Below are 907859 nucleotides of genomic sequence, written 5' to 3'. Positions count from 1 at the left end.
CAGCCCTGCTCGCTGACCGTGGTGTGCAGCTGCGAATGCACATCGCGCCATTCGCGCAGGCGCACGTGCGACAGGAAGTTGCTGCGGCACTGGTCCTGAAGCTGGCGGTTGGTCTTCTTGTGCGCGACGGCTTCCTCGAACCACTTCCACAGCTTGACCCATCCCAGGAACTCGGACTTTTCGTCCATGAACTTGCGATGCGCCTGGTCGGCCGCTTCCTGAGCTTCCTGCGGCCGTTCGCGCGGGTCCTGCACCGACAGCGCGCTGGCGATGATCAGCACTTCCTTCAGGCAGTGGTGGTCGCGGGCGGCCAGGATCATGCGGGCCACGCGCGGATCGAGTGGCAGTTTCGCCAGTTGGCGGCCGGTGCCGGTCAGCTGGTTGCCTTCGTCGAGCGCACCGAGTTCCTGCAGCAGCTGGTAGCCGTCGGCCACGGCGCGGCCCAGCGGCGGCTCGATGAACGGAAAGGCCTCGATATCGGTCAGGCGCAGCGCCTTCATGCGCAGGATGACCGCCGCCAGCGACGAGCGCAGGATTTCCGGGTCGGTAAAGCGCGGCCGGCCCACGAAGTCGCTTTCCTCGTACAGCCGGATGCAGACGCCGTCGGCCACCCGACCGCAACGGCCGGCCCGCTGGTTGGCGGCCGCCTGCGAGATCGACTCGATCTGCAGCTGTTCCACCTTGTTGCGGTACGAATAGCGTTTCACGCGCGCCAGGCCCGTATCCACCACGTAGCGGATGCCGGGCACCGTGAGCGACGTTTCCGCCACGTTGGTGGCCAGCACGATGCGCCGGGCGTTCGACGGCCGGAACACGCGCTCCTGCTCCTGCACGGACAGCCGCGCAAACAGCGGCAGGATCTCGGTATGCGGCGGATGATGCTTGCGCAGCGCCTCGGCGGCCTCGCGGATCTCGCGCTCGCCGGGCAGGAAGACCAGCACGTCTCCCGGGCCCAGCCGGCACAGTTCGTCCACGGCATCGACGATACCGTCGTAGAGGTCGCGTTCCTTCGCCTTTTCCGTGCGCGGCGCGGCCGCCTGACCCGGTGCCGGCTTGTCTTCCTGGATCGGGCGGTAACGGATTTCCACCGGATACAGGCGGCCGCTGACCTCGATCACGGGCGCCGGCTTGCCATCGCGCGCGAAATGCTCGGCAAATCGCTTCGCATCGATGGTGGCCGACGTGATGATCACCTTCAGGTCCGGCCGCCTGGGCAGGATCTGGCGCAGGTACCCGATCAGGAAGTCGATATTGAGGCTGCGCTCGTGCGCCTCGTCGATGATGATCGTGTCGTAGGCGCGCAGCAGCGGGTCGTTCTGCGTCTCGGCCAGCAGGATGCCGTCGGTCATCAGCTTGACCGACGCACCCGCCGACATGGTGTCGTTGAAGCGCACCTGGTAGCCCACGTGCTCCCCCACCGGCGTGCCCAGTTCCTGCGCGATGCGCTTGGCCGTGGACGTGGCGGCAATCCGCCGCGGCTGCGTGTGGCCGATCAGGCCGCCGCCGGGCTTGCCCTCGCGGGCCGGCCCACGCCCGACCGACAGCGCGATCTTGGGCAGCTGCGTGGTCTTGCCCGAGCCGGTTTCGCCGGAAACGATCACCACCTGGTTGGCCAGCAGCGCCTGCGCGATCTCGTCGCGGCGCGCCGACACCGGCAGGGCCTCCGGGAACGTGATCTCGGGCAGCGGATTGGCCAGCCGCACCGGCTGGGGCGGGCGCGGCGGACGCTGGCCGCCTTCCGCGCGAGGCGGACGCTGGCCGCCTTCCGGGCGGGCAGCCTGCTGCCCGGCCTCGGGGCGCGCCGGTCGCGGGGTGCCGCCCTGGCGCGGCGGACGGGGCTGACGCGGCTGCGGCGGATGCTGCGCCGGCTTCTGCGACTGTTGTGGCGGCTGTTGTGGCCGCTGTTGTGGCGGCCGTTGCTGCGCCTGTTTCGGGGGGCGAGCACCACCGCCCGCGTCGCGCGGAGCGGGGTTCTGGCTGGCCTGGGCGGAGGTAGCCTCGGCGGGGTTGGCCGGGGCAGGCTTGGCGGGGCGTTGTGCTGACATTGGCCGGGATTATAATCCGCCGCATGAACGCCAGAACCGACTCCCCGCAGCAGGACCCAGATCCTGCCGACCCGCCCTCGCCCGCCGATCCGTCGACTGTCCCGATGACCACTGCCGAGCCCGCCACGCCCATCCCGTCAGCGTCGGCCGGCGCCGATCTGGCCGAGGCCAGCGGCCCCGACCAGCAGCAGTTCGTCGACTGGCTGCGCGCCGTCGCCCCGTACATCCACACGTTCCGCGGCAAGACCTTCGTGATCGCCTTCAGCGGCGAACTGGTCAAGGCCGGCGTGCTCAACGCACTGGTCAACGACGTGGCGCTGCTGCACGCCATGGGCATGCACGTGGTGCTGGTCTTTGGCTCGCGCCCCCAGGTGGAAGAGCAGTTGGGCCTGCGCAACGTGCAGTCGCAGTTTGCCGATGGCGTGCGGATCACCGACAACGCCGCGCTCGAATGCGCCAAGGAAGCGGCCGGCGAACTGCGTCTGGACATCGAGGCGGCCTTCAGCCAGGGCCTGCCCAATACCCCGATGGCCGGCGCCCAGCTGTCGGTGGTGTCGGGAAACTTCATCACGGCGCGGCCGGTCGGCATCGTCAACGGCGTGGATTACCAGCACACGGGGCTGGTGCGCAAGATCGACGATGAGTCTATGCGCATGTCGCTGTCGCACGGCAAGATCGTGCTGCTGTCGCCACTGGGCTTCTCGCCGACAGGCCAGGCGTTCAACCTGTCAATGGAAGACGTGGCCAGCGCCACGGCCAGCGCGCTCAAGGCCGACAAGCTGATCTTCATCACCGAGGTGCCGGGCGTGCCCGACGCCGTGGGCAAGCTGATGAAGGAAATGTCGCTGCGCACCGCCGTGGAGCGGCTGCAGAACAACCACCTGCCGCCCGACGTGGCGTACTACCTCGAGCATCTGGTCAAGGCGCTCAAGGGTGGCGTGCCCCGCGCCCACCTGATCCCGTTCGACATGGACGGCTCGGTGCTGCTGGAGTTGTTCCTGCACGATGGCGTGGGCACGATGGTGTCCGATACCGACCTGGAAAGCCTGCGCGAAGCCACCCTCGACGACGTGGGCGGCATCCTGCAGCTGATCGCGCCGCTGGAGGCCGACGGCACGCTGGTGCCGCGCGGGCGTCACCTGATCGAGCGCGACATCGACAAGTTCTCGGTGATCGAGCACGACAACGTGCTGTTCGGCTGTGCCGCGCTGTATGCGTTCCCGCGCGAGAACATGGGCGAGATGGCCTGCCTGACCGTATCGGCCGAGGCCCAGGGCACCGGCGACGGCGAGCGCCTGCTCAAGCGCATCGAACGCCGCGCCCGCTCGCTGGGCCTGGACCGCCTGTTCGTGCTCACCACGCGCACCGAGCACTGGTTCCTCAAGCGCGGTTTCGTGCACGCCACCGTGGATGACCTGCCGGAAGACAAGCGCAAGCTCTACAACTGGCAGCGCAAGTCGATGGTGCTGATGAAGAAGCTGTAACCCCGCAACGTCCGCAAAGACAACAGCCGCCGCAGGGGCATGGGCCACCGGCCCCGCCCCGCCGGCGCGGCTTGGCTACAATAGCGGCCACACGAAAAAGGAGTCCCTCATGGCCCGCATGGTCCATTGCGTCAAACTGAACAAGGAAGCCGAAGGCCTCGACTTCCCGCCGCTGCCGGGCGATCTCGGCAAGAAGATCTGGCAGAGCGTATCGAAGGAAGCCTGGGCTGGCTGGCTCAAGCACCAGACCATGCTGATCAACGAGAACCGCCTGAACATGGCCGACGTCCGCGCGCGCCAGTACCTGCTCAAGCAGACCGAGAAGTATTTCTTCGGCGAAGGCGCCGACCAGGCCGCCGGCTACGTGCCGCCGCCTTCGGCGTAACCGCACGGGGCCCGCGCACACCGGGCCCGCCCGCCGCCCCTCCTGCCTCTCCCTGACCGTCAGCACCAGGGAATCCACTGCCGCACGCCGCGCCGGACCCCTCGGGGCCGGACGTGCCGTGCGGCAAATCCATTCTCAGGCCAGTACCTTGCCTCCTATCCTGCGCTGACGCCTGCGCATGGTGCGCAGCGTTCACAGGCAGGGAGGCAACAGTCATGGCAATCCTTTTCGACATCAAGGTGGAAAGCGGGGCATCGCAGTGGTATGGCGTGATCAACATCGCAAACATCCGCCATGCCGATGGTTCGTCAGTCGGCATCGATCATTTCCTTGGCCTGGCGTTCAAGTCCCCGGCCGCGGTGCAACCCACGGACTTCAATGTCCAGCTCTGGCGCTGGCAGGCCACGACGGCCCACACCGAAAACGCCCGGATCGACAGCACGACCTGGGGCGTCGAGGCCACGCTCGACTTCGAGACGCCCCACACATTCGCCGCCCAGGACACGATCAAGATCGGCATCAACGGCGACCTGACCGGCCCCAATGCTGCGGCCTACCTGTCGTCCTTCGCCCTGGAAGCCGACGCGATCCCCGATACCCGCGGTACGGTACGGGTCCAGGCGGACTCCCCGCCCGACGCCGCGCTTTACTCGGCGGCACAAACCATCACGTTCACCCAGGGCTCGCAGACGCACGTCGAAACGGTGGCAGCCGGCGCCACCACGCCGGTGGCGCTGCCCGCCGGCACCTACGCGGTCAGCGTCGACGCGCTGTCCAATGCCGCCTACACGGTGGTGGCCGACGCCGTCGCGCACCCCACCACGGTCACCGTCACCCCCGGCAGCACCGCCGCAGTGGTCGTCAGCTATTCGGATGCGCGGTATTACGGCCGCCTCAATGTGGCGATCGAGCGCATCCAGCCACTGCTGGACGAAGAACTCGACATCAGCGTGGTGGTGCGCAACACGGGCGACCTGCTGGTGGAATTCCTGCTGCCGCCGGGTGGCATCATGCCGCTCGGCGGGCTGCCGCGCGCGGGTGTCGTCGATATCAGCGTGGCGCCCTATCCGCTGAACAACGTCCGCTACACCTTTCCCGCCAAGTTTCGCGACCTTGACGCCAACGTCCAGAACGTGCTGTTCTCTTCCGCGGAAATGCATGCCACGGCCGTCGATACCACGGGCTTTGTCAAGCTGCCGGTCGAGATCGTCTCCGACGTCGGCGTCAGCGTGCCGCTCGAAGTGCGGCTGGTGGCCGCCAACATGACCTATCGGCAGGATATCCCGGTCGAGGCGGGCGCCCACTCGTACGAGCTGGCCGTGCCCGTGCAGCCCCAGACCTATACCGTGGAGGTAGCGGACTTCCTGATCGACGGCCAGGTCTATCACGTACAGGCGCCCGATACCCTGCGCGTGGCGCAGAACGGCGTGTCGCGGCTTACGATCGAGGTGGCCCGCGGCGCGAACCTGAACGTGCGCGGGTTCCCCGACTTCCTGAGTTTCGGGGGCTGCGCCGACCTGACACCGGGCAACGCCGCCGACTTCGTGGCGGCCCGCGCATCGTCGGTGTTCAAGTACGCGGGGTTCGATGGCGCCGGCGATGCCAATACCTACCTGAGCGCCGACAACCAGACCACCGCCACCGTGCTGCTGGCGCGCGATATCGAGCGGCAGATCGGCGGCGGCCACCAGGTGCTGCCGGTGCTGGTTTCCTATACCTGCAACCTGTCGCTGGGCGACACGCCGACGCAGCTGGCAAACAAGCAGGGGCTGGCCCACAGCCTGGCCAACCTGATCCTGTCGCTGAACCTGGCGAAGGAACATACCGATGCCAGCCATCCGGTGCCCGCGGGCTATGTCATCAATCCGGACTTCCTCGGGGCCTGCCAGCAAGGCGGATTCGGTCCGGCGTACGCCATGCCGGTCCGCGAGCCGTTGCGGATGGCGCTCGATCACTGGAACGTCCAGGCCACGATCCCGCAGGACATCGAGGAAAACATCCGCGGCTATATCGCCGCCGTGAACTGGTTGATCCGCACCGTGGCGCCCGCCATCACCTTCGGCTGGCAGGTCAACCTGTGGGGTGTCGGGGCATCGGAATGGATTTACGCATCCGGCGACGAGCCAGTCCAGAATGCCCGGGCCACGGCCGAGTTCATCCGGGCCATGCGCGTCCACGAGGGCCCGAACGCGCCGGACTTCCTGGCCGTGGACCGCTATGAAGCCGACGATTTCACCATCCGCAGCTATGCCAATGGCTATTGCTACTGGACCCACGAGTGGGAGCGCTTCTTCGACTTCTGCGCCGAGCTGAGCCGTGACCTCAAGGTTCCGATCATGCCCTGGCAGATTCCGGCCAGCCATGCGCCGCTGGTGTCGGACACCGTCAACGAAGACTTCGACACGCAGAACTGGGGGACGGGCGGCACCTACATCTTTGGCGATCCGGCGATTGGGTCGGACTATCACAACATCCATCCCCGGATCGTCGCGCTGAAATTCCCGGCCGCGTTCCACTGGGCCATGGGCGCCACCGCCGAAGACATGTTCAAGCGATCGGAGCCATTCGATGTGAGCGGGCCGGCCTACGCCGACTTTCCGTATCGCGGCATCTTCACGCTGCTGCTCGGCGGCGGCGCCACGACAGGCATCATCTCCAGCGTGGGTGACGACACGTCGTTCGTGCGCGACAAGCTCAACGCCTATATGAATGCGCCGATTCCGTTCTCGGAAAACCCGTACGGAGGAGAACGCCAGCCCGCCAACGCGGTACGCAGGCCGCGCCGCCGCCGCGCGGCACGCTGGTGCGGCGGCCGCGGCGCCGCCAGGCTCGTGCGCTAGGCGTCCCAGGCCATGGCAGGGCGGGGGCCCGTCACCCGTTTTGCCTGATGCATCCGATTTGATCTAAATCATGAACCTGTCGCAGCGAGCCTGGTTGCCGCCACGCCGGCCATTGGCGCCAGGCCCGCTGTAACCGCTGCCCCACGCGGCTTTCCGGCGGGCCTATGCCGAAAGAACTAGTACGCTCGGCATAGCCCCGCCCGCTTCCGGCTGTACGGCCGGCGAATGTTCCGCGCAGACCCGCAGGCCTACTCTGGCATCACTCCTCAAAGTGACTCCGGAACCCGGCCATGCCCACCGCACCCCACTCTTCCCAAGCCTCGCAAGCCGTACCGCCCGGCGCCTGGACCACGCTCTGGTCCAGCACCTTCGCGTTCACCATCTGCTTTGCCGTCTGGATGATGTTCGCGGTGCTCGGCATCCCGCTCAAGAACGAACTCGGCCTCAACGACACGGAATTCGGCCTGCTGGCCGCCACCCCGGTGCTCAGTGGCTCGCTGATCCGCGTACCGCTGGGCATCTGGACCGACCGCTACGGCGGCCGCGTGGTGTTCTTCGTCCTGATGCTGCTGACGGTAATCCCGATCTGGCTGATTTCCTATGTCCACACGCTGTGGCAGCTGCTGGTGCTGGGGCTGTTCGTCGGGCTGGCCGGCGGCTCGTTCTCGGTGGGCACGCCGTATGTGGCCCGCTGGTTCCCGCGCTCGCGCCAGGGGCTGGCGATGGGCATCTTCGGGGCCGGCAACTCGGGCGCCGCGCTGACCAAGTTCGTGGCCCCGGCGTTGATCCTGGCTGCCGGCACCTGGGAAATCGTGCCCAAGGTCTACTCGGTGGCGATGCTGGTCACGGCCATCGTATTTTTCCTGTTTTCGCGCAGCAACCCGGCCCACCGTTCCACATCGGCCACGAGCTTTCGCGCCCAGCTGGCCGTAATGCGCGACCCGCGCGTGTGGCGCTACTCGCAGTACTACTCGGTGGTGTTCGGGGGCTACGTGGGCCTGTCGCTGTGGATGACCAAGTACTACATCGGCGAATACGGCTTTGACATCAAGACCGCCGCCTTCCTGGCCGCCTGCTTCTCGCTGCCCGGCGGCGTGCTGCGCGCGATCGGCGGCTGGATCTCTGACCGCTACGGCGCCCACCGCACCACGTGGTGGGTGATGTGGGTCAGCTGGGTGGGCTTCTTCCTGCTGAGCTACCCGAAGACCGACTTCGTGATCCACACGGTCACTGGCCCGCAGAGCTTCCAGATCGCCCTGACGCCTACGCTGTTCACGATCCTGATGTTCGTGGTCGGCATCGCCTTCGCCATCGGCAAGGCGTCGGTCTTCAAGTTCATCTCTAACGACTTCACGCACAACATCGGCGCGGTGTCGGGCGTGGTGGGCCTGGCCGGCGGCCTGGGCGGCTTCATCCTGCCGATCCTGTTCGGCGCGCTGGCCGACCTGACCGGCATCCGCAGCAGCTGCTTCATGCTGATGTACGGCACGGTCTGCGTGAGCCTGGTCTGGATGCACTACAGCCACCGCGCGGAGCAGCGGCGTGCGCGGCCCCAGCCCGAGGCGTCCGCCGCGCTGGACCCGTCCACGCAGACCGCCTGATCCGCGATTTCCCAACTTTCCTGTCTCGCACACCATGACCAGTACCGTACTGACCCGCTGGGAGCCCGAGAACGCCACGTTCTGGCGCGACCGGGGCGAACGCATCGCCTACCGCAACCTCTGGATCTCGATTCCCGCCCTGATGCTGGCCTTCGTGATCTGGATGCTATGGAGCGTGGTGGCCGTCAACCTTGACCGCGCCGGCTTTCAGTTCACCAAGAACCAGCTGTTCTGGCTGACCGCGCTGCCCGCCCTGTCCGGCGCCACGCTGCGCATCTTCTATTCGTTCCTGGTGCCGGTGTTCGGCGGCCGCCGCTTCACGGCGATCTCCACCGCGCTGCTGCTGATTCCGGCGCTGGGCATGGGCTTTGCGCTGCGCGACCCTTCGACCAGCTACCCCACGCTGCTGGTGCTGGCCCTGCTGTGCGGGCTGGGCGGTGCCAACTTCAGTTCGTCGATGGCCAATATCAGCTTCTTCTTCCCGAAGGCGAAGAAGGGGCTGGCCACCGGGCTCAATGCCGGCATCGGCAACCTCGGCGTGTCCGTGGTGCAGTTCGTCACGCCGCTGGTGGTGTCGGTGGCCGTGTTCGGCGCGTTCGGCGGCGAACCGCAGGGCTACCAGGCCGGCGGCGCCACGCAAAGCCTCTGGCTGCAGAACGCGGGCTTTATCTGGGTGCCGTTCATCGTGGCGGCATCGCTGGCCGCGTGGTTCGGCATGAACGACATTGCCGATGCGCGCGCGTCGTTCGCGGAACAGGCGGTGATCTTCCAGCGCAAGCACAACTGGCTGATGTGCTGGCTCTATATCGGCACGTTCGGCTCGTTCATCGGCTTCTCGGCCGGACTGGCGCTGCTGACCAAATCACAGTTTCCGGGCATCAACCCCACGGCCTATGCCTTCCTGGGCCCGCTGGTCGGCGCCCTGACCCGCCCCGTTGGGGGCTGGATCTCCGACAAGCTTGGCGGTGCGCGGGTCACGCTCTGGACCTTCATCGGCATGATCGCGGCCGTCTGCGCCGTGCTGTCCGCCCTGCCCCATGACGGACAGGCGGGCAACTTCCAGGCCTTCCTGGCCGCTTTCATCGTGCTGTTCGCCCTGACCGGCATCGGCAACGGCTCCACGTTCCGCATGATCCCTGTGATCTTCCTGACCGAGCGTCAGCGCGACGCCGCCGGCAAGGGCGACGCCGCGCAGAAGCAGGCCCAGCAGGACGCCGGCAAGGAATCGGCCGCCGTGCTGGGCTTCTCGGGCGCGATCGGTGCCTATGGCGGTTTCTTTATTCCGAAGAGCTTCGGCACGTCGCTGGAACTGACGGGCTCGCCCGATGCCGCGCTCTACGGCTTCATCGCCTTCTATCTGAGTTGTGTACTGGTGACCTGGTGGTACTACGCACGCCGGAACGCCCCCATGCCCTGCTGAGGCGGCATCACCCACAAAAAGCAAGCGGAGAACATAAGAAATGTCTCATTTTCTGGATCGACTGAAGTTCCTGTCGCGTGTGAAGTCCACGTACGCGGACGGACATGGTGCGGTGGTCAACGAAGACCGCACGTGGGAAAACAGCTACCGCAGCCGTTGGCAGCACGACAAGATCGTGCGATCGACGCACGGCGTGAACTGCACGGGGTCGTGTTCGTGGAAGGTGTACGTCAAGAACGGGCTGATCACCTGGGAAACCCAGCAGACCGACTATCCGCGCACCCGTCCCGACCTGCCCAACCACGAACCGCGTGGCTGCCCGCGCGGCGCGTCGTACAGCTGGTACGTCTATTCGGCGCAGCGCGTGAAGTATCCGATGATCCGCGGCCGCCTGATGGAGATGTGGCGCGAGGCGCGCAAGACCATGGACCCGATCGCCGCGTGGGCATCGATCAGCCAGGACCCCGAGAAGGCCGCGCGCTACAAGAGCGTGCGCGGCCAGGGCGGCTTTGTGCGGGCGGACTGGGATACGGCCACCGAGATGATCGCCGCCGCCAACGCCTTCACGGTCAAGCAGTACGGCCCGGATCGGGTCATCGGATTTTCGCCAATTCCGGCCATGTCGATGGTCTCGTACGCGGCCGGGGCGCGTTACCTCAGCCTGCTCGGCGGGGCCTGCCTGTCGTTCTATGACTGGTACTGCGACCTGCCGCCCGCCAGCCCACAAATCTGGGGTGAGCAGACCGACGTGCCCGAATCGGCCGACTGGTACAACAGCACCTACCTGATGGTCTGGGGCTCGAACGTGCCGCAGACGCGTACCCCTGACGCGCACTTCTATACCGAAGTCCGCTACAAGGGCACCAAGACCGTCGCCGTGTCATCGGATTTCGGCGAAATGGTGAAGTTCGGCGATATCTGGCTGGCCCCGAAGCAAGGCACCGATGCCGCGCTGGCGATGGCCATGGGCCACGTGGTGCTCAAGGAATTCCACGCCACCGGCAAGTCATCGTATTTCCGCGATTACGTGAAGCAGTACACCGACATGCCGATGCTGGTGCTGCTGCGCGACCAGGACGGCACGCTGGTGCCCGACCACTTCCTGCGCGCCTCCCATCTGGACGGCAACCTGGACCAGTCCAATCATCCGGAATGGAAGACGCTGGTGATCGATCAGGCCAGCGGCGGGATCGTTGCGCCCAACGGCTCGATTGGCTTCCGCTGGGGCGAGGCCGCCCATGACGACGGCGCCAGGGTGGGACGCTGGAACCTGGAAATGAAGGATGGCGGCAGCGGCCGGGACATCGACCCGCGCCTGTCGCTGATCGGTGTCGAGGACGAAGTGGCCGAGGTGGGCTTCCCCTACTTTGGCGGCGAGCACGACGCGCTGCTGCGCCGTCGCGTGCCGGTGCGCCGGCTGACGCTGGCCGATGGCACCGTGGCGCGTGTGGCCACCGTCTACGACCTGCAGCTGGCCAACTACGGCGTCGACCAGGGCCTGGGCGGCCCCAACGTGGCCGCGTCGTTCGACGACGACGTGCCCTACACGCCGGCCTGGCAGGAAAAGCACACCACCGTGCCGCGCCACCTCGTGATCCAGGTGGCACGCGAGTTCGCGGACAACGCCGATCGCACACATGGCAAGAGCATGGTGATCGTCGGCGCGGCGCTGAACCATTGGTACCACAACGACATGATCTACCGCGGCATCATCAACCTGCTGATGATGTGCGGTTGCGTGGGCCAGAGCGGTGGCGGCTGGGCCCATTACGTCGGCCAGGAAAAGCTGCGCCCGCAATTCGGCTGGGCGCCGCTGGCCTTCGGCTCCGACTGGTCGCGCCCGCCGCGCCAGATGAACGGCACATCGTTCTTCTACAACCACACGAGCCAGTGGCGCCACGAGAAGCTTGGCGTGGACGAGATCCTGGCGCCGACCGCCGATCACAGGCGGTACGACAACCTGTCGCTGCTGGACCTGAACGCCAAGTCCGAGCGCATGGGCTGGCTGCCGTCGGCGCCGCAGCTAGGCCGAAACCCGCTGGATGTGGTGGCCGACGCCCGCGCAGCCGGCAAGGACCCGGTCGCCCACACCGTCGAACAGCTCAAGTCCGGTGCGCTGCAGTTTGCCTGCGACGATCCCGACAACCCGGCCAACTTCCCGCGCAACATGTTCGTATGGCGGTCGAATATCCTGGGCAGCTCGGGCAAGGGCCACGAGTACTTTCTCAAGTACCTGCTCGGCACGCAGAACGCGGTGTTCGGCGACGAGAACGACGCGATCAAGCCGAGCGAGGTCACGGTGCGCCCGGCCGCGGAGGGCAAGCTCGACCTGCTGACCGTGCTCGACTTCCGCATGAGCACCACCTGCCTGTACGGCGACATCGTGCTGCCCACGGCCACCTGGTACGAAAAGGACGACCTGAACACGTCGGACATGCACCCGTTCATCCACCCGCTGTCCGAAGCCGTGCAGCCGCTGTGGGAAAGCAAGACCGACTGGGAAATCTACAAGGCCATCGCGAAAAAGTTCAGCGAGATTGCCGGCCCGTACCTGGGCACGCGCGAGGATCTGGTGTGCACGCCGCTGCTGCACGACACCCCGGGCGAACTGGGCCAGCCGTTCGAGCCGAAGGACTGGAAGCATGGCGAATGCGACCTGATCCCGGGCAAGACCGCCCCGTCGATGACGGTGGTCGAACGCAACTACGCCGACATCTACAAGAAATTCACGTCGGTCGGGCCGCTGCTGGACAAGCTGGGCAACGGCGGCAAGGGCATCAACTGGGACACGAAGCATGAGGTCCACGAGATCGGCCACCTGAGCAAGACCGTGACCGAGCCGGGCATCAGCCACGGCCGTCCGAGGCTGGAAACAGCCATCGACGCCGCCGAGATGATCCTGACCTTTGCCCCGGAAACCAACGGCCACGTGGCCGTGAAGGCCTGGGACGCGCTGTCGAAGATCACCGGGCGCGACCATACGCACCTGGCCGCGGGCCGCGAGCACGACAAGATCCGCTTCCGCGACGTGCAGGCCCAACCGCGCAAGATCATTTCGGCCCCGACGTGGTCGGGCCTGGAATCGGAGGAAGTCAGCTACAACGCCGGCTACACCAATGTCCACGAACTGATTCCATGGCGCACGCTGACCGGCCGCCAGCAGTTTTACCAGGACCACCGCTGGATGCTGGACTTCGGCGAAGGCGCATGCGTCTACAAGCCGGCCATCGACACCAAGACGGTGAGCCCGATGCTGGGCCGCAAGCCGAACGGCAATCCGGAACTGGTGCTGAACTGGATCACGCCGCACCAGAAGTGGGGCATCCACTCCACCTACTCGGACAACCTGCGCATGCTCACGCTGTCGCGCGGCGGCCCGCACGTCTGGATCTCGGAAGCCGAGGCCAAGGCCAACGGCATCCGCGACAACGACTGGGTGGAAGTGTTCAACGTCAACGGCACGCTGACCGCCCGGGTGGTGGTGTCGCAGCGGGTGCCCCAGGGCATGTGCCTGATGTATCACGCACAGGAAAAAATCGTCAATGTGCCAGGTGCGGAAACCAGCGGCATGCGCGGCGGCATCCATAACTCGGTCACGCGCGCGGTGACCAAACCCACGCACATGATCGGCGGCTACGCGCAGCTGGCCTATGGCTTCAACTACTACGGCACGGTTGGCAGCAATCGTGACGAATTCGTGATCCTTCGCAAGATGAACAAGGTGGACTGGCTGGAAGGTCCGCGCAAGGAAGCACCCTCCCCCCAAAACAAGGCAGAAAAGACTGAAGGAGCATGGCAATGAAGATCCGCGCGCAAGTGGCCATGGTGCTGAACCTCGACAAGTGCATCGGCTGCCATACCTGCTCCGTGACCTGCAAGAACGTCTGGACCAGCCGCGAAGGCGTTGAATACGCCTGGTTCAACAACGTCGAGACCAAGCCCGGCATCGGCTTCCCCAAGGAGTGGGAGAACCAGGACAAGTGGAACGGCGGCTGGAAGCGCAATGCCGACGGCAGCCTGACCCCGCGCCAGGGTGGCAAGGGCAAGATCCTGTCGAACATGTTCGCCAACCCGAACCTGCCGCAGATCGACGAATACTACGAGCCGTTCACGTACGACTACGAACACCTGCAGAAGGCCCCGCTGGTGGAGACCCCGCCGACGGCGCGCCCCGTCTCGGCCATTACCGGCCAGAGGATGGAGAAGATCGAATGGGGCCCGAACTGGGAGGACGACCTGGGCGGCGAATTCGACTCGCGCAGCCGCGACAAGCTGTTCGACGAGATCCAGAAGGACATGTACTCGACCTTCGAGAACACGTTCATGATGTACCTGCCGCGCCTGTGCGAACACTGCCTGAACCCGACCTGCGTGGCATCGTGCCCCTCGGGGTCGGTCTACAAGCGCGAGGAAGACGGCATCGTGCTGGTGGACCAGGACAAGTGCCGCGGCTGGCGCATGTGCATCTCCGGCTGCCCCTACAAGAAGATCTATTTCAACTGGCAGAGCGGCAAGGCCGAGAAATGCGTGTTCTGCTATCCGCGCATCGAGGCCGGCCAGCCAACGGTCTGCTCGGAGACCTGCGTGGGCCGCATCCGCTATCTGGGCGTGATGCTGTACGACGCCGACCGCATCGAACAGGCCGCCTCGGTGGCCGATGAGCGGGACCTGTACCAGTCGCAGCTCGACATCTTCCTGGACCCGAACGACCCGGCCGTGCAGGCCGAGGCGCTGCGCCAGGGCATTGCGCAGCGCTGGATCGACGCCGCGCGCAAGTCGCCGGTCTACAAGATGGCCGTCGAATGGAAGGTGGCCTTCCCGCTGCACCCGGAATACCGCACGCTGCCGATGGTCTGGTACATCCCGCCGCTGTCCCCGATCCAGTCGGCCGCCGAAGCCGGCTTCATGGGCATGAACGGCGTGATCCCCGACGTCAAGAGCCTGCGCATCCCGGTGAAGTACCTGGCCAACCTGCTGACCGCCGGCGATGTCATCCCGGTGCTTGGCGCGCTCGAAAAGATGCTGGCCATGCGCGCCTACAAGCGCGGCCAGCACGTGGATGGCATCGAGGACATGGCCGTGCTCGAACAGGTGGGCCTGACGCCTGCGCAGGTTGAGGACATGTACCAGACCATGGCCATCGCCAACTACGAGGACCGCTTCGTGGTGCCGTCGTCGCACAAGGAAATGTCCGAGGACAGCTTCGACGAGAAAGGCAGCTGCGGCTTCAGCTTCGGCAACGGCTGCTCGGGCGGCACATCGGACGGCACGCTGTTCGGCCGCAAGAAGCCGCAGCCCGAAGTGGCCTATGCCGACCTGCCGCGCTCGCGCAAGGCGCAGGCCACCTGAACGATTCCGGAGAACGCCATGACTATTCATCGAGTGCTGAGCGCCATGCTCAGTTATCCGGACCAGGCACTGGTCGACGGCATGGCCGAGATCGACCTGGCCCTGGCCGAATGGCCGCAGGCGCGCGACATGCTGGCGCCGCTGACCGAAATGCTGCGCCGCGAACCACTGATCCGGCTGCAGGAAAACTACGTGGCCACGTTCGACCGCAATCCGGCCCATTCGCTGCACCTGTTCGAGCATGTGCACGGCGAAAGCCGCGATCGCGGCCAGGCGATGGTGGACCTGCTGCAGGAATACCGGCGCGACGGCTTCGACCTGACCACCTCCGAACTGCCGGACTATGTCCCGCTGTTTCTGGAATACCTGGGCGCCCTGGCCATGGACGGCAAGCCAGAACGTGCCGGGCAGCTGCTGGGCGACGCCATCCACGTGCTGGCCGCCATCGGCGACCGCCTGGCCCGCAGCGAAAGCCCCTATGCCGCCGCATTCCGGACGCTGCGCACGCTGACCGACGTGCAGCCGCAGCCACAGGAAGAACCGCCCGTGCGCGACATGGACGAGGCCATGGAAACATTCGGCCCCGGCGCGGACGGCGTGGAGCCGCTGCTGGCCCGCAAGCCCGACGTCGAGACGGTGCGCTTCTACAAGCGGGACGCCGCGCCCGCCGCGCGCGGCAAGCCGTCAGCCATCCACCCCAGCTAACCGAGCACCCTCACCATGACTCTGGTCCATCAATTCCTGTTCGGGATCTACCCGTATATCGCCGCCGCCATCTTTCTGTTCGGCAGCCTGGCGCGCTTCGAGCGCGAGCAGTACACATGGAAATCGGACAGCTCGCAGATGCTTTACCGCGGCAACCTGCGCACGGGCAACATCCTGTTCCATGTCGGCATCCTCGGCCTGTTCTTCGGCCATCTGGCGGGCCTGCTCACGCCGGTGGCGGTGTGGGACGCGCTGGGTGTCTCGCACAGCCTCAAGCAGGCCGTGGCCATGACGGCCGGCGGCGTCATGGGCACCATGTGCCTGGCCGGGCTGCTGATCCTGCTGCACCGCCGCCTGACCAACGCCCGCGTGTCGGCCGTCACCCGTACGGGTGACAAGGTGCTGCTGCTCTGGCTGCTGGTCACGCTGCTGCTGGGTCTGTCCACCATCTTCGCGTCGGCCAGCCACATGGACGGCCACATGATGGTGCAGCTGATGACCTGGGCCCAGCACATCGTCACGCTGCGCGGGGATGCCGCCAGCTACGTGGCCGACGCACCGCTGGTCTTCAAGGCGCATCTGTTCATGGGCATCTCGCTGTTCGCGATCTTCCCGTTCACCCGGCTGGTGCATGTGTGGAGCGGCTTTGCGTCAGTGGGCTATCTCGGGCGCGCCTGGCAGCTGGTGCGCAGCCGGTAAGGCATCGCCATGCATACGATCGAGCGCCTCCTGAAAGGGTTCGAACGTTTCCAGCAGCATTACTTCGAGGATGCGCCGGCGCTGTTCGATGCGCTGCGCGCCGGACAGCATCCTCAGACTCTGCTGATTGGATGCAGCGATTCGCGCGTGGACCCCGGACTGCTGCTCGGCAGCGATCCGGGCGATCTCTTCACTGTCAGAAATGTGGCAAATCTGGTGCCGCCATGTAGCGAAAGGGAGACTGGACGGCTCCACGGGGTATCGGCGGCCATCCAATTTGCGGTAGAGCAACTGCGCGTCGCCAGAATTATTGTCATGGGTCATAGCGGATGCGGCGGAATTCGCGCATTGTTGGCGCGGCCCGAGGCTGAGGGCGACGCGGCACCGGCGCGTGCCGGCCCGGATTTCATTGGTCCCTGGGTGCGCATTGCGGCACCCGCCCGCCAGATGGTGGAGCAGACCATGCCAGACGCAAGCGCCGAGCAACGTCAGCATGCCTGTGAACAGGCATCGATCCTGGTGTCGCTGCGCAACCTCGAGTCGTTCCCGTTCGTGCGCGCCGCGTGCGAGCGTGGCGAACTGACATTGCATGGCTGGTATTTCGATATTGCCGCCGGCGCGCTGCTCGCTTATTCCGACCGCGCCGACAGCTTCCTGCCGCTGGTTTGCCCGCTGCCCGACGCCCCCGTACGCGATGTCCGTAACACAGTCACCGCCGTTTGCCCCTGATGCAAAACAGCAAAACACTATCCGGAATGGACTCATGACAGAACACTGGCTGAAACTCGCTGGAAGGCGACTGCTGCCGCTCGTCCAGGGCGGCATGGGCATCGGCATCTCCGCCCATCGACTGGCGGGCACCGTGGCCGCCAACAACGGCGTCGGCACCATTGCCAGCATCGACCTGCGCCACCATCACGAAGACCTGATGGCCCAGACGCGCGGGACCCATGACAAGGACAAGATCGAGGCGGCGAACCGTGTGGCGCTCGATCGCGAAATCCGGTCCGCGCGCGCGCTGTCGGGCGGCCGCGGCCTGATCGCCGTCAACGTGATGAAGGCCGTGGGTTCCCACGCCCAGCTGGTGCGGCAAGCCTGCGAAAGCGGCGCCGACGCCATCGTCATGGGCGCCGGGCTGCCGCTCGATCTGCCCGAACTGGCCGCCGACCATCCGAAGGTCGCCCTGATCCCGATCCTGTCCGAAACGCGTGGCATTGGCCTGGTGCTGCGCCGATGGATGAAAAAGGGCCGCCTGCCCGACGCCATCGTGATCGAGCATCCCGCGCACGCCGGCGGCCATCTTGGCGCCGCCACCATCGAGGATCTTGGCAACGATCGATTTTCGTTCGCCCGCGTGCTGACCGAATGCCGCGAACTGTTCCAGACACTGGGGCTGGCCTGGGACAGCATCCCGCTGATCCTGGCTGGCGGCATCAATTCCCACGAGAAGGTGCGCCACTGGCTGGGCGAAGGCGCGTCGGCCGTGCAACTGGGCACCGCATTCGCCGTGACCGAGGAATGCGATGCCCATCCCGACTTCAAGCAGGTGCTGGCCACCGCCACGCCGGACACCCTGCGCGAATTCACCAGCGTGGCCGGGCTTCCGGCGCGAGCCGTGCTGACACCGTGGCTATCGCGCTATCTGTCGAGCGAAAGCCGGCTGCAGCGTCGCGCCAAGCCGCGAGACTGCCTGGAGGGCTTCGACTGCCTGCAGGCATGCGGACTGCGGGATGGCGTGGCCAAGATCGGCCAATTCTGCATCGACCTGAAACTTGCGCAAGCCGTGCGCGGCGATGTGGAACGCGGCCTGTTCTTCCGTGGCAAGGGCAAACTGCCATTTGGCGAAACCATCCGCCCCGTGGCCGAGCTGATGCACTACCTGCTGACTGGCGAAAAGCCCGCCGCGCTGGCCCGGGCGCCGGTCACCGCTGCTGCGGCGTGACGATAAACGGCCTTTCCTCGGCCACGCCACAATCGGCCCACGAATGACACATTTCTTGATCTGGCGCAGAAATCACCTGCCCCATCACGCCGAAAATCGGATCCAAGGTTGCGCACGCCCCCCGCCCGCCTCTTGTGCCAACCCGATCCCATGCCAGCCCCCACGACTCCAACGCCCCTAGACAACCCCACGGCAGCCTCTGCTTCGGCTGCCGCCACGCCGCATCCGCTGCCGGAGACCGGCCACGTCCCGGACACCGTCCGGCTTACGCCGCCACGCTACCGGTTGTCCACGCGCATCATCCTGCTATCGCTGGTGTCGCTGCTGGCCGTGCTGACGATGATCGCCGGCACGCTCTACCTGTCCTGGAAGCTCGAAGGCGCGGGCGCCGCCATCAATGACGCCGGCAGCCTGCGCATGCGCGCCAATCGTGTCGCCATCGAGCTGTCGTTGTCGGCATCGGGCAAACCCAACAGCCTGGCCGAGCAGATCACCACGCTCGACAACACGCTGGCCCAGTTGCGCAAGGGCAATCCGGCCCGCCCGCTGTTCCTGCCCGACGAACCCGCCATCCATGCACAGCTTGACGCCGTGCTGGCCGACTGGTCGCAGCAGCTCAAGCCGCTGGCGCTGGCCGGCAACGCCAGCCAGTACGTCCGGGCGCTGCCGGGATTTGTCAATCGGGCTGACCGGCTGGTCCGTCAGATCGAGAACAACAGCGCACGCAAGACCGACATGCTGCGCCTGTCGCAAGTCGGCCTGGCCGTCATGGCCTGCGTGGGCACCGTGGCCGTCATCTATCTGCTCTACCTCTGGATCATCCTGCCTGTGCTGCGTCTGCAGGATGGCCTGCGCCGCATGGCCGCCCGCGAATTTTCGCTGCGCCTGCCGGTGGAAACCCGCGACGAATTCGGCACGCTGACCTCGGGCTTCAACCGGATGGCTGCCGAATTGCAGGATCTCTACCAGGACCTGGCCGCGCGGGTGACCAGCAAGACGGCGGAACTGGCCCGCCAGAATCGCGACCTCGAGGCGCTCTACGACATGGCCGCCTTCCTGAATCAGGCTGGCGATTCCGAAACCCTGGCGCAGGGCTTCCTGGCGCGCGTGATGCCGCAGTTCGGTGCCGATGGCGGGTCGGTGCGCGTGTACGACGCCCGCCAGGGCAAGCTCCATCGGCTGGCATCGGCGGGCTTGTCGATGACGTTGGCCGACAACGATCACTGCGCGAACATCGATGCGTGCCACTGCGGGCATGCCACGCAAGCCGGCATTGTCACGGTGGCAGACCTGCGCCGTTCCATGCCCCCGGCGCAGGTCCCGACGCCTCCGGCGCTGCCCTCGCCTTGCCGCCGCGAAGGCTTCCTGTCGATGGCCGCGTTCCGGCTGGACACCCTGCGCGGGCCGGTCGGCACGCTGACGCTGCACTTCCGGGTGGCGCGCGAACTGCCGCCATCGGACCGGCAGTTGCTGGAAACGATGGCCCAGCATCTGGCCACTGCGCTGGAACACATCCGCCTGTCGGCCAGTGCGCGCCAGCTGGCCGTCGTGGAGGAACGCCACCTCGTGGCCCAGGGGCTGCACGACAGCATTGCGCAGGGGCTGAATTTTCTGAATCTGCAGGTGCAGTTGCTGGAAGACGCCGTGGACCGGCGTGCCGATGGCGAAGTGCAGGAAATCATCCCGCTGCTGCGCCATGGTGTGGAAGAGAGCTACCAGGACGTGCGCGAGCTGCTGCACAACTTCCGGTCGCGGCTGACCACCGGGGGCCTGCGCCCCGCCGTGGAAGAAACCGTGGCGCGCTTCCGGCGCCAATGCCGCACCGACGCCACGCTGACCATCGACGACAAGGGCCTGCCGTTGCAGCCCGAAGACCAGCTGCAGCTGCTGTTCATCCTGCAGGAAGCATTGTCGAACGTGCGCAAGCACGCCATGGCCGAACACGTGACGATCTCGATCCGGCACGACCGGCTGTTCCGGCTGGTGGTGCAGGACGATGGCGACGGATTCGACGCCGGCCGGCTGGACGAACACGACGCCAGCCACATCGGCCTGCACATCATGCGCGAGCGCGCGGCCAGGCTTGGCGCGCAGCTTGCCATCGACGCCCGCCCGGGGCTTGGCGTCCGGATCGAACTGACCCTGCCGCGCGACGTTGCGCCCGACGGCCGCCCCGCCCCAACCGCCCACCTGCCGGACGCTGCACCGGCCACCACACCGGCCAGCATACCGGCCTGAGGCCCATCATCATGACCATCCGCATCCTGTTGATCGACGACCATACGCTGTTCCGCTCGGGCATTCGCGCCCTGCTGCAGCGGCAAGCGGATTTCGAGATCGTCGACGAGGCGGCCGACGGCGTGGAGGGCATCAAGCGCGCCAAGCAGCATCGGCCCGACGTGATCCTGCTGGACCTGAACATGCCCGGGCTGTCCGGACTCGAAGCCCTGCATCTGCTGGTGGAAGACCTGCCCGACAGCGCCGTGGTCGTACTGACCGTGTCGGAAGAGGCGGACGAGCTGGCAACCGCCCTGCGCAGCGGCGCGCGCGGCTATCTGCTCAAGAACATCGAGACCGAAGCCCTGACCAGCGCCATCCGGCGGGCGGCGGCCGGCGAACCGGTGATCTCGGAAGGCATGACGGCGAAGCTGGTGCAGCAGTTTCGCGCGCCGAACATCGCGTCCGGCGCGGCACGCGGCCACGAGGGTAGCCAGCGGAGCGCCCCGCTCACCGTGCGCGAGCGCGACATCGTGCAGGGGCTGGTGCGCGGCGAAAGCAACAAGGAAATCGCGCGCGAGCTTGGCGTGGCGGAAAGCACCGTGAAGATTCACGTGCAGAACATCCTGAAGAAGCTCAACCTCGCCAGCCGCGTGCAGGTGGCGGTCTACGCCGTCGAGCATGGGCTCGCGGGCTGACCGCCGGCGCGACCCGGCTCAGTAGTCGGTGCGCTGCACGCCCTGCTCGGTGCCCAGCAGCAGCACGTTGGCACCGCGCAGCGCGAACAGGCCCACCGTCACCACGCCGGGCAGATGGTTGATGCGCTGCTCCAGGGCTTTCGGATCTTCGATCTTCAGCCCGGCCACATCGAGGATCACATTGCCGTTGTCGGTCTTGTAGATGCCGCCTTCCTTGGTCATGCGCAGGCGCGGCTGGCCGCCGAGCGCGGCCAGCTGGCGGGCGACCGCGGCGCGTGCCATCGGGATCACCTCGACCGGCAGCGGGAAGGAGCCCATGACCGGCACCAGCTTGCTGCCATCGGCGATGCAGACGAAGCGCTCGGCCACGGACGCCACGATCTTCTCGCGCGTCAGCGCGCCGCCACCGCCCTTGATCATCGCGCCCGAGGCGTCGATCTCGTCGGCGCCGTCAACATAGACGGGGATGGTGTCGACCTCGTTGAGGTCCAGCACGGTGAAACCATGCTGCTGCAGACGGCGCGTGGACGCTTCCGAGCTGGAAACGGCGCCGCTGAAACGTTCCTTGAACGCCGCGACGGCGTCGATGAAGAGATTGGCGGTGGAGCCCGTGCCCACGCCGAGAACGGCACCTTGGGGCACTTCCTGCTTCACATAGTCGGCGGCGGCTTGCGCGACCTGCGCCTTGAGTTCATCCTGAGTCATGACAACAGCCAGAATTGCGTTGGGAAGGGCGTAGTGTAGCGGATCGCAGCCCCCGCCCGGCGATTGCCGCCCCGGTGCCGAGCTTGTGCGCCGCGGCTTCTGCGGGCTACATGACCTTGCCGCATCACGCCGCGCCGTTACAATGGCCCATTCCCGGCGAGCTCCGCCCCAGACTTCTTTCAGACGGAACCAGATCATGAACGCGCTCGAACAACTGAAGCAGTTCACCACGGTAGTGGCCGATACCGGCGACTTCCAGCTGATGAAGCAGTACACGCCGCAGGACGCGACCACCAATCCGTCGCTGATCCTCAAGGCCGTGCAGAAGCCCGAGTACCGGCCGCTGCTGGAGCAGGCCACGCGCGACCATCACGGGAGCGCTGGCGTGGAGGCCGTCATGGACCAGTTGCTGATCGCCTTCGGCTGCGAGATCCTGGCCATCGTGCCTGGCCGGGTATCGACGGAAGTCGACGCGCGCCTGTCGTTCGACACGCAGGCCACCGTCGACAAGGCGCGGCACCTGATCGGCCTGTACGAGCAGCGCGGCGTGGCCCGCGAGCGCGTGCTGATCAAGATCGCCTCGACCTGGGAAGGCATCCAGGCCGCCGCCGTCCTGCAGCGCGAGGGCATCCGCTGCAACATGACGCTGCTGTTCTCGCTGGTACAGGCCGTCGCCTGCGCCGAAGCGGGCGCCCAGCTGATCTCGCCGTTCGTCGGGCGCATTCTGGACTGGTACAAGAAGCAGGCGGGCGACCAGTGGGACGCCGACGCCAACGCGGGCGACAACGACCCGGGCGTGCGCTCGGTGCGCCAGATCTACGATTACTACAAGAAGTTCGGCTACGACACCGAGGTGATGGGTGCCAGCTTCCGCGGCACGGGCCAGATCCTGGCGTTGGCGGGCTCCGACCTGCTGACCATCAGCCCGGAACTGCTGGAGCAACTGGCGGGCAGCCAGGCCCCGGTGGAGCGCAAGCTGTCGGTGGAGCAGGCCCAGGCCGGCAACATCGCACGCATCGCCGCCGACGAGCCAGCGTTCCGCTGGCAGCTGAACGAGGATGCGATGGCCACCGAGAAGTTGTCGGAAGGCATCCGCCTGTTCGCTGCGGACGCGGTGAAGCTCGAAAAGCTCGTGGCGGAACTTGCGGGCTGAGCGCGCCCGCCTTCCGGACTCGCCTGCCCCGCCTGCATTGGCGGGCAAGGCGGGCACCGGGATCACCGGGATCACCGGGATAAGGCGGTCAGGCGATCAGGCCGCGCCTTGCGGCCACAGCATCGGCAGACACTGCCCTGCGGGCGCGGACAGCACCAGGTCTGCCGTGGCATCCAGGGCCGACGGTTGCGGATTGACCATCAGCACCCGGGCCCCGTGTTCCTTCGCCAGGCCCGGCAGCGCGGCCGCCGGATAGACCATCCCCGAGGTGCCGACGACCAGGCAGAGGTCGCAGTGCTGCGCCGCGTGATCGGCGCGAAAGCGCGCCACGCGCGGCAGATCCTCGCCAAACCACACCACGCCGGGGCGCATCATCGCCCCGCACAGCGCGCAATGTGGCGGCTCGCCCGGCACCGGCGGCACCGTATCGCAGCGGCCGCAGCCGTCCAGCCATTTGTTGGCGAACAGGTTGCCGTGCAATTCCACCACGTGTTCGCTGCCGGCCTGCTGATGCAGGCCGTCGATATTCTGCGTGACCAGCGTCAACGATTTCTGGCCGGCCAGTGCCGCCAGCGCGTAGTGGGCGGGATTCGGCCGGGCGGCCGACACCAGTTCGCGCCGGTGCTCGTACCACTGCCACACCAGCGCCGGCTGGCGCCGAAAGGCTTCCTCCGTGGCCAGCTCCTCGGGATCGAAGCGCGCCCAGAGCCCGGTCAGGGCATCGCGGAAGGTCGGCACGCCGGATTCCGCCGAGATCCCCGCGCCGGTCAGCACGAAGATGTTTTGCGCGGCGTCGATCCACTGGCGTGCCTGCTCCAGCGCGGCGGCATCGAGGATCATGTCAGCCCCGGCGCTGGCGCACGGCCTCGTACAGGCACACGCCGCTGGCTACCGAAACATTGAGGCTTTCCACGCCGCCGGCCATCGGAATGGCCACCAGCTCGTCACAGGTTTCGCGCGTCAGGCGGCGCATGCCCTCACCTTCGGCCCCCATCACGATGGCGGTCGGGCCCTTCAGGTCCATGTCGTAGAGCGACTTGTCCGTGCCGTCTGCCGTGCCGATCACCCAGATGCCGCGCTCCTGCAGTTCGCGCAGCGTGCGCGCCAGGTTGGTCACGGTGATATAGGGAATGGTTTCGGCAGCGCCACTGGCCACCTTCGCCACGGTGGTATTGAGACCGACGCTGCGGTCCTTCGGCGCGATGACCGCATGGGCGCCGGCACCATCGGCCACGCGCAGGCATGCGCCGAGGTTGTGCGGATCGGTCACGCCGTCCAGCACCAGCAGCAGCGGCGTACCTTCGATGCCGTCCAGCAGTTCGTCCAGATTGAGGGCGAGCGAGACATCCTCGGCGCGCGCCACCACACCCTGGTGGCGGTCGGTGCCGGCCATGCCGCGCAGGCGGTCGGCATCCACGGGATGCAGCGTCACGCCAAGGCCTTCCGCCAGCCGGACGAAGTCCAGCATGCGGCGGTCCTTGCGGTTCGCTTCGATGTAGATGTCGGAAACGCTCTGCGCATTCTGGCGCAGGCGTGCGTTGACGGCGTGAAAGCCGATCAGGAGTTTGTGTTTGGCCATGGCGCGCATTGTACCCGCCATGGCCTCACCACAACGCCGATTTGCTTACCGCTTGCGCGCGGGGCGGCTCGTTTTGCCGGCCGGCTTCGGCGCCCGCTTGACCGCGGACTTCTTGGCCGTTTGCAGGTGCGGCGGCTTGGGCTTGGCCGCCCGCTTGGACGGCTTGCCCGCCGGCGCCTTGCGGCCCGAATGCGGCGCATGTCCGACATTCGCCTCACGCGGCTTGACCGGCGTGATCACGGCCTCGAACACAGGCTGCTCTTCGATCACGCGGTCCAGCGTTTCATCGAACGATTCCTCGGGCTTCGAGGTGCCGCCGAGCAAGGCCGCCAGTTGCCGGCCCTTCTTGCGCGCCGGCACCGCATGGGCGGCAGGCACGCGCGGCTGCTCGGGGACGCCGGCACGACCGCGCAGCGTCTTGGCCGACGGCTCCTGCACCAGGCGGAAATCGATCTTGCGCGCATCGAGGTCCACGCGCGAGACCTGCACGCGCACGCGGTCGGTCAGCCGGTAGCGGATGCCCGTCCGTTCGCCGCGCAGTTCGTTGCGGGCCTCGTCGTACTGGAAGTAGTCGCTGCCCAGCTCGGTGACGTGCACCAGCCCTTCCACGTAGAGCTCGTCGAGCTGCACGAAGATGCCGAACGACGTGACCGCACTGATCGTCCCGGCGAAATCGCTGCCGAGCTTGTCGCGCATGAAATAGCACTTCAGCCAGGCTTCCACGTCGCGCGAGGCCTCGTCGGCCCGGCGTTCGTTGGCCGAGCAGTGCAGGCCCAGTTCGTCCCAGATGCCCTCGTCGCGCTTGGCGCGGGCGGCGGCGTTCTCGGCACGCTTCTCGGCGTCGGCGGCCTGCATGCGGCGCGCCTTGGGCGAGATCTGCGTGTTCAGTTCAGTGCCCGGGATAAAGGCCGGCCGGTACTTGGTATGCGCCAGGATGGCCTTGATCGAGCGATGCACGAGCAGATCGGGATAGCGCCGGATCGGGCTCGTGAAGTGCGCGTAGGCCTCGTAGGCCAGACCGAAGTGGCCGATGTTGTCGGGGCTGTAGACGGCCTGCTGCATCGAGCGCAGCAACATCGTCTGCAGCATCGGCGCATCGGGGCGCGACTTGATCTTGTCCATCACCTCGGCGTAATCCGAAGCCTGCGGCTTGTCGCCGCCGCCCAGGGACAGACCCGCCGTCCTCAGGAATTCACGCAGGTTCTTGAGCTTTTCCTCGCTCGGGCCCGCGTGGATCCGGTACAGCGCCGGGTGCTTGAAGCGTTCGAGGAAGTCGGCCGCGCAGACGTTGGCCGTCAGCATGCATTCCTCGATCAGCCGATGCGCATCGTTGCGGGTGCGCGGCAGGATCTGTTCGATCTTGCCCTGCGCGTTGCAGACGATATACGTCTCGGTCGTGTCGAAGTCGATTGCCCCGCGCTCGCGGCGCGCCTTGAGCAGGACCTGGAACAGTTCGTAGAGGTTCTGCAGGTGCGGCACCAGCCCGGCACGCTTGTGCGCCTCGGGGCCCTTGGTGTTCGACAGGACGGCCCAGACCTCGTTATAGGTCAGTCGCGCCGCCGAGTGCATCACGGCCGGATAGAACTGGTAGCCCTTCAACTCGCCCTTGGCCGTGATCACGGCATCGCAGACCATGCACAGGCGGTCGACGTTCGGATTCAGCGAGCACAGGCCGTTCGACAGCTTCTCCGGCAGCATCGGGATCACCCGGCGCGGGAAGTACACCGACGTGGCGCGGTCGAGCGCATCGGCGTCCAGCGGCGTGCCGGGGCGCACGTAGTGAGACACGTCGGCAATGGCCACGATCAGGCGCCAGCCCTTGGCGCGGCCGATCTTGACCGGCTCGCAGTAAACGGCATCGTCAAAGTCGCGCGCATCTTCGCCGTCGATCGTCACCAGCGGCACGTCGCGCAGGTCGATGCGATGGTCCAGGTCGGCCTGGCGCACTTCGTCAGGCAGCGCCTGCGCTTCCTTGGCGGCAGCCGCCGAGAACTCGTGCGGCACGCCGTACTTGCGCACGGCGATCTCGATTTCCATGCCAGGATCGTCGATGTCGCCCAGCACTTCCACCACGCGGCCCACGGGCTGCACGTAGCGGTCCGGCCACTCCATCAGCTCCACGCTGACCACCTGGCCCACGCGCGCCTTGCCTTGCGACTTGGGCGGGATCAGGATGTCCTGGCCGATGCGCTTGTCTTCGGGCGCCACCACCAGCACGCCGTTTTCGGACAGCAGACGGCCGATCACGAAACGGTTGGCCCGCTCGACGATCTCGACGATCTGCCCTTCCGGACGTCCGCGGCGGTCGTAGCCCACCACGCGCACCTGGGCGCGGTCGTTGTGCATCGCCTTCTGCAGTTCGCGCTCGGGCAGGAAGATATCGTCCTCGCCATCGTCGCGAATCAGGAAGCCAAAGCCATCGCGATGGCCCTGTACGCGGCCGACGACGAAATTCGGTTGATGGGCCAGCTCGTAGCGGCCCTTGCGGTTCAGTTCGATCTGGCCGTCGCGTTCCATCGCGGCAAGCCGTTTCTGAAAGCCGTCATGCTCCTTGCGCGTGACGGCCAGGGCCTTGGCGATATCGCCGGCCGACAGGGGCGACCCCGAAGTTCTCAGTACGCCGAGGATTTCTTCCCGGCTGGGGATCGGATAGTTGTTCTGATTCAATTTTTCTCGAAACTATTTGACAAACGTTTGACGGTCGCTATAATGGCCGCTTCGGTTGTTTCGACACCTGCCCAGGTGGCGGAATTGGTAGACGCACTAGGTTCAGGTCCTAGCGGTGGCAACACTGTGGAGGTTCGAGTCCTCTCCTGGGCACCAAGATTCAGCAAGGAACCCGCAACGTGAGTTGCGGGTTTTTTGTTTTCTGCTGCTGAATCCTTCAAATTCCCTCCCTCTTGCCTCGTTAGCCTTGTCGGCCTTGTTGCCGCGTCCATGGCTCTTTTCTGACTTTGAGCCGTGGATGAGTGTATCAGTTTCAGTGCCGATTCCGGCATTATCTCGCCATCTTCGCAACTTCCATCGCGAAAAATACAGCAGCCCCACCATTCAATCTGGTTGTTGACGGTTGGTTGATCTGTAACTATGATAGTTTCACATCGAGATTTCCGCATGAGCACCAGCAGCCGGTTTGCCGTCGCCGTCCACATTCTCACCCTGCTGGCGCAAGCCGAGGGGCCGGTGCCGTCGTCGATGATCGCCGGCAGCGTGGGAACCAACCCCGCGCTGATCCGCCGGATGATCGGCACACTGACCGAAGCAGGGTTCGTGACCACGACGATGGGCAGCACCGGCGGTGCGATGCTGGCGCGGCCCGCGTCGGACATCACCCTGCTCGACGTCTTCCGCGCCACCGAGACGACGGCGCTGATCACGCTGCACCAGAGCGCGCCAAATCCGGCCTGCATGGTGGGCCGCGAGATCACCGGTGCCCTGCAGACCGTGGCCGATCGCGCGCAGGCCGCCATGGATGCGTCGCTGGCGGAAATCACGATTGCCAGCATGCTCAACGAGGTCGAGCATGCCGCCCGGCGCCGCAGGCGCTGATTTTTTTACCTCGATATGTAACCGAAGTGGTTTCACATAAACCTTAGCCTGAAGGAATCCATCATGAAGATCGCCATCATTGGCGCCACGGGTAACGTGGGCAGCCGCCTGACCGATGAAGCCCTGCGCCGCGGCCACACCGTGACCGCCCTGGCCCGCCAGGCGTCGAAACTCCCCGCCCGGGAAGGCGTGACGGCACGTGACGTGGACGTGGCCGAGACATCGGCCCTGGCCCATGCGCTGCGCGGCAGCGATGTCGTGATCAGCACGGTGCGCTTCCTGCAGACCAGCGCCGCGCAGATCGTGGCCGCGGTCAAGGCCGCTGGCGTCGAGCGGCTGCTGGTGGTAGGCGGCGCAGGCAGCCTTTTCGTGGCGCCCGGCGTGCAACTCGTCGATACGCCAAATTTCCCGGACGCCTACAAGGCCGAGGCTCTGGCTGGCCGCGACTTCCTCAATGCCCTGCGTGGCGAAACGGCGCTGGCGTGGACCTTCCTCTCGCCCTCGGCCCTGTTCACGCCGGGTGAGCGAACCGGGAAATTCCGTCTGGGGAACGACGATCTGCTTACCGCCGCCGACGGCAAGAGCTGGATCTCGATGGAAGACTATGCCATCGCCATGCTCGACGAAATCGAGCAGCCGAAGCATGTGCGGGAACGGTTCACGGTCGGGTACTGATCGCCGACCCGTGTTGGACGCCCCACACCCGCGTTCGGGTGTGGGGAACAAACGAAACGCTTACGCGGCGCTATCGTCTTCCAGCAGGCTGGCGCGCTTGCCGCGCTTGAGCCAAGCCGCCAGATTGTGCGGGCGCAGCGTGTCGTATTCCTCGAACGGCTGATGGATCCACGGATTCGACGGCAGGAACGTCACGTGATAGTGGGGCTCCACCTTCGAGCAGGCCTTGTACCAGAGCACGGCCGAGCGCACATCGGTGACCGCGGGATAGCGTTCCTTCAGATGACGGCCCACGCGTTCCAGCGTGACGCCGGAATCGACCAGGTCATCCACGAGCAGGATCTTGCCCGACAGCTCGCCACGGGTCATCGTGATGTATTGCGCGATGTCCAGGTCGCCTTGCTGCGTGCCAGCGGCTTCGCGGTACGAACTCGTGGCCAGGATGGCCAGCGGCACATCGAAAATGCGGGACATCTGGTCGCCCACGCGCAGGCCGCCGCGGGCCAGGCACAGGATCTTGTCGAACTTCCAGCCCGACTCATGCACATTCAGCGCCAGGCGCGCGACCAGGCGGTGATACTCATCCCAGGAGACCCACAGGTTCTCCTCGTCATTGGTTGGCAGGTTCATGGCGTATTTTCTTCAATTGGCCGGATCATTGGCCAGTGGATAAAGCATCGGCCCGCATGTCGCGGGCCGAATGGCTTTGGTGAGGCCGCGACGCTCATGGCGCCACGGTCATGCTCACGGATACTGCCGTCGCGTCAGGCGACCTGGTACGGGTGGCGCAGCAGGATCGTCTCGTCGCGGTCCGGACCGGTCGAGATCATGTCGATCGGAATGCCGACCACTTCCTCGACGCGCTTCAGGTACACGCGTGCCTGTTCGGGCAGCGCGTCCCAGGTCTTCACGCCGAAGGTCGACTCGTTCCAGCCAGGGTATTCCTCATAGATCGGCTTGCAGTTCGCCACGGCGTCCGAGCCGCGCGGCAGGATGTCTACCTGCTTGCCGTCGAGCTCATAGCCCACGCACAGGTTGATCGTCTCCAGACCGTCGAGCACGTCGAGCTTGGTCATGCATAGCCCCGACACGCCATTGATCTGCACCGACCGCTTCAGTGCGGCGGCATCGAGCCAGCCCGTGCGACGCGGACGGCCGGTGACCGAGCCGAATTCCTTGCCGACGTTGGCCAGGCGCACACCCACGGCGTCCTGACGTGTCGGGTTGTCGTTGTCATACAGTTCGCTCGGGAACGGACCTGCACCCACGCGCGTGCAATAAGCCTTGGTGATGCCCAGGATGTAGTTCAGACGGCCCGGGCCCACGCCGGCACCGGCGGCGGCCGCACCGGCCACGCAGTTGCTCGACGTCACGAAGGGGTACGTGCCGTGGTCGACGTCCAGCAGCGTGCCTTGCGCACCTTCGAACATCAGGTTGCCGCCGGCCGCGTTCACCGCGTACAGCTCGGCCGACACATCGGCCACCATCGGCTTCAGGCGCGGGGCGTAGGCCAGCATCTCGTCCAGGATCTGCTGGTAGTCCACCGCTTCGGCACCCAGGTACTGGGTCAGCATGAAGTTGTGGAATTCGACGTTCTCGCGCAGACGCTCGGCGAAATGCTTCGGATCGAACAGGTCCTGCACGCGCAGCGCGCGGCGCGCCACCTTGTCTTCGTAGGCCGGGCCGATGCCGCGACCGGTCGTACCGATCTTGGCCGCGCCACGGCGAGCCTCGCGCGCCTTGTCGATGGCGACGTGGTACGGCAGGATCAGCGTGGTGGCTTCAGAGATGCGCAGGCGGTTCTGCACCTGCAGGCCAGCGCCTTCGAGCTCTTCGATTTCACGGAACAGCGCCTCGGGAGACAGCACCACACCGTTGCCGATATAGCAGACGGTGCTTTCGCGCATGATCCCCGACGGGATCAGTCGCAGAATGGTCTTCTTGCCGCCGATGATGAGCGTGTGGCCAGCGTTGTGGCCGCCCTGGAACCGCACCACGCCTTTTGCATGATCGGTAAGCCAATCGACGATTTTCCCTTTGCCTTCGTCACCCCACTGGGTTCCGATCACGACGACATTGCGTCCCTGGCCTACTGCGGATGCGGACATGTTGAATTGGTCAGAAGGTTAAAAACGTATTCTACTCTCGTTGTTCGACGGTTCCGGGTTTTCACGAGTCCGCGGAACAGACGTTTGCCATCCATTCCGGGCGATCATAGGCCACCACGGGCAGCAAACGTCATTTGAGAGCAGGTGGAAAAGCGCCGGCACGAAACGGCCGGCACCCAAATCAGCGAATCAACGCGGCACTACGACCCACGCATCGCCCTGGCGCTGCAGCTGGCGGTCGCAGTTGAACTCGTCAAGCTCGTGCGTATGACCCGGCAGCGACTGGATCACGATCTCGCCGGCCGCACGCAGCGTGGCAATGGTGGCACGCAGGGCGGGATCGGCGTCCCACGGGGCAAAGATGGCCAGCGCACGGACTTCCACCGGCGACAGGGCCGCCACCTCGCGCAGATCGAGCGAGAAGCCGGTCGCGGGTCGTGCACGCCCAAACGCCTCGCCCACCTTGTCGTAGCGGCCGCCGCGCGCCACGTAGTTCGGCAGCCCCGACACATAGGCCGTGAACATCACGCCGCTGTGATAGTGGTAACCGCGCAAATCCGACAGGTCGATGTTCACGCTCGCGCCCCGCACGTGACCAGCCAATGCGGCCAGTTCGTCGAGCGCACGCCCGATGGCCGGGCTCGCCGGCAGCGTAGTACGCGCCCGTTCGATCACTTCGACGCCGCCATACAGCGTCGGCAGCGCCAGCAGCGCCTTGCGCTCGGTCTCGGGCAGCCCTTCGGTCAGTTCGCGCAGGGCCGGCACATCCTTGGTTTCGAGTGCCGCAAACAGTGCATCCTCGATATTGCGCACCGATGGCAGCGCCGACAGCAATGCCTCGAGAATGCCGGCGTGGCAAAGATCCAGCCGGATATCGGCCAGACCGGCAGCCTGCAACGCGGCCAGCATCAGTTCCTGAATTTCGACGTCGGCTTCCAGGCCGGCATGGCCGTAGATCTCGGCGCCGATCTGGATCGGCTCGCGCGTGGCGTGGAAACCTGCCGGCCGCGCATGCAGCACGTTGCCGGCGTAGCACAGGCGCGTCACGCCCGGGCGGTTCAGCAGGTGCGCGTCGATACGTGCCACCTGCGGCGTAATGTCGGCACGCAGGCCCATCGTACGGCCCGACAGCTGGTCCACCAGTTTCAGCGTACGCAGGTCCAGGTCATGGCCGGTACCCGTCAGCAGCGACTCCAGGTACTCAAGCATCGGGGGCATGACCAGCTCGTAGCCATAGGTGCGAAACAGGTCCAGCATGCGGCGACGCAGTTCTTCGATCTTGCGCGCCTCCGACGGCAGGACGTCGGCAATGTTTTCGGGCAGGAGCCAGCGGTTGGACATGGGGGTCTCTTCTATCAAAATCCGGGCCGGCGGAGCGCAAGCCCCTCCAGCCGGACAAAACCCCGGCGGACCGGGGTTCTGTCGAATGTTGCGTTTCAGGGTCCCCGCTTGGAGCAGGAGGCCCGGTGCGCGCCGTGCGCGCTACTTCTTGCCGCCGGTGCCGGAAGCCGGCGCCGCGTTGCCGCCCGCCGACCGCATGTAGCGGAAGAAGTCCGAATTCGGCTCCAGCACCATCACGTTGCCCTTGTCGCGGAACGTGTTGCGGTAGGCTTCCATGCTGCGCCAGAACTGCGCGAAGTTCGGGTCCTTGCCGAAGGCATCGGCGTAGAGCTGCGACGCCTTGGCATCACCCTCGCCCTTCACAATCTGGGCGTCGCGATACGCCTCGGCCAGCACCACCTCGCGCTGACGGTCGGCATCGGCACGGATTTTCTCACCTTCGGCGGCGCCCGTCGAACGCAGTTCATTGGCCACGCGCTTGCGCTCCGCTTCCATGCGGCGATAGACCGACTCGCTGATCGCGGGCAGCAGGTCCACGCGCTTCAGGCGCACATCGAGGATTTCGACACCCACGGACTGCGCATACTCGGCCATGCCCAGGCGGATGTTCTGCATGACCTTGTCACGCTCGCCCGCCACCACGTCGGCCACGGTGCGCTTGCCGAACTCCTCGCGCGCCACGGCGTCGATACGCTGCGTCATGCGGTCCTGTGCGCCGCGGACGTTGCCCGCGAAGGCCACGAAGAACTTACGGGGATCGGTAATTCGCCATTTGACGAACCAGTCCACCACCATCGACTTCTTCTCGGCGGTCAGGAAACGCTCGCTGGCCGCCACGTCGATCGTCTGCAGGCGGCGGTCCATGAAGACCACGTTCTGCAGCGGCGGCGGCAGCTTGAAATGCAGGCCGGGCTCGCGCACCACCTGCTTGATCTCGCCGAAGGCGAAGACCACGGCATATTGACGCTGATCGACCACGAACAGCATCGACGACACGACAGCCAGCAGGATAAACAGGCCGATGGCGAAGGAAATCAGTCGGTTCATGACGGGTCTCCTTAGCGAACGTCGCGGTCGCGGTTGCGCATCGACTCACGCGAACGGATGTCCGGCGTGGGCGTGTCGGTCGTGGCCGGCGTGCTCGCGCCTGGCGCCGATGCAGGCGCCGCAGCTTGCGGCAACTGCGACATCAGCTTGTCCAGCGGCAGGTACAGCAGGTTGTTGCCCGCCTTGGCGTCGACGAGAATCTTGTTCGCGTTGCTGTAAATCTGCTGCATGGTCTCCAGATAGATACGGTCGCGCGTCACTTGCGGCGCCTTGGCATATTCGGTCTGCACCGAGCGGAAGCGCGCGGCGTCGCCCTCGGCCTGTGCCACCACACGGGCACGGTAGGCTTCCGACTCTTCCTTCAGGCGCGCAGCGGTGCCCCGGGCACGCGGCAGGATGTCATTGGCGTAAGCCTGGCCCTCACTGATCGCGCGCTCGCGATCCTGACTGGCCTTGTTCACGTCATCGAACGCGGCCTGCACCTGCTCGGGCGGCTGCACGCTCTGCACGTTGACGGAGATCACGCGGATACCGGTCTTGTAAGCGGTCAGAATCGACTGGATCGACTTCGCCAGGCCCTGGGCGATCTGCTCGCGATTCTCGTAGAGCACCGCGTCCATCTTGTTGCGGCCCACGATCTCGCGCACCGACGTCTCGGCGGCCTGCGTCACCAGTTCCTCATCGCCACCGCGATCGGTCTTGTTGTAGAACAGGAATTCGCTGGCGTCCTGGATGGCGTACTGCACCGTGAAGCGGACGTCGATGATGTTCTCGTCCTGCGTCAGCATCGACGAGTCCTTGAGGTTGCTGTCCTTGATCGACGTGGCGCGGCCCACTTCCACCGAGCGCACCGCCGACAGGTTCACCACCTCGGCCGACTGGATCGGCCACGGTGCGCGCCAGTTGATACCGGGGCCCGTGGTGTACTTGAACTTGCCGAACTGCAGGATCACGGCGGTCTGGCCTTCCTGCACCATGAAGAAGCCGCTGGCCAGCCAGATGCCGACCACGGCCGCGACGATCACGCCGACACCGACGTTCGAGCCCTTGCCCGGGGGACGCGAGCCAAAACCATTGCCCTGCCCCCCACCGCCATTGTCCTTGCGGCCCAGCAGCCCGTTCAGGCGGCGGTTGAAGTCACGCCACAGCTCGTCCAGATCGGGCGGGCCGTCCTGCGGACGCTGGTTCTGCTGGCGACCTTTGTCCTTGTTGTCTTCATCGTCCTGTCCGTTACGACCCCAGCGCGGGTCGTTCAACGAGAAGATGGCGCGCAGGCGCGGCCAGCGAGCAAGCCGCGCGGCGCGGCTGCCTGGCACGAAGTGCGAGTCAGGATTCCGAGGGAACAGGGGCATGTAGGGCACGGGTCCGGGAAAGTTTGGAACAGGGGGATTCTAGCAGCCATCTTGATCACTTTTGCTCAAATTCCCCCAATCGGCACGCCATTCGCAGCGAACGGCTATCAGTCTGGGTGATCGGCACCCCGGTCCGGGCTGCTTTGGGCACCCTCGCTGGGGTCCTCGGCGTCCCAGGCATCGTCGCCGGCCGGGGGCGCAATGCCCTCCAGCCGCGGATCGAACGGTCCCGGCTCGTCCGGCCGCGAAGCCAGCCACTGGGCAACTTCCACCACGGCTTCGCGCAAGGCATCGAGACCCAGCCCGTCGCGCGCCGAAATGAACACGCGCGTGGGCACGCCGTCTTCGTTGCGCTCGATGCGAGGGCCCTGCTCCAGCAGTTCCGGCGCCGCATCGATCTTGTTCATCACCACGATCTGCGGGATGTCCAAGGCGTTGATTTCCGCCAGTACGCGGTTCACCTGCTCGATCTGCTCATGGCGCACGGGGCTCGACGCGTCCACCACGTGCAGCAGCAGGTCGGCATGGACCGTTTCGTCCAGCGTGGCGCGGAACGCCGCGACCAGTTGCGTCGGCAAGTCGCGGATGAAACCGACCGTATCGGACAGCACCACATTGCCGAGTCCATCCAGAAACAGCCGGCGCGACGTGGTGTCGAGCGTGGCGAACAGCTGATCGGCCGCATACGCCCGCGCCTTGGTCAGCGCATTGAACAGCGTCGACTTTCCTGCGTTGGTATAGCCGACCAGCGAAATGCTGAGCGTATCGTTACGGGCGCGGGCGCGGCGCTGCGTATGGTGCTGGCGCTGCAGGCGCGCCAGATCGGTCTTGAGCCGCTTGGCGCGGTCATCGAGCATCCGGCGATCCAGTTCGAGCTGTCGCTCGCCAGGGCCGCCGCGCATGCCGATACCGCCCTTCTGGCGCTCAAGGTGGCTCCACGCCCGCACCAGGCGCGACGCCTGGTATTGCACCTGGGCCAGTTCCACCTGCACCTTGCCCACGTGGCTTTGCGCACGCTGGCCGAAGATATCGAGGATCAGGCCAGTACGGTCGATCACGTGACGCCCCAGGAATCGCTCCAGGTTACGTTGCTGGGCCGGGCTCAGTGCGTGGTTGAAGACAACCACATCGGCATCCAGGGCGTCCGCCGCCTCCTTGAGCTCTTCCGCCTTGCCCGAACCGATGAACAGCGCCGGATCGGGGCGCGATCGCTTGCCGGTCAGCGTATGCACCGGCACCGAGCCGGCCGTGGAGGTCAGCAGCGCCAGTTCGGAAAGGCTTTCCTGGAAGTCATGCTTGCCGAAATCCACGCCGACAAGGATCGCGCGCGAAGGATCGGTCTGGGAGGTAGCTCTGGGTTGCAAGCGGGTGGACGCGAAGCGCCGGAAAAATTGGTTGGAAAACGGGGTTGGAACCGATTGTCAAGACAATGGCAGGCCGCGCTGCGGCAAGCTGTCGCACACCAGCGCCATGGGGCTCGGTGACGGATGCAGGCTGGATCGGGAACCGGCTTCGGAAGATGCCGACCGGTCAGGGCAGCGCCGGCGGCGCAGGCCGGAGAACAGCTGGGGCGGGAACGTGCAGCGTGACGGCCGCATGCGGATGCGGCCGCCCACAAACGAGGAAAAATCAGGCCTCGGAAGAATCATCCACACGGAAATTCACCGCGCGCGCCGGCACGACGGTAGAAATCGCATGCTTGTACACCATTTGCGTCACGGTGTTACGCAACAGCACGACATATTGGTCGAACGACTCGATATTGCCTTGCAGCTTGATGCCATTGACGAGGTAGATGGAAACCGGCACGTGCTCTTTGCGCAGCGCGTTCAGGAACGGGTCTTGTAGCAATTGCCCTTTGTTGCTCATGGCACACTCCAAAATTATAGATTTAGTGATGGATCATGGGGACGAAAGTCCCCGGTTCAAGTCAGTTGGCGCAAAAACGCGCCAGAAAAAAGATCAAAACGGTACCAAGCTGGCATCAACGCAGCAGGGCTACCCCTGCTACTCGTGAATTTAGCCGCAGTTCCAAACGAACGCAAACGAAACTTCGGACGAGGAACGGCACCTTTTGGGCTCAATCCTTCGATTCGGCGTAAGGGTTTTTGTTCGTACGGAATTCGATGCGCAATGGCGTGCCCTTGAGCTTGAACGCCGTCCGGAAGCGGTTTTCCAGATAACGCTTGTACGCGTCCGTCACGTTCTGCAGTCCGTTGCCGTGGATGACCACGATCGGGGGATTGGAACCACCCTGGTGCGCGTAGCGCATCTTGGGGCGCGACACCCCCGCGCGCTTCGGTTGCTGGAATTCCACCGCTTCCTGCAGCACTCGCGTGAGTTGCGGCGTGGGCAGCTTGACCATCGCGGCGGCATACGCATCGTCCACCGAACGCAGTAATGCACCAATTCCGGTACGTTCCTTGGCCGACACGTAATGGACGTTGGCGAAGCTCAGGAACTGGAGCTTGCGCTCCAGGTCATGCTTCACGCGGTCGCGGGCGTGGCCGTCCAGGCCGTCCCACTTGTTCACGCCCACCACCAGTGCGCGGCCGGACTCCACGATAAAGCCGGCGATATGCGCGTCCTGCTCGGAAATGTCCTGCTGGGCATCGAGCAGCAGCACCACCACGTTGGCATCGGCAATCGACTGCAGCGTCTTGACCACCGAGAATTTCTCGATCGCCTCGAACACCTTGCCGCGCTTGCGCAGGCCCGCGGTGTCGATCAGCGTGTAGGGCTTGCCACCGCGCTCGAACTCCACATAGATCGCGTCGCGCGTGGTACCCGGCATATCGAACGCGATCACGCGCTCTTCGCCAATCAGCGTGTTGACGAGCGTGGACTTGCCCACGTTCGGCCGGCCCACGATGGCGATCTTGGTGCCGCGCTGGCCGGCGTCGTCCTGGTCGGCCAGTTCCGGACGCTCCTGCACGGCAAGCTCCAGCGCCTCGTCGACGAGTTCGCCCACGCCGTCGCCGTGCGTGGACGAGATCGCGTACGGATCGCCCATGCCCAGCTCGTAGAAATCGGCCGCCACCGAGGTGTACCGCATGCCCTCGGCCTTGTTGACGGCCAGCATGATGCGCCGACCCGTCTTGCGCAGGTAGTCGGCGATCACGCGATCCTGCGGCGCAAGCCCCAGGCGACCGTCCACCAGGAAGATCACGACATCCGCTTCCACCACGGCCTGGCGCGTCTGCTTGGCCATTTCGGCCACGATGCCGTCCTTGGCAACGGGCTCGAAGCCGCCGGTGTCGATCACGATGAACGGACGATCGCCGATACGGCCCTCGCCGTAGTGGCGGTCCCGTGTCAGGCCCGGCAGATCGGCGACGAGAGCGTCGCGCGAGCGGGTCATGCGATTGAATAGCGTCGACTTGCCCACATTGGGACGGCCGACGAGTGCGATAACTGGTTTCATTCAATAAACGGAAACAGGGGCCGGCACGCGCCGTCCCCCAGCAATTCCGGAGTCATGTTGATCCGACAACCACCGTGATGTGTCCACGGCTGGCCGCTTTTCCTGTCGGGGCGGATATGGAACCGCTGTTCCAGTCCGCTATGTTGGCACGACCAGGGATCATGCTACCGGATTGGCGCCACCCATGCGACAGGGGCATGGGCGGCCTTGCGTGCGCAGGCACGCTTTTATTCTGGCGCCATCGCTGGCGCCCCTGGCAATCAGCCGATCAGTTCGGTACGAAGCCGTAGACGTCGCCGTCACGGGTCTGCACCACCAGCGTCTGGCCGGCAATCACCGGTGCCGCGCTGACCGCACTGCCGTCCGTCTTCATGCGCGCCAGGATGGTGCCATCCTCGCGCGACAGGAAGTGGACAAATCCTTCATAGTCGCCCACGACCACCGAACGGCCGATGGACGCCGGGGCGCCGAGGCTGCGGTAGCGCAGGTCCGTATTCTTCCAGCGCTCGTTGCCGTTCTGGCGATCGAACGAGAACACCGCCGACGTCTCGTCGCTGGCGAACAGCGAGCTGTCGTCCTGCGTCAGGCCCATCGGCGACGAGAAGTCCTTGCCCCACTGCGGCTGGCCGTTGGCCAGTTCCAGGCAGGCGATGCGGCCCTGGAACGTGGTGGCGCAGACCTGGCGGCCCATCACGGCCGGCATGCCCGTCACATCGTTCAGGCGCTCGATCTCGGACACGCCCTTCGGATACGACACCGTGCTTTCCCAGCGCAGCACGCCATTGCCCGGCGCCAGCACGCCAAGCTTGCCACCCGGGAAACCCGTGACGATGCCGTCACCGGCATACACCATGCCCATCGCGGCACGCAGGTTCAGCGGCGACTGCGAACGCTGGTAGATCCAGCGGCGGTCGCCGGTGCCGGCATCCAGTCCGATGATGCGGGTGTCGGTGGTACGCACCACCACCAGGCCGTTGCCGACCAGCGGTGCCGACAGGACCTCGCCGTTGACCTGCTTCTTCCAGATCTGCTTGCCGCTCTTGTCGAACGCGTAGATCGCGCCCTTCTCTGCGGCCACGGCGGTCGTGTCGCCGTCCGAACCCGGACCCGAAGTCAGGTCGAGATCGGTCTTGGCCTTCCAGAGCGTCTGGCCGCTGGTGGCATTGATCGCCATCACCGCGCCGCTCTTGCCCGACACGAACACCACATCGCCAGCTGCCACCGGGGCCATGACGTACGGGCCGCTCTTGCCCACGTCGGCCTTCCAGGCCTGCTTGACCGACAGCGTGGCCGAAATCGGCTTCAGTTCGGTGGGCGGGTGCTTGTTTTCCTTGCTGAACAGCGAGCAGCCCGTCAGCAGGCCCAGGCAGGTGCCGGCCACGAGCGTACGGGTTGCGGCTGTGCGAAGCAATGACGTCATAGGATGCGATCCTGTATTTTTTGAAAGGGTCCGCGGTCCGCTCACGCGGTGCCCAGCGCGTCGAGCTTGAACTGGATGATCTGGCGCATGCCGCCTTCGCTCGCGCCGAGCTTTTCCAGCGCGCGGCGGTAGGCGGTACGTGCCTCGTCGCGCTTGTCCTGGGCGGCCAGCAGATCGCCACGGCGATCAGCGAACAGTGCCTCGTACTGCGCAGGCGCATCCTTGAGCAGCGCCAGGCCCTGGTCGTAGGCCTTCTCGTCGAGCAGCACGCCGGCCAGACGCACGCGCGCCAGCGGCGCGTAGTCGTCGCCACCATGGTCGATGGCCCACTGCAGCTGCGTCTTGGCGCCGGCCAGGTCGCCCGCGTCGTACAGCACCTTGGCTGCCGTCAGCGCGCTCATCGGACCATAGGCGGTGCGGCCGAACTTGTCTTCCAGATCGGTAGCCGCGCGCTTGACGCGCTCGGCGTCGCGCGCCTCGGCGGCCTTGGTCACCTGCTCGTACAGCACCGCCGCGTCGCCGGCCTGCTTGCGCTGCCAGTAGTTCCAGCCGGACCAGCCCGCGAACGCCAGCAAGGCGACAATCAGCGCCCAGGTGACGGCATTGCCGTACTGTTTCCACCAGGCCTTGAGGCTCTCAAGCTGTTCCTGTTCTTCTAGATCGTAAGCCATGTCGAGGCAGTTACCCGCGTTGGTTGAAATTGACACGGCCGCTTCCTGACAGGACAGCGGCCGTGCGGCGCGATTCCGACGGCGTGCTTATTGCTCGTCGTCCTCGTCGTCCGATTCGATTTCGTCGACCATCCTGTCGATGATGAAGTCGACAACGTTCTCGGCCGGCACGCTGGTCTGCGGGCCGCCTTCGGCTGCATTGCCGCCGCGCAGCTGCTTGACCTGCACCGTGCCGGCGGCGATTTCGTCCTCGCCAATGATAACGGCAAAGGATGCGCCACTTGCGTCCGCGCGCTTCATCTGCGACTTGAAGCTGCCGCTCTTGCCGTCGGGCGTGGCATGGAAGACCACGTCCAGGCCCGCGTCGCGCAGGCGCTCGCCCGCAATCATCGCCTGCTCGCTCGCGGCCTGGCCCTGGTGGACCATATACACGTCGCAGCCTTGCGATTCCGGCACCAGCTTTTCCTCGCGCAGCAGTTCGATGATGCGCTCGATACCCATCGCCCAGCCGCAGGCCGGCGCGGGCTTGCCACCCATCTGCTGGATCAGCGGATCGTAGCGGCCACCGCCGGCGATCGTGCCCTGGGCGCCGAGCTTGTCGGTGATCCACTCGAACACGGTCAGGTTGTAGTAGTCCAGACCACGCACCAGGCGCGGATTGATCTTGAAGGGGATATTGTTCGCCTTCAAGATCCGCTGGACGCCGTCGAAGTGCGCCAGCGATTCCTCGCCCAGGAAGTCGATCAGCTTCGGCGCGTTGGCCGCCATGTCCTGCAGCGCCGGATTCTTGGTATCCAGCACGCGCAGCGGATTGGTGTACAGGCGGCGCTTGCCATCCTCGTCGAGGATGTCCTTGAAGCCTTCCAGGTACTTGATCAGCTCCTCGCGGTGCGCGGCACGCTCGTGTGCCTGGCCCAGCGAATTCAGCTCCAGGCGGACGCCGACCAGGCCCAGGTCGTCCCACAGGCGCTGGCACATCAGGATGATTTCCGCATCCACATCCGGGCCGGCAAAGCCCAGCGCCTCGGCGCCAAGCTGGTGGAACTGGCGATAACGGCCACGCTGCGGCTTCTCGTGACGGAACATCGGGCCGGTGTACCACAGGCGCTTCGGGCCGTCGTACAGCAGATTGTGCTCGATGGTGGCACGCACGGCCGCCGCGGTGCCCTCCGGACGCAGCGTCAGGTTCTCGCCGTTCAGGGCGTCGGTGAAGGAATACATTTCCTTCTCGACGATGTCGGTCACCTCGCCGATACCGCGCACGAAGAGCTGCGTATGCTCGACGATCGGCGTACGGATCTGCTGATAGCCATAGGCACGCAGCATGCTGCGCGCGGCGTTCTCAAACATTTCCCACAGCGGGGCGTCGGCGGGCAGCATGTCGTTCATGCCCTTCACGCCCTGCAGTGCCTTGTCGGCCTTCGTCTTGTCTTCGCTCATTGTTCTCTTCGTGATACCGATGCTGACCTGGCGCCCCTGCGCTCAGGCCACCGCGCCCTGCTTTGCCTGCGTGGCATTCGGGCCGTAGTGCGAGCGGACGTACTCGTCCACGATCGCCTGGAATTCCTGGGCGATGTTCTCGCCGCGCAGCGTCTTGACCTTCACGCCGTCGACGAACACCGGCGCCGCCGGCGATTCGCCCGAGCCGGGCAGCGAAATGCCGATATTGGCGTGCTTGCTCTCGCCGGGGCCGTTGACGATGCAGCCCATCACGGCCACGTCCATCTCTTCCACGCCCGGGAACTCGTTCTTCCAGACCGGCATCTGCTCGCGCAGATAACCCTGGATGCTGGCCGCCAGTTCCTGGAACGTCGTGCTCGTGGTACGGCCGCAACCCGGGCACGCGATCACCATCGGGGTGAAGTTGCGCAGGCCCATCGTCTGCAGGATTTCCTGGCCGACGTAAACTTCCTTCTCGCGCGCGGCACCCGGTTCCGGCGTCAGCGAAATACGAATCGTGTCGCCGATGCCTTCCTGCAGCAGCACCGACAGCGCGGCCGTCGAGGCCACGATGCCCTTGCTGCCCATGCCGGCCTCGGTCAGGCCCAGATGCAGCGCATATTCGCAGCGGCGCGCCAGCTCGCGGTACACCGCCACCAGCTCCTGCACCTGCGAAACCTTGCACGACAGGATGATCTGGTTACCGGCCAGGCCGATTTCCTCGGCCTTCTGCGCCGACTCGATCGCCGAGGTGATCAGGGCCTCGACCATCACGCTCTGCGCCGGCCACGGCTCGGCGCGCCCGGCGTTCTCATCCATGATCCGGGCGAGCAGGTCCTGGTCCAGGCTGCCCCAGTTCACGCCGATGCGCACCGGCTTGTTGTAGCGGCACGCCATCTCGATCATCTCGGCGAACTGCTTGTCGCGCTTGGCGCCCTTGCCCACGTTGCCCGGGTTGATCCGATACTTCGACAGCGCCTGTGCGCACTCGGGATAGTCGTGCAGCAGCGTATGGCCGTTGTAGTGGAAGTCACCCACCAGCGGCACGTTCACGCCCATGCGGTCCAGCTGCTCGCGGACGGCCGGCACGGCCGCCGCGGCTTCCGGCGTATTGACGGTAATCCGGACGATCTCGGAGCCTGCACGCGCCAGATCCTTGATCTGGATGGCAGTGCCGATCGCATCGACAGTGTCCGTATTGGTCATCGACTGGATGCGCACGGGCGCGCCCCCGCCGATCGTCACGATATTGTCGCCCCACACGACGCTGGCCTGGCGCGACACGCGGCGCGGCAGCGGACCCGGAATCACCGGGTGGGAAGCATTCTGGTGCATTGCGTTACCACCTTCAAATGGCATGACTGATTGCGCTGCCCGGCCGCATTACTGCAAGGTCAGGCGCGCCACATTGTTCCGGTCGGCGGACTTGAAGTTCACCGGCGAGCCATTGTGCGCCAGCGACTCCACGCCCTTTACGTTGCCGAGAATGACCTTGTACGGGCCACCCTGGCCGCTGCCAGCCACGGCGTCGCCGCCCTTGGCCGTGCCACCGAGGATCACCTTGCCGGTGCGATCACGCACCTCGTACCAGGTGTCGGAGGCAAAGCGGATCTGCACCGCGCCATCGCCGGACGCCGTCGAAGCGGGTGCTGCGGCGGCAGCGGGCGCCGCGACGGCCGGGGCCGCAGCGGCCGGCGCGGCCGGCTTCGCGGGCGCGTCCGGTGTCAAATTCACGGCGCCGCCCGTTGCCAGCGGCATGCCAGCGGTCGTGGTGGCAACCGGGGCCTGGGCGGGGGCCGCCGTCGCGGGGGCCGGGGCAGCCTTGGTTGCCGGCGCGGCCGGTTCTGCCTTGGCCGTCGCGTCGGCGGGGGCGGCCTCGGACGGTGCCGGCGAATCGTTGCCAGCCATCACCGGCGGCAAGGCCGCGGTCACGGTGCCGTCGCCGTTGCTCTGCGCGCTGCCTTCCTCCGAGACCTTCTCGGCCGGCTTTTCGATTGCCGGGGCTTCCGCCGCGGCCTTGCTGTGTGCATCGAACCATGCCTTGGCGTGGTCGTAGCCGAAATAAACGCCCACTGCCACCAGTGCCAGCACGCAAACCAGCCAGATCCACCGGCCCCCGGCGCCGCCGGTGCTCTTGCTGCCAAAACGCTTGCGGTCGTCGAACGCCTGGTTCAGCGCGCCTTCATGGCGGCGCGTGATGCCAGTCACCGGCGTGGCCTGCGCCCGCGCGTGATACTGGCCAAGCAGCGCGTCGATATCGATCTGGAGCGTGCGCGCGTAGGCGCGCATCACGCCCTTGGCAAACGTCACGTCCATCAGGCTCGACACGTCGCCCGCCTCGATCGCCATGAGCTTGTTGGGCGCCACCTTCAGGCGTGCCCCGACATCCTCCAGCGACAGGCGTTGCGCCTCGCGACCCTCTTTCAGTTGCGCCCCGATCTCGCGGGCCACTGCCTCGCGGTCGGAGTCTGTCGCGCCGCCGGCAACGTGCGTTGCTGCCTGGCTACCGGCGCGCTCTTCTTCATTCATCCCAAGCTCCTCTCTCGTATGCGGTCAGCTCGCGCGAATCGGGGAAACGGTTACGCAGTTCCGCGACCATCGCGCCCTGCGTCTGGGTATCGCCCTGGCGGTGGGCAATGCGCGCACCCAGCCAGAGGGATTGCGCGCTGGCAAAGCGGCTCGCGTTGACGCGGCCGGCAAATTGCCGGGCTTGTCCCATGTCCCCGCGCTGGAAATACAGTTGCGCGAGATTCATGAGCACTGACGGATCGTTACGGTCATATCCGTAGGCCGTTTGCAGATTTTTTTCGGCCTCGGCCATGTTGCCGTTGCGCATCTCGCATATGCCGAGGTTGGTCAGCGGCTTGACCGGACCGTTCATCGAAGGGGTCTGCACCGCGCGTTGCAGCGTGGCCTTGCCCTCGGCGTAGCGGTTGGTCTGGCACAGGAACCAGCCATAGTTGTTCAGCACATCCGGATCGTTCGCCCGCATGTTCAGCGCAGTGCGGAAGCTGTCCTCGGCCAGCGCGTTCTCGTTCATGCCCATGTAGGCCAGAGCACGCACGTGATAGGCGTCGGCGTTCGACGGATCGATACTGATGGCCTGCTTGACCTCGTCGAGCGCCACCGGATACTGGCGCGCCTCAAGATACTGCGTGGCCAGGCGCAGCCGGAGCGACGCACGCTTGTCAGCGGCGGTCTGGTCGGAAGCGGTCTTGATGTCCTGCTGGGGCCCGGTGGGCAGCGTGCAGGCAGACAGCATCAACAGCCCTGACAGGGCAGCGACAAGCAGACGAATCATGCAGGACGGACCTCCCGAGCGGTTCCGGCACCCACCGGAACCAGTGGCGTGATTTTGCCGAACTTGCCGCGCTCGGCCAAACGGGTACGATCCATGACCTCGCCGGCCAGTTGCCCGCAGGCGGCGTCGATGTCGTCGCCCCGGGTCTTGCGAATCGTCGTAACGATGCCCGCATCCATCAACACCTGGGCGAAGCGGCGGATCTGATCGTTGTTCGATCGCTTCAGGCCCGATTCCGGGAACGGGTTGAACGGGATCAGGTTGAACTTGCAGGGCACGTCGGCCACAAGCTTCAGCAGTTCCCGCGCATGTTCGACGGTGTCGTTGACGCCGTCGAGCATGCAGTATTCGAAAGTAATGAAATCGCGCGGCGCGAATTCCAGGTAGCGGCGGCAGGCCGCCATCAGGTCGGCCAGCGGATACTTGCGGTTCAGCGGCACAAGCACGTCGCGCAGCGCATCGTTCGACGCATGCAGCGACACGGCCAGCGCCACGGGCAGATCCCTGGACAGGCGGTCCATCATCGGCACCACGCCGGACGTGGACAGCGTCACGCGGCGGCGCGACAGCCCGTATGCGTTGTCGTCGAGCATCAGCCGCATGGCCGGCACGACGGCATCGTAATTCAGCAGCGGCTCGCCCATGCCCATCATCACCACGTTGGAGATGACACGGTCGTCCTTCGGACCCCGGCCCAGCTGGGCACGCATGGCGAATTCGGCCATCCACAGCTGGCCAATGATTTCGCCGGTCGTCAGGTTGCGGGAAAAACCCTGCTTGCCGGTGGAACAGAACCGGCAGTTGACGGCGCACCCCGCCTGCGACGACACGCACAGCGTACCGCGCGTGTCCTCGGGGATGTAGACCGTCTCCACCGCGTTGCCGGCGCCGACATCGAGCAGCCATTTGCGCGTGCCGTCAGCCGACAGGTTGTCGGTGATGATGGCAGGCGACCGGATCTCGGCCCGCGTCGCGAGCTTTTCGCGCAGCGACTTGGCGAGATCCGACATGGCGTCGAAGCGGCTGGCACCGAACTGGTGGATCCAGCGTTGCAGCTGCCGCGCACGGAACGGCTTCTCGCCGAGCTCGCCGCAATAGGCGGTGAGCGCGTCCGCGTCGAGGTCGAGCAGGTTGACGAGATCGTTCATGACGGCAGTTTCCAGCTTGACTACAGGTTCAGTCGTGAGTGTCAGAAGACAATCAGCGGCTGTAAACGTTCATGCCCGGGAAGAAGAAAGCCACTTCCACGGCAGCCGTTTCAGCGGCGTCCGAGCCGTGCACGGCGTTGGCGTCGATGCTGTCGGCGAAATCGGCGCGGATCGTGCCCTTTTCGGCCTTCTTCGGGTCGGTGGCGCCCATCAGGTCGCGGTGCTTGGCGATGGCGTTCTCGCCTTCCAGAGCCTGGATCATGACCGGGCCCGACACCATGAAGTCCACCAGATCCTTGAAGAACGGGCGTGCCTTGTGCACGGCGTAGAACTGCTCGGCTTCACCGCGCGACAGGTGAACCATCTTGGCAGCAACGATCTTCAGGCCAGCGGCCTCGAAACGGGCGTAGATCTGGCCGATAACGTTCTTGGCCACGGCATCCGGCTTGATAATCGACAGGGTGCGTTCGATCGCCATGAAAAACTCCGAAAAATGAAGGGGTTACAAATGGATTAAACGTGCAATTCTAGCACGACCGCATGGCGGATTCGAGCACGCGCGCCAATGGCCTCGACGATACTTGCGGTGTGCGCTGTTGCCGCACTTATTGTTATTTATAAATCACATTACATTCGTGAAATGTGGGAACGGCAGCGCAAACCCTTCGTCAAATGTTTGCGTTTTCGGAAAACAACTAATGACAAGGGTGGTTGTGTGGACAAAGCCCCTTGCAAATCCGCAGGCGCGATGCCACATTGGCGCTGTGCCGTCGGGTTGCTCCGGCGCCTCACATGGAACTGAAGACAGGAGTCACGATGAACGACAAGCTGAATACTTACGGATTCGGCAATAGTGCTGCGGGCGTCACCGACGTTGCCGTCCGCAACCGGGTCCTACGCAATACCTACTGGCTGCTGGCCATCTCGATGATCCCGACCGTGCTGGGCGCATGGATCGGCGTGGCTGCCGGATTCGCCGGCCTGGTCGCCGGCAGCCCCGGCATGTCGGCCCTGCTGTTCCTGGCCGTCGCGTTCGGTTTCATGTTCGCGATCGAGAAGACCAAGAACAGCAGCATGGGCGTGGTCCTGCTGCTGGCCTTCACGTTCTTCATGGGCCTGATGCTGGCGCGCATTCTCAGCCTGACGCTGTCGTACTCGAACGGCCCGGCGCTGATCATGTACGCCTTCGGCGGCACTGCGGCGGTATTTGGCGTCATGGCCACGATCGCCACGGTCAGCAAGCGCGATTTCTCGGGCCTGGCCAAGTTCCTGTTCGTCGGCGTCGTGCTGCTGATCCTGGCCAGCATTGCCAACATCTGGCTGCAGATGCCGGCCCTGATGATCACGCTGTCGGTCATCGCCATCGCGATCTTCTCGATCTTCATCCTGATTGACGTGCAGCGCGTGGTAAATGGCGGCGAGACCAACTACATCACCGCCACGCTGGCCATCTACCTGGACGTGTACAACGTCTTCGTGAACCTGCTGGCGCTGCTGGGTATCTTTGGCGGCAACCGCGACTGAGTCGCCCCGCCATCATGAAAATAGCCGCCCAAGGGCGGCTATTTTTTTGTGCGCCGCCGGCTTCGGCCGCGCCCTTCACTCGCGTCAGTCGCGCTCGAATACGGCGATCGACTCCACGTGCGACGTATGCGGGAACATGTTCACCACGCCTGCCCCCGCCAGGCGATAACCGGCCTCGTGCACCAGCAGGCCGGCATCGCGTGCCAGCGTGGCCGGGCTGCACGACACATAGACGATGCGCCTGGGCAGCACGTCGCTGCCGGCCTGATGCAGTTCGCCCAGCGCCTTGCAGACGGCCAGCGCACCTTCGCGCGGCGGGTCCACCAGCCAGCGGTCGAAGCGGCCAAGCGCGGCGATATCCTCGGCAGTCACCTCGAACAGGTTGCGGCAGGCGAACGACGTCTTGTCGGCCAGTCCGTTGTACCCCGCGTTGGCCAGCGCCCGCGTGGTCAGGGCTTCACTGCCCTCGATCCCCATGACCGACGCACCTTGCGTGGCCAGCGGCAGCGTGAAGTTGCCGATGCCGCAGAACAGGTCAAGCAGCCGGTCGGTGGGCTGCGCATCGAGCAGGCGCAGCGCGCGGCCGATCAGGACACGGTTGATCTGGTGATTGACCTGCGTGAAGTCGGTGGGCTTGAACGGCATGCGGATGCCGAATTCGGGCAGCGTGTAGGCCAGCTCCTGCTCGGCCGGATAGAACGGATAGACCGTATCCGGGCCCTTGGGCTGCAGCCAGAACTGCACCCGGTGCTTGTCGGCAAATGCGCGCAGCAGGTCCTTGTCGGCATCGGTCAGCGGCTCCAGGATGCGCAGCACCAGCGCCGTCACTTCGGCGCCAACGGCCAGTTCTATCTGGGGCATGCGGTCACGGATCGACAGCCCCGTTACCAGTTCGCGCAACGGCACGAGCATCGCGGAAACGTGGGGCGGCAGGATTTCGCAGCGCGTCATATCCGCCACATAGCTGCTCTTGCGCTCGTGGAATCCCACCAGCACACCGCCCTTCTTGGCCACGTAGCGCACGGTCAGGCGGGCCCGGTAACGATAGCCCCAGTCCGGGCCGGCGATCGGGCGGAACACCACATCCGGCTTCACTTTCGACAGGTGCCAGAGATTGTCTTCCAGCACGCGCTGCTTGATCGCCAGTTGCGCCCGGGCGTCAAGGTGCTGCATCGAGCAGCCGCCGCACACGCCAAAGTGCTGGCAGCCCGGCTCCACGCGCATCACGGACGGCTGCTTGACCTCCACCAGCTGCGCCTGCTCGTAGCTGGGCTTGCGGCGGTAGCTCTTGTACGAAACGGTTTCGCCGGGCAGCGCGCCCTCGACGAAGATCACCTTGCCGGGTGTGCCGTCCTCGTTATTCTCCAGGCGGCCGACGCCACGCGCCTCCATGTCGAGGCTATGAATAGTGACCACGGGATCGCTGGGGGGCGCGGATGCGGCGGGCGCGGCACCCGGCTTGCCCGCCATTTCGGGCTTGGAAGATTCGACGGCTTGAGACACCGGAGGGACCTGACGTATTGTTTTGCGAAAGCGCGATTGTAGTCCAGTCATCGCGCCGTCACGAAGGTCCGAACGCCGAAAGAGGAAACGATGGAACTGATTTCGTGGAACATCCAGTGGGGACGCGGTGCCGACGGCAAGGTCGACCTGGCCCGCATCGTCTCCACGATCCGCGACATGACCGATCCCGACGTCATCTGCCTGCAGGAGGTCACCCGCGGCTTTTCGGACATGGCAGGCCAGCCGCAGCGCGACCAGGTGGCCGAACTGACGGCGCTGCTGCCCGGGTATCGCGTCATCTTCGCGCCGGGCGTGGACCGCACCCATGGCGACGGCACGCCGCGCCAGTTCGGCAATGTCGTGGCCACGCGACTGCCGGTGCGCGAGATCTTCCGCCATGCCCTGCCCTGGCCGGCCGATCCCGACGTGGCATCGATGCCGCGCGTCGCGCTGGAGGTTACCGTGGAAGCCGGGGCCAGGCCGATTCGGGTCATTAGCACCCACCTGGAGTTCTACTCGAAGCTGCAGCGCGCCGCGCAGGCGGACGCCCTGCGCCAGTGGCATGTGGAGGCCTGCGAGCACGCGCGGCGCCCCGGCAAGTCGGAAAAAAAGCCCGGGCCGTTCACGCCCGAACCACGCCCGACCGAGGCCATCCTCTGCGGCGACTTCAACAGCAAGCCCGATGACGTGGCCTACCAGCGCATGATCGAGCCCTACCCCGATGCCACCGTAAACTGGAAAGATGCCTGGTGCCACATGCATCCAGGCCAGTCGCACGCGCCGACCTGCGCGCTGTACGACAAGGCGCAGTGGCCGGAGCCACCGTTCGCCTGCGATTTCATGTTTGTGACGGAAGACCTGCTGGCCAACGTGACGCGCTGCGAGGTCAATGGCAAGACCGACGCCTCGGACCACCAGCCGATCCACCTGAGCCTGAACCGCTGACGGCCAGTGCCGCTAAGACGCCGCCGCCCGCAGCCGCAGACGCAGCAGTCGTCAGTCGTCTTCCTCGGCCTCGGGCGCCATCGGCTGCAGCTTGAACGCGCGCAGGTACGCCATCCACTGCGCGCCCGGCAGCTCGGCCAGCGATTCCTGGATCAGCGCCACTTCCATGTCGAACTCGCGCGGTGACAGGCCGCCGCGCATCAGCTGGAAGCGGCAGTACATCAGGTACGTGTTGACGACGTCGGTCTCGCAATAGTCGCGGATCTCGTTCAGCTTGCCCTGCTGGAACGCCTGCCACACCATGCTGCCGTCCATGCCCATCTTGCCCGGAAAGCCGCACAGCTTGGCCAGGTCATCGAGCGGCGCGCTGGCCCGCGGCTGGTACATCGCCAGCAGGTCCATCAGGTCCAGGTGCCGCATGTGATAGCGGCTGATGTAGTTGTTCCACTTGAAATCGCGGCTGTCGTCGTCGCGGCCCTCGCCCATCTCCCAGTAGCGTGGCGCGGCCACGCCGTGGACCAGGCCGCGATAGTGCAGCACCGGCAGGTCGAAACCGCCCCCGTTCCACGACACCAGCTGCGGGCTGTAGCGCGCAATCAGTTCGTAGAACTTCTGGATCAGCGTGGCTTCCCCATCCTCGAGCGTGCCCAGCGAACCGACATGGAATACCGCCGAACCATCGCGCTGGGTACGGCGCAGCACGCACGAAATGGCGGCCACGCGCTGCAGATAGTGCGGCAGGAAGTCGGAGCCGGTCTTCTCCAGGCGGGCGGCAAACGCATGCTCGGCGACTTCGGCGTCGCTCATCGATGCGGGATGGTCATGCAAACGGCGCAGGCCGTCGACATCGGGAATCGTCTCGATGTCGAATACCAGCACAGGGGTCATAAAACGGCGTCCTTGCGTACACCTTGCGAAGCGAAATGCCGTTTGAGCTTGACCAGCGCCTCCTGCTGGATCTGGCGCACGCGCTCGCGCGTCAGACCCATTTCCTCGGCCAGCTCCTCGAGCGTGGCCGGCTCGATGTGGTTGAGCCCGAACCGGCGCTCCACCACATAGCGATGCTTCTCCGACAGGCGTGCCAGCCAGAGCTTCATCAGGTTTTCCAGCTCGCGGTGGGCCACTTCCTGATCGGGCGCGGCGTTATGTTCGTCCGACAGGAAATCGAGCAGGCTCGAACCCGGGTCAAGATCGAACGGCGTATCCAGCGAGGTGGTATGTTCATTGAGTGCCAGCACGTCCTGCACCTCGTCCGGCGTCTTGCCGAGCAGGTGGGCGATGTCCTCGAGGCTGGCGTCGCGGCCGTCGGTGCCACCTTTTTCAAGATGACGCTTGGCGCGCAGGACCTGGTTGAGTTCGCGAATCACATGCACCGGCAACCGCACGGTGCGGGCCTGGTTCATGATCGCGCGCTCGATGCTCTGGCGGATCCACCAGGTGGCATATGTCGAAAAGCGGAAACCGCGCGAAGGATCGAATTTCTCGATCGCGTGCATCAGGCCGAGATTGCCTTCCTCGATCAGGTCGAGCAGCGGCACGCCGCGATTCAGGTAGCCCTTGGCAATGCTCACCACGAGACGCAGGTTGCGCTCGATCATGACCTGCCGGGCCGAAAAATCGCCGCCCTTGGCCAGCGTGGAGAAATGCAGTTCCTCCGGGGCCGAGAGCAGCGGCTTGATACTGATGCGATTGAGGTAGTGCTGGACCGTGTCGGCAGCCAGTTCCGTATGCAGGACGGTGCGGAAGTCGTCGGGTTCCGGCGCGGCTTCGGTGCCGGCCTCTTCCTCTTCGTCTTCTTCCTCGTCTTCGTCCTCGGCGTCGTCGGCGCTCAGATCGGCGTTGCGTTCGGTATTTCGGTCGGTATTCCGATCGCCATTGTTGCGCAGGCTGCCGCGCGACACCGGCGCGATGGGCTCGTCGGCCACCGGCACCATGTCCGATGCGGGTTCGAGTTCGACCTCGAATACTTCGGCATCGCCTTCAGCGGCTCGGGTTGCCACACCAGCCTGTCCTTCCGGCTGCTTGGGACGACGGGTCCTGCTGACAACTCCGGATGAAACAGTTTTCTGGCGTGGCATGAAACCTCACTGTGGCGGTAGATACCGCATCGGATCGACCGGTTTTCCGTTCTTGCGAACCTCGAAGTGCAGCTTGACCCTGTCAGTATCACTGTTACCCATTTCGGCAATCTTCTGGCCCTTGCGGACCGTTGACTGCTCTGCCACCAGCACCTTGTCGTTATGACCGTAAGCGGTGAGATACGTGTCGTTGTGTTTGATGATGACAAGATTCCCGTAGCCGCGCAAGGGGCCTACGTGAATCACCCTACCCTCGTCGGCAGCCAGCACCGGATCGCCTTTCTTGCCAGCAATATCGATGCCTTTGTTACCTTTGTCGTCAAATTTACCAATCAATTGTCCGCTCGCCGGCCAGGCCAGGCGGACGTCGCCTGCCGGGGCCGACGCGCCAGCTGCCGCGCTGGCGCCGGCGGCCGCGGCCGGGGCGGCCGCTGCGGGCGTAGCCGCCGGGGCGGAAGATGCGCTCATCGGCGTGCCCACCGGCCGCGTGGCGTCGATCGGCTGCGACTGCACCGTGCCCGGCGCCACCGGCACGGTGGCCACGCCCGGGGCGGCGTTCACGTCGGCGCTCGGGGGCACCACGCGCAGCAGCTGGCCGACCTCGATCTGGTTCGCGTTGGCCATGTTGTTCCAGGCCGCCACGTCGCGATACGACTGGCCATTTTCCAGTGCGATTCGGTAAAGGGTATCGCCGCGCTTGACCCGATAGTATCCGGCAGGCGCCGGCTCGAGCGGTGCGGCCGTCTGGGGGGTGCCGCCGGACGTACGGTCCACCACGGGTGCCGGCATCGGCGAATTGGCGCAGGCGGCCAGTACCGCCGCGCAGGCCAGGATGCTCAGATGTTGTCCGACTCGTGTGAAATTCTTCTGATTCACGATGTTGTGCATAGTTCGACTCAGATGGTGCCCGATTTTAAGGGCACAAAGAAAACGGCTTCAAGCGCGGTCCTGTGAAATCGATGCCGATTGAGGCGCTCGATCAGCAGCAGTTGCTGCGTCACCGTCTGACCCGGCGCGCCGTTGCCAGGTGTCACCACCGGCGCAATCAGACGCCCGCCGATGGCCAGTTGTTCCAGCAGGGCCTGCGGCACCTCCATGCCGGCCGCGGCAAGGATGATCGACGAGAACGGCGCGGCCTGCGGCAAGCCCAGCATGCCGTCGCCGTAATGCAGGCGGATATTCGGCACGCGCAGCGGCCGCAGGTTGGCCTTGGCTTGTTCGTGTAGCGGACGGATTCGCTCGATGGAGAACACTTCCTGCGCGCACAGGCTCAGCACCGCGGCCTGGTAGCCGCAGCCGGTGCCGATTTCGAGCACGCGCGCCAGCGGCTGATCGGGGGTCAGCCCCTCGCGCAGCAGCTCGATCATGCGCGACACGACCGAAGGCTTGGAAATGGTCTGCTGATGCCCGATCGGCAGCGCCGCGTCCTCATAGGCCTGCGAGGCCAGCCCCGGCTCCATGAACAGATGGCGCGGCACCGTGGCGATGGCGCCCAGCACGCGCTCGTCGCGGATGCCGCCGGCGCGCAGGCGCGCGGCCAGCGCGGCACGGGCCCGGTCCGACGCCATGCCGCCGCCGCCAGCCGTGGCCGCCGACGCGCGCGCCTCCACGGCACTGCCCGGCGGGGGCGGTGCGGCAGGCGGGGCGGCAGGCTTGCGGGGCTTTACGGTGGCAGGCGCCGGTGCGGCCGCGCGCTTGCCCACCGCCGGCATGCCGGCAGTGCGCGCGGGCGCTGGCTTGCGTTCGACTACCGCATCCAGCGGCAGCGGAAAGCGGGGGCGGCGCGGCGTGGAACTCATTTCGGATACGGCGCTGGAACCAGGGGAAGGACAAAAACGATGCCGCCGCGCAGCATACCGGCGCGGCGACCGCGAAAAAACGCCTGAGGGGCGCGCGGCGATGACACGCTCACCCCAGCCACTGTTCGATCTGTGCGAGCTGGCCGCGATGCGTCAGGTCCAACTGCAGCGGCGTGAGCGAGACGAAGCCATGGGCCGTGGCATGGAAATCGGTGCCCTCGCTGGCGTCGCGCGCGTCGCCGGCCGGGCCGATCCAGTAAATGGGGTCGCCGCGCGGGTTCACCTGCTGGATCACCGGCTGCGACGGATGGCGCTTGCCAAGGCGCGTGGCGCGGTGCCCGCGGATATGCTCGAACGGCAGGTTCGGAATATTGACGTTGAGCAGGAACGGTTCGCGCGGCGGACGCGCAATCACGTTCTCGACGATCTCGCGCGCCACGCGCGCTGCCGCATCGAGATGCTCCCAGCCATGGTTGACCTGCGAGAACGCGATCGACGGGATGCCGAACAGGTAACCCTCGATGGCCGCGGCGACCGTGCCGGAGTACAGCACGTCCTCGCCCATGTTCTGGCCCTGGTTGATGCCCGACACCACCAGGTCCGGCCGATCCTGCATCAGGCCGGTCAGCGCCACGTGCACGCAGTCCGTCGGCGTACCATTGATATAGCGGAACCCCTTCTGCACGCCTTCCTTCGCCTCGTACACCGAAAGCGGGCGCTGCAGCGTCAGAGAATTCGACGCGCCGCTGTGATTCTGTTCCGGAGCGATCACGGTCACGCGCGCCAGGGGCGCGAGTGCTGCGTGCAGGACGGCGAGCCCCGGCGCAAGGTAACCGTCATCGTTGGCGAGAAGGATATGCATGGCCGCGATTGTACCTGAGCGAAAGGCCGCTGGCGGCACCGCGGATGCACCGGAAACGGGACAGATGCAGCGCCGGCGCCCCCGCCAGCCGGCCGCCATGCGGCGCCCGAATAGGCGACATGCAGCGATTTTTTCCTGCAGAACGATCGTGCTTTTCTTGCGCTACACTTGCCCGGCGTCGTGCCCGGCCGCCCCGGCGTTCCTGCCGGGCACGGCACCGGCAAGACCACATCACACATGGGAGACACAATGAAAGCCGTACTGTGCAAAGCCTGGGGCCCGCCCGATTCGCTGGCGCTGGAAACCCTGCCCGACCTGGTGCCCGGCGACGGCGAAGTCGTCATCGACGTCAAGGCCGCCGGCGTGAACTTCCCGGATGTGCTCATCATCCAGAACAAATACCAGGCCAAGCCCGAGTTGCCGTTTTCGCCCGGCTCGGAGCTGGCCGGGGTGGTCAATGCCGTCGGCGCCGGTGTCACGCATGTGAAGCCCGGCGACAAGGTGATTGCCTATCTGGGCAACGGCGCGTTTGCCACCCAGGCCCGCGCGCCGGCCAAGGCCGTGGTGCCGATGCCGCCCGGCATCGACTTCGACGTGGCCGCCGCGTTCACGCTGACCTACGGCACGTCGCACCACGCCGTGGTGGACCGCGGCGAGCTGAAGGCCGGCGAAACCATGCTGGTGCTGGGCGCAGCCGGCGGCGTGGGCCTGGCGGCTATCGAAATCGGAAAGGCCATTGGCGCCCGCGTGATCGCCGCGGCGTCCACCAACGAAAAGCTGGCGGTCTGCAAGGAACACGGCGCAGACGCCTTGATCAACTACACCACCGAAGACCTGCGCGAGCGCATCAAGGCGCTGACCGACGGCAAGGGTCCGGACGTGATCTACGACCCGGTGGGCGGCGTCTACGCGGAACCGGCCTTCCGTTCGATTGGCTGGCGGGGCCGCTATCTGGTCGTGGGCTTCGCCAATGGCGAAATTCCGAAGATTCCGCTGAACCTGGCGCTGCTCAAGGGCGCGTCGCTGGTCGGCGTGTTCTGGGGCGACTTCGCGCGGCGCGAGCCGAAGGCCAACCAGGCCAACATGGCCCAGATGCTCGGCTGGATGAAGGAAGGCAAGATCCGTCCGCATATCTCGGCACGGTATCCGCTGGAACAGGCCCCGCAGGCGCTCAAGGACATGGAAGCGCGCAAGGTGACTGGGAAGATCGTCATTACCCCGTAAAGCTGCAATGCCCGACCGGTTTGCTCCCTTCTCCCGCTCGCGGGAGAGGGGAGAAAACCCTCAACGAACGATCAGAGTTTCTCCGTCTCGCCGCTCTGCGGCTGCCACTTCATCAGGCGCTTTTCGCCCGCCGTCACCATCCAGTCCAGCACCAGCGCGAAGGCCGTCAGGACCACGATGCCGGCAAACACCGTGTTGATGTCGAACGTGCCCTCGGCCTGCAGGATCAGGTAGCCGACGCCGCGCGCGGACCCCAGGTACTCGCCCACCACCGCCCCCACGAACGCCAGGCCCACCGACGTATGCAGCGACGAGAACACCCAGCTCGTGGCGCTGGGCAGGTACACATGGCGCAGCAGCTGCTGCTTGTTGGCGCCCAGCATGCGGGCGTTGGCCAGCACCACCGGGCTCACTTCCTTCACGCCCTGGTAGACGTTGAAGAACACGATGAAGAACACCAGCGTGACGGCCAGCGCCACCTTCGACCAGATGCCGAGGCCGAACCAGACCGCGAAGATCGGCGCCAGGATCACGCGCGGCATCGAGTTGGCGGCCTTCACGTAGGGATCGAGCACGGCTGACGTGAACGGGCTCAGCGCCAGCCACAGCCCCACGCCCAGCCCGGCCACGGTGCCGATGCCAAAGGCCAGCACGGTTTCCAGCAGGGTCACGCCCAGATGGATATAGATATCGCGTTCGACGACGAACCAGTTCCAGATCCGCTGCGCCACCATCAACGGTTCGCCAAAGAAGAACGCCACCTCCTGCGAGCGCGTGGCGACGTGCCAAACGACCAGGATCACCACCAGGAGCAGCAGCTGCCAGACGCGCAGCATGCCTTTGGAATCAGCACGAAAAGCCATGATCTTGTTATTGTCGGGTCCGGTAAATCAGGCCACCTTGCGCTGCTGCGCGTAGCCCTTGAGCACTTCCTCGCGCAGCACGTCCCAGATGGCGGCGTGCAGTTCCACGAAGCGCGGATGGTTGCGGATCTCGGCCACATCGCGCGGACGCGGCAGGTCGATCGTAAATTCGCCAATTGGATGGGTGCCCGGGCCGGCCGACAGCACCACCACGCGGTCGCTCATCGCAATCGCCTCGTCCAGGTCGTGGGTGATGAACAGCACGGCCTTGCGCTTGGCGGCCCACAGGTCCAGCACTTCGTTTTCCATCAGCTGGCGGGTCTGGATGTCCAGCGCCGAGAACGGCTCGTCCATCAGGATGATGTCGGGGTCCATCACCAGCGTTTGCGCCAGGCTCACGCGCTTGCGCATGCCGCCCGACAGCTGGTGCGGATAACGGTCGCCAAACCCGCCCAGGCCCACGCGGCGCAGCCATTCCTCGCCCTGCGCCACGGCGTCGGCGCGCGGAACGCCACGGAATTCCAGGCCGGCGATCACGTTGTCCAGCGCGCTGCGCCACGGCATCAGTGCCTCCGCCTGGAACATGTAGCCGGCGCGGGTATTGATGCCGGCCAACGGCTCGCCGAAGACACGCACGGTGCCGCTGGACGGCTCCAGCAGGCCGGCCGATACATTCAGCAGCGTGGACTTGCCGCAGCCGGTAGGCCCCACCACGGAAAGGAATTCGCCAGGCTGGATGGACATCGTGACATCGCGCACAGCGGTATACCGCTGCGAGCGGTCTTCGCGCGAGACGAAGGTGCAGGTCACGTTTTCAAGGGAAAGTGCAGGCGTGCTCATGACGGCATGACTCTGAGAAACGTTTCGCCCGCCGGGCGCCCATGCAGGGCGGGCGCGGCGGGCGACGAAAGACGCCCCGGACGGGGCGCAATGCTCACTTGTACTTGGCGTTGGCTTTCTGCACGAACGAATTCGTAAAAGTGCCATCCAGCTTGATCGCCTTGCCCTTCAGGTCGGGATCGAACTGCTGCAGCGTGTTCAGCGCGGTCTTGGGGCCGTCGGCCGGCATCAGGCCGTCCGGCGAGATCGCTTCCTTTACCTTGTCCCAGGCCGCCAGGTACAGCGCGCGGTCGCCCAGGAGGTAGCTCTCCGGCACGGTCTTGACGATGTCCGACGGGCCGGCCGCCTGCAGCCACTTCAGTGCGCGCACCATGGCGTTGGTCAGCGCCTGGGTCGTGTTGGGGTTCTGCTCGATGAACTTCGTCGACGCATACAGGCAGCCCGACGGCATGTTGCCGCCGAACACCGACTGCGTTTCCTTGAGGGTGCGCGTGTCCGAGGCGATCTTGACCTCGTTCTTCTGCGTCAGCATCGAGATCACCGGGTCCAGGTTCGCCATGGCGTCGATCTGCCCCGAGCGCATCGCGGCCACCGCGCCGGCGCTCGCGCCCACGCCGATGAACGACACGTCCGACGGCTTCAGCCCGGCCTTGGCCAGCACGAAATTGGCCATCATGTTGGTCGACGAGCCCGGCGCGGTCACGCCGATCTTCTTGCCTTTCAGGTCGGCAATCGACTTGAAGTTGGGCATGGTCTTGTTCGACGTCACCAGCACGATCTGCGGGGCGCGGCCCTGCAGCACGAATTCCTGGTAGTGCTGGCCCTTGGCCTGCAGGTTGATGGTGTGCTCGTAGGCTCCCGACACCACGTCGGCGCTGCCGCCCACCACGGCCTGCAGCGCCTTGGCGCCACCGGCGAAATCGACGATCTCCACGTCGAGTCCTTCTTCCTTGAAGTAGCCCAGCCGCTCGGCAATCGTCAGCGGCAGGTAGTAGAACAGGTTCTTGCCACCCACGGCGATGGTCACCTTCTGCTTCTCGGGCTTGCCCTGCGCGAAGGCGCTGCCGAACGTGAACCAGCCGGCCAGGAACAGCGCCAGTGCAATCAGCAACTGCTTCCAGAAAGGTTTGTTGTACATGGGGGTCTCCTGCCTTTTCCGATTCCTGCTTCTGTTTGGATGAGGGCGCGCCGCGTGCCGACGCACGAAAGCCGGGACGCCGCCCAAGCGGCTCCCGGCGATGCTACCGGACACAGCCAGTGTCCGCATCGGGATCAACACCTAATGTCGGCACAATGAGGCAGCCGCGACGGCCGTGCCGCCGCCACGGGCCTTCCATCCGCTGGCCTGCCCTGCCCGGCGGCTTATTCCGCGTGGATGTTGGCGGACTTGATCACCTTGGCCCAACGCTGCAGTTCGGCCTTCTGGTACTGGTCGAGCTGTTGCGGGTTCATGTACTTCGCCTCGGCGCCAAGTTCCTCGGCCTTCTTGCGGAACGCCTCGGTCTTCATGATCTTCTCGATCTCGGTGGTCAGCTTGTCCACCACGGCCTTGGGCGTGCCCGCCGGCGCGTACATGGCAAACCACGACGAGACATCCAGGTCGGGGTAGCCCGCTTCCGGTGCCGACGGTACCTCCTTGAGGCTTTCCAGGCGCGACTTGCTCGTCACCACCAGCGGGCGCAGCTTGCCGGCGGCGATATGGCCCATCAGCGGCGGCGGCGTGGTGATCGTCATGTCGACGTTGCCGCCCAGCAGGTCGGTCATGGCCGGGCCGGTCCCCTTGTAAGGCACGTGCGTGATCTGGATGCCGGCCATCTGGTTCAGCAGTTCGGTGGACACGTGCTGCAGCGACCCGTTACCCGACGATGCGTAGTTGAGCTTGTTCGGATTGGCCTTGGCGTAGGTCACCAGTTCCTTGAGCGACTTCACCGGCAGGCTCGGGCGCACCACCAGCACCTGCGGCGCCGACAGCAGGTTGGCCACGGGCTGGAAATCCTTGACCGGGTCCCACGACGTTTTGGTCAGCAGCGGCGTGATCACGTGGTAGCCCGAGTACTGCACCAGCAGCGTGTAGCCGTCAGCCTTGGCGCGCTGCACGGCTTGCGCGGCGATGGTGCCGTTGCCGCCCGGCTTGTTGTCGACCACCACCGACTGGCCCAGCGCCTTCGACAGCGGCTCGGAGATCAGGCGCGCCGCCAGGTCGGTGGTGCCGCCGGCGGCCGCCGACACCACCAGCATGACCGGGCGATTGGGATAGGAGCCGTCCTGGGCCTGGACGGTGGTGCCGACAGTCAGGCCGGCAGCGGCCAGCGCGGCGCAGGCGCCGATGAGGTTGCGTTTCATGCTTTGTCTCCGTATGTCTTATTTGGGGGACCCGAAAATCCGAAAATCCTGTTGTTCTGCGGCCCGGTCAGGCGTTGGCGAAGAACTCCGCCATCCAAGCGGGCGGCTGGTGCGTGCGCAGGCGCGGGCCGGCGCGCAGCAGCTGGCTGGGCACGTCGCGCTGCACCAGTTCCGACACCCCGCCCACCACGTTCAGCAGCGCGTCGAGGTCGACGCCGGTATCGACGCCCATCGCCGCGAACATATGCACCAGTTCCTCGGTGCTGACGTTACCGCTGGCGCCCGGCGCGTACGGGCAGCCGCCCAGGCCGCCGGCCGCCGCGTCGAAGCGCGTCACGCCGGTCTGCCACGCCGCGATGGCATTGGCCAGGCCCATGCCGCGCGTGTTGTGCAGGTGGATCGTCAGGCCGGTCTGCGGCAGCGCGCGCTGGAACGTCTCGCACAGCGCGGCCACCTGGTTCGGATAGGCCATGCCCGTGGTGTCGCACAGCGTGATGCCGGCCGCGCCGGCGTCGGCAAACGTGCGCGCCAGCGCCATCACGTCGGCGTCGCTGACCTCGCCCTCGAACGGGCAGCCAAACACCGTGGACAGCGAGACGTTGACCGGCACGCCGGCCTTGCCGGCCTCGTCGATCATCGCCAGCAACTGGGCCTTCGACTGTTCGCGCGTCATGCGCAGGTTGGCGCGGTTATGCGTCTCGCTGGACGACATCACCAGGTTCACTTCGTCCGGGCGGCACGACAGCGCGCGCTCCAGGCCGCGCAGGTTCGGCACCAGCACCGTGTAGCGCACGCCCGGCACGCGCTCGATCTGGTGCATCACGGCCTCGGCATCGGCCAGGGCGGGAATGGCCCGGGCCGACGTGAACGAGGTCGCCTCGATGCGCGCAAACCCGCAATGGGCCAGAGCGTTGACGAAGGCGACCTTGCCTTCGGTGGGCACCACGAACGGCTCAATCTGCAGCCCGTCGCGCGGCGCCACGTCGTTGATCTCGATGCGCGCCGGCCCTGCCAGCGGATAGGTCTGGGCGATGGGTTGACTCATGCGATCACTCCACGGGCGCGCAGGTCGGCAATGGCCGCCGCGTCGAAGCCGGCCTGCGCCAGCACGTTGTCGGTATGCTCGCCCAGCGTGGGCGCGCGGTCATGGATGGCACCGGGATTGCTCGACAGCTTCGGGAAGACGCCCGGCACTTCCACGGTGAGGCCCTTGGCCGACGTCACCGTCTCGATGACTTCGCGGGCGCGGTAGTGCGGGTCTTCGGCGATGTCCTTGACCGTATAGATGCGGCCGGACGGCACGTCGGCGGCGCGCAGCACTTCCAGCGCCGAGGCCACCGTCTGCGTGCGGGTCCAGGCGGCAATTGCGGCGTCGATGTCGTCCACCCGCTTGACGCGGCCGTCGTTGCGGGCCAGGTCCGGGTCCTCACCCAGGTCGTCGCGGCCCATCGCGGCCATCAGCCGCTTGAAGATCGCGTCGCCATTGGCGGCGATCAGCACGTATTCGCCGCAGCCGCACGGATAGGCATTGGACGGCGCGATGCCCGGCAGCGCCCCGCCCGCGGGCTGGCGCACCGCGCCAAATGCCGAATACTCGGGCAGCAGGCTTTCGCTGAGATTGAACAGCGACTCATAAAGCGCCACGTCGATGACCTGGCCCTTGCCGCCGCGCGCGTCTCGCTCGTACAGCGCCAGCAGCACGCCCAGCGCGCCATGCAGCCCGGCAATGGTGTCGCCCAGCGACAGGCCGGCGCGCACCGGCGGCCGGCCCGGTTCGCCCGTCAGGTAGCGCAGCCCGCTCATGGCCTCGGCCACGGCGGCAAAGCCGGGCTCGTCGCGCTTCGGTCCCGTCTGGCCGTAGCCCGACACGCGCAGCATGATCAGCCTGGGGTTGGCCGCGTGCAGCACATCCCAGCCCATGCCCCACTTTTCCATGGTGCCCGGACGGAAGTTCTCGATCAGCACGTCGGCCTCGGCGGCCAGTTGGCGCACGAGGTCCTGCCCTTCTCGCTGGCGCAGGTCGATGGCAATCGACTGCTTGTTGCGCGACTGGGCTTCCCACCAGACCGAGGTATCTTCGTGAAGCATGCGCCACTTTCGTAGCGGATCGCCCTGGCCGGGCGGTTCCACCTTGACCACGTGCGCACCAAAATCGGCAAGGGTCTTGGCGGCAAAGGGGCCGGCGATCAACTGGCCCAGTTCGAGGACCTTGATGCCATTGAGAATCTGTTGCGCCATGCTGGAAATGTCTCCGTGAAACTGACCCATGCGGGGGATTTGGCTTGGTTTCGACGGAGTGTGCCGCAGCTTCGGGGTGACGCGGAATCGGCATTCCGGAAAGCGGGCTATCTCGGAATGCGAAAGATTGGGGCTAACCCTGACGAGGGGATGGGTCAACTTCCGGTCCGGAGTTGCCGTTATCCGGGACACCTCCCGGGCGCAGTTCCGGCACCGTTCCGGCACGCTGCGCGCCCGCCACCCACCCTCCGCGGCTTCGTCACCATGCGATTTTTCCGCTTCTGCCGGATTCTCTGCGCCGCCTGCGCCGGCTGGATGGCCACGTCCGCGCTGGCGCAGACGCCCGCCACGACGACCATCGTGCTGTATTCGGAAGCCGCCCAGCGGCCGCTGTCCTATGAGGAAAACGGCGTCCCCCGGGGCGCCTACATCGACAGCGTGCAGCGCGTGCTGAAACGGCTGCCGCCCGAATACCGGGTCGAGATCCGCTTCGCCTCATGGGCGCGCGTGGTCGAGGAGGCCAGGTCCGGCAACAGCGCCGGCATCCTGGGCGTCTACTACCGTCCGAAGGAACGGCCCTACCTGAACCATTCGAAGGCGTTCTACGCCGAGGACGTGGCCGTCCACTGCAATCGCGATGCCGTGGAAGGCCGTACCTTCCGCACCTATCCCGACGATTTTGCCGGCCTGAAGTTCGGTAACCAGCGCGGCTACCTGGCCCCGGGGCCGCGATTCTTCCAGTTCGCCCGGGAAGGCCGGATCGAGGTTGTCGAGGGCCACGAGTTCCAGGACCTGGTCAAGAAGATGCTGGTGGGAGAGATCGACTGCGTGGTCAACCCCAGCGTGGTCCTGAACGAGGCGCTGGTCACGCTGGAGGCGCGCGGCCTGCCCGAGCGCATGCGCTACAAGTCCAGGCGCGTGCTGAACGTCAAGACCGAGACCGTGCATATCGGCTTCAGCAAGCAGTACGAGGCATCGCATCCGGAGCTGGCCCGCTTCCGCGCGCTGTTCAACAAGGCAGTGGATGAATAGAATCCCTCCCTGAATCCTCCAGGATCGAGCCCTTCATGCCACTGCTGCCCCCGGTTCATTCGATCCGGAACAGAATGATCGTGCTGTTCATCGTTGTCACCACGACAACGCTGGGGGCCTTTGCCGCGCATCGCCAGTGGCAGTTGCAGCAGGAACTCGCGCGCCGCTTCGAGCGGACCCGCGCGGAGATCATGGATGGCCTGGGCCAGAGCCTGGCCGAACCTGCCTGGGCGCTCAATGTCGGCATCCTGCGCTCCCGCCTGGAAGCCACGCTGGTGCACCCCGAAGTCTCCGAGGCCTGCGTGTTCTCGCCCGACGGCAAGGAATCCTATGCCATGGCCGGCCGCCCTGCCGCGCCGGGCACCGCCCCTTGCACCGTGGCCGGACCGCACGACGTGCTGAGCGAGGTGCGGATCTACCCGCCGGCCAATATCGATGCCGCGCGCCGCGAGCAGTCGATCGGCACGGCCGTGATCCGGTTCTCGCGCCAGCCGATGCACCGGGCGCTGCGCGCGGCGATGATCCAGGGCATTACCGAAGTGGCCGCCATCGACGTGGTGCTGGTGCTGCTGCTGACCTTTGGGCTGCGCATGGTATTCCGCCCGCTGGAACACCTGCAGCGCGCGCTGTTCCAGCTGGCGTCGAGCCACGGCGACGAGCTCGACGAACTATCGCGGCTGGGCCGTACCGAGTTCGACAGCGTCATCGACGGCTTCAACCAGGTGTTGCGCAAGCTCAAGCTGATCATCGCCGAACGGACCGAAGCCGAACTGACGGTGCGGGCCGCCATCCAGCGCAGCCACGAGGCCTTTGCACAGATCCAGGCCACCCAGGCCGAACTGGTCGAGAAGAATCTGCAGCTCGAGGCGCTGTCCAAGACCGACCAGCTGACCGGCGTGTTCAACCGGCGCCATCTGGACGCGGTGCTGATCAGCGAGCTGGAACGCCACCGACGCGACGGCAGCCTGTTTTCGATCATCCTGATCGACGTGGACCGCTTCAAGGCCATCAATGACAACCATGGCCATCAGATCGGCGACCGGGTGCTGGTGGAAATGGCCGAGCGCATCCTGGAAATCACGCGCGATGCCGATACCGTGGGCCGCTGGGGCGGCGAGGAATTCCTGATCATCTGCCCCGACGCCACGCCCGAGGTCGCCGTGCAGTTTGCCGAACGGCTGCGCCGCACGGTGTCCGAGCGGGCGTTTTCGGTGACGGGAGACATGACCGCCAGCCTGGGCGTGGCCAGCGTGCAGCCCGGCGACACCATCCACGGGATGATCTCGCGAGCCGACCAGGCGCTCTATCGCGGCAAGAACAACGGACGAGACCGCGTGGAGTACGCGGACGAGGGCTTGACCACCCCATAGCCCGGCGGGGCAGTGCTCAGAACGGGGCGCGGTCCCCGCACAGGTGGGCAATCAGCAGCCGGGCCGACACGGTCAGGCCGGCTGGGTCGCGCATGCCGATCAGCAACGACCGGCGGGCCCAGGCATCGCGCAACCCCACCAACGACAGCCCCATCGACTTCACATGCGGCTCGGCGGCGATGCGCGGCAGCACACCCACCCCCAGCCCCGCCATCACCATGCGGCACATCGCGTCGAAGCTGCGCACCTGGATGCGCAGGCGGAACTGGCGTTCCAGCCGGCTGCTCTCTTCGAGCAGCCGCGCGGCCAGCGACGTCACCTGGGGCAGGCTGACGAAGTCGTATTCGAGCGCATCGGCGTAATGCACCGGACCGTCCTGGGCCAGCGGATGGCCCGGCGGCGTGATGATGACCAGTTCGTCCTGCCGGTATTCGACCGTGACCAGCCCGGTGCAAGGCGTGCGGTCGGCAAAGATGCCGACGTCGGCCCGGTTTTCCATCAGCGCGGCCACGATGTCGCTGCTGTTGTGCTCTTCGAGCTCGATGCGGATGGTGGGATGCTGGCGCATGAATTGCGCCAGGTCGTCGGGCAGGAACTGGGTAATGGCCGACGTGTTGGCGCAAACGCGCACCTGGCCGCGCACGCCGGACGCATAGTCGGACATCACGCCGGCCATGCGCTCAACGTCCTGCAGGATGGTCAGCGCGTGGTGAAAGCAGGCCTGCCCCGCCTCGGTCAGCTGCACCCCCGCCGCATGACGGAAGAACAGCGGTGCGCCGACGGCGGTTTCCAGGTCGGAAATCCGCTTGCTGGCGGCCGCCACGGCCAGATGCGACTGGCGCGCGCCGGCCGAGATGCTGCCCTGCCGGGCCACGGCCACGAACAGGCCCAGCGTCACGAGATCGAAGCGCGCCAGGTTCATGGTCAGAGCGTGCGCCGGTCCATCACGGCGCGGGCAATGGTACCCGCGTCCACGTATTCGAGTTCGCCACCCACCGGCACGCCGCGCGCCAGGCGCGACACCTTGAGCCCGCGCGCCTTGAGCATTTCGCCGATGTAGTGCGCGGTGGCCTCGCCTTCGCTGGTGAAGTTGGTGGCGACAATCACCTCGGTGGCCGGACCGCCGTACTCCGGGTCGGTGGCACGCGCCAGCAGGCGATCCAGATGAATTTCCTTCGGGCCGATGCCGTCGAGCGGCGACAGCCGCCCCATCAGCACGAAGTACTGCCCGCGATAGGTCAGGGTCTGTTCGATCATGACCTGGTCGGCGGGCGTTTCCACCACGCAGAGCAGCGCGGCGTCGCGGGCGGGGTCGCGGCAGGTCTCGCAGATGTCCTGCTCGGTGAACGTATTACAGCGTTCGCAATGGCGGATGCCATCGGCGGCGCCACGCAGCGCGTCGCCCAGTTTGCGCGCGCCGTCGCGATCATGCTGCAGCAGGTGATACGCCATGCGCTGGGCCGATTTCGGCCCCACGCCGGGCAGCACCTTGAGCGCCTCGATCAGCGCCTGCAGCGAAGTGGGCGGCGCCGCCTTCATGGCACCGCCTGGAACAATGCGCGCATGGGGACGTCGATCAGAACGGCAGCTTGAAGCCCGGGGGCAGCGGCAGGCCCGAGGTCATCGAGCCCATTTTTTCCTGCGTGGTGGCCTCGGCCTTGCGCACGGCGTCGTTGAACGCGGCAGCGACCAGGTCTTCGAGCAGGTCCTTGTCGTCGGCCAGCAGGCTCGGATCGATCGTCACGCGCTTCACGTCGTTCTTGCAGGTCATCAGCACCTTCACCAGACCGGCGCCGGACCGGCCCTCGACCTCGATCTGGGCCAGCTGCTCCTGCATCTTCTTCATGTTGTCCTGCATCTGCTGGGCTTGCTTCATCAGCCCCGCCAGTTGGCCTTTCATCATGGCATCACTCCTTCGATATGTGTGTATGGGGTGGGACGGCGCCGCATGGTGTCGATCCAGGCGGGCCGCCTCTCGAAATCAGGCAGCGCGCGGCTGCACGGAGCCGGGCACGATCTGCCCGCCGAATTCGCGCAGCAGGCCCTGTACGAACGGGTCCCGGTCAATCTCGGCCTCGGCCTCGCGCTGGCGCTCGGCACGCGCCGCGGCTTCGACGGCCGCCGCGGTATGGGTCACGGCGCCGATCTCGCAATGCACGCGGACCTCGACGCCAAAGTGTTCATTGAGCGCCGTTTGCAGGCGCTCGGCCACATTGGCCTCGCCAATGGCCGCCACCGGCACGCGCAGATGCAACGTCCGGCCCACCACGCGGTGCAGCTCGCTCTGATGCGCCAGCTGCTGCGCCAGGCCCTTGAGCGGCAGGCTGGCGGCCAGCGCCGGCCAGTCGCCCGTGAAGACCGGCGGCGTACCGTCGTCGGACGCGCTCGGCGCCACCGGCGGCACGGCCGGTGCCAGCGCGACCGCCGGCTCGGGCTCGGGCGCCGCCTTGCGGGCCTGGGGCTGGGCGGACTGGCCCGGGGCAGCACGTCCGGCGCCACGCGGCGCGCGGTCGAAGCCTTCCGATTCGAACCCGTTGTCGTACCCGCCAAAGTTGGGGTCGAAGCCCGGATCGCTATCGTAGGGGCCGATCACCGGCATGTCGGCCGGCATGGCTTCCCACGGCGGGACATCGCTGCCACCGGCGGCTTCCCACGGCGGCACATCGGCGGCAGGCTGTGCCGGCCGAGCGGGGCTGGCGGCAGCATGCGCCGGGCGCTCGCGCATGGGCTCCGACGCGGCCGGGGCCTGCTGGGCGACTGCCCCAGGCACGGCGGGCGCAACAGGCACGGCGGCCGCGGCGGGCGCAGCCGGTGCGGCGGCAGTGGGCCGGGCCGGTGGCGCGGATGCGGGTGCCGGTGCCGGTGCGGCCGTGGTCGCCGGGCGCGAAGCCGAGGGCGGACGCAGCGGCTGGGCCGCCGGGCGCTGACTGGACGCGGCTGCGGCGCCAGCCATCGGCGGCGCGCTGGCGCCGGCCGGACGCGAAGCACCCTTGCCCGCCGACGCCTGACGCGCGGCTTCCAGGGCGGCACGGGCCGGAGACATGGCGGTGCGGCTGCTGGCCGGCGCGGCGGGCGCTTCGGCAACGACCGGGGATGCGGGGACTTCGGCACGCGCCGGCGCGGCTGCCATGGGCGTTGCAACCGGTTCCGCTACCGGCTCGGGCATGGGCGGAACGACGGCCTTCGCCACATCGGCAACTGGCGTCTCGGCGTTCGGTGCAAGCGCCCGGGCCACGGGCGCTTGGGGCGCGGCAGCCTTCACCGGCACGGCTTCGGGAGCCTGAGCCACCGGCGCAGCCGGCATGGCACGGGGCGCGGCGGCCGGCGGGCTGGCCGGACGCGGCCGCGCCACGGCCTGGCCGCCACCGCCCTGCCCGCCCAGCGGCGCGGCAGGCGTGGCCGACGGCCGGAAGGCCAGCATGCGCAACAGCGTCATCGTGAAGCCGGCATATTCGTCCGGCGCCAGCGCAAGCTCGCTGCGGCCCAGGTTGGCGATCTGGTAGAACAGCTGGATTTCCTGCGCGTCGAACTGGCCGGCCAGGCGACGCACATCCTCGGCTTCGGGCCATTCGTCCTGCACCGATGCCGGCACGGCCTGGGCCAGCGCGATCTTGTGCAGCAGCGAGCCCAGGTCCTGCAGCGCGCCGGCAAACGACAGGCTTCGGTCGGCCATCGAATCGGCAATGCCCAGCATCGCGGCGCCGTCCTCGGCGGCCAGCGCATCGAGCAATTGCACCAGGAAGCTCTGGTCGATCGCCCCGAGCATGCCGCGCACGGCTTCCTCGGACACCTGGCCGGCGCTGTACGCGATGGCCTGGTCGGTCAGCGACAGCGCGTCGCGCATCGACCCATGGGCAGCCTGCGCCAGCAGGCGCAGCGCACTGCCGTCGTGGTGGATACCTTCCTGGCCCAGGATATGGTCCAGGTGCGACACGATATGCCCCGGCGGCATCTGCTTCAGGTTGAACTGCAGGCAGCGTGACAGGACGGTGACGGGGATCTTCTGCGGATCGGTCGTGGCCAGGATGAACTTGACGTGCCCGGGCGGCTCTTCCAGCGTCTTCAGCATCGCGTTGAAGGCGTGGTTGGTCAGCATGTGCACTTCGTCGATCATGTAGACCTTGAAGCGGCCGACCGTCGGCGCATAGACCGCCTTGTCGAGCAGCTGCGCCATCTCGTCCACGCCACGGTTCGACGCCGCGTCCATCTCGATATAGTCGACGAACCGCCCGCTATCGATCTCCAGGCAGGCCTTGCACTGTCCGCAGGGCTGGGCGGTGATGCCGCCGCTGCCGTCCGGGCCCGTGCAATTGAGCGCCTTGGCCAGGATCCGGGACAACGTGGTCTTGCCGACACCGCGCGTGCCGGTGAACAGGTAGGCGTGATGCAGCCGCTGCTGTTCCAGCGCATGCGTGAGCGCGCGCACCACGTGCTCCTGGCCGACCAGCGTGGTGAAATCCCGTGGGCGCCATTTGCGCGCTAGAACTTGATAACTCATGGCGGCGATTGTAGCAAAAGGCGGGCCTCGGCAATCGGGAGCCGGCCCGGCAAACCCCGGCCGGCCGGCGCCTACGAAAAAGCCCCGCCGTGGGGCGGGGCTTCGTGTCACATCGGGCTGGCCGGCCGTCAGTGAATCACCATCTGCGTGAACGGATGCACATACGCCTGCAGCGTCACGAAGAGGCCCACCAGGATGGCCAGCGAGATCGAGTGGAAGAACACGTAGCGCAGGATCTCGCCCTCGTGGCCGTACCACTTGGTGGCCGTGGACGCCACCACGATCGATTGCGCGTCGATCATCTTGCCCATCACGCCGCCGGAGCTGTTGGCGGCCGCCATCAGCGTCGGCGACAGGCCCAGCTGCTCGGCCGTGGTCTTCTGCAGGCCGCCGAACAGCACGTTCGATGCCGTGTCGGACCCGGTCAGCGCCACCCCCAGCCAGCCCAGCATCGTGCCGAACAGCGGGTACAGCACGCCGGTCTGGGCAAACGCCAGGCCCAGCGTGGCGTCCAGGCCCGAGTAGCGGGTCAGGTAGCCAATGCCGAACATCGCGCAGATCGTCAGCAGTGAATAGCGCACGAGCTTGATGGTTTCCCAGTATTCCTTGAACAGGCGCGGGATCGAGTAGCCCATCAGCAGGCCGCCCACCACCGCCGACACCAGGATGCCGGTGCCGGCCATCGACAGCACGTTGAAGTTGAACACGGCGCCTTCGGCGATTTCCTTCGGCACCACCGGCGGGCCCTTGATGACGGCCTTGTCAAGGCCCGGGATCGGGAATTTCCACTGCCAGATGCCGTCCATCAGCTTCTTGAACTCGGGCACGCCCCAGACGAACACGAACACGGTCAGGATCACCCACGGCATCCAGGCCTTGGCCACCGAGATGCCCACCGATGCGGCGCTGGCCCGCGCGTCGGCTTCCAGTGCCTCGGGATGATCGACCTTGGAGTCGTCGTGGCGGCCCAGGATGCGCGTGGACGTCCAGATTTCCTTCGGTTGCCAGATCTTCAGGAAGCCGGTCAGGCAGCCCATCGAGATCAGCGCCGAGATCACGTCCACCAGCCACGGGCCGTGGAAGTTCGACACCAGGAACTGCGGCACGGCAAAGCTGACGCCCGCCACCAGGATGGCCGGCCAGATCGCCAGCATGCCGCGGAAGCCCGCGAACGCCCAGATCAGCCAGAACGGCACCAGCACCGAGAAGAACGGCAGCTGGCGGCCGATCATCGCGGACAGCTGCACCTGGTCGATGCCCGTCACCGACGACAGGCCGATGATCGGCGCACCCAGCGCGCCAAATGCCACCGGCGCGGTGTTGGCGATCAGCGCCAGGCCCGAAGCGGCCAGCGGCGAGAAGCCCAGGCCGATCAGGATGGCACCGGTCACGGCCACCGGCGTACCGAAGCCGGCGGCGCCCTCGAAGAATGCGCCAAAGCTGAAGGCCACCAGCAGCAGTTGCAGGCGGCGATCCTCGGTCACGCCGGAGATCGAGTTCTGCAACACCTTGAATGACCCGTTTATCGTGGTGAGCCGGTGCAGGAAGATGATATTGAGGACGATCCAGCCAATCGGGAACAAGCCGGACACGATGCCGAGCCCCGCCGCCTTGCCGGCCATGGCCGCCGGCATGCCGAACACGAACGACGCCACGACGATGCCCACCACCAGCGCCAGGCCGGCCGCCAGGTGCGCCTGCATATGAAAGAACGCCAGCGCGGCAAGCAGCACGGCGACCGGAACCCCTGCAGCGATGGTCGAAAGCGCCATGCTGCCTAGCGGGTCATAGACTTGACTCCACACGATTGAATCCTCCTCTGGTTGATACGGCTGCCTGCCTCTGACGGACCTGGACAACCGGACGACATGTGCCCCGCCGAGCGACGCAAGCGCCGCCCGCCGGACAGAAAGGGGATTGTAAGGACGGGTTCCCGGCTCACCGCCCAAAATCCGGTCATCGACCCGATGAGCCGGATTCAGGGATCAGGGTTTGTGCGGGGGCAGTCTGGCGCACCTCACATCCTCGCGCGCAGCGTACTCCTTAAAACGATCGTTCGATATAGGTAATGTGATGGAGGCGCGGCCCCGCCCACGCACGGCGGTGCACGGCGGGCCGCCCCCTTCGGCGAGTGCCGGATCAGCCGCATTCGCCCACGTAGCCGCAGTTGGCGCACTTGGCGCAGCCGTCGACCTTGTGCAGCGCATGCGCGCCACATTCGGGACATGGCTTGCCGGTGCCGATGCCGGTCACGGCCGTCGCGGCCTGGGCCGGCGTCGTCGGCCGGGCCAGTGCGACCGCCGCCTCGCCGCCGTCGCGCCGGGCCAGCCGGGCGGCCAGCGCCGTCACGGGCACCTGGCCGCCCTCGTCGTCCAGGAAGCCGCGCTTGATCAGGATGCGCTGCAGCGCGTAGCTCAGCGCCGCCACCTCGGAGTCATGGAAGCGCGGTACCTCGGTGCCATCCTGCCGCACCACCGATCCATAGCGCACGGTGCCCTTGTCCCACACCACGTTGCGCATGTCGGCCAGCGCCTTGGCGATCGGGCCGCCCGAGCGCGCCACCATCGACAGCAGCCGCATCGTGGACGTGATCCACTGCTGCCCCTCGGTACGCTGGCCGGCCGGCATGAAGAACTCGATGGGCCGTTCGATCGTGACCGGCTGGCCGTCCACCGTCCCCGTGACGCGCATGAAGTTCACGGTCAGGTAGACGGTCTTGTGGCCTTCGTAGGTCAGGTACTCGACCTTGGACGTCACGCCTTCCAGATCGCCCAGCGGACGGCTGCCGAACGGCCGGGTCAGCGGATCGTCGCCATTCTGCTGGGCGCCCGGCGTCGTGGCCGCCGCCGCAGGCGCGTCGGGAGCCGGCGCCACCGACAGCACCGCGCCCAGCACCTGGTTGGGCCGGTAGGTGGCCAGCCCCTTCAGGCCGGCCTTCCAGGCTTCGAGGTACAGGTTGCGGAAGGCTTCGTACGGATAGTCCTCCGGCACGTTGACGGTCTTGCTGATGCTGGTGTCGATATACGGCTGCACGGCTTCCAGCATCCGCATATGGTCCAGCGCCGACATCTGCAGCGCGGTGACGAAGCTGTCCGGCAGATGGTCCATGTCGCCGCCCATATGGCGATAGAGCCGCCATGCATGGTCGGCCACCTCGAACGTGCGATAGCTGTCGTCGGGCATGCGTTTGCGGCGGTTGTACGTCCACGAGAACGCGGGCTCGATGCCATTCGACGCGTTGTCCGCGAAGGCCAGCGTGATGGTGCCGGTCGGCGCGATCGACAGCAGGTGCGAGTTGCGCAGCCCGTGCGTGCGAATGGCGTCCCGCACGGCGTCCGGCAGCCGGCTCACAAAGCCGCCGCGCAGGTAGGCGTCGGCATCGAACAGCGGGAAGGCGCCCTTCTCGTCGGCCAGTTCCACCGATGCCAGGTACGCGTGGTCGCGCATCGCTTCGGATATCCGGCCCGCCAGCGCGCGCGCCGCGTCGGTGTCGTAGCGCAGCCCCAGCATTACCAGCGCGCTGCCCAGCCCCAGGAAGCCCAGCCCGATGCGGCGCTTGGCCTGCGCCTCGGCCTGTTGCTCGGGCAGCGGCCAGAACGTGACGTCCAGCACGTTGTCGAGCATGCGCGTGGACACCCGCACGACTTCGGCAAACGCGGCGAAGTCGAAGCTGGCCTCGTCGGTGAAGGGCTGGCGCACGAAGCGCGTCAGGTTGATCGATCCCAGGCAGCAGCAGCCATACGACGGCAGCGGCTGCTCGGCGCATGGGTTGGTGGCTTCGATCGTCTCGCAGTAATACAGGTTGTTGTCCGCATTGATGCGCGACAGGAACAGGATGCCGGGCTCGGCGTGGTCGTAGGTGGCCTGCATGACCTGGTCCCACAGCCGGCGCGCCGGCACGCGGCGATACACCCACTGGCCGTCGTCGCGCCGGTAGGCGCCGGCCGCGATCACGTCCATGCCCGGCTCGGCCTCGTGCACGAGTTCGATTTCCTCGTCGGCCTCCACGGCCTGCATGAAGGCGTCGGTCACGCCGATCGAGATATTGAAGTTGGTCAGTTCGCCACGATCCTTGGCGTGGATGAAGCTCTCGATGTCGGGATGGTCGCAGCGCAGCACGCCCATCTGCGCCCCGCGCCGCGCCCCGGCCGACTCCACCGTGGCGCACGACGCATCGAACACCTTCATGAACGACACCGGCCCCGAGGCGCGCGAATGCGTGGCGCGCACCAGCGCGCCGCCGGGCCGGATCGACGAGAAGTCATAGCCCACGCCGCCGCCGCGCCGCATGGTCTCAGCGGCCTGCGCCACGGCCGTATAGATACTGGGCTTGCCGTCCCGGGACTCGGACACCGAATCGCCCACGGGCTGCACGAAGCAGTTGATCAGCGTGGCCTGGATGCCCGTACCGGCGGCGGAATTGATGCGCCCGGCCGGCACGAAGCCGTTTTCCAGCGCCCAGAGAAAGCGCGCGGCCCAGGTGTCACGGTGATCGGCCGGCTCGACTTCGGCCAGCGCGCGCGCCACGCGGCGGCGCACATCGTCGATGCTGCGCTCCTCGCCCTTGGCGTATTTTTCCTGAAGAACTTCGATGGAGATGTCTTGCGGCACGAGTGCGCCGCGGAGGATCTGGTCGTTTGCGTTCATGCCCCAACCTGTCTGGATGAAAAGTCGGCAGAAAATGCCGTCCGCCATGCTGCCAGCATGGCCGGGCGACACCCCGGTATCAGATCAAACTCCGGTCGAACAACCCTCGTAGAACAACGAAATTGGAAACGTTGCGCCAGGTTGGGTTACAATGCCGGTCGGACGGGCCTCCTCGCATGGTGGCGCGGTCAACCTGGTCAGGTCGGGAACGAAGCAGCCACAGCCGTTTTCCACCAGTGCCGAGGGTCAGGCTCGTCCCCCTTCCTCCTGCTTTTTCTGTCTTCCCGCGAAGTTCTTCGCGAAAATCCCACAAAATAGTGCCTTCCTGCCGATCGCGGCGGACCCGCCATCGCGCGGCAATCCAGCACCTATTCTGCGCCTCTTTTGCGGATCAGAACAACGACCCCTGCTGCGTCGTGGCGATTGGCACAGACGTCCGTGAGGGCGTCCAAGCGCGCAGCACTTCGGCGTCGATCCATTCCCCGGCGGCCGTGGCCACGCCGGCTTCGATCCGCTTGCCCGGGAAGACCGGCTGCACTGCCGCCACATAACGCGCCAGCTGCGCGCCATAGGCGGCGTGTTCCTGCGGCAGCAGGCGCTGCTTGTAGTCGATGATGACCACGCGGTCGTCGAACTCCACCAGCCGGTCGATCCGCAGCAGGCGGCCCCGGCCATCGTAGAGCTCCACCTCGTTGCGCGCCGACACCGCGTCGGGCGCAAACAGCAGCGGCCGCAGCGCCGGCGCCGCCAGCATGGCGCGCAGGTCCGCCACAGCCGCCTCGGCCTGCCGCTGCCAGCGGTCCCGTGCCAGGGGCGCGCCGGCGCCGGCCAGCGGGAACCAGCGCATCACGGTGGCGGCGTCCGGCACGCCGGCAAAGGCCTCCGGGTAGCGCGTCAGCCGTTCCAGCAGCGCATGCACCAGTTCGCCATGCGCGGCAGCCTCGGCGTCGAACACCGTGGCTTCGGGCTCGTCCTCGAAGCCGGCTTCTGCCACCGCTTCGGCTACCACTTCAGCGGTCCCTCCTGCGGCTTCCCCGGCCGCCACCTCGTCCGCGCCGCGATAGCGCAGCCGGAAATCGGTGTAGCGCACGCGCTCGCTGGCCGCGCCGAAGGTGTCGGCGGCCGCGATTTCCGCCTCCGGATAGGCGCTCACCGCGTCGCCGACGCCTGCCCCGGCCAGCCGCACATACCAGCTGCCGGCGATCTCGGCGCCGTTGGCTTCGTCCCTGGCGGCCTTGCTGGCCCGGCCCTTGACGCCACTGACCAGCAGGCCCTGCTGCGCGCGCGTCATGGCCACGTAGAGCAGGTTCCAGTTCTCGCGCTCGGCCAGGGCGGCTTCGGCCTCGAACATCGGCGCCCGTGCCAGGCCGCGCTCGCTGCGCTTGCCGTAGGCCGAGAAATGCCGCGGCGCGTTCGATGCCGGCGGCCAGTCCACCAGGATGCCGCCACGGTCGGCGGCCGGATCGCTGTGGTTGGCATCGAGCAGCACCACGAATGGCGCCTCCAGGCCCTTGGCCGCATGCACGGTCAGGATATGCACCGCGTCAAGCTGGCTGTCGCCGGCGTCGTCGGGCTCGGCCTCGGTGTCTTCCACGCCCTCGCCCATGCCGCCCTCGTCCGGGCTCTCATCCTCGTCGCCGCGCCGGATCTCCTGCAGTTCGTCGATGAACTTCGGCAGGCTCGGGTAGCGGCCGCCGTCCAGGTCCAGCGACAGCTTCAGGAAGGCGTCCAGGTTGGCCAGCACCTGTTCGCGGATGGCCGACGGCGCGGCCTCCGCGTAGCGGCGGCGCACCTCGCCGTGGTGGTAGATATGGTCGATCAGGTCGTGCACGGGCTCGTGCGGCGCCAGCGCCAGCCAGGCGCGCAAGCGGGCGACGCCGGCGCGCAGCGCGTCCGACGCATGCTCAGGCAGCCCGTTGGCCATGCGCGACCACCAGCCGCCTTCGCCTTCGATCGACGCCAGCAGGATCAGGTCGTCGTCGGTGGCGCCAACGATCGGGCTCTTCAGCACATGCGCCAGGTCGAGATCGGACTCCGGCGTCATCAGGAACGCCAGCAGCGCCGAAATATCGAGCGCCTCCAGCGTCGTCAGCAGGCCGCCGCGGCGCGGGCTCAGGCACGGGATACCGGCTTCGCGCAGCGCGCGCTCGTAGTCGGGCAGATAGGTCTTGCGGCGCACCAGCAGGTGCATGTCGCGCCAGGTGGCGGGCCGCGACACGTCGCCCTCGCGCACGGGCACCTGCTCGCGCAGATAGTGCAGCCACGCGGCCACGCGCCGGCCTTCCTCGAAGCGCAGTGAATCGCCCTGCTGCACACGCGGCTGCGTCAGCGTGTCGCGATGGCCGTCACCGGCAGGCCGATCGTCGTCGGTGCCCACCGCTCCGTCCACAGCTTCATCCACGGCTCCCTCGGCTGCGCCCGCCCCGGCGGTGTCTTCCGCCTCGACCAGCGGCAGCAGCCAGACCGGGCCGCCGGGTTCTTTCAGCGCCGTGGTCTGGGTCTCGTAGAGCGGATACCGGCCGTCGGCGCGCGCATGATCGAACACCGCATTGACCCAGTCCAGCACTTCGGGACGATTGCGCCGCGTGCGGTTGGTACGCAGCACCGTGGCGCGAAACTCGGCTTGCAGCATGTCGCGTGCGGCATCGAACAGGCGCGCATCGGCCCGGCGGAAGCGATAGATCGACTGCTTGGGGTCCCCCACTAGGAACACGGTCGGCTTGTCGCCCAGGCCCTGGTAGCCGGCCAGCCAGCCCTGCAGGATGCGCCACTGCAGCGGGTTGGTGTCCTGGAATTCGTCCAGCAGCAGGTGGCGATAGCGCGCATCGAGCCGCACCTGCAGATAGGTGGCGGTTTCCTCGTCGGCCATCAGCCGCGCGGCCAGCCATTCGAGGTCGGCGAAATCCATCGCGCGCTGCTCGCCCTTGTATCGCTGGTAGCGTTCCAGCAAGGCGTCACCGAGCCGGTAGAGCGCCAGGTTGATGGCCAGCACGGCGGCCTCGCAGCGGCGGGCCGCGATATCGTCGAGCCGCGCGCAATGGCCGGCCACGCGGGCGATCAGGTCTTCGGCACCGCCTTCGCCGCCGCAGATCTTGACCAGCGCGGTGGTGGCCTTCATCGAGCGCGGCTTGCCGGCGTCGGTGAAAAACGCGGCGCGCAACTCGCCGAAGGCCTGGGCGGCGGCGTCGCCGGGCGCGGCGCCGGCATCGAGCCAAGCCCGGACCGCGCGCAGGCCGTCCATCAGCCGCGACGCGTGGGTCTGCTCGGTTTTGCCGGCCCGGCCCAGGGTCAGCGCCAGCTGGGCGCATTCCTCGAGCCAGTCGTCGTCGGCCAACGCCTCCACCAGCACGTCGGCCGTGGCGTCATCGCCGAGATCCTGGGCGAGCCGCTGCGCCGGATCGCCAGCATCCCGGAACGCCCACCACTCGTTGCGCGCGTGGAACATGCGATCAAGCAGGCTGCGCGCCTGGAAGTCGCCCACCGCATCGACCAGCTGTTCATAGGCTTCGCGCAGATCGGCATGCTGCGGATGGGCCAGCGCCCGCCAGAACGGCGCCCAGGCCTCGCGCTTCATGCGCAGGGCGTCCTCGCGCAGCGACGCACCGGGCACGATGCCCGACGACAGCGGCGCGCCACGCAGCAGCGTGCCGAACCAGCCGTGGAAGGTGTCGATGGCCATGCGGCCCGGCGATGCCAGCACCTGCGCATGCAGCAGGCGGGCGCGCGGCAGCGCGGCGCGCGCGGCATCGGGGGACAGGCCGCGCATTTCCAGCTGGGCCAGCACGGCGTCGTCCGACCCGCTGGCCAGTTGGGACAGCACTTCCAGCAAGCGTTCGCGCATCTCCTCGGCGGCCTTGCGCGTGAACGTGATGGCCAGGATCTCGTGCGGTGCGGCGCCGGCCAGCAGCAGGCGCACCAGCCGCGCCACCAGCAACCAGGTCTTGCCGCTGCCCGCGCAGGCCTCGACCACGACCGAGCGTGCCGGGTCGCACGCGGCGCGTGTGAAATCGGCCTCGCCCACCGGCTGGCCATCGCGCAGATAGGGGTGGATGTCCTGACTGGCGTTCATGAGCGAAGATCCGGCAAGGCGGTGGATTCCCAGAAGCCCTTGCGGCACAGGCCGCGCGCTTCGCAATAAGTACAGGCCGCGGCATCGCCGAATGCGGGCAGCTTCGCGCCCTGCCGCAAACGGCCGACGTCATGCCGCAGCTGACGCTCCAGCCACGTCACGGCGGCCTGGAATTCGGGCAGATCGACTTCGCGCTGCGCGCCGGGGGCGCTGTCGCGGCCGCCCTGCTTCACGCCTTCCAGCGCCACCCAGCTGCCGGCCACGGCATCGGCGCGCAACAGGCCGTAGAACGCCAGCTGGCAGTCTTCCTCGGCATCGCCCACTTTGCGGCGCAGGCGGCTGGCGGGCTGCGTCTTGTAGTCGAGCACCGCGTGCGCGCCGTCCGGGCCCTTGTCGAGGCGGTCGATCCGGCCGGCCAGCCGCAGCGGCACGCCGTCGGGCATCGCCACATCGACGCCGGCGTCCAATTCGCCGCCGCGCCAGTGCCAGCCCATTTCCTCGCGGGCGGCCTGCCACGCCACGTACGACGGCAGCACCTCGCACCAGCGGCGGTAGTAGCTGATCGCGTTACCGTCCTCCGCGATCTGCTTGCCGAACACGGTGTCGGAGATCTGCTGCAGGCGGGCCAGCCGCCGGGCGTCGTCGCGCTCGCCGGTGTCGTGAACTTCCTGGTGGTACTGCAGCAGCACGCGGTGCAGCAGGTTGCCGATATCGCGCTTTTCGAGGTCGTCGTTGAGCGATTCGAGCCCGGCCAGGCCCAGCATGCGGCCCGCGAAAAACTGATAGGGACACCGGCGCAGCATGTTGTACGCCGCCGCGCTCCAGCGGGCCGGCACGCGTTCCGGCGCGATCGGCGCGGGCATATGGCCGGGCTGCGCGAAGGTGTCGAGCAGCGGCGGCGCGGCGCTGGCCTCGATCGGCGCCCCGGCGCGCGCGCAGCAGGCGGACAGCCGCTCGATCCAGCCCGACACGTGATGCGGCTCGCCCCGGCTGCCGTAGCGTTGCCAGGTCAGCACCACGTCGTCGTTGTTGAGCAGCACTTCGGCCAGGTCGCGCGCCTGCTGCGCGAAGCGTGCCTCGCGATCTTCCAGGCCCAGTTCGCGCCGCATCTGGTTCGAGAAGAACATCAGCTCGGCCGCGCTGGACGGCAGCTGGGCGTCATCGCACCCCACCACCACCACGCCGTCGAAGCGGCGCATCCGCGCGCCGTTGAGCGGCAGGATCGTGATGCGCGACTGGCTCTGCGCCAGCGGCTCCTTGTAGGCCACCGTTTCGAGCAGCGCGGCCAGCATGGCGCGGAATTCCTGCTGGTTCAGCGTGGCATGGCTGCCGGTTTCGTCGTCGGCCAGTTCGGCCAGCCGCGCCAGCGCATCGAGCAATTGCTGGCCGGCATCGTCGGCGGCCAGCGCGGGACGCATCGCCAGCGCGTCGAGCGTGGCATCGAGCCGCCCCAGCCAGACCGACAGCGGCTGCTGGGCATGGCCGCGCGGCCACTGGCCGGCTTCATCGGCCAGCGTGGCGATCAGGCCGCGCGCGGCGGCGCGCACGTGCAGCGTCGCGTCGCTGGCCTGCATGGCCTCGGCATCGGCCACCACCGTCCCCTCGCGCTCCGCGAACAGGTGGCGCAGCCGGGTCCAGCCGCCGGTAATCACGTCGCGCCGGATCTGCCGCTCCAGCAGCGCGATGGCCGCGCCACGGTGGGCGGCGTCGGGCAGGCAGAACGGCGACTTCAGCAGGTCCAGCAAGGCGGCGGTATCGCCGTCGCGCACGAGCACGTCAAACCAGCGCATCAGCGCGGCGGCCGCGCGCGTGGTGGACAGCTTCCAGCCCGTTTCATCGCGTACCGGCGCACCGGCCCGCTTCAGCAGCGCGCGCGTGCGGCGCGCCACCACGCGATCGTGCGCCACCAGGGCCACATGCTTGCGGCCCTCGTTCAGCCATTGGACAAGCTGGGCCGCCGCAGCGGCGGCTTCGTCCTCGAAACGGGCACTGCCGATGACCCGCACGCGCGGGCGTGCCGCGGGCAGCGTCCGGGGCAGCGCGGGCAGCGTGGCATCCGTGGGCAGCCTGCCGGCACCATCATCCGCGCCGGCCTCGCCGTCGTCCCCGCCCGGCTGCGCCGGTTCGGCACGGCGCGCCTCGGGCCACAGCGCCAGCAGCGTCTGGTACCAGTCGGCGTCGGCTGCCGCTTCGCCGCCGGTCCAGTCGTAGCCCACTTCCAGCGTCGGCACCGCCTCGCCGGCCTGTTGCAGGAAGCTGGCCTCGATGGGCTCGGGCGGCGTCGGACCGATCCACACCACCGGCCCGGCTACCTGCTGCGCCAGGCGCTGGAGGGCGCGGCGACGGACCGGCAAGGGGTCGTCCGGGCCGGACAGCATCTGCCAGAAGGCCAGCACGATCTGGGCCTCCTGGCCAAGAAACCGCTCGGACAGATGGGCGTAGGTACGCTGCAGCGCACCTTGCAGCAGCGCGGCGCGGTCGTCGCCATCCACGTCGTCATCCTCGCGGATGGCGGCGTCCTCGAGCCATCGCGCGCTCAGTTCGTCGCTGATCGACAGCAGCGTCTGCGCCAGCCCCCAGGCGGCGCCCTCGGTCTGGGCGCCGAACGCGGTGCGCAGCCAGTCCTGCGCGCGAATGGCCTGCTGCACGGCCAGCAGGCGCGCGGCGTGGCTGCGCGCTGGGGCCGGTTCGGCATCGAGATCGGGAGGCAGGTCCAGCAGCCAGTGGCCCAGCGTCAGCACGCGCGGCAGCAGGCGCGGCTGCCCGGCCGCGCGTGCCGCGGCATCGAGCGCCTGGCGCACGCCGGGAATCTGCGCGGCCGTCGGCACGACCACGTGCGCGGCCGACGCTGCAGGGCCGCAGTGGTCAAGGAAGTACCACGTCGCCGTGGCAGCCTGTTCGAGAAACGACGGGCCTGGAGGAAACGAAAGCCGGGTCATGAATGGTAGGGACCGATACGTATCAGCGATGCGGGGCGACCCGGGCGCCCCGGACGCACGCGAAGGTCAGTTGCCGCCCCGTCCGCCACCTTCCAGGCGGGCACGCAGTTCGCGGGCGGTTTCCAGCAATCCTTCATAGCCGGAGCGCGCGTGCTCGGGCAAGTCGGGGTCGCCAATCAGCGTGCCGAGGGTTTCCATCACGCTGTACACCAGGCCCCTGGCGGCGCCGGTGGCGATGCTGTTGGTTTCGACGGCGCTGTTCAGGTGTGCCAGTGCTTCGCTCAACTGGTCCGCATCGGGGGTATCGGTATCGGGCTTGCGAGGATCGGGCGTCATGATCGATGGCCTATGTCGGAAGAGGCAAGGTTTGCGCATCCGGCCTGCCATTCTACGCGCAGCGCGGATGCGGTCCGTCCAAGTGCATTCTAGATCATGCCCCGCGCCTTGTTCTACGGGAAATCCCCAGCGGCGGGGGCGCTGCCCGCCACAAATACCTCCGATGAGGGATGCCGATTGAGCCGGTCTCTCGCGCCGATTGAAACTATCATCGGCAACGGAAGCCGGGGCGCGGCACAATGTGCCCGTGACCGGCGCGAACGCCCTGTGGCGCGCGGCGCGCGGCGGGTGAGGCCGGGGCTTGAAATCCGGCAAGCTGGTAACATATCGGCGTCAATGGCGGCGCGTGTCGCCACGCATTGCCGTCCGGCGTCCCTGCACGATCTCGTGTAAGGTAACGGTTCAGCCCCACGGCAGTTGCCCGCCTTCAACATAAACTGAGCAAAACCTGAGGTTCCCCGCCATGAGCGACCAAATCAAGTATGTGAGCGACGCATCGTTCGACACCGATGTGCTCAAGTCCGACAAGCCCGTGCTGCTGGACTTCTGGGCTGAGTGGTGCGGTCCCTGCAAGATGATTGCCCCGATCCTGGACGAAGTCGCGAAGGACTACGGCGACCGCGTGCAGATCGCCAAGATCAACGTGGACGAAAACCAGCAGGTGCCGGCCAAGTTCGGCATTCGCGGCATCCCGACGCTGATCCTGTTCAAGAACGGCGAAGTCGTGGCCCAGAAGGTTGGCGCGCTGTCGAAGTCGCAGCTGACCTCGTTCCTGGACGCACAGGTCTAAGCCACCGACCTCCGGCGGGGGCCTCGAGCCCCGGCCTGGCATGATCCGGCCTCGCGGGCGCCAGTTCTGGCGCGCCGGCCGGATTGTGCTAAGATGCGACCCAACAACTTCCCCGAGCGTTCGCTCATTCCTTCCCCCTCCTTAGGTCTTGCCCGTCCGGGCCCTTCTGTACCCCTTGTCTATGCACCTGACAGAACTCAAATCGCTTCACGTGTCTGCGCTTCTCGAAATGGCGGCTACGCTCGAGATCGACAACGCACAACGGATGCGCAAACAGGAACTGATGTTTGCGATCCTGAAGAAGCGCGCCAAGATGGGCGAAACCATCTACGGAGACGGCACGCTGGAAGTTCTGCCCGATGGCTTCGGTTTCCTGCGCTCGCCGGAAACGTCGTACCTGGCCAGCACGGATGACATCTACATCAGCCCGTCGCAGATCCGCCGCTTCAACCTCCACACCGGTGACTCGATCGAAGGCGAAGTGCGTACGCCGAAGGACGGCGAGCGGTACTTTGCACTGGTCAAGGTGGACAAGGTCAACGGGCAGCCGCCCGAAGCGGTGAAGAACCGCATCATGTTCGAGAACCTGACGCCGCTGCATCCGAACCGGCCGCTCACGCTCGAACGCGACATCCGCGCCGAAGAGAACATCACCGGCCGCATCATCGACATGATCGCCCCGATCGGCCGTGGCCAGCGCGCGCTGCTGGTGGCGTCGCCGAAGTCCGGCAAGACCGTGATGCTGCAGCACATCGCCCACGCGATTGCCAACAACCATCCGGAAGCCGACCTCTTCGTGCTGCTGATCGACGAGCGCCCGGAAGAAGTGACCGAAATGCAGCGCTCGGTGCGCGGCGAGGTGGTGGCGTCGACGTTCGACGAGCCGGCCATCCGTCACGTGCAGGTGGCCGAAATGGTCATCGAGAAGGCCAAGCGCCTGGTGGAACTGAAGCGCGACGTGGTGATCCTGCTGGACTCGATCACGCGTCTGGCCCGCGCCTACAACACGGTGGTACCGGCCTCGGGCAAGGTGCTGACCGGCGGTGTGGACGCCAACGCGCTGCAGCGCCCGAAGCGCTTCTTCGGTGCCGCGCGTAACCTGGAAGAAGGCGGTTCGCTGACCATCATCGCCACGGCGCTGATCGAAACCGGCAGCCGCATGGACGACGTGATCTACGAAGAATTCAAGGGCACCGGCAACATGGAAGTGCACCTGGAACGCCGCCTGGCGGAAAAGCGCGTCTACCCCGCCATCAACCTGAACAAGTCCGGCACGCGCCGCGAGGAACTGCTGATCAAGCCGGAAATCCTCCAGAAGATCTGGATCCTGCGCAAGTTCATCTCGGACATGGACGAAGTCCAGGCCATGGAATTCATCCTGGACAAGATGAAGCCGACGAAGAACAACGCAGAATTCTTCGACATGATGCGTCGCGGCGGCTGATACCGGCCAGTTGCCACCGGCATGAAAAGGCGTACCCTTCGGGTGCGCCTTTTTCTTTTCCGATTCCGCTCCGACCCCGCATTCACGCCTTCGACATGTTCGGCAAACTGTCCAGCTACCTGCGCGCCCGCTCGCGCGAACGCAAGCTCGCGCACTACGCCATCCCGGACGACCTGTGGACCCGCACCGTGGCCGCCCTGCCCTTCGTCCAGCGCTATGGCACCGACGACCTGGCCGCGCTGCGCGAACTGGCCACGCTGTTCATCGCCAGCAAGGAATATTCGACCGCCCACGAGCTGGAGCTGACCGACGAGATGGTGGTGGGCGTGGCCGTCCAGGCCTGCGTACCGATCCTGAAGCTTGGCATCGAGTGGTATCGCGGCTGGCACGGCATCGTGCTGTATCCGGGCGAATTCCTGATCCGCAAGACCGTCGAAGACGATATCGGCCTGGTGCATGGTGTGGAAGAGGAAGCCAGCGGCGAAGCCTGGGAGCATGGCCCGGTGATCCTGTCCTGGCAGGACGTGAACATGCCCGGATCGGGCGTCGACAATGGATCGGACTCCTATAACGTGGTCATCCACGAGTTCGCCCACAAGCTCGACATGCTCGACGGCGAACCCGATGGCGTACCGCCGTTCTCGCGCGTGCTGCATCCCGGCATCGATGCGGAACAGTGGGCCGAGTCCCTGCTCACGCAGTACGATGCGTTCGCCGACGCCTGCGAGGCGGTGCCGGATGCCAGCTGGGACCACCCGGCACGCCTGCCGCCCCGGCTGTGCGTCATCGACCCGTATGGCTGCGAGGCGCCGAGCGAATTCTTTGCCGTGGCGTCCGAGTCATTTTTCGTCGATCCGAAGGGCCTGCGCGAACACTGGCCGGCGCTCTACGCGGTGCTTGGACAGTTCTACCGGCAGGACCCCGCATCGAGTGCTACATAGATCACCAACAATCGCAGCGGCACACCGGAAATCGTGGCCCGGATATTGCCCAGGCTCTTGTTTTTCTGCCATAATCCCGGTTTGCCCGTTATCGGCAAGTGGTTCGCTCGTCGCAAGCAGGCTGCGGCACCACGGAGCGGACTGGCTACCCAACCTGAAAGGAAGCACCATGAAAGAAGGCATTCACCCGAATTATCGCGAAGTCCTGTTCCACGACGTGTCGAACGACTTCAAGTTCGTGACCCGCTCGACGATCCAGACCAAGGACACGATCGAACACGAAGGCAAGACCTACCCGCTGGCCAAGATCGAAGTGTCGTCGGAATCGCATCCGTTCTACACCGGCCAACAGAAGATCATGGACACGGCCGGCCGCGTCGAGAAGTTCCGCCAGAAGTTCGGCAGCAAGCTGGCCGCCAAGAAGTAATTGGCCGACGCTACCAAGCGACTGCGGCGCGCAACAGGACAGATGCTCCTGGCACGCGCAACCTGACAAAGAGGCAGCATCGGCTGCCTCTTTGCATTTGTGGCCCACAATAGCGTTTCGCGCACGCTCAACCAGGGCTACCCCGATTTTCCGCCGATGTCCCAAGCCACCAAGACCTCTCCCGTCCACCTGACCGCCGCCGCCACCGGCGCGCTGCCGCGCTATCTGCTGCTGGCGATCTGCATCATCTACGGACTGACCGGGCTGTTCGGCCGCGACCCGTGGAAGAACGAGGACGCCGCCGGATTCGGCGTGATGTGGCAGCTCGGCTCGGGCAGCCTGCAGGACTGGCTGATGCCCAATATCGTGGGCCGCCCGTTCAGCGAGGACGGCCCGCTGGTGTACTGGGTGGGCGGCCTGATGATCCGCCTGTTTGGCGGCTGGCTCGGTGCTCCCGACGCGTCCCGCCTGGCCACGGCGCTGTTCTATTTCGCCACCTGCGCGTTCATCTGGTATTCGACCTACCTGCTGGGCCGCCGCGACGAGGTCCAGCCGTTTGCCTTCGCCTTCGGCGGCCAGCCCGACGCACGGTCCTATGGCCGCGCGCTGGCCGACGGGGCGCTGCTGATTTTCCTGGCCTGCGTGGGCCTGGCCGTGCGCGGCCACGAAACCACCGCGCAGGTTGGCCAGGTCTGCTTTATCGCCTTCATGCTGTACGGCATGGTGCGCAGCCTGGACAAGCCGGTTCAGGGCAGTCTCTGGTTCGGCGTGGGGCTGGCCGCGCTGTGCATGGCCAGCGGCCCGATTCTGGCCGCGGCGCTGCTGGCAGCGGCGCTGATCGCCGGCGCGGTCTCGCAGCCGGTACCGTCGAAGCGGTTGCTGACCATTGGCGTGCCCGTCGCACTGGCGCTGGTTGCCGCCTGGATGGTCGTGGTCTACCTGGGTGCGGCCGACGCCGAAGACGGCGTGACCTATATCCGCGAGTGGGCGCGCTACGATCGCCGCACCTACGGCCTGCCGACGCTGCCCACCGCCGGTTTTATCGCGCGCAACTTCCTGTTGTTCGCCTGGCCGGTCTGGCCGATCGCGGCCTTTGCGTGGCTGTCGTGGCGCGGCATGCGGCGTGCGCCTCACATGGCGCTGCCGCTGGCCATCCTGGGCATGCTGTTCCTGCTGCTGGTGCTGCAACGCAGCCCGGGCGACGTGCAGTTCATCCTGCTGCTGCCGCCGATGGCCATCCTGGCTGCGTTCGCGCTGCCCACGCTGCCGCGCGCGGCGATCAACGCGGTGGACTGGTTCGCCCTGCTCTTCTTCACGATCTTCGGCGGCACGGTGTGGTTCATGTGGATCGCCAAGACCACGGGCTGGCCGCCCAAGGTGGCCAACAACGTGTTCCGGCAGATTCCCGGCTTCGAGCACACGTTCACGATCAGCGCCGTAGTTATCGCGCTGGCCGCCACGGTCGCCTGGGTGCTGGTCGTGCGCTGGCGGCTGTCACGCGCGCCCAAGCAGATCTGGCGCCCGGTGGTGATCTCGGCCGCCGGCACCACGCTGATGTGGGTCATGGCCATGACGCTGTGGCTGCCGTCGATCAACTACGGCAAGACCTACCGCGACGTGGCAAAGGCCGCCGCGCTGGCGCTGCCGTCCACGTACGAATGCGTGCAGCCGATCCGCATGGGCGATGCGCAGCTTGCGTCGTTTGCGTACTTCGGCAATATCCGCTTCGGCGGCCCGGGCGACGGCTGCGACGTGCTGCTGCGCCACGATGCCGTGGACTACGGCGCGCCAAGCAATGTCTCGCACTTCGAATGGCGCCTGATCTGGGAAGGCCGGCGCCCGGCGGACCGTGACGAGCGGTTCCGGCTGTATCGACTGGTCGATACATCGCAAGCCAAGTCGGCGCAGGCCCCCGCGCGACGCCGTCTGCCACGGCAGTAATCCCTTCCCCCGCGCGGGCGGCCAGCCGCCCGCGAACTGGCCCGGCCCCGCGCCGGGTGCGTCCCCAACCTACCTTCCACGATGAGCAGCGCGCTGCAGGACCTTCGTCGCATCGTTCACCTTGCCGCCCCGGTACTGGTGGGGCAACTGGCCGTCATCGCCTTCGGTGTCACGGACACCATCATGGCCGGTCAGGCCTCGGCCGCCGATCTGGCCGCGGTCGGGCTGGGCGGATCGATTTACGTCACCGTCTATATCAGCCTGATGGGCGTGCTGCAGGCGCTTGCGCCGGTCGCCGGCCAGCTCTACGGCGCCGGACGCACCGCCGAGATTGGCGTCGAAGTCCGCCAGGCCGCGTGGCTGGGACTGGCGCTGGCCGTTCCCGGGATGCTGCTGTTGCTGTTCCCCGGTCCGCTGCTGACGTTCGCCCAGGCGCCGCCCGAGCTGGTGGACAAGGCATCGCGCTACCTGCATATCGTGGCGTTCGGCCTGCCTGCAGGGCTGGCGTTCCGTATTTACATGGCGCTGAACAATGCGCTGTCCCGGCCGATCATGGTCACGGTGCTGCAGATTGCCGGCCTGATACTCAAGGTGCCGCTCAATGCGTGGTTCATCCACGGCGGTTTTGGCGTGCCGGCGATGGGCGGGCCGGGGTGCGCGCTGGCCTCCACGCTGATCAGCTGGACGTGGTGCCTGTCAGGGCTGGCCATCCTGCGGCTTGGGTCTGCCTACCAGCCGCTGGCGATTTTTGCGCGCTGGGAATGGCCCCGATGGGACCGTATCCGGCCGTTGCTGCGGCTCGGGGTGCCGATGGGCCTGACCTACCTGATCGAGATTACCTCGTTCACGCTGATGTCGATCTTCATTACGCGGCTCGGCACCGAAACGCTGGCCGGCCATCAGATCATCGCCAACCTGAGCGCGGTGGCGTACATGATGCCGCTGTCGCTGTCGATTGCCACGTCCACGCTGGTGGCACAAGCCATCGGCGCCCGCGACATGTGCGGCGCCCGACGCATTGGCTGGCGGGGCATCCGTTTTGGCGCCGGCCTGGCACTGTTCACTGGCGCGCTGCTGTGGCTATTTCGCGAGCCGCTGCTGCACGCCTACGCCAAGGACCCGGCCGTGGTGGCCAAGGCACTGCCGCTGATGCTCTTCGTGGCCTTCTACCAGGCCTTCGACGCCATCCAGGTGATGAGCGCGTTCATCCTTCGCGCGTACAAGATCGCATTGATTCCAACGCTGATCTATGCGGGCTCGCTATGGGGTGTCGGCCTCGGCGGCGGCTATGTGCTGGGCTTCGGCCTGATCGACGCGCTGCCGGCCTTCACCCGTGGCGCAGCCGGATTCTGGATGGCGAACAGCATCAGCCTGGCCATCGCCGGGACGCTGCTGGTCCGCTACTTCAGGCAGGTGAGCCAGGTAAAGGCAGTCGACGCAAGGGAGACGGCGGAGGTGGCGTGATAGCTCCGCGGTTGGGACCAAAAAAGCCTGCTTGCGCAGGCTTTTTTAAATTTGGCGGAGCGGACGGGGCTCGCCTACATCCCGCAGGCCGCGGATTCGCTTGCAAGCGAATCCCTTCTCGCCCCGCCGGGAGCTGCGCAGGCAGCTCCCTCCGCTCCCTATGGACGAAAAAAAAGCCTTCTTGCGCAGGCTTTTTTAAATTTGGCGGAGCGGACGGGGCTCGCCTACATCCCGCAGGCCGCGGATTCGCTTGCAAGCGAATCCCTTCTCGCCCCGCCGGGAGCTGCGCAGGCAGCTCCCTCCGCTCCTTATGGACGAAAAAAAAGCCTGCTTGCGCAGGCTTTTTTAAATTTGGCGGAGCGGACGGGGCTCGAACCCGCGACCCCCGGCGTGACAGGCCGGTATTCTAACCAACTGAACTACCGCTCCGTTTTCTGCTGTTACCCGGGAATCCCGGCTAACTGCTAGGCGTTTGATTACGCCCGGCTGTTTGGCGTCCCCTAGGGGATTCGAACCCCTGTACTCACCGTGAAAGGGTGATGTCCTAGGCCTCTAGACGAAGGGGACAGAAATCTGTTGCAAGCAACGTCTTCCGTCGTTTGCTGCGAAGTCCGGCATTCTACCAGAATTTTCGCAACTTGAAGCAACTTTTTTACTGCATCGGTTACTTCGAAATTCTTGGTGGAGCTAAGCGGGATCGAACCGCTGACCTCTTGCATGCCATGCAAGCGCTCTCCCAGCTGAGCTATAGCCCCGAATACTTCCGGTACTGCCTATAATCGCAACGACTTGCGAGGCCGCGATTATAATTTGATTTTTCGAAGCTAACAACATTCGCCTCGGGTAAATCGAAAAGTGATTATCTAATAATCACCTCTCACCCAAATAAAAACCCGCTTGGTTTCACCCAAGCGGGCTCAGTCTGGCGGAGCGGACGGGGCTCGAACCCGCGACCCCCGGCGTGACAGGCCGGTATTCTAACCAACTGAACTACCGCTCCGTTTTCTGCTGTTACCCGGGAATCCCGGCTAACTGCTAGGCGTTTGATTACGCCCGGCTGTTTGGCGTCCCCTAGGGGATTCGAACCCCTGTACTCACCGTGAAAGGGTGATGTCCTAGGCCTCTAGACGAAGGGGACAGAAACTTTGGTGGAGCTAAGCGGGATCGAACCGCTGACCTCTTGCATGCCATGCAAGCGCTCTCCCAGCTGAGCTATAGCCCCAGAGTTACTGCCATTTACTACTGCTTGCCGCCAGATTTACTGCTTTCCGGCGAAGCGGCGATTATAAATCAATCACCATATTTTGCAAGCCCCTTTTTCCGGCTTTTCAACCGGGCTGCTTGACTTGCGTCGCGCAGCAGGGAGAACGAGATTATGCTGAAGTCTCGGCCTGAGCGCAAGCCCCTGCCGAGACATTTCTGCACATTTTTATGCGGCGCCCAGACGACGCAGCACCGTATCGCGACCGAACAGCTCCAGCACGGCATCGATGCTCGGCGTCTGCAGCTGTCCTGCCACCAGCAGGCGTACCGGCATGGCCAACTTCGGCATTTTCAGCCCGAACTCGGCCAGCACGGCCTTGAACGTGGCGTTGATGGCTTCGCGCTTCCACTCGGGCAACGCGGCCAGTTGCGTCGCCAGCGCCTGCAGCGCCGGCCGGATCTCGTCGGTCAGGTGCTCCGCCTTCAGCGCCGCGTCGGCCTGCGGCTCGCCGCGATAGAACAGCATCGCCGTCTGCGCCACTTCCTTCAGCGTGTTCGCACGGTCCTTGACCAGCGCGACCACGCCCACCAGATCCACGCCTTCCACCTTACCGCCCAGCGCCTCGATGAACGGACGCGTCAGGTCGGCCAGGCGCGCATTGTCGCCAGTCTTGATGTAGTGATTGTTCAGCCAGGCCAGCTTTTCGGGGTTGTACTGCGCCGGCGACTTGCCCAGGTGATCCAGGTCGAACCACTCCACGAACTGTTCGCGCGTGAAGATCTCTGCGTCGCCGTGAGACCAGCCCAGCCGCGCCAGGTAGTTCAGCACGGCCTCGGGCAGGTAACCTTCGTCGCGGTAGCCGGTCACGGGCATCGCGCCGTGGCGCTTGCTCATCTTCTCGCCCTGCTCGTTCAGCACGGTCGGCAGGTGGGCGTACACAGGCTCTTTACCACCGAGCGCGCGGATGATGTTGATCTGGCGCGGCGTGTTGTTGACGTGGTCGTCGCCACGGATCACGTGCGTGATCTTCATGTCGAGGTCATCGATCACCACGCAGAAGTTGTACGTCGGCGTGCCGTCGGGGCGGGCGATCACCAGGTCGTCGAGCTCTTCGTTCGAGATCTCGATGCGACCCTTCACGGCGTCGTCCCACACCACGCTGCCGCCTAGCGGATTCTTGAAGCGGACCACGGGCTGCACGCCGGCCGGCGGTTCGGGCAAAACCTTGCCCGGCTCCGGGCGCCAGAAACCGTTGTAGCGCGGCTTTTCGCCGGCGGCGCGCTGGGCTTCGCGCAGCGCGTCCAGTTCCTCGGTGCTCATGTAGCAGTGATAGGCCATGCCGTTGTCCAGCATCTCGCGCACAACCTGGCGATATCGGTCCATGCGCTGCATCTGGTAGAACGGGCCCTCGTCGATATCGAGGTCCAGCCAGGCCATGCTTTCCAGGATCACATCCACGGCTTCCTCGGAAGACCGCTCGACGTCGGTATCCTCGATGCGCAGGATGAAGTCGCCCTTCATGCGGCGGGCAAACGCCCACGGGTAGAGCGCGGAGCGGATGTTGCCTAGGTGGATAAAGCCGGTCGGGCTCGGCGCGAAGCGGGTGCGGACGCGTTGTGTCATGGTCGGGGAGAAACAAAAAGGCCCACGCACGGATGCGCGCAGGCCGGATTTCGCTGAACTTCTGAACGCTGCATTATACGCCCTGCCCGATTCCGGACTGACCACGGAATCATTTATGCTTGCCACCGGTCTGAATCCAGGCCGCGCGCATCCGGTGACGCGATGCGCGCCTGCCGATGCCCGGCACATCACTTCCGCAAGCGTTTTCCATCCTCGATGCAACGACGACATTTTCTTGGCGCCTCGGCGGCCATGCTGCTGGCAGGCTGTGCGTTCGGCCCGAAGCCGACCACCCCGACCACCCCGACCACCACGCCCACCATGGCCGCCGTACCGCCCGTCGCCACGCCGCCGCGGCCGATCCGGGTTGGCCTGGCCCTGGGTGGCGGCGCCGCACGCGGCTTTGCCCATATCGGCGTCATCAAGGCGCTGGAAGCCCAGGGCATTCACGCCGATATCGTCACGGGCACCAGCGCGGGTTCGGTGGTGGCGGCGCTCTATGCCACCGGCATGGACGGCTTCCAGCTCAACAAGCTGGCACTGACGATGGACGAAGCGGCCATCGCCGACTGGGCCCTGCCCTTCGGCACCAAGTTCGGCGGCTGGCTCAAGGGCGAGGCGCTGCAGAACTACGTCAACCGGCTGGTCAATAACCGGCCCATCGAGGCCATGAAGCTGCCGCTGGGCATCGTGGCCACCGACCTGAAGACCGGCGAGCGCATCGTGTTCCGGCGCGGCAATACGGGCCAGGCCGTGCGCGCATCCAGCAGCGTGCCGGGTGTGTTCCAGCCGGTGTCGATTGCCGGCCACGATTACGTCGATGGCGGCCTGGTCGAACCGGTGCCGGTGGACGCGGCGCGCGAGATGGGTGCCGATTTCGTGATCGCCGTGAATATCTCGGCCGATCCGTCCAGCCAGAAGAACAACGGCCAGAGCGGCGTGCTGTTGCAGACCACCGCCATCATGGGCCAGTCGATCAACCGCATGGCGCTGTCCCGCGCCGACATCGTCATCCGCCCCGACCTGCCCGACATGGGCGGCAGCGACTTTACCTCGCGCAACCGGGCGATCCTGGCCGGCGAGCAGGCCACCTCGGCGGTGATCGGCGCACTGCGCGAGAAGCTGGCGGCGGCGCGGCTGCGGCCCGCGCAGGCGGGCGCAATCGCCGTTCAATAGGAAGGTGCCGCCCGTCGGTTGTCACATGTCCTGTCACATGGATCGACATGCCTGACAGAAACCGTCACCGACGATGACAGAGGATGTCACCCTTTGGTGGGGTATTTGTCTTAAGACATGGTAGCAACGCACAACAAAAAAGGACTGCCGAGGCAGTCCTTTTTGCTTGCGCGAACGATGCGTCAACCACCGAACATCGTACGGCCTTGGGCATTCGGATCGAAACGCTTGAGCGTCTCGATCATGCTGCCCGTATTTTCGACCGAGCCACGGGCCGAATCGTCGATGCGACGGGCGCCGTTGTAGCGCGTGACCCAGTACGACGCACGCATGTCGTCAACGCGAATCTTGCTGCCGGTGGACGGCGCGTGGACGAACTTGTTGTCGCCGATATAGATGCCAACGTGCGAGAACGTATGGCGCATCGTGTTGAAGAACACGAGATCGCCCGGACGCAGCTCGTTGACCGCCACCGTGGTGCCCACCTGGCTCATTTCGACGGAACGGCGCGGCAACATGAAGCCGAAGGTGTCGTTGAACACGTAGCGGACAAACCCGCTGCAGTCCAGACCTGATTCGGGGCTGTTACCGCCGAAGCGATAACGCACGCCAATCAGGCCCAGCGCGTTCATGACCAGGTCGCCAGCCTTGCTGGCGACGTTGCTGGTGGAGTTCATCACCGACGACAGCAAGCCACGCTTGCCTTCCGGATGCGCATCCGCGTCAACGCGGGCCTCGATCCGGGCGTCGGGGTCCTTGAACACCGTATCCGCCAGCACTCCATTCGACACAGTCGCACCGCAGGCAATGGCAATTCCGATAGCGGCGCGCGCCAGGGAATGAAGTACCGTTTGCATTGGCTCTCCTGATGATCGGACAAAACTGACCGGCAAGTCAGACAAAGCCGGACAGCGTGAAAACATCAGGGCGGAACGTACGCAAGAAGTACGCCAGCGCGACTGCACCTGCCGCGTGCAACGTCGACCTTCCCCAAGGCCTGCATGCGGCGGACGAACCACCCCCGACAAAACTCATCGCGGGATAGTAAAGGACGCACCCTTGACGTGTCAAAGATGGTTACAACTTTCCCGCAAAGCGCCGCCAAATCAATGAATTAGCGTAAAAAACGTATTCTGTTTCTCGGAAACGCTATAAAGATTTCGTGTTACTTCGGCGTGACAAGGCGTACTGCCCAGCACATCATTCAGGCGCACCCAGCTGCGCGGCGGCCATCAGCTTTCTGGTATACGGATGCTGCGGCGCGCCGAGTACGGTTTCCGTCTCGCCTGATTCCACCACTTCACCGTTTTTCATGACGATGACTCGGTGCGCCATCGCACGAATCACGGCCAGATCGTGGCTGATGAACAGATAGCTGAGGTTGTACTTGTGTTGCAGCTGTGACAGCAGCGCCAGCACCTGCTGCTGGATCGACACATCAAGTGCAGAGGTCGGCTCATCCAGCACCAGCACCTGCGGCTTCAGGATCAGCACGCGCGCAATGGCAATGCGCTGGCGCTGGCCCCCCGAGAATTCGTGCGGATAGCGGCCCAGCGCCGTGCGGTCCAGCCCCACCTCGCGCAGGGCCTCGGTCACACGTTCGCGCATGACTTCCTTCGTCAGCCCGGGCTGATGCAGCGCCAGCCCCTCGCCCACGATCTGCTCGATCGTCATGCGGGGAGACAGCGAGCCGAACGGGTCCTGGAACACCACCTGCATGCGCTTGCGCAGCGCGCTGCGTTCTTTCTGCGAGCAGGCGTCGAAGCTGCGCCCCAGGAACTGGATGGCGCCGCTGCTCTTGCGCTGCAGCGCCAGCACCGCGTGCGCCAGCGTGGTCTTTCCGGACCCCGATTCGCCGACGATGCCCACGGTCTCGCCCTCGCGCAACTGCAGCGTGACGTCCTTGACCGCCGCGAACGCCTCCTTGCCGAACCAGCCGGCAATACCGGCCCGCTTCTTGTGATAGTTCACACACAGCGCGTCGGTTTCCAGCAGCACCGGCGCCAGCGGCACCAGCGGCAGCACTTCGCGCCGGGGCCGGCTGTCGATCAGCTTGCGGGTGTACGGATGATGCGGATTGGCAAAGACCTCGGCGGTCTCGCCGGTTTCGACCAGCACGCCCTTTTCCATCACGCCGACCCGCTGCGCGAACGCGCGCACCATGTTCAGATCGTGCGTGATCAGCATCACCGCCATGCCGAATTCGGCCTGCAGGCTGCGCAGCAGGTCCAGGATCTGGGCGCGGATCGTGACATCGAGGGCCGTGGTCGGCTCGTCGGCCAACAGCAGCTTGGGGCGACAGGCCAGCGCCATGGCGATCATCGCGCGCTGGCGCTGCCCGCCGGACAACTGGTGCGGAAAGCTGTTGAAGCGGTTGGCCGCATCGCTGATGCCGGTGCGCTCCAGCAGCGCGATGGCGCGGTCGCGTGCGGCGCGGCGGTCCAGGCCCTCATGCAGCGCCAGTGTCTCCACGATCTGGTTGCCGATCGTATAGAGGGGGTTCAGCGCCGTCATCGGCTCCTGGAAGATCATCGCGATCTCGGACCCGCGGATACCGCGCATCTCGCGATCGGATACCTGCAGCAGGTCCTTGCCTTCGAAGCGGATGGCACCCTGGTAGCGCGCATCTTCCACCAGCCGAAGCATGGCCAGCGCCGTCACGGTCTTGCCGGAGCCGGACTCGCCCACCAGCGCATAGCGTTCGCCGGCACGCAGGTCGAAGCTGACATCGCGCACCGCGCGCGTGGCGTGCTCGCCTTCGCCAAAGGTGACGGACAGGCGATCCACGCACATCAGCTTGGTGCCGGGCGCCGGGATGTCCGCCAGGTCCGGAAATACCGGATTCACCGCCATGGCGGGATTTGCCGAGTTCATGACGTCGCCTCCGCCGCCGCGCCGCCGGCCGGCACCTTCGGCTCCACCCGGCCGCGCAACTGGGCCAGGCCCAAGCGCGTGTCGAATGCATCACGCAGGGCATCACCCATGAACGTGAGCAGCAGCAGCGTGATCACCAGCACGGCAAACGTCGAGAGTGAAATCCACCAGGCATCAAGGTTGGCCTTGCCCTGGGCCAGCAGTTCGCCCAGGCTCGGCGTGGTCGGCGGCACGCCCAGGCCCAGGAAGTCGAGGCTGGTCAGCGCCAGGATGGCCGCGCTCATGCGGAACGGCAGGAACGTGATCACCGGCGTCAGGCTGTTCGGCAGGATATGGCGCCACATGATCTGCACGTTCGACAGGCCCAGCGCCCGCGCGGCCTTGACGTAGTCCAGCGACCGGTTGCGGTAGAACTCGGCGCGCACGTAGTCGGACAGGCCCATCCAGCCGAACAGCGACAGCTGGATGATCAACAGCGCCAGGCTCGGCTCGAAGATCGACGCGAAGATGATCAGCAGGTAAAGCTCGGGCATCGAGCTCCAGATTTCGATGGCGCGCTGCGAAAACAGGTCGAAGCGGCCCCCGAAGAAGCCCATCAGCGCCCCGGTGAGCGTACCGATCAGCACACCGATCACCGTCAGGGCCATGCCGAACAGCACCGATACCCGGAAGCCGTACAGCAGGCGCGCCAGCACGTCGCGGCCGCGATCGTCGGTACCGAGCCAGTTGTCGGCCGACGGCGGCGCCGGGTTCGGCTCCTTGGCGAAATAGTTGATCGAATCGTAGGAATAGCGATTCAGCGGATAGACGGCGAAGTTGCCGTTCGACGTGATCCGGTCCCGGATGAACGGGTCCAGGTAGTCGGCCCGCGTCGGAAAATCGCCATCGAATGTGGTTTCCGGATACGCCTTGACGATCGGGAAGTAGTACTCGCCCTTGTAGCGCACCACCAGCGGCCGGTCGCTCGACAGCAGTTCGGCGCCCATGCTGACGACAAAGATGATCACGAACAGCACCAGGCTCCAGTAGCCCAGCCGGTTGCGGCGAAAACGCTGCCAGGCCCGCTGGCGCGGCGACAGCGAATGCGGCAGGCCGTTCTTGGCGGCAGCTTTCATCGGTGCATCCCCTCGAAATGGATGCGCGGATCCACCATGACGTAGCAAACGTCCGAAATCAGGCGCGTCACCAGCCCGATCAGCGTAAACAGGTACAGCGTGCCCAGCACCACCGGATAGTCGCGGCGCAGCACGGCCTCATAGGACAGCAGGCCCAGGCCGTCGAGCGAGAACAGCGTCTCGATCAGCAGCGAACCCGTGAAGAAGGCGCCGATGAAGGCGGCCGGGAAGCCCGTGACCAGCGGAATCAGCGCATTGCGGAACACATGCTTCCACAGCACGCGGCGCTCCGACAAACCCTTGGCGCGGGCCGTCAGCACGTACTGCTTGCGGATTTCTTCCAGGAAGGCGTTCTTGGTCAGCATCGTCACCACGGCGAAGCTGCCCACCACCGAGGCCGTGATCGGGAGCACCAGGTGCCACAAATAGTCCATGACCTTGCCCATCAGCGACAGCTGGTCCCAGTCGTCGGAAGTCAGCCCGCGCAGCGGGAACCACTGCACGAAGGTGCCGCCGCCGAACAGCACCAGCAGCAGCACGCCCAGCACGAAACCGGGGATGGCATAGCCCACCAGCACCACCATGCTGCTGATCACGTCGAACCGGCTGCCCGCCCGGATCGCCTTCGAGATGCCGAGCGGCACCGATATCAGATAAGTGAGAAAGAACGTCCAGAGCCCCAGGCTGATCGACACGGGCATCTTCGACTTGACCAGCTCCCAGACACTGCGGTGCTGGAAGTAGCTCTGTCCCAGGTCGAACTGGGCAAACCGCTTGAGCATCATGAAATAGCGTTCCAGCGGCGGCTTGTCGAAGCCGTAGAGCGCCTGGATTTCCTTGATCTTGTCGGGGTCCACGCCGCGCCGGCCACGGTATTCCGCCCCGCCGCCGCTGGCTTCCCCGCCGCCGCCCCGGCCCTTCATCTCCAGCATCATCTGCTCGACCGGGCCGCCCGGCACGAACTGGATCACGACAAAGGTAAGCGTCACCACCCCGACCAGCGTCGGGATCATCAGCAGGATGCGCTTCAGCAGATAGGCAAGCATTGGCCGTCCGATTGGGGGGATGACTGGAAGACTGGGTTACTGGGTCTTCGGCGCCAGGTCCTTGCGCCACCAGCTTGAAAGAATCCAGCCCTCCGCGGTGTAGAAGTACGGCAGGCGGGTCGGATACGCCAGTTCCTTGCGGTACGACACACGATGGAAAGCACTGTACCAGTTCGGCACGATGTAATAGCCGTGCATCAGCACGCGGTCCAGCGCGCGGCCCGCCGTGATCAGTTCGTCGCGGGTTTCGGCGTGCAGCACGGCGTCCACCAGCTTGTCCACGGCCGGCGACTTCAGGCCGAACAGGTTGTCCGATCCGGGCATGCCGGCGGCTTCGGCCGAAAAACGGTCGCGCAGCTCGTTGCCGGGGCTTTGCGAATCCGGGAAGCGGATCGACACCATGTCGAAGTCGAAATCCTCCAGCCGCTTCTGGTACAGGGCAAAGTCGGTGGTGCGCTGGTGCACCTCGATGCCGAGCTTTTCCAGGTTGCGCACGTAGGCCGTGATGACGCGGCTCATGGCGCCACCGTCATCGAGGAATTCGAACACCATCGGCTCGCCCCTGGCGTTGCGCAGCGCGCCATCGTCGTAGGTCCAGCCGGCCTGGGCCAGCAGGCGCCGCGCGTCGCGCAGGTTGTCCCGCAGCGACCGGGGCGCATTGGTGCTGGGCTGCACCACGTCGGGGCCGAACACTTCCGCCGGCAACTGGGCGCGCAACGGCTCCAGCAGCTTCAGCTCGCCAGCCCCGGGCCGACCGTCGAAGGTGGCGCTGGCGGCCAGTTCACTGTTGGAGAACCAGCTGTCGAGCCGCTTGTAGGCCCCATAGAACAACTGGCGATTCAGCCATTCGAAATCGAGCGCCAGGATCAGGGCCTGGCGCACGCGGACGTCCTGGAACATCGGCTTGCGCATATTCATGACGAAGCCCTGCATGCCGGCGCCGTTGCGGTGCGGAAATTCGGTCTTGATCAGGCTGCCGTCCCGGAACTTGGTGCCGACATAGCTCTTGGCCCAGTTTTTCGAGCGGTATTCGACGATGGCGTCGAACTCGCCCGCCTTGAACGCCTCCAGCTTGGCGGTCTCGTCCTTGTACAGCCGGTAGACCACGCGGTTGAAGTTGAACGTGCCGCGCCGTACGTTCAGGTTCTTGCCCCAGTAGTTCGGATCTCGCTGGAATACGATGCCGCGACCGGCGTCGTAGCGTTCGATCTTGTACGGGCCGCTGGTGATCGGATCTTCGAAGGTCAGCTTCTCGAACGGCACCTTGGCCGTCCATTTCTTCGAGAACACGGGCAACTGGCCGACGATCAGCGGCAATTCGGCGTTGCGTTGCTTGAAGTCAAAGCGGATCGAGCGTTCGCCGGTCACCACCACGGCCTTCACATCGGTACACATGCTGCGGTAGCCCGGGCTGGCGGACTTGCTCATCAGCATGTCGTAGGAATACTTCACGTCGGCGGCCAGCACCGGATCGCCATTGACGAAGCGGGCCTCGGGGCGGATACGGAAGGTGACCGACAGCTGGTCGGGGGCCACCGTCACGTCGTCGGCCAGCAGGCCATAGGCGCTGGCGGTCTCGTCGGCGCTGCTGATCAGCAGCGTCTCGAACATCAGCGAGGTCAGGCCCGGTGCGGCCGTGCCCTTCAGCGTGAACGGATTGAACTTGTCGAAGCTGGTGCGGCGGTCGGGATTGGCCAGCGTCAGCGTGCCGCCCTGGGGCGCATCGGCGTTGACATAGTCGAAGTGGCCAAAATCGGGCGGATACTTGAGATCGCCGTGGAGCGCAAAGCCGTGTGCGCCATAGCCCAATGCGGGAAAACCCCAGCCCAGCACGATCGACAGTGCCAGCGCCCAATGCACTACCGCGCGTCGACGGAAGCACTGCCCTGCCGCCAGACGCGGCCAACGTGCATGAATCAGCATCCGGTTGCAGACCTCCACAATGCCCGAGACGGCCCGGCGGCTTGTGGCCGGGCGAAGTTGTGCGACAATTTTACATGCGTTCGGGTGGCGCCCAACCATCCGGACATTCCCTCTACGCGGCGCAACAAACAGCGGGGATTTGACTCCCTGCCATGCACCGGACACGGGCCAGTGCATGAAGCATGCCCGTCCCCCACAAACAATCTGGAGAATTTATGGGATTTCTGGCAGGTAAGCGGATCCTGATCACGGGCTTGCTTTCGAACCGTTCCATCGCCTACGGCATTGCGTCGGCCTGCAAGCGCGAAGGCGCCGAGCTGGCCTTCACCTATGTGGGCGAGCGTTTCAAGGACCGCATCACGGACTTCGCCAAGGAATTCGGCTCCGACATGATCTTCGAATGCGACGTCGGCAGCGATGAACAGATCGCCGCCACGTTCGCCGCTTTGGGGCAGCGTTGGGAAAAATTCGACGGCCTGGTGCATTCGATCGGTTTTGCACCGCGCGAAGCCATCGCCGGCGACTTCCTCGAAGGCCTGTCGCGCGAGGGGTTCCGCATCGCGCATGACATCTCCGCCTACAGCTTCCCGGCACTGGCCAAGGCCGCCCTGCCGCTGCTGAACGACAAGGCGTCGCTGCTGACGCTGACGTACCTGGGCGCCGAGCGCGTCGTGCCGAACTACAACACGATGGGCCTGGCCAAGGCATCGCTGGAAGCCAGCGTGCGCTACCTGGCATCGGCCGTGGGCCCGAAGGGCATCCGCGCCAACGGCATCTCCGCCGGCCCGATCAAGACGCTGGCCGCGTCGGGCATCAAGGACTTCGGCAAGCTGCTCAAGCATTTCGAGGACGTGGCCCCGATGCGCCGCAACGTGACGATCGAGGAAGTCGGCAACGTGGCCGCCTTCCTGCTGTCGGACCTGTCCAGCGGTGTGACCGGCGAGATCACCTACGTCGACGGCGGCTACAACATCGTCGGCACGGCCGTCGAAGAGTAAGCAGCCAGATCCCGGCAGGCGGCACGTTGGTCCGCCGCATCGAGAAAGCGCTCCCTGGGGCGCTTTTTTGTTTGCCTCTGCCCCGTTTTCACGTCCGCGCGATGGACTCGATCACGGCCACGGCGCGCTCGGCCGCCGGCGACAGCGTCCGCTGCGCGAGCCGGACGATCGCAAACTGCATCGTGATCTCGGGCAACTCCGGGATCTCCAGCGCGACGAGCCGGCCGGCTTCGACCAGTTCCTCGCGCACCGCCCGCGCCGGCGCCAGCAGCAGCGCATCGGCATGCCGCACCAGGTGCGTCAGCGCGCGGAAATCGTTGCTTTCCACCTGGAACGGCAAGGCCTCGCCCGGCTTGCAGCGCAGCAGCTTGCGCAGCCGTTCGTGGGTTTCCGGTGGGAAGACCACCGATACCAGCGCCGATTCGCGCAGCGTGGCCAGGCTCACGGGCCCTGCCGCCAGCGGATGCCCGGCGCGGGCATAGACCCCGCCGGGGCCGGCGGGCAGTCGTATCACTTCCAGTTCGGCGGCCGTGGGCACGGTGCTGTGCTCGACCACCACGAAATCCACCTGCTCGCCGTGCAAGGCGTCCAGCAACGCGGCGGGATGGCTGACCTCGGTCGTGATGCGCAGCTTCGGCCATTGCCGGTGCAGCTGGCACAGCAGTTCCGGCAGCAGGATGGCCGCCGGGAACGCCCCCAGCCCGATCTGCACGCTGCCGATCTCGTGCTGCCGCACCAGGGCCAGGTCGCGCGCCAGGCAGCCCGACTCGAACAGGATGCGCCGGGCGCGCTCGGTCACCATGCGGCCCACGGTGGTCAGCGTCACGCCACGCGCGCCCCGGTCGAACAGCACGGCGCCGGCCTCTTCCTCCAGCGCCTGGATGCTGCGCGTCAGCGCGGGCTGGCTCAGATGCACGCGCCGTGCCGCCGCAGCCAGCGAGCCTTCTTCCGCCACCGCCACCAGGTGTTCGAGCCGTTTCAGATTCATATATGCACCATTCGCATTGCTGCGATACGAAATTTGCAATTGAATTATAGGTGCGGCGCGCTTTCAATGGATGCCTTGCCCAACCGAGGAGTCGATTTCCCATGCGTTTTGCCCGCACCGCCATGCTGGCCGCAGCCGTTCTGACCCTGCCCGCCGCGCCGACCGCTTCGGCAGCTTCGGCCACGCCGGCTGGCCCGAACGCCGCCACGCCACTGACCGAGCAATCGAATGCCGAATGGCTGCGCCGCCTGCCGTTCTCGGATCGCGCCGATTTCGAGGACGCCCGGCGCGGGCTGGTGGCGCGCTTTCCAGAGGCCGCCATCAAGACCGCGGACGGCAAGGTGGCGTGGGATTTCAACGCCTACGCGTTCGAATCGGCGGCGGACGCGCCAAAAACCGTCAATCCGAGCCTGTGGCGGCTGGCGCAGCTGAACAACGAAGCGGGGCTGTTCAAGGTCACCGACCGCGTGTACCAGGTGCGCGGCGCGGACATCGCCAACATGAACATCATCGAGGGCGATACCGGCCTGATCGTGATCGATACGCTGCTGACCGCCGAGACCGCCCGCGCCGCGCTGGACCTGTACTACGCCCACCGCCCCCGCAAGCCGGTGGTGGCGGTGATCTACACCCATAGCCACGTCGACCACTTCGGCGGCGTGCGCGGCATCGTCAACGAAGCCGATGTCAAGAGCGGCAAGGTGGAGATCCTGGCGCCAAGCGGCTTTATGGACGAGGCGGTCAGCGAGAACGTGCTGGCCGGTAGCGCCATGAGCCGCCGTGCGCAGTACATGTATGGCACGCAGCTGCCGAAAAGCGCCACGGGCCAGGTCGATACCGGCCTGGGCAAGGCCACGGCACGCGGCACCATGACGCTGCTGGCGCCCACGTCGTCGATCACGAGGGCGATCGAGACCCGGCGCATCGATGGCGTGGACTTCGAATTCCAGCTGACGCCCGGCACCGAGGCGCCCGCGGAGATGAACGTCTACCTGCCGCAGTTCCGCACGCTGTGCATGGCCGAAAACGCCGTGCGCACCCAGCACAACGTGCTGACGCTGCGCGGCGCGCAGGTGCGCGATGCCAAGGGCTGGTCGTACTTCCTGGGCCAAGCGCTGCTGCGCTACGGCGAGCGCACCGACATCCTGATCGGCCAGCATCACTGGCCCACCTGGGGCCGCGAGCGCATCGTCGAAATGCTATCCGACCAGCGCGACATGTACGCCTACCTGAACGACCAGGCGCTGCGCCTGATGAACCAGGGCTACACGCCGCTGGACATCGCCGATCAGCTAAAAACCCTGCCGCAGCCGCTGGCCAGCAAATGGTATGCGCGCGACTACTACGGGTCGGTCAGCCACAATGTTCGCGCGGTGTACCAGCGATATCTGGGCTTCTATGACGGCAACCCGGCCCACCTGAATCCGCTGCCGCCCGAGCAGGCCGCCAGGAAGACCATCGAATGGATGGGCGGCCCCGACGCCGTGCTGGCCCGCCTGCGCGACGCCTACGCGCGGGGCGAGTACCGCTGGGTCAGCCAGATCGGCAACGAACTGGTATTCGCCGATCCGTCCAACGCCGCCGCCCGCGCGCTGCAGGCCGATGCGCTGGAGCAGCTGGGCTACCAGAGCGAGAACGCCACCTGGCGCAATATCTATCTGACCGGTGCCCAGGAATTGCGCGATGGCGTGGCCAGGCCGTCCACCACGGGTACCAGTTCGTCGGACCTGGTCCGCGCGCTGAGCGTGCCGAACTTCTTCGATTTCCTGGCGGTCCGCCTGAACGCCGACAAGGCGGCCGGCAAGACCCTGACGCTGAACTGGCAATTCACCGACCTCAAGCAACGCTATGCCATGACGCTGCGCAACAGCGCGCTGACCTACGTGGCAGAGGCCCAGCACGCGCAGCCCACCGCCACGGTCTCGCTGACCAAGGCCACGCTGGACCAGATCAGCCTGAAACAGCTGACGCTGCCACAAGCCATGCAGTCGGGCGCGGTCCGGATAGACGGCAATCCGCAGGCCGTGGCAGGCTTGTTCGGCATGCTGGACACGTTCGACCCGAACTTCAATATCGTGACGCCGCACGGCTTCCAGAAATAAGCCCCCCACAAGAACAACCCCGAGGAGACACCATTCATGGGCGATACCAGCTTCGACTACATCATCGTGGGCGCCGGCTCGGCCGGCTGTGCGCTGGCCGGACGGCTGGCGGACCAGCCCGGCGTGACCGTGGCCCTGCTCGAATCGGGGCCTGACGACCATCACCCCAGCGTCTGGACGCCGCTGGCCATCGCCAGGACGGTGCCCCATCCGGGGCCGCGCAACTACGGCTTCCGGACCGTGCCGCAGCCGGGCCTGAACGGCCGCCAGTCGTACCAGCCGCGCGGGCGCGGACTGGGCGGCAGTTCGTCGATCAACGCCATGCTCTACGTGCGCGGCCACCGTAGCGACTACGACCGCTGGGCCGAACTGGGCTGCGACGGCTGGGGCTACGACGCCGTGCTGCCCTACTTCCGCCGCAGCGAATGCAACCAGCGCAATGCCGGCCGCGACGACGCCTGGCACGGCGGCAGCGGCCCCCTGCATGTCAGTGACCTGCGCACGCCGAATCCGTTCTCGCGCCGCTTCGTGCAGGCGGCGGCGCAGGCTGGCCTGCCGCTGAACCAGGACTTCAACGGTGCCGAGCAGGAAGGCGTGGGGCTGTACCAGGCCACGCAGTTCAATGGCGAACGCTGGAACGCGGCGCGCGCCTATCTGCATCGCGGCAACCGCGCCGACGCCGGCCACAACGGCGGCCGCCAGAACCTGAGCGTGATGACCGGCACGCAGGCGCTGCGCATCGTGTTCGAAGGCAAGCGCGCCGTGGGCGTGGAGGTGGTGCGTGACGGCCAGACGCAGACGTTGCGCGCGCGGCGCGAGGTCATCGTCAGCGGCGGCGCGTTCCATTCGCCACAGCTGCTGATGGCGTCGGGCGTGGGCCCGGCCGACCACCTGCGCAGCGTGGGCGTTGCCGTGGTACATGACCTGCCCGGCGTGGGCCAGAACCTGCAGGACCATCTCGACGTCATCATCGGCAAGCCGGTCACGTCGTGGCATCTCTACGGCTACTCGCTGCGCGGCGTGGCACGCATGGCCGGCGAGGTCATGCGCTACCGCTGGCGGCGCACCGGCATGCTGGCATCGCCCGTGGCCGAGGCCGGCGCGTTCGTGCGGACGCAACCGGGCCTGACCGCCCCCGACCTGCAGCTGCATTTCGCGCCGGCGCTGCTGGGCAATTCCAACGTACTGCGCAAGGGCCGGCCCGGCCATGGCTATTCCTGCCACGCCTGCGTGCTGCGCCCGGAAAGCCGTGGCACGGTGGAACTGGCATCGGCGGACATGCGCGATGCCCCGCGCATCGACCCGCGCTTCCTGTCTGCCGCGTCCGACCTGGACGGCATGGTGGCCGGCGTGAAGCTGATGCGGCGGATCTTCGCCCAGTCGGCGCTGGCCGAAGCGGGCGGCAGCGACCCGCTGACCGCCCTGCTCGGACCCGGCGACGGCGACGATGGGGCCATCCGCGATTTCGTGCGCGCCCACGCCGACACCATCTACCACCCCGTGGGCACCTGCAAGATGGGCGTCGATGCCATGGCCGTGGTGGACCCGCAACTGCGTGTTCACGGCGTGGAAGGCCTGCGCGTGGTGGACGCCTCGGTCATGCCCACGTTGATCGGCGGCAACACCAACGCGCCCACCATCATGATTGCCGAGCGCGCCGCCGATCTGCTGCGGATGGCGGCCTGAACGGCACATCAGGCTGCAGGCGGGGCAGGCTGCGACAGCCTGTCCCGATGTCGCCGTTTCTCCACATCGGCCCACTGCCTGCCAAAGCGATCGCCGGCAACCGTGTCGGCCCGATGCACATTGTCGGTGTAGGCACTACCGCCGCTGGCAAGAAATGCGTCCGCGTTTTGCGAAGCCCATGCAGGGAAGGCCCAATCGGGAACGGCCCGGTGCAACGCACAACACGGGTCGGGCATGCCGTGGACGACATGCGGCACGCGGCGACATGGGTGACCCCCTCGCCGCGCTGCTCAACGTGCAGGGTCGTCCCGGTGAGCGGCCACCGCCTCGGACACCTTGGCGGGGCTTTCGTAGTGCTGTTCCGGTATGCGCATCAGTGCGTTGATGATGCGGTCGTCCGCCCGGTTGTCGCGCGCGGCAGAGATCAATGCGCCCCGAGTGGCGGGATAGTCCAGCCCCTTGAGTGCCTTTTGCAGTTCGATCGGATCGGGGCTGCGGGAAGCACCGGAAGCACCGGAAGCGGATTGCGACTGGCTGTCGGCCATGGTTTTGCTCCTGTGGAAGGGCTCAGCGCACCGCGCCTTCGGCCTTCCGCTCCTTGTCGAGCGGCTCGGCCATCTTGCGATGCTGTTCGGCCAGCAGATCCGACGGGGTGATCGATGCAATGGCCGCCCGGAGCTTGTTCTGCCAGCCGGTAACGACTTCGGCCTCGCCGCGCATCATGGCCTCGAATCCCTGCTGCGCCACATCTGCGGGGTCATCCTTCTTCGCCTCGCCCATGCGCGTATCGAGCATGTCGGCGCGGCGGAAGAACTCGGTCTCGGTGGCGCCCGGCATCAGGCATGTCACGCTGACGCGGCTATCGGCCAGTTCGTGGCGCAGCGCAAAGGCAAACGAATCCAGAAACGCCTTTGTGCCGTTGTAGACAGCCTGGTAGGTGCCCGGCATCAGGCCCGCAATCGATCCCGTGATCAGGATGCGGCCGGCGCGGTTCTCGCGCATATGCCGCGCAACGCTATGCAGCAGGTACAAGGTACCCACCACGTTCGTTTCGAGCACCCGCGCAATATCGGCAAAATCCTGGTCGACAAAGGCATGGCCCAGACCCCTGCCGGCATTGGCACACAGCACGTCGATGCGCCGGCCGCGCACGCTGGATAGTAATTCGTCCACGCCTGCCCGCGTGGACAGATCGGCAACCAGCGACTCCACCGCCGCGCCATGTTCGCGCAGGCGGGCGGCTGCATCGGCAATCTCGGGTTCGTCGGCCACGACGATCAGATCCATGCCGCTGGCCGCGCAACAATCCGCCAGGTGAAAGCCGATGCCGGTCGATGCCCCGGTGACAATGGCCAGGGGGCGCGTGTCGGAAATATCCTGCAGCCCCAGTTCGGCATAATCCACATCGCTGTTTGACGAGTTCACGGCCACCTCCCCTGTCGGAACATATCTAGCCAGCAGCGTGCAAATGTCGTACCAGCGGAAGACCTGCCACGGGCCAACGGTCAGAAATTCCAGAGCACGCCCACCCGGAATGTCCGCGGCTCGGCCGGATGGATATGGTGGTCGTTGATGCCGGCGGGCGAGCCATCGGCGTTTGAAGCGGAGGTCTCGCCTTTCAGCAACGACGCGTAGTAGTAGTCGATGTCGTTGACCCGCTTGCCCAACACATTGAGCACTTCGGCAAAGATTCGCACGCCCTTGAGTACACGATAGCCGACCTTCAGATTCACCAGGAACGAGGAAGCGGACCGCACGCTGTTGTCCTCGACGAGCGGACGCGGACCGAAGTAGCGCGCCCTGGCACCGACGGACCATCGTCCGGTGTTGTACGAGACGCCCGCCGATGCCGTCGTCTGGATGGACTCCGGGATGTGGTCACCAATGTCCTGGTGATCCCGGAAGCGCGCGCCAGAGAAGGCAGCATCCGCGTCGAGAATCAGCCCGGCCAGCAAGCCGTCTGGCGGCGCATAGTAGCCCGCCAACTCAACGCCACGGCGGCGGCTCGGCCGACTTGGTTCCGTGGTGCCGCTGTCGCCGGAGAACACGAGCTCGGAGCCGATATCGAGTTGCCAGAGCGACGCCGACAATTGCAGGCCGTGCGCCAGACGCCGGGTGCGGACGCCGATCTCGTAGCCCGTTGCCGGCACGAGCACGCTGACCTTCTGCGTCGGCTGCCCGGTGGTCGGGTCCATCGTGGTGGTCGCGCCCCGTACATCGTTGCTGTGATAGCCGCGCCCCCAGTTCAGAAACACTTCGGTCTGGTCGGCCGGCGACATGACGACACTGAACTTCGGGCTGACGATATGGTCGGCGCCATGCCCTGAGTTGGCGGGATTGTCGCTCGATACGCCATACCAGAAACGATCCGCGCGCAGGCCCGCGATGGTGCGCAGCCACGGCAGCCATTCCGTCGTGTTGCGCACGTAGAGCGCGGCGCTGGTTTCGTTGACGGTGTCGGTCCGTACCGTTTCGTAGATCTGTCGCGCTTCCGAGTTGGCCAGTGTGATGGGGTCCAGACGGTCATAGCGCACCTGCACACCGACCTCGGTTTCGGTATCGCGCTGTCCCAGCTTGCCCAACCAGAGTCTCGACGCATTGACGCCCGCCGTGACGCGATTCTCGAATTGCTGGAACTGGTCGCCACGCTCCGGATTGTCCAGCGCGTAGGTGAAGTTGGAAAAAAGCTGGAGCCGGCTCTTGATGACATAGGCATTCGCCTTGAACAGGCCCGATTGCACCGGCCTGAGCCAATCGGCGGACAGGCTGTAGCGCGACGCATAGCCGCCATCTGTCGGATCGATATACCCAAAGCGCGAGATAAGCCCCGCGTTGATCGCACGCTGCGGCACCTGGTCGGTCGAATCCCAGCGATTGCGATAGCCCATGGCGGTGACGCTCACGCGCTCCCCCGCGCTGAGCGGCAGCGTGTAGCGGAACACGCCGTTGAGCTTGCGAACGCCTTCGGGCAACACCCAGGGACCGTTCTCTTGCAACCACTCCAGACCATAAAGGGCGGTTCCCGGGCCCACCTGATGCGAATTGGCCAGCACGGCCCTACGATAGTCATGTTGGCCCAGCTCGATCTGCGCGATACCGGCAGGCAGTTGCGACAGGTAGTCCATCCGCACTGCACCCGCCGCAGAGAAGTCGCCCTCTTCGGCGAAATACGTGCCCTTCTTGTAGGCGATGCCGCTGACCAGTTCCGGAATCACGAAATTCAGGTCGGTGTAGCCCTGCCCATGAGCATTCGTGCGCATGTTGACCGGCATGCCTGCCACGGTGGTGGAAAGGTCCGTGCCGTGGTCGAGGTTGAAGCCGCGCAGGAAATACTGATTGGCTTTGCCATCGCCGCTGTGCTGCGTGACGATCAGTCCCGGGACGGTTTCGAGCAGTTCGCCGGGACGCAGCAATGGACGATTGGCAAGCTGGTCGCGGCCGACATAGCCCTGGTTGGCGGACACGGCCGCGTCCGATGTTGCACCGTCGGATCGTGCCGCCTGGACGGCGACCTCTGGTAATACGTGCTGGGCTTGCTGAAGGCCGCCGGCCAGTGCGGTTGGCGGGATGGTGGCCAGCGTTGCGGAAAGCACCCCAAGCGTGGGCATTGCCGAGCGCAACGACGGCGCACGGCGAAAAGACATACGGTGGCGCATTTTTTATTATGTGGATTGGCATGATCCATTATGCAAGCTTCATGCCAATCCGGGCGCACATTGCTTTATGGCCGATGCGCAGCGCGCATCGGCCGAGCTGCCGTGTGGCGCGCTTTTGGACTATTTACGACGTGCACCTGCGAACATCTCAATGGCTGCCTGGCTGAACGCGGGAATGTCGTCGGGGTTGCGGCTGGTGACCAGGTTGCCGTCCACCACTGCCTGCTCGTCGACCCAGTTGGCGCCAGCGTTGACCAGATCGGTTTTCAGCGACGGCCACGACGTCATCCTGCGCCCCTTGACCGCGCCCGCCTCGATCAACGTCCACGGTCCATGGCAAATCGCAGCCACAGGCTTGCCCGCATCGACAAATGACTTGACGAACGACACGGCAGACGCATCCATGCGCAGCGCGTCGGGGTTGATCACACCACCCGGCAAGAGCAGCGCGTCGAAGTCGTCGGCGCGCGCCTGCGCCAATGGCCTGTCCACCGGCGTTGCGTCGCCCCACTCCTTGAACTTCCAGGCTTTCACCTCGCGGTCCTTGGGCGAAACGACCTGGGTCGTGGCGCCTGCGGCGTCCAACGCCTTGCGAGGCTCCTCAAGTTCCACCTGCTCGAATCCGTCGGTCACGAGAATGGCCACTTTCAGGCCATCAAGCGTTCTGTCAGCCATGCTTGTCCTCCTTGTTCGTCCGTTTCGGGATGGAACATGCCAAGCACTGGCCATGCCAGCCGCGCGCCCGCGCCGGCTGCCCTGCCCCGCCCGTCCAGCATAAGGCTACCGGTACGCGTGATCGTCCACGACCCTGGCGACGGTCTGCAGTGCCTGCCGCAGCATGTCAACGGGGACGGAGCCCAGTGCGAGCCGGATCGCGTGCGGCACCTGTTTCGATGCCGCGTAGGCAAGCGCGGTGGATACGGAGATGCGCTGCGCGAGCAGCGTCTTGGCGATGGCATCGGCTCGTGCGTCTTCCGGCAGCGGGAGCCAGACGAAATAGGACGCACGGTGCCGGACGGGATGCAGATGCCCGAGCACTTCGGTCACGACACCTTGGCGTAAGGCGGCGTCATTTCGCTTCTGCGCCTCCAGGCGCGCGACCGTCCCGTCTTCGATCCAGCCACAGGCAATGGCGGTCATCATGGTTGGCGTATGCCAGGTGGTTGCGCGGATCGTGCGCTCGAACTTTGGAATCCAGGCTGGCGGCGCGCAGACCGGGCCGACGCGGAGCCCCGTTGCCACGCTTTTGGAGAGACTCGATACGTACACGGTCAATTCGGGCGCCAATGCGGCCAATGGCTGCGGCGCGTCGGCTTCCAGGAACGCGTATGCAGCGTCTTCGATCAGGATCAGACCATGGCGCCGCGCGATGGCAACGAGATCGCGCCGCCCGCGCGCGCTCATGACCCAGCCAAGCGGATTGTGCAGCGTCGGCATTGTGTACACGGCGCGCACCCGGCGTTGCCGGCACAGTCCCGCCAGTGCGTCCAGGTCCGGACCCTTGGTGCCTGCGGGAATCGCCACCAGTTCCAGCCGGCACGCTTCTGCGGTGAGCTTGAATCCCGGGTACGTCAGCGCGTCAACCGCAACCACGTCGCCGGGTTCCAGCAACGCCATCGCCGTGACCGTCAGGCCGTGCTGTGCGCCGCTTACCAGCACCGTGTTGTCCGCGCTCGCGGACAATCCGCGTCCGGCAAGATGCCGGGCCATCGTCTCGCGGTCACGCATCCGGCCACCATGCGGATGGTATCGGAGCAACGCCTCGAGATTGCCCGTGCCGGCCAGTTCGCGCAGCGCCGTCCGGAGCAGGTCGCCCTGGCCTGGTATCGACGGATTGTTGAAGCTCAGGTCGACGGTGTCGTCGCTCCATGGCTGGAGATCGATACCGTGTCCAGGCGGAAGCACTTCCTTGACGAACGTGCCCCGTCCGGTCTCGCCGCTTACCAGCCCCATGGCGTGCAGTTCCGCATAGACGCGGGTCGCCGTCACAAGCGCCAGGCCTTCGCGGGCGGCAAGTTCACGGTGTGTCGGCAAGCGGGTGCCAGGACGCAGCCGGCCGTCCTGGATATCTGCGGCGAATTGGTCGACCAGTTGCTTGTAGCGGTGTCGAGGCATGGCGAGCGGACGCATGACAATGAAAAGAATGTACTGATTATGACCCCGGATCGCGCAGTGCAACTCACCGTGCAACCTGTTTCGCATCGCATCGCCGACGGTTTACTTCGCATACGAATTATCTATATACTTCGCATGCGAATTTAAACCAACGGAGACCAGCATGACCGCGGCAATTCAAATCGACCTGACACATGGCGTACTGACCATCACGCTTGCCCGCCCCGACAAGAAGAACGCCCTGACCAACGAGATGTACGGCGCCCTGGCCGACGCCATCGAGGGCGCCGAGCACGACGGAAACGTGCGCGTGGTGCTGGTACAAGGGGATGGCGACATGTTCACTGCGGGGAACGATGTGGGCGAGTTCGCGGCGATCGCCGTGGGCAAGGGCCCCAGCGAACGGCATGTCCACCGCTTTCTGCATGCGCTGGCGAAGGCGACGGTGCCCATCGTTGCCGCGGTTCATGGCAAGGCGGTGGGTGTAGGCACCACAATGCTGCTGCATTGCGACTACGTGCTGCTGGCACAGGACGCGCAACTGATCACGCCGTTCGTCAACCTTGCCCTGGTGCCGGAAGCGGCCTCCAGCTATCTGCTGCCGCTGCGCATCGGCCACGCGCGGGCCTTCGAGATGTTTGCCATGGGAGATCCGCTCGACGGACAGACCGCGCTCGCCTGGGGCATCGCCAACAAGGTGTGCGCCAATGACCAGCTCCGCACCGAGGCACGGCAGATCGCAGAACGCATTGCCGCCAAGCCTGCCGGGTCGCTGAGCGCCACGAAAGCCCTGATGCGCCAGGCCGCGATGCTGGTGACGCAGATGGATACCGAGAGCGCGAAGTTCCAGGAGCGGCTGACGAGCGCGGAAGCCCGCGAAGCATTCACCGCCTTTGCCGAAAAGCGCAAGCCTGACTTTTCGAACGTCAGCCAGCAATAGGCTGCATCGTGCTGCTCAGCCGCGGACCAGGCCAGGCGCCGCCTAGTCGTGGCCCTCGTCGCGATCGTCGCGCCCGTCGCGCGCATCGCCCGCGACCGGAAACTTGGTCTGCAGGCTGGTCAGCCATCGCGCCACCACATCGATCTCGGCTTCGGTAAAGCCCTCGGTCAGCCTGGCGTTGAGGTCCGTCATGCCGGCCTTGGCACGCTGCCGCGCGGCGCGCCCGGCGTCCGTGAGCCACAGCCGCGATGCGCGGCCGTCCATCTCGTCCGCACGGCGTTCTATCAGGCCCGCTCTTTCCGTCCGGTCGGCCAGGCCGCTCATTCCAGGCGCGCCCAGGTCCAGCGCGGCCGCGGCTTCGCTCATCAGCGCGCCGTTGTGCGTACCCAGATAGAACAGCAGCCCCGATTGCGCGGCCGTGACGCCACCACGGGCGGCACGCGCCTGCGACCAGCGTTGCAGCCGTCGCTGTCCAACGTTCAGAAGATACACAAGACGATGTTTCATGCTGGGCCCGGCAGCGTTGATCGTTTAGTTCGCGCGCGAATCATATCACGCGGCGCCATGGGCAGCCCTAAGCAGCTTTCGGCGGGGTGACGGAAATTGTATCCATGACAATGGTTTGATTGTATTGGGTAGGCACTCTACGATGATCACCAGACGACCGGCCTCAATGCCGAAGCCATCATGGAACTCAATACCACCACCATCCTCGTGACCTTTGCCGGGGTTTTCCTGATCTGCTTCATGAAGGGCGCCTTTGGCGGAGGATTTGCCATCGTCGGCATTCCGCTGTTGTCGCTGGTGATGGACCCCGTCTCGGCCGGCGGCCTGCTGGCGCCACTGTTCGTTGCGATGGATCTGTTCAGCCTGCGCTACTGGAAGCCATCGACGTGGTCCAGGCCCGACCTGCTGTTGCTGGTGCCCGGGCTGGTGGCAGGCATCGGGGTCGGCTACTTCCTGTTCAAGGTACTGGACCATCGCGCCATCTCCATCGTCATGGCCGTGGTCACGTTGAGCTTTGTCGGGCTATGGCTGTTGCGGGGCGCCGATGTCGCAGTGCAGCCCAGGTCCTCGCCCAAGGCCCTGGCGGCGGGCCTGACGTCGGGTATCACCACCATGGTTGCCCACTCCGGCGGGCCGCCGCTGGCGATCTACTTGCTGCCGCTGGGCCTGAGCAAGCAGGTCTACGCAGGAACCACCAGCATGTTCTTTACGGTGGGCAACGCCCTCAAGGCAGTACCCTGGCTGGCGCTGGCAAGGCCGGTTGGTGCCGTCTGGACGTTGATGGCGATCTGCCTGCTTGCCGTCCCTGCGGGTGTCTGGCTGGGCTGGCGTCTGCATGCGCGGCTCGATCAACGCCAGATGTACAGGGCCTGCTACGGACTGCTGGTCATCACGGCGATAAAGCTGCTGTGGGATGGCGCGGCCGGCTACCTTTCCTAGGCAGGCCGGCGTTCGGCTGGTGTTTGTCACAGAAGTACGCTTGCGGGATTGCCGTAGTTGTGAAATTTCCATGATTCGACTATATTCGAATCATGGAAACCGAAAACGCTCTCGAAGCCCTTTCTGCGCTGGCCCACGCCATCCGCCTGGCCGTGTTCCGTCTACTCGTGCAGGCCGGCCCCGAAGGCCTGCCCGCCGGCCGCATTGCCGAACTGATGGAGATGCCGGCCTCCTCGCTGTCGTTCCACCTCAAGGAACTGCACCGCGCCGGTCTGCTGGCCAGCCGTCAGGAAGGCCGGTCGATCCTCTACATGGCGCGCTTCCAGACCATGAATGCCCTGCTCGGCTATCTCACGGAAAACTGCTGTGGCGGTAATCCGTGCTCGCCGGTGTCCTCGTGTTCCGTCCCAACGGAGAGCTGACCCATGAAGCGGGCCAGGATGCACCCGCTCGCCCGAACATCGCTCAACCGCCCAACAAGCACCATGCCCGACAAGACTTTCAACGTACTGGTGCTGTGCACCGGTAACTCCGCCCGCAGCGTGATGGCCGAAGCACTGTTCAACGTGCTCGGCAAGGGACGCTTTCACGCCTACAGCGCCGGCAGCCATCCAGCGGGCGCGGTCAATCCCTTTGCCATCGAGCGGTGCCAGTCGATTGGCTACGACACCTCGGGCCTGCGTAGCAAGGGCTGGGACGAATTCGCCCTGCCCGACGCACCCCGGATGGATTTCGTCATCACCGTCTGCGACCAGGCCGCGGGCGAGGTCTGCCCAATCTGGCCGGGCACGCCCATCACGGCGCATTGGGGCTTTATGGACCCCGCCGCCATCCAGGGCTCGGACGACGAGAAGCGCAAGGTCTTTGATCAGGTCTTCCGTCAGATCCTGAACCGCGTCAGCCAATTCGTGAACCTGCCGCTGCACGTGCTGGACCGCAACGCTATCCAGAAGGAGATACGCGCCATCGGCGAGCCGCCTGCCGAGGCGGGGCAATGAGCACAGCGCAACGGTCAGCAGGGGCCGCGCAAGCCACCGCCATCGGCTTTTTCGAACGCTACCTGACCGTCTGGGTGGCCCTCTGCATTGTCGCTGGGATCCTGCTTGGCCAATGGTTGCCACCGGTCTTTCTGGCCATTGGCGACATGGCGATCGCAAAGGTGAACCTGCCGGTCGGCGTGCTGATCTGGATCATGATCATCCCGATGCTGATCAAGATCGATTTCGGCGCCATGGGGCAGGTCGCGGGACACTGGCGCGGCATCGGCGTGACGCTGTTCGTGAACTGGCTCGTCAAGCCGTTCTCGATGGCCCTGCTGGGCTGGATCTTCGTGCGCCATCTGTTCGCTGGCTGGCTGCCAGTGGATCAACTCGACAGCTACATCGCTGGCCTGATCCTCCTGGCGGCGGCGCCTTGCACGGCGATGGTGTTCGTCTGGTCGCAGCTCTGCAAGGGCGACCCGTACTTCACCCTGTCGCAAGTGGCGCTCAACGACGCGATCATGGTCGTGGCCTTCGCGCCTGTTGTCGCACTGCTGCTAGGCCTGTCGTCGATTACCGTGCCGTGGGACACGCTCATCACGTCGGTCGCGCTCTACATTGTGGTGCCGGTGCTGATCGCACAGGCCATCCGCAAGGCACTGCTGGCGCGCGGCGACGCCACCTACAAGCGCGTCGTTGGCGCGCTCGGCCCCTACTCTATCACCGCCCTGCTCGCGACGCTGGTGCTGCTGTTTGGATTCCAGGGAAATGCCATCGTCGAGCAGCCGCTGATCATCCTGCTGCTGGCCGTGCCGATTTTGATTCAGGTCTTGCTGAACGCCGGCCTGGCCTACCTGCTGAACCGCAAGCTCGGTGTGGCCCATTGCGTGGCGGGCCCATCGGCGCTGATCGGCGCGAGCAACTTCTTCGAGCTGGCCGTGGCCACCGCCATCAGCCTGTTCGGATTCCAGTCCGGGGCGGCGCTGGCCACCGTCGTCGGCGTGCTGATCGAGGTTCCCGTGATGCTGTTTGTGGTTGGCGTGGTCAATCGCTCACAGCACTGGTATGAATCGAATCAGTGGCCCGCCCTAGAGGATTCGAACCTCTGACCGCTCGCTTAGAAGGCGAGTGCTCTATCCAACTGAGCTAAGGGCGGATGGCCGTGGCTGTCTGGGCCTTGGACGGCCTTGCCGTTGCGGCAAGGCGTGCATTCTACCGCACCGGTTGCGCAAGGGGAACGCGCCCGCCTACCTGGGATGCTTCTGCAGGATGAACTCGATGGCACACTCCGCGGTGGGTGTGCGCGTCTGATCGAAATCTCGGTTCAGCAGGCTTTGCCGCACGCCGATGTCGACGCGAAACATCGAGATTGGCGATACCTGGTCGCATACGGACCGGACAAAGTCGATGACATTGATGGACACCGGCGACCACGACCGCGCCTTGAACATCGTGAACGTGTGCTTGTGATCGTTGTTGAACCGCGAGGGCCAGTGCCCCTGCTCGTACAGGTCTTCGTCCGGCACCTGGATCACCAGGTGCCCTCCCGGCTTCACGACCCGTATCCAGTGCCGGATGGCTACGGCCGGATCGACCATATGCTCCAGGCAGTGCGACGAATAGACGAAGTCGAACGATTCGTCCTCCACCCGTTCCAGGTACTGGGCGTCGCCATGCTGCATATCGAAGACGAAGACATGCTTCATCGCCGGGAACATGTCGGCGAACAGCGCGATGGAATCGATGCCGCCGCCTATATCGAGGCCATTGCCGACGAAGTAACGCGTGGCATAGCGGGAATCATGCACGCGGCGCAGGATCGAGATCGACGTCGCGCCGGGAATGTTCTGGTGAATCTGCCTGGCCTGCTGGGCAGCGTGTTCCGGCCGGATGATGTCCATGGATGTTGGCGCAAGGCGCGTTGCAGTGACCTGCGCATCTATAGCATCGGCGAGCCGGGCCTTGAATCAGATTTCGACGAAACTGAAGTCGGCCCAGGCCAAGGCTGGCGAAACAGCGATATGGATGCCGAACTCAGGACGACTCGCGCTCGCGCACGCGCGGCCGGCGCGGCATGCCGACACCCTCGGCCGTGTCGTGCGAAGACACGCAGTTGCGGCCCATCTGCTTGGCATCGTAGAGCGCGCGGTCGGCGCGCCGCATGACCGCGTCGGCGTTCTCGCCGGCCTGGCGCTCGGCCATGCCGATGCTGACCGTATAGGCAATGGCATCGGGCTCCGACGGGCATGGCGCCGAACGCACCATCGCGCTCAGCCGGACGCTGATGGCGCGGCCGGTTTCCAGCGTGGTGTCGGGCATGACGATCGCGAACTCCTCGCCGCCCAGCCGGCCCAGCACGGCCCGCGCCGGCGCGGCCTTGCGCAGCAGCCCCGCAAAATGGCGCAGGACGCTGTCGCCCGCCAGATGCCCGTAGAGGTCGTTGATGGCCTTGAAGTGATCGAGGTCGATGAAGGCCACGGTGAACGCGGTGCGCTGGCGCTCGGCCCGCTTGCATTCGAGTTCCAGCTCTTCCCAGAATGCGCCGCGCGACAGCACGTCGGTCAGGTCGTCATGGCGCGCGCGGCGTTCGATGATGCGCCGCAGGCGGTCATGCGCCATCAGCGCGAAGCTGACCGACAGCCCCACCACGCCGAACACGAAGCAGAGGGTGATGTTGTCGCGCTCGTCCGGCGTGGCCAGCGGATGGCCATCGACCAGCGTCGACAGCGGCGCCCATGCCTGCGCGCCTGCAAACACCGTGCAGGCCAGTGCCACGAGCGTCAGCGACAGGATGGCCAGGCGACCCGTGCCGCGCTTCGCGGGCAAACGCGGCACGACCACGCGGATCATTTCCAGCAACAGCAGCATCTGGATCAACGACGAGGCCAGCATCAGCCCTGCCACGACGGACGGCGACACCAGCATCCCGGCCGACAGCGGGCCGGGCGCGCGGCCCATCAGTCCGCCGGCCATATGCAACCCGAACACGATGGCGCCGGGCAGGTTCAGCACGGCCAGCACAAGGGCCCGCCCCGGCTTGCCGACAAAATGACGCGTGCCGTGGACCATCATCGACAGCCCGGCCGTCAGGGCCAGCTCCGGCAAGGCGGCCAGCGGCCATTCGGGACGGTAGCCATGGGCGGCCAGCAATACCGCGGCCAGGGTCACTACCAGATCGCCGATCGCCCACGAGGTGAGCCCGCTGCGCTCCATACCGGCAGAGCGCCGCAATACGGCACAGACGATCGCCATCTGCAGCACGAACAAGGCCGCGATCAGCACTACCACCTGCGACTGAAACATCTTCATTCCCGTTCACAAAGACATCGCCGGTGCCCCGCGTGGCACCGGACTGCCTTCTGTTTGCGGCCTGCGAGCAGCCGTCCTGTTTTGTTTCCGCAAAGTCCGGCACCTCCGCGTCACGTCGATGCGGGGCATCGCGGGCGAAGTATGGATCAGGCACGGCGCAGCGCGTCCGCGTCGCTAGCGGGGCTGGCGTGCCATAGTTGTGATAGTGGGACCAGGTCCGGGTGGGCACAGCATTGCCAGGCGTGAAGCGCCGGGTCGGACCGATGCGGTGTGCGGATTATGTCAGCGCGACGCATCAAGTCAAGCCAAATACGATCCCACCTGAAGCGGGGTACGTGCCCGCCACTTCCGCGCGTTGCCATCCTTCGCACGCCACATTTGACCTGGCCGCACGTGTCGCGATAGAATCGCCGGCTCCGGAGCGTAGCGCAGCCTGGTAGCGCATCTGATTTGGGATCAGAGGGTCGTAGGTTCGAATCCTATCGCTCCGACCATATTTGCAAGTAGTTTTAGGTACAAGGATCAAGGGCTTACGTTGAAAGACGTGAGCCCTTTTTTCTTTTTCGTGTTCGCGCTTGCGAAATTTGCGCCGCAGGCAAGGATCACGGCGCCATGCCGCGCACCTCGTCCATGTGGCGAATGAATCGCATACGGACTGTGTATCAGCGGCATCGCGCCGCGCTGCACCATGGCACCAGCCGCCTGTGCATGGCGTTGGCGCAACAGCGCCGTAGCGGATGCTGCGCCTGCGAAGATGGTGCGATCGTGCTACAATCGCGCGTCAGTTCGGGGTATCTGAGCATGCCCTGTTAACCGGGAAAGCGCCGCCTGGCGCACTGGAATACCGCCGGCCCGCCCTCATATTGTTGATTCGGATATGACAGGGCGGATGCGTTGCCGGCCCCGGAAACACCTTGCCCGCTGTCCCCGTGATGTACACGGTCGCGCCAGACGCCCGCGCAGCCGTAAGTGGCAAGGCAATCGTCAGGGTCATCCGCGCCCCTACTCGATTCTCTGACCCGCCTGGCTCCATGGTTTGCCAAGCCCGTCAGCTTGCTTCCCGACGACGTATCGCGCGGCGGCCGCCATGGCGGCATGACGTGGATGCGCGCGACCGGGCGCCCACAGGATACTCACCCACTTAACGCAGCCTTCGTGGCTGCCACAAAGGAAAACAGATTGGCTAAGGAAGAACTCATTGAATTTGGCGGCGTGGTGTCGGAAGCCCTGCCCGACAACCGTTATCGCGTGACGCTGGAAAACGGCGTGGAAATCTGGGCATACGCTTCGGGCAAGATGCAAAAGCACCGCATCCGCATCCTGGCCGGCGACCGCGTCACCCTGGAAATGTCGCCCTACGACCTGACCAAGGGCCGCATCAACTTCCGCCACAAGTCCTGAGTTCGCGGCGCGCAGCCGATGCGCCGCTGTCACGCGGCTGACATCGCTGCTCCGGACACTGACGGGCTATCCGTGGGCTTTGCCCACTGGATGGCCCGTTTTGTTTTTGGCGGCCCGGTCGCGCACTTGCGGCACGCCCCGCGCGTCACCATACTCAAGGCTCGACGAAGCCTCTGCCCAATATGAATCTGATCCTGTGGCGCCATGCCGAGGCCGAAGATCTGCCCGATGCCTTGAGCATCTCCCGCAGCGCCGATCTCCAGCGCCCCCTGACCCGCCGCGGCCGCAAGCAGGCCGAAACGTCCGCCAACTGGCTGCGCGCCCACCTGCCCGCCGACTACCGCGTGGTCTGCAGCCCGGCCCTGCGTACGCGGGAAACCGCAGCGGCCCTGTCGGGCAAGGCCGAAATCCTCGATGATCTGGCACCGGGCGCCGATGTGGGCGCCGTGCTGGCCGCGATCGACTGGCCGCAGGGCAGCGACCACACCGTCGTGGTGGGCCACCAGCCGTGGATCGGACAACTGGCCAGCCTGCTGCTGGCCGGCCAGGAACTGCCCTGGAGCGTGAAGAAAAGCGGCATCTGGTGGCTGGCCGGACGCACACGCGAAAATGAAGCGCAGGTCGTGCTCCGCGCGGTGATTCAGCCCGACCTCCTCTGAACCATTTTTAAGACAATGACGGCGAAAATGAGATTTCGCTGTCACAAATTTGGCATCTGTTTGTTCATTTGGACGATCGCCGATGTGCTCTAGCGGAAGCCTGTCCTATCGTTAAGGCTTGCGCCGGCGACAACGATGTGTCAGTCACGGAAGCGTCATCATCGGTTCACGGCGCTGTCACCCGGCCTCTCTACATTGTTTCGAAGCCGTTTCGTCACCGAAAGGACACACTGATGCGAGACTTACCGACGCCTACCCAGCCGCTTTTCGACTCCTTGCCCACTGGCCTGACCGGCCAGTCGGCGCGGAGGCGTCTTCCTCGTCAGCCAGCACATCTCCAAACCCAGATTCAAGCTCCGGCGCCTGCTTTCAGCGTGGCGTGGGCACGTCACCAGGACGAAGTAGCCGAGGCGCAGCGTCTGCGCTACAAGGTGTTCGCCGAGGAAATGGGCGCGCGCCTGCAATCGACGGCCACCGAGACCGACGTGGACATGTTCGACGCCTACTGCGACCACCTGATCGTGCGCGACCAGGAAACGCTCAAGGTGGTGGGCACCTACCGCGTGCTGCCGCCGCACCAGGCCAAGCGCATCGGCTGCCTCTACGCAGAATCCGAATTCGATCTGGTCCGCCTGGCGCACCTGCGCCCGAAAATGCTGGAGCTAGGCCGTTCGTGCGTGCACCGCGACTACCGCTCGGGCAGCGTGATCATGGCCCTGTGGGGCGGCCTGGGCGAATACCTGCAGCGTTACAACCTCGAATCGATGCTGGGCTGCGCCAGCGTGCCGATGAGCGACGGCGGCCACTACGCGGCCAGCCTCTATCGGCAGTTCGCAGAAAAGTCGCTGGCACCGATTGAATATCACGCCTTCCCGCGCGTGCCGCTGCCGGTGGACGACCTGAACCAGACGCTTGACGTGGAGCCGCCCGCGCTGATCAAGGGCTATCTGCGGCTGGGCGCCAAGATCTGCGGCCTGCCGGCCTGGGACCCCAATTTCAACGTCGCCGATTTCCTGACCCTGCTGCGCGTGCGCGACATGAACCCGCGCTATGCCCGGCACTTCCTGGGCATGCAATCGGCCTGACCGCTGATCGGCAGCCCCCTCTTACCGGACGAAACGGCTGATCGATCCGGTACCGGAAACAGGAACGGCGACTCATCGGAGTCGCCGTTCCTGTTTCGTCGCCGGGTCGCCGGGTGGCCGGGTTGCCCGGCCCACGGGCCAGCCGTCTCAGACGTAGACGACCTTGTAACGCTTGCCCACGCGTTCCCACTCGTCGGCCTCCTGCGCCAGACTGTATTCCACCAGCGGGTTGGCATCGATCCACGATTTCGGCAGCCGCACCTCGAAGCCCTCGTCGAGTTCATCTGAACGCTGCCTGACCTGGATGTGCGGCAGCTTCATGTCGCCCCGCCGGCGGCATAGTACAAACGCCAGCCGCAGGCTGAACAGCATGCGCCAGTCCAGGAACTTGCCGCTGCCGGACAGCTTGCCTAGCTTGCCCGCGTGGCCGAGCAGCAGCGTGGCCAGGCGCGCCTGGTCGGTCTTCGAGAAACCGGGCATGTCGGCGTGCGTGGCGATATAGGCCGAATGCTTGTGATAGCCACTGTGCGAGATCGTCATGCCGATCTCGTGCAGGCTGGCCGCCCAGCCCAGCAACGCAAGGTTGTCCTCGCGGCGCTCGTTGCGCGGCTCGGGAAACTGCGCCAGCAGATCGCGGGCCGCCTGCCCCACCCGTATGGCCTGCGGGCGGTCCACGGCATAGCGGCGCATGAACTGGTCGACCGTTACGGTCCGCATGTCCTCATGGTGGCTGCGGCCCAGCAGGTCGTACAGCACCCCCAGGCGCAGCGCGCCGTCCGTGACGTCCATGCGGTCGATATCGAGTTCGGCAAACACGCCGAGCATGATCGACAGGCCGCCCGGCAGCACCGGAATCCGGTCGGCCTTCAGGCCGGTCAGCTTCACCCGATTGGTGTTTTCGGCCTTGACCAGCGCCCGTTTCAGGCGCTCCAGCCCTTCGCGCGTAATGCCGTGCTCGGACGCGCTGTCGTTCATCCCGTTGAGCTCGATCAGTTCCGCCAGGGCGCGCGCAGTACCCGACGACCCTACCGCCTGCTGCCAGCCGGCTGCCTTGTACTGGCGCACCAGTACCTGGATCTCGCGGCGCGCGGCCAGTTCGGCCTGCTTGAACGCGTATTCGTCGACGTTGCCGCTCGGAAAGAACTGACGGCTATGCGATACGCAGCCGATGTACAGGCTTTCCATCAGCTTGGACTGATAGCCGCTGCCAATGATGAATTCGGTGGAACCGCCGCCGATATCCACGACCAGCCGGTTGCCCTGGCAAGCCGGCGCATCATGCGACGCGCCCAGGTAGATCAGGCGCGCTTCCTCGCGGCCGGCGATCACTTCGATCGGGAATCCCAGGGCGGCCTCGGCCTCGATCAGGAAATCCGAAGCATTCCTGGCCACGCGCAGCGTATTGGTGGCCACCGCGCGCACCTGCTCGGGTGCGAAGTCGCGCAGGCGGTCGCCGAAGCGGCGCAGCGCGTCAACACCCCGGCGGCGGGCCGGCTGGTCCAGATACTTGTCCGGCGTCAGGCCGGCGGCCAGCCGGACCGGCTCGCGCAGCGCGTCGACCTGGAAGATCTGGCTGGCGGGACCGGAGGCAGTGGGCGTTTCATCCACCCGCCCGATCATCAGGCGGAAGCTGTTGGAGCCCATGTCGACGGCGGCCAGCAAGCGGGGATTCTGTGTCATTGCGTCAGTGTTACGCGGGATCGGCCGTGGCGGGCCAAAACCCGAAAGATTATGTCCCTGTCATGTCTGCATCATGACAAAATCAAAGTGTCATCAAAATGACACGGATCTATGAAAAAGTCGCCTCATCGCCAAAATAAGGTCATAGACATGTCGACGACGCCGCCTGGCTCGCTCTGGAACCGCGAACTGGGCATTCTGGATTTCAACGCGCGCGTGCTTGCGCAGGCCGCCGACCCCAATGTCCCGCTGCTGGAACGGCTGAAGTTCATCTGTATCGTGTCCAGCAACCTGGACGAGTTCTTTGAAATCCGGATGGCCGGCCTGAAGGAGCAGATGCGGGACAACGCATCGGGCCTGACGCCCGATGGCCTCTCGATCCAGCAGGCCTACCAGCTTGTCACGGAGCGCACCCAGCGGCTCGTGGCATCGCAGTATGACATGCTGCAGAACGTCATTTTCCCCGCGCTGGAAAAAGAAGGGGTGTTTTTTCACCTGACCGGCACGTGGACGGACGCGCAGCGCGCCTGGGCGCGGGACTTCTTCACGCGCGAGCTGGGCCCGGTGCTGACGCCCATTGCGCTGGACCCCGCCCATCCGTTCCCGCGCGTGCTCAACAAGAGCCTGAACTTCGTGATCGAGCTGTCCGGCAAGGACGCCTTCGGCCGCGACGCCGACCTGGCCATCGTGCAGGCCCCGCGCGCGCTGCCGCGCGTGGTGCGCATGCCGGAGAAGCTGTCGGGGTATCCGTACGGCTTTGTGATGCTGTCGTCGTTCATGCAGGCGTTCGTCCACGAACTGTTTCCGGCCATCGAGGTGCAGGGCTGCTACCAGTTCCGGGTCACGCGCAATTCCGACCTGTTCGTGTCCGAGGACGAAATCACCGATCTGCGCGAAGCGTTGCAGGGCGAATTGCCTGCACGTCACTTTGGCGACATGGTTCGGCTGGAAGTATCGTCCGACACGCCACCTGCGCTGTCGCGGCGCCTGCTGCTGGAATCGGGCCTGACCGAACAGGACCTGTACCGCGTGGGGGGCCCGGTGAATCTGGTGCGGCTGATGCAGATCCCCGATCTGGTGGACCGCCCTGCCCTGAAATACCCGCCGCACGTGCCCGCCGTGGTCAAGGCCTTCCCGCCTGGCACGAGCATGTTCGACGTGATCCGCCAGCGCGACGTGCTGCTGCATCACCCTTACGAGAGCTTCTCGTCGGTGCTGGACCTCATGCAGGCGGCCGCCAGCGATCCGAACGTGGTGGCGATCAAGCAGACTGTCTATCGCACCGGTAACGAATCGGCCGTGATGGAGGCGCTGATGACGGCGGCCCGCAACGGCAAGGAAGTGACCGTGGTGGTGGAACTGCTGGCGCGCTTCGATGAGGAAACCAACATCAACTGGGCCGAACGGCTGGAATCGGCCGGCGCCCATGTCGTGTACGGCGTGGTGGGACACAAATGCCACGCCAAGATGCTGCTGATCGTGCGGCGCGAGCCGGCGGGCCCGAAGGCCAAGAACGCGGTGCTGCGGCGCTACGCGCACCTGGGCACCGGCAACTATCACCCGCGCACCGCCCGCCTGTACACCGACTTTGGGCTGCTCACCGCCAATGAGCAGGTCTGCGAAGACGTTCACCATGTGTTCCAGCTGCTGACCGGCACGGCCGGCACCATCCGGCTCAATCACCTGTGGCAGTCGCCATTCACGATGCACAGCAACCTCGTGGAGCATATCCGCGCCGAGGCCCGCAACGCGCGCGCCGGCAAGCGGGCTCGCATCATCGCCAAGATGAACGCGCTGCTGGAGCCGACCATCATCGACGAGCTTTACAAGGCGTCGCGGGCGGGCGTGAAGATCGACCTGATCGTGCGCGGCGTCTGCGCGCTGCGCGCCGGCGTGCCGGGGCTGTCGGAGAACATTTCGGTGCGCTCGATCGTTGGCCGCTTCCTGGAGCATCACCGTGTCTATTACTTCCACGCCGCCGGCGACGATGTGCTGTACCTGTCCAGCGCCGACTGGATGGACCGCAACCTGTTCCGGCGCGTCGAGGTGGCCTTCCCGATCCTGGATCGCACGCTCAAGGCCCGCGTGATCAAGGAAGGCTTGCAGGTGCATCTGCACGACAACGCTTCGGCCTGGATCATGGAGCCCAATGGCGATTACGTGCGCAAGCCGTCGCGCGCCAAGCTCCAGCGCGTCAGCCAGCAGGAACTGCTGCTGAAGTTCGGCACCTGATCGCCGCCGGATTTCGGAATGAAACAGGCCGCTCCCGGACCGGGCAGCGGCCTGTTTTCATGGCGCCGGGCGCGTCCGGGCTCAGGCAGCGTGGCGCGAGGCGTCGCTCAGCCGGGACAACGGTTGCGCGGCGTCCGGCTCGTAGCCGCTACGGTCCACGGGGAACACGATGCGGAACGTACTGCCGCGCCCCACTTCGCTGGTCACACGCAGATCGGCGTGGTGGCGTGACAGCACGTGCTTGACGATGGCCAGCCCCAGACCGGTACCGCCCGTATCGCGCGACCGGCTGCGATCCACCCGGTAGAACCGCTCGGTCAGGCGGGGAATATGCTCGGGCGCGATGCCCAGGCCCGTGTCGCTGACCGAGAACACCGAGTGTCCATCGGTAAAGGTCATGCGGATGGCGATGCGTCCGCCGTCGGGCGTGTAGCGCACCGCGTTCGACACCAGGTTGCCCAGTGCCGACAGCAGCTCGCCTTCCGCACCGCGCAGCACCACGGCGGTATCGATATCGGTCTCGATGTCGTGCCGGCCCTGGGACAGCGCCTCGGCGTCGTGCACCATGTGGGCGGCCAGCGCGGCCACGTTGACACGGTCGTGCGACGGCGGCTGCGCGTCGGATTCCAGCTTGGCCAGCGCCAGCAGGTCTTCGACGATGTGCTGCATCCGCATCGACTGCACCAGCATCAGATCGATATAGCGTTTGCGGTCTTCCTCGGAGACCGGCAGGTCGCGCACGGTCTCGAGGAAGCCCGTCAGCACCGTCAGCGGCGTCTTCAGCTCGTGCGAGACATTGGCCACGAAGTCGCGGCGCATGGCCTCGGTGCTTTCAACCTTGGTAATGTCCTGCGTCAATACGAGCTTGCGGTTCTCGCCATACGGCAGGATCTGCACCGACGTGATACCGCGCTTGTGTTCCCCCATGTCGCGCATCACCAGCGGTTCGTCATAGCGTTCGCGCGTCAGGTAGTGGACAAACTCGGGCCGGCGGATCAGGTGGGTGATGCGCTGGCGCACGTCGCGCCGCGCGTTCAGCCCGAAGTGCTGCTCGGCCACGCCGTTGCACCATTCGATCTGGTCGGCATCGTCAAGCATCAGCACGCCATAGGGCGACGCCTGGATGGCCTGGATAAACCGGGTGTGCTGCTGTTCCACCTGCAGCACCTGGGTGCGCCATCGCTTGACCAGCCGGTGCAGGCGGTAATACACCTCGCCCCATAGCCCGAGTGCGCTGGGGATCTCGCCGTAGGCCGGCGCGTCCAGCACCCGCCACAGACGGTTGATCTGGAACAGGTAGTACGCGAGCAGCAGGAACAGCGAAATGGAAAGGAAAAGCAGGCCGGGCACGGCGCCAGCCACGGCATACAGCCCCGCGGCTATCAGCACGAGACCGGCAAGGATGGCCGCGGAGCGGGCCCAGATGACATTCATGCGCGGAGTAGAAGAGATTCAGACTGCGTTCGCACTGCGACAAAGTCTGCCACAACAAGGCATCGCAGCGTGGCATTCAGCCGGCATTATCCGACATCGGCCGGCGCGGCCCCCGCTGCTCCGCCGCCGGCCGGTTCCGGTCAGTGGCTGGGCGACCGCGCCAGGCGGTAACCGCTGCCCCGGACCGTCTCGATCATGTTGCTGTATCCCCCCGGGGTCAGCGCCGCACGCAGACGCTTGATATGCACGTCAACGGTACGCTCTTCCACGAACACGTGGTCGCCCCAGACCTGATCCAGCAATTGTGACCGGCTGTGCACACGTTCCGGGTGCGTCATCAGGAAGTGAAGCAGACGGAACTCCGTGGGGCCCAGGTCCAGCTTGATCGGGCCGCTGTCGTCCTGACCGGTCACCCGATGCGTGGCCGGATCGAGCCGCAGGCCATTGATGGCCACCACGTCGTCGGTCAGCTGCGGCGCGCGGCGGCGCAGCACGGCCTTGATGCGGGCCAGCAGTTCCTTCGGCGAAAAGGGCTTGGTCACATAGTCGTCCGCACCGGCTTCCAGGCCCATGACCTTGTCCTGCTCTTCGCTGCGGGCAGTGAGCATGATGATCGGGATCTGCTTGGTGCGGTCGTTGGTCCGCAGCTCCTTGGCGAAGGTGGCACCCGACTTGCCCGGGAGCATCCAGTCCAGCAACACGAGGTCCGGCAGGACATCGCTCATCAGCGACAACGCCTGCTCGGCGTTGTACGCACGAATCGGATAGTGCCCCGCGTGCTGGAGATTGACGGCGATCAGCTCAGCAATCGCCGGTTCGTCTTCGACAACGAGAATACTGCTCGGCATGTAATAGTTCTCCGCTTATCAGTGCTGGCGCGTCATTCAGCTCAACGCTTCGCGCTCCATGTCTTCGCGTGAGACATGGCGTACGTCCGTGCCCTTCACGATGTAGATGATGAATTCTGCAATGTTCTTCGCGTGGTCGCCGATCCGCTCGACGGCCTTGGCGATGAACAGGAAGTCCAGCGCCACCGAGATCGTGCGCGGGTCTTCCATCATGTAGGTGATCAGCTTGCGCACGAAGGCGCGGAATTCCTCGTCGATGGCCTTGTCGTCCTTGACGATGCGGGCCGCCGCCACGGTGTCCAGGCGGGCGAACGCGTCCAGCGCCTGGCGCAACAGGTTGATGGCCATCTCGCCGGACAGCTTCACCTCGGCGTAATTGATGTTGTGCGCGGCCGCATCTTCCATGATGTGCTTGGTCCGCTTGGCGATCTTCTCGGCCTCGTCGCCGGCGCGTTCGAGGTTGGTGATCGTCTTGGAGATCGCCATCACCAGGCGCAGGTCGCGGGCGGTGGGCTGGCGGCGCGCGATGATGTTGCCGCAGTCCGCATCGATCTCCACTTCGAGCGCGTTCAGCTGCTGCTCGCGGGCCATGACCTGGTCGGCCAGGTCACCGTCGAAGTCGGCCAGCGCGCGCATGGCCAGTTCGATCTGCGACTCCACCAGGCCGCCCATCTGCAGCAGCTTGGTGTTGATCGCGTTGAGGTCGGCGTCGAACTGGGTCGACAGGTGCTTGTCAGTCATGGTGTTCTCCTGGCCGCTTGTCCGTATGCTGGATTGTCCTGCAATGCCGTTGCGGATCAACCGAAGCGGCCGGTAATGTAGTCTTCGGTTTCCTTGCGGTGCGGCTTGATGAAGATCTTCTCGGTCTCGCCGAACTCGATCAGCTCGCCAAGGTACATGTAGGCGGTATAGTCCGAGCAGCGCGCGGCCTGCTGCATGTTGTGGGTGACGATCACCACCGTGTACTCGTCCTTCAGTTCGGCGATCAGTTCCTCGATGCGGCCCGTGGAAATCGGGTCGAGCGCCGAGCACGGCTCGTCGAGCAGCAGCACTTCGGGGCGGATGGCAATGCCGCGCGCGATGCACAGGCGCTGCTGCTGGCCGCCCGACAGGCCGTAGCCCGACTGGTGCAGCTTGTCCTTGGCCTCGTTCCACAGCGCGGCCTTCGACAGCGCCCACTCCACGCGGTCGTCCATTTCCGAGCGTGACAGCTTTTCGAACAGGCGCACCCCGAAGGCGATATTGTCATAGATCGACATCGGGAACGGCGTCGGCTTCTGGAACACCATGCCCACCTTGGCGCGCAGCAGCGAAATGTCCTGCTTGCTCGTCAGCAGGTTCTCGCCGTCCATGTTGATCTCGCCCTCGGCGCGTTGCTCCGGGTACAGCGCGAACATCTTGTTGAACGTGCGCAGCAGCGTCGACTTGCCGCAGCCCGACGGGCCGATGAACGCCGTGACCTTGCGGTCCGGGATCGACATGTTGATGTTCTTCAGCGCGTGGAACTGGTTGTAGTAGAAGTTCAGGTTCCGCACGTCGATCTTGGCGCGCACGGTATCGGGAATATCGATGACGGTAGAGGTCATGCTGATGTCTCGCTTGAATTCGGTAGTCAGGTCAGGCGTTGTGCGTGGCGCCGCTTATTTCTTGAACAGGACGCGTGCCACGATGTTCAGCGCCAGCACCCCGACGGTAATCAGGAACACGCCGGCCCAGGCCAGTTGCTGCCATTCGGTGAACGGGCTCATGGCGAACCGGAAAATCGTCACGGGCAGGTTGGCCATCGGCTTGTTCAGGTCGGCGCTCCAGAACTGGTTGGACAGCGCGGTGAACAGCAGCGGCGCGGTTTCGCCGGCAATACGGGCCACGGCCAGCAGCACGCCGGTCACGATGCCAGCGTACGACGACTTGACCGTGATCGACATCACCATCTTCCACTTCGGCGTGCCCAGGGCCACCGCCGCTTCACGCAGCGCGTTCGGCACCAGGTTCAGCATGTTCTCGGTGGTGCGGACCACGATCGGGATCTGCAGCAGTGCCAGCGCACACACGCCGGCCCAGCCCGAGAAGTGGCCCATGCGGGTCACCACCAGCGCGTAGACGAACAGGCCGATCACGATCGACGGGGCCGACAGCAGGATGTCGTTGATAAAGCGGGTGAACGAGGCCAGGGGCGATTTCTGGCCATATTCGGCCAGGTAGATGCCAGCCAGGATGCCCAGCGGCGTACCGACCAGCGTCGCCACGCCCACCAGCACGAAGCTGCCGAAGATGGCATTCGCCAGGCCACCGCCGGCGGTGTTCGGCGCCGGCGTCATCTGCGTGAACAGGTCCAGCGACAGGCCGCCCACGCCCAGCGAGATGGTGGTCCAGAGAATCCACGCGAGCCAGAAGAGGCCGAACCCCATGGCGCCCAGCGAAGCCGTCAGGGCGAGGGCGTTGGTACGACGGCGGGCACTCTGGAGCCGGGTGCGGACCGCTTCGGAATCGGGACGGACGGCGGGAATGGATGACGTGGACACGGCTTGACTGACTTGGTTCATTTGCCACCCTCATTCTTTGCAAGACGCAGCAGCAGGATCTTGGACAGGGCCAGCACCACGAACGTGATGAAAAAGAGGATCAGGCCCAGTTCCATCAGCGCGGCGGTGTGCAGGCCGGCACCGGCTTCGGCGAATTCGTTCGCCAGCGCGGAGGTGATGCTGTTGCCCGGCGAGAACAGCGACGCGCTGTCGAGCAGGTTGGTGTTGCCGATCACGAACGTGACGGCCATGGTTTCGCCCAGCGCGCGGCCCAGGCCCAGCATGACGCCGCCGATCACACCGGCACGCGTATAGGGCAGCACCACGCGCCACATCACTTCCCACGTGGTGCAGCCGATGCCGTAGGCGGACTCCTTGAGCAGCACGGGCGTGACTTCGAACACGTCGCGCATCACCGAGGCAATGTAAGGGATGATCATGATCGCCAGGATCACGCCCGCGCACAGCAGGCCGATCCCCAGCGGCGCGCCCTGGAACAGCTTGCCGATCACCGGCACCTGCCCCACCGTATTGGCGAGCGGCTTCTGGAAATACTCGCCGAAGATCGGCGCGAACACGAGCAGGCCCCACATGCCGTAGACGATGGACGGCACTGCGGCGAGCAGCTCGATGGCGGTGCCGAGCGGCCGGCGCAGCCACACGGGCGACAGCTCGGTGAGAAACAGGGCGATGCCGAAGCTGACCGGCACGGCGATGATGAGAGCGATCAGCGAGGTCACCAGCGTGCCGTAGATCGGTACGAGCGCGCCGTACACGTCGGCGGGCGGATCCCATTCGGCGGTCCACAGGAACGACAGGCCGAACTGCTTGATCGATGGCCATGCGCTGATGGCGAGCGACACGATGATGCCGCCGAGCAGCAGCAGGGTGACGATGGCGGCGCCGCGGGTCAGGCCACCGAACAGGATGTCGCCAAGGCGGCTGGGAGGCCGGACGGCTGGAAGATCGGACGTAGTCGCCATGATGGGAATCGGTAGGTGGAACATGTGCCGCGGTGGCGCCAGGGCCACCGCGGCCCCGTCACGCCGCGCCCGTTCCGCCATGGGGCGGTCCGCGCTTGCGTGCCGGGCCGTACTTCAGTACAGCAACAGCTTAGTACAGGGCCTTGCCCGAACCGTCCTTGATGCTCTGCTTCCAGGTCGCGCGGATCTGGTTGGCCACGGCGTCCGGCAGCGGCACATAGTCCAGGTCCGAAGCCATGGCACCGCCGCTCTTGTAGGCCCAGTCGAAGAACTTCAGCACTTCCTGGCCCTGGGCCGGCTTTTCCTGGTTCTTGTGGACCAGGATGAACGTCGCGCCAGCGATCGGCCATGCGCCCTTGCCCGGCTGGTTCGTCAGGATCTGGTAGAACGTCTTGTTCCAGTCGGCACCGGCAGCGGCGGCCTTGAAGGCGTCGTCGCTCGGCTGCACCACTTCGCCTGCCGCGTTCTTCATCGTCAGGTACGTCATCTTGTTCTGCTTGGCATAGGCGTACTCGACATAGCCGATCGCGCCATTCAGACGCTGCACGAAAGCGGCCACGCCTTCGTTGCCCTTGCCGCCCGTGCCGCCACCCGGCCAGTTCACGGTCGTGCCCTCGCCTACCGAGCTCTTCCAGTCATTGCTGACCTTCGACAGGTAGTTCGTGAAGATGAACGTCGTACCCGAGCCGTCGGCGCGGCGCACCGGCAGGATGTCCTGGCTCGGCAGCTTGGCCTTCGGGTTCAGGGCCTTGATCGCGGGATCGTCCCACTTCTTGATCTTGCCCAGGTAGATGTTGGCCAGCACGTCGCCGGTGATGGTCAGCTCGCCCGGCTTCACGCCTTGCAGGTTGATCACGGGCACCACGCCGCCGATCACGGTCGGGAACTGGATCAGGTTGCCCTTGGCCAGTTCGTCGTCCTTCAGGGGCGCATCCGAAGCGCCGAAATCGACCGTCTTGGCGTTGATCTGCTTGATGCCGCCCGACGAACCGATGGATTGATAGTTGACCTTGTTACCCGTCGCTTTTTGGTAGGCGTCAGCCCACTTGGAATACACGGGCGCCGGGAAAGAAGCGCCTGCACCGGTAATTTCCGCCGCGAACGCAGTACCCGCCACCACAATCGACACGATGCCTGCCACGGCAGTCTTGACCAGCTTCATATGTCCTCCAGAGAACATTGGTTGGGAATGACAAATTTTTGACAAGGCGAACTGTATGCTGCTTGTATGACAGTTCCATGACATCCCGAAATCTTCTTCAAAGACCCCGCCAACAGGCCGATATTCCCCACCCGTCACGAAACCGCCTTCTCCCCGTGCTTTAATCGCCACTCCTCTACCGGTAACGTTTGCATCACATCGCGGCGAACCCTATGTCGGTTAATTGCATAAAAAGAGAAAAAGCAAACGCCACGGACCGAGGGCCGTGGCGTCGATGAGGTGCAAGGGGTCGCCGGGACCCCGCGTGAGGATCAGGCGGCGCGCAATGCGTCGGCCAGCGTCTGTGCGGCGCGCTCGGCGGTCTCCACCTGTTCGGCCTCCACCATCACCCGCACCACCGGCTCGGTGCCCGAAGCGCGAATCAGCACGCGGCCACGGCCTTCGAGTTCAGGCTCGATCTGGTCGCGCGCCGCCTTCAGGCCGGCGTGGCTCTGCCAGTCGAAGCCCTTCTCGACACGGACGTTGATCAGCGTTTGCGGGAACAGATGCACGCCGTCCAGCAGTTCCGCCAGCGTCTTGCCGCTACGGCGCAGCGCGGCCAGTACCTGCAGCGCGGACACGATGCCGTCGCCCGTTGTGTGCCGATCCAGACACAAAAGGTGGCCCGACCCCTCGCCGCCGAGCTGCCAGCCGCGCTTCTTCAGTTCCTCCAGCACGTAGCGGTCGCCGACCTTGGCGCGAACGAAATCGACGCCCAGCCGCTTGAGCGCCAGTTCCACGGCCATGTTGGTCATCAGCGTACCAACCGCGCCCTCGACCTTCTGGCCGGACGCCTGACGGTCGCGCACGATCAGGTACAGCAGCTCGTCGCCGTTGTAGAGCCGGCCCTGCGCGTCCACCACCTGCAGGCGGTCAGCGTCACCGTCGAACGCCAGGCCGACGTCCGCACGATGGGCGCGCACCGCTTCGACGAGCTTTTCGGGCGCGGTCGCGCCATAGCCCGCGTTGATGTTTCGCCCATCCGGCTGATTGCCGATCGGAATCACCTCGGCGCCGAGCTCATGGAACACATGCGGTGCGATGTGGTAAGCCGCGCCATGCGCGCAGTCCACCACGACGCGCAGCCCGTGCAGGTCCTGCTCATAGGGAAACGTGCTCTTGCAGAACTCGATATAGCGGCCGGCAGCATCGTCGATACGCTTGGCGCGGCCCAGATCCTCCGAGCGCACGCACATCATCGGCTCTTCCAGCAGCGACTCGATCTTCGCCTCCACCTCATCGGGCAGCTTGTCGCCCGAGGCCGAAAAGAACTTGATGCCGTTGTCGTAGTAGGGATTGTGGCTGGCCGAAATCACCACCCCGGCCGCCAGGCGCAGCGCGCGCGTCAGGTAGGCGATGGCAGGCGTCGGCAACGGCCCCGTCAGGCGCACGTTGACGCCCGCGGCCGTGAAACCGGCCTCCAGCGCGGCTTCGAGCATGTAGCCCGAGACCCGCGTGTCCTTGCCGATCAGCACGGTCGGCCGGCCTTGCGACGTCTTTTGCCCCAGCGCCAGCACCTTGCCGGCGGCATAGCCCAGCCGCATCACCACATCCGGCGTGATCGGCACCTCGCCAACCCTGCCTCGTACGCCATCCGTCCCGAAATACTTGCGTGTCATTTGATCATTCTCCTTGCTGCCCCTGCGGGACAACTGACTCATGGCGGATCGCCCACCAGACCTTGAGGGCGTCCACGGTTTGTTCTACGTCATGCACGCGCACGATATATGCGCCTTTCTCTGCGGCGCAGACCGCCGCAGCAATGCTGGCCGCCACCCGGCCCTGCGGCGGCTTGCCGCCGACGATGGCGCCCAGCGTCGATTTGCGCGACAGCCCGGCCAGGATCGGCAGCCCGTCGATTGCCAGCCTTGGCATTTGCCCGAGCAGGCGCAGATTATGATCCGGCGTCTTGCCAAATCCAAATCCCGGATCGAGCGACATGCGCGAATCGTCCACGCCCGCCGCACGCAGGGTTGACACCCGCTCGCGCAGGAAATCCGCCACTTCCGCCACCACGTCGGCGTACTGCGGGTCTTCCTGCATGGTCTGGGGATCGCGCTGCATGTGCATCACGCACAGCGCCGCCTGCCCCGCCGACACCGCCTCGACGGCGCCGGGCATGCGGAAGCCCCAGATATCGTTGATCAAATCGGCTCCGCCCGCCAGTGCGGCCCGCATCACCTCGGGCTTGTACGTGTCGATGGACAACGGTTTGCCGCAACCGGCCAGCGCCTCCACGATCGGCATGACGCGGTCGAGCTCCTGATCCAGGGGCAATGCCGCCGATCCCGGCCGGCTCGATTCCCCGCCGATGTCGATCAGGTCGACACCCTCGGCAATCATCTGCTCGGCATGGCGCAGCGCCGCGTCGCGCGAGGCGTGCTGGCCACCATCCGAGAACGAATCGGGGGTCACATTGAGGATGCCCATTACCAGCGGGCGGCGATTGCGGGCAAATCGATAACGCCCGCACTGGAAGAACTCAGTCGGCAAGATGTCCACCTGAAAAACAAAAAGCCGGCGCACCAGGCACCGGCTTCGGAGGCTATCAGAATCCGCTGCGTTTGGAACCGTTGCAAACGGTCTGTTACGCGGCGGTGCAGCCCAATTACACCGTATCGTCGACGCGCGCCGTGGCAGGCGCATTGGTCGGGGCTACGGGCGAACCACCCGGCGGCGTGCTGCCGCCACCGCTCGGACCCTGCAGGCCACGCGGCGGGCGCGGCGGCTTGCCGGCCATGATGTCGTTCACCTGATCGGCGTCGATCGTTTCCCACTCCATCAGCGCGTTGGTCATGGCTTCGACCTTGTCGCGGTTCTCTTCGAGCAGGCGCTTGGCCAGCGCGTATTGCTCGTCGATGATGGTGCGGATTTCCAGATCGACCTTCTGCTGCGTGGCTTCCGATACGGTCTTCGACGACAGCTTGCCGAACATGCCGTCCTGCTCGGTATCCACGTAAACCATGGCACCCAGCGAATCGCTCATGCCGAAACGGGTCACCATGTCGCGGGCGATCTTGGTGGCGCGTTCGAAGTCGTTCGAGGCACCGGTGCTCATGGCGTTGAGGAAGACCTCTTCGGCAGCACGTCCGCCGAACAGGATCGCAATTTCCTCAAGCATGTTGTCCTTGTACTTCGAATACTTGTCGTGCTCCGGCAGCTGCCAGGTCACGCCCAGCGCCCAGCCACGCGGCATGATGGTGACCTTGTGGACCGGGTCGGCCTTCGGCAGCAGCTTGGCAACCACCGCATGGCCGGACTCGTGGTAAGCCGTGGCCTTGCGCTCTTCTTCGCGCATGACCGTCGACTTGCGCTCCGGACCCATGTAGATCTTGTCCTTGGCGTCCTCGAAGTCCTGCATGTCCACCACGCGCTTGTTGCGGCGGGCGGCGAACAGCGCAGCCTCATTGACCAGGTTGGCCAGGTCGGCACCCGAAAAGCCCGGGGTACCCCGCGCGATGACCGATGCATCCACGTCGTTGCCAATCGGCACCTTGCGCATATGCACCTTCAGGATCTGCTCGCGGCCGCGGATGTCCGGCAACCCCACGTAGACCTGACGGTCGAAACGTCCCGGACGCAGCAGTGCCTTGTCCAGCACATCGGCACGGTTGGTCGCGGCGATCACGATCACACCCGAGTTGGCTTCGAAGCCGTCCATCTCGACCAGCATCTGGTTCAGCGTCTGCTCGCGCTCGTCGTTACCGCCGCCCATGCCGGCGCCACGATGGCGGCCGACCGCGTCGATTTCGTCGATGAACACGATGCAGGGTGCCTGCTTCTTGGCGTTCTCGAACATATCGCGCACGCGGGCAGCACCCACGCCGACGAACATTTCGACGAAGTCGGAACCCGAGATGCTGAAGAACGGCACCTTGGCTTCGCCGGCGATGGCACGCGCCAGCAGCGTCTTGCCGGTACCCGGCGGGCCAACCAGCAGCACGCCACGCGGAATGCGGCCGCCCAGCTTCTGGAATTTCTGCGGATCCTTCAGGAAGTCGACCAGTTCGACCACTTCCTCCTTGGACTCGTCGCAACCGGCCACATCGGCGAAGGTCACCGCGTTCTGGTTCTCGTCGATCAGCCGCGCACGGGACTTGCCGAACGAGAAGGCACCGCCTTTCCCGCCGCCCTGCATCTGCCGCATCATGTAGAACCAGAAGACGATGATCAGCAACGTCGGTCCCAGGTAGTACAACGCCTGGACCAGTACGTTCGGCTCGTCATCGGCCTTGCCGGTCACCTGGACGCCGTACTTCATCAGGTCGCCGACCATCCAGATATCACCCGGCGAGATGATGGTGTACTTGGCGCCTTCCTTCGGGGAGACCACCAGGTTACGGCCCTGCACGTCCACGCGCGACACCTTGCCGTTCTTGGCGTCATCCATGAACTGCGAATAGGTGACACCGTCCTGGGCGCGTGGTTTGTCGAACTGCTTGAAGACGGTGAACAATACCAGCGCGATCACGAGCCAGATTGCCGCCTTTTGAAACAGGTTGTTATTCAAGGCCGAACTCCTTTGCAATTGCCTTGCCAACGGATAGCTGCATTGCATTGTAATGCAGCGCCCGTCCCCACAGGGAAATCTGATTCTATGAGCCTGATAGTGCCCGAGCCGTCCAATCCGGGCAAGCGGGACAATGCCCGGCACAAACCCGGATACCCCTGCTTTCGTGGGGGTGGCCGCACACCGTCATGCATCCTGTCAGTCCACTGATTTCAGGTAACGCCCAAGAATAAAGGTTTCTGAAGACTTGTCGCGCGACGCCTTGGGCTTGCGCTTGGCGACAACCTTGAACTGACGCTTGAACTTCTCAACGATCTGGCTGTAGCCGGACCCGTGAAAACACTTGACCAGCAACGACCCCTCGGGCTTCAGGTGAGCCTGCGCAAATTCCAGCGCCAGATCACACAAATACTCGATCCGCGCGGAATCCGCCGACGCCACACCGGACAAATTGGGGGCCATGTCCGAGATAACAAGGTCGATTCTCGACCCGCCGGACGCCTCCAGCACCACCTTTTCGAGTTCCCGGAACACTTCCTCCTCCCGGAAATCACCCTGGATGAATGTCACATCGGCCACGGGCTCCATCGGCAGGATATCGATGGCCACCACGGCACCGTCCGGCTTGCCGTCCCGTGCACGGGGCGACGCCGCCAGCTTGTTGCGGGCATACTGGCTCCAGCTGCCCGGCGCGGCGCCCAGGTCGACAATGACCGAGCCGGGCTGGATCAGCTTGTCCTGGTCGTCGATCTCCTTGAGCTTGTAGGCCGCACGGGCGCGATAGCCCTCCCGCTGCGCCAGCTTCACATAGGGATCGTTAATGTGGTCGTGAAGCCACGACTGGTTGAACTTGTTCTTGCCCTTGGCCATTAATGAGACTTGCCTTCTGGCGGGAAAATCCGGCTGCACGGCCACAATTCAGGGCCGAGACGCAGTATTTCTCCCGATTTGGTGATCTTTGCCGCCTGCCGGCGACCTTTTTTTGCAGGGTTGACGGATAATACGCGCCAATCCGAAATTTGCTGCTCCAATGCCCGCTCTACAACTGATCTCCGCCCAACGTTCCGAACTGCGCTCGCGCGCCCACGGCCTCAATCCCGTGGTCATGATCGGCGCGGAAGGCCTGACCCCCGCCGTCCTGGCCGAAATCGACCGCAGCCTCGCGGCACACGACCTGATCAAGATCCGGGTATTCGGTGACGAACGCGATACGCGCATCGCCATTTACGACGCCATTTGCGACGAACTGGACGCCGCGCCGATCCAGCATATCGGCAAGCTGCTCGTCATCTGGCGTCCGGGCCCTGCCCGCCTCAAGGAAAACCAGCCGGACGACATGGGCGCTGCCCGCCGTCGCCTCGGTACCGGCGCCGCGCCGCGTACCGTCATGGTCCGCAAGGCCACCGGCTCGACCCAGCGCCGCGCGCCCCGCACCGCCGTCAAGGTGCTCGGCAATGAACGTGTGACGCAGGCTGGCAACGTCAAGCGAGCCCGCGCACGGCCCACCAGCCAGAAAAAGAAGTCGCTGGGCTGACCGGCAGAATCAGATTGGCCACGGGTCAATCGGTTCCCTGACACAGCAAGAAAGGCGGCCATGGCCGCCTTTTTCATTCCCCGAAACGCGCGGGACGTTCTCGCTGCCTTACTCTCCCGCCCCGCGTGGCGCACTGGCCCGCCACACCAGCACCAGCGCCAGCAGGCTTTGCAGCAGGTAGAACACGCTCGACACGCCATGCAGCATGCCGAACTGGCTCTTGTACGGCGAGTCGGACACGCCCAGGTTCATCGCCTGCGCCTTGACCTTGAGCCCTTCCATGAACGGCTGCAGGCCGAAATAGCCCGCCAGCACGCACACCAGCATGGCCAGCACGATCCAGCGCAGCGCGCGGTAACGCGCGGCGCCCCGGCGGATCAGCACATTGCACAGCACCAGTTGCAGCACGCCGACGGTGACCCCGAGGATCGCCTCATAGCGGAACAGGTGCCCGGCAATCATGCCCGCCGTCTCGCGGCTGGGCAGCACGGCGAACAGCGTGGGCGCCACCATGTAGCCCACCGTCCACAAGCTGCCTGCCCAGACCACGGTCAGCAGCAGGAAGATGCGGTGCGGCAGTGGCGGCAGATTCGAGTACGAAGACGAGAACACCCGTGCCCCGCCGCGTCAGATGTAACGGACGGTGATGACTTCGTATTCGCGTTCGCCGCCCGGGGCCAGCACGGTGGCGACATCGCCCTCGAACTTGCCGATCAGGGCGCGTGCAATCGGGGAACTGACCGAAATCTTGCCGCTGTCGAGGTCGGCTTCGTCGTCGCCGACGATCTGGTAGCTCACGGCCTTGCCCGATTCCAGGTCTTCCAGGTCCACGGTGGCGCCGAAGACGATGCGGCCGTCGGTGTCGAGCTGGGTCGGGTCGATAACCTGGGCGGCGGACAGCTTGGCCTCCACCTCCTGGATACGGCCTTCGATGAAGGCCTGCTTTTCCTTGGCGGCGTCGTATTCGGCGTTTTCCGACAGGTCGCCCTGGGCACGCGCCTCGGAGATGGCGTTGATCACCGCGGGACGTTCGACGGCCTTGAGGCGCTGCAGCTCTTCCTTCAGGAGTTCAGCGCCACGCTTGGTAATCGGAATGGTGCTCATGTCTCGTTCAACAAAAAAATGAGCCGCAGCGGAGCTGGAACCATGCTCCGGCAGCGATTCTGCCGGTCAGCACTTCCGCTCGACCGCGGCTTTCAGATGGGATCGAACCGGCACCGGGGTGCGGATCGATCAGCGAATTCGACGTAGTTTAGGCCAGAACTGCCGCCGGTTTCAACCCGGCGGCAGTGCCGCGGCACGGGGTATTCCCCCCGCACCGCAGCATTGGCGGCACTGACGGGCCTGGATCAGGCCAGTTGCTTGTGCAGGCCCTGCAGGTCGTAGACCTCCAGGCTTTGCATGTGCTTCAGGCCTTCCACGGCGGCGTTGGCGCCGGCGATGGTGGTGTAGTACGGCACGCGGTTGGCCAGCGCGGCGATCCGGATCGAGCGCGAATCGGCAATGGCCGTGCGCGTCTCGTCCACGGTCGTGAAGACCAGGGCCAGTTCGCCGTTCTTGATCATGTCCACGATGTGCGGACGGCCGTCCTTGACCTTGTTGACCACGCGGACCGGAATGCCGGCGGCCTCGATGGCCGAAGCCGTGCCGCGCGTGGCAACGATCGGGTAACCCAGGTCGTGCAGCATGCGGGCCACGGTGACGGCGCGCGGCTTGTCGCTGTCCTTCACCGTAATCAGCACGGTGCCCTTTTCGGGCAGGCGCGAACCGGCCGCCAGCTGGCTCTTGAACAGGGCTTCGCCGAACACCTTGCCCACGCCCATCACTTCGCCGGTGGAACGCATTTCAGGTCCGAGGACCGGATCCACGCCCGGGAACTTGTTGAACGGGAACACGGCCTCCTTGACGCTGAAGTACGGCGGCACCACTTCGGCGCCGATACCCTGCGAATCCAGCGACTGGCCCGCCATGCAGCGCGCGGCGATCTTGGCCAGCGACAGGCCGGTGGCCTTCGACACGTACGGCACCGTACGCGACGCACGCGGGTTCACTTCCAGCACGTAGACGACGTCTTCGCCGTTCTTCTGCTGGATCGCGAACTGCACGTTCATCAGGCCGACCACGTTCAGCGCCTTCGCCATGGCGGCGGTCTGGCGCTTGAGTTCGTCGACCGTTGCCTGCGACAGCGAGTACGGCGGCAGCGAGCAGGCTGAATCGCCCGAGTGCACGCCAGCCTGCTCGATGTGCTCCATCACGCCGCCGATAAACACGCGCTGGCCGTCGCACAGGGCGTCGACGTCGCACTCGATCGCGTCGTTCAGGAAGCGGTCCAACAGCACCGGCGAATCGTTCGAGACCTTCACGGCCTCGCGCATGTAGCGTTCCAGGTCGCGCGGCTCATGCACGATTTCCATCGCGCGGCCGCCCAGCACGTACGACGGGCGCACCACCAGCGGATAACCGATTTCTTCGGCCAGGCGCAGGGCTTCGTCCTCGGCGCGCGCCGTGCGGTTCGGCGGCTGGCGCAGGCCCAGGTCCTGCAGCAGCTTCTGGAAACGCTCGCGGTCTTCCGCGGCGTCGATCATGTCCGGGCTCGTGCCGATGATGGGCACGCCGTTGGCTTCCAGGTCCAGCGCCAGCTTCAGCGGGGTCTGGCCGCCATACTGGACGATCACGCCGACCGGCTTTTCCTTGTCGACGATTTCCAGCACGTCTTCCAGCGTCAGCGGCTCGAAGTACAGGCGGTCCGACGTGTCATAGTCGGTCGACACGGTTTCCGGGTTGCAGTTGACCATGATGGTCTCGTACCCGTCTTCGCGCAGCGCCAGCGCGGCGTGCACGCAGCAGTAGTCGAACTCGATACCCTGGCCGATCCGGTTCGGGCCACCGCCCAGCACCATGATCTTCTTGTTGGCGGTCGGTTCCGCTTCGCACTCGCCATGCTCGGCTTCATACGTGCCGTACATGTAAGCCGTGTTGGTGGCGAACTCGGCCGCGCAGGTGTCCACGCGCTTGTAGACCGGGCGCACGTTCTGCGCCACGCGCGCCTCGCGCACGGCCTTGGCGTCGGTCTTCAGCAGGCGGGCCAGGCGGCGGTCCGAGAAGCCCTTCTGCTTCAGGAAGCGCAGTTCGGCGGCCGACAGGCTTTCCAGCGTGCGGTTGCGCACCAGGCCTTCGGTCTTGACGATGTCTTCGATCTGGGCCAGGAACCACGGATCGATATCGGTCTCGGCGTGCACTTCTTCCAGCGACATGCCCAGGCGGAACGCGTCGCCCACGTACCAGATACGGTCCGGGCCGGCTTCGCCGATTTCCTCGACCACTTCGTCGCGGTCGGTGGACTTCTCGTCCAGGCCGTCCACGCCCACTTCCAGGCCGCGCAGCGCCTTCTGGAACGATTCCTGGAACGTACGGCCCATGGCCATCACTTCACCGACCGACTTCATCTGCGTGGTCAGGTGGCTGTCGGCGGCCGGGAACTTCTCGAACGCGAAACGCGGCACCTTGGTGACCACGTAGTCGATCGACGGCTCGAACGACGCCGGGGTCTGGCCGCCGGTGATTTCGTTCTTGAGCTCGTCCAGCGTGTAGCCCACGGCCAGCTTGGCCGCGACCTTGGCGATCGGGAAGCCCGTGGCCTTCGAGGCCAGTGCCGACGAACGCGACACACGCGGGTTCATCTCGATCACGATCATCCGGCCGTCCGCCGGGTTGATCGAGAACTGCACGTTCGAACCGCCGGTGTCGACGCCGATCTCGCGCAGCACGGCCAGCGACGCGTTACGCAGGATCTGGTATTCCTTGTCGGTCAGCGTCTGGGCCGGGGCCACGGTGATCGAGTCACCGGTGTGGATGCCCATCGGGTCCAGGTTTTCGATCGAGCAGATGATGATGCAGTTGTCCGCCTTGTCGCGGACCACTTCCATCTCGTATTCCTTCCAGCCGAGCAGCGATTCCTCGATCAGCAGCTCGCGCGTGGGCGACAGGTCCAGGCCGCGCTTGCAGATCTCTTCGAACTCTTCGCGGTTGTAGGCGATGCCGCCGCCGGTGCCGCCCAGCGTGAACGACGGGCGGATCACGATCGGGTAGCCGGTGGAGCCGGTTTCCTGGGCGATGCGCGACTGCACGGCCACGGCCTCGTCCATCGAGTGGGCGATGCCCGACTTGGCCGAACCGAGACCGATCTTGGTCATCGCGTCCTTGAACTTCTGGCGGTCTTCGGCCTTGTCGATGGCTTCCGGCGATGCGCCGATCAGCTCCACCTTGTACTTGTCCAGCACGCCATGGCGATGCAGGTCCAGTGCGCAGTTCAGCGCGGTCTGGCCGCCCATGGTCGGCAGGATGGCGTCGGGGCGCTCCTTCTCGATGATGCGCTCGACCACTTCCCAGGTGATGGGCTCGATGTACGTCACGTCGGCCGTGTTTGGGTCCGTCATGATGGTCGCCGGGTTCGAGTTGACCAGGATGACCTTGAAGCCCTCTTCGCGCAGCGCCTTGCAGGCCTGTGCGCCGGAGTAGTCGAATTCGCACGCCTGGCCGATGATGATCGGGCCTGCGCCGATGATTAGGATGCTCTTGATGTCTGTGCGCTTTGGCATTGCACGCTCTCTTTATTGGCCGGTCCGCAAGTTCCCGCGGGCCGTACCGGATATCAGGTTTTGGGTCGTCAGCCCAGGGTGGCCGTGGCCAGCTTGGCACCGAAGCCGATGAACATCGCGCCGACGCCGCTCGACATGCCCGCGGACAGGCGCCGGCGGCGTCGGAACGCATCGGCCAGCCGCGCGCCCACGAAGATGATCGTCGTCAGGTACGCAAGACTGCAGATCTGGCAGACCAGGCCCAGCGCCACGAACGACAGCGCCGGATACGCGAACTGCGGATCCACGAACTGGATGAAGAACGAGATGAAGAACAGGATGGCCTTCGGGTTCAGCAGGCTGATGACCAGCGCCTTGGTGAACGGGTTCGAAGACCTGTCCACCGGCACGGCCGCCGCCTGCGCGGCAGCGGGGTCGGCCGGCCTGGTCCAGTTGCGCACTGCGCCGCGCAACATCTGGAAGCCGATCCACCCCAGGTAGCCGGCGCCCACGTACTTGATCACGTGGAACAGCGCCGGGCTGGCCTTGAGCAGCGAAGCCACGCCCGCGGCCGACAGCACCATCAGGATGGCATCGCCGAGGAACACGCCGCACGCACCCTTGTAGCCGGCACGCACGCCGCGCTGGGCGGCCACCGACAGCACATACATCGAGTTCGGCCCGGGCAGCAGCACGATGAAGATCGTGCCGAGCACATAGGTCCAGAAATCGGTGATGCCGAAGCTGGCGTGCATGAAAGCGGTCATGGCAGGTGGATTCCGTTCAGGTCTCTCGTTGCATCCAACGCGCCGCGTCAGGCGGCAGCCTTGGCGCGGGCGTCCTGCATCAGCTTCGTGAAGCGGTCGAACAGGTACGCGATGTCATGCGGACCCGGCGACGCTTCGGGGTGACCCTGGAAGCAGAAAGCAGGCTTGTCGGTCAGTGCGAAGCCCTGCAGCGTGCCGTCGAACAGCGACGTGTGCGTGACACGCGCATTGGCCGGCAGCGTCGCCGCATCCACGGCAAAGCCATGGTTTTGAGACGTAATCACCACACGGCCATCGTCGTGATCCTTGACCGGATGGTTGGCGCCATGGTGACCCGTGCTCATCTTGAGCGTCTTCGCGCCCACGGCCAGCGCCATGATCTGGTGACCCAGGCAGATGCCGAACGTAGGGATGCCGCGGGCGATGAACTCGCGCGTGGCGGCGATGGCGTAGTCGCACGGCTCGGGGTCGCCGGGGCCGTTCGACAGGAAGATACCGTCCGGATTCAGCGCCAGGGCGTCGGCCGCGCTGGCCTGCGCCGGCAGCACCGTCACCTTGCAGCCGCGCTCGGCCAGCATGCGCAGGATGTTGAACTTGACGCCGTAGTCATAGGCCACCACGTGGAACTGCGGCTTGTCCTGCTTGCCATAGCCTTCGCCCAGCTTCCATTCGGTCTGGGTCCACGCGTACGGTTCCTTGACCGACACCACCTTGGCCAGGTCCATGCCCGACAGGCCCGGGAACGAGCGCGCCAGGTCGATGGCCTTCTGCACGTTGTCCTCGCCCGCCAGGATGCAGCCGTTCTGGGCGCCCTTCTCGCGGAGGATACGGGTCAGCTTGCGGGTGTCGATACCGGCAATCGCCACGACCTTTTCCTGCTTCAGGTAGTGGGCGAGCGTGTGTTCCTTGCGGAAGTTGGAGGCCAGAAGCGGCAGATCCTTGATGATCAGGCCGGCGGCATGGACTTTCGTGGCTTCTACATCCTCAGGATTGACGCCGTAATTGCCGATATGCGGATACGTCAGCGTGACGATCTGCCGGGAATAGCTGGGGTCGGTGAGGATTTCCTGATAACCGGTGATGGCGGTGTTGAACACCACTTCGCCGATCGTATGGCCGGAAGCGCCGATGGAATAGCCACGAAAGACCGTGCCGTCTGCAAGCGCGAGGATGGCGGACGGAAAAGACGGTAACACGGGTAGGCTCCTGCTGGACTCACCCCGTGACCGACCTGCTCAACGCCTCGTGCCCCGTAGGCGGCCCAACAAAGGGACCGGCTGGCGCATGGCTTTTTCATCACATTTTTGCAGTGCATGAAAAACGCGCGCAAGCGGGGCGGCGGAAGGTGGAATACGGTAGGCGCTAGGGTGAAGGGTTCTGAAAGCGAAACTTTCGGATTATATCCCGCCGTACCCAATTTCTCAAGTATTCAACAACTTACGATGGACAGACGCGGCCGCCGGCTTACCGGCCATCGGCATGCCAGACGGCCGCACCACCGCGCTCCGCCGGCATCGCGCGGGATTTACGCCGCCGGCGGCACCACCGCCGTGACTTCGATTTCCACCTTGGCCCGCGGCTCCACCAGGTCGGCCACTTCGACGGCCGTCATGGCCGGAAAATGCCGGCCCACGATATCGCGATAGTGCTGGCCGATGGCCTTGTAGGCGCCCACGTATTCGGCCTTGTCCTTCACGTACCAGGTCATGCGCGCGATGTGCTCGGGCCGCGCCCCGCCCTGCTCCAGCACCGCCACGATATTGCGCAGCGCCTGCGCCACCTGCAGCGCGAAGTCGTCGGTCTCGAATTCGCACTGGCCGTTCCAGCCAATCTGGCCGCCCACGAATATCAGGCGGCTGCCCACCTGCATGTCGGCCAGGATGCCGTTGGCGTAGCCCTTCGGCGCTGCCCAGTCGGGCGGTTGCAATGTCTTCAGCATGTTGGGTCCTTTCGGTGTTGCCATCGTCTGGTTTGTTCTGGCTTACGCGGCGGGCGCCAGGAAGCGCCCCATCGCGGTGCGCACGGGGTCAGGCAGCGGCTGCGGGGCCATCTGGCGCGTGTCCACGCAGACCAGGCGCTGGGTGATGGCCATGCGCGTGTCGCCATCCGGGCCGGCAAAGCGGATCTGCACCGCAAAGCTGCTGCGGCCGATGTGTGTCACACGCAGTTCGCGCGTGAGCAGTTCGCCCAGGCGGCTCGGCGCCTCGAAGCGGCACTGCAACTCGGCCGTCGGAATGCCCGCGTGCGCCGCCCCGTGCATGGCGTCGAACGGCCAGTCCAGCGCCTCGGCGAACCAGTCTTCGATCAAGTCGTTCAGCATCTCGAAGTAGCGCGGATAGAACACGATGCCGGCGGCGTCGCAATGCTTGAAGCGGATGCGCACGTGGTTGCGGAATACCTCGCTCATGACGGCTCCCTCATGACGGCTCCCTTGTGACGGTTCGCTCACGGCCGTCCGCCCTCGTTGGCCATTTGCCGCAGCCGGAAGCGTTGCAGCTTGCCCGTCTCGGTGCGCGGCAGCGCGGCCACGAACTCGATGCGGCGCGGATACTTGTAGGGCGCGATCTCGCGCTTGCAGTAGTCCTGCAGGGCGGCACACGTGGCCGCGTCGGCCGCCACGCCGGGGCGCAGCACCACGTAGGCCGTCACCACCTGGCCGCGCTCGGCGTCGGCCGCGCCCACCACGCCGCACTCGGCCACGAATGCGTGCTTCATCAGCGTGCCCTCCACCTCGGGGCCGGCGATGTTGTAGCCGGCCGAGATGATCATGTCGTCCGAGCGGGCCTGGTAGAAGTAGTAGCCGTCCTCGTCGGCCATGAAGGTATCGCCGGGCAGGTTCCAGCCTTCGCGCACATAGACTTCCTGGCGCGGGTCGTCGAGATAGCGGCAGCCGGTCGGGCCGCGCACCGCGAGCTTGCCCACGGTGCCGGGCGGCAGCGGCTGCATGTTGTCGTCCACGATGCGCGCCTCGTAGCCGGGCACCACGCGGCCCACGGCGCCGGGCCGGACATCGGCGCCGGCGCTGGACACGAAGATATGCATCATCTCGGTCCCGCCCAGCCCGTCGATCATCTCGATGCCGGTGGCCGCCTTCCAGGCCTGGCGCGTGGCGTCAGGCAGCGCCTCGCCGGCCGATACGCTCTTCTTCAGGCTGCCGATATCGAAATTCCCGGCCAGCGTGGCCATCTGCCGGTAGAAGGTGGGGGCCGTGAACACCACGGTGGCACGGTGGTCCTGGATCAGCTTGAGCAGCGTCTCGGGCGTGAGCTTCTCGGCCAGCGCCGTGCTGGCGCCGATGCGCAGCGGGAAACACAGCATGCCGCCCAGCCCGAACGTGAACGCGATCGGCGGCGTGCCGCAGAACACGTCGTCCGGCGTGGGCTTCAGCACGTGGCGCGGGAACAGGTCGCACATCGCCAAGACATCGCGGTGGAAATGCACGGTGCCCTTGGGCTGGCCCGTGGTACCGCTGGTGAAGGCGATCAGGCAGATGTCGTCGGTGGCGGTGTCGCAGGCGGCAAACGTATCCGGCTTGCCGTCCATCGCGGCTTCCAGCGACCCCGGGCCGGTGCCGTTGAAGTACCGTACCGTGGTCAGCGTCGGGCAGAAGTGCTCGCCGTCGGCGCGCTGGTTGGCGTCGAGTTCGTCGCGCAGGCGGGCGTCGCACAGCGCGGCCGTGACCTGCGCCTTGTCGATGATCTGGCGCAGTTCCTTGGCGCGCAGCAGCGGCATCGTCGGCACTGCGATCAGGCCCGCCTTGACCGTGGCCAGCCAGCTGGCCGCCATCATCAGGTTGTTCGGCCCGCGCAGCAGCACGCGGTTGCCCGGCACCAGCTTCATATCCTCCACCAGCACATGGGCGATGCGGCTGACCAGCGCGGACAGTTGCGCGTAAGTCACCGTTTCGATGCGCCCGTCGCGCTCATGGCGCACCGCCACGCGCTGGCCATTGCCGTCGGACACATGGCGGTCCACCAACTCCACGGCCGCGTTGAGCCGCGCCGGGTAGCGCGTGTCGTCGTTGAACTGGAATACCGGCCACGTATCCGGCGGCGGCAGGCGATCGCGGGCGAAGGTGTCGACGTGCGCCGTGGCGGCATTCGGGACGATGGTGGGGGCGACCATGCTTGTCTCCTGTTCGATTCGGATGCGATGCGTCAGGCCGGGCGCGCAGCCAGGGTCTCGCGCGCGATGATCAGCTTCTGCACCTCGGTGGCGCCTTCGTAAATACGCAGCGAGCGGATCTCGCGGTACAGGCGTTCCACACGCGTGCCCGCCTTGACGCCCAGGCCGCCAAAGATCTGCACGGCGCGGTCGATCACCTGCTGCGCGTGCTCGGTGGCCACCATCTTGGCCATGGCCGCCTCGCGCGTGGTGCGCTGCTGGCGCACGTCACGCAGCCAGGCGGCACGGTAGGTCAGCAGCGCGGCCGAGTCGATGGCCGTGGCCATCTCGCCAATCGCGGCCTGCGTCAGCTGCAGGTCGGCCAGCACGCCGCCGAACATCGGCCGCGACGTGGCGCGCGCCAGCGCGTCGTCCAGCGCGGCGCGGCCAAAGCCCAGCGCAGCCGCCGCCACCGACGCGCGGAAGATGTCCAGCGTCATCATCGCCACCTTGAAGCCCTGCCCCGCCTCGCCCAGCCGGTTGCCCACCGGCACGCGGCAGTGATCGAAGCGCAGCGTGGCCAGCGGATGCGGCGCGATGACGTCGATCCGCTCGGCAATCGACAGGCCCGGCGTATCGGCATCGACCACGAAGGCCGTGATGCCGCGCGCGCCCGGCGCTTCGCCGGTTCGGGCGAAGACGCAGTAGAAGTCGGCGATGCCGCCATTCGAGATCCAGGTCTTGGCGCCGTCCAGCACGTAGTGGCTGCCATCGTCGGACAGCCGCGCGCTGCACTGCATCGCCGCTACATCTGAGCCGGCCTCGGGCTCCGACAGCGCAAAGGCCGCAATCGCCTCGCCCCGGGCCACGCGCGGCAGGTAGCGTTCGCGCACGGCGTCGCTGCCGGCCAGCGTGATCGCACCGGAGCCCAGCCCCTGCATGGCGAAGGCGAAGTCGGCCAGGCCGTCGTGACGCGCCAGCGTTTCGCGCAGCAGGCACAGCGCGCGTGAATCCAGCGCCGGCAGCGCGCCGCCAAAGGCCGCCGGCACGCAGTAGCGCAGCCAGCCCGCCTGGCCCAGCTGGCGCACCAGCCCCCGGCATGCAGCATCGGCGTCGTGATGGTCGATATCGCGCAGGTGCTGGCCGCACCAGCCGTCCAGCTCGCGTTCCAGCTGGCGATGCGCGTCGTCGAAGAACGGCAGGTCGAGATAGGTCTTGTCGCTCATGCCGGCTCCTCAATCGCCTTCGAAGACGGGCTTCTGCTTCGCCACGAATGCATCGTAGGCACGCCGGAAGTCGCGCGTCTGCATGCAGATGGCCTGGGCTTCGGCCTCGGCCTCGATGGCCTCGTCCACGCCCATATTCCACTCCTGGTGCAGCAGCTTCTTGGTCACGCCGTGCGCGAAGGTGGGGCCCGCCGCGATCTGGGCGGCCAGCGCCTGCGCCTCGGCCAGCACGGATTCCGAGGCATGCAGCGCATTGAAAAAGCCCCACTGCAGGCCTTCGTCGGCCGTCATCGCGCGGCCCGTGTAGAGCAGTTCGCTGGCCCGGCCCTGCCCGATCATGCGCGGCAGCAGCGTGCAGGCGCCCATGTCCGCCCCGGCCAGGCCCACGCGGACGAACAGGAAAGCCGTTTTGGCCTGCGCCGTTCCCAGCCGCATATCGGATGCCAGCGCCATCATGGCGCCGGCGCCGGCGCAGATGCCGTCGATCGCACTGATCACCGGCTGCGGGCAGGCGCGCATGGCCTTGACCAGGTCGCCCGTCATGCGCGTGAAGTCGAGCAGTTCGGGCATTGACATGCGCGTCAGCGGCCCGATGATCTCGTGCACGTCGCCGCCCGAGCAATAGTTGCCGCCCGCGCCGGTTATCACCACGGCCTTGATGTCCTTGGCATAGCACAGCGCGCGGAACAGGTCGCGCAGCTCGGCGTAGGAATCGAACGTCAGCGGATTCTTGCGCTCCGGCCGGTTCAGCGTGATCGTGGCCACCTTGCCGTCGGCCGACACCGACCACAGGAAGTGCTTCGGCTGGTAGTCGGCAAAGGTGCGCTTGTGGTGGCGCATGTCCAGTGCTACATCGCTCATCGTTTGTCTCGCTTTGGATTCTTGACCTGCATTTGGTTTGGTTGCCGCCCTGCTGCCGCGACGTGGAAGCGGGGCGTAACACCCCGGTACTTCACCCCACCATCACCTCGCCGCCCGCCACCGGCACGGCCTGCCCGGTGATGGCGGATGCCGATGGACGGCACAGCCACGCCACGGCATCGGCCACCTCGTCGGGCTGCACCAGCCGGCGCTGCGGATTGCGCGCGGCCAGCTCGGCGCGCGCCTGTTCTTCCGTGCGGCCGGTCTTGTCGACGATATTGGACACCGCATCGCGCACGATGTCGGTCTCGGTATAGCCCGGGCACACCGCGTTCACGGTGATGCCCTTCGGCGCCAGCTCCAGTGCCAGCGCGCGGGTCAGGCCGATCACGCCGTGCTTGGCCGCGCAGTAGGCGCTGACGTAGCCGTAGCCGATCAGCCCGGCCGTGCTCGCCACGTTGACGATGCGGCCCCAGCCCTGCTCCAGCATCGCGGGCAGCGCCGCTTGCGTACACAGGAAGGTGCCGGTCAGGTTCACGTCGAGCATGCGCTGCCACAGCGCCAGGTCGGTCCTGGCGAACGGTGCGCTATGGGCCTGGCCCGCGTTGTTGATCAGCACCGTGATCGGGCCGCGTTCGCTGGCGGCCTGGGCAAAGGCACCGGCCACCTCGTCGGCATCGGTGATGTCGGCCGCCGCCATGCCCAGCGCCGCGCCATCGACGGCCAGCGGCTCGAGCGCCTGCATGGCCGCGTCCAGCACCGTGCAGTCGCGGCCCACCAGCGTCACGCTCGCGCCCTCTTCCAGCAGCCGGCGGGCAATCGCCGCGCCAATGCCGCGTCCGCCGCCGGTAACCAGCGCATGGTGGCCCTGCAACGCCATCGCCATGATCACTTCCCCGCTTGCTGCGCGTACGAAGCTGCCCGCGCCAGGTTGGTTTCGAGCTGCCGCTTGCCGGCCACGTATTGCCTGGGCCAGGTGATGTCGCGGAAGCCCAGCCGTGCGGCTTCGTGCAGCGTCCAGGCCGGATCGGCCAGGTGCGGGCGGGCAATCGCGCACAGGTCGGCGCGGCCCGCCGCCACGATGCTGTCCACGTGGTCGGCCTCGAAGATGGCGCCGACGGCAATCGTCGGAATGCCGGCCTCGTTGCGGATGCGGTCGGCGAACGGCGTCTGGTACATCCGGCCATAGACCGGGGTCTGGTCGGGGCTGACCTGGCCGGACGAACAGTCGATCATGTCGGCGCCGGCCGCCTTGAAGGCGCGCGCGATTTCCACGGCATCGTCGGCCGTGATGCCGCCTTCGACCCAGTCGTGCGCCGAAATCCGCACCGACATCGGCTTGTCCTGCGGCCAGACGGCGCGCACCGCGGCAAAGACCTCCAGCGGAAAGCGCAGCCGGTTGGTCAGCGAGCCGCCGTAGCCGTCGGTACGTACATTGGTCAGCGGCGAGATAAAGCTCGACAGCAGATAACCGTGCGCGCAGTGCAGTTCCAGCCAGTCGAAGCCGGCCTCCGCCGCGCGGCGGGCATTGGCCACGAAGTCGTCGCGCACGCGATCCATGTCGGCGCGGGTCATCTCGCGCGGCACCTGCGACACGCCCGGCAGGTAGGGCAGCGCCGATGCCGATTCCAGCGGCCAGTTGCCCTCGGCCAGCGGGTAGTCCATCTTCTCCCAGCCCAGCTGCGTCGAGCCCTTGCGGCCGGCATGACCCAGCTGCATGGCGATGCGGGCGTCGCTGTTGGCGTGTACGAAATCGACGATGCGCTTCCAGGCATCGCGCTGGGCGTCGTTCCACAGCCCTGGGCAGCCCGGCGTGATACGCGCATCGGGCGACACGCAGGTCATCTCGGCCACCACCATGCCGGCGCCGCCCATGGCGCGCGAGCCCAGATGCACCAGGTGGAAATCGCCCGGCACGCCGTCCACCGACGAATACATCGCCATCGGGCTCACCACCACGCGGTTCTTCAGCGTGACGCCGCGCACCGTGAACGGCGTGAACATCGGCGGCAGGCCCGCGTCGCCGGCGGCGGCGCGCAGCTTCAGCGTTTCCGGTGGCACGCCGGCCTGGGCGGCCAGCCATTGCTCGAACCCGGCGACGTAGCCGGCATCGCGCACGCGCAGGTTCTCGTGCGAAATCCGCTGCGAACGCGTCAGCAGCGAATAGGCGAACTGCTCGGGCGCCATGCCCGCGTAGCGTTCGACATTCTCGAACCATTCGGTGGAATTGCGCGCGGCGTTCTGGATCTTCAGCACCTCCACGCTGCGCGTGGCCTCGTAGCGCGTCAGCGCCTCGGGCACCCCATCCACGCCGGCGGCGCGCTGCGCGCCGATCTCGTTGGCCAGGTCGATTGCGTCTTCCAGCGCCAGCTTGGTGCCTGAGCCGATCGAGAAATGCGCGGTGTGCGCGGCATCGCCCATCAGCACCACCGGCACGCGGCGGCCGTCGGCCAGCGTGTTCCAGTGCACCCAGCGGTGGCAGATCACGCGCGGGAAGCGGATCCAGTTGGCCGAGCCGCGCAGGTGCGTGGCATTGCTGATGAGCCGGTGGCCGTCCAGATGGCGGGCGAAGAGCCGTTCGCAGAATGCCACGCCCTCTTCCTGGCTCATCTGTTCGATGCCGGCGGCGCGCCACACGGGCTCCGGGGCTTCGACGATGAACGTCGATGTGTCGTCATCGAAGCGGTAGGCATGGGCCTGGAACCAGCCATGCTCGGTCTTCTCGAACGCAAACGTGAACGCGTCGAACAGCTTGTGGGTGCCCAGCCAGACAAAGCGGCACTGGCGCGTGTCGATATCGGGCGCGAAGGTCTCGGCGTAGCGGGTGCGGATGCGGCTGTTGATGCCATCGGACGCAATCACCAGGTCGGCGTTGTACTGCCGGGCCAGCGCCTGGTCGTCAGTGGCGTCGGTCTCGAACACCAGCTTCACGCCCAGCGCCTCGCAGCGGGCCTGCAGGATGTTGAGCAGGCGTTTGCGGCCAATGCCGATGAACCCGTGCCCGCCCGAGCGGATGGTGCGCCCGCCGATATGGATGTCGATATCGTCCCAGTGATTGAACGCCGCGTTGATTTCGGCCGCGCTGACCGGATCGGCCTGCTTCAGGTTTTCCAGCGTGGCGTCGGAAAACACCACGCCCCAACCGAACGTGTCGTACGGCCGGTTGCGCTCGACCACCACCACCTCGTTGGCCGGGTCCTGCAGCTTCATCAGCAGCCCGAAGTACAACCCTGCCGGGCCGCCACCAATACAGAGCACTCGCATCTGTCAGTCTCCTGCACGCCGCCGGCATCGGGGCCCATGGCGCTCTACATCAGGGTTAAATATTTTATGCTTAAAATATTAGGGCGCCTGACGATGGCTGGCAAGCAGAATTTCAGGACGCGTCGGAGGTCGGATCAGGCCCCTCCTCTGCCCGCGCAGAAAAGGGGAGCCTTCGCCACATCAATCAGCCCAGGGCGTCTTTTACCTGATCGAGCGCCGTCGGGTCCTCGATCGTCGTGAGGTCGCCCGGATCGCGCCCCTCCGCCACGGCCTGGATGGCCCGGCGCAGCAACTTGCCCGAGCGGGTCTTCGGCAGCGCGTTGACAAAGAACACGCGCGCCGGCCGCGCCACCGCGCCAAGCTGCTGCTCGACGGTCTTCATCAGTTCGCCTTCAAAGATCAGGCGGTCGTCATCGGTGCCGGTGCGGCTAGCATCGCGGGCGATACAGAAGCCCAGCGCCACCTGCCCTTTCAGCGCGTCCTGCACACCCACCACGGCCACCTCCGCCACGCCCGGGTGGGAAGACAGGCTTTCCTCGATCTCGCGCGTGCCCAGCCGATGCCCGGCCACGTTGATCACATCGTCGGTGCGCCCGAGGATGAAGATGTAGCCATCGTCATCGCGCACGCCCCAGTCGAACGTCGAATAGCACTGCCGGTTCGGCACCGCCGACCAGTAGGTGCGTACAAAGCGGTCGTCGTCGCCCCAGACCGTGGTCATGCAGCCGGGCGGCAGCGGATAGTCGATGGCCACCACGCCCTTCTGGTTCGGCAGACATTCCTCGCCGGTACTCTCGTCGACGATCCGAAGGTCATAGCCATAGGCCGGCACGCCGGGCGAGCCCAGCTTGGCGGGCAACGCCTCGACGCCGCGCTGGATCGCGATGATCGGCCAGCCCGATTCGGTCTGCCAGTAGTTATCGACCACCGGCTTGCCGATGCCGTCCTGGATCCAGCGCGCCGTGGGCTCGTCCAGCGGCTCGCCCGCCAGGAACAGCAGCCGCAGGCTGGACAGGTCGTACTGGCGCAGCAGCGCCGGGTCCTGCTTCTTGAGCACCCGGATGGCCGTGGGCGCGCTGAACATGATGTTCACGCCATGCCGCTCGACGATCTTCCAGAGAATGCCGCCGTCGGGACGGATCGGCGTGCCTTCGTACATCACCGTCGTCATGCCGGCCAGCAGCGGCGCATAGACGATATAGCTGTGCCCCACCACCCATCCCACGTCGGACGCCGTGAACATCGTGTCGCCAGGCTTGCCGCAGAAGATGTATTCCATCGACGTGGCCAGCGCCACCGCATAGCCGCCGGTATCGCGCTGCACGCCCTTGGGCTTGCCCGTGGTGCCCGAGGTGTACAGCACATACGATGGCTCGCTCGATTCCAGCCATACGCACGGCACCGGGCGGCCCGCCATCCTGTCGCGCCAGGCGGCGTAGTCCTCGTCACGGTCGGCGGTGCGCGGCATGTCGGCCAGCTTGCGGTCCACCAGCAGCACCTTGTCCGGATGATGGCCGGCCAGCCGGATCGCCTCGTCCAGCAGCGGCTTGTACGGCACCACCTTGCCGGCGCGCGACCCCGCATCGGCACTGACGATCACCTTGGGCTTCGCATCGTCGATACGCGCGGCCAGGCTGACCGAGGCAAACCCGCCGAACACCACCGAATGGACGGCCCCGATGCGGGTACAGGCCAGCATCGCGAACATCGCTTCGGGGATCATCGGCATGTAGACCAGCACCCGGTCTCCGCGCTGCACGCCCAGTGCCTGCAGCGTGGCGGCCATCCGGTTCACCTCGTCGTGCAGCTGGCGATAGGTGTAGACGCGCTCGGAATCGGTCTCGGTGGACACATAGACCAGCGCGCGCTGGTCGGCCCGCTCGGCAAGGTGGCGATCGATGGCGTTGTGGCAGAGATTGGTCCGCCCGCCAACGAACCAGCGCGCGAATGGCGGATGGCTGTCGTCGAGCACGCGCTCGAACGGGGTTTCCCAATCGATGCGCGCGGCCTGTTCGGCCCAGAATCCGGCCTTGTCGGACAGGGAACGCGCGTGCAGGGCACGGCTTGCCGTCATGATGTGTCTCCTCCGCTTGTCGTTTGTCGTAATGCGGTGCGGATGGCCCGGCCGGGCCCGAGGGGGATGGGCTATCGCGCGGCGCCTGTCCACAGCATCGCGCAGCGACTTGCGGCGCCGTCCCCTTGGGCACGGATACGGCCATCTTTTTTAAAGAATCTACCATGACGGCGCGGCGGCCCAGACGTTTGGCCTCACCGTGGGTGCCGATCCCCCCGCGGCCTGCGATGTCGCGCGGCGCGGGGGGACGGATCAGACAGGTCGGATATCGCCAATCAGCGAGCGTGACCCTTGGCGGACTTTGCCGACGGCGTCGGCTTGGCGGGCGCGGCGGGCGCCGGCTTGCTGGCCGACTTGCTGGCGCCCTTGTGCGGTGCAGCTTCCACCACCACGCGCTTGCGCGGCTCGGCCTTTTCAGCTTTCGCCGATCTGGAAACCGACGCTTTTTCGACCTTCTCGGTTTTTTCCGATTTCGCCGCAACGGTCCTGCCGTGCGCAGCCTTGCCACGGACGGGCGTATCGTCGCCATCGTCGCCGCGCTCGGCGCGCGCCGCAGCCGGCGAGTTCGGGCGGACCATCAGCACCAGGCTCTGGCCGGCCACCAGCTTGCTGCCTGACAGCTTGTTCCACGACTGCACCTGCCGCACGGACACCCTGTAGCGATGGGCCACCGACGACACCGTGTCCTTGCGGCCCGCCTTGACCACCACGCGGCGCGCATCGGGCACATCAGGCTCTACGGCCAGCATCGCGGTGTCCACCAGCGACGCGCTGATGTCCTGGTCGTGGCGATCGGTACGCGGAATCATCACCGTCGATCCAGCCTTCAGCCGCATGCCCTTGGGAATGCGGTTGATCTCGCGCAGCGTGTCGGCATCGACGTTGAGCCGCGCCGCCAGCGATTCCACGCGCTCGCGGCTGTCCACCGAAATGGCCGTCCAGGTGGACAGGCCGCCCCGATAGGTATTGAGGTTGTACTGGAACCGTTCGGCGTTATCGAATGGCAGCAGGATCTGCGGGTTGGCCGCCCCCAGAATCACCGGCCGGTTGAACGACGGATTGAGCGCCTTGAACTCGTCCAGCGGCATGTTGGCCAGCTTGGCCGCCAGCGCCACATCGATATCGCGCGACGTGGTCACCGTCACGAAGTACGGATGATCGGGAATGTCGGGCAGCTTGACCCCATACGCGGCCGGGTTGGCGATGATGTTCTTCACCGCCTGCAGCTTCGGCACGTAGTACCGCGTCTCGTTCGGCATGGTCAGGCTGGCGTAGTCCGTGGGCAGCCCGCGCGCCTGGTTGCGCGCGATGGCCCGCGACACGGCACCCTCGCCCCAGTTGTACGCGGCCAGCGCCAGATGCCAGTCGCCGAACATGTCATAGAGCCGCGACAGGTAGTCGAGCGCCGCGTCGGTGGACGCCAGCACATCGCGCCGCTCGTCGCGGAACATGTTCTGCTTGAGGTTGTACGTCTTGCCCGTGCTGGGGATGAACTGCCACATCCCGGCCGCCTTGGCCGTGGATTCCGCCTGGGGATTGAACGCGCTCTCGACGAACGGCAGCAACGCCAGCTCGGTCGGCATGTTGCGGCGCTCGAGCTCTTCCACGATGTGGTAGAGGTAGCGGCTCGACCGGCCCACCATGCGCTCCATGTAGTCGGGCCGGGCGGCGTACCACTGCGTGCGGTCATCGACCAGCGTGCCTTCCAGGTCCGGCATCGCAAAGCCCTTGCGGATGCGGCCCCAGATATCGGACGACGGCCCGCGCAGCCAGTCCACGCTGGACTGGTCTACCTTGGCGACATTGGAGCTGGCAAGCGAGCCGGCGCGACCGGTGCTGTTCAGCGTGTTGAGCGGGTCCTTGGGCGGACCGGATTCCAGGGCGGTCGGCGTGCCGGCCATCTCGCCGGCAGGCGGAGTGGGTGTGCTGGCGCAGGCTGCAAGCAGCGCGGCACACGCAACTACCGCCAGAAATCGACCAAATCGCATTAAGTTCTCTGAAAGTGACGCCAAAAATTTCGCCTGATCCTATGGAAAAGGCCGGTTGGCGTCAATGAGATTTTCCCGAAGATGCAATTTGGACATCTTGCGATACCTGAAATGCAGGCCGGGGCCGTCCGGGCGGGTCCGGCACACCCCTGCGCCCGCCCGCAAACGTCTGGAATGTATTAGCGGAAATTGTCCTTCCATCCCCGCAGGGCGCCGAACGCCGCGGCATCGTTGCTGACGTCGCCGCCCTGCGCCTGCACGGCCCGGCGCACCGCCGGTTCCCGCGAGCGCAGGAACGGATTGACGGCGCGCTCATGGGCCACCGTGGTGGGTACCGTCGGGGTCTCGGCCTGACGCAGCGTATCCACCCGCGCCGACCATGCAGACAGATCGGCATTGCCCGGCTCTACGGCCTGCGCAAAGCGGACATTGCTGCGCGTGTATTCGTGGGCGCAGTACACCCGGGTATCGCCGGGCAAGGCGGCCAGCTTGTCCAGCGACGCCAGCATCTGCGCCGGCGACCCCTCGAACAGCCGCCCGCACCCGCTGGCAAACAGGGTGTCGCCGCAGAAGACGACACGCCCCGCGCCGGGCAGGTCGCCCACATAGGCCACATGGCCGGCGGTATGGCCGGGGACATCCAGCACGCGGAAGGTCGCGGCCGGGTGGGCCAGCGTCACCGTATCGCCCTCGCGCACGGCCTGGGTGCGATGTCCGATGCGTTCGCTGGCAGGCCCGATCACCGGGATCGGGGCCCCGTCGGGGCCGGCCGGATGGCGTTCCAGCAAGTCAGACACGCCGCCCTGATGATCGCCATGGTGATGGGTGATTACAATAGCGCCCAGTGCCAGTCCGCGTTGCGCCAGAAATCGCTCCACCGGCTGGGCCTCGCCTGGATCCACCACCGCGGCACTTTCGCCGTCGTGGATGGCCCAGATATAGTTGTCCTGAAAGGCGGGGATCGGCTCCACTTTCAACATGTGTGCTCCTATGTCCAACCGACCGATTATAGATTGGGAAGAATGGCTGGCGTCGCCACCCGGGCAGTACATGCTCCGGTGGGAGTCGCAGCAGTATGACCGGACGGTAACGGACATCTTCGGCTACCACGCGGTGCAGCTGGGGCTGCCCCACATCGACACGCTGCGCGAGAACCGCATGCCGTTCTCGGCGCTGGCGCTCGATGGCCGCGCCGGCCCCCATGGGCCGCGCGAGACGCACCCCGACGCGCGCCAGCTGTTGTGCCGGTTCGACGAACTGCCGTTCGATACACAGAGCATCGACCTGGTCACCCTGCCCCATATCCTGGAGTTTTCCGAGGACCCGCACGAAGTGCTGCGCGAGGTATCGCGCGTGCTGATGCCCGAGGGCCGCGTGGTGGTGACCTGCTTCAACCCGATGAGCCTGTGGGGTGCGCGCCAGGGCCTGAACCGGCTGGGCGCCACCCCTTTCCTGCCCAGCGACGCGCAGACCATCGGCTTCGTGCGGATCAAGGACTGGCTCAAGCTGCTGGGCTTCGAGATCATCCGCGGCCGCTTTGGCTGCTACTGTCCGCCGTATCGCACCGACCGCTGGCTGCAGCGCGCCGCCTTCATGGAAAAGGCGGGCGACCGCTGGTGGCCGATCTTCGGCTCGGTCTACATGATCTCCGCGGTCAAGCGGGTCAAGAATATCCGCCTGGTGGGCCCGGCGTGGAAGACCGCCAAGCCCACGCTGGCGCCTGTGGCGGCCCCGGTGGCCACCCCCACGGGCACGCACGGCAAACATCAAAAGACCACGCCCGACGCCTGATCCGGGCCCTCCTCCATTTATCCATGCAAGAAGTCACGATTTATTCCGACGGCGCCTGCAAGGGCAATCCCGGCCCTGGCGGCTGGGGTGCCGTGCTGGTATCCGGCGGCCACGAGAAAGAGCTGTTCGGCGGCGAGAACCCGACCACCAACAACCGCATGGAACTGATGGCCGTGATCGAGGCGCTGCGCGCGCTCAAGCGGCCTTGCGTCATCAATATCTATACCGATTCGCAGTACGTCCAGAAGGGCATCAGCGAATGGATCACCGGCTGGAAAAAACGCGGCTGGATGACGGCCGACAAGAAGCCGGTCAAGAACGCCGACCTGTGGCAGATCCTGGACGAAGCGCGCCAGCCGCACGTGATCGAATGGCACTGGGTGCGCGGCCATGCCGGCCACCCCGGTAACGAACGGGCGGACCGCCTGGCCAACCGCGGCGTCGAATCGATCAGCGCCTGACCCTCCGCAATCCGTCGCCCAGCCGTGCCGGGCGATTACAATCCTGCCCCATGCGACAGATCGTTCTCGATACCGAAACCACCGGCCTGAACCACGCCACCGGCGATCGCCTGATCGAAATTGGCTGCGTGGAACTGGTCAACCGCCGCCTGACCGGCCGCAACCTGCACTTCTATATCAACCCGGAACGCGACGTCCCCGAAGACGCCGTGGCCATCCACGGCCTGACCGCGGAATTCCTGGCCGACAAGCCGAAGTTTGCCGAGGTCATGCACGAGATCCGGGAGTTCGTGCGCGACGCCGAACTGATCATCCACAACGCCGCGTTCGACCTGGGCTTCCTGGAGATGGAGTTCAAGCTTCACAAACTGCCCCCGTTCCGCGACCACGTGGCCAATGTGATCGACACCCTGCGCGAAGCCCGCCAGATGTTCCCCGGCAAGCGCAATTCGCTGGATGCCCTGTGCGATCGCCTGGGCGTCAGCAACGCGCACCGCACGCTGCACGGCGCGTTGCTCGATGCCGAACTGCTGGCCGAGGTCTACCTGGCCATGACGCGCGGCCAGAATTCGCTGGTCATCGACATGCTCGACGCCGGCGCCGCCCAAGGCGAAACCCGCGCTACGGCCGACCTGTCGGCCCTGACCCTGCCGGTGCTGCTGGCCACCGAGACTGAACTGTCGGCCCACCTGAGCGTGCTCAAAGAACTGGACAAGGCCAGCGGCGGCAAGACCGTCTGGAAGATCGAAGTCCCGGCCGAAGTGCCCGCCGACGCCACCGTGCAGTAGCCCTCACCACTTTTTTAAAGAAAGTTAAAAAAGGGCTTTACAAGATACTGGCCCATCGGCATAATCTCGTTTCTCCACTGCACGACGCCAGCAACAACGGCGACGAAGCAGCAAGGGGTGGTTAGCTCAGCGGTAGAGCACTGCCTTCACACGGCAGGGGTCACAGGTTCAATCCCTGTACCACCCACCAGAATTTTGGTAGCAAAATCAACGGCTTACGGATAATCTTCCGTAGGCCGTTTTGCTATTCTCAGCCCCTTCAATCAAGCCTTTAGCGCGCCTCCACGCCCCTCAGCCGTCCACGTTCGGGATGGGTTATCGCCCAGCCGAATTGCCGGACGAACCTTGATTCTACCGGGACTCAATAAGGCGGTCCTCTCTGCGCCAAGCAACCGCCTTTCCGCCTGTATTCCAGCCCCATTTCGGTCAGAACTAGCGGCCAAAAGAAAAACCGCCCGAAGGCGGTCTGTCTGCCGAGCAGGAGAAGCGATCAGCCGGGCACGAACGCGAAGCCACGGCGTGGAATCTGGATGCCTGCCGCGCGCATCGCGCCCTCCGCTGCATCAATGGAGGCGTCCATCACCTTGCCCGACTTCGAACGGAACCGAGCGACATCAGCACGGGCATTCGACTTCAGGCCACTGAGTACGCGAGCACGGTTGGCTTGCTGGCGCGCGTTAAACGCCGCGTCTTGCGCACCCATCGACTCCAGCATGGTCGCGGTTTCGCTCAGGGCGGCCTCCTCTGCATCCATGCCCTTCTCCGTTTCGTTGTCCAGACGCTGCGCAATGGCATTGTTCGGATTCTGCAAGCTGGGCGCGGCCTGGTCGTAGCGTTCACCGGTTGCACCAGCCTGTCCTTCACCGCCGCCGCCTTGATCATCTTCGGTAGATGCGCCGGTGGCTGCGGTGCTTGAACCCGTGCGCTTTGCCGCAACCGACTTCACAGCAGCCAGAATTTGCTCGACCACAGCAATGGTCTTTCGCAGGGATTCCACATCCACCCCATCATCCTGCACGATGCCTTCGCCGGGCTGACGCGGGCTGGTGCCTTCGACTGTGGCGGTGACGCCTGCGGTGCTTGCATTCAGGCCGCTGATGTTGCCCGCATTGGCTAGTTGGTCAGCTTTTTGTTGTTCGGCCACCATCTTTGCCATGTGCTTTGCGGCAATCTCGCGCTCCTCCTTGGTTGCAATCCATTTGGACGCATTGGCTTCATTGCCCGTTGGATTGGGAGCGTTAGTGATGTGGTCCATCGCAAACTGTTTCACCGCCTGCCCTGCCATATCCATTGCCAACGAAAGATCCAGACCGCGTTCCTTCATCAACTTCTCCGCAACCTGCAGTTGAAGGTCACCGGCATCACCGTTGAGACGGAGCACGCATCCATTTTTCGAGTCGGTCACAAACGCATGGAACTCGCGCCCGGCTTGGGTATTCGATTGCTTCATTTCCTACTCCTGATTGGCTTGTTTGAGGTTGGATCGGTGGCCGGTTCGTTGCGCTCGCCGCCACCCTTCGAGCGTACCGATGACGAGTGTTCAGAGGGCCGAAGCCCACGAACACTTAGCGCCCGGCCTCACAGCTTGTTGCCGGTTTGGCATTGGTTGAGCGCATCAATGCAGCCCTGTTTAACGGCATCGGTGATCTGCTGTTGGTTAGCGTTCTGCTGGCCGTTGAAGTTCACGGTGATCGGCATCGTCCCGACCGTGATGGAACGCCCGCCCTCACGCGCCTTGTTTTCGACCGTGCCGCGATTCTCACGAAGGGTGTTCAACGCAATGGACTGATCGTTGATCTCCCGCTTGATCCGGTCGTATTCCGTCTTGGGGAGATTCGCCTGCTTCACTTGCTGGTGAAGTTGGAAAATCTTGTTCTGCAGCCCGGCTTCCATCTGGTTGGCCTGCCACGTGACGTCACCGCGATTGATGCCGCCCATCTGCAATTGGCGCGGGTCCACGCCGAGGTTCTTGGCAAGGTTCTCGTACGTTTGACGGAGGCGGATATTTGCCTTCGACTCGCCGCGCGCGGATACACCACCGAACCCCAGCACCTTATCCGGATAGGCCAACGTCTTTGCGCCCCATCCGGACTTGTCCAAGCCACCGTGGTACATCATCAGAGCTTGCCGCGTGTCACCGCCAGAGCGGCGCATGTATTCTGCAAACAGACGGGCACCGCCATGGATGTTCTGTTCGGGGTCAAACGGATTCGTAATGCCGAATGCCTTGGAGTTGGCCGGCATAAGTTGCATGAGGCCCTGCGCTCCGCCACCGCTGACGGCATTCGGATTGAAGGTGGATTCAACGCCTGCGATGCGCTTGAGAAGATCGGCGGGCACACCGGTCTTCTTGCTCGCGGATTCAAAGAAGGCGTCATATTGCGTGTTGCCAGATACCTTCGCGCCGTCTGCCGCACCCGTGGCACCGAGTCCCGCTGCCTTACCAATTTCCCCCGCCCACGCGGCCATGGCTTGGCGCTCATCCACAGCATTGGAGAACGCCGATACAGCGCCGCTGAACATGTTGATGGCCAATTGGAAGTCGTCCGTGGCCTGTTTCCCGCCCTTGGCGAGTTCGTCCGCCGCGTCTACAGTCTCATTTGCAGCCTGTTGGTTCTTTTCTGCGTTTGCCTTTTCAGTCTTGGCCTTCTCTGCATCAGCCTTGGCCTTTTCCTCCGCCGCGTCGCGCTCCTTCTTCTCACGCTCCGCATCTTCTTCAGTGCGGTATCGCGGGTCATTGGCCCAACGGTCGCGCTGCGCTTTCGCGGCATTCTTACCGGCTTGGCCTGACACGGCCTTGGCCGCACGCTCCTCAGGCGTCTCCTTCTTTCGCTCATCAACGAAGAAGGAGGTGATGGCGGTCACGGCAGGCAACAGCTTCTCGGCAAGCTGGTTGGACAGGCGCAGGAACTGTTCTGACAGCTTCGCGGTCGCGTCGTTGAACTTGTCCAACTGTTGCTGAGCCTTGGCGCGGCCTTGGACCTCCTCGTTGGTCATTTCCGTGACTGTCCCCATCGATGCACCGGCCTTACGAATGGCCTTGCTGATATCCGGAGATAGCCCAAGCTGGGCGCCCCATGCCTGCGCCTGCGCTTCCGTGCCGCTGGCAAACTTTTTGCCGACATCACCGATGATTGCATTGCCCGAGCGCGACCCCTTGCCGGGCTTCCCGACATCGATGCCAAGCATCTGGAACAGCTTCGCATCGGCACCAATCCGTGTCGGATCGGCATACGCCGCGCTGGCCTTGCTGGTGATGCTACGGACGGCTTCTGCCGTCTGTTCACGCGTTACATACCCTGCGCCGTTCTTCTGCAACTTGCGTTGGTACTCTTCAATGCGCATCCCGGAGACACCAACATCCTGCCCGACTAGACGCTGCTCGTTGTACTGGTTTCGCAGCTTCAACAACGATGCCACGCCTGCACCCAGCGCGCCGACTGCGAGCGCGGCCACACCGAAGGACTTGCCCATGGAAGACACGGCACTCGTGACCGCGTTGACACCCGGAACCAGCTTGCCGATTTCATCAGCCGCGCCCTTGGCGAACTCCTTTAGGCCGCTACCAGCAGCCTTCGATCTCTTGCCTACGTCATCAACCTTCTGGTTGAGCTTCTCCAGCCGCGCAATGGAATCTTTGAGCTCCACTGTGTAGGCGAGCACGAACTTGTCAAGCCCATCTGCCATTTGCTACTCCTGAACTTTGATTAAAGGTTGGGCGTGGTCTGGGTGGAGAGTCGGTCAAATGGTCGCGGCCTGCTCAGGCTCCGGCTGGAAGTCGGCCCACAACGCATCGTGTCGAATAGGGTCAGCCTCGTTCTTGAACACACGCTCCTCTGCAGCATCGCGCGGCCCACGCAGAGACTCGTACACAGCCGCGCTGACCTGCCGTACTTGGCGGAAGTGGGCGGCAATATCTCGCTCAACGGGGTGGATGACGAAGCGGCCCACGCTGAACTCGTACACTGAGCCGTCCGTGTGCTTCACGTACATCAGCGCCTCATCGCGAAGCCGTTGCGCACTAGCTGCGGCCAAAAGGTCTGCTTCCGACTCACTTCCTGCCTTCACGCAGAACAGCACCTTAGGTGCCATCGTGCAGGTTGATGAGCCATCGAGAAAGATGTCCACAAACATGCCCAAGCTGTGCCTGATCTGCGATGGGTCCGAATCCACAGCAGGCCGCCGGTCAAAGATGTTGGTGAATTCGATCAGCGTGCCCTTCGGGAAGACGCGGCCATCCATCAAGATGGCTTCGGTGCGTTCGCCTATGAGGCGATAGTGTTGTTCGAGCATTTCAAAGACTCCGGAATCGTGTGAGGTCGTATTGCACGCGGCGTGCCGGTTGGATGCGCTCGCAACCCAGCGTCTTCATTGCCTCGTCCATCTCCGCGCCTGTGTACCGAAGGTCCAGCCGGAGGCGGTATCCCGCTTCACGTAGAGCGCGGAGGGAGACGATTCGCCGCATGCAGCCATTCAGTTCAACGCGCGTGAAGGCTTGCGCTTCCCCGACCAAAGCAGGAAGGTGGGCCATCAGCGCGGCGTTGATCTTGCTCATCAATACAAAACCGCAACGCCTTGATCGTTCACCACGGGGCCGTGGCGTGTGTCGTTGCGCAAATCGCGCGGCGCTTGCCGCCACAAATTGGATTCTCTGCGTTTGTGTGCCATAGCCGCGTGATCGCCTCCGGACTGCGCGGCGCGTTCCATACGGTCGCGGCGCTTCTTCCGCTCTTGTTCTTGAGCCAGGCTGGCCATCGCCTCCTCGTCACGCGTACGGTGGTGTTGCTCGTACTCATTGGGCATCACGCTGCAGTCGTCTGACCACTTGCCGAACACCTCACCAGCATTGGCCGGCAGCCTCAGGTTGATCGACATGGCGTGCTGTCGCGACATAACCGTGAACTCCTCCGCGCGTGCGGCCCATTCCTTGGCGAGTTCATCTGCCGGGATTTCCGCACGCACGAGACGCAGGCAGCGGCCATAGAACTCGCTGGCCTCAAAGGCTTCCATTGCTGTGTTCACTGCATCCGGGTGACCATTGAACGTCTCGCGAAACGCCGTATAGAAGCTGTCCACCGTACCGTGGCCGCGCACGCGGAGTTCCACGTAGATACGGAGCGCCTTGAGGCCCGCCAGATGGCGAAGAACCCAATCCTGTGCGAAGTCGGAAGGTGCCAGCGTGAGGTCTCGCCCGATTACTTGAATATCAGAATTACGCATTTGGTTTAACTCCGTTATGCGACTTTATTTGAATTGAATTGAATTGGCCTGTTGTCGCGTTAAGGCGTACGAAAATAGTATCCGTTTTAGATACATTCATACCGTACACACCAGAAGCACGTCGCGCTGCAACCCTATATCTATGCGGCTTTACAGCCTCTATATAGACGGAACACTGCGAACACTGTCTCCGAGTCGGATACAAAAGGATTAACCGATAATTCGTTCGTGCAGCCAATAATTGAAAAGGAAATGCAATGTCAAATACGCAGAAACACATTGTCACTCCGGGCGAAATGCTTGCGGCGCTGATTTCTAAGGTAGGCGTGACCAGACAAGAATTCGCCAGCCGCATGGGCGTGGACCGCATCACGGTGTACCGTTTGCTCAGCAACGCCCGTCCGATCACCGCCTCATATGCACTTGCCATTGAACAGGCGTATCCGCATCCGGATAACCTCGCGTCCGATTGGATCAAGGCGCAGGCCGCATATGACCTATTCAAGGTCCGCCACCCGGAGGTTGCATGAGTGCAGCAATCCAACTGATGTACGAGGCTGGGCAGGTCGCGGTGCTGGTGGCCCTAGCTATCGCCTGCTGGCTTCCCAAGGCCGCCCTACTTCAACTGGCTCAGGCCATCAATCCATTCTGGAGGCAGCAGTGACTATGTCTATCGCCTATCTGAACAGCGACAACAGCGTGGAATTCGAACGCGTGCATCAGCTGATTGCGTACATGGAGGAGAACCACATGGACCGCATCGGTGTGTATGCGCTGCAACGTACGAAGGGCGTGCATCCCCTTGATGCCTGGGTCACTGCGTTTGCCGCAATCGTGACGCTGGAACGCCACACAACTGTTGTTCCCCTCCTCCTCCAAGAGATGGACCTGACCGTGCAACCGATCGTTGCGGCCAACATGGCGGCCATCGAAGTGCATGAGGGCGTGGGCGCATTCCTGCACGGTGAGCCGGTGTGGACGGTGAAGGATGCCGAACAGGAATTGCAGCAGATCGCAGGAACCGGAAAGCGCCTCACAACACGAAAGGCCGCAGAGACAGAACTGGCCATGGTACGTGCGCAGATTGCCGCCAACGGCCATGTCGTGCCGCACTGAAGAAGAAAGGCCCAACAGCTTGTGACTATCGGGCCTTCGACCTCAACCAACTCAGGAGTGAACGATGCGAGCGCAAGAGGAGTATGAGCGCGGCCTATGTTCCTGGCAACGGATCACTCCGAAACACCAAGGATGTACGGCCATGAGTAACACCCTCGCATACAAGAAAGAACTCAGCCAGCGCGGCCTCAACAGGAAACTGACTGACCGGGCGCGCCGTGATCGCGTCCATTCTGCACACAGCAAAGCGCAACGAATTGTCGGAAGCAATACCGTCAAGCGCATCCGCAACCGCGATGCAGAGCATGAGGCTGAATCCGAGATTCGCAACTATTGCGGCTAACGCCGCGTCAACATCAAGGAGACGTAGATGAAGAAGGCGATTCTGGGATTGGCGTTGATCGCCACATTGTGGTGGTTTCTGCATGAAGTCATGGATCGAACAATGGACCTGAACCCTGCCCTCAAGGCGTACGTGGCGCAGGTGATGGCGGAGAAGTACGGCATGGGCACCCGATCAACGGAAAGAGACCAGGATGCAGACTTGCCGCCCATCGACCACAACGACATGAGAACCATCTATGCGCGATTGCCTGAAGGTGCCGAAATAATCCTGTATTCGGATGTCGGGTCTGGCACCTACGCATACGTGCTCAGGCATAGCTGCCGCCTGAAGGATTTGAAAGGGGATGTCGCGGCCGCAATTGGTGCCGGCCATGCGCGCGGATTGGCTGTCGCCTTCATGAACGAGAAGACGAATGCGATGGAGACGGGGTGCGAGGTCACCGACAGCCCCAAGGACGTTCATCCGCTGCCCACTGTCTATTTCGACCCGCACTATGGCGACCGCGTGCTGTGGATCGAGTACACGGAGGCCCCAGAGTACATGGCGCAACCGGGCAAGAAGACTGCAAGCATTAGCGCCAGCGCGAACAGCAAGGGATTGTGATGCAGGAGGAAAAAGGAGGCCGCGCAACCCCGGAAGTCACCCTTGAGGGGAGATGAACAACCGACACTGCGCGGCGCAAATCGGAGTAGGTGCGAGGCGGACGTACAGCCAGTCGGAACCGGAACTGAACCTTTGGCTTGCTACAGCCGGGATTGGCCGTAACACAGAAATCGTACTGCACGCCAGTGAACATCGTACGTGGCTGTGTGTCCGTCGCTGACATGCCACATAGACACTCCAAGGCGTGCTTCACAGCGGAAAATAGGTTCCACCGAACAGGAGCGACCGATGAAATCCACATACTCCATCGACCCGACGATCAACCAGCGAGCAATTGAGGCTCTCAAGTCTCAAGGCTTCTCGCTGTCCGATTACATCCGCCACGCACTGGCGCATGTAGCAGATGGCAATCCGGTGCCGTTCGTTCGCCGCGACTTCGATATGAAGCGAGGGCGCGTGCCGAAGTACAAGGACGGACGCGGGCAAGAGGAAGGACAGGGCCAGCCGTAACGGCCCACAGGAACACTGTAAGACCGATCCTCCGGGCGGATTCCCGGAACCCAAGACAGGCCCACAGCGCGGCCAGTCCATGGGCGTGATTCGCAGACTCTTGGATACAGCATTCAGACAGTCGAATACGCAAAAAGAAAAGCCGCAACGGCGGGCTAAACCGTGGCGGCTCCAATTCAACTATCTGTGCAATTCAGGAGCTAATTGTGGCGGCAGAAAATGTAGGCGGCAACGAAAATAGTGAACACACTGGCTTGCCGGTGGAGGGTGAGGATGATCTCTCTGCGCCGTGGGGCGAAGAAGACGGATTCGAGCACGGACGAGCAGAGACTCAACGAGCCACGCTGAGGCTGGCTGAAAACGCCGCGCAAGGGGACGAGGCGGCCGCCCAAGTACGACTGGCTCATTCTGACCTGGTGAAGCGCGCAAAGGAGCTAGTCAAAGTCGGTGCGATCGACTTTCCTGAAGAGAAGCCCGTCAACAGTGGCGGGATGACCGTTATGCAGCCGCTGCTGTCGGATGTGAACCTGTGGGCCGTATTTGATGCACTGTTCGGCAGCGAACTCCCTGAGCGCCCGCACTTCGATACGTTCCGTGGCCGGACGATCACGCACGAAGGGGTGCCGCTGGAAGGCCACACGTCAGTGAAGGAGTTGGTGGCTGCCCTGTCCATGGCCGGGATCAAGGGGTTGAAGTCTCCTTACGTCCGCAGCGCGTACCGTGATTGGATTCTCGACGAACGCATGAATGATCTGGAGTATCGGTTCACAAGGAGGATTCCTGAATGGGATGGCCAGTCGCGGCTAGAAACACTCATCATCGACATCATGGAGCCGTTTGACGATGCTGACGGCCTCAATCGCAAAGTCGGCATGTACTTCTGGCTGTCATTGTACAACCGCATCATGCGGCCGGGCTGCTACGCCCCCATTGTCCTGTCGCTCATCGGTGGCCAGAACGCAGGCAAATCGAACTTCTCAAAGTTGATCTGCCGCGAGGTAATCGGACCAGACGCCAACGTGGCGCTGCTGGACCTTGCCGCCATCGGCAATGGTACGTTCCTGAGATCCATCACAGGCCACAGCGTCATCGCCAACATCGGTGAGATGGTCGGCCTCAGCAAGGCGGACCTTGGCAAGGTCAAGGCATTCATTCCGCTAGAAGCAGACATGATGGACCAGAAGTACGAGCCGCATGTCCTGCAGCAGCGCCAGTGGATCATCGTAATGGACGGCAATAGCTACGACGGGTTCCACCGTGATGAGACGGGCAACCGGCGTTTCTATCCAATGTTCTGCGGGCAGATTGATGATGAAGATGGCAAGCCGGCTTGGAACAAGGACTTCAAGGCGAAGTTTGAAGAGGATGGCGGATTCAGCTACCGCTTCTGGCAAGTGATGGCAGAGTGTAGGGCTTGGATGGAGGAGCACGGGTATCAACGCTACCTCGATTTTACAAGCGGCGTAGTGCGCGATGTACAGAAATTCTCCGAGAAGGAAATGAGCCAGGCGCGCGGCGTCCTGCGCCAGTCGGAAGTCGACAATTATTTCGGTGCGGCAATGGACTGGTGCCTGACCAAGGGCAAGGCATGGAACAAGCGCAAGCGTGGCGACTCGCCCGCCGGAGCCGCAATCTTGGCCGAGGACATCTGCACGGCAATCAAGCGGCTATCCGGCGCATCCCGCATCCCGCATCCGGATGCGGTGAAGGCACCGATGTCGAGTCACGGCGGGAGATTCGTCAAAAATTTGAATACTGGGAACAGGTCGGGATATGTGTTTGATGGAATATCAGTTGAGGAATTGAAAGAGAAATTCCGATTCGACAGGGATGAGGAAGGCTCTGAAGATCCGGATGAGGCCGCACATCTTGAGTACGTGAACAAGCAGATGGCCGATGCATCAATGCGCGAAGACCATGCATTTTAGAATTTGAGCTTCTACTCTGCTGGCTATGGGCGGCGATCCTTACTGGTTTCCGCCTTTTTTTGCGCTAAATTCTTGGCTGAAGGCTTATTCTTGAAATAATGGAAGCCCGTCCGCATAAGGTACGTGGTTAAGTACGCGCGGTTTTACCTTACCGGAGCGCCCGCTATCCCTTGTAGGGCTTGGCCGCATGGACTCTCACAGATCCAAAAATCCATAAGGTAAGTTACCTTCCGAAAACCCTTCCCGGTTATACGGAGTACGCACCAACCTATCGGCGCGACGCTATCAATAGAATTCGTAATGCGAACGTGTACGTCTTTCCTATAGATTCTTTAAATATTCATTACCTTAATACCTTAATACCTTATGAAGGGAAAGGCCCTTGATTCTATTGGGCTTCCAGTGTTCACCGTTAAGGTAAGACTCATACCTTATGGCAGCGGCCTACCTTAATAAGATTTGAAGCAGATTCACGGCACAACCACTGATCATTCTGGATTGTCCCAATCCACCAGCCGTGCGGCTGGACCGCTCCCATCAGCACACCGACAGTCACTCGCGGCTCATCGCCCAACGCCAATCCGAACACGTTCGCGGATCGAACTGCACGCGGCAAGGCCGAGCGCCCACGAACACTCAGCCATCTCGCGGCGGACACTAGCGCCAGACATACTCGCTCGCGTACGCAGAACACAAGCGCGGCAGGCCCAGCGCCAATGACCATGAGCACCATCACCCGCATCCCAGCATCCGAGTTCGGCGACCCCGAATTTGCCAAGCTCAATCCGGACTACTTCCACGAGTACGTAACTTACCGCGTCCACGGATACTCAGCCCAGTTGGCATTTCTGCGCGTATTCGGACAAGAGAACGCGCTGCACAACGGGCACCTGAAGATCCACGAAATCGAACACAACCCGTGGGTGCGCGAGAACATCAAGCGCCGTCTCCACGAGGCCAAGAACAGCGGCCTGTGGAACGACAAGATTGCCACGTGGGAGTTGCTCGCCATTCTGCGCGACCCTGCTGCCAAGCACTCTGCTCGCATCTCTGCCGTGAAGGAGCTCAACGTGCTGCACAGCATCACCATCGTGGATGAGAAGGGCAATACACGTCGCGGCATGTCCCTGGACGAGTTCTACAGGACCGAAGGCACGCCGCCTGCCGGAGCACAGGCCACGGACCCATCGCCGACACATGACCGCGCGACAGGCGCGAACGAACCGCGACCCACGACCCATTGACCCAGCCGCAACGCCGCGCCCAATAGAACACCGATCCCATCGAACGACGTTCACAGGCGCGGCGTCCTTTCAGGCGGCCCGTCCCCTCCAAGTCCCGCGCCCTACTCCACCTCTGCACCGGCCCCATCAATCATGAGCTTTTCGCACCATAAGCAACCGCCCTTCGGAGGCAGGGTGCGTTTGACGGGCCCCTGACAGGAGCACCAACCATGAACCCATTCGCGTGGACCGTTGACAACCTGAACCAGCCGGGATTCAGCGCCGCCCTACTCTCGATTAGCGATATGGCTGCGTTGCCATCGCACCTGTATGACATGGGGAAGGTGCCAAAGGTTGATTTGCCTAAGGCAGAGACGTTTGATCCGCGCTTTCGTGGCATGGAGTCCGCGAATCGGCACAAGGAGGCCATTGCAGAGTCGTGGAAAGATGCCGATGTGGCTGCGGCGCGAATCACACGAGATGGCGTGCGTTGCACCGTTGAGGGCAAGTCGTGTGAATTCAGATCAGTGCGCACGGCGTTTGCCGAGCACGGCCTGCCTGACGCAAAACACATTCGATTCCGGATGCAACTGAAGGCGTCGCGCTCAGAGACGTTTGTCTGGGAAGGCGTGGAATATCACTTTGAGCTCATCCCGTTGGGCTGACGCAACCTGACCAACACCGTTGTGTTGTACATTTGCCGGACAACATAAACGGGTCGAACGATGTCAAAGAACAGGGAATATTTGAGAGATGGCCGTCTGGCCGATGTCCTTGCGCTGATTCAGGTACTTGCTCTTTCCTCGAAGACTAAGCGCTCAAATTCCGGGCTTGTGGAGGAGATGCAAGGAGAGCCTCAAAGCGCTGCGGATTGGATCACTATTGGACGAGAACATCGGGAGTTCTTCCGGGTAATGACTCCCGATCCTGATGATGAAGACAGGCGGCCAAACATCTCCCTGATCGCAAGATACACCCAAGACGTTGTCACAAAGGATGATGGCACTGAAGTGAGGCAGCCACTCTCGCCAGATACAACAGCAAAGCTAATGGAGATGGCGACTGACCTTCACGACCGGCAAGTGTCGACCGTAAACACGCGCAGGACCACCCGGGTGCCGATTGTGGTTGCCATCTGCGCGGCAGCGGCCTCTATTGCCGCCTCTTGCATCACCACCTTCGGAAAGGAGTATTCGGCTTACCGCGAACCGCGGCCAGTCCCTCCTGAGTCCCGCGCGCCAGCGCTGGGGCCGACACCGGTTGATTCCGCTCGGCACGGACAGTAATTACAACCGCCCTCCAAAGGCGGTTGCCGTCTTCACTGCTTATCCGCTTTCGGTCGTGGTGGCACCCGTTCCGCCATCCGTTTAACGTCTTCTTCATGGATGTAGAGCGACTCGATAACGTGCTCCATGATGTCAACGCAAGTGTTGATGTCTTCCTTGGACGGTGAGTGCCCTCTATGGATAGTCGCGCTGCCCAGGTCTAGTACAGACTTGAGGCGATCCTTCTGCAATCGTGACACATGCCCAGCGGCAAACAGGGCTTCAAGGTTTTTTGCGAAGTTCTGCTGGTCGGCTCCAACCTTGTCGATCATTGCGAGCTCAAGTACAGCCCGTACGCCCATTACAGCTAGGTGCGGCTGATCGTTCTGAAGCGCCCGATATACCTCACGACATATTGGGAGCGCGCCATTGCTATTCAGGGCAGAGCTCACCCACCACTTGATCATCCATTCGGGTTCCTTTCGCAACCTAGCTGGCGGGTAATAGGTTGTCACCGGCGGAGAACCAAGCATTGACCATTCTTCCTGCAGCTTAACGCTATCGCAGCCCAAGCACTGCAGCATCCAGTAGTTGGTGTGCTCTACTTGGCCACGTCCATCAGGATCTTCCTCTTCCCAATGCTGGAATGCCTGATGCAATACCGCGTGGAATGACTCAGAGGAACACGTATTGCAGAAAACACGCCGCCTTTCGTTTCGGACCTGCACAGTAGTCTCCTGCTTCATACGCGGCAATTCGCGTTCGACTTGGACGAGGAAAACCCCGGCAGAGTCCCTAACTCTGCCGGGCATGGAGGGTTACTCGGAGATTCCAGTTCAGCGCGTTTTACTTTGCGCGGACCAGGAACATGAAGCAGTCCGCGTTCTTCGGGTACACAAGCTTGCCGCTACGCCAGTGCTTAAAGCACTTGCAGCAAACCCAGCGAAATCCCGGAGGCGCGGGTCGGTTGGTGTCGGCCATTTCTGGTCTTTCCTAAACCGGACCCACTTGACACCGGCAACCCTCAACCCAATAATGGGTTTCCTTGCTGGGGATTGTCCCGGCCTCCCTTTGGACAGGTCTAAGTCACATGGGAGATCAAAAGCCCTACGCAGCGCCAACTGCGTGGGGCTTTTTCTTTGCAGACGCGGCCTACGCTTCATCCGTGTCGTCCGCCAGTTGCATGTCAATCATTGCCTTGAGCCGTGCCTTATCCGACTCATAGAACGGGATGGGTAACTCCAGCCACGCACAGCGGCCCTTCGGCAGCCGTATCGGAACACGGATTACGTCGGGATTCGCGTCTGGCATCGGTTGACCGCCAGCAAAACCAGTGGGTGGTTGTTGCAGCGCAGTCATCGCGTTTGCATCAGCGATTTGGTCAACATGAGCACCGCCAGCAAACCTTGCTTGCGGGCGTAGCAGGTGCACATGCCTCCCCTGATAACCACCCTCAAGCCATTTGTGGCCCGGCACTTGGTCCCGTGCCACCTCGTCGAACTCTACCGGCTCACGTTCTGGGACCACCTGCCCAAGTTGATCTTCTAGATCGGATCTTTGAGCGACCTGCTCGAAATAGCGCGCGAAATCCACCGAACGCCTAAACACGCTGACATACGCATCTGCGCCAGCCGGAATAAAACCCATGCTGATCAGGTCGTATCGGATGTTGGCATCGGAAGGCAGCCGTCCATCGTACTTGTCGAGCAACGATGAAAACACGGGCGGCGTGCGCAGCCACCCGATAAGCAGCGACTGCTTCTGCGCCTCGTCCGGGTTGAACTTGTATGCCTCATAGTCTTTAGACACAGCCAAGTGCCCGTCCTTCGGGCGCTCCAGTAACCCGTAGTAGCGCAGGGATGCAATAGCCTGCGCGGCAGCCCCGTTCGCTGCACTCTTATAGCCCAGGGCCTGTGCGATGAGGTCGGAAGGCGCCGCGTGACGCCCTTCCGCCGCATAGACCTTCTCAACGCGATCAAGCGCGTCTTGTAAGGCCATTGTGGGGGCTCTGGGGCTTTTCTTTCTCACGTCGCTCATTGTTCACCTCCTATGCGATGTGTGGACTCTACACTGGTTTTTTCAGTTTTGCCAGCCCCGCTACGAAACATAGCTTCAACCAATTCCAGTCAGCCGAACATGTATTCGCCACGACATACTTATTGATATCTATAAAGCACTTTTACAAGGCGAATCAGTCCTTGTTATCGTTTGTACATCGGCACATAGACGTTTCCAGCCTAAAAATATTATTCATACGACACTTTTACGTTGAAAATCTCCGTCTGAGACAACTATGAACGTCAGTAAGCGCGCTTGATTACCACCAAAGGAAGGCGGTTGCCTACTCCCTACCAACGCAGTGGATGCCACGCGCGGCATAACCGCCAATAATTGCGGCGTTAAGAACACTTCAGGAACGGAGAAGATTGTGAACTACAAGACGGCAGTCGGGACCGCAATGCTGGCGGCGTGCCTTGGGCTCAGCCCGGTATCAAACGCAAACGCCTATCCGGTCGAGCCAGACCAACGCTCGAATGTTCCGGTGGATCACAGCAATGCAGCGACCATCTACAGAAACCTTCCGCGCACCATTGGCAATATCAAAAGCGTGGCCGTCCTTGTGGAGGGCAAATCAGTCGCATACATGAGCGACAGCGAGGCGTGCCTCCTCCAGACAACAAGGCCGCATTCGTCTCCGCTAGAAGGGCTGAAGTTCTACACACTGTGGCAAGGGCAGGACAACCTATATCGTGGCGAAGGGTGCGTGGCCAAGGATGAGGAAGGCAGGTTGTTGTCCTTGGGGTGGGCGTATCCAAGGGACGCCAAGGGCTTCACACGCCCGTACGGTCAGCGCTTCGAGTTCATCCGTGCCGACTGGAAGGATGCACCGGCCTACCTCTGGAGGGAGAAGCGGAGGAAGTAGGTAGGCAGAAAGGCCGCACGTCCAGCTTGGGGTCAATACCACGAACAGGACGTGCGGCTCGATCAACTACGCATCAGCCTAGCTTCAGCGCAATATCCTCGGGTCGCGGCGCGGCGTAACGCTGGATCATGGATAGAGTCTTGTGGCCGCTGACCTGCGACACCTCCACGATATTCAGCCCCTTCTCCAGCATCCGTGACACACCTTCTCGCCGCAAGTCATGGAAGCGCAATCCTTCGATCCCTACCCGCTTCGTCAGCCGCGCAAAGGCGTGCTTCAGCGAGCTACGGTCATTCGCATACCGCCACAGGACGTGCCCGAACTTTGGGTGTGAGCCTGCGCTGTCGGGCCGGTCCAACTGCAACTCTGTCAGCGCCTCAATCGCGCGTGTCGATAGCGGAATGGTGCGCGGCGTGCCGTTCTTGGTGATAGGGAACCGTGCCACACGCCCGACCATGTCAACGTGCGCCCATGTCAACTTGAGCAGTTCGCCCTGACGTGCGGCTGTCTCGATGGCGAGTATCACGGCAGGCCGCAACTGCTTATTCCGGGCACGCTCACATCCCGTCATCAGCTTCTCGAACTCGCCCGCCTTCAATCTACGGTCACGCGCGGCTGGTGCCTTCGGTCGGGTGATCTTGCACTCAGGCACGGGGATGCCCCAGTCCGTACGAGCCCGGTTCAACGCGGACCGGATGATGTTGAGTTCACGCAGAACCGTCCCGGCACCAGCCGTCTTCAGACGGTCGTCCCGGAACTTGGCGAGGATGGCCGGGGTGAGATCGAGGATCGGTGTCTTGGTCCATTTCGCGGCAAGCCACCTGTCAATGCGCTCCTGATCGATCAGACCGCCCCTTAGAGCTGGGCAGACATCGTTTCGGTACTTCTTCAGCACATCGCCCACGGTCGTTGCGGCATGCGCGCTTCGATCCGGCACGCCCAGAGCCTCGCCTGTGTCGTAAGCCCGTTCAACCTGCCGCGCCCATGCTTTGGCGTCTGACAGCATCCGGAACGTCTTGGATTTGGTCGGAAAGCCTTTGCGGCGGCATTTTGCCTGATACGTGATTTCGCCAGAGTTGCTTATGCGCTTGGAGATGGTAGCCATTTTTGTGCGTCCATGGTCAAGAGTCCCGAACGCAAAACAGCTATGGGATAGCGAAGCTAAGTGATTGATTCAGAAAGGTTAAAGCTCAGTTCTTGAGCCTTGGAGAACAGCCTTCACACGGCAGGGGTCACAGGTTCAATCCCTGTACCACCCACCAGATTCGTCAAAAAGCCCAGCAGCGATGCTGGGCTTTTTGTTTTGGCCTGGGCATCGGCGCCGATCCCTGCATCGGCCAAACGCGCCGTCAGTTACACCCAAGAATTTCATCAATGGCGGTCCGTGCGAAGCGGATGAACGCTTCCACCTGCCGCGCGTCGGCGAGGGCCGAGGCCGGCCCATCCTCCCGATACCCTGCCCTCGCCGCGATCATGACTGGGCGGAATGTCTCGGGCAGCCGCTCCAGCGCCCACGTCGCGGCCACGTCCTTGGGGGCGATCTTTCCGGTGGCCGCGCTGTACCAGATGCGGGCCAGTGCCAGCACGACGTTGCGTTCGTCGTCCTTCCAATCCGCGTCGGCATTCCACTGCGCGGCGGTATCGCGCAGCGCGCGGTGGAAATCCTGAAGGGGGACGGCATCGAGCAGCGTCTCGGCCGAGGGCCCTACCAGTGCCACGCTGTGCTGGCGCGCCTTCGTCAGCAGGATGGCCAGGTCGTGATCAAGAACTGGCGATTCGACGATGCCGGCCTGCAAATCGGTGCGGAGCCATTCGCCGAACTGGACTTCGCGCCTGGCCGGGTAGCGCCAGGGTACGACCTCATCGCATGCAACCACGGTGACTTCCAGCGCGCGCCACCGCGCGTCGGTGCCCGGCGGGACAGAGATCGTCAAGAGATCGCGCATCAATGCACACTTGGCCGATTCTTCAAGCCGTGTCCGCACGATTACCAGCAGATCGATGTCGCTGCACGGCTTCAATCCGCCTTCGACGGCTGATCCGAACAGGTGGACGCCCATCAGCGTGCCGCCCAGGTGTCGCGCGATCACCGCGCATGCCAGCAAGGTCTGCTCGGTAATGTCTACGGGAACGATCGTGCGTGCCATCTCGGTCATCGACAGACTCTTTCTGGTCAGATTTCACCCGGCAAGCATACGGCCATCGAACACAAGGCGTCACGCGCGCCTCGGATAAATATTAGAGACAATGGGAATCAGTATTTGATTCGAGCGAAATGGCCCGTCTACCATAGCCACACACCGATTCGCAATAGAGTGCCCAATAAATCACTCAGAAAACGGTATCCGCCATGCGCCGCCAACACAGGCCGCCCCCTGACGGCGCGCAAGGCCGCGAAGGCACCACGCGGGAATCAGGTTCACCACCAGACAGGAGCGCCAGGAAACATGCCAATGTCGAAGACCTCGAAGAAAAAGTACCTCAAGGCCCTGAACCGGAGCCTGAAAAAGGAAGCTGGCAAGGATTTCGGGTCGAGCTTTGTGTTCTATCCGCTCGGCGCCAAGCCCAAGGACGCCACCGGCGTGACCGCCAGCGATGCGGCCAATCCGCAGCAACTAAAGGTCATGGAGGCCGTGCAGGCGCGCGTGTTCGCGGCGTTCGGCAGCGCCTCCGGGGTTGCCTGATCACCAGCCGGAGGGTGAAGAAGCCACGCTGTGGCAGATGTTCGATGCCGACGGCCTGCTACACGGACAGGCCGTGATCATTCCGCGGACACGGGATTTGTGAGCGCCTCAGGTGCTCACCGGGACTCCGCTTCCGCCAGTTCAGCCTCGACCTGCCGCATGAAATGCTCGATGCTGGATCTCGCAAGGCTGTCCACTGGCAACTCTTCCAGCCAGTTGGCCGGGCGCTCGTCGGGCACGTTGTCGAATTGACCCCGGACGCTGTCATCCTTTGCCATTTCACTTCTCCTTGTCATCGTCAAACATTGAAGGCTGCGCGGCTTTGTTCCAGGCTCTTCCGATCCAGAACCGCTTCCGCAGCCTCGTCGTCCGCGGGTTGCAGACCGATTTGCAGATAGCCTTTCCACTGCAAGTCCCTTCGGTGCGACCACACGCTGTGCCAGTAGGTGGATATCCTGCGACGGCAGTTTTCCGACGCCGCGGGCTCCACCCAGTAACCGTCAACAAGCAACTGCGATTTCACGCGGTTATGGTCGAATAGCCAGGACGGCAACCTGGCCGGCGAACAGGAAGCGCCGTCCAGGAACGTCACCACATCGATATCGCGAGGGATACGGCCTTCACGCCCCTCGACATCCTCGACGAAGCTTCCGCCCACCCACTGGAACCCAGAGGAAACGCCGGATGCATGTAGCACTTTTCTGAATCCCAGAAAGCCTCGCAGGATTCGACACCGCTGCCCCGATGTCGCGAATCGCTCTACGAAAGAGACCAGCGACACCTCATAGGGCGACCGTTCGGTGCCTACCGGATTCTTGCTATTTACCGGCGGAAGCACCCGCGCATCATTCCACGCTGGTATCGGTACAACATTCATGAATTGACCCCAAGTTTGTGCGGCGCCTGCGCTTCAAGCTAGAAAGGCGGGCCGCGTTATCGATGGGGGATCTTCACACGCATTGGCGTAAACTTCTGTGCCCAAATGGAACATTGCTGTTGCATTTTGGGATGGCCCACTGCGTTGCGCAGGGGGTCTTGCCTTGGCGCAATTCGGTTAGCTCAAGCCACCTCAAAGAAATGCGTGCCGTCACGATCGAGTTGTGCGATCAGGCCGAATTCCCAATCGAGGTACGCCTGCATGGCAGCCGCTGCGTTGTCGGTGCCCTCGTACGGGCGGCGATAGCGATCCGTGCGCGGCACGGCCAGACGGGTTTCGCCCTGCTCGGCTGGCAGGCCCGCGTCGAACCACGCCGCGTTGCCGCCTTCCAGCACGAACACCTCCGACGTGGTCAGCGCCTGCAGGTCCACGGCCGCAAACCGGGCCAGCAGGCTTGACCCGCAGGTCAGCACATAGCGGCGGGCCGGCGGGATAGCGCGCAGCGCCTGGGCCAACTGCGCCCGAATCGCGAACCACGCACCGGGGATATGACGCTTGACGTAGTTGGCGCTGGCCGTCACGTCAATGACCGCCACGTCGCCCGCTTCCAGCCAGCCGGACAGCGTTGCCGGCGTGATCGTTGGCACGTCCGGTGCGGCGGGACGTTTCGCCCCCGGGGTGCCGCGCTCGCTGCGCAGGGCATCGCCGACCGGCTCCACCACATAGACCTCCCATCCCATCTGGGCCAGCCATGACGCACTCATGTTGGCGCGCACGGCGTCATCGTCCGCCAGCACGACGCGCGCGCCACGCACCGGTGCGTTGTGATCGGTTTCCTGCACCAGCTGGCCGCCCGGCGCACTGGCGAAGCCAGGCAGATGGCCGTCGGCGTATTCCTCGGGCGTGCGCACGTCGAAGCGGTACACGGTGCGGCCCGGGGTCTCCAGCGATGCCAGCGCATCATGCGCGATGCGCTTGACGCCCGCCCTGTCCGCAATGGCGCGGGCGCCTGCGCGGGCCTGTTCCAGGTTGGCCGCGCCCACCTGCGCCGGTGCGCGGCGGCTGGCGCCGTGCGACAACGTCTGCCCGGCCAGGGTCCAGCCGATCGTTCCATTGCGCAGCGCCGCCACAGGGTTCGGAATGCCGGCATTGATCAGCGACTGCGTGCCGATGATGCTGCGGGTGCGGCCCGCGCAGTTGACGACGACTTGCGTGGCGGGGTCCGGCGCCAGTTCGCGCACACGCAGCACCAGTTCCGCGCCGGGCACGCTGGTCGACGTCGGAATGTTCATGGTCTGGTATTCGTCGAAGCGGCGCGCGTCGACGATCACCACATCGGCCTTGCGGTCGATCAGCGCCTGCACCGCCGTGGCGCTCAGCGACGGCGTGTGCCGTTTCGCCTCGACCAGTTCGCCAAACGACTTGCTCGGCACGTTGACGTCGCGGAACACTTCGCCGCCACCGGCGATCCATGCTTCCAGGCCGCCGTCGAGCAGCGACACATCGGTATAGCCAAGCCTGCGCAGCACGCTTGCCGCACGCGGCGCCAGGTCTTCGCCGTCATGCTGGCCGTAGATCACGATACGCGTATCGCGCCGCGGGATGCGCGTCCAGGCTTCGAGTTCGAGCTTCGACAGCGGGAAGTTGGCCGCCCATAGCGGATGCTGCTGCGCGAACGGGTCTTCCTCGCGCACATCCACCAGCGCAATCTCGGCGCGGTCCAGCAACGCCTGGCGCACTGCCTGGCTGGTCGTGACGGGAAACGGATGGCTGGCTGCGGTCATGGTGCGACGGATTCCTTCGAGCGGTCCCAGGGATTGGGCAAGGTGGTATTGGAGTAGCCGGAGATAAAGGTCTTGTTGCCGCCGGCTTCCGGATAGACATGGCGGCTTACCGCGCCGATGTTGGCGCCGTAGACGTGGATGCTGATCGATACGCGGTCGTCGAAGGCATTGTGAACGCGGTGGATATCGCCAACCGCGGGCGACACCGCCTCCACCTGGCCCGGCTCCAGCCGCACGGCCGCGCCTTCCGGCCGGGGCACGCCGTCACCGTCTATCGCGTAAGGCTGGGCGTACTCGGCGCCGCGCAGCATGCCGATCAGGCCCCACACCGTATGGTCGTGGATCGGCGTGCGCTGTCCCGGCCCCCAGACGAAGCTGACGATCGAGAACCGCTCGGCGGAATCGCAGTGCAGCAGCATCTGCTGGTAGAACTCGGGATGGGGCTGCGCATAGGCCTCGGGCAGCCAGTCGTCGCGCGCCACCAGCTTTGCCAGCAGCGCGCCGCCTTCGTCGAGGATGCGCGGCTCGTCCGGATGCTGGTCCAGCAAGGCGGAAAAGGCGGTGATGAAGTCGCGCAGCGGCGCCAGCGCGTGCGCGCCAGGTAGCGTCTCGGCCATGGCTTGTCTCCGGATTCACGTGTGCCGTCGAGGCTGCGGCACATCGCACACAACCATAGCACGGCGGGCAATCGTCTGCGCCCCGGGTCACACACCCAGCGCCGCGCGTCCGGCGGCGGTCAGGATGGCGTCGTTCTGGGGCGTGTGGATGCGGCTGCAGAGCACGTCGCGATAGTGGCGTTGCAGCGGGTTGTGCCGGCTCAGGCCGTGATTGCCCGACAGTTGCAGCGCCAGTTCCACGGCACGAATCGCGTTCGATGTCACGGTGTACTTGAGCAGCCCGCTGTCGGCCGGCAGCGGCGGCGCGCCGGCGTCGCTGCGCGCGGCAATGTCGTCCAGCAAGACCTGGTTCACGCGCAGCAGCGCGGCGATCTCGCCAATCGACTCCTGCACGCGCGGCAGGGTGGCCAGCGGCTTGCCCAGGCTGCCCGGCGCCCGCTCGCGCACGAACTGGCGGACCCAGTCGAAGCCGGCACGCGCCACGGCGTCGTAGAGGCTACCCAGCAGGGTCACCATCCACGCCTGCTGGTCAGCGTTGGCGTCGATGTCCGCCTGGCTGCCGCCCGCCGGCGCCCACGCCGCGGGCGGGCGGATGTCCACGGCGTTTTCCAGCGGGATCCAGACATCCTCGAACACGGTTTCGTGGCTGCCCGACGCACGCAGCCCCAGATGGTCCCAGCTTTCGATCACCCGGATGCCGGGCGTCCCGGCGTCCGGCCTGGGCACCAGAAAGATGCCGACGCGCGGCTCGGGCTCGTGCGTACGGGCCCATACGGCCAGCCAGCGCAGGGCCGGGATGCCGGTGGTGTACAGCTTGTGGCCGCGCAGCCGCCAGCGGTCGCCCACGCGTGTGGCCACCGTGCCCGGCAGGCCGCCGCGTGCCGGCGAGCCAAGCTCGGGCTCCACGCGCAGCGAGTTGATCAGGCCGCCCTGCTCCACGGCACTGCGGAATACCTGCTGGCGCACCGCGTCGGGCCAGCGCGAATCGGCGCGACCGATAGCGCGATGCTGCAGGTAGGTCATCGTCAGCACCAGCGCCGTGGCCGCGTCGCCGCCCGCCACAGCCGCGATGATGCGCCGCGCCTGGGCCAGTCCCGCGCCAGCGCCGCCGTGCGCGGCCGGCACGACCTGTGCAATCAGGCCGTAGCCGTGCAGCTGCGCGAAATTGTCGTGCGGGAACGTGCCATCGGCGTCGTGGGCGGCAGCGGTGGTGGCGAAGCGCGCGGCCAGTTCGGCCAGCACGTCGTCCAGCCGTGCCGCCGGGGTCGGCAGGCGATGCAGGGATGACGAAGACATGCGGTTTCCTTCGGGCGTCGGGGGGAACAGGATCAGGCGCCACATAGCGTACCGCCGCATGCCCGGCCTTGATAACGACGCATATCGCATATCGACCGGCGGTTTTTGCTGCATATGGAGCGGCGTTTTTATTCGTTGGGTCTGCCGCCGCGCGGGCGTACGTTCTCGTCCATACCCGTACCCCATCCAGGCAAACCAGGAGCATCACGCATGAGCGTCAACTTCATCGGCATGATCCAGAGCCAGAAGCAATCGGAAATCCATCCGCCCACCGGCCCCGCGGTCGACCGCGACTATGTGCGCGCCTTTGCGCAGGCCCACGAGCAGGCCGGCTTCGACCGCATCCTGGTGCCGCACCACTCCACCGGCCCGTCCGCCACGCTGACCATCTCGTACGCGGCCGCCGTCACCGAGCGCATCCACTTCATGCTGGCCCACCGGCCGGGCTTCACGTCGCCCACGCTGGCCGCGCGCCAGATCGCCACGCTGGACCAGTTCAGCGGCGGCCGGCTCGGCGTGCACTTCATCTCCGGCGGGTCGGACGACGAACAGAAGCGCGATGGCGACTACCTGGACCACGACCAGCGTTACGCCCGCACGGACGAATATCTGGGCATCCTGCGGCGCATCTGGACGGAGCCGCAGCCGTTCGACCACGACGGCACGTTCTACCGCTTCGCGCGCGGCTTCTCCGAAGTCAAGCCGGCGCAGCAGCCGCATGTGCCGATCTACTTCGGCGGCGCGTCAGAGGCGGCCATTGCCGTCGCCGGCAAGCACGCCGACGTCTATGCGTTGTGGGGCGAATCGCTCGACCAGGTGCGCGAACTGACCACGCGCGTGCGTGCCGAAGCGGCCAGACACGGCCGCGAGATCAACTTCTCGGTGTCGTTCCGGCCGGTGCTGGCCGATACCGAGGAAAAAGCCTGGCAGCGCGCCGACGACATCCTGGAACGCACCCGCGCGTTGCGCGTGCAGGCCGGCTACAGCCGGGGCGGGCCGCAACAGAGCGAAGGCGCGCGCCGGCTGCTGGCGGCGGCCGAACAAGGCGATCGCGTTGACCAGCGTCTGTGGACGGCCATCGCACGCGAAACGGGCGGCCGATCGAATTCCACCGGGCTGGTCGGCACGCCGGAACAGGTGGCCGATGCCCTGCTGGCCTACTACGACCTGGGCGTGACCACGTTCCTGATCCGCGGCTTCGATCCCCTCGAAGACGCCGTCGACTACGGCCGCGAGCTGATTCCGCGCGTGCGCGAGCTGGTAGCACAGCGCGACGCCGAACAGCGCCGCCGCGCTGCCTGAACCACCCACACCAACAACAACGGGGAGCGGGAAACATGAGCCAGAACACGTTCCAGCCTGATGCACGCCGCCGCAGCGTCCTGCGGCTCGCCGGCACCGCAGCCATCGCCGCGCCGGCCCTGATCCTGGGCCGCCAGGCGTGGTCCGCACCGCGCAAGCTGACGTTTGCGTGGAACCAGAATTCGTTCTGCCTGACACCGATCGTGGTGGCCCAGGAAAAGGGCTTCTTCGAGAAGAACGGGCTGCAGGTGGATCTGATCAACTACAGCGGGTCCACCGACCAGCTGCTGGAATCGATCGCCACCGGCAAGGCAGACGCCGCCGTGGGCATGATCCACCGCTGGCTCAAGCCGCTTGAGGCCGGCTTCGACGTCAAGATCATCGGCAGCTCGCATGGCGGCTGCGTGCGGCTGGTAGGCGCCAAGGCCGCCGGCGTGACGAACCTGCAGGCGCTCAAGGGCAAGACCGTGGGCGTCAGCGACCTGGCCGCGCCGGGCAAGCACTTCTTCACGATCCTGCTGGCCAAGAACGGCATCGACCCGGACCGTGACATCACCTGGCGCCAGTACCCGGCCGACCTGCTTGGCGTGGCCGTGGACAAGGGCGAGATCCAGGCGATTGCCGACGGCGATCCCAACCTCTACCTGCTCGAAAAGCGCACCAACGGCGCCTATGTGGAACTGGCCACCAACCTGACCGGCGAGTATGCGCGCAAGGTCTGCTGCGTGATTGGCGCCCGTGGCGAACTGGTCCGCAACGACCGGCCGGCCGCGTCCGCGCTGGCCCGGTCAATCGTGCAGGCCACCGACTACGTCAACGAGAACCCCAACGAGGCGGCCAAGGTCTTTGCCAAATACTCGCCCAAGATCAGCACCGACGACCTGCGCAAGCTCTATGCGTCGCTGACCTACACCCATCACCCGACCGGCGTGGACCTGCAGGAGGAAATCGCGTTCTATGCCGGCGATTTCCAGCGCATTGGCGTGCTCAAGAAATCGACCGACACGAAGAAGCTGGCGCAGCACGTCTACGCCAACGTCCTCGGCTAACCCGGGAGCGCCCACATGGCTACGCCGCAACAAACGCTTGACGCCCCGCTGCCGCTGGACGGATCGGCCAAACCGGTCACATCCGCCACATCGGCCAAACCGGCCAAACCGGCCAGATCGACCGGCACGCCGGCCGGTGTCTGGCCCACCGGCATCGTCGCCGCGCTGGCGTGGGGCGCCTTCGGCGCGCTCACCTGGCGCTGGCCGAACAAGGTGGCCGGCTTTTCGGACTGGGCCTATACGGACGAACTCGGCATCGCGGTACTCGTGGCGGCCGCCGCGCTGCTGGCGGTGGCTGTCGGGGGCGGTTACGCGGGTCCGCTGCGCCGCCTGCGCCAGGCGATACGCCATGCCGGCCCGTGGCTGGTGGCCCTGCCGCTGGTCTTGGCGGGCTGGGAAATCCTGACCGCGAAGACGGCGCTGCTGCCCACGCCCTTCTTTGCGCCCCCGCAGGCGCTGATCGAGGTCTACATCGACGACTGGCGCCGGCTGGGCGACAGCGCGCTGAACACGCTGAAGCTGCTCGGCTTCGGCGTGGCCTACGGCGGTGTGGTGGGCTTTCTGATCGGCGTGTCGATCGGATGGTCGCGCCGCATCGGCTACTGGGTGCATCCGGTGCTGCGTGTGCTGGGGCCGTTGCCCTCCACCGCGCTGCTGCCGCTGACGTTCTATTTCTTCCCGTCGAGCTATTCGGCGGCCGTCTTCCTGATCGCGCTGGCCACGGCCTTTCCGGTGGCGGTGCTGACCTGGTCCGGCGTGGCCAGCGTCAACAAGAGCTACTACGACGTGGCCCGCACGATGGGCGCGTCAGAGGCGTTCCTGGTGCTGCGCGTGGCCATCCCGGCGGCGCTGCCGCAGGTCTTCGTGGGGCTGTTCATGGGGCTCGGCGCGTCGTTCTCGGTGCTGGTCACGGCCGAGATGATGGGCGTGAAGTCGGGGCTGGGCTGGTATCTGACCTGGGCGCAGGGCTGGGCCTCGTACGTGAACATGTACGCGGCGCTGATCGTCATGGCCCTGCTGTTCTCGGGCGTCATCACATTGCTGTTTGCCGTGCGCGACCGCGCGCTGTCGTGGCAGAAAGGAACCGTCAAATGGTAGTGGCTGCATCCGACCCCTCGCGTGGCGCCCGCATCGATATCCGCGCCGTCAGCCATGCCTTTGGCGATGGCGATACGCAGCTGCCGGTGCTCGACAGCGTCAACCTGAAGGTGGCGCCCGGCGAATTCGTCGCGCTGCTCGGCCCCAGCGGCTGCGGCAAGTCCACGCTGCTGCGGCTGGTGGCGGGCCTCGACAGTCCGTCGCAGGGGCAGATCCTGCAGGACGACACGCCGATCGACCGCCCCGACCCCTCGCGCATCGTCGTCTTTCAGGACCCCACGCTCTACCCTTGGCGCCGCGTGCGCGACAATGTGGCGCTGGGCCTGCAGGCGCGCGGCCTGCTGCGCCGCGAAGGCCACCGCGTCGATGCGGCGCTCAAGCGCGTGGGGCTCGAAGCCTTCGCCCGCGCGTTTCCGCATCAGTTGTCGGGCGGCATGGCCCAGCGCGTAGCACTGGCCCGCGCGCTGGTGAACGACCCCCGGCTGCTTGTCCTCGACGAACCGCTTGGCAAGCTCGATTCGCTGACGCGCCTGGCGATGCAGAGCGACCTGGTCGAACTGTGGCAACGCGCGGGCTTTTCCGCCCTGCTCGTCACGCACGATGTGGAAGAGGCGCTGTTCCTGGCGCAACGCGTGATCGTGTTCAGCCAGCGGCCGGCGCGCATCACGGCCGAGATCCACGTCGACCTGCCCTATCCCCGCCATCGCGGCGATCCGCGGCTGACCGCGCTTCGGCACGAAGCCCTGCGCCATCTGGGTCTCGATGCAAGCTGGTAAGTCCGCCGTCCGGGGCGCCACATGAGCGCCCCGCCACCGCCGGCGTGGCTCGATGCGCTGCTGCGCCTGGTACAGGAAGTCCAGCTAGCGCTGTGGCAACTCTGGCACACGCTGGGCTGGTCTGGCGATCTGCACGGCCAGCCGGCGTGGCCGTGGTCGCACCGCATTGCCGGGGACACCCTGCTGATCGACCTGGGGCTGGCGCGCCAGCTGGGCCTGTCGGTGCTGGCCATCGCGCTGGCGCTGACCTGCCTGGTCGTGGCGCTGGGCTGGCGCCGGCGGCGCATGGTGTGGCTGGGCATCGGCGCGCTGGCGCTGGTGGCGGCGCCCTGGCCTTCGCCGGTGCTGCTCGTCACGCCCGCGGCCCCCACCAGCTTTCACCAGAGCCCGACCCGATTCGCCGTGGATGCCATCGCCACTGGCGCGCAAGTCTACGCGCAGCATTGCGTGGCGTGCCACGGCACCGACGGCCGGGGCGAAGGTCCGCAGGCGGCCACGCTGTCACGCTGGCCGCCGACCTTCCTGAGTCCGCTGCTGGGCCGCCGCGCCGAAGGCGAACTGTTCTGGCACATCGTGGCCGGCATGCGCGACGGCAATGGGCACACGACGATGCCGGCCTTCGGCGACCAGCTTGACGATACCCAGGCATGGGCCGTGATCGATTACCTGAAGACGCTGGCCGCCGGCACCGGCGGCGCTACGCAGGGCAGTTGGCCGGTGCCGCTGCGACTGCCCGATGTGACGGTGCGCTGCGGCGCGGCGCCGCCGCGCGCGCTGGACGACTGGCGCGGGCGCCAGCGCGTGCGCGTCGTGGCGTTCGACGGCGCGCCTGCCACGCTACCGCTCGACGATCCACGCTTTCTCACGTTGCTGGTCACACCCGACGGCCGCCCACCAGCCACGATTCCGGATTTCCGCGCCGGTTGCGTGGCCGCGTCCGCGCAGGCCTGGCCCGTGTTCGCGCGGATCGCGGGGGTCGATCCAGCACGGTTGCCCGGCACCACGTGGCTGGCCGATCGCGACGGCTGGCTGCGCGCGCAGGCTGCCCACGGGGGCAATGGCTGGAGCGATGCCAGCCTGGTTTGCACGGCGGGACAGCCGGCGCAGGGTGTGCCAGGCGGCCGGGGTGCCGGCCAGCGCCGGCCGCCCGATGGCCTGACCGCGCTGCTGCTGCGCATCGACGCGGAGCCGGTGCGCGTTGTGCAAGGGGGCGTCATTCACTGATGCCCTCGCCATGGGGCCATTTGCGTTGCGTCAACTCGCCGCCAGGACGAGAAAATTCCGCACCCACAATTAGAAATGTCCTAACGACGTCGAGCGGCACGGCAAGTAGCGTTGAGAGCTCTCCCCAAACGCCAAGCCTTGAAGACGATGTCGCTGGAACTGACCCCCGCCAATGCCGAGACCGGCGCCGAAACCGACGCTGCCGCGCTGAAGACCTGGACGGGCCGCTATGCCGTGTCGCCCGGTCTGTTCGAAGTCAGGCCCCGCTATCTGCCGCGCGACGCACGCCCCATCCTCGACGATGACCTCGACTGCATCATCGGCTACCACCGCCGTTTTGGGCTGCGCAGCCATCTTTACGATCTCAATGGCGACATGTTTTCGGTGGCGGAAGACCTGTCGAACCTGCCGCCGCCCGAAAAGCGCGACCCGCTGATGGTGGTGGGTGGGCTCTGGCGCGCAAACGTGCGCGGCGTGACCGCCGTGGGCCTGACGGGCACCGGCGCCACACTGGCGACAGGCACGCTGGCCCAGTTGCGCACCCGTTTTGCCCGCCTGGCGCAGTCATCGCTGCTTTACCGGGGCGCGGCCCTGGCGCGCATGGATGATCCGCAGCGATTCGTGCCGGTGCATATCCTGCGGCTGGCGATGCGTCACGGCGAATCCGTGGCCCCGCCGCCGGGACTCACCCGGGCGTCGCGCTACCTGGCCTCCATGCTGATCCGCCGCCAGCCGTTCATGCTCGACGTGGTGACCGCGAACGGCAATACGACGATCGTGGACTTCGAGTACTGGCGTTACGCCGATGCGCTGCCGGCCGCGTGAACCGGCACGCCCGCCGGCGCCGGGCTGGCATGCGTGACGTGATCGATGGCGCGCAGCACCTCGTCCACCGAAGGCGGTGCGCCGTTATCGCCAACCGACACCGACTGCCCAGGCTTGTTCACGCCAAAGTGCGGCCGTGACGTCGCGGTGAACAGCATGACGGTCGGCTTGCCCAGCGCATCGGCCAGATGCACGAAGCCGGTGTCCATGCCGACGACCAGAGCGGCCGCATCGACGCGCTGCGCGCACTCGGTGATCGACATGCGCGGCAGCACCTCGGCGCCGGGGATGGCCGCGGCCAGCGCCTGGGCTTCCTGCTGCTCCTTCTGCGAGCCCCATGGCAGCTGCACGCGATAGCCGCGCCGGGCCAGCTGGTGCCCGATTTCGACCCAATTGGCCTGCGGCCACTTCTTGATGTCGAGCGACGTCGCGTGGAACAGCAGCGCGCGTGGCACGCCATCGGCGTTCAGCGGCGTGGCCGGTGCCGGCACCCGAAGTTCAGCGGTTTCGTGCGGCTCGATGTCGTACCCCAGCGCGTTGGCCACCACCATGCGCATCTTCTGGCGGCAGTTGGCATCGCCGTGCGGACCAAAAATCTCGGTGTAGGCGAACACGGCCTTTGCTTCGCCGAGATACTCGGCGGCATAGCCGAGGCGCCGCCTGGTCCGTGCCAGCCTGGCGGCGATGGCACTCTTGTAAACGCCGTGGACGTCGATGGCCACGTCATAGCGTTCGCGGCGCAGCGACATCAGTGCGCCGATGATGCCGCGCAGGTCGCGCCATTTGCGGCCATTCTTCTTGAACTGGCGCAGAGGCGGCGCGATGACACGGTCGATGCCGACCGCCCAGCTCGGAATATCCGCGCACGATGCGTCGGCAATCCAGTCGATTTTGGCGTCCGGATAGGCACGGCGCAGGTCGTACAACAGCGGCAGGGTATGCACCATGTCGCCAAGCGAGGTGATCTTGATAAGCAGGATGCGCTTCATGCGGGGGCGGCTTGTTTGAGCGAACGCGGCCGGATTTGCCGCGTTGGAAAGGCGCTAGTATGCCCCAGACCGCCCGCACCAGCGCGTGACGCAGATGTAAGGAACTTCACACATCACAAATTCGCCGGCCGCCCCAGCCAGCCGCATGGCGGTCGATCGACGTCAGTGCGCCAACGCCGAAGCATCCGCCACGATCGTCGCAAACCTGTCGTTCAGCGCGGCCAGTGTCACGCGGTGCAGTTCGGCGGCGCGCAACGGGTCGCCACCAAGCGGATCGGGCAGATCGCGCGTGGCACAGCCCGCTGCGACCAGCGTGACGCGATAGCCATGATCAAGCGCCGACCGCACGGTCGCGCTGATGCACATATGGGTCTGAAAGCCCGCCACGATCAGCTCCTTGCGGCCGATTGCGCCAAGCAGCGCGGCCAGATCAGTGCCCGCAAAGCTGTTTGGCAGGTTCTTGATGACTGTCTGCTCGCCTTCGGCGGGGGTCAGACCCTCGATGATGGCCGCGAACGGGCCGGTCGGGTCGAACGCACCGCCAGGCTTGCCGTGGTGAACCACGTGGATGACCGGCGTGCCGTGCTGGCGCGCCTGCGAAAGCAGCGCGGCGCACTCGGCCACGGCTGCCGGCATGCCGGTCAGGGGCAGCTTCCCATCGACGTATTCGCGCTGGTGATCCACGAGCACCAGCACCGCGTCCGACCAGTTGGACGGCTGGCGGCTGGCACCGGCGGCATCGAGCAGGGTGAAAGGCTTGGCGGCAGGCGTTGCGGTCATGACGGTCTCCGTACAGTGAAAAGTGGCTATGCAGGCATCGTAGAGGCCGGTAAGCTGTACGCCAATTAGCCACGAGATCACACATACTGTGCAAAAAAGCACAATCACCTGGGATGACCTGCTGACCCTGTCCACGCTGATGCGGGTCGGCAGCTATTCGGCGTGCGCCCGTGAACTCGATATCACGCATGCCACCGCCATCCGGCGCATCCGGCGGCTCGAAACCGCGCTCGGCAAACCCGTGGCCACGCGCACGGACGGGACGTTCGTACTGACTGCCGCCGGACGCAACGCGCTGGCGGCCGCGCGCGAGATGGAGCAATCCGCCGACCGGCTGCTGCGCGAGATCGAAGGCGCAAGCGCCGGCGTGTCGGGCGTGGTGCGGGTCGCCGCGACCGCCTCGCTCGGCAGCCATTTCCTGACGCCACGTCTGCCCGCCTTCTACGCGCGCAATCCCGACGTGGAAGTGCGGCTCGAAGTGGATAACCGCGTCACCAGCCTGGCCCGGCGCCGCGCGCATATTGCGGTACGCCTGGCTCGGCCGCAGGAAGACTCGCTGATCGCGCAGCGCGCCGGCACGATCCAGTTCGGGCTCTATGCGCCGGCCGTCATGTCCGCCACCGTGGCGGAGTCGCGCGACACACCGCTGTGCGGACTGCTCGACGAAGGCTTCTCACTGCCCGAAGTCGATTGGCCACAGGAGCAGGGACGGCGCTTCTCGTTCCAGTCCAATAGCTTCGCGGCTGTGCGCGAAGGCGTGCGCGCGGGACTCGGCGTGGCATTGCTGCCCCACTACCTGGCTGCCGGCGAGCCCGGCCTGGCGCTCGTACGCAATGTCCCGGAGGTCTCCCGCGAAATCTGGCTCGCCTATCCGCCAGAGTTCCGTGGGGCATCGCGATTCCGGCCCCTCATCGAATGGCTCGCCGAGGCCCTGGCGACGTGCCCGTGAACCTGATGGGACCGTCCCGTTGTCGCGCCGCCACCCTGAAGCGGCGCATCCGCCACCCCATGTGGGAAGCCGCACGTGTTTCCATCGCTGCTCTCACCGAAAAAAACAGCAGTTCTGCTACGCTCTGACCGGGTTGCCAACGTTGCGTCGTCAAGGTGCGTTCAAGAAATGGGCAGGGTCGTTGCATTGAAGCCCAGGCAGCCGGAAAACGGGTCAGTGCGCAGAACAAAAAGAGATTCATGCGGCACTCATTGAAGTATCGAATGGCAATCGCGGCCGCGACGGTTGTTACGCTGGTATTCGTAGTGCGGGTCGGGTTTTCCCAGGTCTACGCATACACGCGCCTGAAGGAAGTCGTTCAGGCCCAGCAGGACACCCTGGTCAAGCTGGTCGCCGATCAACTCGACGAAAAGCTCGAGTCGCGCGCTATCGTATTGCGACGGCTCGCGCGCACGCTCGCGCCCGTCCTCGATCGTCCCGCCGGTCAACTGCGCCAGATGGCCATCGATACGGTCGACATGCCCGAGCACTTCAATGCCACCTTCCTGGCCGCGACCGACGGCACGCTCGTCTTCAGCACCGCCGTGCCCGATGGCGTCAAGATGACCGTTGGCGATCGGGATTACTTCAAGGCCATCGTCAACGGCGCGGACTTTGCCGTCTCGGACCTGCTGCAAGGCAAGCACTCGAGCGCCCCCGGCGTCATCCTGGCCGTGCCGTTGCACGACAGCCATGGCCAGTTGCGGGGTGTGGTGGGCGGCGTGCTGAACCTGTCGGCAGAAAACTTCCTGGGCGAACTGGCCCATCACCGCGTAGGTGTCACCGGCTTCTATTGCCTGGTGTCGGCCGGGCCGAATCCCCGCTATGCGATGCACCCCGATGCAGCAAAAGTCCTGACCCCTGCGCAGGCAGTTGGCGAATCCTGCGGCGCCGAAGCCCCCGAATCGACACTGGAGTCGATCTGGCCGGAGCAGCCCGTGGTAGCCCGCTTCCTGCTGGAGTCGAATGGCTGGGAAGTCATCTCGGTCCTGCCCGCCGCCGAAGCCTACGCACCGCTGGTCGAAGTGCGCCAGCGGGCCGTCATCCTGGGCATCGTGACGTTGCTGGCGGCCGCGATCCTGATGTGGGCCGTGATCCGGCACCTGCTGGCGCCGCTGGAGCGCCTGCATCGGACCGTGCGACGTCTTTGCGAACAGCCCGCCGCCATGGCCGAACTGCCCGTGCGCCGCGACGACGAAATCGGCGAACTGGCCGGGGCGTTCTCGGAGGTCATGACCCAGCTGATCGAGCGGGAAGCCGCGCTCAAGGCCGCCAACAGCAAGGCAGCGGCCAGCGAGAAGCGCCTGGAGGCCATCGCCAACCATGTTCCGGACCTGGTGGCCTTCGTCGACGCCGGCGAGCGGTTCGTGTTCGTCAACCAGGCCTACGCACGCCATTTCGGCTTGCCCGCCAGCCAGATCACGGGCCTCTCGCTGCGCGAGCTCTGGGGCACGCCAGAGTACGTCGCCCACAAGCCGTACCTGGAACAGGCCTGCGCGGGCGAGCCCGTCACCTACAGCCGCGAGGACGCCGAGGGCCGGGCCTGGGAAATGACTTTCCAGCCCGCCTGGAACGATACGAAGGACGCCGTCACCGGGCTGCACATGTTCGCCCGTGACATCACCGGCGAACGCCAGAAGCTGCGCTCGCTGGAAGCCCAGACGCTGTCCGATCACCTGACCGGCCTGCTCAACCGCAAGGGTTTCGACCGCCGCCTGCAGGAAACCATGGCTCGCGCCGATGCAGGTGGCTATCGCACCGCGCTGCTGCTGGTGGACCTCGACGACTTCAAGGCCGTCAACGACAACTACGGGCACCCGATCGGCGACCAGTTGCTGGTTGCCTTCGCGGAACGCCTGCGCGCCTGCGTGCGGGCGGGCGACGCCGTGGCGCGCATCGGCGGCGACGAATTCGCCATCGTGCTCGACAACGTAGGCCATCCCAATACGGTCGAACGGATTGCCCAGACGGTGGTGCATGCAGCGATGCGGCCGTTCGATATCGACGGGCGGCGGCTGGTGTCCACGGCCAGCGTGGGCAGCGCGATGCATCGGCCGGACCAGGGCACGTCGGTCAGCGAACTGTTCATGCGCGCCGACATGGCGCTGTACGATGCCAAGCGGCATGGCAAGGCCTGCTATGCGTCGACGGGGGCCAGGTGGCCGGAGGACGCATCCTCGGACGCCTGAAGCCCGGCCCCGGACGTCGGCACGATGAACGGGTCCAGGTCCTCGTCGCCGTCCGACCGTCGCCCGCCCGGCATCGCGGGCACGATATCGAGCAGCCCCGCCCGCCGCATGGCACCTGCCAGCGTCGGGTCCGCGAGCATATGGATGCCCAGTACCGAGCCCCACATCAGTTTCAGGGCAGTCAGCCGCTTCAGGGACTGTTCGATATCGCGGCGCTCCGGCGCCCGGCTCCAGTCAGGGTCCAGTTCCTGGACGACCGTCCGGTACAGCCCCATCGTCCGGGTGTCGAACCCGGCAATCGTGGACGGCGTGGCGGCCACCACGCGCAGCACCGCATCGTCGATCGGGTCCAGCGGATCCATGGCTTTCATGAAAGGCTGGTGAACCTTGGCCAGGCGGAGGTCAACGGCCCGTTCGAATGCGTGCCTGACGCTCACCCCCTCGCACTGGCCGTAGAGCGCCACCCGCAACGCGGCGTCCATCAGGACTTCGGGACGACTTTCCGCACGCTGGAACATCCGTTCGAGCAGCGCATCGTCGGCGGAGGGCGGCAGTTCATACTTGCGCCGTACCCACTGCAGGAAGTCCGCGCCGAGTTCCGGAAACGCAAACTGCGATGCGCTATACATCGTGTGCCGTCCGCCCAGCATCATCAGCAGCTTCGTGCGGTCGGAGCCCGTGAACACGGTCCGTACGCCATACAGTCCCCGGTCGTTGTTGAGCAGGTCCCGGGTGGCTTTCAGCGTGTACAGCATGCTGTCCCCACGCTCGGTTGCCAGCATCTGCTGCGCTTCGTCGATGATCAGGATGATCGGACGGCGCGTCCTGGCCGACAACGCCTCCATCGAGCGGTAGACCCACAGCCCTCCGCGCTTCTCGGGTGTCTCGCCGTGACCGAAAGACAGCGACAGGCTGCCGAAACCGACCCCCTTCAGCCCCACTGCCTGCGCGAATCTGGCGGCGATGCTCTCGTTGGCATCCAGCGCCTTCTGGACCGCACCGACCACCACGTCCGCGGGGTCCTTGTCTGTCTCGCCCCACAGATCCGCCATCACCACCAGTGCGCCAAGCCTGCGGATGGCAGGCGCCACTTCCTGCCGCAGGAACGTGCTCTTGCCGATGCCACGCGATCCGATCAGCGCGATGACCTTGCTGGCCGGCCCATGCACCAGCTTCTGCGCGATATCCGCCGCAAGCCTGGGGCGTTCGAAATGATCCGACAAATCCATATCGCTCCTCGTTCATCAAGACCTGCGAGCGATTCTAGGCAGCCCACCTCCACAGTCCACCCCTCAACTCCGACTGCAACAGCAATATTCCAATCCTTAACAGATCCACAAAAAAATGAAGCGGTGACGCAACACACGCCACCGCTTCACACTGCAGGCTGAACACCCCGTTCAGAGAAGGATCAGCGGACTCGCCCTTCCTTCCACGCCTGCAGCAGCTTGTCGTAGGCGATGGTTTCGCCCTTCGGCTTTTCGTTATCGAGCTTCTTCCACGGCGCATGCTCCGACGACAGCCACTTCGACGGATCGCTCTTCGGATTCAGCTTCGGCGCGCACTGGGCCATGCCCGCGCGCTGCAGCCGGCCCATCACCTGGTCCATTTCCTCGGCCAGGTTGTCCATGGCGGCTTGCGGCGTCTTCTCGCCCGTCACCGCCGTGGCCACGTTCTTCCACCAGAGCTGGGCCAGCTTCGGATAGTCGGGCACGTTGTTGCCGGTCGGCGTCCAGGCCACGCGGGCCGGGCTGCGGTAGAACTCGATCAGGCCACCGTACTTGGCCGCGTTCTTGGTCAGGTACTCGTGGTGGATGTCGCTGTCGCGGATAAAGGTCAGGCCTGTCAGCGACTTCTTCAGCGACACCGTCTTGGAGGTCACGAACTGGGCGTAGAGCCACGCCGCGGCCAGGCGGTTCGGGTCGGTGTTCTTGAAGAACGTCCACGAGCCCACGTCCTGGTAGCCGTTCTGCATGCCCTGCTTCCAGTACGGGCCGTATGGCGACGGCGCCATGCGCCACTTCGGCGATCCGTCGGCATTGACCACCGGCAGGCCCTTCTTGGTCATGTCAGCGGTGAAGGCCGTGTACCAGAAGATCTGCTGGGCGACCTGGCCCTGGGCGGGCACCGGGCCGGCCTCGGAGAACGTCATGCCCATGGCCTGCGGCGGGGCGTACTTCTTCATCCAGTCGATGTACTTGGTCAGCGCGTAGACGGCCGCCGGGCTGTTCGTGGCACCGCCGCGCGACACCGACGCGCCCACCGGCGTGCACTTGTCGTCGGCCACGCGGATGCCCCACTCGTCCACGGGCATGCCGTTGGGCAGGCCCTTGTCGGCCGAACCGGCCATCGACAGCCAGGCATCGGTAAAACGCCAGCCCAGCGACGGGTCCTTCTTGCCGTAATCCATGTGGCCGAAGACCTTCTTGCCATCCAGCTCCTTCACGTCGTTGGTGAAGAAGTTGGCGATGTCCTCGTAGGCCGACCAGTTGGTCGGCACGCCCAGGTCATAGCCGTACTTGGCCTTGAACTTGTCCTGCAGGTCCTTGCGCGCGAACCAGTCGGCGCGGAACCAGTACAGGTTGGCAAACTGCTGGTCGGGCAGCTGGTAGAGCTTGCCGTCCGGCGCCGTGGTGAACTTGGTGCCGATGAAGTCCTTGACGTCGATGCCGGGGTTGGTGAACTCCTTGCCGGCGCCGTTCATGTAGTCGGACAGCGGCAGGATGGCGCCGTACCGGTAGTGCGTGCCGATCAGGTCGGAATCCGAAATCCAGCCGTCGTAGATCGACTTGCCGGACTGCATCGACGTCTGCAGCTTCTCGACGACGTCGCCTTCCTGGATCAGGTCATGATTGACCTTGATGCCGGTGATTTCCTCGAAGGCCTTGGCCAGCGTCTTCGATTCGTATTCGTGCGTGGTGATCGTCTCGGACACCACATTGATCTGCGTCACGCCCTTGGCCTTGAGCTTGGCGGCGGCGTCGATGAACCACTTCATTTCGGCCTGCTGCTTGTCCTTGGCCAGCGACGACGGCTGGAATTCGCTGTCGATCCACTTCTTTGCCGCGGCCTCGTCGGCCCAGGCGGCATGCCCGCATGTCAGTGCGGCCGCAAAGGCCAGGGCCGACATCCCCAACTTCACGCGCTCTTTCATTCGTTGTCTCCTCAGGTACCCTTCCCCGGTTCTGTCACAGGGTTGCGGCCCCGGGGAAGGGGACAAGATCTCGCAGCCCATGCACAGCAATACCAGTCGAAACCCCTGCGGCATCTTCCAGGCGCCTTTAGCCCCGGCGCATGACGATCACCAGCACCACGGCCGAAATGGCCGCGCTGATCCACACCGACGGCGCTTCCGCCAGCTGGAACCAGCCTTGCATCTTCTCGCCCAGGCCTACCCAGGCCAGGTTGATCCACGCGGCACACATCAGCCCGATAAACAGGCGGTCGCCCCGGGTGGTGGCGATCGGCAGGAAACCCTTGCGCTCCACGGTGGGCGCGCGCACCTCCCAGATCGTCATGCCGATCAGCATCACCACCACCAGGGTAAAAAATACCGCCACCGGGGTGGTCCATACCATCCAGCTCAGCATCGCCGACTCCTTACACGCGGCCCATCGCGAACCCCTTCGCGATGTAGTGCCGGACGAACCAGATCACGATGGCGCCCGGCACGATGGTCAGCACGCCGGCCGCGGCCAGCACGCCCCAATCCATGCCCGACGCCGATACCGTACGCGTCATCGTCGCCACGATCGGCTTGGCATTGACCGATGTCAGCGTGCGCGCCAGCAGCAGTTCCACCCAGCTGAACATGAAGCAGAAGAACGCGGCCACGCCCACGCCGGCCTTGATCAGCGGCAGGAAGATCGTCAGGAAGAAGCGCGGGAACGAATAGCCATCCACATAGGCGGTCTCGTCGATCTCGCGCGGCACGCCGGACATGAAGCCTTCCAGGATCCACACCGCCAGCGGCACGTTGAACACCAGGTGGGCCAGCGCCACGCCGAGGTGAGTGTCCATCAGCCCGATCGTCGTATAAAGCTGAAAAAATGGCAGCAGGAACACCGCCGGCGGGGTCATGCGGTTGGTCAGCAGCCAGAAAAACACGTGCTTGTCGCCGATGAACTGGTAGCGCGAGAACGCATAGGCGGCCGGCAGCGCCACGGAGATCGAGATCACCGTGTTCAGCAGCACGTAGATCAGCGAATTGATATAGCCGGAATACCACGAGGCATCGGTGAAGATCGTCACATAGTGTTCCAGCGTGACCGCTGCCGGCCACAGCGACAGCGACGACACGATCTCCTCGTTGGTCTTGAACGACATGTTCACCATCCAGTAGATCGGGACGATGGCGAACAGCAGGTACAGCGTCAGGAAGACCGGACGCCACCAGCCCGGACGCTGGCCGGGAAGCTTGCGATCAGCCATTGGGGAGCTCCTCGGTGCCGGCCGTGCCGGCGCGCTGCATCCAGTTATAGAGCACGAAACAGGTCAGCAGGATGATCAGGAAGTAGACGATCGAAAACGCGGCGGCCGGGCCCAGGTCGAACTGCCCCACGGCCTTCTGCGTCAGGTACTGCGACAGGAAGGTGGTGGCGTTGCCGGGGCCGCCGCCGGTCAGCACGAACGGTTCGGTGTAGATCATGAAGCTGTCCATGAAGCGCAGCAGGACGGCGATCATCAGCACGCCGCGCAGCTTGGGCAGCTGGATGAAGCGGAACACCGCGAAACGCGACGCCCCATCGATCTGCGCAGCCTGGTAGTAGGCATCGGGAATCGCGCGCAGGCCCGCGTAGCACAGCAGCGCCACCAGCGGCGTCCAGTGCCAGACGTCCATCACCAGCACGGTCACCCAGGCATCCAGCGCACTGCCGGTGTAGTTATAGTCGAATCCCATGCCTTCGAGCGCCGCCCCCAGCAGGCCGATGTCGGTCCGGCCGAAGATCTGCCAGATCGTGCCCACCACGTTCCACGGAATCAGCAGCGACAGCGCGATGATGACCAGCACGGCCGACGCCTGCCAGCCCCTGGCCGGCATGGCCAGCGCCAGCAGGATGCCGAGCGGGATCTCCACGCACAGCACCGCCAGCGAAAAGCCAAGCTGGCGCAGCAGCGCATCGTGCAGCTCGGCGTCGCGCAGCACCGTGGCGAACCATTCGGTGCCCACGAACACGCGGCGTTCGGGCGAGATGATGTCCTGCACCGAATAATTGACGATGGTCATCAGCGGCAGGATGGCCGAGAATGCCACGCAGATCACCACGGGCAAAACCAGCAGCCAGGCTTTCTGGTTGACGGGCTTCATGGGACCAGTTCCTCGTCGATGTAGAAGCAGGTGTGGCGGTTGAACACCGACAGCCACGCGGTATCGCCGGGCCGCAGCGCGGCGGCCTCGGTGCCCAGGCGGGCCCGGATCGTGGCAGCTTCGCCATGATCGACCGTCGAGGTCATCAGCCAGTAGGTGCCGATGTCCTGCGCACGCGCCACCCGCACCGGCATGGCCTGCGGATCGCCCGCCGGTGCCAGCTGCAGGTATTCGGGCCGCACGCCGATCTTGAAGCTGCCGGCGGCCTGCAGTGCCGACAGCGTCTGCGGCGGCAACTCGGGCAGGTAGCGGCGCCCTGCAACTTCCACCGCACCGTCGCGCCAGTGCCCCGGCAGGAAGTTCATGCCCGGCGAGCCGATGAAGTGCCCCACGAAGGTGTGCGCGGGCCGCTCGAACAGCGCGTCGGCCGATCCTACCTGCACGGCCTTGCCGCGCGACATCACCACCACCTGGTCGGCAAAGGTCAGCGCCTCGGTCTGGTCGTGCGTCACGTAGATCAGCGTCAGCCGGAATTCATGGTGGATTTCCTTGAGCTTGCGCCGCAGCTGCCATTTCAGATGCGGATCGATCACGGTCAGCGGCTCGTCGAACAAGATGGCCGACACGTCCTGACGCACCAGCCCGCGCCCCAGCGAGATCTTCTGCTTGGCATCGGCGGCCAGCCCGCTGGCGCGGCGGTCGAGCGAGGCCGACAGGTCTAGCATTTCGGCCACTTTGCCGACCCGCTCCCTGACCTGCGCGGCGGGCACGCCCCGGTTGCGCAGCGGGAAGGCGAGGTTCTCGCCGACCGTCATCGTGTCGTAGATCACCGGGAACTGGAACACCTGCGCGATGTTCCGGGCCTGCGGCGACGCGTCGGTCACATCGTTGCCGTCGAAGCGGATGGTGCCCTGCGACGGACGCAGCAGCCCCGAGATGCAGTTCAGCAGCGTGGTCTTGCCACAGCCGGACGGACCCAGCAGCGCATAGGCGCCGCCGTCCTCGAACGTGAAGTTCAGCGGCAGCAGCGCGTAGTCTTCGTCCTTTTGCGGGTCAGCCACGTACGAGTGGGCGAGTTCGAGATCGATGCGCGCCATGTCAGGCCCCCGACTCGGTGACGGGCGTACTGACCACATCGGCCAGGGCGCCCGGGCGGCGCGGCGCGTGGATGCGGTCGCCGGCGGCGTTGAATAGATAGAGCTGGGCCGGTTCGACATGGAGCGACAGCGGCGCCCCGAGCTGCAGGTCCAGCACGCCGGCAAACTGCGCCACCAGGTTGCCGGCGGCCGTGTCGATGTGCACGAAGGTATCGGAGCCCGACAGCTCGGCCAGGGCTACCTTGCCCGGCACTTCCACCGCCCCCGGCACCGCCTTCAGGCGCAGCGCGGCGGCGCGTACGCCCACCGTCACCGGGCCGCCCGGGGCATTCACATCGGGCAGCGGGATCACGATCCCGCCCGGCAGCGTCACGCGGCCGCCCTCCAGCACGCCTTCCACGAGGTTCATCGGCGGGTCGCTGAACGCGCGCGCCACCCGCAGCGAGGCAGGATAGTGGAAGACTTCGGGAGTCGGGCCGTATTGCAACAGTTCGCCGGCATCGAGCACGGCGGTGTGACCGCCCAGCAGCAGCGCCTCGGCGGGCTCCGTGGTGGCGTAGATCACGGTGGCGTCGCCTTGCGCGAACAGGTGGGTCAGCTCTTCGCGCAGTTCCTCGCGCAGCTTGTAGTCCAGGTTGACCAGCGGCTCGTCCAGCAGCATCAGCGGCGCATTCTTGGCCAGGGCACGCGCCAGGGCCACGCGCTGCTGCTGGCCGCCGGACAGTTCCGACGGGTAGCGGTCCAGCAGATGTTCGATATGCAGGCGGCCGGCCAGGCTGCGCACGCGGGCGTCGATCGCCTCGCGGCTGTCGCGGCGCAGCCGCAGCGGCGACGCAATGTTGTCGAAGACGGTCAGCGACGGGTAGTTGATGAACTGCTGGTACACCATCGACACGTTGCGTTCGCGCACCGGCACGCCGGTCACGTCCACGCCGTCCACGCGCACACGGCCGGCCGTGGGCTTGTCGAGCCCGGCCATGACCCGCATCAGCGACGTCTTGCCAGCCTGGGTGGTCCCCAGCAGGATGGTGACGGCGCCCGGCACGGGGGCCAGCGTCATCGGGTAAAGATAGGCTTGCGATCCCACTTGCTGCGCAATGCCTTCCAGGCTCAGCTGCATCCAGTCTCCAAATGTTCCTGTGCTTGCTCAGCCACTCCGAAAACCGCGGCCAAGGCGCACTTTTCAAGTCAACCCGCTCGTTTTAGCTCAAAAACGAACATAAAACAATACTGCGGTGCGTCATTTGTTTTCGTTTCTGTTTGAACTAGAATGCCGGGCATGACGCTTAATCCCCGCCAGACCGCTCTTCTCGAGGAAGTCCGCAGCCAGGGCTTTGCCTCCATCGACGAACTCGCGCGCAAGTTCGGCGTGACCTTGCAGACCGTGCGGCGCGACGTGAACCTGCTGGCCGAAAACGGCATGCTGGCCCGCTTTCATGGCGGGGTGCGGATGGAGGGATCGACCACCGAGAACATTGCCTACCGGCAGCGGCAGGCGCTCAACGCCGAGGGCAAGGTGCGCATCGCGCGCGCCGTGGCCGCGGCGGTGCCCGAGGGTTGTTCGCTGATCCTGAACATCGGCACGACGGTGGAAGAAGTGGCACGCGCGCTGATCCATCACCGCGGTCTGCGCGTCATCACCAACAACCTGCACGTGGCCCATATCCTGGCCGACAACCCCGACTGCGAGGTCATCGTGGCAGGCGGGGTGCTGCGCTCGCGCGACCGCGGCATCATCGGCGAGGCCACGGTGGAATTCATCCGCCAGTTCAAGGTGGATATCGGCCTGATCGGCATCTCGGGCATCGAGACCGACGGCACGCTGCGCGACTACGATTTTCGGGAAGTGAAGGTGGCGCGCACGATCATGGAACATTCGCGCGAGATATGGCTGGCCGCGGATGCCAGCAAGTTCAACCGCCGCGCCATGGTGGAGCTGGCGCCCCTGACCAGTATCGACCGGCTGTTTACGGACGAGCCGCTACGAGCGCCGTTCGACACGATGCTGGCGGAAAGCGGAGTGAAATGTGTGGTCGCGGATCAGGAATGACCGGGCATTGCGCCCGTTGCGCCCGTTGCACCCCTCTCCCGCAGGCGGGAGAGGGCAGAAAACCATCGCGGTTTTCCGAGTTCTTTACTTGAAGACGACCGTCTTGTGGCCGTTCAGCAAAATACGATGCTCGGCGTGCCACTTGACCGCACGGGCCAGCGCCACGCATTCGACGTCGCGGCCGACGGCGGTCAGCTGCTCGGGGTCCATGCTGTGATCCACGCGCTCGATTTCCTGCTCGATGATCGGGCCTTCGTCCAGGTCGGCCGTCACGTAGTGCGCGGTCGCGCCGATCAGCTTCACGCCGCGATCGTGCGCCTGGTAGTAAGGCTTGGCGCCCTTGAAGCTGGGCAGGAACGAGTGGTGGATGTTGATGGCGCGGCCTTGCAGCTTGCGGCACAGGTCGTCCGACAGCACCTGCATGTAGCGCGCCAGCACCACGAGGTCGATGTTCTGGTCGCGCACCACTTCAAAGACGCGCGCTTCCTGCGCGGCCTTCTGCTCGGCCGACGCGTTCATCAGCGGCAGGTGGAAGAACGGCACGTCGTACGACGCGGCCAGCTGATAGAAGTCGCGATGGTTCGACACGATCGCGGCAATCTCGACCGGCAGGCCGCCGACCTTGGCCCGGAACAGCAGGTCGTTCAGGCAGTGGCCGATCTTCGACACCATGATCATCACGCGCGGCTTCACGGTGGCGTCGAACACTTCCCACTGCATGCCGAACTGGTCGCCCACGGGCGCGAAGGCGGACCGCAGCGCGGCCAGATCCGGGCCGCCGGCGGACGTGTTGAAATGCACGCGCATGAAGAACCGGCCGGTGAACGCATCGCCGTACTGGTCAGAATCGACAATATTGCAGCCGTGCTGGAACAGCAGGCCGGAAACGGCATGCACGATGCCCGGCTGGTCCGGGCAGGAAAGCGTCAGAATAAATCCGGTGGTGCTCATCTTGGGCAAATCGGGGTTAGGCAAGCCTGGGCCGCGATGCGTGGTGTTCAGGGCTGGACGGCAGCCCAGCCGCGTCTGCGGAGGGCATCCAGCGTCACCAGCGTGGCATCGACGGTCATGGCACGGGCCGCCATGATAGCAAGCAATGCCTCCGGGTCGATATGGCGATGCTCGGCCACTTCGCCATCGCGGTTATGCGGCACGAAGTCCGGCGGCAGCACCAGGTCATATCCATACACGCGTTCCCACTGCACGCCTTCGGGGATTTCGCGCAGCACATCGATCACGCCGTGGGGCTCGGCCTGGGCGGCCAGCGCGGGCGGAATGCCCGATTCCTCGTCGCATTCGCGCACCAGCGTCTCCAGCGGATCACTGCCCGCCGGCATGCCGCCGGCCACGAGGTTGTCCCACATGCCGGGATCGACCGCCTTGGACGGGCTGCGACGCGAGATCCACAGCGCCCGCTGCCCGTCCACGATGCCATTCATGTGCGACGCAAAGGTCAGCAGCCCGAGGAAACGGGCCGCAGCCCGCTCGATCACCGCGAACGGCGCCGCGTCGAGCGCCGGCGTGACGGCAAACAGCTCGTCGCGCCAGCCGCGCACGTGGCCCGCATCGGCCAGTTGCCGGGCCAGCGTGGCCAGCGCCGCGGTGCGCGCCGCCACCGTGGTGCAGCCGGGCAGCAGCGTCACGGCGCCCTCCCCCTGCTCCGGTCCCAGCACATCGCCCATCGCGCGAAGGATGCCGGCATGGCGCCGGGGCAGCCAGCCCACCTGCACGCCATCCACCAGCAGCCGCAGGTGCGCGGCGGAATCGAAGGGGCTGCGCGCGGCAATGCCGGCAATGACAACGCTAACGATATCGGACATGGGCAAACACATTCACCGTTACGGATGGACCGCATGACACCCACGCATTCCACGCAAGCGCCGCAGTACGTTCTGGCCCTGGACCAGGGCACCAGCAGCTCGCGCGCCATCCTGTTCGATCACGCCGGCAATGTGGTGCGGATCGCCCAGCGCGAATTCCGGCAATATTATCCGCATCCCGGGCACGTCGAGCACGACCCCTACGAAATCTGGCAGTCGCAACTGGCCGTGGCCCACGAGGTGCTGGGCGACGCCAATGTCAGCGGCTCGCAGCTGCGCGCCATCGGCATTACCAACCAGCGCGAGACCACGGTGCTGTGGGACCGCAAGACCGGCGAGCCCGTAGGCCGCGCGCTGGTCTGGCAGGACCGCCGCACCGCGCCGATGTGCGAGGACCTGCAGGCGGCCGGCCATGGCGATACCTTCCAGCAGAAGACCGGCCTGATCATCGACGCCTACTTCTCGGGCACCAAGCTGCGCTGGATGCTGGACAACTACGACGGCGCGCGCGAACGTGCCGAGCGGGGCGAACTGGCGTTCGGCACGGTGGACAGCTGGCTGATCTGGCAACTGACCGACGGCCAGCGGCATGTGACCGATGTGTCCAACGCGTCGCGCACGCTGCTGTTCAACATCCACGATTTCCGCTGGGACGACGAACTGCTGGGCATCCTCGATATCCCGCGCAGCCTGCTGCCCGACGTGGCGCCATCCAGCGGCGAGGTGGCGCGCACCGCGACGCGCCTGTTCGGCGTGGAGGTGCCCATCGCCGGGATCGCCGGCGACCAGCAGGCGGCCACGTTCGGCCAGGCCTGCCTGCGCCCCGGCATGGCCAAGAACACCTACGGCACGGGCTGCTTCATCCTGATGAATACCGGCGACAAGCCCGTGACGTCGCGCAACCGCCTGATCACCACCATCGGCTGGCAGATCGGCCAGGACACCCAGTACTGCCTGGAAGGCGGCGTATTCATGGGCGGCGCCACGATCCAGTGGCTGCGCGACGGGCTCAGGCTGATCCACAGCGCCCCCGAGGTGGACCCGCTGGCGCGCCAGTGCGAAGACACCGGCGGCGTGGTGCTGGTACCGGCGTTCGCCGGCCTGGGCGCGCCGCATTGGGACCCCTTCGCGCGGGGCACGATGGTGGGCATCACGCGCGGCACCGGCGGCCCGCATATCGCGCGCGCCGCGCTGGAGTCGATTGCCCTGCAGAGCGTGGACGTGCTCGACGCCATGCAGAAGGACGCCGGCATCTCGCTGGCCGAACTGCGGGTCGACGGCGGCGCATCGCGCAGCGACCTGCTGATGCAGATGCAGGCCGACCTGCTTGGCACGCCGGTCGTGCGCCCCCGCGTGACCGAGACCACCGCGCTGGGCGCCGCCTACCTGGCCGGACTGGCCACCGGCTACTGGACCGATCCCGAGGAAATCACCGGCCAGTGGCAGGTGGAACAGCGTTTCGAGCCGAAGCTGTCGGCCGACGAGCGCGCCCACCGCATCGCCCGCTGGCACCGCGCCGTGGACCGGGCCCGCGACTGGGCCCGTGACGACACTGCCGCCGCACACTGAATCCGACTGCCGAACAAGCCATGCCAATTTCCGTACCTGCGGTCCAGCCGCCCACCCGCCCCGAACTGCTCGATACGCTGTCGCGCACGGCCCGCTGGGACGTCATCGTCATCGGCGGGGGCGCCACGGGCCTGGGCACCGCGCTCGACGCCGCCGCGCGCGGCTACCGCACGCTGCTGCTCGAAGCGGCCGACTTTGCCAAGGGCACGTCGAGCAAGGCCACCAAGCTCGTGCACGGCGGCGTGCGCTATCTGGCCCAGGGCAATATCAGCCTGGTGCGCGAGGCGCTGCACGAACGCGGCCTGCTGGCCCGCAACGCACCGCATGTGGTGTGGCCGCTCGGATTCGTCGTGCCGGCCTACCAGATGTTCGACCAGCCGTTCTACGGCATCGGCCTGAAGGTCTACGACATGCTGGCCGGCGGGCTGAACCTGTCGGGCAGCCGCTGGCTGAGCCACCGCGAAACACTGGAAGCCGCGCCCACCCTGGCCGAACACGTGGGCGGCCGTCCGCTGCGCGGCGGCAACCTGTATTTCGATGGCCAGTTCGACGATGCGCGCCTGGCCATGGCGCTGATGCGCACGCTGTTCGACGTGGGCGGCACGGCCGTGAACTACATGCGCGTATCGGGCCTGACGCAGCGCAACGGCGTGATCACCGGCGTCACCGCCGAGGATGCGCTTGGCGCCGGCACCTTCCACCTGTGTGCCGACTGCGTGATCAACGCCACCGGCGTGTGGGTCGATGCGGTCCGGCAGATGGAAGACGACCAGGCCCGTACGATGGTGGCGCCCAGCCAGGGCGTGCACCTGACCATTCCGCGCAGCTTCCTGCCCGGCGACCGCGCCATCCTGATCCCCAAGACCGACGATGGCCGGGTGCTGTTCCTGGTGCCCTGGAACGGGCACGTGATCGTCGGCACCACCGACACCCCACGCAAGGACCTGCCGCTGGAGCCGCGCGCCACGGGCGACGACATCGACTTCATCCTGGAAACCGCCGCCCGCTATCTGGCGCGCGATCCGTCGCGGGAAGATGTCACCAGCGTCTGGGCCGGGCTGCGGCCGCTGGTCAAGGCCACGGGAGAATCGTCCACGGCGTCGCTGTCGCGCGAACATACGATCGTGGTGTCCCGGGCCGGCCTGATCACGGTCACCGGCGGCAAGTGGACCACCTATCGCAAGATGGCCGAGGACGTGATCGAGACCGCGATCCAGCGCCAGATGCTGCGCGCCGCCCCCTGCCGCACCGCCGATCTGCCGCTGCATGGCGCGGTGGGCATGCCGTCCGACCTGCCGCCCGCCAACTCGGGCTCGCCCGACCGCTACTATGGCGCGGACCTGCCGCTGGTGCGGGCGCTGCCGGGCGCGGACACCATGGTCGTGGCCGCCTCGGGCCTGACCGAGGCCCACGTCCGCTTCGCGGCGCGCCACGAACTGGCCCGCAGGGTCGAAGACGTGCTGGGCCGGCGCAATCGCGCGCTGTTCCTGGATGCGGGGGCCGCGCTGGCCGGCGCGCCGCGCGTGGCGCAGATCCTGGCCGAGGAACTGGGTCACGATGCCGCCTGGCAGGCCAGGGAGCTGGAGGACTTCGGCGCGCTGGCCCGGGGCTACATGCTCGGCTGAATCGCCGGCAATGTCCCCGGCAGGCAGCAAATGGGCTGCCTTGGTGCGAGACTTCGGCGATAATGCCGGCTATTGCATCAGGGAGAACACCATGGACGACATGGATGACATGGACGAGATCGATGATCTGTCCGATCTGCCGATGCCCCGGTTCATCTGGGGCTTCGCCATCACCGCCAGCAAGGGCGGTGAAGTCAGTCACGACGAATTCGAATACCTGACCCACACCCACAATCCGCGCTTCTCGTGCCGCGTCGTGGAGCTGGAGGACATGCCCGCCGACAGCGATGAGTCGGGTATCGACGGACGGCTTGTCCATTACGACGAGCCGGACCGCCTGTTCTACATCACCGATGCCGGCATGGCGCTGGTCAACTTCCAGATGTTCGACAAGCTGCCCGAGAAGAGCCGGCTCAAGAAGGTCTGCGACGAAGCCATCAAGAACTGGATGCTGCGGCGCGAATTCCTCGACGACGAGGAAGACGAAGGCTGAAGCCAATACGAAAAAGCACCCGCGGGTGCTTTTTTCTTGCCGGGCCGCCCTGGCGGCCTAGCTGTCTTTTACCTCGATCAGGCCGGACGCCACGCGCTCGATCTCGCAATACACGGGCAACGCCTCCAAGGGCCCCGTGCAGCCCACGCCCGATGCCTGGCTGGCAGGGGCGCCCGGCGGCAGGAACACAAAGGCCATGCCGGGCTGGAAGCCAGGATGCCGGCGCAGACTGTCATTGAGAATGTCTAGATACTGCGATCGCGTAAAGACCTGCTTGGCCATGTCGAGTCTCCGGAAGATCGGCTGAGCCCGGAAATCCTAGCATGGCCTTACCGCCGCCCGGCACCGCATCGTGAGATTGCCGGTATCGGGCGCGGTAGTCAGGCTAGCACTCGCCCTTCTTGGCGTGGCCGGGCGGGCAGTGGTAGCCGCGCGGGCCGCCACGGGGGCGGTCACCGTCGTAGTCATCGCGATCGTGGCCGTGATAGCGATCATAGTCGGGCCCGCGATTCCAGCGCTCGGGCTGCATCACCCAGCCGTTGCTGGCTCGCACCCAACGCGGCTGCTCATAGATATAGCCCGGGCGGGCGGCTACCCAGTGGCCCTGCTTCCATGCGTGCTTGCGATAGTGGTCGTCCCAGTCCCAGTAGCCGGGCGCCCAGACATAGCCCGCCCGGGGTGCCGGCACGGCTTCGTAGATCGGCGCCGGCGGCGGGGTGCCGATACCGATATTGATATTGACCTGGGCCAGCGCAGCGGGCGCGAAGGCCGCAGCCGACCAGAGCAGCGCGGCGCCGGCGGCGGCGCGCAGGAAAGCATGGCGATTCAAGGTGATCCCTCTTCTTTTAGGAAAAATGCCATAGACAAATGTAAACGAACGAACGGCAGTTTACCCACCGCAAACCCGGTGTGATGTAAGAAAGCGTGTCTGGGCGTTACGCCCCGGCGATCGGGGCGCGAGGGTATCGGCAGCGAGGGGTGCGGCCGCCGGACTTCAGTGGTCGGCGGCCATGGCTTTCAGTTCGGCCTCGCCGGCCACGCGGGCGGCGTCGGCCGTGGTAAAGGTGTCGTCCGACACCATGGTGCGTCGGATCTGCTGCGCGCCGAAGTCCACCAGCGCGATGACCCATACGTAGCGCCCGGCCTGGGGCGCGGTCTGCACAAAAGCCTTCAACTGCGGTCTGGATTCACTCGTCATGATGTATCTCCGTTGGAACACGACAGGACAAGACGCTGGCAGGCGCGCGCGTTGCCAAAAACTCTAGCACATCCATTCCGCCGGCCGGCCTAGGGCATCTGGCCCGGATGCGGACGCAGGCGTTTGTGGCTACAGTTTTTGCAGATCCCGCCGAAACCTACATGGAGTCTCTCACCCGCCAGTTCCACCGGTCCGACCGTACTTTCGCCCGCAGCCCAATTGCCGCGCTCCGCGTTACGCCCATCTCCCTGTTCGCGCGCCGTGCGCCGCCGTGTCCGCCTGGCCCCGCCGGCGTTCCTGGCGATGCTGGCGTTGCTGATGGTTGCATATCGGCCGATACCCGCCCGGGCGTCAGCGCCGCCGGCCCCCGCATCCGCCGCCGTGCCGGCCATGGCACCGTCCAGTCCGTCCGGTCCGTCCGCGCCGGCCATGCCCGTTTCGCGCCCCGATGCCGTCGCCCGCGTGGTCATGAGCCTGCTCAGCTACGCGCGCTGGCCGGGCGAGCGCGAAACCGTGCGGCTGTGCATCGACGGTTCGGCACGCTTTGCGGGCAAGCTGATGGAAGGCGGCACGCTGTCCACCGGCCGGCTCGTCGAGACCCGCCGGATAGACGGGCTGCCGGAATCGCTGGCATCCCAGTGCGACGCGCTGTACCTGGGGGCCATGAACGATGCCCGTCGCCGGGCGCTGACCGCCTATTTCGTCGGCAAACCCGTGCTGGTCATGACCGAAGAGGATTTCGAGTGTGAGGGCGGCAGCATGTTCTGCCTGAGCATCCGCGAGCATCAGGTGTCGTTCCGCATCAATCTCGACGCCATCGCGCGCAGCGGCATCCATGTGCACCCGGGCGTCCTGCAACTGGGGCGCCGCAAGGCACCGGCATCATGAACCTGCCCGGGCGCCGCGCCTCCGTTCGACCTCCGCCTGGCCTGCCGGCCCAGCGCGCCCGCCCCGCCCAGGGCGCCCACGCGCGGCCGACGCTCTATGGCGCGCTGCGCCGCATCCACATGGGCGTGGCGCTGATCGCCGTGCTCACGGTCGGCATTTCGCTGACGTTCCTGGGACTGACCGCGCTGCGCGCCTATGCCGATCACAACCTGAGGCTGGTGGCGCGATCGATTGCCTACACGGTCGAGGCGCCGGTGGTGTTCCGCGACGAAGCGGCGGCCGCCGACACACTGTCGGCCATCGCCGCCGCCGAAGACCTGGCCGCCGTCGCCGTCTTCGATCGCGACGACCAGCCGCTGGCGACGTGGCAGCGCCCCGGCCAGGACCGCTTGCCGGCGCTGCGCGCGATGGCGGGCGACCTGCTGACATCGGGCCCGGTGAACCAGCCCGTCATTCACGAATCGCAGCAGGTCGGCAGCGTGCGCGTGACCGGCGACCCCATCGCCCTGCTGCATTTCCTGCTGCAGGGGGTGCTCGGGCTGGTGGCCTGCCTGCTGCTGACGGCCGTGGGCGCGCACTATATGTCCAGCCGGATGCTGGCCAATATCGTCGATCCGCTACGTAACCTGATGCGCGTGGCCCACGCCGTGCGTTCCGAACGCGCGTTTGGCCAGCGCATGCCGCCTGCCCGCATCGAGGAACTGAACGCGCTGTCCGAGGACTTCAATGTGCTGCTCGACGAACTGGAGGCCTGGCAGAAGCAGCTGCAGCACGAGAACCGTTCGCTGGCGCACCGCGCGACCCATGACAGCCTGACAGGATTGCTCAACCGCGCCGCGTTTACCGAGGCGCTTGACCTGGCCGTCCGCGCCGCGGCGGCCCGCAACCAGTACGCCGCCGTGCTCTATCTGGACAGTGACGACTTCAAGGGCATCAACGACCGCCATGGCCACGCCGCCGGCGACGCGGTGCTGGTCGGCATCGCCCAGCGCATCCGCGCCTGCCTGCGCGACACCGACTGCGTGGCCCGCCTGGGCGGCGACGAATTCGCGGTGCTGATTGCCGGGCTGCGCCAGCCCGACGATGCCGTCCATATCGCCGAAGGCATCCTGGACGCCATGACCAGCCCGATGGGGCTGCCCGACGGCGGCTCGATCGTCGCGCCGCTGAGCATCGGCGTGGCCGTGTATCCGCTCCACGCCCGCAACGGCACGGCCCTGCTGCACGCGGCCGACGCCGCGATGTACGGCGCCAAGCGCCAGTCTGGCGCCACCTGGCGCAGTGCCGAGGCCGCCCCACCGGAATCCCACGTCTAGCCGACCCGACCCGGTATGCCGGACTTCCACGCCGCCCGCCGCCTGCACCTGCGCCACGCCGCAGCGGCGGCGCTGGCGGTGGCGGCGTACCTGGCACTTCCGGGCTGCACCACCGTGCCCCCGCCGGGCAAGCTCACCCCCGCGCAAGTGGCCGTCCTGAAAAACCAGGGATTCACGCTGACCGACAGTGGCTGGGAACTGGGGCTGCCCCACAAGGTGCTGTTCCGCTTCGACGATGACGTGATCGCGCCCGAGCGCCAGGCCGCGCTGCAGCGCATGGGCCACATGCTGCACGACGCCGGTATCGAATCGCTGCGCATCGACGGGCATACCGACGACGCCGGCACCGTCGAATACAACCTGCTGCTGTCCCGCCGGCGTGCCGAGGCCGTGGCCCGCGTACTGGCGGGCTGTGGCTTTCCGCGTGACCGCCTGGAAATCCGTGGCATGGGCAAGGGGCATCCGATCGCCGACAACCGCACGGTCGCCGGACGCGCCGAGAACCGGCGGGTCGCCATCATCGTGTCGGTGGACTGATGCAGCCGGCCTTTCAGCGCAGATTTTCCGAGGAAAGCCTCTAATTCTGGCCTCCCCCGCCGCGCTGTCGGCGCCGGCTCCCGTGGGCGGCGGACGGCCACGCCCCTGAGGATCGGCCAGGCTGCAATTTCTACAAAAAGCCGGGCAAACCCTGCCCTTCGGCAGTAGGGATCGGCCTTACACTCCCGGGGTGCGCGCGGATGGACGGCAATCGAGGGAGCTTGCCGGTAGCGCGCCATGAATTCCCCAAGATAACGAGAAATAGACAGCATGCGTACCCAGGCGCTGGAACAGGCGATCGATGCCGTGGTCGCCGTCAACGCGCGCAACCAGGTCACCCTGTTCAATGCCGCGGCCGAGGCATTGTGGGGTCTCCAGCGATCGGCCGTGCTCGGACGATGCGCCAGCACCCTGGCGCTCGGCACGCTGAGTGTGCCGGACACTGGCAAGCCCGACTCCGCGCGCCAGATCGCCATCTCCCGGCCCGACGGCACGGTGCGTCATGTATGGATCCATACGACGATCTTCGCGCCGCTCGACCGCGATGCCGGCTTGGACGTGCAGTTCGCCGCCTTTCTGTGCGATCACCAGGACGAACGGGGCGAAACGCTGAGCCCGGCCGGCCTGCGCATGTTGTCGCTGTGCCTCGATCACGCCGAAAACCCGGTCATGATCACCGACGGGCGCGGCATCATCTGCCACGTCAATGGTGGCTTTGCGCGGCTGCTGGGTTACGCCCGGCACCAGGCGGTGGGCCGGCCCTGGCATGAACTGCTGAAGCCGCTCAACGCGCGCGCCGACGTGATCGACACCCTGCTGGCCCCGCTGACGCAGGGCAAGCCGCTCCAGCATGAGTCGCTGGTGGCCGACAAGGCCGGCCAGCCGCGCTGGCTGTCGGTGGCCGTGAGTCCAATCATGGCCCCGCCGCCGTCCGCTGCGATGACAAACACGGTCAGCGTGCTCACGGACATCACCGCCACCAAGGTGCGCGAGTCGATCCAGCACCGCACGCTGGAGGCCTTGGCGCGCGACCTGCCCACCACCGACATCATGGCCGACCTGTGCCGCCGGGTGGAGCGCATGGCGCCGGGGGCCATCGCCGCCGTGATGCGGGTGTCCGACGGACGCCTGAAGCCCGTGGCCATGCCGTCCGCCGACGCCGATGCCATGGCCGCCTTCGATAACATGCCGATCGGCCTGCAAGCGGGCTCGTGCGGCGCGGCGGCCTTCCTGGGCAAGCCCGTGGCCGTCGACGACATCTCACGTGATCCGCGCTGGGAAACGCTGCGCGGCGTGGCGCAGGCCGCCGGCCTGGCCGCAAGCTGGTCCACACCGGTACGGGCCGCCGACGGCCGGGTGCTGGGCACGTTCGGCCTGTGCTTTACGGCGCCGCGCCTGCCAGATGCCTTCCACGAGAACCTGGCGGCGGTGGCCGCCGACCTGTGTGCGCTGGCGCTATCGCGCGACCTGGCGCAGGAACGCATCCACCGGCTGGCCTACTACGATGCCCTGACCGGCCTGCCCAACCGCCAGTTGCTGCTGGCGCGCACCGACGACGCCGTGGCGCGCGCCAACGCCGACGGCACGCCGCTGGCGCTGCTGTTCATCGATCTCAACGACTTCAAGCGCGTCAACGACGTCCAGGGCCATGTGGCGGGAGACCGCTTTCTAATCGAGGTGGCCACGCGGCTGCAGCATGTGGCACACGATCACCATGCCGATGCGATGGTGGGCCGCCTGTCCGGCGACGAATTCGCGGTGCTGCTGCCAGGCCACGCGCGCGATGCCGCGCTGGCTGCCGCCCGGCACCTGCTGCAGGCGCTGGGCGCCCCGGTCGGCATCGGCCATGGGCTCAGCCTGTCGCCATCGGCCAGCATCGGCATCAGCCTGCTGACCGAGCAGGCCCGCGACCGCGAAACGCTACTGCATCATGCCGACCTGGCCGTGTACCAGGCCAAGCGCCAGCGCCTGCGGGACCCCGGCAACCAGGTCTGCCTCTACGACGCGGCACTGGCCCAGCGCCTGGGCGACCGACGCACGCTGGAAGGCGAACTGCGCGAAGCCATCGCCGATGGCCGGCTGCGCATGCACTACCAGCCGCAGATTCACCTGGGCACCGGCCACCTCTGGGCCGTGGAGGCGCTGGCCCGCTGGCCGCACCCGCGCCGCGGCGATGTGTCGCCGTCGGTCTTCGTGCCGCTGGCCGAGGAATCAGGACTGATCGTGGCGCTTGGCTACTGGGCCGTGCGCGAAGCCTGCGCCCAGCTGGCACTGTGGCACGACGCCGGGGCAGCCGTGCCGGCGGTTTCGGTCAACCTGTCGCCGATCTGCATTCGCGACCCCGGCCTGGCCGATGTGGTGGCCCAGGCGCTGGGGACAAACGGCCTGCCGCCCGGCGCCCTGACCATCGAAATCACGGAAGGTGTCTTTCTGGAACAGACGCCCGAGGCGGAAGCCACCATCGCCGCGCTGCGCGGGCTGGGTGTGCGGCTGTCGATCGACGATTTCGGAACGGGGTTTTCGAGCCTGAGCCAGCTCACGCGCCTGCCGGTGGAGGAAATCAAGCTCGATCGCAGCTTCCTGCTGGATCTGGAAACCAGCGAGGCCACGCGCACACTGGTGGAGGCCGTGATCCGCATCGGCCGGTCGCGGCAGCTCAATGTGGTGGCAGAAGGGGTAACCAGCGCGTATCAGCGCCAGTTCCTGCAGGACCAGGGGTGCCACGTCGGGCAGGGATTCCTGTTCGCCCAGCCGTTGCCGGCCAAGGCCATCGAGGGCTGGCAGCCCTTGCCGGTGGCCACGGGGCTGGCGTCCTGACGGGCCCGCCGGGACGGTTCAGTCGCCGAACGGATTGGGCACGGTGCTGGCCGGATCGTCGACGAGATCGAATTCGTCGCGCACTTCATCGACCACCGCGCGGATCGACGCCTCGTAGCCCCGCGCATTGCCAAAGCGCGCCATGTCCCAGTTGCGCCCGCGGGTGTCTCGCGCGTGCGGCTCCGGGTCCGGCACCCGGACCCTTGCACCGTCGTCCGCGATCTCGTCGATGTTCTGGATCCGCCGGCTCACCTCTTCCTTGATGACACGCCGGCTGCGTGCGCGCTTGGCCATGAGCAGCCTCCTATCGGTGGTCTCCCGCAGCGGCCATGCTAGCACGCACCCCCGGCGTGGCGCGATGTGATTACAGCGCCGCCTTGGCAGCCTGGTACGCGGCGTACAGCCGCTCGAAAACCGGGCCCGGCTTGCCGGTGCCGATGGTGGTGCCGTCGATCGTCACCACCGGCAGCAGTTCCTTACTGGCCGACGAGATCATCACTTCATCGGCGCCGAACACCTCGTCTCGCGTGATACGGCGGGCTTCGAACGAGATGTCCATCGCGGCGCATAACTCCTCCATCAGGCCGTAGCGGATGCCTTCCAGGATCAGGTTGTCCTTGGGCGGCGCGGCCACGCGGCCCTGCTTCACGACCCAGACGTTGGACGCCGATGCCTCGGTCAGCATGCCGTCGCGGAACTGGATCGCCTCGGTCACACCTGCCTCGGCGGCCACCTGGGCGGCCAGCACGTTGCCCAGCAGCGACGTGGACTTGATCTGGCAGTTGAGCCAGCGGCGGTCTTCCATCGTCACGCACGCCACGCCCTGCGCCACCGCTGCCGCCGGGGGCAGCGCCATCGGGTTGGTCATGATCAGCACGGTCGGGGTGACTTCCTTCGGGAAGGCATGCGCCCGCCGGGCCACGCCGCGCGTGACCTGCATGTAGATCATCTGGTCGGACATGCCATTGGCCTGCACCACGCGGTCGATCTGTGCCAGCCATTCCGATTCGGTATGGGGGTTCGGAATGCCGATCGCGGCCAGGCTGCGCGCCAGGCGCGCCAGGTGCTGCGCGCCCCGGAACGGCTTGCCGTTGTACATCGGAATCACTTCATAGATGCCATCGCCGAAGATGAAGCCACGGTCGAGTACGGGAATGCGGGCTTCGGACAGCTGGAGAAGATCCCCGTTGAGCAGGACGACGGCTTCGGACATGGTGGTTCTCTTGGCAGGAAAGGAGGATGAACGGCATTTTTCCACATGCCCGACGCTGCCTTTATGCAATTTCGGCATGCCGTACGGTCCAGCCTTCCCACGTCAGGCCCTTAAAAGTTTTTAGATGCGGTCAGCCGTATGAAGTGAATCTTTCTTAATTCACCTGCGGCTTCCCGCAAACGCTTGCTGCCCGCCGAAAGTGGCGTGCTATATTCGCCACGCAGTATTCCCAGAACGCAGTCATTGCTGCGCGACATTCATACAGGGCGCCCCGATATGACGGAAATCGTGTCTGGCCGGCTTCGTGGCTGCATGCGAAGGGCCGTGATGCCAATGGCCTTCCTGGCCGCCTTCCTTCCGGCCGTGCTTCCCCAGGAAGCTGCCGCCCAGGCCGCAGCATCGGCCGCTTCGGCTACCCCGGCACCGGTGGCTTCGGCGACGCCGGATGTGGCGGCGGCGCCTCCCGGAAAGGCCCAGACCCTGACCTTTGCCCAGATGGGCGCCAACTACACGATTCCGCTGCGCGGGGTTGATCCCGACCGCACCCTCAACGTCGGCGTCCGGCTCGACGAGGTGGTGACGGCGGCCAAACTGAAGCTGGTCTTCACGTATTCGCCGTCGCTGGTCTATCCGCTGTCGCACTTGAAGATCCGGCTCAATGACGAAGTGGTGGCCACGCTGCCGCTCGACCCGCAGCATGCAGGCCAGCAGATTTCGCGCGAAATCGATCTCGATCCGCGCTTTTTCACTGACTTCAACCGCATCAACGTGCAGATGATCGCGCACTACACGCTCGATCATTGCGAAGATCCGTACCACTCCAGCCTGTGGACCGACATCAGCCCCACCAGCACGCTGACGCTGACCAAGTCCACCGTCACGCTGCCCGACAACCTGGCGCTGCTGCCGGCGCCCTTCTTCGACCGCCGCGACAACCGTCGCGTCACCGTGCCGTTCGTGCTGCCGGCCAATGCCGATCCGGTGACGCTGCGCGCCGCGGGGGTGGTGGCATCGTGGCTCGGCGCGCTGGCGAGCTATCGCGAGTTGCGCTTCCCGGTGGCGCGCGCCGCCCCGGCCGATGCCCACGCCATCGCCCTGGTACTGCCCAACGCCCAGCCTGACGGCGTCCGTATCGACAAGATCGAAGGCCCCACCGTCAGCGTGCTGCCCAACCCCGCCAACCCGGCCCGCAAACTGCTGGTGCTGGCCGGCCGCACGCCGCAGGAACTGGAAGTGGCGGCCAATGCGGTGGTGCTGGGCAAGGCCGGCATGGCCGGCGCCAGTGCCCTGGTGAAGACCGTGGACCTGGGCAAGCCGCGCCGGCCCTATGACGCGCCGGCCTGGGCGCCCGTGGATCGTCCGGTCATGTTCAAGGAACTGGTGACCGACCCGCAGCAGCTGCAGGTGGCGGGCGCCAGCCCCGATGCGATCCGCGTGAACCTGAAGGTGCCCGCCGACCTGTTCGGCTGGAACGACCGGGCGGTGCCGATGAACATGAAGTACCGCTACACGGCGCCTTCCACCTACAACGACTCGGTGCTCAGCATCGACGTGAACGACCAGCTCGTGCGGTCGTACCGGCTCAAGCCGCTCACCGTGCAGACCGACGAGAACCTCGTCAGCGTGCCGCTGCTGTCGGGCGGCAGCGCCAGCGTCAGCAACGAGATCCTGATCCCCGCGTTCCGCGTGGGCAGCAACAACCAGATGCAGTTCCGCTTCCACATCGACTCCCAGAAGACCGGGCTGTGCTCGTCCAGCGCCGCCAACGTGGCGCGCGCCGCGGTGGACCCCGACTCGTCGATCGACTTCAGCGGATTCCTGCACTACGCCCAGCTGCCGAACCTGGCGTTCTTCGCCAACAGCGGCTACCCGTTCACGCGCATGGCCGACCTGGCCGATACCGCCGTGGTCATCCCCGACGCGCCGGGCGCCATCGACCAGGAGGCCCTGCTGACCGTGCTGGGCCACATGGGCAAGTGGACCGGCCTGCCGGCGCTGCGCGTGACCGTGACGCCGGCCAAGGCCATCGATTCGGTCAAGGATCGTGATCTGGTCATCATCGGCACCGGCAGCGCCGCGCAGGTGCTGCAGCAGTGGGGCAAGTCGCTGCCGCTGCTGATCGAGCGCGGCAAGACCGAGATTGCCTTGCGCGACCAGCGCGCGCACGCCTGGTCGAACTGGCTGAGCGGCGTGGACAACGAGAACATCTCGCCGGCCGGGCGCGCGATCCTGACCGCCGACGGGCCGCTGGCCGCGCTGATCGGCTTTGAGTCGCCCTATGCGGAACGCCGCAGCGTGGTGGCGCTGACCGCCTCCACCGACGACCGCGTGCGCGATGTGCTCGACGTGCTGGAAGACCCCGGCAAGGTGGCGCAGATCCGCGGCGACCTGACCGTGATCCGCCAGCGCGACCTGGAAGGCCTGCGCCTGGGCGATACCTACTACGTCGGCAACCTGCCCTGGTACGCGCGCCTGTGGATGCAGATGTCGGCGCACCCCGCCCTGCTGGCGATTGCCGGCATCCTGGCCGGGCTGCTGGTGGCGCTGACCCTGTTCTGGGCGCTGAGCCGGCTGGCGGCACGCCGCAACGGGGGCTGACATGCGGCGGGCACGGGCCTGGCTGCGGCGCGCCTCCCTACGCTGCGCCATCGCCTTGGCGATGGGCGGCGCGGCCCTGTCCGCCGTGGCGGCCCAGTGCCAGTGGACCGACTGGGACGCCTTTCGGCGCGACACCATCAGCCAGGATGGCCGCGTGATCGATGCCAGCACCAGCCAGCAGGCCACGGTGTCCGAAGGGCAATCCTACGGGCTGTTCTTCGCGCTGGTGGCCAACGACCGCGCCACCTTCGACAAGCTGCTGGCCTGGACCGAGAACAACCTCGCCCAGGGCGACCTGACGGCCCGCCTGCCAGCATGGATCTGGGGCAAGCGCACCCAGGGCGAACAGGCCGGCACATGGGGCGTGATCGACCCGAATCCCGCGTCGGATGCCGACCTGTGGATCGCCTACGCGCTACTGGAAGCCGGCCGGCTCTGGAACGAACGGCGCTATACGGCGCTGGGCACACTGGTAGCGCGGCGCGTGCTGCGCGAGGAAACGGCCGTCCTGCCGGGCCTGGGCCGCACGCTGCTGCCCGGCCCGACCGGCTTTCATCCCGCGCCCGATATCTGGCGACTGAATCCGAGCTATGTGCCGCTGCCCGTGATGCGCCGGCTGGCGGCCGTGCTGGGCGCCGAGGACGGCGCCTGGAAAACGATGGCCGACACCTCGGCGCGGCTGATCGTCGATACGGCGCCGAAGGGCTTCTCGCCGGACTGGGTTCTCTACCGCAAGGGCCATGGCTTCCAGCCCGATGCCGAGACCCGGGCAGACGGCTCGTACAACGCGATCCGCGTCTATCTGTGGGCCGGCATGACCGCTGCGCGCGATCCGTCGCGGACGTCGGTCCTGCACGCATTCCGCCCGATGGCCGACTACGTGGCGGCCCACGGCCATCCGCCCGAACACGTCGACACGCAGGCCGGCACCTTCGGCCCCAATGCCGGCAACGCGGGCTTCTCCGCCGCCGTGGCGCCGTACCTGGCCGCGCTGGGGATGGGCGATGCCGCCCGCGCCCAGGCCGCGCGCGCCCGCACGCTGGCCGCGCAGCCCTCGTTCGGCTACTACAGCCAGGTGCTGGCGCTGTTCGGCCTGGGCCATCTCGACGGACATTTCCGCTTCGAAGCGGACGGCACGCTGGTGCCGGCATGGAAAGCCACATGCCCCGCAACGCGCTAGCCTCCACGCTGGCGCTGTTGCTGGCCAGTTCCGCCATGCCTGCCCTTGCCGCAGACCCCGTCCCCGCCACGCGCGCCGCGCCTTCGCCCCAGATGGCGCAACTGCTGGCATCGGCGCGGATGTGGGAATCCAGGAACCGGGCCGACATGGCGCGCGGCATCCTGGACAAGGCCCTGCTGATCGACCCGAACCAGCCCGAGGCCTTGAAGCTGCTGGGCCTGATCGAGATCCGCTCGAACCGGCCGGCGGAGGCCGAGAAACTGCTCAGGAAGCTGCGCACCGTGGCGCCTGACAGCCCGCAGACGCAGGAGCTTGAAGACGCCTACCGCATTGCCACGCGCGACAAGCGCGAAATGGCCAATGTCCGGCTGCTGTCGCGCAGTGGCCAGGACGACGAGGCGGTGCAGCGGCTGCAGAAGCTGTTCCCGCGCGGCGCCCCGTCCGGCAGCCTGGCGCGCGACTACTATCGCATTCTGGCCGGCACGCCGGCCGGACGCACGCGGGCCATCGCCGAACTGCGCCAACGCTCGCGCGCCAACCCGAACGACATGCAGCTGAAGCTTGCGCTGGGCGACCTGCTGACCGATCGCGAGGCCACGCGCCAAGAAGGGATCGCGCTGCTGTACGAGGTGACGCAACGCCCCGAAGGCGACCGTGCCACGGCGCTCGATATCTGGCGGCGTACGCTGTACCGCGTCAACGAGGACCCTGCCTACTACGTCTGGTTCGAGCGATACCTGAAGGAGGCGCCCGACGACAAGGCCGCGCAGGACACGCTGGCCGCGCTGGGCAAGAAGGTGGCGGCGCAGAAGCAGCTCGAGGCCGACCCGGCCTACCGGGCCAGGCAGCGCGGGCTGGCGCAACTGGAGCGTGGCCAGCTCAAGGAGGCCGACATCGCGCTGCAGCAGGCCTACCAGAAGCGCCGCAACGATGCCGAAGTGGTGGGCGGCCTGGGACTGGTGCGCCTGCGCGAGGGCCGCCACGACGAGGCCCGCGAACTGTTCACGCGCGCCAACCAGATCGATCCCGCCAACAAATGGCGCAGCCTGATCGCCACGGCCACGTTCTGGGGCACGGTGGCCAAGGCGCGCGAGGCGAACCGGCAAGGCAAGCCCGCCGAGGCCGAGCAACTGGCCCGCCAGGCACTGGCCCAGCAGCCGGACAACGAGGACGCGCAGAACATCCTCGCCGAAGCCCTGGTCGCGCAGAGCAAGAACCGCGAGGCGGAAACGTTGCTGCGCCAGATGCTGGCGCGGCCCAAACCGGACGTCGGCGCGCTGCGCACGTTGGTGGGCATCCTGCAGAAGGAAGGCCGCGATGCCGAAGTGGCGCCGCTGATCGCCAGCCAGGCATCGCGCATGAAGGGCTCGGAAGCCGAACTGCGCGCCATGCGGGCAGACCTGCTGTCGGTGCGCGCGGATCAGGCGCTGGCCCGGCAGCAGCGCAGTCCCGCCATCCGCGACCTGGAGGCGGCCATCCGCCTGCGGCCCGACGACCCATGGATGCGCTTTACGCTGGCGCGCGTCTATCGCGACCTGGGCCTGCCCGCGCTGGGCCGCAGCGTCATGGACGACGGCATGCGCGCCGCCCCCGGCAACGAGATGCGCTATGCCAGCGCGCTCTATCTGAACAGTGTCGATGACATCGACGCGGCGGCCGCGACGCTGGCCGCCGTGCCCGAGGCCAGCCGCTCGGAAGGCATGCGCAACCTGGCCCACAACCTGGCCGCCCAGCAGATGCTGCGCGATGCGCGCCAGCGTGTGGCCGAGGGGCGCGACGACGAGGCGCGCCGGCTGCTCGACCAGGCGGCCGTGGAAGCCCGGGACGATCCGCATATGCTGGCTTCGATCGGCCGCGAATGGATTGCGCTGGGCGATGCCGACAAGGGCCTGCGCCTGGTCAGCGACTGGCTGGCTGCCCATCCGGATGCGCCCAATCTCGATATCCGCCTGCGCTATGGCGAACTGCTGGCGGCTGCCGACCGGGACGACGCCCTGCGCCAATGGATCGCCGAATCGACCGCCCTGCCCGGCATCACGGCCGAACAGCGCGCCGACTTTGCGGACCAGTCGTTGCGGCTGGCGCTGCGCGAGACCGATCGCCAGATCGAAGCCGGCGACCTGCGGCGCGCGCAGCAGGTGCTGTACGCGGTGCCGGCCGAACAGCAGGCCGACCGCCGCTGGCTGCTGGAACTGGCGGACCTGCGCCAGGCCGGTGGCGATTACAAGGGCGCGGCCGACGCCGCACGCCAGGTGCTGGCCACGCAGCCGCACGACGCCGGCGCCCAGCTTACGCTGGCCCGGCAGTACGAAGGCATGGGCCAGACGGCCCAGTCGCTCGACATCGTGCGTACGGTGCTGGCCGAAACCCCGGAAGACGACATCGACACGCGGCTGTCGATCGCGCGCCGCTTCACCGCGATGCGCCATGAGGACGAAGCCGCGCAGGTGGTGGACGATCTGGACGCACGCTACCCGGGCCGCGCGGACATCACCGTGCAGCGCGGCCGCATCGCTCAGTCGCGCGGCCACTTCGACGCGGCCGCTGGCATCTATCGCGCCGCGCTGCCGCTGGAGCAACGCGAAAGTGTGCTGCCCGGCCCCGAAGGCACGCCGGCCCAGCGCGCGCTGGCCGGGCTGGAGGCGCGTCGCCAGGGCGAAGTGGCGACGGCCGTCATGCAATCGAACAAATCGGGCGACGACGGCATCTCGCGGCTGCATGCCACCGAGATTCCGCTCTACGTGCGCGTTCCGCACGGGTACGCGGGCCACGCGTTCTTTCATGCGGACACCGTGCTGCTCGATGCCGGCACGCTGCGCGGCGGCGCGCCGGCCAGCAGCCTGGCGTTCGGCAAGATTCCCGCGCTCGGCAATGCCGGGCTGGGCAATATCGGACAGACCGACAAGGGCGTGGCGCTGGCGGCCGGCTACGAATACGACGGCGCCTACAACAGCTGGCGCGCCGATATCGGCACCACGCCGCTCGGCTTCCTCGAAAGCACGGTGGTCGGCGGCTTCCGGTACCGGGCCGACCTGGGCGTGCAGTCGGTGAGCGTCGATGTCTCGCGCCGCGCGCAGACCAGTTCGCTGATCTCGTACGCCGGCGCGCGCGATCCGGTCACCGGCGAGCATTGGGGCGGCATCGTGCGCAATGGCGTCCACCTGCGCTACGCGCGCGACGTGGGCCGCCTCGGGCTGTTTGCCGACGTCGGTGCCGGCCTCTACACTGGTGACAACGTCAAGACCAACCGTGAAGTGACGCTGCGGACAGGCTTCGATGTGCCCGTCTACGCGAAGCGGGACCAGCGCGTGACCAGCGGGCTGGTCTTCAACTGGTGGCACTACTCGGAGAACCAGCGGTTCTACACGTTTGGCCACGGTGGCTACTACAGCCCCCAGCGTTATGTGTCGGTCGGCGTGCCGCTGGACTGGACCGGCCGCTACGCCAGGTGGTCGTGGCGCCTGCTGGGGTCCGCCGGCTGGTCATGGACCTATGAGGATGCGGCCCCGTTCTTCCCGACGCGGCCCGACCTGCAGGCGCTGAGCGGCAATGCCACCTATGGCGGGGGATCGGGCGGCGGGTTCAGCTACACGCTGGGCGCGACGATCGAATACACGGTGGCGCCGCACTGGGTGGTGGGCGCCGGCTTCTCGATCGACCGCTCGCGCGACTATGCACCGAATCGCGCCATGGCCTGGCTGCGCTACCTGTTCGACAAGCGACAGCTGCCGGTACCATTCCCGCCAACGCCGGTGCGGCCATATTCGGCCTACTGAGCGGCACCATGAGCCAGGGACCCGCAATGAATGACGCCGTACGCACCTCCGCCCCACCGCGCACCGCGCCGCCGCGCACGCCGCTGACCGCGCGGCTGCACGCCCGGGCAACGCTGGCCATCGAAGGCCTGGCCCCTGCCCTGGCCACGCTGGCACCGGGCCGTGCGCACGTGGTCTACGCGCGGCCATCCCCGGCACGCGATGCGCTGTTCTGGCAGACCGCCGCCGCCGCGCTGCGCGGCCCCGCCTGCGTGCTGTCCACCCGCGACGCCGGCAACATCGCCGGTGCGCTGCGCGAGCATGGGCTGGATATCGAGGTGAACCGCGCGCTCCACGCGCGGGCCAACCTGTGCGCGCTGCGCCCGGCCGCCGGCCGTACCGGCATCGACGCGCTGATCGAAGCCCTGGACGCCCTCGTCGAGCAGTGCGGCGCGCGCGGCACGACCTTCCTGCTGGAAGGCGCGGAAGCGTTCTTCACCTGGCACGACGCCGCCGCACTGGCCCATGAAGGCGTGCGGCTTTGCGAATGGTGCGCCGACGAACGCTGCGCGCTGCTGCTGGTGATGGCGCCGCCGGCCGCGGCCGAGGGCCAGCCGGCGCCAGACCTGCACGGCTTTCATGGCCGCTTTGCCGGCGCGGTGCAGCTGTCTCAGCAGCAAGGCCAGTACACGTGGGAAGTGGCCTTCTGGCGCGACAACCAGGCGGTGGTGGCCGGCGAGGTGCTGCGCCTGCGCTTCGCGCCCAACGAGCATCGGCTGATGGTGGCATCGGACACCTACAGCGACACGATCGAGGAAGCCGGCATGCTGGCGCCCGACGAGCAACGGGTGATCGTCAGCCGCGAGGCGGTGCTGCGCGAGCGGTATATCCCCGAGGACTGGCGCGTGGTGGACAGCAACGAGGCCGCCGTGGCCACCGCCAGCAAATCGGTGGCGGCCACGGTGGTCCTGCACTACGCCGGCATGCGCGACCTGGAGAATCTGGCCGGCCAGGTGCACCGGCTGCGCCGCAGCGCCGGACGCGCTCTCAAGATCGTGATCCGCGAGGACCGCGAAGCCATGCGCCAGCACTATGAGCTGCTGATGCTGAACCTGGGCGCCAACGCCGTGGTGGCGCAACGCACGCCGTTCGCACGCATGCAGGCCATGATCGACGGGCTGCAAGGCCAGGTGTTCTCGCGGCCGATCCTGGCCGACTATCACAACGCCCTGTCCGCCGTGCTGACCACCACGGCCAGCGGCTACGTCACCGCGTCGACGTTTATCGCGCTGGTGCGCGACGCCGTCGAGCGCAGCCGCATGATCCGGCTGCCGCACGTGCTGCTGGAGTTGCCGCTGCTGCCCGAGGTGGCGCATATCGACGCACTGCGCGCCTGCCAGATGAGCCGGGCCGGCGACCTGTGCACGGCCGGCAGCGACAGCGTCTATGCCTTCTTCTTTGCCTGCCGCATGGACGATGTGGACGCGGTCTGCCAGCGCGTGTTCAAGCGCCCGATGGCCGATCTGTTCCAGGGCGACCTGCGCAGCGGCGACAACGAATCGATTGCCGCCGAGCTAGCCCGGTTCGAGGCCGAGATTGCGGCACTGCCTCCGCCCGACTACAGCACCTGGCTGCCGGCGCAACCGATGCCGCGAGGCCAGGCGGAAGACGCCTCGCCCGGCGCGTCGGGGCAGCCGGCACCGGCAGACCCTGCAGCGGCGGGCGCGACCGGCCTCTCCATCGCCCCTCCGACGGAAGCCGCACCGGTCACGCTGCCCTTGATGGCGCCGCGGCGTGCCGGCCCGGGCGCCGCCCCCCGTGCGCTGCCGGAACATTATCCGGTGCCCCTCAAACGTCAGGACTGACCATGGCTACCTTTCTCGGCTATTTCATCTGGGGACTGATCCTGGCCGCGCCGCTGGCCTGGCTGACCTGGCGTTTCGACCTGCTGCGCTGGCTGCCGCGCTGGAGCGCGCCACGTCCGCGCCGGGCCGTTCGGCTGCCGCCGCAACTCGATGCGCTGGTCATCCGCGGCAAGCGCCAGTCCGGCGGAGGACGCCGATGAGCACGCCAACCCGGACGGAAGCCGCCACCATCGCCATCGTCTCCACCACCGGCGGCGCGGGCCGCAGCACGCTGACCGCCGAACTGGCGTCGCTGCTGACCTGGCGCAAGCATCCGGTGCTGGCCGTGGAGTGCGATCCGCGCAACGTGCTGGGTTTCCACTTCGGCATGCGCGATATCCCGGCCGACGGCATCGGCGCGCACCTGCACGATGCCTCGCCCTCGGCCTGGGCAGCCAGCGGACAACGCAGCGACGACGGCGTACTGTTCGTGCCATGGGGCGACAGCGCGGAGCTGGGCGCAATCGAGCGATTGGCCGCCAACTGGCTGGCGCGCCGGATCGAACAGGTGGACTTGCCGCCCGGCAGCGCCATCTTGATCGACACCGCGCCGTGGCCGTCGGCGTATGCCAACCAGGCCATCGACGCCGCCGACCTGGTGCTGGTACTGGTGCCGGCCCAGCCGGAAACCTGCCTGACGCTGCGTCGCCTGACGGACAGCCTGGAGGCGCGCGGCAAGACCGCGCACTACGTGGCCACGCGGCTCCAGCCGGCGCGCCAGTTGCATGTCGATATCGTGGCCATGCTGCAGGCCACGCTGGGCCAGGCCATGCTGCCCTACCACGTGCATGAAGACAGCAGCGTGCCCGAAGCCCTGGCGCGCAGCGAGTGCTTCAGCCGCAGCACGCCCCATTCGCAGGCCGCGCACGACCTGAATGGGCTGGCATCGTGGCTGTCGGCGTGGATCGAATCGAACGCGCCGGCCGGGAGCCCCGCATGACCGCGCGCCTGCCACGGCTTCGACAGTGGATGGCGTCGGCCCGCCAGCGGCTGGCACGCGAACTCGGCGTGGGCACTGGTACCCATCCGTTGCCCCATGCCGGGGACTGGCTGCTGCGCCTGTTCTTCCGCCCGCCGCGTCCCGGCAAGCCCGACATTCCTGCGGAGTGGGCCACGCTGATCTACCGGCGTTCGGTGGCGCGGCTTGGCATCGGCAAACGCCCATCCGCCGGCACCTGGGTGTGGCGCCTGTTCGTGCGTCCCCCAAAGCCGCGCGTGCGCCTTGCCGCCGACCCGCGCAAGCAGCGCGCCCCCGTGGCGCCCGAACGCACCGGCTGGCTGCGCCGATGGATGGATCGCGTGCTGGAACCGCTGTGGCATGCCGCGTCGCGGCTGCGGCACAAGGTGCTGACGCACCTGCCGCGCCCCGACTGGAATCGCGTGGCCTATGTCACGGAGGCCGTGTCGGCGCGCGTGGGCCGCATTCCGTTCGTGCTGCCGGTGTCGCTCGTGCTGGCCGCCATCGCCGCGCTTGCCGTCAGCACCACGCCGCTTCGCCTGGAGGACCAGGTTCTGCTGTTCGCCGTGGTCTGGCTCGTGCTGAGCGTGGTGCGGCGCGTACCGGGGCATCTGGCCACCATCACGATGATCGCCATCTCCACGCTGATGGCGGGCCGCTACATCTGGTGGCGATCCACCCAGACGCTGCAGTTTGCCAGCGCCATCGAGGCCGCAGTCGGCTACGTGCTGTACGCAGCCGAAATCTATACGTGGATCGTGCTGGCGCTCGGCTATCTGCAGACGGCCTGGCCGCTGCACCGCAAGCCGAAGGCCCTGCCGGCCAACCCCGACCAGTGGCCGACCGTGGATGTCTTCATCCCGACCTACAACGAGTCACTGAGCGTGATCCAGCCGACCGTCTACGCCGCGCGCAGCATGGACTGGCCGGCGGACAAGCTGCGCGTCTTCATCCTCGACGATGGCCGCCGGCCGCAGATCCGCGCCTTTGCCGAGGCCGCCGGCGTGGGTTACCTGACGCGCACCGACAACCGCCACGCCAAGGCCGGCAACATCAACGCGGCGCTGCCGAAAACCGACGGCGACTACATCGCCATCTTCGACTGCGATCACATCCCCACGCGCTCGTTCCTGCAGATGACCATGGGCGAGTTCCTGTCCGATCCGAACTGCGCGCTGGTGCAGACGCCCCATCACTTCTTCTCGCCCGATCCGTTCGAGCGCAACTTCGACACGTTCCGCCGCGTGCCCAACGAAGGCAGCCTGTTCTATGGCCTGATCCAGGACGGCAACGATTTCTGGAACGCCACGTTCTTTTGCGGGTCGTGCGCGGTGATCAAGCGCGGCCCGCTGCTGGAGATCGGCGGCATTGCCGTGGAGACCGTGACCGAAGACGCGCACACGGCGCTGAAGCTGCACCGGCGCGGCTATAACAGCGCCTACCTGCGCACCGTGCAGGCGGCGGGGCTGGCCACCGAAAGCCTGTCGGGCCATATTGGCCAGCGCATCCGCTGGGCGCGCGGCATGGCGCAGATCTTCCGGCTGGACAACCCGATGCTGGGCCGTGGCCTGAAGTTCTTCCAGCGGCTGTGCTACAGCAACGCGATGCTGCATTTCTTCTACGGCATCCCCCGGCTGATCTTCCTGACCATGCCGATCGCCTACCTGTACTTCGGGCTGCATGTGATCAATACGTCGGCACTGCTGATCATGGCCTACGTGCTGCCGTACCTGCTGATCGCCAACATCACCAACTCCCGCCTGCAGGGACGCTTCCGGCATTCGTTCTGGGCCGAGGTCTACGAGTCGGTGCTGGCGTGGTACATCGTGCTGCCCACCACGGTGGCCTTCATCAACCCGCGCGCGGGCAAGTTCAACGTGACGGCCAAGGGCGGCCAGATTGCTGACGACTACCTGGACTGGACGATCTCCAAGCCGTATCTGTTCCTGCTGGCGCTGAACGTGATCGGCCTGGGCGCGGGCATTGCCCGGCTGCTGTTCTGGGGCACCGAGGAGCCCGCCACGGTGCTGATGAACATGGCGTGGGCCCTGTTCAACCTGATGATGCTGGGCGCGGCCATTGGCGTGGCGCGCGAGGCGCGCCAGGTGCGTGTGTCGCACCGCATACCGATGCGCGTGCCCGCCACGCTGCTGCTGCCCGATGGCCGCACGCTGGCCTGCAAGACCGAGAACTATTCGATTGGCGGGCTGGGCGTGGTGCTGCCCATCGACGTGCCGCTGCAGGAAGGTGCGCGGGTTGGCGTGTGCCTGTCGCGCGGCCCCCGCACCTATCATTTTCCGGCCGTGGTCACGCGCAACGTGAACCGGCATCTGGGCGTCCGGATGGAAGACCTGACGATGGCGCGCGAAACGCAGCTGATCCAGTGCACGTTCGGCCGCGCCGATGCGTGGGTCGACTGGCTGGACGACGAGCGCGTGGACGCGCCGCTGCGCAGCCTCAAGGAAGTCATGGAGATGGGCTACCAGGGCCTGCTGCGGCTCTACGACGCCCTGGTCGATGCCGTGGACCTGGTCATGGCGCGACGCCGTTCGCGCCAGCCCTGATCGAGACAACATGGGACTCTGGAACCTCTACTTCCTCGCCAAGCTCTACCTGTTCCACACCGGGCAGATGAAGCCGATATGGCTGCTGAACCTCCTGTTCGCATTGCTGCTGGTCATGCCGATGGAGTCGCGCCCGCTGCGGGTGATCCGGCAGGTGCTGGCCATCGCGGTGGGAGCGGCGCTGGCATGGCGCGAATCGACGCTGCCGCCGTTCGAGCGCGTGATCTCGCAGTTCGCGAACATCCGCGCCTTCACGCCCGCCTATCTGATGGAACTGCTGCAGCGGCTGGTGACGATCCAGATGGTGGTGGCCGTGCTGCTGGCCCTGGTGATCTTCCTGCTGCTCAACCGCTGGCTGCGCACCACCACGTTCGTGCTGATCGCCCTGTTCGCGATGCCGTTCTGGTATGGCCTGGGCGTGACGCTGCCGGGCCGGGGCGCAGCCGTGGCGCAGGCGGCCAACAGCCCGCGCGCGGACATCAACGCCACCAACAACTACGACGCCATCCTGACCGCATTCCGCGAGCAGGAGGCGCAGCGCACGGCTACGGTGTCGCCGCTGACCGCCAGCCCCGACGCGCAGTTCGACGTCATCGTGCTGCATATCTGTTCGCTGTCGTGGGACGACCTGGATGCGGCCAGGAGCCTGAACCACCCGCTGCTGTCGCGCTTCGACTACCTGTTCAAGAACTTCAGTTCGGCGGCCAGCTACAGCGGCCCGGCGGCCATCCGCGTGCTGCGCGGCGCGTGTGGCCAGGCGCCGCACAAGAACCTTTACGACCCCGCCCCGGCCGAGTGCCACATCTTTGCCGATCTGGCGCAGGCCGGCTTTACGCCCCACGTGCTGATGAACCACGACGGCCGCTTCGACAATTTCCGCGGCTTTGTCGACAAGGAGATCGGCATGCCGGGCGTGCAGCCGGAAGCGACCGACGGCGTGCCGGTGGCCATGCGCGCGTTCGACGATTCGCCGGTACTGGGTGACTTCGACACGTTCGACCACTGGTACAGGCAGCGCCTGACGCGGGACAAGACGCCGGTGGCGTTGTACTACAACACCGTGACGCTGCACGACGGCAACCGGCTGCCGGGCAAGCGGCTGACCAGCCTGGAGTCGTATCCGCTGCGGCTCAAGGCGCTGCTGGACGACGTGGACAGGATCATCGACACCATCGCCAAATCGGGCCGCAAGGCCGTGGTGGTGTTCGTACCCGAGCATGGCGCGGCGCTGCGCGGCGACAAGAACCAGATCTCGGGCCTGCGCGAGATTCCCACGCCGAACATCATCCATGTGCCGGTCGGCGTCAAGCTGGTGGGTCTGCCCGGCACCGAGACGCCCCAACCGGTGACCATCGACGCGCCGATGAGCTTTCTGGGGCTGTCGCAACTGGTGTTCAATCTCGTGGCGGACAGCCCGTTCCGGCAGGGCGCGCCGGCGCTGTCGCACTATTCCGACGACCTGCCGCAAACCCAGATGGTCGGCGAGAACGAAGGAACGATCACGATGAAGCGCACCGACGGCTACGTGGTGCATACGCCCGACGGCGTCTGGGTGGAGCAGAAATGAGCGCGCGTCCGATTACCAAATCCATCACCTCGCGCAAGGCGGCCATCGCCTACAACGACATCGACGCGCTGGCCCAGAAGGTGGACGGCTTTGACGGCCGCCACTACTTCGACCAGCAAGGCGAGGTGGAAACGGCCGAAGCCGCGCAACGCTGGCCGCTGCTGGCGCGGGTGTTGGGGCTGCCATCGCTGCCCCGGCGCGCCGCCGCGCCCTCGCTTTGCGCATCGCGAAACGACGGCACTTGATACTGCATTGCGCGCCATTTAAAACCGCTAATGCCGCCACCCCTCGCGAGTAGGGCCTTAAGCCTTGATTTGAAAGGCTTTTCGTCACGGATTCGACATAATGGCCGCCTAGACTCGGGGCCATTTTCCAATTCCCCGCTCGCTCCGTCATGTCCGGATTTCTGGTGGATTCTCCTGCTGCGCGACCGCGCTTCCGGCAGCCGTGCGCGGAGGATCTTGCCGTGTCCACGCCCTCGGTCACCACTGACCATACGAACCAGGACGTGCTGGAAGTCTTTGCGCTGCACCGGGAACTGGCCTGCCTGCCCGTCACCGAGCAAGGCCGGCCCATCGGCCTGATCAACCGGTCGATCTTCCTGTCGCAGATGAGCAAGCCGTACCACCGCGAGCTCTACAACCGCAAGAGCTGTATCGCGTTCATGGACAAGGAGCCGCTCGTCGTCGACGCCGAGATGAGCATCGACGCCCTGACGTTCCGCACAGTGGAATACGGCGAAAAGGCGCTGGCCGACGGCTTCATCGTGGCCCGCGCCGGCCAGTACCTGGGCCTGGGCCACGGCCTGCAGCTGATGCGCGTGGTGGCCGACATGCAGGCCGAGCGCAACCGCCAGATCATGCACAGCATCGACTACGCCAGCACCATCCAGCGGGCCATGCTGCGCACGTCGCGCGAGACCCTGGCCGCCACGCTGGCCGATGCCGCGCTGGTCTGGGAGCCGCGCGACGTGGTGGGCGGCGACTTCTACCACTTTGCCGCCTTCAAGGATGGCTGGTTTGCCGCGCTGGCCGACTGCACGGGCCATGGCGTGCCGGGCGCCTTCATGACGCTGATTGCGTCGTCGCTGCTGAGCCAGGCCCTGGAGCAACTGGGGCCGCGCGACCCCGGCGCGCTGCTGATGGCCGTGAACCGCGGCATCAAGCAGATGCTGGCCCAGACCGGTCGGGAACCACGGCAGACGCCGGACGCATCCGAATCGGACGATGGCCTGGACGCCGCATTCTTCTGGTTCGACAACGCCACGCGGCAACTGACATTTGCGGGCGCGAAGTCGGCGCTGTTCGTGCTGCAGCCCGGCGACACCGAGGGGGCCATGATCAACGGCGCCCGCATGGGCGTGGGTTACGTGGACACCGCCATGGACTACGTCTGGCACAACAGCGCCGTGCAGACGCAGACGGGCACGCTAGTCTTCGTGACCACCGACGGGCTGATCGACCAGATCGGCGGCCCCAGGGAAATTGCTTTCGGCAAGCGCCGCATGCGCGAGGCGATCTGCGCGCAGCGCGACGCATCGGCCACGCGGATCAGCGACGCCGTACTGGACGCGCATCGCACATGGCAAGGCGAACAACGCCGCCGCGACGACCTGACATTCTTCTGCTTCCGTGCGCAATGACATCCGACCTGCGCACCCTACCGCTTGCCCATGACCGCCGCACAATCGATTGACAAGGAATATGAGCCGTTCTTCCAGATGGCTCGGGAACGCAACGTGATTTTCTACTACGTCGGCTATTTTTCGCAGAACATCATCGCCGCCATGTCCGATGCGGTGCGACTGCAGCTTACCGTGAGCGGCGTGGACGGCACCACGCGGCGCAAGCTGTTCTCGTCGTTCGTGGAGATGGCGCAGAACATCGTCCACTATTCGTCCGACTCGCTGACGTCGCCGTCGCAGCCGGACGGGCAGCTGCGCCACGGCTCGGTCTGCATCAGCATGGTGGACGAGCACTACCGCCTGATGTGTTCGAATCCGGTATCGTCCGCCCGCGTCGAGCAACTGCGCGGCACGCTGGACAAGGTGCGGACCATGACCCTGGATGAAATCAAGCGCGCCTACAAGGAAACGCTGCGCGCCGATGCCCCCGAAGGCAGCAAGGGTGCCGGGCTTGGCATCCTGACGATGGCGCGCGACGCGAGCGCACCCCTGGAGTACAACTTTCAGCCGATCGACACGGACCCGGTCTCGACGATGTTCCAGCTCGTCGCCACCATCTGACCCCGGCCGATCGCACCGAACCGCCATGGAAAACCTGTTCATCGCCGCCACGCCAAGCTCGCCCGAAGTGAGCTTCGACTTCGCGCGGCACACGCTCTCGCTCAAAGGCGAGTCCTACCCCGAGAATGCCGCCGTGTTCTACGGCGAGGCGATCAGCCGCCTGCGCAAGTACCTGGCCGACTGCGACGACACGGACGTGACCGTGAACGTGGCCCTGACGTACTTCAACAGCTCGAGCACCAAGATGCTGTTCAGCATGTTCGACGCCCTCAACGAGGCGGCCGAGCGCGGCAACCACGTGACGCTGCACTGGTTCCACGACGAAGACGACGACACCATCCTGGAGTTTGGCCAGGAACTGCACGACGACTTCCCCGCCATCGACTTCATCGACGAAGTGACCACCAGCAGTTGAACGCGCCGCGCGACATGCCCCCCGCCGCAGCCATGTCGGAACCCGACCTGTTCGAATCGGAGAACAGCGCCCTGGCCCATGCCAAGGCCGTGTTCTGCGACGTGGACGCCGGGGAGGAAGCCTATCGCCATACGCTGGGCCAGCTGATCAGCTATTACGAACGGCTGATGCGCGAGACGCGCCGCCTGATCCGCCGCAGCGATCGCGAGGAGCTGGAAATGAACCGGCTGAACCACCGGCTGCAGGAACTGGCCCAGGAACTGGAGTATCGCGCCACGCACGATACGCTGACCGGCGCCCTGAACCGCGGCGCCGTGATCGACCGCGCCACCGCGGCGCTGGCGCGCGGCAGCCTGGCGCTGATCGTGCTCGACATCGACCACTTCAAGCGGCTCAACGACGATTTCGGCCATCCGGCCGGCGACACGGTGATCTGCGGCGTCACGGCCTGCCTGAAGGACACGGTCCGTGCCGAAGGCGCGATCGGCCGCGTGGGCGGCGAGGAATTTGCCGCGCTGCTGCCCGATGTCTCGATGGACGATGCGCTGGAGCTGGCCGAGCGGATGCGCTGCGCCATCGCCGGCCACGGGTTTCCGTCACCCGTGAACCGCCAGGTGACGGCCAGCTTCGGCGTGAGCTGGTCAGCCCAGGGCCGCACATTCGAACACGCCTACGGCCGCGCCGACGAGGCCCTGTACGAAGCCAAACGCAGCGGGCGCAACCGCGTGGCCTGCGCCATCACGGCCTGAGCCGATCCACCGGCCCGGCGCCCGCCGCCGCCTGCCCGATTTCTATTGCCTGATCCGCTCCGGGTGCGTGGCGTAGTACGCCAGCACCAGCGATGCGGTGAACGCCATGCCTGCCACGGCAAAGGCAATCAACGTCGGCATGGCAAAACCCCGGCTTTCCTTCGACATGCGAACCTCCTTGAATGGACGTTCTTGCATGGTAGGCGTCCTCGCCCCACTTTGCGAACTGTCTTATAGCGATTACCCGCACGATGGCCGACAGTCGAGGTTGAACATTTTTCAACCGGAGGCCTCAGGCATGACGCCCAGACAGCAAAGACACCGCTCACGCTCCAAAAGACACCGCAACGTCCGCGACGGTGGGATCCTGCGCGGCGAATTTGATGCCAACGTTCGACGGCTCGACGAACGCATGAATCGCATGTTCGCCAAAAGCGACGAACGGTACAGAAAGGAGTGCGAAGCACGCGACGAGCGGCTCAGGAAGGAATGGCAAGAACGAGATGAGCAGCGCAGGAAGGAACGCCAAGAACAAGAGCAGCAGCGCAGGAAGGAGCGCGAAGCACAGGACGCGCAGCGCAGGAAGGAACGCGAAGAACAGGACGCGCAGCGCAGGAAGGAACGCGAGGAATATGACGAGCGGCTCAGAAAGGAACGCGAGGAACAAGACGAGCGGCTCAGCAAGGAACGCGAAAAGCGGAAACAAGAATATGAAAAGCAGTGCAAAGAACAAAGCGAACGGGACAGAAGGGAAGCCGAGAGGCGCATTGAAGAATCCAACCGGCGGACCGACGCGCTGTTGAAGGGCATGGATGAACGCTTCGCCGCGCAGTCCCGTAGCCTGGAGCAGCGGCTCGCCATCGAGCTGAATAACTTCCGCGAAATGATGGCCGTCAATTTGCGTAGCATGGACAAACGCATCGACGACATGAAGGAGCAATTCACGGCCCAGACGATGGCGATACGCGAGGACGTCGTGGAAATCCGCAGGGAATCGAAACTGCTGCGATGGAATATCTGGATCGCGGCCTGCACGACAGTCCTGGGCGTGGCGGGCGCGATGTCTGCGATGAACTCGGTCATCATCAGCGCATTCGAGTCGGGGCGCGGCGCGTCGGCGGCGGTTGCCCGGCGCGCGACGCCGCCTGCAGCGCCACCCGCAACGCCGCCCAGCCCCGCGAACATGACAAATCTGTCACCCGGTAACACCCAGAAGCCAGCCGCATCGTCGGACGTTAGCACTCACACGCCCCTCCACCGTAGGGAAGACGCCGGAGATACATTAAAAGACAATCGGTCTCAGTCATGATTGACCCCATGACATTTCACCCGGCCCGCTCGCCCCCGCGCAGCGGGCATTTTTTTGGGCGAATACTGCCGAGGACGTCCCGTCCGGATGTGGCACTCGGCGGCGGCGCAGGAGCGGAAACGACGATGCCCGCTGGCGCGGGCATCAGAATTCTGGCGGAGAGAGGGGGATTCGAACCCCCGATAGGCTATTAACCTATACACGCTTTCCAGGCGTGCGACTTAAACCACTCATCCATCTCTCCGGGAAGTCCGCGATTATAGCAGAGCAGGCGCGGGTGTCCAGCAGCGATACGCCGGATGATGCCAAAACCCGCCGGACGCCTCCAGGCGTGACATGGCCCCTACCCCTTCCTCAAATAATTCACCAGCCGATCGATCACCGGCGCGTTCCTGGGTGTGATCAGGCTGACCAGTATGGCGGCCGCGAAGCCGGCCGGGACGCCGAATGCTCCGGACGCGATCGGGTCCACGCCGAACCATCGGTTGCCGAAAATGCCGGTCATGCGGGTGAAGAACGGGTAGTTCACGAAGATGTAGTAGACCGCCACGGCAAGGCCGGTCGCCATGCCGGCGACGGCACCGGCGGCTGTGGTACGGCGCCAGAAGATGGCCAGCACCAGCACCGGGAAGAAGCTCGATGCCGCGAGCGAGAAAGCCGCGCCGACCAGGAACAGGATATTGCCGGGCCGTAGCGATGTGACGTATGACGCGAACAGCGCCACGCCCAGCAGCACCACCTTGGCCGTGGTCACGCGGCGCTGATGGGTCGCCTGGCGGTCGATCATGTGGTAGTAGACATCGTGGGACAGCGCGTTGGCGATGGTCAGCAGCAGTCCATCCGCCGTCGACAGGGCCGCGGCCAGCGCGCCGGCGGCGACCAAACCGGAAATCACATAGGGCAGGCCGGCGATTTCCGGCGCGGCCAGCACGATCATGTCGGGCTGGATCAGTATCTCGGCCCATTGCACGATGCCGTCGCCATTCATGTCGCGGATGCCGAATACCGGCGGATCGACCTTGCGCCATTGCACCACCCACTGTGGCAGTTCCGCGTACGGCGTGCCCACCAGGTGCTGGAAAAACTCGACCTTGACCAGCGCCGCCAGCGTCGGCGCCGACACATAGAGCAGCGCGATACAGAACACGGCCCACGCCACGGAATTGCGGCTTTCCTTGACAGATGGCGTCGTGTAGAGCCGCGTCAGGATATGGGGCAGGCTGGCCGTGCCGACCATCAGGCAAAACACCAGCAGCACGAAATTGAGCCGGCGCGTCTTGCGTTCCTGCTCCGACGCCGCGGGATACGGCTCGGTCGATGGCGTGGAAGGCTGGCTGCGCGCCAGGGCTTCTTCCCGCTGCTGCGTCCACTGCTGCAGGGCCGCCGCGGCATCTTCGGGAAACGCCTGCCGTTCGCGCTCCACCGTCTTGATCTCGCGCAGCGGCGCATTGCGGGCGCGCAGCTCCAGCAGGCGCGCATCGAGCAGTTGCCGCTCCTCGTTGAATGACATCGGCAGCCGGGCAATGCGATCCTGCAGGTCGATGGCCTGCTGGCGGAAGATCTCGCGCACCTGCTGTTCCGCGGGATCGCGATCGAGCCGCTTCTCCGCAGCGTCGATCTGCTGGAGCAGGCCGCCATAGCTGACCTGCGGCAACACCTGGTGGTGGTGCTTCCAGGCAATCAGCGACACCGCCAGCAGGAACGCCACGATCAGCATGATGTACTGGGCCACCTGCGTCCACGTCACGGCGCGCATGCCGCCCAGAAACGAACATACCAGGATGCCGGCCAGGCCGAAGAACACGCCCACCGCGAATTCCACGCCGATAAAACGCGTGACGATCAGCCCCACGCCCTGGATCTGGGCCACCAGGTAGACGAACGAACATAGCGATGCCGCCAGTACGGCAATCGCCCGCACGGGGATATTGCCGCCCGGCTTGCCATTGCCATAGCGCGCCGCCAGAAAATCGGGAATCGTATATCCGCCATATTTGCGGAGATACGGCGCCAGCAGGAATGCCACCAGGCAGTAGCCGCCGGTCCAGCCCATCACATAGGCCAGCCCCTCGTAGCCTGACGCGAAAATGATGCCGGCCAGGCCGATGAACGAGGCGGCGCTCATCCAGTCCGCCGCGATGGCCATGCCGTTGAACATGGCCGGCACGCGCCGGCCCGCCACATAGTATTCGTTGAGATCCGAGGTGCGGCAGATCAGGCCGATGCACGCATAGATCGCGATCGTGACGAACAGGAACACGTAGCCCAGCCAGAGCGCATCGGCGTTCGAATGCTCGAGCAGGCCCATCATGCCGACGAAGCCGAACAGGCCGAGCGTGAACAGGCCGTAGTACAGCATCAGCCGGCGGCGAAAGCGCGACTGGGTGTCTGGCATCAGCGCAACGATAAGTGGGAATCAGTGTGGGAAAAAAGCATTGTGCCCGCCCCGGGCGTCGCCGGGGCGGGCACAACGTGGGTCACGCAGCCGGATAGCGTGCATGAACCCGTGGCGTTACTGCGCCTGCTTCAGTTGATCCAGGATGGCCGGGTTTTCCAGCGTCGAGGTGTCCTGCGTGATTTCCTCGCCCTTGGCCAGCGACCGCAGCAGGCGTCGCATGATCTTGCCGGAGCGCGTCTTGGGCAGGTTGTCGCCAAAGCGGATGTCCTTGGGCTTGGCGATCGGGCCGATTTCCTTGCCGACCCAGTTGCGCAGTTCGGCGGCGATCTTCGTGGCTTCGTCGCCGGTCGGACGCGACCGCTTGAGCACCACGAACGCGCAGATGGCCTCGCCCGTGGTGTCGTCGGGGCGGCCCACCACGGCGGCCTCGGCCACGATCGGGTTCGACACCAGCGCCGATTCGATCTCCATCGTGCCCATGCGGTGCCCCGACACGTTCAGCACGTCGTCGATGCGGCCCATGATCGTGAAATAGCCGGTGTCCTTGTCGCGGATCGAGCCGTCGCCGGCCAGGTACAGCGTGCCGCCCAGTTCCTCGGGGAAGTAGCTCTTCTTGAAGCGTTCCGGATCGCCCCAGATCGTGCGGATCATCGACGGCCACGGACGCTTGATCACCAGGATGCCACCGCTGCCGTTCGGCACGTCCTGGCCCGTTTCATCGACGATGGCCGCCATGATGCCCGGCAGCGGCAGCGTGCACGAACCCGGCACCAGCGGCGTGGCCCCCGGCAGCGGCGTGATCACGTGGCCGCCGGTTTCGGTCTGCCAGAACGTGTCGACGATCGGGCAGCGTTCCTGGCCGATATTCTTGTAGTACCACATCCACGCCTCGGGATTGATCGGCTCGCCAACGGTGCCGAGCAGGCGCAGGCTCGACAGGTCGTACTGCTTCGGGTGGATCTTCTCGTCGGCCTCGGCCGCCTTGATCAGTGAACGGATCGCGGTGGGCGCCGTGTAGAAGATGCTGACCTTGTGGCGCTGGATCATCTCCCAGAAACGCCCGGCGTTGGGGAAGGTCGGCACGCCTTCGAACACCACCTGCGTGGCGCCCGCGGCCAGCGGGCCGTAGGCAATATAGGTATGGCCGGTGACCCAGCCGATATCGGCGGTACACCAGAACATGTCTTCGGGCTTGACGTCGAAGGTCCAGCGCATCGTCATCAGCGCCCACAGCAGGTAGCCGCCGGTGCTGTGCTGCACGCCCTTGGGCTTGCCGGTGGAGCCCGACGTATAGAGCACGAACAGCGGATGCTCGGCGCTGACCGGCTCGGCTTCGCAGTGATCGGGCTGGCCGGCCGACACGTCTTCCATATAGCGGTCGCGGCCTTCGGTCCAGGCCACCTTGCCGCCGGTGCGGCGATAGACCACCACGTGCTTGACCGCTTCGCAGCCGCCCAGCGCCAGCGCCTCGTCGGCAATCGCCTTGAGCGGCAGCGCCTTGCCGCCGCGCATCTGTTCGTCGGCGGTGATCAGCGCGACGGCGCCCACGTCCACCAGGCGTTCCTGCAGCGACTTGGCCGAGAAACCGCCGAACACCACCGAATGCGTCGCGCCGATGCGCGCGCAGGCCTGCATGGCCACCACGCCTTCCACCGACATGGGCATGTAGATGACCACGCGGTCACCCTTCTTGATGCCCAGCGCCTTCAGGCCGTTCGCGAAGCGGCTGACCTTCGCCAGCAGTTCCTTGTAGCTGACGCGCGCGACGGCGCCGTCGTCCGCTTCGAAGACGATGGCGGTCTTGTCGCCATTGCCCTTCTCGATATTGCGCTCGAGGCAGTTGTACGATGCATTGAGCTGGCCGTCCTCGAACCACTTGTAGAACGGCGCATGGCTTTCGTCCAGCACCTTGGTGAACGGCTTGTGCCAGTGCAGCAGTTCGCGGGCGTGGCGCGCCCAGAAGCCTTCGTAGTCGCGCTCCGCCTCGGCGCACAGGGCGTTGTACGCCTCCATGCTCGGAATCGCGGCGTTCTTCGCGAACGACTCCGGGGGATTGAAAACGCGATGCTCCTGCATTACCGACTCGATGGCGGACATGGGTTGTCTCCTGGTTTGGCTTTGACTGCTTTGGGTGCAAGGTACGCCCGGCGCCTTACTTAAACCTGACTTTCCGCTGTGGGCGATGCTGCGATGCAGCAGCTCTGGCAAGGCACGGCACGGGAGACTTGGGGGCACAAGTGCAGTCGGCTCTACTAAGTTAGCACAGCTATATGGCGCCGGACCCAAATACCTGAACGCCGCGCCTACCCTTTCGATCGGCTTGCAGGTCTTGCCGTCGCGCCTGGGGCCGTGGCCAGCCCCGAGGCACTAACGAATCGTTACCCGGCCGCGCTGTCAGGCGTCATGGGCTGCACGGTACAATCGACCCCCGTTTCGATTGTCTGCTGACATTGACATCTTCTTCCGGCATCGCCATGGCTCAAGACACCCCGCTACACCCCGCTCCGCTTCGTCCGCTTCGTCCGATTCCCCGCATCATCTTTGCCTCGCGCTGGCTGCAGCTGCCGCTGTACCTCGGCCTGATCGTCGCGCAGGGGGTCTACGTCTACCACTTCCTGGCCGAGGTCTGGCACCTGCTGGCACACGTCACCACCTATGACGAAACCAAGATCATGCTGGTGGTGCTGGGCCTGATCGACGTGGTGATGATCTCGAACCTGCTGATCATGGTGATCGTGGGCGGCTACGAGACCTTCGTGTCGCGCCTGGGCATCGACAATCATCCGGACGAGCCCGAATGGCTGGACCACGTCAACGCCGGCGTATTGAAGGTCAAGCTGTCCATGGCGCTGATCGGCATCTCGTCGATCCACCTGCTGAAGACCTTTATCGACGCCGAGCAGCGCAGCACACACACGATCATGTGGCAGGTCATCATCCACGTGGCGTTCCTGGCATCCGCGCTCGCGATGGCCTGGGTGGACCGCATGGTGTCGCATCCGCATCCGGCCGCCGGCCATGGCGCCGCCGGCACGGATGGTGCGCCGCAACAGGCACACTAGACGCCGCTCCCCGCCGAGGTGATTCATTCGCCTCGCAGCAATACCCGACCAAAGGTGTCGACGGCTGTATGCAACCCGGACAGCCGTCGCCGCCACGGTGTATCATCCCGGGCTGTGTTTCACCGCTGCCCTCCCCCCACAAAATGACAGTCATCAAGCAAGAAGACCTCATCCAGAGCGTCGCCGACTCGCTGCAGTACATCAGCTACTACCACCCGATGGACTACATCACCAGCCTGGGCCGCGCCTATGAGCTGGAACAGAGTCCGGCCGCCAAGGACGCGATTGCCCAGATCCTGACCAACAGCCGCATGTGCGCCGAAGGCAAGCGCCCGCTGTGCCAGGACACCGGCATCGTGACGATCTTCGTCAAAGTGGGGATGGACGTGCGCTGGGATGGCGCCACCATGGGCCTGACCGAGATGATCAACGAAGGCGTGCGCCGCGGTTACACGCACCCGGACAACGTGCTGCGTGCGTCGATCGTCAGCCCGCCCGAAGGCGCCCGCAAGAACACCAAGGACAACACCCCGGCCGTGATCCACTATGAAGTGGTGCCGGGCAATACCGTCGATATCCAGGTCGCCGCCAAGGGCGGTGGCTCGGAAAACAAGTCGAAGTTCGTCATGCTGAACCCGTCCGACTCGATCGTGGACTGGGTGCTGAAGACCGTGCCGACGATGGGCGCCGGCTGGTGCCCGCCGGGCATGCTCGGCATCGGCATCGGCGGCACTGCCGAGAAGGCGATGGTGATGGCCAAGGAATCGCTGATGGAATCCATCGACATCCAGGACATCATCGCCCGCGGTCCGAAGGACTGGATCGAGGAAATGCGCGTCGAGCTGTACGAGAAGGTCAACGCGCTGGGCATCGGCGCACAGGGTCTCGGTGGCCTGGCCACTGTGCTGGACGTCAAGATCATGGCATCGCCGACGCACGCGGCATCGAAGCCGGTGGCCATGATCCCGAACTGCGCGGCCACCCGCCACGTGCACTTCACGCTGGACGGCAGCGGCCCGGCCAGGCTGGAAGCCCCCGACCTGTCGGCCTGGCCGCAGGTGGAGTGGGCACCGAATACCGAAACGTCGAAGCGCGTCGACCTGAACACGCTGACGCCGGAAGAAGTGGCTTCGTGGAAGCCGGGTCAGACGCTGCTGCTGAACGGCAAGATGCTGACCGGCCGCGACGCCGCGCACAAGCGCATCGCCGACATGCTGGCCAAGGGCGAGAAGCTGCCGCTGGACTTCACGAACCGCGTGATCTACTACGTGGGCCCCGTGGACCCGGTGCGTGACGAAGTGGTTGGCCCGGCCGGCCCGACGACGGCCACCCGCATGGACAAGTTCACCGAGACCATGCTGTCGCAGACCGGCCTGATCGCCATGATCGGCAAGGCCGAGCGCGGCCCGGTGGCGATCGAATCGATCCAGAAGCACAAGTCGGCCTACCTGATGGCCGTGGGCGGTGCCGCCTACCTGGTATCGAAGGCGATCCGCGGCGCGAAGGTGCTGGCCTTCGAAGACCTGGGCATGGAAGCGATCTACGAGTTCGACGTCAAGGACATGCCGGTGACGGTGGCCGTGGACAGCTCGGGCACGTCGGTCCACAAGACCGGCCCCGCCGAATGGCAGGCCAAGATCGGCAAGATTCCGGTCGCAGCGGCCTGATTTCCAGACTGGTCAATTGCAGTGCAAAGCCGGACAATTGCTGTCCGGCTTTTTTCATTCCCGAGTCAAAGGCGTGAACCCCTCCCCCATCGGCATCTTCGATTCCGGCCTTGGCGGCTTGTCCGTCCTGCGCGAAGTGCGCGCCATGCTGCCGCACGAGTCGCTGATCTACTTCGCCGATTCGCGCTACGCGCCGTACGGCGACAAGCCCGAACGATTTGTCGAAGCCCGCACGCTGCAGGTCTGTCAGTGGCTGGTGGCACAGGGCTGCAAGGCGCTGGTGATCGCCTGCAACACGGCGACCATGCATGCCGTGCAGACGCTGCGCGAGCGCCTGGACGTGCCCATCATCGGCGTGGAACCGGGGCTCAAACCCGCGGCGTCGCTGAGCCAAAGCAAGGTGGTGGGCGTACTGGCCACCGCCAATACGCTCAAGAGCGCCAAGTTCAACCGCCTGCTGACGTCGCTGGCGCACGACAGCCAGTACCTGTGCGCGGCCGGCCATGGGCTGGTCTCGCTGATCGAACAGGGCGACGTATCGGGCCCGGCGATTCGCGAGAAGCTCGACACGTACCTGCGGCCCATGCTGGACGCCGGCGCCGACACCCTGGTACTGGGCTGCACGCACTACCCTTTCCTGTCGGAAACGATTCGCGAGATGGTGGGCAATCGCCTGGCGCTGATCGATACCGGCACGGCCATCGCGCGCCAGCTGGCCCGCAAGCTGGCCGAGTTCGGCCTGGCGGCCTGCCCCGACGCGACGCCGGCCATACGCTACCTGTCGACCAAGGACGCCGCGCACTTGCGCGAAATGGCGTGGGCGCTGCTCAACGTGGAAGCCAGCGCCGAGACCGTGGCCATCGAACCGGCGCCCGCCATCGACCCCTCGGGCTACTGAATGAAGCCTACCGGCTTGTGATGCCGCACCTCGGGCTTCACGGAGTGCTCCTGGCGCAGCTGGGCCAGGAATTCGTCGGCCGTCAGCGCCTCGCCCAGCACCACTGACTGGCGCTTCACCGTCGCAAAATCGCCAGGCGTCAGGCAATCCATGCTGTCGAGATCGCGGCGGATGGCGTCGGTCATGCGCGCGGCATCGCCATCGAGAGCCTCGTCGACAAACATCGCCTCGCGCTGCGCGGGCTTGAGCGGCAGAAAGCGGATCTTGAACGAGAAGCGCCGCAGCGCGGCCTCGTCGATACGGTCGAACAGGTTCGTGGTGCAGACGAAGATACCGTTGAAGCGCTCCATGCCCTGCAACATCTCGTTGACCTCGGACACCTCGTAGTTGCGCACCGCCTGCTGGCGGCTCTGCATGAAGCTGTCGGCCTCGTCGAGCAGCAACACCGCGCCGTCTTCCTCGGCGCGCGCAAACATGGCGGCGATCTGCTGCTCGGTCTCGCCCACATACTTGCTCATCAGGTCCGAGGCACGCCGGATCATCAGCGGCAGGTCCAGCGCCGCCGCGATGTGTTCGGCCAGCGCCGTCTTGCCGGTACCGGGCGGCCCGTAGAAGCACAGCGTGCCGCGCCGGCGCGCCCCCAGCGCCTGCACGATCTTCTCCACGGCGTAGCGCGTTTCCAGGTTCAGGTTGTCCAGCCGGTAGTGGGTCACTACCGGGCGCGCCTCGGCCTCGGGGCGCAGGCCCATCGCGCGGTCGGCATGCTCGAGCTGGCGCAGGATCAGCGCCTCGACGGGTTCATCGACATCGGGCCGCGCCAGTTCGACGAACCGTGCGGCGGACTGCACCTGCGCCGGCGTCAGCGTCTTGCGCGCCGCCAGGGTCGCCACGAAGGCATCGCTGACCGCCAGGTTGCCAAGGTGCTTGCGAATAATGTTCTCGCGTACCTGGGGTGGCGGAATCTTTAATTCGAGATGGAACTGGAAGCGCCGCAGATAGGCCGGGTCGATCTGCCGGATCGAATTGGAAATCCAGATCACCGGCACCGGGTTCTGCTCCAGCGTCTGGTTGACCCACGCCTTGCCGTTGACGGACGCGCGCGTGTCCTCCTGGCCGAACAGGCTCATCAGTTCGCGCGCACTGCCCGGGAACACATCCTCGACCTCGTCGAACAGCAGTGCCGTGCGCGGACGCCCCCTCAGAAAGGCCTGCGACACCTGCAACGACCGGTATCGATCCTTGCCCGACAGGCTGTTGCCATCGCGGTCGAAGCAGTCCACCTCGTAGAGTTCGCAACCGGCCTCGCGCGCCACCAGCCGTGCGAATTCGGTCTTGCCCGTGCCAGGCGGGCCATAGATCAGCACGTTGACGCCGCTGGCATTCTGGCGCGTGGCATTGCCGAGCAAGGCGGTCAGATACCGGGCATCGGTCTCGACGTGCGGATAGTCGGTGGTGCCCAGCGTGGGCGGCGCCGCGGGCCGCGTGAAGACCGCCATCATCTCGGCTTCGCTCGCGTAGTTGCCCAGCAGCACGTGCAGCAGGCGGTCGGACAGGCGCATCAGATCGCCAAGATCGGTCACGCTGTTTTCCGGCAGCGGCTGTTCGATCAGGTTCAGCGTCTCCAGCCGTGACCCCGGCCGCAGCGACGACGCGATATCGGCCGGGCTGGCCGCGGTCAGGCCACCAAGGATCTGGAACGCTTCCTGGCTGTGGGCCACCTTGCAGTCGACCATCACCGCGCGCAGGTCGCGCTTGTACTTGGCCAGCGCCGCGTAGAGCAGCAGCTTGCGCTCGTGGTCGGGCAGGTTCAGCACGTGGCTGAGCATGTCGATATTGCGCACCAGCAGCACGCGCTCGCCATCGAGCCGCGACGCAATCGCGGCCGACGACGCGGCGAAGACCGCGAACATGTCCTTGGCGTGGTGCTTGACGTATTCGTCCAGATAGTAAAACAGCGCGCTTTCGTCGAAAGCACTGTTCCACTGGCCGTGGCGTTCCAGGAATTCCTCGGGCGACAGGCGCGAGGCGCCTTTCCACGCAGGCATGTCGGCGCAACGCGCGGACAGGAAGCGTTGCACGCGCAGCACCACGCCGTACGGCCACACCATTTCCTGCGCGCTGACGGTCAGCACGTCATTGATATTGCTGCGCAGATTGAAACGCGGCCCAAGCGCGCAGACCACGCGCAGCGCAAACTGGGCGCACATCCAGTCGAGCGCCGAAGTGCCCACCGTGCCGGACGACGCGCGCAACAACGTGCTGCGGTCGTCCATCGTGCGGTCGTCTTCAGCAAAACGGGTGAAATCCATGGCTGGTTCCCTTCGCACGGGGCGCGGGGCGTCCGGACCGCGGGGAACGCCTGGCCTGTGCCGTGTCTGCCGCTAACTGGGGATTTCTAATAATCGTAGCGCGGATTTCCGCGGGTGGGGCATCGGCGGCATGCCGGGCGCGCGACCTGCCCCACGTAACGCCAGATCGACATGCCGCCCGGCATTGCTGCGGCGTCCGCCATGAAGCGGCCGCAGAATTACGTCACGCATTGCACAATGCGCAACAAATAAGAATCATTATCGTTTATACTATCTCGCTGATACGCTACCCAAGAGTGGCGCTCCCCCTGTAACCGGTTACTAGACAGCTGTGTTTCTCTGGAGCGTTATCATCATGGAATTGCTATTGAGCCTGCTGGTCGGATGTGGAATCTCGCTGATCCTGTTCTACCGCAAGTGATTGTGCCGCCAGGCGGACACCTGTCGTTCCTCTCATGTTCGATCAACGATTTTTAAAGATCACCGTTGCGGTCCTGCTGTTCCATGTGGGGCTGCTGTATTTGATCCAGAGCGGGCTGGCCCGCAAGATGACGGAGGCCGTCATCGCCCCGGAGATCATCGCCCGCATCATCCCGATGGAGCAGCCGAAGCCCGAGCCGCCCGCTCCCGAACCTCCCAAGGCACAACCTACGCCGCCAAAACAGGTCAAAGTGGTAACACCGCGTCCGACGCCGCCCAAGCCGCAGCCGACGCCGACCCCGGTCGCCAATCTGCCGCCGACGCCGAACGCCATCGAGGCGCCGCCCGCGCCGCCTGCTCCGCCGGCACCTGAGCCGCCCGCGCCGCCGCCGGCTGCCACCAATGCCGCACCGCGTGCGGTCGGCATCGGCGAAATGGCGTGCTCGCAACCCGCGCCGGTGTATCCGCGCCAGTCGCAGCGCATGGGCGAGACCGGCGAGGCCGTGATCCGGTTGAATTTCGACGAGACCGGCAAGGTCGTGAAGGCCGTGGTGTCGAAGACCAGCGGGTCCGACCGCCTGGACGAAGCCGCGCTGACCGCCGCCAAGGCGATCCGCTGCAAGCCGTACATGGAGAACGGGCGCGCCATGGCCGCCACCGCGCAGCAACCGATCAAATTCGAACTGAACTGATTTCCCGGAATTTTCCGATACCCTAAACACTGACACTTTCAGGAACCACCATGCAGGACCTCGGACTCTCCCACCTCTGGTCGCAAGGCGATTTCGTCATGCGCGCGACCGCCATCATTCTGCTGATCATGTCGCTGCTGTCGTGGATCGTGATTCTCACCAAGGCGTGGGATCTGGTTCGCCTCAAGAAGATGGCGCAGGGCGCGGAAAAGCGCTTCTGGCACTCGGACGACTTCGACCACGCGCTCGACACCCTGGGTGCCAGCGACGCCAACCCGTTCCGCACGCTGGCCGTTACCGGGAAGGAAGCCGCCCAGCACCATCGCGCGAGCCAGCCGCAGCTGCATGACGCGCTGGACATCTCCGACTGGCTGACCCGCTCGCTCAAGAGCTCGATCGACGAAGCGGTTGCCCGCATGCAGTCGGGCCTGGCCGTGCTGGCCTCGGTGGGCTCCACGGCACCGTTCGTGGGACTGTTCGGCACCGTGTGGGGCATTTATCACGCGCTGATCGGCATCGGCGCCTCGGGCGTGCCGACCATCGACAAGGTCGCCGGCCCCGTGGGCGAGGCCCTGATCATGACGGCCTTCGGCCTGGCCGTGGCCATCCCCGCCGTGCTGGGCTACAACGCCCTGAGCCGTGGCAACAAGGGCGTGATCAGCAAGCTGAACCGTTTTGCGCACGACCTGCACGCCTACTTCGTGACCGGCGCCCGTGTGCGTCCGACCTCCGCCAACCGCGCTACCGACGATGCGTCGATGCGCCTGGCCGTCAAGAACTGAGCGCGATTTCTAGCGCCTGAAGGAAAGCATCATGGCATTCGGCACCCTCGACGGCGACGATGACGAGGTGATGAGCGAGATCAACATGACCCCGCTGGTGGACGTCATGCTGGTGCTCCTGATCATCTTCATCATCACGATTCCCGTCATCAACCATGCGGTCAAGATCGACTTGCCGCGTGCGACCAACCAGCCCAACGACGCCAAGCCGCAAAGCATCAACGTGTCCGTCGATGCCCAAGGCAAGGTGTTCTGGAACCAGGAAGAAGTCGATCAGGCGCAGTTGGAACAGCGCATTGCGAGCGCCGCGCAACTGCAGCCGCAGCCTGAGCTGCACCTGCGCGCCGACCGCGACGTGCGCTACGAGCGCGTGGCCGAAGTCATGGCCGCCGCGCAGCACGGCGGGCTGGGCAAGATCGGCTTTATCACCGAACCGAAGCACTGACCCGCCTTTGCGGGCGCTCTGGAGCCGCTTCGTTTTCGCCGCAAGGGCACCTTCGGGTGCCCTTTTGCATGGGGCGCCAAGCCCGCAACGCCCGCCTTGACGGTCCCGCCACCATCCCTCACAGCAACGATTGCGTCACAGATGTAACTTCATGCGAAGACGCTTGTAATGATAACGGTTCTCATTTAAGCTCTATTCATCGTGATTCGCAGCGTGCGGATCGAGCTGACAACCACCGTCCGTCTTGCAGACGGAACACCGGAACTTCGAACGGAGAAGACCATGAGCACCCTGAGCCTGCCGCTGTCGCAACCGCGTGAAGTCACGCGCCGCCGCCTCTCCCTGCGCCGCGTGGAGGTCGCCCAGCAGTCGCGCCGCGACACGGCCGCTGCGCCGTCAGGCACCTCGTCGACAGCCTCGTCGGCGCTGGAGTCGGTCAAGTCGGCCGTCGCCGCCCTGCCCGCCCGCCTGGAAGCACTGATGCGCCAGACGCCTGCCAGCAATACCGACACCCCTGCCGTGCCGCTCGAGGCGATCATGCAAGGCGCCACGACGCTGCCGATCCTGCATAACGGCGACGTTTATACGCTGCGCGTCACCCGCTACGGCAAGCTGATCCTGACCAAATAACGGGCAGACAGCAGCAGCACGGCAGCCGGATTTCTCTGTAACGACTTTTGTGGGGACCACCCGTCCAACGGGTGTTGGGCAGTAGCCAGACGATCGGACTTCCCTGCCAGGCAAACAATCCAGACCCTTTGCCTGAACGGCCGATGCCAGCCATGCCATCTTTTTATACCGCCCCGCAGGCATTGCGCCTGCGGGGCTTTTTGCTTCCGGTCAGCGCAGCGCCGCCGGGGAGCTACCAGGCATCAGATGCCCAGGGCGGCGATGCCGGCGCGCGCAATCTGCGCGTCTTCGGTCGACTTCACACCGGACACGCCGACGGCACCCACCACCTGGTTGTTCACGACGATGGGCACGCCGCCTTCCAGCATGCCTTGCAGCACGGGGGCCGTCATGAACGAGTAGCGGCCGTTGTTGATCATGTCTTCGTAGATCTTCGATTCGCGACGGCCCAGCGACGCCGTACGCGCCTTTTCCGTGGCGATGTAGGCCGAGATCGGCGCCACGCCGTCCAGGCGAATCGAGCCGAGCGGATGACCGCCGTCGTCGACGACCACAATCGTGACAGCCCAGTTGTTTGCCGTGGCTTCGGCCTCGGCGGCGACCAGCACCTTCTTCACGTCGTCAGCCGTCAGTACGGTCTTTTGCTGCATACCTCTCTCCATCGTTCAGGGTTGAGGCTGCAGTATATCGCGCCCCTCCCACGCGACATGACGTCATCCGCGCCGTCTCGAAGGCAAAACTGCTTCACCTTCGCAAGGCTTGACGGTCAGGTTGCCGCCGCTCCCACCCGGCGCGGAAAACGAAAAGGCCCGCGATATCTTCCCGATATCGCGGGCCCTGCTTGTCCGGGCGTCTGCCCCGCGGTCAGGCGCCGTCGCTGAACGCGTCGCGGCGGTCGGTTACCCGCGCGCCGTCCGAATACACATCGCGCGATCCGGTCACGCGCGCACCGTCCGTGTACACGTCGCGATTGCTGATGCGCGCGCCATCGGTATAGACGTCACGCGTATCCACCGCCCGTTGGCCGCCGCTGTAGATGTCGTATTTGACCGGTGCGGCGAAAACCGATGTCGAGAGCGCGACCAGCGCGCCAATCGCGGCAGCTGCCGCCAGACGTTTCCTGAGTGCCATGTGAATCCCCTTGTTCTGTTTGACGACGGGCGCCGCGCCATCAGCAGGTGGTCCCTGGGAGCGTTGCTGTGGAAGCGGCGTCACGTGAGCCAGTTTAGGTGGAAACCCCTAGCCGAATATCCAGATGGCTTGACCGTACGCATCAAAAACTTTGAGCGACGAAAATCGTCGGGAACCGACACGCGCAATCTTCCACCAAAGCGTTCCGGAAAAATCTGCCGCGATGATCGCCATCGATCGCCTCGGCAAAAGAAAAAGCCCCGAATCGGGGCTTTTCCTGACAAACAGCTTTCAATAGCTTCGGCAAGGCACACGGGTCAGTGGTGATGTCCGTGGCCATGACCGCCACCGTAGTAGCCGCGGCCGTGCCAGCCGGGGCCATAGTAATAACGCGGGCCACCATAGCCGTAATAGCGTGGCGCGCCATAGTAGACCGGGGCCGGACGCACCACGACAGGCGGCGGGCCGTAATAGACAGGCGCCGGCGCCACAACCACCGGCGGAGGCGGCGCGTAGTAGGCCGGGGCCGGCGCATAGTAGGCGGGACCACCCACAACAACGCCCGGAACACCGATCGCCACGTCGACGTTCACACGCGCCATTGCAGCGCCCGACGCCAGTGCGGCGGCCACACCGAATGCTGCGAACAACCAACGTTTCATGATCGTGCTCTCTGTGAGTTGGGACGAATCCCGATACTCGCTATTGTACGAGGTCACGAACTTGCAGGTGAAACGGCGGTAGCGACATTGTTACCGCCGGTAACAGCGGGATCACATCTCGGGGGTGACGTGTCCAGCTTGCTTCCTGTGGACTAAGCCACGACAATACCGGGCTTGCCGTGCGGCCGTGGAGAAATTGGTAGACTCAGCAGACTTAAAATCTGCCGCCTTTCCGGGCTTACGGGTTCGAGTCCCGTCGGCCGCACCAGCCTCTCCAGCTTTCCTCCAGGTGCTCGGCGCCCCTTGCCGTTCACACCAGCACCGCGCAAAGACCGGCGCCCACCACCATCAGGAAGATAAACAGCAGGCCAGCCAGTGCCAGCGGCTTGCGGCCAGCGCGCAGCAGGTCGCCAATCCGCGTATGCAGGCCGATGGCGAGCATCGCGCAGGCCAGCAGCCAGTTGTCCAGGGCCGTCAGCGCAGGCTTCCATTCGCCGGGCACGAGTGCCGCCGAGTTCAGCGCCATCACCGCGACAAAGCCGACCGCAAACCAGGGCACCGAGCGCAGCAGGCCTTTCAGGTTGCGCGCAGCACCCGATTCCTGCGACCAGCTCGTGCGCGGCCACAGGGCCATGACCAGCAGCAGCGGCCCCAGCGCCAGCACGCGGACCATCTTTGCCACCACGGCCGCGTCGGCCGTGGCATCGCTGACCATCTTGCCCGACGCGATCACCTGCGCCACTTCATGCAGCGTGGCACCAGTGAAGATACCGAAGGCGCGCTCGCTCACCGCCACGTTCCAGTGTTGCGTGGCCAGTTCGTACATCCACGGGTACAGCAGCATGCCGGCCGTACCGAACAGCACCACGGTCGCCACGGCGACAGCCGTCTGGCGATCGTCAGTGCGCACCACCGAAGACACCGCGATGGCGGCTGCGGCACCACAGACCGCACTGCCCGCGCTCACCAGGATGGCTTCGCGCCGGCTCAGGCCGAAGAACGACGAGCCCACCCACGTACCGAACAGCAGCGTGGCCACCAGCATCAGCAACGGCACCACGATGCCACCGACGCCCAGCGCCGCGATGGCACCAAACGTCAGGCGCAGGCCATACAGCGCCACCCCCAGACGAAGCATGTGATGACGCGCGAACTGCATGCCCGGGGCCAGCGGCGTCAGCCAGTGCCTGGGCATGGTGTTGGCCGCGATCATGCCGGCGAACATCGCCAGCGTCAGGGCCGACAAGCCATATTGCGAGATGGCCGGATGATCGGCCAGCACCTGGGCAAGCCAGGCAATCGCGCCCAGGGGCAGCAGCGTCAGGATGCGCTTGCGCCACAGCGTCAGCGTGGACGGGGCGATGGCAACAGAAATCGAATGGGGGGCAGGAGCCGTAGACATGGCAGCAAACAAGGGTCTTGTGCAATGCCTTGCAGCGTACGCATCGGTTGCTAACCAGTAAAACGGGTAATATCGTTATGCGTAACCGGATATATCGATAGAACATGGAACAGCGCCCGCTCCGCCTCACCCTGCGCCAGTTGCAGGTGTTTGTTGCCGTCGCCCAGCACGGCAGCACGATTGCGGCTTCGGATTCGCTGGCGATGTCGCAGTCCGCCGTCAGCGCGTCGCTGGCCGAACTCGAACGTGCGCTCAACGGTGCACTTTTCGACCGCGTGGCACGCCGGCTGGCCATCAACGAAGCCGGACGCCAGTTCTTTCCGCGCGCGCTGTCGCTGCTGGATCAGGCCCATGAACTGGAGCGATTTGCGTCCGAAGGGGGCGTGCAACTGCGCATCGCGGCCAGCAACACTATCGGCAGCTATATCCTGCCGGCGCTGCTGGCGGGCTTTCGCAACGCCCAGACCGGCCCTTGCGCCCTTGACCTGCGCATCGGCAACACCCATGACGTGCTGCAGGCGCTGGTGAAGTTCGAAGTCGATATCGGGCTGATCGAAGGCACCAGCCACGAGCGCGACCTGCGCAGCATGCACTGGTGCGACGATGAGATGGTGGTGGTAGCCGGTCCGTCGCATCCCCTGGCGACGGCCGCCGACCGCCCGGACACCCTGCACGACATGCTGCGCGAAGCCGACTGGATCGTACGCGAGCCCGGCTCGGGCACCCGCGAAATCATCGAAGCCCGTCTGGTGCCGGAACTCGGCGCGCTACGTTTCGCGCTGGAGCTTGGCAACGCGGAAGCCATCAAGCGCGCCGTCATGAGCGGCTTCGGCGTCAGCTGCCTGTCCCTTCACGTCGTTCGCGACGAAATCGAGCGTGGTCTGCTGGTGGCGCTGCGCAGCGGCCTGCCGCGTGTGATCCGGCCGCTTCAACTGGTCGTCCATCAGGACAAGTTTCCGACGCAGGGCCTGCTGGCCTTCACCGAATACCTGCGTGGGGCCGCGCCCGTGCTCCCATCCCCTCAGGCTGGCTGAGGATCGCGCTGCCTGTCGCCGTCCGCGCGCGCCATGTAGCGGTCAAGCAGATGGAACATGACGGGATTGAGCAGGATCGACAGCAGCGCGCCCGCAAGGATCAGCGCCTGGCCACGCTCGGGCAGGATATTGAGATAGACACCCAGGCTGGCCAGAATGAACGAGAACTCTCCGATCTGCGCCAGGCTTACGGCAATCGTCAGGCCGACGCGCGTATCGTGGCCGAACGCACGCACGATGCCTAGCGCGGCCAGTGACTTGCCCACCAGGATGATCAGCAGCGTCGCCAGCACGCCCCAGGGATCGTTCACCAGTACCATCGGATCGAACAGCATGCCCACCGAGACAAAGAACAGCACAGCAAAGGCGTCGCGCAGCGGCAGCGATTCTTCTGCCGCCCGATGGCTGAATTCCGATTCGGCCATCACCATGCCGGCAAAGAAGGCGCCGAGCGCAAACGAGACACCGAACAGCGAATAGGCGCCAAACGCCACGCCGAGCGCCACGGCCAGCACGCCCAGGCGGAACAGCTCCCGGCTGCCCGTCCACACGATGCGTTCGAGCATCCACGGGATAAAGCGCCGGCCGATGACCATCATCACGGCCACGAACGCCGCCACCTTGCCCAGGGTCGAGAAAATTTCGACCAGTACATCCATCGTGGTTGGCGCCGATGCTCCGGCGGCCTCGCCTTCCGCGCCACCACCGAGCAGTCCGGCCATGGCCGGCAGCAACACCAGCGTCAGCACCATTGCCAGGTCTTCCACGATCAGCCAGCCCACCGCGATGCGCCCCTGCTGCGATTCGATCAGATCACGCTCCTGCAGCGCGCGCAGCAGCACCACGGTACTGGCCACCGACAGGGCCAGCCCATAGACAAGGCCCTGGCCCCAGTGCCAGTCGAACCCCCAGGCGACCAGCATGCCCAGCGCCGTCGCAATGCCGATCTGGACGATCGCGCCAGGAATGGCGATCTTCTTCACGGCCAACAGGTCCTTGACCGAGAAATGCAGGCCCACGCCGAACATCAGCAGGATCACGCCCAGTTCCGCCAGTTCGGGCGCCAGCGCCTGGTCGGCCGTGTAGCCCGGCGTGTGCGGCCCCACCACGATGCCCGCGCACAGGTAGCCGATCAGCGGCGGCAGCCGGAACCTGTTGGCGATGGCGCCCAGAACGAACGCCAGCACGATACCGCCGACGATGGTGCTGATAAGCGGGGTGGCGTGATGCATGCGTCTGGGGTTCCTTTTCTGGTTGTCTCGATCATCGGGATGCACCACCGTCGCGCCAACGCGCCATCCCGCCGGCGCAGCATGCGCAGCGGCATGTCGCGGACAGGGGAGAACCTGGATCGTTGCTGGTGGTACGGGAAGAGCGGCCGCAGACCGCGGGTGCATCGCAATTTCGCCATGCGCCGCGGCGGGAGGGAGTGCATCGGAATACGACTACGCGAGGTGGCTTGCCACGCCAGGCGCCGTCCCGGATGCGTACGGCATGACGTAATGTAACACGCGAGCCACCCCGCTCAAGATGAGAGGAATCGCAAAAAACTGGGGAAGTTCGGCGAATGCCGGCGCTGAAAAACACAACGGCGCCACATGGGCGCCGTCGGCTTGCAACTGGAGGCGGAGGTCGGAATCGAACCGGCGTACACGGCTTTGCAGGCCGCTGCATAACCACTCTGCCACCCCGCCAGGTGACGATGCTGGATTGTATCCGGATTCGCCGCGAGCGTCGTGACTGCCGACACCGCGACGGGGATGCAACCCCGCTAAAGAAAAAGGGAAGCGTTGCTTCCCTTTGGGATTGGAGCGGGAGACGAGTCTCGAACTCGCGACCTCAACCTTGGCAAGGTTGCGCTCTACCAACTGAGCTACTCCCGCGTACAACCGTACAACTTTTACTGCCGTGGCAGCTTGCGCTGCCGTTCCGCCGACCTGACCAACATCGCCATGTCACCGGATGCCATTAACCTGGAGCGGGAGACGAGTCTCGAACTCGCGACCTCAACCTTGGCAAGGTTGCGCTCTACCAACTGAGCTACTCCCGCAGGGCCCTGCATCATACCGAAAAGCAGACTATCGCGCAACTTCTTTTAACTACGCAGCTTTATGCCGGCAATTCGCGCTAAGTACCGCTTATCTTGCTGCTTTCGTTTGCGTCGTCAGCAGCGAGAACGAGATTATTGCAAAGAGAGAACCGGCTCGTCAACAACTTTTTGCAGGGAATTTCATTTTTGTGTCCGCGCCCCGCTCAACGCATCGCTGCGCTCGCGGATCTGGGGCCACGCGAGCTTCATGTAGTAGATCATCGACCACAGCGTGAGCACAGCCGCCACGTAGATCATCAGCGTACCCAGCAGCGACGCATCCAGGCCGAACAGCGTGTCGTTGAACAGCAGCAGCGGGATGGCGATCATCTGCACGGTGGTCTTCAGCTTGCCCAGGAAGTTCACGGCCACGCTCTTCGACGCCCCGATCTGCGCCATCCATTCACGCAGGGCCGAAATCGTGATCTCGCGGCCGATGATGACCAGTGCGATCAGGTCGGCCACGCGGCCCAGGGCCAGCAGCGACAGCAGCGCCGCCGTGACCATCAGCTTGTCGGCCACCGGGTCCAGGAAGGCGCCGAAGGCCGAGGTCTGGTTCCAGCGCCGCGCCAGAAAGCCGTCCAGCCAGTCCGTGACCGCCGCGATGATGAAGAACGACGCCGCCGTCACGTTCTTGGTATGCATCGGCAGCCAGGCCTCGGGCAGGTAATAGACCCCGACGACAAGCGGGATCATGGCCACGCGAAGCCAGGTCAGCAGGATGGGAATATTCAGTGGCATGGACGGTGCGTTCGTGCGCCAGAATCTGGCTGGTCTGCGATGTGGTCGCCAAGGCGGATTGCGCGATTGTCGCCGATTTCGACCCCAACCCGCTAATTTCGGGCCGAAAGCCGCCCAATACCTGCCAGGGACGGGTCTCAGTGCAGTTGCCGGTAGATTTCCTCGGCCAGCGTGCGAGAAATGCCTTCCACGCTGGCAAGTTCGTCGATGCTGGCCGCCATTACGCCGCGCAGGCCGCCAAATCGCGTCAGCAGCTTCTGGCGGCGGCGTGCGCCCACGCCTTCGATCTCCTCGAGCCGCGACGTGGTGCGCGCCTTGGCCCGCTTGGCGCGCATGCCGGTGATTGCAAAGCGGTGCGCCTCGTCGCGGATCTGCGCCACCAGCATCAGGGCAGCGCTACCCTGCCCCAGTTCCAGCGACGGACGCCCGTCGGCAAATACCAGCGTCTCCAGCCCCACCTTGCGCCCTTCGCCCTTGGCCACCCCGACCAGCAGGCCAATATCGAGCCCCAGTTCCTCGAACACCTGCCGCGCCACCTCGACCTGGCCCTTGCCGCCATCAATCAGCACCACGCGCGGCATGCGGGGCACGCCCTTGGCGCCGGCGGCGTTCGGATCGCCGCCATCCTCCTGAATCTGCTCGACCAGCTTCTGGTAGCGGCGCGTCAGCACCTGACGCATGGCGGCGTAGTCGTCGCCGGGCGTGATATCGGTGATATTGAAGCGCCGGTACTCGCTGTTCTGCATCTCATGGTGATGAAACACCACGCACGACGCCTGTGTGGCCTCGCCTGCCGTGTGGCTGATATCGAAGCACTCGATACGCAGCATGGCCAGGCCCTCCATGTCCAGGCCGATGGTCTCGGCCAGCGCGCGCGTGCGGGCCTCCTGGCTGCCCTGCTCGGCCAGGCGCCTGGCCAGCGCCAGGCCCGCGCCCTGCGCAGCCATCTCCAGCCACACCTTGCGCTGCCCCTGGGGCTGCCGCACCAGCGCCACCTTGCGGCCGGCCTGCATCGACAGCGCCTCGACCACCGCGCCGTCGGCCGGCAGATGGCTGACCACGATGATCGGCGGGGGCGCCTGATCGAGATAGTGCTGGATCATGAAGGCGGACAGCACGCGCGCGGCAATGCGATCGACCGACAACGGGCCCGCGTCGGCCGCAGGCGCGGCTCCGGCTGCAGCCTCACCGGGGGGCGCCTCGGATGTTTCCGATGCCTCGCTGGTGTCGTCGCTCTCTTCGACGATCATTGCCGCTTCATCGGCATGGGCAGGGAAGTAGGCCTTGTCGCCCAGATGCCGTCCGCCGCGCACCATGGCCAGGTTCACGCACGCGCGGCCGCCCTGCACGGCCACGGCCAGCACGTCGATATCGCGCGCCTGGCCGACTTCTTCCACGGCTTGCCGCTTCAGTACCGTCGACAACGCGCCAATCTGGTCACGCACGGCGGCGGCCTGCTCGAACTGCAACTGCATCGCATGCGACTCCATCTTCTGCTGCAGACCCGCGAGCACCTCGGTCTCGCGGCCCTGCAGGAAGCTCGCGGCGTTGCCCACGTCCCGGGCATAGTCTTCCTGCGAAATCGCGTTCACACAGGGCGCGGTGCAACGATGGATCTGATGCAGCAGGCACGGCCGCGTGCGATTGTTGAACACCGTGTCCTCGCAGGTGCGCAACTGGAACACCTTCTGCAGGATCTGCATGCTCTCGCGCACGGCATGCGCACTCGGGAACGGACCGAAGTACTGGTGCTTGCGGTCGGTCGCGCCCCGGTAATACGCCATGCGCGGAAACTTGTGGCCGGTCAGCTTCAGGAACGGATACGACTTGTCGTCGCGAAACAGGATGTTGTAGCGCGGCGCCAGCGCCTTGATGAGATTGTTCTCAAGCAGCAGCGCCTCGGCTTCGGTCCGCACGACAGTCGTTTCGATTCGCGCGATCTTGCCCACCATCATGGCAATACGCGGCGACAACAGCGTCTTGTTGAAATAGCTCGATACGCGCTTCTTCAGGTCGCGCGCCTTGCCCACATAGAGCACATTGCCATCGGCATCGAAATATCGATAGACGCCGGGCAGCCCGGGCATCCGCGCCAGGATCGGACGCGGATCGAAGTCCGGCACATCGGGGGGCTCCGGAGCCTGCACCTCGGTCGGGGCGGCTTCGGATTCGGATATCACGGGGTCGGTCTGGGGGACGGGTTCCTGCTCGGGCATCGCGGGCGGATTGAACGAATAAGGGGCGCCATCGGTGCGCCATCCATGCGCCCACACGGGGCGCTGGCCTAGAATCGCAAGTTTAGAGCAATTCGTCCGGAAGACTTCGTGGCCGCCGGCCGCCCTCGCCGCGTCCTTCGTTGCGTCCTCGTCGTATCTTCGCCAAACCCTCCGCGTCATGCCTATCCGTTCCTGGGACATTTTCTGCACGATCATCGACAACTTCGGCGACATCGGCGTTTGCTGGCGGCTGGCGCGCCAGCTGGCACAGGAGCACGGCCATGCGGTCCGGCTCTGGGTGGATGACCTGGCCAGCTTTGCCCGGCTGGCACCGGAAATCGACCCGGCCGCCACGCATCAGCGCCTGGCCGGTGTGGAAGTGCGGCGCTGGGCGCCGCAGCCGGACGCCCCGTTCGATGCCCCCGCGCCGCACGACGTGGTGATCGAGGCGTTCGCCTGCCATCTGCCCGAGTCGTTCCTGGCCGCCATGGCCGCCGCGCCGCGCAAGCCGGTCTGGATCAATCTGGAATACCTGAGCGCCGAGGACTGGGTCAGCGAGCACCACGCGATGGCGTCGCCCCATCCGCGCCTGCCGCTGACCAAATATTTCTTCTTTCCGGGCTTTGCGCGGGGTACGGGCGGCCTGTTGCGCGAATCGATGATCGGTGCTTCACGCGATGCCTTCCGCACCAGCCCGGCCGCGCAGGCCACGCTGTGGCACCGGCTCGGCGTGCAGCCCACGCCGGGGGCGCTGCGGGCCAGCCTGTTCGCCTATGAGAATCCGGCCATGCCCGCCCTGCTCGACCAATGGCGCGACGGTGCCACGCCGATCGAATGCTTCGTGCCCCAGGGGCTGGCCGCCACACAGATCGGCCAATGGCTGGGCGCGGCGGCGCCGCCGGGTACCACGCACCATCGCGGCAATCTTGTCGTCCATGGCATCCCGTTCGTGCGTCAGGAGCACTATGACGAACTGCTCTGGGCTTGCGACGTCAACTTCGTGCGCGGCGAGGATTCCTGCGTGCGCGCCCACTGGGCCGCCCGCCCGATGATCTGGCATATCTACCCGCAGGACGACCAAGCGCACCACATCAAGCTCGATGCCTGGCTGACCCGTTTTGCGCGGGCTGGGGTGGCGCCCGAGGCATCCGCCGCGCTGATCGCCTTCTCCCATGCGTGGAACGGCTACGGCACGGCGCCGGACTGGGCGGCGCTGCAGGCACATCTGCCCGCCCTGACCGCCGGCATGGACCGCTGGCAGCGGCAGTTGCAGCACTTGGGCGACCTCGCAGCGAATCTCGTGGCCTTTAGCGAAAATCAGGTAAAATAGCCGGTTGATTTTGATGGCGAGCCAAGTTTCAAGGCCCAAGAACAAACTGCCGGCTGCGCGCCTTCGCCATACCGAATTCCGGGTGCTCCCCCTACCTTGCGCCCGGACCATTTTTTTCAGGAAGACAGTTCAGATGAAAATCGCACAGGAACTCCGCGTCGGCAACGTGTTCATGATCGGTTCCGACCCGATGGTGGTTCAGAAGGCCGAGTACAACAAGTCGGGCCGTAACGCCGCTGTTGTCAAGATGAAGTACAAGAACCTGCTGACGGACGCCCCGGGCGAGTCGGTGTTCAAGGCCGACGACAAGTTCGAAGTGGTGGTGCTGGAGCGCCGCGAATGCACGTTCTCGTACTTCGCCGACCCGATGTACGTGTTCATGGATGGCGACTTCAACCAGTACGAAGTCGAGAAGGACAGCATGGGCGACGCGCTGAACTACCTCGAAGACGGCATGGCCGTTGAAGTGGTGTTCTACAACGACAAGGCAATCTCGGTGGAAATGCCGACGACGCTGGTCCGCGAGATCATCTACACGGAACCGGCCGTCAAGGGCGACACCTCGTCGGGCAAGGTGCTCAAGGGTGCCAAGATCAACACCGGCTTCGAACTGCAAGTGCCGCTGTTCTGCAACATCGGCGACAAGATCGAAATCGACACGCGTACCGGCGAATACCGCAGCCGCGCCAACTAAGCTTCACGGCGCCACGCGATAGAGAAAGGGCAGCTTCGGCTGCCCTTTTTGTCGTCCGCCGCGGCCGGCGGCCGGCCCAATCCTTACTTGACCAGATCCAGGTCCTTCAGCAGACGCAGCGCGGCTCGGTACTCGCCTTCCTGCTGGAGCTTGTTCCAGTCCAGCGGCTTGCGGCGGCCAAACAGCTTGCGAATACGCCGCTGCGACGTCTTCGACATCGACGTGTCGAGTTCCGACAATAGCTGATCGGCCATTTCCGGGTTGTTGCAGATCAAGACCATGTCACAACCGGCATCGAGCGCAGCCCTGGCGCCCTGCGTGACGGTACCGGCAACGCTGGCGCCCTCCATGCTGAGGTCGTCGCTGAAAATCACGCCTTCGAAACCCAGCTGCGTGCGCAGCACGTCCTGGAGCCAGAAGCGCGAAAATCCTGCCGGCGCCGGGTCCACCTTGGGATAGATCACGTGTGCCGGCATCACCGAGGCCAGCGCCGGCCCCATCCAGTCATACGGGCGCGCATCGTGCGCCAGGATCTCGTCGAGCGGGCGCTCGTCGACGGGCACCGCCACATGGGAATCGGCCTCCACGTAGCCATGACCCGGAAAATGCTTGCCGCAGTTGGCCATGCCGGCCAGCAGCAGGCCGTGCGTCAGGTGGTTGGCCAGCATCGTGACCACGCGCGGATCGGCATGGAAGGCGCGGTCGCCGATCACGCCGCTGCGGCCGAAGTCCAGGTCCAGCACCGGCGTGAAGCTCAGGTCGATATCGCAGGCGCGCAGCTCGGCCGCCAGCACATAGCCGGAGGCGATGGCCGCCTTGGTGGCCATCAGCACATCGCGGTCCCACAGCTGGCCCAGTCTGGCCATGGCCGGCAGGTGCGTGAAGCCGTCGGTCTTCGCGCGCTGCACGCGGCCGCCTTCATGGTCGATGCAGATCAGCACATCGTCGCGCACATTGCGGATCGCACGCGTCAACGACACCAGCTGCGCGCGCGACTCGAAATTGCGCGCGAACAGGATCACGCCACCGGTCAGGGGATGCGCGATGCGGCGCTCGTCTTCGGCATTGAGCTGCTTGCCCACCACGTCGAGCACCACGGGACCCGGACGCTTGCCGGACACTTTATTGTTCATATCGGTTCAGTTCGAGGCTGGTTCAGGCAGCGGACCGGGCTGCCCCGTCCGCTCCGCGATCGCGAAGGCGACCGCATACTCATGTTCATCGCTGACACTGACCCGAATGGTCAGGCCGCGTTCCCGAACCCACTCGGCCAGCTCGCCCGTGCATTGCGGGGTGGGCTCGCCAGACGGCAGGTTCAGCAATTCCATCGCGCGCCAGGTCATCGGCCAGCGCATGCCGAGCCCGATGGCCTTCGAAAAGGCTTCCTTGGCGGCAAAGCGCGTGGCAAGGAACGCCAGACCACGCTTTTCGGAGCGCACCTTGCGCGCGTGATAGATCTTCAATTCACGCGGCCCCAGTACCTTTTCGGCAAACCGGCCGCGCGTGCGATCCATCACGCCTTGCACGCGATCAATCTGGATGATGTCGGTGCCGACGCCGTAGATCACGCCGGCTGCCCCGGCACGGGATAACGGGTACCCAGCCGCGCCGCCACCATGATGGCCTTCATCTCGCGCACGGCATTTTGCCAGCCGACGAACACCGCGTGCGCCACGATGGCGTGGCCGATGTTCAGCTCCTTGATGCCCGGCAGTGCCGCGATGCGTTGCACGTTCGTGTAATGCAGGCCGTGGCCAGCGTTGACGATCAGGCCGTGCTTCTGGCCAGCCGTCACGCCCTGCGCCACGCGCTGGAACTCCGCTTCCTGCGCCTCGGCCGTGTGGGCATCGGCATAGGCGCCGGTATGGATTTCAATCACCGGCGCCTTGCACGCGGCGGCGGCGGCAATCTGGTCGGGGTCCGCGTCGATGAACAGCGACACGCGGATGCCGGCATCGGCCAGCTGGCGGCACGCCGCGCTGACCTGCTCGAAATGGCCGGCCACGTCGAGGCCGCCTTCGGTGGTCACTTCCTCGCGCTTCTCCGGCACCAGGCACACGTCCTGCGGCTGAATCTCGCACGCGATGTCGAGCATTTCGGCAGTAATGGCGCACTCGAGGTTCATGCGCGTGGCCAGCTTCGGACGCAGCGCACGCACGTCGGCATCGCGGATATGGCGGCGGTCTTCGCGCAGGTGCAGCGTAATCAGGTCGGCGCCGGCTTCTTCGGCCTGCAGCGCGGCCTGGATCGGGTCCGGATAGACGGTGCCGCGCGCATTGCGCAGCGTGGCAACGTGATCGATGTTGACGCCGAGGTCGATGACCCCGGGATTCGCGTGGAAGATCATGCCGGCTTGCTCAGAGGGAATGGGGAATCAAAGGTACTGCAGATCGATCAGGATCTGGCGCGTTTTCAGCGGCTCGCCCTGTAGATAATAATGCAGCAGGAACCGCATCAGCGCGCGGCTTTGCGTAACGGTTTGTGCGCGCGCGTAGTCGTCCTGCGCCATGTCCAGCAGCGTCTGCCCCGACACCACGGGCCAGGTCGACGGATCGCTGGCATGCGCGCGCCGTACGCCACGCTCCGGCTGGTAGACATAATCAAGGCCCGGCTGCACGCGCTCGCCCGTCTTGATGCATTGATCGAACGCCACCGCGAAGCCGGTCTCCTGCAGCAGCACGCGCTCGAAGCCGCGCAGCACCAGGCTGGCCGGCTCGCCATGCGCCAGCCGCGTCAGCGTGATCATGTAGTGCTTGAACAGCGCAGGATGCGCATCCTCGCGCGGGCAGAATCGCAACAGCAATTCATTCAAATAGAAGCCCGACAGCAGCCCATCGCCGGCCAGCGGCAGCATGCCGCCCATGTACTCGGCCTTGGTCAGCGTCTTGACCTCGCCGCGCCCCGTCCACGACAACGAAATGGGATGGAAATGCTGCAGCACGGCGCGCAACGCCGAATGCGGGCGCTTGGCGCCCTTGGCGACCATCGCCATGCGCCCGTGATCGCGCGTGAAGACGTCGAGGATCAGGCTGGTTTCGCGATAGGGATAGGCATGCAGCACGAACCCCGCCTCGTTGGTGACGCGCAACTCCGAGCGCGCCGGCACGATGCGCATCGCGCGGTCCATCATTTCGCGCCCGGCGGCCACCGCCGGGCTCAGCGCGGGAATGGCGCCCGACTCCAGCACCTCGGCGGCCTCCTCGGCAATCGGATCGGCACTGCGCGCACGCGGCGCGCCGCGGCGCACGTCAGGCATCTTGCTCACTCGTAGCCGTAGGCGCGCAATCCGGCTTCGTTGTCGGCCCAGCCGCTCTTGACCTTAATCCACATTTCCAGGTAGACCTTGCCGTCGAACAGCTTCTCCATGTCGAGGCGCGCCTCGGTGGAGATCTGCTTGAGCTTGCTGCCCTTGTTGCCAATGATCATGGCCTTGTGCGCGTCGCGCTCAACCAGAATCGTGGCGAAAATGCGACGCAGCCGCCCTTCCGTCTCGAACTTGTCGATGACGACGGTGCTGGTGTACGGCAGCTCGTCGCCGGTCCAGCGGAACACCTTCTCGCGGATGATTTCCGATGCCAGGAACCGCTCGCTGCGGTCGGTCATCGCATCCACGTCGTACATCGGCTCGCCTTCCGGCAGGTAGGGCCGGATGATGGCCAGCAGGCGGTCGATGTGGTCGCGCGTCTTGGCGGACATCGGCACCACTTCCGTGAACGGAAAACGCTGCCCCATCTGTTCCAGGAACGGCATCATCACTTCCGACCGGCCTTCGCCGATGCGGTCGAGCTTGTTGCACACCAGCAGCACCGGCACGTTCTTCGGCAGCAGCGCCAGCACCTTTTCGTCATCGGGGCCGAAATAGCCGGCTTCTACGACGAACAGCACCACATCCACCGACGACAACGTCGAAGTCACCGCGCGGTTCAGCGAACGGTTCAAGGCGCTGGCATGGCGCGTCTGGAAACCCGGGGTATCGGCGAACACGTACTGCGTATCATCGGTGGTCTGAATACCGACGATCCGATGCCGCGTGGTCTGCGCCTTGCGGGACGTGATGCTGATCTTCTGGCCGACCAGCGCGTTCATCAGCGTGGACTTGCCCACGTTCGGGCGGCCAACGATGGCCACGGTGCCGCAGCGAAATGCCGTGGCACCAGAGGGTTCCGCCGCAGCCTGCTGCGGAGGGAGAGAATCGGTCATTCCTTCAACCTGAGAGACAACTGGGGATCCGGTGGCACCGGCTGCTTGCGTGTCTTGCCTGTTCGCTCGGCACGGCTGCGCTTGAGCAACTGGGGCACGAGCTTCTGGACTTCGTCCAGCGCGAGCTTGGCCGCCGCCTGTTCTGCCGCACGGCGCGACGCGCCGGTGCCGAACACGCGCACCTCCAGTTTAGGCACGATGCATTCGACTTCAAATTGCTGGCTGTGCGCCGCACCGTGCGTGGCAATGACGTTGTACTGCGGCAGGGCAATCTTGTGACCCTGCAGGTACTCCTGGAGCAGCGTCTTGGCATCCTTGCCCAGCGTGCGCGGGTCCACCTGCTCCAGAATCGGGATATACAGCTTGCGGATCAACGCCCGGGCGGCGTCGAACCCGCTATCGAGGAATACGGCACCGACGATGGCCTCGAGCGCGTCCGCCAGAATCGACGGGCGGCGGAATCCGCCGCTCTTGAGTTCGCCTTCGCCCAGGCGCAACGCGTCCGACAACTGCAGCATCTGGGCGATCTCGTACAGCGCCTGCTGCTTGACCAGATTGGCGCGTACCCGCGACAGATCGCCTTCGTCCAGCTTGCCGAACATGCCATACAGCATGTCCGCCACCGCACAGTTCAGCACCGAATCGCCAAGAAATTCCAGGCGTTCGTTGTGCTGTGCGCTATGACTGCGATGCGTGAGCGCCTGCTGCAGCAATTCGGGCTTGCTGAATCGGTAGCCGAGACGTTGCTGCAAGGCGTCGAGGGTCATGTCTTTACTGCGTTCCCGAATAGGTAATCAAAAAACTCAACGGACCATAGATCTTCACTTCGGTCCGGTATTCGAAGCCGATCGAGCGAATACGCCCGGATTCGTCCTCGTTCACGTCCAGATCGTCGCCGCGGATCGAACTGATATTGTCGATCTGGGCCTGCTTGTCGAAGTTGGCCGCTACGTCCTTGCGGTTGCTCGACCGGTCCTTGGCGTAGCTGGTCGCCCGCTTGACCGAGAAATATTCCAGCATGCTGGGAATCGACTTCAATGCCGGCAACGCTATCGCCAACACCAGCGCCACCACCACAAGCATCGATCCCAACGAAAATCCGCGTGATTTATGAATCACAAATACGCGGACTTTCCCCCTTTTACCCAAAACCATCTGACCCATCGCGCTGTCCTCTATATTGAGTGTTTTGCGCTGCGTAGTGCCGTGAACGGCTTATTTGAACGACCCTACGCGCCCGAAATTGCCCAGATTCATCCAGATCATGAAGGCCTTGCCGACGATATTCTTGTCGGGTACGAAGCCCCAGTATCGGGAATCCAGGCTGTTGTCACGGTTATCCCCCATGACGAAATAGTGACCGTCCGGCACTTTACATGTCAGTCCCTGCTGATTGTAAGTGCAGTTCTCGCGGAACGGAAAATCCGGATCGGCGCCGGCCACAAAGGCAGGCCGGTCCGTGTCGTTCAGAATGCCATGTTCGGGGCCGCCCGGCAGCTTTTCGGTGAAATGCTTCGAATATGCCAGACGCTCCTCGTCGAGATAGTCGGGCAGTGCGCTGTATTCGGCCGGCTTGCCATTGATGGTCAGTTTCTTGTTTTCGTAACGCACCACGTCGCCCGGCACGCCGATCACGCGCTTGATGTAGTCAAGCGACTCGTCCTTCGGATAGCGGAACACCATGACATCGCCGCGTTGCGGCTCGCCCACGTCGACGATTTTCTTGTTCACCACCGGCAGCCGAATACCGTAGTCGTACTTGTTCACCAGGATGAAGTCGCCGATCAGCAGCGTGGGAATCATCGACCCGGACGGGATCTTGAACGGCTCCACGACAAACGACCGCAGTACGAATACCGCCAGGATCACCGGGAAGAAACTCGCCGAATATTCGAGCCACCACGGCTGGCGCATTTTCTCTTCGGCCAGCTTCGCGCGCGAGCGGTCAAGCTCCGTGCCGGCCGGCACGGCCTGCATGTGCTGGCGCTGGGCGTCGAATTCGGCCAGCGCCAGTTGCGTGACGCTGCGGCGTTGACGCTCGAATACGAGCTTGTCCGCGACCCAGGCAATGCCCGTAATGACCACCAGCACAAAAAGGATCAGTGCGAAATTCATGACGGCTTGGAGTGATGTCGATTTTGTTGGTATCGCCGGCTTGCTATCGCCAGGGCGCAGGGACTTACTTTTCGTCCACCTGCAGAATCGCCAGGAATGCCTCCTGGGGGATTTCCACGGTGCCCACCTGCTTCATGCGCTTCTTGCCCGCCTTCTGCTTTTCGAGCAGCTTCTTCTTCCGCGAAATATCGCCGCCGTAGCACTTGGCCAGCACGTTCTTGCGCAGCGCCTTGACGTTTTCGCGCGCGATGATATTCGCGCCAATCGCGGCCTGGATGGCCACGTCGTACATCTGGCGCGGAATGATTTCGCGCATCTTGGCAGCCACCTCGCGCCCGCGATATTGCGAATTCGAGCGGTGAACGATCACCGACAGCGCGTCCACCTTGTCGCCGTTGATCAGGATATCCACCTTGACCACGTCCGACGGACGATATTCCTTGAATTCGTAATCCATCGACGCGTAACCGCGCGACACCGACTTCAGGCGGTCGAAGAAATCCATGACGATTTCCGCCATCGGAATTTCATACGTGAGCTGCACCTGCTTGCCGTGATAGCTCATGTTGATCTGCGAGCCGCGCTTCTGCGTGCACAGCGTGATCACCGAGCCCACATAATCCTGGGGCATATACAGGTTCACCGTGACAATCGGCTCCAGGATTGCCTCGATCTTGCTCGGATCGGGCATCTTGGCCGGATTCTCGACGGTGACCATCGTGCCGTCGCGCTGCTGCACCTGGTAGACCACGGTCGGCGCGGTCGTGATCAGGTCCATGTCGAATTCGCGTTCCAGGCGCTCCTGCACGATTTCCATGTGCAGCAGGCCCAGGAAGCCGCAGCGGAAGCCGAAGCCCAGCGCCTGCGACACTTCCGGCTCGAATTGCAGCGACGCGTCGTTCAGGCGCAGCTTTTCCAGCGATTCGCGCAGCGCCTCGTACTGGTTGGCTTCCACCGGATACAGGCCGGCGAACACCTGCGGCTTGACTTCCTTGAAGCCGGGCAGCGGCTCGGGGGCACGCTTGGCCAGGGTGGTGATCGTATCGCCCACCTTGGCGGCCTTCAGTTCCTTGATACCGGCGATCACAAAGCCCACCTCGCCGGCAGTCAGCGCATCGCGCTGGACCGACTTCGGCGAAAACACGCCCACCTGTTCCACCAGATGCTGCGAGCCCGTGGCCATCAACAGCACCTTGTCCTTGGGACGCAGCGTGCCGTTGACCACGCGCACCAGCATCACGACGCCGACATAGTTATCGAACCACGAATCGATGATCAGGGCCTGCAGCGGCGCGTCGGCATCACCCTTGGGCGGCGGCACCTTGGCGATCAGCGCCTCGATCACGTCTTCCACGCCCTGCCCGGTCTTGGCCGAGCACGGCGTGGCGTCGCTGGCGTCGATGCCGATGACTTCCTCGATTTCCTGCTTGGCGTTGTCCGGATCGGCCTGCGGCAGGTCGATCTTGTTGAGCACCGGCACCACTTCCACACCGAGTTCGATGGCGGTGTAGCAGTTGGCCACGGTCTGGGCTTCCACGCCCTGCGACGCATCCACGACCAGCAGCGCGCCTTCGCAGGCCGACAGCGACCGGCTGACTTCGTAGCTGAAGTCCACGTGTCCCGGGGTGTCGATCAGGTTCAGGTTGTAGACCTTGCCGTCGCGCGCCTTGTAGCTGAGCGCCGCAGTCTGGGCCTTGATGGTGATGCCGCGCTCTTTCTCAATGTCCATCGAATCGAGCACCTGCGCTTCCATTTCCCGATCCGACAGCCCGCCGCAGCGCTGAATGATCCGGTCGGCCAGGGTGGATTTGCCGTGGTCGATGTGGGCAATGATCGAGAAATTACGAATATGGTCCATCTAGTGATCTGGAAAACGCCAGCGCGGCCCGGCATACCAGGACGGTGCGGGCGCGGCAAAAAGTGGGGCGCACGGTTTTGCGCCAATCCGCGATTTTACCGGATTTTCAAGGACTTCCGTCGCGCGAAATGGCTTTGCGCGCCGGGAATCCGGGCAGTTCGGCATGCCGGATCCTGCACCTTGGCAAAAAAACGATCGCGCCGGAGGGCATCCGGCGCGATCAGTCGAGCTTCGGTTGACCTTCTCGCGGCCCTGATGGCCACGCAATGGCTTAGCGGCTCTGGCTCGGACGCAGGGTCAGCACCTGGGTGGCATCGCCGCGCCGCACGAACACCGCGGCCATCCGGTTCTTGTCCAGCGACTTGACCAGATCGTTGAACTGACGCGCCCCTGTCACATCCGTGTCGCCCAGCCGCAGAATGATGTCGCCGGGACGGATGCCGGCACGCGCCGCCGGACCGTCCGCCGTATCCACTTCCACGCCGGACTTGACCTTGAGCTCGCGCAGGCGCGCTTCGGGGATGTCGTTGACGACCAGCCCCAGCGCATTGGGCTTGGCTGCCGGCTGGTCTTCACCGCCGCTATTGCCCTTCCGGTCGCCCTTGCGTGCCGCAACCTTGGCATTGTCGGGTTCCAGCTCCGCAACCATGATCTGCACCTCGCGGGTCTGGCCCTTGCGCCATACCTGCAACGGCACCCGCGTGCCCGGCTTGGTATCGCCAACCATGCGCGGCAGATCCGACGCCTTCTCGATATCGCGACCGTTGAACTTCAGGATGATGTCGCCGGCCTCGATGCCCGCCTTTTCGGCCGGACCGCCCGGCTCGACGCTGCCCACCAGCGCGCCCCGCGCCCGACCCAGGCCCAGCGAATCGGCCGCTTCCTTCGAAACGTCGCTGATCGCCACGGCAATACGGCCACGCGTGACCTTGCCGTTCGCCTTGAGTTGATCCGTCACGCGCATCGCCTCGTCGATCGGAATCGCGAACGAAATGCCCATGTAGCCACCGCTGCGGCTGTAGATCTGCGAGTTGATGCCGATGACCTCGCCGCGCAGGTTGATCAGCGGGCCGCCCGAATTGCCGGGGTTCACCGCCACATCGGTCTGGATGAACGGCAGATAGTCGCCCGTATCACGGCCCTTGGCCGATACGATGCCGGCGGTCACGCTGTTGTCCAGGCCGAACGGCGAGCCGATGGCCAGCACCCATTCGCCGGGGCGGATCTTGTCGGAATCGCCCAGTGCCAGACGCGGCAGGCCCGTAGCTTCGATCTTGAGCAGCGCCACGTCGGTGCGCTTGTCGGACCCGATCAGCTTGGCCTTGAATTCGCGCTTGTCGGGCAGCGTGACATAGATCGTCTCGGCGTCAGCCACCACGTGGGCGTTGGTCATCACGTAGCCGTCCTGGCTGATGATGAACCCCGACCCTACGCCGCGGCTCTGCTCCTCGCCCTGGGGCGGCGTCTGCGGCTGGCCACGGCGCGGCGGCGTCGGCTGGCCGGGCATCGGCACGCCGAAGAACCGACGGAAAAACTCCGCCATCTCGTCGTCTTCGGGGGAATTGCCGCCCCGCGACCGGACCCGCTCGGTGGTGCGGATGTTGACCACGGCCGGACTGGCCTTTTCGACGAGGTCAGTAAAGTCGGGCAGGTTGTAATTCGAGGCCGCCGCCTGGGCGTGGCCCACTTCGGAAACGGCCGGACCAAGCACGAGCATGGCCACGAGGACCATGGCCCGCGCCAGGGCGGGGGATCTGGAAATCATCGACGAACTCCCGGGAGAATCTGCGAGAAAACGGATGCTTCGCGGCAAGGCCAAGGCCGGGGCGCCTGCGAAGCGCACTGCCTGGTGGTCCGGCGCGGGATCCGCTGCCCCGTCGCCGCCACGCCAAGATTCGCTCAGTGTACCGCCTTGGGCGGGCGGTACTCCACGCCGGCCGCGAACTGCTTCACGGTTGCGGCGGGCACCTCACCGACCACCGTGATCCAGTAGTCGGACACCCGTCGCACCACCACCTGGGTGGCGCCCAGTGAAGCCACGCCTTCGCGGCGGGCGCGTTGTTCGGACACCGGCTCGATAAACACCGACAGTCCGGTCAGGCCGTCGCTGTACACGACCTGCAGCACTTCGAAGACGCCGGCGGGCTTGGCACCCTGGGTCGGCGCACGCAGCTCGCCGAGCGGGCGGCGCACCTCGCGGATCTTCTGGAAGCCCTTGATCGGGGCGTTGATCGTCCACCCTTCGTCGGCGATATTGGCCGGCTGATAGCTAACTTCGTAGTGATTCCACGAATTCGCGCCCTTGATCGCGTTCAGGATGCGCTGCTTGTCGGACGGCACGCCAATGTCGACCTGCGAGAACGCCACCTGTTCGAGCACCTTGCCGCCCTCGCCGATCGTCTGCGCACGCATCAGCAGCCCGGAATTCTTGTCCGCCCACAGACGCACCGCATAGCGCGCCGCATCGTGCGGCTCCAGCGCGAAGACTTCGCACTCGACGCCCGCGACACGTTCGGCGGGCAGCTTGCGCATGTCGTAGAGATCCAGCACGTCACTCTTGTTCGTGGCGAGCAGCGCAGGGAAGCGGTCCTTCGCTTCCTGCTTCTCGATCACGACGAGCTTCGCTTCCGGGATCAGGCTGTGGACCACGTCGTTCTGGCGCAGTACCTCGCGCGGCTTGCCGTCGAGCGTTTCCAGCCGTTCGTACTCGTTGTTGGCGAGGTCGCTGTAGTGCTGGATACGCGAGGCATGCATGACGCTGCCGCGCTGATAGATCAGCGTGCCGACGTAGTTTTCGCGCTGCGCGGCGCGATGGATCTTGTTGAGCCACGCGGTGGCATCGCGTCGACTCAGCGCGCTGTCAGACGGCTGCGCGGTGGCTGCGGCAGCGGTCAGACACAAGGCCAGAAAAAAGGACCTGCGCAGGCCCTTCTTTCCGTGTACGCCCGCGATATCGGCGAGCGACCGTCCTCTATGCATGTCCGGCATTATTCCTGCGAATTATCCTGGGAGAAGTTGGCACCATTGGCCACTGTACGCATGGTCGGCACAAAGGCGTCCGTTGCTACAGACGTGCGGTGCGCACGCAGGTACTCGTCGAGACGCGGATCGCGGATCATCTGCGCGTTGTCGGCAGACACGGTCACGATGCCCCCCGCTGCGGGCGCGATCGAGGCAGCCGCCTTCATCGCGCTACCCGGCTGCTGTTCCACGCGCGCCACGATGGCATCCGGCGCGCCGGTATCGCCCGGCCCGCGCATCTGCGGCACGACCACCCAGCTGACAGCCGCGACTGCGGCGGCAATTGCGGTGCCGGGCATGACGCGGCGCACCCACGACGGACGCACCAGCAGGCGCTGCCGGCCCGCGGCGGCCACGGCCGGCACGAGCACGTGCGGCTCGGATTCGAGTTGCGCGGAGAAGCGGGAAAGAAAATCGGAGGTCGACCCCGCGTGCGTCAGTTCTTCCGAACGCAGCGTGTCGCCGATCAGTTGATACATCGACCATTCGGCCATCCCGGTCTCGCCCTTGGCGATATCCAGTGCCGCGTCGATTTCGTGCGCCTGCAGCTCGCCATCCATCAGGATCGAGATCTGCTCCGCTGCTTCCATTACATGAACCGACTGCTTATGAGCCTGACCCATTTCCAACCCCAAGAAATTCCATTGAACACCGATAAATCCCGTCACTACCGCTTGTCGTTTATCGATGCAGGAATAGGCTGCAACGCTGGCTGCACGACATTCTCACTTACCATCGCTTGCCCTCTGCCGTTCCCAGCAGGGGCCGCAATTTTTCTGCGATCGCTTCGCGCGCCCGGAAAATCCGCGAGCGCACCGTACCGATCGGACACCCCATTGCCTCCGCGATCTCCTCATAACTGAGGCCTTCGATCTCGCGCAGCGTGATGGCGGTGCGTAATTCTTCCGGCAATGCTTCCATGGCGCGGTTCACCGTATCGGCAACCTGGCGCGTGTGAAGCATGGACTCCGGCGTATTGATATCCCTTAGTTGCTCACCATCCGCAAAAGTTTCAGCCTCTTCGGCATCGATATCGCTGGACGCTTCCGGACGGCGCCCCTGGGTTGCCAGGTAGTTCTTGGCGGTGTTCACCGCGATCCGATACAGCCAGGTGTAGAAGGCGGATTCCCCCCGGAACTGGGGCAAGGCGCGATATGCCTTGATAAAGGCATCCTGCGCCACATCCTCCACTTCTGCGGGGTCACGGACAAGGCGCGAGATCAGGCGAATGATCTTGCGGTGGTACTTGACCACCAGCAGTTCAAAGGCCTTCTTGTCGCCCTGCTGGACGCGTTCAACTAGAAGCTGATCGGCTTCGCGTTCGCTCACGAATGGTTCACCTGCTGCAGTGTATCTCTTGGTTTTGTCGTCACGACAAGCGTTGTATTTTACCTACGATCCGTGCGCCCTCGGGCGTCGCAAAGCGCATTCTGTGACCGTGGCTACGCAATTTGGTTCCTTGGCCGGCACACTTCGGTTGCACCGTGTGCAACCCGGCGGCGCTGCGGCGGGACGATCGGGAGAATACTCGGAAGAAGCCGGGGCGCGCCGTGCTGCGCGGGCGGGGCCCCGGCGACGCGCCACGGACGGGCGCGTCATACGGCTCAGATACGGCGGAAAACCAGCGTGCCGTTAGTACCGCCAAAGCCGAAGTTGTTCTTCACGGCCACATCGATCTTCATTTCACGTGCCGTGTTGGCCACGTAGTCCAGGTCGCACTCGGGGTCCTGGTTGAGGATGTTGATGGTCGGCGGCGAGATCTGGTTGTGGATCGCCAGCACGGTGAAGACCGATTCCAGCCCGCCGGCACCGCCCAGCAAATGGCCGGTCATCGACTTGGTCGAGTTGACGGCTACCTTGTAGGCTGCGTCGCCGAGGGCCAGCTTGATGGCGTCCGACTCGTTCTTGTCGCCAAGCGGCGTCGACGTGCCATGGGCATTGAGGTAGTTGACCTCGTCCGGGTTCACACCGGCGTCCTTGAGCGCGGCGACCATGCAGCGGCGCGGGCCATCGGTGTTCGGCGCGGTCATGTGATACGCGTCGCCGCTCATGCCGAAGCCCACCAGCTCGGCGTAGATGCGCGCACCGCGCGCCTTGGCCGATTCGTACTCTTCCAGCACCATCACGCCGGCGCCTTCGCCCAGCACGAAGCCGTCGCGGTCCTTGTCCCACGGACGCGAAGCGGCGGCAGGGTCATCATTGCGGGTCGACAGCGCGCGGGCCGCGGCAAAACCGCCGATGCCCAGCGGCGACACCGTCGATTCGGCACCGCCGGCAACCATCACATCAGCGTCGCCAGCCTGGATCAGGCGGGCGGCCAGGCCGATGCTGTGCAAGCCGGTCGTGCAGGCCGTCACGGCGGCCAGGTTCGGCCCCTTCAGGCCGTGAATGATCGACAGGTGACCCGAGATCATGTTGATGATCGAGCCCGGCACGAAGAACGGCGAGATGCGGCGCGGGCCACGGTTGGCCAGCGTCATCTGCGTGTCTTCGATCATCGGCAGGCCGCCGATGCCTGAACCGACCAGCACGCCCACGCGCTCGGCATTGGCGTCGGTGATTTCCAGGCCGCTGTCCTTCAGCGCCTGGGTACCGGCGGCGATGCCGAAATGGATAAACGTATCCATGTTGCGGGCTTCCTTGGCCGGGATGTATTCCTCGGCGTTGAAGCCCTTCACTTCGCCGGCGAAATGCACAGCCAGGGCGGAGTGATCGAATTTGGTAATGGTGGCGATGCCGGACTTGCCGGCAACCAGGTTGGCCCAGCCTTCGGCAACCGTGTTTCCGACCGGAGACACAAGGCCAAGCCCAGTGACGACGACGCGACGACGGCTCACTATATTTTCCTACGAGTGCGTGAAGTGGAATCGGATGACTTCAGGATCCCGCCGCGCCTGCCGTCAAACCATGGCATGGGGCGCACTGCTTGGGATCGATCCGGTTCAGCTTCTTCGAACAGACGAAAGCCACAGAAAACGGCATGACAGGACCGTGACGGCCCCGTCCATGCGCCTTCTGTGGCTCGGAATATGATGACGACGGCTTAGGCCTTGACGTGCGCGGTGGCGTAGTCGATGGCTTGTTGCACGGTCGTGATCTTTTCGGCTTCCTCATCCGGAATTTCCATGCCGAATTCATCTTCCAACGCCATCACGAGTTCCACCGTGTCCAGCGAGTCCGCACCGAGATCATTCACGAACGACGATTCGTTCTTGATGTCTGCCTCGGCCACGCCAAGCTGTTCAGCCACGATTTTCTTGACGCGTTGTTCGATATTGTCCATGTAACCCTCCAGGGAATGTTCGACAAAAAGTGGGCGCATTTTAGCAGGTTTGGACCACAAAAAATCCGCCTGCCAAGCTTTGCAAGATTCGCGCCCGATTGGTTTGAAAAACTACTGCTTCAACCGGCTTCTTTCGGCTTCTCCCTCGAAACCGAAGCCGGTCCAAATCCTTAGTTCATGTACATGCCACCGTTCACGTGCAGCGTAGTGCCCGTGATGTAGGCGGCCTGCGGACCCGCCAGGAATGCCACCGCATTGGCGATGTCTTCCGGCTGGCCCAGACGGCCCAGCGGAATGCGCGTCTTGAGGGCAGCATGCTGCTCTTCCGACAACACCTTCGTCATGTCCGTATCGATGAAACCCGGCGCGACGCAGTTCACCGTGACGTTGCGGCTGCCGATCTCGGCGGCCAGCGCGCGGGTCATGCCTTCCACGCCGGCCTTGGCCGCCGCGTAGTTCATCTGGCCCGGGTTGCCCGTCGAGCCCACCACCGACGTGATGTTGATGATACGGCCGCCACGGGCCTTCATCATCGGGCGCAGCACGGCACGCGCCAGGCGGAACACCGCCGTCAGGTTCGTGTCGATGACGGCCGTCCAGTCGTCGTCCTTCATGCGCATGGCCAGTTGGTCCTGCGTGATGCCGGCGTTGTTCACCAGCACTGCCAGGCCGCCGTGGGTCTTCACGATCTCGTCGATCACGGCGTCGCAGCGCGCGGCGTCGTTCACGTTCAGCACCACGCCATTGCCCTTCAGCCCTTCGGCCGACAGGTATTCGCCGATGCCGGCCGCGCCCGATTCGCTCGTGGCCGTACCGATCACGGTGGCGCCCTGGCGTGCGAGTTCCAGCGCGATGGCCCGGCCGATGCCGCGCGAGGCACCGGTTACCAGCGCGACCTGATTTTCCAGAGTCTTGCTCATGTTGCGTTCGTTCCTTGCTCTTATTTCAACAGCGCCAGCGTGTCCTGCAGCGACGCCGGATCAAAGATTGCACCACCGACGAGGTTGCCGTCGATGCGTTTGGTCATGCCGGCCAGAACTTTGCCCGGACCGCATTCGATCACATGGGTCACGCCTTCGGCAGCCATCTTCTGCACGCACTCGACCCAGCGCACCGGCGCCGCGGCCTGGCGCACCAGCGCGTCCTTGATCTGCGCCGGATCGTTGACGATGGCCACGTCGACGTTGTTCACCAGCGGAATCGCGGGCGCCGAAAACGCCAGCCCGGCCATGCGCTCGCGCAGGCGGTCCGACGCAGGCTTGAGCAGCGACGAGTGGAACGGCGCCGAAACCGGCAGCGGCAGCGCGCGCTTGGCACCCTTGGCCTTGGCGATTTCGCAGGCCTTTTCCACTGCGCCCTTGTTGCCCGCGATCACGACCTGTGCCGGGGCGTTGAAGTTCACGGCCTCAACCACACCGGCACCCGCCGCTGCAGCTTCGGCGCACGCCGCGCGCACGTCGTCATCGGACAGGCCGAGGATGGCGGCCATGCCGCCCTCGCCCACCGGCACGGCTTCCTGCATGGCCTGGGCGCGGAAACGCACCAGCGGCACGGCGTCCGCGAACGGGATCACCCCCGCGGCCACCAGCGCCGAATATTCGCCAAGGCTGTGGCCTGCCACCAGGGCAGGCGCCGGACCGCCGGCATCGAGCCAGGCGCGGTACACGGCCACCGCCGCCGTCAGCATCACGGGCTGCGTGTTGGTCGTCAGGTTCAGGTCTTCCGCGGGGCCTTCGGCAATCAGCTTGCCGATGTCCTGGCCCAGCGCGGTCGAGGCTTCCTCGAGCGTGGCACGCACCACGGGGTTGTCGGCAAACGCGTTCAGCATGCCAACCGACTGCGAACCCTGTCCGGGAAAAACGAATGCGAATTTCATCGGAAATCCAGTCTAGCTATACAACGTTTCAACGTTTCGATCGGTGCGGCGCGCCGCACCGGCCGCATGTTACATGCGCAGCAGCACCGCACCCCAGGTGAAGCCGCCGCCCACGCCTTCCATCAGCACGGTCTGTCCGGGCTTGATGCGGCCGTCGCGCACGGCGACGTCCAGCGCCAGCGGAATCGATGCGGCCGACGTGTTGCCGTGCTCGTGCACCGTGGCCACCATGCGCTCGGCCGGCAGGCCCAGCTTCTTGGCCGTGCCTTGCATGATGCGGATATTGGCCTGGTGCGGTATCAGCCAGTCGATCTCGTCGGCCTGCATTTCAGCCGCGGCGATGGCCTCGCGCGCCACCTTGTCCAGCACGGTCACGGCCAGCTTGAACACGGCCTGGCCGTCCATGTGCAGGAAGGCATTGCCGGTGATGGCACCGCCCGACACATTGCCCGGCACGCACAGGATGTCCACGTGGTTGCCGTCCGAATGCATGGCCGACGACAGGATGCCCGGCTCGTCCGAGGCGCTCAGCACCACGGCGCCCGCGCCATCGCCGAACAGCACGCAGGTGGTGCGGTCATTGAAGTCAAGGATGCGCGAGAACACTTCGGAACCGATCACGAGCACGTTCTTGTGCGAGCCGCTGCGGATGAACTTGTCAGCCGTCGACATCGCATAGACAAAGCCCGAGCACACGGCCTGCAGATCGAACGCCGCGCAGTGATTGGTGATGCCGAGCTTCTGCTGCACCAGGCAGGCGGTGCTCGGGAACACGAAATCGGGGGTCGACGTGGCGACGATGATCAGGTCGATGTCCTGGCGGTCGATACCGGCGGCGGCAATCGCCTGCTCGGCAGCCTTGACGGCCAGGTCGCTCGACGTGACGTCGGGCTCGGCCCAGTGGCGCGCCGAAATGCCGCTGCGCGAGACGATCCACTCGTCGCTGGTCTCGATACCCTTTTCAGCAAGCTGCACGGCGAGGTCGTGATTCGTGACGCGCCGCGGGGGCAGATAGCTCCCCGTGCCGATGATTTTTGCGTACTTGGTCATGAGTATGTCGGATCGTGGTGCTCACCGGCCCGCCCAGGCCAGGCCATCGGGCGGAGCGTCGGGCTACCCGCCCGTGACGGGCGCGCGGCCTCAGGCGGCACGGGTATCGGAATGTGGGTCCGGCGAGTCTGTCTCCGGGCCGCCGGTCGCGGCGCCAGCGGCACCGGACTTGTTGGCAAAGGCCTTGGCAATGCGCTCGATGACGCCATTTCTGGCCGCATCATACCCGCGTTTGATCGCCCACTCAAAAGAATGGGCATCGGCCGAACCATGGCTCTTGATCACCAGCCCGCGCAGCCCCAGCAACGAAGCGCCGTTGTAGCGGGCGGGGTCGAGCCGGCGCGCCAGGCGCGACAGCACCGGCATCGCCACGGCGGCCAGCAGCTTGGTGAACCACGAGCGCGTGAACTCTTCCTTGATCATGCTGCCGATCATCTTGGCCAGGCCTTCGGTGCTCTTGAGCGCCACGTTGCCGACGAAGCCGTCGCAAACGACGATGTCGGTCGTGCCCTTGAAGATGTCGTTGCCTTCCACGTTGCCGTAGAAGTTGAGCTCGGAAGCGCGCAGCAGCTCGCCGGCGGCCTTGACCACCTCGTTGCCCTTGATCACTTCCTCGCCGATATTGAGCAGGCCCACCGTCGGGTGGTCCTTGTGATCCACCACCGCCACCATGGCCTCGGCCATGCGCGCGAACTGCAGCAGGTGCTCCGGCTCGCAGTCCGCGTTGGCACCGAGGTCGAGCACCGTGGTGCCCCAGCCCTGTTCGTTGGGAATCGTGGTGGCGATGGCCGGCCGCTCGATGCCTTCGAGCGTCTTCAGCACATAGCGTGAAACCGCCATCAACGCGCCGGTATTGCCAGCGGAAATACAGGCGCCAGCCTTGCCTTCCTTGACTTGCGTCACGGCAACACGCATCGAAGAGTCTTTCTTCTTGCGCAGCGCCACTTCCACCGGGTCATCCATGGTGATGACTTCGGTCGCGGGCACGATGGTCACGCGCGGATGATCGCTTGCATGCAGCTTTTTCAGCTGCGCGCCGATGGCGTCGGGCAGGCCGACGAGGATCATCTCGGCGTCGTCGTGACGGGAAAGAAAACTGATCGCTGCCGGCACCGTCACGGAGACTCCGTGATCGCCGCCCATGCAGTCGATAGCGAGCTTGATCGTCATTGTTTCCTGATACGGAAAGCGCGCCGGCACCCGCCGCATCGGTTCGCGGGGACGCAACCAGCCGGACGCGCGGATACGCTGCCGTGCGGGCGCCGAGCGCCCAACAAAAAAGCGGCAACGAGCTTGCCGCTTTCCTGTTTTACACCTGACAACGTGCGCGAGCGAGACACAGGGTCACGCCAGACGACCTGGTCAGTCGTTCTTGGTCTTGATGACCTTGCGACCACGGTAGTAGCCGTTCGGGCTGACGTGGTGGCGCAGGTGGGTTTCGCCCGTGGTCGGCTCAACGGCCAGGGGGGCGACCGACAGATGGTCGTGCGAACGGTGCATGCCGCGCTTGGACGGCGACTTCTTGTTCTGTTGAACAGCCATGATGACTCCTTCGAGAATTTTGCGATATTAACACACGCATCCTGCGCAAGGCGTAGCCGGGGCCCGGCCGGATGCTTGACCTGCTACCGTGAAGACCTGCCAGGCCGCGCTCCGCGCGGCGTCAGTGCTTGGTCTTCAGGCCGGCCAGCGCCGCAAAGGGCGATGGCCGCTTTTCTTCCGCGGGTGGCGCCTCGGGCTCCACCTCGCCGTCTGCGCCGGTCACGAGTGACTCGTGTACCGTCGGACAGACTTCATGCTTGGGTGCCGAAGGCAATGCCAGCAGCACTTCATCTTCAATCAGTTCCAGCGCCGAAAACTTCTTCGAGCCGACGATCACGTCGATCTCGTCGTCATCCATCGACGCCTCGTCGGCAGCCGCTTCGCTGGCCACCACTTCGAAACGCATCTTCGTTGCGATCGGCTCGGGGTAGACCCCCAGGCAACGCTGGCAGTTCAGCCAGACACGACCATTGACCGTCACGTCGACAAACAGGCGCTGCGACACCGCTGCACCGGGTTCCGCCGCCTCTTCGCGCACAAAGCCGCTCAAGGCGTACGCGAACACTTCGTCCGCGGCGGACGCTGGCGCATCGGCAGCCGTCTCGGCTAAGATGCGCGGCAAATCGCGCACCGGCACCTCTCCCGCCACATTGCCGCCTTTGCGGCAGAAGACGAAGAGATCGGTTTCACGCAGATCGAAGGCCACGGCGGACGCCGCTGGCTGGGTCGGCTGACTCATACAGGCTGAATCGCAATAAATGCCTTGTTTGCCACACGTTGCAGGCAACGCATGTGCCTGTGCAGCTAAACGCGCGATTATACGTGGTATTTCCCGGAACGGTCAAAGTATACAAGCCGAAAACCGTTCCTCACCGTTTTCTGGCGCCATTCCTATATGTCTTCCGACTCCCGTCCTGCGCTGATCCTCGGGTCGAGCTCTCCGTACCGCCGCGAACTGCTGGCGCGCCTGCGGATTCCGTTCGAGGTGGCCACCCCCGATATCGATGAAACGCCCCTGCCCGGCGAGCGCCCCGACGCCACTGCACTGCGCCTGGCCCGCCTGAAGGCCGAAGCGATTGCGGCACGCCACCCCGGCGCGCTGGTGATCGGCTCCGACCAGGTCTGCACGCTCGACGACCTGCAGATCGGCAAACCCGGTACGCACGACAAGGCGCTGGCCCAGTTGCAGCTGATGCGTGGCCGGACCGTCACTTTCCATTCGGCCCTGTGCCTGCTCGACAGCCGTACCGGCGTGGCGCAACTGGCCGACGTGCAGACGCTGGTCACGTTCCGCAATGTGAGCGATGCGGAACTGGATGCGTATCTGCGCGCCGAAACGCCCTACGACTGCGCCGGCAGCGCCAAGGCGGAAGGCCTGGGCATCGCCCTGCTGTCACGCGTGGAATCGGACGACCCGACCGCGCTGATCGGCCTGCCGCTGGTGGCATTGACCGGCATGCTGCGCCAGGCCGGCTACCCGTTTTTTGGAGCCTGAACCATGGCCGGCACGTTATTCCTGATCCCCAACACGCTCGGCAAGCGCGACGAATCCGATCCGGTGATGGATGTGATTCCCGCCGGCGTGCAGCAGATCGCGGCGCGCCTTGATTACCTGGTAGCCGAGAACGCCAAGACGGCACGCGCCTTTCTGAAGAAGCTGGCGGAGACCGCACCGCTGGCGCACGCCATCCAGCAGATCGAGATCCGCGAACTGAACGTCAATACCAAGGCCAGTGCGCTCGATGCCTTGCTCGACCCCATCGCGGGCGGGCGCGACGGCGGCCTGCTGTCCGAAGCGGGCGTGCCCGCCGTGGCCGATCCGGGCGCCGATCTGGTGCGGCTGGCCCACACGCGCGGCATCACGGTGCGCCCGCTGGTCGGCCCCAGTTCGATCCTGCTGGCAGTGATGGGCTCAGGCCTGAACGGCCAGAGCTTCGCGTTCAACGGCTATCTGCCCGTGGACGCCGACGAGCGCGCAAAGAAACTGCGCGACCTGGAACAGCGGTCGCGCAAGGCACAGCAAACCCAGGTCTGGATCGAGACGCCGTACCGCAACGGCGCGCTGCTCGACGCGCTGCGCCAGCATTGCTCGGGCACCACGCTGCTGTCGATCGCCGTGGACCTGACGCTGCCCACGGAAACCATCGTCACGCTGCCGATTTCCGCCTGGCGGCCGGATCGCCTGGAACTCCACAAGCGTCCGGCGATTTTTTCGCTGCTGGCGCAGTAGCTGGCACCTGCCACTAACAGGTACTTCGTTAACTAGCAGGCGCGGTAGGGGCAGCAGGCGCCTGCCCGTCCCCTCCCAGCCGGGAGAGGACGGAAACACGCCAGTCCCCAGCCTGTCAGCGCACGGCCGGCGCCGACGCGTTCATCAGCATCATCTTCATCGCCGCGGAACCCACGGCCGCGCCAAACCGCTTGGCCACGCGCTCGGCGATATTCTCCTTGACCGTGTAGTCGACGATGTCCTCGGCCTTGAACAGGTCGCGCGCCACGTAGTCGGCACTGCCCAGGCCATCGGCCAGGCCCAGTTCCACCGCGCGCTCGCCCGACCAGAACAGGCCCGAGAACAGGTCGGGATCGCTCTTGAGCCGGTCGCCCCGGCCTTGCTTGACCACGTCGATGAACTGCTGGTGGATCTGCTTGAGCATGGACTCGGCGAACGCCTTCTGGCGCGGCACCTCGGGCGAGAACGGATCGAGCATGCCCTTGTTGGCGCCCGACGTGTACAGCCGGCGCTGGACGCCCAGCTTGTCCATCAGGCCCGTGAAGCCGAAACCGTCCATCAGCACGCCGATCGAGCCGACGATACTGGCCTTGTCGACGTAGATCTTGTCTGCCGCCGCCGCCACGTAGTAGCCGCCCGACGCGCAGATTTCCTCCACCACCACGTAGAACGGCTTGTCCGGATAGATCTTGCGCAGCCGATGGATCTCGTCGTTGATGATGCCGGCCTGCACCGGCGAACCGCCGGGCGAGTTGATCTTCAGGATCACGCCCGCGGCCGTGGTGTCGGCAAACGCGGCCTGCAGCGATGCATTGATCGATTCGGCGCTGGCCGGCGTACCGGCGGCGATCTCGCCCTCCAGCGTGACCATGGCTGTATGCCGACCGCTGGTGCTGGTCAGGCTCTCGCCCTTGAAATCGATCACGGCGAACAGGATCAGCACCAGGATGCCCAGGCCCACCAGCCGGAAGAATATCTTCCAGCGGCGCGCCGCGCGTTGCTCGCGGAGGCTGGCCATCAGCACCTTTTCCAGCACGTCGCGTTCCCAGCCGCCGCTGGCGCCGCCGACTGGCGCGGTCGCCTTGCCGGCCATGCGCGCGCGGCGTTCGTCGGCCTCGCGCCGCGCGGCATCGTCGCCGGCCTTCAGGTCGCGTTCCAGCGGATAGTCCGCATGCTGAGCCGTTTCCAGCGTTTCACTGGCGGGCGCGTGCTCGTCAGGACGCTGCTCAGGTTGACCCGGTTGTTCGGATGATGGCGGTTTTTGCTGTTCTGTCATGCAGATGGACTCAGGCGTCAAACGAAGACCCGGCTCCGCTCAGCTGGCGTCGGGCGCAAAAAAAGGGGCTTCGGGCTGCCAGAAGACAGCGCCGTCACGTTCCTCGATGCGGAGCTTGGCCAGCGCGGCGCCCCGGCAAGGGCCGCCCACGCACAGGCCGGTGTCTGGCGCGTAAGTCGCGCCATGTGTCGCACACATCAAGTATAGGCCTGCACTATCGAAAAACTGGCCTTCCTGCCAGTCGAGCTCCATGGGCACATGGGCGCACTGGTTCAGGTAGCCGTAGGCCACGCCGTCGTAGCGGATAGCGAACGCGCCGATCTCACGCGACGCCACGCGAACGGTGAAGCGCACCCCGGCCCCGCCATCGGTCAGCTCGGCCGCCGAGCACAGACGGCGTGGCGTCAGGCTGTCATCAGGCATGGGCGAGCAGCCACTGCTGCAGATCGGCAATCGACGTGGCGCAATGGACCGGCAACATCGCACGGAGCGAATCGGCCGGATGTGCACCATAGCACACACCTAGCCCCTGCGCCCCGGCGTTGATGGCCATCTGCAGATCGTGCGTGGTATCGCCGATCATGACCGTACGCCCGATGTCCTGGCCCAGTTCGCGTGTGAGTTCATGCAGCATGGCCGGGTGCGGCTTGGAGAAGGTCTCGTCCGCGCATCGGGTGGCATCGAACAGCGTGCCCAGGCCAGTGCTGGCCAGCGCACGTTCCAGGCCCACGCGCGTCTTGCCGGTGGCTACGCCCAGGAAATAGTGTTCGGCGTGCAGCGCCTCCAGCATCTCGCGCACGCCCGGGAACAGCACCAGATCGGCGTCGCGGGTGAGGAAGTGATAGCGATATCGCTCGGCCAGCCGAGGGTAGTCGGCCGGATCGAGCGTCGGCACGGCGTAGGACAGCGCGTCCTTGAGGCCCAGCCCGATCACATGGCTGGCCGCGCTGTCGTCGGGCACTGGCAAGCCCAGGTCGCGGCTGGCCAGCTGAATGCACTTGGCGATGGTCGGGGTGGAATCCATCAGGGTTCCATCCCAGTCGAAAACGATCAGGTCAAATCGCTGCCTGGCCATTGCGGTCCTTGGTCGATGCGGAAAGTGTTGCAGATATGGAGGGTGGCGCGTGCGCCAGGCATTACGACGGTGCGCCGATCGGGGTCAATTGTTGCAAAAAATCGACACATTCGGGAGGCATCGGCGCGGACACGGTGATGGGCTCACCGGTATTCGGGTGGACGAACGTCAGCTTGTGGGCGTGCAGGAACATCCGTTTCAGACCGGGCTTCGCGCCACTGCGTGAGAGTGCCTTGTTGAGCGCAAAGTCGCCGTATTTTTCATCGCCGACGATCGGAAAGCCCGTGGACTGCAGATGGACGCGGATCTGGTGCGTGCGGCCAGTCTTCAGTTCTGCCTCCAGCAGCGTGTAGCCCTCGAACGCCTTCACGCGATTGAAGACGGTATGGGACGCCAGGCCATCGGCCTGGACCCGCACGCGACGCTCGCCATCGGGCGTGCTGTACTTATATAGAGGCAGCTTCACGTGCTGGCGCGCATTGGGAAATTCCCCGGCCACGCAGGCGAAGTAACGCTTGTCCATGTCGCTTCCGCGAATCTGCTCGTGCAAGTGCACCAGGGCCGACCGCTTCTTGGCCAGCACCAGGATGCCGGAGGTTTCTCGATCCAGCCGATGCACCAGTTCCAGAAATTTGGCCTCCGGGCGCGCGCGGCGCAACTGCTCGATCACGCCGAACGCCACGCCGGACCCGCCGTGGACGGCCACGCCGGCCGGCTTGTCGATCACCAGAAGGTGAGTGTCCTCGAACAGGACCGGAAACTCGCCGGCCGGCACGAAAGTGCCTTCGGTGGCTTTTTCCGCGATGCGAATTGGCGGGATACGGACGACATCGCCCAGCTTCAGCCGGTAAGTCGCATCGATCCGGCCCTTGTTGACGCGCACCTCGCCCGAGCGCAAGACCCGGTAGATGTGGCTCTTGGGCACCCCCTTGGCAACCTTCAGCAGGAAGTTGTCGATGCGCTGGCCTTCGGCGCTCTCGTCGATCGTGACATACGCCACCTGGAGGCCGCTTGCGCGGGAGCGCGGCTCCGTTTCAATTTGATGGCGTAACTCATTCATTTTCAATATAATTTCCCGGCCGTACCCGGCCAAATGCCGGGAATGTGCGACCTGTGTAAGCGATGTTTGGCGCGAACCCCAACCGGAATGCCTGCCATTTTTGCGGCAAACCGGAACGGAATATGCAGGGCATCCAGGCAGTTGTCTTGGGTAGTCCCACCAGTATCCGCGCGAGATCTCGCATTTTACACTTCGGGTTGCCGCCAGCCCGGCCCGTCTCCCGCATGTTGCGTACCCCGCAAGGCGCCAGACAGGCAAATGGTGGCAATCAGCAGCACGCACGCGCCGCGCCGGCGCGCAGGAAGTCGCCCAGAGGCGGCTTCGGCAACCAGCCGGCCGACACGTGGAAACAGAGTGTTCAGGTAGAAAAGAATTCAATGCGGGTGCCAGCCAAGGGCATCCGCATCGGTGAGAGAAGACCGCCCGCACCGGGAACCGGTGCCGGCCCGGCAGGTGACACCCTGCCAACCGACCTGCAGTACCCGCCGCGACTTGCCGGTGGTCGTCGTAGTTCGACGATCCGGCAGCGGCGCCCGAGCGCAGAACGCGAAGAACCAGCGGCGCGCCCGCCAGCGGACAGGTCGGTTTGGCAATGGCATGCAACTGCTGCGTCCGGATGACTTGCTCTTTGACGCGTCCTGGCCATCCCGGCCCGGCTGCGATAGGCAGCATTGCCCGTGCCGATGGCACGGCCGACAGCCGCCCTCGCCCCCGGCCGCCGGCATCCGCCAGCAATCGCTGCATCAGGAGCAGGCCCATTTGCCCTCTCCCGACCCGGCAGCGGATCGCCCGCGAGTTTTTTGCGGATGGCGGGACGCCGACACCCTCTCCTTTCACCCGCGCCCAGCCGGCCGCATAGCAGAACGCGTCGGCAACTCCGGCAATTCTCCCGCCCTCGCTCTCTTTCCTCGCGTGCTCCCTGGACCGTCGCGGGCATGACCCACTCATGACCCATTGGGCTCCCGCGACACTGGAGTGAGGTATTGCGATGAAACGCATGCTGTTTAACGCGACGCAACAGGAGGAATTGCGCGTCGCGATCGTCGATGGCCAGAAACTGATCGACATCGACATCGAAACCGCCGGGCGCGAACAGCGCAAGGGCAACATCTACAAGGGTGTCATCACCCGCATCGAACCGTCGCTGGAAGCCTGCTTCGTCAATTACGGCGAAGAGCGCCACGGCTTCCTGCCGTTCAAGGAAGTGGCCCGGGCCTTCTTCAAGGACGGCGTGGACGTGCGCAATGCGCGCATCCAGGATGCCCTGCACGAAGGCCAGGAACTGATCGTTCAGGTCGAAAAGGAAGAACGTGGCAACAAGGGCGCCGCCCTGACCACGTTCATCTCGCTGGCCGGCCGCTACCTGGTTCTGATGCCGAACAACCCGCGTGGCGGCGGCGTGTCGCGCCGCATCGAGGGCGAAGACCGCCAGGAACTGCGCGAGACCATGGCGCAGCTGCAGGTGCCGGAAGGCATGAGCATCATCGCCCGCACCGCCGGCATCGGCCGTGCCGCCGAGGAACTGCAGTGGGACCTGAACTACCTGCTGCAACTGTGGAAGGCCATCGACGGCGCCGCCGGCGACAACAAGGCCCCGCTGCTGATCTATCTGGAATCGAGCCTGGTGATCCGCGCCATCCGCGATTACTTCCAGCCCGATATCGGCGAGATCCTGATCGATACCGACGAGATCTACGAGCAGGCCCGCGCCTTCATGAGCGTGGTCATGCCCGACAACATGAGCCGCGTGAAGAAGTACCGCGACGACGTGCCGCTCTTCTCGCGTTTCCAGATCGAGCACCAGATCGAATCGGCGTACTCGCGCATGGTGATGCTGCCGTCCGGCGGTGCCATCGTGATCGACCATACCGAAGCCCTCGTGTCGGTTGACGTGAACTCGGCCCGCGCCACCAAGGGTGCGGACATCGAGGAAACGGCGCTGCGCACGAACCTGGAAGCCGCCGACGAAATCGCCCGCCAGCTGCGCCTGCGCGACCTGGGCGGCCTGATCGTCATCGACTTCATCGACATGGAGTCCGGCAAGGCCCAGAAGGACGTGGAAACGCGCCTGAAGGACGCGCTGCGCCACGACCGGGCCCGCGTGCAGATGGGCAAGATCAGCCGCTTCGGCCTGATGGAGCTGTCGCGCCAGCGCCTGCGTCCGTCGTTGTCGGAAGGCTCGCACATCACCTGCCCGCGCTGCAATGGAACAGGTCATATCCGCGATACCGAATCGTCCGCCCTGCAGGTGCTGCGCATCATCCAGGAAGAGGCGATGAAGGAAAACACGGCCGCCATCCACTGCCAGGTGCCGGTGGAAGTGGCCGCTTTCCTGCTCAACGAGAAGCGACAGGACATCAACCTGATCGAACTGCGCTTCAAGGTCAATGTGCTGCTGATCCCGAACAAGCATCTGGAAACGCCGCACTACAAGCTCGAGCGCCTGCGTCACGACGATCCGCGCCTGGAAGACTCGACCGCCAGCTACCGCATGGCCGAGGCGGCCGCCAAGGAACTGGAAGCCGACACGAGCTACAGCAGCCGGAAGAAGGAAGACGCGCGTCCGCGCCAGGAAGCGGCCGTCAAGGGCATTACGCCCGACGCGCCCGCCCCGGTATCGGTGCCGCGCCCCGAGCGCGCACCGAAGCCCGAAGCCACGGCGGCTGCACGTCCCGTGCCGGCTACCCAGCCGGTGGCCAGCGGCGGTTTCGTCGCCTGGCTCAAGGGTCTGTTCGGCGTGAAGCCGGCACCGGCACCCGTGGCCGAGCCGGTCAAGCCGGCCGCTGAAGCCCAGGCACGCGGCGAAGGCCGCCAGGGTCGTGGCGAACGCGGCCAGCGTGGTGAACGCGGCGAGCGCGGCGAAGGCCGCCAGGGCCGTGGCGAACAGCGCGGTGAACGTGGTGAACGCGGCGACCGTCAGGGTCGCGGCCAGCGCGGCGAGCGCACCGAACGTGGCGAACGTGGCGAGCGCACCGAACGTGGCGAACGCGCCGAGGCACAACGCGGCGAGGCGCGCGAACAGCGCGAACCGCGTGAGCCGCGCGGCGAGCGCCAGCCCCGTGGCGATCGTCAACCGCGCGAAGCGCAGCCCGCCACGCCGGCCATCGCCCAGGGCGAGCGCACCGAAGCGCGCCGCGAACGCAACCAGGAACGCCGCGAGCGTCAACGCGAACGCCAGCGCGAACGCGCCGAGGCCCGCGACACCGACGAACCCCTGAACGTTGCAGGCACGGCACCGCAGTCGGCATTCGAGGCGGCCCAGGCTGCACCGGCTGTCATCGCCACCGTGGACGTGCCGGAAGACGCACTGGGCGCCGAAGCCGCCGCAACGGAAACCGGTGAAGGCGAAGAGCGCCGCCGCCGCAATCGTCGTGGCCGCAACCGCTACCGCCGCGAGCGCGATGACGGCAGCCTGGAAGTCAATGAAGGCAACCTGGCCGAAGTCAGCGCCGGCGTGACGGAATCGGAAGAAGAGTCGGCGTCGGTGACGGCCCAGGGCCAGCCGGCTGCCGAACAGGCTGCCCCGGCACCTGTGGTGCAGGCCCCCGTGGCCGTCGCTCCGGTGGAAGCCGTGGCAGCGGTCCGCGAGCCGGCTGCTCCGGTGGCTCCGGTTGTCCCGGCAGCCCCGGCAGCTGAGCCGGTCTTCGCCGCCGTGGCCGAACCGCAACCGGCGCCGGTCGTGACGCCCGCCCCGGCTTATCAGGCCATCGAAACCGCGGCTGTCGAAGCCCCGGCCGTGCATGCCCCGGCACAGGTCGCCACCGCTCCGGTGGCGCCTGAGCCGGTCGCCGTGACCCCGGAAGTGATTCCGGCACCGGTTCCCGCCGTGGAAGCGCCTGCCCCGACCGCCGCTGCCCCTGTGGTGGCCGCCCCGGCGCCGGCAAGCACCAGCACGCCGGCCCTGGAGTCGATGCTCTCGACCGCCGGTCTGGAGTGGGTACGTACCGACAGCGCCAAGCTGGCCGCCGCGCAGGAAGCCGCCGCACGCATCGTGCCGGCCCCGCGCGTCCCGCGCGAGCGCAAGCCGCTGCCGCCGCTGCCGGAAGGCCCGATGGTCCTCGTCGAAACGGGCGGCCAACAGCGCGAAGCCCAGCAACAACAGCAGCAATAAGGCGATACCTCGCCGCTGCAAGCTGAGCTGGAGAAAGGGACGGCAACCGCCGTCCCTTTTTCATTGGCGCGGCGGTGCCGCCAACGCGACATGGCGCTAGGCCGCCAGCTGTACTGCTGTGCCCCGCCATCAACTGTGCTGTTGTCACGACAGTGTTGCGCGCGACGCGAAGCCGCCCTCGGCTAGAATGGCAGGCAGAACGGCCACCCGGGCGCCCCACGCATCCGGCGAGCCGCGGCCCCACTCTGCCATGACCGATACCGTCATTCCGATTCTTGACCTGCGCGACCATCGATACCGATCGATGGTGCCGAGCATTCCGTCGCGCCTGCTGGCGCCGACCGGGCTCGTGGCCGACACCCGGGGCCGGCCGCTGCATGACCTGCGCATCTCCGTCACCGATCGCTGCAACTTCCGCTGCGTCTACTGCATGCCGAAGGAAGTGTTCGACAAGGACTACACCTTCCTGCCCCACTCCGAGCTGCTGAGCTTCGAGGAAATCGAGCGGGCCGCGCGCCTGTTCGCGGCGCAGGGCGTCGAAAAAATCCGGCTGACCGGCGGCGAGCCGCTGCTGCGCAAGAACATCGAGCGCCTCGTGGAAATGCTGGCGCGCATCGAGACGGCATCGGGCAAGCCGCTGGACCTGACGCTGACCACCAATGCGTCGCTGCTGGCGCGCAAGGCGCAGTCGCTGCGCGATGCCGGCCTGACCCGTGTGACGGTCAGCCTGGATGCCATCGACGATGTCACGTTCCGCAAGATGAACGACGTGGATTTCGCCGTGCGCGACGTGCTGCATGGCATCGAGGTCGCCCAGGCCGTGGGGCTGGCCCCGATCAAGGTCAACATGGTGGTCAAGCGCGGCACCAACGATCAGGAAATCGTGCCGATGGCACGTCACTTCCGCAACAGCGGCATCATCGTCCGCTTTATCGAATTCATGGATGTCGGCGCCAGCAACCACTGGCAGATGAACGAAGTGCTGTCGTCGGCCGATGTCGTGCGCCGTATCGACGCGGCGTTCCCGCTGGAAGCCGTGCAGGCCAACTACGCGGGCGAGACCGCCGAGCGGTGGCGTTACCGCGACGGCGGCGGTGAAATCGGGGTGATTTCCAGCGTGACCCACGCGTTCTGCGGCGATTGCAGCCGGATCCGGCTGTCTACCGAAGGCCGGCTCTATCTGTGCCTGTTTGCCACCGAAGGCTACGACCTGCGCGCGCTGCTGCGCGGCGGGCATAGCGACCTGGAAATCGGCAACGCCATCGCGCAGGTATGGCAGGCCCGCACCGACAACTATTCCGAGCAGCGCAGCGATCCCGCCGTACGCGCCGCACGCGCCGAGAGCAAGATCGAAATGTCGTATATCGGCGGGTGATGATTGCGCGCGACGACATCACGGGCCTGATCCTGGCCGGCGGCCGCGGCAGCCGGATGGGCGGCACCGACAAGGGCCTGCAGCCATTCCAGGGAGCGCCGATGGTGCAGCACACGCTGCGGCGCCTGGCCCCGCAGACCGGACCGCTGCTGATCAATGCCAATCGCAACCCCGAACGCTACGCCACCTTTGGTGCACCGGTGATCGCCGACACCATCGCCGATTTCGCGGGCCCCCTGGCCGGCATGCTGGCCGGGCTGGCGCAGTGCCGGACGCCATGGCTGGTCACGGCCCCCTGCGACACCCCTTTCCTGCCTGCCGACCTGGTGGCGCGCCTGGCCCAGGGTATCGAGGACGAAGACGCCGACATCGCCGTGCCCGTCACCGTGGATGCCGACGGCCGCCGCCGCTTGCAGCCGGTGTTCTGCCTGATGCCGGTCACCGCCGCCGCCGGGCTGCAGGCCTACGTGGATGCCGGCCATCGCAAGATCGAAAGCTGGGTCACGGGCCAGCGGCTGGCCCAGGTCGTGTTTGGCGACGCCCGGGCCTTTGCAAACATCAATACGCTGGACGAACTGCGCGAGCACGAGGCTGCTGGCCGATCCGGCTAGACTCTCACCCAAATTCCCATATCGCCGACGCGTGCGCGTGTCACGACCCAGACCATGCCTTCGCTGCAATCCGTCATCTCCTGCCAGTCCGACTACGACCCCACCGCCCTGCCGGTGGACCAGGCCAATGCCATCATTGCCGATGTGGTGGAATCGGTCCGTGGCATCGAGCAGCTTGCGATTCGTAGCGCGCTGGACCGCGTGCTGGCCGTTGACGTCATTTCGCCCATCGACGTCCCCGCGCACGACAATTCGGCCATGGACGGCTACGCGTTCTCCAGCCGGGCGCTGACCCAGGGCGACGCCAGTATCGCGCTGGAGGTCATCGGCACCGCTTATGCCGGCAACGCCTTTGCCGGCGAGGCGCAGGCGGGCCAGGCGGTTCGCATCATGACCGGGGCCATCATGCCCGCCGGCTGCGACACCGTGATTCCGCAGGAATTCGTCGAGATCCAGGCCGGTGGCAATCTGGTGCGCTTTGCGCCCGACGCCGTGCGAGCGGGCGACAACCGGCGGCTGTGCGGTGAAGACCTGGCGCGCGGCCAGGCCGCATTGCACGCGGGGCGGGTCCTGACGCCGGCCGATCTGGGCATGCTGGCATCGCTGGGCGTAGCCGAGATAAAGGTTCGCCGGCGCCTGCGGGTGGCGTTTTTCTCGACCGGCGATGAACTGCGATCGATCGGCGAGACACTCGATCCGGGCTGCGTCTACGACTCGAATCGCTACACGCTGCACGGCATGCTGCGCCGGCTCAATGTGGAACTGATCGACATGGGCGTGGTGCGCGACGACCCCGACGTCATGGAAGCGGCATTCCGCAGCGCCTGCGAGAATGCCGACGCCATCATTACGTCAGGCGGCGTATCGGTCGGCGATGCCGACTATACGAAGCAGATCATGGAAAAACTGGGCGACGTCACGTTCTGGAAGATCGCCATGCGTCCGGGGCGTCCAATGGCGTTCGGGCGTATTTCGTCGAACGGCCATGATGCCGTGCTGTTCGGCCTGCCCGGCAATCCCGTGGCCGTGATGGTCACCTTCTATCATTTCGTGCGCGGCGCCCTGCATCGGCTGATGGGTGCCAATGTGGCGCCGCTACCGCGCGTCCGCGTGCGCACCGCCACGCCGATTCGCAAGAAGCCGGGCCGCACCGAATTCCAGCGCGGCATCCTGGCGCCGGGCGCCGACGGCAACCTGGAGGTCCGGCTGACCGGGCAGCAAGGCTCGGGCGTGCTGCGATCGATGAGCGAAGCCAATTGCTTTGTCGTGCTCGATCACGACCAGGGCCCGGTGGCGGCCGGCGACACCGTGCAGGTCATGCTGTTCGACGGCCTGGTCTGACGGCGCCCACCCCCCGCTGCGGGGCTGCGCATCGGGCGCGGTCCCGCCAAGCGGAACACCGCCCGGCGGCATGAATCCATCCGATTCATGCGTCACTTGCAAGGCGTGAAGCCGGTCACTGCCGACGGTGTCGTTTTTGTGCTGCATACATTGCCGGAAAGCACCGTTGCCGTCTGAAATGACTCATCGGGCAGCCGGGCGCTCTAGGCGTCGCAAGCCCCAATCGCTACACTTGCAGCACGAAAATCCCAATCCCCAATATCTTGTCTGTCGTCATGCACCAGGAGATCGCGTACCTCCATCCCGTCAAGACTGCCCGGGCACTTGTGCTGGTCTATCTGTGCTTTTCGGTACCGATCGTGGCCATGGGCCTGTTCGTCGCCTTCGTGCGCTATGGCGATCTGCCCGGCATTGCCGTCTTCACCGCCCTGATCCTCAACGCACTGATCGGCTTCGGCCTGCTCTGGCTGGGCTGCCGCGCCTACAACTGGGTGGCCGCGCGCTTCGGCGGCATCGAGGTTCACATCCGTGAACTGAGCCCGGAAGATCGCCAGTAATTTACCGCCTCGCCCGGGCCGGACCCTTCCGGCCGCTAGGCCTGCCGGTCCTCTGGCTGCCCCGCGCTCTCGTCAGCCGGGGCGGTATCGGCAGCCGTCTCCGCACCGATCATCCCTGACGTTCCCAGCAGCTGCTCCGCGATCTCGCCCGGCAGCGCCTCCACGGTGCGCAGCTTGCGCTCCATCTGCCGGGTACGGACTTCCGCCTGTTCGATATTGCGTGCCGCACGCACCAGCGTATCGCGCGTTTTCGCCAGAACTTCGCCAAATTTGCCGAATTCCGTCTTCACGGCACCCAGCACTTCCCAGACTTCGCTCGACCGCTTTTCCAGCGCCAGCGTCCGGAATCCCATCTGCAGGCTGTTGAGCAGCGCCGTCAGCGTGGTAGGGCCAGCCACGGTGACGCGGAAATCGCGCTGCAGCATGTCGGTCAGGCCCGGCCGCCGCAAGACTTCCGCATAGAGGCCTTCGGTCGGCAGGAACAGGATGGCGAAGTCGGTGGTGGCCGGCGGCGCCAGGTATTTCTCGGCGATGGTCTGCGCCTCGCGGCGCACCGCCACTTCCAGCTCGCGGCTGGACGCGTTCACCCCGTCCACGTCGCCGCGCTCCTGCGCGTCGATCAGCCGCTCGTACTGTTCCTTGGGGAACTTGGCGTCGATCGGTAGCCAGACCGGGCTGCCGCCCGCCTCGCGGCCAGGCAGGCGGATGGCAAATTCCACTCGCGCCCCGGAATTGCGCACGGTCTCCACGTTCTTGCCGTACTGATCCGGCGTCAGGATCTGCTCGAGCAGCATGGCCAACTGCACCTCACCCCAGGTGCCGCGCGACTTGACGTTGGTCAGCACGCGCTTGAGATCCCCTACCCCCTGCGCCAGCATCTGCATTTCGCCCAGCCCGCGATGCACCTGCTCCAGCCGGTCCGACACCAGCTTGAACGATTCGCCCAGCCGTTGCTCCAGCGTGGCGTGAAGCTTTTCGTCCACGGTGCGTCGCATTTCCTCCAGTTTGGCGGCGTTATTGGCCTCGATATCTCGCAGCTTCTGCTCCAGCGTCGCCCGCACGTCAGCCAGCCGCCGCTCGTTGGCCTCCGACATCTGCGCAAGCTGCTGCTGCTGCACCGTGGCGATGCTGGTCAACTGGGTCGACAACTGTTGCTGGAACCGCAGCATGTGCTGCCCCGACTCGTTGCGGCTGCCGCGCGCCGTTTCGGCCAGTTCGGTGCGCAGTTCGCGCTCCAGGCGCTCCAGCCCGCGCGCGGTGTCCTCCCGCACGTCGTCGCGCAGGTCGCCCAGCATCGGCAACAGTTCGCCGGTGCCGGTGCGCGACTGGCGCATCAACAGCACGATCAGCAGGATCACGGCCGCCAACGCGGCGGCCAGGGTCAGCAAGGGGATGAGCGACATGGAAATAGAAAAGCTGGCGATCCGCGCCGATCAACGGCGGCGCGGCATGACCTCGGGATTGATCACGGTCTGTGGCTTGCCGGCCTGCGGGCCGGCGTCCAGGGCGGCGATCAGGTTGTCAGCCGCCAGATTGGCCATGGCACGGCGGGTCTTCTCCGACGCGCTCGCAATGTGCGGCGTCAGCACGACGTTCGGCACGGTCAGCAGGTCGGGATGCACGCTCGGCTCGCCCTCGAACACATCGAGTCCTGCGGCAAAGATCTTGCGATCGCGCAGCGCGGCGGCCAGCGCGCCGTCATCGACGATGCCGCCACGCGCCAGATTGATCAGCGTGGCCGTGGGCTTCATCAGCGCCAGCTCCGCGGTGCCGATTGCATGGTGGCTCTCGGCACTGTACGGCAGCACCAGGATCAGGTGGTCCGACTGCTTCAACAGTTCGTCCTTGCTGACATAGCGGGCGTTGAGCGATTGCTCGACATCAGCCGGCAACTGGCTGCGGTTGTGATACAGCACCTGCATGCCAAAGCCCGCCGCACGGCGCGCCAGGCCCTGGCCGATGCGGCCCATGCCCAGGATGCCCAGCGTGCTGCCGTACACGTCCATGCCCACCAGCATGTCGTAGCTCCAACGTTCCCACTTGCCGGCGCGCAGGTAGTGCTCGCTCTCGGTCACGCGGCGCGCGGTGGCCATCAGCAGCGCCCAGCCGAAATCGGCAGTGGTCTCGGTCAGCACATCGGGCGTGTTCGTCGCCACGATGCCCGCGGCGGTCAGCGCCGGCACGTCGAGGTTGTTGTAGCCCACCGCCATGTTGCAGACCGCCCGCAGCTGCGGCAACGCGGCAACCAGGTCGCCATCGATTCTGTCCGCCGCATTGGCCAGCACGCCGGCCTTGCCGGCCAGCCGCGCCCGCAACGCCGCGGCATCGAGGACCACGTCCTCCTGGTTGGCATCGACATCGAAATATTGCGAAAGACGCTCGATCACGTCGGGGAAGATGGCGCGCGTGACAAGGACAGGGGGCTTCATGGCAGTCATACGTGGAAGAAGAGGAACGTCATCACCAGGAACAGCGGCACCAGCACGGCGCAGGACCACGCCATGTAGCCGAAAAAGCTCGGCATGCGCACGCCACGGCTTTCGGCAATCGCCTTGACCATCAGGTTGGGCGCATTGCCGATATAGGTATTGGCGCCCATGAACACGGCGCCCGCCGAGATGGCGGCCAGCGTCGAGGCATCGCGCGTCATGAGCGTGGCCGCGTCGCCGCCGGCGGTATTGAAGAACACCAGGTAGGTCGGCGCGTTGTCCAGGAACGACGACAGGATGCCGGTGGCCCAGAAGTACATGCTGTCGATCGGCTGCCCGTTGCTGTCGCTGACCGCCCGGATCACGCCGGAAAAGGCACCATCGGTGCCGGCCTTGAGCATGGCGATCACCGGAATGATCGTCAGGAAGATGCCGGCGAACAGCTTGCCCACTTCGAGCATCGGTTCCCAGTTGAACTCGTTGCCGCTGCGCGCGGCGTGCGGCGTCGCCACCAGCGACACCAGCGTCACCCCCACGAGCAGCCCGTCGCGCACCAGCGCGGGCAGCGGTACTTCCGTGCCCATCACGTCGAATGCAATGCCCGGCTTCCAGAGCCCGCTCATCAGCACCAGGCCCACCACCGCCGCCAGCAGCAGGAAATTGATCTTGCCTTCGAGCCGGATACCGGCCGAGTCCGGCGTGGGGTCCTGCGCCTGCGGCAGTTCCTCTTCGCGCCTGAGAAAGTAGTACCGGTCGATGGCGTAGAAGAGCGCCAGCAGCACCACCCAGATAAAGATCGTCTCGGGCAGGATATTGCGCAGCGTCCAGGAGAACTCCACGCCCTTGAGGAAGCCCAGGAACAGCGGCGGATCGCCAAGCGGCGTCAGCGCACCGCCGGCATTGGCCACCAGGAAGATGAAGAACACCACCACGTGCGCCACGTGGCGCCGGTTGTCGTTGGCGCGCAGCAGCGGGCGGATCAGCAGCATCGCGGCGCCCGTGGTACCCATCAGGCTGGCCAGCACCGTACCCAGCGCCAGGATGCCCGTGTTCAGCCGCGGGGTGGCGTGCAGGTTGCCCCGCACGCAGATACCGCCCGCCACCACATAAAGCGCGGTCAGCAGGACGATGAACGGAATGTACTCGGCCAGCAGCGCATGCACGGCGTTGGCCGCGGCCGCGTGCAGGCCGAACTGCGCGGCAAACGGCACGAGGAACAGCACTGCCCAGGCCGCGGCGATCTTGCCGTAGTGGTGATGCCAGAATTTCGGCGCAACCAGCGGAAACAGCGCGATCGACAGCAGGATACCGGCGAACGGCACGCCCCAGACGGGCGACAGCGCGGCGCCATCGACATCGGCGGCCAATGCCAGGGCTGGCGACAGCAGCAAGGTGGCAAGCAAATATTGAGCAAGCAGCGTGGCGACACGACGCATCAGACAGCAATCTCCTTTATCGCAACACACGCCGGGACAGGTGCGAGGCACGGCTTTGCGTGTGAGACAGACGACAAGGCGCACGCGTCCGGATTGGTTACCAGGGCGGTGGGACGGCAGCACGCGGCGAAGGGCTCAGTGTAAAGCAAACCCTTTTGAGAATGGTCTGAAAGTGCCTCGATATGCAGCGCCGCAGGGCGCGCCGGTCATTGCCGATCGACCAGGATCACGTGCACCCGATACGGGCCGTGGGCACCCAGCACGATGGTCTGCTCGATATCGCCCGTGCGCGAAGGCCCGCTGATGATATTGGTGGCGCGCGGCAGCTGGCCGTGTTCGGCGCGCATGCGCGCGAACGCCTCTTCCAGATTGGCGACGATGCGCGAGACCGGCACCACGGCGATATGGGTTTCCGGCAGCAGCGCGGCCGATGCGAAGGTATCGGGCCCCGACAGCAGCATCAGCGAGCCGGTCTCGGCAATCGCCACGAAGCAGCCGGTAATGCCGACGAGGTCGCCATGTTCGCGGTCCGCCTGGGGCTCGCGGACCGGCGGGCGGCACTCGACCTCAAGACCCTGCGCCGCCCACGGCAGGTCGGCCAGGCTGTTCCAGGCCACGGCGCGCCGCGTCAGCTTCAGACCATCCAGATAGTGCAGCACGGCGCCGGGCACCTCGGCCAACGTAGCCACGCGGTCCACTGTGGACGCCATCTTCTGCGCCTGCACGCTGAAGGCGGCGGCACGGTCTTCGGCCACCTCGGGCTGGGGCCCCTGTGGATGACGCGCCAGGTAATCGGCCACGGCGTCGCGCTCGCCCTGCGTCACCGTCGCTCCCCTGCCCTGGGCGGCACGAATGCGGGCGAAGATGCGGTCACGGGCGGCGTTCGTTTCCATGGTATGGGCCTGATCGGTTGCGGGGCTCGGCGATTATAAGAAAACGGCTATGGCGGCGGATGAATCCGGCTAAGCGGCCGGCTGAACTTCGAACACCTGCCGCAGGTAAGACAAGTAGCCCGGATCGTCGCACATGGTCTTCTCGGGTGTATCCGACAGCTTGGCCACGGGCTGGCCGTTGCAGCGAACCATCTTGATGACGATCTGCAGCGGCGTGTAGCCCAGGTCGTTGGTCAGGTTCGTGCCTACGCCAAACGCCAGCTTGCAGCGGCCATGGAAACGCTCGTATAGCTCGATGACCTTCGGAATGTTCAGCGCATCGCTGAAGATCAGCGTCTTGCCGCGCGGGTCCACGCGGTTGGCGGCGTAGTGCGCGAGCATGCGCTCACCCCATTCGAACGGGTCGCCGGAGTCGTGCCGCACGCCATCGAACAGCTTGCAGAAATACAGGTCGAAGTCGCGCAGGAACGCGTCGAATCCGTAGGTATCCGACAGTGCGATGCCCAGGTCGCCGCGATACTCGCGGGCCCAGTTCTCCAGCGCGTAGACCTGCGAATCGCGCAGGCGCGGGCCCAGCGCCTGGCAGGCCTGCAGGTACTCATGCGCCATCGTGCCCAGCGGCGTCATGTTGTGCATCCGCGCAAAATGGACGTTGCTGGTGCCGGCCAGTTGCGGCCCCAGGATGTCTCGCATCGACAGCAGCACCTCTTCCTGCCAGTCGCGCGAGAAGCGCCGGCGGGTGCCGTAATCCGCGATCACGCAGTCCTCGTATTTCGACGACTTCAGCAGGGCGAGCTTGGCCTCCAGCCGGCGGCGTCCTTCGGCCAGATCGGCCTGCGGCTGCGTCCGGCGGAAGTACACCTCGTTGACGATGGCCAGCAGCGGAATCTCGAACAGGATGGTATGCAGCCACGGCCCGCGGATCGTGATATCGATCTCGCCGTTGCCTTGGGCGGACGGCTGCACGACCACGTACTTCTCGTTCAGATGGAACAGCGCCAGGAAATCGACGAAATCGCTCTTGATAAAGCGCATGCCGCGCAGGTAGAGCAGCTCGTCGTCGGTAAAACGCAGTTTGCAGAGCTGGCGGATCTGGTCGCGGATGTCGTCGACATACGGCGTCAGGTCGACCCCGGCGTTGCGGCACTTGAAGCGGTATTCGACCTCGGCCTGCGGAAAGTGGTGCAGCACCACCTGCATCATCGTGAACTTGTACAGGTCGGTGTCGAGCAGGGAACGGATGATCATAGCGAAGCCAAGGCTGGGGGCGCGGCGAAGTCAGGCCACCATGCTAACCGAAAGTCACGCGCGGCATGGAGATGGCCGGCGCGGGCGCGGGGTCAGCCGCCGTCGAGGCCGCGCAGCGCCGGCGAAATCTGGCGACCCGGCCGCTTCGATTGCAGGCACCAGAGCCGCTGCCCCTGGTCGCCATCGCAGCTGACCAGCGTGGCCTGGCTGCGCGGCACGGCCGCGGGTAGCGGATCGGCGAAATTGGCGGAGGCCGCCATGATGCGCTCCTGGTAGACCGACTGCCCTGCCCGGTCGAAGCGCAGCACCTGGATCAGGGTGTCCGGCGAAGGCTGGAGATCCTTGTCGCACGGCAGGAAGCCTTCGCGATTGCAGTTCGCCATGGCCATCCCCGCCGGGGTCCGGACCACACTGAAGCTGTCCCAGTCGAAGGCGGTCAAGGCAGACAAGGTCACGGGCTGGTCGGTACGCGCACGCCACGCCACCAGGCGCGACACCACGCTATCGGCCATCTCGCCCTGCCGGGGCGGCGCGGGCTGGGCGGCTGCCTCCATGCCCACCATGGCGCAAAAAAGCACGGCGGCCCCGGTCAGAAAGACCGTCCGACGCCCCCTGCCGCGCCCCATCAGGCTGGCTGCCATAAGCAAATCCCCTTGCAAGTTTGCCTTCGATCAACTCGAGCGCAACGGCCGGAAACGGAATGAAAAGCGCCTGCGGGGGCACCCGCTGGCCCGAAAAGCCGCGCAAAACACAGGGAAATACTAGCTGGAGAGGCCGCCGAGCGGGAGATCGCTCCGCCCGCAAACCTGCGCCAGACGCGCCTCAGCGGCCGATTTCGCACCAAAAATACATAAAGAAATAAGAAAACTATCTGACCCGGCTATATAGACTCACTATCCTTGCGAGAAGGCTCAGCTACAATATCGGTCTTTGAAAGGCCTCGGCCCTCGCTCGCCCCAAGTTATCCCGATTGACACGCACGGTGTTTGGCGCGTACCCGGACAACTCGCAAGAACGACCGGCAAGAATCCGGCCTTGGACAAACTCCCCATCGAAGACCGATCCGTTTTTCTGGAACCGAAATGACTCACGTTGTCACCGAAGCCTGCATCCGTTGCCGTTACACCGACTGCGTTGATGTGTGTCCGGTCGATTGTTTCCGCGAAGGCCCGAACTTCCTGGCCATCGATCCCGACGAATGCATCGACTGCGCCGTGTGCGTGGCCGAGTGCCCGGTGAACGCGATTTACGCCGAGGAAGATGTGCCCGGCGACCAGCAGCAGTTCATTGACCTGAACGCCGAGCTGGCCCGCAACTGGCCGTCCATCACCAAGACCAAGGCCCCGCTGGCCGAGGCCGAGGAATGGAAGGACGCCACCGACAAGCTGCAATACCTGCAACGCTAAGAGAAGACTGACGCAACGGGTGGCGGATACCTGCCGGCGGCACGCCGGATCTGCCTGCCCGGCGTCGCAGAAAGCCGTCCCCACGCGCTTTCCCGTAATACCGGGCACCTGCCGTGCCCACAACGTATCAGGACGAATATGGACTTGAGCATTCCAAATCCCGTGGCCGACGCGACCCAGCAGGCTGGCGGCAACAACGGCGGCCAGCCGCTGGAAATCGACGCGCTGATCGTTGGCGCCGGCCCCGTTGGCCTGTTCCAGGTGTTCGAACTCGGCCTGCTCGAAATCAAGGCGCATGTGATCGACTCGCTCAAGGTAGTGGGCGGCCAGTGCGTGGAGCTGTATCCGGACAAGCCGATCTACGACATCCCGGCCGTGCCCATCTGCACGGGCCAGGAACTGACCGACAACCTGCTCAAGCAGATCGAGCCGTTCTCGCCCACGTTCCACCTGGGCCAGGAAGTCAGCGTCGTCGAGCGCCGTGAAGACGGCCGCTTCTTCGTCGAGACGTCGCTCGGCACCCGCTTCATCACCAAGACCATCTTCATCGCCGCCGGCGTGGGCTCATTCCAGCCGCGTACGGTCAAGGTGGAAGGCATCGACAAGTTCGAAGGCAAGCAACTGTTCTACCGCGTGAAGGATCCGAGCCGCTTCCATGGCCGCAACCTGGTGATCGTGGGTGGTGGCGATTCGGCGCTGGACTGGGCGCTGGACCTCCACGGCAAGGCCGAGTCGATCGTGCTGATCCACCGCCGCGACGGTTTCCGTGCCGCCCCGGCCTCGGTGGCCAAGATGCGCGACCTGTGCGAGCAGATGGAAATGCAATTCATGGTCGGCCAGATCGGCGGCTATGAAGAGAAGGACGGCGTGCTCACCGAGATCAAGGTGACCGGTGGCGACGGCGTGACGCGCCGCATGCCGCTGGACGACCTGCTGGTGTTCTTCGGCCTGTCGCCGAAGCTCGGCCCGATCGCCGAGTGGGGCCTGGACCTGGAGCGCAAGCAGATCAAGGTGGATACCGAGAAGTTCGAGACGAACATCCCGGGCATCTTTGCCGTGGGTGACATCAACACCTACCCGGGCAAGAAGAAGCTGATCCTGTCGGGCTTCCACGAAGCCGCGCTGGCAGCGTTCGGCGCCGCGCCGTACATCTTCCCGGACAAGAAGATCCACATGCAATACACGACGACGTCGCCGAAGCTGCACAAGGTGCTGGGCGTGGAATCGCCGGTGTTCGATTGACCTGTCGAAGGCCAATGCAAAAAAATCGCCTCCGGGCGATTTTTTTGTTTGCACAATTTAAAAAGCTGGCTATAATGCGGCCTCGCTGTTGAACACGGCAATGCAGCAAAAGGCGGAAACGCCCAGTGCTGGCCGGTTTCGAGGCGAACCAGAGTTCCAACGACAACTTCTGACGAAAACAAAACGTTAAAAAGTTGTTGACGAAACGAAGAGAAGCTGGTTATAATTTCTTTCTCAGCTGTTCCCCGATAGCTCAGTCGGTAGAGCGCCGGACTGTTAATCCGTAGGTCCCTGGTTCGAGCCCAGGTCGGGGAGCCAACCGATAGAAGAGGAAGGCCGATGCGAAAGCATCGGCCTTTTTCTTTTTCCGCCGCGCATCCCAATCGCGCGCCGTCGCACCGGCAATCCCCCCTCCCCGCACAAACGTTCCAGAAAGCCCTGGCCGATGTGGCTATGATGAACAGCCGCATACGCCAAACCAGGACCCCGCAGTGAGCCCCCAGAGCTGGATCGACCTCAAGCAGGATGCCGACACCGGCATCGAGACGATTCGCGCCCATTTCGAGGGCCATGCGTACGATCCGCACTGGCATGACAGTTACCTGGTCGGCTACACCGAACAGGGCATCCAGCAGTTTCATTGCCGGCGCGAGGTTCAGCGCAGCGTGCCGGGCAAGGCCTTCACGCTGGAGCCGGGTGAAATCCACGATGGCTACGCCGTGACGCCCGAGGGCTTTACCTACTCGATGCTGTATCTGGACGCCCAGTGGATGGCGCGCGAACTCCGCGCGCTGTTCGACGATGCTCCGGCGCACTGCCAGCCCGCCTTCGCGCGTACGCTGAGCGAAGATCCGCAACTGATCGAAGCCATCGGCCATGCGTTCACGGTGCTGCAACAGCCCGAACTGCGCATCGTCCGGCAGTCCGCGCTCGACGCCCTGCTGGCCCGGCTGACGTCCAATCTGCGCTGGCGCACGGCACACGCCATCGATCCGCGGCTGCCGCTGGCAGCCCAACGCGCGCGCGACTACCTGCATGACCACGTGGACCAGGACATCGGCCTGGACGACCTGGCCGCCGCCGGCGGCGTGGACCGCTATCGGCTGACCCGCGCCTTCAAGGCCGCGTTCGGCATTGCGCCACACGCCTACCTGGTGCAACTGCGGCTGGCGCGCGCCCGCCATATGCTGGCACGCGGCGCCACGCCCGCCGACGTGGCCACGGCGCTGGGATTCGCCGACCAGAGCCATCTAGGCCGATGGTTCCGCCGGGCCTATGGCCTGACGCCGGCCCACTATCGCAAACGCTGCTCAAATCTTCCAGACGCCTAGGCGGCGCGGCCGCAACAATGGCCGCATGAGCGATACCCTGCCCTTTCTCCCCTTTCTGATGTTTGCCGTCGTGGCGTCGATCACGCCCGGGCCCACCAACGTTATCGTGCTGAGCCACAGCGCACGCCGTGGCGTGGCGGCTACGCTGCCGATCATCGTTGGCGGCTGCGGCGGCGCCGCGCTGCTGGTGCTGAGCGTCGGCATCGGCGTCGGCGACGCACTGGCCACCCATCCGTTCCTGCAGCGCGCCATGGCGTGGACCGGCGTGCTTTGGCTGTCCTGGCTGGCCTGGCAGATCTGGCGCAGCCCGGCATCGGCCGTTGCCACGGACGGCAACGAACCACCCCGCAAGCCGCTCGGGCTCGTAGGCGCCGCCGGCCTGCAGCTGGTGAACCCCAAGACGTGGATGATGGCGCTGGCCGTCGTCAGTGTCTTTGCCGGCCATGGCGCCGACCAGCCGCATCAGGTGATGCGGCTGTCACTGATCTTCTTTGTCGTGTCGCTGCCCTGCATGGGGGCGTGGGCAGTGCTGGGCGCCGGGGCCGCGCGCTTCATTCGATCGCCCGCGCGGCTGAAGCGGTTCGAACGGCTCCTGGCGCTGGTGTTGCTGGCATCGGCGTGGGGCAGTCTGTTGCCTTGACGCAAAATCCATTGAAAAGGCGCTCTCAAGCACATTTTCTGGGGTATAGTCTTGGATTGCCCTGAATAGCTTGACTCCCGTCCGGTATACCTGTAAAAGCTTACCGGCGTATTTCTTGCGCAATATCCACGGAAACAGGTAGTCGCCAAGTTTTTACCTAGCTAGGAAAATTTGGCCCGTCACCCCTGACACAGGCAGTATGGATTTCGGTCCGTAGCAGGTTCTAGGGGGCGCACCACGGCATTCGCCGCAGCGTGCGATACCAACGTCTCGGAAGGCTCCGGAGCCGGACGCGACACGTTTCCCTCCTATGAACCCACCGCCTCTGGCGGTTATTCCTGAAGGACTGAATTGACTAAGATCGTTCTGAAACCGGGCGAGCCCGTTGAAGTTGCAATGCGTCGTTTCCGTCGCTCCATTCTGCAGACTGGACTGATCGTGGAACTGAAGAGCCGCACCGCCTACGAAAAGCCGACGACCGAGCGCAAGCGCAAGAAGAAGGCTGCCGAGGCCCGTCTGCGCAAGCGTCTGCGCATGCAAATGCTGCCGAAGAAGCTCTACTGATTCGGGCTTGCCAAAAGAAAAACCGCCAGTTCGCTGGCGGTTTTTTTTCGTCCGCGTTCCCGCGTGCCGGGCCGGGAACGCGATGGCGGGCGCTCAGGTGCGCGTGGCGATCAGCGCGCCGGCACCGATCAGCGTGATGCCGCCTGCGCGCTGCACGTTGGCCTGTGCGCGCTGCGAGGTCAGACGCGTGGCCAGCGAGCGCGCCAGCAGCGCGTAGACCATGGCGTTGGCCGTGGCCAGCACCACGAACGTGGGAATCAGCACCACGGCCTGCGGCCAGAACGCCAGCTTTGCATCGATGAACTGCGGCACGAAGGCCACGAAGAACACGATGCTCTTCGGATTCAGCGCCGTCACCAGCCAGGCCTTGGCAAATCGCTGGCGTCCGCTGCCCGACTGCGCCGCCACATCGAGCGAGCGCGCCCGGCCAGCCGTGCGCAGCGCCTGCACGCCGAGATAGACCAGATAGGCCGCGCCTGCCCATTTCAGGCCCGTGAACAGCGTGGCAGAGGCTGCCAGGACGGCGCCCAGGCCCGCCATCGACAGCGTGAAGGCGGTGAGGTCGCCGGCGGCCACACCGCCCACCGTGGCATAGGCGCTGCGGCCGCGGTGCGCGAGCGCATCGCCAATCACCAGCAGGATGGTCGGACCGGGAATGATCAGCACCACCACGCTGGTCAGTACGAATGTGATCCAGTGCTCGAAGGACATGCGCTCTCCTGTTGCGTCGTCATTGTTGTTCTGAAGACGCCAAGCGTACGCCTGTCCGCCCAGCCCCGCCAGCCTGCCGATATGCCGCCGCGAATGGAATTGTCTTGCTGCGATGCGCCAACAATGCGTCACGCGATGGCCGGCATAATGGCGGATATCGCTCGCAAGGACCTCGCCTTGACCGCCATCCTCCAGATGCGCAATGTGCGCAAACGCTACGGCGACCAGCTCGTCGTCGACAATCTCGACCTGGAAGTCCAGCCCGGGCAGTGCTTTGGGCTGCTGGGCCCCAACGGCGCCGGCAAGACCACCACGCTGCGCATGCTGCTGGGGCTGACCACGCCCGAATCGGGCACGCTGACGCTGTGTGGCGAGCCCATCCCGCTGCGCGCCCCGCAGGCCCGCATGCGCGTGGGCGTGGTGCCGCAGTTCGACAATCTCGACCCCGACTTCTCGGTGATCGAGAACCTGCGCATCTTCGGCCGCTACTTCGGGCTGTCGTCCGCCCGGATTGCCGAACAGGTGCCCCGGCTGCTGGAATTCGCGCGGCTTGAGAACAAGGCCAATGCGCAGGTGCGCGACCTGTCCGGCGGCATGCGCCGGCGCCTGACCGTGGCGCGCGCGCTGATCAACGATCCCGACCTGCTCGTGATGGACGAGCCCACGACCGGCCTCGACCCGCAGGCACGGCATCTGATCTGGGAGCGCCTCAAGTCGCTGCTTGCCGCGGGCAAGACGATTCTGCTGACCACGCACTTTATGGAAGAGGCCGAACGGCTCTGCAATCACCTGTGCGTGATCGATGCCGGGCGCAAGATCGCCGAGGGCAAGCCGCATGAGCTGATCGATCGCGAAATCGGCTGCGATGTGGTGGAGGTCTACGGCGACGAGCTCGAACCCCTGCGCGACACGCTGACGCCATTGGCCGACCGGTGCGAAATGCGCGGCGAGACGCTGTTCTGCTACGTGCGCCAGCCCGATCCGCTGCTGGCCGCCCTGCACGGCAAGGGCGGCGTACGTTACCTGCACCGGCCCGCCAACCTCGAGGACGTGTTCCTCAAGCTGACCGGCCGCGAGATGAGAGATTGAGACACGGATGACCGAGATGAGCGAACAGGACCCCCGCAATCCCGACATCGCAATTTCGCCAGGATCTGCGGCGTCGACAGCCCCCCAGCACTATCCCCAGCCCCTGCTGCCACGCAACGGGCGCAACTGGATGATGGTCTGGTATCGCAACTACATGGTCTGGAAGAAGCTGGCCATCCCGTCGATGATCGGCAACCTGGCCGATCCGATGATCTACCTGTTCGGCCTGGGCCTGGGCCTGGGCCTGCTGGTGGGCCAGGTGCATGGCGTGTCGTACATCGCCTTCCTGGCGGCCGGCACCACGGCGTCCAGCGTGATGATGTCGGCCAGCTTCGAGTCGATGTATTCGGCCTTCTCGCGCATGCACGTGCAACGCACGTGGGAAGCCATCATGCATGCGCCGCTGACGCTGGGCGACGTGGTACTCGGAGAAGTGCTATGGGCCGCCAGCAAGGCGGTGCTGTCGGGCGCCGCGATCATGATCGTGGCGGGGCTGCTTGGCTACGCGCAGTTCCCGGGCGCGCTGGCCGCCCTGCCGGTGATCGTGCTGGCCGGCATTGCGTTCGCGAGCCTGGCGATGATCATCACGGCGCTGGCGCCGAGCTACGACTTCTTCATGTTCTACCAGACGCTGGTGATGACCCCGATGCTGCTGCTGTCGGGCGTGTTCTTCCCGCTGGAACAGCTACCCGAGGGCGCGCAGAAGGCGACGATGGTCCTGCCGCTGGCGCACGCGGTGGCACTGATTCGTCCGCTGATGCTGGGAAGGCCGGTGGAGAATGCCGCGCTGCATCTGGCCGTGCTGGCGGCCTATGCCATCGTGGCGCTGGTGGTGGCCCTGGTACTGCTGCGCAGGCGACTGCTGCGCTGAGGGCGCTGAGGGCGCCGAGGGAATATCGAAGACGCCCTCCCCCGCCGGCGGGGAGAGGGCCACACGGAAGCCTTGCTGACCCAGACCGCGCAGCAGAGTGCGCAATCTGATGGCTTGTCGTTATTCGTTGCCGCCCGATCGTTGCAGATGCAGTTGCGAACGTTCGGTATCGCCACCGTTGCTGCCTTCGCGGTCGGCCTGGCTGCGCGCCGTTTCCAGGCGATCCAGGTAGGCCTCGTCGATATCGCCGGTGATGTACTTGCCATCGAAGCACGACGCGTCGAAGTCACGCAGGTTCGGGTTGATGTCGCGCACGGCCTGCTTCATCGACTCCACGTCCTGATACACGAGCTGGTCGGCGCCGATCATGCGCGCCACTTCCTCGTCGGTGCGGCCATGGGCCACCAGTTCGGCGCGCGTGGGCATGTCGATGCCATACACGTTCGGGAACTTCACGGGCGGCGCGGCCGAAGCGAAGATCACCTTCTTGGCGCCGGCGTCGCGGGCCATCTGCACGATCTCGAATGACGTGGTGCCGCGCACGATCGAATCGTCGACGATCAGCACGTTCTTGTCCTTGAACTCCACGCCCATGGCGTTGAGCTTCTGGCGGACCGACTTCTTGCGCACTGCCTGGCCCGGCATGATGAACGTGCGGCCCACATAGCGGTTCTTGAAGAAGCCCTCGCGGTACGGCACGCCGAGCGCGTTGGCCACCTGCATGGCGGCCGGGCGGCTCGAATCGGGAATCGGCATGACCACGTCGATCTCGCCGGCCGGCACTTCGCGGCGGATCTTCTCGGCCAGGTAGTCACCCATGCGCAGGCGGGCATCGTAGACCGGCACGCCGTCGATGCACGAGTCCGGACGGGCCAGGTACACGAATTCGAAAATGCAGGGCGTCAGTTGCGGATTGTCGGCGCATTGCTTGCTGTGGAACTTGCCGTCCAGGTCGATGAAGATCGCCTCGCCCGGCGCCACGTCGCGCTCCATGGTGTAGCCCATGCCTTCGAGCGCCACCGATTCCGACGCAATCAGGTATTCCTTGCCGGTCGGCGTGTCGACGCTGCCGATGCACAGCGGGCGGATGCCGAACGGGTCGCGCACGGCCAGCAGGCCATAGCCCGAGATCTGCGCCGTGATGGCATAGGCGCCCTTCACGCGGCGATGCATGCCGCTGACGGCCGTGAAGATGGTCTCCGGCTCCAGCGACTTGCCATTGCTGGCGCGCTGCAGTTCGTCGGCCAGCACGTTCAGCAGCACTTCGGAATCCGAATGCGTGTTGATGTGGCGACGGTCGCGGCGGAACATCTCCTCGCGCAGCTGATCCGAATTGGTCAGGTTGCCGTTGTGGGCCAGGATGATGCCGTAGGGCGCGTTCACGTAGAACGGCTGGGCTTCTTCCTCGCTCGACGCGGAGCCGGCGGTCGGGTAGCGCACCTGGCCGATACCGGACGTGCCCGGCAGGCCGCGCATGTTGCGCGTGCGGAACACATCGCGCACCAGGCCGTTGGCCTTGTGCATGTGGAAGGTGCTGCCATTGGCCGTGGCGATGCCGGCTGCATCCTGTCCGCGGTGTTGCAACAGCAGCAGGCTGTCATAGATGAGTTGGTTGACAGGGCTGGTGGAAACCACGCCGACGATACCGCACATGCCGAACTCCCAGGAAAGGCAAATTGATTCAGGGGGCGCCGTTCCGTCATGTACGCGACGGAACTGCGTTGATACTGCGCCGCGAGCGCCCAACGTTCAAGCACTCGCGTCTTCGATTCAGGTCTTGACGTACCTGGCCAGGTCGGGCGGCAGCCATTGGCGCAGCTCCCCCATCGCCTGGATCACATACGGGCGCGACACCGCGTCACGCCAGAACGGCTCGTCGGGCAGCTTCGTGAGCCCCGCCAGCACGACGATCAGCATCACGATCAGCACGCCACGCGCCAGGCCGAACACCAGGCCCAGGCCACGGTCCGCCGGCTTCAGGCCGGTGGTTTCCAGCAACTGGCCGAGGATGGCCCCGGCCAGCGCCGACACGATCCACGTGCCGAAGAACACGGCCAGGAAGCCCAGCGCACTGCGCGTCAGTTCGCCGCCCGGCAGAGACTCCGGCATCCATTTCGCGGCCATGCCGCCAAAGTGATACGCCAGCAAGAACGCCACGACCCAGCCCACCAGCGCCAGCATCTCGCGCACCAGGCCGCGCAGCACGCCAATCAGCGCAGACGCCACCAGAATGAAGGCCACGCCATAGTCAAAAAAGGTAAAAGCCATGCGTGCGATGCGGGTTCCTGTCAGATGGGGGCAAACTGCCGCCCTGCAATCGGTACGTAATCGGGACGTTATCGGCTACGTCGCTGCCCGGGACGCTACTGCTCCACCACCTTCGAGGTCAGGCCGATCGCCCGCACCTTCCTGTCGGCCGCATCGGCCGCATCGCGGCTGGCGAACGGTCCCGCGCGCAGCAGGATGCGGTCGCCGTCGGCCAGCGCCTTCTTTTCGACGAACGCCGGCACCTTGCTCTCCTTGAGCTTGGCCAGCCAGTTCTTCGCGCGCTCTTCCGAGGAGAACGCGCCGATCAGGATCAGGTATTTGGTATTGGCGGCGGCAGGCTTGTCGGCCGGCTTATCGGCCGGCTTATCGGCCGGCTTGGCCTCGGCGGCCTTGGTCTCGGCCACTTTGGTCTCGACCTTGGCGTCGGCCCTGGGCTTGTCCACGGCCGGCGCGGTGACGATTTCCTCGCCTGCATCGAGCGCGGCGTCGTTGCGGCCGGCGTTGGCCGACGGCGGCAGCGCCTGTGCCTTGCGCGCCTCGACCTTGGGCTTCTGCGCGCCCTGGCCGTTGGCCACGCTGACGGCCACGTCGTCGGACACGGGCCGTGGCTTGTGCTCGAACACGATCGGCAGCACGATGACGGCCGCCGCAAGCAGCACCACGGCGCCGATCAGGCGGCGACGCGCACGTTGTTTCTGAGGAAAGTCGGGATCGAGGGTATCGTCCGCGTATTCGTCGGCCGTACGGCGCGACGCGCCGATGCCGGCGCCGGTTTCCGCACGCGTGCGGCGACCGCGTTCGGGTGCCGGGTCAGTGCCCTTGCGGGACGAGAACAGCGAAAGCAGGCCCATAAATGCCCAAAGAGTGGTGTTCGGTGTGATGTCGTTCCGGCCCGGGAGTTCAGCCAGACATGCCGACTGGCATTCAGTTGGCCTGCGTGGCGCGATATGCCATCACGCCAGCCACGGTGTAGAACGATCCGAAGACCAGGATTCTATCATTCTCGGTTGCACGCTCGACAGCATCGCGATACGCCAGTTCCGGACTCGAGAAGCACGCCGCCGTGTTATCCGGCCCTTCCCGGAAGCCCGTGGCGTCCAGTGCCTCGCGTAGGTCACTAGCCGTGGCGGCGCGCGCCGTGGGCAGGTCGCACAGGCACCAGTGATCGACCTTGTCGGCCACGTGGCGCAGCACGCCGGCGATGTCCTTGTCCGCCATGGCGCCAAACACCGCATAGGTGTAGCGGAAAAACCCCATGTTCTCCATGTTCTGGCCGAGGGTGGCCGCGGCATGCGGATTATGCGCCACGTCGAGGATCACGGCCGGACGCCCCGGCATCACCTGGAAGCGGCCGGGCAGCTCCACGAACGCCAGCCCGTTGCGCACTTCCTGCGCACTGACCGGCAGGCGCGGGCGCATGGCCTGCAGCGCGGCCAGCGCCGCCGACGCATTCAGCAGCTGGTTGGCGCCACGCAGCGCCGGGTATCCCAGCCCATTGAGCTTGCGGTCGCGGCCGGTCCAGTCCCATTGCTGGCGCTCCTGGCCCGCCGCGGCCTGGTGGCGGAAATCGCGGCCCACCAGCCAGAGGTCGGCGCCGATGGCCTCGGCATGGTCGATCAGCGATTGCGGCGGCATCGGGTCGCCGCAGATGGCCGGCACGTTGGGGCGGAAGATGCCGGCCTTCTCGTAGCCGATCTTCTCGCGCGTATCGCCCAGGTACTGGGTGTGGTCGATATCGACGCTGGTGATGACCGCGCAGTCCGTGTCGATCACATTGACGGCGTCGAGCCGGCCTCCCAGGCCCACTTCGAGGATGATCGCGTCGAGCCCGGCCGATGCAAACATATGGATGATGGCCAGCGTCGTGAACTCGAAATACGTCAGGCTGACCGGATCGGCAAAACTCGTGCGGGCGCGCTCCACGGCCTCGAAGTGCGGCAGCAGCTGCGCGTCGGTGGCCTGCTCGCCGTTCAGCCGGGCGCGCTCGTTGAACCGGATCAGGTGCGGCGACGTATGCAGGCCCACCTTGTAGCCGGCCTCCAGCAGGATGCGTTCCAGCATCGCGCAGGTGGACCCCTTGCCATTGGTGCCGCCCACGGTGAACACCACGGCGTCGATGCGCAGCCCCAGTGCTTCCTTGACGCGCGTGATACGCGTCAGACCCATGTCGATGCCCACAGGATGGGCGGTTTCCAGGTGTTGAAGCCAGTCGGGGAGTGTGTGGAAGATGGGCATGCTGAGTTACGACACGACTAAAAACAAAATGGCGCGGGTGGGTACCCGCGCCATTGTCCTGCAAATCACGCTACCGCGTCAGGCCACCGCATCGGCCGGCTGCTTTTGCAGCAGCGCCAGCAGCTGGGCAATTTCCGCGCGCAGGCGGCGACGGTCGACGATCATGTCGATGGCCCCCTTCTGCAGCAGGAATTCGGCGCGCTGGAAGCCTTCCGGCAGCTTTTCGCGCACGGTCTGCTCGATCACGCGCGGGCCGGCAAAGCCGATCAGCGCCTTGGGCTCGGCGATCACCACATCGCCCAGGAACGCGAACGATGCCGACACGCCACCCATGGTCGGGTCGGTCAGCACGCTGATGAACGGCAGTTTGGCGTTCGACAGCTGGTTCAGCATGGCCGTGGTCTTGGCCATCTGCATCAGCGACAGCAGGCTTTCCTGCATGCGCGCGCCGCCCGTGGCGGTCACGCAGATAAACGGCACCTTCTGCTCCAGCGCAGCCTGCGCGCCACGCGCAAAACGCTCGCCCACCACCGAGCCCATCGAACCGCCCATGAACTCGAACTCGAAGCAGGCCACGACCACCGGAATGGTGTGGATCGCACCGCCAACGACCACCATCGCGTCGGTCTCGCCGGTGTCATCCATGGCGGCCTTGATGCGGTCCGGGTACTTTTTCGTGTCCTTGAACTTCAGGGCGTCCACCGGCACGATTTCCTGGCCGATCTCGAAGCGGCCTTCGGCGTCCAGCAGTTTGTCCAGGCGCTCGCGCGAGCGGATGCGCATGTGGTGGTCGCACTTCGGGCAGACGTGCAGATTGGCTTCCACGTCGGTGCGGTACAGCGTCGACTCGCACGACGGGCACTTGACCCACAACCCTTCCGGAATGCCCTTGCGGGTGGACGGGTCGGTCTGTTGAATCTTGGGAGGCAGGAGTTTATCCAACCAGCTCATGAAAGCTCCTTTCGGATAACTGCCGCCCGCGCATCGACGCCCCGTTTTCAGGGGGCGGACACAGGGACGGCAGGGAATCAGGCCGCGAATTTACCACGCCCGGCACATCTCGCCTAAGCAAAACGCGCCGATTGTGCCGCTTAAGTCTCAAACCGCCGCAATCGGCAACGATTTTTGCTGCGCGTTTCCGGCAATCGTCACGCTTTGGACACCTTTTCAGGCGTCCAGTGCCTGGCGGATGTCGGCGATAAACGCACGCAGGGCTTCCACGGCCTGGTCGCGCGGTGCGTCTTCGAGCAGCTGCACCAGGCGGCTGCCGATCACCACGGCGTCCGCCACGCTGCCGATCGCGCGCGCCGTTTGCGCATCGCGAATGCCAAAGCCGACGCCCACCGGCAGGTTGGCGTGCTGTTTGATCAACGGCAGGCGCGCGGCCACGCTGTCCAGGTCCAGCGTGGCCGAACCGGTCACGCCCTTGAGCGACACGTAATAAAGATAGCCGCTGGCCACCCTGGCCACGGCGGCAATGCGGTCGTCGGTGGACGTCGGCGCCAGCAGGAAGATCGGATCCATCTGGTTGGCGCGCATCAGGCCGGCAAACGACTCGCACTCCTCGGGCGGGTAGTCCACCACCAGCACGCCGTCCACGCCGGCAGCCGAGGCGGCCTTGGCAAACGTTTCCTCGCCCATGCGTTCGATCGGGTTCGCATAGCCCATCAGCACCACGGGCGTGGTGTCGTTGGTCTGGCGGAATTCCTTGACCCAGGCCAGCACCTGCGTCAGCGAGACGCCTTGCGCCAGCGCGCGCTCCGAGGCGCGCTGGATGACCGGGCCGTCCGCCATCGGGTCGGAAAACGGCACGCCAAGCTCGATCACGTCGGCACCGCCCGCCACCAGCGCATGCATCAGCGGCACGGTCAGCGCGGGCGCCGGGTCGCCGGCGGTAATGAACGGGATCAGGCCCTTCTTCTGCTGCGCGGCCAGTGCCGCGAAAGTCTTCTGGATACGGGACATGTCGTTGACCATCGGAATCAGATAAGGCGCTGCACCGGCGATGCCACGTCATTGGCATCGTCGTTGGCAGCGGCCGGCGTCGTCTCGGTGCCCGCGGGCAGGCCGTCGGCCACGCTGTCGGGCTGGATCGGCGCGTACACGGGCTGCGCGGCCCGCACGCGATCGCGCACCAGCGAGGCATATTGCGGGTTCATCTCGAAGCCGACAAAGCGCCGACCGTGGCGCACGCAGGCCACCGCCGTGGTGCCGCTGCCCGTGAACGGGTCCAGCACCACGCCGCCCGGCGGGCAGCTCGACAGCACCATGCGTTCGACGATCTCCAGCGGTTTCTGCGTGGGGTGATCGGCGCGCTCGGGGTCCTGCCGGTGGATGCGCGGCACGCTCCACAGGTCCTTGGGGTTGTAGCCCACCTCGAGCCACTTCTTGCCCTCGAAGCGCGGCCGGCTGCGGGCCTTCTTGGTCTCGGCATCGTACGGAATGCGCACCGGATCGAGGTCGAAGTAGTAGTCGCGCTGACGGGCAAAGAAGCCGATATTGTCATGCACCGACGAGAACTTGCGCGTGGTGCCGCCCATGCTCGGCACGCGGCGATCCCAGATGATCTCGTTGATCATCGTCAGCCGCTTCTTGAGCATCACGAACAGCTCGGGCGAGTACTGCCACGTGCAGAACAGGTACAGGGTGCCCTTGGGGGCCAGCTTGGGGATGATGGCATCCATCCAGCGTTCGGACCATTCCAGGTAGGCGTCGCCCGACAGCAGGTCGGAATCGTTGCCATAGTCCTTGCCCAGGCCATAGGGCGGATCGGCGACGATCAGGTCGACCGATCCGTCCGCGATGCGCTGGATGCCTTCAAGCGCGTCTTCCTGGTACAGGCGGACGGCTTCGGTGTCGAGGATGTCGAACGGCGCCGCGGCGCCGCCCTCTTCCGCCTGGGTCGTAGTGTCGGGGGGCAGCGCACGCATTACAGCTTCAACCCCGCACGTTCGGCCACGGTGTGCATGTCCTTGTCGCCTCGGCCGGACAGGTTCACGAGCAGCAGCTTGTCCTTGGGCAGCGTCGGCGCCAGCTTGCACGCGTACGCGATGGCATGGCTCGATTCCAGCGCCGGGATGATGCCTTCGATGCGGCAGCAGTCGTGGAACGCCTTCAATGCCTCGTCATCGGTGATCGGCGCATACTGCGCGCGGCCGATGTCCTTGAGCCACGCGTGTTCCGGCCCCACGCCCGGATAGTCCAGGCCGGCCGACACCGAATGGGTCTCGATGATCTGGCCGTTCTCGTCCTGCAGCAGGTAGGTACGATTGCCGTGCAGCACGCCCGGCGACCCGCCCGTCAGAGACGCCGCGTGGCGGCCCGTGTCCAGGCCGTCGCCGGCCGCTTCCACGCCGATCAGCTGCACGTCCTTGTGCTCGATGTACGGGTAGAAAATACCCATGGCGTTCGAGCCGCCGCCCACGCAGGCGATCACGGCGTCCGGCTGGCGGCCGGTCAGTTCGGGCATCTGCACCTTCGACTCCTCGCCGATCACGCACTGGAAGTCGCGCACCATCATCGGATACGGGTGAGGGCCGGCTACCGTGCCGATGATGTAGAACGTGGTCTCGACGTTGGTCACCCAGTCGCGCATGGCCTCGTTGAGCGCGTCCTTGAGCGTCTTCGAACCGCTTTCCACCGGCACCACCGTGGCGCCCAGCAGCTTCATGCGATAGACGTTGGCCGCCTGGCGGCGCACGTCCTCTGAGCCCATGTACACCACGCACTCCATGCCGAAGCGCGCGGCGATGGTCGCCGTGGCCACGCCGTGCTGGCCGGCGCCGGTTTCGGCAATCACGCGCTTCTTGCCCATGCGCCGGGCCAGCAGTGCCTGGCCGATCACGTTGTTGATCTTGTGGGCGCCAGTGTGGTTCAGGTCTTCGCGCTTGAAGAACAGCTGGGCACCGCCGAGCGTCTCGCTCCAACGCTGTGCGTGGTAGATCGGCGACGGGCGGCCGACAAAGTGCTTCAGCTCGCGCTGGAATTCGGCGTTGAAGTCCGCGTCCTGCTGGTAGTGCGCATAGGCGTCGCGCAACTCGTCCAGCGCGTGGACCAACGTTTCGGAAACGAAGCTACCGCCATAGGGGCCGAAATGGCCTCGGGAATCGGGCAAGTCGTACATGTCCAGGCTCTCAGGTGGCGCTCAGCGCACAATAGTGGCGAAGCGCATCAAATTCGGTATCGGGCGATCGGCGCGACCGGGGGCAATCGGGGATGGCAGCGCAACAGTGCTGGCGTGGCGTTACTGGCCGGCCTGTCCTGCATCCGCCCTGCGCACGGCGCGCACGAACGCGGCAATGCGGGCGTGGTCCTTCACACCCTTCGACGCCTCCACGCCGCTGCTGACATCCACGGCATAGGGGCGCACGCGTTCAATCGCACCAGCGACGTTTTGCGCGTTCAACCCACCACTCAAAACGATGCGAGGAGCGTCGCTTGCGGGCGGGCTGGTCGGAATGGGCGGAAGCCATTGAGCAGGAATCAGGGTCCAGTCGAAGACGTGGCCGCCACCGCCATAGCCTTCCACGAAGGCGTCGAGCAACAGGCCGGCGGCGTCACGGTATTGATCGGCGAATTCTACCAAATCAAGCCCCGGCTGGACACGGGCGGCACGCATATACGGCAGCCGGCAGCGGCGGGCGATATCCGTGCATTGCTGCGCCGTTTCGTCGCCATGGAACTGGAGTAGCGTCAGGGGCACACGCTCGGTGACATGCGCCACTTCCTCGGCATCGGCGTTGACGAACAGGCCGGTCACGGTGACGAACGGCGGCACCTGCTCGGCCAGTGCGGCCGCGCGCGCCACATCCACGAAGCGCGGGCTCTTGTCGTAGAACACCAGGCCGATGGCATCGGCGCCGGCGTCAACGGCCGCACGCACGTCCTCCGGACGCGTCAGCCCGCAGATCTTGATGCGGGTGCGGGGCGGCACGCGGCCGGATTCAGGCGCCATTGTCGGGACCATCGGCAAATACTCCGTGGAAGAAGCTGGCGGACGCATCCGCCGCGGGGAGCTGGTACGGCTCAGGATACTTCACGTCGACCAGGTACAGCCCGTCGGGCATGAATGTCGGGGCGGCCTTCTGCCGGTTGCGGCCGGCCAGCACCTCGGCCATCCATTCGGCCGGGTAACGCCCCCGCCCCACCGCCACCAGGCAGCCCATCAGGTTTCGCACCATGTGGTGCAGGAACGCGCTGGCGCGGAACCGCAGGAACACCCAGTTGCCGTCGCCCCGGATCGTCACGTCGTACATCGTCTTGACCGGCGACTTGGCCTGGCACTCGGCCGCCCGGAACGCCGAGAAGTCATGCTCGCCCAGCAGGCAGGCGGCTGCCGCGCGCATGGCATCGACATCGAGCCGCTGGCCCGGCGGCAGCATCTGGTAGCCGGCGCGGCCGTGGATCATCGGCACGCGGTGCGGGCCTGTGTAGAGCGCGTAGTAATACATCCGCTCGTAGGCCAGGAAGCGCGCATGGAACCCGTCGTCGACCGGCTCCGCCCATTGCAGCGCGATGGACGGCGGCAGGAACGCGTTGACGCCGCGCACCCACGAGAACTTGTCGCGGTCCAGCTCGGTATCGAGGTGGATGACCTGGCCCAGCGCATGCACGCCGGTATCGGTCCGCCCCGCCACCGTGGTCAGCAGGCGCGTGCCGGCAAAACGCTCGATGGCGTCTTCCAGGTGGTCCTGCACGGTGTTGCGGTGGGGCTGCGACTGCCAGCCGGAAAAGGCCGAACCGTCGTAGTGGAGTCCGATGGCGATGCGATTCATGGATGTGGCGATGCCCAAAAACAAAATGCGCCGGAAGGGACGCTTCCGGCGCATCGCTTCGGGCTGCGGCATCCGTCTGAACGGCGTGCCGCAAACCCTGCATCATACCGGCCTTTGGGTCCAGACCCGCAGGCCAACCCGCATCAGGCCACGTCGCGCAGCAGCGTGCGGGCTTCGGTCTGCAGCGGGTCTTCCGACTGCTCCACCACTTCCTGCAGCAGTTCGCGGGCACCTTCCTTGTCGCCGATCTCGATGTAGGCGCGCGCCAGGTCGAGCTTGATCTGCATGTCGCGGCTGCCGTCCATCCCGGTGGCCGACAGCGTGCTGGCCGACACGCCATGCGTGGCGTCGCCATGCCCTTCGGACGTGACACGGGCCAGGTCGATCGGCTCGACCAGCTTGCCGTTCTGGAGCATCGTCGGTGCGGGCAGCGGCACGGTCGATTCCGTGAGCGTCGGCACCTCGAACGTGGCAGCCGGCTCGTCCGCCGCGGCACCCGAGTTCGCGGCATTCAGGTCCAGCGACAGGCCGGACATGTCGAATTCCAGCGGACGCGAGCGCGTCGGCGTATCGAGCGCCGGCACTCCGCCTGCCGGCAGATCCAGGCCGGCGTCGTGGCTTTCGTCCAGCACGTCGTCCAGTCGCGCCACCGGTTCCGCAAGGTGATCGTTACCGAATACCAGCGAGGCCGACGCCGGCGCCACGATGGGCTCCCCCGGCGCGGGCGCCGGGAAGGCGTCCAGCGGCAGTGCCAGGTCCGGCATGGCCGGCGCCTGCGGTGCCTGCTGCATCGACTGGGCGGGATCCTGCGTGCGCCACTGGTCGGCCACCGGCGTCGTGGTATCGGCTTCCGCCGTCACGTCGGGCGTCACCGACAGGTACAGCGCATTGCCCGGATCGAGCCTGCGACCCATTTCCGCGACCTGTTGCCAGTCCGCGCCTTGTCCGCCTACCTGGGCGAACATTTCTTCTGCGATCACTCGGAAACCTTCCACATCCTGACGAGTGTTGTAAATCTCCAGCAGCTTCAGGCGGATGGCCTGGCGCTCCGGATTCTGTTGCAACGCTTCGCGCAGGATTTCCTCGGCCTGCACGTCGCGTCCGTACGCGATGTACACCTCGGCCTCGGCAATCGGGTCGACTTCCGTCGCTTCGGGCGAGTTGTTGCCGATGCGGAAGTCGGCGCCGAACACGCTGTGCTGCGACGTGTCGACGCTCTGGCCACCGGCGGTGCCGAACAACGAGTGTCCGCCCGCCATGACCGTGCTTTCCTGGGACAGGATGCTGTCACCGAACCCGGTGTTTTCGCTCGCCTTCTGCTTCTGGCGGCGGCGATAGTACGCATATCCGCCAAGCAACGCAACCAGCACACCAGCGCCCGGCAGCAACATCGGGTTGGCGAGCAGTTCGTCGAGGAACGACGGCTGGGGCACCGGCTGGATGACCGGCGGCTTCTTGTTCGCCACGGCCGGCGCCGAGGCGGCGGCTGCCGGTGCAGAAGCGCCGGCTTGCGGGGCCGACGCCGCGGCGGCAGCTTGCGGTGCCGACGCGGCAGCCGAGGCTGCCGCAGCCGGTGCGGGTTCCGGCGTGGCGGTGCTCGGGGCATCCGCAGCCTTGGCCGGCTCGGCCGGCACCACGGTGGGCGCAGGCGCGGCAGTATCGGCGGCCTTGCCAGCCGCCGGCGCGGCCGATGCCGCAGCGGTGGCAGCGGCGGCCCCCGTGGCAGCCTTGGCGCCCTGGTTGTTCTGGTTGAGCTTGGCGATCTCCGAGTTCTTCAGCTCCATCAGGCGCTGCATGTCGGAGATGTTCTTCTCCAGATCGGCGACGCGCGATTCGGCGTCCTTCAGCTTGCGCTGGCTGGCCACGTCGGCTTCCGCCTTGGCCTGCGCGCCCTTCTCGGCCTTCGACAGCTTCAGTTCGTCACGCGGACCCGCGTTCGGCACCGTGGTGTCCTGCACACGCGCCGTCACGTTGCCCGACTGCTCGCGGCCCGAGCCCGCTTCCACCGACTTGGCGGCGGCCGCCGCGGCCAGCCGGCTGCGGTAGCTGTCGAAGCCCTGCGTACGCGCCACCACTTCGCGGCGCGCTTCGCGCGGGCTCACCGACTGGGCCTGCTGGGCGCTCGGCACCTTCAGCACGGCTCCGGACTTGATCCGGTTGATGTTCCCGCCGATGAAGGCATTCGGGTTGTTGCGGTAGAGCGCGAGCAGCATTTGCTCCAGCGACACCGAATCAACGCCCTGCGAGGCTTCGCCGGCGATGGCATACAGCGTATCGCCTTGCTGGACCGTGTAGCTGCCATGGGCGGCCGTGCCATCGGCCACGGCGGCCGGCGCGGCGGCGCGGCGCGGCTGACGGGCCGGGGCCGGGGCCGGCGCCGGCGCTACCGTGGGCGCCGGCGCCGCAGCGGCAGGCGCGTTGGCGACCGGGGCCGGAGCAGGCGCCGGCGACACGTCGGGCGTGGCGGCCTGCACCACCGTGGTGGGCGAGAACGCCTGGTTCGACGGCTGGGCGCCAGCCGGGTCCAGCAGGAAGGTATAGGCGCGCGTGATCTTGCCGCTGGACCAGCTCATGTCGACCAGGATGTCGACGAACGGTTCGCTGAGCGGCTGGTTGGACCGGACGGTGGCCACATAGGTACCGTTCGGACGCTTCTGCACGTCGAGCTTCACGGTCGAAATGGCCGACAGATAGGTCAGCCCGGCGCGTGAATAGGCGGACGGCGCAGCCAGCTTGACAGCCAGGCTGTCAGCTTCCTCGGGCGTCACGCCGGTGATATCGATTTCAGCCTGGAGCGGCTGCCCCAGATTGGATTGAACCCTTAATTGCCCGAACCCCGCGGCGTACGCGGCAGGCTGCGCAAGCAGCAGACCGGCAGCCGTGATGGCCAGCGTTGACCAGCGCTGACGGACAGTAGGCGCATCTTTCCGGCGATGTAGGCTCACACTCACCTCGTGCTCCATTTATGGTTTTTAGTAGCAGAAATTAACCCGATCCCAACAAATGGCTGGCTGGCGGGCGACGAAACGGACAGGTCGATGCCTGCCCTGCTGCGCGCCCAATGTCGCTGCCATGCATCCCCGATGCATGGTGGCGATGACCCCGTGGCCAAGCGCATGCCGGCTGTATTGTGACGCAAGCCTGCGAAAAAAAGCGTTCCGGATGCGACAACGCCGCGCAGAGGCGCGGCGTTGCTCGGAAAGCGGCAGATTCTGTTGCCTCCCTGCAACGAAAGCGGGGAGGCAATCCGGGGGCTCAACCCTCGATCAGAATGCGCAGCATACGCCGCAGGGGCTCGGCGGCGCCCCACAGCAGCTGGTCGCCCACGGTGAAGGCAGACAGGTACTCGCCGCCCATCTGCATCTTGCGCAGACGGCCAACCGGAATCGTCAGCGTGCCCGTGACGGCGGCCGGCGTCAGGTCCTTCATGCTGGCTTCGCGCGTGTTCGGCACGACCTTGGCCCACTGGTTGTTGGCGGCCAGCATGCCCTCGATCTCGTCCAGCGGCACATCGCGGCGCAGCTTGATCGTGAGCGCCTGCGAGTGGCAGCGCATCGCGCCAATCCGCACGCACAGGCCGTCCACGGCGATCGGGGTGGCGCCGGTGGCACCGACGAAGCCTTCGCCACGACCCAGGATCTTGTTGGTCTCGGCGCCGCCCTTCCATTCTTCCTTGGAAACACCGTTGCCCAGGTCCTTGTCGATCCAGGGAATCAGGTTGCCGGCCAGCGGCACGCCAAACTGCCTGGTTTCGTCAGCCGACAGGCCGTGCTGGGTCGACAGGATCTGGCGGTCGATTTCCAGGATGGCCGATGCCGGATTGTCCAGCAGCGGCTTGACCGCGGCGTTCAGCGTGCCGAACTGCGTCAGCAGCTCGCGCATGTGCTGGGCACCGCCGCCCGACGCGGCCTGGTACGTCATCGAGGTCATCCACTCGATCAGGTCGTGCTCGAACAGGCCGCCCAGGCCCATCATCATGCAGCTGACCGTGCAGTTGCCGCCGATGAAGTTCTTCACGCCCTTGGCCAGCGCGTCCTTGATCACACCGAGGTTCACCGGATCCAGGACGATGATGGCGTCGTCCTTCATGCGCAGCGACGACGCGGCGTCGATCCAGTAGCCGTTCCAGCCGGCGGCGCGCAGGCGCGGGAACACATCGTTCGTGTAGTCGCCGCCCTGGGCGGTGAGCACGACGTCGCACTTCTTCAGTGCTTCGATGTCGTTCGCATCTTTCAGCGTGGTTTCATTCCTGGCCATGGCCGGGGCCTTGCCGCCAGCGTTGGACGTGCTGAAGAAAACGGGCTCGATATGGTCGAAATCGCCCTCTTCCTGCATGCGCTGCATCAGGACGCTGCCGACCATTCCTCGCCAACCGACGAGACCTACAATCATGACTTACCTCGGATGTGATGTGAACTTCCCCGCCATTTTCCTCGCCCGGCGTGGCTGCGCGGGGAAGACGGGCAGGCACGACGAACGATCTAGGGGATCGTTTTGGTAATGGTTTTAATCGTCGTTGCGGTCAGGCCGAGCGAATCCGCGCCGATCGTGCCGCGGATAGCGGTGCGAGCAGCGGAGGCAGTCAGAAGGGACTGGTGGAATCGGGCCATGACGGGAGAGTCTACACGAAATTGCGGCGCTGCCGCAGGGGAAATGCGGGGTGATTTGTTGCTCGCCGGCGGTTCTCTCCCCTCTCCCACGTGTGGGAGAGGGGCCGGGGGAGACGGCAAGAGGCTAAAAATTGCGATTTCGCATCTTGCACCGCTTTTCCCTCACCCCCGGCCCCTCTCCCACCTGGCGGGAGAGGGGAGCCAAACCATGGGCAATGGATGCCTTACAGCGCCGCCAGCACTGCCTCGCCCATTTCGCGGGTGCCCACCTGCTTGCAGCCCGGCGTCAGGATGTCGCCGGTACGGTAGCCCTGCGCCAGCACCTTCTTGACGGCGTTCTCGATGCGGTCGGCCTGTTCGGCGCGGTTCAGCGAGTAGCGCAGCATCATCGCGGCGGACAGGATCGTGGCCAGCGGATTGGCCACGCCCTTGCCGGCGATATCGGGTGCCGAACCGTGCGACGGCTCGTACAGGCCCTTGTTGTTGGCATCGAGCGAAGCCGACGGCAGCATACCGATCGAGCCGGTCAGCATGGCGGCCTCGTCCGACAGGATGTCGCCGAACATGTTGCCGGTGACGATCACGTCAAAGCTCTTCGGCGCCTTCACCAGCTGCATCGCGGCGTTGTCCACGTACATGTGCGACAGCTCGACGTCCGGATATTCCTTGCTGACATCGATCACGATGTCCTTCCAGAACTGGAACGTCTCCAGCACGTTGGCCTTGTCCACGCTGCACAGCTTCTTGCCGCGCTTGGCCGCGGCCTGGAACGCCACATGGGCGATGCGGCGGATTTCGGGCTCGCTGTAGCGCATCGTGTCGAAGCCTTCGCGGGCGCCCTTGAACAGGCCGTCCGGCGCCTCGCGCACGCCGCGCGGCTGGCCGAAGTAGATGTCGCCGTTCAGTTCGCGCACGATCAGGATGTCCAGGCCGGCCACCAGTTCGGGCTTCAGGCTCGACGCGCCGGTCAGTTCCGGATAGCAGATCGCCGGGCGGAAGTTGGCAAACAGCTGCAGATGCTTGCGCAGGCCCAGGATGGCCTGCTCGGGGCGCAGCGGACGCTCCAGGCTGTCGTACTTCCAGTCGCCCACGGCGCCGAACAGGATGGCGTCGGCTTCCTTGGCCAGCTTCAGCGTGTTTTCCGGCAGCGGGTGTCCTTCGGCCTCGTAGCCGGCGCCGCCCACCGGGGCGGTTTCCATTTCAAACTTCTCGCCAAGGGCGTTCAGCACCTTGACGGCTTCGGCAATGATCTCGGGACCGATACCGTCGCCCGGCAGGACTGCAATCTTCATTTGTCTTCCTAGATAGATAAGTGAACCCGGCCCGCCTCAGCCGACCACGCGGTTGCCCAGCCAGGGCATCCTGGTCAGGCGCTCGGCTTCGTAGGACTTGATCTTGTCCTTCTGGCGCAGCGTCAGGCCGATATCGTCGAAACCGTTCAGCATGCAGTACTTGCGGAACGGGGCGATGTCGAACGAATAGCTGTCGCCACCCGGCGTGATCACCAACTGCTTGTCGAGGTCGATGGTCAGCTTGTAGCCCGGGAACGCCAGCGTCTCGTTGAACAGGTGATCGACCTGCAGGTCGGTCAGCGCCACGGGCAGCAGGCCGTTCTTGTAGCAGTTGTTGAAGAAGATATCGGCAAAGCTCGGCGCGATGACCGCGCGGAAGCCGTACTGCGTGAGCGCCCACGGTGCGTGCTCGCGCGAACTGCCGCAGCCGAAGTTGTTGCGGGCCAGCAGGATCGATGCGCCCTGGTAGCGCGGCTGGTTGAGCACGAAGTCCGGGTTCAGCGGACGCTTGCTGTTGTCCTGGCCGGGCTGGCCCACGTCCTTGTAGCGCCATTCGTCGAACAGGTTCGGACCAAAGCCCGTGCGCTTGATCGACTTCAGGAACTGCTTCGGGATGATCGCGTCGGTATCGACGTTTTCGCGATCGAGCGGCGCCGCGAGGCCGCTGTGTACGGTGAACTTGTCCATGATGTGTCCTTACTTCCGGGCAGCGTTCTCGAGCGCCTGCCCGGCTGCCTGCGTGTCCTTGCCAAGGCCGGCCATCGTGTTGCAGCCAGCCAGTTGCAGCATGCCCAGGCATGCCAGCAGTGTGATCACGATCTTTTTCATGTTTTCTCTATTCGAAAGCCGTGGTTGACCCGTTGACCCGTCGTGGCCGTTCAGCCGAGTTTGCGGATGTCGACGAAATGCCCTTCGATCGCGGCCGCCGCGGCCATGGCCGGGCTGACCAGGTGCGTACGGCCACCGGCGCCCTGACGGCCTTCGAAGTTGCGGTTCGACGTGGACGCGCATCGCTCGCCCGGTTCCAGGCGGTCGGCGTTCATCGCCAGGCACATCGAGCAGCCCGGTTCGCGCCATTCGAAGCCGGCGGCCTTGAAGACCTTGTCCAGCCCTTCGCTCTCGGCCTGTTCCTTGACCAGGCCCGAGCCCGGCACCACCATCGCCAGCTTCACGTTGGACGCCACCTTGCGGCCCAGCTTCTGCACCACCGCCGCGGCGGCGCGCATGTCCTCGATGCGGCTGTTGGTGCACGAGCCAATGAACACCTTGTCGATATTGATCGACTCCATCGGCGTGTTCGGCTGCAGGTTCATGTACTCCAGCGCCCGCTCCATGGCGTTGCGCTTGTTCGAGTCCTTTTCCTTCTCGGGATCCGGCACGCGGTCTTCGATGCTAACGACCATTTCGGGCGACGTACCCCAGGTGACCTGCGGACGGATGTCCTCGGCGCGCAGCTCCACCACCTTGTCGAAGTGGGCGCCGGCGTCCGAATGCAGCGTGCGCCAGTAGGCCACGGCCTGGTCCCATTCCACACCCTGCGGCGCGAACGGGCGGTTCTTCACGTATTCGAGCGTGACGTCGTCCACGGCCACCAGGCCGGCACGCGCCCCGGCTTCGATGGCCATGTTGCAGACCGTCATGCGGCCTTCCATGGTCAGGTCGCGGATCGCCGAGCCGGCGAATTCCATCGTGTAGCCCGTGCCGCCGGCCGTGCCGATCTTGCCGATGATGGCCAGCACGATGTCCTTGGCGGTGCAGCCGCGCGGCAGCTTGCCTTCCACCTTGATCAGCATGTTCTTCGCCTTCTTGCCCAGCAGCGTCTGGGTGGCCAGCACGTGCTCCACTTCCGACGTGCCGATGCCGTGCGCCAGCGCGCCGAACGCGCCGTGCGTGCTGGTGTGCGAATCGCCGCAGACCACGGTCATGCCGGGCAGCGTGGCGCCCTGCTCGGGCCCGATCACGTGGACGATGCCCTGGCGGTGGTCGTTCATCTTGAACTGCGTGATGCCGTAGGCGTCGCAGTTGGCATCCAGCGTATCAACCTGGAGCTTCGAGATCGGGTCGGCAATCCCCTGGGTGCGGTCGGTGGTCGGCACGTTGTGGTCCGACACGGCCAGGTTCGCGCTGATGCGCCACACCGGGCGCTCCGCCAGCTTCAGGCCTTCGAAGGCCTGCGGGCTGGTCACTTCATGCAGCAGATGACGGTCGATGTAGAGCAGCGTCGTGCCGTCTTCCTCGACGTGGACGGTGTGGTCATCCCAGAGTTTGTCGTAGAGCGTCTTGGCCATGATGCGGGGGGCAGACCGTCCGTCGCGTATCCCGGGGGATGCGAACGGCGCGAATCCGCGCGTTGTTTGCAGGGGAATGTTTTCCGGATGCCTCGCGGGCAAGCAGGCTATTTTGCTGCTTTTCCGGCGCAGCCGGTAATTACTTGACATCACAAGCGATTATGCCATGTGGCTCCGCCGCCGAAGGGCAGGCCGGACCGCCTGGGCGGCGGTCATTGGCGAAAGGGGGATTTCGCGGATGGCGAAGGGGCTCGCGCTGGCCTTGGTTTCTCCCCTCTCCCGCACGCGGGAGAGGGGAGCCGCGACTTCAGCCGCCCAGGTACGCCGCACGGATGCGGTCGTTGGCCAGCAGGTTGGCGCCGGTATCGGCCAGCACCACCTTGCCGGTTTCCAGCACGTAGCCGCGGTCGGCCACCTGCAGCGCCTTGTTGGCGTTCTGCTCCACCAGGAACACCGTGACGCCTTCTTCCCGGATCGTGCGGATGATGTCGAAGATCTGCGCGATGATCAGTGGCGCCAGACCGAGCGTGGGCTCGTCCAGCAGCAGCAGGCGGGGCTTGCTCATCAGCGCGCGGCCGATGGCCAGCATCTGCTGCTCGCCGCCGCTCATCGTGCCAGCCCGCTGGCTCGCGCGCTGGTTCAGGCGCGGGAACAGCTTGAACACGTGCTCGATGCCGGCCTCGATGTCATGACGGCTGGCAAAGAAGCCACCCATCTTGAGGTTTTCGAGCACGGTCAGGCTCGGGAACACGCGCCGGCCTTCTGGCGAAATTGCCATGCCCATGCGCATGATCTCGTGCGTGTTGCGGCGGGTGATGTCCTGGCCTTCGAACAGCACGCGGCCGCTGGACGCGCGCGGCGTGCCGCACACGGTCATCATCAGCGTGGTCTTGCCGGCGCCGTTACTGCCGATCAGGGTGACGATCTCGCCCTTGTTGACATCGATCGATACGCCCGACAGCGCCTCGACGGCGCCGTAGTGGGTATGGACGTTTTCCAGCTTCAGCATCAGTCCTCTCCCAGGTATGCCTTGATCACGCGCGGGTCGTTGCGCACCGCTTCGGGCTTGCCGACCATGATCGGCTTGCCGTGCTCCATCACCAGGATGCGGTCCGACACGCCCATCACCAGGCTCATGTCGTGCTCGATCAGTAGCACCGAGATATTGAATTCACGGCGCAGGCGATCGATCAGCTGCTGCAGCTCGATCTTTTCCTGCGGGTTCAGACCGGCCGCCGGTTCGTCCAGCATCAGCAGGCGCGGCCTGGTGATCATGCAGCGCGCGATCTCCAGCCGGCGCTGGTGGCCGTACGACAGCGTGCCCGCCTCGCGGTTGGCCACGCTCGTCAGGCCCATGCGCTCCAGCCATTCGGCGGCACGCTCCAGCGCCTCCCGCTCGGCGCGGCGGTAGGCCGGCGTGGCCAGCAGGCCGCGCAGCAGCCCGGCCTTGACCTGCAGGTGCTGCGCAACCATCAGGTTTTCCACGACGGTCAGCTGCTTGAACAGGCGGATGTTCTGGAACGTGCGCACCAGGCCGTGGCGTGCCACCACGTGGCTGGGCTTGCGCGCGATCGAATGGCCGTCCAGCGTCACCTCGCCGGCGGTGGGCTTGTAGAAGCCGCCCACGCAGTTGAACACGGTGGTCTTGCCGGCGCCGTTCGGACCGATGATGGCGAAGACCTCGTCGCGGCGCACATCGAACTCGATGCCGTCCACGGCCAGCAGACCGCCAAAGCGCATCTGCAGGCCCGATACTTTCAGCATTTCAGTGCTCATCGCGGCAGCTCCACGTGGGGACGGCTAGCGGGCAGCAGGCCCTGCGGACGCCACATCATCATCAACACCATCACCAGGCCGAAGATCAGCATGCGGTATTCGGCAAAGTCGCGCGCCACTTCGGGCAGGATGGTCAGCAGGATGGCCGCCAGGATCACGCCCAGCTGCGAACCCATGCCGCCCAGCACCACCACGGCCAGGATCAGCGCCGACTCGATGAAGGTGAACGATTCCGGATTGACCAGGCCCTGGCGCGCGGCAAAGAACGCACCGGCCAGGCCGGCGAACGATGCGCCCAGCGTGAAGGCCGACAGCTTGATGCGCGTCGGGTTCAGGCCCAGCGAGCGGCAGGCGATCTCGTCCTCGCGCAGTGCCTCCCACGCACGCCCCATCGGCATGCGGATCAGGCGGCTCGTGACGAACAGCGTGAAACCCACCAGCAGGAGCGCCAGCAGGTACAGCCAGATCACCATGTGCTGGCCGGCATACGGGATGCCGATCAGGTCATGGAACGTCTTCGCGCCTTCCACGCTGGCACTGCGTGCCATTTCGATGCCGAACACGGTCGGCTTGGGAATGCCCGATACGCCGTCCGGTCCGCCGGTCAGGCTGGTCAGGTTGTTCAGCAGCAGGCGGATGATTTCACCGAAGCCCAGCGTCACGATGGCCAGGTAGTCGCCACGCAGACGCAGCACCGGGAAGCCCAGGATGAAGCCGAACGTGGCCGCCAGGCCGGCCGACAGCGGCAGGCATTCCCAGAACGTCAGGCCGAAGTACTGGTTCAGCAGCGCATAGGTATAGCCGCCGACCGCGTAGAAGCCCACGTAGCCCAGATCGAGCAGGCCGGCATAGCCCACCACGATGTTCAGGCCCAGGCCCAGGATCACGTAGATCAACGCCAGCGTGGCCACGTCCACCGCGCCGCGCGAGCCGAAGAACGGGAACACCAGGCCCACCACCAGCAGCACCCAGATGGCCGACCGCTGCTGCCGGGCGCCCATCGCGGGCACCGACGGCAGCTTGACCGCGTTGCGGGCACGCAGCAGGAACGGCTTGCACAGCTGGAACAGGAACACCAGGCCCACGGCAATCCACACCGGACGCCAGTGCGGCTCCAGCACCACCTTGTAGCCGTCGAGCTTGAGCTGCAGGCCCAGCACGGGGATGGTCAGGATGGCCGTCAGCACGGCGGCGGTCACGGCATTCTTCAGCGTGTCCGAGACCGACGTTTGCGGGATCGACGCCCGCGAAATCGAAGTCGCTTGTGTCATGTCGCCCTCCCCTCAGACCTTTTCCACATCGGGCTTGCCAAGCAGGCCCGTGGGACGGAACAGCAGTACCAGCACCAGCAGGCCGAATGCCACCACGTCCTTGTACTCGGACGGCATGTAGCCCGACGCGAACGTCTCGGCCAGGCCTAGCAGCACGCCGCCCAGCATCGCGCCCGGAATGCTGCCGATGCCGCCCAGCACCGCCGCCGTAAAGGCCTTGATGCCGGCGATAAAGCCGATAAAGGGATTGAGCTTGCCGATCGTCAGCCCGATCAGCACGCCGCCCACGGCGGCCAGCATGGCGCCGAGCACGAACGTGAACGAGATCACGCGGTTCGTGTCGATGCCCAGCAGGTTGGCCATGCGCATGTCTTCGGCGCAGGCGCGGCAGGCGCGGCCCATGCGCGAATGCCCGATGAACAGCGTCAGCGCGATCATCAGCACCAGCGTCACGCCAACGATCAGCAGGCGCGAATACGGCACGGTCACCGTGAAGTCGCCGCCCATCTGGAATTCGATGGCACCCGAGATCAGGATGGGCACCGACACGTCACGCGCGCCCTGCCCGATCTGGACATAGTTCTGCAGAAAGATGGACATGCCGATGGCCGAGATCAGCGGCACCAGGCGCGGGCCGCCACGCAGGGGGCGGTATGCCACGCGCTCCACGGCAAAGCCGTAGCAGCCAGTCACGACAACGGCAACCAGCAGCGCCGCGCCCAGCACCAGCGGCAGCGGATATCCGGCTTGCGCGCCAATGGCGGTCAGCGTCACAAGACCCACGTAGGCGCCGATCATGTAGATCTCGCCGTGGGCAAAGTTGATCATGCCGATGATGCCGTAGACCATCGTGTAGCCGATGGCGATCAGCGCATAGATCGCACCCAGCGTCAGGCCGTTGACCAGCTGCTGGGTGAACTGAGGAAGGAATTCGTTCATGCGGGGACCTTGTGGATCGGATGAGTCCGATGCGCGATGCCGACCGCCCTTATGTGGCGGCTACCCGACATCGAACCGATACCAAAACGCCCCGCAGGCCGGTTGGCCGCGGGGCGTTTCGCCAGGATGGCGCCGGGTTTAGTTTGCGGCGGTCTTCGTGGCGTCCTTGTGCCACGTGTAGACGACGAACTTGAACGACTTCAGGTCGCCCTTGGCGTCGTATTCGACCTTGCCGATCGGCGTGGTGAACGCGTTCTTGTGCATGTAAGCGGCCACCTTCGTCGGGTCCGTGCTCTTGGCGCCGGCGATGGCGTCGCCGATGATCTTGACGGCGGCATAGGCAGGCATCTGGAACGGACCGTTGGCGTCACGCTTCTTGTCGGCAAAGGCCTTCACCAGCGCGGCGTTGGCCGGGTCGGCCGAGAAGTCGGCCGGCAGCGTCACGAGCATGCCTTCCGAAGCCGGGCCGGCAATAGCCGTCACGTCCTTGTTGCCCACGCCTTCGGGGCCCATGAACGTGGCCTTCACGCCCTGCTCGCGCGCCTGGCGCAGCAGCAGGCCCATTTCCGGGTGGTAGCCGCCGAAGTACACGAAATCCACGCCCTGGGACTTCAGCTTGGTGATCACGGCCGAGTAGTCGGAATCGCCGGCGTTGACGCCTTCGAAGACTGCCACGGGGATCTTGGCCGCTTCCAGGTCCTTCTTCACCGAGCTGGCGATACCCTGGCCGTACGACTGCTTGTCATGCAGCACGGCAACCTTCTTCGGCTTGACCTTGCCGATGATGTACTGGGCGGCGGCCGGGCCTTGCTGGTCGTCGCGGCCGATCGTGCGGAAGATGAAGTTGCGCTTCTTCGTTTCGGTCAGCTGCGGCGCGGTGGCCGACGGCGTCACCATCACGATGCCTTCGTTCTCGTAGATATCCGAGGCCGGAATCGTCGAACCCGAGCACACGTGACCGATCACGTAATGGATACCCTGACTGACGATCTTGTTGGCCACGGCCACGGCCTGCTTCGGTTCGCAGGCGTCGTCCATCAGCACGGCTTCGAACTTGTTGCCGTTGGCGCCGCCCGCCGCGTTGATCTGTTCGATCGCGGTCAGGGCACCGGCCTTGACCATGTCGCCGTACTGGGCGACCGAGCCGCTCATGGGGCCGGCAATGGCGATCTTGACGGTTTCGGCGTTGGCCGAGGTGAAGGCAGCGAGACCGGCAGTGGCAAGCACGGCGGCCATGGCAGTGGACGTGAGACGGGACAGCGTCATCAGGAGCTCCTCGATTATGTATGGGTCATTCCGGGCAGAGTCGGCATGACTGGCGCAATCGAACAACACCCGCGAGGAAGAAGCGCCGCCTGACGTGGCGAACGTACGGCCCATGAGCGGAAACCGGGCCTGCGATGAAGATAATGAAGCGAATGCGGGGCCCGGCATGTGTCGGCGTACGCACATCTCGGGGATGCCGCGGCCGCCGTAAGTTCGGAAAGACAACGTTGATGCGTTCTCTATTGCGCAAGCCTTTCGCCTGCCCCGCTTCTCCAACGCGGCTGGCCGGAAGGGTGGCCCGGCTGCCGGTCGGCAAAGCAGCCCGCATTATAGGGGGAAAGTTGCACCCTGATGAAGTAGAGATATTCGGTTTTGGAGAAAATCTGACAACTAATGCATGCCGTTGCAACCATGCCAAGGCAGGAATCGTCGTCAAAATCGTGTTTCACAACAATTGTGCATAGCCGCATTTGTGGCGTATGCGATGCTTTGCGCCACCTTGCGCAACCCGGGCCGCCTGCAGGCCAGGTCGCATCGGACGCAAAAAAAAACGCCCCGGCGGGCCGGGGCGTTTCATACAGCACGGGACGCGGCTTAGCGCTTTGCCATGTCCGGCACGTTGCGGGCGGCGTTGCCGTTGAACAGCTGACGCGGACGGCCGATCTTGTATTCCGGATCGGTGATCATCTCTTCCCACTGCGAGATCCAGCCCGGCGTACGTGCCAGGGCGAAGATGCAGGTGAACAGCGAGGTCGGGATGCCCAGCGCGCGCTGCACGATACCCGAGTAGAAGTCCACGTTCGGGTACAGCTTGCGGCTCACGAAATATTCATCTTCCAGCGCGATCTTTTCCAGTTCCATGGCCAGCTTGAACAGCGGGTCGTTGTGCAGACCCAGTTCGTTCAGCACTTCATGGCAGGTTTCGCGCATCAGCTTGGCGCGCGGATCGTAGTTCTTGTACACGCGGTGGCCAAAGCCCATCAGGCGCACGCCCGAATTCTTGTCCTTGACCTGCTTGATGAACTCGCCGATGTGGTCGACGCTGCCGATTTCTTCCAGCATCTTCAGCGCGGCTTCGTTCGCGCCGCCATGGGCCGGACCCCACAGGCAGGCCACGCCGGCGGCGATGGCCGCGAACGGGTTCGTGCCCGACGAGCCGGCCAGGCGCACGGTCGACGTCGATGCGTTCTGCTCGTGGTCGGCGTGCAGGATGAAGATGCGGTCCAGCGCGCGCTCCAGCACCGGGTTCACGGTGTACGGTGCGCACGGCGTACCGAACATCATGCGCATGAAATTGCCCGAGTAGGACAGGTCGTTCTGCGGATAGATGTACGGCTGGCCGATGTTGTACTTGTACGCCATGGCGACCAGGGTCGGCATCTTGGCGATCAGGCGGATGGCCGAGATCTCGCGCTGGTGCGGATCGTCGATGTCCATCGCGTCATGGTAGAACGCGCTCATCGCGCCCACCAGGCCCGTCAGCACGGCCATCGGGTGAGCGTCGCGGCGGAAACCGCGCAGGAAGAACTGCAGCTGCTCGTGAACCATCGTGTGGTTCATCACCGAGTTCACGAAATCTTCCTTCTGCTTGGCGTTGGGCAGTTCGCCCTTCAGCAGCAGGTAGCAGGTTTCGAGGTGATCACACTTCTCGGCGAGTTGCTCGATCGGGTAGCCGCGGTACAGCAGCTCGCCCTTGTCGCCGTCGATGTACGTGATCTTCGAGTTGCACGAAGCGGTCGACATGAACCCCGGGTCATAGGTGAACTTGCCGGTTTGACCGTACAGCTTGCGAATGTCGATCACATCCGGGCCAACGGTGCCCTTGTAGATCGGCAGCTCAACGCTGGGGGAACCATCGGAAAACGATAGCGTGGCTTTCACATCGGACGGCGTCATGTCGGTTCCTTCAAATACTGTGAATAATAGTGTTGACCAAACTCAGACCGAACGCAGCAGGCTGAGTACCCGTTGCATCGGGGGCGTGTCGAGCTCACCGTCAAGCTCCTTGCGGACAAGCAGCAGGTCCATCAACTCGTTGTCGCTAAGCTCGAACAGCTCGCCCAGCGAAGCCACGTCCTGATCGGACAGGCTCTCCTCGTAACGGTTGAAGAAACGTTCGACGATGATGTCGTTCTCCAGGAGGCCGCGGCGGGCGCGCCAGCGAAGACGGGCACGTTTGTGCGGGTCGGCCTGATGGGAGAAAGTGGTGGAATGACTCATGGTCAGCCTTCATTGACCGGCGCTCCAGCCCGACTTGATACCGCATCGGGCTGACGCGCCGCTTACATCAACTTGCATTACTGCAGACTGCCTGTCTGCACCGCGAACGGCGGGGGCGCAGAAGGCAGTTTATACCGGGCAATTAAACAGCGCGGCGAACCATCAGTTCCTTGATCTTGCCAATCGCCTTGGTCGGATTGAGGCCCTTCGGGCACACGTCGACGCAGTTCATGATGCTATGGCAACGGAACAGCCGGTACGGGTCGTTCAGGTTGTCCAGACGCTCGCTGGTGGCCTGGTCGCGGCTGTCCGCGATGAAGCGGTAGGCTTGCAGCAGACCGGCCGGGCCGACGAACTTGTCCGGGTTCCACCAGAACGACGGGCACGACGTGGAGCAGCTGGCGCACAGAATGCACTCGTACAGGCCGTCCAGCTCGTCGCGTTCCTGCGGCGACTGCAGACGTTCCTTCTCGGGCGGCGGCTCGTCGTTGATCAGGAACGGCTTGATCGAGTGGTACTGCTTGAAGAAGTTCGTCATGTCGACGATCAGGTCGCGCACCACCGGCAGGCCGGGCAGCGGACGCAGCACGATGCGGTCCGGCAGCTCGCGCATGTTCGTCAGGCAGGCCAGGCCGTTCTTGCCGTTGATGTTCATCGCGTCCGAGCCGCACACGCCTTCACGGCACGAACGACGGAACGAGATGGTTTCGTCCAGCTTCTTCAGCTTGACCAGTGCATCCAGCAGCATGCGCTCGTGACCGTCCAGCTCGACCTCGTAGGTCTGCATGCGGGGGGCGGCGTCCTTGTCCGGATCGTAGCGGTAGACTTCGAAAATACGCTTCATTTCTGGGGGTCCTGTTTTCTCTACGAGGCGGGTATCAGAACGTACGAGCCTTGGGCGGAACCGATTCCACCGTCAGCGGCTGCATCTTCACCGGCTTGTAGTCGAGGCGGTTGCCTTCGCTGTAGAACAGCGTGTGCTTGAGCCAGTTGTCGTCGTCGCGGTTCGGGAAGTCGCTGTGGGCGTGGGCGCCACGCGATTCCTTGCGGGCCGCGGCCGAGATCATCGTGGCCTTGGCCACTTCCACCAGGTTGGCCACTTCCAGGGCTTCCACCAGCGCGGTGTTGAAGACCTTGGACTTGTCCTTCAGGTGGATGTTGTCGGCACGCTCGGCCACTTCCAGAATGCGCTCGACGCCTTCGTCCATCAGCTTCTGCGTACGGAACACGCCGGCATGCGACTGCATGTTGCGGCGGATGTCGTTGGCCACGTCCTGGGTGTATTCGCCCGAGGTCGTTGCCTGCAGCTTGGCCAGACGGGCCATGGCGCGGTCGGCGGCATCGGCCGGCAGCGGCTTGTGTTCCTTCTGCTTGCTGGCGTTGGCCACGATGTGGTTGCCGGCGGCACGGCCGAACACCACCAGATCGAGCAGCGAGTTGGTACCCAGGCGGTTGGCGCCGTGCACCGACACGCACGAGCATTCGCCGATCGCGTAGAAACCGTTGACCACTTCGTTCGGGTTGCCGTTCTTCGGCACCACGACCTGACCGTGGAAATTCGTCGGAATACCACCCATCTGGTAGTGGATGGTCGGCACGACGGGGATAGGTTCCTTGATCGCGTCGACGTTGGCGAACTTCATGCCGATTTCGCGGATCGACGGCAGGCGCTTCATGATGGTCTCGGCACCGACGTGGGTCAGGTCGAGCAGCACGTAGTCGCCGTTCGGGCCGCAACCACGGCCTTCCTTGATTTCCTGGTCCATCGAGCGCGACACGAAGTCACGCGGCGCCAGATCCTTCAGCGTCGGGGCATAGCGTTCCATGAAACGCTCGCCATCCTTGTTACGCAGGATGCCGCCCTCGCCACGCACGCCTTCCGTGATCAGCACGCCCGCGCCGGCCACGCCGGTCGGGTGGAACTGCCAGAATTCCATGTCTTCCAGCGGGATGCCGGCACGCGCCGCCATGCCCAGGCCATCACCGGTATTGATGAAGGCGTTGGTGGAAGCCGCGTAGATCCGGCCGGCACCGCCGGTCGCGAACAGCGTGGTCTTCGCTTCGAGGATATAGACTTCGCCGGTTTCCATTTCCAGCGCGGTCACGCCCAGCACGTCGCCTTCTTCGTCGCGGATCAGGTCCAGTGCCATCCATTCGACGAAGAAATGCGTCTTGGCGCGCACATTTCGCTGATACAGCGTGTGCAGCAGCGCGTGGCCGGTACGGTCAGCGGCGGCGCAAGCGCGTTGCACCGGCTTCTCGCCGTAGTTGGCGGTGTGGCCGCCGAACGGACGCTGGTAAATCGTGCCATCGGCGTTACGGTCGAACGGCATGCCGAAGTGTTCGAGCTCGTACACGACCTTCGGGGCTTCACGGCACATGAACTCGATGGCGTCCTGGTCACCCAGCCAGTCCGAGCCCTTGATGGTGTCGTAGAAGTGATAGTGCCAGTTGTCCTCGCTCATGTTGCCCAGCGAGGCACCGATACCGCCCTGCGCCGCCACGGTGTGCGAGCGGGTCGGGAAAACCTTCGACAGCACGGCCACGCTCAGGCCGGCTTCCGCGAGCTGGAGGGATGCGCGCATCCCGGCGCCGCCCGCCCCGACGATGACCACGTCAAATTTGCGACGCGGCAATCCAGTCTTGACTGCGACCATTTATTACACCCTCCAGAGAATCTGAGCAGCGTAGCCCGCGCAACCGACGAGCCACAGAATCGTTAGAACTTGCAGCACGAGGCGCACGGCCATCGGCTTCACATAGTCCATCCAGATGTCACGAATGCCGATCCATGCATGGAACAGCAGCGACAGGATGGTCAGGAACGTCAGGAGCTTCATCCATTGGTTGGCGAAGAGACCCGACCAGCCTTCGTAAGAAGGGTTGCCGAAGGCGAGATACACCACGGCGAGCACCACGGTGAAGACCACCATGATGACTGCGGTAACGCGTTGCGCGAGCCAGTCTTTCAGGCCGTAATGCGCACCGACGACAAGACGCTTGGGACCGATATTGTTATTTGCCACGTGACTCTCCTCAGAACAGGCCGAAAAGCTTCAGCCCGAAAACCAGGGTGAGCAGCAGGCTGACCACCAGCACGGCCTTGGCCGACGTGGCCGAGGCGGGCTTCGAGACGCCGACGTGAACGTCCAGCAGCAGGAAGCGGATACCGGCGCAGAAGTGATGCAGGTAACCCCAGATCAGGGCCAGGATCACCAGCTTGACGAAGCCGTTGGACAGCAGGGCCGAGAACCTGGCGAAGCTCAGTTCGGAGGTGACGCTCTGTTCGAACAGGTACAGAATGAAAGGGAGGAGGAGGAACATCAAGCCACCGCTTACGCGATGCAGGATGGATACCTTGCCGGCCCAGGGCAACCGGTAGCGCGAGATTTGCGCGATACCGATGTTCCGGAACTCCGGCCTGGCTTGTTTGGCGGCTTCAGCCATGCGAGACCCCATTTGCGATGAAAAGAAAACTGCAAAAGAACGACACTGCCATTACCCCCGCTTGCATTGGCGCCGCACAGCGGTTACCGTGAATGCACCAGATTGCATCAAGCGTGTGGGTCCGCTGGATGCAAATGGATGCAGGGGAGCAAATCCACGTGATTTTAGCGCCTTTGTTGCGCGCCGCACCAATAATTTTCGCCTATCACGCACCAGCGCGGCGTGCCCGACAATCGCACGCGACAATGTGCGCACCACTCCAGACACGCTTTGTCCGAGCATTGCATTCATGAATGACAATGGTCGGCGCACGTCCCATACACGCGTGACAATAGTCAGCGTGCGGAACAGACTTTCCATGGTCATGGCCCTTCAGCTCAGGTCGTTCTGATAATAGTGGCGCGTCGTGACATAAAGCCCACGGCGAACTTCCACCGGGCGGTCGCCGTAGGTGAACGACACACGTTCCACCGACAGCAGCGGCGAACCGGGTGCCACGGACAACAGCTCGGCAGCCGTGTTATCGGCAGCAACGGCCCGGATCTTTTCCGTGGCGCGAATCATCCGGGTGCCGAACTCGGCCTCGAAGAGCGCGTACATCGGGCCCTTCCACTCGTTGAGCTTCTCGGCCGTGAGGCCCTTGAAGTTGGCGCCGAGCAGCCAGATTTCGTCCAGCACCGTGGCTTCGTTGGAAAAGGTCAGCACGCGGCGGATCTGCACGACGCTGTCGCCGGTGCGAATATCGAGCAGCCGGGCGATTTCGGCCGGGGCGCGCAGCCGCTTGCATTCGAGCACGCGGCTGGCGCCGTAATGGGGTTCACCCTCGTCGGGTACCAGGCGGAGGAAGCGGAACTTGACCACATCCTCGTGATGGGTCGTCACAAACGTGCCCTTGCCCTGGCGGCGCGCCACCAGGTTGTCCGCGGCGAGTTCGTCGATGGCCTTGCGCACCGTGCCCTGGCTGACCTTGTAGCGGGCCGCCAGGTCCATCTCGCTCGGGATCATTTCGCCGGGCTTCCACTCGCCGGTCTGCAGGCTCTGCATGATCAGGGCCTTGATCTGCTGGTAGAGTGGGCTGAACGTTGGGGACGGCGCCGCGGCCGGCGTATTGGCCGATGCGGGCGTGGACGGCTGCGTCCCGGCACCGCTCTGTGGGGCGCCAGATTCCGGCGCACCATTGGCGGCGGCGGCGAGCGGGGACGTAGGCAGGGAAGACATAGCCCGGATTCAACCACAAAAGCGAGAATCGCGTCCAGCGCACTATGAAATGTCTTATGTCTTATATAAGACATATGAATTGACATCAATGAGGGCTCCCCCTACACTCGCGCAGGTCCGCGCCACCGCCTCCGCCAGGTCTCCTCCGGGCTACCTGCCCACCTTTTGAAGCCTTGCGGATGCGGCGCACCACACAGCAGTAGTAGACTTACGCCTTGTCGCCCTCGACGCCTGCCCACGGCCCGCGCGCTCCTCGTCGCGGCCGCACGGCCGGCCGCGGGCTCCCGGCGGACGCCCGCCTGCCCCGTGGCGACACGCGAACCAGCTTCCGGTGATGCGCCGGCCCGCTCCATACCCTGGATGGCCCGTTGCCACCGACCGGTTACCCCCTCTTTTCGTTTGGAGACTTACTCATGGCTAAAGCCCCAATGCGCGTCGCAGTCACCGGCGCCGCTGGCCAGATCGGCTATTCCCTGCTGTTCCGCATCGCCAATGGCGACATGCTCGGCAAAGACCAGCCGGTCATCCTCCAACTGCTCGACCTCCCGCAAGCCCAGGCCGCCGTCAAGGGCGTGGTGATGGAGCTGGAAGACTGCGCGTTCCCGCTGCTGGCCGGCGTGGTCATCACCGACGACCCCAAGGTTGCCTTCAAGGACGCCGACGTCGCCCTGCTGGTGGGTGCCCGTCCGCGTAGCAAGGGCATGGAGCGCAAGGACCTGCTCGAAGCCAACGCCCAGATCTTCACGGTGCAGGGCAAGGCCCTGGACGAAGTGGCCAGCCGTGACGTCAAGGTGCTGGTGGTCGGCAACCCGGCCAACACCAACGCCTACATCGCCATGAAGTCGGCGCCGAACCTGAAGCGCGAGAACTTCACCGCCATGCTGCGCCTGGACCACAACCGCGCCCTGTCGCAAATCGCCGCCAAGACCGGCAAGCCGGTGTCGTCGATCGAGAAGATGTTCGTCTGGGGCAACCACAGCCCGACGATGTACGCCGACTACCGCTACGCCACCGTCGACGGCAAGAGCGTCAAGGACCTGATCAACGATCCGGTGTGGAACAACGACGTGTTCCTGCCGACCGTGGGCAAGCGCGGCGCCGCCATCATCGAGGCCCGTGGCCTGTCGTCGGCTGCCTCGGCCGCCAACGCCGCCATCGACCACGTGCACGACTGGGTGCTGGGCTCGAACGGCAAGGTCGTCACGATGGGCATCCCGTCGAACGGCGAATACGGCATTCCGAAGGACGTCATGTTCGGCTACCCGGTGACCACGGCCAACGGCAAGTACGAAATCGTGCAAGGCCTGGAAATCGACGCCTACAGCCAGGAAAAGATCAACATCACGCTCAAGGAACTGGAAGAAGAGCGTGCCGGCGTGCAGCATCTGCTGGGCTGATCTTCGCCAGAGCCTCCCGCTCATGAAACCGGGGTCCGCATCGATCTGAAAATCGGCGCGGACCCCGGTTTTTCATTTGGGCAGCCGTTTTGTCTTCACAATAACCCACCGCTCCATACGTATATCAACGTGCATCCATCCGAGGTCTTGTTCCAGGGCGAAGCCATTCCGGCGCAACTGCCGGTCTGCGACCACTATGCGGGCAGCGAAAAGCTCATGCGCAAATCGCTTGCCCTGCAGCAGGCGCTTGGCCCCGTGTTCGACATTACGTTCGATTGCGAGGACGGCGCCGCCGTCGGGCTGGAGCGCGAGCACGCCCTGCTCTGCGCGCAGCTGGTCAATAGCGCCGACAACGTACACAACCGCGTGGGCGTGCGCATCCATGACCCGGCGCACCCGGGCTGGCGTGAAGACGTGGATATCCTGGTGGGCGCCGCCGGCGCGCGCCTGGCCTATGTGGTGGTGCCCAAGGTCACCGACGTGGTCGAAGTGGCACGCGTGACCGACCACGTGAACCAGGTGGCCCGCGCGGCCGGCATCGCCCGCCACATCCCGATTCATGTGCTCATTGAGACACATTCCGCACTGGAACAGGCCTTCGACATTGCATCGCTGGTCCAGGTGGAATGCCTGAGCTTCGGGCTGATGGATTTCGTCTCGGCGCACCACGGCGCCATTCCGGGCGACGCGATGCGATCGCCGGGGCAGTTCGAACATCCGCTAATCCGTCGCGCCATGCTGGAGATCTCTGCCGCCTGCCACCGGCATGGCAAGGTGCCGTCGCACAACGTCAGCACCGACGTGCAGCAGCCGGAGCGCGCCGGCAACGACGCGCTGCGTGCCCGCGCCGAATTCGGCTACCTGCGCAAGTGGAGCATTCACCCGGGCCAGATCGAGCCGATCGTGGCCGCGTTCCGGCCCAGCGACCGCGAGATCGGGGCGGCCAGCCAGATCCTGCTGGCCGCGCATGAAAACAACTGGGCACCGATCCGCCACGACGGGCAGCTGCACGACCGCGCCAGCTACCGCTATTACTGGTCGCTGTTGCAGCGGGCCCACGCCACGGGCACGCGGCTACCGCCGCCCGTGAGCGATCTGTTCTTTGATTGAGCGCAACATCACGCGATCACACACGAAAACTGCTCATTTCCGCCTGCAAGTGGCCGATGACAAACCATCCGCGTGCGATTGTGTAACCAATGTCCGACGGGCTTCGCCCCGTCAGACAAATCGTAGAGAATAGCGGCGGAAAGTTGCCGGGGCGCCGCGTGACACTGCGTGGCGCCCCCCGGACTGTTCACCACAACGAGCCCCTTTGACTACCCAAGCAATCCGGAAGGAACCCACATGAAACAACTCGTGCTGGCAGCCTGCATTGGCGCCCTGACCCTGACCACCGGCGCCGCAATGGCCCAGGAACCGGCCAAGAAGCCGGCCGCCACCAAGAAGGCGCCCGCCAAGAAGTCGACGAAGGCCGCTGCCGCCGCACCCGCCGCCGTGCAGCCCACGGGCGAAAAGTGGCAGTGCGAACTGGGCCATGCCATCTGGATCAGCGGCAACATGCAGCGCGATGAAGTGATCACCGTGCATTGGGACGGCCGCAACTACCGCCTGCCGCGCCAGAGCACCGTCACCGGCGCCGATCGCTACTTCGATCAGGCCTCGGGTCTGGATCTGGTCGTGATCCCGAGCAAGGCCATGCTGTTCAACAAGAACCTGGGCCAGCGCCTGGCCGACGAATGCCAGAACGCCGACATGCAGGCCGGCGGCGCGGCCCCGACGCAGGCCGGCGCACTGCGCGCCCCGGTGTCCACGCCGCTGCTGATGGCGCCGGCCCAACCGGCTGCCCAGCCGGCCGACGCCGCCCAGCCTGCTGCACAAGCCGCGCCGAAGCAGTAAAGTCTCACCTTGCCTTACCCCACGCGGCGCCGCTCTGGCGCCGCGCGGGTATCAGCTGCACTGAATCGTTGTAACGGTGCGCGTCCGGGTCCTGCCGGCCGCGCCGCATGCATGGCGGCGGAACCCTTCCGCGCACCGGGGTCTGAAGAATAAGCATCCACAAGCAGAGTCCCGCGTCATCCCTCGATTGGAGTCAGGCAATGCCCCACAATCTCAATAACACCCTCCAGGAATTCAAACTCGCCACGGGCGGCTCGGGTCAGTATTACTCGCTGCCCCAGCTGGGCCGCGCGCTGGGCGTGAAGATCGAGCGTCTGCCGGTCTCCATCCGCCTGGTGCTGGAATCGGTGCTGCGCAACTGCGACGGCAAGAAGGTCACCGAGGAACACGTCAGGCAGCTCGCCAACTGGAAGCCCACCGCCGACCGCGTGGACGAGATCCCGTTCGTGGTGGCGCGCGTGGTGCTGCAGGACTTCACGGGCGTGCCGCTGCTGGCCGACCTGGCCGCCATGCGCAACGTGGCCGAGAAGATGGGCAAGAACCCCAAGAAGATCGAGCCGCTCGTGCCGGTGGACCTGGTGGTCGACCACTCGGTGCAGATCGACCACTTCCGCGAGAAGAAGGCGCTGGACCTGAACATGCAGCTGGAATTCCAGCGCAACAACGAACGCTACCAGTTCATGAAGTGGGGCATGCAGGCGTTCGACACGTTCGGCGTGGTGCAGCCGGGCTTCGGCATCGTCCACCAGGTGAACCTGGAATACCTGGCGCGCGGCGTCCACAACAAGGACGGCGTCTACTATCCGGACACGCTCGTCGGCACGGACTCCCACACCACGATGATCAACGGCATCGGCGTGGTGGGCTGGGGCGTGGGCGGCATCGAGGCCGAAGCCGGCATGCTGGGCCAGCCCGTGTACTTCCTGACACCTGACGTGGTGGGCGTGGAACTGAAGGGCCGCCTGCGCGAAGGCGTGACCGCCACCGACCTGGTGCTGACGATCACCGAGATGCTGCGCCGCGAGAAAGTCGTGGGCAAGTTTGTGGAATTCTTCGGCGAAGGCACGGCCAGCCTGTCGACGCCGGACCGCGCCACCATCGGCAACATGGCCCCCGAATACGGCGCCACGATGGGCTTCTTCCCGGTCGATGAAAAGACCATCGAGTACTTCCGGGGTACGGCCCGCACCGAGGAGGAAATCGCCGCGTTCGAAGGCTACTTCCGCGCACAGGAACTGTTCGGCGTGCCGCGCGCCGGCGACATCGACTACACCAAGACGCTGACGCTGGACCTGGGCACCGTGGCACCGTCGCTGGCCGGCCCGAAGCGTCCGCAGGACCGCATCGAGATTGGTAACGTGAAAAGCACCTTCGCGTCGCTGTTCTCGAAGCCGGTGGCCGAAAACGGCTTCAACAAGGATGCCGCCGAGCTGGGACGCGAATTCGTCAATGCCGACGGCGTCAAGGTCAAGAACGGCGATGTGCTGATCGCGGCCATCACGTCGTGCACGAACACGTCGAACCCGAGCGTGCTGCTGGCCGCCGGCCTGCTGGCCAAGAAGGCCGTGGAAGCCGGCCTGAACGTGGCGCCGCACATCAAGACGTCGCTGGCGCCGGGCAGCCGCGTGGTGACCGAATACCTGACCGCCGCCGGCCTGCTGCCCTACCTGGAAAAGCTGGGCTTCGGCGTGACCGCCTATGGCTGCACCACCTGTATCGGCAACGCGGGCGACCTGACGCCGGCCCTGAACGAGACCATCGTCCAGAACGACATCGTGGCCGCCGCCGTGCTGTCGGGCAACCGCAACTTCGAAGCCCGTATCCACCCGAACATCCGCGCCAACTTCCTGGCCTCGCCGCCGCTGGTGGTGGCTTACGCCATCGCCGGCACGGTCACGCGCGACCTGATGACCGAGCCGGTCGGCAAGGGCCGCGATGGCCGCGACATCTGGCTGGGCGATATCTGGCCGACCTCGGAAGAAATCCACGCGCTGCTGAAGTACGCCATGGACGCCAAGACGTTCAAGGGCAACTACGAGCAGGTGAAGAAGCCGAGCAAGCTCTGGGCGAACATCAAGGGCACCAAGGGCCAGGTGTATGACTGGCCGACCTCGACGTATATCGCCGAACCCCCGTTCTTCCAGGACTTCACGCTGGAACCGGGCAACGAGGCCGTGACGATCCGTGGTGCCCGCGCACTGGGCGTTTTTGGCGATTCGGTGACGACCGACCATATCTCGCCGGCCGGCTCGATCAAGGACACGTCGCCGGCGGGCAAGTACCTGCTGTCGCACGGCGTGCTCAAGGCCGACTTCAACAGCTACGGTTCGCGCCGCGGCAACCATGAGGTGATGATGCGTGGCACGTTCGCCAACGTGCGCATCAAGAACCTGATGATCCCGCCGAAGGCCGACGGGTCGCGCGTGGAAGGCGGCATCACGCTGCACCAGCCGACCGGCGACGAGATGTCGATCTACGACGCCGCGATGAAGTACATCGCCGAAGGCACGCCCACCGTGGTGTTCGGCGGCGAGGAATACGGCACCGGCTCGTCGCGGGACTGGGCGGCCAAGGGCACCCAGCTGCTGGGCGTGAAGGCCGTGATCGCGCGCAGCTTCGAGCGGATCCACCGGTCGAACCTGGTCGGCATGGGCGTGCTGCCGCTGCAGTTCAAGGGCAGCGACAGCGTGCAGTCGCTGGGCATCATCGGCAACGAGACCTTCGACGTGGAAGGCATCGAGGGCGAACTGAAGCCGCAGCAGGATGTGGTGCTGGTGATCCACCGCGCCAACGGCGACACCCAGCGCGTGCCGGTACTGCTGCGCATCGATACGCCGATCGAAGTCGACTACTACAACCACGGCGGCATCCTGCCGTTTGTGCTGCGTCAACTGCTGGTGGCGTAACCTGCGCTGCCGGCTCCGCCGGCGGCCCGAACCGCCGCTTCCGCTCACGCGGGGCGGCGGTTTTTTGTTGTACGGCAGCCCGGGGATGTCGCCCGGGGAAGTCGCGGGTGATGGGGCAATGGGGCCGGCAAGAGGGCGGGTGGCTTTCGGGTAATCCCCACCCCGGCGCGTAAGTTCCGCGCAAGCCTGCGCTGCCAGACTGGTCGGCATGCCTTGCGGCGAAACTGATACCTACAGACTCGGAGACAACAGATGGCCAAGATCCTGATCGCATTCGTCGTCATTGCCGGCGCGGCCCTGTACCTGCTGACCAAGGGCGGCGGCGACGTGTCGATGGGCGGCGAATCGCACAGCACCGAATCGCACGCGCCGGCCGCGCAGAAGTAAGCGGCCAAACAAGGGTTCGCGACAACTGCGGCTGTCAACGCAGCGGGTAGAATACCGTTTTACGAAAAAACGGACGCTTTCTATCTATGGCAGGTTTTCGCCCCAAGTCTTCTACCCGACTCTCGCCCGACGCCGAGCGACTGGTGGCCGATGCACTGGCCCTGGACGCCTCGGGCAGCCGCATGGAGGACGGATACTGGGAGCGGCGGCTGTCCCAGCGGCTCTATCGCCTGCTGAAGAACGGCAGCCAGACCGCCCTCGACGCGGCGCTCGAACACCTGTTCAAGCACAATGCCGACGCGTCCGACGTGCTGGCCGAACAGGCCGAGACGCTGGCCGAATCGGCAACGATCGAGATCGACGGCGTCAAGCATGACGCCCTGCTGATTGCCGCCCCGATCCTGGCCCATACCCGCTACGCCATCCCGTCCGGCGCGCTGAAGCCCGAACTGGCGCAGACGCTGGCGGTACACCTGCAGGCCCACGTGCTGGCCACCAGTACCAAGGTGGCCCTGTCGCCCTACCTCTACAGCATCGACCAGCTGCCGCGCAGCCATAGCGACACGTTCGCGCTGACGCACAAGCTGGCGTCGGCCGCGCTGGCCGGATCGATGCCCAAGGTGGACCTGAAGGACCTGCCCGAGACCGCCCCGATCCTGGCCGATCCGCGCTACCTGCTGGCCGTGGTGGTGGCACCGCACGAAGGCGCGCTGTTCCGCTGGCAGGAAGACGCCAAGGAGCACCACGCCGAGCGTTCGGTCTGCCTGGAGCAATGGCGCAACCAGGTGCAGCCGACCGTGGCCGTGCTGCTGCCGGGCTGCGAGTTCGAACTGCTGCTGCCCGACGCCTTCTTCCTGTCGTGCCGGGAATCGGACAAGAGCATCCGTCCGCTGACCGTGCGCGCGGCCGTCAACTACCTGTGCGGCACGCTCGACATTCCGGCCGGCCAGCTGGCCGCCGTGGTGGCCGGCTTTGGCGAGGAAGTGGTCGAGGAATACCGCGTGGGCTTCACGATGCGCGGCGAGAAGGACGTGATCTACGGCATTGTCTGGCCGGTGTACGGCCGGGAATCCGGCGAGATCGACGCCGAGGAGAAAGGCAACCCGGTCGAGCAGATCTGCGAGGAATTGCGCAACGCCGGCGTCGAGGACATCTTCCGCCACGCCGCGCTGTTCGATCCGGAATACTGCGAGGATTGCGGTACGCCGCTCTATGCGGACCGTTCCGGCGAGATCGTCCACGCCGAACTGCCCGAGGATGCCCCGACCCAGCAGCCGCTGTTCCACTAAGGCATCGCACTTCCATGAAAAGACCCGCCCGTCACGGCGGGTTTTTTCATGCCAGCCGCACGCTGGTGCAGCGCCAGAGCCCATGCCCTGACGCGCCATACTTGCGCTCGAACGGGGTCATCGGGGTTTCCGGCTGCCAGGGTTCGGTCTGGGCCGGGCGTCCAACCAGCGTCAGCGCCGCCGCGAATTCGTCGATATAGATCTTCCAGTTGCTGCGGCACTCCAGGTAGTCGCCGCAGGCGGCCAGCGCGGGAAACACCGCGTGCCCCTGCCAGCGCCGGCCCAGGTGGCCAATCTTCGGCCACGGGTTCGGATACAGCACATAGTGCCGCACCACATGCACCCCGCCCTGCTGCAGCAGGCGCCAGAAATCGACCAGATCGGCACGCGCCCAGTGATAATTCACCGGCATCTCGGCATCCCACCAGTCCTTGCCCGCGGTTAATCGCTTTTCCGACTGATCGATGCCGATCACGTAGTGGTCGGGAAACGCCGTGGCCAGCCGCAGCGTGCTCTCGCCGATGCCGCAGCCGGCATCGATGATCAGCGGCTTGCCGCCGGCATGCTGCCAGGCTTTCATGGCCGCATCAAACGCCTGTTGGCTCGGTGCGCCGATGGGCTTGCGGAACGGCTCGGCCAGATGACGCTGGACGCGCGCCGCCAGATGCTCGTGAATATCGGTCTGCGCCGACGAAATGGTGCGGGAATTGGCAAACATGGGCGCGATTGTACCGGGCGCCCTGCCCCGCCCGGCATCCGCGCCGCACCCATCGCGGAGGTGCCGGACGTGGAAGTACATTTGACGGCACAATAGCGGCCAACACCGTACGAGGAGCCCACTCATGATCCGCCGCACGCTGCTGCAAGCATCCCTTTCGATGGCGCTGGGCGCCCCCGCGCTGACGCTGATCCCGGTCCACGCCGCCCACGCGGAAGACCTGCGCATCGGCCTGGCCGCCGACGTCACGTCGATGGACCCCCACTGGAACAACGCGGGCCCCAACAACGCCATCGCGCTCCATATCTTCGAGTCGCTGGTGTTCATGGACAAGAACGCCCGCTACATTCCCGGCCTGGCGTTGTCCTGGAAGCCGGTCAACGCCATCACCTGGGAGATCAAGCTGCGTCCCAACGTGAAGTGGCACGACGGTTCGCCGTTCACGAGCGAAGACGTCAAGGCGTCGCTGGAACGCCCCGAGAAGCTGACCAACGCCCCGGGCTCGTTCACCAGCTACACCAAGCCGATCGCCCGCATCGACACGCCCGACGCGCTGACGGTGCGCCTGACGATGAATGTGCCGAATTACGCCAATCTGGCCAACGATCTGAACAGCGTGCCGATCATGCCGAAGAAGATGGCGGCGGACCTGAGCCAGGGCGATTTCGACTCGGGCAAGGCCATGATTGGCACCGGGCCGTACAAGTTCGTGCGCTTCGCGCGAGGCCAGGAAATCGTGATGCAGCGCAACCCCGACTACTGGGGCCCGAAGCCGGAATTCGACCGCGCCATCTTCCGCATCCTGACCGATAACGGCGCGCGCACCGCCGCGCTGCTGGCGGGCGATGTCGATGTCATCGAGAGCATTCCGGCCGCGGACGTCGCCAAACTTAAGCAAAATCCGAAGTTCAAGATCGAGCAGACCACGTCGTGGCGCACCATCTTCTGGCAGATGGACCAGTCGCGCGACAACCCGCCGTTCGTCACCGACAAGGCCGGCAAGCCGCTGGGCAAGAACCCGTTCAAGGATGTCCGTGTGCGCGCCGCGATCAGCAAGGCGCTGAACCGCGATGCCATCGTCAGCCGCATCATGGAAGGCCTGGCGGTGCCGGCGTCGTCGATCGTCTCGCCGCAGATCTTCGGCCATCCGGGCACCAAGCCCGACGCCTATGACGTGGAAGGCGCGAAGAAGCTGCTGGCCCAGGCCGGCTATCCGGACGGCTTCGCGCTGACGCTGCACGCCACCAACAATCGCTACCTGAACGACGCCCAGGTGGCGCAGGCCACCGCCGGCATGCTGACGCGCATCGGCATCCAGACCAAGGTCGAAACGCTGCCCGTGGCCGCCTACTTCACGCGCGCCCGCCAGGGGGATTTCGCGTTCGAGATGCTGGGCTGGGGCTCGGCCGCCGCCGACGTCGCGCTACGCTCGATCACCGGCACGCCAAACCCGAAGACCGGCTATGGCACGTGGAACTGGGGCAAGTACAGCAATCCGAAGCTGGATCAGCTGATCGAGAAATCGCTGACCACGGTGTCTAGCGACAAGGACCGCGAGCAGAACGCCCGCACGGCCGCGAAGTTCGCGCTGGAAGACCACGCCATCATCCCGTCGCACAGCCAGCTCGCGATGTGGGCCATGCGCAAGGGCCTGAAGTACGAGGCGCGCACCGACGAATGGTCGCTGGCCCAGTTCTTCCACAAGGAGTGAGAGACTCGACTGCTGACTGTTTGCTCCCCTCTCCCGCCTGGCGGGAGAGGGGCTGGGGGAGAGGGCGTTGAGGGTCACGTTGCGACGTGTCGTAGATTGAACGCCCTCTCCCCCCAACCCAAGGTGGGAGAGCGCAGCCTTCCCTCAGATCACCAGCCGTTCTTCCTGCCGTGCGTTCGCCACGCGCAGTTTCCTGACCCAATCCCGGGCCGGCAGGCCGGTCGAAGCCTCGACCACATCGGCCCTGGCTTCCAGCGTTTGCCACGACACATCGATCGCCGGGCCGTTGAACGCCAGCGCGATGATGTTGCCATCGTGCACCTCCGGAAACACCAGCACGCGATTGTCGAAGGCGTCGCAAATCCGCTCGATGTTCTTCGGGAAGCTGTCGTGGTCGCCGAACAGGTTGATGGTCATCACGCCGGGCGCCTTCAGCACACGGCGGCAGGCGCGGTAGAACGCCGTGGTGTCCAGCACCGGCCCACGTGCCGTGGCATCGTACAGGTCCACCTGCAGCGCATCGATGGCGGCGGTATTGGCACCATCCATCACGTAATCCCAGGCGTCCTGCTCGCGCACTGTCAGTCGGGCGTCGTCCTCGCGCAGGCCGAACATGCTGCGGCCTGCCACGATCACGGCCGGGTTCAGTTCGACAGCCGTCACCTTTGCCTTGGCGAAATGGCGATGGCAGAACTTGGTCAGCGCGGCCGCGCCCAGGCCCAGCTGCGCCACATGGAAATCGGCCGACGACGGCGACTGGAACAGCAGCCAGGCCATCATTTGCTGCGCGTATTCCAGTTCGATGGCTTCGGGCTTGCGCAGGCGCATGGCGCCCTGCACCCACTCTGTACCGAAATGCAGGTAGCGCACGCCATCCATCTCGGAAAACGTCACCGGCGCAAAGCGCGGCGTCATGCGCTTTTCTTCGGCGTCCTTGGAAAGGTTCTTGCGCGAGGACTCACGGTTGCCGCGTGCGGGGCGGCGCGAGGCCACCGCCTCGATCGATTTGCGTTTCAGAAGCGTCATGGAAGAAAAAAGTGCGCCCAGGGCGCGGATCATTGGCCCAGCGCGGCTTGCGCGCGCTGCAGCCATTCGCGATTGTGTTCGCGGGCATGACGCGGCCAGTGGCGCGCGTCATGAACGATTTCGGAATACAGCGACTTCGCGCGCTCGCGGTCGGCCGCTTCGGGCTGCTTCGCCAGCCAGTCGGCGAACAGGCAGCGCGCGGCCACGTCGCTGGCATTGGTCAGCGCCCGCTCGAAGGCGTCGCGCGTGCCGGGTGCACCCTGTGCGGCCAGTGCGCGGGCGTAGAGCAGCGAAGGATCGGCTTGTTCGCGCGCACGGGGATTGCCCGCGAACAGCTTTTCCAGCGTGACCTGGGCCTCGGCATGACGGCCCGTAGCCAGTTGCGCGCGGGCCAGCCCTTCCAGCAGCGCCGGGTCGGAGGCAAACGGGCCATTGGCCGCCGCTTCGTAGTGCTCCAGCGCCTCGGCCGGATGGCCTGCATCAAGCAGGGCAGCCCCCAGGCGCATGCGATGGTCGACAGTCGGCGCGCGGTCGAACGCCTGGCGCGCCTCGCGCACGGCGCGGCCCGGGTCGACGATCTGGCCGATGGCGCGCTTGGCCACCTGCGCACCGCGGGTCTGGCGCAGGCCCGGCAGGTAGATCGCAAAGAAATAGACCACGCTGCCGAGCCCCGGGAAGAGGAACAGCAACAGCAGCCAGTACATGTTCTGGTGGGTGCGGACGGCATGCACGGCAAAGAAGATCGCCACGATGACATGCAGGCCGATGCCGCCAATACCGCCGAAACCGAGCGAAGACAACATGGGAATCCAGTAAGGTGCGGGGGCGTCCGATACGCCGGACAGCCGCGATTGTGACAGATGCCGATCAGACCGCGCCCGCATCGCTAAAGTTTTCACGATGGATGGCCGAAGAAGGATGTGGGCTCTCTCTTCGATCGGACTCCAACAATGACAACCATCAGCAGCGTTACCCCTCAGGTCATGGTGGCCAGTGACGCGACGGGCACCAACACCCGCCGCTTCACGCAACCCACCGAAGACACCGCCGCGCAGACCGGCGACGGCCAGGCCACCGGCGCCTCACAGGGCGCTTCGGCTTCGGGCTCCGCCTCATCATCCAACGCCGGCGGCCGTATCGCAGGCCCGGCTGGCGCGGGCAAGCCCGGCGGCGCAGCCGACGCGCAAAGCAGCAGCGACGACAGCGAATCGGCCGTGATCAAGGCCCTGAAGCAGCAAATCGAAGCGCTGCAGAAGCAACTGGCCGCCCAGATGGCCCAAATTCAGGCCGCCCAGGCCGCCCCGACCGACGACCAGACCAAGGCCACCACGGTGGCCACGCTGCAAGCCGGCGCGACGGCCACCCAGGCCGCACTGTCCGAAGCCATGGCCAAGCTGACGGAGGCCTACAAGCAAGCCACGGGCACCAGCACCGGCAACAACGTCAATACGACGGCCTGAACGGCCGCATCTTTTCTCTCTTCGAGAGGCCCGGCGTTCCGGCCGGAGCAGGTTTTCCGGCCGGACGCTTTTCCCTCCCCCTCCCCCACTCCCTCGCCGTTCCGGCTATCCGCCGCACGGCCGCTTTCCCGGCGAACCGAGTTGTAACACCGCTTGATCTTCATTTAACCAATGCGTTAAATGACCGCATGCCCAATGTTACCGATCCACTTTCGTCCGTGTTTGCCGCGCTGGCCGATCCCACGCGGCGCGCGATTCTGGCGCGGCTGGCGCAAGGCGAGGCGCCGGTCAGCGAACTGGCGCGGCCGTTCGACATGTCGGCGCCGGCCATTTCCCGGCATCTGCGCGTGCTGGCCGATGCCGGGCTGATCGAGCGTGAGGTCAATGCGCGCTGGCGCATCTGCCATTTGCGGCCGGGCGCGCTGCGCGATGCACACGGCTGGCTGGAGACCTACCGGCGGCACTGGGAAGACAACCTCGACAGGCTGGTGGCTTTTGTCGAGCAGGCGCAATCCGACACCGATGTCACATCGAAGCAGGGGAACAAGTCATGAGCGAAGCCGCGACCTTTCATCTGGAAATGACCCGTCAGATCCGCGCCCCGCGCGAGCGCGTGTTCGATGCCTTCACCGACCAGGCCGCGCTGGCCACCTGGCATTGCCCGCGCGGCATGACCGTGCTCGAAGCGCGTGCCGATGCCCGGGTAGGCGGGGCATACCGGCTGGTGATCGGCGCCCGGGACGGCGAGCAGCACATCGTCAACGGCCAGTACCAGACGCTCGACCGGGCCAACTTCCTGGCGTACACGTGGGAATGGGAAGGCGGCGCCGAACTGCCGGCCGGCATGCGCACGCTGATCGAGGTGACGCTGACCGACAGGGACGGCGGCACCCACATGCATATGCGGCACAGCGGCTTCCCCGATACGGCGATGCGCGATGCCCATGTCAGCGGCTGGCAGTCGGTGTTCAACAACCTCGTCGATTACCTGGACCCGGAGGGCAGCGCCGGCACGCTGACCGTCTACGGCGACGCCCGCAGCACCTATGTGCGCACCGTGCGCCTGGCGCTGGAAGAAAAGGGGCTGCGTTACAAGCTGGACCCGATCACCCCGCGCGACGAGGCGTTGCTGGCCCATAACCCGTTCGGCCGCATTCCGGCTTTCGCCGACGGCCCGATTGAGTTCTACGAAACCCGGGCCATCCTGAGCTATATCAACGACGTCTTCGGCGGCACCAACCTGATCCCGCAGACCGGCCCCACCGCCCGCGCACGCTGCGAGCAATGGATCAGCCTGATCAACTGCCACGCCTACGACACGATGGTGCGCCGCTACGTGCTGCAGTACGTGTTTCCAAAGGGTGAAAACGGCCAGCCCGACCGCCAGACCATCGACGCCGCCGTGCCGGAAATGGCCAAACAGCTAGATGCACTGGAACAGGCGTACGGTGGCCGGGATTTCCTGGTCGGCAATGCGCTGTCGATGGCCGACCTGTTCTTCGCGCCGATCGTCGAGTATCTGGGGATGTTCCCGGAAAGCCAGGCGCTGCTGGAGACGCGACCGAATATCCGGCGCGGCCATGCCGTCATGCGTGCGCGGCCCAGCTATGCGGCGACGCAGCCAAAGTTTGAATAACAGCGTGGCGCACTAGGCCAGCCACTCGCGCAGCGCCTGCCACGCAATCAGCTTCTGTGCATACGCCAGCGTGTAGGCGGGGCTGCTGGATGGCAGTTTTACGATGGCGTGCGGGTCGCCATGTCCGGCCAGCGCCTTTTCGCCGATCTTTGCGGCGGTGCCGCCGTTGAAGGCAATCGCCCGCAGATTGGGCAGGGTGGCGATCAGGCCGATCAGGTCGTTGCCCTGGTGATCGCGGATGCTGCTGTCGAGGCTACCTTCGCGGCGCGCCTCTGCCACCACGTCCCACAGGCCCACGCGGTGCTGGCGTAGCCTGGCCAGCCGGCTGTCGTAGTCCAGGCTGACCAGCTCCACGTCCAGCACGTCGCCCATCAGGTGCCAGAAACGGTTCTGCTTGTGGGCGTAGTACTGCGATTGAGCCAGGGACACTTCGCCCGGCAGGCTGCCGAGCACCAGCACGCGGGTGTGCGGGTCGACAACCGGAGGGAAGCAGCGTTTGGTGGTCATCATTCAGCGTGGTGAGACATGGAGCGGCCCGCCCTCTCCCCCGCCCCTCTCCCGCTCGCGGGAGAGGGGAGCAAACCACCGCGAGCACATGAGGATGCCTTTGGTGTGCTCCCCTCTCCCGCCTGCGGGAGAGGGGCGCAAACCACCACGAGCACTTGAGGATGCCTTCGGTGTGCTCCCCTCTCCCGCCTGCGGGAGAGGGGCCGGGGGAGACGGCCAGCGCGTCAAACCACGACAGCGCAGGGATCAGGCCAGCAGGCGGTTCACCCGCTGCACATAGGCCGCCGCGTCGTCGAGCATGCCGCCCTCGGCCAGCAGGGCCTGGTCGAACAGCACGAACACGCGGTCGGTGAAGCCTTCGCCTTCGGGCAGGTCGCGCAGCTTCTTCACCAGCGCGTGCTCGGGGTTCAGTTCCAGGATCGGTTGCGCATCGGGCGCCTTCTGGCCCGCCTGCTTCAGCAGGCGTTGCAGATAGCCGCTCATGTCGCCCTCGTCGGACACCAGGCACGACGCCGAATCGGTCAGGCGCAGCGTCACGCGCACGTCCTTGGCCTTGCCTTCCAGCACGGCCTTCGCGCGTTCCACCACGTCCTTCCATTCGGTGGCCGCCTTTTCCTGCTCGGCCTTCTCGGCCTCGTCGGCCAGCGCGCCCAGGTCCAGGTCGCCGCGGGCCACGGACACCAGTTCCTTGCCGTCGAATTCGTGCAGGTACGACAGCATCCATTCGTCCACGCGCTCGGTCAGCAGCACGACCTCGATGCCCTTCTTGCGGAACACCTCAAGATGCGGGCTCGACTTGGCCGCGGCCCACGTATCGGCCGTGACGTAGTAGATCTTGTCCTGACCTTCCTTCATGCGGCCCACGTAGTCACCTAGCGACACCGACTGCTCGGCCGTGCCGTTGTGGGTCGTGGCAAAGCGCAGCAGGCGGGCGATGCGCTCGGCGTTGGCGTGGTCCTCGCCCATGCCCTCCTTGAGCACCTGGCCGAACTGTTCCCAGAACGTCTTGTACTTGGCGCGATCGGCTTCGTCCTCGCTGTCGGCCAGCGCCTCCAGCATCGACAGCACGCGCTTGGTGCAGCCTTCGCGGATGGCCTTCACGTCGCGGCTTTCCTGCAGCAGTTCGCGCGACACGTTCAGCGGCAGGTCGGCCGAATCCACCACACCCTTGACCCAGCGCAAGTACGACGGCAGCAGCTGGTCGGCGTCGTCCATGATGAACACGCGCTTCACATACAGCTTCAGGCCGGCCTTGCGATTGCGGTCCCACAGGTCGAACGGCGCGCGGGCCGGGATGTACAGCAACTGGGTGTACTCGCTGCGGCCTTCCACGCGGTTGTGCGTCCAGGCCAGCGGCGCCTCGTGATCGTGCGCAATGTGCTGGTAGAACGCCTGGTACTGTTCGTCGGAAATATCGGACTTGTTGCGGGTCCAGAGCGCGCTGGCCTGGTTCACGCTTTCCCACTCGCCCGTGGGCTTCTGCTGCTGGGCCTCGGCATCCCACTGTTCCTTGGGCATGCGGATCGGCAGCGAGATGTGGTCCGAATATTTGCGGATGATGTGTTGCAGGCGGTACGACGACAGGAAATCGTCCTCGCCTTCGCGCAGATGCAGCGTGATCGTGGTACCGCGCTCGGCGCGGTCGATCGCATCGATCGTAAATTCGCCATCGCCGGCGCTTTCCCAGCGCACGGCTTCGTTGCCAGCCAGGCCGGCGCGGCGCGTTTCCACGGTGACCTTGTCCGCGACGATAAAGGCCGAGTAGAAGCCCACGCCGAACTGGCCGATCAGCGCGGCGTCCTTCTGCTGGTCGCCCGACAGTTGCTGGAAGAATTCCTTGGTGCCCGAACGGGCGATGGTGCCCAGGTTGCGGATCGCCTCGTCACGGCTCATGCCGATGCCGTTGTCGGTGATCTTCAGCGTGCGGGCGGCCGGGTCGGCTTCGATGCGGATCGCCAGGTCGGCGTCGTTTTCCAGCAGGGCCGGATTCGCAATCGCCTCGAAGCGCAGCTTGTCGGTGGCGTCCGAAGCATTCGATATCAGCTCGCGCAGGAAGATTTCCTTGTTGCTGTACAGCGAGTGGATCATCAGGTGCAGCAACTGCTTCACTTCCGCCTGGAAGCTCATCGTCTCGTGCGGTGCGGTCATGGTTCTCCTCTTGAAAACGGATCTATGCGCAAGGTGCCCGGCCCCGTGTATCCGGAGCGGGTCGATGGCGCAGGAAATAGGGACGGGACGGGGCGATTTCAAGCCCCCGCCCGGTGGATCAGGTGCCGGCGCCGGCCGGCAGGCCCGACAGGCGCTCCATCTGGCCGGCCAGGAAGCGCAGCATGCCCGGATCGGTGCTGCTGGCCACATTGAAGCGGGTCCAGGTGGACGGCATCTGCGACGGCGAGAACAGGCTGCCCGGCGCGAACAGGTAGCCTTCCTCGTGCCCTGCCGTCGCAATGACATTGGTATCCACGCCGGTATCGGCCCACAGGTACATGCCGGCCACCTGCCCCGGGAAGATGCGCAGGCCCAGCCGCTCGAGCTGCTCGCGCGTCGCGTCGCGGGCACGGTCCAGCCGCACCCGCACGCGCTCGGTGTGCTTGCGGTAGTGCCCCTCGGTCAGCACCTTGTAGACCACGCGCTCGTTGATTTCGGGCGTGGCCATGCCCGTCACCAGCTTGCTGTCGGTCAGGGTCACGGCCAGGTCCGGGCTGGCGGCGATAAAGCCCACACGCAGGTTTGCGGCCAGCGTCTTGGAAAAACTGCCCAGGTAGATCACCCGCCTGAGCTGGTCCAGGCTGGCCAGCCGCGTGGCCGCATGGCCGGGCGGGCACAGGTCGCAATAGATGTCGTCCTCGACGATCGTGAAGCCGTACTGCTCGGCCAGTTGCAGCAGCCGGAACGCCCGCGCGGCGGACAGCGACGTGCCCGTGGGGTTGTGCAGCACCGAATTGACCACCACCAGCTTGGGCTGATGCGCCTGGGCGATACGCTCCAGCGCCTCCAGGTCGGGGCCATCGGCCGTGTAGGGCACGCCGATCACATTGGCGCCCTGCGTGGCAAAGCGGGCAAACATCACGAACCAGGCCGGGTCGCCGACCACCACGGTATCGCCCGGATGCAGGAACTGACGCGCGATCAGGTCGAAGGCCTGCGTGATGCCCGATGTCATCACGATCTGGTCCGGCGTGACGCCGATTTCGAGTTCCTCCAGCCGGGTGCGCAGTTGCTGCCGCAGCGGCAGGAAGCCCATGGGGGTGCCGCTGGACAGGAAATGGCCGCCCGGCTGGCGCCCCAGGCTGCGCATGGCGCCGGACAGCAGTTCGCCATCGAGCCATTCCGTGGGCAGGAACCCCCAGCCCGGTGCCTTGTGGCTCTCGGCCGAGTGGAACATGCTGCGCAGCAGCCAGGTGACGTCCACATTGCGGATGGACGGGGACGCCAGCGGCGCCGCTGCCGGATGCGGCACGCGGTCGCGCACATAGAACCCCGACCCCCGGCGCGATTCCAGGTAGCCCAGGGCCACCAGGCGCTCGTAGGCTTCCACCACGGTAAAGCGCGAGATGCCTTTTTCCGACGCCAGCTGGCGGATCGACGGCATCCGCATGCCCGCCCGGAATACCCGCTCGTCGATGCGCAGCCGCGCCCATTCGGTCAGCTGCTCCACCAGCGTCATCTGGGCCGACGGTATGGGATCGGGCAGGTGGGGATGGCCGGCGGCCGGCATCACCAGCCGCAGCGGGCGCGTACCGCCGCCCGAAGTGACATTCGAGGCACTATCATTGCCGCCCTGGCGATTCTTCTGGCTGCCTTCCATGTGGCGCTCCCGCAACTGTACTGAAGACGATTTGCTGAACTGTATCGGTACTGTACCGACAAGCTTGACTACCATCAACCAACGATGAAACTCGCCATTGACCACCTCGTGATTGCCGCCCCCGACCTGGAGTCGGGTGCCGAGCATGTCGCCCACCTGCTTGGCATCGCCCCGCAAGGCGGCGGCGCCCATCCGCGCATGGGCACGCACAACCGCGTGCTGGGGCTGTTTGGCGGGATGTACCTCGAAGTGATCGCGATCGACCCGGCCGCGCCGGCCCCGGATCGCCCGCGCTGGTTCGGGCTGGACAGCGACCTGATCCAGCAACGGCTGCGCGACGGCCCGTTCCTGGCGCACTGGGCGGCCCGCGTGGAGCGCCCGGCCGACCTGTCGCGCTGGCAATCGCAGTACCCGGATCGCATCGCGCCGGCCATCCCGATGGATCGCGGCGCGCTGCACTGGCGCCTGACCGTGCCCGACGACGGCAGCCTGCCCGCGTGGCGTGGCGAGGCCGCCAGCGCCGGCGATGGCCTGTTTCCGACGCTGATCCAGTGGGACGTGGCGAGCCACCCGGGCGTCAGCCTGCCGCGCCAGGACCTGGCCCTGCGCCGGCTGCGCGGCCAGCATCCGCATGCGGAACTGCTGCGGCAGGGGCTGGCGTGGCTAGGCGCCGCACACCTGATCGAGATCGACCAGACCGATGGGCCGCCGCTGCTGACGGCCGACATCGACACCCCAGCGGGCGTCAAGACCCTGCGCTGATCCCCAAGACAAGACACACCCAAGGAGCCCCCGATGTCCGCCACCACCGCCAAGCGTTTCGACGACGACGCGTATCTCGATCACTGCCAGGCCACCGTGGTGGCGGTGAGCGACGCGGGCATCGAACTGGACCAGACCGTGTGCTACGCGCGCAGCGGCGGGCAGGCCGGCGACACCGGCACGCTGCATACCGCCGACGGCCGTGTGGTGGCGCTGGCCGATACGGTCTACGCCGATGACCGCACCCGCATCCTGCACGTGCCCGCCCCCGACGCGCCCGCGCTGGCCGTTGGCGACCGCGTGGAGGTCAGGATCGACTGGGCGCGCCGCCACCGGCTCATGCGCCTGCATACCTGCCTGCACCTGCTGGGGTCGCTGATCCCGGTGCCGGTCACCGGCTGCAGCATCTCGCCCGATTCGGCACGCATCGACTTCGACCTGCCCGAATCGACGCTCGACAAGGCCGTGCTGACCGCACAGCTCAACGCGCTGATCGACGCGAAGACGCCGGTCAACATCGACCGCATCACGCCAGAGCAACTGGCCGCCCAGCCCGACCTGGTGCGCACCATCGGTGCCGCGCCGCCGGCCGGCACGTCGACGATCCGCATCGTCGACATCCCCGGCGTGGACCGCCAGCCCTGCGGCGGCACGCACGTGGCCAACACCGGCGAGATCGGCGCGATGGTGGTGACCAAGATCGAGAAGAAGAGCCGCACCAACCGGCGCGTGGTCGTCAATTTCGCATGAGCGGCGTGGAAACCTGGCTCACGGGCCTGTCGATGGCCCAGTTCCTGGCATTGGTGACGCTGCTGGCCGTGGGCGCCTTCACGCCCGGCCCGAACACCACCGTGGCGGCCGTGACCGGCGCCAATTTCGGCCTGCGCGCCACCTTGCCCCATTGCATCGGCGTGTCGGTGGGCTTCGCCAGCATCATCGCGCTGTGCGCCACCGGCGTGGGCGCGCTGATTCTGGCCAGTCCGATGCTGGCGGCAGCCATCCGCGTGGTGGGCGTGCTGTACCTGCTCTGGCTGGCGCTGCGCATCGCGCGCAGCACGTCGCTGGCCGAAAAGAACGTGCTCAAGCCGATGAACGTCTGGCAATCGATCGCCATGCAGTTCGCCAACATCAAGGCGTGGATGATGGCGCTGGCCGTGGCCGCGTCCTATATGGATAACGCGCCGTCGCTGGGCCAGCGTGTGCTGCTGGTCAGCACGCTGTTCGCCACGTTCGGCTTCTTCAGCAACGGCGCCTATGGCGTGCTGGGCGCGTCCCTGCGGCAGTGGCTGATGCAGGGCAACCGCGTGCGCTGGTTCAACGGTGCGATGGGGCTGGCACTGGCGCTGACCGCCCTGTGGATGGCCGTGGCCGCCGCACACCCGCACTGATGGTCCCCGGATTGCCATGAGCCAGAACCCCTCCCCTCATTCCGGCGGCATGCTGCTGGGCTTTATCGGCGTGGCCATCTTCAGCCAGACGCTGCCGTTCACGCGCATGGCCGTGGCCGAGCTGGATGCCACGTTCGTGGCGCTGGCCCGGGCCGTGGTCGCGGCCGCGCTGGCCCTGGCGTTGCTGGCGGCGCGCGGCGCGCTGGCGCCGTCGAAGCGCCCGCGCGGGCGCCAGTGGCTGCGGCTGGCGGTGACCGCGCTGGGCGTGGTGGTCGGCTTTCCGGTGTTTTCGTCACTGGCCATGCGCGAAGTGCCGGCCGCGCACGGCGCCATCGTGATCGGCCTGCTGCCGCTGGCCACGGCCGTCTTCGCGGCATGGTTCGGCAACGAGCGCCCGTCCGCCGGCTTCTGGCTGTCGGCGCTGGCTGGCAGCGCGCTGGTGGTCGGCTTTGCCCTGTGGCAGGGCGCGGGCGGGCTGCAGCACGCCGACTGGTTCCTGTTCCTGGCTGTGGTGCTGGGCGCACTCGGCTATGCCGAAGGCGGCAAGCTATCGCGCGAACTGGGCGGGCTGGAGACGATTTCCTGGGCGCTGGTGGTGTCGCTGCCGGTGCTGGTGCCGGTGGTGGCGTGGCTGACAGTTGGGCACGCGGACGACATTGCCGCCGCGTCGCCGCGCGCGTGGGCCGGCATGGCCTATGTGTCGGTGTTCTCGATGTTCATCGGATTTCTGTTCTGGTACGCCGGGCTTGCAAAAGGCGGCGTGGCCCGCGTAGGCCAGATACAATTGCTCCAGCCGTTCCTCACGCTGGCGGGCGGCGCCGTGATCCTGGCCGAGCCCCCCGATGCCGCCACCGTCGCTTTTGCAGTCGCGGTGATCGCCGTGGTGGCCCTGGGCCGACGCGCCGCCGTGCGCAACACCGCACCCGCCGCGCCACCGGCCGCCGTGGCCGGAGAAACGCCCCCCGTTCTTCCAGGACGCATTCACTGACAGGAGTCACCGCATGTCCGTCTACGACACCCTTGCCAAACTCGGCGTGGAACTGCCCACCGCCGGCGCCCCGGCCGCTGCCTATGTGATGGCAGCGACCACCGGCAACACCGTCTTCCTGTCGGGCCATATCGCCCGCCGCGACGGCAAGCCCTGGGCTGGCAAGCTTGGCAAGGATATCGATACCGCCGCCGGCCAGCAGGCCGCGCGCAGCATCGCCATCGACCTGCTGGCCACGCTGCACGGCCATATCGGCGACCTGAACAAGGTGAAGCGCATCGTCAAGGTGATGAGCCTGGTGAACTCCACGCCGGAATTCACCGAACAACACCTGGTCACCAACGGCTGCTCCGAATTCCTGGTCGAAGTGTTCGGCGAGAAAGGCAAGCACGCCCGCAGCGCCTTTGGCGTGGCGCAGATTCCGCTGGGCGCCTGCGTCGAGATCGAGATGATCGTGGAGATCTGAGGCAGCCCCCTGCCTGACCTGACGTACCAGACCGACCAGACTGACCAGAACGACCAGAGACATGGCCGGGCCCCCGGGCCCGGCACCTGAATTCCCCCACCACGAGATCAATCATGAAATGGGCCATCTCCCGCCGGGCGCAGCAACTGACCAGCTCGGCCATCCGCGAAATCCTGAAAGTCACCGAGCGTCCGGAAGTCATTTCGTTCGCCGGCGGCCTGCCCTCTCCGGCGTCGTTCCCGGTAGCGGCCATGGAAGCGGCGGTGGCCCGTGTATTCGCCGATAACCCCCAGGCGGCCTTGCAGTACGCGGCCACCGAAGGCTACCTGCCGCTGCGCGAATTCGTGGCCAGGCGCTACAACGTGGGGGTCGAGCGCGTGCTGATCACCACCGGTTCGCAGCAGGCGCTGGACCTGATCGCCAAGATCATGATCGACCCGGGCAGCCCGGTGCTGGTGGAAACGCCCAGCTACCTCGGCGCGCTGCAGGCGTTCTCGCTGTTCGAGCCGGAATTCGTGTCGATCCCGTCCGACGACCGCGGCCTGATCCCCGAGGCGCTGACGGCCGAACTGACCGCCAACGCGCGCTTCCTGTACGCGCTGCCGAACTTCCAGAACCCCACCGGCCGCCGCCTGCCGCTGGAGCGCCGCCAGGCGCTGGTCAAGCGCGCGCAGGAACTGGGCATCCTGCTGGTGGAAGACGATCCGTACGGTGAACTGAGCTACACCGGCAACACGCTGCCGACGCTGCTGTCGATGAACCCGGACGGCGTGATCTACATGGGTTCGTTCTCGAAGATCCTGGCGCCGGGCATGCGCCTGGGTTTCGTGATCGCCCCGCCCGAGCTGCACTTCAAGCTGTGCCAGGCCAAGCAGGCCTCTGACCTGCACACGCCGACCTTCACGCAGCGCATTGCCTACGAGACGGTCAAGGACGGCCTGCTGGACAGCCACATCCCGACCATCCGCGAACTCTACGGCAAGCAGTGCGCCTGCATGCTGGACGCGCTCAAGCGCCACATGCCGGCTGGCGTGACGTGGAATGCGCCCGAAGGCGGCATGTTCATCTGGGTGGAACTGCCCGAAGGCCTGAACAGCATGACGATCCTGGAAGAAGCCGTGCGCCGCAACGTGGCCTACGTGCCGGGCGCGCCGTTCTACGCCGGCAACCCGCGCATGAACACGCTGCGCCTGGCCTTCGTGACGGTGCCGCCGGAGCGCATCGAACAGGGCGTGTCGATCCTGGGCGAGCTGTTCCGCGAAGCCATCGCCAAGGCTGCCCCGCAACCGCGCGCGGCGTGAGGATGATGGCCAACATGGATCTGGAAGAGCCGCAAACCATGCTTCGCATCTGGGGCCGCCTGTCGTCGATCAACGTGCAGAAGGTGGTCTGGTGCGCGCGCGAGCTGCACCTGGACCACGAACGTATCGACATCGGCAACCACAAGGGCGAGCTTGACGCCGAAGCATACGTCCGCCTGAATCCGAACCGGCTGATTCCGGTGATCGAGGATTTCCGCGACACCGACGTGGCCGGCGAGCCGTTCGTGCTGTGGGAGTCGAATGCGATCGTGCGCTACCTGTGCGCCCGCTATGGCGAAGACACGCTGTGGCCATCGGACGTCAAGGCGCGCGCATCGGCCGACCGCTGGATGGACTGGCAGACCACCACCTTCAGCCCGGCCATGGTTCAGGCTTTCCTGCAGATGGTCCGCATCCCCGAAGACCAGCGCGACCAGGCCGTGATCGACAAGTCGTGCGAGCGCACCGAGCCGCTGGCGCAGATGCTGGACGCCGCGCTGGCAGACCGCGAGTTCATCGGTGGCGACCGTTTCACGATGGCCGACATCTCGCTGGCCTGCGCCGCGCATCGCTGGTTTGGCACGCCCGTCCCGCATGCGCCACGGCCCAACCTGGAACGCTGGCTTGCCGCCATGCGTGCCCGCCCGGCCGCCCTGAGCATCCTGGTGCTGCCGCTGAAGTAGATCATTGCGCCTGCTTGTGGCCGTGGTGATGCGCTCCCCTCTCTCACGCGGGAGAGGGGAGCCATACCACTACACCAGCCCCAGCAACCCCGCCCCCGCACCGAGGGCCACCAGCAGCAGCGGGTGGATCTTCGTCTTCAGCATCAAACCCACTGTCAGCAGCGTCACCGCCACAGCCGTCCAGGTATGGTCGACGCTGGTGGCCAGCACCCATCCCGTGGACATCAGCAGGCCGATGGTCAGCGCCGACAGGCCGCGCTTGATCAGCACCGGCCAGACCGCGTGTGGCGCGCGTCCGGCGAAGTATTCGAAGCCCAGCGCGATCACGCTGGACGGGCCGCAGATGCCGAGCATCGACGCGAAGGCGCCACCCGCGCCGGCCACCTGCCAGCCGAACAGCGCCACGAACAGGATGTTCGGCCCCGGCGATGCCTGCGAGATGGCGTAGAGCGCGGCGAACTGCTCGTCGGTCATCCAGTGGTTGGCCTCCACCAGATACCGGTGCATGTCAGGGATCACCGTGCCGCCGCCGCCCACGGCCAGCAACGACAGCATGCCGAAGTGTCCCAGCAGGTCGCGCAGGATGTCGGGCGATGCCATCATGCCCCCTTGCGCATGGCGCGGTATTCCAGCACCAGCGCCACGGGCACCAGCACGGCCATGACCGGCAGCAGCGGCCAGCGCAGCCAGCCGATGGCCAGGAACGCCGCCACGCCCACGACGAGGGCGCGCACCGAACGCGACTGGCTCTGCGCCAGCTTCACGCCCGTCGACAACACCAGGCCCGCCGCGACGGCCGTCATGCCGGCCAGCATCTGCCGCACCTGCGGCACGTCCTGGTAGCGCAGGTACAGGCCCATCGCGCACAGCACCACCACCATCGGCACGAACACCAGCCCGCTGAACGCCGCCAGGGCGCCGCGCAGGCCGGCGAAGCGCAGACCTAGCATCAACGCCAGATTGATGACGTTCGGCCCCGGCAGTACCTGTCCCAGACTGAGTATTTCGACGAAATCACGATCGTTGAGCCAGCGGTTGCGCTCCACCACCGAGCGCCGCACGAACGGCAGCACGCCGCCGAAGCCGGACAGCCCCATGCGGGCAAACTCGAAAAACAGGGTACGGGCGCTGGGAGGCGGGGCGAGCGTCGGCTCGACAAGCAGGGGCGTGGAGGACATGACCGTGACGGTGATCGCCTGCCGTGCGGAATGGGCAGGGTGCCGACATGGTACGGCAGATACTGGCCGCCTGGCTGACGCGAGGCATCACGAAACGGCAAGAGGGGGTCGCGGTTGGCGATGGCAGCCTGGGTGACCGGTGACCGGTGACCGGCTCCCCTCTCCCGCGTGCGGGAGAGGGGAGCGAACCCGCAGGGGTTCGGACTGGGATAGTCCTTGCGCGTCCGCTTACTCCGGCGCCTTCACCGGCTCCAGCTTCACATCCTTCAGGCGCGGCTCGATGGCCTTGCCCTTGCGGGCGCGCTTGCCCACGTACGGCAGCAGCGTCTTGCCGGCCAGCTTCTGCGGCGGCAGCTTGCCGCCGCGCACGCCGGTGCCCGAGATCATCAGGCCAGGCGCGCCCACCGGCACGGCCTGTTCCAGCGCTTCCTTCGGCTCCAGTTCCATGAGGATCACGCCGCGGCCGCCGGCCGACAGCACCTTGACCTCGTCGAGCCCCACCAGCAGCAGGCGGCCATTGGCCGAGAAGCACGCCACATGCGTGGCTTCGTCGCCAACCGGCGCCGGCTGCAGGATGGCGTCGCCGTCGTCGAGCGTGATGAACGCCTTGCCGCCCTTCTGGCGGCTGATCATGTCGCCGACCTTCGTGACAAAGCCATTGCCGCCGGCCGTGGCAATCAGCATGCGCTGCTCGGCGCCGCCCGCGAACGTGTGGGCGATCTGCGAGCCTGCGGCCAGGTCGATCAGCGTGGTCACCGGCACGCCATCGCCCCGCCCGCCCGGCAGGCTGGAGACGGCCACCGAGTAGACCCGGCCATTGCTGCCGAACGCCAGCATGGTATCGACCGTGCGGCACTCGAACGTGGCGTAGAGGCTGTCGCCCGCCTTGAACGTGAACTGCGACGGATCGTGGCCATGGCCCTGGCGCGTGCGCACCCAGCCCTTGCCCGACATGATCACCGTCACCGGCTCGTCGATCACCTTCACCTCGGCAGCGGCGCGGGTGGCTTCCTGGATCAGCGTGCGGCGCGGGTCCTTGTCTTCGGGGCTGTACTGCTTGGCGTCCTGCTCGATCTCCTTGATGATCTTGCGACGCATCATGGTCTCGGACTTCAGCAGCACGTCCAGCTCAGCCTGCTCGTCTCGCAGTTTCGCCAGTTCCTGTTCGATCTTGATCGCTTCCAGCCGTGCCAGCTGGCGCAGGCGGATTTCCAGGATGTCCTCGGCCTGCCGGTCGCTCAGGCGGAACGCCTCGATCAGCGCCGGCTTGGGGTCGTCGCTTTCGCGGATGATGCGGATCACCTCGTCGATGTTCAGCAGCACCAGCATCCGCCCTTCCAGGATATGGATGCGGTCTTCCACCTTGTTCAGCTGGAAGCGCGTGCGGCGCGTGACGGTGGCGAAGCGGAACTCGATCCACTCGCGCAGGATTTCCTGCAGGCCCTTCTGGCGCGGACGCCCGTCGGTGCCGATCATCACCAGGTTGATCGGCGCGCCCGACTCCAGGCTGGTATGCGCCAGCAGCGTCTGGATGAATTCCTGCTGGTCGGTGTTCTTGCTCTTGGGCTCGAACACCAGCCGCACCGGCGCGTCCTTGCCCGATTCGTCGCGCACGGCGTCCAGCACGGCCAGCATCGTGGTCTTGAGCTGGGTCTGCTCGGGCGTCAGCGCCTTCTTGCCGGCGCGGATCTTCGGGTTGGTGATTTCCTCGATTTCCTCGAGCACCTTCTGCGCCGACGTGTTCGGCGGCAGTTCGGTCACCACCAGCTGCCACTGGCCGCGTGCCATCTCCTCGATGGTCCAGCGCGCGCGCACCTTCAGGCTGCCGCGGCCGTTCTCGTAGATCTGGGCGATTTCCGACGCGGGCGAGATGATCTGGCCGCCGCCCGGATAGTCGGGGCCCGGCATGATCGCGAGCAGTTCGGCCAGCGAGATGTTCGGGTTGCGGATCATCGCCACGGCCGCGCCAGCCACCTCGCGCAGGTTATGCGGCGGGATTTCGGTGGCCATGCCCACGGCAATGCCCGATGCACCGTTCAGCAGCACGAACGGCAGACGCGCCGGCAGCAGCTTGGGCTCTTCTTCCGAACCGTCGTAGTTGGGCAGGAAGTCCACCGTGCCCATGTCGATCTCGTCGAGCAGCAGGCGCGAGATCGGGGTCAGGCGGGCTTCGGTGTAGCGCATGGCCGCCGCGCCGTCGCCGTCGCGCGAGCCGAAGTTGCCCTGGCCGTCGATCAGCGGATAGCGCAGCGAGAAGTCCTGCGCCAGGCGCACCAGCGCGTCATAGGCCGACTGGTCGCCGTGGGGGTGGAATTTACCGAGCACCTCGCCGACCACGCGGGCCGACTTCACGGGCTTGGCGTCGGCGCGCAGCCCCATGGCCGCCATCGCATAGAGAATGCGGCGCTGCACGGGCTTCTGGCCGTCCGCCACTTCGGGCAGGGCGCGCCCCTTGACCACGCTCACGGCGTAATCCAGGTAGGCGCGCTCGGCGTACCGCGCGAGCGTCAGCGAATCGGCCGGCTCTTCGGGCCGAAAAGTAGTATCTGCTTGATCCATGGTTGGCAAGGGTTCGGCATGCCGGGCGCAGGCGCCGGACATCCCGCTTGTTTGCGGTCAGCGTGGGATTCTAAAGGAAGTGGATGACGATGCCGCCGGAAATAGCGCCCGGAAACCGGACAGACGGCATCAGGGCATCGGCCGGCGACCGCCGCCGATCACCATGCGCACGCGGTCTGCCGCCACGCCGGTACGGATCACGCCGCCCGCCGCCGGCTGGTACAGACGGTAGAACTCCAGCACGGTGCTCACGTACTGGCGGGTCTCGGGGTAAGGCGGGATCTGGTTGTTGTAACGCTGCACCGCGCCTTCGCCGGCGTTGTACGCGGCCAGCACCAGTTCCAGGTTGTTCGGGAACAGCTCCATCAGGAAGCGCAGGTAGCGCACGCCCGCCGAGATATTGAGCCTGGGGTCGGCCAGCTTCTGCTCCACCGTCCGGCGGCCGTCCGCGGCAATGCCGAAGCGCGTGCCGGTATCGGGAATGACCTGCATCAGCCCGATGGCGCCCTTGGGCGATACGGCCGCCGGATTGAAGCCGCTTTCCACGGCCATCACGGCCTTGACCAGCGCCGGGTCCACGTTCTGGGCCCCGGCCACCTGCGCGATGATCGGATCGACCGTGCGCAGGTTCGGGTGGTTGAGCAGGTACTGGAACAGCTTGTCGCGCGACGGGCCGGTCTTGTCCGGCAGCGTGATCACGCCCCGGTGGCCCAGGTTGCCCGAATCGAACTGGCCGCCGTCCTTCATGAACAGCTTGTAGCGGTCGTCGAGCTTCGTGTCGGCGAAATGGGCCACGCCCTCGCCGTCGATATAGCCCCACAGCGCCGCATGGGCCGGCGCCGCGATGCCGAACGTGCCGAGCACGGCCAGCGTGCCGGCCAGGCGCTTCGCCTGTGCCTGGAGCCGCCTGATCCGCTGTTGCCCTGCTCGTTCCTGCATCGCCGTTCCTCCAGATCTGGGTGCCGTCAGATGTCGGCCACCACCTCGTTGCCCTTCTCTTCGAGCCAGGTCCGGCGCTGCGACGCCTCGCCCTTGCCCATCAGCATGTTCATCATGGTAACGGTCTGCGGCAGATCGAATTCGCCCAGCGCCACCGGCAGCAGCCGGCGGGTGTCCGGATTCATGGTCGTTTCCCAGAGCTGCTCGGCGCTCATCTCGCCCAGGCCCTTGAAGCGCGAGATCTGCCACGCGCCGTCCTTGACGCCGTCCTTGAGCAGCTTGTCCTGGATGGCTTCCAGTTCGCCCTCGTCCAGCGCGTAGAGCTTCTGCGCGGGCTTCTTGCCGCGAGCCGGTGCATCGACCCGGAACAGCGGCGGACGCGCCACGCAGACATGGCCCAGGTCGATCAGCTTCGGGAAGTGGCGGAAGAACAGCGTCAGCAGCAGCACCTGGATGTGCGCGCCGTCCACGTCAGCGTCGGACAGGATGCAGATCTTGCCGTAGCGCAGGTTCGACAGGTCGGGCTCGTCGTCCACCCCGTGCGGGTCCACGCCGATGGCCACGGCGATGTCGTGCACCTCGTTGTTGGCGAACAGGCGGTCGCGCTCGGTTTCCCAGGTGTTCAGCACCTTGCCGCGCAGCGGCAGGATGGCCTGGAATTCCTTGTCGCGGCCCATCTTGGCCGAACCGCCGGCCGAGTCGCCCTCCACCAGGAAGATTTCGTTGCGGGTGACGTCGGTCGATTCGCAGTCGGTCAGCTTGCCGGGCAGCACGGCCACGCCGGAGCCCTTCTTCTTTTCCACCTTCTGCGCGGCCCGCGTGCGGGCCTGGGCCTGGCGAATCACCAGCTCGGCCAGCTTCTTGCCGTAGTCGACATGGTGATTCAGCCAGAGCTCCAGCGCCGGGCGGCTGAAGGTGGACACCAGGCGCACGGCGTCGCGGCTGTTCAGCCGTTCCTTGATCTGGCCCTGGAATTGCGGGTCCAGCACCTTGGCCGACAGCACGAACGACGCGCGGGCGAACACGTCCTCGCTCATCAGCTTGACGCCCTTGGGCTGCAGCGAGTGCATCTCGATGAAGCTCTTCACGGCCAGGAACAGGCCTTCGCGCAGGCCGGACTCATGCGTGCCGCCGGCCGGCGTGGGAATCAGGTTCACGTACGACTCGCGCACCGGCGCGCCTTCCTCGGTCCAGGCGACCACCCACGACGCGCCCTCGCCTTCGGCAAACCCTTCCTCGCCGGCGTTCTTGTCCGGGTCGGCAAAGTGCTCGCCCTCGAACATCGGGATCACCAGCTCGGCGCCGCTGCCCTGGGCCAGGGCTTCCACCAGATAGCCCTTCAGGCCCTGCTCGTATTGCCAGACGGTCTGCTCGCCGGTCTTTTCCAGCACCAGCGTGACCTTCACGCCGGGCAGCAGCACCGCCTTGGAACGCAGCAGGCGCTGCAGTTCGGCCATCGGAATCGCAGCCGAATCGAAATATTTCGCGTCCGGCCACACCTGGACGCGCGTGCCGTTCTTTTTTTCGCCGCGCTCGATCTTGCGCGATGCCAGCGGCCGGGTGACTTCGCCGCCGTGCTCGAAGGTCAGCGTGGACTGCAGGCCGTCGCGCCAGACGGTGACGTCCAGGCGCGTGGCCAGCGCGTTGGTGACAGACACGCCCACGCCGTGCAAGCCGCCCGAGAACGCGTAGGCGCCGCCCTTGCCCTTGTCGAACTTGCCGCCCGCGTGCAGGCGCGTGAAGACGATCTCCACCACGGGCACCCCTTCTTCCGGGTGAATCCCCACCGGAATACCGCGGCCGTCGTCCTCCACGCTGATGCTGCCGTCCTTGTGGAGCGTGACCAGGATCTCTGTGCCGTGGCCACCCAGCGCCTCGTCTGACGCGTTGTCGATCACCTCCTGCACGATATGCAGGGGGTTGTCGGTACGGGTGTACATGCCGGGGCGCTGCTTGACCGGCTCCAGGCCCTTCAGGACCCGGATGGAAGATTCGCTGTACTGACTGGTTTTGCTCGCCATGGAGTCGATACGGATATTGGACTTGCCGGCCGTCGGCGGCCGGGATGCGCTGCATTGTAATGGATGGCCGTGGCAGCCATCCTTTTTGAAAAACCCCAGAAATTCGTAGTCCGGCACAATTCCGGTGCCCGGCTTACACTAGGCGCCGACCCCCACGGCGCCACCCCGGCGTTACCCGATCACCGGCAGCACGCCGGCGGCGATTCAGAAGACAACAAGACAAAACAATAGAGACAATACCGAGCCCGACATGACCGATCGCAAACTATCCCTGACCACCGTGCTCGTGTGCGGCGGCCTGCTCGTCACCCTTTCCATGGGCATCCGGCATGGCTTTGGCCTGTTCAACCTGCCCATCACGCAGACGCACGGCTGGAACCGCGAGACTTTCGCGTTTGCGCTGGCGCTGCAGAACCTGATGTGGGGCGCCAGCCAGCCGATCACGGGCGCGCTGGCCGACAAGTTCGGCGCCGTGCGCATCATGATCGTCGGCGTGGCGTTGTATGTGGCCGGCCTGGTCGTGATGGCGCTGGCCACCAGCGGCACGGCGTTCGCCACCGGCGCCGGCGTGCTGATCGGCATTGCGCAGTCCGGCACCACCTACAGCGTGGTCTACGGCGTGATCGGCCGCGTGGCCAGCGCAGAAAAGCGCGTCTGGGCCATGGGCATCGCCGCCGCGGCCGGGTCCTTCGGCCAGTTCCTGATGATTCCGGTGGAGCAGACGCTGATTTCGACCGCGGGCTGGCAGAACGCGCTGTTCATCCTGGCCTTCCTGGCCTGCTTCATGCTGCCGCTGGCCCTGACGCTGCGCGAACCCAACATGGCCGCCAGCACCGGCGGCCACCAGCAGACCATTGGCGAAGCCACGCGCGAGGCCTTCGGCAACCGCAACTTCCAGTTGCTGACGCTGGGTTATTTCGTGTGCGGGTTCCAGGTGGTGTTCATTGGCGTGCACCTGGCGCCCTACCTGAAGGACCGGGGCCTGGTGGACGTGAAGATTGCCACGGTGGCGCTGGCGCTGATCGGCCTGTTCAATGTATTCGGCACCTACACGGCCGGCGCGATGGGCCAGCGCATGCCCAAACGCTACCTGCTGTCGGCCATCTATATCGCGCGGTCGGTCGTGATCGCCGGCTACCTGATGCTGCCGCTGACGGCCTGGAGCACCTGGATCTTTGCCGCGCTGATGGGTTTCCTGTGGCTGTCCACCGTGCCGCTGACCAACGGCATCATCGCGCAGGTGTTCGGCGTGAAGTACCTGTCGATGCTGTCGGGCGTGGTGTTCTTCTCGCACCAGATCGGCAGCTTCCTGGGCGCCTGGCTGGGCGGCTTCCTGTTCGACCGCACCGGCAGCTACAACACGGTGTGGCTGCTGGCGATCGGGCTCGGCGTGCTGGCCGCCCTGGTCAACCTGCCGATCCGGGAGCAGGCGCTGGCGCGCCCGCAGCCGGTGGGAGTCTGAGATGCGCTGGGCGCGCGGAGTGGGCTACCTGGCCTTGGCGGTGGTGCTGACGCTGGGGTTCCTGGCCTACCTGCGCCCGGCATTCATGGTCGACCTGACCAACATGGTGCTGGCGTGGTGCGGGTGAGGGTATGAGGTACCGTTGACCGGCTCCCCTCTCCCACATCGTGGGCAAGGGGTTGGGGGAGCGGGTAAGGCGGCTCGGCTTGCTGCCTTGTCGCAATCTGGACCTCTAGGCCCTCTCCCCCGGCCCCTCTCCCGCTGTGCGGGAGAGGGGAGAAAAACGTGGCGCAGGCTTCAGGTGCCCTCGCCTTTCGTCTTCTTTTCCAGCATTTCCCAGCGTTCCAGCGCCTCCAGCAGTTCCATCTCGATCTCGTCGTGGCGCGAGGCCAGTGCGGCGGCGCGCGCCGGGTCGGTGGCGTACAGCGAACCGTCCTCCAGCTGCGCGCCGATGGTCTTCTGCTCGGCCTCCAGGCTCGACATGCGCTCCGGCAATCCATCCAGCTCGCGCTGTTCCTTGTACGACAGCTTGACCGTGCGGTTGGCGCCGCGGGCCTCGCGGGTGCTGGCCTTGGGGGCGTCGGCCGCCTTGGGCTCGGCCCGGGCGGACTGCAGCGCCTGGGCGCGTGCCGACTGCTGCTCCCAGTCGGAATAGCCGCCCACCGATTCGCGCCACAGTCCATCGCCTTCGGCGGCGATCGTTGACGTGACCACGTTGTCCAGGAACGCGCGGTCGTGCGATACCAGAAACACCGTGCCGCTGTAGTCCTGCAGCAGTTCTTCCAGCAGTTCCAGCGTGTCGATGTCGAGGTCGTTGGTCGGTTCGTCCAGCACCAGCACGTTGGCCGGCCGGGCGAACAGGCGCGCCAGCAACAGGCGGTTGCGTTCGCCGCCGGACAGCGACTTGACCGGCGACCGCGCGCGCTCCGGCGCGAACAGGAAGTCGCCCAGGTAACTCATCACGTGCTTGCGCTGGCCGTTGACTTCCACCCAGTCGCTGCCGGGGCTGATGGTGTCGGCCAGCGATTTTTCCAGGTCCAGCGCCGAACGCATCTGGTCGAAGTACGCCACTTGGAGGTTGCTGCCATTGCGCACCGTGCCGGCGTCGGGCGCCAGATCGCCCAGGATCAGCCGCAGCAGCGTGGTCTTGCCGGCGCCGTTCGGGCCGATCAGGCCCACCTTGTCGCCGCGCATGATGGTGGCCGAGAAATCGCGCACCACCGTCTTGTTGCCGTACGACTTCGACACATCGACCAGTTCGGCCACGATCTTGCCCGAGCGGTCGCCCTGCGACACTTCCAGCTTGACGTTGCCCTGGACCTCGCGGCGCTGGGCGCGTTCGTCGCGCATGGCATGCAGCCGCTGCACCCGCGCCACGCTGCGCGTGCGGCGTGCCTCCACGCCCTTGCGGATCCACACTTCCTCCTGTGCCAGCAGCTTGTCGAACTTGGCCTGCTCCACGGCCTCGTTGGCCAGCAATTCGGCCTTGCGGGTCTGGTAGGCAGCAAAGTTGCCGGGGAACGACAACAGCTTGCCCCGGTCGAGTTCGACGATGCGGGTGGCCACGCGGTCCAGGAAGGCGCGGTCGTGGGTAATCAGCAGCACGCTGCCGCGGAAGCCCAGCAGCAGGTCTTCGAGCCAGCGGATGGCTTCGACGTCGAGGTGGTTGGTCGGCTCGTCGAGCAGCAGGATATCGGGCTCGGCCACCAGGCCCTGCGCCAGCGCCACGCGCTTCTGCAGGCCGCCGGACAGCGCGTCCACACGTACATGCGGGTCCAGGCCCAGCCTGGCCAGCGTGGTTTCCACGCGGGTGCGCAGTTGCCAGGCATCGGCGGCGTCGAGTTCGGCCTGCACGCGGTGCAGTTCGGCCAGCGTGGCCTCGTCGTGGTGCGATTCCAGTCTGGCCAGCGCCGCGTCATATCGCAGCAACAGGTCGTGGGCGGCGCCCATGCCCTGGCTGACCGCATCGAACACGGTCAGGCCGGGCTCGAATTGTGGCTCTTGCGCAACATAGGCCGATGTCACGCCGCTCTGGCGCGCAATCAGGCCGTCGTCGGGCGCGGACGCCCCCGACACGATCCGCAGCAGCGAGGACTTGCCCGTGCCGTTGCGGCCGATCAGGCCAACGCGTTCGCCGGCTTCGAGCGAGAAATCGGTATGGTCGAGCAGCGCCACGTGGCCAAAGGCCAGTTGGGCATCGGTAATGGAGAACAGGGCCATGATTGCGAGGAAGGGTAAGCGGCGCCCGACCGGAAGTCTGGCGCGAAGGCAGGCCCGAATTGTAGACGACGCGGCCCGCGCTGCCGTTGCCGCCCATGCTGGGCCTGACCGGCCGGCACAAGCGTGCCGGACAAAAAGAAAAGGCCCGTTCGCCTGAACGGGCCCCAAGAGTCTCTCCTCGGTGCCCTGCTCGCAAGGCACGACTGAAGCATAGCCAGCGGCGCGGCACACCAGAAGTCGGACAAATCCGTAAGGGAAAATCCTCGTCAACCTGCCCCGGCCCGAAGCGTTGCGTGCCGGGGACGTTGAGCCCGCGCACTAACGGCGGCTGTTGTGCCGAGATGGGCGCCCGTGGAACAATCCGGAGCATCGGAATTCTCCTAAATTCCGGAACCGCAGAACAAGCACAACGACAGCAGTACCCAGCAGCAGTCATAGAGCCGGACCCATCCGGCCAGTCGCGGCGCAGCGCGCCGCCGGGGTTGTTCCTAGAAAAATCATTTTCGACGGGTGTCATTCATGACCAATTCGGGCCTGCCGCGCCGTGCCTCGCTACGAGGCATGGCGCCTGTCGTACTTTCCCTAGCCGCGTTGCTCTGCCTGCCTGCCGCACCGGCGGCGCAGGCGGCCATGCCCAACTCCGTGGTGCTGCGCATCCAGCAGACCGGGGCCATCCGCATTGCCCACCGCGAAAGCTCGGTGCCGTTTTCGTTCGTGGTGGACGGCAAGCCGATGGGCTACGCCGTGGACCTGTGCCTGAGGGTGGCCGATGCCGTGCGCACGCAGCTCAAGCTGCCGCAGTTGCGCGTGGAATGGGTGCCGGTGACGCCGGCCTCGCGCATCCCGGCCATCGTCGAGGGCAAGGCCGACCTGGAATGCGGATCGACCACCAACAACCGCGAGCGCCGCGACCAGGTGGCATTCACCATTCCGCACTACATCGCCGGCAGCCGCATGCTGGTGAAAGCCGACTCGGGCATCCGCAAGTGGGGCGACCTGCGCGGCAAGACCGTGGTGTCCACCACCAAGACCACGCCGCTGGAGATGATCCGCAAGATGGACGAGGCGGGTGCCATGGGCTGGAAAGTGGTGGAGGCCAAGGACCATGCCGAGGCCTTTGCCATGGTCGAATCGGGCAAGGCCGACGCCTTCGTGATGGACGACGTGCTGCTGTTCGGCCTGCGCGCCAACGCGAAGAACCCCGCATCGCTGGCCGTGACCGGCGACCTGCTGACGATCGAGCCGTACGCGGTCATGCTGTCCAGGCACGACGCCGAGTTCAAGAAGATCGTGGACAAGGCGATGGTCACGTCGATCTATGACCAGGAAACCCAGAAGCTGTACCGCAAGTGGTTCCTGCAGCCGATCCCCCCGAACGGCATCACGCTGGATATCCCGATGAGCTACCTGCTGCGCGATTCGTTCAAGTTCCCGAGCGACAAGGTGGCCGACTGAGGTCCACTGGGGTCCACTGAGGCCCACCGAGGTCCCCTGAGGCCGATCATAGGATCGGCCTCCCCCCCGACCGCCTGACCGGCCCGCGCGGGCGGCGACAAAACCACCCTGCCCCGCGCTGCCGTGCGAAGATACCGGCCCATTCCGTCCTTCGCATGCCCCTTCGATGAACCGCGCCCACGCCCCGAAGCTGTCCGACCTTTCCGTTTCCACGCTGGTGGCCGGGCTGATCGCCCTGCTGACCGGCTACACCAGTTCGCTGGTGCTGATGATCCAGGCCGGCCAGGCGGCGCACCTGACCGACCCGCAGATTTCGTCATGGATCTGGGCGCTGTCGATCGGCATGGGCGTGACCACGCTGGGGCTGTCGCTGGCCATGCGTGTGCCGGTCGTGGTGGCCTGGTCCACACCGGGCGCGGCGCTGCTGATTGCCAGCCTGCCCGGCGTGCCCTATGCCGAAGCGATCGGCGCCTTTCTGATGGCTGCGCTGCTGATGACCGCGGCCGGTCTGACCGGCTGGTTCGACAAGCTCATGAAGGCGCTGCCTGCCAGCATCGCGTCGGCCCTGCTGGCCGGCATCCTGTTCCGCATCAGCGTGGATGTGTTCGTGCAGGCCCAGTACCAGACGGTGCTGTTGCTGGCGATGTTTGCCACCTACCTGGTCGGGCGGCGCTGGTGGCCGCGCTATGCGGTGCCGGGCGTGCTGGCCGTGGGCGTGGCGCTGGCTGGCGCGACGGGCCAGTTGCACTTCGAGCAGTTTCATTTCACCGTGGCGCTGCCGGTGTGGACCACACCGGCGTTCTCGCTGGCGGCCTTCGTCAGCATCGCCGTGCCGCTGTTCATCGTCGCGCTGGCGTCGCAGAACATTCCGGGGCTGGCCGTGCTGCGCGCCGACGGCTACCACGTGCCGGCCAGCCCGCTGATCGCCGTGACCGGCATCGCATCGGCTCTCCTGGCCCCGTTTGGCTCCCATGGCATCAACCTGGCGGCCATCACCGCCGCCATCTGCACCGGCCCGCAGGCCGATGCGGACCCGCGCCGCCGGTACATGGCAGCCGTGGTGTGCGGCGTGGGCTATCTGGTGATGGGCGTGATGGCCGCCAGCATCGCGGCGCTGTTCGCGGCCTTCCCGAAGGCGCTGGTGGTGGCCGTGGCGGCCTTCGCCCTGCTCGGATCGATCGCCAACGGGTTGACCGTGGCCATGCAGACGCCAGCCGAGCGCGAATCGGCGCTGCTGACGTTCATGATCACGGCATCGGGCATGACGCTGGCCGGCGTCGGTTCGGCCTTCTGGGGCGTGGTCGGGGGCATGCTCGCGCTGCTGGTGCTCAAGCCGCGCGCGCCGAAGGCCGCCTGATCCGGGGCATGCCCCGGGGCTGCCTGCCGCCGCCGGCGCGGCTCAGAGCAGCAGGAACGCCACCTCGGCCGCGCTGATCGCGGTCACCGGCACGCCCTTGCGCCGCTGGAACAGCACGTGTTCCAGCACGCGGTCGCGATGCTCGGCAAACACAGCCGGCGCTAACCGCAGCGCTGCCGTGCCGTAGTGCTCGGCCAGCAGCTTGTAGACGCGATGCCGGACCAGCAGCATCTCGTTGTCGGCCTGCAGCCGCGTCATTTCGCTGGTGTGGTCTTCCTCGAGCTGGCGCATGCTGACCACCACGCGCGCGTGCATGCCGCGGTAGCGGTCGATCTCGGCGTGCGCGCGGCGCAGTTCCTCGCGCAAGGCCCGCGATTCCTGCTGCAGCCTGAGATTGTGCTGAACGCCCCGCTGGATGCGGGCCGCTTCCTCCAGCGCCTGGTCGGCAGCGGCGATCGTGTTTTGCCACACGCCCTCGGCGGGTTCGGTACGGTGGTCGGACGTTCCCTCGACGTCGGCCAGCCGCGTGATGACAGGCCATGCCGTGGCCGCATCCAGATCGGTTGTCATACTGCTCCCCATTTATCCCGTTTACCCGCGTCCCGCCACCGGCGCCTCATTATTGGGTGCCGGCATGGTCAGGCCACTGGTTTTTTTGTCGCCGCGACTTTTATGGTTGGCCGCCTCGATTTTCTCCCCCCCGGGCGGCTATGGCGTACGCGTAGCATTCAAGACGGGTATTGGCTTTGGCACAACCACCGCGAGGGAGGGTAATCCAACCGCCTGAAACCCGCATGGAGACTGGATTGTGGGCATTTTCGGCACCGTTTTGCAGCCCCCTGTTTGAGTGCATCTTGCATAATGGTTTGCCCGAGCGCCTTAATGGCCGCTTTCTCGAATGCTGAACCGCTGTTTCCTTGCCTGCCGCCCCTTCCATGAACGGATATCTGCTTCTTGCCCTGGCCATCGTCGCCGAAGTCATTGCCACCAGCAGCCTCAAGGCCGCCGAGAATTTCACGCGCTTCTGGCCCAGCGTGCTGGTGGTCGCTGGCTATGTGGCCGCGTTCTGGCTGCTGTTGCAGGTCATGAAGACCGTGCCGGTGGGGGTGGCCTACGCCATCTGGTCAGGCGCGGGCATTGTCCTGGTAACGATGATCGCCGTGGTGCTGTACCGGCAGGTGCCGGATCTGGCGGCCGTGGTTGGCATCGCGCTGATCATCGCCGGGGTGGCGGTCATCCAGCTGTTCTCGAAGATGAGCCACTAGCTGCGGGGCGCCCTGCCGGCGCTCAGGTCTTGGGCGGCAGCGTGCGCAGCAGGCGGTTGACCTGAACCAGCGTCTCGCACTCGTCGGCCTTGCGCTTGCGACGCTCGTCCACGATGTCCAGCAGCGCCCGGATTTGGCCATTCTTGGCCTCGCAGGCTTCCTTGCCGTCCTTCGGGCACACCACGTCGATCTCGCCGCGCAGGCTTTCCTGGACGATATCGATCAGCGCCGAACAGCCCGACGTATCGTTCAATGCCGGATCGGACGCAGGCTGCACCGCCACCGCAGGGGCGGCGGCCATCACGGCCAGCGCGGAAAACCAGCGCAGAGACGTCCGGAATAGAGACATGGATCGACAGATTTGGGCAGACAACGCCACCGCGACTGCGGCGTGCGGGCTACATGATAGCCGTTTGTTGAAGCTGGTCCGCAGAATTCGGCCGCTTGGCGCACAGGGTCGGGCGGCAAAGAAACAGGCCACATTGTGGCCTGTCGCAGGACGGGCGGCACGGCGCAACGTGCGCCGTTGCGGGTGCCAGCGCACACTGCCTGGTAGCGCGGCCCGCCGTGCCAGTGTCCTCACCCTTGTGATCCCCCGATCCTGGTCCAGTGGGTCCGCTCATGCTCAGGGTGGTGGTCCCGCCGACAGGAATCGAACCTGTATCTAGCGCTTAGGAGGCGCTCGTTCTATCCATTGAACTACGGCGAGCGGACCGTCTGCACGGTGCCTGCGCCGCGCTGGGGCGGGCGGACCGGAAGACGGGGCGCAGTATAGCAAACTCCGCCAGTGCCGGATGTCGGCGATCGCTGTCGTGGCGCATCTCGTGGCGCCTTCGCCGGCGGACCCGGGCGGCGTCCCCCTGCTGGCCGCAGGCGCGGTGGCAGGCGCGGCCGCTGCGGGCGGTACAGTTTTCCCAATCGATCAGTCCGGACATGGCGGGCCCCTTTGGCGGTGGAGTGCTGGCGATGGATCAGGCGGCGTGCAGGCTGGCGAGGTGGAGGCTCGACAGCAGGGCCAGCGCCATCTGCAGCACGATGACCATTGCGGTGCCGGGGTTGCGCAGGCAGGTTTCCACCTGTTCGCTGCGGGGCTGGCCCAGCAGGCACCACGTGCAGAAGTGCTCACAGTTGTTGGTCAGCAGGTGGTAGCGGTTCTCGCCCAGGCGGCTGCGGGCGCGCGACACGGCTTCGGCGCCCAGGTAGCGGGCGCACGGTTCGGACTTGGCCGTCACGCCGTGACCGTCGGCAAACTGTTCAAGCGTGGTTTCTTCCACGGGGCCCGCGTGCAGCGCGTGGCAGAAGCCGGCGTAGTGGATGACGCGGCCCTGGCCGACGTAGATGCCATGGTGCGCGTAGCCGTTGCGTTCCGTCACGAGATGGGCGCCGGGCAGGTAGGCATCTTCCAGGCGGCTGACTTGTTGTTGGTCTTGGGCGTTCATGGCAGGTCTCGGTTCGGTGTCGGTGGCTGGCAGTCAGGGCTGCGTCGGTGCCTACCCAACCGCATCAAGCGTGCCAGAGCACCGGATCGACGGCGGGACAACGGCTGGCGGCGATTCGGCAAATGCGAACCGCGCGAATTTGTCGGCGTATGCCCAACAGCGTTGGCCGCATTGTGTTGGCGGGTGACCGGCATTGGGGCGAGGCCAGCCAGCAGACGGACGTCAGCGCCCGGCCAACGCCTGGCGGCCGCATGCTGACGGCGCCGCCCCACCAGTTCCGGCCGACTGTTGGCGCGTGCCCAACGCGTGTTCCGGCCAATGCCGCACATGGCTCGCACAATGGGTACGGCATGCGCGCCAATCATCACAACGGCGCCGTGGCACACCGTTTGCTCCTTAAGCGCAGACCCTTTCGATGCCAGCCTCAGGAGACCATCATGGCTACGCTCACCATCCGCGACCTGAACACCCAGCGCGCACTGGATTTCCGGGCCATGTCGGCCGTGCGGGGCGGCGGCGCGCCGTGGGTGTTCGGCTGGATCCAGCCTTATGTGGCGGCACGCCCCAGCGCGTTACCCGTCGTGAACTTTTACGAGATCAACTACAGCTTCTATGCTGATCAGATGAACAACCAGTTCCAGAACGTGAACGTCCAGAACACGGCGCCGAATTCGAATATCACGGTCGATGCCGGCATGGACGCCCGCAACAAGGGACGGCTGGTCTGAGCCCTGCAGCATCCGGCAGGGCTTTCGCGGTGACTTCCAAATTCCCGGCGCCCCGTGGGCGCCATACGCGCAAGCCGGTATCGGCCCGCGCTGGAGCATGCCGTGACCTGCGTATCGCAATTCCGCTGGACTTCGGCCGCCTGCACAGACGTCGGACGGGTGCGGGCACGCAATGAAGACGCCTGCCTGGCCATGCCCGAGCGCGGCATCTGGGCCGTGGCCGATGGCATGGGCGGCCACGCGGTGGGCGACTTCGCCAGCCGCGCGATCATCCAGGCGCTATCGGCGCTGCCCGAGCCCGACAGCCTCGATGGCGCCGTCGAGAACGCGCGCCTTGCCATGCAGACCGTCAACCAGTTGCTGATCGAGGAAGCGCTGCGGATGAAGGTGCGCGTGATCGGCAGCACCGTGGTGATGCTGCTGGTCTGCGAGCGCCGCTGCAGTTGCCTGTGGGCCGGCGACAGCCGGCTGTACCTGCTCCGCGACGGCCACCTGAAGCAGCTGTCGCGCGATCACAGCCAGGTGGAACGGCTCAAGGCGCGCGGGCTCATTACGGCCGACGAGGCCAAGCACCATCCCGCCCACAACACCATCACGCGCGCCGTGGGTGCGGCACCCACGCTGGATCTGGAACGGCTGACGCTGGAGATCGGCGATGGCGACGTGTTCATGCTCTGCAGCGACGGTCTCAGCAACGAAGTCGAGGACGACCAGATCGCTGCGCTGCTGGCCCCGGGCATCGCCGATCCGGCGGCTGCCGCCGATGCATTGGTCAAGCAGGCGCTCGACAACGGCGGCCGCGACAACGTGTCGGTAGTGGTGATCCGCGCCGAGGACATCGGCGGCGGATCGGACATGACGCTGCTGAATCCGGAGGTTTGATCCGGAGGTTTGAGGCAGCGCAAACGCAGCACGCATTGCGGACGTTTCGCATGGCAATGACTGAAGAAGCCCTGCATCCGAAAGATCGCCCCGCCCTACTTCCCATCCGCCTGCCGGTTGTTCCGGAAATCCTTCGAGTGGATGCCGTGCTTCTTCAGCAGCATCTGGACGTGCGACCGGTTCATGTCGAAGCGGCGCGCCAGTTCGGCCACGGTTCCCCCGACTTCCTGCAGCCCGCGTTCCAGGAAGGCCCTTTCGGCCTCGTCGCTGGCGGCGCGCTTGGCCTCGCTGAGCGATGTGGCCGTGCTCAGGTCGGTTACCGTTGCCTTGCCGCCCGCGGCTGCCACGGCCTGCAGCCCCGTCGGCCGGGGGCGGATGTCCTGGGGCAGGTGGGCGAAATCGGCCGTGTCGCCGGCCAGGCATGACAGCCGGTACATCAGGTTGCGCAGTTCGCGGATATTGCCCGGGTACTCGTAGTGCAGCAGGAAGTCGCGCAGCCGGGGCGTCAGCTTCAGCGGCCGCCGCTTGAGCTGGCCGGCCGCCTCGTCGCCGAAGTAGGCCACCAGCAGCGGGATTTCGTCGCGCCGTTCCCGCAGGGCCGGCAGGGTCACGTGGATCACGCTGAGCCGGTAGAACAGGTCTTCGCGGAACGTGCCCTCCTGGCTCATCCGGCGCAGGTCCTTGTTGGTGGCCGCGACGATGCGCGTATCGACGGCGATCACCTCGTCGGAGCCCACCCGCTGGATCTCGTGTGCCTCCAGCACGCGCAGCAGCTTCACCTGCCCGGTCAGCGGCAATTCCCCGATCTCGTCCAGGAAGATGGTGCCCGTATGCGCGCTCTCGAACTTGCCGCGCCGGTCGTTGGCCGCGCCGGTGAACGCGCCCTTCTTGTGGCCGAACAGTTCCGATTCGAGCAGGCTGTCGGGAATCGCGCCGCAGTTGACCGAGATGAACGGCTTGTCGTTGCGCAGGCCGTTGGCGTGGATCACCTTGGCCATCAGCTCCTTGCCTGTGCCGCTTTCGCCGTCGATCAGCACGGGCAGGTCGGTCGGCGCAGCCTTCTCGGCGATTTCCAGCGATTCGAGCAGCCTGGGGTTGTCGCCGAACGTGCCCTCGAAGATAAAGCTGCGCTCCATCAGCGCCTGCCGCCGCTCGCGGGCCGACATCTCCACCGGCTCGACCACCGCCTCGTCGGCCCCCGCCTCGCCCGTGGCCGACGCCGCCGCCACAAAGCGTTCCTTGTGCGACAGGCCCATGACCTCGTCGCGCAGTGTAGTGGCCTGCTTGAGCAGCTTCTCGATGTCGGGCCGCTCCAGCCGCGACGACCAGCGCAGCGTGGAGCGCAGGATCTCGATCCGCTCGATCAGGCCCGCGAACGATACGGCCGAGGTGACGGGGGTGGGGTTGTATAGCTTCATGCCGCGCTCAACTGCTTCTGGACCAACTGGTAGTACATGCCGCGCCGTTCCAGCAGTTCCTCGTGCCGCCCCTGTTCCACGATGCCGCCTTCGTACAGCACCAGGATCTTGTCGGCCTGCATGATGGTGCTGAGCCGGTGCGCGATGATCACGGCCGTGCGGCCCTTCAGGATCTCCTGCATATTGGCCAGGATGTTGCTCTCCGACTGCGTGTCCAGCGCCGACGTGGCCTCGTCGAACACCAGCAGCCGCGGGCCGTGATACAGCGCCCGCGCGATGCACAGCCGCTGGATCTGCCCGCCCGACAGCCCGATGCCGCGCTCGCCCACCACCTGCTCGTAGCCGAGCGGCAGCTTCGAGATGAACGCGTGGGCGTCGGCCATCTTGGCCACTTCCTCGATGCGGCGCCGGTCCGGGCTGTCGTCGCCGCAGGCAATGTTCTCGGCCACCGTGCCCGAGAACAGCAGGTTGGTCTGCATCACATACCCTACCTGGGCACGGAAGAACTCGGTGTCGATCACGTTCATGTCGTAGCCGTCCACCTTCATGGTGCCGTCGGTCGGCTTGTAGAAGCCCACCAGCAGCTTGGCCAGCGTGGTCTTGCCCGACCCGCTGCGGCCGACGATGGCCACCATCTCGCCCGGCCGCATATGGAAGCTGATGTTCTCCAGCACGTAGGCGGTGTCCTCGCCGCCATAGCGGAAGTACACGCCGTCGAACTGGATCTCGCCCTGCAGGTCCGGCAGCGACACGCGCGACATCACGTCCTGCGGCTTCTGCTCCGGCTCCAGGTCCAGCACGTCGCCCAGCCGCTCCATCGCCACGCCGGCATCGTTGAGTTGGCCCCACAGCGCCACCAGCCCCATCAGCGGTGCCAGCACACTGCCCATGAAGGCGTTGAACGCGATCAGCTGCCCGATCGTCAGTTCGCGCTCCAGCACCAGCGTGGCGCCCACCCAGAGGATCGTGATGGTGGTGGCCGCGTTCAGCACCTGGCTGACCAGCCCCACCAGGATATGGAACGATTGCGCCTGGTACTGCTTGTCCAGCGCCTTGGCGTACTTGCGCTCCCAGCGCAGCCGCACCGGGCGTTCGATCCCCATGCCCTTCACGGTCTCCGCGCCGCCCAGCGTTTCCATCAGGTAGGCCTTGGCATCGGTCGATGCCGCGAACACCTCGCGCGCGTAGCCCTTCACCTTGGGCGTGACCACCACGGTCAGCGCGGCAATCGGGATCACGAACGCAATCAGCAGCAGCGTCAGCTTCACGTTGTAGAGAAACATGATGCTGAAGTAGATGAACACCATCAGCAGGTTCAGCGCCGTGGTCACCGTGGACTCCGTCAGGAATGCGCGGATGGTCTGGTTTTCCTGGAAGCGCGCGAAGATGTCGCCGGTCTTGCGCTTGGCAAAGAACGACAGCGGCAGCGACAGCGTGTGCTTGAAGAAGTGCGACATCATCGCGAAATCCATGTTCCGGACCATGAAGTTCGCCAGGTACGCGCGGATGGTGACCATCAGCTGCGTGAACACGTTCGAGATCACCAGCCCCAGGATCAGCAGGTGCAGCAGCCCGATGTTCTGGTGCACCACCACGCCATCGAGGATGTTCTGGATGATCAGCGGCGGCACCACGCCCAGCACCTGGATCACGAACGTGGCCAGGAACAGATGCGCCAGGATGCGCTTGTACGGCGACAGGTAGCCGATGAAACGCAGCCACGGCGAGCGCGACACCGCCAGTTCGTTCATCTGCGTACCGGGCGAGAACAGCAGGCAGGTGCCGCTCCAGCCGCGCTCGAACTCCTCGGCGCTCATCTTGCGGAAGCCGATGGCCGGGTCCGCCACCCACACGTGCTGCGACGACACGCCGTAGACCACCACGTAGTGGTAGCCCTCCCAGTGGATGATGAACGGCAGCTCGAAGCCGGTCAGCGCATCCCGCGTGCATTGCACGCCGCGCGTGGTGAAGCCCAGCGATTCGCCCGCCCGCGCCAGGCTATCGAGCGTGGCGCCGGCCGTGGTCACATTGGCCAGTTCGCGCAACTTGCCCAGCGTCATGGGAACGCCATAGTGGCGGCAGATCATCGCCAGGCAGGCAGCGCCGCAGTCCATCTCCTCGGCCTGCTCCACCAGCGCGAAGCGGCGGATCAGCCGTTCGCCCAGCGCGGGCTTCGAGTGCAGGTCCAGCAGCACCGGCCGCTTGCGGCGCTCGGCGAGCTTCTTCTGCCGGTGTAATTCCCGATCCACGGTGCGGATGCGCTCTTCCAGCACCTCGCGCAGCCGCGCGTTGCGCTCCAGGATCAACTGCACCGTCTTCTCGGGGATCACCAGCAGCCGCGTGTCGGTCTCGGCGATGGCCGAGGCGATCTGCTCCTGGCGCATCACGCAGCCGCGCTCGCCGAAGATTTCGCCTTGTCCCAGCGTGGCCAGCTGGAACGTGTCGCCGTCCTCCTCGCGCACGATGCGCACCGTGCCCTGGCGCACCACATACAGACGCCGATCCTCGCGCCCGTCCTGCTGCAGGATTTCCTTGCCTGCCGCCACGCGCTTGACGCCCACGCTGCGCACGGCGTCTTCCAGCTCCAGCTTGTCGAGCTTACCGCGCAGGTCGAACAGCCGCGCCACGAAGCCCCCCGCCGAACTGATGGCCACGTAGCTGGTGATAAAGGCCAGCGCGGCCGGGTTGCCGCCCACCGTCGGTTCGGCAACGGCGCGCGGTATCGTGATCAGCTCGGTCTTGCCCGATGCCCGCACCGACGACTCGTGCCGGTACTCGCGCAGCAGCGCAATATCGGCAAACACCTCGCCGGTCTTGCGCACGCCCATGCTGATTTCCTTGCCATGCTCCTCGTTGAACACGCGCACGGAGCCGCTGCGCACGATGAAAATGCCGTCCGCCGGCTCGCCCGCATTGCAGACCGTGTCGCCAAAGCCGAAATGCAGCGTGCGGGCGCTGGCGGCCAGCCGCTCGATCTCGTCGCGCGACAACGGCGACAGGATCTCCACCGTGGCCAGGAAGTCGGCCAGCGACTGTCCGGCGGGCGGCGCGGGGGCTGCGGCAGCGGCCGGCGCCGCCACCTCGCTAGCGGGCTTCGATGACATGTTCCTGCGCCCTGGCCATCAGCCATTCCTCGCGGAGCAGCCGGCGAATCTCCACGGTCACGTCGGGGTCCAGCCGGGCTGGATGCTTGGCGCGCACCAGGAAGACCTCGAAGAACGACTTGTCGGGCGCCGGAAACGGCCCCAGCAGGTCGCCGGCCTCGGCGTTGAACACCTTGGCCTCGATGTCGCCCTTGAGCGATCCGCGCAGCACCTTGCCGATGTCGCCCCCCTGCTCGCGCGTATCGGCGATCGAATGCTCGCGCGCCATCTCGGCAAACGCATCGGGATCGTCCTGCAGGTACGACACCAGTTCCTTTGCCTTGCCCTCGGTGTCCACCACGATATGGCTGACCTCGATGCTGTCGAACTTCGGGGAATTGAGCTGGAAGTACGACTCCACCGCCTGGTCCGTGCACACCTGCTCCATCATCTTTTCCTGGTACAGGCTGTCGGTGATGAAGGTCTCGAACTCGTCGAGCGTGATGTTCAGCGCGTCGAGGTAGTGGTTCATGTCTGCCGCCCGGTGCAGGCCATGCACGCGGCGGAACTGGTCGGCGCGCTCCTGCACTTCCTCAGGCGTCAGCTTCAGGCCCTGGCGGCGCGCCGCGTGGGCGGTCAGCTTGTCGCGCACCAGTTGCTCCACCAGCCCTTCGAACTGGCCGGTCAGCTTCAGGACCCTCACGAATTCGTCGACGCCGATCATTTCTTCGTCGATGCGTACGATGGCTGTCATCGCCCTCTCCTCAACGTTCAACCCGCGACCTGCCTGAATGGATCGAGCCCCAGGTCGATCAGGCGTCTTTCCCGCACCACGATCTCCGCCGTGGCGGTCATGCCGTAGCGCAACGGATACTTGTTGCTGGCCACGCTGTAGTAGTCCTGCGCCAGCCGCACGCGGCCCTCGTACACCGGCTGCTTGTCGGGGCCCGACGGCTTGGTGGCCGGCGAGATGTATTCGAGCGTGCCCGCGATCAGGCCGTACCGCTGGTACGGAAACGCGCTGAACTTGAGCTTGACCGGCAGCCCCTCGCGCAGGAAGGCGCGGTCGCGCTCGGCAATCTCGATGCGCAGCATCGGCCGGGCATCCTTGGGCGCGATGCCGCCCAGCGGCGTATTGGCCTGCACCTTGTCGCCACGCTGGGTGGACGTGACATCGGTAATCACGCCCGACACCGGCGCCAGAATCAGCAGGAAGTTGTCCTTGTCGATGTTCTCGAACTTGATGCGTGCGGCGGCATCGGCCACCAGCCGGGCCGTCTGCACCTGCAGCCGCAGCTTGTCCTCGGTGCTGGTGATCTCGCGCACGGCGGCGTCGTACTGCACGCGCAGGCTGGCCAGTTCCTGGCCGCTGCCTTCCAGCTGCGCGCTGGCCTGCGTGAATTCCTGCGCCAGCCGCGCGTCCAGCTCGGCCAGCCGCGACTGCGCCACGCGCAGGGTGTTCTCGGCCTCCTGCGTGGCCGCGCGCTTGGCCTCGACCTGCGATTGCGACACCCCGCCGCCGGCGGGCAACGCGAACAGCCGCGCATAGCGGTCCTGCTCCTGCCGCGCGAATTCCCGTGCGCGGCGCGCGTTTTCCAGATTGCTGCGCGCCTCGGCCAACTGCGCGCGCTGTTGCTCGGCCAGCCGCGTCGTGCCTTCGGCCAGGCGGTTCTCGTGCTGGCGCGAATTGAGCTCGATCTGCTGCTTCAGCGCCAGCGCGCGGCGCTCCAGCAAGGCCTTGCGCTCCGGAAACTGCTTCCATTCGCGCTCGGCGTCTTCGAGCTTGAGCTGGGCCTGCAGCGCATTGGCCGCCGCCTCGATGGCGCCGCGCGCGTTGAGCCGCGCCACCACGTCGTCCTTCGACACCGGCTGGCCCTCGGCCACGTAGAGATCGACCAGTTCCCCATCGACCGGCGCGTAGAAGCGCCGCACCTCGGACTCCGGCGCCAGCGTGCCCTGCGCGGTCACGATCACGTCGGCGTGGCCGAAGAACGACCACAGCAGCGCGCACAGCACCAGCACGCCCGTGGTCACCACGGCCAGCAGCGTCAGCCGGCGCGGCTCGGCGCTGAGCAGCGCGATGCCTTCGGCGCTATGGTCTTCCAGCGCCTCGGTCAGCGGCCGAAGCCTGTTGTCGCGGTTCTCGTCCTTCATGGCGTACTCCCCGCTTCGGGCTTCACGGCGGCGGCAGTGGCCGCGGTCCCGGCCGGCGCGGCCTTGCCGTCCTTGCCGCCCTCCTTGCTGCCCTCGCCCACCAGCGCCAGCTTGGCCTTGAGCACCGCCGGGTCCAGCACCATGCGCAGGTCATTGAGCGACCGCCGCTGGGTGTCGATTTCGGCCTGGATGTCGTCGCGGATCTTGCTCCACTGCGCCGAATCCTCGATCTTCAGCTGGGCGTAGATGCGCAGCCCCTTGCGCGCATCGTCCTGGGCATCGGCCAGCAACCGGGCCTGCGAGCGGAACTTGGCCGAGATACCCGGTTCGAGCCGTTGTTCGCCGGCAATCAGGCCGTTATTGCGATACTGGCGCCATGCCGTGGCGGCACGGTTCAGCAGCTGGTTGGCGCGCCGCAGCGCCGCGTCGCGGATGCTGTTCACATCGGCGTCGATGCTGCTGGCGAAGTAGCCGTCGGTCTTCGGGTCCAGCGACTCGTAGAACGCCAGCAGCTGTTCTTCATAGCCGGGCGATCCGCGTGCGGCCTTGATGGCGCCGTACTGCGCCAGCACCTGCTCCTTGTGGGCAACATCCTTCGCCACATCGGCCGCCCAGGGCCCCGCCGTGACGGCCTTCAGCGCGGCCAGCGCAGCCACGCCGTCGCCCTGCTCCCATGCCTTGCTGGCCGCCAGGTACTGCTTCTGCACGTCGTCGCCGGGCAGGCGCGTGGCCTTGAGTCTCTGATAGGCGGCCTGGAACGGCGGCGTGGCAAAGCTGGCCTTCTGCATCAGCGCCACCAGCGGCCCCGGCGCCCGCACGCGCAGCGCCTCGATCATCGCCGTGTACTGGTGCAGGTCGCGCTCCACGCTGTCCAGCCCCACCAGCCGCGGGTACTTGTCCTTGTATTCGGCCAGCATCGGCTGCAACGCCTCGGGCTGGTCGCGGCCCAGTTCCGTGGCGATGGCCGCGTTGAGCCGGTCGATGGCGGCCAGCAGCACCGATTCGTCGTTCTGCAGCCGGCGCAGATCGCTCAGCGCGCGCGCGTAGGTGTCGCGGAACGACGGCACGTCGTTGGCGATGCGCCCAAGCAGCCGCTGGTGCGACGCCGTGTCGTCCTCCCAGCGCCGCAGCAGGTCGCGGATCTTCGCTTCGTCCGCGTACATGCGGATCGGGCCGTCGATGCCGCCGCGCTGGGCCACGTAACGCTCCAGGTCGGCCACCCAGGCCAGCTGGCCGGTCAGCGCCTGGCCGTCAGCATTGTGCTGGCTGCGCGCCCGCATCTCGCCAAGCACCGCGTTGGCGCCGTCGGCATCGCTGGCCTGCAGCCGCGCCGACCATTGCGGCACGTAGCCGCGCATCAGGGCCTCGGCGCCAAGCGCCTGGTAGCGCGCCTCGTCGGGGTGGCGCGACAGCACCTTGTCGGCCACTTCCGCGGCGCGCACGTACTTGCCTTCGTCGACCAGCGCCTGCAGTGACCTGTCGGGCGCGCCGCGCCACCAGACATAGCCGCCGCCAATCACCAGCACGGCAATGACCAGGATCGCCACGCGCGCGGCACGCTCCAGTTGATGGCGGTCGCGGATGCCGAAGCTGCGCATGGCCTCCAGCGCCATCATCGTCATCCGCCCGCGCGGCGCCGACGCATGGGCCGGGCCCGCCGCGTCCGGCATGGCTTCGGGGTTGACCTCGTCCTCCTGCGCGGCGCGATAGTCCATGCAGAAGATGTCCAGGAAGGAGTCGGCCGCGCCCACGAAGGTGGTCTTGTCGGGATCGACATCGCACGGCGCGGCCTGGCGCGGCATGTCGGACGCATTGGACGCATTGGACGGGACCGACGGGGCGGACGCGGCGGGCGCTGCCAGCGATGTCCGGGTGGCCGTGGCATCGGCATCGGTCTCGCGTTCGATCCCCACGCGGTAGACAAAGTGGCTGCCGCCAAACGCCACCACGTCGTCGGGCTCCAGCCGCACCGACTGGTCGCGCAGCCGCACACCATTGACAAAGGTGCCGTTGGTGCTGCCCAGGTCTTCGATCCACGGCACGCCGTGCTTCAGGTACACGTGTGCATGGCGGCGCGACAGATAGTTCACCTGGTGCGGATACTGGTCGCGATAGCGGGCAAAGGTCTCGTCCGCCTTGTTGACCATGAAGGGGAAGCCGGTGATGACCACGGGCTGCAGGCCCAGGTCCTCGCGCATCGGCGTCAGCGTGACCGCCACGCGGGGCGGCACGGGTTCTGCCGGACGCGGATAGAGCCGCACGCGATAGGCCAGGTCCGCACCGAAGCTCACCTCGTCGCCATCGCTGAGCCGCGCCGGCTGCTGCGCCACGCTGTCGCCGTTGACGCGTGTGCCGTTCTTGCTGCCCAGGTCGGCCACATACACCGCGCCGTCTTCCGAGAAGATGCGCGCGTGCCGCCGGGACAGCACCGACACGGCTTCGGTCGGATACGCCGCAAACGGCGCCTCGCCGCGCCCGATCGCGAACAGGTCCTCGTCGATGCGGATCTCGCCGAGCTCCGGGCGCGACACGGGCATCAGCAGGACATCGAATGCCTGGCCGGCGGGGGGCGTCATGACCGGCACATCCATGAAGGGAGCTTCGTCGCGCGTCATGTTTCACCTGAGCCAACAGTGCAGCCTGTGGCGCGCAACCGCGCGCCAACGCGGCGACGGGGTCGGCATGCGTCGGCAAAGGGGCGGCAGGTCACGGGTAAGAACATAGTAGGCCACGCTTGGGGGGAGTCAATGCGCTGCGGCGCAGCGTTGCGCAAACGCCAGCGCCATGCGGGTTTCAGGCTTGAAACGGTTTGTGCGCCGCTGCGGCTAACGCGCCGCCTTGGACGCCGCCGCACCGGCCGGCGCCACCGCCTCGACGGCGGTGTCCACGCGGTTGTTGCGCACGTCCACGTCGGGCCAGCCGCCGCCCAGTGCCTTGTACAGCGTGACGGTATCGGCCAGGATTTGTTGGTACGCCCCCAACAAGGATTGCTCGGCGGTCAGCAGCGAACGCTCGGACTCGAAGACGTCGAGTTGCGACGCGATGCCCTCGCGCGCCTGGGCGTCGATCTGCGCGCCCACCACGCGCAGCTGGCTCACCTGCTGCTGCAGCTCCACGCGCTGCTTCTTGTGCGCATCGACATTGACCAGCGCACTCTCCACTTCCTCGAACGCGGTCATGACGGTGCGGCCGTATTCGTTCTCGACCACGCCCACGTTGGCCTCGGTCGTCTTCACCCGGGCCCGCACGTTGGGGTCCAGCATCGGCAGGTTGATGCTGGGCATGAAGCCGAAGGTGAAGGACTTCATCAGGTCGGACAGCGCGAAGCTGGCGGTGCCGCCGCGCGCGGTCAGGCTGATGCTGGGCAGCTGCGCCAGGCGCGCCTGGCCGACCAGGTCGTAGGCTGCCAGCACGCGATACTCGGCGGCGACGATATCGGGGCGCCGCGCCAGCAGTTGCGAAGGCAGTCCGGCCGGCACCACGGGCACCTTGATGCGCTCCTGCAGCTTGCCGGGCGGCACCTTGAGTTCGCCGGCCGGCACGCCGACCAGCGTGGCCAGCGCGTTTTCGGCCACGTCGCGCGAGCGCTTCAGTTCCAGCAGGTCCTTGGTCAGGCGATTGATTTCGGCCTGCTGCTGCATCACGCGGATCTGCGGCAGCAGGCCGTTGGCCAGCATGGCCTTGTAGGTGCCCAGGATGTCGTTGTTGCGCGACAGCGTATGGCGCTGCTGCGCCACCTGCTCGTCGAGCAGCAGGATCGTGAAGTACGTGATCGACACATCGGAGACCAGCGACAGATAGCCGGCGCGCCAGTCGGCCTCGGTGGCGCGAAACTCGGCGCTCTGGGCCTGCACGCCCTTTTCCACCTTGCCCCAGACGTCGATGTCCCAGTTCACGGTGCCACCCAGGTTATAGGTGCGCGACACCGGCTGCCCGGTGGTCTTGCTGATGTCCACGCCGGCGCCGATATCGAACACCGGCAGCGCCCCCGCACGGGCCTCGGCAATCTGCGCGTTGGCCACGCGGATGCGGGCGGCCAGCACCTTGATGTCGTAGTTGCCCGATAGCGCCCTGGCCACGAGCTGGTCCAGGTAGGGATCGCCAAAGCCCTGCCACCAGTTCGGCAGGATCGTCTCGGCCGGCGATACGGTGACGGACTCGTTGCGGGTCCAGGCCGCCTTGGCCGGCGTTTCGGGCCGGTGGTACTCGGGGGGCCGGAAATCGGCACAGCCGGCCAGCAGCGCCACGGACAAAGCCACGCCCGACAGCTGGGACATGCGGCGCGGAGCAAGGGCGAATGCGTTCACGATGGCTTCCTGCTTGAAACGCCATCGGACCGTGGCAGGGCGTCCTGGCGTTCGATCTGTATTGTGGGTCGGCATGCGGCAGACGCCAACCTCGGTGTGCGTGCCCGGTGAAATCGGCGGGCAAGGCAATGCGACGGGCAAGAAAAGCGCCGGGGCGGAGGTGTCCCCGGCGCAAGCTCCCCGTGCGGCGGTTGCGGCGGCGGCCGGTTGGCCGGCCTGCGCGCCGCTGCCGCCTGAACCGTACGAATATCAGGCGTTGTTCTGCGCGTACTGGTTCGTCGTCACGTTGTTGCGCATGTGTTCCTGGAAGGCGGAGCCGTTGCCGAAGTAGTTGGCCACGTCCTGCAGCTGCTGGTTCGATTGCGTGATCGTCTTGTGCGAATCGAACGACAGGCTCACCGGCGTGAAGATCGAAGTGCGCGGGGCAAACACCGCGATACCGCCGCGTACGGCCTTCAGCGCCTTGGCGTCGAGGATTTCGGTCGAGGACAGGTCCTTGATGGTCAGCGTGGTCATGATGGTTCTCCTGGATAAGGAAGGTGCTGCGTTGGGTCTGGGTGATGAGCATCGGGTTGGTGTCGCGCTCGGACCAGATATCGCAGCAAGCGTGCCAGCGCATGCCATGGCCCCGAAAAAAAACGGAGATCGTTGCAGGACAAGGGCTGGCGGGCGACCTCACCGGACCGGCCCTGGCCTGGCCGCCTGCCGGCGCCCCGGACTGTGTTGGGCCGCACCCCACCAATCCGTCGCAGCATGTTGGCGCCGCTGCAACAGCCGGCACGCCACCGTTGGGGCCGAAAAAAAAAACGGCGCACATCGCTGTGCGCCGCGCCGGAGACAGGCGGACCGCCCCGCCATTTCGCTCCGAGACTGGTGCCGGTCATTTCACATAGATCGTGATCTTCTTCGAGTAGACCGGCGGATCGGTCGGGATGTGCCGCTCGTCGCCCATCAGCAGTTGCAGCGTGTGCTTGCCCGGCGGCAGGTCGATCGTGGTTTCCGTTTCGCCCGCGCCGAAGTGCAGGTGGTTGCGGTCGTTCGGGATCTCCTTGTCCAGCGGCGGCAGGTCGACGTCGATCAGCAGGTGATGGTGGCCCGTGTTCGGATACTTGACGTCCTTGGGTGCCACGCCCATGTTGCGCAGCCCGAACCAGACCTTGATCGGCTTGCCGGCCGGCAGCGTCTGATTGTTGTTGGGGTAGCCGATATAGAGATAGGCGTTCCGGGGCGCCGGCGTGGGGCCCGACGCCGGGGTGGCGCCCGCGCCCGCGGCCGGTGCCGAGGCATGGCCGGCATGCGCGGCCGGCGCCGACGCATCGGCGGCACCTGCCATGCCCGCCGGCAGCCAGGCAGCGGCGGACAGCAACGTCATGCCCGCGAGAAGCATCGGTCTGAAATGGGTCATGGCTCCCCCGTTCGCGCCTGTGTGGCTAGCGCACCGTGATCGTGATCTTCTTGGAGTAAATCGGCGGATCGAACGGCACATGCTTGCTGTCGCCCAGCAGCAGTTGCAGCGTGTGCTTGCCCGGGGTCAGTTCGATGCGCGCGTCGGTCTCTCCCGCGCCAAAGTGCAGGTGGTTGCGATCGTTCGGGATTTCCTTGTCCATCGGCGGCAGGTCGGCGTCGATCAGCAGATGGTGGTGTCCGCAGTTGGGCCGCTCGATGCCCTTGGGGCACACGCCCATGCCCTTGAGCCCCATGCGCACCCAGAGCTTGCCGCCATCGATGACCGCGCCGTCGCCGGGCCAGATGATATAGACCTCGGCGCCCTTGGGGGCCGCCGTCAGCGGTATCGCCAGCGTCGTCCAGCTGGCCAGACACGTGGCCGCGAGCGCGTGCAGCAGGGATCGTCTGGACATGGCGGCTCCTCCCGGAGAACAGTCCGCTGCACACGGTACCCCGCGCGGGAGCGGATTCTTGGTCGATGTTCTTGATGCGCTCGGCGATGTGTCCTACAGCGTAGGTCGGCCGGCTTCAAAAAGCGAACTTTCACGCCACAAACGCTGTGCTATCTTGAAACGGCCGGTACCGCGTCACGGCAACTCCACACCGCGCAGCGCGGCGACTCTGAGGGGGGTGAATATGTGGCGGAAAGCAATCGTCGCGTCGCTGCTGGCGCTGCTGGAAACCGGCGCAGGAATCGATGGCGCGTCGCACGGGCCGCCCCCGGGCAGCGTGCGGGACCGGATCGCCCAGGCCGGCAACGCGCTGTTGCCATCGGCGACGGCCGGCATCCTGCCGAAAAACAGCGACGAGCAGTACGAACTGTCGTTCTGGGATTCGATCAAGAACAGCAACTACGCCGCCGACTACGAGGCCTACCTGAAGCAGTATCCGAACGGACGCTTCGCCGCGCTGGCCAGGTCGCGGCTCGATCGCATCAAGGCCAGTGCGCCCGCGCAGGCTGCATCGGCACCGGCACCGGCGACGTCATCAGCCCCGCCGAAGCCCGACGCGAAGGCCCAGGCCAAGGCCGAGTCCACGCCGCCTGCCGCCACCCGGCCGCCCCCTGCCCCCACGCCGCCGGCCGCTGCCCCGGGCCAGACCCGCACCCGCACCGGCGGCAACATCGCGCAGGGCACCGTGACCTTTCCGGCCGAAGGCAAGGAAGCCCCAGCGTCCGGCGCGGCAAAGCCGGCCGAGGCCAAGGGCGGCGAATCGCGCGACTGTCCGCAGTGTCCGCTGATGATCGGGCTGAATCCCGGCGCCTTCACGATGGGCAGCAACACCAGCGACCCCGCCGAGAAACCGCCGCATCACGTGAACGTGGGCCACGCGTTTGCCATCGGCAAATACGAGGTCACGGTCGAGCAATGGAATGCCTGCGTCGATGCCAACGCCTGCCCGCGCATCGCCGCCAATCCGCCCGAGGCCAGGACGGCACCGGCGCGCGACATCAGCTGGGATGACGCGCAGCAGTACGTGGCCTGGCTGTCGAAGACCACCGGCAAGAGCTACCGGCTGCCCACCGAGGCCGAATGGGAGTACGCGGCGCGCGGCGGCACCAGCACCGCATTCTGGTGGGGCGACCGGATGAGCAAGGGCAACGCCAACTGCAAGGATTGCGGCGATCCGTGGAGCGATGCCGCGCCAGCCAATGTCGGATCGTTCGCTCCCAATCCGTTCGGGCTCCACGACATGAACGGCAGCGTCTGGGAATGGGTGGCCGACTGCTGGCACAGTTCGTACAAGAACGCGCCAACCGATGGTCGCGCATGGGACGAGCCGGCCTGCACCGCGCGCGTGATACGTGGCGGCTCATGGCGCGAGGGGGCCAGTTACATGGTGTCCTCCACGCGCTTCAAGTACAGCACCAGCGTGCGGCAGTCGCAGAACGGCTTCCGTGTGGTGCGCGAGGCGAAGTAGCCCCAGGCGCGTTGTGCTGGCAGGCTACTTCGCGCGCGTGGCGATCTGCACGATGTCCGCGCTGACCTGCTCGCGCCCGTGCTTGCTGGCCATCTGCGCCAGCGGCTTTTCCAGCGCCTTCAGGTACTCCTGGCGGGTCTCGAACTCGGGGCGCCGTGCGGTGAACAGCGGCGCGGGCGTGGTAAGCAGCACCACCAGTTCGGTGCCAAACGGCTTCGAGATGACCCAGTCGCCGCTGTCGCCCACGGTCGCACTGTAGCTGGCCGGCGCCTGGTTGCCCTGGATGCGCGCGCTGGGCACCAGGTGCGCCACCTTGCCATCGGCCGAGAAATAGTCGACGTAGACATACGAGTCGTGCGGCGGCGTGTTGATGTCCAGCACCAGCGGCGCGCCCTCGGTCAGCTGCGTCCCGCCGCGCGTGCGCAGTACCGCGCCGGCGGGCTCGCCCGCCTTCCGGCTGCCTGACCAGTACGGCGCCACCAGCTTCACCACGTCGCATTTGTCGCTGGTCAGCGGCTGGGCATCGAGCTTCAGCGTGCGCACGCCCGCGATCTTGCCCAGCTTGTCGCGCAGGCCGCCCAGCGCCGGTTCGCCGACATAACCGCCCACCTGCAGCGTATTGCCGTCGATCCGGGCCCTCAGCAGCGAACACGGCGTGGCGGCGATCACCTGCGCGACGGCTTCGGGCTTGACTGGCACCGCCTCTTCCGGCGGCGCGGGCGTGGCGGACGGCGCCGCGGCCTGGGCCGGCGGTGCGCTTTCCGTCGGCGGCATGTGGCTGCGCCACAGGTACACCAGCACCCCCGTGGCCAGCGCCACGCCGGCGATCACGCTGCCCGCGATCACGGGCAGGCGAAGGCTGGTGGCCTGCGCTTCGCCGCCCAGCCCGGCCAGGAATTGCTTGACCGTGGGCGTGCGGGTCGCGCGGTCCAGCGACAGCGCCTGGCGCAGCACCTTCCACTGTCCGCGCGACAGTGTCTTCGGTGGCTCGGGCTTCAGGTTCTTTGCGCGCGCCTCCGTGGCCGACACGCGGTTGTACGGGTGCCGACCGGTCAGCAGTTCATAGCTGACGCAGCCCAGCGCGTAGATATCGTCACGCGGATCGGGCTCGCGGTGCTCGAACATCTCGGGGCTGGCGTAGGCCGGCGTCATGCCGCCCAGAGACCCCGGATCGAACACGGTCTGGTCGGCGTCGTCGGCAGGCTGCTGGAAGCCCCGCGCGATGCCGAAGTCGATCACCTTGACCTCGCCGCGATCGGTCAGGAAGACATTGGCCGGCTTGAAGTCGCAATGCACGAAGCCGCGTTCGTGCGCGTAGGCCAGCGCGCTGCCCATGCCGACGATGATCGGCATCGCCTTCGCATAAGGCAGCCCCTGGAAATCCGGCGAGCGCAGCACACGGTTGAGCGACTTGCCCTGCAGGTATTCCATGGTCAGGAAGACCGTGGGGCCGTCGCGGTCGAAGTCGTACACCGTGACGATATTGCGGTGGGCCAGCTGCTGGGCCTTGCGCGCCTCGCGCTGGAGCGCGATCAGCGATTTCGGATGCCCGCTGAACTGCATGTTCAGCACCTTGATGGCGATATAGGGCTTGCGGTCCGATGCTTCGAGCTTGCGCAGGTCGAGCGCCTTGTACACCGTGCCCATGCCGCCCACGCCCAGGCACTCTTCGAGCACGAAGCGGCCGTTCAGCGTATCGCCCACACCCTTTGTCGGACCGGACGGGATGAAGCCGCCGGTGAAGTGCCCGCTGTGTCCGCCGGTGGTGGCGCCCGCCGTGTTGCCACCCGTATGGCTGCCGGTGTTGCCGGTGCCCGTGTTGCCGGTGTACCCGCCGCCAGTCATGCCGCTGCCAGTGGTGCCGGTGAACCCCGTCGCCGGCATCGGCCGATTCCCTGGCTCAGGCTCGATGCGCGTTTCCTCGCCGGTTTCCTCGCCGGGCAGCTCGGTGCGCCCATCGCTGCGCGCATCGTGCCGCGCCGCGCCAGCGGGGTCGAACTGCGTGGCCACGTGCGAGTCGATGCGATGCATGACTTCGGCGTAGACAGCCGGCGGCAACGGAAAGCGTGTGTGCTCCTCGGAAAGCACGCGGGCAAACTGGGTGGAGTCGGTCTGATCGTCCTTCAGGGCCGTATCCACCGATGCGAGGAATTCGTCGCGGCTCAGGCTCCCGCTCTGAAAATTCCGTATGAGTTCGGTCAGGCTGGACATCCGGTGCATCCCGACATTGGTTGCCGACTGGTGGCGCTGACAAGTGGCGCTTTGGAGGCGGCACTGGAGGCGGAACCGTTGCGTCACGGCACATTGCCTTCGATGGATACTAGTGCGCACTCCGGCCATCCGCAATGCCGCCCTGTGGTCCGGCACGCCCCGGACGTTGCCGTCCGCCCGACACCCGACACCTTTCTGTTGGCGCCGCCCCATCACTCCGCGGGGGTCACGCACCCCCGCCCTGCCGGCGCGCATCGTGCGCCTTCCGCGCAAACCCTTGTCCCACAACGCTCCGCAGACTTTTTCCGTGGCCATGGCACGCGCTGGCACGCTTGCTGCGATATCTGGTCCGAGCGCGACACCAACCCGATGCTCATCACCCAGACCCAACGCAGCACCTTCCTTATCCAGGAGAACCATCATGACCACGCTGACCATCAAGGACCTGTCCTCGACCGAAACCCTCGACGCCAAGGCACTGAATGCCGTACGCGGCGGCATCGCCATCCTGCCGATCACCACCGTCTACAGCCCGTTCAAGCTGTCGGTCGACAAGGTGTTCAACGTCACCCAGTCGAACCAGCAAATGCAATCGGTGGAAAACTACTTCGGCAATGGCTCGGCCTTCCAGGACCACATGACGAACAACGTCACCACGACCCAGTCCGCACAGAACAACGTGTACCACCCGGTCTGAGCACCCCTTTCGCATCCACGCACCGCACCACCCGCACACTCGCCCATTAGGAGACTGCCATGAGCACCCTGACCATCCTCGACCTGTCCAGCACCACCACCCTCGAAGCCGCCCGCATGCAGTCGGTACGCGGCGGCCTGGGCCTGATCGCCCCGTGGACCAGCGTCTACGCCCCGGTGAAGCTGTCGTTCGATTCGCACGTCAAGATCGACCAGCAGAACCAGCAGATGCAGCAGGTGGGCAACTACTTCGGCAACGGTTCGGCCTTCCAGGACCATCTGCGCAACAACGCGACGACGAACCAGTACGCGCAGAACAACGCCTGAGTCCGCCGCCAGCGGCGGGCGCCGGCCTCGAGCCCGCCGCCCGCCGCAGACCCGACCCGCTGAATTCGCATCCAGGAGTCCATCATGTCATCGATCATCGTCCGCGACCTTGCCGTCAGCAAGGACCTCGACCAACAATCGCTGTGCGCCATCCGCGGCGGCACGGACTGGTTCGGCAAGATTGCCGCCGCCGGCCCGCTGGTCAACGTCAACATCAACCAGAGCGTGCAGCAGTTCCAGCAGGTGAACGTCGCCGCCTTCAACAACAACAAGATCGTCGGCGTCGACTTGGGCCACCTCGCGCTCAACGTCAAGCCGACGCAATGGGGCGGCAACCTGGCAGTGGCTTGAACGCCGCGCGTCCAGGAGCGGTCCTGTCGCGTGCCCGGCGCATGCGACAGGACCGCTCGCCTATACTGAATCGGGCCCGCGCCTGCCCCGGCGCTGCCCGACCGGTGCCATTCCGGCCGGCCGCGGCAAGGCCCGCATGCTGGAGATCGCCATGGCAGTCATCGTCATCAAGGATTTGTCGGAAAACATGGACCTCGATCGCGAGGCCATGACCGCCATCATCGGCGGCGCGCGGCTGGCCGGCAGCTACCGCTGGCAGGCGCACCGACGCCCCGCGCTTACGCGGCTGGTCCAGTATCCGGAGGGATTCCCCGGCACCTCGCAGGTGGCAGGGCAGGCGCGGGAGACCACACCCGTGCGCAAGTAGACCGGCACGCCAGCGGCACGGGTCGCATCACAAGAAAAAGCCCGCCAAGCAATTGGCGGGCTTTGGTTGCGGACGGGCCCGGACTTCCTGGGTCTGCGTCACCGGCTGCTTCCGGTCATTCCTGTGCCAAGCATGTTTCCCATGGATTCCGCCCATGAAGCGGACGCCCATCCGGACCACCCGGACAGTCGGAGGAAACCTGGCGGTGGCATCAATGACCGCAATGCCGGAGCCGAGCGGCAAGCGAACCTTGCCAAAGGCAATGTCAGCGGGACTGTTTATCGTCCGCCCCGTACGGGCATCGATGCCCGCGTCTGGAGTATAGGCACCGGGCCCCGACATGCAAGCGATGCCCCGGCCGCTTTCATTTACGTTTGCTTACGATGTTCCGGATATTTCCCGCTTGCGCGGTGCAACAAAAAATTCAGCGTTCTGCTATACTGCGCGCCGTGAGTTTCGCACTGTGAGTCCCGCACCGCGCCGTCCGGCAATCTGCCGTGGCGTATCCGCTACCTCCCAAGATCTGCTCCCTGCCTCTGTCATCACACGAAGTATCAGACAGGTGCCTGGCCAGAACGCACCGCTCACCTGACGCTGCCTCGTCTCCGATCCTGATAACAGCCCGAATTGCTGTTTGCCTGCCAGGGATAATCGGCCGGTTTGCTTGAATCGCCTGCCGCCCCCTGCCTGCCGCCGTCTTGCCAGCTGAGTCTGTCGAACGGCCTACCGATTGGCGCCGAAGCCTTTTTAAGACTTTGCACTTGCGCCCACCCCTTTGCGCACAATGCCCTGGGGTGCCATGCATATTTAATACGTACGACATGACCCAGCACGAAGACTTCCGTGCGGAGCAACCTTTTGCTTCCGCCGCCGACACCACTGCCACGCCCGCCGCTGCCGTGAGCCCGCTCGACAAGCTCGACGCCATGCTCAATGCCGATGCAGCCCCGGCCGCGCAAGCGTCGGACGCACCGGAAAGCGGTTTCGCAAAGCTTGGCCTGGACCCCGCCATCCTGCGCGCCCTGGCCGAAGCCAACTACAACAACCCCACCCCGGTCCAGGCCCAGGCCATTCCCGCCTTCCTGGCTGGCCGCGACCTGCTGGTCTCGAGCCAGACCGGTTCCGGCAAGACCGCCGCGTTCATGCTGCCGGCGATCCAGCGCATCAGCGAAAAGCCCGCGCCGAATCGTCCGACCGAACCGGCCAAGCGCATGAAGGGCAAGCGCCCCCGTCCGGCCGCCGCCCAGCCGTCGCTGCTGGTGCTGACGCCGACGCGTGAACTGGCCCTGCAGGTCACCGAGGCCGCCGCCAAGTACGGCCGCCATCTGCGCCGCATCGTGTGCGCCAGCATCCTGGGCGGCATGCCCTATCCGAAGCAGCTGGCCATGCTGTCGCGCATGCCGGACATCCTGGTGGCAACGCCGGGCCGTCTGCTGGACCACATCGAAGCCGGCCGCATCGACTTGTCCGCGCTCGACATGCTGGTGTTCGACGAAGCCGACCGCATGCTCGACATGGGCTTTGCCGACGATATCGACGCCATCGTGGCCGCCACGCCGGCATCGCGCCAGACGCTGATGTTCTCGGCCACGCTGGACGCCCGTATCGGCCAGCTGGCGTCGCGCCAGCTGCGCGACCCGCAACGCATCGAGATCGCCGCCGCGCGCGCCGACCACAGCAACATCGAGCAGCGCCTGCACTTCACCGACGACATGTCGCACAAGGAGCGCCTGCTGGACCACCTGCTGCGCGATTCGTCGCTGAAGCAGGCCATCGTGTTCACCGCCACCAAGCGTGACGCCGATTCGCTGGCCGAGCGCCTGTCGGACACCGGCTTCGCGGCCGGCGCCCTGCACGGCGACATGACGCAAGGTGCGCGCAACCGCACGCTGACGGCCCTGCGCCGCGGCAACCTGCGCGTGCTGGTGGCTACCGACGTGGCCGCACGCGGCATCGACGTGCCCGATATCACCCACGTGGTGAACTTCGACCTGCCCAAGCAGGCGGAAGACTACGTCCACCGTATCGGCCGTACGGGCCGTGCCGGCCGCTCGGGCATCGCCATCAACCTGGTGAACCATGGCGACATGTTCCAGTGGCGCCGTATCGAGCGTTTCACGAACCACCGCATCGACGCATCGGTGATCGAAGGCCTGGAGCCGCGCCGTTCGCCGAAGCCGCGTTCGAACTTCGGCGGCAAGCCGGGCGGCCGTGACGGCTTCCGCGGCAACAGCGGCGGTGGCTATCGCAGCGGCAATGGCGCCGGCAACGGCGGCGGCTACCGTGGCAACAACGGCGGCAACCGCGAAGGCGGCGAACGCAGCTTTGGCGAGCGCCGCTTCAGCAACGACGGCAACCGTGGTTTTGGCGACCGGGGTAACGGCGGCGGCTTCGGCGACCGTGGCAATGGCGGTGGTTTCGGCGACCGCGGCGGCTTCGGCGACCGCGGCAACGGCGGCTACCGTGGCCAGGGCCAGGGTCAGGGCCAGCAACGCAGCTTCGGCGACCGCAGCTTCGGCGGCGAGCAGCGTTCGTACGGCAACCGCGACGGCCAGCAACGCGACGGCAACCGTGGCTTTGGTGGCGAGCGCAGCTTCGGCGACCGCAGCTTTGGCGACCGTGGCGGTGATCGCGGCGGCTTTGGCGGCCAACGCAACGGCAACAGCCGTTCGCGCTACGAGCGTTGATCGCTGATCGCTGATCCCCTGCCGGCCAGCCGGCCGGTGGTGGAACGCAAGAAAGGCACCCTCGGGTGCCTTTTCTCTTTTCTTGTTGCCGCGCGTTCGTTCACATCGCGCACGTCCGGAACCCGACGAAGGACACATCGTCCTCGGGCAGCAGGGCCGTACGGGCCCGCACATGACGCAGGCGCGACGGGCTGGCGAACGACACCCCGCGCACGGCCTGGTGCGTGCCGAAGCGGCCGATGATCTCGCCATCGGTCGGCTCGGCGGCAAAGCCCAGGTACGGCTCGTACGGGGTAGCCGTCCATTCCCGCAACGTGCCCCATTGCAGCCCGCGATTCTGCACGGCCGCCAGCTCCCATTCCACTTCCTGCGGCAGGCGGCGTCCGGCCCAGACGCACCACGCCTGGGCCTCGAACAGCGTGACGTGCCGCACCGGCTCGTCGGGATTGAGGGTGCGCTCCGTGCCGAAGCGCGACGCCACCCAGCTGCGGCTGACCGCATGGCGCGACCAGTAGCGGGGCGCCGAACGCTCCTGCGTCATCAGCCATTGCCGGCCGGCGGCCGACCAGTACGACGGATGCTCGTAGCCGCGATCCTCCACGAATTCCAGGAACTGGGCGTTGGTCACCAGCGCGGCGTCCATCTCGAACGCGGGGACGTAGACCTTCTGCGCCGGCAATTCGTCGGGCCAGGCAAAGCCGTCGGCTTCCGGCCAGCCCTGCGTGAAATTGCCACCGGGAAAGTGCAGCGTGCCCGCAGACTGCACGGCCGCCGCCGGCGAGATCGATGCCGGCTCGACCGGCGCTACTTCCAGAGCCTGCAGCAGCGTGGCCACTGTTTCGCCCTGCACGTCCTCGTAGTACAGCGCGCGGCGGAACGGATACAGCGTGGCGTCGCCGTCGTCGGGCAGCAGCGCGATGCGCCGCAGCAGACCGTCGAGCACCTGCGTGGCGTATTGCTTCACCACCGCCACGTCGGGCAGCGCGATCTCCCAGCGTTCATCCGGACCGATCCGCTCGGGATCGAACCATTCGTCCGCACCATCGAGCAAGGACGGCTCGCTGGCCACCGGCAGGCGGATACCGCCCTGCTCCAGGTGCCGCACACCGCGCAGGCACCACCATTCGGCGTGCCAGGCGATATTGCCGAGCGTCCACAGCGGCGGATTGGTGTCGTACTGACGCTGCACGGTCCAACCCTTGCGGGTCACGCCGAAGGCACCCAGCCACGCGAGCGTGCGGTTGCGCGACTCCACCAATGCCTGTGCCAACCCCTCGCGCGGCAGCCGGCGCGCGTCAGGCCAGGCCGCCGTGCCGCCGGTGAAGTGGAGATCGGGAAGCATGGAAAAGCCGCTCATCGAGGTATCCGTGACAAAGGGTGGGAATCGGTGCCGGCCGGGCCGGCTGCGCGCATTATGACACCGCGCGCCAACGCGTTCCGCCCCCCCGCCCTTTCACCCTGTTGGCGGCGCGGCTTACCGCCAGCCTTTCCCCTTCGTGCCGATCGTCAGCCGCGCGCGTGAAATACGGCGAACCAGCCGCGCGGATCGGTCCAGCTGACCGGGTCGGTAAAGCCGGCCGCTTCGAGCAGGATCGCGAAGTCATCCGGCCGATACTTGTGCGAGTCCTCGGTATGGATGCGGTCGCCGGCCGCGAACCGCCGTTCGCCGTTGGGCCAGCGCACGGTCACATCGCGCTCGGCCTGCAGATGCATCTGGATGCGCGATGCCTGCGTATCGAACGTGGCCGCGTGACGCCAGTCGGCCAGCGCGAAGTCGCTGCCTACGATGCGGTTCACGTTGCGCAGCACGTTGCGGTTGAACGCGGCGGTCACGCCCAGGGCATCGTCATAGGCTGCCACCAGCGTGTCGGCGTCCTTGTACAGGTCCACGCCGATCAGCACGCCGTCTCCCGGGCCCGCCGCAGCCCGCAGCCGCTGCAGCAGCGCCAGGGCGTCGATCGGGGCGAAGTTGCCGATGCTGGAGCCCGGATAGAAGAACAGCCGGCGGCAGCGCTTGACGCTGGAGGGCAGGTCGAGCGGCCCGCACAGGTCGGCCCCCAGCCCCAGCATCGGGATCTGTGGATTCTGCTGCTGCAGCGCGGCCAGCGTGCCGCGCAGGAATTCCACCGAGATATCGAGCGCCACGTACTGGGCCGGCTGCAGGCTTGGAAACAGGCGCGCCGCTTTCTGGCAGTTGCCGGCGCCCAGGTCGATCAGCACGCAGCCGCTGCCCGCCCGTGCGGCGATGGCGGGCGCGGCCGTGGCAAAGATCGACGCCTCGGTGCGGGTCGGGTAGTACTCGGGCAGGTCGGTGATGGCCTCGAACAGCCGGGAGCCCAGCACGTCGTAGAAGAACTTCGGGCTGATGCGCGCCTGGCTGAGGCGCAGCCCTTCCTCGATCTCGGCGCGCAGCGCGCCGTTGTCCTCGCGGTATTGCTGCACGAATTCCGGGTGCGGGACCACCCCGGGCCGAACATGGCCGTTGCCGACCACGATGCGCGGCTCCGGCGCCATGTCCGGCGTAGCGTGGCCGTTCTGATGATGGGAGTTGTTGCGGGAGTTGTTGCGGGTCGAATGGGTGTCGGGCGTCTGAAGCGTAGTGGGGGCCGGCATGACGTTTCCTTGTTGTCGATGGGCACTACGGTGAATCCCTCTCAAAGCGGCGGCGCCGGCATCCGATGCTTGCCAGCGGTGGTCAGGGGTGCGCGCCTGTCAGGTCTGGTGCACACCTGCCGAACCGATCCAGATAGGATAGGTGCATATGCTTATGCGTGCGTGGCACGTTGCATCACTTTACAAACTGAATCGCACGGCATTCATGTCTTGAACTTGATACATACAAACCCCACCCCGGCAGTGCAACATTTTTTTCGTAGTTCCCTTATAATCGCCTCCAACGTGATCGCCGGAGCTTTCCGGCGGCCACGATCCCTTCCAAAGAGGGAAGTAAAAGGGGAGTAGCTTGGGGGCATCCGATGCCCTTAGCACAATCGTCATTCCGAGACGCATCGCTCGTCTCCGGTTGTGCTGACCCTGGCGCGCATTCCGCGCCAGTCAGTCGAGCAAGACCTTTGCACACCTGGTTTTTACGGTTTGCAAAGGCGCCCCCGATCACTTCCGGCGCTCGCTGTAAATCCCAGGTGCAACAAAAATCCCTTGCTGGCTCGATGGCCTGCAGCTTTTTCGTACCTGAGGAGCGTACATGGAGTGGTTTACCGATCTGTTCACGATGCAGTTCCTGACAGCCCTGCTGTCGATCGTCGTCATTGACCTGGTCCTGGCTGGCGACAACGCCATCGTGATAGCCCTCGCGGCGCGCAACCTGCCGCCGCACCTGCAGAAGAAAGCCATTGTCTGGGGCACCATCGGTGCCGTCGTGGTCCGTTCGGCCATGACGATTGGCGTGGTCTGGCTGCTCAAGATCCCTGGCCTGCTGCTGGTTGGCGGCCTGGCGCTGGTCTGGATCGCCTACAAGCTGCTGGCCGCCGAGAACGACGGCGACGAGCACGGCGCCGGCGCGGCCACGCTGATGGGTGCCATGAAGACCATCATCATTGCCGACGCGGTGATGGGCGTGGACAACGTGCTGGCCGTGGCCGGCGCCGCCCACGGCAGCTTCCTGCTGGTGGTGCTGGGCCTGCTGATCAGTATCCCGATCGTGGTCTGGGGTTCGAGCCTGGTGCTCAAGCTGATGTCGCGCTATCCGTCGATCATCTACATCGGTGCCGGCGTGCTGGCCTTCACCGCCGTCAAGATGATCCTGGGCGAGCCGATCACCAAGGCCTTCTTCGAGGCACAGCCCGCCATCAAGTGGGGGCTGTACCTGGTGATCATCGGTGGCGTGCTGGGTGCGGGCTACCTGACCCAGAAGCGTCGCGACAGCAGCCAGAAGCCGGTGGAAAGCCACTGACCCGGGCTGACCGCAATTGCCGGGAAACGCAAAAGGCCGCCTTCGGGCGGCTTTTTGCTTTCAGGCTAAAATCCCCGCTTTACGGCCCGCAAGCCGACATCACATTTCTACCCCGCGCCGATGAAACAGTACCTCGACTTCATGCGCCATGTTTTCGAGCATGGCACCGAAAAGTCCGATCGCACCGGCACCGGCACGCGCTCGGTGTTCGGCTACCAGATGCGCTTCGACCTGAACGAAGGCTTTCCGGTCGTCACCACCAAGAAGCTGCACCTGAAGTCGATCATCCACGAACTGCTGTGGTTCCTGCAGGGATCGACCAACATCAAGTACCTGAAAGACAACGGCGTCACGATCTGGGACGAATGGGCCGACGCCAACGGCGAGCTGGGCCCGGTCTACGGCTACCAGTGGCGCGCCTGGCCAACGCCGGACGGCCGCCATATCGACCAGATCAGCGAGGTGGTGCAGCAGATCCGCAACAACCCCGACTCGCGCCGTCTGATCGTGTCGGCCTGGAACGTGGGCGAGATCCCGCAAATGAAGCTGCCGCCCTGCCACGCGTTCTTCCAGTTCTACGTGGCCGACGGCAAGCTGAGCTGCCAGTTGTACCAGCGCAGCGCGGACATCTTCCTGGGCGTGCCGTTCAATATCGCCAGCTACGCGTTGCTGACGCACATGATCGCGCAGCAGTGCGACCTGGGCGTGGGCGACTTCGTCTGGACGGGCGGCGACTGCCACATCTACAGCAACCACTTCGAACAGGTGCAGACGCAGTTGTCGCGCGCGCCAATGAAGCTGCCGACGCTGAAGATCAAGCGGCGTCCCGACAGCATCTTCGGCTACCAGTACGACGACTTCGAACTGGTGGGCTACGAATCGCACCCCGCGATCAAGGCGCCGGTGGCCGTATGACGCTGCTGACCCTGATCGTCGCGCGGGCGCGCAATGGCGTGATCGGCCGCGACAACACGCTGCCGTGGCGCCTGCCCGAGGACCTGCAGCATTTCAAGCGCACCACGCTGGGCGCGCCGATCATCATGGGCCGCAAGACCTGGGATTCGATCGGCCGGCCGCTGCCGGGCCGCCGCAATATCGTGGTGAGCCGCAACCCCGCCCTGCACCTGGAAGGCGCCGAGGTGGTGGGCTCGCTGGAGGACGCCCAGCGCCTGTGCGTGGGCGTGGAACAGGTGTTCCTGATCGGTGGCGCGCAGCTGTACGCGGAGGCCCTGCCCAGTGCGGATCGCCTGATCGTCACCGAGATCGATGCTGACGTGGAAGGCGACGCCCACTTCCCGGCCATCGACCTGTCGAAGTGGGTGGAGGTTGCGCGCGAAACCCACCATTCGGCGGCCAACGCGTTCGACTATGCGTTCGTCACCTACGAACGCCCGCCGTCCGGCGAGGAATGACCCCACCCGTCCGACCATGAAAAACGGCGCCCTCGGGCGCCGTTTGCGTTTGGCCGAATGCCGGAATCAGTTGCCGGCAATCGTCATCTGCTCGATCAGGATCGACCCGGTTTCCTTGGTGCCGCGCACCAGCGCGTCGGCGCCGATACCAACGATCTGCCTGAACATCTCGACCATGTTGCCGGCGATCGTGATTTCCTCCACCGGGTACTGGATCACCCCGTTTTCCACCCAGTAGCCCGACGCGCCGCGCGAGTAGTCGCCCGTCACGTAGTTCACGCCCTGCCCCATCAGCTCGGTCACCAGCAGGCCGGTGCCCATCTTCTTCAGCATGCCGGCGAAGTCGTCGCCCGGTTGCGTCTTCGAGCTGGTCAGCGTCAGGTTGTGCGAGCCGCCCGCGTTGCCGGTGGTCTGCATGCCGAGTTTGCGCGCCGAATAGGTCGACAGGAAATAGCCCTGCACCACGCCGTCGCGCACCACCTGGCGGGCCTGCGTGCGCACCCCTTCCTCGTCGAACGGGGCGCTGCCCATGGCGCCCGGCACGTGCGGCTGCTCATTGATCTGGATATCGGGCGAGAACACGGCCTTGCCCAGCGAGTCGTACAGGAACGTCGACTTGCGGTACAGCGCGCCGCCCGACACCGCCTGCACGAAGGCGCCGAGCAGGCCGGCCGCCAGCGGCGCCTCGAACAGCACCGGGCACTTGCGCGTGGACAGCTTGCGGGCATTCAGGCGGGCCAGCGCGCGCTCGGCGGCATAGCGGCCAATGGCCTCGGGCTCGGCCAGCGCCAGCGGCGACCGCTTGGACGAATACCAGTCGTCGCGCTGCATGCCGCCGCCGGACCCGGCGATCGGCGCCGCCGAGATGAAATGGCGCGAATACGGGTAGCCGCCCACGAAGCCGCGCGACGTGGCCAGCACGAACTGCGAATGCTGGGCCGAAACGCTGGCGCCATCGCTGTTCTTGATCTTCGGCGACACCGCGAACGACGCCGCCTCGGCACGGCACGCAATGTCGATGGCACCCTCGGCGTCGATGTCCCACGGGTGGAACAGGTCCAGATCCTGCGGGTTGCGTTCGAGCAGCCCTTCCTCGGCCAGGCCCGCGCAATCGTCCTCGGCCGTGAAGCGGGCGATGTTGTACGCCGCCTCGGCCGTCGCGCGCAGCGCCTCCGGCGAGAAATCCGACGTGCTGGCATTGCCGCGGCGCTGGCCGATCATGACCGTCACGCCCACCACCTTGTCGCGGTTCTGCTCGATGGTTTCCACCTGCCCCTTGCGCACCGTCACCGACAGGCCACCGCCTTCGGAGATCTCCGTCGCGGCATCCGTCGCGCCAAGTTCGCGTGCCACGCGCAGCACATCGGCCGCCATGGCCTTGAGCTGATCCTGGGTATAGGTGAAATGCGCGGTCTTTTCGGCAGTCTGGCTCATATGGGCGGGCGTGATCAAAAGTCCAAACGGGAATCATAGCAAGATAAAATGCCGGCCATGACGCGAAATACCCGTAACAACTCCAACGGCCGTTTCCCGGGCGCCTTTGCCCCGGAAGACGACGACGACCTGCCCAAGAGCAAGTCGCAGCGCAAGCGCGACATGACCGAGCTGCAGGACCTGGGCGCCGAACTCGAGGCACTGGCCAAAGACCGCCTGGCGCGGGTGCCGATGCCAGAGTCGCTGGCGGACGCCATCCACGCTGCCCGCAAGATCACCAGCCACGAAGGCAAGCGCCGCCAGATGCAGTTTGTCGGCAAGGTCATGCGCAGCCTGGACGACGACGAAGTGGCCGCCATCCGCGCCGCGCTGGAAGGCTTCAAGGGCACCAGCAAGGCCGAGACCGCCAAGATGCACCTGATGGAACGCTGGCGCGAACTGTTGCTGGCCGACGACGCCAACCTGACCAGATTCCTGGGCGAACACCCGGGCGTGGACGTGCAGTCGGTCCGCAACATCATCCGCAACGCACGCAAGGAAAAGGAACTGGGCAAGCCGCCGAAGTACTACCGCGAGCTGTTCCAGGCCATCAAGGCCGCACTGGAAGGTGGCGATGATGGCGACGAAAGTGCCGCAACAGACACCCCAAAGGAACCCGACGCATGAATCCGCCGCTGACCGCCCCCGTTTCCCGTCACCACCCCGACGAACTGGTGGTCGGCTTCGTTTCCATCTCGGACCGGGCGTCGTCCGGCACGTACCAGGACGAGGGCATCCCGGCCCTGCGCGACTGGTTCGGCAAGACGCTGACCTCGCCGTGGCAGGCCGTGGAACGGCTGATTCCCGATGAGGCGCCGCTGATTTCGCGCACGCTGATCGAACTGGTCGACGTGGCCGGATGCGATCTGGTGCTGACCACCGGCGGCACGGGCCCGGCCCGGCGCGATGTGACGCCCGAGGCCACGCTGGCCGTGGGTACCAAGGAAATGCCGGGATTTGGCGAGCAGATGCGACAAGTGAGCCTGCACTTCGTGCCGACGGCCATCCTGTCGCGCCAGGTGGCGGTGATTCGCGAAACGCCGAGCCGGGCGGCGCTGATCGTCAACCTGCCCGGCCAGCCCAAGGCCATTCGCGAGACCCTGGAAGGCCTGCGCGACGTGGAAGGCCGCGTGATCGTGCAAGGCGTGTTTGCGGCGATGCCCTATTGCATCGACCTGATCGGAGGCCCGTATGTGGAGACCAACGAAGCCATCGTGAAGGCGTTCCGGCCGAAAAGCGCGCTGCGCGCGAAGCCGAACCCGACGGTCTGATCGGCCGATGCCGATGACGCCCTGCCCCACCCGGCGCAGGGCGTTTTTTATTTCAGCCCCAGATACAGCCCGATCGGCACGAACACCACGGCGGCGATATTGCCGAGCAGCACGATCGACGCCACCTGGTCGGGTTCCTGCCGGAAATGATCGGCCACCAGGAAATTCAGCACTGCCGGCGGCAGCGACGCGAAGACGAACAGCAGCCCGCGCTGCAGGTCGGTCATCGGCACCCACCATGCCAGCAGCAGCGCCACAGCAATACCGGCCAGCGGGCAGACCACGGCGCCCAGCACGCCCATGCCCCAGTTGCGCAGGCTCACATCCTTCATCCGCACACCCAGTGCGAACAGCATCAGCGGCACCGTGGAATCGCCGAGCAGCTTGATCGATTCGTAGACCGGCCCGGGCAGCGCAAATACCGGTTTGGCCAAGGACAGCGCCACGCCGGCCACGGTGGCCAGCACCATCGGATTGCGCGCGATCTGCGCCATCGACGCCTGCCGGTTCACGATTTTCATGCCGATCGTGAAATGCATCAGGTTCGATGCCGCGAACAGCGCCGCGGCCGGCGCCAGGCCCACCTGCCCGAAGGCAAAGACCGACAGCGGCAGCCCCATGTTGCCGCAGTTGTTGAACATCATCGGGGGCACGAACGTGCGCGGATTGGCGCCGCTCATACGGGCCACCACCCAGGCCAGGACGCCCGAGCCGATGACCACGGCCACGGCGCAGGCCAGCAGCACGAGGTGATCGGCCAGCACGAAATCCTTGCTGATGAATGCCGATACCACCAGCAACGGCGCGATCACTTCGAGCATCGCCTTGTTGATGCCCGCCATGTCCGGATGGGCACGCCGCCCGTATATCCACCCGATCAGGATGATCAGGATGACCGGCGTGATGATCGAGACGATGCGCGTGAACATGGCAGGGGCGAGGCTGGACGGACTCAGGCGGCGTGGCCGGTCCGTCGTGGAGCCCGCCCGCCGGGTTCTTGTTCTTGAGAGGGTGTTACGCGGCGGGGGCGGCGGGGGCGGCAGGTGCTGCCGGTGCCGGCAACGTGGCGGCCGCTTCGGCCGGCGTCTTGATGAAGTGCTGGCGGTAGTAGCGCAGTTCTTCCACCGATTCCAGGATGTCAGCCAGCGCCGTGTGCAGCTGACGCTTCTGGAAACCCTTGTGGATGGCGGGCTCCCAGCGTTTGCACAGTTCCTTGAGCGTCGAGACGTCGAGATTGCGATAGTGGAAGAACGCTTCGAGCTTGGGCATGTAGCGCGCCATGAAGCGGCGGTCCTGGCAGATCGAATTGCCGCACATCGGCGACTTGCTGGCCGGCACCCAGCGTTTCAGGAAGGCCAGCAGCTCGGCCTCGGCCTGGGCTTCGGTCAGCGTCGATGCCTTGACCTTGTCGATCAGGCCCGAGCGGCCGTGCGTGCCCTTGTTCCAGTTGTCCATGCCGTCGAGCACGGCATCCGACTGGTGGATCACCAGCACCGGCCCCTCGGCCAGGATGTTCAGTTCGGAATCGGTAACCACCACCGCCACCTCGATGATGCGGTCGGTATCCGGCTGCAGGCCGGTCATTTCCATGTCCAGCCAGACAAGGTTGTTTTCACTTTTGACGGAGGATGCGGCGGGACTTGTCATCTGGCGGTACGGCTCGATATGGGCTTGGAAAAGGAATTGCCCCGGATCGGCGGGTGGCCGGGGGCGAACAATTTATAATTCTCGCATATCTGCCCCGGATGGCATGCCGCGCACTTCGGCTTTCCCGTTGCTGCGCCGCGCCATCGTCAACAAGGCTTGCCGATGTTCACGCTGATCTTTCTTGCCGCCCTGGTCATCATGGTGCTGACCAAACTCTGGCTCGCCTCGCGCCAGATCCGCCATGTGGCGCGCCATCGCGGCGCCGTGCCCGCGCGGTTTGCCGACACCATCGCCCTGTCCGCCCACCAGAAGGCGGCGGACTACACGATTGCCCGCACCCGGCTGTCGATGCTCGAAGTGCTGACCGGCGCCGCCGTGCTGATCGGCTTCACGATGCTGGGCGGCCTGCACGCGCTGAACCAGTTCTGGCTCCATACCTTCCCGGACAACGCCTACTTCTACGGCGTGGCGCTGATCGCCAGCGTGGCCATCATCGGCGGGCTGTTCGACCTGCCCTTCTCGCTGTACGGCCAATTCGTGATCGAGCAGCGATTCGGGTTCAACAAGATGACATTCGGACTGTGGCTGGCCGATCTGGCCAAGATGGCCGCAGTGGCCACCGTGCTGGGCCTGCCGCTGCTGCTGGCCGTGCTGTGGCTGATGGATCGCGCCGGCCCCTACTGGTGGCTTTACACCTGGCTGCTCTGGGTGGGCTTCAGCCTGTTGCTGCAGGTCATCGTGCCCACGTACATCGCCCCGCTGTTCAACAAGTTCGAGCCACTGGCCGACGAAGGCCTGCGCGAGCGCATCGAGGCGCTGCTGCGCAAGTGCGGATTCGCCAGCAAGGGCCTGTTCGTGATGGACGGCAGCCGGCGCAGCGCGCATGGCAACGCCTATTTCACCGGCTTCGGCGCGGCCAAGCGCATCGTTTTCTTCGACACGCTGCTGGAACGCCTGGACGGCGAGGAGGTGGAGGCGGTGCTGGCTCACGAGCTGGGCCACTTCAAGCGCCGCCACGTGGCCAAGATGATCGCGGTCACGTTTGCGCTGTCGCTGGTGTTCCTGGCCATCCTGGGCTGGCTGGCCACCCGCGAGTGGTTCTACACGGGCCTGGGTGTGCTGCCGAACTTCGGCGCCAGCAACAATGCGCTGGCACTGGTGCTGTTCTTCCTGGCGCTGCCGGTGTTCACGTTCATTTTGGGGCCGCTGGCCAGCCAGTCGTCGCGCCGGCATGAATTCGAGGCCGACGAGTTCGCCGCGCACCAGACCAATGCCGGGCACCTGGTGTCCGCACTGGTGAAGCTGTACAAGGACAACGCGTCCACGTTGACGCCGGACCCGATCTATAGCGCGTTCTACTACTCGCATCCGCCCGCGGCCCAGCGGATCGACCGCCTGCTGTCGCACGCATGACCCGCAGCGCACGCCATCACAACGCCGGCAGGGGCACCGGCAAGGGCAACGGGGCCGCTACGGAATCCGCACTGATCGTCGCCGCGCATGGCCGCCACTACGTGGTGGAACGCACCGATGGTTCCCACCTGCATGCCTTCCCGCGCGGCAAGAAAAGCGACGCGGCGGTGGGCGACCACGTGCGCATCGAACTGGCCGCCGTGGACCAGGGGGTGATCACCGGCATCGATCCGCGCAAGAACCTGCTGTACCGGTCAGACCAGTTCAAGTCGAAGCTGCTGGCGGCCAATATCGACCAGGTCATCATCGTGCTGGCCACCGAGCCGAGCTTTTCGGAGGATCTGCTGGGCCGCGCGCTGGTGTCGGCCGAGGCGCTGGAGATCCGCCCGCTGGTGATCTTGAACAAGACCGACCTGACCGGGCGGCTCGACGACGCGCGCCGCCGCCTGAAGCTGTACCAGGATCTGGGCTACGACACGCTGGAGCTGTCCGTCCATGGCCGCCCCGACGAGGCCCTGGCCGCGCTGCAGCCGCGCACTGCGGGGGTGTCCAGCATCCTCATCGGGCAGTCGGGCATGGGCAAGTCGTCGCTGCTGAACCTGCTGATTCCAGGCGTGGAAGCCCAGACGCGCGAGATTTCGTCGAAGCTCGACTCCGGCAAGCACACCACCACGTTCACGCGGCTCTATCACCTGCCGGCCGAATGGGCCGTGGTCGAGGGCCAGCCCGGCTATCTGATCGATTCCCCGGGCTTCCAGGAATTCGGCCTGCACCACCTGAGCGAAGGCATGCTGGAGCGCGCCTTCCCGGAATTCCGGCCGCAGCTGACCGAATGCCGTTTCTATAACTGCCACCACATCAACGAGCCCGGCTGCGGCGTGCTGGGCGCCATCGACAACGGCACGATCTCGCCGCGCCGCCACCAGCTCTATACGCAGCTGCTGCACGAATCGCGTCAGCAGAAGCCGTGGTAAGCCCCGGCTGGCAATCGGCACCGGCCGTGGTAAGGTAAAAGCACCCTGCCTGCCACGGCTTCAACATGAAACTGCTGCTGAGGACGCCTTCGCTGGTCCATGCCGCGCATTGCCAGAACGTGCTGGATGCAGCCGGCATCCGCGCGGAAGTCCGCAACACCTGGCTTGCCGGCGCGGCGGGCGATATCCCGCTCAATGAAAGCGCCCCGCAGGTCTGGATTCTTGACGACGCGGCCGAGGCCGATGCCTGGGCCGCGCTCAATGCGGCGGCCAATCCCGCGCCGGGGCCACGCTGGCAGTGCCACCGCTGCGGCGAATGGCACGAGGCGCAATTCGCCGCATGCTGGCACTGCGGCGCGCACCGGGAATAAAAAAAGCGCCACGACCGTGGCGCTTTTTCCTTGTCCGTCGGGGGTCAGCCCACCCAGAGGGCCAGCGAGATCATCGCCAGCAGCAACATCCACAGGATCACGGCACGCCAGACCAGACCCACCGCCGACTGCAGCGTACGGACGCCGGGGTCCGCGCCAAACTCGGGCGGCACCGGCTCGGCCTCGCTCATGCCCGGCGCGTAGTCCACGCCAGCCAGGCTCGTGCGCAGCATGACGCTCGAATCCTCTTCGGCCAGCGGCTGGCCCAGCCGCACGCCGAGCGCCCCGCCGCCACTGGCCAGCAGGATGCCGTTGACCGCGTCGTTCCACTTGCGCGCGTGGTTGCGCCAGGCGTAGACCGCGTCCTCGAAATTGCCGACGATGGCAAACCCGATCGACGTCAGCCGCGACGGCACCCAGTCCAGCACGTAGAACGCGCGCGCGGCGAAACGCCCCAGCGCCGGGCTGCGTTCGTTCGACGGCGTATTCCACTGGCGATTCAGGAATTCGGCCGTGCGATACAGCACCACGCCGCCGGGGCCGATCGGCACCAGGAACCAGAAGAACACCCCGAACACATGGCGGTGCACAGCCACGATGGCCGCTTCCAGCGTGTGGCGGACAATCTCGCTGACGGGCATTTCCACCGTGTCGAGCCCGGTCCATTCATGCAGCAGCGTGCGGGCGGTATGCAAATCGTCCCGGTTCAGCGCCTCGTGAATGTCGGTGAAGTAATGGCTGAACTGGCGGAAGCCCAGCGTCAGGTAGAGCAGCAGGACGTTCCAGACCAGGGTCAGGGCCACGCTGATCGACGCCAGCAGGTAGTGGACAAACACCACGGCCAGCGTGAGCGGCAGCACAACGGTGAGCCACGCCAGCGCGGCGTCGCGCGGGCGACCGGTGTCGAAGGCGTGCTCGGCGCGGTCACCCAGCACACGCACGATGTCGTAGATGGGATTGTTCCGGCCGAGCGCCCGGAATTGTTCGGCAATCAGCGCCAGGAGAATGGATACGAAGGTCATCGCGTGACGATTAATCGGCGCACGGCGTGTGCCGCGGCGGTCGCATGCCGGATAGGCCAGACGATAGCATAGCGGCAAGTGTTCCAAGTACCTGTAAGCACTGGTTACGGGTAAACAACTGACGGCCGCGCAACGGGCGGCCGCGCAACGCAAACGCCCGCCAGGGCGGCGGGCGTTTGGAGTGCACTTCACCGGTCACGCCGGCAGGTCGAACACCAGCACTTCGGCGTCGGCGCCCTTTTCCAGGCTCACGGCATCCTCGCCGGCAAGCTTGGCGGCGTCGCCCGTTTCCAGCGGCTGGCCATTGACCGTCACCCGGCCGCGCGCCACATGCACGTAGGCCTGGCGCCCCGGCTGCAGCGCCAGCGTGGCCGCTTCGTCACCGTCGATCAGGCCGGCAAACAGGCGCACGTCCTGATGGATCACCACCGAGCCGTCGGCGCCGTCCGGGCTGCCCACCAGGCGCAGGCGGCCCCGCTTTTCGGTGGCGTCGAAGGTCTTTTCCTCGTAGCCCGGCTCGATGCCCTGCTGGTTCGGCATGATCCAGATCTGCAGGAAGTGCGTCGTGGCGTCTGCCGCATGGTTGTACTCCGAGTGGCGTACGCCCGTGCCCGCGCTCATGCGCTGCACGTCGCCCGGACGGATGACGCTACCGTTGCCCATGCTGTCCTTGTGGGCAAGTTCACCTTCCAGCACATAGCTGATGATTTCCATGTCGCGATGGCCATGGGTGCCAAACCCCATGCCGGGCGCCACACGGTCCTCGTTGATAACACGGAGCGGGCCAAACTGGATATGGCGCGGGTCGTAATAGTCGGCAAACGAGAACGTATGGTACGACTTGAGCCAGCCATGGTCTGCATAACCGCGATCTTCAGACTTACGGATTTCAATCATTTTGATGGCCCTCCTTGTGGCCTGGAATCGAACCCTTCAGCTCTTGGCTGCGGGCCCGGCGGCGTTTCGATGCTAGGCAGTTTAGGGGAGCGGGAGTATATTGGCGGGCACCGCGTTAGAAGCACTTGTTCAGAAATTCTGAATATGCCCCTGTCACTCGAATCCCTTGAAGTCCTTGACGCCATCGAGCGCAAAGGCAGTTTTGCGGCCGCCGCCCACGAAATGGGCAAGGTGCCCTCCGCACTGACCTATGTGGTGCGCAAGCTCGAGGAAGACCTCGACGTACTGCTGTTCGATCGCCGCCGGCACCGTGCCGAACTGACGCCGGCGGGCCGCGCGCTGCTGGACGAAGGCCGCCACCTGCTGCATGCGGCCGACGACCTGGCACGGCGCGTCAAGCGCCTGGCCACCGGCTGGGAAGCCAGCCTGAATATCGCCGTGGACGATCTGGTCAATTTCCGGGCCCTGCTGCCCGTCATCCAGGACTTCTACGCCGAGAACACGGCCACCCGGCTGCGCTTTGCCAAGGAAGTGCTGGGCGGCACCTGGGATGCACTGGTCAGCAACCGGGCCGACCTGATCATCGGCGGCGCGTACGAGATTCCGAGCACCCAGGGCTTCCAGGTGCGGCCGCTGGGCACGATTCCGTTTGTCTTTGCCGTGGCCGCGCATCATCCGCTGGCCACCGAGGAAGGCCCGCTCACGACAATCCAGATTGCCAAGCACCGCATCGTGGCCGTGGGAGATACGTCGCGCAACCTGCCCGCGCGCACCCATGGCGTGCTGGCCGGCCAGGACGTGCTGGTGGTGCCCACCATGCGCGACAAGCTCGAAGCGCAGATCCGCGGCCTGGGCTGCGGCTGGCTGCCCGCGCCGATGGCACAACCCCATATCGAAAGCGGCGTGCTGCAGGTGCGCGAAACCGTGGAAGTGCGCGCGCCCGGCAACTTCAAGGTGGCATGGCGCACCAACACCCGCGGCAAGGCGCTGCAATGGTGGTCCAGCAAGCTCGACGATCCCCGCCTGGCGCAGGCCTTGATGCAGCAGGCGCCGCAGCAACCGGAGTCGTTCGAGTAAGTCCGCCGCACCATGCCGCAACGTTACCGGGGGCGCTTCGCCCCCTCTCCCACCGGCCCGCTGCATCTCGGTTCGCTGGTGACTGCGCTGGCCAGCTGGCTCGACGCGCGCGCCCATGGTGGCGACTGGCTCGTGCGGATCGAGGACATTGACTACCCGCGCTGCGTGAAGGATGCCGACACTGGCATCCTGCGCACACTCGACGCGCTGGGTCTGCGGCCCGACGAGCCGCCGGTCTGGCAAAGCCGCCGCGAGTCGCGCTATGCCGACGCACTGCGGCAACTGGACGCCGCCGGCAGCCTGTATCCATGCGGCTGCTCCCGCAAGGAAATCGCAGATTCGCTCATCCACGTGCGCGAGCGGCACCAGACGCTCGGTTATCCGGGCACCTGCCGCAATGGCCTGCATGGCAAGCTGCCGCGCGCGTGGCGCGTGCGCGTGCCAGACGGCCCCGCGGCCACGATCTGCTTTGACGATCGCTGGCAGCGGCGCCAGTGCCAGAATCTGGAAACCGAGCTTGGCGATTTCGTGCTGCGCCGGGCCGACGGGCTCTGGGCGTATCAGCTGGCCGTCGTGGTCGACGATGCCGAACAGGGCATTACCCACATCGTGCGCGGCGCCGATCTGCTCGACTCCACGCCGCGCCAGATCCATCTGCAGCACCTGCTGGGCCTGCCCACGCCGTCGTACCTGCACGTGCCGGTGGTGGTCAACGCGATGGGCGAAAAACTGAGCAAGCAAAGCGGCGCGCAGGCGCTGGACACGGCCGCGCCGCTCGATGCGCTGCGGCAAGCCGGCGCGCACCTGGGCATCGTAAACGGAGAAGCATCGGTCACGGCCTGGCTGGCGGCGGCCACGGAGCAGTGGGCGGAACAGTGGCTGGATCGGTGAGGCAGCGCGCCGCCCATCGAACCCGACCCGCTCGTCGTCGCCCGAAATGAAAATGGCCCGCGTTGAGCGGGCCATTTTGCTTGTGAAGCCTTGGCGATCTTACGACTTGCGCGGCACACCGCCCAGCAACGCCGCCACCGGGCGCTTGGGCGCCTGACGGCCACGCGTGAGCGCGGCGGCCAGCTGATCCTCGGCCTTCGGCGCCGGCGTGTAGTTGCCCGACGGCTCGTACGGACGCGAGAAGAACGGATCGTCCGACGGACGGAACGCCGGCCGGCCATTGGGTTCGGTACGACGGCGGCGCGGGGCCGATTCGTCGCGCTCGCCGCTGCCACCGGCCGCACCGGCTGCGCCACCCGTGGCACCGGCACCGCCGTTGTCGCGCGCACGGCGCACGTCCGAGCGTTGGCGGCGACGGTCCGATTCTTCCTGGCGCGCACGCTCGCCGGTCGGGTCGAAGCCTTCAAGCGTGCCGCGCGGCACGCTGCGCTTGATCAGCTTCTCGATATCGGCCAGCAGGCGGTCATCGTTGCCCGGCACGTGGATCGACAGCGCATCGCCGCTGGCGCCGGCACGACCGGTACGGCCGATCCGGTGGACGTAATCCTCGGCGCTGAACGGCAGGTCGAAGTTGATCACGCACGGCATGGCCGGGATGTCCAGGCCGCGCGCGGCCACATCGGTGGCCACCAGCGCATCGATCGTGCCGCTCTTGAAGCCGTCGAGCGTCTGCATGCGCTCGGTCTGCGTCTTGTCGCCATGGATGGCGGCGGCGTTGATGCCTTCGCGTTCCAGATGGCGTGCCAGCCGCGAGCAGCCGATCTTGCTGTTCACGAACACGATGCACTGCTTCGACTGCTGCCCGGCGGCACGCTGCTTGAGCAGGTGCACCACGGCGGCCTGCTTGTGGCCGTCCGGCACGGAATAGACCACCTGGCGCACGTTCTCGTTGGTCGAGTTGCTGCGCGCCACTTCGATCGTCACCGGTTGCTTCAGGTAGCTCGACGCCAGCTTCTTGATCTCGGGCGAGAACGTGGCCGAGAACAGCAGCGTCTGGCGTTGCGCCGGCAGCAGGTTGATGATGCGCTGCAGATCGGGCAGGAAGCCCATGTCGAGCATGCGGTCGGCCTCGTCCAGCACCAGCATCTGCACCTGCGACAGGTTCACCGATTTCTGCTGCACGTGATCGAGCAGGCGGCCCGGGGTGGCCACGAGGATTTCCACGCCACGGCGCAGCGCGTCGGTCTGCGGATTCATGTCCACGCCACCGAACACCACGGTGCTGCGCAGGTCGGTGTGCTGCGCGTAGCGCGCCACGTTGTCGTAGACCTGGTCGGCCAGTTCGCGCGTGGGCGTCAGCATCAGCGCACGCACCGGGTGGCGCGCCGGCGACGCGCTGGCGTTGGCCATCGGCAGCAGGCGCTGGATGATCGGCAGGGCAAAGCCGGCGGTCTTGCCGGTGCCGGTCTGTGCGGCGCCCATGACGTCCTTGCCCAGCAGCACCACCGGAATGGCCTGTGCCTGGATCGGCGTGGGCTTGGTGTAGCCCTGGTCGGACAAGGCACGCAGGATGCGTGCGTCCAGCCCGAAGCTTTCGAACGTCTGCTCTGCGGCTGGGGTCTGGTCTGGGGTGTTGGTCATCGTCATCAATGAGGTGTCGGTGCAGGGCGCGGAGCCGAGGCAACGGACACGCGTCTGGTACGGTTCAACGGGCGGCGCGCGGGGGAAAACGCGCGAAAAGATGAATTGCCCGGAAAATCAAAGACTTGGATTCTACCACCAGAGTCCGGGGGCGCACACGGGGGCGGAAGGGCAGTATCGGTGTCTGACACGTCAATGAAATGTCAACAACGCGTCACAAAAGCTGGCGAGGATATCGCCCGGCCATGTCCATACATGGACACCCAAAGCCTTCGACCATGACGACCCGCCTGCCCTCGCTGCCCGCAACACCCCCATCCGACGCCACCCGCCGCAGTTTCCTGCGCACTTCGAGCCGCTTTTTCGGCCTGGGCGGGGGGCTGACCATCGACACGATGGGCCAAGGCCGGGGCATCCGCCCCGAATCGGAAGCCATCGTCCGCGGCGACGGCTGGCACTGGGCCGAGCACTGGAAACTGCGCGCCGTCTGACCCGCATCAAGCAAGCCGGGCTGGAAAACGGCTTCAGACAGCCATCAGTCGCTCTTGATGTTGTTGTCCTTGATGACCTTGCCCCACTTGGCATAGTCGTTCTGCATGCGCGCGGCAAGCTGGTCGGACGGCAGGTATGACGCCACCGTGCCGGCGCCCAGCATCTTCTGCTGCACGGTCGGATCGGCCAGCGCGCCCTTGAGCGCGTCGGACAGCTTGGCCACCACGTCCCTGGGCGTGCCGGCCGGCACCAGCAGGCCACCCCACGACGACGCGTCGAAACCCGGGAAGCCCTGCTCGGCCACGGTCTTCACTTCCGGGGCAAACGTGACGCGCTTGCTCGACCCCACCGCGATCGGACGCAGCTTGCCAGCCTTGATATGCGGCAGCGCGGCGATCATGTCCGAGAACATCATCGGCACCTGGCCAGCCAGCAGGTCGGAAATCGCAGGCGCGCTCCCTTTGTACGGCACGTGCTGCACGTCGAAGTGGCCCAGGTTCTTCAGCAGTTCGGTGGACAGATGGCCAAAGCTGCCGTTGCCAGCGCTGGTGTAGTTCATCTTGCCGGGAGCCGCCTTGGCCTTGGCGATGTACGACTGCAGGTCGGTCACATCTGGCAGCGACTGCGGGTTCACGACCATCACGATCGGCAGCTCGTAGGCGTTACCAACCGGCGTGAAGTCCTTGAAGATGTCGTAGCTCTTGCGCGGCAGCAGGTGCGGCGCCAGCAGCGTGGGCGTGGCCAGCATCACCAGCGTGTAGCCATCGGGCGCCGCCTTGGCCACGGTTTCGGTGCCGATGGTGCCCGAGGCACCGGGGCGGTTGTCGATGACGATGGTCTGCTTCAGCGTCTCGCCCATCTTCTGGCCGATGATGCGCGCGGCCGTGTCGGTCGGGCCGCCCGCGGGGAACGGCACCACCAGGCGAATCGGCTTGTCCGGGTAGTGCTGTTGCGCCAGCGCGGACGCCGATGCAAACGGCAGCACGGCTGCCAGGGCCAGCGCGGACAGCGCCAGACGACGGGATTGACGACGGTGTTGCACAGTGCTTCCTCCAATATCGGCCCGGTACAGCGGGCCTCTTTCTCGTAATCGTTCTAGTCGTTTCTTTAATGTGCTCAGAGCCGCATTGGCCCTCGATGGAACAGCCGTGCGTCCATCGTGCGCAGGTCGGCGGCCACCGCCACGGGCGTGGCGCACTGGGCGAGCACATCGCGCTGCAGATCGACCCCCGGCGCGATTTCCACCAGCGTCAGGCGCGCATCGCCGTTGGCATCGGCGCGCATCTCGAACACGGCGCGCTCGGTCACGTACAGCACGGGAATGCCCAGCGACGCCACGTACGGGCCATTGAAGCTCAGGTGCGAGACCTCGGGCACGATCTTCCTGACGCGCCCTTCCTTGACGATCCGCAGCGCACCGTCCTCGGCGCGGATCTCCAGCCCGCCGGCCGTCAGCGTGCCCATGAAGACCACCGCGCGGGCGCTCTGGGTGATGTTGATGAAGCCGCCCACGCCGGCGATCAGCGCGCCCTCCCCTTCGCCGAACTTGCTCACGTTCACGTTGCCGTGGCCGTCGAGTTCGGCAAGGCCCAGGATGGCCAGGTCGATGCCGCCGCCCTCGTAGAAATCGAATTGCGCCGGCTGGTCGACCACGGCCTCGGGATAGGCCGACGCGCCAAAGCTCAGGCCATCGGCCGGCGTGCCCCCGATGGGGCCGGCCTCGACGGTCAGCGTGAAGCCGTCGAGCCCGGCCTGGTGTGCCAGCGCGCCCACGGCGGCCGGCATGCCCACGCCCAGGTTCACCACGCGCGGCCGGCGCGCGGCCAGTTCCATCACGGCGCGGCGCTGCACGATGGTGCGCGCGTCCAGCGCGGCCGATGCGGCCGGCAGCGATTGCGCTTCCTTCGCCTTCTCGGCGGCATCGGCACGCTCGCCGCGCCACGGCCGCACGTAGGCCTCGTTGTACGTCTCGGCAAACGTCATCTGGTGATGCGCGGGCTGCTCGCTGACCACCACGTAATCCACCAGGATGCCGGGCACGTGAACGGCCTGCAGCGTCTCGTGATGATCGACGATCGACTCGACCTGCGCGATCACGATGCCGCCCGAGTTGTGGGCCGCCTGCGCCATGGCCAGCAGTTCGTGGTGGAACGCCTCCCGATGGGTGCTCAGGTTGCCGCGCGGGTCCGATGCCGTGCAGCGGATCAGCGCGCAATCGATGCGGAAGCTCGGATAGAACAGGTATTCGTCGCCCCGGAAGTCCACCGCCTCGACCCAGTTCGCGGTGCCCGCCGCAATGGCGTCGCGGGCCCGCTGGTTGACGGCGCCACCGTGGTAGCGCGGGTCCTGCGCCGTACGGGGGTCCACGAACGTGTGCAGGCCGATCTTTGTCAGCACACCGGGCTTGCCCCCGGCGATGGCGCGATACAGGTGCGTAAGCACGCCCTGCGGCAGGTTGAAGCCCTCGCAATCCTCGTTCATGGCCAGCGTGGCCAGGCGCGTGGCCGAACGCCAGTGCCCGCCGACGATGGCGCGCGTCATGCCGGCATTGCCGAAGTGATTCACCCCGCGTGCGCCGCGGTCGCCCTGCCCTGCGGAATAGACCAGCGTCAGGTCGCGCGGCAGCCCATCGCGCAGAAAGCGTTGCTCCAGCGCCTCGGTCACGCCCTCGGCATGGCCGGCGCCGACAAACCCCGCACTGGCCACGGTCCAGCCGGTCTGGACGAGTTCTGCCGCCTGCGCGGTGGTGATCACCTTCATTGCCGTCTCCTGAATCTTGTTCTGTCGTGGTTTCTACGGATCCACGTTTTGCGAACAAATGTTCGCGGAACACCTATCATACGGATCGGACGGCCGGACGCAAGTCGGGTCTGACCCGCAGAAACCCCTTGTTTCGATCCCTTCGATCCCTTCGATCCCTTCGATCTCTTCGATCCGTTCCATCCCGACATGCCGCGCAGCAACGCCCAGACCACCGAAGACGCCATCGACACACCCAGGAAGGAAGAACTGCTCGACTCCCTGACCAAGGGCCTGGCCTTGCTGCGCCTGTTCGCCAGCGGCAGCGAGCGCCTGACCATGCAGGATGTGGCGGACCAACTGGACCTGACGCGTGCCGCCGCCCGCCGCCTGCTGCTGACGCTGGCGCACAACGGTTACGTGGCTCAGCAGGGCCGCCAGTTCGTGCTGACGCCCCGGGTCATGGACCTTGGCTATGCCTACTTTGCGTCGATGAACCTGCCGCAGCTGGCGCGCCCCTATCTGCAGGCGCTGTGCGCCGAAGCCGGCGAAAGCTGTTCGGTCGGCATGCTGGACCACGAGTCGGTGGTGCTGGTGGCGCGCGAGGAACCCAGCCAGTTGCTGCGCGTGGACATGGCGATTGGCCGCCGCATGCCGGCCTACGCGCACTCGCTGGGGCGCGTGCTGCTGGCCGGGCTCGACGACGAAGCCCTGGCCGCCTATCTGGACCGCGCCGAACTGCGCAAGCTGACACCGTTCACGATCAGTTCCCGCCCGGCGCTGGCGCGCAAGCTGGCGGAAGTGCGCGCCAATGGCTATTGCGCGCTGGTCAGCGAACTGGTCGATGGATTTGCGGGGATTTCGGTGCCGCTGACCGACCAGGCCGGCAAGGTGGTGGCCGGCCTGGGCCTGAGCATGGTGCTGGGCAGCCGCGACCAGGCCTATCTGGAACAGCACTACCTGCCGCCGCTGCGCCACGCTGCCGCGCAGATCGAGGCCATCCTGAAGGCGCGATAAGTGTCAGTCGGCCCCACAAGGAAAAAGCCCCGCAGGCCGGGGAGGTCGCGGGGCAGAAGTGGTAGCGGGGCAAGGATCCTATCGCCCCGCCGCGTATCGTGATGCAAGGCGACTAGCGCCACATCACCCGTTTGTGGGGGATTTGGTGGGGTATCGCACAATCGGCCCACGAATTCGCGCGATTGATCGGTCAATGCATCACATCTGGCGTTCAGGCGTGCGGCAATGCCCGGAAAGTCGGAAACGTCTCGACCGCCGTCGTGAATGCGGCAAGCGCCGGATGCGCCACCGGATCGACCCGCCCCGGGAGCAAGGCCTGCGTGAATGTCCACACCACCGCCGCCGTCAGACCGGCCTGATCGAGGTCCTGCTCGGCCGCCGGCAGCGGCACCGATTTCATCTCGTCTTCGAGCAGCGCGAACGCGCTGGCGCACTGGCCATCCACGCGCTCTACCCACGGCTGATGCACTTTGTCGGTGGGACGCAGGTTGTGCTCGTACACGTGCTGCACCGCCTTCTCGCACGCCGCCAGCGACAGGCCAACGATGCGCAGCGCGCGCTGGCGCGCCGACAGGTCTGCCGGCATCAGGCTGCGGCCGGCCAGCGCCTCGGCGTAGTCGATGATCAGCGTCGAATCCATCAGCACCACGCCGTTGTCGCACACCAGGCTGGGGGCCTTGACCACCGGATTGATCGCGCGAAACTGCTCGAAGGTGCGAAACACTGACACCTGCTCCAGCGCATAGGGCAACCCCAGCAGCCGCAGCGTGATCGCGGCGCGGCGCACGTAGGGGGAATCGAGCATGCCGATCAGTCTCATGGGGGCTCCAGTTTCCATACGGACAAGAAAAGCGGGAGCCATACGATAGCGCAACCGGTGCCGCGCGCGCGGGATTGTGACCGAATGACCATTTCAATCATTTTTATGATCGAACTGGTCAAAACCGATCCTTTGGCCTACACTTCGCCCCACGTTTGATCGATTCGATCAAACGCCTGCGTAAAACACACAGTTGCCGCACCCACGCGGCAGGAGACGACGATGCAGATTCATATCAAACGCGCCATCGAGCGCGTGCCGGGCGGCATGATGATCGTGCCGTTGCTGATCGGTTCGCTGGTTGCAACGTTTGCCCCCGAGGGTCCGAAGTTCTTCGGGTCGTTCACCAACGCCCTGTTCACCGGCGCGCTGCCCATCCTGGCCGTGTTCTACGTCTGCATGGGCGCCAGCATCAGCGTCAAGGCCACCCCCTACATCGTGAAGAAGGGTGGCGTGCTGTTTGCCACCAAGGTGGGCACGGCCATGCTGCTGGGCGTGATCCTGGGCCATTTCCTGGGCGAGGCGCCGATCAGTGCCGGCATGTTCGCCGGCCTGTCCACGCTGGCCGTGGTGGCGGCGATGAACGACACCAACGGCGGCCTGTACATGGCCCTGATGGGCCAGTACGGCAAGCCCGAGGACGTGGGCGCCTACTCGATCATGTCGCTGGAATCGGGCCCGTTCCTGACCATGGTCACGCTCGGCGTGGCAGGCCTGTCGGCCTTTCCGTGGCCGACGCTGGTCGGCAGCATCCTGCCGCTGATGCTGGGCATGATCCTGGGCAACCTGGACCGCGAGATGCGCGAATTCCTGAGCAAGGCCGTGCCGGTGATGATTCCGTTCTTCGCGCTGGCGCTGGGCGCTGGCCTGGACCTGCACAAGGTATGGCAGGCCGGCATGCTGGGCCTGGGCCTGGGTGTTGCCGTGGTCGTGGTGACGGGCTTCGCGCTCTATATCGCCGACCGCCTGAGCGGCGGCACCGGCGTGGCGGGCGTGGCGGCCGCCAGCACCGCTGGCAACGCGGCAGCCGTGCCAACCCTGGTGGCGGCCGCCAACCCGGCCTACACCGAGGCCGCCAGGCACGCCACGATCCTGGTGGCCGCCTGCGTGGTGGTGACTGCGGTGCTGACCCCGCTGCTGACCGCCTTCGTGGCGCGTCGCGTGGCACGGCGCACGAACGCCACCATGGCCAGGACCGCCGCATGAGCTGGCTCATCATCGCCGACGACCTGTCCGGCGCGGCAGACTGCGCCATCGGCTTTGCCGCGCACGGCGCGCGCACGGTGGTGACGCTGGATGCAGCGGCCGCCGTGGAAGTCGGCGGTGCCGATGTGGTCGCCGCCGACGTCGATAGCCGCCGCCTCGCGCCAGCCGATGCCGCCGCGCGCAATCTCGAAGCCTGGCGCTGCGGCACTGCCGCACATCGCCGGCTCTACAAGAAGATCGATTCGACCCTGCGCGGCAACTGGGCTGCCGAAACGGCCGCGCTGCAGCCGGTGGCCGGCCTGGCCGTCGTCGCCCCGGCCTTTCCGGCCATGGGCCGCACCACGCGCGACGGCCGGATGTTCGTGAACGGCCAGCCGCTCGAACACACCGACATCTGGCGCCTGGAAGGCCTGACCGGCCCCGCCGACATGGTGGCGCTGCTCGAAGCCCAGGGCCTGCGCACCGCGCGCATTTCGCTGTACACGCTGCGCGCCGGCCTGGCCGCCGTGCAGTCTCAACTGGCAGGCTGGCAGGCCGAGGGCTATCAGGCCGTGGTCTGCGATGCGGAAATCGAGGCCGATCTGCTCACGCTGGCCCAGGCATCGATCGACCTGGCCACGCCGGTGTTCTGGGTAGGCTCGGGCGGCCTGGCCCGCGCGCTGTCGGCGGCGGCACCGGTGCGGGGCGTGGACGCCCCGACCCCGGCACCGCGCCACGAAGGCCCGGTGCTGACGCTGGTGGGCAGCATGTCCGGCGTGTCGGGCAGGCAGGCCACCTATCTTTGCGAACAGGCCGGCATCGACGCGCTGGTGGTGCCGCCGCAGGCGCTGCGCGACGGCGCGAACCACGCGGCATGGATTGCGTCGCAGCAGTCGATTGCCGACTGCCTGATGGCGGGCCGCGACCTGCTGGTCAGCATCGGCCGCGACGATGCATTCGACCCGGCGGAAGGGCCGCAGCTGTCCGCCGCACTGGCCCAGCTGGTAATACCCTACTTTGCGCACGTCGGCGGGCTGATCGCCACCGGCGGCGAAACGGCACGTGCGATGCTGGCGGCCGCCGGCATCGGCGCCCTCACGCTGAAGCGCGAGGTGGAAGCCGGCGTGCCGCTATCCGAAACACTCTCGGGCCCCACGCGCCGCATTGCCACCAAGGCGGGCGCGTTCGGCACCGACGCCGCGCTATGGCTTGCCTGGCAAGCCATGCGCCAGGACTGATTTCCCCACCAAACGGGACAAGGACAAATGAGCGACTACATTCCGGTTATCGGCATCACGATGGGTGATGCCACGGGCATTGGCCCCGAAGTCATCGTCAAGAGCCTGGCGCACGAGAGTGTCTACGCCCAGTGCCGCCCGCTGGTCATTGGCGACGCGCGCCGGCTGGAGCAGGCCGGCCGTCTGGTCAACTCGACGCTCAAGGTGCGCGCCATCGCATCGCCCGACGAAGCCCGCTTCGAAATGGGCACGATCGACTGCATCGACCTGGGCCTGATCCCGGAAGACCTGCCGTTCGGCAAGCTGTCGGCCGTGGCCGGCGACGCCGCGTTTCGCTATATCGAGCGCGCCGTGCAACTGACGCAGCAGGAAAAGATCGACGCGATCTGCACCGCCCCGCTGAACAAGGAGGCATTGCACGCCGGCGGCCACAAGTTCCCGGGCCATACCGAGATGCTGGCGCACCTGACCGGCACGCCCGAGGTGTCGATGATGCTGGTGGCGCCGAAGCTGCGCGTGATCCACGTGACCACCCACATCGGCCTGATGGACGCCATCCGCAAGATCGAGCCGGGGCTGGTGCAGCGCACGATCGAGCGCGGCAACACCACGCTCGAGCGCGCCGGCATTGCCGCACCGCGCATCGGCGTGTGCGGCATCAACCCGCACGCCGGCGAGAACGGCCTGTTCGGCCAGGGCGAGGAAGAGCAGAAGATCATCCCCGCCGTGGAGGTGCTGCGCGCGCAGGGCGTGGATGTGGAGGGCCCGCTGCCGGCCGATACGCTGTTCTATCGCGCCGGCCGGGGCGATTTCGACCTGGTGGTGGCGATGTACCACGACCAGGGCCATGGCCCCGTGAAGGTGCTGGGCCTGGAAGCCGGCGTGAACATCACCGTCGGCCTGCCGGTCATCCGCACGTCGGTTGACCATGGCACCGCGTTCGACATCGCCGGCAAGGGCATCGCCGACGAGCGCAGCCTGCTCGAAGCGCTGCGCCAGGGCGCGGAACTGGCCACGCGGCGCGCGTGATCCCCGCCGTTTGACCGCGCCTGCACTGCTGTAAGATCGGGGATCGTTTTTCGATCCCCTTTTTCTTGTCTCGCTCATGAAAGCCGCCGACCGCCGCCGCGCCATCCTCGAACTCGTGCTTGCGGGGGAAGACGCCAACGTCGATCGCCTGACCGCGAGCCTTGGCGTGTCCGAGGCCACCGTGCGCCGCGACCTGACCGCGCTGGCGCGCGAAGGCCGCATCGTGCGCACCTATGGCGGCGCCGCCGCGCTGATGCAGGTGGGCGGCCACGAACCCGAGGCATCGCTGGAGGAACGCAAGGCCCTGCAGCGCGAGCAGAAGGAAGCCATCGCCCGCCTGGCGGCAAGCTTCGTGCAGGACGGCGACGCGGTGCTGCTGGACAGCGGCACCACGGCCGCCGCGCTGGCCCGCTTGCTGGCCGCGCGCGAAGACCTGCATGTCTACACCACGAATCTGCTGGCCGTGACCGCGCTGGCGGGCCTGCCCAAAGTCCGCGTCACGCTGATCGGCGGCGATGTGCGCCCGTCGAGCATGGGCACGTTCGGGCCGCTGGCGCAGGTGGCGCTGTCACGCATCAGCGTCGACAAGGCATTCCTCGGCGCCGACGGCGTGGTGGCCGGCGTGGGCCTGTGCGAAGCCAGCGCGGAACAGGCCTACCTGAAGGAGTGCATCATCCGCCAGGCCGCCGACATCTTCGTGCTGGTCGATTCCACCAAGCTCGGCCGCGCCCGCCAGCAGCACTGGACCCCGTTGGAACGCGCCTGGACGCTGGTTACCGATGCCGACGCCACGCCGGCGCAACTTGAACCGTTTCACGCGCTCAAGCAGGTCGAGGTGGTGGTGGCCGAGTAGCCGCGATGTGATCGGCCGGCGATGGCGGCGACGGCGGGCGTCGCGCCGGGTCGCCGGATCTGCATCCCGCACCCGCCGCAGGGCAAATACGCCCGGCGCGTGCGCGTGCTAACTTGCGGCCTTCCCGCACGTGTATCCCGACGCACGTCGGCAAGCAACATCCGTAAGGCGCACGCAAGCACACGATGGAGGCCGTCATGCAAATCGCTTTCCTTGGACTCGGCACGATGGGGCTGCCGATGGCCGCAAACCTGCTCAAGGCCGGCCATTCGGTACGCGCCTGGAACCGCTCGCCGGGCCCCGTCGACAAGCTCGTCGCGCAGGGCGCGCAAGGCGCCACCACGGCGGCCGACGCCGCCCATGGCGCCCAGGTGCTGGTGACGATGCTGGCCGACGACGCCGCCACGCGCGACACCATCGTCGGCGGCGGTGCGCTCGACGCGCTGGCCCGTGGCGCCATCCATATCAACATGGGCACCGTCTCGGTCGCGCTGGCGCGCGAACTCGCCGCGCTGCATGCTGCGCGTGGCGTGGCCTATGTCGCAGCGCCGGTACTGGGCCGCGTCAACGTGGCCGAGGCCGGCCAGCTGAACATCCTTGCCGCCGGCGACCCCCAGGCGCTCGCCACCGTGCAGCCGCTGTTCGACATACTGGGCCAGAAAACCTGGATCTTTGGCGACAAGCCCGAGCAGGCCAACGCGGTCAAGCTGGGCGTGAATTTCATGATCGGCGCCGCGATTGGCGCCATGAGCGAAGGCGCGGCGCTGGCACAGGGCTACGAGGTCGACCCGGCCGCGTTCCTGGACCTGGTCACCGCCACGGTATTCGCCGCCCCGGTCTACAAGATCTACGGCGGTGCGATCGCCGAACAACGCTTCGAGCCCGCCGGCTTCAAGCTGGCGCTGGGCGGCAAGGACGTCAGGCTGGCCCTGGAAGCGGCCGAGCAGGCCAACGTGCCGATGACGCTGGCCAGCACGCTGCGCGACGCGCATATCGAGGCCATCGCGCATGGGGACGGGCACAAGGATTGGGCGGCACTGGCCCTGACAGCGCGGCGGCGGGCGGGACGGGGCTGAACTAACGAAATCCGGCGCAGCGTCGGAATTTCATCAAAAAAGGGGTTACGGCATCAACCGTAACCCCTTTTTGTTTCAATGGTGGGCCTCCCGTGAGTCGAACACGGCACCAACGGATTATGAGTCCGCTGCTCTAACCAGGCATGAGCTAGAGGCCCTTAGAAGGCGTGATGCTTAGCTGCCTTCCAGGAAGCTCTTCAGCTTGTCGGACCGGCTCGGGTGGCGCAGCTTGCGCAGTGCCTTGGCCTCGATCTGGCGGATACGCTCGCGGGTGACGTCGAACTGCTTGCCGACTTCTTCCAGCGTGTGGTCCGTGCTCATTTCGATGCCGAAACGCATGCGCAGCACCTTGGCTTCGCGCGGCGTCAGGCTGTCGAGCACGTCCTTCACCACGTCGCGCATGGAGCCATGCAGCGCCGCTTCGGCCGGGGCCAGCGTGTTCGTGTCCTCGATAAAGTCGCCCAGATGCGAATCGTCGTCGTCACCGATCGGCGTTTCCATGGAGATCGGTTCCTTCGCGATCTTCATGATCTTGCGGATCTTGTCCTCGGGCATTTCCATCTTCTCGGCCAGCGTTGCCGGGTCCGGCTCGTTGCCGGTTTCCTGCAGGATCTGGCGCGAGATCCGGTTCATCTTGTTGATCGTTTCGATCATGTGAACCGGGATACGGATGGTGCGGGCCTGGTCGGCGATCGAGCGCGTGATGGCCTGGCGAATCCACCACGTGGCGTACGTGGAGAACTTGTAGCCGCGACGGTATTCGAACTTGTCCACCGCCTTCATCAGGCCGATGTTGCCTTCCTGGATCAGATCCAGGAACTGCAGGCCACGGTTCGTGTACTTCTTCGCGATCGAGATCACCAGACGCAGGTTGGCCTCGGTCATTTCGCGCTTGGCTTCGCGGGCGCGCTTCTCGCCTTCGGACATCTTGCGATTGACGTCCTTCAGCTCCTTCAGCGGCAGCACCACGCGGGCCTGCAGGTCGATCAGCTTCTGCTGCAGCTCGTGCACGGCCGGCACGTTACGCTCGACGATCGTGCTGTACGGCTTGTTGTCGGCGACGATGGTCTCGATCCAGTCCAGGTTCGTTTCGTTGCCGGGGAAGCGGGCCACGAAGTCGGCACGCGGCATGCCGCACTTGTCGACCACGATGTTCAGGATGGCACGTTCGAGCTTGCGGACTTCGTCCACCTGGCCGCGCAGCGTGTCGCACAGACGCTCGACGTTACGCGCGGTGAAGCGGATGCCCATCAGCTCGGCCTGGATCGCTTCCTGGGCCTTCACGTACGGCTTGGACTTGTAGCCTTCCTTCTCGAAGGCACGGCGCATCTTGTCGAACTGCTCGGCGATGATGCGGAATTTCTCCAGCGCGGCAACCTTCAGCTCTTCCAGCTGACGGGCCGATGCCCCGGCGCCGGCGCCGTTCTCGTCGTCGTCTTCCTCGTCGCCTTCCTCGTCGTCGCCGTCTTCCGACTCCTCGTCCTCGTCAGCGGAGGCGGCCGCGGCGGCCGGCGAGTTGTCCTGGACTTCCTCGGCGTTCGGATCGATCAGGCCATCGACGAATTCGTCGATCTTCATCTCTTCGTTGGCGATGCGCTCGGCGCTGGCCAGAATTTCCGAGATCGTGACCGGGCAGGCCGAAATGGCCATGACCATGTCCTTCAGACCGGCTTCAATACGCTTGGCGATCTCGATTTCGCCTTCGCGCGTCAGCAGTTCCACGGTACCCATTTCGCGCATGTACATGCGGACCGGGTCGGTGGTGCGGCCGAATTCGGAATCGACGGTGGACAGCGCGGCTTCGGCCTCTTCCTCGGCCTCTTCCTCGCTGGTGGCCGACGGGGCGTTGTCGTTCAGCAGCAGCGTCTCGGCGTCCGGCGCCTGTTCGTAGACGGCGATGCCGATGTCGTTCAGCGTGGCGACCAGCGTGTCGATCGTTTCCGAATCGACCATGTCGTCCGGAAGGTGATCGTTGATTTCCGCATAGGTCAGGTAGCCGCGCGACTTGCCCAGCTTGATCAGCGCCTTCAGCTTCTGGCGGCGGACCTCGAGTTCTTCCTCGCTACCGGCCTGGTTGGACGAAGCGAATTCCTTGAGCAGCGCCTTTTCCTTGGCCTTGCGGTCCTTGGCCTTCTGCTTCTCGGTCTTGGGGGCCGCCGCGGGCGTGGAGGCGGGCGCGTCGTTGTCGTAAAACTCTTCAGTCACGTCTTCGATGGTGCTGTCTTCTTGCTGCATCTCGGCCTTGGGCTTGCGGCCGCGCTTCTTCGGCTCAGGCTTGACGGCCGGGGCGGCGGGGCGCTCCGATGCAACGGGTGCGGGAGTTGCGGCACGGGCTTTCGGCGCGGCGGCAGCGGCGCCACCCTTGGCGCTGCTGGTCCGGGTGCCGGCCGTCGTTGCCGCACGCTTGCTCTCGACTTCGGTATTCTGCTGTTTCGCCACGGTGATACTCTTGCCTTTCACTGTTGCAGCGGCATCACTGCCGCTTGTATTGGCGCTGCTGCCGCTCTCGCGTGCCGAAGTCGAGGGCTTTGTATTTTCGGATGTGCGATTCCTGGCGGAAGTGGTTCCGGCGGGCGCTGAAACGCTACGCGCGGACTTTGCTGGCGCAGACCGGGCTGATGTCGTCCTGACTGACGCGGTCGATGTCTTCGCCGCCGTTGTTTTCACGGACGCCTTGCCGCTCCCTGATTGGGGAGCTTTGGAGGGAGCCTTCCCGGCTGCCCTTTCGGTTGCTTTGGCCTTTGCCATTGGCACGCTCACTTTCGCCAGTACTGGAGAGAGATTTCGCAATCCAAACCGGGCATTGTAGCACGTCACCAATCCCCGGCTTCCTGTCAGGTGAGGTTTTCACCTGAAAAATCAAGGCTTAAGCGGTTAGACCCCGGATTTGTCCGTCAGTTGGGGTCACATGCGCGATGGCTCAAGCCGAAAAACCTGTGTGCTGCCTTTTATCGTATGCCGTGTGACGGCTACTCGTCTTCCGCGTTGACGGGCCGCCATCCCATCTGGCGACGGCGCTGGACTTCCGGCATCAGCCAGCGATAGCGCGCCTTGTCGTCCTCATTGGCGGTGCCGGCCTGGATGGCGGCCAGCAATGTCTCCAGTTCGCGCTGCAGCGGATCTGCCAGCAGCTTGTGTACGGCGCCGTCGAATTCAAGTGTCGCAAGCGCCTCTTCCATTTCTTCCTTCAGCACGGCTGCCCGGGCGGCGGCGTAGACGTCCGCGTAAGGCGTCTGGGCCAGCTGCTCGTTGAAGGCCGCAAAATTCATGGTGCCCTGAATGCCGTCGCAGGCCGCCACCAAGTGAGCAAGCACTTCGGTTTCCGGCCGCTGGGGATCGAGCAGCAATGCGCGGGCCTCCTCGTCAAGCCGGCTTGCCAGCGACGGGTAGCTCATCAGCAGCTGGATCACCTGCTGTTCCAGCCCGGTCGGTGCCTGGCGCCTGGCGCGGGGACGCGGCTGCGAGAAGCGGCCGACGCGCGACGAATCGCTGCCCAGCCCGCATACGGCCTCGATCTCCGCCGGCGTCGTACCGGTAGCATCGGCAAGTTCGCGCACAATCTGTAGCCGCAGACCGCCGGCCGGCATGGCCTGGAGCAGCGGCTTGGCTTCGAACTGCGCACGGGCGCGGCCTTCGGGCTGCCGCAGGTCCTGGTCTTCCGTCACGATCTGGAGCAGAAAACGCGAGAGCGGCATCGCGTTCTGCACCTGGCGCGCGAACGCGTCGGTCCCCTCTTCGCGCACATAGCTGTCGGGGTCGTGCTCGGCGGGCAGGAACAGAAAGCGGATGGTCTTGTTGTCGGCCACATGCGGCAGGCAGGCTTCCAGCGCACGCCGCGCTGCCCGGCGTCCGGCGGCATCGCCGTCGAACGAGAAGACCACGGCATCGGTCTGGCGCAGCAGCTTTTGCACATGGATCGCCGTACAGGCCGTGCCGAGCGTGGCCACCGCGTTGGCAAAGCCAAGCTGCGCCAGCGCCACCACGTCCATGTATCCCTCGACCACCAGCACGTAGCCATTCTCGCGAATGGCATGACGTGCCTCGAACAGGCCGTAGAGCTCCGTTCCCTTGCTGAAGAGCGGTGTTTCGGGGGAGTTCAGGTATTTCGGCTCGCCCTGACCCATGACGCGGCCGCCGAATCCGATCACGTTGCCCTTGGTATTGCGGATCGGGAACATGATGCGGTCGCGGAACCGGTCGTAACGGCGCGGCTTGCCGTCGGCGTCGCGCTTGTCCTGGGATTCGATCAGCAGACCATTTTCAACAAGTGGCGCTGCAGTCGCATCGTCGCGATACGAGCCGAACACAGCCTCCAGGCCCTGCCAGTCGTCAGGCGCGTAACCGAGCCCGAATCGCACGGCGATCTCTCCGGTCAGGCCGCGACCCTTCAGGTACTGGATGGCCTGCGGCGACCCGCGTAGCTGTTTCTTGTAGAACTCGGTGGCCCGCGACATGGCATCGCTCAGCGCCACCGATCTGGCCTGCTGTTCCGCGCGCTGGGCGGGCGGCAGGCTGTTGCGTTCCTCGGGGACGGACAACCCTACCGATTGCGCCAGTTCCCGCACCGCGTCGGGGTACGACTGGCCCGAATACTCCATCAGGAAGCCGATGGCCGACCCATGCGCGCCGCACCCAAAGCAGTGATAAAACTGCTTGGTCGGGGATACCGTGAACGACGGGGATTTCTCGTTGTGGAACGGGCACAGGCCCATGAAGTTGGCCCCGCCCTTCTTCAACTGCACGTACTTGCCCACCACGTCGACAATGTCCACGCGGTTAAGCAGGTCCTGAATGAAGGATTGCGGAATCACCCGACTGACCGTCCTGATGCCAAGGCCTGCCGGATCGGCCGGCGGCCATTTTGCTGGAATGCGTGACCGGAACGTCGCCCGGCAACTATCGAATCATTGTAGTGCAGCCGCAACGAAATGCCGGCCCTCGCCGACATTGGCCGCCAAGTCCCCGCAATACGGCGCCAACTCCGTGCTTCGCAACTGATAATCCTGCTTATATCTGACGCAACTGTCAATTATTTCGGGGCGAGGGCAGCCTTGACCAGACCCGATACCGCCGTCATGTCGGCACGGCCGGCCAGGCGGGCTTTCACGAGGCCCATGACCTTGCCCATGTCCTGTGGGCCGGTGGCACCGGCTTCGGTCACGGCCTTCTGCACTTCGGCGGCCACCTCGGCTTCCGACAACTGGGCGGGCATATAGGCCACCAGCACATCGACTTCGGCCTTTTCCTTGGCCACCAGATCGTCGCGACCGGCCTGCTCGAACTGGCTGATGGAGTCCTTGCGCTGCTTGATCATCTTGTCGATCACGGCAGTCACCGCGGCGTCGTCCAGTTCTACGCGCTCGTCCACCTCACGCTGCTTGATGGCGGCCTGCAGCAGGCGGATGGTGCCGAGGCGCTCGGTTTCGCGGGCGCGCATGGCGGTCTTCATGTCTTCAGTAATGCGGGCTTTCAGGGACATGGCAATCTTCCGAAAAAAGGGTAGCAACTGGGACCATAACGCAAAAACCCGCCGGAGCCATGGCCCGTAGCGGGTTTCTTGCAGAAGCAGGGCGCCGGCCAAAAGGGAACGAAGCGCCTCACCGGTCATGTGCGAGAGCGCCGATTGTAGCGCATGGCCCGCGCCACTGCATGCGCGCCGCCTAGCCGCACCTGCCCCGCGCCGCCTCGGCCGCGGCCTCGCCCGCCGCCACGGCCGATGCCCAGGCCCACTGGAAGTTGTAGCCGCCCAGCCAGCCGGTCACGTCCACCACTTCTCCGATGAAGTACAGGCCGTCCACGTCCCGCGCCATCATGGTCGACGACGACAGCCCGCGGGTATCCACGCCGCCTAGCGTGACCTCGGCCTTCTTGTAGCCCTCGGTGCCGGACGGCACGAGGCGCCAGCGGTTGAGCGCCTCGCCAAGCTGGCGCAGCGCCTTGTCGGGCATGTCCGCCACCGATTGCGTGCCCTGCAGACCCACGGCGGCACACCAGGCGTCGGCCAACCGCGACGGCAGGCGTTCGGCCAGCAGGTTATCGAGATGCTTGCGGCCGCCTTTCTTATGGCCGATCAGCCAGTCGGCGGCGTCCTCGCCATCGAACAGGTCGATCTCGATCGGGGTGCCCGGCCGCCAGTAGCTGGAAATCTGCAACACTGCGGGCCCTGACAGACCCCGGTGGGTCCAGAGCAGGTCTTCCTTGAAGGCGCCAGCCGACTTGCCGCTGCCTGTGGCGATATCGACCTCCATCGACACCCCGGCCAGCGGCACGAAAGGCTGCCAGGCCTGACCGTCGAACGTCAGCGGCACCAGCGCCGGGCGGGTTTCCACGACCTTGAGCCCGAACTGGCGAGCGATGCGATAGCCAAAATCGGTCGCGCCGATCTTCGGGATCGACAACCCGCCGGTGGCTACCACCACCGCGCCGGCGCGTACCGTGCCCTGCGCGGTCAGCAGCAGGTAGTCGCCACCCTCCTTGCGGATCTCGTCGATCGTGCAGCCGGTCTGCCAATGCACGCCTCCGGCATCACATTCGGCGCGCAGCAATTGGATGATGTCTTCGGCGCTGTTGTTGCAGAACAGCTGGCCGCGGTGCTTTTCATGCCAGCCGATGTCGTAGCGGCGCAGCAGGCCCAGGAAGTCCTGCGGCGTGTAGCGCGCGAGCGCCGACCGGCAGAAATGCGGATTTGACGACAGGTAGTTGGCCGGGCCGGCCTGCAGGTTCGTAAAGTTGCAACGGCCGCCGCCAGAGATGCGGATCTTCTCGGCCAGCCGAGTGGCATGGTCGATCAGCACCACCCGTGCGCCGCGCTGGCCGGCCACGGCGGCACACATCATGCCGGCCGCCCCTGCGCCCAGCACCGCCACGTCGAACCGGTCTTTCCTGCCTTGTGTCATGTCACCCTTTCAAGAAGCCGCGATTGTAGCGAATGACGGCCACCCGAGCGCATGGGGTCAGGGTGTGCTACCCTGCTGGCCTTCCGATTTTTGCCGGCAAGATCGCTGCAGTTGCAGCCCGAACCCGTCCGGCCGCACCAGAATTTCCATGCTTGTCCTCGGTATCGAATCCTCCTGCGACGAAACCGGGCTGGCCCTCTACGACACCGGGGCCGGTCTGCTGGCGCATGCGCTGCACTCGCAGATCGCCATGCATCGCGAATATGGTGGCGTGGTGCCGGAACTGGCGTCGCGCGACCATATCCGCCGCGTGCTGCCGCTGTTGCAGCAGGTGCTGGACGACGCCGGCCGCCAGCGCAAGGACATCGACGCCATCGCCTATACCCAGGGTCCCGGTCTGGCCGGTGCGCTGCTGGTGGGCGCCTCGGTGGCCAACGCGCTCGGCTTTGCGCTCGATGTGCCGATGGTGGGCGTCCACCATCTGGAGGGCCACCTGCTCTCGCCGCTGCTGACCGATGCCCCGCCGCCGTTTCCGTTTGTCGCACTGCTGGTATCTGGCGGCCACACCCAATTGATGGAAGTCAAAGGCATCGGCGACTACACGCTGCTGGGCGAAACGCTGGACGATGCCGCCGGCGAAGCGTTCGACAAGACCGCCAAGCTGCTGGGCCTGGGCTATCCGGGCGGCCCCGAGGTGTCGCGGCTGGCCGAATTCGGCAATCCGGGCGCGTTCGAGCTGCCACGGCCGATGCTCCATTCCGGCAATCTCGATTTCTCGTTCGCGGGGCTCAAGACCGCCGTGCTGACGCAGACGCGCAAGCTCGGCAACGCCTGCGAGCAGGACCGGGCCAACCTGGCGCGCTCGTTTGTCGATGCCATCGTCGATGTACTGGCCGCGAAGTCGTTCAACGCGCTCAAGCAGACCGGCCACAAGCGACTGGTGGTGGCCGGCGGCGTCGGCGCCAACCGGCAGTTGCGCGCGCGGCTCGACGAGATGGGCCGCCGTCGCAAGGTGGACGTGTACTACCCCGACCTGGCGTTTTGTACCGACAACGGCGCGATGATCGCCTTTGCCGGCGCCATGCGGCTGCAGGCCGCGCCCCAGCTGGCGCGCCATGGCTACGATTACGGCGTCACGCCGCGCTGGGATTTGTCGGACATCCACCTGCCGGACCCTGCCGACACGCCGGCTTCGCAGGAAAGCTAGTTCTCCCCGCCCGCGCCTGGCGGACGCGGGGAGTTGCCGCCAACGCTTACGCGACGCGCTTGTCGCGCTCGATCACGGCGTAGGCGCTGTGATTGTGGATGGACTCGAAGTTCTCGGCTTCCAGCGTGTAGGCCACGATCCGGTTATCGGCGTTCAGACGCATGGCGATGTCGCGCACCAGGTCTTCCACGAACTTCGGGTTCTCGTAGGCGCGCTCGGTCACGAACTTTTCGTCGGGCCGCTTGAGCAGACCCCACAGCTCGCACGAAGCCTCTTCCTCGGCCATGCGCACCAGCGTTTCCACATCCAGGTCGCCAGCCAGTTCCACCTGCATGGTGATGTGCGATCGCTGGTTATGCGCGCCATACTGCGAGATCTTCTTCGAGCACGGGCACAGGCTCGTCACCGGCACCAGCGCGGTCAGGAACAGGCGCGTCTGCCCGTCGCGCTTCTCGCCAGCCAGCGTCACTTCGTAGTCGAGCAGCGACTGCACGCCAGACACCGGCGCGGTCTTGCTGATGAAGTACGGGAACGACACCTCGATGCGGCCGGCATCGGCTTCCAGGCGTACCAGCATGTCGTCGAGCAGCCCACGGAAGCCGGCCAGGTCCAGCGGCGCGCGATTGTCTTCCAGCAGCGTCACGAAACGCGACATATGCGTGCCCTTCTGGTCCGCTGGCAGGCGCACGTCCAGGTTGAACGTGCCAACGGTGCCGATGTCGCCAGCCGGCGTCTTCAGTGTCAGCGGATATCGCACGCCCTTGACGCCCACACGCTGGATCACGATCTGGCGGGTATCGACGCTCGATTGCACGTCGGGCATCACGAAGGCGGGATTGATGTCATTCATCTACGGTTTCCTCCAGGACGTCGTCAGGGGATGACGGCCATCCTTACGGTCGCGGCGTTTTCGCAGGATTTCTCCACGCCGCGCAACGAGTGTGAAACGACGGTCCGGACAGAAAACCAGGGGGGCGCCGGCCCGCAGTTGCGAACACAAAAATGGGAATGGCGATTCTACGCAATATTGGAAGGTGCTGCCGCGCCCGCGCGTCATTCTGCGTATTTCATGCGGACAATGATCCGGCGATGCAGCTTCCTGCCGTTTGCCGACAGCCAAAACAAAACCGGCGCGGATAATCCGCGCCGGTTCCGGCTACAGCTTGCTGCGGCTGGCGGTCAGGCGACGCGCGTGGCCACCTTCACCGGCTGCTCGGTCAGCGCGAAACGCTCGCGCACCGAACGCGCGATGCCAGCGGCATCCAGGCCACACTGCGACAGCAGGAAAGCCGGATCGCCGTGGTCGATGAACTTGTCGGGCAGGCCCAGCACCAGCGTCGGGATCTCGATGCCGGCCTCGGCCAGTGCTTCGAGCACGGCACTGCCGGCGCCGCCCATCGTCGCGCCCTCTTCCACCGTGACCAGGTAGTCGTGGTTCGCGGCCAGCTGCTTGACCAGGTCGACGTCCAGCGGCTTCACGAAACGCATATTGGCCACGGTGGCATCGAGCGAATCCGCGGCCGTCAGCGACGGATGCAGCATCGAACCGAATGCCAGGATGGCCACACGCTGCCCGGCGCGCGCCTGGCCTTCGCGGCGGATCTCGCCCTTGCCCAGCGGCAGGGCCGTCAGCGCGGCCTCGGTGGCCACGCCCACGCCAGCGCCACGCGGGTAGCGCACGGCGGTCGGGCAATCCTGCTGGTAGGCGGTGGTCAGCAGCTGGCGGCATTCCTGCTCGTCGGCCGGCGTCATCACCATCATGTTCGGGATGCAGCGCAGGAACGGGATATCGTACGCACCGGCGTGCGTGGCACCGTCGGCGCCCACCAGGCCGGCGCGGTCCAGCGCGAACACCACCGGCAGGTTCTGCAGCGCCACGTCGTGGATCAGCTGGTCGTAGCCGCGCTGCAGGAACGTCGAGTAGATCGCCACCACCGGCTTCAGGCCCTCGCAGGCCAGGCCGCCGGCAAACGTCACGGCGTGCTGTTCGGCAATGCCCACGTCGTAGTAACGGTCCGGGAAGCGCTTCTCGAATTCCACCATGCCCGAGCCTTCGCGCATGGCCGGCGTCACGCCGATCAGGCGCTTGTCGGCGGCGGCCGTGTCGCACAGCCATTCGCCGAACACCTGCGTGTACGTCTTGCGCGACGGCTTGGCCGACGGGCGGATACCCTCGGCCGGGTTGAACTTGCCCGGGCCGTGATACAGGATCGGGTCGGCCTCGGCCAGCTTGTAGCCCTGGCCCTTTTTGGTCACCACGTGCAGGAACTGCGGGCCGTGGCCTTCCAGGGCGCGCTGGCGGATGTTCTGCAGCGTCGGCACCAGCGATTCCAGGTCATGACCGTCGATCGGGCCGATGTAGTCGAAGCCGAATTCCTCGAACAGCGTGGCCGGCACGACCATGCCCTTGGCATGTTCTTCCAGGCGCTTGGCGAATTCGAGCACCGGCGGCGCCACCGACAGCACCTTCTCGATGCCCTTCTTGGTGGCCGCGTAGAACTGGCCCGACAGCAGGCGGGCCAGGTGCTTGTTCAGCATGCCGACCGGCGGCGAGATCGACATGTCGTTGTCGTTCAGCACCACCAGCATCGGCAGGTCCTTGTAGACCCCGGCGTTGTTCATGGCCTCGAAGGCCATGCCGGCGGTCATCGCGCCATCGCCGATCACGGCGATACCCACGCGCTTGTGACCCATCGTGCGCGCGCCCAGGGCCATGCCCAGCGCGGCCGAGATCGAGGTCGACGAATGGGCCGTGCCGAACGTGTCGTATTCGCTTTCCGAGCGACGCGGGAAGCCTGAGATACCACCGTACTGGCGCAGCGTGGACATGCGGTCGCGGCGGCCGGTCAGGATCTTGTGGGGGTAGCTCTGGTGACCCACGTCCCAGACGATGCGGTCGCTCGGCGTGTCGAACACATAGTGCAGCGCGATGGTCAGCTCCACCGTGCCCAGGTTGGACGACAGGTGACCGCCGGTTTGCGAGACCGATTCCAGCACGTAGGCGCGAAGTTCGTCGGCAAGCGTGCCGAGCTGGCGGCGGTCCAGCTTGCGCAGGTCCGCGGGGTCGTCGATATTGTTGAGCAGCGTGTAGGTCATGATGTCCGTTCGGCCGCCGGATTCTGTGTGTCCGGCTTTTCAGTTCAGTTTGAGCGCAGCACGATCAGGTCGGCCAGTTCGGCCAGCCGGCCGGCGCGTGCGCCGAATCCCGCCAGCGCCTCGTGGGCGTCGGTGCGAAGCTGGGCAGCCAGCTCGCGTGCGGCATCCAGACCAAGCAGCGACACATAGGTCGGCTTGTCGTTGGCGGCATCCTTCCCGGCGGTCTTGCCGAGCGTTGCCGTATCTGCAGTGACGTCGAGAATATCGTCCACCACCTGGAAAGCCAATCCCACGGCCGCCGCATATTGGTCAAGCGCCGCCAGACCGGCCGGATCGATGTTTCCGCACAACGCTCCCATGCGCACGCTGGCACGCAGCAGGGCACCGGTCTTCATGCGATGCATGCCTTCCAGTGCGTCGCGTGTCATCGCCAGGCCCACGTTCTGCAGGTCGATCGCCTGGCCGCCGCACATGCCCACCGAGCCCGAGGCCATGGCCAGTTCGGCCACCAGCTTCAGGCGCGCTTCGGCGCCCAGCGCCGGCAGCTGTGCCAGCACGATGAAGGCCTGGGTCTGCAGGGCATCGCCCACCAGCAGCGCCGTGGCTTCGTCGTAGGCCTTGTGGACCGTCGGCCGGCCGCGGCGCAGGTCGTCGTCGTCCATGCAGGGCATGTCGTCGTGAACCAGCGAATAGGCGTGGATCATCTCGACCGCGCACGCAGCGGCATCGCAGGCTTCGGGTGCCGCACCCGCCACCTCGCCCGCGGCATGAACCAGCAGCGGGCGCACCCGCTTGCCACCGCCGAGAACAGCATAGCGCATGGCCTCGTGCAAGGTGTGTGGAATTGTGTCCGTGGACGGCAGTGCGGCGTCCAGGGCGGCCTCGGTCCGGGCGCCTTGCGCCCGCATCCAGGTAGCGAAATCGCTCATTCGAAATCTGCGCTGTTGTTATCGGAACGTGGCTCGCCGGCCAGGGGTTTCAGGGCATCGCCCTCCAGAACCTTGACCTGCTGGGCCACCCGCTCCAGGCTCTGCTGGCAAAAACGGACGAGTTCCGCGCCGCGACGGTATGCCGCCAGGGACGCTTCCAGCGGCAATTCGCCGCTTTCCATGCTCGCCACCAGGGTTTCCAGCTCGGCCATTGCGGCCTCATAGGAAGCCGGCGGCGCGCTGGCGGCCGGCGTTTCTTCAGACTGGACCGGGGCGGTCGTCGTTCTTGGCATGTCAGGCCTTGATCAGGGGAATTCGCGATTTTACGCCAATCCGGGGCCGGGCCGCAGAACAGTCTTATCCACTTCATGGAAACCGGGTGTCCGGATCGCGCCCTTGACACAGTCTTTTGACATGGAAGTGACGTGTGCGCCCGGGTCGTCTTTCGGAATGCGGCTGAAGGGGCACCTCCATGACGACCCGGGTCGACTTTTTCGCTAAAAACCCAAAAAAATCAGGCCCTTAATTTTTGGGCTCGGGTACAATCCCGGGCTCGTCAGCGAGATCCGACCGTTGCGTCCAGGACGCACTTTTCCGCCGCCAGACTGGTCAGGCAGAAAGGGAACCGGTCCGGATGCCGATCGTCTGACACGGTTTCCCAAATCGATTCATTTTTCGATGGTTGGGTTGTTCACTGCTTTCGCCTGTTCATAGGGAGTGGGGATAATGTCCAATCTCAGCACCGCGCTCAAGCTTGCGCCGGCTGATTCGCAGTTGCCCGTCGACGTCTACTTTGACGAGGCGCTGCATCAACAAGAACTCGAACTGCTGTTCAAGAAGGGCCCGGGCTACGTCGGCCACGCACTGATGGTGCCGGAAACCGGCGACTTCCAGACGCTGGCTGCCGAAGACGAGGGCCGCGTGCTGGTGCGCAACCCGGACGGCATCGAACTGCTGTCCAACGTCTGCCGCCACCGCCAGGCCATCATGATGAATGGCCGCGGCAACGCCAGGAACATCGTCTGCCCGCTGCACCGCTGGACCTACGACCTGCAGGGCGAACTGCTGGGTGCGCCGCATTTCGCGGAACAGCCCTGCGTGCGCCTGAACCGGTCGCCGCTGCAGAACTGGAACGGCATGCTGTTCGAAGGCGAGCGCGACGTGCGCGCCGACCTGGCCCGCATGGGCGTGGCCGAGGATCTCGACTTCGACGGCTACATGCTCGACCACGTGGAAGTCCACGAGTGCAACTACAACTGGAAGACCTTCATCGAGGTCTATCTGGAGGATTACCACGTTGTGCCGTTCCACCCCGGCCTGGGCAGCTTTGTCTCGTGCGACGACCTGAAGTGGGAGTTCGGCGAGCAGTACAGCGTGCAGACCGTGGGCCTGCACAAGGGCCTGGAGCGCCCGGGCAGCCAGACGTACCAGAAGTGGCACGACGAGGTGTTGCGCTTCAACAACGGCAAGCTGCCCAAGCATGGCGCGATCTGGCTGACCTACTACCCCAACATCATGGTGGAGTGGTACCCGAACGTGCTGTGCATCTCGACGCTGCACCCGATGGGCCCGCGCAAGACGCGCAACGTCGTGGAGTTCTACTACCCCGAGGAAATCGTGCTGTTCGAGCGCGAATTCGTCGAGGCCGAGCGCGCCGCCTATATGGAGACGTGCATCGAGGACGACGAGATTGCCGAACGCATGGACGCCGGCCGCCTGGCCCTGATGAAGCGCGGCATCAGCGAGACCGGCCCGTACCAGTCGCCAATGGAAGACGGCATGCAGCATTTCCACGAGTGGTATCGGCGCGCGATGGACTACCGCAACCGCTGAACGTTCGCAACCGGGTGCGGAGATCGCCCGCAAAACTGTGGACAACACGAAACGGACCGTGAAAACGGTCCGTTTTGCATTGGAGCGGCGGTCGGCGCACTGATAGAATCACTGCTCAATCGTTGCTTTATCAACGATTTTTCAGGTTTCGCCCCCTTTCCACGCCGTCTCGCCCCGTTTCGCCATGCAATCGCTCTGGATGTTGTTTGCCGCCTTCGCATTTTCCTTGATGGGGGTGGGCGTCAAGCTGGCAGCCGAGCTCTATACGACGGGCGAGATCGTCTTCTACCGCAGCCTGATCGGCGTGACGATCATGTGGGTCCTGCTGTCGTCGCAAGGCACGTCGGTGCGCACGCCGCACATGGTCACCCACATCAAGCGCAGCCTCTTTGGCGTCACCGCCCTGCTGCTCTGGTTCACATCGATCACGCTGCTGCCGCTGGCCACGGCCATGACGCTGAACTACATGTCGCCCGTGTGGATCGCGTTGATCCTGGGCGCGGGCGCAGCGCTGGCCGGCACGCGCGGCGGCACCGACAAGAAGCTGATCGGCGCCATCCTGCTGTCGTTCGCCGGGGTGATCTGCCTGCTGCAGCCCTCGGTGGGCAAGGACCAGCTGGCGGGCGGCATGATCGGCCTGGTGTCCGGCGTGTTCACGGCGCTGGCCTATGTGGAAGTGCGCCAGCTGGGCCAGCTGGGCGAACCCGAGGGCCGCATCGTGTTCTACTTCTCGGCCGTGGGCCTGGTCTGCGGCCTGGTCTGGATGCTGTTCACCGGCGTCAGCCACCACACCTGGCACGGCGCAGGGTTACTGCTGGCCATCGGCATCCTGGCCACGCTGGGGCAGACGTCGATGACACGCGCCTACAAGCGCGGCAACACGCTGCTGACGGCCAATCTGCAATACGCGGGCATCGTGTTTTCAAGCCTGTGGGGCATGCTGGTCTGGGACGACCGGCTCAACTGGATCTCGTGGCTGGGCATGGCGCTGATCGTGGCCAGCGGCATTGCCACCACGCTCACGCGCGCCCGCGATACCGACAAGCATCCCACGCCGGCCACGCCGGTCAAGTCGCCCGAGGCCGAAGTGCATCCCGAGGTCTGACGCGCGCGCGGAGGCGGCGGTGTAGCATTGGCATCGACTTCCCACTCAACGCGAGACAGGTTCTTCATGCCATCACCGCTGATTTCCGCCATCGAACTGAACCAGCTGCGCGCCTCGGCCCGGCAGCATGTGGTCGTCATCGATTGCTCGTTTGACCTGGCCAACCCCGCCGCCGGCCGCGAGATGTACCAGCAAAACCATGTGCCGGGCGCGTTCTACCTGCATCTGGACAATGAACTATCCGGCCCGAAGACCGGCTTCAATGGCCGCCACCCGCTGCCCGATGCCGATCTGTTCGTGGCGCGGCTGCGTGCGCTCGGTGTCAACGATGACACGCTGATCGTCGCCTACGATGCGCAGGGCAGCATGTATGCCGCCCGGCTCTGGTGGCTGGCGCGCTGGGTCGGCCACGGCACCGTGGCCGTGCTCGATGGCGGCAAGGCGGCCTGGCTGGCGGCAGGCCTGCCGCTGGAACCGGGCGTTACGCCCGATCCGGAAACCGGTGGCAACCTCACGCGCCGCGCGTCGCTGGTACGTACCGTCGATGCCGCCGCATTGCTGGAAAACCTGGACAAGCCGGCGCTGCTGGTGGTCGATGCGCGGGCTGCCGACCGCTTCCGCGGCGAAAACGAAACGCTCGACCCGGTGGGCGGCCATATTCCCGGCGCCGCCAATCGATTCTTCAAGGACAACCTGACCGCGGATGGACGCTTCAAGCCGGCCGACCAGCTGCGTGCGGAATTCGGCCAGGTCTTCGGCGGCAAGACGGCCGCCGACACGGTGATGCAGTGCGGCTCGGGCGTGACCGCCTGCCACAACCTGCTGGCCATGGAAGTGGCCGGGCTGACCGATGCGGCCCTGTATCCTGGGTCGTGGAGCGAATGGTGTGCCGATCCCAAGCGCCCCGTGGCGACGGGCAGCGGCACCTGAGGGGCCAGACGGCCCGGCAAGAAAGCGGCGTCAGTTCAGTTTGACGCCGCTTCTGTTTTGGCCTTCGAGTGGCCATGCGCGTGCTGCTCGTGCACGCCGTTGGTGATAAAGACGATCGCGGCGATACCGGCCGCCACCAACACCACCTGCACCGCCGATTCCTTAAGACGCGGCTTGCGCTGCATCTGCGGCATCAGGTCGCTCACGGCGATATAGACAAAGCTGCTCGACGCAATCACCAGCACATACGGAATCCAGCCCGTCAGCTGGTCCAGCAGGAAATAGCCGACGATGCCGCCCAGAATGGCGGCCAGGCTCGACAGCAGATTGAACGCGAAGGCCCGCGCCTTCGAGAAGCCCGCGTTCAGCAGCACGATGAAGTCACCCACTTCCTGCGGGATTTCGTGCGCGGCAATGGCCAGCGCAGTGACCAGACCGATATGCGGATCGGCCAGGAACGCGGCGGCGATGACAATCCCGTCGGCGAAGTTGTGGAACGTGTCGCCCACCAGGATGGTCAGGCCGCTGCGTCCCGCTTCCTCGCGGTCATGGCCATGATGGTGGTGATGCCCGTCACCCTCGTGGTGATGCGAATGGCGCAGCAGCGAGATCTTTTCGAGCAGGAAAAAGCCCAGCAGCCCAGCCAGCAGCGTGCCGAACAGCGCACGTGGGTCGGCGCCAGACTCGAACGCTTCGGGCAACGAATGCAGCAGGGCCGTCGCCAGCAGCACGCCCACCGAGAAGCTCACCATGCGCTCCACCACGCGCGAAGCCACGGTCAGCGACAGCAGCGCCGCGCCGAAGATGCTGCCGACGCCGGAAATGGTCGCCGCCAGCAAGATGTACAAAAGCGTGGAATGGATGATGAACTCCCGGACCGGCCCCCGCCCGACAGCCGGGCAGTCGTCGCCGACTGACTACGTTCGCGCACTAACGCAACATGGTTGCAAAAACGCGAAAGTCCGCATTGTACGTACCTCGGCGCCCTCTTTGCAATCACCCGCGCGGATGCAGGGGGTACTCCCCGCCCGGATCAAACGACTTTGTGTTCCTTGAACCAGGCCAGGCAGCGTTGCCAGCCGTCCTTGGCTGCCGCTTCCACGTAGCTGGCGCGGTAGTCGGCGTGGAACGCGTGACCGGCCTCCGGATAGACCACGAAGGTCGACGCCCTGGCGTTCGGGTTCGACGATTCGGCCAGCGCAGCCTTCATCTGCGACACATGCTCCTGCGTGATGCCGGTGTCCTTGCCGCCGTACAGACCCAGCACCGGCGCGTGCAGGTCGCCAGCGATATCGACCGGATTCTTCGGCTTCAGCGCATTCGGCTGGCCCACCAACTGGCCGTACCACGCCACGCCCGCCTTCACGCGCTTGCTATGTGCCGTGTACAGCCACGTGATGCGCCCGCCCCAGCAGAAGCCGGTAATGGCCAGCCGGTTCACGTCGCCACCGTTCGCGCCGGCCCACGCCACGCAGGCGTCGAGGTCGCCCATGACCTGGGCATCGGGCACCTTCTGGATGATGTTGGCCTGCAGTTCCTGGATCGTGCCGTAGCTGGCGGGGTCGCCCTGGCGGGCAAACAGCTCGGGAGCGATGGCCAGATAGCCCAGTTTGGCGAAACGGCGACAGATGTCGGCGATATGCTCGTGAACGCCGAAGATCTCGCTGATCACCAGTACGACCGGCAGGTTCTTCTTGCCTTCGGGCTGCGCGCGATAGACCGGCATGTTGAAGCCGTTCGACGGCACGGTGACTTCGCCGGCAGTCAGGCCGTTGAAATCCGTCTTGATCGTCTGCGCCGTCACCGGCAGCACGGCTGCCGCAAAGGCCGAGCCCAGCGCGGTCTTGACGAAACTGCGGCGGTCGAAGGATTGACCGGGAACGAGGCTTTCGACTTCGGGCTTCAGCATGAGGGGTCTCCGTGGCATCGAGGGCACCGCACGCGTCATCTGGGCATGTGACGCAAGCGCGGCGCCGTCGATTCTAAGCAAACATGGCCGCCAGCGCACGCCTTGGCGTGGCTGGCGGCCATCGCGTTTGATCCGGCCCTCTTTTGGCTCCGCGCGCGGTCAGTGCAGCTTCACGCGCGGGCTGGTCTTGCTGCGCAGCCAGTGCGTCACGGTGTCGAGCCCCATGCCGATGGCGCCATGCAGCGCCAGCACGTGCATGCGGTACAGCGACGTGTACATGAAGCGCGCCATCAGGCCCTCGATGAACATCGATCCGCCGATCAGGCCGCCCATCAGGCTGCCCACCGCGCTGAAGTGCCCCAGCGACACCAACGAGCCGAAGTCCTTGAAGCCGAACTTCGGCAGCGGCTTGCCGTCGAGCCGGGCGCGCAGCGCGTCGTACAGGAACGTGGCCTGCTGATGCGCCGCCTGGGCGCGCGGCGGCACCGTGGTCTGCTTCTCGGGCCACGGCGCGGCCGCGCAGTCGCCGAATGCGAAGACGTCCGGGTCGGTTTCGGTCTGCAGCGTGGGGCCCACCACGAGTTGCCCCATCTTGCTGACCGGCAGGCCAAGCGTGCGCAACACGCCCGGCGCCGTGATGCCGGCCGCCCACACGGTCAGGTCCGCATCGATGCGCTTGCCGCTGGCCGTCAGCACCGCATCGCCCGTGACCTCGGTGACGCGCTCCGACGTGAACACGTCAACGTCGAGCTTGCGCAGCAGCTTGGTGGTCTCGGCGGAGACACGCTCCGACAGCGCCGGCAGGATACGTGGGCCGGCCTCGATCACATGGATGCGCACGTCGCGGCGCGGGTCCAGGTGGTGCAGCCCATAGGCATTGAGCACGTGGGCGGTATTGCGCAGTTCGGCCGAAAGCTCCACGCCCGTGGCACCGGCGCCGATGATGGCCACGTCCACCTGCGGCCGTCCATCGGCACCGATACGCCCCTTGCCGTTCTGGGCGCGCACACAGGCCGCGATCAGCTTGCGGCGGAAGCGTTCGGCCTGGTCCACGGTATCGAGCGCAATGGCGTGTTCGGCGGCACCGGGCACATTGAAGAAATGCGTGATGCAGCCGATGGCCAGCACCAGCGTGTCGTACGGCAGTTCGCGCGCGGGCAGCAGTTCCGTGCCATCCTGATCCATGCAGGCCGCCACGTTGACGATCTTGCGGGCGCGGTCGATGCCGGTCAGTTCGCCCTGCTGGAAGTCGAAATGGTGCCAGCGCGCCTGCGCGGCATATTCGAGCTGGTGGGTATTCGGATCCATGCTGCCGGCAGCCACTTCGTGCAGCAGCGGCTTCCAGATGTGCGTGGGCATGCGGTCGACCAGCGTCACCTGTGCGCGCCGCGACTTGCCCAGCTTGTCGCCGAGCCGCGTAACGAGTTCAAGCCCGCCGGCGCCGCCGCCGACCACGATGATCCGGTGCGGGAGGTTCGAAGGACGCGGTGCCACGCTGACTTGCGTGCCGCCCGCGGTAGTGTCGATAGGAGTGGGGGCGCTTTCCTCTCTGCCTTGTGCGTTGCTCATGGTCTACCCGATGTTTTCAATTTGAAAACCGGTGCAGGCCCCTGCGGCGTCTTTCTGTTGTGGTCTCGCACCGCGAGGCCGATGTTCTGTGTGCGGCTGGTACTGCCAGGAAACGGCTGGCTTGCTGCCAGTGTGCTGCAGAGCAGCACGGCTGGCAAGCCTTCCCGCGTCGATTCAGACAGTACTTCTTTGCATACATCGGCATCGCGCGGGAGACAGCGCCGACGCGGCGATCTGTGCCCCGTCGGCGCATGCGCGACTGTGCTGCCGGTAGCCCCCCCGGGAAGTGCGCCCCAGGGTGCCTGCCGTGCGCGGCCAGGCCGCGGGTGCGGCCGCTAGTGCGCTTCTTCCCAGTTCGCGCCGCTGCCGACTTCGGCCACCAGCGGCACGTTCAGGGTGGCCACCGAGCACATCAGCTCGGGCAGCTTCGTCTTCACGAGGTCGAACTCGGCCTGCGGCACTTCGAGCACCAGTTCATCGTGCACCTGCATGATCTGGCGCGACGCGAGCCTGTCGGTTTCCAGCCAGTCCTGCACGGCGATCATCGACAGCTTGATCAGGTCGGCGGCCGTGCCCTGCATCGGCGCGTTGATGGCGGCACGCTCGGCGGCCTGGCGGCGCGGGCCGTTGCCGCCCCGGATGTCGGGCAGCCAGAGCCGGCGGCCGAACACGGTTTCGACGTAACCCTGCTCGCGCGCCTTCTGGCGCGTTTCCTCCATATAGTTGGCCACGCCCGGATAGCGCATGAAGTAGCGGTCGATATAGTGCTTGGCCGCCTCGCGCTCGATGCCCAGGTTGCTGGCCAGCCCAAACGCGCTCATGCCGTAGATCAGGCCGAAATTGATCACCTTGGCGTAGCGGCGCTGCTCGCTGGTGACGGCCTCGCGCTCCACCGCAAAGATCTCGGCGGCCGTGGCGCGGTGGATGTCCTCGCCGTTGGCGAACGCGCGCAGCAGGTTATCGTCGCCCGAGATATGCGCCATGATGCGCAGTTCGATCTGCGAATAGTCGGCCGACACGATCACATTGCCGGGCCCGGCGATGAACGCTTCGCGGATGCGGCGGCCTTCCTCAGTGCGCACGGGGATGTTCTGCAGGTTCGGATCGGTCGACGCCAGCCGGCCCGTCACCGCCGTGGCCTGGCCGTAGCTGGTATGCACGCGGCCGGTCCTGGGGTTCACCATCCTGGGCAGCTTGTCGGTGTAGGTCGACTTGAGCTTGGACAGGGCCCGGTAGTCCAGCAGCAGCTTCGGCAGCGGGTAGTCCTCCGCCAGCTTCTGCAGCACCTCTTCGTCGGTGGACGGCGCGCCGCTGGCGGTCTTCTTGACCACCGGCAGCTGCATCTGGTTGAACAGGATCTCGCCGATCTGCTTCGGCGATCCCAGGTTGAACGGCTGGCCGGCGGCCTCGTGCGCGGCCTGCTCGGCTTCCAGCATGCGCTGGCCCAGTGACGCGCTCTGCGCGGCCAGCTTGTCGGCATCGATCAGCACGCCGTTGCGCTCGATCTTCTGCAGCACCACCGACACCGGCATCTCGATGCCTTCGTAGACGTACTTCAGGCCCTCGGCGCGCTCCAGTTGCGGCAACATCTTGCGATGCAGGCGCAGCGTGACGTCGGCGTCCTCGGCCGCGTATTCGGTGGCGCGCTGCAGGTCGATCTGGTCGAAGCCGATCTGGCTGGCGCCCTTGCCGCACACTTCTTCGTAGGTGAGCGTCTTCAGGCTCAGCAGGCGCTCGGCCAGGCTGTCCATGCCATGGTTGCGGTACGACGCCAGCACGTAGCTTTCCAGCATCGTGTCGTGCGCGATGCCGCGCAGCGTGATGCCGTGGTTCATGAACACGTGCGCGTCGTACTTCAGGTGCTGGCCCAGCTTGGGGCGCGCCGGGTCTTCCAGCCACGCGCGCAGCTTGTCCAGCACGTATTCGCGCGACAGCTGGCCGTGGTTTTCCTCGCCGGCCACGTCGGGGCCGCGATGCGCCACGGGAATATAGGCGGCCTCGCCCGGCTCCACCGACACCGAGATGCCCACCAGTTCGGCCAGCATCGGGTCGAGCGACGTGGTTTCGGTATCGATCGCCACGAGCGGCGCGTCCACCAGCTTCTGCAGCCACGCATCGAGCGCGGCTTCGGTGGTCACCGTTTCGTAGCGGATCTCGGCCGGCGGCAGGTCTTCGGCGGGCGGGTCCTCGGCGGCACCCGGTGCGGTATCGAACAGACCGCCTTGTGCCGGCTGTGGCGTGGCACGGGCCGCGGCGGCGCGCGCATTCGGCAGCGACTCGCCGGTGGCTTCGCGCAGCCAGGTCTTGAAGCCGTAGCGTTGGAAGAACGCCACCAGCTTGTCCTTGTCCTCGCCCAGGTCGTGCAGCGCGTGAAAGTCGGGCACGGCGTCGCCGAGATCGCAATCGGTCTTGACCGTGACCAGTTCGCGGGCGCGCGGCAGCCAGTCCAGCGTATTGCGCAGGTTCTCGCCCACCACGCCCTTGATGCCATCGGCACTGGCCATGATGTTGTCGAGCGTGCCGTATTCGGTCAGCCACTTCACGGCGGTCTTGGGGCCCACCTTCGGCACGCCGGGGACGTTGTCCACGGCATCGCCGATCAGCGACAGGTAGTCGACGATGCGCTCCGGCGCCACGCCGAACTTGGTCACCACGCCCGGCGGGTCCAGGACTTCGCCGCTCATCGTGTTGACCAGCGTGACGCTGTCGTTGACCAGCTGCGCCAGGTCCTTGTCGCCCGTGGATACCACCGTGCGCACGCCCTGCTGCGTGGCCTGGCAGGCCAGCGTGCCGATCACATCGTCGGCTTCCACGCCTTCCACGACCACGATCGGCCAGCCCAGCGCGCGCACCGCCTCGTGGATCGGCTCGATCTGGCGGGCCAGGTCCTCGGGCATCGACGGGCGATGTTCCTTGTATGCGGGATATAGATCATCGCGGAACGTCTTGCCCTTGGCGTCGAACACGCAGGCGATATACTCTGCCGGGTAATCGTTGCGCAGCTTGCGCAACATGTTGATCATGCCGTAGATTGCCCCTGTGGGCAGACCTTCGCCATTCCTCAGGTCCGGCAGCGCGTGATACGCGCGATACAGATAGCTCGACCCATCGACGAGCAAGAGTGTTTTTGGACTATCCGACATTCCCATGGACTCTAAATTGACTGGTGCCCCCATTGGCGGCGCTGATTCAGCGCCCCTCGCCGACACGGATGTTTCCGACATTTCCGGTAACACGGTGAATCCGCCGCCCGGCAAAGCCTCGGCGCATGCCGCAGCCATCGCCGCCAAGGCCGATGCCGCGGCTGCCGGCAAGAACCCCGAAGAACAGGAAGCTGCCGCGCGTGCGGCGGCAGCGCGCGCGAATCCGCGCAAGATGATCCCAAGCCTGCGTGCACTGGCCGACGAAGACCGTGCGACGGCCAAGAAGGCGCGCGCCTCGTGGCAAATGTTCACGATTATGGCAGAGTTCATCGAGGCCACCGAGTACCTCTCCGAGATCCGCCCGGCCGTCTCGATCTACGGCAGCGCGCGCCTGCGCGAGGACTCTCCGTACTACCAGAAGACCATCGAAATCGCCCGGCTTTTCTCGGACGCGGGCTTCGCGGTGATCTCCGGCGGCGGCCCCGGCATCATGGAGGCAGCCAACAAGGGCGCGCACGCGGGCAAGTCCGCCAGCGTGGGCCTGAACATCGAACTGCCGCACGAACAGCAGGGCAATCCGTACCAGGACATCGCCATGCGGTTCCGCCATTTCTTCACGCGCAAGGTCACCTTCGTGAAGAATTCCGACGCGTTCATCGTCATGCCGGGCGGTTTCGGCACGCTCGACGAACTGGCCGAGGTGCTGACGCTGGTGCAGACCGGCAAGTCGCGCTCGGTGCCGGTGGTGATGTACGGCAGCCGGTTCTGGAAGGGCCTGCTGGACTGGTTCCGCTTCACGCTGCTGCCGATGGGCCTGATCGCGGAGCACGACCTGGACCTGATGAAGATCGTCGACGAACCGCAGGAAGTGCTCGAAGCCGTGTACGAGTATTACGAGAAGCGCGGCGGCGACAACCCGATTCCGCCCAAGGAAGAAATGTTCTATCTGTAAGGCATTACGCGCCACATCCGCCCGCCGGCCGACAGGTCCGGCAGGTGGACGCAAGGCCACGAGAGCGACCCGGAAAACGACAGGAATTGCTAGAATGGAAGCCTGCCCACCTGCCACAGCCTGCGCCGCCGGCTGCGTGCAGGCCAATTCCGCGTCGCGGGGCCCAGCGCCCGCGCGCACAGGAGCCTCAGATGACTTCCCCTTCGCAACCGGGTGCCAGGCTGGCCGATCTGCATGCCGCCATCGGCCGCCACGGCTATCTGCTCGCGCTCGCCGCTACCGTCCTGGCACTGACTGCCACGCAGGCGGCGCTGGCAGAGGAAACCAGCAATGCGCTGACGCAGCAGGAACTCAATAAAATCAACAACCAGCCGATTGCTCCTGCGGCGAAGAGCCAGTTGAACCAGCCCCGCGAGCCGAGCTTCAAGCTGCGCGAACGCGACGGCACCCAGGTGACCGAATACCGCGACAAGGGCCGCGCGACCGAAATCCAGGTGCAGTCCGGTTTTGGCACGAAGTACGAGATGAGCAAACCCGAAGACAGTTCACCCCGGATTCGCGACCACGACGTGAACCGCGTGCCGTCGGTCAACCTGAAGTTCTGAGGCCGGGTTCCGGGCTGTTCCGGGGATCGATCCGGCAGACCTGATAGTCTTACGCCTTTCTCACCCACGATCCGCGCCGGCGCCGCTTGCCGGGCGAGGATCGCGCCGGCCCTCCGGCAGCAATGCCGCGGCGGCGGAACGTGACCTTGCGGTTGCGGTCCGTCGGCCCTCCGTTTCGTACCAATTTGACAGTATGGCCGTATTTACCACGGTCTCGCAGGACGAGATCGCCCGCTGGCTGCTTGATTACGACCTTGGCGAAGTGCGCGCGCTGCGTGGCATCGCCTCGGGCATCGAGAACAGCAACTTCTTTCTGACCATGGAGCAGGATGGCGTCACGCGTGAGTACGTGCTGACCATCTTCGAGCGGCTGCGCTCCGACCAGCTGCCCTACTACCTGCACCTGATGGATCATCTGGCCCGCCACGGCATCAGCGTACCGGCCCCGATGCCGGCGCGCGATGGCGAGATCCTCCGCGAACTGAAGGGCAAGCCGGCCACCATCGTCACGCGCCTGCCCGGCGCATCGCAACTGACCCCGGCAGCCGACCACTGCGCCGAAGTCGGCACGATGCTGGCACGCATGCACCTGGCCGGCCAGGACTATCCGCGCCAGCAGCCGAATCTGCGCAGCCTGGCCTGGTGGCAGCAGACCGCCCCCGAGATCACGCCGTTCCTGGACGCCGGCCAGCGCCAGCTGCTGACCCACGAGCTTGCGCACCAGACGGCGTTCTTTGGCAGTGCCGACTACGCCGCGCTGCAGGGCGGCCCGTGCCATTGCGACCTGTTCCGCGACAACGTGCTGTTCGATACGGTCGATGGCCGGCATCGGCTGGGCGGCTTCTTCGATTTCTACTTCGCCGGCAACGACAAGTGGCTGTTCGACCTGGCCGTGACGGTCAATGACTGGTGCATCGACCTGGCGACCGGCGAGCTCGACCCGGTCCGCGCGCAGGCCATGCTGCGTGCCTATGACGCGGTCCGCCCGCTGACCCGCGTGGAAGCCGCGCACTGGCAGGACATGATGCGCGCCGGCGCGCTGCGCTTCTGGGTGTCGCGCCTGTGGGATTTCTACCTCCCGCGCGAGGCCGACATGCTCCAGCCGCACGATCCGACCCACTTCGAACGCATCCTGCGCCGTCGCATCGACGACGGGGCGACGCTCCCCTGGATCTGATTCGCCATGCAACTACTGGAAGTTTCCGCCAAGGAAGGCTACGTCTGGCTGCGCCAGGGCATCTGGCTGTTCCGCAAGAACCCGCTGGCGTTCCTGATGCTGCTGTTCATCTACCTGATTGCCGCCCAGCTGGCGATCTTCGTGCCGCTGTTCGGCATCATCGCCCTGCTCGTCTTCACGCCCGGCCTGTACGTGGGCGTGATGACGGCCTGCCGCGAGGTCATCCAGAACAAGCGGGTGCTGCCCACCATCCTGCTGGCCGGATTCCGGACCAACGGCAAGCAGGCCACGCGCCACCTGCTGGTGCTCGGGGCCATTTATGCGGTGCTGGTGTTCTCGCTCAGTCTGATTGCCACGGCCGTGGTCGATATCGGCGCGGTGGCACCCATCGTGCTGCGCGGCGAGGAGCCGTCGGCCGATGCCATCCGCCAGCTCTATTTCGCGCTGATGATCGGCGCAGTGCTATACACGCCGGTGGCGATGATGTTCTGGTTTGCGCCGCTACTGGCCGCCTGGCACCAGGTGCCCCCGGTCAAGGCGCTGTTCTTCAGCTGGACGGCCTGCTGGCGCAACCGCGGCGCGTTCTTCACCTATGCGGTGATGTTCGCGGTGCTGCTGGTAGCGGTGCCGCTGGTGCTGGAAACGGTGTTCGCGGCGCTGGGCGCACAGGCGGTCATGTCGTTCCTGGTGACGCCGTACTCGCTGCTGATGCTGGCGATCCTGTACTGCTCGTTCTACGCCACCTATCGCGGCTGCTTCAATATCGTGCCGCCCGGCGAGGCCACGGAAAGCGCCCGGCAGGCCTGACCTGCCACGCCCCGACGCACCTGACGCGCCCCGCTGCCGCCATCGGCACCGGGGCGCAAATCCATCCTCAGTCGATCGGATCCAGCTTCGCCACCGCCAGCGCCAGCCACTTGGCACCGTGCCGCTTGAAGTCGATATTGGCGCGCGCATCGGCACCCTCGCCTTCCAGCGCCTTGATCTTGCCCTCGCCGAACTTCGTGTGGAACACGTTCTGCCCCACGCGGAAGCCGGTGGCCGCGGCGCGCTTTTCCTCGGCGTAGTTCTTGCCCGTGTCCATGCCGCCCGTGGCCTTGCTGCCCGTGTACGGCACGTCCTCGGCGCGCTTGAACCAGTCGCGGCCCCAGGCGCTGTCGCGCTCCTGGCGGCTCACGCCATAGTTGCCGTACGAAGCCTGCCCCTGGGGCGTGATCCACTTCAGCGCCGGTTCGGGCAGTTCCTCGAAGAACCGTGAGCGCACGTGGTAGCGCATCTGGCCGTGCAGCACGCGGCTCTGGGCGAACGACAGATACAGCCGCTCGCGCGCCCGGGTGATGGCCACATACATCAGGCGGCGTTCCTCCTCCAGGCCGTCGGCTTCCATGGCGCTGTTCTCGTGCGGGAACAGGCCCTCTTCCAGGCCGGTGATGAACACCACATTGAATTCGAGTCCCTTGGCCGCGTGCACGGTCATCATCTGCACGGCGTCCTGGCCGGCCTGGGCCTGGTTGTCGCCGGCCTCCAGCGAGGCGTGCGTCAGGAACGCCACGAGCGGGGTCATCACCACCGGCAACTGCTCGGGGTCCAGCACCTGCTGGGCCTGGTCGCCCTGCGCCAGCGCCGGCGCGGCGTCGCGGCTGGCGGGCAGCATGCGGGCCAGCGCGTCGAGGCCGTAGCCCTCTTCCACGACGAAGGCCTGCGCGGCCGTCACCAATTCCTGCAAGTTCTCGATGCGGTCCTGGCCTTCCTTTTCGGTCTGGTAATGCGTGATCAACCCGCTGGTATTCGTCACGTATTCCACGGTCTGCGCCAGCGTCATGCGGCTGGTCTCCGCGCGCATCTGTTCGATCAGGCGCAGGAAGGCCGCCAGCGACGTGCCGCCCTTGCCGGGCACGTAGGCCACCGCCTCGGCCAGCGAGCAGTTGTACTGGCGCGCGGCGTCCTGCAGGTTTTCCAGCGTCTTGGCGCCGATGCCGCGCGTGGGGAAGTTCACCACCCGGCCGAACGCGGCGTCGTTGCGGGGATTCTCGATCAGCTGCAGGTACGCCAGCGCGTGCTTGACTTCGGCGCGCTCGAAGAAGCGCAGGCCGCCATAGACGCGGTACGGGATGCCTGATGAAAAAAGTGCATGCTCAATCACGCGAGATTGCGCATTGCTGCGGTACAGGATCGCCACTTCGGACCGCACCATGCCCTGGGCGATCTGGTCGCGGATTTCCTCAACGATCCACGATGCCTCCTGCCCGTCCGAGCCGGCCTGGAACACCCGCACCGGCTCGCCGTGCCCCGCGTCGGTGCGCAGGTTCTTGCCGAGCCGGCGCGCGTTGTGCGAGATCAAATGGTTGGCGCTGTCGAGGATGTGCCCGTGCGAGCGGTAGTTCTGCTCTAGCTTGATCATGTGCCGCACGCGGAATTCCTGCTCGAAATCGCGCATGTTGCCGACATTGGCGCCCCGGAACGCGTAGATGCTCTGGTCGTCGTCCCCGACCGCGAACACGGCCGCGGCGCTGCCCGTGCCGTAGCCGGCCAGCAGCTTGAGCCAGCGGTACTGCAGCACGTTGGTATCCTGGAACTCGTCGACCAGCACGTGGCGGAAGCGGTGCTGGTAGTGCTGGCGGATGGCGTCGTTGTAGCGCAGCAGTTCGTAGCAGCGCAGCAGCAGTTCGGCAAAATCGACCACGCCCTCGCGCTGGCACTGCTCGTCGTAGGCGGCATACAGGTCGACAAAACGGCGGTTGAAGTCGTCGTTGGCCTCGACGTCGGCCGGCCGCAGGCCCTGTTCCTTGGCGTTGTTGATGAAGTACTGCAGGTTCTTGGCCGGGTACTTCTCGTCGTCGACGTTGAGCTGCTTGAGCAGCCGCTTGAGGGCCGAAAGCTGGTCCTGGGTGTCCAGGATGGCAAAGGTCTGGGGCAGCCCGGCGTCGCGGAAGTGAGCCCGCAGCATGCGGTTGCACAGCCCGTGGAACGTCCCGATCCACATGCCGCGCGTGTTGATCGGCAGCATCGACGACAGCCGCGTCTGCATTTCCTTGGCGGCCTTGTTCGTGAAGGTCACCGCCAGGATGCCGGCCGGGGACACCCGCCCGTTCTGGATCAGCCAGGCGATGCGCGTGGTCAGCACGCGGGTCTTGCCGCTGCCCGCGCCAGCCAGGATCAGGGCCGGTTCGTCCGGCAAAGTGACGGCGGCGTGTTGTTCGGCGTTGAGATTGGCAAGCAGGCTGGACATCGGATCGGGGCCAATAAAGTAGGCGGCAATTATACCGGCGGCCGCCGCCCGGACCTGTCGGCAGGCGCCGCGCGGCAGCCCCCAGGTGCCCGTTCCCGGCCCGGAAATGCGCATCGGTACGCCGGCTCCCCTATAATTTGACGTTTTCCCCGGCCGAATGCCGCCGCCCGCCCCGCCGCGAGCCGGTCCGAGCCCCGATCCGCATTCCAAGCATCCCAAGACATCCGAGCATGACCGCAGAAGACCAGTCCCTTGCCAAGAGCTTCGAACCCGCCGCCATCGAGGCCAAATGGGGCCCCGAATGGGAGCGCCGCGGCATCGCCCAGCCCACTTTCGATCCGGCGCGTCCCGATTTCGCCATCCAGCTGCCGCCGCCGAATGTGACCGGCACGCTGCATATGGGGCACGCGTTCAACCAGACGATCATGGACGGCCTGGCCCGCCATGCGCGCATGCGCGGCGCCAATACGCTGTGGGTGCCGGGCACCGACCACGCCGGCATCGCCACGCAGATCGTGGTGGAACGCCAGCTGGAAGCGCAAGGCGTGTCGCGCCACGACCTGGGCCGCGAGAAGTTCACCGAGAAGGTCTGGGCCTGGAAGGAAGAATCGGGCTCGACCATCACGCGCCAGGTGCGCCGCATGGGCGCATCGATCGACTGGACGCGCGAGTACTTCACGATGTCGCCCGAGATGTCGAGCGCGGTGACCGAGGTCTTCGTGCGCCTGTATGAACAGGGCCTGATCTACCGCGGCAAGCGCCTGGTCAACTGGGACCCGGTCCTGGGCACCGCCGTGTCCGACCTGGAAGTGGACAGCGTCGAGGAAGAAGGCTCGCTCTGGCATATCCACTATCCGCTGGCCGAGCCCGACACCGTGCGCGGCCTGACCCATCTGACCGTGGCCACCACGCGCCCCGAGACGATGCTGGGCGACACCGCGGTGATGGTGCACCCCGAGGACGAGCGTTACGCCCACCTGATCGGCAAGTTCGTGCACCTGCCGCTGACCGACCGCAAGATTCCGGTGATTGCCGACGAGTACGTCGACCGCGAATTCGGCACCGGCGTGGTCAAGGTGACCCCGGGCCACGACTTCAACGACTACGCCGTGGGCCAGCGCCACAACCTGCCGCAGCTGTCGATCCTGACGCTGGACGCCAAGGTGGTGGCCGACGCGCCGGCCGCCTACGCCGGCATGGACCGTTTCGACGCCCGCAAGCAGATGGTGGCCGACCTTGAAGCCCAGGGCCTGCTGGGCGAAGTCAAGAAGCACAAGCTGATGGTGCCGCGCAGCGAACGCACCGGCAGTGTGATCGAGCCAATGCTGACCGACCAGTGGTTCGTCGCGATGAGCAAGCCGGCGCCGGAAGGCACGTTCAACCCGGGCCGCTCGATTGCCGAAGTGGCGCTGGACGCCGTGCAGAGCGGCGAGATCAAGCTGGTGCCCGAAAACTGGATCAACACCTACAACCAGTGGCTGGCCAATATCCAGGACTGGTGTATCAGCCGCCAGCTGTGGTGGGGTCACCAGATCCCGGCGTGGTACGACGATGCCGGCAACTGCTTTGTCGCCCGCACCGAGGAAGACGCCCGCGCCAAGGCGCAGGCGTCCGGCAGCACCGGCCCGCTGCGCCGCGAGGAAGACGTGCTGGACACGTGGTTCTCGTCCGCGCTGGTGCCGTTCTCGTCGCTGGGCTGGCCGGCGGAAACGCCCGAGCTGCAGCACTTCCTGCCGTCGTCGGTGCTGGTCACCGGCTACGACATCATCTTCTTCTGGGTGGCGCGCATGGTCATGATGACCAAGCACTTCACCGGCAAGGTGCCGTTCCATACCGTGTATGTCCACGGCCTGGTGCGCGACTCCGAAGGCAAGAAGATGAGCAAGTCGGAGGGCAACACGCTGGACCCGGTGGACCTGATCGACGGTATCGAACTTGATCCGCTGCTCAAGAAACGCACCACCGGCCTGCGCCGCCCCAAGGACGCCCCCAAGATCGAAGCCAAGACGAAGAAGGAATTCCCGGCGGGCATTCCCGCCTTCGGCGCCGATGCGCTGCGGTTCACGTTCGCGTCGCTGGCCACGCTGGGCCGGAACATCAACTTCGACACCGGCCGCTGCGAGGGCTATCGCAACTTCTGCAACAAGCTCTGGAACGCCACGCGCTTCGTGCTGATGAACACCGAGGGCCATGATTGCGGCATGGGCCCGTGCGACAAGGATTGCGGCCCGGACGGCTACCTGCATTTCTCGCAGGCCGACCGCTGGATCGTGTCGCTGCTGCAGCGCGTGGAGGCCGACGTCGAAAAGGGCTTCGACGAGTACCGCTTCGACAATATCGCCAGCGCGATCTACAAGTTCGTCTGGGACGAATACTGCGACTGGTACCTGGAACTGGCCAAGGTGCAGATCCAGACCGGCACTGAGGCACAACAGCGCGCCACGCGCCGCACGCTGCTGCGCGTGCTGGAGACGGTACTGCGCCTGGCCCATCCGATCATTCCGTTCATCACCGAGGAACTGTGGCAGAAGGTGGCGCCGCTGGCCGGCCGCGCCAAGGGCGACGGCAGCGAGACCATCGCCACGCAGGCCTACCCGCTGCCGGCCGCGGCCAAGATCGACGAGGCCGCCGAAGCATGGGTGGCCCAGCTGAAGGCCCTGGTGGACGCCTGCCGCAACCTGCGTGGCGAGATGAACATCTCGCCGGCCCAGCGTATTCCGTTGTATGCCCATGGGGACAGTGCGTTCCTGAAGGAAGCCGCCGCGCAGGTGCAGGCGCTGGCGAAACTTTCCGAAGTGAAGGTGTTCGAAGACGAAGCGGCGCTGCAGCGCGAGGGAGCCGGCGCCCCGGTGGCCATCGTCGGCCGCAATCACCTGCTGTTGAAGATCGAGATCGACGTGGTGGCCGAGCGCGCGCGCCTGTCCAAGGAGATTGAGCGCATCGCGGGCGAGATCGGAAAGTGCCGTGGCAAACTCTCCAACGAGAGCTTTGTCGCCAAGGCCCCAGCCGCCGTTGTGGCACAGGAAACACAACGTTTGTCGGATTTCGAACAGACGCTGGCGAAGCTGCAGGATCAACTACAGCGTCTGCCGTCCTGAATGTGATGATCAGGTCCGTCCGGACTGTAAGTCGGACGAAACCTGACAGACGGCTCTCCCCTCGTACGGCACGGTATTACACCGGATTAAAAAGGAAGCTGAAATGGAAAACCGCGTCACCAAAGCAGTCTTTCCCGTTGCAGGGCTAGGCACCCGATTCCTGCCCGCCACCAAGGCGAGTCCCAAGGAAATGCTGCCGGTGGTGGACAAGCCGCTGATCCAGTACGCCGTGGAAGAGGCCATGGCCGCGGGCATCAACGAGATGATCTTCGTGACGGGCCGCTCCAAGCGGGCCATCGAGGACCATTTCGACAAGGCCTACGAACTGGAAATGGAGCTTGAAGCCAAGAACAAGCAGGCGCTGCTTGACGTCGTGCGCTCCATCAAGCCCAAGAACGTGGAATGCTTCTACGTGCGCCAGCCCGAGGCGCTGGGCCTGGGCCACGCGGTGCTGTGCGCCGCCCGCCTGGTGGGCGACGCACCGTTTGCCGTCATGCTGGCGGATGACCTGCTGGATGGCGAGTCGAGCGACCCGGTGATGAAGCAGATGGTGGATGTCTATAACCACTACAACTGCTCGGTGCTGGGCGTGGAGGAAATCTCGCCGGAACAAAGCCGTTCCTATGGCGTGGTCGATGGCCGGGAATGGGATGAGCGCGTGATCAAGATGTCCGGCATCATCGAAAAGCCGGCGCCCGAGAATGCCCCGTCGAACCTCGGCGTGGTGGGCCGCTACATCCTGACCCCGCGCATTTTCGACCACATCCGCAATCTCAAGCCCGGTGCCGGCGGCGAGTTCCAGCTCACCGACGCCATCCAGGCGATGCTGGACCAGGAGCAGGTGCTGGCCTACCGCTACAAGGGCGTACGCTACGACTGCGGCAGCAAGCTCGGGTACCTCAAGGCCACCGTGGAATTCGCACTCAAGCACCCCGAAGTGCGCGAGGAATTCAGCGCCTACCTGGCGCAGCGCGGCTGACCGGCCACTATCGCGGCATCACCGCCCGGGCGTCCGCCCAAACAAAAACCGCCTCTTCGGAGGCGGTTTTTTTGTGCCCGTACCGGGCAGGAAGGCCCGTTTCAGCGGCGCTTCATGTAGAACACGAACACCTTGTCCACTTCGGCGTGCGACAGCAGTTCGTTGCCGGTCTGCTTGGCAAAGGCCTGGAAGTCGCGCGTGGCGCCGGGGTCGGTGGCCAGCACCTTGAGCACTTCGCCGCTGGCCATGTCTGCCAGCGCCTTCTTGGTCCGCAGGATCGGCAGCGGGCAGTTCAGGCCGCGCGCGTCCACTTCTTTCTGGAAATCCATTCCTCTCACCTTCTAATTCTGGTTGATGCCGTATTGTAGCGAAGCGGCGACCAGGCTGAAGTCGGTCGGGCGGCGCGGATCGGCGATGTCCGCGCCGGTGGCACGGTCGAAGAAGCGCACCGGCAAGCCGCGCCGCTCCAGGAAATCGGCCACGGCAAACCCGGTACCGGCGTTCCAGATCCGCATCTTGTCCGGCGCCACCAGCTTGTATTCGACCAGTTCTTCCGACAGCCGGATCTCACCCTCGGCACGCACGTGGTAGGCAATGATCAGCTCGTTCTTGCGCATGAAGTCGTAGACGCCGATCAGCGACGCCGACACCGCATCGAGATTGGTCTCTTCCTTGAGTTCGCGCGCCACGCCCAGTTCGGGCGTCTCGTCGCGTTCCATGAAGCCGGTGACCAGCGCGAACATCTTCTCCGGCCACGCGGCATTGCGCGCCAGCAGCAGCTTGCCTTCGTACTCGACCACGGCCGCCAGCACCGGCAGCGGGTTGTCCCAGTGCACAAAACCGCAGCCGTCCTGCACGCAGGCATGGCGATACCGGCCGGACATCGGCAGGTGTTCCAGTTCCGCGCCGCAGCGCGGGCAGAATCGATAGGGTTGCATCGTGGGGGCTCCTGGGACTGTCTGGTTATCGTTGTGGCTATCGTTGAATCTTCAAAATCAGGCGCATGCAGCGCGGATATCGGCGGCAAACGCCTCGACCGTTTCGGGCTGCAAGTCCCACGCGCACATCATGCGGCAACCGCCCGCGCCGATAAACGTGTAGAACAGCCAGCCCTTGGCCCGCAGCGCGTCGATGGCCGGCAGCGGCAGTTCGGCAAACACGGCATTGGCCTGGGTCGGAAACATGATGCGCACGCCCGGGACATCGGCAATGCGCTGGGCCAGCAGCGTGGCCATCGCGTTGGCATGGCGGCCGTTCCTGAGCCAGACATCGTTTTCGAGCATACCGAGCCAGGGCGCCGAGATAAAACGCATCTTCGACGCCAGGTGCCCGGCCTGCTTGACCCGGTACGCAAAATCCTCTGCCAGCCGGCGGTCGAAGAACACCACGGCCTCGCCCACCGGCAGGCCGTTCTTGGTGCCGCCGAAGCACAGCACGTCCACGCCGGCACGCCAGGTGATTTCGGACGGATGCACGCCCAGCGACGCCACTGCGTTGGCAAAGCGCGCGCCGTCCATATGCACGCGCAACTGCCGGCGCTTGGCGATGGCCGCGATGGCGCGCACCTCGTCCACCGAATAGACCGTGCCCACCTCGGTGGCCTGCGTCAGCGACACCACGCGCGGCTTCGGATAGTGGATATCCGAGCGGCGTGTGACCAGCGCCTCCACGGCATCGGGCGTCAGCTTGCCGTTCTCGCCGGGGGCGGTGAGCAGCTTCGAACCGTTCGAGAAGAACTGCGGCGCGCCGCACTCGTCGGTCTCGATATGGGCCAGCTCGTGGCAGATCACCGAGTGGTACGACTGGCACAGCGACGACAGCGCCAAGGAATTGGCCGCCGTGCCATTGAACACGAAAAAGACCTCGCAATCGGTCTGGAACAGGTCGCGGATGCGATCGCATACCTTCTGCGTCCAGCTGTCGTCGCCATAGGCTTTCTCATGGCCCGTCGCGTTGGCCTCCAGAAAATACTTCAGCGATTCCGGACAAAAGCCGGCGTAGTTGTCGGAGGCAAACTGCTGCATGGCGGAAACTGCGGCGGTCATCGGTTCAAATCCTGCCTGGCATCACTGCTTGTCCAGCCACAGCTCACCGCCCGTGGCCCAGTTTTCGCGCTTGATGTCGGTGATGATGATGTCGACGGCGCCGGCCGAGCAGCCCAGCGTCTCGCACGTGACGCGCGTGATTTCCTCGACGAACTTGCGCTTCTGGTCAACGGTGCGGCCTTCGAACATCTCTACGTGAAACGTGGGCATTGCATGGCTCCTTTACGAATTTTCAGTCTTTATAGGTGGGATCGATTTTATCCAGTCTGCGCAGCAGCGCCGGCCATTCCATCACGCCCTCGACAGCGCCGTTGTCGAACAGCTGCAGCGACGTCTTGTCCGCGATGGCAGGCGGGGGCTGCACGGTGGCGCGCCCCAGCTGTGCGCCGAGCTGGATCTCGCACGCCTTGATCAGCGTGGCCATCAGCACATAGGCCTCCGCCACGGTGCGCCCCACCGTCAGCGTGCCGTGGTTGCGCAGCAGCATGGCCGGATGGCTGCCCAGCGACGCGGTCAGGCGCGCGCCTTCGGCCGGCGTGAATGCCAGGCCTTCGTAGTCGTGATAAGCGATGCGGCCGTGAAAGCGCAGGGCATGCTGCGACAGCGGCAGCAGGCCGTCGGCCTGGGCGGACACGGCGATGCCGGCGGTGTTGTGCAGGTGCATCACGCACTGTGCATCGGCGCGCGCGGCATGCACGGCCGCGTGCAGCGCGAAGCCGGTCACGTTGACCGGATGCACGGTTTCGCCCACCACTTCGCCCCGGCCATTGATCTTCACGAGATCCGAGGCGCGGATCTCGTCGAAGGCAAAGCCGAACGGATTGATCAGGAAATGGTCGGGCTCACCGGGCACGGTGGCCGAGATATGGGTGTAGATCAGGTCGTCCCAGCGTTCCAGCGCGGCCAGCCGGTAGGCGGCGGCCAGGTCCACGCGGACACGCGCTTCGTCGGGGCTGATGGGCAGGACCGGGCCGGTGGCACGTCCGGGCTGCAAGGCAAAAGACATGGGGCTTGGCTTTCGCGCCGCCCTGCAGCGCCGACGCGGGGGCGTCCGGGTCGAGTGGGCGGCGAAGCCGATACTGTAGCGCAGTCGCTAGCGCGGCGTGTGGCCGTCCACCGGCATCGTGCGCCACATCCACAGGAAGATCAGCGCGCCTGACAGCAGCGCCAGCGCCGCCACACCCAGCGAGGCGCCGAAGCCGCCCGTGCGCGCCACCAGCGCGGTGGCCAGCGGCGGCCCGGCAATCTGGCCGATGGCGTAGGCGGCTGTCATCAGGCCGATCAGCTTGGCCGCGCGGCCGCCCCAGAGGCGCCGCGCCTCGCGCATCGCAAACGACACCAGCGCGGTGAACGGCAGCCCCACCAGCAGGCTGCTCAGCGCAAACCCGGCCACGGTCGGCCACACGGCGGCCACGCCCACCCCGGCCGCCTGCAGCGTGTACAGCACCATCATCATGCGGCGGTTGTCGTGATGCATGCCGACCCGGGTGGCCAGCCACGCCCCCACCGCCACGCCGGCGCCCAGGATCGGCCAGAAAAGATCGGCCCAGACGCTGCCGGGCATGGCGTGCCGGGCGATAACCGGCAGGAACGTGGCCGTGATGATGTATCCGAATCCCGCCAGGCCATAGGCCAACGTCAGCGCCCAGGTTTCGACGTCCAGGCGTGGCGTCGGCGCCGGCGTGGTCGCCGCGCCTGGCGCGGCACCGAGCGCGGAGGTCGGGGCCGCGGAGCCGTAGACCCGCCACACGGGCAGCAGCATCACGGCACCCAGGATCGTAAAGGTGATCCATCCCCAGTTGGCCTGCCACCCCGCGCCTACCATCGCAAAGGCCGACAGCCCGGTCACCACGATGCCGAGACCCGGCCCGCAGAACATCAGCCCGCCGAGCGTGGGATGGCCCAGTTCGGCCAGTCGCTGCATGCACCAGGCGGTGCCGTAGACCATCACCAGGGCGCTGGCGATACCGGCCAGCGTGCGCCAGGCCAGCCAGGCCGGCATGCCGCCGGGCAGCGCCATCGCCAGTGTCAGGCCGACGGTCAACGCCAGGGCGCCGCGCACCATCCGTACCGGGTCCGGCCGGATAAACAGGCACAGCACGGCGCCCGCCAGGTAGCCGATGTAGTTCAGTGTCGCCAGCGCGCTGCCCTCGGCCAGCGTGACCGTGCCGTCGTGCAGCATCATCGGCAGCAGCGGCGTGAACGCGAATCGGCCAATGCCCATGGCCAGCGCCAGCGACACCAGGCCGGCCAGCGCCACGGCCAGCGGCCCGGCGGTTGGCCGGGCCTCGGCGGTGCTGGCGGAAACGTCAACGTTGGCGAGGGGCAAGCGTGGCATCGAAGGGGGGCGATCGGACATCTGGAGCATTTCTGGATTGTTGACTATGCTATGCCCGAACGATCCATCACGGAAAATGAATAATTGAGATGAAACCCATCTCGATTTGAATGGGAATTGCATATGGACCTGGCCGCACTGGAGATTTTTCGTACGGTGGTCGAAGCCGGCGGCATCACGCGGGCCGCCGAACGGCTGCATCGGGTGCAGTCGAACGTGACCACGCGCATCCGGCAACTGGAGCAATCGCTGGGGGTGGAGCTGTTTGTCCGCGACGGGCGACGCATGGTGCTCACGCCGGCCGGCCAGACCCTGTTCGACTATGCCTGCCGCATCCTGCAGCTGTCCGAGGAAGCGAAGCATGCGGTGCAGCCCGCGCATCCGCACGGACGGCTGCGTATCGCGTCGATGGAAAGCACGGCGGCCAGCCGCCTGCCGAACATGCTGGCGGCCTACCACCAGCAATGGCCGGACGTGGAGCTGGAGCTGGTCACGCTGATCACCAGCAAGGCGCTCGACGCGGTGCGCCGCTTCGAGGTGGATTGCGCATTCGTGGCCGAACCGCTGGGCGACCCGGACCTGGTCAGCCTGCCCGCGTTCGACGAAGAACTGGTGATCGTGTCCAGCACCAGCCATCGGCCAATTCAGTCGCCCGAAGACGTCGAGCGCGCCACGCTGCTGGCATTCGAGACCGGCTGCAACTATCGCACCCGCTTCGAGCAGTGGTTTGGCCAGTGCGGGCGGGGCATGAACCGCGTGATCCAGCTTGGCTCGTATCACGCCATCGTGACCTGCGCGGCGGCCGGCATCGGCGTGGGCGTCGTGCCGCGATCGGTGCTGGCGCTGTATCGCAACCTGCCGCAGATCGGCATCCATCCGCTGGGCGACACCGGACGCGTCACCACCGTGCTGGCCTGGCATCCGTCGATGGCAGGCACCGCCTTGATGGCGCTGGCCGACATGCTGCCCGGCCGGGCGGGTACGGTCGACGATACCCGGGCGGTGGCCTGAGCAGGCGGCCTGACGGCCTGGCGCCGCGTCTTCGCGTCGCCCTGCAGGATGTGGCCGGTCGCCTACACTGAAAGTGGCGCGGCCACGGCATTCACGGCGGGCCGCGCCCCGCCATGAGACATGCATTTGCGTTGCACCCGCCACCGCCGCCTGCCGGCCACTGGCACTGCGGACATTGGCCCGCGCTGGCCTGCCTGGGCCTGTTTTTGATGGCCGTCTCCGGCGCGCTTGCCCAGACGGCCGCTCCCGATGGGGCGATATCGGCAACGACGTCGTCCATGGCCCCGGTCTATGTCGTCCCGGTGCAGGGCGCCATCAGCCCCGCCAGTGCCAGTTTCGCGGTGCGCAGCATCGAGCGCGCCCGCAAGCAGGGCGCCCAGCTGATCGTGCTGGAAATGGACACACCCGGCGGCCTCGACAAATCGATGCGCGACATCATCCAGACCATCCTGGCGTCGCCGGTGCCCGTGGCCACCTACGTCTATCCTGGCGGCGCGCGTGCGGCCAGCGCCGGCACCTACATCCTCTACGCCAGCCATGTCGCCGCCATGGCGCCCGGCACGAACCTGGGCGCGGCCAGCCCGGTGGCCATCGGCATCGGCGGCCCCAAGCCCGAGGCCGCCCCGGCCCCGGCATCGGCGCCTGCCAGCGCCCCGGCCGGCGAAGACACCATGACGCGCAAGCAGATGCACGACGCATCGGCCTATATCCGGGGATTGGCCCAGCTGCGGCACCGCAATGCCGAATGGGGGGAACGGGCAGTCCGCGAAGCCGTGAGCCTGTCCGCTGACGAAGCGGTCGCGCAGAAGGTGGCCGACCTGGTGGCGCCCGACCTGCCCGCCCTGCTCCGGCAACTGGACGGCAAGCAGATCGAGGCCGCCGGTGCCACGCGCACGCTGCATACGGCCGGCGCGCCCATCGTCACGCTGGAACCCGACTGGCGCAGCCGGCTGCTGGCGGTCATCACCGACCCGAGCGTGGCCCTGATCCTGATGATGATCGGCATCTACGGGCTGATCTTCGAGTTTTCCACGCCCGGCATGGTGATCCCGGGCATCGCCGGGGCCATCTGCCTGCTGCTGGGCCTGTTCGCGCTGCAGATGCTGCCCATCAACTACGCCGGGCTGGCGCTGATCGCATTCGGCGTGGGGTGCATGGTGGCCGAGGTGTTCCTGCCGACGTTCGGCGCTGTCGGCGTGGGCGGCATCATTGCTTTCGCGTTCGGGGCGGTGATGCTGATCGATACCGACGTGCCGGGCTTCGGCGTGCCGCTTTCGCTGATTGCCGCGCTGTCCGGCATTTCGGCGCTGTTCCTGTTCGGCATGTCTGCGCTGCTGCTGCGCGCCCGGCGGCGGCCCGTAGTCAGCGGTGCCGACACGCTGGTGGGCAGCGTCGGCGTGGTGGTGACGGACACGGCCGGCCCCGCCGGGCAGACCGATCCGACCGACGGCTGGGCGATGGTCCGCGGCGAACAATGGCGCATCCGCTGCAACCGCCCGCTGGCACGCGGCGATTCCGTGCGCGTGACCGCCCGTCACGGCCTGGTGCTGGATGTCACTTCGATTCACGATGCCTGACACAACAAGGAGCCCGACATGGCATTCGGATTCAGCTTCGGTGGACTGGTCTTCCTGCTCGTCCTGCTGGTGGTGTCCGCCTTCCGCGTGCTGCGCGAGTATGAACGGGGAGTGGTATTCATGCTGGGCCGCTTCTGGCGCGTCAAGGGCCCTGGCCTGGTGCTGGTCATCCCGGCCGTGCAGCAGATGGTGCGCGTGGACCTGCGCACCGTCGTCCTGGACGTGCCGCCACAGGACGTGATCTCGCACGACAACGTGTCGGTCAAGGTCAACGCGGTGGTGTATTTCCGCGTGGTGGACCCCGAGCGCGCCATCATCCAGGTGGCCAACTTCCTGGAAGCCACCAGCCAGCTGGCGCAGACCACGCTGCGCTCGGTGCTGGGCAAGCACGAACTCGACGAAATGCTGGCCGAACGCGAGAAGCTCAACCTCGATATCCAGAAAGTGCTCGATGCCCAGACCGACGCCTGGGGCATCAAGGTATCGACCGTCGAGATCAAGCACGTCGACCTGAACGAGTCGATGGTGCGCGCCATCGCCCGCCAGGCCGAAGCCGAGCGCGAGCGGCGCGCCAAGATCATTCATGCCGAAGGCGAGCTCCAGGCATCGGAAAAGCTGCTCGAAGCCGCCCAGATGCTGGCACGCCAGCCCCAGGCCATGCAGCTGCGCTACCTGCAGACGCTGACACAGATCGCGGGCGACAAGAGTTCGACGATCGTGTTTCCGTTACCGATCGACATCGTGTCGACGCTGACGGGGGGTGGGGGGAAGTAGGCTGAGGTGTTGATACGCATTCGGCGAGATTGATGGCGGACATAGGGAGATGCTTCCCGCGCCGTAGTTTGAGAGCCGTCTTATTGGCGGGGCGCGGGTGCATCCATAGGATGGGGACAGTGGTCGATGTCGCGGCGCGGCTTGGACCTACCCTTGAACCCTATCCTCTGACAAGACATGCGATCACTCGAACACTCCGGCTGGTTTCTGGTCAACATCGCCGTACCGCTGCTGGCCCCCTTGGCACTGCTGCCCCTTGCCAAACTGCCAAACTTCTTTCGTGAGCACAGCCGTGGCGTGCTTCGCCGCGCAATCGAGCACGGGCAACTGCTCTGGGCCGCCCTGCCGATGAGCGCCAGTGCCTGCTACATGCTAAGCGGGGTAGTCGGGGGATCGGCCCCGGATCGTCACCAACTGACCACGGCCTATCTTGGCGCGCACATTTGCGTGATCGCACTGAGCGCCGCCGGTATCGTGCTGGGGACCATGGAGTCATGCCTGGCGGCTTCAGGCGCACCCCGCATAACGTCCGGGATCCTGCGCTATTCGCTGGTGCTGACTGCCATCACCGCAGCCCTGCACTTCCTGGCGTACCTGCATGTCGTGCAACCGGCCACGACATGACCCCCTTTCTTCAACACCGCAAAAGGAGAATGACGTGCCGCTATTCGTGAAACGCTTTATGGACGAAACGCCACGACGCTGGAAGATCATGTTTGCAATTCTGGCCATTTACTCGTGCTACGTGGCATATCTGATTTACTGGACGTTTTCTGTCGCATCCATGAAAAGCTAGGACATGCAGGCAAAAAAACGCCTGCTTTCGCAGGCGTTGTCTTCACGGCAGCTTCAGTGAGTCGGGCATCAGACCTTGGCGGACACCCATTCCGTCACGCCGGCCAGGGCCTTCGGCAGACCCGACGGGTCGGTGCCGCCGGCCTGGGCCATGTCGGGCCGGCCGCCACCCTTGCCGCCCACCTGCTGGGCGACGAAGTTGACGAGTTCGCCCGCCTTGACCTTCGACGTGGCGTCGGCAGTCACGCCCGCGATCAGGCTGACCTTGCCGTCGGCGACGGCGGCCAGCACGATGGCGGCGCTCTGGAGCTTGTCCTTGAGCTTGTCCATCGTTTCGCGCAGCGTCTTCACGTCGGCGCCTTCGAGCTGGGCTGCCAGCACCTTCAGGCCCTTGACGTCCACGGCCTGCGATGCGAGCTCATCACCCTGCGACGAAGCCAGCTTGCTCTTGAGCTTTTCCAGTTCCTTTTCCAGCGCGCGGACCTGGTCCTGCACCTGGGCGATACGCGGCACCAGTTCCGACGGCTGGGCGCGCAGCGCGGCGGCCGCCTCGTTCAGGCGGGCGTCGAGCGATTGCAGGTAGTGCAGCGCATTGTCGCCGGTGATGGCTTCCACACGGCGGATACCTGCGGCCACGCCGGCTTCCACGACGATCTTGAACAGGCCGATATCGCCGGTGCGCGTCACGTGGGTGCCGCCGCACAGTTCCTTGGACGTGCCGATCGACAGCACGCGCACGTCTTCGGCGTACTTCTCGCCGAACAGTGCCATGGCACCGCTCTTCACGGCGTCGTCGAACGGCATGACGGCGGCCACGGTCGGCGCGTTGGCCAGGATCTCGGCGTTGACGATTTCCTCGATCTGGCGGATCTGGTCGTCGGTCACCGGGGCGTTGTGCGAGAAGTCGAAACGCGTCTTGTCGGGATCGACCAGCGAGCCCTTCTGCTGCACGTGGGTGCCCAGCACTTCGCGCAGGGCCTTGTGCATCAGGTGGGTGGCCGAGTGGTTGCGCACGGTGCGCGCACGGCGCACGGCGTCCACCTGTGCCGCGACCTTGTCGCCGACCTTCAGCGCGCCGTTGGCCAGCGTGCCCTGGTGGCCGAACACGTCGGCCTGGATCTTGGTGGTATCGGCCACGGTGAACACGGCCGGGCCCGCCACCAGCGTGCCCTGGTCGCCCACCTGGCCGCCGGATTCGGCGTAGAACGGCGTGTTGTTCAGCACCACCACGCCAGTCTGGCCCGGCTGCATCGTATCGACGGAGGCGCCGTCGACATACAGCGCGGTCACGCTGACGCCTTCCATGCTCAGGGCGTCGTAGCCGTGGAACACGGTCTTGTCGCCCGTGTATTCCAGGCCCGCCGCCATCTTGAACTTGCCGGCGGCACGAGCCTGCTCGCGCTGGCGCGTCATCGCGGCGTCGAAGGCCGCCTCGTCAACGGTGATTTCCTGCTCGCGCGCCACGTCCTGCGTCAGGTCGAGCGGGAAGCCGAACGTATCGTGCAGCTTGAACGCCAGTTCGCCGTCCAGCACCTTGCCGCCCTTGGCCTTGAGATCGGCCACGGCGCCGTCCAGGATCGACATGCCGTTCTCGATCGTCTCGAAGAACCGCTCTTCCTCGGCCTTGAGAACTTCCACCACGCGGTTCTGGGCTTCGGCCAGTTCCGGATAGGCTTCGCCCATCTGCGCCACCAGGTCCGGTACCAGCTTGTGGAAGAACGGCGTCTTCTGGCCGAGCTTGTAGCCGTGACGGATCGCGCGGCGCACGATCCGGCGCAGCACATAGCCGCGGCCCTCGTTGCCCGGGATCACGCCGTCCACGATCAGGAACGAGCACGCGCGGATATGGTCGGCAATGACCTTCAGCGAATTCTGGTTCAGGTCGGCGGTATGCGTTTCACGGCCGGCGGCCTTGATCAGCGCCTGGAACAGGTCGATCTCGTAGTTGCTGTGCACGTGCTGCAGCACCGCGGCAATCCGCTCCAGGCCCATGCCGGTGTCCACGCACGGCTTGGGCAGGCGCGTCATGTTGCCCTGCTCGTCGCGGTTGAACTGCATGAACACCAGGTTCCAGATCTCGATGTAGCGGTCGCCGTCTTCCTCGGGCGATCCCGGCGGGCCGCCCCACACTTCCGGGCCGTGGTCATAGAAGATTTCCGAACACGGGCCGCATGGGCCGGTGTCGGCCATCTGCCAGAAGTTGTCCGACGCGTAGCGCGCGCCCTTGTTGTCGCCGATGCGCACAATGCGGTCGGTCGGCACGCCCACTTCCTTGGCCCAGATGTCGTAGGCCTCGTCGTCCTCGGCGTACACGGTCACCCACAGCTTGTCCGCCGGCAGCTGGTAGACCTTGGTCAGCAGTTCCCAGGCGTACTGAATGGCATCGCGCTTGAAATAGTCGCCGAACGAGAAATTGCCCAGCATTTCGAAGAACGTGTGGTGACGTGCGGTGTAACCCACATTTTCGAGGTCGTTGTGCTTGCCGCCGGCGCGAACCGAGCGTTGCGACGACGTGGCGCGCGAGTACGGACGCTTGTCGGTGCCCAGGAACACGTCCTTGAACTGCACCATGCCCGAATTGGTGAACAGCAGGGTCGGGTCGTTCGCCGGCACCAGGCTGGACGAGCGGACCACGGTATGGTCCTTCGACGCGTAGAACTGCAGGAACTTGCTGCGAATGTCAGAGACTTTCATGTTGTATCGGGCGCCTCGGCGCGTCGTGGCAGCACGCAGGCAGTCAGGTTGGATTTGCAAACCATTGATTATACGGGGAAGCCCCGTCCCGGGGCACTGGCGCGCCGTGCCCATGTCGGGCCCGGGCACGGCGCGGCACCGCCTGTCCGGTTATCGCCCACGGAACACGGGCTCGCGCCCCACCCCGGGGCATCGTGCCGGTTGGCCGGTGATAGAGTGCTGGCTCCTCAGAACTGCCAGCCGTCACCGCCATGGGAGCCTTAAGCCATCTCCGCGTCCTCGACCTGACCCGCGTGCTCGCCGGGCCCTGGTGCGCCCAGAATCTTGCCGATTTCGGCGCCGACGTGATCAAGATCGAGCGCCCCGGCGCAGGCGACGACACCCGCATCTGGGGCCCGCCCTGGCTCAAGACCCCCGATGGGCGCGACACGGCGGAGGCCGCCTACTACCTGGCCGCCAACCGCAACAAGCGGTCGGTGACCTGTGACATCAGCACGCCCGAAGGCCAGCAGCTGGTGCGCGACCTGGCCGCCCAGAGCGACGTGGTGCTGGAAAACTACAAGGTTGGCCAGCTGAAGAAGTATGGCCTCGATTACGAATCGCTCAAGGCCGTCAAGCCGGACATCATCTACTGCTCGGTCACCGGCTTCGGCCAGACCGGCCCGTACGCCCAGCGCCCCGGCTACGACTTCATCATCCAGGGCATGGGCGGCTTCATGAGCCTGACCGGCGAGCGCGACGACCTGCCCGGCGGCGGCCCGCAAAAGGCCGGCGTGGCGATTTCCGACCTGATGACCGGCCAGTACGCCACCATCGCCGTGCTGGCCGCACTGTCCCACCGCGACCGCACGGGCGAAGGCCAGTACATCGACATGGCCCTGCTGGACGTGCAGGTGTCGATGCTGGCCAACATGAATACCAACTACCTGGCCAGCGGCGTGGCCCCCAAGCGGTGGGGCAACGCGCACCCGAACATCGTCCCCTACCAGACCTTCCACGCCGCCGATGGCTGGATCATCGTCGCGGTGGGCAACGACGGCCAGTTCCGCAAGTTCGTGACCGCCGGCGGCCGCCCCGAGCTGGCCGACGACCCGCGCTTTGCCACCAACCCGCAGCGCGTGGCGCACCGCGACGCGCTGGTGCCGATCCTGGCCGAGATGGTGCTGCCGCGTACCCGCGAGCAGTGGATCCTGGACTTGGAGCGCGCCGGCGTGCCGTGCGGCCCGATCAACACGCTCGACGAGGTCTTCGACAACGAGCAGGTGGTGGCGCGCGGCCTGCGCGTGGACCTGCCCCACCCCACGGGCGGCACGGTCAGGCTGGTGGGCAGCCCGATGAAGATGAGCGCCACGCCGCCCGAGGCACTGCGCCATCCGCCGTTGCTCGGGGAGCACACCGATGTGGTGCTGGACGAGACACTCGGCTACAGTGCCGAACACATCGCCGCCCTGCGTGCCAAGGGTGTGGTCTGACGCGAAGCAGATCCGTCGGAAACTGACCAGACCTTGACCGCGCCTGCCTCTGGCGGGCGCACGGGCCGGTGATCATGACGTTTTTCCATCCTTAGGAGAATGCATGCTGACCGATGCCCTGCTCGCGTTCCTGCACTTCACGGCCATCTTCGTGCTGATCACGCTGATGGCCGCCGAAGCCGTGGTGCTGCGTCCGGACATGACACCGGCCGCCGTCCGCCGCCTGTCGATCTACGATTTCGTCTATTTCCTGTCGGCCATGGCAACGCTGGCCACCGGCCTGCTGCGCCTGTTCCATGGCGCCAAGGGCGTGGATTTCTATATCCACAACCCGTGGTTCCACGCCAAGATGACCGTGTTCGTGGTCATCGCGCTGTGCTCGTTGCCGCCGACCTTCGCCTTTGCCAGGTGGCGCAAGCAGGCAAAACATCTGCCAGACTTCGTACCGACGCCGTCGGAGATCAAGAAGGCCCGCCGTTGGGTGATGATCGAGGCGCATCTGGTGATCCTGCTGCCGCTGTGCGCGGTCATGATGGCGCGAGGCATCGGCATCCGCTAAGCGGCACGACCCACACCGCCGACGCGCAACGTACGCGGCGGCCCACAGATTCCCATCCTTTTCCACGTTTGACATGCTGAAGACCCTGCTCACGGCCGCGCTGGCCGTCACCACGGCGCTGGCCGTCCCGGCCCACGCCGCCCCGGCCAACTGGCCGACCAAGCCGATCCGCTTCGTGGTGCCCTACCCGGCCGGCGGCCCGCTGGACACCGTGGCACGCGCCATCGGCGAGAAGCTGCGCGACAGCCTGGGCCAGCCCGTGGTTGTGGAAAACAAACCCGGCGCCGGCGGCAACCTGGGGGCCGACTACGTGGCCAAGCAGCCGGCCGACGGCTACACGATCGTGATGGGCGCCGTGGCCACGCACGCGATCAACCCCACGCTGTTCACGAAGATGCCGTACGACCCGGTCAAGGATTTTGCCCCGGTCACGCTGGTGGCCGATGTGCCGAACGTGCTGGTGATGCACCCGGGCAAGGCCGCCGAACTGCATATCAACAACGTGCGCGACCTGGTGGAATACGCGCGCAACTACCCGGGCAAGCTCGACTACGCGTCGGGCGGCAATGGCAGCGCCGGCCACCTGTCGGGTGAGCTGTTCAAGAGCATGGCGCACGTCAGCATGGTCCACATTCCGTACAACGGGGCATCGCCCGCGCAGTTGTCGGTGCTGTCGGGCCAGACCGACCTGATCTTCGACAATCTCGCGTCGGCATCGGCCAACATCAAGGCCGGCAAGCTCAAGGCCTTCGCCGTGACCACGGCCAGCCGCGCCGCGTCGTTCCCGGAGCTGCCGACCATTGCCGAAGCCGGCAAGGGGCTTGGGCTGGAAGGCTTCGACATCTCCACGTGGTTTGGGGTCCTGGCGCCGGCGGGCACCCCACGCGATATCGTGGACCGCCTCAATCACGACATCGTCGCCATCCTGAAGACCGACGACATGAAGGCGCGGCTGGCCCGCATCGGTGCCCAGCCGGCGCCCACCACGCCCGAGCAGTTCGGCGCGCTGATCCAGCGTGAACTGAAGAAGTACGGCCAGGTGGTCAAGGTTTCCGGCGCGAAGGTCGACTGAGCGATCCGCGCGCCTTGTCGCGCATGCGCCAGAGGCGGCCCTTGCCGTCCCTGGCGTCTTCGGCCGCATTGCGCGGCAGCAGCAACCCTACCTGTGTGATGCGCGGCCCCTCCATACGCGTCACGGTCAGCCGCAAACCGGCGATCTCCACCGCATCGCCCTCCACCGGCGGCGACGGAAACACCGCCAGCATGCCTTCCTCCAGCGTCTGTTCCTGTTGGGCCGCCTGCAGCGGCCGCGTGGCGTAGAGTGCCGCCACGTCGGCCAGACGGGCCTGGCCGTCCAGCAGGAAATCATGGGCCACCTGATCCCACGACGGCGGCATGGCGGGCTTCAGGAACAGGCGCGACAGGCGCGGCATGGCCGGGCCAGGCGCCAGGATCGACACGATATCGCCCGCGCGCAGCACCACCTGGTCCAGCGGCACCAGCGCGCCTTCGCGGGCCACCGTCATCAGCCGGCTGCGTGACGGCAGTTCGATCTGGTCCGCGCGCAGGTCTTCCATCGACGAATTGGGGGCCACCACGAACTGCATGATTTCCATGCCCGGCGCGCGCACGCCGCGCAGGCGCTCGCGCGACAACGGTTCGTCATAGGCCGGCCGCAGCACACGCGCCAGCCGCGCCGCCAGCGCCACCGTGGTGCCCTGGCACAGCAGGCTGGCCAGCACCACGGCAAACGCCACCCGGAACAGCAGCCCGGCGTCCTCCATGCCCTGCAGCAGCGGGAACAGTGACAGCACGATCGGCACCGCGCCGCGCAGGCCGATCCAGGCCAGGAAACCCTTCTCGCGCGGACTGAACCGGAATGGCAGCAGCGAGACAAAAACCGCCACGGGCCGCGCCACGCACATCAGGAAGGCAGCCAGCGCCAGGGCCGGCACGGCGATATCCCAGATCCGGTGCGGTGTCACCAGCAAACCCAGCAACAGGAACATGGCCGATTGCGCCAGCCAGGCCATGCCGTCCATGGCACGCAGGACGTCCTCGCTGACGGCGCGGTCGCGGTTGCCGACCATCATCCCGACCAGATAGACGGCCAGAAAGCCGCTGCCGCCGAATGACTGGACGATGGCCCAGATCATGCAGCCGCCGGAGCAGATCAGGATGGCCTGCAATCCCTCGGCCACATTGACGCGCTCCATGACATTGGCCATGCAATAGCCCAGCCCGCCGCCCAGCAGGCCGCCCACCCCGAACTGCACCAGCAGCCGCAGGCCCAGCGCGCCGGGCGACAGGCCCTGCGGCGCGGTGATCCATTCGATCAGGGTCAGGGTCAGGAAGATGGCCATCGGGTCGTTGATGCCCGATTCGATCTCGAGCACGCTGGCCACGCGGTCCTTGAGCCGGATGCCGCTGCTGTTGAGCAGCGAGAACACCGCGGCCGCGTCGGTGGACCCGACGATGGCGCCCAGCAGCAGCCCGAGCTTCCAGTCGATTCCCAGCATCCATGTTGCAAACAATCCCACCAGCACGGCGGTCAGCACCACGCCCACCGTGGCCAGCGACAGCGACGGCTTCAGCGCCACGCGGAACGTGGCAAAGCGCGTGCGCAGCCCGCCGTCGAGCAGGATCACGGCCAGCGCGATATTGCCGACCAGGAAGCTGAGCCAGGTATTGGAAAACCGGATGCCGCCCGGGCCGTCCACCCCGGCGGCCATGCCCACACCCAGGAACACCAGCAGGAACGGCACCCCGAAACGGGCCGAGAACACCCCGAGCAGGATGCCCAGCGTCATCACCAGGGCGCCGATCAGGATGGCATGGTCGATGGCTTCCAAGCGGGCCTCCTGTCGTCGTTATTTTTGGGGGGATGTCAGGCCATGCGAAAGCTCTCAATCCAGCTTTCGATCATAGGTCGCCGCGCCCCGCCAGTCTGTCCGTTTCCGTCCGGCGCAGCACCCCTCGCCTGCGCCCTCCATCGGCATATTCCCTGCACTTTTCCTTGCGTCGTCAACGACTTACCGAACGCTTTCAGACGTCTGCGTAGGGACATACCCTGAGGTTGCCACTTTATGCAGACATATGAAAGGTAGCTGAAAGGATGCGCTTTTACCTTCCACCCTGCCGCGATCGGGGTAGCCCTTGTCGCGACGTTTTTCAAGCAGTCAAAGCTGTGTCATATCGAGGAGAATCATTTTGCGCATACGTAGCCAAAAGGACTTTGCCTCCGGCCTGATGTTCATCCTGGTCGGATTGGGCTTTTCCTTCGTCGCCCGTGGCTATTCCATGGGAACAGCCGCCAAGATGGGACCGGGATACTTCCCGTTCTGGCTCGGCATCGTGCTCGCCCTGCTGGGCGCGCTGGTACTGTGGGGCTCGCTGTCTTCCAGGATGGAAGAAGATCAACTGGCGCGCTGGGACCTGAAGATCCTGCTGTGGATCCTGGGCTCGGTGGTGCTGTTCGGCCTGCTGCTCAAGCCGCTGGGCATGGTGCTGTCCGTGGTGGTACTGGTGCTGGTCTCCTCGATGGCCAGTCATGAATTCAGCTGGAAGGGTGCTGTCCTCAACGCGATCGTGCTGGTGCTGATCAGCATGGGCGCGTTCGTGTACGGCATCAACCTGCAGATGCCGGTGTGGCCGGCTTTCCTGGCAAGCTAAGGAGCCCGCCCTCATGGAACTGTTAGCCAACCTCGGACTGGGCTTCTCGACCGCCCTGTCCTTCCAGAACATCGCCTACGCGTTCCTGGGCTGCGTGCTCGGGACGCTGATCGGCGTGCTGCCGGGCCTGGGCCCGCTGGCCACCATCGCGATGCTGCTGCCCGTGACCTACACGCTGCCCCCGGTGGCCGCGCTGATCATGCTGGCCGGTATCTACTACGGTGCCCAGTACGGCGGCTCGACCACCGCCATCCTGGTCAACCTGCCCGGTGAATCGTCGTCGGTGGTGACCACCATCGATGGCTACCAGATGGCACGGCGCGGCCGCGCCGGCGTGGCGCTGGCCACAGCCGGTATCGGTTCGTTCTTCGCCGGCTGCGTGGCCACGCTGATCCTGGCGGCTTTCGCGGCGCCGCTGTCGGAACTGGCGTTCAAGTTCGGCCCCGCCGAGTACTTCTCGCTGATGGTGCTGGGCCTGATCGGTGCCGTGGTGCTGGCGTCGGGCTCGCTGGTCAAGGCGATTTCGATGATCGTGCTGGGCCTGCTGCTGGGCCTGGTCGGGACGGACGTGAACTCGGGCGCGGCGCGCTTCTCGTTCGACGTGCCCGAGCTGACCGACGGCCTGAACTTCGTGTCGGTGGCCATGGGTGTGTTCGGCTTCGCGGAAATCATCGCGAACCTGGAACAGAAGGAAGCCCGCGAGACCTTCACCGATCACGTGACCAACCTGTTCCCGACCAAGGAAGACTTCAAGCGCATGATCCCTGCCGTGCTGCGTGGCACGGCCCTGGGTTCGGCGCTGGGTATCCTGCCGGGTGGCGGTGCGGCACTGGCTTCGTTTGCAGCCTACTCGCTGGAAAAGAAGACCTCGAAGTACGCACACGAATTCGGCAAGGGCGCCATCGAAGGCGTGGCAGGTCCGGAATCGGCCAACAACGCCGCGGCACAGACGTCATTCATCCCGCTGCTGACGCTGGGTATCCCGCCGAACGCCGTGATGGCGCTGATGGTGGGTGCGATGACGATCCACAACATCCAGCCGGGCCCGCAGGTCATGACCAGCAACCCGGCGCTGTTCTGGGGCCTGATCGCGTCGATGTGGCTGGGCAACCTGATCCTGATCGTCCTGAACCTGCCGATGATCGGTATCTGGGTGAAGCTGCTGAAGGTGCCGTACCGTTACCTGTACCCGGCCATCCTGACGTTCTGCTGCATCGGCGTGTACTCGGTCCAGAACACCACGTTCGACGTGTTCCAGACCGCGGCCTTCGGCATCATCGGCTACCTGTTCATCAAGCTGCGCTGCGAACCGGCACCGCTGCTGCTGGGCTTCGTGCTGGGACCGATGATGGAAGAAAACTTCCGCCGCTCGTTGCTGCTGTCGCGTGGTGACTTCAGCGTGTTCGTGACGCGTCCGCTGTCGCTGGGCCTGCTGATCGCCGCGGCGGTCCTGGTGGCGATCGTGGCCATGCCGTCGATCAAGGCGAAGCGCGAAGAAGCGTTCCAGGAAGAGTAAGGACGTTTCCCCTCGCTGCATGAAACAAGGGCGCCCCTGTGGCGCCCTTTGTCTTTTGGCGGGTCTTTCCTGCCGGGGTCTTTCCCGCCTTTCTTTGGCGTTCCTTGGGGCGCTGGCGCCCGGCCCTCAGTCGCCGAACAGGGCTGCGCAGGCGGTGCGGATGGCCTCGGTGACGTGCACGCGGCCGTGATCGCGCCGCTCCAGCATGCCGATGGTGCGCACGGTGGGATCGCCGCCGGCCCGCAACGGCAGGATGCGCAGCGCGCGGTCGTCGCGCCAGCGGGCACGCTTGAGCAGCGGCACCACTGTCACGCCCACTTCCTGCCGGACCAGTTCCACCAGCGCCTCGATCGAGTTCAGTTCCAGATATTCGTTGGTGCGAAGGTGGGCGCGGCGCAACGCGCGTTCCACCAGCGCGCCGGTGCGCTGGCTACGGTCGAAGCGCAGGAACGGGTTGGCAGCGAGTGCTTGCCGTGCATCGTCGCCCTGACTGCCACGTGCCGCAATCGCCACAAGCGGTTCGTCATACAGCGGGGTCCAGTGCAGCGTGCCGGCCAGGCGTGCCGAGCCCTCCACCACAAAGGCGGCGTCGAGCTCTCCGCTTTCCACCATGGCCGCCAGTTCGAACGACTTGGCGCCGATCAGCCTGACATCGAGCGCCGGATAGGTCCGCTTCATCTGCGCCACCACGTGCGACAGCCCGCCCATTACGGAAACCACCGCGCCCACCGCCACCGCCCCGGCCATCGCCTCGGTGTCGGCCAGCGGCACGCGCATGTCGTCGTAGAGCGCCAGCAGCCGGCGCGCCTGGGGCAGCAGCGCCCGGCCATCGGCATTGAGCACGGCCACCCGGCCGCTGCGGTCGAACAGGGCGCGACGCAACTCTTCCTCCAGCGACCGCATCTGGAGGCTGACTGCCGCCTGCGTCACCGCCACCTGGCCGGCGGCGGCGGCAAACGACCCGTGTTCGGCCACGGCGACGAAGGTTCTCAGAAAGCGGATCGTGCTCATTGCTGGTGCATCTTTCGGGGCGCGCGCCGGAGGGCGGCCATCCTCAAGAATTTCTTGTCAATCAAGCAAGGAATATTAACTTTCATTGTGGAGGCGGGCGCGGAATAATTTGTGTTTTCCTGCCGCAGTTCCACGTCGCACCCATCCGTCCCGGAGACGCAACACATGAAATCCTGGCTACGCCATTTTGGCATCGGCCTTGCCACGAGCCTGACCCTTGCTGCCGCCCCGTCGCATGCCGACACCTTTCCCAGCAAGCCGATCCGCCTAATCGTGCCGTTTCCGGCCAGCGGTGCCACTGACCTGCTGGCACGCGCCATCGCCCAGAAGGTAGGCCAGAACCTGGGCCAGCAGATCGTGGTCGACAACCGGCCCGGCGCCGGCGGCGCCATCGGTTCTGACATGGCCGCCAAGGCCGCGCCGGACGGCTACACGATCCTGATCGCCACCACCAGCACACATTCGATCGGGCCGTACATCAATACGCACCTGCCGTACAACACCGAAACGGACTTCACGCCGATTGGCCAGGTGGCCACCGCCACCAACGTGCTGGTGGTGCCCAACCAGCTGCCGGTCAAGAACGTCAAGGAACTGATCGACTACGCCAGGAAGCATCCGGGCGAGCTGAACTATGCGTCGAGCGGCAATGGCACCGTGGTCCACCTGACCGCCGAGGCCTTCAAGGCGCAGGCCGGCGTGTTCATCACGCACATCCCGTATCGCGGCACCGCGCTGGCCGTGCCCGACCTGATCTCGAACAAGGTGCAGGTGCTGTTCGACAGCATCGTGTCCGGCATGCCGCACGTGAAGGACGGCAAGCTCAAGGCACTGGCCGTGACCAGCCTGAAACGTTCGCCGTTGGCGCCGGACCTGCCTACCGTCAGCGAATCGGGCCTGCCGGGCTTTGAATCGGATACCTGGTTCGGCATCTATGGTCCCAAGGGCCTGCCGCCCGAGATCGTCAGCCGCCTGAATGCCGAGTTCAACAAGGCCATTCAGTCGCAGGACGTCAAGGACCGTCTGGCCAAGCTGGGCGCCGAACCGATTGGCGGCACGCCGGCCCAGTTCGCCGCGATGGTGAAGAAGGACAGCGCACGCTGGGGCAAGCTGATCAAGGATCGCAAGATCCAGGTCGACTAAGCACAAGCAGGACAAGCGGGCGACAATGGCGTCGCCCTGCCGAGCACGACAACCAGGCAGCAAAGAGAGACACCATGCAGAACTTCAACTGGACCAATCCCTATCCCACCGTGCGCATTCCGCTGTTCGCGCGCAACGTGGTATCGACCTCGCACCCGCTGGCCGCACAGGCCGGCCTGCGCATGCTGCTCAAGGGCGGCAATGCCGTGGATGCCGCCATCGCCGCTGCCGCAGCCATCACGCTGGTGGAGCCGGTGTCGTGCGGGCTGGGCAGCGATGCCTTTGCGATCCTCTGGGATGGCAAGGAACTGCATGGCCTGAACGCGTCGGGCGTGGCCCCGAAGGCCTGGAGCCCCGAATACTTCAAGAACAAGTACGGGGTGGACGGCAACGGACTGGCCAACCGGCCGATCCGCGGCTGGGATTCGGTGACCGTGCCCGGCGTGATCGCCGGCTGGGCCGCGCTGCACGAGCGATTCGGCAAGCTGCCGTTCGAGGACCTCATGGAGCCCGCCATCGAGATCGCCGAACGCGGCTACGCCGTGCCGCCGGTGGTGGCGCACAAGTGGGCCGCCGCCGTACCGGACCTCAAGAGCCAGCCCGGCTTTGCCGACACGTTCATGCCCAACGGCCGCGCGCCGCACGTGGGCGAAAAGTTCGTGTTCAGGAATGCCGCCGAGACGCTGCGCAAGATCGGCGCCACAAAGGGCCGCGCCTACTACGAAGGCGAGATCGCCGAGAAGATCGCCGCGTTCAGCAAGGAATGCGGCGCCGCGATGACGCTGGACGACCTGCGGAACTATCGCCCCGAATGGGTCAAGCCGATCAGCAAGTCGTATCGCGGCTACGACGTCCATGAGATTCCGCCCAATGGCCAGGGCATTGCCGCGCTGATGGCGCTGGGCATCCTGGACCAGTTCGACCTGGGCGCGCTGCCCGTGGATTCGGTCGATTCGCAGCACCTGCAGATCGAGGCGATGAAGCTGGCCTTTGCCGATCTGTACCGCTATGTGGCCGACCCGCGCAGCATGGAGGTCACCCCCGAACAGATGCTGGACGATGCATACCTGAAGTCGCGCGCCAAGCTGATCGACATGCAGCGTGCCACGCATTTCAACTTCGGCATGCCGCGCACGGGCGGCACGATCTACCTGACCGCCGCCGACGAGAACGGCATGATGATCTCGTTCATCCAGTCGAACTACATGGGCTTCGGGTCGGGCGTGGTGGTACCGGGCACCGGTATCAGCCTGCAAAATCGTGGCGTGGGCTTCTCGATGGACCCCAAGTCGGCCAATGTGGTGGAAGGCGGCAAGCGCCCGTTCCACACGATCATCCCGGCGTTCCTGACCAAGGACGGCCAGCCCGTGATGAGCTTCGGCGTGATGGGCGGCGACATGCAGCCCCAGGGCCATTTGCAGACCGTCGTGCGCATGCTCGACTACAACCAGCAGCCGCAGGCCGCTTGCTGCGCGCCGCGCTGGAAGGTCAACCGCGACTTCACGCTGGACGTTGAAGGCACCATGGACCCGAACACCGTGGCCGGCCTGAAGGACCGCGGCCACAAGCTCAAGTCGGTGGAAGACCCGTATATGGACTTCGGCTCGGGCCAGTTCATCTGGCGCCTGTCGGAAGACGCCGAGCAAGGCTACGTGGCCGCCAGCGACAGCCGCCGCGACGGCCAGGCCGTGGGCTTCTGACGCAACACCACTGGACGTATCGATATCGTAGTACCGCAGTGGGTAACACCGTAGTGGATGTCCTGCGAGGCGCCACGGAACCATCCGTGGCGCCTTTTTTATGCCGCAGCGGTATCCGTGCGGCGTCAGTAGATCGGCAGGCTCAGGAACAGCTTGATGACCACGGCGTTGACGATATCGATGAAGAAGGCACCTACCATCGGCACAATCAGGAAGGCCAGGTGCGACGGGCCGTAGCGGTCCGTGATGGCCTGCATGTTGGCGATGGCCGTGGGCGTGGCCCCGAGGCCGAAGCCGCAATGGCCGGCGGCCAGCACGGCGGCATCGTAGTTGCGGCCCATGACCCGGAAGGTAACGAAGATCGCATAGGCGGCCATGGCGCCGGTCTGCACCAGCAGGATCAGCAGCATCGGCAGCGCCAGCGAGGCCAGCTCCCACAAGCGCAGGCTCATCAGCGCCATCGCCAGGAACATCGACAGGCTCACGTTGCCCAGCACCGACAGCGCGCGATCGAAGACCGTGTACCAGCCCAGCAGCGCGAGCCCGTTGCGCAGCAGCACCCCGACGAACAGCACCCAGACAAAGGTCGGCAGTTCCAGCCAGCTGCCCTTGAACACGTCGCCCAGCGCCTGCCCCGCGGTCAGGCAGACCAGGATCAGCGCCAGGGTCTCGATCAGCGCCGATGCCGTGATCGGCCGCACCGCCTGGGGATTCTCGAAGTTGAGCACGCGGTCATCGCCGGCACCCACGCCCGGCTTGGTCACATTGCGCAGCAGGTAGCGCGCCACCGGGCCGCCAATCAGGCCGCCCAGCACCAGGCCGAACGTGGCGCACGCCACGCCAAGCTCCATGGCGTACGACATGCCGAACTGCTCGACAAACGTCTTGCCCCAGGCCGCGCTGGTGCCGTGACCGCCCGACAGCGCGATCGACCCGGCCAGCAGGCCGGTGGCCGGATGCAGGCCCAGCGCGCTGGCCAGCCCGACGCCGATCGCGTCCTGGATCACCAGCAAGCCCGCCACCGCGACCAGGAAGATGCCGATCGACTTGCCGCCCTGCTTCAGGCTGGCAAGATTGGCGCTCAGGCCAAGCGTGGCAAAGAAGGCGAGCATCAGCGGCGTCTGCGCGGTGGTGTCGAACTTCACCTGCACGTCCGCGGTAAAGCGGGCCAGGGCCAGGCATAGCGCCACGACCAGTCCGCCCACGACCGGCTCGGGAATGTTGAAGGTGCGTAGCGGCGTTGTGACGTGCAGCAGCTTGCGTCCGACCAGCAGCACCAGCGATGCCGCGACGAGCGTTTCGTAGTTGTTGAGTTCCAGCATGGCGAGCAACCAAAAAACCTCAATTCTTGGCGCCCCGCCTGCTCTCGCCAATCGCATTCCGCTTAAAGTGCGAAGCGGATGCCAAGCGCAACTGTTCCGTTGCACTTGCATGAAACTGTGCATGGCTTCGGCGCATCGCTTCCCTACACTATGTGGTTTCCCATCCACGCCCGCGAAACGCCCATGGCCACCTACGCATACCGAATCGTCAATGTCTTTGCCGAATCCACTTTTGGCGGCAATCCCCTGTGTGTGTTCGAGGATGCGCGCGGCATGGACGATGCCACCATGCAGGCCCTGGCCCTGCAGTTCAACCTGTCCGAGACGACGTTCGTCCTGCCGTCCGACAAGGCCAACGCGGCCGTCCGCATCTTTACGCCCGGCTACGAGATGCGCTTTGCCGGCCATCCCACGCTGGGCACCGCCCACGTGGTGCGCGATCTGGCCCAGACCGGCAACGCGCTGTCGCTGGAGTTCAAGGCCGGAGTCGTTCCCGTGACCGCCGTGGCGGACCGCTGGACGCTGACCGCCCCGCACCAGGGGGCGCCCAGGACGGCGCCGGCCGGCCTGCCCGATGCCGAGATGGCATCGCTGCTGGGCCTGCAGGCCGACGACCTGGCCGGCGCGCCGATCTGGGTCGATACGGGCGCCGACCAGCTGTTGGTGCCGCTGAAGACGCCCGACGCCGTGCGCCGCGCCCAGCCCGACAGCAGCCGCCTGGACCGCTGGCCGCAAAGCAGCCTGGGCCGCAAGACTGCCTACGTGTTTGCCTTCGATCCCGAACAGCCGGGCAAGGTGCTGGTGCGCTATTTCTTCACCAAGCAGGGCGGGGGCGTGGCGGAAGATCCGGGTACCGGCTCGGCATGTGCGAACCTGGGGGGCTGGCTGGTGGCCACCGGTCATGCGCTGCCGGCCCGCTATGAAGTCGATCAGGGTGAATTCGTCGATCGACGATGCCGGCTGGACCTTGCCGTGACCGCCGAAGGCACAATCCGCGTGGGCGGCCGCGTGATCGAACTGGGTCGCGGCACAGTCAGCATCTGACCGCACAGACCATCGAACCTTGGGGGATGTGCGTCATACTGGCGCCTTCCTCTCCACGCCCACCCTTCGCGAGCTGTCCCATGCCATCGCACGACATCACTACGCTGGCCGACCTCGAGGCGCTCTACGCCGAGCCCGGCGCCGCCTCGTTGGCCAAGGAAGTCGACTACCTGCATCCGCACTATCGCGCGTTCGTCGAAGCCTCGCCGTTCTGCCTGCTTTCCACGATGAACAAACAGGGCGGCGACTGCTCGCCGCGCGGCGATGCGCCCGGTTTCGTGCAGGTGCTGGACGACCGCACGCTGCTGCTGCCCGACCGGCGCGGCAACAATCGCATCGACAGTCTGCGTAATATCCTGGCCGACCCGCGCGTGGGGCTGCTGTTCCTGGTGCCCGGCGTCAATGAAACGCTACGCATCAGCGGCACCGCTACCGTTTCGACGGACCCGGACCTGATCGCCCGCTGCATGATGCAGGACAAGGCGCCCACCACGGTACTGGTGATCCGCATCCACTCAGTATTCTTTCAGTGCGCGCGCGCCCTGCTGCGCTCGCGCCTGTGGCTGGCCGAGGCGCAGGTGCCACGCGAGGCGCTGCCCAGCACCGGCACCATGCTGGCCACGCTGAGCCAGAACGCGATCGATGGCGCCGCCTACGACCGCGATCTGCCCGACCGCGTACGCACCACGCTGTATTAGGCCCCGGCCCGCCGGGCGATTAACGCGGGAGCCACGCCGCCGCGTGCGTGCCCAGCGGCACCGACGGCAACGCCCAGTGGGCGGGCGTCTCCGACAGGTGCGCCGCGTGGCGCACCACGGTCAGTTCGCCGAAGCCCGACTCTTCCACTTCGAGCAGATCGGAAATTTCGTCGATATGCTGGTCCGGCACCGCCGCGCCACCCGGCACGCGCCCGAGGCTGCGCAGCCACTGCCCCACCTGCGCCAGCGATACGCGCACGTGCCAGCTGCCCCCTTCCACCGCGCGCCGATGCAGCGCCACCATTGCGCCGAACGCCAGCAGATAGCCTGAGGCGTGGTCCAGCACCTGCGCCGGCAGCGGCTTTGGCTCCGCGCTGCCGGCCGCCTGCGCTTCGTCGGTATTGATGCCGGTGGCGGTCTGCACCAGCGAATCGAAGCCCCGCTTGCCCGACCATGGCCCCACATGGCCGTAGGCGGACAGCGACACGTAGACGATGCCAGGGCGGGCCCGCGCCGCCGCCTCGGGTCCGGCGCCCAGTTCCGCCAGTCCGTTGGGACGGTAGCCCTGCACCACCACATCGGCACCGTGGAACAGCTTGTGCAGCGTGCGCTTGTCGTCGGCATCGCGCAGGTCAAGCTGGCATGACCGTTTGCCCCGGCCCGTATCGATCACCAGCGAGGGCATCGACGGCAGGTGCGCGGCCGTCACCAGCAGCACGTCGGCCCCATGCGCGGCCAGCGTGCGGCCAGCGACCGGCCCCGCGATGATGCGCGTGAAGTCCAGCACCCGGACACCGCTCAACGGCCGTGCATCGACATTGATCTCGGCATGGGGCCCGAACGCTGGCAGCGGTTCCGGCGGCGCATCGCCGATCTTTTCGATGATCACCGGCGGCAGCCCCTGCAGTGCCTGGGCCTGCGGATGCCGCAGCCATTCGTCGAGCGAGCGCATGGCCGACACGACCATGCCGGCGTCCGATGCGACCGTCTCGAAATCCTCGGCCTTCCACCCCGACAGCGCCGCCCGTACGGCGTCCTTGTCATACGCGCATTTGAGTATTTTCAGAACGCCGTCGCGATGGTGGGGAAAATTCGTATGCAGGCGCACCCATCGGCCGTCCCCCGCCGGATACAGGCCGGCGATCTTGTCCCAGAGCTCGGGCGCCGGCCCGCCGTTGACACGCAGGTAGCGTTCGCTACGGAACTCCGCCAGCGCATGGCGCATATCGACCGACACATCCTGCCAGCGGCCGGTGCGGTGGGCCCAGATCGCGGCCGCCGCCAGCGCCGACGCGCCCAGGCTGGCCTGCGCGGCGGTGCCGATGGCGAAACTGGACGGCAGAATGGGATCCTGGCCGGTCAGCGTGACATGGGACAGCGCTTCGGGCGGCATGGCGGCGGCGCTCCACAGCGCGGCAAGCACGTCGGCGGGTGCCTGGTGGACGGCGGCGCGGCCGGGGCCGGCGGCGTCGGGGGGGTTCGTGGCGGAACTGGCGGCATTCATGGCATGTATTCCTGCGGCGGGAATGGAGACGGCATGCGACGATGACGTCGCACGGAGCATGCGCGAGGCGGGTACGCAGAGCCGTACCGTGCCGTGGATTCTGCACCACTTTGGCCCGTTGCGCCGTGAGACGAATCCGAATTTCGTGACGCACCGCCGGGTTGCGCCGCAGGCACGGTAAAATCGCCCCATTCGCCGGACTTTCCTCGCCATTCCAGCGCACCCAATCCAGGAACACCAGGAACGCGGCCGGGTCGATCCAGACCGGGCCGGTCCACCAGTTATCGAGCCGCAGGTGATGCGGCGCCAACATGAGCCACGACAACAAGCCTACCGACACGCCAGCCGCCTCCAACTTCCTGCGGAGCATCATCGACCAGGACCTCGCCGCCGGCACGTACGGCGGCCGCACGGACAAGCAGGGCGAGCCGCTGCCGACCGTCATCACGCGCTTTCCGCCGGAGCCGAACGGCTACCTGCACATCGGCCACGCCAAGAGCATTTGCGTGAACTTCGGCCTGGCCCGCGACTATGCCGGCCGCTGCCACCTGCGCTTCGACGACACGAACCCGGTCAAGGAAGACACCGAATACGTCGATTCGATCATCGACGCGGTGCACTGGCTCGGGTTCTCATGGGATGCCAGGCAGCCCGGCGGCGAGCCGCATCTTTACTACGCGAGCGACTACTTCGACCGCCTGTACCAGTTCGCCGAGACCCTGATCGAGCGTGGCGTGGCCTATGTGGACAGCCAGAGCGCCGAACAGATTGCCGCCAGCCGCGGCAATTTCTCGGAGCCCGGCAAGCCGTCGCCGTTCCGCGACCGCTCCGTCGAGGAAAACCTGAAGCTGTTCCGCGAGATGCGCGACGGCAAGTACGGTGACGGCGAGCACGTGCTGCGCGCGAAGATCGACATGGCGGCGCCGAACATCGTGATGCGCGACCCGGTGCTCTATCGCATCCGCCATGCCCATCACCACCGGACCGGCGACAAGTGGTGCATCTATCCGATGTACGACTTCACGCACTGCATCTCGGACGCGATCGAGAACATCACGCACTCGCTGTGCACGCTCGAATTCGAGAACAACCGCCCGCTTTATGACTGGGTGCTGGAACACCTGCGCGATGCCGGCGTCTTCGCCAGCCCGCTGCCGCACCAGTACGAATTCGCCCGCCTGAACCTGACGTATGCGATCACCAGCAAGCGCAAGCTCAAGCAGCTGGTGGACGAAAAGCGCGTGGACGGCTGGGACGACCCGCGCATGCCGACCATCGTCGGGATGCGACGCCGCGGCTATACGCCGGAATCGATCCAGCTGTTCTGCGACCGCATCGGCGTGTCGAAGGCCGACAGCTGGATTGACATGAGCACGCTGGAAGGCGCCGTGCGCGACGACCTCGATGCCCGTGCCCCGCGCAGCGTGGGCGTGCTGGACCCGGTCAAGCTGATTCTGGACAACTATCCCGAGGGCCAGAGCGAGGAATGCTCGGCGCCGGTGCACCCGAAGCTGCCGGAAATGGGCCGCCGCGTGTTCCCGCTGTCGCGCGAGCTGTGGATCGAGCGCGACGACTTCACCGAGACCCCGCCGAAGGGCTATTTCCGCCTGTTCCCGGGCAACAAGGTGCGCCTGCGCTACGGCTACGTGATCGAATGCACAGGCGTGGACAAGGACGCCGACGGCAACGTGGTCGCCGTGCATGCGAACTACCTGCCGGAAACCAAGAGCGGCACGCCGGGCGCGGACAGCGTCAAGGTCAAGGGCAACATTCACTGGGTCAGCGCGGCGCATGCCTGCCCGGCCGAAGTGCGCCTGTACGACCGCCTGTTCAACGACCCGAATCCCGATGCCGGCGGCAAGAATTTCCTCGATGCGCTGAACCCGGACTCGAAGAAGGTAGTGACCGCCTACCTGGAACCGGGCCTGCGCGACGCCAAGCCGGAAGAACGCTTCCAGTTCGAGCGTCACGGCTATTTCGTTGCGGACCGTACCGATTCGCAGCCCGGCAAGCCAGTGTTCAACCGCACGGTTGGCCTCAAGGACAGCTGGGGCAAGTGAGCATGGCACAGACGATTACGTTTCCGCTCGAGGGCGAGTTCATTGCCCTGAATGACCTGCTCAAGGTGGCTGGCGTCTGCGACAGCGGTGGCGCCGGCAAGGCGCTGGTCGCGGCTGGCGAGGTCTCGGTGGACGGTACGCCGGAGTCGCGCAAGACTGCCAAGATCCGCGCCGGCCAGGTGGTGGGCGTTGGCGGCGCTGACGGCGTTCGCATCAAGGTCGTCGCCGCCTGAACCCGCCTTGGGGCGCTCCACGGCCCCGGCACAAATGGAAAGGAGGCGGCGGCTCATGCCGCCTCCGCACCGAAACACGCAAGGAGTGTTCATGCCGATCGCGTTCTGGTGTGTATTGCTGGCAGGCCTGATGCCAGTGCTGACTGTCTCCATCGCCAAGGCCGGCAGTCGTGCCGGCACTTTCGATAACCACGACCCGCGCGCGTGGCTGGAAAGGCAAAGCGGCCGCGCCCGCCGCGCGGACATGGCGCACCGCAATCATTTCGAAGCGTTTCCGTTCTTTGCCGCGGCGGTCTTCACGGCCACGCATCTGGCGGCGCCCCAGGCCCGCATCAACGAACTGGCCATGGTGTTCATCGTGGTCCGGATCCTCTACACGATCTGCTACCTGACCGATCGCGCCACGCTGCGGACGCTATGCTGGACGATTGGCTATCTGACGGTGATCGGCATTTTCCTGCTTCCCGTGTTCGTTCACTGAGCCCACGGCCATGCCGACGCGACACCCTTCCCGTATTTCGCGCGCCCCGCTGGCCGCCCTTGCCACGCTCGCGGCCCTGACGGGCACGCCAGCCCTGGCGGCGCCCACGCAGTACACCGTCGATCCCACACACACCAGCGTCTATTTCGGCGTCAGCCACTTCGATCGCACCAGCGTGCGCGGCCGGTTCGGCAAGATCGATGGGCGTGTGATCTACGACCCGGCCACGGGTGCGGGATCGATCGACTTCACGGTGGACACCGATTCGGTCGACAGCGGCAACCGCAGTCTCGACGGTGTGCTGCGCTCGGCCCAGTTTCTTGACGCCCAGACGTTTCCGGTGGCCCGGCTCCAGGCCAGCCAGTTTGTAACGGAAGGCGGCAAGCTGGTTGCCGTGGAAGGCATGTTCACCCTCCATGGCGTAGCCCAGCCCATCAGGCTAGAGGCGGACCGCTTCAGTTGCGGCCAGACCGCCCTGTTCGGCATCCGGCGCGATGTGTGCGGTGGTGATTTTCGCGCCACATTCTCTCGAAGCGCCTTCGGCATGACGCGTTTCCTGCCCGATGTTGGCGATAGCGTCACATTGCAGATTTCGGTGGAAGCCATGCCGGCGGGGTCCGCGCCATAATTAAGAAAAAAGCGAGGCCGTGCGTTGCGATGACGGCCCAACGTCACCTTTTGGGACAAAATCTTCAGTAAAATCAGCGCCTTGCCTATTCCCATCCTGCCGCGTTTCGCCTAAGCAAACCCGGCTATCCGCGAGTCAAGATGAGCCTCATCTCCCTCAACGACGTCGTTTCGGCGTCGCTGGCTGCTGCCGGTGCGTGCCTGGCATGCAGCTTTCCTGCCGATTTCCTCCGTCGCTTTCCGCTGTGGGCCTTCAAGACCTACGGCCGGGCCGCCCTGCTGCTGCCGCTGCTGACCGGCATGGTCGGCATCCTGCTGACGCGCCTGATTGTGGAAGGCAAGATCAACAGCGATGGCGGCCTGGCCCTGGTTGCCGCGGCGGCGTTCCTGGGGCTGGTGCTGGTATCGGCCATGCTGCGCTTCTGGCTGGGCGAATACCGCAAGTCCTGAAGACCGGCCCGGCCGGCCTTGCCGGGCCGGGTTGCTTCCCCCCGCAGTCTGAGCGGGCCGGCGCACATACCCGCGCCGGTTTTCCATCGCGCCGCCGCGCGGATCACGTATGATTCCGCCTTTCGCGTGCCCGGCACCGTTGCCGGCGCGCGCCGCATTTCCGACCCCATGGCGCTCAAATCCACGATTTTCAAGGCCGAACTGTCCGTCTCGGACATGGACCGGCCGTACTACGGCAGTCATACGCTGACCATTGCGCAGCATCCGTCCGAGAACGATGCCCGCATGATGGTCCGCCTGCTGGCCTTTGCCTGCGAAGCCACCGAAACCATGGCGTTCACGCGTGGCCTGGACGAACCCGACGAACCGGACCTCTGGGACAAGTCCCTCACGGGCGACATCCTCCACTGGATCGACCTGGGCCAGTCCGACGAAACCCGCCTGAAGCGCGCCGCTGCGCGCGCCGACCACGTTACCGTCTATACCTATCAGAGCGCCAGCGCCCGCGAATGGTGGAAGGGCATGGCCGGCAAGGCCAGCAAGCTGCGCAACGTGACCGTCTACAATGTGCCGTCCGAAGCCGTGGACGCGCTGGCACAGATGGCCCAGCGTGCCATGCGCCTGTCCGTGACCATCCAGGACGGCGACATCTGGGTCAGCGACGACGATCACAACGTGCAGCTGACGCGCGACGTGCTCCAGCGCGCCGACGACTGATCACACAGGCGGCCGTCGGTTCTATTTCCCGCCACACAGAAAAAAGGAAAATCGCGATGCATACCAATCCCTCCGGCCTGCAATACGAAGACACCATCGTCGGCTCGGGCGACGAAGCCACGGCTGGCAAGCACGTGACCGTGCATTACACCGGCTGGCTCTACGAAAACGGCCAACCGGGCCGCAAGTTCGATTCGAGCAAGGACCGCAATGACCCGTTCGTCTTCCCGCTGGGCGCCGGCCACGTGATCCGTGGCTGGGACGAAGGCGTGCAAGGCATGAAGGTCGGCGGCACGCGCCGCCTGGTGATCCCGGCCGATCTGGGCTACGGCGCGCGCGGCGCCGGCGGCGTGATTCCGCCGAACGCCACCCTGCTGTTCGAAGTGGAACTGCTGTCGGTCTGATTCCGGCGCACACAGCAAAAAACGGACGCCTCGGCGTCCGTTTTTGTTGATGCGGGGCCCTAAACGGTCAGAAACCGATGGCGGCGTTGCCCACGTCGATACGCACCTTGTCGCGATCCAGCAGGCGGCCGGCATGGCGGGCAAAGTCCTGCGCCCAGTCGGCGTTGCCGGCAAACCGGCTCTCGCCGGAGAACTTCGCGACATTAAGGATCTTGTCGATCACAAGCACCTTGCCCACGGGGCTCGATGCCTGGCAGTCCAGCTCGGCATATTCGCGGTCGAACCAGCGCCAGGCGGCATCCTCGGTGACCGCCGCCAGCTCGTTGTCGCCCAGCGTGAATTCAAATTCCTTGCCGCTGCCAAATACCACGGTCAGGGTGTGCGCCATGTGCGGTTTCTCCGAGATTCGCCGAGCGTTGAACGACAGTTGCCTGCGTTAGGGCCCCTATTGTAGTGACATGGTCCACGATCCGGCCAATCGATCGGGCAGCCGCCCCCCTCACGACCGTTGCCTGCTGCACACACCTTGCACCAGATGTGTGGTTTGCTTGCGACGCATCAATGCGCTTTGGATTATTCTTTCAGCCATGGCCATTACAAGACAGGACCTCGAAGCAAACAGGCTGCGCACGACGCTGTGCAGCACGCCGGTCGCGTCTTCGCTGTTGCCCGAGGCCGATGTGGAGCGATCGCTGCGCCAGACGCTGGCCAGCCGCCCCGACACCCCCGGACTGGACGGCGACGTCTGGGTCTTCGGCTACGGATCGCTGATCTGGAACCCGATGGTGGTCCATACCGAAAGCCGCCTGGCCACCGTGCATGGCTACCACCGCGGCTTCTACCTGTATTCCAAAATCAATCGCGGCACCTGGGACAACCCCGGGCTGGTGCTCGGGCTGGACCGCGGCGGCTGCTGCACGGGCATGGTGTTCCGCATCCCCCGCCACGTCGTCGAGCAGGAATTCCGCGTGCTGTGGCGCCGCGAGATGATGACCGGCGCCTATCACCCGCGCTGGCTGCGCGTGAAGCTGGACGCCGACCCTGACGCGCCCGAACAGCGGGCGCTCGCTTTCGTGATGAATCGCGAACATGCCGGCTACGCCGGCCGGCTGCCCGATGCGCGCGTCGTGGACTGCCTGCGCCACGCCTGCGGCCTGTACGGGCCAGCCCGCGAATATCTGCACCAGACCCTGCTGGGGCTGGCCACGCATGGCGTGGACGACCCCTACCTGGGCCGGCTCTGGCGCCAGCTGCAGGAAAGCGACGCTGCCGAAGCCGCCAGCGACGCCTGTGCCGTCACCACGCCGGCAGGAATTTCGGCCTCTGCGGCGACCTGCCCCGAGGACGCCGTGGCTGCCACGGCCCATCCCCACGAAACCGTCTGACCGAAGCCACTGCCGCCCATCATGACGCGCTCCCAGACCCGCCCCCGCCGCCAGGCACTCGCTGAAATGCTAGGGCTGATGGGATTGCTGATGGGTGGCGGACTGCTGGCGGGTCAAGGTGGCCAGACGCTGGCGCGCTCGATCGGCGGGCTGCGCGACGCATCGTCGCCGTCGGCACCAGCGCCGTATCCGCCCCCATCCCACCCGGCGGCACGCGGTGAAGGCACGTCCGCGCTCGACCGCAACCTGATCACGGCAGCCAGCATTGGCGATCTCGATCTGGTCAACCGGCTGCTCAAGGCCGGCGCGTCGCTCCATGCCGTGGACGAACGCGGCCGCTCCGCGCTGCTGGCAGCGGTGTACAACCGCCGGGGCGACGTGGCCCGCGCGCTGATCATGGCCGGCGCCGACGTGAACCAGAAGGACGGCGAATCCAACAGCGCCTTCCTGCTGGCGGCCGCGACCAACCAGATCGATGTGGTGCGCCTGTCGCTGTCGCATGGCGCCGACACCCGCAGCACCGACCGCTACGACGGCACGGCCCTGATTGCGGCCTGCCAGCATGGCAATGTCGAGGTCGTAAAACTGCTATTGAAGGCAGGCGTGCCGGTGGATCGCATCAACCAGCTTGGTTGGACGGCGCTGCTGGAAGCCATCATCCTCGGCGACGGCAGCGCCCGCTATGAAGAGATCGTGCAATTGCTGCTCGATGCGGGCGCCGATGCCAACCTGGCCGACCGGGAGGGCATCACGCCGTCGCGCCATGCACGCGAGCGCGGCTACAAGACGATGGTCAAGATGCTGATGCGGGCCAGGGGGCATTGACTGGCTGCCGAGGGGGATTGCATTTTGGCTCCCCTCTCCCACCCGGCGGGAGAGGGGAGAAAAACACACCACGCTTACGCGCTTACGCGGGCTGGCGCGCGTTTTCCGCTTCCTGCAGCTGGCGCCACATCACCTTGCCGGTGCCCGACTTCGGCAATGCCTCGACAAATTCCACCACGCGCGGGTACTTGTAGGCGGCCATGTTTTCCTTGGCCCATTCGATGATGTCCTCGGGCTGCGTCTTGCCCTTGGCGTCGGCGCGCAGCACCACCACCGCCTTCACCGTCTCGCCGCGATACTGGTCGCGCGTGCCGATGATGCAGGCCTCCTGCACGGCCGGATGCTTGTACAGCAGGTTTTCCACCTCGGCCGGCCAGACCTTGAAGCCCGACGCATTGATCATGCGCTTCAGGCGGTCGGTGATGAAGTAGTAGCCTTCTTCGTCCATACGGCCCAGGTCGCCGGTGCGGAAGTAGGTCTGGCCTTCGAACTCGATGAACGCGTCGCGCGTGGCATCTTCCTTGCCCCAGTAACCCTTGAACACCTGCGGGCCGCGCACGATGATCTCGCCCACCTCGTTGGGCGGCATTTCCTGCAGCGTGACCGGGTCCACCACGCGCGCGTCGGTGTTGAACGTCGGCACGCCCAGGCACTGCAGCTTGGCGCGCTCGGACGGATTGCTGTGGGTCGGCGCCATGGTCTCGGACAGGCCGTAGCCTTCCAGGTAGCTCAGCCCGAACTGCGTCTTCAGGCGTTCGGCCACCGCCTGCGGCATGGCCGCGCCGCCGCCGCCGATGTAGCGCAGGCTGCTGACGTCGAAGGTCGCCAGGTTCGGGCTGCCCAGGAAGTCGATCACCATGGTCGGGATGTTGGTCCAGTGCGTGACCTGGTAGCGCGAGATCAGGCGCCCGGCCACTTCGCGATCCCAGCGCGGCAGCATCACCACGGTGGCGCCGGTGTAGATCGGGCCGTTCATGCCGTACTGCATGCCGGTCACGTGAAACAGCGGCAGCACTGACAGGATCACCGATTCCGCGCCGCTGCCCGACCACGTGGCACCGCCGATCACGTTGTGCATCACCGAGCGATGGGTGTGGATGCAGCCCTTCGGGAAGCCGGTGGTGCCCGACGTGTACGGCATGACGGCCATGTCGTCGGGGCCCGCGGTATGCGGACCCGGCTGCAGGCCGGCACCCAGCGCCTGCGCCCACGGCGTGGCGTTGTCCGGCAACGGGTGTTGCACGGTCAGCCAGGCGGGCGGCGCATCTTCGGGGAATTCGTGCGACGGCGGGAGCGCGTCGGCGTACTGCGTCACCAGCAGATGCTGCAGGCGCTGGTCGGCAGCCAGTTCGCCGTCGGCCTGCATTGCGCCGGCGGCCAGGTCTGCCGTGCAGATCGCCACGCGGGCACCGGCATCGGTGATGTAGTGCTTGAATTCCTCGGCGCGGTTCATCGGATTGACCGGCACCACCACGGCGTCCGCACGCAGGATCGCGTAATAGCTGACGATGAACTGCGGGCAGTTCTGCATGTACAGCAGCACGCGATCGCCCTTCTTCACCCCCGCCTTCTGCTGCAGCCAGCCGGCCATCGCCGTGGCCTCCGCCTCCAGCTCGCGGAACGTGATGGCGTTGCCGAAGTAGCGGATGGCGGCCTTGTCCGCATAGCGGTGTGCCGAAACTTCGAGGTTGTACCAGAGCGAAGTTTCCGGCAGCACGATTTCGGTCGGCACTCGCTTGGGCCAGAACTGAAAATGCGGACGGGCGGGCTTGGTGGTCATGGTGTCTCCTGCGGATGGTCCTCAAGGGACCAGTTTCTGGAAAGCGCGGGTCTCGCGGGGTGGGCCCCGCGTAGTGGTCAAGCAATATAACTGAACGACCGTTCTATTTTCAACAGGAGGTTTTCCTACCCATCGCACCGCACCCCGGGCGGCGCCGGTTGCAATTTGGGGCTTCGTCCTCACAATAGGGGGAATCCGGCCACAGTGCTGGCCAACCCGATTCCCAGGTGCAGATCATGAGCGACGTCACCCTGCAGAACTTCGAAGCCGAAGTCATCAATAGCCCAGTGCCGGTACTGGTGGATTTCTGGGCTCCCTGGTGTGGCCCTTGCCGCACACTCGGGCCCATGCTGGAAAAGCTGGAAGCCGAAGCCGGCGGCACGTGGAAGCTGGTCAAGGTCAATGTCGACGAGAACCAGCAGCTGGCCGGGCACTTTGGTGTGCGCAGCATTCCCCACGTGGTGGCGTTTGCCGGCGGGCAGGCGGTCAACCAGTTCGTGGGCGTGCTGCCGGAATCGCAACTGCGCGAGTTCATCGATACGCTGGCCCCCGGCGACGGCGGGGCCACGGCGCAGGATCCCCAGGCGCTGGCCGCGGCCGGCGACCGGGAAGGCGCCAAGGCCGCGTGGCAGGCCGCGCTCGCAGAGGACCCGGAAAACGACCCGAATCGACTGGCCTATATCAGCTTCCTGCTCGACGGCGACGCCATCGACACCGCGGAAGCCGAGTTCGGCCGCCTGACGCCGCGTGCGCCGCAGGAAGACGGCTACGCCGCGCTGCGGACCCGGCTCGATGCGATGAAGGGACTCGACAGCCTGCCCGACGGCGCCGAACTGAAAGCGCAGGTAGAGGCCGAGCCGGCCAACCTGGCCGCGCGCCTGGATCTGGCAAAGGTGTTGATCGCGCGCCGCGAATACGAACCGGCGCTGGTGCAGCTGATGGAAATCGTGCGCCGCGACCGAGGCTTTGAAGACGACATCGGCCGCAAGACAATGCTGTCGGTGTTCGACTTGATGGCCGATTCGCCAGAAGTGGTATCGAAATGGCGCCGGCAACTGAGCACGGCGCTGAACTGAGTGGCGTGGATGGACGCGCACCGGAGGCGGGATTTCCCGCGCCGGTGCGGAACGGCCTCAGACGGCCGGCGCCTCGATCAGCGAAAAGCCGTTTGCCTTCATATGCTCGACCATCATCGCGTCCATCGACTTCACGTGATTGTCGAACCAGCCTGACAGTTCATTCACCAGGCGGCGGCCCAGCGACAGCCCGCCCTTGCCGGGCCCCTCCGGATCTTCCACTTCCTGCGCGATCTTGTCGCGCACGGCCTGCACCACCTGCAGCACGCCCTTGTGCTCGTTCGTATGGCAGAAGCGCGGGCCGAACTGCATGGCCTCCATCCACTGCTCTTCCTGTTCGAAATGGTGGCGCGTGTGCGCGATCCACTCGTCGTACGCCGCCAGGAAGCCGGCATCGTCCGATTTGGCCACGGCATCGAGCAGCTGCAGGAATTCCGCGTGCGTGGCGTCGGTGACGGGCTCGCCCAGCCGCAGTTCGTCTGGCAAGCCTTCCGAGGAAAGACCGTCGTAGGGGTTCTGTGCTGCAGACATGGATCTGAAAACTTTTCTTTGAGATAAGCGGCAAGGATACCGATTTCGCTGCTGTCCGATCTGATTTTCCGCAAAGAACGGTATGCTTGACGCTCGCGCCCCTGGCAAGTGACGGATTTCCAGCAAGCCACCGACATGCCCCGACTGATCTTCTTCTGCGGCCACGCAGGCACCGGCAAGACTTCCCTCGCCCATCGGCTGATCGGCCCGCTGATGCAGGTCACCGGCGAGCCGTTCTGCCTGCTCGACAAGGACACGCTCTACGGGCGCTACAGCGCCGCTGCCATGCGCGCGATCACCGGCGATCCCAATGACCGCGACAGCCCGGCCTATCTGGACAATCTGCGAGACCCCGAATACGAAGGCCTGCTCGACACCGCCCGCGAAAACCTGACGCTGGGCATCAGTGTGATCGTGATCGGCCCGCTGTCGCGCGAAATCCGCGCGCACCTGCTGACCGATCCGCAGTGGCTGCATGTCCCGGCGGGCACGCGCACCCAGATCGTGTGGGTACACCTGCCGGAGGACGAAGCCCACGCACGCATCATCCGCCGCGCCAATCCCAACGACGCCTACAAGCTCGCGCACTGGGACGCCTATCGCGCCCGGCGGTTTTCGCCGGACCCGGCCGAATATCCCGAACTGATCTTCTTCGACAACCAGGCGCCCGACGATGCCGCCGTGGGCGGCCTGCTGCGGACGCTGGCCGCCTAGGGCTGGCCGGCTGCCAGCGCCCCGATCACCGCGGACGCCGCCACGAAGCCGAACACCGCCGTCACCGCCACCGACGAGCCAAATCCCGCGCAGGCCAGCCCTTGCGGGCCGCGCACCGGGGCCGGCGGCACTTCGTCGATCTCGCACGCCTGCTGTTCCGGCTCGGGATAGCGCAGCGGCTCGTCCGAATACACCGCCTCGATGCCGAACTTCTTCCTGGGATCGCGCGGAAAGCCCCACTGCCGGCGCAGGTTGCCGCGCACCTTGGCCAGCAGCGGGTCCTGAATCGTGCGGGCCAGGTCCTCGATGCGCACGCGCGTGGCGTCCAGCTGACCGCCCGCGCCGCCGCACGTGATCACGCGCACGCCCTCGCGGCGGGCCCATCCCAGGATGGCGGTCTTGACCTTCACGGCATCGATGGCGTCAATCACGTAGTCGAAGCCTGATAGCAGTTCCGCCACATTGTCTTCGGTCACGAAATCGTCGATCTGCGTGACGTGGCAACGCGGGTTGATCGCCACGATGCGCTCGGCCATGGCTTCCACCTTGGCGCGGCCGTATGCGTCGCCGAGCGCGTGGATCTGCCGGTTGGTATTTGATGCGGCAATGTGATCGAGGTCGATCAGCGTGATGCGCCCCACCGCGTTGCGCGCCAGCGCCTCGGCCGCCCAGCTGCCCACCCCGCCGATGCCGATCACGCACACCCTGGCGGCCTCCAGCCGGGCCAGGCCATGCGCGCCGTACAGGCGGGCCACGCCGCCAAAGCGGCGATGGTAGTCGTCGTCGGCCGGGCTTTCGTGCGACAGGGGCGCGGGCAGGTCCTGATCTGCCAGGGGCGTAGGGGCGATAGTCATGGTGGCTTTCTCAAATCTGCCGGCATTTTATGTCACCGGCGGGAATTGCTGCGGCCGACGAACGCACAACGAATAGGCGTCCCGACGACCGCAATGTCAGCCTGAGGCCGACAACCGGGAGCGATGGCGCTCCCTACAATTACCTGTGCAGTGGTTGATCCGCCGCACGGCTGCTACCGGAGTCCACCCCTTATGCCCGCCTCGCGTCGCCACAAGATCGTCTTATGGAGCGTGTTCACGCCGTTGGCGCTGATCGCGATCCTTGTCGTCATCATCCTGACCTTTGACTGGAACCGGCTCAAGCCGTGGCTCAACGACAAGGTCACGGAGTCGATCGGGCGCCCCTTCGCCATCAATGGCGATCTGACCGTCACCTGGAAACGTGGCCAGGGCGAGACCGGCTGGCGTACGCTCGTGCCGTGGCCACGGCTGTCGGCCAAGGACATTTCCATCGGCAACCCCGACTGGGCCCAGGCGCCCAACATGGGCACGATTCGCGAACTGATCTTCGTGCTGCGCCCGCTGCCACTGCTGGCCCATGAAATCAACGTGCCGACCATCGTCGTCGACAGCCCCGCCGTGTGGCTAGAACGGCTGGCCGACAAGCGCAACAACTGGACCTTCGACATGCGCAAGCAGACCGACTCGGGCAAGTCGAAATGGCACCTCGATGTGGGCGAAGTGGTCCTCCAGCGCGGCAACCTGGCGCTGGACGACGCGGCCGAGAAGATCCAGCTGCAGGCCACGCTGGACACGATTGGCGACCAGGCCATCTACGACAAGGCCCGCGACGGCGCGCTGATGCCGTCCGATGCCTCCGCTGTGGCGGCGTCGCAAGGCTCCGCCGCCTCCACGCCCGAAGCCAAGGCCAACGACAACAAGGGCGGCAAGGCTGGCAAGACCGGCAATGACGACCGCTACGGCATCCGCTGGAAAGCCGTGGGCCACTACAACAAGGCCACCGTCAACGCCACCGGCAAGGCCGGCACCGTGCTGAGCCTGCGCGACGTGGACACCCCTTATCCGGTACAGGCCGATGTGCGCGTGGGCGCCACCCGCGCCACGATGGAAGGCACGGTAACGAACCCGGCCCACCTCGGCGCGCTCGACGTCAACCTGACGCTGGCCGGCGACAGCCTGGCATCGCTCTACAACCTGACCGGCATCGTGCTGCCATCGACCCCGCCGTATGAAACGCGGGGCCGCCTGGTGGCCACGCTCAAGAAGGGCGCCTCGGCCTATACCTACCGCGACTTCACCGGCAAGGTGGGCAGCAGTGACCTGGGCGGCACGCTGACGTTCGCGCAGCATTCGCCCCGCCCGCTGCTGTCCGGCGAACTGGTGTCGAAGCAGCTGCTGTTCGACGATCTCGCGCCGCTGATCGGCGGCGGCGCCAAGCCGGGCCAGCCGGCCAAGGACAGCCCCGTGAAGCAGCCGGCGGACAAGAAGCTGCCGGTGGCGCCGTTCCGCACCGAACGCTGGGACGAGATCGATGCCGACGTGAAGTTCACCGGCAAGCGCATCGTCCGCAATGAAGACCTGCCGATCACGGACCTGACCACGCACCTGAAGCTGACCGACGGCGTGCTGCGGCTCGACCCGCTCAACTTCGGCGTGGCCGGCGGCAACCTGGTATCGACGGTCGAACTCGATGGCAAGCGCGAGCCGATGGGCGCGAAGGTCGACATGACCGCGCGGCACCTGAAGATCAAGCAGCTGTTCCCGAAGGTGGAAAGTACCCGCGCCAGCGTCGGTGAGGTGAACGGCAGCGCCAAGCTTTCGGCCACGGGCAATTCGGTGGCCGCGCTGATGGGTTCGTCGAATGGAGAGGCCAAGCTGCTGGTGGAAAACGGCACCGTCAGCAAGTTCATCCTCGAAGCCATCGGCCTGAACGTGGGCAGCGTGGTGATCTCGAAGCTGTTCGGCGACAAGCCGGTGCAGATCAATTGCGGCGTCAGCGCGTTCGGCTTCCAGAACGGCATTGCCCGGGCCCAGACCTTCGTGCTCGATACGCAGGACGCCATCATCACCACCGAGGGCGCGGTCGATTTCAAGGACGAGCGGCTGGCGCTGACGATCCATCCCGACTCCAAGGGGCTGCGCGTCATCTCGCTGCGCTCGCCGCTGTATGTGGGCGGGACGTTCAAGAATCCGTCGGTCAGCCCGAATATCGCCATCCTCGCGCTGCGTGCCGGCGGCGCGCTGGCGCTGGCACTGACCGCGCCCGTGGCGATGGTGGTGCCGCTGCTCGACATTTCGGGCGGCGGCGACGAAAGCGAGTGCGCCCGGTTGCTGGCGGAACTCAAGAAGCGGCCTACCGCCCCGCCGCCGGGCAAGACCTATCAAGGGCCAGCGGCGCCGAAGGGCCAGCAGCAGGCCGGCCCCCCTATCCCCGAATCGCCGACGAAGTCGGACGCCGCCCGCGGCGAGCCGGCCCCGCCGCCTACCAAGCCGCGCATGCCCGGCGCCACCGTGCAGCAACCGTCGCGACCGGACAATGACAAGCAGCTCTACCAGGGCGGCTAGCGAACGGCGGCTTACCTGCCGCACGCCGTTCGTCATCACACACTGACAACGTTGGTGAATCCGCAACACATCTGTACCAAATGTGTTGCGGATTTGGCACGCCCTCCCACACCGTTGTTGTGCAGACCGCACTGGCAGTCGCATAATCGGCTGGTCGTTGATTAAGCAAGCAATTAATGAACAACGACACGCAACGCCTTCGCTCGCCGGGTTCCAGTCTGGCCAGCGATGCCTTGTAGGTGCGGCTCCGGCCGCACTGATTTTCTTTTTTCGCGCGTCTTATCGTCCGGATGGGAGACCCTTGCCGGCGGCGCGAACCACCTTCGCCGCCCCCGCGCACCCCCTGCCATGACGTTGCCTCATGCCGCCGTTCCCCCGATCAGCTGGCTGATCGCGCTGACGGTGTGCAATCACGTGGCGTTCAACGCCAGTCGTGTCGTCGTTTCCCTATTTGCCATCTCGCTCAAGGCGTCCACGGTCACGCTGGGCATCCTGATGTCGCTCTATGCGCTGCTGCCGATGTTCCTGGCGATTCGCGCCGGCAAGCGCATCGACCAGATCGGGCCGCGCCTGCCGATGACCGCCGGGTCGCTGATGGTGGTGGCCGGTACGCTGCTGCCGGCCGTCTGGCACGAGATTGCGTCGCTGTACGCGGCGTGCGCACTGATCGGCGTGGGCTTCATGCTGGTCCAGGTGGCCATGCAACTGCTGATCGGGCAGGTGTCGACCAACGAGACCCGGCTGCGCAACTACACGTGGCATGCGCTGGGGCTGTCGATCTCGGGCACGCTCGGGCCGGTGGCCATGGGTTATACGATCGAACACGCGGGCTTTCGTACCGCGTTCTGCATCCTGGTGGGCGTGGCGCTGCTGGGCCAGGCCGGGCTGCAGTATGTGCGGCCGCGCCTGCCGGCCACCGGCGGCAACGCGGGACGCATCGCCATCGAGGACGGCTCGCGCCGCTCCACGCTGGACCTGCTTCACCACCCCGAACTGCGTGCCGTGTTCGTCGCCAGCGCGGTGCTGTCCGCCGCGTGGGACCTGCATGCGTTCCTGATCCCGATCCAGGGCACGCATATCGGCCTGTCGCCGTCGATGATCGGCTGGGTGCTCGGGGCGTTCTCGATCGCCACGCTGGCCATCCGGATTGCCATGCCGATGGTGTCCCGCCATTTCTCGGAATGGAAGATCATCCGCCTGGCGCTGCTGGTGGGTGCGCTGGCCTATCTGGTCTATCCGTTCGTCTCGCACTTCTGGCTCATGTGCGGCCTGGCGTTCGTGCTGGGCCTGGCGCTGGGCAGTGCCCAGCCCAACGTCATGAACATCCTGCATACGGCCTCGCCCTCGGGGCGGGCCGGCGAGGCGCTGGGGCTGCGCTCGGCCGTGCTCAATACCAGCCAGGTGGTGTGGCCGCTCACGTTCGGTGTGGTGGGCACGGCGCTGGGCATGCTGCCGATCTTCCTGTCGATGGCCGGCGCGATGGGCATGGCCAACTACTATTCGCGCCGCCAGACGCAAAAGATCGCCGCACCGAAACTGTCGGACTAGCAACCTGCAGATTCGTAAAACAGCGAGTCCGCCTTGCCATGGCGCAAATGCGGTGTGCGGCGCATTCGCTATACTCGAAGCATCCTCGTACGCATGGTTCTCCGTGCGGGCCGACTCTTCGATATGCGATATGACCCAACTCGCTGATCTGCGCCGCAACTACATGTTGAGCGCCCTTTCCGAAACCGACGTGGCAGGCGACCCGATCCGCCAGTTCCAGAACTGGTTCGACGAGGCCATGCAGGCCAAGCTGCCCGAACCCAACGCGATGACACTGGCCACGGTAGGTGCCGACGGCCAGCCGTCGGCGCGCATCGTGCTGCTCAAGGGCATGGACGCCAACGGTTTCACGTTCTTCACCAACTACGAAAGCCGCAAGGGCCTGGATCTGGAAGCCAACCCGCGCGCTGCGCTGCTGTTCCACTGGGTGCAGCTCGAACGCCAGGTGCGTGTGGAAGGCGTGGTCGAAAAGGTGGGCGATGCCGAGAGCGATGCCTACTACGCGTCGCGTCCGCTCGGATCTCGCCTGGGCGCCTGGGCCTCCGAGCAAAGCCGCGAGGTGGCCGGCCGCGACGTGCTGGAAGCACGCGAAGCCGACTTCCGCAGCAAGTTCGGCGACAACCCGCCGCGTCCGCCGCACTGGGGCGGGTACCGCCTGCGGCCCACGTGGATCGAATTCTGGCAGGGCCGGCCGTCGCGGCTGCACGACCGTATCGCATTCCGGCAACAGGCCGACGGCAGCTGGCAGATCGTCCGGCTATCGCCCTGACGCCGGGCGCCGCGGGAACATCGCGGCACGGGGCGCGCGATCGCTGCATCGTCAATGTCTGCTTGTACTGACAGGCGCTGACCGCGGCGCCCCACACTGCACAATTCGGCGAATTGGCGTAAAGTTGTTGGGTTGCCGCACCGGCCATGCATCGGTGCGCCCCCAGGGCCAGTGCTGCGTACCACCACGCAGTCTGCGCAGCCGACCATGGGGCATTTCATTTCGAGAGGGATCATCAACCAATCGGGAGAAAGCCGCATGTTCTTCAAGCAAGCAATCGACAAGCAGCTGGATAGCTGGATTTCCGACGTGCGCGAGCACGCCAACCTGCCTGTCAGGCTACGTCTGTGGAATGGCAGCGAATACCAGCTGGGCAACTTCGACCAACCCGAGGTCACGCTGACCGTACGCGAGGCCTCGGCCCTGCCGCTGCTGCTCACGCCAAGCCTGGACAACCTCGGCGAGGCATATGTCCAGGAAAAGATCGATCTCGACGGTCGCCTGGCCGACATCATCAAGATGGCCTACGGCCTGTCGGCAGCCGCCGCGCGCAGTGCGGGCGGCGCCCTGGCCCGCGTGGCGCAGCACTTCACGCACAGCCGCTCCGAGGACAAGGCGTCGATCCAGTATCACTACGACGTTTCCAACGCGTTCTACCAGCTCTGGCTCGATCCGCGCATGGTGTACTCGTGCGCGTATTTCGAGGAAGGCACCGAAGACCTGGCCACTGCGCAGCTCAAGAAGATCGACCATATCCTGACCAAGATCCGCGTGCAGCCTGGCCAGACGCTGCTCGACATCGGCTGCGGCTGGGGCGCACTGGTGATCCGCGCGGCGCAGAAGTACGGTGCGCGGTGCGTGGGCATCACGCTGTCGCAGAACCAGTTCGACCTGGCCACCGAGCGCGTGAAGGCCGCCGGGCTGCAGGACCGCATCGAGATCCGGCTGCAGGACTATCGCGACATCCAGGGCCAGTTCGACCGCATCACCAGCGTCGGCATGTTCGAGCACGTGGGCAAGGACAACCTGATCGGCTACTTCAGCCGCATGCGCGATCTGCTCAAGGACGATGGCGTGGCGATGAACCATGGCATCACGGCCACCGACCCCGACAGCGGCGCGGTGCCGCTCGACGGCTCGGGCTTCATGGACCGCTATGTGTTCCCGCAGGGCGAGCTGCCGCACATCAGCATGGTGCTCAATACCATGGCCAAGGGCGGGCTGGAGGCGTTCGACGTGGAACTGCTGCGCCGGCACTACGCGCAGACGCTGCGGCACTGGGCCGACAACTTCGAGACCAACGCCGACGCGATCCGGGCCATGGTGGGCGAGAAGAAGTACCGCATCTGGCGGGTCTACCTGGCCGGCTGCGAGCACGCGTTCACCAACAGCATCATGTCGCTGCACCAGGTGGTGTGTCAGAAGGCGAATCGCGCCGCCGACACGTTCCCGGTCTCGCGGCGCTATATTTACGCGTCTCCGATTGGCAATACCGTCTGACGCTTGACTGACAACCTCGACCTGTTCGGCGATGCCCCGGCATCGCCGGGCGCCCCGCCCCGGCCCGCCGCGGCCGGCACTCCCGAAAAGAAGACGCCCGTTGGCAAGATCGTCCAGCCCTGGACGCCCGATGCCGCGCTGACCACGCTTGCCGGCCGGCTGCCGCCCAACCTGTATTTCGGCACCTCTTCGTGGTCGTACCCCGGCTGGCACGGCATGGTCTACGACGGCCAGTACACGGAAAGCCTGCTGTCCCGCAAGGGGCTACGCGCCTGCGGGCAGCATCCGCTGCTGCGCGCGGCGGGCATCGACCGTGGCTTCTATGGCCCGATTCCGCTGGCCGACTACCTGGGCTACGCATCGCAGGTGCCGGAAGGTTTCCGCTTCCTGGTCAAGGCCCCGGCCAGTGTCTGCGATGCGTGGCTGCGGGGCCCCGATGGCGCCGGGTGCCTGGCCAACGCGGCGTTCCTGGACGCCGGGATCGCGATCCGCGATTTCATCGTGCCGGCCACGGCTGGTCTTGGCCAACGCTGCGGGCCGCTGCTGTTCCAGTTGTCGCCGCTGCAAAGCGTGGCCGACGACGGCCCGGCTTTCTTCGCGCGGCTCGACGCGTTCCTGGCCGCGCTGCCGCCGCTGGACCCCAGCCTGACCCCGCACGCCTGCTATGCCGTGGAAATGCGAGATCCGGCGCTGCTCACGCCGCGCTACATCCGCCTGCTGCGCGAACGCGGCGTGCGCTTCTGCCTGGCCGCGCGCGACCGCCTGCCGCAGGTGTCGCGCCAGGCCCACGCGCAGACGCTGATGGACGACGGGGCCCCCGGCCCGCTGGTGCTGCGCTGGATGCTGCGCGAGGGCCGCTCGTATGCGATGGCCGAAAAGGCCTACATGCCATTCGACAAGCTCGTGGACCCTGACGACGCAACGCGCGACGCCATCGCCGACGTGGTGGCGGGCACGCTGCGCGCCGGCCAGCCGGCCTATGTCATCGTCAGCAACAATGCCGAAGGCTGCGCACCGCAGAGCATTGCCCGGCTGGCCGCGGCCATTGCCGATCGGGTGGAAAACGCGGCCGTGCCGGCCTAGCGGCGCATCCGATGCGAAAAATCTCGCCGTAACTGGGCCAGCTTGGGCGTGATCACGAACGCGCAGTAGCCCTGCGCGGGATGCTCCTGATAGTAGTTCTGATGGCTCATCTCGGCGCGCCAGTACGGCTGCTCGGGTTCGAGCTGCGTCACGATTGGCGCATCGAACACCTTGTTGACGACCAGTTCGCCCATGACATACTCGGCCACGGCACGCTGGGCCTCGGAATGGGTGAAGATGATCGAGCGGTACTGCGGGCCCACGTCGTTGCCCTGCCGATTGAGCTGCGTCGGATCATGGATCGAGAAGAAGATCTCCAGGATTTCGCGGAAAGTGATCGTGGCCGGGTCGAACGTCACGCGCACCACTTCGGCGTGGCCCGTGTCGCCCTCGCATACCTGGCGATAGGTGGGATTGTGGATATGGCCGCCGGTGTAGCCCGACTCCACGGCACGCACGCCATCCACCTGCTGGAACACCGCCTCCAGGCACCAGAAACACCCACCACCGAGCGTGGCAATCTCGAGTTCGTGATCCATCTGCGCGCTCCCTTTCCCGCGTTCAGGGGGTTCCGATACCACGCCGGCTCTGGCGGCATCGATTTCCAGCATAAGCAATGGCGCCGCGCACTGCCGTGAAAAATGAAACAAGTGCTATCCGGCTGGCACAGAGACCGTCCGATGTATCCCAGGGACCACGTCAGGGTGCAATGTCCGGAGTCCGCTACAATCCCACTGGTACTGGCGCCCGTTGGCGCACGTGAATGGGCTGCGCGGCACCCGAAAGCGCCCGCCAGACCGCGTTGGCCCGCAAAATGTGTGCGTCAGGCCACTGAAATTGCCGCCCCCCAGGATTACGTTTGGCGTGTTGAATGCGCGCCGGCCATCCCGATATGAAGATCATGGATTTGTGTGGAGCCCGAGAGGGCATGCCCGAGGCCGCCGCCCCTGCCCCCCAGCGCCGCAAGGCCGCCGCCCCCGACTTTGACAGCGGTCACTTCAAGCGCGCGCTGTCGCAGTTCGCCACAGGTGTGACGGTCATCACCACGCGCGCCGCTGGTCCCTCGCACGCCAACGACGTGCCGTTCGTCGGCATCACAGCCAGCTCGTTCAACTCGGTCTCGCTCGATCCGCCCCTGGTGCTGTGGAGCATGGCCACGCGCGCCAACAGCCTGCCGATGTTCCGCGATGGCTCGCACTACATCGTCAATGTGCTTGCCGCCTCGCAGCTGGACTTGTGCCAGCGGTTTGCCACGCTCAAGGGCGATCGCTTTGCCGGCGTGGACTACCGGTTGTCGGAGACCGGCCTGCCAATCCTGGCCAATGCGCTGGCCTGGTTCGAGTGCCACAACCGCAGCCGCTATGACGAGGGCGACCACGTGATCTTCGTCGGCGAAGTGGAACGCTGCGGTATTCTCGACGCCGGCGGCGAGCCGCTGGTGTTCCAGGGCGCGCAATTTTCCACGCTGTGCCCGCTCGAACCGCTCGATCAGATCGCGCCGCACAAGCGGTAGGTCACGGCTTGGCGTCCTTGCTGTCCTTCAGGATCGCCAGTGGCGATCCGTCCGTCTTGATCCGCTGCAGGACGATGTTCGAGCGGATATCCATCACGCCAGGCGTGCGATATAGCCGATTCACGATGAAATCGGAGTAGTGCTTCAGGTTGCGCGCCTGCACCCGCAGGATGTAGTTGCTGTCGCCCGTGATCACATAGGCGGTCAGTACCTCCGGCCAGGTCTGCACCACGGCGTTGAACGTGTCGTGCCAGCCTTCCACGTCGTGCCGCATCGACACCTGCACGATCGCCTCGATCTCCAGTCCCAGCTGTTCGGCGTCGAACCACGCCTTGTAGCCGCCAATCACCCCGTTTTCTTCCAGCAGACGCACGCGGCGCAAGCAGGCAGATGGCGATAACGCCACACGGTCGGCCAGGTCCTGATTACTGATGCGACCGTTCTCCTGCAGCGCCGTCAGGATGCGTAAATCTATCGGATCGAGGGTCATTTCGAAGATTCCACGTATTTCTATTTGAATCACACAATTTTATGCGAAAGATGCTGCGATCGACGGACCATTTCGCAAGCCTCTTCTCGGCGCTTTTGACTATGATCCCCACACGCACCGCGTCTTCAGAAACGCGCCCCGGAGATTGCCAGTCACCATGCCGAACGCCCCCACGAACGCACCCAGCCGCGCCACGCGCCAGATCTGGGATATCAGCCCGCCGGTGTCGAACGCCACGCCGGTCTGGCCCGGCGACACACCGTTCCGGCACGAGCCCGCCTGGCAACTGGACGAGCACTGTCCCGTCAACGTTGGCCGCATTACGATGTCGCCGCACACCGGCGCCCATGCCGATGCGCCGCTGCACTACGCGGCCGACGGCGCGCCGATCGGCGCCGTCCCGCTGGACGCTTACCTGGGCCCTTGCCGCGTGATCCACTGCATCGGCGCGGCGCCACGCGTGGAGCCGCACCACATCGAAGCCGCTCTGGCCGACGTGCCGCCGCGCGTGCTGCTGCGGACCTACCGGCAGGTGCCGCTGGGGGCGTGGGATTCGGCGTTCTGCGCTGTCGCCCCCGAGACCATCGCGCTGCTGGCCCGCCACGGCGTAAAGCTGATCGGCATCGACACGCCGTCGCTGGACCCCGAAACCTCGAAGACGATGGACGCCCACCACGCGGTGCGCGACCACCGGCTGGCCATTCTCGAAGGCATCGTGCTCGACGACGTGCCGGCCGGCGACTACGAACTCATCGCGCTGCCGCTGCGCCTGGCCACGCTCGATGCGAGCCCGGTCCGCGCGGTGCTGCGCGCACTCTGAATCCTCCCGAACCCTCTGGACACTGAAAGCATGACCAACCTGACACGTGAACGCTGCCAGGCGCTGGACCGGGACGACCCGCTCCGCGCGCTGCGCGAACAGTTTGCCCTGCCTGCCGGCGTGATCTACCTCGATGGCAACTCGCTGGGCGCCCGCCCGCGCGCCGCCGCGGCGCGTGCCGCCGAGGTGGTCAGCAGCGAATGGGGCGATGGCCTGATCCGCAGCTGGAACACCGCCGGCTGGTTCGACCTGCCGGGCCGGCTGGGTAACCGCCTGGCGCCGCTGATCGGCGCGGGCCACGACGAGGTGGTGGTGACCGACACCACGTCGATCAACCTGTTCAAGGTGCTGGCCGCCGCACTGCGCGTGCAGCAGCAGCGCGATCCGGCGCGTCGCGTGATCGTGTCCGAAGCCAGCAACTTCCCGACCGATCTCTATATCGCCCAGGGCCTGGCCGACCTGCTGCAGCAGGGCTACGAGGTACGCCTGGTCAACAGCCCCGACGAGATCGACGCCGCCGTGGGCGCCGATACGGCCGTGCTGATGCTGACGCACGTGAACTACAAGACCGGCGAGATGCTCGACATGGCCGGCCTGACCGAACTCGCGCACGCCCGCGGCGTGCTGACCGTGTGGGATCTGGCCCACTCGGCTGGCGCCGTGCCGGTGGACCTGACCGCCGCCCGCGCGGACTACGCCATCGGCTGCACCTACAAGTACCTGAACGGCGGTCCGGGTTCGCCCGCCTTCGTCTGGGTGGCGCCGGCGCTGCGCGACCAGTTCTGGCAGCCGCTGTCGGGCTGGTGGGGCCACGGCGCGCCGTTCGCGATGTCGCCGCAATACGCGCCCGCCAGGGGCATCGGCCGCTTCCTGTGCGGCACGCAGCCGGTCACGTCGCTGGCGATGGTCGAATGCGGCCTGGACATCTTCGCCCAGACCAGCATGAGCGCGCTGCGCGCGAAGTCGCTCAAGCTGACCGACCTGTTTATCGAACTCGTCGAATCACGATGCGCCCAGCACCCGCTGACGCTGGTCACGCCGCGCGCCCATGCCCGGCGCGGCAGCCAGGTGAGCTTTGCGCATCCGGACGGCTACGCGCTGGTGGCCGCGCTGATCGAGCGTGGCGTGATTGGCGACTATCGCGAACCCGGCATTGCCCGCTTCGGCTTCACGCCCCTTTACACGACCTTCACCGAAGTCTGGGATGCCGTGGAAATCATGCGCGACGTGCTGGACAGCGGCGCCTATCGCGACGCCCGCTTTGCGGTGCGCACCGCGGTGACCTGAGCGGAGCGCATCATGAGTGAATTCAAGGGATGCCCGATGGGGCACGGCAGCCAGCCGGCCGACGCGGCCGGCGAGGATGGCTGGCATGGCGCGCAGATGGACTTCGCCCGCGACATGAGCTACGGCGACTATCTGGGCCTGGATCAGATCCTGAGCGCGCAGCACCCGCTGTCGCCGGACCACAACGAGATGCTGTTCATCGTCCAGCACCAGACCACCGAGCTGTGGATGAAGCTGATGCTGCACGAACTGCGCGCCGCACGCGATGGGGTGAAGACCGACCAGCTGCGCCCGGCGTTCAAGATGCTCGCGCGCGTATCGCGCATCATGGACCAGCTGGTGCAGGCCTGGAACGTGCTGGCCACCATGACGCCGCCTGAATACTCGGCCATGCGCCCGTACCTTGGCGCATCGTCCGGGTTCCAGTCGTACCAGTATCGCGAGATCGAGTTCATCCTGGGCAACAAGAACGCGGCCATGCTGCGGCCTCACGCGCACCGTGCCGAACATCTGGAACTGGTGGAAACGGCGCTGCATACGCCGTCGATGTACGACGAGGCGATCCGGCTGATGGCGCGGCGCGGGTTCCAGATCGACGCCGACGTGGTGGAACGCGACTGGACGCAGCCCACGCAGTACAACGCGTCGGTGGAGGCGGCCTGGCTGGAGGTGTATCGCAACCCGTCGGCGCATTGGGAACTCTACGAACTGGGCGAAAAGTTCGTCGACCTGGAGGATGCCTTCCGCCAATGGCGATTCCGCCATGTGACCACGGTGGAGCGCGTGATCGGCTTCAAGCGCGGCACCGGCGGCACCGAAGGCGTCAGCTACCTGCGCCGGATGCTCGATGTGGTGCTGTTCCCCGAACTCTGGAAGCTGCGGACGGATCTGTAATCCGGCGGTATCAGGCTCCGCGCTGCCGCAAGGCGGGAGCGCGGAGCGAAGCCTGCCCTACCGCCCCGCCGGATCGGACAGCCTGACCCCCAGCGCCTGCAGCGCGGGCGCCAGCTTCTCGTGGAATGTCTCTTCGCTGACAGCCCCGTAGGACGCACTGCAGCTCAGCATGTGCAGATCCTTCTCACCCACCGGCTTGAACGCCACCGCGCAGGCGTGAATAGCCGGGTGCCAGTCGCGGAACGACGCGGCATAGCCGTCGCGCTCGGCCTGCGCCAGCGCGGCGCGCATCGGGGCCTCCTGCTGCTTCCATTGCTCCGGATACGTCTGGGCAAATTCGGCCAGCACCTTGTCGCGCCGCGCCGCCGGCAGTGCCGCCAGGTAGGCCCGCCCCATCGAACTCGACACCAGCGACAGGCGCGAGCCCACCCCCAGACCCAGCATCACGCCGGCATCGTTCCGGATCGATTCCATGTAGATGACTTCCATGCGCTCGCGCTTGCCCAGCGACACCGACACGCCATACGACTGCGCGAAAGCCAGCATGTGCGGCCGCGCCAGCGTCACCACGTCGGACGCCGCCAGGTAGGAAAAGCCCAGCGCCAGCACGCCGGCATCGAGCGCGTACTTGCCCAGGCTGTCGTCGTAGCGCAGGTAGCCCAGCTGCACCAGCGTGCCGGCCAGCCGGCTCACGGTGGCCTTCGGAAACCCGGTACGGCGCACGAAATCCTGGTTGCCCAGCATCGCCTCGCCGGTGCGGAAGCAGCGCAGCAGCTCCAGTCCGCGCGCCAGCGCCGTCACGAAATTGGGGTCGCTCTCGCGTTCCTTCTGGACCGGCGCGGCGGCCGCGACAGTGGATGAGGTCAAGAGACAGCTCCTGTGGAAGTGGTCGATTGCCGAACGCTAATGATCGGGGGCCGGATTTCCCCCTGTTGCAGCGCGAATCGGTTCAGCTATACTAGCTCATCGGAACAAGGTTCCGCAATGCGGAACCACAACTTTTTGATCGACCGGATCGAATGAAGGCGGCACTGCCTTCACCGCGCCACCAAAGAAGGAGACCTCCATGGCTGCCAACGCCGAATTCCACTGGGCCGACCCCCTGCTGCTGGACCAGCAACTGACCGACGACGAGCGCATGATCCGTGACGCTTCGGCGGCCTATTGCCAGGACAAGCTCATGCCGCGCGTGCTGCAGTCGTTCCGCAACGAGAAGACCGACGTGGAGATCTTCCGCGAGATGGGCGAACTGGGTCTGCTCGGCCCGACCATCCCAGAACAGTACGGCGGCCCGGGCCTGAACTACGTCAGCTACGGCCTGATCGCGCGGGAGGTGGAGCGTGTGGATTCGGGCTATCGCTCGATGATGAGCGTGCAGTCGTCGCTGGTCATGGTGCCGATCTACGAATTCGGCAGCGAGGCGCAGAAGCAGAAGTACCTGCCCAAGCTGGCCACCGGCGAATGGATCGGCTGCTTCGGCCTGACCGAACCGAACCACGGCTCGGACCCGGGCTCGATGGTCACGCGCGCCAAGAAGGTGGACGGCGGCTACGAGCTGAGCGGCGCCAAGATGTGGATCACGAACTCGCCGATCGCCGATGTCTTCGTGGTGTGGGCCAAGCTGGCCGGCGAAGACGGCAAGGAAGACATCCGCGGCTTCATCCTGGAAAAGGGCTGGAAGGGCCTGAGCGCCCCGGCCATCCACGGCAAGGTGGGCCTGCGCACGTCGATCACCGGCGAAATCGTGCTGGACCAGGTTTTCGTGCCCGAAGAGAACCTCATGCCGGGCGTGAAGGGCCTGAAGGGTCCGTTCACCTGCCTGAACTCGGCCCGTTACGGCATCGCCTGGGGCGCGCTGGGCGCCGCCGAGTTCTGCTGGCACACCGCGCGCCAGTACACGCTGGACCGCAAGCAGTTCGGCCGTCCGCTGGCACAGACGCAGCTGGTACAGAAGAAGCTGGCCGACATGCAGACCGAGATCACGCTGGGCCTGCAGGGCTGCCTGCGCCTGGGCCGCATGAAGGACGAAGGCACCGCCGCGGTGGAAATCACCTCGATCATGAAGCGCAATTCGTGCGGCAAGTCGCTGGACATCGCCCGCGTGGCGCGCGACATGCTGGGCGGCAATGGCATTTCGGACGAATTCGGCGTGATCCGCCACGTGGTGAACCTGGAAGTGGTGAACACGTACGAAGGCACGCACGACATCCACGCGCTGATCCTGGGCCGCGCCCAGACCGGCCTGCAGGCCTTCTTCTGATCGTCCGGACGTAAAAAAGCCCGGCTGGAAAGCCGGGCTGAAGCACACTACCAAGGAGACGACGGGCACGACCCCGCCGTTTTACGACATCGGCAAAGCCATACCGAGCCGGGCCGGGGACCCACCCCGCGCCCGGCTTTTTCTTACTTGTTCGGTTGCGGCGTCAGGCGCAGGTACGGACGCACCGCCTTGTAGCCCTTCGGGAATTTCTGGCGGATCACCTCTTCGTCCTTCAGCGACGGCACGATGACGACGTCGTCGCCATCCTGCCAGTTGCCCGGCGTGGCCACGCTGTGGTGATCGGTCAGTTGCAGCGAATCGATGACGCGCAGGATTTCATTGAAATTTCTACCTGTGCTTGCAGGATAGGTAATGATCAGGCGCACCTTCTTCTTCGGGTCGATCACGAACAGCGAGCGCACGGTCAGCGTCTCATTCGCATTCGGATGGATCATGTCGTAGAGCTCGGACACCTTGCGGTCGCTGTCCGCCAGGATCGGGAAATTGACCGAGGTCGACTGGGTGTCGTTGATATCCTGGATCCAGCCCTTGTGCGACTCCACGCTGTCCACGGACAGGGCGATGGCCTTCACGTTGCGGCGGGCGAACTCTTCCTTCAGCTTGGCGGTCAGGCCCAGTTCCGTCGTGCAAACGGGGGTGTAGTCGGCAGGGTGCGAGAACAGGACACCCCAGCCTTCGCCGAGCCATTCATGAAAGCGGATGCGGCCCTCGCTCGATTCTTGCTCGAAGTCCGGTGCGGTATCGCCAAGACGCAGTGCCATGAGTGAAGTCTCCAGAGAAACGGAAAATAAACGAAAGTAAGGAAAGGTAAAAACCGGTGAACCAGCTTAGTTGGATTGCCATCCAACCCAAACGAATATAAAGTCACTACAAAATCACTCGAAGTCATAAAGACCGGGTGATCGGGCCATGGTTCCTTGTGGCAACCCTGCCCCGGGGCCGATGGCACATTTGGTGACAGTGATACGGCATTGTGTCGGCGAGCTTGAAACGATGGGCAGCCGCCACATATGCTAGGTGGACGACAAGAAATGCCACAAGCCCGAGCGGGCAAGGCAAAATGTCACCACTTGAACCTAACCGCCCGCAACAGGAGAAACTGATGAGCGATGTCAAGACCGTTCTGTCCGACGCCGAAGAACTGCTTAAGCAAGCGGCCTCGACCACCGGCGAGAAAGCCGCCGAACTGCGCGAGCGTGGCATGGGCCTGCTGAAGCAGGCCAAGGAAAAGGCCCAGGACTTGCAGGATGCCGTCGTGACCAAGAGCAAGGCGGCCGCCCGTGCCACCGACGACTATGTGCATGACCATCCGTGGCGCGCCGTAGGCGTGGCAGCCGGCGTGGGCCTGCTGATCGGTCTGCTGCTGAACCGCAAGTAAGCAGCCCTGTAGTACTGTAGCAATACGCATTACCAGCCCCGGCTGCGCATCTGCGCCGGGTGCATGCAGTCTTGAAGACGGACCGGCGCGGCCCCATCATGCCGCTGCCGGTCCATCCCTCGCAGATGCCGCCCATGCCGGCGCATCGTTTTTTCGCCGGAGCCGCATGAGCGAATCCCATTCCCCCAAGTTCCTCGAATCCCTTCGCAACCTCGCCGGTTCCGTGGTGTCGATGCTGCAGACTCGCCTGGAGCTGGCCAGCGTGGAACTGGCCGAGGAACGCGAGCGGCTGATGAAGGTTGCGCTGCTGGCCTTGTTCGGGCTGGTGTTCTTCAGCATGGCGCTGATGACCTTCACGCTGCTGGTCGCCATCCTGTTCTGGGAAAGCTATCGCTGGCAGGCCCTGGGCGCCATCGTGCTGTTCTACCTGATCTGCGCCGGTGTCTGCCTGCTGGTGGCTCGCAACAAGGTCCGCCACGCCCCGCCGCTGTTTGAATCCACGCTGGCCGAGCTGGACAAGGACCGGGAGATGCTGCGCCAATGACCACGCCCGAAGAAGACGATTCGATCGACAGCCGCCCGCGCCACGAGCACCCCCGTCCGGTCCGCTTTACGCGCGAAGTTCGCCTGCCGCTGGCCGTGCGCAAGGAGTTGCTGGTGACGCGCGCCGCGCTGGAACGCTACGACGCCGTGCAGGCGCTTCGCCAGGTCAAGGGTGGCGCCCGCCGCATGACCAGCCTGGGCGCGTGGCTGCCGCGCATGACCCGGCCGTCTGGCTGGCTCAAGCTGTTCGGCGTGACGCGCGACTATCCGATGCTGAGTACGGCCATCACATTGGCCCTGCCCCTGCTGCGCAAGACCCCGATCGGCCGCGTGGCCTGGAAGGTGTCGAAGCTGGGCATGCTGGCCGGCGCCGGATACTGGGCCTACAAGACCTGGCACGGCGCCCAGCCGCAGGTGCATGCGCACGCGGCGTCGGCTGCGCGGGCGGTGGCGGTACCTGTGGATACCGGCTTCCGGGACCCGCTGGTGCCGTCGCCCCCCGCGGCGGCGCCGCCGGCCGCCCAGCCCTGATCAGGCAAGCCGGATCAGCCAACCTGCACGCGATTGCGGCCCTCGCGCTTGGCCTGGTAACAGGCCAGGTCGGCCGCGTCGAGCGCATCCTCGCGCTTGGCCGTGCGTTCGTCGACCCGTACCAGGCCGATGCTGACCCCGATCGAGAATTCATGGTCGTGGCAGCGATACCGATAGGCCGCGATGGCATTGCGCAGCCCTTCGGCCACGCGCTCGCCATCGGCGGCGGCGCAATACTCCAGCAGCACCGCGAATTCGTCGCCTCCCAGCCGGGCCAGCGTGTCGCTGCGCCGTAGCTGATGCCGCATGACGTCGGCGATCTGGCAGAGCAGTTCGTCTCCGGCCGCGTGCCCGCAGGTGTCGTTGACGGCCTTGAACTGGTCGAGATCCAGATACATCAGCGTGTGCGTACAGCCTTCATGCTGGGCGCGCGACACCGCCGCCCCGAGCCGCCGCTCGAATTCCAGCCGGTTGACCAGGCCAGTCAGCGGATCGTGGCTGGCCTCGTACGCCAGTTGCGCGGCGTGGGCGCGCTCCAGGCTGACATCATGCAGGACGACCACGATGCCGATCGCCTGCTCGCCCTTGTCCCGGATCAGCGCCACCGATGGCTTGACGGCCAGCGTGAACCCCTGCGTGGCGGGCTCGCGGCGCTCGAGCAGCATCACCATCTGGCCGGGCCAGGTGCCCGCCAGCGCGCGCGGCACCAGATCGGCAACCGGCTCCCGGGTGGTTTCGTCATGCAGCCGGCAGACCTGTTGCAGGAAGCAGCCGGCGGCCTCGGCATCCGTCCATCCGGTCATGGTCTCGGCCACCGGGTTCAGCGACTGGATACGCCCCCAGACATCGGTGGTGATGACCGCGTCGCCAATGGCCTGTAGCGTGACCTGCGCGCGCTCCTTTTCGGCGAACAGCTGTGCCTCGAAACGCTTGCGGTCGGAAATATCGCTGAGCGACCCAGCCATGCGCGTCGCCTTACCGATGGCGCTGCGCACCATGCGGCCCCTGGCCCTGACCCACAGATAGCCGCCGCCCTTGCGGCGCAGGCGCAGTTCCACGTCGTACGGCGCGCCCTTGCGCACATGCCCCACCAGGCGCCGGTCGAATTCGGCCACGTCGGCCGGGTGCATCAGCGCCAGCAGGGTCTCGCGCGCATGCGGCAGTTCATGGGGGCCATAGCCGAGCATTTCGGCACAGCGTGGCGAGAAATACAGTTCGCCGCGATGGGGATGCCAGTCCCACAAGCCATCGGTGCTGCCGGCCACGGCCAGTTGCAGCCGTTCCTCGCTGACCGTCAGGGCCTGCCGCAACTGGCGGTACCGGCTCATTGCGCGGGTGGACATCCATGTGGCGCAGCCGAGCAGCGCTAGCGCCAGACCCGCCGTCCCCCACATCAGCCACGCCCGCACGCGCCGCGATGCCTTGCCCAGGGCGGCCGAGAAGGCTTCCTCCATGGGTGTCAGCAATGCATCGACGTCGGCAATATCGCGTTGCAGCGGCGCGACGCAGGCTGCCGCGCAGCCATGCTTGCTCACGCGCTCGCGCAGCCGACGCGCCATGACATCGAGCCGTGCGATCTCCGCGTCGGCGGCCGCCCAGATCGAAATCGCCTCATCGATCTCCGGCACATGCCGGAAATACCGGAACAGCCGGATCATGCCGGGTACATCGTCGGGGTGGTTGCCGCCGGTCAGGAGCCCCTGCACCGCGCGGGTGCGGTCGTAGTCGGGCTTTTCGAGTTCGAGCCGCGCCAGGTGGTCGCCCTGCGGCACGGCGATGCCGGCCAGATAGGCGTCGTAGTCGGCTTCATCGCGGCTTTCGGCGTAGCGCAGCAGGTGAGAGACCGCCGCCTTCTGGCCCTTGCTCCAGAGGCTCTCGCCGGCCACGAAGCCCCGGGCGGCGGACAACACGTCCACACTGGCGATGCAGAACAATGCCAGCGCCAGAACCACCGGGACAAACGGCCAGACGACACGCAGTACGTGCTCATTGGCCGGCAGGCTATCGCCGCCACCAGCTTGCTGCATATGAGACTTCCCGCGCCAGGCCATGGGCCCGGCCCTGTCGATGAATGCACCATGGCCGGCCTGGGGTGGCCAGCCTTGTCTGGTTGCATTGTCAATGAGGCGTTACGGGGTGTCTCTAACTCAGACTGGTTAATTGATGCCGGGAATATGCATCGGCCAACCACCTAGCAAAACGACGAGTAAAACGCCGTTCAACAGCGCAAGTCCGGTGAGGATGAAGGCCAGGGTTGGCAGCGTCTTGAGCCACGACATCCCGGCCGAAGCCGATGCGAAGGCCGCGTCAAGATAGCGCGTGGCCTGCTTTCGCACGACCAGCCAATAATAGCCACCGCCGGCTGCAAGGAGGACCACGATCCACGACAGCCACGCCAGCCATCCGAACGGCGCCGGCGCATTGTTGGCCCGGCCCGGCGCGCGTGGGGCGACTGGCGGCAATGGCTGCAGCGAATCGCGCAGCGACATCGGCACGGATTCGAACACCGGAGCGGGAGGATTCAGATCGTCGGTGGCGCTGACCGGCGACATTTCCGCATCCCTGCCCGGCAGGACGCGATGTGCCGGCGCCGGCAATGGCGGCTGCGTTCGCCTGACCGCCCGGTTGTCGGCCATCGCTGGCGGCTTGTGTGTCGCCGCTTCGCGCGAGGCCGCCCCAGGCGACGCCCTGCGCCAATCGGCGAACAGCTGGTCGAGACACCGCACCGTCGTGCACGCGTCACGCGCCCTGCGCCAGGCGTCGAGATCGCCCTTGCGCAACGTCCCGGCATACCGCCTGCGCTGCTGGTCGGCATAGATGCCTTCATAGGTCTCGTGCAGCATTGCGTAGTCGCAGATCAACTGCGAGCCGCGCACATGTTGCCGCCCAGGCTCCGCACAGGACGCACCCGCCGGGGCGGAAACATCACAACGGGGTCGATAGCTGTGCGGGCACGAGATGTCGGAAGCCCACGTCGCATGGGCGACCCACAATGTCAGGACGACGAAGAGAGCCAGGTGGCCTGCAATCCGCTGCATGGTGTCTGCGCATCGGCCTTTCGGGAACCGGGGAATTCATTCTAGGCAGCGGCGGCGCACGCTGCCTGATCTGTTACGTGCGTTTGCGCATGGACCGAAGGATAGAACACCAGATCGCGCTGGCAAGTGCGGATACATCGCAGGCAAAACAAAAGGGCCCGTGACTTTCGCCACAGGCCCTTCTGGGAATGCTGGTGGGTCGTGCGTGACTCGAACACGCGACCAACGGATTAAAAGTCCGCTGCTCTACCGACTGAGCTAACGACCCGGAAAAACTGAATCCGCGATTATAGGGAGCACCCTATGGGGTGTCAAGCTTCAGGCACGTCGAGCGCCACTCAGGCCATACGCTCCAGACGCCACATCTGATACTTGAAGGCCAGGATCGCGCCGACGATGATGGTCGCGAACACGATGAACGAACCGATGGCCAGCGTCGATACGCCCGACAGCCCCTGCCCGATCGTGCAGCCCAGCGCGGTCACGCCGCCCGCGCCCATCAGGATGCCGCCGACCATATGGTTGGCCACGTCCTCGGCATTGCCGAATCCTTCCCAGCGGAACGTGCGCGACACCAGCGCATAGGCGCACGCGCCCGCGATCACGCCGAAGACGCTGACGATGCCGATGGTCAGCACCTTGCTCTTGTCGCTGAACATCATCAGCCAGTCCAGCGTGTACGCGTACGGCGCCACGAAGCTCAGACTTTCCATGCGGCCGCTGTTGGTGCCGACGAACAGTTCTTCGAGCGTATTCGGATCTTCGGACACATAGCCAAGGTGGCCCGACACGTACCACATGCCGACGATGATCAGCCCCACGGCCAGGCCGCCCAGCAGGTTGTCGAACGACCGGAAGCCGTTGCCGACCAGCGCCCAGAGCACCAGCACCGCGCCGATCGCCACGCCGAGCACCAGCTGCAGCGTGCCGCGCGCCATGCCGGTGGCCTGCGCCACCAGCGAGGGCAGGTCCTGCGTGGATGGCAGCGCCACCCCCACTGCATCGACGGTATTCACCCGCACGACCCCGAACAGGCCGCGCAAGGTCATGTACGCCGACAGGCCAAGGAACACGAACACCACCAGCGATTTCAGGTTGCCCGCGCCAATGCGCACCAGCGTCTTGCTGCCGCAGCCCGACGCCAGCACCATGCCGAAACCGAACATCAGCCCGCCCACCGCCGCCGACAGCCAGCCAAGCCGGGCCGACGTGTAGATGGTCCGGGTCGGGTCGATCAGCCCCGCCCACGCCAGCACGCCGGTGCCGATCATCGCCACGCCAATCGCCATGATCCACATGCGCATACGGCTCCAGTCACCGATGTTGACGATGTCGGAGATGGCGCCCATCGTGCAGAAGTGCGTACGCTGCAGCACGGCGCCAAACAGGAAGGTCAGCACAAAGGTACTCAGCAGTACGGTGTGCGTGAGCGCGGGGATGTCGATTTCGGGCATGTCGTGACTGGGTGGCTCGTAGATTTCTGATTTTTTTCTGGACGGAGGCGCTCGTGGGCGGCGCCTCTCGTCCTGGCCGGCCGGTTGTTGCGGCGCTCAGGCGGCCGGCTGGTAACGCGTCGGATCGGCGACGCCGGCCTGCTCGAAGCCGGCCTTGCGGATGCGGCAGGAATCGCAAACCCCGCAAGCGCGGCCTTCGTCATCGGCCTTGTAGCACGACACGGTCAGACCATAGTCCACGCCCAGCTTCACGCCGGCACGGATGATTTCGGCCTTGGTCATGTCGATGATCGGGGCGTGCACGCGGAAGCGGTCACCCTCGACACCGGCCTTGGTGGCCAGGTTGGCCAGCGTTTCATACGCCGACACGTACTCGGGGCGGCAATCGGGATAGCCCGAGTAGTCCACCGCATTGGCGCCAAAAAACAGGTCGCGACCGCCGATGGCCTCGGCCCAGCCAAGCGCCAGCGACAACATGATCGTATTGCGTGCCGGCACATAGGTCACCGGAATGCCGCCGGTGGCGCCGTCGACGGGCACGTCGAGCGTGTCGTCGGTCAGGGCCGATCCGCCAAAGCGGCGCAGGTCCAGGTCGATGATCTCGTGGCGCCGGGCCCCGAGCGCGGCGGCCACCTTCTTCGCGGCATCCAGTTCGGACGAATGGCGCTGGCCGTATCGCATCGACAACGCATAGGTTTCGAAGCCGGCCGCATTGGCCATGGCGAGCACGGTGGCGGAGTCCAGGCCGCCGGAAAGCAGGACGATTGCACGTTGGGTCATGATGGGGTGCGCGCGGAACAAGCGCGCTGTCAAATACGCCGCGCTGGGCGAATCGCGTATTTTAGCGCGCCGGCGCCCCGGATACGATCAGGCGGGGGTGATGGGCGCCATGGCGGTGCGCCGGCCCCATGCGCGGTTACTCCGGCCCAAAAAAGAAAAAAACCCGCAAGGTTGCGGGCTCTTTCCTGGCTTTCGTGCCCCGGTGGGTCACTTCAGCGTCTTCAGCCGGTTGCTGGCGGCCTGGGCGCCTTCGGTACCCGGATACTTCGACACCACCGTCTCCAGCGTCTTCCTGGCCGCTGCCTTCTGGCCCGATTCCATCTGGTTGTTGGCAATGGCGATCATGGCGTCCGGCACCTTCGCATGCGTCGGGAACTGTTGCACCATGTTCTGCAGCACGAAAGTCGAACCCTTGTAGTCACGCTGCGCGTAGAGCGAATTGCCGAGCCAGAACTGCGCCAGCGGCAAGTACGGGCTTTGCGGATACTTCTTCGCAAACGCCGAGAACGCGTTGCCCGCGCCCTTGAAATCGCCCGACTGGAACTGCTTCAGCGCGGCGTCGTACTCGGGCTTTTCGGTCGGCTGTGCAAGCCCTTCCTTGCCATCGACGGTCACCTGTTGCGGCTCGAATTTCTTCAGGCGCGCGTCCAGGTCCGCGTAGTAATCCTTCTGCTGTTTCTGCAGCGTGTCCACCGTGTTTTGCAACACCTCGTTCTGACCACGCAGCCGGGCCACTTCCTGACGCAGACCTTCCAGCTGGTTCTGCATGTCGAGCTGCTGGCGGCTGTTCTGGTCGATACGCTGCGATGCCGTTGCCTGGAAACCGTTGAACTGGTCCCGCAGTTGCAGCACCGCCTTGCGCGCTTCGTCGTCGTCAAAGACGCCGGCGTGCGCGGAACTGGCTGCCAGCAGACCGCCGGAGACAGCGGCCAGCCACAGCAGGGTGGAAACGCGAGCTTTCATGAAGGATTATTCCGTGGATCAGTAGACGATGTCGGCGCGACGGTTTTCAGCCCACGAGGCTTCGTCGTGGCCGGTGGCCTTCGGCTTTTCCTTGCCCAGGCTCACGGCTTCCATCTGCGACTCGGGCACGCCCAGCGACGACATCGAGCGGCGCACGGCCTCGGCACGCTTCTGGCCCAGGGCCAGGTTGTACTCGCTGGTGCCGCGTTCGTCGGTGTTGCCCTGGATCAGGATCTTGCGGCCCTTGTTGGCGCTCAGGTACTGCGCGTGCGTTTGCAGCGTGCCCTGGTATTCCGACTTGACCGAGTAGCTGTCGAAGTCGAAATACACGCTGCGCTTGGCCAGCGGGCTGTTCGGGTCGTTCAGCGGATCGGCCGCAACCACCGGCGCCACGGCGCGCGGATCGGTCTGGGCGCCGCCCTGGTTGGCACCCGACTTCGATGCGTCGTCCAGCTTCACGCCGGAGCTGCAGGCGCCCAGGGCCAGCAGTGCAGCCAGGGCGAGCGATTTGGTCATCATTTGGGACATGGCGAGAGACTCCTCTTTTTCTACTGCATGAAAGGACCCCAGGACGGCTCGCGAACCTCGCCGGACTGGAGTGACAGAACCTGTTTCGTTCGGCCGTCCGTGGAGACTGCCGCCAGTACCGAGCGGCCGCCCACGCGGGTGGCATACAGGATGTATTTTCCATTGGCGGCGAAGCTCGGCGCCTCGTCGTTGGACGTATCCGTGAGAGAAGTCACGTCACCGTTGGACAGGTCCTGCAGCTGCAGGCGGAAGCCGCCCGAACGCGAGATGTAGGCCAGGTACTTGCCGTCCGGCGAAACGCGCGGACTGACGTTGTAGTTGCCCTTGAAGGTCACGCGCTGTGCTGCGCCGGATTCCTCGCCAGAGGCCGGCATACGGTAGATCTGCGGCGCACCGCCGCGATCGCTGGTGAAATAGATGCTGCGGCCGTCCGGCGAGAACTGCGGCTCGGTGTCGATCGCGCTGCTGCGCGAGATGCGGCGCAGGCCGGAGCCGTCGGCGTTGACCAGGTAGATCTGGGTGTTGCCATCGCGCGAGAGCGCCACGGCCAGGCGCTGCCCGTCGGGCGACCACGACGGCGCGCTGTTGTTGCCCTTCTGGTTCGACACCAGCGTGCGCTTGCCCGTGGCCAGGTCATGCACGTACACCACCGGCTTCTTGGCCTCGAACGAGACATATGCCACGCGGCGGCCATCGGGCGACCACGACGGCGAGATGATCGGCTCGCTGCTGGACAGCGCCACCTGGGCGTTCTGGCCATCCGAATCCGAAATCAGCAGCTGGTAGCGGTTGCCCACCTTCGACACATACGACAGGCGCGTGGCAAATACGCCACGTTCGCCCAGCAGCTTTTCGTAGATGTAGTCGGCGATCTTGTGCGCAGTCACGCGCAGCTGGCTCTGGCTGACATTGAAAGCCAGGCCGCCCAGGCTTTGGCCCTTGACCGTGTCGTACAGGCGGAAACGCACCTCGTACTGGCCATTGCCGGACGGGGTCACGCTGCCTGCCACGAACGCGTCGGCGCCCTTGGCCTTCCAGCTGCCCAGGTCCACCTGGGCCGATTCGGCGACGGTGGCGCCGGCCGGATCGATATTGCGGAAACGGCCGCTGTTGGTCAGATCGGAACGGATGACGGCGGTCAGGTTCTGCGCGCCCTGGCCTTCGCCCTGGAAGTTGGCCGTGGCCACCGGGAACTGGTTCGAACCCACGCCGGTGATTTCCACGTTCAGTTGCGCGTGCGCGGCGCCGGCCGACATCAGCGCCACAGCCAGCCAGGCCATCAGCGCGTGACGGCCCTGGTCGCGGGTGATCTTGGTGGTCTGGCGCCGGGACAGCCAGTTAGGGACCCAAAGCTTTCGCATGCTGCTCCTCAGTCGATTTTGGGATTCATCGGTACGGCGGGCACAGCAAGTCGGGCACAGGAACGGCATGCAGCTTGGCGCATGCTCCGTGCGTGTACGTCTTGCACACTGCCGGCCGCGTCAGGCAACCGTTCATGGTAGCGATGGGACTGGCGGCCAACGATGAAGGTTGCATTATGTTGCAAATCATGGCGCTCTCGACCCCTGGCTGGTCAGTCCTTGGGGCGGAACGTGATCGTGAATTCGAACGACGGGGCCTTGCCGCCCTCGTCGGTCGGCAGCGGATCCGAACGCTCCACGGCGCGCATTACGGCATTATCCCAGTCGGCGTCGCCGCTGGACTTGGCCAGCCGCTTGGACAGGATCGAGCCGTCCGGCGCCAGCCGGACCGCCACCACGGCCGGCGGATTGCCTTCCACGGTGCCGTTGAAGATGATGTTCGGCTTCACGCGGCGGCGCACCCGGTCGGAATAGCCCGGCGACGCCTTGCCGCCCGAGCCGGCGCCCGAGCCTGCGGCATTGCCAACGCCGCCGCCGCTCGACGACGCGCTGCCACCGCCCGCCAGCGCCTGCAGGCGCGCCAGTTCGCTCTTGCGCTGCGCGTTGGCCGCGGCATCGCGCTTGGCCTTGGCATCGGCATCCGCCTTGGCCTTCGCCTGTTTCTCGGCATCCGCCTTGGCCTTGGCCTGCTTGTCGGCTTCGGCCCTGGCCTTCGCGTCGGCTTCCTTGCGCTGCTGCTCGGCCTTCTCCTTTTCCTTTTCCCGGGCGATTTCGGCGGCCTTTTCCTGCGCTGCCTTGTCAGCCTTTTCCTTGTCAGCCTTCTTCTTCGCGTCTTCCTTGCGCTGCGCGTCGAGCTGCTGCTGGCGCTGCTCTTCCTTGCGCTGGGCTTCCTTCTGTTCCTGTTCCTTGCGCTCGCGTTCGCGGCGGGCGGCTTCCTCGCGTGCAGCGGCCTCCTCGGCCTGCTTGCGCTTCTTCTGCTCCAGCGCGATGTCGGCCGCTTCCTCGACCTTGCTGCGCACGGCCGGCTGCGGCGGCGTCGGCACCGGCTGCTCCACCGGACGGGGCGGCGGCGCGGGCGTGACGTCGGGAACCTCTTCCCAAAGTTCGGCCTCGGCACCCACCGGCGTGCTGCTTTGCCAATGCACGCCGTAGTACAGCACGATGCCGAGCAACAGGTGCATCAGCAGCGCGAGCAGGAACGACCGCATCGTGCCGCGTTCCTTGACCGGCTGATACGGATAGGCGGCGGCCTTCGTGCGCGAAGGCCCTGGCTGCGGATGACGTGACGAGAGGCTGGCCACTTTGGGACGCAATAGTGCTTACTTGGACTTGACCATCAGCCCGACGCGCTTCACGCCATCGGCCTTGAGCTCTGACATGACGTCCAGTACGGCTTCATACTTGACCGTCTTGGCGGCAGCAATCACCACCGGCTGGTCCGGATTCTCGTTCTGGCGCTGGCGCACGAAATCGGTCAGGCCGCGCTTGTCGAGCTTGCGCTCGAACGACCCGCCCGAGCTGTCCTTGCCGCGCGCGGTCAGCTGCCCGTCTTCATGCACGGTGACGACGATCGGCGGCGTTTGCTGCTGCGGCGTGGCGTTGGCCACCGACGGCAGGTCCACCACCGCGGGGCTCACGATCGGTGCCGCCACCATGAAGATGACGAGCAGCACGAGCATCACGTCGATATACGGCACGACGTTGATCTCGGCGCTGGCCCGGCGGCGCGAACCGCCGCGGCGCTGGATGGCTGCCATGTCTGATGCTCCCCTGTCTGTTTAACGCGTCTGGCGCTGCAGGATGTTCAGGAATTCTTCCATGAAGCTTTCGAACCGGATGGCCAGGCGATCGATCTCCGTGGCGTAGCGGTTGTAGGCAATCACGGCCGGGATGGCGGCGAACAGGCCAATCGCGGTGGCGACCAGCGCCTCGGCGATACCGGGCGCCACCGACGCAAGCGTTGCCTGCTGCACATTCGACAGGCCGCGGAATGCGTTCATGATCCCCCACACCGTACCGAACAGGCCGATGTACGGGCTCACCGAACCCACCGACGCCAGGAACGGCAGGTGCGATTCCAGCACATCCATCTCGCGCTGATAGGCGGCGCGCATGGCGCGGCGGGCGGCGTCCAGCAGGGCGCCGGCGTCGTTGCTGCGTTCGCGGGCCTTGAGGAATTCGCCCATGCCCGATTCGAAGATGCGTTCCAGCGCGCCGGTGTTGTGGCGGTTGTTCACGGCGCTGTTATAGAGCGCCTGCAGGTCGCCGCCGGCCCAGAAGTCGCGCTCGAAGCCTTCGGTCTGGGTGCGCGCCGAGCGCAGCGCCAGGTGCTTGCGGAAGATGTAGGTCCACGAGAACAGGGACATCACCAGCAGCAGCGCCATGACGGCCTGTGCCAGCAGGCTGGCGTGAAGGACCAGCGAAATGATCGACAGGTCTTGTGTGACGGTCACCGGATTCATCGAGCGTTTTTAATAGTAGCGAGAACAGGGGCAGGAATCGGGGCCGGACGGAAAGTGCCTTTGTCGACACATCCCACGCGGATTTTGCCGCTGGCCAGCAGCAAGTCCCCGCGCCACGCTTCCTGGGCGAATTGGACCGATGCCGGCCCAACCCGTTCGATATGCGTACGGATTTCCAGCTGGTCATCCAGCCGGGCGGGCGCATTGTATTCCACAGCGGTGCTGCGTACGACGAAGACCACGCCGGAGGTATCGGCAAGGGTCTGCTGCTCAATGCCGAGCGAGCGCAGCCATTCGGTCCGCGCCCGTTCGAAAAACTTGAGGTAGTTGGCGTAAAACACCACGCCGCCTGCGTCGGTGTCTTCCCAATACACGCGCAGCGGCCACACGAAATTTGGCATGGGCCGCATTGTAACGGAGCGCACTGGTTAACCCGTAGGCGACTTTGCAACAGCAAGTTGCGAGCCATACGCCACAAGGCCTTGACGGCGCAGGCGGCGCGCGCTCCGGCGCCGGCCGCTGCCGGGTTGCGGCCCGCGGCGCGTTCGCATAAACTCTGCCGCAACCATTCCACCTTGCGCGACTGGCGAAGTCAGTGGGTACTACCACGAGGAAGCGCAAGTTCATTGGGCGTGAAGTAAAAATGCGCCTGCCGCTCGCCTGGGCAGCGAATGGGAAGCAGGGTGCGCCCTGTACCGGTCAGCCGCATAGCGGCGCCCGGTGCTGGACGCCAGTGCCTTCCCGCGCGCCCTATCCGCGAAGTAATTCCCGCTTTAATACGATTGCGCCGACCTGCAACCGATGCTCCTATCGTTTTTGCCGTCCGCTTTCCTTTTTACAGACGAGTGACGCCATGTTTGAACGCAGCCGTTTCACGATCGAACAGATCGACCCCGAAGTCTTCGCCGCTATCCAGAAGGAGAACCAGCGTCAGGAAGATCATATCGAGCTGATCGCCTCCGAAAACTACACCTCGCCGGCCGTGATGGCCGCCCAGGGTTCGCAACTGACCAACAAGTATGCCGAGGGCTATCCCGGCAAGCGGTACTACGGCGGCTGCGAGTATGTCGACGTCGTGGAACAGCTGGCCATCGACCGCGTGAAGCAGCTGTTTGGCGCCGACGCCGCCAACGTGCAGCCGAACTCGGGCTCGCAGGCCAACCAGGGCGTGTTCTTCGCCATGCTCAAGCCGGGCGACACCATCATGGGCATGAGCCTGGCCGAAGGCGGCCACCTGACCCACGGCATGGCGCTGAACATGAGCGGCAAGTGGTTCAATGTCGTGAGCTACGGCCTGAACGCCCAGGAAGACATCGACTACGACGCGCTGGAGAAGCAGGCGCACGAAACCAAGCCGAAGATGATCATCGCCGGCGCTTCGGCATTCTCGCTGCGCATCGATTTCGAACGCATCGCCAAGGTTGCCAAGGCAGTGGGCGCCTACTTCATGGTCGACATGGCGCACTACGCCGGCCTGATCGCCGCCGGTGTGTACCCGAACCCGGTGCCGCACGCCGACTTCGTCACCACCACCACCCACAAGAGCCTGCGCGGCCCGCGCGGTGGCGTGATCCTGATGAAGGCCGAGCACGAAAAGGCCATCAACTCGGCCATCTTCCCGGGTATCCAGGGCGGCCCGCTGATGCACGTGATCGCCGGCAAGGCCGTGGCGTTCAAGGAAGCCTTGCAGCCGGCATTCCAGGAATACCAGCAGCAAGTGGTGAAGAACGCCGCCGTGCTGGCCGAGACCCTGATCGCGCGCGGCCTGCGCATCGTGTCGGGCAAGACCGAAAGCCACGTGATGCTGGTGGACCTGCGTGCCAAGCAGATCACCGGCAAGGAAGCCGAGAAGATTCTGGGCGACGCGCATATCACGGTGAACAAGAACGCCATCCCGAACGATCCGGAAAAGCCGTTCGTGACCTCGGGCATCCGCCTGGGCTCGCCGGCCATGACCACGCGCGGCTTCAAGGAAGAAGAAGCCCGTCAGGTGGCCAACCTGATCGCCGACGTGCTGGACAACCCGCACGACGAAGCCAACATCGCCAAGGTTCGCGAGCAGGTGTCCGCACTGACACGCCGCTTCCCGGTCTACGGCTGATCGGACCGCTGGCATGGATCGCCCCCCGGGCGATCTGAAGCGTATCTATAGTTAGTACGCACCAACGGCGCCGCCCTCCCCCGGGTCGGCGGCGCCGGTTGACCCGCCGCAACCCCGCAGCAGAACTCAAAGATGCAAAATGCGGGCTGGCATATTTCTTCAGGTGGTCAGGCATGAAATGCCCCTTCTGCGGTCATTCCAATACCCAGGTCCTTGACAGTCGCGTCTCCGAGGACGGCGAAGCCGTGCGCCGGCGCCGGCGCTGCGAAGCCTGCGACCGCCGTTTCACCACCTACGAGCGCATCGAGCTGTTCTTCCCGGCCATCGTGAAGAAGAACGGCTCGCGCGTGGACTATTCCCGGGCCAAGCTCAAGGATTCGATGCGGCTGGCCCTGCGCAAGCGGCCGGTTTCGGCCGAAGCCATCGACGAAGCCATCCTGCGCATCGAGGAAAAGCTGCTGGCGCTGGGCGAAAAGGAAATCCCGAGCAGCCAGGTGGGCGAACTGGTCATGCGCGAACTGCGCAAGCTCGACAAGATCGCCTATATCCGCTTTGCTTCGGTCTACCGAAGCTTCGAGGATGTGTCTGAATTCCGCGACGTACTCGACGAATTTTCGACCCCTACCCCACGAAAGGGGTAGCCACTTCGCCAAAAAAGATGTCTAATCTGCACTGACCTCCTTCGGGTAGGAGGCAGGCGGACGAACGCGCGTTTTCATCGCATAAAAATCGCTGCGACACAGCAGCGTCGCCACACGCGGAACCGGACCCATCAGAGGCCCGGACGCAACAGCATTCCAGCGCGCCGCGCAAAGAACAAAAAAAGAACTGTCGTTTTTTTGGACGGGAGTCACAAATGGGTCAGTCTTTCTGCCGGAAGGCAGCGGGCTTGCTGACGTCTTTGCTGCCTAAGCCTGGGGTCAATGCCGGCGTGGCTGCAGTGGCGTCAGGGGCGGTACACGCGCGCGCAGGTCAACGATACCGTCGGCGCGCGCGAGGGGTCACGCTGATCGAACTGATGGTGACCATTGCGGTACTGGCCGTGCTGGCCGCCGCAGCCGCACCGAACTTCAAGTCATTCCTGCATAACAGCCGGCTGTCGGCCGATGCCACGCGCCTGTTCGCGGACCTCGAACTCGCCCGCAGCGAGGCCGCGCGCCGCAACACCACGGTGACGGTCTGCCCGCTCGGCGCCGGCAATACCTGCTCCGACGACTGGACCCTGCCCCGCATCATATTTGTCGATGCGGACAACGACGGCGTCTACGCCAACACCGAAGAACTGGTGCGGCACAGCGATCCGCTGCAAGCCACCACGGAAGTCACCGCCGCCAACCTCGGCGCCACGCCGGATCGCGTACGCATGCGATCCACGGGCAGTTCCAGCACGCCCACCGCAAGCTGGAAATTCTGCGAGCGCAATGCCACGGAAGCCGGCCAGACGGTTTCAATGACCGGCAGCGGCCGGCCCTCCACCCAGCTGCAGTCGACGTGTCCCTGACGCCATGACGCCCTACTCCTCCCCGATCCCGATGGCGGATCGATGCCGGCTGTCGCGTGCGCGGAACCCGGCGCGCGGCTTTTCGTTGATCGAGGCGCTGGTCACGCTGATCGTCCTGTCGATCGGCATGCTGGCGCTGGCCAACCTGCAATTGCAGACGCTGGTGGACTCGCGCACGGCCGCGATGCGCAACTATGCCGCGCTGATGGCCTACAACCTGGCGGACCAGATTCGCAGCAACAGCACCGCCGTGACGAACGGCACGTTCAACGTCCCCAAGTCATCCGATGCGGTGGCCAAGTGCTATACCGCGGCAGGCTGCACACCGGACGAGATGGCTATCACGGCCTATGCCACATGGCTCGCGGACGTCCGGGAAAGCATGCCCGGTGGCGACGGCATCGTCTGCACGGACAGCACGCCCAACGACGGCTCCGGGTCAGCCGAAGACAAGAACGGCTGCGACAAGGACGCCAATGCGCCGTATGTCATCAAGATTTTCTGGAGCGAAGACAACGGCGGTACCCCTCAGCATTTCTCGACCGCGCTCATCCCATGACTACGCCAAACCGTCAGTTCCGCCGCCGCGCGGCCAGCGGCTTTACGCTGGTCGAGTTGATGGTCGGCATGGTGATCAGCATGCTGCTGATCCTCGCAGCCAGCTCGCTCTATATTTCGCAGCGCCGCACCAACAGCACGCAGGGAGATGTGGGCGAGATCCAGGAAAACGCCCGCGCCATTGCCCAGCTGCTGCAGCGCCAGGCGCGGCAGATCGGCTACTCCGATTTCCTGTACACGAATAACGACTTCGTGTCCCCCACGCTGGAAGCCACGAATGACGGTGGCGCGAACACCAGCGACACGCTGACGCTGCGCTACTACGGCTCATCGATGGCCGGCGGTGATCCGTTCGCCGCACCGGGCAGCCCGACATTTCCGAAGGCTGACGGCAGTTCGGTCGATTGCAGCGGCAACGACGTGAACGGCAACGTGCAGACCACCGAGATCTATTCGATCGTCAAGGACGCGGACGGTGTTCCATGGCTGCAGTGCGAGGTAAATGGCACCCCCACGCCTCTCTTCCGCAATGTCGAGGCGCTCCAGATCCTGCTGGGCGAGGACACCGACAACGACATGGTGGTGAACCGCTTTGTGCGGCCCGGGGCGGCCGCAAACATGGACAACGTCCTGGCCGTACGCGTGTCCGTCGTACTGCGCGGCAACAGCACCACCAATCCCGACATGGTCAAGACGAAGATCAACCATTTCGGCACCACGTACGCACCCGGTGACCTGGCGCCCAACGGGGATGCCGGCAGCGTGATGCAACTGGCCGCGGACGGCCGTCTTCACAGGCATTTCACGTTCTACATCGCCCTTCGCAACCGACTGACATAGGCCGGCCATGAAACACCGCATTCACCCAACGTCCCGCCGCACCGGGCAGCGTGGCATGTCGCTGATCCTGGTTCTGCTGCTCCTGGTCATCCTGACACTTGCCGGGCTGGCCGCCAGCACCATGAGCCTCAACTCCGAGCGCCTTGCCCGTAACACCCGGGACGAGAGCGTGGCCCTCCAGGCGGCGGAATCCGCACTGCGCGATGCACGCATGGACATCACCACGTACCGCAAACTGAACGGCCTGACGGGCTCGTCGCCGACCTGCGACATCGAGGGATACAAGGGCTACTGCCAGTACGCCACGTCCGGCCAGCAGGTCTGGGAACTCTACATCGAGGACCCCAAGCGATCGGTGGAAATGGGCGAGATGACCGGCCTGACGGCCACCCAGAAGATGGCCACGGTGGATACCGCCGGCGCCAACGGCGTATCGAAGCAGCCGCGCTACCTGATCGAGCCGCTCAAGGAGCCAAACGACATCGAGTTCGGCTCCAACAAGTATGTGTACCGCATCACGGCGATTGGCTACGGCCTGAACCCTGGCACCAAGGTGATGGTGCAGGAAGTCGTCCGCTTCTGACGACGACCCTTTGACGACTCAGCACTGTCTTGCGCAAACCCTTACTGTCAGGCGCACCATGACCTATCCCCTCTCTTCCCGACGCATCGTGAGCCGCGTGCAGGCTGCCCTGCTGGCTATGTCGAGCATGCTTGCCATCGCCACGGCCTCGGCCGCCGGCCCCCAGCTCACCCTGGCCCAGCGGCCGCTCTTCGCCGGTGGCAATGTGCCGCCGATGGTCATGATCGACCTGACCAAGGATCACACGCTGCACCAGAAGGCGTACAACGACTATACGGATCTGGACGGCGACGGCAAGCTCGATACGACGTACACCAACAGCATCGAGTACGCGGGATATTTCGATTCGGCCAAGTGTTACACGTACGACAAGACGACGATCAAGGGTTTCGTACCAAAGGCCCTTGTAGACAAGGACACGAAGTACTGCGATGGCTCGACCTGGAGCGGCAACTTCCTGAACTGGGCCACGATGAGCCGCATCGACGAGGTTCGGAAGATCCTCTACGGTGGCATGCGCTCGACGGATACCACGACCACCACGGTGCTGGAACGTGCTTTCCTGCCGATGGACGCGCACGCCTGGGCCAAGTTCTACAACGGCGCCGACGTCGCGAAACTTGTGCCGGTGTCCGTGGAAGTAGCCTCGGCCATCGGCACGCTAACGTCGAACACCAAAATGGCGCTGGCCGCAGCCGCGGCATCGAATATCGCGCTCAATGACGTGAGCAAGGTGCAGATCGGCGACCAACTGCGGTTCGAGCCAACCTCTGGCGCCACGGCTGGCAGTTCGATGACAGGCTGGGTGATGCAGGTCAACTCCGGCTCGGTCAACATGGCGTTCTATGCCGATGGCGTGTCGAACCCGGGCAACACCAGCACACAGTTCTCGTCGTGGAAGGTCACCAATCTGACGCGCGGCGGCCTGACCTTGTGCAACGTCACGCCGAAGGACTCCAGCAACCTTAACTCGCAGACCAATCAGCAGGCGCCGCAGATCCGCGTGGTAGCAGGCAACTACGCCACGTGGGGCGCCTCCGAGAAATGGCAGTGCAATTGGTATACCGAAGCCCACAATACGCAAGGGTCTTTCCTGCCCAAGATCAATGGCACCACGGTGTCGGGTTCGTCGAACGGCAACCGCGCCGCGCTCTCGGGCATCAACTCGTCGGCCGAAAATCCTCTGCAATCGGCACGGGGGCTGGGCATGGGCCAGGACGTCGGCGTCTACAACGCGCGCGTGCAGGTGTGCGTCAACGGCCTGATTGGATCGGAGAAGTGTGACCCGAATAACAACAAGCCGATCGGGCTTTTGCAGAAGTACGGCGGCCCCGGCCAAATGCTGTTCGGCCTGATGACCGGCAGCTATGACAAGAATATTTCTGGGGGCGTCCTGCGGCGCAACGTGACCAACTTCGCGTCGGAATTCAATCCCGACACCGGCGTATTTACCTACTCGGCCGCTACTAATCCGGTGAAAGGCATCGTCTGGAACATCGACAAGCTGCGCCCATACGGCTACAGCTACAGCGACGGCACCTATCTGAGCGCGGACCAGTGCAACTACCAGCAGACTGGTATCCAGCCGAGCGGGGGCACCAATGCCCAGAACAAGCCGGCCTCGGAAGGCAACTGTTCCACATGGGGCAATCCAATCTCGGAGATTTTCGTCGAAACACTACGCTACTTCGGTGGCAAGACGGCAACCAGCGCATTCCAGCCGGCCAGCAATGGTAAGGACGCCACACTGGGTCTGACACAGCCAGCCTGGGCCAACCCGATGGATCTGCCGAAGACGAATGCGAGCCGAGCACCGTACTGCACGCCGCTGAACGCGCTGGTTTTCAATTCAAGCGTGTCATCGTACGATGACGATCAGCTCAGCGGCATGAGCGCCCTGAACGGCGCGCCCGATATCAGCACCTATACGAACAAGGTAGGAGTTGGCGAGAACATAGCCGGCGGCTCCTGGTTTGCGGGCGGTATCAGCGGCAAGACGATCGACAACCTGTGCTCGGCCAAATCGGTCGGCAATCTCAGCGACGTACTGGGCATCTGCCCGGAAGGCCCGTCGCAAAAAGGTACGTTCCAGATCGCAGGCGCGGCATTGTTTGCCAAACAGAACCGCCTGCGTTCGGACGCCGACGCCGCCACGCTAGGCGTACCAGTGCAGGACACCACGTCGCTCAAGATGAACACCTACGCGGTGCAGCTCGCCACGAACACGCCCAAAATTAGCGTCAACGTGAACGGCAAGACCGTGACGATCATGCCGTCATACCAACTGCATCCTCAGTCGCCCAACGGCGTGACGGCCGCAGCCAGCACCGGTACGCTGGTGGACTTCAAGGTCATCTCGCAGACCGCCACCAGCGGCAAGTTCTACGTGAACTGGGAAGATTCGATTGCCGGCGGCGACTATGACCAGGACGTCTGGGGCATCCTAAGCTACAACGTCAGCGGCGACACCATCACGGTGTCCACACGCGTGGTGTCGGGCTCGTCGGCTAACGGCCAGGGCTTCGGCTACTCGATCTCCGGCACCTCGCAGGATGGCCCGCACTTCCACTCCGGGATCTACGACTTCCAGTACAGCGATCCCACCAATATCAAGGTGACCCCCTCCAGCGCGCCGATCAATACGACTGGCGGTTGCAACAAGTGTAATTTTGGCGATCCGGAGACTAGCGTCGTCTACACGGCCAACGGCAAGGCCGGCTCGCAATTCCAGGACCCATTGCTGTACGCCGCCAAGTGGGGCGGTTTCAACGATCAGAACGGTAGCGGCACCCCCGACCAGACGTCCGAATGGGACGTGACCCTGTCGAACGGCAGTAAAGGTTCGGACGGCGTGCCCGACAATTACTTCTACGCGACCAACCCCGTCGCGCTGGCCGCAGCACTGGAAAACGCCTTCCTGTCGATTCTGAAGACCTCATCGGCGGCAGCGGTGGCGGCAAGTACCACATCGCTGAAAACCGATTCCAGCATTTTCCAGGCCCGCTTCAATGGCTCCGACTGGTCGGGTCAGGTGTTGGCCTATCGCCTGGACAAGAACGGCAACATCGCCTCCCAGGAAAAGTGGGATGCGGGCGCCAAGCTCAAGGGCGTCAACCAGGACAGCCGTGCAATTCTGACCTACAACACCGCCGACACCAACAGCGCCGGCATTCCGTTCCGTTGGGATAGCTTGCCCACGGCATACCAGACCGCGCTGAACGGCACCGACAAGCTGGGCACCAAGCGGCTGCTCTGGCTACGCGGCGATCAGAGCAATGAACAGACGATGTTCCGCGCCCGCTCTACCGCGTTGGGCGATATCGTCAATTCCAGTCCGCAGTACGTGGGAACGCCCGCCGCCGGGTATGGCGACGCCACCTATGTAGCTTTCGTCGCCGCGCAGAGCAAGCGCAAGCCGATGATCTATGTCGGCGCCAATGACGGCATGCTGCACGCATTCTCGGCCGACATGAGCGACGACCCCGCTAGCGACGGCGGCAAGGAGCTGTTCGCATACGTGCCGTCGGCGCTATATGGCAAGCTGGCCGACCTGACGGCTCCCAAGTATGCGCACAGCTACTACGTAGACAGCACTCCGACAATCACCGATGCCTACGTCAACAGCGCATGGAAAACCGTGCTGGTTGGCGGGCTGGGCGGCGGCGGGAAGGGCATCTATGCGCTTGATGTGACCAACCCGACGGCGATCAACGAGTCCACCGCGGCGTCCACCGCACTCTGGGAATTTACCAGCGCCGATGACGCAGACCTCGGCTACACCTATGGCCGGCCGAAGATCGTGCGGCTGGGCAACGGCAAATGGGCTGCGGTCTTCGGCAACGGCCTGAACAGTACTGCGGCACGCGGCTCGATTTTCGTAATTTTCCTGGACCGCCCGGCCGGCAGCAAGACTTGGCGCCTCGGCACGGACTACCTCAAGCTGACGGTCAACGACGCCACCGACGCCCAGAAGAAGTCCAACGGCATCATGCAGGTGTACGTGACCGATACCGATGGCGACTACGTGGCCGACGCCATCTACGCAGGCGACCTGCTCGGCAACGTCTGGAAGTTCGATGTCAGCGGCAAGACCGCGGCGGCCTACCAGGACACCCGGCAACTGCTGTTCAAAGCCACCGACGCCGGCGGCAATGCCCAGCCGATCACAACGTCGTTTGGTGGGGTGCGTAATCGCTGGGGCGGCTACATCATGATGTTCGGCACGGGCCGGTACGTGGATGTTGGTGACCCCGCAAACATGGGCACGCAGTCGGTCTACGGCATCTGGGACAAAAACAGCAGTGGGCAGCTCACGATCACGCGTTCCCAGCTGGTGCAGCAGTCCATCACGATGGAAGCCCAGTACAAGGGCGGAGACTGGTACAGGGTGCTGAGCAAGAACCCGGTGAACTACAGCGGCGGCGCCATGGGGTGGTATCTGAACCTCGCTTCGCCCGGCGCGGACCCGCAAGGCGAGCGCGTGGTCTATGATCCGCAGATTACCGGCACGCGATTGCTGTTCTCCACGCTCGTACCCTCCAGCGATTTGTGCGAATACGGCGGCACCGGCTGGGAAATGCTCATCGACGGCCTGACCGGCGGTCAGACGGTCGCGATGTTCGACGCCAATGGCGACGGCAAGTTCGACGGATCGGATGCCGTTGGCGGCAGCGGTAACACCGCTGGCCAGGTAGTGAACGGCAAGAAGTCGAACAACGGCATCCTGACCAATTCGACCGTCATCGGCAACAATTCGTACACCAGCGGAAGCGGATCCAACAGCAGCGCCGGCGGCGGTATCAGCAGGAACACCATCAACACCGGCTATCCAACCGGCCGCGTGTCATGGCGGCAGATCCAGCGCTGATGCCTGGGCAGGACGGGGATGACAGGAGAACTGCGATGATGAAATTTGAGAAGACCAGGGGCGGGCGCCACGCCGGCGCCCGGGGCTTCACGCTGATAGAGCTGATGATCACGGTGATGATCGTCGGCATTCTGGCGGCGGTCGCCATCCCGCAATACCAGCAGTTCGTGACCAAGTCGCGGCGCGCCGAGGCCAAGGCTGGCCTGGCCCGCGTGCAGGGGGCGCTGGAACGGTACTTCACGGTCAACAACACCTACACCGTCGATCCGTCGGCGCTCAAACTGACGAAGTGCGATGACGCCAAGACGCCGTCTGGCGACACCTGCGAATCCACCAACTACATCATCACCATCGCGCCATCCGGCGGCTCTATCGCCACCGGTTTCCAACTGACCGCCACGCCAGTGGCCAATCGCCAGGACCCCGTGTGCGGCAATTTCACGGTCGACAACCTGAACGTCAAGACGTCGACGGGCACGGGTGCAGCCGGCACCTGCTGGTAGCGGACTCGCAGCAAGGCTGCCGAGCGGCGTCGGAGGTTTCGGAGAGCCGCTCGGACACACATTGACGCAACTCCGTCACATCCGGACACGTTTTAACCCCCTTCCTGCCGCTATCGTGGCCATCCGTTCCCGACGAACCGATGTGCCATGCCTTGCTCGGCTTCCTGTTTTCCGTTTCGATTGATCCGCCGCCCCGCTGCGGCCCTTGGCGTTTCGCGTCATCAGGCCCGTGGCGACGTTCTTGTCGAATCACTGGTCTGCCTGGCCATCGTGGGCCTGGGCGCGGTACCGCTGGCCACGCTGGGCAGTGCCTGGTTGCGCTGGGGTGGCCACCACGAGCGGCTCGGCGCCACGCTGCGGCTGGCGGCGGAACAGGCTGAGGCGCGCGACGAAGGTTGGCGGCTGGTCAGCGGCGATGCAGACCGTGCTGCGCTGTGCGGGGGCACCTTCGCCGATGGTGGCTGCCTGCACGGCGACCACATCGCACTGGCCACCTTGCCGCCTGATGCGCTGACGCGCCCGCATGACCGGGCAATGTCCGTGACGCACATTGCCCTGTGGGTGCGGCCATGACGTGCCGCCGCCTGACGCATGGGAACGCACGAGGCTTCACGCTCGCCAGCCTGATGGTAGGCATTTCCCTGGGCCTGATCGCCACATTTGCCGCACTGGCCAGCTTCCAGGTCATGCGCACCGCGTATGCCACCGTGGTTGACGGCGTTTTGATCGAGGAACGGGGGCAGCGCGCGTTGTTCATCCTGGCCCACTCGATTCGGCAGGCAGGATGGATTCCCGCGCATGTCGCGCTCGCGCCGGCGCATCCGGCGCCGGTGCCGCCCATCGAAGGACGCGACGACTGCGCGCAGCCATCGCTCCACACGCAAACGCAGACACCATCGCGGACGCAATCCCCGATGCAGTGCGCGCGGGGCGGTGTGAACGGCAGCGATGCGCTGCTTGTGCGCGTATCCGGCAGCGGCCTTGCCGCCGACCCCACCTTGCCTGACGGCACCATGAGCGACTGCGGCGGCTATGCACTGCCGGCCCGCGCCATCGTCCGGGCCAGCGGGGCGGCCCTGCCTCACCACGCCTCGACCAACCTGTTTTACGTGGGCACGGGCGGTGACGGCGTGCCACAGCTGCTGTGTCGCTATCCGACCCGCCAGGGCAGCCGCCTGCTGGCGGGCGCCCACACGGCCGGCACGCTGGTGCGTGGTGTGGAGATGTTGCAGCTGCGCTACGGCATGGACTTCGACGGCGACGGACGGATCGACCGATTCGTGCCGGCGCGTGAATTGCCCACACAGGGCTCCGCCGGCTGGCATCGCGTGCACGCAGTGCAGATCGCCGTGGTCATACGTGGCGAGCGCCCTACGCTCGCGCCTGGCACCACGCAACGGCTCACGCTGTTTCCAGGCGACGGCGCCAGCCACGCCGACGACCAGGTCTTCATGCCGGCCAGACATCCGCACCTGAGGCGCCGGGTGTTCGCCACCACGGTTCGCCTTCGCAACCCGTCTCCGTGCCAGGGGATCATATGCTGAGTCGTCGCAGGCCTACAGGTGCCGCGCTACTCGCGTTCGTCGCCACGCTGATGCTGCTGATGGGTGGCATCTGCGCCGCTGCCACACACTTTCTGCTGGCAGGCCGGCAGCTGGCAAGCCAACCGCTCGACCGCGAGATCGCCTTCCGCGCCGCCGAAGCGGCATTGCACGATGCCGAAGCCGACCTGATCGCCGCCATCGCATCGGGCAGCGCGCGTCTGGCCAGCTGGCCCGCGCCGGGTACCTGCGCGGAGGGCGCGCAGCGTGGGATCTGCATGGCCGACGGGGATCACCGCGTGTGGCAGGCATGGCTGGACGGCGACGTGGGCGGTGCGGACGCTAGCATCGGTGTCGCGCTGGGCACCTTCACGGGCGCACAACTGCCGGTACTGCCGGCAGCCGTGATCGGCGCCACGACATTGCCCCGCTACCTGATAGAGATCCGCGACGACCCGCCGGCGGCCGGCATGTGGCCACGCATGCGCATCGTTGCGCTGGGCATGGGACGGGACGCGGAAGTCCGCGTGCTGCTGCAGACGGAGTTTCAGCCATGAGCATCGCCTATCGTGTCGTTCGATTGCTTCTCACCCTGGTCGTGGCGGCATGCTCGATCCCCGCAAGCTTCGCAACGCCCGGTCAGCTTCCGCTGGGATATCGCGTCTCCAGTGGCAACTATCCCTGGACAGGCCGCCTGCATGCCCTGGCGTTCCGGACGGCGGCACTGTCTGCCGCGCCCGTACAGATGCCCTGGGAAGCCGGCGATCAGCTCGATCGCCAGGACTTGCACGCGCGGCGGCTTTACCTTGGCGGCGGCCAGATCGTTCCGTTGCGCTGGCCGGCCATCGATGACGATGCCCGGTCCGTACTCGATGGCGTCACACCGCAGGACGCCGGGCAAGCGCGGCTGGCATGGCTGCAAGGCGACTTCCGGAATGCTGCCCTGCGGCAGCGCGATACCCGCCTGGGCAATGCTGCGGGCGCGCGCGTGCACGTCATGGCGCCCCCCGCCTGGTTGCCGATGCAGCCCGGTCACACGGATTTCCGTCAACGCCATGCCAGGCGGCCGACCATGGTCTGGCTGGGCACCCGTGACGGCCTGTTGCATGGCTTCGACGCCGTAACCGGGCAGGAACGGGTCGGCTACCTGCCGCGCGCGGCCCTCGCAGGCGCCGCCCTGCTGACCCAACCCGCCGGGACTGTGCCATCCGCGCCATGTCCGCGCCCCGTCAGCATCGACGCCGACCCATCGGGCACATGGCGCACGCTGCTGCTGTGTGGAATGCCGGCGCGCCAGACGTCGTCGTTTGTCCAACCCGGCGCGGTATTCGTGCTCGATGTCTCGGCGCCCGACGCGCCAACGCCGATCCGCCTGCTGTGGGAAGTGCAAGCCAATGACATGCTTCGTCTGTCGGGCAGCGGCCCCATCGGTGCGGCCATGTGGATGGCACGCGGCGAGCGGCGCTGGGCGGCGGCGGCAATCGTTTCGTCCGACGCCGGCACGCATGCGCGCGCGGCGCTGGCGCTGCTGCCGCTCGACCGGCCCGCGCAGAACTGGGCGACATCCGCAGACGTCCCACGTATCACGTTGCCCGATGCCGGCTGCGCGGCGACCACCGCATCGATCCCCTTGCTGGCCGTGGCCATCCGCAGCACGGCCAGCGGCATGGCGCACGCGGCGTATGCCACCGATGCGGCCGGCAGGCTCTGGCGCTTTGACCTTGGCCACTTGTCCACAGGTGCCCCGGCGCCGTCGGCCACCTGCATGCACCGGCAGAGAGGCATCGCCGGTGACAACACCGACGCCCCGGTCGTCGTGCAGACGGGCACAACGCCGCTCATCGTCTACGGCACCGGCAACGAGGTGTCCGCGATACCAGATGCCCCCGGCGGCTCGCAGGCACCGGCCAGCATCGCGGCATTGGCGAAGGGCGATGGCGTCGTCCTCCGGTCGGCACAACCCGGCGCCGCTTCCGCAAACGGCTGGACGCTGACCCTGCCCCGCCCCGGCGAACGCGTGGACACGCTCTACAGCGCCAGCCCGGTCCACCTGGGATTTACTACCGTGGACGAAGCGGGAACACGGCGCAGCTATCTTGTCGATGCCGCCCGCGGCGAGTCGGTGACCACCCTGGGCGGCGACGGCAAGCCGGTCCACGCCGTGACCGGCCTGCCATGGGCCGGCGGCATGCCGGCACCCATCGGCATCACGTCGATACTCGCCACCGGCCAGCCGACCACTCCTGCTACCGCCACGCGGGACACATTGGGACTCGATCTGTGGCAGGTGGACGGCGACACGGCCGCGCTGTTGCAGCAGGCACGCTGGCACAGGCGGCGAGGACGCCTGGGCTGGCGCGAACTGGTGAGGTCGCCGCAATGATGTCAAATCGACCCGATCGCGCACCCCGGACCGCCGGCTTCAGCCTGGCCGAACTGCTGGTCGTGGTGGTCATCGTCACCATACTGACGATGCTGGCCGTGCCTGCCTGGCAGCGTCAGGCCGAGCGCGGCTGGCGCATGCAGGCACGTGCGGAACTGGTCTCGGCCATGCTCGCGCTGGAGCGCCATGCGCTGGCGAACCTGACGTTCGCCAGCGCAACCGATGACGCGACACCGGCCGGCAACTGGCCGAAAGCCGTCCCACCGCCACCGGCGCGTACCCGTCACTGGCTTACCGCCACCAGCTGCGACGGCATCTCGCTGTCACGCTGCGTGGAAGTGCGCGCCGTCCCGGTACGGCCCGACCCGCTTTGCGGCACCCTGGTGCTGCGCAGCAGCGGGGAGTGGCTCTTTCTGCCCACGCCAGACGGTGGCGCAAAGCGGTTGCCCCCGGAGTGCTGAACATCATGCCGAGGCGAAAGAGGTGGCAGCAGCATGGCGTGACGCTGACCGAACTGCTGGTATCGCTGGCCGTATCGGCTGTGCTTGCGGTGGCCGCATGGCCCACCATCGGCACGCTCGTCGCCGAACAGAGTGCCAGCCACGCCGCAGACCGCCTGGCGGCGTCGCTGGCGCTGGCACGCACCACGGCGTCGGCACGGCGGTCCGACGTGCGGCTGGCGCCGATCCACGGCGCAGACACGCTGGATCGCGGCTGGCAGTTGACGGCCCTGGGAGACACCGCTGGCGAGCAAACCCCGCCGTTCTCGGTGGTGGCATTGCATGAGCGCTACCTTCGCATCACGCTGCGCGCCACCGCCGGCACGGCAGCCACCCAAAGCCTGCGCTTGACACCTGTGGGATACTCACGGTCGGAGCGTGGCGGCTTTCTGGCCGCCACATTCCTGGTGCGTTGCCACCAGGCGCAACGCCAGGTACGGCTCGGCGCCCAGGGACGCATCCGGATCTGCCGCCCCGGCGCCGATGCCGATTGCGACTGACCATGCCGCAGGCGCCAGGGCACCGGTCCGACGCCCCTGATTTCCCAGATTTTCGATTGACCGGACATACCACTTCAGGCCCGACTCGCCACACCATGTTTTCCGATTCCGACCACACCGCCATGGCGCAGGCCCTGGCACTCGCCGCACGGGGCATGTACACCACCACGCCAAATCCTCGCGTCGGTTGTGTCCTGATGAAGGACGGACAGGTCATCGGACAGGGCTATACGCAGCCGGCCGGCCAGGATCATGCCGAAATCCAGGCCATGAAGGACGCGATTGCGCGCGGTCATGACCCGGCGGGTGCCACCGCCTATGTCACGCTGGAACCGTGCAGCCACTTTGGCCGCACGCCGCCATGTGCCGACGCGCTGGTACGCGCGCGCATCGCCCGCGTGGTGGCCGCCATGGAAGACCCGAACCCGAGCGTGTCAGGGCGGGGCCTGCAGCGGCTGCGCGACGCGGGCATCGACGTACGCTGCGGGCTGCTCGAAAAGGAAGCGCGCGACCTCAATATCGGCTTTGTCTCGCGCATGACGCGCGGGCTGCCGTGGGTGCGCGTCAAGGTGGCGGCCTCGCTCGATGGCGGCACGGCCTTGCACGACGGCACCAGCCAATGGATCACGAGCCAGGCCGCGCGTGACGACGGCCATGCCTGGCGCGCCCGCGCGTGCGCCATCCTGACCGGCATCGGCACCGTGCGGGACGACAACCCCGCGCTGACCGTGCGGGCCGTGGACACGCCGCGCCAGCCACAACGCGTACTGGTCGACTCGCGGCTCGAAGTGCCGCTCGACGCGCAGATCCTGCATCGTGACACGGGCGATTTCGCCAAACCGGTTCTGGTGTTCTGCGCCGTCGAGGACAAGGCGCGCCAGCGCGCGCTGGAAGACCGGGGCGTCGAAGTCGTGGTGCTGCCCAACCGGCACGGCAAGGTGGAACTGCGCCGCATGCTCGAGGCGCTGGGCCAGCGCGGCATCAACGAACTGCATGTGGAAGCCGGCTACAAGCTCAACGGATCGCTGATCCGCGAAGGCTGTGCCGACGAACTGCTGGTCTACATGGCACCCCGGCTGCTGGGGGACGCGCAGGGCATGTTCAACCTGCCGCCATTGACCCGGCTGGAAGACGCCGCGCAATTCCGCTGGCACGAAGTGCGGCAGATCGGCGACGACCTGCGCCTGATCGCCCGCCGCGCCGACAGCAAGGACTGACAACCGTATTCATCGTATTCAGACAGAGGCAAGCATGTTTACTGGCATTGTGGCGGCCGTGGGCCGCATCGAAACCGTTTCGCCGCTGGGCGATGCCGATGCGGGCGTGCGCCTGCGCGTGGCCGCCGGCGACCTGGACCTGTCCGATGTGGGCATCGGCGACAGTATCGCCATCCAGGGCGCCTGCATGACCGTGGTCACGCTGGAAGCGGGCCACTTCGACGTGGATGTCTCACGCGAATCGCTCGACAAGACCGTCGGGCTGGACCAGCCGGGCCGCGTCAATCTCGAAAAGGCACTGCGCCTGGCCGACCGCCTGGGTGGCCATCTGGTGTCCGGTCATGTCGATGGCCTGGGCGAAGTGGTCCGTTTCGCCCCGGTGGGCGAGTCGCACGAGCTGCGCATCCGTGCCCCGCGCGAGCTGGGCCGCTACCTGGCTTACAAGGGGTCGGTGGTGGTAAATGGCGTATCGCTGACCGTCAACACCGTCAGCGACGAAGCCGACGGCTGCGTGTTCTCGATCAACCTGATTCCGCATACCGTGGAAGTGACCACGCTCAACGAACTGGCTGCGGGCAAGCGGGTGAACCTGGAAATCGACCTGATCGCGCGCTACGTGGAGCGGATGCTGTCGGCGTCCGACGGCGTGGCCAGGCCGGCGCTCTGACCGGCGCGCGTCGCCGCCGGCACGGCATGACGGGCCGCTCCCGGCCCGCTGCATAAGTCCCCTCCTCGACGTATTTTTCCTGGTTTTGATCGACAGTCCGATCGACAAACGCAGCGTCAGGCGTCGGGCGCCAGAAACCGGGGCGCGCCAGCGGTATCGAGCGTGCCATCTTCCCGCTCGACGAACAGGCCCCGCGCCACGTTGTGCGGATGGCGGGCTGCCTCGGCGATGCTGAGCACCGGCGCATAGCACACGTCCGTACCCCCCAGCAGGCTGTCCCAGTGGGCGCGCGGCTGACTCAGGAACAGCGCCGTGAAGCGCGCTTTCAGGGACGGCCACGCGGTGCGGTCATACTGGCTGGCGGGATCGACGTCGTCTAGCCCCAGCTTCGTCAGCAGCAGCGCATAGAACTGCGGCTCCAGCGCGCCAATCGTGATGAAACCGCCATCGGCGCAGGCATAGACGTCGTAAAACGGCGACTGATGGAACGGGCTTGGCTCGTCTCCGTCCAGCTGGCCGTTGTTACGGACCCAGAGCGCGATGCTGCCGAGCATGCCGACCATATCGACGATGGCGCCATCCACCACGCGACCCCGCCCCGTGGCGCGGGCGTCGAGCATGGCGCAGACCATGCCGAAGGCCAGGCCCAGCGCACCGCCGGCATCGCCGAGCACCGTGGGCGGGGTGATCGGCGCCTGTCCCGGCCGGGCGGACAGCGACAGCATGCCGGTGAGCGCCACATAGTTCAGGTCATGGCCCGCCGTCTGCGCCAGCGGCCCGGTCTGGCCCCAGCCGGTCATCCGCCCATAGACCAGCGCGGGATTGCGGGCAGCGCAGTCGGCCGGGCCCAGCCCCAACCGCTCCATGACGCCGGGCCGGTTCCCTTCGATCAGCCCATCGGCCGTGGCAACCAGGCGCAAGGCCTCGGCCAGGTCGCCCGGCTGCTTGAGGTCCAGCGGCACGATCGTCTTGCCGCGCCGCAGCGGGCTGGGCTTGCTGCCGCCCAGTCGGTCGGCCACGGCCGTACGCTGGCGCCTGGCGATGACCGTGACCTCGGCGCCCATGTCGGCCAGCATCCGGCCGGCCAGCGGCCCGGGACCCAGGCCCTCGAACTCGACAATACGGATGCCCTGCAGAGGTGGATGCATCTGATATCTCTCCGTGGTCTGGCCGGCTGTCCCGGCGGAAGCGGCGTATGGCAACGCAACGGTTCCGATATGCCGCCTCATTCACATTCCCGCAACCCGGGCGAACCCGGGCCCTGTCGGCGGCCGCCCGGTCCGCCCCCGAACCCGGGGCATCGTCGAACGGCATGGCGTACAATAGCGGCCTTGATTTCGCCGGTCTCGCGACATCCGCGCCGGCCCTGCCCGCCTGATTGCCTGTCCGATTGCTCGCATCCCGCGCCCGCCCTCATTGAACGCCGTTCCAAGCCATGACTATCGCCCGTACTGAAGACATCATTGCCGACATCCGCGCCGGCCGCATGGTCATCCTCGTCGACGAGGAAGATCGTGAGAACGAAGGCGATCTGGTGCTGGCGGCCGACTTCGTGACGCCCGAAGCCATCAATTTCATGGCCAAGTATGGCCGCGGCCTGATCTGCCTGACGCTGACGGCCGAACGCTGCCGCCAGCTGGAGCTGTATCCGATGGTGTCGCGCAACGGCACCGTGCATGGCACCAACTTCACGGTGTCGATCGAGGCCGCCGAGGGCGTGACCACGGGCATCTCGGCCGCCGACCGCTCGCGCACCGTGCAGGCCGCCGTGGCCCGCGACGCCAAGGCTTCGGACCTGGTGCAGCCGGGCCATATCTTCCCGCTGACGGCCCAGCCCGGCGGCGTGCTGATCCGCGCCGGCCACACCGAAGCCGGCTGCGACCTTGGCGCGCTGGCCGGCCTGACCCCGGCGGCGGTGATCTGCGAGATCATGAAGGACGACGGCACGATGGCCCGCCTGCCCGACCTGATCGAATTCGCACGCGAGCACGACCTGAAGATCGGCACGATCGCCGACCTGATCCACTACCGCAGCCGCACCGAGAGCATCATCGAACGCACGGGCGAGCGCGACATGCAGACGCCGTGGGGCAAGTTCCACAGCGTGATGTACCGCGACAAGCCGTCGGGCCGCGCCCATCTGGCGCTGGTCAAGGGCCAGCCGCGTCCGGATACCGCCACGCTGGTGCGCGTGCATGAACCGCTGTCGGTGCTGGACCTGCTGGAAGCCGGCCGCACCACGCACTCGTGGAGCCTGCCGGCCGCGCTGGAAGTGCTGCACGGCGCCGAACAGGGCGTGATGGTGCTGCTGAACTGCGGCGACGCGCCGGAACAGATTTTCGAACAGTTTGCCGCGCTGGACGCCCCGCAGGACCGCCCCCGCCGCAAGCCCGACCTGCGCACCTACGGCGTGGGCGCCCAGATCCTGCGCGATATCGGCGTGGGCAAGATGCGCGTGCTGGGCTCGCCGCGCAAGATGCCGAGCATGACCGGCTACGATCTGGAAATCGTCGGCTGCCAGCCCATGGACGGCGAGCCGAACTGCGATTGATGCGATTGGAACGGGATTGAACCAGGCATCCGCCTGCGGTACGGAATCACACGGCGCCGGCATTCCTGCCGGTGACTGACCGAATGAATGGAGAACTGACAATGGATCACGGCTTCTACGAGAGCAACCTGGACGGTGAAGGCCTGCGCATCGGTATTGTGCAAGCCCGTTTCAACGAGCCCGTATGCGACGAGCTGCGCGAAGCCTGCACGGCAGAACTGGAAAAGCTCGGCGTCGAGGGCGAAGACACGCTGCTCGTGACCGTGCCCGGCGCGCTGGAAGTGCCGCTGGCCCTGCAGAAGATGGCCGAAAGCGGCCAGTTCGACGCACTGATCGCGCTGGGCGCGGTGGTGCGCGGCGAGACGTACCATTTCGAGCTGGTCTCGAACGAATCGGGTGCCGGCATCACGCGCGTGGGCCTGGACTTCAACGTGCCCATCGCCAACGGCATCCTGACGGTCGACACCGACGCGCAGGCCCATGCCCGCACCCGCGAAAAGGGCCGTGACTGCGCCCGCACCGCAGTGGAAATGGCCAACCTGGTCGTCGCGCTGGATTCCCTGCGCGAGAACGACGGCCGCGATGAAGATGACGAGGAAGATGATGAGTAATGCCCCCGACAACGGCGACGCGCAAGACGCCGCCGGCAAGCCGGCCGGCGCCAAGGCGCGCACCGAACCCAAGGCTCCGCCGAAGAGCGCGCGCCGGCGGTCCCGGGAACTGGCCCTGCAAGGCCTGTATCAGTGGCTGCTGAATCGCAACGATATCGGTGCAATTCAGGCCCACCTGCACGACGCGCAAGGCTTCAACAAGGCCGACCGCGAACATTTCGACGCGCTGCTGGGCGGTGCCGTGCGCGAGGAAGCGCGCCTGACCGCCGCGTTCGAGCCGTTCCTGGACCGCACCGTCGACGAACTGTCGCCCGTGGAGCGCGCCGCGCTGCTGGTGGGCAGCTACGAGCTGGTGCATTGCCTGGACATTCCGTACAAGGTCGTCATCAACGAAGCCGTGGAACTGACCAAGACCTTCGGCGGCGTGGAAGGCTACAAGTACGTGAACGGCGTGCTCGACAAGCTGGCCGCCCAGGTGCGCGCACCCGAGGTTGCCGCGCGCCGCTGACCCGCATCCACCCGACTGGATGTTGCAATCCGGCGTCCGGCATCCCATGATGCCAGTCACCGGCATGACACCCGCTCCGGCGGGTGTTTTTGTTTCCACCCCGTGCTTCTGTCCCCATCGCCATGGACTACCAGCGTATCGCCACCGCTTCCCGACTTGCCAACATCGAGGCCTTCCACGTGATGGAACTGGCCAAGCAGGCCGCCGAACTCGAACGTGCCGGCCGGCACATCATCCACATGGGTATTGGCGAGCCCGATTTCACCGCCGCGGCGCCGGTCATCCACGCGGCCGAAGCCGCGATGCGACGCGGCGTGACGCAGTACACCGGCGCCCTGGGCATCCACGCGCTGCGCGAAGCCATTGCCGGTTACTACAAGACCGCCTATGGGCTGGACATTCCCGAGCGGCGCGTGATCGTCACGGCCGGTGCCTCCGGCGCGCTGCTGCTGGCCTGCGCGGTGCTGGTGGAAATCGGTGCCGAAGTGCTGATGCCGGACCCGAGCTACCCGTGCAACCGCCATTTCGTGGCGGCGTTCGATGGGCAGGCGAAAATGATCCCGAGCGGCCCGGCGGAGCGATTCCAGCTGACGGCCGCCCAGGTGGCGGCCCACTGGGGCGAAAAGACGCGCGGCGTGCTGCTGGCGTCGCCATCGAACCCGACCGGCACGTCGATCCTGCCGGACGAACTCAAGGCGATCCTGGCCGAAGTGCGCGAGCGCCGGGGCTTTGCCATCCTCGACGAGATCTACCAGGGGCTGTCATACGATGCCCCGCCCGTCTCGGCGCTGGCGCTCGACGACAACGTGATCACCGTCAACAGCTTCTCGAAGTACTTCAACATGACCGGCTGGCGGCTGGGCTGGCTGGTGGTGCCCGATGCGCTGGTGCCGGCGTTCGAAAAGGTGGCGCAGAACCTGTTCATCTGCGCGTCGGCCGTGGCCCAGCATGCGGCCGTGGCCTGCTTCTCGCCGGAGGCGCTGGCGATCTACGACGAGCGCAAGGCCGAGTTCCATCGCCGCCGCGACGCGATCCTGCCCGCGCTGGAAGCGTTGGGGCTGCGCGTACCGGTCAAGCCCGACGGCGCGTTCTATGTCTATGCCGACTGCCGGCACGTGAACCACCCGGCCGCTGGCAACGCCGACAAACTGACCCAGGCGATCCTGCACGATGCCGGCGTGGTCATGGTGCCCGGCACGGATTTCGGCCCCCACACGGCAAACGACTACATCCGCATCTCGTATGCGACGTCGATGGCCAATATCGAAGAGGCCATGGATCGCATGCATCACTTTTTGCGCTAGGCGCCAGGCCCACCCGGGCGACGGCCCGGCAGCCGGAAACGGAACGAAAACGAAAAGGCACCCCGAGGGGTGCCTTTCTTCTTGCCGGTCGAACCCGCCCCGAAGGTCAGGCCGCCTGCGCGGTATTGCCGGAGGCTTCCAGCTTTTCGCCGTTCTGGTGATGCTCGGCCTGCGTCTTGGCGTCGCCCGCCTTGTCCGCGGCCGGCAGGCCCAGCAGGGCACGCAGCCGTCCACGTTCGGCCAGCACCTTGGCGCCATAGCCGCCGTCCGTGTTGGTCGTGGCGCCCACGTAGTATTTCAGGCCGCCCTCGATCGAACCGGCGCGGGCGATGCAGTCCTTCAGCACCAGCGCACCGATCTTGATGTTGGCGTACGGATTCAGCGCGGCGGTCACGCCGCCCACGGCTTCGTACTTGTCCTGGTGGACCTTGGTCATCACCTGCATCAGGCCCTGCGCCCCGACGCCGCTTTCGGCGTACGGATTGAAGCTGGACTCGATGGCGATCACGCCCAGGATCAGCAGCGGATCGATACCGACCTCGCGGCCGGTCATGTAGGCAGCCTTGACCAGCTGGGCGGTAGCCTGGCTCGCGACGCGGTACTTGCGTGCGATGTACTCCGCCACGGCGGCCTGCTCGCGCGCCGATCCCAGCGCGCTGGTGTTGCGCGCGTCCAGCGCCACGCGCTGCACCGGAATCTGGGCAGCCAGGTGCGCCACCGACGGCACCTTGCCCGCAGGGGTCTGGCTCCATTCGTCGACGCCCGACACGGTCGGCAGGCCCTTGGCCTTGGACGTCGCGGTAGCCAGCAGTCGTGCTGCGGCCGCGTCGGCCGATATCGCCGGCACCGACGCGCTGGCGACGGCGTGAACCGTGTTGGCCGCTTCGGCGTTGGCCACGGCGGCGTCTACCAGCACGGCAGGCGCTTCATTGCCCGCCAGTGCCCCGGCAAGCGATGTCCGCCATTGCTGGCTGACGGTGAGGGTGACCGCTGCGGCCACCGACAGCACCCCGAGACTGTTCAGGGTGTACTTCAAGGTTGTGCGGCCGCCGCGCAGCAACGCGCGACCTGCCACCGGATGGGCCAGTCGCACTTGCAGTGCGCGGCTCACACCGGGTACCGGCTGTCTGAGGCGGACCTGCAATGCCCGCCCGATGCCGGGAAGATGAAGGGTTTTCCAACCGCTCATGCTTACCTCCATCCGTCGCCCGCTGCGCGCGCCCGACAACTGCGCGTGCCCGATCTCAACGTATTCAAGTAAGGATGCTGCGCCACCTAGCAGGGGTGTCCAGCATCTGTTGGCGGGCGCTCCCCATGCGCCCAACGAGAAACAGGGCACAGCTTGGGGAGCCGCACCCTGCCACTAAGATCACTCATCGACTCCGGCATCCCGCCAGAGGACTGCGCACCGGGCTCCTCCCTGGGGCCGCTTGATGGACAGTCGATTCGGAAATGTCGCCGTTGCTTTTTTCGCCACACCCACTTGACAACCGGTCAAGCTATGTTGCAACGCAACACTCCTGAGAGCAGACCGGATTGTAGGAACGCTTTTATAACCCGTCAAGCATAAGACAACGAAATATTCCTACTTTCAGCAATATGTAACAACGCCTTTTACGGCACTCTTGGGCTAACCGCTGCCCCTCAATCGCAAGCCACGCCTAGCCTCGCAATTGTCTGAACAAATGACTAAAGTCATCAGTTACTTACAATTTTGCTGCGTCCGGAGGCACGATTTTTTTGCGCCTTTGAGGTGGCGTGTGTATCGTCACACACATCGAAGCAGCGTGCCCCGGCATGGCGCGATGCCACATCCCTGAACCAAATTCACTATGCAATACAAAGATTTGCGCGATTTCATCGGTCAGCTGGAGCAGCGCGGAGACCTCAGGCGCGTGACCGCGCCGGTATCGCCGAACCTCGAAATGACCGAGATCTGCGACCGCCTCCTGCGCGCGGAAGGCCCGGCAGTCGTATTCGAGCAGCCGCGCCGGGACGACGGGGATATCTATAAAGTACCGGTCCTGGCAAATCTGTTCGGGACGCCACAAAGAGTCGCCCTGGGCATGGGCGCGTCGAACCTGGAAGATTTGCGCGATATTGGCCGCGTGCTGTCGGCGCTCAAGGAGCCCGAGCCGCCACGCGGGCTGCGCGAGGCCGGCAAGCTGTTCACGCTGGCCAAGTCGGTATGGGACATGGCGCCCAAGCGCGTCAGCAGCCCCGCCTGCCAGGAGATCGTCTGGGAAGGCAACGATGTCGATCTGGCGCGCCTGCCGATCCAGACCTGCTGGCCCGGCGACGCCGCGCCGCTGATTACCTGGGGCCTGGTGGTGACCAAGGGTCCGCACAAGAAGCGCCAGAACCTGGGCATCTACCGCCAGCAGGTCATCAGCCGCAATCAGGTGATCATGCGCTGGCTGGCGCATCGTGGCGGTGCCCTTGATTTCCGCGAGCACGCGCTGGCCAACCCGGGCAAGCCGTTCCCGATCGCCGTGGCGCTGGGGGCCGACCCGGCCACGATCCTGGGCGCGGTCACGCCGGTGCCCGATACGCTGTCCGAGTACCAGTTTGCCGGCCTGCTGCGCGGCAGCCGCACCGCGCTGGCCAGCTGCATCACGCCGACGCTGTCCGAACTGTCGGTGCCGGCGTCCGCCGAGTTCGTGCTCGAAGGCCATATCCAGCCTGATCCGAACCACCCGTCCGGCTACCAGCACGCGCTGGAGGGTCCGTACGGCGACCATACCGGCTATTACAACGAGCAGGACTGGTTCCCGGTCTTCACGATCGACCGCATCACCATGCGGCGCGACCCGATCTACCACTCCACCTACACCGGCAAGCCGCCCGACGAGCCGGCCGTGCTGGGTGTGGCCCTGAACGAAGTGTTCGTGCCGCTGCTGCAGAAGCAGTTTCCGGAGATCACCGACTTCTACCTGCCGCCCGAAGGCTGCAGCTACCGCATGGCGGTGGTGCGCATGAAGAAGCAGTACGCCGGCCACGCCAAGCGCGTGATGTTCGGCGTGTGGAGCTTCCTGCGCCAGTTCATGTACACCAAGTTCATCATCGTGGTGGACGACGACATCGACGCGCGCGACTGGAAGGAAGTGATCTGGGCCATCACCACGCGCGTGGACCCGAGCCGCGACACGGTGATGGTCGACAACACACCCATCGACTATCTCGACTTTGCGTCGCCCGTGTCGGGCCTGGGCTCCAAGATGGGCATCGATGCCACCGACAAGTGGCCCGGCGAAACCACCCGCGAATGGGGCACCCCGATCAGGATGGACCCGGCCGTGAAGACGCGTGTCGACGAGATGTGGGGCACCCTCTTCGCGTCCCCGAAGTAGCCGTTCAGCCAGCCGCGCACCCGCGGCGCGGCGGTCCGCTATCATTTGCGGACCGCCCATCACGCCAAGGGCCCGCGTCAGACGGGCCGCGGAGGAGACACATGACCGTTGCAGGGACACTGATGTGGACGCCCACGCAGGCGTTCGCCGACGGCAGCCAGCTGGCCGCCTTCATGCACTGGCTGCGCCGCGAGCGCGCGCTGGATTTCCGCGACTACGCCAGCCTGTGGCAGTGGTCGATCGCCGATATCGAAGCGTTCTGGCAAGCCATCGTCGATTATTTCGACGTGCGCTTCGACACACCGGCCAGTGCCGTGCTGGCCCAGCGCACCATGCCCGGCGCACGCTGGTTCCCGGGCGCCACGCTCAACTACGTGCAGCAGGTCTTCCGCCATGCCGGCACGGGCCCGGCCCGCGCACGCCCCGCCATCCGCCATGCCGGCGAGGCGCAACCGCTGGCCGATATCAGCTGGGATACCCTGGAAGCCCAGGTGGCCTCGCTGGCGCACGCGCTGCGTCAGATGGGCGTGACGCGCGGCGACCGCGTGGCGGGCTATCTGCCGAACATCCCTGCGACGATCGTGGCCTTCCTGGCCACCGCCAGCGTGGGCGCCATCTGGTCCGGCTGCGCCCCCGACATGGGCCAGGTGGCGGTGATCGACCGCTTCCGGCAGATCGAGCCCAAGGTGCTGATCGCGGTGGACGGCTACCGCTATGGCGGCAAGGCGTACGACCGCGCGCCCGTCATCGCCGATCTCGTGGCCGCCCTGCCCTCGCTGACCGATATCGTGATCGTCCCGACGCTGGGCAGCCAGGTCGACGCTGCCCTCGACGGCGCCGTCGCCGGCCACAGCGCAAGCCTGCGGCGCCACGCCTGGGCCGATGTGCTGGCGCACGACGTGCCGCTCCAGGTGGAGCCGGTGCCGTTCGACCATCCGCTGTGGACCGTCTACTCGTCCGGCACCACCGGCATGCCCAAGCCCATCGTGCATGGCCATGGCGGCATCGTGATCGAGCAGCTCAAGCTCATGGCGTTCCACAACAACCTGGGCCCCGACGACGTCTTCCACTGGTACAGCAGTAGCGGCTGGATCATGTGGAATGCCCAGGTGGCCGGGCTGCTGCTGGGCACGACCATCGCGCTGTACGACGGCAACCCCGCCTGGCCAGACGCCGGCGTGCTGTGGCGTTTCGTCGACGATGCCCGCGTGACGATGTTCGGCGCCGGCGCCGCGTTCTTCACCAGCTGCATGAAGGCGGGCGTCGAGCCGGCGCGGATTGCCGATGTCTCGCGGCTGCGCGGCATCGGCTCGACCGGCTCGCCGTTATCCGAAGATGCCTACGCATGGATCTACGCCCACGTCCGCGAAGACGTCTGGCTGGCGCCGATGTCGGGCGGCACCGACTTTGCCGGGTCGTTCGTGGGCGGCTGCCCGGTGCTGCCGGTCTACGCCGGCGAGATGCAATGCCGCTGCCTGGGCGCCAAGGTGGAAGCGTTCGACGCGCACGGCCATGCCGTGATCGACGAAGTGGGCGAGCTGGTCTGCACCGAGCCGATGCCGTCGATGCCACTGTTCCTGTGGGGCGATGCCGATGGCAGCCGCTACCGCGACAGCTATTTCGACGTGTACCCGAACGCCTGGCGGCATGGCGACTGGATCCGCATCACGCCGCGCGGCGGGGCCATCATCTACGGGCGCTCGGACGCCACGATCAATCGCCATGGCATCCGCATGGGCACCAGCGAGCTGTACCGCGTGGTGGAGGAACTGCCCGAAGTGCTCGACAGCATGGTGGTCGATCTCGAATACCTGGGCCGCGAATCGTACATGCCGCTGTTCGTGGTGCTGCGCGACGGCATGGCGCTGGACGATGCCCTGCGCGACACCATGCGCGCGCGCATCCGCGCGGCGCTGTCGTCGCGCCACGTGCCGAACGAGATCGTGCAGGTGCCCGGCGTGCCGCGCACGCTGTCGGGCAAGAAGATGGAAGTCCCGATCAAGAAGCTGCTGCTGGGCCACGCGCCGGACCGGATCGCCAATCCCGATGCGATGGCGAATCCGGACTGCCTGGCGTGGTACTTCGCCTACGCCGCCGACTACCTGGCGCGCCAGCCGCGCCTGGCCTGAACGGTGATCCGAGCCAGGGCACGCCCGGCGTCAGAACTCCACGTCGAGTTCGCTGATTTCGTCGGGTTCCTCGCGCGCCGCGCCTATCCATTCCTGCATTTCGGGCATGGCCAGGATGGTCTTGCAGAATTCCACCAGCGGCGCGTCAAGCTTCACGCCGTAGGTGACAAAGCGCGTGACCACGGGCGCATACATCGCATCGGCCACGGTGCGATGCTTGCCGAACAGGAACGGGCCGCCGTAGCGTTCCAGGCATTCGGTCCAGATCGCGGTGATGCGATCGATGTCGGCCTGCGCCCGGGACCAGACCTTCAGGCCGGGGAAATGGCCCTTCAGGTTCATCGGCAACGCCGCGCGCATGGCGGCAAACCCCGAGTGCATTTCGCCGCAGATGGCGCGGCAATGTGCACGCGCCGCCAGGTCGTCGGGCAGCAGCCTGGCTTTCGGCTTGATCTCGTTGAGGTATTCGGCAATCGCCATCGTGTCCCATACCGTCACGCCCTGATGCCGCAGGCACGGCACCAGGATCGACGGCGAGAGCAGCAGGATTTCGGCGCGCACGGCGGGATCGTCGGGCGGCACCAGCACCTCCTCGAACTCCAGCCCGGCAAAGCGCGCCAGCAGCCAGCCCCGGAGCGACCACGATGAATAGGTCTTGCTGCTGATCGTCAGCGTTGTCTTGGCCATCTTGCCTCCTCCGCCCCCCGGGGCGTGACGTCCGCTTGCAGTATCGGTGCCACGGACGCGTTCCGCCAGTACGCACCCGGGCGGTGCGGCCGGCGGGCACGACCGGCACCAGTCCGAAGCGCCCGCCGCTTCGCGCACGATGGGCGCGCGGTGTTTGCGCCACTCGGTGCACCGCGTGTGATCCGGCGCACCGAACCGATTCCCGATCCGCAACCTGCGTGCCAACATGAACCACGATGGCACATAAATTGCGGTGCCAAGGCTTGGATGTGGGGAGATCGAGCGATGCTTTACCAGGCCTACCAGACATACGCAGACTTGATGCAGCCAGCATGCTCGCTCGCCGACATCACGGCCACGCTGCTGAGCGCATGGCGCCATGGCGACCAATCCGAGCCGCTGCGCTCTCTGCGCGGCGCCTGCGAAGTGCTGGCGCTGGCCCGACTGACCCACTACCGCCCGCCCTTCGGCATCGACAGCGTGCGCATTCGTGGCCAGGACGTGCCGGTGGCCGAGGAAGTGGTCACGCGCACGCCGTTCTGCACGCTGCTGCGCTTTCGCCGCGAAGGCGTGCCGCCGCAGCCGCGCGTAATGCTGGTGGCGCCGATGTCCGGCCACTTTGCCACGCTGTTGCGCGGCACCGCGGAAACGATGCTCCGCGACCATGACGTCTACATTACCGACTGGCACAACCCGCGAGACGTCCCACTGTCACGCGGCCGCTTCGGCTTCGACGAATTCGTGCAACACCTGGTCACCTTCCTGCACGCACTGGGCGGCAACACCCACGTGGTAGCCGTCTGCCAGCCGACCGTGGCCGCACTGGCGGCCGCCGCGCTGATGGCCGAGGACGGCGACCCGATGCAGCCGCCCAGCCTGACGCTGATGGCCGGCCCGATCGACGCCCGCGTGAACCCCACCCGCGTCAACGAACTGGCCACCAGCCGCCCCATCGAGTGGTTCGAAAACACGCTCATCGGCTATGTGCCGTGGCGGTTTGCGGGCGCCATGCGGCGCGTGTATCCGGGCTTCGTGCAGCTGATTGCCTTCATGAGCATGAACCGGGAGCGGCACGAGCAGGCGCTGCGCGACCTGTACGCACTGCGCACCCGTGGCGAACACGCCAAGGCCGATGCCATCCAGGCGTTCTACACCGAGTACTTCGCCACGATGGACCTGACGGCCGAGTTTTACCTGGAAACGGTAAGCCTGATATTCCAGCGGTTCCTGCTGGCGCAGGGCCTGCTGGACGTGGGCGGGCGGCGGGTGTCGACGCGTGCCATCCGCCGCACGGCGCTGCTGACCATCGAAGGCGAGCGCGACGACATCTGCGCCATCGGGCAGACCATGGCGGCACAGGACCTGTGTTCGAGCCTGCGCCCGTACCTGCGCATGCATCACATCCAGACCGGGGTCGGCCACTATGGCGTATTCAACGGCAAGCACTGGGAGGCGCAGGTGTATCCGCTGGTGCGCGAAACCATCTACACGAGCGACGAGATGCGACGGTAAGGCGCCCGCGCGCGTCCTGCCGCACAAAGCCCGACGGCCCACATGCGCTACGCTTGCGGTTTTCGACGCGCCACGGATGCCCACGATGACCACGACTCAGCGATTCCAGGGCCAGGACCTGCTCCGGGTCGGCCACGACGACAACTACCTGCTGCTGGCGCCCGCGCACGGCGGGCGGCTTGTGCGCTGGGTGCATCGCGGGCACGACATCCTCTACTGGCCGGACGATGCCGACTGGACCCGCGTCGCCAAGGTACGTGGCGGCAATCCGCTGCTATTTCCGTTTATCGGCCGGCATTTCGTCGACGGCGAAGCGGGCCGCTGGCGCGACAGTGCGGGTGCGATCCACGAACTGCCCCAGCATGGCTTTGCACGCGACCTGCCGTTTGCCGTCTCGGAACTGTCGGCCGACGCGGTGAGCCTGTCGCTGGCATCATCGGCCCTGACCCGGCCCGGTTATCCGTTTGCATTCGTGTTCACGGCCACCTATCGGCTGGTGCCGGATGGCATCGAGGTCACGCTGCGCACGCGCAATACCGGCGACGCCGCGCTGCCCCCCTTGCCGTATTACGCCGGTCATCATTTCTACTTCGCCCTGCCCCATCAGGCCCGCGCACAGAGCCGCATCGTCATGCCGCCGGCGTCCCGCGTACGGCAGCAGGCCGATGGCGGCCTGACGGCGCCCGAGCCGGGCGAGCCCGCCTATCGCCTGGACGATTCGCGGCTGCAGGACACCTTCCATGTGCTGCAAGCCCGCGGGAATGGCGATGCCGGGTCTGTCTGCGTCGAACTCCCGGCGCGTACCATCGAAATCGGGCTCGATGCCGCCAACACGGCGCCCTGGTACGCCGTGACTACCTGGACCGAGCGCGACGATTCCGACTTCTACTGTGTCGAGCCTTGGCTCGGCCTGCCAAATGCCATCGACCATGGGCAGGGATTGCGATGGGTGCCGGGCGGGGCGGAAGACACCGCGACGTGCCGGCTGACCATCCGATAGCCGTCTGCCGCGACGACACGGCGCTCATCGCACCAGATGCTCGAAATCGAGCCCGCCAATCAGCACCGTGGCATCGGCCTGCGTGCGCGAGCGGAAATCGATCTGCCGGGGTTCCTGCCAGGCATCGAGCTTGGCCGGCAAGGCATCCAGATACGCATCGAAGCGCGCATCGCCACCCGAACCGAACAGGCGGTCCACTTCGAAGGTGTCCCACGACAGCGTGATGTCGATCGGATGGACATAGCGGCCACCGTTCGGCCGGGCCGGGGACCAGACACGCAGACAGGCCGGCTGGTCCGACGCGGGCGCCGGCACGATATCCGCATGCAAGGTGCCATGAGACAGGTGCCGCACACGCTCGACAATGCGCGGCAGCAGGTAGGAATTGAAGTGTTGAGCGGGAACAGGGGGCACGGGCGGGGCGTCTCGTGTGGGGATGGCGACTATTGTGCGCCAGGTTCGAGCTATTGAAAAACCATCACCCAAAAAACCGTTCGGAGCCCCGTGTCGCGCAAAATCCAAACCAAATACAAAGAATAGGAATTCTCATTGGAAAATAGCCAAGAATTTTAAGAAAAATACAACATTTTAGCCATTAACTAATCGCGCCGTTCCGGCAATTCTGGGCAGCGATTCAAATGCAAAACAAGATGCTCACATCCCACCGCGTGAAGATACAATACAGCAGCTCAACACTAGAAAATATCTCTGGCACATCTTTTTTCCTACCCAACCAATATGATCCATTGATTCTTATGTACCAACCGTCTCTGTCGGCATATACCTCAACCAAAAATACCACACCCCATGCCATCATAGAAACAAATTGCGGCTCGTTTAGCGTATTCATATCAATTCCAAACCATTCAAAGATCAATTACCTACCCAGGTAAACCGCCGTAATGGACTCACGATTGTGGCCCAGTTCAGCTGATATCGCGAGCCTCACCGCCCTATCTCTTAATCGTTGCTGCGGAGTGAGTTGCGAAGCAACCGGCCCTCCCGCGGCAGGGGCAGGCCATCCAGTAAGATCTCTGTATCGTTTCTGCGCGTATTCGTGTCGCAAGCCATGCAATTTACAGATGCCCGCTTTTCTCGTCTGGCGAATGTAGCGACCTAAGTGCTTTACATAAGTCAATTCCGGCGGAATCATGGAGCCCAGCCCGCAAAGCACCACAGCTTTAGCGAGTACTTCGCGCTGAGAATCGGACGTGATAGGCACATACCTTTCCCTGCCCCCCTTGCACCACGACTCCATTAAACGGATTTGCGTTGCCTCGCTAACGGATTTACCTTCTAAAGCAAAAATTGCTTGGAACTTTAGGCATTCCTCTCGACGAAGACCGAATTCTCTTTGAAGCAAGACAGAACATCTAATGCGGTCGTCCGAAATTTTTCCAATGTCTTCTAATGGCAATATCAACGCCTTCGAGATATTTGTAACGAATTTTCGCTGCCCTATGCCCAGCTGCGCGTTTCTTCGAGGTACGCAATTCTGCTTACCGACTTTCCCAGCCCACCACCTGATATAGGACATCCTATTTTTCATCGTAGCAACAGCAAGACCCTGCGCCTGCCAGTGAGTCACTAGAGCTACCACATGCTTAGGCTTTAATCCGGAGGCTGGAAGTGTCCTAAATCCCAAGTCCTTAAGATCGTGCGCCGCTTGTGACAATACTTCCTTGCGAGCTGCCTGCGTCGCAAAAGAACCTTCTCGGTTGAGATCGATCATTCGCATTAATTCGACATAGATATCAATCTTCATCTGTTCCCCAACAGTGGTTAGTGTTCAGTACGGTTAGTGTTTGCTGCGACTGGCTTGACCAGTCCTGGCACCGAAGCCCTCAGGCATCGATACGGGGTGAAGCGAAACTGCTATGCAGCTTGTCGGCCGATGAACTCTTAGAAACATCCATCGGGCCGGCGCTAAGAGCCGTTAAGCGTGTGCAATTGCACGACCACGCCACTCAGCCCTTCGGGCCGCAACAGCGACAACCTGATATCGCTGAACCCTGCTTTGTTAAGAGCGCAGGTAGCTCTGGGGACAAGGTGTCCGCCTCTGCTCGGGGATCCGAGATAAATTGCAGCCCGCTAAGAGCAACTGGGGATGGAACGCCGGGTAGACGACGCCGAGGAACAACTTATGACAAGGTAGCGACGTAACTGCACCGCGATTCGAAAGACATAAAGTCGAAACAAAGGCAGATGGGTAAGGAGGAGGAAGGAAGGAAGGAAGGAAGGAAGGAAGGAGAATAGGCAACGCTCGCCGCGCTCGAAGTCGAGCCAAGAAAATCGCCAGCATTGCACTGGCAGGCGAGCCATATCAGCAGATCCGTCCCTGGGTAAGGCGGCGGACCCTCGGCATGCTCAACCGTTAAGGACATTGAGCAAGAAAACGAGCTAAGAAGGAAAAAAGGAAACCGCAACCGGCACCATCCATTAAGGGATAGTGCGGCTACAGAGCCCTATCGTTGCGCATATAGTCCGCTACAGGAGCGGTCCATCGGCAGAGATGAAGGGACAACATCAAGGCGGGCGAGCCGCATTTAGCGGCACCTGGCCGCGAGTCGATGCGTCGTTGACGCGAGTGTGAGGAGAAATATATCGCAATGCTCACATGTTCGCAAGAGGCCTTCAGCCCTGACTCATACACTATGCTTTTCGACGAACGCAGACTGCTCCGCTCCCACGCATCTAGGTACGAGCATCTTCGGTGCAGCATCGACAATCGCCGCCTTTGCAGCAAAGCCCCAACGCTCTGCGAGCCTGCCACTCAGCATGCTGAGCACGAATACCGTTATTAGCAACCCATGCGAAGAAAGCGCACAACGGAACGCCGACTAGAAGCACCGCAATACCGAGGCCCATGCCAATACTCCAGGAATGTCAAGACGCAGATATATCAGTCGCAGCCTATACGAATCAAACTGCAATGTCACGATTGGGCTTCTTGGACTATCGGTCACAGTTGCACGGTTGCCCGACCACCGCCTGAATCGGCCGCACAACTGATCCGACGACTTTGGCTAGCACGTGGTCTGTCCAAAGAAGCCTTTGCGGACCGGTTTCGCTACGCGCGAGCGTATATGGAAAACTTGCGAATTCAATCCTTCAATTGACTTTACAGTGGCATCGACCTCCGCGGCGAAGGGACAGGGGGATTCGCCCCCCCCCGCATCTGTCCGCAGAGACTGACCACGCGGGACAGGGCTGCGTTACCCCGGCGATTCCGTCTTAGTCAGATTTTCGCGGCACGCTACAATCCTGCCAACGAAAGACGGCTGAAGCCTCACATGAAGAATCGAGACCTCCAGATCGAGCTGCTGCGAATCCTGTGCTGCCTCGCAGTCATCATGATCCACGTGTCTCCGGAATACGCACTTACCGGAAAGTACAACCACACGGCCCTGATTCTCCAGTCGATCGTACGAGCCGGCCTTCCGATCTTCTTCATCATCAGCGGGTATTTCCTGCTGAATCAGCCGATTACGTCGTTGCGCAGGTTCTACGCCACGCGCCTCCCCGGGGTCGTGATCCCTTTCCTTGTGTATGGCTACATCCACCTGTTCATGGTCCAGCAGATGTGGAATCTGCCCGGCTCATGGCATGCGTTCCTCGAAGTGAACCAAGTTCGTGACTTCCTCCGCCTAGTCGTGGCGGGGCCGGCCGTCAACTACAAGGGGTTCGTCAGTCAGCACTTCTGGTTCGTCTACTGGATCACAGGCCTGTACCTGGTGACGCCTGCCCTGAAGGTGCTGTTGGATGCGATCAAGCCCGAACTCGTCTGGACTGCCATCCTGACGCTGGTCGGGCTGCACGCCTATTCCCTCTACGTCCCGAACGCGCCGATCTTCCTGCCAAGCGTCAACATCTGGCTGCTCTACTACGTGCTGGGTGGCCTGCTCAAGCGGGTAGACGGCGACCGGTTCAAGGTGGCCGCGTGGGCGCTGATTCCGACGATGTACCTGGCAACGGCTGCTATTACGCGGGTGAACGCTGCCCGCGGCTGGCCGATGAATCAGTACGTTGAGGGCGTCAACATGATCGTGATGGCGTGTGCGATCTTCTATGTCTTCAAGGGGATGGTGGTGGAGCGCGGCCGCGCGGCGCTGACTTTCCTGTCAGAGCGGACCTATGGAATCTACCTCGCCCACATCTTCATCTACTACTACTTCAACGACCTTGTGAAAGCCCTCTTTGCTGACAGCATGGTCTGGGCATTGGCCACTGGGCTGCTGGTGTTCGTGCTTGCCACAGGCCTAACGACCATCGTGGATCTGCTGGTCGTGAAACCGGCCCAAGGAATGGTGATGAGACTGCTCAATCCGGGACCGTCGCGCTTGCCTCGTCATCAATGATCGATTTTAGGCCGTGATCCCGCTCGAAAAGATCGAGGACAGAGCACGCAGCACCAGGCTTTGCCTTCCTTTATGCCCTTCTCTGCCCAGCTGCTGCGGCCAGCGCCCCGCGCGCGAACTGCATCACCATCGGACTTGCGGCGGATCCTGGCAGCTTACCGGGAGTCGGCAACTGACTTTGCCACTCGACTCTGACAAAATCCCCCCGATCGTGCAGATTCCTGACAATTTCCCGGGCCGACCTTGAGAAAACTTGGCGAATAGGGAGATTTCGGGCAGGTATGGCATGGCGCTGCCTGCAGTCGGTTAAAATGACCCGCGCTCAGAAAAATACGGCTCCAATGCAACGCAGTCTATTCCGGGCCGCTGGCCATCTACAGCCGGCCGCCACAGTAACCCATGAAGCACATCTCTCCCACCCGAAGTATCGCCCGGACATCGATGGGTTGAGAGCCGTGGCCGTGCTTTCCGTGGTTGCCTTTCATGCATTCCCTCACTGGATGAGGGGCGGGTTCATCGGTGTCGACGTCTTCTTCGTGATCTCAGGATTCCTGATCTCCACGATCATTTTCCAGAACCTCGACCGCGGCACTTTCAGTTTCTTCGAGTTCTATGCCAGGCGCGTCAAACGTATCTTCCCTGCCCTGCTGGTCGTACTTGCCTGTTGCTATACTATCGGATGGGTTTCGCTGCTGTCAGAGGAGTTCAAACAACTCGGAAAACACATCGCGGCCGGCGCTGGTTTCGTATCGAACCTCGTACTGTGGAGTGAGACCGGATATTTCGACAAGTCAGCCGATACGAAGCCATTGCTCCATCTTTGGAGCCTGGGTATCGAAGAACAGTTTTATATCATCTGGCCGCTCTTGCTGTGGGCTGCGTGGAAGCGGAAATTCAATCTGGCGACAATTGCAACGATAATTGGCATAGCATCGCTATATCTGAACCTCAGTGGCATTAGGCAAGACGGGACGGCAACATTTTATTCGCCGCAAACGCGTTTCTGGGAACTGCTTTCGGGCAGCCTTCTGGCATGGTTTCTTCTCTACAAGCGTGAGCGCTTCCAACAGTTCGGCCTGCAACTCGATCGCGTATTGGCGCGCCTGATCTATTCGGGCGAGCGAAAGAACGACGGAAAGACGCTTTCCAACACGCTTTCTATCGTGGGCATTCTGTTGCTGTGCTTCGGATTTTGGCACATTAATCAGGAATTCAGTTTCCCCGGCAAATGGGCGATCGTGCCTGTGACGGGCGCCTTGTTCATCATTGCCGCCGGCCCAAATGGTTGGGTCAACAAGACGTTCCTGGCACACCCTATTGCCGTCTGGATTGGACTAGTAAGCTTTCCTCTTTACCTCTGGCATTGGCCGTTGCTTTCATTTGCGCGCATCGTCGAGGCCGGCGTTCCCTCCCGAAGCATCCGTGCGGGCGCTGTTATCGCGGCAATTGTGCTTGCGTGGCTAACGGTCCAACTAATCGAAAAGCACATCCGCGGCAATGGCTTCACGAAACTGAAAGTCCTCGTTCTAGCGTCGCTAATGGGCGTTGTTGGGTACGTCGGTTACGACGCCTTCGAACAGAACGGATACAAGGAACGCTTCATTAATGAAATGAACGTTGGGGTGAATGAATCCCTCTCGTACAACTGGTTCATCGGCTTTCGATACGGTGAGTGCTTCCTAGACCCCCAGAACGACCCCGTGCAGGATTTCGCAAGCCATTGCAAGTCTAATCGGGACAACCATCGATCGCTGCTGATGATCTGGGGCGACTCGCACGCGGCCTCCCTCTACCGAGGCTTCGCGGACAACGCAGCATCCCACAACTATAACGTCGCTCAGTACACGGTCAGCGCTTGCCCGCCGATCATGGATTTCGATGGAGGCCAAAAAAGAGATTGCTCTCGCTTGAATCAATTCACAATGGACCGTATTCGAGAACTAAAGCCTGACACTCTAGTCATGGCGGGCTATTGGTCTATGTACGATGGAACCAAGACTTGGCAACAGCTCGATATCGATAAGTTGAAGGCCACCATCGAGATGGTGAAGCAGGCAGGCGTTCGAAATGTTGTTCTCGTAGGCAGCTTACCGGTCTTTACTGTGAGCCAACCAGAGATGCTGAAGCGTTCTTACGTATGGAGCAGGATCGAAACGAGGACTTATCGAAACTTCAATACGGCTGCAACTTCTACGAACGATCAAATGCGCGAAGTTGCGGCTTCCTCGGGTGTCAACTTCGTCAGCCCGCTCGACTACATGTGCAACACGCAAGGTTGTCTACTATCGTTGACAACCGACAAAGTCGTGCCATTGGCCTATGACTATGGACATCTGACAACGCTCGGATCAGACCATCTGGTAAATCAATTCTTTGAGCACGACAAAGTACCGCTTCGGTAATCGCGAGCATCGTCGACCGAAAGCAGCCGAGATCCGGTCGCGTATTCGAAGCCGCTAGTCAAGACGTCGTCAACACGACAGGGTGCAACTGATCGGTCGCGCGCATCTCCGGCCCCCTCGCCGCCTGCTGAAGTGGTCGCCGCGCCGGTAGTTCCTGGTCTTCCACCCGAACTTGAAACTGCAGACCGGTCTTTCCCACGATACAAAATCGCCCGCGCGGGTCGATGGCGATAAACAGGGAGCCGTCCCGCCGATCAGTCGCCACTTGCCAGGTGGAAGGGTCGAAGGGACATCCCAGCATCTGATAGTAAACGTGTAGCCCCGGTTTCCTCCAGAGCCCGCGTACGCACCCACCAGAGTTTGAGGGCATTGCGCGGCACCGGAAAACTCCCCTGCCGCCAGCCTTGATCCAGATCAGCATTGAAGGTCTGGAACCACGAGAGCCAGCGCGGAAGATTGGCGCTCATGCCGGCCATTAGCGCCAGAGCCGGCGCGAGGATCATCGTCAGCGCGGCGAACAGAGCGAATCGAGCGCCATGAAAGGATAGGCGAGGAACATGGTCAGCCCCGGTTGTCGGCTTTGTTGCCCGTGGCCTGCCCCATGATTTCCGTCTTGCGCCGGCTGTCAGAGGTCGAGCCGACATAGTAGGCAATGACCCGCTCAACCTTCGCCGACATATACCCGATGACGGTCCCGACGAGCACCGTATCCGCCCTAACCTGTCCGAACAGCACAGAGAAGGCCATAGCCAGGAATCCGGCTATGACTCAGAAGGCCAGCACCTGCGGGGTACGGTCATGCACGGCGACTTCACGCTTCCGGGGCGCTATCGCGCTCGGAAGCGGCAATCTGCGACATCTGCACATCAGCCGCAATCTCGGCCTTCCGCACATCGGCGCCGATCTCAGTCAGATGCGCCTGCTGGTCGAGGACCGCATTCTGGAATTGGTAGGCGAGGTTCGGATCGGCGCTGCAGCGCGGCGACAGCGGCATCGGGAGCCGACTGCCCAGTCACCGCCTGGGCGATGCCGACCACCTTGCCGGCGACCTCCGCGGCCTTGGAGCCGCCGAGCCAGCCGGCGATCATTGGCGCGAACTGAGCCAGCGCCATAATGGGAATGGGGAGGGGGAATCGTGACTGTTCAAGCAGGGCAAGACGAAGGCGCCGCGTCGGATCGCCATCGTGGGCGAACTCAAGCCGCAGCTGGATCGGATCAGGGCCACGAAAGGCCACGCTATCGGTGAATTCGATCTACCTGCTGGTCAACGATAAGGGCCTGACGCTAAGCCAGCCGACTCTGCGCAGCCAGTTCGCGACTGCCAAGAAACCGACCAAGACGACGCGCCCGAAGCAGGCCGATAGTAGTGAGGCATTCTGGATTTATGACCTTCGGGCGACGGCAGCGGACGACACTTCGGACGAGGGAGAGGGCGCAGCCGATGATCTGCTGGGCCACGCGGACCTGCGAACGACCAAGCGGCACTACCTGCGCCGAGGTAAGAAGGTAGCCCCTACAAGGTAGATTGCGGAGCAAAATAGGAATTGCGGGGCATGGACCGCTGGCGGAATCGTGCTAGAATCCGCCCCCAGTAACCCATGGCGGGCGTCGTATAATGGCTATTACCTTAGCTTCCCAAGCTAAAGACGTGGGTTCGATTCCCATCGCCCGCTCCACTTCTCAGATCTGACAAGCCGCCTCTGGCACCCGGTCAATGAATGACCGGCGATCCGCCCGGCGGTTTTTTGTTGCCATGCTTCCCGAAGACACGAACACCGACACGCTGCCCGGCGACTACGCCGACGGCGACAGCGGACAACCTGCGGACGCCACGCCTGCCAACCCGGGTGACGAGGTCGCGCATCCGCGCCGTATCCGCTCGTTTGTCAGGCGTGCCGGACGCACGTCCACCGGCCAGCAGCGCGCCATCGACGACCTCGGTCCAAAGTTCATCGTGCCCTATCAAGGCGAACCACTGGACTGGACGGCCACGTTTGGGCGCGAGGCACCGTCGATTCTTGAAATTGGCTTTGGCATGGGCGAGACGACGGCGCATATCGCCAAACTGCGTCCGCAGGACAATTTCCTGGGCTGCGAAGTCCATGAGCCCGGCGTCGGCGCGCTGCTGAAGCAGATTGGCGAGAACGATCTGCAGAATGTGCGGATCATGAACCACGACGCGGTGGAAGTCATCGCGCATATGCTGACCGAGCAGTCGCTGGACGGCGTGCATATCTTCTTTCCCGATCCCTGGCACAAGAAGCGCCATAACAAGCGCCGCCTGGTGCAGCCGCCACTGGTCAAGGTGCTGGCCAGCCGCCTGAAGCCCGGTGGTTATTTCCACTGCGCGACGGACTGGGAAGAATACGCCGACCAGATGGTGGAAGTTCTGAGCGGCGAACCGACCCTGGAAAATACCTCGACCGCTGCCGGTGGCTTTGCGGAACGCCCAGATTACCGTCCGGTGACCAAATTCGAAAAACGCGGCGTGCGGCTGGGCCACGGCGTTTGGGACGTGGTATTCCGCAAGAAATGAGAAAGGGGCCCGAGTGAACTGCACCCCAAAAGTTGGACACCCGTCCAACCTTTGGGGTGTTTTTTCATGGCGAAGTACGACGAGCGATTCAAGCTCAGATTGGTAAGGCAGTATTTGGCCGGTCGTTGCGACGTCAGGGCAATCGCAGCGAAGCACGACGTAAGGCATCGGCTGCTGGCGCGTTGGCAGCGAGCTACCGACAGAATGGGCTCGACGGGTTGCGCAAGAAGCGCAGTGGCCCTTACACAGCCGAGTTCAAGCTGAAGGTGCTGCAGCACATGCGACAGGAAGGTTTGTCGGCGAGCAAGCTGCCGCGCTGTTCGACATTCGCAGCCCCGGCGGCATAGGGGACTGGAAGCGCCGCTATCATGGTGGCGGTGTAGATGCTCTGTCGCCCCAACCACGCGGGCGCCCAAAGATGATGCCGCAAGCCACTCCTCCCAAACCTGTGACGGAGACCCCTGCCGACGACGAGCGTTCGCGCAAGGACTTGCTTAAGGAAATCGAGTATCTACGCGCGGAGGTCGCGTACCTAAAAAATGGAATGCCTTGGTTCAGGCCAAAAAGACTGCCGCGCAGAAATGGCGCGGCTAGTGCTTGATCTGAGACAGGACTACGGTCTAGCGGCGCTGCTGAAGGTGGCAGGACTGGCGCGCAGCACGTTTTACTATCAGACGAAGCTGCTTGAAGCTGGCGACAAAGACGCCGGGCTGAAAGCACGCATCCTGAAGATCTATCAGCGTCACAAAGGCCGCTATGGCTACCGGCGTATTACTGCAGCCCTGCGCAGCACTGGCGAGACGGTCAATCACAAGGCGGTTCAGCGCCTGATGCAATCACTCGGTGTGAAGTCTCTGATTCGGTGCAAAAAATATCGCTCGTATCGAGGGCCAGGCCACGTGTCCATACCCAACGTGCTGCAACGCCAGTTCGAGGCCCCACGTCCCAATGAGAAATGGGTGACGGATGTTACCGAGTTCAATGTCGGTGGCGACAAGCTCTACCTATCGCCTGTGATGGACCTGTATAACGGGGAGATCGTGGCCTACCAGACTAGCCGACACCCACACTTCAGCCTGGTGAGCACCATGCTCAAGAAGGCATTGAATCGGTTATCCGGCCCCCGACGGCCCTTGCTACATTCCGATCAGGGTTGGCAATACCAGATGCCGGCCTACCGGCGGACACTGACCGAGCATGGCCTGACACAGAGCATGTCACGCCGCGGGAATTGCCTGGACAACGCGGCCATGGAGAGCTTCTTCGGAACGCTCAAGTCCGAGTGCTTCTACCTGAGCAAGTTCAGCAGTGTCGATCAGTTGCAGGATGCCCTGCGCCGCTATATCCACTACTACAATCACCACCGCATCAAGACAAAACTAAAAGGGCTGAGTCCTGTGCAATACAGGACTCAGCCCTTGGGCGCCTAGCGTCAGTGACCGTCCAACTTTAGGGGGTCAGTTCACCGAGGCCCCTTTTTCAAGCTGTCGCCAATTTGCGTTTGCGTCGCAAATCAGGCGTGCCAGGACACCATGCCCGTCCAGGCGGTCAGCAGCACGATAATCCCGAAGGCAATCCGATACCAGGCAAATGGCTTGAAATCGTGCGTGGCCACGAATCGCAGCAGCCATCGTACGCACAGGAACGCCGAGAGAAATGCGAACACGAAGCCGATGCCGAAGATGCCCAGGTCGTCGGCCGACAGCACCGCCCGCGCCTTGTACAGTTCGTAGACCGTGGCGCCGAAAATGACCGGGATCGCCAGGAAGAACGAGAACTCGGTAGCCACCTGACGCGACAGGCCGAACAGCATGCCGCCGATAATCGTCGCGCCCGAGCGCGAGGTGCCCGGCACCAGGGCGAAACACTGGGCGAGACCCACCTTCAAGGCGTCGCGCCAGGTCAGGTCGTCGATGGACTCGATGCGCGGCGCGCCGGCCTTGGCCGCTTCCAGCAGCGCATTGCCCTGCGGATGCGACACGGTACCGCGCCGCCCCTCGCGCCACTCCGCCAAGAGAATCACCACGCCACCGACGATAAACGCCAGCGCCACGGTAATCGGATTGAACAGATGGGCCTTGATCCATTTGCCGAACACCAGCGCCAGCACGATGGCCGGCACCGTGGCAACAATCACGTTGATCGCAAAACGTTGCTGCCGGGGGTCCGAGACCAGCCCGCCCAGCGCGGCGCCGATGCGCCGGCGGAATTCCCAGCACACCGCCAGGATCGCGCCGAACTGGATCACGATCTCGAAGATCTTGCCTTTTTCGTCATTGAAGTCCAGCAGTTGTCCGGCAAGAATCAGGTGGCCGGTGCTGGAGATGGGAAGAAATTCGGTCAGTCCTTCGACGATGCCGAGAATCACGGCCTTGAGGGCGAGTGCAATATCCATGTGGACTCAAAAAGTAGGCGCGAATGGCGGCTGGTCCGCCAGCGATGCCCGAAGGCATCGCATTATTGTTGCTGTGAATTTACGGCCGATTAATCTTGACGTTGATACCGTCTGGCAGGACCGTGATTGTACCGGGCTCCACGCTAGTGCCGGCCAGCCGCAACTGCTCCGGCTTGAACGTATAGAGCGGATAGCCCTGCAGCAACTGCTCGGACAGGATACCGCCCAGTGCATTCAACTGGCGTGCAAACTGGCCCGGCAACCCCTGCACGTCGAACTGCTTGACCTCGGGGTCCTGCAGCACCAGCGAATGGCTTGGGGGGTCATAGCGCAGCGCGCTGTCCAGCGCGAAGCGGCCCGTCAGCGGCTGGCGGAAAAACAGCCGGTTGTCGATCGTGGCATCGAAACTGACCAGCACGCGATTACGGGTGGCGTCGAGCGCCAGCTGCGGGTTGGCAAGCTGGATATCGAACACCTCCATATACCGCTTGTTGAACGGGAATTTCTTCGCCAGCGCGTCCTGCAGCTGGCTTTGCGAGAATGTGTACTCGCTACGGAATACGCTGCAGCCCGCCAGCCAGCCCGTGGCCACCAGCGCGGCGGCACCCGCGGCCGCCAGCCAGCGCCGGCGCGTCATCGCAATCATGCATGCCTCTCCATCAAACAGTAGGGTCAGCGCACCGCTTCGGCCGGCGCCGTCGCCTGCTCGAGCCGCGTCAGCCAGACCATGGCCGATTCGCGGGAATCCCCGCACATTTCGGCCGACGGGCGAAGTCCGCCGCAGAACGCCGGCCGCTGCGGCTGTCCGAAGACCGCACACCGCATGTCCGCCATCAGTTGCGCGCACCGCTGGCCGGCCGGCTTGCCATGCGGCATGCCTGGCAAGGGCGACGTGATGGACGGCGCGATGCAGCAAGCGCCGCAGCCGGCACGGCAGGTGGGTTCAGACTCGCAGGACATGGTGAAGGTTCAGCGGCAGATGCCGACAATACAGGGGTGCCGCCGATGCGCGGTACCAAGCCGGCATTGTGCCTGACCCGATCCGCCAGACCTGCAACAAAGAGCAACTTGCGTATCATGCGTCACTTATACCATTCGTCGCACGCGGCTTGACCCCGCAATTCCGGTCCTCTACATTACTGACCGACAAGTTATTAATACTGCGATGCATCCCGCATGGATCGCTTTGACGCCTGTCCCGTGAGCCCTGCCCTGCCCAAGAAAGACCCCGACACCCGCCGCTGGAGCCGGCGCAAGGCCGCGCGCCCGCAAGAACTGGTGGCCGCCGCGCTGACGCTGTTCGTGGAACGCGGCTACGCCGCTACCCGGCTGGAGGACGTTGCGGCAGCGGCCGGCGTGTCGAAGGGCACGGTCTACCTGTACTTCGCGAACAAGGAAGAACTGTTCAAGACAGTGGTCCGCGAAAACATGGTGCCCGCGCTGGCCAAGGGCACCGATCTTGTGGACACCTACGAAGGGTCAACCCCGGAACTGCTGCGCGAACTGCTGCTGGGCTGGTGGGGCCTGATCGGCGCTACGCCGGTGGCCGGACTGACCAAGCTGATCATTGCCGAATCGGGCAATTTTCCCGATATCGCCCAGTTCTACCAGGACGAGGTCATGGGGCCCGGCGATGCGCTGTTTGCCCGCGTGCTGGCGCGCGGGGTGGCACGCGGCGAGTTCCGCCAGGTGCCGGCCAATCCCGCGACCACGCTGCTGTGCGCGCCGCTGGTGTTCCTGATGCTTTGGCGCAGCGCCTTCAGCCAGGTCAATATGCCGGCCATCGACCCGAATGCGTTCCTGGACCAGCTGCTGCATATGCTGCTGTTCGGCCTGACCACGGGTCCGGCGCGCGATACCCCGCTGCCCGCCCAGGAAGGGCCTTATGTCTGGGAGCGGATTCGTGACGAACTGATGGCGGAGCGCGCGGCGGCGGATTCCGAACCCGATTCCCGGAATGACACCCGTGCGACCGTCCGGACATGAAGACACCCCAGGCCGCGCACGGCCCCGCGTGCCACGGCGCAACGCTAACCGTTTGTAAACATGCCAGCCCGGTCGGCGAGGGTAAAATAGCGGGCTTTTGCGTAACATCCCGGCATGCGGCGGCTCTGGCGCCCGACGGGACAAGGCAAATCCGACACTGATCGACACAACAGCGCGGACGGCGGGGCGAAAAGCCCGGCCGGCGGCGCAACCCCGCAAGCATCTGGAAGGAAAGGCAAGATGGATCTCGAAAAAGCCCGATTCAACATGATCGAACAGCAAATCCGCCCATGGGACGTGCTGGACCAGGAAATCCTGGACCTGCTGGCCGTGGTCAAGCGCGAGCAGTTCGTGCCGCAGGCCTACGCCGCGCTGGCTTTCGTCGACATGGAGATTCCGCTGCCGGGCGGCGAGAACATGATGCCCCCGCGCGTGGAAGCCCGCGTCCTGCAGGACCTGAACGTGCGCAAGCACGAGAACGTGCTGGAAATCGGCGCAGGGTCGGGCTACATGGCCGCGCTGCTTGCGGCCCGCGGCCGCCACGTGGTGACCGTCGACATCCGTCCGGAACTGGTGGCACTGGCGCGCCAGAACCTGGCCAATGCCGGCGTGACCAATGTGGAAGTGGCCGAAGGCAATGCCGCCGACGGCTGGGCCGTGGCCGCGCCGTACGACGTCATCTGCATCTCCGGCTCGCTGCCGGAACTGCCGCAGTCGATCCTGTCGCAGGTCAAGGTTGGTGGCCGTATCGCCGCCATCATCGGCACGGCACCCGTGATGGAAGCCCGCATCATCACGCGCGTGTCGGAGACCGAGTACCAGGTCGTGAATATCTTCGAGACGCTGGCCAAGCCGCTGCAAGGCGCGGCACAGCCGTCGCGCTTCAAGTTCTGAACCGGAGCCGGCCATGCAGGTAATTACCGCCCCCGAACTGGCGCAATGGCTGGCTGATGCCGGCCGCGCCAAGCCGGTGTTGCTGGATGTGCGCGAGGATCTGGAAGTGCGCACCGCCGCGATGCCCGGCATCACGCATATCCCGATGGGGCAAATTCCGGCCCGTCTGAACGATATCGACGAGGACGCCGAGATCGTCTGCATCTGCCACCACGGCGCACGCAGCATGCAAGTGGCCAGCTTCCTGGAGCGCCAGGGCTATGCCAAGGTCTGGAACCTGACCGGCGGCATCCACGCCTGGTCTACCCAGGTCGATCCGTCCGTTCCGCAGTATTGATCCGGAACCGGCCCCGGCAGCACGCCGGGGCCGTGCCACCGCGCAGCACCCCGGCCGTACCCGCAGCATCCGAAGTACCCCGTCCCTGGCAGTACCACCCGTCGCAACCTATCGATCGTTGGCCGCGCGTGCCGCTGGCCGAGCTGGAGATGTCATGAGTTTTGCGCTTTCCGCCGTGTCCGTTGCGGCCAGGAAACCCCTGGTGCTCGCGGCTGCCCTGCTCGCCTGGCTGCCCATGCCGTCCGCACTGGCCGCCGACCTGCTGCAGGTGTACCGCGACGCGCAAGCCAACGACGCCCAGTTCGCCAGTGCCCGCTCGCAATTGCTGGCCACGCGCGAGAAGCTGCCCCAGGGCCGTGCCGGCCTGCTGCCCCAGATCGCGGGCACGGCGGGCGCGCAGCGGACCATGGCCGACTACAGCTCGCCGGTGGATACCACGCGCTACTTCAACGCCAACACCTGGGCGCTGCAATTGACGCAGCCGCTGTTCCGCTGGGACCGCTGGGAAACCTACAAGCAGGGCGAACTGGCGTCGCTGGCGGGGGAAGTCACGTTCCAGCAGGCCCAGCTGGACCTGATCACGCGTGCGTCGCAGGCCTACTTCGACGTGCTGGCCGCGCAGGACAACCTCTACCTGGCCGGCGCACAGAAAAAAGCCATCGGTGAGCAGCTGGAACAGGCCAAGCGCAACTTCGAGGTGGGCACGGCCACGATTACCGATGCCAACGACGCGCAGGCCCGCTACGACCTTGCCACATCGACCGAAATCGCGGCCCAGAGCGCGCTGGAGGTGACCCGCGCCACGCTGCAGCAGATCACCGGCAAACCCGTGGACGAACTCATGGGGCTGCGGCCCGAAGCCCAGATCCCTGGGCCTCAGCCGACCGATGTGAATGCGTGGGCATCGCAGGCCGAGCAGACCAATCCGCAGGTGGGACTGGCCGGCTACAACCTGGAAACCGCCCAGCGCGAGACCAACAAGGCCAAGGCGGGCCACCTGCCTTCGGTGGATCTGGTGGCGTCCTACGGCTACACCAACGCCCAGGGCACGGCCACCCAGCTCAGCAACGTCGGCAGCCGCTACAACTCTGGCGTGGTGGGCGTGCAGCTGAATATCCCGATCTTCACCGGCGGCCAGATCCAGTCGCGCGTGCGCGAAACCTTGGCGCTGGCGGACAAGGCCGCGAGCGACCTGGAATTCGCGCGCCGCACCGCCGCACAACAGGCGCGCCAGACGTACTCCGGCGTATTCAACGGCCTGGCCCAGGTCAAGGCCCTGGAAGCAGCGGAACGCTCCGCACAGAGCGCCGTGGAATCGAACCAGCTCGGCTACGAGGTGGGCGTGCGCATCAATATTGACGTGCTGAACGCCGAAGCGCAGCTGTTTTCGACACGCCGGGACCTGTCCAAGGCCCGCTACGACACCATCATGAACGGCATGCGCCTGAAGGCGTCCACCGGCACGCTGTCGGAAGACGATGTGGTGCAGATCAATACGCTGCTGACGCAGATGCCGGGGGCGATGTATAGGGTGCCGGGGAAGGCGAAGGTGGGGTCTGCACCAGCCGCCAAGCCGGCGCGCGGAACCAGTTCCCGACGGGACATGACCGGCCCGCCCCGTAGTTAGGCGGATATCGCTTTGCCACTCGCCAAGGATGACGATCTCGTGGTGGAGGCTACCACGTCACGACCGGCGTCCGACGTGACAACAGGTCGCGCAGCCCTGGCCGCCTCTCGACCAGCCAAGCCCAGCAGTAAGCCCACCAAACCAGCATAGAAAACGATATTTGCCTGGTGCGCGAGGGTCACCTGCGTCAGACCCGATAGCAACGACGCCATAATGACGGCAAGGCCTGCAGCTCCGACGCTTTCACCACGAACGTTGCCTGTTGCGCGGCACGTACGAATCATCCTCCAGAACAGCGCGGCCGGAACGAGGAATAGTCCAAGCAAGGTCAACAGCCCGGGTACACCCGTCGTAGAAGCAGCCTCCACAACATCGTTATGTGCGTGTTCAAGCACGCACACCATCGACTCCGATCGGTTGGCGCAATACGGGGCCGCCTTTAGAATCAGAGCGAACTGTCCGGCCCCAATTCCCGACCACGGATGCTCGGCAAAATAACGCATACCGATTTCCCACATCTGCAACCGCGCGCCAACCGACGACTCCGAATTCCCCTGGTCAAACTGACGTACCTCCATCACCGCCTTATCCACTCGCTCAGCGAGCGGGCTAGCCGGTACAAGATACGCTCCGCCAACAATGGCGACAATGGCTGCACTGGAAACCAGGAACATGCGCAGGCTAAAGCCGCGATACCGGACCAAAAGCAAGGGAAACAGGGTCAGCAACATGGCCACCATGCCGCCTCGTGAGCCGTTCATCACGAGGATCAGCGTCGCACAAGCAACGTTGAACCAAGCCTGAACGTGCGTTCGGAGCCCATTGCCGGGCCTAGCAAAGCCCACTAGAGCCAGTGCTGCCACCATATTTGCAAACGCGATAGGCTGAACCCACGCCGACGGCCTGTCAGTGTGCAAGACCAGCGTTTGGAAGGTCACGATCACCAGCGCTCCAAACAATCCCAGGGTAATTCCAGTCCAAAGTCGATCAGGATTCGGCGCGGCGCGAACGATAATCCAGCAGGTCAGAACCGCCAGCAGCATACGGGACGGATTGTCGATCACATTCCAGGGGGTGTGGTGATAAAACTTCGACACTAGGTAGACCACCAGGAACGCCAGAACCGCGAGAGTCAGCGGCATCAGCACATTGGCATGCTGGCGCCAATCGCGTCCCAGCCCACGCCACCCGCCCAGAAACACCACACCGACGCCCGCCAGAAACATCCCTGCCCCCCGTGGCACGCACAGAATCAGGATCGGAAACGCAAGGACGAGAGCGTCGGCCATCGTCGACAGCCGGTTGGTGCGAATAATCATAAGCCGAAAAAGTCACTCGCTCTGCCGAATACTTGCGTGCCCGGCCAGCGCCAAATCAACCCGCCATTCTAATCCATCCCCCTTTCACTTCCCCCTACGCCGCTCCACCACCTCCAGCAATTGCCACCGAATGGCCGTCGCATCCGCGGGAGGATTTGGCACCTGGTACTCCCTCACCCGCAGCTTGTACGTGACGCCCGGCTCGAAATCGAGGCCCTCGATCGGTCCATACCAGAGCTGCCATGGCGCATCGGACGATTCGCGCCAGCGGTAGCACTGCAGCTTGCCGGCACCGGTGCATTCCACGCGTTGCGAATCGATGTAGACGATTTTCTCCCGGCCGGGCACGACGCCCGTTGCGGGGTCCACCTTGTCGCCGCGCCGGCCAACTCCTTCGCGTTCGACAAACTGCAACAGATCGCCATCGGCCGTCTTCCAGATGATCTGGCGGCCCGTGGCGCCGGCGGACGGCTGCGTGCCGACAGTCGTAAAGGGCGACTGCATCGCCTTGAGCAGGGCCGACTCCGTTTCCATCCGGGGGCCCGGACACGCCATGCGCGTGCCCGCCACGCGGTCGAACCGGATGCCGGTCCGTGTCTTGCCGTAGCCGCCGGTAAATCGGTTGCAGCCGCTGGTGCCGTTGACGGTGCCCTGCGACGAATCAATGCCGTCGCTGAAATTGAAAACAATCGGCTCGCCGTTGTCACCGTGCGGAATGTCCCGCACCGTGCCATCCGGCATCTGCCAGCGCACCAGCTCCCAGCGGCTCGGGCCGCTGGAGCGGGTTTCATTCAAGGTGGCACTGGCCGATGGGTTGTCGGGCGGCTGGCCCGTGGCACAGGCCGACAGGATGGCGGCCGCGCCAAGCAGCAGAGTCATCACAATGGGACGTAGAACGCTTTGCATGGGTCGACTCCTTCAGACTGCCGCGACAAGCGCAGCAACATCCACAATATCGACCAGTCTAGCGTCCCGCGCGCAGTCTGTATGTCAGTGCAACACTGGCGCCAGCGCCCCAAGCGTCCGCGCCGTCGCCCCCCGATGCAGCCCCGCGAACGTCAGCGCGTTCGCACGCATCTCGGCCAGGCGGGCGGGCTCGCCCAGCACGCAGGCTGCCGCAGACATCAGTTCGTCGGCATTGGCCACGCGCAGGCAGGCGCCGGCGGCGATGGCATCCTCGGTGGCTTGTGCGAAGTTGAAGGTGTGCAGCCCCATCAGCACCGGCGTGCCGGCCGCGCAGGCCTCGATCAGGTTCTGCCCGCCCAGCGGGATCAGGCTGCCGCCGATATAGGCGATGTCCGATGCCGCGTAGTACATCGCCATTTCGCCCATCGAGTCGCCGAGCACGATGTCGGAAGTGATCGGTTCCGCCACCTGGTCGATGTCGAGTGCGCTGCGGCGCTGGACCGAGAACCCGGCGCGCGTAGCCATGGCGGCCACCTCATCGAACCGCTGCGGATGGCGCGGCACCAGCAGCAGCGCGGGACGCGTCTCGCCGGGCCAGCGCGAGAAAGCCTCCAGGATCAGCGGCTCCTCGCCCTCGCGCGTGCTGGCGGCAGCCAGTACCTGCCGGCCGCCAAAGGCATGCCGCAACTGCTGTCCGCGCGCCATGCCCGCCTCCGGCGGCTGCATGTCGAACTTCAGGTTGCCTGTGATCTGCACCGCTTTTGCGCCCAGCGCCCGATACCGCTCGGCGTCGCCGGGCGTCTGGGCCAGCACCATCGCGAAATCGTTGTACAGCGAAGCCGCCGCACTGCCGAAGCGCGCGGTACGCCGATAGCTGCGCGGCGACAGCCGGGCGTTGACCAGGAACAGCGGCACGCCGGCGCGCCGGGTCACATGCACCAGGTTCGGCCATACCTCTGTTTCCATGATCAGCCCGGCATCCGGCCGGAAATACGCCAGGAAGCGCCGCACCATGTAGGGCACGTCATAGGGGAGGTAGCACTGCTGCACGCGCGGGTTGCCGCCATAAAGCTGCGCGCCGGTCTGCCGCCCGGTAGGCGTCATGTGCGTCAGCAGCAGCCGGTGCTGCGGATAGGCGGCCAGCAAGGCGTCGATCAGCGGCTGCGCGGCGCGCGTTTCGCCAACCGATACGGCATGGACCCACAGCCACGGGCCATCGGACGGCAGGTCTTCATAGCGCCCAAGGCGTTCGCCTACGTGATGGAGATAGCCGGGTTCCTTGCGCGACCGCCACGTCAGGCGCAGCAGCGCCAGTGGCAGGATCACCAGCCACAGCAAGGTGTAAACGATTCGAAGCATCAGATGAAGACTCCGCGCACGCGCCGTGCGGCGGCATAAACCTCATCGACGTCGGGCACGATGCCGTCGTCGCCCACGTTGGCGATCTGGTCCGACCAGTAGCCTTCGGTCTTCCAGCGCCACGTGGCGGTATAGATTTCGACGGTCGGCCGGCACAGCGCCGCGGCGATGTGCACCAGGCCGGTATCGACGCCGATGACCACCTCGGCCCGGTTGATCAGGCCGAAGCCCTGCATTACGGAGAAACGCGGCAGGACCTGCGCGCCGGGCATGCCGGCGGCCAGCACCTCGGCGTCGCGCCTTTCGGATTCGCTGCCCCACGGCAGCAGCACGGCGAGCCCTTCGGCATGCAGCTTCTGGCCCAGCGCATGCCAGTTCGCCACGGGCCAGCGTTTCTTCGCGCCTGCCGTGGCGTGGAAGCAGACCGCGTAGCGTGCCGGCAGGCCGGACCAGAGCGGATCGTCGACATGCAGCGTGCTGGCGGCCGGTCCGAAGAAGCGCGGCGGCTCCGGCGGCGTGGTCCCCGTCAGCGCAGCCCCGAGCAGGCGCGAGCGCCGGACGGAATGGGTCTGCCGGGGCACCTTGACCGGCGCCGTGTAGAACAGCCGCGCGGCGGGCTCATAGCCCGAACCCTGCGTGGCATTGCCCAGCCCGATCACCGGTGCGCCAGCGGCGCGCGAAGCCGTGCGCGCCACGATGGCGGTCTTGAGCAGGCCTTGCGTCTCCAGCACGGCGTCGTAGGCCTGTTCGCGGATGGCCGCGCGAAACGCGCCCAGCTCGGCCCAGCTGTCGCCCTGCCAGAACCGCTTGCGCCACCGCCGCAACGCGAACGGGATCACGCGGCGCACCTCGGGCAGCAGTTTCACCAGGTCGACGTAGCCCTCTTCCACCACCCAGTCAATCTCGGCCTCAGGCCATCGCGCGCGCAGGTCATGCACCAGCGGCATGTTGTGCACGACGTCGCCCAGCGACGACACCTTGACGATCAGGATGCGTGGCCGGCCGGGAAGCGCAAAGCCCCCCGCCGCCGCCAGCGGCCGCGGCGGGGTCTCGGCCGACGGCTGCACGACCTCAGAACGGGAGCTTTGCATCCGGTTTTTCCGCGAGAATCACGCGCTTGAATTCGGCCTGGATGCGCGCCAGCGCGGCATCGTTGTCGGCCTCGAAGCGCATCACCACCACAGGCGTGGTGTTCGACGGCCGGGCCAGGCCGAAACCGTCCGGATATTCCACGCGCACGCCGTCGATCGTGATCACTTCCTTCGCGCCCTCGAACTTCGCGTTGGCGCGGATCTTGTCGAGCAGCGTGAAGGCCTCGCCCTCCGCCACCTTGAGCTGCAGTTCCGGCGTGCAATTCGAGTTCGGCAGTGCATTCAGCACGGCGCTCGGGTCGGCGTGGCGCGACAGGATTTCCAGCAGGCGTGCGCCCGTGTACAGGCCATCGTCAAAGCCGTACCAGCGGTCCTTGAAGAACACGTGGCCGCTCATCTCGCCGGCGATCGGCGCGCCCGTTTCCTTGAGCTTGGCCTTGACCAGCGAATGGCCGGTCTTCCACATCAGCGGCTCGCCGCCGTGCTGGCGAATCCACGGCGCCAGCTTGCCCGTGCATTTCACGTCGTAGATGACCTGCTGGCCGGGATTGCGCGACAGGATTTCCTCGGCAAACAGCATCAACTGGCGATCCGGGAAGATGACCTGCCCGTCCTTGGTCACCACGCCCAGGCGGTCGCCGTCGCCATCGAAGGCGAGGCCCAGTTCGCAATCGGTCTCGCGCAGGCACTTCATCAGGTCCTGCAGGTTTTCCACATGCGCGGGATCGGGGTGATGGTTCGGGAAATGGCCATCGACGTCGCAGAACAGTTCCACGACCTCGCAGCCCAGCCCGCGGAACAGGTCGCCCACGAACGCACCGGACACGCCGTTGCCGGCATCCAGCGCAATCTTCATCGGACGTGCCAGCTTGACGTCGCCGATGATGCGGTCCAGGTACTGCTGACGGACGTCCACCAGCTTGTAGCTGCCGCCGCCCTTGGTGAAGTTGCCCGCGTCAATGCGCTGGCGCAGTGCCTGGATCTGATCGCCATAGATGGCCTTGCCGCCCAGCACCATCTTGAAACCGTTGTAGTCGGGCGGATTGTGGCTGCCCGTGACCATGATGCCGGACGTGGCGCGGCGGCCATCCAGCTCGATATTGGTACCGAAATACACCATCGGCGTGGCAACCATGCCGACATCGATCACGTCCAGCCCGGCGGCGCGCAGGCCTTCGACCAGCCCGCCCAGCAGATCCGGCCCGGAGAGCCGGCCATCGCGGCCCACCACCACGGTTTTCTCGCCCATTTCGACGGCGGCCGAGCCAAACGACAGGCCGATAAAGCGGGCCACTTCCGGGGTCAGCGTCTTGCCGACGATGCCGCGGATGTCATAGGCCTTGAAGATCGAGGGATCAATTTGCATGTGGCTTCCTGGAGACAAGGTTCATCGTGCGATTCCACCCCATGGCGGGACGCCTCGGGAGGGGCGCGGGCACGGCGCCAAAAAGCCGTATTGTGCCGGATTGCGCGTGGCGCAGGCGCTATAATCGCCTTCAGCCGCCCCCTCAGGGGAATTTTTCGGCGCTTTTTGACTGCCATCGGTCTGTCCGCGCACGTTTTTTCCGACAACCGATCCAATCAGAGACGGCCGACGGGCGTCCGCCGCATTGCTGCACTGCCATCCCCTGTTCGAGACTCCGCCATTGTCCTTGATCACGCCGACTGAACGGCCCCGCATCGCCTGTCTCATCACCAATTCAGAGACGGGCGGTGCCCAGAGCCATGTTGCCGACCTGCTGCGCGCCCTGCGCGGGCAGGCCGATGTCACATTGCTGGCCGGCGGTGATGGTCCCCTGTTCGACCTGGCCCGCAGCCTGAGCATTCCCGCCATCCGGCTGGCCGCGCTGGACAACGCCCTGTCGCCGCTCAAGGCCGTGGCGGCCCTGCGCGAACTGATGCGCGCCCTGCGCGAGGCAAGGCCGGACATCCTGCATACACACAGTGCCAAGGCCAGCGCGCTGGGTCGCGTGGCCGGCAGGCAGCTTGGGATACCCGTGGTCTATACGGTGCATGGCTTTGCGTTCAAGGCGGCAGCGCCATGGAAGCAGCGCACCGTCGCCCGGATGGCCGAATGGCTTCTTGCGCCGCTGACGAGCCACGTCATCTGCGTGGCCGAGGCCGAGCGCGCCATGGCACGCAAGCTGCCCATCCGCGCCGATCGCATCAGCGTGATTCCAAATGGCATTGCCGACGTGGCGGAGCGCGCGCAGCCGGGCGATGCCCTTCGGCGCGTGGTGACGGTCATGCGGCTGGCACCGCCGAAGCGTCCGGACGTGCTGATCCGGGCCTTTGCCGCGGCACAACTGCCCGACTGCGAACTGGTCATCGCCGGCGACGGCCCCCAGCGCGCCAGCCTGGAGCGGCTGGCCAGTCAACTGGCCCCCGGCCGCGTGCGTTTTGCCGGCAGCATCGACAACATCCCTGCCCTGCTTGCCAGCGCGCAGCTATTCCTGCTGGCCTCCGACCATGAGGGTTTCCCCATTTCGATTCTCGAAGCCATGCGTGCCGGCCTGCCGGTGATCGCCAGCGACCTGCCGGGCATTCGGGAACAGCTTGGCGATGGACGCTACGGGGTGCTGGTGGCGCAGAACGCGCCGGCTGCCTTCGCCGACGCGCTGCGCCAGGCGGCCGCCGACACGCCGGCGCGCACTCCCGCTGGCGCTGCCTGCCGGCTGCGGTGGGAGCAGGCGTATGGCCTGGAACCCATGGTCCGCGCCACCTGGGCGGTCTATGAACAGGTGCTGGCGGGCAACCGCCAGGCCGACGCACGGACCCAAGCATCATGAATACCGTGCACACCGGCTCCCTGCGCCGCAATGGTCCGGCCACCCCGGCCAGGTCTGAAACGATCCGGCGGGCCAGCCGCATGATTGCCTGGGCCGCCGTGGGCCTGGTGCTGTTCGGCATCAACTCTGCATTGTCCGAGGCCGCCCACCAGGCGGGCTTTGTGACGCACATCTTCCCGCGCACGCTGCTGTGGTCGATGCTGCCCTACCTGGCGGCGTTCCTGCTCGTGCATCGCGCGCTGCATCTGCCGGCCATGGAAGGCGCCAGCATCGTCGGTGTGGCCGCTACCCTGCCGTTTGCGCTGCTGCTGATCGTCTATGCGGGCTTCCACATCGAGTACTCCCGGGGAGCCGTACTGGTGGGCTACGTCACCACGCTCGCGTGGACGTGGCTCGGCTATCGGCGCTACGTGCAGAAGTACGTGCCGGTATTCGGCTACATGGACCCCGAGACCCTGCAGCACCTGAACCGCATCATCGCGATGCCCGGCGCCAATCCGCCCGCCACCACGCGCTTCGAGCAAATCGGTTCGCCAGAGGAAGCCATGCATTGCGACGGCATCCTGGTGGAGCGCGGCCTGACCGCCGACCCCGCGCGCACGCGGCTGCTGACCCAATACCGGCTTGGCCATCTGCGCATGTACTCCGTGGAACGGATCGGCGAGATGCTGACGGGGCGCGTGGGCCTGGACCATATCGACGAGAATTTCTTCGACGACTATGCCGACCACTACCTGTTCGACTACATCAAGCGGCTGACCGACATCGTCGCGGTGATTGCGCTCGCCCCGCTGGCCATCCCCCTCGGCCTGGCCGTGGCGCTGGCGGTCAGCCTGGAATCGCCGGGCGGCGCGCTGTTCCGCCAGCGGCGCGTAGGTCTTTTCGGCAAGCCGTTCACGATGCTGAAGTTCCGCAGCATGGGCGTGGACAAGCAGGCCCCGGCACAGTTTGCGCTGCGCCAGGACCCGCGCGTGACCCGCGTGGGCCGCATCATCCGCAAGTATCGGCTCGACGAGATCCCGCAACTGTGGAACGTGCTGGTCGGCGACATGAGCTTTATCGGCCCGCGCCCGGAACAGGTGCCGATGGTCGACGAGTTCTCGGAGACCATCGCCTACTACCCTTATCGACACCTGGTGCGGCCGGGCCTGTCGGGCTGGGCGCAGGTGCAGCAGGGATATGTCGGCACGCATGCCGAAACGGTGACCAAGCTCAGTTACGACCTGTACTACGTCAAGCACTGCTCGTTCGCACTGGATCTATTGATTGCGGTGAAGACCATCCGTACGCTGCTGACCGGGTACGGGGCGCGTTGATGACATCGACCGCGGCTGCGGGGCGCTCGCCGATGCGCATCATGCTGGTCACGACCGGGCTCAAGGTTGGCGGCGCGGAGCATCAGGTGGTGGCGCTGGCGCGCGCCTTCCTGGCGATGGGCCATGCCGTTGCCATCGTCAGCCTGTCGCCGGGGCGCGAGATCGACGTGCCGCCCGGCGCCCACGTGGTGGAGCTCAACATGCACAAGACGCCGGCGGGCATGATGCGCGCCCTCTGGCGCGCGCGCGGGCTGGTCCGCGCTTGGCGGCCCGACGTCATGCATGCCCATATGATCCACGCCAACCTGTTCGCGCGGGCCCTGACGCGCGTGACGCCCTGCCCGCCGCTGGTCTGCACGGCGCACAGCTTCCGCGAGGGTGGCCGGCTGCGTATGGCCGCCTATCGACTGACGGACCGCTGGACCGATCTCTCCACCCATGTCAGCGACGATGGACGCCTGGGCATGATCGCAGCGGGCGGCGTGCCGGCGTCACGCATCATCGTCATGCCCAATGGCATCGACACCGACCGCTTTCAGCCCGACCCGATGGTACGCCAGGCCACGCGCGACCAGCTTGGCATCAGTACCGATACGCGCTTGCTGCTCAATGTCGGCAGGCTGGTGACCGAGAAGGCCCAGGACACGCTGATCCGCGCCTTCGCCGGCATCGATCCGGCCGTTCCAGCGCATCTGCTGATTGCCGGGAGCGGCGTCTTGCGCCAGCAGCTGTCGGAGCTTGCGGCGTCACTCGGCATCGCGTCCCGCGTGACGTTGCTAGGGCAGCGCAATGACATACCCGCCCTGCTGAACGCCGCCGACACCTTCGCGCTGTCTTCGGACGTGGAAGGCCTGCCGATGGTGCTGGTTGAAGCCCTGGCATGCGGCTGCCCGGTCGTATCGACCGACGCGCCGGGTGCGGCGGAAGTGATTGGCGATCTTGGGACGATCGTGCCGCGTGGCAACGTCGATGCGCTGGCCGCGGCGCTAAACGATGCGCTGCGTGCGGGCACGGGAACGGCCGCCGCGCAAGGCGGCCGCCGCGCCCGTGTGCTGGCCGCCTTCTCGATTGAAGCCGTGGCCCGGCGTTGGCTCGCGCTCTACGCGAGCCTGCCCGGCACCGCCATCGTGCCGCACGCGGAGGCAGCCTGATGCGGCGACGCGTTGCGGGCAACCTGCTCTGGATGCTGGCCGAACGCGGCCTGCAGGTGGGTGTAGGCATCGGCGTGGTCGCGATGCTGGCGCGCGCCCTGGGGCCGGAGGGTTTCGCGCACTTCCAGTACGCGCAATCGATCGTCCTGATCGCCGCATCGTTTGCGCTCGTCTGCAGTGCGGAAGTAGTCGTGCCACGGCTGGTGGCGGCGGCGACGCCCGCGGCGGAGCAGCAGTTGCTGAGGCACGCGTTCGTTCTGCGTCTGGGCGGGGGCGTGGTGGGGTACCTACTGATGTGTGCGTACCTCGGCATCACCGCACCGCTGCCCGACATCTGGCATGCCGCCCTGCTGCTCGGCATCGCCATCCTGCTGCGCGAGCCTGTCGGCGTGGTCACCGCCTGGATGCAGGCCCATACTAACAACCGTCCCGGAACGCTGTTCAGTCTGGCCGCGCTGGCCATCAAGGCATCGCTGGTTGGCGCGCTGTTCGCCGCCCATGTCACGAACGTGGCCGGATATGCCATCGCGTTCGCGGTAGAAGTCATCGTGCTTGCCACCCTGCTCGCCGCCTTTTACTCGCGCCAGCGCGGCGCCGGCGATGCTGGTTGGCAACCGACGCTGGCGCGTGAACTGCTGGGCGCCGGCACGCTGTTCTGGATCAGCTTCATCCTGATGATGGGCGCACGCCGAGTCGACCAGTTGATACTGCAGCCCGCCGTACCGGCGGCAGAGTTCGGTGCCTATGCCGCGTGCATGCAGATCCTGGACAACTTCACGATGGTGGCGACGATCCTCGCGGCCGGCATCGCGCCAAGCTATGTCTACGCGCGCCAGCGCTTTGACGATGCGCACGCCAGCATCGGCCGCATTGCGCTGGGCCTGGCAGGGCTGGGGCTTGCCGGCGGCCTGGCCATTGCCGCGTGCGCACCGTGGATCGTGACGCTGCTGTATGGGCACGCGTTCGAGGCCACGGTCGGGCTGCTGCGCATGGCGGCGATCATTTCCGCGCTGGTGTTCGCGGATGTCGCGCTGACGCTGCTGGCTGCCCACCTGCGCCAACCGCGCTGGGTGGCCATCAAGTGGGCGCTCGTTCTGGCCACGATTCTGGTGTGGGACCTCGTGATGATTCCGCGTTTCGGCAACTGGGCCGCCATTGCCGGCTACGCCCTGGGCAACGCCGTCGCCGTGATGGTGGGCGCGGTACTCTGGTGGCGGCACCGCCCTGCCCGGCAAATGGCATCGGCATGAGCAAGCTGCCCACCGTCTGCTTCCTGACCGGCACGCTGAACGCCTTTGCCGGCGCCGAACGCATGACTGCGGTCATTGCGAATGGGCTGGCGGAGCGCGGCTACCCTGCGCGGATTCTAAGTCTCTGGGACAAGGCCAGCGTGTTTCCGCTGCACGCGGACGTCGTGCACGACGCGCTTTTTGAATCGCGGCCCTCGTTCAAGCGCCAGTACCTGGCCACGGTGGCCGGCATCCGCCGCTTCGTTCGCCAGCACAAGATCGACGTGCTGATCGAAGTCGATACGATGCTGACGCTGTTCACGCTGCCGGCAACCGTGGGGCTGAAGGTGCGGCGGATTGCGTGGGAGCATTGTCATTTTGACGAGGATTTAGGGCGGCGGGCACGGCGGGTGGCGCGGTGGTTGGCGGCGCGGACCGACGAGGCGGTCGTGGTGCTGACGGAGCGGGATCGCAGGCGGTGGCTCCAGGCACTGCGGCCGCGCAGCACGGTGACCTGCATAGTCAACCCCCTCCCCTTCCCGTTCCCGGATATGCCTTCGCCGCGCCGGGACAAGACCGTACTAGCTATGGGGCGCTTGGTGGACGCCAAGGGCTTCGACGTGCTGGTTCGCGCGTGGGCCCGGATTGCCACGGTCGTGCCCGACTGGAACCTCGTGATCTACGGAGACGGGGAGGAAAGGCAGTCGCTGGCGGCCCTCGTGGACGATCTTGGCTTGCGCGATTGCGTCCGGATGCCTGGAATCTGTGCCGATGCCAGTACGGCTTACACGAAGGCATCAGTATTCTGTCTCAGCTCCCGTTACGAGGGATTCGGACTAGTATTGATCGAAGCAATGGCTTTTGGCCTGCCAATTGTCTCCACCAATTGCGAATCCGGCCCAAGGGAACTGCTGCGGTCGGGCTACAACGCGCTGACGGTGCCAGTCGAAGATCCGGAGGCCTTGGGCGCGGCACTGCTCGAAGCCATTCGCGGGACTTCCGACATGGCTTCGCTTGCGGCAGCGGGCCGTCGGCTCGCTTCGACCTTCGACGCGCAACACGTCGTGACGGCATGGGAAGTCCTACTGGATGCCAGGGCCCGGCCCTGCGGCACGGATCCGCGTGACGAGTCAAGGGCGTCAATCTAGAATGCCGCATTTGCCCAGGCCGGTTTGCGCACGCCCAATCTGACAGGCAACTGCCTTCCAATGTCTTGCAATCTCCCGATTTCCGTGTCTCTCCTGACTAAAACAAGAAGCTACCTGGCAACCGTGCTGGCTGCTATATCCGTCGTAGGCATCCTTGCGGCGCTGTCCCGGTATAGCCCCGCGCTGCCGTTCTACTGGTCGTTCGACGCTGCCCTCGACCTCGCTGTCTGGATTTCTGGATGGCTGGCCCTGGCGCTGGCGCTGCGCGTTTGCACCCCGCTGCTCGCTCGCCCGCTCATCGTCACGAGCCTTGGCGGGTACCTTGCTTTGGGAGTCGGCCTCGAGGCCGCGCTTGCCACCGCCGGCCTGTTCGCGTCCGCGCTGCTCTACGGCCGTGGCTTGGTGGCGCTAGCATTTCGCACCGACGATGGGGGCCCCGGCTGGTCGGCATCGATATTTGTCGGTCTGGCGCTGCTATTGGCCATGTTGGGACTGGCGATCCATGTACCCATCAACTATCGGCTTATTTACTGCGCGGTGCTGGCGTTGCCAGCTCTTGCCCTGCTGCGTCCGGGCCATGCAGCGAAGCTACGGCAGGAGCTGGGCAACCGGCTGATGGCGGGAGCAAAAATCCTGGACGGCATGCCGTATTGGGGCCTGGTTGTCCTGCTGGCGCTGCTAGCCGTCAGCGCGCGCTACGTCTTCTTCCCGACCGTCGGCTATGACGACAATGCGCATCACCTTCGGCTGTGGACCGAGCTTGCGCTGCATCAGCGGTATTCGTTCGATGTGCTCACGCAAGTATGGGAAGTGGCGCCGTTTTCGGTTGCAGGACTCCACGCCATTGCTTCGGTCTGCGCCGGCGAGGATGCCCGGGCGGCACTAAACCTCGCCCTACTTCTGCTGCTGTACATCCAGGTCTGGAGAACCCTGACCCACTTCCCGCTCCAGCAACTGGACAGACTGCTGCTGTTGCTGGCGCTCGGCAGCACGCCGATGCTTGCCAGCCTTCTGAGCACGCTTCAAGCCGAGCTGTTCCTGGCAACGCTGATGGCGTGCGGCACGAGGTTGGCGATGCAGCTCCGCAAAACGTGGGCATCGCCCGACGCCCTGGCGCTGCTTGCGATTGCGGCGCTCTGTGCCGCCACGAAGCTGCCGGGGGCGGTCGCAGGCGTGCTGCTCATCGGCACAGCGGTCGTGCAGGCGGCTCCTACGTCCGCTGGCAGCGCACCCCCGCCCGCGCTACGGTACCCCAGCTTGCTCGTGCTTGCCATCGGCATGTTCGCCGTTACGGCACTCGGGGCGTATGTGAACGCGTGGATGGTCACCGGCAACCCCGTCTTTCCTCTCTACAACGGCATCTTCAGATCGCCGTACTTCGAGGCAGTCAACTTTTCCGACCAGCGCTGGAACCCAGGTTTCTCGCTGCAGAGCTACTGGAACGTCTTCTTCAAGACATCGGCGTTCAATGAGTCGAAGGACTTCGTGGCGGGATTCCAGTACCTCTTCTTGCCGGCGCTCGCTTTGCTCGCGCTCACGCGAGACAGTGTTCGCAAGGTGTTGACTGTGCTGATTCCGCTCTTTGGCTTCGGGATCATCATGTTCTACATGACCCAGTACTGGCGCTATGTGTTTCCAGTACTGCCGCTGGCAACGGTGCTGATCGGCCTTTTGCTCGCCCAAGAAGTGCCTCGGAGCGTTCTGACTATCCGGGCTGTGATACTGGCCTGCGTCGGGCTGAACCTTTACTTCCTACCGGGCATTTCCTGGGTGTTTGACCGCGCTAGCCCGCAACAGGCGTACACCGCCGCCCGCCGTGAGGCCATCGCCAATCGGTACAACGCTCCGAAGCAGCTCACGGCGGAGCTCAATGAGCGATACCCGGGGGCTACCGTCCTGTATCCGGCGTCTGCGCCGTTCGGGGCAACGCTGCGTGGCAAGCCGGTGTACACGAATTGGTACTCACCGGTCCACGCGGCAGCCTTTGACGCGGCGCGCGATTCTGACGCGATCGTCGCCTTCCTAAGACAGGAAAGAATCGACTTCGTTATCTGGAGTACGTTCGACACCTACCTTCCCGGCAGCGCGGGCTGGGCGTTGCGAGAATACCTTAGCCGCACGGCATACCCTGTGGAGCGGCTCGATAACTACACGCTTTATCGTTTAACGGACACCGACCTGGCATATCGTAGAATCTTTGATCTACTGGACCAGACCGGCCAGGAACGCACGATCGTCGATAGTGAGCAGCCGAAGCCGTTGGCCACGATTGCGATCGACCGCGCCACATCGCTGCGCTATCGGGTGACACTGCGCTGCGACTCGCCAAAGGGACGCATGATCCTGGCTCTACGGTGGAACTCCAGTGATGATGCGTACTATCGACTGGTTCCGTGCGACACGACTGACTCCGATTTCACCGAAGCACTGCCCGCTCCCGTTGGCGTGACGCATGCAGAACTTCAACTTGCGCGACAGGACACGGCCCAGATCGTCGTTACGAACGTGAAGATTGACTCCCATTGAGGACGCGAACGATGCAAAACCAACCCGCCATCGCTGTCGTGATTCCAAGCTACAAGGTCAGGACGCACATTCTCGGCCTGCTTGCGCGCATCGGGCCGGAGTGCTCCAGGATCTATGTGGTGGACGACTGCTGCCCCGATGGCAGCGGTGACTACGTGACAGCCAGCAATCAGGACCCGCGGGTCGTTGTCCTCAAGAACGAGGTCAACCTTGGTGTTGGCGGTGCGGTTATGCGGGGCTATCAGCAGGCCATTGCCGACGGCATGGACATCATGGTCAAGCTCGATGGCGACGGACAAATGGACCCGGCGCTGATACCCGATTTCGTGTTGCCGATCATGAGCTGCGAAGCCGACTACACCAAGGGAAACCGGTTCTTCGACCTCGAGGAAATCGCCGCGATGCCCAAGGTACGTTTGTTCGGCAACGCCATCCTGTCGTTCATGACCAAGGTGTCGTCCGGCTACTGGGACTTATTCGATCCGACCAATGGCTACACCGCAATTCATCGCGATGTAGCGCAACGGCTTCCGTTCGCGAAAATCAGCCGCCGGTATTTCTTCGAGACCGACATGCTGTTTCGCCTGAATACGTTGCGCGCCGTCGTGGTTGATGTGCCCATGGACGCCAGGTATGGCGACGAGGTCAGTGGCCTGCACATTCGGAAAATTGTGGGCGAGTTTGTGTTCAAGCACGCCCGGAATTTCGTCAAGCGGATCTTCTACAACTACTACCTCCGCGACATGTCGCTGGCATCCATCGAGCTGCCGCTGGGGATCGCGATGATGCTGTCAGGCATTCTGTATGGCGGCATTCACTGGGTCGGGTCGATGCAGCGCGGCACGGCCACACCGGCCGGCACCGTCATGCTGGCGGCCGTGCTTCTGCTGATCGGACTGCAATTCACACTGGCTTTCATCGCCTACGACATCGCGTCGGTCCCGCATCGAGCCATCCAGAAGCGCGCCAGACGCAGGCCGTCAGTTCGCGGTACGGTCGATGATTAAGCGCCAGTTCATCTTCTTCGTGCTCGGCGGTATCCTGTCGATGCTCGTGGATATCGCATCGATGCAGGCGCTGATGCACATGCGCTTGGGCTATGGCATCGCTGCCTCCGGGGGCTTTGTCGCGGGGCTCGTCGTCAACTACGTCTGCCACGCGCGTGTCACCTTCAAGGCGCGACATACAGCTTCCACGCCCTTCAGGTACGGCACCGTGGTCTTGTTGAACTACCTAATCACGATGAGCCTGATCTTGGTGACCAAGCACCAATTTGACAGCGTTCTGGCCGGAAAGATCATCTCGCTGCCCATCGTCGCGATTAATGGGTTCGTGCTGAGCAGATTGTGGGTATTCCGATGACAACTTATGCGCAGGCAGGCGTCGAGGCGGACAAGCTACTGCAGTACAGGGACCTGTTCCTGACGTGCTTTCCGACTGCAGACAAGTTCCGGCATCCTGCATTCCTCCGTTGGCTGTATGCCGACAATCCGGACGGCCAGGTCGTCGCATTCGATGCCTTTGACGGTGACCGGCTGATTGCGCACTACGCGTGTGTCCCCGCAATGGTCCGCGTCGGCGGATCGCCAGCACGCGCGCTGCTCTCGCTGAACACGGCTACGCGCCCCGAATACCAGGGCAAGGGCCTGTTCACGCAGCTTGCGGACATGACCTATCGCCGCGCGGCCGAGTTGGGTTTCGATTGCGTGTATGGCGTGGCCAATGCCAACAGCACGCCGGGGTTTGTCAGAAAGCTGGGCTTCCAGCTGGTGCAGCCGCTTGACGCTCGACTCGGCATCGGCGGCCTGGGCATAGACTTCGACGCAGTCGCCCGCAACGCGGAGTTCGAGCGAACCTGGACGCAGGAAGCCATCGGATGGCGGCAGGCCAACCCCGTCAACGCCATCCAGTGCCAGCGTCACGGGCAGAAGCTCAGTTTCACCGCGCAGGCCTCGGGCCGGCTTCTGTCCGCGTATGCGGAGCTTCCCGTTTCCGCGGCTCTGCAGGGCGCTGCCACCGGTGGACGCGGAGCGCCGTTCCGGCTCTACCTGGGACTCACCCCGGATGGCAGTTGCGGATTCCACACCTATGCCCAGATTCCGGCGCACCTGCGCCCGTCTCCGCTGAACCTGATCTACCGGTCGCTGCAGGGTGACAGCCTGCAGCTGACGCGGGGCCACGTTCAGTTCTCGTTCCTGGACTTCGATGCCTACTGAAGCGTCCGGGGTGCGCCCCGTCTCCGCGTTCTTGTTCGCCCACCAAGACGATGAATTCGGTGCCTACGAGCTGATTCTCGCCGCACTCAGGCGCGGACATCGCGTGGTCTGCGCCTATTTCACCACCGGCGTCCCGCCGGGCGGCGATTCCTCACAGCGCGACCAGGAATCCCTGGCGGTGCTGAATCGACTTGGCGTGCCGCCTGCCGATGTTAGGTTCGCGGGTACCGAACTGGATATCAGCGATGGCCACCTGCTGGTCGCGCTCGGGCCTGCGAGCACCTGGACCCGCGAGTGGCTCGACGCCTTCGGCAACGTGCAGTGTGTCTACCTGCCCGCATGGGAAGGCGGCCATCCAGATCACGACAGCCTCCATGCCAGCGCACTCGTGGCATGCGCCGACGCGGCGCTGCTGGACGTCGTCCGGCAGTTCCCGCTCTACAATGCGTTTCGTTGCCCCGCGCCTTTTTTCAAGGTGCTTTCGCCCCTGCGCGAGAACGGTCCGGCCGACGCGCAGCGCATACCGTGGGGGCATCGCATCCGGTTCCTGCGATATGCGCTGAGCTATCCGTCGCAGCGCAAGAGCTGGATCGGCTTGTTCCCCTTCATGTTGCTGCATCACGTGTTCACGGGGACGCAGGCTGTGCAGCGCGCCAGCCTGACGAGGATTGCCGAACGCCCGCATGCCGGCCCACTTTATTACGAAGCCCGGCGATTCTCGACCTGGCCCGAAGTCACCTCGCACATCCAGGCGTGGCTGGCCCGGCGCGCGTCGCCCGCCAATGCGCCCTAGCCCCGGCAATCCGGCCCCTTTATCACGGCCCATCCGATGACCACTTCGATCAAGAAGACCTTCTTCTATCTGATCCTGATCCAGGGCGGCAACTATCTGTTCCCGCTCCTGCTGCTGCCCTACCTCGGCAAGGTACTGGGCGTGAAGGAGTTCGGCGTGCTGGCCTACTGCCAGGCGATCATGCAATACCTGACGCTGCTGACGGACTATGGCTACAACCTGACGGCCACCCGTCTGGTGTCGCTGCACCGGAACGAGCCCGACGCGCTGAACCGCGTCTACGCCAGCACCACGTCCGGACGTGCCGCACTGATGGCGGGGGCACTGCTCCTGCTGCTGGGCGGCATCACTTTCGTGCCCGACATCCGGCAGCACTGGGCGGTCTTTGCTGCGGGCAGCGTGGGGCTCATCGCCAACTCATTTACGCCGCTGTGGCTATTCCAGGGCCTTGAGCGCATGAAGGCCCTGGTACTGCCCACCTTCGCATCGAAAGCCATCAGCCTGATCTGTGTGGTGCTGCTGGTGAAGGGGGAAGGCGATGCCGCGCTGGCGGCTCTCGGCATCAGTATCGGCAACGCGGTACTGGCCGTGGCGGCGCTTGTCATCATTTCGAAGGGAAAGCTGGCGGCCTTCACCGCCGTCCGGATGCGGGAAATCAGTGAGACGCTGGTCGACGGGCTTCCTGTGTTCCTCTCGGTCGTGCTCATCAGCTTCTACGTCAATTTCAATTCGATCCTGCTGAACTACTTCTACGGACCGGTGGTCGTTGGACAGTTCGCCATGGCCGACAAGATCCGATTGGCGGCACAAGCGGTGTTCGTCGTCATCGGACAGGCGTTCTACCCGCGCATCAGCCAGTACAACGCCAACGACCCAGCGGCCGCGCACAAGCTGGTCCGCACGGCGGCAGTGGCCATCATGGGCTCGTCAGTCGTCATGCTGGCCGTCATCATGCTGTGCGCCGACTGGGCCGTGACGTTCTGGCTTGGCGAGCAGTTCCGCCCTTCGATCGGCCTGCTGAAGCTGGAGGCGATCATGCTGCCGGTCATCGGCGTGGCACTGGTCTACGGCAACCTGGGATTGATGGCGATGGGCAAGACGCGTGCCCTGCGGAATGTCTATATCGTCGCGACGATCCTGCACATGCTCTACGTCGTGCCCCTGACGCTGGGGTGGGCTGCGGAAGGGACGATCGTCTCGGTCATCCTGACGGAGCTGATCGGCGCCGCTGCATTCGCGTGGATGTATGTCCGGGAACGCATGCGCCTGGACACACAGGCGCGGGCCGCCTAGCCGGCGCACGACGACCCGCAGGCCAGCCGCATTGCGTGGCAGCCTGGCGCTTCGTCATCAGTCGAACTTGTCCGCATCGGCAAAAAGCTTGCCGGCGGCATCCTTGGCGGCCAGGGTCGGCTCGCCGTCGATGGGCCATTGCACGCCCACCGTCGCATCGTTCCAGAGAAGACTGCGCTCGTGCTCGGGATACCAGTAGTCGGTGGTCTTGTAGAGCACCTCCACCGCGTCGCTGATAGCCACGAATCCGTGCGCAAAGCCAGGGGGCACCCACAACTGCCGCTTGTTCTGCTCGGACAGGGTCACGCCGACCCATTTGCCAATATTGGGCGAGCTGCGCCGCAGGTCCACGGCCACATCGAATATCTCCCCGCGCACCACACGCACCAACTTGCCTTGCGGCTGGCAGATCTGATAATGCAGGCCCCGCAGCACGCCCTTGGCGGAGCGGCTGTGGTTGTCCTGGACAAAGGCTGTGTCGTCCAGCCCGGTCAGCTGCTGGAAATCACGCTGGTTGAAGCTTTCGAAGAAGAATCCGCGATCATCGCCAAAGACCTTCGGCTCGATGACGAGGACTTCGGGCAACGCTGTCGGAGTCGCGACAAATGGCATGGCAACGTTCCTTTATTTCAGAAGACCGAGCAGGTACTTGCCGTACCCGTTCTTGGCCAGTGGCGTGGCAAGCTCCTGCACCTTGGCGGCATCGATCCAGCCCTGCCCGAAAGCGATCTCCTCGGGGCACGCCACCATCAGGCCCTGACGCTTCTGTAGCGTGGCGATGAATCCGGTGGCTTCGAGCAGGCTGTCGTGCGTGCCGGTATCCAGCCACGCAAAGCCACGGCCCATGATTTCCACGTTCAGCGAACCCTGTTCCAGGTAGTGCCGGTTGACGTCGGTGATCTCCAGTTCGCCGCGTGCCGAAGGTTTGATGCCGGCAGCAATGTCGCACACCTGACTATCGTAGAAATACAGGCCCGTCACGGCGTAAGCGCTCTTGGGCTTCTGCGGCTTTTCCTCGATGCTGATGGCGTTCTGGCTGGCATCGAACTCGACCACGCCGTACCGCTCCGGATCCGTCACGTGATAGGCGAACACGCTGGCCCCCTGCTCGCGCGAGTCGGCATTCTTGAGCAGGCGCGGCAGATCATGGCCGTAGTAGATGTTGTCGCCGAGAATCAGCGCGCTGGAACCGCCGTTCAGAAAATCGCGCCCGATGATGAACGCCTGCGCCAAGCCATCCGGCGACGGCTGCACGGCGTAGCTGATCTGCATGCCCCACTGGCTGCCGTCGCGCAGTAACTCGCGAAAGCGCGGCGTGTCGGCAGGGGTGGAAATGATCAGCACTTCGCGAATGCCGGCCAACATCAGCGTGCTGAGCGGGTAGTAAATCATCGGCTTGTCGTAGACTGGCATCAGCTGCTTCGAAACCGCCTGCGTGACCGGATAAAGCCGGGTGCCGGAGCCACCAGCAAGAATAATGCCCTTGCGTGTCGTCATAATATTCTCCTTCTCGGCCAGTGCATGGATTTGCCCCGGCCTTGTGCGCATGTACTGTGCGCACTTCGCACCCTGAAGCCTGCTTATGTGGCGCTGGCCTGCGGCGCCAGATAGCCGATCGCATCGCGCAACGAAGCGATCACCGCCGTTGCTTGGCCCTGCGATCCCTCATACTGCTTGCCCACCGGTGGCGTAAAGAGCAGGTTGGAAGCCACACCCGCCGCCAGACCCGCCTCGATATCGCTGATCTTGTCGCCGACGAGTACGGAGCGGCCCAGGTCCACCTCGAACTCTCGAGTGGCCTGCAGAAACATGCCCGTCCCCGGCTTGCGGCATTCTGACTCGCGCTTGTACTCGCCAATGCCATGGTCGGGGTGATACGGACTGAAGTAGACGGCGTCGATTTCCGCCCCGGCGGCCTTGAACTCCGCGCGCATCCATTCCGTCAGCGCGTGAAAGTCGTCTTCGGTGTAGTAGCCTCGCGCGATGCCGGCCTGGTTGGTCACCACGAAGATCCAGTAGCCTTGTGCCTTGGCGGCGCGGCACAGATCGAAGATGCCATCCAGGAATTCGAAGTCGGCCGGGCGATGGACATAGCCATGGTCCACATTCACCACGCCATCGCGATCGAGAAACAGTGCTGGCCGTGGCGTCATTTCACGATACCTGCCAACTCGGTCTGCGCCCGCGCATAGTCATCGGGCACACCGATGTCGATGAAATACCCCTGCGTGACAAACACACCGACGTGCTCCTGCGTCACGGCATGCGCCAGATAGTCCGATTCGAGCGAAAAGGGCTGGCCCCGGGTGAATGCATCCAGGCAGCGGCGCGGCAGCACATAGCAGCCGGCATTGATCAGCCCCGGGCCCGCAACGCCTTTCTCCATGAAACCTCGCACACGTCCGCGCTCCACGTCGAGCCGGCCGTAGCGGCTGGTATCGGGCACGTCACGGGCCACGATGATCGGGCCGGCGTCGCGCGACAGCTGGCGCACGACTTCGGTCACTTCCAGATCCAGGAACGTATCCCCATTGAAGACAAAGACGTGCTCGTCGGTGCAGCGCGCAAGCGCCGCGCGCAGCGCCCCGCCTGTGCCCAGCGGCGTGTCCTCAATCTCGTAGACCAGTTCCAGGTCCGCGTAACGGTCGCCGAAGTGACGCACGATCTGCTCCGACAGATATCCCAGCGACAACACGACGCGCGTAAATCCCTTGCGTGCCAGCGTGGTCAATAGGATCTCCAGGAATGGGCGTCCGGCAACCGGGGCCATGGCCTTCGGGACGTCCGCCACCACCTGCCGCAGCCGCGTGCCCAGGCCTCCAGCCAGGACGATTGTCTCCATCAAGCCTTACCTCCGAAAATCTCATTCTCGATGATGCCGCACAGGATGTGCCCCAGCACCAGGTGACCTTCCTGGATCTTCGGCGTGTCGGCCGCCGGCACTTCCAGCACATGATCGCAAAGAGCGCCCATCGGGCCACCGCGATTGCCGGTGAGGCCGATCGTCGTGATGCCAGCAGCACGAGCCGTCTCAAAAGCCAGCAGCACGTTGGGCGACTTGCCCGACGTCGAATAGGCGATCAGCACGTCGCCCGGCTTGCCCTGCGCCTGCACCTGGCGTGCGAACAGCTTCTCGTAGCCGTAGTCGTTGCCAATCGCGGTCAGGATCGACGAGTCCGTAGTCAGCGCCACGGCCGGCAGGCCCGGCCGGTCGAATGCGAACCGGCTGACCAGTTCGCCCGCGATGTGCTGGGCATCAGCCGCGCTGCCGCCATTGCCGGCCAGCAGGACCTTGCCGCCCGCCTTCAGCGACGCCACGCAGGCCATCGCAGCTGCCTCCACGGCGGCAAGCAATGCCGGCTGCGCCAGCATTTCGGCCATGATGCGCTGGGTTTCCTTGACCTGGTTGACGATGTAGGTCGCGTTCATACGATGCTCCATGCTTGCGTGCCGTTCTTGGTGAAGTGAGCGTTGCTCACCTGGCCCTCGTAGTTGTTCAGTGTGTGAATGACCTGCATGCGGCGGTCCGGCGGCACGAAGAACATCATGAAACCGCCACCGCCCGCGCCGGACACCTTACCCGCCAATGCGCCGGCCGTTACCGCGCCCTCGTAGATCTCGTCGATCAGCGGATTGGATACCGTGCGCGCACTCTTCTTCTTGTTTTCCCAACCCTGGCGCATGGACTCGACGATGCCGGAGAAGTCACCCTTGAGCAGGCATTCCTTCATCACATACGCTTCGCGCTTGATGTTGTGGAAGGTTTCGATCGAGTCCTGGCTGCCGGATTGCATGTTGCTGCTCTGGTCCGCGATGATCTTTGCCGATTCACGCGACACGCCCGTGTAGAACAGCACCAGCGACGCCTCCAGCTCGCAAATGATCCAATTCTTAATACGCAGCGGGCTGATCAGCGCGCGCTCCTCAGCGTAGAACTCCATGAAGTTGAAGCCACCGAACGTTGCCGAATACTGATCCTGCCGGCCGCCCTTGAGACCGCAATCCACACGTTCGATCTTGAACGCCATGCGCGCGATCGCGTAGTCGTCGAGTGGCAGGCGCAGCAACTCCGCAAACGCGCGGACCATCGTCACCACCAGCGTGGAGGACGAGCCCAGGCCCGAACCCGCCGGCGCATCGCAGAACGTTGTCAGTTCGAGCGCCATCTGCACGCCGTTGTTGAACGTCGTCATGATCTCCCGATAGACGGCCTCATGCAGCGCGAGCTTGGAGCCGACGCCAAACGCTTCGTCCAGCGGGCGCTCCACTGCCACATTCTGGTCCGTGGCGACAAACCGGACCGTAGGCGTATCCAGCACCTTGATCACCGCGTAGGCATAGCGATCGATCGTGGCGTTGAGAACTGCCCCGGTATGCACATCGCAATACGGCGATACATCGGTACCGCCGCCGGCGAGTCCCAGACGAAGTGGCGCGCGTGCTCGAATAATCATAGTCAATCACCTGAAAAGACAGTCATCCTGATGTGGTTTCCCGATCCCGTGCATAGGCCGGGGCCGCGATGTCCGGCGAGCTGGCCGTCACCGCACGGCGATCCTCGTGCGGAAATGCCAGTAAGAGCACCGCAAAGCCAAGGAAGAAGGAAATCGATTCGTGCCCCGCGCTCGCGAGCGACGTCAGCAGCAGGTAGACGATGGCTGCCTTGGCGCGCGGGTCGCTGATGCGGATGCGGCGGCATATCATGTACAGGGTCCAGATGAAGAAAACGCCGAACACCAGCAGGAAATCGAACAAGGTGGACTTAGTCGATACATTGCTGAGATTCTCGACGATCTCCGTCACCTCGGAAAAATTGAGCGGCAGCATCGAGCCCAGCCACCCCATCGCCCAACCGCCAAATGTCTGGACCGCGCCATAAAATCCATAGTAGCCGAACCCGAATGGGTTGACGACCTGGCCCGCCAGTCCCGTCAGCCACAGCGTCATGCGCGTGGAACCCGAGGTGAAATTACTGAGGTCGTGCGCCACCGCCTCGGCTTGACGGAAGCCCACGGCGATCACGATCGGCGCAAAAAACAGCAGGTACGGAATCAGCCGACGCGACATGCTGACCCAGAGGAACGCCACGAGAATGCTGATGGCGGCGCCTTTCGAGCCCACCAGAGCCAGCACGACCATCATCAGCAACATGAACGTCGCCTGGCGCTTAGCCGAATACGGGCGGGCCATCTCCCTGATCAAGTAAAGCATCATCGCGTAGCGGCCAATGATCGTGCCGAAGTGCGAATTCTCCTGCATGAAGCCGCGCGCGCGTTCGTCGCCGATCACCTGATACGCTGGCGCGAACACCAACTCTCTCAGGGTGGACGGCAACAGGCGGAAGTGGTCGCTAAACAGATAGCCGATCGCGCAGATCACGAGTGCCGCTATCAGCGCCCGGCGCAGATGCCGGATGCGCAGATGGTCAATGAACAGCAGCGGCGACAGCCATACCATGGACAGCACCAGCAGTGTCACCGACTTGCCCAGGAAAAACACGGTCGGACCGGCAATCAACGCGCAAAAGATCGATACCACGCCCCCGTAGGCGATCATCCACCAGACATTGCGGCTGACATCCGACTGGGCGCGCCCTTCCACCAGCCGTACCAGCAGCACGACGGGCAGGCAGCACGTGAGCAGCAGCGGCCCCGGGGAGGCGGCCAGATAGCCGAGAACCTCCGGACGATAGACTGCCCCGAACGCCATCAGGGCGATCGACACCGAGAATGCGATGGATAATAGCCAGGAAATCATCATGCTGGTTCCGACGCCGACGCGGTGCCCGCGCCGCTGAGCAACCGGCCGATTTCTGCATGAATTTCGTCCGCGAACAACTGCCAGCTTGCGTGCTGCTCCACGGTACGGCGGCCGGCCTCGGCAATATCGAGCCAGAAGGCGTCGTCGGTCACCAGGCGGCTCACGCCGGCGACGAATTCCTGCGCCGTGTCGAACGCCAGCAGGTTCTCGCCGGGACGGAAATAGCCGCAACTTTCGGCGTCGAGACGGGTCGCCACGACCGGCACCTGGTTGGCCATGGCCTCAAGGATCTTCTTGCGGATGCCGCCGCCAACATAGGTGGGCGACACCAGCGCCAGCGATTCGGCGAACACGGCGGCAAGCGACGGCACGAACCCCAACGCGCGAATGCGCAATGCGCCAAGGTGCTCCGGCGTCATTCCCACCAGAGCCGCCAGGCGGTTCTCGTCGACACCGGTCACGGCGACCGATACTTCTTGCAGCGCCGATTCCGCCGAAGCCGGCGCCCACATGGTGTGGAGGAAGCGCTTCAGGCTGGCGACACTCTGGGTTGCGCTCGGATTGAGCAAGGCCAGCAGCTGGGTCGATACCGCCTTACGGCTCACCGAACGCTTCGGGGGAATCGGAATGCCCTCGGGCGCCAGGCAGAAATTGCTGCGCTTGTCCTGGGCCCGTGCAATCGCCAGGTCGTGGTCCGTGAGAAATGCCACTGCGTCCACGCGCTTCCAGATGTCAATCTCTTCGCGACGCGTAAGGTGGGCGAACAGGCCCGCCGCCAGTCGCTTGACCCCGCCCAGGGAATCGCGATAGCTGTACACCAGTTCGTACTCGATATTGTGCTCGCGCAGCACGATGGGCACTTGCCAGCCTCTGGCCCGGCTGATCTTCTCCGCCAGCGCCACGGTATGAGGGTGAAAGCAGAGAATGGCGTCGAACGTATCGCTGCCGATCGCTTCCAGATGCACACGCGCGGCATCCGCAGTCGAGTACTTGGCAAACTTGTAGGGTTGCCCGCGCATCGTGGCATTTGCCACCACGCCGATCGATTCCACCGGCGCGAACGGCACGGCGAGCTGGCGCACACCCATGGCCTGGTAGCCATCGGCAACGGCGGCACTGTTCTCGGCTCGCGGATAGGCATAGGTAACATCGAAATGGCGGGCCAGCGATGCCAATGCCCCGTGAATGCCTTCCTTGCCGCCGTTCACCGGCGGAATGACTTCCTGGGGCCCTAGCGCGAGTAGCTTGATTCTCTTCATTTTCGTGCGATCCGCGAGAGCAGTACGTTGGCTTTCGCACCAAGCCGGTACTTGAATCCATAGTTGACGGGCATCACCAGCCCCTGCCGCTGAAGGAGCGTCTCGCTCAGGAGATATTCGAACGCCACGGTGACGGCCTTGCGCAGGATCAGGTCCTCGGCCGTCGACGGGTTCAGGCGGCCCTTCCATGACCAGGGGGTGACCGGGCCAAACAGATGCACATGCAGCAGATGCTTCAGGGGCGTATGCGCGGTGCAGAGTTGGTCGAGCCAGGCTCGCACGGTGCCGCTTTCGGCATCGGCCGGCAGTTGCCTGCTCAGATCCCACATGGTCTCGAACCCCGCCCGGTTCAGCAGGAAGCAGAACGTCGAAAGGTGCCGGCGCGTGGGATTGCGCGCATCTACCATCAGCAGGTCGGTGGAAGGATGGACTTCGCCCGCCGCTGCGGGCTCGTCGACAGCGGCCAGGCTCGGCATCAGGGTGCAGAGGCGCTGAGCCAGCGGCCGCCAGGCATGCTTGGTGAATAGCGTGTCGTTCAGCACCACGTACAGGTCGTGATCCCCAGCGATATCCAAGGCCGAGGCATAGGCGGAGATATCGAAGAAGCTGCCCTTGCAGGGTACCCAGGATGTGGCGCCGCCTTGTTCCACGGCCGGCTCCACTGGCGCACGCATGCTCACTAGGCACTGGCGGGCCAGTCCGCCGTCCTGCATCAGGATCTCACCAAACGACGATGTCAGGCCTGCGAATTTCGCAGGCGACGTGTAGTAGCACGCACCGATGAGCGCAACGCGCAGGTTTTGCTCGTGTCGGGGCGACCGCGGTGAGTTGCTTGTCATTACGGGAATCCAGGAATACAGCGTTCGGCAGGCGCCGGTCATTCAACAGTGAAGGGGAAAAGGGGCGCCAGCGCGGTGACAGGGATCACCGCGCTGGCGACGCCCGTTGGTCATTGGCGGCCGTAGTTGTCCTCGAGCCGGACGATGTCGTCCTCGCCAAGATAGCTGCCCGATTGCACTTCGATGATTTCCAGCGGTATGCTGCCGGGATTAGCAAGCCGGTGTACTTCGCCAAGCGGAATGTACGTCGACTGATTCTCGGTCAGCAGGATCGTCCTTTCACCGCAGGTGATCTCGGCCGTGCCCTTGACCACGATCCAGTGTTCCGCGCGGTGATAGTGCTTCTGCAAGCTCAGGCTGGCCCTTGGCTTCACCTGGATGCGCTTGACCTTGAAGCGGTCGCTTTCGTCCACGCTGTCGTACCAGCCCCACGGGCGATGCACCTTGCGATGCAGGGTCTGCTCCTGGCGCTGCTGCCGGCTAAGGGTGTTGACGATGTGTTTGACGTCCTGACTATGCGACTTGTCCGCTACCAGGACCGCGTCCGGCGTCTCCACCACGATGAGATCCTCGACCCCTACCACCCCGACCAGGCGGCTGGTGGCGTGCACCAGCGTATTTCGGCTGCCGGTGGTAATGACATCGCCCACGTACGCATTGCCGGCCTCATCCTTCGGCAGAGTATTCCAGATCGCATCCCATGCGCCGAGATCGCTCCATCCGGCATCGAGCGGCACCATGCGGATCGGGAAGCGGCTCTTTGGGCAGCGCTCCATCACGGCGCAATCGACGGAGTCGTCCGGAATATCGCAGAACTCGGTCTTGCCGGGTCGCGTGAAATTGTCGTCGCGAGTGCGGGCGTCCCATGCCAGCCGGGTTGCGGCCAGTACATCGGGACGGAACTGCCCAAGGGCGTCCAGCCAGACCGAGGCGCGCAACACGAACATGCCGCTGTTCCAGCAATAGCCACCCGCTTCCAGATAGCGCTGGGCAGTGGCGGTATCGGGCTTTTCGACAAATGCCTCGACGTCGCGCACCGCTCTGGCATCGGCGGGAATGTCGCCCGTCTTGATATACCCATATCCGGTCTCCGGACGCTCAACAGGAATGCCAAGAATGACGATGGCGCCCGTCGCCGCTTCCCGGATCGCCTTTCGCAGCGCAGCGGTATAGGCGGCATTGTCGGCAATCGCTTGGTCCGCCGGCGTCACCGCGAGCACCGGATCGTTGCCGGACTCCACCGCTGCGAGCGCAGCCAGCGTCAGCGCTGGCGCGGTGCCGCGTCCTGCCGGTTCCAGTAATGCTGCACCCAAGGGCACCCCGGTTTCCCGCAGTTGCTCCAGCGCCAGGAAACGGTGCTCCTCGTTACTGACGATAATCGGATCGCCGACTGGCGCCTCGGCGGTTCCCAGCCCCCTCACCCTGGCAATGGCCTGCTGAAAAAGGCTCTCGTTTCCCGTTAGGCAGAGGAACTGCTTGGGAAACCCGGCCCGTGACAGCGGCCATAGCCTCGTGCCAGAACCACCGCACAGAATTACTGGAGTCACCGAAATCATGAGTTATTCCTTTGCCATTCAAGGCACCGCCGTGCGGCTGCGTCAGCGCAACCGCCTGTCCGCACTTCACATGCACCGGACACCTGCATCACAAGGCTCTACACCACCAGACGCTGGTACGTAGCCATCATCCGCTTCACGGAAACCTCTTCGGTGAATTCCGTCATGAATCGTTGGCGCGCCCCTTCCGAAAAGCGTGCGCGGACATGGTCAGAATCCAGGATTCGGTTGCAGGCGTCCGCCAGCGCCCCGGCGTCAGAGATTGGTACGTTGAGGCCGCTAACATCTTGCTTGTTGACCCAGGGCACGCCGGAGCCGGGGATGTTCGTAGCTACGATCGGCAAGCCATAAGCCATGGCTTCCAGCAGGACGACGCCGAACGCTTCAGCACGCGTCACGGACGGCAGGCAGTATAGACACGCTGCGCCGAACAGTGCGTGCAGCGCTTCGTCGGAAAGGCGGCCGGCAAGGACAACGCGGTCTGCCACACCCGCCTTTCGAATCGCTGCCTCGAGAGACGCCTCCAATGGGCCGCTACCAACGATCACGACCAACGCATCGTCCCTCAGGCGGCTCGCGGCCTCGATCAGTACATCGAAACCCTTGTAAGGCACCAGCCGGCCTACTGCGAGTATCACCTTCCGGCCAGCCAGCTTGCACGCCAGATCCGGCGGTACCTTGGCCTCCGCCCTAGGCCCATAGCTGGACGTTCCGGTCTGTTTGCGGGCGTCGGTTACACCGATGGGCACCACCGTTACCTTCGATTCAAAGCGACTCAGCAGCGGCGACGCATGAGCGTACACTTGCGACGTCGCGACGATGCAGTCGGCGCGCTTCAGCAGGGCCACTTCCAGCGGGCGCAAAAGCTTTCCCAGCAGGCCCTTGTCGATCACGTCGGCATGCCAATGCACCAGAAGCCGGGGCCTGCGCCCGATCAGCAAGGCGCCCAGCGCACCAAGCATGTTGGGTACGTGCAGGTGAACCAGGTCAGCGCTGCGTGCGGCCTTCAGGCATGCGAGCAAATAGCGCAGTCCCAGAGGCTGCGAAGCGACCATCTTGCCGATTGGAAGGCGGACGACACGCACGCCGTTCACAACACTGTGCTCCTCACCGGCCGACTTTTTGAAACACACGACCGTGACATCATGGCCGACGCTCGACGCTCCTTGCGCGAGGCTCGACGTCACGCTCTCAATGCCACCTGCATCGGGGGGATAGTATTTCCCGAAATGAACAATTTTTGCCATCATCATCTTGCATCCGGCGGCTGCCAGCCCGGGCCAGCACCTATCACATCGAGATTAGGCTGCCTGCCTTGGCAATTCCCACCCAGCCACGTACCGTTATCCAATTCGCTGATATGCCGAGGTCATTGGCAATGACACGGGTCTACCAGATGGCTCAGCGTTTCTTTAAAAACCAGACCAACGACAGCACCAGCGCTGTCACGAGCCCCAGCAGCAGCCCCACCGCGGCAAACGCCGACTTACGCGGGAACACTGGGAAGCGACTCACTTCCGGCGCACCTAGTGCGCGGGTCTCGAACGTGCGTGCGGGGTCCAGACGCTCCACGAGCGCACGCTTGCGGCGCTCCAGCGCCTGTACAGTAGTCTCGCTCTGTGTCAGCAACTGGGACAGTAACAGGCGTTCCGAGAATTGCCGCGAAACGTCGCCGCGGAATTGATCCTGTGAAATTTTCTGAAATTCGGCTTTCCGAGCGGCCTCAGCCGTCAGCGATGTCTCGATCTGCCCCAGTTCCGACCTCAACCGCGCGACTGATGGCGTGGCCAGCACCGCATGGACTTGTGTCAGCTCGTCCGCGAATCCCTTGGCATACTGCGCCGCCTGTTCCTTTCCGTACGCGCGCACGGACACTTCCAGCAAGTCCGAATTACGCATCTGGTTCACAGTGGCCGATTTCAGGAAAAGATCTGCATCGACGCTCGGCTGACTCGTCGAATACGGAATGCCCAGACGCTGGACTACTGCTGCAAGGAATTGCCGCGAGCGCATGCGGTCCACTGCTCGGCCCGGTGGTTCTAGCGCGGCGCCATTGGTTCCCTCTTCGGCACCAATCTGTCCGATTTGGAGGAGAACCGTGCCTTCCCATTGGGGCCTAACCAAGAAGGTAGCGCCGAAGCCGGCAAACGCCCCCAGCACGGCACCAGCCAGCAGCCACCATTTCGCACGCTTCAAAAACTCCAGTGTGATTCGGCCAAGTTCGGCATCCAGCTCGTCGTTAGTAGATCCAATATGCCTAAGGGTAGACATCGTCACCTCACTTCCGAAAAATCATCCAGCGTGGAACTCGAAAACGCACAATGCGCCAATAGATCCACACATAAAAAACCATGAATACCGCCGAGAAAATCGCTAGCACCACCCCGTTATTCCAGAACAGCGTGGCGGGCACCACGGCGAACAGGCTCAGAAGCCAGAGATACGGCGAAGTCATCGAGTTGCGGCGCAGCTTGTGATGCTGCTCGGCACTGCCCACGGCCCAGCGCATCAGGCGCTTGTAAATCAGCGTGTGAAGATGCACGCCATCTGGATGCCCGGCGGGTACGCCCCTGACCACTTTGCGGCGATAGATGCTAAACAGCGTCTCGAAAATCGGATAAATCACCATCAGGAAAGGGTACCAAGCAGAAATCTGCGGATGCCTGACAATCAGGAGAATGGCAAGCTCAGCTAGCACGAAACCAATCAAATAAGCGCCGCCATCACCAAGGAAAATGGCGCCCGCCGGGAAATTCCAAATGAAGAACCCGAAAATGGCGCCGATCATGGCAAAGGCCACGGTCAGCACAAATGCATCACCAACCTGGAACGCGACATAGGCCAACGACAGGAACATGATCATCGACACCATCGACGCGAGTCCGTTGAACCCGTCGATAATGTTGATGGCGTTAGCGAGGCCCGAGACGGCAATAGCGGTAATGGCGATCGACACGAAGGAGATCGCCAGGATCTGGTCCACTACCGCAAAATCGATTCGGGTAATACTCGCGCCCAACACGAGGCTCGCGGCCAAAGCGGACACCATAGTGGCAATCAGCCGCTCGCGCGGGGACACCCGTTTTGTAAGGTCTTCCCAGAATCCCGCGCCGAAAGCGAACACCGCGCACCCCGCCAGCTTGAGCATGGTGATACCAGTCACCGCATCGGCGCGATACCAGGTAATAAGCGCAACGAACACGAAGCTCACCGCGATACCGAGTCCGCCAATACGCGGAACTGGTTTCGCATGATGCTTTTGCACGCCACCCAGATCCCAGTCAGCGGTGAGATGCTCATGGAAATGCGAATATCGCACCACGAAAAACGTGAGCAACGATGAGACGAGAAACGCCAATGTAATGGTGATCATAAGGACTGGAAACTAACGCCTCACATCAATTTCGTTCTTTCAAGGGAGCCACCAAAAACTGAAACAAACCTACTCAGGCGGGGCCTGATCTAGTTGCTTCATCGGAGGCGCGCCCACTAGAGGATCTGATCAAGCAAGTAGTGGATACCTTGGCGCCAGTCCGGGAGGTAAATACCGAACGTATTGCTCAGCCGTACGGTGTCAAGTCGCGAATTGGCCGGTCGCGGCGCAGGCAGCGGATATTCGGACGTGGAAATGGACTCGACCTTGTCGGGGTCGACGCGAAGTGAGACGCCACGCTGTCTGGCGTACCGCAAAACCTCTGCCGCGTAGCCGTGCCATGTCGTTTCCCCGCCGGCAGCCAGATGATAAACGCCAGGGGCGAAGCCAAGCTTGTCACGCTGCAGCCATTGACGCACCACGACTGCCGTGACGTCGGCGATAAGAGATGCGGTCGTCGGCGCACCAAATTGGTCGGCAATCACACGAAGGCTGTCGCGCTCTTGCGCCAGGCGTAGCATGGTTTTGGCGAAATTACTACCATGCGCTCCCGCAACCCATGACGTGCGCAACACCACAGCGTTGGCATTGCACTGCGCAATCGCCCGCTCGCCGGCCAATTTGCTCTTACCGTAGATCGATTGCGGATTAACCGCATCCGTCTCGCCGTACGCGCCGGACTTGGCCCCATCGAATACGTAGTCGGTGGAATAGTGAACTAGCAGGCCACCAATTGCCTCGGCTTCGCTCGCCAGCACGCCGACTGCCGTGCCATTGACCGCGAATGCGACGTCCGGCTCGCTCTCGGCCCTATCGACCGCCGTATAGGCCGCGGGATTCACAATGACATGAGGACGAACTCGACGCACCAAGTCGCGCAACGCTTCAAAATTCGCTAGGTCACAGGATTGGCGGTCGAGCGCCACGACATTGCCCAGTGGCGCCATGCTTCGGCGCAGTTCGAACCCGACCTGACCGTTGCTTCCTGTTACAAGAATGGTGGGAGCGCTAAACGGCTTACGCTGCATATTGCTTCGCCACCCAGTTCCGGTACTCCCCCGAAACCACGTCCTGCACCCACGCCTGATTGTCGAGATACCACTGAACGGTCTTTCGAAGGCCGGTCTCGAACGTCTCGACGGGCTTCCAGCCTAGCTCCCGCTCCAGCTTACGCGCATCGATGGCGTACCGGCGATCATGGCCGGGCCGGTCTTTCACGAACGAAATCTGGTCGCGATACGAACCTGTCGCCTTTGGCTTCAGGTCGTCCAGCAGGTCGCACAGCGTATGCACCACATCGAGGTTGGTCTTTTCGTTCCAGCCGCCCACGTTATACGTCTCGCCCAGACGGCCACGGGCCAGCACCTCGCGGATAGCGCTGCAATGGTCGCGCACGTAGAGCCAGTCACGCACGTTCTGGCCATCGCCATAGACCGGCAGCGCTTTGCCGGCGAGCGCATTCGTGATCATCAGAGGGATCAACTTCTCGGGGAAGTGATACGGTCCGTAGTTGTTCGAGCAGTTCGTCGTCACCACGGGCACGCCGTAGGTGTGGTGATAGGCGCGTACCAGGTGGTCCGAGGCCGCCTTCGATGCCGAGTACGGGCTATTGGGTGCATATGGCGTGGTCTCGGAAAATTGGGGGTCGGCGGGCCCGAGCGAACCGAACACCTCATCCGTGGAGACGTGCAGGAAGCGAAACGCGGCCTTGGCGCTGTCGTCGAGCGTGCCCCAATATGCGCGCACGGCCTCCAGCAGCGTGAACGTGCCGACGATATTGGTCTGGATGAACTCCGCCGGACCGTGGATCGATCGATCAACGTGGCTTTCCGCCGCGAAATGAACGACCGCACGCGGTTTGTACTGCTCGAGCAGCCTGTCCAAAGCCTCACGGTCGCAAATATCGGTCTGCGAGAAGACGTGACGGCTGTCGCCCTCCAGCGAGGCGAGCGTTTTCAGGTTTCCGGCGTACGTCAGCTTGTCGACGTTGACAATGCTGTCGGCACCCGGCTGGGCAAGCCAATCCAGGACGAAATTCGCCCCGATGAACCCAGCCCCGCCTGTGACAAAAATGTGCGACAAACTTTGCTCCCTGCTTATCGATATGTTCCGAGTGCCCGACAATAGTCGGGGGACCGCCTGATCCAGTGGGGGATAGCGGCTTTTTTAAGTCCTCGTGGAAGTGGCGCTATTCTATCTGACCCCGCCCCTCATCCTTTGGGTGACACCCAACTTTTTGTAGCGTGTTGTAACGAATCGCCAAATCGACTATGAGGTGATAAGAGAATGCCTGTTCTGGCACTTTTCCGCCTTTATTGATATTTTCGGCAATTTTCAATGCATGTGAATCCAACTGCGTCTGACTCCGTTTTCGCCATCGGCGACCTCCAAGGCTGCGCCCCTTCCTATCGCGAACTGCTCGCGAAGTTGCCGGCCGACGCACCTTTGCGCTTCGTCGGCGATCTCGTGAATCGTGGCCCCGCCTCCCTGGAAACCCTGCGGGCCATCAAGGCCATGGCCCAGCGCGCCCGTACGGTCCTCGGCAACCACGATATCCACCTGCTCGCGGTAGCCGCCGGGGTCCGCAAGAAGGGCAAGTCCGACACCCTCGACGACATCTTGGAAGCGCCCGATTATGACGATTTAATCACCTGGCTACGCCACCAGCCGCTGGCCATCAAGGAAGAGAATTTCCTCATCGTCCACGCTGGCGTCCTTCCCCAATGGACAGCCAACCAGGTCATCGACCTCGCGCACGAAGTCGAAGCCGAGTTGCAGGGCCCGAACTGGCAGGGTTTCCTGGCCGATGTCTTCGGCAATGCGGCGGATCGCTGGGATGACGGCCTGCGTGGCATCGAGTGTCATCGGGTGATCGTCAACGCCCTGACCCGCCTGCGCTTCTGCTCGGCCGACGGCGTCATGGACCTCAAGACCAAGGAAGGTCTCGGCAAGGCGCCTGCCGGCGTCATGCCGTGGTTCGACGTCCCCGGACGACGCACGGCTGACACTACCGTGGTGTGCGGACACTGGTCGACGCTTGGTCTGGTGATGCGCCCCGATCTGATGGCGCTCGATACCGGCTGTGTCTGGGGCGGCCAGCTAACCGCTGCCAGGCTGGCGCGCGATCCGGGCGATCGGACCGTCATCCAGGTCGATTGCCCCCAGTATTCTGATCCGTTCGCCTGAAAATGCGAATCCCGCGGGAGCGGGGACGACCAGAGGCTCAGGACGTGGCAGTCGCAGGCTGGACTGCCGGCATTGGCCCCTGATGTAGCTTTTCAGCCACATCCAATGCGGCGGCGGCCGAGCCATCCAGCAGATGCACCACCACCTCCCGCGCCGCCTCCGCCAATTCCCGCCGACTTGCCGAGTGGGCCAGCAATGGCGGCCCCAGCGTCAGCCGCACCTTGATCGGCGGCGACTTCAGGACGGCGTTCAGGCATTCGACCAGCGAGATGTCGTCGATATACGCCGGTGCCAGCGTCGGCTCGCCGGTCGCCGCATCCAGATAGCTCAGCCCCACCGGCTGCACCGGCAGGCCGCCCACCAGCGGAGCCTGCATCAGGTTGGAGTGGAACGGCAGCACCTTGCTGCCATCGGTGGTCGTGCCTTCCGGGAACACGCAGACGAGATCGCCCTGTCGCATCACGTCCGCGATGTGGTGCAGTACCCGGTGTGCGTCGCGTTTGCTGGCACGTTCGATGAAAATCGTGCCTGTCTTGTCACAAAGCCAACCGATCACCGGCCAGCTGCGGATTTCCGATTTGGCGACAAAGCGCACCGGCTGCCAGCTGTGGATAACGTAAATGTCCAGCCACGAGATATGGTTCGACACCAGCATCGCGCCGCGCGGAGGCGACGCACCCGGCGCCAGGCCCTGCACTTCCACCTCGATGCCGCAGATGGCCAGCAGCTTGCGCGACCAGTTCCGGATCAGCCGCTCACGCAGGTGAGCACTCGCCCACGGGAAGACCGTTGCGCAGACCAGCATCCCGCGCAACAGGTGAAATCCCAGTCGCAGCTTGCGTAACCAGATCATCGTTAAACCCCGGTAGCGTTTCGAGCGATCGGCAAGCCGCCGGTCAACGCTGCTCGTACACGACCTGGCCGTCGACCAGGGTCATGCGCACGCGCCCTTCCATCTCGTAGCCGAGCCACGGCGAATTCTTGCCCTGGCTTTTAAGTGCGGAACGCTCCACTTTCCACATCTGCTTCGGATCGAACACGCAGATGTCGGCGGCATTGCCGGCGGTCAGCGATCCGGCATGCAGGCCGATCACGCGGGCCGGTTCGCTGGTGATGCGGGCCAGCGCCTTGACCAGCGGCACGTTGTGCTCGGCGGCCCAGCGCAGCGTCAGCGGCAGCAGCAGTTCCAGGCCAGTGGCGCCGGGCGTGGCTTCGGCGAACGGCAGAAGCTTCTCGTCGTCGTCCACCGGAGTGTGGTCCGAACACAACGCATCGATGGTGCCGTCGGCCAGCGCCGCCACGATGGCGTCGCGGTCGCGCCCGCTGCGCAGCGGCGGCGTGAAGCGCATCTGGCTATTGAAGAAGCCGATGTCCATGTCGGTCAGCGACACATGGTGGATGTTCACGTCGCAGGTGACGGCCAGGCCTTCCTTGCGAGCCTGGCGCACCAGTTCCAGCCCGGCCGCCGAAGACAGGCGGCACAGGTGAACGCGCGCGCCCGTGGCGCGCATCAGTTCGAAGATCGTATGCAGCCGCACCGTTTCGGCGATCACCGATACGCCGGACAGGCCCAGCCGCGACGCCACGGCGCCACTGGCCGCCACGCCGCCGCCCAGGAACGGGTCCTCGGGGCGCAGCCACAGCGTGAAGCCGAACGTCTGCGCGTATTGCATCGCGCGCTGCAGGACCTTGGTGTCCTCGATCGGCATCTCGGCCTGGCTGAAGCCGACGCAGCCGGCCTCTGTCAGCTGGCCCATCTCGGTCAGCGCCTGGCCTTTCAGGCCCACCGTCAGCGCGCCCAGCGGATAGACGTGCGTCTGGTTCAGCCGGCGCGCACGGAACTTGAGCATCTCCACCAGGCCCGGTTCGTCGAGCACGGGGTCGGTGTCGGGCGGGCAGACCAAGCTCGTCACGCCGCCGGCCGTGGCTGCGGCCACCTCGGATTCCAGCGTGGCCTTGTATTCGTAGCCCGGCTCGCGCAGGCGCGCGGACAGGTCCACCAGGCCTGGGCAAACAATCAGGCCCCTGGCGTCGATGGTCTTGTTGGCGTTGAAATCGGCAGGCGCCTGGCCCACGCCGACGATCTTGCCGGCGGCGATATACAGGTCCTGTTCGGCGTCGACGTTCGCGGCCGGATCGATCAGGCGGCCACCCTGGATGCGGATCTTCATGTCTTCTTGCGATGTGCGGTTCGTTATATCCAAGGTGCTGCTCAATCGTTGTTGCCGGCTACGATGCCCATGACTGCCATGCGGACCGCGATGCCGAAAGTCACCTGGTTCAGGATGACCGACTGCGGGCCATCGGCCACGGCGGAGTCGATCTCCACGCCGCGGTTCATCGGGCCCGGGTGCATGACGATGGCATCGGGCCTGGCCAGCGCCAGGCGCTCCGGCGTCAGGCCGTAGGCCTTGAAGTATTCCTGCGCGGACGGCAGCAGCGCACCGCTCATCCGCTCGTTCTGCAGGCGCAGCATGATCACCACATCCACACCCTTCAGGCCTTCTTCCATATTGTGGAAGACGCGCACGCCCATCTGCTCCAGCCCGGACGGCAGCAGCGTGCGCGGGCCGATGGCGCGCACTTCCGGCACGCCCAGCGTGGTCAGCGCGTGGATGTCGGAACGGGCCACGCGTGAATGCAGGATGTCGCCGACGATGGCTACCGTCAGGTTCGTGAAGTCTTTCTTGAAATGCCGGATCGTGTACATGTCCAGCAGGCCCTGCGTGGGGTGCGCATGGCGGCCGTCGCCGGCGTTGATCACGTGCACATGGGGCGCCACGTGTTCGGCGATCAGGTACGGCGCACCCGAACTGGCATGGCGCACCACGAACATGTCGGCCGACATCGCCGACAGGTTGTTGATGGTGTCCAGCAGCGACTCGCCCTTGCTGGTCGACGACGCATTGATATTGAGGTTCAGCACGTCCGCCGACAGGCGCTTGGCGGCAATCTCGAACGTGGTGCGCGTACGCGTGGAGTTCTCGAAGAACAGGTTGAACACGCTCTTGCCGCGCAGCAGCGGCACCTTCTTCACGTCGCGGTCGGAGTCGGACAGCGAAACGAACTGGCTGGCGGTGTCGAGGATGTGCGTGATCATGTCACGCGACAGCCCCTCGATCGACAACAGGTGCTTGAGCTCGCCGTTCCGGGTGAGCTGCGGGTTGCGGAACATCTTGGTCATGGGCAGGTGGGTCGGGCGCGGATTCGGTCTGGCGGGTTCGGTCTGGATACGGCTTCGGTGCTTGACGCTCTGATGGCGTCTCGGGTTGACACTCAGGTACGCGCTTCGGTGGCGAAGGCAAAGCGCGTCGCCGCGCCTTCGCCCTGGCGCGACAGCACCAGCGTCTTGTCCTGGGGCAGCTCGACGGTGGCCGCGGCATAGTCGGCGGCGAACGGCAGCTCGCGGCCGCCACGGTCCGCCAGCACGGCCAGCGCCACGCGCGCAGGCCGGCCATAGTCGAACAGTTCGTTGACAGCGGCGCGGATCGTACGGCCGGTGGCCAGCACATCGTCGATCAGCAGGACATTGCGGTCTTCCACGGCAAATGGCAGCGTGGTCGGCTGGGCCTGGCTGTGCAGCCCCTTCTTGGCATAGTCGTCGCGGTGGAAGGCCACGTTGATCACACCGTGCTCGCCCAGCTTCAGGTCCGCCGCCAGCCGCTCGGCAATCCAGGCGCCGCCGGAATGGATGCCCGCCACGGACCAGCGCGCCCGGTCACTGGACGGCATCAGGGCCTGGGCCTGGTCGCGCAGCGCGTGATATAGCGCCTCGGCGTCGGGGGTAGAGGTCTGAGTCATAGCGGGATTTCGTCGAAATACTGTTGCAGGATGATCCGGGCGGCCTCGGCGTCGAGCGCCCCGCGCTTTGCCCCGGCCATCGAGGCAGCGCGCGACGAATAGCGTTCGTCCACCCAGTCCACGGGCAGGTTGAACCGCCCGTTCAACTGGTTGCCAAAGCGGCGCGCAAGCCGCATCGACACCTGTTCCGCGTCATCGGGGCCGGCGTCAGGGTTGACCGGCATGCCGACCACGAGCCGCACCGGCGACCATTCCTGGATCAGCGCGCCAACCGCGTCGAAGCGGGCCTCGACCGTCACATTCGGGAGGATGGTGAGCGCGCGGGCTTGCCGGGTGATGAAATTCCCGAGCGCCACGCCGATTTTTTTCTCGCCATAGTCGAAGGCGAGCACCGTGCCGTCGCGGGGCGTCTCGCGCCCCGCCTGCTCAGGCATGCCCGGCCTCGCCCGACAGCATCGTCACGTCGATGCCAAGCAGGCGCACGGCCGCCGCGAAACGTTCTTCGGGTGGCACGCTGAAAATGATTTCGGGATCGGCCTGGACGGTCAGCCAGCCGTTGCGGCTCAGTTCTTCCTCGAGCTGTCCGGCGCCCCAGCCCGCGTAACCGAGCGTCAGCAGGAACCGGTGCGGGCCGCTGCCGTTGGCCACGGCTTCGAGCACGTCCTTGGATGTGGTCATTTCCAGCCCGCCGGGCACCGCCAGCGACGACACATAGATGCCGACCGGGTCATGCAGCACAAAGCCGCGCTCGGTCTGCACCGGGCCGCCGAAGTAGACCGGCTGGTGGGCAACAGGCTGGATTTCGAGCTTGAGATCGATCTTGTCGAACAGCGTGGCCATGTCGATGTCGATCGGCCGGTTGATCACCAGGCCAAGCGCGCCACGCTCGTTATGCTCGCAAAGGTAGACAACGGAACCCGAAAACGTCGGATCGGCCATGCCGGGCATGGCAATCAGGAACTGATTGGTGAGATTGATGGAAGCTTCGGGCGTCGCCATGGCTTGCATTCTACCAAATCGCACCCCGGCTGCTGCGGAAAACTTCTGCCCGCAAGCGCACTTTACGGCGCGCGCCGGGCGGGGCTCAGTCCCCGGCTGACTTCAGCGCCACCATGTCTTCGGGCGTCAGCCAGCGCCATTCGCCCAGCGCCAGCGCCGGGTCCAGCCGCAGGCCGCCAATCGCGCTGCGATGCAGGGCCGTCACATGGTTGCCAGTGGCCGCCACCATCCGCTTGACCTGGTGATACTTGCCCTGCAGCAGCGACAGCCGCAGGCTGCGTTCGCCGGTGGCCTCGCAGGCATGCGCCGCAATCGGGGCCGGTTCGTCGTCCAGCTGCACGCCGGCGCGCAGGGCTTCCACCTGCTCGGGCGTTACCGGATCGAACGTGGTCACCTCATACACCTTGGGCACCTGCTTCTTCGGCGACGTCTGGGCGTGGATGAACTGGCCGTCGTCGGTCAGCAGCAGCAGGCCCGTGGTGTCGTGGTCGAGCCGCCCCACCGCCTGCACCTCGCGCTGGCGCAGCGGCACGGGCAGCAGGTTGTAGACGCTGGGATGATGGCGCGGCCGCTGCGAGCATTCGTAGCCGGCCGGCTTGTTCAGCATCAGATAGGCCTTGGTGCAGGCCAGCCATTCCTCGCCGTCGACGGTCAGGCGCAGGCCGTCTACCTCGAAGCGTGCACCCGGGTACTCGCAGAGTTCGCCGTTGACCTCCACCAGCCCGGCCTCCACCAGGTCGCCACAATAGCGGCGGGTGCCGAAGCCTTGGGATTGCAGGATGCGGTCGAGTGTCATGGCCATGAGTGATCTGGAAACGGCTTGTAAACGGTAGGGAAGTATCTGGAGGCTATGTTAGGTTACGGCGATGTCGAGATCACCTTCCCCTGCGCCCGCACCGGGCGAACGTCTGCCTTACCGGATTGACCGGCAATTCGCGCACGGCCTGGTCTGGTTCCGGCGCGACCTGCGCATGAACGACCACGCGGCGCTGCATTATGCCCTCAAGCACTGCCAACAGGTATGGTGCGTGTTCGTGTTCGACCGCGAAATCCTCGATCCGCTGCGCGAACGCGGGCTCAAGGCCGACCGGCGCATCGAATTCATCCTGAAATCGCTGGACCCGCTGCGGCAGGCGCTGACCGATGCCGGCGGCGGCCTGATCGTGCTCGACGATTCGGCGCGCACGGCCATCCCCCGGCTGGCTGCCGAACTCGACGCCGAGGCGGTGTTCGCGAACCACGACTACGAGCCCGTCGCCAAAGACCGAGACGCCGCCGTGCGCCAGGCGTTGGCGGCGGACGGACGCGAGTTACTCACCTTCAAGGACCAGGTGATCTTCGAGGCGAGCGAGATCCTGACCGGCCAGAACCAGCCCTTCAGCGTGTTCACGCCGTACAAGAACGCGTGGCTGAAGGCGCTGCGCCCGTTCGACCTGCGTCCCTATCCGGTCGACACATATCGCAAGGCGCTGGCCCCGGTGCCAGCCGCGCACCGGAAGGCGCCGCCCACGCTTGAGTCGCTGGGCTTTGCGCCGACCAATCTCAAGGAAATTGCGATGCCTACGGGCATGGATGGCGCCCAGGCGCTATTCCGCGAATTCCAAACCCGCATGGGCGATTACGGCCAGCGCCGCGACTTCCCGGCGCTGCGCGGCCCGAGCTACCTGTCGGTGCATCTGCGTTTTGGCACGATTTCGATCCGCGCGCTGGCGCGTGCCGCCCACGACACCGTGCAGCAGGGCGGCACTGCCGCTGCCGGGGCCGCCATCTGGCTGTCCGAACTGATCTGGCGGGATTTCTATTTCATGATCCTGCACCACCATCCGCGCCTGGCCGAGGGCAAGTCATACCACCCGGAATACGATGCGATCCGCTGGGTCGACCTTCATACCGGGAACGAGTATTTCGAGGCGTGGTGCCAGGCCCAGACGGGCTACCCGCTGGTGGACGCCGCCATGCTGCAGATCCGCCAGAGCGGCTACATGCATAACCGGCTGCGCATGGTCACGGCCAGCTTCCTGGTCAAGGACCTGGGCGTGGACTGGCGCCGTGGCGAGCAATACTTCGCCGATCAGCTCAACGATTTCGATTTCTCGGCGAACAACGGCGGCTGGCAGTGGGCCGCCTCGACCGGCTGCGACGCGCAGCCCTACTTCCGCATCTTCAACCCGGTCACCCAATCGGAGAAATTCGACCCGCAGGGCCGCTTTATCCGCAAATACCTGCCGGTGCTGGAAAACCTGCCGGACAAATACATCCACGCCCCATGGACGGCGCCGGACGATGTGTTGGCTGCGGCGGGAGTCCGGCTGGGTGAAAACTACCCGCGCCCCATCGTGCAACATGGCGTTGCACGGATGGAGGCGTTGGAGCGGTATGGGGCGGTGAAGGGATCGAAGGCGAAATCAGCGGATTGAGCCCGCCGGGCGGGGCATTGCACCTCGCCCGAATGACGCTGAAACAATCAGGCCGCCAGCATGGCACTTTCCCGATAATGCTTCTGCGCATCCTCGGGGCGGTCGGTTTCCTCGAACAGGCGGGCCAGGGCCAGGTGGGCGCGCACGCAGATGCGGCGCTGTGCGTCGCGGTCGGCGTAGCGCAGGGCGCGTTCGAAGCTCGACTGCGCCTTGCCCCACAGTTGCTCGCCCAGGCACAGCACGCCCAGCGTGTAGTACAGGTCGGCATCGTTCGGGTGGTCGACCAGCCACTTTTCGGCCTGCTGGATCTGCGGCAGCGCCTTGCCCGGCTCGGCGCAATCGGCGTATCGCTGCACCAGCCGGCTATCCCAGTTGACCTTGAGGGCTTCCTCGACGATCCGGCGTGCCTCGTTCTGGCGGTTCAGCGCCGAAAAATAGCGCGCGGCCTGTTCGGCGATGCGTACCGCGTGCCGCTCGTCGGGCGACAGCGAGCGCCAGAAGTGGTAGAGCGACTCCGCGTCATGGCGACGCTCCTCAAGCATGGCTTCCACGGCCATCTGCTTGAGCCGCAGCGCCAGCACCGGGTGCAGCGCATTGCGCTTTTCCAGCGATCGGGCCAAGCGCAGCACCTCGGTCCAGTTCTTCAGGTGCTGGTGCGCACGAAGCGCGATCCGTTGCACGTGGATCTGGCGTCCGCCTTTTTCCTGCAGCAGGGCGATGGTTTCCAGCGCCCCCTCGGGGTCGCGAGCATCGACCAGCAGTTCGGCCATCGACACCAGACGGGCCTGCTCGCGTTCCGGATCGGTCACCTGCGACATCCAGGCGTCGCGGCGTTCCGACTCCTGCATCCGGTGCGCGGCCCGCGCGCCCACCAGCGCGGCCGTCTGCGCCTGCTCGGGCCACGACTGGGCTTCCTTCGCCGCGCGCTCGGCACGGGCAAAGCGGCCGGCGAACAGGTTTTCGATCGATTCGCGCAGTGCGGCCTGGGCCTTGCTCATGCGGCTTCGCTCACGGTACGCGGCCGCCCGGCGGGGCATCTCAGACAGATGCCGCATGGTGGACATGACGGTCCAGACCACGAAGAACACCAGCAGCAGCAGTGCCAGCGTCAGGTTCAGCGACATCTCGACGCGGTACGGCGGATAGAACAGCACCACGTTGCTGTGGTTGAACTGCGTGAACAACGCCAGCCCCACTGCGCCGCCAAACAGGACGGCCACCCAGAAAAGCAGTCGCATGCGGCTACTCCTTCTTCAGGGCGCGCAGCGCGCCAAGGCTTTCGGCCATGGTCGGCAGCGACACGCTCACCGCGCTGGCCTGCGACTGCTTGAGCAGCGTCAGCACGCCCTGCACGCGGCGCGAGCGGGTATCGAAATAGCGGCCGATCATGGCTTGCGCGGCGGCCAGGTCATTGCGGAAGACCGGCTCGTTGCGCGACAGCAGCGCCAGCCGCGCGTTGAGCAGCCGCAGCTTCACGTTCTCGCGCAGGAACCAGCCCTGGTCGCCGGACAGCAGCAGCGCGTTGGTGTCGTCCACCTTGCGCACGCGGATCACCTGGCCCAGTTCGGACAGCACGTAATCCCACGTGCGGGTCAGGAAATTGCCCGTGGCGGCAGGGGCCGAAGCGGCGCCCTTGGCATCGGCCTTGGCCGGCTTGTCGGTCTCACCCGGCACGCGGTCGAGCATGCGTTCGCCGGACAGCAGCGGCAGTGCGTCGATCTGGTTGATCGATTCGTCCAGCTTGATGGCCGCGCCGGTCAGGTCGGTATCGGGCACGGCCTTCATGCGGGCGATATCGCGGGCGATGGCGCGGCGCAGCTGGTTGTACTGCGGCTTGTCGGCGCGTGCCAGGCGCGCGTCCGCGCTCTGCAGCGCCGACAGTGCCACCTGGATGTTGCCCGTCAGCTGGAGCTGCTGGCCGGCATTGGTCAGCAGTTGCTGGATTTCGGCGATTTCCCAGTCATCGCGGTTGCGCATCAGGTCCTGGTAGACCTGTTCCAGCGCAGCCTGCTTGTCGCGGGCTTCCACCACCTGGCCGTCGAGCGCGCCGACCTTGGCCTGCAACTCCTTGACCGTGTCCTGGGCATTCTTCGACAGCACGCGCGTTTCCTGCACCAGCGCATCGTTGCTCTGCTGGCGCCGCGCGAGCTCCTGGGTCAGGTGTTCCACGCGCATCTGCAGCCAGAAGAAGCCGCCGGCGATGGCCAGTACCAGGACGACGGCGACCACCCACCAGGCCGCCATGCCGCGGCGGGCACCGGCGTGCCCCGCGGGCGCATGCGCAGTAAAAGACGTGCCACCACCGGATGGTGCGGCCTGGCTAGACGAGGGGGACGTAGTCTCTGGCGTCACGCGTTCGACCTTCGTTGTCGTGGGCCCTGCGGACCCTGTTGATTCTGTGGCTGCCGGTGCGGGCGCGGGCGCCGGTGCGACTGGCACCGGCGGCACCACCGGGACGGGCGCCGGCACCATTGGTTCGGGCGCCGCCGGGCCGGCGTGGGCATTGCCCCACTGCGTACATGCGGCCAGCAGGCCGGCATCGCCGGGCGCGGCGGGCATCACGTGCGAAAAACCCAGCGCCTGGGCCTGCGCCGCAATTCTCGCATGCGGCGCAATGCACTGCACCTGCTTCAGGCGTTCGTGTTGCTGCGGCGACAGGTGCAGGCGCGCCAGCGCGTCGAGGTTGCGGACGGCTTCGGAACTGGTCAGCAGCCAGGCGTACGGCGGCGCGTCGGGCTTGAGGCTGTCGCGTACGGCCTGCCACTGCATGCCGGTCGGCTCGGGCAGCGTGCGGCTGTAGGCTTCCACGGCATCCACGGTAGCGCCGGCTTCCCGCAGGCGGTCGCCCAGCCAGTCGCGGCCGCCGTTGCCGCGGATGATCAGCACGCTGCGGCCCGCGAACGCGCCCGGCGTGGTGTCGAGTTCGGTCCAGAGGGCTTCGGAATCGAAACGGGGCGCGTCGGCGGCATCGGCCTCGCCCTGCGCGCCAGCCGGGGCAATCACGCGATGGGTCGGCGCGGCGATGCCGCGCTCGGCCAGCGCCGCCACACTGGACGGGCCGACCACGGCCACGGGGACGTTCGATGGCCATTGCGCCGGGCCTGCGGTGTTCTGCACCTGTGCCAGCGCATCCAGCGCGAACGACACCGCGTTGGGGCTGACGAAGACCACCAGCGCATAGTCGGCCAGGCCCGCCAGCGCGGTGCGCAGCGGGGTGTCGTCGGCGGCCGGGCCGATGGCCAGCAGCGGGAATCCGAGCACATCGAGACCTGCGGCATGCAGGGCCTCGGTCAGTTGCCGGGACTGCCCGGCGGGTCGCGTGACTACGACGGTCGGGCGAGGCATCGGGCGTTCCTCAGGCCGGTCCGGCGGTCGACAGTGCAGCCAGTACGGCGTCGGCGCCCTGGCCCAGCAGATCGCCCGCCACGGCGGCGCCCAGTTGCTCGGCGGTCTGCACCGAATCCACAGGCGCCGTGGCATGGGCGCGCACGTTGCGGGTGCCGTCGGGCAGCGCGACAAAGGCGTCGAGCTGCAGCGTGGCGCCGTGCCAGCGCGCGTGGGCGGCCAGCGGTACCTGGCACGACCCGCCCAGGCGGCGCGATACGGCACGCTCGGCCGACACCGCGAGCAGCGTCGGCACGTGATTGAGCGGCGCCAGCCATTGGGCCAGTTCGGGGCGGTCCGAGCGGATCTCGATCCCCAGCGCGCCCTGCCCTGCGGCCGGCAGCGAGCTGTCCGGCTCGATCAGCGCGCGGATGCGGTCGCCCAGGCCCAGGCGCTTCAGGCCGGCTGCGGCCAGGATGATCGCGCCATATTCGCCACGGTCGAGCTTGCCCAGACGCGTGTCCAGATTGCCGCGCAGCGGCTTGATGACCAGATGCGGGTAGCGGCTGCGCAGCGCGGCTTCGCGGCGCAGGCTCGACGTGCCCACCACAGTGCCCGCCGGCATGTCGTCGAGCGAGGCGAATTGGGCGGAGACCAGTGCGTCGCGCGGGTCTTCGCGTTCCATGACGGCCGTCAGCGCAAACCCTTCGGGCAGCTCCATCGGCACATCCTTGAGCGAATGCACGGCCAGGTCTGCGCGACCCTCGGCCATGGCCACTTCAAGCTCCTTCACGAACAGGCCCTTGCCGCCTACCTTGGACAAGGTCTTGTCGAGAATTTGATCACCCCTTGTCGTCATGCCGAGAATGGACACATCGCACTGGGGATAGTATTGTTGCAACGCAGCACGCACATGTTCAGCCTGCCACATCGCCAGCCGGCTTTCGCGCGACGCGATGACGAGCTTGTGTGGCATGCTGCGTGACGCTGCAGCGGACGAAGACGACGGTTGGGCGGGTGCTTGCATGCGCGCATGTTAGCACGCACCCCCTCGCAAAACCGCCAGTTTGCCAGACCAGAAGTGACTATCCGGCACACGATTGATGCCGGTCGAATCCCCCGCCACGTGTATGGGGTTCGATACATATAAGCCATGCAGTGAGACGAGGAGATAAGTCAATGACGCAGCCTGCTGCGCGCCCCACCGGCCGTACCCGTTCCACCGGCCGCAAGTCAGTTACGCCAGCCTCAGGCCAGCATGACGCGAAAGGCACCCCCAGGAAGTCCCCCAGCCGCAATGCCAGGGTATCGGGCAAGCCAACCCTGTCCGTGGTCACGCCCGAAGGCAACACCGTCGCCCCGACCCGCCGCACCGCCGACAAGGACCTGCCCCTGCGCGAGGACATCCGCTTCCTGGGCCGCCTGCTCGGTGAATGCGTGCGCGAGCAGGAAGGCGATGCCGCCTTCGACCTGGTCGAGACCATCCGCCAGACCGCCGTGCGCTTCCGCCGCGAGAACGACCGCGCGGCCGGCGCCGAGCTGGACCGGCTGCTGAAACGGCTGTCGCGCGACCAGACCAATTCCGTGGTGCGCGCCTTCAGCTATTTCTCGCACCTGGCCAATATCGCCGAGGACCAGCACCACAACCGCCGCCGCCGCGTGCATGCGCTGGCCGGGTCGCCGCCGCAGCCGGGCAGCCTGGCCCGTGCGCTGCAGGCCATCGACGCCGCCGGCGTTACCGGCAAGCAGGTGCGCGACTTCCTGGACGGCGCGCTGATCATGCCCGTGCTGACGGCGCACCCGACCGAGGTGCAGCGCAAGTCGATCCTGGATGCCGAGCGCGAGATCGCCCGCCTGCTGGCCGAGCGCGACCTGCCGATGACGGCGCGCGAACGCGACCACAACACGGCGCAGCTGCGCGCCCGCGTCACCACGCTGTGGCAGACCCGCATGCTGCGCAACACGCGGCTGATGGTGGTGGACGAGATCGAAAACGCCCTCTCCTATTACCGCACCACGTTCCTGCAGGGCATTCCGCGCCTGATGGCCGAAATGGAAGAGGACATCGCCGAGGTCTTTCCGCGCCGCGGCAAGGCCGGCGCCGCCCCCGCGCCGCTGGCGCCGTTCCTGCAGATGGGCTCGTGGATCGGCGGCGACCGCGACGGCAATCCGAACGTGACGGCCGAAACGCTGGAGCACGCCGCGCAGCAGCAGTCCACGCTGATCATGCTGTGGTATCTGGACGAAGTGCACGCGCTGGGCGCCGAGTTGCCGCTGTCGACGCTGATGGTCGACGCCAGCCCTGAACTGCTGGCGCTGGCCGAGGCTTCGCCCGATCATTCCGAGCACCGTGCCGACGAGCCCTACCGCCGTGCGCTGATCGGCATCTACGCCCGCCTGGCCGCCACGACGGAACGCCTGACCGGCCATGTGGCCCAGCGCCACCCGGTGGCCGACGTGGCGCCGTACGAAAATGCCGAGGCCTTTGCGGCCGACATCCAGATCGTGCTCGATTCGCTGCGCCAGCACCACGGCCAGGCGCTGGCCCGGGGCCGCATCGACGCGCTGGCGCGCGCCATCGCCATTTTCGGCTTCCACCTGGCCTCGGTGGACATGCGCCAGGTGTCCGACGTGCACGAGGCCGTGGTGGCCGAGCTGTTCAAGGCCGCCGGCATCGAGGCCAACTACGCGGGGCTGACCGAGGAGCGCAAGCAGGAACTGCTGCTGGCCGAACTGCGCCAGCCCCGCCTGCTGATGCTGCCCTGGCACGACTATTCCGAGCAGACCCGCAAGGAGCTGGCCATTTTCGCCATGGCGCGCGACCTGCGCGCCCGGTACGGCAACCGCGTGGCCCGCAACTACATCATTTCGCACACCGAGACCCTGTCCGATCTGGTGGAAGTCATGCTGCTGCAGAAGGAAACCGGCATGCTGCGCGGCACGCTGGGCAGCAAGACCGATCCGGCCCGCATGGAGTTGATGGTCATTCCGCTGTTCGAAACCATCGAGGATTTGCGCAACGCGGCCGGCATCATGCAGTCTCTGCTGGACCTGCCGGGCTTCGATTCGGTGATCCGGCACCATGGCGTCGAGCAGGAAGTGATGCTTGGCTATTCGGACTCGAACAAGGACGGCGGCTTCCTGACGTCGAACTGGGAGCTGTACAAGGCCGAACTGGCGCTGGTGAAGCTGTTCGAAGAGCGCCGCGTGACGCTGCGCCTGTTCCACGGCCGCGGCGGCACCGTGGGCCGGGGCGGCGGCCCCACCTACGAGGCCATCCTGTCGCAGCCGCCGGGCACGGTGAACGGCCAGATCCGCCTGACCGAGCAGGGCGAAATCATCAATAGCAAGTTCGCCAATCCGGAAATCGGCCGGCGCAACCTGGAAACGGTGATCGCGGCCACGCTGGAGGCGTCGCTGCTGCCCACCCAGAACGCACCGGCCGGGTTGGCCACGTTCGAGGGCATCATGCAGCAGTTGTCGGACCACGCATTCCGCGCGTACCGGCACCTGGTCTACGAGACCCCGGGCTTCAAGGACTACTTCTTCGCCACCACGCCGATCACCGAAATCGCCGACCTGAACCTGGGTTCGCGGCCGGCCTCGCGCAAGCTGATGGACAAGAAGCACCGCAGGATCGAGGATCTGCGGGCCATTCCATGGGGCTTCTCGTGGGGCCAGTGCCGACTGCTGCTGCCGGGCTGGTATGGCTTTGGCAGCGCGGTCAAGGCGATGCTGGACGCCGCGCCGGACGAAAAATCGCGCAAGGCCTGCGTGGCCACGCTCAAGCGCATGGTCAAGACCTGGCCGTTCTTCCGCACGCTGCTGTCGAACATGGACATGGTGCTGGCCAAGACCGACCTGGCCGTGGCCTCACGCTATGCGGCGCTGTGCGACGACCCGGCGCTGCGCAAGACCGTGTTCTCGCGCATCAGCGCCGAGTGGCACCTGACCTGCGACATGCTGTCGCTGATCACGGGCCGCGCGGAGCGCCTGGCCGAGAATCCGCTGCTGGCCCGGTCGATCAAGAACCGCTTTGCCTACCTGGACCCGCTGAACCACCTGCAGGTGGAACTGCTCAAGCGTTACCGGGCCGGCAAGGATGCCGACGACGTGCGCGTGCGGCGCGGGATCCACTTGACGATCAACGGCGTGGCGGCCGGCTTGCGCAATAGTGGTTGAATCGTCGCTGATAAGTGCCGTAGCCGCCGGTTTTCTCCCCTCTCCCGCTCACGGGAGAGAGGTCGGGGGAGAGGGCGCGGCGGTTCAAATTGCCATCCTCGCATCCTGAGCGGGCTGCCTCTCCCCCAGCCCCTCTCCCGCGCAGCGGGAGAGGGGAGCAAAAACCCCCCTTCGCTAGCGATATAATCGCCGTTTCCGATTTTCCGCCCTGCCCCTGACATGACCTCCCAACTTGCCAAGAAAGGCGAAGCCTGGTCCGCCCGCTTCTCCGAACCGATGTCCGACCTGGTGAAGCGTTACACCGCGTCGGTCTTCTTCGACAAGCGCCTGGCGCTGTTCGATATCCAGGGCTCGCTGGCACATGCGGCCATGCTGGCAAGGCAGGGCATCATCGCCGACGCCGACCGCGCCGAGATCGAGCGCGGCATGGCGCAGATCCGCGGCGAGATCGAATCCGGTGCGTTCGAGTGGAAGCTCGACCTGGAAGACGTCCACCTCAATATCGAAGCGCGCCTGACCGCGCTGGTCGGCGATGCCGGCAAGCGCCTGCACACGGGCCGTTCGCGCAACGACCAGGTGGCCACCGATATCCGCCTGTGGCTGCGCAGCGAGATCGACAACATCATCGGCCTGCTGGGCGACCTGCGCGGTGCGCTGCTGGACCTGGCCGAAAAGAATGCCGACACCATCCTGCCCGGCTTCACTCACCTGCAGGTGGCGCAGCCGGTGACGTTTGGCCACCACCTGATGGCCTACGTGGAAATGTTCACGCGCGACGCCGAGCGCATGGCCGACTGCCGCCGCCGGGTCAACCGCCTGCCGCTGGGCGCCGCCGCGCTGGCCGGCACGAGCTACCCGATCGACCGCGAATTCGTGGCCCAGCAGCTGGGCTTCGACGGCGTGTGCCGCAATTCGCTGGACGCCGTCTCGGATCGTGATTTCGCCATCGAATTCCTGGCCGCCGCGTCGCTGGTGATGACCCATATCTCGCGTTTCAGCGAGGAACTGGTGATCTGGATGAGCCCGCGCGTCGGTTTCATCGACATCGCCGACCGCTTCTGCACGGGCAGCTCGATCATGCCGCAGAAGAAGAACCCCGACGTGCCCGAGCTGGCGCGCGGCAAGACCGGGCGCGTCTACGGCCACCTGAACGGCCTGCTGGTGCTGATGAAGGGCCAGCCGCTGGCGTACAACAAGGACAACCAGGAAGACAAGGAACCGCTGTTCGACACGGTGGACACCGTGGTGGACACGCTGCGCATCTTCGCCGACATGGTGCCGGGCATCAGCGTCAAGCCCGACAACATGCGCGCCGCCGCGCTGCAGGGCTACGCCACCGCCACCGACCTGGCCGACTACCTGGTCAAGCGGGGCCTGCCGTTCCGCGACGCCCACGAGGCCGTGGCCCACGCCGTGCGCGCCTGCGACGACCGCCGCTGCGACCTGGCCGACCTGACGGTCGAGGAACTGCGCCAGGTGTCCGGCCTGGGCGACAAGGCTTCGCTGATCGGCGACGACGTGCATGCCGTGCTGACGCTCGAAGGCTCGGTCGCATCGCGCAACCATATTGGCGGCACCGCGCCGGACCAGGTCCGCGCCGCCATCGCCGCCGCACGCAAGGCGCTGTAAGTTTCGCGTAAGTCTTCGTGGCAAAAAAGCCGCTGTGCCATTTGGCCAGCGGCTTTTTGTTTGGCCATGGGTTCTCTCCGCTCTCCCGGTTGCGGGAGAGGGCCAGCGGCTCTGCTTGCTGCCATGTCGCAGTTTGAACCGCTAAAACCCTCTCCCCCGGCCCCTCTCCCACTAGTGGGAGAGGGGAGCAACCACGGTGTTTGCCAAACCTTCTAGGACAATCCCCTAGCGCTCACATAAATTGTTACAGATACACTAATCGGCGCATAAAACCGGGGGAGACAACCCATGAACTACTTGCTTGGTCTGTCACGGCAGATCGACAGGTTGAATCAGCACACGGGCAGGCTTGCAAACATCATGATCCTGCTGTCGTGCCTGATCAGCGCAGGGAACGCCCTGCTTCGTTACGGCTTCAACCTTAGCGACAACTGGCCGCTGGAGCTGCAGTGGTACATGTTTGCCATTGCCGTGATGTTCGGCGCGTCGTACACGTTCCAGCGCAATGAGCACGTGCGCGTGGACCTGATCTACGGCAACGTGTCGGAACGCGCGCAGCACTGGATCGACATCTTCGGCATCGTGGTATTCCTGCTGCCGTCGACGATCCTGTTCACGTGGTTGTCGTGGGAATCGCTGTTCCTGCCTTCGTGGCGCATTCTCGAACAGTCGGGCAACTCGGGCGGCCTGCCCCGTTATCCGATCAAGCTCGTGGTGCCCATCGGCTTTGCCCTGCTGACGCTGCAGGGGATTTCCGAACTGATCAAGCGCTTCGCCGCCCTGAAGGGCCTGGTGCGCATCGAATCGAAATACGAAAGGCCGGTGCAATAATGATTCCATTGGAATATATGCCGCCGCTGATGTTCGGCGGCCTGGTGGTATTCATGCTGATCGGGTTCCCGGTCGCATTCTCGCTCTCGGCGGTGGGCCTGGCCTTCGGCTTCCTGGCCATCGAATGGGGCTACTTCCCGTTGCAATTCCTGCAGGCCGTGCCCAGCCGGGTGTTCGGCAGCGTGCTGGCCAACGAACTGCTGCTGGCGATTCCGTTCTTCACCTTCATGGGCGCGATCCTCGAGAAATGCGGGCTCGCGGAGGACATGCTCGATTCGATGGGCCAGCTGTTCGGCCCGGTGCGGGGCGGTCTGGGCTACTCGGTGATCATCGTCGGCTTCATCCTCGGCGCAATCACCGGCACGGTGGCCGCGCAGGTGATCGCCATGGCGATGATCTCGCTGCCCGTGATGATGCGCTACCGCTACAACATGAAATACGCCACGGGCGTGCTGGCCGCATCGGGCACCATCACGCAGCTGGTGCCGCCATCGCTGGTGCTGGTGGTACTGGCCGACCAGCTCAAGACGCCGCTGGGCAGCGCCGACGTGGGCAGCATGTACCTGGGCGCCTGGGGGCCGTCGGTCGTGCAGATTGCGCTGTTCGCGCTCTATACCTTCGTTTTGACCCGCATCAAGCCCGACTGGCTGCCACCGGTGCCGCCCGAAGCCCGCACGCTGCGCGGCTGGGCGCTGTGGGGCAAGTGCCTGCGCGGCATCATCCCCTGCGCGGTGCTGATCTTCCTGGTACTGGGCACGATCATGCTGGGCATTGCCACGCCGACCGAATCGGGCGCGATGGGCGCCGTCGGGGCGCTGGTGCTGGCTGTGATCCGGGACAAGGGCTTCAACCGGATCGACCGCAACATCTACCGCATCGGCATCGGCGCCACGCTGGCGGCGGCGGCCGTGGGCGTGTTCGCGTTCGGCTCGCATGTCTTCCGGATTCCGCTGGCCGTGGCTTACCTGGTGGTGCTCTGGCTGCTGGTCCGCGCCGGACAGCTGACCGACCTGCGCCTGCTGATCGTCGAGGCCTACCAGTCCACCGCCCGGATCACGGCAATGGTGGTGTTCATCCTGATCGGCTCCACCTGCTTCTCGGTAGTGTTCCAGGGCGTGGACGGCGGGGCGTGGGTGGAGCACCTGTTCACCTCGCTGCCAGGCGGCTGGATCGGCTTCCTGATCGTGGTCAACCTGTTTATTTTCTTCCTGGCGTTCTTCCTGGACTTCTTCGAGATCGCATTCATCGTGGTGCCGATGCTGGCCCCGGTGGCGGTCAAGGTCCTGGCGCCGGTGGTGGCCGATTCGATGGGCGGCAACCCCGAGGCCGCCGCCACCGCCGCGCTGGTCTGGTTCGGCGTGATGCTGTGCGTGAACATGCAGACGTCGTTCATGCACCCGCCGTTCGGCTTCGCGCTGTTCTACCTGCGCGGCATCGCGCCGAAGGAAGTCAAAAGCTCGGACATCTACTGGGGCGCGCTGCCCTGGGTGGGCCTGCAACTGGTGATGGTGCTGCTGGTGATGTTCTGGCCGGGCATGGTGACTGGACTGCTGGACAAAGGATCGCTCAAGCATAGTAATTCCGCCGAAGTCAGTATTCCGCTTGGCGGGCAGGACAGCGAGAGCAAACCAGGCGGGCCGGCATCGACACCGGGCACGCTGGAGCTGCCGGGCAGCAGTACCGAAAGCGAGCCCGCCGCACCGCAATTCCAGTTCGAGAAGGGCAAGTAGGCTGGATTGAAGCGTGGTTGGCGAGCGATGCGCTTACCCTTCCCGACTGACCACGCCCAAACAAAAAACCCCCGGCCTCGCGGCACGGGGGTTTTTTGTTCGGATCGAACGAAGCCTTACTGCTTCACGCAGTCCACGAAATACGCCGTCTGGCCGTCGATCTCGTCTTCCACGAGGCCGTGGATGTCGGTCTCGAAGCCCGGGAACAGCCTGTTGAACTCGCGCGCGAACTTGAGGTACTGCACGATGGTGCGGTTGAAGCGTTCGCCCGGGATCAGCAGCGGAATGCCCGGCGGGTACGGTGTCAGCAGGATGGCGGTCACGCGGCCTTCCAGCTCGTCCACGGGCACGCGCTCGATCTCGCGGTGCGCCATCATCGCCCAGGCGTCCGACGGCTTCATCGCCGGTTCCATGTCCGACAGGTACATTTCGGTGGTCACGCGGGCCACGTCGTTGGCCTTGTAGACGCTATGGATGGCGTCGCACAGGTCGCGCAGGCCCATCCGCTCGTACTGCGGGTACTTGCCGACGAATTCGGGCAGCACGCGCCACAGCGGCTGGTTCTGGTCGTAGTCGTCCTTGAACTGCTGCAGCTCGGTCACCAGCGAGTTCCAGCGGCCCTTCGTAATGCCGATCGTGAACATGATGAAGAACGAGTACAGGCCCGTCTTCTCGATGATGATGCCGTGCTCGGCCAGGTACTTGGTGACGATGGCCGCCGGGATGCCGCGTTCGCTGAACTCGCCGTCCACGTCCAGGCCCGGGGTGATGATGGTGGCCTTGATCGGGTCCAGCAGGTTGAAGCCATCGGCCAGGTCGCCGAAGCCGTGCCACCGCTCGTTGGCCTTGAGCATCCATTCGTCGCGGTCGGGCACGCCTTCCTCGGCCAGCGTGTCCGGGCCCCAGACCTTGAACCACCAGTCGCCATTGTTCACGACGTCGTAGTCCGCCTCGACCTTGCGCACGGCGCGGCGGAAGTCCAGCGCCTCGGCAATGCTTTCCTCGACCAGTGCAGTGCCGCCCGGCGCTTCCATCATGGCAGCCGCCACGTCGCACGACGCAATGATCGAGTACTGCGGGCTCGTCGAGGTGTGCATCAGGTACGCCTCGTTGAAACGGTAGCGGTCCAGCTTGCGGGTCTCGGAATCCTGCACCAGGATCTGCGATGCCTGCGACAGGCCGGCCAGCAGCTTGTGCGTGGACTGCGTGGCGAACACCAGCGCGTCCTTGCTGCGCGGCCGGTCACGGCCGATCGCGTGCATGTTGCGGTAGAAATCGTGGAACGCGGCGTGCGGCAGCCAGGCTTCGTCGAAATGCAGCGTGTCGATCTCGGACGTCAGCATTTCCTTAATTTGCTCGGCGTTGTACAGCACGCCGTCGTACGTGCCCTGCGTGATCGTCAGGATGCGCGGCTTCTGGTTCTTGGCCTTGCTGGCGAACGGATGGTTCTCGATCTTCTTGCGGATGGTCTCCGGATCGAACTCGCTCTTCGGAATCGGGCCGATGATGCCGTAGTGGTTGCGCGTCGGCATCAGGAACACCGGAATCGCGCCAGTCATCATGATCGCGTGCAGGATCGACTTGTGGCAGTTGCGGTCCACCACCACGATGTCGCCCGGCGCCACGTTGGCGTGCCAGACCATCTTGTTCGACGTCGACGTGCCGTTGGTCACGAAGAACATGTGGTCCGAATTGAAGATACGCGCGGCATTGCGCTCGGACGCCGCCACCGGGCCGGTGTGGTCCAGCAGCTGGCCCAGTTCTTCCACGGCGTTGCAGACGTCGGCGCGCAGCATGTTCTCGCCGAAGAACTGGTGGAAGACCTGCCCCACCGGGCTCTTCAGGAACGCCACGCCGCCCGAATGGCCCGGGCAGTGCCACGAGTACGAGCTGTCCTGCGCGTAGTCGATCAGCGCCTTGAAGAACGGCGGGGCCAGTGTGTCCAGATACACCTTGGCCTCGCGGATGATATGGCGCGCCACGAATTCGGGGGTGTCCTCGAACATGTGGATGAAGCCGTGCAGTTCGCGCAGGATATCGTTCGGAATGTGACGCGAAGTGCGCGTTTCGCCGTACAGGAAGATCGGCAGGTCCGTGTTGCGGCGGCGCACTTCATTCACGAACGCGCGCAGCTTCTCGATGGCGGCGGCTTCGGGCTGGTCGTCGGCGCGCACGAACTCGTCGTCGTCGATCGACACGATAAACGTGGACGCCCGGCTGGCCTGCTGGGCGAACGATGTCAGGTCGCCATAGCTGGTCAGACCCATCACTTCCATGCCCTCGCGCTCGATGGCCTCGGCCAGTGCGCGAATGCCCGAGCCGGAAATGTTCTCGGAACGGAAGTCTTCATCGATGATGATGACGGGGAAGCGGAATTTCATCGGGCAATCCTTGATGAGGGTGCTTGTAAAGACTTGAGCCACATGGCCGCCGGGAGGTTCCCGCAACAGCGACATGTGGCTCGTTCGTCAGGTCTGGCGCCCGGGCTGTCGCGCCCGGTGGCGCCGCCGGCGCGATGCACACGCCGGCATTGTGAGACAGGAAAATGACAGGCCGTCAGGTCTTCGGCAGCGTGACACCGTGCTGGCCCTGATACTTGCCGCCTCGGTCCGCATACGAAGTCTCGCAGATCTCGTCCGATTCGAAGAACAGCACCTGGGCGCAGCCCTCGCCGGCGTAGATCTTGGCGGGCAGCGGCGTGGTGTTCGAGAACTCCAGCGTCACATAGCCTTCCCATTCGGGCTCGAACGGCGTCACGTTGACGATGATGCCGCAGCGCGCGTACGTGCTCTTGCCCAGGCAGATGGTCAGCACGCTGCGCGGAATCCGGAAGTACTCCATCGTGCGGGCCAGCGCGAACGAGTTCGGCGGGATGATGCAGACGTCACCCTTGAAGTCCACGAACGACTTCTGGTCGAAGTTCTTCGGATCGACGATGGTGCTGTTGATGTTCGTGAAGATCTTGAATTCGTCGGCGCACCGGATGTCGTAGCCGTAGCTCGACGTGCCATAGGAAACGATCTTGCGCCCGTCCGATTCCCGTACCTGGCCGGGCTCGAACGGTTCGATCATGCCGTGCTGTTCCGCCATGCGGCGGATCCACTTGTCGGATTTGATGCTCATATAGACGTGGCAGGGGGGTCGGACAGCTGGCCGGCCATTGCCCGGCGCCGCTGGAATGGGGCGCATTGTACAACCATTCGCCGGGCGGACCCCGGGGGAAACCCGACGTACCCCCGGCGACATCAATTCAGGCCCGACGCCCTTCTCCGTCAGGCCGAAGACGGGCCGACCGGGGTGCCCGCGTCCGGCCCCAGGTCGGCACATCAGATCGCCGAATCAGATTGCCGCAATCACGCCGCAGGCGATGCGCCCACCGGCATTGCCCGTTGGCTGGGTGCGATAGTCGTCCGGGTCCTTGTGGACGATCACCGAACGGCCCACCACGCTGTTCGGGCCGGCGCCCACGGTCACGTCGCTCATCACGAACTGCGCGCGCGCATTGCCGGCGGAGTCGGCCGTCAGGTTGTTCATGTCGCCGGCATGGTGTTCAGGCATCGACATCTGGCCATGCGGCTTGGCGCCCGGATTGAAGTGGCCGCCCGCGCTCATGCCGTCCGGCGCCGAGCAATCGCCCTTTTCGTGGATATGGAAGCCGTGCGTGGTGCCCGGCGGCAGGCCGGTCACCGCCACCACCACCATCACCCCGCCGCCCGGCTGCTGCTCGAACGTGACGCGCCCACCGGTATTGGTGCCGCTTTTGGACGCCAGCGGCGCGGCGGCCCGGGTGGCGCCCGGAGCCGCCATGGCCGCGCTGGCCGTGGGCGCTGCAGACGGGCTCTTGTCAGTCTGCGCACAACCGGCCGCCAGCACCGCGGCAGCAGCGACGGTCAATCCGAAAAGTACACGTTTCATGCGTTCCTCCTCTTCTTGCTTGTGTGCGCGATGCCCGCGCGTGAACGTCGACGCCTTGCCGTGTGGATTGTAGGACAGGCGCCCGGCACGACAATGTCGGACAGCCTCCCATTTTTTGCGGCCCGTCAAACGCTTCAGGTGTTCTGAACCACGATGCTCGGGAACTTGTTGCTCATGTCGCGCGCCTTGTCGGCGACCTTGATGGCCACCTTGCGCGCCACTTCGCGATAGATGCCGGCGATCTGGCCATCGGGGTCAGCCACCACGGTCGGATGGCCCGAATCGGCCTGCTCGCGGATCGACAGGTTCAGCGGCAGGCTGCCCAGCACGTCCACGCCATAGTCCGCGCTCATTTTCTGGGCGCCGCCGGCACCGAAGATGTGTTCGGTATGGCCGCAGTTCGGGCAGCAGTAGACGGCCATGTTCTCGACGATGCCGAGAATCGGGATGCCGACCTTCTCGAACATCTTGAGCCCCTTGCGGGCGTCCAGCAGGGCGATGTCCTGGGGCGTGGTCACGATCACCGCGCCGGTGACCGGCACCTTCTGCGACAGCGTCAGCTGGATGTCGCCGGTGCCGGGCGGCATGTCGACGATCAGGTAATCGAGGTCCGTCCAGTTGGTCTGGCGCAGCAGCTGCTCCAGCGCGGAGGTCACCATCGGCCCGCGCCAGACCATCGGGTTGTCCTGCTCGATCAGGAAACCGATCGAATTGGCCTGCAGCCCATGGCCCTGCAGCGGCATCATGGTCTGGCCGTCGGTCGATTCCGGGCGGCCGCTGATGCCCAGCATCATCGGCAGGCTCGGGCCATAGATATCGGCATCGAGCATGCCCACGCGCGCGCCCTCGGCGGCCAGGGCCAGCGCCAGGTTCACGGCCGTGGTGGACTTGCCCACGCCGCCCTTGCCGGATGCCACGGCGATCACATTGCGCACGCCAGGCAACAGCTTCACGCCACGCTGCACCGCGTGGGCGACGATCTTCATCGACACCGCCACGCTGACATTGGCGGCGGCGTCCAGCTTGCGCACGGCATCGGTCACGAGGCCGCGGATCAGGTCGAACTGGCTCTTGCCCGGGTAACCGAGCTCCACCTCCACGGACACGTTGCTGCCATCGACCCGCACGTTGCGGGCCGACCGCGTGGACACGAGGTCCTTGCCCGTATTGGGATCGATGACCGTACGCAGGACTTCGGTTACCTGTTCAGTGGTGAGGCTCAAGGCAGACTCCGCTCTGGGAATGAAATAGTGGGGGGATGCGAGGCGCGTAATGTAGCAAAAGACGTCGCAACAGAACGTCTACCGGCAGCAATCACGGTAGCAGGTCCGCATGCACCGTGGGACGCCGCCTGATTTAACCCTTGGTTAAGTGTGGATTTACATACATTTACATCTCTCACACTCCTGGGCTTGTGCGGCTGGCGCCATCTGCCTATTGTAGTGCGCCGGCCTTGCGGCGCTCCGGCCCTGTGCGTCAGCGCACGGCACGGCCTGAGCGTTTTCATACGCATGTTGAAACTTGTCGCGCCCCGACTGCCCTTCGGCGGCAGGCGTTACCATGCGACATGCCGTTGGCCAAACATTTACGGGTATCACCAGAAGGAGAAAGCATGAACCTCAAGCTCGTTACCGTCTCGATCGTCGCCGCTGCCGCCCTGGCAGGCTGTGCCACCGAACAGCAGACCCATACCGCGGTCGGCACCGGCGTTGGCGCGGCCGTGGGGGCTGGACTGGGCAACCTGATCGGCGGCAACACCACGGGCACGCTGGTCGGCGCGGCCGTGGGCGGCGCCCTGGGCGGCACCGCCGGTTACAACTGGAACGCCATCCGCGGCAAGCTGAACAAGGATACGGCCGGCACCGGCACGCAGATCACCGAGCAGCCGGACGGCTCGCTGAAGGTCAATATCCCGAGCCAGGTGACGTTCGATACCGACAGCGCCACGATCAAGCCGTCGTTCCGCACGGTGCTCGACCAGGTTTCGCAGACGCTGGGCCAGCACCAGGACGTGTCGGCCAACGTCGTGGGCCATACCGACAGCACCGGCAACCCGAGCTACAACATGCAGCTGTCGCAACGCCGCGCCCAGAGCGTGGCCGCGTACCTGGGTGACCATGGCGTGGCGCGCAACCGCCTGACGGCCGAAGGCCGCGGCCAGACCCAGCCCGTGGCGGACAACGCCACCGAGGCCGGACGGGCACAAAATCGTCGCGTCGAAATTTTCTTGAAACCAATTTCGGGGTGACCAGTCATAGAGTTCAGGTACCGCTTGCCACCGTTGCTGGCTCGCGATGGGTGGCTGACCTCCCGGGCGGTACCTGATTTCTCCTCCTTTTCCGTTGTGGAAAGCTGCGCCGGTACCTAACCGGCGCTTTTTTTTGCTCGTTTCTCTGCCGATCGTGCCCTCCACCGTGTCATTTCAGCGAGATTGGGCGCCAATTGTGCCGCGTTCGACGCCATTCCGAGCAATCTGGCCGGGCAGTTGCTAAAATAGCCGGTTCCTTCGTCCGGCAGCCGCCGGGCGCGCATCGACACCCCACTGAACGGCTCTTTTCATGACCGCACGCCGCATTCTCGTTACCTCTGCCCTACCGTACGCCAACGGCCAGATCCATATCGGCCACCTGGTGGAGTACATCCAGACCGACATCTGGGTGCGTTTCCAGCGCATGATGGGCAACGAGGTCTACTACGTCGGCGCCGACGACACCCATGGCACCCCGGTCATGCTGCGTGCGGAAAAGGAAGGCATCACGCCCAAGCAGCTGATCGACCGCGTCTGGACCGAGCACAAGCGCGACTTCGACAGCTTCCTGGTGTCGTTTGACAACTACTACAGCACCGACGCCGAGGAAAACCGCGAACTGTGCGAAAAGATCTACCTGTCGCTGAAGGACCAGGACCTGATCGCCGAGCGCGATGTCGAGCAGTTCTTCGACCCGGTCAAGAACATGTTCCTGCCGGACCGCTTCATCAAGGGCGAGTGCCCGAAGTGCGGCGCCAAGGACCAGTACGGCGACTCGTGTGAAGTATGCGGCACCACGTATGTACCGACCGACCTGAAGAACCCGTACTCGGTGGTCTCCGGCGCCACGCCGGTGCGCAAGTCGTCCACGCACTTCTTCTTCAAGCTGTCCGACCCGCGCTGCGAGACGTTCCTGCGCGAATGGGTGGCCGACCTGGCCCAGCCCGAGGCCAGCAACAAGATGCAGGAATGGCTGGGCGCGGAAGGCGAGGCCTCGACGCTGTCCGACTGGGATATCTCGCGCGACGCGCCGTACTTCGGCTTCGAGATTCCGGGCGCGCCCGGCAAGTACTTCTACGTGTGGCTGGACGCCCCCATCGGCTACTACGCCAGCTTCAAGAACCTGGCCGCCAAGCGCGGCATCGACTTCGACGCGTGGGTGGGCCCCCACTCGACCGCCGAGCAGTACCACTTCATCGGCAAGGACATCCTGTACTTCCACACGCTGTTCTGGCCCGCGATGCTGAAGTTCTCGGGCTATCGCACCCCGACCAACGTGTTCGCGCACGGCTTCCTTACCGTGGACGGCGCCAAGATGAGCAAGTCGCGCGGCACGTTCATTACCGCGCAGAGCTACATCGACACCGGCATGAATCCGGAATGGCTGCGTTACTACTTCGCCGCCAAGCTCAACGCGAGCATGGAAGACCTGGACCTGAACCTGGACGACTTTGTCGCCCGCGTGAACAGCGACCTGATCGGCAAGTACGTGAACATCGCCAGCCGGGCGGCGGGCTTCCTGGTCAAGCGGTTCGACGGCAAGGTGAACGAAGCCGCGCTGGCCAATCCGCTGCTGGAACAGCTGCGCCAGGCCGCACCGCAGATCGCCGCGTATTACGAAGGCCGCGAGTACAGCAAGGCGCTGCGCCTGGTGATGGAGCTGACCGACGCCGTGAACGCGTTCGTCGACACCAACAAGCCGTGGGAACTGGCCAAGGACGAAAGCAAGCGCGATGCCCTGCACGCCGCCTGCTCGGTCTCGCTCGAAGCGTTCCGCCTGCTGACGGTGTACCTGAAGCCCGTGGTGCCGACCATGGCCGCCGGCGTGGAGTCGTTCCTGAACATCGAGCCGCTCGACTGGCGCGGCATCGACCGCCAACTGTCAGCCGACCGCCCGATCCAGGCCTACCAGCACCTGATGACCCGTGTGGACACCAAGCAGATCGACGCGCTGCTTGCCGCCAACAAGGAATCGCTCCAGGCATCGGGCGCAGCCCCGGCCGCCGATACGGCAGCCACCGCATCGATCGAGCCGATTGGCGAAACCATCACGATCGACGACTTCGCGAAGATCGACCTGCGCGTGGCGAAGATCGTCGAATGCCAGAAGGTGGAAGGTTCGAACAAGCTGCTGCAGCTGACTCTGGACCTGGGCGAAGGCAAGACGCGCAATGTGTTCTCGGGCATCCAGTCGGCCTACACGCCCGAGCAGCTGGTGGGCAAGCTGACCGTGGTGGTGGCCAACCTGGCACCGCGCAAGATGAAGTTCGGCATGTCCGAAGGCATGGTGCTGGCCGCCTCGGCCGCCGACGAGAAAGCCAATCCGGGGCTGTATATCCTGGAGCCGCATAGCGGCGCCGTGCCCGGCATGCGGATTCGTTAAAGCCTGAGACCACTCCCCTCTCCCGCCGGGCGGGAGAGGGGTTGGGAGAGAGGGCCCAGCGGTTCAAATTGCGACAGGTCGGCAAGCAGAGCCGCGTTGCCCTCTCCCCCGCCCCTCTCCCACTTCGCGGGAGAGGGGAGACAACACACGCGGCATCAAACTCCCACCCACCGCTCCCCTCTCCCGCCGGGCGGGAGAGGGGTTGGGGGAGAGGGCGCAGCGGTTCAATTTGAGACAGGTCGGCAAGCAGCGCCGCGTTCCCCTCTCCCACAAGTGGGAGAGGGGAACACCCCTCGACACCTCAGCGCGTCATTTACCCGCCCTGCCGTTTCGACGGATCGTCGCTGCGCGACGTGGTGGTCACCGTGCCGTCGTTGTTGAAATGCACGTTGAAGAAGGCCCGGTCCGTCGGGCTTTCGAACCAGCGGTAGCCCCACACCTCTTCCTGCTTGAGGCGGAACGCCTCGACCTTGGTCGGCTTGCCCAGCATCCGGCGGATCTGGTCCTTGTTCATGCCGGGTCGTACTTTTGCGAAATTGTCGGCCGTCAGCACCTGTTCGATGGCGCGGACGGTGCCGTCGGCGTTGGTCGTCACCATCCATGTGGTGGCGCCTTCGGGGCCGCGCGGGTATTCCAGGCGGCGGCCGCCGTCCGGTTCTTCCCAGACGATCTCGGGCTTGCCGGCCTGGCGCCGCACATCGTCCTCGGTGGATTTGCCGATCTCGATGCCCTTGAACAGCTGGCTGTCGGGCTTCACGCTGTTCCAGGTGTCGGTGGCCACCGATTTCGCCTTCTTCATGGCTTCGTCGACCTTCTGCTGGTCGCATCCGAACAGGGCAAACAGGCTGGCAATCAGTCCCATGGCGGCAAGGCGTCGGCGAGACGCGTGGTGGAAAGGTGGCATCGCAAGCCTCGCAAGGATTGGCTTCATCGTTTGATGGCTTCGACGGGATCGCCGGCCGGTGCGCTGGCGCCGTCCGCGGCGGCATCGGCCGCCGCATTGCGGCGCCGACGCGAATCGCCGGCAAACAGCGTATCCCAATTGTTGAACCGGCGGTTGAACAGCACCGACAGGCCGTTGATCGATCCGCCCTTGGCAATCAGCGACCAGCGCCGCGAGAACGCCCAGGTCAGCTTCACCACGTTCGATGCCGACGTCAGGCTCTGCTCGTAGCCGACCGAAATCTGGTCGGACACCGCCTTGCCGATGCTGACCACCTGCTGGTCGTTCAGCCCGGCCGTGCTGGGTCCGATCGAGAATTCGTCGATGCCGAAATGCGACACCACGCTCTTGCCGGCCTTGCCGCCGATCATGCCCAGCGCCGCCCCGCCGATGGCGCCGCCGCTCAGCTGGCGCTGCTGGCTGGACCCCGCGCTTTCCGCGCCGTAGCCGAACATCAGCCACGACAGCTTGTCCTCGTCGGGCACGTTCGGCTCCGACACCAGCCGCACGCGCGGCAGCCGTACCGTGCCCGTGACTTCCACGCCCGCTTCCACCTCCTGGTTGCGGCGCAGGGCGCGGATGAACATGTTCGGGTTGTCCACCGGACCGTTGAAGTTGATCGTGCCCCGTTCGATATCGAGCTTGCGGCCGAACGCCTCGTAGGTGCCTTCCACCACGCGCACCGTGCCCGTGGCCCGCATCGGCGCCAGCGGCTCGCTCTTGATGCCAAGCTGCCCGGCCAGCAGGATATCGGCGCCAGCCCCCCGGAAGCGGAAGTTGTCGCCCAGGTCGATCGTCACGTCGATCAGCGGACTGAAGCGGCTGGCCGGCCTGGACTCGGGCACCACCGGCGTGGCAGCGGTCTTCAGGGCACGTTCGTCCTTGCGGCGCACCACGACCACGTCGTCGCCCAGCACCGGCGCGCTGGCCTTGGGCAGGTCGAACAGGCCGCGATCCACGCGGAACTTGCCACGGATGGCGATCAGCCTGTTCTCGTTGGCGATGCCGGCCTCGCCGGACACGATCAGCGTGCGCTCCGGGCTGGCAAACAGCTGCAGCTTGTCGGCAACGATGCGGCCGGTCAGGTTCGGATCGGTCTCGCCCAGCTTCACCGCGCCAGTAGCCGTCAGCGTGCCGTCACCACCCCGGAATCGCACCTGCTTCAGTTCCACGGTGTTCTGGTCCAGCACCACGTGCACTTCGCCGTCGGTCAGGCGGATACCCAGGTCGTACAGCGTGACGCCGATCCCGTTGCCGTCGATGGCGCCGGTCAGCAGCGGTTTGCCCACCGTGCCGGCCAGTTGCAGTGCCGCGGCCAGCTTGCCTTCGAGCGCGTACTGCGGGCCGCTGAGCGTCTCCAGCGATTTCAGGCGCGGGATGTCGGCCGTGACCGTGCCGCCGAGCGTCGATCCGGGCCCCACCGTCAGCAGGCCCTGTTCGCTGACCAGCCCCGCCGATGCATCGACGGTCACCTTGCCGATCCGTTGCGACGTGCTGCCGCCGCGCAGTGTCACGCGATTGCCGCTGAACTCGGCCCGCAGCGCCGTGTCGCTCAGGCCAAGTGTGGTCCAGCCCCGGCCCGCATTGACCGACGCATCGCCGCTGCGGCGCCGGACTTCGGCAAATCCGGCGGCGGTTTCGGCCAGCGTCAGGTTCCAGCCGCCATCGAGCACGAGGTCCGAGCGCACCGGCTGCGATTCTCCGGTGAACGTCTCCACCAGCTTGATGATGTTGCCCACCTCCACGCCGTTGAACGCGCCCTGCGTGCGGATGCGGCCGTGATCGAACTCGAAACCTTCGATATTCATCGTCGCGCGCTCGAACTGCAGGCGCGTCTGCCCCAGCCGGATATGGCGATCCGCCACCATCAACTGGGTGGGCGAGACAAGCCGGACCTTGGCCGTGCCGCTTTCCTCCAACGTGCGGATGGTGCCGGTCCAGCCCTTGTCGCCGCGCCACGCGCCCTGCCCCGACAGCGACAGCTGCAGCGGGCGCTCGTGCATCGTGCCGGCTGCCTTGGCGTCGAATGTGTGATCTGCCTGGGTGCCGCTCAGGTTGGCGTCGAGCGTGCGGACCGTGGCCTGCGGCCCGTGATAGTCGCGCGCGGCCAGTTGCGCCGACAGCGTGCCGTTCAGCCCGCCGCGCAGTTCCACATGGCCGTTGGCGCTGGCCACCTTGTGCGGCCCCACCACCAGTGACTGCGCGCTGTAGTCGCCCACCACCTCGGGCTTCTTCAGCGTGCCCGTGACCACCGCGTCCACCTTCGCACGCCCACCGACGCCGAACTTCAGGCGGTCCAGCTGCGGGGCGTCGATGTTGACCTTGAGGCTGTCCCCGCGCGCGCCGAAGCTGCCATTCAGGTTCACCTGGTTGCCAGCCATCAGCAGCGATGCCTGGCTGGGCAGCAGGCGCTCGCCCTCCAGCCGCACCTTGCCGTTGCCGGTCATCGGCAGCCCTGCGTATTCGCTCTCGCCCAGCGCGAAGTCAAGCGCCACACGTAGCACTTTCTCCAGCGAGCCCTTCGTCGAAAACTCGGCGTTGATCCGGCCCGGCGCCACCTTGGCCAGCCGCGCCGGGTCGAAATTGGCGAGCTTGCCCTTGAAGTCGAACGGTTGCTCTTCCTTGAGCCCGAGCTTGCCGTCGGCGGTCAGCGTGCCGCTGCCCAGGCCCGCCCGCAGCGCCTTGAGCGTGACCGCGTCTTCGTCGATCCGGGCATCGGCGAACAGCTTGATCTCGCCGCCGGCCACATCGAGCGCCACGCTCTGGCGGCCGGGCTCCAGCCGCAGGATCACCGGGCCGGACAGGTTCGTGGCCACCATGCCGGTATGCAGCGCGGCGGCATCGAGGTGCCGGACATCGAGATCGAAGCCGCCCCGCCCTTCGCGCAGCGTGCCCTGCCCGACGATCTCGGCGCGGCCCGGCAGCTGGATCCGCAGGTCGCGCAGCGTCTGCGTCAATTCGCTCAACTCGACGCGCGCCTGCACGGCATGCACGGGCAGGCGTTCCTTGTCGATCGGGCCCGGCTCCAGGTTGCGCACGCTGACGTTGCCGGCCACGGCCAGCGGGTTCCTGGTGGGGGCGGCCGGTGTGGGCACGGGCGCCGATGCCGACGCGGCCGATGCGGCGGCCACGGCGCTGGCGGTCGATTCACCGGGCTTCGGTTTGGCCACCTCGGGCGGCGGCGGCACCGATTCCACCGGGCGCAGTTCCGCATGGACGGTCAGGTTGGCCTGCGGCGCGGTAGGGCTGAACAGGCGCGGGTTGATGCGCTCGCCATCGACAATCAGGTGCGTGAACGGCACCTTGCCGAACGGCGTCACATCGGCATTGCCGCGCGCCCGGATACGGTCGCCGCTGGCTTCCAGTTCGGCCCGCAGCTGTTCCAGCGATCCGCTGGCCGTGGCGGACACCGCGTAGGTCTCTTCCTTCCAGCGGCCCTCCAGCAGCGCCTCGGCCGTCAGCGGGAACGGCGTCTTGCCGCCGATCTGCGCGTTGGCCTGCAGCTTGCCGTACGGCGTGACGACCTTGTCGACGACCACGCGATGGCGCTGGCCGTCGCTATGCAGCGCGCCGGACAGGTCCGACAGCACCAGCGGGGTCGACGTGGCGGCCGGCCCCTGCAGCAGCGACAGCTCGCCGACGGTCAGCGTGTCCACGTCGACAGCCAGCGGCAGTTCCAGCGACTGCGGCATCCTTGCCGGCTCGGTGCTCGGCGGGGAAGCCGGCAGGCGCGCGTCGATCCTGCCCAGCTTCAGCCATGCCACATGCACCCGCGTGGGCGACCATGACACGTCCCACCTTGCGTCGATCCGGTCGATGGTCACGCGCGTGTCGCCCGTGGCGAATACCACGTCGTGCAGTCGCAGCCCGCTGGCCACGGTGCCGCCATCAAGCTGGCCGGCAAGCATCCCCGCGGACAGCCGCGTGGCCACGTTCCACAGATGGCGCGTGCCGGTCTCGGTGCGCAACGCCGCCACGGCCGTGGCGACCAGCGCGATCAGCAGCACCAGCAGGATGCCCAGCAGCCAGGCCAGCACCTTCCACACGCGGCGGCGGCGCCGAGGCTTGGCCGGCGTGTCGCGGCCCTCGCGCGGCACGGGGGGCATGTCCGGCATGTTCATCAGAACGCCACCCCCAGCGAGATATGCGGCCGGAACTGCTTCTGCTGGATGCCGTAGCCGACATCGAGCTGCACCGGCCCCACCGGACTGCGCCACCGCGCGCCCACGCCCACGCCGTGGTAGATCTTGATGCCGTTCAGGTTGTTGGTGGCGGTACCCATGTCCCAGAACACGGCGGCGCCCCATTCGGGCTTGAACCAGTACTGGTATTCCAGGCTGCCCGTGCCCAGGTAGCGCGCCGGCAGCACACTCTTGCCGGACGGCGTGCCGATCGACTGGTAGCTGTAGCCGCGGATCGAATCGGTGCCGCCCGCGCGGAAGCGCAGCGTGGCCGGAATCAGCGACGGATCGTTCGACGTCATGTCGGCGCCCAGTTCCAGCCGCGCCACGAACAGGTCGCGGTTGCCCACCGGCACGTACTGGCGGATCCGGCCATACATGCGAAGGAAGGTGGCGTCGCTGAGCACGCCCTTGGCGGCCACGCCGATCTGGGTGTTGATCACGTTGCCCCGGCGCGGGAAGACCGGGTTGTCCACGTCGCGGCGCGTCCACGCGAATGCCGGCACCAGCGCCTTCGAGTACTGCGACGGCTCGCCGTACGGCGTCAGCACGTCATAGTAGAAGTCGAGCGACACCGTGGTGTCGTACTTCTCGCGCGACCGCGAACGCTTCAGGCCGGCGCGCCAGCTCTTGGTGTCGGTGCTCTCGACGTCGATCAGGCGTTCGTAGCTGGTATAGATGCTGTTGCGGTACGTGTGCGGATCTGGCGGCATCGCCATTTCCACAAACCCGTACTGGCGCTTCTGTTCGATCCGGGCCTGCGAGTCGAGCACCCAGGCGCGGTTGAACAGGTTGTAGTACGAATAGCGGCCTTCCACCTGGGCGCCGGTATCGGTGGTGAAACCGACACCGGAACTGAGCCGGTGCGTCGGATATTCGCGCACCTTCACCTTGACCGGCGCCGTCACGGTCTGCTGCTGCGCGGCGGCCTCGGCCGACGTGGCGGCGGGCGGCTCCTGCAGTTCAACCTGCACGTTCGAGAAATAGGGCTGGTTCTGGACCGCCCGCTGGAATTCCAGCAGCCGCTCCACCCGGTACGGCTCGCCCTCGTTCAGCGGATTCACGTTGCGGATGATCTGGGCCGGATAGCGGCGCGTGCCTTCGATCTCGAGCGGCCCGAGCACGTAGGCCGGGCCGCTCTCGTACCTGGCCCGCAGGTCGGCCGCCTGCTCGTCGGGTTCGATGCGCGCCTGCGACGACGCGAGCCTGGCGCCGTAGTAGCTCTTGCTCTGCAGTTGCACCAGGGCGTCTTCCTTGGCCTTGTCCCAGTCTGCCTGCCGGAACGGCTGGCCCACCGGCAGGCCCCATTTCTGGCGCATCTGCTCCACCTGCTCCGGCGACAGCGTGGCGGCGGGGCCACTTACCTCGACATCCGCGCGCCGGATCACCGTGCGCGCGCCGGGGTCCACGCTGATATGCACCACGCGATGGTCGCCCTCGCCTTCCACCGTGGCCTTGGTGACCGGGTCGAACCAGCCTTCGGTGGAAGCAAACTGGCGCACCTGGTCGCCCACGGTTTCCACCATGTACTGGAACTGGTCGTCGGAAATATCGGTGCGGGTGGTGTAGCGCGACAGGTCGAGGTGTTCTTCGAGAATGTCCTTCAGCGCCTTGGGCGCGTCGATCTCGACCTTGTACTGGGCTTTGGCGGCATGGGCGGGCTGCCAGGGCGCCACCAGCAGCATCAGGGCGATGGCCAGGGTGGCGGCATGGGCGGTGACGTGGGCGGCGACTATACGCGAGAGCCGGCCGGCACCGCCGGAGGTGCCTGGCGCCTTGGCTGGGGCGGGCTGTGCGGCCAAGCGGCCCAAAGCAATCGTCATCCGTCCTGGTGGCTCCCGAATCAAGTCGCTATTTGACCACACCACCGGCGCCGCAAGGCCATCCCGACGCCAAAATTCGGGTTTCCGGGGTCCGCGCCGGCAGGCGGGCTTGCCGATACGGTAAAATCTTGCCCCGTCATCCCCAACCCCGCCCAAAGGGCACAGGTTTCATCATGGCCATGTACGAATCGGATATCACCCAGTTCCTGAAGACGCTCAAGCAGGAGCGCCCGTCGCTGGAAGCGGAGCAGCGCGAAGGCCGCGGCCTGCTGTGGGACAAGGCCCCGATCGACCTCGAGGAACGCGCCCAGGCCAACGCCTCGCGCGTGGCGCAGAAGCCGTACGTCTACTCGTCCGACAACTGATCGGCCATCCGGCCACGCCGACGACCATCCCGATGCATCCGAGCGATCCGCTGGACCCCGGCGCGCAGGAAAAACTGACGCTGCCCGTCGAGTTGCCCAGCGTGGCGCAGCCTGTCGGCGCCAGCGCCAATCCGGCCGACATGGTCGACGGGGTGGCCTTCGCCCGCCTCTATGGCGAGCCGCTGTTCAAGCTGCCCCAGGATCTGTACATCCCGCCCGATGCGCTGGAAGTCTTCCTGGAAGCCTTCGAAGGCCCGCTTGACCTGCTGCTGTACCTGATCCGCAAGCAGAACTTCAACGTCCTGGACATCCCGATGGCCCAGGTGACGCGTCAGTATCTTTCGTACGTCGACCAGATCCGCCAGACCAATCTGGAGCTGGCGGCCGAGTACCTGCTGATGGCGGCGATGCTTATCGAGATCAAGTCGCGCATGCTGCTGCCAGTCAAGAAGGCCGACAGCGACGAGGAAGCCGAGGACCCGCGTGCCGAACTGGTGCGCCGCCTGCTCGAATACGAGCAGATGAAGCTGGCCGCCCAGCGCCTGGACACCGTGCCGCAGCTGGGCCGCGATTTCCTGCGATCGCAGGTCTATATCGAACAGAGCCTGGTGCAGCGTTTTCCCGATGTGGAAACGGTGGACCTGCAGTCCGCCTGGGCCGACGTGCTCAAGCGCGCCAAACTGAACCAGCACCACAAGATCTCTCGCGAGGAACTGTCCGTGCGCGAGCATATGAGCCAGATCCTGCGCCGCCTGCAGCACGCCCGCTTCATGGAATTCAGCGAGCTGTTCGAGGACGCGATCCGCTCCGGCAAGGGCGTGCCCGTGGTGGTGGTGAACTTCATCGCCATGCTCGAACTGTCGCGCGAGGCGCTGGTCGAGATCACCCAGGCCGAGCCATTCGCACCCATTTATGTGCGATTGGCGTACACGCCAGCCTGATCCTTCCACCCCGCGGAACAATTCCCCGCCGGCGCCGGGCCCGAACCGGCGCGGATGCTCTACAATCCGCCGACAGCCGGCCAATGCAATCCCAGAGAGCCGGCACGCCAGCTGCCACGCAGCGGCACGCTCCAACCACGACGGCACACCACATTTCATGAAAGTCATTCCTTCCATCCAGGAATTGCGGGACCAGTTGCGCGGCCAGAACCGCGTGGCGTTCGTTCCCACCATGGGCAACCTGCATGAAGGCCACCTGTCGCTGATGCGCCTGGCACGCCAGCATGGCGACCCCGTGGTGGCGTCGATCTTCGTCAACCGCCTGCAGTTCGGCCCGAACGAGGATTTCGACAAGTACCCCCGCACGCTGCAGGACGACGTGGAAAAGCTGCAGAGTGAAGGGGTGTACGTGCTGTTCGCGCCGACCGAGGCCGACATGTACCCGGTGCCGCAGGAATACCGCGTGGAACCGCCGCACGACCTGGGCGACATCCTCGAAGGCGAATTCCGCCCCGGGTTCTTCAAGGGCGTCTGCACCGTGGTGATGAAGCTGTTCTGCTGCGTGCAGCCGCGCGTGGCCGTGTTCGGCAAGAAGGACTACCAGCAGCTGATGATCGTGCGGCGCATGGCGCAGCAGTTCGCGCTGCCCGTGGACATCATCCCGGCCGAGACCGTGCGGGACGAAGACGGCCTGGCGCTGTCGTCACGCAACCGCTATCTCGGCGAAGCCGAGCGCAAGGAAGCGCCGGTCCTGTACAAGACGCTGCACGAGGTGCGCGACGCCGTGCTGGGCAACGGCCACGTCGATCTGCTGGCCGTGGAGGCCGACGCGCTGGGCCGGCTGCAGGCACGCGGCTGGAAGCCCGACTATGTGTCGATCCGCAAGCGCAGCAACCTGCAGGCCCCGACGCGCGAGGAATTCGCCGCCGGCGAACCGCTCGTGGTGCTGACCGCGGCCAAGCTGGGGAATACGCGGTTGATCGACAACCTCGAAATCTAAGTCGCGTCCCGATAGTTTGCTCCCCTCTCCTGCCCAGCGGGAGAGGGGTTGGGGGTGAGGGCATTGCGCTTCAAATTGCGACTGGTCGCGGATTGATACCCTTGCCCTCTCCCCCGCCCCTCTCCAACAAGTGGGAGAGGGGCGAAAACCTCTCCCGCCTCACATCCTCAAGCCCGCTTCAGCCGCGCCTTTTCCCGCTCCAGATGGCGCTTGTGGCCGCTGCGGCGTTTCCACCAGATCAGCACGCCGGTCACGGCGAACGCCAGCGGCATCAGGCCGAATGCGGTGATGAACGCGCGGCCGTAGGTGCCGAACGCCTCGCCGGTATGCAGCGGGAACAGCCACAGGATCAATGCGTCGCCGGACCGGGCGTCGCGCGGATCGCGCGCGCCGAGCGGCCGCCCGGTATAGGCGTCGAGCCAGAGCCGCGTGGCGCCGCTGTCTTCCTGCAATTCGCCCTCCTGGCGCAGTCGCACCTCGTAGGCATCGCCGGGCTTGCGCGGCAGGCTGATACGCGTGACCTGCGCCCCCGGGAACTGCTGCTGCGCCGCCGTCATGGCCTGGGCCGGGGTGATGGCGTGGGCGCCGGCCGGCGGCGTATCGGACTGGTGCTTCACCTGCGGGCTCACGGTCATGACCGTGCTGATGATCGGCGTCACCCATTTCGGCAGGTTCAGATACCAGCCCGAAAACGCGATGGTGGCCAGCACCGGCGCCGCAAAGATGCCGCCCGCGCGGTGGAAGGTATAGACGAAGCGCGACCACGAACCGCCGTGCGCAATCCGCACCGACTGCTTCAGCGCCCGTAGCTTCATCTTGGGCCACCACAGCACCACGCCCATCAGCACCGTGAAGCACAGCACCATCCCGGTCACGCCGACGATGGTCTTGCCCGTATCGCCGGACAGCAGGTAGCGATGCAGGTGAAACAGCGTCGGCATGATCTGCTGGCGCGACAGCCCCGGCACGCCGAACAGGCGCTCGCCCTTCACGGCCAGCGTGATGGGGTCGATCATGACCTGCCGCGAGCGGCCCGGCATCGCCTCCGGCCCCTTGATCGGGTAGTAGGCGATGAACACGTCGTGTTCGTCGACCGGCAGCATCAGCAGGTTGGGCTTGCCATACTTCGGATCGGCCATCAGGCTGGCCGTGACCGCTTCCACGGTGGCGGCGCCCACCGGGATGCGCGTGGCCGACACCCCTTGCAGCAAGTCTGGATTGAGCCACTTGTCGATGTCGTCCCGCCATGAAATCAGCGTGCCGGTCAGGCCCATCATGACGAACAGCAGGCCGAAGACCAGCCCGATATAGCGGTGCAGCTTGACGAAAACGGTACGCAGACGACCGGAGACCATGGGAGTCTTTCTTTTTAAATGCAGCGCTTGACGCACATTTTGTAAGCTTTCGCAAAGTATCTGTGCGCCACCGCCCAAATGCAAATGCGAAGAATTCGCGATTCTAGCAGCGTGCCGTTAAGATCGTGGGCGCGCCATCCCCTTGCGCCCCATCCGGTCCGCCCCGCCCTGCCCCGCCATGCCCCTGATCGAACTGGTTCCCGCCACCCCGGCCGACGCCGATCTGTTAGCCGCCATGCACGCCGAAAGCTGGCGCGATGCCTATGGCGGGCTGATTCCCGCCGATTATCTGGAAACCTATGCGCCAGCCGAACGGCTGGCCACCTGGCGTGCCCGGATGCTCGAAGGCGCTGAAGCCCCGCTGGAAGCCACCATCCTGCGTGTGAACGGGCAGCCAGCCGGATTTTCTTGCCTGATGCCGCTGGCCGAACCCGGCTATGGGATTTACCTGGACAACCTCCATGTGATGAAAGCGTTTCACGGGCGAGGCTATGGCAGAACGCTGATGGCCCACTGTGCCGCGAGGGTGGCCAGCCAGTGGCCCGGCAAGCCGTTGTTTCTTTATGTGCTCGACGGCAACACGCAGGCGCGCGCGTTCTACCGGCGCCTGGGCGGCGTGGAATCGGAGGCCTTCAACGACCCGTTCCCGGGCACCGATCTCATGGTGGCCATCCGCCGCGTCAGCTGGGACGACGTGGACGCGCTGGTCAGCCGGCTGGCGCCGGGGCCGTAGCCACAAGCGGCCCGAACATCGCGCGCAGGTCGAGGTGCGCGGCCATGCTGTCGGCCAGCCGGTCGATCGACGCCTCGCGCAGTGCATCGAGCGCAATGCCCTGGGCCCGCGCCAGACCGGCCCAGCGCAGCAGCGCGCCGCAGGCGTCCGGATGGTCGAACAGGCCGTGGACATAGGTGGCCATCACCTGGTTGTCATCCGATACGGCGCCGTCGGGCCTGCGATTGCCGCCCGCATCATCCGAACCATCCGCACCATCCGAACCGTCCGCCGAGTCCAGCCACAGCGCAGGGCGCGCCAGTGCCGGGCCGTGGGTGACGCCCAGATGGATCTCGTACCCCTCCACCGCTGCCCCGCCAGTTGCCGCATCGAGCCGGCCGGCGACGCGCCGCAACTGCTTCTCGGGCGCCAGTGTGGTGTCGAAGTCGAGCAGGCCCAGCCCATCGCTGGTGCCGGCCGGGCCTTCGCGGCCGTCGGGGTCGTGGATCAGCCGACCCAGCATCTGCATGCCGCCGCAGATGCCCATCAGCTTGCCCCCGTAGCGCAGGTGCCGCAGCAGCGCCGGCTGCCAGCCGTTGGCGCGCAGGAAGGCAAGGTCGGCGCGCACGCTCTTGCTGCCCGGCAGGATCACCAGGTCCGCCGGCGGAATCGGCATGCCGGGTCCGATGAACTGCAGGTCGACGTTCGGGTGCGCCCGCAGCGCGTCGAAATCGGTATGGTTCGAGATGCGCGGCAGCACCGGCACGATCACGCGCAACACATCGCCATCACGGCTGGCCACCTGCGCGCTGGCGATGGCGTCCTCTGCATCGAGATGCAGGCCGTGCAGGTATGGCAGCACACCGAACACGGGTTTGCCGGTGCGGGCCACAAGCCAGTCCAGGCCCGGCTGCAGCAGCGCGATATCGCCGCGAAAGCGGTTGATGATGAAGCCCTTGATGCGCGCCCGCTCGGATTCGGACAGGCAATCGAGCGTGCCCACCAAATGGGCGAACACGCCGCCGCGGTCGATGTCGGCCACCAGCACCACCGGGCAGTCGACGCGCTCGGCAAAGCCCATGTTGGCGATGTCGCGGTCGCGCAGATTCACTTCGGCGGGGCTGCCCGCGCCTTCCACCAGCACCACGCCGTACGCCTGGCTCAGCCGCGCGTGGCTTGCCAGCACGGCGGCCATCGCCTGGGGCTTGTAGGCGTGATAGGCCTTGGCGTCGAGATCCATGCGCGCGCGACCGTGGATGATGACCTGCGCGCCAATGTCGCTGCTGGGCTTGAGCAGCACCGGATTCATGTCGGTATGGGGCTGCAGGCCGGCCGCGTGCGCCTGCAACGCCTGGGCGCGCCCGATCTCGCCACCATCGACGGTGACCGCGCTGTTCAGCGCCATGTTCTGTGGCTTGAACGGGGCCACGGCCACCCCGGCGCGCGCCAGGATGCGGCACAGGCCGGCCACGACGGTACTTTTGCCCGCGTCGGACGTGGTGCCCTGAACCATCAGGGTGCCGCGCAAGGCACGCGACGCAAACGGAAAGGGATTGGCAGACGGATCGTTTCGCATCGCGCGATTATGGCAGCAGCGGCCCGCCATCCGCACAGCGCCTTTGGCCGGAAAACTCTGCAGATTCATGCATGCGGCCGGGGGATGCGACGGCTACAATACGCCGGATGAAGACCCAAGCCCCGCCCCAGGCGCTCAATCTCTCGGCCATTTCCGAACCGGCTTCGGCAGGTGCGGTCACGGACGCCAATCCGGTGACCGAGGCGGAACCGCAGCCGCAGGCCGGCACCGCCGCGCCGCGCGAACTGACGCTGGTGCTGGGCGGCGCGCGCTCGGGCAAGAGCCATTTCGCCGAGCAGCTCGCCGCGGATCATGCGGCCCTGACGCGCGGCCCGGTCACCTATATCGCCACGGCCCGGCACGACGCCGAAGCGGCCGATCAGGAAATGGAAGTCCGCATCGCGCTGCATCGCGCGCGCCGGCCGGCCGACTGGACGCTGGTGGAAGAGCCGGTGCATCTGGCCGACGCGCTCTACGCGCATGCGCGCCACGACGGCTGCATCCTCGTCGATTGCGTGACGCTGTGGCTCAACAACCTTGTCTTCGGCGAGAACCGCGAGTATCCCGAACACGGCGTCATCACGCCGCCGCCCGCCTTTACCGAGGAAATCGACGCGCTGATGACCGCGCTGCCGATGCTGCCCGGCCATGTGATCCTGGTGTCGAATGAAATCGGCTTCGGCGTGGTGCCGATGGGCGCCATCACGCGTTTCTACGTCGACGAACTGGGCCGGCTGAACCAGAAGCTGGCCGCCGCCGCCGATCGCGTGCGGCTGCTGGTCGCCGGCATCCCGGTATCGATCAAGGACCCCGCTCCGTCCCAGGCTCGCGGCACCCACACACGATGATCATGCTGTCCTGGCCTGCCTGCGTGGCGGCCGCCCTTGCCGGCGTGCTGCTGGACCGCTGGCTTGGCGAGCCGCGCCGCTGGCATCCGCTGGTTGGATTTGGCCGTCTCGCGTCGGCCGTCGCCAACCGTCTCAATCGTCCCGAACGCAGCGCCGCGCGTCAGCGGCTGGCCGGACTGCTGGCGTGGGCGCTGGTGGTGCTCGGGCCGGCCGCGCTGGCCGCATGGCTGGTCTCGTGGGCGGCCGATGTGCATCCGATGCTGGCCTGGGCGCTGCACGCCGTCGCGCTCTACTTCGCGCTGGGCGCCTGCAGCCTGACCGAGCACATCGCCCCGATTGCCGACGCCCTGACCCGCAACGACCTGCCCGCCGCGCGCACGCTGACGGCACGCATCGTGTCGCGCGACACGGCCGATGCCGATGCCGAAGCGCTGGCGCGGGCCGCCTGCGAATCGGCGCTGGAAAACGGCAACGATGCCGTCTTCGGCGCGCTGTTCTGGTTCCTCGTCGGCGGCGCGCCAGCCGTGATCGTCTTCCGGCTGGCCAATACGCTCGACGCCATGTGGGGCTATCGCACGCCGCGCTGGGAAATGTTCGGCTGGGCTGCTGCCCGCATCGACGATGGGTTGAACCTTGTGCCGGCGCGGCTGACCGCGCTGTCGTACGCGCTGCTGGGCGCCACCGCGCAGGCAATGCGCTGCTGGCGCACGCAGGCACCGGCCTGGTCGAGCCCGAACGCCGGCCCCGTGATGGCGGCCGGTGCCGGCGCGGTCGGCGTGGCGCTGGGCGGTGGCGCGCGCTACCACGGCGAGTGGGAAGAACGCCCGCCGCTGGGCGTGGGCGACGCCCCGCGCGCCGCGCACGTACACGCCTGCCTGCGGCTCGTGCAGCGCACGCTGTGGCTGTGGCTCGGCGTGGCGATGCTGAGCGTGCCGCTGGTGGCAGGCCTGGTTGCGAAATGGGGAACGGCGTGACTGAAGTGAGCGGCGTGCGCGGCGTGAGCAGCGCCCCGGCCCCGATCCGCCATGGCGGCAACCTGCTGGCCGCCGTGCGCCGCTACGGCCGTGCGGTGGAAGACTGGCTCGATCTGTCCACCGGCATCAATCCGGCCGGCTATCCGGTGCCCGCGCTGCCTGCCGACGCCTGGCAGCGGCTGCCGCAGGACGACGACGGCCTGTCGGAGATCGCCGCGCAGGCCTATGGCGCGCCGCACGCGCTGCCGGTAGCGGGATCGCAGGCGGCCATCCGCACGCTGCCCACCTTGCTGCGGCCGGGGCGCGTGGGCATCGCCGCGCTTGGCTACAGCGAATATGCGCCCGCGTTCGCGCTGGCCGGCCACACGGTGGTGCCGCTCGACGAGCAGGACTTCGCCCGCGACGACCTGCCAGCCGGGCTCGATCATCTGGTCGTCGTCAATCCGAACAATCCGACCGCACGGCTGATCTGCGCCGACCGGCTGCTGCGCTGGCATGCGCAGCTGGACACGCTGATCGTCGACGAGGCGTTCCTCGACAGCACCACCGCGCCATCGCTGGCCGCGCACACCGGCCAGCCCGGGCTGGTCGTGCTGCGCTCGATCGGCAAATTCTACGGGCTGGCGGGCATGCGCTGCGGCTTCGTGCTGGCCGAATCCGGCCTGCTCGATGCCCTGTCGCGCCGGCTTGGACACTGGACCGTCTCCGGGCCGGCCCGCGCCGTGGCCCGGCTGGCGCTGACCGATACCGCGTGGCAGGCCGCCACCCGCACGGCGCTGCATCGACAGGGCCAGCGTCTGGCGATGCTGCTGCGTGACCACGGGCTGACGCCGGTATCGCAGCCGCTGTTCAGCTGGGTGCCCGATGCCCGCGCACCTGCCCTGCACGAGGCGCTCGCCCGGCAAGGTGTCTGGACGCGCCTGTTCGACGCCGCTGGCGGCTGCCCGGTCAGCCTGCGGCTGGGCCTGCCGCCCGATGCCGAGGATGCCTGGCAGCGCCTCGATGCCGCGCTGGGCGCGGCACGATCCGACTGGCAAGCCGGCGCCACAGACCACCCCATCCTCACCGGACCACGATGAAGGCCTCCTCGTTCCTGCTCGCCACGGCGCTGCTCGCCAGCGCCTGTGCCCACGCCGCCGTCACCGTCACCGACGACGCCGGCCAGACCGTCACGCTGGCCCAGCCCGCACGGCGCATCGTCTCGCTGGCCCCGCACGTGACCGAGCTGATCTACGCGGCCGGCGGTGGCGATCGCATCGTCGGCACGGTCAGCTACAGCGATTACCCGCCGCAGGCGCGCGACATCCCGCGCGTGGGCGACAACAAGGCGCTGGACCTGGAACGCATCGCCGCGCTCAAGCCCGACCTGATCGTAGTCTGGCGCCATGGCAACGCCCAGAAGCAAACCGACCGCCTGCGCGCGCTGGGCATGCCGCTGTTCTTCAGCGAGCCGCGCCGCCTGGAATCGATACCGGAAAATCTTGAAAAGCTTGGCACGCTGATGGGGACGGATGCCGTGGCCAACCGGGCCGCCACCGACTTCCGCCAGCAGGTCACGACGCTGCGCAAGACCTATGCCGATCGCCCGCCGGTGACGGTGTTCTATCAGGTATGGCAGCAGCCGCTGATGACGCTGAATGGCCAGCATCTGGTCAGCGACCTGCTGACGCTGTGTGGCGGCCGCAACCTGTTCGCCCGGGAGTCGCCGCTGGTGCCCACGGTGTCGGTGGAGGCCGTGGTGGCCGGTAACCCGGAGGTCATGCTGACGGCCGGCATGGGGGCCACGCGCCCGGACAAGCCGCTGGCGGATTTTTCGATGTGGGAGAAATGGAAGCAGGTCACCGCCGTGGCGCGCAACAACCTGTTCATTATCGACGGCGATCTGGTCAACCGCGCAGGCCCGCGCGTGGTGCAGGGCGCGGCCGAAATCTGCAAGGATCTCGAAATCGCGCGCTCGCGGCGCGGCAACTAGCCGGCCACGCGATTCCACCAGTCCAGCCTCGGCGCGCCATCGCCCAGGCTGAACTTGCAGGTGGCGCCGAACCCGAGCGGCCAGTTCAGCGTCTGCGCCAGTGCCATCCCCAGCCAATGGGCGGCCAGCATGCGCATCGGCCCGGCGTGGGTCACCACCCACAACCGCGTGTCCGATTCGACATCGAGCGTATCGGCCCACTCGGCCACGCGCGCCGACACCTGTGCCGGGCTTTCGCCGCCGTGCGGGCGGGCGCCCATCAAATCGGCGGCCCACAGATCCAGCGCATCGCGCGGGATCTCGGCCCAGGACTGCCCTTCCCACGTGCCGAAATCCATCTCGCGCAGGCGCGGCTCCACATCGGCAACGCGCAGTTCCGGCAGGCAGGCCACCAGTTGTGCGGCCGTGTCGCGCGCGCGCAGCGCGGGGCTGGTCACGATGCGATGCGGCGATGCCAGACCGGCCACGATCCGCATCGGGGCGGGCGTGACGGGCATCGTCAGCGTCAGGTCGAGACTGCCGTAGCAGATGCCCGCCGCCACCTCGGGCTGGGCGTGGCGAATTAGTAGAACTTCCATGCCGCGGCGACCAGGTAGATCGACAGCTCGGCAAGCTGCTGGGACATGCCCAGGCAATCGCCGGTATAGCCGCCGATGCGCCGCACGAAATAGGCCCCGAGCGCGGCGCGCAGGCCGGCCAGCACCAGCACGGTCACGATGGCGAACCACGGCGAGACCCAGAGCAGCGGCAGCACGCCACAGGCCAGCGCGAAGAGCGGGCTGCGGGTTTCCAGCCGCTGGGCCACCGGCTTGGCCTTGCCTTCGTGGCGCACATAGTCGTGCGTGGCCAGGAACGTGATGGCCATGGCGCGGCTGGCGCCGTGGCCTGCCACCAGCACCGCCAGCAGCATCGCGCCGCCGTGGGTTTCGCCGACGGACACGAGCAGCTGCCATTTCAGCAGCAGCGCCACCACGATGGCGATGGCACCGAACGCGCCCACGCGGGAGTCATGCATGATCCGCAGCACGTCCTCGGGCCGGTAGCCGCCGCCGAAGGCATCCACGCAGTCGGCCAGTCCGTCCTCGTGGAACGCGCCCGTCAGCAGCAGCGTGGCAGCCATGCCCAGCACGATGGCCACCGACGGCGACCAGAGCTGCCATGCCAGGCCCGTCACCAATGCCCCCGCCACGCCCACCAGCAGGCCCACCGCCGGAAAATAGCGTGCGGCGGCGTTCAGGTAGTGCGGCGCGAACCCCACCCACACCGCCAGCCGCTGCGGCATGGGCACGCGCGTGAAGTAGCCCACGGCGGTCAGGAAGAAGCGGAGTTCGTCGGCCATGGCGTCTGTGCGGTCTAGGCCGAAGCGTTGCTGATGCCGGCGCCGCTGAACGTGGCCATCTCGCGCAGGAAGGCAACGGCCGACGCCACCAGCGGCCAGGCCAGCGCGGCGCCGGTGCCTTCGCCCAGACGCAGGTCCAGTGCCAGCAGCGGCTCGGCCTTGAACTCGGCCAGCAGCGCGCGGTGGCCCTGCTCGTGGGAACAGTGCGAGAACACGCAGTACTGCAGCACGTTCGGGTCGATGCGCGCGGCCACCAGCAGCGCCGCCGAGGCGATAAAGCCGTCCACCAGGATCACCATGCGGCTGGCGGCCGCGGCCAGGTAGGCGCCGGTCATCGCCGCGATCTCGAAGCCGCCGAACGTGGCCAGCACGTCCAGCGGGGCGGTGGCGTGCGGATGCCGCGCCAGCGCCTGCGCCAGAATCTCGCGCTTGCGCGCCACGCCGGCGTCGTCCAGCCCCGTGCCGCGCCCGGTGCAGGCTTCCAGCGGCAGGCCAGTCAGCCGGCTCATCAGGCAGGCCGCCGCCGACGTATTGGCAATGCCCATCTCGCCAAAGCCGATCACATTGGTGCCCTGCTGGGCGTGGCGCAGCACCCGCGCGATGCCGGTGTTGATCGCCGCACCGGCCTCGGCCGGGGTCATGGCCGGCTGCTCGACGAAATTGCGCGTGCCATTGGCCACGCGGCTGTTGACCAGCCCCGGCGACGCCGGCAGCGGCGCACGCACGCCCACATCGACCACTTCAAGCACCATGCCATGCTGGCGCGTGAAGACGTTGATGGCGGCCCCGCCGTTCAGGAAATTCAGCACCATCTGCGCGGTGACTTCGGCCGGGAAGGCGCTGACGCCGGCATCGGCCACGCCATGGTCGCCCGCGAACACGATGATCGCGGGCCGGTTCAGGTCGGGCACGGTTTCGCCACGGATCATGCCGATCTGCAGCGCCAGCGATTCCAGCCGGCCCAGCGACCCGGGCGGCTTGGTCTTGTCGTCGATGGCCGCCTGCAGCGCGCCGCGCAGCGATTCGTCCAGCGGCGCGATCGGCGGCAGGGTCAGCGCAAAGTCGGAAATATGGGTCATCAGTCTTCTTTCGATCCTCGGGGAACGCCAGCCCGGCGAAGCGGAAGCGGGGCTGGCCGGCGTTCTCCTACATTTCTACGCCACGTTGGGCCTTGATGCCCTGCTGGAACGCGTGTTTGACGGGCGTCATGTCGGTCACCGTGTCGGCCGCTTCCACCAGTGCGGGCGGTGCGCCCCGGCCCGTGATCACCACATGCTGCATCGCAGGACGCGCGCGCAGATCGGCGATCACGGTCTCGACATCAAGATAGTGCAACTTCAGCGCAATGTTCAGCTCATCGAACAGCACCAGGCCGATCGACGGGTCGCGCAGCATGCGGCGGGCCACCTCCCACGCGGCCTCGGCCTTGGCCACGTCGCGGGCGCGGTCCTGGGTTTCCCAGGTGTAGCCCTCGCCCATCACATGGAACTCGCATTGGTCCGGAAACCGCCGCAGGAACATTTCCTCGCCGCTCGGGATGGCACCCTTGATGAACTGGACCACGCCCGTGCGCATGCCATGCCCCATCGCGCGCACCACCATGCCGAAGCCCGAGCTGGACTTGCCCTTGCCGTTGCCGGTGGTGATGACGATCACACCGCGCTCGGTCTGGGCGGCGGCAATCCTGGCATCGACCACCTCCTTCTTGCGGACCATGCGGTTCTTGTGGCGCTCATCGCGGCCGTCGTCGCTCGGGCTCGGGTGTTCGGTATCGCTCATGGTGTCTTTCCGTCGGGGATCAGCGCGGTATGGATGCCGTCGCTGATACTGATAATGGGGGTGCGCAGTGCGTGCGAGCACCGCGCGGGCGTCAGGACCTCGTGCGCCGGGCCGTGCAGCGCGACGCCGTCTTCGGCCATCAGCAGCGCATGGGTGGCGTGCCGGCGCGCGAGCGTCAGGTCATGCAGGATCACCACGGCGGCGTGGCGGCCGGCATGGGTCAGGCGGCGCAGCAGGTCGAGCACCAGGATCTGATGGCGCAGGTCCAGGTGCGAGACCGGTTCGTCCAGCATCAGCAGCGGCGCCTGCTGGGCCAGCACCGCGGCCAGCGACACGCGCTGGCGCTCGCCGCCGGACAGGGTCAGCACATCGCGCGCGGCCAGGGCGTCGAGATCGCACTGGGCCATCACATCGCGCACCACGCGGTCGTCGTCGCGCTTGCCCCAGCCCCAGCCGCTCATGTGCGGATGGCGGCCGATGCGCACCGCATCCTCCACCACCATCGAGAACGTGTCATGTATGGCCTGCGGCAGATAGGCGCGCTGGCGGGCCAGCGTGGCCGGCGCCACCTGCGCGGCGGCCACGCCGTCGATTTCCACGGCCCCGCCTTCGGGCGCGCGCAAGCCGGCCAGCACGCCCATCAGCGTGGATTTGCCCACGCCGTTCGGACCCACGACGCACCAGAGCTGGCCCGCCTGGATGGACAGCGACAGGCCATCGACCAGCACCCGCTGGCCCGCGCGCAGGCGCACGTCGCGCAGCGACAAGACGGGACACGGCGCCAGCGGCTCGGACCATGCGTTCATCGCGGCCTCCGCAGCAGCAGGTAAAGGAAGGTGGGCACGCCCAGCAGCGCGGTGATGACACCCACCGGCAACTGCGCTGGCGCGATCACCGTGCGGGCGATCAGATCGGCCGCCATCAGCAGCGTGCCGCCCAGCAGCACCGACGCGGGCAGCAGCTGGCGCTGGTCGTTGCCCCACGCCAGGCGCACCATGTGCGGCACCACCAGACCGACAAAGCCGATGGACCCGGCCGTGGTGATGGCCGCAGCGATGGCGAACGAGGCAATCAGGAAGGTGGCCAGCCTGACGCGGCCCACGCGCACGCCCAGCGACTGCGCCACGGTCTCGCCAAGCAGCATCACGTTCAGCGCACGCGCCATTGGCATCGCCAGCCCCAGGGCCACGACCAGCGTGGCCAGCGCCCAGCCGTAGCTGGCCGTGCCGCCCAGGTCGCCGGTCAGCCAGAACAGCATGCCGCGCAGCCGCGATTCCGGCGCGATGGCCAGGATCAGCGTGATCAGTGCGCCCCAGCCGGCCGCCAGGATCACGCCGGTCAGCAGCAGCCGCGCGCCGGCCTCGTGGTGGCCGCCCTGGACTTGCGGATGCAACAGGTCGCGCCGCGCCAGCGTGGCCACCAGCAGCATCGAGCAGAGCGCGCCGCCCGCCGCGCCGGACTGGACGACCCACAGCGGCAGCGACAGCAGCATCGCCAGCAGCGCGCCCGTGGAGGCGCCGCCGGACACGCCCAGCACATAGGGCTCGGCCAGCGGATTGCGCAGCAGCACCTGCATCAGCGCGCCGGACAGCGCCAGCAGGCCGCCGCAGGCAAACGCCGCCGCCGCGCGCGGCAGCCGCAGTTCGCGCACGATGGCGCCGGCCGTGCCGGTATCGGCGCCGGTCAGCGCCTGCCAGACCTGCGCGATGTCCAGCGCGACGCTGCCGGCCGCCAGCGACAGCGCGAACACCGCCACCCCGGCGAAGGCCAGGACGGTCCAGACGGTCAGCGCGCGGCGCAGTTCGGTCATGACGTGACGTCAGGCCCTACTTCTGGCGCCAGCCGAGCGTGATGAACCCGGCGCGGCCCTGCGTGTTGTAGGGCCAGGCAAGCTGGTAGTTCTTGTCGAACAGGTTTTCCACACGGGCAGCCACGAACCATTGCTTGTCGATGTTGTAGCGGGCATTGAGGTTGACGATACCGTATCCGCCCAGGACGCGCGCGCTGTTGTCGAGCCGCTCCGACGACAGCAGCCATTCGCCGCCAAAGCGCCAGTTGCCGAAGTTGCGGCCCACGTCGAACGACGCATGGCGCCGCGCCCGGCGCAGCAGCTGGGTGTTGCTGCTCTGGTCCACGGGATTCTGGAAGGTCACGGCGGCGCCCAGGTCGGTACCCCAGATCGTGGCGCGCCACGAGGCCTCGATGCCCTGCACCTTGGCCTTGTTGACATTCTGTGCCAGGAACACGCCACTGCCCACGGCAGTCGACACGATCAGGTCGTCATAGCGCGTCTCGAACGCGGTCACGCGCAGCAGGCCGGCGCTGGCCGTGTCGACCTGCACGCCCGCCTCGGCGGACTTGGCGCGTTCGGGCTGCAGGTTCGGCTGGCCGAAGCCCGGGTAATACAGCTCGTTGAAGGTCGGCGCGCGGAACGCATTGCTGACATTGGCGATCAGCTTGACCTGATCGGTCACGTTGAAGCCATAGCCGGCAAAGAAGCTGCCCTGGTTGCCGAAGTCGGAATAGTGGTCGTTGCGGCCGTTCAGCTGCAGCTGGTGCCGGCCGATCCGGCCTTCATAGCCGCCGTACACCGAGAACACGTTGCGCGACGGCGCGTTGTACGCACTGGACGCCAGCGTCTGCTGCAGCCAGTCGGTGCCGAACAGCAGCTTGTGGTCGGGCGTCAGCGCGTATTCGTTCTGCCAGTTGAACTGGCGGTTGCGCGTGCTGAACAGGCTGTCGAACAGGCCGTTCTTCGTGCCTTCGCTGCGGTCTTCGCTCTGCGACAGCTTGAAATGCGTGGTCCACGCCGAGGTCACCTTGCCGTTGACGAATGCCGACAGCGTGTAGAGCTCGCTGTTCATGCGGAAATCGTCGGTCGGCTTGCCGCTGGTGCTGTCGTACGACAGGTCGCTCTTCGAGTAGTACGCGGCGAAGCCGGCATCCCAGTCGGACGTGAACTTGTGGCGGATCTGGCCCGACACGCTCTTGTTCTCGTACGGGTTGTCGCCGGGGTTCGGCCCGTTGCCGCGCCGGACTGCTGCGGCATTGGCGGCGGCCCACTGGTTATAGTTGATCGACGAAAAACCGTCGGTCTTGAAGATCGAGCCGGTCAGGTTGAACGACGTATCGCCAATCTGGCCGCCGTAGCCGACGGTGCCCTGGCGCGTGTTGTTGCTGCCGTACTCCACCTGCGCATTGGCCGCCGGTGCCTGGCCGGCGCCATTCTTGGTGAAGATCTGCACCACGCCGCCGATGGCATCAGAGCCATACAGCGCAGACACGTTGCCGCGTACCACCTCGATATGGTCGATCTGGTCGGGCAGGATGTTTGCCAGCTGGGCCGTACCGCCGCTGACGCCGGCCACGCGCACGCCATCGATCAGGATCAGCACCTGGTTCGAATTGGCACCGCGCATGAACAGCGACGTATTGGCGCCCATGCCGCCATTGGCGGCGAATTCGACACCGGCCTGGCCGCGCAGCAGCGAGCGCAGGTCGGGCGCCTGCGAATCGACGATGTCCTCCTGGGTCACCACCGTGGTGTGCGGCAGCGCCTCGGTCACACGCTGCGCGGTGCGCGAGGCGGTGACCACCACGGGTGCCAGCGACGGGGGCTGGGCCGCCGCCGGCTGTGCGGCGGGTGCGGCAGGCGCGGCGGATGTGGCTTCGGCGGGTGCGGCAGGCGCGACGGGAGCCGCCCCGGCGGGCGCCTCCTGGGCAAATGCCGGGATATGGGGCGCGCAAAGAACGGCAACGGCCGCCATGATGGCGGGCACGGACGGGCCAACCGGCGGCTTCACCGCGACGGTCGACCTGGATAGCGTGGAACGCATGAGCAGGATGGATGAGAACGGCCGGGCCCGTTCCCCCGCGGACCTGATGGCGAATGGGCGTGCCGCATGGGGTGCGGACGCCCGCGTTCTTCAGGCCGGTATCCGGGCTGACGACATCAGGCAGGCCGCCTTCCCGATGGGCTCCCCGCAACCTCCGGCGAGTCCGTATCAGTGGCCTTGGCCCGCCCTGCGAACGACGCTTGGCGTGTTCGCGGTCGCTTACCGTTGCGGGGGCAGCACAGGTTGGCCTGCCCCGCTCGCGTCCAGCCTGGCCGATCGACGTCGCGCCGGGCTGGCGGGCGGTACCCGGCTCCCTGTTTCCCGTTGAACTGCAGCCCCTGCGTAAGGCGGCCGCGAGCACCTGGAACGTGCGCGAGTGTAGGGAGTTTCAAAGTTGGCGTCAATGCGAGGGATCAAGTTGCCGATATCCGTGATTGACACGCGAAATCGCGCCGTTCGCCGCAGATCGGTGCAACTTCCGTGCGGCAGCAAAGTCTCACCGGTCGCATTGACGGTAGCCCCCGCGTGTGCATCGGCTAGAATCCCCAAACCTGACCCTTACTCCTACCGGACACGACAGGCACTATGCTCAACGAACTCGAACAACTGGCCGCCAAGATCGGGCGCGTGCTGCATCATGCGGACACCCTGGCGGCGGAAAACCAGCGGCTGCGCGCGGAGATCGACCGCCTGCAGGCCGAGGCGAGCACGTTGCGCGCGGACCGCGAAGCCATGGCGGCCGACCGCGAGCTGCTCAACATCAAGATCGAGGAGGCGCAACTGCGCATCCAGTCCATCCTCGACAAGCTGCCCACCGCCAGCGACGCGCGCCAGCTCGACCTGCTCGGCGACGGCCAGTCCCGCGCCGCATCGGAAGGTTCGCAGCAAGCCCCCGGAGAACACGCATGAGCAACAAGCAAGTGGAACTGAACATCGCAGGCCAGCCCTACCGTTTCGCGATCTCGCCGGAGAACGAGGCCGCGCTGCTGGAAGCCGCGGCGCTGGTCGACGACAAGATGAACAAGCTCAAGGGCAGCGTGTCGGCCAAGGGCGTGGAGCGCGTGGCCGTGATGGCGGCCATCAGCATTGCGTCGGACCTGCTGGCCATGCGTCGCAAGCAGGAAGAGGACGGCACGATCCCGGTGGACGCGGTGCGCGCGCGCATTCGCGAGCTGAACGACCGCGCCGACGAGGCGCTGCGCCAGTACGCGCACGTGGGCACGCGCTGAGCCGCCGAAAAAAAACCCTGACGGCAACACTTGAATTGCGCAGCGTCGGCCAGATATGTCGTCCATGTGAAGCCGGTGCCGCGCCCGGCCGCATGATGTGCATGGATATGCCGGTTGTTGTGGAAAATGTAACGTCCCGACGTATCCGGCTTGGTATCACTGACGTCGCGGTGTATAGTGGAGCCACTGCGCGGCGAGACTGACCGACGCAGTTGGATGGTCGGGTTATCGGGCCTGGCCGCCGTTTCCATCCCATCCTAGTTTGAAACGGCAAACGTCTGACATCCCAAGCGTGTTGCACGCACAGGAACCCAAGTCAGACGTTTGACAGTTTCCCTGCCTGGTTCGTGAGGGTCATAAACTCCTTGAACCGATATGCATTGCATGGTGCGGGATCATGTCGTGTGGGCGAGCGCGTTACCGCATTCATAGTCCTGGCTTCGGTCCGGACTCCCTGAGTGGGCGATGTACCCGAAATACGACTTCCGCAGCCACTCTGAACCTCACTTGGGTTCAGGATGCCGACCCAGCGGCCGAGGCGGGGACCCCCTTCAAGTGGTGAAGAGGCGGTGGTTTCAACGAACCACCGCCTTTTTCATTTCAACGCCTGACCTGTCACGGATCCATGCCCGACGCGCGCGCCCGCCAGTACTGGCTGATGAAGTCCGAACCGGATGAAGCCAGCATCGACGATCTGGCCCGTGAAGGCACGCTGCCATGGACCGGCGTGCGCAACTACCAGGCGCGCAACTTCATGCGCGACCAGATGCGCATCGGCGACGGCGTGCTGTTCTATCACTCGTCGTGTCCCGAACCGGGCATCGCCGGCCTTGCCGAGGTCTGCTCGCAGCCCTATCCCGATCCCACGCAGTTCGACCCCAAGAGCCACTACTACGACAAGGCATCCCGGCAGGAAGAGCCGCGCTGGTCGCTGGTGGACGTACGCTTCGTCAAGAAGAGCGCGCTGATCCCGCTGCCCGCATTGCGCGAGCATGACGCGCTGGCCGACATGGTGGTGCTGCGCAAGGGCAACCGGCTGTCGATCACGCCGGTCACGCCGGCCGAATGGCGCTTCATCACCGAAAAGCTGATGAAGTAGCATCTGCGGCTGCAGTCTTCTGGCCGCGCCGCATTTTTTTTGCCCGCCTTAACCCCGATCCGGCCGACCGGCCGTTAGAGCTTTCATGCAGGAGCCCGCATGGAACGAAATGCGAGGCTTCGCATCTGATAGCCATCACATTGATCGGAGAACAATATGAAGAAATTGCTGGTCGCCTCGCTGCTGGGCACTGCCGCCGCCGTGGCCTCGGCCCAGACCGTTGCCGTGCCGCAGCCTTCGGGCGTGCTGTCGTTGTCCGCCGAAGCCGTGACCGAAGTGCCGACCGACGTGGTCACGCTGGTCCTGGCCACCGAGCAGGAAGGCCCCGAGCCTTCCGCCATTTCGAACGCGCTGTCGTCGCGAACTCAGGCGGCACTGACGCAAGCCAAGCGCGTGTCGGGCGTGGAAGCGCAATCGGGCGGCTTCACGATTCATCCGAATACCGACCGCAACGGCAAGATCAGCACGTGGCGCGGCCGTTCGGAGATCATTCTCAAGTCCAAGGACTTCGCCGCCGTGTCGAAGCTGGCTGGCGAGCTGGCCAACCAGATGCAGGTGCAGAACGTCGGCTTCTCGCTGTCGCGCGAGGCCCGCCGCGCCGCCGAGCAGAAGCTGGCCGACCAAGCCGTGGCGGCATTCCGCGACAAGGCGCAGGCCACGACCAAGCTGTTTGGCTTCAGCAGCTTCACGATCCGCGAAGTCTCGGTCAATGAATCCGGCGGCGTGATGCCGCCGGTGCCGCGCATGTACGCGGCCAAGGCCATGTCGGCCGATGCCGGCGCGCCGATTCCGGTGGAAGGCGGCAAGACCCAGGTGACCGTGTCGGTCAACGGGTCGGTGCAGATGGTGAAGTAAGAGACAACGCAACAAGGAACAAGGAAACAAGAAAAAGCCCCGCTCCATTTCATGGGGCGGGGCTTTTTCTCGGATGGCTTCGGATTACAGCGCCGCGAACTGCTGGCGCAGCACGTTCTTCTGCACCTTGCCCATCGTGTTGCGTGGCAGTTCGTCCACCACGTGCACGCGCTTGGGCACCTTGAAGTTGGCGATGCGGCCCTTGAGCGTGCCGATCATGCCGGCCTCGTCGATATCGGCGCCGGGCTTGCGCACCACCACGGCCACCACGGCCTCGCCAAAATCGGCATGGGGCACGCCGATCACGGCCGATTCCACCACGCCGGGCATCTCGTCGATAAAGCTCTCGATTTCCTTCGGGTAGACGTTGTAGCCGCCCGAGATGATCAGATCCTTGCTGCGGCCGACGATGGTCAGGTAGTTGTCCGGCACCTTGCGCTCGCCAGCCTGGCTGACGATGGCACCCCCGAAGCGGCCCACGTCGCCGGTCTTGAACCAGCCATCGGCGGTGAATTCCTCGGCGGTCTTTTCCGGCATGCGCCAGTAGCCCTTGAACACGTTGGGGCCCTGAACCTGAACATTGCCGATCACGCCCGGCGGGCACAGGTTGCCCTCGCCGTCCATCACGCGCACCGAGACGCCCGGCAGCGGCATCCCCACGGTGCCGCCGATACGTTCACCGAGCGCGGTGTCGTACGGGTTCGAGACCAGCATCACGGTTTCGCTCATGCCGTAGCGTTCCAGGATGGTATGGCCGGTACGCTCACGGAAGGCGTCGAACGTTTCCAGCAGCAGCGGCGCCGAACCCGACACGAACAGGCGCATGTTCTTGCAGAGATCCTTGTCGAAACGCGACTCCTGCACCATGCGCACGTAGTAGGTCGGCACACCCATCATCACCGTGCAGCGCGGGATGAATTTCAGGATCTGGCCCATGTCCAGTTTGGGCGCCCAGATCATCTTGGCGCCGGCCAGCAGCGCGCCGTGCGACGCCACGAACAGCCCGTGGACGTGGAAGATCGGCAGCATATGCAGCAGCACGTCGTCGCTGCGCCAGCCCCAGTATTCGTTCAGCGTCAGCGCATTCGAGGCCAGGTTGCGATGCGTCAGCATCGCGCCCTTGCTGCGGCCGGTGGTGCCCGACGTGTACAGGATGGCCGCCAGATCGTCGTCCGCGCGCTGCACGGTCTCGAACGTGTCCGGCTGTGCCGCCGCGCGCTGCAGCAGCGATCCGGTACGGTTGTCGTCCAGCGTGAACACGTGCGCCGTGTTGTGCGCAAACGCCACCTTCGACACCCAGCCGAAGTTGGTGCTGCTGCAAACCACCACCGCCGGCTCGGCATTGCCGACGAAATAATCGATTTCGGCTTCCTGGTACGCGGTGTTCAGCGGCAGGTACACATAGCCGGCCCGCAGCGTGGCCAGGTACAGGAACAGCGCCTCCGGCGACTTTTCCACCTGCACGGCCACGCGCGCGCCGGCCGGCAGCTTCAGGGCGGTCAGCAGGTTGGCAAGCTTGGCCGTGGCGCGGTCCAGGTCGTCCCACGTGTAGTACAGGCCGTCATGCGTTTCGATGCAGCAGGCGCTGCGGTCGGCAGGAAAACGGGATTCGAACAGGGCGAACAGGTTGGCGTTCATGGTACTGAGCAAAAGGGAATGGCATGCCCGGGGACGGCAGGCGAATGCGCTGGGGCAGCCGGCCATGATAGCCGGCCGGCCGACATATTACTCCCCGGTGAAATCCGGAGGCCGGTGCGCCAGGAAGGCGGCCACGCCCTCGGCGTGGTCGCGGCTGCCGGCATAGGCGAAGTGGGCGTCCAGTTCCGCGGCGGTCAGCGGCGCCGGCGCCGGCGACAGTCGGCGGATGGTTGCCTTGTTGATGCGCGCGGCCAGCGGCGCCCCGGCGCAGAGACGCTGCACCGTGGCGGCCACCTCGTCGTGCAGGGCCGCCTCGGGCACCACGCGCGTCAGCAGCCCCTTGGCGGCCGCCTCGGCGGCATCGAACACGCGGCCTTCCAGCAGGATTTCCAGCGTCACCGCGCGCCCTGCCAGGGCCAGCAGGCCCTGCAGTTCGCCGGGCGCCATCGGAAACCCCAGCCGGTTGATCGGCACGCCGAAGCGGCTGCCCGCCGCAGCGACGCGCAGGTCACAGTTGCACGCGATTTCCAGCCCGCCGCCCACGCAGACGCCTTCGATGGCCGCCAGCGTCGGCAATGGACATTCGGCGATGGCCCGCAACGCCGGCGCGATGATGGCCGTGTGATAGCGGCGCACCGCGGCCGCGTCGCCCCGCACCACCGGAAATTCGGCGATGTCGGCCCCGGCGGCGAAGTTGCCGTCGGCGCCGCGCACGACCACGCAGCGCGGCGGACGCGCGGCCGGGTCGGCCGCGCTTGCCACCTCGGCCGCCAGCGCGTCAAACCCCGTGGCCAGCGCCTGCCACATGCCGGCCGATATCGCGTTGAGCTTGCCCGGATGCGACAGCGTGACGGTGACCACCTGGCCATCGCGGGCGAACGTGACATTGCCGCCCATCAGTCGATCTTGGCGCCCGAACGCTGCACCACCTCGGCCCATCGCTTGATCTCGGCGCGCTGGAACTGCGCGAACTGTTCCTGCGTGAACTGCGGGATGTCCGAACCGTTCTGCAGCCAGATGGCCTTCATTTCGGGGCTGTTCAGCGCCTTGGTGGTTTCGGCGTAGAGCTTGTCGACGATCTCCTTCGGCGTGCCCTTGGGCGCCCACAGCGCGTACCAGGTGGACACCTCGTAGTTCGGCACGCCGGCCTCGGCCGCCGTCGGCACGTTCGGGAACGCCGCCGAGCGCGTCTTCGACGCCACGGCGAGGGCCTTGATACGGCCGGCGCGAATATGTTGCGCCGATGAGCCGAGGCCGTCGAACATCAGGTCCACCTGGCCGGCGATCAGGTCGGACAGCGCCGGGCCGGCGCCCTTGTACGGCACATGCGCCAGATCGGTCTGGGTCTGCAGCTTGAACAGCTCGCCGGCCAGATGGTGCGCCGAGCCGTTACCGGCCGATGCGTAGTTGAGCTGGCCCGGATGCGCCTTGGCATAGGCGATCAGGTCCTTCAACGTGTTGGCCTGCACCTTCGACGGATTCACCACGATCACCTGCGGCGGCTGCGCGATCACCGTGATCGGCACGAAATCCTTCTCGATGTCGTAGTCGAGCTTCTTGTAGAACGACGGCGCGATGGCGTGGTGCGCGCCGCCGATGAAGACCGTGTAGCCGTCCGGCGCGGCCTTGGCTGCCAGGCTGGCGCCCACCGTGCCGCCGGCGCCGCCGCGGTTGTCGATCACGAACTGCTTGCCCAGCTGCTTGGAAAGCTGCGCGGTCAACGGCCGCGCGAACGCGTCGGTGCCGCCGCCGGCCGGGAACGGCACGATCACGGTAACGGGCTTGTTCGGCCAGGGGTCCGCGGCCTGCGCGGCCGGCGCATGGAGGCTGGCCCCGGTGCCGGCCACCAGGCCGGCGATTGCAAAGACGCGTGCGAACGCGGTCAGTTTGCGCTGACGACTCATGTACTGTCTCCTCTCTCTACTCACTGCGTGGAAAGTCAATCGAAGTACTGCCTACTGCCACCCACCCGACAAGAAACCTGCCTGGCGTCCGCGCCCGACCCGAGGCCTACAGTAGCTTGGCCACCGCGCGGCTGACGCGGGGGTTGCCATCGCCAAGGCGAGCCAGATTGTCATCCAGCGCCTCGGGCACGTAAAGATAATTCACCATCACCCCGCATGACTGTGCGCGGCCTTTTCGCGACAGGTCGGCGCCCCAGTTCACGCGCTCGACACATGCCCCGTTACCCAGGTGGAAACGCGCCACCGGATCGACCGGCACGCCCTTGCCGCCCTGGCGCACCAGGTAGTGCGCCACCAGCGCCAGCGCCGTATCGCGGATGACAGTGTCCTGCGCGTCGGCCGGCAGCGCGGCAAACCAGGCGGCGCCATCGGCCGGCGCCTCGCCATGCCGTTCGCGCCAGCGCGACACCCGCTTGTCACCCAGGATGCGTGCAACCGACTCGCCGTCCTGCTTGCGCAGCCAGTCGGCAAAGCCCGGAATCGGCGACAGCGTGGCGAACTGCTTGAGCTTCGGGAATTCGCGCTGCAGTTCCTCGATCACGCGCTTGAGCAGGAAGTTGCCGAAGCTGACGCCGCGCAGGCCCGTCTGCGTGTTCGAGATCGAATAGAAGATGGCCCATTTCACGCGGCGCAGGTCTTCCAGCGGCGCGGCCTCGTCCAGCAGCGTCTGGACATTGGCGGCCATCTCGGGCACGAATGCCACTTCCACGAAGATCAGCGGCTCGCGCGGAATGCGCGGATGGAAGAACGCATAGCAGCGGCGATCCGAGTCGAGCCGGTTGCGCAGGTCGTTCCACGACGAGATTTCGTGGACGGCTTCGTAGCGGATCAGCTTTTCGAGCAGCGACGCCGGCGAATCCCAGGTGATCGGCTGCAGTTCGAGCAGGCCCACGTCGAACCAGTTCGAGAACAGTGCCTCCAGGTCTTCGTCCAGCGCCCGCAGGCCGGGAATGCGCTTCTGCCAGCGCAACATGTCCGAACGCAACTGGATCAGGAAGTGCAGGCCGCAGGCGCTGTCGCCGCGCTTGCCGTGATGCGCGGCAAAGCGCTTGAAGAAGCGGATGCGCGCATTCGACAGGGCCTGCGACAGCCCCGAAGCCGCGCCCGCCGATGCGCCGGCCGGCCCGCTGCCGGACGCGCCGCCCGGCGTATCGCGCCCGGCCGCCACGTCGGCCAGCACGCCGAGCATGGCCTGGCGCAGCGGCTCGGCCGCCGCCTGGTATTCATCCTGCCAGGCCAAGGCGGCGGCATTGGCAGCGCCGTCGGTCAGGCGCGCCTCGAAGCACTGGCGCAGCTGTTCGCGCTGGCGTTTGACGGCGCGCGTGGACAGCGTGTGCTGCGCCGGGTCCGGCGCGTCCGTCGCGGCGGGCCTGGGCGCGTCGTCCTTGCGGTTCCACCAGCGCCCAAAGCGCGAGAACAGCGAGTCGCTGACGGGCTCGCTGGCATCGAGCGGAGCACTGACTTTCAGTGGGTCGGCGGGATCGAGGGCAGTCATGGTCGTGTCCTGCGAGGTCGGTGGAGGATGGGCAAGCCGGGTCGGTCGGACGTCAGCCCTGCCCGGCCAGGCGCAGCGGCGCGGCCGGCGGGGCGGCGGCTGCAGGGGTGGGCTCGGCCGCGTCGAGCATGCGCAATGCGCCGCGCTGACGCAACACGTGGGTCTTCATCAACGCCTCGGCCCCTTCGGGGTCGTGGGCCTTCAATGCGGAGAACACCGACAGGTGTTCGGCACACGACTCGTGAATGCGCCCCGGCAGCCGCAGGCTCTTGTGGCGCGACAGGCGCAGCACCTTGCGCAGGTCGCTGACCACGCCCGACAGCCAGCGATTGCCCGCCAGCCGCTGGATCGCTTCATGGATCTGGTAGTTGGTTTCGTAGTAGGCATCGATATCGCCAGCCTGCGCGTAGCGCGCCAGGTCGGCGTGCAGGCCTTCGAGCGCGGCAAGATCGGCCTGCGTGGCATTACGCGCGGCCTCGTAGGCGCAACGCCCTTCCAGCAGCGCCATCAGCGGGAAGATGTCGTCCAGGTCCTGCTCGGTCAGCGCGTTGACGAAGCAGCCACGCCGTGGCTCGAGCCGGACCAGCCCTTCGGCGGCCAGCACCTTCAGTGCCTCGCGCAGCGGCGTGCGCGACGTGCCCAGCGACGCCGCCAGCGCCACCTCGTCAATCCAGGCACCGGGCACCAGCGTGCGATCGTCGATCATCGCGCGCAGCCGGTCTGCCACCTCCAGGTACAGCGCCTGCCTGACGATTCGCATCATGCCTTCTCCCTGCGTTCGCGATGAGGGGGGAAACCACACGGGAACATGCCATGCCGATGCGGCGTCGCGAGAGGCGATTACGCCGCAATAATTCATAATTATGGATTGTGGCGGCGGCCGCAAGCGGTTTCGATGCTGCGGGGCAGCAAGCGTGGCGGATCGGGAACTCGGGGAAAGCGAGAGGTGCTGCGGGCAATCCTCCTGCCTCCCTGCAGGAAGATTGCCCGCGCATGAAAGAACCGCTTGGGTCTTCGACTTGGGCGCCGGGCGCGAGATATGCCGGACGCTTGCGGGTCAGATTCATTTGCCGGCGCTGGCCCCGCGCCTACCCCGTTAAAGCACTCGTCGTCGAGTGCGGATGGTTCCCGTGCCTTTTCCCGTTTGGCTTTTTGTCGTTGCCACGGCGCCGGCGCATGGTCGTGCGCACCCTCCCCCTTCGGGCCGTGTCGGGGCCGTACATGGCGTGTCCCGAGCGATCTTGTAACAGGCTGCATAGCGAGGACCGTGCCACCAGCCCTAAGTCGTTGATTTCATTGGGGAGGACGAAACACGACTTGTGACAGTCGGCTGACGATGTAACAGGATGTTTCTTCGTCGTTACGACCCAGTTACCCTCGCCCTCGTAGCCAACGCGAGCCGCCCCAAGCATTTGTGACCGCAGCGGTACACGTGAGTGCGAGAATGTGTGGTAACGCGCACCAAAGCCGCGTGCCAACTGGTTGCAAACCTGAAACAGGCGCCAGCCGCAAAAAAGCGCCCCGTCACAACTGGAGAGGTCGATTCAATGAACTGGGAAGATCAAAACGGCCTGAAGGCCGACGTCGTCGCGCCGGACAGCCAGGTGCCACGCCACCTGAAATTTGCATTTACCGGGTCGGGGTCCGAGTATTTCCGGATCTGGATCGTCAACACGCTGCTGACCATTGTCACGCTGGGCATTTATTCCGCATGGGCCAAGGTGCGCACGCAGCAATATTTCTACCGCAGCACGCAACTGGACGGGGCCACCTTCGACTACCACGGCAATGCCAAGGCGATCCTCAAGGGACGTGGCATCGTCTTCGGCCTGTTTGCGGTGTATCAGCTGGTCCTCGAATTCTCGCCGCCGCTGGGCGCGGTGCTGGCGCTGGCGCTGGCTGTGGTATTTCCGCTGCTGCTGGTGCGGTCGCTGCGCTTCCGCATGGCCAATTCCAGCTATCGTGGCCTGCGCTTCGCGTTCACGGGCACCGACCGCGACGGCTATACGGTCTTTCTGCTGTGGCCGCTGCTGAGCGGCCTGACGCTGTGGCTGCTGGCGCCGATGGCCCACCAGCGCCTCAAACGCTATCAGCACAACAACACGCGCTTCGGGACCGCGCAATTCGCCTTCGACGGCACGGCCGGTGATTTTTACCGCGTCTACCTGGTCACGGCCGGTGTGGTGCTGCTGTGCCTGGTGGCGGGCGGCCTCGCCGGAGGTGCGCTGGCAGCCGCGGCGGGCGGCAAGGCGGGCTTTGTCTTCGTGGTCATGCTGATGGCGCTGGCGATGTATGCGGGTTTCCTGCTGATCGCCCCGTTCTTCCAGGCCAGGCTGCAGAATGCGGTGTGGAATCACACCACCCTGGCGCCCCACCACTTCCGCAGCGACGTCAAGGCCCGCAGCCTGTTTCTGATCTCGCTCACGAACCTGATCCTCACGGCGCTGACGCTGGGGCTGTTCTACCCGTTCGCGCGCGTGCGGTCGGCGCGCTATCGCGTCGAATCGATGACGATGGTCGCCGTGGGCGCGCTCGACGCTTTCGTGGTCGGCGAAAAGCAGCACGTCGGCGCGCTGGGCGATGCCGCGGCGGACTGGTACGACATCGACATCGCGCTGTAAGCGAAGGAGCGGGCCACCATGATTGCCGCGCAATACTTCGATGGCCGTACGTCGCGCGCGCACCCGGTCGTGCTGCACGTCCGGGACGGCCACGCCGTGCTGCAGGATGCCGGCGGCGACGAACTGCGCCGCGCGCCGCTGGCATCGTTGCGCGTCTCCGAACGCATCCGGCGCGGCCCGCGTCTGGTGACGTTCGCCGACGGGGCCTACTGCGAGATCACCGACCACGCCGGCTTTGACGCCATGCTGGCCGCCACCGGCCATCGGGAAGGCTGGGTGTCGCGCGCGCAGAACAGCTGGCGCCTGGTCGGGCTGTCGATGCTGGGGCTGGTGCTGTTCGTGGCGGTCTCGTACTTCTACCTGCTGCCGTGGACCGCGGTTCTGGTTGCACGCACGATACCGGCATCGCTCGAAGCGCAACTGGGCCGCACCACGCTGGACAGCCTGGACGGGGGCATCGTCAAGCCGAGCACACTGCCGGCCGCCGACCAGCAACGCATCCGCGACAACTTCGCGGCGCTGCGCCGGCCGGCCGATCCCGGCCACGACTACCAGATCCTGTTCCGCCACGGCGGTGGCATCGGCGCCAATGCACTGGCCCTGCCCGGCGGCACCATCGTCGTGACCGACGAACTGGTGAAGCTGCTGGGCACCGGCCCGGCCATGATGGGCGTGCTGGCGCACGAGGCCGGCCACGTCACGCAACGCCACGGGCTGCAGCAGGTGTTCCAGGCGTCGGCGGTTGGCGCATTGACCGCGTACTTCCTGGGCGACGTGTCGTCGCTGCTGGCCACGGTGCCCACGGCGATGCTGGCCATGCGCTACTCGCGCGATCACGAGCGCGAGGCCGATGCGTTTGCGGTGGAAGTCCTGCGGGAAAACCGGCTGCCGCCGTCGGCACTGGCCGACGCGCTACAGCAGCTCGAAGACGCCCACGGTGGGCGCGGCAAGCCAGGCAAGCGGGGCGGCAAGGAAGCCGGGGACGATGAGGAGGCGGGATTTTTCTCGACGCATCCGCTGACCAGAGAACGGATGGATGCGATCCGGAACGCGCGGTAGTTTTGTGCTCCCCTCTCCCGCCTTGCGGGAGAGGGGCTGGGGGTGAGGGCATTGAGGTTCTGCTTGCCGATCCTGCGGATTTTGAACCGCCGGGCCCTCTCCCCCGGCCCCTCTCCCGCGTGCGGGAGAGGAGAGCACGACCAGGGAGACAGCCAGCCTAACGCGCCGCCCCGGCCGCCGCGCCGTTGGCCTGGCGGCGATACGCCCACACCACCATCAGCACGCCGACCACGATCATCGGCAGGCTCAGCCACTGGCCCATCGACAGCTTCAGCGCCAGCAGGCCCAGGAAGCTGTCCGGCTCGCGCGTGAACTCGGCCAGGAAGCGGAACGCGCCATAGCCGATCAGGAACACGCCCGACACCGCACCCATCGGCCGGGGCTTGCGCGCGAACAGCCACAGGATGATGAACAGCGCCACGCCTTCGCCGGCAAACTGGTACAGCTGCGACGGATGACGCGGAATGTTGTCGCCGGCCTGCGGAAAGATCATGCCCCAGGGCAGATCGGTGGCACGCCCCCACAGTTCGCCGTTGATGAAATTGCCGATACGGCCGGCGGCCAGCCCGCACGGGATCAGCGGCGCGATGAAGTCGGTCACTTCCATCCAGTGGCGGCGCCGCACCTTGGCAAACACCCACATCGCCACCAGCACGCCCAGGAATCCGCCGTGGAAGGCCATGCCGCCTTCCCATACCTTGAAGATCTCCAGCGGGTGGGTCAGGTAGTAGCTCGGCTTGTAGAACAGCACATAGCCGAGGCGGCCGCCCAGGATCACGCCGAGTACGCCGTAGAACAGCATGTCGTCGAGATCGCGCGCCACCCAGCCGCGTGCCGCGACATGGGGCTGCTTGATACGCAGCCGGCCGAACCACAGGAACATGATGAAGCCGGCCAGGTACATGAGTCCGTACCAGCGGATGGCCAGCGGCCCCAGGTGGATGGCAACCGGATCGAATTGCGGATGAACGAGCATGGAGTAGCGGGAGAGTAGCGGTAAGTTTGGAGCGCGCGGCGTGCTGCGCGTTGTTCTATGTCGTTATGCCATGGTCATGCGTCAGCCCGATGGCGCCGGCCAGCCCGGTGGCGATGTCGATGAACGACCGCAGCACCGGCGCCACCCCGGCCGCGCCCTCGCGCCAGGCCAGGCCGGTCTCGATCTCCGGGCCGGCGTCGAGCAAGGTCAGGTAGGACACGCCCGTGCGCCGCAGGTTGCGCAGCGACGCGGGCACCAGCGCCACGCCCATGCCGGCCGACACCAGGCTCACGATCGTCTGCATCTGGATGGCCTCCTGGGCAATCACCGGCGTCAGGCCGTCGCGCGCATAGTAGCCCGTAATGATGTCATAAAACGCTGGCGCACTTCGGCGCGGGAAGATAACCAGCGGCTCGCGCGCGGCATCGCGCAACGCCACTGCCTGCGGCACTGTGGCGCGCCCGGCGGGCCGCCATCCATCGGGCACGGCCAGCACCAGCGGCTCGCGCACCAGCGGGAGGTAGGACAGGCCATGCGGCATCACGGGCAGTTGCGGGCGGATGACCAGCCCGGCGTCGATCGTGCCTTCGGCCAGGGCCTCGAACTGGACATCGCTGGTGGCTTCGCGCAGTTGCAGCTGCACGTCCGGGTGTTGCGCGCGGAAATGCCGCAGCAGGTCAGGCAGGATGCCGTAATCGGCCGTGCTGACAAAGGCCAGCGCCAGCGACCCCACCTCGCCGCGCGCCAGCCGCTGGGCGAGCCCCGGCAGCGCCCCGGCGTCGGCCAGCACGCGCCGCACCTCGGGCAGCCATTGCTGGCCCGCCGGCGTCAGCATCACCGATCGCCGCGTGCGCACGAACAATTGCACGCCAATCTCTTCCTCCAGTGCCTGGATCTGTTGAGACAGCGGCGGCTGGGTCATGGCCAGGCGACGGGCCGCCCGCCCGAAATGCAACTCTTCGGCCACTGTGACGAAGTAACGCAACTGGCGTAGATCCACCGGCGCCGTCCTTTCCGATTGATATATTTTTCGACCTAATAACGCTCGAATAATATATTTGACACGCTAAAACGCCAAGCGCATGCTTGCCGGCACCACACCAAAAACACGGCCGGCGCAGCGGCGTATCGAGCGCGGCCCGGCATCCCCCGGAGAGACTTCATGGCCTTCAACAAACGCTCCCAGCACATCACGCAAGGCGTGGCGCGCTCCCCCAACCGCTCGATGTACTACGCGCTCGGCTACAAGAAGGAAGACTTCGACAAGCCGATGGTGGGCATCGCCAATGGCCATTCGACGATTACCCCGTGCAATGCCGGCCTGCAGCGGCTGGCCGATGCCGCCGTGGAAGCCGTGCGCGCGTCGGGCGCGAATCCGCAGATCTTCGGCACGCCGACCATCTCGGACGGCATGTCGATGGGCACCGAAGGCATGAAGTATTCGCTGATCTCCCGCGAAGTGATCGCTGACTGCATCGAGACCGCGGCGCAGGGCCAGTGGATGGACGGCGTGGTCGTGATCGGCGGCTGCGACAAGAACATGCCGGGCGGCATGATCGCGCTGGCGCGCACCAACGTGCCGGGCATCTATGTGTACGGCGGCACCATCAGGCCGGGCAACTGGAAGGGCAAGGACCTGACCATCGTGTCGTCGTTCGAGGCCGTGGGCGAGTTCACGGCCGGCCGCATGAGCCAGGAAGACTTCGAGGGCGTGGAAAAGAACGCCTGCCCGAGCACCGGCTCGTGCGGCGGGATGTACACGGCCAACACGATGAGTTCGTCGTTCGAGGCGCTGGGCATGTCGCTGCTGTATTCGTCCACCATGGCCAACCCGGACCAGGAAAAGGTCGACAGCGCCGCCGAATCGGCCCGTGTGCTGGTGGAGGCGGTCAAGAAGGACATCAAGCCGCGCGACATCATCACGCGCAAGTCCATCGAAAACGCCGTCACGCTGATCATGGCCACCGGCGGGTCCACCAACGCCGTGCTGCACTACCTGGCCATCGCCCATTCGGCCGAAGTGGAATGGACCATCGACGATTTCGAGCGCATCCGCCGCCGCGTGCCGGTGATCTGCAACCTGAAGCCGTCGGGCGACTACGTGGCCACCGACCTGCATCGCGCCGGCGGCATTCCGCAGGTCATGAAAATCCTGCTGAACGCGGGGTTGCTGCATGGCGACTGCCTGACCATCACGGGCCGCACGCTGGCCGAGGAACTGGAGCACGTACCCGACCACCCGCGCGCCGACCAGGACGTGATCATGCCGCTCGATCGCGCGCTCTACAAGCAGGGCCACCTGGCCATCCTGAAGGGCAACCTGGCCGAGGAAGGCGCCGTGGCCAAGATCACCGGGCTCAAGAATCCGGTCATCACCGGCCCGGCACGCGTGTTCGAGGACGAACAGAGCGCGATGGAGGCCATCCTGGGCGACAAGATCAATGCCGGCGATGTCCTTGTGTTGCGCTACCTGGGCCCCAAGGGCGGCCCGGGCATGCCGGAAATGCTGGCGCCCACTTCGGCCATCATCGGCAAGGGGCTGGGTGAATCGGTGGGCTTTATTACCGACGGCCGCTTTTCGGGCGGCACATGGGGCATGGTGGTCGGCCACGTGGCACCGGAAGCCTACGTCGGCGGCACCATCGCGCTGGTGCAGGAAGGCGATTCGATCACGATCGACGCACACCAGCTGGTGTTGCAGCTGAACGTGCCGGACGACGAACTGGCCAGGCGGCGTGCCGCCTGGAAGCAGCCGGCGCCCCGCTATACCCGCGGGGTGCTGGCGAAGTTCTCGAAACTGGCATCGACGGCCAGCAAGGGCGCGGTGACGGACTGAGGTTGAAATACCGCTGACCCGCTCCCCTCTCCCGCACGGCGGGAGAGGGGAGAAAACCGGCCACATCCCCGCCCCGTTAGATCTCTAATGGGAGAGGGGAGAAAACCATCTACATCCCGCCCGGGTCCCGTTCGATCTCTTCCAGCGTGGCGTCGAGCCATTCCACCAGGCGGGCCTCCAGCGCCTGCGTCAGTTCGCTGGCCAACTGGGCCGTCAGCGGCGCCAGGCGCGACTGCAGCGTGGCCTCGGTATGGGCTTCCACCACCTGCGGCCATTCGGTCCGGAAGCGCATCATCACGCGCGTCAGCAGTTCGGTGCGCACGGCGCGCAGGTCGTCCTCGCCGGGCAGGAAGGCCGCGGCGTCCACCATCGGCGGCTGCGTGTCCGCGGCCGTGGCGGCGTCGGCCAGCGAATCGGTGTCGCCGACTGCCGTGACCACGCCCGACTCTGGCATGTCGGCGGTATCGATGACCGTTGCGCCGGGCCGTGCGGCCATGGGCTGCGCCGCCGGCTGATCCAGCGGCTGCGTGGGCGCCTCGAACGCCGCGTCTGGCAATTCGACGATTTCGGTCAGCAGCGGCACGCTGTCATTGGGCCCCAGCCGCGGAATCACCCGCGATGTCGTGCGTTCGCTCATGCCGATTCTCCTTTGGCCTGCCCGATGTCATGGTGCGTGAGCGGATACCCGCGTTCACGATAGAAACGATAGCGATCGCGGCCGGCGTCGCGGGCGTCGGGGGTGGCGCCCACCACCTCGATCATTCGCTCGAAGCTGGCGAACTGCGCCGGGGCTTCCGGCGCGATATTGACCAGCAGCTGGTGGTGCGGCACTTGATCCAGCGTGGCGGCCAGGATGATCGGCGTCACCGCCGCATTGGGGCTGTCCAGCCCGCAATGCGGCAGGAAGTCGAGCGGCGAGAACGACCACAGCCGCGCGTCAAGCTGCGCCAGCTGCTGCGGGGCGCCGAACACCACCACCTTCTGCCCTGCCCCATAGGCCTTGCGGACCAGGCGGCAGACGTAGGCCAGCGTATCCGGCACGTTGCTGTGGAAGTCGATGCGCGTCATCCTGTGCTGCCTTCGATTGGCCGGTTACCCGGCACGGTCCATCAGGAACTGCGTCAGCAGCGGCACCGGACGGCCCGTCGCCCCCTTGGCCGCGCCGCTCTTCCAGGCGGTGCCGGCAATATCCAGGTGGGCCCAGTCGTACTTCTCGGTGTAACGCGCCAGGAAGCACGCCGCCGTGACGCTGCCGGCCGGGCGGCCGCCGATATTGGCCATGTCGGCAAAGTTCGACTTGAGCTGGTCCTGGTAGTCATCGTCCAGCGGCAGGCGCCAGGCGGTGTCCATGGCCTTGCGGCCGGCGTTCAGCAGCTGGTCGGCCAGCACGTCGCTGCGCGCGTACAGGCCGCTGTTCACATGGCCGAGCGCAATGATGCAGGCGCCGGTCAGCGTGGCCACGTCCACCACGGCGGCCGGCTTGAAACGCTCCACATAGGTCAGCGCGTCGCACAGGATCAGGCGGCCTTCGGCGTCCGTGTTCAGGATCTCGATGGTCTGGCCCGACATGCTGACCACCACGTCGCCCGGCTTGGTGGCGTTGCCGGCCGGCATGTTCTCGCAGGTGGGCACCACGGCGATCACGTTCAGCTTCAGGCCCATCTCGGCCACGGCCTGGATGGTGCCCAGCACCGACGCGGCGCCGCACATGTCGTACTTCATTTCGTCCATGCCCTCGCCCGGCTTCAGCGAGATGCCGCCGGTGTCGAACGTGATGCCCTTGCCGACCAGCACCACCGGCGCGGCCTTGGCGCTGGCGCCGTCATAGCGCAGCACGATGAACTGCGGCGGCTCCACGCTGCCCTTGGTCACGGCCAGGAAGGCGCCCATGTTCAGCGCCTCGATCTGCTTGCGGCCCAGGATTTCCACCTTGAGCTTGTGCTTCTTGGCGATGCCGCGGGCGGTGTTGGCCAGGTAGGTCGGCGTGCAGATGTTCGACGGCAGGTTGCCGAGGTCGCGGGTCAGTTCCATGCCGTTGGCAATGGCCGTGCCGCGCACCACGGCCTGGGTGGCCGCCTTGGCGTCGGCCGCGTCCACGGCCAGCACGATCTTGCGCAGCGTGGGCTTGTCGGCCGCGCCGGCGCCCTTGGCCGCGCGCTTGAGTTCGGGGTGGCGCTCCAGCAGGCGATAGCCGGCTTCGCGCACGATGCTGATCGTGGTGATCACGGCCCAGGCGACGTCGCGCTGCTGCGGCACCTGCTGAGCCAGGCACCACAGTGCCGATGCGGCGCGCGTGCCGCCCAGCGCACGCATGGCCGTGCGCACGGCCTCGGCAAAAGCCTTGTCGGAAAATTCGGCTTCCTTGCCCAGGCCCACCAGCAGCACGCGGGCGGCGCCGATGCCGGCCACTTCGTGCAGCATCAGATGGCTGCCGCGCTTGCCTTCGAAATCGCCCTGCTTGACCAGCCGCGCCACCAGCCCCTTGGTGGCCACGTCCAGTGCCTTGCCCACACCGGCAAGATTCTGGCCCTCGAACAGGCCTACCACCAGGCAGTCGGTCTTGGTGGCCAGGAAACCATTTTGGCCGGCTTTGCTCAGATCCAGGGCTTTTGTGCTAAATTCCATCGCGCTTCCTTCCAGGGGCTCGTCGAAAAGAAAGCCCCCATTATCCGCGATTTTCATCCGCGATCTGCCGCCGCCGATCCTGCAAGCTGACAGCCCGCGGTCCTGCCAGTCCCTCGGCCCCCGGCATATCGCCCGCGCCGGCCGGAAGCCGGAAGCGATTCACGCATGATTTTTCAACAAGCCCTGCGACGCGAGCTCGCCTACACCGCCGGTGCGGTGTTCCTGGTGATGCTGACGTTCATGCTGACGTCGCTCGTGATCCGCATCCTGGGCATGGCCGCCAACGGCAAGGCCAGCCCCAACGACGTGCTGATGCTGATCGGCCTGGCCACCATTGGCTACCTGTCGATCCTGCTGTCGGCCACGCTGTTCATCTCGACCCTGATCGTCCTGACGCGCTGGTACAAGGACTCCGAGATGGTGGTGTGGTTCTCGGCCGGCATTTCGCTGCGCGACCTGGTCAAGCCGGTGCTGCAGTTCGCCACGCCGTTCTTCATCATGGCGCTGCTGCTGGGCACCTTCGCCTGGCCGTGGGCCAACCAGCAGAGCGCGCTGTTCCGCGACCGCTTCCAGCAGCGCGGCGTGCTGTCGATGATCGCCTCCGGGCGCTTCATCGAGCCCGCCAACGGCAACTACGTGCTGTTCATCGAGGGCATCGACGCCGACATGAAGCACGCCCGTAACGTTTTTGTTGCAAATTCGGAGGCTGGCAAGATCGGGGTGGCGCTGTCGCACCAGGGCCAGTTCGAAACCCAGCCCAACGGTGACCGCCTGGTGGTCATGGAGCATGGCCGCCGCTACGCCGGCATCCCGGGCCAGCTTAACTATCGGATCATCGAATTCGATAAATACGCCGTCAGGGTCGACAACAAGCCGCCCGAGACCGAAGCCGACCAGCCGGCCAAGAGCCGGGACACGATCGACCTGCTGCGCAATCCCACGCGTGAAAACCTCGGCGAACTGCTGTGGCGCGTGTCGCTGCCGATCCTGGCCTTCAACTTCGTGATGATCGCCATCCCGCTGGCCTATGTGAACCCGCGCCTGGGTCGCTATACGCCGCTGGTGTTCGCCGTGCTGATCTACCTGACGTACAGCAACATGATCAACCTGGCCCAGGCCTGGGTGCGCTCGGGGTCGCTCTCGTTCTGGACAGCGCTGGTTCCGATCCACGTCTTCGTGTTCCTTTGCGCGCTGCTGATGTTCCGCTACCGTGCAAACCGCAGCCTGGGTGGCTGGCGGGCGGTGTTCGGCCTGCACCGGCTCGGCAAGGCGAACGACAAGCGCGGCGGGGGCGAGGCATGAGAATCCTGGCCGTCTATGAGCGTTATTTCGCGCGACTGATCTACGGGGTCTTCTCGTTCATCCTGTTTGCGGTGCTGGCGCTGTTCATCTTCTTCGACATGCTCAGCGAACTGGAGAGCGTGCAGGGCAAATACACGTCGATGGTGGCGTTCTTCCACGTCATGCTGCAAGCGCCGACGCGGATCTACGAGGTGCTGCCGATCGCGGTGCTGATCAGCGCCATCTATGTGTTCTCGCAGCTGGCCAGCCAGTCCGAGTACACGATCTTCCGCGTGGCCGGCCTGAACACGCGCCAGGCGCTGTTCTCGCTGTTCAAGCTGGCCGTGCCGCTGGCGGTGGTCACCTTCGTGTTCGGCGAATTCATCGGCCCGGCCGCCGAGCAGTACGCGCAGAAGATCAAGCTGGAGGCGATTGGCGCCACGGTGTCGTCGGGCTTCCGGTCGGGGGTCTGGGTAAAGGACCGCGATCGCGACGCGGCGGGTGGCGGTGAGATCACCCGTTTTGTCAATGTCCAGGGCCTGAAGGCGGATCAGACCATCAACGGCATCACGATCTACGAGTTCGACAGTAACTACCGCCTGCGCGTGATACGCGTGGCCAAGGAAGGCCGGTACCAGGGCGGTCAGCAATGGCAGCTCAACGACGTCAACGAGACCCGTTTTGCCGAACTGCGCGATCTTCCGGCAGGCCAGGCCGCCCAGCCGGCCCGACCGGCCCAGGCCGGCCAGCCCGCCGCCAAGCGCGACGCACTGGCGCCCGATTTCCGCGCCGAGCAGGCACTGTTCCCGAACATGGTGATGCACTCCGAATTGACCCCGCAGATCCTGTCGGTGCTGCTGGTCACGCCGGAGCGGATGTCGACGCTGGACCTGTTCCGCTATATCCGCCACCTGCGCGACAACAAGCAGGACACGCAGCGATACGAGATCGCGTTCTGGAAGAAGGTGGTCTATCCGCTGACGCTGTTCGTGATGGTGGCGCTGGCGCTGCCGTTCGCCTACCTGCACGCGCGGGCCGGCGCGGTGGGCGTGAAGGTGTTCGGCGGCATCATGCTGGGCCTGTCGTTCCACCTGGCCAATACGCTGTTCTCGCACGTGGGCCTGCTGCACACGTGGCCGCCGATCGTCTCGGCGCTGGTGCCGGGCACGCTGTACCTGACCATCGCGCTGACATCGCTGCGCTGGGTGGATCGGCACTGACGATGGCTGCATCGAAACCCGCCATCGTCCTGTTCGGCCACGGTGCGCGCGACGCCCGCTGGCGCGAGCCGTTCGACCGGCTGCACGGCAAGCTCGTGGCGTTGCTGCCCGGTTGTGCGGTCCGGCTGGCCTTTCTGGAACTGATGGCGCCGTCGCTGGCGGAAGCCATCGATGAGCTGGCCGGAACTGGCGTCAATGCGATCACGGTGGTGCCGGTCTTCTTTGGCCAGGGTGGCCATCTGCGGCGCGATTTTCCGGTGCTGATCGACGAATGCCGGGCGAAGTATCCGGGGGTGACGATTCAGGCCGCCACGGCCGTGGGCGAGGTGGATGGGGTGCTGGATGCCATCGCGGCATATTGCGCGCTGGCCCTCTCCCCCAGCCCCTCTCCCGCAAGCGGGCGAGGGGAGCAAACCGGCAGTGTTTGAACGGCTGCAAGCGCGGCCCCTCTCCCGCTGTCGGCGAGGGGAGCAGACCGGAAGCCTTTGAGCTGTCGTGAGCCGGTCCCCTCTCCCGCTTGCGGGAGAGGGTTAGGGAGAGGGCCAGCGGTTCAAAATGCGAAAAGGCCAGAGCTCACACTCTGGCCTTTTCGCATTTCCACAGGCTACCGGATCACGCCGCCCGCTCGCCCTTTGCGTGTGCTTCGACATGCTCGGTTGCGCGGGTGCCCAATGCCTCGCCAATCATCAGCAGGCTGGGCTGCACCGGGTCCATCCAGCGCGCCGCCTCGCCCGCCGCCATCTGGCGCAGCGTGAATTGCCGGCTGCGCTGATTGGGCGTGGTTGCGGCCTCCACCACCCAGGCGGGCGTGGATGCCGGCTTGCCGCGCGCCATCAGTTGCGCGGCGATATTGGCGGCCTGGTCGCGGCCCATGTAATAGACGATGGTATCGGCCTTGACGTCAGCCTCGACGTCCACGGCATCGGCCGCCTTGGCCTGCGTGGCAAACGCCACGCTGCGCGACACGCCACGCTTGGTCAGCGGCCGGGCAATGGCGCTGGCGGCCGCCAGGGCAGCGGTAATGCCGGGCACCACCTCATATGCGATGCCGGCCGCTTCCAGCGCCTGCAGTTCCTCGTCGGCACGGCCGAACAGCATCGGATCGCCGCCCTTGAGGCGCACCACCCGCTCGTACTTGGTGGCCAGATCGACAATCTGGCGGTTGATGAACAATTGCGCGGTCGACCGCTGGCCGCATCGCTTGCCCACCTCGATCAGCTCGGCCTGGGGACACCAGGCCAGCATCTCGGGCGACACCAGCGCGTCGTGCAGCACGACCTGGGCCTCGCCCAGCAGCCGTGCACCCCGCACCGTAATGAGGTCTGCCGCACCGGGGCCTGCACCAATCAGGTACACCTTGCCGGTCGACGCTGCCTTCTGTGCGTTCATCTCTGCCACCGTTATCCGATCTGTCCAGCGTGGACGATATCAGGCAAACGCACGGATCATGCCCGCCGCCACCGTATGGTTGGTGGCTTCGTCGATCAGCACGAATGCCCCCGTCGCGGGGTTGTCGCCGTAGGTGTCGCAGACGATCGGCTTCTGCAGCGAGATCTGCACCGAACCGATGTCGTTCAGGTTGATCTCGTGGCGGCCGGTCTCGTGCGACAGCGTGTGCACGTCCAGCACGCGATCCACCGTCGACACGCGGGCGAACACGCTGGCCGTGGTGTGCTTGAGCACGTACTTGCGCGACGGATTCAGCGATTCGTCGTCGAACCAGCACAGGTCCGCCGTCAGCTTTTTGGCCGACGCGGCCGTGGCGTCGGCGGCGACGAACATGTCACCGCGCGATACATCCACGTCCTCCGACAGGCGCACGGTCACCGTGTCGCCGGCGTTGGCGGCGTCGGCCGAGCCATTCGGCGTCAGCACCTCGGCCACCACGGCTTCGCGATTGGCCGGCAGCACGCGCAGCTTCTGGCCCACGCGCACCGTACCCGCTTCCACGCGGCCGGCGTAGCCACGGAAATCGTCGGCGGCCGAGCCATCCTGGCGCACCACCAGCTGCACCGGGAAGCGCAGCGCGGCGTCGCCCTCGGGGGCCACGTCTTCCACCGGCAGGGCTTCCAGCAGCGGCAGCAGCGGCTCGCCCTGGTACCACGGCATGGCGTCGCTGGCGTGGACGATGTTATCGCCCCGCAGCGCCGACACCGGCACGTATGTCACATCCTTCAGGCCGAGCTGCCCGGCCAGCGCGGTGTAGGCCGTGCGGATGTCGTTGAAACGCTGCTCGCTGTATTCGACCAGGTCCATCTTGTTCACGGCCACGATCACGTGCTGCAGTTCCAGCAGCTTCAGGATCGCCGAATGGCGCTTGGTCTGGGCCAGCAGTTCGGCACGGCCGTCGGTCACCGTGACGCGCGTGGCGTCCACCAGCACGATGGCGGCGTGGGCCGTGGAGGCGCCCGTGACCATGTTGCGCGTGTACTGCTCGTGGCCCGGCGTATCGGCGATGATGAACTTGCGGCGCGCGGTCGAGAAGTAGCGGTATGCCACATCGATCGTGATGCCCTGCTCGCGCTCGGCTTCCAGGCCGTCGGTCAGCAGCGAGAAATCGATTTCCTCCCCGGCGGTGCGCTTGTTCTTGGCATTGGCCAGCGCGGTCAGCTGGTCGGACAGCACGGCCTTGCTGTCGAACAGCAGGCGGCCGATCAGCGTGCTCTTGCCGTCATCGACGGAACCCGCCGTAATGAAACGCAGCAGGCCTTGGTGTTGGGATTGGTGAGACATTCGAGAAATCCTTTTCTTTCGCCTCACGCCGCTTGGTCCGGCGCATAGACGGGATACAGCGCCAGGCGCGCGAGGGCGACGTGTACATTGGTACACGAGCACTCGCGCAACGACGCGATGTGCCCGTATATGCGTCCGGTGTCAGAAATAGCCTTCCTTTTTGCGGCGTTCCATCGACGCTTCGCTCGTCTGGTCGTCCATGCGCGTGGCGCCGCGCTCGGTGATCTCGGTCACCGCGGTCTCGGCGATGATCTCCACCGGCGATGCCGCAACGCTGGCCACCGGACAGGTGCAGCTGATGTCGCCCACGGTACGGAAGCGGACCGACAGCACTTCGCTGACATCGCCGTCCTGCTTCGGCGTGATCGGCGTGACGGGCACCAGCAGGCCGTTCTTGCGCACCACTTCGCGCTGGTGCGCGTAGTAGATCGGCGGCAGAGCCAGATTTTCGCGGGCGATGTATTGCCACACGTCAAGCTCGGTCCAGTTCGAGATCGGGAACACGCGCATCTGCTCGCCCTGCGCCATGCGGGCGTTGTACAGGCTCCACAGTTCCGGGCGCTGGGCCTTCGGGTCCCACTGGCCGAATTCGTCGCGGAACGAGAAGATGCGCTCCTTGGCGCGGGCCTTCTCTTCGTCGCGGCGGGCGCCGCCCATCAGCGCGTCGAACTTGTGCGCCTCGATGGTTTCCAGCAGCGTCACCGCCTGCGCGGCGTTGCGCGAGTCGGTTTCCTTGCGCAGGCGCACGGTGCCGCGCTTGATCGAATCCTCCACATGGCCCACCACCAGGCGCGCGCCCAGTTCGGCCACGCGCTGGTCGCGGAAGGCAATCACTTCCGGATAGTTGTGGCCGGTGTCGATATGCACCAGCGGGAACGGCAGTTCCACCTTGCGGTCGCCCAGACGGAAGGCCTTCAGCGCCAGGTGCAGCATGACGATCGAATCCTTGCCGCCCGAGAACAGCAGCGCCGGGTTGCGGCATTCGGCCACCACCTCGCGGATGATGTAGATCGACTCGGCTTCGAGCCGGTCGAGGTGGTCGTTCTGGACCTGCAGCAGGTGTTCCACGTTGGCGGCCACGCCTGCGTCTGCGATGTCGTTCATGATGCCCATGTCGTTCTGGCCTCTACTAATTCTGTTCAGTGCTTGATGTTCTGTTCGTGGAGCCCGCATTCCTTGGAGTCGCGGCCCTCCCACCACCACCGGCCCGCGCGCACATCCTCGCCAGCCTTGACCGCCCGCGTACACGGCTCGCAGCCAATGCTGGGGTAGCCCTTGGCGTGCAGCGCGTTGACCGGCACGTTGTGGCGCGTCAGGTAGGCCCACACTTCGGCTTCGGTCCAGTCCGCCAGCGGATTGAACTTCGGAATGCCGCGCGCATCGTCCATTTCCTCGAACGGCAGCTCGGCACGCGTCACGGCCTGTTCGCGGCGCTGGCCGGTCATCCAGGCATCGGCGTGCGACAGCGCGCGGTTCAGCGGTTCCACCTTGCGGATGCCGCAGCAGCTCTTGCGCAGGTCCACGCTGTCGTAGAACGCGTTCAAGCCGTGGTTGCGCAGGTAGTTGTCCACCGCGTCCTGGTCGGGCGTGAACTGCTCGATCGAGTAGCCATAGTGGTCCTTCACCTGGTCCAGCACCGCCAGCGTCTCGGCGTGCAGGCGGCCCGTGTTCAGCGTGAACACGCGGATGCCGGCGCGCACCGCTTCGCCGCCGCGCAGGATTGCGTCGGTCAGCACCATGTCCTCGGCGGCCAGGCTCGTGGCAAAGCGCGCGCGGAAGAACCGGGCGGCGATGCCCGACAGGCGCTCGGCCAGCTCGCGCTCCTTGGCCTCCAGCGCCTCGACCGAACCCGTGTACGCCGGCTTCGTCCACAGCGCTGGGGGGCGCAGCGGCGAGGCCGATGCCGATGCCGACGCATCGACCACGGGGATCTCGGAAATCACGGAACTCATGCGGCGCCCCGTGCCGTGGCGTCGGTCACGTCTGCACGTGCGCGGCGGAACAGCGGCAGCGGCTCGTCCACCGATGCCTGGTAGGCCACGGTGAACTCGGTAAAGCCCTTGATCGCGTCCTCGATGTTCTTGTCCGCACGCACGGCGAACGTGTCGAAGCCGCACCGCTTCATGAAGTTCAGCTGGTCGCGCAGCACGTCGCCGACGGCGCGCAGCTGGCCGGCCCAGTGGTAGCGCGTGCGCAGCAGGTAGGCCGACGAGAAGCCGCGGCCATCGCGGAACACCGGAAAATCGACGGCAATGGCCGACACGCGGTCGAACAGCGCCTCGGCATCGCCCGGTTCGTCTTCCGGTGCCAGCCACACGCCGGTGATGGCCTTGTCGCGGCCAGCCAGCAGCGCCGCGTGGGCCTTCCACACCGACAGCGGGAACAGCACGGCGTCGGTGCCCTGCGCCACGGCGGCGACATGCGCCTCGTCCAGCGGCTGGGCTTCGGTGGCGCGCAGCACGGTCCAGTTGTCTTCGACGATCACGGGACGGAATTGGCCAGCGTCGTCGCGTTGCAGTTGAATGATCTTTGCCATGTTTAATCTCTCTCGTTCGTCAGGCTTCGGCGCGCTCTTCACGCTGCTTGTCGGCGTACACGCGCTCCTTGAACGGGGCGATGCCGATACGGGCAAACGTTTCGATGAAGCGCTCGTCGCCGGCACGGTTGGCCACGAACGTGTCGATGATGCGGGTCACCACCTCGGGCATTTCCTCGGCGCTGAACGACGGGCCGATCACCTTGCCGATCGCCGATTCATTGCCCTGGGCGCCACCCAGCGTCACCTGGTACCACTCGGAACCATCCTTGTCGACGCCGAGCACGCCGATGTTGCCCACATGGTGGTGGCCGCAGGCGTTGATGCAGCCGGAGATGTTCAACGAGACTTCGCCCAGGTCATGGACATAGTCGAGGTCGTCGAAGCGTTCCTGGATGGCCAGCGCGATCGGAATCGACTTGGCATTGGCCAGCGAGCAGAAGTCGCCGCCCGGGCAGGCGATGATGTCGGTCAGCAGGCCGATGTTGGCCGTGGCCAGACCGGCCTTCTTCGCCTCTTCCCACAGCGCGAACAGGTCGTGCTTCTTGACGTCCGGCAGCACCAGGTTCTGCTCGTGCGCCACGCGCAGTTCGCCAAACCCGTAGCGGTCGGCAAAGTCGGCCACCGCATCCATCTGCTCGGCCGTGGCGTCGCCCGGGGGCGATGCGGGGCCCGGCTTGGTCGACAGCGTGACCGACGCGTAGCCCGGCACGCGGTGCGCGCGCACGTTGCGGCTGACCCAGCGGGAGAACGCCTTGTTCTCCAGCAGGTGCTTTTCGAACGAGGCGTCGGTGTCGGCCAGCTTCTCGTAGGCGGGCGGCGCGAAGTACTGCGCGACGCGGTCGAACTCGGCCTGCGTCAGCGTGCCCGGACCGTCCTTGCTGAACTTCCACTCTTCTTCCACTTCGGCGGCGAACTTGTCGGCGCCGATGGCCTTCACCAGGATCTTGATGCGGGCCTTGTACTTGTTGTCGCGACGACCGTAGCGGTTGTACACGCGGATGGCCGACTCCACGTAGGTCAGCATGTGCTGCCACGGCAGGTCTTCCTTGATGATCGTGCCCAGGATCGGCGTACGGCCCAGGCCGCCACCGGCCAGGATGCGCAGGCGCGTTTCGCCCTGTGCGTTCTTGTACGCATAGATGCCGATGTCGTGCATCTGCACCACGGCGCGGTCGTCCTGGCTGGCCGAGATCGCGATCTTGAACTTGCGCGGCAGGAACGCGAATTCCGGCTGGAACGTGCTCCACTGGCGCAGCAGTTCGGCCAGCACGCGCGGGTCCACCGATTCGTCCGGCGCCACGCCGGCAAACTGGTCGGTGGTGATGTTGCGCACGCAGTTGCCCGACGTCTGGATGCCGTGCATTTCCACGCTGGCCAGGTCTGCCAGCACGTCGGGCACGCGCTCCAGGTCCATCCAGTTGTACTGGATGTTCTGGCGCGTGGAGAAATGGCCATAGCCGCGGTCGTACTCGCGGGCGATGTGGCCCAGCATGCGCAGTTGCTTCGAGGCCAGCAGGCCGTACGGAATGGCCACGCGCAGCATGTACGCGTGACGCTGCATGTACAGGCCGTTCTGCAGGCGCAGCGGCAGGAATTCTTCCTCGGTCAGCTCGCCGGACAGGCGGCGGCGCACCTGGTCGCGGAATTGCGCGACACGTTCCTGGACGATGCGCTGGTCGTATTGATCGTACTGATACATGGTGTGGGTCCGTTCAGTATTCGTTGAATGCTTAGGAAACGAGCTTGATGGCCACCAGCGTCAGCGTGGTAGCCAGTGCGGCGCGCACGAGCCGTTCGGGCAGTGCCCGCGACAGTTGCGCACCGAGCCAGATGCCGGGGATCGACCCCACCAGCAGCGCCAGCAACAAATTCCAGTCGACAGTGCCAAGCCACACGTGGCCCAGCCCGGCCACGGCCGTGAGCGGCACGGCGTAGGCGATATCGGTACCAGCCACTTCGGCCGGTTTCATATGGGGATACAGCAGCAGGATCAGGGTGGCGCCTACGGCACCCGCGCCAATCGACGACACGGTCACCAGCACGCCGAGCACGGCGCCGACGATCACCGTGGCCACCGCCTGCGCGCGGCCTTCGAGCTGGAAGCGCGGGTTGCGCTCCAGCCACGCCAGCATCTGCTTGCGGCACAGCAGGGACAGCACGGTCAGCAGCACGGAAACCCCGATCGTCACGCGGATGGCGTGCAGCCACCGGGCATCGAGCTCACCGGCGCTCTTGAGCACCAGGATGGCGGCCAGCGCGGCCGGCAGGCTGCCCAGGCACAGGCGGCGCACCACCTGCCACTGCACATGGCCGTGGGCGCGGTGGGCGATGGTGCCGAAACCCTTGGTAATGGAAGCGAACACCAGGTCGGTACCGACCGCCGTGGCCGGCGAAAAGCCGAACAGCAGCGTCAGCAGCGGCGTCATGAGCGACCCCCCGCCTACCCCGGTCAGACCGACCAGGAGGCCTACCAGCAGACCGGATACGGTATAGGCAAGGGACATCGGGGGCTTCTCGACTGCCGCCTGCTTCTCCGGTGGTCCCCGCGACACCTTTTCAGGCTGGGCGCGGACGCAAGTCGGGCAGGCGAACGTTTAACAAAGTTCGAGAATCGTAATAAACTCGCCTCATATCTCAAACTAATAAGAAGTTGTTTGTTTATACGAGCGAAGTTATATGAATCTTCACCAGTTTCGCTTCGTGCGCGAGGCCGTCCGCCAGAATTTCAACCTCACCGAGGCTGCAAAAGCGCTCTATACATCACAACCCGGCGTTTCCAAGGCGATTATCGAGCTGGAGGAAGAGCTGGGTGTCGATATCTTCACGCGACATGGCAAGCGAATCCGTAGCCTCACGGAACCGGGCCGCCGCATCCTCTTGTCGGTCGAAAAGATCCTGCAGGAGGTGGAAAGCCTGAAGCGCGTGGGCAAGGACTACGCCGCGCAGGACCAGGGCAACTTCACCATTGCCACGACGCATACCCAGGCCCGCTACGCGCTGCCGCGCGTGATCGCCGAGTTCACCAAGCGTTACCCCAAGGTGCGTCTGTCGATCCAGCAGGGCACGCCGGCGCAGATCGCCGACATGATCCTGCATGACCAGGCCGATATCGGCATCGCCACGGAAGGCATCAGCAGCGACAAGAGCCTGGTGTCCCTGCCGGGACACCAGTGGCAGCATATGGTGATTACGCCACCTGACCATCCGCTACTGGAAAAGAAGCACCTGACGCTGGAAGACCTGGCCGGTTATCCACTGATCACGTATGACGTGAACTTTGCCGGGCGGCCCAAGATCGACAAGGCGTTCGCACTGCGTCACCTGGAAGCGGACATCGTGCTCGAAGCTATCGACGCCGATGTCATCAAGACCTACGTGGAAGTCGGTCTCGGCATCGGCATCGTGGCCGGCCTGGCCTTCGACCCCGAACGCGACCGCAACCTGCGCGGCATCCCCGCCGGCCATCTGTTCGGCACCAATGTGACCCATCTGGCCGTCAAGCAGGGCGCCTACCTGCGCAGCTTCGTCTATACCTTCATCGAACTGTTCTCGCCGACACTGAACCGCAAGCTTGTGGAACAGGCCATGTCCGGCGACCACGAAGCTTACGAACTGTAAGCTCGCCCTATATATATGTCAGTATCCGATTCCCACCCCACCCTCCACTGGACCGAGGACGGCGCCGAGCGCAGCGCGCTATGGCGTTCCGAAGCCGGTCTGCCGCCGCCGAAGCGCGTGGTGATCGCCGACGACCAGACCCCGGCCGACACCGCTTACCGGCTGGCCAGCGAAGGCACCGCCCTGCTCTGGCGCGGCGACTTCCAGAACGCGCGCCAGCTGCTGCAGGCCATGGCGCGGCGCGTGGACCGCAAACCCCAGCGCAAGGCACGCGGTGCCGCCCAGGCGCCGGCCAGCCTGACCGAATCGTTCCACAAGCACCGGCTGGCGCAGTCGCAGCGCGCCCGGACGCTTGGCATGCTGCTGCTGCCATTCGAGGCCGGTCACGTGGTGCCGCTGCGCCGCGCCCCGAACGTCCACGAAGCCTGCGAGCAGGTCTACGGCAAGAGCGACACCCCCTACGTGGCATCGATGCGCGAACTGCTGGGCCTGATCGGCGCCTACGAGTGGCGCAGGAAAGGCGTCGCGATCCCGGTGCTTGGCGAGCGCATCCACCCCTGGTACGGCGTGTTCTCGCCGGTGCGCGGCGAATATATCGAACTGGTCGCGAAGGAACCGCTGCCGACCACGGCGCTGGCCTTCGACATCGGCACCGGTACCGGCGTGCTGGCCGCCCTGCTGGCACAGCGCGGCGTCAGGCGCGTGGTAGGCACCGACCAGGACCCGCGCGCCCTGGGCTGCGCCCGCGAGAACATCGACCGGCTGGGCCTGGCCAAGCAGGTCGAGATCATCGAGGCCGACCTGTTCCCCGAAGGCCGCGCCCCGCTGGTGGTCTGCAACCCGCCCTGGGTGCCGGCACGGCCGAGTTCGCCCATCGAGCACGCCGTGTTCGATCCCGACAGCCGCATGCTGCGCGGCTTTCTGGACGGCCTGGCCGCGCACCTGGAACCGGGCGGCCAGGGCTGGCTGATCCTGTCGGACTTTGCCGAGCATCTGGGCCTGCGTTCGCGCGACGAACTGCTGGGCTGGATCGATGCGGCGGGGCTCAAGGTGCTGGGCCGCTCCGACATCCGGCCGCGGCACCCAAAGGCCGCCGATGCCGACGATCCGCTGTTCGCCGCGCGCAAGGCCGAGGTCACGTCGCTGTGGCGGCTGGCCGCGAAGTAAGGGCTCTCGAAACCAGGAAGCACGCATGACTACCGTAGCATTTATCGGCCTGGGCGCGATGGGCGCGCCGATGGCCGGACACCTGATCCGCGCCGGCCATACCGTGCGCGCCTTCGTACGCCGCCCCGAAGCGGCCGACGCCGCGCGCGCGCTGGGCGCCGAACCGTTCTTCACGCCGGCCGAGACGGCACGCGGCGTGGCGGTGGTCTTCACCAATGTGACGTCGTCTGAAGACGTGCGCCAGGTGCTGCTGGGCCCGCAAGGCGTGATCGAAGGCGCCGCGCCCGGCACCATCTGCGTGGACCACAGCACGATTTCACCCATCGTCACGCGCGAGATCGCCCAGGCACTGGCCGCCCGAGGCATCGAGGCGCTCGACTGCCCGGTATCGGGCGGCACCATTGGCGCCCAGGCGGCCACGCTGACGATCATGGTCGGCGGCAAGGCCGAGAATCTGGAGAAAGTACGACCGCTGCTGGAATGCCTGGGCAAGACGATCACCCATATCGGCGATCACGGCGCCGGCCAGGTGGCCAAGCTTTGCAACCAGATTGCCCAGGTGGTCAATATCGAAGGCATTGCCGAGGCGATGCGCTTTGCCGGCGCGCAAGGCGTGGATACGGGCAAGGTCTTCCAGGCGCTGTCCACGGGCTTCGCCGGCAGCCGCATGCTGGACCTGCTGGGTCCGAAGATGGTGTCGCGCGATTTTTCCGCGGGGATCGAATCGCGGCTGCACGCCAAGGACTTTGGCCTGGCCGCCGACATCGCCGGAGAAATCGGCCTGGACCTGCCCGCCATGCGCGCCACGGCCGCGCAACTGGCAGAACTGATGGATCAGGGCTGGGGCAAGGACGATACGTCGTCGCTGCTGAAGGTGCTGGAGCTGAAGAAGCCGCAAGCGTAGGCGCGGGGCGCGGGCGGGCGGACGCCAGTCAGACGCCCGCGATCATCCCCAGCAGCGCACGCGACAACTGGCTGTCGTCCCGCATCAGGTCATCCATCACATTGAAATGATGACGGCCCGGCAGCGCGATATCGTCACGCGCGTTATTCGGCCATGCCGCACGGATCAGCGCGTGCTGGCGCTGGTACTCGCTGGATTCCAGCTCGCCCACGGCGGTGATCAGCGGCGCGCCGGTCGCCGGCACCATGAACGCCGGCGACAGGCGCGCCACATCGGCTTCGCTGAGCTGCAGGTCGGCCTGCAGGAAATCGGCGCGGCGCAGCGGCTCCAGATCGTAAAGCCCGCTGATCGACAGCCCGCCCTTGATCAGGTCGATCGGCAGGTCGTCCGCGAACTGCGGCCAGAGCGCGGCCATCAGCATCGTCACCAGGTGCCCGCCGACCGAATGGCCGGCCAGGAAAATGCGGTGGCGGTCATGGCCAAGCCGGTCGGCCTCGCGATACAGCCACGCCACCGATTGCATCACCTGCCACACGATGGTTTCCACCGTGACCGCCGGGCACAGCGCGTAGTTGACCACGGCCACCGACACCCCGCGCCGCGTCGGCACGTTGGCCACAAAGCTGTGGTCGCGCTTGTCCAGCGCCCGGTAGTAGCCTCCGTGCAGGAACACCAGCAGCGGTGGCGCATCGTCATCGCGCAGCGACGCCGGGAAGTAATCGAGCGTCTCCGTATCGGCAAGTGGCGAATTCGCATCGCCATAGGCCAGGTTCTCGAAATACGTCACCATGCCGGCCCGTACCAGTGCCGAATCCGCCGCCCAGCGCGCCATGTGGACGGCATTGTCCGGCACATTGGCGCGGTTGTTGTAGGCCTGGGCGTAGAAGGCGGGGTCTTGCGAGGGCAAGGCCGCCAGCGAGGCAAGGCTGGCGGCAGGCGTGGCATCGAGGGTCGGCTGGGCAGACATGGCTCTCGGCTCCGGTGAAGTCGCGGCGACACGGCATGGGACGGTTGCGCGCTATCCTACCGCAACTGCCAGGGCACCCACTTTTCAGCGAAATTGCGTATGGTCGTCAAGCGCCGGCTGCGCGCCGGCAAGGCTCCACAGCTGGGGCCACCCGATGTCACGCTCGATCCGGCAACCGGTCAGGACCCTGCGCGCTGTCCGCTGTGCGGGCGGCCCCTGCTTGACGACACCAGCACCGACCTGCACCACCCCGTCCCCCGCAGCCGGGGCGGGCGCGCGGTCATCGCCATGCATCGCGTCTGCCATCAGAAGATCCATTCGGTCTTTACCGAAATCGAACTGGCTACGACCTACCACGACTGGGACGCACTGCGCACCCACCCGGCCATGGCCGATTTCATCCGCTGGATCGCCCGCAAGCCACCCGGCTTCTACGACCGCAGCCGAACCACCAACGCCCGGCGCGGACGCTAGACGGCCGCCCGGCCGCCCCATCCGGTGGGGCGGCCGCTGGTTGTCCGTACTGTGGAATTGCGGCATAATCGGCGGTTCATCAGCGCGCGATGTGGATTTCCGCCCGTCGCCCACGCCCAATGCCCGGGTGGTGAAACAGGTAGACGCAGGGGACTCAAAATCCCCCGCCGCAAGGCGTGTCGGTTCGAGTCCGACCCCGGGCACCAGATTTTCTTCAGATTCGTCATTCCTGGCACCTTCCGCCAGCGGCTTTCCCCCCGCCCTCCCCCCCTGTCAGACGTCCTCCACTGGCGGCCACGCAATCGCTTGCTTATGCTTCTTGCCTGCGCCTCCATAACAACGACCGACCATCAGGGAACCGAAGATGAATCGATATATTGCTACGGCGGCCGCCATCGGCTGCGCAACGCTGCTCGCTGGCTGTGCCGGCGCCGACATGAACAGCCTGAGCCAGGCGGGTGGCAGCCTGTTCAGTGCCGCCGCGCTCACCGACGCCAACGTCAAGCAACTGTCTGACCAGTCCTGCGCTGACATGGACAAGAAGAACACGGTCGCCGCGGCGGACAGCACGTACGCAAAACGGCTGGTGAACATCATGAGCGGCCTGCAGAACACCGGGCTGCCGCTCGATGCCAAGGTCTACCTGACCAAGGACGTCAACGCCTGGGCGATGGCCAACGGCTGCGTGCGCGTCTACAGCGGCCTGATGGACCTGATGACCGACGACGAGGTGCGCGGCGTGCTGGGCCACGAAATCGGCCACGTGGCGCTGGGGCATACCAAGAAGGCCATGCAGGTGGCCTATGCCACGGCAGCCGCGCGCGGCGCGCTGGGGTCCACCGGCTACGCCACGCTGACGGCGCTATCGACATCGCAGATCGGCGAACTTGGCGAAACCTTTGTCAACGCGCAATTCTCGCAGCGCCAGGAAAGCGAGGCGGACGACTACTCGTACAACCTGCTGACAAAGAATGGCGCCAACCGGCAGGCGCTGGTCTCCGCGTTCCAGAAGCTGGCCAAGCTCGATGGCGGGCAGTCGGGCCTGCTCAGTTCGCACCCCGGCTCTGACGCGCGGGCCAAGCATATCCAGGACCGGATCAACAGCGGCAAGTAACACCGCACGGCGGTATCGTGGCGAACACGTTACCCGGGCTGCCGCGCGCCATGTGCGGCAGCCGCTCAAGCCTTGCTGGCACCCCTGCGCCAGAGGCGCTCCGCCCCTCCCTTTCTCCCACTTTCAGACATAGCCGTTTGCTTGATTGCGTTTAACACGCATTCAAAAGCTTTCAGTACGCGCCAACGCGCCCCGTGCGGATAATGCCTCACGCCTGCGGGCCCTCCGCTGGCTTGCCATGAGCCATAGGGAGGCTTGCGCCGCGTCATGGAGTCCGTTTCCGCCCTGCTTGCCGGACAACCGGAGATTGCGCTGTTCCTGGCCCTGGCCGTCGGCCATGCGTTGGGTGCGATCCGTTTCGGACCGTTTCAGCTTGGCGGCATCTGCGGCACGCTGATTGCGTCGCTGGTCATTGGCCAGAGCGGTGTGCGGCTGGACAACGACGTCAAGAACGTTGCCTTCGCCGTGTTCATCTTTGCGCTCGGGTTCACGGGCGGACCTCAGTTTTTCGCCAATGTCGCGCGCGAATGGCGGATCGGCGTGCTGTCGCTGGTCGAAGTGTTCGTACTGCTCGCCTTGCTGGCCGTGGCGGTGCCCTTGCTGCATCTGGACCCTGGCACGGCATCGGGGCTGCTGGCCGGCGCAGCCACGGAATCGGCGGTGATCGGCACGGCGTCCGAGGCCATCGCGCGGCTCGGCCTGCCGGCCGATGCCATCCGCGTGCTGCAGACCAATATCGTCACGGCCTACAGCGTGACCTACCTGTTCGGGCTGATCGCGATCGTGCTGTTCACCAGCCAGCTGGCGCCATTCCTGCTGCGTCAGAATCTGCGCGAATCGGCCCACCAGCTCTGGCAGAAGCTGGGCGGGCAGAACGACATGGCAGACAACCAGATGACGGCGCTGCCGATGATCGTGGCGCGCGTACTGCGGGTGGACCATATGGCCGGCAAGACCGTCGTGGAAGCCGAGCACGAAGTGGCGCTCGGTGTCACGATCCGGCGCATTCGCCGCGACGGCAATACCTTTCGTCCCACACCCAAAGAAGTGCTGCGCGCCGGCGACATCGTGCTGGCCGTCGGCCGGCGTGACGCGATGGTGCCGTTTGCCGCCGCCCTCGGCCCCGAGATGCCCGAGGAGCCCGGCATGGACGCCGTGGTGCAGGCAGAGCAGTCGGTGCTGCTGACGCGCCGGGAAGTCATCGGCGTGTCGCTGGCGCGGCTGCGCCAGAGCGTGGATGTGGGCATGGGCCGCGGCGTCTATGTATCGCGCATCACACGCATGCAGCATGCGGTGCCGATCCTGCCCGAGACCGTGCTCGAGCGCGCCGACGTGGTCACGCTGTCCGGCCCCGACGAGGCCCTGCGGCGCGTGGTGCCCGAACTGGGCTATCCGGTCATCCCGACGATCCGCACCGACTTCGTTTTCCTGGGCATCGGCGTGTTGCTTGGCATGCTGATCGGGTCGTGGAGCGTCAAGGTCGGCCAGGCCGACCTGACGCTCGGCGTGGGCGGCGGATGCCTGGTGTCGGGCCTGGCCTTCGGCTGGCTGCGCGCACGGCTGCCGGTGATGGGCTCGCTGCCGGCGCCCGCGGCCGAAATCCTCAAGGACTTCGGGCTGGCCACGTTCATCGCCGCCGTGGGCCTCTCGGCCGGCCCCGACGCGCTGCGGCTGGTGCAGAAGTTCGGCCTGATCCTGCCCGTCGCGGGCGTGCTGATATCGGTCATCCCGGCGGCCATTTCACTGTATATCGGTCATCGCTGGCTGAAGCTCGACATGCCGATCCTGCTCGGCGCGGTGGCCGGCCAGCATTGCAGCACGCCCACGATCATGGCGCTCACCAACGCCGCCGGCAACGGCACGCCCGTCATCGGCTACACGATTACCTACGCCATCTCCAACGTCCTGCTGCCATTGCTGGGGCCGATCGCCGTGGCGATGGCCAGCGCGCTGGCCTCGGCACCGCAGTAGCTGTGTCTGGCTCGCCGCGGGCCACGAACGCCCGCGTGCGCAGCCGCTGTCACCTGTGTCACGCCTTACAGGAGTTCCCTATGGATTGGTTGCACACCATCTTCCAGAAATCGCCCGAGTCGGCGCTGTTCCTGTCGCTGGCCATCGGGTATGCCATCGGCAAGCTCACCTTCGCCAAGTTCCAGCTGGGCGGCGTCGCCGGGTCGCTGCTTGCGGCGGTGATCATCAGCCAGGTTGGCGTCGAGATCGACAACGGCGTGAAGGCCGTGATGTTCGCGGTCTTCATCTACGCGGTGGGCTACGAAAGCGGCCCGCAGTTCTTCAACTCGCTGAACCGCAATTCGCTGCGCGAGATCGCGATGGCCGTCTTCATGGCCGTGGCAGGGCTGGTGACCGTGGTGGTGCTGGCAAAGCTCTTCCACCTCGACAAGGGGATCGCGGCAGGCCTGGCCGCCGGCGGCATGACCCAGTCGGCCATCATCGGCACGGCCGGCGACGCCATCACCAAGCTCGGCCTGCCGCCGGACCAGGTGAAGACGCTGCAGGCCAACGTGGCCATCGGCTACGCGGTGACGTACGTGTTCGGATCGCTCGGCGCCATCATCGTCTGCGTGAATATCCTGCCGCGCTTCATGCGCGCGGACCTGAAGTCCGACGCGAAGAAGGTGGAGGCGGCCATGCACGGCGGCCTGCCGCAGTTCGGTCCGGGCCAGGCCGGCGCGCTGCCCCGCCTGGTGGGCCGGCTGTTCCGCGTGACGGCTGCCGCGGGCAAGACCATCAAGGACATCGAGATCGGCGGCGAAGACCTGGTCACCGTGGAAAAGCTCCAGCGCGGCGGCAAGCCGATCGACGTCACGCAGGACACCGTGCTCCAAGCCGGCGACCTGGTGCTGCTGGTGGGCCGGCGCGATGCCATGGTACCCACCGCGCTGGTGATCGGCGACGAAGTGGCCGACGCCGAAGGCATGGGCATGGTCATGCAGACGCGCCGAGCCGTGTTCACACGCCCCGGCCTGAACAACAAGCCGCTGGGCGAGATCGTGGCCAATATCAGCCGCGAGATGCGCCATGGCGTCTATCTGGAGCGGATCGAGCGATACGACCATGCGCTGCCGATCCTGCCCGACCTGAAGCTCCAGCACGGCGACATCATCACGTTCTACGGCACCCCGGCGGACACCCGGCGTGCCGCCGAGCGCGCCGGCTACGAGCTGGTACCGAGCGAGAAGACCGACTTTGTCTACTTTGGCGCCGGCGTGCTGGTGGGCCTGCTGATCGGGCTGCTGGTGGTGCGCATCGGGTCGATTCCGCTGACGCTGGGCGCGGGCGGCGGCGCGTTGCTGTCGGGCCTGGTGTTCGGCTGGGCACGGTCCAAGCATCCGATGTATGGCGCGATGCCGACGGCAGCCTGCCAGTTGCTGAAGGACTTCGGGCTGGCCGCGTTCGTGGCCATCGTGGGCATCAACTCGGGACTACAGGCGGTAGATACCCTGCGCCATAGCGGTTTGACGATTTTCCTGCTCGGCGCCGTGGTCACCTTGCTGCCGCTGTTCCTGACGATGCTGTTTGGCCGCTACGTGCTCAAGTACGACAACGCCGCGCTGCTGGCCGGCGCGCTGGCCGGCTCGCGCAGCGCCAATCCGGCCTTCGGCGGCATCCTGGACAAGGCCGAAAGCCCCGTGCCGACCGTGCCGTTCGCCATCACCTATGCCCTGGCCAACGTGTTGCTGACGCTGCTCGGCCCGCTCGTCGTCGGCCTTGTCTGACGTCTGCCGCAGAAGGGACCACTACGAACTGCAAGGGGAGCGTCACCGCAGCAAATCGGCCCGTCTGTGACACCGCAGTGCCACCACGGGCCGTTCTTTTGCCGGAACGCCGATGGGTCAGCGCGCTTCCACGAACGCCAGCACGGTTTCCAGCATCTGGCGGATGGCCGGCTGCACGTTGGCGGCCTTCGCCGGGTCGTACGCGAACGGGTACACCTCTTCCATGTACGACGACTGCGTCAGTTCCAGCTGGATGGCATGCACGCCGTCCGCCGGGTTGCCGTACTGGCGCGTGATGTAGCCGCCCTTGAAACGGCCGTTGAGCACGGCCGTATGGTTGGGCACCGCCTGCGCAATCTTGACCACATCGGCTGCCAGGCCGGTGTCGCAGCTCTTGCCGTCAGCCGATCCCAGGTTGAAGTCGGTGAGCTTGCCTTCGAAAAAGCGCGGCAGCACCGAGCGGATCGAATGGGCGTCCCACAGGCCGATCGTGCCATGCTCGGCACGCAGGCGCGCCAGCTCTTCCTGCAGCGCGTTGTGATACGGGTGCCAGACCGCGCCACGGCGCAGCGCGATTTCCGCGTCGTCGGGGCCGCTGGCGCCGTCGGCGTACACCGGCGTCTTGTCGAATGTATCGACCGGGCACAGGCCCGTGGTGTCCTGGCCCGGGTACAGGTTGGCGTTGTCGGGCGGACGATTCAGGTCGATCACGTAGCGCGAGTGCGTGGCCATCAGGATCGACGCGCCCAGCTCGCGGGCAAAGTCGTACAGGCGGTCCATGTGCCAGTCGGTATCGGGCACGGTGCGCGCCTCGGGCGTCAGACGCTCGGCCAGGCCGGCCGGCACATAGGTGCCCACGTGCGGCATCGACACCAGCAGCGGGCGGGTGCCGCGATGCAGCGTGAAAGCGGGAATATCGGTGGTGAAGGAGGAGGACATCTTGTCTCGGGGCTGCTTGGTATGGGGCGGGTTCGGGACCCTTCAGTCGGCCAGCAGGCGGGCGCGCGCCTCGGCGAACAACCGGCCCGCATCCCCTTGAAGCGGATGCACGCCGTGCTGCAAGCGGCGCATGCCGCCCGTGCGGACTTCCGCTAGTGTCTCATGTCCGTGGCTGGCGAACACGTACGTGGCCAGCGCATGGGCCCCGTCGAGCCCGGCCAGCGTGGGATGCTGGCCGTCCAGCACCAGGAAATCGGCCCGCTGTCCGGCCGCCAGGCCCGCCACCGGCCGCGCCGCCGCGCGCGCGCCGCCGGCCACGGCTTCGAGCCAGAGCCGGTCGGCCACCTGCGGATGCCGGTCCGACGCCAGCACATTGCGCCGCTGCAGGCCGAGCCGCTGGCCGTATTCGAACGTGCGCAGTTCCTCGGCCACGCTGACGCTGGCGTGGCTGTCCGACCCGACGCCCCACCAGCCGTGCTGCGCCAGATACGGCGCGGCCTCGAACACGCCATCGCCCAGGTTGGCTTCGGTGGTCGGGCAGATGCCGGCCACGGCGCCGCTATGGGCCAGCCGCCGCCGCTCGTCCCAGTCCATGTGGGTGGCATGGACAAGGCACCAGCGTGGGTCCACCGGCGCGTGGTCCAGCAGCCATTGCACGGGCCGCACGCCGTGGGTGGCCAGGCAGTCGTCCACTTCCTTCTGCTGTTCGGCGATGTGGATATGCACCGGCGCGGTGGCATCCATCGCGTGCAGCGCGGCAACGGCCTGCGTCAGGCTGTGCGGCGGCACCGCGCGCAGCGAATGGGGGGCCAGGCCCAGCCGGGCGCCGTAGGCGGTGCAATGCGGCGCCAGCTTTTCCAGCAACGCCTGCATGGCATCGGTATCGTTCAGGAAGCGACGCTGGTCGGGCTGCGCGGGCTTGCCGGCAAACCCGGCCGTCTGGTACAGCACGGGCAGCAGCGTCATGCCGATGCCGGCGGCCTGCGCCGCGCGCAGCAGCCGCAGCGACATCTCGGCGCGGTCGGCATACGGCTTGCCGTCGGGGTCGTGATGGACGTAATGGAATTCGCACACGCTGGTATAGCCGGCGCGCAGCATCTCGATATAGAGCTGCGTGGCGATGGCCTCAAGCGCGTCGGGCGACAGGCGCAGCGCAAAGCGGTACATCAGCGTGCGCCAGCTCCAGAACGAATCGCCGCCGGCCGGATCGGCGTCGGGCGACACGCTGCGGTATTCGGTCAGCCCGGCAAAGCCGCGCTGGAACGCGTGCGAATGGAGATTCGGCATGCCCGGCAGCACCGGGCCGGCCGCCTCGGGCACCGATGGCGCCGGCGCGGCGCCAGCCGTGATGGCCGTGAAAGCGCCGTGGGCACCCCACTCCAGCAGCACATCGCGTGCCCAGCCATCGGGCAGCAGCGCATGGCGCGCAAACAGCTGGCCGGCGCTCATCGGAACACCTTGCCCTGCCGCACCACCCCGGCACACGGGTTGCGGCCAAACCAGTAGGCCAGTTCGGCGGGCGACGCCACGCGCCACAGCGCGAAGTCGGCGGCGCGGCCCGGGGCGAGCCGCCCGTGGCGATCGGCCGCGCCCAGCGCGCGCGCCGCGTGCGTGGTCACGCCGGCCAGCGCCTCGGGCACCGTCATGCGGAACAGCGTGCAGGCCATGTTCATCATCAGCAGCAACGATGTGGTGGGCGATGTGCCCGGGTTGTGATCGGTGGAAATGGCAATCGGCACACCATGCTGGCGCAACATGGCCAGCGGCGGCAGATGGGTATCGCGCAGGAAATAGTAGGCGCCGGGCAGCAGCACGGCCACCGTGCCGGCCTCGGCCATCGCCATCACGCCGGCCTCGTCCAGGTGTTCGAGGTGATCCGCCGACAGCGCCTTGTGCCGCGCCGCCAGTGCCGCACCGCCGAGGTTGCTCAGTTGTTCGGCATGCAGCTTCACGGGCAGGCCGTGGCGTGCGGCGGCCGCGAATACGCGTGCGGTCTGATCTGGCGAAAATCCGATGCCCTCGCAGAAGGCATCGACCGCATCGACGAGCTTTTCCTCGGCCAGCGCCGGCAGCATCGTATGGCAGACCAGGTCGATATAGTCATCGGCGCGGCCCGCGTATTCGGGCGGCAGCGCATGCGCGCCCAGGAACGTCGTGTAGACCGTCACGCCATAGGCCTCGCCCAGCTGGCGCGCCACGCGCAGTTGCTTGCGCTCGGCGTCGAGCGACAACCCATAGCCGGACTTGATCTCTATGGTGGTCACGCCCTCGGCCAGCAGCGCCTCCAGCCGCACGGCCGCCTGCGCGAACAGCGTGGCCTCGTCGGCCTCGCGCGTGGCCCGCACCGTGGACACGATGCCGCCTCCGGCGCGCGCGATGTCCTCGTAGCTGGCGCCCGCCAGCCGCATCGCGAATTCATCGGCACGCTGGCCGCCGTACACCAGGTGCGTATGGCAGTCGATCAGGCCGGGGGTGATCCACGCGCCGCCGGCATCGTGCCGGTCGAGATGGCGATAGCTGTCCGGCAGGTCGGCCAGCGCCCCGAGCCAGGCGATGCGGCCGTGTTCGATCACCAGCGCGCCGTCGCGGACGGCCCGTTCGGGGTCCGCGTCGGGCAGCAGGTGGCAGTGATGCCAGACGCCATCGGCGGCGGGCGCGTCGTGGAAGTTCATCGGTCCGGCTCCCTATGCAGTATCACGCGCAGGCACAGCGCGGAAAGTTCGGTGTGGGCGCATGTGACGGCCGGCGAACCGGCCGGCATCAGTATGCCCTCGCCCGCCGACAGGTGCTGGCCGTCACCGCCGCGGCTGTCGCTGGCGTCCCAGTCGCCGCGCAACGCCAGGACCAGCACGGTGGCGAAGGTGGGCACCGCCGTGAACGGCTGGCGCATCAGGCGGACTTCGGCGCGGCAGCGGCCCCGGCGCGTCATCACGTTGAGATCGCGTGTCGGGCCATCGACGAGCGCGGCATGGATAGCCGTATCGCCAGAAAACGCGTATGGCTCGCCCACGCGCACGAGCTTGTGGCAGAACGAGTCGTCGTGGGCCTGCAGATGCACGCCGGCGCCGTCGATCAGCACGATCTGGCGGTCGATGCCCGGAAAGGCCGAGAACGGCCCGTCCGTGGCGATATCGGCCACGCTGATGCGCCAGTCGAACGTGTCCATGCCGGCGCCCGGCGGCCACACGGCAATCTCGCGCGTGGTGCCGCCGCCGTTCTTCCACGGCGTGGGGGCGATGGCGTCGAGCGCGAACCGCGTGACGGCCATCAGCGCTTCACCATCGGCAGGTTCAAGCGCTTTTCATGGGCGCAGTCGATGGCGATGTCGTACCCGGCGTCGGCGTGGCGCATCACGCCCGTGGCCGGATCATTCCAGAGCACGCGCTCGATCCGCCTGGCCGCCGCGTCGGTGCCGTCGCAGACGATGACCACGCCCGAATGCTGCGAAAACCCCATGCCCACGCCGCCGCCGTGATGCAGGCTGACCCACGTGGCACCGCCGGCCGTGTTCAGCAGCGCGTTGAGCAGCGGCCAGTCGGACACCGCATCGGAGCCATCGCGCATCGCCTCGGTTTCACGATTCGGCGATGCCACCGAGCCGCAGTCGAGGTGATCGCGCCCGATCACCACCGGCGCCTTGAGTTCGCCGTTCTTCACCATCTCGTTGAAGGCCAGACCGGCGCGATGCCGTTCGTCCAGGCCCACCCAGCAGATGCGCGCCGGCAGGCCCTGGAACGCGATACGGTCGCGCGCCATGTCCAGCCAGCGGTGCAGCGGCTTGTCGTCCGGGAACAGTTCCTTCATCTTGGCGTCGGTCTTGTAGATATCCTCCGGGTCGCCCGACAGCGCCACCCAGCGGAACGGGCCCTTGCCGCGGCAGAACAGCGGGCGGATATACGCCGGCACGAAGCCCGGGAAATCGAACGCGTTCTTCACGCCTTCCTCGAACGCCACCTGGCGGATGTTGTTGCCGTAGTCCACCGTTGGCACCCCCATCTGCTGGAACGCCAGCATGGCCTGCACATGCTTGACGATCGACTGGCGCGCGGCGGCTTCCACGGCCTTGGGGTCGCGCACGCGCAGGTCTTCCCACTGGTCCACGGTCCAGCCTTCGGGCAGGTAGCCGTTGATGACGTCGTGCGCCGAGGTCTGGTCGGTCACGATATCGGGCCGCATGCCGCCGGCCTGCGCACGGCGCGCCAGTTCGGGCACGATTTCGGCGGCATTGCCGAGCAGGCCCACCGAGATCGCCTGGCCCTGCTTCGTCGCGTCCTCGATCATGGCCAGCGCCTCGTCCAGCGTGGTGGCCTTCTTGTCCAGGTAGCGCGTGCGGATGCGGAAGTCGATGCGCGATTCCTGGCATTCGATGGCCAGCACGCATGCGCCGGCCAGCACACCGGCCAGCGGCTGCGCACCGCCCATGCCGCCCAGGCCGGCGGTCAAGATCCACTTGCCGGTCAGGTCGCCGTTGTAGTGCTGGTTGCCGGCTTCCACGAACGTTTCGAACGTGCCCTGCACGATGCCCTGCGTGCCGATGTAGATCCACGAGCCCGCCGTCATCTGGCCGTACATCATCAGGCCGGCGCGGTCGAGTTCGTTGAACTTGTCCCAGGTGGCCCAGTGCGGCACCAGGTTGGAATTGGCGATCAGCACGCGCGGGGCGTCGGCATGGGTGCGGAACACGCCCACCGGCTTGCCCGACTGCACCAGCAGCGATTCGTCCTCGCCCAGGCGGCGCAGGCTGTCCAGGATGGCGTCGAAGCACTCCCAGTTACGCGCGGCCTTGCCGATGCCGCCATAGACCACCAGGTCTTGGGGGCGTTCGGCCACATCGGGGTCCAGGTTGTTCTGGATCATCCGATAGGCCGCTTCGATCAGCCAGTTCTTGCAATGCAGCTGGCTGCCGCGCGGGGCGCGGATTTCGCGCTGGCCGCGCGGGGTGTCGGTGAATTGGTGTTCGTTGGCGTTCATGGTGTGTCCCGGTATGTTTGATGACTGGTCGGATCTGGATGCGCTTGCCCTCTCCCCCAACCCCTCTCCCGCGGGCGGGAGAGGGGAGCAAACCGACGGCATGTCAACCACCGATTTAGTGTCCCGTTGCGGGAGAGGGCCAGCGTCTCAAGCGGCTACGTTCGTCGGCAGGATCTCCCTCACGGCCTCGGGCCAGCCCGCGCCGGCGTCGCCCTGCACCACCCACTGCTTCATCGCCTCGATATCGGGCGCCAGATAACGGTCGGATTCCACAAAGGCCACGCGGCTGCGGATGCGGGCCAGTTCCTGCTCCACCAGCGGCGACGACTTCAGCGGCCGATGGAATTCGATGCCCTGCGCGGCGGCCATGGCCTCGATGCCGACGATCACGGCCGTGTTGGCGGCCATGTCGCCCAGGCGGCGCGCGCCGTAGGTGGCCATCGACACATGGTCTTCCTGGTTGGCCGACGTAGGCAGGCTGTCCACACTGGACGGATGCGCCAGCGACTTGTTCTCGGACGCCAGCGCCGCCGCCGTGACCTGCGCGATCATGAAGCCCGAATTCAGGCCGCCATCGCGTACCAGGAACGGCGGCAGGCCGGACAGCCCCGTATCGAGCAGCAGCGCCAGGCGGCGCTCGGAGATGGCGCCGATCTCGGCGATGGCCAGCGCGATGATGTCGGCGGCAAAGGCCACCGGCTCGGCGTGGAAGTTGCCGCCGGACACCACGTCGCCCTGTTCGGAAAACACCAGCGGGTTGTCGGACGCGGCGTTGGCCTCGATGCGCAGGATGCGCGCGGCGTGGGACAGGTTGTCCAGGCACGCGCCCATCACCTGCGGCTGGCAGCGGATCGAGTACGGGTCCTGCACCCGCCCGCAGGCCTTGTGCGAATCGACGATCTCGCTGCCGTCGAGCATCGCGCGCACGGCGCCGGCCACGGCAATCTGGCCCGCCTGCCCGCGTGCCGCGTGGATACGGGCATCGAACGGCTTGACCGATCCCTTGATGGCTTCCAGCGACAGCGCGCCCGCCACCAGCCCTGCCGCGAAGGCATCCTCGGCGGCAAACAGCCCGGCCAGCGCCAGCGCCGTGGACACTTGCGTGCCGTTCAGCAGCGCGAGCCCTTCCTTCGGGCCCAGCGTGAAGACGTCCAGCCCGGCATGGGCCAGGCCTTGCGCGGCCGGCACGCGGCGGCCGTCGATCATCACATCGCCCACGCCAATCAACGTGCAGGACATATGGGCCAGCGGCGCCAGGTCGCCCGAGGCACCGACCGATCCCTTGGCCGGGATGCACGGCGACACGCCGTGGTTGGCCAGCGCCAGCAGGGCATCGATCAGTTCCGGACGCACGCCCGAATGGCCACGCGCCAGGCTGACGGCCTTGATCGCCAGGATCAGCCGCACGGTATCGGCCGGCAGGTCGGCGCCGGTGCCCACGCTGTGCGACAGCACCAGGTTGCGCTGCAGTTCGGCCAGCTTGTCATGGGCGATGCGCGATTGCGCCAGCTTGCCGAAGCCGGTGTTGATACCGTAGACCACGGCGTCGGCGTCGATGATGTCCTGCACCGTGGCCTGTGCGGCACGCACGCCAGCCCAGGCCGATTCGGCCATCGCCAGCCGCACTTCGCCACGGTAGATGCGGCGCAGGTCGTCCAGCGACACGTGGCCAGGGTTCAGGGTCAGGAGGGAGCGGGAATCGTTGGTCATCTGCGTACGTCTTTGTTGTATGAGCCTGTCTATACAGGTTAGTCGAAAAATAAACCCGATGGCCGGCTTTTGGCTGGCCTCGGGAATCTGTTCTAGCCGAAGGCGGGATTGCCGTCGGCGCGAAACCGGCTGCCCAGCCGATACCGGTTGCCCGGGTGCAGGCAGCGAACGAATGTGACCGGCACGCCATGCGTCCAGGTGCGGCGGGTCAGCAGCAGGCAGGGTTGCGTGGGCGGCATCTCCAGATGCGCGGCCTGCTCGGCCGTGGCGGCGATGGCATCGACCACGTGCTCCACCTGGTCATACGGCACGTTGCGCAGCAGGTACTCGCCCGGCTGCGTATCGGCAAAATCCTGCGTGATGAAATCGGGCGCCACGCGCGGATTCACGTAGCGGTCCTCCAACTGCACCGGCAGGCCGTCTTCGCGATGGATGCAGATCGAGTGGTACACCGATTCGCCGGTGCGCAGTTCCAGCGCGGCGGCCACCTCGATCGACGCCGACACGCGCTCCACCAGGATCACGTCGCAGGCGTAGTCATGGCCGCGCATGCGGATCTCGTCCTGCAGGTTGACCACCGACAGCAGCGTGGACTGCGGCTTGTGTTCGGCCACGAACGTGCCCACGCCGGCCACGCGCACCACCCTGCCCTGCTCCGACAGTTCGCGCAAGGCGCGGTTGACCGTCATGCGCGACACCGAGAAGCGGTTCACCAGTTCCTGCTCGGACGGCACGCGGTCGCCGGGCTGCCACGCGCCGCTCTGGATCTGGCGCGCGATGTACTCCTTGACCTGCTGGTACAGCGCGGCCGGAGCGTTGGACGGGGAAGGTGCCGGGTTGGCGGACGGATTCATGACCTGTTGCGGAATGCCGGATTGCCGGTTCAGTGCTCGGCCGATGCCATGGCTTCGGCACGAATCTCCTCGGTGAGCCGCGCCTTGAGCACGGAAAACTCGGGCGATGTCTTGATCGTGTAATGGCGCGGATGGGCAAAGTCCACCGCGATCTCGCTCTTGATCCGACCGGGCCGCGCGGAAAAGACCGCCACGCGGTTGGCCATGAAAATGGCCTCGTCGATATCGTGCGTGACGAATAATACCGTCTTGCGGTGCGACTCCCAGATCCCGAGCAGCAGCTCCTGCATCAGCACGCGCGTCTGGTTGTCCAGCGCGCCGAACGGCTCGTCCAGCAGCAGGATCTTCGGATCGTTGGCCAGCGCCCGCGCAATCGCCGTGCGCTGCTGCATGCCGCCCGACAGCTGCTTGGGGTAGTGCTGCTCGAAGCCGCGCAGCCCCACGCGGGCGATAAAGAAATCGCTACGTTCCTTCTGCTCGGCCACGCTCATGCCGCGTTCGCGCAGCCCGAAGCGCACGTTCTGCTCGATGGTCAGCCACGGAAACAGCGTGTACGACTGGAACACCATGCCGCGGTCGGCGCCCGGACCGGCCACGGGCTGGCCATCGAGCAGCACGCGGCCGCCGCTGGGGATATCGAGCCCGGCCACGATGCGCAGCAGCGTGGATTTGCCGCAGCCAGACGGGCCCAGGATCGTCACGAAATCGTTGTCGCGCACCTCGAAATCGACCGGCAGCAACGCCTGCGTGCTGCCGCCGCGCGGATTCTCGAAGGTGCGGGATACCTGCTGGATCGACAGCGCGCTCATTTGATCGAACTCCACGGAAACAGGCGCTGGTTGGCCAGCTTGAAGACCAGGTCGGACACCAGCCCGATGCAGCCGATGACGATGATGCCGAAGATGATCTGCCCGGTGTTCAGCAGTGCCTGGCTGTCGGTAATCATGTGGCCGATGCCCGAGGACGAGCCGATCAGCTCGGCCACGATCACGTACGTCCACGCCCAGCCCAGTACCAGCCGCAGCGTCTCGGCAATCTCGGGCGCCGCGCCCGGAATCAGCACGCGGCGCACGATGCCGCGCGGCGTGGCGCCCAGCGTGTAGGCGGCCTCCACCAAGTCCTTGCGCGCGCCGCCCACCGTGACCGCCACCATCAGCACGATCTGGAAAAACGAGCCGATGAAGATCACCAGCAGCTTCTGCGTCTCGCCAATGCCGGCCCACAGGATCAGCAGCGGAATGAACGCCGACGCCGGCAGGTAGCGGCAGAACGACACGAACGGCTCGAAGAACGCCTCGGCCGCCTTGTAGGACCCCATGAAGATGCCCAGCGGCACGGCCAGCACGGCGGCCAGCACGAAGCCGCCGACCACGCGCCAGACGGTCATGCCGATATCGCCGATGAAGCCGTACTGCGTGAACAGCAGCCAGCCCTCGTGCGCCATCGTCACCGGATCGGCCAGGAACGTGCGCGGCACGAAGCCGCCCAGCGTGACCACGGCCCAGACGCCGAAGAACGCAACGAAAAACGACAGGCCAAGGATCCAGCGAGCCTGCGACGACACCGGCACCAGCGGCGACAGCCACGGATGGCGCGCACGCGGCGCACGGTCCGCCGGCTGGGCGGCGATGGGCGCGGGCGGGCGCGCCGTGGCGGGGGCTTGCACGGACGACGACATCACGGACTCCGGCTTACTTGAGGTATCGGGCGTCATAGAGCGCCGTCACGTCGGGCACCTGGCGGATCACGCCGATGTCCTTGAGCACATCGGCCGCTTCCTTGCTGAAGCTGGCCAGCTCGCCCGCGAAGAATTTCTGGTTGGCCGCCTTGTCCTGCCAGCGCAGGTAGGCCGACGACTTGGCGAACTGCTCGCCGGTCTGCTTGACGGCCGCGCCCATGATGTCGTTGGACTTCTCCGGCTCCTTGCGGATCATCTCCAGTGCCTCGAAGTAGCTGTCGACCAGCGCCTGGGCGGCCTTGGGATTGTCCTTGAGCCATTTCGGCGCACAGCCCAGCGTGTCGGTCACCATCGGGTAGTCGAGCGTGGTGGCCAGGATCTTTCCGCGCTCCGGATTGGCGCGCACCGTGGACAGGTACGGCTCGTAGGTCATGGCGCCGTCGTTCTGGCCCGCCACGAACGCCTGCGCGGCCGCCTGCGGCGACAGCGTGGTCAGCTTCACGTCCTTGAGCGTCATGCCGTTCTTCTTCAGCATCCACGCCAGCCCGAAGTACGGCGCGGTGCCCGGCGCATCGACGCCGATGGTCTTGCCCTTGAGGTCCGCAAACGTCTTCACATCGCTGCGCACGGCCAGGCCGTCGGCGCCGTACGACTTGTCGAGCTGGACGATCTGGGTGATGGGCACGCCGTTGGCGTTCCAGGCCACGTGGGTCTCCACGGTGGTGGCCGCGCACTGGATGGCCCCGGAGGCCAGCGCCAGGTGGCGGTCCTTCTGCGGAATCATCTTGATATCCACATCCACGCCGTGCTTCTTGAAGATGCCCGCCTTGTCGGCCAGCGTCAGCGGCGCGAAACCGGTCCAGCCGCTCATGCCGATGGTGACCGGCGTGTTCTGGGCGTGGGCGGGCGCGGCCAGGACTGCGGCGGCAAGGGTGGACGCAACGGCGGCAAAACGGAACGGCAGGGGCAGCTTCATGCTGTCGGCTCCATCAGTCGTGGGGTGAAGGCAATCTATCAACGCTGTATATACAAGTCAAACCCGGGGTTTACCTGAGTCGTCAGTCAAGTGCGTCTTGCTGAATCCCAACGATGGCGCGCAATTGCGGCGCCCGATCATGCTGCAATGCACCGCAGCGGCGCATGGCGTTGGCACGGAGTGCGTCGGGATGCACCGACTTGTCTATACAGGTAACGCAGGCGGAGGGTAACGCAATGGGCGTGCCTGGCCTGGAAAGAGGTGGCCGCTACGTGATGGTGCTCCCTCTCCCATTTCATGGGAGAGAGGGGCCAGACATCGCAACCTGGCCGCGTCAGCGATCAAAAAACGCGCTGACCGTGGGATAACGCAGCCGCAGGCGCAGTTCGCGCTTGAGCCGGCGGTTGTCGAGCCGGCGCGATTCGCTCATGAAGCTCAGGAGCGTGGGCTCGATGGTGTCCCGCGCCTGCTGGCGGGTGATGCGCGGCGGGCGCGGCAGGCCCTTGCGGTCTGCCACGAGGTCGAAATAGTCCGCCATGCGCAGTTCGGTGTCGTCGCTGGCGTGCACCACGCGCTGCGGGCGGCCGCGCCACAGCGCGGCGATCATCGCCCGCGCCAGGTCGTCGGCATGGATATGGCTCGTGTAGACGTCGTCCTGCGGCGCCAGCGCGGGCGTGCCCCTGTTCAGGCGCGCCACGGGTAGCCGGTCTTCGGCATAGATGCCCGGAATGCGTACGATGCCGGTCCGCCAGCCGGCATCGCGGCCAAAGGCGCGCACCGCCGCTTCCGCCGCCACGCGCCGCCGGGCCCGTGCAGTCTGCGGACGCACCGCATGAAATTCCTGCACGCGCGCGCCGCCGCGGTCGCCGTAGACGCCGGTGGTGCTGGCGTAGATGAAGGCCCCCGGGGCACGGTGGCGCGCCGATGCCTCAAACGCGCGGTGCCAGCCCCGCTCGGGTAGAATGGCGGCCTCGCTGACACCGGGCCGCAGGGCGCGCGTGCGACGCCAGCTGGTGCGCCGTAGCGCACCCAGCAACGCTTGCGTGCGTGGATCGCCATCGCCCTGACCGGGCGGCGGCGCCAGGTCGATGACCCGGCTGGCCAGCCGCGACAGCCGTGCCAGCGTGGCCGGCTGATCCAGGTTGGCCACCAGCGGTATCGCGCCGGCTTCGCGCAGTGCCGCCTGGCGCGATGGTTGCGATGTCACGGCGAACACGCGCATGCGCGTGGCCAGCACGCGCAGGATGCGGGTGCCCACATCGCCGCAGCCAACGATCAGCAGGCGCGGACGGCCCAGCCGCCGACGCCGGACGCCCCGTGGGGAAGACAACGCCGCTTGCGGCGACAGAATTTGGTTCATAGACCCGATTATGGCTTATCAAGTTACCGTCATGCCGAGTGGCCACAAGTTCGAAGTGGCCGCCGACGAAACCATCCTGGGCGCCGCGCTGCGCCATAGCATCGGCCTGCCCTACGGCTGCAAGAACGGCGCCTGCGGGTCGTGCAAGGGCCGCGTGGTCGAGGGTACGATCCACCAGGGCGACCATGCCGCATCGGCGCTGACTGCCCAGGAAAAGACCGAGGGCCGCGCGCTGTTCTGCTGCGCCAATGCCACGTCGGACATCACGATCGAATGCCGCGAGGTGCATGGCGCCGGCGACATCCCCATCAAGAAGATCCCGTGCCGCGTGGCCACCATGGAGCGCCTGGCCGACGACGTGATCTCGGTCCGGCTGCAACTGCCCGCCACCGAGCGCATGCAGTTCCTGGCCGGCCAGTACGTGGAATTCCTGCTGCGCGACGGCAAGCGCCGCAGCTATTCGATTGCCACGCCGCCGCACGAGGAAGGCCCGATCGAACTGCATATCCGCCACATGCCCGGCGGCGCGTTCACCGACTACGTGTTCGGCGCCAAGGAAGGCATGCCGGCCATGAAGGAACGCGACATCCTGCGCTTCGAGGGCCCGCTGGGCAGCTTCTTCCTGCGCGAGGATTCGGACAAGCCGATCATCCTGCTGGCATCGGGCACCGGTTTCGCGCCGATCAAGGCCATCGTCGAGCACGCCGCCTATACCGGCATCACCCGCCCGATGACGCTGTACTGGGGCGGCCGCCGTCCGGCCGACCTGTACATGCACGCGCTGTGCGAGCAGTGGGCGCGCGACCTGCCGAACTTCAAGTACGTGCCGGTGGTGTCCGACGCGCAGGCCGGCGACAACTGGACGGGCCGTACCGGCTTTGTCCACCAGGCCGTGATGGCCGACCATCCGGACCTGTCGGGCCACGAGGTATACGCCTGCGGCGCGCCGGTCATGGTCAACGCCGCCCGCACCGATTTCTCGGCCCAGTGCCGCCTGCACGAGGACGCGTTCTTCGCCGATTCGTTCACGTCCGAGGCCGATCTGCACGCGGCCGGCGGCGCCTGACCGGCCCCGCCGCCGTTGGCGCCGACACAACAATGCCACCCGGGTCTGCCAAATTTCGCTTTGACACCCGGGCGCATGCGTCTTATATTGGCCGCCATGAACACCGCCATGATCCGACGCCGCGCACGTACGTTGCTCCCCTCCGGGGTGCCGCGCGGCTGACCGCAGACAGCGTTTGTTCAGGTCAACAAGCCACGGGCAGCCCCCGTGGCTTTTTGCTTTTCTCCGTCCCTCTTTTCGTGCCGATCCCAGGAGTCCGCCATGGCATTTGCTGAGTTTCCCGTCCAATCGCTGATGTACATCACCAACCGCCCCGAACTGGTCTTCACCGAAGGCAAGGGTTCGTGGCTGACGGACCATAACGGCAAGCGCTATCTGGATTTCGTGCAGGGCTGGGCAGTCAACGCGCTGGGCCATTCCAACGAGGGCATGATCCAGGCGCTGGAGACGCAGGCCCGCAAGCTGCTGAACCCGAGCCCGGCCTTCTACAACGAGCCGATGCTGAAGCTCGCGCAGCAGCTGACCGACAACAGCTGCTTCGACAAGGTGTTCTTCGCCAACAGCGGCGCCGAAGCCAACGAAGGCGCGATCAAGCTGGCGCGCAAATGGGGCCGCAAGCACAAGGACGGCGCGTTCGAGATCATCACGATGGACCACAGCTTCCATGGCCGCACGCTGGCGACCATGAGCGCATCGGGCAAGGCCGGCTGGGACACCATCTTCGCGCCGCAGGTGCCGGGCTTCCCGAAGGCCAACCTGAACGACCTCGCTTCGGTGGAAAAGCTGATCAACGACAAGACCGTCGGCATCATGCTGGAACCGGTGCAGGGCGAAGGCGGCGTGATCCCCGCCAGCCGCGAGTTCATGCAGGGCCTGCGCGCGCTGGCCGACAAGCACAAGCTGCTGCTGATCGTCGATGAAGTGCAGACCGGCTGCGGCCGCTGCGGCACGCTGTTCGCGTACGAACTGTCGGGCGTGGAGCCGGACATCATGACGCTGGGCAAGGGCATTGGCGGCGGCGTACCGCTGTCGGCGCTGCTGTGCAAGGCCGACGTGGCCAGCTTCGAGGCCGGCGACCAGGGCGGCACGTACAACGGCAACCCGCTGATGACGGCCGTGGGCAGCTCGGTGATCTCGCAGCTGACCGCGCCGGGCTTCCTGGACGACGTGAAGGCCAAGGGCGAATACCTGCGCGAGCAGCTGCTGGCGCTGTCGGCGGAGTTCGGCCTGGGCGGCGAACGTGGCGAAGGCCTGCTGCGCGCGCTGGTGCTGGGCAAGGACATCGGCCCGCAGATCGTGGAGGAAGCGCGCGAGATGAACCCGACCGGCCTGCTGCTGAACGCGCCGCGGCCGAACCTGCTGCGCTTCATGCCGGCCCTGAACGTGACGCGCGACGAGATCGACCAGATGATCGGCATGCTGCGCGCGTTGCTGAAGAAGCTGGCGTAAGCAAAAAAGCCTCGCAGAACGCGAGGCTTTTTCGTTTGAAGCAGCAGGTGTTTGCTCCCCTCTCCCACGTCGTGGGAGAGGGGAGACAACCTCACTCGCCCAGATACGCGGCCCGCACCTTCGGATCGTCCAGCATCTGCTTGGCGTCGCCGCTCATCGTGATCAGGCCCGACTCCATCACGTAGCCGCGGTGGGCGGCCTGCAGCGCCAGGCGCGCGTTCTGCTCGACCAGCAGCACGGTCACGCCCTGCCCCGACACGGTACGCACCACCTCGAAGATCTTCTCGACCATGATCGGCGACAGACCCATCGACGGTTCGTCCAGCAGCAGCAGCTTGGGCTGGCTCATCAGCGCACGCGCCATGGCCAGCATCTGCTGCTCGCCGCCGGACATCGTGCCGGCCAGCTGGTTGGCACGCTCCTTCAGGCGCGGGAACGTCTCGAACATGCGGTCGATGTCGGCCTTGATGCCGGCCTCGTCGTTGCGCGTGTACGCACCCATCTGCAGGTTCTCGGTGATCGTCATGCGCGCGAACACGCCGCGGCCTTCCGGCACCATCGCCAGGCCCTGCTTGAGCAGCGTGTAGCTGGGCACGCCCTTGATGGACTTGCCCATGTACTGCACGTCGCCGCCGGCCCAGCCCTGCAGCCCGGTGATGGCCTTCATGGTCGTGGTCTTGCCGGCGCCGTTGGCACCGATCAGCGTCACGAGTTCGCCGTCCTGGATCTCCAGATCGACACCCTTGACGGCCTGGATGCCGCCATAGGCCACCTTCAGGCCCGCAATCTTCAGAATCGTTTGTGGCATTGCTTCTCTCCCGCCTTAGTGCGCCGACGCGCCGAGGTAGGCCTCGATCACGGCAGGATTGCTCTGGACTTCATGCGGCAGGCCCTGCGCGATGACCTTGCCGTAGTCCAGCACGGTCAGGCGGTTGCACAGGCCCATCACCAGTTTCACGTCGTGCTCGATCAGCAGGATGGTCTTGCCATCGTTCTTGATCTTTTCCAGCAGGCCGCGCAGTTCCACCTTCTCGGTGGCGTTCATGCCGGCCGCGGGCTCGTCCAGGGCCAGCAGCTTGGGCTCGGTGGCCAGCGCGCGGGCGATCTCCAGACGGCGCTGGTGGCCGTACGAAAGGTTCTTCGAGGTGAAATTGGCGTACTTGCCAATGCCGACGTAGTCCAGCAGGTCGTGCGCCATGTCCTCGATGCCCTCTTCCTCGCGGCGCACCGCAGGCGGACGGAACACGGCGCCGAACAGGCCCGCCTTGGTCCGCACGTGGCGGCCCACCATCACGTTTTCCAGCGCGGTCATGTCGCCGAACAGGCGGATGTTCTGGAACGTCCGCGCGATGCCGGTCTTGGCCACCTCGTGCACGGCGGTCGGCTGGTACGGCTTGCCGCCCAGCACGAACTCGCCCGAATCGGGCGTGTACAGGCCCGTGATCACGTTGAAGAACGTGGTCTTGCCCGCACCGTTCGGGCCGATCAGGCCGTAAATCTCACCGGGCTTGATCTGCAGGCCCACATCGGACAGCGCCTGCAGGCCGCCGAAACGCTTGTTGACCCCCTGTACGGACAGGAGGAATTCGGAATTGCTCATGTTGTCCTCCTGCTCAGAAACGGCCCACGTTGCCCGCGCGGCGCACCACCGGGCGGTCTTCCTTGCGCGGCGATGGCCAGATGCCTGCCGGGCGGTACAGCATCACCGCCACCAGCGCCAGGCCAAACAGCAGCTGACGCAGCACTTCGGCATCAACGATCACGTGGCCGAACAGGCCGGTCTGGATCGGCTCCGCCACCACGCGCAGCAGTTCCTGGAAACCCACCAGCAGGACGCCGCCCAGGATCACGCCCGGGATATGGCCCATGCCGCCCAGCACCACGATGGCCAGGATGTAGATCGATTCCCACAGCGTGAACGATTCCGGCGAGACAAAGCCCTGGAATGCGCCGAACACCGCACCCGAGGCGCCGCCGAACGACGCTCCCATGGCAAAGGCCAGCAGCTTCATGTTGCGGGTGTTGATGCCCATGGCCTTGGCTGCGATCTCGTCTTCGCGGATGGCCACCCAGGCCCGGCCGATGCGCGAGTTCTGCAGGCGCAGGCAGATGAACACGATCACGATGACCAGAAACACCAGCAGGTAGTAGTACATGAAGACCGGCGTGAACTTCATCCCGAAGATCTCGTGCGATTTCGAGAAGTCGAAGCCGAAGATATGCACCGGGTCCACCGCCGTGATGCCCTTGGGGCCGTTGGTGATGTTCACCGGACGGTCCAGGTTGTTCATGAAGATCCGGATGATCTCGCCGAAGCCCAGCGTCACGATGGCCAGGTAGTCGCCGCGCAGCTTGAGCGTCGGCGCCCCCAGCAGCACCCCGAAGGTGGCCGCGATCAGCACCGCGCATGGCAATACGAGCCACATCGTCAGGTGCAGGCCGTTCGGGAACAGCTGGTGGATCCACTCGAACTGGTTGGCCAGGTGCGGCGAACCGAGCAGCGCCATGCTGTAGGCCCCCACCGCGTAGAACGCGATGTAGCCCAGGTCAAGCAGGCCGGCAAAGCCCACCACGATGTTCAGGCCCAGCGCCAGCATGATGTAGAGCAGCGCGAAGTCGAGCACGCGCACCCAGTAGTTGCCGCCGAAGGTCTGGACGAAGAACGGCGCGCACAGCGCCACCACCAGGAAGGCCAGCAGGGCCGCCAGGGTCTTGGCCGGGACACGCGACGGTGCCGCCACGGCCGTGGATGGAATCGGAGTATTCATGGATTCTCTCCCCTCAGGCCCGGTCGGCCACGCGTTCGCCCATGATGCCGGACGGACGGAACACAAGTACGGTAATCAGCACGATGAAGGCAAACACGTCCTGGTAGTTCGAGCCGAACACACCATTGGTCAGGTCGCCGATATAGCCGGCGCCCAGTGCCTCGATCAGCCCCAGCAGCATGCCGCCCACCATGGCGCCGGCCAGGTTGCCGATGCCGCCCAGCACGGCGGCGGTGAACGCCTTCAGGCCGGGGATGAAGCCCATGTAGAAGTGGGCATTGCCGTAGTTGGTGGCCATCATCACGCCTGCCAGCGCCGCCAGCGTGGCGCCAATCATGAATGTGGCCGAGATCACGAAGTTGGGGTTCACGCCCATCAGGCCCGCCACCTTCTGGTTCTCGGCGGTGGCGCGCATGGCGCGGCCGAGCTTGGTGCGGTTGACCAGGGCCAGCAGGCCTGCCATGACCATCACGGCCAGGCCGATGATGACCATTTCCTTGCCGGTGATGGTGGCGCCGGTGGAACCGATGTCGATCGGGTCCGAAGGCAGCAGTTGCGGGAACGTCAGCGGGTTGCGCGACCAGATCAGCATCCCCATGGTCTGGAGGATGATCGAGACACCGATCGCGGTAATCAGCGGGGCCAGGCGCGGCGCGTTGCGCAACGGCCGGTAGGCCACGCGTTCAATGGTATAGGCAAGCACTGCACAGACGGGCATGGCGATCAGCGTGGCGATCACCAGCGTCAGCCATTCGGGCAGGCCGGGGGCGAATTTCTGCAGCCCCATGATTGCCGACAAAGCGGTCAGCGCGCCAATCATCAGGACGTCGCCATGCGCGAAGTTGATGATGCCCAGAATGCCGTAGACCATGGTGTAGCCCAGTGCGATCAGCGCATAGATGCTGCCGAGCACCAGACCGTTCACGATCTGCTGGATAAAGATATCCATGAAAACTCCTGCTTCAGCCCCGCTCCGGCCGGCATGGTGTGGATGCCGCGGAAGGGACGGTAATGTTGGATAGGTCGGGTAGGTTGGTAATCAGTTTTGCTGGTGTGCTGCCCGCCCTGTTCCACCCATGGTAAGGATGCTCATAACACGTTGGCGAGACTAAAAAGAACGGCACCGCAAGGTACTCACGGTGCCGTTCGTCTGGGACGGTAAGCCCCGGATTACATCTTCACGACGTCGAGGACGGACTTCTTCTTGTCCTTGTACTCGTACAGCGTGATGGTGCCTTCCTTCATGTCGCCCTTCTCGTCGAAGGCGATGTTGCCGATCACGCCCTTGTAGTTCGTCTTGGGCATTTCGGCCAGGATGGCAGCCGGTTCGGTCGAGTTGGCGCGCTTCATCGCATCCACGATCACCATCACGGCGTCATAGGTGAACGGTGCGTAGATCTGCACCGGCGAGTTAAAGCGGGCCTGGTAACGCTTCTCGAAATCGGCGCCCGTTTCCATCTTCGACAGCGCCAGGCCGGCTTCCGAGCAGATGATGTTGGTCACTGCGTCGCCAGCCAGTTCGGCCACCTTGTCGGTACACACGCCGTCGCCGCCAACGATCTTGGACGTGATGCCCAGTTCCTTGGCCTGCTTGGCGAACGGGCCGCCGGTGGCGTCCATGCCGCCGTACATGATCACGTCCGGCTTCTTGCCCTTGATCTTGGTCAGAATGGCCTTGAAGTCGGTGGCCTTGTCGTTCGTGGCTTCACGTGCCACCACGTTCACGCCGGCGGCCTTGGCGGTCTTCTCGAACTCGTCGGCCAGGCCCTTGCCGTAGGCGGTGGCGTCGTCGACGATCGCCACGCTCTTCGCGTGCAGGCTCTTGGCGGCGTAGTTGGCCAGTGCCGGGCCCTGCTGGGCGTCGGTGGCCACCACGCGGTACGTGGTCTTGAAGCCTTGCTTGGTGTAGTCGGGGTTCGTCGACGACGGCGAGATCTGCGTGATGCCGGCGTCGCTGTAGATCTTCGAGGCCGGGATCGACACGCCCGAATTCAGGTGACCCACCACGGCCACGACCTTGGCATCCACCAGCTTCTGGGCCACGGCGGTGCCGGTCTTCGGATCGGCGGCGTCGTCTTCGCCCACCAGTTCCAGCTTGATCTTCTTGCCGCCGATCTCCAGACCGGTCTTGTTCACTTCCTCGACGGCCAGGCGTGCGCCGTTTTCGTTGTCCTTGCCAAGGTGGGCGATGCCGCCCGTCAGCGGCGCGGCGTGGCCGATCTTGACGACGGTTTCACCGCCACCGGCGGCGGCAGGCGCCGCGGCGGCCGCCGGTGCAGATGCTGCCGCATCAGCCGGCTTTTCTTCCTTCTTGCCACATGCAGCGACCAGCGCCACAGCGGCCGCGATCGGCAGAATCTTGGCAAACGTGAATTGCATGAGTGATCTCCTAGGATTCACAAAAACAGGGAAATAACTACGCCTCCCGGACGTATTCCCTGGACCGCCTTTGTTTAGTTTCAATTTGAAACGCGCGCATTGTATCCCCTTTCTTTGCGGATGCAATACGCGACGCAACAACCTGAACCATTTACCCGCCAAATGAGCTAGGGAATTTCCCCAATGCACAGAATGGGGCAATCTCCGCCCACTTGGCAGACCCGTCTCCTTCCCTTTCAAGAATCATGCCTGCAGCGCCTGAGGCGCCGCACAGGGCACCAATTAAGCCGTCCCGGCGCCACCCATAATGCCGTGCTATTAATTAGGCATTTCATTCGATTTACCGGACGCCTGCTCTAATGTGCAGAATGTAGCGCCGCACCATAATAGGGAAAACCCCATTCCCCGGGATTACCCTGATATTGTCTGCGTGTTCGTACAGGTACCCCCGGATAATCACGCCAAATAAGGCATTGCGCCGTGCAAGGCGTATTGCAATGTATTCCGGAAGATACGGCTCGACGCACCGGTGCGGTGCAACCGGTGGTGATGGGATACGGAGAAGCGCCAGAGATGGGGCGCGGTCGGGACGAGGTGCGCTGGAAACGCAAAACGCCGCTGGCGGCGGGCCAGCGGCGTTTCGGAAACGTCAGAAAGCAGGCGGGGTCGTCAGGACTGGACCGACACGCTCGCCAGGCCGCGCGGCAACGGGAACGACATGTTCTCTTCCACGCCTTCCAGGGCCCGCACGCTCTTGACGCCAAACGTGCGCAGGCGCTCGACGATGGCCTGGGCCAGCGCCTCGGGTGCCGACGCGCCGGCGGTCAGGCCGATCCGGCGCTTGCCAGCCACCCACTCGGGCTTGAGCTGCTCGGGGTCGTCCACCATGTAGGCCGGCACGCCAAGGCGGTCGGCCAGTTCCCGCAGGCGGTTCGAGTTCGAGCTGTTCGGGCTGCCCACCACGATCACCACTTCCACCTGGGGCACCATGAACTTCACGGCGTCCTGGCGGTTCTGCGTGGCATAGCAGATGTCCTGCTTCTTGGGCTCGCGGATCTGCGGGAAGCGCGACTTGAGCGCGGCCACGATTTCGGCCGTCTCGTCCACCGACAGCGTGGTCTGCGTGACGTAGGCCAGCTGGGCCGGGTTGGCAACCTCAAGGCGGTTCACATCTTCCACCGATTCCACCAGCAGCATGCCCTGCTCGGACTGGCCCATCGTGCCTTCCACCTCGGGGTGCCCCTTGTGGCCGATCATGATGATTTCGCAGCCTTCGGCGCGCATCTTGCCCACTTCGACGTGGACCTTGGTCACCAGCGGGCAGGTGGCATCGAACACCGTGAGGCCACGGCGCGTGGCATCGGCACGCACTTCCTTCGACACGCCGTGCGCACTGAAGATAACGGTCGAACCGGCTGGCACTTCGTCCAGTTCGTCGATGAAGATCGCACCCTTCTTGCGCAGGTCGGCCACCACGTAGGCGTTGTGCACGATCTCGTGGCGCACGTAGATCGGTGCGCCGAACCGCGACAGCGCGCGTTCGACGATTTCGATGGCGCGGTCCACGCCGGCGCAGAAGCCGCGCGGCTGCGCCATCAGGATTTCGGCGTCTGCAGAGGTAGTGAGTTCGGTCATGCTGCGTTCCATCGCCACGGCGGACATCAGAGAATTCCGATCAGCTGGACGTCAAACAGGATCGTCTGTCCGGCCAGCGGGTGGTTGAAATCGAAGAGCGCCGCGGTGTCGCCGTATTCCTTCAGCACGCCGGCGTACTTGCCGCCGCCGGGCGCGTTGAATTCGACGAGATCGCCGGGGGTGTATTCCTCTTCGAACGAGCTGTTCTCGCGCAGCGTGGCCAGCGAGACCCACTGCAGCAGTTCAGGATTGCGCGGGCCGAACGCGTGCTCGGCATCCAGCCGGTACGTCATGCGGTCGCCCTCGGGCATGCCCAGCAGCGCCTGCTCCAGCGTCGGGGCAAGCTGGCCCTGGCCCAGCAGCAGCGTGGCGGGCTTTTCCTCGAACGTGCTCACCACTTCGGTGCCGTTCTCGAGGGCGATACTGTAATGAAGCGTCAGGAAGGAATCGGCCTGGACGGTCTTGCGCGCGGACGCGCCACCAGCGGCGGCTTGCGCCGAAGAAGTTTGCAAAGTCATGGGAGTCAACCGGTCAACAGCCGCCATTGTATGCGACTGGACCGTCCGCCGCCGGGTACGGCCGCGCCCCTGTGTCGGAAATCGACGAAGTTGTTCCGCCGTCGCCGGGCTGGACAGGCCGCCCCCGCCCCATTACAGTGTGGCCCGCACCACTGTTCGTCCGTGGTGCGTCCAGAGCAGGACCGGCTTCCGGGCGTCATCCCACGTGACGCAGGCGGCACGGCGCAACAGCCCCCTTCCGAATCTGCCGGAAGGCATTGATTCGCCGCTCGATTCCGGTCTATAATGTTCGTTTCGCTGAAGTACCAATCCGCTGCAGTCCGGGCCCGTGCGCCTTTTGTTGATCTGTTGCGAACATTGTCCACGAATAAGATTTAGGAGTGCTTCATGGCACGCGTCTGTCAAGTGACCGGGAAAGCGCCGATGGTCGGCAACAACGTTTCCCACGCAAACAACAAGACCAAGCGCCGTTTTCTGCCCAACCTGCAGAACCGCCGCTTCTTCGTTGAATCGGAAAACCGCTGGGTGAGCCTGCGCGTCTCGAACGCCGGTCTGCGCCTGATCGACAAGAAAGGCATCGACGCCGTGCTCGCAGACCTGCGCGCACGCGGCGAAGTCTAATAAGGAGTAAATCATGGCCAGCAAAGGCGGACGCGACAAGATCAAGCTGGAATCGACCGCGGGTACCGGTCATTTCTATACGACCACCAAGAACAAGCGCACCATGCCGGAAAAGATGGAGATCTCGAAGTTCGATCCCATCGCCCGCAAGCACGTGCCTTACAAGGAAACCAAGATCAAGTAATTGATCCCTGGTCTTCAGCCGAAAGCCCCGCCCTCGCGGGGCTTTTTGCTTTGGGGCATCCGCCTGCACCGGGCTTGGGCGCCGCCGGCGTTGTGGCTCCCGCCTTTCCACACCCCGCCAACCCTTGTCAGACAAGGGAAAGATGTCAGTTTCGTGGCAAGCCGGTGTAGACTTGCCAGCTTTCCCCATCACGCTTTCGCCCCCGAAGCGATCCCCCTGCACCATGAACTTCGATGTCGCGATTGTCGGCAGCGGTCTGGCCGGCCTTACCGTCGCGCTGCAGCTGGCCGACACTCACCGGGTTGTCATCCTCAGCAAGCGCGCCATGACAACGGGGGCCAGCGACTGGGCGCAGGGCGGCATTGCGGCAGTGCTCGATTCCGGTGACAGCCACGACGAGCATACGCAGGACACGCTCGTCGCCGGTGCCGGACTCTGCGACGAGGAAGCCACGCGCTTTATCGTGGAGCATGGGCGCGAGGCAATCCAGTGGCTGATCGATCGCGGCGTGCCATTCACGCGCGACGACCAGGCCGAACTTGGCTTCCACCTGACGCGCGAGGGCGGCCACAGCCGCCGCCGGATCATCCACGCGGCCGATGCCACGGGCCACGCCGTGGTCACCACGCTGGCCGAGCAGGCGCGCAAGCATCCGAACATCACGATCCTGGAAGACCAGTTCGCGATCGACCTGATCACGTCGGCCAAGCTGGGACTGCCCGGCAACCGCTGCTACGGCCTCTACGTGCTGGATGTGAACACGGACGAGGTACGCACCATCACGGCCACGCACACGGTGCTGGCGGCCGGCGGCGCGGGCAAGGTCTATCTCTATACGACCAATCCCGACACGGCCACCGGCGACGGCATCGCCATGGCCTGGCGCGCGGGCTGCCGGGTGGCGAACATGGAATTCATCCAGTTCCACCCGACCTGCCTCTATCACCCCTACGCCAAGTCGTTCCTGATCTCCGAGGCGGTGCGCGGCGAAGGCGGCCTGCTGAAGCTGCCCGACGGGACCCGTTTCATGCCCGAGCACGACGACCGTGCCGAACTGGCGCCGCGCGACGTGGTGGCTCGCGCCATCGACTTCGAAATGAAAAAACGCGGCATCGACTGCGTCTATCTCGACATCACGCACCAGCCCGAGTCGTTCCTGAAGGAGCACTTTCCCACCATCCACGCACGCTGCCTCGAACTGGGCATCGACATCGCGCGCGAGCCGATTCCGGTGGTGCCGGCCGCGCACTACACCTGCGGCGGCGTGGTCACGGACACCGCGGGCCGCACCGATATCGGCAACCTGTACGCGGTCGGCGAGACCGGCTGCACGGGCCTGCATGGCGCCAATCGCCTGGCATCCAATTCGCTGCTCGAATGCATGGTGATCGGCCAGGCCGCAGCCTCGGACATCGCGTCACAGGGCAAGTCCGGCGCCCCCGATATCGCGCTGCCCGCCTGGGACGAAAGCCGGGTCTCGGACGCGGACGAAGAAGTGGTGGTGTCGCACAACTGGGATGAGCTGCGCCGGATGATGTGGAATTACGTGGGCATCGTGCGCACCGACAAGCGCCTGGAGCGCGCCCAGCACCGCATCGGCCTGCTGCGCGAGGAGATCGCCGAGTACTACGCGAACTTCCGCGTCACGCGCGACCTGCTGGAGCTGCGTAACCTGGTGGAAGTAGCATCGCTGATCGTCGATGGCGCGTACTCGCGCCACGAGAGCCGCGGGCTGCACTACAGCCGCGACTATCCGGAAACGCTGCCGAAGGCGCTGCCCACGGTGCTGCAGCCGGAAACAGGCCGGGCGGCCCGCCACCGTCAGCACCGGGGCTGATCAAAGGGCCGATGCTCGGCCCTTGGTCGGCCCTTAGCCGATGATGCGCAGCGAGTAGTCGGTCGCGCGCACATCCTTGGTGAGCGCGCCCACCGAGATGCGGTCGACACCGGTCTCGGCGAACCGGCGGATCGTCTCGTAGTTCACGCCGCCGGAGACTTCCAGCAGCGCACGGTCATGGTTCAGCGCCACGGCCTCGCGCATCATCTCCAGCGTGAAGTTGTCGATCAGCACCGACTTCGCGCCCGCTGCCAGGGCTTCTTCAAGTTCGGCAATCGATTCCACCTCGACCTGGATCGACGCCTCGGTACGCAGCGCCAGCGCGGCCTCCATCGCCGCCGTGATGCTGCCGGCCGCGGCAATGTGGTTTTCCTTGATCAGGATGCCGTCGTACAACGCCAGACGCTGATTCTCTCCGCCACCCACCTTTACCGCATACTTCTGCGCCAGCCGCAGGCCAGGCAGCGTCTTGCGCGTATCGAGCACGCGGGCGCGCGTATCGGCGATCAGATCGGCGTAGCGGCGCGTGGCCGTGGCCACGCCCGACAGCAGCTGCAGGAAGTTCAGCGACGGACGCTCGGCGGTCAGCAGCGCCCGGGCCGGGCCCGTGATCTCGCAGACCACGTCGTCGGGCGCCATGCGCGCGCCCTCTTCCTTGTGCCACGTCACCTGCAGGCGCTCGTCCACGGCCTTCATGCACGCCTCGAACCACGGGCGCCCGCACAGCACCGCGGCTTCGCGCACGATCACGCGCGCCTGCACCGGCTTGTCGGCCGGCACCAGCAGGCCGGTCAGGTCGCCGGTGCCCACATCCTCGGCAATGGCGGCGCGAACATTGGCTTCCAGCGCCGCCTTGAGCGCCGGACCGTAGCTGTCGAATACCGGATTCACGCTCATGCGGGGCCCACCCCCTGGAACAGCGCGGCCGCCTTGGCCAGGTCTGCGGCAGGACGCACATTGGTCTTCTGCTGCGCGGCGAAATCGAGCATGCGATCGATGCAGGTAACGGCACGCCGGCCGATATCGGCATCGACGTGGATTTCATTGCAACCGGTCTCTAGCACTTCGGCCAGATTGGTCAGTGCATTCATGGCCATCCACGGGCAGTGCGCGCAGCTCTTGCAGGTGGCGCTATTGCCTGCCGTGGGCGCCTCGATGAACAGCTTGCCCGGCGCGGCCATGCGCATCTTGTGCAGGATGCCGTTGTCGGTGGCCACGATGAATTCGTTCGCATCGAGCTGCTGGGCAGCGGCAATCAGCTGGCTGGTGGAGCCCACCACATCGGCCTGCTCCACCACGTTCGCGGGCGACTCCGGATGCACCAGGACCTTCGCCTTCGGGTGTTCGCGGCGCAGCAGGTCCAGTTCGATGCCCTTGAACTCGTCATGCACCAGGCAGGAGCCCTGCCACAGCAGCATGTCGGCGCCGGTCTGCTTCTGGATATAGCTGCCCAGGTGCTTGTCCGGGGCCCACAGGATCTTCTCGCCGCGCGCGTGCAGATGCTCGACGATCTTCAGGCCGATGCTGGACGTCACCATCCAGTCGGCGCGCGCCTTCACGGCGGCGCTCGTGTTCGCGTAGACCACCACGGTCCGGTCCGGATGCGCGTCGCAGAACGCGGTGAATTCGTCGGCCGGGCAGCCCAGGTCGAGCGAACACGTCGCGTCGAGGTCCGGCATCAGGATGGTCTTTTCGGGGCTCAGGATCTTGGCCGTCTCGCCCATGAAGCGCACGCCGGCCACGACCAGCGTCTGCGCCGCGTGATCGCGCCCGAAACGCGCCATTTCCAGCGAATCGGACACACAGCCGCCAGTTTCCTCGGCCAGGTCCTGCAGGTCGGCATCGACGTAGTAATGCGCCACCAGCACCGCGTTGCGCGCCTTGAGCAGCTTGCGGATACGGTCCTTGAGGGCGCCGCGCTCATCCGGCGTCAGTGCCGGGGGCACCTTGGCCCAGGCATGGGCCACGCAGCTACCGCCGGCGGCGTTGTCGGCATCCGCGAGGTTGGGCTTTTCGAACTCGACGGTCTTGATCGATTGTGGGGTCATCTGTGCAGTACTCCTCGGGGCACCCGGTGGCCGCCGCGCTTGAGCGCGCGATCTATGCCGCGAACATGGGGGAGTGTAGCCAAAAGAAAAGCCCCGCCTGGGGCGGGGCTTTTAGCCATGACGGGCGCGTCGGCGATTGTATCAGGCGTACCGGCGCAGGCGCAGCGAAAACTCCTGCAGCGCCTGAATGCCGCTGGCTTCGGCGCGATGGCACCAGGCCTGCAGCTGGGCCAGCAGTTGTTCGCGCGTCATGTTCGAGCGGCCCCAGATCACGGCCAGCTCGCGGCGCATTTCCACGTAGGTGTGCAGCATCTTGTTCTTCTCGGTGATGCTGGCCAGCTGCTGGCGCTGCGGCGCCCCCAGCTTCACTTCCTCGCGGTGGATCCACTTGCGGGCCGGCTTGTAGCTCTTGTACTCGGGCGAATTGCCTTCCTTGTGCTTGCGCAGCTCGGCCTTGTACGCGTTCTTGAGCGCCTTGGCGTAGCGCGCCATCACGTCGTAGCGGTTGGCGATGATCGCTTCCAGCGTGTTGTGGTCCACCGGACGCGCTTCCACCAGGCGAGCCTTGGGCGGGGTCTTCTTGACCTTGGCCAGGCCGACCGACTGCATCGCGCGGATGTACCACCAGCCTACGTCGATCTCGTACCACTTGATCGAGAACTTGGCCGACGTCGGATACGTGTGGTGGTTGTTGTGCAGCTCTTCGCCACCAATGATGAAGCCCCACGGCGACACGTTGGTCGATGCGTCCTCGCAATCGTAGTTGCGATAACCCCACCAGTGGCCAAGGCCGTTGATGATGCCGGCGGCGTGGATCGGAATCCACAGCATCTGCACGGCCCACACGCTCATGCCGACCACGCCGAACAGCGCCAGGTCGATGATCAGCATCAGGCCCACACCCTGCCAGCCGAAGCGCGAATATACATTGCGCTCGACCCAGTCATCGGGCGTGCCGTGACCGAACTTGGCGATGGTTTCCTTGTTCTTGGCCTCGGCGCGATACAGCTCGGCGCCTTCCAGCAGCACCTTGCGGATGCCGCGGGTCTGCGGGCTGTGCGGATCGTCCTCGGTTTCGCACTTGGCGTGGTGCTTGCGGTGAATGGCGGTCCATTCCTTCGTCACCATGCCCGTGGTCAGCCAGAGCCAGAAGCGGAAGAAATGCTGGGCGATGGGATGCAGGTCCAGCGACCGGTGCGCCATGCAGCGGTGCAGGAAGATCGTGACACCGGCAATCGTGATGTGCGTCACCACGAGCGTGTAGATCACGATCTCCCACCAGGACCAGTTGGCGAGGCCGTTGGCGGCCCAGTCAAGAATTGTGTCGAACAAACTATGTTCTCCGTCGTAAAACGAGTGTTTGCAGCGCGGCACCACCGTGCGGCGCACCTGTCGCGCAGAAAAAAGACTGCAAATTTATCGATTGCGATAGCTTTCTGGCGCGGGCTGTATCCCTGAGGGAGCCTGGCCGAGGCACGAACCGCTGCAATCTGGCGGTTGTCTGGTGTGGGGCTGCGGGTCATCCGTATACCCCGCGACAACCCGGCATTCTACCGGATCGGCGCGAGAGGGACATCCGCTTTTTCCCCGACTTCGATACCTGCCAGCGGCCTTTGTTCCGCAGGTGATGCGCGAAGAACTTACTCGGCGTTGGCTGCGGTGACGGGCAAGGCACCCGGAGTGGGGTTCAGCACCCGCAATTCTCGCTGCGGGAACGGTATGGACACGCCATGTTGCTGGAAAGTTCGCCAGATGGCGCGGTTCATCGCCGATTGCACGCCCAGCCTGCCGTTCTGCGGATCGGCGATGTAGACGGCAGCTTCGTACTCGATGCCGCTATCGGCAAATGCCACCAGGAAGGCGGCAGGTGCCGGTGCATCGAGCACACGTGGATATCGCGCACACATTCCTGCAACAGCCCGATCACCGTTTCGGGGTCCGTGTTGTAGTCGGCCTGCACCCGCACCGCCACCCGCACATTGGTCCCCGAGAACGAATGGTTCTGCACCGACTGGGCCACCAGCTGCTCGTTCGGCAGCAGCGTTTCGCCGTCGCCGTTGCGCAGCACCGTGTAGCGCGTGCGGATCTGCGACACGATCCCGGTGTACTTGTCCACGGTGATCTGGTCGCCGAGCGCGATCGAGCGGTCCAGCAGGATGATGAACCCGGAGATGTAGTTGCTGGCGATCTTCTGCAGGCCCAGGCCGAGGCCCACGCCCAGCGCGCCGCCGAACACGGACAGCACGGTCAGGTCGATCCCCACCAGCGACAGGCTCACCAGCAGCGACACCAGCAACAGCAGCGCCTTGGTGATCCGCGTCAGCACCACCTTGAGATTGGCGTCCAGCGTCTGGGCCCGCATCAGGCGGTCTTCGAGCCAGGAGCCGAACCACATCGCCACCAGCACGGTCAGCAGGATCCAGACCACACCCATCAGCGCGTCGGCAATGCTGATCGGGTGCTTGCCGCCCACCGAAAACCGCACGGACTCCATCCACCGCACCACGTCTGGCAGCAGACCTACCACGTACAGCGCCATGCCGATCCACACCAGCGTGGTCAGCACCTTCTCCACCAGCACCAGCATGCCGTGGAGCTGTCCGTTGGCGGACATCACCCGGCGAAGGATATAGAAGGTGAAATACAGGCCCGTGATGCCGAACAACGGCACCAGCGCCAGCCGCAGCACGCTGATCGACGCGAACGGCGCCAGCGCGTAACGCGCCACCAGCACCAGCAGCCAGGCGAACAGCGGGAACATCGCCCGCTCCAGGCTGACGGCCGCCAGGCGCAGCGCGAAGCTCGATGTCTCGTGCCGCGCTTCGAGCCGCTTGACCACGTTGCGCGCCAGCGGCCACGCCACCAGCAGGCACGCGGCCAGAATGCCGATCTGCCAGAAGAACCCTTGCCCGCCTGCATCGTGGATCAGGTCGTCGAGCATCTTGCCCATGACCGAATGCGAGCGGGTCAGCGCCGCGAGCGTATCAGGGTTCATCGTGCTGCCTTCTGCATGGTTTTGCGCATCTCCCGCTTCAACCCCTTACTCCCTTAGCGCGTACGTTCCAGCACTGCCGCGAAGAAGCCGTCGGTCTGGTGGATGTGCGGATACAGCGCCAACATGCCGCCTTCGGCCGGCAAATCGGGCACCGTGATCTTCTGCTCGGCAAACACCTCCGCCGCCGGCACAAGGCGGAAGTTCTCGTTTTTGGCCAGGAAATCGCGGACGATGGCTTCGTTTTCGGCCTCCAGCACGCTGCAAGTGGCGTACACAACACGCCCGCCACCCTTCACCAGCTTGGCAGCCGCCTCCAGAATCGCCGCTTGCTTGGCGGTCAGTTCCAGCACCGATTCCGGCGTCTGACGCCACTTCAGGTCCGGATTCCGGCGCAGGGTGCCCAGGCCGCTGCACGGCGCATCGACCAGCACGCGGTCGATCTTGCCGGCCAGACGCTTGACCTTGACATCGCGCTCGGAGTCGATCAGCACCGGATGAACGTTGGACAAACCGCTACGTGCCAGGCGGGGCTTCAGGTTGGCCAGGCGCTTTTCCGATACATCGAATGCATAGAGGCGGCCCGTCGAACGCATGGCCACACCCAGCGCCAGCGTCTTGCCGCCCGCACCCGCGCAAAAGTCGACGACCATTTCGCCGCGCTTCGGTGCCAGCAGATGGCACAGCAGCTGGCTGCCTTCGTCCTGTACTTCGACGCCGCCGTTGATGAAGAGCGGCAACTGGTTCAGCGCGGGCTTGCCCTTCAGGCGGATACCGGCGGGGGCCATCGGCGCCGGTTCGGCCGCGATACCAGCGGTCTGCAGTTCGGCCAGCGCCTCCTCGCGGGAGAGCTTGGCCGTGTTGACGCGCAGGTCCAGCGGCGCCGGGCGCAGCCAGGCATCGCCCAGGGCGGCCGTGAACGCTTCGCCATGATGCGCCACCAGGTCGTCGTACAGCCATTCGGGCAGGTTGGCGCGCACGCGCGGCGCCAGGCTCGATCGCTCGATCGTGGTCAGGCGGTCCAGCCACTCGGCTTCATCGGGATACAGGAACGGCGTCAGCGTGTCGCGGCCCAGCGTTGCGGCCAGGCCCAGCAGGCCCAGGCGGCGCGTGGCCGCGCCGGTCCCGCTTTCGGCAAACTGACCAAATTCGACGCGTCGGCGCAACACTGCGAAAACTGCTTCGGCAATGATTCCGCGATCACGATGGCCAAGTTTGTTATTTTCACGGAAGTAGTGGCTCACCACGGCATCGGCCGGACGCGCGAACAGCAGCACCTTGCCGATCAGGCGGTCGATGTGCTGCAGGTGAAACGCCTGCAGCGCGCCCGGCGTACGGGGCGCGTGATTGGCCTGGTCACCCTGGGACCTGCGGATCGGGCTGGCCTTGCCCTTGCTGCCGCGCGAACGCTGGCGGTTGTCGCGGGAGGTCGTGTTTTCTTGTTGGCGACTCATGGCTGTTTTCCTGCCGCTGCGGGCGAGATGGCCATGAACCATTGGGGTTCGGCCGGTTGAACTTGAACTACGCCGTCCTGCACATGCAGGCGGTCTTCGACAAACCAGCGCACGGCGCGCGGGTAAATGACATGTTCGCTATCGAGCAAACGATCGGCCAGAGAGTCTGGCGTATCGCCAGGCAGAACATCGAGCGCAGCCTGTACCACAATCGGGCCGTGATCGAGTTCGGGCGTGACGAAATGCACGGTCGCGCCATGCAGCTTGACGCCCGCCTCCAGCGCTTGCCGGTGCGTATGCATGCCCGGAAAGCTCGGCAGCAGCGACGGATGGATATTCAGCATCCGGCCTGCGTAATGCTCGACGAAGTCGTCGGTCAGGATGCGCATGAAGCCGGCCAGCACCACCAGGTCGGGCTGGTACGCGTCGATGGCGTCGCGCATCGCCGCGTCGAAACTGGAACGATCGGGAAACTCCTTGTGGTCCACCACGCCCGTGGCGATACCGTGACCGGCGGCAAACTGCAGGCCCGAGGCATCGGGCCGGTTCGACAGCACTGCGGCCACGCGCGCCGGCCACCGCTCGGCCGCGCAGGCCCGGACAATGGCTTCCATATTGGAGCCGCGCCCGGAAATCAATATGACAATATTTTTCATCGCCGCGATTCTACCAAGCTGTGGTGCAAACGCTTGCAATCCGTGCTCAATAGGTACTTAATTACCGCGAAACGCGCCTCCCACAACGCTTTTGGGCACGCCTGCAAGAAGAAATACCCAAGTGCCACCGATTGTGACGCGCACCCCGCTCTGTTAGAGTGGGTCCTACGTCCACGCGCCGCTTTCTCGGAAAACGGTGACAACAAGGACGAAACGGGAAATTAGACGGGAATACGCATGTCGAACGCTGCACCGACTTTGTTGGTGGTCGATGATCATCCTATGGCTCTTTCCGGCACCACTGCCTTCCTGGCGGAGGTGATGCCCGACGTTGCTGTCCACGCTGCCGGGAGCGCCAAGGAGGCTCTCCACTCGCTGAACCAGGGACTTCGTCCCGATATCGTGCTGCTCGATATCTGGTTGAATGACGGCACGGGCTTTGATGCCATGCAGGCGTTCAAGACCGTGATTCCGGGCGCACGTTTCATCTTCATGTCCGCCGAAGCCACGCCAGAGATCGTGGGCCGTGCGCGTGCGCTGTCCGCATGCGGCTTCGTCGGCAAGCATCTCGATGCCAATGCCTTTACGGCCGCCGTGCGCAAGGTGCTGGCCGGCGATACGAGCTTTCCGTCGGACGAAGCGCTGTCCGGTCGCTCGCAGTCGTTCGGCCCGGCGCACGGCATTCCCGTCACCCCGGCCGAACTGGGCCTGACGCCGCGCCAGGGCTCGGTGCTGGCACTGGTGCTGGAAGGCCTGCCCAACAAGGTCATCGCACGCAAGCTTGGGCTGACCGAAAACACGGTCAAGGAACACGTGTCTGCCATTCTGCAGCGCCTGGGCGTGCGTACGCGCATGCAGGTGATGTCGCGCATGGAGCGCTTCCGCCTGCGCCAGTAAGCGCCCTGCCCTGCCAGCCACAATAAGGAAACGCCGCCTCCGGGATCCAGGGCGGCGTTTCTGCTTGGATGATGCCTTTCGACGCGTCGTTGAACGGACCGTACAGACAGACAGACAGATAGACGGAACAGACGGCGACCGCTTCAGCCAACCTGCAGCCAGCGGCGCAGCAGCATGCGCAGATTGGCCGGGTCCACCGGCTTGGGCAGCACGAAATAGCCGGCATCCTCGGCCGCCAGCAGCGCCGCCGATTTCAGGTCGCCAGTCAGCAAGGCGCTGCGCGCCTGCGGCTGCGTGGTCTGCCAGCGTTCCAGCAGGTCCAGGCCGTTCTCGTTGCCCGGCAGGCGCAAGTCGCAGAAGATGATGTCCGGCTTCAGGCCCTTGGCGAACAGTGCATCGGCCTCCTGCCCGTGCGCGGCACAGGCGACGCGGATACCCCATGCCTCCATCAGCGCGATCCACGCCTTGCGGATCTGGCTGTCATCGTCCACCACCAGTACCGTGCCGCGCAGCCGATCCTGCCGCGCTTCCTCGGCCTGCGCATTGGCGCGCATGGCCCGGACGTTGGCCACGGTCTCGGCCGGCACCGGCGCCAGCGCGAACCAGAACACCGAACCCTTGCCCGGCACCGAGCGCACGCCATAGGTGCCGCGCATCAATCGCACGCATTCCTTGAAGATGGCCAGCCCCAACCCCAAGCCCTGCGACGGATCGCGCTGGGGGTTATGCACCTGGTAATAAGGCGAAAAGATCTCGGGCAAGTGTTCCGGCGTGATACCCGCGCCGGTGTCCCAGACTTCCACGCGCACATGCTTGCGGCGCTGGCGCGCGGTGACCAGGATGCCCCCGCGCCTGGTATAGCGCAGCGCGTTCTGCACGAGGTTGAACAGCGCGCGCCGCAGCAGCACAGGTTCGGCCATCGCGTAAAGTTCGTCGGGCACGCGCGGCGTCAGCGTCAGACCGCTTTCGCGCGCGTCGGCGGCGAACTGGCTCATGACGTCGTGGATCAACGAGTGGAGCTCGCACGGTTCCATCGTGGGCAGCACCTTGCGCCCTTCGAGCTTGGACAGGTCGAGCAGCGAGCGGAACAGCAGGTCGATGGTCTGCGTGCCGGCCGCCACCTGCTCCACCAGCGGATGCAGAGCGCTGGACTGGTTGCGCGCGCGCAGCGCCTCGACCAGCATCACCAGCGCATGCACGGGCTGGCGCAGGTCGTGGCTGGCGGCGGCCAGGAAGCGGGATTTTTCCTCGCTGGCGTGGAGCGCCCGCTCCTTTTCCTCCTGAAACTGCTTGGCCAGCCGGCGGCTTTCCGATTCGAGCTGGATGGCGCGCACCAGCGTGTGCTGCAGGTTCAGCGAATGGCGCGCCAGCATCAGCGCATAGACCACCAGCAGCAGCTGCACGTAGCCGCCATGGGCCGGAAAGGCGATCTCGGCCAGCAGGATATTGGGCACCAGGATCGGCACGCCGGCAAAAACCAGGTTCGAGGGGATCGGCGACTGCGACGTGGCGCCGCCCGCCAGCACCCCCAGCGTCAGCAGGTACAGCACGCTGGAAAACACCACCGAGCCTGTATACAAATGCAGCAGCGCCGAGCTTCCCCAGGTCAGGCCTGTCAGGAAGGCAATCGCCCGCATGTTGTTCCACCACTTGCGCGTGTGCGCCGAACGGCTCATCTTGCCGCTGTCGCGCTGGTATCCAAGGTAGAACCAGCTGCCGCCAGCCGTCAGCAGCAGCATGATTGCGCACCAGACCAGTAGCGCGGCATGGCTGGCTTCGTTCCAGAACGCCCAGGCGGTCAGGCCCGGCAGGAGCACGGACGAGGCGATGGCGGTGGGGGAGACGCGATGGACCGTGGCCAGCAGCTTGGCCCGCGTCTCGGTGTCCAGTTGCGGCCCGGGGGGCGGCAATATCTTGTTAAGCAGCGCGTTCAAGTGTGGCCTGGCATGTAAGGCGACGACATTCCGCTGCGACAGACCCGGGGAGCGGCGACTGTTGCAGGAATCGCGCGGTTCTTGTTCTGAATTGGGCATATCATGCCGCCTTTTGCGGCGCTGCGCCATCGTGGAGTGGCGGATAGGCCCACAAATTCGCCATTTGTGGGCAGCTTGCCTACAACGGCACAAGGCCGGTGCCGTCAAAAGAGGCAATCCGGCGGCACGCGGGGCCATTCGCCTTATAATGCTCGCTTTCCCTGAAAAGCTCGTCCGCCGTCCTCGTGAAAGTCTTCCGCGGCCTGCCCAACGCCGAAAGCCGGGCGCCCTGCGCGCTCACCATCGGCAATTTCGACGGTGTGCATCGCGGCCACCAGTCGCTGCTCGCGCGCGCCCGTGCGGCCGCCGACGCGCGCGGCCTGCCGCTATGCGTCATGACGTTCGAGCCGCACCCGCGCGAGTTCTTTGCGCCGGAGCACGCCCCCACCCGTATTGCCCTGCTGCGCGACAAGCTCGATGCCTTGCGCCGCAACGGCGTGGACCGCGTGGTGGTGGAACACTTCAACGCCCATTTTGCCGCCCAGTCGCCGCAGCAGTTCGTCGAGAACGTGCTCTGGCACGGCCTGCATGCGCGTTGGGTGCTGGTGGGCGACGATTTCCGCTTTGGCGCCAAGCGCGCCGGCGACTTCGGCTACCTGCTGCAGGCCGGCCGCCAGTTTGGCTTCGATGTGGAGCAGATGGGCTCGGTCTCCGAAGGCGGCATCCGCATTTCGAGTTCGGCCGTGCGCCAGGCGCTGGCCGATGGCGACCTGGAACACGCGCGTCGCCTGCTGGGCCACGGCTATGCCATCAGCGGCCACGTGATCCACGGCCGCAAGCTGGGCCGCAACCTGGGGTTTCCGACCCTGAACCTGCGGATCACGCACAAGCGCCCGGCCGTGAACGGCATCTTCGTGGTGCAGGTCCATGGCATTGCCGATCACCCGCTGCCAGGCGTGGCCAGCATTGGCGTGCGACCCACCGTGGAAGACGCCGGCCGCGTGCTGCTGGAGGTGCATTTGTTCGACTTCAACGCGAACCTCTACGGCAAGCTGGTGCGCGTGGAATTCATGAAGAAGCTGCGCGACGAAGAGCGTTTTCACACGCTCGAGGCGCTGACCGAGGCCATCGCCAAGGATGCCCGCGAAGCCCGGGCGTTCTTCGGCCTGGAGGCCGCCAATCCGGCCGGCGACCGGCGCGACTTCGCCACCTCCGCCACCGACCGAATTAGCTAGCGGCCGGCGGCGCGCCCCATGCATGCGCGCCGCCGGGACCCGCCCTGCCTTGCCCCGAAATGACACGCGCGCGGCGGTCATCCCCCGGTCCGCGCCCAAACGAATTGCCCCGAGAATCAACCATGTCCGACGACAAACGCGCCAAGCCTGAAAAAAGCAAGTATCCGGTCAACCTGCTGGATACCCCGTTCCCGATGCGCGGCGACCTGCCCAAGCGCGAGCCGCTGTGGGTCAAGCAATGGCAGGACAAGCAGCTTTACAAGAAGATCCGCGCCGCGCGCAAGGGGGCGAAGAAGTTCGTGCTGCACGACGGCCCCCCGTACGCCAACGGTGACATCCACATCGGCCACGCGGTGAACAAGGTCCTGAAGGACATGATCATCAAGGCGCGCGGCCTGACCGGCCTGGACGCCGTCTACGTGCCGGGCTGGGACTGCCACGGCATGCCGATCGAGATCCAGATCGAAAAGCAGTTCGGCAAGGGCCTGCCGGTGCAGGAAGTCCAGGCCAAGGCACGCGCCTACGCCACCGAGCAGATCGCCCGCCAGAAGAAGGACTTCGAGCGCCTGGGCGTGCTGGGCGACTGGGACAATCCGTACCTGACCATGAACTTCAGCAACGAAGCCGACGAGCTGCGCGCGCTGGGCAAGATCATGGAAAAAGGCTATGTGTTCCGTGGCCTGAAGCCGGTGAACTGGTGCTTCGACTGCGGTTCGGCACTGGCCGAGGCCGAAGTCGAATACAAGGACAAGGTCGACCTGTCGATCGACGTGGGCTTCCCGTTCGCGGAGACCGACAAGATCGCCCACGCCTTCCACGTGCCGCTGGCGCAGCTCGAAGGCAAGCCGGGCTGGATCGTGATCTGGACCACCACGCCGTGGACGATCCCGTCCAACCAGGCGCTGAACATGCACCCGGAAGTGGAATACGCGCTGGTCGAGACCCCGCGCGGCTTCCTGATCCTGGCAAAGGATCGCGTCGAGGAGCAGCTGAAGACCTATGCGCTGGAAGGCCGGATCGTGGCGACCGCGCGCGGCGATGCGCTGACCGAAGTGCGCTTCCACCATCCGCTGTCCAGGATGGACGCCGGCTACGCGCGCACGTCGCCGGTGTACCTGGGCGACTACGTGACCACCGACACCGGCACCGGCATCGTCCACTCGGCCCCGGCCTACGGTGTGGAGGATTTCCAGTCGTGCAAGGCGCACGGCATGCCGGATTCGGAAATCATCAGCCCGGTAATGGGCGATGGCGTCTATGCCAGCACGCTGCCGCTGTTCGGCGGCCTGTCGATCTGGGATGCCAACCCGAAAATCGTCGAAGTACTACGTGAGTCGGGCAACCTGTTCAACTCGCACAAGTACGAGCACAGCTACATGCACTGCTGGCGTCACAAGACGCCGATCATCTACCGCGCCACGTCGCAGTGGTTCGCGGGCATGGACGTGGACCCGGCCGACAACGGCCCCACCCTGCGCGAGAGCGCACTGGCCGGCATCGAGGCCACCGAGTTCTACCCGTCGTGGGGCAAGCAGCGCCTGCACAACATGATCGCCAACCGCCCGGACTGGACGCTGTCGCGCCAGCGCCAATGGGGCGTGCCGATGGCCTTCTTCATCCACAAGGAAACCGGCGCGCTGCATCCGCGTACGCCGGAGCTGCTGGAAGAAGTGGCCAGGCGCGTGGAGCAGCACGGCATCGAGGCCTGGCAGTCGCTGGACCCCAAGGACCTGCTGGGCGACGAAGCCGCGCTCTATGAGAAGAATCGCGACACGCTGGACGTCTGGTTCGACTCCGGCACCACGCACTGGACCGTGATCCGCGGCTCGCATCGCGACGAACTCTACGATCCGTCGGCCGACACGCCCGATGGCCGTCTGGCCGACCTCTACCTGGAAGGCTCGGACCAGCACCGCGGCTGGTTCCACTCGTCGCTGCTGACCGCGTCGATGCTGTACGGCAAGCCGCCCTACAAGGCGCTGCTGACGCACGGCTTCACGGTGGACGGCGAAGGCCGCAAGATGTCGAAGTCGGTGGGCAACACGGTGGCGCCGCAGGACATCTCGAACAAGATGGGCGCGGAAATCATCCGCCTATGGGTCGCTTCGACCGACTATTCCGGCGAGCTGTCGATCTCCGAGGAAATCCTCAAGCGCGTGGTGGAAGGCTATCGCCGCATCCGCAACACGCTGCGCTTCCTGCTGGCCAACCTGACGGACTACGACCACGCGAAGCATGCGCTGCCGGCCTCGGAATGGCTGGAAATCGACCGCTACGCGGTGGCCCTGACCGACCGCCTGCAGAAGGAAGTGCTGTCGCACTACCAGGCGTACGAGTTCCACCCGGTGGTGGCCAAGCTGCAGACGTTCTGCTCGGAAGACCTGGGCGGCTTCTACCTCGACGTGCTGAAGGACCGCCTGTACACGACGGCCCCCGATTCGCAGGCGCGCCGCGCCGCGCAGAACGCGCTGTACCACATCACCCAGGCGATGCTGCACTGGATGGCGCCGTTCCTGTCGTTCACGGCCGAGGAAGCCTGGCAGGTGTTCGCGCACGGCACCGAGCACACCGACACGATCTTCACGAGCACGTACTACGACCTGCCGCCGGTCAGCGAAGCCGACGACCTGCTGCAGAAGTGGCACGAGATCCGCGCGGTGCGCGCCGAAGTCACGCGCCAGCTGGAAGCGGTGCGCGTGGAAGGCGACATTGGTTCGTCGCTGCAGGCCGAGGTCACGATCGCCGCGGGCGGTCCGGTGCTGGCCGCGCTGCAGAGCCTGTCCGACGACCTGCGCTTCGTGCTGCTGACGTCGGCGGCCAAGGTCACGCCGGCGCCGGAAGGCGGCGACCTGCTGGTGACGGTCACGCCGTCGCAGCACGCCAAGTGCGAACGTTGCTGGCACTATCGCGCCGACGTGGGCCACAACCCGGCGCATCCCACCCTTTGCGGCCGCTGCGACAGCAACCTGTTCGGCGCCGGTGAACACAGGAGCCACGCCTGATGGCATCGTCCTCGACCCGTTCGACGCGTTCGTCCTCGCCGCGCAGCAGGAGCAAGTCCGGCGGCAAGCCCAGCGCCAACGTCACGCCGTGGCTGTGGATGGCGTTTGCGCTGCTGGTGGTGATGATCGACCAGTTCTTCAAGGTCGTGATCACCCGGTCGTTCCAGTACGCGGAATCGCGGCCGGTCACCAGCTTCTTCAACCTGGTGCTGGTCTACAACAAGGGCGCGGCGTTCAGCTTCCTGGCTGACGCGGGCGGCTGGCAACGCTGGTTCTTCACGGTGCTGGGCGTGGCGGTGGGCGGCTTCATCGTCTGGCTGCTGTATCGCCATACGGGGCAGAAGATGTTCTGCCTGGCCGTGTCGCTGATCCTGGGCGGCGCCGTGGGCAACGTGGTGGACCGCGTGATCCATGGCCATGTGATCGACTTCCTGGACTTCCACTGGCGCAACACGCATTTCCCGGCCTTCAACGTGGCCGATTGCGCGATCACGGTCGGCGCGATCCTGCTGATCGTGGACGAATTGCGACGCGTGCGGCGGCACTGAGGGCTCGTCGTACTCCCCTCTCCCGCCCGCGGGAGAGGGGTTGGGGGAGAGGGCTCGGAGGCTCTGCTTGCCACTCGCTGCAGTTTGAGCCGCCCGCCCCTCTCCCCCGGCCCCTCTCCCACAAGTGGGAGAGGGGCGCAAACCTGTCGCATCCTCCCAGCGCCCCCCCTCACCCGGCGGTATCATGCACAGATTCCCGTTCCCTGAAGAGCCTTCCCCATGGATCTGCGCGGCAAGCACATTGTCCTTGGCCTGACCGGCGGCATCGCCTGCTACAAGTCGGCCGAGCTGGTACGGCTGCTGACCAAGGCAGGTGCCACCGTGCAGGTGGCCATGACCGAAGCGGCAACGCATTTCATCACCCCGGTTACGATGCAGGCGCTGTCCGGGCGCCCGGTGTTCCTGTCGCAATGGGATGCGCGCATCGACAACAACATGGCGCATATCGACCTCTCGCGCGAGGCCGACGCCATCCTGATCGCCCCCGCTTCCACCGACTTCCTGGCCAAGGTGGCCAACGGTCTCTGTGACGATCTGCTCACCACGCTGTGCATCGCGCGCGAGTGCCCGCTGCTGGTGGCGCCGGCCATGAACCGCCAGATGTGGGCCGCCGCGCCGACACAACGCAATGCGGCCCAGCTGCGCGCCGATGGCGTGACGATCCTGGGCCCTGGCACCGGCGACCAGGCCTGCGGCGAAATCGGCGACGGCCGGATGCTGGAGCCCGAGGAACTGGTGGAAGACCTGATCGCGTTCTTCCAGCCCAAGCCGCTGCAGGGCAAGCGGGTGCTGATCACCGCCGGCCCGACCTTCGAGGCCATCGACCCGGTGCGCGGCATCACCAACCTGTCATCGGGCAAGATGGGCTTCTCGATCGCCCGCGCGGCCCGCGAAGCCGGTGCCGACGTGCTGCTGGTGGCAGGACCCACATCGCTGCCCACGCCGCGTGGCGTGGTGCGTACCGATATCCGCAGCGCCCAGCAGATGCACGATGCGGTCATGGCGCAACTGCGCGACGTCGATGTGTTCGTTGCCGTGGCCGCCGTGGCCGACTGGCGCCCGGCCGAGGTGGCCCAGCAGAAGCTGAAGAAGGCCAACGACACTGACACGCCGACGCTGCAGTTCGTGCAGAACCCGGACATCCTGGCCGCCGTGGCAGCCCGCGCGGATGCGCCCTACTGCGTGGGATTCGCGGCCGAAAGCGAGAACCTGGAGCAGTATGGCGAGCAGAAGCGCCAGCGCAAGGGCGTGCCGCTGCTGGTGGGCAATATCGGCCACCACACCTTCGGCCTCGACGACAACGAGATCGTGCTGTTCGATGCCAACGGCATGACGCGCCTGCCGCGTGCCGACAAGCTGTCGCTGGCCCGCGAGCTGGTGGCCGCCATCGGCCAGCGCCTGCCGCACAAGTCCGTGTCACACCGCCGCACCCACAGCCATGAGTAATACCCGCCCCAAGCTGCGCCTGTCCGTGCTGGACCAGAGCCCCGTCATCCACGGCCATACGGCCCGCGACGCCATCGCGGCCACGGTCGATCTGGCCCAGATGGCGGACAGCCTTGGCTTTACGCGCTACTGGTGCGCCGAGCACCACGGCCTGCAAGGCGTGTGCAACCCGGCCCCCGAAGTCATGCTGGCGCGGCTGGGCAGCGTGACCCGGCGCATCCGGCTGGGGTCGGGCGGCGTGATGCTGCCCTACTACAGCCCCTTCAAGGTGGCCGAGCAGTTCCGCATGCTCGAGGCGCTGTTTCCGAACCGGATCGACCTTGGTGTGGGCCGTGCCCCAGGCGGCGACATGCGCACCGCACAGGCCGTGGCCATGGGCCAGTACAACCGGGGCGACCAGTTCCCGCAGCAGGTGCAGGACCTGGCCTTCCTGCTGCGCGGCGAGGTGCCGCCCGATCATCTGGCCGAAGGCGTGCTGCTGCAGCCGGCCATCGATACCCGGCCCGAGATCTGGGTGCTCGGCTCCAGCGACTTCGGCGGCGCGCTGGCCGCACGGCTGGGGCTGCGATTCGCCTTCGCGCATTTCATCAACGCCCATGGCGGCGACATGGTGGCGCAGCAGTACCGCGAGGATTTCGAGGCCGGGTACGAAGACCAGCCATACAGCGCGGCTGCGGTGTTCGTGATCTGCGCCGATACCGAGGCCGAGGCCTCCGCGCTGGAGCGCGCCGTCGATATCCGCCGGCTGCAGATGGCCTATGGCGTCAACGCGCCGATTCCGTCGCTGGCCCAGGCCGCCGATTTCACGCCCACCGAGCGCGACCGCCTGATCATCGAACGCGAGCGGCCCCGTACGATCTGCGGCACGCCCGCGCAGGTGGCCGAGCGCATGCTGGCGCTGAAGGACCGCTTCGCGGCCGACGAACTGGTGGTGCTGAGCGTGACGGCGTCATACCAGGCGCGCATGCGCACGTACGAACTGCTGGCCGAGGCCTTCGACCTGCAAGGCTGACCGCGGGGCGCGACACCACGTGGCGGATCGAAGTGGCGGATCAGCGAAGGCGGCGCGGTATCATGCCGCCTTTGTCCCCTCGTACGAATCCACATCCATGACCGTAGCCGCGAATCCGACTGTCGAGATCAAGGTGCTCGACGCCCGCCTGAACGACTGGGGCCTGCCCGCCTACCAGAGCGACATGGCCGCCGCCATCGACCTGCACGCCTGCGTGGACGGCCCTGTGACCATCGAACCCGGCACGCCGGCGCAACTGGTGCCGGCCGGCTTCGCGGTGCATATGGCCAACCCGTTCATGTGCGCGACCATCGTGCCGCGCTCGGGCCTGGGTCACAAGAAGGGCCTGGTGCTGGGCAACTCGATCGGCGTGATCGATGCCGACTACCAGGGCCAGATCATGGTGAGCGTGTGGAACCGCAACGCGCCCGGCACCGAGCCGATCGTGATCCAGCCCGGCGAACGCATCGCCCAGATGATGTTCGTGCCGGTACTGCGTCCGGTGTTCACGACGGTGGAAGCGTTTTCGGAGGATTCCGCGCGCGGCGCCGGCGGCTTCGGCTCGACCGGCGTGGCACACGCGAAGACGTAAGGCCAGATCGGTGTTCTCCCCTCTCCCGCACAGCGGGAGAGGGGAGCAAGAATCAGCGCTGCTCGAAGATCAGCGCCACGCCGTTGGCCTGCCCGGCCGGGATCCACGTGATGGACGGCGACAGGTCGGTGGCCTGCACCCCATTGGCCCGCCAGTGTGCGCGGGCTTTCTCCAGATCGTCAGTGGCAAGCCGGATCGCAGCATAGCCCGTGGCGCCATGCCGCAGCCCCGGCACATCGGCAGCATCGGCCAGCGCCTGCGGCGCCGTGACCACGAACGATGCACCATCGATATCGAGCATCGCCGTTTCGCCACTGGCGCGCGCAATCGTCGCGCCAGTCAGCGTGGCGTAGGCTTCGGCCGTGGCCGCCACCTGGTCCGCTTCCACCACCAGATACGTCGCTGCAATCGCCGTTGCGCCATTCGCGTGCGTCAGCCATTCCGGCCGCCACAGCAGTTCCGGCGTGCGATGCTCGCAGACGAAATAGCGGGCGCCTGGCGCCTGGTCCAACGCTGTCACGCGGAACGTGGCGGGGTGCTCCGAACCATCGTCCAGACGCACCGGCCGAGAGAATTCGATGGGGTCCGAAGGATGAAAGCCGGCGGCACGCAGCCGGTCGGCCGTGGCAAACGCATCGCGGCTCTTGCACGACATGGCTGCGCAACCGCCGCCGCGCTGCTGGGCATCCCAGTAATACTGGCGGCTCGGGCTGGGCGCGGTCACGTGCAGCAATTCGAGGTAGTCGCGCGCCAGCATGATGCAGTGGTTCTGCGATCCCAGCGTGTGATAGCCGCGCGGCGTCAGCGAAAAACCCAGCGCGCGCCAGCGGTCTGCGGCAGCGTCCAGGTCTGCGCAGACGATGACGGCGTGGTCGAACGGTTCGGGTAACGTCGGCATCGGATCAGTCGAACTGGATGTTGGCCTTGCGGGCCACGGCCTGCCACTTGTCGTGCTCATGACGGACCAGGTTGCCCAGGTCGGCCGGCGACCCCACGGCGATTTCGAATCCCTGCGCGGTCAGCGCCTCCACCACGCGGGGCTGCCTGATCGATGCGCCCAGCGCGTCGTGCAGGCGCATCACGGTGTCCTGCTGCATCTGCGCCGGCCCGAAAACGCCAATCCACGAATAGGCTTCGAAGCCCTTGTAGCCTTGCTCGGCCACGGTCGGCACTTGCGGCATCTGCTTGATGCGGCTGGTCCCGGTGACGCCAAGCACCTTGATCGTCCTGGCCGCCACGTGGGCCTGTACGGCCGCGTAGCTGCTGAAAAACAAGTCCACCTCGCCCGCCAGCACGGCCTGCACGGCCGGGCCGCCGCCCTTGTAGGGCACGTGCAGGAAATGCACGCCGGCCTCGGTGGCCAGGGCCTCGGCCGCCAGCTGGTTCAGGCTGCCGATGCCCGAGGAGGCAAAGCGCACCGCGTTCGGGTTTGACTTCGCCAGCTCGATCAGTTCACGCACGTTCGATGCCGGTAGCGCCGGGTTGGCGGCGATAACAAGCGGGAAGCGTACCAGTTGGGTGATCGGCGTGAAATCCTTGAAGGTGTCGTACGGCAGGTTCTTGTACGCAAACGGGTTGATGGCGTGCGTGTCGAAGGCCATCAGCAGCGTGTTGCCGTCCGGTTTGGCCCGCGCCACGGTGCTGCTGGCAATCAGGCCGCCGGCGCCGGGTTTGTTGTCGACCACCACGGTCTGTCCCAGGATCGTCTTCAATCCCGGTTGCAGTTGCCGGGCCACGATATCGACGCTGCCCCCGGGCGGGAACGGCAGGACCATCGAAATCGGCCGGCTGGTTGCCGAGGGCTCGGCTGCGTGCGAAACCTGGGCGAGGCCCGCGAGTGACGCCACAGGCATGGCGCCCATCGGCAGGGACTTGAGCAGCAGGCGGCGCAGCCGCATGCGGTCGGGAGAAGACATCAGAGACTCGGGCTGGGCGGCCGGATGGCCGCGGAATCAGGAAAAGGCGGCATGCCGCCAGCCGCGTATTTTGCCCGATGATCGCCCAACTTGCAGGATTGCCCGTCGCTGATCGCCCAAAAATGGAACAATCGCACCCCGATTTGCCGGGAAACGGACAAAAAAATGGCCGGGGGAACCCGGCCATTTTTGCGTTGCGGCGTGGCGCAATCGGGGCGCGCTCAGACTTCCGCGCGCTGCTCGCTTTCCGGCGCCTCGGGCGGCTCCGGATCGGCTTCCGAGAACGTCAGCTTGATCTGGTCCGCTTCGTCCAGGTCCACGGCCACTTTGCCGCCGGTGACCAGCTTGCCGAACAGCAGCTCGTCCGCGAGTGCCTTGCGGATCATGTCCTGGATCAGACGCTGCATCGGACGCGCGCCCATCAGCGGATCGAAGCCCTTCTTGGCCAGGTACTTGCGCAGCTTTTCCGAGAAGCTGGCTTCCACCTTCTTCTCGTGCAACTGCTCTTCCAGCTGCATCAGGAACTTGTCCACCACGCGCAGGATGATTTCCTCGTCCAGCGCCCGGAAGCTGATGGTCGCATCCAGACGGTTGCGGAACTCCGGCGTGAACATGCGCTTGATGTCGGCCATCTCGTCGCCCTGCTCGCGCGCCGTGGTGAAGCCGATCGTGGCCCGGTTCATCGTCTCGGCCCCCGCGTTCGTGGTCATGATGATGATCACGTTGCGGAAGTCGGCACGACGGCCGTTGTTGTCGGTCAGCGAACCGTGGTCCATCACCTGCAGCAGGATATTGAAAATATCCGGATGTGCCTTCTCGATCTCATCGAGCAGCAGCACGCAGTGCGGCTTCTTGGTAACGGCCTCGGTCAGCAGGCCACCCTGGTCAAACCCGACATAGCCCGGCGGCGCGCCGATCAGGCGGCTGACCGCATGGCGCTCCATGTATTCGGACATGTCGAAGCGCAGCAGTTCGATGCCCATGATGAACGCGAGCTGCTTGGCCACTTCTGTCTTGCCCACGCCCGTGGGGCCTGAGAACAGGAACGAGCCAATGGGCTTGTCGGTCTTGCCCAGGCCGGCGCGCGACATCTTGATTGCCGATGCCAGCGCCTCGATGGCCGGGTCCTGGCCGAACACCACCGACTTCAGGTCACGCTCCAGCGTCTGCAGCTTGCTGCGGTCGTCCTGGTTCACGCTTTGCGGCGGGATGCGGGCGATGCGCGACACAATGTCCTCGATCTCGCCCTTGCCAATGGTCTTCTTCTGCTTCGACTTCGGCAGGATGCGCTGCGCGGCACCTGCCTCATCAATCACATCGATGGCCTTGTCAGGCAAATGGCGGTCGGTGATGAAGCGAGCGGACAGTTCGGCCGCCGCGGTCAGCGCCGAGGCCGCGTACTTGACGCCATGGTGCTCTTCGAAGCGCGACTTCAGACCACGCAGGATCTGCACGGTCTGGTCCACCGACGGCTCGACCACGTCGATCTTCTGGAAACGACGCGACAGGGCCGCATCCTTCTCGAAAATGCCGCGATATTCGGTGAACGTGGTGGCACCCACGCACTTGAGCTGGCCCGAGGACAGCGCCGGCTTGAGCAGGTTGCTGGCGTCCAGCGTGCCGCCCGATGCGGCGCCCGCGCCGATCAGCGTGTGGATTTCGTCGATGAACAGGATCGCGTGCGGATTGTCCTTGAGCGACTTCAGCACGCCCTTGAGCCGCTGTTCGAAGTCGCCGCGGTACTTGGTGCCGGCCAGCAGCGCGCCCATGTCGAGCGAGTACACGGTAGCCTTTTCCAGGATATCGGGCACCTCGTTCTTGGTGATGCGCCAGGCCAGGCCTTCCGCAATGGCGGTCTTGCCCACGCCGGCTTCGCCCACCAGCAGCGGGTTGTTCTTGCGCCGGCGGCACAGCACCTGCACCACGCGCTCCACCTCGCTGTCGCGGCCGATCAGCGGATCGATCTTGCCGGCCTTGGCCAGCGCGTTCAGGTTCTGGGTGTATTGCTCGAGCGGGCTTTCCTTGCCGTCACCGCCCTCGCCTTCGGGGTTGCCCTCGCCGTGCTTGGCCGGTTCGGCCTGGTCCTTGCGGATGCCATGGCTGATGAAGTTGACCACGTCCAGGCGCGTCACGCCCTGCTGCTGCAGGTAGTACACCGCGTGGGAGTCCTTTTCGCCGAAGATGGCCACCAGCACGTTGGCGCCGGTCACCTCCTTCTTGCCATTCGACGTCGACTGCACGTGCATGATGGCGCGCTGGATCACACGCTGGAAGCCCAGTGTGGGCTGCGTGTCCACTTCATCGGTGCCAGGTACGACAGGCGTGTTGTCTGCGATGAAATTCTTCAGACTGGTGCGCAAGTCCTCGATATTGGCCGCGCACGCGCGCAGCACTTCAGCTGCTGTGGGGTTGTCAAGCAGCGCCTGTAGCAGGTGCTCCACGGTAATGAATTCGTGGCGTGCCTGGCGAGCCTCGACAAAGGCCATGTGCAGACTTACTTCCAATTCTTGCGCAATCATGCTTCCTCCATCACGCACTGCAGGGGGTGGCCCGCCTGCCGCGCATGGGTTGATACAAGCTCGACCTTGGTCGCCGCAATATCCCGCGTGTAGATACCACAAACGCCTTTACCTTCCCGGTGGACGGTGAGCATGATCTGCGTCGCCGTTTCCCGGTCCCTGCTGAAATACTGCTGCAGGATCATCACGACAAACTCCATCGGAGTGTAGTCGTCATTGAGCAGGAGCACCTTGTACATCGCCGGCGGCTTGAGCTGCTGCTCTTTCCGCTCGATGACTGTGCCTGCTTCGCGTTGGGGGGTGTTCGCCAGCCGTGTCGCCATGGCTTTTATTCTAACCCTTACTCACAAGTCTGCAATTTGGGGAACTGGCCCCGTATTCAAGGGCAGCCCTTCGGAAAAATCCTGGCGTGGGCAACCGCACAAAGGGCGCCCGGCGCACGTTCCCGGTGCATGGTACGCGCCCGCCGACCCTTGCCGGGGCACCGGACGGGCCGCCAGACGGCATTTTCAAAAATCCATGCACCACGGCGACAAAGGTACCATCTGGCGCCGTTTCAATCCCGCCACACCCCACGCCCAGTGGGGAATCTGCCAGCTTGACAGTATGTAGGTTTGCCAGAAAAATCGTTTGCACATCCGGGCCTGGACAGCGAGCCGAAGCAAAAAGTCCAGACCGGATGTATCCGTGAGCAGGGAGGCCCACGACCGGCGTAGGTCAGCCATTTGCGGCGCGTTTCCGGAGGCGGTTTCGTTTCCGGACGGGCGCGGCGGCTGGCCACGCGAATTTCATTTGCGCGGCGCTTTACGCAGCCGGTCCGTCAGGAACGGCATGCTGGGCCCGCCAGGGTGGTTTTCAGCTGGCCATTGGTTTCCCCGCTTGAAATCAGCTTTTTCGTTGGGGGAGTTTATGGCAAGCGGTATCGTCAAATGGTTCAATGACGCCAAGGGTTTCGGATTTATCAAGCCGGACGATGGCGAGGAAGAACTGTTTGCGCACTTTTCGGCAATCCAGATGGCGGGCTTCAAGACGCTGAAGGAAGGCCAGCGCGTTTCGTTCGAGGTGGTGCAAGGCCCGAAGGGCAAGCAAGCCACGAACATCCAGGACGCCGCCCAGTAAAGTGCGCCGCGGCCGAACACGCCATGCAGAGCGGCGTCGGCCAATGCGGATGTGAAGGGGGGAAACTTCCTTCGGAACGGGATCCAGTGCCACGGCTGGCAATGCCAGTCCGGGGCACACGCCAAGCGCGTACGCCAAGCATCCGGAAAAACGCCCGGCCCATGTGAACCATGTGCCGGGCGTTTCTGTTTCTGCGTTGGCTGCGGTTCCTGACTGCGGAACGGCGTTCCGTCAATCCCACGGGGCCGGCGCTGTCAACCAGGTCAAGGAAACTTCCCAGGGTCGCCTCGCTTTCGTAGGAGCGCCATTTCGGCATCGATGGCGGCTTCGTAGACTGGCCCGAGCCATCCCCGCGCACGGTGCGCGAGGACACTCTCGACCATCGGAGCTTCGCCAAATGACACACACGCTACGAGCAGCCGCATTCTGCTGCGCCATCGTCATGGGGTCAGCCAGCGCAATCGCCGCCGAACCGCCTGGCCACGACCCTCACGCCTGGTCCTACGAAGGCGCGACGGACCCCTCTCACTGGGGCGAATTGGACCCCGAATTTTTCCGATGCGCCTCGGGCAAACTGCAATCGCCCGTGGATATCCATGGCGCGACACCGGCGCACCTTCCGGCGCTCGCGTTTCACTATCGGCCCACGCGGGTCAAGGTCGCCAATACCGGACATACGATCGAGGTGCGGCCCGCTGGTGCCGAGACGCTGACCACGGCGACGGGCACCTATCGGCTGGCGCAATTCCACTTTCACACGCCCAGCGAGACCCGCTTCAACGGCAAGGCCTATCCGCTGTCCGCGCACTTTGTCCATCAGGACGATAACGGGCGCGTCGTCGCCGTGGTCGCGGTCATGTTCAAGATGGGCAAAGCCAACCCGCAACTGGCCACGCTGTTCCGCACGCTGCCCAAGCCGGGCGCCCAGCCTGTGCCGATGCCCGGCCGGGTCAACATCGCCGGCCTGCTGCCTGAATCACATCACTACTACACGTTCCCCGGCAGCCTGACCACGCCGCCTTGTACCGAGGATGTTCAGTGGTACGTGATGAAGCAGCCGCTGACGATCTCGCCGCAACAACTGGCAGCGTTTCGTAGCCGCTATCCGATGAATGCGCGGCCGCCCCAGCCGCTGGATGGGCGCGCCGTGCAGTCGGACGGTTGAGGGACATCCGAGAAAAAGACGCCCCGGCCACCTCGCGGTGCCGGGGCGCTTGCCGTCCGGGTCGGCCAGCCTTACATGTTGTCGATCATCACCTGGCCGAAGCCCGAGCACGACACCTGCGTGGCGCCTTCCAGCAGCCGCGCGAAGTCATAGGTCACCTTCTTCGACTGGATCGACTTTTCCATCGACTCGATGATCAGGTCGGCAGCCTCGGTCCAGCCGATATGCCGCAGCATCATTTCGGCGGACAGGATTTCCGAACCCGGATTCACGTAGTCCTTGCCGGCGTATTTCGGCGCCGTGCCATGCGTGGCCTCGAACATGGCCACGTCGTCCGACATGTTGGCGCCCGGCGCGATGCCGATGCCGCCCACCTGGGCCGCCAGCGCGTCGGAGATGTAGTCGCCGTTCAGGTTCAGCGTGGCGATCACCGAATACTCGGCCGGGCGCAGCAGCACCTGCTGCAGGAACGCATCGGCGATAACGTCCTTGATCACGATGTCGCGGCCGGTCTTCGGGTTCTTGAACCTGCACCACGGGCCACCATCGACCAGTTCGGCACCGAATTCCTGCTGCGCCAGTTCGTAGCCCCAGTCACGGAAGCCACCCTCGGTGAACTTCATGATGTTGCCCTTGTGCACCAGCGTGACCGACGGCTTGTCGTTGTCGATCGCATACTGGATCGCCTTGCGCACCAGCCGTTGCGTGCCCTGCTTCGACACCGGCTTCACGCCAATGGCCGACGTGTCCGGGAAACGGATCTTCTTGACGCCCATTTCGTCCTGCAGGAAGGCGATCAGCTTCTTCGCCCCCTCGCTGCCGGCCTCCCATTCGATGCCGGCGTAGATGTCCTCCGAATTCTCGCGGAAGATCACCATATTGGTCTTTTCCGGCTCGCGCACCGGCGACGGCACGCCCTTGAAATACCGAACCGGGCGCAGGCACACATAGAGATCGAGCTGCTGGCGCAGCGCCACGTTCAGCGAACGGATGCCGCCACCGACCGGCGTGGTCAACGGGCCCTTGATCGACACCACGTACTCCTTGACCACGTCGAGCGTCTCTTCGGGCAGCCACACGTCCGGGCCGTAGATACGCGTGGACTTCTCGCCGGCGAAAACCTCCATCCATGCGATCTTGCGCTGGCCGCCGTAGGCCTTGGCCACCGCGGCGTCCACCACCTTCAGCATCACCGGGGTGATATCGACGCCCGTGCCGTCGCCTTCGATATACGGAATGATCGGGTTGTCAGGCACGTTCAGCGAGAAATCGGCGTTGACCGTGATCTTCTCGCCTGCCGGCACCTTGATGTGCTGATACATGTTCGTCTCCAACTGCGGATGGGGTGATGGCTGGCACCAGGCCGCGGAGCCCGGCGACGCGATTGTGTTGTGCGAGGCATTGTAACGGGCGTTTCGCCACCGTCGCGTGACATGGACCAACGGCATCCGCGACCGGCGGTGTGCCACATCGCATAGCAGTCTTATATAAGACATAAGACTATCTGTATATTATGCATAAAGCGATGGCGCGCGCCAACCTTTGCGCGCCGGCCATGGCGGCACTGGTGGATAATGCGCGGCCATGACCTTGATCGCCCTCAACAAGCCCTTCCAGATGATGAGCCAGTTCTCCGCGCATCCGTCGCGGGCGACGCTGGCCGACTGCGTCGACATACCCGGCGTCTACCCGGCCGGACGCCTCGACGCGGACAGTGAAGGCCTGCTGCTGCTGACCGACGACGGCGCGCTCCAGACGCGCATCGCCGACCCGAAGCACAAGCTGGCCAAGACCTATCTGGCGCAGGTGGAGGGCATGCCCGACGATGCCGCGCTGGCCCGCCTGCGCGGGGGCGTGGATCTTGGCGATTTCACGACGCTGCCGGCTGCTGTGCGCGTGGTCGATGCGCCTGCCTGGCTATGGGATCGCGATCCGCCGATCCGGTATCGCGCGGCCATTCCCACCACCTGGGTCGAACTGCAGATTCGCGAAGGCAAGAATCGCCAGGTGCGGCGGATGACGGCCGCCGTGGGCTTTCCCACGCTTCGGCTGATCCGGGTAGCCATCGGCGGCCTGTCGCTGCCCGCGCTTGGCCTGATGCCGGGGCAATGGGGCGAGGTGGATGTCCGCGCACTGGGACTTCCATCCCGCCCGTCACATGTCCGTGGCGCAATACATGTGCCCAGACGCCGGTAAAACGCAGTTACAAATAGTGTTAAACATGACGTCAACGGCAAAAGATGGCGTTTCGTTTTTGCGAGTGACACGTCTACGCGCGTCGAACCCTCCAAATACTGGATACATTTCTGAGGTACTCGCAATGAAAAAACTGATCGCTGCCCTGGTTGTTGGCCTGTTCGCTACCGGCGCTTTCGCGCAAGCTTCGGCTCCCGCTGCTGACGCTGCGCCGGCCGCCAAGGAAGCCGCGAAGCCCGCGAAGTCCACCCACCACAAGCATTCGTCGACCAAGCACCACGCCAAGAAGGCGGAAGCTTCGGCACCGGCCGCCCAGTAAGGCGACCCTGCGCGCGGACACCTTCCGCGCGTCTGTAGAAAGGCAGGCGCCCATGCGACCTGCCTTTTTTCATGTCCGGCGTTTTCGGCACGGCCGGCATGGCTGCGCTATGCTCTCGCCTGCAGCAAGACCCCCAACGACAAGATCCGCCATGCATCCCGTGTTCAAGACCCTGATGGCCGTGGGCGCCGCCGCGCTGACGAGCCTGGCCCACGCGCAGTCCGCGCTGCCTGTCATCCCGCTGACCGCCGGCATGTACGCCATCCAGGCCGAAGTGGCGGCATCGTCCGAAGCGCGCGAGCGCGGCTTGATGTTCCGCAAGTCGATGCCCGCCAACGCCGGCATGCTGTTCGTGTTCGAGGAAAAGGCCGGGCACTGCTTCTGGATGCGCAACACGGACCTGCCGCTTTCCATCGCCTTCCTGGCCGATGACGGCAGCATCGTGAACATCGAGGACATGAAGCCCCAGACCGAGGACAACCACTGCCCGCGTGCGGCCGTGCGCTACGCGCTGGAGATGAACAAGGGCTGGTTTGCGCAGAAGGGCATCAAGCCCGGCGCAAAGATCGGCGGCCTGCCGCAAGCGCGGCAGGGGCAGTAGCCATTCCCGGTTCGATCGTGCTTCCTAGTCGCGGAAGTTGTTGAAGTCCAGGGGCGCCTCGCTGACGTCCTTGCGCAGCAGCGCGATCACCGACTGCAGGTCGTCGCGCTTGGTGCCCGTCACGCGCACGGCGTCGCCCTGGATGCTGGCCTGCACCTTGATCTTGCTGTCCTTGATCATGCGCACGATTTTCTTCGACAGGTCGCCGGTCACGCCCTTCTTGATCGTGATGACCTGCTTGACCTTGTCGCCGCTGATCTTCTCGACCTTGCCGTAGTCCAGGAAGCGCACGTCCACATTGCGCTTGGCCATCTTGTTGATCATCACGTCCTTGACCTGGCCGAGCTTGAAGTCATCATCGGCAAACGCGGTCAGTTCGCCTTCCTTCTGCTCGACGCGGGCGTCGGACCCCTTGAAGTCGAAACGCGTGGAGATTTCCTTGTTGGCCTGTTCCACGGCGTTCTTCACTTCCACCATATTGGCTTCACACACTACGTCAAACGACGGCATATCGATTCTCCTGGTCTTGCACGGCGCGCCGTTTGCCCCGGCGGCCCGTTCATGCGGTTACGTATAATCTTGGCCTGCCCCGGTCCGGGGTGCTTTCCCCGTCCTTCATGGCAGATTTTTACGAATTTTATCCCCTGCGCACCCACAATACATTCGGGTTCGATGCGCGTGCGCGTCTGGCGGCGCATATTCGCAGCGAATCGGACCTGGTTTCGGCCCTGTCGGACCCGCGCGCGGCCGGGATGCCGGTGGTGGTGCTCGGGGGTGGCAGCAACGTCGTGCTGACCGGCGATCTCGACGCCTGCGTGCTGCTGATGGAAATCCCGGGCTACGACATCGCCGAGGACGTCAGCGCAGGCCGCGCCGACTGGCTGGTGACGGCCGGTGCCGGCGAAAACTGGCACGGCCTGGTGAGCCGCACGGTTGCCGACGGCGTGCCGGGCCTCGAAAACCTGGCCCTGATCCCGGGCACGGCCGGCGCCGCTCCGATCCAGAACATCGGCGCCTATGGCGTGGAATTGCGGGACCGCTTTGCACGGCTGCGCGCCTACGATCGCCAGGCACGCGAATTCGTCACGCTGGACCTGGACGCCTGCGCGTTCGGCTACCGCGACAGCCTGTTCAAGCGCGAAGGCCGCGACCGCTACATCATCACGGCCGTCACGCTGCGGCTGCCGAAGACCTGGCAGCCAGTCCTCAACTACGGCGAACTGGCGCGCGAACTGCAACACATTGCATCACCCAGCGCCGCACAGGTGCGGGATGCCGTCATCGCCATCCGCTCGCGCAAGCTGCCCGATCCGGCACAGATCGGCAACGCGGGCTCGTTCTTCAAGAATCCGGTGGTGGAAGCGGCGCAGCGCGATGCGCTGGTGGCCGAGCATCCGGCGCTGGTCAGCTATCCCCAGCCCGACGGTCGCTACAAGCTGGCGGCGGGCTGGCTGATCGACCAGTGCGGCTTCAAGGGCCTGGACGACGGCCCGGTGGGCGTCTACGGCAAGCAGGCGCTGGTGCTGGTACATCACGGCGGCGGCACGGGCGCCGCGCTGCTGAAGCTGGCGGACCGCATCGCGGATACGGTCCAGGCGCGCTTTGGCGTCAGGATCGAGCCGGAACCGGTGATCCTTTGAAGGGTGTACTTCTCCTCTCTCCCGCGTAGTGGGAGAGGGGAGAAAACCGTGCAGCTTAAGCCAAAGCTCAAGCGAAGTGGCAGACGTAGTCCAGCGTGTCGGTCACTTCGATGTCGAAGCTGCTGTTGCTCGGCACGTCGAACTGCTGGCCCGCGCCGTAGGTCTTCCATTCTTCCGAGCCGGCCAGGCGCACGCGGCAGCTGCCCGCGTTGATTTCCATGACTTCCGGCGCGCCCGTGCTGAACGTCAGCGCAGCCGGAAAGATCACGCCCAGCGTCTTGCGCGTGCCATCGGCAAACAGCACCGTGTGGCTCACGCACTTGCCATCGAAATACAGGTTGGCCTTCTTGACGACCGACACATTGTCGAACTGGCTCATCTCAATCTCCTCGGATCTTGCGGTTCGTAAAGACGTAAAAAAGGGAGCCATCGCGGCCCCCTTTCATTGGCTCCAGCGGCGGCTCAGTAGCGGCCGCAGAGCAGGTATTCCATCAGCGCCTTCTGCACGTGCAGGCGGTTCTCGGCTTCTTCCCAGACCACGCTGCGCGGGCCGTCGATGACGGCGGCTTCCACTTCCTCGCCACGGTGCGCCGGCAGGCAGTGCATGAACAGTGCATCGTCCGCGGCGCAGTCCATCATCGCCGTGGTCACCATCCAGTCCTTGAACGCGCGCTTGCGCGCTTCGTTCTCGGCCTCGAAGCCCATGCTGGTCCAGACATCGGTGGTCACCAGGTGCGCGCCCTGGCAGGCTTCCAGCGGATTGGCGAACACCTTCACGCGCGGCGCGGCCGATGCCGGCACCATGGCCGGGTCCAGCTGGTAGCCCGGGGGCGCCGAGAACGTGAACGTGAAGTCGAGCCGCTCGGCCGCCTGGATCCAGGTGTACGCCATGTTGTTGGCGTCGCCGATCCAAGCCACGGTCTTGCCGGCAATGCTGCCGCGCTGCTCGATATACGTGAAGATATCGGCCAGCACCTGGCAGGGGTGGTATTCGTTGGTCAGCCCGTTGATCACCGGCACGCGCGAATGCGCGGCAAAGCGGTCGATGATGTCCTGGCCGTAGGTGCGGATCATGATGATGTCGACCATGCGCGAGATTACCTGCGCGGCATCCTCGATCGGCTCGCCACGGCCCAGCTGCGAATCGCGCGTGTTCAGGAACACCGCATGGCCACCCAGCTGGTGGACACCGGCCTCGAACGACAGGCGCGTACGCGTGGAATTCTTTTCGAAGATCATGGCCAGCGTGCGGTCGTGCAGCGGGTGCCATGTTTCGTAGTTCTTGAACTTCGCCTTCAGGATCCTCGCGCGGTCCAGCAGGTACGCGTACTCGTCGGCACCGAGGTCGCTGAACTGGAGGTAATGCTTGATCGGGGTTGGGCTCATAAAACAAAGAAGGCGGCTCGCTTGGGACACGCAGCCCGATTGCGCGGAAGTGCAATCCATGAGGGCCGGAGCGTGTCGCGGAGCCGCCTTTCGCGTCGCTTACGCAATGTAATTGCAAAGATCATAAGGGATTATTCCAGCTTTGGCGAGCCCGGTCCGTTAACCTCCAGAGGCGGCACTGGCGCGCCATCCGGCGGTCACTGACAGGTTTCCGACAGGATTCAGCCTTATGCGCAGGTCTTATATAAGATATAATACTCGCTGATTCACGCGGGGCCCGGCATACCCATGCCAACAGCCCGCCGCCGGCATCAAAAGTGCCCCCGCCGACACCACGCCCCGCTGGTCATGTCCGGATGCGCGCGAACCATTCGCCCGCCGGATGCGTCAAACGGTGCGCCCGTTGAAGCGGGTTTACCGTCGAGTCACCAAGCAGAATCCCCGCAGTCCCATGACCACCCCCCAAGTCCGCGAATATTTCATCCAAGGCGTTACGAAGGAAGGCAAGACCTTCCGCCCCAGCGACTGGGCCGAGCGGCTGTGCGGCGTGATGGCGCAATTCCGCCCCGAAGGCGATACCGGCGATCCCCGCCTGACCTACTCGCCATATGTGCGTCCGGTGATCGTAGCTGGCGTCAAGAACGTGGTGGTCGATACCCGGCTGCGCGACATCGAGCCCAAGGCGCTCGATTTCGTCCTGAACTTCGCCCGCGACAACAACCTCCAGGTGGTGGAAGCCTGCTCGGTCGAACACTGACACCGAAGTCGACGCACCCCACATGAAGAAACCCGGCCGGCGCCGGGTTTTTTGTTGGCCGGCCGCACGCGGCCAAGCCAGCGACAGCAACGCGCCAGAAAACAAAAAAGCCCGTCCGAAGACGAGCTTTTCTTTCTGCAGGCCACCGGGGTGGCCCAGGCAGACTCAGGCGGCCATGCCCTTGATGGCGGCCGACAGGCGCGACTTGTGACGTGCGGCCTTGTTCTTGTGCACGATCTTCTTGTCAGCAATGCTGTCGATGATCGTTTGCGACTGCTTGAAGATTTCAGCAGCTGCAGCCTTGTCGCCGGCGTCGATCGCCTTGCGAACTGCCTTGACGGCGGTGCGCAGACGCGAGCGCAGGCTGGAATTGTGGGCGTTCGCGGCGACGGCTTGGCGCGCGCGCTTGCGAGCTTGTGCGGAATTTGCCATGTATCTCTTCCTGAATTCAGAATGCGCGCCCGGGGCGACGCAATAATTTGGGACGCAACAATTAAGTCACATCGTGCGACCCGGGATGTTTCGACAAACGAATCCTGGACGCGACTGTCCTTGCGAATCGGCGATTATACACACATGCTGGCGGGACAGGCAAGGGCGATTCGTATACCCGCGCTGACGGTCGCCCAACATCGGCCGATCCGTATAATAAGCGCCACATCCGGCGCCGCCTGGCCGCAGACCGTGGCGCCGCGGCAACTTTTGGGGCCAAACGGGCGTCTGAACCGCATTCCGCCCGGGCTGCGCAGCGGCCGGACGGCCTGAAGCTTTCCCCGACTACCACCTTGAACCTTCTCAAAGCCCTTGCCACCATCAGTGGCCTGACGATGCTGTCGCGCATCACGGGCCTGATGCGCGAAATCCTGATTGCCCGGGCCTTCGGCGCTTCGGACATGACCGACGCCTTCAACGTGGCGTTCCGCATCCCCAACATGCTGCGCCGCATCTTTGGCGAAGGGGCCTTCTCGCAGGCCTTCGTGCCGATCCTGAACGAATACCACGGCAAGCGCGGCGACGCCGAGACGCATCTGCTGATCGACGCCGTGGCCACGGTGATGGCCTGGGTGCTGGCCGCCGTTTCGCTGGTGGGCGTGATCGCCGCGCCGATCGTCATGACCGTGGTGGCCACGGGCTTCCGGGGCGACGCCGAAACCTACGACTCGGCGGTGTTCATGACGCGCGTGATGTTTCCGTACATCGGCCTGATCTCGATGGTGGCCCTGGCCTCCGGCATCCTGAACAGCTGGCGCAACTTCGCGGTGCCCGCCTTCACGCCCGTGCTGCTCAATCTCTGCCTGATCGTGGCCGCGGTCTGGGTGGGGCCGCACCTGAAGCAGCCGATCTATGCGCAGGCGTGGGGCGTGCTGATCGGCGGCGTGCTGCAACTGGCCATCCAGGTGCCGGCCATGCGTCGTCTGGGCGTGCTGCCGCGGATTTCGCTGGACCTGCGCCAGGCCTGGTCCAATCCCGGCGTGCGGCGCGTGGTCAAGCAGATGGCGCCGGCCCTGCTGGCCGTGTCGGTGGCCCAGATCAGCCTGATCATCAATACGAATATCGCATCGCGCCTGGGGGCCGGCGCCGTGTCGTACATCACCTATGCAGACCGCCTGATGGAGTTCCCGACGGCGCTGCTGGGCGTGGCGCTGGGCACCATCCTGCTGCCGAGCCTGTCGCGCGCCAACGCCAACGACAACCGCGAGGAATACTCGGGCCTGCTCGACTGGGGCCTGCGGCTGACCTTCCTGCTGGCCCTGCCCTGCGCGGCCGGGCTGATGCTGTTCGGCACGCCGCTGACATCGGTGCTGTTCAACTATGGCCGCTTCGACGCCCACGCGGTGGAGATGACGCGTCAGGCGCTGGGCACCTATGGCGTGGGCCTGCTGGCGCTGATTCTCATCAAGATCCTGACGCCGGGCTTCTATGCGCGGCAGGACATCCGCACCCCGGTCAAGATCGCGATCCTGGTGCTGGTCATCACGCAGCTGTCCAACTTCGTGTTCGTGCCGGTGCTGGGCCATGCCGGCCTGCCGCTGTCGATCAGCTTTGGCGCCACCGTCAACGCGCTGCTGCTGTTCTTCGGTTTGCGCCGGCGCGGCTTCTACCGTCCGGCGCCGGGCTGGGGCATGTTCCTGCTGCGGCTGGCGGCGGCCATGCTGATCCTGTCCGGCATGCTGCTGTGGTTCTCACGCAATTTCGACTGGGTGGCGATGGGTGCCACGCCGTGGCTGCGCATCGCGCTGATGGCCGCCTGCCTGGTACTTGCAGCGGCGGTCTACTTCGGTACACTGTGGCTCATGGGCCTGCGCTACGCAGCCTTCCGGCGCCGCGCCGGCTAGTCAGGAACACCGCCCCATGACCTCCACGAAAGTCCTGGATTACTTCGCCAGCCTCGTGGCCGACGACGATGCGATCCCGCTCACCGAAACCGCGCTTGCGATTGCCCAGGACGCCTACCCTGACCTGGACCTGCAAGCCGAACTGGCCGCCCTCGACGTACTGGCGGTGCGCCTCAAGCGGCGGATCGCCGAAGGCACGCCCGCCATCCAGCGCCTGCGCCTGCTAAACCATTTCTTCTACCGCGACCTGGGCTTCGGACCCAACGCCAACGATTACTACGACCCGGACAATTCGTACCTGAACGTGGTGCTCAAGCAGCGCCGGGGCATTCCGATCTCGCTGGCCGTGCTGTACATGGAGCTGGGCCAGCAGATCGGCCTGCCGCTCAAGGGCGTGTCGTTTCCGAACCATTTCCTGGTGCGCATGACGATTCCCGCCGGCGAGGTCGTGCTCGACCCGCTGACTGGCGAAACGCTGTCAAAGGAACAGTTGCAGGAAATGCTCGACCCGTTCCTGGAGCGCGAGGGCATCACGGGGTCGAATGAAGTGCCGCTGGGGCTGTTCCTGCAGGTGGCCGGCCATCGCGAGATCGTGGCGCGCATGCTGCGCAACCTGAAGGCCATCTATCTGCAGGAATCGCGCTGGCAGCGGCTGCTGGCGGTGCAGAACCGGCTGGTGATCCTGCTGCCCGATTCGATCGAGGAAGTCCGCGATCGCGGCCTGGCATATGCCAACCTGGAGTGCTTCCGGCCGGCGCTGGAAGACCTGGAAGCCTATGTCCAGGCGCGGCCCGACGCCGCCGACACCACGCAGATCCGCGACCGCATGCCAGCCCTGCGCATGATGAGCCGCAGCCTGAGCTGACGTCCGGCCGCGGCGTTCAGGGCAATGCGCCGCCTTAGCGGTCGGCCGGGGCGCGCGTGCGGCCCTTGCCGCGCACCAGCTTCCACAGCCCCCCCAGCACCAGCGGCACCACGGCCGCGCCGATACCGGCCAGCACGATCAGGTTCAGATACTGCTTGATGAACGGCAGGTTGCCGAAGAAGTACCCGGCGAACACCAGGCCGAACACCCACGTGGCCGCACCGATCACATTGAACAGCTGGAAGCGTGCAAACGTCATCTGCGACACGCCCGCCACGAACGGCGCGAAGGTGCGCACGATCGGGATGAAGCGCGCCATCACCAGCGTCTTGCCGCCGTGGCGTTCATAGAAGTCGTGCGTCTTGCGCAGGGCTTGCTGGTCCAGGAAGCGCCAGTGCTGGTCGAACACCTTGGGCCCGATCCAGCTGCCCACGAAGTAGTTGACCGTGTTGCCCGTGACGGCAGCCACGAACAGCAGGCCTGCCAGCATCCATTCGTTCATGGCGCCTGCCGCGCACATGGCGCCGGCAATGAACAGCAGCGAGTCGCCCGGCAGGAACGGCAGCACCACCAGTCCGGTCTCGGCAAAGACGATGGCAAACAGGATGCCGTAGACCCAGACCCCATAGTCCAGGACGAACTGTCCCAGGAATTTGTCGACATGCAGGACCATGTCGATCAGATGCAATACGGTATCCAAATTAGCCTCTCTCCAAAGAAGGCCCCCATCATACAAGAGCCATTACGACAATCCGTCACCTCTTGGCGGGACTTGTGCCGAAAACGTGTCCGCCCGCACGTATAATCGCCCGCATGCCTGCCGACGCCGCCCTGCCTGACGCCTCAGCCCCCCTTCGCACCACCCAGCCTGGCCGCCCGATCCGTCCGTTGCCGGATCAACTGATCAGCCAGATTGCGGCTGGCGAGGTGGTGGAGCGCCCCGCTTCGGTGGTCAAGGAACTGCTCGAAAACGCACTCGATGCCGGCGCGACCCAGCTGGGTATCCGGCTGGAGGAAGGCGGCGTGCGGCGCATTGTCATCACCGACAACGGCTGCGGCATTCCCGCCGACGAACTGCCCGTTGCGCTGATGCGCCACGCCACCAGCAAGATCGCCTCGCTCGATGAACTGGAATCGGTCCTGACGCTCGGTTTCCGGGGCGAGGCCCTGGCGTCGATAGCCTCGGTCTCGCACCTGGTACTGACCAGCCGCACTGCTGCGGCCGCACACGCCACCCAGATCAGCGCCGACAGCGGCCAGCTGCAGCCGGCCTCGGGCGGCGTGGGCACGATGATTGACGTGCAGCACCTGTACTTCAACACGCCGGCGCGTAGAAAGTTCCTGAAATCGGAACAAACCGAACTGGGCCACTGCCTGGAGATGATCCGGCGCGCGGCGCTGGCGCGGCCCGATGTCACGATCTCCGTCCACCACAACGGCAAGCCGCTGGAGCACTGGAATGCCGGCGACGTGTCCACGCGCACGGCGCAGGTGCTCGGCAGCGACTTCGCGCGGGCGCGGCTGGCGCTGGATGAAGACGCCGATGCGTTGCACCTGTACGGCTTCGCCGGCCTGCCCACGGCGTCGCGCGGACGGCCCGACCAGCAGTACTTCTTCGTCAACGGGCGCTTCGTGCGCGACAAGCTGCTGAACCACGCCGTGCGCAGCGCCTACCAGGACGTGCTGCACGGCGACCGCTTTCCGTCGTACGTGCTGTGCCTGGACCTGCCGCCCGAACTGGTCGACGTCAACGTCCACCCGTCGAAGATCGAAGTGCGCTTCCGCGAATCGCGCGCGGTCCATCAGTTTGTCTATCACGCCGTGCAGCGTTGCCTGGCGCGCCAGGCCGGCGAACAGGGCGACAGCCTGCATTCCGATACCGGCGACGGTGCCGGCCTGATGCCGATGCCCACCGCGCGCCCGGCCACGCCCGCCCCCGGGGTGCCCGGCGCCGCGCCACAATGGATCAACTACTCGGCGGGCCGCCAGACCGAACTGGGTATTGCGCAGCCGCGCCAGGCCTATCTGGGCATGGTGCGTGACGCCACCTCGCCGGGATCGGCCAACCCGGGGTCGTGGCAGCCGTCGTCGCGCCCGCCCGCCTGGCTGGCCGACGCCCAGGCCGCCCGTGCCGACGACCCGCCCGGCCTGCTGGACCGCCTGCCGCCGCGCGTCCCGGAACTGCCCGGCGCCGATGCCGAATCGGGCGAGGCCGATCATCCGCTTGGCTACGCCATCGCCCAGTTGCACGGCATCTACGTGCTGGCGCAGAACGCGCGCGGGCTGGTGCTGGTGGACATGCACGCCGCGCACGAACGCATCCTGTACGAACAGATCAAGGATGGCCTGGCCGCGCGCCAGCTGGCCGTGCAGCCGCTGCTGATTCCGGTCACGCTGCCGGCCAGTCCGGTGGAAATCGGCGCGGCCGAAGAGCACCAGGAAACACTGCAGCTGCTGGGCTTCGATATCGCCCCAATGTCGCCCACCACGCTGGCCGTGCGCGCCATTCCGGCCCTGCTCAAGCAGGCCGATGCCGAAGCACTGGCGCGCGACGTGCTGCGCGACCTGCAGTCCTACGGCGGCTCGCGCGTGCTGGCCGAACGTCAGAACGAACTGCTGGCCACGCTGGCCTGCCATAGCGCCGTGCGCGCCAATCGCAAGCTGACCGTCGAGGAAATGAACGCGCTGCTGCGCCAGATGGAACAGACCGAACGCGCCGACCAGTGCAATCATGGCCGTCCCACCTGGGTGCAGCTGACCGTGACCGAACTCGACCGCCTGTTCCTGCGCGGCCAGTAGGCCCCTGTTTCCCGTTGGCCGTTTGATGATGTCATCGCAGTTTTCCGACTTTCCGCCGATCGTCTGCCTGCTGGGGCCCACCGCGTCGGGCAAGACCGCTGCCGCGCTGGAGCTGGCCGCGCGCCGCCCGGTGGAGATCATCAGCCTCGATTCCGCGCTGGTCTATCGCGAGATGGATATCGGCACGGCCAAGCCCACGCCGGCCGAACTGGCCAGCGTGCGGCACCACCTGATCGACATCATCGATCCGCTGGACAGCTACTCGGCCGCGCAGTTCGTGACCGATGCCGAACGGCTGATCGACGAGATCCGGTCGCGCGGACACACACCGCTGATCGTCGGCGGCACCATGCTCTATTACAAGGCGCTGACGCAGGGCCTGAACGATCTGCCGCAGGCCGATGCCACAGTGCGCGCCGAACTCGATGCGCTGGCTGCCGAGCGCGGCTGGCCCGCGCTGCATGCGATGCTGGCCGAAGCCGATCCGGTCACGGCGGCGCGCCTGGCGCCCAACGATGCGCAGCGCATCCAGCGTGCGCTGGAGATCTACCGGCTCAGCGGCCAGCCGATGTCGGCACTGCTGGCCCGCCAGGCCGATGCGCGGACCTTCACGGGGGCGGCCGATGCGCGCTACCGGGTGATTGCGCTGGAGCCCTCGGACCGCGCAGTGCTGCACACCCGTATCGCCGACCGCTTCGACGCGATGCTGGCTGGCGGGCTGATCGACGAGGTGCAGCGGCTGCGCGCGCGCGGCGACCTGCATCTGGGGCTGCCCTCGATGCGCTGCGTTGGCTATCGGCAAGTGTGGGAATACCTGGACGGCGACTGCGATGCCGCCACCATGCGCGAGCGCGGCATTGCCGCCACGCGCCAGCTTTGCAAGCGGCAACTGACGTGGCTGCGCAGCACGCCGGAGCGCATCAGCGTCGATGCCCTGGCACCCGACTACGTCGCGCAGGTGGCCCAGGCTGCGGGCTGGTGACCGCGCGCCGGGTGACCGATAATCATCGCTTCCGTTTTTTTGAGCGAATGACGATGACCGCCTTCCTGATCCGCCCCGCCACGCCTGCCGACAGCGCCACGCTGTTCCGTCTGATCTCGGAACTGGCCGAATACGAAAAGCTGACGCATCTGGTGGAAGCCACGCCGCAGAAGATTGGCGACGCGCTGTTCGGGGCCAGGCCCCACGCCGAAGCGGTGATCGTGGAAGTCGACCAGGATGGTGCGAAGCAGGCTGTTGGCTTTGCCCTGTTCTTCCACAACTTCTCGACCTTCCTGGCCAAACCCGGCCTGTACCTGGAAGACCTGTTCGTCGAGCCCGCCTGGCGCGGGCATGGACTGGGCAAGGCGCTGCTCAAGCATCTGGCCGCGCTGGCCGTGGAACGCGGCTGCGGCCGCTTCGAGTGGTCGGTGCTGGACTGGAACCAGCCGTCGATCGATTTCTACCGGGCGATGGGCGCCGACGTGATGCCGGACTGGCGCATCTGCCGCGTGACGGGGGATGCGTTGAAAGCGCTAAGCGCTGCTTGAGGGATGCTGGGGGGGTGCTCCCCTCTCCCGCGCAGTGGGAGAGGGGTTGGGGGAGAGGGAGCAGCGGTTCAAACTGCGATGATCGGCAAGCAGAACCGCTTTGCCCTCACCCCCGGCCCCTCTCCCGCGTGGCGGGAGAGGGGAGAAAACGACTACGAAGCTACGCTCAGACCACCACGGTCTGCGCCTGGCCTTCGGCGCGTTCCTGGATTTCGCCGATCTGCCACACGGCTTCACCGGCGGCCTGCAGGTGGCGGATGGCGCGTTCGGCGTCTTCCCGGGCCACGATCACGACCATGCCGATGCCGCAGTTGAACACGCGGTGCATTTCGGCGTCGGCCACGTTGCCCTGCGCCTGCAGCCACTGGAACAGCGGCGGCAGCGTCCAGGCATCGCGCTGGATCACGGCGGTCAGGTTGTCGGCCAGCACGCGCGGCACGTTCTCGGTCAGACCGCCGCCGGTGATATGGGCCATGCCCTTGACCGGCAGCGTGTCGATCAGCGACAGCAGCGGCTTCACGTAGATGCGCGTCGGCGCCATGATGGCGTCCTGCAGGCGCTGGCCGTGGAAGTCGGCATTCAGGTCCGGCCTGGCCACTTCGATGATCTTGCGTACCAGCGAGTAACCGTTCGAGTGTGCACCCGACGAGGCCAGGCCCAGCACCACGTCGCCCGGGCGAATCGTGGTGCCGTCGATGATCTTCTTCTTTTCCACGGCACCGACCGCGAAGCCGGCCAGGTCGTATTCACCGTCCGGGTACATGCTCGGCATTTCGGCGGTTTCGCCGCCGATCAGCGCGCAGCCCGACAGTTCGCAACCATGGGCGATGCCCTGGATCACGGTGGCGGCGGTGTCCACGTCCAGCTTGCCGCAGGCGAAATAGTCCAGGAAGAACAGCGGCTCGGCACCCTGCACCAGGATGTCGTTGACGCTCATGGCCACCAGGTCCTGGCCCACGGTGTCGTGGCGGTTCAGCTGGAACGCCAGCTTGAGCTTGGTGCCCACGCCGTCGGTGCCGGATACCAGCACCGGCTCCTGGTACTTCTTCGACAGTTCGAACAGGGCGCCGAATCCGCCGATACCAGCCATCACGCCTTCGCGCATGGTGCGCTTGGCAAACGGCTTGATCCGGTCGATCAGGGCGTCGCCGGCATCGATGTCAACACCGGCATCGCGGTAGGAAAGGCCTGCCTGGCCGGCGGTCGGGGATGCGCTCATGAGAACCTGCTTGTCTTGGATGAGGATGAAGTGCGGAATCCGTCGCTTTTAGCTAAGTCCCTGGGCCGGGGAGGCCAATCGGGCACGGAGCACGGACGCGAGTCCAGTAAAATCGCGATTTTAACGGATACAGGCTCCTGGCGACCAGTGATCGCGGACGAATCCACCTGCCACACTGCCAGACCATGACGCGCCGGACCCTCCGATGACCGCTCCCCTGCTTTCCCAAGACACCAAGCGCATCCTGCTGTGGATGGTGGTCGGCGCCGCCCTGTTCGCCGTGGTTCTGGCGCTGGCGCCCGTGCTGACGCCGTTTCTGGTGGCCTTCATCTTTTCGTACATCCTCAATCCGGGCGTGGACTGGCTGCAACGCCGCCGCGTGCCCCGTTTCATCGGCGTGGCGCTGATGATCGGGCTGCTGGGCGTGGTCCTGGTGCTGCTGGTGCTGCTGCTGATCGCGGTGCTCCAGCGCGAGATCCCGCAATTGCGCGAACAGGTGCCGATGCTGCTGCAGAAGCTCAACAGCGTGCTGGCGCCCCGGCTGGCCGAACTGGGCGTACGCGTGCGCTTCGACTTCCCCGGCCTGCGCAGCATGCTGCAGAACCGCTTCGCGGCCAGCCCCGAAGACCTGATGCAGGTGCTGTTCGACTACGTGCGCGTGTCGGGATCGGCGCTGATCGAACTGGCCGGGCTGCTGTTCATCGTGCCGATCCTGATGTTCTACCTGCTGATGGACTGGCACATGGTCATGCGGCGTATCGAGCGCCTGGTGCCGCGCCGCTGGGTGCCGAAGGTGCATGAACTGTCGGCCGAGACCGACGCCCTGCTGTCCCAGTACCTGCGCGGGCAGATCCTGGTCATGGTGATCCTGGCCGCGATCTACTCGATCGGCCTGACCGTGGCAGGCTTCGATGTGGGCATCCCGGTGGGCATCTTCACCGGCCTGGCCGTGTTCATCCCGTATATCGGTTTCGGCATTGGACTGACGCTGGCGGTGCTGGCCGCGCTGCTGCAGTTCGGCAACTGGTACGGGCTGGGCGCCGTGGCGGTGGTATACGGCATCGGCCAATTCGTGGAAAGCTTCTACCTGACACCGCGGCTGGTGGGCGAGCGTATAGGCCTGCATCCGCTGGTGGTGATCTTCGCGCTGCTGGCGTTCGGGCAGCTGTTCGGCTTCTTTGGCGTGCTGCTGGCACTGCCAACCTGTGCGGTGCTGCTGGTCGGCGCGCGTCAGCTGCGACGCGTTTACCTGGCCAGCGACCTCTATCGGCACTAGGCCGGCACTAGGCATACTGCAGGCACGCATCGCGCAAGTAACGGATTCGTCATGTCACCGCGTCAAAGTCATAAGCAGCTGTCGCTGGAACTGGGCAGCCCGCCCCCGTCCACGTTCGACAATTTCTTCGTGTCGGCCAATCGCGAGCCGGTGCAGCGCCTGCGCGACCTGCCCGGCCTGGTGGCGCGCGAGCAGGCCAACGACCGCCTGTTCTACCTGTGGGGCGACATGGGCTCCGGCCGCACCCACCTGCTGCATGCCGTCTGCGACGCCGCGCTCCACGCCGGCCTGAACTGCCGCTACCTGAGCCCGCACCACGCGCTGGCCGACTTCATGTTCGACCCGGCGTGCCAGATCTATACCGTCGACAACGTCGACCTGCTGGACGAGGCGCGCCAGATCGCCGTTTTTTCGCTTTATAACGAGGTGCGCGCCCATGTGCGCTGCGCGCTCGTGGTGGCGGGCAGCCTGGCGCCGCGCGCCATGCCGGTACGTGAAGACCTGCGCACACGGCTGGGCTGGGGGCTGGTCTACCAGCTCCAGCCGCTGTCCGACGAGGACAAGATGGCGGCGCTGGTGCAGGCCGCCAAGGAGCGCGGGCTGCAGCTTTCGCCCGAAATCCCGCACTGGCTCGTGACGCGCCACTATCGCGACATGCCCAGCCTGATGGCGCTGCTTGACGCGCTGGACATGTATTCGCTGGAGCGCAAGCGCGCGGTGACGCTGCCGCTGCTGCGCGAAATGTTCGCCGAATTCCGGGAGTAGCCGCCGGACCCGCACGCTTCCTTGATGGGGCCGGCGAGACGCCGCCCCGCTCGTCCCCCGGGCCCGGCCGACCGCCCGGGACACCTTAATGTAAAATCGCGCCCCATGAATCTGGCACTGTTTGACCTCGACCACACCCTGATCCCGACCGATAGCGACCACGAATGGGGCCGCTTCCTGGTCCGCATGGGCGTCGTCGACGAGGAATCGTATCGTCGCAAGAACGACGAGTTCTACAGCCAATACAAGGCTGGGACGCTCAATATCCAGGAATTCCTGCGCTTTGCGCTGGCCCCGCTGGCGGCCAACCCGCGCGACCGGCTGGACCAATGGCGCGTGCGCTTCATGCACGAGGTCATCGAGCCGGTGATCACGCCGCAGGCGAAGGCCCTGGTGTACAAGCACCTGGAAGCCGGCGACCTGTGCGCGGTGGTGACGGCCACCAACAGCTTTGTCACGGCGCCGATCGCCCAGGCCTTCGGCATCAAGCACCTGATCGCCACCGATCCGGAAACGATCGACGGCAAGCCCGAGAGCGCCTTCACCGGCGAAGTGGCTGGCGTGCCCAGCTTCCGCGAAGGCAAGATCACCCGCGTGGAAAGCTGGCTCAAGAGCCTGGGCGCCAAGTGGGACGACTTCGGCACCACCACGTTCTATAGCGATTCGGCCAACGACCTGCCGCTGCTCGAAAAGGTCAGCGAGCCGATCGCCGCCAACCCCGACGACCGCCTGCGCAACCACGCCGCGGCCGCTGGCTGGCGCATCATGGACCTGTTCTGACGTGATCAAGAAGCTCATCACCCGGCTGCTGGGCAAGCCGGGGCCGAAACAGCGCCGCACGGGCCGCGCCCATACCCCGCGCGTGGTTGGCGTGGAAGAACACAGGATCGACCCGGCGCTGATCTCGCGCAACGCGGTCAAGGTCACGTCCACGCTGCAGCAGGCCGGATACCAGGCCTTTATCGTGGGCGGCGCCGTGCGCGACCTGCTGCTCGGCATCAAGCCGAAGGATTTCGACGTGGCCACCAACGCCACGCCGGACCAGGTGCAGGCGCTGTTCCGCCGTTCCCGCATCATTGGCCGCCGCTTCCAGATCGTGCACGTGACGTTCTACGGCGGCCGCGAGCAGGAGATCATCGAGGTCTCGACATTCCGCGCGCTGGTGGACGCCGTGGCCAGCGAGACGCTGCCCGAAGGGCGCCGCCTGAAGCGGGCCGAGCTCGACAGCAAGACGCACGCGATCGACGCCAGCGGCCGCGTGCTGCGCGACAACGTGTGGGGATCGCAGGCCGAAGACGCCGAACGCCGCGACTTCACCATCAACGCGATGTACTACGATCCGGCCGCGCAGACCGTGCATGACTACCATCACGGCATGGAAGACATGCACGCCCGCACGTTGCGCATGATCGGCGACCCGGTCACGCGCTACCGCGAGGACCCCGTCCGCATGCTGCGCGTGGTGCGCTTTGCCGCCAAGACCGGCTTCGGCATCGACGAGGAAACCCGTGCGCCGATCGCCGAACTGGCTCCGCTGATCCACAACGTGCCCAGCGCGCGCCTGTTCGACGAAATGCTCAAGCTGCTGATGTCGGGCCACGCCTGGGCATCGCTGCAGGAACTGCGCAAGGCCGGCCTGCACAAGGGCCTGCTGCCGCTGCTGGACGTGGCCATCGAACAGCCGATGGGCCAGCGTTTCGTGCAGCTGGCACTCGACAACACCGACCGCCGCGTGCAGGCCGGCAAGCCGGTGTCGCCGGGCTTCCTGTTCGCGTCGCTGCTGTGGCACCATGTGCTGCAGCGTTGGACCAGGCTGCGCGACGAAGGCGAGCATCCGATCGCCGCGCTGAACACGGCCATGGACATGGTGCTGGAAAAGCAGACCGGCCAGCTGGCCATCCAGCGCCGCTTTGTCACCGACATGCGCGACATCTGGGGCATGCAGCCGCGCTTTGAAAAGCGCGTGGGCCGCATGCCGTACCGCCTGCTGGAATCGCCGCGCTTCCGCGCCGGTTACGACTTCCTGCAACTGCGTTGCGAAGCCGGCGAGCAGCCGGCCGAGGTGGGCCAGTGGTGGACCGACTTCCAGAACGCCCACCCCGACGAGCGCGAGGCGCTGATCGAGGCGGCCCGGCCCCCGCGCGGCAAGTCCGGCAAGGGTTCCAGGGGCGGTTCGGGTGAGAGCCACGACGGCGGCCAGGACGCCGGCCACGACGTTGGCGCGGAAGGCGCCGAGGACGGCACCGGCCACGATGGCGACGCGCCGGCACGCAAACGGCGCCGCCGACGCGGTCCGCGGAAATCGGATAAAGTGTCTTCCCGCAGCGAGGCGCAATCGACTGACGGGGCCGATGGAGGTCAGCCCGAGCCGGGACCGCGCCGCGCCCAGCCGGAGGAATAACATGACGCTTGCCTTCATCGGCATCGGCGCCAATCTTGGAGATGCGCGCCAGGCGTTGAAAGACGCCATCGTGTGCCTGGCCCAGCAGGTCGGGATCACGGTCGTTGCGCGGTCGTCGTTCTACCGCACGGCCCCGGTCGACGCCTCCGGCGACGACTACTTCAACGCCGTGGTCAAGGTCGAGACGACCTTCACGGCGTCGCAACTGCTGCGCATCTGCCACCACATCGAAGACCAGTTCGGCCGCGAGCGGCCGTTCCGCAACGCCCCGCGCACGCTGGACCTGGACCTGCTGCTGTTCGGCGCCGAAGCGATCAACACCGAGGCGCTGACCGTGCCGCATCCGCGCATCACGGAACGCGCGTTCGTGCTGGTTCCGCTGATCGAGCTGGACGCCGCGCTGGACATTCCCGGCCGCGGCCGGGCAGCGGACTTCCTGCCGGGCGTGCAGGACCAGCGCATCGAAAAGCTTTCCACTTGCAAGTGCACGCGCCTGCAGGAAGGCAACACCCCGTCCTGAGCGCACCGCGCACCTGACGCATGCTCGACCATCTGCGCCGCATCGTCGTCGAAGGCCCGGTCGGATCGGGCAAGTCCGCGCTGGCCCAGCGGCTGGCGCAGTACCTGCGGGCCGGCGAACTCGCCGACGGCGCCCGCCAGAATCCCTTCCTCGAACGCTTCTATCGCGAGCCGCAGCGTTACGCGCTGCCGATGCAGCTGGCCTGCCTGAACCAGCGCGCCACCCAGGTGCAGCAATGGCAGACGGCGATGCTTGCCGGCCAGCGCATGATGACGAACTTCCTTTACGCACGCGACCGTCTCTATGCCGCGCTGACGCTGGAGGCCGACGAACTGGCGCTTTACGACGCACTGGCGGCACGGCTGCAGGTGCCCGCGCAGCGCGTGGACCTGGTCATCCTGCTGCAGGCTACGCCGTCGCTGCTGCGCGAACGCATTCTGCGACGGGGCCTGCCTGGCGAATCCGCCATCGACGAGACGTATCTGCAACGGCTGCACGACGCCTACGGCGAACTGTTCCATCGCTACGACGACGCCCCGGTGCTGATCGTCGATACCGCCCACTTCAATCCGGTAGACAACGACGACGATTTCCGTACACTACTGTCGCGCATCGAGACCATGCGAGGCCGCAGGGCCTTCCTGAATCTCGCTGCCCGCTGATCTGCTCCAAAGCCGCTGCAAAGACGCGCCTAAGGCCCCCGGCAGCACAACACGATAACGACAACGGCCGCCGCCGAAGCTTGTTCGTGCGACACACGGCCGCCACTCCTACGGGCACTGCCATGAGTTACCTCCTCGACCCCTCCCGCAAGACCGTCACCGCGCCCAGGCTGCAGGCCATGCGTGACGCCGGCGACAAGATCGCCATGCTGACCGCCTACGATTCCAGCTTCGCCGCACTGCTCGACTACTGCGGCGTCGAGATGATCCTGGTCGGCGATTCGCTGGGCAATGTGATACAGGGCCAGCAGACCACGCTGCCCGTCACGCTGGAACACATGGCGTATCACACCGAATGCGTGGCACGCGGCAACCAGACCGCGCTGCTGGTGACGGACCTGCCGTTCGGCACCTATCCCACGCCCGAAAAAGCCTTCGAAAGCGCGGCCACGCTGATGCGCGCCGGCGCGCAGATGGTGAAGCTCGAAGGCGGCGAATGGCTGGCGCCCATCGTGAAATTCCTGGTCGAGCGCAGCATCCCGGTGTGCGCCCATATCGGCCTGACGCCGCAATCGGTCCACGCATTCGGCGGCTTCAAGGTGCAGGGCAAGACCGAGGCCGGCGCCGCGCAACTGAAGCGCGAGGCGCAGGCGCTGGAGCAGGCCGGCGCGCAGGTGATCCTGATGGAAGCCGTGCCCGCCAAGCTGGCCGGCGAGGTGACCGCGATGCTGAAGGTGCCGACCATCGGCATCGGCGCCGGCGTGGACTGCTCGGGCCAGGTGCTGGTGCTGCAGGACATGCTGAACATCTACCCCGGCCGCAAGGCCAAGTTCGTCCGCAACTTCATGGACGGCCAGACCTCGATCGAAGGCGCCGTGCGCGCCTACGTGGCCGCCGTGAAAGACGGCAGCTTCCCGGCGGTGGAACATACGTTTTCGGCTTGATTCGGCGCGCTCGCCGGAATGTTTGGCTCCCCTCTCCCGCCTGCGGGAGAGGGGTTGGGGGAGAGGGCAAAGCGTCTCGGCTACGAGCGACTTGCCGAGTACCACAACCGCCCGCCCTCTCCCCCGCCCCTCTCCCATCAATGGGAGAGGGGAGAAAACCCTCAGGTCCTGTCACGCAACCGCCCCCGCATCGTCCCCCTCAGCGCATTGGCGACGACGATCGCCTCGGCTCGCAGCACCGCCTCTCGCGTCACTGTCGTCTCGGCCACCGGGCCGTCGATCAGCGCGTCGCCCGCCTCCAGCACCACCGCGCGCATCACGCCGGGCAGGATGTCGGCAGACAGCGGCGGCGTCAGCCACTGCCCATCGACCTTGACGAACACCGAGCTGCGGCCCCCTTCGAGCAGTTCGTCGCGCGTGTTGAAGAACAGGCAGTCGAATGCCCCGGCACGCTCCGCGGCCTGCCAGCCCTGATCGAAGGTATGACGCGCGCTGAGCTTGTGGCGGCGCAGCGGATCGGCCACGGGCAATCGCAGTTCCGCCATTTCGAGATCGACTGTCGCGGCTGGCAGCGGCGCGAGCGGTCCGCTGGCAAAGGCGATGCCGCCGCGCTTGTCGACGCTCATCCGCAAGCGCCAGTCGCCGTCGCCCAGCCGCGCGGCCTCGGCCTGCAACGCAGCACGAGCGGCCGGTGTGTCGAATGCGAATCCACAAGTTTTTGAAGATTTTGCGATGCGCGCGAGATGCCGTTCGCGATGCAGCACGACGCCGTCGTGCGCATGCATGGTCTCGAACAGCGTGAAGCCCGGGTCATGCGCCGTCAGGAAGCGCGCCTTCCAGCCGCATTCGGCGAACTCGTCGTCGGCCACGCTGTCATGGACGATGCCGCCGCCCACGCCCATCTCGCCGCGCCGCAGGCCGGTCTCGTCGGCTGCGGCCAGCACCAGCGTACGGATTGCTACGGACATGCCGAAAGCGCCCAGCGCGCCACCGGCGCGCGGCGCGTCGAGCCAGCCAATCGACCCCGTGTAGAGCCCGCGTGGCGAGGATTCCAGTTCGGCGATGATCTGCATGGTGCGGCGCTTGGGTGCGCCCGTGATCGACCCGCACGGGAACAGCGCCTGCATCAGGCTGCCGAACGACGTGCCGGCCTGCGCCGTGGCGGTGACCGTGGACGTCATCTGCAGCACGCGGCCGAACGGCTCCACTACAAACCGATTGGGCACCGCCACGCTGCCGGGCACGGCCAGGCGACCCAGGTCGTTGCGCAGAAGGTCGACGATCATCACGTTCTCGGCGCGATTCTTCGGATCGGCGGCCAGGACCCTGGCCGATCGTGCATCCACGTCGGCATCGCCGGTGCGCGGGGCCGTGCCTTTCATCGGGCGGGCCACCAGATGGCCCCCGCCATCGTGCGCCACGAACAGTTCCGGTGACAACGACAGCACCCAGCCATCGCCGGGCAACCGTGCCAGCGCGCCGAACGGCACGGGCTGGGCATCGCGCAGCGCGGCGTAGAAGGCCACCGGATCGCCGAACGCCTGGAAACCGAGCCGTTGCGTGAAGTTGACCTGGTAGGTATCGCCCGCCTCGATGTACGCATGGATGCGCGCGATGGCGGCGGTGTACTGTTCGCGCGACAGGTTGCCGGCCACGTCGAGCACGCCAGCCGGGCCGGGCCGGGCCTGGGCATCGACCCACTGCTTCACCTGTCCGGCGTCGAGCAGCGTCAGCGTACGGAACCACAGCAGGCGCAAGGCGCCATCGTGGAACGGTAGCCGTTCGTCCAGATGGACCGGAGCGCCGACGAGATGGCCGCCGAACTCGTACGGCGCAAACAGGGCAACGTGCAGGCCGTCGCGCCAGCCTTGTGCCAGCAGTGCGTCGAGCGCGGCGGCATCGGTGCCGGCCGGCACGATGTCCTGGCGTACGAAGCCGGTGTACAGGCGCGATGCGGCGACGCCAGGCGCGTGGGCATCGTCGAGCAGAACGAAGGGATCGGTGAGAGACATCAATCTGGCGAACGTGGTCGGGAGACGGACCGGGCCGTTCCAGCACCAACGATACATAAAAAAACCGGCCACGTTGCTCACGTAGCCGGTTTCTGTTTCCAGCGGCGCGAAGGCTTAGCTGAAGAAGCTCTTCACCTTGTCCAGCCAGGATTGCTCCTGCGGGCTGTGGCGCGAACCGCCTTCGTGCACCGAGCGGTCGAACTGGCGCAGCAGTTCCTTCTGGGCGTCAGTCAGCTTGACCGGCGTTTCCACGTTCACATGCACGTACAGGTCGCCGGGATAGCCCGAGCGCACGCCCTTGATGCCCTTGCCGCGCAGCCGGAACGTCTTGCCGCCCTGCGTGCCTTCGGGCACCGGGAAACTGGCCTTGCCGCCCAGCGTCGGCACCTCGAGCTCGCCGCCCAGCGCCGCCGTGGCGAACGAGATCGGCATCTGGCAGTGCAGGTCGTCGCCATCACGCTCGAATACCTCGTGCGGCTTGATATGCACTTCGACGTACAGATCGCCCGGGGGGCCGCCGTTGATGCCCGGCTCGCCATTGCCCGAAGAGCGGATGCGCATGCCTTCGTCGATCCCGGCCGGAATCTTCACTTCGAGCGTCTTCTGCGACTTCAGCTTGCCCTGGCCGTGGCACTTGGTGCATGGCTTGGGGATGAACTTGCCGCTGCCGTGGCACTTCGGGCAGGTCTGCTGCATCGTGAAGAAGCCCTGCGACACACGTACCTGGCCTACGCCGTTACAGGTCGGGCAGGTTTCCACCGACGACCCTGGCTCGGCGCCGTTGCCGTGGCAGTGATCGCAATCGTCCCAGTGCGGCACGCGGATCTGCGCCTCGTGGCCGTGCGCGGCCTGCTCCAGCGAGATCTCCATGCTGTAGCGCAGGTCGGCGCCCCGGTAGGCCTGCGGGCCGTTGCCGCGCCGGCCGCCACCGCCGGCCGCCTGGCCGAAGATGTCGCCGAAGATGTCGCCAAACGCCTCGGCGAAGCCGCCGCCGCCAAACCCGCCGGCGCCGAAGCCGCCGGCCATGTTCGGGTCCACGCCCGCATGGCCGTACTGGTCATAGGCAGCCTTCTTCTCGGGGTCGGAAAGCATCTCGTAGGCTTCCTTGGCCTCCTTGAATTTTTCCTCGGCTTCCTTGTTGTCCGGATTGCGGTCCGGGTGGTACTTCATCGCGAGCTTGCGATAAACCTTCTTGATCTCATCTTCGCTCGCGTTCTTGCCTACCCCGAGCACTTCGTAGTAGTCACGTTTTGCCATGGTGGCTCAATACCTGATGGGCCCGGCGGGTCATGAAAACACCCGGCGGGCGATAAGCAAAAAAGCCGAGCGCGGTGTCCGACCGTGGTTTGCACCGTGAGTCAGACCACCGTCGCCCGGCGTCGGGAACGGGCAGCGGCGCCGGCATCACCCGCGCCGCCGCCCCCTTCCCGCTTACTTCTTGTCGTTCACTTCCTTGAACTCGGCGTCCACGACGTTATCGTCCTGGGGCTGGGCCTGCTGCTGGCCGGCACCGGCCGCGCCTGCACCCGCCGCGCCGGCTTCACCGGCCTTGGCCTGCATGTCGGCATAGACCTTCTCGCCGAGCTTCTGGCTGACTTCGGACAGCGCATTGACCTTGGCATCGATCTCGGTCTTGTCGCCGCCGCGTGCGGCGTCTTCCAGTTCCTTGATCGCGGCTTCGATCTTTTCCTTCTCGCCGGCCTCGAGCTTGTCGCCATGCTCGGTCAGGGCCTTGCGGGTCGAATGGATCAGCGCATCGGCCTGGTTGCGGGCATCGGCCAGCTCGCGGGCCTTCTTGTCTTCCTCGGCGTTGGCCTCGGCGTCCTTCACCATGCGCTGGATCTCGTCTTCCGACAGACCCGAGTTCGCCTTGATCGTGATGCGGTTTTCCTTGCCGGTGGCCTTGTCCTTGGCGCCCACGTGCAGAATGCCGTTGGCGTCGATGTCGAACGAGACCTCGATCTGCGGCATGCCGCGCGGCGACGGCGGAATGCCTTCCAGGTTGAACTCGCCCAGCAGCTTGTTGCCGCTGGCCATCTCGCGCTCGCCCTGGAACACCTTGATCGTCACGGCCGGCTGGTTGTCGTCAGCGGTCGAGAACACCTGGGCGTGCTTGGTCGGGATGGTCGTGTTCTTCGAGATCATCTTGGTCATCACGCCACCCAGCGTCTCGATGCCCAGCGACAGCGGCGTCACGTCCAGCAGCAGCACGTCGGTACGGTCACCCGACAGCACCGAACCCTGGATGGCGGCACCCACGGCCACGGCTTCGTCCGGGTTCACGTCCTTGCGGGCTTCCTTGCCGAAGAACTCGCGCACCTGCTCCTGCACCTTCGGCATGCGGGTCATGCCGCCCACCAGGATCACGTCGTCGATGTCGCTGACCTTGACGCCGGCGTCCTTGATCGCGGTACGGCACGGTTCGATCGTGCGGGCGATCAGGTCTTCCACCAGGGCTTCGAGCTTGGCGCGCGTGATCTTCAGGTTCAAGTGCTTCGGACCCGAGGCGTCGGCCGTGATGTACGGCAGGTTGATCTCGGTCTGCTGCGAGCTCGACAGTTCGATCTTGGCCTTTTCGGCGGCTTCCTTCAGGCGCTGCAGGGCCAGCACGTCCTTCGACAGATCGACGCCCTGTTCCTTCTTGAACTCGCCGATGATGTAGTCGATGATGCGCTGGTCGAAGTCTTCGCCGCCCAGGAACGTGTCGCCATTGGTCGACAGCACTTCGAACTGCTTCTCGCCATCGACGTCGGCGATTTCGATGATCGAGATGTCGAACGTGCCGCCACCCAGGTCATACACCGCAATCTTGCGGTCGCCCTTCTCGTTCTTGTCCATGCCGAACGCGAGCGCCGCGGCGGTCGGTTCGTTGATGATGCGCTTGACTTCCAGGCCCGCGATGCGGCCGGCGTCCTTGGTGGCCTGGCGCTGCGAGTCGTTGAAGTACGCCGGCACCGTGATCACGGCCTCGGTCACCGGCTCGCCCAGGTAGTCCTCGGCGGTCTTCTTCATCTTGCGCAGCACTTCGGCCGACACCTGCGGCGGGGCCAGCTTCTGGTCGCGCACGCCAACCCAGGCGTCGCCGTTGTCGGCCTTGACGATCGAGTACGGCATCAGGCCGATGTCCTTCTGGACTTCCTTCTCCTCGAACTTGCGGCCGATCAGGCGCTTCACGGCATACAGCGTGTTGCGCGGATTGGTCACGGCCTGGCGCTTGGCCGGGGCGCCCACCAGGATCTCGCCATCTTCCATGTAGGCGATGATCGACGGCGTGGTGCGCGCGCCTTCCGAGTTTTCGATGACCTTTGGCGTGTTGCCTTCCAGGACCGACACGCAGCTGTTGGTGGTACCCAGGTCGATACCGATGATCTTACCCATAGTGTTCTCTCCTATTGCCCTGTCTCTCAGTCAGGGACTGCAATCTCGACTGAGAGCGAAATGTGGCCGTCCCGGGCCATTTCAAGGGTGTAATCTGCAAATCCGAGTAATTTTCTCGGTTTATCCGGCCAGACCCGCCAGCCGGCTGAAAGTTAGTTATTCGTCACAATCAGGACGGCCGCCCGCGCTGCCACAACACGTCGGTGCCGCCGTCCACGCGATTCAGCACGCGAGCCAGTACGAAAAGCAGGTCCGAGAGCCGGTTCAGGTACTGGCGCGGCGCGTCGTTGAGCGATTCGGCGGCGCCCAGTTCCACCAGGGAACGCTCGGCGCGCCGGCACACGGTGCGGCAGACATGGGCGTGGGCGGCGGTGCGGCTGCCCCCCGGCAGGATGAATTCCGCCAGGCGGGGCAGGCTGGCGTTGTAGTGCTCCAGCCAGGTATCGAGCTGCGCCACCTGGGGTTCCTTTAGCAGGGTGTATCCGGGAATCGACAGTTCGCCACCGAGGTCGAACAGGTCGTGCTGGATATGAAGCAGCGCATCGCGCACGTCGGCCGGCAGGTCCGGCTCGGTCAGCAGCAGGCCGATCTGGGAATTCAGCTCGTCGACGTCGCCGATGGCGGCAATGCGCAGGCTGTTCTTGCCCACGCGGCTGCCGTCACCGAGCCCGGTGGTGCCGGCATCGCCGGTGCGCGTGGCAATCTTGGACAGGCGGTTGCCCATGCCGGTCTCCTCGTTTTCTGGGGTTGGTGCTTCGAAGTGGCGCAATTATGGCCTGCTTCCGGTCCGGGATGGCCGTTTATCGGCCGGATGGCGGCCATTGCCCGCCCATCAGGTGGCGCACGCGGCGTAGGCGAGTCGTAGAATAGCGGCATTCCATTGCATACAGAGCCATACGGCCCGCCCGGAGACCCGCATGAACCACCCCACACCTGCCGCCGCCCTGGCGCGCCGCCCGTTCCCGTCCGCGCTGGCCGATGCCCTGACCTCCCGTTTCGGCGACCGCTTTTCCACCTCGAACGGCGTGCGCGAGCACCATGGCCGCGACGAATCGCCATTTCCGCCCGCCCTGCCCGATGCCGTGGTATTTGCCCACAGCACCGAGGAAGTGGCCGAGGTGGCCAGGCTGTGCAACACCCACGGCGTGCCGCTGATTCCCTACGGCGCCGGTTCGTCGCTCGAAGGCCACCTGCTGGCCGTTGCCGGCGGGGTCAGCCTTGACCTGTCGCAAATGAACCGCGTGCTGGCCGTCCATCCCGAAGACCTGACCGTCACCGTGCAGCCCGGCGTCACGCGCAAGCAGCTGAACCAGGAAATCAAGGACACGGGCCTGTTCTTCCCGATCGACCCGGGCGCGGACGCGTCGCTGGGCGGCATGTGCGCCACGCGCGCGTCGGGCACCAACGCCGTGCGCTACGGCACCATGCGCGAAAACGTGCTGGCCTTGACCGTGGTCATGGCCGACGGCCGCGTGATCCGCACCGGCACCCACGCGCGCAAGTCGTCGGCCGGCTACGACCTGACCCGCCTGTTCATCGGTAGCGAAGGCACGCTGGGCATCATCACCGAGGTCACGGTGCGCCTGTATCCGCAGCCCGAGGCCATTTCGGCTGCCGTATGCGCGTTCCCGAGCATGGGCGACGCGGTGCGTGCCACCATCCAGACCATCCAGCTGGGCGTGCCCGTGGCGCGCGTGGAATTCGTCGATGCGCTGGCCATCCGCGCCATCAACCGCCACGACAACCTGACGCTGCCCGAGACCCCGCACCTGTTCTTCGAATTCCACGGCACCGAGGCCGGCGTGCGCGAGCAGGCCGAGACCGTGCAGGAGATCGTGGCCGAGCATGGCGGCCAGGGCTTCGAGTGGGCCACCCGCCCCGAAGACCGCACGCGGCTCTGGAATGCCCGTCACACGGCCTACTTTGCGATGCTGCAGCTCAAGCCCGGCTGCCGCGCGGTGACCACCGACGTCTGCGTGCCGATTTCGCGCCTGGCCGATTGCGTGACCGAGACCGAGCGCGACCTGAACGCATCGTCGCTGCCCTGCCCGATCGTCGGCCATGTCGGCGACGGCAATTTCCACGTGGCGATCCTGGTCGATACCGGCAAGCCCGAGGAAATGGCCGAGGCCGAGGCCATCAACCGCCGGATCGTCGAGCGCGCGCTGTCGATGGGCGGCACTTGCACCGGCGAGCATGGCGTGGGGCTGCACAAGATCGGCTTTCTGGTGCAGGAGCACGGCGAGGACGCGCTGGACTTGATGCGCGCCATCAAGGACGCGCTGGACCCGAACCACATCCTGAACCCGGGCAAGATCTTCAGCGCGTCGCGCTGAGCCCGCGGCCATGGCATCGGTCTTCCAACGCGTTCCGCCGCTGCACCTGCTGATCGCCTTCGAATCGGCGGCGCGCCTGGGCAGCTTTGCCCGCGCGGCCGAGGAACTGTCGGTCACGCCCAGCGCGGTTTCGCATCGCATCAAGAACCTGGAGGAGCTCTGGGGCGAGGACCTGTTCGTGCGCTCGAACGCCGCGCTGCGGCTCACGGCGGCCGGCACGCGCTACCAGCGCAACGTGCAGGATGCGCTGAAATCGCTCAACGAACTGGCGCGCCCCGAGTACAACAAGCTGCGCACGCGCCTGCGCGTGGCCATTCCGCCCACCTTCGGGCGCCAGCACCTGGTGCCGCGCCTGCCCGAGTTCAGCGCGCTGTATCCGCATATCGACCTGGAACTGCACCTGGCGGTGCCGTTCCTGGATGTGAAGGCAGAGGATACCGACATCGAGATCCGCTACGGCACGGGCCGCTATCCGGACCTGAAGACCACCAAGCTGCTGGTGGAGCCGGTGTTCCCGGCGTGCGGCCGCGAATACTACGAGCGCGTGAACGGCTTTGCCATCACTAGGCCCGAGGACCTGCACAACCTGACGCTGCTGCGCAGCCCGCTGGAACCGTGGCGCCCGTGGTTCGAGACGGCGGGCCTGGACTGGCCCGAGCCGCAGACCGGCGCCCAGTTCAACGACATCGGCCTGATGCTGGAGGCCATCGTGTCGAACCAGGGCGTGGGCCTGGTGCGCCAGCGCATGGCGCGCCAGTGGCTGGCGGCCGGCCAGATGGTCAAGCTGCTCGATGTGGAATCGATCTCGCCGCACGGCTATTACATCGTCGAGCGCGAGCAGGCGCCGCTGCTGCCCGAGGCGCGCTACTTCATCGACTGGCTGCTCGGGCTGGACTGGTAGCGCCTGAGCCACTACGCTGGAAGCGTCCCCTGCCCGACGACGGTGTGCGCCGGTGCCGCCCCCCTGCCCGCGCCGGCATGAACCATTTTGATCGGGTCGGCATGCGGAATTCACGTGCCCGGGCGCCCGCCTGGCGAGGTGCCTGCGCTATAGTCTGCCGTCCCGGCCGCGTGCCTGCGAAGCAGCATGCGGCGCCCGGTCCGTCACAGGAGTTGCTGCCATGAACGCCCCGCAAGACGCCCGCACCGTTGCGGATGTATCCGCCCAAGCCGCCGATGGCCGCCGTGCCGCGCTGCTGGCCCGGCTGTCGGCCATCCTGCCCGACGCGGCCGTGCTGTGGCGGGCCGAAGACACCGTCCCCTACGAGTGCGATGGCCTGGCCGCCTACCGGCAGGTGCCCGATGCCGTGGTGCTGCCCGACACCGAGGACCAGGTCTGCGCCGTGCTGCGCCTGTGCCACGAACTCGGCGTGCCCGTAGTGCCGCGTGGTTCCGGCACCAGCCTGTCCGGCGGCGCCATGCCGGTCGCGGGCGGCCTGGTGCTGTCGCTGGCCAAGTTCAAGCGCATCCTGTCGGTCGATCCGTATTCGCGCACGGCGGTGGTCCAGCCCGGCGTGCGCAACCTGGCCATTTCCGAAGCGGCCGCGCCGCACAATCTCTATTACGCACCCGACCCGTCGTCGCAGATCGCCTGCTCCATCGGCGGCAACGTGGCCGAGAACTCCGGCGGCGTGCATTGCCTGAAGTACGGGCTGACCGTCCACAACGTGCTGCGCGTACGCGCGGTGACGATGGAGGGCGATGTGGTCGTGTTCGGCTCCGAGGCGCCCGATTCGCCGGGCCTGGACCTGCTGGCCACGATCATCGGCTCCGAAGGCATGCTGGCGGTGGTCACCGAGGTCACCGTCCGGCTCATCCCCAAGCCGCAGCTGGCGCAGGTCATCATGGCCAGCTTCGACGACGTGGAAAAAGGCGGCAATGCCGTGGCCGACGTGATTGCCGCGGGCATCATCCCGGCCGGCCTGGAGATGATGGATCGCCCCGCCACGGCCGCCGTGGAGGAATTCGTCAAGGCCGGCTACGACCTCGATGCCGCCGCCATCCTGCTGTGCGAGTCGGACGGCACGCCCGAGGAAGTGGCCGAGGAAATCGGCCGCATGAGCGAGGTGCTGCGCGCTTCGGGCGCCACGCGCATCACGGTGTCGCAGAACGAGGCCGAGCGCCTGCGCTTCTGGAGCGGCCGCAAGAATGCCTTCCCGGCCGCCGGCCGTATCTCGCCCGACTACTACTGCATGGACGGCACCATCCCGCGCAAGCACATCGGCACGCTGCTCAAGCGCATCGAACGGATGGAGCAGAAGTACGGCTTGCGGTGCATCAACGTGTTCCATGCCGGCGATGGCAACATGCACCCGCTGATCCTGTTCGATGGCGGCGACGTCGATGAATGGCACCGCGCCGAACTGTTTGGCGCCGACATCCTGGAGACCTGCGTCGAACTGGGCGGCACCGTGACCGGCGAGCATGGCGTGGGCGTCGAAAAGCTCAATTCGATGTGCGTGCAGTTCTCGCGCGAGGAATGCGAGGCGTTCTTCGGCGTGAAGGCGGCGTTCGATCCCGCGCGCCTGCTCAACCCGGACAAGGCCATCCCGACGCTGGCACGCTGTGCCGAATACGGCAAGATGCACGTCAGGCGCGGCCTGCTGCCCCACCCCGACATCCCGCGATTCTGATCGACGCGCCGGGCCCGGCGGGGGATGGCGGCACGCCGCCTGTTTATCCACCCGCCCCCGCTTACCCGTTTCGTCAGACATGCCACAACGCCACACCAACGCCATGATCCGCCAGCGCCTGGGCCAGCCCGAATCGGGCTGGCGCCAGCACTGGTACACGATCATCTTCGAAGCCGACACACGCCCGGGGCGACTGTTCGACGTCGTGCTGCTGATCGCCATCGTCGCCAGCGTCGGCGTGGTGATGCTGGACAGCGTGCCGTCCATCCACGCCCGGCTGGGCACGGCGTTCACGGCGCTGGAATGGATGTTCACGCTGCTGTTCACGGCCGAGTACGTCATGCGGCTGTGCGTGGTGAAGCGCCCGCTGCGCTACGCGCTGAGCTTCTACGGCATCATCGACTTCATCTCGATCATGCCCACCTGGGCGTCGTTCTTCGTGCCCGAGCTGGCGTTCCTGATCGACGTGCGGCTGCTGCGCCTGCTGCGGGTGTTCCGGATCCTCAAGCTCACGGTGTACTTCGAGGAGGCCGAGATCCTGGCCCGCGCACTGGCCAACAGCCGGCGCAAGATCTTCGTGTTCCTGGCCACCGTGTTCATCATCACGGTGATCCTGGGCACCGTGATGTACGTGGTCGAAGGCCCCGAGCACGGCTTCACCAGCATTCCGCTCAGCATGTACTGGGCCATCGTCACGCTGACCACCACGGGCTTCGGCGACATGGTGCCGAAGACGCCGATCGGGCAGTTCATCACGTCGCTGACGATCCTGCTGGGCTACGGGATCATCGCCTTCCCGACCGGCATCGTCGGCGCCGAGCTGGCCGCCAGCATCATCAAGCGGCCGCTGACCACGCGCTCGTGCGAGCAATGCCTGACCGAAGGGCACGAGCCGTCCGCCAGGTTCTGCCAGCACTGCGGCAGCGCGCTGCCGGCGTACCGCAGCGAGCCAGGCCTGGAGGGCCGGCTCGAAGGCGCCGTGGAGAACCGGCCGCCACCCAGGCCGCCGCGCCCATGATTGGCCCGATGCGCCCCTGACCCACCCACCCTATCACGACACGTCCTCATGCAAGCCACCCTCGACGCCACCCTCGCGACCTTCCGCGACGCGATTCGCCAGGCCGGCGACAGCCGCACTCCGCTGCGGCTGCGCGGCGGCGGCAGCAAGGATTTCTACGGCCAGGCGCTGATCGGCACCGTGCTCGACACGCGCGCGTATCGCGGCATCGTCGACTATGACCCGGCCGAGCTGGTGATCACCGCGCGCTGCGGCACGCCGCTGGCCGAGATCGAGGACGTGCTGGCCGAGCGCCGCCAGATGCTGGCCTTCGAGGCGCCCCATTTCGCCGCGCACGGCCAGGCCAGCACCGCCACGCTGGGCGGCGCCTTCGCGGCGGGGCTGTCGGGGCCGCGCCGACAGTCGGTGGGCGCCCTGCGCGATTTCGTGCTTGGCGCGCAGCTGATGGACGGCAAGGGCGAGATCCTGAACTTCGGCGGGCAGGTCATGAAGAACGTGGCCGGCTACGATGTATCGCGCCTGCTGGCCGGCTCGCTCGGCACGCTGGGCCTGGTCACCGAGGTATCGCTGAAGGTGCTGCCCGTGCCGTTCGACGACGCCACGCTGCGCTTTGCGTTGTCCCAGGCCGACGCCATCGACCAGCTCAACAAATGGGGCGGCAAGCCGTTGCCGATCGCGGCGTCGGCCTGGCATGACGGCGTGCTGTGTGTGCGCCTGAGCGGCGCCACCGCCGCCGTTTGCGCGGCGCGCGACAGCCTGGGCGGCGAGGTGGTGGATGCCAGCCACGCCCGACAGCTGTGGACCGCCCTGCGCGAGCAGACCTATCCGTTCTTCACCCCGGCACGCGACGCCGGCCGCGCGCTGTGGCGCATTGCCGTCCCGCCGGTGACAACACCGCTGGACCTGCCCGGCGAGCAACTGGTGGAATGGGGCGGCGGCCAGCGTTGGTGGCTGGCGCCCGACGACAGCGCCGCGTCGGCCGACCACGTCCGCGCAACCGCGCAGGCCGTGGGTGGCCATGCCACGCTGTTCCGCAACGGCGACAAGGCCGTGGGCGTGTTCACGCCGCTCGCGGCGCCGCTGGCGGCGATCCACCGGCGGCTGAAGGCCAGCTTCGATCCAGCGGGCATCTTCAATCCGCAGCGCATGTACAGCGGGCTTTGAGCCACGTCCGGACACGGTCCCCAACGATAACGATCCCCCACCATGCAAACCACACTGGCCGAATTCCTGCGCAACACGCCCGAAGGCGAAGAGGCGAAATCGATCGTCGGCAAATGCGTGCACTGCGGCTTCTGTACCGCCACCTGCCCCACCTACCAGCTGCTCGGTGACGAACTGGACGGCCCGCGCGGGCGCATCTACCTGATGAAGCAGGTGCTCGAAGGCAGCGCGGTGACCGAAAGCACGCGCCTGCACCTGGACCGCTGCCTGACCTGCCGCAACTGCGAATCGACCTGCCCGTCGGGGGTCACGTACGGGCGCCTGGTCGACATCGGCCGGCAGATCGTCGATGACCGGCTGGCCGAACAGGGGGTCCAGCGCCCCGCCAAACAGCGCATCGCGCGCTGGATGCTGCGCGAGGGCCTGACCCGGCCCGGGCTGTTCGGCCCGGCGCTGAAGCTGGGCCAGATCGTGCGGCCGCTGCTGCCGCAGACGCTGCGCAACAAGGTGCCGGCGCACCCGACGCCGCCGGGCACCTGGCCGCGCAGCGAGCATCCGCGCAAGATGCTGTTGCTCGACGGCTGTGTGCAGCCCGCCATGTCGCCCAACATCAATGCCGCGACGGCCCGCGTGTTCGACAAGCTCGGTGTGCAACTGGTGTTGGCGCGCGAGGCCGGCTGTTGTGGCGCGATCCGCTTCCACACCGGCGACCATGCGGGCGGGCTCGACAACATGCGCGCCAACATCGACGCCTGGTGGCCCCATATCCAGGCCGGCGCCGAGGCCATCGTCATGACGGCATCGGGCTGCGGCGCGATGGTCAAGGACTACGGCCACCTGCTGCGCAATGATCCGAAGTACGCCGAACGGGCCGCACGCGTGTCGGCGCTGACGCGCGACCTGTCCGAGCTGCTGCCCGACTTCGCCGACGACCTGCACCGGCTGGCCGGCGCGGTGCCGCGCGATGGCCGCCGCGTGGCGTGGCATCCGCCCTGCACGCTGCAGCACGGCCAGCAGATCCGCGGCAAGGTGGAATCGCTGCTGACGCGCCTGGGCGTGGACGTGCGGCTCTGCGCAGACAGCCACCTGTGCTGTGGCTCGGCGGGCACGTACTCGGTACTGCAGCCCGAGCTGTCGTACAAGCTGCGCGACGACAAGCTGGGCAAGCTCCAGGCCACGTCGCCCGATGCCATCGCCACGGCCAATATCGGCTGTATCACGCACCTGCAAAGCGGCACGGACACGCCGGTGATCCATTGGGTGGAGCTGGTGGACCGCATGCTGGCGCCCACAGTGGCGGCGCAGGCGGCGTAGGGATGGTTGCTCCCCTCTCCCGCAAGGCGGGAGAGGGGTCGGGGGAGAGGGGCCAGCGCCTGCATGGCGAGGGCCGTGTTCCCGGCGCAACGGCCCGGTGCCTCATCTTGCACGCATCTTGTCCGGGAGTAACATGGCGGCACATCGGATTCTCCCAAGCTGCCCCCATGCTCCAGACGTTTGCCATCCTGCTGGTCTTCCAGACCGTGGGCGAAGTCATCAGCTACGCCTTGCGCCTGCCCGTGCCCGGTCCCGTGCTCGGCATGTTGCTGCTGTTCGGCTGGCTCGTATTCGACAACCGGCTGCTGCCCGTGATCCAGGGCTCGGCCAATGACCTGCTCAAGCACCTGTCACTGCTGTTCGTGCCGGCCGGCGTCGGCATCATGGTGCATGCCAACCGCATCGGCAGCGAATGGCTGCCGATCGTCATCGCGCTGGTGATCTCCACCTGGGTGGCCATCGCCGTGACCGCGCTGGTCACGCGCGCACTGATGCGCAAGCCGCCCGCCGATGCCGTGGATGCCGGAGCCCAGCCATGATGTCGCCGCGCCTCAATGAAATCTGGGTGTACCTGGCCGCCAGTCCGCTGATCGGGCTGACCGCCACGCTGATTGCCTATGTGTTCGCGTTCCGCATCTACGAACGGGCGCGGTTCTCGCCGCTGGCCAATCCGGTGATGATCTCGGTGGCCATCCTGGTCACGGTGCTGACCGTAACTGGCACGCCGTACAAGACCTACTTCGACGGCGCGCAGTTCGTGCACTTCCTGCTGGGGCCGGCCACCGTGGCGCTGGCTGTGCCGCTGTACACGCAGTTGCCGAAGCTGCGCAGCAATGTGCTGCCGCTGCTGGCCGGCTTGCTGGCCGGTTCGGTGGCCGCCGTGGTGTCGGCGGTGGGCATCGCCTACCTGCTTGGGGCCTCGCCCGAGGTGGTGCTGTCGCTGGCGCCGAAGTCGGTGACGATCCCGATCGCGATGGGCGTGTCCGAAAAGATCGGCGGCCTGCCGTCGCTGACCGCCGTGCTGGTGATGGCCACCGGCATCATCGGCGCAATCAGCGCCACCGGCCTGCTGAACCTGCTGCGCGTGCGCGACTACACCGTGCGCGGCTTTGCCACGGGCGTGGCAGCCCACGGCATCGGCACGGCCCGGGCGTTTCAGGTCAGCCAGGAGGCCGGCGCGTTTTCGGCGCTGGGCATGGGGCTGAATGGCGTACTGACGGCCATCCTGGTGCCGGTGATGGCGGCCTGGATGCCGCATTGAGACCTCACCCGCGCCCCTGACATGCTCCTGACAGCACGCTGTCAGGAGTGTCCGCGCATGATCCGGTCTCCCGACATGACGAAGAGGAGCGCCACCATGGCCAACCCGTCCAATGCACTGGTCAACTGGCTGGAAATCCCGGTGACCGACATGAAGCGCGCAATGCAGTTCTACGAAACGGTGTTCGAGCATCCGCTACGCCGCGAAACCGTGGGCGACGTCGACCTGGCCGTATTCACCCATGCCAGCTCGGCCGGTGCGCTGGTGCGCGGCGAGCAATACCGGTCCAGCGCGTTCTACGGCCCGGTGCCGTATTTCAACGCCCCCCAACTCGACGACGTGCTGGCGCGCGTCACCTATGCCGGAGGCCGCACCGTGCGCGGCCCGGTACAGTTGCCCGACAACATGGGCCGCTTCGCCCATATCACCGACAGCGAAGGCAACCGGATCGGCCTGCACGAACCGGCCATGGTTGCCGCACCCGCCGCCGTCGCGCACTGACACCGCCATGAGCCGACGCGCCGACCGCCTTTTCCAGATCGTCCAGGTCCTGCGCGGGCGCCGCCTGACCACGGCCGCGCTGCTCGCGCAGCGGCTGGGCGTGTCCGAACGCACGGTCTACCGCGACATCCAGGCGCTGTCGCTGTCCGGCGTGCCTGTGGAGGGCGAAGCCGGCATCGGCTACCGCCTGCGGCCCGATTACGATGTGCCGCCGCTGATGTTCACGTCGATGGAAGTGGAGGCCATGGTGGCGGGCCTGCGCCTGCTCAAGGCCTGGGGCGGCGGCGCGCTGGCCGCCGCGGCCGAGCCATCGCTGGAAAAGCTGATGGCCGCCCTGCCGCCGCAACGGCGCCTGGCCGCGCAGCAGAGCCGCATCTTCGCGCCCGAATATGCCAACCACCCCGCCGTGCGCGAGGCGTTCGACATCGTCCACACGGCCATCGGCGCGCAGCGGCTGCTGCAGATCGACTATTCCGATGCGCAGCAGCGCGACACCGTGCGCGTGGTGCAGCCGCTGGGGTTGTTCTTCTGGGGCAATGTCTGGCTGGTGGCCGCCTGGTGCACGGCGCGCGAGGACTACCGCAGCTTCCGGCTGGACCGCTGCCGCAAGCTGACCATGCTGGCCGAGCATTTCCACGAAACGCCGGAGCGTTCGCTCAACGGCTTCCTGCGCGCGGTCCGGGCGGACTCGCACGGCTGAAGGCGGCCGCCGCCCGGTCCGTTTCAGGCGCCCGGATCGCTCAGCAGTGTCTCGATGTCGCCGCGAATCTCGTCAGGCTTGGTGGTCGGCGCATAGCGCTTGAAGATCGTGCCGTCGCGGCGCAGCAGGAACTTGGTGAAATTCCACTTGATGGCCTGCGTGCCCAGCAGCCCCGGCTTTTCCGACGTCAGCCACTTGTAGAGCGGATGCGCATCGGCGCCGTTGACATCGATCTTCGCGAACATCGGAAAGGTGACGTGGAAGCGCGATTCGCAGAACGCGCCGATCTGTTCGGCATCGCCCGGCTCCTGCTTGCCGAACTGGTTGCACGGAAAGCCCAGCACATCGAAGCCGCGCGTCTGGTAGCTGTCCTGCAGCGTCTGCAGACCCGCGTACTGGGGCGTGAAGCCGCACTCGCTGGCCGTGTTGACGATCAGCAGCACCTTGCCCCGGAAGTCGGCCAGCGGCACCGGCTGGCCTGCCAGCGAACTGGCCTCGAACTGGTAGACGTTGCTCATCGTCGGTCTCCTGAAAGGTAATGGGCGCAAGGATACCGCGCCCCGGCCGCCTGCGTCAGATCACGTTCAGGTGTTCGGTGCCGGCGCCAAGATCCGCGTCGCGATGCCGCGTGCTATGGAGCTTGATCATCAGGCGCAGGTCGTTCAGCGAGTCGGCGTTCTTGAGCGCGTCCTCGTAGGTGATCTTCTCGGCCTCGTACAGTTCGAACAGCGCCTGGTCGAACGAGATCATGCCCTGCTCACGCGATTTCTTGATGACTTCCTTGAGCTCGTGGATCTCGCCCTTGAAGATCAGGTCGGCCACCAGTGGCGTGCCGATCATGATTTCCACGGCCGGCACGCGGCCCTTGCGGCCGGCGCGCGGCAGCAAACGCTGCGAGATCATCGCCTTCAGGTTCAGCGACAGGTCGATCAGCAGCTGCTGGCGCTTTTCCTCGGGGAAGAAGTTGACGATCCGGTCGATGGCCTGGTTGGCGTTGTTCGCATGCAGCGTGGCCAGGCACAGGTGGCCCGTCTCGGCGTACTGCATCGCGTATTCCATCGTCTCGCGGTCGCGAATTTCGCCGATCAGGATCACGTCGGGCGCCTGGCGCAGCGTATTCTTCAGTGCGATGTGCCACGACTCGGTATCGATGCCCACCTCGCGCTGCGTGACGATGCAGTTCTGGTGCGCATGCACGTACTCGATCGGGTCCTCGATCGTGATGATGTGGCCGTACGAGTGCGCGTTGCGGTGGTCCAGCATGGCCGCCAGCGAGGTCGACTTGCCCGAGCCCGTGGCGCCGGTCACGATCACCAGCCCGCGCTTGGACATCACGATGTCATGCAGCGACTGCGGCAGGTCCAGGTCTTCCACCGACGGGATGCGCGTGTTGATGGTTCGCACGACCATGCCGGCGCGGCCCTGCTGGATGAACGCCGACACCCGGAAGCGGCCCGCGTTGGGCGCCGTGATCGCGAAGTTGCATTCGCGCGTGTCGTCGAACTCCTTCACCTGGCGCTCGTTCATGATTGAACGCACCAGGCCCAGCGCCTGCGTCGGGTTCAGCGGCTGCTGCGACACCGGCGTGATCTTGCCGTCGACCTTGATGGCCGGCGGGAATTCGGAGGTGATGAACAGGTCCGAGCCGCGGTTGTTCACCATCAGCTCGAGCAGATCGTTGATGTACTTCGATGCGGATTCGCGGTCGAGCATGATCGCCCCTTAGCCCATGAATGCGTCCGGGTTCTTCGCAATCGCCCGCGCATCGTTGTAGTTGATCATGCCGCGCTTGATCAGGTCGCCCAGGCACTGGTCCAGCGTCTGCATGCCCATGCCGCTGGACGTCTGCATCATCGAGTACATTTGCGCAATCTTGTTCTCGCGGATCAGGTGGCGGATGGCGGGCGTGGCGATCATGATCTCGTGCGCCGCGGTGCGGCCATTGCCGTCGCGCGTCTTGAGCAGCGTCTGCGAGATCACGGCCTCCAGCGATTCGGACAGCATGGTCCGGACCATGTCCTTTTCCTCGGGCGGGAACACGTCCACCACCCGGTCGATGGTCTTGGCGGCCGAACTGGTGTGCAGGGTGGCAAAGACCAGGTGGCCGGTTTCCGCCGCCGTCAGCGCCAGGCGGATTGTTTCCAGATCCCGCAATTCGCCCACCAGGATCACGTCCGGGTCTTCCCGCAGCGCCGAACGCAGCGCATTGGCAAACGAATGCGTGTGCGGCCCCAGCTCGCGCTGGTTGATCAGGCTCTTTTTTGAGTTGTGGACGAATTCGATCGGGTCCTCCACCGTGAGGATGTGGCCCATGTCGTTGTCGTTGCGATGGTCGACCATCGCCGCCAGCGTGGTGGACTTGCCCGAACCGGTCGGCCCGGTCACCAGCACCAGTCCGCGCGGCTTCATGCACAGGTCGGCGAACACCGCCGGCGCATGCAGGTCGTCGAGCGTCAGCACCTTCGACGGAATGGTACGGAATACGGCGGCCGAGCCGCGCTGCGTGGTATAGGCGTTGACCCGGAAACGGGACAGGCCCGAGATCTCGAACGAGAAATCGACCTCCAGCCGTTCTTCATAGGATTTGCGCTGAACGTCGCTCATGATGTCGTACACCATGGCGTGGACGTCCTTGTGCGTCATCGCCGCGACGTTGATGCGGCGCATGTCCCCGTGAATACGCACCATCGGCGGCATGTCGGCCGAGAGGTGAAGATCGGATGCCTTGTTCTTGACCGCGAAGGCCAGAAGCTGTGCGATGTCCATCTATAATGACCCCACCCTGAAAGAGGCCCTGGCGCGAATATCGATTTGCCGGGCCTTCAAAGGTTTATTGTTGTACTTCTAGTTGTACTTCTTCGAATATATCCGCTGGATTATGTCTGTAATCGCCGCCAACTTGCAAGCCGTGAAAAATGACATCGCGGCGGCCGCACAACAAGCCGGCAGGGCGCCGGCCGATGTCACATTGCTGGCGGTTTCCAAGACGGTTTCGGCGCATCGGGTCCGCGAGGCCTTCGACGCCGGCCAGCGGGCTTTCGGCGAGAACTATGTCCAGGAAGGCGTGGAAAAGATCGCCGCGCTGGACGCGCTGCGCGGCCAGATCCAGTGGCATTTCATCGGCCCCCTGCAAAGCAACAAGACGCGGCCGGTGGCCGAGCAGTTCGACTGGGTCCATGCCATCGACCGGCTGAAGATCGCCGAGCGGCTGTCCGCCCAGCGTCCGGCAGGGCTGCCGCCGCTGCAGGTCTGCATCCAGGTCAATATCAGCAACGAGGACACCAAGAGCGGCGTGGCGGCGGCCGAGGTGCCGGCGCTGGCCCAAACCATCGCGGCGCTGCCGAACCTGCGGCTGCGCGGCCTGATGGCCATTCCGGCGCCAGCGGCCGACCCGGCCGCCCAGCGTCAACCGTTTGCCGCCCTCCGTGCGTTGCTTGATCAACTGCGGCAATCCGGGCTACACGTGGACACGCTCTCGATGGGCATGTCCGCCGACATGGACGCGGCCATTGCCGAGGGCGCCACGCTGGTGCGTATCGGCACCGCGATTTTCGGCGCGCGGCGCTGATGGCGCCCGGCAGGGTCCGCGCCGTCTTTCGCATCCCATGACATGAAAAAACGCCGGCCGCCACGTATCGCGCCGGCACACCAGGAAACCTGATGCTCGATTCCCTCACCTTTGGCTTTCTCGGCGGTGGCAACATGGCCTCTGCCCTGATCGGCGGCCTGGTGGCCCGTGGCGTGCCGGCCGGGTCGATCCGCGTGGTCGATCCCTCGGAAGATGCCCGCCAGCGCCTGGCCCAGAGCGGCGTCAAGGCGCTGGCTGCGCCCGACGCCGCCTTTGGCGCCAGCAACGTGATCGTGCTGGCCGTCAAGCCGCAGCAGTTCCGTGACGCCGTCGCCGCGCTTGAGCCGCTGCTGACCGACAACCTCATCATCAGCGTCGCGGCCGGCATCCGGCTGCAGGACATGGCCCGCTGGCTGGGCCGCAGCCGTCTGGTGCGCGCCATGCCGAACACGCCCGCGCTGGCCGGCTTGGGCATGACCGGCCTGGCCGCAGCCCCGGGTCTGTCCGGCGCCGACCGGGATATCGCCACGGCCGTGGCCGAAGCCGTGGGCCAGTGCGTCTGGGTGGACAACGACGACCAGATCGACGCCGTCACCGCGATCTCGGGCAGCGGGCCGGCCTACGTGTTCTATTTTGTGGAGGCGATGGAGCGCGCGGCCGTGGAAATGGGATTGTCCGCCGAACAGGGCCGGAAACTGGCCGTGGAAACGTTCCGTGGCGCGGCGGCGCTGGCGGCCGAATCTCCCGAGCCGGTGGCCACGCTGCGCGAGCGCGTCACGTCCAAGGGCGGCACGACTTATGCCGCCTTGACGGCGATGGATGCCAGCGGCATGAAGGACGCTTTCGTCAAGGCCATGCACGCCGCCGCCGCGCGCGGACGCGAGATGGGTGCGGAGTTCGGCAAGGATTGACGGGATGGCGCCGTGCTTCCATGCCATGGAAGCGCGGCGCAAACAACCGGTCTATTTCAGCAGGTAAGCCGCGAAGGCGCCCGCAAACACGCAGGCGCCCAGCCAGTTGTTGTGCCGGAACGCGGCAAAGCACTTCATGCGGTCCCGCTCGCGGATCAGCGTGTAGTGGTAACCCGCCAGCACGGCGGCCGCCACCAGCCCGGCGTAGTAGGCCCAGCCCAGGCCCAGCAGTGCGCCGGCCCCGGCCATCAGCCCCAGAAAGGCCGCGTAGCAGATCATGATCGCGGCCACGTCGAAGCGACCGAACGTGATGGCCGACGTCTTCATGCCCAGCAGCAGGTCGTCGTCACGATCGACCATCGCATAGGCGGTGTCGTACGCCACCGCCCAAAACACGTTGCCCAGCAGCATCAGCCAGGCCACGACCGGCACCTCGCCCTGGATGGCGGCGAACGACATCGGAATGCCAAACCCGAAGGCAATGCCCAGGTAGGCCTGCGGAATCGCAAAGAACCGCTTGAAGAACGGGTAGGTCCCGGCCAGCACCGCCGCCACGACGGCCAGCCATTTGGTCAGCCCGTTCAGCGGCAGGATCAGCGCGAACGCGATCAGCGCCAGCACGGCGGCCACGGCCAGCGCTTCCCAGCCGGCGATCAGCCCGGCGGTCAGCGGCCGCTCCCTGGTGCGCTTCACGTGCTTGTCGAAATCGCGGTCGGCCCAGTCGTTGATGGCGCAGCCCGCCGAGCGCATCAGGAACGTGCCGGCGAAGAAGATCCAGAAAATCTGCCAGGACGGCGGCCCGCCGGCAGCCATCCACATCGCCCAGAGCGTGGGCCACAGCAGCAGCAGCGTGCCGATTGGCTTGTCGATGCGTACAAGTCGGGCATACAGCGCAATTCGGCTTGGATGATGGGGGGCGGCGGAGGGATGAGACATGGCGGCGGACTTCTGACGAAACTTCCGGCAATACTACCGGCAATACCAAGCAAAAACGCGCCTTCGGCATGCCGAAGGCGCGTCGTACCGGTTCAACCGGTGTGCGGCATGGCCGGAATCAGGCCAGCAGCGAGCGCAGCATCCACGCGGTCTTTTCGTGCGTCTGCATGCGCTGGGTCAGCAGGTCGGCCGACGGCTCGTCGCCGGCGGCGTCGATCACGCCGAACAGCGAACGCGCGGTGCGCACCACGGCCTCCTGGCCTTCCACGAGCTTGCGGATCATCTCGGTGGCTTCGGGCACGCCCTCTTCCTCGGCGATCGACGACAGCTTCGCGTATTCCTTGTACGTACCCGGAGCCGGGTAGCCCAGCGCGCGAATCCGCTCGGCAATCGCGTCAACGGCCAGCGCCAGTTCGGTGTACTGCGTCTCGAACATGGTATGCAGCGTGTTGAACATCGGGCCCGTCACGTTCCAGTGGAAGTTGTGGGTCTTGAGATAGAGGGTGTAGGTGTCAGCCAGCAGCTTGCTCAGGCCTTCCGCGATCTTCTTGCGGTCCTTGTCCGAAATACCGATGTTCACGCTCATCTCATTCTTCTTTGCCATTTTTTAAGCTCCATTCTGGTCTGGCCACGAGGATCGACCGCCCGCGCTACACGGACGAGCAGCGGCCATTATCGTATCAGGTTCAAGTCAGAAGGACGGACAGCCCCCGGGCCGCGTCAAGGAACATGACCATCGCGCCCAGCGCCACGACGGCCATGCCGATTTCCTTGCGCACCACCTTGCGGTGCAGCCGCCCGGCGCCGCCGTCGCGCACCGCGTCGGCTTTCAGCTGCCGGAACTCGCTCACGAAAAGATTCAGCATTGCCATGACGATTCTCCAACTGTTTTTCGAGGGTCCGGCACGTCCGCATGACGTGTCCCGCACCCGATGGAAGCAGTCTAATTCCGCGCTATCGATGTGGCTATTTGATAATTTCAACCTATCGAATAGGGGATGACTATATCCCTGTCCCGCGTAGGGGATTGCCTGGAATGTGGTGATTTCGGCACGAAAAACAGAAACGGCAGGGTCTCCCCTGCCGTTCGATGACATCGCCCAAGGCCGGCGACATCAGGCGGCCACGGCTTCCTCGGCCAGCGTGCTGCCGAGCTTGCGCACGCCGGGCAGGTCGCACGCGGTCACGGCGTTGGCCAGCGCCTCCATGGCGGGCAGGCGCGTGAAGCTCTTGCGCCAGGCCAGCACCACACGGCGGTCTGGCACCGGGTCGGCGAACGGCACGTACGACAGCATGTCGTTGCGCGGCTTGAGATCGGGCACCGACGTGCGCGGCAGCACCGTGATGCCCACGCCGCTGGCCACCATATGGCGGATGGTTTCGAGCGACGACCCCTCGAACGTCTTCTGGATGCCGTCGGCTGCCTGCGAGAAGCGCGACAGTTCCGGACACACGCCCAGCACGTGATCGCGGAAGCAGTGGCCGCTGCCCAGCAGCAGCATGGTCTGCTGCTTCAGTTCGTCCGGGTCCACCCTGGTCTGCTCGGCAAGCTTGTGCCCGCGCGGCACGGCCACCACGAATGGCTCGTCATAGAGCGGACGCACCGTCAGGCCTGAATCCGGGAACGGCTCGGCCATGATCGCGCAGTCGATTTCACCCTGCTTGAGCAGCTCGATCAGCTTGTTCGTGTAGTTTTCCTGCAGCATCAGCGGCATCTGCGGCACGGTGTCGATCATCTGCTTGACCAGCGCCGGCAGCAGGTACGGCCCGATCGTGTAGATGACGCCCACGCGCAGCGGTCCGGCCAGCGGGTCCTTGCCCTGCTTGGCGATTTCACGAATCGCCATGGTCTGTTCCAGCACGCGCTGGGCCTGCGCCACGATCTGTTCGCCGATGGCCGTCACCGACACCTCGGACGTGCCGCGCTCGAAAATCTGCACGGTGAGCTCGTCTTCCAGCTTCTTGATGGCAACCGACAGCGTCGGCTGCGAAACGAAGCACGCCTCGGCCGCCCGGCCGAAATGGCGCTCGCGCGCTACGGCAACGATGTACTTGAGTTCGGTGAGCGTCATGATTAATCAAATCCGGTTAGGCGATAGATTTTAGCTTCGATTGCGTCGTCTGTCAGATCGCCGAAGCAATGTCAGTCATCCACCACTTTTTCGGACCCGCGGGACGACGCGCCCGGAGGGTGTCTACGCCTTCAGAAAGTGCTCGCGTCCGCCCAGCCAGCGCAGTAAATGTGCCTCAACCGCCTCTGGAAACCGGTCCAGCATCAGTTCGGCGGCTTGCTGGGCGTAGTCAACCAGCCAAGCATCGGTTTCCAGGTCGGCAAAGCGCAACATGGCCTCGCCCGACTGCCGCGCGCCCAGGAATTCCCCCGGACCCCGGATCTGCAGGTCGCGCCGGGCGATTTCAAAGCCGTCGGTTGTCTCGCGCATGGTCGCCAGACGCTCGCGCGCCGTGGGGGACAGCGGCGCCTGGTACATCAGCAGGCAGACCGATTCCGCGCTGCCACGGCCCACGCGCCCGCGCAGCTGGTGCAACTGCGCGAGCCCGAAACGCTCGGCATGCTCGATCACCATCAGCGATGCATTGGGGACGTCCACGCCCACTTCGATCACGGTGGTGGCCACCAGCACCTGCAGGCGGTTGGCGCTGAAATCGTCCATCACGGCCGCTTTCTCGGCGGGCGGCAGGCGGCCATGCACCAGCCCCACGCGCAGGTCGGGCAGCGCGGCCACCAGCGTCTCGAAGGTCTCCACGGCCGTCTGCAGCTGCAGCGCCTCGCTTTCCTCGATCAACGGACACACCCAGTAGACCTGGCGCCCTTCGGCGGCCGCATGATGCACGCGCTCGATCACCTCGTCGCGACGCGCATCGTTGACCAGCCGCGTCACGATCGGGGTGCGGCCCGGCGGCAATTCGTCGATCACCGACACGTCCAGGTCGGCGTAGTACGTCATCGCCAGCGTGCGCGGAATGGGCGTGGCCGACATCATCAGCTGATGCGGCACCTTTTCGTCGGCCGGCACCGGCGCGTCGCCTTCGGCCGCCTTGCCGCGCAGCGCCAGCCGCTGCGCCACGCCAAAGCGATGCTGCTCGTCCACCACGGCCAGGCCCAGGTTGGCGAACTTCACGCCGTCCTGGATCAGCGCGTGCGTGCCGATCACCAGCCGGGCCTCGCCCGATTCGGCCCGCGCCACGGCTTCGCGCTTGGCCTTCGTCTTCAGGCTGCCGGCCAGCCACGCCACGGGCACGCCCAGCGGCTCCAGCCAGGCCGACAGCTTGCGGTAGTGTTGCTCGGCCAGGATTTCGGTCGGCGCCATCAGCGCAGCCTGGTAGCCGGCGTCGATGGCCTGGCAGGCGGCCAGCGCGGCCACGATGGTCTTGCCGCTGCCCACGTCGCCCTGCAGCAGCCGGTGCATCGGGTGCGGCAGCGCCATGTCGGCGGCGATTTCCTCGACCACGCGCTGCTGCGCACCGGTCAGCCTGAACGGCAGCGCCGCCAGGAAGCGCGTCAGCAGGCCGTCGGCACGGCGCGGCATCGATGGGGCGTTCTTTTCCTTGCGCGCGGCCTGCGAGCGCCGCAGCGAAATCTGCTGCGCCAGCAGTTCGTCGAACTTGATGCGAACCCAGGCCGGATGCGAGCGATCGGCCAGCGCGGCCTCGCTTTCCTGCGGCGGCGGGTTGTGCAGCAGGCGCAGGCAGTCGATCAGCGGCGTCAGCTTCAGCGGCGCCAGCGGTCCGCGCAGGATGGCCTGGGGCAACGTCTCCGGCATTGGCGTGCGCGACATCGCCCCGCCGATGGCCTTGCGCAGATAGGCCTGCGAAATGCCGGCCGTGGCCGGATAGACCGGCGTCAGGCGGTCGGGCAGCGGTTCGTCGGGTGTGATCGGCCGTACCGTGGGATGGACCATTTCGGCGCCGAAGAAGCCCCCGCGAATCTCGCCGCGCACGCGCAGGCGCACGCCTTCGGCCATCTGCTTGGTCTGGCTGCCGTAGAAATTGATGAAGCGCAGCGTCAGTTCGCCGGTTTCGTCGGCAATCTTGACCACCAGCTGGCGGCGCGGGCGGAACGTCACCTCGTTCGACACCACCTCGCCTTCCACCTGGGCGGCCAGCCCCATGCCCGCGCGGCGGATGGCGTCGCGGATCGGCTCCAGCGTGGTTTCGTCCTCGTAGCGCAGCGGCAGGTGCAGCACCAGATCGACCGGCCGCCGCAGGCCCAGCTTGGCCAGCCGGGCCACGGCCGACGACGGCTTGGCCTTGTCGCCGGCCTTGTCGCCGGCCTTGGCGTCGCCTTTGGCCTCCGTCCTGCCCGCGCCGCGCCGCGCCGGCTTGTCGCCGGCTGGGGCGGACGGGGTGGACTGGGCGGCCGTCGGGGCAGGATCGTCGATCGGGTCGGTGGCGGTGCCTGGCATCAGCGCGGGAATATAGGGGTCACAAGCGGGCATCGGGCGAAGCCGGGCGCCCAAGCCTTACAATGTCGGATTCGCCGATTGTACCCATGCCGTACCGATGCCTGCGGCGGCACTTCGTTCCGGAGTGCTGCCCGGCTCGCGTATTGCCTGGCGCTTTGCCCCGAATACCTCGCTGAACCGCAATGCTGACCCTGTCCGATTTCGATTTCCCGCTGCCGCCCGAACTGATCGCGCAGACTGCCCTGCCCGACCGCAGCGCCAGCCGCCTGCTGGTGGTAGAGCGGACGGCGCCGGATGACACCGCCGACGCGGTGCGGCTGGTGGACCGCGCGTTCAGCGACATCCTCGAATACCTGGGCCCCGACGACCTGCTGGTCTTCAATGACACGCGCGTGATCAAGGCGCGCTTTTTCGGCCAGAAACCCAGCGGCGGCCGGATCGAGGTGCTGGTCGAGCGCGTGGTGGACAGCCACACCGTGCTCGCCCAGGTGCGCGCGTCGAAGACCCCGGCAGAGGGCAGCCCGCTGCATCTGGCCGATGGCGCCTTCACGGTCACCGTGGGCCCGCGCGTGGACCAGTTCTTCACGCTGCGTTTTCCGGAACCCGCGCTCGACCTGATCGAACGCTATGGCCGCCTGCCGCTGCCGCCGTACATCACGCACGATCCAGACGCCTATGATGAAACGCGCTATCAGACCGTGTACGCGCGCAATCCGGGCGCCGTGGCCGCACCGACGGCCGGCCTGCATTTCGACGATGCGCTGTTTGCGCGGCTCGACGCCGCCGGCATCCGCCGCGCCTTCCTGACGCTGCACGTGGGCGCGGGCACCTTCCAGCCGGTGCGCACCGAAGACTTGTCCGAGCACAAGATGCACTCGGAGTGGTACGCCGTGAGCCAGGAACTGGCCGATGCCGTGCGCGACACGCGCGCCCGTGGCGGCCGCGTGATCGCGGTGGGCACCACGTCGCTGCGCGCGCTGGAATCGGCCGCGGCCGAGGACGGCACGCTGCGCCCCGGCACCGGCGACACCGACATCTTCATCACCCCCGGCTATCGTTTCCGCGCGGTGGACGCGCTGATCACGAACTTCCACCTGCCCAAGTCGACGCTGCTGATGCTGGTGTCCGCGCTGGCCGGCGTGGAAGCCATCCGCGCCGCCTATCGCCATGCCGTGGCCCAACGCTACCGCTTCTTCAGCTACGGCGACGCCATGCTGCTGACCCGCCGCGACTGACACCGCGCGACCGACCGATTTCGAGAACCGAACATGCTGAACTTCGAACTGCTGACCACCGATGGCAACGCACGCCGTGGCCGCGTCACGCTGAACCATGGCGTAGTAGAAACGCCAATCTTCATGCCCGTGGGCACCTATGGGTCGGTCAAGGCAATGTCGCCGCTGGAATTGAACGAGATCGGCGCGCAGATCATCCTTGGCAACACGTTCCACCTTTGGCTGCGCCCGGGCCTGGACGTGGTGGACACCCATGAGGGCCTGCACAGGTTCATCGGCTGGGACAAGCCCATCCTGACCGATTCGGGCGGTTTTCAGGTGTTTTCGCTCGGAGAACTGCGCAAGATCACCGAAGAAGGCGTCACCTTCGCGTCGCCGGTGAATGGCGACAAGCTGTTCCTGTCGCCCGAGATCTCGATGCAGATCCAGCGCACGCTGAACTCGGACATCGTCATGCAGTTCGACGAATGCACGCCCTACGAGATCGACGGCCGTCCGGCCACGCATGACGAGGCCGCCCGCTCGATGCGCATGAGCCTGCGCTGGGCCAAGCGTTCGCGCGACGAATTCGACCGCCTGGCCAACCCGAACGCGCTGTTCGGCATCGTCCAGGGCGGCATGTTCGAGGACCTGCGCGACGAATCGCTGGCGGGGCTGTCCGAACTGGACTTCCACGGCTACGCCATTGGCGGCCTGTCCGTGGGCGAGCCCAAGGAGGACATGATGCGTGTGCTGGAACACGTGGGCCCGCGCCTGCCGGCCCACAAGCCGCACTACCTGATGGGCGTGGGCACGCCGGAAGACCTGGTGGCCGGCGTGGCGCATGGCGTGGACATGTTCGACTGCGTCATGCCCACCCGCAATGCCCGCAACGGCTGGCTCTTCACCCGGTTTGGCGACGTCAAGATCCGCAACGCGGCGCATCGCAACGACCCGCGTCCGCTGGACGAGCAGTGCGGCTGCTACACCTGCCGCAACTTCTCGCGCGCCTACCTGCACCACCTGCACCGCGTGGGCGAGATCCTGGGTGCGCGCCTGAACACGATCCACAACCTCTATTACTACCTGGAACTGATGCGCGAGATGCGCACAGCCATCGAGGAACACCGCTTTGACGCGTTCCGCCGCCAGTTCGCCGAACACCGCGCCCGCGGCACCAAATAGAGAATGTTCTGAAAACCAGACAGGCAGCCGAACTTTTGGCGGCCTGCTGGTCGAATGACTGGCCGCAACGCAAGCCTGCGGGGTGTTTTCTGCAACGTCCGCAAAGTACTTGTAAAGCACCCCGAACAAACCCGTAATCCGCCCTAGAATGCCAGGGCGGGACAACAACCGGGTGATAGAATGCCCGATTCCCTGATTGACCTTTGTGACGGAGAAGTAACGTGCTGATTTCGAACGCTTTTGCGCAGACCGCCGGTGCCGGCGGCGCGGCCGGTGGCCTGATGAGCTTCCTGCCGATCATCCTGATGTTCGCGGTGCTGTGGTTCATCATGATCCGCCCGCAGATGAAGCGCCAGAAGGAATCGAAGGCCATGCTGGAAGCCCTGGCGAAGAACGACGAAGTCGTGACCGCCGGCGGTATCCTCGGCCGTGTGACCAAGGTCAACGAGAACTACGTGACGCTGGAAGTGGCCGAAGGCACGGAAATCACCGTGCAGAAGAACGCCGTGACCACCGTGCTGCCGAAGGGCTCGCTGAAGTCGCTCTGATCCCGGACGGTCTTCCCAGCCTGATCCCGGCAGGTGTCGTGTGGCGCCAGACGCTCCGCCGACCCTGCCCTGCGCAGCCGCCTGCACCAGCCTCCACGGTCCTTCCCGGACGCGTGACCGGGCTGCCAGGCGGCTGTTTGCCAACCGGTCCAGCCGAACCGGCGCGCCTTGTGCGCGACTTGTCGGCATGCCAACTGCAATGACTGGCCGAAGATGAATCGCTATCCGCTTTGGAAATACATCGTGATCCTGGTGGCCCTCGCCATCGGCATCACCTACACCCTGCCGAACTTCTTCGGCGAGGCCCCCGCTGTCCAGGTATCGTCGGCCAAGGCCACGGTCAAGGTCGACCTGTCCATGCAGAAGCATGTGGAGGAAATCCTGGCGCAGAACCAGCTGCAGCCGGACGGCGTCTTTTTTGACGTCTCCGGGCAATCGGGCTCGGTCAAGGCGCGTTTCCGCACCACCGACGAGCAGCTCAAGGCCAAGGACGTGCTGTCCCGCGCGCTGAACCCTGACGCCAGCGACGCCACTTACGTGGTCGCGCTGAACCTGCTGTCGGGCTCGCCGCACTGGCTGACCGCGCTGCACGCGCTGCCGATGTACCTGGGCCTGGACCTGCGCGGCGGCGTGCACTTCCTGCTGCAGGTGGACATGAAGGGCGCCGTCGACAAGAAGCTCGACAGCCTGTCCGGCGATGCGCGCACGCTGCTGCGCGACAAGAACGTGCGCCACAGCGGCATCGAGCGCGATGGCGACCGCCTGACCGTGCGCTTCGGCAACGCCGACGACGCCAACCGCGCGCGCGGCATCCTGGCCGACAACCTGCGCGAACTGGCCTTCTCGATCGACGGCACCAACGTGGTGGGCGTGTTCACCGAGGCCGCCCGCAAGGCGGTGCAGGACGCCGCGGTCAAGCAGAACATCACCACGCTGCACAACCGCGTGAACGAACTCGGCGTGGCCGAGCCCGTGATCCAGCAGCAAGGCGCCGACCGTATCGTCGTGCAGCTGCCGGGCGTGCAGGACACGGCCAAGGCCAAGGACATCATCGGCCGTACCGCCACGCTGGAAGCCCGCCTGGCCGACCCGGCCGTGCGCAACCCGCGTCCGGGCGACCCGGTCCCGTTCGGCGACGAACTGTTTACGCAGGGCAACGGCGCCCCGGTCATGCTGCGCAAGCAGGTGATCTTTACCGGCGACCGCATCGAAAGCGCCTCGGCCGGCTTCGACCAGAACCAGCGCCCGTCGGTGAACATCAAGCTCGACGCCCAGGGCGGCCGCGTGCTGCGCGACGTATCGCGCGAGAACATCGGCAAGCCGATGGGCATCGTCCTGTTCGAAAAGGGCAAGGGTGAAGTGCTGACGGTGGCCACGATCCAGTCCGAACTCGGTTCCAGCTTCCAGATCACCGGCTCGTATTCGACCGAAGCCGCCAACGACCTGGCCCTGCTGCTGCGCGCCGGCTCGCTGGCCGCCCCGATGGAAATCATCGAGGAACGCACGATCGGCCCGTCGCTGGGTGCCGACAACATCCAGAAGGGCTTCGATTCGGTGGCCTACGGCTTTGCGGCCATCGCGGCGTTCATGATCCTGTACTACATGCTGTTCGGCGTGTTCTCGGTACTCGCGCTCGGCATCAACCTGCTGCTGCTGATCGCGGTACTGTCGATGCTGCAGGCCACGCTGACGCTGCCGGGTATCGCCGCTATCGCGCTGGTGCTGGGCATGGCCATTGACGCCAACGTGCTGATCAACGAGCGAATCCGCGAGGAACTGCGTGCCGGTGCGTCGCCGCAGATGGCCATTGCCATCGGCTTCGACCGCGCGTGGGCCACCATCCTGGATTCCAACGTGACCACGCTGATCGCCGGCCTGGCGCTGCTGGCCTTTGGCTCGGGCCCGGTGCGCGGCTTCGCCGTGGTGCACTGCCTGGGGATTCTGACCTCGATGTTCTCGGCGGTCTTCTTCAACCGCGGCCTGGTCAACCTCTGGTACGGCCGCAAGAAGAAGCTCCAGAGCCTGGCCATCGGTCAGGTCTGGAAGCCGGATGCCGACGCACCGGTCGCCAAGTAAGCCAGGACATATCAGGAACACATCATGGAATTCTTCCGCATCAAGCGCGACATTCCGTTCATGAAGCACGCGTTGATCTTCAACGTGGTGTCCTTCCTGACGTTTGCCGCCGCTGTTTTCTTCCTCTGGCACAAGGGCCTGCACCTGTCGATCGAGTTCACGGGCGGCACGGTGATGGAGGTCAACTACCAGCAGACCGCCGATTTGGAGAGAATCCGAGGCCAGGTCAGCAAGCTCGGCTACACCGACGTGCAGGTGCAGAACTTCGGCACTTCGCGCGACGTGATGATCCGCCTGCCGCTGCAGAAGGGTCCGGACGGCAAGCAGGTGACGTCGGCGCAGCAGAGCGAACAGGTGATGGGCGCCCTGACGGCGGCCGCGCCTGACGTGAAGCTGCAGCGCGTGGAGTTCGTCGGCCCGCAGGTGGGCAAGGAACTGGCCACCGACGGCCTGCTGGCGCTGCTGTGCGTGGTGGCCGGTATCGTGATCTACCTGTCGTTCCGCTTCGAGTGGAAGTTTGCGGTGGCCGGCATTATCGCCAACCTGCACGACGTGGTCATCATCCTGGGCTTCTTCGCGTTCTTCCAGTGGGAATTTTCGCTGTCGGTGCTGGCTGCCATCCTCGCGGTGCTCGGGTACTCCGTGAACGAGTCGGTGGTGATTTTCGACCGGATTCGCGAAGCCTTCCGGAAGTACCGCAAGATGAGCACGCACGAGGTGATCGACCACGCGATTACCAGCACGATGTCGCGGACCATCATCACCCACGGCTCGACCGAAATGATGGTGCTGTCGATGTTCTTCTTCGGCGGCCCCACGCTGCATTACTTCGCACTGGCCCTGACAGTGGGTATCCTGTTCGGTATCTATTCGTCGGTGTTCGTGGCGGCAGCCCTGGCCATGTGGCTGGGCGTGAAGCGCGAAGACCTGGTCAAGGGCGAGAAGAAGGGCGGCGATGCCCCCGACCGCAACGACCCGAACTACGGGGCGCAGGCCTGACGGTTCGAGCGCCTGAGCGGCAAAACAATAAGGCACCTTCGGGTGCCTTATTGTTTATCGTTTGCCTGCCCTACGCCGCCCGGCGGCAGCGGGCACAAACCCGTGCTATGCCTCGGTCAGCTGCTCGATCCACACCGCGAGGCGGTCCGAGGCGAACGTATCTGCCCGGGTGCCAGCGCGGGCGGCAATGGCGTCGCCTTCGCGCACCAGTTGCAGCGCGCCGCCGGCCTCGTCCAGCCACAGCAGCACGGCCAGCCAGCCGGCGTGTTCGGCCGACACCGCTTCGGCCACGGGACGGGACACGAATTCGTTCAGCGTGGCGGTTGACGTCCAGGTAATCACGTCGCCGTCGCGGCGGACCGAGGCGCCCAGCGTTTCGGCCAGCACCGCCGCGGCATCACCCGCGGCGCGGCCAGCGCCGCGCAGCTTCGACAGCGAGGTGGCCACGGCATGGCCGAACGAACCGCTGCGCTGGCTTTCCGCGCCCACCAGATCGGCATAGTCCAGGCGCTGCCAGTCCGGTTCGGCGTTCTGCGCGCCGGCCAGATAGGTACCGGACAGATACGTCTCCACGGGCTGGAAGCGGCCTGGACCGATCAGGCTGGCGCACAGCGCGTGGATCATGCCCACGCGCGATGCCACGGTCTGCTTCTGCAGCACCATCAGCTTTTCGCGCACCAGCTGGTCGCGCTCCTTGCGCAGCCCGGACAGCTCCAGCGCCTGCTTCAGTTCCATGCGCAGCGCGGTAATGTCCCACGGCTTCTTGATATAGCGATGGATCTGGCCCTGGTTCACGGCCTCGACGGTCTGGTCGAGTTCGGAATAGGCCGTGGTCAGGATCCGCACGATATGCGGATACCGCTCGCGCGCATACCGCAGCAGTTCGTTGCCGTACTCGCCCGGCATGCGCTGGTCTGACACCAGCACGGCCAGGCTGTCGGCATGGGCGTCCAGCATGGCCTTGCCTTCTTCCACGGACTGGCCGGTCACCACCGGCGCCAACTGGCCGATGGCCCGCTGGAAATACTTGACCGCAGTCGCTTCGTCGTCGACGAACAGAATCGCCGGGGGTGCCTGCGTGGTATTCGGTTCGGTCATCGATCACTCCTGTGCATACGATTCTTGGAATTTGGGAAATCGAGGGTTACGGTGGTGCCCGCGCCGGACGCCGACGCAATCCGGATGCCGCCGCCAAACGACTGCATCACCCGGTTGCAGAAGATCATGCCCATCCCGCTGCCGCCCGCCGATGCGTGCGTGGTCACCGGGTCCACCAGCAGGCGTCCCATGATTTCGGGTGGGATGCCCGGGCCGTTGTCGGCAATGCGGATCTCGGGGCGCTCGCCCGCCACCACCACGAAGCGCAGCGAGGGATCGCGAACATCGGCCAACGCGCGCAACGCATTGCTCATGACCGACGACAGTACCAACGCCACGCAGTTGGGCAGCGTCTGTACCGGAAAATCGCCCTCCATCTCCACCTGCACCCAGCTACGCTGGTTATCGGCAAAAGGATAGGCATCCAGCAACGACGCCACCAGCGCACCCGCGCTGACTTCCTGCCCAGCGCCCGGCTTCGGCGGCGCACCGCCCGCGCTGCTGCGCACCGACTGGAGAAACGACGACAGCACCGCGAGGCAATACTGGGCGTTGTCGTGCATGGCACTGGCCGCCCGGCCAATTTCCAGCTGGCGCTGCCCGCTGTACTCGGCATCGACCCGCGACCCGATACCGAGCGCAAAATTGGCGATGGCCGCCAGCGGTGTGTTCAGTTCGTGCGCCAGGAAGGCCAGCGTCTCGTCGATGGCCATCAGCCGCTGCTGGCGCACCGCCCGCTCGCGGAAGCGGTCGCCCGCCAGCCGCAGGATTTCTCGGACATCGGCCACGCCGATCGGCTTTTCCAGGATGCGGAACACCTCGCCGGAATTGACGGTCTGCAGCAGCATGTCCTTGTCGGCATAGGCCGTGACCAGGATGCGTACGATCTGCGGATACTCCTGGGCCACCTGGCGCAGCAGGTCGCCGCCGTCGCGTCCGGGCATGCGGAAGTCCGTCACCAGCACCGAGATCCGGGCATGGTGCGCGCGCAGGATGCCCACCGCCTCGTCGGCGCCGTTGGCCGACAGCACTTCGTATTCGCTGCCCACTGCGCGCGCGAAATACTTGCACGCCATCTCCTCGTCGTCGACGTAGAGGATGGTGGGGCGCGGCTGCGTGGTGTCGGTCATGACAGCATTACTCCGCACGCGGCAGGTCGAAACTGAAAGCGGCCCAGTGGCCGACTTCGCTTTCGGCGAACAGCACGCCTTCGTGGCGCTCGATCACCGCATAGCTGATCGACAGGCCGAGACCCAGCCCCTGTCCCACCTCGCGCGTGGTGAAAAACGGTTCGAACACGCGCGCCAGGTGTTCGGGGGCAATGCCCGGGCCGTTATCCTTGACGGTCACGTGCAGGCGCTTGTCCTGCCAGCGCACGGTCGTATGGATGGCCGGGTCCTTGGTGCCCGCCTTGCGCATGGCCAGCGCGGCATTCGCGAACAGATTGATCAGGACGCCAATGATGGCCGCTTCGTCGCCCATCACGAGCGTATCGTCGGGCATTTCTCGCGTCATCTTGACGCCGCGCAGCTCGTGCGCGGTCAGCCGCTGCGCCGAATCGAGCGCCTTCTCGAACAGGAACGGGGTGCCCTCCACCTCGGCGCCCGGCTTGCGATAGGCGAATGTCTTCAGATCGGACACGATATGCTGGATGCGCTGCATGCCCTGCTTGGCATCGACCAGGCATTCCTGCAGCATCGGCTCCGACTTGGCCGCCGGCTCTTCCATGGCCACCTCGATGGCCATCAGGCAGAAGTTCACCGGATTGTTGACCTCGTGCAGCAGGCCTGCCGCCAACGTACCGATGGCCGCCATTTTTTCCTGCTGCAGCATCTGGCCCTTGATATCGACCAGCTTGCGGTTGATGACTTCCAGCTCGGTATTCTTGTCGGCCACCTCGGCCTTCAGGCGGAACAGCATGAAGCGGGCACGTTCATTGAAGAATGTGTACACGCCGCTGGCCGCCGCGGCAAACAGCAGAAATAGCGAATTGACGATAAATGTGCCCATCGGCTCGACGCCGCCCGGATGCAGCAGGCAAGCGGCCGCGTAGAGCACGTACGACAGGATGCCGAACACCAGGTTTTGCCAAAGCCCGAATGGCAACGCAATGCCCGACGCGAAGATCGCCAGGTTCAGGCCCACGTAGTACGGCGATTCGACGCCTTCGGTCCGCGAGATCATCCAGGCAATCATGATCTGCGGCAGCAGCAGCCACGTCATGGTCAGCCATGGCGCGAAGCGTCGGCCGGCCTGGCTGTACAGCGCCACGATGACACCGGCGATCATCAGCGAGACCACCACGCGCGCAATCGCAAACGGCAGCTGGAAGTGCGGATACTGGCCGTAGTCCAGCCCTACGCCCAGCAGCACCAGCGCGATGGCCGTGTAGGCGCCGCCCCGGCTGAACGCCAGGCGAAAGTCGGCCAGCTCGGACTGGTATCCGGCGTAAAGTTGATTCGCGCTCATGACCTTGGCGGGTGGTGCCGCGTCTTCGGCGTCCGGGACCTCAGCGGACAGTGGCTTCGGCGAAGACATTGACGCCGGTTTCATCGACATAGAGTCGGTGGGCATGCGAGTTCTCCGGCAAGAGCGAGGACATCCCGGCCTCGTCGCGATAGATCAGATACCACTCGAGCAGGTGCTCCATCCCGAATTTCTCGGGATTGTCCGAGTGGACATTGGTGACCAGCACCTGACCGTCCGGCTTCGAGCGCGACGCGAAATACTGGAGCAGGCGCGCGCAGACCTTGTCGGACAGGTAATCGAACAGCCCGGCGCAGTAGACGGCATCGAACTCGCGCACGCTCGGATCGTCCGCCGCAATGCGGCGCTTGAGCAGGTCGTGCACCGACTGGTGCACCATCTCGACCGATACCTTGTGGCCGGCCCCGGCGGCTGCACGCTCCACCGACGCGCGCGTGTAGCCGAGCGTTTCCTCGCTGAAATCGACCAGCTGGAACGACAGCAGCTCCGGATTCGGGTACTCGCGCACGAACCGCTGGATCTCGAACGCCGGCCCGCAACCCACGTTGAGCACGCGGAACTGGCGGCCTTCGGCGCGCGCCCTTTCAGCCTGGCGCGTCAGGTAATCCACCAGCAGGTCGATCCGGTTGCGGTGCGCCGTGGCCACCGCCGCCTTCAGGAAGGCCGTGTTGACGATCTGGAAGTAAGTGGTAGGACCCTGCTGCGGATCGCTCAGGATCTGGTTCACCATTTCGTAGTCGCCCGCATAGCCAAGCGGCTTCGTGAACGTGCGATATACGAACGGCGCGCGCAGCAGCAGCGGATGCAGCGCCGCCTGGGCATAGGTGCGATGGACCGGCGCCAGTTCCTGGTCCACGCGCTGGGCCTCGTCCTCGAGCCAGTCGAGGTAAGTCTTCACCTTCCCCATCAGGGGCGTGGCCAGTTCGTAGAACACGTCCTCGCGCAACCGCCCTTCCTTCTTGGGCAGCGACTCGGTCAGGTCCACCTGCTCGACCCAGCGCGATACTTCGGACAGATAGGCGCGCATCTCGTTGACCACGATCTGGTAGTCGCGGCGGATATTGAAGCGCGTATCCCAGTCCTGCACGAACATCTCGGCTTCGCGTGCGACCGATTTCGGTGCATCGTTCACGTCGGTCAGTTCGCGCCACTCGTCGATCAGCGTCAGCGATACCACCGCCGTCAGGCCGGTGTTCACCAGGCTCATGACCACGGCCTTGCCCAGGTACGCGTTCTTCGCGCCCATGCGCACGCTCAGCTCGCTCAATACTTCGCTGACCTGGACAATCGAGTAGGGATTGTAGATTTCCATCACCAGCGACTTGCGCTGGAGATTGATGATCGTGCCCCGCACCTGCTCGCCCTGCGAGTTGCGGAAACTAACTACCGGATCGATTTGCGTTTTGGAGTACACGGTATCGCGCCAGGGAATTCCGAGAAACGCTGCGGGACACGACGCCCGCGGGCGTCGGCCGGGTACAGCTCAAGGCAAGGGTCTTGCGGCGAAACTACCAATCAGGGAATGCAGCCAATGCTCATATCGATGCGCGGGACCTGTTTGCGGGACGCGCGCGCCAGCCGGCGAAGACCAGGGCGAACGCCGCCCCTGAGGGTGGGACTGCGGCGAACCATTGTACTGTGGCAATTCTGAACCGTACAACAGTCCGCCTGCTGCACGAAGGGGGGTATGCAAACGGCAAAAAAAATGAGCCAGCAACGCTGCTGGCTCATGTTTCATCATGTATTGGAGAAATGACAATTTCCCCGCTGGCGCAACTTCCGCCAGAAGTGTGTCCCGCCGTGATCAGTCGGCCTTGACGGCTTCCACCTGGATGGCCAGGTTCACGTCCTGCTTGAAGCCGTACTTGGCGCCGTAGTCGATGCCGAAGTCGGCACGGTTGAACTGGGCCACGGCGTCCGCGCCGCATGCCTCACGCTTGAGCATCGGGTGCTGGATGCACTTGAATTCCTTGATCTCGAGCTTCACCGGCTTCGACACGCCGCGCAGCGTCAGCACGCCATCCACCTCGGTCGGCACGTCGCCCTTGAACTTCGAAAACTTGCCCTTGTACGTGGCTTCCGGGAAAGCCTGCACGTCGAACATTTCCGGGCCCTTGGCGTGCTCGTTCAGCTTGTTGTTGCCGAAATCGATCGACGCGGCGTCGATCTTGATATCGACGGTGCCGGCCTTGGCCGCGCGGTCCAGCGTCACCACGCCGCTGGACTTGTCGAACTTGCCGCGCCACTTCGACAGGCCGCCCAGGTGGTCGGCCTCGAAGCTCGGGTACGTGTGGGTCGGGTCGATGTTGTACGTCGTGGCGTTGGCCATGGCGGTGCCGGCGGCCAGGGCGGCGGAGGCTGCAGCCACGGCGGCGATCAGGGTACGGATTTTCATATTGAGTCTCCCGTCAAGAAGTTGGAGAGGAAGGTCGAAAAAAACGGCCAAGGAGCTGTAAGTGGGACAAACCCGCCTCAGCCCTTCTTCGCCGGGGTCACAAGGTGGAACTTGATCTGGACATCATCGGCCACGACGGAAGTGTCCTTCCACTCGCCGTCACCGATGTTGAACGTGGTGCGCTTGATCGGCAGCACGCCATCGAACACCTGGCTGCCGTTTTCCTGCTTGTACGTGGCGGGCACGGTCACGTCGATGGTCTTGCCCTTGATGGTCAGCTTGCCGGCCACGTCGTACTTGCCGGCAGCGCCGGCCTTGATGCTGGTCGACTGGAACACGGCCTTCGGATACTTGCCGGCGTCAAACCAGTCCTTGCCCTTCACTTCCTTCGTGGTCTCGGCATCGCCGATCTCGAAGCTCGACACGTCGATCTCGACCTTGGCCGACGACGTGGCCAGCTTGGCCGGATCGAAGTCCACGGTGGCGTCGAACTTCCTGAACTTGCCTTCCATCGGCACGCCGATCTGCCTGGCGGTGGCCGTGACCGTGCTCTTGGCGGCATCGATCTGGGCCCACGCCAGGTTTGCGGCCAGGCCAGCCGTTGCCAGGGCGGCCGCCACGAATATCGTGCCGGGACGGGACATACGTTTCATCTGAGACTCCAGTGGTGACTGGCCATCACGGCCGGTTGGTCAGGCAAAGCGGTTGCGGTACGTCGGCAAATCAGCGCAGGAACGGGATCATGCGACCCAGCGTGCCGTCGCGATCCACCACCTGGTGCTTGACGGCGGCGGCGGCATGGACCACCACGATCGCGGCCATGAAGTAGTTCAGCCAGACATGGGCGAACTTCAGGATCGGCTTCAGCGTGTCGCTGGCTTCGATCAGCGGCGGCAGCTTCCACAGGCCCAGGTACACCACCGGCACGCCGGCGGCGGAACTGTAGAGATAGCCGGTGATCGGGACGATCAGGATCAGCAGATAGAGCAGATGGTGCGCGGCGGCGGCGGCCCTGGCCTGCCAGGCCGGCGTACCGGGTGCCACGGGCGGGGCGGCATGCGTGGCGCGCCAGAGCACGCGCAGCACGGCCACCACGAAAATCGTCACGCCCAGCCACTTGTGCCACGAGAACAGCTTGAGCTTGGTCGGCGTCAGACCCGGAATGCCCGTCATGTACAGGCCCAGCCCGAACGCGGCAAAAATGCCGAAGGCGATCAGCCAGTGCAGGCCGATGGCAGTGGCAGTGTACGTCGCCTGGCCCCCCGGCCCGGATGCTTTGAAACCCATGTCAGTCAATCCCTTCGATCCTTATTACTTATTCTGCTATGTCGGCGCCAAGACAGTCTGTTGCAGTAGCGGTCCGGCCCTTCGCTGCCAATTCTCGCATTATTCGATGACCGGCTGTGCGTTGGAAGCGCCGAACTTCATGAAGTTGTTCAAATCATTTGATGTGTCGAGATGTCGCACCCGCCGCCCGGGGACCGATCGTAACGCGGCGGGGGCCGCATGACACTGGCCGCTGGTATCCGCCAGGTAATGACTCTCGAAACTTGCGCGGCAAACAAAAAGGGCCGACCCCTTCGGGTCAGCCCTGTTCTGTTACCTTGCGGCGCCCCGGCATGTCGCGGTGCGCCGGGCGGCGATCAGATGCGGTTGGCCAGTTCCACGGCCTTGCCGATATAGCTGGCCGGCGTCATGTCCAGCAGCAGCTTCTTGGCGTCGTCGGGAATCGCCAGGCCCTGCACGAACGTCTGCAGCGCCTCGCGCGAGATGCCCTTACCGCGCGTCAGTTCCTTCAGCTGCTCGTACGGGTTGGGCACGCCAAAGCGGCGCATCACGGTCTGCACCGGCTCGGCCAGCACTTCCCAGCAGTTGTCCAGGTCTTCGTTCAGGCGCTCGGGGTTGGTTTCGAGCTTGCCCAGGCCGCGCAGGCAGGCCTCGTACGCCAGCAGGCTGTAGCCAAAGGCCACGCCCATGTTGCGCAGCACGGTGGAATCAGTCAGGTCACGCTGCCAGCGCGAAACCGGCAGCTTTTCCGACAGGTGACGCAGCACGGCGTTGGCCAGGCCAACGTTGCCTTCCGAGTTTTCGAAATCGATCGGGTTGACCTTGTGCGGCATCGTCGAAGAGCCAATTTCACCGGCCTTGGTCTTCTGCTTGAAGTAACCCAGCGCGATGTAGCCCCACACGTCGCGGTTCAGGTCCAGCAGGATCGTGTTGGCGCGGGCCACGGCATCGAACAGCTCGGCCATGTAGTCGTGCGGCTCGATCTGTATCGTGTACGGGTTGAACGTCAGGCCCAGGCGCTGCTCGATCACCTGCTTCGAGAACGATTCCCAGTCGAACGACGGATAGGCCGACAGGTGCGCGTTGTAGTTGCCGACGGCACCGTTCATCTTGCCCAGCAGCTCCACGCGCTCCACGCGCTCGATGGCGCGGGCCAGGCGGGCAGCCACGTTGGCCAGTTCCTTGCCCAGCGTGGTGGGGCTGGCCGGCTGGCCATGCGTGCGCGACAGCATCGGCTGCGTGGCGTTGAGCCTGGCCAGTTCCACCAGGCGGGCCTGCACGCGCTTGAGCGCCGGCACGATCACACCGTCACGGGCGCCCTTGAGCATCATGCCGTGCGACGTGTTGTTGATGTCTTCCGACGTGCAAGCGAAGTGGATGAACTCGCTGGCGGCTTCCAGTTCGGCGTTACCCTTGACCTGCTCCTTGAGCCAGTATTCGACGGCCTTCACGTCGTGGTTCGTGACCGCCTCGATGTCCTTGATGCGGGCGGCGTCGGCTTCGGTGAAGTTGTCCACCAGCGACTGCAGCTTGGCTTCCGAGGCGGCCGAGAACTTCGGCACGTCGGGCAGCCCGGCCTGGGCCAGCGCGATCAGCCAGTTGACCTCGACCTTGACGCGGTTGCGCATGAAGGCCGCCTCGGACAGCCATTCGCGCAGCGCATCGGCCTTTGCGGCATAGCGGCCATCGATGGGAGACAGGGCGGTGAGCGGCGAAAGGGAAGACGTGGACATGCTGGCAACCGGGAGAAAAGAGGAATGTGGAGGTTCGTGCGGGGGGCAAGGAACCACGCGACAAGGGCCGGATGCGACGAATCCGCCGCATTGCCCTGCCGATGCAAGGGCCGGTTCGGCAGACGGCGCACACCGTCCCGCCAAACGCGCAACGCGGGATTTTACCATCGCCCCATGGCGCTGTGCGGGTCGCTGTGGGCGCCAGCCCTCCATGCGTGCGCAAGGCCGCATTGATGCCGCATTCCCGTGACTCCGCAGGTATACTCGCGCTCGCCCATCCGTTAGCCTGTTATGAAGTCCATCGGGCACGCCGCCGCGCCTGCCAGCGCACCCGTGCCACCGAGCGCCGATGCACTTCATAACAAGCTCAAGGGGAGAACATGAAGCTGTATGCGTCCCAGACCAGCCCGTATGCGCGCAAGGTGCGCGTGGTGCTGGCGGAGAAGAAGATCGACTACCAGATGATCGAGGAAAACGTCTGGTCGCCCGACACCATCATTGGCCAGTTCAACCCGCTCGGCAAGGTGCCGTGCCTGATCATGGAAGACGGGGGCGCGGTCTTCGATTCGCGCGTGATTGCGGAGTACGCCGACACGCTGTCGCCCGTCAGCCGCCTGATTCCGCAGGGCAGCCGCGAGCGCCTGGAAGTGCGCTGCTGGGAAGCCCTGGCCGATGGCCTGCTGGACGCCGCCCTGCTGGTGCGCCTGGAGGGCACCCAGCGCCAGCCCGCCGAACGCAGCGAAAGCTGGGTGGCACGCCAGCGCGGCAAGATCGACGCCGCCGTGGCCGCCATGTCGAAGGGCCTGGCCGACAAGCCGTGGTGCACCGGCATCCACTACACCCTGGCCGACGTGTCCGTGGGCTGCGCGCTGGCCTACCTGGACTTCCGCTTCCCGGACATCACCTGGCGCGACCAGTACGCGAACCTGGTTGCCTTCCAGGACAAGATCGAAAAGCGCCAGTCGTTCATCGATACGGAGCCGCCGGCGGCCTGATTGCGAACGCGCAGGCAAACGGCCGCTGATGCGGCCGTTTTTAGTTGGGGCGTCGTCTTTTCCCCCTACCGGATAATCCCCCCACCCAGACAAACCTCCCCGTCATACAACACGGCCGACTGTCCGGGCGTCACGGCCCACTGCGCCTCGGCAAACGACAGCCGCAGTGCATCGCCTTCGGCCTTGACGACCGTGCACGGGGCGTCGCTTTGCCGATAACGCGTCTTGGCGGCCATCGTCGAACCTGCTGCCGGCGGTTCGCCGGCGACCCACGACAGGTCTGCCGCGTCGAGTTCGGGCTTCAGCAGCCACGGGTGATCGTGGCCTTGCACCACGTACAGCGTGTTCGATGCCATGTCCTTGCGGGCCACGTACCACGCGTCGCCGCTGCCGTCCTTGCTGCCGCCCAGGCCGATGCCCTTGCGCTGGCCCAGCGTGTAGAACGCCAGGCCGATGTGTTCGCCGACGACCTTGCCCTCGTCGGTCACCATCGGGCCGGGCTTGGTCGGCAGGTAGCGGTTCAGGAAGTCGCGGAACGGGCGTTCGCCGATAAAGCAGATGCCCGTCGAATCCTTTTTCTTCGCGTTCGGCAGGCCGATTTCGGCGGCGATTTCGCGCACGCGGGTCTTCGGCATTTCGCCGAGCGGGAACATCGTGCGCGACAGTTGCGCCTGGTTCAGCCGATGCAGGAAGTAGCTCTGGTCCTTGGTATGGTCGAACGCCTTGAGCAGTTCAAACCTGCCGCTGGCGGCCTGGCGCACGCGCGCATAGTGGCCGGTGGCGATCAGTTCGGCGCCCAGCGACATCGCATGGTCCAGGAAGGCCTTGAACTTGATTTCGGCGTTGCAGAGCACGTCCGGGTTCGGCGTGCGGCCGGCCGAGTATTCGCGCAGGAAATCGGCGAACACGCGGTCCTTGTATTCGGCGGCGAAGTTCACCGCTTCCACGTCCACGCCGATCACGTCGGCCACGGACGCCACGTCGAGCCAGTCCTGCCGCGTGGAGCAATACTCGCTGTCGTCATCGTCCTCCCAGTTCTTCATGAACAGGCCGATGACTTCGTAACCCTGCTGCTTGAGCAGCCATGCCGTGACCGACGAATCCACGCCGCCCGACATGCCCACTACCACTCTCTTGCCGCTCACGATGCCGCTCCCGGTGCTGCGGCCGCGGCCGCATCGGTGGCGCCGGCGATGGCGGTGGGATGGGTATGCAGCAGGTCCAGCGCGAAACGCTTGCCGGCCAGGTAATCGTCCACGCAGGCCATGACCAGCGGCGAGCGATGGCGGTCGGCGCAGGCGCGCAATTCCTCGGCGGTCATCCAGACCGTGCGGACAATGCCGGTATCGAGCTGGCGGCCGGCGTCGAGCGAGCCCAGGTCGCCCGTGAAGCCGAAGCGGATATAGGTGGTATCGCCCCCGTCGCGCGACGACCGGCCACGGCTCATGTAGCAGCCGAGCAGCGCGCGCGGCTCGAACGTGTGGGCGGTTTCTTCGAGCGTTTCGCGGACAACGGCGCGGATCAGGCTCTCGCCCGGTTCCAGGTGGCCCGCCGGCTGGTTCAGGCGCAGGCCATCGGCCGTTTCCTCTTCCACCAGCAGAAAGCGGCCGCCGCGCTCGATGACGGCGGCAACCGTGACGCTGGCAATCCATTCACGTGACATGATGCACATTTTTTAAGCAATCCGGCATTTTACCGGTTGCCGTTCGAACGTGCATGGCGGGCGGCGTTTCAGGCCGCCTCGGCCGTCAGCATGGGGGGCAGCAAGGCGATGGCCGCGTCGATGCGGGCCACAAGTGACTTTGACGCCGGTATCAGCGGGCGACGCACCTCGGCGGTGGTCATGCCGGCCAGCGCCAGCGCGGCTTTCACGGGCGCCGGATTGGGCTCGGCGAACATCAGCCCGATCAGCGGCGACAGTTGCCGGAACAACGCCCGTGCGGCCTCGTCGCGCCCGGTGCGCGCCAGATGCAGCAGCCGCACGAACAGGTCCGGCCGCACATGCGCCGCGGCCGGCACGATGCCCTGGCCGCCGCGCAGAAGGTGTTCGAGCATCGACGCATCGTCGCCGCAATACACCCCGATCAGGTCCTGCATGGCCAGCGTGCGCATGCCGGCCGGGTCGCATTCCTTGACGGCCACGATCTGCGGATGGGCGGCCAGGCGCCATGCCAGTTCGGGTGAAATCGTGCAACCCGTGCGCCTGGGTACGTTGTAGAGCATCAGCGGCTTGCCAGTCTGAGCGGCCACGCTGCGCATATGCCAGGCGATGCCTTCGTCGGACACGCGCAGGTAGTACGGCGGCGGCACCAGGTAGCCGGCCAGCGGCAGGCGGTCGAGCCTGCGCACCTGCTCGCATACGGCATGCGTGGCCACCCCGCCCACGCCGGCCATCACCGGCAGCGTGCCCGCGACGGCCTCGAGCACCGCCGCCGTCAGCATGAACCGCTCGGCATCGGTCAGCAGGCCGCCCTCGCCTGTCGTGCCCAGCACGATCAGGCCATCGACACCGGCCGCCGCGTAGTGCGACGCCAGGCGCTGGGCGGCGTCGAGATCCACCTGGTCGTTGCGCAACGGCGTGACCATCGGCAGCCACAGGCCATCGGCAATCGCGCCGCGCCGCGGATCAATGCGTGCCATGGTCGTCTCCGAGCATAGTCGCGGCGCCAAATTCCGCCGCGGGCAAGGCCGCCATGATCGCGTGCATGGCCGCGTCGCGGTCGCCGCGCTCCACCTCCACGTGCAGCGACGTCTCGCCGTTGCGATGATCCACTTGCACCACGTAGATGCGGGCCATGTTGCCGATCGCGCGATGCAGCGTCTGGCGCAGCGCGAAGACCTGTGACGACGAGACGGCCAGGCGCAGGCGAATCCAAGGGTCCTGGGCAATGGCACGGCGTCGCGGAACCGATGCAAACGCCACGGCGAGACTCGATGACTGTCGCATGAAGCGAAGATCCGCGCGGGGCGGATCGTCTGTTGAACATGGCTCCATGCTAGGGAGACCGGCCTCAATTTGATGCAGCGTTTGGCCGGCCCGCCATCAAGAACGCGTAAAGGTGCAGGCCGCCAGCAGGTGTCCGGCGCTCAGAACGTCTTCGTGATCGACGCGAAGGCCGTCGCCTTGCCCAGGTAGCGCCCGCGCGTGTTCGTGTAGGCCGCCTTGCTGGCGTTCGTGTCGATATAGGCCACGGCCAGAGAGAACCCGCTGCCCAGGTCCTTCGTCAGCCCGAGCTTCCAGTCCGTGTAGGAGGCATCGCTGAAATGCTGCACGCCCTGGTAGCCGACATGCGCGTTCAGCGTCAGGCCCCACACGTTCAGCGGCACGTTGGCCGTCAGGTCGACGTAATAACTGTTCTTGCTGTCGGCAAACCCGAACAGGTTGGTCACCGCATGCGAGTACTTCAGGAATACGGGCCCCCAGCCGATGCCGGCATACAACTCGGTGGTGTACGGGCGCGTGGCCGTGTAGCCGCCCGGATAGTAGTACTCGAGCACGCCCACGTCGTAGTTGAATGCCTGGTCGGCCAGCGTGAACGTATTCCTGAAGCCGCCATAGAAATCCATCTCGACAGGCGCGGACACCGTCGCGTCGGCATCGCCCAGCCAGCTGATACTCGAGTTCCAGTTGCCGACGTAGAAGCCGCTCTCGTGGGCATAGTCGAAGCCGCCCTGGATGGCCGGGCGCCGGTCGGTCTGGCTGATCCCGCGGTAGCGGTAATCGGACACCACCGACACGTTGGCCGTAAAGGTGTGCGGCGACGCCGCCTGCGCGGTGTCGGGGATCACCTGCTGTGCGACTGCGTTGGAAAACGGGGCGGCAAGCAGGACGGCGGCGGCCAGCGTGGCCGGCGCCGAGGTCATCAGGCGGGTTGCAATCATCAATGAAAAACCGGTGGGCGTATTGGGAAAAACGCCTCGAAAGAGACGTGAACGCCACGATACGCAGCCTCGCATCAAATCGGCGTCAAGATTGCAGGTGACGCCGATGTCATTTCATCAATGGCCGGAATGCAAGGGAATCCGATGTGCATCAAACGAGTCGTTTCATGACTGGAAAAGATGAGTCTCGGTGAAAGCACATATACCCGACCGGCGAGTCACCACCGAACGTAAGTTTCGGGTAAGCTGCGCAAAAATTGAGGCATTCTTTTGCAATGCATCAACGGGCGAGGACGTTGGCCCGACCAGATTACGAACGACGCCAGACAGGAGAAATTGACGATGCATATCGGTATCCCGCTTGAGACGCGGGCAGGTGAGACGCGTGTCGCCGCCACCCCGGAGACCGTCAAGAAGTACGTAGCGCAGGGCCATCAGGTAACGGTGCAAGCCGGTGCAGGTGTGCGTGCCAGTATTCCCGATGCCGCGTTCGAGGCGGCCGGGGCCCGGGTGGGCTCCGGTGCCGATGCGCTGGGCGCCGAGCTTGTGCTCAAGGTGCGTGCACCCGACGATGCGGAGCGCGCGCAGATGAAGCCGGGGTCCGTACTGGTCGGCATGCTCAACCCGTTCGACGTCGAGAACAACGCCCGCATGGCCAGCGCCGCCGTCACGGCGTTCGCGCTCGAGGCCGCGCCGCGCACCACGCGCGCCCAGAGCATGGACGTGCTGTCGTCGCAGGCCAACATCGCCGGCTACAAGGCCGTGCTGGTGGCCGCGCACCACTACCAGCGATTCATGCCGATGCTGATGACCGCGGCGGGCACCGTCAAGGCCGCCCGCGTGCTGATCCTCGGTGCCGGCGTGGCGGGCCTGCAGGCCATTGCCACCGCCAAGCGCCTGGGTGCCGTGATCGAAGCCTCCGACGTGCGCCCCGCCGTGAAGGAGCAGATCGAATCGCTGGGTGCCAAGTTCCTGGACGTGCCGTTCGTCACTGACGAAGAGCGCGAGATCGCACAGGGCGTGGGCGGCTATGCGCGCCCGATGCCAGCCGACTGGATGCGCCGCCAGGCCGAACTGGTGCACCAGCGCGCCACGCAGGCCGACATCGTCATCACCACCGCACTGATCCCCGGCCGCCGCGCCCCGGTGCTGCTGGCCGAGGACACCGTCAAGCAGATGAAGCCCGGTTCGGTCGTGGTCGATCTGGCCGCCGCGCAGGGCGGCAACTGCCCGCTGACCGTGGCCGACGAAGTGGTGGAGCGCCACGGCGTGATCCTGATCGGCCATACCAACCTGGCCAGCATGGTGGCGGCCGACGCGTCCGCGCTGTACGCGCGCAACGTGCTGGACTTCCTGAAGTTGATCATCGACAAGGATGGCCGCTACACGCTGAACCTGGAAGACGACATCGTCGCCGCCTGCCTGATGTGCAAGGACGGCCAGGTCGTCAGGCAGCAGGCCGCCTGACATCCCGTCTGAAGATGCCGCGGCGCTGAAAAGAGCCCTGCGCCACGGCCCGCCGCGTCCCCGGCACGCTTGATCCTGCAGTTTCAGCCCGCCCGCGCGGACGCGACGCCCGGCAGTATTCAAAAGCAACGGAGGAGAAGTCGATGGAGATGGTGAACCACACGGTGATCAACCTGATCATCTTCGTGCTGGCAATTTACGTGGGGTACCACGTGGTGTGGACGGTCACGCCCGCGCTGCACACCCCGCTGATGGCCGTGACCAATGCGATCTCGGCCATCATCATCGTCGGTGCCATGCTGGCGGCCGGCCTGACCGAAGGCGGCGTGGGCCGCGTGATGGGCACGCTGGCCGTGGCACTGGCCGCGGTGAACGTGTTCGGTGGCTTCCTGGTGACCCAGCGCATGCTGGAGATGTTCAAGAAGAAGGAGCCACGCGCCAAGGCCGGGGCTGAAGCCGCCAAGGGAGGTGCGTGATGGAAGGCATCAGCATGAACCTTGTGACGCTGCTGTACCTGGTGGCGTCGGTCTGCTTCATCCAGGCCCTGAAGGGGTTGTCGCACCCGGCATCGGCCCGCAAGGGCAACGCGTTCGGCATGGTGGGCATGGCGATTGCCGTGGTGACCACGCTGGTGCTGATCGTCAAGCTCAAGAACGAGTTCCTGGCCGTGGGCGCCGCGCAGTCGTCGGTGGGCACCGGCCTGGCGCTGATCTTCGGCGCGCTGGTGGTGGGCGGCGGCATAGGCGCCTACGTGGCACGCAAGGTCGAAATGACCAAGATGCCGGAACTGGTGGCGGCGATGCACTCGCTGATCGGTCTGGCCGCGGTGTTCATCGCCGTGGCCGCCGTGGCGGAGCCGGCCGCGTTCGGCATCACGCCGGCCGGTACGCACCTGATTCCGCTGGGCAACCGTATCGAGCTGTTCATCGGCTGCTTCGTGGGGGCGATCACGTTCTCGGGCTCGGTCATCGCGTTCGGCAAGCTGTCGGGCCGCTACAAGTTCCGCCTGTTCCAGGGCGCACCGGTGGTGTTCCCGGGACAGCACTGGCTGAACCTGCTGCTGGCCATCGCCATGATCGGCTTCGGCGTGATCTTCTTCCTGTCGCAGTCGTGGCTGCCGTTCCTGATCATGCTGGCCATCGCGTTCGTGCTGGGTGTGCTGATCATCATCCCGATTGGCGGCGCGGACATGCCCGTGGTGGTGTCGATGCTGAACTCGTACTCGGGCTGGGCGGCGGCGGGCATCGGCTTCTCGCTGAACAACCCGATGCTGATCATCGCGGGCTCGCTGGTGGGCTCCTCGGGTGCCATCCTGTCGTACATCATGTGCCGCGCGATGAACCGTTCGTTCTTCAACGTGATCCTGGGCGGCTTTGGCGCCGAGGCTTCCGCTGCCGGCCCGGCCGGCGCGCAGGCCCAGCGCAACGTGAAGTCGGGCTCGGCCGACGACGCCGCGTTCGTGATGAGCAACGCCGAGACCGTGATCATCGTGCCCGGCTACGGCCTGGCGGTGGCGCGTGCGCAGCATGCACTGAAGGAATTGACCGAAAAGCTGACCGAGCACGGGGTGACGGTGAAGTACGCCATCCACCCCGTGGCGGGCCGCATGCCGGGCCACATGAACGTGCTGCTGGCCGAAGCCGAGGTGCCGTACGACCAGGTGTTCGAGATGGAGGACATCAACAGCGAGTTCGGGCAGGCCGACGTGGTGCTGGTGCTGGGCGCCAACGACGTGGTCAACCCGTCCGCCAAGACCGATCCGAAATCGCCGATCGCAGGCATGCCGATCCTGGAAGCCTACAAGGCGAAGACCATCATCGTGAACAAGCGGTCGATGGCGGCCGGCTACGCGGGCCTGGACAACGAGCTGTTCTACATGGACAAGACCATGATGGTGTTCGGCGACGCCAAGAAGGTGGTGGAGGACATGTTCAAGGCCGTGGAATAAGCTGCCGTTAATGTTCGGCAGTGGCCGTCAGGCACGCAGTGCTGCCAAGTGAATAAAGAAACGCGCAGACCTGAAATCAATAAAATCGAAGTAGTGCGGCCAGCAACCAACGCTGGCCGTTTCCTTTTGCGTGGTCTGGTTGCGCATGCAGACGCAGGCGCTATACTGGCTTGCCCCGTTCTTTTTCCCCCTTGCGGCCGGCGGCCAGATTTGATCGCACCATGACATTCCCCGCGCACGACCGGAACCTGTCGGTTTTCCATCACCCAGTACTGACGGTACTGGTGGACGACAGCAAGTCGTTTATCGACAGCCTGGCTTTCCAGATGGATGCATCGCGCGCGGTGGTCAGCTTCACCGATCCGCGCGACGCGCTGACGTGGATTCGCGAAGCGTATGCCACGCGGCATCCCGCATTCCTGCCGGTACGCGTCACGCACGACGACCTGACGTTCCTGTCCGAACGCCGCACGGTGCAGCTCGATGTCGACCGCATCCATCGCCAGATCCACGATGTGCATCGCTTCCTGCAGCCCGGCGTGGTGGTGGTGGATTACTCCATGCCACAGATGGACGGGCTCGAATTCTGCCAGGCGCTGGAAGACCTGCCGTGCAAGACCATCCTGCTGACCGGCACGGCCGATGAAAGCATTGCCGTGCAGGGCTTCAACCACGGGCTGATCGACCGCTACGTGAAGAAGCACGATCCAAACATGGTGGCGCGGCTGAACGACGAAATCGACGCGCTCCAGCAGCAGTACTTCGCGTCGATCTCGCGCACGCTGCGCGACCTGCTCACGCGCCATTCGTACTCGTTCCTGTCCGACCCGATCATGGCCGACCGCGTACGCCAGACGGCGGCGCGCTATGGCTTTATCGAGTACTACCTGTTCCCGAACCCCGTGGGCATGCTGCTACTGACCGCACAGGGCCATGCGACGCTGATGGTGATCGAAACCCGCGCCGGGCTGATGAGCCAGGTGGAGTCGGCCGAAGCGTACGAGGCGCCGGCGGCATTGATCGAAGGGCTGCGCGAGGGGCGCATCGTACCGTTCTTCTGGCCCGGCAACGGCATGTACACGCCGGCCTGCATGGACTGGGAACAATACTGCCTGCCGGCGGAACGCTGCGAGGGCAACGAGGAATATTTCTACGCGCTGTTCGACCTGCCGCGCCACATGCTGCAGGAGCCGGTGGTCAGCCTGCAGAGCTTCCTGTCGGAGTTTTCGCGCAACGGCGCGGCGATGACCGGGCGGAACAAGCTCGCGTAGTACTTCTACGATTTACACCGTTCTCCACACCGTTGGAGTGGGGTGCCAAGCCAGCGCGCACCGGATCGCCTTCGCGCGTCAGCCTTCTTTCTTCGCCTGATCCCGATTGCCGCCGCGCACCATGTCGAAACGGAACAGCCGGCATTCGATATTGCCGTTGTAGAGCGGCGTGCGGCGCGATTCCTTCAGACGCAGCCGCTTGGGCATCGACAGATCGCCCGTGAACACCCAGGCCTGCCAGCCCGCGAAGTTCTGCTTGAGCGTGGTGGCAAAGGCGCTGGCGAACTGGTTGGCGGCGGCCTCTTCCACTTCGTCGGGCGGCGCGTCCTGCATCGCATCGCGGCGGCTGCCGCGCACCGCGATACGCTCGCCATACGGCGGATTCATCATCATCAGGCCCGGCTCGGCAAACGGCGGCTGCACGAAGCGCGCATCGACCTGCTTCAGCGAAATATCGCCGGGCAGGCCGGCGCGCTGCCAGTTGGCCTGCGCCATCGACAGCATGTCCGTCGAAATATCGGACCCGGCGATCTGCAGCGTCGCGGCGCGGCTGGCGGCCGACTCGCGGGCGCGTTGCGCATCGGCACGCAACGCCTGCCACGCCCTGGTATCCGCGCCCTTCAGCCATTCGAACGCGAACGTGCGGCCCACGCCCGGCGCAATGCCCAGCGCCACCTGCGCGGCTTCCACCAGGAACGTGCCGCTGCCGCACATCGGATCGAAGAACGGCCGGTCGGTCTGGCCAGGCATCCAGCCAGCCAGGCGCAGGATGCCGCCGGCCAGGTTTTCCTTGAGCGGCGCCTCACCCTTTTCCATGCGCCAGCCCCGCTTGAACAGCGGCTCGCCCGTGGTGTCCAGGTACAGCGTGCAATCGGTCTCGGTCAGGTGGGCGTAGATGCGGACGTCCGGACTGACCGTATCGACACTGGGGCGTGCGCCCAGCCGTTCGCGCATGGCGTCGCAGACCCCGTCCTTGACGCGCAGCGCCGTAAAGTTGAGGCTGCGCAGCTGCGACTTGTGGGCGGTAATGTCCACGCGCAGCGTCTCGTCCGGCGAAAACCATTGCTCCCAGCGTTGCTGGCGCGTCAGCGCGTAGATGTCGTCCTCGTGGCGGTAGCCGCGCTGTGCCACGCGCAGCAGCACGCGGCTGGCAATGCGCGAATGCAGGTTGACCGCATAGGCCGCGGCCATCTCGCCCGAAAACGTCACGCCGCCCGGCATTTCGCGATGCACCTCGAACGGTGCCGCCGCCACCACGGCCGGGTACTGCGCAATCTCGCGCAGCTCCTCGGCCAGTGCCGGTTCAAGGCCACGCGGGCAAGGAGCAAAGAAGGCTTGAGTCATGGCGAGTCTTTCCAGAAAACAAAAACGTCCGCATCGCGGACGGGCAAGGCATGGGTCCGGTGTGCCGATCAGCCTGCCGCCAGGGCGCGGTCAAGGAAATCGAGCCGGTCCTGGCCCCAATACGGTTGGCCGTCGTAGACGAACCACGGCGCGCCGAACACATTGGCGGAAATCGCATCCTGCGTGTTCTGCGCATAGGCGGCCTGCACGGCCTGGCCTTCGCTGGCCTTGAGCAGGCTGGCGCCATCGAGGCCGTTCTCGTCGGCGATCTGCGACAGCGTGCCGCCATCGGCGATATTGCGCTGCTCGGCCCAGACGGCCCGCGTGATGGCGCCGGTCAGCGCCAGCGCACGGGCCGTGCCATGCGCGAGCTGGGCCGCGATGATCAGTTTGGCGGCGGCATCGCCCGACACCGGGAAGAACGTCGGATGCAGATTCAGCGGGATACCCAGGAAGCGGCTCCAGCGTTCAAGCTCGACCAGCCGGTACGCCTGGCGCTGCGGCGGGCGCTGCGCCAGCGGCACGCCGCCCGAGACCGAAAACACCTTGCCCAGGTCGGCCGGCTTCAGCAGCACCTGCACCTGGTGGCGGTTGGCGATTTCCACAAAGCGGGCATGGCCCAGGTAGACGAACGGCGACTGCGGCGCCAGAAAGTACTCGACCTGCTTGCTCATCACGACCTCATCGAAAACAGTGGGAACCAGACAGCTTAGAACGGCTTTACGACAACCAGAATCACGATGGCCAACAGCACCAGCACCGGCAGCTCGTTGAACCAGCGGTAGAACGTGTGCGAGCGCGTGTTGGCGCCGCGTTCGAACTTGCGCAGCAGCACGCCGCAGCCGTGGTGATAGCCGATCAGCACCAGCACCAGCGCCAGCTTGGCATGCATCCAGCCCTGCCCCGCGCCGCGCCCGATGCCGTAGCCGAGGAACAGCCACAGGCCGAACACCAGGGCCGGCACAGCCAGCATGGTCATGAACCGGAACAGCTTGCGCGCCATCAGCAGCAGGCGGCGCACGCTGGCCGGATCGGTTTCCATGGCCAGGTTGACGAAGATGCGCGGCAGGTAGAACAGGCCCGCGAACCACGAGACGACGAACAGGATATGGAAGGCCTTGACCCAGAGCATCTGCGTTTCCGCCTCCCCTTACGTGCGCACTTCGCCGTGACCGAACACGACGTACTTGAGCGACGTCAGACCCTCCAGCCCCACCGGACCACGGGCGTGCAGCTTGTCGTTCGAGATGCCGATCTCGGCGCCCAGGCCGTACTCGAAGCCATCGGCAAAACGCGTCGAGGCATTGATCATCACGCTGGCCGAGTCCACTTCGCGGATAAAACGCATGCCGGCGCTGTAGTTCTCCGTCACGATCGAATCGGTGTGGGCCGAGCCGTAGGTGTTGATATGCGCAATCGCGGCGTCCAGACCGTCCACGGTACGGATGGCCAGCACAGGCGCCAGGTATTCCAGCCGCCAGTCTTCCTCGGTGGCGTCAACCAGGCCGCTGAAGCCGGCGGCTTCCAGCGTGGCGCGCGTGTCGGGGCAGACGCGCAGTTCCACGCCCTTTTCCTGGTAGATGCGGCACAGCGGCGGCAGCACGGTGGCCGCGATCTGGCGCGACACCAGCAGCGTTTCCATCGTGTTGCATGGCGCGTAACGCTGCGTCTTGGCGTTGTCGCAGATGCGCACGGCCTTTTCCACGTCGGCATCGTCGTCGATGTAGACATGGCAGATGCCGTCCAGGTGCTTGATCATCGGCACGCGGCCTTCCTCGATCAGGCGCGCGATCAGGCTCTTGCCGCCGCGCGGCACGATCACGTCGACGTATTCGTTCATCGTGATCAGACGGCCAACGGCGGCGCGGTCCGTAGTCTCGATGACCTGCACCGCCTCGCCCGGCAGCCCGGCGGCGGCCAGGCCCTCGGCCACCAGCGCGGCCAGCGCCGTGTTCGATTCGATCGCCTCGGAGCCGCCACGCAGGATCGTGGCGTTGCCGGACTTCAGGCACAGCGCCGCGGCGTCGATGGTCACGTTCGGGCGCGATTCGTAGATGATGCCGATCACGCCCAGCGGCACGCGCATCTGCCCCACCTGGATACCTGTCGGGCGGAACTTCATGTTGCTGATCTCGCCGATCGGGTCCGGCAGCGCGGCAATCTGCTCCAGGCCGGCGGCCATGGTGTCGATGGCCTTGTCGGACAGCGTCAGGCGGTCCACGAAGGCGGCGTCCTGGCCATTGGCGCGGGCGCGTTCCACGTCGCGGGCGTTAATGGCCTTGAGCTTGCCGGCATCGCGCCGGATGGCCGCGGCAATCGTCAGCAGCGCACGGTTCTTGTCGGCCGTGGAGGCCCGCGCCATGGCGCGCGATGCCGCGCGGGCCTGCTGGCCAACGCGGTTCATGTAAGCGTGGAGATCGAACTCGGTCATGATGGTGTCCGGGCCCAGCCCGGTCTGCTGTGGGTGCCGCGATGTCGAAGCGCCGGCGCGGCTGCCGGCAGTATTCTGGTTGGTTCGCTGCCTGGGTCCGGGACGTCAGGCTGGCCGCGCGATCAGCAGCGCCAGTTGCAGCAGGCCGTCCCATGGCTCGGCTGGCAGGCTGCCCGCCGCGCCACCGGCGCCTGGCAGGTCGGCCAGGCCCTTGACCTGGCGGTCCAGCCGTGCGGCCATGGCCAGCGCGGCTTCCAGCTGCGGCATCGACAACCGTTGCGCGGCCTGTGGCACCAGGCGCTCACGCGGGCCCCAGACACGCAGTTCGCGCATCAGAACGCCCGCCGGCTTGCCAGCCGCCAGCCCTTGCCGGACCTTGGATAATACGCGAATTTCCTCGGTCAGCGCCCACAGCACCAGCACCGTGGCCTCGCCCTCGCCGCGCAGACCTTCGAGCATGCGCGTCAGGCGTGGCACATCGCCGCCCAGCATCGCCTCGGACAGCTTGAACACGTCGTAGCGGGCCACGTTCAGCACCGCGTCGTGCACCTGGTCGAACGTCAGCACGCCCGCCGGGTACAGCAGCCCCAGTTTCTGGATTTCCTGATGCGCGGCCAGCAGATTGCCTTCCACCTTGTCGGCGATGAACTGCAGCGAGCGCCGGCCGGCCTCGCCCGGTTCCACGCGCTGCTGCTGCAGGGCCAGCCGCTCGCCCACCCACGCGGGCAGGCGCGTGCGGTCCACGGCATCCACCTTGATCGATACGCCCGCCGACTCCAGCGCCTGGAACCAGGCCGATTTCGACGTGGCAAAGTCGAGCCTCGGCAACGTGACCAGCATCACAACGTCCGGCGACGGCTGGGCTGCCACGGCGCGCAAGGCCTCGCCGCCGTCTTTGCCGGGCTTGCCCGACGGCACGCGCAGTTCCACGATCTTGCGGTCGCCGAACAGCGACATCGACTGCTGGGCCTCGGTGACCTGGCCCCACTGGAAGCCGCGCTCGGCCACCAGCACTTCGCGCTCGGTAAAGCCCGAGTCCCGCGCGGCGCGGCGCAGGCGGTCCACCGCCTCCAGTACCAGCAGATGCTCGTCGCCATGCACCACGTAGAGCGGCGCCAGGCCCCTGGCCTGGGCCTGCTTCAGGTGTGCATCGAGTCCGTCGAGCTTGAGTTGCATCGTGTTGCCCTGTGCCTGCGAAGCGATCCGCGCGCGGCCGCGATCAGATCGTCTTGACCGCTGCCAGGCGGCGCATCAGCTGCTGCACGATGTCCTTCTGCATATCGCGGTAGAGCTGCTGCTCTTCGTAGTCCTTGGCCAGCGTATTGGCTTCGTTGTACGTCAGGTCGCGCGTCAGGATCAGCGTCGACGCCGGAATCAGCTCCTTGCCCGCGGCATCGCGCAGCCGGAAGCTGAACCGCTGGGTCAGCCGGTATTCGCGCACCACGCCCTGGGCCGTGATCGACAGGATCGACTTGCCGCGCGTATCGGCCAGCACGTCCAGCAACGCGTCCGCTTCCTCGCGCTCCTCCACGACCTTCGTGTCGGAGCCGTTGCGGATATTGCGGCGCAGGTCGGCGCCCATCAGCGAATTGGGCGGCAAGCCGATGTAGAGCCGCTTGAAAGCGAAATCGGCGTTCCCGCGCATGTGAAAGCCGCAGCCGGCCAGCAAGCCGGCCGCCGCCATTGCAGCCCCGATGGCGAGAAATCCGCGGCGTCCCATGTCCGGTCGATCCATTGCTTGTGTCTTCCTGGCTGTGTGGCTCAGAGCACCACGTTGACGAGCCGGCCCGGCACCACCACGATCTTCTTGGGCGCGGCGCCGTTGGCAAACTTCGCCACGGTCTCGCTGCCGGCGGCCACGGCCTCGATGGCGGCGCGGTCGGCATCGGCCGGCACCGTCAGGCTGCCACGGACCTTGCCGTTGATCTGCAGCACCAGTTCGATTTCAGTGCGTACCAGCGCGCTTTCGTCCACCTGCGGCCAGGCCGCGTCGAGGATGTCGCCGGCTTCGGCTGCATAGCCGAGTTCGGTCCAGAGCCCGTGCGCGATATGCGGCACCACCGGATACAGCACGCGCAGCAGGATGCTGAAGCCTTCGCGGCGCGCGGCCGGCGACGCGGCCTTGGCATCTTCCAGCGCGTTCAGCATCTTCATCGTCGCCGACACGACGGTGTTGTACTGGATCCGCTCGTAGTCATAGTTGGCCTGCCTGAGCACCGTGTGCAGCTCTCGACGCACATCGGCGTCAGCCGCCGTGAACTGGCTGCCCGCGCCATCGCGAATCGCCTGGGCGTTGGCGTAGCCGTAGTTCCACACGCGGCGCAGGAAGCGCGACGCGCCGTCCACGCCCGAACCGCTCCATTCGAGCTGCTGCTCCGGCGGTGCGGCAAACATCACGAACAGGCGGGCCGTATCGGCGCCATGCTGGTCGATCAGCGCTTGCGGGTCGATACCGTTGTTCTTCGACTTCGACATCTTCTCGATGCCGCCGATCACCACCGGCAGGCCATCGGCCTTGGCCGTGGCGCCCACGGGGCGGCCCCGCTCGTCGGTCTGCACGTCCACGTCGGCCGGGTTGTACCAGGTCTTCTTGCCCGACGCGTCTTCACGGTAGAACGTCTCGTTCAGCACCATGCCCTGCGTGAGCAGGTTCGTGAACGGCTCGTCGAACTTGACCAGGCCCATGTCGCGCATGACCTTGGTCCAGAAACGCGCGTACAGCAGGTGCAGGATCGCGTGCTCGATGCCGCCGATGTACTGGTCCATCGGCATCCAGTAGTCGTTGCGGCCGTCCACCATCGTGCTGGCATCGGGGCACGTATAGCGCATGTAGTACCAGCACGAGTCGATGAACGTATCCATCGTGTCGGTTTCGCGGCGCGCGGGCTTGCCGCACGACGGGCAGGTGCACGCCAGGAAACGCGGATCCTTGTTCAGCGGATTGCCGGTGCCGTCCGGCACCAGGTCTTCCGGCAGCACCACCGGCAGGTCTTTCTCGGGCACCGGCACCACGCCGCAGCTGTCGCAGTGGATCAGCGGAATCGGCGTGCCCCAGTAACGCTGGCGCGAGATGCCCCAGTCGCGCAGGCGCCACGTCACCTTTTTCTCGCCCAGGCCCTTGGCGGCCAGGTCGGCGGAAATGGCATCGACGGCCGCCTGGTAGGCCATGCCGTCGTACTTGCCGCTGTGGATGCAGGTGCCGTGTTCCTTGTCGCCGTACCATTCCTGCCACGCGTCGGTCGAATACGGCTGGCCCTTGACGTCGATGACCTGCTTGATCGGCAGGTTGTACTTCTTCGCGAACGCGAAGTCGCGCTCGTCATGCGCCGGCACGCCCATCACGGCGCCATCGCCGTACGTCATCAGCACGTAATTGCCGACCCACACGTCCACCTGCTCGCCGGTCAGCGGGTGCGTGACCTGCAGCCCGGTGGGCATGCCCTTCTTCTCCATGGTCGCCATGTCGGCTTCCATCACCGAACCGTGCTTGCATTCGTCGATGAACGCGGCCAGTTGCGGATTGTTCGCGGCAGCGTGGGTGGCCAGCGGGTGCTCGGCGGCCACGGCGCAGAACGTGACACCCATGATCGTGTCGGCACGGGTGGTGAACACGAACAGCTTGCCGTCGCCCACCAGCTTGCCGTCGGCGCCCCGGATCTGGTGCGGGAAGGCAAAGCGCACGCCCTCGCTGCGGCCGATCCAGTTCTGCTGCATGATCTTGACGCGCTCCGGCCAGCCCAGGTCGTCCAGGTCGCCCAGCAGTTCCTGCGCGTAGTCGGTGATGCGCAGGTAGTACATCGGGATCTCGCGCTTTTCGACCACCACGCCCGAACGCCAGCCGCGGCCGTCGATCACCTGCTCGTTGGCCAGCACGGTCTGGTCCACGGGGTCCCAGTTCACGGTGCCGGTCTTGCGGTAGGCGATGCCCTTTTCCAGCATCTTCAGGAACAGCCACTGGTTCCAGCGGTAGTAGTCGGGGCTGCAGGTGGCCACTTCACGCGACCAGTCGATCGCCAGGCCCATCGACTGCATCTGCTTCTTCATGTAAGCGATGTTGTCGTAGGTCCAGGCGGCCGGCGCCACCTTGTTGTTCAGCGCGGCGTTTTCCGCCGGCATGCCGAACGCATCCCAGCCCATCGGCATCAGCACGTTGCGGCCGTTCATGCGCAGGTAGCGCGCCATCACGTCGTTGATGGTGTAGTTGCGCACGTGCCCCATGTGCAGCTTGCCCGACGGATACGGCAGCATCGAGCAGGCGTAGAACTTCTGCTTTTCCTTGCCGTCGGGCCCGACAGCGTGCTCCGATACCTTGTAGGCATCGATCGCTTGCCAGTGCTGCTGGGCGGCTTGTTCAACGGCGGACGGAAGATATTTGTCTTGCATGGTCGGGACGACGGTCTGGGCAACGGTCACGCGCGGCGACTGGCGCGCCGGCGGCCGGGGGGATCGGAAAAACGAAAGAGACGATTATAACCGTGGCCGACGACGATTCCGGCCCTGCCACGGCGGCGCCCAAAGGCGCAAACGGCCCGCCATGGCGAGCCGCGAGACAGCGGTTTACTTCAGGCCCAGCACATCCTGCATGTCAAACATGCCGCTGGGCTTGTCGGCCAGGAAACGGGCGGCGCGCACCGCGCCATCGGCGTACGACTGGCGGCTGGACGACTTGTGGCTGATCTCGATGCGCTCGCCGATACCGGCAAACATCACCGTATGGTCGCCCACGATATCGCCGCCACGAATCGTGGCAAAACCGATCGAATTCGGATCGCGCGGGCCCGTATGGCCTTCGCGGGCATACACGGCACAGTCGTCGAGGTTACGCCCAAGCGCATTGGCGATCACTTCGCCCATCGTCAGCGCGGTGCCCGACGGGGCATCGACCTTGTGGCGATGATGCGCCTCGATCACTTCGATGTCGTAACCGGTGGACAGCAGCCTGGCGGCCACGTCGAGCAGCTTGAACGTGGCGTTGACGCCCACGCTGAAGTTCGACGCGAACACCACGCCGATCGACTTGGCGGCGTCGGCCAGGGCCTGCTTGCCGGCGGCGTCAAAGCCGGTCGTGCCGACCACGATCTTCTTGCCCAGGCGCTTTGCAGCGTCCAGGTGGACCAGCGTGCCCTCGGGGCGCGTGAAGTCGATCAGGCAATCGGCGGCGCCGAGCACGGCCTCGATATCGGCCGTGATCTTGACACCCGTCACCTGGCCCAGGAACAAGCCGGCGTCCTGGCCCAGCGCGGGCGACGTCGCATGCTCCAGCGCACCCGTCAGCGTGACGCCATCGGTATTCAGAACGGTTTCGATCAGCATGCGGCCCATGCGGCCGGAGGCACCTGCGATGGCGATTTTCATGGCGTGGCGTTGCGGTGTCGGAAAGACTGGGAAGACTGCGACCCGGCCAGACAGGCCGGGCGCACGGAGGCGATGGGCGGCAGCCAGCCGGCGCCGGCTTGCGATCAGCTGGCCGGTTTGTCCGGGGTGGCGCTCGTGGCCGGCCCTTGGGCAGCCGGTTCGGAGGCGGGAGGCGTCGATTCCACGGCAGGCGCCGGCGCGGCTTCCGGAGCCGAGGCGCCAGCAGCGGCCGGCGCGGAGGCCGGCTGCGAAGCACTGGCGCTGGACGTCGCAATGCCGATCTTCTGGTTGCGCTGCGCCGCCTTCATGCCGTCAATTTCGGCAATGAGTTCATATTCCGACGGCAAATCGCCACCCTGCCACTTCACCAGCTTGTCGTCATCAAAGAACACCGTGAACTGGCGCGACTGCACCACCGGCGTGCTGCCCCGGCGGAACGAGAAATAGTAGTCCCAGCGATTGCCGTGGAACACGTCCTGCAGCAGCGGCGTACCCAGCAGGAAGCGCACCTGGTCGCGCGTCATGCCTTCGCGCAGTTGCGAAGCCGCCTCGCGGGACACGAAGTTGCCCTGAACGATGTTGATGCGATATGGCGTGATGGCCTCTGCCACCTTGCGCGACGTGCTGTCGTAGGCCGAGCAGGCGCCGGCCAGCAGCGCGGCGGCCAGCAGGGAAGACACCAGCGCGGGGCGCATGGCGGACGAACGGAATGAACGCATGTATCTCGCTTCCAGACGGGAATGGTTCTGTGCCGGTCCCGACGCTCCGCAGACAAGCGGAGGCGGCCGGCACGGCCAGGCGCTTCGCGGGTACGCCACCTTGCGAGTGGCGGCCGGGCGCCATGGCACCGGGGCGACTTTTGTCGCCAAAACCCTTATGATTCAACTATCCAGACATTGTACTCTAGGGAGTCACGCCCATGCCGAGTCCGGCGGACCTCAAAAATATCGGCCTCAAGGCGACTGTCCCCCGCCTGAAGATTCTTGAAATCTTCCAGACCAGCGAGCAGCGCCATTTGAGCGCGGAAGACGTTTACCGGATCCTGCTCAACGAGCACATGGATATCGGCCTCGCCACGGTCTATCGCGTCCTGACGCAGTTCGAACAGGCGGGCCTGCTGTCCCGCAACAACTTCGAATCGGGCAAGGCGATTTTTGAACTCAACGAAGGCAAGCACCACGATCACCTGGTGTGCCTGGATTGCGGTCGCGTCGAGGAATTCTTCGACGGCGATATCGAGCAGCGCCAGCAGAGTATTGCGCGCGAGCGCGGTTTTGCCTTGCAGGAACATGCGTTGTCGTTGTACGGCAACTGCACCAAGAACGACTGTCCCCACAGACCCAAACGATAAGCTCGGGGGGGCGCGGTCCAGTCCCCACCATGCAGGCATTAAAAAACCGGCACGAGAGCGCCGGTTTTTTATTGGGCTTGCCGAATCGGCCGGCCGCTTATTCCTGCGGCAGGTTGTCCTGTTCGGCCTCGGTCACCACGCGCAGGGTGCGTGCCGCGGCGACTTGAGGCAGGCCCACGAATTCTCCAACGACCTGACGAAACAAGTGCCGGGCCCAGACCAGCATCGGATGCGTATTCCGGCTGCGGTGCCAGAACATGTTCAGGCCCAGCGTCGTGTTCAGTTCCGCCGGCAGCGGGAACGCCTTGAGACCATAGGTCTCGCAGGCCATGTCCTTGGTCAGCGCGTTGACCGTGAAGATCATGTCGGTCTGCGCCGCCAGTTCGGCCTGTGCACGCCACGAATGCACTGTCAGCGTGGCATTGCGCTTCAGACCGCGCTGCTGCAGCGCGTAGTCCAGCGGAATCAGCGCCGGCGCCGGCCGGCCTGTGCCGCCTGAATGCGCCATGAAGATATGGCTGCATTCCAGGTATTGCTCCAGCGTGCAATCGGTCTTGAGCAGTGGATGATTCTTGCGCGCGCACACCCACAGGTTCAGCGAGGTCACCATTTCCTCGACGATTTCCGGATGGCGCGTGGGGAATGGAGAAAATGCCAGGTCCAGCTCATTGGCGCGCATGGACGCCACGTCACTTTCCCAAGAGTGCGATTCCACCAGCCGGATATGCAGGTCCGGGGCCAGCTGCTTGATCCGCAGCACGAACCGATTGAAGACGGTATCGCCCAGTTCGGCCGCAAAGCCGATGCTCAGCGTGCCGGTGGCCACCGCGGGATCGAAATTGTCTGCATCGCCCTCGTTGATGGACGACCACAGGTCGAGCATGTCCCGGATTTTTGGACCCAGCTCCAGCGCACGGGGCGTTGGCGTCAGCCCGTGCGGCACGCGGATAAAGAGAGGGTCGTCGAAGATTTCGCGCAAGCGCCCAAGCGAATGCGATACGGCGGGCGCCGTCATATGCATTTTCTCCGCCACATAAGTGGCGTTCCGCTTGCTCAGCAGCTCGGTAAAAATCACCAGCAGCTTGGTATCCACGTTCACCATGATCAGGCCCGGTTGTTATGTCTCGCGCTTCTGGATGGCCCCACCACTTTCACTGGCTGCACATCAGATTTCAACAGATTCTTCCGAGTGTAAGAGAAAAAAACGGCAGGGAAAAGCAAATTCGGCATTTCTCGCACTACGCGATTCGGTAATCGGGGGATTTTTGACAACATTGGGACAGATAATGTCAAAAACCATGATCCCAGCGCGCGCGAGGCCCGCTATATTGACCTGAAAGGGCTCGATCCTGCCTTGCGCGCACTCACATTACCTCGGAATTTTCGGACGTGCATCATGACTTCCCCTCGTCTCGGCGTTGACCTTGCCAAAGCCTATCGGCTGCTCAATCACGGTCCCACGGTACTGGTCAGCGCGGCTCACGGCGGCCAGCGCAACATCATGGCCGCCGCCTGGGCGATGCCGCTCGATTTTGCGCCGCCCAAGGTGGCGGTCGTGCTGGACAAGGCCACCTGGACGCGCCGCCTGCTGGAAGCCAGCGGCGAGTTCGCGTTGCAGGTGCCCACGGTCAGCCAGGTCGATATTACCCAGGCGCTGGGCTCCAGTTCCGGACTGACCATGCTGGAACAGCAAGGCATCGACAAGTTCGCCGCCTACGGGCTGCAGACGTTTGCCGGCAGCGTGATCGGTGCACCCTTGCTGGAAGGCTGCGCGGCCTGGCTCGAATGCCGGCTGCTGCCCGAGCCCGCCATCCAGGCCGGCTACGACCTGTTCCTGGGCGAGGTGGTGGCCGCCCAAGCCGACAGCCGCGTCTTCAGCGAAGGCCGCTGGCACTTTACCGGCCATGACGGCCTGCGCACCATCCACCATGTGGCGGGCGGCCATTTCCTGGTGGACGGCGATGCCGTGGATGCCAAACCGCTGACACCCTGATCCCGCTTGCGGCCGGAAATAAAAAACGCGCCCGAAGGCGCGTTCTTCATGAGGCGAGCACCAATTACTTGGCGACGACGCGTGCCATTTCCAGGCACTTGTTCGAATAACCCCATTCGTTGTCGTACCAGCTCACGACCTTGATGAACGTGCCGTCCAGCGCGATGCCGGCTTCGGCGTCGAAAATCGAGGTACGGGCGTCGCCGCGGAAGTCCGTGGCCACAACCTTGTCTTCCGTGTAACCCAGCACGCCCTTCAGCGCGCCCTGGCTCTGGGCCTTCATCTCGGCGCAGATTTCTTCGTACTTGGCCGGATTTTCCAGTTCGACGGTCAGATCGACCACCGACACGTCCGACGTCGGCACGCGGAACGACATGCCCGTCAGCTTCTTGTTCAGCTGCGGAATCACCACGCCCACGGCCTTGGCGGCGCCGGTCGACGACGGGATGATGTTTTCCAGGATGCCGCGGCCACCGCGCCAGTCCTTGTTCGACGGGCCGTCAACGGTCTTCTGCGTCGCCGTGGCAGCGTGCACGGTCGTCATCAGGCCGCGCTTGATGCCCCACTTGTCGTTCAGCACCTTGGCCACCGGGGCCAGGCAGTTCGTGGTGCAGCTGGCGTTCGAGATGATCGCTTCGCCCTTGTACGTTTCGTGGTTCACGCCGTACACGAACATCGGGGTGTCGTCCTTCGACGGGGCCGACATGATCACCTTCTTTGCGCCGGCGTCGATGTGCTTCTGCGCGCCTTCCTTGGTCAGGAAGATGCCGGTCGACTCGATGACCACGTCCGCGCCAACCTCGCCCCACTTCAGTTCGGACGGGTCCTTGACGGCGGTCAGGCGGATCTTCTTGCCGTTGACGACCAGCGTGTTGCCTTCCACCGACACTTCGCCGTCGAAGCGGCCATGGACCGAGTCGTACTTCAGCATGTAGGCCAGGTAGTCCGGCTCCAGCAGGTCGTTGATGGCAACGACTTCAATGTCCTTGAAGTTCGCGGCGGCGGCGCGGAATACCATGCGTCCGATACGGCCAAAGCCGTTGATGCCGATCTTGATGGTCATGTCTATCTCCTAGAGTGCAATCGATAAAGCCGGTGGCCGGCGCCGGTCACCGGCGCATCGCACCGGCTGACCGCGCGGGCGGAAATTACTGGGCGAGCGTGGCGCGAACGGTGTCGGCCACATTGTCCACCGTAAAGCCGAAGTGCTTGAACAGCACGCCAGCCGGAGCCGATTCGCCGAACGTGTCGATGCCGACGACCGCCTGGACCTGGTACTTCCACCAGAAATCGGTCACGCCGGCTTCCACGGCGACGCGCGGCACGCCGGCCGGCAGCACGCTAGCCTTGTAGGCGGCGTCCTGCTTGTCGAACACCGTCGTGGCGGGCACCGACACCACGCGCACATGCACGCCCTCGGCGGCCAGCGCATCGGCGGCGCCCACGGCCAGGCCCACTTCCGAGCCCGTGGCCAGGATCACGGCGTCCGGACGCTTTGTGCGCGGGTTCTTCGCATCGCGCAGCACGTAGCCGCCGCGTGCGATATTGGCACGCGTGACATCGTCGCGCTTCTGGAACGGCAGGTTCTGGCGGCTGAAGATCAGGCAGCTCGGGCCGTTCGTGCGGCGGATCGATTCGGCCCAGGCCACGGCCGTTTCGGTCGTGTCGGCGGTACGCCAGACGTCCATGTTCGGGATCAGGCGCAGGCTGGCCACATGCTCGATCGACTGGTGCGTCGGGCCGTCTTCGCCCAGGCCGATCGAATCGTGCGTGAACACGAACAGCGTGCGGATCTTCATCAGCGCGGCCATGCGCAGCGCATTGCGGCTGTAGTCCGAGAACGTCAGGAACGTGGCGCCGTAGGGCACGTAGCCGCCATGCAGCGTGATGCCGTTCATGATGGCGCTCATGCCGAATTCGCGCACACCGTAGTTGATGTGGTTGCCCCATGCATCCACGCGCACGGCCTGGGTGCCCGACCAGTTGGTCAGGTTCGAGCCGGTCAGGTCGGCCGAGCCGCCCAGGAATTCGGGCAGCACCGGCGCAAACGCCTCGATGGTGTTCTGGCTGGCCTTGCGCGTGGCGATCGTCTCGGCCTTTTCCTCGCACTTGGCGATGAAGGCATCGACCGCGGCATCGAACGCGCCCGGCAGTTCGCCGCGCATGCGGCGCTTGAATTCGCCGGCTTCATACGGATGCACTTCGGCGTAGGCGTCAAACAGCGCGTCCCAGGCCTTTTCCAGCGCGCTGCCGGTGGCCTTGGCGTTCCAGGCGTTGTACACGTCTTCCGGCAGTTCGAACGGGGCGTGGGCCCAGCCCAGCGCCTCGCGCGTGGCCAGCACTTCGGCGCCGCCCAGCGGGGCGCCGTGCACGTCGTGGCCGCCTTCCTTGTTCGGCGCGCCCTTGCCGATGATCGTGCGGCAGCAGATCAGCGTCGGCTTGTCGCTGGCTTTGGCCTGGGCGATGGCGTTGTCCACCGCCACCACGTCGTGGCCGTCCACGCCGCGGATCACGTTCCAGCCGTAGGCCTCGAAACGCTTCGGCGTGTCGTCGGCAAACCAGTGCACCACGTCGCCGTCGATCGAGATGCCGTTGTCATCCCACAGCGCGATCAGCTTGTTCAGCTTCAGCGTGCCGGCCAGCGAGCAGGCTTCGTGGCTGATGCCTTCCATCAGGCAGCCGTCGCCCATGAACACGTACGTGTGATGGTTGACGATGTCGAAGCCCGGGCGGTTGAATTCCTCGGCCAGCAGGCGCTCGGCCAGTGCCATGCCCACCGCGTTGGTGATGCCCTGGCCCAGGGGGCCGGTGGTCGTTTCCACGCCCGGGGTGATGCCGTATTCCGGGTGGCCGGCGGTCTTGCTGTGCAGCTGGCGGAAGTTGCGCAGCTCTTCCACCGGCAGGTCGTAGCCGGTCAGATGCAGCAAGGCATAAATCAGCATCGATCCGTGGCCGTTAGAGAGCACGAAGCGGTCGCGGTCGGCCCAGTGCGGGTTGACCGGGTTATGCTTCAGGTGCCGCCCCCACAGCGCCACGGCGATGTCCGCCATACCCATCGGCGCGCCGGGGTGACCGGAGTTGGCCTGCTGGACGGCATCCATGGCAAGCACGCGGATGGCATCGGCCATCAGCTTGACGGGTTGATTGGCAAAAGGACTGGTTGCGGGATGGGCGAGGGCAGACATGCGAGAACCTGACGGCGGGAAAACCGCAATTTTAGCAGAAGCAGGCGGCATTTCCGGGCGCGTGGACGCACCGCGACGGGGGTCTCAGACGTGGACCGAATGGCTGGCGCCCGGTGTCGGCACCACGCTGTGCGATATCGCCGTGCTGGCCGCGGCGCGCACGGCCCACCAGCAGGTGGAAATTGGCCAGAACGCGCAATTTGGCCGCATTTTTCGCCTGGATGGGCGCGTGATGAGCACCGAAGCCGATGCCCATATCCAGCATGAACTGATGACCGTGCCGATAGCCGCAGTGCACGGTTCGCCACGTAGCGCTTTGGTGGTGGGCGGTGGCGATGGCGGATCGGCCTTCGAACTGCTGCGAATTCCCACCATGCGGGAAGTGGTAGTGGCCGAACTCGATGCCGAAGTCGTCCGTCTGGCGCGCGAATGGCTGCCCGGCATTCACCGTGGCGCCCTGGACGAACCCGGCGATCCGCGCCTGCACCTGGCCATTGGCGACGGGCTGGGCCTGATGGAAGCGTTTGCGCGAGCCGGCCGCCAGTTCGACCTGATCGTCTACGACCTGACCGAAGCCGACGACGGCAGCCCGGCAGCCGCCCTGTTCGCGCCGCACGGGCTGCAGACGGCGCGGCGCTGCCTGAGCGCCGGCGGCGCGATGTCGGTGCACCTGGGTCCGCCCTGGCACCGGCCGGAGGCCACGCGGCGGCTGCTGGCGCGCCTGCGCCAGGTATTCCGGAACGTGGCACCGCTGACCACCTTCGTGCCGGCGTACGGTGCGCTGTGGGGAATCGCGCTGGCCAGCGATACGCTGGACATCGCGGCCCACCCGCCCGAGCGCATTGCGGCGCGCCTGCAACAGTGGGGGCTCGATGGCGCGCTGCGCGCCTACCACGCCAGGCTGCACCCGGCGCTGTTCAACCACCCACGCCATTTGCAGGCGATCTTCGACAGCGCAGGCCGTCCCGCGTAACATGCACAAACGCCCCGCCGCTGCCTTGCGCGCGGAGCTTTCGTGCCATCCGGGAGACCCGCATGTCCAGACCGCCCAACACGCCCTGGCTGACGCCCTATCTCACGGTCGCCAGCGGACGCGCCGCCCTTGATTTCTACCAAAGGGCATTCGGCTTCAAAGCCGGGCATGTCGTCGATGAGAACGGCGTGCCCACCCACGCCGAAATGCACTACCAGGGCCAGATCGTCATCATGTTCGCGCCCGAGGGCGCCTGGGGCAGCACGGCCCGTACGCCGCGCTCCATGGGCGTGGAAGCGCCGCAGACGTTCTACCTGTATTGCGAGGATGTCGACGCGCTGTACGCGCAGGCCACTGGCGCCGGGGCGACCAGCGTCATGCCGCCCGCCGACCAGTTCTGGGGCGACAGATACTGCATGGTCGAAGATCCCGATGGATACCGATGGGGCTTTGCCACGCCGCTGGCCAAGGCTCCGGACGCCAAACCCGCCCCCTGATGCCTCCCAGATTCTTTGTCGATGCGGCGCTGGCCGCCGATGCCGTATTGGATTTGCCCGAAGCCGTGGTGCGCCATGTGCAGGTGCTGCGCCTGGCCCCGGGCGACGCCGTCACGCTGTTCAACGGCCAGGGCGGCAGCCATGCCGCCACCCTCGCCGAGATCGGCAAGCGTCACGCCACGGCGCAGATCGGCGCGCATGACGCCGCCGATGCCGAAGCGCCGTTTGCGGTCACGCTGGCGCAAGGCCTGGCCGGTGGCGACAAGATGGACTGGCTGATCGAAAAGGCCGTGGAACTGGGCGTGGCCGCCATCCAGCCGCTGCAGGCCGCGCGCTCGGTCGTGCGCCTGTCCGGCGACCGCGCGCTCAAGCGCCAGGCACACTGGCAGGCGCTGGTGCAGGCCGCATGCGAACAATGTGGCCGCAATCGCTTGCCGCATCTGGCGCCGGTCGCTACTTTTGAAGCGTGGCTGGCGGCAGCGCCCGCCACGGGCGCCCGGCTGCTGCTGTCGCCGCGTGCCACGGGGTCGCTGCCCGAGCTTGCCCAGGCGCATCGCGACGCCTGGCGTGCCGAAGGGGTGACACTGCTGATCGGCCCCGAGGGGGGCCTTTCCCCGGACGAAGAAGACGCCGCGCGGCGTGCCGGTTTTATCGGCGTGTCACTCGGGCCGCGCATCCTGCGCACGGAAACCGCCGGGCTCGCTTGCCTGGCAACGCTGAACGCCATCCTTGGCGGATTTTGAGATAAGGAGTCTGAGATGGGACTACTCGATAGCGTACTCGGGGGCGTGCTCGGCCAGCTTGGCGGCCAGCATCAAGAAGGCCAGTCCGGCGGCATGAATCCGAAGCTGATGATGGCCCTGGGCCTGCTGGCGATGCTGGCCATGCGGCACAAGAGCCAGGGTGCCGACGGCAGCGTGGCGCCGGCCGATGCCGGCGACAATCCGCTGGGTGGCCTCGGCGGGCTGGGCGGCATGCTCGGTGGCATGCTGGGCGGCGGCGGCGCACGGGCCCCGGGCGGGCTCGATCTGGGTTCGCTGCTCGGTGGGCTGCTAGGCGGACAGGGCGAAGCCGGCGCTTCGGCCCAGGCGATTGGCGCGGCCAGCGGCGGCATCGGCGCGCTACGCGACATCCTGGCGCAGGCGGGTCTGGGTCAGCAGGTGGACTCCTGGATCGGCACCGGCACCAATCAGGCCGTCAGCGCCAATGACCTGTCGGCGGCGCTGGGCCACACAGGCGCGCTGCAGTCGCTGGCTGAAACCACCGGCATGTCGTCGGACGATGTGGCCGCCAGTCTCAGCGAAGGCCTGCCCGAACTGATCGACCGCCTGACACCGACCGGCCAGGTGCCCCCCGCGGCCTGACGCGTCGCCCGGCCGGGGACGCGCTGACGCACAAACAAAAAGCCCGCTGACACCAGCGGGCTTTTTCGTGGGCGATTCGCTCTGACCGTCAGGCGAACGAGTAGAACACCCGGAACTGCACCTTGCGCTCGCTCCAGAACTCGGCGGCGTCGCGGAACACGTCCAGCAGCACTTCGCGGGCTTCCTTGTCGAACTTCTGCGCGATCGGCAGGCCTTCGAGCACGATCACGAAACCCGGCTGCGGCCCCGCCTTGTAGATCATGTCGGTCAGGCAGTCGGACAAGGCATCGAAATTCTTGCCGAAATGCTTCGGAAACGTGAACTCGGTGGCGATGCGCTCAAGAATCTCGGCCTTGCTCGCGCAGTCGGCACAGTTCGCGTACAGGAAATGCTGATTCAGCGCGGCGGCTGCCTGGGCCAGCTCGGGCACGCGGAATGCGCGGATCGACTGGACGATGTTAGGGCGCACCGTCTTGAACAGATTCATGGCTCCCTCGTTGGTGCCGTCGTCAGCCCATGTGGCCATGACAGGGGCACAGGCGGGCGGAAGTCGGGGCGTCAGATCCTGGCGCGGCATCATCAGCACGTTGTCGTAAAGGTTCTGGGCCTGATGGTGAGCCCGTTGCCAGCCATCTCCGGCGCCGCGCTCCTCGCGGGCGGCAAGGGCGTCGCCCAATCCGAAAATGTCAGTCATCATTTGGTTATCCGTTTGAAACTGTTGTAGTGGTCTTCCGTGTAGTAGCAGTCGTTGGCGGCGCGTTGATCACCACCGCAAACTATCCGCTTGGCTCCCCGATTCCGGCTTTTGCTGTTCTTGACGGTGTATTCGCGGTAATACCCGCGAGGCTGCTGCGGCAGGATGCGTTCGTAGTTGCCGAACCGCGAACCATCCTTGTCATACGGAAACGGGCCGCCGGCCTCTATCAGGTCCAGCGTTTGCCGCGCCTCGTTGGGCAACTGCTGTGCCGGGATGGTTCCCACCCCGGACACGTCGGGCGACTGCCTTGCCATCGCGCCTTGCGGCGACAGGGCCAGCGCCATCGATAGCGCCGCGCCAGCCAACACGCGGCCCAGGCTTCGCGCCAGACTCAGGGACTGCCAATGTGACTGCCGCTGCGACTGGCTTTGAGAAATCCGGGAACCCACGATAGTGAATGAATCGTTGGCGAAAGTTGATGGCGGGTCATTCCGGCATCGCTTCGGTCTTTTTTCGGACCCAAAGCCGCTACCGGCACGCCCAGGCGAGCGTCCGCATTCAAAGGCGTAAGGTTACGCGCAAGTCCATCATTAATCAATCCCTGCGCCCCGGCGCCCCGAATTTCCTCAATTGTTTCAACATGTTATTGATATGTGTGCGCATACTAACCGCGCAGGCGGCAATTTGACGCGGGCATGAAAAAGCCGGGCGAACCCGGCTCTTGCACCACATGGCTCCGGCGGCCGGACCTGGCCGCCGGTAAAACGGCCGATCAGACCTTGGCGGCGGCGTCCACCACCACCAGCGCCGTCATGTTGACGATGCGGCGCACGGTGGCCGACGGCGTCAGGATGTGAACCGGCGCCTTCACGCCCAGCAGGATCGGACCGATGGCCACGTTGTTGCCGGCCGCCACCTTGAGCAGGTTGTATGAAATGTTGGCCGCGTCGATGTTCGGGCACACCAGCAGGTTGGCTTCGCCCTTGAGCGAGCCGTCCGGCACCAGCGAATCGCGCAGCTTTTGATCCAGCGCGCTGTCGCCGTGCATTTCGCCGTCGACTTCCAGTTCCGGGGCGCGCTCGCGCAGGATGGCCAGCGTTTCGCGCATCTTGCGGGCCGACGGGGCTTCCGACGTACCGAAGTTCGAGTGCGACAGCAGGCCAACCTTGGGCTCGATGCCAAAACGTTTCAGTTCCTCGGCGGCCATCAGCGTGATCTCGGCCAGCTCGGCGGCGGTCGGATCGATGTTGACGTGCGTGTCCACCAGGAAGATCTGGCGGCCCGGCAGCACCAGGCCGTTCATCGCGGCGTAGACGCAGTTGGTCCCGCCCAGCACCTGGTCGATGTAGCGCAGGTGGGCCGCAGTCGTGCTGACCGTGCCGCAGATCATGCCGTCGGCCTCGCCCCGCTTGACCAGCATCGCGCCGATCAGCGTGGTGCGGCGGCGCATTTCCAGCTTGGCGTACTGCTGCGTGATGCCTTCACGGGCCATCATGCGGTAGTAGGCGTCCGAATAGTCGCGGAAGCGGTCGTCGTGCTCGGGGTTGACCACGGTGAAGTCCACACCCATGCGCAGGCGCAGGCCGAAACGTTCGATGCGGTGCGACAGCACGGCCGGACGGCCAATCAGGATCGGGTTGGCCAGCTTTTCGTCGACGATCACCTGCACTGCACGCAGCACGCGCTCTTCTTCGCCCTCGGCAAAGACGATGCGCTTCTTTTCCATCTCCACCTTGCGCGCGGCCGCGTAGATCGGCTTCATCAGCGTGCCCGAGTGGTAGACGAACTGCTGCAGCTGCAGGCGATAGGCGTCCATGTCCTCGATCGGACGCGCGGCCACGCCCGACTTGGCGGCGGCTTCGGCCACGGCCGGTGCGATCTTGACGATCAGGCGCGGATCGAACGGCTTCGGGATCAGGTATTCGGGGCCGAACGACAGGTCCTGGATACCGTAGGCCGAGGCCACGATATCGCTCTGCTCCTGGCGCGCCAGTTCCGCCACGGCATTGGCGGCGGCGATTTCCATTTCACGCGTGATCGTGGTGGCGCCGCAATCGAGCGCGCCACGGAAGATGAACGGGAAGCAGAGAACGTTGTTGACCTGGTTCGGGTAGTCGGTGCGGCCCGTGGCCATCACGGCGTCCGGACGGATTTCCTTGACCAGTTCCGGCATGATTTCCGGATTCGGGTTGGCCAGCGCCAGCACCAGCGGCTTGTCGGCCATCTTCTGCACCATCTCGGGCTTCAGCACGCCGGCGGCGGACAGGCCCAGGAAGATGTCTGCGTCGTCGATGACTTCGCCCAGGCGGCGCTTGTCGGTCTTCTGCGCGAAGCGTGCCTTTTCCGGGTCCATCAGCTCGGTACGGCCTTCGTAGACCACACCGGCCAGGTCCGTCACCCAGATGTTCTCGATGGGCAGGCCCAGGTCGACGAGCAGGTCCAGGCAGGCTAGCGCGGCGGCGCCAGCGCCCGAGGCCACCAGCTTGACCTTCGAGATGTCCTTGCCCACCACCTTCAGGCCGTTGATCACGGCGGCGCCCACCACGATGGCGGTACCGTGCTGATCGTCGTGGAAGACGGGAATCTTCATCCGTTCGCGCAGCTTGCGCTCCACGTAGAAGCACTCCGGCGCCTTGATGTCTTCGAGGTTGATCCCACCGAACGTCGGCTCCAGCGACGCGATGATGTCAACCAGCTTTTCGGGGTCCGTCTCGTCGATTTCGATGTCGAAGACGTCGATACCGGCGAACTTCTTGAACAGGCCAGCCTTGCCTTCCATCACCGGCTTGGACGCCGCGGCGCCGATATTGCCCAGGCCCAGCACGGCGGTGCCGTTGGTGATCACGGCCACGAGGTTGCCCCGGGCGGTGTAACGGAACGAATCGGCCGGGTTGGCGACGATTTCCTCGCACGCGGCGGCCACGCCCGGCGAATAGGCCAGGGCCAGGTCGCGCTGGTTCGACAGCGGCTTGGTCGGGGTGACGGAAATCTTGCCGGGGGTCGGAAACTCGTGATATTCGAGTGCGGCCTTGCGCAGCGCCTCACGCTGCTGCTGTTTCAGATCGTCTTGGGACGGGGACTGCTGAGGGCTTGTCATCTGCGCATCTTCCGATCGGTGGAGCCGCACTGAATAACGCTGGGAGATCAAGGGCCGGCTCCACGAACCCGTCGTCTCCGCTTGTACGCGCTTAAGATTTGCACGCTTAAGGATGGCGCATTTTATATTGTGAAAAACTATTTCACAATGGGCGTTTTGCGCGGGGCACCTTTGCGTTTCGGTACAATATGCCGCATGCCGATGGGCTTGACCAGCCGGTATGCTCCCCACCTGATGCCAGATCCCACGCCCGCTTCCCTGTCCGAATTCGACCTGATTCGCCGATTCTTCACGCGCCCCGTCCGCAAGGCTGCGCTGGGGGTGGGCGATGACTGCGCGCTGATCGACGCCCGGCCAGGCCATCAGCTTGCCATCAGCACCGACATGCTGGTCAGCGGCCGCCACTTCTTTCCGGACGTGCCGCCGCGCTCGCTGGGACACAAGGCGCTGGCCGTGAACCTGTCCGACCTGGCCGCGATGGGCGCCGAACCGCGCGCGTTCACGCTGGCGCTGGCCTTGCCGGAGGCCGATCCCGCCTGGCTCGAAGCGTTTGCGGGCGGCATGCTCGCCTTGGCCGACGACCACGGTTGCGAGCTGATTGGCGGCGATACCACCAAGGGGCCCCTGACGCTGTCCATCACCGTGTTTGGCGACGTGCCGCCGCGCCAGGCCCTGCGCCGCGACGCCGCGCGCCCCGGCGACGACATCTGGATCTCCGGCACGCTGGGCGATGCCCGGCTGGCCCTGGGCGACTGCCGCGGCGAATGGCTGCTGCCCGAACCCGATTTCACGGTGATCCGCCCGCGCATGGATACGCCCACCCCGCGCGTGGCGCTCGGCATCGCCTTGCGTGGCGTGGCGCATGCTGCACTGGATATATCCGACGGCCTGATCGGCGATCTGGGCCATATCCTGGCGCGCTCGTCGGTCGGCGCCATCCTGGACGTCGATGCGCTGCCCCGCTCCGAGATTCTCGGGGCGCAGCCGCTGGCGCTGCAGCGCGAATGCGTGCTGGCCGGCGGCGACGACTACGAGCTCTGCTTCACCGCCCCGGCGGGCCATCGCGAGGCCATCGCCGCCATCGGCCGGCAACTCGGCCTGCCGCTCACACGTGCCGGTTCGATCACATCGGAAGCCGGCCTGCGCATCGTCGATAGTCAGGGCGACCCGTTCGCCTTTACGGGTGCGTCATTCGATCATTTCAGCGCCCCGTGACACTTCGCACGCAAGCCGTGTCATGATGCCAGGCATGCGCGCAACAGGGAGAACTGCACACTTGCGCGCCATATATCACTAGAAAAGTCGAGCCAGGTTCTTGATGTCCGCCTATCCCCCCGGGGCCGCGCCGCGCGATCCCGCCAATCCTGCCGAGCCCGTCACGCTGGACGCCGGCCAGACCGCCAAGGTCATGCGCCCGACCGCCCGCTTCATGCTCGGCCATCCCGCCCGCCTGATTGCGCTGGGCTTTGGCTCCGGCCTGTCGCCGGTGAGCCCGGGCACGGTCGGCACGCTGTATGGCTGGCTGTCGTACGTCGTGATCTCGATGTGGATCGCGCCGAACACGTGGCTGTGGATCATCGCCGGCGGTTTCCTGGTCGGCATCTGGGCCTGCCTGCGTACCGCGCGCGACATGGGCGTGTACGACCACGGCAGCATGGTCTGGGACGAGATCGTCGCCTTCTGGCTGGTGCTGGTGTTTGTCATGCCCACCGGCTTCTGGGGCCAGTTCGCGGCCTTCCTGTGGTTCCGCTTCTTCGATATCGTCAAGCCGGCGCCGATCCGGTACTACGACCGCACGCTCAAGGGGCCCGGGTTCACCGGCGCGTTCGGCGTGATGTTCGACGATATGTTCGCGGCGTTCTATACGCTGCTCGTCTTCGCCCTGTGGCGCTCGTTCTGAGCGCCCGCGCCATTTCATCGCGCCTTCATCACTGCATCAGGATCTCGGGGAACCGTCGCCATGTCCGTCAGCCGCCTGCTCGACCAGCTTGCCATCCAGGCCGGAGCCGTCCTTGCGGAACGTTCGCTCATGCTGGCCACCGCCGAATCCTGCACGGGCGGGCTGGTGGCGGCGGCCATCACCGATGTGTCGGGGTCGTCGGGCTGGTTCGAGCGGGGCTTCGTGACCTACTCCAACGAAGCCAAGACCACCATGATCGGCGTGCCCGCCAAACTGATCCGCGACCACGGCGCGGTTAGCGAGGAGGTGGCCCATGCCATGGCCGAGGGTGCCCTGCTGAACAGCCGCGCACAGGTGTCGCTATCGATCACGGGCGTGGCCGGGCCGAACGGCGGCTCGCCCGAAAAGCCGGTGGGCATGGTCTGCTTCGGCTGGAGCAACCGCATCACCACCCGCACAGAAACCCAGCGATTCAAGGGCGACCGCGCCCAGATCCGCCGCCAGGCGGCCGAGCACGCGATGCGCGGGCTGATCGAACTGATCCGGAACGAGGAATAGGTGAAGGGAAGGCGTGGTTTTCTCCCCTCTCCCATGCAATGGGAGAGGGGAGCAACCGCCGACCCCATCCATCATGCGTCAACGCGTCAGCCGTGGCGATACCGGTTGATTGTCTCGCGCGTCTGCAGCGCCACGTTGCGGGCGGCGGCGGCAAAATCCTTTTCGCGGCTGGCGTACAGGATGGCGCGCGACGAATTGATCATCATGCCGGTGCCATCGGCCGTGCGGCCTGCCTTCACGGTGGCCTCGATGTCGCCGCCCTGGGCGCCGATGCCCGGAATCAGCAGCGGCATGTCGCCCACGATCTGGCGCACCTTGGCGATTTCGTTCGGGAACGTCGCGCCCACCACCAGGCCCATCTGGCCATTGGTGTTCCAGCGTTCGCGCGCGGCTTCGGCCACCACCTGGTACAGCGGCTTGCCGTCGACCTGCAGGAACTGCACGTCCGAACCGCCCGGGTTCGACGTGCGGCACAGCACGATCACGCCACGGCCAGGGTGCGCCAGGTACGGCGACATCGAATCGAAGCCCATGTACGGGCTGACGGTCACCGCGTCGGCCTTGTAGCGATCGAATGCCTCGATGGCGTAATGCTCGGCCGTCGAGCCGATGTCGCCGCGCTTGGCGTCCAGAATCACCGGAATCCCGGGATGGGCGTCGTGGATGTACTCGATCAGCTGCTCGAGCTGGTCTTCGGCGCGCTGGGAGTGGAAATAGGCAATCTGCGGCTTGAAGGCGCAGACCAGGTCGGCCGTGGCATCGACGATTTCGCGACAGAACGAAAAGATCGCCCCGCCGGTGCCGGTCATCGACAGCGGCAGCTTGGCCGGGTCCGGATCGAGCCCGACGCACAGCAGGGAATCGTTTCGCTGCCAGGCATTGGACAGCAATTCGGTAAAGGTCATGGGATGCTCGGTATTCGGGTGAAGCCGGCGGCCCGGCTGCGTTCGACAGTCTTCACAGCATAACGCGGGTCGGCGCCGGCCGGTTGGCGCGGCGGGGCGAACAAGGCATCCCGCGGCCCAACATATGGCGTGGGCGGCATTCTACCTGCTGGCGTGATATTGTCTGGAGCTTCCGCTTAAAAAGAGCGACCCCGTCACATCAGGTCGCCGCCCCCCCTCCTGCGCCATGCACCTCGACCGCCGCGGCCTTGTCCTGCTCGTCATCCTGACCATCGCCTGGGGCCTGAACTGGCCGATCATGAAGGTCGGCGTCGCCCACTTCCCGGCCATGGGATTCCGGCTGCTGTGCATGGCGGGCGGGCTGGTGGCGCTGGGCCTGGCCCTGAAGCTGCGCGGCGATTCGCTGCAGGTACCGCGCCAGGCCTGGGCCACGGTGGTCAAGCTGGCCATCCCGAACATGGTGATCTGGCATTTGTTCGCCATCTGCGCGGTCAAGATGCTGTCGTCGGGCCGGGCGGCCATCCTGGGCTACACCATGCCGATCTGGGCCGTGGTCTGGGGCCTGCTGGTCTTCCGCGAGCGGATTGCGCTGTCGGCCTGGATCGGCATCGCCTGCGCGCTGGCCGGCACCGTGCTGCTGCTGTCGGGCGAGATCGCCGCGCTGACCGGCAGCCCGGCCGGCACGCTGCTGATGCTGGTGGCGGCCGCCGGCTGGGGCTTCGGCACCCAGCTGATGAAGCGCACCCCGACCGATGTGCCGATCGGCGCGCTGACCTTCTGGATGCTGGCCGTCACGCTGCCGTTCCTGGCCGTCGGATCGCTGCTGTTCGAGACCGGCTGGCGCATGCCCACCGGCATCGAATGGGCCGCCATCGCCTACAACGCCGTGGTGGTCTTCGCGTACTGCCACCTGGTCTGGTTCGCGCTGGCGCGCAGCCTGCCGCCCGTGGTGTCCAGCCTGTCGATCATGTTCATTCCCGTGGTGGGCGTGTTCTCGGGCATGTGGCTGCTGGGCGAGACGCCGCACTGGCAGGACTACACGGCCATCGTGCTGATGTTCGCGGCGCTGTCGTCGGTGATGCTGGCCCCGCTGCTGCGGCGGCGCCTGTGAGCAACACCGGCGCAGAGATTTCGCTTAACAAGCCCCCCCGCGTTGGATTACACTCGCGGCCATCAGAATCCCGGAGAAACTACGTGGGCAGTAGCATCGGGTGTTCGGGTTGTAGCGGCCAGGCCGCGTCTTCGCCGGATGCCATGTCACTGCGGGCTGCGTAACGCCGATCCGCGCGGGGCCATTGCCCTGCTCGTCGCCGTACTTGCCCGCAGACACCTGCGGGTGAGTGTGTCTTTCCGTTTCTCCTGCGGCCGCCTGCCGGCCGCCGCGCGCTGCGGATCTTCCCCTCCCCCCGGCTTGCCAGCCAGATACAGGCAACAGGCAAACGTCATCGCCTTGCAACGGACCGGCATCCGCCGTCCGCGCGCAGCGCGATCACGCTTGCCGGCCGCCCCATGGTCGCTTTGCTGGCGATGCCTTGCCTGCGCCTGTTTCCGGACAAACGCGCAATCAGTAACAAGGAATCCAAGGGATGATCAATCTGTTCGTCCTGCAGAAAGGTCGGCTCGCCCAGGAGCAGGTCGACGAGCGCAATGAGCTGCTGCAGCACAAGCCCATCTGGATCGACGTGGTCAGCCCCGACGACGAGGAGCTGGCGTGGATCAAGGAAGCCTACGGCGTCGTCCTGCCGGAACTCGAAGACCTCGGTGACCTGGAGGCATCGGCGCGTTACTTCGAGGGCGAGGACGAGAACATCCATATCCGCACCGACTTCCTGCTGGCGGAAGACGAGGCGTCGCGCAACGTGCGCGTGGCGTTCGTGCTCACGCGCGACGTCCTGTTCTCGATCCACGACGAAGACCTGCCCGTGTTCCGCCTGGTACGGCTGCGCGCCCGGATGCGGCCCGGATCGGTGCGCAACGCCAAGGACGTGCTGATGGACCTCTACGCGACCGACGCCGAGTATTCGGCCGATTCGATCGAGGAGATCTACGAGCGGCTGGAAGAAGCCAGCCGCCGCGTGCTGGCCGAGAACGTGACCGATGCCGCCGCCGCCGACGTGCTGGAGACCATCGCCCGCGAGGAAGACTTGAACGGCCGCATCCGCCGCAACGTCATGGACACGCGCCGGGCGGTGTCGTTCCTGATGCGCAGCCAGCTATTGTCGGCCGAGCAGCAGGACGAGGCACGCCAGATCCTGCGCGACATCGATTCGATCGAAAACCACACCGCGTTCCTGTTCGACAAGATCAACTTCCTGATGGACGCCACGGTCGGTTTCATCAACATCAACCAGAACAAGATCATCAAGCTGTTCTCGGTGGTGTCGGTGGCGCTGATGCCGCCCACGCTGATCGCCAGCATCTACGGCATGAACTTCAAGCTGATGCCGGAACTGGACTGGGCCATCGGCTACCCGTGGGCCATCGCGCTGATGGCCGTGTCGGCGGCCATCCCGCTGGTGTATTTCAAGCGCAAGGGCTGGTTGAGCTGACGGCCGTGTTTGCTCCCCTCTCCCGCGTGCGGGAGAGGGGAGCAAAAAAGTGTCAATCCGGTAGCGTCGCCGCGCCCATGCGGCGGGCGATGATCGATGCCTTGACGCGGAAATTCACGCGCACGTTGGCGCAGTATTCCTTCTTGTCGAAGCACTTCGGCGCCGGCAGCGCCGCGGCCAGCCGTGCGGCCTGGCCCACGGTCAGCTTCGCGGCAGAGGTGTGGAAGTAGTGCTGCGCGGCCGCCTCGATGCCGAACACCCCCTCGCCCCACTCCACCGAGTTCAGGTAGATCTCGAAGATCCGCTGCTTGTCGAGCCAGAACTCGAGCATCCACGTGATGGCCAGTTCCTGGCCCTTGCGCACGTAGTATTGCTCCGAAGACAGGAACAGGTTCTTGGCCAGCTGCTGAGTAATCGTAGAACCGCCACGTTCGATATGGCCCCGCTTCTTGTTGCGCTCCCAGGCATCCAGCATCGCGTCGAGTTCGTAGCCCGGATGGTTGACGAAGTCGGCATCCTCGCTGGCAATCACTGCCCGCTTGATATTGCGCGACATCTGGTCATAGCCCACCCACTTGTGGTCGATCGCGCAGCTCCAGAAGTTGAAGCCGCACAGGCGCCAGCCTTCGGCGCGCATGAACGACGTGGATGACGGATTCAGGTATTGCCAGGCGGCAATCTGCAGGAAGAAGTACAACTGCAGCGCCAGCACGCCAACGATCAGGCATTCGCCCAGATAGCCCACCCAGCGCAGCGGATTGGCCGCGCCCGATGCCCGGGACGGTGCGCGTGCGGCGCCGCTTCGCTGGCGTGCCAAGTCGGCTCCGCGCGTGGATCAGCGGGTCGCTTCGGCCTGCAGCGCGGCGCGCAGCTCGGCCAGGACCGGGGCGGTGTTCGGACACACGCCGCGCCAGTTGTAGAACGCCTCGGCGGCCTGCTCCACCAGCATGCCCAGGCCGTCCGACGTGCGGGCGCCGCATTTGGCCGCATAGGCCAGGAACACGGTCGGCCTGGCGCCGTACATCATGTCGTAGGCCAGCACGCCTTCGCCCAGCAGGTATTCCGGCACCGGCGGCAGTTCGCCCTGCAGGCTGCTGGCCGATGCGTTGATGACCACGTCGCAGGCTTCGTCCTCGGACAGCGCGCTCAGCGCGTCCAGACCGCCCGCCCACAGTTCCACGCCGTACTGGTCGGCCGCTTCCACGAACTGCTCGACCACGTCGCTGGCCTTCTGCGCCGTGCGGTTGGCCACCACGATCCGCGCAGGGCGGCATTCGATCAGCGGCAGCAGCGCGCCCATGGCCGCGCCCCCGGCGCCCAGCACCAGGATGCGCTTGTCTTCCAGCAGCACGTCGAGGTTGTCCTGGATGTCGCGCACCAGGCCCACGCCGTCGGTGTTGTCGCCGTGGATCAGCCCGTCCTCGATCCACATCGTGTTGACCGCGCCGGCGGCTTCCGCGCGCGGCGTCAGGCGATCCGCCAGGTCATAGGCCTCTAGCTTGAACGGCGTGGTCACGTTCAAGCCATGGCCGCCGTCGGCCAGGAACTTGCGCACGGTGTCGGCAAACGCGTCGAGCGGCGCCTCCAGGCGATCGTACTGGATGGCTTCGCCGGTCTGGCGCGAAAACGCGGCATGGATGGCCGGCGAGCGGCTGTGCGATACGGGGTTGCCCACCACGACATAGCGGTCGGCGGATTGCTGTTCTGCGGTCATCAGCGTCCTTGCAGGCGGACGTCGAGCCCGCTGCGCGTGAACTTGAAAGTGGAAATGACTTCGAGGATGTCCTGCTTCGCCTGCATCTCGGGCGTGAAGGCGCCGAACGGTGCAGCGGCACGGACAATGGCCACGGCCTGGCGGTCCAGCGCGGGGTCACCCGAACTCTTGGCCACGTCGATCGCCTCGACGTTGTAGCCGTCGCGGTTGTAGCCCAGCTTGCCCTGGCGGTTCACGTTGAGCACCAGGATCAGCTGGCCATACAGCGGCTTGCCGTTCTTCTGCGGGAAGTCGCTCGTGCCGCGCGCCTCGATCTTGCGGCGCAGGCGGTCGTAATACTGGGCATAGTCCACCCCCTGGGCACTGGTGGCCGTCAGCTGCATGCGCTTGGGCCGCTTGGCGTAGTGCTCCAGGTTGCGGCCGATCTCGGCTTCGAGCTTGGCCATCTCGTCGGTGGACGTGCGGTCGTCCTGCCCGCGCGTCGGGGTTTCGGTGCGCTGCTCCCCCGGCTTCACCGGCTGGCTGCGCACGGACGGCGCGGCCACACGGGCCTGCGTCATCAGCCGGCGCTGCTCTTCTTCAAGCTCCTGGAGCCGGCGCTGCGTGAGCCTGATGAGGTCGCCTTCCTTCGATTCGGTCTGCGCCGGCAGCGGCGTGGTGGCACGCTGGGCATCGTGGTCGCCGCCGCCGTCGAGGTTGGCCTGCGCCAGCACGGTCGGGTTGCGCGGCTTCTGGGCGGACTTCGCGTTCACCAGCACCACGTCGAGCTGCGGATCGGAACGCTTGATCTCGAACACCTCCGGCGCGGCGATCCGCACCATCAGCAGCACCGCGTGGATGGCCACGGACACGACAAGCGCCTTGACCAGCGTGTTGCTGGATTGCCACCGGTCGCGCAGGTGCACGTGGCGGGGAGCAGGGAGAACGGCGTTCACGATGGGTCAGGAACCTGGACGGTCGGAATGGGGGCTCGCTCGAAAGCCGGCCACCCCACGGCGGAGGGGGGCCGGAACCGACTCCGATTGTACGGGAGCCGCCCCGTTTACCGAAGGACTCAGGCGGGGGGGTTGGTGCCGGTGTCGCGTGGCGCCGACGCATCGTCGCCATCCTGGCCGGGCGCCGGACTGGCGCCCTCCTCCGCTGCGGCTTCCGAGGCATCCTCGGCAGCCGCTTCGGCCGCAGCCTCGGCGGAAACCTCGGCCAGGTCGTCGTCGCCGTCGTCGCTGTCGCCTTCGAGCTCTTCCTCGGGCACCTCGCCCTCACCGGCGAAGACTTCCAGCACGCGGCACGACACATCGAGCGAAATCTCGTCGGTCGACGCGATTTCCAGCAGCACCTGGGTGCCGCGGTTGGCCTGCGCCAGTTCCGGCACGCGCGTCACCAGCGGAATCTCGGTGAAGCGCACCGCGCCGTCCTTGAGCACGGTGGCCATCAGCTTGTCGCGGCCCTCCTGGGCCAGCCAGCGCAGGCACCAGTAGCGTTCCATGGTCGACTGGTGGTCGGCATAGGCGGCATAGGTGCCTTCGAAATCGGCCACGGCCGCCAGCAGGTCGGCGTCCTTGGGCTTGAACGGCGCCACCAGCTTGGCTGTGACGCCATGCTGGGCCACCGCCAGGATCTGCCACTGGTTGACCAGGTCAACATAGCGCCGCAGCGGCGAGGTGCTCCACGCGTACTGCGCCACGCCCAGGCCCTCGTGCGGCGCCGGATAGGTCTGCATGCGCGTGCGGTGCATGCCCCAGGCCTTCTGCGTGCGATAGATGCCCGGCACGCCGTGATCGGCCAGCAGCTTGCCCCACGTGCTGTTGGCCAGGATCATCAGCTCGGCCACGATCTTGTCCAGCGGCGACCCGCGGCGGCGCTGCTCGATGCGCACCCGCTCGCCGCCGTTCGGCAGGGGGTCGATATAGAAATTGAAGTCCGCGCGGTTGTGCGTTTCCGGACGCAGGCCGCTGGCCAGACGCGCCTTCTGGCGCTCGTCATGCAGATGGTTGGCCAGCCGGAACAGCTCGGTCAGCGGCTCGCGGAACGGGTAGTCGCCGGTGCCTGCCGCCAGTGCCTGCTCGGTCACCAGGTCTTCCAGCAGGTTGTGACGCAGGTTGGCGGCAATCGGCACCAGTTCGGCACGCGTCTCGCTGCCGAGGATGGTCACGCCATCGATGCCGTCCATGTCAACCGTCACATAGAGCGACACGGCCGGACAGGTGCGGCCTTCCTGCAGCGTGTATTTGTCCACCACGCTGTCGGGCAGCATCGTGATCTTGTCGCCCGGGAAATACACCGTGGACAGCCGCTGGCGCGCGATGGCGTCGAGCGGCTCGCCGCGCTTGAAACCCAGGGCCGGCGCCGCGATGTGGATGCCCACCCGCAGCTTGCCGTCGGGCATGCGCGTCACCGACAGCGCATCGTCGATTTCCGTCGTCGTGACATCGTCGATCGAGAATGCCTGGACGTCGGCCACGGGCAGGTCGCCGGCCGGATCGGGCACGTCCACGTCGGGGAAGCCGGTGCCTTTCGGGAAGCAGTCGGCCAGGAACTTGGCCTCGTGCAGCGCGCGCGGGCTTTCCACGCCGCCCACCGCCACCATCAGCCGCATCGGCGTCATGCCCAGCGCGGTGCAGGCGGCATCCATGGCCTTGAATTCGAGGCTGTTCTTGTCCGGCTTGAACAGCAGCTGCAGCACCTTGCCGCGGAACGCGTCAGGCAGCTTGCGCGCCTTGAGCTGTTCCTCGTACTCGGCCTGCACCAGCAGTTGCTGCTTCTTGCGCTCCACCGCGGCCAGCGCGGCCTTGAGCTGGTCTTCCGGGGCGCGCATGTAGCGGCCGCGGCCCTTGCGGCGGAAATAGACCGGATTGCCATGCAGCGCCATGGCCAGCGCGGCCTGCTGCACGGCGCCGGCATCGGCACCGTAGTACTCGGCAGCCAGCTCGCCGAAGCCGAATTCCTCGGCCGGCGCGCATTCCCAAAGGAAGTCGAGATCGATCTCGGCGGTCAGTTCGCCGGTTTGCCGCACCATTTCGATCGCCGTTGGCTGGGCAAACTGCAGCAGCACGTCCTTGGCCTTGACCTTGGTGCGCTTGCCCGCAGGCAGCTCGACCTGGTAGGCCTCGCCCTGTTGGGCGAGCACGGTGCCGGCGCGAATCTCGCCGCCTTCTTCGAACAGCAACTGCATGGATCGGTACTTTCAGAAGTGCCGGGACAGGGGCGCGCGATGTGCGCTGCAACGCGCAAAACACGGCCTGTCCGGACGGGTATACGACCCGGGATGATACCGCACCCCGTCTTGCGGCAACGGCGGCACACCCTGGGTCAGAAACGACGGGCCGAGGCCCTGCGGGTCAGAGCGACATGCCGCCGCTGGCCTCGATCGTCGTGCCGTTCACGTAACTGGCGTCGTCGCTGGCCAGGAACGCGTAGATGGCGGCGATCTCCGCCGGCTCGGCCAGGCGGCGCATCCAGCAGTGTTCCTTCATGCCGTCCAGCACCTTTTCCGGCACGCTTTGCAGGATCTCGGTGTTCACGAAACCCGGGCACACCGCGTTCACGCGCACGCCCTTCGGGCCCAGTTCGCGCGCCCAGGTCTTGGTGAAGCCGATCACGCCGAACTTGCTGGCCGCGTAGTTGGTCTGGCCGAAATTGCCGTACAGGCCAACCACGCTCGACGCGTTCAGGATCACCCCCTTGCCCTGCTCGGTCATCACGGCGGCCACGGCCTGGGCGCAATGGAACACGCCCTTCAGGTTGACGTCGATCACGGCGTCGAACTGCGCTTCGGTCATTTTGGCCAGCCGCGCGTCCTTGGTGATGCCGGCGTTGTTGACCAGGATGTCGATGCGGCCATGGCGCGCCAGCGTGGCCGCCACCACGCCATCCACCTGGTCGCGGCTGGTCACGTCGATCTTGTGCGCATCGACGCTGGCGCCCTTGGCGGCCAGCCGGTCGGCGGCCTCGCGCACGCGCGCTTCATTCACATCGCAAAGCACCAGCTTCGCGCCCTCGGCGGCAAATCGCTCCGCCGTGGCAAACCCGATTCCGGCAGCTGCGCCGGTGATGATGGCGACCCGTCCTTCCAGTTTCATGATGCTTGTCTCTCTTCCTTGCTGTGTGTGTCGATACGGCGGGGCAGTCTGGTGCCGCCCGCGCCAATGTTGGCAGGCGCCCCCCGCACCAGCAGGTCTGGCAGAAAGACCTCTGTCACGAGCATGGCGCCGCCGCCGCGCCGGAATACCGAGCGCCTGGCAGGCAGCATCGGTACCGACGCAAACGCCGGCAATACCCGCTGCAGCGCCTGGCGCAGCGGGTGGTGGATCGATAGCCGCGCGAACTGGAACGGCTCGCGCCGCACGCGTGGGTCCACGAACAGCGCGCCGCCCAACGGGCGGTTCCCCAGCCCGCGCAGGAACGGCCAGTCGCGGCGCGCCCGGTATGGATCGACGATGGTATGGGCGAAGACCGCCGGCACTTCGTCGCAGATGAGCAGCACTTCGCGCGTGATGGCCGGTACCGGGCGCATCAGGCCCAGCGCCTGCCATTCGTCGGCAAACGGCAACTGGGGCGCCTGCGCCAGCCTTTGCACGCGGAAGCGCGACGATGCCGACATCAACCGGGCCGTCAGCGACCCCTCGCCGGCAATCCAGCGGCGCTGGTTCAGCGGAATCGCCGCGTCATGCGGCAGATGGGCGTGCCAGGCGGCGCGCAGGCCCTTGAGGCCGCTCGCGCCCGTCATACCTTGCGTTTTCCGCCCGGCGCATAGCCGCAGAAGGCCAGTACGTCGTCGACGTAGTCGCCGAATTCGCTGATGCCGTGATCGCTACCCTCGATGATGCGGATATGGGCGCCCGGGCAGGCCGCGACCATCTCGCGATAGTCCAGCACCTCGTCCCCGGTGGCGGCCAGCAGGTAGTAGCGTTCGGGCCGCGTGATGGCGTCCACGCGCAGCGCCAGCAGTTCCTGCAGATGTTCGGGCCGCACCACGACCGAACCGCCGCCGTGGTACAGCGGCTGCTCGCCCAGGTATCTCTCCAGATCAGTCCATGGATGGATGGCCGGATTCAGCAGCACGGCACGGCAGCCATGCTTTTCGGCCAGCCAGCGCGCGTAGAAGCCGCCGAGCGACGACCCGACGATGGCGATATCGGTCTCGCCGCCCGCGCGGGCGCCACGGATCGCGGCCTCAGCCTGGGCAATCGCCTCGGACGGCGACACGTTGAGCATCGGGCAGGCGAAATACTTCTCCAGGCCCCAGGCGCGCATCCGGTCCTGCACCAGCCGCGACTTCATCGACTGCGGCGAGGACCGGAAACCGTGCAGGTACAGCAGCATGTGATGTCCTGCCGTGGTCAGGCGCGGGCCTTGATGGCGTCGAGCAGTTTCTGATGGACGCCGCCGAAACCGCCGTTGCTCATCACCAGCACCTGGTCGCCGGGCCGCGCGGCGGCGGTTACTGCCGAAACCAGCGCGCCCAGGTCGTCGAAGGCTGCGGCCCGGTCGCCCAGCGGCGCCAGGGCCTCGCCCAGATTCCAGCCCAGGGCGTCCTTGCCAGCCGGCGCGCCGTAGCCGAACACCAGGTCGGCGGCTTGCAGGCTGGCCGGCAGCTGGGCAGCCATCACGCCCAGCTTCATCGTATTGGAACGCGGTTCCAGCACGGCCAGGATGCGGGCGTTGCCCACGCGGCGGCGCAGGCCGTCGAGCGTGGTCTGGATGGCGGTGGGGTGATGCGCGAAATCGTCGTAGACCGTGACGTCGTTGGCCACGCCCCGCACTTCCATGCGGCGCTTGACGTTCGCAAAGCGGCCCAGCGACTCGATGGCCTGGGCCGGCGGCACGCCCACGTGGCGCGCGGCGGCAATCGCGGCAATCGCGTTCATGCGGTTGTGCGTGCCTTGCAGATCCCAGACGACCGTGCCTTGCAGTGCTTCGCGGAAGTACACGTCGAAGGCGTCCTTGCCGGCCGGCGCAGGCGTGCGGGCATCGCCCTCGCGCCAGTCGCCCATGCCGAACTGCTCCACCTCGCTCCAGCAGCCGCGCTCAAGCACGCGGGCCAGCGCCGGCTCGTTGCCGTTGACGACCAGGCGGCCCTGACCCGGCACCGTACGCACCAGATGGTGGAATTGCGTCTCGATCGCCGCAAGATCGGGGAAGATGTCGGCGTGATCGTATTCCAGGTTGTTCAGGATGGCCGTGCGCGGGCGGTAGTGGACGAACTTGCTGCGCTTGTCGAAGAAGGCGGTGTCGTATTCGTCGGCTTCGATGACAAAGAAGTCCGATTCCGTCAGCCGGGCCGAGATGCCGAAGTTCTGCGGCACGCCGCCCACCAGGAAACCGGGGTTGTAGCCGGCATCCTCGAGCAGCCAGGACAGCATCGACGTGGTGGTGGTCTTGCCATGCGTGCCGGCCACGGCCAGCGTCCACTTGCCGTTCAGCACGTGTTCGCCCAGCCATTGCGGGCCCGACACGTACGGCAGGTTGCGGTCCAGGATGGCTTCCATCAGCGGGTTGCCGCGCGACACCACGTTGCCGATCACGTACAGGTCGGGGTTCAGCGACAGTTGCTCCGGATCGAATCCTTCGATCAGGTCGATGCCCTGGGCTTCGAGCTGGGTGCTCATCGGCGGATAGACGTTGGCGTCGCAGCCGGTCACGCGGTGACCCGCCTGGCGCGCCAGGACCGCAAGGCCGCCCATGAACGTACCGCAGATGCCAAGGATATGAATATGCATGGGAGCTTCGGGAATGCGTGGGGCCGCGGCGGCCGGGCCGCACGGCACTGGAAAGAAGGCTCTGATTGTACCTGCATGCGGCAGGTTCCCCGGGCTGCGCCACCGTGCCGCGGACATCGTTGTCCGGCCATGCGGGTATCATCGACACCATGTCCAGACGTACCCCCTCCGACCCCGGCCGCCTGCGCGAGGAAATCGCCCAGGCCGCCGCGCGCATGATCGCCGAAGATGGCGCCGATTACGCCACCGCCAAGCGCAAGGCCGCGCGCCAGCTGCTTGGCGACTTGCGCGTGGCCGGCGAATGGCTGCCCGACAACGACATGATCGAGGAGGAGGTGCGGGCCTACCAGGCGCTGTTCCACAGCGAGGAGCAGCCGCGCATCCTGGCCCTGCTGCGGCAGCTGGCGCTGTTGGCCATGGGCGACCTGGCCCCGTTCCGGCCCTATCTGGTGGGCGCCGTGCTCAACGGCACGGCCACCGAGCATTCCGACGTCTATATACAGTGCTTCTGCGACAGCCCCAAGGACGTGGCGCTGCACCTGCTCAACGCCGGGGTCGATTTCGAGACCAGCGAGAGCCGGCACTTCGCCGGGCGGGCCGATGTGGAGACCCTGAGCTTCCTGTGGCGCGGCCAGTGGCCGACCCTGCGCGAAGCGCGCCAGCTGGCCGGCGAGGTGCGCGCCACGCTGGGCGCCCCGGTGGGCATCCATATCGCGCTGTATGATGCCGACGACGAACGCGGCGCGGCGCGGGCCGACGCCAGCGGCCGCGCGGTCCGCGCCGACGCCAACACCGTGCGCACCCTGCTGGGCGAGGCCCGCGACCATTGATCCCCGCTCGGGTCCATGCCGGCCCGATCGCCCTATCTATATAGAACTGCCATCAACGTCACCCACCATGACTGCATCGACGCCCGGTTCCACACCCGCCCCCCGCTCATCCCTGGTCATCTGGATCGTCGTGGCCATCGTGGCCGCGGCCGCCGGCGTCCTGGTGGCGAACTTTGCCCTGGCCCCCAAACAGGCGTCCGACCAGGCCGTGGAATCGCTGCTCCAGGCAAAAATGCCCGATCCGTCAGGCACCGAGCTGGACCTGTCGAAGTTTCGGGGCAAGACGCTGGTGGTCAACTTCTGGGCGCCCTGGTGCGGGCCCTGCGTTGAAGAAATGCCCGAGCTGACCGCGCTGCATGGAGAATATGCCCAGCGCAACGTCGAATTCATCGGCATCGGCATCGATTCCGCCAGCAACATCCAGGAATTTCTCAAGAAAGTGCCCGTGAACTATCCGCTGGCCGTGGCCGGCTTCACGGGCACCGAACTCGCGAAGAGCTTTGGCAATGCACAAGGCGGCCTGCCCTACACGGTGATCATTACCCCCGAAGGCGCTGTGAAGTACCGCAAGATGGGGCGTGTCCACGCCGACGAACTGCGCAAGGCGCTGCCCGGCGCCTGAGGCAGCCCGCACGGTGCGCATGCCAAATAGCACGGATCTGCATCTAACTACACCAAACACGCACCGAACTGGCTGCCAACCTTCGGGCAAACCCCCAACAAAACCGGTTTTGCGCCTGAAACGGCGCTTTGGGGGCCGGAAATGTCTTAAAGGCGACATCCCGGCTTGTATCCCGTGCTAGACAAATCCCTCTAAGCTACGGTAATCTCCGCGCAATTTCGTTGAACTGGTCGAGCCGCCGTGTCTACCACCCCTACCGTCAGCCGCTCCGCCCGCTACCGCAAAGTGCTGGTTCTGCATGGTCCGAACCTCAATTTGCTCGGTACGCGCGAGCCGCAGACCTACGGACATACCACGCTGGCCGACATCAACGATGCGCTGGCAAAACGCGCGGCGTCCGCAGGCATCGGGCTGGACACGTTCCAGTCCAATCATGAGGGCGCCCTGGTAGATCGCGTTCATGCCGCGCGCGGCGAAGGGGTAGATCTCGTCATCATCAATCCCGCGGCTTTCACGCATACCAGCGTGGCGCTGCGCGATGCGCTGGCCGGCGTGGCAATCCCATTTGTCGAGGTTCACCTGTCCAACGTGCACCGCCGCGAGCCGTTCCGCCATCACTCGTATTTTTCCGATCAGGCGATCGGGGTGATCTGCGGCCTGGGCTGGCAGGGATACCTGCTGGCGCTGGAATACGCGCTGGCGCAGGAACAGGACAGTTAGCACCCGCACCGCCTCTGCAAACGCGAGAAAACCGCGGCCTGGCACGCTTGCGTGGCAGGCCAAATCAATCATGACTGACCGCCGCCGTCCCCTTCCCTGACATGAAGGTGACCGGACAACCCGATTCTGGAGGATAAGAAGATGGACCTGCGCAAGCTGAAGACGCTGATCGACCTGGTGGCCGAATCCGGCATTTCGGAGCTCGAAGTGACCGAGGGCGACGGCAAGGTTCGCATCGTCAAGCAACCGCCGCAGGTGCTGGCGCCGGTTGCCATGCCCCAGTTCCAGGCCCTGCCGCCCGCCGCCGGCGCCGCCGCCCCCGTGGCGGGCGCTGCCGCCCCGGCTGCCGCCGCCGAAGCCGCCCCGCAACTGCCGGCCGGCCACGTGGTGACGTCGCCGATGGTTGGCACGTTCTACCGCGCACCGTCGCCGGGCGCCGCGCCGTTCGTGAACGTTGGCGATACCGTCAAGGAAGGCCAGACCGTCTGCATCATCGAAGCCATGAAGCTGCTCAACGAGATCGAGTGCGACAAGGCTGGCGTGATCAAGGAAATCCTCGTCGAAAACGGCCAGGCTGTGGAATACGGCCAGCCGCTGTTCGTGATCGGCTAAGCCGTCAGCCGGCTGACGCGGCAGGCGGGCCCCGAAAGGCCCCTGCCGCATGCGTTGGCCCGGTGCGCCACCCTGGCGTGCGCGGGCCCGCCCCTGTTCTCGCAGAGAGAGACCATGTTTGAAAAAATTCTGATCGCGAACCGCGGCGAAATCGCCCTTCGCATCCAGCGCGCCTGCCGCGAGCTGGGCATCAAGACCGTGGTGGTGTACTCGGAAGCCGACAAGGAAGCCAAGTACGTCAAGCTGGCCGATGAAGCCGTCTGTATCGGCCCGGCCCCGTCGCCGCTGTCGTACCTGAACATGCCGGCCATCATTTCGGCCGCCGAAGTCACCGACGCCCAGGCCATCCACCCGGGCTACGGCTTCCTGTCGGAAAACGCCGACTTTGCCGAGCGCGTGGAGAAGTCCGGCTTCGTGTTCATCGGCCCGACGTCCGACAGCATCCGCCTGATGGGCGACAAGGTGTCGGCCAAGCAGGCCATGATCAAGTCCGGCGTGCCGTGCGTGCCGGGCTCGGAAGGCGCCCTGCCCGACGATCCCAAGGAAATCCTGGCCACCGCGCGCCGCGTGGGCTATCCGGTGATCATCAAGGCAGCCGGCGGTGGTGGTGGTCGTGGCATGCGCGTGGTGCATACCGAGGCCGCGCTGATCAACGCCGTCAACATGACGCGCGAGGAAGCGGGCCGTGCCTTCGGCAACCCCGAGGTCTACATGGAGAAGTTCCTCGAGAACCCGCGCCATGTGGAAATCCAGATCCTGGCCGACCAGCACAAGCAGGCCATCTGGCTGGGCGAACGCGACTGCTCGATGCAGCGCCGCCACCAGAAGGTGATCGAGGAAGCGCCGGCGCCGCACATTCCGCGCCGCCTGATCGAGCGCATCGGCGACCGCTGCGCCGAGGCCTGCAAGAAGATCGGCTACCGGGGCGCCGGCACGTTCGAATTCCTGTACGAGAACAACGAGTTCTACTTCATCGAGATGAACACGCGCGTGCAGGTCGAGCACCCGGTCACCGAGATGATCACGGGCATCGACATCGTGCAGGAACAGATCCGCATCGCCTACGGCGAGAAGCTGCGCTACCGCCAGAAGGACGTGGAACTGCGCGGCCACGCGATCGAATGCCGGATCAACGCCGAGGACCCGTTCAAGTTCACGCCGTCGCCGGGCCGCATCACCGCCTGGCACATGCCCGGCGGCCCCGGTGTCCGTGTGGACTCGCACGCGTATGATGGCTACTTCGTGCCGCCCAACTACGACTCGATGATCGGCAAGATCATCACGTACGGCGCCACGCGTGACCAGGCCATCGCCCGCATGCGCATCGCGCTGTCGGAAATGGTGGTGGACGGCATCCTGACCAACGTGCCCCTGCACCGCGAACTGATGCTCGACGCCAACTTCGTGGAAGGCGGCACCAGCATCCATTATCTTGAACACCGCCTGGCCCAGAAGGCCAACGCCCAGGGCGAAAAACCCTGAAGCGGGGCCTGACCGGCCGGCATTGCAGTCAAAAGGAAACCCGTGGCATTCCAGGAATGTGTGATCGAAATTGCGCAGGATCAAGCTGAAGCCTGGTCCGATGCATTGTTCGACCTCGGCGCGCTGTCGGTATCGGTGGAAGACGCCGACGCCGATACGCCTGACGAGCAACCGCTCTTTGGAGAGCCCGGGCTGGAGCCGACGCGGCTGGCGTGGAACCGCTCGCGCGTGGTGGCGCTCTTCGACGAAGAGACCGACCCCGCGCTGGTGGTGACCGCTGCCGCGAACGCACTCAAGGTCGACCCCGTGCCGCCGTTCGTGCTGCGCTCGGTGGAAGACCAGGACTGGGTGCGCCTGACGCAGTCGCAATTCGAACCGATCCGCGTGGGCGAGAAGATCTGGGTCGTGCCGTCGTGGCACGACGCGCCGGAGCCCGACGCGGTGATCCTGGAACTCGATCCGGGCCTGGCCTTCGGCACGGGCAGCCATCCGACCACGCGCCTGTGCATGCAGTGGCTGGAGCAGAACGTGCGGGCTGGCGAGACCGTGCTGGACTACGGCTGCGGCTCGGGCATCCTGGCCATCGTGGCAAAGAAGCTCGGCGCGGGCGAGACCATCGGCATCGACATTGATCCGAACGCCGTCGAGGCCTCGCGCTACAACGCCGAGCGCAACCAGGTGCAAGCCAGCTTCGCGCTGCCGGAATCGGTGTCCGAAGCCACCTACGACCTGGTGGTGGCCAATATTCTTTCCAATCCGCTCAAGCTGATGGCCGCGATGCTGTCGGCGCGCGTGCGCCCCGGTGGCCGGCTGGTGCTGTCCGGCGTGCTGGAACGGCAGGCCGATGAAGTGGCTGCGGCCTACGCGCCGTGGCTGGCCATGTCGGTCTGGCGCAGCGAGGAAGGCTGGGTGTGCCTGCACGGCACGCGCCCGTTGACGGCCAACCGTTCCTGATTCGTCATCATGGCCGCCGCCAAGCTCGTCACGCGCTGCCCGGCCTGCCGCACCGCGTTCCGGCTCGTTGCGGATCAGCTGCGGCTGCGCCAGGGCCTGGTCCGCTGCGGACAATGCGATACCGTCTTCGATGCACGCGAACACCTGATCGAGGTGCCCGCGCCGGCCCAATCGGCCCAATCGGCCCCCTCGGCTGCGTCGAACCCATCGGCCGCCGCCGTGACGATGGCGGCCGCGCTGGCCCACGCTGAGCAGACCCAGGCAACGGCCCGCGCGCGCGAAGACGAGGCCCCATTCGACCCGGGCTTTGATCCGGGCTACGAAGTCCCCGCGCTCGATTCGCCGACGACGATGATGTCGGAGCCGTTGCCAGATGTAGTGGCGCAGGCGCCGAGCCCCGGGACGGTCGCCGGCGACGCGCGTCAGGAAGCGGATGCGGATGCGGATGCCGATGCCGATGCCGACATCGAACCCGATCTCCCGGCCGACCACGAACCCGACCTGACGCCCGCCGGCGAGGCGGCAATGCCCGCGGCCGCCGGCGAGCCGGCGTCCGACGCATCGACTCCCGCATCGGCCGACACCGCGCCGCCAGCGGAAACCGCGCTGACCGATCCGCCGGCGCCATGGCCGATGCTCGACCATTCGGCATTCGACGATGAGCCGGTGCAGACGCCATCGCCGGCCGCGCACGCTTCGCAGGCATCGCACTCTTCGCTGGACCCGGCTGCGGCCTTCGCGCCAAAAAACCCGTCGGGCATGCCGCCCTACGGCGCGTACAGCGCCAAGGCCAGCTGGCCGCCGCTGCGCCCGGCCAATGCACCGTCGAGCCAGCCCATGGATGAAGCCGGTGCCGAAACGCCCGAGACGTCCGCCACCGAAGCGGCTCCGGCCGCCGATGCGGTGCCGCAGGACGCAGGCGCCGTGGCCGTGGCCGATGCATCGGACGCATCGGACGCATCGGACGCATCGGACGCATCGGACGCATCGGACGCATCGGACGCAATGGCTGCATCGCAGGATTCGGATGTGCCCCATGTGCCGGCCGATGCATTGCCCACGCCCGAACCGTTCCCGCAGGCAGATCCGGTGCCTAGCGCCAGCGGCTTCCTGCGCGCCGAGGATCCGGCCGACCCCGAAGCCGAAGCGTGGGCCGCACAGGCCAAGGACGTCATCGAACACGACCTCGGCGTCACGTTGCGCGATGGCACGCCCAATGCCGTGGCACGCGAGACCGCCACACGCCACTGGCTGAACCGGCCCGGCGCATCGGCGGGATCGCCATCCGCATCGGCGGGCACGGCAGCAAGCGGGCCGGTCTTCGCGCCCGATTTCCTGCGCCATACGCGCGAACGCGAACAGTCCCGCGCGCCCGGCGTGAAGGTCTCGGTGCCCGGCAACCGGCGCATCTGGATGCGCGCGGGGGCCGTTGTGCTGGGCCTCGGCATCCTGCTGCAGGGCATCTACCTGGCCCGCAGCCAGATTGCCGGCAGCATGCCGGTGCTGCGTCCGGTACTTGAGGCGGCTTGTGCACCGTTTGGCTGCGATGTGCCGCCGTGGCGCGACCTCGAGGCGCTGCGCATCGACAGTTCGCAACTGCAGAAGCAGGACGAGGCCAGCGACGTCTATCTGCTGGCGGTCACCCTGCGCAACCAGGGGCGCGCCACCACGGCGCTGCCGGCGATCGAGCTGGTCATGACCGATCTGCAGGACCAGCTGCTGCTGCGCCGCGTGCTGCTGCCGGCCGAGTACCTGGAGCCCGTCCAGCGCGGCTTCGCGGCCACGGGTCTGCGCGCGGGCAGCGAGCTGCCGGTTCGGGTACGATTCCGGACACAGCAGGCGGCTGCCAATTACCGCGTGCTGATTTTCTACCCCTGAATTCCATCGCCCCCCTCGCCACGCCGGCCGGCAATGCACCGGGCCGGCGGGCTGTACTTTTCTGACAGGAGCAACCATGAGCAATGTGACCCTTGGCGGCAACGCCATCGAAGTTGGCGGCAAGTTTCCCCATGCTGGCGACAAGGCACCGGCTTTCACGCTGGTCGGCAAGGACCTGAAGGACGTGACGCTGGCTGACTTCGCAGGCAAGCGCAAGGTGCTGAATATCGTCCCGAGCCTGGACACGCCCGTCTGCCAGGCGTCGGCACGCAAGTTCAACGAGGCTGCCAGCAGCCTGGCCAACACCGTGGTGCTGACCATCTCGGCCGACCTGCCGTTCGCCATGGGCCGCTTCTGCACCGCCGAAGGCCTGAACAACGTGGTGACGCTGTCGACGATGCGCGGTGCCGACTTCAAGAACGCCTATGGCGTGGATATCAAGAGCGGCCCGCTGGCCGGCGTCTGCGCGCGTGCCGTGGTGGTAGTCGACGAGAACGACACCGTGAAGTACAGCGAGCTGGTGCCGGAAATCAAGGAGGAGCCGAATTACGACGCTGCTCTGGCTGCACTGAAATAATCTGTGCGGTAGAACACAGTCGTACCAGCGTTTCCGCCCGTCATGCACGGGCGGAATTATTTAACGTATCTGTTGCGGCCCTTCGCCGGGCCATTTGGAGAAGAGATGTCCAGCCTGATCTGCGGTTCCGTCGCCTACGACACCATCATGACGTTCGACGGCCGGTTCCGTGAACACATTCTTCCGGACCAGATCCACATGCTGAACGTCTCGTTCCTGGTGCCGGGCATGCGGCGCGAGTTCGGCGGCTGCGCCGGCAACATCGGCTACACGCTCAAGATGCTGGGCGGCGATCCGATCGTGATGGCCACCGTGGGCCAGGACGCCGGCCCGTACCTGCAGTACCTGCGCGACCTGGGCATCGCCACCGACCATATCCGCACGCTGCCCGACACGTTCACGGCGCAGGCGATGATCACGACCGACCTGGACAACAACCAGATCACCGCATTCCACCCGGGCGCCATGGGCCAGTCGCAGCTCAACAGCGTGCAGGACGCGCTGGGCGCCGGCAAGCGCCCGGCACTGGGCATCGTGGCCCCGGACAGCCGCGAAGGCATGCTGCACCACGCACAGCAGTTCGCCGATGCCGGCATTCCGTTCATCTTCGACCTGGGCCAGGCCATGCCGCTGTTCAACGGCGAGGACCTGCGGGCGTTCATTGAACTCGCCAGTTACGTGACGGTCAATGACTACGAAGCACAGGTCATGCTGTCCCGTACCGCCTGGACCAGCGCCGAAGTGGCCGCCAAGGTGCGCGCGTTCATCGTGACGCACGGTGAACGTGGCGCCAGCATCTTCGCCGATGGCCAGCAGTACGCCATCCCGGCCGTGCAGGCCGAGCGCGTGGTGGACCCCACCGGCTGTGGCGACGCCTTCCGCGGCGGCCTGCTCTACGGCATCGAGCAGGGCATGGACTGGGAAACCACCGGTCGCCTCGCCTCGCTGATGGGTGCGCTCAAGATTGCCCAGCAGGGCCCTCAGAACCACTGGATTTCGCGTGAGGAAATCGGCAGCCGCTTCGCGGCGGCGTTCGGTTACCAATACGCCTAAGATGAAAAGGTGAACCGCGCACACCGGACGACGACGAAGGGCGCGGCATTCAGACGGGAGTTGCGATGAATCAGATCCTTCGAATCGGCGGTGTCGCGGTGCTGGCTACCGTGGCGCTGGTCAGCGGCTGTGCCAACTACTCCAATTCCGGCAGCGTCTACGCACCGGGGCAGGCACAACGCGAGCAGACCGTGCGCTATGGCGTGGTCCAGGGTGTGCGCGAAGTCATGATCCAGGGCGGCTCGACGGGCGCCGGCACGCTCGCCGGGGGCGCCATCGGCGGCGTCGCGGCGGGCAGCACCATCGGCAGCGGCGGCGGCTCCGTGGCAGCTGGCCTGCTGGGTGCCGTGCTCGGCGGCATTGCGGGCAGCGCGGCAGAGAACCGCATCACGCAGCGCCGCGGCCTGGAGATCACGGTTCAGCTCGAAGACGGCGACATGCGCGCCATCACCCAGGAAGCCGACGAGGTGTTCCGCCCCGGCGACCGGGTGCGTCTGCTGTCTTCGGGAGGCGTGACACGCGTCTCGCACTGAAAACCTTACAAGCCGTCAGAAAGAAACGCCGCGTGCCCTCGGGCCGCGGCGTTTTTCATTTGACGCGGCCATCGGCGCGCGCGCCCAATAAAAAACCCGCCGGGCACGGATGCCATCGGCGGGTTGGCAAGACTCGCTGTCTTGCAGACCGGATACGGCGTATCCGGTCAGTGTGGCACGCGATGCGTGCCCAGGCGTTTCCCGGTTGTGATCGCTCGCACGAGGGCGAGGCAATTACGGACGGTTGCCCGTCGGGAACGGCCAGGCCGCTGCCGGGTTCAGCGCGGTCTTGGCGGGTGCGGCAGCAGCCGGTGCAACGGCGGGCGCAGCAGCGGGCTTGGCAGCCTTGCGGGCAGCCGGCTTCTTGGCGGCAGCCTTCTTGGCAGCAGGCTTCGCAGCCGGCTTGGCGGCGGCCTTCTTGGCAGCCGGCTTGGCAGCAGCCTTCTTCGCGGCCGGCTTGGCAGCAGCCTTCTTGGCAGCCGGCTTCTTGGCAGCAGCAGCCTTCTTGGCCGGTGCGGCCTTCTTGGCGGCAACCTTCTTCACTGCGGCCTTCTTTGCCGGTGCTGCCTTCTTGGCGGCGACCTTCTTGGTTGCAACCTTCTTGGCGGCTACCTTCTTCACTGCAGCCTTCTTGGCCGGTGCTGCCTTCTTGGCGGCGACCTTCTTGGTTGCGACCTTCTTGGCGGCAACCTTCTTCACAGCGGCCTTCTTGGCAGCCGGAGCAGCCTTCTTGGCGGCTACCTTCTTCGTAGCAACCTTCTTCACGGCAGCCTTCTTGGCGGCCGGCGCTGCCTTCTTGGCGGCGACCTTCTTCACAGCGGCCTTCTTGGCGGCCGGCTTGGCAGCCTTCTTGGCGGCCGGCTTTTTCTTTGCAGCAGTTGCCATGGATAACTCCTTCACTAGCGTGAAATATCGAATGACCTAAATGGACGACCCGACCGATCCGAGGCGCATGGAGGCATGCCCCAATCGAGCGAGCGATTCATCGGCGCACGACAGCTTGAACCGCACGCTAATGAATTCGGTGGCAGGGATACCGGCGCGACCCGTGTCGCGCACCGCGGTGTTTTCACGGCAGCGCAAAATCCGCGCGCTGGCTGCAAAGCCAGCTTCCAGGCGGATTTCCGGGGCATGCCGTGCCCTGGAATATTCGATCGGCCCGCGCCGCACATCGTGTCGGCGCGCAGCCTGAATAGAGGAGATATCGGTCAGCAGGTCTGCAGCACGGGCTTGGCCTCGCGCACTGCAGACGGTAATTCCACGGGGGTAGCTCGCCCATCCCGTCACTGGGCCACAGGAGACTGCACGCGTTGTAAGAAGCCTGATCGGCCCGGTCTGCGTCAAAGTTCTGGTGCTCCTCGGCTACCCGCATTCACTGCGACAAAGCATCGCGTCATCGTTGCTTCTTGCTTGCCTTCTTGCGACGCCCGCTTCGTCAAACACATCGATGCAATGAAGTGAGACTCTTGTCAAGGCGAATCATAATTCGTTTGCTCGATGATGTTAAGAAAAAAGTGCAAAAAAACTTGCGCGCAAGAACGAATCGATCTAATTCACGCGCGCACGCCGATCACAACACCATCGATACGCTCTCTCATCGAGACGCGCGTACACCAAATGAAGTTCCATCACGCGTGTGTTTCGATGGTGGAAGAACACCTGGCGACGCGACTGCGCAGCGTGTGTTCGCACCCTCCGCGCGCGTCGTCCAACCGCCTGCGCGGCACGCCGATGCGCGACATCACGGCGACGCTTCGCATGGATCGGTGCCGACTGGAAACCCGCGTGAATATTGGCTTTCCGACACACACGCAGTGGCGCGGCAGCGTGCCGCCCGGTGGCATCGCACAGTGCGATCCTGGGACGCCGGCGGTCACGCGCCAGTGCCTTGGCAAGACGCGCGCGCGCCCTTCGACAAGCCGATCGCGCGGCGGTCGCGTCGATGTGTCGGTGAGCCTCGCGTGCGTCGATCAGACAGTTGCGCGAGCACGACGAAGGAGTGATGCGCCTACGCAACGGTTTCCCTCTTCGACACGTATCGACGCGTATCGACACCGGCGTTTTGACATCAGTCGTGCGATGGATGATGTGTCGACGCGCGTACGAACTGGTGGTCGCAGTGCCCCACGCTTGTCCGGCATCGCATCGCGCGTCGTGTCGTCGGTCGGCCGGTCGGGCGATCGTGCGGACCGAGCGATCGCCGTGCACCGCCGGCGTTTCGGCAACCGGTGCGCCTGCCGTCGACTCACCGTGCGCGGCGGCGTCGCATCGGTCGGCGCGCATCGATTGTCCATCGTTCGACGCGTCGGTGGCCGCCGGCAAACTCCCGCGCTGTCAACCATCCGCCGGGCACGATCATTGATCAGCTGACGATGCGCGCATTCGGGTTCCTACCGATGCCGTCACCGCCGCCGCGCAGCCTGTCGGCCGACGTCGCCAGAGACACCGGGGCGACCGCGCGTCCGGGCGTCGGTGGCGCGCGGGTGTGGCGCCCCTGCGCCACGGGCCGGCTAGAGGAATGTCTCGGGTACGCTTCCCGCGCGGTGCTTGTTGCAGGACAAAATCAAGGCCAGCCGCCGCCGGGCGGGCGATTGCAGGGGGTACCGCGGTGCGCTCTGGTGCGTACGCAAATGGATGCGGGAGATTGCAGCGAACGACGCGCGCCAGTAGATTGGCGTCGCGCGATGCCGATGCCGGCCAGCGCGGCACGCGGTTCATTGCGGACCGTCGCAATCGTGCTGACCGGAAGCCGGCATCCTGCACGTCGTGTACGACTTGCGTGTCAGACCTGCAGGCTGGCTGCAACCTTACCGACCGGACATAACCCGCGCCGCGCACTGGCGAATCCGCCATCGCGACACTGAACTGGAGATCTTCATGCGCATGACCGACCCCCGCGCCCTGCTTCGCCATACCGCCCGCGCCGCCGTGTTCGCCGCCGCACTCACCGCCAGCGCCCTGGCGATGGCGCAAGCCACCCCGGCGGGCACATGGCAAACCATCGACGACGCCTCCGGCAAGCCGCGCGGCGTGATCGAGATTACCGAGAAGGATGGCGTGTACAGCGGCAAGCTCGTGAAGAGCCTGGTGCCGTCCGAAGGCCCGCCCAAGGTGTGCGACAAATGCACCGACGCGCGCAAGGACCAGCCCATCATCGGCATGACGCTGCTGACCGGATTGCGCAAGACCGGCGACAACGAATGGACCGGGGGCGAGATCCTGGACCCCGAGACCGGCAAGCTGTACAAGTGCAAGATGTCGATGGCCGACGACGGCAAGAAGCTCAACGTGCGCGGCTTCATTGGCATCAGCCTGATCGGCCGAACGCAGACCTGGGTGCGCCAGCAGTGACGTCCTGATGCCATCGCCCGCGCGCCGCGCTTGCTGTGGCGCACGAACGGCGCACGGGCGATACGGAAAAGCGCAGCAAGAACGACGCCACCCACGCCATTCAGCAAACTGACAGCTTAGTTCGGTAAGATCGATCCCCCGATCCTCTTTACAACAACTACCGGAGACTAAGCATGCCATTGTCCCCTCGCGGCCGCACGCTGGCCCTGGCGCTCGCCGCCACCTCGCTGATCGCCACCACCGCCCACGCCGCCGATGCCTGGCCCAACCACGTGATCAAGTTTGTCGTGCCGTTCACGGCCGGCGGGGCCAATGACCTCGTGGCACGCGCCGGGGCCGACGCCGTCAGCAAGCGGATTGGCCAGCCCGTGGTGATCGAAAACCGTCCCGGTGCCGGCGGCATCGTGGGCGCCGACTACGTGGCCAAGAGCAAGCCCGATGGCTACACGTTCCTGGTGGGTGCCGTGGGCACCGTCACCAACAGCCTGATCCGCACGAAGATGCCCTACCAGCCCGACGACCTGGTGCCCGTAGGCCTGATCGCGGTCAGCCCGTCGGTGATCGTGGCATCGCCGTCGCTGCCGGCGAACAACGTGAAGGAATTGATCGAATATTCGAAGAAGCAGGGCGGCGTGCCGTTTGCCACCGCCGGCAGCGGCAGCACACCGCATTTCGTTGAAGAAATGCTTAAGGAAAAAGGTGCGCAGCTGACCGTGGTGCCGTACAAGAGCGGCTCGGAAAGCATCACCGCCGTGATCGGCAACCAGGTGGCCGCCACGTCCGAGGCATCGATCGTGGTGCTGCCGCAGATCAAGGCCGGCAAGCTCAAGGCGCTGGGTGCCACGTGGGACAAGCACATGCCCGCCGCACCGAACATCCCCACCACCGCAGAGCAGGGCCTGCCTGAAGTGCGCATCGGCCATTGGGCCGGCATCTTCGCGCCGAAGGGCACCGATCCCGCGATCATCAAGAAGCTCAATGCCGAGCTGAGCGCCGGCATGCAGAACCCCGAGATTCGCGAGCGCCTGATCCAGAACGGGATCGAGCCGGCCGGCGGTTCGGTGGAGAGCTTCGTTTCCTTCATCAAGACGGAGCGCGAACGTCTTGGCCGTATCGCCAAGAACGCCAACATGACGGCCGACTGACCGGCAGGGAATGGGCCGGCCGATGGTGGACTCATCGTCGGCCAACGCCCCATCCGAAACTATTTTCGGGTGCGATCACCGGCTCCGGTGATCCTATGTCTGCAAGCGGCCCGCGACATGCGGGCCGTTTGCATGCTGCAGGACCTTGTCAGATTTGATAGATCGTGGCGGCAATGTGCGCAACGCTGCCCAATACCACCGTTAGGCCAGCTTCCGATGTTTGATCTTGCAGACATCTGACCGCATGTCAGCGTGTCTGTGATCGCCGCGCAACGCCATTGCAACGAGAATGGTTCCTATTTATATTGCCGATCGCCCGAACATTTAGCCCCGGTGGTGAAGCCGGTAAAGGGCCCGGCAGTACGGGGCGCACTGGAACTGACAATGCTCCGTCGCACCCCTGTGGCTACCGCGCTGGTGGCCCTCTTTGCCGCACCCGCCGTCTTCGCGCAGCAAGCCGCTCAGCCGGCGCAGCAGGCGCCCGCCGCAGCCCCTGCCCCATCGACCGCCCTATCGAACGCCCCATCGGCGCCGCAAAAGGGCGAATCCGTGCCGCAGACGCTGCGTGAGGTGACGGTCCAGGGCTCCGCCGCCCGCGACGACTTCAACCCGATCGGCAGTCAGCTGTCGAAGCTGCCGGCCGACCTGCGCGATGTGCCGCAATCGGTGACGATCGTCAACCGGGCGCTGATGGAATCGCAGGGCGCCAGCTCGCTGGCCGATGCGCTGCGCAACGTGCCCGGCATCACCATCGGCGGCGCCGAGGGCGGGCAGATCGGCAACAACATCAACCTGAACGGCTTTTCGGCGCGCACCGACATCTACCTGGACGGCTTCCGCGATCGCGGCCAGTACTACCGCGACACCTTCGCGCTGGACCAGATCGAAGTGCTGATGGGCCCGTCGTCGATGCTGTTCGGGCGCGGCTCCACGGGTGGCGTGATCAACCAGGTCACCAAGAAGCCCAAGCTGCAGGCCGCCACCGAGGTCACCGGATCGGTCACCACCAACGGCCTGGTGCGGGCCACGGCCGATGTGAACACGCCCACCGGCGACACCTCGGCCTTCCGCATCTCGGCCATGGCCCAGGACGGCAAGCCGAGCACGCGCGACGAGATGACCGTGCAGGATTTCGGCATCGCGCCGTCGTGGCGTTTTGGCATCGGCACCTCGACGGAGATCACCCTGTCGGCGTTGCTCCAGCACAACGAGGACATGCCCGACTACGGCCTGCCCGCCATCAACGGTCATCCGGTCAACGTCGATCGCAATACGCACTACGGCTTCAACAACGACCGTACGCGCCAGAACATCGTGTCGCTGAATGGCGCCATCGACCACAAGTTCTCGCCCAACCTGCGCCTGCGCAACGTCACGGCGTTCAACTATGTGGAAACCGATGCGCGCGAGACCGCGCCGAACGCGGTGGGATCGATCAACGGGGCGGGCGCCTTTACCGCGCTGACCACCACCAACCTGCCGCTGTCGCAACTGTACGTGCGCCAGCAGAGCCATGACCGCAACATCCGCGACTATTCGATCTTCAACCAGACCGAGCTGACCGCGAAGTTCGACACGGGCCCGGTCAAGCACACGCTGCTGACCGGCCTGGAGCTGGGCCACGACGGCTACAACAACCAGAACTACTACCGCAACGGCAGTTGCGGCAGCACGCCACTGAACCCGGCCACGGGCACGTCCGGCTTCGTGGCCTGCACGCCGGTCATCGATCCGCCGTACCAGGATTCGCCGGCCAGCGTGGCCACCCGCACCGGCAACCTGCAGGGCGGCTCGGCCAACACGGTGGCCGTCTACGCCAACGACTCGATCGAGTTCTCGAAGCAATGGAAGGCGGTGGCCGGCCTGCGCTACGACAAGTACATCGCCAGCATCAGCAACTCGGTCAATTCCGGCAACACGGCCGGCAGCACGGTGCTGCCCAACGCGAGCCAGGACGTCCACTTCACCAGCGTGCGCCTGGGCGGCATCTGGCAGCCGACCGAGACGCAGTCGTACTACATTTCCTACGGCACGTCGTTCAACCCGTCGCTGGAACAGCTGGTCGGCACGGTGGGGCAGCAGTCGCTGGACCCCGAAAAGAACAAGGCCTACGAGGCGGGCGGCAAGTGGGATCTGATGAGCGGCAACCTGTCGGTGACGTCGGCCATCTTCCGCATCACCAAGGACAACGCGCGCAGCCAGATCGACGCCACCACGTACGCGCTGACCGGCAAGATCCAGGTGGATGGCTTCCGCGCCGGCGTGACCGGCCGCATCACGCCGAAGTGGCAGGTGTTCGCGGGCTATACGTACCTGGATGCCGAGATCAAGAGCGGTATCGCGGCCGGCACGCAGGGCATGGTGCCGACCAACACGCCCAAGCACACGGCCACGGCATGGACCAGCTATGCCATCCTGCCAAGCTGGGAAGTGGGCGGCGGGGCGTTCTACATGTCACAGCGTTATGCCAACAATACCAATACGGTGCAGGTTGGCGGCTTTGTGCGTTGGGACGGCATGATCGCCTACCACCAGCCCAAGTACGACGTGCGCCTGAATCTGTTCAACATCTTCGACAAGAAGTATTACGATGCGCTGATCCAGTCGGACGGCGGCCGGTCGGTGCCGGGCACGGGCCGTACCGCAATGCTGTCGTTCACCTATCGCATGTAAGCGCCGCCGGGGCCGCACGCCGCGCCTGGCCGTTTCGCCATGGCCTGCCCCCGGGCCCAACCGGATGTCTCCGATGCTGGTTCGTATTCCGAAGGTTCTCAACGCCGAACAGGTGGCCGTGGTGCTGGCGCAGCTGGAACATGCCGGCGATGCCTGGGTGGACGGCCGCGTGTCGGCCGGCTATTCCGGCGCGCCGGTCAAGTTCAACCAGCAGATCGACGAGCGATCCGAAGTGGCCGCCCAGTGCCAGCACCTGATCCTGGCCGCGCTGGAACGCCATCCGCTATTTATTAGTGCGGTGCTGCCGAACATCGTCTATCCGCCAATGTTCAACCGCTACAGCGAGGGCATGACGTTCGGCGCCCATGTCGATGGCGGCGTGCGCATCCATCCGCACACCGGGCGCAAGCTGCGCACCGATGTGTCCGCCACGCTGTTCCTGTCGGACCCCGACAGCTACGACGGGGGCGAGTTGCAGGTGGAAGACACGTACGGCGTGCACGCGGTCAAGCTGGCCGCCGGCGACATGGTGGTCTACCCGGCCACGAGCCTGCACCAGGTGACACCGATCACGCGCGGCACGCGGGTGGCCAGCTTCTTCTGGATCGAGAGCCTGATCCGCGACGACGGCCAACGCGCGCTGCTGTTCGACATGGACAACGCGATCCAGACGCTCAACCAGACCAACGCCGACGCGCGCGCGCGGCGCAGCCTGGTTGGCTGCTATCACAACCTGCTGCGGCAGTGGAGCGAGACCTGAGCGCGGCCGGGCTGGGCCGCCCCGGTCCGACGTGGCCCGCGCTGGCCCCATCTAGCCGTTCAGCCAAATTGCTCCGCCAGCGCCTGCCGCGCCTGGCCGATGAATTCGCTCTCGCCCCGGCGCGCCCCTAATAGATAGAACTCCGCCGAAGGCAGTGCCGGCAGCTTCCAGCCGGCCACGTCCGCTGCATCCAGCGGCGTCACGCCGGGTCCGATGGCCGATGCGTTGAGGCACGACACGCCCAGCCCGGCGGCCAGCGCCAGATGCAGGCCGGCTACGCCCGAGGCCGAGTGTGCGATCTCGAATTCACGCCGGCGCCGCATCAGCAACTGCACGACGAACTGGTGCATCGAGCAGGTATCGGGCAGCAACACCAGCGGCAGCGTAGCCTGGGGTTCTTCAGAAATTTCCGGTGCGGCCACCCAGGCCAGCGCCTCGCGCCGCAGCACCGTGCCGCCGCGTGTGGCGCCCGAAGTCTTTTCCGCGCCGCGCGCGCCGATCAGCCGCATGCTCAGGCCGATGTCGAACGCGTCCATCTCGGCCGCCGCCTCGATGGCGGCGCTCTTCATGACCGTGACGTGCAACTTCAGGTAGGGATAGCGGTCACGCAGGCGCCGCAGCATGCCGGCAATCTCTCCGGGGCGGAAATAGTCGGTCACCGCCAGCCGCAGTTCGCCATCGAGCGTCTGGCCGCGCAGTTCGGCCAGCGCCTGTTCGTTCAGCGACAGGATGCGCCGGGCATAGTCCAGTAGCCGCGCCCCGGCCGGCGTCACCGCCGCGCCCTTCTTGCCGCGCGTCAGCAGCGGCACGCCGGCACGCTCCTCCAGCTTGCGCAACTGCTCGCTGACCGACGATTGCGACAGGAACAGCCGGGGCGCCGCAGCCGACAGGCTGCCGCTCTCGGCCACGGCCACAAAGGTTCGGAGCTGGTCCGTTTCGAATCCGCGCATGATTTGAAGTTTCGGCTATTCCGATAGATGGCATCGTATATTCCCGCTTTTCCGATTTCAAGGCAACGCCTACGATGACATCACCGCAGCACGCCAATACGCCAACCGGCAAGCGCGCCGCAACGTGAAACCCAAACCCGAAAGGAGCCAGTCATGCCCCACGTATCCCTGCAGATTTCCGGCCATCCCGATACCGAACTGACGCGCCGCGCCGTGGCCGTGGTGGGTGAACTGACCCAGCGCGTGCTGGGCAAGGAAGCCCCCGTGATTGCCACCACCGTGACGTTCATCCCGCGCGAGCAGTGGTTCATTGGCGGCAAGCCGCTGTCCGACCATGACAAGGGGCGCAACGCCTTCCAGCTCGACATCAGCGTGACCGACGAGACCAACACCAAGGCCGAGAAAGCCGATTACCTGCGCCAGTCGCATGCCGCGCTGTCCGAGCTGATCGGCGATGTCAACGAGGTGTCCTATATCCATGTGATCGACGCGCGCGCGGCCGCCTATGGCTATGGCGGCAAGACCCAGGAATTCCGGCACCAGCACCGCTGATGGCCGGCGCGGCCCGCGCTGCACCGATTGCTGCAGTCAGGTAAAAAGTGCCGTGCGGGCGGTGCGCTTGTGCCGGGTGGCGATGTTCACTAGTGTGTAGGGCAAGTTTCCCGATACCGGAGGCATCGCATGAAACAAGTCACGCTACCCGGCGGCGAGCGCGTGCCCGCGCTGGGTATGGGCACCTGGAATATCGGCGACCACCGTGCCACGCGCGCCGAGGAAATCGCCACGCTGCAGATGGGCCTGGACATGGGCCTGCGGCTGGTCGATACCGCCGAGATGTATGGCGAAGGCCTGTCCGAATCGCTGATCGGCGAGGCCCTGGCGGGCCGCCGCGGCGACGCCTTCCTGGTCAGCAAGGTCTATCCGCACAACGCCAGCCGCAAGGGCGCGGTGGCGGCGTGCGAGCGCGGCCTGCGCCGGCTGGGCACCGACCATCTGGACCTGTATTTGTTGCACTGGCGCGGCGACGTACCGTTCGAGGACACGATCGAGGCATTCCAGGCGCTGCAGGCGGCCGGCAAGATCCGTTATTTCGGCGTCAGCAACCTGGACCTGTCCGATATGGAGGAATTCTGGGACACCCCGGGGGGCGATGCGGTGGCGGTGAACCAGCTGCTCTACAACCTGAGCCGGCGCGGCATCGAGTTCGACCTGCTGCCATGGTTGCGCGAACGCAACGTCCCGGTGATGGCCTACTCGCCAATCGAGCAGGCGCGGCTGCTGCGCAACGCGGGCCTGAAGGGCTTTGCGGCGAAGCATGGCATGACGCCCGCGCAGGCGGCGCTGGCCTGGCTGCTGGCGTCGGACGACATCATTGCGATTCCCAAGACCGGCCAGCGCGACCGCCTGCGCGAGAACATGGGCGCGCTCGATATCACGCTCACGCCCGGCCAACTGGCCGAACTGGACACGCTGTTCGCGCCGCCGCGTCACGCGCAGCCATTGGCGATGCTATGACGCGGAGCCGTTTCAGGCCAATAGGACGAGGTGGAATCCGCGCTCAGTGCTGGCCTGCCTTGTAGCGTTCCACTTCCACGTAGCGGGTCAGGTAGGTGCGGGCCTTCTCGCGGGTGTCCGTGGTCACGCGCTCGGCGGCCTGGCGAGCGCTGGTCTGGCCGTGCGCGCTGCTCATCTGCGCCGACAGGTACGACTGGAAGGCGTCGTGCATGACCTTCAGCTGGCCCTTGCACGCGTCGATCGCGCCGGCAGCCACCTCCTTCGAGGTGCCCTTGCCCTTGGCGCCGTCGCTGGCGCGGTCCTGCACGCAATCCATATATTTGGCGCGCTCGGCCTGCCAGCCGGCGTTCATCTGGGCCGATTCCTGCTTGGCTTCGGCCGTTTCGACCGCCGGCTGGGACGCACAGGCAGCCAGCAGCAGTGCCGCCAGCGGCATGGCCAGCGCGCCGGCACGCCGCCATCCACGCGGGCGCTGCACTGCAGCATGGGGGTTCGACAGACGGGAATCGGGCTGGACGTTGGACTTCTGGAATGACATGGGCATGGGGGCGGTTGGCGGATAGATGCTCGACAGACCGGTATGGTATCCGCCCGGTTCCGGAACAAGTTCCGCCGATTTGCAAGAAAGTATGACCAAGTCATGTCAGAGGCCTGTCCCCTCCGTGTCAGACAAAATCGCATTTGCGGATGTGCCTTGCCAGCCTATGCTTTAGAGGCGGTTGCAACACATGAACCCTCCTGGAGGAAATAATGAAACGTCGAACCTTCCTGTCCGCCGGCAGTGCCGGGGTTGTCGGCCTCACCGGTCTGTCCGTGGGCGCCTTGTCGCTTGCAGGATGCAGCTTCACCGGCCCCAAAGACTCGGGCGACGCGGCGTCCAAACGCCGTGAGATCGACACGGGCGCCACTGACACGCTGAACCGCCTCTATTCCACGACCAACGGCGCGCGGGATCTGGGCGCCAAGGCCAAGGGCATCCTGATCTTCCCGAAACTGCTGTCGGCGGGCTTTATCGTCGGCGGCGAGTACGGCGACGGCGTGCTTCGTTCCGGCGGTGCGGACCGCGGCTACTACCGGGCCATTTCGGGCTCGGTCGGCTGGCAGATCGGCGCACAGTCGAAGGCCTTCATCCTGATGTTCATGACCCAGGAAGCCTACGACAAGTTCGTGCGCAGCAGCGGCTGGCAGGTTGGCGCCGACGCCACGGTGGCGCTGGCCACGATCGGTGCCAATGGCCAGATCGACACCAACACCGCCCAGCAGCCGATCATCGGCTTTGCCATGACCAACGCGGGCCTGATGGCCGGCCTGAGTCTGGAAGGCACCAAGATCTCGAAGCTCAACATCTGACAGGCGGGTCCGGCGCCCGCCCGGCGCCCATCCGTTGCGTACCACACGGCGCCCACGTTGCGGAACTCTTGCATTCCGTAACATGGGCGCCGCTTTTCTTCGCTTCACCCCCCGCGCCAAGCCGTTAGAATTCGTCCCTTGCCAATTTTCCAACCCGCACGCGAGGCCGAATTCTCATGTGGTTCAAGAATCTCCAGATTCATCGTTTCTCCGCCCCGTGGACGCTGAGTGCAGACGATGTTGAGGCCTGCCTGGCCAAACACGCGTTCTATCCGGGCACCAGCCTGGAAATGCAGACCCAGGGCTGGGCGTCGCCGCGCGACAACGACCAGCTTGTGCATTGCGTCAACAAGCAGATGCTGCTGGTGCTGCGCACCGAAAAGAAGCTGCTGCCCGCCACCGTGGTCAATCAGGTGACCAAGGCGCGCGCCGCCGAGATCGAGGAGCAGCAAGGCTTCAAGCCGGGCCGCAAGCAGCTGAAGGAACTGAAGGAGCAGGTCACCGAGGAACTGCTGCCGCGCGCCTTCAGCATCCGCCGCGACACGCGCGTATGGATCGACCCCGTCAACGGCTGGCTGGCCATCGACGCCGCCGGCACGGCCAAGGCCGACGAAGTGCGCGGCATGCTGTTCAAGGCCATCGACCGGCTGCCCGTGGTGGGCCTGCAGGTCAACCTGTCGCCGGTTGCGGCCATGACCGAGTGGCTGGCCACCGACACCGCCCCGGCCGGTTTCACGGTCGATCAGGAAATCGAACTGCAATCGAGCAGCGAGACCAAGGCCACCGTGCGCTACGTGCGTCATCCGCTCGACCCCGAGGACCTGCGGCGCCATATCGAAGCCGGCAAGCGATGCACGCGGCTGGCCATGACCTGGAACGACCGCGTGTCGTTCGTGCTGACCGACGCGCTGGCGGTCAAGCGCGTGAATCCGCTCGACGTGATCAAGGAACAGGCCGACGCCACGCTCCACGACGAGAACGAACGCTTTGACGCCGATTTCGCGCTGATGGCCGGCGAACTCGCGGGCATGCTGGCCGACCTGACCGACGCGCTCGGCGGCGAGCGCAAGGCCGAAGGCGCGATGCCGGCTGACCTGCGCAAGGCCGCCTGAGCCCCGTTCCACCGTTCCCCTGACCGTCCCCACGCCCCGCCCGGTCGGAGCATTCACCGGGCCAGGGTGGGAGCAGCCCGCTCAGTCCAGCGTCAGCACCACGCGCTGGCCCGGCTCGCCCGCCTGGCGCCAGGCGGACGCCACTTCGCTCATCGGCACCTGCCCGGGCGGGTCGATCGACAGGTAGCCGGCGTGCATGCAGCCCAGGACATCCTCCACCAGGAAGCGCAGGTCTTCGGCCGGTGGATGGCTGGCGGCGCCGCACCCCATCAGCACCGCGCGTGAATCGCGCAGCGCCATCGGCGCCAGCATGACGCTGGCCGCCCGGCGATCGACCACGGACACCACACGCGTGGCGTGGTCGGCCGGCAGGGCCGACACGCCATCCGCCTGGACCAGCGCCGACAGCAGCAGCTCCAGCGTCTCGCCCCAGACAAAATCGAGCACGACGTCGATGCCATCGGCGGCATGGGTGGCAAACGCATGCTGCAGCAGGCTGGGCGCCTGGCCGAGGTCGATCTGCGCATCGGCGCCCGGCATGGTCTGCAGGTCGATCCGGTGTGCCGCCACGATGACACGCCCGGCGCCCTGCAGCCGCGCCGCCTGCATGGCCAGGCGCCCCGCCAGCCCGGCCGCCCCCAGGATCAGCACCGTCTCCCCCGGCGCCAGGTCCGCACGCGCCGCCAGCGGCAGCCACGCCGCCAGCGCCGGCCCGACCAATGCGGCGGCGTCGGCGGAGGCCACCGGGTCGGGGATCGGCACCACCCATTGCGCCGGCACGAACTCCGCCATCGCACCAAACGGACTGCGGCCCGCGCGGAAATAGACGCGCCGCCCGTCGGCCAGGTAGCCAACGCCGTCTCGCCCGCAGACATAGGGCAATTCCAGCGGCATGCAGGCATGGTGCCCGCGCGCGATGGCCAGGTCCGCCGGCCGGATCACCGCCGCGCAGACGCGCACCATGACTTCGCCGGCGCGCGGCTCGGGATCGCGGAATTCGGTAAAGCGCGGGACTTCGCCCAGCTGTTGCACTACTACGGCTCGCATCGTGTCGTTCTCCTTGGTTGAGATCCACGAACGATCGTATGCGGCCATTTGCCCAGCGTCTTTGAGGCGATTCTGAAAGCGAAGCACGCGTAGAATCGGGTCAAAAGAGCAAAAAGACGCCACGGACCAAGACGTCATCGCCATCCAAACCCGTTGAGGAGACCCCCTTGAAGTCGTTGCGCCCCTTTGCCAGCCCCGCTTTTGCGGCCCGTACGCTGGCTGCCCTGCTGCTGGCCGCTGCCGGCACGGCCCACGCCGCCTGGCCAGACCGCCCCATCAAGCTCATCGTGCCGTTCCCGCCCGGGCAGGCCACCGACATCTTCGCCCGCGCGCTGGCCGAAAAACTCGGCAAGCAGCTGGGCCAGCCCGTGATCGTGGAAAACCGCGCCGGCGCCGGCGACAACATCGGCATGGAAGCGGCCGCCAAGGCCCCGGCCGACGGCTACACGATCGTGATGGCCGGCAGCGCCATGGCCATCAACCAGACGCTGTACAAGAAGCTCAATTACGATCCGCGCCAGGACTTTGCGCCGGTGACGGGCGTGTTCTCGGTGCCGCTGGTGTTCCTGGCCACGCCGCAATCGGGGTTCACGTCGCTGCGCGACCTGATTGCCAAGGCCAAGGCCGCGCCGGGCAAGTACAGCTACGCCAGCGCGGGCATCGGCGGCACGCAGCACCTGTCCGCCGAGATGCTCAAGGCGCAGACCGGCACCTTTATCGTCCATATCCCGTACAAGGGCAGCGGCCCGGCCCAGGCCGACTTCCTGGGCAACCAGATTCCGCTGATGGTGGACTCGGTCACCGCCGCCATGCCGCTGATCCAGACCAACAAGGCGCTGCCGCTTGCGGTGACCACGGCCAAGCGCGTGCCCCAGTTGCCATCGGTGCCCACCGTGCGCGAACAGGGCGTGCCGGGGTTCGAGGCGCTGGGCTGGGCCGTGATGATGGCGCCCGCCGGCACCCCGCCGGCCATCGTCACCCAGCTCAACGCAGAGACGGTGAAGGCGCTGCAATCGCCCGACCTGCACAAGTTCATCACCGACCGGGGATCCGAGCCAATGCCGATGACCCCGGCCGAAACCGGCAAGTTCGTCGACAGCGAGATCAAGAAGTGGTCGGCCGTGGTGAAACGGTCGGGGGCGACGGCGGACTGAGCGATCGATGCCGGGCGCGCGCCCGGTTCGTGCCCCCACCGGACATTCCCCACCCAAAAGAAAAACGGCCACCGGGTTCTCACCCGATGGCCGTTCCTCACCCGTCCTGGCTGCGTGGACTGTTCAATGCATGTAATTACCGCTGTGCAGCCGACCCTTCAACCGGTCAGTCCCACGACAACGCGCCGCCGGTCTGGTACTCGATCACGCGCGTTTCGAAGAAGTTGCGCTCCTTCTTCAGGTCGATCATCTCGCTCATCCACGGGAACGGGTTTTCCTCGTTCGGGAACAGCTGGTCCAGGCCGATCTGCTGGCAACGGCGGTTGCAGATGTAGCGCAGGTAGCCCTTGAACATCGGCGCGTTCAGACCCAGCACGCCGCGCGGCATGGTGTCCTCGGCGTAGCGGTATTCCAGATCCACGGCCTTCTTGAACAGTTCGGTGATCTCGGCCTTGAACTCGGGCGTCCACAGGTGCGGGTTCTCGAGCTTGATCTGGTTGATCAGGTCGATGCCGAAGTTGCAGTGCAGCGATTCGTCGCGCAGGATGTACTGGTACTGCTCGGCGGCACCGGTCATCTTGTTCTGGCGACCCATGGCCAGGATCTGCGTGAAGCCCACGTAGAAGAACAGCCCTTCCATGATGCAGGCGAAGACGATCAGGCTCTTCAGCAGCTTCTGGTCGTTCTCCGGCGTGCCGGTCTTGAACGACGGATCGGTCAGCGTGTCGATGAACGGGATCAGGAACTCGTCCTTGTCGCGGATCGACTGCACTTCATGGTACGCGTTGAAGATCTCGGCCTCGTTCAGGCCCAGCGATTCCACGATGTACTGGTACGCGTGCGTGTGGATCGCCTCTTCGAAGGCCTGGCGCAGCAGGTACTGGCGGCATTCCGGCGCCGTGATCTGGCGGTAGGTGCCCAGCACGATGTTGTTGGCGGCCAGCGAGTCGGCCGTCACGAAGAAGCCCAGGTTGCGCTTGATGATGCGGCGCTCGTCCTCGGTCAGACCGTTCGGGTCCTTCCACAGGGCGATGTCGCGCGACATGTTGATTTCCTGCGGCATCCAGTGGTTGGCGCAGCCGGCCAGGTACTTTTCCCAGGCCCACTTGTACTTGAACGGCACCAGCTGGTTCACGTCCGTGGCGCCGTTGATCACGCGCTTGTCGGCGGCGTTCACGCGGCGCGTGCTCTGGGCGGCGGCGGCGTTCGGGTTGTTGCCGAGGATGCCCGTCGGCGCGGTGGCGGCCGGCGGCAGCACGCCTTGCTGGTCGGGCGTGGCGGACGGCGCGGCGGGTTGCAGGGCAGGCTGCGGCGCAGCTTGCGGCGTGGCTTGAACGTCGTCGTCCCAGCTCAGCATGTTGTGTTCTCCGATGATTCGATTAGGGGCGGCTGGTGGCCAGCATCACGCATCCGGGTCAGGATGCGCCGGCCCTCTCCCCCGGCCCCTCTCCCGCATGCGGGAGAGGGGTGAAAACCGAGGGGGTTGGTATGACGTTACTGGCAGGCTTCGCACTCTTCGAAGCCGGGGTCGCCCGGACGCATCGGGCAGACCGCGCCTTCGGCTTCCGGCATGGCCGGGGCCGCGGCGGCGGCCGCGTCGATGGCCGACTGGCCGTCCGCGCCCGACGACACCGCGTTCAGCGAACCGCGCGTCACGGTGGACTTCTCCACGTGCGTGGCGGCCATCGTGCGCAGGTAGTACGTGGTCTTCAGGCCACGCAGCCAGGCCAGCTTGTACGTGTCGTCCAGCTTCTTGCCCGATGCGCCGGCCATGTAGATGTTCAGCGACTGGGCCTGGTCGATCCACTTCTGGCGGCGGCTTGCGGCCTCCACCAGCCAGGTCGGCTCCACTTCGAAGGCCGTGGCGTAGATGTCGCGCAGGTCTTGCGGGATGCGGTCGATGCGGGCCAGCGAACCGTCGAAGTACTTCAGGTCGGCAACCATCACTTCGTCCCACAGGCCGCGGTCCTTCAGGTCGCGCACCAGGTAGTCGTTCACCACCGTGAATTCGCCCGACAGGTTCGACTTCACGTACAGGTTCTGGAACGTCGGCTCGGTGCAGGCGGACACGCCGATGATGTTCGAAATGGTCGCGGTCGGGGCGATCGCGATGCAGTTCGAATTGCGCATGCCGTGCTGCTTGATGCGGGCGCGCAGGCTGTCCCAGTCCATCGTCGACGACAGGTCCACGTCCAGGTAGCCGCCACGCTCTTCGGCCAGCAGCTTCAGCGAGTCCTGCGGCAGGATGCCACGGTCCCACAGCGAACCTTCATAGGTGCTGTAGCGGCCGCGCTCTTCGGCCAGCTCGGTCGAAGCCTGGTAGGCGTAGTAGCAGACCGCTTCCATCGACGTATCGGCGAACTTCACCGCGGCGTCGCTGGCGTACGGCGTGCGCAGCACGTGCAGGCAGTCCTGGAAGCCCATGATGCCCATGCCCACCGGACGGTGGCGCAGGTTCGAATTGCGCGCCTTCTCCACCGCGTAGTAGTTGATGTCGACCACGTTGTCGAGCATGCGCATCGCGGTGCGGATCGTCTTCTGCAGCTTGGCGTGGTCCAGCACGTGCGTGCCGTCGGCCTGCTGCTTCAGGTGGGCCACCAGGTTCACCGAACCCAGGTTGCACACGGCGATTTCGCTTTCGTTCGTGTTCAGCGTGATTTCCGTGCACAGGTTCGAGCTATGCACCACACCCACGTGCTGCTGCGGGCTGCGGATGTTGCACGGGTCCTTGAACGTGATCCACGGATGGCCGGTCTCGAACAGCATGCCCAGCATCTTCCGCCACAGCTGCATGGCCGGCACTTTCTTGAACAGCTTCAGTTCGCCGTTGGCAGCCTTGGCTTCGTAGCCCAGGTAAGCCTGCTCGAAGGCCTTGCCGACCTTGTCGTGCAGGTCCGGGCAGGTGGCCGGCGAGAACAGCGTCCATTCGCCGTTTTCCATCACGCGCTTCATGAACAGGTCCGGAATCCAGTTGGCCGTGTTCATGTCGTGCGTGCGGCGGCGGTCGTCGCCGGTGTTCTTGCGCAGTTCCAGGAATTCCTCGATGTCCAGGTGCCACGTTTCCAGGTAGGCGCAGACCGCGCCCTTGCGCTTGCCGCCCTGGTTCACGGCCACGGCCGTGTCGTTGACCACCTTCAGGAACGGCACCACGCCCTGCGACTTGCCGTTGGTGCCCTTGATGTGCGAGCCCAGCGCGCGCACGTTGGTCCAGTCGTTGCCCAGGCCGCCGGCGAACTTCGACAGCAGCGCGTTTTCCTTCAGGGCTTCGTAGATGCCTTCCAGGTCGTCCGACACCGTGGTCAGGTAGCACGACGACAGCTGCGAGCGGCGCGTGCCCGAGTTGAACAGCGTGGGCGTGGACGACATGAAGTCGAACGACGACAGCAGCTGGTAGAACTCGATGGCGCGGGCTTCGCGATCCTTTTCTTCCAGCGCCAGGCCCATGGCCACGCGCATGAAGAATGCCTGCGGCATTTCGATGCGCACTTCATCCACGTGCAGGAAGTAGCGGTCGTACAGCGTCTGCAGGCCCAGGTAGTTGAACTGGAAGTCGCGCGAGGCGTCCAGCGCGGCACCCAGCCGGGCCAGGTCGTACGTGGCCAGCTTTTCGTCGAGCAGTTCAGCTTCGATGCCGCGGGCGATGAACTTCGGGAAGTACTCGGCGTACTTCGTCGACATTTCGGCCTGGGTCACTTCGGCGCCCAGGATTTCCTTGCGGATCGTGTGCAGCAGGATGCGGGCGGTCACCTGGCTGTAGGCCGGGTCCTTCTCGATCAGCGTACGCGCGGCCAGGATGGCCGAGTCGTAGACCTGCGTCATCGGCACGCCGTCGTACAGGTTCTTGAGCGTTTCCTTCAGGATCGGCTCGGCGCTGACGGCATTGCCCAGGCCGCTGCAGGCGTTGTCGATCAGCGCGTGCAGCGCCGCCAGGTCCAGCGGACGCGTGACGCCGTTGTCCGTCACGTTGAACGACGCACCCGATTCCTGCACGCGGGCCACGGCCTGTGCGTTGGCCTGGGCGCGCTCCTGCGTGCGCTTTTCGCGGTACAGCACATAGGCACGGGCCACCTCATGCTCGCCCGAGCGCATCAGCGCCAGTTCCACGTGGTCCTGCACGTCCTCGATATGGAAGGTGCCGCCATTCGGGCGGCTGCGCACCAGCGCGCGCACCACGGACTGCGTCAGTTGTTCCACCAGCTCGCGCACGCGGGCCGATGCCGCGCCCTGGCCACCGTTGACGGCCAGGAAGGCCTTGGTCACGGCCACGGCAATCTTGTTCGGCTCGAACGCCACCACTGCGCCGTTGCGGCGGATCAGCTTGTAATCCTGGTACGACACACCTGCAGCGGCAGGGCTCTGCTGCGAGCTACCGGCTGCTGCGCCACCGATGCCGGTTGCGCCAGTCACGCCGGTGGTTTGTTGTTCGTTTTGGGCCGTTTGCATGAGGTAACTCCGGTATTAACCCTGAAATGAATACTTCTGTTCTTGTACTGAGACGACAAAGTCCCTAGCAAAATGCGCTATATAAGTCACTTGATTCAGGCGATGCCAGATGCGAACCAAACTGCTTGTGCGGACACTTTGCTAGGGACTTTCGGTACTGCTCCGGCCCGCCAATCCCTGTGCAGTGAATCTCGCATCTTGCTGCGACGATTGCTGCACCTGCGGCCGGTTCCCCGGTAGCACCACTAGATGTTGTGGTGCCGTTCGAAACTGGGCCTAAGTATAGTGAAAAGAGGCCACATGACCAGTCTTGACAAGTGCGGTCTGGGGTCTTGGCCGCCCGGTGCGGCGGCGCCACATTCCCGCAAAGCGCGCTGCCTCAAGGCTTGGCGGCGTCACGTTCGGTGGCGCACAAAATCCTGAAAATTTTTTAATGGGAATGGATCACCGATAGGTGACCCAGGATGGGGCGCGCCCGCGACCGCCGGGGGCGCGATTGTAGCCGCCCTTGCGCCGAAATGAAGCGGCGTACACGCAACTGCACAGGGAATTTTCATCGCGATGACACCCTACGGTGCGTGAGGTTTTGCCGGCGCCACATTCCCCGTTTTGATGCCACGGGGCGTTTGCGGCGTTTGTGCAACACAGTGAATATCCCTACACAGATTCGCCCGGCCGTGCCGATACGGCCGACCCCATCGATCTATCGATCCCCCGATTGCGGGCGATAGGGCAGCAGCGCGGCAGGCAGGCCCGCCAGCCTGACGAAGCGGTCCCAGTCGAAATGCGGCCCCGGATCGGTCTTGCGCCCAGGGGCAATGTCGCTGTGCCCCGCCACGCCCTGGATCGCGTACGCGGCACGCAGCCCGGCCACCAGCGCGGCGGCGGTGTCGTACTGGACCAGCGTGAACGGCTGGTCGTCGGCGCCCTCGATCTCGATGCCGATCGAGAAGTCGTTGCAGCGTGGCCGTCCGCAGTATTCGGATTGCCCCGCATGCCACGCGCGCTGCGTGCAGGCCACGAACTGCACCAGTTCGCCGTCACGGGCGATCAGGAAGTGGGCCGACACACGCACATCGCGGATGGTCTCGAAGAACGGATGGCGCGACGCATCGAGCCGGTTCTGGAAGAACGCCTCGATGTCACCGGTGCCGAACTGGCCGGGCGGCAGGCTGATGTTGTGGATGACCACCACGTCCAGCGGCACGCCGTCGGGCCGGGCGTCGAAATTCGGCGACGGCACGCGGCGGGCGGCGGGCACCCAGCCTTGCGCGTCGGGCCTGAAGTCGCGGGCGCCGGCAGCCGCGTCAGACATCGCGTCCCTCGCCCTCGGCCAGCGGTTCGCCATCGTCAGCGGGGTCGCGGCCATCCCGGCCATCGCGCTCGTCGCGAATGCCCAGTTGCTGGATGCGGTAGCGCAACTGGCGGAAGTTCAGGCCCAGCAGCGGCGCGGCAGCCGTGCGGTTGAAGCCGGTCTGGCGCAGCGCTCGCAAGATCAGCGCGCGCTCCACGGCTTCGAGCCGCGCGGGCAGGTCGATCGGGAATTCGATGTCGGCCAGCGCCGCGCCCAGCGGGTCGGTCGCCGCACCGTCGCCGCCCTGCCCGGCTTCGCCAGCATCCACGCCGGGTTCGGGCGCCCGTTCGGAAAGACCGCCCATCGATGGCGCTGCGCCGGTGGCCGGCCAGGTCGTCGAACTGCCCCAGGCGTGATAGCCGGCCGGCGCCGGCGCGGGCGCGACGGCAGGCATCGGCGGCATGCCCGCCTGCAACAGGCTGGCGCGCTCCATGCCAGCGTCGAGCGGCCCCAGATCGGCCACGGCGATCTCGTCGGTCTCCGCAAACGCGTAGGCGCGCTCCAGCAGGTTTTCCAGTTCCCGCACGTTGCCCGGGAACGGATACGCCGCCAGGCGCTCCAGCGCGGCGCGCGACAGCCGCTTGGGATGGGCGTCGCCATAACGCGTGGCCAGGTGCTCCAGGATGGCATGCGCCAGCACGGGCACGTCCTCGCTGCGCTCGCGCAGCGTCGGCATGCGCAGTTCCAGCACGTTGAGCCGGTAGTACAAGTCCTGCCGGAACAGGCCGGCCGCCACCATCGCGGCCAGATCCTTGTGGCTCGCGCACATCACGCGCACGTCCACGCTGTCTTCCTTGCTGGCGCCGATCTTGCGCACGCGGCGTTCCTGCAGCGCGCGCAGCAGCTTGACCTGCATGGCCAGCGGCAGGTCGGCCACCTCGTCCAGCATCAGCGTGCCGCCATGGGCGGCCTGGAAGAAGCCCCCGCGCTCGGCGTCGGCGCCCGTGAAGGCGCCCTTCACGTAGCCGAAGAACTCCGACTCCATCAGCGTTTCGGGGATCGCGCCACAGTTCACGGCCACGAACGGGTGCGCCGACCGGGCGCTGATGGCGTGGATGGCGCGCGCGGCGCGCTCCTTGCCGCTGCCGGACTCTCCGCTGATCACCACGGGCGCCATGCTGCGCGCCAGCCGCGACAGCGAGCGCCGCACCTCGCTGACGGCCGCCGACACGCCGGGCAGCAGCTGCGCCGCGCGGTCGGCCAGTTCCGACGACTCCGCCGGGCTGCCGCCATCGGCCGGCGCGCGGTGTTGCCGCCCCAGCGCGTTCAGGATCAGCGTGCGCAGTTGTTCCAGCGAAACCGGCTTGGCGATGTAGTCGAATGCGCCCGCCTTCAGCGCATCCACGGCGTTGTCGGCGCTGCCATAGGCCGTGATCACCGCCACCGGCGTCCGCTCGGGCGACGCCGACAGCTGGCGCACGATGTCGATGCCCAGCCCGTCGCCCAGGCGCATGTCGGTCAGCACCAGGCTGTAGCGGCGCTCGGCCAGGCGCAGGCGCGCCTCGGCCAGCGAACCGGCCATCACCACGTCATGGCCCATGCGGCGCAGCGAAATGTCCAGCAGCTCGCGCAGGTCGGCCTCGTCGTCGATGACGAGAATCGGGGCGGGGGCGGGCGGTCTGGGTGGCATGACGAAGGGATGTCCGGTTGTTGTTGTGGCGATGCGAACTAGCCGGCGATGGCCGCATCGACCACGTCGGGGGTCTCGATGCGCATCGTCAGCACGAATGCCTTGGCCGGCAGTGTATCGCGAGCCCCGCCCGCCAGCATGCCGGTGCGATCCAGCAACGCGTCGAGCACGATCGCCCCGTATCGCACCTGGGCGTCGTTCGCCCCGCAGAGTTCGCGCGCCATGAACAGGCCCAGCCCGGTACCCTGCGGATTGCTGGTGAAGAACGGCTCGAACAGACTGCGCTGCTGCTCGCGCGTGACCTCGGCCCCATCGTTCCAGACGATCAGTTCGGCGTGGTGTTGGTCCAGCGCGTGGGCCAGCAGCCGGATCGATCCCGGCAGCCGGCTGCAGTAGCGCCAGGCGTTGTCGAGCAGGTTGCCCAGCACCTGTTGCAGCTGCGAGGCATCGAAGATCACCGGCCCCTGCAGGTCCACGGCCACGCGCACCGCATTGGGATTGACCTCGGCGCGGGCGCCGGCGCGCGAGCGCATCTCCAGCCGCCAGCGATCGACGATCTCGGGCAGCGCCTGCCCCAGATCCACCGCGCTATGGCCGGCCTTGGGGCGGCGCGACAACTGCAGCACGTCGGACACCACCTGGTCCAGCCGGCGCACGTTGTCGCTGATGATGCGCAGCAGCCGGGCATCGATGGCGGAACCCTCGCCGCCGCCCGAATCGGCCAGCAGCTCGTTGGCCTGGCTGATGGCAGCCAGCGGATTGCGGATCTGGTGCGCCACGCTGGCCACCAGCCGGCCCATGGCCGCCAGTTTTTCCTGCTGCACCTGCTCGGCGATCCGCTCCCAGCTTTCGATATGGACCAGCACCGTGTCGCGCATCTCGCTGCGCAGCAGCGTCTCGTCTTCCGGGCTCCAGGCCATGGCCTCGTTCTGGGCAATCGCCAGACGCAGCCGTGCCGCGCCTTCGGCCGACATGTCGTGCAGGCCCGTGGTATCGCCCCCCAGCGACGACACACCGTTCAGCGTGGCCCGCAGCCCGGCCAGGCCCGGCAGCACGAAGCGCAGGCGCAGCCGGGTGTGCAGCATCGGCGTCCGGCTGGCCGTCGGGCGCGACGGCAGCGGCAGAAGCTGCAGGATGCGCGGCACGTCGTCCTTGCGCTGGATCCAGTCGCGCAGCATCTCCATCAACGGCTGCAGGCGCGGGATGCGGCGCAGGTCGAACAGCACGTTGTCGCGCTCGCCCGCGCGCACCTGGCCCTGCCTGACCCGCTCGTGCGGCTGCACGCCCAGCAGCACGAACGCCGCCGGGTTGGCGGCCACCACCGCGCCGTGGGCGCGCACCAGCATCACGCCGTCCTGCATGTCGTTCACCATCAGCCGGTTCACCAGCTGCTGCATGCGCAGTTCCTGCTCGCGCGCCAGCGCCAGCTGTTCCTGCGCGAGCTGGCGGTTCGCCAGCATGTACATCAGCAGCGCGGCGATCATGAACACCAGCCCGAACAGGCCCGAGCCCAGCAGGTTGGCGTCGGCCTGGCGCACCAGCAACGTCTGGACGAACGGATTGGCCATCACCAGCATGGCCGACACCGCGGCGGTCAGCAGCGCGAACATCAGGCTGGTCAGCGCCCCGGCCTCCAGCGCGGGCAGCAGGAAAATCATCGCCAGCCCCTCGCCGTGATTGCCGCTGCGGCCCAGCACCAAATAGATGGCAGCCAGCAGCGCCAGGTCGACGATGACCTGCGCGCGCACCCGCACATGGAAATGGCGCCGCCATAACGTGCCCAGCAGCGTGGCCAGTCCGATGCACAGGTATGGCACCACCACGGGAATCGCGGCGGCCGTGCGCGCACTGGCCGCCAGGTCCGCCACGGCCACGCCGGCACCGCCACGCTCCAGCGGCAGCCAGGCGTAGCCCAGCAGCAGCACGGCCACGGTGGCGCGGGTCCAGCAGAAGTAGCGCAGCAGGCGCCAGTGGAAGTCGGGCGGCTCGGGCTGGCGCCAGAGATCGGACAGCGTATGCCAGCCGCTCAACCGGGACCAGACCGACGCCCGCCGCTTCATGCCCCGCCCTCGCCGGCCGAATCGGGCAGGTGGCTGCGCCGGCAGTAGTGCTGCCCCTGCCAGGCAATGGCGTCAGTGCGCGGCAGGTGCACGCCGCATTGCGCACATTGCACCATCGGCTGAGCGGCCTCCGGGCTCGCCGGTTCGCGGCCGGCGGCGGCGTCGCGCCGTCCCCCATCGGATGCCTGGTGTGCGCTGGCACGCTGGCGCAGCCACCAGAGGACGCCCAGCACGACAGCCAGCAGGATGAAGATTCTTGCCATGGATCGGAAATACGGGAACGGGTTGGCCTGGAGAAAGGACGATGGGTCCGGTCAGGTGATCCGGTGCAGCACCACTTCGATCACGAAGCGGCTGCCCACATAGGCCAGCAGCAGGATGCCGAACGACGCGATGACCCAGCGCAGCGCCGTGCGGCCACGCCAGCCCCGGAAGTGCCGGCCGATCAGGATGCCGCCGAACATCAGCCAGGAGATGATCGCGAAGACGGTCTTGTGATCCACCCGGAATGCGCGGGCGAACAGCTGCTCCGAGAACAGGAAGCCCGACGCGATGGTCAGCGTCAGCAGCACGAAGCCGGCCGAGATCAGGCGGAACAGCAGCTTTTCGAGCGTCAGCAGCGGCGGCAGCAGGTCCAGCCAGCGGCCCAGCCACTGCCCGGACGCCGCCTCGCCCGCCGCCGGGCGGGTAAAGCCATGCAGGCGGCGCTCTGCCAGCAGCATCAGGAAGGCATGAAAGGCAGCCAGCGTGAACAGCCCGTAGGCCACGTTGGCGATCACGAAATGCAGCTTGAACAGCGGCCGCGCCGCGTAGCCCAGGATCTGCGCCCCCGGAAACGCGAGCGGCATCAGGCTGGCCAGCATCGCCACCGGGAACACGATCAGCCCCAGCCCGGCCAGCGAGAAGAAGAAACTCTCGATCCAGTAGATACCCACGCCCAGCCAGAGCATGGCCGACAGCGCGAAGGCGAAGCCGAACATCATGTGGTCGGCCGGGAAAATGGTTTCGTGCAGCAGCACGCCGTGGCTGACCAGCGCGGCCAGCACCAGCCCATGCCACCAGGCCGGCTGGCCGTCGATGCGCCCGCCGTGGGGCGTGGGCGATGGCATCAGCACCGCCGTGGCGCCGCCGCCTGGACGCCCGGATGGCCCGACCGTCGCCCCGCCGGCTGCCGCCAGTTGCGGGTTGCGCGTCGCCCAGCCGTGAAAGGCCAGGCCGCAGTAGAGAATTGCCGTCAAGGCATACAGTACAATGGCCATTTGCGCAGTTTACCTTAGTGCCATCACGGGTGGTTCTGGCGATGGGATTCCCGCCACACCCTCTTGCCCCGAGCCGGCTGCGCCCCGCATCTAAGCCGATTTCCTCCCCTTTTCTGCCATGCTGGATAACCTCACACAACGCCTGGCGCGGGTCGTCAAGACCATGCGCGGCGAGGCCCGACTGACCGAGGCCAACACCGCCGAGATGCTGCGCGAAGTGCGCCTTGCCATGCTCGAAGCCGACGTGGCGCTGCCGGTCGTGCGTGACTTCATCGCCCGCGTCAAGGAAAAGGCGCTTGGCGAGGACGTGGTCACCAGCCTGACGCCAGGACAGGCCCTGGTCGGCGTGGTGCAGCGCGAGCTGACCGCGATCATCGGCGGTGACGACGCCATTGCCGACCCGAAGATTACCGAGCTGAACCTGAACGTCCAGCCGCCCGCCGTGATCCTGATGGCGGGCCTGCAGGGTGCGGGCAAGACCACGACATCCGGCAAGCTGGCCAAGTGGCTCAAGGAAAACAAGAAAAAGAAAGTGCTGACGGTGTCGTGCGACGTGTATCGCCCCGCCGCCATCGCGCAGCTCAAGACCGTGTCCGAACAGGTGGGCGCGGACTTCTTCCCGTCGCAGCCCGACCAGAAGCCGGTGGACATCGCCCGTGCGGCGCTGGACTGGGCCCGCAAGCACTACCACGACGTGCTGATCGTCGATACGGCCGGCCGGCTTGGTATCGACGAGGCGATGATGCAGGAAATCGCCGCCCTGCACGCCGAACTGAAGCCCGCCGAGACACTGTTCGTGGTCGACGCCATGCTCGGCCAGGACGCCGTGAACACGGCCAAGGCGTTCAACGACGCCCTGCCGCTGACCGGCGTGGTGCTGACCAAGCTGGACGGCGACGCCCGGGGTGGTGCCGCGTTGTCCGTCCGTCACATCACCGGCCGGCCGATCAAGTTCGTCGGCGTGGCCGAAAAGCTCGACGGCCTGGAGCCCTTCTATCCTGACCGCATGGCCCAGCGCATTCTGGGCATGGGCGACATCCTCGCGCTGGTGGAGGAAGCCCAGCGCGGCGTGGACATGGAAGCGGCCGAGAAGCTGGCCAAGAAGATCAAGAAGACGGGCGGTTTCGACCTCGAAGACTTCAAGGCACAGATCGGCCAGATGAAGAAGATGGGCGGCCTGGGCAGCCTGGTCGACAAGCTGCCGGCCCAGTTTGCGCAGCAGGCGCAGGGCGCCAACATGGACCAGGCCGAAAAGCAGGTGCGCCGCATGGAGGGCATCATCAACAGCATGACCGCCGCCGAACGCGCCAAGCCGGAACTGATCAAGGCCAGCCGCAAGCGCCGCATCGCGGCGGGCGCCGGCGTGCCGGTGCAGGAAGTGAACCGCCTGCTGAACCAGTTCGACCAGATGCAGGGCATGATGAAGAAGCTCAAGGGCGGCGGCATGATGAAGATGATGCGCCAGATGGGTGCCATGAAGGGCGGCATGAAGGGCCTCTTCAACCGCTGACCCGCCCCCTACCCTGATTCCCGCAAAAGACAAGTAACAGGACACCGATCATGATGACCGCCGATCAGGCCCGCGAACTCTGGGCCAGCTCCGAGGAAATCGTCAGCGCCCAGGAGGTGCAGGACTCGCTGGACCGCATGGCCAGCGAGATTACCGACAAGATGGGCAACGACTTCCCGCTGGTGCTGTCCGTGATGGGCGGCGCCGTGGTGTTCACGGGCATGCTGCTGCCCAAGCTGCAGTTCCCGCTGGAATTCGACTACATCCACCTGTCGCGCTACAACAACAAGACGGTGGGCGGCGAGATGCAATGGCGCGTGGCGCCGCGCGAATCGGTCAAGGATCGCGTGGTGCTGGTGCTCGACGACATCCTCGACGAAGGCGAGACCATGGCGGCCATCCGCCAGCGCATCATGGACATGGGCGCCAGGGAATTCCACGCCGCCGTGCTGTGCGAAAAGACGCTGACCAAGCTCAAGCCGATGCACCCAGACTTCTGCGGCTTCCAGGTGCCCGACCGCTATGTGTTCGGCTGCGGCATGGACGTCAAGGGCTACTGGCGCAACCTTGGGGCCATCCGCGCCCTGGTCTGAACCGCACGGGTCGCCGTCCTGGCGCTACGCCCCGCGCGGGTGGGCGCCCAGGATGGGCCAGAGCGATGCCAGTAAAAGTATCGCCATCGTCACATTGAATACGCGCAGCACGCGCGGATTTGCCAGCCAGCGGCGCAATGCCGCGCCGAACACCGCCCACGTCGTGATGCTGGGCAGGTTCACCACTCCGCACAGCACCGCCATCAGGGCCGCGTTGGTCCACAGGTTCGGATGCAGCACATAGGCGCTGCAGGCGCCCACCGCCATCACCCAGGCTTTCGGATTCACCCACTGGAACGCCGCCGCGCGCAGGAAGGTCATCGGCTGCGCCACCTCGCGGTCCTGCAGCCCGCCCGCCGTGGCCAGCTTCCACGCCAGCCAGACCAGGTAGGCGGTAGCGGCGACGCGCAGCACGCTCCACGTCCACGGAATCGCCGTGAACACCGAGCCCAGGCCCAGCCCCACGATGACCATCATGACCACCATGCCGATGCAGATGCCGAGCAGGTGCGGCACCGTACGGCGCAGGCCGAAGTTCACACCCGAGGCCAACAGCATCGTGTTGTTCGGGCCCGGGGTGATCGACGAAACCAGCACGAAGGCGCTGTAGGCCATCAACGCGCCGGTACTGGCGGCAAATTCGGGGGGCAGGGTCAGAGCCATGACGGCGCTCCAGAAAATCGAAAACAGGCGCTCAGTCTAAGGACACTGCTAAGTACAGTACCGATACAGTTGGGGCGAAAGCTGCCGGTACGGCATTGGTCACGCCTGTGGGCTACCGTCCGGCGGCATGGATCGCGACCGCCACGGCCATGCCCCACAGCACGACGCCGGTCGCCCGCTCCACGGTGCGCACCGACCGGACAAAGCGCCGCATCACGGCCGGGTGGCGCACAGCGGCCGCCACGGCGATGTCCCACAGCAGGACCGCCCCGAGCATCCACACCCCATAGGCCGCCTGGGTGGCCAGCGGCGTAGACTGCCCCGCCAGCACCGCAAACAGGCTGGCGTAGAACAGTCCGTTCTTCGGATTGAGGACTGCCGACAGAAACCCTGTGCCGACCTGCGCCAGATAGGCGGGCCCGGTCATTCCGCCCGACGCCCCCAGGGCATCGGCGGCATCGCCAGGGCCGGACGGCAGCCGCACGGCGCCGCGCGCGCGCAGGAATTTCCATCCCATCCACCCCAGATAGGCGCAACCGGCCCACTGCAGCGCGCCGAACAGGCCATGCATGCCAGCCGTGGCGGCCAGACCGGCGAGCGCCAGCACAATATAGACGCCGTTGCCCAGCGCGATGCCCAGGCACACGCCGGTGGCGCTGCGCACGCCATCGACCATCGACGCACGCAACACCAGAAAGAAATCGGGCCCTGGACTCAGCAGCGCCAACCCGTGCGCGCCGGCCACCATCGCAAACTGCTGCCACGATGCCTGATCGAATGCCATCCTCGCCTCCCAGCCGGTATGCACCTGCAAAGGCGGCAGTCTGGCTGGATCGGCGCGGCAAGGATTGAAGAAAATTGCGCGGGCGCGCGGAAAGACGGCAGGCCGCCTGAAAGGCCGCTCGCCGGCTAACCGGCCCGCTGATACGCGCGCGGCGTCAGTGCCACCCGCTGGCGGAACGCGCGATGGAAGTGGCTCTGGTCGGCAAACCCGAGCTGCTGGGCCACGTCGGCCGGCGCATCGCCGCGACGCAGCAGCCGGCGCGCGTGCTGAATGCGGATGTCGATCTGGAACGCATGTGGCGTCATGCCGAACCGGGCCCGGAAATGGCGGATCAACTGGTAGCGGCTCATGCCCGCCACCACGGCCAGTTCGGCCAGCGGCAGTGCGTCGCCATGGCGGTCGTGCAGCAGCGCGGTGACGCGATCGAGCCGGCCATCGGCTGGCGGGCCATCGTCGGGCACGCCGTGCCGCTGGCGAGGCTGCCCGAGCCAGCCTTGCATATCTCCCACGAACGCCACCAGGGCCGCCTCCTTTTCCACCAGGTCGACCTCCGAAAACAGCGTGGCGTTCAGCGCGCAGACCAGTGCGTAGGACTCGGCGTCTGCGCTGACGTGCACCCGGCGTACCCGGGCCCTGCCCGCTTCGTCGAGCACCGCATCGGCCCATGCCGCATCGACGTGGATCATCTGGTAGCTCCAGCGCCCGTCGGGCACCGGGTTGCAGGCATGCACGCAGCCGGCGGGCACCCACACCACTGCGCCCGGGGCCAGCCGGGTGTCGTGGCGCGCACCGCGCAGGTCATGACTGAAGACACTGGCGCCGCCATCGACGGCACCTACCGACAGCGTGGGATGCGTGTGTGGCAGATAAGCGGCCCGGCTATCGCAGGCGCGCCGGCTTTCGACGACCGGCAGCGCCGGGTCGAACCAGACGCGGCTCAGCCCCGGCTGCGATACGGTTGCTCGCGCAGCCATTTGGTGGCGATCCACTTTTCGCCCGATTCCACGGGCAGGCCGGCATGCAACGTACGGTCGTCGAGCGTGCCGTCGGGCTGCTTGTAATGGAACAACACCGCGTTGCCCTTGACCGGCGCCACTTCGAGCCCAAGACGCGGAAACGCCGTGGCGCCACCGGCCGGCGGGCTGTTCAGGTAGATCACCAGCGTGGCCACGCGCTGGCCGCCCACGCGCAACTGGCGCGCTTCGCCGGGGCGCTGCGGGTTGAAGAAATCGAAATGCGGCTGATACTCGCCGCCGGGCTTGTAGTTGAGGATTTGCAGGCCTTCGCCGTGCTCGACCGGCAAGCCGGTGATGGCGGCAATGCGCGCCTCGATCCGCTGGATCAGCGCATGCTCGCCCACCTGGAACATCGCCCCCATGCTGGTGCGGGCGTCGATCAGGTTTTCGTCGCCGGTGTCGGGATTGACCACGGGCGAACGCTGCAGGCGGTCGCGCGCCAGCGTGATCAACGCATCACATTCGGTACCGTCGAGCAGATTCTGCAACAGCAGGATGCGCGGCGCCTCCAGCGCAAACAGGATAGGCACCTCGCGCCCTTCGTGGCGAAACGCGTTGCGGCCGGCGGCCGGCATGGCTGCTTCCGCCGCCTCTGCCGCCTTGGTTGCCGCCGTGGCCGCAGCCCCCGCAGGCTGCACCGCCGCGCGCGTCACCCCCGGCGCGGGCGCCGGCACCTGCCGGGCGGGCGGGCGATGGCCCAGCGCGCCATTGACGGTATCGCGGGCAAACGTGGCGTCGTAGCCCGACCGCAGCATCGACAGCACCAGCGATTCGGCATCGAAGCCCTGCTCGATATGGCGTGCCAGCCATAGTTCGAGCTCGGGAGACGTGGCGCAATACCCTGCGCGGGACTCACGTGTCATGACGGATTGGACAGCCGCTGGGGCGAGAACGGGTTGCGCGCGGGCGATTCGGGCGGCAGCGTGCGGCGTGCCGGCGCCGTGGCCGCCGGGGCCGCGCCGTCCGGGTCGCCAGCAATCGTGACCGTGGCCTCGGAATACTGCCAGCGTTTCCAGGCCCCCAGCACCGCATTCGGATACTCGGGACGGCCACGGCTGCCGTTGTACCGGCCCAGCGCCAGGAACAGGTCGCCGTTCTCGCGATCCAGATAGTGGCGCAGGATGGTGCACCCGTAACGCAGGTTGCTCTGCAGGTGGAACAGCTTGCGGGTGTCACCGTCGCCGATCGAGCGTACCCAGAACGGCATCACCTGCATCAGCCCACGCGCATCGGCCGAACTGATGGCGTACTTGCGGAAGCCGCTTTCCACCTGCACCAGGCCCAGCACCAGCGACGGCTCCAGCCCGGCGCGCTTGGCCTCGTAATAGACGGTCTCGATCAGTTCGACCCGCGTCTGCGGGTCGGGCAGCTTCGATTCCAGCCGGCGCGACATCTCGCCCAGCCATTTCAGATAGCCGAGCTTCTCGCCGCCCGACGCGAACGTCGGCCGCACCGGCCGGTTATCGGCAATCGCCGCCGCCAGCGCGCCCCGCACGGAATCGGCCAGCGCCTCTTCCTTTTGTGCCCCGGCCCGGGCTGCCGTGGATAATGCGGCACATAACACGCCGGCGGCCAGGGCGGCAGCCCAGCGGCGGGACATCGGCAGGCCAGCGGCGCGCATGACGTCGACCGTCGCTTAGCTGGCGAGCAGGTGGCGCACGTGCGCCACCACGTCGGTCACGGCTACGGGAGTAGCCTGTGCATCGCGGCGGCCCTGGTATTCGACCTTGCCTTCCTTGAGGCCACGGTCGCCCACCACCACGCGATGCGGCACGCCGATCAGTTCCCAATCGGCAAACATCACGCCCGGGCGCTCGCCGCGGTCGTCCAGGATCACGTCCACGCCGGCTGCCAGCAGTTCGGCATGGATGCGGTCGGCCTCGGCCTTCACGGCTTCGTTGCGGTCATAGCCGACCGGGCACACCACCACCGCGAACGGGGCAATCGACGCCGGCCAGATGATGCCGCGCTCGTCATAGTTCTGCTCGATGGCCGCGCCCAGGATCCGGGTGACGCCAATGCCATAGCAACCCATCTGCATCGGCTGGTTCTTGCCGGTTTCGTCCAGGAACACGGCATTCATCGACTCCGAATAGCGGGTACCCAGCATGAAAACGTGGCCCACCTCGATGCCGCGGCAGATTTCCAGCGTGCCCTTGCCGTCCGGCGACGCGTCGCCGGCCACCACGTTGCGCAGGTCCGCCACCACCGGCTCGGGCAGGTCGCGGCCCCAGTTCACGCCGGTGTAGTGGTAGTCGCGCTCGTTGGCGCCGCAGCAGAAATCGGCCATGTTGGCCACGGTGCGGTCAGCCACCACCTTGACGGGCTTCTTCGTGCCGATCGGGCCCAGGTAGCCCGGGGGCGAGCCAAACGCATCGACAATCTCGGTCTCGGTGGCAAATCGGAATTCGGCCAGGCCCGGCACCTTCGACGCCTTGACCTCGTTCAGTTCGTGGTCGCCACGGATCAGCAGCAGCCAGATCTGCGCGCCGGCATCGCCATCGGTGGCCAGCACGATGGACTTGACCGTGCGGTCCAGCGGCATGCCCAGGAATTCGGCCACGTGCTCGCACTTGGCCTTGCCCGGCGTGGACGTTTTGGCCAGGGCCTCGGCCGGCGCGGCGCGCTGGGCCGTGAGCGGCAGCGCCTCGGCGGCTTCCATGTTGGCGGCGTAATCCGACGTGGGGCAATAGACGATGGCGTCTTCGCCGGTGTCGGCGATCACGTGGAATTCGTGCGAGCCGGAGCCGCCGATGGCGCCGTTATCGGCCGCCACGGCGCGGAATTCCAGGCCGAAACGCGTGAAAATGCGCTGGTAGGCGTCGTACATCTTCTGGTACGAGACCTTCAGGCCCTCGACGTCACGGTCGAACGAATAGGCGTCCTTCATCGTGAATTCGCGGCCGCGCATGATGCCGAAGCGCGGACGGCGCTCGTCGCGGAACTTGGTCTGAATCTGATAGAAGTTCACCGGCAGCTGCTTGTAGCTGCGGATTTCGCCCCGGGCGATGTCGGTGACCACCTCTTCCGACGTCGGCTGCATGGCGAAGTCGCGCTCGTGGCGGTCTTTCAGGCGCAGCAGCTCGGGGCCCATCTTGTCCCAGCGGCCGGTTTCCTGCCACAGCTCGGCCGGCTGGACCACCGGCATCAGCAGTTCCACGGCGCCGGCGCGGTTCATTTCCTCGCGAACAATGTTCTCCACCTTGCGGATCACCCGCAGGCCCACCGGCATGTAGCTGTAGATCCCGGCGCCCAGCTTCTTGATCATGCCGGCCCGCATCATCAGTTTGTGCGACACGATTTCCGCGTCGGCGGGGGCTTCCTTGAGGGTGGAAATGAAGAAATGCGAGGCTTTCATCCGTTGGTTTCTCGTAAGGCTGGTCGTGGCGGGCCGTATCGGCCGCGCCGCCGGACGGCAGCATAGGACTTTCGGTTCACGGGGGGACGCGCCTGAAACTGCCCATCTGCTCGGGAAAACCAGCATTCCCGGGGTCGGGCCGACGCGCGCGCATCCCTTATAATCGACGTAATTCTAAAGGATTCGAGGTGCAGTCATGCTCGATCGTGAAGGCTTTCGCCCGAACGTCGGCATCATCCTCATCAACGCACGTAACGAGGTTTTCTGGGGCAAGCGAATCGGCGAACACTCCTGGCAGTTTCCGCAAGGTGGCATCAAGTACGGCGAGACGCCGGAACAGGCCATGTTCCGCGAGCTGCAAGAAGAAGTCGGGCTGCTTCCGGAGCACGTCAGGATCGTCGGTCGCACGCGCGACTGGCTGCGTTATGAGGTGCCGGACAAGTTCATTCGCCGCGAGATCCGCGGCCACTACAAGGGCCAGAAGCAGATCTGGTTTCTGCTGCGCATGGTGTGTCGCGATTGCGACATCCACCTGCGCGCGAGCGACCATCCGGAATTCGATGCCTGGCGCTGGAGCGAGTACTGGGTACCGCTCGACGCCGTGATCGAATTCAAGCGCGATGTCTACCAGTTGGCGCTGACCGAGCTGTCGCGGTTCCTGAACCGTGGACGCGTGCCGCTGAGCCCCTATGGGCATCACCATATGGGACACGGCCGGCACGGCGAGGGCGCGCGTGCGCCCCGGCAGCCCGAGACCGCGCCAGCGGCCTTGCAGGCGGCCACCGCAGGCAACGGCCAGCCCGCCCATGCCGTCGATGAGACGGCTGCCATGGACGCGGCGGCCATCGTGCCCGAAACCTCTCTTTCGCCGGACCAGCCGGCGACCAACAAACGGAGTCATGGATGACTAGTTTCAGCGGCCGGAGTCTTCGCTCCGGCCTGTTGCTGGCGGCAGCCTGCCTGGCGCTTGCCGGCTGCAAGACCACCAGCAAGGGCATGCCCGAGGAAGAACAGCCGGCGTCCGACAGCGGCTTCATCAACCCGTTCGAGGACCGGCCGTTCAAGGAAGTCCAGACGGCGCTGCCGGCCCTGCCCCAGGATGCGGACCTGATCCCGTTCAAGGTCAACGATTCGTCGGACTTCCGCTTCATGGTCGATCCGAAGTCGATCTCGGTCGGCCCGGACCGCGTGGTGCGCTATACGGTGGTCATCACCAGCGCCGGCGGCGGCCGCAATGTCAGCTATGAAGGCATGCGCTGCGATGCATTCGAGCGCCGCATCTACGCCACGCTGCCCAAGGGCGCCACGGCCTGGGTGCCGAACCTGGGCGAGGACCGCGACCTGTGGATCCGCATGCAGACCCGCTCCCGCAACGCCTATGCGGCCACGCTGGCCACTGACTACTTCTGCGAAGGCCGCACGGTGGCCGGCAAGCCGGAGCAAATGATCCGCGACCTGAAGGCCTACGCGCCCAGCCGCTGACCGGCCCTTCAGCACAAAAAAAGGCGAGTACCCGACGGGACTCGCCTTTTTTTCATGGGCTCCGGCCCGATCCGGCCCTATCCGGCCTTCGGCGGACGCGCGTCAGACCAGCACGAGGTTGTCGCGATGGATCAGCTCGGGCTCGTTCAGATGACCCAGTACCGACTCGATTTCCGACGATGGCTTGCGGGCGATCAGCCTGGCCTCGGCGCTTGAATAGTTGGTGATGCCGCGCGCCACCTCGCGGCCGCTGCTGTCGACACAGGCCACCACTTCGCCGCGCGCGAACTCGCCCTGCACCTCGGTCACGCCGATCGGCAGCAGCGACTTGCCGCCGCCCGTCAGCTTTTCGACGGCGCCGGCATCGATGACCACGCGGCCGCGCAGCTGCAGGTGATCGGCCATCCATTGCTTGCGCGCCGTCAGCCGGCCCGTGGGCGCCAGCAGCTGCGTGCCGATGGCTTCGCCTGCCGCCAGGCGGCCCAGCACGTCCTGCTCGCGGCCCGACGCAATCGTGGTGTGCGCGCCCGACTTGGCGGCCCGCTTGGCCGCCAGGATCTTGGTCAGCATGCCGCCGCGCCCGATGGACGTGCCCGCGCCGCCCGCCATGGCTTCCAGTTCCGGCGTGCCGGCCAGCGCCTCGTGGACGAACTCGGCATCCGGGTCCTTGCGCGGGTCGGCCGTGTACAAGCCACGCTGGTCGGTCAGGATCACCAGCGCATCGCCTTCGATCAGGTTCGTGACCAGGGCGCCCAGCGTGTCGTTGTCGCCGAACTTGATTTCGTCGGTGACCACGGTGTCGTTCTCGTTGATGATCGGCACCACGCCCAGGCTCAGGAGCGTCAGCAGCGTGGAGCGCGCATTGAGATAGCGTTCGCGGTCGGCCAGGTCGGCGTGGGTCAGCAATACCTGCGCCGTGCGGATGCCATAACGGCCGAACTGGCTCTCGTAGACCTGGGCCAGTCCCATCTGGCCCACCGCGGCGGCGGCCTGCAGTTCATGGATTTCCTTCGGCCGGCGGGTCCAGCCCAGCCGCTGCATGCCTTCGGCAATGGCCCCGGAACTGACCAGCACCACTTCCTTGCCCGTCCCGCGCAGCTTGGCGATCTGGGCGGCCCAGCGCGCAATGGCGTCGTGATCCAGCCCCTTGCCGTCGTTGGTGACCAGGCTCGACCCCACTTTGACGACGATACGCTTTGCCTGGGCGATGACCGATTGCATGACGAGTTCCCTGTCTCCGAGCCGTGGTAGTTGTGTTGAGGTGTGACAGCTTACGCCGGCTGGTCGCCCCGGTCGACGTTGTGCAGGCGGTCGTCCAGCCGGATGTCGGGCTCGGCCAGCGCGGCGGCCTCTTCGGCCTTGAGCGCGGCCAGATGGTCCTTGATCGCGTAGACCAGCTCGCGGCAGCCTTCGCCGGTCAGCGCCGAGATATGGAACACCGGGCCCTTCCACTTGTAACGCTTGATGAAGTCCTTCACCCGTGTGGCGCGCTCTTCCTCGGGCACCACGTCGAGCTTGTTCAGCACCAGCCAGCGCGGCTTGTTGTACAGCGTCTCGTCGTACTTCTTCAGTTCGTTGACGATGGCCCTGGCCTCGGCAACGGGGTCGACATTCTCGTCGAACGGCGCGATATCGACGATATGCAGCAGCAGCCCGGTGCGCTGCAGATGGCGCAGGAACTGGTGGCCCAGGCCGGCACCCTCGGCGGCGCCTTCGATCAGGCCGGGGATATCCGCCACCACGAACGACTGCTCATGGTCCACGCGGACCACGCCCAGGTTCGGATGCAGCGTCGTGAACGGGTAGTCCGCCACCTTCGGGCGGGCGTTCGACACATGCGAGATGAAGGTGGACTTGCCCGCATTGGGCATGCCCAGCAGGCCCACGTCGGCCAGCACCTTCAGTTCCAGCTTGAGCATGCGGCGCTCGCCCGGCTTGCCGTCGACCTGCTGGCGCGGCGCGCGGTTGGTACTCGACTTGAAGTGCAGGTTGCCCCAGCCGCCCATGCCGCCTTCGGCCAGGCAGACGCGCTGGCCGTGCTCGGTCAGGTCGGCGATGACTTCGCCGGTATCCATGTCGGTGATCAGCGTTCCCACCGGCATGCGCAGCGTGATGTCTTCGCCCGCGGCGCCATAGCAGTCGGAGCCGCGGCCGTTCTCGCCGTTGCGGGCCACGTGCTTCTTGGCATAGCGGAAGTCGATCAGCGTATTGATATTGCGGTCGGCCTGCGCGAACACGCTGCCGCCACGGCCGCCGTCGCCGCCATCGGGGCCACCGAAGGGCACAAATTTCTCGCGCCGGAACGAAGCACTTCCGTTGCCGCCATTGCCGGCGATCGCTTCGATACGGGCTTCGTCAATGAACTTCATGTTGGTTTTCCGATGAGGATCCGGCTTGCACCCGCGAAACGCCAGCAAACGGAGCGAAGCGGTTCGGGCCAGGGCGCGTGGCCGCAGATAATACAAATGTTACGGCAAGGCCGCGCAACGACGCCAGAAACGTTTTGCCGGCGCGTCGAAAATAAAAAAGCCCCGCATGCTTGCGGGGCCTTTCGTGCTGCAAAGGCTGTTATCAGGCCGCCGGAACGACGCTGACTTGCTGCTTCTTGGCAGCGCCCTTGACTGCGAACTGCACGTGGCCGTCGACCAGTGCAAACAGCGTGTGGTCCTTGCCGACACCCACGTTGTCGCCAGCGTGCACGCGCGTGCCGCGTTGACGAACGATGATGCCGCCGGCGTTGATCGCCTGACCACCGTACACCTTCACGCCCAGACGCTTCGATTCCGAATCACGTCCGTTCCGCGTAGAGCCGCCGCCTTTTTTCTGTGCCATGTCTTAACTCCTGTTGACCTATTGCGAGGAAACCTGTTTCCGAGCCGTGGCTCAGGCAACGATGGCTTCGATCCGCAGTTCGGTGTAATTCTGACGATGGCCCTGACGCTTCTGGTAGTGCTTGCGACGGCGCATCTTGAAGATCTTCACCTTGTCGTGACGACCTTGGGCGATAACGGTAGCCTTGACGGAAGCCCCGCTCACCAGCGGCGTACCAAACTTGATTTGGTCGCCAGCGCCCACTGCGAGCACCTGGTCCAGCGTGATTTCTGCGCCAATGTCAGCCGGTATCTGTTCTACTTTCAGTTTTTCGCCAGCAGCAACCTTGTATTGCTTGCCGCCGGTTTTTACGACCGCGTACATTGTCGAACCTCTCGATGTTGATTGAAACGATGAATGCTGCCCCGGGAGGCCCGGAGCCGGCGCCGTTTCGTGCGCCGCAGACGGTGCGCGCATGAAACGCGACCGAAGGAACCGCAAATTATAATCCGGTTTACGGAAAAGCGCAAAGAAAACAACGGGATAGCCGGCCGGACGCCGGTTGAGGCGGGCGGCGCACTTCCAGCGTTGCGCGCAGGATCAGGTCAGGTCGGCCAGCAGAAACCCGGCCAGGGCAGCGAACGCCACCCACCAGGCGGTGCGGCGGACATGCCGGCGGGATGCATGGGGCTTGTCCATGGCGGCATTATAGGGGCGCCAGCGCCGCCGCAGACACCCTTGCGCCGCCGCGCCTGACATTCCCTTCCATCCCGCGCCAGCGACAGCCATAGTCACATCGGCATCGCATATAATCCTCCGGTTTTGCGAAACGGTGATCCCATCTTGTCCCAGTCTTCCGCCACTGCCTTGCTTGCCCCGGTCGCTGCCGACATGCGCGCCGTTGACGCCGTGATCCGCCGACGCCTGTCGTCGGAAGTCCCGCTCGTCGAACAGATTGGCGAATACATCATCAGCGCGGGTGGCAAGCGCCTGCGCCCGGTCATCCTGCTGCTGTCGGCGCGCGCGTTCGGCTACGAGGGCCATCGCCATCACGAACTGGCCGCGGTGGTGGAGTTCATCCATACCGCCACGCTGCTGCATGACGACGTGGTGGACGAATCCGAACTGCGCCGGGGCCGCCAGACCGCCAACGCCGTGTTCGGCAATGCCGCCAGCGTGCTGGTCGGCGATTTCCTCTACTCGCGCGCGTTCCAGATGATGGTCGACGCCGGCAGCATGCGCATCATGGAGATTCTCTCCAACGCCACCAATGTGATCGCCGAGGGCGAGGTGCTGCAGCTGCTGAACATGCACGACCCCGATGTCACCGTGGAACGCTACCTGCAGGTGATCCGGTACAAGACGGCCAAGTTGTTCGAGGCTTCGGCGCAACTGGGCGCGGTACTGGCCGGCGCCGACGCCGCCATGGAAGAAGCGGCCGCCGACTACGGCCGGCGTATCGGCACGGCATTCCAGCTGATCGACGACATGCTCGACTACACGGCCAGCGCCGAGCAGATGGGCAAGAACGCCGGCGACGACCTGCGTGAAGGCAAGCCCACGCTGCCGCTGCTGCACCTGCTGGAGCATGGCACGGCCGAGCAGCGCGAACTGGCCCGCGACGCCATCGTGCAAGGCGGCACCGAACACTTCGACGCCGTCTTCTCGGCCATCCACGCCAGCGGCGCGCTTGAAGTCACGTTCGCGGCCGCGCGCCACGAGGCCGAAGCCGCCGAGCGGGCCGCCATGCAGTTTCCGGACTCGCCGCTCAAGAACACGCTGATCGAGCTGTGCGCGTTCTCGCTGCAGCGGCAGAGCTGACGGCGGACGATACTTTTTCTTGAGATGGTGCTTGCCAACTCCGGGAAACGCCGCTAGAATTTTGTTCTTTGCTGCTGACGACACACTGTCAGCGCGCAACAGAAATCGGGGTGTAGCTTAGCCTGGTAGAGCGCTACGTTCGGGACGTAGAGGCCGGAGGTTCGAATCCTCTCACCCCGACCAGATTTCGATGCAAGGTGATGCAGGGCATTGCCGGACATCAAGGTATCAGCAGAAAGCCGCACAGCGATGTGCGGCTTTTTTGTTTTTGTCTCCCGCCCCTCCCCTGCTTTTCCCCCTTCTTTCCGCCGGACCGCGCCACCCCTCTTTCCGCCCCCCGCGCAAGTAGGGTTGCAGCCGTGTCGCGCAAACGCCAACGCGCCCGCGCGCCAGCTTTACAAAAAGTGACCCCGACGGCAAACTGCCCCGATCCTGGGACCCGCGCCCGCCGTCCCGACGCTGTCAACCGCGCCGTCCGCCGTTTTCCGCCCAGCCTTCGGCAGCCTGCGCACCTTGCATCGACTTTCGACCATGACACTAGGTCTTGCGCTTGCCCAGAGCCGGCGGATCGCTCCGGCGCTGCTCGCCCAGCTGGAGCAATCGGCACGGGAAAAGAAAACGCAGCTGATCGACGAGATCATCGGCAGC

815 protein-coding genes, 22 tRNA genes, 2 other RNA genes, 2 pseudogenes and 2 riboswitches (2 of these 843 cut by a window edge) are annotated in these 907859 nt (G+C 65.7%); of the genes and pseudogenes, 381 read left to right on the top strand and 460 right to left on the bottom strand.

Going from position 1 to position 907859, the window contains the following annotated elements; all coding sequences use genetic code 11:
* Positions 1-2045 carry the 5' end (the start) of an ATP-dependent RNA helicase HrpA gene (gene hrpA, locus AC3G88_RS04445; protein WP_488893138.1) on the bottom strand. It extends 2101 nt beyond the left edge of the window, so 2045 of the gene's 4146 nt are visible here — the first part of the coding sequence; it begins with the start codon at positions 2043-2045; its stop codon lies beyond the left edge, outside the window.
* A gap of 104 nt (positions 2046-2149) precedes the next feature.
* Here hrpA and argA point away from each other — a divergent pair, with 104 nt between their 5' ends.
* The 13 genes from argA (at position 2150) to AC3G88_RS04380 (ending at position 21385) form a co-directional block, all read left to right on the top strand.
* A complete protein-coding gene (gene argA, locus AC3G88_RS04440) occupies positions 2150-3529 on the top strand; it encodes an amino-acid N-acetyltransferase (RefSeq protein ID WP_488770334.1) in 1380 nt (459 codons plus the stop codon).
* 109 nt (positions 3530-3638) lie between these two features.
* A complete protein-coding gene (locus AC3G88_RS04435) occupies positions 3639-3914 on the top strand; it encodes an oxidative damage protection protein (protein ID WP_066733742.1) in 276 nt (91 codons plus the stop codon).
* Positions 3915-4129: 215 nt separating this feature from the next.
* The gene (locus AC3G88_RS04430) at positions 4130-6754 is read left to right on the top strand and encodes a hypothetical protein (RefSeq protein ID WP_488770335.1); all 2625 of its coding nucleotides are present in this window, start codon (positions 4130-4132) and stop codon (positions 6752-6754) included.
* Between the two features lie 290 nt (positions 6755-7044).
* The gene (locus AC3G88_RS04425) at positions 7045-8355 is read left to right on the top strand and encodes an MFS transporter (protein WP_488893137.1); all 1311 of its coding nucleotides are present in this window, start codon (positions 7045-7047) and stop codon (positions 8353-8355) included.
* Positions 8356-8389: 34 nt separating this feature from the next.
* Entirely contained in the window at positions 8390-9775 is a 1386-nt protein-coding gene (locus AC3G88_RS04420) for a NarK family nitrate/nitrite MFS transporter (protein WP_488770337.1), read from the top strand.
* 40 nt (positions 9776-9815) lie between these two features.
* Positions 9816-13577 (top strand): nitrate reductase subunit alpha, encoded by a 3762-nt coding sequence (locus AC3G88_RS04415; RefSeq protein ID WP_488770338.1) that lies wholly within the window; start codon positions 9816-9818, stop codon positions 13575-13577.
* Positions 13574-15124 (top strand): nitrate reductase subunit beta, encoded by a 1551-nt coding sequence (gene narH, locus AC3G88_RS04410; RefSeq protein WP_488770763.1) that lies wholly within the window; start codon positions 13574-13576, stop codon positions 15122-15124. The genes AC3G88_RS04415 and narH overlap by 4 nt, the downstream gene beginning before the upstream one ends.
* 18 nt (positions 15125-15142) lie before the next feature.
* Positions 15143-15829 (top strand): nitrate reductase molybdenum cofactor assembly chaperone, encoded by a 687-nt coding sequence (narJ, locus tag AC3G88_RS04405; RefSeq protein WP_488770339.1) that lies wholly within the window; start codon positions 15143-15145, stop codon positions 15827-15829.
* 15 nt (positions 15830-15844) lie between these two features.
* Positions 15845-16528: a respiratory nitrate reductase subunit gamma gene (gene narI, locus AC3G88_RS04400; RefSeq protein ID WP_487523674.1), complete on the top strand. Its 684-nt coding sequence runs from the start codon at positions 15845-15847 to the stop codon at positions 16526-16528.
* A 9-nt stretch (positions 16529-16537) separates the two neighbouring features.
* Positions 16538-17257, top strand: coding sequence for a carbonic anhydrase (locus AC3G88_RS04395; RefSeq protein ID WP_488770340.1), 720 nt, complete (start codon positions 16538-16540; stop codon positions 17255-17257).
* A 34-nt stretch (positions 17258-17291) separates the two neighbouring features.
* A complete protein-coding gene (locus AC3G88_RS04390; RefSeq protein ID WP_488770341.1) occupies positions 17292-18470 on the top strand; it encodes an NAD(P)H-dependent flavin oxidoreductase in 1179 nt (392 codons plus the stop codon).
* A gap of 150 nt (positions 18471-18620) precedes the next feature.
* Complete coding sequence (locus tag AC3G88_RS04385; protein WP_488770342.1) at positions 18621-20708, top strand: type IV pili methyl-accepting chemotaxis transducer N-terminal domain-containing protein; 2088 nt, start codon at positions 18621-18623, stop codon at positions 20706-20708.
* An 11-nt stretch (positions 20709-20719) separates the two neighbouring features.
* Positions 20720-21385 carry a response regulator gene (locus AC3G88_RS04380; protein ID WP_153945261.1) on the top strand — a complete coding sequence of 222 codons (666 nt, stop codon included), beginning with the start codon at positions 20720-20722 and terminating at the stop codon, positions 21383-21385.
* Positions 21386-21403: 18 nt separating this feature from the next.
* On the opposite strand, the gene rpiA is transcribed toward AC3G88_RS04380, so the two are convergent.
* The gene (gene rpiA, locus AC3G88_RS04375; RefSeq protein ID WP_488770343.1) at positions 21404-22090 is read right to left on the bottom strand and encodes a ribose-5-phosphate isomerase RpiA; all 687 of its coding nucleotides are present in this window, start codon (positions 22088-22090) and stop codon (positions 21404-21406) included.
* Positions 22091-22286: 196 nt separating this feature from the next.
* Between rpiA and tal the strand changes: the two genes are divergently transcribed.
* Positions 22287-23243 (top strand): transaldolase, encoded by a 957-nt coding sequence (gene tal / locus AC3G88_RS04370; RefSeq protein WP_488770344.1) that lies wholly within the window; start codon positions 22287-22289, stop codon positions 23241-23243.
* Between the two features lie 96 nt (positions 23244-23339).
* On the opposite strand, the gene AC3G88_RS04365 is transcribed toward tal, so the two are convergent.
* The 3 genes from AC3G88_RS04365 to rnr are packed head-to-tail and all read right to left on the bottom strand — an operon-like array spanning position 23340 to position 27489.
* A complete protein-coding gene (locus AC3G88_RS04365; RefSeq protein WP_488770345.1) occupies positions 23340-24083 on the bottom strand; it encodes an SIR2 family NAD-dependent protein deacylase in 744 nt (247 codons plus the stop codon).
* Position 24084: 1 nt separating this feature from the next.
* Positions 24085-24822 carry a 23S rRNA (guanosine(2251)-2'-O)-methyltransferase RlmB gene (gene rlmB, locus AC3G88_RS04360; protein ID WP_092594522.1) on the bottom strand — a complete coding sequence of 246 codons (738 nt, stop codon included), beginning with the start codon at positions 24820-24822 and terminating at the stop codon, positions 24085-24087.
* 45 nt (positions 24823-24867) lie between these two features.
* Positions 24868-27489 (bottom strand): ribonuclease R, encoded by a 2622-nt coding sequence (rnr, locus tag AC3G88_RS04355; protein ID WP_488893136.1) that lies wholly within the window; start codon positions 27487-27489, stop codon positions 24868-24870.
* 69 nt (positions 27490-27558) lie between these two features.
* Between rnr and AC3G88_RS04350 the strand changes: the two genes are divergently transcribed.
* From AC3G88_RS04350 to AC3G88_RS04340, 3 genes are all read left to right on the top strand, one after another.
* A tRNA-Leu gene (locus AC3G88_RS04350) sits at positions 27559-27645 on the top strand.
* Positions 27646-27936: 291 nt separating this feature from the next.
* On the top strand, positions 27937-28371 hold the full coding sequence (locus tag AC3G88_RS04345) for an Rrf2 family transcriptional regulator (RefSeq protein WP_153945266.1): 435 nt from the start codon (positions 27937-27939) through the stop codon (positions 28369-28371).
* 63 nt (positions 28372-28434) lie between these two features.
* Positions 28435-29046 (top strand): NAD(P)-dependent oxidoreductase, encoded by a 612-nt coding sequence (locus AC3G88_RS04340; RefSeq protein WP_488770347.1) that lies wholly within the window; start codon positions 28435-28437, stop codon positions 29044-29046.
* Between the two features lie 60 nt (positions 29047-29106).
* Here AC3G88_RS04340 and AC3G88_RS04335 read toward each other — a convergent pair whose 3' ends face one another.
* The 16 genes from AC3G88_RS04335 to ndk all read right to left on the bottom strand — a co-directional run bounded on the left by AC3G88_RS04335 (position 29107) and on the right by ndk (position 46776).
* Positions 29107-29676 carry a phosphoribosyltransferase gene (locus tag AC3G88_RS04335; RefSeq protein ID WP_488893135.1) on the bottom strand — a complete coding sequence of 190 codons (570 nt, stop codon included), beginning with the start codon at positions 29674-29676 and terminating at the stop codon, positions 29107-29109.
* A gap of 134 nt (positions 29677-29810) precedes the next feature.
* Positions 29811-31154 carry an adenylosuccinate synthase gene (locus tag AC3G88_RS04330; RefSeq protein WP_153945269.1) on the bottom strand — a complete coding sequence of 448 codons (1344 nt, stop codon included), beginning with the start codon at positions 31152-31154 and terminating at the stop codon, positions 29811-29813.
* 189 nt (positions 31155-31343) lie between these two features.
* Complete coding sequence (locus AC3G88_RS04325; RefSeq protein WP_153945270.1) at positions 31344-32495, bottom strand: ATP phosphoribosyltransferase regulatory subunit; 1152 nt, start codon at positions 32493-32495, stop codon at positions 31344-31346.
* Between the two features lie 141 nt (positions 32496-32636).
* A complete protein-coding gene (hflC, locus tag AC3G88_RS04320; RefSeq protein WP_488770348.1) occupies positions 32637-33542 on the bottom strand; it encodes a protease modulator HflC in 906 nt (301 codons plus the stop codon).
* A gap of 11 nt (positions 33543-33553) precedes the next feature.
* Positions 33554-34894: an FtsH protease activity modulator HflK gene (hflK, locus tag AC3G88_RS04315; protein WP_488770349.1), complete on the bottom strand. Its 1341-nt coding sequence runs from the start codon at positions 34892-34894 to the stop codon at positions 33554-33556.
* Positions 34895-35001: 107 nt separating this feature from the next.
* Entirely contained in the window at positions 35002-36258 is a 1257-nt protein-coding gene (hflX, locus tag AC3G88_RS04310; RefSeq protein ID WP_488770350.1) for a GTPase HflX, read from the bottom strand.
* Between the two features lie 265 nt (positions 36259-36523).
* Positions 36524-36763, bottom strand: coding sequence for an RNA chaperone Hfq (hfq, locus tag AC3G88_RS04305; RefSeq protein WP_153945274.1), 240 nt, complete (start codon positions 36761-36763; stop codon positions 36524-36526).
* A gap of 211 nt (positions 36764-36974) precedes the next feature.
* Positions 36975-38318, bottom strand: a complete 1344-nt coding sequence (gene der, locus AC3G88_RS04300; protein ID WP_488770351.1) for a ribosome biogenesis GTPase Der — start codon at positions 38316-38318, stop codon at positions 36975-36977.
* A gap of 268 nt (positions 38319-38586) precedes the next feature.
* Entirely contained in the window at positions 38587-39738 is a 1152-nt protein-coding gene (gene bamB / locus AC3G88_RS04295) for an outer membrane protein assembly factor BamB (RefSeq protein ID WP_488770352.1), read from the bottom strand.
* Between the two features lie 41 nt (positions 39739-39779).
* Positions 39780-40409, bottom strand: coding sequence for a YfgM family protein (locus tag AC3G88_RS04290; protein ID WP_066733811.1), 630 nt, complete (start codon positions 40407-40409; stop codon positions 39780-39782).
* Positions 40410-40496: 87 nt separating this feature from the next.
* On the bottom strand, positions 40497-41849 hold the full coding sequence (gene hisS, locus AC3G88_RS04285; RefSeq protein ID WP_488770353.1) for a histidine--tRNA ligase: 1353 nt from the start codon (positions 41847-41849) through the stop codon (positions 40497-40499).
* Between the two features lie 42 nt (positions 41850-41891).
* Positions 41892-43184, bottom strand: coding sequence for a flavodoxin-dependent (E)-4-hydroxy-3-methylbut-2-enyl-diphosphate synthase (ispG, locus tag AC3G88_RS04280; protein ID WP_488770354.1), 1293 nt, complete (start codon positions 43182-43184; stop codon positions 41892-41894).
* Positions 43185-43232: 48 nt separating this feature from the next.
* A complete protein-coding gene (locus AC3G88_RS04275; RefSeq protein ID WP_488770355.1) occupies positions 43233-44378 on the bottom strand; it encodes a RodZ domain-containing protein in 1146 nt (381 codons plus the stop codon).
* Positions 44371-45150, bottom strand: coding sequence for a type IV pilus biogenesis/stability protein PilW (pilW, locus tag AC3G88_RS04270; protein WP_488770356.1), 780 nt, complete (start codon positions 45148-45150; stop codon positions 44371-44373). Before pilW ends, AC3G88_RS04275 begins: the two co-directional genes overlap by 8 nt.
* Positions 45147-46298 carry a dual-specificity RNA methyltransferase RlmN gene (rlmN, locus tag AC3G88_RS04265; protein WP_153945280.1) on the bottom strand — a complete coding sequence of 384 codons (1152 nt, stop codon included), beginning with the start codon at positions 46296-46298 and terminating at the stop codon, positions 45147-45149. The genes pilW and rlmN overlap by 4 nt, the downstream gene beginning before the upstream one ends.
* Positions 46299-46350: 52 nt before the next feature.
* Entirely contained in the window at positions 46351-46776 is a 426-nt protein-coding gene (gene ndk / locus AC3G88_RS04260; RefSeq protein ID WP_092594111.1) for a nucleoside-diphosphate kinase, read from the bottom strand.
* A 338-nt stretch (positions 46777-47114) separates the two neighbouring features.
* Between ndk and AC3G88_RS04255 the strand changes: the two genes are divergently transcribed.
* Entirely contained in the window at positions 47115-47822 is a 708-nt protein-coding gene (locus tag AC3G88_RS04255) for a Bax inhibitor-1/YccA family protein (RefSeq protein ID WP_153945281.1), read from the top strand.
* 84 nt (positions 47823-47906) lie between these two features.
* Here the strand turns inward: AC3G88_RS04255 and rlmD are convergent, their stop codons facing one another.
* Positions 47907-49292, bottom strand: a complete 1386-nt coding sequence (gene rlmD / locus AC3G88_RS04250; protein WP_488893154.1) for a 23S rRNA (uracil(1939)-C(5))-methyltransferase RlmD — start codon at positions 49290-49292, stop codon at positions 47907-47909.
* 123 nt (positions 49293-49415) lie between these two features.
* Between rlmD and AC3G88_RS04245 the strand changes: the two genes are divergently transcribed.
* Complete coding sequence (locus AC3G88_RS04245; protein WP_488770358.1) at positions 49416-50270, top strand: endonuclease/exonuclease/phosphatase family protein; 855 nt, start codon at positions 49416-49418, stop codon at positions 50268-50270.
* Between the two features lie 51 nt (positions 50271-50321).
* Here AC3G88_RS04245 and AC3G88_RS04240 read toward each other — a convergent pair whose 3' ends face one another.
* The 5 genes from AC3G88_RS04240 to surE form a co-directional block, all read right to left on the bottom strand.
* Positions 50322-51158, bottom strand: coding sequence for a 3'-5' exonuclease (locus tag AC3G88_RS04240; protein WP_488893134.1), 837 nt, complete (start codon positions 51156-51158; stop codon positions 50322-50324).
* Entirely contained in the window at positions 51155-52348 is a 1194-nt protein-coding gene (gene rpoS / locus AC3G88_RS04235; protein ID WP_488770359.1) for an RNA polymerase sigma factor RpoS, read from the bottom strand. The genes AC3G88_RS04240 and rpoS overlap by 4 nt, the downstream gene beginning before the upstream one ends.
* 6 nt (positions 52349-52354) lie before the next feature.
* Entirely contained in the window at positions 52355-53236 is an 882-nt protein-coding gene (locus AC3G88_RS04230; RefSeq protein WP_488770360.1) for a peptidoglycan DD-metalloendopeptidase family protein, read from the bottom strand.
* A gap of 8 nt (positions 53237-53244) precedes the next feature.
* Complete coding sequence (locus tag AC3G88_RS04225; protein WP_092594117.1) at positions 53245-54147, bottom strand: protein-L-isoaspartate(D-aspartate) O-methyltransferase; 903 nt, start codon at positions 54145-54147, stop codon at positions 53245-53247.
* Positions 54148-54256: 109 nt separating this feature from the next.
* On the bottom strand, positions 54257-55009 hold the full coding sequence (gene surE, locus AC3G88_RS04220) for a 5'/3'-nucleotidase SurE (RefSeq protein ID WP_488770361.1): 753 nt from the start codon (positions 55007-55009) through the stop codon (positions 54257-54259).
* A 249-nt stretch (positions 55010-55258) separates the two neighbouring features.
* On the opposite strand from surE, the gene AC3G88_RS04215 reads away from it, so the two are divergent.
* Positions 55259-56233, top strand: coding sequence for an NADPH:quinone oxidoreductase family protein (locus tag AC3G88_RS04215; RefSeq protein ID WP_488770362.1), 975 nt, complete (start codon positions 55259-55261; stop codon positions 56231-56233).
* A gap of 71 nt (positions 56234-56304) precedes the next feature.
* Here the strand turns inward: AC3G88_RS04215 and AC3G88_RS04210 are convergent, their stop codons facing one another.
* The 6 genes from AC3G88_RS04210 to AC3G88_RS04185 form a co-directional block, all read right to left on the bottom strand.
* Complete coding sequence (locus AC3G88_RS04210) at positions 56305-57096, bottom strand: ABC transporter permease (RefSeq protein ID WP_488770363.1); 792 nt, start codon at positions 57094-57096, stop codon at positions 56305-56307.
* A gap of 27 nt (positions 57097-57123) precedes the next feature.
* Complete coding sequence (locus AC3G88_RS04205; RefSeq protein WP_488770364.1) at positions 57124-57936, bottom strand: ABC transporter ATP-binding protein; 813 nt, start codon at positions 57934-57936, stop codon at positions 57124-57126.
* Positions 57937-58030: 94 nt separating this feature from the next.
* On the bottom strand, positions 58031-59074 hold the full coding sequence (locus tag AC3G88_RS04200) for an ABC transporter substrate-binding protein (RefSeq protein WP_400394631.1): 1044 nt from the start codon (positions 59072-59074) through the stop codon (positions 58031-58033).
* A gap of 224 nt (positions 59075-59298) precedes the next feature.
* A complete protein-coding gene (locus AC3G88_RS04195) occupies positions 59299-60279 on the bottom strand; it encodes a Bug family tripartite tricarboxylate transporter substrate binding protein (protein ID WP_488770365.1) in 981 nt (326 codons plus the stop codon).
* 67 nt (positions 60280-60346) lie between these two features.
* Positions 60347-61324 carry a hydroxymethylglutaryl-CoA lyase gene (locus AC3G88_RS04190; RefSeq protein WP_488770366.1) on the bottom strand — a complete coding sequence of 326 codons (978 nt, stop codon included), beginning with the start codon at positions 61322-61324 and terminating at the stop codon, positions 60347-60349.
* Positions 61321-62517 carry a CaiB/BaiF CoA transferase family protein gene (locus AC3G88_RS04185; RefSeq protein WP_488770367.1) on the bottom strand — a complete coding sequence of 399 codons (1197 nt, stop codon included), beginning with the start codon at positions 62515-62517 and terminating at the stop codon, positions 61321-61323. The genes AC3G88_RS04190 and AC3G88_RS04185 overlap by 4 nt, the downstream gene beginning before the upstream one ends.
* Before the next feature lie 264 nt (positions 62518-62781).
* Between AC3G88_RS04185 and AC3G88_RS04180 the strand changes: the two genes are divergently transcribed.
* Together AC3G88_RS04180 and AC3G88_RS04175 are read left to right on the top strand one after the other, a co-directional pair.
* Positions 62782-63549, top strand: a complete 768-nt coding sequence (locus AC3G88_RS04180) for a substrate-binding periplasmic protein (RefSeq protein WP_488770368.1) — start codon at positions 62782-62784, stop codon at positions 63547-63549.
* Between the two features lie 35 nt (positions 63550-63584).
* Complete coding sequence (locus AC3G88_RS04175) at positions 63585-64919, top strand: GGDEF domain-containing protein (RefSeq protein ID WP_488770369.1); 1335 nt, start codon at positions 63585-63587, stop codon at positions 64917-64919.
* Between the two features lie 16 nt (positions 64920-64935).
* Here the strand turns inward: AC3G88_RS04175 and AC3G88_RS04170 are convergent, their stop codons facing one another.
* From AC3G88_RS04170 to AC3G88_RS04145, 6 genes are all read right to left on the bottom strand, one after another.
* The gene (locus AC3G88_RS04170; RefSeq protein WP_153945295.1) at positions 64936-65841 is read right to left on the bottom strand and encodes a LysR family transcriptional regulator; all 906 of its coding nucleotides are present in this window, start codon (positions 65839-65841) and stop codon (positions 64936-64938) included.
* Positions 65842-65843: 2 nt separating this feature from the next.
* A complete protein-coding gene (gene recR / locus AC3G88_RS04165; protein WP_153945296.1) occupies positions 65844-66458 on the bottom strand; it encodes a recombination mediator RecR in 615 nt (204 codons plus the stop codon).
* A gap of 37 nt (positions 66459-66495) precedes the next feature.
* Entirely contained in the window at positions 66496-66822 is a 327-nt protein-coding gene (locus AC3G88_RS04160) for a YbaB/EbfC family nucleoid-associated protein (protein ID WP_488770370.1), read from the bottom strand.
* A gap of 78 nt (positions 66823-66900) precedes the next feature.
* Entirely contained in the window at positions 66901-69417 is a 2517-nt protein-coding gene (locus tag AC3G88_RS04155; protein WP_488770371.1) for a DNA polymerase III subunit gamma/tau, read from the bottom strand.
* Positions 69418-69545: 128 nt separating this feature from the next.
* Positions 69546-71222: an L-lactate permease gene (locus tag AC3G88_RS04150; RefSeq protein ID WP_400392893.1), complete on the bottom strand. Its 1677-nt coding sequence runs from the start codon at positions 71220-71222 to the stop codon at positions 69546-69548.
* Between the two features lie 334 nt (positions 71223-71556).
* On the bottom strand, positions 71557-74064 hold the full coding sequence (locus AC3G88_RS04145) for an adenosylcobalamin-dependent ribonucleoside-diphosphate reductase (RefSeq protein WP_488893133.1): 2508 nt from the start codon (positions 74062-74064) through the stop codon (positions 71557-71559).
* Positions 74065-74225: 161 nt separating this feature from the next.
* Here AC3G88_RS04145 and ffs point away from each other — a divergent pair.
* An RNA gene (gene ffs, locus AC3G88_RS04140) (signal recognition particle sRNA small type) lies at positions 74226-74324 on the top strand.
* A gap of 131 nt (positions 74325-74455) precedes the next feature.
* On the opposite strand, the gene AC3G88_RS04135 is transcribed toward ffs, so the two are convergent.
* The 3 genes from AC3G88_RS04135 to AC3G88_RS04125 all read right to left on the bottom strand — a co-directional run bounded on the left by AC3G88_RS04135 (position 74456) and on the right by AC3G88_RS04125 (position 81408).
* Positions 74456-78133: a UvrD-helicase domain-containing protein gene (locus tag AC3G88_RS04135; RefSeq protein WP_488770373.1), complete on the bottom strand. Its 3678-nt coding sequence runs from the start codon at positions 78131-78133 to the stop codon at positions 74456-74458.
* Positions 78130-81072 (bottom strand): PD-(D/E)XK nuclease family protein, encoded by a 2943-nt coding sequence (locus tag AC3G88_RS04130; protein ID WP_488893132.1) that lies wholly within the window; start codon positions 81070-81072, stop codon positions 78130-78132. Before AC3G88_RS04130 ends, AC3G88_RS04135 begins: the two co-directional genes overlap by 4 nt.
* 66 nt (positions 81073-81138) lie before the next feature.
* Complete coding sequence (locus AC3G88_RS04125) at positions 81139-81408, bottom strand: hypothetical protein (RefSeq protein WP_487523662.1); 270 nt, start codon at positions 81406-81408, stop codon at positions 81139-81141.
* 463 nt (positions 81409-81871) lie between these two features.
* On the opposite strand from AC3G88_RS04125, the gene trxA (AC3G88_RS04120) reads away from it, so the two are divergent.
* The 6 genes from trxA (AC3G88_RS04120) (at position 81872) to AC3G88_RS04095 (ending at position 88415) form a co-directional block, all read left to right on the top strand.
* Positions 81872-82198 (top strand): thioredoxin TrxA, encoded by a 327-nt coding sequence (gene trxA, locus AC3G88_RS04120; protein WP_066734371.1) that lies wholly within the window; start codon positions 81872-81874, stop codon positions 82196-82198.
* A gap of 181 nt (positions 82199-82379) precedes the next feature.
* Positions 82380-83642, top strand: coding sequence for a transcription termination factor Rho (rho, locus tag AC3G88_RS04115; RefSeq protein ID WP_066734373.1), 1263 nt, complete (start codon positions 82380-82382; stop codon positions 83640-83642).
* Between the two features lie 95 nt (positions 83643-83737).
* On the top strand, positions 83738-84583 hold the full coding sequence (locus tag AC3G88_RS04110) for a M90 family metallopeptidase (RefSeq protein ID WP_488770375.1): 846 nt from the start codon (positions 83738-83740) through the stop codon (positions 84581-84583).
* 169 nt (positions 84584-84752) lie between these two features.
* Entirely contained in the window at positions 84753-85010 is a 258-nt protein-coding gene (locus AC3G88_RS04105; protein WP_061959698.1) for a type B 50S ribosomal protein L31, read from the top strand.
* A gap of 156 nt (positions 85011-85166) precedes the next feature.
* Positions 85167-86951 carry an ArnT family glycosyltransferase gene (locus AC3G88_RS04100; protein WP_488770376.1) on the top strand — a complete coding sequence of 595 codons (1785 nt, stop codon included), beginning with the start codon at positions 85167-85169 and terminating at the stop codon, positions 86949-86951.
* A gap of 81 nt (positions 86952-87032) precedes the next feature.
* Positions 87033-88415: an MATE family efflux transporter gene (locus AC3G88_RS04095; protein ID WP_488770377.1), complete on the top strand. Its 1383-nt coding sequence runs from the start codon at positions 87033-87035 to the stop codon at positions 88413-88415.
* 352 nt (positions 88416-88767) lie between these two features.
* Here the strand turns inward: AC3G88_RS04095 and AC3G88_RS04090 are convergent.
* From AC3G88_RS04090 to gltX, 7 genes are all read right to left on the bottom strand, one after another.
* A tRNA-Asp gene (locus AC3G88_RS04090) sits at positions 88768-88844 on the bottom strand.
* A gap of 62 nt (positions 88845-88906) precedes the next feature.
* Positions 88907-88982 (bottom strand) — tRNA-Glu (locus AC3G88_RS04085).
* 112 nt (positions 88983-89094) lie between these two features.
* Positions 89095-89170 (bottom strand) — tRNA-Ala (locus AC3G88_RS04080).
* Positions 89171-89338: 168 nt separating this feature from the next.
* Positions 89339-89415, bottom strand: a tRNA-Asp gene (locus tag AC3G88_RS04075).
* 62 nt (positions 89416-89477) lie between these two features.
* Positions 89478-89553 (bottom strand) — tRNA-Glu (locus AC3G88_RS04070).
* A gap of 8 nt (positions 89554-89561) precedes the next feature.
* Positions 89562-89637 (bottom strand) — tRNA-Ala (locus tag AC3G88_RS04065).
* Between the two features lie 207 nt (positions 89638-89844).
* On the bottom strand, positions 89845-91242 hold the full coding sequence (gene gltX / locus AC3G88_RS04060) for a glutamate--tRNA ligase (protein ID WP_488770378.1): 1398 nt from the start codon (positions 91240-91242) through the stop codon (positions 89845-89847).
* Positions 91243-91458: 216 nt separating this feature from the next.
* Here gltX and AC3G88_RS04055 point away from each other — a divergent pair, with 216 nt between their 5' ends.
* Positions 91459-92418 (top strand): patatin-like phospholipase family protein, encoded by a 960-nt coding sequence (locus tag AC3G88_RS04055; protein ID WP_488770379.1) that lies wholly within the window; start codon positions 91459-91461, stop codon positions 92416-92418.
* Positions 92419-92600: 182 nt separating this feature from the next.
* On the opposite strand, the gene AC3G88_RS04050 is transcribed toward AC3G88_RS04055, so the two are convergent.
* From AC3G88_RS04050 to AC3G88_RS04030, 5 genes are all read right to left on the bottom strand, one after another.
* The gene (locus AC3G88_RS04050; protein WP_066734394.1) at positions 92601-93275 is read right to left on the bottom strand and encodes a C40 family peptidase; all 675 of its coding nucleotides are present in this window, start codon (positions 93273-93275) and stop codon (positions 92601-92603) included.
* A gap of 343 nt (positions 93276-93618) precedes the next feature.
* Entirely contained in the window at positions 93619-95211 is a 1593-nt protein-coding gene (locus AC3G88_RS04045) for an ABC transporter ATP-binding protein (protein ID WP_488770765.1), read from the bottom strand.
* A gap of 77 nt (positions 95212-95288) precedes the next feature.
* Complete coding sequence (locus AC3G88_RS04040; protein WP_488893131.1) at positions 95289-96407, bottom strand: ABC transporter permease; 1119 nt, start codon at positions 96405-96407, stop codon at positions 95289-95291.
* Complete coding sequence (locus AC3G88_RS04035; protein WP_153945310.1) at positions 96404-97453, bottom strand: microcin C ABC transporter permease YejB; 1050 nt, start codon at positions 97451-97453, stop codon at positions 96404-96406. The genes AC3G88_RS04040 and AC3G88_RS04035 overlap by 4 nt, the downstream gene beginning before the upstream one ends.
* Before the next feature lie 36 nt (positions 97454-97489).
* The gene (locus tag AC3G88_RS04030; protein ID WP_488770381.1) at positions 97490-99376 is read right to left on the bottom strand and encodes an extracellular solute-binding protein; all 1887 of its coding nucleotides are present in this window, start codon (positions 99374-99376) and stop codon (positions 97490-97492) included.
* A gap of 215 nt (positions 99377-99591) precedes the next feature.
* On the opposite strand from AC3G88_RS04030, the gene fabI reads away from it, so the two are divergent.
* A complete protein-coding gene (gene fabI / locus AC3G88_RS04025; protein ID WP_153945312.1) occupies positions 99592-100374 on the top strand; it encodes an enoyl-ACP reductase FabI in 783 nt (260 codons plus the stop codon).
* An 88-nt stretch (positions 100375-100462) separates the two neighbouring features.
* Here fabI and AC3G88_RS04020 read toward each other — a convergent pair whose 3' ends face one another.
* Positions 100463-101362 (bottom strand): LysR family transcriptional regulator, encoded by a 900-nt coding sequence (locus AC3G88_RS04020; protein ID WP_488770382.1) that lies wholly within the window; start codon positions 101360-101362, stop codon positions 100463-100465.
* A 101-nt stretch (positions 101363-101463) separates the two neighbouring features.
* Between AC3G88_RS04020 and AC3G88_RS04015 the strand changes: the two genes are divergently transcribed.
* Together AC3G88_RS04015 and AC3G88_RS04010 are read left to right on the top strand one after the other, a co-directional pair.
* Positions 101464-103464, top strand: coding sequence for an alkyl/aryl-sulfatase (locus AC3G88_RS04015; protein ID WP_488770383.1), 2001 nt, complete (start codon positions 101464-101466; stop codon positions 103462-103464).
* 36 nt (positions 103465-103500) lie between these two features.
* The gene (locus tag AC3G88_RS04010; RefSeq protein WP_488770384.1) at positions 103501-105150 is read left to right on the top strand and encodes a GMC family oxidoreductase; all 1650 of its coding nucleotides are present in this window, start codon (positions 103501-103503) and stop codon (positions 105148-105150) included.
* A gap of 290 nt (positions 105151-105440) precedes the next feature.
* On the opposite strand, the gene AC3G88_RS04005 is transcribed toward AC3G88_RS04010, so the two are convergent.
* From AC3G88_RS04005 to AC3G88_RS03985, 5 genes are all read right to left on the bottom strand, one after another.
* Positions 105441-105695: a DUF2795 domain-containing protein gene (locus AC3G88_RS04005; RefSeq protein WP_488770385.1), complete on the bottom strand. Its 255-nt coding sequence runs from the start codon at positions 105693-105695 to the stop codon at positions 105441-105443.
* 22 nt (positions 105696-105717) lie between these two features.
* Complete coding sequence (locus AC3G88_RS04000) at positions 105718-106575, bottom strand: SDR family NAD(P)-dependent oxidoreductase (protein WP_488770386.1); 858 nt, start codon at positions 106573-106575, stop codon at positions 105718-105720.
* 80 nt (positions 106576-106655) lie between these two features.
* The gene (locus AC3G88_RS03995) at positions 106656-108758 is read right to left on the bottom strand and encodes a TonB-dependent receptor (RefSeq protein WP_488770766.1); all 2103 of its coding nucleotides are present in this window, start codon (positions 108756-108758) and stop codon (positions 106656-106658) included.
* 168 nt (positions 108759-108926) lie between these two features.
* Positions 108927-109481 (bottom strand): type 1 glutamine amidotransferase domain-containing protein, encoded by a 555-nt coding sequence (locus tag AC3G88_RS03990; protein WP_488770387.1) that lies wholly within the window; start codon positions 109479-109481, stop codon positions 108927-108929.
* A 105-nt stretch (positions 109482-109586) separates the two neighbouring features.
* A complete protein-coding gene (locus AC3G88_RS03985; RefSeq protein ID WP_488770767.1) occupies positions 109587-110921 on the bottom strand; it encodes an aminotransferase-like domain-containing protein in 1335 nt (444 codons plus the stop codon).
* A 163-nt stretch (positions 110922-111084) separates the two neighbouring features.
* Here AC3G88_RS03985 and AC3G88_RS03980 point away from each other — a divergent pair, with 163 nt between their 5' ends.
* Positions 111085-111861, top strand: a complete 777-nt coding sequence (locus AC3G88_RS03980) for an enoyl-CoA hydratase (RefSeq protein WP_488770388.1) — start codon at positions 111085-111087, stop codon at positions 111859-111861.
* Between the two features lie 42 nt (positions 111862-111903).
* Here AC3G88_RS03980 and AC3G88_RS03975 read toward each other — a convergent pair whose 3' ends face one another.
* Positions 111904-112368 carry a MarR family winged helix-turn-helix transcriptional regulator gene (locus AC3G88_RS03975; protein WP_488770389.1) on the bottom strand — a complete coding sequence of 155 codons (465 nt, stop codon included), beginning with the start codon at positions 112366-112368 and terminating at the stop codon, positions 111904-111906.
* A gap of 180 nt (positions 112369-112548) precedes the next feature.
* On the opposite strand from AC3G88_RS03975, the gene AC3G88_RS03970 reads away from it, so the two are divergent.
* The 4 genes from AC3G88_RS03970 (at position 112549) to arsB (ending at position 115396) form a co-directional block, all read left to right on the top strand.
* The gene (locus AC3G88_RS03970) at positions 112549-113307 is read left to right on the top strand and encodes a sulfite exporter TauE/SafE family protein (protein WP_488770390.1); all 759 of its coding nucleotides are present in this window, start codon (positions 112549-112551) and stop codon (positions 113305-113307) included.
* Positions 113308-113399: 92 nt separating this feature from the next.
* Positions 113400-113729 (top strand): ArsR/SmtB family transcription factor, encoded by a 330-nt coding sequence (locus AC3G88_RS03965; RefSeq protein WP_488770391.1) that lies wholly within the window; start codon positions 113400-113402, stop codon positions 113727-113729.
* Positions 113730-113792: 63 nt separating this feature from the next.
* Complete coding sequence (locus AC3G88_RS03960; RefSeq protein WP_488770768.1) at positions 113793-114305, top strand: arsenate reductase ArsC; 513 nt, start codon at positions 113793-113795, stop codon at positions 114303-114305.
* Positions 114302-115396 (top strand): ACR3 family arsenite efflux transporter, encoded by a 1095-nt coding sequence (arsB, locus tag AC3G88_RS03955; protein WP_488770392.1) that lies wholly within the window; start codon positions 114302-114304, stop codon positions 115394-115396. Before AC3G88_RS03960 ends, arsB begins: the two co-directional genes overlap by 4 nt.
* On the opposite strand, the gene AC3G88_RS03950 is transcribed toward arsB, so the two are convergent.
* The 3 genes from AC3G88_RS03950 to AC3G88_RS03940 form a co-directional block, all read right to left on the bottom strand.
* Positions 115367-115443 (bottom strand) — tRNA-Arg (locus AC3G88_RS03950). The two genes, arsB and AC3G88_RS03950, sit on opposite strands and share 30 nt — an antisense overlap.
* A 91-nt stretch (positions 115444-115534) precedes the next feature.
* Complete coding sequence (locus tag AC3G88_RS03945) at positions 115535-116188, bottom strand: class I SAM-dependent methyltransferase (protein ID WP_488770393.1); 654 nt, start codon at positions 116186-116188, stop codon at positions 115535-115537.
* 133 nt (positions 116189-116321) lie between these two features.
* Entirely contained in the window at positions 116322-117590 is a 1269-nt protein-coding gene (locus tag AC3G88_RS03940; protein WP_488770769.1) for a GGDEF domain-containing protein, read from the bottom strand.
* 423 nt (positions 117591-118013) lie between these two features.
* On the opposite strand from AC3G88_RS03940, the gene AC3G88_RS03935 reads away from it, so the two are divergent.
* From AC3G88_RS03935 to AC3G88_RS03920, 4 genes are all read left to right on the top strand, one after another.
* Positions 118014-118090, top strand: a tRNA-Pro gene (locus AC3G88_RS03935).
* A 685-nt stretch (positions 118091-118775) separates the two neighbouring features.
* A complete protein-coding gene (infA, locus tag AC3G88_RS03930) occupies positions 118776-118997 on the top strand; it encodes a translation initiation factor IF-1 (RefSeq protein WP_008641674.1) in 222 nt (73 codons plus the stop codon).
* Positions 118998-119179: 182 nt separating this feature from the next.
* Positions 119180-119656, top strand: coding sequence for a SixA phosphatase family protein (locus AC3G88_RS03925; RefSeq protein ID WP_153945326.1), 477 nt, complete (start codon positions 119180-119182; stop codon positions 119654-119656).
* 233 nt (positions 119657-119889) lie between these two features.
* The gene (locus AC3G88_RS03920) at positions 119890-120741 is read left to right on the top strand and encodes a GNAT family N-acetyltransferase (RefSeq protein ID WP_488770394.1); all 852 of its coding nucleotides are present in this window, start codon (positions 119890-119892) and stop codon (positions 120739-120741) included.
* Between the two features lie 147 nt (positions 120742-120888).
* Here the strand turns inward: AC3G88_RS03920 and ppx are convergent, their stop codons facing one another.
* Complete coding sequence (gene ppx / locus AC3G88_RS03915; RefSeq protein WP_488770395.1) at positions 120889-122421, bottom strand: exopolyphosphatase; 1533 nt, start codon at positions 122419-122421, stop codon at positions 120889-120891.
* Positions 122422-122532: 111 nt separating this feature from the next.
* On the opposite strand from ppx, the gene ppk1 reads away from it, so the two are divergent.
* Positions 122533-124653 (top strand): polyphosphate kinase 1, encoded by a 2121-nt coding sequence (ppk1, locus tag AC3G88_RS03910; RefSeq protein WP_153945329.1) that lies wholly within the window; start codon positions 122533-122535, stop codon positions 124651-124653.
* Positions 124654-124734: 81 nt separating this feature from the next.
* Here ppk1 and phoR read toward each other — a convergent pair whose 3' ends face one another.
* The 11 genes from phoR to AC3G88_RS03855 all read right to left on the bottom strand — a co-directional run bounded on the left by phoR (position 124735) and on the right by AC3G88_RS03855 (position 137021).
* Positions 124735-126087 (bottom strand): phosphate regulon sensor histidine kinase PhoR, encoded by a 1353-nt coding sequence (phoR, locus tag AC3G88_RS03905; RefSeq protein ID WP_153945330.1) that lies wholly within the window; start codon positions 126085-126087, stop codon positions 124735-124737.
* Between the two features lie 140 nt (positions 126088-126227).
* Entirely contained in the window at positions 126228-126935 is a 708-nt protein-coding gene (phoB, locus tag AC3G88_RS03900; RefSeq protein WP_066735924.1) for a phosphate regulon transcriptional regulator PhoB, read from the bottom strand.
* Between the two features lie 36 nt (positions 126936-126971).
* The gene (phoU, locus tag AC3G88_RS03895) at positions 126972-127676 is read right to left on the bottom strand and encodes a phosphate signaling complex protein PhoU (RefSeq protein ID WP_153945331.1); all 705 of its coding nucleotides are present in this window, start codon (positions 127674-127676) and stop codon (positions 126972-126974) included.
* A 56-nt stretch (positions 127677-127732) separates the two neighbouring features.
* Positions 127733-128521 carry a phosphate ABC transporter ATP-binding protein PstB gene (pstB, locus tag AC3G88_RS03890; RefSeq protein ID WP_061959259.1) on the bottom strand — a complete coding sequence of 263 codons (789 nt, stop codon included), beginning with the start codon at positions 128519-128521 and terminating at the stop codon, positions 127733-127735.
* Positions 128522-128575: 54 nt separating this feature from the next.
* A complete protein-coding gene (pstA, locus tag AC3G88_RS03885) occupies positions 128576-129478 on the bottom strand; it encodes a phosphate ABC transporter permease PstA (RefSeq protein WP_488770396.1) in 903 nt (300 codons plus the stop codon).
* Positions 129475-130440, bottom strand: a complete 966-nt coding sequence (gene pstC / locus AC3G88_RS03880; protein WP_153945333.1) for a phosphate ABC transporter permease PstC — start codon at positions 130438-130440, stop codon at positions 129475-129477. Before pstC ends, pstA begins: the two co-directional genes overlap by 4 nt.
* Before the next feature lie 130 nt (positions 130441-130570).
* A complete protein-coding gene (gene pstS / locus AC3G88_RS03875; protein WP_400391291.1) occupies positions 130571-131602 on the bottom strand; it encodes a phosphate ABC transporter substrate-binding protein PstS in 1032 nt (343 codons plus the stop codon).
* A gap of 311 nt (positions 131603-131913) precedes the next feature.
* Positions 131914-133260: a phosphoglucosamine mutase gene (gene glmM, locus AC3G88_RS03870; RefSeq protein WP_153945335.1), complete on the bottom strand. Its 1347-nt coding sequence runs from the start codon at positions 133258-133260 to the stop codon at positions 131914-131916.
* A 4-nt stretch (positions 133261-133264) separates the two neighbouring features.
* The gene (gene folP, locus AC3G88_RS03865) at positions 133265-134134 is read right to left on the bottom strand and encodes a dihydropteroate synthase (RefSeq protein WP_488770770.1); all 870 of its coding nucleotides are present in this window, start codon (positions 134132-134134) and stop codon (positions 133265-133267) included.
* Between the two features lie 115 nt (positions 134135-134249).
* The gene (gene ftsH / locus AC3G88_RS03860) at positions 134250-136151 is read right to left on the bottom strand and encodes an ATP-dependent zinc metalloprotease FtsH (RefSeq protein ID WP_092594158.1); all 1902 of its coding nucleotides are present in this window, start codon (positions 136149-136151) and stop codon (positions 134250-134252) included.
* Between the two features lie 198 nt (positions 136152-136349).
* On the bottom strand, positions 136350-137021 hold the full coding sequence (locus AC3G88_RS03855; protein WP_153945337.1) for an RlmE family RNA methyltransferase: 672 nt from the start codon (positions 137019-137021) through the stop codon (positions 136350-136352).
* A gap of 160 nt (positions 137022-137181) precedes the next feature.
* Between AC3G88_RS03855 and AC3G88_RS03850 the strand changes: the two genes are divergently transcribed.
* Positions 137182-137685 carry a YhbY family RNA-binding protein gene (locus AC3G88_RS03850; RefSeq protein WP_092594160.1) on the top strand — a complete coding sequence of 168 codons (504 nt, stop codon included), beginning with the start codon at positions 137182-137184 and terminating at the stop codon, positions 137683-137685.
* Positions 137686-137793: 108 nt separating this feature from the next.
* Here the strand turns inward: AC3G88_RS03850 and AC3G88_RS03845 are convergent, their stop codons facing one another.
* From AC3G88_RS03845 to gloB, 15 genes are all read right to left on the bottom strand, one after another.
* On the bottom strand, positions 137794-138297 hold the full coding sequence (locus AC3G88_RS03845; protein ID WP_249641092.1) for a DUF4149 domain-containing protein: 504 nt from the start codon (positions 138295-138297) through the stop codon (positions 137794-137796).
* A gap of 15 nt (positions 138298-138312) precedes the next feature.
* The gene (gene greA, locus AC3G88_RS03840; protein WP_092594162.1) at positions 138313-138789 is read right to left on the bottom strand and encodes a transcription elongation factor GreA; all 477 of its coding nucleotides are present in this window, start codon (positions 138787-138789) and stop codon (positions 138313-138315) included.
* 245 nt (positions 138790-139034) lie between these two features.
* A complete protein-coding gene (carB, locus tag AC3G88_RS03835; RefSeq protein WP_488770397.1) occupies positions 139035-142283 on the bottom strand; it encodes a carbamoyl-phosphate synthase large subunit in 3249 nt (1082 codons plus the stop codon).
* A gap of 68 nt (positions 142284-142351) precedes the next feature.
* On the bottom strand, positions 142352-143029 hold the full coding sequence (gene leuE / locus AC3G88_RS03830; protein WP_488770398.1) for a leucine efflux protein LeuE: 678 nt from the start codon (positions 143027-143029) through the stop codon (positions 142352-142354).
* A gap of 47 nt (positions 143030-143076) precedes the next feature.
* Positions 143077-144225 (bottom strand): glutamine-hydrolyzing carbamoyl-phosphate synthase small subunit, encoded by a 1149-nt coding sequence (gene carA, locus AC3G88_RS03825; RefSeq protein WP_400391276.1) that lies wholly within the window; start codon positions 144223-144225, stop codon positions 143077-143079.
* 329 nt (positions 144226-144554) lie between these two features.
* Entirely contained in the window at positions 144555-144968 is a 414-nt protein-coding gene (locus AC3G88_RS03820) for a RidA family protein (RefSeq protein WP_153945340.1), read from the bottom strand.
* Between the two features lie 42 nt (positions 144969-145010).
* Positions 145011-145436 carry an acyl-CoA thioesterase gene (locus tag AC3G88_RS03815; RefSeq protein WP_153945341.1) on the bottom strand — a complete coding sequence of 142 codons (426 nt, stop codon included), beginning with the start codon at positions 145434-145436 and terminating at the stop codon, positions 145011-145013.
* Positions 145437-145474: 38 nt separating this feature from the next.
* A complete protein-coding gene (locus tag AC3G88_RS03810; RefSeq protein WP_488770399.1) occupies positions 145475-147154 on the bottom strand; it encodes an AMP-binding protein in 1680 nt (559 codons plus the stop codon).
* 32 nt (positions 147155-147186) lie between these two features.
* Complete coding sequence (locus AC3G88_RS03805; protein ID WP_488770400.1) at positions 147187-148359, bottom strand: acyl-CoA dehydrogenase family protein; 1173 nt, start codon at positions 148357-148359, stop codon at positions 147187-147189.
* A gap of 9 nt (positions 148360-148368) precedes the next feature.
* A complete protein-coding gene (locus AC3G88_RS03800) occupies positions 148369-149220 on the bottom strand; it encodes an enoyl-CoA hydratase family protein (protein WP_488770401.1) in 852 nt (283 codons plus the stop codon).
* A gap of 91 nt (positions 149221-149311) precedes the next feature.
* A complete protein-coding gene (locus tag AC3G88_RS03795) occupies positions 149312-150106 on the bottom strand; it encodes an SDR family NAD(P)-dependent oxidoreductase (protein WP_488770402.1) in 795 nt (264 codons plus the stop codon).
* A 2-nt stretch (positions 150107-150108) separates the two neighbouring features.
* The gene (locus AC3G88_RS03790) at positions 150109-152484 is read right to left on the bottom strand and encodes a bifunctional salicylyl-CoA 5-hydroxylase/oxidoreductase (RefSeq protein ID WP_488770403.1); all 2376 of its coding nucleotides are present in this window, start codon (positions 152482-152484) and stop codon (positions 150109-150111) included.
* A 184-nt stretch (positions 152485-152668) separates the two neighbouring features.
* Positions 152669-154651, bottom strand: coding sequence for a propionate--CoA ligase (locus AC3G88_RS03785; protein WP_488770404.1), 1983 nt, complete (start codon positions 154649-154651; stop codon positions 152669-152671).
* A gap of 182 nt (positions 154652-154833) precedes the next feature.
* A complete protein-coding gene (locus tag AC3G88_RS03780) occupies positions 154834-156546 on the bottom strand; it encodes a transglycosylase SLT domain-containing protein (protein WP_488770405.1) in 1713 nt (570 codons plus the stop codon).
* 179 nt (positions 156547-156725) lie between these two features.
* Positions 156726-157526: a hydroxyacylglutathione hydrolase gene (gene gloB / locus AC3G88_RS03775; RefSeq protein WP_488770406.1), complete on the bottom strand. Its 801-nt coding sequence runs from the start codon at positions 157524-157526 to the stop codon at positions 156726-156728.
* Positions 157527-157536: 10 nt separating this feature from the next.
* Here gloB and AC3G88_RS03770 point away from each other — a divergent pair, with 10 nt between their 5' ends.
* From AC3G88_RS03770 to AC3G88_RS03755, 4 genes are all read left to right on the top strand, one after another.
* The gene (locus AC3G88_RS03770; protein ID WP_488770407.1) at positions 157537-158337 is read left to right on the top strand and encodes a class I SAM-dependent methyltransferase; all 801 of its coding nucleotides are present in this window, start codon (positions 157537-157539) and stop codon (positions 158335-158337) included.
* Positions 158338-158360: 23 nt separating this feature from the next.
* The gene (gene rnhA, locus AC3G88_RS03765; RefSeq protein WP_153945351.1) at positions 158361-158798 is read left to right on the top strand and encodes a ribonuclease HI; all 438 of its coding nucleotides are present in this window, start codon (positions 158361-158363) and stop codon (positions 158796-158798) included.
* A 50-nt stretch (positions 158799-158848) separates the two neighbouring features.
* Positions 158849-159586 carry a DNA polymerase III subunit epsilon gene (dnaQ, locus tag AC3G88_RS03760; protein WP_488770408.1) on the top strand — a complete coding sequence of 246 codons (738 nt, stop codon included), beginning with the start codon at positions 158849-158851 and terminating at the stop codon, positions 159584-159586.
* Positions 159587-159701: 115 nt separating this feature from the next.
* A tRNA-Val gene (locus AC3G88_RS03755) sits at positions 159702-159776 on the top strand.
* A gap of 300 nt (positions 159777-160076) precedes the next feature.
* On the opposite strand, the gene AC3G88_RS03750 is transcribed toward AC3G88_RS03755, so the two are convergent.
* From AC3G88_RS03750 to AC3G88_RS03730, 5 genes are all read right to left on the bottom strand, one after another.
* Positions 160077-161036, bottom strand: a complete 960-nt coding sequence (locus AC3G88_RS03750; RefSeq protein ID WP_488893130.1) for a hypothetical protein — start codon at positions 161034-161036, stop codon at positions 160077-160079.
* 128 nt (positions 161037-161164) lie between these two features.
* Positions 161165-163273, bottom strand: a complete 2109-nt coding sequence (locus AC3G88_RS03745) for a lytic transglycosylase domain-containing protein (RefSeq protein WP_488893129.1) — start codon at positions 163271-163273, stop codon at positions 161165-161167.
* Positions 163274-163327: 54 nt separating this feature from the next.
* Positions 163328-163879: a hypothetical protein gene (locus tag AC3G88_RS03740; protein WP_488893128.1), complete on the bottom strand. Its 552-nt coding sequence runs from the start codon at positions 163877-163879 to the stop codon at positions 163328-163330.
* 1 nt (position 163880) lies between these two features.
* On the bottom strand, positions 163881-164141 hold the full coding sequence (locus AC3G88_RS03735) for a hypothetical protein (RefSeq protein ID WP_488893127.1): 261 nt from the start codon (positions 164139-164141) through the stop codon (positions 163881-163883).
* Positions 164141-164806, bottom strand: coding sequence for a hypothetical protein (locus AC3G88_RS03730; RefSeq protein ID WP_488893126.1), 666 nt, complete (start codon positions 164804-164806; stop codon positions 164141-164143). The genes AC3G88_RS03735 and AC3G88_RS03730 overlap by 1 nt, the downstream gene beginning before the upstream one ends.
* A gap of 257 nt (positions 164807-165063) precedes the next feature.
* Here AC3G88_RS03730 and AC3G88_RS03725 point away from each other — a divergent pair, with 257 nt between their 5' ends.
* From AC3G88_RS03725 to AC3G88_RS03685, 9 genes are all read left to right on the top strand, one after another.
* Entirely contained in the window at positions 165064-165336 is a 273-nt protein-coding gene (locus AC3G88_RS03725; RefSeq protein WP_488893125.1) for a helix-turn-helix transcriptional regulator, read from the top strand.
* Positions 165333-165470, top strand: coding sequence for a hypothetical protein (locus AC3G88_RS03720; RefSeq protein ID WP_488893124.1), 138 nt, complete (start codon positions 165333-165335; stop codon positions 165468-165470). The genes AC3G88_RS03725 and AC3G88_RS03720 overlap by 4 nt, the downstream gene beginning before the upstream one ends.
* A gap of 2 nt (positions 165471-165472) precedes the next feature.
* Complete coding sequence (locus AC3G88_RS03715) at positions 165473-165922, top strand: hypothetical protein (RefSeq protein ID WP_488893123.1); 450 nt, start codon at positions 165473-165475, stop codon at positions 165920-165922.
* 142 nt (positions 165923-166064) lie between these two features.
* Complete coding sequence (locus tag AC3G88_RS03710) at positions 166065-166265, top strand: hypothetical protein (protein WP_488893122.1); 201 nt, start codon at positions 166065-166067, stop codon at positions 166263-166265.
* A 27-nt stretch (positions 166266-166292) separates the two neighbouring features.
* Entirely contained in the window at positions 166293-166871 is a 579-nt protein-coding gene (locus AC3G88_RS03705) for a hypothetical protein (protein WP_488893121.1), read from the top strand.
* Between the two features lie 288 nt (positions 166872-167159).
* Positions 167160-167381 carry a hypothetical protein gene (locus tag AC3G88_RS03700; protein WP_488893120.1) on the top strand — a complete coding sequence of 74 codons (222 nt, stop codon included), beginning with the start codon at positions 167160-167162 and terminating at the stop codon, positions 167379-167381.
* Between the two features lie 206 nt (positions 167382-167587).
* Positions 167588-169309, top strand: a complete 1722-nt coding sequence (locus AC3G88_RS03695; RefSeq protein ID WP_488893119.1) for a VapE domain-containing protein — start codon at positions 167588-167590, stop codon at positions 169307-169309.
* 722 nt (positions 169310-170031) lie between these two features.
* The gene (locus tag AC3G88_RS03690; RefSeq protein WP_488893118.1) at positions 170032-170553 is read left to right on the top strand and encodes a hypothetical protein; all 522 of its coding nucleotides are present in this window, start codon (positions 170032-170034) and stop codon (positions 170551-170553) included.
* Positions 170554-170762: 209 nt separating this feature from the next.
* Positions 170763-171197, top strand: a complete 435-nt coding sequence (locus tag AC3G88_RS03685) for a hypothetical protein (protein ID WP_488893117.1) — start codon at positions 170763-170765, stop codon at positions 171195-171197.
* A 653-nt stretch (positions 171198-171850) separates the two neighbouring features.
* On the opposite strand, the gene AC3G88_RS03680 is transcribed toward AC3G88_RS03685, so the two are convergent.
* Positions 171851-172264, bottom strand: a complete 414-nt coding sequence (locus tag AC3G88_RS03680; protein WP_488893153.1) for a DUF4145 domain-containing protein — start codon at positions 172262-172264, stop codon at positions 171851-171853.
* A 685-nt stretch (positions 172265-172949) separates the two neighbouring features.
* Positions 172950-173834, bottom strand: a complete 885-nt coding sequence (locus AC3G88_RS03675) for a hypothetical protein (protein ID WP_488893116.1) — start codon at positions 173832-173834, stop codon at positions 172950-172952.
* Positions 173835-174225: 391 nt separating this feature from the next.
* Between AC3G88_RS03675 and AC3G88_RS03670 the strand changes: the two genes are divergently transcribed.
* On the top strand, positions 174226-174720 hold the full coding sequence (locus AC3G88_RS03670) for a hypothetical protein (RefSeq protein WP_488893115.1): 495 nt from the start codon (positions 174226-174228) through the stop codon (positions 174718-174720).
* Positions 174721-174793: 73 nt separating this feature from the next.
* Here AC3G88_RS03670 and AC3G88_RS03665 read toward each other — a convergent pair whose 3' ends face one another.
* Positions 174794-175825: a site-specific integrase gene (locus AC3G88_RS03665; RefSeq protein WP_488893114.1), complete on the bottom strand. Its 1032-nt coding sequence runs from the start codon at positions 175823-175825 to the stop codon at positions 174794-174796.
* Between the two features lie 244 nt (positions 175826-176069).
* Positions 176070-176867: an AadA family aminoglycoside 3''-O-nucleotidyltransferase gene (locus AC3G88_RS03660; protein WP_488770771.1), complete on the bottom strand. Its 798-nt coding sequence runs from the start codon at positions 176865-176867 to the stop codon at positions 176070-176072.
* Between the two features lie 306 nt (positions 176868-177173).
* Here AC3G88_RS03660 and AC3G88_RS03655 point away from each other — a divergent pair, with 306 nt between their 5' ends.
* Positions 177174-177404: a hypothetical protein gene (locus AC3G88_RS03655; RefSeq protein ID WP_488770409.1), complete on the top strand. Its 231-nt coding sequence runs from the start codon at positions 177174-177176 to the stop codon at positions 177402-177404.
* A 116-nt stretch (positions 177405-177520) separates the two neighbouring features.
* On the opposite strand, the gene AC3G88_RS03650 is transcribed toward AC3G88_RS03655, so the two are convergent.
* The 5 genes from AC3G88_RS03650 to AC3G88_RS03630 form a co-directional block, all read right to left on the bottom strand.
* The gene (locus AC3G88_RS03650) at positions 177521-177682 is read right to left on the bottom strand and encodes a hypothetical protein (RefSeq protein ID WP_488770410.1); all 162 of its coding nucleotides are present in this window, start codon (positions 177680-177682) and stop codon (positions 177521-177523) included.
* Between the two features lie 20 nt (positions 177683-177702).
* Positions 177703-178281, bottom strand: coding sequence for a DUF6932 family protein (locus AC3G88_RS03645; protein WP_488770411.1), 579 nt, complete (start codon positions 178279-178281; stop codon positions 177703-177705).
* A gap of 182 nt (positions 178282-178463) precedes the next feature.
* Positions 178464-180065 carry a rhodanese-related sulfurtransferase gene (locus AC3G88_RS03640; protein WP_488770412.1) on the bottom strand — a complete coding sequence of 534 codons (1602 nt, stop codon included), beginning with the start codon at positions 180063-180065 and terminating at the stop codon, positions 178464-178466.
* The gene (locus AC3G88_RS03635) at positions 180062-180682 is read right to left on the bottom strand and encodes a cysteine dioxygenase family protein (protein WP_488770413.1); all 621 of its coding nucleotides are present in this window, start codon (positions 180680-180682) and stop codon (positions 180062-180064) included. Before AC3G88_RS03635 ends, AC3G88_RS03640 begins: the two co-directional genes overlap by 4 nt.
* Before the next feature lie 87 nt (positions 180683-180769).
* A complete protein-coding gene (locus tag AC3G88_RS03630; RefSeq protein ID WP_488770414.1) occupies positions 180770-181978 on the bottom strand; it encodes an acyl-CoA dehydrogenase family protein in 1209 nt (402 codons plus the stop codon).
* 210 nt (positions 181979-182188) lie between these two features.
* Between AC3G88_RS03630 and AC3G88_RS03625 the strand changes: the two genes are divergently transcribed.
* The 6 genes from AC3G88_RS03625 to AC3G88_RS03600 all read left to right on the top strand — a co-directional run bounded on the left by AC3G88_RS03625 (position 182189) and on the right by AC3G88_RS03600 (position 188252).
* Positions 182189-183280, top strand: coding sequence for an LLM class flavin-dependent oxidoreductase (locus AC3G88_RS03625; protein ID WP_488770415.1), 1092 nt, complete (start codon positions 182189-182191; stop codon positions 183278-183280).
* Positions 183281-183315: 35 nt separating this feature from the next.
* Positions 183316-184329, top strand: coding sequence for an ABC transporter substrate-binding protein (locus AC3G88_RS03620; RefSeq protein ID WP_400394064.1), 1014 nt, complete (start codon positions 183316-183318; stop codon positions 184327-184329).
* A 15-nt stretch (positions 184330-184344) separates the two neighbouring features.
* Positions 184345-185427 carry an ABC transporter permease gene (locus AC3G88_RS03615; RefSeq protein WP_488770416.1) on the top strand — a complete coding sequence of 361 codons (1083 nt, stop codon included), beginning with the start codon at positions 184345-184347 and terminating at the stop codon, positions 185425-185427.
* Positions 185421-186203 (top strand): ABC transporter ATP-binding protein, encoded by a 783-nt coding sequence (locus tag AC3G88_RS03610; protein ID WP_488770417.1) that lies wholly within the window; start codon positions 185421-185423, stop codon positions 186201-186203. The genes AC3G88_RS03615 and AC3G88_RS03610 overlap by 7 nt, the downstream gene beginning before the upstream one ends.
* A 21-nt stretch (positions 186204-186224) precedes the next feature.
* A complete protein-coding gene (locus AC3G88_RS03605; protein WP_488770418.1) occupies positions 186225-187427 on the top strand; it encodes a c-type cytochrome in 1203 nt (400 codons plus the stop codon).
* A gap of 147 nt (positions 187428-187574) precedes the next feature.
* Entirely contained in the window at positions 187575-188252 is a 678-nt protein-coding gene (locus tag AC3G88_RS03600; protein WP_488770772.1) for a hypothetical protein, read from the top strand.
* Here AC3G88_RS03600 and waaC (AC3G88_RS03595) read toward each other — a convergent pair.
* Positions 188225-189241 (bottom strand): lipopolysaccharide heptosyltransferase I, encoded by a 1017-nt coding sequence (gene waaC, locus AC3G88_RS03595; RefSeq protein WP_488770419.1) that lies wholly within the window; start codon positions 189239-189241, stop codon positions 188225-188227. The genes AC3G88_RS03600 and waaC (AC3G88_RS03595) overlap by 28 nt on opposite strands.
* 162 nt (positions 189242-189403) lie before the next feature.
* Positions 189404-190021, bottom strand: coding sequence for a cysteine hydrolase family protein (locus AC3G88_RS03590; RefSeq protein ID WP_488770420.1), 618 nt, complete (start codon positions 190019-190021; stop codon positions 189404-189406).
* Positions 190022-190109: 88 nt separating this feature from the next.
* On the opposite strand from AC3G88_RS03590, the gene AC3G88_RS03585 reads away from it, so the two are divergent.
* Together AC3G88_RS03585 and AC3G88_RS03580 are read left to right on the top strand one after the other, a co-directional pair.
* Positions 190110-190970: a LysR family transcriptional regulator gene (locus tag AC3G88_RS03585; RefSeq protein ID WP_488770421.1), complete on the top strand. Its 861-nt coding sequence runs from the start codon at positions 190110-190112 to the stop codon at positions 190968-190970.
* A 263-nt stretch (positions 190971-191233) separates the two neighbouring features.
* A complete protein-coding gene (locus tag AC3G88_RS03580) occupies positions 191234-193198 on the top strand; it encodes a diguanylate cyclase domain-containing protein (protein WP_488770422.1) in 1965 nt (654 codons plus the stop codon).
* Here AC3G88_RS03580 and AC3G88_RS03575 read toward each other — a convergent pair.
* The 7 genes from AC3G88_RS03575 to AC3G88_RS03545 all read right to left on the bottom strand — a co-directional run bounded on the left by AC3G88_RS03575 (position 193147) and on the right by AC3G88_RS03545 (position 200723).
* Positions 193147-194427, bottom strand: coding sequence for an AAA family ATPase (locus tag AC3G88_RS03575; protein WP_488770423.1), 1281 nt, complete (start codon positions 194425-194427; stop codon positions 193147-193149). The genes AC3G88_RS03580 and AC3G88_RS03575 overlap by 52 nt on opposite strands.
* 182 nt (positions 194428-194609) lie before the next feature.
* Positions 194610-196340, bottom strand: a complete 1731-nt coding sequence (locus AC3G88_RS03570) for an ABC transporter substrate-binding protein (RefSeq protein ID WP_249641110.1) — start codon at positions 196338-196340, stop codon at positions 194610-194612.
* A gap of 139 nt (positions 196341-196479) precedes the next feature.
* On the bottom strand, positions 196480-196788 hold the full coding sequence (locus tag AC3G88_RS03565) for a DUF2160 domain-containing protein (RefSeq protein WP_153945368.1): 309 nt from the start codon (positions 196786-196788) through the stop codon (positions 196480-196482).
* Between the two features lie 10 nt (positions 196789-196798).
* Positions 196799-197629, bottom strand: a complete 831-nt coding sequence (locus AC3G88_RS03560) for a carbohydrate ABC transporter permease (protein ID WP_153945369.1) — start codon at positions 197627-197629, stop codon at positions 196799-196801.
* Positions 197622-198506: a carbohydrate ABC transporter permease gene (locus AC3G88_RS03555; RefSeq protein ID WP_488770425.1), complete on the bottom strand. Its 885-nt coding sequence runs from the start codon at positions 198504-198506 to the stop codon at positions 197622-197624. The genes AC3G88_RS03560 and AC3G88_RS03555 overlap by 8 nt, the downstream gene beginning before the upstream one ends.
* Positions 198503-199603, bottom strand: a complete 1101-nt coding sequence (locus AC3G88_RS03550; protein ID WP_488770426.1) for an ABC transporter ATP-binding protein — start codon at positions 199601-199603, stop codon at positions 198503-198505. The genes AC3G88_RS03555 and AC3G88_RS03550 overlap by 4 nt, the downstream gene beginning before the upstream one ends.
* A 1-nt stretch (position 199604) precedes the next feature.
* Positions 199605-200723 (bottom strand): ABC transporter ATP-binding protein, encoded by a 1119-nt coding sequence (locus AC3G88_RS03545; RefSeq protein WP_488770427.1) that lies wholly within the window; start codon positions 200721-200723, stop codon positions 199605-199607.
* A gap of 159 nt (positions 200724-200882) precedes the next feature.
* Between AC3G88_RS03545 and AC3G88_RS03540 the strand changes: the two genes are divergently transcribed.
* The gene (locus AC3G88_RS03540; protein ID WP_194946428.1) at positions 200883-201653 is read left to right on the top strand and encodes a DeoR/GlpR family DNA-binding transcription regulator; all 771 of its coding nucleotides are present in this window, start codon (positions 200883-200885) and stop codon (positions 201651-201653) included.
* An 84-nt stretch (positions 201654-201737) separates the two neighbouring features.
* Here AC3G88_RS03540 and purU read toward each other — a convergent pair whose 3' ends face one another.
* Both purU and AC3G88_RS03530 read right to left on the bottom strand, forming a co-directional pair.
* A complete protein-coding gene (gene purU / locus AC3G88_RS03535; RefSeq protein WP_153945374.1) occupies positions 201738-202604 on the bottom strand; it encodes a formyltetrahydrofolate deformylase in 867 nt (288 codons plus the stop codon).
* Positions 202605-202651: 47 nt separating this feature from the next.
* Entirely contained in the window at positions 202652-203473 is an 822-nt protein-coding gene (locus AC3G88_RS03530) for an NUDIX hydrolase (protein WP_488893113.1), read from the bottom strand.
* A 33-nt stretch (positions 203474-203506) separates the two neighbouring features.
* Here AC3G88_RS03530 and glpK point away from each other — a divergent pair, with 33 nt between their 5' ends.
* The 3 genes from glpK (at position 203507) to AC3G88_RS03515 (ending at position 207160) form a co-directional block, all read left to right on the top strand.
* The gene (glpK, locus tag AC3G88_RS03525) at positions 203507-205042 is read left to right on the top strand and encodes a glycerol kinase GlpK (RefSeq protein ID WP_488893112.1); all 1536 of its coding nucleotides are present in this window, start codon (positions 203507-203509) and stop codon (positions 205040-205042) included.
* Positions 205043-205062: 20 nt separating this feature from the next.
* Positions 205063-206667: a glycerol-3-phosphate dehydrogenase/oxidase gene (locus AC3G88_RS03520; RefSeq protein ID WP_153945377.1), complete on the top strand. Its 1605-nt coding sequence runs from the start codon at positions 205063-205065 to the stop codon at positions 206665-206667.
* Positions 206668-206776: 109 nt separating this feature from the next.
* Positions 206777-207160, top strand: a complete 384-nt coding sequence (locus AC3G88_RS03515; RefSeq protein ID WP_488770773.1) for a hypothetical protein — start codon at positions 206777-206779, stop codon at positions 207158-207160.
* Positions 207161-207217: 57 nt separating this feature from the next.
* Here AC3G88_RS03515 and AC3G88_RS03510 read toward each other — a convergent pair whose 3' ends face one another.
* The 3 genes from AC3G88_RS03510 to AC3G88_RS03500 all read right to left on the bottom strand — a co-directional run bounded on the left by AC3G88_RS03510 (position 207218) and on the right by AC3G88_RS03500 (position 208358).
* A complete protein-coding gene (locus AC3G88_RS03510; protein WP_400392817.1) occupies positions 207218-207442 on the bottom strand; it encodes a hypothetical protein in 225 nt (74 codons plus the stop codon).
* 103 nt (positions 207443-207545) lie between these two features.
* The gene (locus AC3G88_RS03505) at positions 207546-207989 is read right to left on the bottom strand and encodes a YXWGXW repeat-containing protein (RefSeq protein WP_488770430.1); all 444 of its coding nucleotides are present in this window, start codon (positions 207987-207989) and stop codon (positions 207546-207548) included.
* 165 nt (positions 207990-208154) lie between these two features.
* Positions 208155-208358 (bottom strand): hypothetical protein, encoded by a 204-nt coding sequence (locus AC3G88_RS03500; protein WP_092594216.1) that lies wholly within the window; start codon positions 208356-208358, stop codon positions 208155-208157.
* A 390-nt stretch (positions 208359-208748) separates the two neighbouring features.
* Here AC3G88_RS03500 and yfiR point away from each other — a divergent pair, with 390 nt between their 5' ends.
* The 4 genes from yfiR (at position 208749) to AC3G88_RS03480 (ending at position 213916) form a co-directional block, all read left to right on the top strand.
* Positions 208749-209246 (top strand): regulatory sequestration protein YfiR, encoded by a 498-nt coding sequence (yfiR, locus tag AC3G88_RS03495; RefSeq protein ID WP_488893111.1) that lies wholly within the window; start codon positions 208749-208751, stop codon positions 209244-209246.
* The gene (gene dgcN / locus AC3G88_RS03490; protein WP_488770432.1) at positions 209243-210562 is read left to right on the top strand and encodes a diguanylate cyclase DgcN/YfiN; all 1320 of its coding nucleotides are present in this window, start codon (positions 209243-209245) and stop codon (positions 210560-210562) included. Before yfiR ends, dgcN begins: the two co-directional genes overlap by 4 nt.
* 15 nt (positions 210563-210577) lie before the next feature.
* The gene (gene yfiB / locus AC3G88_RS03485) at positions 210578-211099 is read left to right on the top strand and encodes an outer membrane lipoprotein YfiB (RefSeq protein ID WP_488770433.1); all 522 of its coding nucleotides are present in this window, start codon (positions 210578-210580) and stop codon (positions 211097-211099) included.
* Between the two features lie 270 nt (positions 211100-211369).
* Positions 211370-213916 (top strand): EAL domain-containing protein, encoded by a 2547-nt coding sequence (locus AC3G88_RS03480; RefSeq protein WP_488893110.1) that lies wholly within the window; start codon positions 211370-211372, stop codon positions 213914-213916.
* 18 nt (positions 213917-213934) lie between these two features.
* Here the strand turns inward: AC3G88_RS03480 and AC3G88_RS03475 are convergent, their stop codons facing one another.
* Together AC3G88_RS03475 and AC3G88_RS03470 are read right to left on the bottom strand one after the other, a co-directional pair.
* The gene (locus AC3G88_RS03475; protein ID WP_488770435.1) at positions 213935-214210 is read right to left on the bottom strand and encodes a hypothetical protein; all 276 of its coding nucleotides are present in this window, start codon (positions 214208-214210) and stop codon (positions 213935-213937) included.
* A 70-nt stretch (positions 214211-214280) separates the two neighbouring features.
* Complete coding sequence (locus tag AC3G88_RS03470) at positions 214281-215129, bottom strand: D-amino acid aminotransferase (RefSeq protein WP_488770436.1); 849 nt, start codon at positions 215127-215129, stop codon at positions 214281-214283.
* Between the two features lie 327 nt (positions 215130-215456).
* On the opposite strand from AC3G88_RS03470, the gene bcsB reads away from it, so the two are divergent.
* The 13 genes from bcsB (at position 215457) to AC3G88_RS03405 (ending at position 233064) form a co-directional block, all read left to right on the top strand.
* Positions 215457-217727: a cellulose biosynthesis cyclic di-GMP-binding regulatory protein BcsB gene (gene bcsB, locus AC3G88_RS03465; protein WP_488770437.1), complete on the top strand. Its 2271-nt coding sequence runs from the start codon at positions 215457-215459 to the stop codon at positions 217725-217727.
* A 1-nt stretch (position 217728) separates the two neighbouring features.
* Positions 217729-218907, top strand: a complete 1179-nt coding sequence (gene bcsZ / locus AC3G88_RS03460; protein ID WP_488770438.1) for a cellulose synthase complex periplasmic endoglucanase BcsZ — start codon at positions 217729-217731, stop codon at positions 218905-218907.
* Positions 218889-222683, top strand: a complete 3795-nt coding sequence (locus AC3G88_RS03455; RefSeq protein WP_488770439.1) for a cellulose synthase subunit BcsC-related outer membrane protein — start codon at positions 218889-218891, stop codon at positions 222681-222683. Before bcsZ ends, AC3G88_RS03455 begins: the two co-directional genes overlap by 19 nt.
* A gap of 26 nt (positions 222684-222709) precedes the next feature.
* Positions 222710-224527 carry a cellulose biosynthesis protein BcsE gene (gene bcsE, locus AC3G88_RS03450; RefSeq protein ID WP_488770440.1) on the top strand — a complete coding sequence of 606 codons (1818 nt, stop codon included), beginning with the start codon at positions 222710-222712 and terminating at the stop codon, positions 224525-224527.
* Positions 224528-224529: 2 nt separating this feature from the next.
* Positions 224530-224727: a hypothetical protein gene (locus tag AC3G88_RS03445; protein WP_400392254.1), complete on the top strand. Its 198-nt coding sequence runs from the start codon at positions 224530-224532 to the stop codon at positions 224725-224727.
* On the top strand, positions 224724-225506 hold the full coding sequence (bcsQ, locus tag AC3G88_RS03440) for a cellulose biosynthesis protein BcsQ (protein ID WP_488770441.1): 783 nt from the start codon (positions 224724-224726) through the stop codon (positions 225504-225506). Before AC3G88_RS03445 ends, bcsQ begins: the two co-directional genes overlap by 4 nt.
* Positions 225503-228088, top strand: a complete 2586-nt coding sequence (gene bcsA, locus AC3G88_RS03435; protein WP_488770442.1) for a UDP-forming cellulose synthase catalytic subunit — start codon at positions 225503-225505, stop codon at positions 228086-228088. The genes bcsQ and bcsA overlap by 4 nt, the downstream gene beginning before the upstream one ends.
* A 10-nt stretch (positions 228089-228098) precedes the next feature.
* Positions 228099-229655 (top strand): cellulose biosynthesis protein BcsG, encoded by a 1557-nt coding sequence (bcsG, locus tag AC3G88_RS03430; protein ID WP_488770443.1) that lies wholly within the window; start codon positions 228099-228101, stop codon positions 229653-229655.
* A complete protein-coding gene (gene bcsR / locus AC3G88_RS03425) occupies positions 229652-229900 on the top strand; it encodes a BcsR/BcsP family cellulose biosynthesis protein (protein ID WP_488770444.1) in 249 nt (82 codons plus the stop codon). The genes bcsG and bcsR overlap by 4 nt, the downstream gene beginning before the upstream one ends.
* 149 nt (positions 229901-230049) lie before the next feature.
* Positions 230050-231297: a SpoIIE family protein phosphatase gene (locus tag AC3G88_RS03420; RefSeq protein ID WP_488770445.1), complete on the top strand. Its 1248-nt coding sequence runs from the start codon at positions 230050-230052 to the stop codon at positions 231295-231297.
* A gap of 30 nt (positions 231298-231327) precedes the next feature.
* Positions 231328-231900 (top strand): SiaB family protein kinase, encoded by a 573-nt coding sequence (locus AC3G88_RS03415; protein ID WP_488770446.1) that lies wholly within the window; start codon positions 231328-231330, stop codon positions 231898-231900.
* Between the two features lie 25 nt (positions 231901-231925).
* On the top strand, positions 231926-232315 hold the full coding sequence (locus AC3G88_RS03410) for a DUF1987 domain-containing protein (protein WP_066735760.1): 390 nt from the start codon (positions 231926-231928) through the stop codon (positions 232313-232315).
* Between the two features lie 32 nt (positions 232316-232347).
* Positions 232348-233064 carry a GGDEF domain-containing protein gene (locus AC3G88_RS03405; protein WP_400392267.1) on the top strand — a complete coding sequence of 239 codons (717 nt, stop codon included), beginning with the start codon at positions 232348-232350 and terminating at the stop codon, positions 233062-233064.
* 42 nt (positions 233065-233106) lie between these two features.
* Here AC3G88_RS03405 and AC3G88_RS03400 read toward each other — a convergent pair whose 3' ends face one another.
* Positions 233107-233262, bottom strand: a complete 156-nt coding sequence (locus tag AC3G88_RS03400; protein ID WP_153945394.1) for a hypothetical protein — start codon at positions 233260-233262, stop codon at positions 233107-233109.
* A 100-nt stretch (positions 233263-233362) separates the two neighbouring features.
* Between AC3G88_RS03400 and AC3G88_RS03395 the strand changes: the two genes are divergently transcribed.
* The gene (locus tag AC3G88_RS03395) at positions 233363-234373 is read left to right on the top strand and encodes a hypothetical protein (RefSeq protein ID WP_488770447.1); all 1011 of its coding nucleotides are present in this window, start codon (positions 233363-233365) and stop codon (positions 234371-234373) included.
* Between the two features lie 153 nt (positions 234374-234526).
* Here the strand turns inward: AC3G88_RS03395 and AC3G88_RS03390 are convergent.
* From AC3G88_RS03390 to acs, 3 genes are all read right to left on the bottom strand, one after another.
* A tRNA-Ser gene (locus tag AC3G88_RS03390) sits at positions 234527-234617 on the bottom strand.
* 99 nt (positions 234618-234716) lie between these two features.
* On the bottom strand, positions 234717-236768 hold the full coding sequence (locus tag AC3G88_RS03385) for a VC_2705 family sodium/solute symporter (RefSeq protein WP_488770448.1): 2052 nt from the start codon (positions 236766-236768) through the stop codon (positions 234717-234719).
* 117 nt (positions 236769-236885) lie between these two features.
* Positions 236886-238868: an acetate--CoA ligase gene (gene acs / locus AC3G88_RS03380; RefSeq protein WP_488770449.1), complete on the bottom strand. Its 1983-nt coding sequence runs from the start codon at positions 238866-238868 to the stop codon at positions 236886-236888.
* Positions 238869-239245: 377 nt separating this feature from the next.
* Here acs and AC3G88_RS03375 point away from each other — a divergent pair, with 377 nt between their 5' ends.
* The 3 genes from AC3G88_RS03375 (at position 239246) to murI (ending at position 242398) form a co-directional block, all read left to right on the top strand.
* A complete protein-coding gene (locus AC3G88_RS03375) occupies positions 239246-239833 on the top strand; it encodes a TIGR00645 family protein (RefSeq protein ID WP_488893109.1) in 588 nt (195 codons plus the stop codon).
* Positions 239834-239976: 143 nt separating this feature from the next.
* Entirely contained in the window at positions 239977-241500 is a 1524-nt protein-coding gene (locus AC3G88_RS03370; protein ID WP_153945398.1) for a fumarate hydratase, read from the top strand.
* A gap of 73 nt (positions 241501-241573) precedes the next feature.
* A complete protein-coding gene (gene murI / locus AC3G88_RS03365; protein ID WP_488770451.1) occupies positions 241574-242398 on the top strand; it encodes a glutamate racemase in 825 nt (274 codons plus the stop codon).
* Here murI and AC3G88_RS03360 read toward each other — a convergent pair.
* On the bottom strand, positions 242392-244707 hold the full coding sequence (locus AC3G88_RS03360) for an AAA family ATPase (RefSeq protein WP_488770452.1): 2316 nt from the start codon (positions 244705-244707) through the stop codon (positions 242392-242394). The two genes, murI and AC3G88_RS03360, sit on opposite strands and share 7 nt — an antisense overlap.
* 455 nt (positions 244708-245162) lie before the next feature.
* Between AC3G88_RS03360 and AC3G88_RS03355 the strand changes: the two genes are divergently transcribed.
* From AC3G88_RS03355 to AC3G88_RS03340, 4 genes are all read left to right on the top strand, one after another.
* The gene (locus tag AC3G88_RS03355; protein WP_488770453.1) at positions 245163-245819 is read left to right on the top strand and encodes an energy transducer TonB; all 657 of its coding nucleotides are present in this window, start codon (positions 245163-245165) and stop codon (positions 245817-245819) included.
* A gap of 50 nt (positions 245820-245869) precedes the next feature.
* Entirely contained in the window at positions 245870-246601 is a 732-nt protein-coding gene (locus AC3G88_RS03350; RefSeq protein WP_400396775.1) for a MotA/TolQ/ExbB proton channel family protein, read from the top strand.
* A gap of 31 nt (positions 246602-246632) precedes the next feature.
* Positions 246633-247046 carry an ExbD/TolR family protein gene (locus AC3G88_RS03345; protein ID WP_153945402.1) on the top strand — a complete coding sequence of 138 codons (414 nt, stop codon included), beginning with the start codon at positions 246633-246635 and terminating at the stop codon, positions 247044-247046.
* Positions 247047-247328: 282 nt separating this feature from the next.
* Positions 247329-247676: a hemin uptake protein HemP gene (locus AC3G88_RS03340; protein WP_488770454.1), complete on the top strand. Its 348-nt coding sequence runs from the start codon at positions 247329-247331 to the stop codon at positions 247674-247676.
* 242 nt (positions 247677-247918) lie between these two features.
* Here AC3G88_RS03340 and AC3G88_RS03335 read toward each other — a convergent pair whose 3' ends face one another.
* From AC3G88_RS03335 to AC3G88_RS03320, 4 genes are all read right to left on the bottom strand, one after another.
* Positions 247919-248326: a heme-binding protein gene (locus AC3G88_RS03335; protein WP_066730950.1), complete on the bottom strand. Its 408-nt coding sequence runs from the start codon at positions 248324-248326 to the stop codon at positions 247919-247921.
* 214 nt (positions 248327-248540) lie between these two features.
* Entirely contained in the window at positions 248541-248807 is a 267-nt protein-coding gene (locus tag AC3G88_RS03330; RefSeq protein WP_488770455.1) for a hypothetical protein, read from the bottom strand.
* Between the two features lie 142 nt (positions 248808-248949).
* Entirely contained in the window at positions 248950-249147 is a 198-nt protein-coding gene (locus AC3G88_RS03325; RefSeq protein WP_488770456.1) for a hypothetical protein, read from the bottom strand.
* The gene (locus AC3G88_RS03320) at positions 249125-249469 is read right to left on the bottom strand and encodes a hypothetical protein (protein ID WP_400397241.1); all 345 of its coding nucleotides are present in this window, start codon (positions 249467-249469) and stop codon (positions 249125-249127) included. Before AC3G88_RS03320 ends, AC3G88_RS03325 begins: the two co-directional genes overlap by 23 nt.
* Before the next feature lie 181 nt (positions 249470-249650).
* Here AC3G88_RS03320 and AC3G88_RS03315 point away from each other — a divergent pair.
* Positions 249651-249737, top strand: a tRNA-Leu gene (locus AC3G88_RS03315).
* 42 nt (positions 249738-249779) lie between these two features.
* Here the strand turns inward: AC3G88_RS03315 and AC3G88_RS03310 are convergent.
* Positions 249780-250871: a YeiH family protein gene (locus AC3G88_RS03310; RefSeq protein WP_488770457.1), complete on the bottom strand. Its 1092-nt coding sequence runs from the start codon at positions 250869-250871 to the stop codon at positions 249780-249782.
* Positions 250872-250975: 104 nt separating this feature from the next.
* Here AC3G88_RS03310 and AC3G88_RS03305 point away from each other — a divergent pair, with 104 nt between their 5' ends.
* Positions 250976-251905 carry a LysR family transcriptional regulator gene (locus AC3G88_RS03305; protein ID WP_400396290.1) on the top strand — a complete coding sequence of 310 codons (930 nt, stop codon included), beginning with the start codon at positions 250976-250978 and terminating at the stop codon, positions 251903-251905.
* On the opposite strand, the gene AC3G88_RS03300 is transcribed toward AC3G88_RS03305, so the two are convergent.
* The 6 genes from AC3G88_RS03300 to uvrC all read right to left on the bottom strand — a co-directional run bounded on the left by AC3G88_RS03300 (position 251893) and on the right by uvrC (position 256951).
* Complete coding sequence (locus AC3G88_RS03300) at positions 251893-253137, bottom strand: cation:proton antiporter domain-containing protein (RefSeq protein WP_488770458.1); 1245 nt, start codon at positions 253135-253137, stop codon at positions 251893-251895. The two genes, AC3G88_RS03305 and AC3G88_RS03300, sit on opposite strands and share 13 nt — an antisense overlap.
* Positions 253138-253525: 388 nt before the next feature.
* Positions 253526-253599 (bottom strand) — tRNA-Cys (locus AC3G88_RS03295).
* 113 nt (positions 253600-253712) lie between these two features.
* Positions 253713-253788: transfer RNA gene (locus AC3G88_RS03290), tRNA-Gly, on the bottom strand.
* A 91-nt stretch (positions 253789-253879) separates the two neighbouring features.
* Positions 253880-253955: transfer RNA gene (locus tag AC3G88_RS03285), tRNA-Gly, on the bottom strand.
* A 180-nt stretch (positions 253956-254135) separates the two neighbouring features.
* Positions 254136-254735, bottom strand: a complete 600-nt coding sequence (gene pgsA, locus AC3G88_RS03280; protein WP_066730959.1) for a CDP-diacylglycerol--glycerol-3-phosphate 3-phosphatidyltransferase — start codon at positions 254733-254735, stop codon at positions 254136-254138.
* A gap of 137 nt (positions 254736-254872) precedes the next feature.
* On the bottom strand, positions 254873-256951 hold the full coding sequence (gene uvrC, locus AC3G88_RS03275; RefSeq protein WP_488893152.1) for an excinuclease ABC subunit UvrC: 2079 nt from the start codon (positions 256949-256951) through the stop codon (positions 254873-254875).
* A 178-nt stretch (positions 256952-257129) separates the two neighbouring features.
* Between uvrC and earP the strand changes: the two genes are divergently transcribed.
* Together earP and efp are read left to right on the top strand one after the other, a co-directional pair.
* Positions 257130-258281, top strand: a complete 1152-nt coding sequence (gene earP, locus AC3G88_RS03270; protein WP_488893108.1) for an elongation factor P maturation arginine rhamnosyltransferase EarP — start codon at positions 257130-257132, stop codon at positions 258279-258281.
* A 133-nt stretch (positions 258282-258414) separates the two neighbouring features.
* Positions 258415-258975, top strand: a complete 561-nt coding sequence (gene efp, locus AC3G88_RS03265) for an elongation factor P (protein WP_400393655.1) — start codon at positions 258415-258417, stop codon at positions 258973-258975.
* Positions 258976-259058: 83 nt separating this feature from the next.
* On the opposite strand, the gene nagZ is transcribed toward efp, so the two are convergent.
* From nagZ to AC3G88_RS03160, 21 genes are all read right to left on the bottom strand, one after another.
* Entirely contained in the window at positions 259059-260108 is a 1050-nt protein-coding gene (gene nagZ, locus AC3G88_RS03260; RefSeq protein WP_488893107.1) for a beta-N-acetylhexosaminidase, read from the bottom strand.
* Between the two features lie 6 nt (positions 260109-260114).
* Positions 260115-260543, bottom strand: coding sequence for a holo-ACP synthase (gene acpS / locus AC3G88_RS03255; protein ID WP_400393651.1), 429 nt, complete (start codon positions 260541-260543; stop codon positions 260115-260117).
* Positions 260540-261322: a pyridoxine 5'-phosphate synthase gene (gene pdxJ / locus AC3G88_RS03250; protein ID WP_488770461.1), complete on the bottom strand. Its 783-nt coding sequence runs from the start codon at positions 261320-261322 to the stop codon at positions 260540-260542. The genes acpS and pdxJ overlap by 4 nt, the downstream gene beginning before the upstream one ends.
* 27 nt (positions 261323-261349) lie before the next feature.
* On the bottom strand, positions 261350-262231 hold the full coding sequence (recO, locus tag AC3G88_RS03245) for a DNA repair protein RecO (protein WP_488770462.1): 882 nt from the start codon (positions 262229-262231) through the stop codon (positions 261350-261352).
* Positions 262232-262236: 5 nt separating this feature from the next.
* Positions 262237-263175, bottom strand: coding sequence for a GTPase Era (era, locus tag AC3G88_RS03240; RefSeq protein ID WP_488770463.1), 939 nt, complete (start codon positions 263173-263175; stop codon positions 262237-262239).
* Positions 263172-263942, bottom strand: coding sequence for a ribonuclease III (rnc, locus tag AC3G88_RS03235; RefSeq protein ID WP_092594258.1), 771 nt, complete (start codon positions 263940-263942; stop codon positions 263172-263174). Before rnc ends, era begins: the two co-directional genes overlap by 4 nt.
* Before the next feature lie 4 nt (positions 263943-263946).
* Positions 263947-264258 carry a DUF4845 domain-containing protein gene (locus AC3G88_RS03230; protein WP_488770775.1) on the bottom strand — a complete coding sequence of 104 codons (312 nt, stop codon included), beginning with the start codon at positions 264256-264258 and terminating at the stop codon, positions 263947-263949.
* A 132-nt stretch (positions 264259-264390) separates the two neighbouring features.
* Positions 264391-265290: a signal peptidase I gene (gene lepB, locus AC3G88_RS03225; RefSeq protein ID WP_400393646.1), complete on the bottom strand. Its 900-nt coding sequence runs from the start codon at positions 265288-265290 to the stop codon at positions 264391-264393.
* A gap of 64 nt (positions 265291-265354) precedes the next feature.
* Positions 265355-267148, bottom strand: a complete 1794-nt coding sequence (gene lepA, locus AC3G88_RS03220) for a translation elongation factor 4 (protein ID WP_092594261.1) — start codon at positions 267146-267148, stop codon at positions 265355-265357.
* 271 nt (positions 267149-267419) lie between these two features.
* Positions 267420-268913 (bottom strand): DegQ family serine endoprotease, encoded by a 1494-nt coding sequence (locus AC3G88_RS03215; protein WP_153945417.1) that lies wholly within the window; start codon positions 268911-268913, stop codon positions 267420-267422.
* A gap of 134 nt (positions 268914-269047) precedes the next feature.
* Positions 269048-270127 carry a MucB/RseB C-terminal domain-containing protein gene (locus AC3G88_RS03210; RefSeq protein WP_487523623.1) on the bottom strand — a complete coding sequence of 360 codons (1080 nt, stop codon included), beginning with the start codon at positions 270125-270127 and terminating at the stop codon, positions 269048-269050.
* An 8-nt stretch (positions 270128-270135) separates the two neighbouring features.
* Complete coding sequence (locus AC3G88_RS03205) at positions 270136-270792, bottom strand: sigma-E factor negative regulatory protein (protein ID WP_488770776.1); 657 nt, start codon at positions 270790-270792, stop codon at positions 270136-270138.
* A gap of 106 nt (positions 270793-270898) precedes the next feature.
* Positions 270899-271498 (bottom strand): RNA polymerase sigma factor RpoE, encoded by a 600-nt coding sequence (rpoE, locus tag AC3G88_RS03200; protein ID WP_092594264.1) that lies wholly within the window; start codon positions 271496-271498, stop codon positions 270899-270901.
* A 275-nt stretch (positions 271499-271773) separates the two neighbouring features.
* Positions 271774-273006, bottom strand: coding sequence for a beta-ketoacyl-ACP synthase II (gene fabF / locus AC3G88_RS03195; protein WP_488770464.1), 1233 nt, complete (start codon positions 273004-273006; stop codon positions 271774-271776).
* Positions 273007-273212: 206 nt separating this feature from the next.
* A complete protein-coding gene (gene acpP, locus AC3G88_RS03190) occupies positions 273213-273452 on the bottom strand; it encodes an acyl carrier protein (RefSeq protein ID WP_008644813.1) in 240 nt (79 codons plus the stop codon).
* A 170-nt stretch (positions 273453-273622) separates the two neighbouring features.
* A complete protein-coding gene (gene fabG, locus AC3G88_RS03185; RefSeq protein WP_488770465.1) occupies positions 273623-274372 on the bottom strand; it encodes a 3-oxoacyl-ACP reductase FabG in 750 nt (249 codons plus the stop codon).
* A 20-nt stretch (positions 274373-274392) separates the two neighbouring features.
* Complete coding sequence (gene fabD / locus AC3G88_RS03180) at positions 274393-275328, bottom strand: ACP S-malonyltransferase (protein ID WP_488770466.1); 936 nt, start codon at positions 275326-275328, stop codon at positions 274393-274395.
* A gap of 69 nt (positions 275329-275397) precedes the next feature.
* Positions 275398-276378 carry a beta-ketoacyl-ACP synthase III gene (locus AC3G88_RS03175; protein WP_488893106.1) on the bottom strand — a complete coding sequence of 327 codons (981 nt, stop codon included), beginning with the start codon at positions 276376-276378 and terminating at the stop codon, positions 275398-275400.
* A gap of 90 nt (positions 276379-276468) precedes the next feature.
* Positions 276469-277548 (bottom strand): phosphate acyltransferase PlsX, encoded by a 1080-nt coding sequence (gene plsX / locus AC3G88_RS03170; protein ID WP_153945421.1) that lies wholly within the window; start codon positions 277546-277548, stop codon positions 276469-276471.
* A 192-nt stretch (positions 277549-277740) separates the two neighbouring features.
* A complete protein-coding gene (gene rpmF / locus AC3G88_RS03165) occupies positions 277741-277920 on the bottom strand; it encodes a 50S ribosomal protein L32 (protein ID WP_008644820.1) in 180 nt (59 codons plus the stop codon).
* A gap of 121 nt (positions 277921-278041) precedes the next feature.
* Positions 278042-278659: a DUF177 domain-containing protein gene (locus AC3G88_RS03160; protein ID WP_488770468.1), complete on the bottom strand. Its 618-nt coding sequence runs from the start codon at positions 278657-278659 to the stop codon at positions 278042-278044.
* Positions 278660-278815: 156 nt separating this feature from the next.
* Between AC3G88_RS03160 and AC3G88_RS03155 the strand changes: the two genes are divergently transcribed.
* Both AC3G88_RS03155 and AC3G88_RS03150 read left to right on the top strand, forming a co-directional pair.
* Positions 278816-279415 carry a Maf-like protein gene (locus AC3G88_RS03155; RefSeq protein WP_488770469.1) on the top strand — a complete coding sequence of 200 codons (600 nt, stop codon included), beginning with the start codon at positions 278816-278818 and terminating at the stop codon, positions 279413-279415.
* A 3-nt stretch (positions 279416-279418) separates the two neighbouring features.
* On the top strand, positions 279419-280150 hold the full coding sequence (locus AC3G88_RS03150; RefSeq protein WP_487523621.1) for an SAM-dependent methyltransferase: 732 nt from the start codon (positions 279419-279421) through the stop codon (positions 280148-280150).
* Positions 280151-280265: 115 nt separating this feature from the next.
* On the opposite strand, the gene AC3G88_RS03145 is transcribed toward AC3G88_RS03150, so the two are convergent.
* The 4 genes from AC3G88_RS03145 to AC3G88_RS03130 all read right to left on the bottom strand — a co-directional run bounded on the left by AC3G88_RS03145 (position 280266) and on the right by AC3G88_RS03130 (position 283561).
* Positions 280266-281426 carry a S49 family peptidase gene (locus AC3G88_RS03145; protein WP_488770470.1) on the bottom strand — a complete coding sequence of 387 codons (1161 nt, stop codon included), beginning with the start codon at positions 281424-281426 and terminating at the stop codon, positions 280266-280268.
* A gap of 39 nt (positions 281427-281465) precedes the next feature.
* Positions 281466-281849: a Rieske (2Fe-2S) protein gene (locus AC3G88_RS03140; protein ID WP_488770471.1), complete on the bottom strand. Its 384-nt coding sequence runs from the start codon at positions 281847-281849 to the stop codon at positions 281466-281468.
* On the bottom strand, positions 281842-282501 hold the full coding sequence (locus tag AC3G88_RS03135) for an HAD-IA family hydrolase (RefSeq protein ID WP_488770472.1): 660 nt from the start codon (positions 282499-282501) through the stop codon (positions 281842-281844). The genes AC3G88_RS03140 and AC3G88_RS03135 overlap by 8 nt, the downstream gene beginning before the upstream one ends.
* A 61-nt stretch (positions 282502-282562) precedes the next feature.
* Positions 282563-283561, bottom strand: coding sequence for an RluA family pseudouridine synthase (locus AC3G88_RS03130; protein ID WP_488770777.1), 999 nt, complete (start codon positions 283559-283561; stop codon positions 282563-282565).
* A 988-nt stretch (positions 283562-284549) separates the two neighbouring features.
* Between AC3G88_RS03130 and AC3G88_RS03125 the strand changes: the two genes are divergently transcribed.
* From AC3G88_RS03125 to AC3G88_RS03105, 5 genes are all read left to right on the top strand, one after another.
* Positions 284550-287672 carry an Rne/Rng family ribonuclease gene (locus AC3G88_RS03125; protein WP_488770473.1) on the top strand — a complete coding sequence of 1041 codons (3123 nt, stop codon included), beginning with the start codon at positions 284550-284552 and terminating at the stop codon, positions 287670-287672.
* Between the two features lie 250 nt (positions 287673-287922).
* Positions 287923-289047 (top strand): GTP 3',8-cyclase MoaA, encoded by a 1125-nt coding sequence (gene moaA / locus AC3G88_RS03120; protein ID WP_488770474.1) that lies wholly within the window; start codon positions 287923-287925, stop codon positions 289045-289047.
* On the top strand, positions 289047-289658 hold the full coding sequence (gene mobA, locus AC3G88_RS03115; RefSeq protein WP_153945430.1) for a molybdenum cofactor guanylyltransferase MobA: 612 nt from the start codon (positions 289047-289049) through the stop codon (positions 289656-289658). Before moaA ends, mobA begins: the two co-directional genes overlap by 1 nt.
* Before the next feature lie 54 nt (positions 289659-289712).
* On the top strand, positions 289713-290999 hold the full coding sequence (moeA, locus tag AC3G88_RS03110) for a molybdopterin molybdotransferase MoeA (RefSeq protein ID WP_488770475.1): 1287 nt from the start codon (positions 289713-289715) through the stop codon (positions 290997-290999).
* Between the two features lie 275 nt (positions 291000-291274).
* The gene (locus AC3G88_RS03105; RefSeq protein WP_092594280.1) at positions 291275-291556 is read left to right on the top strand and encodes a hypothetical protein; all 282 of its coding nucleotides are present in this window, start codon (positions 291275-291277) and stop codon (positions 291554-291556) included.
* Between the two features lie 35 nt (positions 291557-291591).
* Here AC3G88_RS03105 and AC3G88_RS03100 read toward each other — a convergent pair whose 3' ends face one another.
* The 6 genes from AC3G88_RS03100 to AC3G88_RS03075 form a co-directional block, all read right to left on the bottom strand.
* Positions 291592-292959, bottom strand: coding sequence for a DNA recombination protein RmuC (locus tag AC3G88_RS03100; RefSeq protein WP_488770476.1), 1368 nt, complete (start codon positions 292957-292959; stop codon positions 291592-291594).
* 30 nt (positions 292960-292989) lie between these two features.
* Positions 292990-293985, bottom strand: a complete 996-nt coding sequence (locus AC3G88_RS03095) for a 2-hydroxyacid dehydrogenase (RefSeq protein ID WP_488770477.1) — start codon at positions 293983-293985, stop codon at positions 292990-292992.
* A gap of 5 nt (positions 293986-293990) precedes the next feature.
* Positions 293991-295421, bottom strand: a complete 1431-nt coding sequence (locus tag AC3G88_RS03090) for a sodium:proton antiporter (RefSeq protein ID WP_488770478.1) — start codon at positions 295419-295421, stop codon at positions 293991-293993.
* Positions 295422-295627: 206 nt separating this feature from the next.
* Positions 295628-296314, bottom strand: coding sequence for a LutC/YkgG family protein (locus AC3G88_RS03085; RefSeq protein ID WP_488770479.1), 687 nt, complete (start codon positions 296312-296314; stop codon positions 295628-295630).
* A gap of 69 nt (positions 296315-296383) precedes the next feature.
* Positions 296384-297562 carry a nicotinate phosphoribosyltransferase gene (gene pncB, locus AC3G88_RS03080; RefSeq protein ID WP_153945436.1) on the bottom strand — a complete coding sequence of 393 codons (1179 nt, stop codon included), beginning with the start codon at positions 297560-297562 and terminating at the stop codon, positions 296384-296386.
* A 92-nt stretch (positions 297563-297654) separates the two neighbouring features.
* The gene (locus AC3G88_RS03075; protein WP_488770480.1) at positions 297655-298203 is read right to left on the bottom strand and encodes a hypothetical protein; all 549 of its coding nucleotides are present in this window, start codon (positions 298201-298203) and stop codon (positions 297655-297657) included.
* 441 nt (positions 298204-298644) lie between these two features.
* On the opposite strand from AC3G88_RS03075, the gene fdxA reads away from it, so the two are divergent.
* From fdxA to rpsU, 6 genes are all read left to right on the top strand, one after another.
* The gene (gene fdxA, locus AC3G88_RS03070; protein WP_066731019.1) at positions 298645-298968 is read left to right on the top strand and encodes a ferredoxin FdxA; all 324 of its coding nucleotides are present in this window, start codon (positions 298645-298647) and stop codon (positions 298966-298968) included.
* A 138-nt stretch (positions 298969-299106) separates the two neighbouring features.
* Positions 299107-300210, top strand: a complete 1104-nt coding sequence (locus AC3G88_RS03065; protein WP_092594285.1) for an NAD(P)/FAD-dependent oxidoreductase — start codon at positions 299107-299109, stop codon at positions 300208-300210.
* 242 nt (positions 300211-300452) lie between these two features.
* Positions 300453-300528 (top strand) — tRNA-Asn (locus AC3G88_RS03060).
* Positions 300529-300701: 173 nt separating this feature from the next.
* Positions 300702-301541: an AraC family transcriptional regulator gene (locus tag AC3G88_RS03055; protein WP_249641098.1), complete on the top strand. Its 840-nt coding sequence runs from the start codon at positions 300702-300704 to the stop codon at positions 301539-301541.
* A gap of 25 nt (positions 301542-301566) precedes the next feature.
* Positions 301567-302181 carry a LysE family translocator gene (locus AC3G88_RS03050; protein ID WP_488893105.1) on the top strand — a complete coding sequence of 205 codons (615 nt, stop codon included), beginning with the start codon at positions 301567-301569 and terminating at the stop codon, positions 302179-302181.
* 351 nt (positions 302182-302532) lie between these two features.
* Complete coding sequence (rpsU, locus tag AC3G88_RS03045) at positions 302533-302745, top strand: 30S ribosomal protein S21 (protein WP_066731027.1); 213 nt, start codon at positions 302533-302535, stop codon at positions 302743-302745.
* Positions 302746-302838: 93 nt separating this feature from the next.
* Here the strand turns inward: rpsU and AC3G88_RS03040 are convergent, their stop codons facing one another.
* The gene (locus AC3G88_RS03040) at positions 302839-303456 is read right to left on the bottom strand and encodes a LysE family translocator (RefSeq protein WP_488770482.1); all 618 of its coding nucleotides are present in this window, start codon (positions 303454-303456) and stop codon (positions 302839-302841) included.
* 195 nt (positions 303457-303651) lie between these two features.
* Here AC3G88_RS03040 and nodI point away from each other — a divergent pair, with 195 nt between their 5' ends.
* On the top strand, positions 303652-304545 hold the full coding sequence (gene nodI, locus AC3G88_RS03035) for a nodulation factor ABC transporter ATP-binding protein NodI (protein WP_400392644.1): 894 nt from the start codon (positions 303652-303654) through the stop codon (positions 304543-304545).
* Positions 304546-304561: 16 nt separating this feature from the next.
* Entirely contained in the window at positions 304562-305416 is an 855-nt protein-coding gene (locus AC3G88_RS03030; protein ID WP_400392641.1) for an ABC transporter permease, read from the top strand.
* 120 nt (positions 305417-305536) lie between these two features.
* Here AC3G88_RS03030 and purF read toward each other — a convergent pair whose 3' ends face one another.
* From purF to AC3G88_RS02890, 28 genes are all read right to left on the bottom strand, one after another.
* Complete coding sequence (purF, locus tag AC3G88_RS03025) at positions 305537-307069, bottom strand: amidophosphoribosyltransferase (protein WP_400392635.1); 1533 nt, start codon at positions 307067-307069, stop codon at positions 305537-305539.
* Positions 307070-307186: 117 nt separating this feature from the next.
* Positions 307187-307684: a CvpA family protein gene (locus AC3G88_RS03020; protein ID WP_488770483.1), complete on the bottom strand. Its 498-nt coding sequence runs from the start codon at positions 307682-307684 to the stop codon at positions 307187-307189.
* Positions 307685-307779: 95 nt separating this feature from the next.
* Positions 307780-308535 carry an SPOR domain-containing protein gene (locus AC3G88_RS03015; RefSeq protein ID WP_488770484.1) on the bottom strand — a complete coding sequence of 252 codons (756 nt, stop codon included), beginning with the start codon at positions 308533-308535 and terminating at the stop codon, positions 307780-307782.
* Positions 308536-308608: 73 nt separating this feature from the next.
* On the bottom strand, positions 308609-309919 hold the full coding sequence (folC, locus tag AC3G88_RS03010) for a bifunctional tetrahydrofolate synthase/dihydrofolate synthase (protein ID WP_488770485.1): 1311 nt from the start codon (positions 309917-309919) through the stop codon (positions 308609-308611).
* A gap of 78 nt (positions 309920-309997) precedes the next feature.
* On the bottom strand, positions 309998-310870 hold the full coding sequence (gene accD / locus AC3G88_RS03005; RefSeq protein ID WP_066731042.1) for an acetyl-CoA carboxylase, carboxyltransferase subunit beta: 873 nt from the start codon (positions 310868-310870) through the stop codon (positions 309998-310000).
* Positions 310871-311086: 216 nt separating this feature from the next.
* Positions 311087-311884 (bottom strand): tryptophan synthase subunit alpha, encoded by a 798-nt coding sequence (gene trpA, locus AC3G88_RS03000; protein ID WP_400392621.1) that lies wholly within the window; start codon positions 311882-311884, stop codon positions 311087-311089.
* A gap of 17 nt (positions 311885-311901) precedes the next feature.
* A complete protein-coding gene (locus AC3G88_RS02995) occupies positions 311902-312849 on the bottom strand; it encodes a DNA-methyltransferase (protein WP_400392618.1) in 948 nt (315 codons plus the stop codon).
* Positions 312849-314042: a tryptophan synthase subunit beta gene (gene trpB, locus AC3G88_RS02990; protein ID WP_488770486.1), complete on the bottom strand. Its 1194-nt coding sequence runs from the start codon at positions 314040-314042 to the stop codon at positions 312849-312851. Before trpB ends, AC3G88_RS02995 begins: the two co-directional genes overlap by 1 nt.
* Positions 314043-314162: 120 nt before the next feature.
* On the bottom strand, positions 314163-314873 hold the full coding sequence (locus AC3G88_RS02985; RefSeq protein ID WP_488770487.1) for a phosphoribosylanthranilate isomerase: 711 nt from the start codon (positions 314871-314873) through the stop codon (positions 314163-314165).
* A complete protein-coding gene (gene truA, locus AC3G88_RS02980; protein ID WP_153945450.1) occupies positions 314863-315693 on the bottom strand; it encodes a tRNA pseudouridine(38-40) synthase TruA in 831 nt (276 codons plus the stop codon). Before truA ends, AC3G88_RS02985 begins: the two co-directional genes overlap by 11 nt.
* A 143-nt stretch (positions 315694-315836) precedes the next feature.
* The gene (locus AC3G88_RS02975) at positions 315837-318644 is read right to left on the bottom strand and encodes a motility hub landmark protein FimV (RefSeq protein ID WP_488770488.1); all 2808 of its coding nucleotides are present in this window, start codon (positions 318642-318644) and stop codon (positions 315837-315839) included.
* Positions 318645-318948: 304 nt separating this feature from the next.
* Positions 318949-320085 (bottom strand): aspartate-semialdehyde dehydrogenase, encoded by a 1137-nt coding sequence (gene asd, locus AC3G88_RS02970; RefSeq protein WP_488770489.1) that lies wholly within the window; start codon positions 320083-320085, stop codon positions 318949-318951.
* A gap of 442 nt (positions 320086-320527) precedes the next feature.
* Entirely contained in the window at positions 320528-321595 is a 1068-nt protein-coding gene (gene leuB, locus AC3G88_RS02965) for a 3-isopropylmalate dehydrogenase (RefSeq protein ID WP_153945453.1), read from the bottom strand.
* A 36-nt stretch (positions 321596-321631) separates the two neighbouring features.
* Positions 321632-322282, bottom strand: a complete 651-nt coding sequence (leuD, locus tag AC3G88_RS02960) for a 3-isopropylmalate dehydratase small subunit (protein WP_488770490.1) — start codon at positions 322280-322282, stop codon at positions 321632-321634.
* 9 nt (positions 322283-322291) lie between these two features.
* Positions 322292-322423 carry an entericidin A/B family lipoprotein gene (locus AC3G88_RS02955; RefSeq protein WP_153945455.1) on the bottom strand — a complete coding sequence of 44 codons (132 nt, stop codon included), beginning with the start codon at positions 322421-322423 and terminating at the stop codon, positions 322292-322294.
* A 50-nt stretch (positions 322424-322473) separates the two neighbouring features.
* Positions 322474-323883 carry a 3-isopropylmalate dehydratase large subunit gene (gene leuC, locus AC3G88_RS02950; protein WP_488770491.1) on the bottom strand — a complete coding sequence of 470 codons (1410 nt, stop codon included), beginning with the start codon at positions 323881-323883 and terminating at the stop codon, positions 322474-322476.
* 307 nt (positions 323884-324190) lie between these two features.
* Positions 324191-324892 (bottom strand): ABC transporter ATP-binding protein, encoded by a 702-nt coding sequence (locus AC3G88_RS02945; protein WP_488770492.1) that lies wholly within the window; start codon positions 324890-324892, stop codon positions 324191-324193.
* Complete coding sequence (gene livG / locus AC3G88_RS02940; protein WP_488770493.1) at positions 324892-325659, bottom strand: high-affinity branched-chain amino acid ABC transporter ATP-binding protein LivG; 768 nt, start codon at positions 325657-325659, stop codon at positions 324892-324894. Before livG ends, AC3G88_RS02945 begins: the two co-directional genes overlap by 1 nt.
* Entirely contained in the window at positions 325656-326930 is a 1275-nt protein-coding gene (locus tag AC3G88_RS02935; protein WP_400391608.1) for a high-affinity branched-chain amino acid ABC transporter permease LivM, read from the bottom strand. Before AC3G88_RS02935 ends, livG begins: the two co-directional genes overlap by 4 nt.
* 12 nt (positions 326931-326942) lie before the next feature.
* Positions 326943-327869 (bottom strand): high-affinity branched-chain amino acid ABC transporter permease LivH, encoded by a 927-nt coding sequence (gene livH, locus AC3G88_RS02930; RefSeq protein WP_092594303.1) that lies wholly within the window; start codon positions 327867-327869, stop codon positions 326943-326945.
* Positions 327870-328007: 138 nt separating this feature from the next.
* A complete protein-coding gene (locus tag AC3G88_RS02925; protein ID WP_400391612.1) occupies positions 328008-329135 on the bottom strand; it encodes a branched-chain amino acid ABC transporter substrate-binding protein in 1128 nt (375 codons plus the stop codon).
* Positions 329136-329729: 594 nt separating this feature from the next.
* Positions 329730-331031, bottom strand: coding sequence for a citrate synthase (gene gltA / locus AC3G88_RS02920; protein ID WP_153945460.1), 1302 nt, complete (start codon positions 331029-331031; stop codon positions 329730-329732).
* Between the two features lie 42 nt (positions 331032-331073).
* The gene (locus AC3G88_RS02915; protein ID WP_400391615.1) at positions 331074-331355 is read right to left on the bottom strand and encodes an FAD assembly factor SdhE; all 282 of its coding nucleotides are present in this window, start codon (positions 331353-331355) and stop codon (positions 331074-331076) included.
* 142 nt (positions 331356-331497) lie between these two features.
* A complete protein-coding gene (locus AC3G88_RS02910) occupies positions 331498-332199 on the bottom strand; it encodes a succinate dehydrogenase iron-sulfur subunit (protein WP_092594307.1) in 702 nt (233 codons plus the stop codon).
* A 34-nt stretch (positions 332200-332233) separates the two neighbouring features.
* Entirely contained in the window at positions 332234-334012 is a 1779-nt protein-coding gene (gene sdhA / locus AC3G88_RS02905) for a succinate dehydrogenase flavoprotein subunit (RefSeq protein ID WP_092594308.1), read from the bottom strand.
* A 3-nt stretch (positions 334013-334015) separates the two neighbouring features.
* The gene (gene sdhD / locus AC3G88_RS02900; protein WP_066733321.1) at positions 334016-334381 is read right to left on the bottom strand and encodes a succinate dehydrogenase, hydrophobic membrane anchor protein; all 366 of its coding nucleotides are present in this window, start codon (positions 334379-334381) and stop codon (positions 334016-334018) included.
* 10 nt (positions 334382-334391) lie between these two features.
* Positions 334392-334802 carry a succinate dehydrogenase, cytochrome b556 subunit gene (gene sdhC, locus AC3G88_RS02895; protein ID WP_153945461.1) on the bottom strand — a complete coding sequence of 137 codons (411 nt, stop codon included), beginning with the start codon at positions 334800-334802 and terminating at the stop codon, positions 334392-334394.
* 372 nt (positions 334803-335174) lie between these two features.
* Positions 335175-336020, bottom strand: a complete 846-nt coding sequence (locus tag AC3G88_RS02890; protein WP_153945462.1) for a GntR family transcriptional regulator — start codon at positions 336018-336020, stop codon at positions 335175-335177.
* 413 nt (positions 336021-336433) lie between these two features.
* Between AC3G88_RS02890 and AC3G88_RS02885 the strand changes: the two genes are divergently transcribed.
* From AC3G88_RS02885 to AC3G88_RS02860, 6 genes are all read left to right on the top strand, one after another.
* Positions 336434-337417 (top strand): malate dehydrogenase, encoded by a 984-nt coding sequence (locus AC3G88_RS02885; RefSeq protein WP_061959458.1) that lies wholly within the window; start codon positions 336434-336436, stop codon positions 337415-337417.
* A gap of 129 nt (positions 337418-337546) precedes the next feature.
* Positions 337547-338527 (top strand): HpcH/HpaI aldolase/citrate lyase family protein, encoded by a 981-nt coding sequence (locus AC3G88_RS02880; RefSeq protein WP_488770494.1) that lies wholly within the window; start codon positions 337547-337549, stop codon positions 338525-338527.
* Positions 338528-338764: 237 nt separating this feature from the next.
* The gene (locus tag AC3G88_RS02875) at positions 338765-339316 is read left to right on the top strand and encodes a hypothetical protein (RefSeq protein ID WP_092594312.1); all 552 of its coding nucleotides are present in this window, start codon (positions 338765-338767) and stop codon (positions 339314-339316) included.
* 200 nt (positions 339317-339516) lie between these two features.
* Entirely contained in the window at positions 339517-342222 is a 2706-nt protein-coding gene (gene acnA, locus AC3G88_RS02870) for an aconitate hydratase AcnA (RefSeq protein ID WP_488770495.1), read from the top strand.
* A gap of 252 nt (positions 342223-342474) precedes the next feature.
* Complete coding sequence (locus AC3G88_RS02865; protein WP_400391630.1) at positions 342475-342609, top strand: hypothetical protein; 135 nt, start codon at positions 342475-342477, stop codon at positions 342607-342609.
* Positions 342610-342695: 86 nt separating this feature from the next.
* Positions 342696-343898 (top strand): DUF2863 family protein, encoded by a 1203-nt coding sequence (locus tag AC3G88_RS02860; RefSeq protein ID WP_153945464.1) that lies wholly within the window; start codon positions 342696-342698, stop codon positions 343896-343898.
* Positions 343899-343944: 46 nt separating this feature from the next.
* On the opposite strand, the gene trmB (AC3G88_RS02855) is transcribed toward AC3G88_RS02860, so the two are convergent.
* On the bottom strand, positions 343945-344616 hold the full coding sequence (gene trmB, locus AC3G88_RS02855; protein ID WP_488770496.1) for a tRNA (guanine(46)-N(7))-methyltransferase TrmB: 672 nt from the start codon (positions 344614-344616) through the stop codon (positions 343945-343947).
* 124 nt (positions 344617-344740) lie between these two features.
* Here trmB (AC3G88_RS02855) and AC3G88_RS02850 point away from each other — a divergent pair, with 124 nt between their 5' ends.
* Positions 344741-346327, top strand: coding sequence for an ABC transporter substrate-binding protein (locus AC3G88_RS02850; RefSeq protein ID WP_488770497.1), 1587 nt, complete (start codon positions 344741-344743; stop codon positions 346325-346327).
* Positions 346328-346471: 144 nt separating this feature from the next.
* Here the strand turns inward: AC3G88_RS02850 and AC3G88_RS02845 are convergent, their stop codons facing one another.
* Positions 346472-347353 (bottom strand): class I SAM-dependent methyltransferase, encoded by an 882-nt coding sequence (locus AC3G88_RS02845; RefSeq protein ID WP_488770498.1) that lies wholly within the window; start codon positions 347351-347353, stop codon positions 346472-346474.
* A gap of 29 nt (positions 347354-347382) precedes the next feature.
* On the bottom strand, positions 347383-348156 hold the full coding sequence (locus tag AC3G88_RS02840; RefSeq protein WP_488770499.1) for a tetratricopeptide repeat protein: 774 nt from the start codon (positions 348154-348156) through the stop codon (positions 347383-347385).
* Positions 348157-348303: 147 nt separating this feature from the next.
* On the opposite strand from AC3G88_RS02840, the gene AC3G88_RS02835 reads away from it, so the two are divergent.
* The 3 genes from AC3G88_RS02835 (at position 348304) to AC3G88_RS02825 (ending at position 350449) form a co-directional block, all read left to right on the top strand.
* Positions 348304-348813 (top strand): hypothetical protein, encoded by a 510-nt coding sequence (locus AC3G88_RS02835; RefSeq protein WP_488770500.1) that lies wholly within the window; start codon positions 348304-348306, stop codon positions 348811-348813.
* Positions 348814-349001: 188 nt separating this feature from the next.
* Complete coding sequence (locus AC3G88_RS02830; protein ID WP_153945470.1) at positions 349002-349367, top strand: ArsR/SmtB family transcription factor; 366 nt, start codon at positions 349002-349004, stop codon at positions 349365-349367.
* The gene (locus AC3G88_RS02825) at positions 349364-350449 is read left to right on the top strand and encodes an SRPBCC domain-containing protein (RefSeq protein ID WP_488770501.1); all 1086 of its coding nucleotides are present in this window, start codon (positions 349364-349366) and stop codon (positions 350447-350449) included. The genes AC3G88_RS02830 and AC3G88_RS02825 overlap by 4 nt, the downstream gene beginning before the upstream one ends.
* 12 nt (positions 350450-350461) lie before the next feature.
* On the opposite strand, the gene AC3G88_RS02820 is transcribed toward AC3G88_RS02825, so the two are convergent.
* From AC3G88_RS02820 to AC3G88_RS02810, 3 genes are all read right to left on the bottom strand, one after another.
* Positions 350462-350956 (bottom strand): DNA-deoxyinosine glycosylase, encoded by a 495-nt coding sequence (locus AC3G88_RS02820; RefSeq protein WP_488770778.1) that lies wholly within the window; start codon positions 350954-350956, stop codon positions 350462-350464.
* Between the two features lie 246 nt (positions 350957-351202).
* Positions 351203-353104: a molecular chaperone HtpG gene (gene htpG / locus AC3G88_RS02815; protein WP_488770502.1), complete on the bottom strand. Its 1902-nt coding sequence runs from the start codon at positions 353102-353104 to the stop codon at positions 351203-351205.
* A gap of 118 nt (positions 353105-353222) precedes the next feature.
* The gene (locus tag AC3G88_RS02810; RefSeq protein ID WP_488770503.1) at positions 353223-354764 is read right to left on the bottom strand and encodes an aminotransferase-like domain-containing protein; all 1542 of its coding nucleotides are present in this window, start codon (positions 354762-354764) and stop codon (positions 353223-353225) included.
* An 84-nt stretch (positions 354765-354848) separates the two neighbouring features.
* Here AC3G88_RS02810 and AC3G88_RS02805 point away from each other — a divergent pair, with 84 nt between their 5' ends.
* The 7 genes from AC3G88_RS02805 (at position 354849) to AC3G88_RS02775 (ending at position 360352) form a co-directional block, all read left to right on the top strand.
* Entirely contained in the window at positions 354849-355526 is a 678-nt protein-coding gene (locus AC3G88_RS02805; protein ID WP_488770504.1) for a VOC family protein, read from the top strand.
* Positions 355527-355559: 33 nt separating this feature from the next.
* On the top strand, positions 355560-356276 hold the full coding sequence (locus AC3G88_RS02800) for an alanyl-tRNA editing protein (protein WP_488770505.1): 717 nt from the start codon (positions 355560-355562) through the stop codon (positions 356274-356276).
* Between the two features lie 5 nt (positions 356277-356281).
* Complete coding sequence (locus tag AC3G88_RS02795; protein ID WP_488893104.1) at positions 356282-356914, top strand: LysE family translocator; 633 nt, start codon at positions 356282-356284, stop codon at positions 356912-356914.
* Positions 356915-356930: 16 nt separating this feature from the next.
* Positions 356931-357902, top strand: a complete 972-nt coding sequence (locus tag AC3G88_RS02790; RefSeq protein ID WP_488770507.1) for a DMT family transporter — start codon at positions 356931-356933, stop codon at positions 357900-357902.
* A gap of 13 nt (positions 357903-357915) precedes the next feature.
* Positions 357916-358368, top strand: a complete 453-nt coding sequence (locus tag AC3G88_RS02785) for a RidA family protein (RefSeq protein WP_488770508.1) — start codon at positions 357916-357918, stop codon at positions 358366-358368.
* A 113-nt stretch (positions 358369-358481) separates the two neighbouring features.
* A complete protein-coding gene (locus AC3G88_RS02780) occupies positions 358482-359669 on the top strand; it encodes an aminotransferase-like domain-containing protein (protein WP_488770509.1) in 1188 nt (395 codons plus the stop codon).
* A 38-nt stretch (positions 359670-359707) separates the two neighbouring features.
* On the top strand, positions 359708-360352 hold the full coding sequence (locus AC3G88_RS02775; RefSeq protein WP_488770510.1) for a glutathione S-transferase family protein: 645 nt from the start codon (positions 359708-359710) through the stop codon (positions 360350-360352).
* A 69-nt stretch (positions 360353-360421) separates the two neighbouring features.
* Here the strand turns inward: AC3G88_RS02775 and AC3G88_RS02770 are convergent, their stop codons facing one another.
* The 5 genes from AC3G88_RS02770 to AC3G88_RS02750 all read right to left on the bottom strand — a co-directional run bounded on the left by AC3G88_RS02770 (position 360422) and on the right by AC3G88_RS02750 (position 367049).
* Positions 360422-360952: a chromate transporter gene (locus AC3G88_RS02770; RefSeq protein ID WP_092594577.1), complete on the bottom strand. Its 531-nt coding sequence runs from the start codon at positions 360950-360952 to the stop codon at positions 360422-360424.
* Positions 360952-361530 carry a chromate transporter gene (locus AC3G88_RS02765; protein WP_153945480.1) on the bottom strand — a complete coding sequence of 193 codons (579 nt, stop codon included), beginning with the start codon at positions 361528-361530 and terminating at the stop codon, positions 360952-360954. Before AC3G88_RS02765 ends, AC3G88_RS02770 begins: the two co-directional genes overlap by 1 nt.
* A gap of 228 nt (positions 361531-361758) precedes the next feature.
* Positions 361759-364089 carry a DNA topoisomerase IV subunit A gene (gene parC / locus AC3G88_RS02760; RefSeq protein WP_488770511.1) on the bottom strand — a complete coding sequence of 777 codons (2331 nt, stop codon included), beginning with the start codon at positions 364087-364089 and terminating at the stop codon, positions 361759-361761.
* Between the two features lie 129 nt (positions 364090-364218).
* Positions 364219-365028, bottom strand: a complete 810-nt coding sequence (locus tag AC3G88_RS02755; protein ID WP_488770512.1) for a lytic transglycosylase domain-containing protein — start codon at positions 365026-365028, stop codon at positions 364219-364221.
* Positions 365029-365054: 26 nt separating this feature from the next.
* Positions 365055-367049 carry a DNA topoisomerase IV subunit B gene (locus tag AC3G88_RS02750; RefSeq protein WP_488770513.1) on the bottom strand — a complete coding sequence of 665 codons (1995 nt, stop codon included), beginning with the start codon at positions 367047-367049 and terminating at the stop codon, positions 365055-365057.
* A gap of 250 nt (positions 367050-367299) precedes the next feature.
* Here AC3G88_RS02750 and AC3G88_RS02745 point away from each other — a divergent pair, with 250 nt between their 5' ends.
* Together AC3G88_RS02745 and AC3G88_RS02740 are read left to right on the top strand one after the other, a co-directional pair.
* Positions 367300-368511: an MFS transporter gene (locus AC3G88_RS02745; RefSeq protein WP_488770514.1), complete on the top strand. Its 1212-nt coding sequence runs from the start codon at positions 367300-367302 to the stop codon at positions 368509-368511.
* 1 nt (position 368512) lies between these two features.
* A complete protein-coding gene (locus AC3G88_RS02740) occupies positions 368513-368638 on the top strand; it encodes a hypothetical protein (RefSeq protein WP_283780978.1) in 126 nt (41 codons plus the stop codon).
* Positions 368639-368808: 170 nt separating this feature from the next.
* Here the strand turns inward: AC3G88_RS02740 and AC3G88_RS02735 are convergent, their stop codons facing one another.
* Entirely contained in the window at positions 368809-370731 is a 1923-nt protein-coding gene (locus AC3G88_RS02735; protein ID WP_488770515.1) for an ATP-binding cassette domain-containing protein, read from the bottom strand.
* A gap of 519 nt (positions 370732-371250) precedes the next feature.
* Here AC3G88_RS02735 and AC3G88_RS02730 point away from each other — a divergent pair.
* Positions 371251-372186, top strand: a complete 936-nt coding sequence (locus AC3G88_RS02730; protein WP_488770516.1) for an amino acid ABC transporter substrate-binding protein — start codon at positions 371251-371253, stop codon at positions 372184-372186.
* 166 nt (positions 372187-372352) lie between these two features.
* Positions 372353-373543, top strand: a complete 1191-nt coding sequence (locus AC3G88_RS02725; protein WP_488770517.1) for a benzoate/H(+) symporter BenE family transporter — start codon at positions 372353-372355, stop codon at positions 373541-373543.
* Positions 373544-373585: 42 nt separating this feature from the next.
* Here the strand turns inward: AC3G88_RS02725 and AC3G88_RS02720 are convergent, their stop codons facing one another.
* Entirely contained in the window at positions 373586-374113 is a 528-nt protein-coding gene (locus tag AC3G88_RS02720; RefSeq protein ID WP_488770518.1) for a hypothetical protein, read from the bottom strand.
* A gap of 365 nt (positions 374114-374478) precedes the next feature.
* Between AC3G88_RS02720 and AC3G88_RS02715 the strand changes: the two genes are divergently transcribed.
* Complete coding sequence (locus AC3G88_RS02715; RefSeq protein ID WP_488770519.1) at positions 374479-374808, top strand: DMT family transporter; 330 nt, start codon at positions 374479-374481, stop codon at positions 374806-374808.
* A gap of 22 nt (positions 374809-374830) precedes the next feature.
* Here the strand turns inward: AC3G88_RS02715 and AC3G88_RS02710 are convergent, their stop codons facing one another.
* The 3 genes from AC3G88_RS02710 to AC3G88_RS02700 form a co-directional block, all read right to left on the bottom strand.
* Positions 374831-375157, bottom strand: coding sequence for a hypothetical protein (locus AC3G88_RS02710; RefSeq protein WP_488770520.1), 327 nt, complete (start codon positions 375155-375157; stop codon positions 374831-374833).
* A gap of 285 nt (positions 375158-375442) precedes the next feature.
* Positions 375443-375517, bottom strand: a tRNA-Arg gene (locus tag AC3G88_RS02705).
* Positions 375518-375779: 262 nt separating this feature from the next.
* Positions 375780-376247 (bottom strand): lecithin retinol acyltransferase family protein, encoded by a 468-nt coding sequence (locus tag AC3G88_RS02700; RefSeq protein WP_153945491.1) that lies wholly within the window; start codon positions 376245-376247, stop codon positions 375780-375782.
* Between the two features lie 437 nt (positions 376248-376684).
* On the opposite strand from AC3G88_RS02700, the gene AC3G88_RS02695 reads away from it, so the two are divergent.
* Positions 376685-376975, top strand: a complete 291-nt coding sequence (locus AC3G88_RS02695) for a hypothetical protein (RefSeq protein WP_153945492.1) — start codon at positions 376685-376687, stop codon at positions 376973-376975.
* 102 nt (positions 376976-377077) lie between these two features.
* Positions 377078-377857 (top strand): PP2C family protein-serine/threonine phosphatase, encoded by a 780-nt coding sequence (locus AC3G88_RS02690; protein WP_488770521.1) that lies wholly within the window; start codon positions 377078-377080, stop codon positions 377855-377857.
* Positions 377858-377952: 95 nt separating this feature from the next.
* Here AC3G88_RS02690 and AC3G88_RS02685 read toward each other — a convergent pair whose 3' ends face one another.
* The 9 genes from AC3G88_RS02685 to AC3G88_RS02645 all read right to left on the bottom strand — a co-directional run bounded on the left by AC3G88_RS02685 (position 377953) and on the right by AC3G88_RS02645 (position 390678).
* Positions 377953-379275 (bottom strand): sigma-54 interaction domain-containing protein, encoded by a 1323-nt coding sequence (locus tag AC3G88_RS02685; RefSeq protein ID WP_488770522.1) that lies wholly within the window; start codon positions 379273-379275, stop codon positions 377953-377955.
* Positions 379272-382379 (bottom strand): peptidase domain-containing ABC transporter, encoded by a 3108-nt coding sequence (locus tag AC3G88_RS02680; RefSeq protein WP_488893103.1) that lies wholly within the window; start codon positions 382377-382379, stop codon positions 379272-379274. Before AC3G88_RS02680 ends, AC3G88_RS02685 begins: the two co-directional genes overlap by 4 nt.
* Positions 382360-383112, bottom strand: coding sequence for a peptidylprolyl isomerase (locus AC3G88_RS02675; protein WP_488770524.1), 753 nt, complete (start codon positions 383110-383112; stop codon positions 382360-382362). The genes AC3G88_RS02680 and AC3G88_RS02675 overlap by 20 nt, the downstream gene beginning before the upstream one ends.
* 17 nt (positions 383113-383129) lie before the next feature.
* Positions 383130-384512 carry an HlyD family secretion protein gene (locus tag AC3G88_RS02670; RefSeq protein WP_153945499.1) on the bottom strand — a complete coding sequence of 461 codons (1383 nt, stop codon included), beginning with the start codon at positions 384510-384512 and terminating at the stop codon, positions 383130-383132.
* Positions 384509-387127, bottom strand: a complete 2619-nt coding sequence (locus AC3G88_RS02665; RefSeq protein ID WP_488770525.1) for an FHA domain-containing protein — start codon at positions 387125-387127, stop codon at positions 384509-384511. The genes AC3G88_RS02670 and AC3G88_RS02665 overlap by 4 nt, the downstream gene beginning before the upstream one ends.
* A gap of 210 nt (positions 387128-387337) precedes the next feature.
* Complete coding sequence (locus AC3G88_RS02660; RefSeq protein WP_488770780.1) at positions 387338-388789, bottom strand: efflux transporter outer membrane subunit; 1452 nt, start codon at positions 388787-388789, stop codon at positions 387338-387340.
* Between the two features lie 279 nt (positions 388790-389068).
* Positions 389069-389335: a hypothetical protein gene (locus AC3G88_RS02655; protein WP_488770526.1), complete on the bottom strand. Its 267-nt coding sequence runs from the start codon at positions 389333-389335 to the stop codon at positions 389069-389071.
* 364 nt (positions 389336-389699) lie between these two features.
* Complete coding sequence (locus AC3G88_RS02650; RefSeq protein WP_488770781.1) at positions 389700-390152, bottom strand: DUF4399 domain-containing protein; 453 nt, start codon at positions 390150-390152, stop codon at positions 389700-389702.
* A 97-nt stretch (positions 390153-390249) separates the two neighbouring features.
* A complete protein-coding gene (locus tag AC3G88_RS02645) occupies positions 390250-390678 on the bottom strand; it encodes a DUF4399 domain-containing protein (RefSeq protein WP_488893102.1) in 429 nt (142 codons plus the stop codon).
* 223 nt (positions 390679-390901) lie between these two features.
* Here AC3G88_RS02645 and AC3G88_RS02640 point away from each other — a divergent pair, with 223 nt between their 5' ends.
* Complete coding sequence (locus tag AC3G88_RS02640; protein ID WP_488770528.1) at positions 390902-392185, top strand: formylglycine-generating enzyme family protein; 1284 nt, start codon at positions 390902-390904, stop codon at positions 392183-392185.
* A gap of 24 nt (positions 392186-392209) precedes the next feature.
* Here the strand turns inward: AC3G88_RS02640 and AC3G88_RS02635 are convergent, their stop codons facing one another.
* Entirely contained in the window at positions 392210-394396 is a 2187-nt protein-coding gene (locus tag AC3G88_RS02635) for a serine/threonine protein kinase (RefSeq protein WP_488770529.1), read from the bottom strand.
* Between the two features lie 421 nt (positions 394397-394817).
* Here AC3G88_RS02635 and AC3G88_RS02630 point away from each other — a divergent pair, with 421 nt between their 5' ends.
* From AC3G88_RS02630 to AC3G88_RS02610, 5 genes are all read left to right on the top strand, one after another.
* On the top strand, positions 394818-395093 hold the full coding sequence (locus AC3G88_RS02630) for a hypothetical protein (RefSeq protein ID WP_153945504.1): 276 nt from the start codon (positions 394818-394820) through the stop codon (positions 395091-395093).
* A gap of 59 nt (positions 395094-395152) precedes the next feature.
* On the top strand, positions 395153-395419 hold the full coding sequence (locus AC3G88_RS02625; protein WP_400391872.1) for a hypothetical protein: 267 nt from the start codon (positions 395153-395155) through the stop codon (positions 395417-395419).
* Between the two features lie 84 nt (positions 395420-395503).
* Entirely contained in the window at positions 395504-395770 is a 267-nt protein-coding gene (locus tag AC3G88_RS02620; protein WP_153945506.1) for a hypothetical protein, read from the top strand.
* A gap of 151 nt (positions 395771-395921) precedes the next feature.
* Positions 395922-396137: a hypothetical protein gene (locus AC3G88_RS02615; RefSeq protein ID WP_488770530.1), complete on the top strand. Its 216-nt coding sequence runs from the start codon at positions 395922-395924 to the stop codon at positions 396135-396137.
* A gap of 821 nt (positions 396138-396958) precedes the next feature.
* Entirely contained in the window at positions 396959-398824 is a 1866-nt protein-coding gene (locus AC3G88_RS02610) for a DEAD/DEAH box helicase (protein WP_488893101.1), read from the top strand.
* Positions 398825-398924: 100 nt separating this feature from the next.
* Here the strand turns inward: AC3G88_RS02610 and AC3G88_RS02605 are convergent, their stop codons facing one another.
* Positions 398925-400181: an SUMF1/EgtB/PvdO family nonheme iron enzyme gene (locus AC3G88_RS02605; protein WP_400391863.1), complete on the bottom strand. Its 1257-nt coding sequence runs from the start codon at positions 400179-400181 to the stop codon at positions 398925-398927.
* A 149-nt stretch (positions 400182-400330) separates the two neighbouring features.
* Complete coding sequence (egtD, locus tag AC3G88_RS02600) at positions 400331-401437, bottom strand: L-histidine N(alpha)-methyltransferase (RefSeq protein ID WP_488770532.1); 1107 nt, start codon at positions 401435-401437, stop codon at positions 400331-400333.
* Between the two features lie 589 nt (positions 401438-402026).
* Here egtD and AC3G88_RS02595 point away from each other — a divergent pair.
* The 3 genes from AC3G88_RS02595 (at position 402027) to AC3G88_RS02585 (ending at position 404146) form a co-directional block, all read left to right on the top strand.
* Positions 402027-402734, top strand: coding sequence for a TerC family protein (locus AC3G88_RS02595; protein ID WP_488770533.1), 708 nt, complete (start codon positions 402027-402029; stop codon positions 402732-402734).
* Positions 402735-402854: 120 nt separating this feature from the next.
* Positions 402855-403649, top strand: coding sequence for a thymidylate synthase (locus tag AC3G88_RS02590; protein ID WP_488770534.1), 795 nt, complete (start codon positions 402855-402857; stop codon positions 403647-403649).
* Complete coding sequence (locus AC3G88_RS02585) at positions 403646-404146, top strand: dihydrofolate reductase (protein WP_488770535.1); 501 nt, start codon at positions 403646-403648, stop codon at positions 404144-404146. Before AC3G88_RS02590 ends, AC3G88_RS02585 begins: the two co-directional genes overlap by 4 nt.
* 66 nt (positions 404147-404212) lie before the next feature.
* On the opposite strand, the gene pmbA is transcribed toward AC3G88_RS02585, so the two are convergent.
* Positions 404213-405580, bottom strand: a complete 1368-nt coding sequence (gene pmbA, locus AC3G88_RS02580; RefSeq protein WP_488770536.1) for a metalloprotease PmbA — start codon at positions 405578-405580, stop codon at positions 404213-404215.
* A 48-nt stretch (positions 405581-405628) separates the two neighbouring features.
* On the opposite strand from pmbA, the gene yjgA reads away from it, so the two are divergent.
* Both yjgA and mog read left to right on the top strand, forming a co-directional pair.
* Positions 405629-406246 (top strand): ribosome biogenesis factor YjgA, encoded by a 618-nt coding sequence (gene yjgA, locus AC3G88_RS02575; protein WP_488770537.1) that lies wholly within the window; start codon positions 405629-405631, stop codon positions 406244-406246.
* Positions 406243-406890, top strand: coding sequence for a molybdopterin adenylyltransferase (gene mog / locus AC3G88_RS02570; RefSeq protein WP_400391844.1), 648 nt, complete (start codon positions 406243-406245; stop codon positions 406888-406890). Before yjgA ends, mog begins: the two co-directional genes overlap by 4 nt.
* Before the next feature lie 47 nt (positions 406891-406937).
* Here mog and AC3G88_RS02565 read toward each other — a convergent pair whose 3' ends face one another.
* Both AC3G88_RS02565 and orn read right to left on the bottom strand, forming a co-directional pair.
* On the bottom strand, positions 406938-407819 hold the full coding sequence (locus AC3G88_RS02565; protein ID WP_488770538.1) for an AEC family transporter: 882 nt from the start codon (positions 407817-407819) through the stop codon (positions 406938-406940).
* A gap of 85 nt (positions 407820-407904) precedes the next feature.
* The gene (gene orn, locus AC3G88_RS02560; protein WP_488770539.1) at positions 407905-408537 is read right to left on the bottom strand and encodes an oligoribonuclease; all 633 of its coding nucleotides are present in this window, start codon (positions 408535-408537) and stop codon (positions 407905-407907) included.
* Between the two features lie 162 nt (positions 408538-408699).
* Between orn and AC3G88_RS02555 the strand changes: the two genes are divergently transcribed.
* From AC3G88_RS02555 to AC3G88_RS02545, 3 genes are all read left to right on the top strand, one after another.
* Positions 408700-409950 carry a M48 family metallopeptidase gene (locus AC3G88_RS02555; RefSeq protein ID WP_488770540.1) on the top strand — a complete coding sequence of 417 codons (1251 nt, stop codon included), beginning with the start codon at positions 408700-408702 and terminating at the stop codon, positions 409948-409950.
* Complete coding sequence (gene rsgA / locus AC3G88_RS02550; protein ID WP_488770541.1) at positions 409947-410924, top strand: ribosome small subunit-dependent GTPase A; 978 nt, start codon at positions 409947-409949, stop codon at positions 410922-410924. The genes AC3G88_RS02555 and rsgA overlap by 4 nt, the downstream gene beginning before the upstream one ends.
* A gap of 65 nt (positions 410925-410989) precedes the next feature.
* Complete coding sequence (locus AC3G88_RS02545) at positions 410990-411295, top strand: putative signal transducing protein (protein WP_153945521.1); 306 nt, start codon at positions 410990-410992, stop codon at positions 411293-411295.
* Positions 411296-411339: 44 nt separating this feature from the next.
* Here the strand turns inward: AC3G88_RS02545 and AC3G88_RS02540 are convergent, their stop codons facing one another.
* Both AC3G88_RS02540 and AC3G88_RS02535 read right to left on the bottom strand, forming a co-directional pair.
* Positions 411340-412317, bottom strand: coding sequence for a CobD/CbiB family protein (locus AC3G88_RS02540; RefSeq protein ID WP_488770542.1), 978 nt, complete (start codon positions 412315-412317; stop codon positions 411340-411342).
* A gap of 195 nt (positions 412318-412512) precedes the next feature.
* The gene (locus AC3G88_RS02535; protein ID WP_153945522.1) at positions 412513-413214 is read right to left on the bottom strand and encodes a pirin family protein; all 702 of its coding nucleotides are present in this window, start codon (positions 413212-413214) and stop codon (positions 412513-412515) included.
* Between the two features lie 144 nt (positions 413215-413358).
* Here AC3G88_RS02535 and AC3G88_RS02530 point away from each other — a divergent pair, with 144 nt between their 5' ends.
* The gene (locus tag AC3G88_RS02530) at positions 413359-414291 is read left to right on the top strand and encodes a LysR family transcriptional regulator (RefSeq protein ID WP_066731515.1); all 933 of its coding nucleotides are present in this window, start codon (positions 413359-413361) and stop codon (positions 414289-414291) included.
* Positions 414292-414303: 12 nt separating this feature from the next.
* A complete protein-coding gene (gluQRS, locus tag AC3G88_RS02525) occupies positions 414304-415182 on the top strand; it encodes a tRNA glutamyl-Q(34) synthetase GluQRS (RefSeq protein ID WP_488770543.1) in 879 nt (292 codons plus the stop codon).
* Between the two features lie 99 nt (positions 415183-415281).
* Here the strand turns inward: gluQRS and AC3G88_RS02520 are convergent, their stop codons facing one another.
* Positions 415282-416829 carry a DEAD/DEAH box helicase gene (locus tag AC3G88_RS02520; protein ID WP_488770544.1) on the bottom strand — a complete coding sequence of 516 codons (1548 nt, stop codon included), beginning with the start codon at positions 416827-416829 and terminating at the stop codon, positions 415282-415284.
* A 272-nt stretch (positions 416830-417101) separates the two neighbouring features.
* Between AC3G88_RS02520 and AC3G88_RS02515 the strand changes: the two genes are divergently transcribed.
* Entirely contained in the window at positions 417102-417314 is a 213-nt protein-coding gene (locus tag AC3G88_RS02515) for a hypothetical protein (protein ID WP_488770545.1), read from the top strand.
* A 44-nt stretch (positions 417315-417358) separates the two neighbouring features.
* On the opposite strand, the gene AC3G88_RS02510 is transcribed toward AC3G88_RS02515, so the two are convergent.
* Together AC3G88_RS02510 and AC3G88_RS02505 are read right to left on the bottom strand one after the other, a co-directional pair.
* Complete coding sequence (locus tag AC3G88_RS02510; protein WP_400393912.1) at positions 417359-418357, bottom strand: Bug family tripartite tricarboxylate transporter substrate binding protein; 999 nt, start codon at positions 418355-418357, stop codon at positions 417359-417361.
* A 74-nt stretch (positions 418358-418431) separates the two neighbouring features.
* Positions 418432-420075, bottom strand: a complete 1644-nt coding sequence (locus AC3G88_RS02505) for an acyl CoA:acetate/3-ketoacid CoA transferase (protein ID WP_488770546.1) — start codon at positions 420073-420075, stop codon at positions 418432-418434.
* A 189-nt stretch (positions 420076-420264) separates the two neighbouring features.
* On the opposite strand from AC3G88_RS02505, the gene AC3G88_RS02500 reads away from it, so the two are divergent.
* Positions 420265-421071: an IclR family transcriptional regulator domain-containing protein gene (locus AC3G88_RS02500; RefSeq protein ID WP_488770547.1), complete on the top strand. Its 807-nt coding sequence runs from the start codon at positions 420265-420267 to the stop codon at positions 421069-421071.
* A 211-nt stretch (positions 421072-421282) separates the two neighbouring features.
* Here the strand turns inward: AC3G88_RS02500 and AC3G88_RS02495 are convergent, their stop codons facing one another.
* On the bottom strand, positions 421283-421891 hold the full coding sequence (locus AC3G88_RS02495; protein WP_488770548.1) for a glutathione S-transferase family protein: 609 nt from the start codon (positions 421889-421891) through the stop codon (positions 421283-421285).
* Between the two features lie 222 nt (positions 421892-422113).
* Here AC3G88_RS02495 and AC3G88_RS02490 point away from each other — a divergent pair, with 222 nt between their 5' ends.
* The 5 genes from AC3G88_RS02490 (at position 422114) to AC3G88_RS02470 (ending at position 427272) form a co-directional block, all read left to right on the top strand.
* Positions 422114-423097 (top strand): 2-keto-3-deoxygluconate permease, encoded by a 984-nt coding sequence (locus tag AC3G88_RS02490; protein ID WP_488770549.1) that lies wholly within the window; start codon positions 422114-422116, stop codon positions 423095-423097.
* Positions 423094-424314 carry a four-carbon acid sugar kinase family protein gene (locus AC3G88_RS02485; RefSeq protein ID WP_488770550.1) on the top strand — a complete coding sequence of 407 codons (1221 nt, stop codon included), beginning with the start codon at positions 423094-423096 and terminating at the stop codon, positions 424312-424314. The genes AC3G88_RS02490 and AC3G88_RS02485 overlap by 4 nt, the downstream gene beginning before the upstream one ends.
* A 27-nt stretch (positions 424315-424341) precedes the next feature.
* Positions 424342-425343: a 4-hydroxythreonine-4-phosphate dehydrogenase PdxA gene (gene pdxA / locus AC3G88_RS02480; RefSeq protein WP_488770551.1), complete on the top strand. Its 1002-nt coding sequence runs from the start codon at positions 424342-424344 to the stop codon at positions 425341-425343.
* A gap of 76 nt (positions 425344-425419) precedes the next feature.
* The gene (locus tag AC3G88_RS02475) at positions 425420-426196 is read left to right on the top strand and encodes a DeoR/GlpR family DNA-binding transcription regulator (protein WP_153945533.1); all 777 of its coding nucleotides are present in this window, start codon (positions 425420-425422) and stop codon (positions 426194-426196) included.
* Positions 426197-426393: 197 nt separating this feature from the next.
* Positions 426394-427272, top strand: coding sequence for an NAD(P)-dependent oxidoreductase (locus AC3G88_RS02470; protein ID WP_488770552.1), 879 nt, complete (start codon positions 426394-426396; stop codon positions 427270-427272).
* Positions 427273-427351: 79 nt separating this feature from the next.
* Here the strand turns inward: AC3G88_RS02470 and AC3G88_RS02465 are convergent.
* Together AC3G88_RS02465 and rpoD are read right to left on the bottom strand one after the other, a co-directional pair.
* A tRNA-Ile gene (locus AC3G88_RS02465) sits at positions 427352-427430 on the bottom strand.
* 16 nt (positions 427431-427446) lie between these two features.
* On the bottom strand, positions 427447-429732 hold the full coding sequence (gene rpoD, locus AC3G88_RS02460; protein WP_488770553.1) for an RNA polymerase sigma factor RpoD: 2286 nt from the start codon (positions 429730-429732) through the stop codon (positions 427447-427449).
* Between rpoD and AC3G88_RS02455 the strand changes: the two genes are divergently transcribed.
* A complete protein-coding gene (locus AC3G88_RS02455; RefSeq protein WP_400396121.1) occupies positions 429722-430081 on the top strand; it encodes a hypothetical protein in 360 nt (119 codons plus the stop codon). The genes rpoD and AC3G88_RS02455 overlap by 11 nt on opposite strands.
* A 160-nt stretch (positions 430082-430241) precedes the next feature.
* On the opposite strand, the gene dnaG is transcribed toward AC3G88_RS02455, so the two are convergent.
* The 3 genes from dnaG to AC3G88_RS02440 form a co-directional block, all read right to left on the bottom strand.
* Positions 430242-432083, bottom strand: a complete 1842-nt coding sequence (gene dnaG, locus AC3G88_RS02450) for a DNA primase (RefSeq protein WP_488770554.1) — start codon at positions 432081-432083, stop codon at positions 430242-430244.
* Positions 432084-432301: 218 nt separating this feature from the next.
* A complete protein-coding gene (locus AC3G88_RS02445; protein WP_153945536.1) occupies positions 432302-432751 on the bottom strand; it encodes a GatB/YqeY domain-containing protein in 450 nt (149 codons plus the stop codon).
* A gap of 181 nt (positions 432752-432932) precedes the next feature.
* Complete coding sequence (locus AC3G88_RS02440) at positions 432933-434168, bottom strand: BaiN/RdsA family NAD(P)/FAD-dependent oxidoreductase (RefSeq protein WP_488770555.1); 1236 nt, start codon at positions 434166-434168, stop codon at positions 432933-432935.
* A gap of 148 nt (positions 434169-434316) precedes the next feature.
* On the opposite strand from AC3G88_RS02440, the gene tsaD reads away from it, so the two are divergent.
* Positions 434317-435375: a tRNA (adenosine(37)-N6)-threonylcarbamoyltransferase complex transferase subunit TsaD gene (gene tsaD, locus AC3G88_RS02435; RefSeq protein WP_488770556.1), complete on the top strand. Its 1059-nt coding sequence runs from the start codon at positions 434317-434319 to the stop codon at positions 435373-435375.
* A gap of 46 nt (positions 435376-435421) precedes the next feature.
* Here tsaD and folE2 read toward each other — a convergent pair whose 3' ends face one another.
* The 4 genes from folE2 to AC3G88_RS02415 all read right to left on the bottom strand — a co-directional run bounded on the left by folE2 (position 435422) and on the right by AC3G88_RS02415 (position 439693).
* Entirely contained in the window at positions 435422-436225 is an 804-nt protein-coding gene (gene folE2, locus AC3G88_RS02430) for a GTP cyclohydrolase FolE2 (protein ID WP_488770557.1), read from the bottom strand.
* 329 nt (positions 436226-436554) lie between these two features.
* Positions 436555-438471: a 1-deoxy-D-xylulose-5-phosphate synthase gene (dxs, locus tag AC3G88_RS02425; RefSeq protein WP_488770558.1), complete on the bottom strand. Its 1917-nt coding sequence runs from the start codon at positions 438469-438471 to the stop codon at positions 436555-436557.
* 44 nt (positions 438472-438515) lie between these two features.
* Positions 438516-439400: a polyprenyl synthetase family protein gene (locus AC3G88_RS02420; protein ID WP_153945541.1), complete on the bottom strand. Its 885-nt coding sequence runs from the start codon at positions 439398-439400 to the stop codon at positions 438516-438518.
* Complete coding sequence (locus tag AC3G88_RS02415; RefSeq protein WP_488893100.1) at positions 439397-439693, bottom strand: exodeoxyribonuclease VII small subunit; 297 nt, start codon at positions 439691-439693, stop codon at positions 439397-439399. Before AC3G88_RS02415 ends, AC3G88_RS02420 begins: the two co-directional genes overlap by 4 nt.
* Before the next feature lie 433 nt (positions 439694-440126).
* Here AC3G88_RS02415 and AC3G88_RS02410 point away from each other — a divergent pair, with 433 nt between their 5' ends.
* The 3 genes from AC3G88_RS02410 to AC3G88_RS02400 all read left to right on the top strand — a co-directional run bounded on the left by AC3G88_RS02410 (position 440127) and on the right by AC3G88_RS02400 (position 443268).
* Entirely contained in the window at positions 440127-441233 is a 1107-nt protein-coding gene (locus AC3G88_RS02410; protein ID WP_488770560.1) for an aromatic ring-hydroxylating oxygenase subunit alpha, read from the top strand.
* A 184-nt stretch (positions 441234-441417) separates the two neighbouring features.
* Positions 441418-442338, top strand: a complete 921-nt coding sequence (locus AC3G88_RS02405; RefSeq protein ID WP_153945544.1) for a DMT family transporter — start codon at positions 441418-441420, stop codon at positions 442336-442338.
* A 66-nt stretch (positions 442339-442404) separates the two neighbouring features.
* Positions 442405-443268, top strand: coding sequence for a sulfurtransferase (locus AC3G88_RS02400; RefSeq protein WP_488770561.1), 864 nt, complete (start codon positions 442405-442407; stop codon positions 443266-443268).
* Between the two features lie 35 nt (positions 443269-443303).
* Here the strand turns inward: AC3G88_RS02400 and AC3G88_RS02395 are convergent, their stop codons facing one another.
* From AC3G88_RS02395 to polA, 4 genes are all read right to left on the bottom strand, one after another.
* Positions 443304-444116: a ZIP family metal transporter gene (locus AC3G88_RS02395; protein WP_153945546.1), complete on the bottom strand. Its 813-nt coding sequence runs from the start codon at positions 444114-444116 to the stop codon at positions 443304-443306.
* 185 nt (positions 444117-444301) lie between these two features.
* Positions 444302-445177, bottom strand: coding sequence for a dienelactone hydrolase family protein (locus AC3G88_RS02390; protein ID WP_488770562.1), 876 nt, complete (start codon positions 445175-445177; stop codon positions 444302-444304).
* 159 nt (positions 445178-445336) lie between these two features.
* Positions 445337-446746 (bottom strand): NAD(P)/FAD-dependent oxidoreductase, encoded by a 1410-nt coding sequence (locus AC3G88_RS02385; RefSeq protein WP_153945548.1) that lies wholly within the window; start codon positions 446744-446746, stop codon positions 445337-445339.
* A gap of 335 nt (positions 446747-447081) precedes the next feature.
* Positions 447082-449889 carry a DNA polymerase I gene (gene polA, locus AC3G88_RS02380; protein ID WP_488770563.1) on the bottom strand — a complete coding sequence of 936 codons (2808 nt, stop codon included), beginning with the start codon at positions 449887-449889 and terminating at the stop codon, positions 447082-447084.
* Positions 449890-449893: 4 nt separating this feature from the next.
* On the opposite strand from polA, the gene AC3G88_RS02375 reads away from it, so the two are divergent.
* From AC3G88_RS02375 to AC3G88_RS02360, 4 genes are all read left to right on the top strand, one after another.
* Positions 449894-450841 carry an LOG family protein gene (locus AC3G88_RS02375; RefSeq protein WP_175459820.1) on the top strand — a complete coding sequence of 316 codons (948 nt, stop codon included), beginning with the start codon at positions 449894-449896 and terminating at the stop codon, positions 450839-450841.
* A gap of 191 nt (positions 450842-451032) precedes the next feature.
* Positions 451033-451446 (top strand): DUF2782 domain-containing protein, encoded by a 414-nt coding sequence (locus AC3G88_RS02370; protein WP_488770564.1) that lies wholly within the window; start codon positions 451033-451035, stop codon positions 451444-451446.
* A gap of 193 nt (positions 451447-451639) precedes the next feature.
* Complete coding sequence (locus AC3G88_RS02365; RefSeq protein WP_488770565.1) at positions 451640-452623, top strand: homoserine kinase; 984 nt, start codon at positions 451640-451642, stop codon at positions 452621-452623.
* A 6-nt stretch (positions 452624-452629) separates the two neighbouring features.
* Complete coding sequence (locus AC3G88_RS02360; protein ID WP_153945552.1) at positions 452630-453430, top strand: BPSS1780 family membrane protein; 801 nt, start codon at positions 452630-452632, stop codon at positions 453428-453430.
* Between the two features lie 67 nt (positions 453431-453497).
* On the opposite strand, the gene AC3G88_RS02355 is transcribed toward AC3G88_RS02360, so the two are convergent.
* A complete protein-coding gene (locus AC3G88_RS02355) occupies positions 453498-455852 on the bottom strand; it encodes a UvrD-helicase domain-containing protein (RefSeq protein WP_488770567.1) in 2355 nt (784 codons plus the stop codon).
* 230 nt (positions 455853-456082) lie between these two features.
* Here AC3G88_RS02355 and AC3G88_RS02350 point away from each other — a divergent pair, with 230 nt between their 5' ends.
* Positions 456083-458950 (top strand): valine--tRNA ligase, encoded by a 2868-nt coding sequence (locus AC3G88_RS02350; protein ID WP_488893099.1) that lies wholly within the window; start codon positions 456083-456085, stop codon positions 458948-458950.
* Positions 458951-459053: 103 nt separating this feature from the next.
* Entirely contained in the window at positions 459054-459929 is an 876-nt protein-coding gene (galU, locus tag AC3G88_RS02345; RefSeq protein ID WP_400391083.1) for a UTP--glucose-1-phosphate uridylyltransferase GalU, read from the top strand.
* Positions 459930-460030: 101 nt separating this feature from the next.
* Here galU and AC3G88_RS02340 read toward each other — a convergent pair whose 3' ends face one another.
* The 6 genes from AC3G88_RS02340 to AC3G88_RS02315 form a co-directional block, all read right to left on the bottom strand.
* The gene (locus AC3G88_RS02340; protein WP_008645216.1) at positions 460031-460258 is read right to left on the bottom strand and encodes a sulfurtransferase TusA family protein; all 228 of its coding nucleotides are present in this window, start codon (positions 460256-460258) and stop codon (positions 460031-460033) included.
* Between the two features lie 12 nt (positions 460259-460270).
* Positions 460271-460867: an NUDIX domain-containing protein gene (locus tag AC3G88_RS02335; protein WP_488770569.1), complete on the bottom strand. Its 597-nt coding sequence runs from the start codon at positions 460865-460867 to the stop codon at positions 460271-460273.
* A gap of 57 nt (positions 460868-460924) precedes the next feature.
* Positions 460925-461953, bottom strand: a complete 1029-nt coding sequence (locus tag AC3G88_RS02330; protein WP_488770782.1) for a threonine aldolase family protein — start codon at positions 461951-461953, stop codon at positions 460925-460927.
* A gap of 42 nt (positions 461954-461995) precedes the next feature.
* The gene (locus tag AC3G88_RS02325; RefSeq protein ID WP_092594409.1) at positions 461996-462184 is read right to left on the bottom strand and encodes a 4-oxalocrotonate tautomerase; all 189 of its coding nucleotides are present in this window, start codon (positions 462182-462184) and stop codon (positions 461996-461998) included.
* Between the two features lie 22 nt (positions 462185-462206).
* Complete coding sequence (locus AC3G88_RS02320; protein WP_488770570.1) at positions 462207-462980, bottom strand: class II aldolase/adducin family protein; 774 nt, start codon at positions 462978-462980, stop codon at positions 462207-462209.
* A gap of 87 nt (positions 462981-463067) precedes the next feature.
* Positions 463068-464312 (bottom strand): YbfB/YjiJ family MFS transporter, encoded by a 1245-nt coding sequence (locus AC3G88_RS02315; protein ID WP_488770571.1) that lies wholly within the window; start codon positions 464310-464312, stop codon positions 463068-463070.
* 123 nt (positions 464313-464435) lie between these two features.
* Here AC3G88_RS02315 and AC3G88_RS02310 point away from each other — a divergent pair, with 123 nt between their 5' ends.
* The 4 genes from AC3G88_RS02310 to AC3G88_RS02295 all read left to right on the top strand — a co-directional run bounded on the left by AC3G88_RS02310 (position 464436) and on the right by AC3G88_RS02295 (position 468298).
* Positions 464436-465323, top strand: a complete 888-nt coding sequence (locus tag AC3G88_RS02310) for a LysR family transcriptional regulator (RefSeq protein ID WP_488770572.1) — start codon at positions 464436-464438, stop codon at positions 465321-465323.
* A gap of 209 nt (positions 465324-465532) precedes the next feature.
* On the top strand, positions 465533-466900 hold the full coding sequence (locus tag AC3G88_RS02305; RefSeq protein ID WP_488770783.1) for an NfeD family protein: 1368 nt from the start codon (positions 465533-465535) through the stop codon (positions 466898-466900).
* An 18-nt stretch (positions 466901-466918) separates the two neighbouring features.
* Positions 466919-467674 carry a slipin family protein gene (locus AC3G88_RS02300; protein WP_400391063.1) on the top strand — a complete coding sequence of 252 codons (756 nt, stop codon included), beginning with the start codon at positions 466919-466921 and terminating at the stop codon, positions 467672-467674.
* A 177-nt stretch (positions 467675-467851) separates the two neighbouring features.
* Positions 467852-468298 (top strand): hypothetical protein, encoded by a 447-nt coding sequence (locus tag AC3G88_RS02295; protein WP_488770573.1) that lies wholly within the window; start codon positions 467852-467854, stop codon positions 468296-468298.
* Positions 468299-468538: 240 nt separating this feature from the next.
* On the opposite strand, the gene alaS is transcribed toward AC3G88_RS02295, so the two are convergent.
* Entirely contained in the window at positions 468539-471163 is a 2625-nt protein-coding gene (gene alaS, locus AC3G88_RS02290; protein WP_488770574.1) for an alanine--tRNA ligase, read from the bottom strand.
* 251 nt (positions 471164-471414) lie between these two features.
* On the opposite strand from alaS, the gene AC3G88_RS02285 reads away from it, so the two are divergent.
* The 3 genes from AC3G88_RS02285 to AC3G88_RS02275 all read left to right on the top strand — a co-directional run bounded on the left by AC3G88_RS02285 (position 471415) and on the right by AC3G88_RS02275 (position 474266).
* A complete protein-coding gene (locus tag AC3G88_RS02285) occupies positions 471415-472635 on the top strand; it encodes a CaiB/BaiF CoA transferase family protein (RefSeq protein WP_488770575.1) in 1221 nt (406 codons plus the stop codon).
* A gap of 103 nt (positions 472636-472738) precedes the next feature.
* Positions 472739-473194 carry a DUF2214 family protein gene (locus AC3G88_RS02280; RefSeq protein WP_153945565.1) on the top strand — a complete coding sequence of 152 codons (456 nt, stop codon included), beginning with the start codon at positions 472739-472741 and terminating at the stop codon, positions 473192-473194.
* Between the two features lie 73 nt (positions 473195-473267).
* On the top strand, positions 473268-474266 hold the full coding sequence (locus AC3G88_RS02275; RefSeq protein WP_488770576.1) for a Bug family tripartite tricarboxylate transporter substrate binding protein: 999 nt from the start codon (positions 473268-473270) through the stop codon (positions 474264-474266).
* Here the strand turns inward: AC3G88_RS02275 and AC3G88_RS02270 are convergent.
* Positions 474238-476046 carry a potassium/proton antiporter gene (locus AC3G88_RS02270; RefSeq protein ID WP_488770577.1) on the bottom strand — a complete coding sequence of 603 codons (1809 nt, stop codon included), beginning with the start codon at positions 476044-476046 and terminating at the stop codon, positions 474238-474240. The two genes, AC3G88_RS02275 and AC3G88_RS02270, sit on opposite strands and share 29 nt — an antisense overlap.
* A 358-nt stretch (positions 476047-476404) precedes the next feature.
* Here AC3G88_RS02270 and AC3G88_RS02265 point away from each other — a divergent pair, with 358 nt between their 5' ends.
* Both AC3G88_RS02265 and AC3G88_RS02260 read left to right on the top strand, forming a co-directional pair.
* Entirely contained in the window at positions 476405-476866 is a 462-nt protein-coding gene (locus AC3G88_RS02265; protein WP_153945568.1) for a tripartite tricarboxylate transporter TctB family protein, read from the top strand.
* A gap of 13 nt (positions 476867-476879) precedes the next feature.
* On the top strand, positions 476880-478382 hold the full coding sequence (locus AC3G88_RS02260) for a tripartite tricarboxylate transporter permease (protein WP_153945569.1): 1503 nt from the start codon (positions 476880-476882) through the stop codon (positions 478380-478382).
* Positions 478383-478508: 126 nt separating this feature from the next.
* On the opposite strand, the gene AC3G88_RS02255 is transcribed toward AC3G88_RS02260, so the two are convergent.
* On the bottom strand, positions 478509-479393 hold the full coding sequence (locus AC3G88_RS02255; protein WP_488770578.1) for a LysR family transcriptional regulator: 885 nt from the start codon (positions 479391-479393) through the stop codon (positions 478509-478511).
* 165 nt (positions 479394-479558) lie between these two features.
* Here AC3G88_RS02255 and AC3G88_RS02250 point away from each other — a divergent pair, with 165 nt between their 5' ends.
* Together AC3G88_RS02250 and ggt are read left to right on the top strand one after the other, a co-directional pair.
* Positions 479559-480536: a Bug family tripartite tricarboxylate transporter substrate binding protein gene (locus tag AC3G88_RS02250; RefSeq protein WP_488770579.1), complete on the top strand. Its 978-nt coding sequence runs from the start codon at positions 479559-479561 to the stop codon at positions 480534-480536.
* A gap of 74 nt (positions 480537-480610) precedes the next feature.
* A complete protein-coding gene (ggt, locus tag AC3G88_RS02245) occupies positions 480611-482236 on the top strand; it encodes a gamma-glutamyltransferase (protein WP_488770580.1) in 1626 nt (541 codons plus the stop codon).
* Between the two features lie 125 nt (positions 482237-482361).
* Here ggt and gltS read toward each other — a convergent pair whose 3' ends face one another.
* Complete coding sequence (gene gltS / locus AC3G88_RS02240; protein ID WP_488893098.1) at positions 482362-483558, bottom strand: sodium/glutamate symporter; 1197 nt, start codon at positions 483556-483558, stop codon at positions 482362-482364.
* Positions 483559-483741: 183 nt separating this feature from the next.
* Here gltS and AC3G88_RS02235 point away from each other — a divergent pair, with 183 nt between their 5' ends.
* Positions 483742-484602 (top strand): PhzF family phenazine biosynthesis protein, encoded by an 861-nt coding sequence (locus tag AC3G88_RS02235; RefSeq protein ID WP_488770582.1) that lies wholly within the window; start codon positions 483742-483744, stop codon positions 484600-484602.
* Positions 484603-484682: 80 nt separating this feature from the next.
* Positions 484683-485300, top strand: a complete 618-nt coding sequence (locus AC3G88_RS02230) for a pyridoxamine 5'-phosphate oxidase family protein (protein ID WP_488770583.1) — start codon at positions 484683-484685, stop codon at positions 485298-485300.
* A 19-nt stretch (positions 485301-485319) separates the two neighbouring features.
* Here the strand turns inward: AC3G88_RS02230 and AC3G88_RS02225 are convergent, their stop codons facing one another.
* A complete protein-coding gene (locus AC3G88_RS02225; protein ID WP_488770584.1) occupies positions 485320-486804 on the bottom strand; it encodes a CoA transferase in 1485 nt (494 codons plus the stop codon).
* Between the two features lie 311 nt (positions 486805-487115).
* Here AC3G88_RS02225 and AC3G88_RS02220 point away from each other — a divergent pair, with 311 nt between their 5' ends.
* The 7 genes from AC3G88_RS02220 (at position 487116) to AC3G88_RS02190 (ending at position 491776) form a co-directional block, all read left to right on the top strand.
* Complete coding sequence (locus AC3G88_RS02220) at positions 487116-488864, top strand: glutamine--tRNA ligase/YqeY domain fusion protein (RefSeq protein WP_488770585.1); 1749 nt, start codon at positions 487116-487118, stop codon at positions 488862-488864.
* Between the two features lie 2 nt (positions 488865-488866).
* Positions 488867-489097, top strand: coding sequence for an RNA-binding S4 domain-containing protein (locus AC3G88_RS02215; RefSeq protein ID WP_092594442.1), 231 nt, complete (start codon positions 488867-488869; stop codon positions 489095-489097).
* A 91-nt stretch (positions 489098-489188) separates the two neighbouring features.
* Positions 489189-489578, top strand: coding sequence for an MAPEG family protein (locus AC3G88_RS02210; RefSeq protein ID WP_092594444.1), 390 nt, complete (start codon positions 489189-489191; stop codon positions 489576-489578).
* A gap of 10 nt (positions 489579-489588) precedes the next feature.
* The gene (locus AC3G88_RS02205) at positions 489589-490206 is read left to right on the top strand and encodes a YceI family protein (RefSeq protein WP_488770586.1); all 618 of its coding nucleotides are present in this window, start codon (positions 489589-489591) and stop codon (positions 490204-490206) included.
* Positions 490207-490346: 140 nt separating this feature from the next.
* A complete protein-coding gene (locus AC3G88_RS02200) occupies positions 490347-490655 on the top strand; it encodes a hypothetical protein (RefSeq protein ID WP_153945579.1) in 309 nt (102 codons plus the stop codon).
* Positions 490656-490823: 168 nt separating this feature from the next.
* The gene (locus tag AC3G88_RS02195) at positions 490824-491372 is read left to right on the top strand and encodes a YaeQ family protein (RefSeq protein ID WP_488770587.1); all 549 of its coding nucleotides are present in this window, start codon (positions 490824-490826) and stop codon (positions 491370-491372) included.
* A 56-nt stretch (positions 491373-491428) separates the two neighbouring features.
* Complete coding sequence (locus AC3G88_RS02190) at positions 491429-491776, top strand: FKBP-type peptidyl-prolyl cis-trans isomerase (protein WP_153945581.1); 348 nt, start codon at positions 491429-491431, stop codon at positions 491774-491776.
* A 67-nt stretch (positions 491777-491843) separates the two neighbouring features.
* Here the strand turns inward: AC3G88_RS02190 and AC3G88_RS02185 are convergent, their stop codons facing one another.
* Positions 491844-492164, bottom strand: coding sequence for a hypothetical protein (locus tag AC3G88_RS02185; protein ID WP_400392389.1), 321 nt, complete (start codon positions 492162-492164; stop codon positions 491844-491846).
* 199 nt (positions 492165-492363) lie between these two features.
* Here AC3G88_RS02185 and AC3G88_RS02180 point away from each other — a divergent pair, with 199 nt between their 5' ends.
* Complete coding sequence (locus AC3G88_RS02180) at positions 492364-493161, top strand: gamma-glutamylcyclotransferase (RefSeq protein ID WP_488770588.1); 798 nt, start codon at positions 492364-492366, stop codon at positions 493159-493161.
* A gap of 21 nt (positions 493162-493182) precedes the next feature.
* Positions 493183-493986, top strand: a complete 804-nt coding sequence (locus AC3G88_RS02175) for an ankyrin repeat domain-containing protein (RefSeq protein WP_488770589.1) — start codon at positions 493183-493185, stop codon at positions 493984-493986.
* An 82-nt stretch (positions 493987-494068) separates the two neighbouring features.
* Here the strand turns inward: AC3G88_RS02175 and AC3G88_RS02170 are convergent, their stop codons facing one another.
* A complete protein-coding gene (locus AC3G88_RS02170; RefSeq protein WP_488770590.1) occupies positions 494069-495766 on the bottom strand; it encodes a long-chain fatty acid--CoA ligase in 1698 nt (565 codons plus the stop codon).
* Between the two features lie 236 nt (positions 495767-496002).
* Here AC3G88_RS02170 and trxA (AC3G88_RS02165) point away from each other — a divergent pair, with 236 nt between their 5' ends.
* Positions 496003-496842 (top strand): thioredoxin, encoded by an 840-nt coding sequence (trxA, locus tag AC3G88_RS02165; RefSeq protein ID WP_488770591.1) that lies wholly within the window; start codon positions 496003-496005, stop codon positions 496840-496842.
* A gap of 57 nt (positions 496843-496899) precedes the next feature.
* Here trxA (AC3G88_RS02165) and AC3G88_RS02160 read toward each other — a convergent pair whose 3' ends face one another.
* Entirely contained in the window at positions 496900-497373 is a 474-nt protein-coding gene (locus AC3G88_RS02160; RefSeq protein WP_488770592.1) for a bacteriohemerythrin, read from the bottom strand.
* A 135-nt stretch (positions 497374-497508) separates the two neighbouring features.
* Between AC3G88_RS02160 and AC3G88_RS02155 the strand changes: the two genes are divergently transcribed.
* Entirely contained in the window at positions 497509-498087 is a 579-nt protein-coding gene (locus AC3G88_RS02155; RefSeq protein WP_488770593.1) for a P-loop nucleotide/nucleoside kinase family protein, read from the top strand.
* On the opposite strand, the gene tcdA is transcribed toward AC3G88_RS02155, so the two are convergent.
* Complete coding sequence (tcdA, locus tag AC3G88_RS02150; protein ID WP_488770594.1) at positions 498084-498941, bottom strand: tRNA cyclic N6-threonylcarbamoyladenosine(37) synthase TcdA; 858 nt, start codon at positions 498939-498941, stop codon at positions 498084-498086. The genes AC3G88_RS02155 and tcdA overlap by 4 nt on opposite strands.
* A gap of 192 nt (positions 498942-499133) precedes the next feature.
* Here tcdA and AC3G88_RS02145 point away from each other — a divergent pair, with 192 nt between their 5' ends.
* From AC3G88_RS02145 to AC3G88_RS02125, 5 genes are all read left to right on the top strand, one after another.
* On the top strand, positions 499134-501467 hold the full coding sequence (locus AC3G88_RS02145) for an AsmA family protein (RefSeq protein WP_488770595.1): 2334 nt from the start codon (positions 499134-499136) through the stop codon (positions 501465-501467).
* A gap of 348 nt (positions 501468-501815) precedes the next feature.
* Entirely contained in the window at positions 501816-503015 is a 1200-nt protein-coding gene (locus AC3G88_RS02140) for an MFS transporter (RefSeq protein ID WP_488770596.1), read from the top strand.
* Positions 503016-503145: 130 nt separating this feature from the next.
* A complete protein-coding gene (gene pdxH, locus AC3G88_RS02135) occupies positions 503146-503784 on the top strand; it encodes a pyridoxamine 5'-phosphate oxidase (protein WP_092594468.1) in 639 nt (212 codons plus the stop codon).
* Between the two features lie 258 nt (positions 503785-504042).
* The gene (locus AC3G88_RS02130; RefSeq protein ID WP_488770597.1) at positions 504043-505284 is read left to right on the top strand and encodes a class I SAM-dependent methyltransferase; all 1242 of its coding nucleotides are present in this window, start codon (positions 504043-504045) and stop codon (positions 505282-505284) included.
* Between the two features lie 3 nt (positions 505285-505287).
* Positions 505288-506367 carry a DUF72 domain-containing protein gene (locus AC3G88_RS02125; RefSeq protein WP_488770598.1) on the top strand — a complete coding sequence of 360 codons (1080 nt, stop codon included), beginning with the start codon at positions 505288-505290 and terminating at the stop codon, positions 506365-506367.
* Here the strand turns inward: AC3G88_RS02125 and msrA are convergent.
* The gene (gene msrA, locus AC3G88_RS02120; protein ID WP_487523566.1) at positions 506364-506906 is read right to left on the bottom strand and encodes a peptide-methionine (S)-S-oxide reductase MsrA; all 543 of its coding nucleotides are present in this window, start codon (positions 506904-506906) and stop codon (positions 506364-506366) included. The genes AC3G88_RS02125 and msrA overlap by 4 nt on opposite strands.
* A gap of 332 nt (positions 506907-507238) precedes the next feature.
* Here msrA and AC3G88_RS02115 point away from each other — a divergent pair, with 332 nt between their 5' ends.
* Positions 507239-507880, top strand: a complete 642-nt coding sequence (locus AC3G88_RS02115) for a flavin reductase family protein (protein ID WP_488770599.1) — start codon at positions 507239-507241, stop codon at positions 507878-507880.
* A gap of 1 nt (position 507881) precedes the next feature.
* Here AC3G88_RS02115 and AC3G88_RS02110 read toward each other — a convergent pair whose 3' ends face one another.
* Positions 507882-508370, bottom strand: coding sequence for an Lrp/AsnC family transcriptional regulator (locus tag AC3G88_RS02110; protein ID WP_153945596.1), 489 nt, complete (start codon positions 508368-508370; stop codon positions 507882-507884).
* Between the two features lie 157 nt (positions 508371-508527).
* On the opposite strand from AC3G88_RS02110, the gene kynB reads away from it, so the two are divergent.
* Genes kynB through kynA form a run of 3 tightly spaced genes read left to right on the top strand, consistent with a single transcriptional unit; the run spans position 508528 to position 511371 of the window.
* Positions 508528-509190 carry an arylformamidase gene (gene kynB, locus AC3G88_RS02105; RefSeq protein ID WP_488770600.1) on the top strand — a complete coding sequence of 221 codons (663 nt, stop codon included), beginning with the start codon at positions 508528-508530 and terminating at the stop codon, positions 509188-509190.
* Between the two features lie 30 nt (positions 509191-509220).
* On the top strand, positions 509221-510477 hold the full coding sequence (gene kynU, locus AC3G88_RS02100) for a kynureninase (RefSeq protein ID WP_488770601.1): 1257 nt from the start codon (positions 509221-509223) through the stop codon (positions 510475-510477).
* 12 nt (positions 510478-510489) lie between these two features.
* Positions 510490-511371 (top strand): tryptophan 2,3-dioxygenase, encoded by an 882-nt coding sequence (gene kynA, locus AC3G88_RS02095; protein ID WP_488770602.1) that lies wholly within the window; start codon positions 510490-510492, stop codon positions 511369-511371.
* Positions 511372-511428: 57 nt separating this feature from the next.
* Here kynA and AC3G88_RS02090 read toward each other — a convergent pair whose 3' ends face one another.
* Entirely contained in the window at positions 511429-512238 is an 810-nt protein-coding gene (locus AC3G88_RS02090) for an IclR family transcriptional regulator (RefSeq protein ID WP_488770603.1), read from the bottom strand.
* A gap of 199 nt (positions 512239-512437) precedes the next feature.
* On the opposite strand from AC3G88_RS02090, the gene AC3G88_RS02085 reads away from it, so the two are divergent.
* Positions 512438-513631, top strand: coding sequence for an acyl-CoA dehydrogenase (locus tag AC3G88_RS02085; protein WP_101680960.1), 1194 nt, complete (start codon positions 512438-512440; stop codon positions 513629-513631).
* 143 nt (positions 513632-513774) lie between these two features.
* On the opposite strand, the gene AC3G88_RS02080 is transcribed toward AC3G88_RS02085, so the two are convergent.
* Positions 513775-514413 carry a peroxiredoxin gene (locus AC3G88_RS02080; protein ID WP_153945602.1) on the bottom strand — a complete coding sequence of 213 codons (639 nt, stop codon included), beginning with the start codon at positions 514411-514413 and terminating at the stop codon, positions 513775-513777.
* Between the two features lie 299 nt (positions 514414-514712).
* Between AC3G88_RS02080 and AC3G88_RS02075 the strand changes: the two genes are divergently transcribed.
* From AC3G88_RS02075 to AC3G88_RS02065, 3 genes are all read left to right on the top strand, one after another.
* Positions 514713-515030 carry an ElaB/YgaM/YqjD family protein gene (locus tag AC3G88_RS02075; RefSeq protein WP_349632244.1) on the top strand — a complete coding sequence of 106 codons (318 nt, stop codon included), beginning with the start codon at positions 514713-514715 and terminating at the stop codon, positions 515028-515030.
* A gap of 166 nt (positions 515031-515196) precedes the next feature.
* A complete protein-coding gene (locus AC3G88_RS02070) occupies positions 515197-515574 on the top strand; it encodes a phage holin family protein (RefSeq protein WP_400393493.1) in 378 nt (125 codons plus the stop codon).
* The gene (locus AC3G88_RS02065) at positions 515571-516104 is read left to right on the top strand and encodes a DUF3318 domain-containing protein (protein ID WP_488770604.1); all 534 of its coding nucleotides are present in this window, start codon (positions 515571-515573) and stop codon (positions 516102-516104) included. Before AC3G88_RS02070 ends, AC3G88_RS02065 begins: the two co-directional genes overlap by 4 nt.
* 14 nt (positions 516105-516118) lie before the next feature.
* Here the strand turns inward: AC3G88_RS02065 and AC3G88_RS02060 are convergent, their stop codons facing one another.
* From AC3G88_RS02060 to ybgC, 12 genes are all read right to left on the bottom strand, one after another.
* Entirely contained in the window at positions 516119-518131 is a 2013-nt protein-coding gene (locus AC3G88_RS02060; protein ID WP_488770605.1) for a diguanylate cyclase domain-containing protein, read from the bottom strand.
* A gap of 129 nt (positions 518132-518260) precedes the next feature.
* Positions 518261-519142, bottom strand: coding sequence for a hypothetical protein (locus AC3G88_RS02055; protein ID WP_488770606.1), 882 nt, complete (start codon positions 519140-519142; stop codon positions 518261-518263).
* Positions 519143-519334: 192 nt separating this feature from the next.
* Positions 519335-519410, bottom strand: a tRNA-Lys gene (locus AC3G88_RS02050).
* A 70-nt stretch (positions 519411-519480) separates the two neighbouring features.
* Positions 519481-520596: a YeeE/YedE family protein gene (locus AC3G88_RS02045; protein WP_488770607.1), complete on the bottom strand. Its 1116-nt coding sequence runs from the start codon at positions 520594-520596 to the stop codon at positions 519481-519483.
* A 96-nt stretch (positions 520597-520692) separates the two neighbouring features.
* Positions 520693-521376, bottom strand: a complete 684-nt coding sequence (gene queC, locus AC3G88_RS02040; RefSeq protein ID WP_488770608.1) for a 7-cyano-7-deazaguanine synthase QueC — start codon at positions 521374-521376, stop codon at positions 520693-520695.
* A gap of 207 nt (positions 521377-521583) precedes the next feature.
* Positions 521584-522339, bottom strand: a complete 756-nt coding sequence (gene ybgF, locus AC3G88_RS02035) for a tol-pal system protein YbgF (RefSeq protein ID WP_153945609.1) — start codon at positions 522337-522339, stop codon at positions 521584-521586.
* 18 nt (positions 522340-522357) lie between these two features.
* Positions 522358-522867, bottom strand: coding sequence for a peptidoglycan-associated lipoprotein Pal (pal, locus tag AC3G88_RS02030; protein WP_197497450.1), 510 nt, complete (start codon positions 522865-522867; stop codon positions 522358-522360).
* A gap of 20 nt (positions 522868-522887) precedes the next feature.
* Positions 522888-524228 carry a Tol-Pal system beta propeller repeat protein TolB gene (tolB, locus tag AC3G88_RS02025; RefSeq protein WP_153945610.1) on the bottom strand — a complete coding sequence of 447 codons (1341 nt, stop codon included), beginning with the start codon at positions 524226-524228 and terminating at the stop codon, positions 522888-522890.
* Between the two features lie 212 nt (positions 524229-524440).
* Positions 524441-525529, bottom strand: a complete 1089-nt coding sequence (gene tolA / locus AC3G88_RS02020; RefSeq protein WP_488770784.1) for a cell envelope integrity protein TolA — start codon at positions 525527-525529, stop codon at positions 524441-524443.
* A gap of 18 nt (positions 525530-525547) precedes the next feature.
* Entirely contained in the window at positions 525548-525985 is a 438-nt protein-coding gene (tolR, locus tag AC3G88_RS02015) for a protein TolR (protein WP_153945612.1), read from the bottom strand.
* Positions 525986-526006: 21 nt separating this feature from the next.
* The gene (gene tolQ / locus AC3G88_RS02010; RefSeq protein WP_066731701.1) at positions 526007-526690 is read right to left on the bottom strand and encodes a protein TolQ; all 684 of its coding nucleotides are present in this window, start codon (positions 526688-526690) and stop codon (positions 526007-526009) included.
* Positions 526687-527091, bottom strand: a complete 405-nt coding sequence (ybgC, locus tag AC3G88_RS02005; protein ID WP_400393355.1) for a tol-pal system-associated acyl-CoA thioesterase — start codon at positions 527089-527091, stop codon at positions 526687-526689. The genes tolQ and ybgC overlap by 4 nt, the downstream gene beginning before the upstream one ends.
* A 168-nt stretch (positions 527092-527259) precedes the next feature.
* Positions 527260-527363: riboswitch (ZMP/ZTP riboswitch) on the top strand.
* 180 nt (positions 527364-527543) lie between these two features.
* Here ybgC and glyA point away from each other — a divergent pair.
* The 16 genes from glyA to AC3G88_RS01925 all read left to right on the top strand — a co-directional run bounded on the left by glyA (position 527544) and on the right by AC3G88_RS01925 (position 544451).
* Positions 527544-528791, top strand: a complete 1248-nt coding sequence (gene glyA, locus AC3G88_RS02000) for a serine hydroxymethyltransferase (RefSeq protein ID WP_488893097.1) — start codon at positions 527544-527546, stop codon at positions 528789-528791.
* Positions 528792-528964: 173 nt separating this feature from the next.
* Positions 528965-529432 (top strand): transcriptional regulator NrdR, encoded by a 468-nt coding sequence (gene nrdR, locus AC3G88_RS01995; RefSeq protein ID WP_029051311.1) that lies wholly within the window; start codon positions 528965-528967, stop codon positions 529430-529432.
* A gap of 215 nt (positions 529433-529647) precedes the next feature.
* Positions 529648-530292 carry a GspH/FimT family pseudopilin gene (locus AC3G88_RS01990; protein ID WP_488770611.1) on the top strand — a complete coding sequence of 215 codons (645 nt, stop codon included), beginning with the start codon at positions 529648-529650 and terminating at the stop codon, positions 530290-530292.
* A 4-nt stretch (positions 530293-530296) separates the two neighbouring features.
* Complete coding sequence (pilV, locus tag AC3G88_RS01985; protein ID WP_488770612.1) at positions 530297-530851, top strand: type IV pilus modification protein PilV; 555 nt, start codon at positions 530297-530299, stop codon at positions 530849-530851.
* Positions 530848-531690 (top strand): PilW family protein, encoded by an 843-nt coding sequence (locus AC3G88_RS01980; RefSeq protein WP_153945721.1) that lies wholly within the window; start codon positions 530848-530850, stop codon positions 531688-531690. Before pilV ends, AC3G88_RS01980 begins: the two co-directional genes overlap by 4 nt.
* Positions 531691-531745: 55 nt before the next feature.
* The gene (locus AC3G88_RS01975; RefSeq protein ID WP_488770613.1) at positions 531746-532273 is read left to right on the top strand and encodes a pilus assembly PilX family protein; all 528 of its coding nucleotides are present in this window, start codon (positions 531746-531748) and stop codon (positions 532271-532273) included.
* Between the two features lie 58 nt (positions 532274-532331).
* Positions 532332-537140, top strand: coding sequence for a pilus assembly protein (locus AC3G88_RS01970; RefSeq protein ID WP_488770614.1), 4809 nt, complete (start codon positions 532332-532334; stop codon positions 537138-537140).
* Positions 537141-537175: 35 nt separating this feature from the next.
* Positions 537176-537643 carry a type IV pilin protein gene (locus AC3G88_RS01965; protein ID WP_283780999.1) on the top strand — a complete coding sequence of 156 codons (468 nt, stop codon included), beginning with the start codon at positions 537176-537178 and terminating at the stop codon, positions 537641-537643.
* A 180-nt stretch (positions 537644-537823) separates the two neighbouring features.
* Positions 537824-538216 carry a hypothetical protein gene (locus AC3G88_RS01960; protein ID WP_488770615.1) on the top strand — a complete coding sequence of 131 codons (393 nt, stop codon included), beginning with the start codon at positions 537824-537826 and terminating at the stop codon, positions 538214-538216.
* Positions 538213-539187, top strand: coding sequence for a PilW family protein (locus AC3G88_RS01955; RefSeq protein ID WP_488770616.1), 975 nt, complete (start codon positions 538213-538215; stop codon positions 539185-539187). The genes AC3G88_RS01960 and AC3G88_RS01955 overlap by 4 nt, the downstream gene beginning before the upstream one ends.
* Positions 539181-539741 carry a pilus assembly PilX family protein gene (locus tag AC3G88_RS01950; RefSeq protein WP_488770617.1) on the top strand — a complete coding sequence of 187 codons (561 nt, stop codon included), beginning with the start codon at positions 539181-539183 and terminating at the stop codon, positions 539739-539741. Before AC3G88_RS01955 ends, AC3G88_RS01950 begins: the two co-directional genes overlap by 7 nt.
* A complete protein-coding gene (locus AC3G88_RS01945) occupies positions 539738-541567 on the top strand; it encodes a pilus assembly protein (RefSeq protein ID WP_488893096.1) in 1830 nt (609 codons plus the stop codon). The genes AC3G88_RS01950 and AC3G88_RS01945 overlap by 4 nt, the downstream gene beginning before the upstream one ends.
* Positions 541564-542028: a type IV pilin protein gene (locus AC3G88_RS01940; protein ID WP_488770619.1), complete on the top strand. Its 465-nt coding sequence runs from the start codon at positions 541564-541566 to the stop codon at positions 542026-542028. Before AC3G88_RS01945 ends, AC3G88_RS01940 begins: the two co-directional genes overlap by 4 nt.
* A gap of 5 nt (positions 542029-542033) precedes the next feature.
* Positions 542034-542567 (top strand): GspH/FimT family protein, encoded by a 534-nt coding sequence (locus AC3G88_RS01935; protein WP_488770620.1) that lies wholly within the window; start codon positions 542034-542036, stop codon positions 542565-542567.
* Between the two features lie 95 nt (positions 542568-542662).
* Positions 542663-543784 (top strand): bifunctional diaminohydroxyphosphoribosylaminopyrimidine deaminase/5-amino-6-(5-phosphoribosylamino)uracil reductase RibD, encoded by a 1122-nt coding sequence (gene ribD, locus AC3G88_RS01930; RefSeq protein WP_488770621.1) that lies wholly within the window; start codon positions 542663-542665, stop codon positions 543782-543784.
* A gap of 34 nt (positions 543785-543818) precedes the next feature.
* Complete coding sequence (locus AC3G88_RS01925) at positions 543819-544451, top strand: riboflavin synthase (protein WP_488770622.1); 633 nt, start codon at positions 543819-543821, stop codon at positions 544449-544451.
* Between the two features lie 116 nt (positions 544452-544567).
* Here the strand turns inward: AC3G88_RS01925 and AC3G88_RS01920 are convergent, their stop codons facing one another.
* On the bottom strand, positions 544568-545599 hold the full coding sequence (locus AC3G88_RS01920; protein ID WP_488770623.1) for a CaiB/BaiF CoA transferase family protein: 1032 nt from the start codon (positions 545597-545599) through the stop codon (positions 544568-544570).
* A gap of 287 nt (positions 545600-545886) precedes the next feature.
* Between AC3G88_RS01920 and ribBA the strand changes: the two genes are divergently transcribed.
* The 4 genes from ribBA to AC3G88_RS01900 all read left to right on the top strand — a co-directional run bounded on the left by ribBA (position 545887) and on the right by AC3G88_RS01900 (position 549425).
* Complete coding sequence (ribBA, locus tag AC3G88_RS01915) at positions 545887-547002, top strand: bifunctional 3,4-dihydroxy-2-butanone-4-phosphate synthase/GTP cyclohydrolase II (protein ID WP_029051080.1); 1116 nt, start codon at positions 545887-545889, stop codon at positions 547000-547002.
* A gap of 101 nt (positions 547003-547103) precedes the next feature.
* The gene (ribH, locus tag AC3G88_RS01910) at positions 547104-547613 is read left to right on the top strand and encodes a 6,7-dimethyl-8-ribityllumazine synthase (RefSeq protein ID WP_029051081.1); all 510 of its coding nucleotides are present in this window, start codon (positions 547104-547106) and stop codon (positions 547611-547613) included.
* The gene (nusB, locus tag AC3G88_RS01905) at positions 547606-548121 is read left to right on the top strand and encodes a transcription antitermination factor NusB (protein ID WP_029051082.1); all 516 of its coding nucleotides are present in this window, start codon (positions 547606-547608) and stop codon (positions 548119-548121) included. The genes ribH and nusB overlap by 8 nt, the downstream gene beginning before the upstream one ends.
* Before the next feature lie 122 nt (positions 548122-548243).
* Positions 548244-549425, top strand: coding sequence for a pyridoxal phosphate-dependent aminotransferase (locus tag AC3G88_RS01900; protein ID WP_400393340.1), 1182 nt, complete (start codon positions 548244-548246; stop codon positions 549423-549425).
* A 106-nt stretch (positions 549426-549531) separates the two neighbouring features.
* On the opposite strand, the gene AC3G88_RS01895 is transcribed toward AC3G88_RS01900, so the two are convergent.
* Positions 549532-550614 carry a lytic transglycosylase domain-containing protein gene (locus AC3G88_RS01895; RefSeq protein WP_488770624.1) on the bottom strand — a complete coding sequence of 361 codons (1083 nt, stop codon included), beginning with the start codon at positions 550612-550614 and terminating at the stop codon, positions 549532-549534.
* Between the two features lie 643 nt (positions 550615-551257).
* Between AC3G88_RS01895 and ubiD the strand changes: the two genes are divergently transcribed.
* Both ubiD and AC3G88_RS01885 read left to right on the top strand, forming a co-directional pair.
* Positions 551258-552775: a 4-hydroxy-3-polyprenylbenzoate decarboxylase gene (ubiD, locus tag AC3G88_RS01890; RefSeq protein WP_488893095.1), complete on the top strand. Its 1518-nt coding sequence runs from the start codon at positions 551258-551260 to the stop codon at positions 552773-552775.
* A gap of 101 nt (positions 552776-552876) precedes the next feature.
* Positions 552877-554904 (top strand): acetoacetate--CoA ligase, encoded by a 2028-nt coding sequence (locus AC3G88_RS01885; RefSeq protein WP_488893094.1) that lies wholly within the window; start codon positions 552877-552879, stop codon positions 554902-554904.
* 30 nt (positions 554905-554934) lie between these two features.
* Here the strand turns inward: AC3G88_RS01885 and AC3G88_RS01880 are convergent, their stop codons facing one another.
* On the bottom strand, positions 554935-555591 hold the full coding sequence (locus tag AC3G88_RS01880; RefSeq protein WP_488770627.1) for a glutathione S-transferase family protein: 657 nt from the start codon (positions 555589-555591) through the stop codon (positions 554935-554937).
* Positions 555592-555876: 285 nt separating this feature from the next.
* On the opposite strand from AC3G88_RS01880, the gene AC3G88_RS01875 reads away from it, so the two are divergent.
* Together AC3G88_RS01875 and AC3G88_RS01870 are read left to right on the top strand one after the other, a co-directional pair.
* Complete coding sequence (locus AC3G88_RS01875) at positions 555877-557103, top strand: polyhydroxyalkanoate depolymerase (protein ID WP_488893093.1); 1227 nt, start codon at positions 555877-555879, stop codon at positions 557101-557103.
* Positions 557104-557179: 76 nt separating this feature from the next.
* Positions 557180-558103 (top strand): aldose epimerase family protein, encoded by a 924-nt coding sequence (locus AC3G88_RS01870; RefSeq protein WP_488893092.1) that lies wholly within the window; start codon positions 557180-557182, stop codon positions 558101-558103.
* Between the two features lie 24 nt (positions 558104-558127).
* Here AC3G88_RS01870 and AC3G88_RS01865 read toward each other — a convergent pair whose 3' ends face one another.
* A complete protein-coding gene (locus AC3G88_RS01865; RefSeq protein WP_488893091.1) occupies positions 558128-558517 on the bottom strand; it encodes a DUF5594 family protein in 390 nt (129 codons plus the stop codon).
* A gap of 463 nt (positions 558518-558980) precedes the next feature.
* Positions 558981-559868, bottom strand: a complete 888-nt coding sequence (locus AC3G88_RS01860; RefSeq protein ID WP_488893090.1) for a phage integrase N-terminal domain-containing protein — start codon at positions 559866-559868, stop codon at positions 558981-558983.
* Positions 559869-561396: 1528 nt separating this feature from the next.
* Between AC3G88_RS01860 and AC3G88_RS01855 the strand changes: the two genes are divergently transcribed.
* Positions 561397-562461, top strand: coding sequence for an acyltransferase (locus tag AC3G88_RS01855; RefSeq protein ID WP_488893089.1), 1065 nt, complete (start codon positions 561397-561399; stop codon positions 562459-562461).
* Between the two features lie 311 nt (positions 562462-562772).
* Positions 562773-564863, top strand: a complete 2091-nt coding sequence (locus tag AC3G88_RS01850; RefSeq protein ID WP_488893088.1) for an acyltransferase family protein — start codon at positions 562773-562775, stop codon at positions 564861-564863.
* Positions 564864-565117: 254 nt separating this feature from the next.
* On the opposite strand, the gene AC3G88_RS01845 is transcribed toward AC3G88_RS01850, so the two are convergent.
* The 3 genes from AC3G88_RS01845 to AC3G88_RS01835 all read right to left on the bottom strand — a co-directional run bounded on the left by AC3G88_RS01845 (position 565118) and on the right by AC3G88_RS01835 (position 565857).
* The gene (locus AC3G88_RS01845; protein WP_488893151.1) at positions 565118-565507 is read right to left on the bottom strand and encodes a DUF7338 family protein; all 390 of its coding nucleotides are present in this window, start codon (positions 565505-565507) and stop codon (positions 565118-565120) included.
* Complete coding sequence (locus tag AC3G88_RS01840) at positions 565425-565610, bottom strand: hypothetical protein (protein WP_488893156.1); 186 nt, start codon at positions 565608-565610, stop codon at positions 565425-565427. Before AC3G88_RS01840 ends, AC3G88_RS01845 begins: the two co-directional genes overlap by 83 nt.
* Positions 565611-565674: 64 nt before the next feature.
* On the bottom strand, positions 565675-565857 hold the full coding sequence (locus tag AC3G88_RS01835) for a hypothetical protein (protein WP_488893087.1): 183 nt from the start codon (positions 565855-565857) through the stop codon (positions 565675-565677).
* A 248-nt stretch (positions 565858-566105) separates the two neighbouring features.
* Here AC3G88_RS01835 and AC3G88_RS01830 point away from each other — a divergent pair, with 248 nt between their 5' ends.
* The 4 genes and pseudogenes from AC3G88_RS01830 (at position 566106) to AC3G88_RS01815 (ending at position 568829) form a co-directional block, all read left to right on the top strand.
* Positions 566106-566387 carry a site-specific integrase gene (locus AC3G88_RS01830; RefSeq protein ID WP_488893086.1) on the top strand — a complete coding sequence of 94 codons (282 nt, stop codon included), beginning with the start codon at positions 566106-566108 and terminating at the stop codon, positions 566385-566387.
* 77 nt (positions 566388-566464) lie between these two features.
* A tRNA-Gly gene (locus tag AC3G88_RS01825) sits at positions 566465-566539 on the top strand.
* Between the two features lie 77 nt (positions 566540-566616).
* Positions 566617-567399 (top strand): tRNA (guanosine(46)-N7)-methyltransferase TrmB, encoded by a 783-nt coding sequence (trmB, locus tag AC3G88_RS01820; protein WP_488893085.1) that lies wholly within the window; start codon positions 566617-566619, stop codon positions 567397-567399.
* Between the two features lie 66 nt (positions 567400-567465).
* Positions 567466-568829 (top strand): annotated as a pseudogene (locus AC3G88_RS01815) (IS3 family transposase).
* 83 nt (positions 568830-568912) lie between these two features.
* Here AC3G88_RS01815 and AC3G88_RS01810 read toward each other — a convergent pair.
* From AC3G88_RS01810 to AC3G88_RS01800, 3 genes are all read right to left on the bottom strand, one after another.
* Positions 568913-569794, bottom strand: coding sequence for an undecaprenyl-diphosphate phosphatase (locus tag AC3G88_RS01810; protein ID WP_488770631.1), 882 nt, complete (start codon positions 569792-569794; stop codon positions 568913-568915).
* A 79-nt stretch (positions 569795-569873) separates the two neighbouring features.
* Positions 569874-570440: a DUF1439 domain-containing protein gene (locus AC3G88_RS01805; RefSeq protein WP_488893084.1), complete on the bottom strand. Its 567-nt coding sequence runs from the start codon at positions 570438-570440 to the stop codon at positions 569874-569876.
* A gap of 26 nt (positions 570441-570466) precedes the next feature.
* Positions 570467-570754, bottom strand: a complete 288-nt coding sequence (locus AC3G88_RS01800) for a YkgJ family cysteine cluster protein (protein ID WP_488893083.1) — start codon at positions 570752-570754, stop codon at positions 570467-570469.
* 216 nt (positions 570755-570970) lie between these two features.
* On the opposite strand from AC3G88_RS01800, the gene AC3G88_RS01795 reads away from it, so the two are divergent.
* From AC3G88_RS01795 to AC3G88_RS01780, 4 genes are all read left to right on the top strand, one after another.
* On the top strand, positions 570971-571780 hold the full coding sequence (locus AC3G88_RS01795) for a TetR/AcrR family transcriptional regulator (protein WP_488893082.1): 810 nt from the start codon (positions 570971-570973) through the stop codon (positions 571778-571780).
* Positions 571781-572020: 240 nt separating this feature from the next.
* The gene (locus AC3G88_RS01790; RefSeq protein ID WP_488893081.1) at positions 572021-572674 is read left to right on the top strand and encodes a protein-L-isoaspartate O-methyltransferase family protein; all 654 of its coding nucleotides are present in this window, start codon (positions 572021-572023) and stop codon (positions 572672-572674) included.
* 13 nt (positions 572675-572687) lie between these two features.
* On the top strand, positions 572688-573011 hold the full coding sequence (locus AC3G88_RS01785; RefSeq protein WP_215528355.1) for a rhodanese-like domain-containing protein: 324 nt from the start codon (positions 572688-572690) through the stop codon (positions 573009-573011).
* Between the two features lie 154 nt (positions 573012-573165).
* Positions 573166-574638, top strand: coding sequence for a TolC family outer membrane protein (locus AC3G88_RS01780; protein WP_488893080.1), 1473 nt, complete (start codon positions 573166-573168; stop codon positions 574636-574638).
* Here AC3G88_RS01780 and AC3G88_RS01775 read toward each other — a convergent pair.
* From AC3G88_RS01775 to AC3G88_RS01755, 5 genes are all read right to left on the bottom strand, one after another.
* Entirely contained in the window at positions 574635-575957 is a 1323-nt protein-coding gene (locus AC3G88_RS01775; RefSeq protein ID WP_488893079.1) for an O-antigen ligase family protein, read from the bottom strand. The genes AC3G88_RS01780 and AC3G88_RS01775 overlap by 4 nt on opposite strands.
* Positions 575958-576041: 84 nt before the next feature.
* On the bottom strand, positions 576042-576863 hold the full coding sequence (locus AC3G88_RS01770; protein ID WP_488893078.1) for a DUF4377 domain-containing protein: 822 nt from the start codon (positions 576861-576863) through the stop codon (positions 576042-576044).
* Positions 576864-576947: 84 nt separating this feature from the next.
* On the bottom strand, positions 576948-578222 hold the full coding sequence (gene waaA / locus AC3G88_RS01765; protein ID WP_488893077.1) for a lipid IV(A) 3-deoxy-D-manno-octulosonic acid transferase: 1275 nt from the start codon (positions 578220-578222) through the stop codon (positions 576948-576950).
* Positions 578222-579313 (bottom strand): lipopolysaccharide heptosyltransferase I, encoded by a 1092-nt coding sequence (waaC, locus tag AC3G88_RS01760; protein ID WP_488893076.1) that lies wholly within the window; start codon positions 579311-579313, stop codon positions 578222-578224. Before waaC (AC3G88_RS01760) ends, waaA begins: the two co-directional genes overlap by 1 nt.
* Entirely contained in the window at positions 579294-580679 is a 1386-nt protein-coding gene (locus AC3G88_RS01755) for a phosphomannomutase/phosphoglucomutase (protein WP_488893075.1), read from the bottom strand. Before AC3G88_RS01755 ends, waaC (AC3G88_RS01760) begins: the two co-directional genes overlap by 20 nt.
* Positions 580680-580959: 280 nt before the next feature.
* Here AC3G88_RS01755 and AC3G88_RS01750 point away from each other — a divergent pair, with 280 nt between their 5' ends.
* The 11 genes from AC3G88_RS01750 to AC3G88_RS01700 all read left to right on the top strand — a co-directional run bounded on the left by AC3G88_RS01750 (position 580960) and on the right by AC3G88_RS01700 (position 593774).
* A complete protein-coding gene (locus tag AC3G88_RS01750) occupies positions 580960-582102 on the top strand; it encodes a glycosyltransferase family 4 protein (protein ID WP_488893074.1) in 1143 nt (380 codons plus the stop codon).
* Complete coding sequence (locus tag AC3G88_RS01745; RefSeq protein WP_488893073.1) at positions 582099-583418, top strand: exopolysaccharide biosynthesis polyprenyl glycosylphosphotransferase; 1320 nt, start codon at positions 582099-582101, stop codon at positions 583416-583418. Before AC3G88_RS01750 ends, AC3G88_RS01745 begins: the two co-directional genes overlap by 4 nt.
* A complete protein-coding gene (locus AC3G88_RS01740; protein ID WP_488893072.1) occupies positions 583418-584569 on the top strand; it encodes a glycosyltransferase in 1152 nt (383 codons plus the stop codon). The genes AC3G88_RS01745 and AC3G88_RS01740 overlap by 1 nt, the downstream gene beginning before the upstream one ends.
* Positions 584569-585819 (top strand): lipopolysaccharide biosynthesis protein, encoded by a 1251-nt coding sequence (locus tag AC3G88_RS01735; RefSeq protein WP_488893071.1) that lies wholly within the window; start codon positions 584569-584571, stop codon positions 585817-585819. The genes AC3G88_RS01740 and AC3G88_RS01735 overlap by 1 nt, the downstream gene beginning before the upstream one ends.
* Complete coding sequence (locus tag AC3G88_RS01730) at positions 585816-586946, top strand: glycosyltransferase family 4 protein (protein ID WP_488893070.1); 1131 nt, start codon at positions 585816-585818, stop codon at positions 586944-586946. Before AC3G88_RS01735 ends, AC3G88_RS01730 begins: the two co-directional genes overlap by 4 nt.
* An 84-nt stretch (positions 586947-587030) precedes the next feature.
* Positions 587031-589472: a hypothetical protein gene (locus AC3G88_RS01725; protein ID WP_488893069.1), complete on the top strand. Its 2442-nt coding sequence runs from the start codon at positions 587031-587033 to the stop codon at positions 589470-589472.
* A gap of 11 nt (positions 589473-589483) precedes the next feature.
* Entirely contained in the window at positions 589484-590479 is a 996-nt protein-coding gene (locus AC3G88_RS01720; protein WP_488893068.1) for a glycosyltransferase family 2 protein, read from the top strand.
* Positions 590472-590834 carry a GtrA family protein gene (locus tag AC3G88_RS01715; RefSeq protein WP_488893067.1) on the top strand — a complete coding sequence of 121 codons (363 nt, stop codon included), beginning with the start codon at positions 590472-590474 and terminating at the stop codon, positions 590832-590834. Before AC3G88_RS01720 ends, AC3G88_RS01715 begins: the two co-directional genes overlap by 8 nt.
* Positions 590831-591688 carry a GNAT family N-acetyltransferase gene (locus AC3G88_RS01710; RefSeq protein ID WP_488893066.1) on the top strand — a complete coding sequence of 286 codons (858 nt, stop codon included), beginning with the start codon at positions 590831-590833 and terminating at the stop codon, positions 591686-591688. The genes AC3G88_RS01715 and AC3G88_RS01710 overlap by 4 nt, the downstream gene beginning before the upstream one ends.
* A complete protein-coding gene (locus tag AC3G88_RS01705; protein WP_488893065.1) occupies positions 591678-592481 on the top strand; it encodes a PIG-L deacetylase family protein in 804 nt (267 codons plus the stop codon). Before AC3G88_RS01710 ends, AC3G88_RS01705 begins: the two co-directional genes overlap by 11 nt.
* 36 nt (positions 592482-592517) lie before the next feature.
* On the top strand, positions 592518-593774 hold the full coding sequence (locus AC3G88_RS01700; RefSeq protein ID WP_488893064.1) for an oligosaccharide flippase family protein: 1257 nt from the start codon (positions 592518-592520) through the stop codon (positions 593772-593774).
* 57 nt (positions 593775-593831) lie between these two features.
* Here the strand turns inward: AC3G88_RS01700 and rfbC are convergent, their stop codons facing one another.
* The 15 genes from rfbC to rfbB all read right to left on the bottom strand — a co-directional run bounded on the left by rfbC (position 593832) and on the right by rfbB (position 608643).
* A complete protein-coding gene (gene rfbC, locus AC3G88_RS01695; protein ID WP_488893063.1) occupies positions 593832-594386 on the bottom strand; it encodes a dTDP-4-dehydrorhamnose 3,5-epimerase in 555 nt (184 codons plus the stop codon).
* Between the two features lie 12 nt (positions 594387-594398).
* Positions 594399-595271 carry a glucose-1-phosphate thymidylyltransferase RfbA gene (rfbA, locus tag AC3G88_RS01690; protein ID WP_488893062.1) on the bottom strand — a complete coding sequence of 291 codons (873 nt, stop codon included), beginning with the start codon at positions 595269-595271 and terminating at the stop codon, positions 594399-594401.
* Positions 595272-595354: 83 nt separating this feature from the next.
* Entirely contained in the window at positions 595355-595927 is a 573-nt protein-coding gene (gmhB, locus tag AC3G88_RS01685) for a D-glycero-beta-D-manno-heptose 1,7-bisphosphate 7-phosphatase (RefSeq protein WP_488893061.1), read from the bottom strand.
* A complete protein-coding gene (locus AC3G88_RS01680; RefSeq protein ID WP_488893060.1) occupies positions 595924-596616 on the bottom strand; it encodes a nucleotidyltransferase family protein in 693 nt (230 codons plus the stop codon). The genes gmhB and AC3G88_RS01680 overlap by 4 nt, the downstream gene beginning before the upstream one ends.
* Complete coding sequence (locus AC3G88_RS01675) at positions 596616-597215, bottom strand: D-sedoheptulose 7-phosphate isomerase (protein WP_488893059.1); 600 nt, start codon at positions 597213-597215, stop codon at positions 596616-596618. Before AC3G88_RS01675 ends, AC3G88_RS01680 begins: the two co-directional genes overlap by 1 nt.
* On the bottom strand, positions 597200-598228 hold the full coding sequence (locus AC3G88_RS01670) for a GHMP family kinase ATP-binding protein (RefSeq protein ID WP_488893058.1): 1029 nt from the start codon (positions 598226-598228) through the stop codon (positions 597200-597202). The genes AC3G88_RS01675 and AC3G88_RS01670 overlap by 16 nt, the downstream gene beginning before the upstream one ends.
* A gap of 22 nt (positions 598229-598250) precedes the next feature.
* Positions 598251-599534, bottom strand: a complete 1284-nt coding sequence (locus tag AC3G88_RS01665) for a hypothetical protein (protein ID WP_488893057.1) — start codon at positions 599532-599534, stop codon at positions 598251-598253.
* The gene (locus tag AC3G88_RS01660) at positions 599531-600793 is read right to left on the bottom strand and encodes a glycosyltransferase (RefSeq protein ID WP_488893056.1); all 1263 of its coding nucleotides are present in this window, start codon (positions 600791-600793) and stop codon (positions 599531-599533) included. The genes AC3G88_RS01665 and AC3G88_RS01660 overlap by 4 nt, the downstream gene beginning before the upstream one ends.
* The gene (locus tag AC3G88_RS01655) at positions 600790-601674 is read right to left on the bottom strand and encodes a hypothetical protein (protein WP_488893055.1); all 885 of its coding nucleotides are present in this window, start codon (positions 601672-601674) and stop codon (positions 600790-600792) included. Before AC3G88_RS01655 ends, AC3G88_RS01660 begins: the two co-directional genes overlap by 4 nt.
* 68 nt (positions 601675-601742) lie before the next feature.
* Positions 601743-603188, bottom strand: a complete 1446-nt coding sequence (locus tag AC3G88_RS01650; protein WP_488893054.1) for a mannose-1-phosphate guanylyltransferase/mannose-6-phosphate isomerase — start codon at positions 603186-603188, stop codon at positions 601743-601745.
* A 98-nt stretch (positions 603189-603286) separates the two neighbouring features.
* Positions 603287-604441 (bottom strand): glycosyltransferase, encoded by a 1155-nt coding sequence (locus AC3G88_RS01645; protein WP_488893053.1) that lies wholly within the window; start codon positions 604439-604441, stop codon positions 603287-603289.
* A 148-nt stretch (positions 604442-604589) separates the two neighbouring features.
* The gene (locus AC3G88_RS01640) at positions 604590-605459 is read right to left on the bottom strand and encodes a GumC domain-containing protein (RefSeq protein ID WP_488893052.1); all 870 of its coding nucleotides are present in this window, start codon (positions 605457-605459) and stop codon (positions 604590-604592) included.
* Between the two features lie 7 nt (positions 605460-605466).
* Positions 605467-606561 carry an MraY family glycosyltransferase gene (locus tag AC3G88_RS01635; RefSeq protein ID WP_488893051.1) on the bottom strand — a complete coding sequence of 365 codons (1095 nt, stop codon included), beginning with the start codon at positions 606559-606561 and terminating at the stop codon, positions 605467-605469.
* Between the two features lie 116 nt (positions 606562-606677).
* Positions 606678-607589, bottom strand: coding sequence for a dTDP-4-dehydrorhamnose reductase (gene rfbD, locus AC3G88_RS01630; RefSeq protein WP_488893050.1), 912 nt, complete (start codon positions 607587-607589; stop codon positions 606678-606680).
* A complete protein-coding gene (gene rfbB, locus AC3G88_RS01625) occupies positions 607579-608643 on the bottom strand; it encodes a dTDP-glucose 4,6-dehydratase (RefSeq protein ID WP_488893049.1) in 1065 nt (354 codons plus the stop codon). Before rfbB ends, rfbD begins: the two co-directional genes overlap by 11 nt.
* A 255-nt stretch (positions 608644-608898) precedes the next feature.
* Here rfbB and AC3G88_RS01620 point away from each other — a divergent pair, with 255 nt between their 5' ends.
* Positions 608899-609747 (top strand): symmetrical bis(5'-nucleosyl)-tetraphosphatase, encoded by an 849-nt coding sequence (locus tag AC3G88_RS01620; RefSeq protein ID WP_488893048.1) that lies wholly within the window; start codon positions 608899-608901, stop codon positions 609745-609747.
* A gap of 37 nt (positions 609748-609784) precedes the next feature.
* Here AC3G88_RS01620 and AC3G88_RS01615 read toward each other — a convergent pair whose 3' ends face one another.
* The 7 genes from AC3G88_RS01615 to AC3G88_RS01585 all read right to left on the bottom strand — a co-directional run bounded on the left by AC3G88_RS01615 (position 609785) and on the right by AC3G88_RS01585 (position 615343).
* Entirely contained in the window at positions 609785-610600 is an 816-nt protein-coding gene (locus tag AC3G88_RS01615) for a lysophospholipid acyltransferase family protein (RefSeq protein WP_488893047.1), read from the bottom strand.
* Between the two features lie 43 nt (positions 610601-610643).
* On the bottom strand, positions 610644-611918 hold the full coding sequence (locus AC3G88_RS01610) for a dihydroorotase (protein ID WP_488893046.1): 1275 nt from the start codon (positions 611916-611918) through the stop codon (positions 610644-610646).
* Between the two features lie 41 nt (positions 611919-611959).
* Positions 611960-612931: an aspartate carbamoyltransferase catalytic subunit gene (locus AC3G88_RS01605; RefSeq protein WP_400394681.1), complete on the bottom strand. Its 972-nt coding sequence runs from the start codon at positions 612929-612931 to the stop codon at positions 611960-611962.
* Positions 612932-613023: 92 nt separating this feature from the next.
* Positions 613024-613548 (bottom strand): bifunctional pyr operon transcriptional regulator/uracil phosphoribosyltransferase PyrR, encoded by a 525-nt coding sequence (gene pyrR / locus AC3G88_RS01600; protein WP_153950255.1) that lies wholly within the window; start codon positions 613546-613548, stop codon positions 613024-613026.
* Positions 613545-613982 (bottom strand): Holliday junction resolvase RuvX, encoded by a 438-nt coding sequence (ruvX, locus tag AC3G88_RS01595; protein WP_488893045.1) that lies wholly within the window; start codon positions 613980-613982, stop codon positions 613545-613547. Before ruvX ends, pyrR begins: the two co-directional genes overlap by 4 nt.
* Positions 613975-614547: a YqgE/AlgH family protein gene (locus AC3G88_RS01590; protein WP_092601787.1), complete on the bottom strand. Its 573-nt coding sequence runs from the start codon at positions 614545-614547 to the stop codon at positions 613975-613977. The genes ruvX and AC3G88_RS01590 overlap by 8 nt, the downstream gene beginning before the upstream one ends.
* Before the next feature lie 85 nt (positions 614548-614632).
* Positions 614633-615343 carry a pseudouridine synthase gene (locus tag AC3G88_RS01585; protein WP_488893150.1) on the bottom strand — a complete coding sequence of 237 codons (711 nt, stop codon included), beginning with the start codon at positions 615341-615343 and terminating at the stop codon, positions 614633-614635.
* A gap of 70 nt (positions 615344-615413) precedes the next feature.
* Between AC3G88_RS01585 and AC3G88_RS01580 the strand changes: the two genes are divergently transcribed.
* Positions 615414-616964 (top strand): cryptochrome/photolyase family protein, encoded by a 1551-nt coding sequence (locus AC3G88_RS01580; RefSeq protein ID WP_488893044.1) that lies wholly within the window; start codon positions 615414-615416, stop codon positions 616962-616964.
* Between the two features lie 47 nt (positions 616965-617011).
* On the opposite strand, the gene AC3G88_RS01575 is transcribed toward AC3G88_RS01580, so the two are convergent.
* Genes AC3G88_RS01575 through hemC form a run of 3 tightly spaced genes read right to left on the bottom strand, consistent with a single transcriptional unit; the run spans position 617012 to position 621315 of the window.
* The gene (locus tag AC3G88_RS01575) at positions 617012-618202 is read right to left on the bottom strand and encodes a heme biosynthesis protein HemY (protein ID WP_488893043.1); all 1191 of its coding nucleotides are present in this window, start codon (positions 618200-618202) and stop codon (positions 617012-617014) included.
* Between the two features lie 4 nt (positions 618203-618206).
* On the bottom strand, positions 618207-620309 hold the full coding sequence (hemDX, locus tag AC3G88_RS01570) for a fused uroporphyrinogen-III synthase HemD/membrane protein HemX (protein ID WP_488893042.1): 2103 nt from the start codon (positions 620307-620309) through the stop codon (positions 618207-618209).
* Positions 620310-620319: 10 nt separating this feature from the next.
* Positions 620320-621315 carry a hydroxymethylbilane synthase gene (gene hemC, locus AC3G88_RS01565; RefSeq protein WP_153950264.1) on the bottom strand — a complete coding sequence of 332 codons (996 nt, stop codon included), beginning with the start codon at positions 621313-621315 and terminating at the stop codon, positions 620320-620322.
* A 152-nt stretch (positions 621316-621467) separates the two neighbouring features.
* Between hemC and ppc the strand changes: the two genes are divergently transcribed.
* From ppc to AC3G88_RS01545, 4 genes are all read left to right on the top strand, one after another.
* Positions 621468-624470, top strand: coding sequence for a phosphoenolpyruvate carboxylase (ppc, locus tag AC3G88_RS01560; protein ID WP_488893041.1), 3003 nt, complete (start codon positions 621468-621470; stop codon positions 624468-624470).
* Between the two features lie 219 nt (positions 624471-624689).
* On the top strand, positions 624690-626099 hold the full coding sequence (argH, locus tag AC3G88_RS01555; protein ID WP_488893040.1) for an argininosuccinate lyase: 1410 nt from the start codon (positions 624690-624692) through the stop codon (positions 626097-626099).
* Positions 626100-626387: 288 nt separating this feature from the next.
* Positions 626388-626930 carry a TRAP transporter small permease subunit gene (locus tag AC3G88_RS01550; RefSeq protein WP_061952677.1) on the top strand — a complete coding sequence of 181 codons (543 nt, stop codon included), beginning with the start codon at positions 626388-626390 and terminating at the stop codon, positions 626928-626930.
* Positions 626930-628660, top strand: a complete 1731-nt coding sequence (locus tag AC3G88_RS01545; RefSeq protein WP_153950267.1) for a TRAP transporter large permease — start codon at positions 626930-626932, stop codon at positions 628658-628660. The genes AC3G88_RS01550 and AC3G88_RS01545 overlap by 1 nt, the downstream gene beginning before the upstream one ends.
* 116 nt (positions 628661-628776) lie before the next feature.
* Here the strand turns inward: AC3G88_RS01545 and AC3G88_RS01540 are convergent, their stop codons facing one another.
* The 4 genes from AC3G88_RS01540 to apbC form a co-directional block, all read right to left on the bottom strand.
* On the bottom strand, positions 628777-631041 hold the full coding sequence (locus AC3G88_RS01540; protein ID WP_488893039.1) for an Orn/Lys/Arg family decarboxylase: 2265 nt from the start codon (positions 631039-631041) through the stop codon (positions 628777-628779).
* A gap of 175 nt (positions 631042-631216) precedes the next feature.
* Positions 631217-631783 (bottom strand): dCTP deaminase, encoded by a 567-nt coding sequence (dcd, locus tag AC3G88_RS01535; RefSeq protein ID WP_488893038.1) that lies wholly within the window; start codon positions 631781-631783, stop codon positions 631217-631219.
* A gap of 216 nt (positions 631784-631999) precedes the next feature.
* Complete coding sequence (locus AC3G88_RS01530) at positions 632000-632575, bottom strand: superoxide dismutase family protein (RefSeq protein ID WP_488893037.1); 576 nt, start codon at positions 632573-632575, stop codon at positions 632000-632002.
* Between the two features lie 134 nt (positions 632576-632709).
* Complete coding sequence (gene apbC, locus AC3G88_RS01525) at positions 632710-633798, bottom strand: iron-sulfur cluster carrier protein ApbC (protein WP_488893036.1); 1089 nt, start codon at positions 633796-633798, stop codon at positions 632710-632712.
* Between the two features lie 389 nt (positions 633799-634187).
* Here apbC and AC3G88_RS01520 point away from each other — a divergent pair, with 389 nt between their 5' ends.
* Positions 634188-634823 (top strand): YiaD family glycine zipper/OmpA-like lipoprotein, encoded by a 636-nt coding sequence (locus AC3G88_RS01520; protein WP_153950271.1) that lies wholly within the window; start codon positions 634188-634190, stop codon positions 634821-634823.
* 310 nt (positions 634824-635133) lie between these two features.
* Positions 635134-637206, top strand: a complete 2073-nt coding sequence (gene metG / locus AC3G88_RS01515; RefSeq protein ID WP_488893035.1) for a methionine--tRNA ligase — start codon at positions 635134-635136, stop codon at positions 637204-637206.
* Between the two features lie 313 nt (positions 637207-637519).
* On the opposite strand, the gene bamE is transcribed toward metG, so the two are convergent.
* From bamE to AC3G88_RS01500, 3 genes are all read right to left on the bottom strand, one after another.
* Positions 637520-638068: an outer membrane protein assembly factor BamE domain-containing protein gene (gene bamE / locus AC3G88_RS01510; protein WP_488893034.1), complete on the bottom strand. Its 549-nt coding sequence runs from the start codon at positions 638066-638068 to the stop codon at positions 637520-637522.
* Positions 638069-638133: 65 nt separating this feature from the next.
* Complete coding sequence (locus AC3G88_RS01505; RefSeq protein ID WP_488893033.1) at positions 638134-642270, bottom strand: translocation/assembly module TamB domain-containing protein; 4137 nt, start codon at positions 642268-642270, stop codon at positions 638134-638136.
* Entirely contained in the window at positions 642270-644153 is a 1884-nt protein-coding gene (locus tag AC3G88_RS01500) for an autotransporter assembly complex protein TamA (RefSeq protein WP_488770685.1), read from the bottom strand. The genes AC3G88_RS01505 and AC3G88_RS01500 overlap by 1 nt, the downstream gene beginning before the upstream one ends.
* Before the next feature lie 173 nt (positions 644154-644326).
* Between AC3G88_RS01500 and AC3G88_RS01495 the strand changes: the two genes are divergently transcribed.
* From AC3G88_RS01495 to panC, 3 genes are all read left to right on the top strand, one after another.
* Entirely contained in the window at positions 644327-644518 is a 192-nt protein-coding gene (locus AC3G88_RS01495; protein ID WP_153947417.1) for a DUF3460 family protein, read from the top strand.
* A 32-nt stretch (positions 644519-644550) separates the two neighbouring features.
* Positions 644551-645459: a segregation and condensation protein A gene (locus tag AC3G88_RS01490; RefSeq protein WP_488893032.1), complete on the top strand. Its 909-nt coding sequence runs from the start codon at positions 644551-644553 to the stop codon at positions 645457-645459.
* Between the two features lie 157 nt (positions 645460-645616).
* Positions 645617-646459 carry a pantoate--beta-alanine ligase gene (gene panC, locus AC3G88_RS01485; protein WP_488770686.1) on the top strand — a complete coding sequence of 281 codons (843 nt, stop codon included), beginning with the start codon at positions 645617-645619 and terminating at the stop codon, positions 646457-646459.
* Positions 646460-646626: 167 nt separating this feature from the next.
* On the opposite strand, the gene AC3G88_RS01480 is transcribed toward panC, so the two are convergent.
* Positions 646627-647814: a PepSY-associated TM helix domain-containing protein gene (locus AC3G88_RS01480; RefSeq protein ID WP_488893031.1), complete on the bottom strand. Its 1188-nt coding sequence runs from the start codon at positions 647812-647814 to the stop codon at positions 646627-646629.
* 178 nt (positions 647815-647992) lie between these two features.
* Here AC3G88_RS01480 and AC3G88_RS01475 point away from each other — a divergent pair, with 178 nt between their 5' ends.
* Positions 647993-648547: a GNAT family N-acetyltransferase gene (locus AC3G88_RS01475; RefSeq protein ID WP_488770688.1), complete on the top strand. Its 555-nt coding sequence runs from the start codon at positions 647993-647995 to the stop codon at positions 648545-648547.
* Here the strand turns inward: AC3G88_RS01475 and AC3G88_RS01470 are convergent.
* Positions 648522-650102 (bottom strand): cobyric acid synthase, encoded by a 1581-nt coding sequence (locus AC3G88_RS01470; protein ID WP_488893030.1) that lies wholly within the window; start codon positions 650100-650102, stop codon positions 648522-648524. The genes AC3G88_RS01475 and AC3G88_RS01470 overlap by 26 nt on opposite strands.
* Positions 650103-650209: 107 nt before the next feature.
* On the opposite strand from AC3G88_RS01470, the gene cobU reads away from it, so the two are divergent.
* The 4 genes from cobU to AC3G88_RS01450 are packed head-to-tail and all read left to right on the top strand — an operon-like array spanning position 650210 to position 653896.
* Entirely contained in the window at positions 650210-650950 is a 741-nt protein-coding gene (cobU, locus tag AC3G88_RS01465; RefSeq protein ID WP_400395465.1) for a bifunctional adenosylcobinamide kinase/adenosylcobinamide-phosphate guanylyltransferase, read from the top strand.
* On the top strand, positions 650947-651924 hold the full coding sequence (gene cbiB / locus AC3G88_RS01460) for an adenosylcobinamide-phosphate synthase CbiB (RefSeq protein ID WP_488893029.1): 978 nt from the start codon (positions 650947-650949) through the stop codon (positions 651922-651924). Before cobU ends, cbiB begins: the two co-directional genes overlap by 4 nt.
* On the top strand, positions 651921-653003 hold the full coding sequence (gene cobD, locus AC3G88_RS01455) for a threonine-phosphate decarboxylase CobD (protein ID WP_488893028.1): 1083 nt from the start codon (positions 651921-651923) through the stop codon (positions 653001-653003). The genes cbiB and cobD overlap by 4 nt, the downstream gene beginning before the upstream one ends.
* Complete coding sequence (locus AC3G88_RS01450) at positions 653000-653896, top strand: cobalamin-binding protein (RefSeq protein ID WP_488893027.1); 897 nt, start codon at positions 653000-653002, stop codon at positions 653894-653896. The genes cobD and AC3G88_RS01450 overlap by 4 nt, the downstream gene beginning before the upstream one ends.
* Here AC3G88_RS01450 and AC3G88_RS01445 read toward each other — a convergent pair.
* The 7 genes from AC3G88_RS01445 to AC3G88_RS01415 form a co-directional block, all read right to left on the bottom strand.
* Positions 653893-654474, bottom strand: coding sequence for a histidine phosphatase family protein (locus AC3G88_RS01445; protein ID WP_488893026.1), 582 nt, complete (start codon positions 654472-654474; stop codon positions 653893-653895). The two genes, AC3G88_RS01450 and AC3G88_RS01445, sit on opposite strands and share 4 nt — an antisense overlap.
* On the bottom strand, positions 654459-655235 hold the full coding sequence (locus tag AC3G88_RS01440) for an adenosylcobinamide-GDP ribazoletransferase (protein WP_488893025.1): 777 nt from the start codon (positions 655233-655235) through the stop codon (positions 654459-654461). Before AC3G88_RS01440 ends, AC3G88_RS01445 begins: the two co-directional genes overlap by 16 nt.
* A gap of 14 nt (positions 655236-655249) precedes the next feature.
* On the bottom strand, positions 655250-656314 hold the full coding sequence (gene cobT / locus AC3G88_RS01435) for a nicotinate-nucleotide--dimethylbenzimidazole phosphoribosyltransferase (RefSeq protein ID WP_488893024.1): 1065 nt from the start codon (positions 656312-656314) through the stop codon (positions 655250-655252).
* A 67-nt stretch (positions 656315-656381) separates the two neighbouring features.
* Positions 656382-657014, bottom strand: coding sequence for a cob(I)yrinic acid a,c-diamide adenosyltransferase (gene cobO, locus AC3G88_RS01430; RefSeq protein WP_488770696.1), 633 nt, complete (start codon positions 657012-657014; stop codon positions 656382-656384).
* Entirely contained in the window at positions 657011-657820 is an 810-nt protein-coding gene (locus AC3G88_RS01425; RefSeq protein WP_488893023.1) for an ABC transporter ATP-binding protein, read from the bottom strand. Before AC3G88_RS01425 ends, cobO begins: the two co-directional genes overlap by 4 nt.
* The gene (locus AC3G88_RS01420; protein WP_488893022.1) at positions 657817-658824 is read right to left on the bottom strand and encodes a FecCD family ABC transporter permease; all 1008 of its coding nucleotides are present in this window, start codon (positions 658822-658824) and stop codon (positions 657817-657819) included. The genes AC3G88_RS01425 and AC3G88_RS01420 overlap by 4 nt, the downstream gene beginning before the upstream one ends.
* A gap of 16 nt (positions 658825-658840) precedes the next feature.
* On the bottom strand, positions 658841-660850 hold the full coding sequence (locus AC3G88_RS01415; protein ID WP_488893021.1) for a TonB-dependent receptor plug domain-containing protein: 2010 nt from the start codon (positions 660848-660850) through the stop codon (positions 658841-658843).
* Between the two features lie 76 nt (positions 660851-660926).
* Positions 660927-661230: riboswitch (cobalamin riboswitch) on the bottom strand.
* A gap of 205 nt (positions 661231-661435) precedes the next feature.
* Between AC3G88_RS01415 and AC3G88_RS01410 the strand changes: the two genes are divergently transcribed.
* The 5 genes from AC3G88_RS01410 to AC3G88_RS01390 all read left to right on the top strand — a co-directional run bounded on the left by AC3G88_RS01410 (position 661436) and on the right by AC3G88_RS01390 (position 664033).
* A complete protein-coding gene (locus AC3G88_RS01410) occupies positions 661436-661759 on the top strand; it encodes a hypothetical protein (RefSeq protein ID WP_101680841.1) in 324 nt (107 codons plus the stop codon).
* Complete coding sequence (locus AC3G88_RS01405) at positions 661756-662079, top strand: cell division protein ZapA (protein WP_153947401.1); 324 nt, start codon at positions 661756-661758, stop codon at positions 662077-662079. Before AC3G88_RS01410 ends, AC3G88_RS01405 begins: the two co-directional genes overlap by 4 nt.
* A gap of 330 nt (positions 662080-662409) precedes the next feature.
* A non-coding RNA gene (gene ssrS / locus AC3G88_RS01400) (6S RNA) lies at positions 662410-662628 on the top strand.
* Positions 662629-662704: 76 nt separating this feature from the next.
* On the top strand, positions 662705-663178 hold the full coding sequence (locus AC3G88_RS01395; RefSeq protein ID WP_488893020.1) for an EVE domain-containing protein: 474 nt from the start codon (positions 662705-662707) through the stop codon (positions 663176-663178).
* Between the two features lie 156 nt (positions 663179-663334).
* Positions 663335-664033, top strand: a complete 699-nt coding sequence (locus AC3G88_RS01390; RefSeq protein WP_488893019.1) for an SIMPL domain-containing protein — start codon at positions 663335-663337, stop codon at positions 664031-664033.
* Between the two features lie 84 nt (positions 664034-664117).
* Here AC3G88_RS01390 and AC3G88_RS01385 read toward each other — a convergent pair whose 3' ends face one another.
* The 5 genes from AC3G88_RS01385 to AC3G88_RS01365 all read right to left on the bottom strand — a co-directional run bounded on the left by AC3G88_RS01385 (position 664118) and on the right by AC3G88_RS01365 (position 669890).
* A complete protein-coding gene (locus tag AC3G88_RS01385) occupies positions 664118-665671 on the bottom strand; it encodes a malonate--CoA ligase (protein WP_488893018.1) in 1554 nt (517 codons plus the stop codon).
* A gap of 87 nt (positions 665672-665758) precedes the next feature.
* Positions 665759-666568 carry an enoyl-CoA hydratase/isomerase family protein gene (locus tag AC3G88_RS01380; RefSeq protein WP_488893017.1) on the bottom strand — a complete coding sequence of 270 codons (810 nt, stop codon included), beginning with the start codon at positions 666566-666568 and terminating at the stop codon, positions 665759-665761.
* A complete protein-coding gene (locus tag AC3G88_RS01375; protein WP_153947396.1) occupies positions 666568-667575 on the bottom strand; it encodes a Bug family tripartite tricarboxylate transporter substrate binding protein in 1008 nt (335 codons plus the stop codon). The genes AC3G88_RS01380 and AC3G88_RS01375 overlap by 1 nt, the downstream gene beginning before the upstream one ends.
* A gap of 106 nt (positions 667576-667681) precedes the next feature.
* Entirely contained in the window at positions 667682-669130 is a 1449-nt protein-coding gene (locus AC3G88_RS01370; RefSeq protein WP_488893016.1) for a malonyl-CoA decarboxylase domain-containing protein, read from the bottom strand.
* 52 nt (positions 669131-669182) lie between these two features.
* Positions 669183-669890 carry a GntR family transcriptional regulator gene (locus AC3G88_RS01365; RefSeq protein ID WP_488770785.1) on the bottom strand — a complete coding sequence of 236 codons (708 nt, stop codon included), beginning with the start codon at positions 669888-669890 and terminating at the stop codon, positions 669183-669185.
* Positions 669891-670677: 787 nt separating this feature from the next.
* Between AC3G88_RS01365 and AC3G88_RS01360 the strand changes: the two genes are divergently transcribed.
* Entirely contained in the window at positions 670678-671751 is a 1074-nt protein-coding gene (locus AC3G88_RS01360) for a YjgN family protein (protein ID WP_488893015.1), read from the top strand.
* An 18-nt stretch (positions 671752-671769) separates the two neighbouring features.
* Positions 671770-672810 (top strand): M48 family metallopeptidase, encoded by a 1041-nt coding sequence (locus AC3G88_RS01355; RefSeq protein ID WP_488893014.1) that lies wholly within the window; start codon positions 671770-671772, stop codon positions 672808-672810.
* A 157-nt stretch (positions 672811-672967) separates the two neighbouring features.
* On the opposite strand, the gene lgt is transcribed toward AC3G88_RS01355, so the two are convergent.
* Positions 672968-673786, bottom strand: a complete 819-nt coding sequence (gene lgt / locus AC3G88_RS01350; RefSeq protein ID WP_488893013.1) for a prolipoprotein diacylglyceryl transferase — start codon at positions 673784-673786, stop codon at positions 672968-672970.
* A 55-nt stretch (positions 673787-673841) separates the two neighbouring features.
* Positions 673842-674786: a LysR family transcriptional regulator gene (locus tag AC3G88_RS01345; protein ID WP_488893012.1), complete on the bottom strand. Its 945-nt coding sequence runs from the start codon at positions 674784-674786 to the stop codon at positions 673842-673844.
* 162 nt (positions 674787-674948) lie between these two features.
* Between AC3G88_RS01345 and ilvD the strand changes: the two genes are divergently transcribed.
* A complete protein-coding gene (ilvD, locus tag AC3G88_RS01340) occupies positions 674949-676622 on the top strand; it encodes a dihydroxy-acid dehydratase (protein ID WP_488893011.1) in 1674 nt (557 codons plus the stop codon).
* A 109-nt stretch (positions 676623-676731) separates the two neighbouring features.
* On the opposite strand, the gene AC3G88_RS01335 is transcribed toward ilvD, so the two are convergent.
* Genes AC3G88_RS01335 through AC3G88_RS01325 form a run of 3 tightly spaced genes read right to left on the bottom strand, consistent with a single transcriptional unit; the run spans position 676732 to position 679247 of the window.
* Positions 676732-677259, bottom strand: a complete 528-nt coding sequence (locus AC3G88_RS01335; protein ID WP_488893010.1) for a hypothetical protein — start codon at positions 677257-677259, stop codon at positions 676732-676734.
* Positions 677256-677690: a DNA polymerase III subunit chi gene (locus AC3G88_RS01330; RefSeq protein ID WP_153947388.1), complete on the bottom strand. Its 435-nt coding sequence runs from the start codon at positions 677688-677690 to the stop codon at positions 677256-677258. The genes AC3G88_RS01335 and AC3G88_RS01330 overlap by 4 nt, the downstream gene beginning before the upstream one ends.
* A gap of 24 nt (positions 677691-677714) precedes the next feature.
* Positions 677715-679247 carry a leucyl aminopeptidase gene (locus tag AC3G88_RS01325; protein ID WP_488770710.1) on the bottom strand — a complete coding sequence of 511 codons (1533 nt, stop codon included), beginning with the start codon at positions 679245-679247 and terminating at the stop codon, positions 677715-677717.
* 165 nt (positions 679248-679412) lie between these two features.
* On the opposite strand from AC3G88_RS01325, the gene lptF reads away from it, so the two are divergent.
* From lptF to AC3G88_RS01310, 3 genes are read left to right on the top strand one after another with little or no spacing between them, the layout of a single operon-like run.
* Positions 679413-680549, top strand: coding sequence for an LPS export ABC transporter permease LptF (gene lptF, locus AC3G88_RS01320; RefSeq protein ID WP_488893009.1), 1137 nt, complete (start codon positions 679413-679415; stop codon positions 680547-680549).
* Positions 680546-681748: an LPS export ABC transporter permease LptG gene (gene lptG, locus AC3G88_RS01315; protein WP_400395013.1), complete on the top strand. Its 1203-nt coding sequence runs from the start codon at positions 680546-680548 to the stop codon at positions 681746-681748. The genes lptF and lptG overlap by 4 nt, the downstream gene beginning before the upstream one ends.
* A gap of 2 nt (positions 681749-681750) precedes the next feature.
* Complete coding sequence (locus AC3G88_RS01310) at positions 681751-682176, top strand: sirohydrochlorin chelatase (RefSeq protein ID WP_488770712.1); 426 nt, start codon at positions 681751-681753, stop codon at positions 682174-682176.
* 184 nt (positions 682177-682360) lie between these two features.
* On the opposite strand, the gene cobA is transcribed toward AC3G88_RS01310, so the two are convergent.
* From cobA to AC3G88_RS01275, 7 genes are all read right to left on the bottom strand, one after another.
* The gene (gene cobA, locus AC3G88_RS01305; RefSeq protein ID WP_488893008.1) at positions 682361-683137 is read right to left on the bottom strand and encodes a uroporphyrinogen-III C-methyltransferase; all 777 of its coding nucleotides are present in this window, start codon (positions 683135-683137) and stop codon (positions 682361-682363) included.
* A 39-nt stretch (positions 683138-683176) separates the two neighbouring features.
* Entirely contained in the window at positions 683177-684481 is a 1305-nt protein-coding gene (locus tag AC3G88_RS01300; RefSeq protein ID WP_488770714.1) for a sulfate adenylyltransferase subunit 1, read from the bottom strand.
* A gap of 141 nt (positions 684482-684622) precedes the next feature.
* On the bottom strand, positions 684623-685594 hold the full coding sequence (gene cysD / locus AC3G88_RS01295; RefSeq protein WP_092601686.1) for a sulfate adenylyltransferase subunit CysD: 972 nt from the start codon (positions 685592-685594) through the stop codon (positions 684623-684625).
* Positions 685595-685620: 26 nt separating this feature from the next.
* Positions 685621-686433: a phosphoadenylyl-sulfate reductase gene (locus AC3G88_RS01290; RefSeq protein ID WP_488770715.1), complete on the bottom strand. Its 813-nt coding sequence runs from the start codon at positions 686431-686433 to the stop codon at positions 685621-685623.
* Positions 686430-687017 carry a DUF934 domain-containing protein gene (locus AC3G88_RS01285; RefSeq protein WP_153947380.1) on the bottom strand — a complete coding sequence of 196 codons (588 nt, stop codon included), beginning with the start codon at positions 687015-687017 and terminating at the stop codon, positions 686430-686432. The genes AC3G88_RS01290 and AC3G88_RS01285 overlap by 4 nt, the downstream gene beginning before the upstream one ends.
* Positions 687018-687036: 19 nt before the next feature.
* Positions 687037-688719 carry a nitrite/sulfite reductase gene (locus tag AC3G88_RS01280; protein ID WP_488893007.1) on the bottom strand — a complete coding sequence of 561 codons (1683 nt, stop codon included), beginning with the start codon at positions 688717-688719 and terminating at the stop codon, positions 687037-687039.
* 31 nt (positions 688720-688750) lie between these two features.
* On the bottom strand, positions 688751-689524 hold the full coding sequence (locus AC3G88_RS01275; RefSeq protein WP_488893006.1) for a sulfite exporter TauE/SafE family protein: 774 nt from the start codon (positions 689522-689524) through the stop codon (positions 688751-688753).
* A 172-nt stretch (positions 689525-689696) separates the two neighbouring features.
* Here AC3G88_RS01275 and AC3G88_RS01270 point away from each other — a divergent pair, with 172 nt between their 5' ends.
* From AC3G88_RS01270 to AC3G88_RS01260, 3 genes are read left to right on the top strand one after another with little or no spacing between them, the layout of a single operon-like run.
* Positions 689697-690638 (top strand): CysB family HTH-type transcriptional regulator, encoded by a 942-nt coding sequence (locus tag AC3G88_RS01270; protein WP_153947377.1) that lies wholly within the window; start codon positions 689697-689699, stop codon positions 690636-690638.
* Between the two features lie 15 nt (positions 690639-690653).
* Positions 690654-691805: a methyltransferase gene (locus AC3G88_RS01265; RefSeq protein ID WP_488893005.1), complete on the top strand. Its 1152-nt coding sequence runs from the start codon at positions 690654-690656 to the stop codon at positions 691803-691805.
* 25 nt (positions 691806-691830) lie between these two features.
* The gene (locus AC3G88_RS01260) at positions 691831-692709 is read left to right on the top strand and encodes an NAD(P)-dependent oxidoreductase (protein ID WP_488893004.1); all 879 of its coding nucleotides are present in this window, start codon (positions 691831-691833) and stop codon (positions 692707-692709) included.
* Positions 692710-692737: 28 nt separating this feature from the next.
* Here the strand turns inward: AC3G88_RS01260 and AC3G88_RS01255 are convergent, their stop codons facing one another.
* Positions 692738-693676, bottom strand: coding sequence for an alpha/beta hydrolase (locus AC3G88_RS01255; protein WP_488893003.1), 939 nt, complete (start codon positions 693674-693676; stop codon positions 692738-692740).
* 99 nt (positions 693677-693775) lie between these two features.
* Here AC3G88_RS01255 and AC3G88_RS01250 point away from each other — a divergent pair, with 99 nt between their 5' ends.
* The 5 genes from AC3G88_RS01250 to aspT (AC3G88_RS01230) all read left to right on the top strand — a co-directional run bounded on the left by AC3G88_RS01250 (position 693776) and on the right by aspT (AC3G88_RS01230) (position 699001).
* Positions 693776-694150, top strand: a complete 375-nt coding sequence (locus AC3G88_RS01250; RefSeq protein ID WP_488893002.1) for an HNH endonuclease signature motif containing protein — start codon at positions 693776-693778, stop codon at positions 694148-694150.
* A 121-nt stretch (positions 694151-694271) separates the two neighbouring features.
* Positions 694272-694356: transfer RNA gene (locus AC3G88_RS01245), tRNA-Leu, on the top strand.
* Positions 694357-694514: 158 nt separating this feature from the next.
* Positions 694515-695264, top strand: coding sequence for a metalloprotease LoiP (gene loiP / locus AC3G88_RS01240; RefSeq protein WP_488770722.1), 750 nt, complete (start codon positions 694515-694517; stop codon positions 695262-695264).
* Between the two features lie 267 nt (positions 695265-695531).
* The gene (aspT, locus tag AC3G88_RS01235; RefSeq protein ID WP_488893001.1) at positions 695532-697235 is read left to right on the top strand and encodes an aspartate-alanine antiporter; all 1704 of its coding nucleotides are present in this window, start codon (positions 695532-695534) and stop codon (positions 697233-697235) included.
* 80 nt (positions 697236-697315) lie between these two features.
* The gene (gene aspT, locus AC3G88_RS01230) at positions 697316-699001 is read left to right on the top strand and encodes an aspartate-alanine antiporter (RefSeq protein ID WP_488893000.1); all 1686 of its coding nucleotides are present in this window, start codon (positions 697316-697318) and stop codon (positions 698999-699001) included.
* A 117-nt stretch (positions 699002-699118) separates the two neighbouring features.
* Here aspT (AC3G88_RS01230) and hutG read toward each other — a convergent pair whose 3' ends face one another.
* From hutG to AC3G88_RS01175, 11 genes are all read right to left on the bottom strand, one after another.
* The gene (gene hutG, locus AC3G88_RS01225; protein WP_400392863.1) at positions 699119-699940 is read right to left on the bottom strand and encodes an N-formylglutamate deformylase; all 822 of its coding nucleotides are present in this window, start codon (positions 699938-699940) and stop codon (positions 699119-699121) included.
* A gap of 42 nt (positions 699941-699982) precedes the next feature.
* Positions 699983-701389, bottom strand: a complete 1407-nt coding sequence (locus AC3G88_RS01220; protein ID WP_488892999.1) for a formimidoylglutamate deiminase — start codon at positions 701387-701389, stop codon at positions 699983-699985.
* On the bottom strand, positions 701386-702612 hold the full coding sequence (gene hutI, locus AC3G88_RS01215; RefSeq protein ID WP_488892998.1) for an imidazolonepropionase: 1227 nt from the start codon (positions 702610-702612) through the stop codon (positions 701386-701388). Before hutI ends, AC3G88_RS01220 begins: the two co-directional genes overlap by 4 nt.
* Positions 702609-703208, bottom strand: a complete 600-nt coding sequence (locus AC3G88_RS01210) for a HutD/Ves family protein (RefSeq protein WP_488770728.1) — start codon at positions 703206-703208, stop codon at positions 702609-702611. Before AC3G88_RS01210 ends, hutI begins: the two co-directional genes overlap by 4 nt.
* On the bottom strand, positions 703208-704911 hold the full coding sequence (gene hutU / locus AC3G88_RS01205; protein ID WP_488892997.1) for a urocanate hydratase: 1704 nt from the start codon (positions 704909-704911) through the stop codon (positions 703208-703210). The genes AC3G88_RS01210 and hutU overlap by 1 nt, the downstream gene beginning before the upstream one ends.
* Before the next feature lie 147 nt (positions 704912-705058).
* Positions 705059-706621: a histidine ammonia-lyase gene (gene hutH, locus AC3G88_RS01200; protein ID WP_488892996.1), complete on the bottom strand. Its 1563-nt coding sequence runs from the start codon at positions 706619-706621 to the stop codon at positions 705059-705061.
* Positions 706622-706713: 92 nt separating this feature from the next.
* A complete protein-coding gene (gene hutC, locus AC3G88_RS01195; protein WP_153947363.1) occupies positions 706714-707475 on the bottom strand; it encodes a histidine utilization transcriptional repressor HutC in 762 nt (253 codons plus the stop codon).
* Between the two features lie 29 nt (positions 707476-707504).
* Positions 707505-708284 (bottom strand): ABC transporter ATP-binding protein, encoded by a 780-nt coding sequence (locus AC3G88_RS01190; protein ID WP_488892995.1) that lies wholly within the window; start codon positions 708282-708284, stop codon positions 707505-707507.
* Positions 708281-709153, bottom strand: a complete 873-nt coding sequence (locus AC3G88_RS01185) for an ABC transporter permease (protein WP_153947361.1) — start codon at positions 709151-709153, stop codon at positions 708281-708283. Before AC3G88_RS01185 ends, AC3G88_RS01190 begins: the two co-directional genes overlap by 4 nt.
* Before the next feature lie 13 nt (positions 709154-709166).
* Positions 709167-710129, bottom strand: a complete 963-nt coding sequence (locus AC3G88_RS01180; protein ID WP_488892994.1) for an ABC transporter substrate-binding protein — start codon at positions 710127-710129, stop codon at positions 709167-709169.
* Positions 710130-710463: 334 nt separating this feature from the next.
* The gene (locus AC3G88_RS01175; RefSeq protein ID WP_488892993.1) at positions 710464-711489 is read right to left on the bottom strand and encodes an NAD-dependent epimerase/dehydratase family protein; all 1026 of its coding nucleotides are present in this window, start codon (positions 711487-711489) and stop codon (positions 710464-710466) included.
* 10 nt (positions 711490-711499) lie between these two features.
* Here AC3G88_RS01175 and AC3G88_RS01170 point away from each other — a divergent pair, with 10 nt between their 5' ends.
* On the top strand, positions 711500-712555 hold the full coding sequence (locus tag AC3G88_RS01170; RefSeq protein ID WP_488892992.1) for a CDP-6-deoxy-delta-3,4-glucoseen reductase: 1056 nt from the start codon (positions 711500-711502) through the stop codon (positions 712553-712555).
* Between the two features lie 261 nt (positions 712556-712816).
* The gene (locus AC3G88_RS01165) at positions 712817-714004 is read left to right on the top strand and encodes an acetylornithine transaminase (RefSeq protein ID WP_488892991.1); all 1188 of its coding nucleotides are present in this window, start codon (positions 712817-712819) and stop codon (positions 714002-714004) included.
* Positions 714005-714095: 91 nt separating this feature from the next.
* Here AC3G88_RS01165 and AC3G88_RS01160 read toward each other — a convergent pair whose 3' ends face one another.
* The 7 genes from AC3G88_RS01160 to AC3G88_RS01130 all read right to left on the bottom strand — a co-directional run bounded on the left by AC3G88_RS01160 (position 714096) and on the right by AC3G88_RS01130 (position 721304).
* Positions 714096-714812 carry an ABC transporter ATP-binding protein gene (locus AC3G88_RS01160; RefSeq protein ID WP_153947357.1) on the bottom strand — a complete coding sequence of 239 codons (717 nt, stop codon included), beginning with the start codon at positions 714810-714812 and terminating at the stop codon, positions 714096-714098.
* 15 nt (positions 714813-714827) lie between these two features.
* On the bottom strand, positions 714828-715604 hold the full coding sequence (locus AC3G88_RS01155) for an ABC transporter ATP-binding protein (protein WP_153947356.1): 777 nt from the start codon (positions 715602-715604) through the stop codon (positions 714828-714830).
* 13 nt (positions 715605-715617) lie between these two features.
* On the bottom strand, positions 715618-716772 hold the full coding sequence (locus AC3G88_RS01150) for an ABC transporter permease subunit (RefSeq protein WP_400394916.1): 1155 nt from the start codon (positions 716770-716772) through the stop codon (positions 715618-715620).
* Between the two features lie 13 nt (positions 716773-716785).
* Entirely contained in the window at positions 716786-717721 is a 936-nt protein-coding gene (locus AC3G88_RS01145) for a branched-chain amino acid ABC transporter permease (protein WP_092601748.1), read from the bottom strand.
* Between the two features lie 221 nt (positions 717722-717942).
* The gene (locus AC3G88_RS01140) at positions 717943-719151 is read right to left on the bottom strand and encodes a branched-chain amino acid ABC transporter substrate-binding protein (protein ID WP_153947354.1); all 1209 of its coding nucleotides are present in this window, start codon (positions 719149-719151) and stop codon (positions 717943-717945) included.
* Positions 719152-719820: 669 nt separating this feature from the next.
* Positions 719821-720813: a 4-hydroxy-3-methylbut-2-enyl diphosphate reductase gene (ispH, locus tag AC3G88_RS01135; RefSeq protein ID WP_153947353.1), complete on the bottom strand. Its 993-nt coding sequence runs from the start codon at positions 720811-720813 to the stop codon at positions 719821-719823.
* Positions 720813-721304: an FKBP-type peptidyl-prolyl cis-trans isomerase gene (locus tag AC3G88_RS01130; protein WP_029051225.1), complete on the bottom strand. Its 492-nt coding sequence runs from the start codon at positions 721302-721304 to the stop codon at positions 720813-720815. The genes ispH and AC3G88_RS01130 overlap by 1 nt, the downstream gene beginning before the upstream one ends.
* A gap of 387 nt (positions 721305-721691) precedes the next feature.
* Between AC3G88_RS01130 and rpmB the strand changes: the two genes are divergently transcribed.
* The 3 genes from rpmB to nadB all read left to right on the top strand — a co-directional run bounded on the left by rpmB (position 721692) and on the right by nadB (position 723946).
* Entirely contained in the window at positions 721692-721925 is a 234-nt protein-coding gene (gene rpmB, locus AC3G88_RS01125) for a 50S ribosomal protein L28 (RefSeq protein WP_008644908.1), read from the top strand.
* Between the two features lie 13 nt (positions 721926-721938).
* Complete coding sequence (rpmG, locus tag AC3G88_RS01120; RefSeq protein ID WP_029051226.1) at positions 721939-722109, top strand: 50S ribosomal protein L33; 171 nt, start codon at positions 721939-721941, stop codon at positions 722107-722109.
* A gap of 223 nt (positions 722110-722332) precedes the next feature.
* The gene (gene nadB, locus AC3G88_RS01115) at positions 722333-723946 is read left to right on the top strand and encodes an L-aspartate oxidase (protein WP_488770736.1); all 1614 of its coding nucleotides are present in this window, start codon (positions 722333-722335) and stop codon (positions 723944-723946) included.
* Between the two features lie 33 nt (positions 723947-723979).
* On the opposite strand, the gene nadC is transcribed toward nadB, so the two are convergent.
* The 6 genes and pseudogenes from nadC to purN all read right to left on the bottom strand — a co-directional run bounded on the left by nadC (position 723980) and on the right by purN (position 731096).
* Complete coding sequence (gene nadC, locus AC3G88_RS01110; RefSeq protein WP_488892990.1) at positions 723980-724843, bottom strand: carboxylating nicotinate-nucleotide diphosphorylase; 864 nt, start codon at positions 724841-724843, stop codon at positions 723980-723982.
* Positions 724840-725994 (bottom strand): quinolinate synthase NadA, encoded by a 1155-nt coding sequence (gene nadA, locus AC3G88_RS01105; RefSeq protein WP_488892989.1) that lies wholly within the window; start codon positions 725992-725994, stop codon positions 724840-724842. Before nadA ends, nadC begins: the two co-directional genes overlap by 4 nt.
* Positions 725995-726135: 141 nt before the next feature.
* Entirely contained in the window at positions 726136-727326 is a 1191-nt protein-coding gene (locus AC3G88_RS01100; protein WP_153947349.1) for a DesA family fatty acid desaturase, read from the bottom strand.
* A 308-nt stretch (positions 727327-727634) separates the two neighbouring features.
* A pseudogene (locus AC3G88_RS01095) lies at positions 727635-728989 on the bottom strand (mechanosensitive ion channel family protein).
* 53 nt (positions 728990-729042) lie between these two features.
* Positions 729043-730440 carry an RsmB/NOP family class I SAM-dependent RNA methyltransferase gene (locus AC3G88_RS01090; protein ID WP_488770739.1) on the bottom strand — a complete coding sequence of 466 codons (1398 nt, stop codon included), beginning with the start codon at positions 730438-730440 and terminating at the stop codon, positions 729043-729045.
* Positions 730437-731096: a phosphoribosylglycinamide formyltransferase gene (gene purN / locus AC3G88_RS01085; RefSeq protein ID WP_488892988.1), complete on the bottom strand. Its 660-nt coding sequence runs from the start codon at positions 731094-731096 to the stop codon at positions 730437-730439. Before purN ends, AC3G88_RS01090 begins: the two co-directional genes overlap by 4 nt.
* 237 nt (positions 731097-731333) lie before the next feature.
* On the opposite strand from purN, the gene AC3G88_RS01080 reads away from it, so the two are divergent.
* Positions 731334-731993, top strand: coding sequence for a response regulator (locus AC3G88_RS01080; protein WP_029051234.1), 660 nt, complete (start codon positions 731334-731336; stop codon positions 731991-731993).
* 143 nt (positions 731994-732136) lie between these two features.
* Here AC3G88_RS01080 and AC3G88_RS01075 read toward each other — a convergent pair whose 3' ends face one another.
* A complete protein-coding gene (locus AC3G88_RS01075) occupies positions 732137-733927 on the bottom strand; it encodes an ATP-binding response regulator (RefSeq protein ID WP_488892987.1) in 1791 nt (596 codons plus the stop codon).
* A 284-nt stretch (positions 733928-734211) separates the two neighbouring features.
* On the opposite strand from AC3G88_RS01075, the gene AC3G88_RS01070 reads away from it, so the two are divergent.
* From AC3G88_RS01070 to dut, 6 genes are all read left to right on the top strand, one after another.
* Positions 734212-735201 carry a bifunctional riboflavin kinase/FAD synthetase gene (locus tag AC3G88_RS01070; protein WP_488770741.1) on the top strand — a complete coding sequence of 330 codons (990 nt, stop codon included), beginning with the start codon at positions 734212-734214 and terminating at the stop codon, positions 735199-735201.
* 122 nt (positions 735202-735323) lie between these two features.
* Positions 735324-738203 (top strand): isoleucine--tRNA ligase, encoded by a 2880-nt coding sequence (gene ileS / locus AC3G88_RS01065; RefSeq protein ID WP_488892986.1) that lies wholly within the window; start codon positions 735324-735326, stop codon positions 738201-738203.
* Entirely contained in the window at positions 738203-738751 is a 549-nt protein-coding gene (gene lspA, locus AC3G88_RS01060) for a signal peptidase II (protein ID WP_488892985.1), read from the top strand. The genes ileS and lspA overlap by 1 nt, the downstream gene beginning before the upstream one ends.
* Before the next feature lie 219 nt (positions 738752-738970).
* Entirely contained in the window at positions 738971-740197 is a 1227-nt protein-coding gene (gene coaBC, locus AC3G88_RS01055) for a bifunctional phosphopantothenoylcysteine decarboxylase/phosphopantothenate--cysteine ligase CoaBC (RefSeq protein ID WP_488770744.1), read from the top strand.
* Positions 740190-741209: an LLM class flavin-dependent oxidoreductase gene (locus AC3G88_RS01050; protein WP_488892984.1), complete on the top strand. Its 1020-nt coding sequence runs from the start codon at positions 740190-740192 to the stop codon at positions 741207-741209. Before coaBC ends, AC3G88_RS01050 begins: the two co-directional genes overlap by 8 nt.
* 97 nt (positions 741210-741306) lie before the next feature.
* Positions 741307-741801 carry a dUTP diphosphatase gene (gene dut / locus AC3G88_RS01045; RefSeq protein ID WP_488892983.1) on the top strand — a complete coding sequence of 165 codons (495 nt, stop codon included), beginning with the start codon at positions 741307-741309 and terminating at the stop codon, positions 741799-741801.
* Positions 741802-741853: 52 nt separating this feature from the next.
* Here the strand turns inward: dut and AC3G88_RS01040 are convergent, their stop codons facing one another.
* The 4 genes from AC3G88_RS01040 to clpS form a co-directional block, all read right to left on the bottom strand.
* Positions 741854-742699 (bottom strand): VOC family protein, encoded by an 846-nt coding sequence (locus AC3G88_RS01040; protein WP_488770746.1) that lies wholly within the window; start codon positions 742697-742699, stop codon positions 741854-741856.
* A gap of 4 nt (positions 742700-742703) precedes the next feature.
* Positions 742704-743717 carry a Bug family tripartite tricarboxylate transporter substrate binding protein gene (locus tag AC3G88_RS01035; RefSeq protein ID WP_488892982.1) on the bottom strand — a complete coding sequence of 338 codons (1014 nt, stop codon included), beginning with the start codon at positions 743715-743717 and terminating at the stop codon, positions 742704-742706.
* Positions 743718-743938: 221 nt separating this feature from the next.
* Entirely contained in the window at positions 743939-746236 is a 2298-nt protein-coding gene (clpA, locus tag AC3G88_RS01030) for an ATP-dependent Clp protease ATP-binding subunit ClpA (protein WP_153947338.1), read from the bottom strand.
* Positions 746233-746559: an ATP-dependent Clp protease adapter ClpS gene (gene clpS, locus AC3G88_RS01025; protein ID WP_049815983.1), complete on the bottom strand. Its 327-nt coding sequence runs from the start codon at positions 746557-746559 to the stop codon at positions 746233-746235. Before clpS ends, clpA begins: the two co-directional genes overlap by 4 nt.
* Positions 746560-747145: 586 nt before the next feature.
* Between clpS and AC3G88_RS01020 the strand changes: the two genes are divergently transcribed.
* Positions 747146-747355, top strand: coding sequence for a cold-shock protein (locus AC3G88_RS01020; RefSeq protein ID WP_029051623.1), 210 nt, complete (start codon positions 747146-747148; stop codon positions 747353-747355).
* A gap of 397 nt (positions 747356-747752) precedes the next feature.
* Positions 747753-748520: a carbonic anhydrase gene (locus AC3G88_RS01015; protein ID WP_488892981.1), complete on the top strand. Its 768-nt coding sequence runs from the start codon at positions 747753-747755 to the stop codon at positions 748518-748520.
* Positions 748521-748591: 71 nt separating this feature from the next.
* Here AC3G88_RS01015 and icd read toward each other — a convergent pair whose 3' ends face one another.
* Entirely contained in the window at positions 748592-749842 is a 1251-nt protein-coding gene (icd, locus tag AC3G88_RS01010) for an NADP-dependent isocitrate dehydrogenase (RefSeq protein WP_400396649.1), read from the bottom strand.
* A gap of 262 nt (positions 749843-750104) precedes the next feature.
* Here icd and AC3G88_RS01005 point away from each other — a divergent pair, with 262 nt between their 5' ends.
* From AC3G88_RS01005 to AC3G88_RS00995, 3 genes are all read left to right on the top strand, one after another.
* Complete coding sequence (locus AC3G88_RS01005; RefSeq protein WP_488770748.1) at positions 750105-750716, top strand: pseudouridine synthase; 612 nt, start codon at positions 750105-750107, stop codon at positions 750714-750716.
* 124 nt (positions 750717-750840) lie between these two features.
* Complete coding sequence (locus tag AC3G88_RS01000) at positions 750841-751035, top strand: hypothetical protein (protein ID WP_066732106.1); 195 nt, start codon at positions 750841-750843, stop codon at positions 751033-751035.
* Between the two features lie 151 nt (positions 751036-751186).
* Positions 751187-751636, top strand: a complete 450-nt coding sequence (locus tag AC3G88_RS00995) for a DUF192 domain-containing protein (RefSeq protein ID WP_488770749.1) — start codon at positions 751187-751189, stop codon at positions 751634-751636.
* 24 nt (positions 751637-751660) lie between these two features.
* On the opposite strand, the gene AC3G88_RS00990 is transcribed toward AC3G88_RS00995, so the two are convergent.
* Positions 751661-752146, bottom strand: coding sequence for a YajQ family cyclic di-GMP-binding protein (locus tag AC3G88_RS00990; protein ID WP_092601771.1), 486 nt, complete (start codon positions 752144-752146; stop codon positions 751661-751663).
* A 107-nt stretch (positions 752147-752253) separates the two neighbouring features.
* Here AC3G88_RS00990 and murB point away from each other — a divergent pair, with 107 nt between their 5' ends.
* A complete protein-coding gene (gene murB, locus AC3G88_RS00985) occupies positions 752254-753276 on the top strand; it encodes a UDP-N-acetylmuramate dehydrogenase (protein WP_488770750.1) in 1023 nt (340 codons plus the stop codon).
* Between the two features lie 67 nt (positions 753277-753343).
* Here the strand turns inward: murB and ppnP are convergent, their stop codons facing one another.
* Positions 753344-753655 carry a pyrimidine/purine nucleoside phosphorylase gene (gene ppnP / locus AC3G88_RS00980; RefSeq protein WP_488770751.1) on the bottom strand — a complete coding sequence of 104 codons (312 nt, stop codon included), beginning with the start codon at positions 753653-753655 and terminating at the stop codon, positions 753344-753346.
* Positions 753656-753738: 83 nt separating this feature from the next.
* On the bottom strand, positions 753739-754662 hold the full coding sequence (gene argF / locus AC3G88_RS00975) for an ornithine carbamoyltransferase (protein WP_400392980.1): 924 nt from the start codon (positions 754660-754662) through the stop codon (positions 753739-753741).
* Positions 754663-755113: 451 nt separating this feature from the next.
* Here argF and AC3G88_RS00970 point away from each other — a divergent pair, with 451 nt between their 5' ends.
* The gene (locus AC3G88_RS00970) at positions 755114-755419 is read left to right on the top strand and encodes a DUF3579 domain-containing protein (protein ID WP_092601779.1); all 306 of its coding nucleotides are present in this window, start codon (positions 755114-755116) and stop codon (positions 755417-755419) included.
* Positions 755420-755584: 165 nt separating this feature from the next.
* On the opposite strand, the gene rpsT is transcribed toward AC3G88_RS00970, so the two are convergent.
* Positions 755585-755851: a 30S ribosomal protein S20 gene (gene rpsT, locus AC3G88_RS00965; protein ID WP_066732116.1), complete on the bottom strand. Its 267-nt coding sequence runs from the start codon at positions 755849-755851 to the stop codon at positions 755585-755587.
* A gap of 353 nt (positions 755852-756204) precedes the next feature.
* On the opposite strand from rpsT, the gene murJ reads away from it, so the two are divergent.
* Both murJ and AC3G88_RS00955 read left to right on the top strand, forming a co-directional pair.
* Positions 756205-757755 (top strand): murein biosynthesis integral membrane protein MurJ, encoded by a 1551-nt coding sequence (murJ, locus tag AC3G88_RS00960; protein ID WP_488770752.1) that lies wholly within the window; start codon positions 756205-756207, stop codon positions 757753-757755.
* Positions 757756-757771: 16 nt separating this feature from the next.
* Positions 757772-758620, top strand: coding sequence for a SirB1 family protein (locus tag AC3G88_RS00955; protein WP_400392984.1), 849 nt, complete (start codon positions 757772-757774; stop codon positions 758618-758620).
* Between the two features lie 34 nt (positions 758621-758654).
* Here AC3G88_RS00955 and AC3G88_RS00950 read toward each other — a convergent pair whose 3' ends face one another.
* Positions 758655-759293, bottom strand: a complete 639-nt coding sequence (locus AC3G88_RS00950) for a VTT domain-containing protein (RefSeq protein WP_175459959.1) — start codon at positions 759291-759293, stop codon at positions 758655-758657.
* 140 nt (positions 759294-759433) lie between these two features.
* On the opposite strand from AC3G88_RS00950, the gene mutL reads away from it, so the two are divergent.
* From mutL to AC3G88_RS00935, 3 genes are read left to right on the top strand one after another with little or no spacing between them, the layout of a single operon-like run.
* Positions 759434-761419, top strand: a complete 1986-nt coding sequence (mutL, locus tag AC3G88_RS00945) for a DNA mismatch repair endonuclease MutL (protein WP_488770753.1) — start codon at positions 759434-759436, stop codon at positions 761417-761419.
* A gap of 25 nt (positions 761420-761444) precedes the next feature.
* Positions 761445-762401, top strand: a complete 957-nt coding sequence (gene miaA, locus AC3G88_RS00940) for a tRNA (adenosine(37)-N6)-dimethylallyltransferase MiaA (protein WP_488892980.1) — start codon at positions 761445-761447, stop codon at positions 762399-762401.
* Positions 762402-762454: 53 nt separating this feature from the next.
* Positions 762455-762949, top strand: a complete 495-nt coding sequence (locus tag AC3G88_RS00935) for a GNAT family N-acetyltransferase (RefSeq protein ID WP_488892979.1) — start codon at positions 762455-762457, stop codon at positions 762947-762949.
* A 166-nt stretch (positions 762950-763115) separates the two neighbouring features.
* On the opposite strand, the gene purM is transcribed toward AC3G88_RS00935, so the two are convergent.
* Positions 763116-764168, bottom strand: coding sequence for a phosphoribosylformylglycinamidine cyclo-ligase (gene purM / locus AC3G88_RS00930; RefSeq protein WP_488770756.1), 1053 nt, complete (start codon positions 764166-764168; stop codon positions 763116-763118).
* Between the two features lie 205 nt (positions 764169-764373).
* Here purM and AC3G88_RS00925 point away from each other — a divergent pair, with 205 nt between their 5' ends.
* The 7 genes from AC3G88_RS00925 (at position 764374) to panB (ending at position 770736) form a co-directional block, all read left to right on the top strand.
* On the top strand, positions 764374-765444 hold the full coding sequence (locus tag AC3G88_RS00925; RefSeq protein ID WP_488770757.1) for an AI-2E family transporter: 1071 nt from the start codon (positions 764374-764376) through the stop codon (positions 765442-765444).
* A gap of 51 nt (positions 765445-765495) precedes the next feature.
* Entirely contained in the window at positions 765496-766209 is a 714-nt protein-coding gene (gene hda, locus AC3G88_RS00920) for a DnaA regulatory inactivator Hda (protein WP_153947325.1), read from the top strand.
* Between the two features lie 105 nt (positions 766210-766314).
* Positions 766315-766989 (top strand): histidinol-phosphatase, encoded by a 675-nt coding sequence (locus AC3G88_RS00915; RefSeq protein WP_153947324.1) that lies wholly within the window; start codon positions 766315-766317, stop codon positions 766987-766989.
* A 1-nt stretch (position 766990) separates the two neighbouring features.
* The gene (pcnB, locus tag AC3G88_RS00910) at positions 766991-768610 is read left to right on the top strand and encodes a polynucleotide adenylyltransferase PcnB (protein ID WP_488892978.1); all 1620 of its coding nucleotides are present in this window, start codon (positions 766991-766993) and stop codon (positions 768608-768610) included.
* Between the two features lies 1 nt (position 768611).
* Positions 768612-769130, top strand: a complete 519-nt coding sequence (folK, locus tag AC3G88_RS00905; RefSeq protein ID WP_400391420.1) for a 2-amino-4-hydroxy-6-hydroxymethyldihydropteridine diphosphokinase — start codon at positions 768612-768614, stop codon at positions 769128-769130.
* A gap of 20 nt (positions 769131-769150) precedes the next feature.
* Positions 769151-769792: a deoxynucleoside kinase gene (locus tag AC3G88_RS00900; protein WP_488892977.1), complete on the top strand. Its 642-nt coding sequence runs from the start codon at positions 769151-769153 to the stop codon at positions 769790-769792.
* Positions 769793-769914: 122 nt separating this feature from the next.
* Positions 769915-770736, top strand: a complete 822-nt coding sequence (gene panB / locus AC3G88_RS00895) for a 3-methyl-2-oxobutanoate hydroxymethyltransferase (protein ID WP_153947321.1) — start codon at positions 769915-769917, stop codon at positions 770734-770736.
* 161 nt (positions 770737-770897) lie between these two features.
* Here panB and AC3G88_RS00890 read toward each other — a convergent pair whose 3' ends face one another.
* The 4 genes from AC3G88_RS00890 to AC3G88_RS00875 all read right to left on the bottom strand — a co-directional run bounded on the left by AC3G88_RS00890 (position 770898) and on the right by AC3G88_RS00875 (position 776850).
* Complete coding sequence (locus AC3G88_RS00890; RefSeq protein WP_488892976.1) at positions 770898-772748, bottom strand: chorismate-binding protein; 1851 nt, start codon at positions 772746-772748, stop codon at positions 770898-770900.
* A 114-nt stretch (positions 772749-772862) separates the two neighbouring features.
* On the bottom strand, positions 772863-774005 hold the full coding sequence (gene dnaJ / locus AC3G88_RS00885) for a molecular chaperone DnaJ (protein ID WP_092601499.1): 1143 nt from the start codon (positions 774003-774005) through the stop codon (positions 772863-772865).
* 174 nt (positions 774006-774179) lie between these two features.
* Complete coding sequence (gene dnaK, locus AC3G88_RS00880; protein WP_400391406.1) at positions 774180-776126, bottom strand: molecular chaperone DnaK; 1947 nt, start codon at positions 776124-776126, stop codon at positions 774180-774182.
* A gap of 169 nt (positions 776127-776295) precedes the next feature.
* Positions 776296-776850 (bottom strand): cob(I)yrinic acid a,c-diamide adenosyltransferase, encoded by a 555-nt coding sequence (locus tag AC3G88_RS00875; protein ID WP_488773482.1) that lies wholly within the window; start codon positions 776848-776850, stop codon positions 776296-776298.
* A gap of 193 nt (positions 776851-777043) precedes the next feature.
* On the opposite strand from AC3G88_RS00875, the gene AC3G88_RS00870 reads away from it, so the two are divergent.
* The 10 genes from AC3G88_RS00870 to AC3G88_RS00825 all read left to right on the top strand — a co-directional run bounded on the left by AC3G88_RS00870 (position 777044) and on the right by AC3G88_RS00825 (position 787053).
* The gene (locus AC3G88_RS00870; RefSeq protein WP_400391399.1) at positions 777044-778462 is read left to right on the top strand and encodes an FAD-binding oxidoreductase; all 1419 of its coding nucleotides are present in this window, start codon (positions 777044-777046) and stop codon (positions 778460-778462) included.
* Between the two features lie 10 nt (positions 778463-778472).
* On the top strand, positions 778473-779363 hold the full coding sequence (locus tag AC3G88_RS00865) for a LysR substrate-binding domain-containing protein (RefSeq protein ID WP_488773483.1): 891 nt from the start codon (positions 778473-778475) through the stop codon (positions 779361-779363).
* Positions 779364-779583: 220 nt separating this feature from the next.
* On the top strand, positions 779584-781095 hold the full coding sequence (locus tag AC3G88_RS00860; RefSeq protein WP_400391393.1) for an FAD-linked oxidase C-terminal domain-containing protein: 1512 nt from the start codon (positions 779584-779586) through the stop codon (positions 781093-781095).
* Between the two features lie 79 nt (positions 781096-781174).
* Positions 781175-782113 (top strand): ion transporter, encoded by a 939-nt coding sequence (locus AC3G88_RS00855; protein ID WP_400391391.1) that lies wholly within the window; start codon positions 781175-781177, stop codon positions 782111-782113.
* 48 nt (positions 782114-782161) lie between these two features.
* Positions 782162-783277 carry a glycolate oxidase subunit GlcE gene (glcE, locus tag AC3G88_RS00850; RefSeq protein WP_488773484.1) on the top strand — a complete coding sequence of 372 codons (1116 nt, stop codon included), beginning with the start codon at positions 782162-782164 and terminating at the stop codon, positions 783275-783277.
* A 42-nt stretch (positions 783278-783319) separates the two neighbouring features.
* Positions 783320-784591 (top strand): glycolate oxidase subunit GlcF, encoded by a 1272-nt coding sequence (gene glcF, locus AC3G88_RS00845; RefSeq protein WP_488892975.1) that lies wholly within the window; start codon positions 783320-783322, stop codon positions 784589-784591.
* Positions 784592-784758: 167 nt separating this feature from the next.
* On the top strand, positions 784759-785130 hold the full coding sequence (locus tag AC3G88_RS00840) for a CidA/LrgA family protein (RefSeq protein WP_400391383.1): 372 nt from the start codon (positions 784759-784761) through the stop codon (positions 785128-785130).
* Positions 785127-785852, top strand: a complete 726-nt coding sequence (locus AC3G88_RS00835) for an LrgB family protein (protein WP_153947309.1) — start codon at positions 785127-785129, stop codon at positions 785850-785852. Before AC3G88_RS00840 ends, AC3G88_RS00835 begins: the two co-directional genes overlap by 4 nt.
* A gap of 96 nt (positions 785853-785948) precedes the next feature.
* Positions 785949-786353: a VOC family protein gene (locus AC3G88_RS00830; protein ID WP_153947308.1), complete on the top strand. Its 405-nt coding sequence runs from the start codon at positions 785949-785951 to the stop codon at positions 786351-786353.
* A gap of 7 nt (positions 786354-786360) precedes the next feature.
* Complete coding sequence (locus tag AC3G88_RS00825) at positions 786361-787053, top strand: helix-turn-helix transcriptional regulator (protein WP_092601546.1); 693 nt, start codon at positions 786361-786363, stop codon at positions 787051-787053.
* Between the two features lie 23 nt (positions 787054-787076).
* Here the strand turns inward: AC3G88_RS00825 and AC3G88_RS00820 are convergent, their stop codons facing one another.
* Genes AC3G88_RS00820 through AC3G88_RS00810 form a run of 3 tightly spaced genes read right to left on the bottom strand, consistent with a single transcriptional unit; the run spans position 787077 to position 789819 of the window.
* Entirely contained in the window at positions 787077-787571 is a 495-nt protein-coding gene (locus AC3G88_RS00820) for a glutathione peroxidase (RefSeq protein WP_400391373.1), read from the bottom strand.
* A gap of 55 nt (positions 787572-787626) precedes the next feature.
* The gene (locus AC3G88_RS00815) at positions 787627-788766 is read right to left on the bottom strand and encodes a PilT/PilU family type 4a pilus ATPase (protein WP_153947305.1); all 1140 of its coding nucleotides are present in this window, start codon (positions 788764-788766) and stop codon (positions 787627-787629) included.
* A gap of 9 nt (positions 788767-788775) precedes the next feature.
* Positions 788776-789819 carry a type IV pilus twitching motility protein PilT gene (locus tag AC3G88_RS00810; RefSeq protein ID WP_153947304.1) on the bottom strand — a complete coding sequence of 348 codons (1044 nt, stop codon included), beginning with the start codon at positions 789817-789819 and terminating at the stop codon, positions 788776-788778.
* Between the two features lie 112 nt (positions 789820-789931).
* On the opposite strand from AC3G88_RS00810, the gene AC3G88_RS00805 reads away from it, so the two are divergent.
* The gene (locus tag AC3G88_RS00805; RefSeq protein ID WP_488892974.1) at positions 789932-790621 is read left to right on the top strand and encodes a YggS family pyridoxal phosphate-dependent enzyme; all 690 of its coding nucleotides are present in this window, start codon (positions 789932-789934) and stop codon (positions 790619-790621) included.
* A 92-nt stretch (positions 790622-790713) separates the two neighbouring features.
* Positions 790714-791532, top strand: a complete 819-nt coding sequence (gene proC / locus AC3G88_RS00800) for a pyrroline-5-carboxylate reductase (protein ID WP_488892973.1) — start codon at positions 790714-790716, stop codon at positions 791530-791532.
* A gap of 51 nt (positions 791533-791583) precedes the next feature.
* On the opposite strand, the gene ubiA is transcribed toward proC, so the two are convergent.
* The 5 genes from ubiA to recG all read right to left on the bottom strand — a co-directional run bounded on the left by ubiA (position 791584) and on the right by recG (position 796892).
* Positions 791584-792468, bottom strand: coding sequence for a 4-hydroxybenzoate octaprenyltransferase (gene ubiA / locus AC3G88_RS00795; protein WP_488892972.1), 885 nt, complete (start codon positions 792466-792468; stop codon positions 791584-791586).
* A gap of 118 nt (positions 792469-792586) precedes the next feature.
* A complete protein-coding gene (locus AC3G88_RS00790; protein ID WP_153947300.1) occupies positions 792587-793072 on the bottom strand; it encodes a Dps family protein in 486 nt (161 codons plus the stop codon).
* An 82-nt stretch (positions 793073-793154) separates the two neighbouring features.
* Entirely contained in the window at positions 793155-793340 is a 186-nt protein-coding gene (locus AC3G88_RS00785) for a hypothetical protein (protein ID WP_153947299.1), read from the bottom strand.
* Positions 793341-793583: 243 nt separating this feature from the next.
* Complete coding sequence (locus AC3G88_RS00780) at positions 793584-794540, bottom strand: LysR substrate-binding domain-containing protein (RefSeq protein ID WP_488773490.1); 957 nt, start codon at positions 794538-794540, stop codon at positions 793584-793586.
* 123 nt (positions 794541-794663) lie between these two features.
* Positions 794664-796892, bottom strand: a complete 2229-nt coding sequence (gene recG, locus AC3G88_RS00775) for an ATP-dependent DNA helicase RecG (protein WP_488893149.1) — start codon at positions 796890-796892, stop codon at positions 794664-794666.
* 182 nt (positions 796893-797074) lie between these two features.
* On the opposite strand from recG, the gene queA reads away from it, so the two are divergent.
* The 5 genes from queA to secF all read left to right on the top strand — a co-directional run bounded on the left by queA (position 797075) and on the right by secF (position 802914).
* Positions 797075-798127 (top strand): tRNA preQ1(34) S-adenosylmethionine ribosyltransferase-isomerase QueA, encoded by a 1053-nt coding sequence (gene queA, locus AC3G88_RS00770; protein ID WP_488892971.1) that lies wholly within the window; start codon positions 797075-797077, stop codon positions 798125-798127.
* 33 nt (positions 798128-798160) lie between these two features.
* A complete protein-coding gene (tgt, locus tag AC3G88_RS00765) occupies positions 798161-799291 on the top strand; it encodes a tRNA guanosine(34) transglycosylase Tgt (RefSeq protein WP_488892970.1) in 1131 nt (376 codons plus the stop codon).
* A 221-nt stretch (positions 799292-799512) separates the two neighbouring features.
* Positions 799513-799839: a preprotein translocase subunit YajC gene (gene yajC, locus AC3G88_RS00760; RefSeq protein ID WP_061955498.1), complete on the top strand. Its 327-nt coding sequence runs from the start codon at positions 799513-799515 to the stop codon at positions 799837-799839.
* A 213-nt stretch (positions 799840-800052) separates the two neighbouring features.
* Positions 800053-801915: a protein translocase subunit SecD gene (gene secD / locus AC3G88_RS00755; RefSeq protein WP_488892969.1), complete on the top strand. Its 1863-nt coding sequence runs from the start codon at positions 800053-800055 to the stop codon at positions 801913-801915.
* A 24-nt stretch (positions 801916-801939) separates the two neighbouring features.
* Entirely contained in the window at positions 801940-802914 is a 975-nt protein-coding gene (gene secF, locus AC3G88_RS00750) for a protein translocase subunit SecF (RefSeq protein ID WP_488892968.1), read from the top strand.
* Positions 802915-803019: 105 nt separating this feature from the next.
* On the opposite strand, the gene AC3G88_RS00745 is transcribed toward secF, so the two are convergent.
* The 8 genes from AC3G88_RS00745 to purB form a co-directional block, all read right to left on the bottom strand.
* Positions 803020-804012, bottom strand: coding sequence for a response regulator (locus AC3G88_RS00745; protein WP_488892967.1), 993 nt, complete (start codon positions 804010-804012; stop codon positions 803020-803022).
* Positions 804009-805142 carry an ATP-binding protein gene (locus AC3G88_RS00740; RefSeq protein WP_488773497.1) on the bottom strand — a complete coding sequence of 378 codons (1134 nt, stop codon included), beginning with the start codon at positions 805140-805142 and terminating at the stop codon, positions 804009-804011. The genes AC3G88_RS00745 and AC3G88_RS00740 overlap by 4 nt, the downstream gene beginning before the upstream one ends.
* A 7-nt stretch (positions 805143-805149) precedes the next feature.
* On the bottom strand, positions 805150-806481 hold the full coding sequence (locus AC3G88_RS00735; protein ID WP_488892966.1) for a sensor histidine kinase: 1332 nt from the start codon (positions 806479-806481) through the stop codon (positions 805150-805152).
* A gap of 40 nt (positions 806482-806521) precedes the next feature.
* Positions 806522-807913, bottom strand: a complete 1392-nt coding sequence (locus tag AC3G88_RS00730) for a class I SAM-dependent methyltransferase (RefSeq protein ID WP_488773498.1) — start codon at positions 807911-807913, stop codon at positions 806522-806524.
* 390 nt (positions 807914-808303) lie between these two features.
* Positions 808304-808894 (bottom strand): YceI family protein, encoded by a 591-nt coding sequence (locus tag AC3G88_RS00725; RefSeq protein ID WP_153947290.1) that lies wholly within the window; start codon positions 808892-808894, stop codon positions 808304-808306.
* Between the two features lie 77 nt (positions 808895-808971).
* Positions 808972-809547, bottom strand: coding sequence for a YceI family protein (locus AC3G88_RS00720; RefSeq protein ID WP_153947289.1), 576 nt, complete (start codon positions 809545-809547; stop codon positions 808972-808974).
* 70 nt (positions 809548-809617) lie between these two features.
* Positions 809618-810181, bottom strand: a complete 564-nt coding sequence (locus AC3G88_RS00715; RefSeq protein WP_488773499.1) for a cytochrome b — start codon at positions 810179-810181, stop codon at positions 809618-809620.
* A gap of 356 nt (positions 810182-810537) precedes the next feature.
* Positions 810538-811914, bottom strand: a complete 1377-nt coding sequence (purB, locus tag AC3G88_RS00710) for an adenylosuccinate lyase (protein WP_153947287.1) — start codon at positions 811912-811914, stop codon at positions 810538-810540.
* Between the two features lie 380 nt (positions 811915-812294).
* Between purB and AC3G88_RS00705 the strand changes: the two genes are divergently transcribed.
* Positions 812295-812909: a glutathione S-transferase C-terminal domain-containing protein gene (locus tag AC3G88_RS00705; protein WP_488892965.1), complete on the top strand. Its 615-nt coding sequence runs from the start codon at positions 812295-812297 to the stop codon at positions 812907-812909.
* Positions 812910-812974: 65 nt separating this feature from the next.
* On the opposite strand, the gene mnmA is transcribed toward AC3G88_RS00705, so the two are convergent.
* The 5 genes from mnmA to AC3G88_RS00680 all read right to left on the bottom strand — a co-directional run bounded on the left by mnmA (position 812975) and on the right by AC3G88_RS00680 (position 816791).
* On the bottom strand, positions 812975-814054 hold the full coding sequence (gene mnmA / locus AC3G88_RS00700) for a tRNA 2-thiouridine(34) synthase MnmA (RefSeq protein WP_488892964.1): 1080 nt from the start codon (positions 814052-814054) through the stop codon (positions 812975-812977).
* The gene (locus AC3G88_RS00695; RefSeq protein WP_488892963.1) at positions 814051-814581 is read right to left on the bottom strand and encodes an NUDIX hydrolase; all 531 of its coding nucleotides are present in this window, start codon (positions 814579-814581) and stop codon (positions 814051-814053) included. Before AC3G88_RS00695 ends, mnmA begins: the two co-directional genes overlap by 4 nt.
* A 59-nt stretch (positions 814582-814640) precedes the next feature.
* Positions 814641-815549, bottom strand: a complete 909-nt coding sequence (gene dapA / locus AC3G88_RS00690) for a 4-hydroxy-tetrahydrodipicolinate synthase (protein ID WP_488892962.1) — start codon at positions 815547-815549, stop codon at positions 814641-814643.
* Positions 815536-815856, bottom strand: a complete 321-nt coding sequence (locus AC3G88_RS00685; protein WP_488892961.1) for a hypothetical protein — start codon at positions 815854-815856, stop codon at positions 815536-815538. The genes dapA and AC3G88_RS00685 overlap by 14 nt, the downstream gene beginning before the upstream one ends.
* A 140-nt stretch (positions 815857-815996) precedes the next feature.
* Complete coding sequence (locus tag AC3G88_RS00680) at positions 815997-816791, bottom strand: TorF family putative porin (RefSeq protein ID WP_488773505.1); 795 nt, start codon at positions 816789-816791, stop codon at positions 815997-815999.
* Positions 816792-817133: 342 nt separating this feature from the next.
* Here AC3G88_RS00680 and AC3G88_RS00675 point away from each other — a divergent pair, with 342 nt between their 5' ends.
* The 4 genes from AC3G88_RS00675 (at position 817134) to AC3G88_RS00660 (ending at position 821477) form a co-directional block, all read left to right on the top strand.
* On the top strand, positions 817134-818258 hold the full coding sequence (locus tag AC3G88_RS00675) for a Re/Si-specific NAD(P)(+) transhydrogenase subunit alpha (RefSeq protein ID WP_153947281.1): 1125 nt from the start codon (positions 817134-817136) through the stop codon (positions 818256-818258).
* 143 nt (positions 818259-818401) lie between these two features.
* Complete coding sequence (locus tag AC3G88_RS00670; RefSeq protein WP_066732243.1) at positions 818402-818734, top strand: NAD(P) transhydrogenase subunit alpha part 2; 333 nt, start codon at positions 818402-818404, stop codon at positions 818732-818734.
* Entirely contained in the window at positions 818734-820206 is a 1473-nt protein-coding gene (locus AC3G88_RS00665) for an NAD(P)(+) transhydrogenase (Re/Si-specific) subunit beta (RefSeq protein ID WP_488773507.1), read from the top strand. Before AC3G88_RS00670 ends, AC3G88_RS00665 begins: the two co-directional genes overlap by 1 nt.
* Before the next feature lie 221 nt (positions 820207-820427).
* Positions 820428-821477 (top strand): response regulator, encoded by a 1050-nt coding sequence (locus tag AC3G88_RS00660; protein WP_153947278.1) that lies wholly within the window; start codon positions 820428-820430, stop codon positions 821475-821477.
* A gap of 78 nt (positions 821478-821555) precedes the next feature.
* On the opposite strand, the gene AC3G88_RS00655 is transcribed toward AC3G88_RS00660, so the two are convergent.
* From AC3G88_RS00655 to AC3G88_RS00615, 9 genes are all read right to left on the bottom strand, one after another.
* Positions 821556-822821 (bottom strand): THUMP domain-containing class I SAM-dependent RNA methyltransferase, encoded by a 1266-nt coding sequence (locus AC3G88_RS00655; RefSeq protein WP_488892960.1) that lies wholly within the window; start codon positions 822819-822821, stop codon positions 821556-821558.
* Between the two features lie 68 nt (positions 822822-822889).
* Positions 822890-823495 (bottom strand): 2-hydroxychromene-2-carboxylate isomerase, encoded by a 606-nt coding sequence (locus AC3G88_RS00650; protein ID WP_488892959.1) that lies wholly within the window; start codon positions 823493-823495, stop codon positions 822890-822892.
* A 35-nt stretch (positions 823496-823530) separates the two neighbouring features.
* Entirely contained in the window at positions 823531-823953 is a 423-nt protein-coding gene (locus tag AC3G88_RS00645) for a CopD family protein (protein WP_153947275.1), read from the bottom strand.
* Between the two features lie 18 nt (positions 823954-823971).
* Positions 823972-825252, bottom strand: a complete 1281-nt coding sequence (locus AC3G88_RS00640) for a glutamate-5-semialdehyde dehydrogenase (protein WP_488892958.1) — start codon at positions 825250-825252, stop codon at positions 823972-823974.
* A 105-nt stretch (positions 825253-825357) separates the two neighbouring features.
* Positions 825358-826428, bottom strand: a complete 1071-nt coding sequence (holA, locus tag AC3G88_RS00635; RefSeq protein WP_488773513.1) for a DNA polymerase III subunit delta — start codon at positions 826426-826428, stop codon at positions 825358-825360.
* A gap of 43 nt (positions 826429-826471) precedes the next feature.
* Positions 826472-826987 (bottom strand): LPS-assembly lipoprotein LptE, encoded by a 516-nt coding sequence (locus AC3G88_RS00630; protein WP_153947272.1) that lies wholly within the window; start codon positions 826985-826987, stop codon positions 826472-826474.
* A 26-nt stretch (positions 826988-827013) separates the two neighbouring features.
* Positions 827014-829635, bottom strand: a complete 2622-nt coding sequence (leuS, locus tag AC3G88_RS00625; RefSeq protein WP_488892957.1) for a leucine--tRNA ligase — start codon at positions 829633-829635, stop codon at positions 827014-827016.
* A 174-nt stretch (positions 829636-829809) separates the two neighbouring features.
* Entirely contained in the window at positions 829810-830607 is a 798-nt protein-coding gene (gene dapB / locus AC3G88_RS00620; protein WP_488892956.1) for a 4-hydroxy-tetrahydrodipicolinate reductase, read from the bottom strand.
* A gap of 104 nt (positions 830608-830711) precedes the next feature.
* On the bottom strand, positions 830712-831326 hold the full coding sequence (locus tag AC3G88_RS00615; RefSeq protein WP_488892955.1) for an outer membrane protein assembly factor BamE: 615 nt from the start codon (positions 831324-831326) through the stop codon (positions 830712-830714).
* Between the two features lie 200 nt (positions 831327-831526).
* On the opposite strand from AC3G88_RS00615, the gene fur reads away from it, so the two are divergent.
* A complete protein-coding gene (fur, locus tag AC3G88_RS00610) occupies positions 831527-831958 on the top strand; it encodes a ferric iron uptake transcriptional regulator (RefSeq protein ID WP_066732268.1) in 432 nt (143 codons plus the stop codon).
* Between the two features lie 97 nt (positions 831959-832055).
* Here the strand turns inward: fur and AC3G88_RS00605 are convergent, their stop codons facing one another.
* Positions 832056-833060 (bottom strand): LysR family transcriptional regulator, encoded by a 1005-nt coding sequence (locus tag AC3G88_RS00605; RefSeq protein ID WP_153947268.1) that lies wholly within the window; start codon positions 833058-833060, stop codon positions 832056-832058.
* 294 nt (positions 833061-833354) lie between these two features.
* On the opposite strand from AC3G88_RS00605, the gene AC3G88_RS00600 reads away from it, so the two are divergent.
* Positions 833355-833951: a flavin reductase family protein gene (locus AC3G88_RS00600; RefSeq protein ID WP_488892954.1), complete on the top strand. Its 597-nt coding sequence runs from the start codon at positions 833355-833357 to the stop codon at positions 833949-833951.
* A 64-nt stretch (positions 833952-834015) separates the two neighbouring features.
* On the opposite strand, the gene gap is transcribed toward AC3G88_RS00600, so the two are convergent.
* Positions 834016-835014: a type I glyceraldehyde-3-phosphate dehydrogenase gene (gene gap, locus AC3G88_RS00595; protein ID WP_153947266.1), complete on the bottom strand. Its 999-nt coding sequence runs from the start codon at positions 835012-835014 to the stop codon at positions 834016-834018.
* An 85-nt stretch (positions 835015-835099) separates the two neighbouring features.
* Positions 835100-837187, bottom strand: a complete 2088-nt coding sequence (gene tkt, locus AC3G88_RS00590; protein WP_488773519.1) for a transketolase — start codon at positions 837185-837187, stop codon at positions 835100-835102.
* Between the two features lie 10 nt (positions 837188-837197).
* Here tkt and AC3G88_RS00585 point away from each other — a divergent pair, with 10 nt between their 5' ends.
* The 4 genes from AC3G88_RS00585 (at position 837198) to AC3G88_RS00570 (ending at position 839970) form a co-directional block, all read left to right on the top strand.
* A complete protein-coding gene (locus tag AC3G88_RS00585) occupies positions 837198-838109 on the top strand; it encodes a spermine/spermidine synthase domain-containing protein (RefSeq protein ID WP_488892953.1) in 912 nt (303 codons plus the stop codon).
* 62 nt (positions 838110-838171) lie between these two features.
* Entirely contained in the window at positions 838172-838606 is a 435-nt protein-coding gene (locus tag AC3G88_RS00580) for a VOC family protein (protein ID WP_488892952.1), read from the top strand.
* The gene (locus tag AC3G88_RS00575; RefSeq protein ID WP_488773521.1) at positions 838606-839349 is read left to right on the top strand and encodes a 16S rRNA (uracil(1498)-N(3))-methyltransferase; all 744 of its coding nucleotides are present in this window, start codon (positions 838606-838608) and stop codon (positions 839347-839349) included. The genes AC3G88_RS00580 and AC3G88_RS00575 overlap by 1 nt, the downstream gene beginning before the upstream one ends.
* Positions 839350-839364: 15 nt before the next feature.
* Positions 839365-839970, top strand: a complete 606-nt coding sequence (locus AC3G88_RS00570; protein ID WP_488892951.1) for a YidB family protein — start codon at positions 839365-839367, stop codon at positions 839968-839970.
* Between the two features lie 88 nt (positions 839971-840058).
* Here the strand turns inward: AC3G88_RS00570 and AC3G88_RS00565 are convergent, their stop codons facing one another.
* From AC3G88_RS00565 to AC3G88_RS00555, 3 genes are all read right to left on the bottom strand, one after another.
* Positions 840059-840667 carry a barstar family protein gene (locus AC3G88_RS00565; protein ID WP_488892950.1) on the bottom strand — a complete coding sequence of 203 codons (609 nt, stop codon included), beginning with the start codon at positions 840665-840667 and terminating at the stop codon, positions 840059-840061.
* Positions 840664-841011 (bottom strand): guanyl-specific ribonuclease, encoded by a 348-nt coding sequence (locus AC3G88_RS00560; RefSeq protein WP_488773523.1) that lies wholly within the window; start codon positions 841009-841011, stop codon positions 840664-840666. The genes AC3G88_RS00565 and AC3G88_RS00560 overlap by 4 nt, the downstream gene beginning before the upstream one ends.
* A 428-nt stretch (positions 841012-841439) precedes the next feature.
* Positions 841440-843764 (bottom strand): NADP-dependent malic enzyme, encoded by a 2325-nt coding sequence (locus AC3G88_RS00555; RefSeq protein WP_153947257.1) that lies wholly within the window; start codon positions 843762-843764, stop codon positions 841440-841442.
* 234 nt (positions 843765-843998) lie between these two features.
* Here AC3G88_RS00555 and thiL point away from each other — a divergent pair, with 234 nt between their 5' ends.
* The 3 genes from thiL to AC3G88_RS00540 all read left to right on the top strand — a co-directional run bounded on the left by thiL (position 843999) and on the right by AC3G88_RS00540 (position 846222).
* Positions 843999-844979, top strand: a complete 981-nt coding sequence (gene thiL / locus AC3G88_RS00550) for a thiamine-phosphate kinase (protein WP_488892949.1) — start codon at positions 843999-844001, stop codon at positions 844977-844979.
* Between the two features lie 103 nt (positions 844980-845082).
* Positions 845083-845664, top strand: coding sequence for a phosphatidylglycerophosphatase A family protein (locus AC3G88_RS00545; protein WP_488773525.1), 582 nt, complete (start codon positions 845083-845085; stop codon positions 845662-845664).
* Between the two features lie 60 nt (positions 845665-845724).
* Positions 845725-846222, top strand: coding sequence for a CinA family protein (locus AC3G88_RS00540; RefSeq protein ID WP_153947254.1), 498 nt, complete (start codon positions 845725-845727; stop codon positions 846220-846222).
* Positions 846223-846308: 86 nt separating this feature from the next.
* On the opposite strand, the gene pyrF is transcribed toward AC3G88_RS00540, so the two are convergent.
* A complete protein-coding gene (gene pyrF, locus AC3G88_RS00535) occupies positions 846309-847127 on the bottom strand; it encodes an orotidine-5'-phosphate decarboxylase (RefSeq protein WP_153947253.1) in 819 nt (272 codons plus the stop codon).
* 226 nt (positions 847128-847353) lie between these two features.
* On the opposite strand from pyrF, the gene AC3G88_RS00530 reads away from it, so the two are divergent.
* Together AC3G88_RS00530 and corA are read left to right on the top strand one after the other, a co-directional pair.
* Positions 847354-848238: a DMT family transporter gene (locus tag AC3G88_RS00530; RefSeq protein ID WP_488892948.1), complete on the top strand. Its 885-nt coding sequence runs from the start codon at positions 847354-847356 to the stop codon at positions 848236-848238.
* Between the two features lie 475 nt (positions 848239-848713).
* Positions 848714-849676, top strand: coding sequence for a magnesium/cobalt transporter CorA (gene corA, locus AC3G88_RS00525; RefSeq protein WP_066732294.1), 963 nt, complete (start codon positions 848714-848716; stop codon positions 849674-849676).
* Positions 849677-849728: 52 nt separating this feature from the next.
* Here corA and mtgA read toward each other — a convergent pair whose 3' ends face one another.
* The 8 genes from mtgA to mpl all read right to left on the bottom strand — a co-directional run bounded on the left by mtgA (position 849729) and on the right by mpl (position 858109).
* Positions 849729-850430 (bottom strand): monofunctional biosynthetic peptidoglycan transglycosylase, encoded by a 702-nt coding sequence (gene mtgA, locus AC3G88_RS00520; RefSeq protein WP_488773599.1) that lies wholly within the window; start codon positions 850428-850430, stop codon positions 849729-849731.
* A gap of 81 nt (positions 850431-850511) precedes the next feature.
* Positions 850512-851390, bottom strand: a complete 879-nt coding sequence (gene aroE, locus AC3G88_RS00515; protein ID WP_488892947.1) for a shikimate dehydrogenase — start codon at positions 851388-851390, stop codon at positions 850512-850514.
* Positions 851390-852325: an energy transducer TonB family protein gene (locus tag AC3G88_RS00510; RefSeq protein WP_488892946.1), complete on the bottom strand. Its 936-nt coding sequence runs from the start codon at positions 852323-852325 to the stop codon at positions 851390-851392. Before AC3G88_RS00510 ends, aroE begins: the two co-directional genes overlap by 1 nt.
* 119 nt (positions 852326-852444) lie before the next feature.
* Positions 852445-854562 carry a ribonuclease catalytic domain-containing protein gene (locus tag AC3G88_RS00505; protein WP_488892945.1) on the bottom strand — a complete coding sequence of 706 codons (2118 nt, stop codon included), beginning with the start codon at positions 854560-854562 and terminating at the stop codon, positions 852445-852447.
* Positions 854563-854728: 166 nt separating this feature from the next.
* Positions 854729-855469: a 3-oxoacyl-ACP reductase FabG gene (gene fabG / locus AC3G88_RS00500; protein ID WP_488892944.1), complete on the bottom strand. Its 741-nt coding sequence runs from the start codon at positions 855467-855469 to the stop codon at positions 854729-854731.
* Positions 855466-856116, bottom strand: coding sequence for a chorismate--pyruvate lyase family protein (locus AC3G88_RS00495; protein ID WP_488892943.1), 651 nt, complete (start codon positions 856114-856116; stop codon positions 855466-855468). The genes fabG (AC3G88_RS00500) and AC3G88_RS00495 overlap by 4 nt, the downstream gene beginning before the upstream one ends.
* Positions 856113-856712 carry a YqiA/YcfP family alpha/beta fold hydrolase gene (locus tag AC3G88_RS00490; RefSeq protein ID WP_488892942.1) on the bottom strand — a complete coding sequence of 200 codons (600 nt, stop codon included), beginning with the start codon at positions 856710-856712 and terminating at the stop codon, positions 856113-856115. The genes AC3G88_RS00495 and AC3G88_RS00490 overlap by 4 nt, the downstream gene beginning before the upstream one ends.
* Positions 856713-856729: 17 nt before the next feature.
* A complete protein-coding gene (gene mpl / locus AC3G88_RS00485) occupies positions 856730-858109 on the bottom strand; it encodes a UDP-N-acetylmuramate:L-alanyl-gamma-D-glutamyl-meso-diaminopimelate ligase (RefSeq protein ID WP_488892941.1) in 1380 nt (459 codons plus the stop codon).
* A 149-nt stretch (positions 858110-858258) separates the two neighbouring features.
* Between mpl and AC3G88_RS00480 the strand changes: the two genes are divergently transcribed.
* From AC3G88_RS00480 to AC3G88_RS00435, 10 genes are all read left to right on the top strand, one after another.
* Positions 858259-858939, top strand: a complete 681-nt coding sequence (locus AC3G88_RS00480) for a UDP-N-acetylmuramate--alanine ligase (protein ID WP_488892940.1) — start codon at positions 858259-858261, stop codon at positions 858937-858939.
* A 67-nt stretch (positions 858940-859006) separates the two neighbouring features.
* Positions 859007-859561, top strand: coding sequence for a TlpA family protein disulfide reductase (locus AC3G88_RS00475; protein WP_488892939.1), 555 nt, complete (start codon positions 859007-859009; stop codon positions 859559-859561).
* 240 nt (positions 859562-859801) lie between these two features.
* Positions 859802-860281, top strand: a complete 480-nt coding sequence (gene aroQ / locus AC3G88_RS00470) for a type II 3-dehydroquinate dehydratase (protein WP_488773536.1) — start codon at positions 859802-859804, stop codon at positions 860279-860281.
* Positions 860282-860422: 141 nt separating this feature from the next.
* Positions 860423-860893 carry an acetyl-CoA carboxylase biotin carboxyl carrier protein gene (accB, locus tag AC3G88_RS00465; RefSeq protein ID WP_400395241.1) on the top strand — a complete coding sequence of 157 codons (471 nt, stop codon included), beginning with the start codon at positions 860423-860425 and terminating at the stop codon, positions 860891-860893.
* A gap of 114 nt (positions 860894-861007) precedes the next feature.
* A complete protein-coding gene (gene accC / locus AC3G88_RS00460) occupies positions 861008-862375 on the top strand; it encodes an acetyl-CoA carboxylase biotin carboxylase subunit (RefSeq protein ID WP_153947242.1) in 1368 nt (455 codons plus the stop codon).
* Between the two features lie 42 nt (positions 862376-862417).
* A complete protein-coding gene (gene prmA / locus AC3G88_RS00455; protein WP_488773537.1) occupies positions 862418-863329 on the top strand; it encodes a 50S ribosomal protein L11 methyltransferase in 912 nt (303 codons plus the stop codon).
* A gap of 9 nt (positions 863330-863338) precedes the next feature.
* The gene (locus AC3G88_RS00450) at positions 863339-865207 is read left to right on the top strand and encodes a DUF3426 domain-containing protein (RefSeq protein WP_488892938.1); all 1869 of its coding nucleotides are present in this window, start codon (positions 863339-863341) and stop codon (positions 865205-865207) included.
* Between the two features lie 76 nt (positions 865208-865283).
* Positions 865284-865784, top strand: coding sequence for a thiol peroxidase (gene tpx, locus AC3G88_RS00445; protein ID WP_488892937.1), 501 nt, complete (start codon positions 865284-865286; stop codon positions 865782-865784).
* Between the two features lie 105 nt (positions 865785-865889).
* Positions 865890-866837 (top strand): carbohydrate kinase family protein, encoded by a 948-nt coding sequence (locus AC3G88_RS00440; RefSeq protein ID WP_400395572.1) that lies wholly within the window; start codon positions 865890-865892, stop codon positions 866835-866837.
* 65 nt (positions 866838-866902) lie between these two features.
* Positions 866903-867370: an outer membrane lipoprotein gene (locus tag AC3G88_RS00435; RefSeq protein WP_092601343.1), complete on the top strand. Its 468-nt coding sequence runs from the start codon at positions 866903-866905 to the stop codon at positions 867368-867370.
* A 234-nt stretch (positions 867371-867604) separates the two neighbouring features.
* Here the strand turns inward: AC3G88_RS00435 and AC3G88_RS00430 are convergent, their stop codons facing one another.
* Entirely contained in the window at positions 867605-868255 is a 651-nt protein-coding gene (locus AC3G88_RS00430; RefSeq protein ID WP_153947238.1) for a histone H1-like DNA-binding protein, read from the bottom strand.
* Positions 868256-868987: 732 nt separating this feature from the next.
* Here AC3G88_RS00430 and AC3G88_RS00425 point away from each other — a divergent pair.
* The 5 genes from AC3G88_RS00425 to AC3G88_RS00405 all read left to right on the top strand — a co-directional run bounded on the left by AC3G88_RS00425 (position 868988) and on the right by AC3G88_RS00405 (position 875299).
* Positions 868988-869740 carry a hypothetical protein gene (locus AC3G88_RS00425; RefSeq protein WP_488892936.1) on the top strand — a complete coding sequence of 251 codons (753 nt, stop codon included), beginning with the start codon at positions 868988-868990 and terminating at the stop codon, positions 869738-869740.
* A 507-nt stretch (positions 869741-870247) separates the two neighbouring features.
* Positions 870248-870721 (top strand): DUF2147 domain-containing protein, encoded by a 474-nt coding sequence (locus AC3G88_RS00420; protein WP_488892935.1) that lies wholly within the window; start codon positions 870248-870250, stop codon positions 870719-870721.
* A 173-nt stretch (positions 870722-870894) separates the two neighbouring features.
* Positions 870895-871866, top strand: coding sequence for a Bug family tripartite tricarboxylate transporter substrate binding protein (locus AC3G88_RS00415; protein ID WP_400396425.1), 972 nt, complete (start codon positions 870895-870897; stop codon positions 871864-871866).
* A 384-nt stretch (positions 871867-872250) separates the two neighbouring features.
* Positions 872251-874539 carry a TonB-dependent receptor gene (locus tag AC3G88_RS00410; protein ID WP_488892934.1) on the top strand — a complete coding sequence of 763 codons (2289 nt, stop codon included), beginning with the start codon at positions 872251-872253 and terminating at the stop codon, positions 874537-874539.
* A 73-nt stretch (positions 874540-874612) separates the two neighbouring features.
* On the top strand, positions 874613-875299 hold the full coding sequence (locus AC3G88_RS00405) for a Fe2+-dependent dioxygenase (protein ID WP_488892933.1): 687 nt from the start codon (positions 874613-874615) through the stop codon (positions 875297-875299).
* Positions 875300-875358: 59 nt separating this feature from the next.
* On the opposite strand, the gene AC3G88_RS00400 is transcribed toward AC3G88_RS00405, so the two are convergent.
* Positions 875359-876249, bottom strand: a complete 891-nt coding sequence (locus AC3G88_RS00400; RefSeq protein ID WP_488892932.1) for a LysR family transcriptional regulator — start codon at positions 876247-876249, stop codon at positions 875359-875361.
* Positions 876250-876402: 153 nt separating this feature from the next.
* On the opposite strand from AC3G88_RS00400, the gene AC3G88_RS00395 reads away from it, so the two are divergent.
* Positions 876403-876801, top strand: coding sequence for a tautomerase family protein (locus AC3G88_RS00395; protein ID WP_488892931.1), 399 nt, complete (start codon positions 876403-876405; stop codon positions 876799-876801).
* A gap of 129 nt (positions 876802-876930) precedes the next feature.
* Positions 876931-877764 (top strand): aldo/keto reductase, encoded by an 834-nt coding sequence (locus tag AC3G88_RS00390; protein WP_488892930.1) that lies wholly within the window; start codon positions 876931-876933, stop codon positions 877762-877764.
* 43 nt (positions 877765-877807) lie between these two features.
* Here AC3G88_RS00390 and AC3G88_RS00385 read toward each other — a convergent pair whose 3' ends face one another.
* Positions 877808-878308 carry a hypothetical protein gene (locus AC3G88_RS00385; RefSeq protein WP_488892929.1) on the bottom strand — a complete coding sequence of 167 codons (501 nt, stop codon included), beginning with the start codon at positions 878306-878308 and terminating at the stop codon, positions 877808-877810.
* 206 nt (positions 878309-878514) lie between these two features.
* Here AC3G88_RS00385 and AC3G88_RS00380 point away from each other — a divergent pair, with 206 nt between their 5' ends.
* Positions 878515-879114: a BPSL1445 family SYLF domain-containing lipoprotein gene (locus AC3G88_RS00380; RefSeq protein ID WP_488773549.1), complete on the top strand. Its 600-nt coding sequence runs from the start codon at positions 878515-878517 to the stop codon at positions 879112-879114.
* A 176-nt stretch (positions 879115-879290) separates the two neighbouring features.
* A complete protein-coding gene (locus AC3G88_RS00375) occupies positions 879291-880226 on the top strand; it encodes a recombination-associated protein RdgC (RefSeq protein WP_488892928.1) in 936 nt (311 codons plus the stop codon).
* An 81-nt stretch (positions 880227-880307) separates the two neighbouring features.
* Here the strand turns inward: AC3G88_RS00375 and AC3G88_RS00370 are convergent, their stop codons facing one another.
* Positions 880308-881273 carry a quinone oxidoreductase family protein gene (locus AC3G88_RS00370; RefSeq protein ID WP_488892927.1) on the bottom strand — a complete coding sequence of 322 codons (966 nt, stop codon included), beginning with the start codon at positions 881271-881273 and terminating at the stop codon, positions 880308-880310.
* A gap of 167 nt (positions 881274-881440) precedes the next feature.
* On the opposite strand from AC3G88_RS00370, the gene AC3G88_RS00365 reads away from it, so the two are divergent.
* Complete coding sequence (locus AC3G88_RS00365; protein ID WP_488892926.1) at positions 881441-882427, top strand: tripartite tricarboxylate transporter substrate binding protein; 987 nt, start codon at positions 881441-881443, stop codon at positions 882425-882427.
* 166 nt (positions 882428-882593) lie between these two features.
* Here AC3G88_RS00365 and AC3G88_RS00360 read toward each other — a convergent pair whose 3' ends face one another.
* The 7 genes from AC3G88_RS00360 to AC3G88_RS00330 all read right to left on the bottom strand — a co-directional run bounded on the left by AC3G88_RS00360 (position 882594) and on the right by AC3G88_RS00330 (position 893173).
* Positions 882594-883784: a ribonucleotide-diphosphate reductase subunit beta gene (locus AC3G88_RS00360; protein ID WP_153947226.1), complete on the bottom strand. Its 1191-nt coding sequence runs from the start codon at positions 883782-883784 to the stop codon at positions 882594-882596.
* Positions 883785-883921: 137 nt separating this feature from the next.
* Complete coding sequence (locus tag AC3G88_RS00355) at positions 883922-886870, bottom strand: ribonucleoside-diphosphate reductase subunit alpha (RefSeq protein WP_488892925.1); 2949 nt, start codon at positions 886868-886870, stop codon at positions 883922-883924.
* A gap of 703 nt (positions 886871-887573) precedes the next feature.
* A complete protein-coding gene (gene ampD / locus AC3G88_RS00350) occupies positions 887574-888185 on the bottom strand; it encodes a 1,6-anhydro-N-acetylmuramyl-L-alanine amidase AmpD (protein WP_488773553.1) in 612 nt (203 codons plus the stop codon).
* Positions 888178-889854, bottom strand: coding sequence for a sigma-54-dependent transcriptional regulator (locus tag AC3G88_RS00345; RefSeq protein ID WP_488773554.1), 1677 nt, complete (start codon positions 889852-889854; stop codon positions 888178-888180). Before AC3G88_RS00345 ends, ampD begins: the two co-directional genes overlap by 8 nt.
* A 38-nt stretch (positions 889855-889892) precedes the next feature.
* Positions 889893-891914 (bottom strand): sensor histidine kinase, encoded by a 2022-nt coding sequence (locus AC3G88_RS00340; RefSeq protein ID WP_488773555.1) that lies wholly within the window; start codon positions 891912-891914, stop codon positions 889893-889895.
* Entirely contained in the window at positions 891911-892177 is a 267-nt protein-coding gene (locus AC3G88_RS00335; protein ID WP_488773556.1) for a PP0621 family protein, read from the bottom strand. Before AC3G88_RS00335 ends, AC3G88_RS00340 begins: the two co-directional genes overlap by 4 nt.
* A gap of 51 nt (positions 892178-892228) precedes the next feature.
* Positions 892229-893173 carry a cytochrome C assembly family protein gene (locus tag AC3G88_RS00330; RefSeq protein WP_488773557.1) on the bottom strand — a complete coding sequence of 315 codons (945 nt, stop codon included), beginning with the start codon at positions 893171-893173 and terminating at the stop codon, positions 892229-892231.
* Between the two features lie 118 nt (positions 893174-893291).
* On the opposite strand from AC3G88_RS00330, the gene ffh reads away from it, so the two are divergent.
* Together ffh and AC3G88_RS00320 are read left to right on the top strand one after the other, a co-directional pair.
* Positions 893292-894683, top strand: a complete 1392-nt coding sequence (ffh, locus tag AC3G88_RS00325; RefSeq protein WP_153947219.1) for a signal recognition particle protein — start codon at positions 893292-893294, stop codon at positions 894681-894683.
* 50 nt (positions 894684-894733) lie between these two features.
* Positions 894734-895276, top strand: coding sequence for a hypoxanthine-guanine phosphoribosyltransferase (locus AC3G88_RS00320; protein ID WP_400393685.1), 543 nt, complete (start codon positions 894734-894736; stop codon positions 895274-895276).
* A gap of 24 nt (positions 895277-895300) precedes the next feature.
* On the opposite strand, the gene AC3G88_RS00315 is transcribed toward AC3G88_RS00320, so the two are convergent.
* The 6 genes from AC3G88_RS00315 to AC3G88_RS00290 form a co-directional block, all read right to left on the bottom strand.
* The gene (locus tag AC3G88_RS00315) at positions 895301-895939 is read right to left on the bottom strand and encodes a LysE family translocator (protein WP_488773558.1); all 639 of its coding nucleotides are present in this window, start codon (positions 895937-895939) and stop codon (positions 895301-895303) included.
* Between the two features lie 112 nt (positions 895940-896051).
* The gene (locus tag AC3G88_RS00310; protein WP_488773559.1) at positions 896052-896723 is read right to left on the bottom strand and encodes a LysE family translocator; all 672 of its coding nucleotides are present in this window, start codon (positions 896721-896723) and stop codon (positions 896052-896054) included.
* Positions 896724-896848: 125 nt separating this feature from the next.
* The gene (locus tag AC3G88_RS00305; protein WP_488773560.1) at positions 896849-897697 is read right to left on the bottom strand and encodes a helix-turn-helix domain-containing protein; all 849 of its coding nucleotides are present in this window, start codon (positions 897695-897697) and stop codon (positions 896849-896851) included.
* Positions 897661-898602 carry a 2OG-Fe(II) oxygenase gene (locus AC3G88_RS00300; RefSeq protein WP_488773561.1) on the bottom strand — a complete coding sequence of 314 codons (942 nt, stop codon included), beginning with the start codon at positions 898600-898602 and terminating at the stop codon, positions 897661-897663. The genes AC3G88_RS00305 and AC3G88_RS00300 overlap by 37 nt, the downstream gene beginning before the upstream one ends.
* Positions 898599-899360, bottom strand: a complete 762-nt coding sequence (locus AC3G88_RS00295) for a lytic transglycosylase domain-containing protein (RefSeq protein WP_488773562.1) — start codon at positions 899358-899360, stop codon at positions 898599-898601. The genes AC3G88_RS00300 and AC3G88_RS00295 overlap by 4 nt, the downstream gene beginning before the upstream one ends.
* A gap of 15 nt (positions 899361-899375) precedes the next feature.
* On the bottom strand, positions 899376-901097 hold the full coding sequence (locus tag AC3G88_RS00290; RefSeq protein ID WP_488773563.1) for a proline--tRNA ligase: 1722 nt from the start codon (positions 901095-901097) through the stop codon (positions 899376-899378).
* A 196-nt stretch (positions 901098-901293) separates the two neighbouring features.
* On the opposite strand from AC3G88_RS00290, the gene AC3G88_RS00285 reads away from it, so the two are divergent.
* Positions 901294-902004: an RNA pyrophosphohydrolase gene (locus AC3G88_RS00285; protein WP_487523489.1), complete on the top strand. Its 711-nt coding sequence runs from the start codon at positions 901294-901296 to the stop codon at positions 902002-902004.
* Positions 902001-902579 (top strand): CNP1-like family protein, encoded by a 579-nt coding sequence (locus AC3G88_RS00280; RefSeq protein WP_400392328.1) that lies wholly within the window; start codon positions 902001-902003, stop codon positions 902577-902579. Before AC3G88_RS00285 ends, AC3G88_RS00280 begins: the two co-directional genes overlap by 4 nt.
* Before the next feature lie 102 nt (positions 902580-902681).
* On the opposite strand, the gene proB is transcribed toward AC3G88_RS00280, so the two are convergent.
* The 4 genes from proB to rplU form a co-directional block, all read right to left on the bottom strand.
* Positions 902682-903800, bottom strand: coding sequence for a glutamate 5-kinase (gene proB / locus AC3G88_RS00275; protein WP_153947209.1), 1119 nt, complete (start codon positions 903798-903800; stop codon positions 902682-902684).
* Between the two features lie 50 nt (positions 903801-903850).
* The gene (gene obgE / locus AC3G88_RS00270; protein WP_488892924.1) at positions 903851-904948 is read right to left on the bottom strand and encodes a GTPase ObgE; all 1098 of its coding nucleotides are present in this window, start codon (positions 904946-904948) and stop codon (positions 903851-903853) included.
* A gap of 202 nt (positions 904949-905150) precedes the next feature.
* Positions 905151-905411 (bottom strand): 50S ribosomal protein L27, encoded by a 261-nt coding sequence (gene rpmA, locus AC3G88_RS00265; protein WP_066732378.1) that lies wholly within the window; start codon positions 905409-905411, stop codon positions 905151-905153.
* A gap of 51 nt (positions 905412-905462) precedes the next feature.
* Entirely contained in the window at positions 905463-905774 is a 312-nt protein-coding gene (gene rplU / locus AC3G88_RS00260) for a 50S ribosomal protein L21 (protein WP_008647259.1), read from the bottom strand.
* Between the two features lie 507 nt (positions 905775-906281).
* Here rplU and ispB point away from each other — a divergent pair.
* From ispB to pilB, 3 genes are all read left to right on the top strand, one after another.
* The gene (ispB, locus tag AC3G88_RS00255; protein WP_488893148.1) at positions 906282-907211 is read left to right on the top strand and encodes an octaprenyl diphosphate synthase; all 930 of its coding nucleotides are present in this window, start codon (positions 906282-906284) and stop codon (positions 907209-907211) included.
* 106 nt (positions 907212-907317) lie between these two features.
* A tRNA-Pro gene (locus AC3G88_RS00250) sits at positions 907318-907394 on the top strand.
* Between the two features lie 348 nt (positions 907395-907742).
* Positions 907743-907859 carry the beginning of a type IV-A pilus assembly ATPase PilB gene (pilB, locus tag AC3G88_RS00245; RefSeq protein WP_488773566.1) on the top strand. Its footprint extends 1605 nt past the window's final position, so 117 of the gene's 1722 nt are visible here — the first part of the coding sequence; it begins with the start codon at positions 907743-907745; the stop codon falls past the right edge of the window.

The sequence above is a fragment of the Cupriavidus sp. 86D6 genome, from assembly GCF_057815095.1.
Note: the sequence above shows the minus strand (reverse complement) of the source record. Positions and strands in the feature narration are given on the sequence as shown.

Bases quoted from the DNA above. Each gene is read 5' to 3' on its own strand.
- argA (WP_488770334.1), top strand. From the start codon at position 2,150: ATGACCACTGCCGAGCCCGCCACGCCCATCCCGTCAGCGTCGGCCGGC.
- AC3G88_RS04435 (WP_066733742.1), top strand. From the start codon at position 3,639: ATGGCCCGCATGGTCCATTGCGTCAAACTGAACAAGGAAGCCGAAGGC.
- AC3G88_RS04430 (WP_488770335.1), top strand. From the start codon at position 4,130: ATGGCAATCCTTTTCGACATCAAGGTGGAAAGCGGGGCATCGCAGTGG.
- AC3G88_RS04425 (WP_488893137.1), top strand. From the start codon at position 7,045: ATGCCCACCGCACCCCACTCTTCCCAAGCCTCGCAAGCCGTACCGCCC.
- AC3G88_RS04420 (WP_488770337.1), top strand. From the start codon at position 8,390: ATGACCAGTACCGTACTGACCCGCTGGGAGCCCGAGAACGCCACGTTC.
- AC3G88_RS04415 (WP_488770338.1), top strand. From the start codon at position 9,816: ATGTCTCATTTTCTGGATCGACTGAAGTTCCTGTCGCGTGTGAAGTCC.
- narH (WP_488770763.1), top strand. From the start codon at position 13,574: ATGAAGATCCGCGCGCAAGTGGCCATGGTGCTGAACCTCGACAAGTGC.
- narJ (WP_488770339.1), top strand. From the start codon at position 15,143: ATGACTATTCATCGAGTGCTGAGCGCCATGCTCAGTTATCCGGACCAG.
- narI (WP_487523674.1), top strand. From the start codon at position 15,845: ATGACTCTGGTCCATCAATTCCTGTTCGGGATCTACCCGTATATCGCC.
- AC3G88_RS04395 (WP_488770340.1), top strand. From the start codon at position 16,538: ATGCATACGATCGAGCGCCTCCTGAAAGGGTTCGAACGTTTCCAGCAG.
- AC3G88_RS04390 (WP_488770341.1), top strand. From the start codon at position 17,292: ATGACAGAACACTGGCTGAAACTCGCTGGAAGGCGACTGCTGCCGCTC.
- AC3G88_RS04385 (WP_488770342.1), top strand. From the start codon at position 18,621: ATGCCAGCCCCCACGACTCCAACGCCCCTAGACAACCCCACGGCAGCC.
- AC3G88_RS04380 (WP_153945261.1), top strand. From the start codon at position 20,720: ATGACCATCCGCATCCTGTTGATCGACGACCATACGCTGTTCCGCTCG.
- rpiA (WP_488770343.1), bottom strand. From the start codon at position 22,090: ATGACTCAGGATGAACTCAAGGCGCAGGTCGCGCAAGCCGCCGCCGAC.
- tal (WP_488770344.1), top strand. From the start codon at position 22,287: ATGAACGCGCTCGAACAACTGAAGCAGTTCACCACGGTAGTGGCCGAT.
- AC3G88_RS04365 (WP_488770345.1), bottom strand. From the start codon at position 24,083: ATGATCCTCGATGCCGCCGCGCTGGAGCAGGCACGCCAGTGGATCGAC.
- rlmB (WP_092594522.1), bottom strand. From the start codon at position 24,822: ATGGCCAAACACAAACTCCTGATCGGCTTTCACGCCGTCAACGCACGC.
- AC3G88_RS04345 (WP_153945266.1), top strand. From the start codon at position 27,937: ATGAGCACCAGCAGCCGGTTTGCCGTCGCCGTCCACATTCTCACCCTG.
- AC3G88_RS04340 (WP_488770347.1), top strand. From the start codon at position 28,435: ATGAAGATCGCCATCATTGGCGCCACGGGTAACGTGGGCAGCCGCCTG.
- AC3G88_RS04335 (WP_488893135.1), bottom strand. From the start codon at position 29,676: ATGAACCTGCCAACCAATGACGAGGAGAACCTGTGGGTCTCCTGGGAT.
- AC3G88_RS04330 (WP_153945269.1), bottom strand. From the start codon at position 31,154: ATGTCCGCATCCGCAGTAGGCCAGGGACGCAATGTCGTCGTGATCGGA.
- AC3G88_RS04325 (WP_153945270.1), bottom strand. From the start codon at position 32,495: ATGTCCAACCGCTGGCTCCTGCCCGAAAACATTGCCGACGTCCTGCCG.
- hflC (WP_488770348.1), bottom strand. From the start codon at position 33,542: ATGAACCGACTGATTTCCTTCGCCATCGGCCTGTTTATCCTGCTGGCT.
- hflK (WP_488770349.1), bottom strand. From the start codon at position 34,894: ATGCCCCTGTTCCCTCGGAATCCTGACTCGCACTTCGTGCCAGGCAGC.
- hfq (WP_153945274.1), bottom strand. From the start codon at position 36,763: ATGAGCAACAAAGGGCAATTGCTACAAGACCCGTTCCTGAACGCGCTG.
- der (WP_488770351.1), bottom strand. From the start codon at position 38,318: ATGAAACCAGTTATCGCACTCGTCGGCCGTCCCAATGTGGGCAAGTCG.
- bamB (WP_488770352.1), bottom strand. From the start codon at position 39,738: ATGACGTCATTGCTTCGCACAGCCGCAACCCGTACGCTCGTGGCCGGC.
- AC3G88_RS04290 (WP_066733811.1), bottom strand. From the start codon at position 40,409: ATGGCTTACGATCTAGAAGAACAGGAACAGCTTGAGAGCCTCAAGGCC.
- hisS (WP_488770353.1), bottom strand. From the start codon at position 41,849: ATGAGCGAAGACAAGACGAAGGCCGACAAGGCACTGCAGGGCGTGAAG.
- ispG (WP_488770354.1), bottom strand. From the start codon at position 43,184: ATGCACCAGAATGCTTCCCACCCGGTGATTCCGGGTCCGCTGCCGCGC.
- AC3G88_RS04275 (WP_488770355.1), bottom strand. From the start codon at position 44,378: ATGAATGAAGAAGAGCGCGCCGGTAGCCAGGCAGCAACGCACGTTGCC.
- pilW (WP_488770356.1), bottom strand. From the start codon at position 45,150: ATGATTCGTCTGCTTGTCGCTGCCCTGTCAGGGCTGTTGATGCTGTCT.
- rlmN (WP_153945280.1), bottom strand. From the start codon at position 46,298: ATGAACGATCTCGTCAACCTGCTCGACCTCGACGCGGACGCGCTCACC.
- ndk (WP_092594111.1), bottom strand. From the start codon at position 46,776: ATGGCGATCGAACGCACCCTGTCGATTATCAAGCCGGATGCCGTGGCC.
- AC3G88_RS04255 (WP_153945281.1), top strand. From the start codon at position 47,115: ATGAACGACAAGCTGAATACTTACGGATTCGGCAATAGTGCTGCGGGC.
- rlmD (WP_488893154.1), bottom strand. From the start codon at position 49,292: ATGGCGGGCAAGCCGGGTGCCGCGCCCGCCGCATCCGCGCCCCCCAGC.
- AC3G88_RS04245 (WP_488770358.1), top strand. From the start codon at position 49,416: ATGGAACTGATTTCGTGGAACATCCAGTGGGGACGCGGTGCCGACGGC.
- AC3G88_RS04240 (WP_488893134.1), bottom strand. From the start codon at position 51,158: ATGACCCCTGTGCTGGTATTCGACATCGAGACGATTCCCGATGTCGAC.
- rpoS (WP_488770359.1), bottom strand. From the start codon at position 52,348: ATGCCACGCCAGAAAACTGTTTCATCCGGAGTTGTCAGCAGGACCCGT.
- AC3G88_RS04230 (WP_488770360.1), bottom strand. From the start codon at position 53,236: ATGCACAACATCGTGAATCAGAAGAATTTCACACGAGTCGGACAACAT.
- AC3G88_RS04225 (WP_092594117.1), bottom strand. From the start codon at position 54,147: ATGAGTTCCACGCCGCGCCGCCCCCGCTTTCCGCTGCCGCTGGATGCG.
- surE (WP_488770361.1), bottom strand. From the start codon at position 55,009: ATGCATATCCTTCTCGCCAACGATGACGGTTACCTTGCGCCGGGGCTC.
- AC3G88_RS04215 (WP_488770362.1), top strand. From the start codon at position 55,259: ATGAAAGCCGTACTGTGCAAAGCCTGGGGCCCGCCCGATTCGCTGGCG.
- AC3G88_RS04210 (WP_488770363.1), bottom strand. From the start codon at position 57,096: ATGGCTTTTCGTGCTGATTCCAAAGGCATGCTGCGCGTCTGGCAGCTG.
- AC3G88_RS04205 (WP_488770364.1), bottom strand. From the start codon at position 57,936: ATGAGCACGCCTGCACTTTCCCTTGAAAACGTGACCTGCACCTTCGTC.
- AC3G88_RS04200 (WP_400394631.1), bottom strand. From the start codon at position 59,074: ATGTACAACAAACCTTTCTGGAAGCAGTTGCTGATTGCACTGGCGCTG.
- AC3G88_RS04195 (WP_488770365.1), bottom strand. From the start codon at position 60,279: ATGAAACGCAACCTCATCGGCGCCTGCGCCGCGCTGGCCGCTGCCGGC.
- AC3G88_RS04190 (WP_488770366.1), bottom strand. From the start codon at position 61,324: ATGAGTCAACCCATCGCCCAGACCTATCCGCTGGCAGGGCCGGCGCGC.
- AC3G88_RS04185 (WP_488770367.1), bottom strand. From the start codon at position 62,517: ATGGCGCAACAGATTCTCAATGGCATCAAGGTCCTCGAACTGGGCCAG.
- AC3G88_RS04180 (WP_488770368.1), top strand. From the start codon at position 62,782: ATGCGATTTTTCCGCTTCTGCCGGATTCTCTGCGCCGCCTGCGCCGGC.
- AC3G88_RS04175 (WP_488770369.1), top strand. From the start codon at position 63,585: ATGCCACTGCTGCCCCCGGTTCATTCGATCCGGAACAGAATGATCGTG.
- AC3G88_RS04170 (WP_153945295.1), bottom strand. From the start codon at position 65,841: ATGAACCTGGCGCGCTTCGATCTCGTGACGCTGGGCCTGTTCGTGGCC.
- recR (WP_153945296.1), bottom strand. From the start codon at position 66,458: ATGAAGGCGGCGCCGCCCACTTCGCTGCAGGCGCTGATCGAGGCGCTC.
- AC3G88_RS04160 (WP_488770370.1), bottom strand. From the start codon at position 66,822: ATGATGAAAGGCCAACTGGCGGGGCTGATGAAGCAAGCCCAGCAGATG.
- AC3G88_RS04155 (WP_488770371.1), bottom strand. From the start codon at position 69,417: ATGAGTTATCAAGTTCTAGCGCGCAAATGGCGCCCACGGGATTTCACC.
- AC3G88_RS04145 (WP_488893133.1), bottom strand. From the start codon at position 74,064: ATGAACGCAAACGACCAGATCCTCCGCGGCGCACTCGTGCCGCAAGAC.
- AC3G88_RS04135 (WP_488770373.1), bottom strand. From the start codon at position 78,133: ATGAACGCCAGTCAGGACATCCACCCCTATCTGCGCGATGGCCAGCCG.
- AC3G88_RS04130 (WP_488893132.1), bottom strand. From the start codon at position 81,072: ATGACCCGGCTTTCGTTTCCTCCAGGCCCGTCGTTTCTCGAACAGGCT.
- AC3G88_RS04125 (WP_487523662.1), bottom strand. From the start codon at position 81,408: ATGACGCCCGATCCTCGCAAGCCCGATACCGATACCCCCGATGCGGAC.
- trxA (WP_066734371.1), top strand. From the start codon at position 81,872: ATGAGCGACCAAATCAAGTATGTGAGCGACGCATCGTTCGACACCGAT.
- rho (WP_066734373.1), top strand. From the start codon at position 82,380: ATGCACCTGACAGAACTCAAATCGCTTCACGTGTCTGCGCTTCTCGAA.
- AC3G88_RS04110 (WP_488770375.1), top strand. From the start codon at position 83,738: ATGTTCGGCAAACTGTCCAGCTACCTGCGCGCCCGCTCGCGCGAACGC.
- AC3G88_RS04105 (WP_061959698.1), top strand. From the start codon at position 84,753: ATGAAAGAAGGCATTCACCCGAATTATCGCGAAGTCCTGTTCCACGAC.
- AC3G88_RS04100 (WP_488770376.1), top strand. From the start codon at position 85,167: ATGTCCCAAGCCACCAAGACCTCTCCCGTCCACCTGACCGCCGCCGCC.
- AC3G88_RS04095 (WP_488770377.1), top strand. From the start codon at position 87,033: ATGAGCAGCGCGCTGCAGGACCTTCGTCGCATCGTTCACCTTGCCGCC.
- gltX (WP_488770378.1), bottom strand. From the start codon at position 91,242: ATGACACAACGCGTCCGCACCCGCTTCGCGCCGAGCCCGACCGGCTTT.
- AC3G88_RS04055 (WP_488770379.1), top strand. From the start codon at position 91,459: ATGCAACGACGACATTTTCTTGGCGCCTCGGCGGCCATGCTGCTGGCA.
- AC3G88_RS04050 (WP_066734394.1), bottom strand. From the start codon at position 93,275: ATGCAAACGGTACTTCATTCCCTGGCGCGCGCCGCTATCGGAATTGCC.
- AC3G88_RS04045 (WP_488770765.1), bottom strand. From the start codon at position 95,211: ATGTGCGTGGATCGCCTGTCCGTCACCTTTGGCGAAGGCGAGCACGCC.
- AC3G88_RS04040 (WP_488893131.1), bottom strand. From the start codon at position 96,407: ATGAAAGCTGCCGCCAAGAACGGCCTGCCGCATTCGCTGTCGCCGCGC.
- AC3G88_RS04035 (WP_153945310.1), bottom strand. From the start codon at position 97,453: ATGCTTGCCTATCTGCTGAAGCGCATCCTGCTGATGATCCCGACGCTG.
- AC3G88_RS04030 (WP_488770381.1), bottom strand. From the start codon at position 99,376: ATGCTGATTCATGCACGTTGGCCGCGTCTGGCGGCAGGGCAGTGCTTC.
- fabI (WP_153945312.1), top strand. From the start codon at position 99,592: ATGGGATTTCTGGCAGGTAAGCGGATCCTGATCACGGGCTTGCTTTCG.
- AC3G88_RS04020 (WP_488770382.1), bottom strand. From the start codon at position 101,362: ATGAATCTGAAACGGCTCGAACACCTGGTGGCGGTGGCGGAAGAAGGC.
- AC3G88_RS04015 (WP_488770383.1), top strand. From the start codon at position 101,464: ATGCGTTTTGCCCGCACCGCCATGCTGGCCGCAGCCGTTCTGACCCTG.
- AC3G88_RS04010 (WP_488770384.1), top strand. From the start codon at position 103,501: ATGGGCGATACCAGCTTCGACTACATCATCGTGGGCGCCGGCTCGGCC.
- AC3G88_RS04005 (WP_488770385.1), bottom strand. From the start codon at position 105,695: ATGGCCGACAGCCAGTCGCAATCCGCTTCCGGTGCTTCCGGTGCTTCC.
- AC3G88_RS03995 (WP_488770766.1), bottom strand. From the start codon at position 108,758: ATGCCCACGCTTGGGGTGCTTTCCGCAACGCTGGCCACCATCCCGCCA.
- AC3G88_RS03990 (WP_488770387.1), bottom strand. From the start codon at position 109,481: ATGGCTGACAGAACGCTTGATGGCCTGAAAGTGGCCATTCTCGTGACC.
- AC3G88_RS03985 (WP_488770767.1), bottom strand. From the start codon at position 110,921: ATGCCTCGACACCGCTACAAGCAACTGGTCGACCAATTCGCCGCAGAT.
- AC3G88_RS03980 (WP_488770388.1), top strand. From the start codon at position 111,085: ATGACCGCGGCAATTCAAATCGACCTGACACATGGCGTACTGACCATC.
- AC3G88_RS03975 (WP_488770389.1), bottom strand. From the start codon at position 112,368: ATGAAACATCGTCTTGTGTATCTTCTGAACGTTGGACAGCGACGGCTG.
- AC3G88_RS03970 (WP_488770390.1), top strand. From the start codon at position 112,549: ATGGAACTCAATACCACCACCATCCTCGTGACCTTTGCCGGGGTTTTC.
- AC3G88_RS03965 (WP_488770391.1), top strand. From the start codon at position 113,400: ATGGAAACCGAAAACGCTCTCGAAGCCCTTTCTGCGCTGGCCCACGCC.
- AC3G88_RS03960 (WP_488770768.1), top strand. From the start codon at position 113,793: ATGCCCGACAAGACTTTCAACGTACTGGTGCTGTGCACCGGTAACTCC.
- arsB (WP_488770392.1), top strand. From the start codon at position 114,302: ATGAGCACAGCGCAACGGTCAGCAGGGGCCGCGCAAGCCACCGCCATC.
- AC3G88_RS03945 (WP_488770393.1), bottom strand. From the start codon at position 116,188: ATGGACATCATCCGGCCGGAACACGCTGCCCAGCAGGCCAGGCAGATT.
- AC3G88_RS03940 (WP_488770769.1), bottom strand. From the start codon at position 117,590: ATGTTTCAGTCGCAGGTGGTAGTGCTGATCGCGGCCTTGTTCGTGCTG.
- AC3G88_RS03925 (WP_153945326.1), top strand. From the start codon at position 119,180: ATGAATCTGATCCTGTGGCGCCATGCCGAGGCCGAAGATCTGCCCGAT.
- AC3G88_RS03920 (WP_488770394.1), top strand. From the start codon at position 119,890: ATGCGAGACTTACCGACGCCTACCCAGCCGCTTTTCGACTCCTTGCCC.
- ppx (WP_488770395.1), bottom strand. From the start codon at position 122,421: ATGACACAGAATCCCCGCTTGCTGGCCGCCGTCGACATGGGCTCCAAC.
- ppk1 (WP_153945329.1), top strand. From the start codon at position 122,533: ATGAAAAAGTCGCCTCATCGCCAAAATAAGGTCATAGACATGTCGACG.
- phoR (WP_153945330.1), bottom strand. From the start codon at position 126,087: ATGAATGTCATCTGGGCCCGCTCCGCGGCCATCCTTGCCGGTCTCGTG.
- phoB (WP_066735924.1), bottom strand. From the start codon at position 126,935: ATGCCGAGCAGTATTCTCGTTGTCGAAGACGAACCGGCGATTGCTGAG.
- phoU (WP_153945331.1), bottom strand. From the start codon at position 127,676: ATGACTGACAAGCACCTGTCGACCCAGTTCGACGCCGACCTCAACGCG.
- pstB (WP_061959259.1), bottom strand. From the start codon at position 128,521: ATGACCTCTACCGTCATCGATATTCCCGATACCGTGCGCGCCAAGATC.
- pstA (WP_488770396.1), bottom strand. From the start codon at position 129,478: ATGAACCAAGTCAGTCAAGCCGTGTCCACGTCATCCATTCCCGCCGTC.
- pstC (WP_153945333.1), bottom strand. From the start codon at position 130,440: ATGGCGACTACGTCCGATCTTCCAGCCGTCCGGCCTCCCAGCCGCCTT.
- pstS (WP_400391291.1), bottom strand. From the start codon at position 131,602: ATGAAGCTGGTCAAGACTGCCGTGGCAGGCATCGTGTCGATTGTGGTG.
- glmM (WP_153945335.1), bottom strand. From the start codon at position 133,260: ATGACACGCAAGTATTTCGGGACGGATGGCGTACGAGGCAGGGTTGGC.
- AC3G88_RS03855 (WP_153945337.1), bottom strand. From the start codon at position 137,021: ATGGCCAAGGGCAAGAACAAGTTCAACCAGTCGTGGCTTCACGACCAC.
- AC3G88_RS03850 (WP_092594160.1), top strand. From the start codon at position 137,182: ATGCCCGCTCTACAACTGATCTCCGCCCAACGTTCCGAACTGCGCTCG.
- greA (WP_092594162.1), bottom strand. From the start codon at position 138,789: ATGAGCACCATTCCGATTACCAAGCGTGGCGCTGAACTCCTGAAGGAA.
- carB (WP_488770397.1), bottom strand. From the start codon at position 142,283: ATGCCAAAGCGCACAGACATCAAGAGCATCCTAATCATCGGCGCAGGC.
- leuE (WP_488770398.1), bottom strand. From the start codon at position 143,029: ATGACCGCTTTCATGCACGCCAGCTTCGGCATCACCGATTTCTGGACC.
- AC3G88_RS03820 (WP_153945340.1), bottom strand. From the start codon at position 144,968: ATGCTGAAGACATTGCAACCGCCCGACTGGGCAGCGCCGAAGGGCTAC.
- AC3G88_RS03815 (WP_153945341.1), bottom strand. From the start codon at position 145,436: ATGAGCGAGGTATTCCGCAACCACGTGCGCATCCGCTTCAAGCATTGC.
- AC3G88_RS03810 (WP_488770399.1), bottom strand. From the start codon at position 147,154: ATGGTCGCCCCCACCATCGTCCCGAATGCCGCCACGGCGCACGTCGAC.
- AC3G88_RS03805 (WP_488770400.1), bottom strand. From the start codon at position 148,359: ATGAGCGACAAGACCTATCTCGACCTGCCGTTCTTCGACGACGCGCAT.
- AC3G88_RS03800 (WP_488770401.1), bottom strand. From the start codon at position 149,220: ATGAGCGATGTAGCACTGGACATGCGCCACCACAAGCGCACCTTTGCC.
- AC3G88_RS03795 (WP_488770402.1), bottom strand. From the start codon at position 150,106: ATGGCGATGGCGTTGCAGGGCCACCATGCGCTGGTTACCGGCGGCGGA.
- AC3G88_RS03790 (WP_488770403.1), bottom strand. From the start codon at position 152,484: ATGCGAGTGCTCTGTATTGGTGGCGGCCCGGCAGGGTTGTACTTCGGG.
- AC3G88_RS03780 (WP_488770405.1), bottom strand. From the start codon at position 156,546: ATGCGATTTGGTCGATTTCTGGCGGTAGTTGCGTGTGCCGCGCTGCTT.
- gloB (WP_488770406.1), bottom strand. From the start codon at position 157,526: ATGTTGAAAGTGGAGCCGATCCCCGCCTTTCAGGACAACTATATCTGG.
- AC3G88_RS03770 (WP_488770407.1), top strand. From the start codon at position 157,537: ATGTCCAACCGACCGATTATAGATTGGGAAGAATGGCTGGCGTCGCCA.
- rnhA (WP_153945351.1), top strand. From the start codon at position 158,361: ATGCAAGAAGTCACGATTTATTCCGACGGCGCCTGCAAGGGCAATCCC.
- dnaQ (WP_488770408.1), top strand. From the start codon at position 158,849: ATGCGACAGATCGTTCTCGATACCGAAACCACCGGCCTGAACCACGCC.
- AC3G88_RS03750 (WP_488893130.1), bottom strand. From the start codon at position 161,036: ATGAAGCAATCGAATACCCAAGCCGGGCGCGAGTTCCATGCGTTTGTG.
- AC3G88_RS03745 (WP_488893129.1), bottom strand. From the start codon at position 163,273: ATGGCAGATGGGCTTGACAAGTTCGTGCTCGCCTACACAGTGGAGCTC.
- AC3G88_RS03740 (WP_488893128.1), bottom strand. From the start codon at position 163,879: ATGCTCGAACAACACTATCGCCTCATAGGCGAACGCACCGAAGCCATC.
- AC3G88_RS03735 (WP_488893127.1), bottom strand. From the start codon at position 164,141: ATGAGCAAGATCAACGCCGCGCTGATGGCCCACCTTCCTGCTTTGGTC.
- AC3G88_RS03730 (WP_488893126.1), bottom strand. From the start codon at position 164,806: ATGCGTAATTCTGATATTCAAGTAATCGGGCGAGACCTCACGCTGGCA.
- AC3G88_RS03725 (WP_488893125.1), top strand. From the start codon at position 165,064: ATGTCAAATACGCAGAAACACATTGTCACTCCGGGCGAAATGCTTGCG.
- AC3G88_RS03720 (WP_488893124.1), top strand. From the start codon at position 165,333: ATGAGTGCAGCAATCCAACTGATGTACGAGGCTGGGCAGGTCGCGGTG.
- AC3G88_RS03715 (WP_488893123.1), top strand. From the start codon at position 165,473: ATGTCTATCGCCTATCTGAACAGCGACAACAGCGTGGAATTCGAACGC.
- AC3G88_RS03710 (WP_488893122.1), top strand. From the start codon at position 166,065: ATGAGTAACACCCTCGCATACAAGAAAGAACTCAGCCAGCGCGGCCTC.
- AC3G88_RS03705 (WP_488893121.1), top strand. From the start codon at position 166,293: ATGAAGAAGGCGATTCTGGGATTGGCGTTGATCGCCACATTGTGGTGG.
- AC3G88_RS03700 (WP_488893120.1), top strand. From the start codon at position 167,160: ATGAAATCCACATACTCCATCGACCCGACGATCAACCAGCGAGCAATT.
- AC3G88_RS03690 (WP_488893118.1), top strand. From the start codon at position 170,032: ATGAGCACCATCACCCGCATCCCAGCATCCGAGTTCGGCGACCCCGAA.
- AC3G88_RS03685 (WP_488893117.1), top strand. From the start codon at position 170,763: ATGAACCCATTCGCGTGGACCGTTGACAACCTGAACCAGCCGGGATTC.
- AC3G88_RS03680 (WP_488893153.1), bottom strand. From the start codon at position 172,264: ATGATCAAGTGGTGGGTGAGCTCTGCCCTGAATAGCAATGGCGCGCTC.
- AC3G88_RS03675 (WP_488893116.1), bottom strand. From the start codon at position 173,834: ATGAGCGACGTGAGAAAGAAAAGCCCCAGAGCCCCCACAATGGCCTTA.
- AC3G88_RS03665 (WP_488893114.1), bottom strand. From the start codon at position 175,825: ATGGCTACCATCTCCAAGCGCATAAGCAACTCTGGCGAAATCACGTAT.
- AC3G88_RS03660 (WP_488770771.1), bottom strand. From the start codon at position 176,867: ATGGCACGCACGATCGTTCCCGTAGACATTACCGAGCAGACCTTGCTG.
- AC3G88_RS03655 (WP_488770409.1), top strand. From the start codon at position 177,174: ATGTCGAAGACCTCGAAGAAAAAGTACCTCAAGGCCCTGAACCGGAGC.
- AC3G88_RS03650 (WP_488770410.1), bottom strand. From the start codon at position 177,682: ATGGCAAAGGATGACAGCGTCCGGGGTCAATTCGACAACGTGCCCGAC.
- AC3G88_RS03645 (WP_488770411.1), bottom strand. From the start codon at position 178,281: ATGAATGTTGTACCGATACCAGCGTGGAATGATGCGCGGGTGCTTCCG.
- AC3G88_RS03640 (WP_488770412.1), bottom strand. From the start codon at position 180,065: ATGACCGCAGCCAGCCATCCGTTTCCCGTCACGACCAGCCAGGCAGTG.
- AC3G88_RS03635 (WP_488770413.1), bottom strand. From the start codon at position 180,682: ATGGCCGAGACGCTACCTGGCGCGCACGCGCTGGCGCCGCTGCGCGAC.
- AC3G88_RS03630 (WP_488770414.1), bottom strand. From the start codon at position 181,978: ATGTCTTCGTCATCCCTGCATCGCCTGCCGACCCCGGCGGCACGGCTG.
- AC3G88_RS03625 (WP_488770415.1), top strand. From the start codon at position 182,189: ATGAGCGTCAACTTCATCGGCATGATCCAGAGCCAGAAGCAATCGGAA.
- AC3G88_RS03620 (WP_400394064.1), top strand. From the start codon at position 183,316: ATGAGCCAGAACACGTTCCAGCCTGATGCACGCCGCCGCAGCGTCCTG.
- AC3G88_RS03615 (WP_488770416.1), top strand. From the start codon at position 184,345: ATGGCTACGCCGCAACAAACGCTTGACGCCCCGCTGCCGCTGGACGGA.
- AC3G88_RS03610 (WP_488770417.1), top strand. From the start codon at position 185,421: ATGGTAGTGGCTGCATCCGACCCCTCGCGTGGCGCCCGCATCGATATC.
- AC3G88_RS03605 (WP_488770418.1), top strand. From the start codon at position 186,225: ATGAGCGCCCCGCCACCGCCGGCGTGGCTCGATGCGCTGCTGCGCCTG.
- AC3G88_RS03600 (WP_488770772.1), top strand. From the start codon at position 187,575: ATGTCGCTGGAACTGACCCCCGCCAATGCCGAGACCGGCGCCGAAACC.
- waaC (WP_488770419.1), bottom strand. From the start codon at position 189,241: ATGAAGCGCATCCTGCTTATCAAGATCACCTCGCTTGGCGACATGGTG.
- AC3G88_RS03590 (WP_488770420.1), bottom strand. From the start codon at position 190,021: ATGACCGCAACGCCTGCCGCCAAGCCTTTCACCCTGCTCGATGCCGCC.
- AC3G88_RS03580 (WP_488770422.1), top strand. From the start codon at position 191,234: ATGGCAATCGCGGCCGCGACGGTTGTTACGCTGGTATTCGTAGTGCGG.
- AC3G88_RS03575 (WP_488770423.1), bottom strand. From the start codon at position 194,427: ATGGATTTGTCGGATCATTTCGAACGCCCCAGGCTTGCGGCGGATATC.
- AC3G88_RS03565 (WP_153945368.1), bottom strand. From the start codon at position 196,788: ATGCTGAGCTGGATGGTATGGACCACCCCGGTGGCGGTATTTTTTACC.
- AC3G88_RS03560 (WP_153945369.1), bottom strand. From the start codon at position 197,629: ATGGCTGATCGCAAGCTTCCCGGCCAGCGTCCGGGCTGGTGGCGTCCG.
- AC3G88_RS03555 (WP_488770425.1), bottom strand. From the start codon at position 198,506: ATGAAGCCCGTCAACCAGAAAGCCTGGCTGCTGGTTTTGCCCGTGGTG.
- AC3G88_RS03550 (WP_488770426.1), bottom strand. From the start codon at position 199,603: ATGGCGCGCATCGATCTCGAACTCGCCCACTCGTACGTGGCTGACCCG.
- AC3G88_RS03545 (WP_488770427.1), bottom strand. From the start codon at position 200,723: ATGCAGCTGAGCCTGGAAGGCATTGCGCAGCAAGTGGGATCGCAAGCC.
- AC3G88_RS03540 (WP_194946428.1), top strand. From the start codon at position 200,883: ATGACGCTTAATCCCCGCCAGACCGCTCTTCTCGAGGAAGTCCGCAGC.
- purU (WP_153945374.1), bottom strand. From the start codon at position 202,604: ATGAGCACCACCGGATTTATTCTGACGCTTTCCTGCCCGGACCAGCCG.
- AC3G88_RS03530 (WP_488893113.1), bottom strand. From the start codon at position 203,473: ATGTCCGATATCGTTAGCGTTGTCATTGCCGGCATTGCCGCGCGCAGC.
- glpK (WP_488893112.1), top strand. From the start codon at position 203,507: ATGACACCCACGCATTCCACGCAAGCGCCGCAGTACGTTCTGGCCCTG.
- AC3G88_RS03520 (WP_153945377.1), top strand. From the start codon at position 205,063: ATGCCAATTTCCGTACCTGCGGTCCAGCCGCCCACCCGCCCCGAACTG.
- AC3G88_RS03515 (WP_488770773.1), top strand. From the start codon at position 206,777: ATGGACGAGATCGATGATCTGTCCGATCTGCCGATGCCCCGGTTCATC.
- AC3G88_RS03510 (WP_400392817.1), bottom strand. From the start codon at position 207,442: ATGGCCAAGCAGGTCTTTACGCGATCGCAGTATCTAGACATTCTCAAT.
- AC3G88_RS03500 (WP_092594216.1), bottom strand. From the start codon at position 208,358: ATGACGAGTGAATCCAGACCGCAGTTGAAGGCTTTTGTGCAGACCGCG.
- yfiR (WP_488893111.1), top strand. From the start codon at position 208,749: ATGGCACCGTCCAGTCCGTCCGGTCCGTCCGCGCCGGCCATGCCCGTT.
- dgcN (WP_488770432.1), top strand. From the start codon at position 209,243: ATGAACCTGCCCGGGCGCCGCGCCTCCGTTCGACCTCCGCCTGGCCTG.
- yfiB (WP_488770433.1), top strand. From the start codon at position 210,578: ATGCCGGACTTCCACGCCGCCCGCCGCCTGCACCTGCGCCACGCCGCA.
- AC3G88_RS03480 (WP_488893110.1), top strand. From the start codon at position 211,370: ATGCGTACCCAGGCGCTGGAACAGGCGATCGATGCCGTGGTCGCCGTC.
- AC3G88_RS03475 (WP_488770435.1), bottom strand. From the start codon at position 214,210: ATGGCCAAGCGCGCACGCAGCCGGCGTGTCATCAAGGAAGAGGTGAGC.
- AC3G88_RS03470 (WP_488770436.1), bottom strand. From the start codon at position 215,129: ATGTCCGAAGCCGTCGTCCTGCTCAACGGGGATCTTCTCCAGCTGTCC.
- bcsB (WP_488770437.1), top strand. From the start codon at position 215,457: ATGCCAATGGCCTTCCTGGCCGCCTTCCTTCCGGCCGTGCTTCCCCAG.
- bcsZ (WP_488770438.1), top strand. From the start codon at position 217,729: ATGCGGCGGGCACGGGCCTGGCTGCGGCGCGCCTCCCTACGCTGCGCC.
- AC3G88_RS03455 (WP_488770439.1), top strand. From the start codon at position 218,889: ATGCCCCGCAACGCGCTAGCCTCCACGCTGGCGCTGTTGCTGGCCAGT.
- bcsE (WP_488770440.1), top strand. From the start codon at position 222,710: ATGAATGACGCCGTACGCACCTCCGCCCCACCGCGCACCGCGCCGCCG.
- AC3G88_RS03445 (WP_400392254.1), top strand. From the start codon at position 224,530: ATGGCTACCTTTCTCGGCTATTTCATCTGGGGACTGATCCTGGCCGCG.
- bcsQ (WP_488770441.1), top strand. From the start codon at position 224,724: ATGAGCACGCCAACCCGGACGGAAGCCGCCACCATCGCCATCGTCTCC.
- bcsA (WP_488770442.1), top strand. From the start codon at position 225,503: ATGACCGCGCGCCTGCCACGGCTTCGACAGTGGATGGCGTCGGCCCGC.
- bcsG (WP_488770443.1), top strand. From the start codon at position 228,099: ATGGGACTCTGGAACCTCTACTTCCTCGCCAAGCTCTACCTGTTCCAC.
- bcsR (WP_488770444.1), top strand. From the start codon at position 229,652: ATGAGCGCGCGTCCGATTACCAAATCCATCACCTCGCGCAAGGCGGCC.
- AC3G88_RS03420 (WP_488770445.1), top strand. From the start codon at position 230,050: ATGTCCGGATTTCTGGTGGATTCTCCTGCTGCGCGACCGCGCTTCCGG.
- AC3G88_RS03415 (WP_488770446.1), top strand. From the start codon at position 231,328: ATGACCGCCGCACAATCGATTGACAAGGAATATGAGCCGTTCTTCCAG.
- AC3G88_RS03410 (WP_066735760.1), top strand. From the start codon at position 231,926: ATGGAAAACCTGTTCATCGCCGCCACGCCAAGCTCGCCCGAAGTGAGC.
- AC3G88_RS03405 (WP_400392267.1), top strand. From the start codon at position 232,348: ATGTCGGAACCCGACCTGTTCGAATCGGAGAACAGCGCCCTGGCCCAT.
- AC3G88_RS03400 (WP_153945394.1), bottom strand. From the start codon at position 233,262: ATGCAAGAACGTCCATTCAAGGAGGTTCGCATGTCGAAGGAAAGCCGG.
- AC3G88_RS03395 (WP_488770447.1), top strand. From the start codon at position 233,363: ATGACGCCCAGACAGCAAAGACACCGCTCACGCTCCAAAAGACACCGC.
- AC3G88_RS03385 (WP_488770448.1), bottom strand. From the start codon at position 236,768: ATGCCAGACACCCAGTCGCGCTTTCGCCGCCGGCTGATGCTGTACTAC.
- acs (WP_488770449.1), bottom strand. From the start codon at position 238,868: ATGTCCGCCATCGAGTCGGTAATGCAGGAGCATCGCGTTTTCAATCCC.
- AC3G88_RS03375 (WP_488893109.1), top strand. From the start codon at position 239,246: ATGGCTCAAGACACCCCGCTACACCCCGCTCCGCTTCGTCCGCTTCGT.
- AC3G88_RS03370 (WP_153945398.1), top strand. From the start codon at position 239,977: ATGACAGTCATCAAGCAAGAAGACCTCATCCAGAGCGTCGCCGACTCG.
- AC3G88_RS03360 (WP_488770452.1), bottom strand. From the start codon at position 244,707: ATGGATTTCACCCGTTTTGCTGAAGACGACCGCACGATGGACGACCGC.
- AC3G88_RS03355 (WP_488770453.1), top strand. From the start codon at position 245,163: ATGTTCGATCAACGATTTTTAAAGATCACCGTTGCGGTCCTGCTGTTC.
- AC3G88_RS03350 (WP_400396775.1), top strand. From the start codon at position 245,870: ATGCAGGACCTCGGACTCTCCCACCTCTGGTCGCAAGGCGATTTCGTC.
- AC3G88_RS03345 (WP_153945402.1), top strand. From the start codon at position 246,633: ATGGCATTCGGCACCCTCGACGGCGACGATGACGAGGTGATGAGCGAG.
- AC3G88_RS03340 (WP_488770454.1), top strand. From the start codon at position 247,329: ATGAGCACCCTGAGCCTGCCGCTGTCGCAACCGCGTGAAGTCACGCGC.
- AC3G88_RS03335 (WP_066730950.1), bottom strand. From the start codon at position 248,326: ATGCAGCAAAAGACCGTACTGACGGCTGACGACGTGAAGAAGGTGCTG.
- AC3G88_RS03330 (WP_488770455.1), bottom strand. From the start codon at position 248,807: ATGGCACTCAGGAAACGTCTGGCGGCAGCTGCCGCGATTGGCGCGCTG.
- AC3G88_RS03325 (WP_488770456.1), bottom strand. From the start codon at position 249,147: ATGGCCACGGACATCACCACTGACCCGTGTGCCTTGCCGAAGCTATTG.
- AC3G88_RS03320 (WP_400397241.1), bottom strand. From the start codon at position 249,469: ATGAAACGTTGGTTGTTCGCAGCATTCGGTGTGGCCGCCGCACTGGCG.
- AC3G88_RS03310 (WP_488770457.1), bottom strand. From the start codon at position 250,871: ATGTCTACGGCTCCTGCCCCCCATTCGATTTCTGTTGCCATCGCCCCG.
- AC3G88_RS03305 (WP_400396290.1), top strand. From the start codon at position 250,976: ATGGAACAGCGCCCGCTCCGCCTCACCCTGCGCCAGTTGCAGGTGTTT.
- AC3G88_RS03300 (WP_488770458.1), bottom strand. From the start codon at position 253,137: ATGCATCACGCCACCCCGCTTATCAGCACCATCGTCGGCGGTATCGTG.
- pgsA (WP_066730959.1), bottom strand. From the start codon at position 254,735: ATGCCACTGAATATTCCCATCCTGCTGACCTGGCTTCGCGTGGCCATG.
- uvrC (WP_488893152.1), bottom strand. From the start codon at position 256,951: ATGCCCGAGCAGGAACCCGTCCCCCAGACCGACCCCGTGATATCCGAA.
- earP (WP_488893108.1), top strand. From the start codon at position 257,130: ATGCCTATCCGTTCCTGGGACATTTTCTGCACGATCATCGACAACTTC.
- efp (WP_400393655.1), top strand. From the start codon at position 258,415: ATGAAAATCGCACAGGAACTCCGCGTCGGCAACGTGTTCATGATCGGT.
- nagZ (WP_488893107.1), bottom strand. From the start codon at position 260,108: ATGAACAATAAAGTGTCCGGCAAGCGTCCGGGTCCCGTGGTGCTCGAC.
- pdxJ (WP_488770461.1), bottom strand. From the start codon at position 261,322: ATGATCTTCCACGCGAATCCCGGGGTCATCGACCTCGGCGTCAACATC.
- recO (WP_488770462.1), bottom strand. From the start codon at position 262,231: ATGCCTGACGTGCGCCGCGGCGCGCCGCGTGCGCGCAGTGCCGATCCG.
- era (WP_488770463.1), bottom strand. From the start codon at position 263,175: ATGACCGATTCTCTCCCTCCGCAGCAGGCTGCGGCGGAACCCTCTGGT.
- rnc (WP_092594258.1), bottom strand. From the start codon at position 263,942: ATGACCCTCGACGCCTTGCAGCAACGTCTCGGCTACCGATTCAGCAAG.
- AC3G88_RS03230 (WP_488770775.1), bottom strand. From the start codon at position 264,258: ATGCTTGTGGTGGTGGCGCTGGTGTTGGCGATAGCGTTGCCGGCATTG.
- lepB (WP_400393646.1), bottom strand. From the start codon at position 265,290: ATGAATTTCGCACTGATCCTTTTTGTGCTGGTGGTCATTACGGGCATT.
- lepA (WP_092594261.1), bottom strand. From the start codon at position 267,148: ATGGACCATATTCGTAATTTCTCGATCATTGCCCACATCGACCACGGC.
- AC3G88_RS03215 (WP_153945417.1), bottom strand. From the start codon at position 268,913: ATGATTTCCAGATCCCCCGCCCTGGCGCGGGCCATGGTCCTCGTGGCC.
- AC3G88_RS03210 (WP_487523623.1), bottom strand. From the start codon at position 270,127: ATGCATAGAGGACGGTCGCTCGCCGATATCGCGGGCGTACACGGAAAG.
- AC3G88_RS03205 (WP_488770776.1), bottom strand. From the start codon at position 270,792: ATGGGTCAGGCTCATAAGCAGTCGGTTCATGTAATGGAAGCAGCGGAG.
- acpP (WP_008644813.1), bottom strand. From the start codon at position 273,452: ATGGACAATATCGAACAACGCGTCAAGAAAATCGTGGCTGAACAGCTT.
- fabG (WP_488770465.1), bottom strand. From the start codon at position 274,372: ATGAGCAAGACTCTGGAAAATCAGGTCGCGCTGGTAACCGGTGCCTCG.
- fabD (WP_488770466.1), bottom strand. From the start codon at position 275,328: ATGAAATTCGCATTCGTTTTTCCCGGACAGGGTTCGCAGTCGGTTGGC.
- AC3G88_RS03175 (WP_488893106.1), bottom strand. From the start codon at position 276,378: ATGACCAAGTACGCAAAAATCATCGGCACGGGGAGCTATCTGCCCCCG.
- plsX (WP_153945421.1), bottom strand. From the start codon at position 277,548: ATGACGATCAAGCTCGCTATCGACTGCATGGGCGGCGATCACGGAGTC.
- rpmF (WP_008644820.1), bottom strand. From the start codon at position 277,920: ATGGCTGTTCAACAGAACAAGAAGTCGCCGTCCAAGCGCGGCATGCAC.
- AC3G88_RS03160 (WP_488770468.1), bottom strand. From the start codon at position 278,659: ATGAGTCAGCCGACCCAGCCAGCGGCGTCCGCCGTGGCCTTCGATCTG.
- AC3G88_RS03155 (WP_488770469.1), top strand. From the start codon at position 278,816: ATGTCTTCCGACTCCCGTCCTGCGCTGATCCTCGGGTCGAGCTCTCCG.
- AC3G88_RS03150 (WP_487523621.1), top strand. From the start codon at position 279,419: ATGGCCGGCACGTTATTCCTGATCCCCAACACGCTCGGCAAGCGCGAC.
- AC3G88_RS03145 (WP_488770470.1), bottom strand. From the start codon at position 281,426: ATGACAGAACAGCAAAAACCGCCATCATCCGAACAACCGGGTCAACCT.
- AC3G88_RS03140 (WP_488770471.1), bottom strand. From the start codon at position 281,849: ATGCCTGATGACAGCCTGACGCCACGCCGTCTGTGCTCGGCGGCCGAG.
- AC3G88_RS03135 (WP_488770472.1), bottom strand. From the start codon at position 282,501: ATGGCCAGGCAGCGATTTGACCTGATCGTTTTCGACTGGGATGGAACC.
- AC3G88_RS03130 (WP_488770777.1), bottom strand. From the start codon at position 283,561: ATGAATGAGTTACGCCATCAAATTGAAACGGAGCCGCGCTCCCGCGCA.
- AC3G88_RS03125 (WP_488770473.1), top strand. From the start codon at position 284,550: ATGAAACGCATGCTGTTTAACGCGACGCAACAGGAGGAATTGCGCGTC.
- moaA (WP_488770474.1), top strand. From the start codon at position 287,923: ATGACCGATACCGTCATTCCGATTCTTGACCTGCGCGACCATCGATAC.
- mobA (WP_153945430.1), top strand. From the start codon at position 289,047: ATGATTGCGCGCGACGACATCACGGGCCTGATCCTGGCCGGCGGCCGC.
- moeA (WP_488770475.1), top strand. From the start codon at position 289,713: ATGCCTTCGCTGCAATCCGTCATCTCCTGCCAGTCCGACTACGACCCC.
- AC3G88_RS03105 (WP_092594280.1), top strand. From the start codon at position 291,275: ATGCACCAGGAGATCGCGTACCTCCATCCCGTCAAGACTGCCCGGGCA.
- AC3G88_RS03100 (WP_488770476.1), bottom strand. From the start codon at position 292,959: ATGTCGCTCATCCCCTTGCTGACCCTGGCCGCCGCGTTGGCGGCCGTG.
- AC3G88_RS03095 (WP_488770477.1), bottom strand. From the start codon at position 293,985: ATGAAGCCCCCTGTCCTTGTCACGCGCGCCATCTTCCCCGACGTGATC.
- AC3G88_RS03090 (WP_488770478.1), bottom strand. From the start codon at position 295,421: ATGCGTCGTGTCGCCACGCTGCTTGCTCAATATTTGCTTGCCACCTTG.
- AC3G88_RS03085 (WP_488770479.1), bottom strand. From the start codon at position 296,314: ATGGAAACGAACGCCGCCCGTGACCGCATCTTCGCCCGCATTCGTGCC.
- pncB (WP_153945436.1), bottom strand. From the start codon at position 297,562: ATGATCATCCGTTCCCTGCTCGACACCGACCTGTACAAGTTCACGATG.
- AC3G88_RS03075 (WP_488770480.1), bottom strand. From the start codon at position 298,203: ATGGCAGCCAGCCTGATGGGGCGCGGCAGGGGGCGTCGGACGGTCTTT.
- fdxA (WP_066731019.1), top strand. From the start codon at position 298,645: ATGACTCACGTTGTCACCGAAGCCTGCATCCGTTGCCGTTACACCGAC.
- AC3G88_RS03065 (WP_092594285.1), top strand. From the start codon at position 299,107: ATGGACTTGAGCATTCCAAATCCCGTGGCCGACGCGACCCAGCAGGCT.
- AC3G88_RS03050 (WP_488893105.1), top strand. From the start codon at position 301,567: ATGAGCGATACCCTGCCCTTTCTCCCCTTTCTGATGTTTGCCGTCGTG.
- AC3G88_RS03040 (WP_488770482.1), bottom strand. From the start codon at position 303,456: ATGTCCTTCGAGCACTGGATCACATTCGTACTGACCAGCGTGGTGGTG.
- nodI (WP_400392644.1), top strand. From the start codon at position 303,652: ATGCGCAATGTGCGCAAACGCTACGGCGACCAGCTCGTCGTCGACAAT.
- AC3G88_RS03030 (WP_400392641.1), top strand. From the start codon at position 304,562: ATGAGCGAACAGGACCCCCGCAATCCCGACATCGCAATTTCGCCAGGA.
- purF (WP_400392635.1), bottom strand. From the start codon at position 307,069: ATGTGCGGTATCGTCGGCGTGGTTTCCACCAGCCCTGTCAACCAACTC.
- AC3G88_RS03020 (WP_488770483.1), bottom strand. From the start codon at position 307,684: ATGGCTTTTACCTTTTTTGACTATGGCGTGGCCTTCATTCTGGTGGCG.
- AC3G88_RS03015 (WP_488770484.1), bottom strand. From the start codon at position 308,535: ATGGGCCTGCTTTCGCTGTTCTCGTCCCGCAAGGGCACTGACCCGGCA.
- folC (WP_488770485.1), bottom strand. From the start codon at position 309,919: ATGCCCATCTTCCACACACTCCCCGACTGGCTTCAACACCTGGAAACC.
- accD (WP_066731042.1), bottom strand. From the start codon at position 310,870: ATGAGCTGGTTGGATAAACTCCTGCCTCCCAAGATTCAACAGACCGAC.
- trpA (WP_400392621.1), bottom strand. From the start codon at position 311,884: ATGTCCCGTATCCAGAAGACTTTCGCGGCACTGGCCGCGCAGCAGAAG.
- AC3G88_RS02995 (WP_400392618.1), bottom strand. From the start codon at position 312,849: ATGCGTGCGCTGCCCCCCGACACTACGACCCAGGCGGAAGAGGGCGGC.
- trpB (WP_488770486.1), bottom strand. From the start codon at position 314,042: ATGTACGACTTGCCCGATTCCCGAGGCCATTTCGGCCCCTATGGCGGT.
- AC3G88_RS02985 (WP_488770487.1), bottom strand. From the start codon at position 314,873: ATGGCGCCTGAATCCGGCCGCGTGCCGCCCCGCACCCGCATCAAGATC.
- truA (WP_153945450.1), bottom strand. From the start codon at position 315,693: ATGAATCGCATCGCCATCGGACTCCACTACGACGGTTCGGCCTTTTCC.
- asd (WP_488770489.1), bottom strand. From the start codon at position 320,085: ATGATTGTAGGTCTCGTCGGTTGGCGAGGAATGGTCGGCAGCGTCCTG.
- leuB (WP_153945453.1), bottom strand. From the start codon at position 321,595: ATGAAGATTGCAGTCCTGCCGGGCGACGGTATCGGTCCCGAGATCATT.
- leuD (WP_488770490.1), bottom strand. From the start codon at position 322,282: ATGGACAAGTTCACCGTACACAGCGGCCTCGCGGCGCCGCTCGATCGC.
- AC3G88_RS02955 (WP_153945455.1), bottom strand. From the start codon at position 322,423: ATGAAAAAGATCGTGATCACACTGCTGGCATGCCTGGGCATGCTGCAA.
- leuC (WP_488770491.1), bottom strand. From the start codon at position 323,883: ATGGCCAAGACGCTCTACGACAAACTCTGGGATGACCACACCGTCCAC.
- AC3G88_RS02945 (WP_488770492.1), bottom strand. From the start codon at position 324,892: ATGCTGAAGCTGGAAAACGTCCATACCCACTACGGCGCCGTCGAGGCG.
- livG (WP_488770493.1), bottom strand. From the start codon at position 325,659: ATGAGCACTGAAATGCTGAAAGTATCGGGCCTGCAGATGCGCTTTGGC.
- AC3G88_RS02935 (WP_400391608.1), bottom strand. From the start codon at position 326,930: ATGACACAAGCGACTTCGATTTCGCGGGCGTCGATCCCGCAAACGTCG.
- livH (WP_092594303.1), bottom strand. From the start codon at position 327,869: ATGAACGAATTCCTTCCTCAGTTCACCCAGCAGCTGGTCAACGGCCTG.
- AC3G88_RS02925 (WP_400391612.1), bottom strand. From the start codon at position 329,135: ATGACGCTGTCCCGTCTCACGTCCACTGCCATGGCCGCCGTGCTTGCC.
- gltA (WP_153945460.1), bottom strand. From the start codon at position 331,031: ATGACGCCGTCCGATGTGAAAGCCACGCTATCGTTTTCCGATGGTTCC.
- AC3G88_RS02915 (WP_400391615.1), bottom strand. From the start codon at position 331,355: ATGAGTCATTCCACCACTTTCTCCCATCAGGCCGACCCGCACAAACGT.
- AC3G88_RS02910 (WP_092594307.1), bottom strand. From the start codon at position 332,199: ATGAAGCGTATTTTCGAAGTCTACCGCTACGATCCGGACAAGGACGCC.
- sdhA (WP_092594308.1), bottom strand. From the start codon at position 334,012: ATGGTCGCAGTCAAGACTGGATTGCCGCGTCGCAAATTTGACGTGGTC.
- sdhC (WP_153945461.1), bottom strand. From the start codon at position 334,802: ATGGCTGAAGCCGCCAAACAAGCCAGGCCGGAGTTCCGGAACATCGGT.
- AC3G88_RS02890 (WP_153945462.1), bottom strand. From the start codon at position 336,020: ATGTCTTCCCTGCCTACGTCCCCGCTCGCCGCCGCCGCCAATGGTGCG.
- AC3G88_RS02885 (WP_061959458.1), top strand. From the start codon at position 336,434: ATGGCTAAAGCCCCAATGCGCGTCGCAGTCACCGGCGCCGCTGGCCAG.
- AC3G88_RS02875 (WP_092594312.1), top strand. From the start codon at position 338,765: ATGAAACAACTCGTGCTGGCAGCCTGCATTGGCGCCCTGACCCTGACC.
- acnA (WP_488770495.1), top strand. From the start codon at position 339,517: ATGCCCCACAATCTCAATAACACCCTCCAGGAATTCAAACTCGCCACG.
- AC3G88_RS02865 (WP_400391630.1), top strand. From the start codon at position 342,475: ATGGCCAAGATCCTGATCGCATTCGTCGTCATTGCCGGCGCGGCCCTG.
- AC3G88_RS02860 (WP_153945464.1), top strand. From the start codon at position 342,696: ATGGCAGGTTTTCGCCCCAAGTCTTCTACCCGACTCTCGCCCGACGCC.
- trmB (WP_488770496.1), bottom strand. From the start codon at position 344,616: ATGTTTGCCAATTCCCGCACCATTTCGTCGGCGCAGACCGATATTCAC.
- AC3G88_RS02850 (WP_488770497.1), top strand. From the start codon at position 344,741: ATGATCCGCCGCACGCTGCTGCAAGCATCCCTTTCGATGGCGCTGGGC.
- AC3G88_RS02845 (WP_488770498.1), bottom strand. From the start codon at position 347,353: ATGACGCTTCTGAAACGCAAATCGATCGAGGCGGTGGCCTCGCGCCGC.
- AC3G88_RS02840 (WP_488770499.1), bottom strand. From the start codon at position 348,156: ATGTTGTCTTCGCTCGGTTTCGGCGGTATTGGCGGCATCGGCCTGCAT.
- AC3G88_RS02835 (WP_488770500.1), top strand. From the start codon at position 348,304: ATGACAACCATCAGCAGCGTTACCCCTCAGGTCATGGTGGCCAGTGAC.
- AC3G88_RS02830 (WP_153945470.1), top strand. From the start codon at position 349,002: ATGCCCAATGTTACCGATCCACTTTCGTCCGTGTTTGCCGCGCTGGCC.
- AC3G88_RS02825 (WP_488770501.1), top strand. From the start codon at position 349,364: ATGAGCGAAGCCGCGACCTTTCATCTGGAAATGACCCGTCAGATCCGC.
- AC3G88_RS02820 (WP_488770778.1), bottom strand. From the start codon at position 350,956: ATGACCACCAAACGCTGCTTCCCTCCGGTTGTCGACCCGCACACCCGC.
- htpG (WP_488770502.1), bottom strand. From the start codon at position 353,104: ATGACCGCACCGCACGAGACGATGAGCTTCCAGGCGGAAGTGAAGCAG.
- AC3G88_RS02810 (WP_488770503.1), bottom strand. From the start codon at position 354,764: ATGGAAGGCAGCCAGAAGAATCGCCAGGGCGGCAATGATAGTGCCTCG.
- AC3G88_RS02805 (WP_488770504.1), top strand. From the start codon at position 354,849: ATGAAACTCGCCATTGACCACCTCGTGATTGCCGCCCCCGACCTGGAG.
- AC3G88_RS02800 (WP_488770505.1), top strand. From the start codon at position 355,560: ATGTCCGCCACCACCGCCAAGCGTTTCGACGACGACGCGTATCTCGAT.
- AC3G88_RS02790 (WP_488770507.1), top strand. From the start codon at position 356,931: ATGAGCCAGAACCCCTCCCCTCATTCCGGCGGCATGCTGCTGGGCTTT.
- AC3G88_RS02785 (WP_488770508.1), top strand. From the start codon at position 357,916: ATGTCCGTCTACGACACCCTTGCCAAACTCGGCGTGGAACTGCCCACC.
- AC3G88_RS02780 (WP_488770509.1), top strand. From the start codon at position 358,482: ATGAAATGGGCCATCTCCCGCCGGGCGCAGCAACTGACCAGCTCGGCC.
- AC3G88_RS02775 (WP_488770510.1), top strand. From the start codon at position 359,708: ATGCTTCGCATCTGGGGCCGCCTGTCGTCGATCAACGTGCAGAAGGTG.
- AC3G88_RS02770 (WP_092594577.1), bottom strand. From the start codon at position 360,952: ATGGCATCGCCCGACATCCTGCGCGACCTGCTGGGACACTTCGGCATG.
- AC3G88_RS02765 (WP_153945480.1), bottom strand. From the start codon at position 361,530: ATGTCCTCCACGCCCCTGCTTGTCGAGCCGACGCTCGCCCCGCCTCCC.
- parC (WP_488770511.1), bottom strand. From the start codon at position 364,089: ATGGATCAAGCAGATACTACTTTTCGGCCCGAAGAGCCGGCCGATTCG.
- AC3G88_RS02755 (WP_488770512.1), bottom strand. From the start codon at position 365,028: ATGCAGGAACGAGCAGGGCAACAGCGGATCAGGCGGCTCCAGGCACAG.
- AC3G88_RS02750 (WP_488770513.1), bottom strand. From the start codon at position 367,049: ATGGCGAGCAAAACCAGTCAGTACAGCGAATCTTCCATCCGGGTCCTG.
- AC3G88_RS02745 (WP_488770514.1), top strand. From the start codon at position 367,300: ATGACCGATCGCAAACTATCCCTGACCACCGTGCTCGTGTGCGGCGGC.
- AC3G88_RS02740 (WP_283780978.1), top strand. From the start codon at position 368,513: ATGCGCTGGGCGCGCGGAGTGGGCTACCTGGCCTTGGCGGTGGTGCTG.
- AC3G88_RS02735 (WP_488770515.1), bottom strand. From the start codon at position 370,731: ATGGCCCTGTTCTCCATTACCGATGCCCAACTGGCCTTTGGCCACGTG.
- AC3G88_RS02730 (WP_488770516.1), top strand. From the start codon at position 371,251: ATGACCAATTCGGGCCTGCCGCGCCGTGCCTCGCTACGAGGCATGGCG.
- AC3G88_RS02725 (WP_488770517.1), top strand. From the start codon at position 372,353: ATGAACCGCGCCCACGCCCCGAAGCTGTCCGACCTTTCCGTTTCCACG.
- AC3G88_RS02720 (WP_488770518.1), bottom strand. From the start codon at position 374,113: ATGACAACCGATCTGGATGCGGCCACGGCATGGCCTGTCATCACGCGG.
- AC3G88_RS02715 (WP_488770519.1), top strand. From the start codon at position 374,479: ATGAACGGATATCTGCTTCTTGCCCTGGCCATCGTCGCCGAAGTCATT.
- AC3G88_RS02710 (WP_488770520.1), bottom strand. From the start codon at position 375,157: ATGTCTCTATTCCGGACGTCTCTGCGCTGGTTTTCCGCGCTGGCCGTG.
- AC3G88_RS02700 (WP_153945491.1), bottom strand. From the start codon at position 376,247: ATGAACGCCCAAGACCAACAACAAGTCAGCCGCCTGGAAGATGCCTAC.
- AC3G88_RS02695 (WP_153945492.1), top strand. From the start codon at position 376,685: ATGGCTACGCTCACCATCCGCGACCTGAACACCCAGCGCGCACTGGAT.
- AC3G88_RS02685 (WP_488770522.1), bottom strand. From the start codon at position 379,275: ATGAAGCTATACAACCCCACCCCCGTCACCTCGGCCGTATCGTTCGCG.
- AC3G88_RS02680 (WP_488893103.1), bottom strand. From the start codon at position 382,379: ATGTCATCGAAGCCCGCTAGCGAGGTGGCGGCGCCGGCCGCTGCCGCA.
- AC3G88_RS02675 (WP_488770524.1), bottom strand. From the start codon at position 383,112: ATGACAGCCATCGTACGCATCGACGAAGAAATGATCGGCGTCGACGAA.
- AC3G88_RS02670 (WP_153945499.1), bottom strand. From the start codon at position 384,512: ATGAAGGACGAGAACCGCGACAACAGGCTTCGGCCGCTGACCGAGGCG.
- AC3G88_RS02665 (WP_488770525.1), bottom strand. From the start codon at position 387,127: ATGACGCGCGACGAAGCTCCCTTCATGGATGTGCCGGTCATGACGCCC.
- AC3G88_RS02660 (WP_488770780.1), bottom strand. From the start codon at position 388,789: ATGTCCCAGCTGTCGGGCGTGGCTTTGTCCGTGGCGCTGCTGGCCGGC.
- AC3G88_RS02655 (WP_488770526.1), bottom strand. From the start codon at position 389,335: ATGACCACGCTGACCATCAAGGACCTGTCCTCGACCGAAATCCTCGAC.
- AC3G88_RS02650 (WP_488770781.1), bottom strand. From the start codon at position 390,152: ATGGCAGGTGCCGCCGATGCGTCGGCGCCGGCCGCGCATGCCGGCCAT.
- AC3G88_RS02645 (WP_488893102.1), bottom strand. From the start codon at position 390,678: ATGTCCAGACGATCCCTGCTGCACGCGCTCGCGGCCACGTGTCTGGCC.
- AC3G88_RS02640 (WP_488770528.1), top strand. From the start codon at position 390,902: ATGTGGCGGAAAGCAATCGTCGCGTCGCTGCTGGCGCTGCTGGAAACC.
- AC3G88_RS02635 (WP_488770529.1), bottom strand. From the start codon at position 394,396: ATGTCCAGCCTGACCGAACTCATACGGAATTTTCAGAGCGGGAGCCTG.
- AC3G88_RS02630 (WP_153945504.1), top strand. From the start codon at position 394,818: ATGACCACGCTGACCATCAAGGACCTGTCCTCGACCGAAACCCTCGAC.
- AC3G88_RS02625 (WP_400391872.1), top strand. From the start codon at position 395,153: ATGAGCACCCTGACCATCCTCGACCTGTCCAGCACCACCACCCTCGAA.
- AC3G88_RS02620 (WP_153945506.1), top strand. From the start codon at position 395,504: ATGTCATCGATCATCGTCCGCGACCTTGCCGTCAGCAAGGACCTCGAC.
- AC3G88_RS02615 (WP_488770530.1), top strand. From the start codon at position 395,922: ATGGCAGTCATCGTCATCAAGGATTTGTCGGAAAACATGGACCTCGAT.
- AC3G88_RS02610 (WP_488893101.1), top strand. From the start codon at position 396,959: ATGACCCAGCACGAAGACTTCCGTGCGGAGCAACCTTTTGCTTCCGCC.
- AC3G88_RS02605 (WP_400391863.1), bottom strand. From the start codon at position 400,181: ATGAGCGGCTTTTCCATGCTTCCCGATCTCCACTTCACCGGCGGCACG.
- egtD (WP_488770532.1), bottom strand. From the start codon at position 401,437: ATGCCGGCCCCCACTACGCTTCAGACGCCCGACACCCATTCGACCCGC.
- AC3G88_RS02595 (WP_488770533.1), top strand. From the start codon at position 402,027: ATGGAGTGGTTTACCGATCTGTTCACGATGCAGTTCCTGACAGCCCTG.
- AC3G88_RS02590 (WP_488770534.1), top strand. From the start codon at position 402,855: ATGAAACAGTACCTCGACTTCATGCGCCATGTTTTCGAGCATGGCACC.
- AC3G88_RS02585 (WP_488770535.1), top strand. From the start codon at position 403,646: ATGACGCTGCTGACCCTGATCGTCGCGCGGGCGCGCAATGGCGTGATC.
- pmbA (WP_488770536.1), bottom strand. From the start codon at position 405,580: ATGAGCCAGACTGCCGAAAAGACCGCGCATTTCACCTATACCCAGGAT.
- yjgA (WP_488770537.1), top strand. From the start codon at position 405,629: ATGCCGGCCATGACGCGAAATACCCGTAACAACTCCAACGGCCGTTTC.
- mog (WP_400391844.1), top strand. From the start codon at position 406,243: ATGAATCCGCCGCTGACCGCCCCCGTTTCCCGTCACCACCCCGACGAA.
- AC3G88_RS02565 (WP_488770538.1), bottom strand. From the start codon at position 407,819: ATGTTCACGCGCATCGTCTCGATCATCACGCCGGTCATCCTGATCATC.
- orn (WP_488770539.1), bottom strand. From the start codon at position 408,537: ATGACAAGTCCCGCCGCATCCTCCGTCAAAAGTGAAAACAACCTTGTC.
- AC3G88_RS02555 (WP_488770540.1), top strand. From the start codon at position 408,700: ATGTTCACGCTGATCTTTCTTGCCGCCCTGGTCATCATGGTGCTGACC.
- rsgA (WP_488770541.1), top strand. From the start codon at position 409,947: ATGACCCGCAGCGCACGCCATCACAACGCCGGCAGGGGCACCGGCAAG.
- AC3G88_RS02545 (WP_153945521.1), top strand. From the start codon at position 410,990: ATGAAACTGCTGCTGAGGACGCCTTCGCTGGTCCATGCCGCGCATTGC.
- AC3G88_RS02540 (WP_488770542.1), bottom strand. From the start codon at position 412,317: ATGACCTTCGTATCCATTCTCCTGGCGCTGATTGCCGAACAATTCCGG.
- AC3G88_RS02535 (WP_153945522.1), bottom strand. From the start codon at position 413,214: ATGATTGAAATCCGTAAGTCTGAAGATCGCGGTTATGCAGACCATGGC.
- AC3G88_RS02530 (WP_066731515.1), top strand. From the start codon at position 413,359: ATGCCCCTGTCACTCGAATCCCTTGAAGTCCTTGACGCCATCGAGCGC.
- gluQRS (WP_488770543.1), top strand. From the start codon at position 414,304: ATGCCGCAACGTTACCGGGGGCGCTTCGCCCCCTCTCCCACCGGCCCG.
- AC3G88_RS02520 (WP_488770544.1), bottom strand. From the start codon at position 416,829: ATGACGATGACCAACACCCCAGACCAGACCCCAGCCGCAGAGCAGACG.
- AC3G88_RS02515 (WP_488770545.1), top strand. From the start codon at position 417,102: ATGACGACCCGCCTGCCCTCGCTGCCCGCAACACCCCCATCCGACGCC.
- AC3G88_RS02505 (WP_488770546.1), bottom strand. From the start codon at position 420,075: ATGAAGGTGATCACCACCGCGCAGGCGGCAGAACTCGTCCAGACCGGC.
- AC3G88_RS02500 (WP_488770547.1), top strand. From the start codon at position 420,265: ATGCCGCGCAGCAACGCCCAGACCACCGAAGACGCCATCGACACACCC.
- AC3G88_RS02495 (WP_488770548.1), bottom strand. From the start codon at position 421,891: ATGAGACTGATCGGCATGCTCGATTCCCCCTACGTGCGCCGCGCCGCG.
- AC3G88_RS02490 (WP_488770549.1), top strand. From the start codon at position 422,114: ATGCAGATTCATATCAAACGCGCCATCGAGCGCGTGCCGGGCGGCATG.
- AC3G88_RS02485 (WP_488770550.1), top strand. From the start codon at position 423,094: ATGAGCTGGCTCATCATCGCCGACGACCTGTCCGGCGCGGCAGACTGC.
- pdxA (WP_488770551.1), top strand. From the start codon at position 424,342: ATGAGCGACTACATTCCGGTTATCGGCATCACGATGGGTGATGCCACG.
- AC3G88_RS02475 (WP_153945533.1), top strand. From the start codon at position 425,420: ATGAAAGCCGCCGACCGCCGCCGCGCCATCCTCGAACTCGTGCTTGCG.
- AC3G88_RS02470 (WP_488770552.1), top strand. From the start codon at position 426,394: ATGCAAATCGCTTTCCTTGGACTCGGCACGATGGGGCTGCCGATGGCC.
- AC3G88_RS02445 (WP_153945536.1), bottom strand. From the start codon at position 432,751: ATGTCCCTGAAAGCCCGCATTACTGAAGACATGAAGACCGCCATGCGC.
- AC3G88_RS02440 (WP_488770555.1), bottom strand. From the start codon at position 434,168: ATGACACAAGGCAGGAAAGACCGGTTCGACGTGGCGGTGCTGGGCGCA.
- tsaD (WP_488770556.1), top strand. From the start codon at position 434,317: ATGCTTGTCCTCGGTATCGAATCCTCCTGCGACGAAACCGGGCTGGCC.
- folE2 (WP_488770557.1), bottom strand. From the start codon at position 436,225: ATGAATGACATCAATCCCGCCTTCGTGATGCCCGACGTGCAATCGAGC.
- dxs (WP_488770558.1), bottom strand. From the start codon at position 438,471: ATGACCTACACGCTGCTCAACAATATCGACGACCCCGCGGACCTGCGC.
- AC3G88_RS02420 (WP_153945541.1), bottom strand. From the start codon at position 439,400: ATGAGCGATTTCGCTACCTGGATGCGGGCGCAAGGCGCCCGGACCGAG.
- AC3G88_RS02415 (WP_488893100.1), bottom strand. From the start codon at position 439,693: ATGCCAAGAACGACGACCGCCCCGGTCCAGTCTGAAGAAACGCCGGCC.
- AC3G88_RS02410 (WP_488770560.1), top strand. From the start codon at position 440,127: ATGTCCAATCTCAGCACCGCGCTCAAGCTTGCGCCGGCTGATTCGCAG.
- AC3G88_RS02405 (WP_153945544.1), top strand. From the start codon at position 441,418: ATGCAATCGCTCTGGATGTTGTTTGCCGCCTTCGCATTTTCCTTGATG.
- AC3G88_RS02400 (WP_488770561.1), top strand. From the start codon at position 442,405: ATGCCATCACCGCTGATTTCCGCCATCGAACTGAACCAGCTGCGCGCC.
- AC3G88_RS02390 (WP_488770562.1), bottom strand. From the start codon at position 445,177: ATGCTGAAGCCCGAAGTCGAAAGCCTCGTTCCCGGTCAATCCTTCGAC.
- AC3G88_RS02385 (WP_153945548.1), bottom strand. From the start codon at position 446,746: ATGAGCAACGCACAAGGCAGAGAGGAAAGCGCCCCCACTCCTATCGAC.
- polA (WP_488770563.1), bottom strand. From the start codon at position 449,889: ATGTCGGATAGTCCAAAAACACTCTTGCTCGTCGATGGGTCGAGCTAT.
- AC3G88_RS02375 (WP_175459820.1), top strand. From the start codon at position 449,894: ATGGACTCTAAATTGACTGGTGCCCCCATTGGCGGCGCTGATTCAGCG.
- AC3G88_RS02370 (WP_488770564.1), top strand. From the start codon at position 451,033: ATGACTTCCCCTTCGCAACCGGGTGCCAGGCTGGCCGATCTGCATGCC.
- AC3G88_RS02365 (WP_488770565.1), top strand. From the start codon at position 451,640: ATGGCCGTATTTACCACGGTCTCGCAGGACGAGATCGCCCGCTGGCTG.
- AC3G88_RS02360 (WP_153945552.1), top strand. From the start codon at position 452,630: ATGCAACTACTGGAAGTTTCCGCCAAGGAAGGCTACGTCTGGCTGCGC.
- AC3G88_RS02355 (WP_488770567.1), bottom strand. From the start codon at position 455,852: ATGTCCAGCCTGCTTGCCAATCTCAACGCCGAACAACACGCCGCCGTC.
- AC3G88_RS02350 (WP_488893099.1), top strand. From the start codon at position 456,083: ATGACCGCAGAAGACCAGTCCCTTGCCAAGAGCTTCGAACCCGCCGCC.
- galU (WP_400391083.1), top strand. From the start codon at position 459,054: ATGGAAAACCGCGTCACCAAAGCAGTCTTTCCCGTTGCAGGGCTAGGC.
- AC3G88_RS02340 (WP_008645216.1), bottom strand. From the start codon at position 460,258: ATGGATTTCCAGAAAGAAGTGGACGCGCGCGGCCTGAACTGCCCGCTG.
- AC3G88_RS02335 (WP_488770569.1), bottom strand. From the start codon at position 460,867: ATGCAACCCTATCGATTCTGCCCGCGCTGCGGCGCGGAACTGGAACAC.
- AC3G88_RS02330 (WP_488770782.1), bottom strand. From the start codon at position 461,953: ATGCAGCAGTTTGCCTCCGACAACTACGCCGGCTTTTGTCCGGAATCG.
- AC3G88_RS02325 (WP_092594409.1), bottom strand. From the start codon at position 462,184: ATGCCCACGTTTCACGTAGAGATGTTCGAAGGCCGCACCGTTGACCAG.
- AC3G88_RS02320 (WP_488770570.1), bottom strand. From the start codon at position 462,980: ATGTCTTTTGCCTTGCAGCCCGGACGTGCCACCGGCCCGGTCCTGCCC.
- AC3G88_RS02315 (WP_488770571.1), bottom strand. From the start codon at position 464,312: ATGCCACGCTTGCCCCTCGCCAACGTTGACGTTTCCGCCAGCACCGCC.
- AC3G88_RS02310 (WP_488770572.1), top strand. From the start codon at position 464,436: ATGGACCTGGCCGCACTGGAGATTTTTCGTACGGTGGTCGAAGCCGGC.
- AC3G88_RS02305 (WP_488770783.1), top strand. From the start codon at position 465,533: ATGGCCGTCTCCGGCGCGCTTGCCCAGACGGCCGCTCCCGATGGGGCG.
- AC3G88_RS02300 (WP_400391063.1), top strand. From the start codon at position 466,919: ATGGCATTCGGATTCAGCTTCGGTGGACTGGTCTTCCTGCTCGTCCTG.
- AC3G88_RS02295 (WP_488770573.1), top strand. From the start codon at position 467,852: ATGCGATCACTCGAACACTCCGGCTGGTTTCTGGTCAACATCGCCGTA.
- alaS (WP_488770574.1), bottom strand. From the start codon at position 471,163: ATGAAAGTCTCTGACATTCGCAGCAAGTTCCTGCAGTTCTACGCGTCG.
- AC3G88_RS02285 (WP_488770575.1), top strand. From the start codon at position 471,415: ATGGGAGCCTTAAGCCATCTCCGCGTCCTCGACCTGACCCGCGTGCTC.
- AC3G88_RS02280 (WP_153945565.1), top strand. From the start codon at position 472,739: ATGCTGACCGATGCCCTGCTCGCGTTCCTGCACTTCACGGCCATCTTC.
- AC3G88_RS02275 (WP_488770576.1), top strand. From the start codon at position 473,268: ATGCTGAAGACCCTGCTCACGGCCGCGCTGGCCGTCACCACGGCGCTG.
- AC3G88_RS02260 (WP_153945569.1), top strand. From the start codon at position 476,880: ATGGAACTGTTAGCCAACCTCGGACTGGGCTTCTCGACCGCCCTGTCC.
- AC3G88_RS02255 (WP_488770578.1), bottom strand. From the start codon at position 479,393: ATGAGCACGATCCGCTTTCTGAGAACCTTCGTCGCCGTGGCCGAACAC.
- AC3G88_RS02250 (WP_488770579.1), top strand. From the start codon at position 479,559: ATGAAATCCTGGCTACGCCATTTTGGCATCGGCCTTGCCACGAGCCTG.
- ggt (WP_488770580.1), top strand. From the start codon at position 480,611: ATGCAGAACTTCAACTGGACCAATCCCTATCCCACCGTGCGCATTCCG.
- gltS (WP_488893098.1), bottom strand. From the start codon at position 483,558: ATGCTGGAACTCAACAACTACGAAACGCTCGTCGCGGCATCGCTGGTG.
- AC3G88_RS02235 (WP_488770582.1), top strand. From the start codon at position 483,742: ATGGCCACCTACGCATACCGAATCGTCAATGTCTTTGCCGAATCCACT.
- AC3G88_RS02230 (WP_488770583.1), top strand. From the start codon at position 484,683: ATGCCATCGCACGACATCACTACGCTGGCCGACCTCGAGGCGCTCTAC.
- AC3G88_RS02225 (WP_488770584.1), bottom strand. From the start codon at position 486,804: ATGAATGCCGCCAGTTCCGCCACGAACCCCCCCGACGCCGCCGGCCCC.
- AC3G88_RS02220 (WP_488770585.1), top strand. From the start codon at position 487,116: ATGAGCCACGACAACAAGCCTACCGACACGCCAGCCGCCTCCAACTTC.
- AC3G88_RS02215 (WP_092594442.1), top strand. From the start codon at position 488,867: ATGGCACAGACGATTACGTTTCCGCTCGAGGGCGAGTTCATTGCCCTG.
- AC3G88_RS02210 (WP_092594444.1), top strand. From the start codon at position 489,189: ATGCCGATCGCGTTCTGGTGTGTATTGCTGGCAGGCCTGATGCCAGTG.
- AC3G88_RS02205 (WP_488770586.1), top strand. From the start codon at position 489,589: ATGCCGACGCGACACCCTTCCCGTATTTCGCGCGCCCCGCTGGCCGCC.
- AC3G88_RS02200 (WP_153945579.1), top strand. From the start codon at position 490,347: ATGAGCCTCATCTCCCTCAACGACGTCGTTTCGGCGTCGCTGGCTGCT.
- AC3G88_RS02195 (WP_488770587.1), top strand. From the start codon at position 490,824: ATGGCGCTCAAATCCACGATTTTCAAGGCCGAACTGTCCGTCTCGGAC.
- AC3G88_RS02190 (WP_153945581.1), top strand. From the start codon at position 491,429: ATGCATACCAATCCCTCCGGCCTGCAATACGAAGACACCATCGTCGGC.
- AC3G88_RS02185 (WP_400392389.1), bottom strand. From the start codon at position 492,164: ATGGCGCACACCCTGACCGTGGTATTTGGCAGCGGCAAGGAATTTGAA.
- AC3G88_RS02180 (WP_488770588.1), top strand. From the start codon at position 492,364: ATGGCCATTACAAGACAGGACCTCGAAGCAAACAGGCTGCGCACGACG.
- AC3G88_RS02175 (WP_488770589.1), top strand. From the start codon at position 493,183: ATGACGCGCTCCCAGACCCGCCCCCGCCGCCAGGCACTCGCTGAAATG.
- AC3G88_RS02170 (WP_488770590.1), bottom strand. From the start codon at position 495,766: ATGACCACCAAGCCCGCCCGTCCGCATTTTCAGTTCTGGCCCAAGCGA.
- trxA (WP_488770591.1), top strand. From the start codon at position 496,003: ATGAGCGACGTCACCCTGCAGAACTTCGAAGCCGAAGTCATCAATAGC.
- AC3G88_RS02160 (WP_488770592.1), bottom strand. From the start codon at position 497,373: ATGTCTGCAGCACAGAACCCCTACGACGGTCTTTCCTCGGAAGGCTTG.
- AC3G88_RS02155 (WP_488770593.1), top strand. From the start codon at position 497,509: ATGCCCCGACTGATCTTCTTCTGCGGCCACGCAGGCACCGGCAAGACT.
- tcdA (WP_488770594.1), bottom strand. From the start codon at position 498,941: ATGACTATCGCCCCTACGCCCCTGGCAGATCAGGACCTGCCCGCGCCC.
- AC3G88_RS02145 (WP_488770595.1), top strand. From the start codon at position 499,134: ATGCCCGCCTCGCGTCGCCACAAGATCGTCTTATGGAGCGTGTTCACG.
- AC3G88_RS02140 (WP_488770596.1), top strand. From the start codon at position 501,816: ATGACGTTGCCTCATGCCGCCGTTCCCCCGATCAGCTGGCTGATCGCG.
- pdxH (WP_092594468.1), top strand. From the start codon at position 503,146: ATGACCCAACTCGCTGATCTGCGCCGCAACTACATGTTGAGCGCCCTT.
- AC3G88_RS02130 (WP_488770597.1), top strand. From the start codon at position 504,043: ATGTTCTTCAAGCAAGCAATCGACAAGCAGCTGGATAGCTGGATTTCC.
- msrA (WP_487523566.1), bottom strand. From the start codon at position 506,906: ATGGATCACGAACTCGAGATTGCCACGCTCGGTGGTGGGTGTTTCTGG.
- AC3G88_RS02115 (WP_488770599.1), top strand. From the start codon at position 507,239: ATGCGCGCCGGCCATCCCGATATGAAGATCATGGATTTGTGTGGAGCC.
- AC3G88_RS02110 (WP_153945596.1), bottom strand. From the start codon at position 508,370: ATGACCCTCGATCCGATAGATTTACGCATCCTGACGGCGCTGCAGGAG.
- kynB (WP_488770600.1), top strand. From the start codon at position 508,528: ATGCCGAACGCCCCCACGAACGCACCCAGCCGCGCCACGCGCCAGATC.
- kynU (WP_488770601.1), top strand. From the start codon at position 509,221: ATGACCAACCTGACACGTGAACGCTGCCAGGCGCTGGACCGGGACGAC.
- kynA (WP_488770602.1), top strand. From the start codon at position 510,490: ATGAGTGAATTCAAGGGATGCCCGATGGGGCACGGCAGCCAGCCGGCC.
- AC3G88_RS02085 (WP_101680960.1), top strand. From the start codon at position 512,438: ATGGCTGCCAACGCCGAATTCCACTGGGCCGACCCCCTGCTGCTGGAC.
- AC3G88_RS02080 (WP_153945602.1), bottom strand. From the start codon at position 514,413: ATGGCACTGCGTCTTGGCGATACCGCACCGGACTTCGAGCAAGAATCG.
- AC3G88_RS02075 (WP_349632244.1), top strand. From the start codon at position 514,713: ATGTCACCACTTGAACCTAACCGCCCGCAACAGGAGAAACTGATGAGC.
- AC3G88_RS02070 (WP_400393493.1), top strand. From the start codon at position 515,197: ATGAGCGAATCCCATTCCCCCAAGTTCCTCGAATCCCTTCGCAACCTC.
- AC3G88_RS02065 (WP_488770604.1), top strand. From the start codon at position 515,571: ATGACCACGCCCGAAGAAGACGATTCGATCGACAGCCGCCCGCGCCAC.
- AC3G88_RS02060 (WP_488770605.1), bottom strand. From the start codon at position 518,131: ATGCAGCAAGCTGGTGGCGGCGATAGCCTGCCGGCCAATGAGCACGTA.
- AC3G88_RS02055 (WP_488770606.1), bottom strand. From the start codon at position 519,142: ATGCAGCGGATTGCAGGCCACCTGGCTCTCTTCGTCGTCCTGACATTG.
- AC3G88_RS02045 (WP_488770607.1), bottom strand. From the start codon at position 520,596: ATGCCCGAAATCGACATCCCCGCGCTCACGCACACCGTACTGCTGAGT.
- queC (WP_488770608.1), bottom strand. From the start codon at position 521,376: ATGACCCAACGTGCAATCGTCCTGCTTTCCGGCGGCCTGGACTCCGCC.
- ybgF (WP_153945609.1), bottom strand. From the start codon at position 522,339: ATGAAAGCTCGCGTTTCCACCCTGCTGTGGCTGGCCGCTGTCTCCGGC.
- pal (WP_197497450.1), bottom strand. From the start codon at position 522,867: ATGTCCCAAATGATGACCAAATCGCTCGCCCTGGCTGCACTGCTGGCC.
- tolB (WP_153945610.1), bottom strand. From the start codon at position 524,228: ATGCGAAAGCTTTGGGTCCCTAACTGGCTGTCCCGGCGCCAGACCACC.
- tolR (WP_153945612.1), bottom strand. From the start codon at position 525,985: ATGGCAGCCATCCAGCGCCGCGGCGGTTCGCGCCGCCGGGCCAGCGCC.
- tolQ (WP_066731701.1), bottom strand. From the start codon at position 526,690: ATGAATCCGGTGACCGTCACACAAGACCTGTCGATCATTTCGCTGGTC.
- ybgC (WP_400393355.1), bottom strand. From the start codon at position 527,091: ATGCCAAATTTCGTGTGGCCGCTGCGCGTGTATTGGGAAGACACCGAC.
- glyA (WP_488893097.1), top strand. From the start codon at position 527,544: ATGTTTGAACGCAGCCGTTTCACGATCGAACAGATCGACCCCGAAGTC.
- nrdR (WP_029051311.1), top strand. From the start codon at position 528,965: ATGAAATGCCCCTTCTGCGGTCATTCCAATACCCAGGTCCTTGACAGT.
- AC3G88_RS01990 (WP_488770611.1), top strand. From the start codon at position 529,648: ATGGGTCAGTCTTTCTGCCGGAAGGCAGCGGGCTTGCTGACGTCTTTG.
- pilV (WP_488770612.1), top strand. From the start codon at position 530,297: ATGACGCCCTACTCCTCCCCGATCCCGATGGCGGATCGATGCCGGCTG.
- AC3G88_RS01980 (WP_153945721.1), top strand. From the start codon at position 530,848: ATGACTACGCCAAACCGTCAGTTCCGCCGCCGCGCGGCCAGCGGCTTT.
- AC3G88_RS01975 (WP_488770613.1), top strand. From the start codon at position 531,746: ATGTCGCTGATCCTGGTTCTGCTGCTCCTGGTCATCCTGACACTTGCC.
- AC3G88_RS01970 (WP_488770614.1), top strand. From the start codon at position 532,332: ATGACCTATCCCCTCTCTTCCCGACGCATCGTGAGCCGCGTGCAGGCT.
- AC3G88_RS01965 (WP_283780999.1), top strand. From the start codon at position 537,176: ATGATGAAATTTGAGAAGACCAGGGGCGGGCGCCACGCCGGCGCCCGG.
- AC3G88_RS01955 (WP_488770616.1), top strand. From the start codon at position 538,213: ATGACGTGCCGCCGCCTGACGCATGGGAACGCACGAGGCTTCACGCTC.
- AC3G88_RS01950 (WP_488770617.1), top strand. From the start codon at position 539,181: ATGCTGAGTCGTCGCAGGCCTACAGGTGCCGCGCTACTCGCGTTCGTC.
- AC3G88_RS01945 (WP_488893096.1), top strand. From the start codon at position 539,738: ATGAGCATCGCCTATCGTGTCGTTCGATTGCTTCTCACCCTGGTCGTG.
- AC3G88_RS01940 (WP_488770619.1), top strand. From the start codon at position 541,564: ATGATGTCAAATCGACCCGATCGCGCACCCCGGACCGCCGGCTTCAGC.
- AC3G88_RS01935 (WP_488770620.1), top strand. From the start codon at position 542,034: ATGCCGAGGCGAAAGAGGTGGCAGCAGCATGGCGTGACGCTGACCGAA.
- ribD (WP_488770621.1), top strand. From the start codon at position 542,663: ATGTTTTCCGATTCCGACCACACCGCCATGGCGCAGGCCCTGGCACTC.
- AC3G88_RS01925 (WP_488770622.1), top strand. From the start codon at position 543,819: ATGTTTACTGGCATTGTGGCGGCCGTGGGCCGCATCGAAACCGTTTCG.
- AC3G88_RS01920 (WP_488770623.1), bottom strand. From the start codon at position 545,599: ATGCATCCACCTCTGCAGGGCATCCGTATTGTCGAGTTCGAGGGCCTG.
- ribBA (WP_029051080.1), top strand. From the start codon at position 545,887: ATGACTATCGCCCGTACTGAAGACATCATTGCCGACATCCGCGCCGGC.
- ribH (WP_029051081.1), top strand. From the start codon at position 547,104: ATGGATCACGGCTTCTACGAGAGCAACCTGGACGGTGAAGGCCTGCGC.
- nusB (WP_029051082.1), top strand. From the start codon at position 547,606: ATGAGTAATGCCCCCGACAACGGCGACGCGCAAGACGCCGCCGGCAAG.
- AC3G88_RS01900 (WP_400393340.1), top strand. From the start codon at position 548,244: ATGGACTACCAGCGTATCGCCACCGCTTCCCGACTTGCCAACATCGAG.
- AC3G88_RS01895 (WP_488770624.1), bottom strand. From the start codon at position 550,614: ATGAGCGGTTGGAAAACCCTTCATCTTCCCGGCATCGGGCGGGCATTG.
- ubiD (WP_488893095.1), top strand. From the start codon at position 551,258: ATGCAATACAAAGATTTGCGCGATTTCATCGGTCAGCTGGAGCAGCGC.
- AC3G88_RS01885 (WP_488893094.1), top strand. From the start codon at position 552,877: ATGACCGTTGCAGGGACACTGATGTGGACGCCCACGCAGGCGTTCGCC.
- AC3G88_RS01880 (WP_488770627.1), bottom strand. From the start codon at position 555,591: ATGGCCAAGACAACGCTGACGATCAGCAGCAAGACCTATTCATCGTGG.
- AC3G88_RS01875 (WP_488893093.1), top strand. From the start codon at position 555,877: ATGCTTTACCAGGCCTACCAGACATACGCAGACTTGATGCAGCCAGCA.
- AC3G88_RS01870 (WP_488893092.1), top strand. From the start codon at position 557,180: ATGCCCACGATGACCACGACTCAGCGATTCCAGGGCCAGGACCTGCTC.
- AC3G88_RS01860 (WP_488893090.1), bottom strand. From the start codon at position 559,868: ATGAAGATTGATATCTATGTCGAATTAATGCGAATGATCGATCTCAAC.
- AC3G88_RS01855 (WP_488893089.1), top strand. From the start codon at position 561,397: ATGAAGAATCGAGACCTCCAGATCGAGCTGCTGCGAATCCTGTGCTGC.
- AC3G88_RS01850 (WP_488893088.1), top strand. From the start codon at position 562,773: ATGACCCGCGCTCAGAAAAATACGGCTCCAATGCAACGCAGTCTATTC.
- AC3G88_RS01845 (WP_488893151.1), bottom strand. From the start codon at position 565,507: ATGTCGGCTCGACCTCTGACAGCCGGCGCAAGACGGAAATCATGGGGC.
- AC3G88_RS01840 (WP_488893156.1), bottom strand. From the start codon at position 565,610: ATGGCCTTCTCTGTGCTGTTCGGACAGGTTAGGGCGGATACGGTGCTC.
- AC3G88_RS01835 (WP_488893087.1), bottom strand. From the start codon at position 565,857: ATGCCGCTGTCGCCGCGCTGCAGCGCCGATCCGAACCTCGCCTACCAA.
- trmB (WP_488893085.1), top strand. From the start codon at position 566,617: ATGCTTCCCGAAGACACGAACACCGACACGCTGCCCGGCGACTACGCC.
- AC3G88_RS01810 (WP_488770631.1), bottom strand. From the start codon at position 569,794: ATGGATATTGCACTCGCCCTCAAGGCCGTGATTCTCGGCATCGTCGAA.
- AC3G88_RS01805 (WP_488893084.1), bottom strand. From the start codon at position 570,440: ATGATTGCGATGACGCGCCGGCGCTGGCTGGCGGCCGCGGGTGCCGCC.
- AC3G88_RS01800 (WP_488893083.1), bottom strand. From the start codon at position 570,754: ATGTCCTGCGAGTCTGAACCCACCTGCCGTGCCGGCTGCGGCGCTTGC.
- AC3G88_RS01795 (WP_488893082.1), top strand. From the start codon at position 570,971: ATGGATCGCTTTGACGCCTGTCCCGTGAGCCCTGCCCTGCCCAAGAAA.
- AC3G88_RS01790 (WP_488893081.1), top strand. From the start codon at position 572,021: ATGGATCTCGAAAAAGCCCGATTCAACATGATCGAACAGCAAATCCGC.
- AC3G88_RS01785 (WP_215528355.1), top strand. From the start codon at position 572,688: ATGCAGGTAATTACCGCCCCCGAACTGGCGCAATGGCTGGCTGATGCC.
- AC3G88_RS01780 (WP_488893080.1), top strand. From the start codon at position 573,166: ATGAGTTTTGCGCTTTCCGCCGTGTCCGTTGCGGCCAGGAAACCCCTG.
- AC3G88_RS01775 (WP_488893079.1), bottom strand. From the start codon at position 575,957: ATGATTATTCGCACCAACCGGCTGTCGACGATGGCCGACGCTCTCGTC.
- AC3G88_RS01770 (WP_488893078.1), bottom strand. From the start codon at position 576,863: ATGCAAAGCGTTCTACGTCCCATTGTGATGACTCTGCTGCTTGGCGCG.
- waaA (WP_488893077.1), bottom strand. From the start codon at position 578,222: ATGCTTCGAATCGTTTACACCTTGCTGTGGCTGGTGATCCTGCCACTG.
- waaC (WP_488893076.1), bottom strand. From the start codon at position 579,313: ATGCAAAGCTCCCGTTCTGAGGTCGTGCAGCCGTCGGCCGAGACCCCG.
- AC3G88_RS01755 (WP_488893075.1), bottom strand. From the start codon at position 580,679: ATGCAAATTGATCCCTCGATCTTCAAGGCCTATGACATCCGCGGCATC.
- AC3G88_RS01745 (WP_488893073.1), top strand. From the start codon at position 582,099: ATGAATACCGTGCACACCGGCTCCCTGCGCCGCAATGGTCCGGCCACC.
- AC3G88_RS01740 (WP_488893072.1), top strand. From the start codon at position 583,418: ATGACATCGACCGCGGCTGCGGGGCGCTCGCCGATGCGCATCATGCTG.
- AC3G88_RS01735 (WP_488893071.1), top strand. From the start codon at position 584,569: ATGCGGCGACGCGTTGCGGGCAACCTGCTCTGGATGCTGGCCGAACGC.
- AC3G88_RS01730 (WP_488893070.1), top strand. From the start codon at position 585,816: ATGAGCAAGCTGCCCACCGTCTGCTTCCTGACCGGCACGCTGAACGCC.
- AC3G88_RS01720 (WP_488893068.1), top strand. From the start codon at position 589,484: ATGCAAAACCAACCCGCCATCGCTGTCGTGATTCCAAGCTACAAGGTC.
- AC3G88_RS01715 (WP_488893067.1), top strand. From the start codon at position 590,472: ATGATTAAGCGCCAGTTCATCTTCTTCGTGCTCGGCGGTATCCTGTCG.
- AC3G88_RS01710 (WP_488893066.1), top strand. From the start codon at position 590,831: ATGACAACTTATGCGCAGGCAGGCGTCGAGGCGGACAAGCTACTGCAG.
- AC3G88_RS01705 (WP_488893065.1), top strand. From the start codon at position 591,678: ATGCCTACTGAAGCGTCCGGGGTGCGCCCCGTCTCCGCGTTCTTGTTC.
- AC3G88_RS01700 (WP_488893064.1), top strand. From the start codon at position 592,518: ATGACCACTTCGATCAAGAAGACCTTCTTCTATCTGATCCTGATCCAG.
- rfbC (WP_488893063.1), bottom strand. From the start codon at position 594,386: ATGCCATTTGTCGCGACTCCGACAGCGTTGCCCGAAGTCCTCGTCATC.
- rfbA (WP_488893062.1), bottom strand. From the start codon at position 595,271: ATGACGACACGCAAGGGCATTATTCTTGCTGGTGGCTCCGGCACCCGG.
- gmhB (WP_488893061.1), bottom strand. From the start codon at position 595,927: ATGACGCCACGGCCAGCACTGTTTCTCGATCGCGATGGCGTGGTGAAT.
- AC3G88_RS01680 (WP_488893060.1), bottom strand. From the start codon at position 596,616: ATGGAGACAATCGTCCTGGCTGGAGGCCTGGGCACGCGGCTGCGGCAG.
- AC3G88_RS01675 (WP_488893059.1), bottom strand. From the start codon at position 597,215: ATGGAGCATCGTATGAACGCGACCTACATCGTCAACCAGGTCAAGGAA.
- AC3G88_RS01670 (WP_488893058.1), bottom strand. From the start codon at position 598,228: ATGATTATTCGAGCACGCGCGCCACTTCGTCTGGGACTCGCCGGCGGC.
- AC3G88_RS01665 (WP_488893057.1), bottom strand. From the start codon at position 599,534: ATGATGATTTCCTGGCTATTATCCATCGCATTCTCGGTGTCGATCGCC.
- AC3G88_RS01660 (WP_488893056.1), bottom strand. From the start codon at position 600,793: ATGAAGAGAATCAAGCTACTCGCGCTAGGGCCCCAGGAAGTCATTCCG.
- AC3G88_RS01655 (WP_488893055.1), bottom strand. From the start codon at position 601,674: ATGACCGGCGCCTGCCGAACGCTGTATTCCTGGATTCCCGTAATGACA.
- AC3G88_RS01650 (WP_488893054.1), bottom strand. From the start codon at position 603,188: ATGATTTCGGTGACTCCAGTAATTCTGTGCGGTGGTTCTGGCACGAGG.
- AC3G88_RS01645 (WP_488893053.1), bottom strand. From the start codon at position 604,441: ATGATGATGGCAAAAATTGTTCATTTCGGGAAATACTATCCCCCCGAT.
- AC3G88_RS01640 (WP_488893052.1), bottom strand. From the start codon at position 605,459: ATGTCTACCCTTAGGCATATTGGATCTACTAACGACGAGCTGGATGCC.
- AC3G88_RS01635 (WP_488893051.1), bottom strand. From the start codon at position 606,561: ATGATCACCATTACATTGGCGTTTCTCGTCTCATCGTTGCTCACGTTT.
- rfbD (WP_488893050.1), bottom strand. From the start codon at position 607,589: ATGCAGCGTAAGCCGTTTAGCGCTCCCACCATTCTTGTAACAGGAAGC.
- AC3G88_RS01620 (WP_488893048.1), top strand. From the start codon at position 608,899: ATGCATGTGAATCCAACTGCGTCTGACTCCGTTTTCGCCATCGGCGAC.
- AC3G88_RS01615 (WP_488893047.1), bottom strand. From the start codon at position 610,600: ATGATCTGGTTACGCAAGCTGCGACTGGGATTTCACCTGTTGCGCGGG.
- AC3G88_RS01610 (WP_488893046.1), bottom strand. From the start codon at position 611,918: ATGAAGATCCGCATCCAGGGTGGCCGCCTGATCGATCCGGCCGCGAAC.
- AC3G88_RS01605 (WP_400394681.1), bottom strand. From the start codon at position 612,931: ATGACCAAGATGTTCCGCAACCCGCAGCTCACCCGGAACGGCGAGCTC.
- pyrR (WP_153950255.1), bottom strand. From the start codon at position 613,548: ATGACTCAGACCTCTACCCCCGACGCCGAGGCGCTATATCACGCGCTG.
- ruvX (WP_488893045.1), bottom strand. From the start codon at position 613,982: ATGCCTGAGCAGGCGGGGCGCGAGACGCCCCGCGACGGCACGGTGCTC.
- AC3G88_RS01590 (WP_092601787.1), bottom strand. From the start codon at position 614,547: ATGGCGACGCCCGAAGCTTCCATCAATCTCACCAATCAGTTCCTGATT.
- AC3G88_RS01585 (WP_488893150.1), bottom strand. From the start codon at position 615,343: ATGACACTCGACCGCATCCTGCAATCCCAAGGCTTCGGCACCCGCCGC.
- AC3G88_RS01580 (WP_488893044.1), top strand. From the start codon at position 615,414: ATGTCGAGATCACCTTCCCCTGCGCCCGCACCGGGCGAACGTCTGCCT.
- AC3G88_RS01575 (WP_488893043.1), bottom strand. From the start codon at position 618,202: ATGCGACTGCTTTTCTGGGTGGCCGTCCTGTTTGGCGGCGCAGTGGGG.
- hemDX (WP_488893042.1), bottom strand. From the start codon at position 620,309: ATGCCTCGCCCGACCGTCGTAGTCACGCGACCCGCCGGGCAGTCCCGG.
- hemC (WP_153950264.1), bottom strand. From the start codon at position 621,315: ATGCAAGCACCCGCCCAACCGTCGTCTTCGTCCGCTGCAGCGTCACGC.
- ppc (WP_488893041.1), top strand. From the start codon at position 621,468: ATGACGCAGCCTGCTGCGCGCCCCACCGGCCGTACCCGTTCCACCGGC.
- argH (WP_488893040.1), top strand. From the start codon at position 624,690: ATGACCTCCCAACTTGCCAAGAAAGGCGAAGCCTGGTCCGCCCGCTTC.
- AC3G88_RS01550 (WP_061952677.1), top strand. From the start codon at position 626,388: ATGAACTACTTGCTTGGTCTGTCACGGCAGATCGACAGGTTGAATCAG.
- AC3G88_RS01545 (WP_153950267.1), top strand. From the start codon at position 626,930: ATGATTCCATTGGAATATATGCCGCCGCTGATGTTCGGCGGCCTGGTG.
- AC3G88_RS01540 (WP_488893039.1), bottom strand. From the start codon at position 631,041: ATGAAATTCCGCTTCCCCGTCATCATCATCGATGAAGACTTCCGTTCC.
- dcd (WP_488893038.1), bottom strand. From the start codon at position 631,783: ATGAGCATCAAATCCGACAAGTGGATCCGCCGCATGGCGGAACAGCAC.
- AC3G88_RS01530 (WP_488893037.1), bottom strand. From the start codon at position 632,575: ATGAAACGTGTACTTTTCGGATTGACCGTCGCTGCTGCCGCGGTGCTG.
- AC3G88_RS01520 (WP_153950271.1), top strand. From the start codon at position 634,188: ATGAACCTCAAGCTCGTTACCGTCTCGATCGTCGCCGCTGCCGCCCTG.
- metG (WP_488893035.1), top strand. From the start codon at position 635,134: ATGACCGCACGCCGCATTCTCGTTACCTCTGCCCTACCGTACGCCAAC.
- bamE (WP_488893034.1), bottom strand. From the start codon at position 638,068: ATGGGACTGATTGCCAGCCTGTTTGCCCTGTTCGGATGCGACCAGCAG.
- AC3G88_RS01505 (WP_488893033.1), bottom strand. From the start codon at position 642,270: ATGAACATGCCGGACATGCCCCCCGTGCCGCGCGAGGGCCGCGACACG.
- AC3G88_RS01500 (WP_488770685.1), bottom strand. From the start codon at position 644,153: ATGACGATTGCTTTGGGCCGCTTGGCCGCACAGCCCGCCCCAGCCAAG.
- AC3G88_RS01495 (WP_153947417.1), top strand. From the start codon at position 644,327: ATGGCCATGTACGAATCGGATATCACCCAGTTCCTGAAGACGCTCAAG.
- AC3G88_RS01490 (WP_488893032.1), top strand. From the start codon at position 644,551: ATGCATCCGAGCGATCCGCTGGACCCCGGCGCGCAGGAAAAACTGACG.
- panC (WP_488770686.1), top strand. From the start codon at position 645,617: ATGAAAGTCATTCCTTCCATCCAGGAATTGCGGGACCAGTTGCGCGGC.
- AC3G88_RS01480 (WP_488893031.1), bottom strand. From the start codon at position 647,814: ATGGTCTCCGGTCGTCTGCGTACCGTTTTCGTCAAGCTGCACCGCTAT.
- AC3G88_RS01475 (WP_488770688.1), top strand. From the start codon at position 647,993: ATGCCCCTGATCGAACTGGTTCCCGCCACCCCGGCCGACGCCGATCTG.
- AC3G88_RS01470 (WP_488893030.1), bottom strand. From the start codon at position 650,102: ATGCGAAACGATCCGTCTGCCAATCCCTTTCCGTTTGCGTCGCGTGCC.
- cobU (WP_400395465.1), top strand. From the start codon at position 650,210: ATGAAGACCCAAGCCCCGCCCCAGGCGCTCAATCTCTCGGCCATTTCC.
- cbiB (WP_488893029.1), top strand. From the start codon at position 650,947: ATGATCATGCTGTCCTGGCCTGCCTGCGTGGCGGCCGCCCTTGCCGGC.
- AC3G88_RS01450 (WP_488893027.1), top strand. From the start codon at position 653,000: ATGAAGGCCTCCTCGTTCCTGCTCGCCACGGCGCTGCTCGCCAGCGCC.
- AC3G88_RS01445 (WP_488893026.1), bottom strand. From the start codon at position 654,474: ATGGAAGTTCTACTAATTCGCCACGCCCAGCCCGAGGTGGCGGCGGGC.
- AC3G88_RS01440 (WP_488893025.1), bottom strand. From the start codon at position 655,235: ATGGCCGACGAACTCCGCTTCTTCCTGACCGCCGTGGGCTACTTCACG.
- cobT (WP_488893024.1), bottom strand. From the start codon at position 656,314: ATGACCCATATTTCCGACTTTGCGCTGACCCTGCCGCCGATCGCGCCG.
- cobO (WP_488770696.1), bottom strand. From the start codon at position 657,014: ATGAGCGATACCGAACACCCGAGCCCGAGCGACGACGGCCGCGATGAG.
- AC3G88_RS01425 (WP_488893023.1), bottom strand. From the start codon at position 657,820: ATGAACGCATGGTCCGAGCCGCTGGCGCCGTGTCCCGTCTTGTCGCTG.
- AC3G88_RS01420 (WP_488893022.1), bottom strand. From the start codon at position 658,824: ATGACCGAACTGCGCCGCGCGCTGACCGTCTGGACCGTCCTGGCCTTC.
- AC3G88_RS01415 (WP_488893021.1), bottom strand. From the start codon at position 660,850: ATGCGTTCCACGCTATCCAGGTCGACCGTCGCGGTGAAGCCGCCGGTT.
- AC3G88_RS01410 (WP_101680841.1), top strand. From the start codon at position 661,436: ATGCTCAACGAACTCGAACAACTGGCCGCCAAGATCGGGCGCGTGCTG.
- AC3G88_RS01405 (WP_153947401.1), top strand. From the start codon at position 661,756: ATGAGCAACAAGCAAGTGGAACTGAACATCGCAGGCCAGCCCTACCGT.
- AC3G88_RS01395 (WP_488893020.1), top strand. From the start codon at position 662,705: ATGCCCGACGCGCGCGCCCGCCAGTACTGGCTGATGAAGTCCGAACCG.
- AC3G88_RS01390 (WP_488893019.1), top strand. From the start codon at position 663,335: ATGAAGAAATTGCTGGTCGCCTCGCTGCTGGGCACTGCCGCCGCCGTG.
- AC3G88_RS01385 (WP_488893018.1), bottom strand. From the start codon at position 665,671: ATGAACGCCAACCTGTTCGCCCTGTTCGAATCCCGTTTTCCTGCCGAC.
- AC3G88_RS01380 (WP_488893017.1), bottom strand. From the start codon at position 666,568: ATGGGCGGCAATGTCACGTTCGCCCGCGATGGCCAGGTGGTCACCGTC.
- AC3G88_RS01375 (WP_153947396.1), bottom strand. From the start codon at position 667,575: ATGAGTCGTCAGCGCAAACTGACCGCGTTCGCACGCGTCTTTGCAATC.
- AC3G88_RS01370 (WP_488893016.1), bottom strand. From the start codon at position 669,130: ATGACTGCCCTCGATCCCGCCGACCCACTGAAAGTCAGTGCTCCGCTC.
- AC3G88_RS01365 (WP_488770785.1), bottom strand. From the start codon at position 669,890: ATGCGAATCGTCAGGCAGGCGCTGTACCTGGAGGTGGCAGACCGGCTG.
- AC3G88_RS01360 (WP_488893015.1), top strand. From the start codon at position 670,678: ATGAACTGGGAAGATCAAAACGGCCTGAAGGCCGACGTCGTCGCGCCG.
- AC3G88_RS01355 (WP_488893014.1), top strand. From the start codon at position 671,770: ATGATTGCCGCGCAATACTTCGATGGCCGTACGTCGCGCGCGCACCCG.
- lgt (WP_488893013.1), bottom strand. From the start codon at position 673,786: ATGCTCGTTCATCCGCAATTCGATCCGGTTGCCATCCACCTGGGGCCG.
- ilvD (WP_488893011.1), top strand. From the start codon at position 674,949: ATGGCCTTCAACAAACGCTCCCAGCACATCACGCAAGGCGTGGCGCGC.
- AC3G88_RS01335 (WP_488893010.1), bottom strand. From the start codon at position 677,259: ATGAGCGAACGCACGACATCGCGGGTGATTCCGCGGCTGGGGCCCAAT.
- AC3G88_RS01330 (WP_153947388.1), bottom strand. From the start codon at position 677,690: ATGACGCGCATCGACTTCCACAGCAACGTGCCGGATACGCTGGCCTAC.
- AC3G88_RS01325 (WP_488770710.1), bottom strand. From the start codon at position 679,247: ATGGAATTTAGCACAAAAGCCCTGGATCTGAGCAAAGCCGGCCAAAAT.
- lptF (WP_488893009.1), top strand. From the start codon at position 679,413: ATGATTTTTCAACAAGCCCTGCGACGCGAGCTCGCCTACACCGCCGGT.
- lptG (WP_400395013.1), top strand. From the start codon at position 680,546: ATGAGAATCCTGGCCGTCTATGAGCGTTATTTCGCGCGACTGATCTAC.
- AC3G88_RS01310 (WP_488770712.1), top strand. From the start codon at position 681,751: ATGGCTGCATCGAAACCCGCCATCGTCCTGTTCGGCCACGGTGCGCGC.
- cobA (WP_488893008.1), bottom strand. From the start codon at position 683,137: ATGAACGCACAGAAGGCAGCGTCGACCGGCAAGGTGTACCTGATTGGT.
- AC3G88_RS01300 (WP_488770714.1), bottom strand. From the start codon at position 684,481: ATGTCTCACCAATCCCAACACCAAGGCCTGCTGCGTTTCATTACGGCG.
- cysD (WP_092601686.1), bottom strand. From the start codon at position 685,594: ATGGGCATCATGAACGACATCGCAGACGCAGGCGTGGCCGCCAACGTG.
- AC3G88_RS01290 (WP_488770715.1), bottom strand. From the start codon at position 686,433: ATGAGTTCCGTGATTTCCGAGATCCCCGTGGTCGATGCGTCGGCATCG.
- AC3G88_RS01285 (WP_153947380.1), bottom strand. From the start codon at position 687,017: ATGGCAAAGATCATTCAACTGCAACGCGACGACGCTGGCCAATTCCGT.
- AC3G88_RS01280 (WP_488893007.1), bottom strand. From the start codon at position 688,719: ATGTATCAGTACGATCAATACGACCAGCGCATCGTCCAGGAACGTGTC.
- AC3G88_RS01275 (WP_488893006.1), bottom strand. From the start codon at position 689,524: ATGTCCCTTGCCTATACCGTATCCGGTCTGCTGGTAGGCCTCCTGGTC.
- AC3G88_RS01270 (WP_153947377.1), top strand. From the start codon at position 689,697: ATGAATCTTCACCAGTTTCGCTTCGTGCGCGAGGCCGTCCGCCAGAAT.
- AC3G88_RS01265 (WP_488893005.1), top strand. From the start codon at position 690,654: ATGTCAGTATCCGATTCCCACCCCACCCTCCACTGGACCGAGGACGGC.
- AC3G88_RS01260 (WP_488893004.1), top strand. From the start codon at position 691,831: ATGACTACCGTAGCATTTATCGGCCTGGGCGCGATGGGCGCGCCGATG.
- AC3G88_RS01255 (WP_488893003.1), bottom strand. From the start codon at position 693,676: ATGTCTGCCCAGCCGACCCTCGATGCCACGCCTGCCGCCAGCCTTGCC.
- AC3G88_RS01250 (WP_488893002.1), top strand. From the start codon at position 693,776: ATGGTCGTCAAGCGCCGGCTGCGCGCCGGCAAGGCTCCACAGCTGGGG.
- loiP (WP_488770722.1), top strand. From the start codon at position 694,515: ATGAATCGATATATTGCTACGGCGGCCGCCATCGGCTGCGCAACGCTG.
- aspT (WP_488893001.1), top strand. From the start codon at position 695,532: ATGGAGTCCGTTTCCGCCCTGCTTGCCGGACAACCGGAGATTGCGCTG.
- aspT (WP_488893000.1), top strand. From the start codon at position 697,316: ATGGATTGGTTGCACACCATCTTCCAGAAATCGCCCGAGTCGGCGCTG.
- hutG (WP_400392863.1), bottom strand. From the start codon at position 699,940: ATGTCCTCCTCCTTCACCACCGATATTCCCGCTTTCACGCTGCATCGC.
- AC3G88_RS01220 (WP_488892999.1), bottom strand. From the start codon at position 701,389: ATGAGCGCCGGCCAGCTGTTTGCGCGCCATGCGCTGCTGCCCGATGGC.
- hutI (WP_488892998.1), bottom strand. From the start codon at position 702,612: ATGAACTTCCACGACGCGCCCGCCGCCGATGGCGTCTGGCATCACTGC.
- AC3G88_RS01210 (WP_488770728.1), bottom strand. From the start codon at position 703,208: ATGGCCGTCACGCGGTTCGCGCTCGACGCCATCGCCCCCACGCCGTGG.
- hutU (WP_488892997.1), bottom strand. From the start codon at position 704,911: ATGAACGCCAACGAACACCAATTCACCGACACCCCGCGCGGCCAGCGC.
- hutH (WP_488892996.1), bottom strand. From the start codon at position 706,621: ATGACCAACGATTCCCGCTCCCTCCTGACCCTGAACCCTGGCCACGTG.
- hutC (WP_153947363.1), bottom strand. From the start codon at position 707,475: ATGAATCCGTCCGCCAACCCGGCACCTTCCCCGTCCAACGCTCCGGCC.
- AC3G88_RS01190 (WP_488892995.1), bottom strand. From the start codon at position 708,284: ATGAGCGCGCTGTCGATCCAGCAGGTATCCCGCACCTTCGAGAATCCG.
- AC3G88_RS01185 (WP_153947361.1), bottom strand. From the start codon at position 709,153: ATGTCGTCGTCCGTGCAAGCCCCCGCCACGGCGCGCCCGCCCGCGCCC.
- AC3G88_RS01180 (WP_488892994.1), bottom strand. From the start codon at position 710,129: ATGAAGCTGCCCCTGCCGTTCCGTTTTGCCGCCGTTGCGTCCACCCTT.
- AC3G88_RS01175 (WP_488892993.1), bottom strand. From the start codon at position 711,489: ATGAACCAAATTCTGTCGCCGCAAGCGGCGTTGTCTTCCCCACGGGGC.
- AC3G88_RS01170 (WP_488892992.1), top strand. From the start codon at position 711,500: ATGGCTTATCAAGTTACCGTCATGCCGAGTGGCCACAAGTTCGAAGTG.
- AC3G88_RS01165 (WP_488892991.1), top strand. From the start codon at position 712,817: ATGGCATTTGCTGAGTTTCCCGTCCAATCGCTGATGTACATCACCAAC.
- AC3G88_RS01160 (WP_153947357.1), bottom strand. From the start codon at position 714,812: ATGCCACAAACGATTCTGAAGATTGCGGGCCTGAAGGTGGCCTATGGC.
- AC3G88_RS01155 (WP_153947356.1), bottom strand. From the start codon at position 715,604: ATGAGCAATTCCGAATTCCTCCTGTCCGTACAGGGGGTCAACAAGCGT.
- AC3G88_RS01150 (WP_400394916.1), bottom strand. From the start codon at position 716,772: ATGAATACTCCGATTCCATCCACGGCCGTGGCGGCACCGTCGCGTGTC.
- AC3G88_RS01145 (WP_092601748.1), bottom strand. From the start codon at position 717,721: ATGGATATCTTTATCCAGCAGATCGTGAACGGTCTGGTGCTCGGCAGC.
- AC3G88_RS01140 (WP_153947354.1), bottom strand. From the start codon at position 719,151: ATGCAATTCACGTTTGCCAAGATTCTGCCGATCGCGGCCGCTGTGGCG.
- ispH (WP_153947353.1), bottom strand. From the start codon at position 720,813: ATGTCCGCCGTGGCGATGGAACGCAGCATGACCGAACTCACTACCTCT.
- AC3G88_RS01130 (WP_029051225.1), bottom strand. From the start codon at position 721,304: ATGACTTTGCAAACTTCTTCGGCGCAAGCCGCCGCTGGTGGCGCGTCC.
- rpmB (WP_008644908.1), top strand. From the start codon at position 721,692: ATGGCACGCGTCTGTCAAGTGACCGGGAAAGCGCCGATGGTCGGCAAC.
- rpmG (WP_029051226.1), top strand. From the start codon at position 721,939: ATGGCCAGCAAAGGCGGACGCGACAAGATCAAGCTGGAATCGACCGCG.
- nadB (WP_488770736.1), top strand. From the start codon at position 722,333: ATGAACTTCGATGTCGCGATTGTCGGCAGCGGTCTGGCCGGCCTTACC.
- nadC (WP_488892990.1), bottom strand. From the start codon at position 724,843: ATGAGCGTGAATCCGGTATTCGACAGCTACGGTCCGGCGCTCAAGGCG.
- nadA (WP_488892989.1), bottom strand. From the start codon at position 725,994: ATGACCCCACAATCGATCAAGACCGTCGAGTTCGAAAAGCCCAACCTC.
- AC3G88_RS01090 (WP_488770739.1), bottom strand. From the start codon at position 730,440: ATGAGTCGCCAACAAGAAAACACGACCTCCCGCGACAACCGCCAGCGT.
- purN (WP_488892988.1), bottom strand. From the start codon at position 731,096: ATGAAAAATATTGTCATATTGATTTCCGGGCGCGGCTCCAATATGGAA.
- AC3G88_RS01080 (WP_029051234.1), top strand. From the start codon at position 731,334: ATGTCGAACGCTGCACCGACTTTGTTGGTGGTCGATGATCATCCTATG.
- ileS (WP_488892986.1), top strand. From the start codon at position 735,324: ATGTCCGACGACAAACGCGCCAAGCCTGAAAAAAGCAAGTATCCGGTC.
- lspA (WP_488892985.1), top strand. From the start codon at position 738,203: ATGGCATCGTCCTCGACCCGTTCGACGCGTTCGTCCTCGCCGCGCAGC.
- coaBC (WP_488770744.1), top strand. From the start codon at position 738,971: ATGGATCTGCGCGGCAAGCACATTGTCCTTGGCCTGACCGGCGGCATC.
- AC3G88_RS01050 (WP_488892984.1), top strand. From the start codon at position 740,190: ATGAGTAATACCCGCCCCAAGCTGCGCCTGTCCGTGCTGGACCAGAGC.
- dut (WP_488892983.1), top strand. From the start codon at position 741,307: ATGACCGTAGCCGCGAATCCGACTGTCGAGATCAAGGTGCTCGACGCC.
- AC3G88_RS01040 (WP_488770746.1), bottom strand. From the start codon at position 742,699: ATGCCGACGTTACCCGAACCGTTCGACCACGCCGTCATCGTCTGCGCA.
- AC3G88_RS01035 (WP_488892982.1), bottom strand. From the start codon at position 743,717: ATGTCTTCTCCCGACCGCATGCGGCTGCGCCGCCTGCTGCTCAAGTCC.
- clpA (WP_153947338.1), bottom strand. From the start codon at position 746,236: ATGATTGCGCAAGAATTGGAAGTAAGTCTGCACATGGCCTTTGTCGAG.
- clpS (WP_049815983.1), bottom strand. From the start codon at position 746,559: ATGGCGACACGGCTGGCGAACACCCCCCAACGCGAAGCAGGCACAGTC.
- AC3G88_RS01020 (WP_029051623.1), top strand. From the start codon at position 747,146: ATGGCAAGCGGTATCGTCAAATGGTTCAATGACGCCAAGGGTTTCGGA.
- AC3G88_RS01015 (WP_488892981.1), top strand. From the start codon at position 747,753: ATGACACACACGCTACGAGCAGCCGCATTCTGCTGCGCCATCGTCATG.
- icd (WP_400396649.1), bottom strand. From the start codon at position 749,842: ATGTATCAGCACATCAAGGTGCCGGCAGGCGAGAAGATCACGGTCAAC.
- AC3G88_RS01005 (WP_488770748.1), top strand. From the start codon at position 750,105: ATGACCTTGATCGCCCTCAACAAGCCCTTCCAGATGATGAGCCAGTTC.
- AC3G88_RS01000 (WP_066732106.1), top strand. From the start codon at position 750,841: ATGAAAAAACTGATCGCTGCCCTGGTTGTTGGCCTGTTCGCTACCGGC.
- AC3G88_RS00995 (WP_488770749.1), top strand. From the start codon at position 751,187: ATGCATCCCGTGTTCAAGACCCTGATGGCCGTGGGCGCCGCCGCGCTG.
- AC3G88_RS00990 (WP_092601771.1), bottom strand. From the start codon at position 752,146: ATGCCGTCGTTTGACGTAGTGTGTGAAGCCAATATGGTGGAAGTGAAG.
- murB (WP_488770750.1), top strand. From the start codon at position 752,254: ATGGCAGATTTTTACGAATTTTATCCCCTGCGCACCCACAATACATTC.
- ppnP (WP_488770751.1), bottom strand. From the start codon at position 753,655: ATGAGCCAGTTCGACAATGTGTCGGTCGTCAAGAAGGCCAACCTGTAT.
- argF (WP_400392980.1), bottom strand. From the start codon at position 754,662: ATGAGCCCAACCCCGATCAAGCATTACCTCCAGTTCAGCGACCTCGGT.
- AC3G88_RS00970 (WP_092601779.1), top strand. From the start codon at position 755,114: ATGACCACCCCCCAAGTCCGCGAATATTTCATCCAAGGCGTTACGAAG.
- rpsT (WP_066732116.1), bottom strand. From the start codon at position 755,851: ATGGCAAATTCCGCACAAGCTCGCAAGCGCGCGCGCCAAGCCGTCGCC.
- AC3G88_RS00955 (WP_400392984.1), top strand. From the start codon at position 757,772: ATGACCTCCACGAAAGTCCTGGATTACTTCGCCAGCCTCGTGGCCGAC.
- AC3G88_RS00950 (WP_175459959.1), bottom strand. From the start codon at position 759,293: ATGGTCCTGCATGTCGACAAATTCCTGGGACAGTTCGTCCTGGACTAT.
- mutL (WP_488770753.1), top strand. From the start codon at position 759,434: ATGCCTGCCGACGCCGCCCTGCCTGACGCCTCAGCCCCCCTTCGCACC.
- miaA (WP_488892980.1), top strand. From the start codon at position 761,445: ATGATGTCATCGCAGTTTTCCGACTTTCCGCCGATCGTCTGCCTGCTG.
- AC3G88_RS00935 (WP_488892979.1), top strand. From the start codon at position 762,455: ATGACCGCCTTCCTGATCCGCCCCGCCACGCCTGCCGACAGCGCCACG.
- purM (WP_488770756.1), bottom strand. From the start codon at position 764,168: ATGAGCGCATCCCCGACCGCCGGCCAGGCAGGCCTTTCCTACCGCGAT.
- AC3G88_RS00925 (WP_488770757.1), top strand. From the start codon at position 764,374: ATGACCGCTCCCCTGCTTTCCCAAGACACCAAGCGCATCCTGCTGTGG.
- hda (WP_153947325.1), top strand. From the start codon at position 765,496: ATGTCACCGCGTCAAAGTCATAAGCAGCTGTCGCTGGAACTGGGCAGC.
- AC3G88_RS00915 (WP_153947324.1), top strand. From the start codon at position 766,315: ATGAATCTGGCACTGTTTGACCTCGACCACACCCTGATCCCGACCGAT.
- folK (WP_400391420.1), top strand. From the start codon at position 768,612: ATGACGCTTGCCTTCATCGGCATCGGCGCCAATCTTGGAGATGCGCGC.
- AC3G88_RS00900 (WP_488892977.1), top strand. From the start codon at position 769,151: ATGCTCGACCATCTGCGCCGCATCGTCGTCGAAGGCCCGGTCGGATCG.
- panB (WP_153947321.1), top strand. From the start codon at position 769,915: ATGAGTTACCTCCTCGACCCCTCCCGCAAGACCGTCACCGCGCCCAGG.
- AC3G88_RS00890 (WP_488892976.1), bottom strand. From the start codon at position 772,748: ATGTCTCTCACCGATCCCTTCGTTCTGCTCGACGATGCCCACGCGCCT.
- dnaJ (WP_092601499.1), bottom strand. From the start codon at position 774,005: ATGGCAAAACGTGACTACTACGAAGTGCTCGGGGTAGGCAAGAACGCG.
- dnaK (WP_400391406.1), bottom strand. From the start codon at position 776,126: ATGGGTAAGATCATCGGTATCGACCTGGGTACCACCAACAGCTGCGTG.
- AC3G88_RS00875 (WP_488773482.1), bottom strand. From the start codon at position 776,850: ATGGGCAACCGCCTGTCCAAGATTGCCACGCGCACCGGCGATGCCGGC.
- AC3G88_RS00870 (WP_400391399.1), top strand. From the start codon at position 777,044: ATGAACCACCCCACACCTGCCGCCGCCCTGGCGCGCCGCCCGTTCCCG.
- AC3G88_RS00865 (WP_488773483.1), top strand. From the start codon at position 778,473: ATGGCATCGGTCTTCCAACGCGTTCCGCCGCTGCACCTGCTGATCGCC.
- AC3G88_RS00860 (WP_400391393.1), top strand. From the start codon at position 779,584: ATGAACGCCCCGCAAGACGCCCGCACCGTTGCGGATGTATCCGCCCAA.
- AC3G88_RS00855 (WP_400391391.1), top strand. From the start codon at position 781,175: ATGCCACAACGCCACACCAACGCCATGATCCGCCAGCGCCTGGGCCAG.
- glcE (WP_488773484.1), top strand. From the start codon at position 782,162: ATGCAAGCCACCCTCGACGCCACCCTCGCGACCTTCCGCGACGCGATT.
- glcF (WP_488892975.1), top strand. From the start codon at position 783,320: ATGCAAACCACACTGGCCGAATTCCTGCGCAACACGCCCGAAGGCGAA.
- AC3G88_RS00840 (WP_400391383.1), top strand. From the start codon at position 784,759: ATGCTCCAGACGTTTGCCATCCTGCTGGTCTTCCAGACCGTGGGCGAA.
- AC3G88_RS00835 (WP_153947309.1), top strand. From the start codon at position 785,127: ATGATGTCGCCGCGCCTCAATGAAATCTGGGTGTACCTGGCCGCCAGT.
- AC3G88_RS00830 (WP_153947308.1), top strand. From the start codon at position 785,949: ATGGCCAACCCGTCCAATGCACTGGTCAACTGGCTGGAAATCCCGGTG.
- AC3G88_RS00825 (WP_092601546.1), top strand. From the start codon at position 786,361: ATGAGCCGACGCGCCGACCGCCTTTTCCAGATCGTCCAGGTCCTGCGC.
- AC3G88_RS00820 (WP_400391373.1), bottom strand. From the start codon at position 787,571: ATGAGCAACGTCTACCAGTTCGAGGCCAGTTCGCTGGCAGGCCAGCCG.
- AC3G88_RS00815 (WP_153947305.1), bottom strand. From the start codon at position 788,766: ATGCTCGACCGCGAATCCGCATCGAAGTACATCAACGATCTGCTCGAG.
- AC3G88_RS00810 (WP_153947304.1), bottom strand. From the start codon at position 789,819: ATGGACATCGCACAGCTTCTGGCCTTCGCGGTCAAGAACAAGGCATCC.
- AC3G88_RS00805 (WP_488892974.1), top strand. From the start codon at position 789,932: ATGTCTGTAATCGCCGCCAACTTGCAAGCCGTGAAAAATGACATCGCG.
- proC (WP_488892973.1), top strand. From the start codon at position 790,714: ATGCTCGATTCCCTCACCTTTGGCTTTCTCGGCGGTGGCAACATGGCC.
- ubiA (WP_488892972.1), bottom strand. From the start codon at position 792,468: ATGTCTCATCCCTCCGCCGCCCCCCATCATCCAAGCCGAATTGCGCTG.
- AC3G88_RS00790 (WP_153947300.1), bottom strand. From the start codon at position 793,072: ATGGCAAAGAAGAATGAGATGAGCGTGAACATCGGTATTTCGGACAAG.
- AC3G88_RS00785 (WP_153947299.1), bottom strand. From the start codon at position 793,340: ATGGCAATGCTGAATCTTTTCGTGAGCGAGTTCCGGCAGCTGAAAGCC.
- AC3G88_RS00780 (WP_488773490.1), bottom strand. From the start codon at position 794,540: ATGACGCTCACCGAACTCAAGTACATCGTTGCCGTAGCGCGCGAGCGC.
- recG (WP_488893149.1), bottom strand. From the start codon at position 796,892: ATGCCAGGCACCGCCACCGACCCGATCGACGATCCTGCCCCGACGGCC.
- queA (WP_488892971.1), top strand. From the start codon at position 797,075: ATGCTGACCCTGTCCGATTTCGATTTCCCGCTGCCGCCCGAACTGATC.
- tgt (WP_488892970.1), top strand. From the start codon at position 798,161: ATGCTGAACTTCGAACTGCTGACCACCGATGGCAACGCACGCCGTGGC.
- secD (WP_488892969.1), top strand. From the start codon at position 800,053: ATGAATCGCTATCCGCTTTGGAAATACATCGTGATCCTGGTGGCCCTC.
- secF (WP_488892968.1), top strand. From the start codon at position 801,940: ATGGAATTCTTCCGCATCAAGCGCGACATTCCGTTCATGAAGCACGCG.
- AC3G88_RS00745 (WP_488892967.1), bottom strand. From the start codon at position 804,012: ATGACCGAACCGAATACCACGCAGGCACCCCCGGCGATTCTGTTCGTC.
- AC3G88_RS00740 (WP_488773497.1), bottom strand. From the start codon at position 805,142: ATGACCGACACCACGCAGCCGCGCCCCACCATCCTCTACGTCGACGAC.
- AC3G88_RS00735 (WP_488892966.1), bottom strand. From the start codon at position 806,481: ATGAGCGCGAATCAACTTTACGCCGGATACCAGTCCGAGCTGGCCGAC.
- AC3G88_RS00725 (WP_153947290.1), bottom strand. From the start codon at position 808,894: ATGAAAATCCGTACCCTGATCGCCGCCGTGGCTGCAGCCTCCGCCGCC.
- AC3G88_RS00720 (WP_153947289.1), bottom strand. From the start codon at position 809,547: ATGAAACGTATGTCCCGTCCCGGCACGATATTCGTGGCGGCCGCCCTG.
- AC3G88_RS00715 (WP_488773499.1), bottom strand. From the start codon at position 810,181: ATGGGTTTCAAAGCATCCGGGCCGGGGGGCCAGGCGACGTACACTGCC.
- purB (WP_153947287.1), bottom strand. From the start codon at position 811,914: ATGTCCACGTCTTCCCTTTCGCCGCTCACCGCCCTGTCTCCCATCGAT.
- AC3G88_RS00705 (WP_488892965.1), top strand. From the start codon at position 812,295: ATGAAGCTGTATGCGTCCCAGACCAGCCCGTATGCGCGCAAGGTGCGC.
- AC3G88_RS00695 (WP_488892963.1), bottom strand. From the start codon at position 814,581: ATGTGCATCATGTCACGTGAATGGATTGCCAGCGTCACGGTTGCCGCC.
- dapA (WP_488892962.1), bottom strand. From the start codon at position 815,549: ATGGCACGCATTGATCCGCGGCGCGGCGCGATTGCCGATGGCCTGTGG.
- AC3G88_RS00685 (WP_488892961.1), bottom strand. From the start codon at position 815,856: ATGCGACAGTCATCGAGTCTCGCCGTGGCGTTTGCATCGGTTCCGCGA.
- AC3G88_RS00680 (WP_488773505.1), bottom strand. From the start codon at position 816,791: ATGATTGCAACCCGCCTGATGACCTCGGCGCCGGCCACGCTGGCCGCC.
- AC3G88_RS00675 (WP_153947281.1), top strand. From the start codon at position 817,134: ATGCATATCGGTATCCCGCTTGAGACGCGGGCAGGTGAGACGCGTGTC.
- AC3G88_RS00670 (WP_066732243.1), top strand. From the start codon at position 818,402: ATGGAGATGGTGAACCACACGGTGATCAACCTGATCATCTTCGTGCTG.
- AC3G88_RS00665 (WP_488773507.1), top strand. From the start codon at position 818,734: ATGGAAGGCATCAGCATGAACCTTGTGACGCTGCTGTACCTGGTGGCG.
- AC3G88_RS00660 (WP_153947278.1), top strand. From the start codon at position 820,428: ATGACATTCCCCGCGCACGACCGGAACCTGTCGGTTTTCCATCACCCA.
- AC3G88_RS00655 (WP_488892960.1), bottom strand. From the start codon at position 822,821: ATGACTCAAGCCTTCTTTGCTCCTTGCCCGCGTGGCCTTGAACCGGCA.
- AC3G88_RS00650 (WP_488892959.1), bottom strand. From the start codon at position 823,495: ATGAGCAAGCAGGTCGAGTACTTTCTGGCGCCGCAGTCGCCGTTCGTC.
- AC3G88_RS00645 (WP_153947275.1), bottom strand. From the start codon at position 823,953: ATGCTCTGGGTCAAGGCCTTCCATATCCTGTTCGTCGTCTCGTGGTTC.
- AC3G88_RS00640 (WP_488892958.1), bottom strand. From the start codon at position 825,252: ATGACCGAGTTCGATCTCCACGCTTACATGAACCGCGTTGGCCAGCAG.
- holA (WP_488773513.1), bottom strand. From the start codon at position 826,428: ATGCAACTCAAGCTCGACGGACTCGATGCACACCTGAAGCAGGCCCAG.
- AC3G88_RS00630 (WP_153947272.1), bottom strand. From the start codon at position 826,987: ATGGATCGACCGGACATGGGACGCCGCGGATTTCTCGCCATCGGGGCT.
- leuS (WP_488892957.1), bottom strand. From the start codon at position 829,635: ATGCAAGACAAATATCTTCCGTCCGCCGTTGAACAAGCCGCCCAGCAG.
- dapB (WP_488892956.1), bottom strand. From the start codon at position 830,607: ATGAAAATCGCCATCGCAGGTGCCTCCGGCCGCATGGGCCGCATGCTG.
- AC3G88_RS00615 (WP_488892955.1), bottom strand. From the start codon at position 831,326: ATGCGTTCATTCCGTTCGTCCGCCATGCGCCCCGCGCTGGTGTCTTCC.
- fur (WP_066732268.1), top strand. From the start codon at position 831,527: ATGCCGAGTCCGGCGGACCTCAAAAATATCGGCCTCAAGGCGACTGTC.
- AC3G88_RS00605 (WP_153947268.1), bottom strand. From the start codon at position 833,060: ATGGTGAACGTGGATACCAAGCTGCTGGTGATTTTTACCGAGCTGCTG.
- AC3G88_RS00600 (WP_488892954.1), top strand. From the start codon at position 833,355: ATGACTTCCCCTCGTCTCGGCGTTGACCTTGCCAAAGCCTATCGGCTG.
- gap (WP_153947266.1), bottom strand. From the start codon at position 835,014: ATGACCATCAAGATCGGCATCAACGGCTTTGGCCGTATCGGACGCATG.
- tkt (WP_488773519.1), bottom strand. From the start codon at position 837,187: ATGCCGCCTGCTTCTGCTAAAATTGCGGTTTTCCCGCCGTCAGGTTCT.
- AC3G88_RS00580 (WP_488892952.1), top strand. From the start codon at position 838,172: ATGTCCAGACCGCCCAACACGCCCTGGCTGACGCCCTATCTCACGGTC.
- AC3G88_RS00575 (WP_488773521.1), top strand. From the start codon at position 838,606: ATGCCTCCCAGATTCTTTGTCGATGCGGCGCTGGCCGCCGATGCCGTA.
- AC3G88_RS00570 (WP_488892951.1), top strand. From the start codon at position 839,365: ATGGGACTACTCGATAGCGTACTCGGGGGCGTGCTCGGCCAGCTTGGC.
- AC3G88_RS00565 (WP_488892950.1), bottom strand. From the start codon at position 840,667: ATGATGACTGACATTTTCGGATTGGGCGACGCCCTTGCCGCCCGCGAG.
- AC3G88_RS00560 (WP_488773523.1), bottom strand. From the start codon at position 841,011: ATGGCGCTGGCCCTGTCGCCGCAAGGCGCGATGGCAAGGCAGTCGCCC.
- AC3G88_RS00555 (WP_153947257.1), bottom strand. From the start codon at position 843,764: ATGACAAGCCCTCAGCAGTCCCCGTCCCAAGACGATCTGAAACAGCAG.
- thiL (WP_488892949.1), top strand. From the start codon at position 843,999: ATGCCAGATCCCACGCCCGCTTCCCTGTCCGAATTCGACCTGATTCGC.
- AC3G88_RS00545 (WP_488773525.1), top strand. From the start codon at position 845,083: ATGTCCGCCTATCCCCCCGGGGCCGCGCCGCGCGATCCCGCCAATCCT.
- AC3G88_RS00540 (WP_153947254.1), top strand. From the start codon at position 845,725: ATGTCCGTCAGCCGCCTGCTCGACCAGCTTGCCATCCAGGCCGGAGCC.
- pyrF (WP_153947253.1), bottom strand. From the start codon at position 847,127: ATGACCTTTACCGAATTGCTGTCCAATGCCTGGCAGCGAAACGATTCC.
- AC3G88_RS00530 (WP_488892948.1), top strand. From the start codon at position 847,354: ATGCACCTCGACCGCCGCGGCCTTGTCCTGCTCGTCATCCTGACCATC.
- corA (WP_066732294.1), top strand. From the start codon at position 848,714: ATGATCAATCTGTTCGTCCTGCAGAAAGGTCGGCTCGCCCAGGAGCAG.
- aroE (WP_488892947.1), bottom strand. From the start codon at position 851,390: ATGACCGCAGAACAGCAATCCGCCGACCGCTATGTCGTGGTGGGCAAC.
- AC3G88_RS00505 (WP_488892945.1), bottom strand. From the start codon at position 854,562: ATGCAGTTGCTGTTCGAAGAAGGCGGCGAGATTCGCGCCGGCACCGTG.
- fabG (WP_488892944.1), bottom strand. From the start codon at position 855,469: ATGAAACTGGAAGGACGGGTCGCCATCATCACCGGCGCAGCTGCCGGA.
- AC3G88_RS00495 (WP_488892943.1), bottom strand. From the start codon at position 856,116: ATGACGGGCGCGAGCGGCCTCAAGGGCCTGCGCGCCGCCTGGCACGCC.
- AC3G88_RS00490 (WP_488892942.1), bottom strand. From the start codon at position 856,712: ATGCTGCTGTACCTGCACGGTTTCCGGTCCTCGCCGCAGTCGATGAAG.
- mpl (WP_488892941.1), bottom strand. From the start codon at position 858,109: ATGCATATTCATATCCTTGGCATCTGCGGTACGTTCATGGGCGGCCTT.
- AC3G88_RS00480 (WP_488892940.1), top strand. From the start codon at position 858,259: ATGTCCAGACGTACCCCCTCCGACCCCGGCCGCCTGCGCGAGGAAATC.
- AC3G88_RS00475 (WP_488892939.1), top strand. From the start codon at position 859,007: ATGACTGCATCGACGCCCGGTTCCACACCCGCCCCCCGCTCATCCCTG.
- accB (WP_400395241.1), top strand. From the start codon at position 860,423: ATGGACCTGCGCAAGCTGAAGACGCTGATCGACCTGGTGGCCGAATCC.
- accC (WP_153947242.1), top strand. From the start codon at position 861,008: ATGTTTGAAAAAATTCTGATCGCGAACCGCGGCGAAATCGCCCTTCGC.
- AC3G88_RS00450 (WP_488892938.1), top strand. From the start codon at position 863,339: ATGGCCGCCGCCAAGCTCGTCACGCGCTGCCCGGCCTGCCGCACCGCG.
- tpx (WP_488892937.1), top strand. From the start codon at position 865,284: ATGAGCAATGTGACCCTTGGCGGCAACGCCATCGAAGTTGGCGGCAAG.
- AC3G88_RS00440 (WP_400395572.1), top strand. From the start codon at position 865,890: ATGTCCAGCCTGATCTGCGGTTCCGTCGCCTACGACACCATCATGACG.
- AC3G88_RS00435 (WP_092601343.1), top strand. From the start codon at position 866,903: ATGAATCAGATCCTTCGAATCGGCGGTGTCGCGGTGCTGGCTACCGTG.
- AC3G88_RS00430 (WP_153947238.1), bottom strand. From the start codon at position 868,255: ATGGCAACTGCTGCAAAGAAAAAGCCGGCCGCCAAGAAGGCTGCCAAG.
- AC3G88_RS00425 (WP_488892936.1), top strand. From the start codon at position 868,988: ATGAAGTTCCATCACGCGTGTGTTTCGATGGTGGAAGAACACCTGGCG.
- AC3G88_RS00420 (WP_488892935.1), top strand. From the start codon at position 870,248: ATGCGCATGACCGACCCCCGCGCCCTGCTTCGCCATACCGCCCGCGCC.
- AC3G88_RS00415 (WP_400396425.1), top strand. From the start codon at position 870,895: ATGCCATTGTCCCCTCGCGGCCGCACGCTGGCCCTGGCGCTCGCCGCC.
- AC3G88_RS00410 (WP_488892934.1), top strand. From the start codon at position 872,251: ATGCTCCGTCGCACCCCTGTGGCTACCGCGCTGGTGGCCCTCTTTGCC.
- AC3G88_RS00405 (WP_488892933.1), top strand. From the start codon at position 874,613: ATGCTGGTTCGTATTCCGAAGGTTCTCAACGCCGAACAGGTGGCCGTG.
- AC3G88_RS00400 (WP_488892932.1), bottom strand. From the start codon at position 876,249: ATGCGCGGATTCGAAACGGACCAGCTCCGAACCTTTGTGGCCGTGGCC.
- AC3G88_RS00395 (WP_488892931.1), top strand. From the start codon at position 876,403: ATGCCCCACGTATCCCTGCAGATTTCCGGCCATCCCGATACCGAACTG.
- AC3G88_RS00390 (WP_488892930.1), top strand. From the start codon at position 876,931: ATGAAACAAGTCACGCTACCCGGCGGCGAGCGCGTGCCCGCGCTGGGT.
- AC3G88_RS00385 (WP_488892929.1), bottom strand. From the start codon at position 878,308: ATGCCCATGTCATTCCAGAAGTCCAACGTCCAGCCCGATTCCCGTCTG.
- AC3G88_RS00380 (WP_488773549.1), top strand. From the start codon at position 878,515: ATGAAACGTCGAACCTTCCTGTCCGCCGGCAGTGCCGGGGTTGTCGGC.
- AC3G88_RS00375 (WP_488892928.1), top strand. From the start codon at position 879,291: ATGTGGTTCAAGAATCTCCAGATTCATCGTTTCTCCGCCCCGTGGACG.
- AC3G88_RS00370 (WP_488892927.1), bottom strand. From the start codon at position 881,273: ATGCGAGCCGTAGTAGTGCAACAGCTGGGCGAAGTCCCGCGCTTTACC.
- AC3G88_RS00360 (WP_153947226.1), bottom strand. From the start codon at position 883,784: ATGCTGAGCTGGGACGACGACGTTCAAGCCACGCCGCAAGCTGCGCCG.
- AC3G88_RS00355 (WP_488892925.1), bottom strand. From the start codon at position 886,870: ATGCAAACGGCCCAAAACGAACAACAAACCACCGGCGTGACTGGCGCA.
- ampD (WP_488773553.1), bottom strand. From the start codon at position 888,185: ATGTCTGACGCGGCTGCCGGCGCCCGCGACTTCAGGCCCGACGCGCAA.
- AC3G88_RS00345 (WP_488773554.1), bottom strand. From the start codon at position 889,854: ATGCCACCCAGACCGCCCGCCCCCGCCCCGATTCTCGTCATCGACGAC.
- AC3G88_RS00340 (WP_488773555.1), bottom strand. From the start codon at position 891,914: ATGAAGCGGCGGGCGTCGGTCTGGTCCCGGTTGAGCGGCTGGCATACG.
- AC3G88_RS00335 (WP_488773556.1), bottom strand. From the start codon at position 892,177: ATGGCAAGAATCTTCATCCTGCTGGCTGTCGTGCTGGGCGTCCTCTGG.
- AC3G88_RS00330 (WP_488773557.1), bottom strand. From the start codon at position 893,173: ATGGCCATTGTACTGTATGCCTTGACGGCAATTCTCTACTGCGGCCTG.
- ffh (WP_153947219.1), top strand. From the start codon at position 893,292: ATGCTGGATAACCTCACACAACGCCTGGCGCGGGTCGTCAAGACCATG.
- AC3G88_RS00320 (WP_400393685.1), top strand. From the start codon at position 894,734: ATGATGACCGCCGATCAGGCCCGCGAACTCTGGGCCAGCTCCGAGGAA.
- AC3G88_RS00315 (WP_488773558.1), bottom strand. From the start codon at position 895,939: ATGGCTCTGACCCTGCCCCCCGAATTTGCCGCCAGTACCGGCGCGTTG.
- AC3G88_RS00310 (WP_488773559.1), bottom strand. From the start codon at position 896,723: ATGGCATTCGATCAGGCATCGTGGCAGCAGTTTGCGATGGTGGCCGGC.
- AC3G88_RS00305 (WP_488773560.1), bottom strand. From the start codon at position 897,697: ATGGCTGCGCGAGCAACCGTATCGCAGCCGGGGCTGAGCCGCGTCTGG.
- AC3G88_RS00300 (WP_488773561.1), bottom strand. From the start codon at position 898,602: ATGACACGTGAGTCCCGCGCAGGGTATTGCGCCACGTCTCCCGAGCTC.
- AC3G88_RS00295 (WP_488773562.1), bottom strand. From the start codon at position 899,360: ATGCGCGCCGCTGGCCTGCCGATGTCCCGCCGCTGGGCTGCCGCCCTG.
- AC3G88_RS00290 (WP_488773563.1), bottom strand. From the start codon at position 901,097: ATGAAAGCCTCGCATTTCTTCATTTCCACCCTCAAGGAAGCCCCCGCC.
- AC3G88_RS00285 (WP_487523489.1), top strand. From the start codon at position 901,294: ATGCTCGATCGTGAAGGCTTTCGCCCGAACGTCGGCATCATCCTCATC.
- AC3G88_RS00280 (WP_400392328.1), top strand. From the start codon at position 902,001: ATGACTAGTTTCAGCGGCCGGAGTCTTCGCTCCGGCCTGTTGCTGGCG.
- proB (WP_153947209.1), bottom strand. From the start codon at position 903,800: ATGCAATCGGTCATCGCCCAGGCAAAGCGTATCGTCGTCAAAGTGGGG.
- obgE (WP_488892924.1), bottom strand. From the start codon at position 904,948: ATGAAGTTCATTGACGAAGCCCGTATCGAAGCGATCGCCGGCAATGGC.
- rpmA (WP_066732378.1), bottom strand. From the start codon at position 905,411: ATGGCACAGAAAAAAGGCGGCGGCTCTACGCGGAACGGACGTGATTCG.
- rplU (WP_008647259.1), bottom strand. From the start codon at position 905,774: ATGTACGCGGTCGTAAAAACCGGCGGCAAGCAATACAAGGTTGCTGCT.
- ispB (WP_488893148.1), top strand. From the start codon at position 906,282: ATGCGCGCCGTTGACGCCGTGATCCGCCGACGCCTGTCGTCGGAAGTC.